The organism is Allobosea sp. OAE752 (genome assembly GCF_050433265.1).
Classification (GTDB): Bacteria; Pseudomonadota; Alphaproteobacteria; order Rhizobiales; family Beijerinckiaceae; genus Allobosea; species Allobosea spartocytisi.
The window spans coordinates 221,576-867,950 of record NZ_JBNPXO010000002.1 but is presented as its reverse complement, the minus strand read 5'-3'; the positions used below and the strand labels follow the sequence as shown (position 1 = coordinate 867,950).

General features: G+C 66.9%; 623 protein-coding genes, 9 tRNA genes and 2 other RNA genes (1 of these 634 only partly in view). 267 read left to right on the top strand and 367 right to left on the bottom strand.

Annotated features, from left to right (window positions below; all coding sequences use genetic code 11):
• From GGC47_RS09120 to GGC47_RS09095, 6 genes are all read right to left on the bottom strand, one after another.
• A partial coding sequence (locus GGC47_RS09120; RefSeq protein ID WP_429067735.1) for an ATP-binding protein occupies nucleotides 1-827 on the bottom strand: 827 nt, incomplete at its 3' end.
• Nucleotides 828-1,014: 187 nt separating this feature from the next.
• On the bottom strand, nucleotides 1,015-1,461 hold the full coding sequence (locus GGC47_RS09115; protein WP_142022599.1) for a hypothetical protein: 447 nt from the start codon (nucleotides 1,459-1,461) through the stop codon (nucleotides 1,015-1,017).
• 266 nt (nucleotides 1,462-1,727) lie between these two features.
• The gene (locus GGC47_RS09110) at nucleotides 1,728-2,405 is read right to left on the bottom strand and encodes an HAD-IA family hydrolase (RefSeq protein ID WP_142022598.1); all 678 of its coding nucleotides are present in this window, start codon (nucleotides 2,403-2,405) and stop codon (nucleotides 1,728-1,730) included.
• A gap of 73 nt (nucleotides 2,406-2,478) precedes the next feature.
• Entirely contained in the window at nucleotides 2,479-2,973 is a 495-nt protein-coding gene (locus tag GGC47_RS09105; RefSeq protein ID WP_142022597.1) for a hypothetical protein, read from the bottom strand.
• Nucleotides 2,974-3,065: 92 nt separating this feature from the next.
• Complete coding sequence (locus GGC47_RS09100) at nucleotides 3,066-4,277, bottom strand: RluA family pseudouridine synthase (protein ID WP_113254012.1); 1,212 nt, start codon at nucleotides 4,275-4,277, stop codon at nucleotides 3,066-3,068.
• Between the two features lie 129 nt (nucleotides 4,278-4,406).
• Nucleotides 4,407-5,993 carry an ABC transporter substrate-binding protein gene (locus GGC47_RS09095; protein ID WP_142022596.1) on the bottom strand — a complete coding sequence of 529 codons (1,587 nt, stop codon included), beginning with the start codon at nucleotides 5,991-5,993 and terminating at the stop codon, nucleotides 4,407-4,409.
• A 53-nt stretch (nucleotides 5,994-6,046) separates the two neighbouring features.
• Between GGC47_RS09095 and GGC47_RS09090 the strand changes: the two genes are divergently transcribed.
• A complete protein-coding gene (locus GGC47_RS09090) occupies nucleotides 6,047-6,502 on the top strand; it encodes a hypothetical protein (RefSeq protein WP_142022595.1) in 456 nt (151 codons plus the stop codon).
• 178 nt (nucleotides 6,503-6,680) lie between these two features.
• Here GGC47_RS09090 and GGC47_RS09085 read toward each other — a convergent pair whose 3' ends face one another.
• From GGC47_RS09085 to GGC47_RS09075, 3 genes are all read right to left on the bottom strand, one after another.
• Complete coding sequence (locus GGC47_RS09085; RefSeq protein WP_142022594.1) at nucleotides 6,681-6,860, bottom strand: hypothetical protein; 180 nt, start codon at nucleotides 6,858-6,860, stop codon at nucleotides 6,681-6,683.
• A 99-nt stretch (nucleotides 6,861-6,959) separates the two neighbouring features.
• Nucleotides 6,960-8,267 carry a replication-associated recombination protein A gene (locus GGC47_RS09080; protein WP_142022593.1) on the bottom strand — a complete coding sequence of 436 codons (1,308 nt, stop codon included), beginning with the start codon at nucleotides 8,265-8,267 and terminating at the stop codon, nucleotides 6,960-6,962.
• Complete coding sequence (locus GGC47_RS09075; protein WP_142022592.1) at nucleotides 8,264-9,700, bottom strand: Do family serine endopeptidase; 1,437 nt, start codon at nucleotides 9,698-9,700, stop codon at nucleotides 8,264-8,266. Before GGC47_RS09075 ends, GGC47_RS09080 begins: the two co-directional genes overlap by 4 nt.
• Before the next feature lie 151 nt (nucleotides 9,701-9,851).
• Here GGC47_RS09075 and GGC47_RS09070 point away from each other — a divergent pair, with 151 nt between their 5' ends.
• Entirely contained in the window at nucleotides 9,852-10,271 is a 420-nt protein-coding gene (locus tag GGC47_RS09070) for a BLUF domain-containing protein (RefSeq protein WP_185747999.1), read from the top strand.
• A 146-nt stretch (nucleotides 10,272-10,417) separates the two neighbouring features.
• Here GGC47_RS09070 and rplQ read toward each other — a convergent pair whose 3' ends face one another.
• The 46 genes from rplQ to pncB form a co-directional block, all read right to left on the bottom strand.
• The gene (rplQ, locus tag GGC47_RS09065) at nucleotides 10,418-10,834 is read right to left on the bottom strand and encodes a 50S ribosomal protein L17 (RefSeq protein ID WP_038365434.1); all 417 of its coding nucleotides are present in this window, start codon (nucleotides 10,832-10,834) and stop codon (nucleotides 10,418-10,420) included.
• 115 nt (nucleotides 10,835-10,949) lie between these two features.
• The gene (locus GGC47_RS09060; protein WP_038365432.1) at nucleotides 10,950-11,966 is read right to left on the bottom strand and encodes a DNA-directed RNA polymerase subunit alpha; all 1,017 of its coding nucleotides are present in this window, start codon (nucleotides 11,964-11,966) and stop codon (nucleotides 10,950-10,952) included.
• 92 nt (nucleotides 11,967-12,058) lie between these two features.
• Nucleotides 12,059-12,448 (bottom strand): 30S ribosomal protein S11, encoded by a 390-nt coding sequence (gene rpsK, locus GGC47_RS09055; protein WP_038365430.1) that lies wholly within the window; start codon nucleotides 12,446-12,448, stop codon nucleotides 12,059-12,061.
• A 176-nt stretch (nucleotides 12,449-12,624) separates the two neighbouring features.
• Complete coding sequence (gene rpsM, locus GGC47_RS09050; protein WP_038365428.1) at nucleotides 12,625-12,993, bottom strand: 30S ribosomal protein S13; 369 nt, start codon at nucleotides 12,991-12,993, stop codon at nucleotides 12,625-12,627.
• Between the two features lie 249 nt (nucleotides 12,994-13,242).
• Complete coding sequence (locus tag GGC47_RS09045; RefSeq protein ID WP_112763126.1) at nucleotides 13,243-13,836, bottom strand: adenylate kinase; 594 nt, start codon at nucleotides 13,834-13,836, stop codon at nucleotides 13,243-13,245.
• A complete protein-coding gene (gene secY, locus GGC47_RS09040; protein ID WP_038365424.1) occupies nucleotides 13,837-15,177 on the bottom strand; it encodes a preprotein translocase subunit SecY in 1,341 nt (446 codons plus the stop codon).
• Between the two features lie 153 nt (nucleotides 15,178-15,330).
• Nucleotides 15,331-15,807: a 50S ribosomal protein L15 gene (gene rplO, locus GGC47_RS09035; RefSeq protein WP_038365422.1), complete on the bottom strand. Its 477-nt coding sequence runs from the start codon at nucleotides 15,805-15,807 to the stop codon at nucleotides 15,331-15,333.
• A gap of 12 nt (nucleotides 15,808-15,819) precedes the next feature.
• Nucleotides 15,820-16,014: a 50S ribosomal protein L30 gene (gene rpmD / locus GGC47_RS09030; RefSeq protein WP_038365420.1), complete on the bottom strand. Its 195-nt coding sequence runs from the start codon at nucleotides 16,012-16,014 to the stop codon at nucleotides 15,820-15,822.
• A 10-nt stretch (nucleotides 16,015-16,024) separates the two neighbouring features.
• Nucleotides 16,025-16,582 (bottom strand): 30S ribosomal protein S5, encoded by a 558-nt coding sequence (gene rpsE / locus GGC47_RS09025; protein ID WP_038365418.1) that lies wholly within the window; start codon nucleotides 16,580-16,582, stop codon nucleotides 16,025-16,027.
• A 145-nt stretch (nucleotides 16,583-16,727) separates the two neighbouring features.
• The gene (gene rplR, locus GGC47_RS09020) at nucleotides 16,728-17,090 is read right to left on the bottom strand and encodes a 50S ribosomal protein L18 (RefSeq protein ID WP_038365416.1); all 363 of its coding nucleotides are present in this window, start codon (nucleotides 17,088-17,090) and stop codon (nucleotides 16,728-16,730) included.
• Between the two features lie 11 nt (nucleotides 17,091-17,101).
• Nucleotides 17,102-17,635, bottom strand: coding sequence for a 50S ribosomal protein L6 (gene rplF / locus GGC47_RS09015; protein ID WP_038365414.1), 534 nt, complete (start codon nucleotides 17,633-17,635; stop codon nucleotides 17,102-17,104).
• A gap of 35 nt (nucleotides 17,636-17,670) precedes the next feature.
• Nucleotides 17,671-18,069 (bottom strand): 30S ribosomal protein S8, encoded by a 399-nt coding sequence (gene rpsH / locus GGC47_RS09010; protein WP_038365412.1) that lies wholly within the window; start codon nucleotides 18,067-18,069, stop codon nucleotides 17,671-17,673.
• 13 nt (nucleotides 18,070-18,082) lie between these two features.
• Nucleotides 18,083-18,388: a 30S ribosomal protein S14 gene (rpsN, locus tag GGC47_RS09005; protein WP_112763125.1), complete on the bottom strand. Its 306-nt coding sequence runs from the start codon at nucleotides 18,386-18,388 to the stop codon at nucleotides 18,083-18,085.
• A gap of 35 nt (nucleotides 18,389-18,423) precedes the next feature.
• Nucleotides 18,424-18,990 (bottom strand): 50S ribosomal protein L5, encoded by a 567-nt coding sequence (rplE, locus tag GGC47_RS09000; RefSeq protein ID WP_038365408.1) that lies wholly within the window; start codon nucleotides 18,988-18,990, stop codon nucleotides 18,424-18,426.
• The gene (gene rplX / locus GGC47_RS08995; RefSeq protein WP_038365407.1) at nucleotides 18,983-19,300 is read right to left on the bottom strand and encodes a 50S ribosomal protein L24; all 318 of its coding nucleotides are present in this window, start codon (nucleotides 19,298-19,300) and stop codon (nucleotides 18,983-18,985) included. Before rplX ends, rplE begins: the two co-directional genes overlap by 8 nt.
• The gene (rplN, locus tag GGC47_RS08990) at nucleotides 19,300-19,668 is read right to left on the bottom strand and encodes a 50S ribosomal protein L14 (RefSeq protein ID WP_038365406.1); all 369 of its coding nucleotides are present in this window, start codon (nucleotides 19,666-19,668) and stop codon (nucleotides 19,300-19,302) included. Before rplN ends, rplX begins: the two co-directional genes overlap by 1 nt.
• 209 nt (nucleotides 19,669-19,877) lie before the next feature.
• Nucleotides 19,878-20,120, bottom strand: coding sequence for a 30S ribosomal protein S17 (gene rpsQ, locus GGC47_RS08985; protein ID WP_038365405.1), 243 nt, complete (start codon nucleotides 20,118-20,120; stop codon nucleotides 19,878-19,880).
• 10 nt (nucleotides 20,121-20,130) lie between these two features.
• Nucleotides 20,131-20,343 carry a 50S ribosomal protein L29 gene (gene rpmC, locus GGC47_RS08980; protein ID WP_112763124.1) on the bottom strand — a complete coding sequence of 71 codons (213 nt, stop codon included), beginning with the start codon at nucleotides 20,341-20,343 and terminating at the stop codon, nucleotides 20,131-20,133.
• 11 nt (nucleotides 20,344-20,354) lie between these two features.
• A complete protein-coding gene (gene rplP, locus GGC47_RS08975; protein ID WP_038365403.1) occupies nucleotides 20,355-20,768 on the bottom strand; it encodes a 50S ribosomal protein L16 in 414 nt (137 codons plus the stop codon).
• A gap of 18 nt (nucleotides 20,769-20,786) precedes the next feature.
• Entirely contained in the window at nucleotides 20,787-21,518 is a 732-nt protein-coding gene (rpsC, locus tag GGC47_RS08970) for a 30S ribosomal protein S3 (protein WP_038365402.1), read from the bottom strand.
• A gap of 10 nt (nucleotides 21,519-21,528) precedes the next feature.
• A complete protein-coding gene (rplV, locus tag GGC47_RS08965; RefSeq protein WP_038365400.1) occupies nucleotides 21,529-21,912 on the bottom strand; it encodes a 50S ribosomal protein L22 in 384 nt (127 codons plus the stop codon).
• 3 nt (nucleotides 21,913-21,915) lie between these two features.
• Complete coding sequence (rpsS, locus tag GGC47_RS08960; protein WP_038365397.1) at nucleotides 21,916-22,194, bottom strand: 30S ribosomal protein S19; 279 nt, start codon at nucleotides 22,192-22,194, stop codon at nucleotides 21,916-21,918.
• A gap of 8 nt (nucleotides 22,195-22,202) precedes the next feature.
• A complete protein-coding gene (rplB, locus tag GGC47_RS08955; RefSeq protein ID WP_038365394.1) occupies nucleotides 22,203-23,045 on the bottom strand; it encodes a 50S ribosomal protein L2 in 843 nt (280 codons plus the stop codon).
• A 10-nt stretch (nucleotides 23,046-23,055) separates the two neighbouring features.
• Nucleotides 23,056-23,367 (bottom strand): 50S ribosomal protein L23, encoded by a 312-nt coding sequence (locus tag GGC47_RS08950; protein WP_038365392.1) that lies wholly within the window; start codon nucleotides 23,365-23,367, stop codon nucleotides 23,056-23,058.
• Entirely contained in the window at nucleotides 23,364-23,984 is a 621-nt protein-coding gene (gene rplD / locus GGC47_RS08945) for a 50S ribosomal protein L4 (protein ID WP_038365389.1), read from the bottom strand. Before rplD ends, GGC47_RS08950 begins: the two co-directional genes overlap by 4 nt.
• Nucleotides 23,984-24,712 (bottom strand): 50S ribosomal protein L3, encoded by a 729-nt coding sequence (gene rplC, locus GGC47_RS08940; protein ID WP_038365386.1) that lies wholly within the window; start codon nucleotides 24,710-24,712, stop codon nucleotides 23,984-23,986. Before rplC ends, rplD begins: the two co-directional genes overlap by 1 nt.
• Nucleotides 24,713-24,781: 69 nt before the next feature.
• The gene (gene rpsJ / locus GGC47_RS08935; protein WP_038365384.1) at nucleotides 24,782-25,090 is read right to left on the bottom strand and encodes a 30S ribosomal protein S10; all 309 of its coding nucleotides are present in this window, start codon (nucleotides 25,088-25,090) and stop codon (nucleotides 24,782-24,784) included.
• Nucleotides 25,091-25,156: 66 nt separating this feature from the next.
• Nucleotides 25,157-26,347 (bottom strand): elongation factor Tu, encoded by a 1,191-nt coding sequence (tuf, locus tag GGC47_RS08930; protein ID WP_112581612.1) that lies wholly within the window; start codon nucleotides 26,345-26,347, stop codon nucleotides 25,157-25,159.
• A gap of 44 nt (nucleotides 26,348-26,391) precedes the next feature.
• A complete protein-coding gene (gene fusA, locus GGC47_RS08925; protein WP_038358289.1) occupies nucleotides 26,392-28,467 on the bottom strand; it encodes an elongation factor G in 2,076 nt (691 codons plus the stop codon).
• A 30-nt stretch (nucleotides 28,468-28,497) separates the two neighbouring features.
• Complete coding sequence (gene rpsG, locus GGC47_RS08920; RefSeq protein WP_038358287.1) at nucleotides 28,498-28,968, bottom strand: 30S ribosomal protein S7; 471 nt, start codon at nucleotides 28,966-28,968, stop codon at nucleotides 28,498-28,500.
• A gap of 72 nt (nucleotides 28,969-29,040) precedes the next feature.
• Nucleotides 29,041-29,412, bottom strand: a complete 372-nt coding sequence (gene rpsL, locus GGC47_RS08915) for a 30S ribosomal protein S12 (protein WP_038358286.1) — start codon at nucleotides 29,410-29,412, stop codon at nucleotides 29,041-29,043.
• Nucleotides 29,413-29,847: 435 nt separating this feature from the next.
• Nucleotides 29,848-34,032, bottom strand: a complete 4,185-nt coding sequence (rpoC, locus tag GGC47_RS08910; RefSeq protein ID WP_038358283.1) for a DNA-directed RNA polymerase subunit beta' — start codon at nucleotides 34,030-34,032, stop codon at nucleotides 29,848-29,850.
• Between the two features lie 110 nt (nucleotides 34,033-34,142).
• Entirely contained in the window at nucleotides 34,143-38,264 is a 4,122-nt protein-coding gene (rpoB, locus tag GGC47_RS08905; RefSeq protein ID WP_038358281.1) for a DNA-directed RNA polymerase subunit beta, read from the bottom strand.
• Between the two features lie 371 nt (nucleotides 38,265-38,635).
• Nucleotides 38,636-39,016, bottom strand: a complete 381-nt coding sequence (gene rplL, locus GGC47_RS08900; RefSeq protein ID WP_038358279.1) for a 50S ribosomal protein L7/L12 — start codon at nucleotides 39,014-39,016, stop codon at nucleotides 38,636-38,638.
• A 48-nt stretch (nucleotides 39,017-39,064) separates the two neighbouring features.
• Nucleotides 39,065-39,580 carry a 50S ribosomal protein L10 gene (rplJ, locus tag GGC47_RS08895; protein WP_038358277.1) on the bottom strand — a complete coding sequence of 172 codons (516 nt, stop codon included), beginning with the start codon at nucleotides 39,578-39,580 and terminating at the stop codon, nucleotides 39,065-39,067.
• Nucleotides 39,581-40,094: 514 nt separating this feature from the next.
• Nucleotides 40,095-40,793, bottom strand: a complete 699-nt coding sequence (gene rplA, locus GGC47_RS08890) for a 50S ribosomal protein L1 (protein WP_038358275.1) — start codon at nucleotides 40,791-40,793, stop codon at nucleotides 40,095-40,097.
• A gap of 13 nt (nucleotides 40,794-40,806) precedes the next feature.
• Nucleotides 40,807-41,238, bottom strand: coding sequence for a 50S ribosomal protein L11 (gene rplK, locus GGC47_RS08885; protein WP_038358273.1), 432 nt, complete (start codon nucleotides 41,236-41,238; stop codon nucleotides 40,807-40,809).
• Between the two features lie 156 nt (nucleotides 41,239-41,394).
• On the bottom strand, nucleotides 41,395-41,826 hold the full coding sequence (locus tag GGC47_RS08880; protein ID WP_051987425.1) for a ribbon-helix-helix domain-containing protein: 432 nt from the start codon (nucleotides 41,824-41,826) through the stop codon (nucleotides 41,395-41,397).
• A gap of 85 nt (nucleotides 41,827-41,911) precedes the next feature.
• Nucleotides 41,912-42,514, bottom strand: a complete 603-nt coding sequence (locus GGC47_RS08875; RefSeq protein WP_142022590.1) for a DJ-1/PfpI family protein — start codon at nucleotides 42,512-42,514, stop codon at nucleotides 41,912-41,914.
• Nucleotides 42,515-42,614: 100 nt separating this feature from the next.
• Nucleotides 42,615-43,148: a transcription termination/antitermination protein NusG gene (gene nusG / locus GGC47_RS08870; protein WP_038358269.1), complete on the bottom strand. Its 534-nt coding sequence runs from the start codon at nucleotides 43,146-43,148 to the stop codon at nucleotides 42,615-42,617.
• A gap of 14 nt (nucleotides 43,149-43,162) precedes the next feature.
• Nucleotides 43,163-43,357, bottom strand: a complete 195-nt coding sequence (secE, locus tag GGC47_RS08865) for a preprotein translocase subunit SecE (protein WP_038358268.1) — start codon at nucleotides 43,355-43,357, stop codon at nucleotides 43,163-43,165.
• Nucleotides 43,358-43,522: 165 nt separating this feature from the next.
• Nucleotides 43,523-44,254 carry a class I SAM-dependent methyltransferase gene (locus tag GGC47_RS08860; RefSeq protein WP_142022589.1) on the bottom strand — a complete coding sequence of 244 codons (732 nt, stop codon included), beginning with the start codon at nucleotides 44,252-44,254 and terminating at the stop codon, nucleotides 43,523-43,525.
• 52 nt (nucleotides 44,255-44,306) lie between these two features.
• Nucleotides 44,307-44,382: transfer RNA gene (locus GGC47_RS08855), tRNA-Trp, on the bottom strand.
• A gap of 209 nt (nucleotides 44,383-44,591) precedes the next feature.
• Nucleotides 44,592-45,782 (bottom strand): elongation factor Tu, encoded by a 1,191-nt coding sequence (gene tuf, locus GGC47_RS08850; RefSeq protein ID WP_112581612.1) that lies wholly within the window; start codon nucleotides 45,780-45,782, stop codon nucleotides 44,592-44,594.
• A gap of 127 nt (nucleotides 45,783-45,909) precedes the next feature.
• The gene (locus tag GGC47_RS08845) at nucleotides 45,910-46,557 is read right to left on the bottom strand and encodes a DUF1444 domain-containing protein (protein WP_142022588.1); all 648 of its coding nucleotides are present in this window, start codon (nucleotides 46,555-46,557) and stop codon (nucleotides 45,910-45,912) included.
• A gap of 71 nt (nucleotides 46,558-46,628) precedes the next feature.
• The gene (gene pncB / locus GGC47_RS08840; protein ID WP_038359834.1) at nucleotides 46,629-47,906 is read right to left on the bottom strand and encodes a nicotinate phosphoribosyltransferase; all 1,278 of its coding nucleotides are present in this window, start codon (nucleotides 47,904-47,906) and stop codon (nucleotides 46,629-46,631) included.
• Between the two features lie 193 nt (nucleotides 47,907-48,099).
• Between pncB and glpD the strand changes: the two genes are divergently transcribed.
• Complete coding sequence (gene glpD, locus GGC47_RS08835) at nucleotides 48,100-49,650, top strand: glycerol-3-phosphate dehydrogenase (RefSeq protein ID WP_142022587.1); 1,551 nt, start codon at nucleotides 48,100-48,102, stop codon at nucleotides 49,648-49,650.
• A 346-nt stretch (nucleotides 49,651-49,996) separates the two neighbouring features.
• On the opposite strand, the gene tssH is transcribed toward glpD, so the two are convergent.
• From tssH to GGC47_RS08790, 9 genes are all read right to left on the bottom strand, one after another.
• The gene (gene tssH, locus GGC47_RS08830) at nucleotides 49,997-52,732 is read right to left on the bottom strand and encodes a type VI secretion system ATPase TssH (protein WP_142022586.1); all 2,736 of its coding nucleotides are present in this window, start codon (nucleotides 52,730-52,732) and stop codon (nucleotides 49,997-49,999) included.
• 23 nt (nucleotides 52,733-52,755) lie between these two features.
• Nucleotides 52,756-53,811, bottom strand: coding sequence for a type VI secretion system baseplate subunit TssG (tssG, locus tag GGC47_RS08825; protein ID WP_370955543.1), 1,056 nt, complete (start codon nucleotides 53,809-53,811; stop codon nucleotides 52,756-52,758).
• Complete coding sequence (gene tssF, locus GGC47_RS08820) at nucleotides 53,808-55,769, bottom strand: type VI secretion system baseplate subunit TssF (RefSeq protein WP_142022585.1); 1,962 nt, start codon at nucleotides 55,767-55,769, stop codon at nucleotides 53,808-53,810. The genes tssG and tssF overlap by 4 nt, the downstream gene beginning before the upstream one ends.
• On the bottom strand, nucleotides 55,769-56,317 hold the full coding sequence (locus tag GGC47_RS08815) for a GPW/gp25 family protein (protein ID WP_429067698.1): 549 nt from the start codon (nucleotides 56,315-56,317) through the stop codon (nucleotides 55,769-55,771). Before GGC47_RS08815 ends, tssF begins: the two co-directional genes overlap by 1 nt.
• A gap of 62 nt (nucleotides 56,318-56,379) precedes the next feature.
• On the bottom strand, nucleotides 56,380-56,865 hold the full coding sequence (locus GGC47_RS08810; protein ID WP_038358308.1) for an Hcp family type VI secretion system effector: 486 nt from the start codon (nucleotides 56,863-56,865) through the stop codon (nucleotides 56,380-56,382).
• A gap of 139 nt (nucleotides 56,866-57,004) precedes the next feature.
• Nucleotides 57,005-58,510, bottom strand: coding sequence for a type VI secretion system contractile sheath large subunit (gene tssC / locus GGC47_RS08805; RefSeq protein WP_038358310.1), 1,506 nt, complete (start codon nucleotides 58,508-58,510; stop codon nucleotides 57,005-57,007).
• A 56-nt stretch (nucleotides 58,511-58,566) separates the two neighbouring features.
• The gene (gene tssB, locus GGC47_RS08800; protein ID WP_081925067.1) at nucleotides 58,567-59,097 is read right to left on the bottom strand and encodes a type VI secretion system contractile sheath small subunit; all 531 of its coding nucleotides are present in this window, start codon (nucleotides 59,095-59,097) and stop codon (nucleotides 58,567-58,569) included.
• A gap of 124 nt (nucleotides 59,098-59,221) precedes the next feature.
• Nucleotides 59,222-60,673, bottom strand: coding sequence for a type VI secretion system protein TssA (locus GGC47_RS08795; RefSeq protein ID WP_185747998.1), 1,452 nt, complete (start codon nucleotides 60,671-60,673; stop codon nucleotides 59,222-59,224).
• Between the two features lie 85 nt (nucleotides 60,674-60,758).
• Complete coding sequence (locus GGC47_RS08790; RefSeq protein WP_113254798.1) at nucleotides 60,759-61,325, bottom strand: OmpA family protein; 567 nt, start codon at nucleotides 61,323-61,325, stop codon at nucleotides 60,759-60,761.
• A 117-nt stretch (nucleotides 61,326-61,442) separates the two neighbouring features.
• Here GGC47_RS08790 and GGC47_RS08785 point away from each other — a divergent pair, with 117 nt between their 5' ends.
• Genes GGC47_RS08785 through tagH form a run of 3 tightly spaced genes read left to right on the top strand, consistent with a single transcriptional unit; the run spans nucleotide 61,443 to nucleotide 65,275 of the window.
• A complete protein-coding gene (locus tag GGC47_RS08785; RefSeq protein WP_142022582.1) occupies nucleotides 61,443-63,299 on the top strand; it encodes a type VI secretion system Vgr family protein in 1,857 nt (618 codons plus the stop codon).
• An 11-nt stretch (nucleotides 63,300-63,310) separates the two neighbouring features.
• Nucleotides 63,311-63,859, top strand: a complete 549-nt coding sequence (locus GGC47_RS08780) for a DUF6931 family protein (protein ID WP_038358316.1) — start codon at nucleotides 63,311-63,313, stop codon at nucleotides 63,857-63,859.
• A gap of 33 nt (nucleotides 63,860-63,892) precedes the next feature.
• Entirely contained in the window at nucleotides 63,893-65,275 is a 1,383-nt protein-coding gene (gene tagH / locus GGC47_RS08775; RefSeq protein ID WP_185747997.1) for a type VI secretion system-associated FHA domain protein TagH, read from the top strand.
• A gap of 133 nt (nucleotides 65,276-65,408) precedes the next feature.
• Here the strand turns inward: tagH and GGC47_RS08770 are convergent, their stop codons facing one another.
• A complete protein-coding gene (locus tag GGC47_RS08770) occupies nucleotides 65,409-65,762 on the bottom strand; it encodes a RidA family protein (protein WP_142022580.1) in 354 nt (117 codons plus the stop codon).
• A gap of 148 nt (nucleotides 65,763-65,910) precedes the next feature.
• On the bottom strand, nucleotides 65,911-66,414 hold the full coding sequence (locus GGC47_RS08765; protein WP_038358320.1) for a PAAR domain-containing protein: 504 nt from the start codon (nucleotides 66,412-66,414) through the stop codon (nucleotides 65,911-65,913).
• Between the two features lie 179 nt (nucleotides 66,415-66,593).
• On the opposite strand from GGC47_RS08765, the gene tssK reads away from it, so the two are divergent.
• The 6 genes from tssK to GGC47_RS08735 are packed head-to-tail and all read left to right on the top strand — an operon-like array spanning nucleotide 66,594 to nucleotide 76,624.
• Nucleotides 66,594-67,931, top strand: a complete 1,338-nt coding sequence (gene tssK, locus GGC47_RS08760; RefSeq protein ID WP_142022579.1) for a type VI secretion system baseplate subunit TssK — start codon at nucleotides 66,594-66,596, stop codon at nucleotides 67,929-67,931.
• Nucleotides 67,928-69,376 (top strand): type VI secretion system protein TssL, long form, encoded by a 1,449-nt coding sequence (tssL, locus tag GGC47_RS08755; RefSeq protein WP_142022578.1) that lies wholly within the window; start codon nucleotides 67,928-67,930, stop codon nucleotides 69,374-69,376. The genes tssK and tssL overlap by 4 nt, the downstream gene beginning before the upstream one ends.
• 12 nt (nucleotides 69,377-69,388) lie before the next feature.
• Entirely contained in the window at nucleotides 69,389-73,024 is a 3,636-nt protein-coding gene (tssM, locus tag GGC47_RS08750; RefSeq protein WP_142022577.1) for a type VI secretion system membrane subunit TssM, read from the top strand.
• Between the two features lie 3 nt (nucleotides 73,025-73,027).
• A complete protein-coding gene (gene tagF, locus GGC47_RS08745; RefSeq protein ID WP_142022576.1) occupies nucleotides 73,028-73,738 on the top strand; it encodes a type VI secretion system-associated protein TagF in 711 nt (236 codons plus the stop codon).
• Nucleotides 73,739-73,748: 10 nt separating this feature from the next.
• Entirely contained in the window at nucleotides 73,749-74,558 is an 810-nt protein-coding gene (locus tag GGC47_RS08740; protein WP_142022575.1) for a PP2C family protein-serine/threonine phosphatase, read from the top strand.
• Entirely contained in the window at nucleotides 74,555-76,624 is a 2,070-nt protein-coding gene (locus GGC47_RS08735) for a protein kinase domain-containing protein (RefSeq protein WP_142022574.1), read from the top strand. Before GGC47_RS08740 ends, GGC47_RS08735 begins: the two co-directional genes overlap by 4 nt.
• 63 nt (nucleotides 76,625-76,687) lie before the next feature.
• Here the strand turns inward: GGC47_RS08735 and GGC47_RS08730 are convergent, their stop codons facing one another.
• The 3 genes from GGC47_RS08730 to GGC47_RS08720 form a co-directional block, all read right to left on the bottom strand.
• Nucleotides 76,688-76,966 (bottom strand): hypothetical protein, encoded by a 279-nt coding sequence (locus tag GGC47_RS08730; RefSeq protein WP_038359850.1) that lies wholly within the window; start codon nucleotides 76,964-76,966, stop codon nucleotides 76,688-76,690.
• A 90-nt stretch (nucleotides 76,967-77,056) separates the two neighbouring features.
• Complete coding sequence (locus tag GGC47_RS08725; RefSeq protein ID WP_429067684.1) at nucleotides 77,057-78,850, bottom strand: transglycosylase SLT domain-containing protein; 1,794 nt, start codon at nucleotides 78,848-78,850, stop codon at nucleotides 77,057-77,059.
• 66 nt (nucleotides 78,851-78,916) lie between these two features.
• Nucleotides 78,917-80,479, bottom strand: a complete 1,563-nt coding sequence (locus GGC47_RS08720; RefSeq protein WP_185747996.1) for a methyltransferase domain-containing protein — start codon at nucleotides 80,477-80,479, stop codon at nucleotides 78,917-78,919.
• 349 nt (nucleotides 80,480-80,828) lie between these two features.
• On the opposite strand from GGC47_RS08720, the gene GGC47_RS08715 reads away from it, so the two are divergent.
• The 12 genes from GGC47_RS08715 to hydA all read left to right on the top strand — a co-directional run bounded on the left by GGC47_RS08715 (nucleotide 80,829) and on the right by hydA (nucleotide 94,836).
• Nucleotides 80,829-83,030, top strand: a complete 2,202-nt coding sequence (locus GGC47_RS08715) for a caspase family protein (protein WP_185747995.1) — start codon at nucleotides 80,829-80,831, stop codon at nucleotides 83,028-83,030.
• Between the two features lie 669 nt (nucleotides 83,031-83,699).
• Nucleotides 83,700-83,773: transfer RNA gene (locus GGC47_RS08710), tRNA-Gly, on the top strand.
• 239 nt (nucleotides 83,774-84,012) lie between these two features.
• Nucleotides 84,013-84,879: an ABC transporter substrate-binding protein gene (locus GGC47_RS08705; RefSeq protein ID WP_133563461.1), complete on the top strand. Its 867-nt coding sequence runs from the start codon at nucleotides 84,013-84,015 to the stop codon at nucleotides 84,877-84,879.
• Between the two features lie 200 nt (nucleotides 84,880-85,079).
• A complete protein-coding gene (locus GGC47_RS08700) occupies nucleotides 85,080-85,913 on the top strand; it encodes an amino acid ABC transporter permease (protein WP_038358332.1) in 834 nt (277 codons plus the stop codon).
• A gap of 11 nt (nucleotides 85,914-85,924) precedes the next feature.
• Nucleotides 85,925-86,755 carry an amino acid ABC transporter ATP-binding protein gene (locus GGC47_RS08695; protein ID WP_142022570.1) on the top strand — a complete coding sequence of 277 codons (831 nt, stop codon included), beginning with the start codon at nucleotides 85,925-85,927 and terminating at the stop codon, nucleotides 86,753-86,755.
• A 17-nt stretch (nucleotides 86,756-86,772) separates the two neighbouring features.
• A complete protein-coding gene (locus GGC47_RS08690) occupies nucleotides 86,773-87,615 on the top strand; it encodes an ABC transporter substrate-binding protein (RefSeq protein ID WP_142022569.1) in 843 nt (280 codons plus the stop codon).
• A gap of 70 nt (nucleotides 87,616-87,685) precedes the next feature.
• Complete coding sequence (locus GGC47_RS08685) at nucleotides 87,686-88,558, top strand: polysaccharide deacetylase family protein (RefSeq protein ID WP_142022568.1); 873 nt, start codon at nucleotides 87,686-87,688, stop codon at nucleotides 88,556-88,558.
• 127 nt (nucleotides 88,559-88,685) lie between these two features.
• Complete coding sequence (locus tag GGC47_RS08680) at nucleotides 88,686-90,140, top strand: amidohydrolase family protein (protein WP_185747994.1); 1,455 nt, start codon at nucleotides 88,686-88,688, stop codon at nucleotides 90,138-90,140.
• Between the two features lie 78 nt (nucleotides 90,141-90,218).
• On the top strand, nucleotides 90,219-91,124 hold the full coding sequence (locus GGC47_RS08675) for a LysR family transcriptional regulator (protein WP_142022567.1): 906 nt from the start codon (nucleotides 90,219-90,221) through the stop codon (nucleotides 91,122-91,124).
• A gap of 199 nt (nucleotides 91,125-91,323) precedes the next feature.
• Nucleotides 91,324-92,625 (top strand): Zn-dependent hydrolase, encoded by a 1,302-nt coding sequence (locus tag GGC47_RS08670; RefSeq protein WP_142022566.1) that lies wholly within the window; start codon nucleotides 91,324-91,326, stop codon nucleotides 92,623-92,625.
• Nucleotides 92,626-92,679: 54 nt separating this feature from the next.
• Nucleotides 92,680-93,339, top strand: a complete 660-nt coding sequence (locus tag GGC47_RS08665) for an aspartate/glutamate racemase family protein (protein WP_142022565.1) — start codon at nucleotides 92,680-92,682, stop codon at nucleotides 93,337-93,339.
• Nucleotides 93,340-93,354: 15 nt separating this feature from the next.
• Nucleotides 93,355-94,836 carry a dihydropyrimidinase gene (gene hydA, locus GGC47_RS08660; protein ID WP_142022564.1) on the top strand — a complete coding sequence of 494 codons (1,482 nt, stop codon included), beginning with the start codon at nucleotides 93,355-93,357 and terminating at the stop codon, nucleotides 94,834-94,836.
• 151 nt (nucleotides 94,837-94,987) lie between these two features.
• On the opposite strand, the gene phhA is transcribed toward hydA, so the two are convergent.
• A complete protein-coding gene (phhA, locus tag GGC47_RS08655; RefSeq protein ID WP_142022563.1) occupies nucleotides 94,988-95,863 on the bottom strand; it encodes a phenylalanine 4-monooxygenase in 876 nt (291 codons plus the stop codon).
• A 130-nt stretch (nucleotides 95,864-95,993) separates the two neighbouring features.
• Nucleotides 95,994-96,635: a TetR/AcrR family transcriptional regulator gene (locus GGC47_RS08650; RefSeq protein WP_142022562.1), complete on the bottom strand. Its 642-nt coding sequence runs from the start codon at nucleotides 96,633-96,635 to the stop codon at nucleotides 95,994-95,996.
• A gap of 132 nt (nucleotides 96,636-96,767) precedes the next feature.
• Here GGC47_RS08650 and GGC47_RS08645 point away from each other — a divergent pair, with 132 nt between their 5' ends.
• The 4 genes from GGC47_RS08645 (at nucleotide 96,768) to GGC47_RS08630 (ending at nucleotide 100,809) form a co-directional block, all read left to right on the top strand.
• Entirely contained in the window at nucleotides 96,768-97,550 is a 783-nt protein-coding gene (locus GGC47_RS08645) for a cyclase family protein (RefSeq protein WP_038358381.1), read from the top strand.
• A 23-nt stretch (nucleotides 97,551-97,573) separates the two neighbouring features.
• Nucleotides 97,574-98,500: a 3,5-dioxohexanoate:acetyl-CoA acetone transferase gene (gene kce, locus GGC47_RS08640; protein WP_429067674.1), complete on the top strand. Its 927-nt coding sequence runs from the start codon at nucleotides 97,574-97,576 to the stop codon at nucleotides 98,498-98,500.
• 11 nt (nucleotides 98,501-98,511) lie between these two features.
• A complete protein-coding gene (locus GGC47_RS08635) occupies nucleotides 98,512-99,531 on the top strand; it encodes an SMP-30/gluconolactonase/LRE family protein (RefSeq protein WP_142022560.1) in 1,020 nt (339 codons plus the stop codon).
• A gap of 69 nt (nucleotides 99,532-99,600) precedes the next feature.
• A complete protein-coding gene (locus GGC47_RS08630) occupies nucleotides 99,601-100,809 on the top strand; it encodes an ABC transporter substrate-binding protein (protein ID WP_142022559.1) in 1,209 nt (402 codons plus the stop codon).
• Between the two features lie 202 nt (nucleotides 100,810-101,011).
• Here the strand turns inward: GGC47_RS08630 and GGC47_RS08625 are convergent, their stop codons facing one another.
• The 3 genes from GGC47_RS08625 to GGC47_RS08615 form a co-directional block, all read right to left on the bottom strand.
• The gene (locus tag GGC47_RS08625) at nucleotides 101,012-102,895 is read right to left on the bottom strand and encodes a TRAP transporter large permease (protein WP_142022558.1); all 1,884 of its coding nucleotides are present in this window, start codon (nucleotides 102,893-102,895) and stop codon (nucleotides 101,012-101,014) included.
• 58 nt (nucleotides 102,896-102,953) lie between these two features.
• A complete protein-coding gene (locus tag GGC47_RS08620; protein ID WP_142022557.1) occupies nucleotides 102,954-103,970 on the bottom strand; it encodes a TRAP transporter substrate-binding protein in 1,017 nt (338 codons plus the stop codon).
• Between the two features lie 64 nt (nucleotides 103,971-104,034).
• Nucleotides 104,035-105,441, bottom strand: coding sequence for an FAD-binding oxidoreductase (locus GGC47_RS08615; RefSeq protein ID WP_142022556.1), 1,407 nt, complete (start codon nucleotides 105,439-105,441; stop codon nucleotides 104,035-104,037).
• A gap of 108 nt (nucleotides 105,442-105,549) precedes the next feature.
• Between GGC47_RS08615 and GGC47_RS08610 the strand changes: the two genes are divergently transcribed.
• A complete protein-coding gene (locus GGC47_RS08610) occupies nucleotides 105,550-106,377 on the top strand; it encodes an isocitrate lyase/PEP mutase family protein (RefSeq protein ID WP_142022555.1) in 828 nt (275 codons plus the stop codon).
• A gap of 8 nt (nucleotides 106,378-106,385) precedes the next feature.
• The gene (locus tag GGC47_RS08605; RefSeq protein ID WP_142022554.1) at nucleotides 106,386-107,108 is read left to right on the top strand and encodes a GntR family transcriptional regulator; all 723 of its coding nucleotides are present in this window, start codon (nucleotides 106,386-106,388) and stop codon (nucleotides 107,106-107,108) included.
• A gap of 430 nt (nucleotides 107,109-107,538) precedes the next feature.
• Here GGC47_RS08605 and GGC47_RS08600 read toward each other — a convergent pair.
• A tRNA-Tyr gene (locus GGC47_RS08600) sits at nucleotides 107,539-107,623 on the bottom strand.
• 157 nt (nucleotides 107,624-107,780) lie between these two features.
• Nucleotides 107,781-108,335, bottom strand: a complete 555-nt coding sequence (locus GGC47_RS08595; RefSeq protein ID WP_142022553.1) for an AAA family ATPase — start codon at nucleotides 108,333-108,335, stop codon at nucleotides 107,781-107,783.
• Between the two features lie 102 nt (nucleotides 108,336-108,437).
• Between GGC47_RS08595 and rlmB the strand changes: the two genes are divergently transcribed.
• On the top strand, nucleotides 108,438-109,244 hold the full coding sequence (gene rlmB / locus GGC47_RS08590) for a 23S rRNA (guanosine(2251)-2'-O)-methyltransferase RlmB (protein ID WP_142022552.1): 807 nt from the start codon (nucleotides 108,438-108,440) through the stop codon (nucleotides 109,242-109,244).
• Between the two features lie 6 nt (nucleotides 109,245-109,250).
• Here rlmB and GGC47_RS08585 read toward each other — a convergent pair whose 3' ends face one another.
• Nucleotides 109,251-109,781 (bottom strand): hypothetical protein, encoded by a 531-nt coding sequence (locus GGC47_RS08585; RefSeq protein ID WP_142022551.1) that lies wholly within the window; start codon nucleotides 109,779-109,781, stop codon nucleotides 109,251-109,253.
• A 366-nt stretch (nucleotides 109,782-110,147) separates the two neighbouring features.
• Here GGC47_RS08585 and GGC47_RS08580 point away from each other — a divergent pair, with 366 nt between their 5' ends.
• Nucleotides 110,148-111,758 (top strand): MFS transporter, encoded by a 1,611-nt coding sequence (locus tag GGC47_RS08580; protein ID WP_248312697.1) that lies wholly within the window; start codon nucleotides 110,148-110,150, stop codon nucleotides 111,756-111,758.
• Nucleotides 111,759-111,874: 116 nt separating this feature from the next.
• Here GGC47_RS08580 and GGC47_RS08575 read toward each other — a convergent pair whose 3' ends face one another.
• Nucleotides 111,875-112,546: a class I SAM-dependent methyltransferase gene (locus tag GGC47_RS08575; protein WP_038358398.1), complete on the bottom strand. Its 672-nt coding sequence runs from the start codon at nucleotides 112,544-112,546 to the stop codon at nucleotides 111,875-111,877.
• Nucleotides 112,547-112,653: 107 nt separating this feature from the next.
• Between GGC47_RS08575 and GGC47_RS08570 the strand changes: the two genes are divergently transcribed.
• From GGC47_RS08570 to GGC47_RS08540, 7 genes are all read left to right on the top strand, one after another.
• On the top strand, nucleotides 112,654-112,824 hold the full coding sequence (locus GGC47_RS08570; protein WP_370955584.1) for a plasmid mobilization protein: 171 nt from the start codon (nucleotides 112,654-112,656) through the stop codon (nucleotides 112,822-112,824).
• 60 nt (nucleotides 112,825-112,884) lie between these two features.
• Nucleotides 112,885-112,959: transfer RNA gene (locus tag GGC47_RS08565), tRNA-Thr, on the top strand.
• A gap of 166 nt (nucleotides 112,960-113,125) precedes the next feature.
• On the top strand, nucleotides 113,126-113,413 hold the full coding sequence (locus tag GGC47_RS08560; protein ID WP_038359879.1) for a hypothetical protein: 288 nt from the start codon (nucleotides 113,126-113,128) through the stop codon (nucleotides 113,411-113,413).
• 77 nt (nucleotides 113,414-113,490) lie between these two features.
• Complete coding sequence (locus tag GGC47_RS08555) at nucleotides 113,491-114,003, top strand: hypothetical protein (protein ID WP_142022549.1); 513 nt, start codon at nucleotides 113,491-113,493, stop codon at nucleotides 114,001-114,003.
• 117 nt (nucleotides 114,004-114,120) lie between these two features.
• Complete coding sequence (locus GGC47_RS08550) at nucleotides 114,121-114,558, top strand: hypothetical protein (protein ID WP_133563429.1); 438 nt, start codon at nucleotides 114,121-114,123, stop codon at nucleotides 114,556-114,558.
• 110 nt (nucleotides 114,559-114,668) lie between these two features.
• Nucleotides 114,669-115,652: an MBL fold metallo-hydrolase gene (locus tag GGC47_RS08545; RefSeq protein ID WP_142022548.1), complete on the top strand. Its 984-nt coding sequence runs from the start codon at nucleotides 114,669-114,671 to the stop codon at nucleotides 115,650-115,652.
• Between the two features lie 134 nt (nucleotides 115,653-115,786).
• On the top strand, nucleotides 115,787-116,560 hold the full coding sequence (locus GGC47_RS08540) for an NAD kinase (protein WP_038358403.1): 774 nt from the start codon (nucleotides 115,787-115,789) through the stop codon (nucleotides 116,558-116,560).
• 7 nt (nucleotides 116,561-116,567) lie between these two features.
• Here GGC47_RS08540 and GGC47_RS08535 read toward each other — a convergent pair whose 3' ends face one another.
• Together GGC47_RS08535 and GGC47_RS08530 are read right to left on the bottom strand one after the other, a co-directional pair.
• A complete protein-coding gene (locus tag GGC47_RS08535) occupies nucleotides 116,568-117,782 on the bottom strand; it encodes a DUF2336 domain-containing protein (RefSeq protein WP_142022547.1) in 1,215 nt (404 codons plus the stop codon).
• Entirely contained in the window at nucleotides 117,779-118,849 is a 1,071-nt protein-coding gene (locus GGC47_RS08530) for a lytic transglycosylase domain-containing protein (RefSeq protein ID WP_429067666.1), read from the bottom strand. The genes GGC47_RS08535 and GGC47_RS08530 overlap by 4 nt, the downstream gene beginning before the upstream one ends.
• Before the next feature lie 191 nt (nucleotides 118,850-119,040).
• On the opposite strand from GGC47_RS08530, the gene GGC47_RS08525 reads away from it, so the two are divergent.
• The 3 genes from GGC47_RS08525 to GGC47_RS08515 are packed head-to-tail and all read left to right on the top strand — an operon-like array spanning nucleotide 119,041 to nucleotide 120,654.
• Nucleotides 119,041-119,538, top strand: coding sequence for a MaoC family dehydratase (locus GGC47_RS08525; protein WP_038358405.1), 498 nt, complete (start codon nucleotides 119,041-119,043; stop codon nucleotides 119,536-119,538).
• A 5-nt stretch (nucleotides 119,539-119,543) separates the two neighbouring features.
• On the top strand, nucleotides 119,544-120,422 hold the full coding sequence (locus GGC47_RS08520; RefSeq protein WP_142022545.1) for an HpcH/HpaI aldolase/citrate lyase family protein: 879 nt from the start codon (nucleotides 119,544-119,546) through the stop codon (nucleotides 120,420-120,422).
• A gap of 19 nt (nucleotides 120,423-120,441) precedes the next feature.
• Entirely contained in the window at nucleotides 120,442-120,654 is a 213-nt protein-coding gene (locus tag GGC47_RS08515; RefSeq protein WP_142022544.1) for a heavy-metal-associated domain-containing protein, read from the top strand.
• Between the two features lie 65 nt (nucleotides 120,655-120,719).
• Here the strand turns inward: GGC47_RS08515 and GGC47_RS08510 are convergent, their stop codons facing one another.
• Both GGC47_RS08510 and GGC47_RS08505 read right to left on the bottom strand, forming a co-directional pair.
• The gene (locus GGC47_RS08510; RefSeq protein WP_142022543.1) at nucleotides 120,720-121,325 is read right to left on the bottom strand and encodes a flavin reductase family protein; all 606 of its coding nucleotides are present in this window, start codon (nucleotides 121,323-121,325) and stop codon (nucleotides 120,720-120,722) included.
• A gap of 4 nt (nucleotides 121,326-121,329) precedes the next feature.
• Nucleotides 121,330-121,899, bottom strand: a complete 570-nt coding sequence (locus GGC47_RS08505) for a nitroreductase family protein (RefSeq protein WP_038358413.1) — start codon at nucleotides 121,897-121,899, stop codon at nucleotides 121,330-121,332.
• Nucleotides 121,900-122,002: 103 nt separating this feature from the next.
• On the opposite strand from GGC47_RS08505, the gene GGC47_RS08500 reads away from it, so the two are divergent.
• A complete protein-coding gene (locus GGC47_RS08500; protein WP_429067659.1) occupies nucleotides 122,003-122,962 on the top strand; it encodes a hypothetical protein in 960 nt (319 codons plus the stop codon).
• Between the two features lie 58 nt (nucleotides 122,963-123,020).
• On the opposite strand, the gene GGC47_RS08495 is transcribed toward GGC47_RS08500, so the two are convergent.
• The 6 genes from GGC47_RS08495 to yidD form a co-directional block, all read right to left on the bottom strand.
• The gene (locus tag GGC47_RS08495) at nucleotides 123,021-123,686 is read right to left on the bottom strand and encodes an SGNH/GDSL hydrolase family protein (protein ID WP_429067657.1); all 666 of its coding nucleotides are present in this window, start codon (nucleotides 123,684-123,686) and stop codon (nucleotides 123,021-123,023) included.
• An 86-nt stretch (nucleotides 123,687-123,772) separates the two neighbouring features.
• The gene (locus tag GGC47_RS08490) at nucleotides 123,773-125,008 is read right to left on the bottom strand and encodes an OpgC family protein (protein ID WP_185747992.1); all 1,236 of its coding nucleotides are present in this window, start codon (nucleotides 125,006-125,008) and stop codon (nucleotides 123,773-123,775) included.
• 441 nt (nucleotides 125,009-125,449) lie between these two features.
• On the bottom strand, nucleotides 125,450-126,064 hold the full coding sequence (locus GGC47_RS08485) for a GDYXXLXY domain-containing protein (RefSeq protein ID WP_142022540.1): 615 nt from the start codon (nucleotides 126,062-126,064) through the stop codon (nucleotides 125,450-125,452).
• Complete coding sequence (locus GGC47_RS08480) at nucleotides 126,064-127,353, bottom strand: DUF2157 domain-containing protein (protein WP_133563411.1); 1,290 nt, start codon at nucleotides 127,351-127,353, stop codon at nucleotides 126,064-126,066. Before GGC47_RS08480 ends, GGC47_RS08485 begins: the two co-directional genes overlap by 1 nt.
• Before the next feature lie 178 nt (nucleotides 127,354-127,531).
• A complete protein-coding gene (gene thrS, locus GGC47_RS08475) occupies nucleotides 127,532-129,529 on the bottom strand; it encodes a threonine--tRNA ligase (RefSeq protein WP_142022539.1) in 1,998 nt (665 codons plus the stop codon).
• A gap of 65 nt (nucleotides 129,530-129,594) precedes the next feature.
• Entirely contained in the window at nucleotides 129,595-129,930 is a 336-nt protein-coding gene (gene yidD, locus GGC47_RS08470) for a membrane protein insertion efficiency factor YidD (protein ID WP_112764638.1), read from the bottom strand.
• Between the two features lie 112 nt (nucleotides 129,931-130,042).
• On the opposite strand from yidD, the gene GGC47_RS08465 reads away from it, so the two are divergent.
• Nucleotides 130,043-130,774 (top strand): phosphatase PAP2 family protein, encoded by a 732-nt coding sequence (locus tag GGC47_RS08465; protein WP_112764582.1) that lies wholly within the window; start codon nucleotides 130,043-130,045, stop codon nucleotides 130,772-130,774.
• Here GGC47_RS08465 and GGC47_RS08460 read toward each other — a convergent pair whose 3' ends face one another.
• Nucleotides 130,775-131,221, bottom strand: a complete 447-nt coding sequence (locus tag GGC47_RS08460) for an iron-sulfur cluster assembly scaffold protein (RefSeq protein WP_112764581.1) — start codon at nucleotides 131,219-131,221, stop codon at nucleotides 130,775-130,777.
• A 184-nt stretch (nucleotides 131,222-131,405) separates the two neighbouring features.
• Between GGC47_RS08460 and folE the strand changes: the two genes are divergently transcribed.
• From folE to GGC47_RS08445, 3 genes are all read left to right on the top strand, one after another.
• Complete coding sequence (gene folE, locus GGC47_RS08455; RefSeq protein WP_142022538.1) at nucleotides 131,406-132,050, top strand: GTP cyclohydrolase I FolE; 645 nt, start codon at nucleotides 131,406-131,408, stop codon at nucleotides 132,048-132,050.
• A gap of 165 nt (nucleotides 132,051-132,215) precedes the next feature.
• Nucleotides 132,216-132,620, top strand: coding sequence for a phosphoribosyl-AMP cyclohydrolase (hisI, locus tag GGC47_RS08450; protein WP_142022537.1), 405 nt, complete (start codon nucleotides 132,216-132,218; stop codon nucleotides 132,618-132,620).
• A 193-nt stretch (nucleotides 132,621-132,813) separates the two neighbouring features.
• Nucleotides 132,814-133,803 (top strand): patatin-like phospholipase family protein, encoded by a 990-nt coding sequence (locus tag GGC47_RS08445; protein ID WP_248311079.1) that lies wholly within the window; start codon nucleotides 132,814-132,816, stop codon nucleotides 133,801-133,803.
• A gap of 63 nt (nucleotides 133,804-133,866) precedes the next feature.
• Here GGC47_RS08445 and GGC47_RS08440 read toward each other — a convergent pair whose 3' ends face one another.
• Nucleotides 133,867-134,298 carry a CBS domain-containing protein gene (locus GGC47_RS08440; protein ID WP_038358434.1) on the bottom strand — a complete coding sequence of 144 codons (432 nt, stop codon included), beginning with the start codon at nucleotides 134,296-134,298 and terminating at the stop codon, nucleotides 133,867-133,869.
• Between the two features lie 162 nt (nucleotides 134,299-134,460).
• Nucleotides 134,461-135,273 (bottom strand): rhomboid family intramembrane serine protease, encoded by an 813-nt coding sequence (locus GGC47_RS08435; protein WP_112764579.1) that lies wholly within the window; start codon nucleotides 135,271-135,273, stop codon nucleotides 134,461-134,463.
• 407 nt (nucleotides 135,274-135,680) lie between these two features.
• Between GGC47_RS08435 and GGC47_RS08430 the strand changes: the two genes are divergently transcribed.
• The 3 genes from GGC47_RS08430 to GGC47_RS08420 all read left to right on the top strand — a co-directional run bounded on the left by GGC47_RS08430 (nucleotide 135,681) and on the right by GGC47_RS08420 (nucleotide 138,207).
• Entirely contained in the window at nucleotides 135,681-136,253 is a 573-nt protein-coding gene (locus GGC47_RS08430) for a PAS domain-containing protein (RefSeq protein ID WP_038358436.1), read from the top strand.
• A 61-nt stretch (nucleotides 136,254-136,314) separates the two neighbouring features.
• The gene (locus tag GGC47_RS08425) at nucleotides 136,315-136,929 is read left to right on the top strand and encodes a PilZ domain-containing protein (protein ID WP_038358437.1); all 615 of its coding nucleotides are present in this window, start codon (nucleotides 136,315-136,317) and stop codon (nucleotides 136,927-136,929) included.
• Nucleotides 136,930-137,574: 645 nt separating this feature from the next.
• Nucleotides 137,575-138,207 carry a transglutaminase-like cysteine peptidase gene (locus GGC47_RS08420; protein ID WP_112764578.1) on the top strand — a complete coding sequence of 211 codons (633 nt, stop codon included), beginning with the start codon at nucleotides 137,575-137,577 and terminating at the stop codon, nucleotides 138,205-138,207.
• 204 nt (nucleotides 138,208-138,411) lie between these two features.
• On the opposite strand, the gene GGC47_RS08415 is transcribed toward GGC47_RS08420, so the two are convergent.
• Both GGC47_RS08415 and GGC47_RS08410 read right to left on the bottom strand, forming a co-directional pair.
• Entirely contained in the window at nucleotides 138,412-138,942 is a 531-nt protein-coding gene (locus tag GGC47_RS08415) for a gamma carbonic anhydrase family protein (protein WP_038358438.1), read from the bottom strand.
• A gap of 57 nt (nucleotides 138,943-138,999) precedes the next feature.
• On the bottom strand, nucleotides 139,000-139,326 hold the full coding sequence (locus GGC47_RS08410; RefSeq protein ID WP_038358441.1) for a DUF6949 family protein: 327 nt from the start codon (nucleotides 139,324-139,326) through the stop codon (nucleotides 139,000-139,002).
• A gap of 283 nt (nucleotides 139,327-139,609) precedes the next feature.
• On the opposite strand from GGC47_RS08410, the gene GGC47_RS08405 reads away from it, so the two are divergent.
• Nucleotides 139,610-140,881: a GGDEF domain-containing protein gene (locus GGC47_RS08405; protein ID WP_429067649.1), complete on the top strand. Its 1,272-nt coding sequence runs from the start codon at nucleotides 139,610-139,612 to the stop codon at nucleotides 140,879-140,881.
• Nucleotides 140,882-140,954: 73 nt separating this feature from the next.
• Nucleotides 140,955-141,677, top strand: coding sequence for a hypothetical protein (locus GGC47_RS08400; protein WP_142022535.1), 723 nt, complete (start codon nucleotides 140,955-140,957; stop codon nucleotides 141,675-141,677).
• Nucleotides 141,678-141,836: 159 nt separating this feature from the next.
• On the opposite strand, the gene GGC47_RS08395 is transcribed toward GGC47_RS08400, so the two are convergent.
• Entirely contained in the window at nucleotides 141,837-142,049 is a 213-nt protein-coding gene (locus GGC47_RS08395; RefSeq protein ID WP_038358447.1) for a DUF3126 family protein, read from the bottom strand.
• 154 nt (nucleotides 142,050-142,203) lie between these two features.
• On the opposite strand from GGC47_RS08395, the gene GGC47_RS08390 reads away from it, so the two are divergent.
• From GGC47_RS08390 to prmB, 3 genes are all read left to right on the top strand, one after another.
• Nucleotides 142,204-143,583 carry a serine hydrolase domain-containing protein gene (locus GGC47_RS08390; protein ID WP_142022534.1) on the top strand — a complete coding sequence of 460 codons (1,380 nt, stop codon included), beginning with the start codon at nucleotides 142,204-142,206 and terminating at the stop codon, nucleotides 143,581-143,583.
• Nucleotides 143,584-143,687: 104 nt separating this feature from the next.
• On the top strand, nucleotides 143,688-144,029 hold the full coding sequence (locus tag GGC47_RS08385; RefSeq protein ID WP_112764573.1) for a hypothetical protein: 342 nt from the start codon (nucleotides 143,688-143,690) through the stop codon (nucleotides 144,027-144,029).
• A gap of 213 nt (nucleotides 144,030-144,242) precedes the next feature.
• On the top strand, nucleotides 144,243-145,145 hold the full coding sequence (prmB, locus tag GGC47_RS08380; RefSeq protein ID WP_142022533.1) for a 50S ribosomal protein L3 N(5)-glutamine methyltransferase: 903 nt from the start codon (nucleotides 144,243-144,245) through the stop codon (nucleotides 145,143-145,145).
• Nucleotides 145,146-145,319: 174 nt separating this feature from the next.
• Here the strand turns inward: prmB and GGC47_RS08375 are convergent, their stop codons facing one another.
• Nucleotides 145,320-146,642: a serine hydroxymethyltransferase gene (locus GGC47_RS08375; RefSeq protein WP_210245682.1), complete on the bottom strand. Its 1,323-nt coding sequence runs from the start codon at nucleotides 146,640-146,642 to the stop codon at nucleotides 145,320-145,322.
• 140 nt (nucleotides 146,643-146,782) lie between these two features.
• Here GGC47_RS08375 and GGC47_RS08370 point away from each other — a divergent pair, with 140 nt between their 5' ends.
• Entirely contained in the window at nucleotides 146,783-147,688 is a 906-nt protein-coding gene (locus GGC47_RS08370; protein WP_370955561.1) for a LysR family transcriptional regulator, read from the top strand.
• Here GGC47_RS08370 and cysE read toward each other — a convergent pair.
• Complete coding sequence (gene cysE / locus GGC47_RS08365; RefSeq protein WP_429067644.1) at nucleotides 147,679-148,527, bottom strand: serine O-acetyltransferase; 849 nt, start codon at nucleotides 148,525-148,527, stop codon at nucleotides 147,679-147,681. The two genes, GGC47_RS08370 and cysE, sit on opposite strands and share 10 nt — an antisense overlap.
• Nucleotides 148,528-148,715: 188 nt before the next feature.
• Nucleotides 148,716-149,483, bottom strand: coding sequence for an alpha/beta fold hydrolase (locus GGC47_RS08360; RefSeq protein ID WP_038359891.1), 768 nt, complete (start codon nucleotides 149,481-149,483; stop codon nucleotides 148,716-148,718).
• 99 nt (nucleotides 149,484-149,582) lie between these two features.
• On the opposite strand from GGC47_RS08360, the gene GGC47_RS08355 reads away from it, so the two are divergent.
• The 4 genes from GGC47_RS08355 to GGC47_RS08340 all read left to right on the top strand — a co-directional run bounded on the left by GGC47_RS08355 (nucleotide 149,583) and on the right by GGC47_RS08340 (nucleotide 152,691).
• Complete coding sequence (locus GGC47_RS08355; RefSeq protein WP_370955562.1) at nucleotides 149,583-150,572, top strand: acetyltransferase domain-containing protein; 990 nt, start codon at nucleotides 149,583-149,585, stop codon at nucleotides 150,570-150,572.
• Between the two features lie 99 nt (nucleotides 150,573-150,671).
• On the top strand, nucleotides 150,672-150,923 hold the full coding sequence (locus GGC47_RS08350; protein WP_038358462.1) for a zinc-finger domain-containing protein: 252 nt from the start codon (nucleotides 150,672-150,674) through the stop codon (nucleotides 150,921-150,923).
• Between the two features lie 124 nt (nucleotides 150,924-151,047).
• On the top strand, nucleotides 151,048-152,241 hold the full coding sequence (locus tag GGC47_RS08345) for an FAD-dependent monooxygenase (protein WP_370955563.1): 1,194 nt from the start codon (nucleotides 151,048-151,050) through the stop codon (nucleotides 152,239-152,241).
• A 129-nt stretch (nucleotides 152,242-152,370) separates the two neighbouring features.
• Nucleotides 152,371-152,691, top strand: a complete 321-nt coding sequence (locus GGC47_RS08340; RefSeq protein ID WP_112764565.1) for a hypothetical protein — start codon at nucleotides 152,371-152,373, stop codon at nucleotides 152,689-152,691.
• 3 nt (nucleotides 152,692-152,694) lie between these two features.
• Here GGC47_RS08340 and chrA read toward each other — a convergent pair whose 3' ends face one another.
• The 3 genes from chrA to GGC47_RS08325 form a co-directional block, all read right to left on the bottom strand.
• A complete protein-coding gene (gene chrA / locus GGC47_RS08335) occupies nucleotides 152,695-154,086 on the bottom strand; it encodes a chromate efflux transporter (RefSeq protein ID WP_429067639.1) in 1,392 nt (463 codons plus the stop codon).
• Nucleotides 154,083-154,916 (bottom strand): chromate resistance protein ChrB domain-containing protein, encoded by an 834-nt coding sequence (locus tag GGC47_RS08330; protein ID WP_142022528.1) that lies wholly within the window; start codon nucleotides 154,914-154,916, stop codon nucleotides 154,083-154,085. Before GGC47_RS08330 ends, chrA begins: the two co-directional genes overlap by 4 nt.
• 130 nt (nucleotides 154,917-155,046) lie before the next feature.
• Nucleotides 155,047-156,309, bottom strand: coding sequence for a hemolysin family protein (locus tag GGC47_RS08325; RefSeq protein ID WP_185748004.1), 1,263 nt, complete (start codon nucleotides 156,307-156,309; stop codon nucleotides 155,047-155,049).
• A 126-nt stretch (nucleotides 156,310-156,435) separates the two neighbouring features.
• Between GGC47_RS08325 and GGC47_RS08320 the strand changes: the two genes are divergently transcribed.
• Nucleotides 156,436-157,089, top strand: coding sequence for a DUF938 domain-containing protein (locus tag GGC47_RS08320; RefSeq protein ID WP_142022526.1), 654 nt, complete (start codon nucleotides 156,436-156,438; stop codon nucleotides 157,087-157,089).
• Between the two features lie 54 nt (nucleotides 157,090-157,143).
• Nucleotides 157,144-157,229: transfer RNA gene (locus GGC47_RS08315), tRNA-Leu, on the top strand.
• 34 nt (nucleotides 157,230-157,263) lie between these two features.
• Here GGC47_RS08315 and GGC47_RS08310 read toward each other — a convergent pair.
• From GGC47_RS08310 to GGC47_RS08300, 3 genes are all read right to left on the bottom strand, one after another.
• A complete protein-coding gene (locus tag GGC47_RS08310; RefSeq protein ID WP_248311080.1) occupies nucleotides 157,264-157,920 on the bottom strand; it encodes a DUF1190 domain-containing protein in 657 nt (218 codons plus the stop codon).
• A 74-nt stretch (nucleotides 157,921-157,994) separates the two neighbouring features.
• On the bottom strand, nucleotides 157,995-159,560 hold the full coding sequence (locus GGC47_RS08305; protein ID WP_142022525.1) for an AMP-binding protein: 1,566 nt from the start codon (nucleotides 159,558-159,560) through the stop codon (nucleotides 157,995-157,997).
• A 242-nt stretch (nucleotides 159,561-159,802) separates the two neighbouring features.
• A complete protein-coding gene (locus tag GGC47_RS08300; protein ID WP_429067636.1) occupies nucleotides 159,803-162,619 on the bottom strand; it encodes a phosphoenolpyruvate carboxylase in 2,817 nt (938 codons plus the stop codon).
• Between the two features lie 171 nt (nucleotides 162,620-162,790).
• Between GGC47_RS08300 and GGC47_RS08295 the strand changes: the two genes are divergently transcribed.
• The 4 genes from GGC47_RS08295 to GGC47_RS08280 all read left to right on the top strand — a co-directional run bounded on the left by GGC47_RS08295 (nucleotide 162,791) and on the right by GGC47_RS08280 (nucleotide 166,590).
• Complete coding sequence (locus tag GGC47_RS08295; RefSeq protein ID WP_142022523.1) at nucleotides 162,791-163,390, top strand: DUF2239 family protein; 600 nt, start codon at nucleotides 162,791-162,793, stop codon at nucleotides 163,388-163,390.
• 4 nt (nucleotides 163,391-163,394) lie between these two features.
• Nucleotides 163,395-163,820, top strand: a complete 426-nt coding sequence (locus GGC47_RS08290) for a DUF1330 domain-containing protein (RefSeq protein WP_142022522.1) — start codon at nucleotides 163,395-163,397, stop codon at nucleotides 163,818-163,820.
• Nucleotides 163,821-163,946: 126 nt separating this feature from the next.
• Complete coding sequence (locus GGC47_RS08285; protein WP_142022521.1) at nucleotides 163,947-164,840, top strand: DMT family transporter; 894 nt, start codon at nucleotides 163,947-163,949, stop codon at nucleotides 164,838-164,840.
• Nucleotides 164,841-164,994: 154 nt separating this feature from the next.
• Nucleotides 164,995-166,590, top strand: coding sequence for an EAL domain-containing protein (locus GGC47_RS08280; protein WP_142022520.1), 1,596 nt, complete (start codon nucleotides 164,995-164,997; stop codon nucleotides 166,588-166,590).
• A gap of 15 nt (nucleotides 166,591-166,605) precedes the next feature.
• Here the strand turns inward: GGC47_RS08280 and gpt are convergent, their stop codons facing one another.
• The 4 genes from gpt to GGC47_RS08260 form a co-directional block, all read right to left on the bottom strand.
• The gene (gene gpt, locus GGC47_RS08275) at nucleotides 166,606-167,115 is read right to left on the bottom strand and encodes a xanthine phosphoribosyltransferase (RefSeq protein WP_038358485.1); all 510 of its coding nucleotides are present in this window, start codon (nucleotides 167,113-167,115) and stop codon (nucleotides 166,606-166,608) included.
• A gap of 133 nt (nucleotides 167,116-167,248) precedes the next feature.
• The gene (locus GGC47_RS08270; RefSeq protein ID WP_185747991.1) at nucleotides 167,249-169,015 is read right to left on the bottom strand and encodes a methyl-accepting chemotaxis protein; all 1,767 of its coding nucleotides are present in this window, start codon (nucleotides 169,013-169,015) and stop codon (nucleotides 167,249-167,251) included.
• A 364-nt stretch (nucleotides 169,016-169,379) separates the two neighbouring features.
• Nucleotides 169,380-170,141, bottom strand: a complete 762-nt coding sequence (locus GGC47_RS08265) for a competence/damage-inducible protein A (RefSeq protein ID WP_038358487.1) — start codon at nucleotides 170,139-170,141, stop codon at nucleotides 169,380-169,382.
• A 95-nt stretch (nucleotides 170,142-170,236) separates the two neighbouring features.
• On the bottom strand, nucleotides 170,237-171,082 hold the full coding sequence (locus tag GGC47_RS08260; protein ID WP_185747990.1) for an FkbM family methyltransferase: 846 nt from the start codon (nucleotides 171,080-171,082) through the stop codon (nucleotides 170,237-170,239).
• A 129-nt stretch (nucleotides 171,083-171,211) separates the two neighbouring features.
• Between GGC47_RS08260 and map the strand changes: the two genes are divergently transcribed.
• The 8 genes from map (at nucleotide 171,212) to GGC47_RS08220 (ending at nucleotide 179,942) form a co-directional block, all read left to right on the top strand.
• A complete protein-coding gene (gene map, locus GGC47_RS08255) occupies nucleotides 171,212-172,036 on the top strand; it encodes a type I methionyl aminopeptidase (RefSeq protein WP_038358488.1) in 825 nt (274 codons plus the stop codon).
• Nucleotides 172,033-172,788 (top strand): RadC family protein, encoded by a 756-nt coding sequence (gene radC / locus GGC47_RS08250; RefSeq protein WP_112764552.1) that lies wholly within the window; start codon nucleotides 172,033-172,035, stop codon nucleotides 172,786-172,788. Before map ends, radC begins: the two co-directional genes overlap by 4 nt.
• 14 nt (nucleotides 172,789-172,802) lie before the next feature.
• Nucleotides 172,803-173,168: a DUF488 domain-containing protein gene (locus GGC47_RS08245; protein WP_142022517.1), complete on the top strand. Its 366-nt coding sequence runs from the start codon at nucleotides 172,803-172,805 to the stop codon at nucleotides 173,166-173,168.
• Between the two features lie 165 nt (nucleotides 173,169-173,333).
• A complete protein-coding gene (locus GGC47_RS08240; protein WP_038358494.1) occupies nucleotides 173,334-174,749 on the top strand; it encodes a circularly permuted type 2 ATP-grasp protein in 1,416 nt (471 codons plus the stop codon).
• A gap of 73 nt (nucleotides 174,750-174,822) precedes the next feature.
• Nucleotides 174,823-175,764, top strand: a complete 942-nt coding sequence (locus GGC47_RS08235; RefSeq protein ID WP_038358495.1) for an alpha-E domain-containing protein — start codon at nucleotides 174,823-174,825, stop codon at nucleotides 175,762-175,764.
• Between the two features lie 171 nt (nucleotides 175,765-175,935).
• On the top strand, nucleotides 175,936-176,763 hold the full coding sequence (locus tag GGC47_RS08230; RefSeq protein ID WP_142022516.1) for a transglutaminase family protein: 828 nt from the start codon (nucleotides 175,936-175,938) through the stop codon (nucleotides 176,761-176,763).
• Nucleotides 176,764-176,864: 101 nt separating this feature from the next.
• The gene (locus GGC47_RS08225) at nucleotides 176,865-177,614 is read left to right on the top strand and encodes a proteasome-type protease (RefSeq protein ID WP_112764549.1); all 750 of its coding nucleotides are present in this window, start codon (nucleotides 176,865-176,867) and stop codon (nucleotides 177,612-177,614) included.
• Nucleotides 177,615-177,782: 168 nt separating this feature from the next.
• Nucleotides 177,783-179,942 (top strand): putative bifunctional diguanylate cyclase/phosphodiesterase, encoded by a 2,160-nt coding sequence (locus GGC47_RS08220; protein ID WP_429067624.1) that lies wholly within the window; start codon nucleotides 177,783-177,785, stop codon nucleotides 179,940-179,942.
• A gap of 12 nt (nucleotides 179,943-179,954) precedes the next feature.
• Here the strand turns inward: GGC47_RS08220 and GGC47_RS08215 are convergent, their stop codons facing one another.
• Both GGC47_RS08215 and GGC47_RS08210 read right to left on the bottom strand, forming a co-directional pair.
• Nucleotides 179,955-180,554, bottom strand: a complete 600-nt coding sequence (locus GGC47_RS08215; protein ID WP_429067621.1) for an exopolysaccharide biosynthesis protein — start codon at nucleotides 180,552-180,554, stop codon at nucleotides 179,955-179,957.
• 79 nt (nucleotides 180,555-180,633) lie between these two features.
• Entirely contained in the window at nucleotides 180,634-180,903 is a 270-nt protein-coding gene (locus GGC47_RS08210; RefSeq protein ID WP_429067619.1) for an usg protein, read from the bottom strand.
• A 197-nt stretch (nucleotides 180,904-181,100) separates the two neighbouring features.
• Here GGC47_RS08210 and bcsS point away from each other — a divergent pair, with 197 nt between their 5' ends.
• The gene (gene bcsS / locus GGC47_RS08205; protein WP_429067616.1) at nucleotides 181,101-181,805 is read left to right on the top strand and encodes a cellulose biosynthesis protein BcsS; all 705 of its coding nucleotides are present in this window, start codon (nucleotides 181,101-181,103) and stop codon (nucleotides 181,803-181,805) included.
• 164 nt (nucleotides 181,806-181,969) lie between these two features.
• Here bcsS and GGC47_RS08200 read toward each other — a convergent pair whose 3' ends face one another.
• The 7 genes from GGC47_RS08200 to GGC47_RS08170 all read right to left on the bottom strand — a co-directional run bounded on the left by GGC47_RS08200 (nucleotide 181,970) and on the right by GGC47_RS08170 (nucleotide 187,938).
• A complete protein-coding gene (locus GGC47_RS08200) occupies nucleotides 181,970-183,571 on the bottom strand; it encodes an NTP transferase domain-containing protein (RefSeq protein ID WP_370955571.1) in 1,602 nt (533 codons plus the stop codon).
• 13 nt (nucleotides 183,572-183,584) lie between these two features.
• Nucleotides 183,585-184,277: an XdhC family protein gene (locus GGC47_RS08195; RefSeq protein ID WP_142022513.1), complete on the bottom strand. Its 693-nt coding sequence runs from the start codon at nucleotides 184,275-184,277 to the stop codon at nucleotides 183,585-183,587.
• Between the two features lie 3 nt (nucleotides 184,278-184,280).
• The gene (locus GGC47_RS08190) at nucleotides 184,281-184,910 is read right to left on the bottom strand and encodes a LysE family translocator (RefSeq protein WP_113254881.1); all 630 of its coding nucleotides are present in this window, start codon (nucleotides 184,908-184,910) and stop codon (nucleotides 184,281-184,283) included.
• On the bottom strand, nucleotides 184,910-185,248 hold the full coding sequence (locus GGC47_RS08185; RefSeq protein WP_133563351.1) for an XdhC family protein: 339 nt from the start codon (nucleotides 185,246-185,248) through the stop codon (nucleotides 184,910-184,912). The genes GGC47_RS08190 and GGC47_RS08185 overlap by 1 nt, the downstream gene beginning before the upstream one ends.
• A 142-nt stretch (nucleotides 185,249-185,390) precedes the next feature.
• Entirely contained in the window at nucleotides 185,391-186,590 is a 1,200-nt protein-coding gene (locus GGC47_RS08180) for a vWA domain-containing protein (protein ID WP_429067611.1), read from the bottom strand.
• Nucleotides 186,587-186,967 (bottom strand): nuclear transport factor 2 family protein, encoded by a 381-nt coding sequence (locus GGC47_RS08175; RefSeq protein ID WP_038358512.1) that lies wholly within the window; start codon nucleotides 186,965-186,967, stop codon nucleotides 186,587-186,589. The genes GGC47_RS08180 and GGC47_RS08175 overlap by 4 nt, the downstream gene beginning before the upstream one ends.
• A gap of 50 nt (nucleotides 186,968-187,017) precedes the next feature.
• Complete coding sequence (locus GGC47_RS08170) at nucleotides 187,018-187,938, bottom strand: AAA family ATPase (RefSeq protein ID WP_112764540.1); 921 nt, start codon at nucleotides 187,936-187,938, stop codon at nucleotides 187,018-187,020.
• 135 nt (nucleotides 187,939-188,073) lie between these two features.
• Here GGC47_RS08170 and GGC47_RS08165 point away from each other — a divergent pair, with 135 nt between their 5' ends.
• Entirely contained in the window at nucleotides 188,074-188,427 is a 354-nt protein-coding gene (locus tag GGC47_RS08165) for a nuclear transport factor 2 family protein (protein WP_038358516.1), read from the top strand.
• A gap of 129 nt (nucleotides 188,428-188,556) precedes the next feature.
• Here GGC47_RS08165 and GGC47_RS08160 read toward each other — a convergent pair whose 3' ends face one another.
• The 3 genes from GGC47_RS08160 to GGC47_RS08150 all read right to left on the bottom strand — a co-directional run bounded on the left by GGC47_RS08160 (nucleotide 188,557) and on the right by GGC47_RS08150 (nucleotide 192,338).
• Nucleotides 188,557-189,363 carry an FAD binding domain-containing protein gene (locus GGC47_RS08160; RefSeq protein WP_038358518.1) on the bottom strand — a complete coding sequence of 269 codons (807 nt, stop codon included), beginning with the start codon at nucleotides 189,361-189,363 and terminating at the stop codon, nucleotides 188,557-188,559.
• A gap of 17 nt (nucleotides 189,364-189,380) precedes the next feature.
• Nucleotides 189,381-191,744: a xanthine dehydrogenase family protein molybdopterin-binding subunit gene (locus GGC47_RS08155; RefSeq protein ID WP_429067607.1), complete on the bottom strand. Its 2,364-nt coding sequence runs from the start codon at nucleotides 191,742-191,744 to the stop codon at nucleotides 189,381-189,383.
• A gap of 93 nt (nucleotides 191,745-191,837) precedes the next feature.
• A complete protein-coding gene (locus GGC47_RS08150; protein ID WP_162720209.1) occupies nucleotides 191,838-192,338 on the bottom strand; it encodes a (2Fe-2S)-binding protein in 501 nt (166 codons plus the stop codon).
• Nucleotides 192,339-192,672: 334 nt separating this feature from the next.
• Here GGC47_RS08150 and GGC47_RS08145 point away from each other — a divergent pair, with 334 nt between their 5' ends.
• Nucleotides 192,673-194,007 carry a methyl-accepting chemotaxis protein gene (locus tag GGC47_RS08145; RefSeq protein WP_142022510.1) on the top strand — a complete coding sequence of 445 codons (1,335 nt, stop codon included), beginning with the start codon at nucleotides 192,673-192,675 and terminating at the stop codon, nucleotides 194,005-194,007.
• 18 nt (nucleotides 194,008-194,025) lie between these two features.
• Here the strand turns inward: GGC47_RS08145 and GGC47_RS08140 are convergent, their stop codons facing one another.
• The gene (locus GGC47_RS08140) at nucleotides 194,026-194,478 is read right to left on the bottom strand and encodes an SRPBCC family protein (protein WP_038358522.1); all 453 of its coding nucleotides are present in this window, start codon (nucleotides 194,476-194,478) and stop codon (nucleotides 194,026-194,028) included.
• A 155-nt stretch (nucleotides 194,479-194,633) separates the two neighbouring features.
• Between GGC47_RS08140 and GGC47_RS08135 the strand changes: the two genes are divergently transcribed.
• Together GGC47_RS08135 and GGC47_RS08130 are read left to right on the top strand one after the other, a co-directional pair.
• Nucleotides 194,634-195,893, top strand: coding sequence for an aconitase X (locus GGC47_RS08135; protein WP_142022509.1), 1,260 nt, complete (start codon nucleotides 194,634-194,636; stop codon nucleotides 195,891-195,893).
• On the top strand, nucleotides 195,884-196,321 hold the full coding sequence (locus GGC47_RS08130) for an aconitase X swivel domain-containing protein (protein WP_142022508.1): 438 nt from the start codon (nucleotides 195,884-195,886) through the stop codon (nucleotides 196,319-196,321). The genes GGC47_RS08135 and GGC47_RS08130 overlap by 10 nt, the downstream gene beginning before the upstream one ends.
• Nucleotides 196,322-196,326: 5 nt before the next feature.
• On the opposite strand, the gene GGC47_RS08125 is transcribed toward GGC47_RS08130, so the two are convergent.
• A complete protein-coding gene (locus tag GGC47_RS08125) occupies nucleotides 196,327-196,857 on the bottom strand; it encodes a flavin reductase family protein (RefSeq protein ID WP_051987458.1) in 531 nt (176 codons plus the stop codon).
• 608 nt (nucleotides 196,858-197,465) lie between these two features.
• Here GGC47_RS08125 and GGC47_RS08120 point away from each other — a divergent pair.
• The 6 genes from GGC47_RS08120 (at nucleotide 197,466) to GGC47_RS08095 (ending at nucleotide 203,125) form a co-directional block, all read left to right on the top strand.
• Nucleotides 197,466-198,389, top strand: coding sequence for an ABC transporter permease subunit (locus GGC47_RS08120; protein ID WP_038358524.1), 924 nt, complete (start codon nucleotides 197,466-197,468; stop codon nucleotides 198,387-198,389).
• Nucleotides 198,390-198,402: 13 nt separating this feature from the next.
• Nucleotides 198,403-199,791 (top strand): high-affinity branched-chain amino acid ABC transporter permease LivM, encoded by a 1,389-nt coding sequence (gene livM, locus GGC47_RS08115; RefSeq protein WP_370955586.1) that lies wholly within the window; start codon nucleotides 198,403-198,405, stop codon nucleotides 199,789-199,791.
• Nucleotides 199,791-200,648 (top strand): ABC transporter ATP-binding protein, encoded by an 858-nt coding sequence (locus GGC47_RS08110; RefSeq protein WP_142022506.1) that lies wholly within the window; start codon nucleotides 199,791-199,793, stop codon nucleotides 200,646-200,648. The genes livM and GGC47_RS08110 overlap by 1 nt, the downstream gene beginning before the upstream one ends.
• A 2-nt stretch (nucleotides 200,649-200,650) precedes the next feature.
• The gene (locus tag GGC47_RS08105) at nucleotides 200,651-201,376 is read left to right on the top strand and encodes an ABC transporter ATP-binding protein (RefSeq protein ID WP_038358534.1); all 726 of its coding nucleotides are present in this window, start codon (nucleotides 200,651-200,653) and stop codon (nucleotides 201,374-201,376) included.
• A 125-nt stretch (nucleotides 201,377-201,501) separates the two neighbouring features.
• Nucleotides 201,502-201,876, top strand: a complete 375-nt coding sequence (locus GGC47_RS08100; RefSeq protein WP_038358536.1) for a DUF6867 family protein — start codon at nucleotides 201,502-201,504, stop codon at nucleotides 201,874-201,876.
• Nucleotides 201,877-202,009: 133 nt separating this feature from the next.
• Complete coding sequence (locus GGC47_RS08095; protein ID WP_038359919.1) at nucleotides 202,010-203,125, top strand: branched-chain amino acid ABC transporter substrate-binding protein; 1,116 nt, start codon at nucleotides 202,010-202,012, stop codon at nucleotides 203,123-203,125.
• 142 nt (nucleotides 203,126-203,267) lie between these two features.
• On the opposite strand, the gene GGC47_RS08090 is transcribed toward GGC47_RS08095, so the two are convergent.
• From GGC47_RS08090 to GGC47_RS08060, 7 genes are all read right to left on the bottom strand, one after another.
• The gene (locus tag GGC47_RS08090; RefSeq protein ID WP_429067598.1) at nucleotides 203,268-203,993 is read right to left on the bottom strand and encodes a DUF1028 domain-containing protein; all 726 of its coding nucleotides are present in this window, start codon (nucleotides 203,991-203,993) and stop codon (nucleotides 203,268-203,270) included.
• 157 nt (nucleotides 203,994-204,150) lie between these two features.
• On the bottom strand, nucleotides 204,151-204,696 hold the full coding sequence (locus tag GGC47_RS08085; RefSeq protein WP_142022505.1) for a hypothetical protein: 546 nt from the start codon (nucleotides 204,694-204,696) through the stop codon (nucleotides 204,151-204,153).
• An 82-nt stretch (nucleotides 204,697-204,778) separates the two neighbouring features.
• The gene (locus GGC47_RS08080; protein ID WP_112764530.1) at nucleotides 204,779-205,357 is read right to left on the bottom strand and encodes an RBBP9/YdeN family alpha/beta hydrolase; all 579 of its coding nucleotides are present in this window, start codon (nucleotides 205,355-205,357) and stop codon (nucleotides 204,779-204,781) included.
• Nucleotides 205,358-205,396: 39 nt separating this feature from the next.
• Nucleotides 205,397-206,704 (bottom strand): adenylosuccinate lyase, encoded by a 1,308-nt coding sequence (purB, locus tag GGC47_RS08075; protein WP_112764529.1) that lies wholly within the window; start codon nucleotides 206,702-206,704, stop codon nucleotides 205,397-205,399.
• Between the two features lie 142 nt (nucleotides 206,705-206,846).
• A complete protein-coding gene (rpe, locus tag GGC47_RS08070) occupies nucleotides 206,847-207,530 on the bottom strand; it encodes a ribulose-phosphate 3-epimerase (RefSeq protein ID WP_142022504.1) in 684 nt (227 codons plus the stop codon).
• 100 nt (nucleotides 207,531-207,630) lie between these two features.
• On the bottom strand, nucleotides 207,631-208,314 hold the full coding sequence (locus GGC47_RS08065; protein ID WP_370955578.1) for a glutathione S-transferase family protein: 684 nt from the start codon (nucleotides 208,312-208,314) through the stop codon (nucleotides 207,631-207,633).
• A gap of 75 nt (nucleotides 208,315-208,389) precedes the next feature.
• Nucleotides 208,390-209,349 (bottom strand): hypothetical protein, encoded by a 960-nt coding sequence (locus GGC47_RS08060; protein WP_038358550.1) that lies wholly within the window; start codon nucleotides 209,347-209,349, stop codon nucleotides 208,390-208,392.
• A gap of 277 nt (nucleotides 209,350-209,626) precedes the next feature.
• On the opposite strand from GGC47_RS08060, the gene GGC47_RS08055 reads away from it, so the two are divergent.
• From GGC47_RS08055 to GGC47_RS08045, 3 genes are all read left to right on the top strand, one after another.
• Nucleotides 209,627-210,877 (top strand): NAD(P)/FAD-dependent oxidoreductase, encoded by a 1,251-nt coding sequence (locus tag GGC47_RS08055; protein ID WP_112764527.1) that lies wholly within the window; start codon nucleotides 209,627-209,629, stop codon nucleotides 210,875-210,877.
• A 185-nt stretch (nucleotides 210,878-211,062) separates the two neighbouring features.
• A complete protein-coding gene (locus tag GGC47_RS08050) occupies nucleotides 211,063-212,202 on the top strand; it encodes a dipeptidase (RefSeq protein WP_142022503.1) in 1,140 nt (379 codons plus the stop codon).
• Nucleotides 212,203-212,382: 180 nt separating this feature from the next.
• Nucleotides 212,383-213,210 (top strand): RNA methyltransferase, encoded by an 828-nt coding sequence (locus GGC47_RS08045; protein WP_142022502.1) that lies wholly within the window; start codon nucleotides 212,383-212,385, stop codon nucleotides 213,208-213,210.
• Between the two features lie 181 nt (nucleotides 213,211-213,391).
• Here GGC47_RS08045 and GGC47_RS08040 read toward each other — a convergent pair whose 3' ends face one another.
• Nucleotides 213,392-215,731 carry a TonB-dependent hemoglobin/transferrin/lactoferrin family receptor gene (locus GGC47_RS08040; protein ID WP_429067590.1) on the bottom strand — a complete coding sequence of 780 codons (2,340 nt, stop codon included), beginning with the start codon at nucleotides 215,729-215,731 and terminating at the stop codon, nucleotides 213,392-213,394.
• 260 nt (nucleotides 215,732-215,991) lie between these two features.
• Between GGC47_RS08040 and GGC47_RS08035 the strand changes: the two genes are divergently transcribed.
• Nucleotides 215,992-217,326: a flavin monoamine oxidase family protein gene (locus GGC47_RS08035; RefSeq protein ID WP_142022500.1), complete on the top strand. Its 1,335-nt coding sequence runs from the start codon at nucleotides 215,992-215,994 to the stop codon at nucleotides 217,324-217,326.
• Nucleotides 217,327-217,476: 150 nt separating this feature from the next.
• Here GGC47_RS08035 and GGC47_RS08030 read toward each other — a convergent pair whose 3' ends face one another.
• Nucleotides 217,477-218,403: a bifunctional helix-turn-helix transcriptional regulator/GNAT family N-acetyltransferase gene (locus tag GGC47_RS08030; RefSeq protein ID WP_142022499.1), complete on the bottom strand. Its 927-nt coding sequence runs from the start codon at nucleotides 218,401-218,403 to the stop codon at nucleotides 217,477-217,479.
• Between the two features lie 136 nt (nucleotides 218,404-218,539).
• Here GGC47_RS08030 and murI point away from each other — a divergent pair, with 136 nt between their 5' ends.
• The 5 genes from murI to GGC47_RS08005 all read left to right on the top strand — a co-directional run bounded on the left by murI (nucleotide 218,540) and on the right by GGC47_RS08005 (nucleotide 221,502).
• Entirely contained in the window at nucleotides 218,540-219,406 is an 867-nt protein-coding gene (murI, locus tag GGC47_RS08025; protein ID WP_142022498.1) for a glutamate racemase, read from the top strand.
• Between the two features lie 62 nt (nucleotides 219,407-219,468).
• Nucleotides 219,469-219,714: a hypothetical protein gene (locus GGC47_RS08020; RefSeq protein WP_038358566.1), complete on the top strand. Its 246-nt coding sequence runs from the start codon at nucleotides 219,469-219,471 to the stop codon at nucleotides 219,712-219,714.
• A 203-nt stretch (nucleotides 219,715-219,917) separates the two neighbouring features.
• On the top strand, nucleotides 219,918-220,535 hold the full coding sequence (gene rpsD / locus GGC47_RS08015) for a 30S ribosomal protein S4 (protein WP_038358568.1): 618 nt from the start codon (nucleotides 219,918-219,920) through the stop codon (nucleotides 220,533-220,535).
• Between the two features lie 168 nt (nucleotides 220,536-220,703).
• Nucleotides 220,704-221,189 carry a hypothetical protein gene (locus GGC47_RS08010; RefSeq protein WP_142022497.1) on the top strand — a complete coding sequence of 162 codons (486 nt, stop codon included), beginning with the start codon at nucleotides 220,704-220,706 and terminating at the stop codon, nucleotides 221,187-221,189.
• 91 nt (nucleotides 221,190-221,280) lie between these two features.
• Nucleotides 221,281-221,502, top strand: coding sequence for a hypothetical protein (locus tag GGC47_RS08005; RefSeq protein ID WP_429067584.1), 222 nt, complete (start codon nucleotides 221,281-221,283; stop codon nucleotides 221,500-221,502).
• Nucleotides 221,503-221,581: 79 nt separating this feature from the next.
• On the opposite strand, the gene GGC47_RS08000 is transcribed toward GGC47_RS08005, so the two are convergent.
• On the bottom strand, nucleotides 221,582-221,707 hold the full coding sequence (locus GGC47_RS08000) for a hypothetical protein (RefSeq protein ID WP_260368351.1): 126 nt from the start codon (nucleotides 221,705-221,707) through the stop codon (nucleotides 221,582-221,584).
• A 231-nt stretch (nucleotides 221,708-221,938) separates the two neighbouring features.
• Between GGC47_RS08000 and GGC47_RS07995 the strand changes: the two genes are divergently transcribed.
• A complete protein-coding gene (locus tag GGC47_RS07995; protein WP_112764518.1) occupies nucleotides 221,939-222,181 on the top strand; it encodes a hypothetical protein in 243 nt (80 codons plus the stop codon).
• Between the two features lie 63 nt (nucleotides 222,182-222,244).
• Here the strand turns inward: GGC47_RS07995 and GGC47_RS07990 are convergent, their stop codons facing one another.
• Together GGC47_RS07990 and GGC47_RS07985 are read right to left on the bottom strand one after the other, a co-directional pair.
• Nucleotides 222,245-222,961, bottom strand: coding sequence for an MgtC/SapB family protein (locus GGC47_RS07990; RefSeq protein ID WP_142022495.1), 717 nt, complete (start codon nucleotides 222,959-222,961; stop codon nucleotides 222,245-222,247).
• 125 nt (nucleotides 222,962-223,086) lie between these two features.
• On the bottom strand, nucleotides 223,087-223,698 hold the full coding sequence (locus tag GGC47_RS07985) for a Spy/CpxP family protein refolding chaperone (RefSeq protein WP_038358600.1): 612 nt from the start codon (nucleotides 223,696-223,698) through the stop codon (nucleotides 223,087-223,089).
• A 168-nt stretch (nucleotides 223,699-223,866) separates the two neighbouring features.
• On the opposite strand from GGC47_RS07985, the gene GGC47_RS07980 reads away from it, so the two are divergent.
• From GGC47_RS07980 to GGC47_RS07960, 5 genes are all read left to right on the top strand, one after another.
• Nucleotides 223,867-224,865, top strand: a complete 999-nt coding sequence (locus GGC47_RS07980; protein ID WP_133563769.1) for a P1 family peptidase — start codon at nucleotides 223,867-223,869, stop codon at nucleotides 224,863-224,865.
• A 123-nt stretch (nucleotides 224,866-224,988) separates the two neighbouring features.
• Nucleotides 224,989-225,303: a hypothetical protein gene (locus GGC47_RS07975; protein ID WP_112764515.1), complete on the top strand. Its 315-nt coding sequence runs from the start codon at nucleotides 224,989-224,991 to the stop codon at nucleotides 225,301-225,303.
• On the top strand, nucleotides 225,300-226,760 hold the full coding sequence (locus tag GGC47_RS07970; RefSeq protein WP_113254721.1) for a methyl-accepting chemotaxis protein: 1,461 nt from the start codon (nucleotides 225,300-225,302) through the stop codon (nucleotides 226,758-226,760). The genes GGC47_RS07975 and GGC47_RS07970 overlap by 4 nt, the downstream gene beginning before the upstream one ends.
• A 44-nt stretch (nucleotides 226,761-226,804) precedes the next feature.
• The gene (locus tag GGC47_RS07965) at nucleotides 226,805-227,593 is read left to right on the top strand and encodes an ATP12 family chaperone protein (protein WP_142022494.1); all 789 of its coding nucleotides are present in this window, start codon (nucleotides 226,805-226,807) and stop codon (nucleotides 227,591-227,593) included.
• Nucleotides 227,594-227,723: 130 nt separating this feature from the next.
• Nucleotides 227,724-229,253 carry an acyl-CoA carboxylase subunit beta gene (locus tag GGC47_RS07960; protein ID WP_429067579.1) on the top strand — a complete coding sequence of 510 codons (1,530 nt, stop codon included), beginning with the start codon at nucleotides 227,724-227,726 and terminating at the stop codon, nucleotides 229,251-229,253.
• Between the two features lie 9 nt (nucleotides 229,254-229,262).
• On the opposite strand, the gene fabF is transcribed toward GGC47_RS07960, so the two are convergent.
• From fabF to GGC47_RS07930, 6 genes are all read right to left on the bottom strand, one after another.
• Nucleotides 229,263-230,528 (bottom strand): beta-ketoacyl-ACP synthase II, encoded by a 1,266-nt coding sequence (fabF, locus tag GGC47_RS07955; protein WP_142021896.1) that lies wholly within the window; start codon nucleotides 230,526-230,528, stop codon nucleotides 229,263-229,265.
• A 9-nt stretch (nucleotides 230,529-230,537) separates the two neighbouring features.
• Entirely contained in the window at nucleotides 230,538-231,053 is a 516-nt protein-coding gene (locus tag GGC47_RS07950; protein ID WP_038358609.1) for a winged helix-turn-helix transcriptional regulator, read from the bottom strand.
• Nucleotides 231,054-231,140: 87 nt separating this feature from the next.
• Entirely contained in the window at nucleotides 231,141-232,283 is a 1,143-nt protein-coding gene (locus tag GGC47_RS07945) for an ABC transporter permease (RefSeq protein WP_133563306.1), read from the bottom strand.
• Nucleotides 232,280-233,173, bottom strand: a complete 894-nt coding sequence (locus GGC47_RS07940) for an ABC transporter ATP-binding protein (protein WP_142021922.1) — start codon at nucleotides 233,171-233,173, stop codon at nucleotides 232,280-232,282. Before GGC47_RS07940 ends, GGC47_RS07945 begins: the two co-directional genes overlap by 4 nt.
• Before the next feature lie 29 nt (nucleotides 233,174-233,202).
• Nucleotides 233,203-234,162 (bottom strand): HlyD family secretion protein, encoded by a 960-nt coding sequence (locus tag GGC47_RS07935; protein WP_142021895.1) that lies wholly within the window; start codon nucleotides 234,160-234,162, stop codon nucleotides 233,203-233,205.
• Entirely contained in the window at nucleotides 234,159-234,821 is a 663-nt protein-coding gene (locus GGC47_RS07930) for a CerR family C-terminal domain-containing protein (protein WP_142021894.1), read from the bottom strand. Before GGC47_RS07930 ends, GGC47_RS07935 begins: the two co-directional genes overlap by 4 nt.
• Nucleotides 234,822-234,982: 161 nt before the next feature.
• On the opposite strand from GGC47_RS07930, the gene GGC47_RS07925 reads away from it, so the two are divergent.
• From GGC47_RS07925 to dksA, 3 genes are all read left to right on the top strand, one after another.
• Entirely contained in the window at nucleotides 234,983-236,356 is a 1,374-nt protein-coding gene (locus tag GGC47_RS07925) for an MBOAT family O-acyltransferase (RefSeq protein WP_142021893.1), read from the top strand.
• 10 nt (nucleotides 236,357-236,366) lie between these two features.
• Nucleotides 236,367-237,359, top strand: a complete 993-nt coding sequence (locus GGC47_RS07920; protein ID WP_429067574.1) for a hypothetical protein — start codon at nucleotides 236,367-236,369, stop codon at nucleotides 237,357-237,359.
• Nucleotides 237,360-237,543: 184 nt separating this feature from the next.
• Nucleotides 237,544-237,966 carry an RNA polymerase-binding protein DksA gene (gene dksA / locus GGC47_RS07915; protein ID WP_038358616.1) on the top strand — a complete coding sequence of 141 codons (423 nt, stop codon included), beginning with the start codon at nucleotides 237,544-237,546 and terminating at the stop codon, nucleotides 237,964-237,966.
• A gap of 134 nt (nucleotides 237,967-238,100) precedes the next feature.
• Here the strand turns inward: dksA and GGC47_RS07910 are convergent, their stop codons facing one another.
• The gene (locus GGC47_RS07910) at nucleotides 238,101-239,027 is read right to left on the bottom strand and encodes a LysR family transcriptional regulator ArgP (protein WP_142021891.1); all 927 of its coding nucleotides are present in this window, start codon (nucleotides 239,025-239,027) and stop codon (nucleotides 238,101-238,103) included.
• Nucleotides 239,028-239,095: 68 nt separating this feature from the next.
• Here GGC47_RS07910 and GGC47_RS07905 point away from each other — a divergent pair, with 68 nt between their 5' ends.
• Complete coding sequence (locus tag GGC47_RS07905) at nucleotides 239,096-239,722, top strand: LysE/ArgO family amino acid transporter (protein ID WP_142021890.1); 627 nt, start codon at nucleotides 239,096-239,098, stop codon at nucleotides 239,720-239,722.
• Between the two features lie 150 nt (nucleotides 239,723-239,872).
• On the opposite strand, the gene GGC47_RS07900 is transcribed toward GGC47_RS07905, so the two are convergent.
• Nucleotides 239,873-241,066, bottom strand: a complete 1,194-nt coding sequence (locus GGC47_RS07900) for an MFS transporter (protein ID WP_429067570.1) — start codon at nucleotides 241,064-241,066, stop codon at nucleotides 239,873-239,875.
• A gap of 230 nt (nucleotides 241,067-241,296) precedes the next feature.
• On the opposite strand from GGC47_RS07900, the gene GGC47_RS07895 reads away from it, so the two are divergent.
• Nucleotides 241,297-241,746 (top strand): winged helix-turn-helix transcriptional regulator, encoded by a 450-nt coding sequence (locus GGC47_RS07895; protein WP_133563292.1) that lies wholly within the window; start codon nucleotides 241,297-241,299, stop codon nucleotides 241,744-241,746.
• A gap of 176 nt (nucleotides 241,747-241,922) precedes the next feature.
• Here GGC47_RS07895 and flgH read toward each other — a convergent pair whose 3' ends face one another.
• From flgH to flgF, 4 genes are read right to left on the bottom strand one after another with little or no spacing between them, the layout of a single operon-like run.
• Nucleotides 241,923-242,675: a flagellar basal body L-ring protein FlgH gene (flgH, locus tag GGC47_RS07890; protein WP_051987465.1), complete on the bottom strand. Its 753-nt coding sequence runs from the start codon at nucleotides 242,673-242,675 to the stop codon at nucleotides 241,923-241,925.
• Nucleotides 242,676-242,695: 20 nt separating this feature from the next.
• Nucleotides 242,696-243,778, bottom strand: a complete 1,083-nt coding sequence (gene flgA, locus GGC47_RS07885; protein WP_142021888.1) for a flagellar basal body P-ring formation chaperone FlgA — start codon at nucleotides 243,776-243,778, stop codon at nucleotides 242,696-242,698.
• 17 nt (nucleotides 243,779-243,795) lie between these two features.
• A complete protein-coding gene (gene flgG, locus GGC47_RS07880; protein ID WP_038358621.1) occupies nucleotides 243,796-244,587 on the bottom strand; it encodes a flagellar basal-body rod protein FlgG in 792 nt (263 codons plus the stop codon).
• Nucleotides 244,588-244,607: 20 nt separating this feature from the next.
• On the bottom strand, nucleotides 244,608-245,351 hold the full coding sequence (gene flgF / locus GGC47_RS07875; RefSeq protein ID WP_038358622.1) for a flagellar basal-body rod protein FlgF: 744 nt from the start codon (nucleotides 245,349-245,351) through the stop codon (nucleotides 244,608-244,610).
• A 282-nt stretch (nucleotides 245,352-245,633) separates the two neighbouring features.
• On the opposite strand from flgF, the gene fliL reads away from it, so the two are divergent.
• From fliL to GGC47_RS07845, 6 genes are all read left to right on the top strand, one after another.
• The gene (fliL, locus tag GGC47_RS07870) at nucleotides 245,634-246,137 is read left to right on the top strand and encodes a flagellar basal body-associated protein FliL (RefSeq protein ID WP_038358623.1); all 504 of its coding nucleotides are present in this window, start codon (nucleotides 245,634-245,636) and stop codon (nucleotides 246,135-246,137) included.
• A 46-nt stretch (nucleotides 246,138-246,183) separates the two neighbouring features.
• A complete protein-coding gene (gene fliM, locus GGC47_RS07865) occupies nucleotides 246,184-247,314 on the top strand; it encodes a flagellar motor switch protein FliM (protein ID WP_051987467.1) in 1,131 nt (376 codons plus the stop codon).
• 11 nt (nucleotides 247,315-247,325) lie between these two features.
• Nucleotides 247,326-247,787, top strand: a complete 462-nt coding sequence (locus tag GGC47_RS07860; RefSeq protein WP_142021887.1) for a DUF6468 domain-containing protein — start codon at nucleotides 247,326-247,328, stop codon at nucleotides 247,785-247,787.
• Nucleotides 247,784-248,608 (top strand): MotE family protein, encoded by an 825-nt coding sequence (locus GGC47_RS07855; protein ID WP_370956212.1) that lies wholly within the window; start codon nucleotides 247,784-247,786, stop codon nucleotides 248,606-248,608. The genes GGC47_RS07860 and GGC47_RS07855 overlap by 4 nt, the downstream gene beginning before the upstream one ends.
• Nucleotides 248,609-248,845: 237 nt before the next feature.
• Nucleotides 248,846-249,127, top strand: a complete 282-nt coding sequence (locus tag GGC47_RS07850) for a phosphate starvation-inducible protein PsiF (protein WP_370956211.1) — start codon at nucleotides 248,846-248,848, stop codon at nucleotides 249,125-249,127.
• Between the two features lie 121 nt (nucleotides 249,128-249,248).
• Nucleotides 249,249-252,683 carry a hypothetical protein gene (locus tag GGC47_RS07845; protein WP_370956210.1) on the top strand — a complete coding sequence of 1,145 codons (3,435 nt, stop codon included), beginning with the start codon at nucleotides 249,249-249,251 and terminating at the stop codon, nucleotides 252,681-252,683.
• 99 nt (nucleotides 252,684-252,782) lie between these two features.
• On the opposite strand, the gene GGC47_RS07840 is transcribed toward GGC47_RS07845, so the two are convergent.
• The 3 genes from GGC47_RS07840 to GGC47_RS07830 form a co-directional block, all read right to left on the bottom strand.
• Nucleotides 252,783-253,127, bottom strand: coding sequence for a lipid-A-disaccharide synthase N-terminal domain-containing protein (locus tag GGC47_RS07840; RefSeq protein WP_113254706.1), 345 nt, complete (start codon nucleotides 253,125-253,127; stop codon nucleotides 252,783-252,785).
• A complete protein-coding gene (locus GGC47_RS07835; RefSeq protein WP_038358626.1) occupies nucleotides 253,127-253,873 on the bottom strand; it encodes a glycosyltransferase family 2 protein in 747 nt (248 codons plus the stop codon). The genes GGC47_RS07840 and GGC47_RS07835 overlap by 1 nt, the downstream gene beginning before the upstream one ends.
• A gap of 252 nt (nucleotides 253,874-254,125) precedes the next feature.
• Nucleotides 254,126-255,823, bottom strand: a complete 1,698-nt coding sequence (locus GGC47_RS07830) for an ArnT family glycosyltransferase (protein ID WP_429067561.1) — start codon at nucleotides 255,821-255,823, stop codon at nucleotides 254,126-254,128.
• Between the two features lie 274 nt (nucleotides 255,824-256,097).
• Here GGC47_RS07830 and GGC47_RS07825 point away from each other — a divergent pair, with 274 nt between their 5' ends.
• Nucleotides 256,098-256,316, top strand: a complete 219-nt coding sequence (locus GGC47_RS07825; protein WP_038358629.1) for a hypothetical protein — start codon at nucleotides 256,098-256,100, stop codon at nucleotides 256,314-256,316.
• Between the two features lie 128 nt (nucleotides 256,317-256,444).
• On the opposite strand, the gene GGC47_RS07820 is transcribed toward GGC47_RS07825, so the two are convergent.
• From GGC47_RS07820 to GGC47_RS07805, 4 genes are all read right to left on the bottom strand, one after another.
• Nucleotides 256,445-256,521, bottom strand: a tRNA-Arg gene (locus GGC47_RS07820).
• A 29-nt stretch (nucleotides 256,522-256,550) separates the two neighbouring features.
• Nucleotides 256,551-256,856 (bottom strand): ETC complex I subunit, encoded by a 306-nt coding sequence (locus GGC47_RS07815; RefSeq protein WP_038358630.1) that lies wholly within the window; start codon nucleotides 256,854-256,856, stop codon nucleotides 256,551-256,553.
• 66 nt (nucleotides 256,857-256,922) lie between these two features.
• A tRNA-Pro gene (locus GGC47_RS07810) sits at nucleotides 256,923-256,999 on the bottom strand.
• Between the two features lie 99 nt (nucleotides 257,000-257,098).
• The gene (locus GGC47_RS07805) at nucleotides 257,099-257,581 is read right to left on the bottom strand and encodes a DUF192 domain-containing protein (RefSeq protein ID WP_142021884.1); all 483 of its coding nucleotides are present in this window, start codon (nucleotides 257,579-257,581) and stop codon (nucleotides 257,099-257,101) included.
• A 204-nt stretch (nucleotides 257,582-257,785) separates the two neighbouring features.
• Here GGC47_RS07805 and GGC47_RS07800 point away from each other — a divergent pair, with 204 nt between their 5' ends.
• Together GGC47_RS07800 and GGC47_RS07795 are read left to right on the top strand one after the other, a co-directional pair.
• The gene (locus GGC47_RS07800; RefSeq protein WP_142021883.1) at nucleotides 257,786-259,615 is read left to right on the top strand and encodes a hypothetical protein; all 1,830 of its coding nucleotides are present in this window, start codon (nucleotides 257,786-257,788) and stop codon (nucleotides 259,613-259,615) included.
• Nucleotides 259,605-260,303 carry a CatB-related O-acetyltransferase gene (locus GGC47_RS07795; protein WP_142021882.1) on the top strand — a complete coding sequence of 233 codons (699 nt, stop codon included), beginning with the start codon at nucleotides 259,605-259,607 and terminating at the stop codon, nucleotides 260,301-260,303. The genes GGC47_RS07800 and GGC47_RS07795 overlap by 11 nt, the downstream gene beginning before the upstream one ends.
• Here GGC47_RS07795 and GGC47_RS07790 read toward each other — a convergent pair.
• From GGC47_RS07790 to aspS, 5 genes are read right to left on the bottom strand one after another with little or no spacing between them, the layout of a single operon-like run.
• Nucleotides 260,290-261,342 (bottom strand): acyltransferase family protein, encoded by a 1,053-nt coding sequence (locus tag GGC47_RS07790; protein ID WP_142021881.1) that lies wholly within the window; start codon nucleotides 261,340-261,342, stop codon nucleotides 260,290-260,292. The genes GGC47_RS07795 and GGC47_RS07790 overlap by 14 nt on opposite strands.
• A complete protein-coding gene (locus GGC47_RS07785; RefSeq protein WP_142021880.1) occupies nucleotides 261,339-262,220 on the bottom strand; it encodes a glycosyltransferase family 2 protein in 882 nt (293 codons plus the stop codon). Before GGC47_RS07785 ends, GGC47_RS07790 begins: the two co-directional genes overlap by 4 nt.
• A 42-nt stretch (nucleotides 262,221-262,262) precedes the next feature.
• Nucleotides 262,263-262,559, bottom strand: coding sequence for a hypothetical protein (locus GGC47_RS07780; RefSeq protein WP_113254699.1), 297 nt, complete (start codon nucleotides 262,557-262,559; stop codon nucleotides 262,263-262,265).
• A gap of 15 nt (nucleotides 262,560-262,574) precedes the next feature.
• Nucleotides 262,575-262,946: a hypothetical protein gene (locus tag GGC47_RS07775; protein ID WP_038358637.1), complete on the bottom strand. Its 372-nt coding sequence runs from the start codon at nucleotides 262,944-262,946 to the stop codon at nucleotides 262,575-262,577.
• A 5-nt stretch (nucleotides 262,947-262,951) separates the two neighbouring features.
• Entirely contained in the window at nucleotides 262,952-264,730 is a 1,779-nt protein-coding gene (gene aspS / locus GGC47_RS07770) for an aspartate--tRNA ligase (protein ID WP_142021920.1), read from the bottom strand.
• 149 nt (nucleotides 264,731-264,879) lie between these two features.
• Here aspS and rnd point away from each other — a divergent pair, with 149 nt between their 5' ends.
• Nucleotides 264,880-266,019, top strand: coding sequence for a ribonuclease D (rnd, locus tag GGC47_RS07765; RefSeq protein WP_142021879.1), 1,140 nt, complete (start codon nucleotides 264,880-264,882; stop codon nucleotides 266,017-266,019).
• 69 nt (nucleotides 266,020-266,088) lie between these two features.
• Here rnd and fliP read toward each other — a convergent pair whose 3' ends face one another.
• Nucleotides 266,089-266,856, bottom strand: coding sequence for a flagellar type III secretion system pore protein FliP (fliP, locus tag GGC47_RS07760; protein WP_370956101.1), 768 nt, complete (start codon nucleotides 266,854-266,856; stop codon nucleotides 266,089-266,091).
• Between the two features lie 153 nt (nucleotides 266,857-267,009).
• The gene (locus tag GGC47_RS07755) at nucleotides 267,010-268,380 is read right to left on the bottom strand and encodes a hypothetical protein (RefSeq protein ID WP_429067553.1); all 1,371 of its coding nucleotides are present in this window, start codon (nucleotides 268,378-268,380) and stop codon (nucleotides 267,010-267,012) included.
• Nucleotides 268,381-268,600: 220 nt separating this feature from the next.
• Between GGC47_RS07755 and GGC47_RS07750 the strand changes: the two genes are divergently transcribed.
• From GGC47_RS07750 to cckA, 7 genes are all read left to right on the top strand, one after another.
• Nucleotides 268,601-268,996 (top strand): flagellar basal body rod protein FlgB, encoded by a 396-nt coding sequence (locus tag GGC47_RS07750; RefSeq protein WP_038358641.1) that lies wholly within the window; start codon nucleotides 268,601-268,603, stop codon nucleotides 268,994-268,996.
• Nucleotides 268,997-269,022: 26 nt separating this feature from the next.
• The gene (gene flgC, locus GGC47_RS07745) at nucleotides 269,023-269,433 is read left to right on the top strand and encodes a flagellar basal body rod protein FlgC (RefSeq protein ID WP_038358643.1); all 411 of its coding nucleotides are present in this window, start codon (nucleotides 269,023-269,025) and stop codon (nucleotides 269,431-269,433) included.
• Between the two features lie 32 nt (nucleotides 269,434-269,465).
• On the top strand, nucleotides 269,466-269,792 hold the full coding sequence (gene fliE, locus GGC47_RS07740) for a flagellar hook-basal body complex protein FliE (protein ID WP_038358645.1): 327 nt from the start codon (nucleotides 269,466-269,468) through the stop codon (nucleotides 269,790-269,792).
• Nucleotides 269,793-269,813: 21 nt separating this feature from the next.
• Nucleotides 269,814-270,080, top strand: coding sequence for a flagellar biosynthesis protein FliQ (gene fliQ, locus GGC47_RS07735; protein WP_038358647.1), 267 nt, complete (start codon nucleotides 269,814-269,816; stop codon nucleotides 270,078-270,080).
• An 80-nt stretch (nucleotides 270,081-270,160) separates the two neighbouring features.
• Nucleotides 270,161-270,919, top strand: coding sequence for a flagellar biosynthetic protein FliR (fliR, locus tag GGC47_RS07730; RefSeq protein ID WP_038359952.1), 759 nt, complete (start codon nucleotides 270,161-270,163; stop codon nucleotides 270,917-270,919).
• Between the two features lie 6 nt (nucleotides 270,920-270,925).
• A complete protein-coding gene (gene flhB, locus GGC47_RS07725; protein ID WP_038358649.1) occupies nucleotides 270,926-271,993 on the top strand; it encodes a flagellar biosynthesis protein FlhB in 1,068 nt (355 codons plus the stop codon).
• Between the two features lie 85 nt (nucleotides 271,994-272,078).
• Nucleotides 272,079-274,583, top strand: coding sequence for a cell cycle histidine kinase CckA (gene cckA, locus GGC47_RS07720; RefSeq protein ID WP_133563259.1), 2,505 nt, complete (start codon nucleotides 272,079-272,081; stop codon nucleotides 274,581-274,583).
• A 125-nt stretch (nucleotides 274,584-274,708) separates the two neighbouring features.
• Here the strand turns inward: cckA and GGC47_RS07715 are convergent, their stop codons facing one another.
• Both GGC47_RS07715 and motA read right to left on the bottom strand, forming a co-directional pair.
• Complete coding sequence (locus GGC47_RS07715; protein ID WP_133563257.1) at nucleotides 274,709-275,581, bottom strand: flagellar motor protein MotB; 873 nt, start codon at nucleotides 275,579-275,581, stop codon at nucleotides 274,709-274,711.
• 28 nt (nucleotides 275,582-275,609) lie between these two features.
• A complete protein-coding gene (gene motA / locus GGC47_RS07710; protein ID WP_260368348.1) occupies nucleotides 275,610-276,686 on the bottom strand; it encodes a flagellar motor stator protein MotA in 1,077 nt (358 codons plus the stop codon).
• A 194-nt stretch (nucleotides 276,687-276,880) separates the two neighbouring features.
• Between motA and recA the strand changes: the two genes are divergently transcribed.
• The 3 genes from recA to GGC47_RS07695 all read left to right on the top strand — a co-directional run bounded on the left by recA (nucleotide 276,881) and on the right by GGC47_RS07695 (nucleotide 281,509).
• Entirely contained in the window at nucleotides 276,881-277,927 is a 1,047-nt protein-coding gene (recA, locus tag GGC47_RS07705) for a recombinase RecA (RefSeq protein WP_112765288.1), read from the top strand.
• Nucleotides 277,928-278,207: 280 nt separating this feature from the next.
• Entirely contained in the window at nucleotides 278,208-280,850 is a 2,643-nt protein-coding gene (alaS, locus tag GGC47_RS07700; protein WP_142021877.1) for an alanine--tRNA ligase, read from the top strand.
• Entirely contained in the window at nucleotides 280,850-281,509 is a 660-nt protein-coding gene (locus GGC47_RS07695) for a hypothetical protein (RefSeq protein WP_142021876.1), read from the top strand. The genes alaS and GGC47_RS07695 overlap by 1 nt, the downstream gene beginning before the upstream one ends.
• A gap of 109 nt (nucleotides 281,510-281,618) precedes the next feature.
• Here GGC47_RS07695 and GGC47_RS07690 read toward each other — a convergent pair whose 3' ends face one another.
• Nucleotides 281,619-281,750, bottom strand: a complete 132-nt coding sequence (locus GGC47_RS07690) for a hypothetical protein (RefSeq protein WP_260368347.1) — start codon at nucleotides 281,748-281,750, stop codon at nucleotides 281,619-281,621.
• 425 nt (nucleotides 281,751-282,175) lie between these two features.
• Between GGC47_RS07690 and GGC47_RS07685 the strand changes: the two genes are divergently transcribed.
• On the top strand, nucleotides 282,176-283,078 hold the full coding sequence (locus GGC47_RS07685; protein WP_133563251.1) for a GNAT family N-acetyltransferase: 903 nt from the start codon (nucleotides 282,176-282,178) through the stop codon (nucleotides 283,076-283,078).
• A gap of 167 nt (nucleotides 283,079-283,245) precedes the next feature.
• On the opposite strand, the gene GGC47_RS07680 is transcribed toward GGC47_RS07685, so the two are convergent.
• The gene (locus tag GGC47_RS07680) at nucleotides 283,246-284,460 is read right to left on the bottom strand and encodes an NADP-dependent isocitrate dehydrogenase (RefSeq protein ID WP_038358662.1); all 1,215 of its coding nucleotides are present in this window, start codon (nucleotides 284,458-284,460) and stop codon (nucleotides 283,246-283,248) included.
• Between the two features lie 327 nt (nucleotides 284,461-284,787).
• On the opposite strand from GGC47_RS07680, the gene GGC47_RS07675 reads away from it, so the two are divergent.
• The 4 genes from GGC47_RS07675 (at nucleotide 284,788) to GGC47_RS07660 (ending at nucleotide 287,571) form a co-directional block, all read left to right on the top strand.
• Nucleotides 284,788-285,492: a hypothetical protein gene (locus GGC47_RS07675; RefSeq protein ID WP_142021875.1), complete on the top strand. Its 705-nt coding sequence runs from the start codon at nucleotides 284,788-284,790 to the stop codon at nucleotides 285,490-285,492.
• Nucleotides 285,493-285,572: 80 nt separating this feature from the next.
• Complete coding sequence (locus GGC47_RS07670) at nucleotides 285,573-286,310, top strand: SDR family NAD(P)-dependent oxidoreductase (protein WP_038358666.1); 738 nt, start codon at nucleotides 285,573-285,575, stop codon at nucleotides 286,308-286,310.
• Nucleotides 286,311-286,397: 87 nt separating this feature from the next.
• Nucleotides 286,398-286,943 (top strand): 2,4'-dihydroxyacetophenone dioxygenase family protein, encoded by a 546-nt coding sequence (locus tag GGC47_RS07665; protein WP_370956098.1) that lies wholly within the window; start codon nucleotides 286,398-286,400, stop codon nucleotides 286,941-286,943.
• 13 nt (nucleotides 286,944-286,956) lie between these two features.
• Entirely contained in the window at nucleotides 286,957-287,571 is a 615-nt protein-coding gene (locus GGC47_RS07660) for a hypothetical protein (RefSeq protein WP_112765332.1), read from the top strand.
• Nucleotides 287,572-287,581: 10 nt separating this feature from the next.
• On the opposite strand, the gene GGC47_RS07655 is transcribed toward GGC47_RS07660, so the two are convergent.
• The gene (locus tag GGC47_RS07655) at nucleotides 287,582-287,989 is read right to left on the bottom strand and encodes a flagellar assembly protein FliX (protein WP_142021874.1); all 408 of its coding nucleotides are present in this window, start codon (nucleotides 287,987-287,989) and stop codon (nucleotides 287,582-287,584) included.
• Nucleotides 287,990-288,268: 279 nt separating this feature from the next.
• Between GGC47_RS07655 and GGC47_RS07650 the strand changes: the two genes are divergently transcribed.
• From GGC47_RS07650 to flaF, 8 genes are all read left to right on the top strand, one after another.
• Entirely contained in the window at nucleotides 288,269-289,402 is a 1,134-nt protein-coding gene (locus GGC47_RS07650; protein ID WP_185747940.1) for a flagellar basal body P-ring protein FlgI, read from the top strand.
• The gene (locus tag GGC47_RS07645; RefSeq protein ID WP_038358668.1) at nucleotides 289,402-289,743 is read left to right on the top strand and encodes a rod-binding protein; all 342 of its coding nucleotides are present in this window, start codon (nucleotides 289,402-289,404) and stop codon (nucleotides 289,741-289,743) included. The genes GGC47_RS07650 and GGC47_RS07645 overlap by 1 nt, the downstream gene beginning before the upstream one ends.
• Before the next feature lies 1 nt (nucleotide 289,744).
• Entirely contained in the window at nucleotides 289,745-290,233 is a 489-nt protein-coding gene (locus GGC47_RS07640) for a hypothetical protein (RefSeq protein ID WP_142021873.1), read from the top strand.
• A gap of 214 nt (nucleotides 290,234-290,447) precedes the next feature.
• Nucleotides 290,448-290,900 (top strand): flagellar protein FlaG, encoded by a 453-nt coding sequence (locus GGC47_RS07635; protein WP_142021872.1) that lies wholly within the window; start codon nucleotides 290,448-290,450, stop codon nucleotides 290,898-290,900.
• Between the two features lie 259 nt (nucleotides 290,901-291,159).
• Nucleotides 291,160-292,479 carry a flagellin N-terminal helical domain-containing protein gene (locus GGC47_RS07630; protein ID WP_133563245.1) on the top strand — a complete coding sequence of 440 codons (1,320 nt, stop codon included), beginning with the start codon at nucleotides 291,160-291,162 and terminating at the stop codon, nucleotides 292,477-292,479.
• Nucleotides 292,480-292,679: 200 nt separating this feature from the next.
• Nucleotides 292,680-294,014 (top strand): flagellin N-terminal helical domain-containing protein, encoded by a 1,335-nt coding sequence (locus GGC47_RS07625; RefSeq protein WP_038358672.1) that lies wholly within the window; start codon nucleotides 292,680-292,682, stop codon nucleotides 294,012-294,014.
• 52 nt (nucleotides 294,015-294,066) lie between these two features.
• Nucleotides 294,067-294,459, top strand: a complete 393-nt coding sequence (gene flbT, locus GGC47_RS07620) for a flagellar biosynthesis repressor FlbT (RefSeq protein ID WP_112763934.1) — start codon at nucleotides 294,067-294,069, stop codon at nucleotides 294,457-294,459.
• Entirely contained in the window at nucleotides 294,443-294,814 is a 372-nt protein-coding gene (gene flaF / locus GGC47_RS07615) for a flagellar biosynthesis regulator FlaF (RefSeq protein WP_142021871.1), read from the top strand. The genes flbT and flaF overlap by 17 nt, the downstream gene beginning before the upstream one ends.
• A 120-nt stretch (nucleotides 294,815-294,934) precedes the next feature.
• Here the strand turns inward: flaF and GGC47_RS07610 are convergent, their stop codons facing one another.
• The 7 genes from GGC47_RS07610 to GGC47_RS07580 form a co-directional block, all read right to left on the bottom strand.
• The gene (locus tag GGC47_RS07610; RefSeq protein WP_142021870.1) at nucleotides 294,935-296,452 is read right to left on the bottom strand and encodes a flagellin; all 1,518 of its coding nucleotides are present in this window, start codon (nucleotides 296,450-296,452) and stop codon (nucleotides 294,935-294,937) included.
• A 7-nt stretch (nucleotides 296,453-296,459) separates the two neighbouring features.
• A complete protein-coding gene (flgK, locus tag GGC47_RS07605) occupies nucleotides 296,460-298,331 on the bottom strand; it encodes a flagellar hook-associated protein FlgK (RefSeq protein ID WP_142021869.1) in 1,872 nt (623 codons plus the stop codon).
• Between the two features lie 56 nt (nucleotides 298,332-298,387).
• Nucleotides 298,388-299,788, bottom strand: a complete 1,401-nt coding sequence (locus GGC47_RS07600) for a flagellar hook protein FlgE (RefSeq protein ID WP_112763938.1) — start codon at nucleotides 299,786-299,788, stop codon at nucleotides 298,388-298,390.
• Between the two features lie 176 nt (nucleotides 299,789-299,964).
• Nucleotides 299,965-300,981, bottom strand: coding sequence for a YcjF family protein (locus GGC47_RS07595; RefSeq protein ID WP_142021868.1), 1,017 nt, complete (start codon nucleotides 300,979-300,981; stop codon nucleotides 299,965-299,967).
• Nucleotides 300,982-300,994: 13 nt separating this feature from the next.
• Nucleotides 300,995-302,440 (bottom strand): YcjX family GTP-binding protein, encoded by a 1,446-nt coding sequence (locus GGC47_RS07590; RefSeq protein WP_038358678.1) that lies wholly within the window; start codon nucleotides 302,438-302,440, stop codon nucleotides 300,995-300,997.
• Nucleotides 302,441-302,453: 13 nt separating this feature from the next.
• Nucleotides 302,454-302,969: a SixA phosphatase family protein gene (locus GGC47_RS07585; protein ID WP_248312502.1), complete on the bottom strand. Its 516-nt coding sequence runs from the start codon at nucleotides 302,967-302,969 to the stop codon at nucleotides 302,454-302,456.
• Between the two features lie 21 nt (nucleotides 302,970-302,990).
• Nucleotides 302,991-303,686: a TetR/AcrR family transcriptional regulator gene (locus tag GGC47_RS07580; protein WP_142021866.1), complete on the bottom strand. Its 696-nt coding sequence runs from the start codon at nucleotides 303,684-303,686 to the stop codon at nucleotides 302,991-302,993.
• Nucleotides 303,687-303,790: 104 nt separating this feature from the next.
• On the opposite strand from GGC47_RS07580, the gene GGC47_RS07575 reads away from it, so the two are divergent.
• On the top strand, nucleotides 303,791-305,044 hold the full coding sequence (locus GGC47_RS07575) for an ABA4-like family protein (protein WP_142021865.1): 1,254 nt from the start codon (nucleotides 303,791-303,793) through the stop codon (nucleotides 305,042-305,044).
• 7 nt (nucleotides 305,045-305,051) lie between these two features.
• Here the strand turns inward: GGC47_RS07575 and GGC47_RS07570 are convergent, their stop codons facing one another.
• On the bottom strand, nucleotides 305,052-305,897 hold the full coding sequence (locus GGC47_RS07570; RefSeq protein ID WP_142021864.1) for an AAA family ATPase: 846 nt from the start codon (nucleotides 305,895-305,897) through the stop codon (nucleotides 305,052-305,054).
• Between the two features lie 214 nt (nucleotides 305,898-306,111).
• Here GGC47_RS07570 and GGC47_RS07565 point away from each other — a divergent pair, with 214 nt between their 5' ends.
• Nucleotides 306,112-307,905 carry a cation:proton antiporter domain-containing protein gene (locus tag GGC47_RS07565; RefSeq protein ID WP_429067535.1) on the top strand — a complete coding sequence of 598 codons (1,794 nt, stop codon included), beginning with the start codon at nucleotides 306,112-306,114 and terminating at the stop codon, nucleotides 307,903-307,905.
• Here the strand turns inward: GGC47_RS07565 and GGC47_RS07560 are convergent.
• Nucleotides 307,841-308,944, bottom strand: coding sequence for a glycosyltransferase family 4 protein (locus GGC47_RS07560; RefSeq protein ID WP_429067532.1), 1,104 nt, complete (start codon nucleotides 308,942-308,944; stop codon nucleotides 307,841-307,843). The genes GGC47_RS07565 and GGC47_RS07560 overlap by 65 nt on opposite strands.
• Nucleotides 308,944-309,849 carry a UDP-2,3-diacylglucosamine diphosphatase gene (locus GGC47_RS07555; protein WP_081925099.1) on the bottom strand — a complete coding sequence of 302 codons (906 nt, stop codon included), beginning with the start codon at nucleotides 309,847-309,849 and terminating at the stop codon, nucleotides 308,944-308,946. Before GGC47_RS07555 ends, GGC47_RS07560 begins: the two co-directional genes overlap by 1 nt.
• Nucleotides 309,850-309,991: 142 nt before the next feature.
• Between GGC47_RS07555 and GGC47_RS07550 the strand changes: the two genes are divergently transcribed.
• From GGC47_RS07550 to GGC47_RS07530, 5 genes are all read left to right on the top strand, one after another.
• Nucleotides 309,992-310,771 (top strand): SDR family oxidoreductase, encoded by a 780-nt coding sequence (locus tag GGC47_RS07550; protein ID WP_038358683.1) that lies wholly within the window; start codon nucleotides 309,992-309,994, stop codon nucleotides 310,769-310,771.
• A gap of 248 nt (nucleotides 310,772-311,019) precedes the next feature.
• Nucleotides 311,020-311,943: a DMT family transporter gene (locus GGC47_RS07545; RefSeq protein WP_142021862.1), complete on the top strand. Its 924-nt coding sequence runs from the start codon at nucleotides 311,020-311,022 to the stop codon at nucleotides 311,941-311,943.
• Between the two features lie 118 nt (nucleotides 311,944-312,061).
• The gene (locus tag GGC47_RS07540; protein WP_038358685.1) at nucleotides 312,062-312,682 is read left to right on the top strand and encodes a helix-turn-helix domain-containing protein; all 621 of its coding nucleotides are present in this window, start codon (nucleotides 312,062-312,064) and stop codon (nucleotides 312,680-312,682) included.
• Nucleotides 312,683-312,709: 27 nt separating this feature from the next.
• Complete coding sequence (locus GGC47_RS07535) at nucleotides 312,710-313,114, top strand: (R)-mandelonitrile lyase (protein ID WP_112765326.1); 405 nt, start codon at nucleotides 312,710-312,712, stop codon at nucleotides 313,112-313,114.
• 1,569 nt (nucleotides 313,115-314,683) lie between these two features.
• Nucleotides 314,684-315,322 carry a LysE family translocator gene (locus GGC47_RS07530; RefSeq protein WP_112764046.1) on the top strand — a complete coding sequence of 213 codons (639 nt, stop codon included), beginning with the start codon at nucleotides 314,684-314,686 and terminating at the stop codon, nucleotides 315,320-315,322.
• Between the two features lie 100 nt (nucleotides 315,323-315,422).
• On the opposite strand, the gene GGC47_RS07525 is transcribed toward GGC47_RS07530, so the two are convergent.
• From GGC47_RS07525 to lysM, 6 genes are all read right to left on the bottom strand, one after another.
• A complete protein-coding gene (locus GGC47_RS07525; RefSeq protein WP_429067526.1) occupies nucleotides 315,423-316,400 on the bottom strand; it encodes a c-type cytochrome in 978 nt (325 codons plus the stop codon).
• Nucleotides 316,401-316,557: 157 nt separating this feature from the next.
• Nucleotides 316,558-316,989 (bottom strand): c-type cytochrome, encoded by a 432-nt coding sequence (locus GGC47_RS07520; RefSeq protein ID WP_038358689.1) that lies wholly within the window; start codon nucleotides 316,987-316,989, stop codon nucleotides 316,558-316,560.
• Nucleotides 316,990-317,132: 143 nt separating this feature from the next.
• Nucleotides 317,133-319,442 (bottom strand): xanthine dehydrogenase family protein molybdopterin-binding subunit, encoded by a 2,310-nt coding sequence (locus tag GGC47_RS07515; protein ID WP_429067524.1) that lies wholly within the window; start codon nucleotides 319,440-319,442, stop codon nucleotides 317,133-317,135.
• Nucleotides 319,443-319,542: 100 nt separating this feature from the next.
• The gene (locus GGC47_RS07510; protein ID WP_429067521.1) at nucleotides 319,543-320,499 is read right to left on the bottom strand and encodes a YiiG family protein; all 957 of its coding nucleotides are present in this window, start codon (nucleotides 320,497-320,499) and stop codon (nucleotides 319,543-319,545) included.
• Between the two features lie 48 nt (nucleotides 320,500-320,547).
• Entirely contained in the window at nucleotides 320,548-320,865 is a 318-nt protein-coding gene (locus tag GGC47_RS07505; protein ID WP_038358691.1) for a rhodanese-like domain-containing protein, read from the bottom strand.
• A gap of 177 nt (nucleotides 320,866-321,042) precedes the next feature.
• Nucleotides 321,043-321,486 carry a peptidoglycan-binding protein LysM gene (gene lysM / locus GGC47_RS07500; RefSeq protein ID WP_038358692.1) on the bottom strand — a complete coding sequence of 148 codons (444 nt, stop codon included), beginning with the start codon at nucleotides 321,484-321,486 and terminating at the stop codon, nucleotides 321,043-321,045.
• A gap of 205 nt (nucleotides 321,487-321,691) precedes the next feature.
• Between lysM and GGC47_RS07495 the strand changes: the two genes are divergently transcribed.
• Both GGC47_RS07495 and GGC47_RS07490 read left to right on the top strand, forming a co-directional pair.
• Nucleotides 321,692-322,123 (top strand): GlcG/HbpS family heme-binding protein, encoded by a 432-nt coding sequence (locus GGC47_RS07495; RefSeq protein WP_112764042.1) that lies wholly within the window; start codon nucleotides 321,692-321,694, stop codon nucleotides 322,121-322,123.
• A 98-nt stretch (nucleotides 322,124-322,221) separates the two neighbouring features.
• Nucleotides 322,222-323,280, top strand: a complete 1,059-nt coding sequence (locus GGC47_RS07490; RefSeq protein ID WP_038358694.1) for an NAD(P)/FAD-dependent oxidoreductase — start codon at nucleotides 322,222-322,224, stop codon at nucleotides 323,278-323,280.
• A gap of 75 nt (nucleotides 323,281-323,355) precedes the next feature.
• Here GGC47_RS07490 and GGC47_RS07485 read toward each other — a convergent pair whose 3' ends face one another.
• Nucleotides 323,356-325,857 carry a hypothetical protein gene (locus tag GGC47_RS07485; RefSeq protein WP_113252416.1) on the bottom strand — a complete coding sequence of 834 codons (2,502 nt, stop codon included), beginning with the start codon at nucleotides 325,855-325,857 and terminating at the stop codon, nucleotides 323,356-323,358.
• A 224-nt stretch (nucleotides 325,858-326,081) separates the two neighbouring features.
• A complete protein-coding gene (locus GGC47_RS07480; RefSeq protein WP_142021857.1) occupies nucleotides 326,082-327,320 on the bottom strand; it encodes a urate hydroxylase PuuD in 1,239 nt (412 codons plus the stop codon).
• A gap of 136 nt (nucleotides 327,321-327,456) precedes the next feature.
• On the opposite strand from GGC47_RS07480, the gene uraH reads away from it, so the two are divergent.
• The 5 genes from uraH to glgX (GGC47_RS07455) all read left to right on the top strand — a co-directional run bounded on the left by uraH (nucleotide 327,457) and on the right by glgX (GGC47_RS07455) (nucleotide 334,233).
• Nucleotides 327,457-327,810, top strand: coding sequence for a hydroxyisourate hydrolase (gene uraH, locus GGC47_RS07475; RefSeq protein WP_112764057.1), 354 nt, complete (start codon nucleotides 327,457-327,459; stop codon nucleotides 327,808-327,810).
• A gap of 79 nt (nucleotides 327,811-327,889) precedes the next feature.
• Complete coding sequence (puuE, locus tag GGC47_RS07470; RefSeq protein ID WP_142021856.1) at nucleotides 327,890-329,311, top strand: allantoinase PuuE; 1,422 nt, start codon at nucleotides 327,890-327,892, stop codon at nucleotides 329,309-329,311.
• A 72-nt stretch (nucleotides 329,312-329,383) separates the two neighbouring features.
• Nucleotides 329,384-329,563 carry a hypothetical protein gene (locus GGC47_RS07465; RefSeq protein ID WP_112764038.1) on the top strand — a complete coding sequence of 60 codons (180 nt, stop codon included), beginning with the start codon at nucleotides 329,384-329,386 and terminating at the stop codon, nucleotides 329,561-329,563.
• 127 nt (nucleotides 329,564-329,690) lie between these two features.
• Entirely contained in the window at nucleotides 329,691-332,168 is a 2,478-nt protein-coding gene (locus tag GGC47_RS07460; RefSeq protein WP_142021855.1) for a glycogen/starch/alpha-glucan phosphorylase, read from the top strand.
• Between the two features lie 124 nt (nucleotides 332,169-332,292).
• On the top strand, nucleotides 332,293-334,233 hold the full coding sequence (gene glgX, locus GGC47_RS07455) for a glycogen debranching protein GlgX (protein ID WP_142021854.1): 1,941 nt from the start codon (nucleotides 332,293-332,295) through the stop codon (nucleotides 334,231-334,233).
• Between the two features lie 224 nt (nucleotides 334,234-334,457).
• Here the strand turns inward: glgX (GGC47_RS07455) and glgX (GGC47_RS07450) are convergent, their stop codons facing one another.
• Nucleotides 334,458-336,545 (bottom strand): glycogen debranching protein GlgX, encoded by a 2,088-nt coding sequence (gene glgX, locus GGC47_RS07450; RefSeq protein WP_142021853.1) that lies wholly within the window; start codon nucleotides 336,543-336,545, stop codon nucleotides 334,458-334,460.
• A 210-nt stretch (nucleotides 336,546-336,755) separates the two neighbouring features.
• Here glgX (GGC47_RS07450) and glgA point away from each other — a divergent pair, with 210 nt between their 5' ends.
• Nucleotides 336,756-338,285 carry a glycogen synthase GlgA gene (gene glgA, locus GGC47_RS07445; RefSeq protein ID WP_142021852.1) on the top strand — a complete coding sequence of 510 codons (1,530 nt, stop codon included), beginning with the start codon at nucleotides 336,756-336,758 and terminating at the stop codon, nucleotides 338,283-338,285.
• A 159-nt stretch (nucleotides 338,286-338,444) separates the two neighbouring features.
• Here the strand turns inward: glgA and GGC47_RS07440 are convergent, their stop codons facing one another.
• A complete protein-coding gene (locus GGC47_RS07440; protein ID WP_370954322.1) occupies nucleotides 338,445-338,723 on the bottom strand; it encodes a DUF2934 domain-containing protein in 279 nt (92 codons plus the stop codon).
• A gap of 187 nt (nucleotides 338,724-338,910) precedes the next feature.
• On the opposite strand from GGC47_RS07440, the gene glgB reads away from it, so the two are divergent.
• Complete coding sequence (glgB, locus tag GGC47_RS07435; RefSeq protein ID WP_142021850.1) at nucleotides 338,911-341,121, top strand: 1,4-alpha-glucan branching protein GlgB; 2,211 nt, start codon at nucleotides 338,911-338,913, stop codon at nucleotides 341,119-341,121.
• A gap of 60 nt (nucleotides 341,122-341,181) precedes the next feature.
• Complete coding sequence (gene malQ, locus GGC47_RS07430; RefSeq protein WP_142021849.1) at nucleotides 341,182-343,245, top strand: 4-alpha-glucanotransferase; 2,064 nt, start codon at nucleotides 341,182-341,184, stop codon at nucleotides 343,243-343,245.
• A gap of 82 nt (nucleotides 343,246-343,327) precedes the next feature.
• Here malQ and GGC47_RS07425 read toward each other — a convergent pair whose 3' ends face one another.
• Nucleotides 343,328-344,788 carry an SNF2-related protein gene (locus GGC47_RS07425; RefSeq protein ID WP_429067511.1) on the bottom strand — a complete coding sequence of 487 codons (1,461 nt, stop codon included), beginning with the start codon at nucleotides 344,786-344,788 and terminating at the stop codon, nucleotides 343,328-343,330.
• Between the two features lie 82 nt (nucleotides 344,789-344,870).
• Here GGC47_RS07425 and GGC47_RS07420 point away from each other — a divergent pair, with 82 nt between their 5' ends.
• On the top strand, nucleotides 344,871-346,259 hold the full coding sequence (locus GGC47_RS07420) for a M20 family metallopeptidase (RefSeq protein WP_142021848.1): 1,389 nt from the start codon (nucleotides 344,871-344,873) through the stop codon (nucleotides 346,257-346,259).
• 298 nt (nucleotides 346,260-346,557) lie between these two features.
• On the top strand, nucleotides 346,558-347,145 hold the full coding sequence (locus tag GGC47_RS07415; RefSeq protein WP_248311082.1) for an acyloxyacyl hydrolase: 588 nt from the start codon (nucleotides 346,558-346,560) through the stop codon (nucleotides 347,143-347,145).
• Between the two features lie 19 nt (nucleotides 347,146-347,164).
• On the opposite strand, the gene GGC47_RS07410 is transcribed toward GGC47_RS07415, so the two are convergent.
• The 5 genes from GGC47_RS07410 to GGC47_RS07390 all read right to left on the bottom strand — a co-directional run bounded on the left by GGC47_RS07410 (nucleotide 347,165) and on the right by GGC47_RS07390 (nucleotide 351,668).
• Nucleotides 347,165-347,341: a hypothetical protein gene (locus tag GGC47_RS07410; RefSeq protein WP_185747939.1), complete on the bottom strand. Its 177-nt coding sequence runs from the start codon at nucleotides 347,339-347,341 to the stop codon at nucleotides 347,165-347,167.
• 198 nt (nucleotides 347,342-347,539) lie between these two features.
• Complete coding sequence (locus GGC47_RS07405; RefSeq protein ID WP_248312498.1) at nucleotides 347,540-348,043, bottom strand: MgtC/SapB family protein; 504 nt, start codon at nucleotides 348,041-348,043, stop codon at nucleotides 347,540-347,542.
• Between the two features lie 201 nt (nucleotides 348,044-348,244).
• Nucleotides 348,245-348,320, bottom strand: a tRNA-Lys gene (locus GGC47_RS07400).
• A gap of 141 nt (nucleotides 348,321-348,461) precedes the next feature.
• Nucleotides 348,462-349,739 carry a solute carrier family 23 protein gene (locus GGC47_RS07395; RefSeq protein WP_142021847.1) on the bottom strand — a complete coding sequence of 426 codons (1,278 nt, stop codon included), beginning with the start codon at nucleotides 349,737-349,739 and terminating at the stop codon, nucleotides 348,462-348,464.
• 363 nt (nucleotides 349,740-350,102) lie between these two features.
• Entirely contained in the window at nucleotides 350,103-351,668 is a 1,566-nt protein-coding gene (locus tag GGC47_RS07390) for a 2-isopropylmalate synthase (RefSeq protein ID WP_112764027.1), read from the bottom strand.
• A 408-nt stretch (nucleotides 351,669-352,076) separates the two neighbouring features.
• On the opposite strand from GGC47_RS07390, the gene GGC47_RS07385 reads away from it, so the two are divergent.
• From GGC47_RS07385 to GGC47_RS07375, 3 genes are all read left to right on the top strand, one after another.
• On the top strand, nucleotides 352,077-352,718 hold the full coding sequence (locus GGC47_RS07385; protein WP_142021846.1) for a YoaK family protein: 642 nt from the start codon (nucleotides 352,077-352,079) through the stop codon (nucleotides 352,716-352,718).
• A gap of 110 nt (nucleotides 352,719-352,828) precedes the next feature.
• Nucleotides 352,829-353,335, top strand: coding sequence for a c-type cytochrome (locus GGC47_RS07380; RefSeq protein ID WP_112764025.1), 507 nt, complete (start codon nucleotides 352,829-352,831; stop codon nucleotides 353,333-353,335).
• A gap of 83 nt (nucleotides 353,336-353,418) precedes the next feature.
• On the top strand, nucleotides 353,419-353,757 hold the full coding sequence (locus GGC47_RS07375; protein ID WP_038358732.1) for a hypothetical protein: 339 nt from the start codon (nucleotides 353,419-353,421) through the stop codon (nucleotides 353,755-353,757).
• Nucleotides 353,758-353,877: 120 nt separating this feature from the next.
• Here the strand turns inward: GGC47_RS07375 and GGC47_RS07370 are convergent, their stop codons facing one another.
• From GGC47_RS07370 to GGC47_RS07345, 6 genes are all read right to left on the bottom strand, one after another.
• Nucleotides 353,878-355,965 carry a M3 family metallopeptidase gene (locus GGC47_RS07370; RefSeq protein ID WP_142021845.1) on the bottom strand — a complete coding sequence of 696 codons (2,088 nt, stop codon included), beginning with the start codon at nucleotides 355,963-355,965 and terminating at the stop codon, nucleotides 353,878-353,880.
• Nucleotides 355,966-355,993: 28 nt separating this feature from the next.
• Nucleotides 355,994-356,716 carry an NUDIX hydrolase gene (locus GGC47_RS07365; protein WP_142021844.1) on the bottom strand — a complete coding sequence of 241 codons (723 nt, stop codon included), beginning with the start codon at nucleotides 356,714-356,716 and terminating at the stop codon, nucleotides 355,994-355,996.
• On the bottom strand, nucleotides 356,713-357,612 hold the full coding sequence (locus GGC47_RS07360; RefSeq protein ID WP_142021843.1) for a PhzF family phenazine biosynthesis protein: 900 nt from the start codon (nucleotides 357,610-357,612) through the stop codon (nucleotides 356,713-356,715). The genes GGC47_RS07365 and GGC47_RS07360 overlap by 4 nt, the downstream gene beginning before the upstream one ends.
• 16 nt (nucleotides 357,613-357,628) lie before the next feature.
• Nucleotides 357,629-358,744, bottom strand: coding sequence for an endonuclease/exonuclease/phosphatase family protein (locus GGC47_RS07355; protein ID WP_038358737.1), 1,116 nt, complete (start codon nucleotides 358,742-358,744; stop codon nucleotides 357,629-357,631).
• Between the two features lie 10 nt (nucleotides 358,745-358,754).
• Entirely contained in the window at nucleotides 358,755-359,603 is an 849-nt protein-coding gene (pdxY, locus tag GGC47_RS07350) for a pyridoxal kinase PdxY (protein WP_113252433.1), read from the bottom strand.
• Nucleotides 359,604-359,727: 124 nt separating this feature from the next.
• On the bottom strand, nucleotides 359,728-360,165 hold the full coding sequence (locus tag GGC47_RS07345) for a hypothetical protein (RefSeq protein ID WP_133563181.1): 438 nt from the start codon (nucleotides 360,163-360,165) through the stop codon (nucleotides 359,728-359,730).
• 268 nt (nucleotides 360,166-360,433) lie between these two features.
• Between GGC47_RS07345 and GGC47_RS07340 the strand changes: the two genes are divergently transcribed.
• Nucleotides 360,434-361,171: a cupin domain-containing protein gene (locus GGC47_RS07340; RefSeq protein WP_133563179.1), complete on the top strand. Its 738-nt coding sequence runs from the start codon at nucleotides 360,434-360,436 to the stop codon at nucleotides 361,169-361,171.
• Nucleotides 361,172-361,244: 73 nt separating this feature from the next.
• On the opposite strand, the gene GGC47_RS07335 is transcribed toward GGC47_RS07340, so the two are convergent.
• From GGC47_RS07335 to GGC47_RS07325, 3 genes are all read right to left on the bottom strand, one after another.
• Nucleotides 361,245-362,276, bottom strand: coding sequence for an ABC transporter substrate-binding protein (locus GGC47_RS07335; RefSeq protein ID WP_112764019.1), 1,032 nt, complete (start codon nucleotides 362,274-362,276; stop codon nucleotides 361,245-361,247).
• A gap of 85 nt (nucleotides 362,277-362,361) precedes the next feature.
• On the bottom strand, nucleotides 362,362-363,153 hold the full coding sequence (locus GGC47_RS07330) for an ABC transporter permease (protein ID WP_038358745.1): 792 nt from the start codon (nucleotides 363,151-363,153) through the stop codon (nucleotides 362,362-362,364).
• Nucleotides 363,150-364,031, bottom strand: coding sequence for an ABC transporter ATP-binding protein (locus tag GGC47_RS07325; RefSeq protein WP_081925216.1), 882 nt, complete (start codon nucleotides 364,029-364,031; stop codon nucleotides 363,150-363,152). The genes GGC47_RS07330 and GGC47_RS07325 overlap by 4 nt, the downstream gene beginning before the upstream one ends.
• A gap of 234 nt (nucleotides 364,032-364,265) precedes the next feature.
• Between GGC47_RS07325 and GGC47_RS07320 the strand changes: the two genes are divergently transcribed.
• Nucleotides 364,266-364,790: a DedA family protein gene (locus tag GGC47_RS07320; protein ID WP_210245649.1), complete on the top strand. Its 525-nt coding sequence runs from the start codon at nucleotides 364,266-364,268 to the stop codon at nucleotides 364,788-364,790.
• A 218-nt stretch (nucleotides 364,791-365,008) separates the two neighbouring features.
• Nucleotides 365,009-365,392, top strand: coding sequence for a ComEA family DNA-binding protein (locus GGC47_RS07315; RefSeq protein WP_166652993.1), 384 nt, complete (start codon nucleotides 365,009-365,011; stop codon nucleotides 365,390-365,392).
• 60 nt (nucleotides 365,393-365,452) lie between these two features.
• Here the strand turns inward: GGC47_RS07315 and GGC47_RS07310 are convergent, their stop codons facing one another.
• From GGC47_RS07310 to GGC47_RS07280, 7 genes are all read right to left on the bottom strand, one after another.
• A complete protein-coding gene (locus tag GGC47_RS07310; RefSeq protein ID WP_166652992.1) occupies nucleotides 365,453-365,605 on the bottom strand; it encodes a hypothetical protein in 153 nt (50 codons plus the stop codon).
• Between the two features lie 25 nt (nucleotides 365,606-365,630).
• The gene (locus GGC47_RS07305; protein WP_142021842.1) at nucleotides 365,631-366,011 is read right to left on the bottom strand and encodes a DUF1127 domain-containing protein; all 381 of its coding nucleotides are present in this window, start codon (nucleotides 366,009-366,011) and stop codon (nucleotides 365,631-365,633) included.
• Nucleotides 366,012-366,101: 90 nt separating this feature from the next.
• Nucleotides 366,102-366,929, bottom strand: a complete 828-nt coding sequence (locus tag GGC47_RS07300; protein WP_142021841.1) for a helix-turn-helix transcriptional regulator — start codon at nucleotides 366,927-366,929, stop codon at nucleotides 366,102-366,104.
• A gap of 222 nt (nucleotides 366,930-367,151) precedes the next feature.
• Nucleotides 367,152-367,373, bottom strand: a complete 222-nt coding sequence (locus tag GGC47_RS07295) for a hypothetical protein (protein WP_112764014.1) — start codon at nucleotides 367,371-367,373, stop codon at nucleotides 367,152-367,154.
• Nucleotides 367,374-367,399: 26 nt separating this feature from the next.
• Complete coding sequence (locus GGC47_RS07290) at nucleotides 367,400-367,585, bottom strand: hypothetical protein (RefSeq protein WP_038358751.1); 186 nt, start codon at nucleotides 367,583-367,585, stop codon at nucleotides 367,400-367,402.
• 189 nt (nucleotides 367,586-367,774) lie between these two features.
• Nucleotides 367,775-368,794 carry a ketol-acid reductoisomerase gene (ilvC, locus tag GGC47_RS07285; protein ID WP_038358753.1) on the bottom strand — a complete coding sequence of 340 codons (1,020 nt, stop codon included), beginning with the start codon at nucleotides 368,792-368,794 and terminating at the stop codon, nucleotides 367,775-367,777.
• Nucleotides 368,795-368,809: 15 nt separating this feature from the next.
• Nucleotides 368,810-369,475 (bottom strand): TetR/AcrR family transcriptional regulator C-terminal domain-containing protein, encoded by a 666-nt coding sequence (locus tag GGC47_RS07280; protein WP_038358755.1) that lies wholly within the window; start codon nucleotides 369,473-369,475, stop codon nucleotides 368,810-368,812.
• A 141-nt stretch (nucleotides 369,476-369,616) separates the two neighbouring features.
• Here GGC47_RS07280 and GGC47_RS07275 point away from each other — a divergent pair, with 141 nt between their 5' ends.
• Complete coding sequence (locus tag GGC47_RS07275) at nucleotides 369,617-370,162, top strand: DUF924 family protein (RefSeq protein ID WP_142021840.1); 546 nt, start codon at nucleotides 369,617-369,619, stop codon at nucleotides 370,160-370,162.
• A gap of 2 nt (nucleotides 370,163-370,164) precedes the next feature.
• On the opposite strand, the gene GGC47_RS07270 is transcribed toward GGC47_RS07275, so the two are convergent.
• The 5 genes from GGC47_RS07270 to GGC47_RS07250 form a co-directional block, all read right to left on the bottom strand.
• Complete coding sequence (locus GGC47_RS07270; RefSeq protein WP_142021839.1) at nucleotides 370,165-370,386, bottom strand: hypothetical protein; 222 nt, start codon at nucleotides 370,384-370,386, stop codon at nucleotides 370,165-370,167.
• Nucleotides 370,387-370,388: 2 nt separating this feature from the next.
• Entirely contained in the window at nucleotides 370,389-370,931 is a 543-nt protein-coding gene (gene ilvN / locus GGC47_RS07265) for an acetolactate synthase small subunit (RefSeq protein ID WP_038358762.1), read from the bottom strand.
• 37 nt (nucleotides 370,932-370,968) lie between these two features.
• Nucleotides 370,969-371,658, bottom strand: coding sequence for a glutathione S-transferase family protein (locus tag GGC47_RS07260; RefSeq protein ID WP_038358765.1), 690 nt, complete (start codon nucleotides 371,656-371,658; stop codon nucleotides 370,969-370,971).
• Nucleotides 371,655-372,365 carry an aspartate/glutamate racemase family protein gene (locus GGC47_RS07255; protein ID WP_142021838.1) on the bottom strand — a complete coding sequence of 237 codons (711 nt, stop codon included), beginning with the start codon at nucleotides 372,363-372,365 and terminating at the stop codon, nucleotides 371,655-371,657. The genes GGC47_RS07260 and GGC47_RS07255 overlap by 4 nt, the downstream gene beginning before the upstream one ends.
• A gap of 124 nt (nucleotides 372,366-372,489) precedes the next feature.
• A complete protein-coding gene (locus GGC47_RS07250; protein ID WP_142021837.1) occupies nucleotides 372,490-374,253 on the bottom strand; it encodes an acetolactate synthase 3 large subunit in 1,764 nt (587 codons plus the stop codon).
• Nucleotides 374,254-374,756: 503 nt separating this feature from the next.
• On the opposite strand from GGC47_RS07250, the gene GGC47_RS07245 reads away from it, so the two are divergent.
• Nucleotides 374,757-376,223 carry a GGDEF domain-containing protein gene (locus GGC47_RS07245; RefSeq protein ID WP_051987487.1) on the top strand — a complete coding sequence of 489 codons (1,467 nt, stop codon included), beginning with the start codon at nucleotides 374,757-374,759 and terminating at the stop codon, nucleotides 376,221-376,223.
• A gap of 2 nt (nucleotides 376,224-376,225) precedes the next feature.
• Here the strand turns inward: GGC47_RS07245 and miaA are convergent, their stop codons facing one another.
• Nucleotides 376,226-377,155, bottom strand: a complete 930-nt coding sequence (miaA, locus tag GGC47_RS07240; protein WP_113252443.1) for a tRNA (adenosine(37)-N6)-dimethylallyltransferase MiaA — start codon at nucleotides 377,153-377,155, stop codon at nucleotides 376,226-376,228.
• 10 nt (nucleotides 377,156-377,165) lie between these two features.
• On the opposite strand from miaA, the gene serB reads away from it, so the two are divergent.
• Nucleotides 377,166-378,053, top strand: a complete 888-nt coding sequence (serB, locus tag GGC47_RS07235) for a phosphoserine phosphatase SerB (RefSeq protein ID WP_142021915.1) — start codon at nucleotides 377,166-377,168, stop codon at nucleotides 378,051-378,053.
• Here serB and GGC47_RS07230 read toward each other — a convergent pair whose 3' ends face one another.
• The 7 genes from GGC47_RS07230 to GGC47_RS07200 all read right to left on the bottom strand — a co-directional run bounded on the left by GGC47_RS07230 (nucleotide 378,054) and on the right by GGC47_RS07200 (nucleotide 383,699).
• A complete protein-coding gene (locus GGC47_RS07230) occupies nucleotides 378,054-378,395 on the bottom strand; it encodes a DHCW motif cupin fold protein (protein ID WP_142021836.1) in 342 nt (113 codons plus the stop codon).
• Between the two features lie 180 nt (nucleotides 378,396-378,575).
• Nucleotides 378,576-380,093 (bottom strand): DegQ family serine endoprotease, encoded by a 1,518-nt coding sequence (locus tag GGC47_RS07225; protein ID WP_038358778.1) that lies wholly within the window; start codon nucleotides 380,091-380,093, stop codon nucleotides 378,576-378,578.
• Nucleotides 380,094-380,218: 125 nt separating this feature from the next.
• Nucleotides 380,219-380,410 carry a DUF2065 domain-containing protein gene (locus GGC47_RS07220; protein ID WP_038358780.1) on the bottom strand — a complete coding sequence of 64 codons (192 nt, stop codon included), beginning with the start codon at nucleotides 380,408-380,410 and terminating at the stop codon, nucleotides 380,219-380,221.
• A gap of 18 nt (nucleotides 380,411-380,428) precedes the next feature.
• Nucleotides 380,429-381,370: a protease modulator HflC gene (gene hflC, locus GGC47_RS07215; RefSeq protein ID WP_038358783.1), complete on the bottom strand. Its 942-nt coding sequence runs from the start codon at nucleotides 381,368-381,370 to the stop codon at nucleotides 380,429-380,431.
• A complete protein-coding gene (hflK, locus tag GGC47_RS07210) occupies nucleotides 381,367-382,521 on the bottom strand; it encodes an FtsH protease activity modulator HflK (protein WP_113252446.1) in 1,155 nt (384 codons plus the stop codon). Before hflK ends, hflC begins: the two co-directional genes overlap by 4 nt.
• A gap of 159 nt (nucleotides 382,522-382,680) precedes the next feature.
• Entirely contained in the window at nucleotides 382,681-383,217 is a 537-nt protein-coding gene (locus tag GGC47_RS07205) for a dihydrofolate reductase (protein ID WP_370954330.1), read from the bottom strand.
• A complete protein-coding gene (locus tag GGC47_RS07200) occupies nucleotides 383,217-383,699 on the bottom strand; it encodes a GNAT family N-acetyltransferase (RefSeq protein ID WP_113252447.1) in 483 nt (160 codons plus the stop codon). The genes GGC47_RS07205 and GGC47_RS07200 overlap by 1 nt, the downstream gene beginning before the upstream one ends.
• A gap of 384 nt (nucleotides 383,700-384,083) precedes the next feature.
• Between GGC47_RS07200 and GGC47_RS07195 the strand changes: the two genes are divergently transcribed.
• A complete protein-coding gene (locus GGC47_RS07195) occupies nucleotides 384,084-384,959 on the top strand; it encodes an undecaprenyl-diphosphate phosphatase (protein ID WP_038358793.1) in 876 nt (291 codons plus the stop codon).
• Nucleotides 384,960-385,025: 66 nt separating this feature from the next.
• Here the strand turns inward: GGC47_RS07195 and GGC47_RS07190 are convergent, their stop codons facing one another.
• The 5 genes from GGC47_RS07190 to GGC47_RS07170 form a co-directional block, all read right to left on the bottom strand.
• Nucleotides 385,026-385,637, bottom strand: a complete 612-nt coding sequence (locus tag GGC47_RS07190; protein ID WP_142021834.1) for a response regulator transcription factor — start codon at nucleotides 385,635-385,637, stop codon at nucleotides 385,026-385,028.
• The gene (locus tag GGC47_RS07185) at nucleotides 385,630-386,727 is read right to left on the bottom strand and encodes a sensor histidine kinase (RefSeq protein WP_370954331.1); all 1,098 of its coding nucleotides are present in this window, start codon (nucleotides 386,725-386,727) and stop codon (nucleotides 385,630-385,632) included. Before GGC47_RS07185 ends, GGC47_RS07190 begins: the two co-directional genes overlap by 8 nt.
• A 116-nt stretch (nucleotides 386,728-386,843) precedes the next feature.
• On the bottom strand, nucleotides 386,844-388,175 hold the full coding sequence (locus GGC47_RS07180) for an ABC transporter ATP-binding protein (RefSeq protein ID WP_142021833.1): 1,332 nt from the start codon (nucleotides 388,173-388,175) through the stop codon (nucleotides 386,844-386,846).
• 22 nt (nucleotides 388,176-388,197) lie between these two features.
• On the bottom strand, nucleotides 388,198-389,949 hold the full coding sequence (locus GGC47_RS07175; protein ID WP_142021832.1) for an ABC transporter permease: 1,752 nt from the start codon (nucleotides 389,947-389,949) through the stop codon (nucleotides 388,198-388,200).
• A complete protein-coding gene (locus GGC47_RS07170; protein ID WP_142021831.1) occupies nucleotides 389,949-390,266 on the bottom strand; it encodes a hypothetical protein in 318 nt (105 codons plus the stop codon). The genes GGC47_RS07175 and GGC47_RS07170 overlap by 1 nt, the downstream gene beginning before the upstream one ends.
• A 261-nt stretch (nucleotides 390,267-390,527) precedes the next feature.
• Between GGC47_RS07170 and GGC47_RS07165 the strand changes: the two genes are divergently transcribed.
• Complete coding sequence (locus GGC47_RS07165) at nucleotides 390,528-391,118, top strand: TRAP transporter small permease subunit (protein ID WP_142021830.1); 591 nt, start codon at nucleotides 390,528-390,530, stop codon at nucleotides 391,116-391,118.
• Nucleotides 391,115-392,536, top strand: coding sequence for a TRAP transporter large permease subunit (locus GGC47_RS07160; RefSeq protein ID WP_142021829.1), 1,422 nt, complete (start codon nucleotides 391,115-391,117; stop codon nucleotides 392,534-392,536). The genes GGC47_RS07165 and GGC47_RS07160 overlap by 4 nt, the downstream gene beginning before the upstream one ends.
• A 10-nt stretch (nucleotides 392,537-392,546) precedes the next feature.
• Here GGC47_RS07160 and GGC47_RS07155 read toward each other — a convergent pair whose 3' ends face one another.
• On the bottom strand, nucleotides 392,547-393,449 hold the full coding sequence (locus GGC47_RS07155) for a thymidylate synthase (protein ID WP_113252455.1): 903 nt from the start codon (nucleotides 393,447-393,449) through the stop codon (nucleotides 392,547-392,549).
• A 383-nt stretch (nucleotides 393,450-393,832) separates the two neighbouring features.
• Between GGC47_RS07155 and GGC47_RS07150 the strand changes: the two genes are divergently transcribed.
• The 7 genes from GGC47_RS07150 (at nucleotide 393,833) to GGC47_RS07120 (ending at nucleotide 397,509) form a co-directional block, all read left to right on the top strand.
• Nucleotides 393,833-394,141 carry a PepSY domain-containing protein gene (locus GGC47_RS07150; RefSeq protein WP_142021828.1) on the top strand — a complete coding sequence of 103 codons (309 nt, stop codon included), beginning with the start codon at nucleotides 393,833-393,835 and terminating at the stop codon, nucleotides 394,139-394,141.
• 109 nt (nucleotides 394,142-394,250) lie between these two features.
• Nucleotides 394,251-394,541, top strand: coding sequence for a hypothetical protein (locus tag GGC47_RS07145; protein ID WP_142021827.1), 291 nt, complete (start codon nucleotides 394,251-394,253; stop codon nucleotides 394,539-394,541).
• A 57-nt stretch (nucleotides 394,542-394,598) separates the two neighbouring features.
• Nucleotides 394,599-394,976: a transfer-messenger RNA gene (ssrA, locus tag GGC47_RS07140) on the top strand.
• A 56-nt stretch (nucleotides 394,977-395,032) separates the two neighbouring features.
• Complete coding sequence (locus GGC47_RS07135) at nucleotides 395,033-395,638, top strand: SspB family protein (protein WP_142021826.1); 606 nt, start codon at nucleotides 395,033-395,035, stop codon at nucleotides 395,636-395,638.
• A gap of 40 nt (nucleotides 395,639-395,678) precedes the next feature.
• A complete protein-coding gene (fumC, locus tag GGC47_RS07130; protein ID WP_142021825.1) occupies nucleotides 395,679-397,073 on the top strand; it encodes a class II fumarate hydratase in 1,395 nt (464 codons plus the stop codon).
• A gap of 14 nt (nucleotides 397,074-397,087) precedes the next feature.
• Nucleotides 397,088-397,285 carry a DUF4169 family protein gene (locus tag GGC47_RS07125; protein WP_142021824.1) on the top strand — a complete coding sequence of 66 codons (198 nt, stop codon included), beginning with the start codon at nucleotides 397,088-397,090 and terminating at the stop codon, nucleotides 397,283-397,285.
• A complete protein-coding gene (locus GGC47_RS07120; protein ID WP_112763992.1) occupies nucleotides 397,282-397,509 on the top strand; it encodes a ribbon-helix-helix domain-containing protein in 228 nt (75 codons plus the stop codon). The genes GGC47_RS07125 and GGC47_RS07120 overlap by 4 nt, the downstream gene beginning before the upstream one ends.
• A 71-nt stretch (nucleotides 397,510-397,580) precedes the next feature.
• Here GGC47_RS07120 and GGC47_RS07115 read toward each other — a convergent pair whose 3' ends face one another.
• Both GGC47_RS07115 and GGC47_RS07110 read right to left on the bottom strand, forming a co-directional pair.
• Nucleotides 397,581-401,168, bottom strand: a complete 3,588-nt coding sequence (locus GGC47_RS07115; RefSeq protein WP_185747938.1) for an AsmA family protein — start codon at nucleotides 401,166-401,168, stop codon at nucleotides 397,581-397,583.
• A gap of 151 nt (nucleotides 401,169-401,319) precedes the next feature.
• Nucleotides 401,320-402,759, bottom strand: a complete 1,440-nt coding sequence (locus GGC47_RS07110; protein WP_142021822.1) for an FAD-binding oxidoreductase — start codon at nucleotides 402,757-402,759, stop codon at nucleotides 401,320-401,322.
• 211 nt (nucleotides 402,760-402,970) lie between these two features.
• Between GGC47_RS07110 and GGC47_RS07105 the strand changes: the two genes are divergently transcribed.
• Entirely contained in the window at nucleotides 402,971-403,528 is a 558-nt protein-coding gene (locus GGC47_RS07105; RefSeq protein WP_038360011.1) for a thioesterase family protein, read from the top strand.
• 16 nt (nucleotides 403,529-403,544) lie between these two features.
• Here GGC47_RS07105 and GGC47_RS07100 read toward each other — a convergent pair whose 3' ends face one another.
• The 3 genes from GGC47_RS07100 to GGC47_RS07090 form a co-directional block, all read right to left on the bottom strand.
• Nucleotides 403,545-404,342, bottom strand: a complete 798-nt coding sequence (locus GGC47_RS07100) for a potassium channel family protein (RefSeq protein ID WP_142021821.1) — start codon at nucleotides 404,340-404,342, stop codon at nucleotides 403,545-403,547.
• Nucleotides 404,343-404,508: 166 nt separating this feature from the next.
• Nucleotides 404,509-405,177, bottom strand: coding sequence for a class I SAM-dependent methyltransferase (locus tag GGC47_RS07095; RefSeq protein WP_429067474.1), 669 nt, complete (start codon nucleotides 405,175-405,177; stop codon nucleotides 404,509-404,511).
• Nucleotides 405,174-406,427 carry a BtaA family protein gene (locus tag GGC47_RS07090; protein WP_211200593.1) on the bottom strand — a complete coding sequence of 418 codons (1,254 nt, stop codon included), beginning with the start codon at nucleotides 406,425-406,427 and terminating at the stop codon, nucleotides 405,174-405,176. Before GGC47_RS07090 ends, GGC47_RS07095 begins: the two co-directional genes overlap by 4 nt.
• Before the next feature lie 194 nt (nucleotides 406,428-406,621).
• Between GGC47_RS07090 and msrB the strand changes: the two genes are divergently transcribed.
• Nucleotides 406,622-407,062, top strand: coding sequence for a peptide-methionine (R)-S-oxide reductase MsrB (gene msrB / locus GGC47_RS07085; protein ID WP_370954336.1), 441 nt, complete (start codon nucleotides 406,622-406,624; stop codon nucleotides 407,060-407,062).
• Nucleotides 407,063-407,150: 88 nt separating this feature from the next.
• Here msrB and GGC47_RS07080 read toward each other — a convergent pair whose 3' ends face one another.
• Nucleotides 407,151-408,797: an acyl-CoA dehydrogenase family protein gene (locus tag GGC47_RS07080; protein WP_142021820.1), complete on the bottom strand. Its 1,647-nt coding sequence runs from the start codon at nucleotides 408,795-408,797 to the stop codon at nucleotides 407,151-407,153.
• Between the two features lie 115 nt (nucleotides 408,798-408,912).
• Between GGC47_RS07080 and GGC47_RS07075 the strand changes: the two genes are divergently transcribed.
• The 3 genes from GGC47_RS07075 to GGC47_RS07065 all read left to right on the top strand — a co-directional run bounded on the left by GGC47_RS07075 (nucleotide 408,913) and on the right by GGC47_RS07065 (nucleotide 412,560).
• On the top strand, nucleotides 408,913-411,294 hold the full coding sequence (locus tag GGC47_RS07075; RefSeq protein ID WP_429067470.1) for an ATP-dependent helicase: 2,382 nt from the start codon (nucleotides 408,913-408,915) through the stop codon (nucleotides 411,292-411,294).
• Between the two features lie 61 nt (nucleotides 411,295-411,355).
• Complete coding sequence (locus tag GGC47_RS07070; RefSeq protein ID WP_142021818.1) at nucleotides 411,356-411,940, top strand: TetR/AcrR family transcriptional regulator; 585 nt, start codon at nucleotides 411,356-411,358, stop codon at nucleotides 411,938-411,940.
• 134 nt (nucleotides 411,941-412,074) lie between these two features.
• Nucleotides 412,075-412,560, top strand: a complete 486-nt coding sequence (locus tag GGC47_RS07065; RefSeq protein WP_142021817.1) for a hypothetical protein — start codon at nucleotides 412,075-412,077, stop codon at nucleotides 412,558-412,560.
• A gap of 36 nt (nucleotides 412,561-412,596) precedes the next feature.
• On the opposite strand, the gene GGC47_RS07060 is transcribed toward GGC47_RS07065, so the two are convergent.
• Nucleotides 412,597-413,016 carry a winged helix-turn-helix transcriptional regulator gene (locus GGC47_RS07060; RefSeq protein WP_142021816.1) on the bottom strand — a complete coding sequence of 140 codons (420 nt, stop codon included), beginning with the start codon at nucleotides 413,014-413,016 and terminating at the stop codon, nucleotides 412,597-412,599.
• 103 nt (nucleotides 413,017-413,119) lie between these two features.
• Between GGC47_RS07060 and GGC47_RS07055 the strand changes: the two genes are divergently transcribed.
• Nucleotides 413,120-413,875, top strand: coding sequence for an SDR family oxidoreductase (locus tag GGC47_RS07055; protein WP_142021815.1), 756 nt, complete (start codon nucleotides 413,120-413,122; stop codon nucleotides 413,873-413,875).
• Between the two features lie 12 nt (nucleotides 413,876-413,887).
• Here the strand turns inward: GGC47_RS07055 and GGC47_RS07050 are convergent, their stop codons facing one another.
• Nucleotides 413,888-414,280: a VOC family protein gene (locus GGC47_RS07050; protein ID WP_142021814.1), complete on the bottom strand. Its 393-nt coding sequence runs from the start codon at nucleotides 414,278-414,280 to the stop codon at nucleotides 413,888-413,890.
• Nucleotides 414,281-414,368: 88 nt separating this feature from the next.
• Between GGC47_RS07050 and GGC47_RS07045 the strand changes: the two genes are divergently transcribed.
• Complete coding sequence (locus GGC47_RS07045; RefSeq protein ID WP_113252468.1) at nucleotides 414,369-415,316, top strand: 50S ribosomal protein L11 methyltransferase; 948 nt, start codon at nucleotides 414,369-414,371, stop codon at nucleotides 415,314-415,316.
• A 55-nt stretch (nucleotides 415,317-415,371) separates the two neighbouring features.
• Here the strand turns inward: GGC47_RS07045 and GGC47_RS07040 are convergent, their stop codons facing one another.
• Together GGC47_RS07040 and GGC47_RS07035 are read right to left on the bottom strand one after the other, a co-directional pair.
• Complete coding sequence (locus GGC47_RS07040; protein WP_260368406.1) at nucleotides 415,372-415,500, bottom strand: hypothetical protein; 129 nt, start codon at nucleotides 415,498-415,500, stop codon at nucleotides 415,372-415,374.
• A 47-nt stretch (nucleotides 415,501-415,547) separates the two neighbouring features.
• Complete coding sequence (locus GGC47_RS07035) at nucleotides 415,548-415,790, bottom strand: hypothetical protein (protein WP_112763979.1); 243 nt, start codon at nucleotides 415,788-415,790, stop codon at nucleotides 415,548-415,550.
• Between the two features lie 297 nt (nucleotides 415,791-416,087).
• Between GGC47_RS07035 and GGC47_RS07030 the strand changes: the two genes are divergently transcribed.
• Nucleotides 416,088-417,923 carry an aminopeptidase P family protein gene (locus GGC47_RS07030; protein WP_429067464.1) on the top strand — a complete coding sequence of 612 codons (1,836 nt, stop codon included), beginning with the start codon at nucleotides 416,088-416,090 and terminating at the stop codon, nucleotides 417,921-417,923.
• Between the two features lie 214 nt (nucleotides 417,924-418,137).
• Here GGC47_RS07030 and GGC47_RS07025 read toward each other — a convergent pair whose 3' ends face one another.
• The 4 genes from GGC47_RS07025 to GGC47_RS07010 form a co-directional block, all read right to left on the bottom strand.
• Nucleotides 418,138-418,437, bottom strand: a complete 300-nt coding sequence (locus tag GGC47_RS07025) for an AzlD family protein (protein WP_142021812.1) — start codon at nucleotides 418,435-418,437, stop codon at nucleotides 418,138-418,140.
• A complete protein-coding gene (locus tag GGC47_RS07020; protein WP_142021811.1) occupies nucleotides 418,434-419,150 on the bottom strand; it encodes an AzlC family ABC transporter permease in 717 nt (238 codons plus the stop codon). The genes GGC47_RS07025 and GGC47_RS07020 overlap by 4 nt, the downstream gene beginning before the upstream one ends.
• Before the next feature lie 26 nt (nucleotides 419,151-419,176).
• Nucleotides 419,177-420,040, bottom strand: coding sequence for an AraC family transcriptional regulator (locus GGC47_RS07015; RefSeq protein WP_166652988.1), 864 nt, complete (start codon nucleotides 420,038-420,040; stop codon nucleotides 419,177-419,179).
• Between the two features lie 97 nt (nucleotides 420,041-420,137).
• Nucleotides 420,138-421,382 carry an MFS transporter gene (locus GGC47_RS07010; RefSeq protein WP_142021809.1) on the bottom strand — a complete coding sequence of 415 codons (1,245 nt, stop codon included), beginning with the start codon at nucleotides 421,380-421,382 and terminating at the stop codon, nucleotides 420,138-420,140.
• 68 nt (nucleotides 421,383-421,450) lie between these two features.
• Here GGC47_RS07010 and GGC47_RS07005 point away from each other — a divergent pair, with 68 nt between their 5' ends.
• Nucleotides 421,451-422,443: an AraC family transcriptional regulator gene (locus GGC47_RS07005; RefSeq protein ID WP_038358849.1), complete on the top strand. Its 993-nt coding sequence runs from the start codon at nucleotides 421,451-421,453 to the stop codon at nucleotides 422,441-422,443.
• Nucleotides 422,444-422,584: 141 nt separating this feature from the next.
• On the opposite strand, the gene ligA is transcribed toward GGC47_RS07005, so the two are convergent.
• Nucleotides 422,585-424,765: an NAD-dependent DNA ligase LigA gene (gene ligA / locus GGC47_RS07000; protein WP_142021808.1), complete on the bottom strand. Its 2,181-nt coding sequence runs from the start codon at nucleotides 424,763-424,765 to the stop codon at nucleotides 422,585-422,587.
• 237 nt (nucleotides 424,766-425,002) lie between these two features.
• On the opposite strand from ligA, the gene GGC47_RS06995 reads away from it, so the two are divergent.
• Nucleotides 425,003-425,794, top strand: coding sequence for a DUF2189 domain-containing protein (locus GGC47_RS06995; protein WP_038358853.1), 792 nt, complete (start codon nucleotides 425,003-425,005; stop codon nucleotides 425,792-425,794).
• 393 nt (nucleotides 425,795-426,187) lie between these two features.
• Here GGC47_RS06995 and GGC47_RS06990 read toward each other — a convergent pair whose 3' ends face one another.
• Entirely contained in the window at nucleotides 426,188-428,296 is a 2,109-nt protein-coding gene (locus tag GGC47_RS06990; protein ID WP_142021807.1) for a DEAD/DEAH box helicase, read from the bottom strand.
• 231 nt (nucleotides 428,297-428,527) lie between these two features.
• Between GGC47_RS06990 and aidB the strand changes: the two genes are divergently transcribed.
• The gene (gene aidB / locus GGC47_RS06985; protein WP_142021806.1) at nucleotides 428,528-429,352 is read left to right on the top strand and encodes an AidB family quorum-quenching N-acyl homoserine lactonase; all 825 of its coding nucleotides are present in this window, start codon (nucleotides 428,528-428,530) and stop codon (nucleotides 429,350-429,352) included.
• Here aidB and recN read toward each other — a convergent pair whose 3' ends face one another.
• From recN to GGC47_RS06945, 8 genes are all read right to left on the bottom strand, one after another.
• Entirely contained in the window at nucleotides 429,353-431,035 is a 1,683-nt protein-coding gene (gene recN, locus GGC47_RS06980) for a DNA repair protein RecN (protein WP_142021805.1), read from the bottom strand.
• 58 nt (nucleotides 431,036-431,093) lie between these two features.
• Nucleotides 431,094-431,957: an outer membrane protein assembly factor BamD gene (locus GGC47_RS06975; RefSeq protein WP_051987492.1), complete on the bottom strand. Its 864-nt coding sequence runs from the start codon at nucleotides 431,955-431,957 to the stop codon at nucleotides 431,094-431,096.
• Nucleotides 431,958-432,247: 290 nt separating this feature from the next.
• Nucleotides 432,248-433,195: a UDP-3-O-acyl-N-acetylglucosamine deacetylase gene (gene lpxC / locus GGC47_RS06970; protein WP_142021804.1), complete on the bottom strand. Its 948-nt coding sequence runs from the start codon at nucleotides 433,193-433,195 to the stop codon at nucleotides 432,248-432,250.
• 299 nt (nucleotides 433,196-433,494) lie between these two features.
• The gene (ftsZ, locus tag GGC47_RS06965; RefSeq protein ID WP_142021803.1) at nucleotides 433,495-435,183 is read right to left on the bottom strand and encodes a cell division protein FtsZ; all 1,689 of its coding nucleotides are present in this window, start codon (nucleotides 435,181-435,183) and stop codon (nucleotides 433,495-433,497) included.
• Nucleotides 435,184-435,346: 163 nt separating this feature from the next.
• Nucleotides 435,347-436,642, bottom strand: coding sequence for a cell division protein FtsA (ftsA, locus tag GGC47_RS06960; RefSeq protein ID WP_038360020.1), 1,296 nt, complete (start codon nucleotides 436,640-436,642; stop codon nucleotides 435,347-435,349).
• Nucleotides 436,643-436,674: 32 nt separating this feature from the next.
• Entirely contained in the window at nucleotides 436,675-437,604 is a 930-nt protein-coding gene (locus tag GGC47_RS06955; protein WP_248311085.1) for a cell division protein FtsQ/DivIB, read from the bottom strand.
• A gap of 5 nt (nucleotides 437,605-437,609) precedes the next feature.
• Nucleotides 437,610-438,524, bottom strand: coding sequence for a D-alanine--D-alanine ligase (locus tag GGC47_RS06950; protein ID WP_429067458.1), 915 nt, complete (start codon nucleotides 438,522-438,524; stop codon nucleotides 437,610-437,612).
• Nucleotides 438,525-438,757: 233 nt separating this feature from the next.
• A complete protein-coding gene (locus tag GGC47_RS06945; protein WP_429067455.1) occupies nucleotides 438,758-439,219 on the bottom strand; it encodes a MarR family winged helix-turn-helix transcriptional regulator in 462 nt (153 codons plus the stop codon).
• Nucleotides 439,220-439,370: 151 nt separating this feature from the next.
• Between GGC47_RS06945 and GGC47_RS06940 the strand changes: the two genes are divergently transcribed.
• Complete coding sequence (locus GGC47_RS06940) at nucleotides 439,371-440,255, top strand: EamA family transporter (RefSeq protein WP_112763969.1); 885 nt, start codon at nucleotides 439,371-439,373, stop codon at nucleotides 440,253-440,255.
• On the opposite strand, the gene murB is transcribed toward GGC47_RS06940, so the two are convergent.
• The 5 genes from murB to GGC47_RS06915 form a co-directional block, all read right to left on the bottom strand.
• Nucleotides 440,230-441,156 carry a UDP-N-acetylmuramate dehydrogenase gene (gene murB / locus GGC47_RS06935; RefSeq protein ID WP_133563097.1) on the bottom strand — a complete coding sequence of 309 codons (927 nt, stop codon included), beginning with the start codon at nucleotides 441,154-441,156 and terminating at the stop codon, nucleotides 440,230-440,232. The genes GGC47_RS06940 and murB overlap by 26 nt on opposite strands.
• A gap of 38 nt (nucleotides 441,157-441,194) precedes the next feature.
• The gene (gene murC, locus GGC47_RS06930; RefSeq protein ID WP_038358871.1) at nucleotides 441,195-442,601 is read right to left on the bottom strand and encodes a UDP-N-acetylmuramate--L-alanine ligase; all 1,407 of its coding nucleotides are present in this window, start codon (nucleotides 442,599-442,601) and stop codon (nucleotides 441,195-441,197) included.
• A 16-nt stretch (nucleotides 442,602-442,617) separates the two neighbouring features.
• On the bottom strand, nucleotides 442,618-443,721 hold the full coding sequence (gene murG, locus GGC47_RS06925) for an undecaprenyldiphospho-muramoylpentapeptide beta-N-acetylglucosaminyltransferase (protein ID WP_142021801.1): 1,104 nt from the start codon (nucleotides 443,719-443,721) through the stop codon (nucleotides 442,618-442,620).
• Nucleotide 443,722: 1 nt separating this feature from the next.
• Complete coding sequence (locus tag GGC47_RS06920) at nucleotides 443,723-444,856, bottom strand: FtsW/RodA/SpoVE family cell cycle protein (RefSeq protein WP_038358876.1); 1,134 nt, start codon at nucleotides 444,854-444,856, stop codon at nucleotides 443,723-443,725.
• A gap of 142 nt (nucleotides 444,857-444,998) precedes the next feature.
• Entirely contained in the window at nucleotides 444,999-445,622 is a 624-nt protein-coding gene (locus GGC47_RS06915) for a TetR/AcrR family transcriptional regulator (protein ID WP_051987493.1), read from the bottom strand.
• Between the two features lie 201 nt (nucleotides 445,623-445,823).
• Here GGC47_RS06915 and GGC47_RS06910 point away from each other — a divergent pair, with 201 nt between their 5' ends.
• The 3 genes from GGC47_RS06910 to GGC47_RS06900 are packed head-to-tail and all read left to right on the top strand — an operon-like array spanning nucleotide 445,824 to nucleotide 449,089.
• Complete coding sequence (locus GGC47_RS06910; RefSeq protein ID WP_112764050.1) at nucleotides 445,824-446,282, top strand: (2Fe-2S)-binding protein; 459 nt, start codon at nucleotides 445,824-445,826, stop codon at nucleotides 446,280-446,282.
• 3 nt (nucleotides 446,283-446,285) lie between these two features.
• Nucleotides 446,286-448,466, top strand: coding sequence for a xanthine dehydrogenase family protein molybdopterin-binding subunit (locus GGC47_RS06905; protein WP_429067449.1), 2,181 nt, complete (start codon nucleotides 446,286-446,288; stop codon nucleotides 448,464-448,466).
• Nucleotides 448,466-449,089: an Isoquinoline 1-oxidoreductase subunit gene (locus GGC47_RS06900; protein WP_429067446.1), complete on the top strand. Its 624-nt coding sequence runs from the start codon at nucleotides 448,466-448,468 to the stop codon at nucleotides 449,087-449,089. Before GGC47_RS06905 ends, GGC47_RS06900 begins: the two co-directional genes overlap by 1 nt.
• 6 nt (nucleotides 449,090-449,095) lie before the next feature.
• Here the strand turns inward: GGC47_RS06900 and murD are convergent, their stop codons facing one another.
• The 9 genes from murD to GGC47_RS06855 form a co-directional block, all read right to left on the bottom strand.
• Nucleotides 449,096-450,550, bottom strand: a complete 1,455-nt coding sequence (gene murD / locus GGC47_RS06895) for a UDP-N-acetylmuramoyl-L-alanine--D-glutamate ligase (RefSeq protein WP_429067444.1) — start codon at nucleotides 450,548-450,550, stop codon at nucleotides 449,096-449,098.
• Nucleotides 450,551-450,560: 10 nt separating this feature from the next.
• Nucleotides 450,561-451,643 (bottom strand): phospho-N-acetylmuramoyl-pentapeptide-transferase, encoded by a 1,083-nt coding sequence (gene mraY, locus GGC47_RS06890; RefSeq protein ID WP_113252483.1) that lies wholly within the window; start codon nucleotides 451,641-451,643, stop codon nucleotides 450,561-450,563.
• A 37-nt stretch (nucleotides 451,644-451,680) separates the two neighbouring features.
• The gene (locus tag GGC47_RS06885) at nucleotides 451,681-453,105 is read right to left on the bottom strand and encodes a UDP-N-acetylmuramoylalanyl-D-glutamyl-2,6-diaminopimelate--D-alanyl-D-alanine ligase (protein ID WP_429067441.1); all 1,425 of its coding nucleotides are present in this window, start codon (nucleotides 453,103-453,105) and stop codon (nucleotides 451,681-451,683) included.
• On the bottom strand, nucleotides 453,105-454,556 hold the full coding sequence (locus GGC47_RS06880; RefSeq protein ID WP_429067440.1) for a UDP-N-acetylmuramoyl-L-alanyl-D-glutamate--2,6-diaminopimelate ligase: 1,452 nt from the start codon (nucleotides 454,554-454,556) through the stop codon (nucleotides 453,105-453,107). The genes GGC47_RS06885 and GGC47_RS06880 overlap by 1 nt, the downstream gene beginning before the upstream one ends.
• Before the next feature lie 27 nt (nucleotides 454,557-454,583).
• Nucleotides 454,584-456,362: a peptidoglycan D,D-transpeptidase FtsI family protein gene (locus GGC47_RS06875; RefSeq protein ID WP_191123944.1), complete on the bottom strand. Its 1,779-nt coding sequence runs from the start codon at nucleotides 456,360-456,362 to the stop codon at nucleotides 454,584-454,586.
• Nucleotides 456,359-456,745 carry a cell division protein FtsL gene (gene ftsL / locus GGC47_RS06870; RefSeq protein WP_112763959.1) on the bottom strand — a complete coding sequence of 129 codons (387 nt, stop codon included), beginning with the start codon at nucleotides 456,743-456,745 and terminating at the stop codon, nucleotides 456,359-456,361. The genes GGC47_RS06875 and ftsL overlap by 4 nt, the downstream gene beginning before the upstream one ends.
• A 2-nt stretch (nucleotides 456,746-456,747) precedes the next feature.
• Nucleotides 456,748-457,788 (bottom strand): 16S rRNA (cytosine(1402)-N(4))-methyltransferase RsmH, encoded by a 1,041-nt coding sequence (rsmH, locus tag GGC47_RS06865; protein ID WP_191123943.1) that lies wholly within the window; start codon nucleotides 457,786-457,788, stop codon nucleotides 456,748-456,750.
• A complete protein-coding gene (locus GGC47_RS06860; protein WP_051987495.1) occupies nucleotides 457,785-458,258 on the bottom strand; it encodes a division/cell wall cluster transcriptional repressor MraZ in 474 nt (157 codons plus the stop codon). The genes rsmH and GGC47_RS06860 overlap by 4 nt, the downstream gene beginning before the upstream one ends.
• Nucleotides 458,259-458,597: 339 nt before the next feature.
• A complete protein-coding gene (locus GGC47_RS06855) occupies nucleotides 458,598-459,080 on the bottom strand; it encodes a MarR family winged helix-turn-helix transcriptional regulator (protein WP_142021793.1) in 483 nt (160 codons plus the stop codon).
• 147 nt (nucleotides 459,081-459,227) lie between these two features.
• Here GGC47_RS06855 and GGC47_RS06850 point away from each other — a divergent pair, with 147 nt between their 5' ends.
• Entirely contained in the window at nucleotides 459,228-459,650 is a 423-nt protein-coding gene (locus tag GGC47_RS06850) for an organic hydroperoxide resistance protein (RefSeq protein WP_038358895.1), read from the top strand.
• 64 nt (nucleotides 459,651-459,714) lie between these two features.
• Here GGC47_RS06850 and rnpB read toward each other — a convergent pair.
• Together rnpB and GGC47_RS06840 are read right to left on the bottom strand one after the other, a co-directional pair.
• Nucleotides 459,715-460,106: RNase P RNA component class A (rnpB, locus tag GGC47_RS06845), an RNA gene on the bottom strand.
• A gap of 56 nt (nucleotides 460,107-460,162) precedes the next feature.
• Nucleotides 460,163-460,750 carry a lytic transglycosylase domain-containing protein gene (locus GGC47_RS06840; protein ID WP_185747937.1) on the bottom strand — a complete coding sequence of 196 codons (588 nt, stop codon included), beginning with the start codon at nucleotides 460,748-460,750 and terminating at the stop codon, nucleotides 460,163-460,165.
• Nucleotides 460,751-461,206: 456 nt separating this feature from the next.
• On the opposite strand from GGC47_RS06840, the gene GGC47_RS06835 reads away from it, so the two are divergent.
• The 3 genes from GGC47_RS06835 (at nucleotide 461,207) to GGC47_RS06825 (ending at nucleotide 463,827) form a co-directional block, all read left to right on the top strand.
• On the top strand, nucleotides 461,207-461,956 hold the full coding sequence (locus tag GGC47_RS06835) for a TerB family tellurite resistance protein (protein WP_142021791.1): 750 nt from the start codon (nucleotides 461,207-461,209) through the stop codon (nucleotides 461,954-461,956).
• A gap of 11 nt (nucleotides 461,957-461,967) precedes the next feature.
• Complete coding sequence (locus GGC47_RS06830) at nucleotides 461,968-462,786, top strand: N-acetylmuramoyl-L-alanine amidase (protein ID WP_142021790.1); 819 nt, start codon at nucleotides 461,968-461,970, stop codon at nucleotides 462,784-462,786.
• Between the two features lie 99 nt (nucleotides 462,787-462,885).
• On the top strand, nucleotides 462,886-463,827 hold the full coding sequence (locus GGC47_RS06825) for a diguanylate cyclase domain-containing protein (RefSeq protein WP_142021789.1): 942 nt from the start codon (nucleotides 462,886-462,888) through the stop codon (nucleotides 463,825-463,827).
• Nucleotides 463,828-463,869: 42 nt separating this feature from the next.
• On the opposite strand, the gene GGC47_RS06820 is transcribed toward GGC47_RS06825, so the two are convergent.
• The 5 genes from GGC47_RS06820 to GGC47_RS06800 all read right to left on the bottom strand — a co-directional run bounded on the left by GGC47_RS06820 (nucleotide 463,870) and on the right by GGC47_RS06800 (nucleotide 470,608).
• Nucleotides 463,870-464,178: an alkylphosphonate utilization protein gene (locus GGC47_RS06820; RefSeq protein ID WP_038358901.1), complete on the bottom strand. Its 309-nt coding sequence runs from the start codon at nucleotides 464,176-464,178 to the stop codon at nucleotides 463,870-463,872.
• 217 nt (nucleotides 464,179-464,395) lie between these two features.
• Complete coding sequence (gene metH / locus GGC47_RS06815; protein WP_142021788.1) at nucleotides 464,396-468,148, bottom strand: methionine synthase; 3,753 nt, start codon at nucleotides 468,146-468,148, stop codon at nucleotides 464,396-464,398.
• 4 nt (nucleotides 468,149-468,152) lie between these two features.
• Nucleotides 468,153-469,064 (bottom strand): methylenetetrahydrofolate reductase [NAD(P)H], encoded by a 912-nt coding sequence (metF, locus tag GGC47_RS06810; RefSeq protein ID WP_113252494.1) that lies wholly within the window; start codon nucleotides 469,062-469,064, stop codon nucleotides 468,153-468,155.
• Nucleotides 469,064-470,077: an ArsR/SmtB family transcription factor gene (locus tag GGC47_RS06805; protein ID WP_038358909.1), complete on the bottom strand. Its 1,014-nt coding sequence runs from the start codon at nucleotides 470,075-470,077 to the stop codon at nucleotides 469,064-469,066. The genes metF and GGC47_RS06805 overlap by 1 nt, the downstream gene beginning before the upstream one ends.
• Before the next feature lie 327 nt (nucleotides 470,078-470,404).
• Nucleotides 470,405-470,608 carry a cold-shock protein gene (locus GGC47_RS06800; RefSeq protein WP_038358911.1) on the bottom strand — a complete coding sequence of 68 codons (204 nt, stop codon included), beginning with the start codon at nucleotides 470,606-470,608 and terminating at the stop codon, nucleotides 470,405-470,407.
• 491 nt (nucleotides 470,609-471,099) lie between these two features.
• On the opposite strand from GGC47_RS06800, the gene GGC47_RS06795 reads away from it, so the two are divergent.
• Complete coding sequence (locus GGC47_RS06795; RefSeq protein WP_429067431.1) at nucleotides 471,100-472,251, top strand: alpha-hydroxy acid oxidase; 1,152 nt, start codon at nucleotides 471,100-471,102, stop codon at nucleotides 472,249-472,251.
• Between the two features lie 23 nt (nucleotides 472,252-472,274).
• Nucleotides 472,275-474,155 (top strand): SGNH/GDSL hydrolase family protein, encoded by a 1,881-nt coding sequence (locus GGC47_RS06790; protein ID WP_185747936.1) that lies wholly within the window; start codon nucleotides 472,275-472,277, stop codon nucleotides 474,153-474,155.
• Nucleotides 474,156-474,353: 198 nt separating this feature from the next.
• Here the strand turns inward: GGC47_RS06790 and GGC47_RS06785 are convergent, their stop codons facing one another.
• The 3 genes from GGC47_RS06785 to GGC47_RS06775 form a co-directional block, all read right to left on the bottom strand.
• Complete coding sequence (locus GGC47_RS06785; RefSeq protein WP_112763949.1) at nucleotides 474,354-476,141, bottom strand: peptide ABC transporter substrate-binding protein; 1,788 nt, start codon at nucleotides 476,139-476,141, stop codon at nucleotides 474,354-474,356.
• Between the two features lie 286 nt (nucleotides 476,142-476,427).
• Entirely contained in the window at nucleotides 476,428-478,080 is a 1,653-nt protein-coding gene (ettA, locus tag GGC47_RS06780; protein ID WP_038358914.1) for an energy-dependent translational throttle protein EttA, read from the bottom strand.
• A 123-nt stretch (nucleotides 478,081-478,203) separates the two neighbouring features.
• On the bottom strand, nucleotides 478,204-478,749 hold the full coding sequence (locus GGC47_RS06775) for a hypothetical protein (protein ID WP_248311086.1): 546 nt from the start codon (nucleotides 478,747-478,749) through the stop codon (nucleotides 478,204-478,206).
• A 167-nt stretch (nucleotides 478,750-478,916) separates the two neighbouring features.
• Between GGC47_RS06775 and GGC47_RS06770 the strand changes: the two genes are divergently transcribed.
• The gene (locus GGC47_RS06770; RefSeq protein WP_370954350.1) at nucleotides 478,917-479,723 is read left to right on the top strand and encodes an MBL fold metallo-hydrolase; all 807 of its coding nucleotides are present in this window, start codon (nucleotides 478,917-478,919) and stop codon (nucleotides 479,721-479,723) included.
• 10 nt (nucleotides 479,724-479,733) lie between these two features.
• Here GGC47_RS06770 and GGC47_RS06765 read toward each other — a convergent pair whose 3' ends face one another.
• Entirely contained in the window at nucleotides 479,734-480,474 is a 741-nt protein-coding gene (locus tag GGC47_RS06765) for an SDR family NAD(P)-dependent oxidoreductase (protein WP_142021786.1), read from the bottom strand.
• A 112-nt stretch (nucleotides 480,475-480,586) separates the two neighbouring features.
• Here GGC47_RS06765 and GGC47_RS06760 point away from each other — a divergent pair, with 112 nt between their 5' ends.
• Together GGC47_RS06760 and GGC47_RS06755 are read left to right on the top strand one after the other, a co-directional pair.
• Entirely contained in the window at nucleotides 480,587-481,204 is a 618-nt protein-coding gene (locus GGC47_RS06760) for a TetR/AcrR family transcriptional regulator (protein ID WP_142021785.1), read from the top strand.
• 93 nt (nucleotides 481,205-481,297) lie between these two features.
• Nucleotides 481,298-481,621, top strand: a complete 324-nt coding sequence (locus GGC47_RS06755; RefSeq protein ID WP_142021784.1) for a hypothetical protein — start codon at nucleotides 481,298-481,300, stop codon at nucleotides 481,619-481,621.
• Between the two features lie 134 nt (nucleotides 481,622-481,755).
• Here GGC47_RS06755 and GGC47_RS06750 read toward each other — a convergent pair whose 3' ends face one another.
• On the bottom strand, nucleotides 481,756-482,763 hold the full coding sequence (locus GGC47_RS06750; RefSeq protein WP_142021783.1) for an aldo/keto reductase: 1,008 nt from the start codon (nucleotides 482,761-482,763) through the stop codon (nucleotides 481,756-481,758).
• A 165-nt stretch (nucleotides 482,764-482,928) separates the two neighbouring features.
• On the opposite strand from GGC47_RS06750, the gene fliK reads away from it, so the two are divergent.
• The 4 genes from fliK to mog all read left to right on the top strand — a co-directional run bounded on the left by fliK (nucleotide 482,929) and on the right by mog (nucleotide 486,665).
• Nucleotides 482,929-484,593 carry a flagellar hook-length control protein FliK gene (gene fliK / locus GGC47_RS06745; protein ID WP_142021782.1) on the top strand — a complete coding sequence of 555 codons (1,665 nt, stop codon included), beginning with the start codon at nucleotides 482,929-482,931 and terminating at the stop codon, nucleotides 484,591-484,593.
• Entirely contained in the window at nucleotides 484,590-484,883 is a 294-nt protein-coding gene (locus tag GGC47_RS06740) for an EscU/YscU/HrcU family type III secretion system export apparatus switch protein (RefSeq protein WP_112765307.1), read from the top strand. Before fliK ends, GGC47_RS06740 begins: the two co-directional genes overlap by 4 nt.
• Nucleotides 484,880-486,040 carry a GNAT family N-acetyltransferase gene (locus tag GGC47_RS06735; RefSeq protein ID WP_142021781.1) on the top strand — a complete coding sequence of 387 codons (1,161 nt, stop codon included), beginning with the start codon at nucleotides 484,880-484,882 and terminating at the stop codon, nucleotides 486,038-486,040. The genes GGC47_RS06740 and GGC47_RS06735 overlap by 4 nt, the downstream gene beginning before the upstream one ends.
• A gap of 91 nt (nucleotides 486,041-486,131) precedes the next feature.
• Nucleotides 486,132-486,665: a molybdopterin adenylyltransferase gene (gene mog / locus GGC47_RS06730; protein WP_142021780.1), complete on the top strand. Its 534-nt coding sequence runs from the start codon at nucleotides 486,132-486,134 to the stop codon at nucleotides 486,663-486,665.
• A gap of 139 nt (nucleotides 486,666-486,804) precedes the next feature.
• Here the strand turns inward: mog and GGC47_RS06725 are convergent, their stop codons facing one another.
• The 12 genes from GGC47_RS06725 to GGC47_RS06670 form a co-directional block, all read right to left on the bottom strand.
• Entirely contained in the window at nucleotides 486,805-487,356 is a 552-nt protein-coding gene (locus GGC47_RS06725; protein WP_113252504.1) for a glutathione peroxidase, read from the bottom strand.
• A gap of 111 nt (nucleotides 487,357-487,467) precedes the next feature.
• Complete coding sequence (locus GGC47_RS06720; RefSeq protein WP_038358933.1) at nucleotides 487,468-487,854, bottom strand: response regulator; 387 nt, start codon at nucleotides 487,852-487,854, stop codon at nucleotides 487,468-487,470.
• Nucleotides 487,855-487,864: 10 nt separating this feature from the next.
• The gene (cheB, locus tag GGC47_RS06715) at nucleotides 487,865-488,965 is read right to left on the bottom strand and encodes a chemotaxis-specific protein-glutamate methyltransferase CheB (protein ID WP_429067421.1); all 1,101 of its coding nucleotides are present in this window, start codon (nucleotides 488,963-488,965) and stop codon (nucleotides 487,865-487,867) included.
• Nucleotides 488,965-489,558: a hypothetical protein gene (locus GGC47_RS06710; RefSeq protein WP_038358937.1), complete on the bottom strand. Its 594-nt coding sequence runs from the start codon at nucleotides 489,556-489,558 to the stop codon at nucleotides 488,965-488,967. Before GGC47_RS06710 ends, cheB begins: the two co-directional genes overlap by 1 nt.
• Nucleotides 489,555-490,433 (bottom strand): CheR family methyltransferase, encoded by an 879-nt coding sequence (locus GGC47_RS06705; RefSeq protein WP_051987500.1) that lies wholly within the window; start codon nucleotides 490,431-490,433, stop codon nucleotides 489,555-489,557. Before GGC47_RS06705 ends, GGC47_RS06710 begins: the two co-directional genes overlap by 4 nt.
• A 3-nt stretch (nucleotides 490,434-490,436) precedes the next feature.
• Complete coding sequence (locus GGC47_RS06700) at nucleotides 490,437-492,263, bottom strand: methyl-accepting chemotaxis protein (RefSeq protein WP_142021779.1); 1,827 nt, start codon at nucleotides 492,261-492,263, stop codon at nucleotides 490,437-490,439.
• A 64-nt stretch (nucleotides 492,264-492,327) separates the two neighbouring features.
• Nucleotides 492,328-492,834, bottom strand: coding sequence for a chemotaxis protein CheW (locus tag GGC47_RS06695; RefSeq protein ID WP_051987502.1), 507 nt, complete (start codon nucleotides 492,832-492,834; stop codon nucleotides 492,328-492,330).
• 2 nt (nucleotides 492,835-492,836) lie between these two features.
• Entirely contained in the window at nucleotides 492,837-495,179 is a 2,343-nt protein-coding gene (locus tag GGC47_RS06690; RefSeq protein ID WP_142021778.1) for a chemotaxis protein CheA, read from the bottom strand.
• 10 nt (nucleotides 495,180-495,189) lie between these two features.
• The gene (locus tag GGC47_RS06685; protein WP_038358941.1) at nucleotides 495,190-495,549 is read right to left on the bottom strand and encodes a response regulator; all 360 of its coding nucleotides are present in this window, start codon (nucleotides 495,547-495,549) and stop codon (nucleotides 495,190-495,192) included.
• A gap of 5 nt (nucleotides 495,550-495,554) precedes the next feature.
• Nucleotides 495,555-495,869: an STAS domain-containing protein gene (locus GGC47_RS06680; RefSeq protein ID WP_038358944.1), complete on the bottom strand. Its 315-nt coding sequence runs from the start codon at nucleotides 495,867-495,869 to the stop codon at nucleotides 495,555-495,557.
• An 82-nt stretch (nucleotides 495,870-495,951) separates the two neighbouring features.
• Complete coding sequence (locus GGC47_RS06675) at nucleotides 495,952-496,419, bottom strand: response regulator (RefSeq protein WP_038358947.1); 468 nt, start codon at nucleotides 496,417-496,419, stop codon at nucleotides 495,952-495,954.
• 54 nt (nucleotides 496,420-496,473) lie between these two features.
• The gene (locus tag GGC47_RS06670; RefSeq protein ID WP_142021776.1) at nucleotides 496,474-497,976 is read right to left on the bottom strand and encodes a methyl-accepting chemotaxis protein; all 1,503 of its coding nucleotides are present in this window, start codon (nucleotides 497,974-497,976) and stop codon (nucleotides 496,474-496,476) included.
• Nucleotides 497,977-498,251: 275 nt separating this feature from the next.
• Here GGC47_RS06670 and GGC47_RS06665 point away from each other — a divergent pair, with 275 nt between their 5' ends.
• The gene (locus tag GGC47_RS06665; RefSeq protein WP_142021775.1) at nucleotides 498,252-498,998 is read left to right on the top strand and encodes a superoxide dismutase; all 747 of its coding nucleotides are present in this window, start codon (nucleotides 498,252-498,254) and stop codon (nucleotides 498,996-498,998) included.
• 116 nt (nucleotides 498,999-499,114) lie between these two features.
• Here the strand turns inward: GGC47_RS06665 and GGC47_RS06660 are convergent, their stop codons facing one another.
• The gene (locus GGC47_RS06660) at nucleotides 499,115-500,335 is read right to left on the bottom strand and encodes an MFS transporter (RefSeq protein ID WP_142021774.1); all 1,221 of its coding nucleotides are present in this window, start codon (nucleotides 500,333-500,335) and stop codon (nucleotides 499,115-499,117) included.
• Between the two features lie 280 nt (nucleotides 500,336-500,615).
• On the opposite strand from GGC47_RS06660, the gene GGC47_RS06655 reads away from it, so the two are divergent.
• From GGC47_RS06655 to GGC47_RS06640, 4 genes are all read left to right on the top strand, one after another.
• The gene (locus GGC47_RS06655; RefSeq protein ID WP_142021773.1) at nucleotides 500,616-502,361 is read left to right on the top strand and encodes an alkaline phosphatase; all 1,746 of its coding nucleotides are present in this window, start codon (nucleotides 500,616-500,618) and stop codon (nucleotides 502,359-502,361) included.
• A gap of 75 nt (nucleotides 502,362-502,436) precedes the next feature.
• Nucleotides 502,437-502,904, top strand: a complete 468-nt coding sequence (locus GGC47_RS06650) for a hypothetical protein (RefSeq protein ID WP_142021772.1) — start codon at nucleotides 502,437-502,439, stop codon at nucleotides 502,902-502,904.
• Nucleotides 502,882-503,592, top strand: coding sequence for an ABC transporter ATP-binding protein (locus GGC47_RS06645; RefSeq protein ID WP_142021771.1), 711 nt, complete (start codon nucleotides 502,882-502,884; stop codon nucleotides 503,590-503,592). The genes GGC47_RS06650 and GGC47_RS06645 overlap by 23 nt, the downstream gene beginning before the upstream one ends.
• Entirely contained in the window at nucleotides 503,592-504,893 is a 1,302-nt protein-coding gene (locus tag GGC47_RS06640) for an FtsX-like permease family protein (RefSeq protein WP_142021770.1), read from the top strand. The genes GGC47_RS06645 and GGC47_RS06640 overlap by 1 nt, the downstream gene beginning before the upstream one ends.
• Before the next feature lie 54 nt (nucleotides 504,894-504,947).
• On the opposite strand, the gene GGC47_RS06635 is transcribed toward GGC47_RS06640, so the two are convergent.
• The 11 genes from GGC47_RS06635 to GGC47_RS06585 all read right to left on the bottom strand — a co-directional run bounded on the left by GGC47_RS06635 (nucleotide 504,948) and on the right by GGC47_RS06585 (nucleotide 512,900).
• On the bottom strand, nucleotides 504,948-506,228 hold the full coding sequence (locus GGC47_RS06635; protein WP_142021769.1) for an NAD(P)/FAD-dependent oxidoreductase: 1,281 nt from the start codon (nucleotides 506,226-506,228) through the stop codon (nucleotides 504,948-504,950).
• The gene (locus GGC47_RS06630; RefSeq protein ID WP_142021768.1) at nucleotides 506,225-507,031 is read right to left on the bottom strand and encodes a family 1 encapsulin nanocompartment shell protein; all 807 of its coding nucleotides are present in this window, start codon (nucleotides 507,029-507,031) and stop codon (nucleotides 506,225-506,227) included. The genes GGC47_RS06635 and GGC47_RS06630 overlap by 4 nt, the downstream gene beginning before the upstream one ends.
• A complete protein-coding gene (locus GGC47_RS06625) occupies nucleotides 507,024-508,085 on the bottom strand; it encodes a Dyp-type peroxidase (RefSeq protein WP_429067412.1) in 1,062 nt (353 codons plus the stop codon). The genes GGC47_RS06630 and GGC47_RS06625 overlap by 8 nt, the downstream gene beginning before the upstream one ends.
• Before the next feature lie 155 nt (nucleotides 508,086-508,240).
• Nucleotides 508,241-508,435 (bottom strand): hypothetical protein, encoded by a 195-nt coding sequence (locus tag GGC47_RS06620; RefSeq protein ID WP_112762656.1) that lies wholly within the window; start codon nucleotides 508,433-508,435, stop codon nucleotides 508,241-508,243.
• A gap of 61 nt (nucleotides 508,436-508,496) precedes the next feature.
• Complete coding sequence (locus tag GGC47_RS06615) at nucleotides 508,497-508,751, bottom strand: DUF2171 domain-containing protein (protein ID WP_038358963.1); 255 nt, start codon at nucleotides 508,749-508,751, stop codon at nucleotides 508,497-508,499.
• A gap of 159 nt (nucleotides 508,752-508,910) precedes the next feature.
• Nucleotides 508,911-509,192 (bottom strand): chaperone modulator CbpM, encoded by a 282-nt coding sequence (locus GGC47_RS06610; protein WP_318652236.1) that lies wholly within the window; start codon nucleotides 509,190-509,192, stop codon nucleotides 508,911-508,913.
• Complete coding sequence (locus GGC47_RS06605; protein ID WP_429067409.1) at nucleotides 509,192-510,091, bottom strand: DnaJ C-terminal domain-containing protein; 900 nt, start codon at nucleotides 510,089-510,091, stop codon at nucleotides 509,192-509,194. Before GGC47_RS06605 ends, GGC47_RS06610 begins: the two co-directional genes overlap by 1 nt.
• 330 nt (nucleotides 510,092-510,421) lie before the next feature.
• Nucleotides 510,422-511,822 carry an AtzE family amidohydrolase gene (locus GGC47_RS06600; protein ID WP_429067406.1) on the bottom strand — a complete coding sequence of 467 codons (1,401 nt, stop codon included), beginning with the start codon at nucleotides 511,820-511,822 and terminating at the stop codon, nucleotides 510,422-510,424.
• Nucleotides 511,819-512,043, bottom strand: a complete 225-nt coding sequence (locus tag GGC47_RS06595; RefSeq protein ID WP_142021765.1) for a DUF4089 domain-containing protein — start codon at nucleotides 512,041-512,043, stop codon at nucleotides 511,819-511,821. The genes GGC47_RS06600 and GGC47_RS06595 overlap by 4 nt, the downstream gene beginning before the upstream one ends.
• Nucleotides 512,040-512,180 carry a hypothetical protein gene (locus GGC47_RS06590; protein WP_156115864.1) on the bottom strand — a complete coding sequence of 47 codons (141 nt, stop codon included), beginning with the start codon at nucleotides 512,178-512,180 and terminating at the stop codon, nucleotides 512,040-512,042. Before GGC47_RS06590 ends, GGC47_RS06595 begins: the two co-directional genes overlap by 4 nt.
• A gap of 33 nt (nucleotides 512,181-512,213) precedes the next feature.
• Entirely contained in the window at nucleotides 512,214-512,900 is a 687-nt protein-coding gene (locus GGC47_RS06585) for a cysteine hydrolase family protein (RefSeq protein WP_429067404.1), read from the bottom strand.
• Nucleotides 512,901-513,192: 292 nt separating this feature from the next.
• On the opposite strand from GGC47_RS06585, the gene atzF reads away from it, so the two are divergent.
• Complete coding sequence (atzF, locus tag GGC47_RS06580; RefSeq protein WP_429067401.1) at nucleotides 513,193-515,016, top strand: allophanate hydrolase; 1,824 nt, start codon at nucleotides 513,193-513,195, stop codon at nucleotides 515,014-515,016.
• On the opposite strand, the gene GGC47_RS06575 is transcribed toward atzF, so the two are convergent.
• The 13 genes from GGC47_RS06575 to GGC47_RS06515 all read right to left on the bottom strand — a co-directional run bounded on the left by GGC47_RS06575 (nucleotide 514,998) and on the right by GGC47_RS06515 (nucleotide 529,407).
• Nucleotides 514,998-515,687 (bottom strand): GntR family transcriptional regulator, encoded by a 690-nt coding sequence (locus GGC47_RS06575; protein WP_429067398.1) that lies wholly within the window; start codon nucleotides 515,685-515,687, stop codon nucleotides 514,998-515,000. The genes atzF and GGC47_RS06575 overlap by 19 nt on opposite strands.
• Before the next feature lie 97 nt (nucleotides 515,688-515,784).
• A complete protein-coding gene (gene hpxZ / locus GGC47_RS06570) occupies nucleotides 515,785-516,165 on the bottom strand; it encodes an oxalurate catabolism protein HpxZ (protein ID WP_429067397.1) in 381 nt (126 codons plus the stop codon).
• Nucleotides 516,166-516,219: 54 nt separating this feature from the next.
• On the bottom strand, nucleotides 516,220-517,929 hold the full coding sequence (locus GGC47_RS06565; RefSeq protein WP_429067394.1) for a dipeptide ABC transporter ATP-binding protein: 1,710 nt from the start codon (nucleotides 517,927-517,929) through the stop codon (nucleotides 516,220-516,222).
• Nucleotide 517,930: 1 nt separating this feature from the next.
• Complete coding sequence (locus tag GGC47_RS06560; protein ID WP_112762853.1) at nucleotides 517,931-518,854, bottom strand: ABC transporter permease; 924 nt, start codon at nucleotides 518,852-518,854, stop codon at nucleotides 517,931-517,933.
• Nucleotides 518,855-518,868: 14 nt separating this feature from the next.
• On the bottom strand, nucleotides 518,869-519,882 hold the full coding sequence (locus GGC47_RS06555; RefSeq protein ID WP_038358984.1) for an ABC transporter permease: 1,014 nt from the start codon (nucleotides 519,880-519,882) through the stop codon (nucleotides 518,869-518,871).
• 133 nt (nucleotides 519,883-520,015) lie between these two features.
• Entirely contained in the window at nucleotides 520,016-521,602 is a 1,587-nt protein-coding gene (locus GGC47_RS06550) for an ABC transporter substrate-binding protein (RefSeq protein WP_133563008.1), read from the bottom strand.
• A gap of 300 nt (nucleotides 521,603-521,902) precedes the next feature.
• Nucleotides 521,903-522,685: an ABC transporter ATP-binding protein gene (locus GGC47_RS06545; RefSeq protein WP_133563006.1), complete on the bottom strand. Its 783-nt coding sequence runs from the start codon at nucleotides 522,683-522,685 to the stop codon at nucleotides 521,903-521,905.
• A 28-nt stretch (nucleotides 522,686-522,713) separates the two neighbouring features.
• Nucleotides 522,714-523,559, bottom strand: coding sequence for an ABC transporter permease (locus GGC47_RS06540; protein ID WP_142021759.1), 846 nt, complete (start codon nucleotides 523,557-523,559; stop codon nucleotides 522,714-522,716).
• A gap of 23 nt (nucleotides 523,560-523,582) precedes the next feature.
• Entirely contained in the window at nucleotides 523,583-524,587 is a 1,005-nt protein-coding gene (locus GGC47_RS06535) for an ABC transporter substrate-binding protein (protein WP_142021758.1), read from the bottom strand.
• 37 nt (nucleotides 524,588-524,624) lie between these two features.
• A complete protein-coding gene (locus tag GGC47_RS06530; protein ID WP_142021757.1) occupies nucleotides 524,625-525,554 on the bottom strand; it encodes a 2-hydroxyacid dehydrogenase in 930 nt (309 codons plus the stop codon).
• A complete protein-coding gene (locus GGC47_RS06525; protein ID WP_185747934.1) occupies nucleotides 525,554-526,897 on the bottom strand; it encodes an NAD(P)/FAD-dependent oxidoreductase in 1,344 nt (447 codons plus the stop codon). Before GGC47_RS06525 ends, GGC47_RS06530 begins: the two co-directional genes overlap by 1 nt.
• Nucleotides 526,898-526,899: 2 nt before the next feature.
• On the bottom strand, nucleotides 526,900-528,144 hold the full coding sequence (locus GGC47_RS06520; RefSeq protein WP_142021755.1) for an MFS transporter: 1,245 nt from the start codon (nucleotides 528,142-528,144) through the stop codon (nucleotides 526,900-526,902).
• 33 nt (nucleotides 528,145-528,177) lie between these two features.
• Nucleotides 528,178-529,407, bottom strand: coding sequence for a pyridoxal phosphate-dependent aminotransferase (locus GGC47_RS06515; protein WP_142021754.1), 1,230 nt, complete (start codon nucleotides 529,405-529,407; stop codon nucleotides 528,178-528,180).
• A gap of 200 nt (nucleotides 529,408-529,607) precedes the next feature.
• Here GGC47_RS06515 and GGC47_RS06510 point away from each other — a divergent pair, with 200 nt between their 5' ends.
• The gene (locus GGC47_RS06510; protein WP_142021753.1) at nucleotides 529,608-530,636 is read left to right on the top strand and encodes a LacI family DNA-binding transcriptional regulator; all 1,029 of its coding nucleotides are present in this window, start codon (nucleotides 529,608-529,610) and stop codon (nucleotides 530,634-530,636) included.
• Nucleotides 530,637-530,719: 83 nt separating this feature from the next.
• On the opposite strand, the gene GGC47_RS06505 is transcribed toward GGC47_RS06510, so the two are convergent.
• Genes GGC47_RS06505 through GGC47_RS06490 form a run of 4 tightly spaced genes read right to left on the bottom strand, consistent with a single transcriptional unit; the run spans nucleotide 530,720 to nucleotide 535,227 of the window.
• Nucleotides 530,720-531,859: a serine hydrolase domain-containing protein gene (locus GGC47_RS06505; RefSeq protein ID WP_142021752.1), complete on the bottom strand. Its 1,140-nt coding sequence runs from the start codon at nucleotides 531,857-531,859 to the stop codon at nucleotides 530,720-530,722.
• Between the two features lie 58 nt (nucleotides 531,860-531,917).
• Entirely contained in the window at nucleotides 531,918-533,432 is a 1,515-nt protein-coding gene (locus GGC47_RS06500; RefSeq protein WP_142021751.1) for an aldehyde dehydrogenase, read from the bottom strand.
• A gap of 39 nt (nucleotides 533,433-533,471) precedes the next feature.
• A complete protein-coding gene (locus tag GGC47_RS06495; protein ID WP_142021750.1) occupies nucleotides 533,472-534,827 on the bottom strand; it encodes an NAD(P)/FAD-dependent oxidoreductase in 1,356 nt (451 codons plus the stop codon).
• The gene (locus tag GGC47_RS06490) at nucleotides 534,814-535,227 is read right to left on the bottom strand and encodes a RidA family protein (protein WP_142021749.1); all 414 of its coding nucleotides are present in this window, start codon (nucleotides 535,225-535,227) and stop codon (nucleotides 534,814-534,816) included. Before GGC47_RS06490 ends, GGC47_RS06495 begins: the two co-directional genes overlap by 14 nt.
• 221 nt (nucleotides 535,228-535,448) lie before the next feature.
• Here GGC47_RS06490 and GGC47_RS06485 point away from each other — a divergent pair, with 221 nt between their 5' ends.
• From GGC47_RS06485 to GGC47_RS06450, 8 genes are all read left to right on the top strand, one after another.
• A complete protein-coding gene (locus tag GGC47_RS06485) occupies nucleotides 535,449-536,597 on the top strand; it encodes an NAD(P)/FAD-dependent oxidoreductase (protein WP_210245647.1) in 1,149 nt (382 codons plus the stop codon).
• 75 nt (nucleotides 536,598-536,672) lie between these two features.
• Nucleotides 536,673-538,346, top strand: coding sequence for a peptide ABC transporter substrate-binding protein (locus GGC47_RS06480; RefSeq protein WP_370954366.1), 1,674 nt, complete (start codon nucleotides 536,673-536,675; stop codon nucleotides 538,344-538,346).
• A 37-nt stretch (nucleotides 538,347-538,383) separates the two neighbouring features.
• Nucleotides 538,384-539,337 carry an ABC transporter permease gene (locus tag GGC47_RS06475; RefSeq protein WP_038359004.1) on the top strand — a complete coding sequence of 318 codons (954 nt, stop codon included), beginning with the start codon at nucleotides 538,384-538,386 and terminating at the stop codon, nucleotides 539,335-539,337.
• The gene (locus GGC47_RS06470; RefSeq protein WP_142021747.1) at nucleotides 539,337-540,227 is read left to right on the top strand and encodes an ABC transporter permease; all 891 of its coding nucleotides are present in this window, start codon (nucleotides 539,337-539,339) and stop codon (nucleotides 540,225-540,227) included. Before GGC47_RS06475 ends, GGC47_RS06470 begins: the two co-directional genes overlap by 1 nt.
• A gap of 34 nt (nucleotides 540,228-540,261) precedes the next feature.
• Nucleotides 540,262-541,164: a LysR substrate-binding domain-containing protein gene (locus tag GGC47_RS06465; RefSeq protein WP_142021746.1), complete on the top strand. Its 903-nt coding sequence runs from the start codon at nucleotides 540,262-540,264 to the stop codon at nucleotides 541,162-541,164.
• Nucleotides 541,165-541,277: 113 nt separating this feature from the next.
• The gene (locus GGC47_RS06460; RefSeq protein WP_142021745.1) at nucleotides 541,278-542,393 is read left to right on the top strand and encodes a CaiB/BaiF CoA transferase family protein; all 1,116 of its coding nucleotides are present in this window, start codon (nucleotides 541,278-541,280) and stop codon (nucleotides 542,391-542,393) included.
• Between the two features lie 457 nt (nucleotides 542,394-542,850).
• Nucleotides 542,851-544,974 (top strand): TonB-dependent receptor, encoded by a 2,124-nt coding sequence (locus GGC47_RS06455; protein WP_429067756.1) that lies wholly within the window; start codon nucleotides 542,851-542,853, stop codon nucleotides 544,972-544,974.
• Complete coding sequence (locus tag GGC47_RS06450) at nucleotides 544,974-546,128, top strand: ABC transporter substrate-binding protein (protein WP_429067381.1); 1,155 nt, start codon at nucleotides 544,974-544,976, stop codon at nucleotides 546,126-546,128. The genes GGC47_RS06455 and GGC47_RS06450 overlap by 1 nt, the downstream gene beginning before the upstream one ends.
• 286 nt (nucleotides 546,129-546,414) lie before the next feature.
• Here the strand turns inward: GGC47_RS06450 and GGC47_RS06445 are convergent.
• From GGC47_RS06445 to GGC47_RS06435, 3 genes are all read right to left on the bottom strand, one after another.
• A tRNA-Ile gene (locus GGC47_RS06445) sits at nucleotides 546,415-546,490 on the bottom strand.
• Nucleotides 546,491-546,671: 181 nt separating this feature from the next.
• Entirely contained in the window at nucleotides 546,672-549,080 is a 2,409-nt protein-coding gene (locus tag GGC47_RS06440) for a methyl-accepting chemotaxis protein (protein ID WP_142021743.1), read from the bottom strand.
• Between the two features lie 285 nt (nucleotides 549,081-549,365).
• Nucleotides 549,366-549,770 carry an acyl-CoA thioesterase gene (locus tag GGC47_RS06435; protein WP_038359016.1) on the bottom strand — a complete coding sequence of 135 codons (405 nt, stop codon included), beginning with the start codon at nucleotides 549,768-549,770 and terminating at the stop codon, nucleotides 549,366-549,368.
• Between the two features lie 139 nt (nucleotides 549,771-549,909).
• Between GGC47_RS06435 and GGC47_RS06430 the strand changes: the two genes are divergently transcribed.
• The gene (locus tag GGC47_RS06430; protein ID WP_142021742.1) at nucleotides 549,910-550,323 is read left to right on the top strand and encodes a VOC family protein; all 414 of its coding nucleotides are present in this window, start codon (nucleotides 549,910-549,912) and stop codon (nucleotides 550,321-550,323) included.
• Here the strand turns inward: GGC47_RS06430 and GGC47_RS06425 are convergent.
• Nucleotides 550,305-551,558, bottom strand: a complete 1,254-nt coding sequence (locus GGC47_RS06425; protein ID WP_142021741.1) for an MFS transporter — start codon at nucleotides 551,556-551,558, stop codon at nucleotides 550,305-550,307. The two genes, GGC47_RS06430 and GGC47_RS06425, sit on opposite strands and share 19 nt — an antisense overlap.
• A 185-nt stretch (nucleotides 551,559-551,743) precedes the next feature.
• Here GGC47_RS06425 and GGC47_RS06420 point away from each other — a divergent pair, with 185 nt between their 5' ends.
• The gene (locus GGC47_RS06420; RefSeq protein ID WP_142021740.1) at nucleotides 551,744-552,757 is read left to right on the top strand and encodes a 2-dehydropantoate 2-reductase; all 1,014 of its coding nucleotides are present in this window, start codon (nucleotides 551,744-551,746) and stop codon (nucleotides 552,755-552,757) included.
• A gap of 6 nt (nucleotides 552,758-552,763) precedes the next feature.
• On the opposite strand, the gene GGC47_RS06415 is transcribed toward GGC47_RS06420, so the two are convergent.
• On the bottom strand, nucleotides 552,764-553,324 hold the full coding sequence (locus GGC47_RS06415) for a type 1 glutamine amidotransferase domain-containing protein (protein ID WP_142021739.1): 561 nt from the start codon (nucleotides 553,322-553,324) through the stop codon (nucleotides 552,764-552,766).
• An 82-nt stretch (nucleotides 553,325-553,406) separates the two neighbouring features.
• A complete protein-coding gene (locus GGC47_RS06410) occupies nucleotides 553,407-553,694 on the bottom strand; it encodes an HlyU family transcriptional regulator (protein WP_038359023.1) in 288 nt (95 codons plus the stop codon).
• A 307-nt stretch (nucleotides 553,695-554,001) separates the two neighbouring features.
• On the opposite strand from GGC47_RS06410, the gene GGC47_RS06405 reads away from it, so the two are divergent.
• Entirely contained in the window at nucleotides 554,002-554,334 is a 333-nt protein-coding gene (locus GGC47_RS06405) for a hypothetical protein (protein WP_142021738.1), read from the top strand.
• 32 nt (nucleotides 554,335-554,366) lie between these two features.
• Here the strand turns inward: GGC47_RS06405 and GGC47_RS06400 are convergent, their stop codons facing one another.
• The 5 genes from GGC47_RS06400 to dnaG all read right to left on the bottom strand — a co-directional run bounded on the left by GGC47_RS06400 (nucleotide 554,367) and on the right by dnaG (nucleotide 560,373).
• Complete coding sequence (locus GGC47_RS06400; protein WP_142021737.1) at nucleotides 554,367-554,792, bottom strand: secondary thiamine-phosphate synthase enzyme YjbQ; 426 nt, start codon at nucleotides 554,790-554,792, stop codon at nucleotides 554,367-554,369.
• A 5-nt stretch (nucleotides 554,793-554,797) separates the two neighbouring features.
• Complete coding sequence (locus tag GGC47_RS06395; RefSeq protein WP_112762682.1) at nucleotides 554,798-555,409, bottom strand: LysE family translocator; 612 nt, start codon at nucleotides 555,407-555,409, stop codon at nucleotides 554,798-554,800.
• Nucleotides 555,410-555,506: 97 nt separating this feature from the next.
• The gene (locus GGC47_RS06390) at nucleotides 555,507-556,067 is read right to left on the bottom strand and encodes a hypothetical protein (protein WP_142021736.1); all 561 of its coding nucleotides are present in this window, start codon (nucleotides 556,065-556,067) and stop codon (nucleotides 555,507-555,509) included.
• Between the two features lie 185 nt (nucleotides 556,068-556,252).
• A complete protein-coding gene (gene rpoD / locus GGC47_RS06385; RefSeq protein ID WP_038359035.1) occupies nucleotides 556,253-558,268 on the bottom strand; it encodes an RNA polymerase sigma factor RpoD in 2,016 nt (671 codons plus the stop codon).
• A 203-nt stretch (nucleotides 558,269-558,471) separates the two neighbouring features.
• Nucleotides 558,472-560,373: a DNA primase gene (gene dnaG / locus GGC47_RS06380; protein WP_142021735.1), complete on the bottom strand. Its 1,902-nt coding sequence runs from the start codon at nucleotides 560,371-560,373 to the stop codon at nucleotides 558,472-558,474.
• A gap of 82 nt (nucleotides 560,374-560,455) precedes the next feature.
• Between dnaG and GGC47_RS06375 the strand changes: the two genes are divergently transcribed.
• A complete protein-coding gene (locus tag GGC47_RS06375; RefSeq protein WP_210245644.1) occupies nucleotides 560,456-561,418 on the top strand; it encodes a LysR substrate-binding domain-containing protein in 963 nt (320 codons plus the stop codon).
• 168 nt (nucleotides 561,419-561,586) lie between these two features.
• Nucleotides 561,587-561,907, top strand: a complete 321-nt coding sequence (locus tag GGC47_RS06370; RefSeq protein ID WP_113252548.1) for an NIPSNAP family protein — start codon at nucleotides 561,587-561,589, stop codon at nucleotides 561,905-561,907.
• A gap of 185 nt (nucleotides 561,908-562,092) precedes the next feature.
• Here GGC47_RS06370 and GGC47_RS06365 read toward each other — a convergent pair whose 3' ends face one another.
• A complete protein-coding gene (locus GGC47_RS06365; RefSeq protein ID WP_038359043.1) occupies nucleotides 562,093-562,554 on the bottom strand; it encodes a GatB/YqeY domain-containing protein in 462 nt (153 codons plus the stop codon).
• Nucleotides 562,555-562,710: 156 nt separating this feature from the next.
• Between GGC47_RS06365 and carA the strand changes: the two genes are divergently transcribed.
• The 4 genes from carA to GGC47_RS06345 all read left to right on the top strand — a co-directional run bounded on the left by carA (nucleotide 562,711) and on the right by GGC47_RS06345 (nucleotide 565,744).
• Nucleotides 562,711-563,919, top strand: a complete 1,209-nt coding sequence (gene carA / locus GGC47_RS06360; RefSeq protein ID WP_142021734.1) for a glutamine-hydrolyzing carbamoyl-phosphate synthase small subunit — start codon at nucleotides 562,711-562,713, stop codon at nucleotides 563,917-563,919.
• A 28-nt stretch (nucleotides 563,920-563,947) separates the two neighbouring features.
• Nucleotides 563,948-564,277 (top strand): NIPSNAP family protein, encoded by a 330-nt coding sequence (locus tag GGC47_RS06355; RefSeq protein WP_133562962.1) that lies wholly within the window; start codon nucleotides 563,948-563,950, stop codon nucleotides 564,275-564,277.
• Nucleotides 564,278-564,449: 172 nt separating this feature from the next.
• Nucleotides 564,450-565,268 carry a prephenate dehydrogenase/arogenate dehydrogenase family protein gene (locus GGC47_RS06350; RefSeq protein WP_142021733.1) on the top strand — a complete coding sequence of 273 codons (819 nt, stop codon included), beginning with the start codon at nucleotides 564,450-564,452 and terminating at the stop codon, nucleotides 565,266-565,268.
• 50 nt (nucleotides 565,269-565,318) lie between these two features.
• Entirely contained in the window at nucleotides 565,319-565,744 is a 426-nt protein-coding gene (locus GGC47_RS06345) for a group III truncated hemoglobin (protein WP_142021732.1), read from the top strand.
• Between the two features lie 111 nt (nucleotides 565,745-565,855).
• On the opposite strand, the gene GGC47_RS06340 is transcribed toward GGC47_RS06345, so the two are convergent.
• Nucleotides 565,856-566,788 (bottom strand): LysR substrate-binding domain-containing protein, encoded by a 933-nt coding sequence (locus GGC47_RS06340; RefSeq protein ID WP_038359051.1) that lies wholly within the window; start codon nucleotides 566,786-566,788, stop codon nucleotides 565,856-565,858.
• 91 nt (nucleotides 566,789-566,879) lie between these two features.
• Between GGC47_RS06340 and GGC47_RS06335 the strand changes: the two genes are divergently transcribed.
• Nucleotides 566,880-567,788, top strand: coding sequence for a DMT family transporter (locus GGC47_RS06335; protein ID WP_051987513.1), 909 nt, complete (start codon nucleotides 566,880-566,882; stop codon nucleotides 567,786-567,788).
• Here GGC47_RS06335 and GGC47_RS06330 read toward each other — a convergent pair whose 3' ends face one another.
• The gene (locus GGC47_RS06330; RefSeq protein ID WP_429067367.1) at nucleotides 567,789-569,042 is read right to left on the bottom strand and encodes a class I SAM-dependent methyltransferase; all 1,254 of its coding nucleotides are present in this window, start codon (nucleotides 569,040-569,042) and stop codon (nucleotides 567,789-567,791) included.
• Nucleotides 569,043-569,196: 154 nt separating this feature from the next.
• On the opposite strand from GGC47_RS06330, the gene GGC47_RS06325 reads away from it, so the two are divergent.
• From GGC47_RS06325 to GGC47_RS06315, 3 genes are all read left to right on the top strand, one after another.
• Nucleotides 569,197-569,889, top strand: a complete 693-nt coding sequence (locus GGC47_RS06325; RefSeq protein ID WP_142021730.1) for a class I SAM-dependent methyltransferase — start codon at nucleotides 569,197-569,199, stop codon at nucleotides 569,887-569,889.
• A gap of 179 nt (nucleotides 569,890-570,068) precedes the next feature.
• Entirely contained in the window at nucleotides 570,069-570,872 is an 804-nt protein-coding gene (locus GGC47_RS06320) for a hypothetical protein (RefSeq protein WP_142021729.1), read from the top strand.
• A gap of 5 nt (nucleotides 570,873-570,877) precedes the next feature.
• Nucleotides 570,878-571,348, top strand: coding sequence for a hypothetical protein (locus GGC47_RS06315; RefSeq protein WP_142021728.1), 471 nt, complete (start codon nucleotides 570,878-570,880; stop codon nucleotides 571,346-571,348).
• A 483-nt stretch (nucleotides 571,349-571,831) separates the two neighbouring features.
• On the opposite strand, the gene GGC47_RS06310 is transcribed toward GGC47_RS06315, so the two are convergent.
• From GGC47_RS06310 to GGC47_RS06300, 3 genes are all read right to left on the bottom strand, one after another.
• Entirely contained in the window at nucleotides 571,832-572,236 is a 405-nt protein-coding gene (locus GGC47_RS06310) for a GtrA family protein (RefSeq protein ID WP_113252558.1), read from the bottom strand.
• A 129-nt stretch (nucleotides 572,237-572,365) separates the two neighbouring features.
• Nucleotides 572,366-573,427 (bottom strand): class I SAM-dependent methyltransferase, encoded by a 1,062-nt coding sequence (locus GGC47_RS06305; protein ID WP_142021727.1) that lies wholly within the window; start codon nucleotides 573,425-573,427, stop codon nucleotides 572,366-572,368.
• A gap of 117 nt (nucleotides 573,428-573,544) precedes the next feature.
• The gene (locus GGC47_RS06300) at nucleotides 573,545-573,949 is read right to left on the bottom strand and encodes an ArsR/SmtB family transcription factor (protein ID WP_248311088.1); all 405 of its coding nucleotides are present in this window, start codon (nucleotides 573,947-573,949) and stop codon (nucleotides 573,545-573,547) included.
• A gap of 105 nt (nucleotides 573,950-574,054) precedes the next feature.
• Between GGC47_RS06300 and GGC47_RS06295 the strand changes: the two genes are divergently transcribed.
• The 4 genes from GGC47_RS06295 (at nucleotide 574,055) to GGC47_RS06280 (ending at nucleotide 579,899) form a co-directional block, all read left to right on the top strand.
• Nucleotides 574,055-575,269 carry an MFS transporter gene (locus GGC47_RS06295; RefSeq protein WP_051987514.1) on the top strand — a complete coding sequence of 405 codons (1,215 nt, stop codon included), beginning with the start codon at nucleotides 574,055-574,057 and terminating at the stop codon, nucleotides 575,267-575,269.
• Nucleotides 575,270-575,412: 143 nt separating this feature from the next.
• Nucleotides 575,413-578,730, top strand: coding sequence for a carbamoyl-phosphate synthase large subunit (gene carB, locus GGC47_RS06290; protein WP_142021726.1), 3,318 nt, complete (start codon nucleotides 575,413-575,415; stop codon nucleotides 578,728-578,730).
• A 109-nt stretch (nucleotides 578,731-578,839) separates the two neighbouring features.
• Nucleotides 578,840-579,313 (top strand): transcription elongation factor GreA, encoded by a 474-nt coding sequence (greA, locus tag GGC47_RS06285; protein WP_038359065.1) that lies wholly within the window; start codon nucleotides 578,840-578,842, stop codon nucleotides 579,311-579,313.
• A 76-nt stretch (nucleotides 579,314-579,389) separates the two neighbouring features.
• A complete protein-coding gene (locus GGC47_RS06280) occupies nucleotides 579,390-579,899 on the top strand; it encodes a hypothetical protein (protein ID WP_112762695.1) in 510 nt (169 codons plus the stop codon).
• Between the two features lie 7 nt (nucleotides 579,900-579,906).
• Here GGC47_RS06280 and GGC47_RS06275 read toward each other — a convergent pair whose 3' ends face one another.
• Nucleotides 579,907-580,371, bottom strand: coding sequence for an Lrp/AsnC family transcriptional regulator (locus tag GGC47_RS06275; RefSeq protein ID WP_038359067.1), 465 nt, complete (start codon nucleotides 580,369-580,371; stop codon nucleotides 579,907-579,909).
• 61 nt (nucleotides 580,372-580,432) lie between these two features.
• Here GGC47_RS06275 and GGC47_RS06270 point away from each other — a divergent pair, with 61 nt between their 5' ends.
• The 3 genes from GGC47_RS06270 to GGC47_RS06260 all read left to right on the top strand — a co-directional run bounded on the left by GGC47_RS06270 (nucleotide 580,433) and on the right by GGC47_RS06260 (nucleotide 583,525).
• The gene (locus GGC47_RS06270) at nucleotides 580,433-581,443 is read left to right on the top strand and encodes a mitochondrial fission ELM1 family protein (protein ID WP_142021725.1); all 1,011 of its coding nucleotides are present in this window, start codon (nucleotides 580,433-580,435) and stop codon (nucleotides 581,441-581,443) included.
• Nucleotides 581,444-581,525: 82 nt separating this feature from the next.
• Nucleotides 581,526-582,491, top strand: a complete 966-nt coding sequence (trxB, locus tag GGC47_RS06265) for a thioredoxin-disulfide reductase (protein WP_370954372.1) — start codon at nucleotides 581,526-581,528, stop codon at nucleotides 582,489-582,491.
• Between the two features lie 143 nt (nucleotides 582,492-582,634).
• Nucleotides 582,635-583,525 (top strand): LysR family transcriptional regulator, encoded by an 891-nt coding sequence (locus GGC47_RS06260; protein WP_038359069.1) that lies wholly within the window; start codon nucleotides 582,635-582,637, stop codon nucleotides 583,523-583,525.
• Between the two features lie 805 nt (nucleotides 583,526-584,330).
• Here GGC47_RS06260 and GGC47_RS06255 read toward each other — a convergent pair.
• From GGC47_RS06255 to GGC47_RS06225, 7 genes are all read right to left on the bottom strand, one after another.
• Nucleotides 584,331-584,882 (bottom strand): NADPH-dependent FMN reductase, encoded by a 552-nt coding sequence (locus tag GGC47_RS06255; RefSeq protein ID WP_112762698.1) that lies wholly within the window; start codon nucleotides 584,880-584,882, stop codon nucleotides 584,331-584,333.
• A 119-nt stretch (nucleotides 584,883-585,001) separates the two neighbouring features.
• Nucleotides 585,002-585,577 carry a methylated-DNA--[protein]-cysteine S-methyltransferase gene (locus GGC47_RS06250; protein WP_370954373.1) on the bottom strand — a complete coding sequence of 192 codons (576 nt, stop codon included), beginning with the start codon at nucleotides 585,575-585,577 and terminating at the stop codon, nucleotides 585,002-585,004.
• Nucleotides 585,578-585,668: 91 nt separating this feature from the next.
• Complete coding sequence (gene msrP / locus GGC47_RS06245; RefSeq protein WP_370954374.1) at nucleotides 585,669-586,625, bottom strand: protein-methionine-sulfoxide reductase catalytic subunit MsrP; 957 nt, start codon at nucleotides 586,623-586,625, stop codon at nucleotides 585,669-585,671.
• Between the two features lie 231 nt (nucleotides 586,626-586,856).
• Nucleotides 586,857-587,966, bottom strand: coding sequence for a 3-isopropylmalate dehydrogenase (gene leuB / locus GGC47_RS06240; protein ID WP_429067355.1), 1,110 nt, complete (start codon nucleotides 587,964-587,966; stop codon nucleotides 586,857-586,859).
• A 141-nt stretch (nucleotides 587,967-588,107) separates the two neighbouring features.
• Nucleotides 588,108-589,697, bottom strand: coding sequence for an ABC transporter substrate-binding protein (locus GGC47_RS06235; RefSeq protein ID WP_429067352.1), 1,590 nt, complete (start codon nucleotides 589,695-589,697; stop codon nucleotides 588,108-588,110).
• A 91-nt stretch (nucleotides 589,698-589,788) separates the two neighbouring features.
• Entirely contained in the window at nucleotides 589,789-590,178 is a 390-nt protein-coding gene (locus GGC47_RS06230) for a RidA family protein (RefSeq protein ID WP_142021720.1), read from the bottom strand.
• 77 nt (nucleotides 590,179-590,255) lie between these two features.
• Nucleotides 590,256-591,440: a lytic murein transglycosylase gene (locus GGC47_RS06225; RefSeq protein WP_142021719.1), complete on the bottom strand. Its 1,185-nt coding sequence runs from the start codon at nucleotides 591,438-591,440 to the stop codon at nucleotides 590,256-590,258.
• 260 nt (nucleotides 591,441-591,700) lie between these two features.
• Between GGC47_RS06225 and GGC47_RS06220 the strand changes: the two genes are divergently transcribed.
• Nucleotides 591,701-591,997: a hypothetical protein gene (locus tag GGC47_RS06220; protein WP_038359084.1), complete on the top strand. Its 297-nt coding sequence runs from the start codon at nucleotides 591,701-591,703 to the stop codon at nucleotides 591,995-591,997.
• 19 nt (nucleotides 591,998-592,016) lie between these two features.
• Here GGC47_RS06220 and GGC47_RS06215 read toward each other — a convergent pair whose 3' ends face one another.
• From GGC47_RS06215 to GGC47_RS06205, 3 genes are all read right to left on the bottom strand, one after another.
• Nucleotides 592,017-593,135 (bottom strand): PQQ-dependent sugar dehydrogenase, encoded by a 1,119-nt coding sequence (locus GGC47_RS06215; protein WP_429067347.1) that lies wholly within the window; start codon nucleotides 593,133-593,135, stop codon nucleotides 592,017-592,019.
• Between the two features lie 130 nt (nucleotides 593,136-593,265).
• Entirely contained in the window at nucleotides 593,266-594,240 is a 975-nt protein-coding gene (locus tag GGC47_RS06210) for a Bug family tripartite tricarboxylate transporter substrate binding protein (RefSeq protein ID WP_142021717.1), read from the bottom strand.
• Nucleotides 594,241-594,330: 90 nt separating this feature from the next.
• Nucleotides 594,331-594,819, bottom strand: a complete 489-nt coding sequence (locus tag GGC47_RS06205) for a YaiI/YqxD family protein (protein WP_142021716.1) — start codon at nucleotides 594,817-594,819, stop codon at nucleotides 594,331-594,333.
• A gap of 164 nt (nucleotides 594,820-594,983) precedes the next feature.
• Between GGC47_RS06205 and GGC47_RS06200 the strand changes: the two genes are divergently transcribed.
• Nucleotides 594,984-596,186, top strand: a complete 1,203-nt coding sequence (locus tag GGC47_RS06200) for a pyridoxal phosphate-dependent aminotransferase (protein WP_370954381.1) — start codon at nucleotides 594,984-594,986, stop codon at nucleotides 596,184-596,186.
• 9 nt (nucleotides 596,187-596,195) lie between these two features.
• Here the strand turns inward: GGC47_RS06200 and GGC47_RS06195 are convergent, their stop codons facing one another.
• Nucleotides 596,196-597,596: a hypothetical protein gene (locus GGC47_RS06195; RefSeq protein ID WP_370954382.1), complete on the bottom strand. Its 1,401-nt coding sequence runs from the start codon at nucleotides 597,594-597,596 to the stop codon at nucleotides 596,196-596,198.
• On the opposite strand from GGC47_RS06195, the gene GGC47_RS06190 reads away from it, so the two are divergent.
• Complete coding sequence (locus tag GGC47_RS06190) at nucleotides 597,595-598,098, top strand: rhodanese-like domain-containing protein (protein WP_370954383.1); 504 nt, start codon at nucleotides 597,595-597,597, stop codon at nucleotides 598,096-598,098. The genes GGC47_RS06195 and GGC47_RS06190 overlap by 2 nt on opposite strands.
• Before the next feature lie 129 nt (nucleotides 598,099-598,227).
• On the opposite strand, the gene trmD is transcribed toward GGC47_RS06190, so the two are convergent.
• The 5 genes from trmD to ffh all read right to left on the bottom strand — a co-directional run bounded on the left by trmD (nucleotide 598,228) and on the right by ffh (nucleotide 602,308).
• Complete coding sequence (gene trmD, locus GGC47_RS06185; RefSeq protein ID WP_191123876.1) at nucleotides 598,228-598,950, bottom strand: tRNA (guanosine(37)-N1)-methyltransferase TrmD; 723 nt, start codon at nucleotides 598,948-598,950, stop codon at nucleotides 598,228-598,230.
• Nucleotides 598,951-598,954: 4 nt separating this feature from the next.
• Nucleotides 598,955-599,629, bottom strand: a complete 675-nt coding sequence (locus GGC47_RS06180; protein ID WP_370954384.1) for an HAD family hydrolase — start codon at nucleotides 599,627-599,629, stop codon at nucleotides 598,955-598,957.
• Nucleotides 599,613-600,161: a ribosome maturation factor RimM gene (gene rimM / locus GGC47_RS06175; protein ID WP_370954385.1), complete on the bottom strand. Its 549-nt coding sequence runs from the start codon at nucleotides 600,159-600,161 to the stop codon at nucleotides 599,613-599,615. Before rimM ends, GGC47_RS06180 begins: the two co-directional genes overlap by 17 nt.
• Nucleotides 600,162-600,315: 154 nt before the next feature.
• Nucleotides 600,316-600,687 carry a 30S ribosomal protein S16 gene (gene rpsP / locus GGC47_RS06170; RefSeq protein ID WP_370954386.1) on the bottom strand — a complete coding sequence of 124 codons (372 nt, stop codon included), beginning with the start codon at nucleotides 600,685-600,687 and terminating at the stop codon, nucleotides 600,316-600,318.
• Nucleotides 600,688-600,736: 49 nt separating this feature from the next.
• Nucleotides 600,737-602,308, bottom strand: a complete 1,572-nt coding sequence (gene ffh / locus GGC47_RS06165) for a signal recognition particle protein (protein WP_038359099.1) — start codon at nucleotides 602,306-602,308, stop codon at nucleotides 600,737-600,739.
• A gap of 324 nt (nucleotides 602,309-602,632) precedes the next feature.
• Here ffh and GGC47_RS06160 point away from each other — a divergent pair, with 324 nt between their 5' ends.
• The 4 genes from GGC47_RS06160 to GGC47_RS06145 all read left to right on the top strand — a co-directional run bounded on the left by GGC47_RS06160 (nucleotide 602,633) and on the right by GGC47_RS06145 (nucleotide 605,467).
• On the top strand, nucleotides 602,633-603,187 hold the full coding sequence (locus tag GGC47_RS06160) for a CAP domain-containing protein (protein ID WP_133562913.1): 555 nt from the start codon (nucleotides 602,633-602,635) through the stop codon (nucleotides 603,185-603,187).
• A 35-nt stretch (nucleotides 603,188-603,222) separates the two neighbouring features.
• Nucleotides 603,223-603,648 (top strand): hypothetical protein, encoded by a 426-nt coding sequence (locus GGC47_RS06155; protein ID WP_133562911.1) that lies wholly within the window; start codon nucleotides 603,223-603,225, stop codon nucleotides 603,646-603,648.
• A gap of 56 nt (nucleotides 603,649-603,704) precedes the next feature.
• On the top strand, nucleotides 603,705-604,331 hold the full coding sequence (locus GGC47_RS06150) for a LysE family translocator (protein ID WP_429067337.1): 627 nt from the start codon (nucleotides 603,705-603,707) through the stop codon (nucleotides 604,329-604,331).
• A gap of 77 nt (nucleotides 604,332-604,408) precedes the next feature.
• Nucleotides 604,409-605,467, top strand: coding sequence for an MBL fold metallo-hydrolase (locus tag GGC47_RS06145; RefSeq protein WP_113252575.1), 1,059 nt, complete (start codon nucleotides 604,409-604,411; stop codon nucleotides 605,465-605,467).
• 9 nt (nucleotides 605,468-605,476) lie between these two features.
• Here the strand turns inward: GGC47_RS06145 and GGC47_RS06140 are convergent, their stop codons facing one another.
• Nucleotides 605,477-606,361, bottom strand: a complete 885-nt coding sequence (locus tag GGC47_RS06140; protein WP_370954649.1) for a GyrI-like domain-containing protein — start codon at nucleotides 606,359-606,361, stop codon at nucleotides 605,477-605,479.
• A gap of 139 nt (nucleotides 606,362-606,500) precedes the next feature.
• On the opposite strand from GGC47_RS06140, the gene dapF reads away from it, so the two are divergent.
• Both dapF and mtaB read left to right on the top strand, forming a co-directional pair.
• On the top strand, nucleotides 606,501-607,385 hold the full coding sequence (gene dapF, locus GGC47_RS06135; protein WP_142021708.1) for a diaminopimelate epimerase: 885 nt from the start codon (nucleotides 606,501-606,503) through the stop codon (nucleotides 607,383-607,385).
• A gap of 50 nt (nucleotides 607,386-607,435) precedes the next feature.
• Nucleotides 607,436-608,758 carry a tRNA (N(6)-L-threonylcarbamoyladenosine(37)-C(2))-methylthiotransferase MtaB gene (gene mtaB / locus GGC47_RS06130; protein WP_142021707.1) on the top strand — a complete coding sequence of 441 codons (1,323 nt, stop codon included), beginning with the start codon at nucleotides 607,436-607,438 and terminating at the stop codon, nucleotides 608,756-608,758.
• Between the two features lie 123 nt (nucleotides 608,759-608,881).
• Here mtaB and GGC47_RS06125 read toward each other — a convergent pair whose 3' ends face one another.
• The 5 genes from GGC47_RS06125 to GGC47_RS06105 all read right to left on the bottom strand — a co-directional run bounded on the left by GGC47_RS06125 (nucleotide 608,882) and on the right by GGC47_RS06105 (nucleotide 616,310).
• Nucleotides 608,882-610,033, bottom strand: a complete 1,152-nt coding sequence (locus tag GGC47_RS06125; RefSeq protein ID WP_429067334.1) for a sulfite oxidase — start codon at nucleotides 610,031-610,033, stop codon at nucleotides 608,882-608,884.
• A gap of 103 nt (nucleotides 610,034-610,136) precedes the next feature.
• Complete coding sequence (locus GGC47_RS06120; RefSeq protein ID WP_142021705.1) at nucleotides 610,137-611,852, bottom strand: AMP-binding protein; 1,716 nt, start codon at nucleotides 611,850-611,852, stop codon at nucleotides 610,137-610,139.
• 333 nt (nucleotides 611,853-612,185) lie between these two features.
• A complete protein-coding gene (locus GGC47_RS06115) occupies nucleotides 612,186-614,270 on the bottom strand; it encodes an elongation factor G (protein WP_142021704.1) in 2,085 nt (694 codons plus the stop codon).
• A 269-nt stretch (nucleotides 614,271-614,539) separates the two neighbouring features.
• Nucleotides 614,540-615,802 (bottom strand): alkyl sulfatase dimerization domain-containing protein, encoded by a 1,263-nt coding sequence (locus GGC47_RS06110; protein ID WP_142021703.1) that lies wholly within the window; start codon nucleotides 615,800-615,802, stop codon nucleotides 614,540-614,542.
• A gap of 130 nt (nucleotides 615,803-615,932) precedes the next feature.
• On the bottom strand, nucleotides 615,933-616,310 hold the full coding sequence (locus GGC47_RS06105; RefSeq protein WP_142021702.1) for an ArsR/SmtB family transcription factor: 378 nt from the start codon (nucleotides 616,308-616,310) through the stop codon (nucleotides 615,933-615,935).
• A 60-nt stretch (nucleotides 616,311-616,370) separates the two neighbouring features.
• On the opposite strand from GGC47_RS06105, the gene GGC47_RS06100 reads away from it, so the two are divergent.
• Together GGC47_RS06100 and GGC47_RS06095 are read left to right on the top strand one after the other, a co-directional pair.
• Nucleotides 616,371-616,832, top strand: coding sequence for an SRPBCC family protein (locus GGC47_RS06100; RefSeq protein ID WP_142021701.1), 462 nt, complete (start codon nucleotides 616,371-616,373; stop codon nucleotides 616,830-616,832).
• A 119-nt stretch (nucleotides 616,833-616,951) separates the two neighbouring features.
• Nucleotides 616,952-617,326: a VOC family protein gene (locus tag GGC47_RS06095; protein WP_038360135.1), complete on the top strand. Its 375-nt coding sequence runs from the start codon at nucleotides 616,952-616,954 to the stop codon at nucleotides 617,324-617,326.
• An 84-nt stretch (nucleotides 617,327-617,410) separates the two neighbouring features.
• Here the strand turns inward: GGC47_RS06095 and GGC47_RS06090 are convergent, their stop codons facing one another.
• Nucleotides 617,411-618,199, bottom strand: a complete 789-nt coding sequence (locus GGC47_RS06090) for an SDR family NAD(P)-dependent oxidoreductase (RefSeq protein ID WP_142021700.1) — start codon at nucleotides 618,197-618,199, stop codon at nucleotides 617,411-617,413.
• 209 nt (nucleotides 618,200-618,408) lie between these two features.
• Here GGC47_RS06090 and rplS point away from each other — a divergent pair, with 209 nt between their 5' ends.
• From rplS to leuD, 9 genes are all read left to right on the top strand, one after another.
• Complete coding sequence (gene rplS, locus GGC47_RS06085) at nucleotides 618,409-618,804, top strand: 50S ribosomal protein L19 (RefSeq protein WP_038359111.1); 396 nt, start codon at nucleotides 618,409-618,411, stop codon at nucleotides 618,802-618,804.
• Between the two features lie 210 nt (nucleotides 618,805-619,014).
• The gene (locus GGC47_RS06080; protein ID WP_429067330.1) at nucleotides 619,015-619,464 is read left to right on the top strand and encodes a MarR family winged helix-turn-helix transcriptional regulator; all 450 of its coding nucleotides are present in this window, start codon (nucleotides 619,015-619,017) and stop codon (nucleotides 619,462-619,464) included.
• 68 nt (nucleotides 619,465-619,532) lie between these two features.
• Nucleotides 619,533-621,104 carry an efflux MFS transporter permease gene (locus tag GGC47_RS06075; protein WP_429067752.1) on the top strand — a complete coding sequence of 524 codons (1,572 nt, stop codon included), beginning with the start codon at nucleotides 619,533-619,535 and terminating at the stop codon, nucleotides 621,102-621,104.
• Nucleotides 621,105-621,120: 16 nt separating this feature from the next.
• A complete protein-coding gene (locus GGC47_RS06070; RefSeq protein ID WP_429067327.1) occupies nucleotides 621,121-622,179 on the top strand; it encodes an HlyD family secretion protein in 1,059 nt (352 codons plus the stop codon).
• A gap of 55 nt (nucleotides 622,180-622,234) precedes the next feature.
• A complete protein-coding gene (locus GGC47_RS06065) occupies nucleotides 622,235-622,408 on the top strand; it encodes a hypothetical protein (protein ID WP_156115872.1) in 174 nt (57 codons plus the stop codon).
• A gap of 108 nt (nucleotides 622,409-622,516) precedes the next feature.
• Nucleotides 622,517-623,935 carry a 3-isopropylmalate dehydratase large subunit gene (gene leuC, locus GGC47_RS06060; RefSeq protein ID WP_113252586.1) on the top strand — a complete coding sequence of 473 codons (1,419 nt, stop codon included), beginning with the start codon at nucleotides 622,517-622,519 and terminating at the stop codon, nucleotides 623,933-623,935.
• A 22-nt stretch (nucleotides 623,936-623,957) separates the two neighbouring features.
• A complete protein-coding gene (locus GGC47_RS06055) occupies nucleotides 623,958-624,203 on the top strand; it encodes a hypothetical protein (RefSeq protein ID WP_038359123.1) in 246 nt (81 codons plus the stop codon).
• A gap of 17 nt (nucleotides 624,204-624,220) precedes the next feature.
• Nucleotides 624,221-624,643: a metallopeptidase family protein gene (locus GGC47_RS06050; protein ID WP_260368402.1), complete on the top strand. Its 423-nt coding sequence runs from the start codon at nucleotides 624,221-624,223 to the stop codon at nucleotides 624,641-624,643.
• Between the two features lie 35 nt (nucleotides 624,644-624,678).
• The gene (gene leuD / locus GGC47_RS06045; protein WP_038359125.1) at nucleotides 624,679-625,281 is read left to right on the top strand and encodes a 3-isopropylmalate dehydratase small subunit; all 603 of its coding nucleotides are present in this window, start codon (nucleotides 624,679-624,681) and stop codon (nucleotides 625,279-625,281) included.
• Nucleotides 625,282-625,329: 48 nt separating this feature from the next.
• Here leuD and GGC47_RS06040 read toward each other — a convergent pair whose 3' ends face one another.
• The 6 genes from GGC47_RS06040 to GGC47_RS06015 all read right to left on the bottom strand — a co-directional run bounded on the left by GGC47_RS06040 (nucleotide 625,330) and on the right by GGC47_RS06015 (nucleotide 632,955).
• Entirely contained in the window at nucleotides 625,330-626,577 is a 1,248-nt protein-coding gene (locus tag GGC47_RS06040; protein ID WP_429067322.1) for a DUF1501 domain-containing protein, read from the bottom strand.
• A 5-nt stretch (nucleotides 626,578-626,582) separates the two neighbouring features.
• Nucleotides 626,583-628,106 (bottom strand): DUF1800 domain-containing protein, encoded by a 1,524-nt coding sequence (locus GGC47_RS06035; RefSeq protein WP_142021697.1) that lies wholly within the window; start codon nucleotides 628,104-628,106, stop codon nucleotides 626,583-626,585.
• Nucleotides 628,107-628,298: 192 nt separating this feature from the next.
• Complete coding sequence (gene mctP, locus GGC47_RS06030) at nucleotides 628,299-629,810, bottom strand: monocarboxylate uptake permease MctP (protein ID WP_142021696.1); 1,512 nt, start codon at nucleotides 629,808-629,810, stop codon at nucleotides 628,299-628,301.
• Entirely contained in the window at nucleotides 629,807-629,983 is a 177-nt protein-coding gene (locus tag GGC47_RS06025) for a DUF3311 domain-containing protein (RefSeq protein WP_142021695.1), read from the bottom strand. Before GGC47_RS06025 ends, mctP begins: the two co-directional genes overlap by 4 nt.
• A 148-nt stretch (nucleotides 629,984-630,131) precedes the next feature.
• A complete protein-coding gene (locus tag GGC47_RS06020; RefSeq protein WP_142021694.1) occupies nucleotides 630,132-631,223 on the bottom strand; it encodes an ATP-dependent DNA helicase in 1,092 nt (363 codons plus the stop codon).
• An 85-nt stretch (nucleotides 631,224-631,308) separates the two neighbouring features.
• Complete coding sequence (locus GGC47_RS06015; RefSeq protein ID WP_429067317.1) at nucleotides 631,309-632,955, bottom strand: methyl-accepting chemotaxis protein; 1,647 nt, start codon at nucleotides 632,953-632,955, stop codon at nucleotides 631,309-631,311.
• Nucleotides 632,956-633,285: 330 nt separating this feature from the next.
• Here GGC47_RS06015 and GGC47_RS06010 point away from each other — a divergent pair, with 330 nt between their 5' ends.
• Nucleotides 633,286-634,275: an alpha/beta hydrolase gene (locus tag GGC47_RS06010; RefSeq protein WP_142021692.1), complete on the top strand. Its 990-nt coding sequence runs from the start codon at nucleotides 633,286-633,288 to the stop codon at nucleotides 634,273-634,275.
• A gap of 21 nt (nucleotides 634,276-634,296) precedes the next feature.
• On the opposite strand, the gene GGC47_RS06005 is transcribed toward GGC47_RS06010, so the two are convergent.
• Entirely contained in the window at nucleotides 634,297-634,749 is a 453-nt protein-coding gene (locus GGC47_RS06005; RefSeq protein WP_429067749.1) for a GNAT family N-acetyltransferase, read from the bottom strand.
• Nucleotides 634,750-634,971: 222 nt separating this feature from the next.
• On the opposite strand from GGC47_RS06005, the gene GGC47_RS06000 reads away from it, so the two are divergent.
• Nucleotides 634,972-635,589, top strand: a complete 618-nt coding sequence (locus tag GGC47_RS06000; protein WP_142021690.1) for a LysE family translocator — start codon at nucleotides 634,972-634,974, stop codon at nucleotides 635,587-635,589.
• A 13-nt stretch (nucleotides 635,590-635,602) separates the two neighbouring features.
• Here the strand turns inward: GGC47_RS06000 and GGC47_RS05995 are convergent, their stop codons facing one another.
• The gene (locus tag GGC47_RS05995) at nucleotides 635,603-636,298 is read right to left on the bottom strand and encodes an SDR family oxidoreductase (protein ID WP_142021689.1); all 696 of its coding nucleotides are present in this window, start codon (nucleotides 636,296-636,298) and stop codon (nucleotides 635,603-635,605) included.
• Nucleotides 636,299-636,393: 95 nt separating this feature from the next.
• Here GGC47_RS05995 and GGC47_RS05990 point away from each other — a divergent pair, with 95 nt between their 5' ends.
• On the top strand, nucleotides 636,394-637,188 hold the full coding sequence (locus GGC47_RS05990) for a class I SAM-dependent methyltransferase (protein WP_142021688.1): 795 nt from the start codon (nucleotides 636,394-636,396) through the stop codon (nucleotides 637,186-637,188).
• Nucleotides 637,189-637,218: 30 nt separating this feature from the next.
• On the opposite strand, the gene GGC47_RS05985 is transcribed toward GGC47_RS05990, so the two are convergent.
• Nucleotides 637,219-640,815 carry a hydantoinase B/oxoprolinase family protein gene (locus tag GGC47_RS05985; RefSeq protein ID WP_142021687.1) on the bottom strand — a complete coding sequence of 1,199 codons (3,597 nt, stop codon included), beginning with the start codon at nucleotides 640,813-640,815 and terminating at the stop codon, nucleotides 637,219-637,221.
• A 223-nt stretch (nucleotides 640,816-641,038) separates the two neighbouring features.
• Between GGC47_RS05985 and GGC47_RS05980 the strand changes: the two genes are divergently transcribed.
• From GGC47_RS05980 to GGC47_RS05960, 5 genes are all read left to right on the top strand, one after another.
• The gene (locus GGC47_RS05980) at nucleotides 641,039-641,587 is read left to right on the top strand and encodes a TRAP transporter small permease (protein ID WP_113252597.1); all 549 of its coding nucleotides are present in this window, start codon (nucleotides 641,039-641,041) and stop codon (nucleotides 641,585-641,587) included.
• Between the two features lie 3 nt (nucleotides 641,588-641,590).
• Nucleotides 641,591-642,898, top strand: coding sequence for a TRAP transporter large permease (locus GGC47_RS05975; RefSeq protein WP_038359157.1), 1,308 nt, complete (start codon nucleotides 641,591-641,593; stop codon nucleotides 642,896-642,898).
• A 40-nt stretch (nucleotides 642,899-642,938) separates the two neighbouring features.
• Nucleotides 642,939-643,928, top strand: coding sequence for a TRAP transporter substrate-binding protein (locus GGC47_RS05970; RefSeq protein ID WP_142021686.1), 990 nt, complete (start codon nucleotides 642,939-642,941; stop codon nucleotides 643,926-643,928).
• 160 nt (nucleotides 643,929-644,088) lie between these two features.
• A complete protein-coding gene (locus GGC47_RS05965) occupies nucleotides 644,089-644,613 on the top strand; it encodes a winged helix DNA-binding protein (RefSeq protein ID WP_038359162.1) in 525 nt (174 codons plus the stop codon).
• A gap of 159 nt (nucleotides 644,614-644,772) precedes the next feature.
• Entirely contained in the window at nucleotides 644,773-646,098 is a 1,326-nt protein-coding gene (locus tag GGC47_RS05960; RefSeq protein ID WP_142021685.1) for a chloride channel protein, read from the top strand.
• 63 nt (nucleotides 646,099-646,161) lie between these two features.
• On the opposite strand, the gene GGC47_RS05955 is transcribed toward GGC47_RS05960, so the two are convergent.
• Nucleotides 646,162-646,375: the end of an SRPBCC family protein gene (locus GGC47_RS05955; RefSeq protein WP_038359165.1), read on the bottom strand. 329 nt of this gene lie beyond the right edge of the window; 214 of the gene's 543 nt are visible here — the last part of the coding sequence; the start codon falls outside the window, past its right edge — the gene reads right to left on this strand; it ends in the stop codon at nucleotides 646,162-646,164.

Genomic DNA, 646,375 nt, shown 5'->3' with positions numbered 1-646,375 from the left:
AACTCGACCGTGCCGGCCGAGTCGTAGTTCACCGCCTTGGCCAGCGCGACCGCCTGCTCGCCCATCTTGCGGCGGGTCGCTTCATCCAGCAGCGGCGACGGCGCCTCCTCCAGCACCTTCTGGTTGCGGCGCTGGATCGAGCATTCACGCTCGCCGAGATAGATGACGTTGCCGTGCTTGTCGCCGAGAACCTGGATCTCGATATGGCGGGGATCGACGATGAACTTCTCGACGAAGACGCGGTCGTCGCCGAAGGAGGACGCGGCTTCCGACTTGGCGCGGGCGAAACCTTCCGCGACCTCGCCCGAGGAATGGGCGATGCGCATGCCCTTGCCGCCACCGCCGGCCGAGGCCTTGATCATCACGGGATAGCCGATCTCGTCGGCGATGGTCACGGCATGCTCGGGGCTCTCGATGATGCCGAGGAAGCCTGGAACGGTGGAGACCTTCGCGGCAGCCGCCGCCTTCTTCGATTCGATCTTGTCGCCCATCGCGGCGATCGCCCCGGGATTGGGCCCGATGAAGACAATGCCGTTATCCTTCAGTGCCTGGGCGAAGGCCTCTCGCTCGGACAGAAAGCCGTAACCGGGATGCACGGCCTGCGCGCCCGTCTGCTTGCAGGCATCGATGATCTTGTCGATCAGCAGATAGGACTGGGCAGCGGGCGCCGCGCCGATATGCACGGCCTCGTCGGCCATCTCGACATGCAGCGCATCGCGATCCGCATCGGAATAGACGGCCACCGTCTTGATGCCCATGCGTCGCGCCGTCTTGATGACGCGGCAGGCGATCTCGCCACGGTTCGCGATCAGGATCTTCGTGAACATGCGTGGCCACTCCCGGCTTCAGACCAGACTGCAATAGCCGGGGTGTATGGGACGCCGCAACCGGCGTCCACCGATGCGAAAGTCGGCTATGGCATTGAACCGATACCATAGCCGGAAAATCGATCGCCCCCGTATCCGGCCGGATGCGGGGGCGATCGATACAAATCCGATGTGCGAAGATGCGCAGTCAGCTCGCCAGCAGGACCCGATGGGCCGCGCCGGTGCTCTTGGCCATGTTCTTGGCGGCCCCCTTGGCGAAGGCGAAGGACAAAAGCAGCTCGTCGCAATGCTCCGCCTCGCGGACGATCTCGAAGGCGATGCGCTGGGCGGTCGCGGTCGGCCCCTCCCCGGCCGAGAGCGTCGTTGCCAGCCAATGTGCCTTGTCGCGGTCGATGACGCCGGTCGGGCGGTTTTCCCAGACGGCGAAGTCGACGGTGAGCGCGACCAGATAATCTGCAAAGGCTGCGCAGCTCTTCGCCACCGCCCGGTCGAGAGCGACCAGGACATCGATGATGTCGCGCGTCAGGACGATGTCGCTCAAGATTTCGCGCTGAAGCATCTTGACGTCTTGATCGTCGATCGCGCGATGATCCATCACGCGATCGACGAATTCACGAAGCTCATGTCCGATCATGTCTGAACCCCTGTCCGGCGTTGTTTTGTGCCGGTACGTTCCTGCTGTGGGAACACCATGCGCCGGGGTCGGGAAGCAGGTGGTTAACGCGAAAATCTGAACGATTATTCAGGTTAAACGAGGCTGAGTCGATGTGGTTGCGAGGATGTTACCAGCGGCCGCTGACATAGCGACCAGCGGACCATCCCGCCGGCCGAAACGCACGTCGTTCGAGCCGGGGCACTTTCAGCCCCGGTGAGGGAGCACCGCTCTCAAGCTCGCCTCTCTTACGCGACGGCGGCCTGCGCCAGGCCCAGCGCAGCGGGCAGTTCGGTGATCTCGCGCAAGGCATGTCTCGCCCCAAGCGCGACGAGGCTCTCGACCGGCTGGAACCCCCAGGAGACGGCGACGGGAACGACGCCAGCCGCCACCGCCATCTCGATATCGAAGGAGCTGTCGCCGACCATCGCGGTGCGCCCGGCCGCGGCGCCCGTCTCAGCCATGGCATTCAGGATCATGCCGGGATGGGGCTTCGAGGGCGCATCGTCGGCCGACTGGACGGTATCGAACAGACCCTGCCAGCCATGACGCTCGACGATGAACTCGGCGCCCTTGCGTGATTTGCCCGTGGCGATGCCGAGCTTGAGGCCCGGCACGGACCTGAGCCGCACCAGTGTTTCCGCGACGCCGGGAAACAGCGGCTCGTCCAGCGACGGATCGGTCTGCGCCTGCAGGCGCATGGCGCCGAAGACCTCGCGATAGGTCAGCGTCAGCACATCGTCCGGCTTGTCGATCCCGGCGAGGCGCGCCAGCGCGATGTCCAGCGTCAATCCGACGATCCCAAGCCCCGCCTCACGGCCGGGATGCGCCCGGCCGCAACGCTCGAAGGTCTCGTATTGCGCACCGAGGATGATCGCCTCGGAATTGATCAGCGTGCCGTCGAGATCGAAGATGATGAGATCCATGCCGGCGCTTTAGCGCGGATCGCGACGCCGAGCTATGGCCTGCGGCTCATGGCGCCATCCCGCCGGAAGTCCCTCAGCCCCTGGCTTCGCGGGCGCAGGCGTCGATCGCCTTGCGCAGATCGGCCCCGTCGAGCCCCTTGGCGCGCGCCTCCTTGCGGCATTCGGCCCGCTGCGCGAGGTCGGGGCGCTTGGCGTTGAAGCAGGCGGTCAGCGCCGCGATCCGCTCCGAACCTGCCAGCTTGCGCGCATCGACCTCGTCCTTGCAGGCGGCTCGGGCCGCGACCGCGGTCGGCTTGCCGTCCCGCGTCACGCCGTCCTGCGCATAGAGCTGCACGCCCGGAAACTTGCCCTGCATGCACAGCCGCATCGCCGCGCGCAGATCATCTCCCGACAGCGCGACGTTCTCGGCAACGCAATCCTGCCGCGCCCTGGCGCGCTCGGCCCGTGGCACGGGCTCGTCCGAAGATGCCGCGACGGCCGGCGCCGCAGGTTTCATCGGCGCGGTCTGGGCCTGCGCGGCAGCCGAAAGGCCCAGAGCGATAGCGGAAACGATCACGATCAAACGCATGGACAAGCCCCCTTCCCCAAAAGAGAACATAATTAGAACAGAAATCGATCCGTTCCGCAACTGTTCTCCTCCCTTTCCGGGAAAGGAGTGCCCTATTCGTCCGGGGCCTCGACGATCGGATCGTAGGGCGCGTCATCGAAGCCGAGCAGGTTCCAGCTCTGGCGCATATGCGGCGGCAGCGGCGCGCTGACGTCGATCGTGCCCTTGCCGCGCGGATGCGGCAACACGATCCGCCGCGCCAGCAGATGCAGCTTGTTCTGGATGCCGCCGGGCAGTTCCCAGTTCTGGATGTTGAAATATTTCGGATCGCCGACGATGGGATGGCCGATATGGGCGGCATGGGCGCGCAGCTGGTGGGTGCGGCCGGTCACCGGTTTCAGCGACAGCCAGCCGAGCTTCTGCGCCGCCGTCTCGACGATGGCGTAATAGGTCACGGCATGCATCGCGCCGTCCTCGCCATGCTTGGCGACAGCCATCCGCTGGTCGCCGTCATAGGCCTCCTCGCGGGCCAGATAGGTCGAGATGCGGCCCTGCTTGACGCGCGGCACGCCCGCCACCAGCGCCCAGTAGACCTTGCGGGCCGAGCGCGACCGGAAGGTCTTGGCGAGCGTCGCGGCGGCGAAGCGCGACTTGGCGATGACGAGGCAGCCGGCCGTGTCCTTGTCGAGCCGGTGCACGAGGCGTGGCTTCTGGCCGTCCTTGTCGGTCAGGGCGGCGAGCATGCCGTCGACATGCCGCGTCGTGCCCGAGCCGCCCTGCACGGCGAGCCCCGCCGGCTTGTTGAGGACCATGACGTCGTCGTCCTCATAGAGCGTGATCGAATGCAGGAAGCCGATCGTGTCGGCATCGGCCTTAGCCGAGCGCGGGCGCTCCGCCTGCTGCTCCAGCTTGAGCGGCGGAATCCGCACGGTCTGGCCTTCGCTGAGCCGGTCCTTGCTGTCGGCACGCTTGCCGTCGACGCGCAGCTCGCCCTTGCGGACGATGCGCTGGATATGGCTGAAGGAGAGTTGCGGGAAGCGCGTCTCGAGGAAGCGGTCGATCCGCATCTCGTTCTCGTCCGGCGTCACCACGAGTTGCTGGACGCCGGTGGAGAGAACCTGGGCCGTCTCGGCCTTCACCTCGGCGCGCGTGCGCTTCGGCGCCTCGGGTTTCGCAGCCGGGCGCGATGCCCGCGCCATGGGCTCGCCGCCCTCCGCCTTCGGTCGGGCAGCGGCGCGACGGCGCGCGTCATGACTGGGGCGCTTGCCTTTCGCGGGGCCAGCGCCGGGCCTGCCGCCCCTGGCTCCCTTGCCACCGGATTTCATGAACGGCCTCCGGAGCGGCACCGGCCGCAGCTTTGAAGAATGTGCTGTTGCATGGGTGAGCAATAGCCAGCGCCACGAGCCGGCACAAACAAATTCCGGAGCGGACAGGGGCTCGGCGGTCCCGGCGGCTCACCCCTTCCTGATATTGGTGAAAACCGGCACGCCGTTCAGCATGCCCGTAATGCCCTTTCGATAGGCAACCGGCTGGAAATATTGCCCGGCCGGAACGTAGGGCACGTCCTGCATCGCCTGGAGCTGAATTTTCTCCGCGATCGCCTTCTGCCCGGCGAGATCGGGCGTCTCGAGCCATTGCGCGCGCAAGGCTTCGATCTCGGGGCTGGTGGGCCAGCCGGGGCCTGCCTTGACGCCGTTGCCGCGCAGCGGCGAGTTGGTCGCGGGTGAGCCGAGATCGAGCCCCGACCAATAGGTGACGTAGCAACTCCAGCCGCCCGCCTCGACGGGATCGCGCTTGGTGATGCGCTGCAGGACGGTGCCCCAATCGGCCGCGACGAAATCGACATTGGCGCCGATCCGCCGCAGCATGTCGGCGGCGACCTCCGCCACCTGCGAGATGCGCGGCACGTCCTGCCCGGACAGGAAGACGATGCGCTCGCCCTTGTAGCCCGCTTCGGAAAGCTCGCGCTTCAGCGCCGCATGGTCCTTCGCCGCGCCCAGCGCGCCGATACCGGCGTCGGACGCCATCGGCGAGCCCGAGGGAAAGAAGCCCATCGTCGCGCGCTTCACCGCGGGGTCGCCGCCACAGACGGCATCCATGCAGGCTTCCTGATCCAGCGCCTTCAGGATCACCCGCCGGATCGCAGGGTTGTTGAAAGGCGGCTGGAGATGGTTGAGCCGGATCTGCCCGGCCATGCCCGTCGGGTCCTTGACCTCGACGACGATGTTCGGGTCCTTGCGCAGGATCGGCAACATGTCGATCAAGGGCTGCTCGACCCAGTCGATCTCACCGGCCTGCAGGGCGCTGATCGCCGTCGCCGGGTCGGGCATGACGACGAACTCGACGCGGTCGAGATAGGCGATGCGCGGCCCGGCGGTGAAGCTCGGCTTGCCGTCCGCACGGGGCACATAGCCCTCATGGCGCGCATAGACGTGCCGGGCGCCGGGCACGCGCTCTTCCTTCACATAGCGGAACGGTCCGGAGCCGATCGCCTCGGGGATCTGCTTGAACGGATCGGTTTGCGCCAGATATTCGGGCATGATCGCGGCGACGAGAGCACTCGGCCGCGCCAATGCCGCAGGCAGATTCGGGAATGGCCTGTTCAGCCGAAACACGATGGTGCGGTCGTCGGGCGCCGAGATCTCGTCGGTCGCCGCCATCAGCGACTGGCCGAAGGCGTCGCGTGCGCCCCAGCGCTTGATCGACGCGACCGCGTCGCGCGCCAGGACCTTGCTGCCGTCATGGAAGACGAGGCCGGGCCTCAGCGTCAGCGTCCAGCGTTTGCCGTCTTCCGCAACGACATGTCCCTCGACCATCTGCGGCTGCGGTTGCAGCGTCTCGTCGAGGCCATAGAGCGTGTCCCAGACCAGCAGCGCATGGGTGCGGGTCGAATAACCCGTCGTCCAGATCGGGTCGATGATCGCGACATCCGAATAGGGCACGAAGCGCAGGGTCTTCGCGCCTTGGGCGCGCGCCAGTCGCGGCATCGGCAGCAAGGCCGTCGCAGCAGCCGAACCCTTGAGAAACCGGCGTCTGTCCATCTTGTTCTCCCCCTCGCGATGATCGTGGCGTCACCGCAGATCGCCAGCAAGAGATGCGCCAGAGACGATCGGCGCCTAAACAAATTCCGCCGCAATCGCCCGCTCTGTTCCGCGCCTTGGCGAAGCAGGTCGGCCGACCGACACACGGGAAGACGGATATGGCAACGAACGGGGTTTTGCGGGTGTGGCTCGGCTTCGCCTTCGCATCGGCCGTCACCATGGCCGGCTCTGCCGCAGAGGCCCAGCAAGGCCGGGCGCCGGACTGGCCGACCGAAAAATGCAATCGCTACAGAACGGCTTACGAGCAGGCCTTGAATCGACAAGGCAAGTCCGGGCTGAGCCCGGATTTCCTCGCCAGCCACGATGCTTTCCTCGCAGCAAACTGCCAGGCCCGCGCCGAGGTCTGCGCGCGCAGCAAGGAGGAAGTGGCTCTCGCCAACACGCTGACGCTGATGGCGATGAATCGGGGCATGTCCGGCACGTTCCTGCCGTTCTATTGCCGGAGCTGATTTCTTTGGAGCCTGTTTGGAGATGTGAGCCCTCATCCTGAAGAGCGCCGCAGGCGCGTCTCGAAGGATGCTTCAGATGTCTCCGGAGCCTGCTGGATCATCCTCCGAGACGCCCTTCCCTCCGGAATGGCTCCTCAGGATGAGGGCTTGGGGCGTATCCAAACAGGCCCGCGCGCCTTCAGCGCTTCAGACGCGCCCGCAGCAGCGGCAGGACATAGAGCTCGAAGGCAATGGTGAGGACGATGAAGACCAGCGCGATCGCGAAGGCGACGATCCAGTAGGAGACGTCCTCCCGCGAGACGAACCAGCCCGCGATCACCGAGGGAACGAAAAGCAGCAGGCGTGCCAGCAGAACCATCGTCGAGATCCGTCGGATGCCATCCGCAGAAGCGGCGGATGACCTCATCTGGATCAGGTGGCCGTGAAAGACAAGCGACCGCCGCCTCGATGCCTCGCTCTAACTGCCCCGCTCCTGACGCCGCTTCTCCCAGAATTCCAGCCGCTTGCGGATTTCGCGCTCGAAGCCGCGCTCCGGCGGGTCGTAGAAATGCTGGCGGCCGAGCGCGTCGGGCCAGTAGTTCTGTCCCGAGAAGGCGTCCGGCTGGTCGTGGTCATAGGCGTAATCGGCGCCGTAGCCCTCCTCACGCATCAGCCGGGTCGGCGCGTTGAGGATGGTTTTCGGCGGCATCAGCGATCCCCGCTCCTTCGCCACCCGCACCGCCGCCTTGTAGGCGGTGTAGGCGGCGTTCGATTTCGGCGCCGTGGCGAGATAGATCACGCAATTGGCCAGCGCGAGCTCGCCTTCCGGCGTGCCGAGCTGCTCGTAGGTTTCGGCAGCCGCCCGCGCATGGAGGAGCGCCTGCGGATCGGCAAGCCCGATATCCTCCACCGCCATCCGGACCAGACGACGCGCCAGGAAGCGCGGATCCTCACCGGCATCGAGCATACGGGCGAAATAATACAGCGCCGCATCGGGATCGGAGCCGCGGATCGTCTTGTGCAGGGCCGAGATCAGGTTGTAGTGGCCGTCCTGCGCCTTGTCGTAGATCGGCGCGCGGCGCTGGATCACCTCCGACAGCCCATGCTCGTCGAGGATTTCGCCGGGCTTCGCCGCCCGCCAGATCTCCTCCGCCAGGGTCAGCACGGCGCGCCCGTCGCCATCGGCGAAACGGGCCAGTGCCAGCCGCGCCTCCGGCGTCAGCGGCAGCTCCCGGTTCTCCAGCACCTCGGCGCGGCCGAGCAGGAAGAGCAGCGAACCCTCGTCGAGCGCCTTGAAGGTCAGGACGCGCGCCCGCGACAGCAAGGCCGCGTTGAGCGCGAAGGACGGGTTCTCGGTCGTCGCGCCGATCAGCGTGATCGTTCCGTCCTCCATCACCGGCAGGAAGGCGTCGAGCTGGGCGCGGTTGAAGCGATGAATCTCGTCGACGAAGAGCAGCGTGCCCTTGCCGCCGAGCCGCCGGCCGCGTGCCGCCTCGAACACCCTCTTCAGGTCGGCGACCCCTGAGAAGATCGCGCTGATCTGCTCGAAGCCGAGATCGACGAGGCCGGCGAGCAGCCGCGCCACCGTGGTCTTGCCGGTGCCGGGCGGCCCCCAGAAGATCAGGCTGCCGACCGTGCCGGAGGCGACGAGCCGCGTCAGCGCGCCGTCAGGGCCGGTGAGATGCTCCTGCCCGGCCACCTCGGCGAGCGTGGTCGGCCGCAGGCGGTCGGCGAGCGGGCGCGGCCCCGCCTTGTCGAGGCCGGAGGCCGAGAAGAGGTCGCTCACCCGGGGAAGACCGAGGTGATCGTCTGGCCCTTGCGCGAGATCGTCACCTCCCAGGCGCGCCGGCGATCCTTGAGGATGGTCTCGACGTCGCGCGAGGTCGCCATCCGCTCGCCGTTGAGCGCCATGATGATGTCGCCCTTCTGGAAGCCGATATTGGCGCCCGCGCTGCCCTCCTCGACCTCGCCGACGACGACGCCCTCATTCGCGGTTTCCATCGAGAGCTCTTCTGCGACGGCCGGCGAAAGATTCATCACCGTCAGCCCCGCCAGCGGCGAGCGGCTGGTGAGCTTGACCGCGTCGCGCGGGCGGCTTTCCGGCGCCGCCACGAGCTTGACCGGAATCGAGATCCGGTTGCCGCCGCGCAGCACGGTCAGCATGGTCGTGCCGCCGATCGGCCGTGTCGCGAAGCGGTAGCCGAACGCCTCGGGATCGTCGACCGCGGCCCCGTCGACGGAGAGAATGACGTCGGAGCGGCGCAGGCCCGCCAGGTCCGCCGGCCCCTTCTCCACCACGCTGGCCACGACGGAGCCCGCCGGCCGGTCGAGGCCGAGGCCGTCGGCGACATCGGTCGTCAGCGCCTGCAGGCGCGCGCCGAACCACGGGCGCTTGACCGTGGTGGCACCGGCCTTGGCGCTATCGACGACGAGGCGGACCATCGCGGAAGGAATGGCGAAGCCGATGCCGACGCTGCCGCCCGAGCGCGAATAGATCGCCGTGTTGATGCCGACCACCCGGCCCTTCATGTCGATCAGCGCGCCACCGGAATTGCCCGGATTGATCGCCGCATCGGTCTGGATGAAGGACTGGGCATCGCCGACGCCGATCTGCGTGCGCGCGAGCGCCGAGACGATGCCTTGCGTCACGGTCTGGCCGACGCCGAAGGGATTGCCCATGGCGAGCACGATGTCGCCGACCTGCAGTTCATCGGTATCGGCCAGCTCGATCGCGGCGAGGTTCCTGGTATCCGCGACCTTGAGCACGGCAAGGTCGGTGCGCGCGTCGCGCAGCAGGATCTTGGCCTCGACCTCGCGCTTGTCGGCGAAGGCGACCTTGACCTCGCTCATGTTCTCGATGACGTGGTTGTTCGTCACCACGAGCCCGGCCTGCGCATCGACGATGACACCGGAGCCGAGCGAGCGCTGCACCTGCTCGCGCGGCACGCCGAAGCCGCCATCGCCGAAGAAGCGGCGGAAGAACGGATCGTCCATGAACGGGTTCTGCGGCCGCTTCTCGACGCGGGCGCCATAGACGTTGACCACGGAGGCGGCGGTTCGCTTCACCAGCGGTGCGAAGGAGAGCGTGATCTGCTCGCGCGCCTCGGGCACCTGCCGCGCCTGGCCGAGCGCCGGCCAGGGCGAGACGGCGGCACCCAGCGCACATGCGAACACGGCGGCGGCCAGCCTCCTGCGATGTCCTGAGAAGCGTTCGATCATGCTGTCCTCGTCGTAAAACAAAAGCCGCCTGCCAAAATCGGAGTTGCAGCGGCCAGCCGGGCATCCTTCATTATACCCGTCTCGACGCTCGCAGTTCCTCACCGACATGTCGTGCAACTCATGCGGCTTCGCAAGCCACCAGGGAAAACTCATGAGCCTGATCCGGCTTGTTTATGCCAGCCACAGCCTGCTCGACGATTCAAACCGACGCGAGGAACTGGGCGGAATTCTGTCGAGCGCTCGCCGCTTCAACGAAGCAAACGACATCACCGGCTTCCTGCTCGCCACGCGCGGCGCCTTCGCGCAGGTGCTGGAAGGCGAGGCTGTTCGCCTCAGTGAAACCTATGCCCGGATCGAAGCGGACCCGCGCCATACTGGCCTGCAGGTTCTCTCTCGAGCGCCCGTCGCGGAACGTCTTTTCGCCGGCTGGACGATGGGCGTGGCCGAGCATGACGAGACCACGCAGTTCATCTTCGGGCTCTATGGCGTGACGCCGGAAACCGATCTGCCGACCCAGCCTGTCGACGCGCTGCTCGACCTCGCCGGGGAGCTGGCGCGGCGGCCGGACTGAGAGCCAGCACCCCGGCGGCCGGCTTTCCAAGCCTCTCTGTCTCAGAGACCGCAGCAAGCTCCCACGGCTCGCGCACCAGAACGAAGTCCGGCGAATAAAAAAGGGCGGCCCGAAGACCGCCCCTTTCAAATCGGTGATTCGGCCGATCAGGCCGCTTCGTCTTCAGCCGTGAACACCGGACCGGAGTCCTTGCCCTTGGCCTCGACGTCGCGGTCGACGAACTCGATGATCGCGAGCGGGGCGTTGTCGCCGAAGCGGAAGCCCGCCTTCATGATGCGCAGATAGCCGCCATTGCGCTCCTTGTAGCGCGGGCCGAGTACCGCGAAGAGCTTGCCGACCAGCGCGATGTCCTTGATCTGGGCGATCGCCTGACGACGAGCATGCAGGTCGCCGCGCTTGCCGAGCGTGATCAGCTTCTCGACGACCGGACGCAGATCCTTCGCCTTCGGCAGGGTGGTGGTGATCTGCTCGTGCTTGATCAGGGCCTGGGCCATATTGGCGAACATCGCCTGGCGATGCTCGGCCGTGCGGTTGAAACGGCGACCGCGAAATCCGTGACGCATTGTTTGGCTCCTTCGTTGCTTACGGCCGCCGTGCCACGGTACGGCCGTTCGTTATGCTCCGGCTGGGAATAGCCGGGCGGGGTTGGCGCGGGATGCCTCCCGCGCCGGTTGAAACTCAGTAGTGCTCTTCGAAGCGCTTGGCGAGCTCTTCGATGTTCTCCGGCGGCCAGCCCTGGACGTCCATGCCCAGGTGCAGGCCCATGGTCGCCAGCACTTCCTTGATCTCGTTCAGCGACTTGCGACCGAAGTTCGGGGTGCGCAGCATCTCGCCCTCCGACTTCTGGATGAGGTCGCCGATATAGACGATGTTGTCGTTCTTGAGGCAGTTGGCCGAACGCACCGAAAGCTCGAGCTCGTCGACCTTCTTGAGCAGCGCCGGGTTGAAGGGCAGCTGCGGCGCGGTCGAGACGGCCTCTTCCTTGCGCGGCTCCTCGAAGGTGATGAAGACGGCGAGCTGATCCTGCAGGATGCGGGCGGCGAGCGCCAGCGCGTCCTCGGGGCTGACCGAGCCGTTGGTCTCGATCGCCAGCGTCAGCGAATCCTTGTCGAGGTTCTGGCCCTCGCGGGTGTTCTCGACGCGGTAGGAGACCTTCTTGACCGGCGAGTACAGGCTGTCGACCGGGATCAGGCCGATCGGCGCGTCCTCGGGGCGATTCTGCTCGGCCGGGACATAGCCCTTGCCGGTGTTGACCGTGAACTCCATGCGGATCTCGGCGCCCTCGTCGAGGGTGCAGAGCACGAGCTCGGGGTTGAGGATCGAGACGTCGCCGATGGTGTTGATGTCACCGGCGGTGACGGTGCCCGGGCCCGACTTGCGCAGGGTCATGCGCTTGGGACCCTCGCCCTGCATCTTGATGGCGATGGCCTTGATGTTCAGGACGATGTCGGTGACGTCCTCGCGGACGCCCGGAATCGAAGAGAACTCGTGCAGAACGCCGTCGATCTGGACGGCGGTCACCGCCGCGCCCTGGAGCGACGACAGCAGCACGCGACGGAGCGCATTGCCGAGCGTCATGCCGAAGCCGCGCTCGAGCGGACGCGCGATCACGGTGGCCTGACGCTTCGGGTCGTCTCCGACCTTCACTTCGAGCTTGTTCGGCTTGGAAAGATCCTGCCAGTTCTTGCTGATCACGACCGCACTCCTGGTGCTGAATTCATCTGGCGGCCACCGCCGCCCCGGACAGGCGCCCGCCCCTGCGGGCGCCTCTTGCAATGGACTTCGCGTCAGACGCGACGGCGCTTGCGCGGCCGGCAGCCATTGTGCGGGATCGGAGTCACGTCGCGGATCGAGGTCACGGTGAAGCCCGCGGCCTGCAGCGCGCGCAGCGCCGACTCACGGCCCGAACCCGGACCCGTCACCTCGACCTCGAGGGTGCGCATGCCATGCTCGGCAGCCTTGCGGGCGGCGTCCTCGGCCGCGACCTGCGCAGCATAGGGGGTCGACTTCCGCGAACCCTTGAAGCCCATCGTGCCGGCCGACGACCACGAGATCGTGTTGCCCTGCGCGTCGGTGATGGTGATCATGGTGTTGTTGAACGAGGCGTTCACATGCGCGACGCCGGAGACGATGTTCTTGCGTTCGCGACGACGGACGCGGGTGGCTTCCTTGGCCATGGTTCTCTTTCTTTCATCCTTCAGGCGCGCCCGTCATTCCAGGCGCTGGGGAGAGGTCTTCCCGCCGTCATGCCCGGATTTGATCCGGGCATCTCTGGCAGGAGAAGGCGCCAAAGGCGCCCTCGTCACACGATCCTCGGAGCAAGCCCGAGGACGACGTTCGGCTCAGCCGAACATCACTTCTTCTTGCCGGCGATCGGCTTCGCCTTGCCCTTGCGGGTACGGGCGTTGGTATGCGTGCGCTGGCCGCGGACCGGCAGCGAGCGGCGATGGCGCAGGCCGCGGTAGCAGCCGAGGTCCATCAGGCGCTTGATGTTCATCGAGACTTCGCGGCGCAGATCGCCCTCGACGAGGTAGTCGCGATCGATCGCCTCGCGGATCTGAAGCACTTCGGCGTCGGTCAGCTGGTTGACGCGACGCTCGTCGGCGATGCCGACCTTCGCGCAGATTTCCTTGGCCTTGGCGGCGCCGATGCCGTGGATGTACTGCAAGCCGATGACGACGCGCTTGCCGGTGGGAATGTTAACGCCCGCGATACGAGCCATGGTCTCTTCTCCATGTCTGCCGGGAACCCGATGGCCCCGCGGCCTGTGAAAGAAGCCCCGCGTCCGGTGGAGGCCGGCCCATGCAGGACGTTGAACGGTTCCACGCGAGAATGCGACGTCGCCCCTTCTCGCGAAGGTAACGGCATCGCTCTCATGAAACCGGATGGCGGGTCGTTAGCGACTCATGGCGCAAGAGTCAACCTGCGCCACCCAAGATTCATGCCAAGCGCTGGTGATCGCGCCTGGCCTTCAGCTCCGCGCCGTCTCCGAGAGCGCACTCTCGATCGCCGCGGAAACATCGTCGATGGCTTGCATGCCGTCGATCGGCGTGAGCTGGCCGCGCTTCTCGTAATAGGGAGCGACCACGGCGGTATCGCGGTTATAGGCTTCGAGCCGGGTCTTGAAGACCTCCGGATCGTCATCCTTGCGCACCGGCTGCCCGGCCGCCCTCGCCTCCTCGGCGCGGCGGACGATCCGATCGACCAGCTTCGTCTGGTCGACCTTGAGCTCGAGCACGGCGTCGAGCTTCAGCCCCTTGCCCGCGAGCATCTCGTCGAGCGCCTCGGCCTGCGCCAGCGTGCGCGGAAAGCCGTCGAGGATGAAGCCCGTCTTCGCATCCGGCTCTTCGATGCGGTCGGCGACGATGCCGATCACGATCTCGTCCGAAACGAGGCCGCCGGCATCCATCACCGCCTTGGCCTTCTGGCCGACAGGCGTTCCCGCAGCCACCGCGGCGCGCAGCATGTCGCCGGTCGAGAGTTGCGGAATGCCATGCTTCGCGACGATGCGCGCCGCCTGAGTGCCCTTGCCCGCCCCCGGCGGCCCCAGGAAAATCAACCGCATTTAGCGCCTCGCTCCTCGCAACTTGGCCTTCTTGACCAGCCCCTCATACTGATGGGCCAGCAGATGTCCGTGAATCTGCGCCACGGTATCCATCGTCGTCGTCACCACGATGAGCAGCGAGGTGCCGCCCAAAAGGATGATCGGGATCTGAGCATAGGTGATCATGAACTCGGGGATAAGGCAGACGATGGTCAGATAGCCCGCGCCCAGAACCGTGATGCGCGTCAGCACGCGGTCGATATGCTCGGCGGTGCGCTCGCCCGGCCGAATGCCCGGCATGAAGCCGCCATGCTTCTTGAGATTGTCCGCCGTCTCGACCGGATTGAACACGATCGCGGTGTAGAAGAAGCAGAAGAAGATGATCAGCGCGACATAGAGCACCATGAACAGCGGCCGGCCATGGGCGAGATAGGTCGAGATCGTCGAGACGAAGCCGGTACCGCCCTGCGCCTGCGAGAAGCTGGCGATCGTCGTCGGCAGCAGCAGCAGCGACGAGGCGAAGATGGGCGGGATGACGCCCGAGGTGTTGAGCTTCAGCGGCAGGAACGAGGTCTGGCCCTCATACATGCGGTTGCCGACCTGGCGCTTCGGATAATTGATCAGCAGGCGCCGCTGGGCGCGCTCCATGAAGACGCAGAAGGCGATGACGCAGATCGCCATCACCAGGATGCCGAGCAGCAGCCCGGTCGAGATCGCGCCCTGGCGGCCGAGTTCAAGGGTCTGGGCGAGCTGCGCCGGGAATTCGGCGATGATGCCCGAGAAGATGATCATCGACGTGCCGTTGCCGATGCCGCGGCTGGTAATCTGCTCGCCGAGCCAGAGCAGGAACATCGTACCGCCGACCAGGGTGATCGTGGTCGAGAGCAGGAAGAACGGCCCGGGTTCGAGCACGAGATTGCCCGAACCTTGAAGACCCACGCCGATCGCATAGGCCTGGAACACGGCCAGCACCAGCGTGAGATAGCGCGTGTACTGGTTGAGGATCTTGCGGCCCTGCTCGCCTTCCTTCTTCAGCGCCTCGAAGGTCGGGATGACGCTGGAGAGCAGCTGGACGATGATCGAGGCCGAAATGTACGGCATGATCGCCAGCGCGAAGATCGCGAGCCGGCCGACGGCGCCGCCCGAAAACATGTTGAACAGCCCGAGCACGCCGGACTGGGTCTGCTGCCGGAAGAGGTCGGCCACCGCATCCGGGTTCATGCCGGGCAGCGGGACATAGGTGCCGAGCCGGTAGACGATCAGCGCGCCCAGCGTGAACCAGATTCGCTTCTTGAGTTCGTCCGCCTTGGCGAGCGCCCCGAAGTTGAGGTTTGCCGCTAGCTGTTCAGCCGCCGATGCCATGCGCCGGATCCCTGGGTCTCAGTCGATATTGAAGCACGCCGTCGGCTGAAATCGCGGAGCGTTTTCCAGGGGCGCACTGTGCGTCAAACAGTCGAACGGCGGCCAAGGCGCATGGCCCGGCCGCCGTTCGCAAACGTCATGTAGTCGTTCGGATCACGCCTGTGAAGCGGCGGCCAGAATCTTGATCGAACCGCCGGCCTTCTCGATCGCGGCGACGGCCGATTTGGACGCGCCGGCAACCTCGAAAGCGAGCTTGGTCTTGAGCTCGCCGACGCCCAGGATCTTGACGCCGTCCTTGGCCTGGCGGGTGATGACGCCCGCGGCGACGAGCGCCTCGATGGTCACCGCGCCCTTGGCGTCGAGCTTGCCCGCCTCGACAGCCTGCTGGATGCGACCGAGGTTCACCTCGTTCAGATCCTTGGCGAAGAGGTTGGTGAAGCCGCGCTTCGGCAGGCGACGATACAGCGGCATCTGGCCGCCTTCGAAGCCCTTGACCGCCACGCCGGCGCGAGCCTTCTGGCCCTTGACGCCACGCCCGCCGGTCTTGCCCTTGCCGGAGCCGATGCCGCGGCCGACGCGGATGCGCGACTTGGCCGCGCCTTCGTTGTCACGAATCTCGTTGAGTTTCATGTGTCGCCCTCCTCAATTCGCGTCGACGACGCGCACGAGGTGCTTGACCTTCTCGACCATGCCACGCACCGCGGGGGTGTCCTGGAGGGTCGAGCGGCGGCGGATCTTGTTCAGGCCGAGACCGATCAGGGTCTGGCGCTGGGTGGCGTCGCGGCGGATCGGGGAACCGATCTGCTCGACGATGAGAGTCTTCTCAGCCTTTGCCATCGAACCCTCCTCACGCTTCCGCGGCCGCATCCGTGCCGGCATCGCGGCGACGGGTCTGCAGGGCCGAAACCTTGAGCGAGCGACGGGCCGCGACCGAGCGCGGGCTGTCCTCGTTCTTCAGCGCGTCGAAAGTGGCGCGCACGAGGTTGTACGGGTTGGAGGAGCCGAGCGACTTCGACACGACGTCCTGCATGCCGACCGCCTCGAAGACGGCGCGCATCGGGCCGCCGGCGATGATGCCGGTACCGGCCGGAGCCGCGCGCAGCACGACCTTGCCGGCGCCGTGGCGGCCCTGCACGTCGTGATGGAGGGTACGGCCCTCGCGCAGCGGGATGCGGACGAGACCGCGCTTGGCGGCTTCCGTCGCCTTGCGGATCGCCTCGGGAACTTCACGGGCCTTGCCGTGGCCGAAGCCGACGCGGCCCTTCTGGTCGCCGACGACGACGAGTGCGGCGAAGCCGAAGCGACGACCACCCTTCACCACCTTGGCGACGCGGTTGATGTGGACGAGCTTATCCACGAATTCGGAATCTTCGCTATCCCGACGCTCACGCGGCTCTCTAGCCATCTCTACCTCTTACTTGCGCGGTCGAAGCTCGAAGCCTCGCCGCTCGCTCGAGCAAATCCCCGCGAGCCTCATTGCCGCGGGGAAGCCTGAAAACGAGTGCCGCCGGGACGACGCGCGAGCGCCGTCCCGGCGAACCCCGGTATCCTCAGAAGCTGAGGCCGCCCTCGCGGGCCGCCTCGGCCAGGGCCTTGACACGGCCATGGTACATATAGGGACCACGGTCGAAGACCACGTCCGTCACGCCGGCCTTGACCGCACGCTCGGCGACGAGCTTGCCGATCTGGCCGGCCGCCTCGACATTGGCGCCGGACTTGATCTGGGCACGCACGTCCTTGTCCATCGACGAGGCGGAAGCGAGGGTGACCCCCTTCACGTCGTCGATGACCTGGGCGTAGATCTGCTTGCCGGTGCGGTGCACCGAGAGGCGCGGGCGGCCATTGGCGACCGCCTTGATCGCGCGGCGGACGCGGGCCTTGCGGCGCGCAGTCACATCGTTCTGCTTGCTCATGGCTGGCGTCCTTACTTCTTCTTGCCTTCCTTGCGGAAGATGAACTCGCCGGCGTACTTGACGCCCTTGCCCTTATAGGGCTCGGGGCCGCGATAGTCGCGGATTTCCGCGGCGGTCTGGCCGACGACCTGCTTGTCGATACCGACGACGACGATCTCGGTCGGCTTCGGCGTCGTGATCGCGACACCGGCCGGGATTTCATAGTCGATGTCGTGGCTGTAGCCGAGCGACAGCTTCAGCACCTTGCCAGCGACAGCGGCCTTGTAGCCGACGCCGTTGATCTCGAGGCGCTTCTCGAAGCCGGCGGTGGTGCCGATCACGAGGTTGTTGATGCGGGCACGCGAGGTGCCCCAGAGCGCGCGGGCGCGCTTCGACTGCGAGCGCGGCTGAACCGCGATCGAGCCGTTCTCCATGGCAACCGAGACGTCCTCGGGAACCTCGAAGGAGAGCTCGCCCTTCGAGCCCTTGACCTTGACGAGCTGGCCGGTGACCGAGGCGGTGACGCCCGCGGGAACCGAAACCGGCTTCTTTCCGATACGAGACATTGGATCTCTCCTGAAGATGAGCGGCGCCTGTCGGGTCAGAAGACCCGGCAGAGCACTTCGCCGCCCACGTTCTGCTCGCGGGCCACATGATCGGCCATCACACCCTTCGGCGTCGAGACGATCGTCACGCCGAGGCCGTCGGCCACGCGCGGCATGGTCTCGACCGACGAATAGACGCGGCGGCCGGGCTTCGAGACACGCGAGATCGACCGGATGACCGGCTGGCCCTCGTGATACTTCAGCTCGATGTCGAACTCGGTCCGGCCGTTGCCGAACTCGGTCGTCGAGTAGCCGCGGATGTAGCCTTCGGTCTGGAGCACGTCCAGAACGCGGGCCCGCAGCTTCGAGCCGGGGGTGGACACGCGGGTCTTGCGACGCATCTGCGCATTGCGGATGCGGGTCAGCAGATCGCCGAGCGGATCAATGATTGTCATTGTCCTGTCCTCCTCACCAGCTCGACTTCACGAGGCCAGGAACCAGCCCCTTGTTGCCGAGTTCACGCAGCGCGACACGCGACATCTTGACTTTGCGATAGAAGGCGCGCGGACGGCCCGTCACCTCGCAGCGATTGCGGATGCGGTTCTTCGCCGAGTTGCGCGGCAGTTCGGCAAGCTTCAGGCGAGCAAGGAAGCGCTCGTCCATCGGCTGGCTTTCGTCATTGGCGATCGCGAGAAGACGAGCCCGGCGGCCGGCGAATTTCTTCACCAGCTTCCTGCGACGCTCGTTGTTCTCGACGGAGCTTTTCTTAGCCATCGATCTCTCCTGGTTTCCGCGTTTGAACGGTCAGTTCACTGCCGGAACGGGAAGTTGAAGTGCTTGAGCAGAGCGCGTGCCTCGTCGTCCGACTTCGCAGTCGTGCAGACGATCACGTCCATGCCCCAGACCTGGTCGACCTTGTCGTAGTTGATCTCGGGGAACACGATGTGCTCCTTGATCCCGAGCGCGAAATTGCCGCGCCCGTCGAACGACTTCGGGTTCAGGCCCCGGAAGTCGCGCACGCGCGGCAAGGCGATGGTGACGAGCCGGTCGACGAACTCGAACATCTTGGTCTTGCGCAGCGTGACCTTGCAGCCAACCGCCATGTTCTCGCGCAGCTTGAAGCCGGCGATGGCGAGGCGGGACTTGGTAATAACCGGCTTCTGGCCGGCGATGAGGGCGAGATCGCCCGCAGCGTTGTCGACCTTCTTGCGGTCGGCCGTGGCTTCACCAACGCCCATGTTGATGACGACCTTCTCGATGGTCGGCACTTCCATGACGTTCTTGTAGCCGAATTCGGCGATCATCGCGGGACGGACGACGTCCTCGTAATGCTTCTTCATGCGCGGCGAGAGAGCCGCCTGCTGAGCCTCAGCCATCGATCAGATCCCCCGAACGCTTGGCGAAACGAACCTTGCGGCCGTCTTCGAGCACCTTGAAACCAACGCGGGTCGCCTTGCCGTCCTTCGGATCGGCGACAGCGATGTTCGACAGGTCGATGGTGGCCTCTTTCGAGATGATGCCGCCCTCGGACGTCTGCGACTGCTTGGTGTGGCGCTTGACGAGATTGACGCCACGCACGACGGCGCGAGCATCCTTCGGCATGACCTGCAGCACTTCGCCGGTCTTGCCCTTGTCACGACCAGCGAGCACGACGACCTTGTCGCCCTTCTTGATCTTCGCAGCCATCACAGCACCTCCGGCGCCAGCGAGATGATCTTCATGTGGTTCTTGGCGCGCAGCTCGCGCGGAACCGGTCCGAAGATACGCGTGCCGACGGGCTCCTTCTGGTTGTTGATCAGCACGGCCGCATTGCGGTCGAAGCGGATCACCGAACCGTCCTGGCGCTTGACGTCCTTGGCAGTGCGAACGACGACCGCCTTCATGACGTCGCCCTTCTTCACGCGACCGCGCGGAATGGCTTCCTTGATCGAGACGACGATGATGTCGCCGATGCGGGCATAGCGCCGCTTCGACCCGCCGAGAACCTTGATGCACATCACGCGACGGGCGCCCGAATTGTCGGCGACGTCGAGATTCGTCTGCACCTGGATCATGGCCTTGATCCTTCCAATCTGTGTATCAGCGCGGTTTCCCGGCCAGCATCAGCGCTGGCGGGGACTACGACTGACGGGGGTCGATCGCCCCCTGGCCTCAAAACAAACACGGTCCGCAAAAGTGGTTTCCACCTTTGCGGAAAAACATGTCCGGCTTCTTTCCTGCCCCGCCCTGCCCCTGATTCGGGGCTGGGCGAAGCCGGCTCGACTCACGCCTTGGGGGCGCCTTCGAGCACAACCCAGCTTTTCAGCTTGGAAATCGGCTTGGACTCCTCGATCCACACCGTGTCGCCGATCTTGAACGAACCCGCCTCGTTGTGGGCGTGATAGTTCTTGGTGCGGCGAACCGTCTTCTTGAGGAGCGGGTGCGTATAGCGCCGCTCGACCTTCACCACAACAGTTTTGTTCTGCTTGTCGCTGACGACGACGCCCTGCAGTACGCGCTTAGGCATGATTCTCTCCTCACGCGCTCGCTGCGACGGTCTTCGACCGCTGCAGCGTCTTGATGCGGGCGATGTCCTTGCGCAGTTCGGTGACACGCGCGGTGTTCTCGAGCTGCCCGGTCGCCTTCTGGAAGCGCAGGTTGAACTGCTCCTTCTTCAGCTTGAGCAGCTCATCCTGGAGCTGGTCCGCGCTCATGACCGTGAGGTCGGACAGACGCTTGGTGATTTTCATGTCAGCCTCCCTTACTCGGCGATGCGCTGGATGAAGCGGGTCTTGATCGGCAGCTTGGCGGCGCCGAGACGGAGCGCCTCGCGGGCGATCTCCTCGGACACGCCGTCGAGCTCGAACATGATCCGGCCCGGCTTGACCTTGGCCGCCCAGAATTCAGGCGAACCCTTGCCCTTACCCATGCGGACTTCGGTCGGCTTCTTGGAAACCGGCACGTCCGGGAAGATGCGGATCCAGACACGGCCGACGCGTTTCATGGCGCGGGTGATCGCGCGGCGGGCCGCCTCGATCTGCCGGGCGGTGACGCGCTCGGGCTCCTGGGCCTTCAGGCCGAACTGGCCGAAGTTGAGGTCCGTGCCGCCCTTGGCGACGCCGGAGATGCGTCCCTTGAACTGCTTGCGGAACTTGGTGCGTTTTGGTTGCAGCATGGCTCTTCTCGATCAGCCTTACGCAGCCTGCTCGCGACGATCGCGATCGCGGTGATCGCGGTCACGGCCGCCGGAACGGCTGCCCTCGTCGGAAAGGCGCTTGTCCTGGGCCATCGGGTCATGTTCCAGGATCTCGCCCTTGAAGATCCAGACCTTGATGCCGCACGTCCCGTAGGTCGTGAAGGCGGTGGCGACGCCGTAATCGACATCGGCGCGCAGCGTATGCAGCGGCACGCGGCCCTCGCGGTACCATTCGAGACGGGCGATCTCGGCGCCGCCGAGACGGCCCGAGCAGTTGATGCGGATGCCCTCGGCGCCCAGACGCATCGCCGACTGCACGGCGCGCTTCATGGCACGACGGAAGGCGACACGACGCTCGAGCTGCTGGGCGATCGAGTCGGCGACGAGCGTCGCGTCGATCTCGGGCTTGCGCACCTCGACGATGTTGATCGTCACGTCGGCCTTGGTGAGCTTCGAGACCTCCTTGCGGAGCTTCTCGATGTCGGCACCCTTCTTGCCGATCACCACGCCCGGACGCGCCGAGTGGATGGTGACGCGGCACTTCTTGTGCGGACGCTCGATGATGATCTTCGAGACGGCAGCCTGCTTCAGCAGCTTCATGAGCGCGGCGCGGATGGCCATGTCTTCATGCAGCAGCTTGCCGTACTCGCCCTTGTTGGCGAACCAACGCGAGTCCCAGGTACGGTTGATGCCGAGGCGAAGGCCGATCGGATTGATTTTCTGACCCATCGTTCTCTCCTCAGGCCTGCGCAGCAGCCTGCTCGCGCACCACGATCGTGATGTTCGAGAACGGCTTCATGATACGGGCGCCACGGCCGCGGGCGCGGGCATGGAAACGCTTCATGACGAGCGCCTTGCCGACGAACGCCTGGGCGACGACGAGATCGTCGACGTCGAGATCATGGTTGTTCTCGGCGTTGGCGATCGCGCTCTGCAGGCACTTGCGAACGTCGTTCGCGATGCGCTTGCGCGAGAACTCGAGATCGGCGAGCGCCGTCGCGACCTTCTTGCCACGGATGAGCTGAGCGACGAGGTTCAGCTTCTGCGGCGAGACGCGCAGGTTGCGGGCGACCGCAAGCGCTTCGTTCTCGGGCAGCGCACGGGGGGCGGATGCTTTACCCATGGCTTACTTCCTCTTCGCCTTCTTGTCGGCGGCATGGCCGTGGAAGGTGCGCGTCGGCGAGAACTCGCCGAACTTGTGGCCCACCATCTCCTCGGACACGGACACCGGCACATGCTTCTGGCCGTTGTAGACGCCGAACGTCAGACCGACGAACTGCGGCAGGATCGTGGAGCGGCGGCTCCAGATCTTGATGACTTCACTACGAGCCGAGGTCCTGGCGACCTCGGCCTTCTTCAGGAGGTATCCGTCGACAAACGGACCTTTCCAAAGCGAACGCGCCATGACGGACCTCAGTTCTTCTTCTTGCGGGCGTGACGGCTCGACACGATGAACGTATCGGTCCGCTTGTTCGAGCGGGTCTTCTTACCCTTGGTCGGCAGACCCCACGGCGTGACCGGATGACGGCCACCGGAGGTGCGGCCTTCACCACCGCCATGCGGATGGTCGACCGGGTTCATCGAGACGCCGCGGTTATGCGGACGGCGGCCGAGCCAGCGCGAGCGACCCGCCTTGCCGTCGTTGCGGTTCATGTGATCCGGGTTCGAAACCGCGCCGACCGTGGCGTAGCACAGACCCGAGATCAGGCGCTGCTCGCCCGAGTTCAGGCGGACGATGACATAGCCCTGGTCGCGGCCGACGATCTGGGCGTAGTTGCCCGCAGACCGCGCCAGAGCGCCGCCCTTGCCGATCTTCAGCTCGACATTGTGGACGATCGTGCCGATCGGCAGCGAGCCCATCGGGGCCGCGTTACCGGGCTTCACGTCGACATTGTCACCCGCGACGACCGTGTCGCCGACAGCCAGGCGCTGCGGCGCCAGGATGTAGGCCTGCTCGCCGTCCTGATAGGTGATCAGGGCGATGAACGCCGTACGGTTCGGATCGTACTCGATCCGGTCCACGGTCGCCGGGATGCCGGCCTTGCCACGACGCTTGAAGTCGAGCAGGCGCAGCGTGCGCTTGTGGCCACCGCCGCGGAAGCGGACGGTGATGCGGCCGAGGTTGTTGCGGCCGCCCGAGGACGACTTGCCCTCGGTCAGCTTCTTGACCGGCTTGCCCTTGTAGAGCTCGCTGCGGTCGACGATCACGAGCTGGCGAAGGCTCGGCGTGATCGGCTTGAAGTTCTTCAAAGCCATGATGCTTCCCTCACAGGCCCGTGGTCACGTCGATCGAGTGGCCCTCTTCGAGGGTCACGACCGCTTTCTTGACGTCCGAGCGCTGGCCGAGCCGGCCCCGGAAGACCTTGAGCTTGCCTTCGGTGACGATCGTGTTGACGCTCTTCACCTTGACGTCGAACAGCTTCTCGACAGCGGCCTTGATCTGCGGCTTCGTCGCGGTCTTGGCGACCTTGAACACGACCTTGTTGTGCTCCGAGAGCATGGTCGCCTTCTCGGTGATGACCGGCGCCACGATCACATCGTAGTGGCGCGGGTCGAGGTTCTTGCCGGACTGGCTCATTTGAAGCGCGCCTCCAGCGCATCGACAGCCGCGCGCGTCAGGACGAGCTTGTCGCGACGCAGGATGTCATAGACGTTGATGCCCTGGACCGGCAGCACGTCGACATTCGGGATCGAGCGAGCGGCCAGGCCGAAGTTCGTATCGATTTCGGCGCCGCCGATGATCAGCGCGCTCGACAGGTCGAGCTTGCCGAAATGGCCGAGCAGCACCTTGGTCTTCGGCTCGGAGAGCGTGGCATCGTCGATGACGATGATGCCGGCATCCTTCGCCTTGGCCGAGAGCGCATGGCGCAGGGCCAGCGCGCGGACCTTCTTCGGCAGCTCATGGCCATGGTCGCGCACGACCGGACCGAAAGCCTTGCCGCCGCCGCGGAACTGCGGAGCCGAAGCCGCGCCGTGGCGAGCGCCGCCGGTGCCCTTCTGCTTGTAGATCTTCTTGCGGGTGCGATCGACTTCCGAGCGGCCCTTGGACTTGTGCGTGCCGGCGCGGCGCTTGGCGAGCTGGTAGCGCACCATGCGGGCGAGCAGGTCGGCGCGCGGCTCGAGGCCGAACACGGCGTCGGAGAGCTCGACCGAACCGGCCGCCTTGCCCTCAAGAGTGGTGATATCGAGTTTCATCACGCGTTCTCCTCAGCCTGGGCCGCAGGAGCCTCTTCCGCCTTGGCCTCGCCGGAAACCTTGAACTTGCCCGGCAGCGGCGCATCCTTCGGCAGGGCGCGCTTGACGGCGTCACGGACATGGATCCAGCCGCCGGCGACGCCGGGAACGGCGCCCTCGACGAGGATCAGGCCGCGCTCGGCATCCGTCTGGACGACGCGCAGGTTCTGCGTGGTGACACGCTCGGCGCCGAGATGGCCCGGCATCTTCTTGTTCTTGAAGGTCTTGCCCGGATCCTGGCGACCACCGGTCGAACCGATCGAACGATGCGAGACCGAGACGCCGTGCGTGGCGCGCAGGCCGCCGAAGTTCCAGCGCTTCATGCCGCCGGCGAAGCCCTTGCCGGTGGTGGTGCCGGAGACGTCGACGAACTGGCCGACGACGAAGTGGTCGGCGGTCAGCTCGGCGCCGACCGGGATCAGCGCGTCATTGCTGACGCGGAACTCGACGATCTTCTGCTTCGGCTCGACCTTGGCGACGGCGAAGTGGCCGCGCTGCGCCTTCGAGACGTTCTTGACCTTGGCCAAGCCCGACCCGAGCTGCACGGCGACATAGCCGTTCTTCTCGATCGTGCGATGCGCGACGACCTGGCAGTTGTCGAGCTTCAGCACGGTGACCGGAATGTGCTCCCCGGCATCGGTGAAGATGCGGGTCATCCCGACTTTCTGTGCAATCACACCGGAACGCATCGGTGCATACCTTCCCTTGGGGTCATGTCCATCCGGGGATACCGGAAACAGAGGACCCGTTTAATCGGATCAGAGCTTGATTTCGACGTCGACGCCGGCGGCGAGATCGAGCTTCATGAGGGCGTCGACCGTCTGGGGGGTCGGATCGACGATATCGAGAACCCGCTTGTGGGTCCGCATCTCGAACTGCTCGCGCGACTTCTTGTCGATGTGCGGCGAGCGGTTGACCGTGAACTTCTCGATGAGCGTGGGCAGCGGGATCGGCCCGCGAACCTGGGCGCCCGTCCGCTTTGCAGTCGACACGATCTCGCGCGTCGAAGCATCGAGGACACGGTGATCGAACGCCTTGAGGCGGATCCGAATGTTCTGACCGTTCATGGTCTTTGTTCTCCGTGACGTGAAAAGGCGAAGGCCCGAAGGGCCCTCGCCCCTCACGAAAACGCGTTACGCGATGATCGAGGCGACGACGCCGGCTCCAACCGTACGACCGCCTTCGCGGATGGCGAAGCGCAGCTTCTCTTCCATCGCGATCGGGGCGATCAGCGTCACCTCCATCGAGATGTTGTCGCCCGGCATCACCATCTCCGTGCCCTCGGGCAGCGTCACCACGCCGGTCACGTCCGTCGTGCGGAAGTAGAACTGCGGGCGGTAGTTGGTGAAGAACGGCGTGTGACGGCCACCCTCTTCCTTCGTCAGAATGTAGGCCTCGGCCTTGAACTTCGTGTGCGGCTTCACCGAGCCCGGCTTGCACAGCACCTGGCCGCGCTCGACGTCCTCGCGCTTCGTGCCGCGCAGCAGCGCGCCGATGTTGTCGCCGGCCTGGCCCTGGTCGAGCAGCTTGCGGAACATCTCGACGCCGGTCACCGTCGTCTTCACGGTGTCCTTCAGGCCGACGATCTCGATTTCCTCGCCGACCTTGACGATGCCGCGCTCGACGCGGCCGGTCACCACCGTGCCGCGGCCCGAGATCGAGAACACGTCCTCGACCGGCATCAGGAACGGCTGGTCGATCGGACGCTCCGGCTGCGGGATGTAGTCGTCGACCGTCTTCATCAGCGCGATCACCGCGTCATGGCCGATTTCCGGCGTGACGTTGTCGAGAGCGGCCTTCGCCGAGCCCTTGGTGATCGGAATGTCGTCGCCGGGGAAGTCGTACTTCGAGAGGAGCTCGCGGATCTCCATCTCGACGAGCTCCAGCAGCTCGGCGTCGTCGACCAGGTCGACCTTGTTCATGAACACCACCAGCGCGGGAACGCCGACCTGGCGCGCCAGCAGGATGTGCTCGCGGGTCTGCGGCATCGGGCCGTCGGCAGCCGACACCACCAGGATCGCGCCGTCCATCTGCGCCGCACCCGTGATCATGTTCTTCACATAGTCGGCGTGGCCGGGGCAGTCGACGTGAGCATAGTGACGCGCCGGGGTCTCGTACTCGACGTGAGCCGTCGAGATCGTGATGCCGCGGGCCTTCTCTTCCGGCGCCTTGTCGATCTGGTCATACGCCGTGAACGACGCACCGCCGGACTCAGCCAGAACCTTCGTGATCGCAGCCGTCAGCGACGTCTTGCCATGGTCAACGTGACCAATCGTTCCAATGTTGCAGTGCGGCTTCGTCCGCGAAAACTTCTCTTTGGCCATGGTAGCCTCCGTCCAATCTCTCAGTGTTCAGTCGAAGGTTCGGGTCAGGCGTACTTGGCCTGAACCTCGGCGGCGACCGCCGAGGGAACCTGCTCATAGTGGTCGAACTGCATCGTGTAGTTCGCGCGGCCCTGCGAGAAGGAGCGCAGCTGGTTGACGTAGCCGAACATGTTCGCCAGCGGCACCATCGCGTTGATCACGACGGCGTTGCCGCGCATGTCCTGGCCCTGGATCTGGCCACGACGCGAGTTCAGGTCGCCGATGACCGAACCGGTGTAGTCTTCCGGGGTCACGACCTCGACCTTCATGATCGGCTCGAGCAGCACGGAGCCGCCCTTCTGCAGACCTTCGCGCAGCGCTGCACGGGAAGCGATTTCGAAGGCGAGCGCCGACGAGTCGACTTCGTGGAAGGCGCCGTCGATCAGCGTGACCTTGACGTCCACGACCGGGAAGCCGGCGAGAACGCCAGAGCCGATGACCGAGTTCAGGCCCTTCTCGACGCCGGGGATATACTCCTTCGGCACCGAACCGCCGACGACCTTCGACTCGAACTCGAAGCCCTTGCCGGTCTCGTTCGGCTCGATGACGAGCTTGACGCGGGCGAACTGGCCCGTACCACCGGTCTGCTTCTTGTGGGTGTAGTCGATCTCGGCCTTCTTGGTCAGCGTCTCGCGATACGCAACCTGGGGCGCGCCGATATTGGCGTCGACCTTGTAGGTGCGCTTCAGGATGTCGACCTTGATGTCGAGATGGAGCTCGCCCATGCCCTTCAGGATGGTCTGGCCGCTCTCCTGGTCGGTCGACACGCGGAAGGACGGATCCTCGTTCGCGAGCTTCGACAGGGCGAGGCCCAGCTTCTCCTGGTCGGCCTTGGACTTCGGCTCGATCGCGATCGTGATGACCGGCTCGGGGAACTCCATGCGCTCCAGGATCACCGCATGGGTGGGATCGCAGAGCGTGTCGCCGGTGCGGACGTCCTTGAGGCCGGCCAGGGCGACGATGTCACCGGCATAAGCCTCCTTGATGTCCTCGCGGTTGTTCGCATGCATCAGCAGCATGCGGCCAACGCGCTCTTTCTTGTCGCGGGTCGAATTGATGACGCCCTGACCCGCCTCGACCTTGCCCGAATAGATGCGGCAGAAGGTGATGGTGCCGACGAAGGGGTCGTCCATGATCTTGAAGGCGAGCATGGAGAACGGATCTTCGTCCGTCGGGTTGCGGGTGGTCGGCTCTTCGGTCTTGAAGTCGATGCCTTCGACGGCGCCGCGATCGACCGGCGACGGCAGGAAGTCCACGACCGCGTCGAGCAGGGGCTGCACGCCCTTGTTCTTGAAGGCCGAGCCGCAGAGGACCGGGTGGAAGGCGCGGCGCTGAACGGCCGTGCGGACGAGCTTGCGCAGCGTCTCGGCGTTCGGCTCGGTGCCGTCCAGATAAGCTTCCATCGCGGCGTCGTCCATCTCGACGGCGGCCTCGACGAGCTTCGAGCGATATTCGGCAGCCTTGTCGGCGAGATCGGCCGGAATGTCCTTCTCCTCGAAGGACGCGCCGAGCGCTTCGCCGTTCCAGACGATCGCCTTCATCTTGATCAGGTCGATCACGCCGACGAAGTCGGATTCGGAACCAATCGGGATCTGCAGGCAGACGGGCTTGCCGGCGACGCGGTCGATGATGTCCTGGACGCAGCGATAGAAATCGGCGCCGATCTTGTCCATCTTGTTGACGAACACGATACGCGGGACGTCGTACTTGTCGGCCTGGCGCCAGACGGTCTCGGTCTGGGGCTCGACGCCCTGGTTGCCGTCGAGCACGCAGACGGCACCGTCGAGCACGCGCAGCGAACGCTCGACCTCGATGGTGAAGTCGACGTGGCCGGGGGTGTCGATGATGTTCAGGCGGTTGTCGCGCCAGAAACAGGTCGTCGCGGCGGACGTGATCGTGATGCCGCGCTCCTGCTCCTGCGTCATCCAATCCATCGTGGCGGCGCCATCATGGACTTCGCCGATCTTATGCGACTTGCCGGTGTAGTAGAGGATACGCTCGGTCGTCGTCGTCTTGCCCGCATCGATGTGGGCCATGATGCCGAAGTTACGATAATGATCGATCGGATGAGAACGGGCCATGGTCGTGTGTCCTGAAGTCCGGGCTTCCGCTTACCAGCGGTAGTGCGAGAAGGCGCGGTTGGCTTCCGCCATCCGGTGCGTGTCTTCACGCTTCTTAACGGCGTTGCCGCGGTTGTTCGCAGCATCCATCAGCTCGGCCGAGAGACGCTCGACCATCGTCTTGTCGTTGCGGCCACGCGCGGCCGAGATCAGCCAGCGGATCGCCAGCGCCTGACGGCGCTCGGTGCGAACCTCGACCGGAACCTGGTAGGTCGCGCCGCCGACGCGGCGGGAACGGACCTCGATCGCCGGAGCGACGTTCTCGAGCGCCGACTTGAAGACGCCGAGCGGCTCGCTCTTGGTCTTGGCCTCGATGATGTCGAAGGCACCGTAGACGATCCGCTCGGCGGTCGACTTCTTACCTTCGTACATCACGGAGTTCATGAACTTCGTGACGACGATATCGCCGAACTTGGGGTCCGGGATAACTTCGCGCTTTTCGGCACTGTGGCGGCGGGACATCGTCTAGTCTCCGGTCAAATCTTCAACGCGGCGGATCGGCCTGGGCTCATCGCCCGGCCGATCTGGCCGAACTCACTTGGGACGCTTGGCGCCGTACTTCGAACGGCGCTGCTTGCGGTTCTTGACGCCTTGCGTGTCGAGCACACCGCGCAGGATGTGATAGCGCACGCCGGGAAGGTCCTTGACGCGGCCGCCGCGGATCATCACCACCGAGTGTTCCTGAAGGTTGTGGCCTTCACCCGGGATGTAACCGATCACCTCGAAGCCGTTGGTCAGACGAACCTTGGCGACCTTGCGGAGCGCGGAGTTCGGCTTCTTCGGGGTCGTCGTATAGACACGCGTGCAGACGCCGCGCTTCTGCGGGCACGACTCGAGCGCCGGGGCGGTGTTACGCGCCTTCACGGGCGAGCGCGGCTTGCGGATGAGCTGGCTGATTGTCGGCATTCTGGCCTCTCGCCCCACTGAGCGTTTGGAAATTCCTGGTCAATCTCCCAGGTCGAGCAAAGCCATGGCATAAACGAAGCCGCGCCATCGGCGCCCTTTCAGGGGCCTCAGGCGCGTTCGCCAGCAGAGGAACACGGAAACTCCGCGTTCATGCATCTCGCCATGTCGTCATTCGACGCTGGAATTCCGACGGAGTTTCGGTCGCGAAACTCGCTTGCAAACAAAGAGGCAAGCGACAAACGTGTCCGACAACCGTCGACAGTGGCGCGCTTATGACTCGAACAGAGATTCGCGTCAACCCCGAAACCGCCGAAAAGGCTGGGGTTTTGCGGGGTTCGGGCCACTTGGCCCCTCGCCTGCCCTTTCACGAAACAAAAAGGCCGCCCGGGAGGGGCGGCCTTTCCGATGATTGCCGGTCTTCGCCGGTGGCTGAGCTTACTCGGCCGCCGGCAGCACCGCAGCGGCCTGGGCCGCGGCCTTGGCAGCCGCATCGGCCTTCTGGCCGACGATGAGGTCGTCGCGGCGCGTGGCCACCTGCTTGATGCGGGCGACCTGGGCGCCGGTGCCGGCCGGGATGAGCGAGCCGACGATGACGTTCTCCTTGAGGCCCTCGAGCATGTCCGACTTGCCGTTGACCGCCGCCTCGGTGAGGACGCGGGTGGTCTCCTGGAAGGACGCCGCCGAGATGAAGGAGCGGGTCTGCAGCGAGGCCTTGGTGATGCCGAGCAGGACCGGCACGCCGGAAGCCGGCTTCTTGCCCTCCTCGCGCATCTTCGCGTTGATCTCCTCGAGCTCGACGCGATCGACCTGGTCGCCGGTCAGGATGTCGGTATCGCCCGACTCCGTGATCTCGACCTTCTGCAGCATCTGACGGACGATGACCTCGATGTGCTTGTCGTTGATGCCGACGCCCTGGAGGCGATAGACCTCCTGGATCTCGTTCACCAGATAAGCCGCCAGCTCCTCGACGCCCTTGATCGCCAGGATGTCGTGCGGGGCCGGGTTGCCGTCGAGGATGTAGTCGCCAACTTCCACGACGTCACCGTCCTGGAGGTGGATGTGCTTGCCCTTCGGGATCAGGTACTCGACCCCGTCGGAACCGTCATGCGGCGTCAGCGTCACGCGGCGCTTGTTCTTGTAGTCCTTGCCGAAGCCGATCACGCCCGACTTCTCGGCAATGATCGCCGCGTCCTTCGGACGACGCGCCTCGAACAGCTCCGCCACGCGCGGCAGACCACCGGTGATGTCGCGGGTCTTGGCCGAGTCGGTCGAGACACGCGCCAGCACGTCGCCGGCCTTGATCGAGTGGCCAGGCTCCACCGAGATGATGCCGTCGACAGGCAGGATGTAGCGGGCATCGCCACCACGGGCGAGCTTCGCGATCTTGCCGTCAGGCCCCGTGATGGTCATCGCGGGCTTGAGGTCGGCCGTACGGGCCGAGCCACGCCAGTCGATGACGACACGCTTGGAGATGCCGGTCGCCTCGTCGGTCGTCTCGGTCATCGACATGCCGTCCACGAGATCCTCGTAGCCGACCTTGCCGTCGACCTCCGCCAGGATCGGGCGGGAATAGGGATCCCACTCGATCAGGCGCTGGCCGCGCTTGACCTTGTCGCCCTCGTCGACCCGCAGCTTCGAGCCGAACTGGACACGGTGCACCGCGCGCTCGGCGCCATCAGGCCCGACGATCACGATGGCGATGTTGCGCGCCATGGCGATGAGGTCGCCGTCCGAGTTCCGCGCGACGTTGCGGTTGCGCATCTTGACCGTGCCTTCGAAGTTCGACTCGACGAAGGACTGGTCGGCGATGGTGGCCGCGCCGCCGATGTGGAAGGTACGCATGGTGAGCTGCGTGCCCGGCTCGCCGATCGACTGCGCCGCGATGACGCCGACGGCCTCACCCATGTTGACGGGCGTGCCGCGGGCGAGGTCGCGCCCATAGCAGGTCGCGCAGACGCCGTTCTTGGTCGCGCAGGTGAGAACCGAGCGGATCTTCACCTCCTGGACGCCGGCGGCGTTGATCTTCTCGATATGGCTCTCCTCGATCATCGTGCCCTTCGGCACGAGGACGTTGCCGTCGATATCGGTCACGTCCTCGGCCGCCGAGCGACCCAGGATGCGCACGCCGAGCGAAGCCACGACCTGGCCGGCATCGACGATGGCGCGCATCTTGATGCCGTTGTCGGAGCCGCAATCGACCTCGGAGATGATCGCGTCCTGCGCCACGTCGACGAGACGGCGGGTGAGATAGCCGGAGTTGGCCGTCTTGAGCGCCGTGTCGGCGAGGCCCTTACGGGCGCCGTGGGTCGAGTTGAAGTACTCGAGAACGTCGAGGCCTTCCTTGAAGTTCGAGATGATCGGGCTCTCGATGATCTCGCCCGACGGCTTGGCCATCAGGCCGCGCATGGCGGCGAGCTGGCGCATCTGCGCCGGCGAACCGCGGGCACCCGAGTGCGACATCATGTAGATCGAGTTGATCTGCTTGTCGCGGCCGGTCTCGTCCTTCTGGACGGTCGAGATGCGGGCCATCATCTCCTGGGCGAGCTTGTCGGAGCACTTCGCCCAGGCGTCGACGACCTTGTTGTACTTCTCGCCCTGCGTGATCAGGCCGTCCTGGTACTGCTGCTCGTAATCCTTGGCGAGCGCGCGGGTGGTGTCGACGATCTGCCACTTGTTCTCCGGCACGACCATGTCGTCCTTGCCGAAGGAGATGCCGGCCTTGAAGGCGTGCTTAAAGCCGAGCCCCATGACGCGGTCGCAGAAGATCACCGATTCCTTCTGACCGCAGCCGCGATACACGGCGTCGATCATTCCAGAGATCTCCTTCTTCGTCATCAGCTTGTTGACGACGTCGAAGGACACGGCCGGGTGCTCCGGCAGCGCGGTCGAGAGGATCACGCGGCCCGGCGTGGTGTCGTAGATCTTCGTGTACGGCTTGCCGTCATGGCCGACGCCGGTCCAGCGATATTTGATCTTCGAATGCAGCGTCACGACCTTCTCGTGCAGCGCGTATTCGAGCTCACCGAAATCGCCGAAGATCTTGCCCTGGCCCGGCTCGCCATCCGAGATGATCGAGAGGTAGTAGAGGCCGAGCACGATGTCCTGCGACGGCACGATGATCGGCTGGCCGTTCGCCGGGTGCAGGATGTTGTTGGTCGACATCATCAGCACGCGCGCTTCCAGCTGCGCCTCGAGCGACAGCGGGACGTGCACGGCCATCTGGTCGCCGTCGAAGTCCGCGTTGAAGGCGGCGCAAACCAGCGGGTGGAGCTGGATCGCCTTGCCCTCGATCAGCACCGGCTCGAAGGCCTGGATGCCGAGGCGGTGGAGCGTCGGCGCGCGGTTCAGCATCACCGGATGCTCGCGGATGACCTCGTCCAGGATATCCCAGACTTCCGGCTTCTCCTTCTCGACGAGCTTCTTGGCCTGCTTGACCGTGGTCGAGTAGCCCTTGGCGTCGAGGCGCGCATAGATGAACGGCTTGAACAGCTCGAGCGCCATCTTCTTCGGCAGGCCGCACTGGTGCAGCTTCATCTCCGGACCGACGACGATGACCGAGCGGCCGGAATAGTCGACGCGCTTGCCGAGCAGGTTCTGGCGGAAGCGGCCCTGCTTGCCCTTCAGCATGTCGGCGAGCGACTTCAGCGGGCGCTTGTTGGCACCCGTGATGACGCGGCCGCGGCGGCCGTTGTCGAACAGGGCGTCGACGGACTCCTGCAGCATCCGCTTCTCGTTGCGGATGATGATGTCCGGCGCGCGCAGCTCGATGAGGCGCTTCAGGCGGTTGTTGCGGTTGATGACGCGGCGATAGAGGTCGTTCAGGTCCGAAGTCGCGAAGCGGCCGCCATCGAGCGGAACGAGCGGACGCAGATCCGGCGGGATGACCGGGATCTGGGTCATCACCATCCATTCCGGCTTGTTGCCCGATTCCTGGAAGGCCTCGATGATCTTGAGGCGCTTCATCAGCTTCTTGGGCTTCAGCTCGGACGTCGTCGTCGCGATCTCATGCTTGAGATCGGCGTTGATCTGGTCGAGATCGAGCGCGCGTAGCATCTCGCGGATGGCTTCCGCGCCGATCATGGCGGTGAAGGTGTCCGCGCCGTACTCCTCCTGGCAGCGGACATACTCCTCCTCCGACAGCAGCTGGCGGTCCTTGAGCGGGGTCAGGCCCGGCTCGATGACGACGTAGCTTTCGAAGTAGAGGATGCGCTCGAGGTCCTTGAGCGGCATATCCATCAGGAGGCCGATGCGCGAGGGCAGCGACTTCAGGAACCAGATATGCGCGACGGGAGCGGCGAGCTCGATATGGCCCATGCGCTCGCGCCGGACGCGGGCGAGCGTGACTTCGACGCCGCACTTCTCGCAGATGACGCCCTTGAACTTCATGCGCTTGTACTTGCCGCACAGGCACTCGTAGTCCTTGATCGGCCCGAAGATGCGCGCGCAGAACAGGCCGTCGCGCTCCGGCTTGAACGTGCGGTAGTTGATGGTCTCGGGCTTTTTGATCTCGCCATAGGACCAGGACAGGATCTTCTCCGGGCTCGCGATCGAGATCTTGATCGCGTCGAAGGCCTGCTGGACCGGCTGCTGGCCGAAAAGGTTCATGACCTCTTGCTTCATCGCCTGTCTCCTTCGGCCGGTGGGGGCTTAAGGGCCGCCCTGCCCGGCTCGTCAATTCCGTAGGCCGGCGGCGTGAGTGCCGCCGGCAATGTTCAAGGCTCGGTCGCGGCTTATTCGGCCGCTTCGGCGGGCGGCAACTCGCCCGGCTTCACCTTGTTGTTGATCAGCTCGACGTTGAGGCCGAGCGAGCGCATCTCCTTGACGAGAACGTTGAAGCTCTCGGGGATGCCCGCCTCAAAGTTGTCCTCGCCGCGCACGATCGACTCGTAGACCTTGGTGCGGCCCGCGACGTCGTCCGACTTCACCGTCAGCATTTCCTGCAGGGTGTAAGCCGCGCCGTAGGCTTCGAGCGCCCAGACCTCCATTTCGCCGAAGCGCTGGCCGCCGAACTGCGCCTTGCCGCCCAGCGGCTGCTGGGTGACGAGCGAGTACGGACCGATCGAACGCGCGTGGATCTTGTCGTCGACCAGGTGGTGCAGCTTGAGCATGTAGATGTAGCCCATCGTCACCTTGCGGTCGAAAGGCTCACCCGTGCGGCCGTCATAGAGGGTCGACTGACCCGACGAGTGCAGACCAGCCTGCTCCAGGAGCCGCTCGATATCGGCCTCCTTGGCGCCATTGAACACCGGCGTCGCCACCGGCACGCCGCGGCGCAGGTTCTGGCCCATCTCGACGAGCTCGTTCTCGTCCATCGAGGCGATGATCTCGTTATCCTCGTAGACGGCGTCGAACTGAGCCTTCAGCGCCTTGAAGTCGCTCGTCTTCTTGTAGGCGTCGAGCGCCTTGCCGATCTGCTTGCCGAGACCGGCGGCAGCCCAGCCCAGATGGGTCTCAAGGATCTGACCGACGTTCATGCGCGAGGGCACGCCCAGCGGGTTCAGCACGATGTCGGCATGAGTGCCGTCCTCGAGGAACGGCATGTCCTCCACCGGCACGATGCGCGAGACCACGCCCTTGTTGCCGTGACGGCCGGCCATCTTGTCGCCCGGCTGGATCTTGCGCTTCACCGCGACGAAGACCTTGACCATCTTCATCACACCCGGAGGCAGCTCGTCGCCGCGCTGCAGCTTCTCGACCTTGTCGAGGAAGCGCTGCTCGAGGCGCTTCTTCGACTCGTCGTACTGCTTCCGCATCGCCTCGATCTCGGTCATCAGCGAGTCTTCGGCGGTGGCGAACAGCCACCATTGCGAACGCGGGAACTCGCTCATCACCTCGCGGGTGATGACCGTGTCCTTCTTGAAGCCCTTCGGACCGGCCAGGCCGGTCTTGCCGGTCAGGATCTCGGCCAGACGCGCGAAGGTGTTGCGGTCCAGGATCGCCTGCTCGTCGTCGCGGTCCTTGGCGAGACGCTCGATCTCCTCGCGCTCGATCGCCTGGGCGCGCTCGTCCTTGTCGACGCCGTGGCGGTTGAACACGCGCACCTCGACGATCGTGCCCTGCACGCCGGGGGGAACGCGCAGCGAGGTGTCGCGAACGTCCGAGGCCTTCTCGCCGAAGATGGCGCGCAGCAGCTTCTCTTCCGGCGTCATCGGGCTTTCGCCCTTCGGCGTGATCTTGCCGACGAGGATGTCGCCCGCCGCCACTTCCGCGCCGATATAGACGATGCCGGCTTCGTCGAGGTTCTTCAGCGCCTCTTCCGAAACGTTCGGAATGTCGCGCGTGATCTCCTCCGGGCCGAGCTTGGTATCGCGGGCCATGACCTCGAACTCCTCGATATGGATCGAGGTGAAGATGTCCTGGGAGACGATGTTCTCGGAGAGAAGGATCGAGTCCTCGAAGTTGTAGCCGTTCCACGGCATGAACGCGACGAGCACGTTGCGGCCGAGCGCGAGCTCGCCGAACTCGGTCGACGGGCCGTCGGCGACGATGTCGCCCTTCTTGACGACGTCGCCGACGCGCACCAGCGGACGCTGCGTGATGCAGGTCGACTGGTTCGAGCGCTGGAACTTCTGCAGCCGGTAGATGTCGACGCCCGGCTTCGTCGGGTCCATCTCGTCGGACGCGCGGATGACGATACGGGTCGCGTCGACCTGGTCGACGACGCCGGAACGGCGGGCCGCGATCGCAGCGCCCGAGTCACGGGCGACGACCGCTTCCATGCCGGTGCCGACGAAAGGCGCGTCGGCGCGAACCAGCGGCACCGCCTGGCGCTGCATGTTCGAGCCCATCAGCGCGCGGTTCGCGTCGTCGTTCTCGAGGAACGGAATCAGCGCCGCGGCGACCGAAACGAGCTGCTTCGGCGACACGTCCTGGAAGTCGACCTTGTCGACCGGCGTGACGATGACCTCGCCGGCGCGGCGGCAGACGATCAGATCGTCGGTCAGGCGGCCTTCCTTGTCGACGGCGGCATTGGCCTGGGCGACGTTGTACTTCGCTTCTTCCATCGCCGAGAGATAGATCACCTCGTCGGTGACCTTGCCGTCGCGGATGCGGCGATACGGGCTCTCGATGAAGCCGTACTTGTTCACCCGCGCGAAGGTCGCGAGCGAGTTGATCAGGCCGATATTCGGGCCTTCCGGCGTCTCGATCGGGCAGATGCGGCCGTAATGCGTCGGATGCACGTCGCGCACCTCGAAGCCGGCGCGCTCGCGGGTCAGACCGCCCGGGCCAAGCGCCGAAAGACGACGCTTATGCGTGACTTCGGAGAGCGGGTTCGTCTGGTCCATGAACTGCGAGAGCTGCGAGGAGCCGAAGAACTCGCGCACGGCGGCAGCCGCCGGCTTGGCGTTGATCAGGTCCTGCGGCATGACCGTGTCGATATCGACCGAGGACATGCGCTCCTTGATGGCGCGCTCCATGCGGAGCAGGCCCAGACGGTACTGGTTCTCCATGAGCTCGCCGACCGAGCGCACGCGGCGGTTGCCGAGATGGTCGATGTCGTCGATTTCGCCCTTGCCGTCGCGCAGGTCGACCAGCGCCTTGACGACCGCGAAGATGTCCTCCTTGCGCAGGATGCGCACGGTGTCCTCGGCGTCGAGGTCGAGGCGCATGTTCATCTTGACGCGGCCGACGGCCGAGAGATCGTAGCGCTCCGGGTCGAAGAACAGCGACTGGAACATGTTCTCAGCCGTCTCGAGGGTCGGCGGCTCGCCCGGACGCATCACGCGGTAGATGTCGAACAGGGCTTCCTCGCGGCGCGAGTTCTTGTCGACGTTCAGCGTGTTGCGGATGTAGGGACCGACCGTGATGTGGTCGATGTCCAGCACCGGGATCTCGTCATAACCGTCATCGGTGAGCTGCTTGAGCAGCTTCTCGGTGATCTCTTCGCCGGCCTCGGCATAGACCTCGCCCGTCGCCGGGTTGACCAGGTCCTCGGCGATGTACTGGGTGTACAGGTCCTCGTCCTGCGCGCGCAGGAACTTGAGGCCCTTCTCGGCGAGCTGGCGGGCGGCGCGGGCAACGAGCTTCTTGCCGGCCTCGACCACGACCTCGCCGGTGTCGGCGTCGATCAGGTCTTCGGTCGCCTTGAAGCCCTTCATGCGCTCCGCGTCGTAGGGAACGCGCCAGCCCTTGGCGTCCTTGGTGTAGGTGATGTGGTTGTAGAAGCGGCTGAGGATCTCCTCGCCGTCCATGCCGAGCGCGAACAGCAGCGAGGTGACCGGGATCTTACGCTTCCGGTCGATACGGGCGTAGACGATGTCCTTGGCGTCGAACTCGATGTCGAGCCAGGAGCCGCGATACGGGATGATACGCGCGGCGAAGAGCAGCTTGCCCGAGGAATGGGTCTTGCCCTTGTCGTGGTCGAAGAACACGCCCGGCGAACGGTGCATCTGCGAGACGATGACGCGCTCGGTGCCGTTGACGATGAAGGTGCCGTTATCCGTCATGAGCGGCATGTCGCCCATGTAGACATCCTGCTCCTTGATGTCCTTGACGGACTTGGCCTGGGTGTCCGGGTCGATATCGAACACGATCAGGCGCAGCGTCACCTTGAGCGGCGCCGAGAAGGTCATGCCGCGCTGGCGGCACTCGTCGACGTCGTATTTCGGCGGCTCGAAGGTGTACTTCACGAACTCCAGCAGCGAGGCGCCGGAAAAATCGCCGATCGGGAAGACCGACTTGAAGACGGACTGCAATCCCTCGTCAGGCCGGCCGCCCTTGGGTTCGTCGACCATCAGGAACTGGTCGTAGGACGCCTTTTGAACCTCGATGAGGTTCGGCATCTCCGCCACTTCCTTGAGCTTGCCGAAGAACTTGCGGACGCGCCTGCGACCCTGGAGCGAATTGACCATGTTGTTCCTCGCGTTCTGTGGGCATCTTCCGGCAAGTCGCCGCCAATTTGGCGGCCACGCTCCGTAAGGTCCCAACCTCTCCGTTCAGAGCCTGTACCGCCGCCGGCCCTCGGAAGGTCCGCCATCGGTTTCGGCTCCATGGACGGCTCACCCGGCGGTCCGGCCGAGGCGGCCTCGGGCCGCCGGGTGAGCCGTTCGGCGCATCGGCGCCGACCCACTTCTTCGTTCAGAGCTTCACCGCAAGGTTGCGGCTCGCTCCCGCGACAACTCCCGCGCACCAGCGCGGAAACGACGCAACAGCCCCGGAGGCGTGGAGCGCCCCGGGACTGTCTGTTTTGACTACGGTCGGACCGGCATCAGCCGGCCCAAGCTCACTTGAGCTCGACCTTGGCGCCGACGGCCTCGAGCTGCTTCTTGAGCTTCTCGGCCTCGTCCTTGGCAACGCCTTCCTTGACCGGCTTCGGAGCGCCCTCGACCAGGTCCTTGGCCTCCTTGAGGCCCAGGCCGGTGATGGCGCGGACTTCCTTGATCACCTCGATCTTCTTGTCGCCGGCGGCGGCAAGAACGACGGTGAACTCGGTCTGCTCTTCAGCAGCAGCGGCGGCAGCGCCACCGGCAGCCGGGCCAGCCGCAACGGCGACGGCGGCGGCAGCGGAAACGCCCCACTTCTCTTCGAGCAGCTTGGCGAGGTCAGCGGCCTCGAGAACGGTGAGCGACGACAGCTCGTCGACGAGCTTGGCGAGATCGGCCATGTTTAACTTCCTGTCTTAAGAGGTTCGAACGATAAGGGTTTGCTGGCTTCAAGCCGCATTCTTGTCGGCGTAAGCCTGAACCACGCGAGCCAGCTTGCCGGCGGGCGCGTTCGTGAGCTGCGCGAGCTTGGTAGCCGGGGCCTGGATAAGGCCGATAAGCTTGGCACGCAGTTCGTCGAGCGAGGGCATCGTGGCCAGGGCCTTGACACCATCGGGGTTCAGGGCGGTCTTGCCCATCGCGCCGCCCAGGATGACGAGCTTGTCGTTCTCCTTGGCGAAAGCGCTGGCGACCTTCGGCGCCGCGACCGGATCGTTGGAATAAGCGATCAGGGTGGGACCCGTCAGCAGGTTGCTGATGGACGCGACGTCGGTGCCTTCAAGAGCGATCTTGGCCAAGCGGTTCTTTGCGACCTTAACAGTGGCGCCATTGGCCTTCATCTCGCGACGAAGCTTCTGGAACTGGGCCACGGTCAAGCCCGCATAGTGGGCCACGACGACGACCGACGTGTTCGCAAACACATCGTTCAGCGACGCGACGGCATCTTTCTTTGCCGCTTTATCCACTGGGCTCTCTCCGGTAGGCGACAAGCTTTCGAGGGCTCGCCGCCGGTTGCAAATGCCGCTCCTGGAACCCCGATTGACACCGGCGTTCGGCAAAGCGACGCTTGATGCCCTGTCCCCGCTCCCGAGCCTCGATGGAGAGGCCGCGACCGGGCGAGATGGTTCGAACCGTCTTTCCGGATCTTGCGATCCGGGAGTAAGCTCTTGCACCGTCTATGCAGGCCTCTTGGCGAAATTATGCTCCCGGCCGAAGCCGAAACGCACCTGCAGTCTCAGACAGGACTGGATGATTCTCCCCCGGGAAATCACTCCCCCGTCCTCAAATCACCCAATTTTCAGCGGAAACCCGCCGAAAAACGCGAAACAGACCCCTTCGTGTCAAGCACGCCGGAGCCCCATCACTCATGGAAACAGGCGTGCGTATAGCGCTTTCGCCTGCTTCTGCCAAGTAGGCTCTTGACATCACGAAATCAAGAGCGGGTGGGCGACCGGAAAAACCGGCCGCCCTGATCGAGGATTAGCCGCCGACGACGGTGTTCGGCTCGACCTTGACGCCCGGGCCCATGGTCGACGAGATCGCGACGCGCTGGATATAGGTGCCCTTGGCGCCGGCCGGCTTGGCCTTGGCGACGGAGTCGACGAACGCCTTGATGTTCTCCGAGAGCTTCTCGGCCGAGAACGAGGCCTTGCCGACGGCGGCGTGGATGATGCCGGCCTTCTCGACGCGGAACTCGACCGAACCGCCCTTCGAGGCGGCGACGGCGGCGGTGACGTCCATGGTCACGGTGCCGACGCGCGGGTTCGGCATCAGGCCGCGCGGGCCGAGCACCTTACCGAGACGGCCGACGAGACCCATCATGTCCGGGGTCGCGATGCAGCGATCGAAGTTGATCTCGCCCTTCTGGACCGACTCGACCAGTTCCTCGGCGCCGACGATGTCGGCACCCGCGGCCTTGGCCTCGTCAGCCTTGGCGCCACGGGCGAAGACGGCGACGCGCAGCGTGCGGCCCGAGCCGTTCGGCAGGTTGCAGACGCCGCGGACCATCTGGTCGGCGTGACGCGGATCGACGCCGAGATTCATCGCGATCTCGACCGTCTCGTCGAACTTGGCGTTGGCACGCTCCTTGACGAAGGTGACGGCCTGATCGAGCGGGTACAGCTTGGTGCGGTCAATGCCTTCACGGCCCTTGACGACGCGCTTTCCGATATGTGCCATTGTCAGCCTCCCCTCAGCCCACGACTTCCAGGCCCATGGACCTGGCAGAGCCACGGATCATGGCCGAAGCCGATTCGACGGTGTCGCAGTTGAGATCGGCCATCTTCTTCTCGGCGATCTCGGCGATCTGCGCGGTCGTAACCTTGCCGACATTGCCGCCCTTGCCCGGGGTCTTCGAGCCCGAGGTCAGGCCGGCGGCCTTCTTCAGCCAGTACGAGACCGGCGGCTGCTTCATCTCGAAGGTGAAGGAGCGATCGGCATACGCGGTGATGATCACCGGGATCGGCATGCCCTTTTCCATCTGCTGGGTCTTCGCGTTGAAGGCCTTGCAGAATTCCATGATGTTGAGGCCGCGCTGACCGAGCGCGGGACCGATCGGCGGCGACGGATTGGCCGCGCCCGCCGGAACCTGAAGCTTCACGTAGCCCGTGATCTTCTTTGCCATGATGGCTGCTCCTGCCGTCCGCTCCGCTGCCTATCGGAACGACGACGCCCCTGCCTGCCGACGCTCTTCGCCGGGGCCGGGGTGGTTGCAGTGCGTGGTGCGGCGCCTGTGATCCGGCTGGCGACCGGCACGCCTTCCACGCGGTTAAGGCGGGGCCTATGGCACAGGCGCACCGGAAAGGGAAGCCCCTCGCACCGCTTTGTCCGTCTCGCGCCGGACCGCCAGGCGGCGACCTTCAGCGTCGCGGCGCCGCGCCTCGCGCGCCAGGATGCTCTCGGCATCGAGGTCGCGGATCGGGATGGCCCGGTCTTGCGGCACGTCACCTTCCAGCTGAAGCGCCAGATAGCGCCCGCAGCAGACCCTGAGGAAGGATGAGAAATTCTCGACCTCTCCCCGCGTCTCGAGCAGCTCCTCATGCAACCGCGTCAACAGTTGCATCAGGGTCATGCCGTCGCGCTGGGCGATTTCTTCCAGGACGCGCCAGTAGAGATTCTCCAGCCTCACGCTGGTGGAATAGCCGCGCATCCGCACCGATTTGAGCCGCGTTTGCCACAGCCCGGCATCGGCTCCGACGAAAAGCCTGCACATGGGCGCCTCCGATCAGGTTCCCGCGAGCGGCATCATAGGCTGGCGGAGGCGAGCTCCGCCAGCCCTTGCCGGCAAGCGACGAGACTCAAGCGGCCTGACGCTGCTGGCCGTGGCTGATCGTCGTGCCGAGGACGTTGAGAAACTGCGACAGCCAGGCGGGATGGGCCGGCCAGGCGGGTGCCGAGACGAGATTGCCGTCGGTGACGGCACCATCGATGGCGATGTCCGCATAGGTGCCGCCGGCAAGCTCGACCTCGGTCCGACAGGCCGGATAGGCCGAGCAGGTGCGGCCCTTCAACACGCCCGCGCCCGCCAGGAGCTGAGCGCCATGGCAGATCGCTGCCACCGGCTTTCCGGCGGTGAAGAAGTGCCGGACCATCTCGACGACCTTGGCGTTCAGGCGCAGATATTCGGGCGCCCGTCCGCCGGGAATGACCAGCGCGTCGTAGCGGGCCGGGTCGACATCGGCGAAGCTGGCATTCAGCGCGAAGTTGTGGCCGCGCTTTTCGGAATAGGTCTGCTGGCCTTCGAAGTCGTGGATCGCGGTCGCGATCGCATCGCCAGCCTTCTTGTCGGGGCAGACCGCGTGGACGGTATGACCGACCGCAAGCAGCGCCTGGAACGGGACCATGATCTCATAGTCCTCGCCGAAATCGCCGACGATCATCAAAATGCGTTGGCCGCTCATGCTACCCTCCCCGTGTTCCCGCCTTGGTTGGCGGTCACGAGACAGGATAGCCGGAGCGGCCGTTTGCGGGTGTTATCCGGTTAACGCGCGAAGGCGCCGCTCAGAGCTTCTCGACCTGGCTGTATTCCAGCTCGACCGGCGTGGCGCGGCCGAAGATCGAGACGGCGACCTTGAGGCGGGTGCGGGCGTGATCGACGTCCTCGACGACGCCGTTGAAGGAGGCGAAGGGGCCATCGGCCACCTTGACCTGCTCGCCGATCTCGAAGACCACCGTCGGCTTCGGACGCTCGATGCCCTCGGCGACCTGGCCCTTGATCCGCATCGCCTCATGCTCGGGGATCGGCATGGGCTTGGCCTTGTCGGCGCCGAGGAAGCCGGTGACCTTCGGCGTGTTCTTGATGAGGTGGTAGACCTCGTCGGTCATCTCGCACTTCACCAGGACGTAGCCGGGGAAGAACTTGCGCTCGGTATCGACCTTGCGGCCGCGGCGGACCTCGACGACCTTCTCGGTCGGCACCAGCACCTCGTCGAACTTGTCGGCGAGGTTGCGCTGCGCCGCCTGGTCACGGATCGACTGGGCGACCTTGTTCTCGAAGTTGGAATAGGCGTGGACGATGTACCAGCGGGTGCTCACGTGCGTATTTCCGTTCAACGGGCGCCGAGGATGATGCCGAGGCCCCAGCGGATGATGGTGTCGGTGAAGAGGAAGAACAGGCTGGAGACGACCACCATGGCGAGCACGAGGCCCGTGGTGATCAGCGTCTCCCGGCGCGAGGGCCAGGTGACCTTGGCCGCCTCGGAGCGCACGTCCTGCAGGAACTGGAAGGGATTGGATTTCGCCATGAACCACCTCGGGTTCCGAACCGGTCCGCGACCCCTGCCGCGACGCCGAATCGGCCGTCCTGAAACATTCGCGGCGCGGGACCCGGGGGGTCGCGCGCCGTCATCGACCGCCCTCTTACATCGCCTTAGGCCTTTAGCCAAGACCCTTTCGGGGCGTGGGCCGCTTCAGCTCCGCCGTGCCGCGATCAGCAGGAAGAACGGCCGCTCGCGCTCCCTGGCCCAGCTCGGTTCGGACGCGACCTGCTCCCGGCTCGGCCCCCATTCGACCAACCGATCGAGCGAGAAGCCCGCCGCCCGCAACAGGTCGAGATAAGTCGCGATCGTACGGTGACGCTTGACCACGCCCTCCGCCAGCCAATTGCTGACCCTCTCGCCCTCGTCGAGATAGCCGTTGACCGGCCAGCTCGCCCGCCCGTCGGCATCGAGGAGCCACTCCTGCCGAACCGGCGCCGTCATGATCGGATGCTCGACCGAGCAGACCAGCGCCCCACCCGGCTTCAGCGCCGCATGCACGCGTCCGAACAGCGCGTCGAGACCTGCGATGTAATGGAAGGCGAGCGAGCTATAGGCGAGATCGAAAGCTCCGGCCGCCGGCACGAAGCTTTCCAGATCGGCCAGCTCATAGCGAATGCGGGAATCGCCCGTCTCGTGCCGCGCCCGCGCCAGCATGTTCTCGGAAACATCGACGCCGAGGACGCTCGCAGCCCCCTCGCCCGCCGCGAATCGGCAGAACCAGCCGAAGCCGCAGCCGAGATCGAGCACGCGCTTGTCCTGCAGATCCGGTAGCATGGACCGCAGCACCGGCCATTCCGGCGCGCCGTCCAGCCCATCGACCGAACGCGGCAGGCGGCTATAGCCCGCAAAAAAGGTTTCGTCGTCGTAGATGTTCTGGGTCATGGCGCTCGAAGAACCGCTTTGCGGTTTGCGCTGCAGCCGCCCGAAAAGCGACTGGCAGGGGCGGTAGGGCTCGAACCTACGACAACCGGTTTTGGAGACCGGTACTCTACCAACTGAGCTACACCCCTGTAGTCGGGCGATCCTTTGCCTCAAGGCGCGGAGGTTTTCAAGTCGAAAACGCAGCCGGCTTCAACACATCTCCGCAATAACGAAAAGGGCGGCGTTTCCGCCGCCCTTCTCAACACATATCGACCGAAATCCCGATCAGGCGATGATCGAGGCGATGACGCCGGCGCCGCAAAGTCTGCGGTTTACGCGGACGTCGTCGTTGCTTCGATCAAGCGATAATCGAAGCAACCACGCCGGCTCCAACCGTACGACCGCCTTCGCGGATGGCGAAGCGCAGCTTCTCTTCCATCGCGATCGGGGCGATCAGCGTCACCTCCATCGAGATGTTGTCGCCCGGCATCACCATCTCCGTGCCCTCGGGCAGCGTCACCACGCCGGTCACGTCCGTCGTGCGGAAGTAGAACTGCGGGCGGTAGTTGGTGAAGAACGGCGTGTGACGGCCACCCTCTTCCTTCGTCAGAATGTAGGCCTCGGCCTTGAACTTCGTGTGCGGCTTCACCGAGCCCGGCTTGCACAGCACCTGGCCGCGCTCGACGTCCTCGCGCTTCGTGCCGCGCAGCAGCGCGCCGATGTTGTCGCCGGCCTGGCCCTGGTCGAGCAGCTTGCGGAACATCTCGACGCCGGTCACCGTCGTCTTCACGGTGTCCTTCAGGCCGACGATCTCGATTTCCTCGCCGACCTTGACGATGCCGCGCTCGACGCGGCCGGTCACCACCGTGCCGCGGCCCGAGATCGAGAACACGTCCTCGACCGGCATCAGGAACGGCTGGTCGATCGGACGCTCCGGCTGCGGGATGTAGTCGTCGACCGTCTTCATCAGCGCGATCACCGCGTCATGGCCGATTTCCGGCGTGACGTTGTCGAGAGCGGCCTTCGCCGAGCCCTTGGTGATCGGAATGTCGTCGCCGGGGAAGTCGTACTTCGAGAGGAGCTCGCGGATCTCCATCTCGACGAGCTCCAGCAGCTCGGCGTCGTCGACCAGGTCGACCTTGTTCATGAACACCACCAGCGCGGGAACGCCGACCTGGCGCGCCAGCAGGATGTGCTCGCGGGTCTGCGGCATCGGGCCGTCGGCAGCCGACACCACCAGGATCGCGCCGTCCATCTGCGCCGCACCCGTGATCATGTTCTTCACATAGTCGGCGTGGCCGGGGCAGTCGACGTGAGCATAGTGACGCGCCGGGGTCTCGTACTCGACGTGAGCCGTCGAGATCGTGATGCCGCGGGCCTTCTCTTCCGGCGCCTTGTCGATCTGGTCATACGCCGTGAACGACGCACCGCCGGACTCAGCCAGAACCTTCGTGATCGCAGCCGTCAGCGACGTCTTGCCATGGTCAACGTGACCAATCGTTCCAATGTTGCAGTGCGGCTTCGTCCGCGAAAACTTCTCTTTGGCCATGACACCCTTGTCCTCGAAGGCGGCCCTCCGGGGCCTAGAAACGCGGTCGCATTAGGGGTTTTTGCGCGGCGATGCAAGCCGGCCGGCCCCATCGACCTCCTGTGACGCCAGAGTGAGGAGGTCAGCGCTAATTCTTCACCATCCAGCGCCCCCGGACACGCTGCAGAAGAAGGCTCGTCACCGAATAGCCGTCGCTCGGCATTCGGGCGATACGGCGCAGGCTCGCGACCGCCTCCGGATCGGCTCCGTCGCCGAAGGCCACGATGTCGCGCGCCGGCACCGCGACGACCAGCTCGGCAGGGAGATTCGGGATCGCGGACCAGACCTCTGGCAGCAGAATCAGCGCCGCATTGTAGTCAGCCTCGAAGGACAGGGACCGAACGGGACCATGTTCCTCGATCTGCAGGCGCGAGACCCTGCGCTTCAGGTTCTCCCGGCCGGCATTCATCATATCCTGGTTGCTAAGCCCGAACCGCTTTCCTTCGCCGCTCATGACGAAGCGAGATATGTCTTTGCGATCTTCTACGACGACGACCACGATATCGCCCACGAGCTCCGCGTGGACGATGCCCGGTGCAGGTTTCGGTTGGGCGCGCGCCTTTTCTTCAACCGTCGCGACGAAGGCTCGGTTCTTGACGGTGACCAGCAGCGAACTCTTGAAAGAAGCCGCATCGCGTTGAGGCGCACCGCATTCCGGGCAAACCGGTTCTTCAGCCCAGGATCGATCCGGCCACGCTGTGAGCATGGCGAACAACACAACCAGTAAGTGCAGCATGCCGAGTCCCCCAACCCGCAACCACAATTGCGCATCGAGAACATAATGGCAACATCTTTACTTGCCCGCGGTCATGCAACCCCGAACACCCGCCGATAGCGCGCCACAGCCTCCGGGTCGCCCGAGACCTTCTCGGGATTGTCGGAGAGCTTCACCGCCGGGCGCCCGTTCGCCTTGGTGACCTTGCAGACCAGCGACATCGGATCGAGCGCGCGCGAACCGTCCGGCGAGCAGCCGACGAGATCGTTGGTCAGGTCGGTGCCCCAGCCAAAGGCCATGCGGACCTTCCCATCGAAATGATGGTAGACGCGCTCGATCGCATCGACATCGAGCCCGTCGGAGAAGACCAGCAGCTTCTCGCGCGGATCGCGCCCGTGCGCGCGCCACCATTCCATGATCGTCTCGCCGGCCGGGATGGGAGGTGCGCTGTCCGGCCGGAAGCCGGTCCAGTCCGCCACCCAATCCGGCGCATGGCGCAGGAAGCTCTGCGTCCCGAAGGCATCCGGCAGCGCGATCAGCAGGTTGCCGCCATAGACCTGCCGCCATTCGTCGAGCACCCGGTAAGGCGCGCGCAGCAGCTCCTCGTCGGAATCGGCCAGCGCCGCCAGCACCATCGGCAATTCATGGGCGTTGGTGCCGATCGCCTCGAGATCGGTGTCCATCGCGAGCAGCACGTTCGAGGTGCCGCTGAAGGCCTTGCCCAGCCCCTCCTTCAGCGCCAGGACGCACCAGCGCTGCCAGAGATGGCCATGGCGGCGGCGCGTGCCGAAATCGGAGAGCCTGAGATTGGGCAGCTTCTGCAGCCGCTCGACCTTGTCCCACATCTTCGCCTTGGCGCGGGCATAGAGCACGTCGAGCGAGAAGCGCTTCTGGCCCAGCATGACGCGCCGCGCCCTGAGCTCGTTAATGATCGCGAGCGCCGGCACCTCCCACATGGTCGTATGGGTCCAGGGGCCGTCGAAATGCAGCTCGTACTGGCCGTCGACCTTGCGCAGATCGTATTCGGGAAGCTGGAACTCGGCGAGCCAGGCCATGAAATCCGGCGAGAACATCTGGGTCTTGCCGTAGAAGCTGTTGCCGGCGAGCCAGATCAGTTCCTTCTTGGTGAACCGCAATGAGCGGGCATGGTCGAGCTGCGCGCGCAACTCGCCCTCGTCGACGATGTCGGCGAGGCGGATATGCCTGGAACGGTTGATCAGCGAGAAGGTGACGCGGACTTCCGGATGGAAGGCCCGGATCATCTGCAGCATCAGGAGCTTGTAGAAATCGGTATCGAGCAGGCTGCGGATGATCGGGTCGAGCCGCCAGCCGTGATTATAGGTCCGCGTCGCGATGTCGGTGTAGATCATATCGGCAGCAGGTCCGGGAAAGCTCGGCGACGGAACGGCGAAGAACGGCGCATGGGCGCCGATGCCATCAGAACAATGCCTTGGCCGCCGGCGCAAGCGTGTCGCGCACAGGGCAGCCCGCGAGCGGCGCTCGACCATTGCCGCGCCCTCTCTCTCAAGCTATCTCGCCTGTTCGAACGGGATTCAAAAGCACATGGCGTCCGAAACCACATTGCCTGCGGCCGGCTTCGGCACCACTCCTTCTGCGCCCTATGATCTCGCGGTCATCGGCGGCGGCATCAATGGCTGCGGCATCGCGCGGGATGCGGCCGGGCGCGGCGCCTCCGTCGTGCTGCTCGAGAAGGACGACCTCGCCAGCGCCACCTCGTCGCGCTCGACCAAGCTGATCCATGGCGGGCTGCGCTATCTCGAACATTACAAGTTCCGGCTGGTGCGCGAGGCTCTGATGGAGCGCGAGCGGCTCTGGGCCATCGCGCCGCACATCATCCGGCCGCTGCGCTTCGTGCTGCCGCATCACAAGGGCCTGCGCCCGGCCTGGCTGCTCAGGCTCGGTCTGTTCCTCTACGACCATATCGGCGGCCGCAAGCTCCTTCCCGCGACGCGCACGCTCGACCTCGCCCATGATCCTGCCGGCAGGCCGCTCAAGGACGACAAGGCCAGGGCTTTCGAATATTCCGATTGCTGGGTCGAGGATGCGCGCCTCGTCGTGCTGAACGCCATGGACGCCGCCGTGCGCGGCGCCGCGATCCACACCCGCACGCGCGTCGCCGCCGCGATCCGCGAGGACGGGCTGTGGCGCCTGACGGCGGAAGGGCCGCAAGGCCGTTTCGACATCTGGGCGAAGGCGCTCGTCAACGCAGCCGGCCCCTGGGTCGGCGAGGTGCTGAACGGCGTCATCCACACCAATGCCAAGGCCGGCGTTCGCATGGTGCAGGGCAGCCACATCGTCGTGCCGAAGCTCTACGAGCACGACCGCAGCTACATCTTCCAGAATGCCGACGGCCGCATCGTCTTCGCGATTCCCTATGAGCAGGACTTCACCCTGATCGGCACGACCGACCGCGACTACCATGGCGATCCGGTCGATGTTGCCGCCACGCCCGAGGAGATCGCCTATCTCTGCGCCGCGGCGAGCGAGTATTTCAGCCGGCCCGTGACGCCTGAATCCGTGGTCTGGACCTATTCCGGCGTGCGCCCGCTTTATGACGACGGCGCCTCGAAGGCGCAGGAGGCGACACGCGACTACGTGCTGACGCTGGATGCCCCCGAAGGTTCGGCGCCGCTCCTCTCGGTCTTCGGCGGCAAGATCACGACCTATCGCCGCCTCGCCGAATCCGCCCTCGCCAAGCTCGCCCCCCACGCGCCCTGGGCTGCCCGCGCGACCTGGACGATGACGGGCGCCCTGCCCGGCGGCGATTTCCCGGTCAGCGGCTTCGACGCGCTCGTGAACGAGATCGCCGCCGCCCATCCCTGGCTCGAACGTCGCACAGCGACGCGGCTCGCCCGCAGCTACGGCACCCGCGCCCGCGAGATTCTCTCAGATGCGCAGGGCCTCACCGATCTCGGCCGTCCTTTCGGCGCCGATCTCTATGAGCGCGAGGTCCGCTATCTCATGCGCTCGGAATGGGCACGCCGCGCCGACGACGTACTCTGGCGGCGCGGCAAGCTCGGCCTGCGGCTCTCGCCGCAGGAGCGCGCGGCGCTGGACGACTTCATGCAGCAGGAAATCGCGGCAGCCGCCTGATCGGTTTTCCTTCGACAATACAGTTGCTTGCCCGCCGACGTGGAATCTTCTCGGCAAGTTCAAACTCGGCTCGCCCACGCCGCGAAACGTGTTTTGGTTTCATCCGAGCCACACAATCATCCCGGGCTTGACCCGGGATCCAGCGTAGAGCGCCGAGCCCTATGATGGATTCCGGATCGGCGCCGCTGTCGCGGCTTGTCCGGAATGACGGAACCGCTTCCGTGAGAAACGCGAGCCGCGGACCGGAGACGTCCAGCACTGCATCGACAAGCTGGAGCGCCAAGCCGCATGCGAACGAACGCATGGTCCTCCAGCCGCCATCAATCGCGGAGCGGAAGGCGGCGGCTCACGCCACCTGATAGGCGAAGCTGCCGTCCTCGACCGAGACCTTCGCCTCGGTCAGCGGCTTCTTCTCCAGTTGCAGGTTGAGGATCGCGCGCGACAGCGCCGGCAGCATCGAGTTGGTGATGATGTTGTCGATCATGCGCCCGCCCGAATCCGGGTCGTTGCACTGGCCGACGATGTGCTCGACCACCGCGTCGTCATAGACGAAGGCCGCCTTGTGGTTCTCGCTGAGCCGCTTGCCGATGCGCCCGAGTTGGAGGCGGACGATGCCAGCCAGCATGTCCGAGGAGAGCGGATAGTACGGAATCGTCACGAGCCGCCCGATCAGCGCCGGCGGGAAGACCTTGAGCAACGCCGGACGCAGGCTCACCGCCATAGCCTCGGGATCGGGCTTGGCCGCACCGTTCGCCGCCATGCTCATGATCTCGTCCGTGCCGACATTCGAGGTCAGGATGATCAGCGTGTTCTTGAAATCGATGCGCCGGCCGGTGCCGTCCTCCATCTGGCCCTTGTCGAAGACCTGGAAGAACAGCTCGTGCACGTCGGGATGCGCCTTCTCGACCTCGTCGAGCAGCACCACCGAATAGGGCTTGCGCCGGACGGCCTCCGTCAGCCGGCCGCCCTCGCCATAGCCGACATAGCCGGGAGGCGCGCCCTTCAGTGTCGAGACGGTGTGCGCCTCCTGGAACTCGCTCATATTGATGGTGATGACGTTCTGCTCACCGCCATAGAGCGCCTCCGCCAGCGCCAGAGCCGTCTCGGTCTTGCCGACGCCGGAGGGGCCGCAGAGCATGAACACGCCGATCGGCTTGTTCGGGTTGTCGAGCCGGGCGCGGTTGGTCTCGATGCGCTTGGCGATCATGCCGATGCCATGCCCCTGCCCGACCACGCGCCTGTTCAGCGTCTCGGCGAGGTTGAGCACGGTCTCGATCTCGTCCTTGACCATCCGTCCGACCGGGATGCCGGTCCAATCCGAGACGACCGAGGCGACCGACTGCTCGTCGACATGGGCGTAGATCATCCGATTGGCCGGATCGATCTCGCCAAGCGACGCGAATTTGGCGTTGAGCGCGGCGCGGGCATCCTCGGGATCGGCTGCAGGTTCCCCGGTCGGAGCCGATACCTCCGGCGCTGCGGCGCCGGCATCGACGCTCGCCTCCTGCGGCACGGCCTCGGCCTTGGGATCGGCGCCCGGTGCCTTCTCGCCGAGCTTGGTCCGCAGCGCCTTGATCTCCTCGACGATGGCAAGCTCGCTCGCCCAGGCGGCTTCGAGGGCGGTGAGCTTCTCCCGCTTCTCCGCGATCTCGACCTCGATCTCACTGAGCCGCTTGGCGCTGTCGGTGCCGAGATCGGCATCGGCGGTCAGCGCCGCCTTCTCCTGCTCCAACGCATTGATCGCGACGCGCGCATCCTCGATCGCGGCCGGGGTCGCGCTCTGGCTGATGGCGACGCGGGCGCAGGCCGTGTCGAGCAGGCTCACCGCCTTGTCGGGAAGTTGGCGGGCCGGGATATAGCGCGAGGAGAGCGTCACCGCCGCGACGATGGCGGCATCCGAGATGCGGACCTTGTGATGCTTCTCCATCGGGCCGATCAGCCCGCGCAGCATGGTGCAGCAGCGCGCAACGTCCGGCTCGTCGACCTGTACCGGCTGGAAGCGGCGGGTCAGCGCCGGGTCCTTCTCGAAATATTGCCGGTACTCCGACCATGTCGTCGCCGCGATGGTGCGCAGCGTGCCACGCGCCAGCGCCGGCTTGAGCAGGTTCGCGGCATCGCCCGTGCCCGCCTGCCCGCCGGCGCCGATCAGCGTATGTGCCTCGTCGATGAACAGGATCACCGGCGTCGGCGAGGATTGCACCTCGTCGATCACCGAGCGCAGGCGCTGCTCGAACTCGCCCTTCATCGAGGCGCCGGCCTGCATCAGGCCGATATCGAGCGCGCAGACCTTGACCCCCTTGAGCGGCGGCGGCACATCGCCCGCCGCGACGCGCTGAGCGAAACCCTCGGCGATCGCGGTCTTGCCGACGCCGGCCTCGCCGGTGAGGATCGGATTGTTCTGGCGCCGGCGCATCAACACGTCGATGACCTGCCGGATCTCGTCGTCGCGGCCGAGGATCGGGTCCATGCCGCCCTGGCGCGCTTTGGCGGTCAAATCCTGCGAGAAGCGGTCGAGCGCGGTCGTGCCCTTCGGCCCTTCGGCCGCCTCGGCGCCCGGCGTGCCGGCGGCGCGCAGGCCCGAGCCATCCATCGGCCTTAAGTTCTCCTCTTCCGAGCTTTCCCAGATCTTGCCGTAGCCTGCCGCGAGCTCCTCGACCGGGATCTTGGCGAATTCCTTGGAAAGCCCGGTGAAAGCCCGGCGCAATTCGGTCGACTTCAGCGCCGCCACCAGCAGGTGCCCGGTCCTGATCTGCGTCTCGCCGAAGAACAGCGTCGCGTAGTGCCAGCCACGGTCGAGGATATCGACGATGTGGTTGGCGATGCCGGGCATCTCCGTCTCGTTCTTGCGGAACCCCTCGACGACACCGCCAAGGTCCATCAGCAGCCTGGCGCGATCGAGCTTGTAGTGGTCCGCGGTCAGGGTCAGGTCGTTGGCGCTGCCCTGCAGGATCTGCAACAGCCAATGCGCCAATTCGACATTGCGGTTCCCGGCACCCTTGGCCTGCCTCAGCGCCTGCAGGAAGGTGTCGTAGCCGATCCGGTTGAGCTTGCCTGTGACGGCTTCGAGGCTGATATCGGCCATGGTCGTCCCCTTGATCTCTGGTCTTAGGCAGCAGCGCGGCTACGTTTCAGGCGCATGCGTTCGGCCGGATGGAAACGGGCGTCGCGGCGCAGCGCGCCTTCCTCGGCGGTCCAGTTCGGCGCCATCCAGCTCGTCCAGCCGAGATGGCCGGACTGGCCGAGCCTGACGGGCTTCACTTCGCCCACCGGCAGCGCGAGCTCGACATCCCATTCGAACTGCTCGCCGAGATGCAGGAAGACGGCATCCGCCAGCGGTTCGCAGCGATCGCCATTCGGCAGGAAGCGCTCGAACTGTTCGAGGTCAGCAGCCACGATCTTCACGCGGAACTTGTCCTCGACGCTGTAGACGCTGCCGCCGAGCAGCGCGTCGCCGCCGAGCGTGCAATGCGCGCCTCCCAGCCGCGTCCGGTCCGCCGGATCGAAGACGAGACGCATGCCGACGAACTGCTCGATCTCGACTTGCGTCCTGAACAGCCCGGCGAGAAGGCGCTGAAGCCGCGAGGCGGATTTTGCCTGCGCGCCGATCAGCCCGGCATGGGCGAGCTTCTCGGGATCGGGCACGCTGTCGCGGTCGAGATAGGGCTTCGAGCCCACCCCGATCATGCTGCCGATATAGGCGGCGAAGCGGTCGAGATCGGGCCGGTCATGCTGCGCGATCGGCCGCGAATCCGCCCAGGCGCGGTAAAAGAGCTGCAGGAAGCGATGGTTGAAGATATCGAGGAAGCGCGGAAAGGCATCGTCGCGCGCGAGTTGCCAGTGATAGCTCTCCTCGGTTGTCGCCAGCGGCAGCGCGCCCTGCGGGCCGAGCAGGCCGAGGAACTTCACGAAGAGCCGAAGCCTGCCCTGCGCGTCCCGGCCCGCCTCCGCGATGGTCGAGGCGGGAAAGTCGAGGAAGGCCTGCTCGCCCAGCGCGACATATTCGTCGCGCCGCGAGGCGACGTCGCCGATGCGGCTGCGCTCCGGAAAGCTGCGTTCCAGCCGCCGCATCACGGCATAGAAGTCGAAGCGCCAGGGCTCCGCCTCCAGCCTCGCCTGGTAGCCCGGCGCCTTCTCCAGCGGCGTGGCGGCGTCCTCGCTCACAGGACGCGCCTCGAACCGGCGCGCGGTGGAAAGCGCATCACCTCGCCGCGCTCCACCGTGCGGATCACCGTCTGGGTAAAATGGTTCATCGCCGCATATTCGGCGAAAAAGCGGTCGAGCACCGCGCCCAGCAGGAAGACGCCGGAGCCCTCGAAGGCCTTTTCGTCGAGCAGCACGGTGATTTCGAGACCCCGCCCAGCCCCCGTTCCGGCCCGCTGGGGAAAACGGCGCACGACGGGCCGGCTGTCGACATTCTTGATGCCGCGGATGCGCCGCTCCGTCGCGCTGTCGGCAAGATCGGCGAAGAGCGAGAGCAATTCGCGCAGCGCCTCGCCATTCTGCCCGGCGCCGCGCTGGACGAGGCCGAGATGGTTGAGGCTGAGCAGGTTGATCAGCCGCCAGGTCACGACACCCGTACTCGCCGTCTCCGCACGCAAGCGAAGCTGCGAGACGATCGGCTCGCGCGGCGGTGTCGGCCCGGCAAGGCAGGCAAGGTCGAGCGAGACATTGTCGATCAGCCGGAAATCGGCGCCGCCGACGCCGGTCGGCAGATGCTCGGTCAGATGCCGGTTGGAACATAGCGCGCGCACGCTCAGCTCCGCCACCGAGGCGCTGTCGCCCATCTTCGCCGGCTCGACCAGCGAGATGAACATGTCCGTGCCGGTATAGTCGGAGGCCCGCCCCTGGCGCCGCTCGGCGGAGGAGCGCCGCCGTGGCAGGCGCCGCTGTGTATAGTGAAGGCCGTGAACCGGCGAGGCTCCCTCCGGCGAGGAATAGAGCGGATGCACCGGCTGCTTCTCGCGACCGCCGGTATAGTGCGCATGCACCGAGAGAACGCTGTGCGGCTCGTAGTCGAGCGCGCGGCTGCGGTCCGGTACGACATGGAATTCGTGCTGGTTGCTCTTCACCGGGATGCGGTCGGCCGTCTTCTCGAAGAGGTTGACCGCAGGCGCCGCGTAGAGCGCGAACATCTCCTTGCGCACCGCGCCGGGCAGCCGCGTATTGACCTCGTCGAAGACGAAGATCAGCTCGACCGTCTTGGCCGTGAGCTTGGGCATGATCCGGCCCAGCCCTTCCAGCCGGAAGCCGAGGAACTTGCGCGGGAACCAGAACAGCTCGTGCAGCAATTCGAAGCCGCGGAAGACGCGGGTATCGGCCGGCAGCAGCGCCTCGTTCTCGTCGAAGCCGATCTGCTCCAGCCGGCAACCCTCGCCCGGCGTCACCACCGGGTCGCCGAACGCGTCGAGATGACGGAAATGGATGCCGACGCAGTTCGCGAAGAGCTGCTCGTAGAGAGCGACCGCATCGCCCTCCCCGCCGAGCAGATGGAAGGCGAGCTCCTTCGTCCGGCAGCCGGCGAACCAGCTCGCCGGATTCTTCAAGGCCTGGGCCGGAGTCGGCTCCTGCTCGGGGTCCGCCATCACCCGGTGCGTCAGGGTCAGGCGCAACCCCGCAAGCGCGCGCTGATCGGTACGCAGGCCGAGCGCCTGCAATGGCGCCGGAGCCGGAATATAGTCGGCGGCCACGATCTCGAACGGCCAGAGCGTGACGTCGCTGCCCAGCCGGTAGCGGCAGGCGACACGCCGCTCGCGCTCCAGATAGGTCGCGTCGAGATAGGCGCCGCGCGGGATGCGCACCCCCTCGCGCAGGCCCGGATCGGAGTAAGGCGGCACGACGCCCGCCAACAGTGCCGAAGGCGTCGGCGCCAGATAGTTCGGCAGGAGCTGTTCGAGCAGGTTGTTGGTGAATTCGGGGAACTCGTGCTTCAGCTTCAATTGCACGCGGGCGGCGAGGAAGGCCGCGCCTTCGAGAAGGCCACCGACCATCGGGTCCATGCGCTCGCCGACGAGCCCGCCCAGCCGCTCGGCGATGCCGGGATACTCCTCCGCGAACTCCTTGCTGTGCTCCATGAACAGCCGGAGTTCCTGATTATAGAGATCGAGAAACTCCTGGTTCATCACCGCCCCTTGATCGCGATCTTGCCGGTATCGAGTTCGAGATCGGCCACGAATTGCACGGGTACGTTCAAAGGTTCGCAGTTCAGATCGGCGCGGACGAGGAAGCGTACCTTCAGCTCGGCGGAATCGAGCGTCCTGTCGCGCTCGACGGCGATGGAATTGCGGATCAATCGCGGCTCGTAGCCCATCAGGGCGGCGGCGAGATCCTCACGGATCGTATCGACGCGATGCTCGTCGATCGAAAGCCGCGTCATGTCCGGGAAGCCGTGATTCAGGATCGAGCGGCGCACATGCTCCAGCTCGGAAAGGTCCACGGCCGAGCCAAGATTGACCGTGTTGACCAGCGCGTCGAGGTCGATGGCGATCTCGCGCCGCAGCTTCGGCTCGGTGATCGCGGCCCGCGGCGCGGCGCGACGTTGCGCGATCACACGTTCGCCGCCCTCGTCCCGCAGGTCGAGCGCGGTCCGCGCATCCTTCTCCAGATGCGCTTCGCGGAATGCGAACATCAAAGGCGGCCGAAGCCGCTTCTTCGAAAGGGGGTCGGCCATGACATCGCGTCCGGGGCGGGCGACGAACCGGCTCCGGCTCAGCCGGAGCCGGTGCGCGCGGCTCAGCTCTTGGCGTTACCCTTGAGATCCCACTTCATCTCGATCGCCGAGTCGAGCGTCTGGTCCGACTTCTGCGGCCGATATTGGAACTCGACCTTGGCATAGTTCAGCGCAAACTGGTCGGTCGGGACGCTCGAACCGCCGGCGGCATCGCCGGACTGGTAGCTCGACACGATCAGGTCCTCGAGCGTCACCGTGTAGTATTCCTGCGGCTTTTCGCCCTGCTTTCGGACGTAGAGCACCGCCTTCTTGATGTATTTGCCGCTGGCGCAATACAGGGCGAGGTTTGCCGAAGCCTTGCTGACCTGCGCGGTGAAATGCATGTCCTGGAAGTTCGCCTTGCCCGCGCCGCCGCCGCCGCCATGGGCGTAGGAGCCGGGGTTGCTGATGCCCCAGGAAAAGGAATCGACCGCGATCGTATCCTTGTGGGTTTTGTCCTGGGCCTCGCCCTTGATCTCGTCGATCTTGAGCAGAAAGTCGGCAGCCATGTTTACCTCCAAAGTAGGGTCGTCGGATTGCTCGGATGCGCGAGCGCGCTGATGGACGCATCTCTCCGATCGCGCACCCGCATCGGGTCAGCGCGTCGAAGGGTCTTCGTGCTTCCGTCACCTGCCGATCAGGTGGCGGTCACTGCTTGGGAGCTGGCAGTCGCGAGACCAGGCTCAGGCCGATATCCATGCCTTCGAGCTGGAAGTGCGGCCGCAGATAGAACTTGGCCGAGTAATAGCCAGGGTTCTCCTCGTCCTCGAAGACGTCGATGCGTGCATCCGAGAGGGGGCGCCGCGCCTTCGTCTCTTCGCTGGAATTGACCGGATCGCCGTCGACATATTCGGTGATCCACTCCTGCAGCCAGCGTCGCAGCGGCTCCTTTTCCTTGTAGGAGCCGATCTTGTCGCGAACCATGCACTTCAGGTAGTGCGCGAAGCGCGAGACCGCGAACATGTAGGGCAGCCGCGAGGACAGGTTGTCGGACGCCGTCGCCGCCACGCCGTCGGGCCCGGAGAAGGCCTTGGGCTTGTAGAGCGACTGTGCGCCGATGAAGGCCGCCTTGTCGGTGTTCTTGCGATGGATCAGCGGGATCAGGCCGGATTTCGCCAGCTCCGCCTCGCGCCGGTCGCTGATCGCGATCTCGGTCGGGCATTTCAGATCCACGCCGCCATCGTCGGTCGGGAAGGTGTGGGTCGGCAGGTTGAGAACCTCGCCGCCGGACTGGACGCCGCGGATGCGGGTGCACCAGCCATATTCCTTGAAGGCGCGGTTGATGTTCACCGCCATGGCATAGGCGGCGTTCATCCAGGCGTATTTCTCGCCCTTGTGGCCGTCGGTATCCTCCTCGAAGGCGAATTCCTCGACGGGCTCGGATTTGGCGCCATAGGGCACCCGGGCGAGCACGCGCGGCAGGCACAGGCCGACATAGCGGGAGTCGGCAGCGTCGCGCAGGCCCTTCCAGGCCGCATAGTCAGGCGTATCGAAGACCTTGCTGAGATCGCGCGGATCGGAGAGCTCCGTCCAGGCATCCATGCGCATCAGCATCGGATCGGCGCCGGCGAAGAAGGGAGCATGCGCCGCCGCGGCGATCTTCGAGAGGTCGCGCAGAAGCTGGACGTCCGTGGCCGTGTGGCTGAAGTGATAATCGCCGACGAGGCAACCGAAGGGCTGGCCGCCGAGCTGGCCGAACTCCTGCTCATAGACCTGCTTGAAGAGCGGGCTCTGGTCCCAGCGCGCGCCGGGATAGGTCTTCAGGTTGCGGTAGAGCTCGTTCTTCGAGACGTTCATCACCTTGATCTTCAACTGAGCATCGGTCTCGGAGTTGAAGACGAGGTAGTTGAGGCCACGCCAGGCGCTTTCCAGCTTCTGGTATTCGGGAGCGTGCAGCACCTCGTTGATCTGCTCGGTCAACTTGGCGTCGAGCCGCGCGATCATCTCCTCGATCGTGTCGATGACGTCGCCCTTGATCACGGTCGAATCCGCCAACGCCTGATTGACGAGGGTCGCGACCGCGTTCTCGACTTCCGTCGCCGCGCGTTCCGTTCTGGGTTTGAAACTCTGCTTCAGGATCGCCGAGAAATCGTCGATCTCGCGCGTCTCGACTGCCGCCCCGCCGGGCTGTTGGGTTTGTGCTTCCGCTGCCATTGCCGCCTCGCTCGCTTAACCGCCTGCCGACCCGGAAAGAGGGCCCGCGCCCTGCCTCAGTTCTGCGCCTCGCCCTCGGGCTTCCCGTTCTTGCCGAGCCTGTCCTTGAGGGCTGTCATCAGCTGCGGATCGGCCAGCAGCGCCTTGATCTGGTCGCTCGCCGCCATCTTGCCGTCCATGTAGCGCAGCAGGTTGGCGAGCTGCTCGCGCGCCTCCAGCAGCTTGGCGGTCGCCGGGATCTGGCGGGCGACGGCCGCGGGGTTGAAATCCTCGAACTTGGTGAACTTCAACGCGACGGAGAGCTTCTCGCTTTCGTCCTCGCCGAGCTTGTTGGACACGTTGAAAGCAAGGCCCGGCTCGATCGCGGCCATGCGCTGGTCGAAATTGTCCATGTCGACGTCAAGGAACTTGCGCTGCGAGATCTCCGGCTTCTCGACCGCCGAGGCGTTGCCCGAGAGATCGGCCAGCACGCCCATCACGAAGGGCAGCTCGATCTTCTGCTCGGCGTTGTAGGGGTCCTCATAGGTGATGTGCACCCGAGGCGGCCTGTTGCGGCGAATGAACTTCTGCCCTGAATCTCCGGCCATGACGCATGCCCCTTTTGCTAACCGGACCACGCTGACGTAGCGTGATACTGTATAGAACTTCGGAATTCATCGATATAGTCTCATCATCGCGACGAGAGGTTCAAATCGAAACCGAAAAACTTCCCTAGCTGTCGGCATCCGGCATCTGCGCAACCTCGGGCAGGATATTGCCGAGCAGCGACATGAAATCATGCTGCGCCAGAGCGCAGGCCTTGTCCATCAGGAGCGGCGTCGGATGCGAAGGCTCCACCTGCCGGTAGAAGGATGCGACGGCCCTCATCGCGTTGACCGCATCGGCGCGGTTGCCGATGGCGATCTCCGCCATGGCGGCGGCCGGCGGCGGCACGTGGGACGGAGCCTCCGCCACACCGGAATCCGCCTCTCCGTCCTCGGCCAAGGCCTCGGACTCTTCCGCCACGCCGTTATCATGGCCGTCGCCGTCATCGCTTTCGACGGAGGCGCTGTCGTAACTGTCCTCCCCCGCCTCGGAATCATGGCCGTCCGGCACCGGAAGACGCTCGAGCGGCAGCCTGAACCGGCGCACTTCGCCGATCTCGAGAACCGCCTTGTCGACGTGCTCCGGAAACATGATCTGGATGACCTCGATCAGCGACTTGCCGATGAGCTGCTGCGCCTGCCCGATCAGCAGGACAGCCGGGCTCGACGGCTCCGTTTTGCGAAAGTAGCCGAGGCAGGCCGCCAGCGTATCCTTCACTTGGAGGATGCTCGAAAGGCCGCCCGGATTGAAGGTTGCAGCGCTAGTTGCCGGCATCTGCGCGTCGGTCGCCGCAGCCGTCGCCGAGGGCTGATGCCCCGGAACGCGCCGCGCGACCGCCATGTCCAGAAAGCCGGCGATCTGGTCCAGAAGTGCCACGAGGCGCGGAAAGCCGAGCGGATGATCGACGCCTACTCTCTCGATCCAGATCGCACGCAGGCGCGCGAGCCCTTCGCGCGCGGCGTTGATATGGCCGAGGGTCGCCGTCAGGGCATCGACCTCGACCTCCCCCAGCGCTGCCTGGATCGCGCCCGCATCGGGATGCTGCTCGCCCTCGACCAGCTTTGTCTCGCCGCTGGCGACAAGCTGGCTGCGGAAGGCGAAGGCGCCGATGCGGCGGCTCACGAACAGCGGGGCGTGCTGCAACGGCAGAACCACGGTCGGCAAATCGTCCAGCCCCTGCAGCGTGACCTCGCGCATGATGAAGTCGCCATCCAACGCGCGCGGATGCACCTCCTCCCAATGCTCGCCGAGGATCTCCGCCATGGCTGAGAGACAGGCGGCAAAGCCGGCGATGTCGCGATTGAGGATCGAGAGCTTCGCCGCGAGCACGAAGAGCCGGAGGTCCTGCGAGCGGGCCATCAGATTGCCGAGATCGGCGAAGGCGGCGGGGAACTCGATGCTCGAGCGGTCGAAGGCGACCTGCCTGCCGTCGTCGTCGCGGCGGAAATACGCCACCGGAAGCACGACCTCGAGCCGCGCCGTGACATTCATGAAGTCGGTGTCGTCCTCGAGGTCCGGCCCGCAGGGCCCGTCATCGGCCATCGGCTTCGACAGTTCGGCGAAATTCAGCGCGGCCATGCCTCTCCCCAGAATGCCTCTTCCCGCCCGGCAACGCGGCGGCCCGGAAGCCCCACGAACCGCCGTGAACAGATCGACCGTGCGCTCAATTCGCGGCGCGCAAGCGCGTCTCGACGCGGCGGTTGTCGCCGGAGAAGGGGTCGGCGACCACCGGCTGGCTCTGGCCATAGCCCTTGGCGACGAGCTTGCCGGTGTTGACGCCCTTCTCGCCGAGATAGCGGACCACCGCCTCCGCGCGGCGCTCGGACAGGCTCATGTTGTAGCTCGGATTGCCGGCGGCATCCGTGTGCCCCTCGACCATGAAGGTCTGGCTGGAAAGCTGGGGCGTCTTCAGGGCCTTGGCGAATTCGTCGAGATTGCCCTTGGCCTCGGGCTCCAGCACGTCGGAATTGTACTTGAACTTCACCACGAGATCGAAGGCGCTCGGCGGCTTGGCGACCTCGACCGCATGGCCGGCCTTCGCGCATTCGGCCTCGGTGCCGATGCACAGCCCGCGCGTGACGCCCGCCGGCTTCGGCGCGACAACGCCGGGCTGGAAATGCTTGACGATGTCGTCCGCCTTGTAGGTCTGCGCCATGGCGCCTGTCGCCATGGTGAGAACCATCGAGCCCGCCAGAGCGACGAATACCTTGAATGCGGATTGCTTGCGCATGGGAACCTCCCAATGTGTCACGCCAATCGGCGGATGAAAACTTGCGGATCCGACGATGACTCTGAGAGTTAGTTACGTCAAGTCGAATTTAGGTTCAATCGTCGAAAGGTTTCGTTGATGCCATCGAACCCTGGACAAGAACAAAGAATTGCGTCCTTTACGACTCCAGCCGGAAAGGACGAGTTTTCACTTATCCGGTTTGAAGCCGATGAATCTTTAAGCGAATTATTTACTTATAACATCGAGGCAATCAGCAAAACTGAGAATGCCGACCTGCAAAGCATCATGAGCGAGAAGTGCTCAATCAAGTTCACGTTGAAGAACAAGAGCGAGCGGGTTCTCAACGGCACGCTCGTCGATGCTCAATGGCTCGGCAAGCAGGACGACCTCTATGTCTACCGATTCACGCTGAGGCCCTGGCTCTGGCTGCTCTCGCAGCGCGCAGACTGCCGGATCTTCAAGAACAAGACCGCGCTCGACATCATCAAGGAGATCTTCAAGAAGGAGAACGCGGCGAGCTTCGATGACCGCACCAGCGAGACGCTGCAGCCGATCGACTACTGCGTGCAATATCGCGAGACCGATCTCGACTTCGTGCTGCGTCTGATGGAGCAGTACGGCATCTATTACTACTTCAAGCACAGCGACGGGGACCACAAGCTGGTGCTCTGCGACTCCCGCTCGGGCCATGACCAGGTGATGCCGAGCGCCGAGGCGAACTTCACGGGCGACAGCTCGATCTTCGCCTTCGTGGCGCCGGGCAGCCGCTTCCCGCGCGCGGATGTCGAGCATCTCACCCAATGGTCGACGGTGCGGCGCCTGCGCACCGGCAAGGTCGAGCTGAAGGACTATGATTTCGAGAAATCGGGCTCCGACCTCACGGCGCGCGCCGAGGAAGGCTTCCCAAAGGCCAAGTCCTATGAGGCCTACGACTATCCGGCGAGCTACACCCAGCGCGACCAGGGCGAGCATTTCGCCCGGGTCCGGGCGCAGGCGCAACAAGCCAAGGACGACCGGCGCTACACGGCCGGCGAGGCGCCGAGCCTCTATCCGGGCGCGCTGATGAAGCTCGGCGAGCACCCTTCGGGCGCCGAGAACATCGAATATCTCGTGGTGCGCGCCACGCATGCGCTCGGCGCCCAGAGCTACCGTTCCGGCCAGCAGGACGAGGCGCTCTACACCGGCTCCTTCGAACTGCAGAAGAGCGACCGGCGCTTCCGCGCGCCCCTCGTCACGCCGCGCCCGAAGGTCTACGGGCCACACACCGCCAAGGTCGTCGGCGAGAAGAACCAGGGCGAGGAAGGCGACATCGACGTCGACGAGTACGGCCGCATCTGGCTGCGCTTCCATTGGGACCGCGAGGACGGCTCCACCTCCTGCCGCACCCGCGTCGCGCAGATGTGGGCCGGCAAGAACTGGGGCGGCCAGATCATCCCGCGCATCGGCCAGGAGGTGATCGTCGAGTATATCGAGGGCAACCCGGACCTGCCGCTCGTCGTCGGCGCCGTCGTCAACGATCAGCACAAGCCGCCCTACGAATTGCCGGCGAACAAGACGCAATCCGGCCTCAAATCGGAATCGACCGACCATGCAGGCTTCCCCGGCACCTATAACGAGATCAAGTTCGAGGACCTCAAGGACAGCGAGGTTCTCGAGATGCGGGCCGAAAAGGACCACAAGGTCACGGTCAACAATATCGAGACCCGCGAGATCGGCGAGCGCTTCCAGGGCAGCAACTATTCGCGCGAGACCACGCTGAAGCTCGGCAACGACAAGCTCGACATCCAGAACGGCAAGCTCGACGTCGAGGCGCTGACCGAGATCAATCTCAAGGTCGGCGAGAGCACGATCAAGATGACGCCCGGCAGCATCGAGATCAAATCGCCGACCATCACGATCCACAGCCAGGCCCTGACGGAGGTCAAGAGCGACGGCGCCCTCGTCGTCAAGGCCCCGATGGTGACGATCAACTAGCCGGAGCCATCATGTCACGCCTGCGCTTCAGCACCGCCCGCGAAGTGTTCGAGACCTATCCCTCGGCCTCCCAGGCCGTCACCATGCCGCCGACGGCGGAGCCTCCGCTGGCTTTCCTCGCGCGCCTGGTCAAGGGGCCGGCGCCAATGGAAGCCGCCGGCTTCTGCGCCTTCCTCCTGCCGAGGCGTGAAACGGTATGGTGGGCCCTGCAGGCGGTGCGCGCGTTGCAGCCGCCCGGCACGCAGGACCCCGGCCTTGCCGCCGCCGAGGCCTGGGTCCGGGAGCCCGGCGACAAGACCCGCTTCGAAGCGCTGCGCCATGCCCAGGCCGGAGATCGCGCGCGGCCCGGCACCTTCGTGGCCTGGGCGGCCGGCTATTCCGGCGGCAGCATGTCGGAAAGCCACGCCATCCCCACCCCGCCGGACCTGACCGCCAAGATGGCCCGCATCGCCGTGCTCAATGCGATCAACCGTCTGCCGGCCCGCGAGCGCGAAGCCGCATTGCGCGCCTGTGTCGAAGCATGCATTCGTTTGGCCGAAGACGATGCCGGCAAACGCTGATCTTCTCGCGCAGCTCGGAACGGGATGTCCGCGATGGCGCTGACACTGACGATCGAGAACCAGGCCTCGCTGCCCGATGGCGGCCCGCTCAGCGTGACCGCCAGCGGCGGGCGCGGCCTCGATATCGGCCGTGACCAGCATCTCGACTGGGCGCTGCCCGATCCCTCGCGCGCCGTCTCCGGCCGCCATTGCGAGATCCGCTTCCGCGACGGCGGCTGGTGGCTGCGCGACATCTCGACCAACGGAACCTTCGTCAATGGCGGCGAGCATCGCGTGCAGTCGCCCTACCGCCTCCAGCACGGCGATCGGCTCGAGATCGGCCACTACATCATCGCGGTCGCCATCGACGAGGAGGCCGGGCAGGCGGCGGCGCAGGCGGCCTCTCCTCCCCCATCCTATGTCGCCGACCCGGAAGCGCTCTGGACGCCCAGCACGGATGCCGCGCCGCCGATCTCGCGTCGCGATCTGATGCCGCCCGGCCACGCCAAGCCGGTGCATGCAAGCTTCATCGACTGGGCCACCGACATTCCGACACCGGCCGCCGGGCCGGCGCCGCCAGCCCCTCCACCGGGCCGGTCTGCCCAGCCACCGCAAGGCGACGATTTCGCCTGGGCGCCCTTGCAGGCCGCCCCCGTCCCCCAGGCGGAGCCGCTGGCGCCGATCCCCACGCCGCGCCGTCCGACGGCAAGCGGCCCGGCCTCCGCGAACCCCTGGGACGAGCCGGCCACGGCCGAACCGGAGCCCGATGCCGAGCAGATGCCTGCGCCCGCAACCACGCCGGTGTCCGCAGCCGCCGTCACGCGGGACCCCGTCCCCATGAGCGGCCCTGCCGCGATCTCGATGGGCGAGTTCATGCAGCGCTTCGCCAAGGGGGCCGGCGTCTCGCCGCAAGCCCTGTCCACGCAGGATCCGGGCGCCTTCGCCGAGCAGCTCGGCGGGCTGATGCGCTTGATCGCGGAGGAGCTGAAGGGCCTGCTCGCCGCCCGCGCCGAGAGCAAGCGCATCGCCCGCAGCACCAGCCAGACGATGATCCAGGCGCAGGACAACAACCCGCTGAAATTCTCGCCGACGGTGGACGACGCGCTGCAGCTGATCTTCGGCCAGCCGCGCAGCGGCTATCTCGACGCGAAGCGCGCCTTCGACGAGAGCTTCCGCGACCTCAAGGCCCATCAGATCAAGACTTACTCCGCCATGCAGCACGCGCTGCGGATGCTGGTCGAGGATCTCGATCCGCAAGCGATCGCCGAAGCGACCACGCCGGAAGGCGGGATCGGCGGGCTGATCGGCTCGCGCAAGGCGAAGATGTGGGAGACTTATGTCGCACGCTGGGAGGCCAAGACCGCCCCTTATGAGGACGGTCTCGTCGACACCTTCATGATCTATTTCGCCGAGTGCTACGACCGCGGCGGGAAGTGACGGCCGTTCCCTACGGCCGTCATGCTCGGGCTCGCCCCGAGCATCTCATGCAGCATGAGGCTCCAGTGCCCTTCTGTCCGGAGATTCTCGGGTCTCCGCTGCGCTGCGCCCGAGAATGACGCCCTCTTCAATCCTACCGCTTCGCAGCCACCGCCGTGATCTCGATGCCGTAGCCGGGTGATGCCAGCTTCGCCTCGACGGTCGCGCGCGCCGGCGCGTGGCCCGGCGCCACCCATTTGTCCCAGACCGCATTCATCTCGCCGATCTTGCCGATATCGGTCAGGAAGATCTGCACGCTGAGGATGCGGTCCTTGCCGCTGCCGGCATCCGCGAGCGTTTCCTCCAGCAGCGCCAGCACCTCTTGCGTCTGCTCGGTCAGCGAGCGCCCTTCCGTCTTCTCCGGCACATGGCCGGCGAGGAAGACGATGCCGTTGAAGATGGCGGCGTCGCACCAGCGGGCGGTCAGCCCGATGCGTTCGATGGTCACGGCAGGTCCTCCGAAATGGGATTGAGAGAACCCGCTTGGCGAGCTCGAGACCTCCGGTCAAGCCGGAGGATCGGCACCCCGGCGACCCACGGCACGGAAAACGATCCAATATCAGTGACTTGCGCGGAATTGTTGAATCAACCCGGCATCATCCGCCGATGATGACTGTCGGCAGGCCCATGATGATTTTGTTGGGCGGCCCCAGCGCTTCGAGGACAGTATCGCCCATCCGGCAGGCCGGCAGGTTGTTGATCAGCACGGTCTGCGAACCGTCGATGACGACGCCGAGTCCATGCGGCACGGGCGGCGGCACGGGCGTCAGGCAGTTATGGATATCGGCCCCGCCGGAGGCGCCGGTGATCATCGAGCCCATGCTGGCGGAGACGGCGTTCTTCGTCGCGATTTCGGCCGCGAGCGCTGCCGGCGCACCGGGCGTTCCGGCGGCAGCCAGCGTCGCGGCCTCCGCCGCCTGAACCGTCGCATCGGCCGCGGCTTTGGCGCCCTGGATCGCCGCGGCGGCCGCAGCTGGAACTCCTCGCCAGGCCGGCAGGCTGCCGATCAGCACGTTCGGACTGCCCGGCCCCGGCTGCAGAATGCCCGGCAACGGGTGGATCACCGGGTCGGTGATGCGTGCGGCAGGGCCTTTCGGCATCGTCGCCTCCCGTTCTCGAACGGATTCGTTCCTTTCAGGACTGCCCTCAAACTCTGTCCGCCGCATCCTTCAAGTCAATGACGGCGCCTCGCGCGCGAAGCGCTAGCATTTCGTTAGGTGACGCTGGGGCAAGCCCCGGATAAGCTCGCCATGCCTGCCTTCGAGTGAGCGAGACCGGAATGTCGTGGTACAGCAAGGTCGTCTGGTCGGAAGGGCTGTTCCTCAGGCCGCATCATTTCCAGCAGAGCGACCGCTATCTTGAGAACCTGCTGGAAAGCCGGGTCAGGGCCATCACGCCCTATCCGTGGGGCTTCTCGGTGCTGGAGATCGACCGCGACCTCGCCCAGCAAAGCCGCATCGGCTTGCGCCGCGCCGTCGGGGTAATGCCGGACGGAACGCCCTTCGCCATGCCCGACAACAGCCCGCTCCCGGCCGCGATCGAGGTCCCGGAGAATGCGGCGGGCCAGATCGTCTGGCTCTCCCTGCCGCTCTCGGCCGCCAACACCCGCGAGGTCGAGGACGCACAGACCGGCTCCGCGAGCCGCTATCTCCCCGCGACCGAGATGCTGATCGATTCCACAGCCTCGCTGCGCACGGAAGAGGAGATCGACGTCGCCCATCCGCGCCTGACCCTGGAGCTGCGCAAGACCTCGAAGGCCGGCTATGTCGGCCTCGCGCTCGGCCGCATCCTCGAAGTGCGCGACCGCGCCGTGCTCTTCGACGAGAAATTCGCCCCGCCCGTGCTGGTCTGCTCGGCCTATCCGGTCATCGAGGGCTGGCTCGACCGCGTCATCGGCTGGATCGACAACAAGCTGGAGGAGCTTGCCCGCTACGCCGCCGATCCGACCGCCGGCGGCGGCCTGCAGAGCGCGGACTATTTCGTGCTCCAGCTCCTCAACCGCAGCATCCCCGTGCTCAAGCACATGCGCCGCTCGCGCTTCGTCCATCCCGAGCGGCTGTTCTCGACCTTCCTCGCGCTGGCCGGCGAGCTTGCGACCTTCACCACGGCCGAACGCCGCGCCCGCGACTACCCCGCTTACGATCACGACGATCTGGAGAATTGCTTCGCTCCGGTGGTGCGCGACATCCAGGACTTCCTTTCGGCCAATCTCGGCCGCCGCGCCATCCGGCTGGAAATCGTCGAGCGCGCGCAGAACGCCTTCATGTCGACGATCCGCGACCGCAGCCTCGTGCGCAACGCGACGCTGGTGCTGGAAGTGGCGGCCCGCCGCCCGCTGACCGAGATCCAGGCGCAGTTCCCGCAGCTCTTCAAGGTCGGCCCCAACACCAAGATGAACGAGATCGTCCATGCCAATCTGCCGGGCATCAATCTCGTCCACCTGCCGACGCCGCCGCCGCAGATCCGCGCGCTCACGGATCATGTATACTTCTATCTCGACCGCACCTCGCCGCTCTGGCCCGAGTTCTCGACGGCGAGTTCGATCGGCATGCATTTTTCCGGTGACTGGCCCGATCTCGAACTCGAGCTCTGGGCCGTTCTGGAGGGCAGACGATGAGCGATCCGGGTTCGCCCTCAGATCCGTTCGGCCGCTCCGAGCGAACGATCATCAGGCCGAACCCCGGCGGGCGCCGCGCGCCCCTGCCGCCCGCTCCTGCCGCACCAACCCCGGCTGCCCCGCAGGCGCCCCAGCCCTATCAGCCACCGCAAGTGCCTTCGCCCGGCGTGCCCGGCACCGGCGACGAATGGATGTCGAACCCGGCGCCGATCCCGCCGCGCCAGCAGCAGGCCCCGCCGCCCTCTGGCGGCGGCCAAGCCCTGCCGCGCCGCGACCAGCTCCTGACGCCGAACGCCAACCCGCTTCTGCGTGCCGCGGGTCCGCTCCTGCTCCTGCTCGGGCGGATGCGCGCCAACCTCTCCAACGCGCCCTTCGCGCAGCTTCTCGGCCAGGTCGGCGAATCCATCGAGGCCTTCGAGCATGAGGTCCGCGCCGCCGGCGTCTCGCACGAAACCGCGCAGACGGCGAAATACGTCATCGCTGCCAGCGCCGACGACATCGTCCAGAATATTCCCGGCGACGACCGTCATGTCTGGACCCAGTACAGCATGCTCTCGCGCTTCTTCGGCGAGCGCATCGGCGGCGTGCGCTTCTTCGAGATGCTCGACAAGGCCAAGGCCGATCCGTCGGTCAATTATGACCTGCTCGAACTGATGCATGCCTGCCTCGCGCTCGGCTTCCAGGGCATCCACCGGACGTCGGCGGGCGGCGCCAACAATCTCCAGATGATCCAGCGCAACCTGTTCGAGACGCTGCGCCGGGTGAAGCAGCCCGACCCGGAGCTCTCGCCTCGCTGGCGCGGGCAGGCCATCGCGCAGGCCGTGACCGGCTTCAAGGTGCCCGTCTGGTCGGTGGCGGCGATCACGGCCGTCGCCCTGCTCGGCGTCTATTTCGTCTTCCGCGCCCTGCTTGCCGGCAATGCCGAGGCGGCCTCGACCGCCCTGCTCTCGGTCCATCCCAAGGGCGAGGTCGGGATCATGCGCAAGGTCTTCTCGGCCCCGCCGCCTCCACCGCCTCCACCGGCACAGCCCCCCAAGGTCTGCGCCGCGGTGCAGCCGCCGATCGTCTGCCTGGTGACGCCGAACGTCGTCATCGTGCGCCTCGCCGGTATCACCCTGTTCGAGCCGGGACAGGCTGCCGTGCGCGCCGAGTTCCAGCCGCTGATCGAGCGCATCGCCGCTGTGCTGGAGCAGGAGGGAGGCGCGGTCAAGGTCGTCGGCCATACCGACAATGTACCGATCCGCACCGCCCGTTTCCCCTCCAATGTCGAGCTCTCGCAGGCCCGTGCCAAGGCGGTCGGCGACATGCTGAAGACCAAGCTGACCAAGCCCGATCGCATCAGCTTCGAGGGTAAGGGCGCGGACACGCCGATCGCGCCGAATGCCACCCCCGCCGGCCGCGCCCAGAACCGGCGCGTCGAAATCCTGATCCAGCGTCAGAACTAGGAGGGCGAAGCTATGAATCTCGCCACCTGGCTGCGCATCATCGCGATCCTGATCGGCGCGCTCGCATTGGCCGCGCTGATCTGGTTCGGCGGCCCCTTCGTCGCTTTCGGCGAGGTGCGCCCATTCGAATCCTTCTGGGTCCGGATGCCCGTCGCCGTGCTGCTTCTTGTCGGCGCGCTCATCTGGATCGCCGTCATCGTCATCCGCCGCCGCAAGGCGACCGCCGCGCTAACCGAGGCTCTGGAAAAGGAAGAATCGACCGGCGACGGCGCGGCGCTCTCCAGCGCGATGAAGGATGCGCTGGCGACGCTGAAAAGCGCCCGCGGCAAGGGCGGCGACTATCTCTACGACCTGCCCTGGTATGTCATCATCGGTCCGCCCGGCGCCGGCAAGACCACCGCTCTGGTCAATTCCGGGCTGAAGTTCCCGCTGGCGCGCGGCGCGACGCCGGCCGCCGTCGCCGGCTCCGGCGGCACGCGCTATTGCGACTGGTGGTTCGCCGAGGATGCGGTGCTGATCGACACCGCCGGCCGCTACACCACGCAGGACACCGACACCAAGGCCGAGAAGTCGAGCTGGTTTGCCTTCCTCGACCTGCTCAAGACCAACCGCCCGCGCCAGCCGATCAACGGCGTGCTCGTCGCGATCAGCGTCGAGGACCTGTTGACCTCTTCGCCTGAGGAGATCGCAGCCCATGCCGACGCGATCCGCGCCCGCCTGCTCGAACTGCACGAGCGGCTGAAGGTCGATTTCCCGGTCTATGCGATCTTCACCAAGGCCGACCTGATCGCCGGCTTCAACGAGTTCTTCGGCCAGTTGACCGAGCCGCAGCGGCGCATGGTCTGGGGCCACACCTTCCAGACCGCCGACAAGACCCGCAACATGATCGGCGACGTGCCGCCGGAATATGACGCGCTGATCGAGCGGCTGAACGAGCGCCTGCCCGATCGTTTGCAGGACGAGCACAACCCGACCGCGCGCGCCCAGATCTTCGGCTTCCCCAGCCAGATGGCGACGCTGAAGCGTTCGATCGTCGAGTTCCTGACCCGCGTCTTCGAACCGACGCGCTACCACGCCAATGCGACTTTGCGCGGCTTCTATTTCACCTCGGGCACGCAGGAGGGAACGCCGATCGACCAGTTGATCGGCGCGCTCTCGCGCAATTTCGGCTCGGACCATGCCGGCGCGGCCTCCTTCTCCGGCAAGGGCAAGAGCTATTTCCTCACCGAATTGATCCAGAAGGTGGTGATCGGCGAATCCGGCTGGGTCTCGACCGATCTCGGCGCCGCGCGACGCACGACCGCCCTGCGCATCGCCGGCTTCGCAACGGTCGCGCTGCTGTCGCTCGCCGCGCTCGGCCTGTGGTGGACGAGTTTTTCGCGCAACAGCGACCTGATTACCGCGACCAATTACGGCCTCTCGGATTATCGCAGCGCCGCAGCTCCGGTGCTGCAGGAGACCACGATCTCCGACCGCAATTTCAGCCGTGTCCTGCCGCTGCTGCACAAGCTCCGGAACATGCCGGCCGGCTACGCCACGCAAGCCGAGCCGACGCCGACGCTGGCCACCTTCGGGCTCAGCCAGCGCGAGCGCCTCCAGAACGCGAGCGAGATCACCTACCAGCAGGGTCTGGAGCGGATGCTGCGGCCCCGCATCATCTTCCGCCTGGAGGAGCAGCTCGAACAGCAGGCCAACAATCCCGGCTTCGTCTACGAGGCGCTCAAGGTCTACATGATGATCGGCGGCCAGGCGAAGCTGGACCGCGACCTCGTCACCTCCTGGATGCGGCTGGACTGGGCCGAGAACCTCTTCCCAGGCCCGGCCAACGCCAAGGGCCGCGAGGCGCTGGAGGAGCACCTGACCGCCATGCTCGACCTCGACGAGGGCACGGGCGAGCCGATGGTAAAGCTCAACCAGTCGCTGATCGAGCAGAGCCAGCGGACGCTGCGCCGCCTCAGCATCGCCGAGCGCGCCTATGAGCTCCTGCGCACGCAATCCCGCAGCGACAGCGCCAAGGACTGGGTCGTCTCGCAGCGCGGCGGCTCCGATGTCCGGCTGGTCTTCGAAGGTGTTGGCGGCGAGGATCTCGACCAGGTCCGCGTGCCGTATTTCTACACCTATGACGGCTTCCAGAGCGCCTTCATCGGCCGGCTCGGCGATATCGGCGACCGCATCGAGAAGGAGCGCTGGGTACTGGGCGAGAATGTCGACCAGCAGGCGATCACCGCGCAATACGCGACGCTGTTCCAGGACCTGATGAAGCTCTACAGCCGTGACTATGTCGCGACCTGGCAGAAGACGCTGCGGCGGTTGAAGCTCCGGCCGCTCAATGCCGATAAACCGCGCTATGTCGCGCTCAGCGCCATCTCGGCGGCGACATCGCCCTTCAAGCAGGTGCTGGAATCCCTGCGCGACGAGACGCAACTCACCAAGGAGCGCCCGAACGCGAAGAAGGCCGTCGCGCAGACCGCCGCGAAGAACGCGGCGCAGACGCTGGACGAGCGCGCCAGCCAGGCGCTCGGCCGTCTCGGCGCCAACCTGCCGATGGCCTCGGCCGGCGTCGACCGCGTGCTCGCCGGCAGCAACGACGTCTCGCTCGGCGCCGATATCGAGGCCCAGTTCAAGCCCTACCACGTCCTCGTCGACGGCGATCTCGGCCGCCGGCCGGTCGACCAGCTCCTCCAGACCTTCTCGGAGATCAGCCAGAACCTCGCCATCGCCGCGACCAATCCGTCCCAGTCGGCGGCGGCGAATGCGGCGCTCGTGCCGCTGATCGCAACCTTGCGCGCCAATTCCTCGCGCTACCCCGCGCCCTTCGACGGCATGATCGTGCAGGCGGTCAACGATTTCGAGGGCGATGCCACCGGCGCCACCGTCGCCCTGCTCAGGCAGGCACTGGCGGAACAGGTGACCGGCGTCTGCAACGAGATCGTCACCAACCGCTATCCCTTCACCAAGGCCAGCGCCCGCGACGTGCCGCTCGCCGATTTCGCCCGGCTCTTCGCCCCCGGCCAGATCATGGACAAGTTCTACAAGGAGCGGCTGGAACCCTTCGTCGATACCTCGAAGCCGCAATGGAGCTGGCGCGTCGACAGCCGCGTCGCGCGCGCCCTATCGCCTACGACCTTGCGCGAATTCCAGCGCGCCAGCGAGATCAAGGAGGCCTTCTTCCCGACCGGCGGCAACCTGCCCTCCTTCCAGATGGTGGTGACGCCGACCGCGCTCTCGGCGGACGCTTCGAGCGCCAAGCTGGAAATCAACGGCTTCACCGTGACCAGCCAGCAGGGCGTCAACACGCCGGCCCCGGTGATGTGGCCGGGCGGCGGCGTCGGCAAGACGGCGGTGACGCTGACGCTCGGCGGGGCCAGTGGCAACGCCTCGGGCGGCATGTTCGGCGGCGGCTTCTTCTCTTCGGGCTCACAGAGCGGCAACGCTGCCCAGGGCGAGGCCAAGCTCTTCGAGAAGGACGGCACCTGGTCCTTCTTCCGTCTGCTCGATGCCGGCTCCGTGCTGAAGCAGGGCGACAATGTCGGCTTCACGCTCAATGCCGGCGGCCGGCAGGTCGGCTATTCCTTCGGCGTCGGCTCGCTCAAGAACCCCTTGATCCTGCCGGCGCTGCGGGAAATCCGCTGCCCATCCGGGATTTGAGCCTTGAGCTGCGGCCTTTTCGGCAAGCTTCCGGCCAAGCGCGACTTCATCGCGCTGAACGCCCCCTCCGGCTTCCTCGGGCCTTACGAGAAATGGCTGCAGGGCGGGCTGACCGCGAGCCGGCTCGAACTCGGCAATCGCTGGCAGGAGGCCTATCTCAACGCTCCGATCTGGCGCTTCTGGCTGGGCGGCGCGCAGGCCGGCGGGCAGACGGTCGCGGGCGCCTTCATGCCCTCGGTCGACGGCGTCGGCCGCTATTTCCCGCTGACCGTCCTTGCCGCCGCCGGCCCCGGCGCAGCGATCCCGCCGCCGGAACTCGACCCGCAGGACCCATGGTTCGAGGCGGTCGAGGATTTTCTGCTGCAAGCACTCGATCCGGGAGCGAGCTACGAGGCCGTGGCGCAAAGACTGACCGCCCTGCCCGTCCCCAATGACCACCTCCTCGCCGCCCCGCCGCAGGACATGGTGCGCCTTTCGGATGGCACCATCGTCAGCGCCGCGACCGCTGCCGGCTTCCCCGAGCGGCTGGCGGCCCTGCGCGTCGAGGATCATGCCCGTGCCTATGCTCATGCCTCCTATCTCTGGACAATCGGCGGGCCGAATTTCGAACCGCTGGCGCTGACCGGTCAGGCATTGCCGGACCCTTACCTCTTCTCCGGCCTGTTGACGGGTCGTTTCGATGCCCATCTCGAACCCAAGCGCGTCAGCTCATGAGGGTTGCGCCATGAACGAAGCCCCACGCGAGGCCTCAGACTTCGAGACCGGCTGCATCAGCCATACCGGCAAGGTGCGCAAGGCGAACGAGGACAACTTCATCCTGCGGCCGGAAATCGGCCTCTGGGCGGTCGCCGACGGTATGGGCGGGCACGAGAACGGCGCGCTTGCCAGCGCGACCGTGGTCGCCGCGCTCGAAGCGGTGGGCGCCGCGGGCTCGGCGCCCGATCTGCTGGCGATGCTGGAAGACAGCGTGCTCGGCGCCAACGAGACGCTGCGCGAGGAGATCCGCAAGCGCGGCGCTACCATGGGCGCGACGCTGGTGGTGCTGCTCGTCCACCGGCGCCATTTCGCCTGCGTCTGGTCGGGCGACAGCCGCATCTATCTCGTCCGCTCCGGGCAAATCACCCAGATCTCGCGCGACCACACCGAGGTCCAGGACATGGTCGACCGCGGGCTGCTCACCGCCGAGGAGGCGAAGCGCTCGCCGCGCCGGCACGTCATCACCCATGCCATCGGCGTGCACGAGACGCCCGAGCTCGATATCGAGAGCGGCGAAATCGCCGATGGCGACACCTTCCTCCTCTGCTCGGACGGGCTGACCGAACATGTCGCGGATACCGAGATCCTGCGCGCCGTCGAGACCGAGAGCGCCCAGACCGCCTGCGACGCCCTGCTCGCCCTGACGCTCGAACGCGGCGCGCGCGACAACGTCACGATCATCATCGTCCGCTATCGACAAGGCCAGGCCGAACGGACACGCTGGATGCCGAACCGGCGCATGGCAGGGAGCAGCACGCCAGGGAGTAACACGCCATGAGCGACGACTCCGAGCGCACCGTCATCGCGCCCCGTGCCAATGCCCGCATCGGCACGAAGCTCAACGGCATCTACGAGATCGAGAGCCTGATCGCGGTCGGCGGCATGGGTGAGGTCTATCGCGGCCGCGCAATCCAGACCGGCGATGCGGTCGCGATCAAGATGATCCGGCCCGAGATGGCCCGCGACGAGGCGGCCCTCGCCCTATTCCGGCGCGAGGCGGCGGCCCTGCACAACCTCTATAACGAGGCCATCGTCCGCTATTACGTCTTCACCATCGATCCGGTGACGGAATCGCCCTATCTCGCGATGGAGTTCGTCGATGGCCAGCCGCTTTCCGAGCGCATCAAGGAGCGGCCGCTGACGATCGAGGAAGCCGACATCCTGCGCCAGCGCGTCGCGCCGGGCCTGCATGCCGCGCACCGGCTCGGCATCATCCACCGCGACATCTCGCCCGACAACATCATCCTGCCGGGCGGCGATCCTTCGCGCGCCAAGATCATCGATTTCGGGATCGCCCGCTCCAGCATCCTCGGCGAGGGCACGGTGATCGGCTCCGGCTTCGCCGGCAAATACAACTATGTCTCGCCCGAGCAGCTCGGCCTCTATGGCGGCGATGTCTCGGGTCGCTCGGACATGTATTCCTTCGCGCTCGTGCTGGCGCAGGCGGTGACCGGACACGCCATCGACATGGGCGGCAGCCAGGCCGACATCCTCGACAAGCGCCGCCGCCTGCCCGATCTCTCGCAGGTCGCCGCCAGCTTGCGCCCTCTGCTGGTGCGGATGCTGGCACCCGACCCGCAAAACCGTCCGGCCGACATGGCCGAAATCGCCGCCTGGCAGCCGCAGCCGGTCGGCAAGAAGGCCGCAGCGGCCGCCAGCCGATCAGCCGGCAAGCAGGCGCGTTCACCGCTGCCGCTGGTCGCCGGCATCGCCGCGCTCGCCCTGCTGGCCGGCGGCGGCTTCTATGCCTGGACGGCCCTGAGGCCGGCCGAAACCAGCCAGACCGCACGCCTTCCGGCCAATTCCCCGCCCCCGCTCTCCGAACCGCCACCTTCCGGCCGAACCGAGTCCCCCGGAGGCAACCCGCCGGCTCTGACCGAGACCAAGCCCGAAACCGCGGCTTCGGGACGGAGCGATTCCGGTGGCCCCAAGGCCACGCCGGACAATGCGAGCCCGCCACTCTCCTCGCCCCCGCAGACGACGCAGCAGAAGCCGGCCGATGGCCAGCTTGCTGTCGATGCCGAAAACGGCACGCAGCTTCCGCCCACGCCACCGGTGGCGCCTCCCGTAAGGCCGCCCGCGATCACGCCCCCGCCTCTCACGCCGCCCGGTGTCGACACCAAGCCCCCGGTGAAATCGCCGGTCGCCATCAACACGCAGAAGCCTCCCGGCGAAAATACGAATCCCCAGCAGTCTCCGCCGATCGTGAAGGAACCCGATGCGCGCACGCCGGCAGAGCGGATCGAACGCTTCGTCCGCGACTATGACGGCGGCTCCTGTTTCTTCCTCTGGCCGATCGATATCGGCGATCGCAAGGCCGTGCTCGAAGGCTTCGGCAGCGGCACCGAGCCTTTCGTCGCCTTCGACAGCGCCTTCAAGGCGGCGCAGGGCTTCGAGGCACAGATCAACCTGCGCCCGCTGACCAAGGCGCAGTGCCCCATGGCCGATTTCCTGCGCCAGCCCGGCCTCGCGATCGATCGCAACGTGAAGCTGCAGATCGGCTCGTTCAACATGAAGAGCGGCGAGGTACTCAACGGCTCGGTCGAGGCCGGCGGCGGCCTCAATCTCGATGTCGTGCTGATCGGCGATGACGGCCTCGTCTACAATCTCGCGAGCTTCATGAAGCGCGAGGGCGACAAGGTGAGCTTCAACCTGAAGCTCGAATCGACCGGCGGCGCGGCCCGCCCGCAGACGGTGCTCGCCCTCGTCAGCCAGGAGCCGCTGCCGGCACTTTCCGGTCCCAACCCCTCGCCTGCCGGTGACTTCTTCGGGAATCTCAAGCTCGACCTCGCCCGCCAGACCGGCAAGCTCGGCCTCGGGGTCAAGTATTTCCGCATCGAGTGAGGAAGCGCGGCCCCGTCATTGCGAGCCAAGCGGAGCAATGACAGGGGTGCGCGACCGGCGCCCTCACATCTCCCGGTAGAGCACGCCCCACTCGTCCTGCCAGACGCCCGCCACGTCCTCGACCACGATCGGAGCCCTGATCTCGTTGGCCAGGCGGATCGCGGTGCGATAGGCGTCCTTGGCAGCCATCTCGTCGCTGACGAAATCGTTGACGAGATGGCCCGCCGCCAGCTCCGCCGGGCAATGGACCCGGCCGAAAGCCTCGCCGCCGCGCTCCGACAGGCTGAGCGTGATCGCATCGGCCTGCGGCCCGTCGACCTGTTCGAAACGATTGCCGGCCATGGTCATCACTCCTTCCCGAGCCCCGGCCCCGCGGGGAATGAAACGCCGCGCGCGGGATTGCCCGCGGCGAGAGGCACGCGATCAAGGCCATCACTTCTTCGGCTGCGGCCGGGCGACGCCCGCCCCCATCGTCGGCCTGACCGCGCTGTAGCGGTCGAGCCTGATCTTGATCATATCGTTGAACTTCTTGTGGACCTCGGAGACCGAGAGCGTCTTGGTCTCGCCGCCGGCATCGACGTAGAAGATCGGCCGGTTGGCCTGCGCCGGCTTCGGCAGGAGCTCCGCGGCCTTGACGCCCGGCGTCTCCTCCATCGTCTCGATGAAGGTCTGCGCGGCATCGGGCCCAAGGAAATGGATCAGGTAGATCTCGCCGCCGGTGAGATGGCGGCCGAGCGCCCGCTCGAGCCGCAACGTGTCGCGCTTGAGCATCTCTGCCGCCAGCAGCGCCGAGATATAGGGTTCGCGCCGCATGTCGAGGATGCGCTGGCGCTGCGAGGAATCGGTGACGACGAACTGCCGGCCGGACTTGCCGATCAGCTTGGTTTCCGCCGCGAGCCCGTGCTTCGCGCCGAATTCGTAGATCACGCCGAGCCAGGTCTGCTCGATGAACTGGTAGAGCCCGGTCGCCGAGGAAGTCTGCGCCTTCACCGCCGTCGAGAACGAAGATTCCTTGTCCGCGACAGCCATCAAGAGCGTCGGATCGGCACCGACGACCTTGCTCGCGCGCACGATGGTGTCGACGAGATGACGGCGGATCTTGATCGGCCCGAAGGTCAGGACCTGGTCCGGGTCGCCGCTGGAGATCACCGGCGGCGGCTGCGGCGCTCCGCTTGGCGAGGCCGGCCCCGCCGGCGCCGACACACTGCCCTGCGCCTTGGGCGGCACCAGGAGGATGTTGGACGGCAACTGCAACTGGTTGACCGGGATCTGCTGCGTCGGCGCGTCGTCCTGCGCCTTGATGTTGGCGAGCGAAGGATCGTTGTCGAGCGCGAACTGGGCCGCCTGCCGCGCGCCCTCCAGATCCTGCTCGACGGAGGAGAGGATTAAGGACGGCCGCGCCGGGGCGTCCTTCAGCGCCGGGATCCCCTGCTCCGAAGCGAATTCGGTATTGTCCGGCGGCCTGTCCTGCTGCTGCAGCCTTGCATAGGCCAGCCCCACGATGGCCGCGACGACGCAGACGACGCCCGCCGCAATGCTCGCCATCGCCATGCGGCCCGAGAACGCCTTCTTCGGAGCGGCAGCGGGAGCCTCGGGCTCCGGTCGCGCTGTCCGTGGCGCAGGCGACGGAGATGGTGATGACGGCTGCGGCGCCTTCGGCATCGCCGGTTCGCGCGGCAGCGGTGGCGCACGCGGAACATTGGCCTCGGCGACCGGACGGGGCAGCGGCGGCGGGGCTGGCGGCCGAGGGACAGGCCGTTCCGGCGCCTGCGGCGGCATCGGCCGGGCGGCGGCAGAAGCGGCTTGCGGCTCGCCCTTGCCGGTCACAAGTTCGCGCAAGGCGAGGAGCCAGGAGGGACCGCCCTTTTCGCCGAGTGCGGTCAATTCATCGACGAGGCGCTTGGCTGCGAGCTGGGGCAGGCCCGCCTCGCGGGTCAAGGCCGTGACAGCCGCCTTCGCCGATGGCTCGGCCATCAGCTTCACGGCGAAGAACCAGCGCTGCAGGGAGATGCGCCGGCTTTCCAGCGGCGTACCGGCCGCCGGATGGATCATGTAGTTGCAATGGTTGCAGGAAAAGCCGCGCAGCTTCGGGCGCGGCTCGAAGGTCGCCGGCCGGCCGCAGGCCGGACAGGCCATGGTCGTGCCGCCATGGCGCAGGCGCATCAGCGCTGCGAGGCAGGCTTCCTCCGGAAACGCGACCTGGAACTGCCGGAAGCGCTCGCTCATCCCGACGATCCGCGCTCCACCTCACATTGACCCAAGGTTACGCCGCACCGCTGCGCGCGACAATCGTCAGCCATGGAGCAGCCCGAGCCGCGCCACGTCCTTGAGATGCATCGCAACCTCTTCCGCCGTCGCCCGCTCGGGCAGGCCCGGCTCGACGATGCTCGCTGCACGCGCCTCGCCGAAGAAGGCATTCATGTCGGCGAGCAGCATGCGCTGGTCGCGCGAGCCATCGAGCAGGCAGATGAATTTCCGCACCACGGCACTGTCGAGCAGCACGGTGCGGTGGCGCAGATCGGTCACCTCGGCCGCGTTCGCGGCCTGCCAGCGCGCGACCCGGCTCGCCTGCGGCCTTTCGGTGATGATGGTCGTGAGCGGAGGCGGTTCGAGCCTGATATCGAGCAGCCCAGCCTTGAAGATCGCGGTCAGTGCCTCTTCCAGCCGCGCGGTCTCGCGATCGCGATCGAAACCCGCTCCCGCCTCGGCGGCGGCAACGTCCAGCGCCTGCGCGACGAGATCGGCATAGGCCATGTTCGCCGGCCAGGCCGCTCCCAGGATTCTCAAGGCCGCCTTGCACGCCGGCAGATCCACAGAGAGCTTGACGCCTTCCGCAAAAGCGAAGCGCTCGACGCCCGGCCCTTGCTCCTCCGCGCCCTCCTGCACCGGCTGGACATCCGCGGCAAGGCAATAGGGCCGTAACGAATCCGCCCTGACGCCCCGGCGCAGCGGCACCTGCGCCCGGCACAGCAACGTCTCGCGGAAGGGCCGGCCGATCAGCAGGTCGATGGTCTGCTCGCGCCGCAGCGGCTGATCGAGGGGGATCTCCGCCAGCATCCGCTGCGCCGGCCCCTTCGAGGCGCCGTACAGGTTGGGAAATGAGGCCTCCGCCAGGAATTGCAGGCCGTGCCGCGCGCCGGCATCGAGCACCTCGTGCAAGGCGAAAGCCCGCGCGATCGGATTGAGATCGTCGTGGTAGAGCACGTTGTCGGCGAGTTCTTCGATCTGCTGCAGCCGCTGGCGCAGAATGGCGCCGTGATAGTTCTCCGGATCGCTGGCCTCGGCATAGGCCTTGAGCGCCGCCCGCGCGACCCGCACCCGCTCGCGCGGATCGGCGATATGGCGCGTCTCGAACAGCATGATGTCGCGCGCCATATCGCGGAAGCGGCAGCCCGGCAGCGCGTTGTAGCTGACATAGGCAACCCCTTGCGGCGCCAGCAGCTCGCCGAACAGGGCGATGATCCGCTCGCGCACCGGGTCCGGCACCCAGGAATAGACGCCGTGGACGATGATGTAATCGAAGGCGCCGATCTCGGCCGTGACAGCGAGGATGTCGCGCTGCTCGAAGGCGATGTTCGACAGCGCGAGCTCGGCTGCCCCGGCATTCGCCTGCCGGATCGAATCCCCGCTCAGGTCGATGCCGAGGAAGCGGCTTCCGGGATGTTGCACCGCCATCGGGATCAGGTTGCCGCCGCGCCCGCAGCCCAGCTCCAGCACGCGCATCGCCCTTGGCGACGCCGGCTGCATCCCGTGGAAATGCGCGATCGTCGCCAGGCGCGACGGGTGCGTCTGCGCAAAGGAATGCGCCGGATAGGCCACCGCGTCGTAAGGGTTGATCGCTGGATCGCTCGTCATCGCGACCCGCATTGCAGCCTATGGCCGCGCGCGGCGCTTCATCCATTTGAAGGAGCGTCCGGCGCCATCTCCCAAGGCGAGGCCAAGCAAGGCGCAGGCCTATGGCAAAAACGTCACAATACGCCGCCTTCGGTTGAGACAATGCCCTAGGGTCAAAGACCAAGCTTCCGGAAACACTCGGCAATATCCAGCCAGCAGCGAATAGCAACGAGCCTCTGCCCGGCCTTGTTTCGGCTTGCTTCGCCTGCAGTGGAGCGCAAGCTCCATCATATGGCGGATGCCGTCGGGAATCGCAGACGCCACACAAGTCCTTGCGAGTCGTTTCGCTGACACCACAAAGGACACGAGGATGCGGATCCAGGCCTGGGCTCACGCGTTTCTCTGCGTCATGGCGGCGATGGCCTTCGCTGCCTTCGGCCTGGGCGCGACCCCGGCCTTCGCACAGCAGAAGCGCTACGCCTTCGTGATCGGCAACGGCGCCTATGCCAACGTCACCAAGCTCCCCAACGCCCTCAACGACGCCAGCGCCACCCGCGCCATGCTGCAGGATGCCGGTTTCGACATCACGCCCGCTCTCGACCTGTCGCTCGCCGGCCTGCGCGGCGCGCTCGACGTCTTCATCGACAAGGTCAGGAAGAGCGGTCCCGACACGACGGCGCTGGTCTATTATGCAGGGCATGCCGTCCAGCTCGACGGCGCCAATTATATCCTTCCCACGGATATCCGCCCCGAAACCTCAGCCAATATCCCGAGCCAGGCGCTGTCTCTGAGCGAGATCCTGCGCCGCCTCGATGGCGCCGGCGCCAAGTCCAAGATCGCTATCCTCGACGCCTGTCGCGACAATCCCTTCGCAGGACGGGAGCTCTCCCGCGGCCTCGCCCTCCAGATCGTCGACGGAGCCAATGACGGCGCCCGTAGCGAGGCCGGCCTCGCCCGCGTCGATTCCGGCAGCGGCACCTTCGTCGCCTTCGCCACCTCGCCAGGCTCCGCCGCGGCTGACGGCACCGGGCCCAACAGCCCCTTCACCACGGCCTTCCTGAAAGAGGCCCGCGAGCCCGGCCTGCCGGTCGAGCAGATCTTCCGGCGCATCCGCCTGGCGGTCTATGACACGACCAACGGCGTCCAGATTCCCTGGGACACCTCCTCGCTCATCACCGAATTCGCCTTCTTCCCGCGTCAGGCCGGCATGGCGCCGGCGCAGACAGCCATGGCCGGCAACGTGCCGCTCGCGGCACGCCCGACGCCAGCCTCGCTGCGCGGGATGTCGCCGGCCGACGCCACGCGGACCGCCATCGCCTGGGACCGGCCGGACATCTATGGGACGGTGCTCGCCGCCAATCTCGACGACCAGAGCGCCCTGCGCCTGCAGCGCATCCTCTCCCAGCGGACCGAGGAACGGGCCTGGGCCGAGACGGTGCTGGCCGGCGACGCCGAAGCCTTCAAGCTCTATGCGCGGCTCTATCCGGTGTCGTCGCATGTCCAGGCCGCCATCCGGCTCGCTGAAACGGCCCCGAGCCGCAACCGCGTCCAGGTCGCCCAGACCTGCCCGGTCTGCCCTGCCCTGCCCGCGCAGCCCCGCACGCGCCGCGCCGATTACACACCGCGCGGCGTCGCCCCGGCCCACAGCTTCCCGCGCCGGGCGCCGCCCTACACGCCGCCGCTTCCCCCGGCACAGCAGCAGGCGATGGCGCCGGCCGTGCCGATGCTCCTGCCGGAACGGCCGCGCTGGACCGGTTTCTATGTCGGTGGCTCCCTCGGCGCCGGGCGCCAGAACGGGCGAACCTCGGTCGCCGGCCCCTATGGCAGCCCGACGGTGATACCGAGCACGAACACGACGACAACTGCGACAACGACAGCGACAACAACAACGACCACCAATCTTCCGACCAACTCCTTCCCGACGACGCAGACCACCGTCACGAATACGACCGTCATCACGAACACGACCGTCTTCGGCGCCCCGGTTCCTGCTCCCAGCGCCATCGATCCGGCAGCGCTGCCCGGCCGGCTGTCGCCGGACGGCAATGGCATGGTCGGCGGCGCGCAGTTCGGCTTCAACTACCAGATCGGCGCCGTGGTGATCGGCGCCGAGACCGACCTCTCCGCCACCCGTCTGGGCGGAAGCCAGAACGCTTCCGCCAATCCGGGCGGCACGCGCTTCACGACCCGCGCGGAAACCGAGCTCTCGATGCTCGGCACCGTCCGGGCCCGCGCCGGCTTCGTGCTCGGCGATTTCCTGATCTACGGCACCGGCGGCTATGCCTACGGCCTCCTGGACCAGAAGGGCTTGATCACGCCGGACAATCCGGCCGCAGTCTCGGGCGCGGCCGGCTCACGCTCGCCGCTGGCCAGTGGCTGGGCCGTCGGCGGCGGCGTCGAATATGCGATCCTGCCCGGCACGACGATCCGGCTGGACTACACCCACTACGACCTTGGCAACCAGAAGCTTCCCCTGCGAGACTTCACGGGGCTGGCGCCCGGCCAATATGCATCCATGCGCAGCCGCACGACGGGCGATATCCTCAAGGCCGGCTTCAACTTCGGCTTCTGAGCGAGCGCGAGCCAAGCTGCACTCCCCTGCCTCTCCGTCGTGGGCGGGGCGGGGCCGCAGCGGCAAGCACATTCATGCCGTCAGCGCCGCCTGGATGACCAGAACGCCGGCTCATGCTCGATCCAGACGATCCTTATCCAGGCGACTCTTGGGCATGCGCCGGTTTGGTTGATCCAGCCCGGCGATCCTGCGAATCATTTCGCGCCTCTCCTCCAAATAGGGGATGTTTTCCGCCATCCGTTCTGAAACGCTTCAGGCGCGGCGCTGGAAATCAAGTGAATGAAACCCGGAAGCAAGCTTTCTGCAGCACTTCGGCGTGCCAGGATCAGGCGTGCGAACGCCGTCACGGAGACGTCACGGGATCGGATGCCTCCGAAAGCTCCCTATTTGCGGCTGATCGTCGTGAACAAAGCGATGGCCGGCACTGAGGCGAGGCCTGCATCAGGCGGTTCGCCGGCTCTTCAAAGCGACCGATCCCAGCTCGACGGGCACATCTGACGCTGCCTGCCCAGCCGCGGTTGCGTTTTCCTGCAACATATCCGTTCCGGCCACTGGCGGCCGTTCTTCGGCCCCGGCACGCCATACAGGTGCAGAAGCCGGTCCGAGAGCTGGAACGCGCGAGCTGAACGCTTGACTTCCACTGCCATGATGGGGAATTTGGCGCCGGTCGCGGGTGTAGCTCAATGGTAGAGCAGCAGCCTTCCAAGCTGAATACCCGGGTTCGATTCCCGGTACCCGCTCCAGCTCTCCGATCTCCTCGATTTATCCGGCCCTTGGGGGCCGGCGCGCCTCAGGGGCCCGCCGCGTCATATAAGCGCGCCGAATAGCGGCCGGACATAAATCATAGCCCGACGCCACCGGCTCGCGCCCCGTTCCGAAACGCTCCCGCTAAGATCGCCGCGGCGCCACAACGGCGCCCGCCTGCGGATCGTTCTGCCTTCGCGGCCGGCGATCTCGCAAGCCGACAAAACGGGGAACGACGATGACCGCCTGGATTTCAGTGAACCGACATCTTCCGGCAACCGCCCTGGCAGCGGCGCTCAGCCTCGCGGCCGCGGTGCCGGCCGCCGCTCAGCAAGCCGGCATCGCGCTGCCCGCCGCGCTCAAATCGGCCGGGCACATCGTGGTCGGCATCGAGAGCACCTATCCGCCCATGGCCTACAAGGACCCGAAGACGAGCGAGCGCATCGGCTTCAATGTCGAGCTCGTCAACGCGATCGCCAAGGAGCTCGGCGTCCCGGTCAAATGGGAGGAGATGAGCTTCGAGCAGCTCATGACCTCACTGACCACCGGCCGCATCGACATGATCGGCACCGCGATCAGCGATCTGCCCTCCCGCCGCGACAAGCTCACCTTCGTGGACTACCTCGCCACCGGCGCCCAGCCTTTCGCGCTGGCGGCCAAGGCGGGCGAGTTGAAGGGCAATGTCGATCTCTGCGGCAAAACCGTTGGGGCTCCGCGCACCACGAGCTACATGCCGGTCACGGTGGCGTGGAGCGAGAAAAACTGCGCCGCCGCGGGCAAGCCGGCGATCACCGTGAACGGCACGGCGGGCGCCACGGCGACGAGGCTCGATCTCAAGCAGGGCAGGCTCGACGCCGCCGTGCTCGGACCCGAATACGTCGCCTATCTCATGGCGGATGAGCCGAACACCTATGCCTTCGTCGGCGAGCCGCTGAACAAGACGCTCTTCGGCCTCGCCTTCGAGAAGAAGAACACCGAATTGCGCGACGCCGTCGCCAAGGCGACTGCGGCCGTCATGAAGAACGGCGCCTACCAGCAGGCCTTGAAGAAGTTCGGCCTCGAGCGGCAGGCCCTTCCCGAACCCGCCATCGACGCCGGGCAGTGATGCGGGCTCTTGGGCGACGGCCCGTGAAGGCCGTCGCAGGCTCCGCTTATAAGCCAGGCGAATACAGCAGCGGGATAAATCATAGACGCGCCATGGGGAGCCGCCTCGCAAGCCGGTTCCCCTCCGGTAAGATCGGACAGCGCCCCGGCACGCCCGCGCCCGCTCATCGCCTTCCGACGACCTGAAGCCATCGAGGCAAGATGATCGCTGAATCCGACAACCTCATCATCGTTCCCCGCCGGCATTTCGGCAGGATCATCGGCGCCGCCGTGGTTTGCCTCGCGCTGGCCGCGATCGTGCGCGCCTTCGCGGTCGGGCAGATCGAGTGGAACTATGTCGCCGAGTTCCTGACCGTCCAGGCCATCATGACCGGCCTCGTCAACACCATCGTCATGGCGATCCTGGCGATGCTGCTCGGCATCGCGCTCGGCGTCGTCTTCGCGGTGATGCGGTTGTCAGCCAATCCCGTGCTCTCGATGACGGCGGTCGGCTATATCTGGTTCTTCCGGGCCGTGCCGGCCCTGTTGCAGCTGCTGCTCTGGTTCAATCTCGCGCTGGTCTTCCCGACCATCGGCATACCCGGCCTGTTCTCGTTCAAGACCGTCGAGGTGATGACGCCCTTCGTCGCGGCACTGCTCGGCCTCGGCATCCAGCAGGGCGCCTTCACCGCGGAGGTGGTGCGCGCCGGCCTGCTCTCCGTCGACAACGGCCAGTACGAAGCGGCCCAGACGCTCGGCATGACGCGGCTCAAGCTGCTGCGGCGGATCATCATGCCACAGGCCATGCGCGTGATCGTGCCGCCGATCGGCAACGAGTTCATCGGCATGGTGAAGCTCACCTCGCTGGCGAGCGTCATCCAGTTCGCCGAGATCCTGCACAGCGCGCAGAACATCTACTACGCCAATTCGCGGGTCATCGAGCTGCTGATCGTCGCCGCGATCTGGTACCTGGTCGTCGTCACCGTCCTCAGCCTGATCCAGGGTCGGATCGAGGCCTATTACGCCCGCGGCGTCGCCGCCCCGGCGCAGCGCTGAGGGCTGGCACGATGACCGACATCCCGACCCAGACCGCCCTCTCCGAAGTCCGGACGGTCGACCCCGACCATCTCGCCGGCGCCCCTCTCGTCCTCGCCCAGAAGGTCGAGAAGCAGTTCGGCACACTTAAGGTGCTGAAGGGCATCGACCTTGCGATCCCCAAGGGCGAGGTGCTCTGCATCATCGGCCCCTCCGGTTCGGGCAAGAGCACCTTCCTGCGCTGCATCAACCAGCTCGAACGCATCGATGGCGGCGCGCTCTGGGTCTCCGGCGAGCGCGTCGGCTACCACCGCGAGGGCAACAAGCTTTATGAGCTTGACGATGCCGCCATCGCCCGCCAGCGCCGCTCGATCGGCATGGTGTTCCAGCGCTTCAACCTGTTCCCGCATCTGACAGCCCTGCAGAACATCATCGAGGGACCGGTGCAGGTGCTGGGCGAGCCGGCCAGGGAGGCGACCGCCCGGGCGCTCGCCCTGCTTGAGCGCGTCGGCCTCGCTGACAAGCGTGACGCCTATCCCTCGCAGCTTTCCGGCGGCCAGCAACAGCGCGTCGCGATCGCCCGTTCGCTCGCGATGCGCCCCGAACTGCTGCTCTTCGACGAGCCGACCTCGGCGCTCGATCCGGAACTGGTCTCGGAGGTGCTCAAGGTGATGCGCGACCTCGCGGAGACCGGGATGACCATGATCTGCGTCACCCATGAGCTCGGCTTCGCCCGGGATGTCGGCCACCGCGTCGCGTTCATGGACCAGGGCCAGATCGTCGAGCTCGGCGATCCCCGCTCGGTCCTGGTCGATCCGAAGGAAACGCGCACCAAAGCCTTCATCAACGCCGTCAGACACTGATCAAAAAGGGGAAAGCCATGTCGAAGACATCCATCCTGCTCGGCCTGTCGGCCATCGCGCTCTGCGCCGCGACGGGCCTCGCCCAGGCCCAGAGCCTGCCGGCACGCATCCTCGAGAAGAAGACGCTCTCCGTCGCCAATGTGCCGAACTACCCGCCGCTGGAGTTCAAGGACCCCAAGACCGGCACGCTGACCGGCCTCGACATCGATCTCGGTAACGCGCTGGCCAAAAAGCTCGGCATCACCATCAAATGGGAGGAAATCAGCTTCGAGGGCATGATCCCGGCACTGACCACAGGCCGCGTCGACATGATCCTGTCGGGGATGAGCGACCTGCCGAGCCGTCGCGAAACGCTCGACTTCGTCGATTATCTCGCCTCCGGCGCGCAGTTCTACACCAATGCCGACCGCAAGGACGAGTTCAAGAACCTCGCGGACCTCTGCGGCAAGAAGGTCGGCGCCAGCCGCCGCACCTCCTTCCCGAAGGAGATGGAAGGCTGGAGCAAGGAAAACTGCGAGGCCAAGGGCAAGCCTGCACTGCAGATCGTCGGCACGGAAGGCTCGGCCGACGCACGCACCCAGCTCCGGCAGAAGCGGCTCGACGCCGCCGTCCAGGGCAGCGAGACTCTGCCCTATCTGATGGGCCAGGAGCCGGGGAACTACGCGATCCTGGGGACGCCCTTCACCACCGTCTATCAGGGCCTCGCCTTCGCCAAGAAGGACACCGAATTGCGTGACGCCGTCGCCAAGGCCTTCGCCAAAATGCTCGCCGATGGCAGCTATGCCGCCGTGCTGAAGAAATGGGAGCTGGCCGACGCCAAGGTCGACAAGCTCATGATCAACGGCGAAACCAAGAACTGAACCCGAGTACCAACCGCTCCCATCGCGCCCCGCTCCGAGGCGGGGCGCTTTCTCGCGAAAGACGCCTGTCATGCTGACCGATTTCCCCCACCGCATCGCCAATCTCTCGGACCCGGCCCCGGACTATCCCTGGCCGGCCGGCTACCGATGCGCGGTGTTCCCCGCCTTCGACGTCGACGCCGAGACGGCCTGGCTGCAATACGACGCCAAGAACACCGACCGGCTCGTGACGCTCTCCTTCGGCGGCTACGAGGAGCGGGTCGGCGTGCCCAAGATCCTCGATCAGCTCCGCGCGATGGAGATCAAGGCGACCTTCTTCATCCCCGGCTGGGTCGTCGAGGTCCATCCCGGGATGTGCGAGGCCATCGTCAAGGACGGGCACGAGGTCGGCCATCACGGCTACTCGCATAAGCGGCCCGACCCCGCTGACTTCGCCGTCGACAAGGAGGAGATCGACAAGACGCTCGATATCTTTAAGCGCATCCTCGGCGTCACGCCGGTCGGCTACCGCGCGCCCTCGGGCGAGAACTATGACGAATTGCTCGGCTATCTCCGCGAGAAGGGCATCGTCTACTCCTCCTCCTTCCGCGACGACATCCGGCCCTATCGCCACAAGCTGCGCGACGGCTCGAAGGGCCCGGTCGAATTGCCGGTCAACATGTCCTTCGATGACTGGCTCTACGGCCTGTCGCAGCGCTTCAGCCCGCGTCCGATGTTCCCGAAGGAGCATGTGCTCTCGATCTGGAACGACGAGCTCGACCAGACCCGCGAATGGGGCGGTCTCGTCTCGATGGTGATGCACCCGCAGGTTTCCGGCCGCCCGATGCGCATCGGCATCATGCGCGACTTCCTGGCGCGGGCCCGCGGCTACGGCGATGTCTGGATCGCCACTGGCAAGGAGATCGCCGAGCATTTCCTCGCGCAGGAAAAGAAAGCCGGCTGAGCCCGGCCATTCTCGCTCCGCCGTCATCCCGGGCGGAGCGAAGCGGAGACCCGGGATCCATGCCGGAACGGCTCAGGCATGGATCCCGGATCGGCGCCGCTGACGCGGCTTGTCCGGGATGACCTCGATGAGCAGGACCAGCGACCGCATCATGATCACCCGCATCCGCAACGCCGACATCGTCATCGCCTATGATCCGGCGGCCGACGACCATGTCTATCGCCGCAATCTCGATGTCGTCTTCGACGAAAGCGGCATCCTGCATCTCGGCGGTGGCTTCACCGGCGCGGTCGCGCGCGAGATCGACGGCGCTGGCTTCATGGTCATGCCCGGTCTCGTCGACATCCACTCGCACCCATCGAGCGAGCCCGGCAACAAGGGCATGACCGACGAGGTCGGCACGCCGAAGCTCTACAACTCGTCGCTCTACGAGTTCCTCTGGCTCTTCCGTGCCGATGCCGAGGGCATCCCGCATCTGAACCACGTCGCCTGGTCGGAACTGCTGATGTCCGGCACGACCACGCTGGTCGACCTCTCATTCCCGAGCGAGGGCTGGCTCGACCGCGCAGCGGCCTCCGGCCTGCGCATGGTCATGGCGCCGATGTACCGCAACGGCCGCTGGTTCACCCGCAACGGCTATCAGGTCGAATACGAGCTCGACGATGCCGCCGGCCGCAAGGCGATGGAAGACGCCTTCAAGGTCATCGACGCCGCGCTCGCCCATGAATCCGGCCGGCTTTCCGGCCTCGCCTGCCCGGCCCAGATCGACACCTGCACGGAGGAGCTGTTCCGTGCCTCGATCGCGGCTGCCAACGAGCGCAAGATTCCGATCCAGACCCATGCCGGCCAGTCGATCAGCGAGTTCCACGAGATGGTCCGCCGCAGCGGGCTCTCGCCGATCCAGTGGCTGGACAGCGTCGGCTTCCTCGCGCCGAACGCCTCGATCGCCCATGCGATCTTCCTCGACGACCATCCCTGGGTGCGCTGGCCGACCCGGACCGATCTCGCGCGCCTCGCCGAGACCGGCACGTCGGTGGCGCATTGCCCGACCGTCTTCGGCCGGCGCGGCTTCACGCTGCGTGACCTCGGCCGCTATCTGAAGGCCGGCGTCAACATCGGCATCGGCACCGACACCTTCCCGCACAACATGCTGGAGGAACTGCGCCATGCGGGCGTCTATGCCCGCATCACCGGCGAAAGCCATGCCGTGGTGACGACCGGACAGGTCTTCCGCGCCGCGACGCTGGGCGGCGCCAAGCTGCTCGGCCGCGACGATATCGGCCGCCTCGCCAAGGGCGCCCAGGCCGACCTCGTCATGGTCGACCTCACCCACCCGATGATGCGCCCGACCCGCGACCCGCTAAAGAGCCTGATCAACGCGGCTGCCGACCGGGCCGTCTCCCATGTCTTCGTGCAGGGCAAGCAGGTGGTCGCTGGCAGCAAGGTCCTGACCATGGACTATCAGGCCGCCTCCGACGGGCTGGAACAGGCGCAGCGCCGGGCGCTGGCCAAGGCCTCCTCGCTCGACTGGGCCGGGCGCTCGGTCGACGAGCTCTCGCCGCCGAGCCTGCGCTGGGCCTGAGCACCTCTCACGAGTCAGAAAGCTGGCATATGATTTGCTGACCGAATAGTGTGGGCACACTCTATTTGGACCGATCATATGAACCTTCGCCAGATCGAGCTTCTGCGGGCGGTCGTCCGCTGCGAGACGACGGTTCGTGCTGCGCAGGAACTGGGGCTGTCGCAGCCGGCCGTCAGCAACGCGATCAAGCATCTCGAAAGCCAGGTCGGCTTCCCGCTGTTCGAGCGCGTCAACAACCGCCTGTTCCCCACAGCCGAGGCGCGCACGCTCTACGAGGAATCCGAGCCGATCTTCACCCTGCACGCGGCCCTCGAGGCGAGGGTGCAGGACATCAAGGAGAATCGCGCCGGCCATATTCGCATCATCGCGACGCCGCCTCTGGGCTATGGCGTGCTGCCGGCAGCGCTGCGCCATTTCCTGGTCAAGCGACCGAAGGTCAGGGTCTCCTTCGACGTCCGGCGCTTCGAGCATGTGCTGGAAAGCGTCGAGAACGGAACGGCCGAGCTCGGCTTCGTCATGGGCATGGACGACGATCGCGGGCTCGATGCCGAGACCTTCTTCACCGGCGACATGGTTTGCGTCATGCGGCCCGAGCATCCCATGGCGGCCAAGGCCACGGTCACCCCGGAGGATTTGCGCGAGGTGCCCTATATCGCACTCGAACAGGGCACCCGCATGGGCACCATCGTCCGCCGGGCCTTTGCCCAGGCCGATGTGCCCCACCGCTTCTCCGTCGAGGTCCGCTACTGCAACACGGCTTGCGTGCTGGCGGAAAGCGGCGTCGGTGTCGCCGTGGTCGATCCGCTCTCGCCGGTCTTCAGCGGCCATTACGACCTCGCCATCCGACCCTTCGCGCCCGCGTCCCGGGTGACCGCCTCGGCCGTACGCTCGCGCAAGCGCCCGATCTCCCGCGCCGCCGATGCCTTCCTGCGCGAGGTCAGGCTGATCGCCGCCGAAACCGCAGCCAAGCTCGGCCCCGGCTGAGCGCGCGCGTGCTATTCAACGCACGAATGACACCCCGGAAATCCGCATAGATGGCACCATTGTCTGGCCAGGCACGCTGGCCCAAGGTTTGGTGCCGGCTGCCGGCGACACGTATCATGAGACACCGCGCAGGCTCGATCACCGCCGCTTCACGGCTGGGCGCGTGATGGGGCCGCAAACCACAGCCCGCCGGATCGAGATGACTGCAACAGCCAGGACGCCCCACGCTGATACGGCGATCGCCCAGGCCGTCGCCGCCCAACGCGAATGGGTGGCCGCCCTCTTCGATCGGCTGGCTGCCGGCAGCCGCGACGAACCCGGCGTCACGCGCGACACCTACGGCGCAGGCGAGGATTTCGGCCACCGCCTGCTGGCGGAACACGGCAAGGCGCGCGGGCTCGCCGTCTCGCATGACTTCGCTGCCAACAGCTATGTCACCCTGCAAGGCCGCGACGCCTCGGCCCCGCGCATCCTGATGGGCTCGCATCTCGACAGCGTGCCGCATGGCGGCAATTTCGACGGCGCAGCGGGTGTCGTCGCCGGGCTCGTCGTCATCGAGACCTTGCGCACGCTCGGCATCGCGCCGCGCTGTAACGTCACCGCGATGGGCGTACGCGCCGAGGAAAGCGTCTGGTTCCAGGTCTCCTATATCGGCAGCCGCTCGGCGCTCGGCACGCTGCCGGATGGTGCGCTCGAAGCGAAGCGCATCGACGATGGCCGCGTGCTCGCTGCCAGCATCGATGCCAGTGGCGGCGATTCCGCCGCGATCCGCCGGCGCGAGCGCCATCTCGATCCCGCCACGACCCGGGCCTTCCTCGAAGTCCATATCGAGCAGGCGCCGAGCCTCGTCGAATCCCGTTTGCCGGTCGCGATCTGCACCGGCGTGCCCGGCAATTTCCGCTATCCCGATGCGCGCATCGTGGGACGGCACGACCATGTCGGCACACCCCGCCGCTTCCGCCGCGATGCCGCGATGGCCGGTGCCGAATTCGCGGTGATGCTCGACCGGCTCTGGCAGGAGGAAGAGGCCAACGGCTTCCCGATGGCCGTCACGCTCGGCCGCTTCCACACCGATCCCGCCGTCCACGGCCTGACGACGGTTCCCGGCAGCTTCGCCTTCAGCCTGGACGTGCGCGCCTATGATCCCGCCGTGCTGGAACGCGTCGAAGCGAAAATGCTGGCGAAAATCCGCGAGATCGAGGCGCGCCGGCGCGTCAGCTTCGAGCTCGGCACGCGCGCCAGCGCTGCGGTCGGCCCGGTCGATCCTGGCATCGTCGTGGGGCTGGAGGCGGCAGCGAACCGGCAGGGCATTCCGACGATGCCGCTGGGTAGCCCCGCTTCCCATGATTCCGCCGCCTTCGCCGCCGCCGGCGTGCCCATCGCCATGCTGTTCGTGCGCAACGAACATGGCAGCCATAACCCGCTGGAGGCGATGGAGATCGACGACTTTCTGGCAGCTTGCACCATCCTGGCGGATTGGGTGGTGCGAGAGGTCGCCTGAATCGGCGGGCAATGCCATGCTGAACCATAGACCCGTCAGATCGGACCCTTCGCGATGAATCGCCGCCCCCGCATCCTCGTCATCAACCCCAACTCCAACGAAGCGATCACGGAAGGGCTGCGGCAGGCGCTCGTGCCGCTCGCCTTCGCAGAGGGGCCGGAAATTATTTGCGAGAGCCTGCCTGAGGGGCCGGCGGGCATCGAGACGCAGGAGCATGTCGAGAGCGTCACCCTGCCTTTGCGCCGCCGGGTCGAGGCCGCCAACGATGTCGATGCCTTCGTCATCGCCTGCTATTCGGACCCGGGACTGCACGTCGCCCGCGAGGGCACGGCGAGCCCGATCTTCGGCATCGCCGAATGCGGCGTGCTGACGGCCCTGACGCGGGCGGACCGTTTCGGCGTGATCGCGATCAAGTCGCGCTCGATCCCGCGCCATATCCGCTATCTCCGTCAGATGGGGCTAATGGACCGGCTCGCCGGCGAGCGACCGCTGGAGATGTCGGTGGCCGAGAGCGCGTCCGGCGAAGGCACGCTCCAGCGCATGATCGCGATCGGCACCGAGCTCAGGGATCTGGACGGCGCCGGCGCCATCGTGATGGGCTGCGCCGGGATGGCGCGCCATCGCCGGCCGCTGGAGGATGCGCTGGGCATCCCCGTGATCGATCCGACGCAGGCCGCGGTCGCGATGGCGATCGGCACGCTGATGGTGCGTTGAAGAGGACGAGGGTAGATGACGGCGAACTATGATCTGGTCATTCGCGGCGGCACGGTCGGCTCCGCCACCGGCAGCTTCCGCGCCGATGTCGCGGTCAAGGACGGCAAGGTCGCCGCTCTGGGTCTCGGCCTTGGCGCGGGCGCCCGCGAGATCGACGCGACCGGCAAGCTCGTCCTGCCGGGCGGCATCGATACCCATGCCCATGTCGAGCAGGTCTCGGCCGGCGGGTTGCTCAACGCCGACACCTTCGAGAGCGCCACGACCTCGGCCGCCTTCGGCGGCAACACCACGCTGATCTCTTTTGCCGCCCAGCATCGCGGCCTCGATCTGCGCAAGGTTGTCGACGACTACGCGGCGCTGGCCCGGCGTGGCGCGCTGATCGACTACGCCTTCCATCTCATCGTCGCCAATCCCGACGCCAAGACGGTCCAGCAGGATCTGCCGGCGCTGATCCGCGAGGGCCATGCCTCGATCAAGGTCTTCATGACCTATGACCTGATCAAGGTCGACGACGAGCCGCTGCTCGATCTGCTGCTGACCGCCAGGCAGAACCGCGCGCTGGTCTGCGTACACGCCGAGAACCACGGCATGATCTCCTGGATGGGCAAGAAGCTCGTCGAGAAGGGCTATGTCGCGCCGAAATACCACGCGATCAGCCATCCGCGCGGCTCCGAGGCCGAGGCCTTCAACCGCCTGATCACCGCGGCCGAACTGCTCGACCAGCCGATCATGATCTTCCATGTCTCGACCGCCGAGGGCGCGCAGGCGATCCGCGATGCGCGCGGTCGCGGCCTCAAGGTCTTCGCCGAGACCTGCCCGCAATATCTCTTCCTGACCCGCCACGATCTCGACAAGCCCGGCCTGGAAGGCGCGAAATGGATGTGCTCGCCGCCACCGCGCGAAGAGTCCGATCAGGAGGCGCTCTGGCAGGCCCTGGCGCTCGGCGACATCCAGACGGTCTCCTCGGACCATGCGCCCTATCGCTTCGACGAGACCGGCAAGCTCTCGGCCGGCCCGAACCCGAACTTCAAGCAGATCGCCAACGGCCTGCCGGGCCTGGAAACGCGATTGCCCCTGCTCTTCGATGCGCTGGTCTCGAAAGGGCGGCCGGAATTCGCCGGGCGCGGGCTCGAAGCCTTTGTCGACCTGACGGCGACGGCGCCGGCCGCGATCTACAACCTGCCGGGCAAGGGCGCACTCCTGCCCGGCTACGACGCCGATATCGCGATCTGGGATCCGGGCAAGCAAGTAACCATCACCGATGCGGCGATGCATGACCTGACCGGCTTCACGCCCTTCGCCGGCCGCAGCGTCACCGGCTGGCCGGAGCGCGTTCTCGTGCGGGGTGCAGAGGTCGTGGCCGAGGGGACGCTGCATGCCAGGCCCGGCTCCGGCCGCTGGCTGCCGCGCAAAGGCGGCCCGGCCGCGACGCCGACCGGCAGGCTCGTCGCCGACATCGACCCGCAGCGGAATTTTGGCGCGGCGATCCTCGATTAGAAGTCCGCCTCTGAGAGCATGCTCGGTCTTCTGGGTACCACCCCGTCATCCCGGGCTTGGCCCGGGATCCATCGAAGAGTTCCGGGCTGGGCGGTTCACGAACCGTGTGGGGTCCTCGCCGGCATCCTGAACGGCAGGCGGCAGACGAACCTCACTTCAGCTTCGTCTTCGTGGCCGGGAAATCGCGCCAGAAATGGCCGCTGCCTTCCCGGATGACCACGTCCTGCGGCAGGATCTCGAAGGGCGTGTGGGCCGGCAGGGCGCGCAATTCGTCGAAACGGGTGGTGAAATCGCTGCCCCTGAGCAGGTCGAACAGATCCTCGAAGCGATCGATGACGAAATAGGTCGCCTGGAAATCATCGATGTAATAGCCGGTGCGCAGCACGCGCTCGAGATCGAAGGCCAGGTGGTGGGCGGAAGGGCCGTCCACCACATATTTCGCTTCGCCGAAGGACGAGACGATGCCCGCGCCATAGATGCGGATGCCCTCGGGCTTGCGGATCAGCCCGAATTCGATGGTGTACCAGTTGAGGCGGGCGAGGAACTTCACCCCCTTGGTCTCGACGGCGACGAGCCCGATCCGGCCGTACTCGTTCATGTAGTCGGCATAGGCGGGGTTGGTTAGCAGCGGCACGTGGCCGAAGACATCATGGAAGATGTCGGGCTCCTCCAGATAGTCGAGCTGCTCGCGGCTGCGGATGAAGGTGCCAGCCGGAAACTGGCGGTTGGCCAGCATCTGGAAGAAGGGGCGCGACGGGATGAGCCCCGGAACCGCCACGACCTCCCAGCCGGTGAGCCGCCGCAGCCGCTCGTTCATGCGCGCGAAATTCGGCACGCCTTCGGGGCCGATGCCGAGCGCGGCGAGACCATCGAGATATTCCTGGCAGACATGGCCTCGCAGGGTCCGCTGCTGGCGCTCGAACAGCACGCCCCAGATGGCGTGGTCCTCAGGGGTGTAGTGCTCCCAGCCCTGGTCGATGATGCAGTCCTCGACGGTCTGTGCGTTCAGAAGAGCATGTCCGGACATCGCTTTCACTCCTGAGAGCCCGCCCGACTCCGGCTGCGAGGCTCCATATCGTCATAACGAGCGAGATGGCCTCCCAGATCCGGCGGCGCCGCGAGCGAAGTCAGAATAGGCGCGTCTTGGCACTGCTACCTTATTCGACCAGCAGCCGATCGATGCCAGCGGCGCAGAAGCGGGTCAGGCGCGCCAGCAGAAGCTCCGCAAGGCCGGCGGGGGACAACGCCTGACGTTCGTCGTCGAGGCGCATGGCGCGGTCGCCAGCCGCCATCGTCATGACCAGCGCCCCGACCATGAACAGATAGGCATCCACCATCGCCGCGCGCGAGGCCTGCGGGTAGAGCTTCGCGAAGGCCGCCAGGAACTCCGTCGCCGTCGGGTCGAAATGCTCGGCAAGGACGCCACGCGCGGATTCGCGCGGATCGACAGCCTCTCGCGCCGTCATCATCGCGAAGGCCGCGCCTTGCACGCCCTCTGCGAAGCGCTGCCTCACCGAGGGGCCGATGAAGGCCTCGACCACGGCCCGGATATCGGGCGCCGGCGCGGCCATCGCCTCGTCGAGCGCCGTGCCGCGCGCCAGCGCCAACGCATCGGCCCGGCGGGCGAAGACGGCGCGGTACAGCGCCTCCTTAGAGCCGAAATAATAGCTGAGCTGCGACAGCCGCACCTCGGCCGCAGCGGCGAGATCGCGCATCGAAGCGCCGTCGGCACCGCCCCGCTCGGCGAATGTCCGCTCGGCTGCGTCGAGAATGCGCTCGCGCGTCGGAGCCGCTGCCATCGAATCCCTCCTGAGCAGCGCCCCTGCCCTGCGTGATTTGGCTCTTATCAGAAAGCGTATTCTACGCTATTGGTCGGACGTTCGTCCAAATTTGTGCCGCCAGAGCATAGCGGGACGTCAGGAGGAAACAGCATGATGCCGACCGGGCGCCTCGTCGATCTCTCGATCCCGCTCGAAAACGACGTGCCCGCCGATCCGCCCTTCCAGAAGGTTCGGATCGATTACCGTACCCATGAGGGCACCGCGAAGGACATTGCCGCCGCATTCCCCGGCCTGAAGCCCGAACAGCTGCCGGAGGGCATGGGCTGGGCCGTCGAGCTCGCGACGATCTCGACCCATAACGGCACCCATGTCGATGCGCCCTGGCACTACCATCCGACGCAGGACGGCGGCGCCCCTGCCCTCAAGATCGATGAATGCCCGCTCGAATGGTTCCTGCAGCCCGGCGTGAAGCTCGATTTCCGGCACCTCCCCGACGGCCATGTCGTCACCCCCGGCGAGATCGATGCCGAGCTGGAGCGTATCGGCCATAAGCTCAGCCCGCTCGAGATCGTCGTCGCCAACACCCGCGCCGGCAGCCGCTATGGCGAGACCGACTATATCGATACCGGCTGCGGCTTCGGCCGCGAGGCGACGCTGCATCTCGTCCGCCAGGGCATCAAGGTCGTCGGCACCGATGGCTGGAGCTGGGATGCGCCCTTCAGCCATACCGCCCGCCGCTTCGCCGAGACCGGCGACGCCTCCCTGATCTGGGAGGGCCACAAGGCCGGGCGCGAGGCCGGTTACTGCCAGATCGAGAAGCTGCACAATCTCGAAGCCCTGCCCGCCACCGGCTTCGTGATCAGTTGCCTGCCGGTGAAGGTCCGCAACGGCTCCGCCGGCTGGACGCGGGCCGTCGCCATCCTGCCGGCCTGAACCGACAATCAAGGGAGAAGCGCATGAGCAAGGTCATCATCACCTGCGCGGTCACCGGCGGCATCCATACGCCGACCATGTCCGACCATCTGCCGATCACCCCCGACCAGATTGCGGAGCAGGCCATCGCCGCCGCCGAGGCCGGCGCCGCGATCCTCCACCTCCACGCCCGCGACCCCAAGGACGGCCGCCCGACGCCTGACCCGGCGGTGTTCATGGAGTTCCTGCCGCGCATCAAGCAGGCGACCGACGCGGTGGTGAACATCACCACCGGCGGCGGCCTCAACATGAGCGTCGAGGAACGCCTCGCCGCCCCGCTCAAGGCCGCGCCCGAGATGTGCTCGCTCAACATGGGCTCGATGAACTTTGCGCTGCATCCGCTGGCGGAGAAATACAGCGACTGGAAGCACCCCTGGGAGCAGCCCTATCTCGCCGGCACCAAGGACTTCATCTTCCGCAACACCTTCGGCGACATCGAGCGCATCTACAAGATGCTTGGCGAGGGGCACGGCACCAAGTTCGAGCATGAATGCTACGATGTCGGCCATCTCTACAATCTCGCGCATTGCCTCGATCGCGGCTGGCTCAAGCCGCCGGTCTTCCTGCAACTGATCTTCGGCATTCTCGGCGGCATCGGCGCCGATCTCGACAATCTGATGTTCATGAAGCGCACCGCCGACAAGCTGTTCGGCAAGGACTATCACTGGTCGGTGCTCGCGGCCGGGCGCCACCAGATGGCCTTCTGCACCCAGGCCGCGATGATGGGCGGCAATGTCCGCGTCGGACTGGAGGACAGCCTGTTCATCGGCAGGGGCAAGCTCGCCACCTCCAATGCCGAGCAGGTCGCCAAGATCCGCCGCATCGTCGAGGAGCTCGGCTACGAGATCGCCACCCCGGAGGAGGCCCGTGCCAGGCTCGGCCTCAAGGGCGGCGACCGGGTGAATTTCTAAAGGCGCCCGGCATGGCGTCTCGCCCCAACCCGCTCGACGGCTTCACCGTCGATCCCACCACGATCCGCTACATCGGCGAGAGCCTGCAGCGGCCGGAATGCATCCTCGCCGAGCGCGACGGCTCGCTCTGGAGCGCCGATGCGCGTGGCGGCGTCGTCCATATTAGGCCGGACGGCTCGCAAACTCTGATCACCCAGACGGCGAGCCGCGGCTTCGCCGAGGCCACCGACGGGGAGGCGCGCTTCGTCTCGGGCACACTGCCGAACGGCCTCGCCTTCGCGGACAATGGCGACATCCTGATCTCGAATTTCGGCACCGACCGGCTGGAGATCATGACGCGTGACGGAGAGACCCGCATGCTCGTCGACAGCATCGACGGCGCGCCGATCGGCAAGGTCAATTTCGTCCTGCGCGACAGCCGGGATCGCATCTGGCTGACGATCTCGACCCGCACGAAGAACTGGATGAAGGCGATCAGTCCGAACGTCCGTGACGGCTATGTCGCCCTCTATGACGGCGGCCGCCTGCGGATCGTTGCCGACGGGTTCGCCTTCACCAACGAAATCCGGCTCGATGCCAAGGAGGAATGGCTCTACGTCGCCGAGACCTGCGCGCGAAAGGTGACGCGCCTGCGCGTCCTGCCCGATGGCAGCCTGACCGACCGCGAGACCTTCGGGCCGGAGGATCATGGTGCCTGCATCGACGGCATCGCCTTCGATGCCCATGGCAATCTCTGGGGCACCCATGTCTTCACCGACCGGATCTTCGCGATCACGCCGGAAGGCGAGTTGCGCATCCTGCTCGACGATGACCGCGGCAGCACTGCCGGCAAGGCCTTTCTCGACGCCTTCGCCCGCGACGAGGCGACGCCGGAATTGATGCTCGCCTGCGGCGGCACGATCGCGCCCTGGTGCGCCAGCGTCACCTTCGGCGGGCCGGACCTGCGGACTGTCTATGTCGGCAGCCTGAAGGGCACCCACATTCCGTATTTCCGCTCACCCGTCGCCGGTCTGCCGATGGCGCATTGGTAGGTCCGGCACGCTCCATCACGCCAAGTTTCAATCAGAACAGAATTCGCAGAACAGAATTCGGGAGGAACCATGAAGCGCATCATCTCTGCATTGGCGGGCGTCTCGGCACTCTGTCTCGCGACCGCAGCCCAGGCCGAAATCTCCGGCGGCACCGTCAAGATCGGCGTGCTCACCGACATGTCCGGTGTCTATTCCGACATCACCGGCAAAGGTTCGATCGTCGCGACGCAAATGGCGGTCGACGATTGCCTGAAGGCCGAATGCGCCGGCATGAAGATCGAGATCGTCTCGGCCGATCACCAGAACAAGCCGGATGTCGGCTCGACCATCGCGCGCGAATGGATCGACCGGCAGGGTGTCGACGTCCTCGCCGACATGTCGAACGCCTCGCTGCAGCTCGCCATCCCGCCGCTGCTCAAGGAGAAGAACCGGGTCGGCCTGTTTCCCGGCGGCACGGCGCGCCTGACCGGCGATGCCTGCCAGCCCGAACACATCGTCCAGTGGATGTGGGACACCTATGTCCAGGTCGCCGGCGTCGCGAACTACCTGACCAAGCCCGGCACGAAATGGTTCCTGGTCACGGCCGACTATGCGCTGGGCCACCAGCTCGAGGCCGATGCCAAGACGCTGGTCACGGCCAAGGGCGGCACCTATGTCGGCTCCGTCCGCCACGCCTTTCCGGCCGTCGACCTCTCCTCGCAGTTGCTGACGGCACAAGGCTCGGGTGCCGACTATATCGCGCTCGCCAATGCCGGCGGCGACACCGTCGCCGGCATCAAGACGGCGCGCGATTTCGGCATCGGCCAGGACAAGCAGAAGCTCGTCGCCTTCTTCCTGACCGCGATGGACGTGAAGAGCGTCGGCCTCGCCGCGGCGCAGGGCACGGTGCTGACCGAGGGCTTCTACTGGAACCTCGACGACCGCACCCGCGCCTTCTCGGAACGCTTCAAGGCCAAGCACGGCGCGGTGCCCTCGGCGATCCAGGCCGGGATCTACTCCTCCGTGCGGCATTATCTCAAGGCGGTGGCGGCCGCGAAGTCAGACGAGGCGAAGACGGTCATCGCCAAGATGCGTGAACTGCCAATCGAGGACGACGTCGTCCGCAACGCCAAGCTGCGCGAGGACGGCCGCATGGTCCATGATTTCTACGTCTTCCGTGCCAAGCAGCCTGCCGAGTCGAAGAGCGAGTGGGATCTCTACGACCTCGTCGCCACGATCCCCGGTGATCAGGCGTTCCGCCCCTTGAGCCAGAGCACCTGCCCTGCGATCAAGCGCTGAGGCGAGAAACCGTTGCAGCAGCTGAATGATGCAGGCGCCGTCTGGCCTCGGGCGAACGGCGTGATGGTTCACGCTCTGAGTAGCAGGTCGAGGGCGCTATCCACACGAATGGCAGCTTTCGGGCATTGGCTGGAAGTCTGCTTCTGACGCTTCTCGACAGCCGCCAACGCAAGTGGGCGGCTCGTTTTTCGGCTGCAAAGGCTCAACCCGTCATGCCCAGATAGCGCGGCAGCCAGAGCGAGAAGACCGGGAAGACCACGAGGGCCAGCAGCGCAACGATCAGCACGGCGATGTACTTCATCATCGGGCGTGTGACGTTTTCGACCTTGGTGCCCGTCATCGCCGCGGTGGCGAACAGGCCGACGCCGATCGGCGGGGCGAAGAAGCCGAGCCCCATCGCGACGACCATGATCGTGCCGAACTGCAGCGGGTTGATGCCGAGCTTGATCGCGATCGGCGTCAGCAGCGGGCCGAACAGGATGAGAGCGGGCGCCCCCTCCAGGATCATGCCGAAGAAGGCCATCACGACAACGCTGACCAGGATGAAGCCGATCGGACCGACCGCATGGCCGACGCCGATCATCAGCGTCGAGATCTGGTCGGGGATGCGCTCGATGGTGATGGCGTAAGACAGGCTCGACGCCGCCGCGACGATGAAGAGAATGCTTCCCGTCATCGCTGCCGAGCGAACGAAGAGCTGCACGATCAGCCGCCAGCTCAGCTCGCGGAAGGCGAGCCCGCCGATCAGGAAGGCATAAACCACGGCGAAGGCGGAGATCTCCGTCGAGGTCGCGATGCCGGCGGTAACGCCGCGCCCGATCATCAGGATCATCGCCAGCGTGACGCCGGCGCCCAGGATCAGCGGCAGCATCGGCCGCTTGGTGCCGCCGACGAAGACCTTCTCGACATCGACGCGGGTGCCGTAGATGACCGCGACGACGGCGAGCGCCGCGGCCATCAGCCCGGCCGGAACGAGGCCGGCCATGAACAGCCCGCCGATCGAGATGTTCGAGACGAAGGCGAAGATGATCAGGTTGACGCAAGGCGGAATGGTCTCGGCCATCACGGCCGTGCAGGCGAGCAAGCCCGCCGTCTCGTTCTCGTCCTGACCGGTCTTGCGGATCGCCGGCATGATGACGCCGCCGACCGCCGCGATATCCGCGAGCTTGGAGCCCGACACGCCGGAGAACAGCGCCGTCGCAATGATGACGATGAGGTTCATGCCGCCTTTCAGCCGGCCCATCATCCGCAGCAGCAGCTCGATGAGGCGCGACGACATGCCGTTACTCTCCATCGTCAGCCCGGCCAGCACGAAGAAGGGAATGGCGAGCAGCACGAAATGATTGGCGCCGGAGGCGACCTGTTGCGCCCAGATCAGCATGGGCAGCGAGGGATCGGCCAGGAAATAGGCCATGGCGCCGAAGGCGAGCGCGAAAGCGATCGGCACGCCGATCAGCAGGCCGCCCACGGCGGCCAGCGTGAGCAGATGGATCGGCGCCAGCGCGAACTGCGGCAGCAGCATGTTCCAGCCGGCGATCGCCGCGCCGATGGCCAGCAAGGGGACGAGCGCGGTCCAGCGCGGCCCGGCCGGCAGCTTCAGCACATTGGCGACGGCGAAGGCCGCCATCACGAACCCGCCGAACAGCACCGGCAGAAGGAAGATCCATTGCGGCAGGCCGGTCGGCGTCAACTGGCCGGCGGTGTCCTCGAAGAGCTGCGCGCTCGAAACCAGCAGCGTCGCCGAGACCAGCAGCGTGATCCAGGCGGCCGCCGCCGCGGCGATCGCGCGCCCTTTCGGCGGCAGCATCAGGACGAGCACCTCGATGCCGATATGCTGCGAGCGCGCGAGCACACTGCCAGCGCCGATGAACACCATCGTCGTCATCAACCCCGCCGCCACCTCCTCGGCCCAGTCGAAGGGCGCATGCAGGAAGTAGCGGAAGACGACCGAAAGGAAGACGACGGCGACGTCGATCGCGAGGATCGCGCCGCCGAGATGCTCGATGAAGAACAGGACCCGCGCGGCAAAGCGGTCCTGCGGCAGGCGCGATTCGAGCGCGCTGCCGGCGGTTGCGACGGCGTCCATGCGCTGATCCTCCACAGAGCCGGCAGTGGCCGGCGGTCTTGGTTGCCGGAAAGAGCCGTCAGGCCGAGGCCTGGATCTTCTCGAAGAGCGGGGCGGTGGATGGGTACTGCGCGAGATACGGCTTGTAGAGCTCGTCCGCCATGCGCCGCTTGAGTTCGGCGATCTCGGCCGGCGGCACTTCGGTATAGACCATGCCCTTGGCCTTGAGATCGGTGAACGCCTCTGCCTCGACGTCCTTGACCTCCATGCGCGAGATGCGCGTCGCTTCGTCCGCCGCCTGGCGGAAGGCAGGCATCAGATCGGCAGGGATCTTGGCCAGCCCGCGCTTGCCGATATAGGCGAGCATCGGCGTGTAGATGTGCCGGGTGAGGAAGCCACGATTGGTGACCTCGTAGAGCTTATAGGCGATGGTCGTGCCCGGATCGTGCTCGAAACCGTCGACGACGCCGGTCTGCACGGCGGTGTAGAGCTCGTTGATCGGGATCGGCGTCGGTGTCGCGCCGATGATGTTGAAAGTGTCGATGAAGGCCTTGGTCGGCAGCACCCGCAGCTTGACGCCCTTGAGATCCGCGACGCTGGCGATCGGCTTCTTGGTGTAGATGCTGCGCGCCCCGACCTGAAAGCCCCAGCCCAGGATGTTCACGCCTGTGCGGTCGGCCAGCATCTTGTCATAGGCCTGGCCGACACCGGCATCGAGTGCCTTCGAGCAGTGGTCGTAGCTGTTGAAGAGGAAGCCGAGGTCGAGCATGCCGAATTCGGGCACGACCGTGGCCCAGATCGAGGCGCCGGTCAGCATCATGTCGACCGAGCCGACCTTCACCTGGTTGACGACGTCGGCTTCCTTGCCGAGCTGGCCATTGGGGAAATATTCGAGCTTGATACGATCGCCGGCGAGCTTGGCGATCTGCTCGGAGAAGGGCTTGTACCAGAGATAATGCGCGCCGAATTTGTCGGCCGGCGCGGCGGACGAGACACGCAGCGAGATCGGCGCGGCCGCACGCAGAATGGTGGGCGCGCAGATGCCAATGACGGCCGCGCCGGCCACGAAGCTCCGGCGGGTGGTGAAGCTGCTCATGATGTTCCTCCGCTGATGGTGTTCGGCCGGCTTGGCGCCGGGCTCGTTGTGTTTCGAGAAAGGCTTAGTCTTCGGGCAGGACCTTGCCCGGGTTCAGGATGCCGAGCGGGTCGAGCGCCTGCTTGACCTTGCGCATCATCTCAACGGCCGGCCCGTGCTCGAGCCGCATGAACTTGATCTTGCCGCTGCCGACCCCGTGCTCGCCGGTGCAGGTGCCGTCGAGCTCCAGCGCGCGACGCACCAGCCGGTCGTTGATCGCGGCCGCTTCCGCCAGCTCCCGCGGATCTGACGGGTCGATCAGCAGACCGAGATGGAAATTTCCGTCGCCAACATGGCCGACCATGCTGATCGGGAAGGAAGCATCGGCGATATCCGCCTGCGTCTGCGCGATGCAAGGCGCCAGCGCCGAAATCGGCACGCAGACATCGGTGCTCCAGAGCTTGGCATTCGGGCGCAAGGCCTGAACGGCATAATGGGTGTCGTGCCGGGCCTTCCACAACCGGTTGCGGCTGTCGGCATCGGCCGCCGCGACGAAGCCGAGCGCGCCGAAATCCGCCGCCAGCGCCTCCACCGTCTCCGTCTGCTCGCAGACTCCGGCCTGCGAGCCGTGGAACTCGAAGAAAAGCGTCGGCGCCTCGTTCAGCGCCAGCTTGCTGTACAGGTTGACGGCCCGCACGGTGGTGTTGTCGAGCAGTTCGACACGGGCGACCGGGATGCCGCTCTGGATCACCGCGACGACGAGATCGACGGCGTTCGACACAGAGGGAAACGAACAGACCGCCGCGCTGATCGCCTCAGGAATGCCGTAGAGCCGCACCGTCACCTCGGTGATGATGGCCAGTGTGCCTTCCGAGCCGACGAGCAGGCGGGTGAGGTCGTAGCCGGCCGAGGATTTGCGGGCGCGCCGCGTGGTGCGGATGATCTCGCCTTCGGCCGTGACGGCCGTCAGCGAGACGACGTTCTCGCGCATCGTGCCGTAGCGGACGGCATTGGTGCCCGAGGCACGCGTCGCCGCCATGCCGCCGATGGTGCTTTCCCCGCCCGGATCGATCGGGAAGAACAGGCCGAGATCGCGCAGATCGCTGTTGAGCTGCTGGCGCGTCACGCCTGCCTGCACGGTCGCATCGAGATCCTCCGGCCGGACGGACAGCACGGCATTCATGCGGCTGAGATCGATGCAGACCCCGCCGCGGACGGCCGTCACGTGCCCCTCCAGCGAGGTGCCAGCGCCGAAGGGCACGATCGGAGTGCGATGGACGGCGCAGAGCCGCACGATCGCCGCGACCTCCTCGGTCGTCCCGGCATAACAGACCGCATCGGGAGCGAGGCCGGCATGATAGGATTCCCCGCGGCCATGATGCTCGCGGTCGGCGGCGGAGGTCGTGAAGCGCCGTCCGAGCAGCCCTTCCAGCGCCGCCGCAAGGGCGGGGGGCAGACCGCCTGAAACGCTCGGCTGCGCTCTCGCTAGCATGACCTGTTTCCTCCTTTACGCGCTTGCTCAGCGCCGTTGTTGACAGGCTCGTAGCATGCGCTTCATATCGTCGCAACAATTGTATACAGGACACAGGACACAAATTGGATGCGGACGCTTAGGCAGAAATTGGCCGGGCCCGGAATCGTGGTCGCTCCGGGCTGTCATGACGCGCTGGGGGCGCGAATTCTGGAACAGGCCGGGTTCGAGGCCGTCTACATGACGGGAAACGGGCTTTCCGCCGCGATGCTGGGCGCGCCGGATCTCGGCCTGCTGACCTTGACCGAGATGGCGAGCCGCGCCCGCGCGATCGCTGGCAGCATCTCGGTGCCGCTGATTGCCGATGCCGACACCGGCTACGGCAATCTCAACAATGTCGCGCGGACCATCGCGGAATACGAGGCGGCCGGCGTCGCCGCGCTGCACCTGGAAGACCAGGTGACGCCGAAGAAATGCGGCGCCATGAGCGGGCTTTCTCTGGTTTCCACCGAGGAGCATGCCGAAAAGATCCGCCATGCCGTGAAGACGCGCCGCGATCCGGACATGCTGATCATCGGCCGCACCGACTCCCGCCTTGTGCTCGGGCTCGACGAGGCGATCGCGCGGGGCCAGGCCTATGCGAAAGCCGGCGCCGACCTTGTCCTGATCGAGATGCTGCAGAGCGAGGAGGAGATGCGTCTTGCCGTGCGCAGCATCGACGCACCGCTGATGTTCAACTCCGTCGACGGACGCACGCCGCCGCTTGACGCCGCAACGTTCGAATCGATCGGCTTCAAGCTGCTGGCCTTCCCCTTGTCGTCGACGCTGGCCTATGCTCGGCTGATGCAGCGCTTCGCTTCGGACCTCAAGCAGAACGGCTCGACGGCGGCCTGGGCCAACGCGCTCTTGCCGATCCATGACTACGAAGGCGTGCTCGGCCTGAGCCGCTACGCCTGAGCCCAGCCATGTATCCCAGCCGCCGCCCGACCAAGCCCCGTCCCCAAACGAGCGACCGCGCATCCGGTCTCACGGCGCTGGAGCATCCGCGCTCGCTCGCGGAAATGGTCGAACAGCGCCTGCGCGACGCCATCGTCAACGCCGAGCTGCCCTTCGGCCATGCCCTACCCGAGGACGAGACAGGGCTGGCGCTCGGCGTCAGCCGCACGCCGCTGCGGGCCGCGCTTGCAAGACTTGCCGCGCTCGGCCTCGTCACCATCGTGCCCAATCGCGGCGCCTTCGTCTTCGACCCCTCGCTAGAGGATGTGAAGCAGCTCGCGGGCTTTCGGCTGATGCTGGAAACCGAGGCGGTCATGCTCTGCCTCGACGGCGCCGCGGACAATACCGAGGCGGAGCTCAAAACCGTACTGACGATCATGGAAACGGCGCATCGCGAGCAGGACGGCACAGCCTATGCCAGCAGCGACACGGATTTCCACGAGGTCTTTTTCCGCAATTGCGGCAACCTTTTCGTCGCGAATGCCTTCGCCACCATCTCCTGGCAGGTGGCGGCGCTGCGTGCGCATCTGTCCGTCGACCGCTCCTGGGAGCGTGATACGTCCTTCCTGGAGCATCGCGAGATCGTCGAGGCATTCAGCTCCGGCAGCCGGGACGATCTCCGTCGCATCCTGCGCGATCACATCCTACGGGCCGCCAAGGCCTATTCAAACGTGATCGCGCAAGAGACCTGATTTGCTCTGCGAAAACCGGCCGTCATTTTCGGATCGAGTCCTTACCCGGCAGTCAGGCGCAAAGATCGCGCTTTGACGCCCCCGCGCGCGAGGGCTGGCGACACGGCAATGAGCAAGGAAGGATTTGGGAACTGGTTCGCCGACGCCTGCGTCGCGGCTGATGTCCCCGGTCGAGCTCATGGCCTGCGGAAGGTGGGCGTCACGAGAGCCGCGAACCATGACGCTTCCGACGCTCAGCTCGACGCGATTTCGGTTGGAGCGGTCGCGGCATGGCGGTGCTCTACACCAGCTAAGCGAACCGCACGCGGCTCCCGCAGGAGGCAGCTTCGTTCCTGATTCCGGGACCGAAATCGAACGTCTATTCCCGCACCTCATCAGGTGCAGGAAACTCCGCTAAAAGAGAAGGGAATTCAACTGCCTAGGAAAAAGGTGGTGGGGGAAGCAGGACTCGAACCTGCGAAGGCATAGCCAGCGGATTTACAGTCCGCCCCCTTTGCCGCTCGGGACATTCCCCCGCCTGCGCCCATGACCGGCTCTCAGAGCCGCGGGCCACCGATATGTCACTCACATGACGACCGGCAGGCGCGGCCGGACTTATGGTGACCGGGCCGCGACGTGTCAACGGCAAAAAGGCCACGGCCGCAAATTCCCTGTCGGAAAGCGCAAGCTCGCTCATGCCTCCGCTGCCAGATGGCGCATCACGAACGCCGCGCGATCCGCAACGCTGGCGCGCGGGAGCTCAAGCAGCCGGTAGCCATAGCGCGGGTAGGTCGCCACCATCGCCTCATAGGTCCGCTTTGCCTCGGCCGGATCCTGCCTGCGCTCGGCATCCTGCGTGAAGATCTCCCGCCAGAATGGAGCGATGAACACCGTCTCGCGATAGCGGCACGCCTCGGCGGCGCGCCCGATGGTTTCGGGCACCGGCAGCCCGCACAGGCCGAGATAACCGGCGATGTCCGGAATGCCCCGGTCGAAGAAGACAAAGCCGGGTTGGTCTTTCGCCGCCGCATGGCTGCGCAGATCATGCGCCAGCATCAGTTCGGCGAAGCGCGTCCGATCGGCCCAGGGCAACCCGTTCCCGCCCGCGGCCATCTGCTCGCGGATGACCGCCCGGCCCGCCTCCGGCGTGACGGCGTGTCCGGATGCCGCGAGCATCTCGATCAGTGTGGTCTTGCCGGAGCCGGGGCCGCCGGTGATGACGACGAAGCGATGGCTGGCATCTGCCATTGTTCAGGCCTTTCATGGTCGAGGAAGAGGGCGCGGTGCGTTCCGCGCTGGTCAAGCGCGCCGTGCCGTGGCACGGCAGGCGGAAGAATTCTGGAGAAAGCGATGGCCCCGCCCTTCCGTCCCAAACAGGCCTGGCCCGGCGGCAAGCGGCCCGGCGGTCCTGCCCGCCGCACCGGCGCCCCGCCGCCGCACCGCCCCGGCGAGATTGACGAAGCCGTGCTTTACGGCGTCCACCCGGTCGTCGAAGCCCTGCGCAACCCGCAGCGGCGCTTCCGGCGGCTGCTCGCCACCGAGAACGCGCTACGCCGCCTGCGCGAGGAGATCGGCGAACTCCCGGTCGAGGCCGAGCTGGTCCGCCCCTCGGAGATCGACCGGCTGCTGACGCCCGATTCGGTGCATCAGGGCCTTTATCTCGTCTGCGATCCCCTGCCCTCGCCCGATCTCGACAGCCTGCCGGACGATGCCGTCGTGCTCGCGCTCGACCAGATCACCGATCCGCACAATGTCGGGGCGATTCTGCGCTCGGCCGCCGCCTTCGCCGCCGCCGCAGTGATCGTCACCATCCGCCATTCGCCGGCCGCGACCGGCGTGCTGGCGAAATCGGCCTCCGGCGCGCTGGAACATGTCCCGCTCATCGCCGTGCGCAATCTCGGCGACGCGCTGGATAAGCTGGGAAAACGCGGCTTCCTGCGTGTCGGCTTCGATTCGGACGGCGACGTCACGCTCGATGACGTCGCGCTGCGCCGCCCGCTCGTCATGGTGATGGGCGCCGAGGGCAAGGGCCTGCGCCAGCGCAGCCGCGAGCTCTGCGACCATGTCGCCCGGCTCGAGGTGCCGGGCGCGATCACCAGCCTCAACGTCTCCAACGCGACGGCGATCGCCCTTTACGCGGCGAGCCGGCGCCGCTGATTCGGTTCAGCGCCGCGGCACGGTCAGCAGCAGCGCGCCCGTCTCGGCATGGGCGAAGCGTGTCCGCCGGCTGCCCTGCGGCTCGGCCTCGCCGATACGGATGACCCGCGCCACGGGCCGCAGGCGCGATCCCTCCAGCCGATAGATCGTCGGCTCGGGCGTCGGCTCCCGGCGGATGCCGGCCCGCGCCGTCAGGTTCTCGAAGGAGTCCGGATCGACCGGCTTCACCGTCTCAGTGGGTCGCTCGATCACCGCGACCGTCGCGTCGTCCGCCGGATAGAACAGCCATGGATCGGCATAGCCCGGTCCGACCCAGGACCAGCGGCGATGCAAGCCGTAACGGAAGCCGTGACCGGCCATGCGGGCATGCCGCCCGATTCGCGCCGAATCCGTGCCGGAGCGATGAACGAAACCCATCGCCTTTGGGCCTGGCGCCGCCCCGAAACCGCCGCCTCGTCCCGCGGCGCTGGCTTCGCCGACGAATAGTCCGGCCGCCAACAACAGGCCGCAGGACAGGCCGATGATACGCAACGCCATGGCGCGCCTCCTCATCCGCATCTCGTCAAGCCTCCACCTTCGCAGTATAGTGGCGCCATGGCGCCTGACCAGCCCATGCGCGCCCTTGACGTGGCGCTCTGCACCGCCCCTCCGATAGTCTTAAGACGAACGGTGCAAGACCAAGTGCTTGATTGCACCCGCGACATTCCGCGCGCAAACCTTTGATTCAACCCGGAATGGCGGGATTTCCCACCATTCCGGCGGCGCGGACACCGTCTCCAACGAAGACGGACCACGCCCGGAGGAACCGGCCGGGACGACCGGCCGCACGCGGATTCACCAAGGGAGGCAAACGCCATGAGCATGGCATCGCAAGCATCGGATTCGAGGGCCGCCCCTCGACCGATGACCAAGGAAGAAAGAAAGGTCATCATCGCCTCGTCGGCCGGCACGGTCTTCGAGTGGTACGACTTCTATCTGGCGGGTTCGCTGGCCGCCAACATCGCCCAGACCTTCGTGCCGGGCGACAACGACACGGCAAAGTTCATCTTCGTGCTGTTCGGCTTTGCGGCGGGCTTCGCGGTGCGCCCCTTCGGTGCGCTGTTCTTCGGCCGTCTCGGCGACATGATCGGCCGCAAATACACCTTCCTGGTCACGATGACCGTCATGGGTCTCGCCACCTTCGTGGTCGGCCTGCTGCCCAGCTTCCAGACCATCGGCTACCTCGCGCCGACGGCCTTCATCATCTGCCGCCTGCTGCAGGGTCTCGCGCTCGGCGGCGAATACGGTGGCGCCGCAACCTATGTCGCCGAACACGCCCCGATGGGACGGCGCGGCTTCTACACCTCGTGGATTCAGACGACCGCGACGGTCGGCCTCTTCCTGTCGCTGATCGTGATTCTCGGCCTGCGCCTCAGCATGTCGCCGGAGGCCTTCGCGGCCTGGGGCTGGCGCGTTCCGTTCCTGCTCTCGATCATCCTGCTCGGCTTCTCGATCTGGATCCGCCTCCAGCTCGCTGAATCGCCGGCCTTCGTGAAGATGAAGGAAGAGGGCACGCAGTCGAAGGCGCCGCTCTCGGAAGCTTTCGGCAACTGGCAGAACGCCAAGATCGGCCTCATCGCGCTGTTCGGCGGCACGGCCGGCCAGGCCGTCGTCTGGTACACCGGCCAGTTCTACGCGCTGTTCTTCCTGACGCAGACGCTGAAGATCGACGGCACGACCGCCAACCTGCTGATCGCGCTCGGCCTGCTGCTCGGCACGCCGTTCTTCATCTTCTTCGGCTGGTTCTCGGACAAGATCGGCCGCAAGCCCATCCTGCTCGCGGGCTGCCTGATCGCGGCACTGACCTACTTCCCGCTCTTCACCATGCTGGCGAAGACGGCCAATCCGAACCTGATCAACGCGACGGAGAACGTGAAGCTCGTCCTCACGGCCGATCCGGCCGAGTGTGGCACGCTGTTCGACCCCGTCGGCGTGCGGACCTTCACCAAGCCCTGCGACGTCGTGCGCCGCGCGCTGGCCACCAACTCGATCCACTACGATCTGGTGCCCGGACCGGCTGGTTCGCCGCTCAAGGCGACGATCAACGGCAAGGACGTGCCAAGCGGAGCCGCCGAACTCACGGCCGCCGCCCAGGCTGCCGGCTATCCGAAGGCGGGCGATCCGAGCATCCTGAAGACGCCCTCGATCGGTGAGCTGCTCTCCAGCAGCCGCGCCCTCCAGGCCGTCGGCATCCTGTTCATCCTCGTGCTCTTCGTCACGATGGTCTACGGGCCGATCGCGGCCCTGCTGGTCGAACTCTTCCCGACCCGCATCCGCTACTCCGGCATGTCCCTGCCCTACCACATCGGCAATGGCTGGTTCGGCGGCTTCCTGCCTCCGACCGCCTTTGCCATCGTGGCGGCAAGCGGCAACATCTTCTCCGGCCTGTGGTATCCGATCATCGTGGCGCTCGGCACCTTCGTGATCGGCCTGCTCTTCCTGCCGGAAACCAAGGATCGCAACATCCTGCAATGAACGCCGCCTGAGGGCGACGATTCAGGCCCCGCCCGCAAGGGCGGGGCTTTTTTCGTCCAGGCAAGAACCCGAACGCTCCGCGACGCCGGACGTGCCGAACAGCGGGTGACTGCAGCTCAGGCGTAGGCGACCCAGCCGCGAAACGCGAAGCCCATATAGAATTGACTGACCGCACCGAAGCCGGCCTCGCGCAAGAGCTGCTCGTCCTCCTCGGGAGCGAGGATCGGCAGGCGGCCTGCGATCGCCTCGCGCGCCTTCTCGGCCTGCGCCGGCTCGACGCCGGAAGCGACGGCGAAGGCGGCATAGCGCGCGAGCCACAGCTCGCGCTCGCCGGCTCCTTGCGGGAAGCTGAAATGAGCGACCGCGAGCGGGGCGCCGGGCTTCAGGCGCCGCCGGATCTCCCCGAGCGTGCGCAGGCGCTCGTCGCGCTCGACGAAATGTAAGGTCAGAATGCAGGTCGCGGCATCGAACGGCCCTTCCGGCGCGCGATCGATCAGCCCGTGATGCAGGCAGACCCGGTCCGCCAGCGAGCCAAGGGTCACCTTCGCGAGGTTCAGCATCTCGGCGGAGGGATCGACCCCGTCGAACCGCCAGCCGGGCCGTGCCTCGGCAAGAACCTTGATCTCGAGCCCCCCGCCAGCGCCGAGAACCAGAATCCGCGCGTCGTCGGACGCATGCTCCGCGAGAAGGAGCATGACCATACGCTGCAGACTATCGAAACCGGGCACCAGGCGCGGCGGCCCTTCGGCATAGCGCGCGACGGCCTGCTGGTCTGAGAACGCATCCATGCTCGTTGGGGTAGCATAGCCGACCCTGCCTTGCGAACCGCCGGGCTCCGTCGCGCAACGGCCTGCTTGCCCTCGCCGCGGGAGCCAAAGTTGCGTAAGTTTTGAGTATGCCGAGTTGGAGGACAGAGCGGATCAATCTGGTCGTCTCCCCCAGCGAGAAATCGCTGTTCGAGGCCGCCACAAAAGAGGTTGGACTCACACTGTCATCTTGGATAAGGACGGTGGCCCTTGCTTCAGCCAAGAAGGTCGTCGTCACAAAATCCGACACACGCAAGTAGGTTTTTCGTGTGCCGGGAGATGACTAACCAACTGGTACGCATTGGGATTTTGAAGTTTTTGCCGGCGTAGCACAGCGGTAGTGCAGCGGTTTTGTAAACCGAAGGTCGGGAGTTCGATCCTCTCCGCCGGCACCAGTCCTTCTTCTTATCGCCACTGCCCCCGCCCCGTCAGGCGCACTGCGCGTTCCGCCACGGTTCGATCTGTGCGGAAGACAAGCCGGCGCCGCCGGGCGGTGATATAATGCTGGTGGACGGCGGCCGGGCAGCGAACCGATCCCTCGCGCCGCTCGTGGAGGCCCCGATGAAGTTCCTTGCAGCCATGCTCGTCCTGGCCCTGAGCGTGAACGCCGCCGCCGCTCAATCGCGACCTTCGACCGTCTCGCGCCTTTGCGCCGCAAGCCGTCAGGATGTGCTCTCGCGCGGCGCCATCGTCCTCGGCACCGGCGGGCAGACCTATGACCGCTTCGTGCGGGATCGCAGCTTCTGCCAGTTCGACGAATTCATCGACCCGGCCTGGGTGCCGAGCCGCGACACGCCGGCCTGCTTCGTCGGCTATCGCTGCAAGGTCGGCCCGTTCTGGGACGACTGACCGCAGTGACGTCGAAGGAACTCCGGCGGGCGCCGGCAGTTGTTCCTTTCGGGGTGAGGTGTGTACGGGAGGCGCCTATGCGTCGCTTGCTTCTCATCGCGGCATCGGTCACGCCGCTGCTCTTTGCCGCCAGCACCGAGGCGCTGGCCCAGCGGCAGTTCGGCGGGCATGGCTTCCGCGCCGGCGGCTGGCACGGCGGAGCCTGGCGCGGCGGGGGCGGCTGGCGCGGAGTCCATCGTGGATTTTATCCGGGCGCGGCTTTCCGGAGCGGCGGCTTTGGCTGGCGCGGCTCTTACGGGCCGCGTTACCGGTACGGGGGCGGCTACCCCTATTGGGGCCTGGGCGCGGCCGCGGCGACGATTGGCGCGCTGGCGACCTACCCCGCCTATCCGGACTACTACTACCCCGGTTACCCTGTTTACCCCGTCTACCCGGCTTACCCGGCCTATGCCGTTGCGCCGGGCGGCACGGGCGGAAGCTGCAGCACCCCGGTCAAGATGTGCACGCTCTACGAGCGCGCGCCGCTCGGCATCGGCTGTTCCTGCCGCGTCCCCGGTGGCAGGGCACGAGGAGCCGTCGTCGGCCCCTGATCCGCGGAACCGGCGGAACGTCGTAAAGCCCCGGTGCCGACGCAGCTTGGCGCTGCCGCCCGCCATGCGGTAGGATGCCGCAGCAACCTGTTCCGGCCGCCGCATGCGGAGGCCGGAATGCCGTCAACCGACGTCGCGGAACGAATGGACGACCGGAATCATCTTCTGGCGCTGGCGGAGCGCTGCGAGGCTTCCAGCAAGCCGAATCGCGAGCTCGACGCCGAGATCTACGAGGCGCTGGGTTTCACGGTCCGCCGCAAGCCGACGCGGCTCGCCACGCGGCGCACCCCGGCCGGTGGCATCTATCAGCAGGGCAGCTTCTGGAAATCGCTCGGCGCGGTGAGCGCCGACATCAACATCGCCGTCTCCCTGCTGCGCGAGAAGGCGCCGGGCTGGAGCTGGAGCCTGCAATGCTTCGCCTCCGAGGACAGTCTCGCCTTCCAGGCGCTTGTGGCTGAGTGCTCCGGGCAGGGCGTGATGGGATCGCTCGCCCTCTGCGCCGCGATGCTGCGGGCCCTGGCACGGCATCGCCCCGATGCCGAGGATCAGGTCTAGCCCTCCGCCATTGTCAGACTTCACGAAAAGTTGACCCCCGGATGGCCGGTGGCGGTTGAACGCATCGGCCGGGCCGCTACCTTCCCCCGCGTCCCGAGGGAGAAAAAATCATGCAGAGCATTCGGTTATCGCGACGGAAGACCATGGCCGGCGCCGGCGCGCTTGCCGCCACGGCGGCGCTCGGCCTCCCGGCCGTGCCTCCCGCGCAGGCGCAAACCCCTGCCAGCGGACAGGCTCCGGGCTTCTATCGCTACAAGGTGGGCGACATCACCTTGACCGCGATCAACGACGGCTTCGCCAAGCGCCCGCTCGAGGGTTTCGTGCGCAATGCGGAGCTGAGCGATGTGAAGAAGGCGATGGCCGGGGCCTTCCTGCCGCAGGACGCGCTCAACATCACCTTCACCACGCTCGCCATCCAGCAGGGCGGCAAGCTGACGCTGATCGATACCGGCAACGGCGATTCCGGTGCACCGACCTCCGGCACCTGGATGGCGAACTTCAGGGCCGCCGGCTTCGACCCGAAGGATGTCTCGACCGTCATCTTCAGCCATTTCCACGGCGACCACATCAACGGCTTCCGCCTCAAGAACGGCACCGCCGTCTTCCCGAACGCGGAAGCCATGGTGCCATCGGCCGAATGGGCCTTCTGGATGGACGATGCGAAGATGAATGCCGCGCCGGACGCCATGAAGGGCGCCTTCGCCGGGGTGCGACGCGTCTTCGGCCCCGTTGCCAAGGATGTCAGGCAGTTCGAGCCCGGCAAGGAAATCCTGCCCGGCATCACGCCGATCGCCGCGCCCGGCCATACGCCCGGCCACACGGTCTTCGCGCTCTCCTCCGGCGACAGCCGGATGATGATCATGTCCGACACGACCAACCACCCCGCCCTCTTCGTCCGCAATCCCGATTGGTCGGCGGTCTTCGACATGGATGGCCCGCAAGCGGCCGCGACCCGCCGCAAGCTGCTCGACATGGTCTCGGCCGATCGCATGCAGGTTGCCTTCTACCACGCGCCCTTCCCGGCCACGGGCTTCATCGCCAAGGACGGCAACGGCTTCGAGATGGTGCCCGTGCAGTGGAGCCCCGCGATCTGAGCGATGCCGCATCGCCGCGTGACGGGAGGCCGGGCTCGCCCGGCCTTTTTTGTCGCCCGGCTGTCTCGCGCCTTTCGCCCGCCCCGTGCTAGATCGGCAGTGACGCCGCAAGGCCCGCCGCTTCAGGACCCGTCATGACCGAGCGATTCGGCGCGATTTCCTTCGTCGCCAGCGAAACTCCGGAAGCCGAGGCCGCCCTCGTGAAGCTGGCGGAGCGTTATGGCAATGCCGACCCCGCCAAGGCGGACGTCATCGTCGCGCTCGGGGGTGATGGCCTGATGCTGCAGACGCTGCACCGCTTTCTCGGCACCGGCACGCCGATCTACGGCATGAACCGGGGCTCGGTCGGCTTCCTGATGAACGAGTTCAAGGAACGCGGCCTGAGCCGCCGGCTCGATGCGGCCCAGCGCAGCGTCGTCCACCCGCTGTCGATGCAGGCCGTCGACCGGCAAGGCGGCCGCGTCGCGGCCAAGGCGATCAACGAGGTCTCGCTGCTGCGCCGTTCCTATCAGGCCGCCAAGCTCCGGATTTCGGTGGACGGGCAGGTTCGCCTCGCAGAGCTCATCGCGGATGGCGTGCTGCTGGCGACGCCGGCCGGCTCGACCGCCTACAACCTCTCGGCCAACGGCCCGATCCTGCCGCTCGACGCGCCGCTCCTGGCCCTGACGCCGATTTCCGCCTTCCGGCCACGCCGCTGGCGCGGGGCGCTGCTGCCCGACTATGCCCAGGTGACGATCGACGTGCTGGAGGCAGACAAGCGCCCGGTCAGTGCGGTGGCCGACCACACACAGATCGACGAGGTTTCCTCGGTCTCGATCGAAATCGACCGGACGGTCGATCTGGTCATGCTACACGATCCCGGCCACAGCCTGGACGAGCGGATCCTGCGCGAGCAGTTCGGCTACTGAGGGGCCTTCAGGCCGCGTCGCGCAGATCGCCGCTTTCGAGCTCGATCAGGAAGGACGGATCGGCCTCGACCAGCAAGGCGAAGGCCGCGTCGTCGGCCAGCGAATCCGCCATCAGCCGGGCCTCGTCGCGCGCGGCCTCGGCGTCCATGCGACGCAGCAACGCCACGAGCGCGTCGGCCTCCGGCCCCTCCATCGCCTCGCAGGCGGCAAGCACCTCGCGCAGCAGCGCCCGGTCGATGCCGCAGCGCGCCGCGCCCGCGTCGAAGCCGCGCGCATTGAGCGCCAGGATGGCGGCGACGAAGGCCAGTTCCAGCGCGGGCGGCAAGCCCGCCTTGCGGCAGAGCGCCTTGAGGCCGGCCCCGCGCCGGTCGCGCAGCAGCGCGGCGACACGTCCCGGCGGCAGATCGGACAGCGCGACGAAGGCCGCTTCGGCCAGCGCCGGTTCTCCGCTCAGGAGGGAGCGCAGCATCAGCCCGGGCGTCAGCCGCCCGGTCGCGCGCAGCACTTCGACGATCGCCGGCGCATCGGTCGCCTCGCCACCGGCCGCCAGCGCCACCGCGACGCGCTCGGTCGCCTCGCGTGCGAGCCGTGCGCTGCGCTCCGGCGTCAGCCAGCCGCAGCCGGACACGAAATGCGCCAGCACATCGGAAACCCTGGAAGCGATCACCTGCCGCAGGCCGGGCGGCAGGTCGGGCCGCTCCAGCAGCGCCTCGCGAAGGGTGCCATTGTTGCCGCAGCGCTCGATCATCCGCTCGAAGGAGAAATCGGGAATCTCGGCCGTACGGTTATTGGCGAGCGTCAGGAGGGCTTCCTCGCCGCCGACCTCGGCCAGAGCCGCGGCCACGCCCGCGGGCAGGCAACGGCGCATGGCGACGGCGCGCTGGGCGAGCAGGTCACCGACGGCCGCCGCATCGACGAGATCCGCCTCGGTGAACACCGGGGAATGCGCCAGCATCAGGGCCGCGACATCGCTCTGGTCCGCGATCAGCCCGAGCGCGAGATTGCGCGGCGTATGCGGCGAAGGCGCCATCTCCTCGGCGATGGCCCGCCGCACCAACGGCGAGGGATCGTCGATCAGCGCGATCAGGGCCGTCTCGGCCTCGGCGCGATCCTCCGGCGAGAGGCTGGAGCGCAGATAGGCGCCGGCGAGCGCGGCAGCGCCCGAGGCGCGTGCCTCGGCGGGCGCCGTGCGGGCCCAGAGCAGGAAGCGGCGAACGATCATGCGTCGCTCCGCTGGATCATGAAGGACGAGAGGTCGAGCGGCCCGCGCCTGGCCTTGCCGGCAGCCTGCGCGGAGCCCGTCGACGGCAAGGCGAGGTCGGCCGGACGGGTGGGCGGCAGCGGCGCGGCCATCGCCCTGCCCTGACCGCCGGCGTCGCCGGAGCGCGCGCCGTCCACGGCAGCCGAGGGCGCTGCGTCGTTCTTGACCCGTGGGAAATAACGCTCGCCGCTGTCCAGCGCGGCCGTGCGGGTGGCATTGGCGCGCGGCGATGTCCAGAGATTGGCGACGGCCTTCGAGACCGGCTCACGCGAGCCCCCGGTCGAAAACAGCCCGATCAGCCCATGCGCGCGGCCGGGCTGGAGCGCCGCCGCGATCTCGGCCACCGGCGTCTCCTCCGTGGTCGCGTTGCCGCTCGTCGTCGATGCGGCCGCGAGCTGGGTGCTGGCATGGCTCGCCGCCAGCACGCCATAGACCTCCTGGACGCTGCGTGCCCGGCCGGCCTTGTCATAGAAGATGCCGCGATTGGCCGCAGCCGCATCGGGGAAATCGCGCGCCGCAATGCGGCTCGGATCGCTCGTGGCCGCCCGGATCAGATCGGATGCGCCGCGCGCGCCCAGCACATGGGCCATGTAGAGCTCGCCCGCCTGCGGCTGGCGACCGAGCGCGCCAGCGAGCTGGTCGCGGTTCTTCTGGGTCAGCGCACCCGCCATGACGGCGGAAACCTGGGGGTCGTTGCGCAATTGCAGGATCTTCTCGCGCAGCGCCGGATCGGCGACGGTCAGCCGGCCGCCACTGTCGTTGATGGCGTCGGCGTAGTTCTGCAGACCCTGCTTCGGCCCCTCCTGCTTCACCATCGACAGCCAGGTCTGCTCGATGAACTGGAACAGGCCGGTCGCGCTCGAGGATTTCGCCTTGGCGTCCGGCGTCAGCGACGATTCCCGCTGCGCCGTCTTGAGCAGATAGTCGAAGCCCGCGCCGGTCCGATCCGCGCCCTCGCGAATGGCGCTGACGACCGGGTTGGCGGCGGGCTGGGTCTCGCGGCTCGGCGGCGTGGTGAAAAGGAACATCGAAGGTCTCGGGCGCGGCTCGCCGCGAGGCTGCGGGGACGCGCCACAAGATTGCCTCCATTATGGTAAGCGAAGGGTTAAGGCCGCCTGCCGTTCCTTAACGCCGCCGCTTTCCGCTTCCCTCTCCGCGGAACGCGCTTTACCACTTTCGCGCCGGCTCAGTGCTGGCTTTGTGAATGCGGAGAAGGTCGATGGCAGAACTGGAGCGTCACAAGCGCGGCGGGATCTATTTCGAGGACTTCCAGATCGGCGCTGTCATCGAGCATCGCCTGACGCGGACCGTCACGCAGATGGACAACATGCTGTTCTCCAACATGACGCTGAACCCGCAACCCCTTCATATCGACGCGCATTTCTGCGCCACCGAAACCGAATGGGGCAAGCCGCTGATGAACTCGCTGTTCACGCTCGGGCTGATGATCGGCATCTCGGTCAACGACACCACCGTCGGCACCACCATCGGCAATCTCGGCATGACCGACGTCACCTTCCCCGCTCCGCTCTTCGAGGGCGACACCGTGAACTGCACCACCGAGATCGCGGCCAAGCGCGAGTCGCGCTCACGCCCTGATGCCGGGATCGTCGAGTTTCTTCACAAAGCCTACAAGCAGGACGGCACGCTGGTCGCGCAGTGCCGCCGCCAGGCCTTCATGCGCAAGCGCCCCGCCCCCGCCACGATCGCGGTCTGACGCGGATGCGCTCGCTCCTGTTCGTGCCGGGCGACAGCCCGAAGAAGCAGCAGAAGGGTCTGGAGAGCGGCGCCGACGCGCTGATCCTCGACCTCGAGGACTCCGTCGCGCTCGACGCCAAGCCGCAGGCCCGCATCGTCACGCGCGACTTCCTGCAGGCGGCCCGCACCCTGCCGAAGCGCCCCTTGCTGATCGTACGGATCAACGGCCTCGCCAGCGGCATGAGCGACGCCGATCTCGATGCGGTCATGCCCGGCGTACCGGATGCGATCATGCTGCCGAAATCGGAAGGCGGCGTCGATGTCGGCCACCTCGCCGCCAGGATCGCGGTGCGCGAGGCGGAAGCCGACCTGCCCGACGGCGCGACTGGCATCCTCCCGATCGCGACCGAGAACGGCAAGGGCATCTTCGGGCTCGGCACCTATGCCCGCGCCTCGCACCGCCTGCTGGCGCTGACCTGGGGCGCCGAGGACCTCTCCGCCGATCTCGGCGCCGAGACCAACCGGCTGCAGGACGGCTCCTATACCGATCCCTACCGCCTCGCCCGCGCCCTCACCCTGTTCGGCGCCAGCGCCGCGCAGATCGACGCGATCGATACCGTCTTCACCAATTTCCGCGACGATGCAGGATTGCGGGCCGAGTGCCTCGCGGCACGGCGCGACGGCTTCACCGGCAAGATGGCGATCCACCCGGCGCAGGTTGCCCCCATCAACGAGGTCTTCGCGCCCTCGCCCGAAGCGCTCGCCAGGGCCGAGCAGATCATCGCGCTCTTCGCCGCCAACCCAGGCGCCGGCGTGATCGGGCTCGATGGCGAAATGCTGGATCGTCCCCATCTTATCAGGGCGGAGCGTCTGAAGGCCCGCGCTCAGAAACTGGCTGAATGATGTGCCGGAGGCGATTCCAATGACTCAGGTTTTCGAGGTATCGGGCATGCATTGCGGCGGCTGCGCCTCGCGCGTCCAGCGCGCGGCGACGACGCTTTCACCCGGCGCGACGGTGACGCTGGAGCCGCCTCGCCTGACGCTCCTGGAAGGCGCCGGCCTCGACGCCGAGACGATCAATCGCGCGCTCGCCGAGCTCGGCGACTACCGGGTCAAGGGACCGCTGGCGGGCTGAAGCCGGCGGCCACCAGGCATCATGCTCGGGCTCGACCCGAGAATGACGACAGCCCAACGACCGCCCTACCCGCCTGCCGGCCGCTGGAGCGAGAACACGCTCGTCACCTCGGCATAGTCGGCATAGCCGCAGCGCGCGATCGGATTGGCTCCGGCCGTGTCGAAGCGCCCGTCCTTGACGAAGGCATCGTCGATGAAGATGCCGAGGACTTGGCCGATCACCATCCAGCGCGGCACGTCGTTGCCGTCGATGTCGCGCAATTGCTGGATCGAGACGGATTTGCATTCGAGCGCAGCCGGCGTGCCCGCGACCCGCGGCGGCTTGACGAAGCGGGACGGCGCCATCTCGAGCCCGGCATGAGGGTATTCGCTCTGCCCACGCGGCAGCGGCGCCGAGGTCAGGTTCATCTGCTGCATCAGCGCGCCCGAGACGAGCGAGCAGGTGAACTCGCCCGTTTCCTCGATGAAGCTCACCGCGTCCTTCTTGTTCTCCGAGGAGAACATCACGAGGTTCGGCCGCGAGGAGATCGCGTTGAAGAAGCTGTAGGGCGAGAGATTGACCTCCCCCTTTCCGCTGAGCGCCGTGATCCAGCCGATCGGCCGCGGCGCGACGATGGCCTTGAACGGATCATGCGCGAAGCCGAGATCCTCCCGCGTCGCCGAGTAGATCATCGCGTCAGGCTCCGTAATAGCTGATGATGTCCGCCATCACCGGCCGGTCGCGATCGGTGATCGGCGCCGTCGGCGTGCCGATATGGACGAAACCGGCCATGCGCTCGTCCGCGGCGAGGCCGAATGCCGTCAGCACCTCGCGGTCGAACGAGAACCAGTTCGTCAGCCAGGAGCCGGCATAGCCCTTGGCATAGGCGGCGACGAGCAAGGTCATGCAGACGGCGCCGGCCGACAATTCCTGCTCCCAGAGCGGGATCTTGGCGTGCTCGCGCGCCCGCGACACCACAGCGACGATCACCGGCGCATGGGTCAGGCGCTTGCGCTCGAATTCGACCTGGTCCGCGCTGGCCTGCGGGTTGCGCTCGCGGAAGACCCGCGCGACGACATCGGCCGCCTTCTCGCGCGCCTCGCCCGCGAAGACGATGAAGCGCCAGGGCACGAGCTTGCCATGGTCGGGCACCCGCGCGGCGATGGCGAGAAGCTCGCCGAGTTCGGCCCCCTCGGGTCCGGGAGCGGCGAGGAACTGCGGCGGCACCGAGCGACGCAGCTTGAGCAGGGAGAGCGTATCGGTCATGAAACATCCGGGCTATGGCGATGGTCGAGACCTATGCCTTCGCCATGATGAGGACAAGCGAGCCTGCTCATACATCGCCGCAAGGGCTCTAGGGACGAAAAGCATGTTTGAATTGGATGGCTTTGAAGCTGGCCGCCGCAAGATCGGCGGGCTCGGCCGTTTCGCGGCCCTGCTCGTGCCCGCTCTCGCCTTCGCCCAGCTTGCCTTCGCCCAGGTAGCCTTGGCCCAGGCTCCGGCCCCGGCTCCCGCCGTCGACACCATGCCCCCGCCGGCCGCCCAGAGCGTGCAGGACCAGCCCGGCGCGCAGGCCGCCGTCGCCCGCCTCGCTGTCTCCGCCCAGTTTGCCAGCGATCGCAAGCCGATCCGCTCCGGCCTGAACTGGCGCATCCTGAGCGAGACGGCGGACGGCTCGGCCCCGCGCATCGTCGCGCGTTCCGCCGACGCCACGCCGAACTTCATGCTTCCGCCGGGCAACTACATCGTCCACGCCGCCTATGGCTTCGCCAGCGGCACCAAGCGGATCAGCCTCGGCTCCCAAGGCGTCAACGATCAGGTCCAGATCAGCGCCGGCGCGCTGACGCTGGCCGGCTCGATCGGCGACGCGCCGATTCCGGCCGGGCTGCTCTCCTTCCAGGTCTTCGTGCCCCTCCAGGGCAATTCGGAAGGACGCCTCGTGACCGGCGAGGCCAAGGCCGGCGACCTCATCCGCCTGCCCGAGGGCACCTATCACGTCGTCTCGACCTATGGCGATTCCAACGCCATCCAGCGCGCCGATGTCCGCGTCGAGACCGGCAAGGTCACCGATGCGACGCTGCATCACCGCGCCGCCAAGGTCACGCTGAAGCTCGTCGCAACGGCAGGGGGAGAAGCCTTCGCCGGCACCGCCTTCAGCGTGCTGACGCCGGGCGGCGACGTCATCCGCGAGGCGATCGGCGCCTTCCCGCAGGTGATCCTCGCCGAGGGCGATTATGTGCTGATCGCCCGGCAGGAGGGGCAGGTCTATTCGCGCGATTTCAAGGTCGAGTCCGGCATCGATCGCGATATCGAGGTGCTGGCCAAATAGCGCGCTTGCCGTTGCCCGCCGGAACCTGCCGACTTCGCCCTCGAAAGGCAACGCGCCCTCAGTCGACCGTTTCGGCTTTCTTGCTGACGGTGCGGATTCGAATGTCCCCCACGGCCGCGACGATGCCGTCGGCGATGCGCGAGGCGAGGCAGCGATAGCCGGCATCGACGAGATGCAGCCCATCCATGCCGACGAGTTCCTCTTCGGTGAACTGCTTCGAGCGCGACCAGCCCTTCATCATCGCATAGCGCGGGAACAAGGCGGCTCCCTGCTGCTCCGCCGTCTTCGTCAGCACGGCCCGATAATCGTCGAGTTGCGGATAGCGCTCTTCCCGCGGCAGCCACGGCAGATCCATCAGGATCATGTCGATGCCGGCGGCGCGGGCCTTGGCGATGCCCTTGCGCAGGATCTTGGTCAGCTTTTCCGTGCCGATATCGCGGATCGCGTCGTTGACCACGGTCTGCCAGATCACGATCGAGGGCTTCTCCTCGATCACATCGGTATCCATGCGCAACAGCATGTCATAGGCCGACTGGCCGCCCACGCCCTTGTTGAGGACGCGGACTTCGGCTCCCGGCAGGCGCCGGCGCAGTTCCGTCTGCAGAACGAAGGGGTAGCTCCTGTCCTCCGCGCTGGCGCCCGAGCCGGCCGTGGTGGAGGAGCCGAGCGCGACGACGGTGAGCCGTCCCGTCTCCTGCATCGCCTTGCGAGCCGCCGGAAGCACCGGCTGGAACGCCTGCATCGCGCCGGCGCGGCAGCGCATATCGACGGAGGCAGGCGAAACGGGAGGGGCGGCCAGCGCGAGTGAGGTCAGCGCGAAGAGAAAGATGGCAGCCGCGCCTGTGCGCTGGATGCCACGTCGGGAGCCTTGGCAGGCTCCGCGCGCTGATCGCGACTCGTGATCGAACGGTACCACGACAGGAAAATCCCTAGCCCTGTCAAGAGTGTAACCCCACCGGCGCAGAGCAGCAACTGGACGTCCAGGGCAAAAGACGTTTCCGCCAGCACGATCTGCCCGATGATCGCAAGTACGATACCAACGCAGAAGACATGCAGCGAGTTGCGTCCCGAGCAGGCCAGCGCCCGCCCGACGACCGAGCGTGTGAGCATGCCGCCGGCCGGCAGCCAGCGGATGACGAGCCAGGCCAGGGCTCCGAGATGGAAAATCCGGCTCCAGGCGAGATTGGTCTTGTCGGAGCCGAGCTGAACGGAATCGAACCAGTCGTTCAGCAGGGCGATGCCCGTCGGGTTGCCCGTCGGGATCTTCACCAGCCAGGCGAAGAGGAGGAAGGCGACGGCCGCGGCATCGAGCCAGCGCAGCCGCGGCATCGTGACCCCGAGCTGCACCGAGCGGCCGAGAATGACGCCGAGCGTGAAGATCACCTGCCAGGCGAAGGGGTTGAAGAACCAATGGCCGCCGGAATTCGGCAAATGCAGATCGAGCGCCAGCGCCGCCTGCCAGATCGCCAGCGAGCAGAACAGAGTCAGCGCCGGGCTGAGGCGCACGCCGTAATAGATCGCCGGAAACAGGGCCAGCAGCACGATGTAGAGCGGCAGGATGTCGAGATAGGAGGGCTGGTAGGTCAGCGTCAGCGCGCCGATCAGCGCCTCTCCCGTATCGCGGAAGAAGGGCTGGATGTTGATCGCCTCGATGTAGAGCGGGTTCTGGGTCTGCGTCACCGCGACCGCGATCACGCCGCAGACCAGGATGAACACCGCCAGATGGGCGATGTAGAGCGTCCAGAGCCGGCCGCCGAGCTTCAGCGCCGCGATCGAGAAGCCGCGCGTTTCGATCAACCCGCCATAGGCGAAGGTCGCGGAAACGCCGGCGAGCAGCACGAAGGCGTCGGCCGCATCGGAGAAGCCGAAATTGTTCGGCATATAGGCCGAAACCACGTTCCCCGGCATGTGGTTGATGAAGATGATCAGCAGCGCGAGCCCGCGCACCATGTCGATCCGTGTATCGCGCCCCGCCGCACGAAGCGCTCCGCCTTCGGCTGGACGGCCGAACAGCATGAAGCGCTTGAATGACGAGTCTAGGGACACGAAAGGCAGTCCTCTGGCAGGCTCTGTCGGTCGGGAAGGGAAACGCCCGCTCCGGGCGGCCGGTTCCATCCCACCGACGGGAAGATGAACGTCATCTGCAGAATCCGTTCATCTGCCGTTCATATAACTCGGCATGCCGGGCGTCACGCGGCGCAATGTCACAACCCCGTGTGAAGCAGGCGGCCGCAGGAAATTGCATCTCTGCGGCTGGAACATGGCGATCGAGAAACTGTGAGGATCGCGTGGCGCATCGGCCGGAAAAGCGGAATGCGGTTTTCGGAGAAAGACGCAGCAAAAACAAAAGCCTACAGCATCGGACTGAATACGATGCCGTAGGTCACCGCACGCCCTGCCGGGCGCAATCGCAGCAATCACGGCTGCGCCGTCGCGCGGGATCTTTCCGAAAGGCGGATCCGGCTTTCGGTCCGCTGCTATGGCGCCTCAATAAGGCGGTTCGGCATAGACCGGCTTGCCGTCGATCAGGAGCCGCTTGATCGCGGCTTGCCCCGAGGCCGAGACGGCGGCGACGACCTCGACGCGGGCCTTGTCGGTCGTCTCGATCGCCCTGCCCTCGCCCTGCGGCACGAAATAGCTCTCGATGCCATAGGCGATGCGCAGCCGCCGGCGGTCGCCGGAGCAGTCGAACTCCCCGGCATCGTTCAGCGCGCAGGCGCTGGTCGAGGTCACCCGGCCGGCGATCACAACCATGTCACCGCTGGTCGCGGGCCGGTCACGCGATACGCCGGCGGCGCGCGCGAAGCCCTCGCCGTCACGCCTGAGCGTGACATAGACGGTCTCGCCGCGCGTGTAGCCGGCCCCGTCCTTGCCGGTGTCGACCACGCTGATTGGATAGGCCAGCACGACATAGTCGCCCCGGAACAGGTCGCGCGGATCGACCGGCACGGTGCGCAGGCGGATTTCCGTTCCGCTGCTCAGGATGCTGGCCCGCTGCTGCACCAGCGCAAGCAGCCCGAGCGCCAGCAGCAGCGCGGTCGCCACGGCCCGCCAGAGCAGTGGCACCCTTGCGGCAATCGCATCGACCGAGAGCGCACGCATCACGCGGCCTCCCCGGTCGGGCCGTTGAGCCTGGCGAACAGCCGCCGCGCGCCCCAGGCTGTGACGAGCAGCGCGGCGCCGGCCAACAGGAAGAACAGCGATTGGTCGAGCAGCGTGCCGATGGTCTGCCAGAGCAGGATCAGGATGGCGACGCCGAACAGGATCGAGCCCGCCGTCAGAATCCGCCGGATGCCACCGGCCGCGCCAGCGATGACCAGCGCCGTCGCCGCCAGGAGCACGAGGCTCGCCACCGCGATCTTGCCGGGCATGCCGGAGACGCGGTCGCTCCAGAACAGCACCGGCACTAGAAGCGCCAGCAGCAGCCCCGCCGCCAGCGGCCAGGCGAAGCGCCGCTCGCGCGCGATCGCACCCAGCAGGACGCTCAACGGAACGGCCACGGCATAGGCGTAGAACACGAACAGGAAGGCGTGCCCCGCCCGCGCCTCGCTCGCATCGAGAATGCGGGCCAATTCGCTATTGAGCACGATCACGAGGCCGATCAGCCCCCAGGGCAGGCAGGCCGTCAGAAGCGCCGGCCCGCCCCGGTCAAGCGCAAGGGCGCCCAGGGCGACGAAGGCGACGGAGATCGCAAGCCCATAGGCCAGCAGGCCATAATCGAAGGAGTTCAGGAGCCACTGTCCCGGCGCCATGCCGAGCCAGAAGGCCGCTGCGAGCACGGCAAGGTGGTGCACCAGCCGGTTACCGCGGGAGAGCGCGATCCAGAGCGCCGGCAGGTAGAGTGCGAAGAAGCCGTAATGCATCCCGCTGGCCGCTTCGTCCCAGCGCCCGCCGCTCCAGGCGCAGAGCGCGACGAAGGCGATCGCCAGCGCCCCGTTCGAGCGCATCAGGAAGGCCGCGACCAAGGCGCCGAGCGCGACCAGCATCGCGCCGCCCGGCCAGTCCGCCGGCAGATGGTACATCTGCCCGACGAGCGCGAGCCCGGCACCGAAGATCAGCACGCCGCAGGTCGTCGCGGCATCGGCCCCGCCGGTCGAGCCGGCCTTCTGCAGGCGATAGGCGACGGCGAAGGCGACCGCGATGCCGGCGAGGATCATGGCGAGCTTCACGAGGCGCGGAATCGCCTCCCAGTTCGCCGCGACGAAGGCGGCGACGGAGGAGGCGATCAAGAGCCCGCCGAACAGCCCAAGCAGGGCCGGCAGGCGGAAGCCCGCATGTTCGCGGGCGACGTCGCGCCTGATGGCACTGGCGCCGTCGGGCGTGATCCAGCCTTCGTGAGCCCAGCGGATCAGGTCGGCTTCGAGTCGTTTGCGGTAGGAACCGGTCAGCATTGCCTGCTATCTGCCATGAGCCCGCAGGCTTTTACCAGAGGCGGCCATGGCAAGCCGTCATTTCTCCGGGATCGTCATTCTCGGGCGAAGCAGAGCTTCGACCCGAGAATCCCGCGCAGGATGAGACGCCCTTCCGCCCCGAGATGCCCGGGTCAAGCCCGAGCATGACGAGAATGCCTCAGGCCGCCCGCGCCTTTTGCCTGCGCACCAGATCCGGCGCCAGCGCTTCCTGCGTCAAGACGGCGATCGCCTCCGACAACGGCATCACCGTCTGCGCCTGGCTGCCGAGGCGGCGGAGCGTCACGGTCTTCTCCTCCGCCTCGCGCTTGCCCACGGCGATAATGACCGGGACCTTGGCAAGCGAATGCTCGCGCACCTTGTACGAGATCTTCTCGTTGCGCAGGTCGGCGCGGGCGCGCAGGCCCTCGCCCAGCAAGGCCATCGTCACCTCCTCGGCATAACCGTCGGCATCCGAGGTGATCGGCGCGACGATGACCTGCTCGGGCGCCAGCCAGAGCGGGAAATGCCCGGCATGGTGCTCGATCAGGATGCCGGTGAAGCGCTCCAGCGAGCCGCAAATGGCGCGGTGGACCATGACCGGCTGCTTCTTCTCGCCATCGGCGCCGATATAGAAGGCGCCGAAACGCTCCGGCAGGTTGAAGTCGACCTGCGTCGTGCCGCATTGCCAGTCGCGGCCGATGGCGTCGCGCAGCACATACTCGAATTTCGGCCCGTAGAAGGCGCCCTCGCCCGGATTGATCTCGGTCTTGATCCGGTTGCCGGACTGCTCCGCGATCCGTTCGAGCACCTTGCCCATCACCTCTTCGGCATGGTCCCAGACCGCATCGGAGCCGACGCGCTTCTCGGGCCGCGTCGAGAGCTTGATGACGAGATCGTCGGTAAAGCCGAAATCCTCGTAGACCGAGAGGATCAGGTCATTGATCTTCAGACATTCGGCGGCGAGCTGATCCTCCGTGCAGAAGATATGCGCATCGTCCTGCGTGAAGCCGCGCACGCGCATCAGCCCGTGCAGCGCGCCCGACGGCTCGTAGCGATGCACCGCCCCGAACTCGGCCAGCCGGATCGGCAGGTCGCGATAGCTCTTCAGCCCATGCTTGAAGATCTGGACATGGCCGGGGCAGTTCATCGGCTTCAGCGCGAAGACCTTGTGGTCGCGCTCCTTGTCCTCCGGATTCTCGAAGGCCGAGGCAGACTTCACCGCGAACATGTTGTCCTGGTACCAACCCCAATGGCCCGAGGTCTCCCAGAGCGACTTGTCGAGGATCTGCGGCGCATTCACCTCCTCATAGTCGGCGGCGAGGCGCCGGCGCATATAGGCGATGATCTCCTGGAACATCCGCCAGCCCTTGGAGTGCCAGAACACGACGCCCGGCCCCTCCTCCTGGAAATGGAACAGGTCCATCTCCCGGCCGAGCTTGCGGTGGTCGCGCTTCTCCGCCTCCTCGAGCTGCTTGAGATAGGCGTCGAGCTCCTCCTGCTTGGCGAAGGCGGTGCCGTAGATGCGCGTCAGCATCGCGTTGTTCGAGTCGCCGCGCCAATAGGCGCCGGCCACCTTCATCAGCTTGAAGGCATTGCCGACCTTGCCGACCGAGGTCATGTGCGGGCCGCGGCAGAGATCGATCCAGTCGCCCTGCGCGTACATCTTGAGCGTCTGGTCGGCGGGGATCGCATCGACCAGCTCGACCTTGTAGGCCTCGCCCTTGTTGGCGAAGAAATCCTTGGCCTTGTCGCGGCTCCAGACTTCCTTGGTGAAGGGTTTGTCGCGCGCGATGATCTCGCGCATCTTCTTCTCGATCGCCGGGAAGTCCTCAGGCGTGAAGGGCTCGTTGCGGGCGAAGTCGTAGAAGAACCCGTTCTCGATGACGGGGCCGATCGTCACCTGCGTGCCGGGAAAGAGCTCCTGCACGGCTTCGGCGAGGACGTGGGCGGTATCGTGCCGGATCAGCTCCAGCGAACGCGGGTCTTCCCGGTTCAGGAACTCGATCCTGGCGTCGCGCTCGATCGGGTCGGCGAGGTCGACGACCGTGCCGTCGAGCGCCATGGCGACGGTGCGCTTCAGGAGGGAGGGGGAAATGCCCTTGGCGATCTCGACCCCGGTGATGCCGGAGGGGAACTCGCGCTTGGCGCCGTCGGGAAATGTCAGGGAGATCGTCATCGATCGCGCTCCTGCTCACTCGGGGATACGAACCCCGTAAGTCAGACCGGCTACGAATGTGAGATTTACGTTCCGTCGCCCGCAGCCGGATCGGCGCCGGAATCGATAGCCGCCGGCACGTTCGTCCCGCGCCAGCGGCCATAGGACCACGGCCTATACCAGGACGAGCGCGGCGGCAATTCCTCGCAGACCATATCGATGCCGCTGGTGCCGTAAGGGTTGCAGCGGCAGATGCGCGCGAACCCGATCCAGCCGCCGCGCCACAGGCCGAAACGCTGGATCGCCTCGTCGGTATAGGCCGAGCAGCTCGGCCAATGCCGGCAATGGCGGCCGACCAGCATCGAAAAGCTGAGCTGATAGCCGCGAATCGCGATATGTGCAGCCTTACGCGGCCAATAGATGACCTTGTGCAACAGCGAACATCTTTGTTTAACAAAAAGACGCTGAAATAGCTCGTCTGCTTCGTTTTGCCGATCCGCCACCAGAACCGCTTTCCTTGATCGATTTCATAACATGATGCGCGCCAAACATTTTCGCCATGCCCTGGCCGGTTGCGGCCTCCTTCTCGGTCTTGGCCTCGCCACGGCCGCCGATGCTCAGCAGCGCGCCTATCTGCTCTGGCTCGACGGCGCCAAGATCGACATCGCCAAGATCGCCGGCCTGCCGCCGGCCCAGAACTCGCCTGAGGCGAAGGCCGAATTCGAGCATGTGCTGGAGATCTCGCAGGCCCGCACGCCCGAGCGCGAGAAGGCCGCCATCGCCGACCAGCGCCAGGCGCTTGTCAACTTCCTCGACGGCATCGACAACAGCTATGTCGACAACACCCATCGCGAGGTCCGGCTGCTGTTCCGCGAGGCGCAGATCGAACTCTCGATCCTGCTGAAGAGCGTCCATCGCCTGACCAGCCGGCCGCGCCCCTTCAGCGTCTGGAACAAGGTCCGCATCAAGCCCTGCCCGGGCGCCCGGCCGGAAGGCACCTCCTTCCCCTCGGCACATGCGGCCACCGCCGCCCTCTATGCCGAACTGCTCAAGACCGCCGTCCCCGAACTTGGCGAGAAGCTGGAGGAACGGGTCAAGAGCTATGGCGAAAGTCGTCTCGTCTGCGGCTTCCATTACGAGAGCGACCTCGTCGCCGGCGACAAGGTCGGCCGCGCCGTCGCCAAGGCCCTGCTGGCCGACCGTGCCTTCAAGGCCCGCTTCGACGAGACGGTGCCGGAAATCCGCGTGGCGCTCGGCCTGAAGTAATCAGGCTGCCGCGTCTTTGCGCTTCGCCTCGATCTGGCCGATGGCGTCGACCACCGCATCGAAGGTCAGCATGGTCGAGGCGTGCCGGGCCTTGTAGTCGCGCACCGGAACCAGCACGGCGAGATCAGCCCATTTGCCCTCCGGCGGCTCGGCATTCTCCTTGAGGATCGCCCGCGCCTGCTCCCGAACCCGGCGCAGCTCGTCTGCCGTCGAGCCGACGACATGGCGGGCCATGATCGAGGACGACGCCTGGCCGAGCGCGCAGGCCTTGACCTCATGGCCGAAGCCGGTGACGACGTCGCCTTCCATGGTGACATCGACTGTCACTGTCGAGCCGCATAGCTTCGAATGGGCCCTGGCGGTGGCATCGGGAGATGGCAGCCGCTCGAGCAGGGGGATGTTGGCGGCAAGCGCGAGAATGCGCTTGTTGTAGACTTCGTCCAGCATGGCTCAATCTCTCGCGGGTCTGGAAGGGCCCGCACCGGGACACAATATAGGGTTGATCCGCCGCGAACGGGAGGGCATTGGAGACTCACCGCCCGCAGTGGGGGAACTTGTCGCAACGGCCTCGCGGCCCGCGGCCGCAAGGCCTGGATCGCGCGGCGCCATTTGATCCAACGGGAGGCACCACATGATCCCTGTGGTTAAGTCCTTGTCCGTCGAGCGGGCCGTCACCCCCTCCGCAGACAAGTTCCTGGTCGGCAAGCCGACGCAGGAGGAAGCGGAGGCCGCTGTCCGCACGCTCATTCTCTGGGCCGGCGACGATCCGTCGCGCGAGGGGCTGGCCGAGACGCCACAACGCGTCGTCAAAGCCTATAAGGAATTATACAAGGGCTATGGCGAGGATCCCCACGCGATCCTCGACCGTGTCTTCGAGGAGGTCGACGGCTACCAGGACATGGTCCTCGTGCGCGACATCCCGTTCTATTCGCATTGCGAGCACCACATGGTGCCCTTCGTCGGCAAGGCGCATATCGGCTACTACCCTTCGCAGGGCGTGGTAGGGCTGTCCAAGCTTGCCCGCATCGTCGATCTCTATGCGCGCCGCCTGCAGACGCAGGAGGCGATGACCGCCCAGATCGCCGACGTCATCGAGGAGGCGCTGAAGCCGCGCGGCATCGCCGTGCTCATCGAGGCCGAGCATATGTGCATGTCGATGCGCGGCGTGCAGAAGCAGGGCTCCTCGACGATGACGACGCAGTATCGCGGCCTCTTCCGCGACGACCCGGCCGAGCAGGTGCGCTTCTTCACCATGGTGAAATCGGCGGGTCTGTAGGTCCGGATCCTTCGACGAGCCGGAGCATTCGCCCCTGAACCCCATGTCATGCTCGGGCTTGATCCGAGCATCTCTCCCCGGAGATTCCCGGGTCTACGCTTCGCTTCGCCCGAGAATGACGGCGGGGTTCCACGTCATAAGACGATCTCTCCCATCGGAGTCGCCATGAGCCTCTTCCCTGCCCCGGCCGACAAGCACGCCCTCGAGGAGGGTACGGTGCTGAGCCCGCGCTTCGACGCGAACGGCCTCGTCACCTGCGTCACGACGGACGCCAAGACCGGCGAACTGCTCATGGTCGCGCATATGAATGCCGAGGCGCTCGGGCGTTCGATCGAGACCGGCGAGGCCTGGTACTGGTCGCGCTCGCGCAACGAACTCTGGCACAAGGGCGCGACCTCCGGCCAGATCCAGAGCATTGTCGAGATGCGCGTCGACTGCGACCAGGACGCGATCTGGCTCAAGGTGAACGTCGCGGGCGACGGCGGCTGCTGCCATACCGGCCGCCATTCCTGCTTCTATCGCGCGCAGCCGCTGCGGGCCGAGGCCGGCGGGCCGCTCGTCTTCGCGTGAGCCGAAGGCGGGGCTGCCCTGCCTCGGACCGCCTTCACCATTCCGTCAAATCCGGCGGATAATGCGCTGACGAGATGCCGTTCACGTTTCGCTCATCGCATTCTGGGATTCTGACCTTCAGCGGAGGGACGGATCCATGTTGTGGGACAACACCGCGCGAAGAGCCTTCGGCCTCGGCGGAGGTGGGAACATCATGAACGAAATGCCGTCTGCGCCCGAGCGAAACGGGAAGCGCAAGCCGAAGATTGGCCTGGCGCTCGGCGGCGGCGCGGCGCGCGGCTGGGCGCATATCGGCGCGCTGGAGGTGCTGATCGAGGCGGGCTACGCGCCGGAGGTCATCGCCGGAACCTCGATCGGAGCGGTGGTGGGCGGCTGCTACGCCGCCGGCAGGCTCTCCCAGCTCAGTGAATTCGCGACCGGCCTCACCAAGCGGCGCGTCGTCGGGCTGATGGATTTCCACATCGGTGGCGCCGGACTGATCGCCGGCAGCCGGCTGAAGCGCCTGCTCGAGCGCGATCTCGTGGGCCTGCGGATCGAGGAACTTCAGCAACGCTTCGTCGCCATCGCGACCGAACTCGGCACCGGCCACGAGATCTGGCTGACGCACGGCCCGCTGATCGAGGCGCTGCGGGCCTCCTATGCCCTGCCCGGCATCTTCGACCCGGTGAAGCTCGGCGGTCGCTGGCTGATGGACGGCGCGCTGGTCAACCCGGTGCCCGTCACCGCCGCCCGCGCGCTCGGCGCCGACATCGTGATCTGCGTCAACCTCAACAACGACCTCGCCGGCCGCGGCACGGTGATCCAGAACTACGCCTCGGACCCTGACCCCGAACCCGAAGAGACTGTGCCGGAGCGGGAGCTTCGTCCCCCGCAGCGCTGGTTCGACGGCATTACCGTCGCGGCCAAGCGCGTCCGCAACCTCGTCGGCCGCCCCAGCGAAAACCGTCCGGGCCTCGCCGGCGTCATGATCGACGCCTTCAACATCACGCAGGACCGGATTTCGCGCTCGCGCCTCGCCGGCGACCCGCCCGATGTGATGATCGGCCCGCGCCTCGGCCGCGTCGGCCTGTTCGACTTCCACCGCGCCGACGAAACGATCGAACTCGGCCGGGTGGCGACCCGCCGCGCCCTTGACGAGATCGCGACCGTCGTCGCCGCCAACCATATCCCGGTCGGCGGCTAGGACATTGTTTTCCGCATTGTCTTCGCGCGAACCGGTACCCGCTTCGCGCGAAAATGCTCTGGCTCAGGCCATCGCGATATAGTCGCGCATCGCCTTGCTTTCGGCCTCGATCGCCGCGACGCGATGCTTCACCACGTCGCCGATCGAGACGATGCCGGCGACGCGGCCGTTCTCGATGACCGGCACATGGCGGAAGCGCCCGGTCGTCATGATCTCCATCAGCTCGTCGACGCTGGTCTGCGGGCGGCAGGTCACCACCTTCGCGGTCATCGCCCGCGAAACCGCGCTCTCAAGCGCGGCAGCGCCTTCCTTACCGAGCGCCCGGACGATGTCGCGCTCGGACAGGATGCCGACGAGCGTGCCATCCGCGCCCATGACCACGACAGCGCCGATTCGCCGCTCGCTCAGGACGCGAACCGCTTCCGCCAGGGTCCGGTGCGGCTGCACCGAAATGACCTCCCGGCCCTTGCCGCTCAGCAACTGCTCGACATTCATCGAAGGCTCCTCCTGCTGACGCGCCGTTGGCCGGCGCGTGGTTCCGCTGCCGCTCCACGGCTGCCGGCGGACTCACGATGCCGGGCAGGCTCGAGGAGTGCTTCGCAATGACAGGGAGTGTGGGGTAAGACCGCGGCGCAGGCAAGGCGCGCGAGCGCCCGTTCAGCTGCGTTTCTGCCCACGGTCGAGCAGCGGGAACAGCAGGAGCCCGACGAGGAAGCCGCCGATATGCGCTTCCCAGGCGATGCTGGTCGCCTCGCCGAAGATCGGCACGAGCCCGGCGCCGAACAGGATGTTCGTCACGAACCAGATGCCGGTGAACAGCACGGCGCGCGAATTGCGCCAGAGCTGCCCGAGCGGTTCGGCCGGGATCGCTTTCACCACCTCGTCATTGCCGAGCTCGCCGAAGCGCAGGCCCGGCGCGAAGACGAAGCGGATCGCGGCCGCCGTCGCCCCCGAGATTCCCGCCGAGGCGCCGACCAGCGGCAGCAGGTCGAGATCGCGCGACCACCAGTGCAGCAGCGCGCCGCCAATCGTGGACAGCGCCAGGAGATTGAGGAAGCGGCCAGGTCCGAGCCGTCGCGCCACCGGGCTGCCGAAGGCAGCGAGCCACAGGCCGTTCGAGGCCAGATGCAGCCAGGAGCCGTGCAGGAAGCCATAGGTCAGCAGCGTCCAGAGCCGGACGCCGCCATCCGCCAGCAGGAGGCGGGCGAGCTGCAGCCGATCGCCGACATCCTGCCCGACGGTCGATTGCGCCAGCGCCCCGACGACGTCGTCAAGCCTGTCGGGTGACAGCCACAGCGTCAGCCGCGCCGGCACGAAGGCCAGCCACGACATCAGCAGATAGTCGTTCTCGTCCGAGAGCAGGCTGCGGCCGGCCTGGATCAGCGCCAGCACCGCCAGGAGCTGGACGATCACGGACGGCAGGTTGAAGGCGGGCTCGCGCGCCGGCGGGCGGGGATCGTGGGAAGCCATTGCGCCGCAACACTTGCCGAAGCGGCAGGCTCGCGCAAGGCGTGCCGGCCTTATCCACGCACGAAAAAGGGGAGCGGCATGACGCCCTCCCCTTTTCCGCCGGCTGTGCCGTCATCCGGACCAGCCGGACGACGTGTCACGCCCCCTCCACCCCGGTTTGCGTCGGCGGCTTGCCGCCCGCGAATTCGATGGCATTTGATACGCATTCTAGGCATCTTCCACAAAGATAAGACTTCGTTAACCCTAACCGCCCCGGCGCCTCCCCCGACTCACCCCGGGATGGCAAGACGGCATGGCGGGTGCGTCCTCGATCCTATCAGGGACCGACTCGTCCCCCTTTCGGACGGATCTGCGTCATCGCTGGACGCGCGATTCCCCGATCGGATCAACCGCTGAATGGGCGCAGAATGAAAAACACGAGCACACGTCTGGTCTTCGACTACTGGGACGCGCTGCGCGGTGAGCGGGCGGCGCCCGAACGTGGCGAGATCGAACCCGGAGCGTTGCGCCATGCGTTGGCGGACACGTTCATTCTCGAGAACGAGCCGATCGGCCCGGTCTTCCGCCTGGCCGGCACGCGGCTTTGCGCGCTGATCGGCCATGAATTGCGCGGCCGCCCCTTCGCCGCGATCTGGCCCGAGGTCGAGGCGCAGGGCGACATGCGCCGCCTGGTCCAGACGGTGATGGACGAGACGGCCGGTGCCGTCGCCGGCCTTTCCGGCGAAACCAGCACCGGCGCGCCGATCTATCTGGAGCTGCTGCTGCTGCCGCTGCGCTATCGCGGCCGCACCCATGCGCGGGTCCTGGGCGCGCTTTCGCCCGCCCTCACCCCGGATTGGCTCGGCCTCGACACCGTGGTCGCCATGCGGATGATCTCGCTGCGCATGCTCTGGCCCACCACGTCCGCGCGCCCCGCCCCGGCTGAGCGGCAACGTTCCGCCCCGCCGCGCCTCGTCGTCCTGCCCGGCGGACGCGCCTGACCTTGACCTTCCGTTAACCGTTCCTGCCTAGGATCGGCCCCGAATCCAGGCTGGTCCATTGATGTTGAGCGCGCTCCAAACGCCCCGGGCGGCGACCGTTCCGGTCGAACGCAGGAGGCATCACCGGATGAAGGTGGTGCTGCTGGGCCGTTATATGCTGCCCAACCGGATGGAATATCCCTGCCAGACGATCGACATCTCGCCGGGCGGCGTTCATCTCGCCGCGCCGGCCAAGGCCGCGCCGGGAGAGCGCGTCATCGTCTATCTCGAGCATCTCGGTCGGATCGAGGGCACTTGCGTGCGGACCACGATGGAAGGGTTCGCGATGACGATCACCGCGACCAGCCGCAAGCGCGAGAAATTCACCGCCCAGCTCACCTGGCTCGCCAATCGCGAGGAGCTCGGCCTGCCGGAAGATCGCCGGCACGAACGCATCGTTCCGCGCAATCCGCGCTCGATGCTGACGATGAGCGACGGCTCCGAGCATCCCGTCCGCGTCATCGACATCTCGCTCTCCGGCGCCGCGATCTCCAGTGATCTCGACCTGCCGACGGGCACACCCGTGCGGCTCGGCACGACGCCGGGCCGGATCGTGCGCCGGTTCGACGGCGGCTATGCCGTCGAGTTCAGCTTCCCGCTCTCCGCCGACCTGCTCGACGAGAATCTCGAGCTCTGACGGCAGGCCACCGGCCGCCCCTCCCGCGACGACGCGTGTCCGGGCCACCGCCATTTCGGGACATTGCCCGGCAATGAGCCTGGGACCCCGGACCGATGAACGGTCCGGAAGGGCCCCTCCGCCTCTCGCTTCTCCATGACACGCATCCGGGTCCGGGCTGCGGCCTCGCCGCTGCGCGGCGCCCCGGGCTGACACAGGCGGATTGGGCGCCCGTCTCGCGGGGCGGACCCAGCCGACGATCATCTCCCAGTGCTCTGGCACGGCACCGCGATCGTCCGGCCGCGAATTGCGGCCGCAACGAAGGACGGCCTGCGAGCCCGCCGGCATCCGGCAGTTCCCACGCGCGCATTGCGTGATCGGCGCGCTCCGCGAGTCACGGAAACCAGCGATCGAAGCCGCTCTCTCCCATTCTCCACGCTGGTAACAATCAGGTAAGTTAACGAGCCGTTGCCGTGTAACACACAATTAACGGTTAAAAGAAAGTTTCACCATCGTCACAAATCGTTACTTTCGACTTTGAACAAGATTGGCTCTGATATTCATTGAGGCGGTTGCTGGCGGAAATACATAAATTTGTACGTTTCGACTTCAAACCAAATCCATCGACCGGATCGCATCGTCTCCCCGGGACAGAAAGGGGACGACATGTTTTCTCTTCATCGCAATCTGATCGGCACCGCCTTCGTGGCCGCTTTCGCCATCGCCGGCGCTTCAGGCGTCGCAGCGCAGAGCGCGGGTATCCCGGTGGCGAGTGCCCCGGCCTCCGCCAGCGGCGACGCCCGCGCACCTTATGCCTGGACGGATTTCTGCAAGCGCATGCCCTCCGAATGCAGGCTCGACACCCGCGAGCCCGAGCGCGTCGAGCTGACGCCCAAGCTCTGGAAGACCATCGTCGCGGTCAACAACCGCGCCAATCACGAGATCGAGCCGGTCACCGACCAGGATCACTGGGGCGTGGTCGATCGCTGGGACATTCCCACCGACGGCAAGGGTGATTGCGAGGACTACGTCCTGCTGAAGCGCAAGCGCCTGGCCGAGGCCGGCCTGCCGCGCCGTGCCATGCTGGTGACGGTGGTCATCGACGAGGAGAATGCCGGACACGCCGTGCTGATGATCCGCACCGATCGCGGCGACTTCATCCTCGACAACAAGCGCAACGCCATCCTGCCCTGGAGCCAGACCGGCTACGTCTACGTCAAGCGGGAGTCCCAGTACCAGACCGGCTGGACCTCGCTCGGCGGCGCGCAGACCCCCACCGTCGCCTCGGTCCAGCGCTGAGCGGAACGGCCGGGCACCGTGCCCGGCGGTCCGGAGACTGATCTACCGAGCCGCCCGGATCTTCGGTGGGCGGCTCATTCGGAAAGGCGAGGCTCGGTCACGTCCCCACCCACCCGTCCCCAAGATCGGGTTTCGCCCAGGGCCGGCTTTCCGTAACGGGAAGCCGGCCCGACCTTTTTGGAGCTCCCCGGACGGGCGACCGGCTCAATCCAGCCGCTCGAGCCCCGCCGCGAATTGCCGCCAGCGCCGGGCATAGGCCTGCGCCGAGGCGGTGATCCCGGCCGCGGCCTTGTCGTCGAGCGTCCGGACGGCCCGGGCCGGCGCGCCGACGATCAGCGAATTGTCGGGAAATTCCTTGCCCTCCGTCACCAGCGCATTGGCCCCGACAAGGCTGTTGCGGCCGATCTTCGCGCCGTTCAGCACGGTCGCGCCCATGCCGACCAGGCTATTCTCGCCGATGGTGCAGCCATGCAGGATCGCACGGTGGCCGATGGTGCAGCGGGGACCGACGGTAAGCGGAAAGCCCATATCGGTATGGAAGACGCAGCCCTCCTGGACATTGCTGTCCTCGCCGATCTCGATCCACTCATTGTCGCCGCGCAGAACCGCCCCGAACCAGATCCCGACCCCAGCGGCGAGCCTCACGCGCCCGATCACATGGGCATCGGGAGCCAGCCACCATTGTCCCTGCGGAGGCGTCTCCGGCTTGGTTCCATCGAGCGAATAGAGCGGCATCGGATTCTCCCGGAGGATGCGTCGATGCCGAGCTTTGAGGGCGCCGGCGGGCTGGCGTCAAGCCACGAGGACGTGCAGCAGGTCGAGGACGACGCGGCCCGACGCCATGCTCCAGACGGCCGCGATCATGCTGGCGAGCATCACGAACAGGAAGGGCCGCCCCTCGATCCGGCGGCCGCGAACCGTGTTGCGCAGGATCAGGAACGGCGCGCTGAAGATGACCACCGGCACGCTGGCGACCGCTGCGAGACCGCCGGCCTGCAGCAGCTTGAAATCCGCACGCTGCGCCGTGAACAGCTCGAAAGCGCTTGCGAGAAGGCCGGCGAAGGCAAAACCGAGGATCAGCGACTGCAACGCCTCGAGCGTGGCGGGTTCGATCGTCATGGCGCGCAGCTTCCCCTCGGAGCGATGCGCGGGACACTGGCTTATGGTTTACGAACTGTGAAGAAAAGCCTTACCGGATAGTAAACCGGCATGGTTAATGTGGCCGTACCGAGCGGCACTACGCCCTGCTTCCCCTCCCCGGAACCGGGGCCGGAAGCGGCGCCGACCGCAGTGCCTTCCGCGGCACAGTCAGCCGCCGAATGCCGGGCATACGACCTTCCCCCGTTGACCGCCCTGCGGGAAGAATGCCGTAAGACGCGCTGGCAGCCACGCGATTCTCCCGATGTCAGGCATCACCCTGCTCCTGGCTCAGGCGCTCATCTATTTCGGCGTCATGGCCTTCCTGTTCCGCCTGCGGCATGTCATGGGCCTCGGCGCGTTTCTCTGCGCGCTCGGCGTGATGCATTTCCTCGAGACCTATCTGGCAGCGGTCTTCTTCATCCAGTTGCCGTTCGGACTGCTTTCGCCGGGCTCGACGGTGCTGTTTTCCGGCAAGCTCGCGATCATCCTGCTGTTCTACATCCGCGAGGACGCCGAAACCGTCCGCCAACCGATCTACGGGCTGCTGGTCGGCAATTTCCTGATGGTGGCGCTGGTGCTGACGCTGCGCCTCTACGGCTCGCCGGTCGCGCTGCCCGGCTACAATCCCGACCTCGTGCTGATCGACCAGATGGGCGCGCTGATGATCTGGGGCACGACGCTGCTCTTCATCGATTCGATCGCGCTGATCCTGCTTTACGAGAAGCTGCACCGCCTGATGCCGCGCTCGACCATGCTGCGGGCCTGCCTGACCCTGGCGGTGATCCTGACCTTCGACCAGATCTGCTTCTTCACCGGCCTCCACGCGGTCACCGGCACGCCCTGGGACGCTCTTTTCGGCGGCTGGGTCGCCAAGATGGGCGCGGCTGTCGTCTATAGCGCGCTGATGGGCCTCTACCTCCTGCTGTTCGAGCGCAGCACCCAGGAGCTCGCGCCGCAGCCCCTCGCCGACATCTTCTACAAGCTGACCTATCGGCACAAATACGAGGATCTGCTCGGCAAGAGCGGGCATGATGCGCTGACCGGCGCGCTCACCCGCGAGCGTTTTGACACCGTCGCCCCCGCTTTGGCGACGCGCGCTGCCGCCACGCGAAAGCCGCTCAGCCTCGCGATCCTCGACGTCGACCACTTCAAGAGCATCAACGATCGGTACGGCCACGTCACCGGCGATGAGGTGCTGCGCCGCGTTGTGGAATGCCTGCGCTCGGAAATCCGCAGCGAGGACCGGATCTTTCGCTATGGCGGCGAGGAATTCGTCATTCTCTGCGAGAACATGCCGTACAACGCGGCCCTCGCCTATGCAGAGCGGATGCGGGTCGCGGTCCATGGCACGCTTTCCCGGGAATTCGCCGCCGCTCCGACGGTCAGCATCGGCGTCGCAACCTTTCCGGACGACGCCGCGAGCATTCGCGACCTTCTGATCCATGCCGACGCCCATCTCTACGAGGCCAAGCGGCTCGGCCGCGACCGCGTCGTCGGCAATGCCGGCGAGCTTCGGAAGGCTCCGGCCGGCTGAACGGCTTATGGTTTACGCGCCGTTAAGGCGGCAATGATTCAGTAAGACGCAACCCGTTCCGAGAACACCGGACATGACTGCGTCGCTTCCCCACCACCTGCCCGGACATCAAGGCGCCGCCCTGGCTTCGATGGTCCGCATGCGCCTGCAGCGGCCGGCACGGCCTTTGCCGCGCGCCGACGGCGCCATGTTGAAGGCGGCCTTCGCGATCCTGCTGGCCGGAGCGCTCGCGACCGCCGCCGCGCTCTACTGGACGCATCGGCGCGACGAGCCCTCAGTGGAGCTGCAACCGGCCCGCGTCGGCGATGTGGCGCTGATGATCCCGCGGAACCTGACCGGCATCGACGATGACGACCGCGACCGGAGCCGGCTCGTCGGCATGGCCCGCCTGCGGCTGGACTGGCCGAGCCTCGGCCCGGCCGCGCCTCAGAGCCGCTACAAGCTGCTGATCACCCTGAGCCCGCCCGACAAGGTCAACGAGCCCGCGCGCCAGCTCGCCACCTATGCCCGCTTCCTGACGCCGACGGTCTGGTCGAATCCCGGCGGCCTGGTGGTGCGCGGCTTCCGCAAGGGCTCGCCCTTCGAGGGCGACGAGTTCTATGTCTCGGTTCCCGACGGCCGGGGCTTCGCGGCGCGCTGCCCGATCAATGTGGGCGGGCTTGTCGACGAGCCCTGCCGCGTCACCTTCCATCACCGCGGCATGGATGTGAACATCCGCTTCCCACGCGCCATCATCGCAGACTGGGCCGTGATGCTGGGCGGCGTACGCCGCACGCTGGACGGTTTGATCCGATGAGCGGAAGGGGCCGGCGCCGGCTCGCCCATTCCCAGCCCTCATCCTGAGGAGCGCTCCAAGAGCGCGTCTCGAAGGATGCTTCAGGAAGCTCCGAGCCCTCTGGAGCATCCTTCGAGACGCAAGCCGCGTTTGTTCCTCAGGATGAGGGCTGGAAGCGGATTAGCCCTCGAGATCGACGTCGAGGATCGCCATGGTGAAGTTGAACGAGCGGTCGCCGTCCTCGTCGTCGACATGGATGATGCCGATATATTCCTCACCCAGATAGACCTCGGCCGAATCGGTCTTCTTCATCCGCGCCCGCACGGAGATGTTGGTGTTGCTGAAGGTCCGGCGCAGATAGTCCTGCAGCTTGGCGAGTTCTGTCTTGTCCACGGTCTGTGTCCCTTTCGATTGGGCGGGAGCGATGCCACGCCGGGCCGCACAGGGCAAGCAAAAGCCGGCATCGTTCCGTCGATCTTCCCCCCGCTTGCACCCCGGGCTGCGATCCTTAGCATGCGCCTCTCCCATCCCGAGGACGGATCGCATCATGACGCCGTGGCTCCCTTCCGCCCTCGCCTATGTCGCGAGCTGGCTCGATTTCCAGCGCCGCCTGCACGACCAGCCGGGCGTGGCCATCGCGGTCGCGAACGGCGGCGAGATCGCGCTCGAGGCCGCCTTCGGCAGCGCCGATCTCGTGACCGGCGAGGCACTGACGCCGCGCCACGGCTTCCGCATCGCCTCCCATTCCAAGAGCTTCACCGGTGCCGGCATCCTGCGCCTCGTCGAGGACGGCCGGCTACGGCTCGACGACGCGGTCGGCTCCCTGATCGACGGCTTGCACCCCGACATCGCGGCCGTGACGATCCGCCAGATGCTCTCCAACAGCGCCGGGCTGACGCGCGACGGGCCGGACAACGGCCAGTTCTTCGACCGCAAGCCCTATTGCGACAGGGCCGAACTCCTCGACGATCTTGCCGAGCCGCCGATCTTTCCGGCCTCGCAGCGCTTCAAATACTCGAACCACGGCTTCGGCTTGCTCGGCCTCGTCATCGAGTCCGTGACCGGCCTGAGCTACAGCGAATGGATCACTGACGAGGTCGTGGCGAAGGTCGGCCTCACCGAAACCAAGGCCGATATCGAGCTCTGGGGCCACAGGCCGATGGCGAAGGGCCATAGCGGCACGCAGCCTCTGGGTTACCGCGTCGTCATCCCCGGCGACAATCCCGGCCGGGCCATGGTTTCGGCAGCGGGCTTCGTCGCCACCGCCGCCGATGTCGCCCGCTATTTCGCCCAGCTCTCGCCGCAGGCTGAAACCAGCATCCTCACCCCCTTGAGCCGCCGCGAGATGACGCGACGGCTCTGGCCGGACGACGAGGCGAGCCTCGGCCGCCATTATGGGCTCGGCACCATCTCGGGCGGCGAAGGCGCCTGGCGCTGGTTCGGCCATTCCGGCGGTTTCCAGGGCTTCATCACCCGCACCTGCGTCTTTCCTGCGCAGAACCTGACGGTGTCCGTCCTGACCAACGCCATCGACGGTCTCGCCCACCCCTGGCTCGACGGCGTCGTCCATATCCTGAAAACCTTCTCCGAGCGCGGCGCGCCGCCGGCCGGGACCGAAGACTGGAATCGCCGGGGCTGGTGCATCTGGGGCGCGGGCGATCTGGTGCCAGTGTCCGACCGCGTCCTCATCGCCAACCCCGCGCTGTTCACCCCCTTCCTCGACGCCGGCGAAATCACGCTCGATGCGCCGGATCACGGCCGCATCACACGCGCCTCCGGCTTCAACAGCCCGGGCGAACCGGCCAGGCTGGTGCGGGACGAGGCCGACGCGGTGCAGTCGGTCTGGCTCGGCGGCGGCCGCTTCGTCGGCGAGGAGGATATGAAGGTCGAGATGCTCGCCCGCTATGTCGAGAAGGCGGCCGGCTGACGCCGTTGCGACGCACACCGATCCATACGGGGTAGCCGGAACCGGGTGCTCCGCCATGCATTCGCCGCCTTTCGCGCCGCAAACTTGCGGGTGAGGGCTGGCCGATGCGCTTGATCGCTTCATTCGCCATGGTGGCTATCCTGGCTGTGGGAGCGGCGCCGGCGCTTTCGCATCAGGCCCCAACTGGCTGGGACTATCCGTTCTACTGCTGCTCCGGCGCCGACTGCGCCCCGATCGCGGCCGAGACCGTGCGCGAAGGCCATGGTGGCTTCATCGTCACCGTCGCGCCCGGCACGCACCCGATGTGGCCGACCGAACGGCGCCAGCCGTTGATCCTCGAAATCCCCTATGACAAGGCCAAGGAATCGCCCGACGGCCACTTTCATCTCTGCATCGACGATGCCGGAGATCTGCTCTGCTTCTTCGCCCCGGCCGGCAGTTCCTGACGCGGACGACGCGCTACAGCATCGGACCGAACATTGTATTCGGTCCGATGCTGTAGCTCTTTGTTTTTACATCGGCTTTTCCCGAAAACCGCGTGCCACTTTTCGGGCCGATGCTCTAAGCCATGCGGCTCGCCCGGGAGGAGACCGCTTGGCGCTTTCCTTCACCGCCCTGTAAGAGGCTGGCGACGCCACCCGGACAAACCGCCCCCGACAATGACCGCCCTCGACGACCTCCTCACCCTGCGCGATCTGCTGCGCTATGCCGTCTCGCGCTTCAACGCGGCGGGGCTGAGCTTCGGCCACGGCACCACCAACGCGCTCGACGAAGCCGCCTTCCTGCTCCTGGAGGCGCTCAAGCTCCCGGTCGACGACATCAATCCCTGGCTCGATGCGCGCCTGACCCGCAGCGAGCGAGCGCGCCTGTTGGACCTGATCGAGGCGCGGGTCACCACGCGCAAGCCCGCGCCCTATCTCGTCGGGCGCGCCTATATCCACGGCCTCGGCTTCCGGGTCGATGAGCGCGTCATCGTCCCGCGCTCCTATATCGGCGAACTCCTGATGCGCGGTGTGCTCGAATCGGAAGGACTCGGCCTCGTCCCGGAGCCGGAAGCCGTCGATCGCGTGCTCGACCTCTGCACCGGCTCCGCCTGCCTCGCCATCATCGCCGCCGGACGCTTTCCCAATGCCGAGGTCGATGCCGTCGAACTCTCGCCGGACGCGCTCGATGTCGCCCGCCTCAATGTCGCCGATTACGATCTCGACGATCGCGTCCATCTGCTCCAGGGCGATCTCTTCGCCCCGCTCGATGGACAGCGTTACGACCTCATCATCGCCAACCCGCCCTATGTCACCGCCGAGGAGGTCGCCGCCTTCCCGCCGGAATATGCGAGCGAGCCGCAGATGGCCCATATCGCTGGCAACGACGGGCTCGACCTCGTGCACTGCATTCTGGCGCAGGCCCGCGCCCACTTGAATCCGGGCGGCGCGCTCCTCTGCGAGGTCGGCACCGGGCGCGAGGCGCTCGAAGCCGCATACGACCTGCCCTTCACCTGGCTCGACACCGAGGAGAGCGAGGCGGAAGTCTTCTGGATCGGCGAGGCGGATCTGCCGGGCTGAACGGCAGAGCCGAGGCAAGCGCGCTACGCTTGAGCCCGAACCCTATTGACTGCAACACAGCGTCATTCTCGGGCGGAGCGAAGCGCAGACCCGAGAATCTCTCGCGAGAAGGGACTTCCGAGCCTCTCGGTCACGAGATGCTCGGGTCAAGCCCGAGCATGACGATGCGGCCGTTCAGCGCATGAAATGCAGCTCGCGGAAGCGGCCGCGGAATGCCGTCACGTCCTTCGCCACCGCCTCGGCCGGACGCGAGCCGTTCAACCCCTCGGCGATATAACCCGCCAGCTCCGGCATGTCGGCGGCCGTCATGCCGAAGCGCACGATCTCCGGCGTGCCGAGCCTGAGCCCGTTCACATCGCCCTCCACCGCCGGCAGCGGCAGGCCGATGCCACAGGACAGGATGTTGACCGCGCGAAGCCGCTTCGCTGCCGCCTGCCCACCGCCATAGGGCGCGGCTTCGATGGCGAACTGATGCGAGGTCGTCATGCCTCGGTCGCGGGCGAAAACCGGCACCTGCCGCTCTGACAGAGCCTCGGCCAAGGCCTTCGCCGTCTTCGCCATCTCCTGCGCATAGGCGCGGCCATGCGCCTTCCAATCGAGCAGCGAGACGGCCAGAGCAGCCGATTTCGCCGCGTCGAAATTAGCCGTCAGCCCGGGATAGGCGATGGCGTCGAGTTTTTTCGCGATCTCCGCATCGTTGGTGACGATCAACCCTGAAGGCGGCCCGCCGAGGCTCTTATAGGTGCTCATCGTCATCAGATGAGCACCCTCCTCCAGCGGCTGCTGCCAGCCATGGCCGGCGATCATGCCGGACATATGCGCCGCGTCGAACAGCACGAGCGCACCGACCTCGTCGGCGATGGCGCGGATCTCGCGGATCGGATGGGGGAAGAGATTGAGGCTGCCGCCGATCGAGATCAGCTTCGGGCGGAGCCTGAGCGCATCCGCGCGCAGCTTTTCGACATCGACCGTGTACTTCACCGGATCGATCGGCGCCGGATGGGTGACGATGCCGTAGAGCCCGGCCGCGCCCGCGCCGTGATGCGTGACATGCCCGCCGATCTCGCCCGGCGGCGCGATGATGCAGTCGCCCGCCTTTGCCGCGACCATGAAGGCGTAGAGATTGGCGATGGCGCCGGAGGGCACGCGGATCTCCGCATATGTCGCGCCGAAAACCTCGGCTGCGAGCTCGGCCGCGATCACCTCGATCTGCTCGATCGCCTCCAGCCCCATCTCGTATTTGTCGCCGGGATAGCCGAGCGAGGGCCGCGCCCCGATCCCGGCCGAGAGCAGGGCCTCGGCCTTCGGGTTCATCACATTGGTGGCAGGGTTGAGGTTGACGCAATCGCGCTCGTGGATGGCGCGGTTCTCGGCGGTCAGCGCCGTAATCCTGTCCGCGATGGCATCGAGCGGCTGGCCCGCCGTCTCGCCGGCGATCCGCTGGATATAGTCCTCGCTCGCCTGCGGCACCCAATCGCGCCTGCCCAGAGCCATCATGCCCCATCCTCCACTTCAGCGATTGTTGTCCCGGTGCCTGTTTGGGACCTGAGCCATCTCATCGGTTTGCCGCGTCGCGCGCAAATGAGTATTCATGGCCAGGAGGATGAGGAAATCTCAGCCTCGACCCGGAGCTTCCCTTGCCCGTCAAGCCGCCGCGCCCGCGCCTGCCCCCGCTCACCGCCTTGCGGGCCTTCGAGGCAGCTGCGCGGCTGGAAAGCTTCGCCAAGGCGGCGGAGGAAATCGGCGTCACCGCCGGCGCGATCACCCAGCAGATCCGGCAGCTCGAAACCGGGCTCGGCTTCCCGCTGTTTCGCCGGCTGCCGCAAGGCGTCGCCCTGACGGACGCGGCGCGCGAGGCGCTGCCCAGGCTGACACGCGGCTTCGACATGCTCGGCCAGGCGGTGCAGGCCCTGCGCGAAGCGCAGCCGCACCGGCCGCTCGCCATCGCCGCCCTGCCCTGCATCGCCCAGCTCTGGCTCTCGCCGCGTCTGGGCCGGTTGCAGCAGGCTTTTCCGGAACTGCAGGTTTCCGTCGCGGCCATGGAGGAGCCGCCGGACCCGCGACGGGACCCCTATGATCTCTCGCTGTTCTATCGGGACACCGTCGCGGAGCCGTCCGCGATCCAGATCGGCCCCGACGCGATCCTGCCCGTCTGCACGCCCGCGCTGGCCGCCCGGCTGGCTTCACCCGCCGATCTGGCGCGGCAGACCCTGCTGCACGATGCCGTCTGGCGCGGCGACTGGGCGCGCTGGCTCGGCTTCGCCGCGCCGGAGGCCAAGGTCGATTCAGGGCGCGGGCCGGCCTTCTCGCTCTATGCCCTGGCGCTGGACGCAGCGCTCTCGGGCTCCGGCGTGCTCATGGGCCGAATGAGCCTCGTCGCACCCCTTCTGGCCGCTGGCCGGCTGGCTGCGCCCTTCCGGCAGGCCATGCCGACGCCGGACAGGCTCACCTTGAGTCCAGCCACGGGCTCCAGCGCGCATGCACGCCGGGTCGAGATCATGGAATGGCTTGCAGCCTCGGCCGACGAAGCGGCTCAGATATAGGCGCCGCAATCGCCGCCAAGAATCTGGTCCATCGAGCGCGAGGGCTCGGCACAGCCGGCCTCCCCGACGACCTTGGCCGGCACGCCCGCCACGGTCTTATTCCGCGGCACCGGCTGGAGCACGACCGAACCGGCCGCGACGCGGCTGCACTGGCCGACCTCGATATTGCCGAGGATCTTGGCGCCGGCGCCGATCAGCACACCCTTGCGGATCTTGGGATGCCGATCACCGCCCTGCTTGCCCGTGCCGCCGAGCGTGACGCCGTGCAGCATCGAGACATTGTCCTCGATCACCGCCGTCTCCCCGACGACGAGCCCGGTCGCATGGTCGAGGAAGACGCCCTTGCCGATCCGGGCAGCCGGGTTGATGTCGGTCTGGAACACTTCGGAGGAGCGCGCCTGAAGATAGAGCGCGAAATCGCGCCGGTCCCGCATCCACAGCCAATGCGTCAGCCGGTGGCATTGCAGGGCGTGGAAGCCCTTGAAGAACAGCACCGGCTCCAGCACGCGGTAGCAGGCCGGATCGCGGTCGAGCACGGCCATGACGTCGGCGCGCATGCCGGGGCCGATGGTGTCATCATCGGCCATCGCCTCGGTGAAGGCCTGCTCGATCAGGTCGGCCGTCACGGCCGGGTGGCCGAGCCGGGCCGCCACGCGATGCGCGACGGCGCCTTCGAAGCTCGGCTGGTTCAGCACCGAGGCGACGATGAGCGTGCCGAGCGCCGGCTCGGCAGCGACGGCGGCCTCGGCCTCGCGGCGCAGGCGCGACCAGACGGGATCGACCCGGTCGAGACCGCTGGCGGCATCGCGGATGTCTACGGCGGAGTGCCCTGACGGCATGATCGTTCTCCGGGGATAACCGTTCGGCAGAAGCCTAGACTAGCACCAGGAAGGGGCCAGAGGCCAAAGGCAAACGCAGAGCGGGGTTGAATCAATATGGAAGGCAGCGGAATCAGCGCGTGAACCGTTTTCGACAACACATTGGTTTCGCCCGCATTTCGGAGGAACCTGCTCGCACGCCGTCCATCTCACAACCGCGCGAGGAAGTCGAGCACGGCCTGCTTGTGGCTCTTGTCGCCCACCGCGAGATTGTGGTCTCGCCCGACGATATCGAAGGACTCGGCACCGGGAATGAGCTTCGCCAGCTCCGGGCCGGAGCCTGAGACGTCGTCCTTCGTGCCGACGCTGATCAGGGTGGGCACCGAAATCTGGCCGACCTGCCCGGCCGTCAGCGTCTGGCGCGAGCCGCGGATGCAGGCGGCCAGCGCCTTGAGGTCGCTCTTGGTCTGTTCGGCGAAGGCGCGGAACATGCGCTGCATCGGATCGGTCAGGGTAGCGAGCGACGGCGCCTCCATCGCATCGGCGATGCCGATCGGCAGCCCCACCCCTTCGACCAGATGAATGCCGAGCCCGCCGAGCAGCAGCGCGTTGAGCCGCTGCGGATGCGCCAGCGCCAGATGCGCCGAGATGCGCGCGCCCATCGAATAGCCCATCACCGCCGCGCGCGGGATATCGAGATGGTCCATCAGCCGGCGCACATCCTCGGCCATGATCTGCGAGGAATAGGCCGCCGGGTCGTAGAGCTTCTCGCTTTCGCCATGGCCGCGATCGTCGAGGGCGACGACGCGGTAGCCGGCATGGGTCAGCGTCTTCGTCCACTGGGTGTTGACCCAGTTGATGACATGGCTCGAGGCGAAGCCGTGGACGAGCACCACGGTCTCGTGCTTCGGCACATCGCCGGTGGGCGCGAGGTCGACATAGGCGATCCGCACGCCGTCGGAGGAAAAGCTCTGCATGGGTTCCGTCATGGAGGTCCGTTCGACTGTCGCCTTCCCTGCCATGCCCAAGCCACTTTGGGTAGCCGCCAGCGCGCCGCTTGCTTATGAACGACGGCCATGACCGAGCCTGCCGCAAACGCTTCGCCCGCGCCGACCCCGGCCTCCCTATCGAAGGGCGGCCGAATCCAGCTCGTCGATCTGGCGCGTGGCATCGCCTTGCTGGCGATGTTCGTCTTCCATTTCGCCTATGATCTCTCGAATTTCGGATTGATCGAGACCGATATCGCCTTCGAGCCGGGCTGGCGGCTGTTCGCGCGCTGCATCGCCGGCTCCTTCCTGGTCGTGGTCGGCGTCAGCCTCGTGCTGGCGACGCGCAAGGGGCTGAATCGCAACGCCTTTCTGAAACGCCTGGCCATGGTCGCCGCGGCTGCCGCTCTCGTGACGGTCGGCACCTTCTTCGCGATGCGCGAGAACTTCATCTTCTTCGGCATCCTGCACCATGTCGCGCTGGCGAGCGTGCTCGCCCTGCCGTTCCTGCGCCTGCCGGTGATCCCTGTCATCCTCGCCGCGGCGCTCGCCTTCGCCCTGCCCGCCTTCGTCGCGAGCCCCCTGCTCGACCAGCCCTGGGCGGTCTGGCTCGGCTTCTCGCATGCGCCGATCCAGACGGCCGATTTCGTCCCGGTCTTCCCCTGGTTCGGCTGCGTGCTCACCGGCATCGCGCTGGCGCGCCTCGTCCTGCCCCGCCTCGACGGGACGGCCGCGGCGAGCTGGCGGCCGCGTTCGTGGCCAACCCGAATCATCTGCTGGGGCGGCCGCCATAGCCTGCTGGTCTATCTCGTCCACCAGCCGGTCTTCATCGGGCTGATCATGCTGGCGACGCAGATCGCCCCGCCGCCCTCGCCGGATGAGCGCGCCTTCCGGGCCGAATGCCAACGAAGCTGCGCGGGGCCCTCGAACTCGCAACAGATCTGCCGGGAGGTCTGCGCCTGCACCGTGGACGGGCTCAAGCGCGAGAACCTCTGGCAGAAGGCGCTCAGCGATACGCTGTCCTCCGAGGAAAGCACCCGCATGACCCGCCTCGCCCAAGCCTGCCTGCGCGGTCCGTAAGGCGAAACGCGCCGGTTCCGCAGCCTAAACAGGCTCTGGCATCTCGCGCCCTGTCGGGATAGGTTGCGCGCGAATTCCAGCTTTGAAGAGCGAAGAGCCATGGCCGCGACCGGCATCCCGCATTTCCAGAACGACGCAGGCGTCGCCGTGATCCATGTCGGCGCGCACGAATTCATGTGCATCGGTGCCAAGCCGCCCTTCGACCATCCGCATGTCTTCCTCGACATGGGCTCGGACAACGAGATCGTCTGCCCCTATTGCTCGACGCTGTTCAAATACGACCCCTCGCTGAAGGGCAGCGCGTCGAATCCGCCGGAATGCGAGTATCACGACGACGCCAAGGCGGCCTGATTCCCGCGACGCGGCCCGCAGGCTCGCGCCGCGGCCCGAGCGGCTGACGATCCATCCGCGCAGGTTCTGAGGGGCACCTGCGCTCCTGCGGCGACAACCGGTCGATCCATCGAAGGCGGCTGCCTTGAGCGCTCCTCACATCCTCATCGCCGGCGCCGGCATCGGCGGCCTTGCGGCGGCTCTGTCTCTGGCCCGGCGCGGCATCGCCTCGACCGTCGTCGAGAAACGCACCGGCTTCGGCGAGACCGGGGCCGGCCTGCAGCTCACCCCGAATTCCGGCCGCGTGCTCGAGGCGCTCGACCTAGCCTTGCCGTTGAAGCGTGTCGGCGTTTCCTCGAACGGGCTGGCCGTCCGCCGCTGGCGCGACGGCGTGACGGTGGTCGAGATGCCGGCGGATCCCGCGGGGGCGCCGACGCCTTTTCGCCTGATGAGCCGCATCGACCTGCACACCGTCCTGCTCGACGCTGCCCGCGCCATGCCCAATATCCGCTTCGTGGTCGGGCGCGGCGTCGAGGATGTGCGGCAGGACGATGCCGGCGTCACCGCGACGCTCGGCAGTCAGAATGGCGGCGAAACCTTGCACGGCCTCGGCCTGATCGGCGCCGACGGGCTGTGGTCGCGCATCCGTGGCCTGACGGGGGATGCGGCTGCGCCCGAATTCACCGGCTACGAGGCCTGGCGCGCCATGGTGCCGACGGCGGCAGCCCCCGGCATCGCGGGTGAAAAGCCGCGCGTGACCTTGCATCTCGGCCCGCAACGCCATGCCGTCCATTACCCCGTATCGAGCGGGAGGCAGATCAACCTCGTCGTCCTGCGCCAGGCGCGCGAGGCGCGCGAAGGCTGGACCCGCGAAGGCGACCGCGCCGTCCTGACCGAGCATCTCGCCGGCGCCTCACCGGCTCTGCGACAGCTCGCCGGCGCCGCCGCCGGCTGGCAGGTCTGGTCGCTGTTCGACCGCAAGCCGGCCGCCATGGCGAAGGGACGGATCGCGCTGCTCGGCGACGCCGCCCACCCGGTCCTGCCCTTCCTGGCCCAAGGCGCCTCGCTCGCCATCGAGGATGCTGGCGTGCTCGCGCGCCTGCTGGCGGAACATCTGGCGCGGGAGGGCGCTGCCGGCGTCCAGGCTGCCATGGCCGCCTATGCCGCGGCCCGCGCGCAACGCGTCGCCCGCGTGCAGGAGGCGAGCCGCGAGAACAGCCGCAATTTCCATCTCGGCTGGCCCTGGAGCATCGGGCGCGACCTCGTGCTCCGGCGCCTCGGCCCGGAGGGGATGCGCAAGCGCTATGACTGGCTCTACGGCTGGCGCGACGCGGGCTGAGTTCCTTTTCGGCCCTCACCAACGGCTTGGCCTGTGTCAAAAGGTCTCTGGGCGCCGCCGATCGAAAGGGCATCTCGCCAACGCCGCAATTCGTTCCTATCTCTTGGCCCGAGGAGGAGTGGAACCGACATGATCCGCGTCAATCTCTACGACCAGCTCAACCGTCGCGGGGCTTCGATGCCGCGCTGGGCGACATGGCTCGTCATGGCCGCAAGCTTCGTCGTCGGCATCACGCTGTTCCTCGTGGCGGCGAGCCTTGCGCTGATCCTGATCCCCATCGTCGCCGTGGCCGGCGCCATCGCGGTCTGGCGGCTGAAGGCCAAGCTCAAGGCCGCCGGCTTCGACCGCGCGGCCGATCCCTTCGGCGGTCAGGCTCGGCCAGCCGAGCGCATCGAGATCATCGACGCCGAGTACCGCATCATCGAGCCCGGCGAGCCGCCGCGGCGCTGAGCCTCAACCCAGCCCCTTGAGGGCGATGCCCGCCGCCCCGCAGGCCGCGAGCACCGGCATCATGCCGATGCGGAACCGCAGAATCGCGAGGATGGCGCCGGCCGCCAGCAGCGCGGCCTGCCAGTCCAGCGACGAGAGCACCGGCACGTCCGGCGAGAGCCAGACGAGGTCAAGGCTGCGCAGCTCGCGAAACAGCACATGCAGCCCGAACCACAAGGCGAGGTTCGCGATCACCCCGACCACAGCCGCCGTGATCGCCGCCAGCGCCGCCGAGAGGCTCTCGTTGCTGCGTAGCGCCTCGATATAGGGCGCTCCGAGGAAGATCCAGAGGAAGCAGGGCGCGAAGGTCGCCCACAGCGTCAGGACCGCGCCGAGGCTGCCGGCCAGCAGCGGCGGCAACATGCCGGGCATCCGGAAGCCGGCCAGGAAGCCGACGAACTGCAGGACCAGCACGAGCGGCCCCGGCGTCGTCTCGGCGAGCCCGAGCCCATCCAGCATCTCGCCCGGAGCGAGCCAGCCGAAGCCCTCGACCGCCGCCTGGGCGACATAGCTCAAGACCGCATAGGCGCCGCCGAAGGTCACGACCGCCATCATGCTGAAGAAGGAGCCGATCTGCGTCCAGACGCTCCCGGTCCCGGTCATCAGCCAGAGCAGCCCGACCGGCGCCAGCCATAGGGGCAGCCAGAGCGCGAGCACCCGCAGCGCCCTGCCCGGCGAGGGCTGCGTGTGCGTCAGCTCCCCGCGCGCGAATAGCTCATCGACCAGCCCGGTGACGGGCGGACCCAGCGCGGCATGGCGCTGCGCCGTCGAGAACAGGTTCGGCGCCAGCCGATGTCCGGCCCAGCCCACGAACGCCGCCGCGAGAATGACGAGCGGAAACGGCGTCTTGAACAGGAAGAGCGCGAGGAAGGCCGCCAGCGCCACGAGCCGCATCGCCGGCGTCTTCAGCGCGCGGCGGCTGATGCGGAAGCCGGCCTCGATCACGATGGCGAGGACAGCCGCCTTGATCCCGAAGAACAGCCCGTCGACCAGCGGCACATGGCGCCAGGTGACGTAGAGCGCGCTCAAGCCGAGCATCACCAGCGCGCCGGGCAGGATGAAGAGCAGCCCGGCGATCAGCCCGCCGAGCGTCCGGTGCATCAGCCAGCCGATATAGATCGCAAGCTGCTGTGCCTCGGGGCCCGGCAGCAGCATGCAGTAGTTGAGCGCGTGCAGGAAGCGCTCCTCGCCGATCCAGCGCCGCTCCTCGACCAGCTCGCGATGCATCAGCGCGATCTGCCCGGCCGGGCCGCCGAAGGAGAGGCAACCGATCTTCGCCCAGACGCGCGTCGCCTCGGCCAGCGTCGGCATGCGCTCGGCCGGCCCGGCCGCCATGTCCGATTGCAGGGTGGTCATGAGCGGGGCTCCGAAACCGGACGCGCGGAAGGCCAGTTATGGGTTTCCTCGCTGGCGTCCCGGCTCCAGCGATAGAAGGCGTCATAGAGCAGCATGCCGGCGTCGAGCTGCTCGAGATCGTGCTTGAACATGCGCGACAGCCCGAGCGAAGCCGCCAGCAGGCCGGCGGCCTGCGATTCGGCGTCCAGCGTCGCGGTATCGGCCGCCCTGACGATCCGGGCGAGCCTGTCGAGCGCCGGCGAGGCCAGGCCGAACTCCTCGATCATCACATCGAAGGTGCAGCGCGGTCCGCGATGGCTCCAGAACACGCCCTCGACATCGAAGGGCGTGGCGCCGAAGCGCTCCGCCACCGCCTCGACTTCCGTGGCGGCCACGAAGAGAAACACCGCCTTGCGATCGACGAAGCGGCGGATGAGCCAGGGACAGGCGATGCGGTCGATCTTGGGCCGGGCCCGCGTCACCCAGACGCTGCCGCCGGAGGGGCCGGCCGGGGGCAAATGCGCCGGCAAGACCGTGAGCCCGCCGGCCTGTCGCCAGGCGAGATGCCCGCCTTCGAGGCTCTCCGCCGCGATGCCGCCTTGCCGCAGCCAGGCAGCGACCCCTTCGCTCAGCTTGAGGCCCCGATGGCAGACGACGATGACCTGCTGCTGGTCGGCATAGTCCGAGGCCCAATCCGCGACCACACGGTAGTCGCGGCGCGTCGCCGTGGGCAGGAGAACCGGATCGGCGGCGAAATCCTCGTCGATCCGGACATCGATGATCGCCGGTGCGTCGGGCCTGCCGACGAGCCGGGACAATTGCGCAACCGTGATCTGTTCGTTGGAAGACATGATGCGTCCATCCTGAAGCAAGGAAGTTGGACGCGAGCATTGGGCCGAAGCCTCACGGGGTCGTCGCGATGAACCCCTTGGCCCGACTACACCACGGAGGCTCCGCCGGCGTCAATGCCGGCGGCCCGCATCACGCGATCGGGCTGAGCAGGATCTTGTCGATCCGGCGCCCGTCGAGATCGACCACCTCGAAACGCCAGCGATCCTTGTCGAAGGTCTCGCCGACATTGGGCAGGTGGTTCATCTCGGCCAGGATGAAGCCGGCCACGGTCTGGAAGTCCGCGTCGCGCGGCATCGGGATGCCGAACTCCTGCGAGAACTCGTCGGCCTGCATCCAGCCGGCGACCAGATAGGAGCCGTCCGGCCGCGCGACCACGGCAGGCTCGCTCTCCTCCTCCTCCTGGAAGACGCCGATAATGGCCTCGAGCACGTCACCCGGGGTGATAATGCCCTCGAAATGACCGTATTCGTCGAAGACAAGCGCCATATGCACCCGGCTCGAGCGGATTTCACGCAGCACATGCAGCGCGTCGGCCGTATCCATCACCACGGGCGCTTCGTTCACCAGCGCCCGCAATTCCTGCATGTCGCCGTTGCCGAGGAAATCGATCGTGTCCTTGACCACCACGACGCCGACGATCGAATCCGACTCGCCGTCCTGCACCGGCAGGCGCGAACGGCGCGTCGCCCGCAGCTGCGCGCAGATCTCCTCGGGGCTGTCGGCGAGATCGACGACCTCGACCTCGCGGCGCGGTGTCATCAGCGCCCGCGCCGAACGGTCGGCGAGGCGCATGACGCCGGTGATCATCTCGCGCTCGTCGCGCTCCAGCACGCCGGCCGTCTCGGCCTCCGCGATGATGGTGCGCACCTCCTCCTCGGTCACCCTCTCCTCGGACTCGCCCTTCTGGCCGAGAAGCGCGAGCACGGCCTTGCCGGAGATGTCGAGCAGGAAGACCAGCGGCGCGCCGATCTTGGACAGGAACGCCATGGCCGGCGCGACGCGCGCCGCCACACGCTCGGGGTCGCGCAGCGCAACCTGCTTCGGCACGAGCTCGCCGAGGATCAGCGACAGATAGGTGATGGCGACGACGACGATGCCGACGCCGAGCGTGTCGGACACCGATTGCGAGAATCCGTGCGTGCCGAGCCACGCCGACAGGCGCGTGCCGAGCGTCGCGCCCGAGAAGGCGCCGGAGAGCACGCCGACCAGCGTGATGCCGATCTGAACCGTCGAGAGGAAGCGGCCGGGATCGGACGCGAGGCGCAGGGCGGTCGTCGCGCCCCTATTGCCCTGATCGCTGAGAACCTTGAGCCGAGCCGGCCTCGATGAGACGACGGCGAGTTCCGACATGGAGAGCAGACCGTTGATCACGGTCAGCACCACGACGATCAGGATTTCGGTTAACAAAACCAGCCTGCGACCTGCAAAGCCGCGACATCTGGCGGCCAGCTTCCGGCCCCCTTATAGCGTATTGCGCCTCCAACGCGATGGGGGTGCCCTGAGAATCGCGGCCGCCTCATGACAACCGCCAAGCCGAGCTTCTGGAATCCCGCCGAAGCCGCCCGCCCGGAAGGCGATGCGCGGCTGCGCGCGCCATCCGCCCAGCGCAACCGCGACGCGATCCTGGCCGTGCTGCGGGACGTCCTCCCCGCGAACGGCCTCGTCCTCGAAATCGCCAGCGGCTCGGGAGAGCATGCGCTGCATTTCGCGCAGGCATTGCCGTCTTTGACCTTCCAGCCGAGCGATCCGAGCCCGGATGCGCGCGCCAGCATCGCCGCATGGAGCGCAGAAAGCGGCCTCGCCAACATCCTGCCGCCGATCGAGATCGACGCGAGCGGCGATGCCTGGCCCGCGCTCGAGCCGGCCGCGATCCTCTGCATCAACATGATCCATATCGCGCCCTGGAAGGCGACCGAAGGGCTGTTCCGCCATGCCGGAGCCCTGCTTGCCGGCGGAGCGCCGCTTTGCCTCTACGGTCCGTTCCGGCGCCCGGGCCGGGACTTGGAGCCCGGCAACCTCGCTTTCGACGAGAGCCTGCGCAGCCGCAATCCGGGATGGGGGCTGCGCGATCTCGGTGAGGTGGCCGCGCTCGCACAGGCCAGCGGCTTCGGCGCGCCCGAGATCGTAGAGATGCCGGCGAACAATCTCAGCGTGATCTTCCGCAAGCGCTGAGGTGGCCGCACTACGCTTGCATCGCGAGCGCCGGCCCGCTACCGCTCGAACCGCGCGGACGTGGCGAAACTGGTAGACGCAAGAGACTTAAAATCTCTCAGCCTTTGGCTATGCGGGTTCGATCCCCGCCGTCCGCACCAGCCTTTGCGCCGGTTGCCATCGCTATCCGCGTGATCAGTGCGGACGCGCCGGCTTGTACCATTCGACGCCATCGGGATCGACATAGAGGCCGGGTGGCACATCGGCCCCGATCGACTCTTCCTTCATCGGCACGCGCACCGTGTCGTCGCGGTCGCCGCTCTTGGCGCTGGTCCCGGAGGATTGCCCGGTATGCCGGTGCGCCCCGCGCCCGACATTGCTGACGAGCCCGACCACGCCGCGCTGCCCCGCGACCTTGTCCTGCAACTCGGAAATCGGCCGTCCGGCGAAGGCGATCACGGTTGCCCCCTCCACCACCGGCAAGGCGCGCCTGGCCGCCCCCTCGCCCGTCACCCGCACGCCGATGAAGCGCGGCACATAGGTCGCGCCACCCTTGCCGAAGGATTCCCAGCCGCCCGCCGAGATCATCTGCGCGCCGCAGCGCTTATGGGCGCGCTCGCAGGCGGCGCGCGAGGCATAGCGCGGCGCCTTCTGCAGGAACTCGGCCCGCGCGTTGCGGTAGGCGAATTCGCATTGCTCCGCCGTCAGCTTGCCCGCCTCGATGCATTCGTCGCGCCGGATATAGGTCGCGCCCGGCGACTGCGCCGCCAGATCGGAAGGGCTCGCCAGCGAGAGCGCCGGGGCGAGCGTGGCGATGCGCAGGGCGGCGAGGGCAGTGGCCGGGATCATCATGCGGCGCAACATAGTTACGATTGTGGCTTAAGAGTGCCTAAGGTCATCGTCGGAAGGCATTTCAACCGGCAATTTCACAGCAGCGCCCGGCGCGAAGCGGCCAGTTCCCGCGTCGCGCCGTAGTCGATCTTGCCGTTGCCGAGCACGGGAATCGCCTGCGTCACCAGGATGGCGCGCGGCACCCAGAGCTCGGGGAAGCCTTGCTGTTTCGCCGCCTCCTGCAAGGCCGCGCGGTCGGCATCGGCCTTCTCGGTGACGAGGATGAGCTGTTCGCCCTTGCGCGGATCGGGCAGGCCGACGACGACGTGATTCTGGTCCGGCCAGAGCTTGGCCACCATCGTTTCGACCGCCGCCAGCGAGACCATCTCGCCGCCGAGCTTGGCGAAGCGCTTGGCCCGGCCGCGAATCGCGACGAAACCGTCCTCGATCACGACGATGTCGCCGGTGTCGTGCCAGCCCCCCTCCGGCGGCACGACCTTGCCCGGCTGCTGCGGATCGAGATAACCCGCCATGACATTCGGCCCGCGCACGGTGAGGCGGCCGCCCTCATGAATGCCCTCGACGGGCTCCAGCTTTGCCTCGATGCCGGGCAGGAGCTGGCCGACCCTGCCCTCGCGGATCGCCTGCGGCGTGTTCACCGCGAGCACGGGCGAGCACTCGGTGCAGCCATAGCCTTCGAGGATGGTGGTGCCATAGGGCTCCCACATCCGCTTCGTCTCGGGCTTGACCCGCTCGGCCCCCGCGACGACGAAACGGACGCTCATCAGGTCGTCCTTGTCCGCAGCGCGCGCGTATCCTTGCAGGAACGTGTCGGTGGCGAGGAGGAAGGTCGCCTTCATGTCGCCGATCAGCTTCGGCACCTGCTTGTAGTGCAGCGGGCTCGGATAGAGCACAACCTTCATGCCGTGCAGCAGCGGCACCAGCATTCCCGCCGTCAGCCCGAAGGAATGGAAGGCCGGCAGAGGGTTCATGAAGACGTCCCGCTCCGAGATCGCCCCTGCGGCATGGGAGAAGACCTGCCGGGCGTTCGAGACGAGATTGGCATGGCTCAACACCACGCCCTTCGGCGTCCCCTCCGTGCCGGAGGTGAAGAGAATCACCGCCGGATCGTCCGGCGCCGCCTCGTAGCGCTTGTGCACCAGCCCCGGCGCGAGGCTCTGCAGCGCCCCCCAGGCCTTGTCGAGGCTGGTCACCTGCTTGCGGATATCTTCGAGATAGATCACCCGCCTGCCCTCCCCGAGCGCGGCGATCTCGTTGTCGAGCTCGCCCCTTTCGACGAAGCGGCGCGAGGTGACGATGGTCTTGAGCTGCGCCAGCTCGCCCGCCGCGCGCAGGTTCTTCACGCCCGCGGTGAAGTTCAGCATCGCCGGCACCCGGCCATAGGCGAGGAGCGCGAACAGCGTCACCGCCATGCCCTGCATGTTCGGCAGCAGCACGCCGACAGTCTCGCGTTCGCCCGTCAGGGCCGCGAGCTTGCGGCCGAGCACGAGCGCCCCCAGCACGAGCCTGCCATAGGTGATCGGCTGGCGCTCCGGATCCTCCAGCGCGACGCGATTCTTGCCGTGCCGCACGACGGCCTGGAGCAGCGCGCGAAAGATCGTGATCCGCGCGCCGGCGGCGTCGAAGGTGGTGGCGGCCATGTCTGGCTCGTCTCCCGGTCGGCGTTTCCCTCAGCCGTCAACGTAGTGGCATCGGAGCGCGTTGCAACGCTTGGCTGGCGAACCATGCGACAGAATCGGCCTTTACGCCGGTCATCCCGGACAAGCCGCGTGAGCGGCGCCGATCCGGGATCCATGCCTGAGCATCGCCGTCGGAGGCTCAGGCATGGATCCCGCGCCTCCCTTCGGTCGCCCGGGATGACCCGCGGGATGGAAGTCCAGGATTACCCGAACGCCCCGATCTCGTGCTGGATCGCGCCGGAAATCTCGCGGATCAGCGCGAAGAGCTCCAGCATCGGCGTCAGCACGTCGCGATGCAGCGCCTCATAGGTGCCGCCCTCGCGCGGCCCCGGCGGCTCGCCGAAATCGAGCCCGATGGTCGGATCGGGATCGCGCGGGAAGATCTCGGCGAGCAGCGCGAGCGAGGCCGGCACGTCGAGCCTGAGCAGCCGCTCGAACAACGCCTCCCGCGTCAGCCCGGCATGGGGCCGGAAATCGGGAATATGCGCTGCGGCCAGCCAGATGCGATGCATCGCCGCGAGCCTCAGCGCATGCAGCGCCGCGAGCCGCACCGGCATGCGCGGCACGTCGTCGGCCGTGGCCCTGAGCTTCAGCGCATCGGCGGAGAGCCGCCAGAACAGCCGCCGCAGCATGGGCGCGAGTTCCAGCCGCGACAGTGCCTCGGCGACGACGAGCAGTTCCTCGCGGCGCCCGTCCCGCGTCGTTCGCCGTGCCCGGTCGAACCAGCTGCCGGGGTCGAGCGAGTCGAGATAGGCCCTGAGCACGTCGAGGTCGCTATGGCCCATCGCATGGGCGGCGAGCCTGTAGGCGCGGTCGAAGCGATCGGATTGCTCGCGCATGGCGCGGAAGATGTCGGGTGCGCGCGCCGCGCCATGGCCGATGCCGTGCAGGCTGTTCGCCATCCAGCCGAGCTGCTGGAGGATGGCGTTGTTGGGAATGGCGCGCAATTCGCGCGGATGCCGGATGCGCGCGGGCCCCGCCCCTTCGGTCTGCCGCGCCGCCGGGCGCGAGCCGGTCTTGTCGAGCAGCGAGGGACCGAAGGTGCCGATCAGCGCGGCATAGCCGGGATCGTCGACCAGCGCGTTCATCTCCTCCCGCACGGTCTGGAAGAACTCGCTGGCGAAGTCGGGCTCGTCATAGATCGGGTCGTCGGCGGCCTCGGGGGCCACGAACACCGCTTCCGCGATCCGGCCGACCGTCGCGCCCGCGAGCTGTGGCGTGCCGAACAGCAGATAGCCGTCGCTGCCCTGGAAGCTGGTCTCGCGCACCGTGGCGATGCCGGCCTTGGCGAAAGCCTGCCGGGCGAAGGGCGGGTCGAGATAGGCCAGCCGGTCGGCGAGGCTGTCGGCATGGGCGCCGCGCCCGACCGACTCGCCATGCGTGTCGAAGATCACGAGCTCGATGTCGGTGAGCTCGTAGCGGGCGAGCAATTCGCAGATGCGAATGCGCAAACGCTCGACCCAGAAGGTCGAGGCGACCTGCCCGATATAGCGGCCGGAATCGGAATAGCCGAACTGGATGCAGAGCCGGCCGTGGCTCTTGAGATAGTCGCGGAAATGCGGGCTGCGCAGCGCCTCGTCGATGATGCGCGGCCCCTGCTCCAGCGCGTCCGAGGTCTCGAACAGCGGCGAGATCTCGACCTTGTCGGCGATGCCGAAGCGGCTCGCCAGCCACAGCGCGCAGAGCAGCGTGTAGCCGGTTTCCGTCTCGGCGATGAGGAAGCGCACCGGCCGCGAGCCGTCCACATGCTTCACGATCTGGGCGATCGTCATCATCATCCGCGCGGCCGAGGCGCGCTCGGCCGCGAGCGCTCCGAAATCGACGGCGACCGGCTCGACCTTGCCGAGCTCCGCATTGGCGGCGGCGAGGAAGGCCCGCCGCTCGGCCGGCTCCGCCGGTTCGCCATCGGAGGGGATGACGCCGCGCAGGGCATTATGGAGCTGCGAGGCGTTGAGCCGGAAATGCGGCAGCGCGATCGAGACGCCATGCGCGACGACGCCGGCCCGGACCAGCGCCAGCACGCGCTTCGTCGCATCGGAGGCCAGACCCAGCGCCTCGTCGAGCGCCGCGAGCAGGCGTGACGAGTCCGGCAAGGCCGTCTCACGCTCATGGACGAGCGCCAGCGCGAAGGCCTGCAACGCTTCCAGCGATGGCTGCGTGCCGATCGGCGGCGCCAGCGCAAGCTGCCTCCCGACGGCCGCGCACGCATCGTCGACCAGCTTGCGCAACGCCGCGGTCGCGGGTTCTTCGGGCAGCTTTTCGAGGATGCGGGCGAACTGCCCGTCCTTCGATTCCAGCCGGTAGCGCAGCGTGTCCCACCAGCCGATATCGGTGCGCCCGTCCGTATCGCAGCCGACCCAGGAGGCCAGGATGACCGGCCGCGGCGCGAGCCGCGTCCAGTCCTGCGGCCAACGCTGCCGCGCCTCGTCCAGGAAGGCGGCGTTGAGCCGGTCGATCGCGTCGCGTGCATGCCGGACGGCGAAGCGCGCCTGCTCGAACTCGTCCTGCAAGGTGATGCGCCCGTCGGGACGGAAGCTGAGCTGCGGCTCCTCGATGACCGCAGTCGCGGCAGCATGGCCGGAGGCGAGATCGGCCAGCGCATGCGCCAGCCGGCGCGTCATGCCGAAGGTCGGATGCGCGGTAAAGACGGCCCCGAAACGAGGCCGCTCCACCGCCGCACGGAAGGCCGAGAAACTGCCCGCCGCTTCGGCCTGCTGCCGGGCCAGTGCAGCGAAAGCCGCCGTCTCGTCCCGCTCCAACCCGACATAGCGCGCGAGGCGCCCCGCCCGCTGCCGCAGCGCCCGGCGCCCGAGCAGGCGCACCAACTCGCCGGCCGCCGCCGTCGTGAGCTCGCCCGAATCCATCAGGCGCGTCAGCCAGAGCGTGACGCGCAGCACGGGATTGCCGAACGGGTCGTCGCGCGAGGCGAGCCGTGCCTGTTCGATCTTGTCCTGAAGGTCGTCAGCAAGCGCGGCGATGTCGATGGCGGGAATCGGCGCCGTTTCAACCGGTTGGATCACGGTAAATCGCCTCCCGCCAAGGCTTCGGAACCGACGCCGCGCCTTCGTTGCTGCATTGCAGCATCCCTTGCCTGGGAGGGCAAGCCCGCCTCGCTCGATTAATTTTACCCGGGTCATATTGTCAGAAATCGGATATGTCGCTAGAAGGCCGCAACGCCAGGAGCCTCCGACATGTCCGATCTCGCTGCCCGAACCTGCACCGCTTTCCGGGACGACGCCCATCTCGGCAGCGGCCCGCTTGCCGATGTCGCGCTCGCCGTGAAGGCCACGCTCGAAGCCGCGCCGGCAGCGTCGATCCTCGTCTTCGACGACGCGACCGGCCGCGTGGTCGATCTCGACCTGCGCGGCACGGCAGCAGAAATCGCGGCGCGACTGGCCGCTCCCACCGGCCCCGCCGACCAGCCCGGAGCCGCACCGGCGGAGCGTGGCCGCGGCCGGCCGAAGCTCGGCGTCGTCGCCCGCGAGGTGACCTTGCTGCCCCGCCATTGGGAGTGGCTCTCGGCCCAGCCGGGCGGCGCCTCGCAGGCCCTGCGCCGCCTCGTCGAGGATGCCCGCCGCAACGATGGCGGCCGCAGCCGGGCGAGGCAGGCGCAGGAAGCGGCTTACGCTTTCATCTCCGCCATGGCCGGGAACCGCGAGGGTTTCGAGGAGGCGTCGCGCGCCCTCTTCGCCGGAGATGCCGCAGGTTTCGCCGACCAGAGCCAGAACTGGCCGGCGGATATCCGCGCCTATGCCGCAAGGCTCGCGGCCGACGCCTTCACCCAGGGCTGAGACGATGCAGACCTATCTCGAACCGAGTTGGGAAGCCGGGCGCGATCTCGTCGCCCGCAGCATCGCCGGCGAAGTGGTGATGCTGAACCTGCTGCGCCTGCGCAGCGTTGCCGATTATGCGGCCCACCCGGATCTCGCCCCCGAACGGCCGATCAGCGGCGCGGAAGCCTTCGACCGCTACGTCGCGCATACGCGGCCTTATCTGGAAGCGAGCGGCGGCTCGCTGCTGTTCCTGGCCGAGGGCGGCCCCTTCCTCATCGGCCCGCAGGGCGAACGGTGGGATCGCGCCATGCTGGTCCGGCAGAGATCGGTTGCGGATTTCATCGCCTTCGCCGGCAACGCGGCCTATCTCGCCGGCATCGGCCACCGCACGGCCGCGGTCGAGGATGCGCGGCTGCTGCCACTCGTCTCCCGCCCCCTTCCGGGCTGAAGCAGGCGAAACCGCCATCGCCGGAACGCCGGGACGGGCTGCGTGAAACGCCATTGCCACGGCACGGACCCAAAGGCATAGCCCGCCGGCACCCTTTGCCTTTAGCCCCCTCGACAGAAGCGCATCATGAGTTCCCACACACGGTGGTTCGGCATTCTGTGCGGGCTCGCGACAGCGTTGATCTGGGGCGTCCAGTCCGTGGTTTCGCGCCATGCGATGCTGACCGGCCTGTCGCCGGCCGATGTCACCATCCTGCGTTTCGTCTCGGCCTCCGCCGTGCTGATTCCCTGGGCGGCGACGCGGATCCGCCCCTTTCCCGTCGGGTCGCTCGGCTGGAAGCGGGCCTGGTTCATGGCGCTGCTCATCGGGCCGCTCTACAGCCTGATCCTTGTCGGCGGCGCCCATTTTGCGCCGGCCCTGCACTCGTCGATCATCTCGCCAGGACTGATCCCCGTCTTCACAGCGCTGCTGGTCTTCCTGGTGACCGGCGAGCGCGCCGGGCGGATGCGGCTCGCCGGTCTCTGCACCATCGTCCTCGGCATCGCGATCTTCTCGCGCGACGCGCTGATGGCGACGCCCTCCCGGCCCGATGCCTGGATCGGCGACCTGCTCTTCGTCCTGATCGCCGCGATGTGGTCGGTCTTCGGCCTGCTGGCGCGGCGCTGGGGCGCGAGCTCGGTCGAGGTCACGGTGGCGTCCTGCGTGCTGGCATTGCCGCTGCTCGGCCTCGTCGCCCTCGCGCTGCCGGTCCATATGGCGCAGGTTCCGCTCGCCGAGGTGCTCCTGCAGGCTCTCTACCAGGGCGTGCTGGTCGGGGTCGTCGCGCTCTATCTCTACGCCCGCACCGTCGCGATGTTGGGAGCGGCGAAGGCCACGCTCTTCCTGCCGCTGGTGCCGGTGGTGACCGCGGCCTGCAGCGCACTGCTTCTCGCCGAATACCCCTCGCCGACCGAGATCGCCGGCATGGCGGTCGTCATCGCCGGGATGGTGCTGGCGTTCCGCTCGCCATCGGCGAATTGACGGCATCGAGATCTCGGCTCGGAGGCATCGTCATGCGGCCCCGAAAACCGGCCCTCACACCGAAATCGATTCACCTGCGAAACCAAATATTTATCGGATAGGCGCCATGCTGGCGGGCAGGCCTGACTGACGCAGGCGCCCACCGACAGGCTGCATGGGTCGAAAGCGCGTTCACATCATTGTGCTGGCGGCTGTTCTCGCCGCCGTCGCGGTGATTCTGCCCATCGTGCTGATGCTGCATGTTTCCTGGGTCAGCGCCCTGCGTCGCGAGGAGCGAAACCTGCGGGCCTTCGCCGAGCAAGGAAGCTCGCGAGCCCAGCTCCTTTACGACGAAGTGCGCGATGCGCTCCTCGCCTTGACCAAGGCGGAGATTGTCCCCTGCTCCACACAGCATATCGCGCTGATGCGCGAGATCGTGATGAACAACACCGCGATCAACGAGATCGGCTACTTCAAGGACGGCCGGCTCGTCTGTTCCTCCTGGGGCCAGGTCGCGACGACGGTCACCCGCGCGCCCGTCGACTATGAGACGGCCGACGGGATTGCAGTCACGGTGCGGGTGCAGCCCATCGTGTCACACGTCAAGCCAATGATGGCGCTGCATTTTCGCGACCACAACATCCTGGTCGATCCCTCCCTGCTGGCCGATGTCGCGACCGACACCGACACCCAGCTCGTGATTGCAAGCGAGGGCGGCGTCTTGGTCGCGGCACACGGCGACCCCGACGGCCACCTCGTGAACTCGCTGTTGAAGCAGCCCCGCAGTGGCATCGACGACGACCACATCTTCGCCGCCGCCCGCTCCAAGGATTGGATCGCGATCGCCATCTCCTCGCGGGAGCGGATCGCGCAGACGCTGAGCGAGGAGCGCTGGCTGCTGCTGCCGGTCGCCGGCCTGATGGCCGCCAGCCTCGTGGCCCTGATCACCTGGCTCGCACGCCGACGCCTCTCGCCGCTCGGGGAGCTCGAGCTCGCCCTCCGGAATCGCGAGTTCGTGGCGCATTACCAGCCGATCATCGACATCGAGACCGGCATCTGTGTCGGCGCCGAGGCTCTCGCCCGCTGGCGCCGGCCGGACGGGACGGCGGTCCGGCCCGATTTCTTCATCCCGCTCGCCGAGGAGAACGGGCTGATCGGCGCGCTCACCAACCAGATGGTGGAGGCGGTGATCCGCGACCTCGCCTCCGTCCTCGTCGCCGATCGCTCGCTGCATATCGCACTCAATCTGAGCGCGGAGGATCTCGTCAGCGGACGCGTCCTGGCCTTCATTCAACAAGCCATCGCCGATACGGGAATCCGGACCGAGCAGCTCTGGCTCGAAGCGACCGAGCGCGGCTTCATCGATGTCGAGGCCGCCCGCGCGACGATCATCGAGGCCCGCAGGCTCGGCCACTCCGTCGCCATCGACGATTTCGGCACCGGCTATTCCAGCCTGCAATATCTGCAGCGCCTGCCGCTCGACGCGCTGAAGATCGACAAGGCCTTCGTCGAGACCATCGGCCGGAACGCGGCGACGAGCCCGGTGATCGGCCACATCATTGACATGGCGAAGACGCTCGACCTCCACATCGTCGCGGAAGGCATCGAAACCGAGGAGCAGCTCGCCTATCTGCGCGAGCGCGGCGTGCGGTTCGGTCAGGGCTGGCTGTTCTCCAAGCCTCTCCCGGCCGGGGAGTTCGTCGCCTTCCACCGCCGCCGCCAGCACGAATACGGCCCTGGCCCGGAACTCATCCGGCGCGCCATCGCCTGAGCGGATTGGCCCGGCTCAGCCCTTATGGCCCTTGGCGATCGGCTCGACATAGGTGAGGGCCATGTCCCAGGGAAAGTAGATCCAGGTATCCTGGCTGACCTCGGTGACGAAGGTATCGACCGTCGGCACGCCGGCGGGCTTGGCGTAGACCGTGGCGAAATGCGCGTTGGGCAGCATCTCGCGCACCACGCGCGCCGTCTTGCCGGTATCGGTCAGGTCGTCGACGACGAGCACGCCCTTGCCCTTGCCGTCGCCGATCGCCTTGATGTTCGGCGCGACGTCCTTGAGGACCTTGAGCTCGGACTGGTTCTTGTAGTCGTGGTAGCTCGCGACGCAGACCGTATCGATCAGCCGAAGCCCCAGCTCGCGGCAGATGATCGCCGCCGGCACCAGCCCGCCGCGCGTGATGCAGACCATCGCCTCGAAGGGTCCCTTGTCGGCCAGCCGCCAGGCGAGCGCGCGCGCATCGCGGTGGAACTGGTCCCAGGAAACCGGGAAGGCCTTGTTCGAGGTCGGTTCGGCCATGGCGGAGCGCTCCGGGCTGATCGCGGCGCCAGACGCGCCCTGCTGCAGACCGAAAACCCTATTGCGCCGCCGCTGGCAAGAGGCCGGCGGCGGCGATCCCCAATGGCGCCCGCTATGGGCGCCCTCGCCGGCTTCAGAACTCCGCCCAGCCATCGGCGCCGCCGCCCGCGGCAAGGCGTCTGGCGGGAACCACGGCCGGCCGCGCATTCACCGCGACAGGCGCTGCCGAATGGACGAGGTGCGGACCGGACTGCCGACGCTGGCCGTCGAGCTTGAAGGCCGAGACCATCGTGCTCAGCGCCTCCGTCTCCTGCTGGAGGTCGCGCGCGACCTTCGCGCTCTGGTCGGCCAGCAGTGAATTCTGCTGGGTCATCTCGTCCATATGGGCGACGGTGCGGGCCATCTCGTCGATGCCGTTGGCCTGTTCGACCGTCGCCTGCGAGATCTCGTTGACCGTGCTCGCCACCTTGGAGGCCGCATCGACGATCTCGCGCAGCGTCGCCCCGGCATCCTTGACCAGCCCGACACCGGCTTGAATCTGTTGCGCAGAATTCGCGATCAAAGCCTTGACGCCGTTGGCGGATTCGCTGCAGCGCGCAGCGAGCGCCCGTACCTCCGTCGCCACCACGGCGAAGCCCCGCCCGGCATCGCCCGCACGGGCGGCCTCAACCGCCGCATTGAGCGCGAGCAGGTTGGTCTGGAAGGCGATCTCGTCGATCATCGAGATGATTTCCGAGATTCCGGAGGACGCCTTCTCGATCCGCCCCATCGCATCGACCGCCTCGGTCACGATCGCGCCGCCGCGCGCAGCGACATCGCTCGCCTCGTTGCCGAGCTGCACGGCCATTTTCGAGTTGCCGGCGCTGTGCTTGACGGAAGCCGCGAGCTCCTCGGTCGTCGCCGCCGTCTCCTGGAGGCTCGCGGCATTGGCCTCGGTGCGTTCCGCGAGCTGCTGGCTGTCCGAGGTGATCTTGAGCGATGCGCCGTCGATCCGCACGGAAATGTCGCGCACCGAGCCGATGACCTCGGCAAGCGTGTCCAGCAGGTCGTTGACGCCCGCGCAAAGGGTCGCGACCTCGCCGCTCTTGCCTTCGAGCGGCACCCGGCCGGTCAGATCTTTCGCCTTCGCGCGGGCGATCGTCTCTGAGGTTTCCTGCACCGCTGCCTCGAGTTGCTTGCCCTTGAAGGTGGCGGTGATGTCGGTGGCGAATTTCACGACCTTGTAGGGGCGCCCCTGCGCGTCGAGGATCGGGTTGTAGCTCGCCTGGATCCAGACCTCCTTGCCGCCCTTGCCGATGCGCCGGTACTGGCCGGCATCGTACTCGCCGCGGCCGAGGCGTTCCCAGAACGCCTTGTACGCGCTCGATTCCCGCTCGGTCGGATCGACGAACATGCGGTGATGCTGCCCGGCGATCTCCGGCAGCGCATAGCCCAGAACGGTCAGGAAGTTCTCGTTGGCGTGCAGGATCTTGCCTGTGAGATCGAACGCGATCACGGCTTGCGCCTTGTCGATCGCGGCGCGCTGGCCTTCGAGATCCGCAAGCAGGTTCTTCTGCTCGGTGACGTCATAGGCGTATTTGATCACGCCGACCGGCTTGCCGCCTGACCCCATGATCGGATTGTAGCTCGCCTGGATCCAGACCTCCTTGCCGCTCTTGCCGACGCGCAGATACTGCCCGCGCGAGAATTCGCCACGGCCGAGATCAGCCCAGAACTGCTTATAGGCCGCGCTGCCGCGCTCGTCCGGCGTCACGAACAGGCTGTGATGCTGCCCCTTCACCTCGGCCAGCGAATATCCCATCACGCTGAGGAAGTTTTCGTTGGCATCGAGCACCTTGCCGTCGAGGTCGAACTCGATCACCGCCTGCGAACGATTGATTGCGGCGATCTGCTCCGCCATGCGGCGATTCGATAGAAGACCGGAAAAGAGCGACATCCATACCCCCCGGACAGGCCGCTACGCCTTCCGGTTCGCGGGCCGTCGTCACGATGAAAGTCAAGGAAAATGCCCGCAGCAGGTCGCAGCCACGGGCGCGGCCTGAATTCGCTCCAGCCGCGGTATAGTCATCACATAAAACGGTTTACGAATACTTTAAAAGAGAATGATCTTCCCCAAATAACGTCGACATGTACTACAGAATGAAAGAATAAGTATAATCACTTCTATTCGAGAGCCGCAAAAGCTCAAATTCGCATTACGTCAGGACGATCAAGTAGCCGGCACAGCATATATGCCCGCATAAGTTGTATACACCGCAACAACCTTAGCGAGCACGCTGCCCGTATTCGCGGATCATCTTTTTCACCTCCGCCATTGCAACCTGGAGTTTCTCCGCATCACGCGACCTCACCACAATGTTGGTGTCCGGCCCCGTTTCGGACCAGAACGGATAGGAGCCGATCGAGACGTCGGGATGCGCCTTCGCGACCTCCGCCAGCGGCCCGCCGATATCGCCCTCGCGCAGGCCGGCCTGAACCGTATCGGAGAGGATCTTCGTGCCGGTCGTGAGCGTCGGCGCGACGACGTCGAGCATCGCCTGCATGATCGCGGGCACGCCGGCCATCACATAGACATTGCCGATATTGAAGCCCGGCGCCTTCGAGACCGAATTGGCGATCAGCTCCGCACCGGCCGGGATGCGCGTCATCCGCATCCGCGCCTCATTCAGATCCTCGGCGGCGAAGCGCTCGCGCATCATCGCGACCGCCCGCGGATCGTAGTCGATCGAGACGCCGAAGGCCGCCGCCACCGCATCGGCGGTGATGTCGTCATGGGTCGGGCCGATGCCGCCGGTCGTGAAGACATAGGTGTAGCGGACGCGCAGCGCGTTCAGCGCCGCCACGATTTCGTCGGTGACGTCCGGCACCACCCTGACCTCGCGCAGCTCGATGCCGATATTGGTCAGGTACTCGGCGATATAGCCGATGTTTTTGTCCTTCGTCCGCCCGGACAGGATTTCGTCGCCGATGACGAGGATCGCCGCCGTCACGATGACGGGCGGCTGGCTGCTTTGGCTTGCGGACATGGCGCGGCTCCTGACCTGAGGGTCAAGAGCTAGGGCGTCGCGAGGCTTTGCTCAAGCATCCCCGATTGCGCGCCGGCCATGCCGGCCCTGCGTGCTCAGGTCGGATCGCGCTCGAACAGCATGTTCATGCGGGTCTGCCGGAGCAGCCGGTAGCCGCTGCGCTTCAGCAGCCCGGCCAGGTCGCTCTGCCAGCGCAGGCGCGAATCCTCGATGATGATGAAACCGGGCCAGAGCGAGGGCGGCGCATCGCGCAGGAAGGGCTCGAGGATCAGATCCTCCGCCCCTTCCACATCGAGCTTGATCGCATCGATGCGCTCGTAATGCTCGCTTTCGACGAGCGCGAGCAGCGTCGTCGCCGGCACCTTCACGGGACTGGCCGTGGTCGAGTTGAGAATGCGTACGCTCGATTCGCCGCGATTGGCCGGGTCGATGAACAGTGTCAGCTCGCCGGGCTTGTCGGCCAGCGCGCAGGCCACCGCCTTCACCGTGCCGAACGGGTTCTGTGCGATGTTATAGGCGAGGCGGGCGAACACGTCCGGCTGCGGCTCGACCGCCAGGACGCGGGCGCTGCGCCCGGCGCGGGCGGCGACGAAGAGCGAATAGGCGCCGATATTCGCGCCCACATCGATGAAGGTGAAGCCGTCGCGCAGGCGCGAGGCCAGCATCTCCAGCTCGATCGGATCGAAATATTGCGGCGTGAACAGCACCCGCTTCTCGCAGATATTGCCGTTCGGATGGAGCCTCATCTTGGCGCCGAGCGCCTCGATGTCGACCGGCGCACCCTCGAGTGCGCGCAAGCCGATGCTGCGCAGCGCATAGGCGCTCTTCCGGCCGAAAAAATTATCCGGGGCAGCGCGTGTCCGGGAAATGATGCGCGCTACGAAGGGTTTCGGTGCGAAGGCGCCGAAGGGCTGCTCTTCCGCCGTGCTGGGTTCGATCATGGCCATTGCGGCAGCCTGATACACCGTGCGGCGGCGCAACACCAGCCATTCGGGAGCGCGAATGCCGCTTCCGGCTTGCCTCCGCCGGCAAACGCAATAGATATGGGATCAAGGAGTTCTCCGCGCGCAATGACATTCGAAGACACCATCGGCCGTTCGCGTTCGCGCGAGCCCGTCATCAAGATCCACGGCCCCGAGGCCTTCGCCGCCATGCACAAGGCCGGCCGGCTGACGGCGGCCGGGCTCGACATGCTCGGCGCCTACGTCAAGCCCGGCGTCACGACGCAGCGCCTCGACGATCTCGCTTTCCAGTTCGCCATGGACAACGGCGCCTATCCGGCGACCTTGTTCTATCGCGGCTACACCAAGTCGATCTGCACCTCGATCAACCATGTCGTCTGCCACGGCATCCCCGACGACAAGCCGCTGCGCGAGGGCGACGTCCTCAATATCGACTACACGCTGATCGTCGATGGCTGGCACGGCGATTCCAGCCGCATGTACGGCGTCGGCGAGATCTCGCGAAAGGCCGAAAGGCTGGTCGAGATCACCTATGAAAGCCTGCTGCGCGGCATCAAGGCGGTGCGTGCCGGCGCCACCACCGGCGATATCGGCTTCGCCATCCAGCGCTATGCCGAGGGCGAGCGCTGCTCGGTCGTCCGCGACTTCTGCGGCCACGGCATCGGCCAGCTCTTTCACGACGCTCCGAACATCCTGCACTATGGCAGCCCGGGCGAAGGCATCGAGCTCAAGCCCGGCATGGTCTTCACCATCGAGCCGATGATCAATCTCGGAAAGCCGGGCGTGAAGGTGCTGTCCGATGGCTGGACGGCGGTGACGCGCGACCGCTCGCTCTCCGCCCAGTTCGAGCATCAGATCGGCGTCACCGAAACGGGTTGCGAGATCTTCACGCTCTCGCCGGCCGGCCTCGACAATCCGCTCGCCCCGAAATGAGCGTCGGCATCGGCAAGGGATCACGCAAGGCGCCCGCGCCTGCTGCCTTTGCCGAAGCTGCCGCCTCGCCGCCGACCCCGCATTATCACGGCCATCGCGACCGCCTGCGTGCCCGCTTCCAGGAGGCCGGCGCCGATGCGCTGCCTGATTACGAATTGCTCGAGCTCTTGCTCTTCCGCTCGATCCCGCAGCGGGACGTCAAGCCGCTCGCCAAGGAGCTGGTCCAGCGCTTCGGCTCCTTCGCCGAGGTGCTCGCCGCGCCGGCCTCCCGCCTGACCGAGGTGAAGGGCGTGGGCGAAGGCGTGGCGCTCGATCTCAAGATCGTCGAAGCCGCGCTGAAGCGCATGGCCAAGGGCGCCGTCGCCAAGCGCACGGTCCTGTCCTCCTGGTCCTCCGTCCTCGACTATTGCCGCATGGCGATGGCCTTCGCCGAGCGCGAGCAGTTCCGCATCCTCTTCCTCGACAAGAAGAACGCGCTGATCGCCGACGAGGTGCAGCAGACCGGCACGGTCGATCATACGCCGGTCTATCCGCGCGAGGTGATGCGCCGCGCGCTGGAGCTCTCGGCCTCGGCCATCATCCTCGTCCATAACCACCCCTCGGGCGACCCGACTCCCTCCGGCGCCGACATGCGGATGACGCGCGAGCTGGTCGATATCGCCAAGCCACTCGGCATTGCGATCCACGACCACATCATCGTCGGCCGCGACGGCCATGCGAGCTTCCGCAGCCTGGGGCTGATCGAGGGCTGAGCGCGGAGGCAGCTATGGCGCCATTATCGGTCAAGCGCGTCTACGATCCCCCCTCCCCGGAGGACGGTACTCGCATCCTGGTCGACCGGCTCTGGCCGCGCGGCGTGAGGAAGGAGCGGATCGATCTCTGGCTCAAGGACATCGCGCCGAGCGATGCCTTGCGGCACGAATTTCACGGTCATCCGGATCAGTGGGAAACCTTCCGCGCGGCCTATGCGGCCGAGCTCGGCAGCGCTTCGGCACAGGCCGCGCTTGCCATTCTGATCGAGAAGATCGCCGCCGGCCCGGTGACGCTGCTCTATGCCGCCAGGGACGAGGCCCGCAACAACGCCGAAGCGCTGCGCCTGTGGCTTGTTGGGCATCCTCCGGCGAGCGGCTGATCGCGGCTGCGCCTTCCGTAACGGCGGGTCTTAGACTATTCGCCGAGCCGGCCCGCCCGCTTCTGCCCAAGGAATAGGCATGCTTGCCCCTTTGGCCGGCTTGCCCCCCTCTTCCCGAACGCCTGCGAATGCGCATAGGCTGACGAAAATGGGGATGACGGCCGCATGGTTGCGTTCGATGAAATGACCGGCTCGGGGCAGGAGTTGAGGCCAGCCTATGACGCGCTCGACCGCTGGCTGAAGGAGGCTCCGGCCGAAACGCTGGCGCTAAGGCGCTCGCAGGCGGAACTCTTCTTCCGGCGCATCGGCATCACCTTCGCAGTCTATGGCGACGAGGAATCGACCGAGCGCCTGATCCCCTTCGACATCATCCCGCGCGTCCTCACCAAGCCGGAGTGGACGAAGCTGGAAGCGGGGCTGCGCCAGCGCGTCACCGCGCTCAACATGTTCCTGGCCGATGTCTACGGACCCAAGGAATGCCTGAAGGCCGGCATCATCCCGCCCGATCTGGTCTATCGCAACGCCTGCTACCAGCTCGAAATGGTCGACTTCAAGGTGCCGCACGGCGTCTATTGCCACATCGCCGGCATCGACGTCGTGCGGGTCGACGCAGACACATTCTATGTGCTCGAGGACAATGCCCGCACGCCGTCGGGCGTCTCCTACATGATGGAAAACCGGGAGGTGATGCTCAGGCTCTTCCCGGAGCTTTTCGCGATGCACCGCGTCGCCCCCGTCGACAACTACCCGGACCAGCTCCTGGCGACGCTGCGCTCGGTCGCGCCGCGCAGCGCGCCTTCGGACCCGACGATCTGCCTGCTGACGCCCGGCCAGTACAATTCGGCCTTCTACGAGCACTCCTTCCTCGCCGACAAGCTCGGCGTCGAGCTGGTCGAGGGCTCGGACCTGCTGGTCAAGGACGACGTGGTCTACATGCGCACCACGCAAGGGCCGAAGCGTGTCGACGTGATCTACCGGCGCATCGACGACGACTTCATCGACCCGCTCGTCTTCCGCGGCGATTCCGTGCTCGGCGTGCCCGGCATCATCGGCGCCTACAAGGCCGGCAACGTCACGCTGGCCAACGCCGTCGGTACCGGGGTCGCCGACGACAAGGCGGTCTACAGCTACATGCCTGAAATCGTGAAGTTCTTCACCGGCGAGGAGCCGATCCTGAAGAACGTCCCGACCTTCCGCTGCCGCGAGCCGGAGGCGAACGCCTATGTGCTCGACAATCTGGAGAAGCTCGTCGTCAAGGAGGTCAACGGCTCGGGTGGCTACGGCATGCTCGTCGGCCCGCACGCCAACAAGGCGCAGATCGAGACCTTCCGCCGCAAGCTGAAGGCGAGCCCGGAAGGCTTCATCGCCCAGCCGACGCTGGCGCTCTCGACCTGCCCCACCTTCGTCGCCTCGGGCGTGGCGCCGCGCCATGTCGACCTGCGGCCCTATGTGCTCTCCGGCGCCAACGGCATCTCCTGCGTGCCGGGCGGGCTGACCCGCGTCGCGCTGAAGGAAGGTTCGCTCGTCGTCAATTCCAGCCAGGGCGGCGGCACCAAGGACACCTGGGTGCTCGACGCATGACGCGCTCTCCCGATCGCCTCAACGCTCCCTTCCGGATGCTGCCTGCCTCGCCGCGGAAAGGCCCTCGCTGACCATGCTCTCCCGCACCGCAGACAGCCTCTACTGGGTTTCCCGCTATGTCGAGCGGGCCGAATGCCTCGCCCGCATCCTCGATGCGACGACCCGTCTCACCAACCTGCCTTCGACCTATGGCGGCGCCGGCACCGAGTGGCAGAGCGCGGTCCTGACCGCCGGCTGCGAGGACACCTTCGCCCAGGCCTATAGCGAAGCGAACGAACGCAATGTCTGCGACTTCCTGACCTTCAACCCCGACAACCCCTCCTCGATCCGCAACTGCCTCGCCTTGGCGCGCTCGAACGCGCGGGCGGTGCGCACGGCGCTGACCTCGGAGATGTGGGACGCGCTGAACGGCGCCTGGCTCGAGTTGCAACGCTTCGAGAAGAAGCGCATGGACCGCGAGGAATTCGCCCGCTTCCTCGACTGGGTGAAGAATGTCTCGCTGGTCTTCGACGGCTCGGCCTACCGCACCATGCTGCGCGACGACGGCTACTGGTTCTCGCGGCTCGGCGTCTATCTCGAGCGCGCCGACAACACCGCCCGCATCCTCGACGTGAAGTATCACGTCCTCCTGCCGGCCAACGAGCAGATCGGCGGCTCGCTCGACTATTTCCAGTGGACCACGGTGCTGCGCGAGGTCTCGGCGCTGACCGCCTATCACTGGGTCTATCGCGAGGCGGTAAAGCCGGTGCTCATCGCCGATCTGCTGATTCTGAACCGGCGCATGCCGCGCTCTCTCGCCGCCTGCTACGAAAACATCTCGCGCTTCCTCGACTCGCTCGGCGACGCCTATGGCCGGCAGGGCGCGGCCCAGCGCCAGGCGCGCCGGACTCTGGCGAACCTCAGCAACACGCGCATCGAGAACATCTTCCAGCACGGGCTGCACGAGTTCATCGAGGACTTCATCACGGAAAACAACGGCCTCGGCAATACGATCGTCGAGCAATACCTGCAGTGACCCGCTCGCCTCGCCGCGAACCGGCAGGTAGAACGACAGATATCCAGAGCATTTTCGAGCGAAGTGGTCACCGGTTCGCGTGAAGAAAATGCGATAAAACAACGAGATAGACCCTTTCCGCGCTTCAGGGAAACGCGGAAAGGGTCTAAACGCCCGGAACGGCCGAGACCCATGCGGATCAGGATCTCCCACACGATCAGCTACGAATATGCCGAGCCGGCCCGGCATATCGCGCAGATCCTGCGCCTGACGCCACGCGACCATGACGGCCAGCACGTCATGTCGTGGCGGATCGAGCCCAGCATCGACGGGCGCCTGCGGGCTTCGCAGGATGCGCATGGCAATATCGTTCACACCTTCTACGCCGACGGCCCGATCTCCGCGCTCGGGATCAAGGTCGACGGGCTGATCGAAACCGTCGATCTCGCCGGTGTCATCCGTGGCGGGCTGGAGCGGGTCCCTTGCGACGTCTATCGGCGCGACACCCTTCTGACCGCGCAGGACGATGCGCTGCGCGCCTTCACCGACGAAGCCGCCGCCGGCGCCGGCACGCCGCTTTCGCAGATGCATGCGCTGATGGCCGCGGTCCATGAGCGCATGACCTGCCTCGACGCCAGCGGACACACCGGCGTTGGCGCACCGGCTGCCTTTGCGGCGGGCGAGGCGATCGCGCAGGATATCGCCCATGTCTTCATGGCCTGCGCGCGCCATCTCGGGCAGCCGGCACGCTACGTCTCCGGCTATGTCGCGCGATCGGGCGATCTGCCCCTGGGCAGCGGCGCCCATGCCTGGGCCGAGGTCTATCTCGATGGCTATGGCTGGATCGGCTTCGACAGCGCGAATGGCCTGTGCCCCATCGACACACATGTGCGTGTCGCGGTAGGGCTGGATTTCGCCGACGCCGCCCCTGTCCGGGGCTCGCGCCAGGGCGGCGGAGGCGAGAACCTCAACGTTCTCGTCACGGCACAAGAAGCCGGCAGTCGGCAGGTCAATCAATAGCCGTAGCTGGCGGCCGAAACTTAAGCCGGCCACGTTGATTCGATTTGGTCGGATCAGGCCACAAGCGATTGACGGACTTAAGAGATCGAAGGACCGCGACCGTGACCTATTGCGCCGGAATCCTCGTGCAGGACGGGCTGGTGATGATCGCCGACACCCGCACCAATGCCGGGCTCGACGATATCTCGACCTTCCGCAAGCTCCACATCTTCTCCTGGCCGGGCGACCGCAGTTTCGGGCTGGCGACGGCCGGCAACCTCTCGATCACGCAATCGGTCATCAGCTTCCTGCACGAGGGACTGCCCCATCCCGAGACCGGCGAGATCGAGACGCTGCGGAACGCGACCACCATGTTCCGAGCGGCCCAGCTCGTCGGCCGCTGCATCCGCCATGTCCGGGAGATCGACGGGCCGGCGCTCGACGAGGCCGGCGTCAAGTTCGAGATGTCCATGCTGTTCGGCGGGCAGATCAAGGGCCAGCCGATGCGGCTCTTCATGATCTACGGCGCCGGCAACTTCATCGAATGCGGCATCGACGCGCCCTTCCTGCAGATCGGCGAGCACAAATACGGCAAGCCGATCCTCGACCGGGCCGTCACCTTCAAGACCCATCTCTACGATGCCCTCAAGGTCGGGCTCATCTCGATGGATTCGACGATGCGCTCCAATCTCGGCGTCGGCCTGCCGATCGATCTGCTGGTCATGCGCCGCGATGCCGAAGACCTTGAGCTCAACCGCCGCATCGAGGCCGGAGAACCCTATTTCCACGATCTGCGCGAGCGCTGGTCCGCCGCGCTGCGGGCCGCCCACATGGCGATTCCGCGCCCGCCCTACGGGCCCAGCTCCCCGTAAAGGCTCCGGCCCTTCGTCAAGCCGGCCTCATTTTCGCGGTAAATCCCGGCGCCAAGGCAACGGGATGTCAATACTTACGCGGTTAGCTCGCATCGAAGGATCGATGCCGGACGTGCAATGCTGCAACCTGCCACCGCGAAGATGACGAACGCGGGTTCATCCGCGCGCATGTTCGCGAGCACCGTCGCGACGCTGGGCTGCGCGTTCCTGCTCCTGCTGGCCGTCGGTGCGGCCGTGGTGATCGCGATCACGCGCGAGGCCAATCGGCTCGAAGCCCAACGCCAGCGCGAGCGCATCGAAGCCGCCTTCAACAATCAGATTCGCGCCAGCGAGCTCAGGTTGGAACGGCTGGCCATCGCGGGCGCCTTCCAGGAGACGCTGCGCGGACCGGAGCCCCATACCGGACTGCAGAACGCCTTCAGCCGCCTGGGCGGCCAGCTCGCCGATTTCGACGGAGCCTATATCGCATCGGCATCCGGAACCGTCCTCGCCGGCGTCGAAGCGGGCGAGCCCGCCGGCCAGGCCGGCTATGACGGCCTGCGACATTTCAGCGGCTTCATTCCCGGAGGAAACTCCCGGCCCGTGGCCGGCAGCCTATCCTCCGATCGCGGCTCGGCCTGGTCGACCATCGCCAGCAACGGCAGCGACACGATCCTGCTGATGGTGATCGACTTGTCGCGCATCGCGACGCCGGTTCACTCGCCGTCGCTGGGGCGGCTGTCCTTCGTCGCCTATCGGCGGTTGTCCGGTACGATGCTGGCCGAGCTGGCGGATGGCTACCGCGTCGCCGGCATGCGCCTCGTCGATCGACAGCCCTCCGACGCGCTGTCGAGCCTGCCCATTCCCTCACCGGACGCATCGGTCAGCACCTGGCTGACCTGGACTCCGGACCGCCCCGGCGACGTCATGCTGGAACGCTTCCTCTGGGCCCTGATCTCGGTCGGCGTGCTTTTCTCCGGTATCATCGTCTTCGTAGTGCAGCGCCTGCGCGCGGCAGCCGTGCAGATCACGCTACGCGAGCAGGAGATCCAGCGCCTGGCCGGCCAGGACGAATTGTCGCTGCTGCCCAACCGGCGCAGCTTCGACCTGACCTTCGACCAGGCACTCGCCCGGCTCGACCGCGGCGCCTCGGCGCTTGCGGTGTTTCTCATCGATCTCGATCGCTTCAAGGCCGTCAACGACACTTATGGCCATACGGCCGGCGACGAGCTCATCCGCCAGGTCGCCAACCGGCTCCTCGGCACCGTGCGGGCGGGCGATACGGTGGCGCGCCTGGGCGGCGACGAATTCGGCGTCATCCAGGCGCATGCCTCCCCAACCGGCTCGGCGGCGCTGGGCGAGCGGATCCTGGCCGCTCTCACCGCCCCCTTCACCGTCATGGGCGTCGAGGTCACCATCGGCTGCTCGGTCGGCATCGCCCTGGCACCGCGCGACGGCGCGAAGCGCGAGACGCTGCTCAAGCTCGCCGACACCGCGCTCTACGAGGCGAAGAACAGCGGCCGCAACCGCTGGTCCTTCTTCGAGCCCCAGATGAACCGCGCGCTCCAGGTCAAGCGCATGGTCGAGGACGATCTGCGCAACGCCATCGAGCAGGACAAGCTGACCCTGCACTACCAGCCTCAGGTCTCGATCGACGGCTCCACCATCATCGGCGTCGAGGCGCTCGTGCGCTGGCCGCATCCGGAGCATGGCATGATCCCGCCTTCGGAGTTCATCGCCATCGCCGAGGAGCGCGGGCTCATCGTGCCGCTGAGCGAATGGGTGCTGCGGCGCGCCTGCCAGGAAGCCAGGCGCTGGAAGGGCGTCCGCCTCGCCGTCAACGTCTCGCCGATCCAGTTCCGCCACAAGGACTTCGTCGCCAACGTCATCCGCATCATCGGGGAGACGGATTTCGATCCCGGCCAGCTCGAACTGGAACTGACCGAAGGCGTGCTGATCGAGGATGCCGACGCGGCCGAAACCGCGATGATGGACATCAGGGCCCATGGCGTCGGACTTGCTCTCGACGATTTCGGCACGGGCTATTCGAGCCTGATCTATCTGCGCCGCTTCGCCTTCGACAAGATCAAGATCGACCGCTCCTTCCTCGAATACATGGAAGAAACCGGCGAATCCGCGATCCTGGTCCATTCGATGGCGCATCTCGGCCGCGCGCTCGGCCTGCGCGTCTGCGCCGAGGGCGTGGAGACGGCCGAGCAGCACCGCTTCCTCCAGGCCATCGGCTGCCACGAACTGCAGGGCTTCCTCTTCTCGCGGGCGGTTCCCGCCGAGGAGATCGACCGGCTGCTCGCGGTGAACAACCCTTTTGCTGAAGTGCTCGCTGCCTGACCGGACACCCGATCAGAACAGCAGCTCCTGGATGCCGCTGAAGATCGCATAGGCGAAACCGGCACTGAGCGCGAGCCCGATCGCCCCGATGACCGCCCCCGCGATGATCAGCACGCCGTCGCGCTCGACCATCCCGAGCCCGACCAGGCAGACGGCGAGCCCGAGGGGGATCTGCCCGATGAACGGCGCCGCGACGATCAGCCCCAGCGCCAGGATCAGGATGACGAGCCCGAGGATCGGCACCGCATAGGGACCGCCGAGCATCGTCAGCCGCGGCCGCGAGAAACGCTCGAGCCAGATCAGGGGCGGCAGCGCCCGCTCGATGGCGCGGTTGAGCTCCGGCTTGCCGATGCTACGCCTGAGCAGCGTCTGCGGCAGCCAGGGCGTCTTCCGGCCGGGCAGCATCTGCAGCGCGACGAAGGCCAGGACAAGCCCGCAGACCAGCGGAATCGGCGGCGGCATCGGCAGGCAATTGGGCAGGCCGAGCAGCACCACAAGCAGCGCATAGGCGCGATCCTGCAGCGCCGCGATGATGGTGCCGACCTCGACACGCTCCCCGGGCAGACCGGCCAGCGCCTTCAGAAGTCCGGATGTGCGTAAGGGAGATGACAAGAGAGCCAGGCCGTGCCGGATTGAGCTGCCCGCCTAGCACGGCGGGGCAACCCGCAACAAGCACGCGCCACGCAGGCGCTCAATGCAGTGTCAGCACATCGTTGACGCTGCGGATCTCCGCCGGCCGGATCAGTCGCGAATGCGCGACGGTGACGGAATGCACCGGCCCGTCGAGCTCGCGCCGCCAGAAATCCAGAAATTCATGCAGCACGGGAAAGCGCGGAGCGACGTCGTATTGCTGCCAGATGAAGGTCTGCAGCACACTGAGATGATCGGGCATGCGATACAGGATCGTCGCCGTCGTCAGCCCATAGCCCTCGAGCTGCCTGATGAAGTCCTCTGAAACCATCTGCACCTCCCCTCCCAGCGGGATTGAAAGCTTAGCCGGATGCGTCGAGGCTGCGCCCGGTTGGTTAACAAAAGCTTGCAAGCTTACTCCCAAACTGCTGCAATTCTTAGGCTCGTCTGCGGCGCAAGGGGACGCTCGGCGGGCCGGGGGCATGCGTGGCGTGGGGTAGCCGCAGAACCGGTCGGACCAGGCTGGCGATGGTCGTCGCGGCCCTGCCCCTGTCCGTCTGTTCGGCCGCCCTTGCCGAGGACGATGAAGCGGATGAGGAGCGTTCCCGGCTTTCGACCGTGATCTTCGGCTCGATGGAGGCCGGCCCGACCAAGACCTTCCTGTCGGTCGGAATGAAGCGCGCCATCGGCGGCGGCCTGGCCCAGAGCGGCTTCCGCCTCTTCCTGAAGGCTGGCGGATCGCAGGAACAGACGCGGCGCCAGTCGCCGCGCGGCACCACCTACAAGGCCGAGACCCAGACGCTGCTCGGCTATGAATGGCGCATCGGCGACACGTTCGTCGCCCTTTATGCCGGCTCCGACGTCCAGAGCGAGAGGCGCGACGAGCCACTCGGCCCGTCGCTGATCGAGACACGTTACGGTGCGCGATTGCAGGCCGATCTCTGGTCCACGCCGCTGCCGGGCATGATGTTCCAGGCCAGTGCCTATGCCTCGACGCTGGACCGGCGCCTCTGGGCGCGTGCCGCTCCCGGCTGGCAGATGCCGCTCGGCTTCTATATCGGACCGGAGGTCGAAGCCTATCGCGAACGGGACTATCGCAAGCTGCGCCTTGGACTGCATCTGACGGGCCTGCGCCTGCTCGGCCTCGAATGGCGCCTCGCCGGCGGCTGGCAGCGCACCAGCGACCGGCCCTCCGAGGCTTACGCGACGCTCGGCCTGCACTGGCAGCGCTGACGAAAATGCGCGAACCCTCATCCTGAGGAGCCGCGGAGCGGCGTCTCGAAGGATGGTCCAGATGGCTCCGGAGCCTCGTGAGGCATTCTTCGAGACGCCAATCCCTTGGGAATGGCTCCTCAGGATGGGGGCTCAGGGCACAAACGGCCGCTACAGGCGAGCCGTCAACCCTGCAACGCCCTGAGCGCTTCCGGCGTATCGACGTCGATGGCGATGGCCGGATCCTCGAAGGGAACCTCGACGACGCGGCTACCGGCCTCGTCAAGCAGGCGGCGAGCCCCGCGATCCCCGGTCAGCAGCGAAACCGCGGGGAAGATCGGCCGCGCCAGCAGCACCGGGTTGCCGCGATGGCCGAACAGCGTCGGCACCACGGCCAGCGAATCCGGCTGCTGGAGATGGCTTTCGGCCAGGCGCTCTATGACCTGCGACGTCACATTGGGCATGTCGCCGAGCGAGATCACCGCCGCTTCGACCTCGGACGGCAGCGCCGCCACCCCGGCGCGAACCGAGCCGGCCAGCCCCGAAGCATAATCGGGATTGTGCACGAAGCGGATCGGCAGGTCGGAAAGAGCGGCCTCCACCGCCTCCTTCTGATGGCCGGTGACGACCAGCACCGGATCGAGCCGGGCCTCGAGCTGCGCCTCGACGGCATAACGCACGATCGGCTTGCCGCGCAGCTCCTGCAGGAGCTTGTTGTCGGCGCCCATCCGGGTCGAGCGGCCGGCCGCCAGGACGATCCCGGCAATATGTCCGGGGCCATGTTGCCCCGGCGCGCGCGGCTGCGGCCGCGAGACGATCTCCATCAGGAGCCCGCCCACGCCCATGCGCTGGACATCGGCGCGGCCGACGCGGATGCCCGCCAGATGGCGCTGCAGCACCCAGTCGAAGCTGTTCTCCTTGGGCGAGCGCGCGCAGCCCGGCGCGCCGATCACCGGCTTGCCGTCGATCTCGCCGAGCATCAGCAGATTGCCGGGATCGACCGGCATGCCGAGATGCTCGACCCGTCCGCCCGCCTCGATCAGCGCTTGCGGGATCACGTCGCGCCGGTCGGTGATCGCCGAGGCGCCGAAGACGACGATGATGTCGCTGTCGCCTTTCGCCAGCACCCCGATGCTCTCCGCCAGCGGCGTCGTCTCATGCGGCACGCGCCTGTCGGCCGAAAGGACCGCGGCCGCCGGCGCCAGCCGGTCCATCATGACGCGCATCGTCTTGTCGACGACGCTGGGCTTGAGCCCCGGCAGGATCGTCGAGATCACGCCGACCTTCGAGGGGCGATAGGCCGCGACCGCGATGGCCCGCTCCGGGCCGAGTGCAGCGAGCGCCTGCTCGACCCGCGTTTCCGAGACGGCATAGGGAATGATCTTGACGGTGGCGATGAGCTCGCCGGCGACGACCGCCTTGAGTGCCGGCAGCGTCGCCACCGTGATCGCCTCGTCGACGGTGTTGAAGGCGTCGATCGCCGCGACATCGACCGTGAGCACGCCCGCCGTCGTCGCGAACATGTTGACGCGCCCCGTGAAGGGGGCTTCCGCGACGATGCCCTTGCCGGTCAGGCGCGCGGCAAGCCGCGAGGCAGCCTCGTTCTCCGCGACATCCCCGGGCTCCAACCGCACGGCGACGATCTCGCCGATACCGGCTTCGGCGAGCCCGGCTGCGATCTCAGCGGTGACCAGCGCGCCCTTCTTCACCGTCGTCGCGCCCGCCCGGATCGTATGGGCGGCGATGCAGCCGACGGAATCGGCGATGGCGATGGGGCCGAACTTCATGATGCGTGCCCTTTCAGGCGGGCTTCCTGCGCGGGCCGCGCAGGCTGCTCACGATCTCCGCCAGGATGGCGAGCGCGATCTCGGCTGGCGAGACGGCGCCGATATCGAGCCCGATCGGGGCATGGATGCGCCGTGTCGCCTCCTCGCCGAACCCTGCCGCAGCGAGCCGCTCCAGCCGCTTGCCATGCGTCTTCCGGCTGCCCAGCGCCCCGATATAGAAGCAGTCCGAGCGCAGCGCCGCCGTGAGCGCGGGATCGTCGATCTTCGGATCATGCGTCAGCGCGACGAAGGCGGTGTAGCCGTCGAGCCCGACCTGCGGCAGGACCTCTTCGGGCCATTCCGGCAGCAGCGCCACGCCCGGAAAGCGCTCCGGTGTGGCGAAGGCCGTGCGCGGGTCGATGATCACGAGATCGAGATCGAGTTCCTTCGCCATCGGCGCCATCGCCTGCGAGATATGGACGGCGCCCGTCACGACGATACGCGGATGCGGCGCCTGCACGGTCAGGAAATAGGAAGCGCCCTCGGCCTCGACCATGCCGCTCTTGCCGGTGCGCAACTGCTTCTCGACGAGTTCGGCCAGCGGATCGGCCGCGATCTCGCCCTGCCGCACCAGCCGCTGCGCGCCGCTCGCGAGTTCGGTCACCAGCACCGCCGCGCGCCGCGCCGCGCGCTCGTCATTGAGCGCGGAGAGGATGGCGAGATCCACCGTTCAGCCCCTGTCGGTCGCGAGCTTCAGGCCGAGCGCGATCATCAGCGAGCCGCCGATCCAGCGCCCGAAGGCGAACCCTGTCCTGGTCTTCTTCATCGCTCCCACGACGAGCGAGGCGCCGAAGACGGTGACGAGATCGGCCGAGGAGAAGGCGAAGTTGACCACCATGCCGAGGATCAGGAACTGCGCCCAGACCGGCAGCGAACCGGCCGGATCGACGAATTGCGGCAACAGCGCGATGAAGAACAGCGCGACCTTCGGGTTCAGGATCTCGACGATGAAGGAATCCAGCAGCGCCCGCTTCACCGTCTTCGGCGGCGCGATGGGCTGGTCGGGCGCGCCCAGGCGCGAGCGGATCATGCCGATGCCGATCCAGACCAGATAGATCGCACCGGCGATCTTCACCGCCATGTAGAGCTCCGGCACATGCTTGAACACGGCCGACAGACCGAAGGCCGCGGCGAAGACATGGACATAGCAGCCGAGATGGATGCCGAGCATCGCCATCAGTCCCGCCCTGCGGCCATGGCTGATCGTCTGGGCGGCGGTGTAGAGCAGCGCCGGCCCCGGAAAATAGGCGACGAGGATGGTCACCGTCGCGAAGGCGACAAGGGTCTCCCAGGAGGCCATCAGTGCTTATCCTTGCTGCGGACCGGCTCGACATAGACCTTGATGCGCCCGCCGCAGGAGAGCCCGACCTTCCAGGCCGCCTCGTCGGCGACGCCGAATTCCAGGATCCGCGGCTTGCCCTCGGCGATGACGTCGGCGGCCTCGGCCACCACCGCCCCCTCGACGCAGCCGCCCGAGACGGAGCCGAGGAAATTCCCCTCCCCGTCGATGACGAGATGCGAGCCCACCGGGCGCGGCGCCGAGCCCCAGGTCTCGACGACGGTCGCGATGGCGACGCCACGGCCGGCCGCCGCCCATTCCTCGGCAGCGCGCAGGATATCGGTCTCGGTGCTGATCATGATGCGAATCTCCTCAGCCCTCATCCTGAGGAGCCGCGGAAGCGGCGTCTCGAAGGATGTTCCAGAGCAGGCTGGAGCATCCTTCGAGACGCGATCTGCGATCGCTCCCCAGGATGCGGGCTAGCTCCGCTAAGATCATGCCTCAACCCGTCTTCTTCAACCAGAGCCGCGGATCGCTCTCCCGCTCTGCGTCCCGCGACAGCGCGGCGCAGAGATCGGCCATCGCTGCGAGATTGTGGATCGGCCGGAACGAGTCGACATGGGGCAGCATCGCCTTGATACCGCTGGCGCGCGCCGCGAAGGCATCGTAGCGCAGCAGCGGATTGAGCCAGACCAGTTGCCGGCAGGAGCGGTGCAGCCGGTCCATCTCGAAGGCGAGGCTGTCGTCGAGATGGCGCTCCAGCCCGTCGGTGAAGAGCAGCACCACCGCCCCGCCCGACAGAACCCGACGCGACCAGACGCGGTTGAACGTGTGCAGCGCCGTCGCGATGCGCGTCCCGCCCTCCCAGTCGGGCGCCGCCTTGCCGGCCAGCGCCAGCGCCTCGTCGGGGTCGCGCGCCTTCAGCATGCGGGTGACATTGGTTAGCCGCGTGCCGAAGACGAAGGAATGCACGCGCCGGCGCTTCTCGGTCAGCGCATGCAGGAAATGCAGGAAGATGCGCGAATATTCCGCCATCGAGCCGGAGATATCGACCAGCGCGACGACCGGCGGATGCACCTGACCCCGCTCGCGGAAGGCGAGGTCGATCGAGCCGCCCCCGCCGCGCAGCGAGCGGCGGAAGGTGCGGCGCGGATCGATGCGCAGGCCCCGCGCCGCCGCCCGGAAGCGCCGCGTTTCAATGCTGTCATCCGGCAGGCTGAGCTCGGCGATGAGTTGCTTGGCGCGCGCGATCTCCGCCGCGCTCATCTGGGCGAAGTCGCGCGACTTCAACATCTCGCGATCGGAGACGGTGAGTCGCGCCGTGAGCTCGGTGAGCTCCGCCGGCGGCTCGTCCTCGCGTGGCGGCGGGGTGAAGGCTTCCGCCACCCTGAGCGCCCCGGCTTCCGCCTTCTCCGGCTGGCGCTCGGCGCCGGGCGAGACCGGCGACATCTGCGCCATGATCTTCTCGATCAGGTTGCGCCGGCGCCAGAACAGCCGGAAGGCCTGGTCGTAGACCGCGCTGTCCTCATGCTTCTTCACGAAGATCGCATGCAGCGCCCAGTACATCTCCTCGCGCCCGCCGAGCGCGCCCTCGGCCAGCGCCTCGACGGCCTCGGTGACGGCCCCTGGCCCGACCGGCAAGCCGGCCGCGCGCAAGGCACGGGCGAAATAGGCGACGTTCTCGGCGAGCTTCCCGCTCACGCCCCGACCGTCTCCGTCATGAACACCTTCTGGACGATCTGCCAGCGGCTCTCGATCTTCAGCAGGGACAGAAGGTCGGTGAAGTAGCGCGGCGGCATCTGGCACTTGACCTTGACCAACGCCAGCGTCGGCCCGACGAGATCGATGGTCAGGATGTGGTCGTCGCGCTGAAGCCCGCTCGCCTGTGGCGACGGCCGGTTGCGCACCAGTTCGAGCCATTGATCGCACGGCAGAATCTGGATCGTACCGTCCTCGCGGGCCGTGGTCAGCGCGCTGGTGGGATGGAAGACATGGGCGAGTTTCTCGGCGTTGCCCTCATAGAGCCCGTCGAGATAGGTCCGCACCGTGGCTTCGACAGCCTTGATGTCCGCATTCATGACAGCCTCCCTCGCGCCTCGCCAATCGGTCTGCTGCCGCGGTCGATGGATCAGCGCCCCGCCTCGGCCTTGGCCTGATCCAGAAGCTCCTTCACCTTCGAGCCCTGCATCGCCTGGATGTCGTCCTGATACTTCAGGAGCGCGCCCAGCGTATCGGAGACGATCGCGGGATCGAGCGCAACCGCATCGAGCTCGACCAGCGCCGTCGCCCAATCCAGCGTCTCGGCGACGCCCGGAGCCTTGAACAGCTCTTCCTTCCGGATCGCCTGCACGAAGCCGACCAGCTGCTTCGAGAGCTTGCCCGGCGCCTCCGGCACGCGCGCCTTCAGGATGGCGAGTTCGCGCACCGCATCGGGATAGCCGACCCAGTGATAGAGGCAGCGCCGCTTCAGCGCGTCATGGATCTCGCGCGTGCGGTTGGAGGTCAGGATCACGATCGGCGGCTCGGCCGCCTTGACCGTGCCGAGCTCGGGGATCGTCACCTGCGCATCGGCCAGTACTTCCAGCAGGAAGGCCTCGAAGGCTTCGTCGGTGCGGTCGAGCTCGTCGATCAGCAGGATCGGCGGCCCGCCCTCCTGCGGCTCCAGCGCCTGCAGCAGCGGCCGCTTGACCAGATATTTCTCGGAGAAGATATCGCCTTCCAGCCGCTCGCGGTCTCCGGCAGCACCACCCGCCTCCGCCAGCCGGATCGCCATCATCTGCCCGGCATAGTTCCACTCATAGACGGCGGAGGCGAGGTCGAGCCCCTCATAGCATTGCAGCCGGATCAGCCGGCGCCCAAGCCCCGCCGCCAGCACCTTGGCGATCTCGGTCTTGCCGGTGCCGGCCTCGCCCTCCAGCAGCAGCGGCCGCTTCATCCTGAGCGCCAGGAACAGCACGGTCGCGAGCGCGCGGTCGGCAACATAACCCTGCCCCTGCAGAAGCGAGAGCGTGGCGTCGATGGAAGCCGGGATGCGGGAGGGATTCAGCATGCTCGTTCTCTAACGCGGCAGCGCCGGCGAAGGAAGGCGTGGCGGCGCACAGCCATGCTGCTGACATGGCGGGGTGGCAGGAATTGTAGCCTCCAGCCGCCGGCCTTCCGACACGAAGACAACGGAGCACGGATCATGAGCACCGAACAGATCGCCAAGGATTTCACCGCCCTCCTCAAGGAAGGCAAGCACGACGAGGCCGCCAGCCGCTTCAACGCCGAGGATATCGTCAGCTACGAGAACATGCCGGGGCCGATGGCGGTCTGCCGCGGCAAGGAAGCGGTCAGGCAGAAGGGCGAATGGTGGGCCGCCCATCACGAGATGCACGACTTCAGCAGCGAAGGTCCTTATCTCAACGGCGACCAGTTCGCGGTCCGCTTCCATGTCGACGTCACCGTCAAGGAAACCGGCGAACGGCGGATCATGGACGAAGTCGGCCTCTACACGATCGGAGACGGCAAGATCGTCGAGGAACGCTTCTTTTATTGACGCCCTCGCGTCATTCCCGGGCGAAGCAAAGCGCAGACCCGGGAATCTCGTGACGAGAAGGCGCTGATTGGCGCCCTCCCCGGCCTGAGATGCTCGGGTCAAGCCCGAGCATGACGCGCGATGGCCAGCTCAGGCTTTTCCTGTCGCCTGCGCCACGGCCTGCTTGGCCATCACGCCGATCAGATGGGCGCGGTATTCGGCATCGGCATGGATGTCGCCATTGATGCCCTTCGCCGTATGCTTCAGCCCGTCCAGAGATTTCGGCGCGAAGCGGGCCTTCAGCGCGGCTTCAGCTTCAGGCCAGCGGAAGACCCCGCCCTCGCCCGCCCCCGTCACCGCGACGCGGATCTCGCTGCCGCGCTTGGCGACGAAAACGCCGACCATGGCGTAGCGCGAGGCCGGGTTGCGGAACTTGGCATAGCCCGCCTTGGAGGCGATCGGGAACGAGACCTTGGTGATGATCTCGCCCTCCTCCAGAGCCGTCTCGTAGAGTCCGGTGAAGAAGTCTTCGGCCGTCAGCTTGCGCTTGTTGGTGACGACGGTGGCGCCCAATGCCAGCAGCGCTGCGGGATAGTCGGCCGCCGGATCGTTATTGGCGACCGAGCCGCCGATCGTGCCGCGATGGCGCACATGCGGGTCGCCGATATGCCCGGCGAGATAGGCCAGAGCCGGGATCGCGCTCTGCACCTCGGGCGAGTCCGCGACCTCCGCATGCGTCGTCATCGCGCCGATGACGATGTTGCGGCCCTTGACGGTGATGCCCTTGAGATCGGCGCAGGCGCCGAGATCGACCAGCGCCGACGGTGAGGCCAGCCGCTGCTTCATCGTCGGCAGCAGGGTGTGGCCACCGGCCAGGAGCTTGGCGTCCTCCTTCTTGGCGAGCAGCGTCGCCGCCTGCCGGGCGCTGGTGGGCTTGTGATAGGTGAAAGCGTACATCGGCTTGTCCTTTCAGCTCACTCGGCCGCCATGCGGCTGATCGACTTCTGCGCCGCGCGCCACACCGCCTGCGGCGTGGCGGGCATCGCGATGTCCTCATGTCCGAGCGCGTCGGTGATGGCGTTGATGACGGCGGGCGGAGAGGCGATGGCCCCGGCCTCACCGCAGCCCTTGATGCCGAGCGGGTTCGACGGGCATGGCGTCACCGTCATCCCGACATCGAAGGAGGGCAGATCGTCGGCGCGCGGCATGGTGTAGTCCATGAAGCTCGCGGTCACGAGCTGGCCGTCGGCATTGTAGCGCGCCCCTTCGAGCAGCGCCTGGCCCACACCCTGCGCGATGCCGCCATGGACCTGCCCCTCGACGATCATCGGGTTGATGATGTTGCCGAAATCGTCGACCGCCGCCCAGCGCTCGATCGTCGTCACGCCGGTCTGCGGATCGATCTCGACCTCGCAGATATGGACGCCAGCCGGGAAGGTGAAGTTGGTCGGGTCGTAGAACGCCCCCTCCTTCAGGCCCGGCTCCAGCTCCTGCCCGTTGAACTTGTGCGCGACATAGGCCTGCAGCGCGCAGGAGCCGAAATCGAGCTTGCGGTCGGTGCCCTTCACCGCGAAATGCCCGTCCGCGAAATCGATATCGGCCTCGTCGGCCTCCAGCACATGGGCGGCGACCTTCTTGCCCTTGGCGATCACCTTGTCGATGGCCTTGAAGATCGCGGACATGCCGACCGCACCGGAGCGCGAGCCATAGGTGCCCATGCCCATCTGCACCTTGTCGGTGTCGCCATGGATGATCGAGACATTGTCGATGGGAATGCCGAGGCGGTCCGAGACCAGCTGGGCGAAGGTCGTCTCATGGCCCTGGCCGTGGCTGTGCGATCCCGTGAGCACCTCGACCGTGCCGACCGGATTGACCCGGACCTCGGCCGATTCCCACAAGCCGACGCCGGCGCCGAGCGAACCCACCGCAGCGGACGGCGCGATGCCGCAGGCCTCGATATAGGAGGAGAAGCCGATGCCGCGCAGCTTGCCGTTGCGTGCGGAGTCGCGCTTGCGCTTGCCGAGCCCCTTATAGTCGATCATCTCCAGCGCCTTCTTCAGCGAGGCGCCGTAATTGCCGGCATCGTACATCATGATGACCGGCGTCTGGTGCGGGAACTTCTTGATGTAGTTCTGCATCCGGAACTTGGCCGGATCCTTGCCCAGCTGGCGCGCCGTGATCTCGATCAGGCGCTCGACCACGAAGGTCGCCTCCGGCCGCCCGGCGCCGCGATAGGCATCGACCGGCGCGGTGTTGGTATAGACCGCGTCGACCTCGCAATAGATCGCCGGGATGTCGTACTGCCCCGACAGCAGCGGCGCATAGAGATAGGTCGGCACCGAGGAGGAGAAGGTCGAGAGATAGGCGCCCAAATTGGCGGTGGTGTGCACCTTCATGCCGAGGATCTTGCCCTCGGCATCGGTCGCCAGCTCGGCATGGGTGACGTGGTCGCGGCCATGCGCGTCGGAGAGGAAGGCCTCCGTGCGATCGGCGGTCCACTTCACCGGCCGCCCAACCTTCTTCGCCGCCCAGACGCAGACCGTCTCCTCGGCATAGATGAAGATCTTCGAGCCGAAGCCACCGCCGACATCCGGCGCGATCACGCGCAGTTTGTTCTCCGGCGCGATGCCGATGAAGGCCGAGAGCACGAGCCGCGCCACATGCGGGTTTTGGCTGGTGGTGTAGAGGGTGAAGATGCCCTCCCCGTCATCATAGTCGCCGACCGCCGCGCGCGGCTCCATCGCGTTCGGCACGAGGCGATTGTTGACGAGGTCGATCTTCGTGACGTGCTTGGCCGCCTTGAAGGCCTTCTCGGTCGCGTCCTTGTCGCCGAGATGCCAGTTGAACACGCTGTTATCGGGCGCCTCGTCATGGACCACGGTCTTGGCCCCGACGGCTTTGGCCGTATCGACCACGGCGGGCAGCTCCTGGTAGTCGACCGCGATCGCCTCGGCGGCATCCTTCGCCTGCGCCAGAGTCTCGGCCACCACCACGGCGACATGGTCGCCGACATAGCGGACCTTGCCCTGGGCCAGCGCCGGATGCGGCCCGGCGCGCATCGGCGAGCCGTCCTTGTTGTGGATCATCCAGCCGCAGATCAGGCCGCCGATCTTGTCGTTGGCGAGATCGGCGCCGGTGAAGATGCCGATGACGCCGGGCATGCCGGCCGCGGCCTTGGTGTCGATCGACTTGATCTTCGCATGGGCATGCGGCGAGCGCAGGAAATAGGCATGGGCCTGGCCCGGCCGGTTGATGTCGTCGGTATAGCGGCCCTGGCCTGTGATGAAGCGGTGGTCTTCCTTGCGGCGGACTGCGGCGCCGATTCCGGTGGCGGACATGGTGTTCCCTCCTCGCACGGCGCCTCTCGCGGGCGCCTCACTGCCTGGAACGCATGAAGGACGAAAAGCCCGCGCCTCGGCGCGAGCCGAGACTCACTCGGCAGCCTGACGCACCGGTGCGGCGCCCTTGCCCATCGCCTCCGCCCCGGCGGCGATCGCCTTGACGATGTTATGGTAGCCGGTGCAGCGGCAGATATTGCCGTCGAGATCCTCGCGGATCGTCTTCTCATCGAGGGTGTGGCCGCGACGGTTCACCATGTCGACGGCGGCCATGATCATGCCCGGCGTGCAGAAGCCGCATTGCAGGCCGTGATGCTCGCGGAAGGCCTCCTGCATCGGATGCAGCGTGCCGTCATGGGCAAGGCCCTCGATCGTGGTCACGCTGGCGCCGTCGACCGCCACGGCGAGCGTGGTGCAGGATTTCACCGCCTTGCCGTCGAGATGCACGACGCAGGCGCCGCACTGGCTGGTGTCGCAGCCGACATGGGTGCCGGTCAGGCGCAGGTTTTCCCGGAGCAATTGCACCAGAAGGGTGCGCGGATCGACATTGGCGGAGACGGCCTTGCCGTTCACCGTCAGAGAAACAGTGGTCATGAGCATATCTCCTGTGACCCTCCCCCGGCGCACCTGTGAGCAATCACCTCGGTGAAGCCGGCTCCCCTCCCGGAGCGGCTTGCCTCATCAGGCAGCTTTTCCTTGGAATGGATCAAAACGGAGTGTGGACCCGCGTTTTTGCTGGGTCAAGCCGGAGGCGCTCAATCGAAAGAGGGAGTTTAAGGCTGTTTTCTGCCAAAATCAGCCGATTGGGGGCGCATGAGGCGCCGGTAGCCCCGCCATGCGCCATTGGCAAAATCTTAAGGCGTCTCGCGCAGGGTTGGTTCGTCGTGCCGGATGACCGGCCCCCTGAGCGAGCCGCACCGTGCCGTTGATGATGGACCAAATTCAGCGACGGCTGAACGCGATCGGCTTCAACGACCCCCAACGCCGCCGGCTGCAGCTCTACCGGCCCATCGTCGACCGCATGATCGACGGCCTCGTGGCGGCCGATTTCGAGCGCGCCTTCGCCATCCACGCCGCGCTTCGCGACCGCGTCGCCGCCGTTTCCGGGGCCCTCCACGCCGCCGAAGCGGAGCATTTCCGCCTGCTGTTCGCGGGCACGTTCGACGAAGCTTATATCGCTTCGATGAATCGGCTCTGCGAACTCGAGCGGCAGGCCGACGTCCGGACCCGGGCGCGCGCTTCCATCGCTTTCTCGCTGCTCCGGGAGCTCTGCCTGGAGAGCCGGCGCCGCTTTCTGCTCTCGCCACGGCAATTCGCCGAGGATCTCTTCGTCATCGAGCGTGTCCTGACCTACGACGTCAACACGGCGATGACGATCAATCAGGAGAGCGAAGCCGAGGAAGCCCGCCGCCGGAGCATCGCGCTCGACGAGACGGCGGCAACGCTCAAGAGCCGCATCGGCCGCCTCGACGACACGATCAGCGGCGCGGTCGAGCAGTTCGTCTCGACCGCCTCCGAGACCGGACGCGCCACCGCCTTCATCAAGGATACGGTCGGCAAGGTGGCGCGGGCCTCGGTCTCCGTCCGGGAGAAGTCGTTCCAGACCGCCGCCGCGACGGAGGAGATGTCGGCCAACCTCGCCGATATCGGCCAGCGCGCCCTGAAGAACCTGACGATCACCAACCAGGCCGTGCTCGACACCGCGCAGATGAATGACGCCGTCGAGCGCCTGCGCGAGGTGACGGGCAGCATCGGCAAGGTCGTCGGCATGATCGCCGACATCGCCGCCCAGACGAATCTGCTGGCGCTCAACGCCACCATCGAGGCCGCGCGTGCCGGCGAGGCGGGGCGCGGCTTCTCCGTGGTCGCCTCCGAGGTCAAGTCGCTGGCGACGCAGACCGCCAGCGCCACACAGGACATCGCCGGTCAGATCGCGGAACTGGCGGCGAGCGCCGAGGCCTGCAGCACGCACGCCGCCGCCATCGCGGCGACGGTCGATGCCATCCGCCACGATTCGGAGGCGATCTCCGAGGCCGTTTCCCTGCAGAGCACGGTGACCGCCAGCATCGCGCGCGATGCTTCGATGGTCGCACAGAGTTCGGACGAGGCGATCGCCAGCGCCACCGCCGTCAATGACAGCCTCGACATGACGCACCGGACCCTGGAGCGCGCCAACGCCGCGGCGGCCGACATCGCGCTGCAGGTCGGCTCGGCGGAAGCCACGGTCAGCAAGGCGCTGGAAGCGCTGCGCAAGGCGTCCTGAGGGCCGCGATCGGCCGCCTCAGCCCTCGCTCACCGCCTTGGCGAAATTGGCGAAGAACTCGTCGGCGAGCTTCTTCGACACCGAATCGATCAGGCGCGAGCCGAGCTGCATCAGCTTGCCGCCGACCTGCGCCTCGACCTCGTAGCGCAGCAGCGTCTGTCCGGCCTCGGCATCGGAGAGCATGACCTTGGCGCCACCCTTGGCGAAGCCGGCAATGCCGCCCTCGCCTTCCCCCTGGATGCGGTAGCCGTTGGGCGGGTCGAGATCGGTGAGCTCGACCTTGCCCTTGAAGGTCGCCTTCACCGGGCCGAGCTTGACCTTCACCACCGCCGACATATGCGTATCGTCGTCCTTGGTGAGTTGATCGCAGCCGGGGATGCAGGCCTTCAGCACATCGGCATCGTTGAGCTTCGCCCAGACGACCTCCTTGCTGGCCGGCAAGGTCGCCTCGCCGCTCATCGTCATCGCCATGGCGCGTCTCCGTATTGCTTCGGCCGGGTGCAGCGGTTGCGGCTGGCCCGGCTCGCAGGGTATCCAGTCCCCTATCCATGGTCGAAAATCCCTTGCCTGCACAAGGGCCAGATCGGCGGCCATCGTCCGGTCGCTCTTTCCGCTGAAGAGGTTCGATGGTCGAGCTCTCCGCCGATGAACGCGCCGTCGCCGCCGGAGAGCGCGGCGAAGGTGCCGCGATGGCGCTGCGCATCGTGGCCGAGGCCGCCCGCCTCATGGGCGCGCCCAGGCTCATCCCCATCGCATCCGCCCATATCGACGGCGCGCTCTACCATGGCGATTCCGGCACGCTCTTCGCCGAGCGGCTGGTGGAGGGCGGCGCGCGGGTCGCGGTGCGGGCGAGCCTGAATGTCGGCGCGCTGACGCCAGCGGGCTGCGCCGCCGTCCGCCTGCCCCCGCATGAGCATGAGATGGCGCGGCGGATGATGCGCGCCTACGAGGCCATGGGCTGCGAGCCGAGCTGGACCTGCGCGCCCTATCAGGCCGGACACCGCCCCGTCGCCGGCACGGACGTCGCCTGGGGCGAATCCAATGCCGTCGTCTTCTGCAATTCGGTGCTCGGCGCGCGCACCAACCGCTACGGCGACTTCCTCGACATCGCCTGCGCCATCAGCGGGCGCGCGCCGGATTACGGCCTGCACCGGCGGCAGAACCGCCTGGCATCGCTGCTGATCGACACGACCGGGCTGTCGCCGGAATTACGCCGTTCCGACGTGTTCTATCCGGTGCTCGGCACGATCCTCGGTCGCCGCGCCGGCAGCGCCGTCGCCGTCCTCGATGGCCTGCAGGACTGCACCACCGAGGACCGGCTGAAGGCGCTGGGCGCAGCGGCTGCATCGGCCGGCGGCGTCGGTCTCTTCCATGTCGCCGGCGTGACGCCGGAGGCACCGGACGTCGCGGCGGCGCTGGGCGGCGAGCCGCCACGGGAGCGGATCGTGCTGGCGCCGGGCGATGTCGCCGTTGCGCTCGCCGGTCTCTCGACCGCCGGCGGGACCGGCCGCATCGACGCGGTCGCCATCGGCTCGCCCCATCTCTCGCCGGCCGAGGTCGACGAGCTCGAACGGCTGCTCGCCGGCCGGCGGCTCAGGCTCCCGCTCTATGCCAATACCGGCCGCCACGTGCTGGCACCGCTCGAACGCTCCGGCCGGCGCAAGGCACTGGAGCAGGCCGGCATTGTCTTCGTCGTCGATACCTGCGTCGTCGTCACCCCGATCCTGCCAGAACTCGACGGCGCGGTGCTGATGACCAATTCCGGCAAGTTCGCCCATTACGCGCCCGGCAACACCGGCTACGCCGTGATCTACGGCTCGCTCAGCGAATGCGTCGAGAGTGCCGTCGCCGGCCGTCTCGTCAGGGAGCCGCGGCAATGGAGCTGACCGCCGAGCCGCTCATCCCCGGCGCGCCGACAAGCGGCCTCTGCCTCGCCCTTACGGCGCCTATCAGCTTCTGGGGTGGCGTCGATCCGCGCAGCGGCACCATCATCGATGCGCGTCATCCCGAGTGCGGCCGCAACATCGCCGGCACGGTGCTGGCCCTGCCCGGCACCATCGGCTCGTCTTCCGCTTCCGCCGTGCTGCTGGAGCTCGTCCATGCCGGCAAGGCGCCGGCCGCCCTGCTGATGGATGAGCCCGACGCCATCCTGCTGCTCGGCCTGATCGTCGCCCGCGAGATGGGCTGGCCGACGCCGCCCGCCTTCCGCCTCTCCGCGGAAGAACAGAAGGCCCTCTCCGGCCGCAGAATCATGCTGTCGGCAGCTGGGCGGCTCGCATTCGCCGCTGCCGATGGTGAAACGTCCGGCGGGTAGCCGACTCAGACCGCCTCGAAGCGGCGGCGACGATAGATCAGGCTGCCGCCCAGATCGTTCTCCGGCGCCCGGCCGCCGAGCCCGACCACCTCCCCGATCAGGACACGGTGGCTGGCGATGTCATGCACGGAGACGAGCCGGCAATCGAAGGCCGCGAGCGCATCGAGCAGGGCCGGAGCGCCGGTGACGAGCTCGGTCCAGCGATCGGCCGCGAACCGCTCCTCGCCCTGGAGGCCGCGCCGGCTGGCGAAGATCTCGGCGGTCTCGACGCCGTGCGCCGGCAGCGTGTTGATGCAGAAGATGCCGCTCGCCTCGATCGCGGCCAGCGTGCGGCTGGAGCGCTCGATGCAGACGAGGACGGTCGGCGGCGTGTCCGAAACCGAGGCGACGGCGGTCGCCGTCATGCCGAGCCGGCCCGCCGGCCCCCGCGCGGTCACCACATGCACGGCGCTGGCGACCTGCGCCATCGCATCGCGATAAGCCTGTCCCGTGAGTGGTTCCGCCAGCGGCGGGAGAGGTTGGATGGTCTTTGTCATCAGCTCTGCGGCTCATGCTGCGACTGGCGCGCAACCCTGCCCATGTAGCCGCTCGCAGCGGCGATTGCCAGACGAGCCCGGCTCGCGCGGCCCGTCGCGCCACCGCAGGGAGAGCCGCTCTTCCGAGAGGCACTGCCGGAGCCCACCATGGCTCCGCCACAGCCCCGCACCCGAGTCGGCGCCCACCTCGACGGTCTCCTGCCCTCGACGGCCAGGATGGGCCGGGGATCCGTCCCAGCATCATACCTTCGCATGAAGGGAGGAGCCACAATCACGCTTGCGTCAGATGGATTCGCGTCCGGTCGTCGTCCCGGCGCCAGACCCGTGAAGCGACCCCGGGCGGCGAAAATCGCAGTCCCCGGCTCATCGCACGCCAAAATCCACGCGCCCAGCGCACAATCATCATGCGTGAAATGCGCGCGGCGCCGCAGAGAGTTCTGCACATTCTCGAGGCAATTCGCGCGAGATTGCTTTTGACAGAAATACGGCCCGGAGTGATTGTCGTCAGCGCAAGCCGTTGGTAGCTCTGCGCGGCAATCGCATCCCGCATGCGCCAGCGACATGCTGACGACAAGAACGGGAGCTGGTTCGAGGGGTCGGCGTCTTCAATGGAAGTATTTCTGCAGCAGCTCATCAATGGGCTGACATTGGGATCGATCTACGGTCTCATCGCCATCGGCTACACGATGGTTTTCGGCATCATCGGCATGGTGAACTTCGCCCACGGCGACATCTTCATGCTGTCCGCCTTCATCGCGCTGATCTTCTTCATGCTCGTGACGGCGGTCCTCGGCACCAGCGCCGGGATGGTGCTTCTGGCGCTGGTCATCGTGCTGGGCCTGGCAATGTTCTTCACCTCGCTGTGGAACTGGACGATCGAGCGGGTGGCCTACCGGCCGCTGCGCGGCTCCTTCCGGCTCGCGCCGCTGATCTCGGCGATCGGCATGTCGATCTTCCTGTCGAATTTCGTGCAGGTGGCGCAGGGCCCGCGCAACAAGTCGATCCCGCCGATCCTGAACAAGTCGATCACGCTGATCGACAGCGCGACCTACTCGGTCCAGATCTCCTACAAGCAGATCGTCATCATCGTGACGACGGCGGTGCTGCTGCTGGCCTTCTGGTACATCGTCCAGAAGACGCCGCTCGGCCGCGCCCAGCGCGCCTGCGAGCAGGACCGCAAGATGGCCGCCCTGCTCGGCATCGACGTCGACCGCACCATCTCGATCACCTTCATCATGGGCGCGGCGCTCGCAGCCGTCGCCGGCGTGATGTACCTCGTGCTCTATGGCGTGGTGAATTTCGCCGACGGCTTCACGCCCGGCGTCAAGGCCTTCACGGCCGCGGTGCTCGGCGGCATCGGCTCGCTGCCCGGCGCCGTCCTCGGCGGCCTGCTGATCGGCCTGATCGAGGTGATGTGGTCGGCCTATTTCACCATCGACTACAAGGACGTCGCCGCTTTCTGCATCCTTGCCATCGTGCTGGTGTTCATGCCCTCCGGCATCCTCGGCCGGCCGGAAGTCGAGAAGGTCTGACGCCATGGCGACGATCCAGACCAAGACCGGCCAGGCCGCCGCACCGGCCCGGGGCCGCGATATCAAGGCCGCGCTGAAGGAGGCCGGCTTCGCCGCCCTCGTCACCTTCGGCCTGTGCATTCCCATCATCGCCTGGGGCACGCGCCAGAACATGGACAACGTGCTGGTCCTCGACCAGCGCTGGGAGGCTGTCGCCTGGGCCGTCGCCATCGTCTTCATCGGCCGCTTCCTGGTGGCGCTGCGCCAGCAGAGCCGGGTCCCCGGCAAGCCGGCGGTGCGCCTCCTGCCGCATGGCACGATCGCCTTCTTCCAGCGCCATTCGCGCCTGTTCTCGCTCTTCGGCCTCGGTTTCCTCGTCGCTTTCCCGGCGATCGCAATCGGCCTCACCGGCTGGGGCGGCTCGCTGAAATGGATCGACAATTTCGGCGTCCAGATCCTGATCTACGTCATGCTCGGCTGGGGGCTGAACATCGTCGTCGGCCTCGCCGGCCTGCTCGATCTCGGCTACGTCGCCTTCTACGCCGTCGGCGCCTATTCCTACGCGCTGCTCGCCAAGAATTTCGGCCTGTCCTTCTGGATCCTGCTGCCGCTCGCCGGCTTCCTCGCCGCCTTCTGGGGCATGCTGCTCGGCTTCCCCGTGCTGCGCCTGCGCGGCGACTATCTCGCCATCGTGACGCTGGCCTTCGGCGAGATCATCCGCCTCGTCCTGGTGAACTGGACGAGCTTCTCGAACGGCTATGCCGGCATCTCCGGCATCCCGCGCCCCAGCTTCTTCGGCATCCCCTTCACAGCGAATGATGACGGCTTCGCCGCGGTGTTCGGACTCGAATTCTCACCATTGTACCGAACGATCTTCCTCTACTATCTGATCCTGTGCCTGGCCTTGCTGACGGCCTTCGTGACGCTGCGATTGCGCCGCTTACCGGTCGGGCGCGCCTGGGAAGCGCTGCGCGAGGACGAGATCGCCTGCCGCTCGCTCGGCATCAACACCACCAACACCAAGCTCACCGCCTTTTCCATCGGTGCCATGTTCGGCGGCTTCGCCGGCTCCTTCTTCGCCGCGCGCCAGGGCTTCATCTCGCCTGAATCCTTCACCTTCATGGAATCGGCGGTGATCCTCGCCATCGTCGTGCTCGGCGGCATGGGCTCGCTCTGGGGCTGCGCCATCGCGGCGATCGCGATGATCGGCGGCACCGAGCTGCTGCGCGAGCTGGAATGGATGAAGGCGATCTTCGGCGCCGATTTCGACCCGACCAAATACCGCATGCTGATCTTCGGTTTCGCCATGGTCGTCATCATGATCTGGAAGCCGCGCGGCCTGATCTCGGTGCGCGAGCCCACCGCCTTCCTGAAGGAGAAGAAGACGATCTCCTCCGACCTCGTGCAGGAGGGTCACGGCTGATGGCCAGCGCTCCCGCAGCCCACGGCCGCCCTCTCCTCGAGGTCGAGCACGTCACCATGCGCTTCGGCGGCCTGACCGCCGTCAACGACCTCTCCTTCGAGGCGCGCAAGGGCGAGATCACCGCCCTGATCGGCCCCAACGGCGCCGGCAAGACCACGGTGTTCAACTGCATCACCGGCTTCTACAAGCCGACGCAGGGCATGATCACCCTGACCCAGGACGATGGCGCGAGCTTTCTGCTGGAGCGGATGCCGGACTTCCGCATCTCCTGGAGGGCAAAGGTCGCCCGCACCTTCCAGAACATCCGCCTCTTCGGCGGCATGACGGTTCTGGAGAACCTGCTCGTCGCCCAGCACAACCCGCTGATGATCGCATCGGGCTTCACCTTCCTCGGCGTGCTCGGCATCGGCGGCTACAAGGCGCGCGAGAAGGAGGCGATCGAGAAGGCCAAGTTCTGGCTCGACAAGATCAACCTGACCGCACGCGCCGACGATCCCGCCGCCGACCTGCCCTATGGCGATCAGCGCCGGCTCGAGATCGCGCGGGCCATGTGCACCGACCCCGTCCTGCTCTGCCTCGACGAGCCGGCCGCCGGCCTGAACCCGCGCGAGAGCCACGATCTCAACACGCTGCTGCAATCGATCCGCAGCGAACTCGGCACCGCCCTGCTGCTGATCGAGCACGACATGTCGGTGGTCATGGAAATCTCGGACCACGTCGTCGTGCTCGACTACGGCACCAAGATCGCCGACGGCACGCCGGCCGAGGTGCAGGCCGACCCGAAGGTCATCGCCGCCTATCTCGGCGTGGATGACGAGGAGATCGAAGAGGTCGGAGCGGAGGTCGGCATCTCGTGACTATGACCCAGCCTCTCCTCGCCGCCCGCGGCGTCAAGACCTATTACGGCAAGATCATCGCGTTGAAGGGCATCGACATCGACGTCAATGCCGGCGAGATCGTCACGATGATCGGCGCCAACGGCGCCGGCAAATCGACGCTGATGATGACGATCTTCGGCAATCCGCAGGCCCGCGAAGGCACGATCACCTATGAGGGCCGCGACATCACCCGGCTGCCGAGCCACGAGATCGCACGCCTGGGCATCGCGCAATCCCCCGAGGGAAGACGCATCTTCCCGCGCATGACGGTGTTCGAAAACCTGCAGATGGGCGCGGCCGTCCGCAATTTCGAGCATTTCGACGAGGATCTCGAGAAGATCTGCGTGCTCTTCCCGCGCATCAAGGAGCGGCTGCAGCAGCGCGGCGGCACCCTGTCGGGCGGCGAGCAGCAGATGGTCGCCATCGCGCGCGCCCTGATGGCCCGGCCGAAGCTGTTGCTGCTGGACGAGCCCTCGCTCGGCCTGGCACCGCTGATCGTCAAGCAGATCTTCGAGGCGATCCGCGAGCTCAACAGGACGCAAGGCCTGACCGTCTTCCTGGTCGAGCAGAACGCCTTCCATGCCCTGAAGCTCGCCCATCGCGGCTATGTCATGGTCAACGGCGTCATCACCATGAGCGGCACGGGCAAGGAACTGCTGGCCAACCCGCAGGTCCGCGCCGCCTATCTCGAAGGCGGACGGCACTGATCGCGGCAGCGGAAACCGAATGGTCTCTGCTGCAACTTTTTGATGAGAGACGGCTCCTTGCCCGCCATGCCATCGCTAGGGTGATGTCGGCGGTTCTGGAAGCCCGGTGAAGCCTGGAGCATCTGATGCAAGGCATCGTCTACGAAGAACCGACGATCTGGCTCTTCCTGTTGGTCACGGTGGTAATGGGCGGCTGGCTCGCCTGGATGTCGGGCCGCGCCATCGCGCTGACCTGGCGGCCGAACTGGCAGCTCGTCGTCTACATGTTGGTCTTGGGCCTGTTCGTGCGCTTCATCCATTTCGCACTGTTCGAGGCGACGCTGCTGACGATCCATTACTATCTGGTCGACGTAGTGGTGCTGCTCGTCTTCGGCTTCGCGGGCTGGCGCTACAACCGCGCCAAGCAGATGACGCGGCAATATCATTGGCTGTTCGAGCGCGCTGGCCCCTTCGGCTGGAAGCCCCGCCCGGGCGCCGTGATCAAGCCGGAATTGACCTGAAAGTTTGACGAGCTTGTCGCGTGACAGGCTGCTCGAAACGCGCAAGACTGCGGTTTGGAGCGGCAAAACGCGCCGAGACGGGCCTAAGGAGATTGGCCCGTTTGAACGGATCCTTAGAGGGGAGTTGCATCTCATGAAGAAACTGCTGTTGGGCGGCATCGCGCTCGGCGCGGTCCTCGCCTTCTCGGGCGTGGCCAATGCTCAGATCAAGCTCGGCGTCGGCGGCCCGATCACCGGTCCGAACGCCGCTTTCGGCGCTCAGCTCAAGAACGGCGCCGAGCAGGCGGTCGAGGATATCAACGCCGCCGGCGGCGTCCTCGGCCAGAAGATCACCGTCAGCACCGGTGATGACGTCTCCGATCCGAAGCAGGGCGTCTCCGTCGCGAACAAGTTCGTCGGCGACGGCGTCAAGTGGGTGGTCGGGCACTTCAACTCCGGCGTCACCATGCCGGCCTCGGAAGTCTATGCCGAGAACGGCATCCTGATGATCTCGCCTTCGGCCACCAATCCGAAGATCACCGAGCGCGGCCTCTGGAACACCTTCCGGACCTGCGGCCGGGACGACCAGCAGGGCGCTGTCGCTTCGGCCTATCTGCTGAAGAACTTCAAGGACAAGAAGATCGCCATCGTCCACGACAAGACGACCTACGGCCAGGGCCTCGCCGACGAGACCAAGAAGGGGCTCAACGCCGGCGGCGTCAAGGAAGTGCTCTACGAAGGCGTCAACGCCGGCGAGAAGGACTTCTCGGCCCTCGTCTCGAAGATCAAGGCGGCCGGCGCCGACTATCTCTACTGGGGCGGCCTGCACACCGAAGGCGGCCTGATCGTGCGCCAGATGCGCGACCAGGGCCTGAAGACCGTGCTCGTCTCGGGTGACGGCATCACCACCGACGAGTTCGCCACGATCGGCGGCCCCGGCGTCGAAGGCACGCTGATGACCTTCCCGCCGGACCCGCAGAAGCGCCCGGAGGCGGCCGCCGTCATCAAGAAGTTCGAAGCCAAGAACTTCAAGCCGGAAGCCTACACGCTCTACAGCTACGCCGCGGTCCAGATCATGGCCGAGGGCGCCAAGCGCGCCAACTCGGTCGATCCGAAGAAGATCGCCGACGCGCTGCATGGCGGCCAGCCGGTCAAGACCGTGATCGGCGACATCGGCTTCGACAAGAAGGGCGACATCACCCGTCCGGACTACACCGTCTACACCTGGAAGAAGGGTGCCGACGGCAAGATCACCTATGTCGAGAACTGATCTCGACGGCTGATCGCAACCCTCGCGGAAAAGAGCCCGCCCCGGACCTTCCGGGGCGGGCTTTTTCTATGGGGCGGGAGGCTCGGCGCAGCGGAGGTTTTATCGGGCGGACAGCGGAATATCCTGCAAATGGGACCGGCGGCTACTCGGGATGCCCAGCGTTCCACGCCTCGGCATATTCGGCGCATTTGCGATAGACGGCATCTCGATCCGTAAAGCCCGCCGGATGCGAGCGGGACGGCAGGGCAGTCTGAAAGGGCACATAGCCCTGATGGGCCAGCCGCCAAAGCCGCCGGAGCTCGTTCAGGGGCTCGGGATGGTCGTCGACACGCAGATCGAAGCTCGGAAACGGGGCTTCGGTCCAGATGCGAATGGCGCAGGACTGACGGCCCCGGCTGTCGCCGCCCGCTCGCTCGCCAGCCTCCATGGCCACGATCAGGCGCTCGTCGAAATCGAGCGTGGGCGCGGCCATATAGGCCTTGAGCGTTTCCTCGACGACTTGCGGTCCTGCCAACATGTTTCCCGCGACGGAAACCTGCGGACCGCAAACGCTGCCGCTCCATGCGATGCATGCCGGGCCGGTATAAGCCGCCACATCGCCCGCGCGATCGATCACATGCAGCTGCCTGTGATCGCGCCCTTCGTCCGACGCCGACAGAGCCGAGACGATGTCGCGTGCAGAGCAACCTTCCTGAAGCATCCTCAGCCCGTCGACGCCGAAGAATGGATTTGCGAAGGCCTGCGTCGCGATGGCGCCGGTCCGGCCTGCTCCGTAGGGGACGATCGCCCCAACCGCCAGCGCCTTCGACGCGCACAAGACGCCAAACGCCCCGGTTCGCGCGTCCTGCGCAACGATGGACCACGTCATGCGCCGCTCCTTGTTCTTCAAGGAGTGGCCATAGCCAGCTTCTCGCGGTTCTCAAAGCACCGTCGGAAACCGGGCGGTGGCGACCGACGACAAAAAAAGGCCCGGTCTCCACGCGGAGACCGGGCCTTTCATGCATCCATGGAATCAGCAAACCCGGTCAGCCCGCCCGCTTGGTGACGACCGTCAGGACACCGTCATTGTTCAGCTGGGCGATGAGCACGTCGCTGGACTTGAACCCTTTCGCCTCGACCGCCGACTTCACCATCGGAGCGTTTTCGATCGCCTTCTGGAGCTGCTGCTGCTCATCGGCCGTACGCTTGCCGACCAGATCGTTCACCTGCGATTTGGTGGCGTCGGACAATTCGTTGATCTCGACCACGTTGATCGATCTGATCCCCGGTTTCGAGGATTGATCCTGCGTCGAGGAAGCCGGCGGCTGGGCCGGCTTTTGCGCCGGAGCTGGCGCCTGGGCCTGAGCAGCTCCCGCCAGCAGAATTGCGGCGGCCGCGGTCGCGATCATGTTCATGCGCATGGAGTTTTCCTTCCACCTGTTGCGAATGAACGTCGAATTTGACAGCCCAAATGGGGTCGTAGCCTGAAGTCGAGCCGGCCATTTCGTGATCATCTTGTGGCGAGGGCCGGGCTCGATCCGCCGCAGCACTGACCTGCAGCGAAACGAAAACCGTCCCGTCGCAGCAATCATACGGAGGCATCTCCCGAGTGCCGGCGCATGGTCGAGGCAACGCACCGTTGATCGTCGAGAAAGCCCGCAGCCGGGCAATTCCTCAATGATTCATTCTCTGCGGAACCGCGCCCAAGCTCTTGAGAAAACCCGCGAAACGCAACAGTCCGTCTGGCCAGGGCCCGTGCCCGGACTCGCTGTTGAGATGGCCGCTGTCGCCGGCATCGACGAATTCGGAGCCCCAGGCCTCGGCGAGCGCCTTCGCCTCCTCCGGCGTGCAATAGGGATCGGTCGCGCTGGCGATCAGTACCGAGGGAAAGGGCAGCTTCTCGCGCCGATGCGGGATGAAATCCTCCCCCATGCCCGGGACCGCGCGCTTGGCCCGCTCGGAGGCCGGCGCCACCAGAAAGGCCCCGGCGACCTCGCCATGCTTGAGATGCTCGGCCGCATGCGCGACCGCGCTGACGCCGGCCGAATGCGCGACCAGCACGACCGGCCGCGTCGCCCCCCGCACGGCCGCGACGATCCGGTCGGACCAGCCGTCGCGCGTGGGCTTGTACCAGTCCTCCTGCTCGACGCGCCTGGCCGTCGGCAGGCGCGTCTCCCAGCGGGTCTGCCAATGGTCGGAGCCCGAGCCCGACCAGCCGGGGATGATGAGGATATCGACGTCGGAAGATTTCATGAGGCCTAGATAGCCCTGCCGTTGCCGAAGTCCAGACCGTCAGGCCTGCCCGAACACCCGCCGGAAGATCGTGTCGACATGCTTGAAGTGATAGCCCTCGTCGAACATCGCCTTGAGCTCGGAGGCCGAGAGCTTTTCCGCCACATCCTTGTCGGCGAGCAGGTTGGTCAGGAAGTCCTCGCCATGCTCCCAGGTGCGCATCGCGTTGCGCTGGACCATGGCATAGGAATCCTCGCGGCTCGCCCCGGCCTGGGTCAGCGCCAGCAGCACGCGCTGTGAATTGTGCAGGCCGCCGAGCTTGTCGAGGTTCTTGCGCATGTTCTGCGGATAGATCAGCAGCTTGTCGACGACGCCGGTGAGGCGCGCCAGCGCGAAATCGAGCGTCACCGTCGCATCGGGCCCGATCATGCGCTCGACAGAGGAATGCGAGATGTCGCGCTCGTGCCAGAGCGCGACGTTCTCCAGCGCCGGCGTGACCATGCCGCGCACGAGCCGGGCAAGGCCGGTCAGGTTCTCGGTCAGCACCGGATTGCGCTTGTGCGGCATCGCCGAGGAGCCCTTCTGGCCCGGCGAGAAATACTCCTCCGCCTCGTAGACTTCGGTGCGCTGCAGATGGCGGATCTCCGTGGCCAGCCGCTCGATGCAGGAGGCGACGACGCCGAGCGTCGCGAAATACATCGCATGCCGGTCGCGCGGGATCACCTGCGTCGAGACCGGCTCGACCGTCAGCCCCATCTTCTGCGCGACATAGGCTTCGACCTGCGGATTGATGTTCGCGAAGGTGCCGACCGCACCGGAGATGGCGCAGGTCGCGATCTCCGCCCGCGCCGCCACGAGCCGCGCCCGGCAGCGATCGAATTCGGCATAGGCCTGGGCGAGCTTGAGCCCGAAGGTCACCGGCTCGGCATGGATGCCGTGCGAGCGGCCGATCGTCGGGGTGAGCTTGTGCTCGAAGGCCCGGCGCCTGATCGCAGCGAGCAGCGCGTCGACATCGGCGATCAGGAGATCGGTCGCCCGCGCGAGCTGGACCGAGAGCGTGGTGTCGAGGATGTCCGAGGAGGTCATGCCCTGGTGGACGAAGCGCGCCTCCGGCCCGACGATCTCGGCCAGATGCGTCAGGAAGGCGATGACGTCGTGCTTGGTGACGCGCTCGATCTCGTCGATGCGGGCGACGTCGAATTCGACGTCCTTCGCCTTGGCCCAGATCGTCGCGGCGGCCTCCTTCGGCACGACACCGAGCTCGGCGAGCTTGTCGGTGGCGTGCGCCTCGATCTCGAACCAGATGCGGAACCGGGTCTGCGGCTCCCAGATGGCGACCATCTCGGGGCGGGAATAGCGCGGGATCATCGCAAGCCTTTCACGTTCAAACCGCCGTCATTCCGGACAAGCCGCGAAGCGGCGCAGATCCGGAATCCATCATAGGGCAAAACGCTCTACGATGGCTTCCGGGTCTGCGCTTCGCTCCGCCCGGATGACGGAAACCTCTCAACTAAACCCAATCGCCGCGCGCGGCCTCGGCCGCCTTGCGGATCGCTTCAATATTGCCGGCATAGGCCGAAGGCCCGCCCTTGAACACGGCCGAGCCCGCGACCAGCGTATCGGCGCCGGCCTTGACGACCAGCGGCGCGGTCTCGGGCGTCACCCCGCCATCGATCTCCAGTGTGATCGGCCGGTCGCCGATCAGCGCCTTCACCTGCGCGACCTTCTCGACGACGGAATGGATGAAGCTCTGCCCGCCGAAGCCCGGATTGACGGTCATCAGCAGGATGAGATCGACATCCTGGATCAATGCCTCGACGGCGCTCGCCGGCGTGCCGGGGTTGAGCACGATGCCGGCCTGCTTGCCCTGCGCCTTGATCGCCTGCAGCGTGCGGTGCGGATGCGGCCCTGCCTCGACATGGAAGGAGATCAGATCGGCGCCGGCCTTGGCGAAGGCTTCGACATAGGGGTCGACGGGCGCGATCATGAGGTGCACGTCGAAGAACTTCTTGGTGTGCGGGCGGATCGCCTTCAGCACGTCGGGGCCGAAGGTGATGTTGGGCACGAAATGCCCATCCATCACATCGCAATGGATCCAGTCGGCACCGGCCGCATCGATCGCGCGCACCTCCTCGCCCAGCTTGGCGAAATCGGCCGAGAGGATGGAAGGGGCAATGCGGATCGGGCGGGTCATGGCGGGCGGTTTAACGCATCATGCGGAAAAGTGGGAACCGGTTTTCCGCAAAAATGATGCGGCAAGCCAAAAAACTTGCCCCGCTACGGCCCCGCTGCAATCAGGCGAAGCGCGATTTCACCGGAAAGGACAGCCGCCTGTCCGCTTCCGCGATCTCGGCAGCGACCTGCACGAAGGCCGGCCGCTGCCGCAGCCGCGCGAACCAGGCGGAAAGACCGGGATAGCCGTCGAGCGGCGGCCCGCCGAGCCGAAGCGAAAACAGCACGCTCATGAACAGCGCGATATCGGCGGTCGAGAGCCTGCCGCCGAAGAAATCCCGCCCTGCCAGCTTCTGCTCCAGTACCTCGTAATGCCGCGCCAGCGCCTCCTCCGCGATCAGCGCGTCGGCCTCCTGCACGATGCGGCGGTCGCGGTCGGGTGATGGCGGCCCGGTGCGATGCATCAGCGGCTTCAGCGCCTGCAGCATGATCTCGTCGGCATAGAGCTCATCGAGCCGGCAGCGCGCCCGCTCCACCGGCGTGGCTGGCATCAAGGAAGGCTCGGGATAGGCCTCGTCGAGATATTCGAGGATGACGGTGGAATCGTAGAGCACGAGCCCGCAATCGCTGAGCACCGGCACCTGGCCCTTCGGATTGAGCGCCAGAACCTCCGGATGCTTCGGATCATAGCCCGTCGTCTGGTTGAACGGCACCATGACGCGCTCGAAGGTGAGGCCCTTCTCCCTCAAGGCGATCTCGACCTTGCGGGCGAACAGGCTCAGCGGCCCGGAATACAATGTGATCATGGCGCGAACTCCTGCGATGGCGAAAACCTCGCAAGGCGGCGCGTCAGCGCCCGTCAGCAGCCCGACTGAGAGCCTCTAAGCCTCCTGGCGCCGAATCCGGGCGGCCAGCCCGCGCAGCAGCCAGGGCAGCAGATAGATCGGGAACTGCGCCAGCGCGAAGAACAGGAAGGTCGTCGGCGAGACGCCCGCCCCCAGCGCGGCGACGATGAGGCCCATGTTTCGCTGGCCGCTGCCATAGCCGATCATGAAGCGCTCCGAGCCCGGCAGCAGTCGCAGCACCAACCAGGAACTGATGAGCCCCGCGGCCGAGACGGCGAAGACGCAGGCCAGCACGAACAGCACGAGCCTGGGATTGGCGATCGCGGCATGGGTGACGCCATCCATCGCGGCGATGGCGAAGATGAAATACATCAGCACGCCGAAGCCATCGAGATTGGCCTTCATCGCCTTGATCCTGGCGAAGCCGAGCCACCAGCGCAGCAGCGAGGCGACCGCCATGCCGCCGCCGATGAAGATCAGCAGACGCAGCGCCAGCACCCAGCGGTCGAGCGGCACGGCGGCACCGGCCAGCAATTCGACGAGGAAGGGGGCGATGATCGGGCTCGCGATCGTCGCCGCGATCACGCTCGCGATGATGAGAGACGGCTCGAAACCGTAGAGGATCGCGACCGCCGGCGAGGACATGATCGGCGGCGCCGCGCCCATGATGGCGAGCCCCAGCACGATGCCCGGATCGAGGCTTTCCCGCCCGACCAGCAGCAGCGCCCCGCCGATCAGCAGCACCGGCCCGGCGATCAGCCACAGGCAGGCGGCGGCGAGTTTCGCCGGGCGCCTGAGCAGCTTCGCCGTGACGGCAAGGTCGAGGCGCAGGAAAACGACCGTGGTGAAGCAGAAGATCGTGATCGGCAGCACCGGCCGCGCCGCCGCCGAGAATTGCGGCAAGGCCAGGCCGAGAAAGATCGAGAGCGCGAAACCTTGCGTGCCGTAACGCCCGAGCCAGGCGAGCCCGGCGGCGGGAAGGGTTGCTGGATTCATCGGCACCGCGCTGGAATCATTCGCAAATCGTGCCGCACAGTGGCCGAACGGCGCCGCGGCGTCATCCGCTAATCCTGCAGGCACCCCTTGCGCCGGCATGAAATTGCAAGGACATCGCCAAAATGGCCGGTGAAACGATGGAATTGCGGAAGTTGGCGCAGAAATTGCGAAAGATCAGCCGATATGCCGCAAAAATTCGCCACGCCGCTGACAAGCCGGCGCAAAGCGGTATTTTGCTCGGCAAAGAGCTGGAAACAGGGGTTGGCGGGAGCAGGCCATGCGTGTGGATACGATCGTTCTCGGCGCGGGCATCGTCGGTATTTCGGTGGCGCTCCACCAGCAAAAGGCGGGCCGCTCCACGCTGTTGATCGACCGTCGCGCGCCGGGTGAGGAAACCAGCTACGGCAATGCCGGCCTGATCCAGCGCGAGGGCGTCTACCCTTACGGCTTCCCGCATGATTTCGGCGCGCTGTTCCGCTACGCGATGAACAACACCATCGACGCATCCTATCATTGGAGCGCGATCCCGAAGCTGGCCCCCTTCCTGTTCTCCTACTGGATGCATTCGCGCGCCTCGCAGCACGAGGCCATCGCCCATCAATACGCGAAGCTGATCGAGCATTGCGTCACCGAGCACGACGCCCTCGCCCAGGAAGCCGGCGCCACCGGCCTGTTGCGCCGCGACGGCTGGATGAAGGTGTTTCGCACCGAGAAGGAGCGCGACACCCGCCTTGCCGAGGCCGCCCGCTGGAACCGCGAATTCGGCCTGAACTACCGCGCCCTCGACAGGGCGACGCTCAAGGCCGAAGAGCCGCATCTCGACCATGGCAACCTGATCGGCGGCCTGCACTGGACCGACCCGACCACCGTCGTCGATCCGCTCGGGCTGTCGAAGGCCTATGTCGCGCTGTTCGAGAAGCTCGGCGGCAAGCTCGCCATCGGCGATGCCACGACCCTGGCGCAGAACGGCGCCGAATGGAGCGTCACCCTCGCCGACGGCACCAAGGCCATCGCCAAGGATGTCGTCGTCGCGCTCGGCCCCTGGGCCGACGTCCTGACCAACCAGCTCGGCTATCGCCTGCCGCTCGCCGTCAAGCGCGGCTACCACATGCACTACAAGCCGCTGGGCAATGCCGTGCTCAACCACCCCGTCCTCGACACCGAGCGCGGCTATTTCCTCGCCCCGATGCTGCAGGGCATCCGCCTGACCACCGGCGCCGAATTCGCCGACCGCGACGCCCCCAAGACGCCGGTGCAGCTCGCCCGCGCCGAGCCGATCGCCAAGACGCTGTTCCCGCTGGGCGAGCGCCTCGATGCCGAGCCCTGGCTCGGCCGCCGGCCTTGCACCCCCGACATGATGCCGATCATCGGCCCGGCCCCGAAGCACAAGAACCTGTGGTTCTCCTTCGGCCACGCCCATCACGGGCTGACGCTGGCCGCCGTCACCGGCCGCATGATGGCGGAGATGGTGACGGGGCAGAAGGTGTTCGTCGATCCGTCGCCCTTCGCGCCGTCTCGTTTCTCGTAAGGCATCACCGTCATGCTCGCCCTTGTGGCGAGCATCCACGTCTTGACCACGACTTTCGACCAGCAAAGACGTGGATGGCCGGGACAAGCCCGACCATGACGAGGGGGCGCCCTGCGCTTCCGGCTCTCGCGACTGCGCCCGCTCCCTGCCAGAGTAACGCTTCCGATTCCCTCCGAGACCCCGCCATGGCCCTCGCGAAACCGCCCGTCCAGGACAATGCCTACACTGCCGCGCTCGCCCTGCTCGACCGCGTGCCGCTGATCGACGGGCACAACGATCTGCCCTATGTCATCCGCAAGGACCGCAACGCCAAGGGCGATGTCGCGGCCTATGGGCTCGACAAGGTCCATCCGCAAGTCGACACCGATATCCCGCGCATGCAGGCGGGCAAGCTCGCCGGCCAGTTCTTCGCAGCCTATGTCCCGCCGAACCAGCCCAACCCCGCCGGTTTCGCGCTCGCCCAGATCGCGCTGATGCGCAGCATCCTCAAGCAGCACGACGATGTCTTCCGGCCCGGCCTCTCGGCCGATGATGTCGAGGCGGCGAAGGCGGAGGGGCGTATCGCCCTGTTCATGACGATCGAGAACGGTTCCGCGCTCGAGAACGAGCTCGACGCGCTCGACGCCTATTACGATCTCGGCGTGCGCCTGATGACGCTCTGCCACAACGACACGACCGACTGGTGCGACTCGGCCACCGACGCCCCACGGCATGACGGCCTCTCCTCCTTCGGCATGCGGGTCGTCCGGCGGATGAACCGGCTGGGCATGGTCGTCGACCTCGCCCATGTCGCCCCGAAGGCGATGCATGACGTTCTCGATGTCACGCGCGCGCCCGTGTTCTGGTCGCACTCCAATGCCTTCTCGCTTTGCGACCATCCGCGCAACGTGCCCGACGATGTGCTCGACCGGGTCCCTGGCAATGGCGGCGTCGTCATGGCGACCTTCGTGCCGGATTTCATCAGCCAGGCCTCGCGCGACTGGCACCGCCCGGCGAAGGACCAGTATGGCAAGACCCCCGACACGATGGACTACGCCAAGGTCGAGGCCGAGATCGTCGCCAAAGCCGGACCGCGCCCGCAGGCGACGGTCTCCCAATATTGCGACCATCTCGACTACCTGGCCAAGCGCATCGGCCACGACCATGTCGGCATCGGCTCGGATTTCTTCGGCTGGGTCAATCCGGACGGGCTGGAGGACACCTCGACCTTCCCGAACGTGATCGCCGAGCTGATCCGCCGCGGCTGGTCCGAGGAGAATCTGGCCAAGCTCGCCGGCGGCAACACGCTGCGGGTGTTGCGCGCGGTCGAGGCTGAGGCCGACTGAAATCGCCGCTCTTCACGTCATGGCCGGGCTTGTCCCGACCATCCACGTCTTCCTTGACCCAAGGTCCTGTGCAGGACGTGGATGCTCGCCACAAGGGCGAGCATGACGTATGAGCTTGCCGTCGCGCCCGCCGATCCTGGCCGTGACGTGAGCCTCACGAAGACAAGATCTCATTCTCCCATGACCGGTTCCGGCACCGACCGCACCCGCCCCGCCCACCAGGCGCCCGCCCCCGTCGTCATCCTGGTCGAGCCGCAGCTCGCCGAGAACATCGGCATGTGCGCGCGGGCCATGGCGAATTTCGGTCTCTCCGAAATGCGCCTTGTCGCGCCCCGCGACGGCTGGCCGACTGGCGGCGGGCTCAAAAAGGGCGCGACCGCCGCCGCCTCCGGCGCCACCCATATCCTCGAGAACGCCCGCCTCTATGCAAGCGCGGCAGAAGCGGTCGCCGATCTCAACCATGTGCTCGCTACGACAGCCCGCGAACGCGGCCAGATGAAGCGTGTCCTCACCCCGGCCGAGGCGATGCCGGGCCTCGCTCAACGGATCGGCGGCGGCGAGCGGGTCGGCATTCTCTACGGGCGCGAGCGTATCGGTCTGACGAATGAGGAAATCAGCCTGGCGGACGCGATCCTGACCTTTCCGGTCAATCCGGCCTTTGCCTCGCTCAACCTTGCCCAGGCCGTCCTGCTGAACGGTTACGAGTGGTTCAAGACGACGGATGGTGAGCCGCCCTTCCGCGAGAACAACCCCTCTCCGCCCGCCAAGCGGGAGACGATCCTCTCGATGTTCGACTATCTCGAAGGCGAACTCGACATCAGCGGTTTCTTTCCGCCCGGCAAGAAGCCGGTCATGACCGCCAATCTGCGCGACATCCTCCACCGCCTCGACATGACCGAGCAGGAGGCGCGGACGCTGCGCGGCGTCTTCAAGTCGCTGGTCGAGGGGCCGAAGAAAGCGCGGCTTCTGGCCCGGCAGGCGAGCGAGCCGGAGCAGTCCGAAGGCTGACGAGCGCGCCGTCATGCTCGGGCTTGACCCGAGCATCTCCGAGCGGAAACGGCGCCTCTTTCGGGAAAAGATTCTCGGATCTGCGCTTCGCTCCGTCCGAGAATGACGCCTCCTGAACGAAAAAGGCCGGCCCTAAAGGGCCGGCCTCTCCTGCTGGTCGGGGGGTCTCGAAACGTCCCGGTCAGAATTGATACTTCATCGTCGCCTTCACGGTGCGGCCCGGCTCGCTGTAGTAATCGCGCGCTTGCGGCCGCGAGAGCGGAACGTTGACCGCGTCCCAGTATTTGCGATCGAAGATGTTGTAGACGCCGATCTGGAATTCAAGATCCGCGATCTCGGGCGCCGGGCGCCACCAGGCCGAGGCGTTGAACAGCGCATAGCCTGGCGCCTTGAAGCCGGTGGTCGGCGGCGTCGTCGCGGTCGTCGAGACGTCGTCGCGCTTGCCCGCCATCTTGGCCGAGACCTCGGCGCCCCAGCGATCGGTGCCATAGGCGACGGCGACGATGCCCTGCACCGGCGGGATCGAGTTCAGGAAGCTGTCGTCGTCCTTGTTCTGGCCGCGGGTATAGGCGAAGGAGCCGCGCACCAGCCAGTTCGGCGCAAAGGCGTATTGCCCGTTGATCTCGACGCCCTGGATCTCGGCGCGGTTGATGTTCCGGTAGCCGGTGATGCCGCCCTGCTGATAGAGCCCACCGACGCCCGCCGCCTGAATCTGGTAGGTATCGATGAAGTTGCGGTAGTTGGTGTGGAAATAGGTGATCGAGCCGCCGAGCTGCTTGTCGCCGAAGCGCATGCCGACATCGATGCCGTTGCCGATTTCAGGGCGCAGATTCGGGTTGCCGGTGCGCAGATAGGTGGCGGGCCCGCCGAAGCGGCCATAGAGTTCGTCCGCCGTCGGCGCACGGAAGGTCTTGGCCCATTGCGCGAAGACGGTGACGTCCTTCACCCAGGGCGCGTTCTTCAGGATGTCGTATTCGAGCCGGATGCGCGGCGACCAGCCGGAATCGCTGGAGGACGGCGGCAGACTCGTCGGCCGCGAGCCGCCCGCAAAGTAGGCCGGGGTGTTCTGCGGCACTTCCTCATACCAGTCGAAGCGGACGCCGGGCGTGATGCGCAGGCGGTTGTCGATGAGGCCGATCTCGTCATGCGCGTAGAGGCCGACGAGCTTTCCGTCGACCTTCGGCTGGTCGGCCTGATTGGTGTGGAGGTTGTTGCAGGTGGTCAGCGCCCCTGTGAAGACACCCGAGGCGGGCCTGGCCGGGCAGTTGTCGACGCCGGCCGAGTATTGCTCGAGCGAGGACATCCGCAATTCCGTGCCGAGCATCAGGCGATGCGACGCCATGCCGGTCTGGAAGTTCTTCAGCAGATAGCCGTTGAAGCCGTAGGAATTCTCCTCGTTCTGGTTGTTGCGGGCATAGGGCCCGATGATGCTGGTGTAGCGCCAGGCGTTGGTGATGTCGTTGCGCTTCAGCCGCTGCCAGTAGAGCGTCGCATGCGCTTCGTCGATAAAGGCTCCCGGCAGCTTGTAGTCGTAGCTCAGCGAAACCCGGTTGCGCTCGACATCCTCGCCCGATTCATAGGAGCCGGGGCGGAAGTTGCCGGTAAGCGAAACGGTGTTGTTGCGAATCTGGGTTCGGTCGGCGCGCTTGAAGAATTCGCCGGTGAGGCCGAAGCGATGCTCGCCGACCTCCTGATAGATCTTGCCGAGGAAGCTGTACTGGTTGAAGTCGCCCGGATTGGGCGCGGTGCGCGTCGCGCCGATCGTCTTGAGGTTGCCCTTGTTGTCGATCTCGTGGCCGTCGCGGAAGCCGCCTTGCAGCAGGACGGAGGTGTTCCCCATCCGCGCCGCCGCCGCGGCGCTGCCGAACCAGGCCCGGTCGGTGCTGTCATAGCCGGTCTTGGCGAGCGCGCCATAGGAGCGGCCATTGCGCAGCAGATCCTCCGGGTCGAGCGTGCGCACCGCCAGCGCGCCGCCGAGCGCACCGCTGCCGAGCGTGCTCGCCCCGCTGCCGCCGCGCAGCAGGTCCAGCGTCGAAAGCGAGTCGAAATCGAAGGCGTTCTGGGCGCCCCGATTGATGCGCGTGTCGATCAGGAAGGGCTGGCGGATGCCGTCGATCGTCGTCAGCACGCGCGCCCCGTCGAGGCCGCGGATGTTGAGCGAGTTGTTCTGGCGGTTGAAGGTGATGCCGGCCTCGACGCGGTTCGCCAGGTCGGTAAGGTTCTGGACCTGCTCGCGATCGAGCTCCTGGCGCGTCACACGGGTCGTCGTCGGCCCGTTGAGCAGCGCCCCGCCGGGCACGCCCTCGCCCTGCACATTGATCTGGTCCAGCACCACGGGCGCATCGCCGGCATTCGGCTGCGTATTCGCGGCCGCCTGCTGCTGACGACGTTGTTGTTGCGCCTCTGCCGACGAGGCCGCCAGCGCCAGCACCAAGGTTCCAAGGGCCACGCCCCCGCGCAGCTTGCCGAAATACACGCCCATCGCCCAGTCCCATCCTGCCTGGCCCGTCCCGGCCGTCATCGGCAGATTAAAATGAATATAAACAGCGCCTTACGAGAAGATAAGACTTCAATTCGGATATTGTTTGCAAAAGATTCTGTCAATTACTATGCACCGTAAAGCAAAACTATAGAATCGATCCAATAAATAACTATTCTAATGTAGAACTGCAGCGCGCCAGCGGCCGCGCCGAATTCGGCTCCCGATCTCGTGATCGCGCAGGAGCGGACTGTGACGCCGCGCGTCATTGCCTCCTGCGAAAAGCCGCGCATCTTCGTGTCATGAACGCTCGCTACGCCACGCTCGATCGACGCAAGCTCTTGACGGGAGGCAGCGCCATGGCGGCGGCGTTCTCGATCGCCGGCGGCAGGGCCCGCGCGGCGGACACCGACGTCGTCGTGATCGGAGCCGGCGCGGCCGGCATCGCCGCTGCCCGGGCGGTGAAGGCGGCCGGGCGCAGCGTCACCGTGCTGGAGGCCCGCGGCCGGGTCGGCGGGCGCGCTTACACCGACGCCTCGCTCGGCCCCAGCTACGACGCCGGCGCGATGTTCATCCATTGGGCCGAGCGCAATCCCTGGGTCGACCTCGCCCGTGAGCTCGGCGTCGAGACGGCCCCCGAGCCCATGGGCGGCGGCTTCCGGGTCTTCGCTGACGGCCGCCCCATGCCCGACGCCGACCGGCGGCGCCGGCGCGATGCCTTCAGGCAGATCGACCGCCGGCTGGAGACGGTCGATATCGGCGCCCGCGACCTCTCCATCGCCGAATTGCTCGGCGATCTCGGCCCCGACATGGCGCCGGTCGCCACCTCCGGCCTCCTGCTCTCGATCGGCGAGGAGTCCAGCCGCATCTCGGCCCGGGATTACCAGCGGCTCTGGTCCGGCGACGACCTCGTCGTGCCTTCCGGCTACGGCAATCTCGTCGCGCGTTCAGCCGCCGGTCTCGACATCCGCCTGAACGAACCGGTCGAGGCCATCGATTGGAGCGGAAGCGGCGTGACGGTCACCTCCCGCTCGGGCACGCTAAGGGCCAGGATCTGCATCCTCACCGTGCCGGTCGGCGTGCTCAAGGCGGAGACGATCCGCTTCACCCCCGCCTTGCCGGCTGCGACCCGCGATGCGCTGGCCGGCCTCCATATGGGCGCCCTGACCAAGATCGCCCTCAAGGTCGAGGGAGACCGCTTCGGCATCACGCCGGGCGCGAGCTTCCTCGAATCCGGCAAGCCCGAGGGAATGATCAATTTCGACATGTATCCGGACGGCAAAGATCTCGTCATCGGCTATTGCGGCGGCGATTTCGCGCGCCAGCTCTCGCAGGCCGGGCCTGACGAGGCCAAGGCCCATGCCACGGAGCTGCTGGCGACGATGATCGGGGCCGAGTTCCGCAAGACCGTGAAGGCCGTCTCCTTTCCCGCCTGGTGGACCGATCCCTTCGCGCGCGGCGCCTACTCCGTCTGCGACCCCGGCCACGACGCGGCGCGCGACGCCCTCGCCCAGCCGATCGGCGGACGCCTCCTCATCGCCGGCGAGGCCACGGCCGGCGGCGGCGCCATGACGGTCGGCGGCGCGACGCTGGCAGGACGCGCGGCGGCCACGGCGCTGGCGCGGCTGAAGGTCTGAAAGCTGCTCTTTCAAGGAAACGCGGGTCATCCCGGCCGAAGCGAAGCGGAGAGCCGGGATCCATGCCTGAACCTTCCTCGGAAGCGCTCTGGCATGGATCCCGGGTCAAGCCCGGATGACGGCGTGGTTCTGTCCAAGATCAGGACGGTCTTAAAGGGCCAGCTCCCAGTTCTGCCCCACCAGATCCTGTCCGAAGGAATGGTGCCGCTCCTCTGCGACCAGCTTGAAGCCTTCGGCAATATAAATGGCCCGCGCCGCATGCAGGATATCGTTCGTCCACAGCACCATGCGCCGGTATCCCGCCGCGCGGGCGAAGCCGATCGCCTCCCGCACCAGCGCCTTGCCGAGGCCCAGCCCCTGCGCACGCTTCTCCACCAGCACGAGCCTCAGCTTGGCGGTCGCCGCATCCTCCGCGACCACGAAGCTCGAGCCGGCCGGCTCGCCATCGAGCTCGGCGATGAAGCAACGCTCGCGTCCCGGCTTGAACTCGCGCAGGAATTGCGCGGCGATCTCGGCGACCAGCGCCTCGAAACTCAGGTCCCAGCCGTACTCCTCGGCATAGAGCCGGCCATGGGCGGAAACCACCCAGCCGATATCCCCGGCGCGATGTTCGCGGATCACAGGCCGCGACCTGGTCGCCCTCTCGCCGGACAGAAGCGCCTGCGTATCGGCGAGCGCGCTGACGAGCCTGCCGCACTCCGTTGGCGAGAGCCGCGCCAGGATCGCCTCGGCCTGCGCTTGCGACGCTTCGTCGAGGGGCCGAAAGGCGGCCTGCCCGGCCCGCGTGAGCCGCAAGCGAAAGGCGCGCCCGTCGGCGTTCGAGCGCTGTCGGTCGAGCCAGCCCTGCGCCTCGAAGCGCTTCAGGATGCGCGAGAGATAGGCGGGATCGAGATCGAGGTCGCGCGCCAGCTCGACCGCGAGGCAACCATCCCGCTGCGCCAATTCGTAGAGCACCCGCGCCTCGGTCAGCGCGAAGCCCGAGCCATGCAGATTGCCGCCCAGCGCACCGATCCAGCGCGTATGAAACCGGCCGAACCGGCGAATGGCCGCGACAGCCGCTGCTTCGCTCTCTGTCATGGCATCCTCCCGCCGCGAGCGAAGGTCAATTTAGTGGACAAAGTCAACTAAATTTGAAACAGCCGCTTCAGGCGGCATTGACTGTCGCTTAACGGCTCTCTGGCGGAATCGGGCTTTGACGTTTCGCGGCGTAGTCATGCAGGTCGATCTTCTCGCCGGAACGGGTTATCGCCCGCTTGTGGCCCCCCGCCCCCAACCCACCATCCTCGTCTTCGATTCCGGGCTCGGCGGTCTCACCGTGCTCGGACGCGCCACGCGTGCCTGCCCGGCGGCGCATATCGTCTACGCCGCCGACGACGCCGGTTTCCCCTATGGCCGCCTGAGCGAGGAGGAGCTCGTCGCCCGCGTCCTCGCCGTCATGGAGCGCCTCGTCGCGCGCTTTCACCCCGACCTCGCGGTGATCGCCTGCAATACCGCCTCGACGCTGGTGCTGCCGGCGCTCCGGGCCCGCTTCGCCATCCCCTTCGTCGGCACCGTCCCGGCAATCAAGCCGGCTGCGGCGGCGACCCGCAGCGGTCTGATCTCGGTGCTGGCGACGCCCGGCACCGTGGCGCGCGACTACACCCGCGAGCTGATCGAGACCTACGCCGCCGGGCACCATGTCACGCTCGTCGGCGCGACGCGGCTCGCCGGCCTCGCCGAGCAGGCGCTCAAGGGCGAGACCGTCGACGACGCGGTCCTGCGCGCCGAGATCGCCCCCTGCTTCGTCGAGGCGGACGGCCGCCGCACCGACATCGTCACACTCTCCTGCACGCATTATCCCTTGCTGCTCGAGCGGATGAAGCGGCTGGCGCCCTGGCCCGTCGAATGGATCGACCCGGCGCCGGCGATCGCGCGCCGTGTCGCCGACCTCCTGCCCGCAGCGAGAGACGGCAGCCCGGTCGGCCTCGACGCGACGGCCGTCTTCACCGACGGCTCCGGCCTGACGGGGCCGCTGCGCATCGCGCTGGCCGGCTATGGCCTCGCGCAGGTCGCCATCGAGCCGATGCCTCTGGCGAACTGACGGAACTCCGCCGCACTCCACGCGTTGCGGCGATGGCGACCCTCACCGAGGAACGAAAGCTCATGAGAAAGTTGCTGTTGCTGCTGGCGCTCGCCATCGGTTTCGCCTTCGCCGGTTTCGGCGCCGGCTCCGAGGCGCAGGCGAAGCCCCATGGCTGGCACAGGGGCCACGGACATCATGCCATCTATCGTCATGGCCCGCGCCGTCATTACGGCTGGCATCGCGGCCATCATTACGGCTGGTACAAGCACCACCCGCGCCATCACCATTATCGTCATCACCACCGGCATCATCGCCACTGGCGCTGATGCCCGTTTCCGGCCCGCCCGGAATTGACTCGAAGCCGGCTTTCCGTCATACGGCCCTTCGTCACGCGGCTCCTCACGGGGCCGCGTGGCTTTTTCCGCACCCGTGATCCGCTTTCCTTCGGAAGCCGGATCTGTCGCCCCAGCCAATGCAGGGGAGCAGGAGGGCGCGGTCCTCAACTCGCGAACCTGAGAGGACACGCGACATGTCGAAGCGCCATGAGGCCAAATACAAGATTGACCGCCGTCTCGGTCAGAACATCTGGGGCCGCCCGAAGTCCCCGGTCAACCGTCGTGAATACGGCCCCGGCCAGCACGGCCAGCGTCGCAAGGGCAAGCCGTCTGACTTCGGCACGCAGCTGCGCGCCAAGCAGAAGCTGAAGGGCTATTACGGCTCGATCTCCGAGAAGCAGTTCCGCCGCTATTACGCCGAGGCGATCCGCCTCAAGGGCGATTCGGGCGAGAACCTGATCGGCCTGCTCGAGCGCCGCCTCGACGCGGTGATCTACCGCGCCAAGTTCGTGCCGACCGTCTTCGCCGCCCGCCAGTTCGTCAACCACGGCCACATCACCGTGAACGGCAAGCGCGTCAACATCGCCTCCTATCAGGTGAAGCCGGGCGACGTGATCGCGGTCAAGGACTCGTCCAAGCAGCTGGCCATCGTCATCGAGTCCGCCGCCCTCGCCGAGCGCGACGTTCCCGACTACATCGACGCCGACCACACCAAGTTCACCGCCACCTACACCCGCACGCCCACGCTGACGGACGTGCCCTATGCGGTGCAGATGGAACCGAACCTCGTCATCGAGTTCTACTCGCGCTGATGCGGTCACGGCGGCTTCCGGCCGCCGCCGATATCGGAACACAGGGGACGGCATCTTTGCCGTCCCCTTTTTTATGCCCGTCCTGGCAGTGAACAGCGTCTTTGCCACCGTAGCCGCCATGGCGGCGGCGAACCCATTCCCGTCACAATCCTGCGGGAGCTTCTGGGCATGACGATATTGCACAGCGCCGAACTCTTCATTTTCGCCGACTATTTCCAATTCTATCTGCAGGACGAAGGCGTCGACGAGGATTGGGGCGCCTTCTGGACGGACGAGACGCTTGAGCGGATGCTCGCCGTGGGCGACTGCAGCGTCGGCATCGCGACAATGCGAAACATGTCCGTCCCGGTCGCCATTGCCGTGCACGACGATGCGCCCGAAGCGGATTTCCACGAATGGGAGCTCGTCAACGAATGCTCCTTCCGTGTGCGCACGGGCCGGGTCATGGTGCTCGGCTGCACGGAAGGCACGCCGCAGGAGCGCGCGCGCTTCTCGCTGCCGCCCGGCAGCTATCGGGTGCGCGTTTCCTATGTCGGGCTCGACACCCTGAGCGATGACGCCCTGGACGGCGACGATTTCTACCGGCTGCAGATCTGGCCTGCCCCACCGGCGCCGACCCTGACCTTGAAGACGCGCAGGGCAACGGCGGGCTGAACCGGACGCCCCCCTTACGTCAGACCGAGAGCCCGCTGTGCCGAGACCTTCGCTCCTTTTCCGCTTGGCCGCGATCATGCTGCCCCTTGCCGTGCAGCTCGCCGCCAGCGTCTCGACGCCGGCCATGGCCGAGGTGCGCTTCGGCCGCAACGTTCGCGTCGGCGGCCATGATTTCTCGAACCAGAGCTTCAATCGCCATCGGCGCGCGCTAATTCATATCTATGACCGCACGCCCAGCCGTCCCGGCTGCGTCTGGCGCTCCGACGGACGCGGCGGAAAGGTCAAAATCTGCCACCTGCGCCGCATCCGCTGAGCGCGCCGCAAAGAAAAGGGGCGGCCCGGCAGGCCGCCCCTTTTCTTTGCCCCTTCAGGAAGCAGGCCGCGCGCCGGTTCTACAGATGCGAGCCGACCTCGTCGCGGAAATAATAGCAGCCGAGACTCAGGCAGCCGATCAGGATCGACAGCGCATAAGGTCCGAACAGACACATAACGAAGACCGAGCCGATAAAGGCTCGCATTCCCCATGTCAGCCAGGTTCCATTCATGGCTCACCCTCGCATCGCATTGACTGACAAAGCGTAAACGGAAAGCCGTGAATCCAACTTGAACAGATATGGTGAATCACGAAATCGTCCTTTTCCTCTCGTACGTTAGCAAGTCGGGCGAAAGCAAGGCGTAAAGCGGCCGGGGCAGTTTCCCTCCACGGTTGGATGCCCTAGCGTCGCCCGGCCTACAGCTAGGGGATCGCCATGATTCGCATTGTTTTGACCGCTCTCGCGCTGACCTGCGCGTCGAGCTTCGCCCACGCCCAGAGCTGCGCCGTCCAGGCGACGGACAAGAAGCTCGCCGGCGCCGCCAAGACCAGCTTCCTGACGAAGTGCGAGAAGGATGCCGGCGCCTCCTGCGACAAGCAGGCCGCCGACAAGAAGCTTGCTGGCGCCGCCAAGGCGAGCTTCACCAAGAAATGCGTCTCGGACGCCACCAGCGGCTGAGAGGTCGCCGCGCCCGGCCACCGCACGGCATCGCCATGCGACCGCCGGGACGGTGCCGACCGCTCAGTCGGCGGTGCTGCTCTCCCAGGTCGCGTGGCTCACCGCGGGCAGGCGCCCGAGCTTGTCGACGACATGGTCGAGTTCCTTGCGGTCTATCGCCGTGCTGATGAGCTTGGCGACAATCTCGACGGTGTCTTCGCCGCGCTCGATCGTCGTGATGTCGCTGAGCGGATATTGCGCCGCCTCGAGATATTCGACGAGCGTGTCGCGGATATCGGCGAGCGCCTCGGCCCGCGTGGTGACGACGACCTCGTAGGTCGCTTCGAGCGCCCGCTCGTCGAGCGGAATGCGGTTTATCGCGTTGACGAGCGGCCTCAGCAACGTGTTGCCGAATATGACGAAGGTCGCGACGAGCGCCGCTTCGGCGATCATGTCCGCACCGGCGCAGGCGCCCACCGCGGCGGAACCCCAGAGGGTGGCGGCCGTGTTGAGGCCGCGCACGTTCATGCCCTCCTTCATGATCACGCCAGCGCCCAGGAAGCCGATGCCCGAGACGACATAGGCGATCACCCGGATCGCGCCGGCCGTGCCCTCCAGGCGCATGGCGAGATCGACGAAGGCGGCGGCGCCCAGCGCGACGAGGACCGTAGTGCGCAATCCCGCCGTGCGCTGCCGGTACTGGCGCTCGGCGCCGATCAGCATGCCCAGCACGAACGCCGCGCTCAGGCTGACGGCCGTGTCGAGGAAAGGCAGAAGCTCGAAGGTCTGGATGAAGCGCATGGCCGCTGGCTCGCGTGGCGGGCAGCGGTGCTTGACATGAAGAATAGCCCCCGGCAAGCCGCCGGGGGCGCGTCGTCGTCAGAGGTTGTCAGCGCGCCGGGCCGGATAGCCGGCGGGTGCCGAATTCACTCGTCGTCCTGGCCGTCGTCGCGATCGCGGTTGTCCTGCCAGCGGCGCGGCCCATGATCGCCGCCGTCGCGCCGCCCCCGCCATTCGCGCATTTCGCGGAAGCGCTCGCGGCCCTCGGACATGGCCTGGCGAACCGAACGGCGCAGCACGGTCTTCTGCTCGTCGCTGAGCGTCGCCCAGAGCGGCCTCACCGTATCGGCCAGTTCCTTCGATGCGGCGGCGCGCTCGCCCAGGCGCTTGGCGCGCGCATCGATCCGCTCCATCAGATCGGCGCTGCGCAGCCGGTCACGCTCCTCGCGCATCGCAGTCCAACGCTCGCGCCCCTGCTCGGCGCGCTGCCTGATGAGAGCCTCGACCTTGTCGAAGAGCGGCACCTGCTCGGGCTTCAGCTTGAGATCCTCGCGCACCTTGGCGAAGCGCTGGTCCATCCGGACCTTGGCCTGCTCGGCGCGGCGCTGGCGCATCTCGTCGCGCCGCTGGTCGCGCGTCTCCGCGCTCTGCTGCTTCTGGTCGCCGCCGGCCGGCGGCACGGGCTGCGGCTGCGCCAGGGCGAAGGTGCTGGCGAGCGCGGCGATCGACGATGCGGCGATGAGGACGATGGGTTTCATGAAGCTCTCCTCGAACAGTCCTGTAACGTGTCGCTCAGCGGGTCTCGAAGCCGATTGGCGATGTCACCACGGTGGCTGTCGGTGGGTGAACCGGCGATGGCCCGCGGATGAAAAGATCGTAATGTGACGTCAACGCGTTCAACGCGATTCAGTTCGGTGCCGACCTCCATGCGCAACCTGATCACCGATGTCCGGGGCGTTCTCATTGGCCACGCGCATGACGCGGCGGCGGCGACGGGCGTGACCGCGGCGCTGTTCGAACGCCCCACCGTCGCCTCCATGGCCGTGCTCGGCGGCGCGCCCGGCACGCGCGACACTGCCTTGCTCGAGCCGGAAATGACCGTCGAACATGTCGACGCTCTCGTCCTCTCCGGCGGCTCCGCCTGGGGTCTGGGCGCGGCCGACGGCGTGATGAGCTGGCTTGCGGGTCACGGACGCGGTTTTCCGGCCGGTGGCTTCCGCATCCCGATCGTGCCGCAGGCGATCCTGTTCGACCTCGCCAATGGCGGCGACAAGCCCTGGGCCCGCGGCGACGGGGAAACGCCCTATCGCCGCCTCGGCATGGAGGCAGCGGCGGCCGCCGGCGCCGATTTCGCGCTCGGCACGGCCGGTGCCGGCTTCGGTGCCACCACGGTCAACCTGAAAGGCGGCCTCGGCTCGGCCAGCGCACGCGCGGCGACCGGCCAGATCGTCGGCGCCCTCGTCGCCGTCAACGCGGTCGGCAGCGCCACCATCGGCGGCGGCCCGCATTTCTGGGCCGCTCCCTATGAGCACAGCGCCGAGTTCGGCGGCCTCGGCTGGCCGGCCGCGATCACGCCCGCAGAGACGGCCCTGCGCTTCAAGGGCGGCACCGGCCAGAACACCACGATCGCGCTGGTCGCGACCGACGCCGTCCTCACCAAGGCGCAGGCGAAGCGCATGGCGCTCGCCGCCCATGACGGACTGGCGCGGTCGCTGCGCCCGGCCCACGCGCCACTCGACGGCGACATCGTCTTCGCCGCTGCAACCGGCCATAGCGGAGCCCCCTCCGACGCCTTCGCACTGACCGAGCTCTGCGCCACCGCCGCCGATGTGCTGGCGCGGGCCGTAGCGCGCGGCGTCCATGCCGCGACGGCGCTGCCCTTCCCCGGGGCGCAACCGGCCTGGCACGACCGCTTCGGGGGCTGATCGGCGCAACCGAGGCGGGCATACCGTAAAGTAATCATTTCAAATTTACGAATTCGCAAGGCAAACCCTGCAACCTGAGCGATAGCTTTGGGCCTGCAAGGCCGCGAGGCCGGGGGGTGCAGGATGCGTGAGATCGGCTTTGGCCTGGCCTTCGGCATCGTCATGGCGCTGGGCGCCTTCCTGATCGCGGCCTGGCCCGCCCAGGGACGCCCCGTCGCGGCCTTCTTTCCGGCGGGCAGTTCGGCCCGCGCGATGTCGGCCGCCATCGCCGAAGCCGGCGGCAGCCTGATCGAGATCAACGCGGGATCCGCCGTCACCATCACGCTGGGCGAGGACGACGGCTATGTCACGGCGCTCTATCGCGCCGGCGCCTGGCTCGTGATCGATGCCAGCCTCGCCCGGCTTTGCGTGGGCTCTGCGAAAGGGAGCGGCCAATGAACGACGTCGCGCGGTTCCGTGCGCAGTTCGCCCGCCTGCTGCTCATCATTCTCTGGATCAATGCCGGCCTGATGTCGCTGACGCCCGGCGCCCAGCTCCTGCTCGGCCAGCAGACGCTCATTCTGGCGGGAATCGGCCTGGCGGCGCTCGGCACGCTGGCGCTGTATCTCTACCGCATCGACTGGCCCGCGCGGCAGATCACCAGCATGGCGACGCTCGGCCAGGTCATGCTGCTGGTCTACGCCTTCGCGGGACATCCCTATCAATCCGACATGCACATGTATTTCTTCGCCATGCTGGCCGTCCTGGCCGGCTGGCTCGACTGGCGCATTTTCCTGCCGGCCACCGTCGCGATCGCGGCCCATCATCTTGCCCTCAGCCTTCTGCAGCCTGCCGGCGTGTTTGCGAATGGCGGCGACACCGGCCGGGTCCTGCTTCATGGCGCGATCGTTTCCGTGCAGGCGGCCGCGCTGAGCTTGCTGGTCTGGGCTCTGCGGCAAGCGCTTGAGACGTCCGAAACGGAGCGCCGGCAGGCCGACGCCGCGCGCGAGATCGCTGACGAGGCGCGCCGCCATGTCGCCGAGACGACCGCGAAGGCCGCCAGCGAGCGCCAGCGGATCCTGAACGTCGTCGCGAATGATTTCGAGAATGCCATCGCCGGAATCGCCCGTGACGTGATCGCCTCCGTGCAATCGCTGCGCGCCGCATCGCAGCAGATGAAGCATGGTGCCGTCGAAGTGCTGCAGCGCTCGACAGCCGCGTCGCGATCCTCGCGCCAGACCTCGGCCAATGTGGTGGCGGTGACGCAGGTCACTTCGGAGCTCGCCCAATCCTTCGCCGAGGTCGACCGGCAGGTGGCCGAGACCGCGCGCATCGTCGGGGCCGCGACCCTGCAGGCTGGCAACGTCCTCCATACCGTCGGCGACCTGTCGCGCAAGGCCGACGAGATCGGCAACATCGCCGGCGTGATCTCGACGATCGCCAAGCACACCAACCTGCTCGCCCTGAATGCCTCGATCGAGGCGGCGCGGCTCGGCCGCTCCGGCGGCGGCTTCACCATCGTGGCGCAGGAGATCAAGTCCCTGGCGACGCAGACCTGGCGGGCCACCGAGGAGATCCAGGGGCAGATCGAAGCGATCCACCAATCCGGCTCGGAAGCCATCGCCGCGATCGACGCGATGAACCTGACGATCGGCTCGCTCAACCAGATTTCCGGGGCGGTCGCCATCGTCGTCGAGCAGCAGAACGTGGCGACGGCCGGCATCGCCGAGAATATCCGCCAGGCCGCGGACGAAACCGTCACCGCGGCTGGCCATATCGACATCGTCAGCCGCGTCGCGGCCGAGACGGACGAGGCGGCCAGCCACATCGCCCTGTCGGCCGATGAACTCTCCCTGCAATCCTCGCATCTCGATGCCGAGGTGGCGCAGTTCCTCGGGCGCGTGCGCGCCGCCTGAGCCACGTGGTTTCGTGCCGGGCGCGAATGCGTTATGGCAGCGCCATGTCCACCGACGATTTCCTCGCCCGCTTCGGCTCGCCCGGCGCCAGCCAGCCCGACCCCGTCGCAGCCGCCCAGCAGGCGATGCGCAATCCCCTGCCGGCCCGGTTCTACAAGGAAGCGGGCGTCATCGAGCGCGATGGCCTGTTCCATGTCGCGCTCGACGGCAAGACCGCCCGCACCCCTGCCCGCAAGCCGCTCGCGGTCGGCTCGCGCGATGTCGCGGAGGCCCTCGCGGCCGAGTGGGAACGGCAGGCCGAACGGATCGACCCGGCACAGATGCCGCTGACCCGGCTCGTCAATTCGGCGCTGGACGGCGTCGCGGATCAAGAGGAGGCCGTGCGCGCCGAGATCGTCCGCTATGCCGGCTCCGACGCGCTCTGCTATCGCGCCGGCGAGCCCGAGGCTCTGATCGCGCGCCAGAACGACGTCTGGCAGCCCATTCTCGGCGACATCGAGGCGCTGATCGGCGCCCGCTTCCTGCTGGCAGAGGGCGTCGTCTTCGCGCAGCAGCCGGAAAGCACGCTCGCAGCCGTCGCCCGGCACGTCGGGACGATCCCCTCTCCGCTGGCGCTCGCCGGTGCGCACAACGTCATGACGTTGACGGGTTCTGCCATCCTCACCCTGGCGCTGGCCAACGGGCTGATCGATCCTGACGCCGCCTGGAACGCCGCCCATCTCGATGAGGACTACCAGATCGGGATCTGGGGCCAGGATGAGGAAGCGGCCGAGCGCCGCGCCATTCGCCGGCGAGAATTCGACGCGGCCGTGCTGCTGCTGACGAAGGGCTGAACGCCTGGGAGTTCCGGAGCCGGCGGCATGATGCCCTCGCACGCTTCGGCAAATGTCGCAATGGACTCTCGCGGCAGCCCCGCTTAAGCCGGCTTTCGAGACGCGTTTTTCCCGCCGGGAGCCTGCCGCCATGAAGGATATTCTCGAACAGCTCGAATCGCGGCGCGAGGGCGCGCGCAAGGGCGGCGGCGAACGGCGCATCGAGGCGCAGCACAAGCGTGGCAAGCTCACCGCCCGCGAGCGCATCGAGCTCCTGCTCGACCGCGACTCCTTCGAGGAGTTCGACATGTTCGTGCAGCATCGCTGCGTCGATTTCGGCATGGACAAGGCCGAGAAGATCCCCGGCGACGGCGTCGTCACCGGCTGGGGCACGGTCAATGGCCGCACCGTCTTCGTCTTCTCGAAGGATTTCACCGTCTTCGGCGGCTCGCTCTCCGAGACCCATGCCCAGAAGATCACCAAGATCCAGGACATGGCGCTGAAGATGCGCGCACCGATCGTCGGCCTGTTCGATGCCGGCGGCGCTCGCATCCAGGAAGGGGTGGCTGCGCTCGGCGGCTATGGCGAGGTCTTCAAGCGCAATGTGCAGGCGTCCGGCGTCATCCCGCAGATCTCGGTGATCATGGGCCCCTGCGCCGGCGGCGACGTCTATTCGCCGGCGATGACCGACTTCATCTTCATGGTCCGCGACACCAGCTACATGTTCGTCACCGGCCCCGAGGTGGTGAAGACCGTCACCAACGAGACCGTGACCTCCGAGGAGCTCGGCGGCGCCAAGGTCCACACCTCCAAGTCCTCGGTCGCCGACGGCTCCTTCGAAAACGATGTCGAGGCGCTGCTGCAGGTGCGCCGCCTGCTCGATTTCCTGCCCGCCAACAACACGGCCGGCGTCCCGGAATGGCCGTCCTTCGACGTGCCCGACCGCGTCGACATGAGCTTGGACACGCTGGTCCCGGACAATCCGAACAAGCCCTACGACATCAAGGAATTGATCCTGAAGACGGTCGACGAGGGCGACTTCTTCGAGATCCAGGCGGCTTACGCGGGCAACATCGTCACCGGCTTCGGCCGCATCGAGGGCCGGACCGTCGGTATCGTCGCCAACCAGCCGATGGTGCTGGCCGGCGTGCTCGATTCCGACGCCTCGCGCAAGGCCGCCCGCTTCGTGCGCTATTGCGACGCCTTCGAGATCCCGATCGTCTCGCTTGTCGACGTCCCAGGCTTCCTGCCGGGCACGGCGCAGGAATATGGCGGCCTGATCAAGCACGGCGCCAAGTTGCTCTTCGCCTACAGCGAATGCACCGTGCCGCTGGTCACGATCATCACGCGAAAAGCCTTCGGCGGCGCCTATGACGTGATGGCGTCGAAACATATCGGCGCCGACGTCAATTACGCCTGGCCCACCGCGCAGATCGCGGTGATGGGCGCCAAGGGCGCGGTCGAGATCATCTTCCGCGGCGGCGACGCCGAGACCATCGCGCGCCAGACCAAGGAATACGAGGACCGCTTCATGTCGCCCTTCGTCGCGGCCGAGCGCGGCTATATCGACGAGGTCATCCTGCCGCATTCGACGCGCCGCCGCATCGCCCGCGCACTCGCCATGCTCAGGACCAAGAACGTCGAACGCCCGTGGCGCAAGCACGACAACATCCCGCTCTGAGCGGGCGGCTCATGGCCAGCGCCTGAACACTGCGCTGGCATTCACCCCGCCGAAGCCGAAGCCGTTCGAGATGGCGTGTTCCATCGCGACCGGCCGCGCCTCCTTTGCGACGAGGTCGAGCCCGGCTGCCGCCTCATCCGGGTTTTCCAGGTTGAGCGTCGGCGGCGCGATCTGGTCGCGCAGCGCCAGGATCGTGAAGATCGCCTCCAAACCGCCGGCCGCGCCGAGCAGATGGCCGGTCGCCGATTTCGTCGCGCTGATCGCGATGCCGCCCTCGGTGCCGAACACCGCCTTGATGGCGGCAAGCTCGCCACGGTCGCCGACCGGCGTCGAGGTGGAATGGGCGTTGAGATGGGCGATATCCGCCGGCCGGAGCCCGGCCTGCTTCAGCGCGGTCTCCATCGCCCGCCGCGCACCGGAGCCGTCCTCGGGTCCCGAGGTGATGTGATAGGCGTCGGCGCTGGTGCCGTAGCCGGTCAGTTCAGCCAGGATCGTCGCGCCGCGCGCCTCGGCATGCTCCAGCGCCTCGATCACCAGCAGGCCTGCCCCCTCGCCCATGACGAAGCCGTCGCGGTCCCGGTCGAAGGGCCGCGAAGCCTTTTCGGGCTCGTCATTGAAGCCGGTCGAGAGCGCCCGGGCCGCAGCGAAGCCACCCAGCGCGACGAGATCGACGCAAGCCTCGGTGCCGCCGCAGAGCGCGATATCCGCTTCTTCCGCCCGGATCATGCGCGCCGCATCGCCGATCGCCTGCACGCCGGCGGCACAAGCGGTGACCGGCGCGCCGATGGGCCCCTTGAAGCCATAGTCGATCGAGACATGGCCGGCGGCGAGATTGACCAGGAAGGAGGGCACGATGAAGGGCGAGAGCCGGCGCACGCCGCGCTGGTCGGTCGTCCGCACGGCCTCGACGATCGCCGGAAAGCCGCCGATGCCGGAAGCGATCACCGTCGCCGTACGCTCGCGCTCCAGCTCGGTTTGCGGCTGCCACCCCGCCTGTGTCAGCGCTTCCCTGGCGGCGACCAGCGCGAACTGGATGAAGCGGTCCATCTTGCGCTGGTCCTTGGGCGCGATCACTGTATCGGGATCGAATCCGCCCTCGTCATCCTCCATTTTGGAGGGAACGACGCCCGCGATCTTGGCCGGCAAGGTTTCGGCGATCGCATCCGGCAGGCGGCGCAAACCGGAGCGCCCGGCAAGCAGGCGCCGCCAGACGATCTCGGTTCCACAGCCAAGGGGCGAGACCACACCCATTCCGGTGACGACGATACGGCGCATGGAGAGCTCCTATTCGGGAGAGACCGGCGCAGCTGCATCCCGCGCCGCCACGATGGCGAGGCGTTGCAGCATGCCGGGGCTGGCCTGGGGGCCGGCGATGACGGTGACGTTGTTGGAATTCACGGGCTGCCGGGTCTCGGCATCGGCATAGGCCGGTACAACTTCCCGCCCGCTCTCCCGATCGGCGAGCACTAACGCCTGCCCTTCCGGCGCGAGATGCCGGTTGCCGAAGGCGACCAGCGCCGCGACCACGGGGAAGAAGTCCCTACCCCGCTCGGTCAGCACATACTCGTGACGCTTCGGCCGCTCGCTATAGATCCTGCGCTCGAACAAACCCGCTTCGGTGAGATGCTTCAGGCGCCGCGCCAGCATGTTCGGCGCGATGCCGAGGCTGCGCTGGAACTCGTCGAAGCGGGTGAAGCCCTGCAGCGCATCGCGCAGGATCAGGATGCTCCACCACTCGCCCACCGCTTCGACGGCGCGGGCGCAGGGACATTCGGCAAGCGGGGAAAGCCGGGGCTGCATGGTCCTCGCACTAATGATGTAACTATCATTTTGCAAGCCACTATCGCAGCGGCGTGTCCGCCGCCGTGATGGCGCCGGCAGCTTCCTTCAATCCAGCGTGCTCCGGAACCGCATCAGCGCGAGGCCCGCAAAGACCGGCACGAACAGGCTGAGATAGAACACCTCGTCGCCGATATCGCCGAGGCCCGCGCCCTTCAGCATGATCGCCCGGATGATGCGCAGGAAATGGGTCAGCGGGAAGATTTCGCCCAGCGTCTGCGCCCAGCCCGGCATGCCGGCGAAAGGGAACATGAAGCCCGACAGCATCAGCGAGGGCAGGAAGAAGAAGAAGGTGAGCTGCATCGCCTGGAGCTGCGTGCGCGCCACCGTCGAGATGGTGTAGCCGAGCAGCACCAGGGCCAGCACGAAGATCAGCACGCAAGCGAGCAGCAGCCCGAGCCCGCCGAGGAAGGGCACCGCGAAGAGCAGCCGGGCCGCGCCGAGCACGATCACGACCTGGACGGCGCCGACGGCGAGATAGGGCAGCACCTTGCCGAGCATGATCTCGCCGGCCGTCACCGGCATGGCGAGCAGGTTCTCCATCGTGCCGCGCTCGACCTCGCGGGTCAGCGCCATCGCCGTCATCATCACCATCGTCATCTGCAGGATGACGCCGAGCAGACCGGGCACGATGTTGTATTGCGTGATGTTCTCGGGGTTGTAGCGGCGATGGATGACGAAGGAGAGCCCGTCCCCGGCGGCGGCCGCCGGGTTCGTCTCGGGCTCGAGACCCTGGGTCCGCTGCAGCGCCCGGCTCGCGATCGCTCCCAGCGCCGAAACCGCGCCGCTCGCAGCGGCCGGGTCGGTCGCATCCGCCTCGACCAGGAGCTGCGGCTGGTCGTTCCGCTCGACCCGGACGCCGAAATCGCTGGGAATGGTGACGAGGAAGGAGATCTCGCCCTTCGCCATCAGGCTCTCGGCCTCCGCCGCGCTCTGCGGCCGTTCGCGGAAGCGGTAGTAGTTCGAGACCTCCAGCGCCGAGACGACGGCGCGGGTATAGCGGTCTTGGCCCAGCGCCAGGATCGCCGCCGGCAAGCCGCGCGGGTCATTGTTGATGGCGTAGCCGAAGAGCAGGAGCTGGACGATCGGCACTGCCAGCATCATCGCGAAGGTGATGCGGTCGCGCCGCATCTGCACGAATTCCTTGGCCAGCATCGCGCCGAGCCGGCGCGGGGAGAACAGCGCGATCATGCCGCCCGCTCCCGCGCATCGCTCATGAACTTGATGAAGACGTCTTCCAGGCTGGTTTCGCCGGGCTCGACCTTGATGCCGGCTTCCCGCTTCAGCGGTTCGAGCGCCGCTTCCAGCTTGCCCCGGTCGGTGCCAACGACATGCAGCGTCGCGCCGAAGGCGGCGACCTGCTCGACCCCGTCGGCCGACGACAGAGCCTTCATCTGGGCGGGCTTCACCGCCCCGTGGACGACATAGGTGACGAGGCCGGAGCCGCGCACCACCTCCTCAACGGTTCCGGTCGCCAGCATGCGGCCATAGGCGATGTAGCCGATGCGGTGGCAGCGCTCGGCCTCGTCCATGTAGTGGGTCGAGACCAGCACGGTGAGCCCGTCGCCGGCGAGACGATGGATCTCGTCCCAGAATTCGCGCCGCGCCTTGGGGTCGACGCCGGCCGTCGGCTCGTCGAGCAGCAGCAGTCTGGGCTGGTGCATGATGCAGGCGGCGAGCGCGAGCCGCTGCTTCCAGCCACCGGAGAGCGTGCCGGCGAGTTGGTCCTTGCGCGAGGTCAGTCCGAGCCCGTCCAGCGTCTTCGCCACCGCCTCCTCGGCGGGCTTCAGCTCGTAGAGGCGTGCCACGAAGGTCAGATTCTCGGCGATGGTCAGGTCCTCGTAGAACGAGAATCGCTGGGTCATGTAGCCGACCTGGCGCTTGATCGCCGCGCTCTGCGTGCGAACGTCGAGCCCGAGCACGGTGCCCTCCCCGGCATCGGGCTTGAGCAGCCCGCAGATCATCCGGATCGTCGTCGTCTTGCCCGAGCCGTTGGGGCCGAGGAAGCCGACGATCTCGCCTGTCGCGACCGCCAGATCGACATCGTCCACCACCGTGCGCGGTCCAAAGCGCTTGGTCATGCCGCGCACGTCGATGGCGAGGCTCGTGCTCACCGCTGCCCCCGCAAGGTGACGTCGACGATCTGCCCCGGCTGCAGAGCCGATTGCGATCCGCCATCCGGCCGCGCCTCGACGAGATAGACCAGCTTCTGGCGTGTCTGCTCCGAATAGATCACCGGCGGCGTGAATTCGGGCTCCGGCGAGACATAGGTCACCGACGCCGTCAGCCCAGGCACGCAACCGTCGCAGTGGACCTGCAATGGCATGCCGGGCTTCACGCTGGAGATCCAGCTTTCCGGGACATAGAGCATCAGCTTGGCGGCCCCGTCCGGCAGCAGCAGCACGACCGGCGCACTCGGCCCCGCGAGCTCCCCGACGCGCCGCAGCACATCGCTGACGCGGCCGGCCGAGGGCGCCACGAGGCGGCGCTGCTCCAGCCGCCAGCGTGCCTGTGCCAGCGTGGCCTTCGCCTGCTCGACCGCGTTCTCGCTCGCCTTGATCTCGTCGGGACGGGCCGGCAACTTCGCGACGGCGAGATTTGCGGCGTTCTGGCGCACGCTCGCGGCGGCGACATCGCGCGCCGTTTCCGCCTGGTCGAAATCGGCCTGGGTCGAGACGCCGCGCCGCAACAGATCCTGTCGGCGGTCCAGCGCCCGCTCGGCCTCGCGCTGCTGCGCCTGGGCGGAGGCAAGGTTGGCCTCGATCACCGCGATCTCTTCCGGCCGCTTGCCGCTGCGCAGGTTGTCGAGCTGCGCCTGGGCCTGCACCAGCCGCGCTTCGCTCTCCCGGAGGCTGTGCTCCGCATCGGTCGTTTCCAGAGCGGCGACGAGCTTGCCGGCCTCGACGCGATCGCCCCGGCGCACGTCGATCCGCTCGATCCGGGCCGTGTCGATAGGGCCCATCCGCACATATTCGCCTTCGACATAGCCGGCGATGCGCACCGTATCCGGCGCGCAGGCGCCGAAGGTGGAGGCGATGAAGGCGACCGAGCACAGAAATCCGAGGATCATGGGCGTTCTCCCCGTGCTGCGAGAATCGTGGCGGTGATGGCCGAGCGGATGCTGCCCGCGATCGCCCTCTCCTCCGCCTCGCCGATGCCGCTCCAGCCCATGCGCCGCGTCACCGCAGGGCGCGCCAGGCGGAAATACAGGAGCTGCCCGATCATCGCGAAGACGCCGATGCGGGTGCGTTCGGCCTCCGCCTCGATGCCGGTCGCGGCGGCCCAGAGGCGGCAGAGACGGCCATGAACCGGCCCGACCAGCCCCTCATAGAGGATGTCGAAGGCCGGGCTCGGCTCCATCATCTCGCGCACCACGAAGCGGGCGATCGCCTCGCTTTCCGGGTTGCGCACGATGAAGGTCGTCGCCCGGCCGACGAGGGCGAGAATCGCCTCCAGAGCCGCGTCAGGCCCGAGATCGACCGGTACGGGCGGCGGCGCGGCGTCTCCGAGCAGCCTTTGCCGGATGGTCTCGACGACGGATTGCGCGCAGGCCTCGCGCAGCCCGCCCTTGCCGCCGAAATGATAGGCGATGCCCGCGCTGTTGACGCCCGCAGCCTGGGCGATCTGCCGGATCGAGCTCGCCTCGAAGCCGTGCCGCCCGAACAGATCCAGTCCAGCCCTGATCAGAGCCGTGCGGGTGCCTTGATCGTCGAGAGAGAGCGCTGGCATGGCCGAAGCGTACCATAACCACCAAATTCAATCAATCGATTGATTGAATTTGGTGAGCACTCCCTTGCACCGCGTGGTCGGAACAAGCGCGTCGATGCATCACATGACTCGCCGGAAAGATTGGTCTAAGGCGGAAACCATCCTTTCAATCCGCCTGCCAGATGCTCTTCAATTCGTTCGTCTTCCTGCTTGCCTTCCTGCCGCTGGCGCTCGCTCTGCATTGGCTGGCGGAGCGCTTCGCGCCGCGTCTGCGCCTGCCGGTGCTGGTGCTGCTCTCCTTCGCCTTCTACGGCTACTGGGACTGGCGCTTCCTGCCGCTGCTGGTCCTGTCCATCGGCGTGAACTGGCTGATCGCGGAAAGCTTTCAGAAGACCAAGGCCAGCGGGCTGATCACGCTCGCGATCGTGCTCAACCTCGCCGTTCTGGCGGTCTTCAAATACTTCAACTTCTTCGCCGATCTCGCTGGAATGATTCCCGGATTGCCGGCGCCGAAATTCGACATCGCGCTGCCGCTCGGCATCTCCTTCTTCACCTTCCACCACATCATGTACCTGACAGATCTGCGGCGCGGCGAGGCGCCGCGCTACGATCTCGTCCGCTACGCGCTCTACATCGCCTTCTTTCCGCAGGTGCTTGCCGGCCCGCTGGTGCGCTGGCGCGAGATCATGCACCAGCTCGACGAGCGCCCCTATCAGCGGCCCGACGCCGCCGAGCGCATCGGGCGCGGGCTGATGCTCCTGACCCTCGGCCTCGCCAAGAAGGTGCTGATCGGCGACCCGCTCTCGGAATACGCCAACCCGGTCTTCGCGGCCGCCGCGGCCGGCAAGGTCGTCAGCGTGATGGAAGCCTGGCAGGGGACTCTCGCCTTCACCTTCCAGATCTATTTCGACTTCTCCGGCTATACCGACATGGCGCTGGGCCTCGCCCTGCTCTTCGGCGTCGTGCTGCCGCAGAATTTCGAGGTGCCCTATCGCTCGGTCTCGATCCAGGATTTCTGGCGGCGCTGGCACATGACGCTCTCGCGCTTCCTGCGCGATTATCTCTACATCCCGCTCGGCGGCTCACGCTCCGGCCTGCCGACCCAGCTCTGGGCGCTCTTCGCCACCATGGCGCTCGGCGGCCTCTGGCACGGGGCCGGCCTCCACTTCGTCGCCTGGGGCGTCGCGCATGGACTGGCGCTGATCGTCGCCCTGTTCTGGCGTCGCGCCGGGCTGCCGATGCCCGCCCCTCTCGGCTGGCTCCTGACCTTCCTCTTCGTGGTGCTGTGCTGGGTCCTGTTCCGCGCCACGAGCTTCGACGCGGCGGTGACCATCTACAAGGGGCTGTTCGGCCTCGCACCCATCGGAACCGGCCTCAAATGGCGCGCGCTGCTGCCGGCCGCCGCCTTCGCCATCATCGGCCCGACAGCCTGGAGCCTCGCTCACAAGCTGCCGCCGGCCCGCTGGATCGCCGTGCTGAGCGGCCTCCTGTTCATCATCATCCTGCTCAAGATCGGCGAAGACGCCAATTATGAGTTCATCTACTTCCAGTTCTGAAACCCCGGGCATGGCCGGGCGGACGCAATGGGAGCGCTTCACCGCGACGCTGCTCGCTGCCGCGACGCTGTTCGCCGCCGTCTTCCTCGTTACGGCCTTCCTGCTCGACCCCTATGATACCGGCCGCTCACCGCTGAAGCTCAAGGAGGGCGTGCGCCCGCAGGGACCGCGCACCGCTCTGGCGAGCCGCGGCCGCGACCCGCAATTCACCGGCGCGATCTTCGGCAACTCGCATGTCCAGCTCCTCTCGCCGGAGCATCTAAAGGCGAAGACCGACATCCCCTTCGTCTCACTGGTGGCCCCCGCGACGCGCCCGAAGGAGATCATATTCACCATCGACTGGTTCCTGCGCCATCACCAGGCGACGCCCCCGCAGGCGATCGTCGTCGGCGTCGACGCGTTCTGGTGCACGCCGGACCCGGCTCTGCCGAACGACAAGTCCTTTCCGTTCTGGCTGCTCAGCCGCAGCCTGACAGCATATCTCGCCAAGCTGATGCGCTACGATTTGGTCGAGGAGATCCCGCGGCGGATCGCCTATCTGACTTCGTCCACGGCCGAGCGCGGCCGGCCCGACGGGTACTGGGACTATGAGGCAAGCTACCGTGCCCAGGGCTATGCGACCCGGCCCGATCTGCGCGAGATGCTCGAAACGCCGGTCGAGACCGGCGGCGGCAATGCCAACGGCCCCTTCCCCGCTGCAGCCGCCCTCGAGGCGATGATGAAATCGGCCCCGCCCGAGACAAAGCTCATCCTCGTTCGGCCGCCGGTCTATGTCTCGGCTCTTCCCAAACCGGGCACGCCTGACGGCTCGGCCGAGGCCGCCTGCCTCAAGGCCTTCAGCGATTTCGCGGCCCGCAGGCCCCTCACCACCTTGCTGAACTGGCGCATCGACCGCCCTGAACTGCACGATTCGAATCTCTTCTTCGACCACACACATTACCGTCAGCCGATCGCCCGGCTGATTGAGGACGACATCGCCGCAGCGATCCGGGCGATGGATTGAGGCGGATTCAGCTGAAAAGCCGGCAGAATCCGCCTTTTGACCGACGTCAATCACGAAGCGGTTGAAGCTGTGTCGGAAGCGATTGTTCCGCTTGAAACGGATCGCTATAAGGGCGCGAAATCGGCTCACCCTCCCGCGGCAAAGCCGAAGGGCGCGTGAGCGGACAACGCAAGAGAGCGCGCCCATGTCGAAGCAGATCATCCTCGATGCGGACTACAAGCCGAGCGATGACGAGCCGTTCATGAACGACCGTCAACGCGAGTATTTCCGTGGCAAGCTCCTCGCCTGGAAGGACGAGATCCTGAAGGAGGCGAAGGAGACCCTCGTCGCCCTGCAGAGCGAGAGCGAGAACCACCCCGACATCGCCGACCGGGCCTCCTCCGAGACCGACCGCGCCATCGAACTGCGCGCCCGGGACCGCCAGCGCAAGCTCATCGCCAAGATCGATTCGGCGATCGCCCGCATCGACGACGGCTCCTACGGCTATTGCGAGGAAACCGGCGAGCCGATCTCGCTGAAGCGCCTCGAAGCCCGCCCGATCGCCACGCTCTCGCTGGAAGCCCAAGAGCGCCACGAGCGCAACGAGCGGGTCTTCAGGGACGATTGAGTCGCGGCAGACAGTCTTCCGGCATTCTCTAAAAGGCCCCATACCCACAGGCATGGGGCCTTTTGCGTCGGTAGCCGGGCATCGGAAACCCGATAGACTCACCCGCCGGAAAACATCGGATACCCGGACAGCGGTCAGTCGTGCCCGGGAAGCTGCTCCGGCGCTTGAACCGGCGCCAACCTTCGGGCCGCGACGGAGCGCACGGCGTCCGTCAATCGGTCGAGCAGGCGCGCCGTCAGTCTCGTGCGCTGCCAGTAGAGCGTGACGGCAATCCGCCGGTAAGGCGGCAATTCGATCAGCCTTCCGGAATCGAGCAGGGGCAACGCGAGGGGCAAAGGCGCCATCGACCAGCCCAGACCCGCCAGCGTCATGTCCAGCATGCCTTGGGTCGACGGCGTCCAATGGATCGCGGATGAAACCTCCGTTCCCCAGGCCGCCCGCGCCCAGCGGGACTGCAACTCGTCCCGCCGGTCGAAGCGCAGCACCGGAGCGCGCCGAAGGCCGGCCGCATCGACGCCCGCATCGAAGAACCGGCCCAGGAAATCGGGGCTGGCGACGGCCACATATTCGATAACGCCCAATGGATAGATCCTGCAGCCGACAACGGGAGTGGGATCGGCTGTGACCGCGGCCAGAACTTCGCCGGCGCGGAGACGCTCGGCCGTATGGGCCTCATCCTCGAGGACGAGGTCGAGCAGAGCGCCGGTCTCCGCTGCGAATTGCGTGGCCACCGCGGGAAACCACGTGCTGACGCTGTCCGCATTCACGGCGACACGCACCGTATGAGGGCCGGTTTCCTGACCGGCCAATCCGGGCAGGTCATGGACGACTTCGCTTTCGAGCAATCGGACCTGCTCCATATGGGCGCAAAGCTTGGCGCCGATCGCTGTGGGCCGGCAGGGCGTACCTCTCGTCAGCAGGATTGCCCCGACCCGCTCCTCCAGCCCTTTGACGCGCTGGGAGATCGCCGAAGGCGTGACACAGAGTGCCGCAGCCGCCTTCTCGAAACTGCCCTCGCGCACCACGGCGGCAAGGGCCGCGAGGGACAGGTAGTCCAGCATTAGCATTCCTAAATCAGATTAAGAAAATTGAGCTATACTACATCGTCGCCTCGACGCATCAAGGCGGCATGACCACCGCTCTTCTGTCCGCCTTCGTCAAAGGCTTCGCTCTATCCGCCGGGCTGATCATCGCGATCGGCGCCCAGAACATGTTCGTCCTTCGTCAGGGCCTCAAGCGCGAGCATGTCTTGCCGATCGTCCTGTTCTGCGCGGCCGCCGACGCGGTGCTGATCGTGGCGGGTGTCAGTGGTCTCGGGAGCATGCTCGCCGTCGTGCCGGGACTATCGCTGGCTCTCGGGCTGGGAGGCGCGGCGTTCCTCAGCTGGTATGGCGCCTCGGCTCTCCGGCGGGCGGCCCATCCGTCGGCACTCACCGTTGACCGGCAGGCCAGCATCAGCCTCGGCGCCGCCATCGCCGGAACCGCCGCCTTCACCTTCCTGAACCCCCATGTCTACATCGACACGGTGATGCTGATGGGTGCGGTCGGCGCAAGTCTCCCGCCGACGGAGCGTCTCCCCTTCATGGCTGGCGCCGTGATGGCCAGCTTTGCCTGGTTCGCGTCGCTGGGCTTTGGCGCCCGCTTCCTCGCCCCGCTGTTCTCCCGGCCTGGCGCATGGCGCATCCTCGACCTCGCCATCGGCGTCATGATGCTGACGCTGGCAGCCAGTCTCGCCCGCGGCGCGCTCACGAATTGATGCCTGGGCTTCCTGTGGCCGACCTCTTCGGCGACAGGATCAGGTTGGACCATCCGCAAAAAGCCCCGCGTCGGGAGGACGCGGGGCTTGAAGCTCGGGGAGCATGGTGGGCTGTCGGCTGCTCGGGAGGCCGCAGCGCCGTCCGCGCATCTAGCCGGAGATCCGTCTCGTCGCGGCTTCCGGGGTCGACTTCAGCGTGAGGGCCCAGAAGGCCAGTGTCGCGAGACTGATCAGCGCGCCCGCGGCGCACACGCCGGGCCAGCCCGCATGGGCATAGATGACGGTCGATGTCGAGGAGCCGGCCGCGCTGCCGATCGAATAGAAGATCATATACGCCGCCGTCAGGCGGTTCTGCGCATCGGGCCGCGCGCGATAGATCATCGCCTGATTGGTGACATGGACAGCCTGAAGGCCGAAATCGATCACCAGAACCCCGGCGATCAGCCACAGGATCGAATGCTGAAGCTGGACCATCAGCAACCATGCCAGCAGCATCAGCGCGAGCGCGATCCCCGTTAGGCGTTGACCGTAGCCGCGATCGGTCCAGCGTCCCGCCCGCGTCGCCCCGAGCGCACCGGCGGCGCCCGCCAGGCCGAAAAGACCGATCTCCGTATGGGACAGCGAGAAGGGCGGCGCACTCAGCGGCAGGACGAGCGGGGCCAGCAAGGTCGTGATGTTGGCGAAGATCAGCATGGCGATGACCCCACGGATGCGCAGGGTAGGCTCCGTGACGATCAGGGTGACGAGCGACGCGATGAGGCGCCCATAGGACAAGCCGGCGGGCTTGCGCTCCTGCCGCGGCAGCACTCTCCAGAGCAGCAGCACGATCGCCATCGTGAGAGCCGCAGAGACGAAATAGACCGTTCGCCAGCCGGACAGGTCGGTGAGAGACCCGGCAACGGTTCGCGCCAGCAGGATGCCGAGGACGATCCCGCTCGTGACCACGCCGACGATATGGCCGCGTTCCGACGGGCGCGCCAGGCTCGCGGCATAGGCGACCAGAGCCTGCGTCACGACGGCCAGAAGGCCCACCGCCGCCATCGAGGCGAGCAGCATCGCAGCCGAATGCGAGACACCGACACAGGCAAGAGCCAGCACGGACAGCAGGGACTGGCCGATGATCAGCTTGCGGCGATCGAGAAGATCCCCCAGCGGAACGAGCAGCAGCAGGCCGAGCCCATAACCCAGCTGCGTTGCCCCGACGATCAGCCCGGCGACGCTGCGGGACAGATCGAGATCGTCGGCCATGACATCGAGCAGCGGGTGCGCGAAATAGGCGTTGGCAACGGCAAGCCCGCTCGCCGCGGCGAACAGCAAAATGGTGCGGCCGTTCAGCGAAGGCATCTCGGGCGGCGCCTCCCCTGCGACCCGGTCCGCGGCCTGAACGGTCCCGTCCCCGTTTGGAGGACGAACGCTCTCCTTCGCGGCGCTGGGCAGCGCCGCGTCCTGATCCAAATCCATTGCAGACCTCAGGCATCAGTTTTATGATGAAACCAAATTGGGCATAACGATATGAGTTTCATCATGCAACCAAAAAGAAGCGGATCGATCGCCCGCAGGTGGGGAACGGGCTGATGGTCGCTCGCAAGAGCCTGAAGGGGGATTATTGTCCCAGCGCGCGCTCCCTGGACGTGATCGGGGACTGGTGGTCGCTGCTGATCGTTCGCGATGCCTTCGACGGCATGACCCGCTTCAGCGAGTTTCAGAAAAGCCTCGGCATCGCCCGGAACATCCTGACCGATCGGCTGAAGACATTGGTCCAGAGCGGGATTCTCGACGCGGTTCCGCTGGGCGATGGCGGAACGCGCGTGGAATATCGCCTGACCGCCATGGGCAAGGACCTGTTCCCGGTCATGGTCGCGCTGCGCCAGTTCGGCGAGCGCCATCTCTTCGCGCCGGAGGAAAAGCATTCCCGCCTGGTCGAGCGCGAGACCGGCCAGCGCGTGAGCCTCGACGTGCGCACCGAGGACGGCCGCGCCATCGGGCCGGATCAGGCGGTGATCCTGAAGATCGAGGACGACTGACATGGAAAAGCCCCGCGTCGGGAGGACGCGGGGCTTCTGGCCGCCTGCCTTTGAAGCTTGGGGAGCGTGGCGGGCGGCCGGGGCTGTCGGCGGCTCGGGAGGAACCGCCGGCCGAACCGGAGCGGAGACAAGGGGGAGCGTTCCGCGCCGGCCGGATTTCGAAAGATCGGCGCGGCTCAGAAGGGCAGCAGGATATCCATCACCTGCTGGCCGTAGCGCGGCTGCTGGACATCGGTGATCTGGCCGCGGCCGCCATAGGCGATGCGGGCCTGGGCGATCTTGGTCGAATCGATGGTGTTGTCCGACTCGATGTCCTCCGGCCGGATGACGCCGGCGACGATCAGCTCGCGCACCTCGAAATTGACGCGGATCTCCTGCTTGCCCTCGATCACCAGGTTGCCGTTCGGCAGGTTCTGGGTGACCACCGCCGCGACATTGGTCGCCAGCGTCTCGGAGCGGTTGATCGAGCCCGCGCCCTGGCTGGACGAGTCCGAATCGAGCTTGAGCAGCGAGTCGGCCTTGGCGCCGTCCGGCAGGAACTTGTCGAGCTTGTTCTCGAAGCCGAAGGTGTTGGCCGCCCCGAAATCCTCGCCGTTCTTGCGCGAGCGTTGGGTCGTGTTGTTGAGCTGGGCCTTGTCGGTGACCTTGACCTTGACGGTGACGAGGTCGCCGACATTGCGGGCGCGCTGATCCTTGAAGAAGGCGCGCGAGCCGGTGCGCCAGAGCGAGTTCGGTGCGAAGGAGGCGTGCTCCATCGCCGGCATCGGCATCTGGACGGGCTTGTAGCCCTTCGCCGCGGTCGGGTCCTCGACAGGCGAGAGTGTCGGGGCCTGCCCGACATTGGCGAGCCGGTCGCCGACGCCGCAGGCCCCGAGCGAGGCGGTCAGCAGCAAAAGGCCGGAGAGCTTGAGGATGCGGTTCGGGATCATGACGCTTTCCACGACGATACTCACTGGGCGCTGGCGATGCGGCCGATGGCCGGCTTGACCGAGACGCGGCCGGGGCCGGTGATGGTGCCCTGCAGCGTGCGCTTGGACTGGGGATTGGTGACGGAGACGACATCGCCCATCGCGCCGGAATCGTTCGTCCGGCCGCGCATGGTGATGAGCAGGCCCGGCCCCTCATAGACGATGGTGACGAGTTCGCCCTTGGCGACGATCTCCTCGCGCTGGACGTCGCCAGTGCGCAGCGGCACGCCGGCGAGCAAAGCCCGGCGCGCCACCTTGTCGATGGCGGCGCGGGAATCGCCGATCAGCTCGCTGCCCTGGCCGTCGCGTGGGCGCCGCTCGACGATGACATCGTCCCGGCCGAGCGTCTCGCCGCGCGCGATCGCACGCTTGGGCACCACCACCTCGACCGTCTCGACAAGCTGGCCCAGGATGCGCAGCGGCTTCAGCCGCATGGCGGCGCTGCCGGGCACTGTGAGCCGCGCCTGGAGGCGCCGGCTGCGGGCATCGAAGGAGAGGTCGGACACGGCGATCTCGCCGGTCAGCTCAGGCTCGATCGCCACGGGCGGCACGCCACCGTCGATCGCGAGCGCGAACATGCGGGCATCGACGCCGAAGCGCTCCTGCAGCCCGGCCTTCACCGCCGCTTCGATCTCGTTGGCGCCGATCCGCCGGGCGGCGCGGGTCACCACAACCTGAGCGAAACCCTGGCTCTCCAGCTCCGCCGCGTCCCGGATCACGCCCGCGGCACGGGCCGCCTCGACGATGCGGCCGACCTGGATCGTGCCGGTCTCGCCGAGCGCCGGCGCCCGGAAGGCGGCCATACCGGCGAGATCGCCGGAAAGCCCCGAGATCAGGTCGCCATAGGTGACGAGGTCTCGAACGAGATTGAGCTCCGGCCGCAGGACGAGCCTGTGCGTGGGAACGACGGCCACGGCCGGCGCCGGAGCAGCTTGCGTCGCAGCCGCCGAAGCGATGGCGACCGGAGCGGTCCCGCTCCGTGCGCGAGGCTGCTGCGCCAGCGCCGTGCCGGCGTCGAAGGCCGCGGCGGCGAGCAGCAATCCTGTGAGGGTGAGGCGGATCATGATGCTGGCCCTCCCGATCAACCGCGGAACATCTGCGTCGTCGCCGACATCATCTGGTCGGCGGCGGTGATGACCTTGGAATTCATCTCGTAGGCGCGCTGGGCCGCGATCAGCGACGAGAGCTCCGTGACCGCCTGAACATTCCCTTCTTCGAGGTAGTTCTGCTGCAGCGTGCCGAAGCCCTCCCCGCCGCCGAAGCCGTCGATCGGCTGGCCGGAGGCGGCCGTCTCGACGAACAAATTGTCGCCGATCGATTCGAGACCGACCTTGTTCACGAAGCGGGTGAGCTGGATCTGGCCGAGCTGCTGCGGCGCGGTCTGGCCCGGAATCGTCGCCTCGACGATGCCCTGGGCGTTGATGTTCACCGAGGCGGCGTTGTTCGGCACGGTGATGCCGGGCTCGACCAGGTAGCCGTCGCGGGTGACGAGCTGGCCCTGCGCATCGAGATCGAAGGAGCCGTCGCGCGAATAGGTCGTCCGCCCGTCCGGCATGCGGATCTTGAAGAAGCCCTCGCCACGCAGCGCCAGATCGTAGGGCTTCTCGGTCGGGCTGATGTTGCCCTGCGTCATGACGCGGCCGGTCGAGACCGTCTTGACGCCCGAGCCGATGAAGGTGCCAGCCGGAACCTGCGTGTTCTGGTCCGAGCTGGCCGAGCCGGCGCGGCGGAAATTCTCGTAGAGCAGATCCTGGAAGTGAATCTGCTGGCGCTTGTAGCCGGTGGTCCGGACGTTGGCGATGTTGTTGGAGATGACCTGGACGTTCATCTCCTGGGCCATCATGCCCGTGGCGGCTGTCTGCATGGCGCGCATGGGAGGGCTTCCTTTCCGGCTCAGGCCTGCTGGTCAGCCAGGCGCGAGATCGCCTTGCTGCGCAGGTCGTCGGAGCGGCTGATCATGTTCGCGACGTTCTGGTAGGCGCGCTGCACCTCCATCAGCCGGGTGAGTTCGGTGACGGCCTTGACGTTCGAGCGCTCGATCGAGCCGGGCTCCAGCCGCGTGCCGGCCGGGACGGCCTGCGGCGGCGTCGGCGAGGAGAACAGGTTCGTCCCCTCGCTCACCAGCGCAGTCGGATTGGCGAAGCGAACCTGCCGGAGCTTGCCGCGCGTGCCCTGGTCGCTCGTCACCGTGCCGTCGGCGGCGATGCGCATGTCGAATTCGGTGTTGCCGAAGGTGATCGGCCCCGCCTCGCCCATCACGGTCTGGCCGGACTGCGTCACGAGCTGGCCCTGGCGGTTGATCGTCAGCGAGCCGGCGCGGGTGTAGCGCTCGCCGCCGGCCGTCTGCACGACCAGGAAGTTGTCGCCTTTCAGCGCGACATCGAGCGGGTTGCCGGTGAACTCGGTCGCGCCCTGCGAAAGGTCGAGCGGCGTGCCCTTGTCGATGACATAGGACAGCGCTTGGTCGGCCGGCTTGAAGGCCTCGGCCTTGGCTTTCGGCATGACGAATTCGCTGAAGCGCGCGCTGCGCGCCTTGAATCCGCTCGTGCCGACATTCGCCATGTTGTTGGCGATGACGTCCAGCTCCCGCGACAGGGCGACCTGGCGCGAAAGGCCGATGAGAGAGGCGTTCTCCACGGCTTAACTCCCGATATGTCCCGCGGCGACCTCGACGCTCCCCAGCGCAGTCGCCACACCGGACACTCGGCAAGCGCCGTGCCAGCATGGTTAACTCAGGCAACATATTGATTTAAAACGGTTTTCTTGGCACCAGATCGATACCGACACCCGGCACAACCGTTCGCAACGGCAAGAATGGCCCGGCAAAATCTGCCGCCCTTAACGGGACGTTAACCGTGATTGGAGATGGTGCGGGAGAGGTCGGCAGGACGCCGGCCGGACGGCCCGGGGCTGAAGCAGATGGCGAAGAAAGCCAAGACCGAAGACGAAGGCGCCTCGGGCCAGGAAGCGGCGAAAGGCGGCAAGAAGAAGCTCGTCATCGTCATTGCCGCCGTCGCCTTGCTGGCCGCCGCCGGCGGCGGAGGCTACTGGTTCCTGTTCAAGCGGCCCTCGGCAGAGCAGGCCGCAGAGGCCGCCGCCAAGGTCAAGAAGCCCGCCACCTTCCTCGAAATGAAGGACATGATGATCGGCATGTCGAATGGCGGCCAGCAGGACCGTCAGCCGATCATGAAGATCAAGGTCGTGCTCGAGATCGGCGACGCCAAGGTCTCCGAGGAGGTCAAGCCGCTGCTGCCGCGCGTCGAGGACGCCTTCCAGATCTTCATGCGCGAATTGCGCCCCTCCGACCTCGATGGCTCGGCCGGCATGTATCGGCTGAAGGAGGAGCTCCTGCGCCGGGTCAACATGACGGTCTACCCCGCCAAGGTGGACGCCGTTCTGTTCAAGGAATTGCTGGTGCAATGAGCGCCTCCAATCGCCCCGACGACCGCAACGAAGTGACGGCATCCCGATGAGCCTCGAACGCGACAATCCGGATAAGCCCCGCGACCAGCCGCTGACGCCCGAGACGATGGCGGCAGAGTGGTCGACGATGCCCGCCACCTTCGAGGAGGATGGCGAGCAGGAAGGCGGCACCGACCGCCTGATGTCGCAGGACGAAATCGACACGATGCTCGGTTTCTCCAGCGCCGAGGACAGCGCCTCGCGCAACGGCATCCAGGCGATCGTCGATTCCGGCTCGGTCGCCTATGAGCGCCTGCCGATGCTCGAGATCATCTTCGAGCGTCTCGTGCGCCTGCTCTCGACCAGCCTGCGCAACTTCTTCACCGACAATGTCGAGGTGACGCTGGAGAGCATCCGCTCGGTGCGCTTCGGCGACTACGTCAACTCGATCTCGCAGCCGGCGCTGCTCTCGGTGTTCAAGGCCGAGGAATGGGATAATTTCGGCCTCGTCACCATCGAGACCGCCCTCACCTATTCGGTGCTGGACACGATGTTCGGCGGCAAGCGCGGCCAGCCCGCCCCGCGCGTCGACGGCCGCCCCTTCACCTCGATCGAGATCCAGCTGATCCGCCGCGTCATCCAGCTCGTGCTCGGCGACGCCGAGGCCGCCTTCAAGCCGCTCTCGCCGGTGACCTTCACCATCGACCGCGTCGAGTCGAACCCCCGCTTCGTCTCGATCTCGCGGCCGGCCAATGCCGCGATCCGCGTCGAGCTGAAGTTCGACATGGAAGGCCGGGGCGGCTCGCTGCACATCCTCCTGCCCTATGCGACCATCGAGCCGATCCGTGAATTGCTGCTCGAAAGCTTCATGGGTGAGAAGCTCGGGCGCGATCCGATCTGGGAAAACCACCTCGCCACCGAGGTCTGGCAGGCCGATGTCGACGTCACTTGCGTGCTGCACGAAACCCGGATGCCGCTGAAGCGCGTGATGCAGCTCGAGATCGGCGACACGCTGATGTTCGACGCCCGCCCGGACTCGGCCGTGTCGCTGCGCTGCGGCGACTTCATGGTGACCGAGGGGCGCGTCGGCCGGGTCGACGGCAAGATCGCCGTGCAGGTCACGAGCCCGCTGCGGCGCTCCAAGACCACGCTCGCCGCCTTCGACAGTCTCGCCAGCCATCTCGGCGCCACCAACTGAGCAGGACAGCCATGACGATCAACCTCATCGCCGATGCGCTCGTCGCCAGCCTGCTCGTCGCCACCATCATCACCTGCTACATCCTGGCCAAGCGCATCGAGCGGCTGAAGGCGGACGAGGCCGGGATGCGCCAGACCGTCGGCGCGCTCGTCACCGCGACCGACAATGCCGAACGCGCCATCGCCGGCCTCAAGAACACGCTCGGCGACTGCGACCGCACGCTGGAGGAGCGCCTGCGCACCGCCGAGCGCTACGCCGCCGACCTCGCCGCGCAGGTCGAGGCCGGCCAGGCCGTCATGGAGCGCATCGGCCAGATCGTCAGCGCCGCCGCCCTCGTCGCGAAGCCGGTAGCCGAAGCGCAGCCGACCGCCCCGGTCGAGCCGACCCCGCTCTCCCGCCTCGAAAGCGCCGCGCAGTCCGCCGCCGCGATCCGCGCCCGCGCCGCCCGTCGCCTCGAGGGCCAGGCTGCGTGATCGAACGCCCCCGCCTCCTGCCGGCAGTCATCCTCGGCGCCATGGGTCTCCTGGCGCTGAAGCTGCTCGCCTGGACGGCGGAGCCCTATCGGGGCACGATCCCGGCAAGCCCCCCGGCCTTCGCCGCCTCCGCCAAGGCGAAGCCCGAACCGGAAGTCCGGGGGCTCGCCAAGGGCGTCGCCCGGGCCCACGCTCCCGATATCTTCGACCCGGAGACGACGGGCTCGGTGCCCGCCCCCGATCCGAAGAAGGACAGGGAGAAGGCGGAAGCCGACGCCAAGGCGGAAGCCGCCCGCGCCGCGAACCCGAACAACAAGGCTGGCATCATGAACGGCACGGCGCAGCCCGTCTCGCCAGCCGAAAAGGCGCTGCTGGAACGCCTCGGCGAGCGCCGCGAGGAGCTCGACGGCCGCATGCGCGAGCTGGAGATGCGCGAGCGCCTGCTCGACACCGCCGAGAAGAAGCTCGACGGCCGCGTCGGCGACCTCAAGACCCTGGAAGAGAAGAACAGCCCGGCTGCCAGGGCCGCCGTCGAGGAATCCAAGGCGATCAAGAACCTCGTCATCATGTACGAGGCGATGAAGCCCAAGGACGCCGCCCGCGTCTTCGATCGGCTGAGCCTCGACGTGCTCGTGCCGGTGGTGCAGCAGATGAACCCGCGCAAGATGTCGGAAGTGCTCGCCGCCATGGCTCCCGAGCGGGCGGAGAAGCTCACCATCGCGCTGGCGACGAGCGGCCGCGGCCCGGCGCTCGACCGCGTCGCGAGCGAGGCCGCCCTACCGGGCAACGAACTCCCGGCGATCGCGCCGGCCTCGCGCTAGGGCATCGGCTCGAAAAAGGGCGTGCGGCTTTCGGGAAAAGCCGATGCCAAGACAACGAGCCAAGGCATCGGATCGAACACGAGACCGACCCAATGCCCTAGCCCCTGTACCCCGCCCCATCACGGTCAAGATTCATTCAGGAGCCGTTCAACCGGAGAGGCGCGAATTTCTGTCATCCGACAGCCGACCCGGCGACTGCCAGGAACCGATTATCCGGGTTATTGACGGACGACCTCCATGAAGCTGGCCCGCTACCTGCTCCCGCTCGCCATGCTCGCCATGACGACGAGCTATGGATTGGCGCAGACCGCCACCCCGGCCCCCTCCGCCCCGGCGAAGCCCGCCGTCACCGCGCCGGCTCCGGCTGCTCCCGCCAAGACGGCCACGACGGGCGCCAAGACCACGGTGAGCGCCGCCGACAAGGCTGCCAAGTCGAAGGAATGCTCGACCCAGGCCGATCAGAAGGGGCTCCACGGCAAGGCGCGCAAGCGCTTCCGCGACGACTGCAAGCGGCATTGATGCCGGCAAGCCGGGGCGCCGCGTTAAGCAGCCATTATGCTTGACGCAGTAACCTGCGCGCAGGTCGGCGCATCCCCCGGGATGCGAGTCCGGCCTGCCGCGTTGGGTCGAGTCTCCGGTTTTGCGTCTGTCGCGTTCCCTCGCTTTCGGTATCGGGCTGACCGCGCTTGTGCTTGCGGCCGGTCTGAATGCGCCTGCTCTTGCCGCCAGCGCCACGCTGCGCGGCGAGGCGATGCCGGCCGGCTTCGGCCGCCTTTCGCTCGCCTTCGACCAGCCGACGCAGACGCGCGTGCGCGTCGCCAACGGGGTGCTGATCGTCGCCTTCGGCGATCCTGTCACGGTCGATGTCGCGAAGGTCGCGCGCGAATTGCCGAACTATGTCTCGATCGCCCGCATCGATCCAGACGGGCGCGGCATGCGCTTCGCGCTGACGCAGCCCTATAAGGCCAATCTGATCGAGGCCGGCGACAAGGCCTTCATCGACCTCCTGCCGCAGAACTGGACCGGCCTGCTACCCGGCCCGCCGCCCGAGGTGATCGCGGAATTGACCCAGCGCCTGCGCCTGGCCGAGGCGAGGGCCAGGGAGGCGAGCCGACAGCCGCCGGCGCCCGCGGCCATGCTGTCGATGCGCAGCGCGAGCCTGCCGACGCTGGAGCGCCTGATCTTCAAGGCGCCTGCCGGCACGGCGATGGCGTCCGACCTCTCCGACGGCAAGCTCAAGCTCACCTTCGACCGGGCGATGAACGCTGACGAGGCCGCCCTTCGCACCGCCCTGCCAGAAGGCATCGCGCTGGCCGCGCTCGACGCCGGCAAGGAGCGGCTCAGCCTGACGCTCGCCTTGCCGCCGGACTGGCAGGCGCGCAGCTTCGACGACGAGACCGGGCTGGTCGTCGACCTGCTCAGGCCAGCCAAGCCTTCGGCGCTCTCGCTTGCGTCCCTGCAAACGCTGCCCGAGCCCGCAGCCACCCCCGTCGCCGCCTCGCCCGTGTCGGCGCAACCGGCCGAGGCCACGGCCGCGGGCGGCTCCGCTCCCGCCTCGGAAGCCAGGCCCACCCCCGGGGCGACACCACCCGCCGCAGTGCCGGCTGCGCCCGAGCCCGCCCCGTCCAAGGTCGCGATCGTCGCGGCCGAGAAGCGCCTCGACTTCCGCTTTCCCCGCCCCACCGGTGCCGCCGCCTTCCTCGACTCCGGCACGATGACGCTGGTTTTCGACACGCGCGACACCATTGACCCCGCCGATTTGACCGGGCGTTTGCCGCAGCAGATCGAGGACAGCACGGTCAGCCGCGAAGGCAAGGCCACGCTCGTCAGGCTGCGCCTCGCCGGCCAGCCGCTCGCCCGCTTCTTCGCAGACGGCAATGGCTGGTCGCTCGACCTCGCTGAGGAGGGCGGCGGGCCTGCCGCGGCGATCGAGCCACGGCGCGGCGTCGACGAGCGCGGCCAGACGATCCTCGCCGTGCCGATGCCCGGCCTGACCGGCGTGCACTGGCTGGAATCCGGACCTGCGGGACTGCCCGTCGCCGTCGCCACCACGCTCGGCCCGACCCGACTGACGCCGAAGCCCTACCGCTTCGTCGAGTTCGGACTTTTGCCCACCGCACAGGGCCTCGCCGTCCAGCCGCGCTCGGACGACGTCGTCACACGTGCCGGCACCAACGAGGTCCGTATCGGCCGTGCCGGAGGGCTCACCGTCTCGCTCGACCTCTCCGGCCAGGACGGGACCCAGGCTGCCGCCCAGTCGGACCAGCCGCCGCCGGCGCCTCCCCTCCTCGACCCCGAGCGCTGGGCCAAACTGCGCCTCGGCTCGCCGCAGGAGCAGGCCCGGGCCCTGATCCAGGATGCGGCGGGCGCATCGCGGAGCCACAAATCGGAAGCAAGGCTGGCGCTCGCCCGCTTCTACCTGGCAAATCACCTCGCCCCCGAGGCCCTTGGCCCGCTCGATGCGCTGATGCGGGACGATCAGCCGATGCGCGCGAATCGCGAAGCGCTCTTCCTCAAGGGCGTCGCGGCGGCGCAGATGCACCGCAACCCGGAAGCGCTCGCCGCCTTCGAGGCGGCGCCGATCAAGGACGATGCGGAAGCCTCCCTCTGGCGCGCCCTGATCGAGCAGCGCCTCAATCGCAATGCCCAGGCCCTTGCCGGGTTCCGTCGCGGCGAAGCGTTTCTCGAGCGCTACCCGGCCGACCTTCAGGGAGAATTCCGCGAGGCGATGACGCGTGCCGCCCTCGCGACGCAGGACATGGGCATGGCCGAGCGGCAGGTCCAGGCCCTCGCCGACATGCCGCGCGACAGCTTCGATCAGGAGAAGCTGGCTCTGCTGCAGGCGATGCTCGACGACGCCAGCGGGCGCGCCGACATCGCGATGAACGGCTACCGACCCCTGTTCGAGGCCACGAGCCGCCCCGTCGCGGCGGAGGCGCAACTGCGCGCGGTGAAGCTCGCCGACACCGACAAGCGCAGCGACCTGAAGGTCGACGAGGCCGTCGCCCGGCTCGAAACCGTCTCGGTGGTCTGGCGTGGCGGCCGCGTCGAGATCGAAGCCCTGGCCGAGCTCAACCGGCTTTACACCGACCAGAAGCGCTGGCGGGACGCTTTCCTGATCGCTCGCCGCGCCAACGAGAATTTCCCCGACGATCCGCTGACCCGGCGGATGCATGACGAGACGGCACAGCGCTTCGCCGAGCTCTTCGCCGATGGCGGCGCCGACAAGCTGCCGCGCATCGACGCGCTCGCCCTCTTCTACGATTTCAAGGAGTTCCTGCCGATCGGCCGGCGCGGCGACGAGATCACCCGCCTGCTCGCCGACAGGTTGGTGGAGCTCGACCTGCTCGACCAGGCGGCCGAGATCCTGAAATACCAGATGGACCGACGCCTGACGGGGGCGGCACGCTCGACGGTCGCCGCGCGTCTCGCCATGATCGACCTGATGAACGGCAAGCCCGCCGATGCGGTGCGCGCCCTCAACGCGACGCGCCTCGTCGAATTGCCGGCCGATGTCAGGCGCGCCCGCCTGCTGCTGGAAAGCAAGGCCCTGTCCGACCTCTCGCGCACCGATCAGGCCTTCGAGATGCTCGAGAGCGAGCGCGGCCCGGAAGTCGACCGGCTACGTGCGGATATCTATTGGACCGGCCGGCGCTGGCGCGAGGCGGGCGAGGCCTATGAGCGCATCCTCGACGAGAGCTGGCGCGGTGACAGCCCGCTCACCGATAGCCAGCGGGCCGACGTGATGCGCGCCGGCATCTCCTATGTGATGGCGAACGAAGCGCTCTCGCTCGACCGGCTGCGCAGCAAATTCGCGCCGAAGATGGCCCAGAGCGCCGATGCCCGCACCTTCGCCTTCATGACCGGGGCGAACCGGAACAAGGCGGCCGACATCCGCGAGCTGGCGCGCGCCGCCGCCAGCGCCGACACGATCTCGGAGTTCCTCAAGGCCTATCGCGAGCGCTACCCGGCCTATTCCGCGGCGATGCGCAAGCCGCAACCGCCGGGCGCGGCCGGGCCAGCTCCGGCCGCCCAGGGCGCGGCGGCCGACGGCGCCCCGCAGTCGAACGGTTGAGAGACCTCCGTTCCGTCATTCCGGATCGGCGCGGTTTCGCCGCTTGTCCGGAATGACGACTTTCGGCTGACGACGTCGGCCTCCGGCACCGAACGAACCTCAGCCCGGCCCGGAATTGGTATCCTCGCCTCGCGCCTTGGCCCGCAGCACGAATTGCAAGTTGCGGAGATAGACGAAGACGCCGAAGCCCTGGCCGACGATGAAGACGGGATCGCGCCGATAAAGCGCGTAGACCAGCAGCAATGCTCCGCCACCGATCGAGAACCACCAGAACGTCATCGGCACGACCGAGCGCTTCGCCTTCTCGCTCGCCAGCCATTGCACGACGAAGCGCATGGTGAAGAGTCCCTGCGCCACCACGCCGAGCAGCACCCACCAGTCGATGTTGTTGACGAAGACGTCGTGGAAATAGTTTCCGACGGCCTGTTGCAGGTCGATCAGCATCAGAGGGTCTCCGCGACGATCTGCGGCACGCGCTTGCGCCGGCGGATCAGCCACCAGACGCCGGCAAGGTCGAGGATGCCGACCCAGAGCCGGTCGAAGAAGCCGTAATTCGAGACGCCGGTGAGCCGCGGCCGGTCGCGCACATCGACATGCACCACCCCGTAGCCCTCCCGCACCATCAGCGCCGGCATGAAGCGATGCAGCGCATCGAAATAGGGCAGCGCCAGATAGGCCTCGCGCCGGAAGCATTTCAGCCCGCAGCCGGTATCGCGCGTGCCGTCCCTGAGCACGCGCACGCGCACGGTGTTGGCGATGCGCGATTGCAGTTTCTTGAAGCCGGTGTCCTTGCGGCCGACGCGCTGCCCTTGCACCAGCCCGGCCGCCAGCCCGGCCTTCTGAAGGGCCTCGACCATCTCCGGCAGGAAAACGGGATCGTTCTGGCCGTCGCCGTCGAGCGTCGCGACGATGGCCGAGCGGGCATGGCGCACGCCGCTGCGCACCGCCGCGCTCTGCCCGCAGGATTGCGCATGGGTGACGACGCGCAGCCAGGGCTTGGCCGCCGCGAGCGCCGCCAGCGCCGCGGCCGTCCCGTCCGTGGAGCCGTCATTGACGTAGACGACCTCGAAAGGGCCGATCGCGGCGCAGGCCTTTTCGATGTCGGCGACGAGCGGCGCGATGTTGCCCTCTTCATTGCGCACGGGCACGACGACGCTGAGCAAGGGCTGAGGGGAAGGGACTTCGGTCAAAACGGCTTCATCCGGGACATGGCTGGCACTGCTCTAGAGCAAGATGCGGCTGTGTGTGAACCACTTTTGCGTTCTGGACGGCACTGTGGACATTCCACCCCTCACCCTGAGGAGCGATGACAGGGAGCATCCTGGAGGATGTTTCGGGACGCTCGGGAGCCATCCGAAGCATCCTTCAAGACGCCATTTCCGGCGAAACGGCGTCCCGGGACGAGGGCCTTTCTCATGTCCATCTGGTTCCGGGGCCGATGGTCAGCCCGGTTCCTTGGCGAAGACGGAGATCGAAAGCTTGCGCCCGCCATTCAGGTTGAATCCCTCGATCGTCGTTAGCAGGCGCGGTTTCACCGGCGAAGCAGCCAGCGCCGCGTCGAATTCGCCGGCGAAGCGGCTCTCCACGAAGGCGACGCGGCATCCGGGCTGATCGAGGAAGGCGGCGGCCTGCGTCCCGCCCGCCGCCATGGCAAGATCGGTACCGGTCAGGAAGACGAGACTCGGCTCGCGATAACCCAGCGTGATCACGGCCGGATCGGCGCAGCCCGCCGCCTTCGCTGCCTGTGCCAGCCGCGGCGAGAGCTTGAGCGAGCGCAGGCTCTCGATGGCGAAGGGATAGATCGCGACGGTCAGGAACAGGCTCGCCAGCACGCAGCGCCAGAGCGCGCCCTCGAATTCGAGCCGCCGAAATGCGGCAACGACGCTCACCCCGACCGTCAGGACGAGCGCGAAGAACGGCAGCGCCAGCCACGGGACCGCATGATCCAGCGTCCAGTTGCCGAAGATCACCACGGCCATCAGGGCGAGCGGCACGGTCACGACGAGCGTCGCCGTCGCCACCGCCCCGCGCCGGTGACGAGCGATACCGCCATTGACGACAGCCAGCAGCAGCAAGGCCGTGATCGCCGGATAGAGCGGCAGCACGTAATGCGGCAGCTTGGTCGGCACCGCCTCGAAGACGATCCAGGACGGCAGGATCCAGGCGATCAGGAACAGGATCTGCGGCTCCTTGCGCCGAACCCAGGCGAAGGGCACCGCCATGGCGGCGAAGGCCGCTGCCGGCCAGTAGGTCGCGAAGAAGAAGAGGAGATAGAGCCCCGGCGGCCCCCAATGCTTCTCCTGCCCCTCGGCGACCTTGCCGAGCATGTCCTGCCCGACGCTCTCGGCGAAGAAGCTGCCGCCGGTCTTGACCATGATCGCGACGAACCAGGGCATCGCGACGATCAGGCAGAGCAGCAGCCCCGGCCCGAAGCGCAGCGGCTTCAGCCAGCGGAAGGAGCGCTGGCTCGCGCTCAGCACGAGGATGGCGAGACCCCAGACCATCGGCACGATCGGGCCCTTGATCAGCAGGCCGATGGCGGTGGCGCCCCAGAACACCAGCCAGTTGCGCCGGCTCGGCACGAAGGCGAGCGAGCGTGTCCAGTCCAGCCAGGTGCGGGCGAGCGCGCCCATGCTGGCGACGGCACAGGCGGCGAGCACGGCATCGGTCTTGGCGATACGCGCCTCGACGCCGAGCAGCACCGCCGTCGCCATCAGAGCAGCGCCCAGAAGCGCAAGCGGCGGCGACAGGAAGGCCAGCAGCGCCCAATAGGTCAGGAGCACGGTCGCCGTCGCGCCGATCAGCGAAGGAAGGCGATAAAGCCAGATCTGCGTGCGTGCCTCGGGCACACCGAGCGCGGCGCCGGCCTTCACCGCCGCGCTTTGCAGCCAGTAGATGCCGACGGGCTTCTTGTGCCGCGCCTCCTCCTGGAAGCGGATATCGACGAAATCGCCCGTCTCCAGCATCTGCTTGCTGGCCTGGGCGAAGCGCGGCTCGTCGCGGTCGATCGGCTGCAGCGTGCTGAAGCCCGGCAGGAAGGCACAAAGCGAGAGCAGCAGCAGGAAGGCACAGGCGCGCGCGTGGCTGGCCGAGACGAAAGCCGTGAGCCGGTCGATCGCGGGCGTGAGTGAAAACATCATCCATCCTCGCGACGCCGAGGCCGCGCTTTTGCCGAGAGAGCCGGTCTAGCCGAAGAGCCGCTCCCGATGAAGCGCCTTTCGGGCGCGATCAAGGCAGCGCGCCTGGCCCGAGCGCAGATGCCGGGCGCTGAGCCGGGCGCCTGCCAGACCCGCCCGCCGCGTTGGAGGGCTCGGCCCAATCCGCAATCAGGCGCTGGCTTCGAAATTGCGCGGCCGTCGGCAGCTATGCCTATGCCGGCCCGATTTGAAACAGTTTGTACCGCATGGGGCCATCATGTCGTTGAAGCACGACCAAAAACAGTTCGTCTCGAACTATGACGAGTGCACCGTTCTTCTGTTGAGCGCGTTTTTCTGCGTGACCGGGCAAACGGCAGCAGACAACCACTTGCGAAAGGCCATCGAAGGCCTGCTGGTCGACCTGACCGAAGCCGAAAAGGAAAGAGCCCTTTCGAACATCGTACAGTTCGATCCGCGACACCCGCGCGGTCGCTGATCACTGGCGAGGCTGGAGCGTTCCGGGAACGATGCGCCGCACCCATCGGCGCGGCTCCAAGTCAGAATGACAGCGGCATGCCTGTCAGAACGCCTCGAAGAACAAAGAGGAATTCCGCTATGAAACGATGGCGAGCCCGGCAGGATTCGAACCTGCGACCAGCAGCTTAGAAGGCTGCTGCTCTATCCATCTGAGCTACGGGCCCGTAACCGGTTCTATCCTCGCCTCGACGCTTCAGTGCGTCCACTGGCCGATGCGCGAGAATTTGAAATTGTCCGAATAGGAGATCGAGCGGCGCACCGGCTCATGCGGCTGCTCGACGCGATAGGGGATGCCGTTGCGCGTCGCATAGGCAACCGCCTCGGCCTCGCTGTCGAACCAGAGCTTGAGCTGGCTCTTCATGTCGGAGGAGGAGGTCCAGCCCATCAGGGGCTCGATCTGGCGGGCGCTTTCCGGCTCGTATTCGAGCAGCCAGCGCTCGGTCTTGGCCGTGCCGGACTGCATGGCCGTGCGGGCGGGGCGATAGATGCGTGCGGTCATGAAAGCGCTCTGCCGTCACAAAATCCCATGCAGCCCGAAAGCCAGGCTGCGGCGTGACGTTTCCAGTGGTCGGGGCACCAGGATTCGAACCTGGGACCCTCTGCTCCCAAAGCAGATGCGCTACCGGGCTGCGCTATACCCCGACGGCACTCGAAACGTTGCGGTTCGCTATCACGCCATGGGCCGAACCCGCAAGCCAAAGCGAAGCGGTCTCGCCCCCACAGGACGCCGCCCGTCGCCGTTCAGCGCTTGAACAGCGCGTGCTCGACCTTGTCGCCCGGCTTGATGCCGAGCTGCCGGCTGACACCGCCGTTGATTTCCAGCACCGACAGCACCGGCTCGCCGGACGGAATCGTCCGCGTCGACAGCGGCTCGGTGTTCTCCGCGATGCGCGCGACCGTGCCATCGGCCCGGATGAACAGCATGTCGAGCGGAATATAAGTATTCTGCATCCACATCGCCACCGGCTCGCTGCCTCCGAAGTCGAACAGCATGCCCCGGTCCGGCGGCAGGTAGTTGCGATACATCAGGCCCTTGGCGCGCTGGTCCGGCGTGCGCATCACCTCGACATGGAAAGCGTGCCGCGTGCCGCCGCTCACGATCGTCAGCGCTTCGAGCCCGGGCGCCTCCCCTGCGGCCGGCTGGGCCTGTGCCCTCGCCCCCAGGGGAGCGAGCGCGACGAGGAAAAGCGCGATTGCGGCGAAAGCGGTCCGGAGGGCATGCATCGCTTCTGAACTCCATGGCGATCGTCGCCGGGCTCCGAGCTAGAAGGCGGCGATGGCGAATCTTCGGCAGAAGACAGCTTTCCGCCGTCTCAGGTCAAGAATTCCGTCATGATCATTCGCTCCTATGACGCCCTCGAGCGAAGGACGGCTTTCTTTCGCCGCTCGGTTGCGGCAGTTTCGCCCGGCACTGAACAGGAGAATATCATGACCGCTGCGCGCCTTCGCCGGCCAACGCATCTCGGGAACACGGCCCTCGCGGCTGTTTTCGTCGCGCTTTCCGCTCCTGCCTGGGCCGCGGATTTCCAGGTCGACAACGTCCGCATCGATCTGGGCCGGCTCGTCATCAGCATCCCGAAGGTCGCCGTCAAAGGCTCGAATCTCGAGAAGGACGCCTTCCTCGCGCTTTTCGCCAGCGGTGCGAACGAAACCGCCTCGACCCGAATCGCGAAGCTGACCGCAACCGAGATCAGCGCGCCCGAGCTCACCATGGAGCAGGCGTTCGGCGAGCAGAAGCAGTCCACGACCTATCGTGACATCCGCTTCACCGACATCCGCGACGGCAAGATCGCGCATGGCGAATCGGGGAGCGCCAGCCTCAGCGCCCTGGGTGGCCCTGCCGGGGCGATGAAGGGCACGCTGAAGCGCACCGCTTTCGACATGCTCGATCTCAAGCAGTCGGCGCGTGTCCTCACCGAGAAGGCGACGCCCGGGACGAACGAGCCCTATGTCCCGGTGATCGGCAGCTTCGAGCAGGACGGCTACGACATCGACATGGGCCAGGCCGGCAAAATGTCGATCGGCAAGACCACGGCGCGCGGCTTCACGGCGAAGGTCGGGCCGGAGCCCCTGCTCGACCTCCTCGACAAGGTCGGTAAGGGCTCCGAGGAGCTCGAGAAGAAGGCGGACGACAAGTCGGCCGCCAAGGACGACAAGAGCGATGTCGAGAAGCGCTTCGCCCTGTCGATGCTGACGCTGTTCGACATGTTCGACTACGGCAGCGGCGAGGCACGCGATTTCAAGGCCCTGATCCGCCCGCCTGCGGCAGACAAGGGCGCCAAGCCGAAGGATCCGGTCGAATGGACGATCGCGCGCATGGCCTTCGGCGAGAATGCGCCGGACAAGTCGGGCTTCGCGATCGAAGGCATGGCGTTCACCAGCGGCCCCGGCAAGGGCAAGGTCGATTCGATCAGCTATTCCGGCTTCTCCTTCGGGAATGCCGCGCGTGAGTTGCGCGCCGCCCTCGCCGGCCCCGACCAGGATATCGCGAATATCGACTACCGGCGCTTCATTCCGAAGATCGGAACCGTCCGCCTGACCGGGCTTTCGGTCGATGCGCCGCCGATCATCCCGGGCAAGCAGCCGATCAAGATCGCTCTCGGCACCTTCGAGCTGAAGGGTGGCGAGCCGCTGAACGGCATTCCGACCAGCCTCGGCCTGACGATCGACAAGCTGGTCACGCCGGTCGTCGATACCGGCGACAATCCGGGAATCGCAGAGCTGCTCGCCATGGGCATCGACAAGCTCGACCTCTCGGCGAAGCTCGACCTGGCCTGGGAGGCAGCGAAGAACGAGCTCGCCATCCGCACCCTCTCGCTCGGCAGCGCCGGCCTGGTGCAGCTCGATGCCAACGGCACGCTCGCCAATGTGACGCAGGACCTGTTCTCGAGCGATCTCGCGCTCGCCCAGGTGGCGGCGCTCGGCGCGACGGCCCGCAACCTCCAGATCAAGCTGCAGAATTTCGGTCTCGTCGAGAAACTGATCGCGAAGCAGGCGCGCGACACCGGCCGCAAGGTCGAGGAGGTGCGCCAACAGTTCACCATGGTCGCGAGTGTCGGGCTCGCCGCCATGCTGGGCCCGTCCGATGCGGCGAAGACCCTGGCGTCGGCGGCCTCGCGCTTCGTCGCCAAGCCCGGCACGCTGACGATCGACGCCACGGCGAAATCGCCGTCCGGCCTCGGCCTCGCCGACGTGCTGACCATCACCCAGCCGACCGAGATCTTCGACAAGATCGATGTCAAGGCCGATGCCCGATAAGTCGGAGGGCGCCATCGCGCCCGAGGATCGCGACTGGCGCCCTTCCGCGCTGCAGGCCTGGTGGGCGGGCCTGCCGCCCGTCACCCGCGGCCTGCTGCGCAAATACGTGAACCGCGACAACCAGACCCGGCTGCATCTGGCGCATCTCATCGCCCGGCGGCCGGGCCAGATCGTCGCCGGCGCCTATACCTATGGCCGGCCGAAGGTGCGCTTTCCCGAGAGCGGGGCGAAGCTCGTCATCGGCCGCTACGGCTCGATTGCTGACGGCGTCGAGATCCTGCTCGGCGGCAACCACCGGCTCGACTGGACGACGACCTATCCCTTCCCGGCCCTGCCCGGGCTCTGGCCGGCAGCGACCGGCTTCACCGGGCATGACGCGACACGCGGCGACGTCGTCATCGGCCACGACGTCTGGCTCGGCTCGCAATGCATGATCCTGTCGGGCGTGACGATCGGCCATGGCGCCGTCATCGCCGCCCGCGCCGTGGTCAGGCGCGACGTGCCGCCCTATGCCATCGTCGCCGGCAATCCGGCCCGCGTCTTCCGCCTGCGCTTCGACGAGGCGAAGGTCGCGGCCTTGCTGGAGACGCGCTGGTGGGATCTGCCCAAGCCGCGGATCGACGCGTTGCTGCCGCTCCTGCTCAGCAGCCGCATCGAGGAGTTCATCGCCGCGGTCAGGAGCCCTTGAGCAGGCGGCGCTTCAGGCCCAGCGCCGGCTTCTCGACGAGGAACCAGGACAGCGCCGCCACGACCAGCGTGACGGCGAGCGAAGGCCAGAGCAGCGCCATCGCCCCGAGGCCCGGGAACAGCGCATGCAGCGCCTGCTGCGCCGGCCAGCCATAGAGATAGACGCCGTAGGAGAGATCGGCCGGCGGCTCGACCGAACGGCGTGTCAGAGCCGGGGCCAGCGCCAGCACAAGGACGCCCCAGGCGCTGACGAGATAGAGCGCCGCCTTGTAGAGCGGCGTGAAGGACAGCGGCACCAAGGCGAGAATGGCCAGCGCCAGCAGCGGCAGCGAGAGCGGCACCCTCTCGCGATAGAGATAGCACAGCCCCCCGGCGAGGAAGATCAGCGGCAGGCGCAGCGCCGTCTCGGTGCCTTTCGATCCATGAGGCGTCACGACCTCGCGCAGCACCACCGCCAGCGTCAGGGCCAGCCCGGCCGCCAGCATGACGCGCGGCTTCGCCAGCAGGCCGGCGAGCCCGGCGACGAGCACGCCGAGATAGCACAAAGTCTCGTATTTCAGCGTCCACACCGTTCCCATCGGGAATTGCAGCGGGTTGTGCTCGAAGACGCCGGGAAGCGCCGCTGAGCTCTTGAAGCTGGTCAGCGTCGCGGAGATGAAGCGCCAGAGCCGCGGGTCCCTGACATAGCTGCCGAGATCGAGCGAGGTCATCGCCGCGCCGAGCAGCAGCGCCACGACCAGCGTCGCCGCGATCAGGCCGGGCGCGATCCTGAGCAGCCGCGCCACCACATAGTCGCGCCAGCCGCGCCTGACGAAGCTCATCGTCACGAGGAAGCCGGAAATCGCGAAGAAGCCGTTGACCGCATGCTCGCCGAGCGTGAAGCCGGTGGTCTGGAACCAGGGCTCCTGCTCGACCCGCCCGTCGGTGACGCTGAAGGCGTGCGAGACGACCACGGCGAGCGCCATCACCAGCCTGAGCAGGCCGAAATTATTGTGCGGATTGGCGAGCGCCTTCTCGATCCCCGGTGCGTTGCGGATCATGGCGCAGTCTCCAGCCCTTCATATGCCAGCGCCGTCTCGCCGCGCGCCCAGGCCCGCGCGCCGGCGGCGGAACCGGCATGGGCGAACATCTTCTCGCGGTTGAGGAGGACGCCGTAACCCAATGTCTTGCCGAGATTCTCCAGCCTGCGCAGCGGCGCCGGCTCCGGCAGGCCATATTTGCGGGCGATGTAATGCTCCGACCAGGCGAGGTGCCAGCGCGCCTTGAAGCGCCGCTGCGGAGACGGTGCGCTCGACTTCCCCCGCCCATGCCGTGCCTCGGCACCATCGACATGGATGAGGGCATGGCCGGCATCGCGCATCCGCCGGCAGAGATCGTCATCCTCGTAGAACAGGAAGATCGCCGGATCGAAGCCGCCGAGCGCGAGGAAGGTTTCGCGCGGGATCAGCAGGCAGGCACCGGAGAGGAACGGCAGGCAGGCATCTCCCTCCGGCACGACCATCGCACCGCTGCGATTGAGATGATCAGGCGAGAGCAACGAGCGCGGCTGCAGGAAGACGCGCCCCGAGGGCTCGACGATGCGCGGTGCCAGCATCCCGGCATCGGGGTAGCGCCCGGCCGCCGCCAGCAAAGCAGCGGCAGCGCCCCGCTTCAGCTCCAGATCGGGATTGACGATCAGCACATAGGGCGTATCCGCCGCCGCCACGCCGAGATTGTTGGCGCGGCCATACCCTTCGTTGCGGGCATTGGCGATAACGCGCGCACCGCGCTTCTCCGCGATGCCCCGGCTGTCGTCGCCGCTGGCATTGTCGACGACGATCGCCGGCACGCCCTCGCCTGCCAGCGCATCGAGGCAGGCAGGCAGAACTTCGGCGCTGTCGTAGCTGACGACGATGGCGGTGATCGCGGCGGCAGGCATTGCGGCCTTCTGGCCATGCGAACCGGCCGGAATCAAGCGAATTCAGCGCCGCGACAGCGCCGCGAGTTCGCCCTGCACCCGCTCGCGCTCGGCGCTTCCGCAAGCATGCGGCGCCTTGTAGGAGCGCACCGCATAGCCCGCATTGGCCGCGACGAAGGCCGCCCGCTCCTGCCGGTCGAGCCGCGCGATGATGCGGCCGCGATCGACACGCAAGCCGCAATCATAGCCGCGCGAAACGGTCGCGGCGGCATATTCGACCGTGCCGGGAATCGGGCCGGCGCTCGTGCAGGCGGTGAGGCCGAGCAGGAGCGCTGCCGCGAGAGATGGTTTCGGAAGCATGCCCGTCTGGCCGGCTCAGGGTGAGTCGAACTGGCCGGCCCTGATTCGGGCCATGCGCTCCTTCAGCGCGGCGCGCTCCTCAGCCGCACAGGCTTGCGGCCGCGCATCCTGATTGACCATCTCGGCCTCGGAGACGGAGACATAGGCCGAGCGCGCCGCCGCGATCTGCTCAGGCGTGGCGCCACGTGCCGTCTCGGCCGCCAGGAAACGGTCCAGCGTCGAGCGCTGCGGCGAGCCGGCCTTGCAGGCGCTCGCCCGCGAGATCGTCGTCGCGAGGACCGAAGCGCGGCCGGCGCTGGTGTCGCCCCCGTCGGCGACGCAAGCGCCCAGCGGCAGCGCGAGGAAGCAGGCGAGCAGCAGGGCTCGCCCGACAGGCAGCGAAGGCATGGTGGTCAGCCGTTCTTCTCGGGCAGGTTGACGCGCAGATGCGCCTCGCGAAGCTGCTTCGGCGTCGCCTCGGCCGGTGCCCCCATCAGCAGGTCGACGGCCTGCTGGTTCATCGGGAACAGCGCGACCTCGCGCAGGTTCGTCGCGCGCGCCAACAGCATGATGATGCGGTCGACGCCCGCCGCCATGCCGCCATGCGGCGGAGCGCCGTACTGGAAGGCGCGATACATGCCGCCGAAGCGCTCGATCACCGTCTCCTCGCCATAGCCGGCGATCTCGAAGGCCTTCACCATCGCCTCGGGGCGGTGGTTGCGGATGCCGCCGGAGGCCAGCTCGAAGCCGTTGCAGGCGATGTCGTACTGGAACGCCTTGAGCGAGAGCGGGTCTTCCTCGGTCAGCGCCTTCAGGCCGCCCTGCGGCATCGAGAAGGGATTGTGCGAGAAATCGACCTTCTTCTCGTCCTCGTTATACTCGAACATCGGGAAATCGACGATCCAGGCGAAGGCGAAGACGTTCTCGTCGATCAGGTTGAGCTCCTGGCCGACCTTGTTCCGGGCGCTGCCGGCGAACTTGTAGAACTTGTCCGGATCGCCCGCGACGAAGAAGCAGGCGTCGCCGCCCTTCAGCCCCATCTGCTTGATGATTCCCGCGACGCGCTCAGGCCCGATGTTGTTGGCGATCGGCCCCTGGCCCTCGCCGTCTTCCTTGACCATCAGGTAGCCGAGGCCGGGCTGACCCTCGCCCTGCGCCCAGGAGTTCATCCGGTCGCAGAAGGCGCGCGAACCGCCGCCCGGAGCTGGAATCGCCCAGACGCGGTTCTTCTCGCCTTCCAGGATGCGCGCGAAGACCTTGAAGCCCGAGCCGCGGAAATGCTCGGAAACATCCTGCATCACCAGCGGGTTGCGCAGGTCCGGCTTGTCGGAGCCGTATTTGGCGATCGACTCGGCATAGGGAATGCGCGGCCAATTCTTCTGGACGGTGCGGCCCTCGGCGAATTCCTCGAACACGCCGGTAATGACCGGCTCCATCGTCGCGAACACGTCCTCCTGCTCGACGAAGCTCATCTCGACGTCGAGCTGGTAGAACTCGCCCGGCAGGCGGTCGGCGCGCGGGTCCTCGTCGCGGAAGCAGGGCGCGATCTGGAAATAGCGGTCGAAGCCCGCCATCATCAGGAGCTGCTTGTACTGCTGCGGCGCCTGCGGCAGCGCGTAGAACTTACCGGGGTGCAGGCGGCTCGGCACCAGGAAGTCGCGCGCGCCTTCCGGCGAGGACGCGGTCAGGATCGGCGTCTGGAACTCGGAGAAGCCGGAATCCTTCATGCGGCGGCGCATCGAGTCGATGACCTTGGTGCGCAGCATGATGTTGTTGTGCAGCTTCTCGCGACGCAGGTCGAGGAAGCGGTACTTGAGGCGGGTATCCTCTGGATATTCGAGATCGCCGAAGACCGGCAGCGGCAATTCGGCCGAGGGACCGAGCACCTCGATGCCTGTCGCGAAGACCTCGACCGCGCCGGTCGGCAGGTTGGCGTTCTCGGTGCCGGCGAGACGCGCCTTGACCTTGCCGTCGATGCGCACGACCCATTCCGAGCGCAGCGTCTCGGCGTCCGCGAAGGCCGGCGAATCCGGGTCGATCACGACCTGCGTCATGCCATAATGGTCGCGCAGGTCGATGAAGAGCACGCCGCCATGGTCGCGAATGCGATGGCACCAGCCGGAGAGACGGACATTCTGGCCGATGTCGCTGTCACGGAGCGCGCCGCAGGTGTGGGAACGGTAGCGATGCAAGGTCACGGTATCGGTCTTTCGGCAAAAGGCGCCGGGAACAGGCCGAAAGGGCCAGCGCACAGCTTTTCGGGGCTAACCACACGCGCGCGCCCGAAATGTCAAGAACGCCCGCGACATCCCGCATCGCTGTCTGCTATGAGCCGAAAGCCATGCATCTGATCACCGATACCGCCGAGCTCTCCGCAGCCTGTGACCGCCTTGCGGCTCATCCCTTCGTCACGGTGGACACCGAGTTCCTCCGCGAGACGACCTATTATCCGAAACTCTGCCTGATCCAGCTCGCCTCGCCGGATGAGGCAGTGCTGGTCGATCCGCTCGCGCCCGATCTCGATCTCGCCCCCTTCTTCGGGCTGATGGTCAACGAGGCCGTGGTGAAAGTCTTCCACGCCGCCCGCCAGGATCTGGAAATCGTCTGGCTGCTCGGGCGCGTGCTGCCGACACCGCTTTTCGACACCCAGGTCGCCGCCATGGTCTGCGGCTATGGCGACTCGGTCGGCTACGAGCAGCTCGCCAACGACCTCGCCAAGGCGCGCATCGACAAGTCCTCGCGCTTCACCGACTGGTCGCGCCGCCCTCTCACCGAGGCGCAGCTCTCCTATGCCGAATCGGACGTCACCCATCTGCGCCAGGTTTATCTCGCGCTGAAGGAGGATCTCGACGCCAGCGGCCGCGAGGCCTGGGTCGCCGAGGAGATGGCGGTTCTGAGCTCGCCCGCCACCTATGAGGTCAAACCAGAGAATGCCTGGCTGCGCCTCAAGGGCCGCATCCGCAAGCCGCGCGAGCTGCCGCTGCTGATGGAGATCGCCGCCTGGCGCGAGCGCGAGGCGCAGAGTCGCGACGTGCCGCGCCAGCGCGTGCTCAAGGACGACGCGCTGATGGACATCGTCCAGCGCGGCCCGCGCTCGGTCGAGGCTCTCGCGGAATTGCGCTCCGTGCCCAACGGTTTCGAGCGTTCGCGCAATGGCGGCGAGGTTCTCGCCGCGATCGAGCGCGCAGCCGCGATTGATCCGAAAGCCCTGCCCCGGCTGGAGCGCGAGCGTGGCCGGCCGACCAACGGCGCGGTGCTCGACCTGCTCAAGGTGCTGCTCAAGGCGACCGCCGACGCCGAGCGCGTCGCGCCCAAGATCATCGCCACGGCCGACGACCTCGAAGCCATCGCCTCCGACGAATTGTCGGACGTGCCGGCGCTGAAGGGCTGGCGGCGCGAGGTCTTCGGCGAGAAGGCGCTGGCGCTCAAGAACGGCCAGCTCAGCCTGCGCATTCAGCGCGGCCGGGTCGTGGTGGGCTAAAGCCCGGCTGAATCAAGCTCTGAGGAACCGCGTTCAGCCAATTGATCCGATACGTGATTGAGCGATGATTCACCCACCGCCATAGCTCTTCACCAGCGAGCCGGCGACCAACCCCCAGCCGTCGACCAGCACGAAGAAGATCAGCTTGAACGGCAGCGCCACCGTCACCGGCGGCAGCATCATCATGCCCACCGACATCAGGATCGAGGCGACCACGAGGTCGATGATCAGGAAGGGCACGAACAGCAGGAAGCCGATCTCGAAAGCCCGCCTGAGCTCCGAGATCATGAAGGCCGGCACCAGCACCTCGATGCCGATATCCTGCGGCGTCTGGGGGCGCGCGCCCTGCGACATGTCGAGGAAGAGCTGCAGATCCTTCTCGCGCACATGCTTCAGCATGAAGGTCCTGAAGGGCACGACGCCGCGGTTATAGGCTTCCTGCGGCTGGATCTGCCCGGCGACGAGCGGCTGCACGGCGGTCGTGTAGGCTTCCCGCAAGGTCGGCGCCATCACGAAGCCGGTCAGGAACAGCGCCAGCCCGATGATCACCGTGTTGGGCGGCGCCGTCTGCGTGCCCAGCGCCGAGCGCAGCAGCGACAGCACCACGACGATGCGCGTGAACGACGTCACCATGACCAGGATGGACGGCGCCAGCGACAGCACCGTGATCACGGCGATGAGCTGGAGCGCCCGCTCCGCTACGCCGCCGCCCTGCCCGAGATCGAGCGACAGCGTCTGCGGCATTGCCGGCGTCGCGACGAGGCCGAGCAGCAGCACCGCTGCCGTCAGGGATCGGCACAGGCGCCGCCGTCTTGCCGTGGCGAGGTAGGGTATCACGCGCGACCGTCGCTGCCGCCCGACTCAGACGATCGGGCGAGACGAAGCTAGCGGGCGGGCATCGGCAAGCAACCGCGGCGGACCGGCCCGCCGCAGGATCGGCGACATTCCTGTTGATGGCGGCGGCCAGGCTGTGCCGGCGCGCCGCGCCGCTCAGGATTTCGCCTTGGGATCGCGGCCGAGCAGCCGGGCGAACTCGGCCTCGATCGCATCGACCGAGAACGGATCGATCTCCTTCGCCGGCTCCGGCTCCTTGGCTGCCTCGGTCGGCTTCTGCGGCTCGGGGGCCTCGGCCTGTTTGGGCTGGGCAGGCTTGGGCTGGGCAGGCTCCGCGACGGTCACGGACGGTTCCGGCTCCACCGGTCCAACGACCGGCGCGGGCTTCTCGCTGCCGGTTTTTTCAGCGGCGGGCTTTTCAGCAGCGGGGCTCGCTTGCGGCGGCTTCGGCTCGGCATGCGTCGGCGGCACGCGCGCCGGCTTCAATCCGAGAGCAGCCTCGAGCTCAGCCTCCATGCTCGTCGCCACCGAAGCCGGGGTCGACGGCGCTGCGGGAGCATCCGGAGCCGGTTGAGCTTTCGCCGGCTCGGCCGGCTTGACCCGGTCCGCAGGCGCGAAGGGGCCGGCCGGCTTGGGCGGCTCCACGGTCCTGGGCGGCTCGACCGGCCTGGACGGCGAAGCGATCGGCTCCCGGCTCGCTCCCGGAACGACCGGCGCAGGCGCGGCGGGCTTGGGCGGCACCACGACCGCCTCTACCTGCGGCTCGGGCGGCAGATTCGCGGGCCGCACGGCCGAGAACGGACGCTTCAGCGCCGCCTCGAGCTGCTTCGTCATGTCGTCGAGTTCGTCGGCGCTCACGGCGGGCGCCGGCGCATGCTCGCGCGGGAAGCTCGGAGCCGGGCCGGTCGTCATCGGGGGCATGGGAGCCGGCGCCGGCGGAACCGGAGCGGGCGCAACCGGCGTGGGCGCAGCGGCAGCGCCGACCTCCTCGAGGCCGAGCGCGGCCGCGACGCCCGCGCTCGCTGCAGTGACGGCCTCGGCATGCGTCTGGGCGTGGCGGGTGGGCAACGGGGGCAGGACGTCGGGGCTGGCGGAAACCGCAGCACCGCGGCGAATCTCGTCACCGGCCCGCAAGGCAGGCTCGCTCGGCGGCACCAGCGTCTCGAAGGGCGGCAGCGGCCTGTCGGGCGCCGCGCCCTCGCTATAGGAGGGAGCCGTGGCGCGCGCGCCGCTGCGCAGGATATTGGTCTCGACGACGACGTCGGAGGCCCCGCCGAGCATGATGAGATGCTCGACATTGTCGCGGCGGATCAGCACGAGCTGGCGCTGCCGGTCGAGATCATAGGTATCGACGATGCCCAGCCGTGGCTGGCGCTGCCGACCGCCGGCCTGCCCGCGCATCCTGAGGCGCCCACCCTGTATCTGCCGAACGAACAGGCCGAGCAGGGCAAGAAGCACCAGGATGACCACGGAGGCGACGATCACCTTCTGTGCGGTCGTGAGTTCCAATCCGAACAAGCTCTGCAAGGTCTGCCTCTTCCGCGACGGCCGCCCTGGGCGGCAGAAGTTCCGCTCAAGGTTCAACACCTTGGCTATAGCATAACGCTTTCCTTAACGGGAAACATGGTGAACGCGTGGTTAACCGGTTATCCGAAAGACGATGCGTTTAACGCCTTCTTAACCATGAGCCCGGCAAGATTTGCCCAGTGAGGCGGCCATGCGGGCCCGCCCCTGCGAGGCGGCAGCCATGGCGAATGACGGCTTGAACATCGGCGGCGGCCTCATGCAGGCCCTCAAGCTGCGCATGCATTACCAGCAGTCGCGGCAAAAGGTGCTGTCCGAGAACGTCGCCAATGCCGACAGCCCGGGCTTCCGCCCCGTCGACCTGAAGCCGCCGGGCTTCGACCGGGGCGGCGTGGCGCTCGCCCGCACCAGCGCCGGACATATGAGCCTGACCGGCGGCAAGGGCGGCTTCGACAGCACCGGCGCCCCGCGCTTCGAGACGACCCCGAACGGCAACGCCGTCAACCTCGAGGACGAGATGATGAAGGTCGCCCAGAACCAGTCCGACTATCAGCTCGCCGCATCGCTCTACAGCAAGGGCCTCGGCCTGATGAAGATCGCGATCGGCAAGGGCCGCTGAAGCAGCGATCGCGGAGGGAGCATCTCATGGAACTGATGAAGAGCCTCGCCATCGCCGCCTCCGGCCTGCGCAGCCAGTCGGGGCGCATGCGCGTCATCGCCGAGAACATCGCCAACGCCGATTCCGGGCCGGAGCGCGCCGGCGCCGACCCCTATCGCCGCAAGGTGCCGAGCTTCCAGCGCCATTTCGACCGCGAGCTCGATGCCCAGACGGTCGCGCTCGGCCGCGTCCAGCGCGACCCCAGCGCCTTCCGCGTCAAGCACGAGCCCGGCAACCCGGCCGCCGACGCCAGCGGCAACGTGCAGATGCCGAACGTCAATTCGCTGGTCGAGATGGTCGACATGCGCGAGGCCCAGCGCAGCTACGAGGCCAACCTGAACCTGATCTCCTCCACCCGGCGGATGATCCAGCGCACCATCGACATCCTGCGCGCCTGAACAGCGCGCCTCCAGAAGGAGACTGAACCGCCATGGCTACACCGGGCTTCGCTGCAGGCGCCTATGCCTCGATCGGGGGATTGGGCGCCGGCAACCTGATGAAGAAACCCGCCGCCGGCATCGGCGGCGCGGAAGCGGGCGGCCCGGACTTCTCCGCGCTGCTCGGCAAGGCGCTCGACTCCACGGCCGAGGCCGGCCGCAAGGCCGACGTCCAGACGGCGAGCGTCGCCGCCGGCCGTGCCGACGTGGTCGATGTCGTCACGGCGGTGGCCGAAAGCGAGACCGCGATCGAGACGCTGGTGGCGGTGCGCGACCGCGTCATCGCGGCCTATGAAGACATCATGCGGATGCCGGTCTGACGGCGGGGACGGATCGAAACCATGACTTCCGGAGCCATCCTCGACATCGCCCGCGACGGCATCGTCGTCTTCCTCAAGGTCGGCGGCCCGCTGATGGCGGTCGCGCTGCTCGTCGGCCTCGTCGTCTCGCTGGTGCAGGCGCTGACCCAGATCCAGGAGCAGACGCTGGTCTTCGTCCCGAAGATTCTCGCCGTCTTCGCTTCGCTGCTCCTGCTTCTTCCGTTCATGGGAGACGCCCTGGCAGGTTATATGGGACGGGTCGCCGTCCGAATCGCCACGGGCGGATGAACCTGCCGCGGCTGCGCCCCACCCTCGCCGGTGGTGCCGTCCCGCGGCGTCAATTCCGGCGCGAGGATGACCGCGGCACGATGCAGATCGCGATCCTGCCCCAGATCGGCGCGCTGTTCGTGCTCGTCTTCGCGCGGGTCGGCACGCTGGTCATGCTCATGCCCGGCATCGGCGAGCGCTTCATCTTCTCGCGCGCCCGGCTCTCGCTCGCCTTTTTCATCGCGCTGATGATCCTGCCGATGGCGCGCCCCTCGCTGCAGATCCCGGAAACCCTCCCCGCCCTGGCCACGCTGCTGATCGGCGAATTGCTGATCGGGCTCGTCATCGGCGTCTGCGCCCGGCTGGTGATGGCAGCGCTCCAGACGGCCGGCACCATCGTCGCCCAGTCCATGGGCCTCGGCTTCGCCATGACGGTCGACCCCACCGGCGGCAACCAGAACCCCTCGATCGGCAACTTCCTGACGATGCTCGGCATCACGCTGATCCTGACCAGCGACCTGCACCACATCGCCATCGCCGCGATCCACGAGAGCTACCGCCTGCTGCCGCCCGGCGGTGCGCCGGATCTGACCGACGTGATGACGCTCGCCGTGCGCTCCACCGCCCAGGGCTTCGCGCTGGCGGTGCAGATCGCGGCGCCCTTCATCGTCTTCGGCCTGCTCTTCAATCTCGGGCTGGGCGTGCTGGCGCGGATGATGCCGCAGCTCCAGGTCTTCTTCCTCGCCGTGCCGGCCTCGATCTTCGGCGGCATGCTGATGCTGCTCGTCGTCCTCGGCGTGATGATGAGCGTCTTCATGAACGGGCTCGGCGTCTTCCTGCGCCAGTTCACCGGGGGCTAGCGCGGGATGGCGGACGACTCCGACAAGGAAGACAGGACAGAGGACCCGACCCAGCGAAAGCTGGACGAAGCCACGGAGAAAGGCGACGTCCCCAAATCGCAGGAGATCGGCACCTTCTTCGTGCTCTGCGGCTTCACGCTGTCGCTGCTGGTCGCTGCCGGCTGGTCGGCACGCGACGCCATGCTCTCGCTGCGCGGCTTCCTGATGAACGCCCATCAGGTTCCGCCCGACGGCGCCGCCTTCATGCAGGTGACGCGGCAAGGCGTGCTGACCGGCTTCATGGCGCTCGGCCTGCCCTTCGCCTTCATCCTCTGCGCGGGCCTGGCCGGCGCGTTCATCCAGCACAAGCTGCTCTGGACCTTCGAGCCGCTGATGCCGAAATTCGACCGCATCTCGCCGATGGCGGGCCTCAAGCGGCTGTTCGGCAAGGAGGCCTGGGTCAACTTCGCCAAGGGCCTCGCCAAGACGACGCTGATCGGCATCGTGATCTGGTACACGCTCTGGAACCAGCACGACCGGCTGGAAGCCTTCGCCGAGATGAACGTGTCCGCGCTGATGCCGGCGGCGCTTTCGCTGGCGATCCAGCTCATGGGCGCGGTGCTGGCGCTTTTCGCCGTCATCGCCATCGGCGACTTCGTCTGGCAGCGCTTCTCCTGGTACCAGCGCCAGAAGATGACGAAGGAGGAACTCAAGCAGGAGTTCAAGAACTCCGAGGGCAATCCCGAGATCAAGGCCAAGCTGCGCCAGATCCGCAGCCAGCGCGTGCGCAAGCGCATGATGGCGGCCGTGCCCAAGGCGACGGTCATCATCACCAACCCGACCCACTTCGCGGTGGCGCTGCAATACGAGCCCGGCATGGCCGCGCCGCTCTGCCTCGCCAAGGGCGTCGATGCCGTCGCGCTCAAGATCCGCGAGGTCGCGGGCGAGCACCACGTCCCGATCGTCGAGAATCCGCCGCTCGCCCGCGCGCTCCACGCGACGGTCGGCATCGACGAAGAAATTCCTGTCGAACACTATCAGGCTGTCGCCGAAGTCATCGGTTACGTCTTGCGCCTGAAGGGCCGCCGCGCCTAACTCGACAGCGGATGCGAATGAACCTAAGCCGCCAGTCTTCTCCCCGCCGGACGGGCACGGCAGCAAGGAAACGGACTTGACCGCAATGAGCGGAAGCACGGCCACCAGCGCGATCGATCGCTCCGACAAGCCGGGGCATATCGGCGTCATCCTGCTCGTCGCCGGCCTGCTCGTCGGCGCGGCGATCGCGCTTGGCTTCATCGCCAACGAATGGGCCCAGCCGCTGATCCTCGGCCTGCTCGCCATCCTCTCCGTCGTCGGCGTTTTCGGCCTCTTCGCCTATGCGATCGGCCTGATCCAGTTCTCCGGCCGCGCCGCGCGCAACGACCTCACCAAGACCATCGTCGACGGCGCCGATGACGGCATCGTCGTCACCGAGGGCGAGAACGACATCGTCTATGCCAACGAGGCCTATCTCGGCCTCGCGGGCGCAACCGGCGCCAACGATCTGAAGCCGGTCGGCCGGCTGCTCACCGGCCGCGCCGACGTCTCCGAAGCGATCTACCGGCTCGCCACCGCCGCGCGCGAGAACCGCCGCCTCGTCGAGGAGGTCCGGCTGGAACCCGCGCTCAACGGGCGCGGCGAGGTCGGCTGGTATCGCGTCCGCGTCGCGCCGGTGCGCCGCGAGACCTCGACCGCGACGCTCTGGACCGTCTCCGACGTCACCCCCGAGCGCGAGCGGCAGGAGAACGCCTTCCAGGAGCTCCAGCACGCCATCGACTATCTCGACCATGCGCCCGCCGGTTTCGTCTCGATCGACGCCGACGGCGAGGTCTCCTATCTCAACGCGACGCTGTCGGGCTGGCTCGATTTCGACCTCGCCCGCTTCGGCTCGGGCGGCCTGCATCTCGACGATATCTGCACGCCGGCCGCAGCCGCCCTTGTCCAGGCGATCCGCGGCCAGCCCGGCGATGTCCGGGTCGAAGTGCTCGATCTCGACCTCAAGCGCCGCAACGGCTCTCCCCTGCCGGTGCGCCTGCACCATCAGGTCGCCTTCGGTCAGGACGGACGCGCCGGCCCCTCGCGCACCCTGGTCCTCAACCGCGCCGCCGGCGAGGCCGGTGCCGATAGCCGCAGCGATGCCGAGGTCCGCTTCGCGCGCTTCTTCCACTCGACGCCGATGGCGATCGCCACCGTCGACAAGGCCGGCGCGATTCTGCGCTCCAACGCCGCCTTCGCCCGGCTGGTCCCGGCCGGCGTACAGGTCGTGACGATCCAGGATCTCGCCGCGCCGGGCTCCGGCCTGGACAAGGCGATGATCGAGACGATGGAGGGCGTTTCGGGGGCAAGCCCGCTCGACGTGACGCTCTCGGGCGAGGATGGCCGCTCGGCGAGGCTCTATCTCTCGCCCGTCGCCGCCTCCGAGGACGGCGATGGCGAGCGCGCCATCGTCTACGCGCTGGAGACCACCGCCGAGCGCAAGCTGCGCGACAACATGGACCAGGCCGGCAAGATGCAGGCCGTCGGCCAGCTGGCCGGCGGCATCGCGCACGACTTCAACAACGTGCTGCAGGTCATCATCAACGCCTCCGAGTTCCTGCTCGCCAGCCACCGGCCGACCGACCCGTCCTTCCCGGACATCATGCAGATCAAGCAGAATGCCTACCGCGCCGCGGCGCTGGTGCGGCAGCTGCTCGCGTTCTCGCGCCGCCAGACCCTGCGTCCGCAGGTGCTGGAGCTCGGAGAAGTGCTCTCGGATCTCTCGCTGATGCTGAAGCGGGTCGTCGCCGACAAGGTCACGCTCGACGTCCGCCAGGGCCGCGATCTCTGGCCGGTCAAGGCCGATCTCGGCCAGCTCGAGCAGGTCATCGTCAACCTCGCCGTCAATGCCCGCGACGCCATGCCCGATGGCGGCAAGCTGACTGTGCGCACCCGCAACGTCGCCCGCGAGGATTGCGTGAGCTTCGGCCACGAGGCGCTGCCGATCGACGATTACGTGCTGCTCGAGGTCGAGGACAGCGGCACCGGCATCCCGCAGGAGCATCTCGACAAGATCTTCGAGCCCTTCTTCACCACCAAGGAGGTCGGCAAGGGCACGGGCCTGGGCCTCTCCATGGTCTACGGCATCGTCAAGCAGACGGGAGGCTATGTCTTCGTCGACTCCACCGTCGGCAAGGGCACGGCCTTCCAGATCTTCCTGCCGCGCCATGTCCCGAGCGAGGAGGAGATCGCCGCCGAAGCCGCCGCCAAGGAGGCACCGAAGAAGCTCGCCGCCGACCACACCGGCGCCGGCGTCATCCTGCTGGTCGAGGACGAGGACGCGGTGCGTGCGCTCAACGCCCGCATGCTGGTCTCGCGCGGCTATACCGTCCACGAGGCCGCCTCGGGCGTCGAGGCGCTCGACATCTTCCTGCAGAAGGACGGCAACATCGACCTCGTCGTTTCCGATGTCGTGATGCCGGAAATGGACGGCCCGACCCTGCTCGGCGAATTGCGCCAGCGCAATCCAAACACCAAGGTCGTCTTCGTCTCCGGCTATGCCGAGGAAGCCTTCCGCAAGAACCTGCCCGAGGGCGAGAGCTTCCACTTCCTGCCCAAGCCCTTCACCATGAAGCAGCTCGTCGAGACGGTGAAGGCGGCGATGGGCTGATCGGGCCCGACCGCGGCGCGGATGAATCTCGATTCACCCAACGGATTTTATGCTCCGATCAGACGGCGTGGTTCGTCTTAAACCCACAGTCGGCACGGAGCATCGTTTCGATGGTGCCTAGCCCGTCAGGGACGGGCGCCCGGGGGCAGCGGCGGCTCCGCATTGAGCAGCGTGATCGTCACCCGTCGGTTCGGCGGGATGTAGGGATTCTCGACGAAAAGCGGCTCGGTGTCGGCGCGTCCCACCACGGACGTGAAGCGGTTGCTGGGAAGCCCGGCACCCGACAGGATCTCACGCACGGCGAGCGCGCGCCCGGCGGTGAGGCTCCAGGAATCGACGGCCGGCACCGCGCCCGGGCTCGTGGCGGCCGTGTGGCCGGCGACAGACAGTTGGTTGGGCATCCGGCGCAGGGTGGGCGCGAGCGCCTCCAGCACGAGACGGGTGTGCTGGTAGGGCTGGACCGAGCCCTCGGGGAACATGGCGCGGCCGTTCTCATCCACGAGGGAAACGTTCAACCCCTCCTTGGTCGGCTCGATCACGATGTTGCGCGACAGCTCGGCAATTTCGGGCATGCTCTGGATCGCCTGCCGAAGGCTGGCGATGGCGCTGTAATTGGCTTGCACGCCGGCAGACGGGCGGTTCGCCTCGCGGTCGCTGGCGTGGCCCGAATTGGTCGGACGCGCTTTGTCGTCCTGCCCGGTCGTACCCCTCGCGGCGTCGCGGGGCACCGACGACCTGTTGCCGGCCTTGTCCAGGGCACTGCCCATCAGGACGCTGCCAGCGCCACTGGTTGAAAGACTCGCAGCCGCTGGCGCGAAGTATTCCGCCAGGCCGATCTTCTGCTCCTGCGTCGTCATGCTGATCAGCCACATCAGCAGGAAGAACGCCATCATGGCGGTCACGAAGTCCGCATAAGCGATCTTCCAGGCGCCGCCATGATGCGCATGAGCGGCCTTCTTGACCTTCTTGATGATGATCGGCTGGACGGGCTTGGTCATCGAGTGCCTGCTGGAGATTGTGTCAGATCTAGGCGGGCAGGCCGGCGGTCGCCGCTTCCACTTCGCTGAAGGTCGGGCGGACGTCGCTCATCAGAGCCTTGCGGGCAAATTCGACCGCCATCACCGGCGGCTGGCCGGCGATATGGGCGAGCAGACCCGCCTTGAGCGAAAGGTAGTATTTGGCTTCCGCCTCATAGATGCCCTTGAGCGACTGCGCCATGGGCCCGAAGAAGCCGTAGGCGACGAAGACGCCGAAGAAGGTGCCGACGAGCGCGCCGCCGATCAGATGTCCCAGCACCTCCGGCGGCTCGGTGATCGCCCCCATCGTCTTGATCACCCCGAGCACGGCGGCGACGATGCCGAGCGCCGGAGTTCCGTCGGCAAGCGACTGCATGGCCGCAACGACACGCTCCTGCTCCTGGTGGTGCGTCTCCAGTTCCTCGTCCATGAGAGCGTCCATCTCGTGGACGTTGTTGGCGCCCATCGTCAACATGCGCATGTAGTCGCAGACGAACTCGACCGCGTGATGGTTCGCCGCAAAAGTCGGGAAGGCGTTGAACAGCGTCGATTCGCTCGGATTTTCAATGTGCTGCTCGACCGCGAGCATGCCCTTCTGCTTCACGAGCTTGTACAAGGAATACTGCATCCCCAGCAGTTCGACGTAGCATTCCTGCTTGTACTTGGCGCCCTTCATGAGCGAGCCGAGCATGGCGGGCACGGCCTTGAGCACCGGCGCGGGGTTGCCGATGACGAAGGCACCGATCGCTGCACCGAGGATGATGACAAACTCGAAGGGCTGCCAGAGGACCTCGAGGTGGCCGCCCATCGCCGCGTAGCTACCGAAGACGCAGACGAAGACGATGATTGTGCCGACGATCAGCCGCATGGTTTGCCACCCTCGCGCCGCAGCAGGTACAGCCCGCGCGAAGCCACTCACTGGTCCGAGGAAATGCCCGATCAAGGTTAAGGGCGAGTTTATGGCCAGTGGCCCGCAGGCTTGTAAGCGTCGTCCTCCGGCCACGGCTTCGAGGCTTGGGCGGCAGGAGCGAGAAGCGACCGGATCCGGGCGATCTCCCAATGTCCGGTTGCCGCGCGGATCGCCCATTTGTCCCCTTGGTCAGAGCGGGCTCATGACATCTCCTGTCACCATACCCGCAACGGGAACAAAAAAAGAACTTGCCGACAGGAACAAAGCGTGACCATTCTCCTGTCAAGACGCATTGAGATGTCTCTGCAGCCCTGCCATAAGGAGCCCGAACCGTGAATCAGGCAAATCTCAAGCTCGTGGAAGGCTCCTCGATGGACAAGGCCAAGGCGCTCGATGCGGCGCTCTCCCAGATCGAACGCGCCTTCGGCAAGGGCTCGATCATGCGGCTCGGCAAGAACTCGCCTTCGATCGAGATCGAGACGATCTCCACGGGTTCGCTTGGGCTCGACATCGCGCTCGGCGTCGGCGGCTTGCCCAGGGGGCGCGTCATCGAGATCTACGGGCCGGAATCCTCGGGCAAGACCACGCTGGCGCTGCATACCATCGCCGAAGCCCAGAAGAAGGGCGGCGTCTGCGCCTTCGTCGATGCCGAGCATGCGCTCGACCCGGTCTATGCCCGCAAGCTCGGCGTCAATCTCGACGACCTGCTGATCTCCCAGCCCGACACCGGCGAGCAGGCGCTCGAGATCACCGATACCCTCGTGCGCTCCGGTGCCATCGACGTGCTCGTGGTCGACTCGGTCGCCGCGCTCACACCCCGCGCCGAGATCGAGGGCGAGATGGGCGATGTCCAGCCCGGCCTGCAGGCCCGCCTGATGAGCCAGGCGCTGCGCAAGCTCACCGCCTCGATCTCGCGCTCGAACTGCATGGTGATCTTCATCAATCAGATCCGCATGAAGATCGGCGTGATGTACGGTAGCCCGGAGACCACCACCGGCGGCAACGCGCTCAAATTCTATGCCTCGGTACGCCTCGACATCCGCCGCGTCTCGACGCTGAAGGAGCGCGACGAGGCGACCGGCAATCAGGTCCGCGTCAAGGTCGTCAAGAACAAGGTCGCGCCGCCCTTCAAGCAGGTCGAGTTCGACATCATGTTCGGCGAGGGCATCTCGAAGGTCGGCGAACTGATCGACCTCGGCGTCAAGGCCGGCATGGTCGAGAAGTCGGGCGCCTGGTTCTCCTTCGACAGCCAGCGCCTCGGCCAGGGCCGCGAGAACGCCAAGACCTTCCTGAAGGGAAATCCGGACATGGCCGCCAAGATCGAGGCCACGATCCGCCAGAATTCCGGGCTGGTCGCCGAGCGCATCCTCGATCAGGCGGACCCGACCGCGGACGATCTCGACGAAGGCGAAGCCTGAGACAACCAATGCCGTCATGCTCGGGCTTGACCCGAGCCGCTCAGGCCGAATGAGGCGACCTATCCTGAGAGAGCTTCTCGAGTCTGGGCTTCGCTCCGCCCGAGAATGACGTTCCATCAAGCGGGCGGCCTTCGGGCCGCCCGTTTTCGTTTGCCGATAAGACCTTGCGCGCGGTGCGCTGCAACGAGCTTTCTGGACAGGCGCGAGCGGCCTGACTAGAACCGGTCGTTCCCGCCGGGCGCCAGCCCGGCCCTGCCCGTGTTGAAAAGCGCAAGAACCGATGAGCGGCGTCAACGATATCCGGTCGACCTTCCTCGACTACTTCAAGTCTCAGGGCCACGAGGTCGTGCCGTCGAGCCCGCTCGTGCCGCGCAACGACCCGACGCTGATGTTCGCCAATTCGGGCATGGTGCAGTTCAAGAACGTCTTCACCGGCCAGGAGAAGCGTCCTTATTCCCGCGCCACCACGGCGCAGAAATGCGTGCGTGCCGGCGGCAAGCACAACGACCTCGACAATGTCGGCTACACCGCCCGCCACCACACCTTCTTCGAGATGCTGGGGAACTTCTCCTTCGGCGACTATTTCAAGGAACAGGCGATCACCCACGCCTGGACGCTGGTCACGCGCGAGTTCGAGCTGCCCAAGGACAAGCTCCTCGTCACCGTCTATTCCGAGGACGACGAGGCGCATGCCCTCTGGAAGAAGATCGCCGGCCTGACCGACGACAAGATCATCCGCATCCCGACGTCCGCCAATTTCTGGCGCATGGGCGACACCGGCCCCTGCGGCCCCTGCTCCGAGATCTTCTACGACCATGGCGACCATATCTGGGGCGGCCCGCCCGGCTCGCCCGAGGAGGATGGCGATCGCTTCATCGAGATCTGGAACCTCGTCTTCATGCAATACGAGGAGGCCGCGGGCGGCATCAGGACCGACCTGCCCCGCCCCTCGATCGACACCGGCATGGGGCTGGAGCGCGTCGCGGCCGTGCTCCAGGGCACGCATGACAACTACAATATCGACCTGTTCCGGGCCCTGATCGGCGCCATCGCCGACCTGACCTCGGTCCCCGCCGACGGGCCGATGAAGGCGAGCCACCGCGTCATCGCCGACCATCTGCGCTGCTCTGCCTTCCTGATCGCCGACGGCGTGCTGCCCTCCAATGAGGGCCGCGGCTATGTGCTGCGCCGGATCATGCGCCGCGGCATGCGGCACGCGCAGCTCCTCGGCGCCAAGGAGCCGCTGCTGCACAGGATCGTACCGGTGCTGACCCGCGAGATGGGCCGGGCCTATCCCGAGCTCGTCCGCGCCGAGGCGCTGATCACCGAGACGCTGAAGCTGGAGGAAACCCGTTTCCGCACCACGCTGGCGCGCGGCCTCTCGCTGCTCGACGACGCCTCCAGGGACCTGACCGCCGGCCAGAGCCTCAAGGGCGACGTCGCGTTCACGCTCTACGACACCTACGGCTTCCCGCTCGACCTGACGCAGGACGCGCTGCGCGCTCGCGAGATCACGGTCGATGTCGAGGGCTTCGACGCCGCCATGCAGCAGCAGAAGGCCAAGGCGCGCGCCGCCTGGTCCGGCTCCGGCGAGGCCGCGACCGAGACGCTCTGGTACCCGCTGCGCGACAGGCTCGGCGCGACCGAGTTCCTCGGCTACGACACCGAGATTGCCGAGGGCGTGGTCACCGCGCTGATCCGCGACAATACCGAGGTCCAGTCCCTCAAGGCCGGCGAGAGCGGCTTCATGCTGGTCAACCAGACGCCGTTCTACGGCGAGTCCGGCGGCCAGGTCGGCGATGCCGGCGTGGTCAAGGCGCCGGGCACGGTCGTCGAGATCTCCGACGTCCAGAAGAAGCTCGGCGACGTCTTCGCCCATAGCGTCACGGTCAAGGAAGGCGAATTGAAGCTCGGCGCTGCCGTCGAGCTGATCGTCGATCATGAGCGCCGCACCGCGATCCGCGCCAACCATTCGGCGACGCATCTGCTGCACGAGGCGCTTCGCCTCGTCCTCGGCGACCATGTCGCGCAGAAGGGCTCGCTGGTCTCGCCCGACCGGCTGCGCTTCGACTTCTCGCATCCCAAGCCCATCAGCGCCGAGGAATTGCGCGAGGTCGAGGAGATCGCCAATGCGATCGTGCTGAAGAACGAACCGGTCACGACCCGGCTGATGAGCGTCGACGAGGCGATCGAATCGGGCGCGCGCGCCCTCTTCGGCGAGAAATACGGCGACGAGGTCCGCGTCGTCGCGATGGGCACAAACCCGGCCGGCAAGGCCTATTCGGTCGAGCTCTGCGGCGGCACCCATGCGGCGCGCACCGGCGACATCGGCCTCGTCAGCATTGTCGGCGAAGGCGCGGTGGCGGCGGGTGTCCGCCGTCTCGAAGCCATGACCGGCAATGGCGCACGCCTGCGCCTCAACGAGGAATCGCGCCTGCTCGATGGGCTCGCGAGCCTGCTCAAGGTCCCGGCCTCGGAGGCCGGAAACCGTCTGGCCGCGCTGATCGAGGAGCGCCGCAAGCTCGACCGTGAATTGACCGAGGCCCGCAAGAAGCTCGCCATGGGCGGCGGCGGCGCAGCCGAAGAACCGATCCAGGAAATCGCCGGCGCCAAGCTCCTGGCGCGGGCCGTCACCGGCATTGAGATGAAGGACCTCAAGAGCCTCGCAGACGAGGCCAAGGCGCGCGTCGGCTCCGGCGTCGTCGCCATCGTCGGCGTCGCCGATGACGGGAAGGCCGGCGTCGTCGTCGGCGTCACGCCCGACCTGACCGAGCGCTTCGATGCGGTCGCGCTGGTGCGCGCGGCCTCCGAGCAACTCGGCGGCAAGGGCGGCGGCGGCCGCCGCGACATGGCCCAGGCCGGCGGACCGGACGGCAGCAAGGCGCAGGAAGCGCTCGACGCCGTCGCGGCCGCGATGGGCTGATGCAGCCCCGGAAGAGCGGTGCCGCCATAGGCGCCCTCTCCCGCCGTGTCGTGCTGATCACGGCCGGCCTTTGGCCGGCCGTCGCATCAGCCCAGAAGCAGCAGAAGCCGGCCCCGCGTCCGCCGCAGCCCGCGATCTCGGCGGCGCGCAGCATCATGGCCGGCGCCCCGCTCAGCGTCTTCCTGAGCAACGCGCCGCAGGGCGCACGCCTCGCCATCGCCCGCCCGGACGATCCGGCCGAGAAGGCGATCGTCGTCCTTCAGCCGAAGACCACCGTTCCCTCCCTGCAGACGCCCGGAGCCGTCGGCGCTTACGAATTGCGGCTGACCGTCGAGAAGGACGGCGCGCCCCAAATCCTGCTGCGCCAGCCGTTTGTCACGACCGAGCCGAGCGCGACCCTGGCCGCCTCCGAGCGCGTCGGCCATAGCCAGGCGCTGCCGGTGCGCGGCATCGGCCCGAACGGCGAGCAGGATCGCGTCGTGCTGGTGCAGCCCGGCGCCCCGGCCGAGGCCGATGGGCCGCGCTTCTTCCCGGCCGAGAATGTCGAGGCGACATTGGAGGCGCCGGAGCAGCCGGGCGTCTATGAATTGCGCTATGTGATGAACGCGCCGGTCAGCGGCCCCGTCATTCTAGCCCGCCGTCCCGTCAAGGTGGAATGAATCCCGTCTGAGACCACCCTGATGCGGTGGTTTGCGGCTCGTGCGGATCGTTCCGGGAACGCAAAGCGGCCCGGTCCCCGTTCCGCAAAGGCTCACATTCTACGGGGTCTCAATACTGGCGTGTGACCTCGCGGAGCGCCATCAGCATCATCCAGACGAGGCCGGCTACGGTGATCCCGGCCGACAGATTTGTCAGCAGTCCGGCGACGACGCCCATGGCAAGTGCAAAGCCTGTGTTCATGCCTTGCTTGCTAGAACTGGTCTGTGCAGCTTTTTGGGTGCCGAGCCGGCATTTCCAAGGCCATTTCGTTTCCGAATCTTGCCGCGGACTCACCGCTCGCGAGGGCGCAAACGAAAAAGCCCATGCTGGCCGAAGCCTGGTCGCCGGCGATCCGCCGCTTCATGGCCTCCTGCTCAGGCCTTCCGGACAGGAGAGCACGTCCGACGAAAGGCTCGCTCCCTTTCGCAAAATCAGGACGCACCGGCTTCCGCGTCCCACCCTTTGCGGACCAATCGCGGCGATCCCATAGGACGCTGGAGCGAGTCCACAGCGGATCTCGCCATGAATTTTCCCAACCGGACGGCAACGCGACGCGATATTGTTGGCTCTGTTAGCCAGACACGGGATGCCAAGACCTGTTTGAATAGCTCTGACGGAGTTGTCCGATGTCACTCGTCTACAGGCCCGCCCGAGCGCAGGATTTGGCGACGGCAGACGCCCTCGTTGTTGCCAGCATCAACGATCTGACCACGCGCCATGGCTTCGGTCTGATGGCGACCCCGAGCGCGCCCAATTTTCAGCTGTTCTCCCTCAGGGACGACCCTGACGGCCTATGGATCGCGGAGGATGGCGATGACATCCTCGGTTTTGTCTGGAGTTGGGTGTGCGGGAATGTGTGGTTTCTTGCCCAGCTATTCGTCGATCCCGCCCAACAGGGTCGTGGCATCGGGAATGAACTATTGAAACGCAGCTTGGAACATGCCCGGAAATCGGACGTGGCTCACAAGGCCCTGATCACTTTCACCTTTAACAGGGTCTCGCAGGGCCTCTACATCCGGCATGGGCTTTTTCCAAAGATGCCGATCTATTTGTTCCGCGCGGCGCGAGAGCGGGTGATGGAGGGATTGCGGGAGCCTCCATTCGATAGCATCCCGATCGACGACAATGCCGCGACGATGGAAAAACTGGCTGAAATCGACTCCCGCGCGATCGGCTTCACGCGAGAGAAGCATCACCGCTACCTGCTCAATGACCCGGCTGCCACAGGGGTCTTGCTCTGCTCCGGCAGCGATTGTGTCGGCTACTGCTATGTCAGTTCCAGCGGGCATATCGGACCTCTCGCGGTCAGGGAGGCCGACGCTCTCGGTGACGCCTTTGCGTCCGCATTGAAGATGGCGGCCAATCGATCCTGCGAGAACATATCGGCGTTCCTGCCCGGGACATGCGAAAGCGCCCTGAGCCTCGCAGTCAGTCGTGGCATGCGCATCACCTTCCCGATGCTGCTGATGGCATCGCACGGTTATGGAACTTGGACGCGATACCTGCCGCGCAATCCGGGCTTCATGTGATCATCGGTATCGGCTTTCGGTGAAAAGGCGCCCCGATCCTGTTCACGATGAGCGCCCGCTCCCCACCGGGAAGCCTCAGGGCAACCTCGCGCTTCGCCTTCCCGTGCAGAAAAAAAGCCCGGCCTCTCGGCCGGGCTCTGCATGGCTTGCTGCGATAGGGCCCGAGATCAGGCGGCCATCGCCTTCTTCATGTTCTCGCTGACCTTCTCGAGGAAGCCGGTCGTCGAGAGGAACTTCTGGTCGGGGCCGACCAGCAGGGCGAGGTCCTTGGTCATGTCGCCGGACTCGACCGTATCGACCGTGACCTTCTCGAGCAGCGCAGCGAACTTCGCGAGCTCGGCATTGTTGTCGAGCTTGGCGCGATGGGCGAGGCCACGCGTCCAGGCGAAGATCGAGGCGATCGAGTTGGTCGAGGTCTCCCTGCCCTTCTGGTGCTCGCGGTAGTGGCGGGTCACCGTGCCGTGGGCGGCCTCGGCCTCGACGGTCTTGCCGTCCGGCGTCATCAGCACCGAGGTCATCAGGCCCAGCGAACCGAAGCCCTGCGCCACGGTGTCGGACTGCACGTCGCCGTCATAGTTCTTGCAGGCCCAGACGTAGCCACCCGACCACTTCATCGCCGACGCCACCATGTCGTCGATCAGACGGTGCTCATAGGTGATGCCGAGCTTGTCGAATTCGGCCTTGAACTCCTTCTCGTAGATCTCCTGGAAGATGTCCTTGAAGCGGCCGTCATAGGTCTTGAGGATGGTGTTCTTGGTCGAGAGATAGACCGGGTACTTGCGCATCAGGCCGTAATTCAGCGAGGCCCGCGCGAAGTCGCGGATCGAGTCGTCGAGGTTGTACATCGCCATGGCGACGCCGGCGTCGGGGGCCTTGAAGACCTCCTTCTCGATCACCTGGCCGTCCTCGCCGACGAACTTGATCGAGAGCGTGCCCTTGCCCGGGAACTTGAAGTCGGTCGCGCGGTACTGGTCGCCATAGGCATGGCGGCCGATGACGATCGGCTGAGTCCAGCCCGGCACGAGGCGCGGCACGTTCTTGCAGATGATCGGCTCGCGGAAGATCACGCCGCCGAGGATGTTGCGGATCGTGCCGTTCGGCGACTTCCACATCTGCTTCAGGTTGAACTCCTTCACGCGGGCTTCGTCCGGCGTGATGGTCGCGCACTTCACGGCAACGCCGTGCTTCTTGGTGGCGTTGGCGGCGTCGATCGTAACCTGATCGTCGGTCGCGTCGCGGTTCTCGACCGAGAGGTCGTAATATTCGAGTTCGAGATCGAGATAGGGGAAGATCAGCGTGTCCTTGATCTTCTGCCAGATGATCCGGGTCATCTCGTCGCCGTCCATGTCGACGACCGGGTTGGCGACCTTGATCTTGCTCATGCGATGACCCCTGTGCTCTCCAGATAGAACGTCCGAAACCGTGGCTTTCGGCCAAGGTCTCCGGCTGGTCGCTTCCTAGCGGGTTCGGGGCGGCGGGGGAAGCGCAGCTTTCGGGCAATGTCTCGCCCGGCGGTTTATGCTGCACCGCCGCAAAATCGGCAATTTCGCCGCCTAGCCTGTCCTGCCGCTCGTCATAGCGACAGGACGAACGACGTGTCTCGTATCATCATGATGTGGAGCGCCGCACCGGCATCGGCGGCGCTTTTCCTCGCAGGAATGCTGTCTTGCAGCCCGGTTTGGGCGCAGGACGCAAGCGCGGACGCCGCCGTGCAACTCCCGATCCCACGTGGAGCCCTGCTCGACCCCGACGCCAATGGGATGGACGCGGCCGCGCCCGTCGTCGCGGATTCCGATGCCGTCGTCTTCAATCCGGCCCTGGCCGCGATCGGCCGCGCCGACACTGCGTCCGGCGCCCATCTGCGCGCCCGCGCCCCCATCCCGGTCGACATCATCCGCAAGGGCTTCGCCGCGCGCGAGACCATGACGGGCGCGGATCAGGACCGTTCCGTCGGCTTCAAGCTCGGCCGGGATGCCTTCTCGCTCTCGACCAGCCTGAACGCGCCGGCCGGGCCCGGCACCTCGCGCGACGCCCGCCTGGACTGGCGCTGGGCACGGCCCGCATCCACCGATCCCGGCGTGATCTGGGGCGTCTCGACCGGTGGCGGCGGCGCGGTCGGCGGCAATCCCGAGCAGACCGGCGATGCCACGATCGGCTATCGGCAACAGCTCTTCCCGCATCTGATGCTGACGACCCAGCTCGGCATGGCCGGCAATTATGTCTTCGCGGCGGGCGACGGCTTTCATTCCGCGCTGACGCCGGAGGTCAAGCTCTCGGTCGATCTCGCCAAGGCGGCGGACCTGCCTTGGCAGGCCTCCTTCGACCTCGCGCTAGCCCGCAAGCTGCCGCTGGTCGCCAGCGACTATGAGACGCGCGGCACCGCGCTGCTTTCGCTGAAATACAGGTGGCAATGAGGTGAGGCAGGCCGCAGGCTCATGGCGGCTTGCGGCGCGCGCGCTTCCCCGGCGCCGGCCGGCACTCTAGCCTCCGGCGCATGACACAGCCGACTTCGTCCAAATTCGCTCTCGTCACCGGCGGCACGCGCGGCATCGGCGCCGGCGCCGCCCTCGCCTTGGCCAAGGCCGGCTACGAGGTTCTCGCCACCGGGCTGACCGTGGAAGAGGTCGCGGTGCCGCCCGCCCACCCGGCCATCCGCCACGCCAGGCTCGACGTCACCCGCGACGATGAGGTCGCCGCCATCGTCGCGACCTGCCCACGGATCGACGCGCTGGTGAACTGCGCCGGCATGATCCAGCGCGGCGGCAAGGAATTCGAGATCGACGCCTTCCGCTTGACCATCGAGGTCAACCTCACCGGCACGATGCGGATGAGCCTGGCGGCAAAGGAGAAGCTCGCGGCGAAGGGGCCTGACAAGCCCGGCGGCGCCATCGTCAACACCGCCTCGATGCTGACCTTCCATGGCTCGCCCTTCGCGCCGGGCTATGCAGCCTCGAAGGGCGGCGTCGGCCAGCTCACCAAGTCGCTCGCCGCCGCCTGGGCGCCCGAAGGCATCCGGGTCAACGCCGTGGCACCGGGCTGGATCGAGACCGAACTGACCCGGCCGCTGGTCGAGGACGAGGCCCGCTCGGCCCCGATCCTCGCCCGCACGCCGATGGGCCGCTGGGGCAAGCCGGGCGATGTCGGCGGCGCCATCGCGTTTCTCGTCTCGGACGAGGCGCAGTTCATCACCGGCGCGATCCTGCCCGTCGACGGCGGCTATCTGACGCTCTAGAAACCCAGATATTTCAACCGCTTGCGCGCCGATATTGAATCAGTTCGAGCGGCATTTGAATCAAGAACTCAACACGGGAGACACGCCATGACCTCGACGAGTCCCATGCCCGTCACGGCCACGCAGGAGGAGCGCTGGACGCCCTATCGCCATCCCCAGCCGAAGGAATCGCCGCCGGAGCTGATCGTGCCGAACGTCATCCCGACGGATGAGCGTGTCTGGGTGCCGGTCGACGACAATGTCTGGTTCCGTCCCCTGCTGCTGTGCACCTCGCGCGGCTACTGGATGAACCTGCTCAAGGTCCGCCGCGCCGGCGTGCTCTCGCGCCACCGCCACCCGCTGCCGGTGCATGGCTATGTGCTGAAGGGCCAATGGCGCTACCTGGAGCATGACTGGGTCGCGACCGAGGGCTCCTATGTCTACGAGGCGCCGGGCGAGACGCATACGCTGGTGGTCGATCCCGATGTCGAGGAGATGATCACCATGTTCCAGGTCAACGGCGCGATGATCTATGTCGATCCGGACGGCAAATGCCTGGGCTATGACGACGTCTTCACCCGCATCGACAAATGCCGGGCGCATTATGCGCAGAACGGCCTCGGCGCGGAGTATGTCGACCAGTTCATTCGCTGAGCTGGGAGGGCAGATGGTTCGCGCCACGAGACGGCAAGCCATCCAAGCTGCGACCGTCGCCTTGTCGGCGGTGCTGGCCGTGCCCGCTGGCGCTGAGGCCATCGACCGGATCGGCGTGCCAGGCCCCCTCTCCTTCGCCGGAACGCCCTATGCACTGGCCTGGAGCGCACAGCCGACACCGGCCTATTACAAGCAGGAATATCTGCCTGCCGGCCAGACGGTCGAGCGCTATGGGCGGATGCTTCTCGTCGAACTGCTCGAAGGAGGCAGCGTCGCGAGCGCGGCCTCCGCACAGGTACGGACGATCAACGCCCGCAAGGGCAAGGATCCGCTCGCCAACCTCGCCGTTATCGAGAACAAGCAGAGCGGCGAGATCATCGTCGATTTCCTGATCGGCGGCCGTGACGCGCAAGGCGGCGAAATCGCCGAATGGAACGCCTATCGCTATGCTTCCTTCAAAGGTGCGAACGGCCGCTCCGGCGTCCTGCTTTTCGCGATCAGCCATCGCGCCTACGGGAACGAGGCGATCGGTGCATTTCTTGGCCGTCTGAAGACTTTCCGTTCCGACGAGATCAAGCGCTTGGCGGCGCAGACGCTTCCCAGCCCCTCCCTGGGCACGAAGCGGTAACGCGCCCCCCTCAGCGCCCGAGCTTCGCCAGCTCCACCGCCGCGCGCAGTTCGATATGGGCGAGCACCTCGTCGAGGCGCGGGTCGTCGGTCGTTTCGCGCCTGAGTGCCAGCGCGTTCCTGATCCGCTCCAACTCCGAAGGCAGGACGCGCCCCGCGAGCAGCGCGGCCTTCAGCCGGTCGAGCCCGTCGAGCAGGTCATGGCCGCGCCGGGCCTGGCGGCGCTTGCGCTCCTGCTGGTCCTCATCGGCCTGCACCGCCAGCAGCATGTCGAGCGGGCCGGCCGCGGCGACGCCGGCGCTGCGGGCCGGCGCCTCGCTGTCGGATGTCGGAAGCGTGAAGGACGCGCCGCCCGTGCGCCTCGCGGAACCGGCCGAGCCGGCGTTGGAGACGGGCGCGCGCTGGTCGATCCTGATCATGGCGGCCTCGCTGGAGCATCGAACCGGAATGGGAAGCTCGTTCCCGGCGATCGGATGCGTGAACTCAACAGTTAACGAAAGCTTGCCTCGGCACGGTTAACAGCCGGTAAATCACCCGGCAGAAACTGCCGCCCCGGCAGGAACGGCCGCCCGATCTTCCTGGCACCAGACTGAACTGAAACTCCAAACGACTGACAAACAAGGCTTTTCGATTTTTCGCGATCTGGCACGGCGCTCGCAAGGCGAAACCGAGATTCGCTCACCAACATCGGAAGCCGCATGTTTCGCCTGCCTGTCCTGAGATTGCTGATGCGGCCGCTGGTCGGCCTGCTCGCGCTCGGCCTCAGCCTGCCGGCGCAGCCCGCCTTCGCGCTTTCCCGCATCAAGGACCTCGCCTCGGTCGAGGGCGTCCGCACCAACCAGCTGCTCGGCTACGGCATCGTCGTCGGCCTCAACGGCACCGGCGACACGCTCAACAACACGCCCTTCACCAAGCAGTCGCTGCAGGCGATGCTGGAGCGGCTCGGCGTCAACACCCGCGGCGCCAACATGCGCACCGCCAACGTCGCCGCCGTGATGGTGACGGCCAATCTGCCGCCCTTCGCCACCCAGGGCACCCGCGTCGACGTCACCGTCTCCGCCATGGGCGATTCCAAGTCGCTTCAGGGCGGCACGCTGCTGGTGACGCCACTGCTCGGCGCCGATGGCGAGGTCTACGCCGTCTCGCAGGGGCCGGTCGCGATCTCCGGCTTCTCGGCCGAGGGCGAGGCCAGCAAGATCACCCGCGGCGTGCCCACCGTCGGGCGCATCGCCAATGGCGGCGTGGTCGAGCGCGAGATCGACTTCGCGCTGAACAAGCTCCAGACGCTGCGCCTGTCGCTGCGCAATCCGGACCTGACCACCGCGCGCCGCGTCGCCGCCGCGATCAACGATTTCATCGGCGGCGATTCCGCCGAGCCGACCGACCCCTCGACCGTCGCCCTGCAGATCCCGCCCCGCTTCAAGGGCAACATGATCAAGCTGCTCACCGACATCGAGCAGCTGCGCGTCGAGCCCGACCAGGGCGCCCGCGTCGTCATCGACGAGCGCTCCGGCATCATCGTCATGGGCAAGGACGTGCGCGTCTCCACCGTCGCGGTGGCGCAGGGCAACCTCACCGTTACGATCAGCGAGCAGCCCCAGGTCTCGCAGCCCGAGCCCTTCTCGCGCGGACAGACGGTCGTGACGCCGCGCACCAGCGTCAAGGTCGACACCGAAGGCGGCAACAAGCTCGCCCTCGTCAAGGAAAGCGTGACACTGGCCGAGCTCGTCGATGGGCTCAACGCCCTCGGTATCGGCCCGCGCGACCTGATTTCCATCCTCCAGGCCATCAAGTCGGCGGGCGCGCTGCAGGCCGAAATCGAGGTGATGTGATGACTGCCGCTCTCGCCCTCCCCGCCGCCAATCTGGCGCTCGGCGTCGCCGGCAAGGTCGTCGACGGCATTGCCAACGCGCTGGACCCGGCCAAGGCCAAGGCCAAGAAGCAGGCCGATGATTTCGAGACGATGTTCCTCGAGCAGATGACCCAGCACATGTTCACCAACATGGGCGCGGAGGGTCCGCTCGGCGAGAACGGCACGGGCGGCGACGTCTGGCGCTCGCAGCTCACCCAGCAATACGCCAAGCAGATCCAGAAATCCGGCGGCATCGGCGTCTCCGACCAGATCATGCGCGAGATGCTGAGCCTCCAGGCCCAGGCCTCGAAGGGAGCCTGACATGTCGGTGGCTGAACGCATTCTCGACGAGCGGCCGCGCGTCTCGGGCGCCAGCGACGCCCGGGCGCTGATCGAGAACGTGCTCGATGCGCTGTCCGCCCTCGCCCATCTCGTCGGCGAGGAGACCGAGCTCGTGCGCGTCGGCCGCCTGCCCGAGGCGATGACACGCGAGCCGCGCAAGGCCGAGCTCGCCGGCACCTATATGCGCGGCGTCGAGCAGGTGAAGCTCAACGCCGTGGCGCTGGCCCGCTTCGCGCCCGATCAGGTGAAGCGGCTGAAGGAAGCGCATCACGCCTTCCAGAATCTCATCGAGACCAACCAGCTGGTCCTGGCGACGGCCCGCGCCGTCTCGGAATCGGTGATCCGCGATCTCGCCGCCGACGCCAACAAGCCGATGCGCGCCAATGGCTACGGACCGGCCGCCACGGTCGGCGCTGGCGTCTTCGCGCGCCCCAATTCCGGTCCGCTGGTGGTATCGCGGCGGCTCTAGGGCCGGATGGGCCGGTCACGCCGTTCCAGGCGGCGACCAAGGGAACGGCGGCGGCGGGCCGCTGCCACGGCAACCGTCAATATTTACCTAATTTCCTAACGCCGGATTCAATCATTTCCGGCATTATCGTCAGGATCGGATTGGTGCATCCAGTCCGCGACGACGACGCCTGGCGGCACGACGGTGCCGTTGAAAGCTCCAGAAGGAGTGCGACATGGACTTTGGCAATGCCCCGAGGGTGGCTGCTCCAGCCGGCGCACCTGTCGTCGCACGCGCCGACGTCATCGCCCGGCCCGGCAGCGTCGCCGTCGAGCTCCCTCCCGAGAAGACCGTCCAGTCCGCCCCGGCCGGCGACGCCGTCCATGTCGATGTCGGCGCGCAGCAGCGTGACGCCCGCAGCCGCGCAGCCGGCGAGCAGCGCGCCTTCGCCAACGCGCAGAACGGACGCCTCGCCGACAAGACGATCGACGAGGGCGTCGAGCGCAAGCTCATCATCGATCCGAAGACCCGTGCTGTCGTGCTGCAGAAGAAGGATCGCGAGACCGGCGAGACGATCTCGCAGCTCCCGGACGAGACCTTGCTGAAGCTCCGCGCCTATTCCCGCGAACTCGGCGAGCGGGCACGCGAGGCCGAAGAGGCCCGCCACCGGATCGAGCGGACGGCCTGACGGCTCCGCCCTTCCGTTCCAACCATCATCGGCATGACGCCCGCGCCCCGCGCGGGCTTTTTTACGTCGGCACATGATCGCCAGGTCGGGAGATCGACGGCGGTTAGCGCATGCTTAACCATCGCCCGACGAGCCCCGCCTTGCATTCAATTCGCGGCGGGAAATTTACCGATTGTTACGGGCTGCCGCCTCAAGGTCGCCTCGTCCTGGCCAGAACGGTCCGGGCGCCAGAAGGCATCATACCAGAAGGTAAAAACAGATGGCCGTTTCTCTCAACCCGGGCGTGCGCAACGCTCTCTCGTCGCTGCAGTCGATCACCGCCCAGGCCCAGGCTTCCCAGTACAGGCTGGCGACGGGCAAGAAGGTCAACACCGCAGTCGACAACCCGGTCAACTACTTCACCGCTGCTTCGCTGAACGACCGCTCCAGCCAGCTCACGGGCTTGCTCGACGGCATGTCGAACGGCATCCAGACCATCCAGGCCGCCTCCAAGGGCATCGACGGCATCACCAAGCTGGTGAACTCCCTGCAGTCGACCATCAAGCAGGCTCAGTCGGACGCGGCCCAGAACCGCCCGACCAAGGCCGGCGGGGCTCTTGCCACCGCGGCGGAGCAGGTCGCGACCTCGAAGAGCCTGAAGGACATCGCGCTCGACAAGAAGATCGCCGGCGCCGATGCCACCGCTGACGCTGCCACCGCCACCTCCTCGGGTGACCTCGGCATCGACACGAGCGCTTCGCCCCAGGCCGCGATCTCGATCACCTCCGGCAGCACGACCTATACGGCGAGCTTTGCCAACGCCAACGCGACGGTTCGCGATGTCGTCAACGAGATCAACAAGTCGGGCATTGCCACGGCTTTCGTCGACGAAAAGGGCCAGCTCAACGTCAAGGGCAACGGCTCGGACGACGTCCAGTTCGGCTTCGGCGTCGGCGCCGATGCGGCCGCAGCCGCGACCGCGGCCGGCACCGGCACGAACAACACCGCGATCGGCTTCCTGGCAGCTGACGCGACCGCCGCCGGCGCGATCAAGGGCCAGAGCATCACCTCCTCGGTGCGCTCGAACCTGATCGACCAGTATAATGACCTGCGCGACAAGATCGACGATCTCGCCAAGGATTCGAGCTTCAACGGCATCAACCTGCTGAAGGGCGACCGTCTCTCGATCCAGTTCAACGAAAAGACCGGCAAGAACCAGACCAAGCTCGACATCCAGGGTTCGGACGTCACCTCCGACAACCTCGGTATCGTCAAGGCTGGCAACACCCAGCTCGCCGGCCAGGTCAACTTCCAGAACGACGCCGACCTCGAAGCCGCGACCAAGTCCCTCACCGGTGCCTTGACCTCGCTGAAGTCGTTGTCGTCGACGTTCGGCGCCAACCTCTCGGTTGCACAGGCCCGTCAGGACTTCACCAAGGACCTGTCGGATGTGCTGAGCACTGGCGCCTCCAACCTGGTCAATGTCGACCAGAACGCGGAAGCCGCCAACCTGCTCGCGCTGCAGACCCGTCAGCAGCTCTCGCAGACGGCGCTGTCGCTCTCGAACCAGGCCGACCAGGGCGTCCTGCGCCTGTTCTGATCTTCGGTCCGCAGAAGCGGATCAGCCCGCAGAACGCGGGGCGAAATCAAAGGGCGGCGGAGCTTCGGCTCCGCCGCTTTTTCGTTGCGGCCCAGTAACCGGATCGGGCCGTGATTAACCTTTTGTTATCCCTAACGAGTGATGATTGCCCCTGAAATCAGGTTGCATCGCGCCGCAGTCGCGCGTTCAGGGGACCGAAGATGGCCAACACGATCCTTTCCAGCGGAGTGCGCAACAACCTGTTGACGCTGCAGCAGACCACGGCCCAGCAGAGCGTCATCCAGAACCGTCTCGCCACCGGCAAGAAGGTCAACTCCGCGATCGACAATCCGGTGAACTACTTCACTGCCCTGTCGCTGAACGATCGTTCGAGCCAGCTCACCGGCCTGCTCGACGGCATCTCGAACGGCATCCAGACCATCCAGGCCGCCTCCAAGGGCATCGACGGCATCACCAAGCTGGTCCAGTCCCTGCAATCGACGGTCAAGCAGGCCCAGGCCGACGCAGCCCAGAACCGCCCGACCAAGGCCGGAACGGCGCTGGCGACCGCGGCGGAAACCGCCGTGACCAGCAAGAGCCTGAAGGACATCGCGCTCGACAAGCACGTCATCGATATCGCCGGTGGCACCGCGGGCGCCGCCGATGCCGCGACCGCGACCAGCTCCGGCGATCTCGGCATCGCCAACACCGACACCAATCTGGCGATCTCGATCACCAGCGGCAGCAATACCTATACGGCCTCTTTCAGCTCGGCCAACGCCACGGTCCGCGACGTCGTCAACGAGATCAACAAGTCGGGCATCGCGACCGCCTTCGTCGACGAGAAGGGCCAGCTCAACGTCAAGGGCAACGGCTCGGACGACGTCCAGTTCGGCATCGGTTCCGGAACCTCGGCCGCCGCGGCCGTCACCGCCGCCGGAACCGGCAGCGCCAACACCGCCTTCGGCTATCTCGCTGCCGATGCCACCGCAGCCGGCGCGATCAAGGGCCAGAACATCACCTCCTCGGTGCGTTCGAACCTGATCGACCAGTACAACGACCTGCGCAACAAGATCGACGATCTCGCCAAGGATTCGAGCTTCAACGGCGTCAACCTGCTCGCCGGCGACCGGCTCTCAATCCAGTTCAACGAGAAGACCGGCAAGAACCAGACCAAGCTCGACATCCAGGGCTCGACGCTGACCGCCGACAATCTCGGCATCAGCCAAGCCATCAACACCCAGCTCGCGGGTTTCATCAACTTCCAGAACGATGCCGACCTCGACAAGGCGACCGCCGCTCTCACCGGCGCGCTGACCTCGCTGAAGTCGCTCTCCTCGACCCTGGGCTCCAACCTCTCGGTCGCCCAGACCCGGCAGGACTTCACCAAGGAGCTGGCCAACGTCCTGACCACCGGCGCGGGCAACCTCGTCCTGGCCGACCCGAACGAGGAAGGCGCGAGCCTCCTGGCGCTCAATACCCGCCAGCAGCTCTCGCAGACCGCGCTGTCGCTGGCGAACCAGGCCGACCAGGGCGTGCTGCGCCTGTTCGGCTGACGCCTTCGGGTTCGCTTCGTCCCTCTCCCCTCGGCCAGAAGGCAGGACAGACATGGCTCTCAAGGTCGAGCTCAAGCCGCGCGAACGGATCATCATCGGTCAGGTGGTGATCCGCAACGACGAGCAGCGCACGCGCTTCTTCATCGAGGGCGACGCCCCGATCCTGCGCGAAAAGGACATTCTCACCGCCGCGACCGCGGACAGCCCGGCGAAGAAGATCTATTTCGCCATCCAGCTGATGTATCTCGCCCAGGATCCGACGCACGAGCACGAAACCTATTTCCAGCTCGTGCGCGATTTCGTCCAGGCGGCGCCCAGCGCTCTGCCGTATGTTCATGAGATCAATAACCGCATCTTAAGCGACGACCTCTACAAAGCCCTCAAGGCCGCCAAGAAACTGATCGCCTACGAAGCGGAACTGATCGAGCATGCAAAACGGGTTTAACGCCTACGCCGCCGCTGCCAAGACGGCCCAATCCGTCGTTTCACCCCGCGAACTCGAAGCCTCCCTGCTGATCAAGGCCGCAACCCGGCTGCAGGCCGTCGCCGACGACTGGCAGGCCCGCGAGCACGACCTCGACGAGGCGCTGACCTATAACCGCCGGCTCTGGACCCTGCTCGTCTCGGCGGTGATCGCCGAGGACAACCCGCTGCCGGTCGGCATCAAGACCAACATCCTCGGCCTGGCGAATTTCATCTTCAACCAGACCTTCAAGATCGCAGCCGACCCGCAGCCGCAGGGCCTCGGCATTCTCGTCAACATCAACCGCGACATCGCCGCAGGACTGCGCGGGCGCTGAGAGCACCTGTCTCCACGGCCACGACCGGCCTCAGAACTGACGAAACCGCCGCTTCCGGACCCGGAAGCGGCGGTTTCGTCTTGTCGCGCGACGAGGGCCCAGCGCAGGACCAGACGCGGCTCAGAGATAATTCGTCAAGGTCAGCTTCGAGAGCATCGAGGTCACCTGATAGCTCGCCTGGAGCTGCGTCTGCAGGGCGAGGATCTGCGTCGCCACCTCCTCGGTGGTGACGTTCTGGACCCCGGACAAGGTCGTGGTCAGGTAGTCCTTGGTGCTCTGATGGCGATCCTTGGCACGGTCGAGCGCCGTCTGGGCCGAGCCGAGCTCGGTGATGATCTCGGCCGGCTTCTGCGTCGTGCCGCCGAAGCCGAGCTTGTCGCTGACCCGCGCCGCCATCGCCTCGTAGCGCGACTGCGAATTGGGATCATCGGCCGGGAAGGTCTCGGCCGCCATGATCGCGAACTGGGCAAGCCCCACCTGGAACGTCTGCTCGTTCGCGCGGGCGCCGGTGCCGACGATCTGCCCCTGGTCGACCTGCACGGTCGAGGTGCCGCGCGCCGGATCGGAGCCGTCGTCGCCGCGATACCAGATCACGGTGGTCGCGGCCGCGCCTGCATTGGTCGGCGGCGCCGTCGCCGTGTCGAAGGGCGGGCCCGGCACGCGCTTGGGCGGGTTGCTCGGGCTGCCGGCGAAGAAGTCCTGAGCGGCGACCTGGGACGAGGCGGCCGAGAGCGTGGTCTTGGCCTCCTGCCCCAGCGCGGCCGAGATCGCCGTCCTGAGATTGGCGGCCGTGGCATTGGTATCGGCGCCGATCTCGAAGCTGTTCGTGTCCGAGCCCTGCGAGCCGGTCGCGCGCGCTGTCAGCTTGATCGTGGTGGTCGTGCCGTCCGGCAGGTTGAGGCCGATGGTCACGGTCTCGCCGGCCGCCGGCTGAGCGGCGACATTGATCGAGAGATCGGCGGGCGGGCCGGCGTTCAGCGCCGTCGTGATCCCGGCCGAGCTCGTCGCCGCGCTCGCCAGCTTGAACCCGTAGGGGTGGACCGTCGCCTCCTCGGAGATCGTCGCGGTCGTCCCGGCGCCTCCCGCGGTCAGCCGGCCGAGGCCGGAGCCCAGATCGGCCTGGCGCCGCTCGTCGATAAGCTGCTTCAGCCCGGCCTTGCCGGCACCGTCGCCATTCATGATCTCGTCGAAGCCCGCCACCGGCTCGACATCCGACGTCTTGCCCGAAAACAGGTAGCGGCCGTTGACGTTGGTGTTGAGCAGGTCGAGCGTCTGCTTGAACTTTTCCTGCGCGAGCACCTGCGGCGCGGTCTGGCCGGTCGAGCTCGCCAGATAGGTGTTCGAGCGCATGTCGTTGCGGCTCTCGCTCGTCATCGTCGCGAAGTTGCTGACCGCGTTCGACATGAGCTTCAGATTGGTATTGGAGAGCTGGATGCCGTCCAGCCAGGAATCCAGCGTGGTGATCTTGGCGTTGAGGTCCAGGCTGACGGTGCGGTCGGCGCCGAGCCCGCCATAGCTGGTGCTGCGCTCCTTGGTCGCGAGCTGGCGCTGCAGATCGTCGAACTGCGCGCGCTGCGAGACGAAGTCCGTGGTCCTGGCAGCGCGATAGGCGCCGGTGCCGTAGGCGTTGATGGTCATGGCAGCCTCACACTCTCATCAGCATGTCCATCATCTCCTTGACCGTGGAGATGATGCGGGCATTGGCGGCATAGGCGTTCTGGAGCTCGATGAGCTGCGACATTTCCTGGTCGACATTGACCTGCGCGGTCTGCTGGAAGCGGCTCTGGATCGAGGCCAGCGCGACCTGCTGGCCCTCGTCGAGCCGCTTCGCGTTCTCGACGGCCTGCCCCTGCGTGGAGATGACGCGCTGCACGAGATTGCCGACCGTGCTGCTGGACGTCGACGTGCCGCCGTCCAGGCCGGTCGCGTTGGTGATGGCGCGCTGGCTCTTGGTCAGGCGCTCGAGCATGAGCTGCGGGCGCGTCGCGTCGCCCTGCGCCGTCGCCGGATTGGTGCTGTAGACCGTCAGCAGCGAGCGGTCCGCGATCAGCCCGGGATTGACCGTGATGCGCGAGGCATAGCCGACCGTCTGCGAGCCGCCGTCATAGGAGCCGGTGAAGGCCTTGGCGGCAGAGCCGTCTACGAAGAACGGCAGCTCGGCCGTGCCGCCCGCCGATGACAGCACCGTATTGGTCGGCCGCGCCGTGAGCCCGACCACGTCGCGCGTGCCGGCCGCGCCGTCGTCGAGGATCTGCAGGGTCGAGCCGGTGTTGGAGACGGTGAAGCCGGGCCCGACCGCCGCCTGGATCTGCGCCGCGACGGAGGCCGGGCCGCCCGAGAAATCGATGCCGACGACGCGGTTGTTGGCGTCGCCGCCCGCCGAGGCCGGCAGCGGCAGCGAAGCCGCGGAATCCACCCTGACGAAGGTGAAACGCTGGGTCTGCCCGCCGGGCATGACCTTGTAGTCGAGCGTGATCGCGTTGCCCGCCTGGAGGCCGGTCATATCGACGTCGAAGCCGCTCGCGGCGCCCGCCGTCGCGGGCGTGCCCGCGATCTCGCGGTCGGAGAGCGCCTTCGACATCTGGGCGGCGATCTCGTCGAGCTGGGCCTGGGCCTGCACCAGCGACTTGTCGCGCAGCTCGATATTGGCGGCGATCGAGCCCGACCTGAACACGTTGTTGGCGATCGCGTCCGACATGTTGCCGGAGGCGTCCTTCATCGTGATCGTGCCGACGCCGCGCTTCGTCGGATCGGAACTCCACTGATCGCCGGGCTGGAGATCGGAATGCTGGTCGAAGCTGAAGGTGACCGCAGCCTGGCCGTCGAAGAGCTGCGTGCCCGAGCCGGTGACCACGCTGACCGAGCCGCGCGCATCCTCGGTCGTCTTGATGTCGACATATTGCGACAGCTCGGACAGGATCAGATCGCGCTGGTCCTTGAGGGCTGCCGTCGCGTTGTCGTGCGGGGCGGCGACGACGCGGGCATTGACCTTGGTCAGCGCGCCGAGCAGGTCGTTGACCCGGGTCACGGAGGCGCCGATGCCGGCCTCGGCCTGGCTGCGCAAGGCCTGCACGCCATCGGACAGCCCGTTGAGCCGCTTCGCCAGCGTGTTGGCGGCGTCGAGCACCTGCGAGCGCAGGCTGTAGGACGACGGATCGTTCTGCAGGCCCTGCAGGGCGCTGGTGAAGTTGTTGTAGATCGTGTCGAGCGCGGTCGAGCTGCCCGGCGCGCCATAGAGCTGGTCGAGATTGGAGAGCGCGCTCGCGCGGGTGGAGGTGTATCCGGACCCCGCCGATTCCTGCCAGAGCTGGCTCTGGACGATCGTGTCCAGCAGGCGCTGCACCTGCGTGCTCTGCACGCCGATGGTCAGCCCCGACAGGCTGTCGGTGTTCGAGACGACGCGGCGGACATAGCCGGCCGTTCCGGCATTGGCGACGTTCTGCGAGACGACGCCGATGCCGACCTGGGTGGCGTTGAGCCCGCCGATCGCCGTATTGAGGGAGGTGCTCAGCCCCATCGTCAACTCCTGTCGTTATCGGCGGCCCTCCTGGACCGCCTTCGCGGACGTGCCGGTCAGCGGATGATGTTGAACACCGCGGTCAGCATCTCCTGCGCGGTGCTGATGACCTTGGTGTTGGCCGAATAGGCCTGCTGGGTGACGATCATCTTCGAGAACTCGTCGGCGATGTCGGTGTTGGACTGCTCCACGCTGCCGCCCACGAGCTGCGAGGTGCCCAGCCCGACGATCGGCGGACCCGACTCGATCGTCTCCTCATAGGCACCGCCGTCGAGGCGCTTGAGTGCGTTGTCGGCGTTGAAGCGCGACACCGCGATCTGTGCCATCGCGACGACCTGGCCGTTCGAGAAGGTGCCGATGACCTGGCCCTCGGCCGAGACCGAAACGCGGTCGAGCGTGCCGGCCGTGTAGCCATCCTGCCGGATGCTGCGGGCATCGATCTGGCCGCTGACGTCGCCGTTTTGGGTCAGGGCGGTGCCGCCATCGGTCGTGAGCTGGATGCCGGTGATCGCGTTGCCCCCGATCGTCATGTTCGGCAGCGGAATGGTGCCGCCGGCAGGCAGCGCCATCTTGCCGGTCGCATCGAAGGTCACGTTCACATTGGCGTTGCGATAGGCCACGGCGCCGCCGGTCGCGCCCGTATTTTCAGCGACGAAGAGGTTCCAGGTGTCGACCGTGGCCGGCGGACCGGCGGAGGCATTCGTCGTCTTGGCCCAGCGCAGCTCGACATTGGTCGCCTTGCCGAGCGAGTCGTAGACCGTGACCGAGCCGCCGGGAATCGACTGGCTGAGGAAGCTGGTGATCTCGCTGCCGACGACGAGGCCGGTGCCGGCCGGTGTGGCGAGCGGATTGCTCGTGGGGAAGCTCGCCGGGTTCAGCAGTTCGGAGCCGGGAACGGTGCTGTCGGCAGTGTTGGTCTTCGGATAGGCGGGGATGTTGGCGCTGTACTCGATGGAGGTCGTGGCCTTGGCCGGGAACTGGTCCTTGGTGATCCGCAGGACCTCCGGCTGGGTGCCGATGAGCTGGCCCGTCACCGGGTCGATCTTCTGGCCCTTGAGATAGTACCCCGCGCCGTTGACCAGATAGCCATTGGCGTCGAAGTCGAAATCGCCGCGGCGGGTGTAGAGGTTCTGGTTGGCGAACAGGGTGTTGGCGCCGACGCCGCTCTTGCGCTGATCGACCACGAAGAAGCCGTCGCCGTTGATCGCGACGTTGGTGTCGATCCGCGTGGCGTTGAGATCGCCCTGGATCGAGTTGGTCGCCTGGCTGAAGGCGGCGACCGAGCCGGCGGTCTGGCGGTTCAGCGCGGAATCCGGCACCAGGTCGGCGAAGGTCGTATCGACCCGCTTGTAGCCGGTCGTCCGCGAGTTCGCGATGTTGCCGGAAATGTTCTCCAGCGCATAGGACTGCGCCTGCATGCCCGAAACCGCTGTCGTCAGCGCACTGAAAACACCCATGGAACCCTCGCCTGGACCGGCATGCCCCCTGGGGCAGCCCACAACTCTCGGCGAAGTCTGCACGCGCCATGCCACCGGCATGGTCGTTTCATTTCAGTGAGTTAGATCGTTTACAGGAGGTTTCGTGGCAGTCCGCGCCGGGCAGAAACGCCTACCCCCGGCAGATTCTGCCGGGTCTATTCCGCCTCGGCCTTGCTGCCGCGCCAGGAGGCGAGATCGCCCGCGACGTCCGACAGCGTCGGCGGCGTGGCCTCGACGAAGGGCAGCGGCCGGCAGACCGCGAGCGCTGCGAGCCCGATCCGGGCGGTCAGCATGCCGTTGATGACGCCTTCGCCGAGCTTGGCGGAAAGGCGCGCCGCGAGCCCCTGCCCCAGCACCTGCTGGATCACCGCATCGCCCGCCGCCATGCCGCCGGTCAGCACGAGATGGTTGAGCACTTGCCGCGCCAGCCTGAACAGGCCGAGCGTGCCGGGCCGCCCGGCATAGATGCCGGCGATGGCACGCAGCAGCCGCGCGCAGGCGACGAGGACGAAGAGCACGTCGACGAGCGCACGCGGGCTCACCGCCGTGACCAGCGAAACCCTGCGCGCCGCGATCGCGATCTGAGCCTTTGCCTGGGCGTCGAGTGGCGCGAGCAGACTGCGCTCGGCCACGGTCAGCACGTCGCGCGGCGCGAAAAGCTGCGGCATAGCCTCTTCGAGCTCGCCCCGGCCCTTCGCCGTCTGCGCCCGGCCCTTGTAGAGGCCGATGAGTTCGCCGGCGAGCGCCTTGGCATCGTCCGTCGTCCCGCCGACGAGCAGATCCGCACCGCGCTGGCGCAACGACTCGACCTTGCGCTCGCGCAGGATGTCGCGCAGCACCCGCACCAGCATCACCAGCAAGGCAAAGGCCGCGATGGCTGCGCAGACGAGCGCGGCATAGCCGAGCGCCGGGTTCTGGCTCATCAGCGCCGAGATCGTGTTCTGGACCCAGACACCAGCGGCCAGCGCCAGGAAGCCGGACAGGCCGGCAACGAAGAGCGAGCCCCAGGAAAAAGCTCGTTTCGCCACCGGCCCGGCCGCCGGCTCGGCCGCATCGACCGGCTCGCTCTCGGGCAGGATGGCGACATCGCCCTGCCGGATCACGCCGTCGTCGACCTCCACCTCATGCGCAGCCTTCTCGCCCAGAAGGATCGCTCGCGGTGCCTTCGTCATCGCCGCGCCCTCCTCAGGCCAGCTTGTCGCCGATCAGGAATTCGAGCGCCCGGTCGAAGCGGATCTGCGGCGGCGGCTTCAGCCGCCCGCCCGCATCCGCCTCGACCAGCGGCGGGCGGAAGCGCGGCGCCCTAATCTGCCAACGCGCCTTCGGGTCGAAGATCGCGTCTGGCCGCTCCGGCAATTCGCCGGGAAAGATCGCAGCCTCCGTGATGCCGTCGAAGACCTTCCCGTCGATCTCCTCGCCCGCCTCCGGCACGCCGGCGATGGCCGGCAATTCCTCGCGCCCCTGCCGGATGCGCACCTCATGGGTCGCCCTGACGGCGGCCAGCGCCATCGCCTCGACCTGCGCGCCCGCACCCTGCGCCCGCGTCAGCGCCCGCGAGACCAGGAGCGACATCACAGCTGCGAGCCGGTCATGGCTGGAATGATGGATATGGTCGGCCTTGGTCGCGGCAAAGAGCACGCGCTCGATGCGCGGCGCGAACAGGCTGGAGAGCCAGGAATTGCGCCCGACCGAGAAGGCCGCGAGCGCCTGCCCCAGCGCGGTTTCGAGATCGGCCAGCGCCGGCGCCCCGGCATCGAGCGCCGCCAGCACGTCGACCAGCACGATCTGCCGGTCCAGCCTCGCGAAATGGTCGCGGAAGAAGGGCGTGACCACGACGCGCTTATAGGCCTCGAAGCGCTCCGCCATCAGCCCGGCGAGCGTATCGGGACGGGGCTCGCGATCATGGCCGAGATCGAGCGGGGCGAAGGTCAGCGCCGGCGAGCCCTCGAGATCGCCCGGCATCAGGAACCGGCCGGGCGGCGTCACCGCCACCGCCTCGGGGTCGGCCCGGAGCCGCGCCAGATAGCCCTTGAAGCGCTCGCTCGCCGCCTCGGCCGCGAGCTCGTCGGCAGGCCCCTCCGGATCGCGCCCGGCGAGATCGGCGAGCCATTCGGCTGCGGCCGCGCGGCGGTGGGCCTTGCGCGCATCCGCCACGGCTTGCGCCGACCAGCTCTTGTAGTCCTGTCCGATCAAGGCGAGGTCGAGCAGCCACTCGCCGGGATAATCGACGATGTCGAGCGTCAGCGTCGCCGGCCCCTTGAACCAGCCCGAGGCCCGCTCATAGTCGATCTCGACGCGCAGTTCCGAGATGCGCCGCGTCGAGTCCGGCCAGCGCCGCTCGGCCCCGTTCATCGCGGCGCGATGCGCCTCATAGGGAAAGCGCGGCACGTCGGGATCGGGCTGCGGCACCAGCCGCACGCGAGCGATCCGCCCTTCCGATGCTGCCTTCAGCACCGGCAGCCGCGCCCCTTCGATCAGGTTCTGGATCAGGGCGGTGGTGAACACGGTCTTGCCGGAACGCGACAGCCCGGTGACGCCGAGCCGCAGGCGCGGCCGCGCGAGCCCGAGCAGGCTGTCGCCGAAGGCCAGCGCCGCATTGCGGGCGGTATCGATATAGGAGGTATCGCTCACGATGCGACGACGTTCATTCGTCGGGGCCTTCGCCCAGCGACGCGGGAGTGACGAAGCGGTCGAGCCGCCCGCCCCGCTCCGCCACATCGCGCCAATCCTCGATGGCGAAATCGATCACCGCGAGGCCTGCCGTCGGATATTTCTGGCTCATCCGCGCCGCCGCATAGCGGTCGCCATGCCCGGCCAAACGCCGCGCCAGCTCCTCGAATCCGGGATTGTGGCCGATCATCAGCAGCGTCCTGACCGAGGGCTCCGTCTCCTGCACGACATAGAGCAGCGCCCCGGGTTTGGCCTCGTAGATACGCGGTTCGTACTGCGTCGCCGGCTTCTCCGGCAGCATCGGCGCGACCAGCTCCCAGGTCTCGACCGTGCGCTTGGCCGGCGAGATCAGCACGAGGTCCGGCAGCAGCAGCTCGTCGGCGAGATAGCGCCCCATCACCGGAGCCGCCTCGCGCCCTCGCGGGGCGAGCGGCCTGTCCCGATCGGCCACGCCGGTGGGCCAGTTCGATTTCGCATGGCGCAGAAGCATGAGGCGTCGCATCCGACGAACCTAATCGCGGGCATCCGCTTTTGCGAGCCCTTGCATCGCCGGGAACGCCGATGTCAGCAGCCCGAACAGCCGCGCCGCGTGCCTGTCGAGGAAAGCTTGCCGGCTGCCTTCCGCCAGGAAATCCAGTGCGCCATCGATCAGCAGCGTCGAGAAGCCATGCACTGCCGACCAGGCCAGCAGGACCTCGGGCAGCTCGGGATCGAGGGCGTCAGCGCTGGGTTTCCCGTCCGGAAGCTGAAGCGGCGGCAGGCCGCGGCCGAACCGGACTTCGCGCACAAGGATGGCGAAAGCCCGTGTCGAGGCGGCCCGGAAGGCAGGGTCCTCCCTGTCTATTCCGCGCTGGCCGAAGACGACCCGGAAGCGCCCGGGATTGGCGAGCGCCGTTTCGACATAGGCCCGTGCGATCGCGGCGAGCCGGCTGGTCCCCGCCTCCTGCGCCGCCGCGACTGCGGCCTCCATCGCCGTCGAGAGATCGTCGAAGCCCAGCGTCGCGATCGCCGTCAGCAGGCCGGTGAGATTGCCGAAATGATGCGCGGGAGCCGCCGGCGACACCCCGGCCCGCCGGGCGCATTCGCGCAAGGTAAAGCCGCCGAGCCCGCGCTCGGCCAGGACCTCCTCCGCGGCCGCGATCATCGCCTGCCGCAAGGCGCCATGGTGATAATGCTCGCGCATGGCCCGGGGCGTCGCTTCGGCCATCGGCAACTCCACCAATCCTAACAGTGTCAAAATAATCTTGACGACGTCAAGATAGCGAGTCAGAACCGTCCCGCAACTGAACACTGTCAAGTTGGGAGGTCGTCATGCCACCTTTGACGCTGGACGCCGCCTTTTCCGCGGCCAATCTGCTGGCCGTTGGCGGCTGGCTGTTGCTGCTCGTGGCGCCGCGCTGGCGCGCCGGCCAGTTCCTCGCCGGCCTGGTCATCCCGAGCCTGCTGTCGCTCGGCTATCTCGTCCTGATCGGTGTCTACTGGCATCAGGCGCGCGGCGGCTTCTCCTCGCTCGACGATGTCGCGGCCCTGTTCGCCTCGCGGCCGCTGCTGCTCGCCGGCTGGGCGCATTATCTCGCCTTCGATCTCCTCATCGGCGCCTGGCTGCTGCGCCGCTCGCAGCGCGAGGGCCTGCCGCATGGAGCGATGCTGCCTGTCCTCGCCCTGACCTTCCTCTTCGGCCCGGTCGGCTATCTGCTCTACCTCCTTCTTGCGGCAAGTCACGCCATCGCCTCGGAAGATCGGATTCCGCGTTTCCTGGCGCGGCTGCCGGCGCCGCTGCGCGCGCTCGAATGGGAGCCCCGGCTGACCGCCGCAGGGATCGCGATGCTGCTGCTGGCAGTCCCGACCGCGCTCGCCTACGCCCTCGATCCGCGCCTGTTCAACGGCGACAATGTCTGGCTCAAGCCGCTGAAGTTCGAGATCTCGGTCGCGATCTACCTCTTTTCCTTCGCGCTCATCCTGCCTTTGACCGGTGAAGCCTTCCAGCGCTCGTGGCTCGGCCGCTTCACGGTCCGGCCGGTCATCGCCCTGCTCACCTTCGAGATCATCTACATCGCCTGGCGCGCCTCGCGCGCCGAAGCCTCGCACTACAATGAGGCGAGCGCGCTCGCCATCGCGCTCTATGCTGCGATGGGCATCGCAGCGGTGCTCTTCACGGCCGCCAGCGGTATCCTCGCCTATGGCCTCGCCCGCCATGACGCCGCGCCGCTCCCGCCGGCGCTGCGGCGCTCGCTCATCCTCGGCCTTGGCCTGACAGCCGTCCTCGGCATCCTGTCGGGCGTCGTCCTCAGCGCGACCGGATCACATACGGTCGGCGCATTGCCGCCATCGGCGCCCGCCGTCCCGTTCTTCGGCTGGTCGCTCAGCGTCGGCGACCTGCGCTTCGGCCATTTCCTGGCGCTGCACGCCATGCAGATCCTGCCGGCCTTCGCGCTCTTCGCCTCGCTGCTTGGCCGCACCGCAGCGCTGCGCAGCGTCGAAGCCTTCGCCCTGGTCTATGCCGGCATCACCGCAGCGGCACTCATCGCTGCGTTGAACGCCCGTCCGCTGCTCGGCATCGGCTGAAGATGGCTCAACGGCTCTCGCGCCGCGCCATGAAGGCGAGCTTCTCGAACAGCGAGACGTCCTGCTCGTTCTTGAGCAAAGCGCCGTGCAGCGGCGGGATGAGCTTGCGCGGGTCGCGCTCGCGCAGCACCTCCGGCCCGATATCCTCGGCGACGAGCAGCTTCAGCCAATCGAGCAGTTCCGAGGTCGAGGGCTTCTTCTTGAGGCCCGGCACCTCGCGCACCTCGAAGAACAGGCGCAACGCCTCCTCCATCAGCCGCTTCTTGATGCCGGGGAAATGCACCTCGACGATCTGTTGCATCGTCGGCGCATCGGGGAAGCGGATATAGTGGAAGAAGCAGCGACGCAGAAAGGCGTCCGGCAGGTCCTTTTCGTTGTTGGAGGTGATGATCATCACCGGCCGCCGCGCCGCCTTGACCGTCTCGCCCGTCTCGTAGACGTGGAACTCCATGCGGTCGAGCTCGAGCAGCAGGTCGTTGGGGAATTCGATATCGGCCTTGTCGATCTCGTCGATCAGCAGCACCGGCCGGGCGGGCGCAACGAAAGCCTCCCAGAGCTTGCCGCGCTTGATGTAGTTGGCGATGTCCGACACGCGCGGATCGCCGAGCTGGCTGTCTCGCAGCCGGCTCACCGCATCGTATTCGTAGAGCCCTTGCTGCGCCTTGGTCGTCGACTTGATGTGCCAGGTGATGAGCGGCGCACCGAGCGCGGCGGCGATCTCCTCGGCCAGCACCGTCTTGCCCGTGCCGGGCTCGCCCTTCACCAAGAGCGGCCGCTCCAGCCGGATCGCGGCGTTGACGGCGACGGTGAGGTCCTCCGTCGCGACATAGTTCTCGGTGCCGGCAAAACGCATGAGCGATCCTTTTGATTTTACGCCGGTACGCTAGCCCATCGGCGCCGAACGCGAAAACCGCCATTTGCACGCTCGGCGCGAAGGTCATTGCCTAAGCGCTCATGTCGCAAGGCGAATTTCTCTCTGCCACCGCAATTCGAAGGTTGTGCATCGCACCCACGAATCGCAAGAATGACGAGGCATCCGCTTCTCCATCGAATCACAAGGGCAGGCCTTGGCCGGAACCGTCGATCCTTCCGTCTACAAGGACGCCGTCGTCGTGCTCGCGACGGCCGGCGTGATCGTGCCTTTTGCCAAGAGCTTCAAGATCAATTCGATCATCGCCTTCGTGGCCTGCGGCGCGCTGCTCGGCCCCTTCGGCCTCGGCGGGCTGGTCTCCAAGGTGCCGCTGCTCAGCACGGTCACGGTCTCGAATGCGGAGGCGCTCGCCGGGCCGGCCGAGCTCGGCGTCGCCTTCCTGCTCTTCGTCATCGGGCTGGAACTGTCCTTCGAGCGCCTGATGACGATGAGGCGCCTCGTCTTCGGGCTCGGCCTCGGCCAGGTCGGCCTGTCGGCAGCGGCCATCGGCCTCGTCGCCTATGCGCTGGGCCAGCCCACGACGGCGGCGCTGATCATCGGCTTCGGCCTCGCGCTCTCCTCGACGGCGATGGTGGTCGAATTGCTCGCCGCCAAGAAGCGGATGACGACCTCGGCCGGCCGCGCCAGCTTCGCCATCCTGCTCTGCCAGGATCTCGCGGTCATCCCGCTGCTGTTCCTGATCGCCGTGCTCGATGCGCAGAACGGCTCGGGCTCGCTCGTCGCCGGTCTGGCGCAGGCCTTCATCCAGGCGGCGGCGGCCATCGCGACCATCGTGGTCATCGGCCGGCTGGCGCTGCGCCCGCTCTTCCGCCTCGTCGCCTCGACCGATTCGGCCGAAAGCTTCATGGCCGCAACGCTGCTGACGGCGCTCGGCACCGGCCTCATCGCCGCCGCCGCCGGGCTCTCGATGGGGCTCGGCGCCTTCATCGCCGGGCTGCTGCTGGCCGAGACCGAGTTCCGCCGGGCGATCGAGGTCACGATCGACCCCTTCAAATCCCTGCTGATCGGCGTCTTCTTCCTCACCGTCGGCATGGGCGTGAATCCGGCCCAGATCGCGGCCCACCCCGTCGCCATCCTCGCCATCGCGGTCGGGCTGGTCGCGATCAAGAGCCTCATCATCTTCGTTCTCGCCCGCCGCTTCCGCCTGTCTGCGGCGACGGCGCTCGAAACCGCGCTGATGGTCAGCCCCGGCGGCGAATTCGCCTTCGTGCTGCTGAACGACGCCTCCGCCACGGGCCTTCTCGACCGCAATGCGACCAGCATCGCGCTGGCGGCGGTGTCGCTGACCATGGTCGCGCTGCCCCTGCAGGCGCGCTTCGCCCGCCATTTCGCCCAGAAGCTCGCCGCGCCGGTGACCTTGCCGGACGAGGCCAAGGTGCTCCCGCCGGACGATCGCGCGCCGCGCGCCATCATCGTCGGCGGCGGGCGTGTCGGGCGCCTCGTCGCCTCGATGCTGGACGAGCACGGCAAGTCGCACATCCTGATCGATTCGGACGCGGCCCTGGTCACCGCCCAGCGCCGCTCAGGCCGTCCGGCCTTCTACGGCGACGCGACGCAGCCCGATTTCCTGAGGCTATGCGGACTGGAAGAGGCGACGGCGCTGATCGTCACCATCGACAATCCGCGCGCCGTCGATGCCACGGTGCAGGCCGCGCGCGCCTTGCGTCCGGACATCGTCATCGTCGCCCGCGCCCGCGATGCGGCCCATGCCCGCCATCTCTACGAGATCGGCGTCAACGACGCCGTGCCGGAGACGATCGAGGCGAGCCTGCAATTGTCGGAGGCGGCGCTGGTCGGGCTCGGCGTGCCGATGGGCCTCGTCATCGCTTCCGTGCATGAGCGGCGCGACGGCTTCCGCGCCCAGCTCAAGCCGGCAGACGCCGCGGCAGCCCGCGCCCTTCCGCGCCATGCCCGTTCCCGAAGGCTGTGAGGCCCGGGCTCGCGGCCTCGTGCGCGAGATAGCCCGCCTGCTGCGCCACGCGCCGGATATGCCCGTAGAACTGCGCCGCGCTGCTCGTCCAGCTATGCCGCGCCGCCAGCTCCAGCGGGATTTCAGGCTGTATCCTGAGCGCCTGCATGGCGGCGCTGCGCAGATCCTCGTCGAGCACGGCCGCGCCGCTGCCGGCGAAGACGTCGCGCGGGCCCTGCACCGGAAAGGCCGCGACCGGCAGCCCGCTCGCCGCCGCCTCCAGCAGCACGATGCCGAAGGTGTCGGTCAGGCTCGGAAAGACGAAGACGTCTGAGGAGGCATAGATCGCCGCGAGTTCCTCGCCTTCCTTCGTCCCGAGGAAATGCACCTCGGGAAAGGCGCGCTGCAGATCGGCCCGCGCCGGCCCGTCGCCGACCACGACCTTGCTGCCCGGCAGCCGCAGCGACAGGAAGGCGTCGAGGTTCTTCTCGACCGCGACGCGCCCGACGCTGAGGAAGATCGGCCGCGGCAGGTCGAGCACGCTTTGCGGGCGCGGATGGAACAGGTCGAGATCGACGCCCCGCCCCCAGCGCACCAGCTTCTCGAAGCCGTGCTGGCGCAACTCCTCCTCGACCGTCGCGGTCGAGACCATCACGGCAGCCGCCGGGCCATGAAAGCGTCGCAGCAGCCGGTAGCTCCAGCTTTCGGGAATGGGCCAGCGCGCCGCGACATATTGCGGGAAGCGCGTGTGGTAGCTCGTGGTGAACGGGCGCTTCTGCGCCAGGCAGACCGCCCGCGTCAGCCAGCCGATCGGCCCTTCCGTCGCGATATGGATGTGGTCCGGCCTGAATTCGGCGATCCGTTTCGCGAGCGCGCGGCGGGTGGCGAGCGCGAGCCGGATGTCGGGATAGCTCGGCATGGCGATCTGCCGGAAGCCGTCCGGGGTGAGCGCCGCCGCCGTCGCGCCGAAATCCGGCGCCGCCTCGATCATCCGTTCGAGCGAGCGCACCACGCCGTTGATCTGCGGCCGCCAGGCGTCCGTGGCGATGAGGACGCGCATCAGCGCGCTTTCCGTTCCGCCGTTTCCGGCAGAGCGCCAATGATGCGTGCCAGTTCCAGAGGCTGGAGCATGCTCCGGGCGGCCTCGACGAGTTCCGGCACGGCGGCCGGCCGGGCCGGCACGACGACCGGCACGGCCGCCTCGCCCTTGAGGCGTCCTTGCGGCCAGCGGATCAATTCGAAGCGACCGTCATGGTGCTCGACGAAGGCGGTGCAGCTCTCCACCCAGTCGCCGGTGTTGATGTAGGTCAGCCCCGCGATCTCGCGATAGGCCGCGTGATGGATATGGCCGCAGATCACGCCGTCGGCATTGTGGCGGCGCGCCTCGTCGGCCAGGCAGGTCTCGAACTCGCCGATATAGTTCACGGCGTTCTTGACCTTGTGCTTGGCCCAGGCCGAGAGCGACCAATGCGGCAGGCGCAGGACGCGCCGGACCTTGTTGATCACCATGTTGAGCCCGAGCGCCACCGTGTAGGCCCAGTCGCCGAGCAGCGCGAGCCATTTGGCGTTGCGCACCACGAGGTCGAACAGGTCGCCATGGATGACGAGCAGGCGCCGGCCATCCGCCGTCTCGTGGACGATGTCGTCGACGAGCGTGATGCCGCCGAACTGCAGGCCGGTGAAATCGCGCAGGAAGTCGTCGTGGTTGCCGGTGACGTAGATCAGCTTCGAGCCTTTGCGCACCTTGCGCAGCAGCTTCTGGACGACGTCGTTGTGGCTCTGCGGGAAATACCAGCCGCTCTTCAGCCGCCAACCGTCGATGATGTCGCCGACGAGATAGATGTTCGGTGCATCATAGGCCCGCAGGAACTCGAGCACGAGATCGGCTTGCGCCCCGCGCGTGCCCAGATGCAGGTCCGAGATGAAGATGCTGCGAACCTGCTTCGCGTCGTCCTCGTCGCTCATGCGCGGCAGTCCATGCTGTTGCGATGTTTGCGGCGTGTGTCTGATTTGCGTTGCGCTTTGATGACGGAACCAGCAATCCGTGCTCAGCCTTGCTGACCGGCCGCTGTCCGACAACGGCGTGCGAAACTGACGGAGACATCTGATGGATCTTGGAATTGCCGGCCGCACGGCCATCGTCTGCGCCTCCAGCAAGGGGCTGGGCCGCGGCTGTGCGCAGGCCCTGGCCGAGGCGGGCTGCACCGTCGTGATCAACGGCCGCAACGCGACCACCCTGGAAGCCACCGCCAGCGCGATCCGCGCCGCGACCGGCGCGACCGTCATCGCCGTCGTCGCCGACGTCTCGACCCAGGCCGGTCAGGACGCCCTGCTCGCGGCCGCGCCCAACCCGGACATCCTCGTCAACAACAATGGCGGCCCGCCGCCCAAGCCCTTCCGCCAGGTGACGCGCGAGGGCCTGCTGGAAGGCGTCGTCCAGAACATGGCGACACCGCTCGAGCTGGTGCAGCGCGTCATCGACGGCATGATCGCGCGCGGCTTCGGCCGCATCGTCAACATCACCTCGGCCAGCGTGGTGACGCCGCTGACCGGCCTCGACGTCTCCTCCGCCGCCCGCGCCGGCCTCACCGCCTTCCTCTCGGGCGTCGCCCGCGAGGTCGCCCACGCCAATGTCACCATCAACAACATCCTGCCCGGCGTGTTCGACACCGACCGCATCAAGACCGCGACCAACAAGGTGGCCGAAATGCAGGGCATCAGCATCGAGGAGGCGACGAAGCGGCGGCTCGCCGCGGTTCCCGCCGGCCGCCTCGGCACGCCCGACGAATTCGGCCAGCTCTGCGCCTTCCTGGCCAGCGCGAACGCCGGCTACATCACCGGCCAGAACTTCCTGATCGATGGCGGCGCCTTCCGCGGGACGTTCTGAGCCGCGCGCCTCGGGCTTGACCCGAGCATCTCGCGACACGGAGGCTCTTGCGCCTCTTCCGCAAAGAGATTCTCGGGTCGGCGCGATGCGCCACCCGGGAATGACGCGCTTTCGCCGGGAACGGCCCGCTCCCACGCCAATGGCCTAGCCGGGTTGCGGAGTTCACGCTTCGCTCCTCGATCTCGACATGGTCTAAGGAGAAGCGGTTTCGCCCGAACCCGTCCCAGCCCTCCCGCCGCGCCGCCGCCTTGTCCCCTCTTCTCGGCATCAGTCTCAAGCTTGTCTCGGCGCTGGCTTTCACGCTGATGTCGGCGGGCATCAAATCGATCTCGACACGCTATCCCACCGGCGAGATCGTCTTCATCCGCTCCTTCTTCGCGATGATCCCGCTGCTCATCTGGCTCGCCTGGCGCTCTGAGCTGCCGGGAGCCCTGAAGACGGACAATCTGCGCGGCCATCTCAAGCGCGGCATCATGGGCTCGACCGGCATGTTCTGCGGCTTCGCGGCGCTGCAGTTCCTGCCGCTCTCGGAGGCTGTCGCGATCGGCTATGCCGCGCCGCTGGCGGTCGTCGTGCTCGCGGCGCTGGTGCTGAAGGAGCGCGTGCGGATCTATCGCTGGACCGCGGTGACGATCGGCTTCGTCGGCGTCCTCATCATGCTCTCGCCGCATCTGGGCGCCGGCGCGCACCCTGTCGGCAGCAACGCCGCGATCGGTGCCGCGCTGGGCCTGGCCGGCGCCTTCTGCTCGGCTTTCGCCTCGGTCGAGGTCCGGCTTCTGACCTCGACCGAGCGCACCGGCGCCATCGTCTTCTACTTCATGCTGCTGACCAGCCTGCTCGGCCTCTCGACCATCCTGCTCGGCTGGAACATCCCGGATGCCAGGGATGCGATGATGATGGTCGTCATCGGCATCCTCGGCGGACTCGGCCAGATCCTGATCGTCCAGGCCTATCGCTATGGCGACGCCTCGCTGGTCGCGCCCTTCGAATATTCGACCATGCTCTGGGCGGTGGCCATCGGCTGGTTCTGGTTCGGGGAATGGCCGGCGCAGACCATCGTGATCGGGGCCTTCATCGTCATCACCTCGGGCATCTACGTGATCTTCCGCGAGCGCCAACTCGGCCTCGCCCGGCGCGCCCAGCGCGAGGTCGGCCCCAGCCGCCTGACCTGAGTCCGGGTGCGTTTTCGGCGGTGCACGGTCCGGCCTCGCCGGATGCCGGGCATTGTTCGCTTGTTCAAACGAACGTCCGCCGTTACAAACGGCCTCATACGCAGGAGGGGCCGAATTCATGGGAATCGAGACGAAGGAGCGCGGCGGGCGGGAGCTTGAATCCGGGGCTCAGGTCATCTCGGGCCAGCTCGGCAAGACGATCCAGCGCCTGCGCAAGGCCTACAACTTTTCGCTCTCCGACCTCGCCGAGCAGTCGGGCGTCGCCAAGTCGATCATCAGCCAAATCGAGCGCAACGAGACCAATCCGACGCTGGCGACCATCTGGCGGCTGTCGCAGGCGCTCGACATCTCGATCGAGCGCGTGCTGTCCAGCGGCGAGGAAGAGCCCTTCATCGACAAGACCACCCGCGCCGACACGCCGATTCTGGTCTCCGAGGACGGCAAGCTCAGGCTCGCCATCGTCGGCTGGATCAAGACGGTCGAATGGCTGCAATGGTACGAGGTCTCCTCCGAACCCGGCGGCGAGCTCGATTCCGAAGGCCATCAGCGCGGCTCGATCGAATCGCTCTCCGTCACCGCCGGCGAATTCGAGGTCGAGGTCGGCGATATCGTCCAGCGCGCCAAGGCGGGCGAGACCTTGCGCTACCGCTGCGACCGCCGCCACATCGTCCGCTGCGTCGGCAACGAACCCGGCTCGGCGCTGATGGTCTGCATCCTCAAGGCCGCGGTGATGGAATAAGACGAGGGGCGCGAGCAGGAGCGAACCATGGAAATCCGACGCATCGGCTCGCAGCCCTCCGGCAAGGGGCCGGCCGAATATTTCACCGGCACGGTCCGTATCGACCCGCTGTTCAACCCGCCCGAGCCGGCGCGGATCGCCACGGCCCTCGTCACCTTCGAGCCCGGCGCCCGCACCGCCTGGCACACCCATCCGCTCGGCCAGACCCTGATCGTGACCGCCGGCTGCGGCTGGGCCCAGCGGGAGGGTGGACCGATCGAGGAAATCCGCGCGGGCGACACCGTCTGGTTTCCGCCCGGCGAGAAACACTGGCACGGCGCCACGGCGACGACCGCGATGACCCACATCGCCCTTCAGGAAAAGCTGAACGGCTCGCCCGTCGACTGGCTCGAACAGGTGACCGACGCGCAATACGCCGCAAAAGCCATCTGAACCCACGCGACGCACACGCCTTCGCCCGCCCGCGTCGCCGCGTTCGGTGGTGGTGAGGGGCAGCGGAGCGCCGCGAGGCGCGGTTGGGTATCAGGCCGCTTCCATTGAGCCAGGATGCGGCGCGGAGGGATTGAGCCACCTTCCGCACGCCCCGTGGCGCTCCGCTTCCGGCGTTCTTTAAGTCTCCGGGCCGCGCTTATCGGGCCTGCGGCCATCCTTCGCCGCGAGCCCTTTCGACGCCAGTTCGGCTCATCGCCTTGTCGCGTCTACTCGGGCATGGGACGAAGGCGTGATGCCATCGGCCGTTCCCAGCGAGCTCCTCGCACAGGGATCGTAGTGTCCCCAGGGCGGTGCCCCGAAGCCTCCCGGGAGTGGATCGTGACTCCACCCGCAGGCGCCGACCCCATCCCCACCAACGGCACACCTCCGGATGGCTGCCCCTCGGGGATGAGGTGGGCCGAGGATAGGCGCGGTGTGGGAGGGCGGGGATAACTTCTCAGGCCTTGTCCGCTTTCGACCCATTGCTGACGGCGCGCGGGCACACTCTGCTCTCGCTGAGTTCAAATAGTTGGCCGAGCTGAACTAAGAAAAAGCCGGAGTAAAATATTGAAAATATACGCGCTTATTAAACTTAGCGGAAACACCAATATAGATAGGAACGCAATCCCAATTGCCGTCTCGTCCCAAGTCAATGAATTATTCTTGTCCAAGGGCCAACCCAAAACAATTTTTGTATAAATTTCCATAATTACTGTTAAGAAAAAAAATCCAAACATATAACTAAAAACGTAAAACAACTTTCTTCTATTTCCGCTTAAGAGTAATAATTGAATTGGGAGGCAAAAAGCAAAAGAAATAATAAAGCTATACGCAGCCGCGTGTAAGGCGGATATCATAACATCGCGGAGACCAAACTCAAATCTAGCCAAAATAAAGAATATAATCGCAAATTGAATCACGGAAGTTAGAAGTATAGCATAAATTGTTGCTGACCTGCTATTCATAGGAGCATCCGGCTTGCCCTGTCAGGGAGCCCACATTAGCCGCCCGAGCGGCGGCAGCAAATGTCCGCTCCCGACCCTTAGCAGCCGTTGGCATCAACGTTGACCATGAAAGGTTTCCCTTTGGACGCCGACTCCCAACCGCCTGCTATGGCTGACCGTATACCGTTCGCAATAATGCAGTCGTTTATCTGAGGTCGCTTGCGCTGTGGCTGCCGCCCGGAACGGCCAGATGACCACGGCATAGGAAATTCGAGAACGGCCTCGCGCCCTTCCACCTCCGATTGTAGCAAGATGGACATTCCGCGCCAGCTATCGGCATCACACCACTGTGGCTCGCGTTGAACGTTCCACGAATAGTGAAGCCCACCCACTTCCACGATGCCCGACAGATTGCGCTTGTGAAGCATAGTTCCGAACTAGCAAGTTGAGGTCGGACGGAGTAACTGCACCGCATTGGTTCTGTCCGCAAACGACCCCTTGCAGCCCACGGCGATTGCATCGACAGTGCCCCCCAGATCGGCCTCCCCAGCGCAGGGCCGTCGAACGGAAGTGACGAGAGGCAGCCATGCATGAGCTTGCGGTCCTGATTTCGATCCTCGGCGTGTTCCTGCTCGGCGCGATCAGCCCCGGCCCCAGCTTCGTCGTGGTCTCGCGCATCGCCATCTCACGCTCGCGCACCGATGGCGTGATGGCCGCCATCGGCATGGGCATCGGCGGCTTCGTCTTCGCGATCATCGCGGTCGCGGGCCTGACGGCGATCCTGCTGCAGGTCGAATGGCTCAACATCGCGCTCAGGCTGGCCGGCGGCGCCTATCTTCTGTGGCTCGGCATCAACATCTGGCGCGCCGCTCCCGAACCGCTGGAGGTCGCCGACACGGCCAGCGAGCGGCAGAGCACGCTATGGACCTCGTTGCTGCGAGCGCTCTTCGTCCAGCTCTCCAACCCCAAGACGGCGATCTTCTATGCGTCCATGTTCGCCGCGCTGCTGCCGTCCCCGACACCGTCCTGGATGTTTTTTGTTCTGCCGCCGATGCTCTTCCTGATCGAGTTCGGCTGGTACACGGTCGTGGCCGTCGGCTTCTCGTCCCGCACGCCGCAGGCGGCCTATCTCCGCTCCAAGGTCTGGATCGACCGAACCGCCGGAGCTGTGGTCGGAGCCCTGGGCACCAAGCTGATGGTGGACAGCCTGCGCTCGTCTGCCTGAGCTCATTTGCCGATACTGAGAGCCACTAACAAAAGCAGACGATTCCGCGCTCACGGGACGAAGGCAACGTTTGCCCGTGGCTGCCCCGATAACCTCCGGCCTACTTCTTCCCTTGCGGCCGCGGCGGGGTCGCCACCGCCGGCAGCGATTTGAGATATTCCGCCATCGCGGCGCGGTCGGCGTCGGAAAGCTGTGCGGTGTTGCGCACGACATCGGCCATCGGCCCGCCGACGCTGTCGAAGCTCGGGGTGAAGCCGGTCTTCAACAGCTCCGCGATCTCCTCCTTCGACCATTTGCCGAGCCCGTCGGCCTCGTCCTGCGTGATGTTCGGCACGGTGCCCTTGCCCTCGGGATCGGGGCCGCCGGCGAAGCGCGTCGCCGGGATGACGGCGCCGAACGCGTTGCGGCTGGAATGGCACTCGGCGCAATGGCCGGGACCGTTCACCAGATAGGCGCCGCGATTCCAGGCCTCGCTCTTGGTCGGATCGGGCTTGAAGGAACCGCCCTGGAAGAACAGCAGCTTCCAGCCGCCGACCAGACGCCGGATGTTGAAGGGGAAGCGCAGTTCATGCGCCGGCGCCCGGCCCTCGACCGGCGGCAAGGTGCGGATATAGGCGAAGAGATCGGCCAGCGCCTTGGGCGGGATCAGCCGGTAGGAGGTGTAGGGAAAGGCCGGGTAGAGATGCTCGCCCTGCCGCCCGATGCCGGCCGCCATCGCATCGACGAAATCCTGGACGCCCCAGTTGCCGATGCCGTCGCGCGTATGCGGCGAGATGTTGGGCGCGTGGAAGGTGCCGAAGGGCGAGGCCAGCGCCAGCCCGCCGCCGAGCCGCGTGCGATCATCCTGTCCCGGCGTGGCATGGCAGGAGGCGCAGCCGCCGGCCGCGAAGAGCAGCTTGCCGTTCTCGAGGTCGGGCGCCGGCAACGCGCCGATCTCCGGCGCGGGCGAGACGATGCGCGGGTCGGTCAGCAGGTAGAAGCCGCCCAGCGCGACGGCCGCCAGCAGGACGAGCGTGACCAGAAGGCGGCGCAGCAGCAGCATCGCGAACTCCCCAATCCCTTCGGCAGACCGGTCCATGACCGTGCCGCCTCAGGACGGCGCCGTGAACAGGCTATCTCACATCAACCTAACTCTAACGTGGCCGCCGCGCGAAAGCTCCCATCCGAGACGAAAAAGCGGGCGGCCAGCCATGGCGCCCGCTTCACCGTGCAGCTTTGGACGGCCGGGCCGCAGCTCACTTCTTGATGCGGTAGGCCTCGTGGCAGGCGCCGCAATTCTTCGTCGCCGCGCCGAAAGCGGTCCGGAAGTCGGCGAGATCGCCGGCCTTGGCGCCCGCCTCCGCATCCGCCTCGAACTTGGCAAAGGCTGCCTTGAACCCGGCCTGATCCTCCCAGACCTTCGGCGAGGCCGTGGTCTCGCCCCCGCTCTTGGAGCTGTCCGGGAACAGCGCCGGCATCTTCTTGGCGGCATCGGCATAGGTCTTGAAGACCGACTGCGCCTTGCCCGCATCGAAGGGCGTGTCGCCCTTGGCCATGGCCGCGCCTTCGCGCGTCGCGGCGCTGACCGCCTTCATCGTCTGCTGACGTTCGGCGATCGGGTTCGTCTCCGCCATCGCGGCGGTGGCGCCGAGCGCGAGGCTCAGGAGCACGAAAGCGGTGCGGATCATTCAGGTCCCCTTCGAGGCAAGGTCGCAATCGTCCCGGCGCCGGACGGCACCGTTTAGAACTCGTCCAGATCAAACGATGATCGCGACGCCGCCAAGTCGCTTTTGCGTGAGCGGACTTGCAAAGCTGCAAATCCGCCCTTGCATCAAAGCCGGTAGCCGGCCTCCTTCAGCGCGTTGAACACCTTCACCGGCGTCGCCGGCATGTCGATCGCCTTGATCCCGGCGGCGCGGTCGAGCGCATCGACCATCGCGTTCATCACCGCCGGGCAAGCCCCGATGGCGCCGGCCTCCCCCGCCCCCTTCACGCCGATGGCGTTGGTGAGGCAGCGGACATTGCGCGTCTCGAAATGGAAATTCGGCACGTCGATGGCGCGCGGCAGCGCATAGTCCATGAAGGTCGCGGTCAGCATCTGGCCGTCGGGATCGAAGCGGATCTCCTCCATCAGCGCCTGGCCGATGCCCTGCACGGCGCCGCCATGGACCTGGCCCTGCAGCATCAACGGGTTCAGCGTGACGCCGAAATCGTCGACCACCACATAGTTGAGGATCTCGGTCTGGCCGGTGCCGGGGTCGATCTCGAGCTCGCAGACATGGGTGCCGTTCGGATAGGTCGCCTCCGGCGGCGTCCAGCTTTGATGGACCTTGAGCATCGTTGGCGTCGCACCCGGCAGCGCCGCGATGGCGGCGAGGTCGAGCTGCTTGTCCGTGCCGACGATCCGAACCGCGCCATTGGCGATCTCGAGGTCGCCCACGGCCGCCTCGAGCGTCTCCGAAGCGAGCTGCTTGAGGTTGTCGGTCAGGATCTCCGTCGCCTTGTTGAGCGCCGCCCCGCCCACGGGGATCGAGCGCGAGCCGCCGGTGCCGGAGCCGGTCTCGACCCGGTCGGTATCGCCCTGCACCACGCGGATGCGGTCCATCGGGATGTCGAGATGCTGCGAGACGAGCTGCGAATAGGCCGTCTCATGCCCCTGCCCGTTCGACTGCGTGCCGATCAGCACGGTCACCATGCCGTCCTTTTCCAGGATCACGGTCGAGCTTTCCGGGCCGCCGCCGCCGCAGGCCTCGATATAGCTGGCCATGCCGATGCCGCGGATCTTGCCGGCCTTGGCCGCAGCCTTGTGGCGGGCCTTGAAGCCCTTCCAGTCAGCCACCTGCATGGCATGGCGCATATGGCCCTCGAACTCGCCGGAATCGTAGACCGGGCCGGTCTGGGTCTTGTGCGGCATCTCGGACGGCTTGACGAAGTTCTGCGCCCTCACCGCGTCCGGCGTCTTGCCGGTCTCGCGCGCGATGGCATCGACCAGCCGCTCGATCAGATAGGCGGCCTCGGGGCGCCCGGCGCCACGATAGGCGTCGATCGGCGTGGTGTGGGTCAAGACGCCGCGGAACAGCACATGCACGGCCGGGATGTTGTAGCAGCCCGGCGTCATCGTCGTACCGACCCAGGGGATGAAGGGTCCGTATTGCGAGAGCCACGCCCCCATCTCGGCCGAGAGATCGACCTTGAGGCCGATGAACTTGCCCTTGGCGTCGAGCGCCATGGTCGCGGTGGCGAGATTGGCGCGGCCATGGGTGTCGGCGAGGAAATGCTCGGTGCGGTCGGCGACCCAGCGCACCGGGCGCTTCAGCTTTTCCGCCGCGATCATCGCCAGCGGATATTCCCGGTAGAGGAAGATCTTGGTGCCGAAGCCGCCGCCGACATCCGGCGTCACCACGCGGATGCGCTTGGGATCGACCTTGAGCACATAGGTCGCGATGAGGTCGCGCATGCCATGGCTGCCCTGGCTGCCCAGCGTCAGCGTCCAGCGCTTCTCGGCCTTGTCGTATTCGGCAACGCAGGCGCGCGTCTCCATGTAGTTGGAGGCCAGCCGGTTGTTGACGATGGTCAGGGAGACCGTGCGCGCCGCCTTGGCGAAGGCTTTCTCGGTCTTCTCGCGATCGCCCTGCTCGGCCTCGAAGGCGACATTGCCCGGCCTGTCCGCCCAGACCTGCGGCGCGCCCTTCGCCAGCGCTTCTTCGATGCCGGTCACGGCCGGCAGCGGCTGCCAGTCGATCTCGATCGCCTCGGCGGCGTCACGCGCCTGCGCCAGCGTCTCGGCGACGATGAAGGCGACGGCCTCACCGACATGGCGCACGGTATCGCGCGGCAGCACAGGCACCGGCAGCGATTGCGACATCTCGCCCGAGACGGTCTTGATATGGCCCTTGCACGGCAGGTCGCCGTATTCAGCGACATCCTCGCCGGTCAGGACGAGCTTCACGCCCTTCATCCTGCGGGCTGTCTCCTTGTCGCGGATGGTGAAGCGCGCATGGGCATATTGCGAGCGCAGCACATAGGCATGCAGCGCGCCTTCAACCGCGATGTCGTCGGTATAGCGGCCGGTGCCGGTGGTCAGGCGCTGATCCTCGACCCGCCGCACGGGCTGGCCGAAACCGAATTTCATGGGACGCATGAGGCATATCCTCAGTTGGCTCTAATGAAAGAGTGGAACAGAAACCGCATGTCGTCAGCCCCGGCGCCCTATGCGTCGGGGCTGCGTTCAACGCATTGCGTCAGCGGGAGAAACGCACCGCCGATTCCGAAAGCGTGATCATCGTGTTGTAGCTGCTCACGATCCAGTTGGCGTCGTTCGCCGCGCCGCGCCGGACATCGCCCTTGCTCTTGGCGAGCTTGCTGCTGAAATCGCGCAGCCTGCCGAGCCAGGAGCTCGCCTGGCTGTCCACGAAGAGCGACTTGCCCGGGTTCTTGTCCTTGAAATCGTCCATCTCGCGGACCGCCCCGGCATAGCCGGCGACCGCAGCATCGAACGCCTTGAGATCGACGATCGGCTTCTCGTTCGACGGCATCAGGTCGATGACCGCCCGGGCGTTGACCATCACGTTGCGGACCTGCCAGCGCGCGGACTTGCCCTCGCGGCTCTCGAGCGCGGCCAGTTCCTGCGCGTCGAGCGCCGTCTTGTAGACGCGCATTCCGGCGTCGAGCCTGGCGCGCAGGTCGAGGAAGGTCTTCGCCGCCGGCACCATCTGCGCATGCAGCTTCTGCCCTTCGGCAAGGTTGTCGTCGCGATAGTCCTTGCGGTCGTAGTAGCGCTCGGCCCGGGTGATCAGCGGCGCCAGCTCCTGATAGGCCTTGATGTAGCTGAGAACCGTCGCGTCGATCTCCGGCAGCTTCGGCGCGCGCGCCGCCGCCTCTTCCGCCTTCTGGATCTCCCCGGTGACGTCGTAGAGGCTGTAGAGCCCGTAATCGATGTAGCGCTCCTTGCCGGTCGGCCCCTTCTTCATGTCGACCCAGCTCGCATAGCGCTCCCAGGATTGGATCGCGCGCAGCGTGCGGTTCATCAGCGCCGTATAGGCGTTCGACTTGGAGATGGCGGCCTGCAGCTCGGCCTCGCCCGCCAGGGCCGAGGCTGCGCTCTGGGCCGGAACGCTCTGCGCCGACACCATCGCTGGCGAGGCGGCGACGATGGCGGCGGCACAAACCGCGCTGCGAAGCAGAATACGGATAGGCATGGCAGTAATCCTGGTCTTGAACGGGCCGGCGGAACGCGACCCATCCGGTCAGTCGAAGGAGATCGCCTCCCCTCGCATCGCCCAATCCTTGAACCCGCCGACATAATGGCTGTCGATGTCGAGCCCGGCCGATTGCGCGAAGGCCAGCGCATGCCGCGAGCGGACACCCGCCGCGCAGGAAAAGACGATGCGCTTGCCCGGCTCGTCCGGCAGGTCGGCCGGGTCGAACTGGGAGAGCGGCCGCGAGACGGCTCCGGGAATATGCCCGGCTGCGAACTCATGCGGCTCGCGGACATCGACGAGCAGGATCGAGCCCTCGGCGAGGCCCGCCTTGATATCGTCGATGTCGAGGTCGTTCACGGTCATGGCGGGTCGCTTCCTTCGCTGCATCCGGAAGCGGAGATAAGGCGGCCGCGCCCGAACGCCAATGCCTCAAACACCCCGAAACGGCGGTGCGGCATGACACGCGGTTTCCTTGTCGCGGCGTCGCGCATGATGGGCCGGCTCCGCGCCGAGGCGCGGAGCCGGCGATGGAAGCTTGGATCAGCCCAGCGGCGGGATGCGCAGCACCCAGCCCGGCTGGATCAGGTCGGGATTCTTGACCGGAGGCGTATTGGCCTTGACGATCTCGTTGTATTTCGCGCCCTGCCCCTTGCCGTAATGCTCTTCGGCGATCTTCCAGAGCGTGTCGCCCTTCTTCACCGTGTAGAACACCGCGGCAGGCGCCTCCTTGTTGACGACCAGGTCGGACTCGACCTGGGCGACGCCGGTGGTGTTGCCGAGCGCGAGGATGATCTTCTCCGCCTCTTCCGTCGAGACGGCCTTGCCGGAGACCTTCACCTTGTCGCCGTCGATCTGGATGTTGACGTCGGACGGCAGGCCATGGCCAGCCAGTTCCTTCTGTAGGTTATCGGCCGTCGCGGCATTGGCCGGGGTCGATCCGAAGATCTTGGCACCGGCTTCTTTGATGAAACTGAACAGACCCATGGATACCTCCTTGGTTTGGCAAGCCATCAAGCCCGGTCTGAACGTCCTGCGCAAGGCTTGCTTGCCGATTCCGTCCGAAGTTCAAGCAGTCTAACCCGGTTTGCGGTCATTTTCTCCGTGGGCGCACGACAGTTTGCCGACAGCCGCGCTTCACCGCACGCCGCGCGGCTGGCAAAACACGCATCCTTACAGAATCGGAGTTCCCATGATGCTGACGCTCGCCCAGGCCCAGGCGGTTCTCTCCGCCGCACTCGCCCACGCCACCGAAAACGCGTTCAAGCCGCTCGCCATCGCGGTCATCGACGCGCGCGGCGCGCAGAAGAGCTTCGCCGCCCAGGACGGCACGAGCCTCAAGCGCGGCGAGATCGCGTTCGGCAAGGCCCATGGCGCGGTCGCGCTCGGGCTCGGCTCGCGCGCGCTCCACAAGATGGCGCAGGACAGGCCCTATTTCATCGAGGCGGCCACCCATGCGGTCGGCGGCCTGCTCATGCCCGTGCCCGGCGGCGTGCTGATCCGCTCGTCCGAGGGCGAGCTGCTCGGCGCGGTCGGCATCTCCGGCGATACCTCCGACAATGACGAGGCCGCAGCGCTGGCGGGCATCGCGGCGGCCGGTCTGCGTGCCGAGACTGGCGCCTGAGCCCGATCCGGACTTGCCAAGCGGCAGGCGAAGGCTCATCTCCACCTCCGGCAAAGTTCGTTAAAACGCACGGTTTGGACCGGATCGAAGGCAGGACCATGAGCGACGCGGCAGCCAACGAAAACGAAGTCATCACGACGGACGTCGTCATCGTCGGCGCCGGCCCCTGCGGCCTGTTCGCCGTCTTCGAGCTGGGCCTGCTCGACATCCGGGCCCATCTCGTCGACATCCTGCCGAAGGTCGGCGGGCAATGCGCCGAGCTTTACCCGGAGAAGCCGATCTACGACATCCCCGGCTTCCCAATGGTCACCGGCCAGGCGCTGGTCGACAACCTGATCGCCCAGATCAAGCCCTTCGGCCCGACCTTCCATCTCAACCAGATGATCGAGTCGGTCGAGCCGACGGGCAGCCCCGAGGCACCGCGCTTCCGCGTCACCACCGACGCCGGCACGGTCTTCGACACCAAGACCGTCGTCATCGCCGCCGGCGGCGGCTCCTTCCAGCCCAAGAAGCCGCCGATCCCCGGTATCGAGAACTACGAGAACGGCTCCATCTTTTATGCCGTGCGCAGGATGGAGGCCTTCCGCGGCCGCAACATCCTGATCGTCGGCGGCGGCGACTCGGCGCTGGACTGGACGCTCAGCCTCCAGCCCGTCGCAGCCCGCGTCACGCTGATGCACCGCCGCGACGATTTCCGCGCCGCGCCGCATTCGGTCGAGCAGATGCGCTCCCTCGTCGCCGAGGGCAGGATGGACATGAAGCTCGGCCAGGTCACCGGGCTCAAGGGCGAGAACGGCAAGCTCGAAGCCGCGATCTGCCGGGACAATGCCGGCGAAACCTTCGAGATCGCCTGCGATACGATGCTGCCCTTCTTCGGGCTGACCATGAAGCTCGGCCCCATCGCCGATTGGGGCCTGAACCTTCACGAGAACCTGATCCCGGTCGACACCGAGAAGTTCGAGACGAGCGTGCCCGGCATCTTCGCCATCGGCGACATCAATGCCTATCCGGGCAAGCTGAAGCTGATCCTCTCCGGCTTCCACGAAGCCGCGCTCTGCGCCCAGAAGGTCCACCGCTACGTCTATCCGGAGAAGCGGCTGACCTTCCAGTACACGACATCCTCGACCAGCCTGCAGAAGAAGCTCGGCGTCGCCTGAGATCGCGCGACGACCTGCTCCATCATTGCGAGCGTAGCGAGGCAATGACGGAGACCGGACTCGGCGCTTTCCCGCTCAGTGCGCCTCGGTCTCGCCGAAGATCCGGGCGGAGGCCGTGCCATTGCGCGATGCGGCGCCCGGCTGGGTGGCCCCGAGGCCGAGCGAATCGCGCACGGCCGGCGAAGGCCCCGCCAGGATCCGGTCCGCGCCCGGCGCCGCCACGATCTGCGGCTCGTCCGGGTCATAGGGCGGTGGCGGCGGCAAGGTGTCTTCCGGCTCCTGCGGCGAAATCCGGGCCCTGAGCTCCGCGATCGCGCCCGAAAGCGGCTGGAAGCTGAAGGTGACCTTATGCGTGCCGGCCGGCACCTGCACGGCGCGGAACAGCACATTGGCCTTGAGAATCTCGGTGTCGACGCCGTCGACCTGCGCGCGCCACCAGGGGTGCCAGACATCGTTGAGCACGACGAAGCCCGCGGCCGGCGTGGTGACCTCGACCTCGACCTCGGTGTTGCGGTATTTCGTCAGCTTGACCTCGGCCTGCACCGCGGCCGGTCCCTCGGGCGCGGCGACCGGCGGCTCGGCATCGAGCAGCACCGCCTGCTGCGGGTCGATGTCGGGCCAGCGGCCCGAGAGCTTCATGCTCTCGAAATCGGCGAAGGCCCAGCCGCCGACGAACTGCACGCGCGGCAGGGCGTTCGGATTCTCGTAGACATAGCCCTGCTTGGTCCGGGCGAGCAGCGTCAGATCACCCGGCTTCAAGGTGCGGTCGACCTGCTCGATCGGCACGGGCGAGGCGATGTAACGCAGGCCGAGCAGGTTCGCGAGCCGGCTGTTGTAGGAGGGGAACAGCGGCGTGAACTTGCGGTCGCCGGGATTGGCGATGCCGTCCCCGGTGCCGACCGCCTCAGAGAAATCCTCGAGGCGCAGAGGGTTGTAGCCCAGCGTATGGTCGAAGCCGTGCACCATGCCGGCATTGGGCCACTCGAATCCCATGCCGAGCAGCTCCACCCGGTCGCGACGGGGCGACCCCGCCGGCTGCGCCGTCAACTGCTTGAGCAGCGCGATGGTCTGGTTATGCGTCGTCGGCCGCAGCACGTCGTAGAGCTGCGGCGGAAGCGCGGTCGATTCGTTCGGGCCGTTATTGACGCCGAGATCGGAGGCGACGACGCCCGTCACCAGTACCATCGCCGCGACCGGCGCGAGCGCCCCGCGCCAGCGCTGCAGGACGACAAGCAGCGCCACGGCCGCGCCGAACCAGCCCAGGGCCGCCAGAACGGGCGCCCACGCATCGCCGAGATGCCCTTCGCTGCGCGAGAGCAGCATCGCGACCAGCGCCACGGCCAGCACGATCGCGCCGCCGATCAGCAGATCGCGCCGGAAGGAGATGCCTTCGGCCGTCAGCATCCGGTGCAGCACATAGCCGGAGAGAATCGCCCCGAGAGCGCCGATCAGGAAGGTCGCATCGGCCGGACGGCGGAACATCTTCACGCCCGGCAGATAATCGTAGAGCACCTGGAAGACCGGCGTGTAGCGGCCGAGCGCATACAGCACCATGAACAGCAGCAGCAGCGTCAGCGGCCTGACCGCCTTGTCCCAAAGCCAGCCACGCGTCAGCCCCGGCGCGATCAGCAGCAGCATCGGCAGCGCGCCCATATAGATCTGCGCCATGTTCTGCGACAGCGTCAGATCCTTCACCCAGTTCGGGTTGAGATAAGGCCCCCAGAACGTGACATTCGGGTTCTTCGCGCCGAAGAGATCGCCGACGAAGGCGGTCAGCAGCGACGCCGGATGCAGCGACCCCGTCGTCGCCACGCCCAGACCGATCTCCGGCCGCGTCGTCGCCTCGGCGAAGAGCCAGGTCCAGAGCAGCGGCACCGTGATCACGGCGAGGCCCGCGGCGCTCGCCAGCGCGGCGGGGACGAGCGAGGCCCGGACGGACGGCCAGCCGCCGGAAATCCAGTGCGCCAGGACCATGCCGATCAGCACATAGCCGCCGAGCATCGCGACCTGGTCGGGCTTCAGCACCATCAGCCCGGCTGCGAGCCCGGCGAAGACGCCGGCCCAGGCCGAGCCGCGCTGCAGCATCCGCGCCGTCAGCCAGAAGGCGATGGCGAAGAAGGCCAGGCTCTCGATCTGCCCGATATGCTGGATCCGCCAGGACGCCGAGGCGCCGAAGGCGAAGACGAGGGCCGCCATCAACCCGCCCGCCGGATGCCAGCCGCGGTCGCGAAAGAACATGATCACGGCAAAGCCGGCCACCAGCAGATGCAGCAGCACGAAGGCATCGACCATGCGGAAGCCCGGCGCCGGCGAAAGCAGCGCCAGGATGATCGCGGGCGAGAAGATCAGCGATTGCGGATCGGCGACCTGCGGCGAGCCGGCGAAGACGTTATGGTTCCAGAAGGGCGACTGCCCCGAGTGCAGCGCCCGCGCCAGAAACTCGACCTGCGCCTGGAAATGCGCCTTGGCGTCGAACGGAATCGTCACCGACCCCGAAAGCCAGGGCCAGCACAGGACGACCCATGCCACAACGAAAGCGATGGCCGCCAGCAGGTAGCCGGCGCCCCTTGCATTCACCAAGCGTCTCAAACGGACCCCCACGGTCCCAAGGCGCGAACGGCTCCTTCATGGAACCTCCCTTCGGCCTTTTAGTGGAGCAGGACATTGGTGGTGTGCAGATGAACTGAATCTGAACGCAATCACGGACCCGTGAGCGAATTGCGTAAAAGCTGAACGAAGGCCGAATCCGATCGCCGAAACAGACGGCTTTCAACCGGCAGCGATACGCCGCCGAAACCGTCTCAGCGTGGTTTTTCGGCGAGCCAGGCGGCCAGAACCCGCCGCTCGCCTGCCGTCATGCCGGAGAGGTTGTTGGGCGGCATCGCATGGGTCATCACCGCCTGCGACCTGATGGCGCGGGCATGGATGGCGATCTGCTCGGGACCGTCGAGCAGCACGCCCTTCGGCGCGATCTGGATGCCGGGCCAGGACGGCTCCGGCGCATGGCACATCGCACAGCGCCCGGTGACGATGTTGGTCACCTCCGTCGGCGGCAGCGCCATCCCCGCCAGCAGCACAGGCCTGCCCGGCTCGCCCGGCTTCAGGCCGAGCTGCTCGCGCCCGCCGGGCGAGGCCGCCATCGCCACCCAGAAGGCGAGCCAGAGCGCCAGGATCGCCACGGCCCAGCACCACCAGGGCGATTTCGCGTGGTCGGCATGGCGGAGGTTGAAGAAATGCCGGATCAGCGCGCCGGCCACGATCACCAGCGCCACCAGCAGCGGGATCGCCGCCGCATTGGCATAGGTCACCGGATAATGGTTCGACAGCATCAGGAACAGCACCGGCAGGGTGATGTAGTTGTTGTGCGTCGAGCGCTGCTTGGCGGCCTTGCCGTATTTCGGATCGGGCTTTTCGCCGGCGGTCAGCGCCGCGATCACCTTCCGCTGGCCGGGCATGATGTTGAAGAAGACATTGGCGGTCATGATCGTCGCCATCAGCGCGCCGGTATGGATCAGCGCGCCGCGCCCGGAGAAGACGTTGGCGAAGGCCCAGCTCGCCGCCACGACATAGCCGAAGCCGATCAGCCCCAGCCAGACGTCGTGCTTCCCGAGCGGCGAGCGGCACATCCAGTCATAGATCAGCCAGCCCCCCGCCAGCGCCGCGATGCCGATCGCGCCCGCCGCCAGGGGCGAGAGCTGCATCACCGCCGGATCGATCAGGTAGAGCTCGGACTGGGCGTAATACACCCAGACCAGCAGGAAGAAGCCCGAGATCCAGGTCCAGTAGCTCTGCCATTTGTGCCAGGTCAGCTCCGCCGGCATCACGGCCGGCGCGACCATGTATTTGCGCATCTCGTAGAAGCCGCCGCCATGGACCTGCCAGGCGCGGCCACCCGTGCCCGGCGGGATATCCGGCGCCGGCCGCAAGCTGGCATCGAGATGGATGAAGAAGAAGGAGGAGCCGATCCAGGCGATCGCCGTGATGACGTGGAGCCAGCGCAGCATCATGCTGCCCCATTCCATCAGATAGGCGCTGAGCATCGCGGGTCGCTGTCCTCGTTCAGGGGCGGGAACGGCGCCACGCGCCGTTGGACTTCGCCCCAGGGCAAATTACGGTTGAGCGCGGTCGGCATGCAAGTTGCTGACCGGGAAACGCAAGGCGATGGAAAGGCCGGACATGGCAGGGCTGACGACGCACATCCTGGATACGCATGGCGGGCGCCCCGCCGCCGGCGTCGCGGTCTCGTTGCGCCGCATCGGACCGGAGGGCGCCGAGACACTCACCGAAACGGTCACCAATGCGGATGGCCGCACCGACGCTCCGCTCCTGACGCCGGAGGCGACGCGGCCCGGCATCTACGAGATCGACTTCGCCATCGGCCCTTATTTCCGCGAGCGCGGCGTCACGCTGCCGGAGCCGGCCTTCCTCGATGTCGTCACCGTCCGCTTCGGCCTCTCGGAGGTGACGCGGCACTACCATGTCCCGCTCCTCGCCTCGCCTTATGGCTACACCACCTATCGGGGAAGCTGAGACCGCGTGGGCCGCGCTTTGACGCGATGACGCCGCCACTTAGGATCCTCAGCTGAATCAGTTTGCGAGCACCTTTCCGATGACCGACACCGCCTATCCGCGCGACCTCAAGGGCTACGGCCGCGACGCCCCGCATCCGCATTGGCCGGGCGAGGCCCGCATCGCCGTCCAGTTCGTCGTCAACTACGAGGAAGGCGGCGAGAACAACATCCTGCACGGGGACGCGGCCTCCGAAGCCTTCCTCTCCGAGATCGTCGGCGCGGCGCCCTGGCCGGGCCAGCGCCACATGAACATGGAGTCGATCTACGAATACGGCTCCCGCGCCGGCTATTGGCGGCTGTGGCGGATGTTCACCGAGCGGAATATGCCCGTGACGGTCTTCGCGGTCGCCAGCGCCTTGGCACGTTATCCCGAGATCGTCGGCTCGATGCAGGAGGCCGGCTGGGAGATCGCGACCCACGGCCTGAAATGGATCGACTATCGCGACGTGCCGCGGGAGCGCGAGCGCGCCGACATCCTCGAGGCCATCCGAATCCAGACCGACTTGACCGGCGAACGCCCGCTCGGCTGCTACCAGGGCCGCACCTCGCAGAACACGATTCCGCTGACGATGGAGGAAGGCGGCTTCCTCTACACGGCCGACGTCTATGCCGACGAATTGCCCTATTGGCTCTCCGGTCCGAAGGGTCCGCAGCTCGCCGTGCCCTACACGCTCGACGCCAACGACATGCGCTTCGCCACGCCGCAGGGCTTCAACAGCGGCGACCAGTTCTTCGCCTATCTGAAAGACTCGTTCGACACGCTCTATGCCGAAGGCGAGACCGCGCCGAAGATGATGTCGGTCGGGCTGCATTGCCGCCTCGTCGGCAGGCCGGGCCGCGCCGCTGCGCTCGCCCGCTTCCTCGACTATGTGAAGAGCCATGACAGGGTTTGGGTGGCGACAAGGCTCGACATTGCCCGCCACTGGGTCAGGACGCATCCCCCAGCGGGTGGCTATGTGCCCTCGAAGCTACCGAAAGCGCTCTTCATCGAGGTTTTCGGCCGCGTCTGGGAGCACTCACCCTGGATCGCCGAAGCGACCTACGATGCCGGGATCGGCCCCGCGCAGGACACGGCCGAAGGGCTGCACGCCGCGATGACCGCCATCATGCGCAAGGCCGGGCCGGAACAGCAGAAGGCGCTGCTTGCCGCCCATCCCGATCTGGCCGGCAAGCTGGCGGCAGCCGGCGAACTGACGCCGGAATCCACCGGCGAGCAGGCCTCCGCCGGCCTCGACCGTCTGACCGGCGACGAGCGCGTGCGCTTCACCGCGCTCAACGAGGCTTACAAGGCCCGCTTCGGTATTCCCTTCATCATGGCGGTGAAGGGCGCGAGCAAGGCCGCGATCCTCGACGCCTTCGAGACGCGCCTCAAAAACACGCGCGAACAGGAGTTCGCGACCGCATTGGGACAGGTCGAGACGATCTCCCTGCTGCGGCTGAAGGATCTGCTGCCGCGCTGATCCCGCTCGTGGCACGGCGGAACCCTCCCCTCCACCATCGCGTTGATAGCGCGGTATCGAGAGGAGAGTTTCGTGTTCCGCCTGCTTCTGGTGATCATCGTCCTGGTCGTCGGCTACGACGCCGTCGTTCATCAGGGTGTCTATACGCGCGAAGCCTGGAACAGCATCGTCAGGCTGACGGATTCCTCGGTCGAGGGCGCAAAACAGCTTGGCGGGCGTGTCCGTGACGACGCCCGCCCGGGCGGTAATTGACCGGCGCCCAAAACCAGCACGCGGGGCCGTGCGGCAGCTTCATACCGCACTGCGGCAAATTCGGCTGGACACCCGCCGGCAATCCCCTGACACTCCCGGCGCTCGAAACAGCCAGGGAAGACCGCGCGTGACCGAGACCGCCACCAGCCCGCAGCCAGCCGTCCATTTCGAGCCGGACGATCAGGTCGAGCGGCTCAAGGCCGAGATCCTGCGCAAGCTCGCCTATTCGCTCGGCAAGGATCCGGCGGTCGCCCAGCCGCATGACTGGCTGACGGCGGGCATCCTGGCGGCGCGCGATCACGTCGTCGACGTCTGGCAGCATTCCACCCGGGAGAGCTACGACACCGGCCGCAAGCGGGTCTATTACCTCTCGCTCGAATTCCTGATCGGCCGCTCCTTCGCCGATACGCTGAACAATCTCGGCCTCACCGGCCCGTTCGCGCAGGCGATGCGCGAGCTCGGCGTCGACCTCAACGAGATCGAGACGATCGAGCCCGACGCCGCGCTCGGCAATGGCGGTCTCGGCCGGCTCGCCGCCTGCTACATGGAGGCGATGGCCTCGACCGGCGTGCCGGCGCTGGGCTACGGCATCCGCTACGACCACGGCCTGTTCAAGCAGCGCATCGACGGCGGCAAGCAGATCGAGGTGCCCGAGGACTGGCTCTCCTTCCGCAATCCCTGGGAGTTCGAGCGGCGCGAGAGCGCCTACAAGATCGGCTTCGGCGGTTCCGTCACCGGCACGGACAAGCCGGGCGAGATCTTCTGGGCGCCGGAGGAGACGGTCTTCGCCGTCGCTTATGACACGCCGATCGTCGGCTGGCGCGGGCGGGAAGCCACGACGCTCAGGCTCTGGCGCGCGCGCGCCATGCACCCGCTCTCGCTCGACGCCTTCAACCAGGGCGACCTGATCGGCGCCGTCGCCGAGCGCAATCGCGCCGAGGCGATCTCCAAGGTGCTCTATCCCAACGATTCCACGCCGACCGGGCAGGAACTGCGCCTGCGGCAGGAATTCTTCTTCACCTCGGCCTCGCTGCAGGATCTCGTGCGCCGGCACTACCGCCAGTTCGGCCGGCTCGACGACCTCGCCGACAAGGTCGCGATCCAGCTCAACGACACCCATCCATCGCTGGCCGTCGCCGAGCTGATGCGCCTGCTGATCGACCAGCACAAGATGGATTGGGAGCAGGCCTGGGAGGTCACCAACGCGACGATCTCCTACACCAACCACACGCTGCTGCCGGAGGCGCTGGAGACCTGGCCGGTCGCGCTGATGGAGCGGCTGCTGCCACGCCACATGCAGATCATCTTCGGCATCAATGCCCGCTTCCTCGACGGCGTGCGGCGCGAGCAACCGGATGCCGACCTGGCGACGCTCTCGCTCATCGACGAGTCCCATGGCCGGCGCGTGCGCATGGCCCATCTCGCCTTCGTCGGCTCGCACAAGGTCAACGGCGTCTCGGCGCTGCATTCCAACCTGATGAAGGAGACGGTCTTCGCCCCGCTCCACCGGATCTTCCCGGACCGCATCACCAACGTCACCAACGGCATCACGCCGCGCCGCTGGCTGTTCAACGCCAATCCGGGACTGACGAAGCTGCTGAAGGAGACCTGCGGCGAGGCGGTCCTCGACGATATCGGGCTGATCCGCCGCTTCGGCGCCCATGCCAGCGACAAGGCCGTCCACGAACGCCTGATGGCCATCCGCCGCGAGAACAAGCTGAAGCTCGCGAAGATCATCCGTCAGGATTGCGGTGTCACCGTAGACCCCGACGCGCTCTTCGACGTCCAGATCAAGCGCATCCACGAATACAAGCGCCAGCTCCTCAACATCCTCGAGACGATCGCGCTCTACGACGCCATCCGCTCCGAGCCCTATCGCGACTGGGCGCCGCGCGTGAAGATCTTCGCCGGCAAGGCGGCCTCGAACTACGCCACGGCCAAGTCGATCATCAATTTGATCAACGACGTCGCGGCCGTGGTGAACAACGACATCACCACCCGCGACCGGCTGAAGGTGGTCTTCCTGCCGAACTACAATGTCAGCCTGGCAGAGGTCATCATCCCCGCCGCCGACCTCTCGGAGCAGATCTCCACCGCCGGCATGGAGGCGTCGGGCACCGGCAACATGAAGTTCGCGCTCAACGGCGCCGTCACCATCGGCACGCTCGACGGCGCCAATATCGAGATCGGCGAGCGCGTCGGCGCGGACAACATCGTCATCTTCGGCATGACGGCCGAACAGGTCGAGGCCGCCAAGCGCAATCCGCGCCCGACCGCCGAGGTCATCGCCGCGACCCCGCATCTGGAAGGCGTGCTCGACGCCGTTGCGGGCGGCGCCTACTCGCCCCGCGAGCGCGGGCGCTACCAGGGCCTCGTCGATGGCCTGCGCGCCAATGACTGGTTCATGGTGCTGAACGATTTCGAGAGCTACCGGCAGGCGCAGCGCCATGTGGACGGCCTCTGGGCCGATCCGGCGACGTGGTGGCGCATGTCGGTGACGAACACGGCCCATTGCGCCTGGTTCAGCGCCGATCGCGCCATTCGAGAATATGCCGAGCGGATCTGGAATGTGCCGGTGGGCCTGCCCGCCCAGACAGCAGAATGATCGCCGCGGCGCGTCATGCTCGGGCTTGCCCCGGGCATCTCTTGCCAGAGATTCTCGGGTCTGCGCTGCGCTCCGCCCGAGAATGACGAACCCCAGCATCCTCCGTTGCCCGCTGCCCGCCCACATGGGCGCGACTGTCTCCGAAGGCGGCGTCACCTTCGCCGTCTTCTCGCGTAACGGCGAGCGCGTCCTCCTCTGCCTTTTCGACGAGACCGGGGACACCGAAATCGCCCGCCTGCCGCTGCCTTGCCGCAGCGGCGACATCCACCACGGCTTCCTGCCCGGTGCCGGCGCGGGCCTGCGCTATGGCTTGCGCGTCGAAGGGCCCTGGCAGCCGGAGCAGGGCCACCGCTTCGATCCCTCGAAGCTGCTGGTCGATCCCTATGCCACGCTGCTCGACCGGGCTTTCCTCTGGGATCCGCAACTGGCGCGGCATGGCGAGGAGACGGCTGATCTGGTGCCGCGCTGCATCGTTGCCGGCCGTCCCAGCCCTCATCCAGAGGAAGGGCGTCTCGAGGGCAGCAGAAGCGAGCCGCCTCGCCTCATCTACGAGCTCGCCGTCAGATCCTTCACCATGCGCCATCCGGCCGTGCCGGAGCGCCTGCGCGGCACGCTCGCGGCCCTGATGGAGCCGGCTATCGTCGCGCATCTCCACCGGCTCGGCGCTGGCCATGTCGAGCTGATGCCGATCGCCGCCTGGATGGACGAGCGCCATCTCCCGCCGCTCGGCCTCGCCAATGCCTGGGGCTACAACCCGGTCAATTTCTTTGCGCCCGATCCTCGCCTCGCCCCCGGCGGCGGGGCGGATTTGCGCCGGCTCTGCGGCGCCTATGCGCGGGCCGGTATCGGCGTGATCCTCGATGTCGTGCTGAACCACACCGCCGAGAGCGACGAATACGGCGCGACGATCGGCCTGCGCGGGCTCGACAATGCGGTCTATTATCGCCACGCTGCCGACGACCCAGGCCGACTCGTCAACGACACCGGCTGCGGCCATACGGTCGCGCTCGACCGCGCCCCGGTCGTCCGGATGGCGATGGATGCGCTGCGCCACTGGCGCAGCCTCGGCGTCGCCGGCTTCCGCTTCGACCTCGGCACGGTGATGGGCCGGACGGAGACGGGCTTCTCCCAGGACGCTCCGCTCTTCGCCGCCATCCTGCAGGATCCCGATCTGTCGCGGAGCATCCTGATCGCCGAGCCCTGGGACATCGGCCCCGGCGGCTACCAGCTCGGCCATTTCCCCGCCCCCTTCGCCGAATGGAATGGCCGCTACCGCGACGATGTCCGCCGCTTCTGGCGCGGCGATGCCGGCATGGCGGGCGCGCTCGCGACCCGCCTCGCCGGCTCCTCCGATCTCTTCGCCATCAGCCATCGCGGCCCCGACGCAAGCGTCAACTTCCTCGCCGCCCATGACGGCTTCACGCTTACCGATCTCGTCAGCTACGCGGCCAAGCACAACGAGGACAATGGCGAGGACAATCGCGACGGCGACAATGACAGCCATAGCTGGAACAACGGCATCGAGGGCGCAAGCCGCGATCCGGCCGTCACGGAGGCCCGCAACCGCGATATCCGCGCCCTGCTGGCGACGCTTTTCCTCTCGCGCAGCATTCCCATGCTGACGGCCGGCGACGAATTCGGCCGGACTCAGCATGGCAACAACAACGCCTATGCCCAGGATAATGCTGGCTTTTGGCTCGATTGGGAGAGGGCGGACGATGCGCTGATCGGCTTCGTCGCGGCGCTCGCGAAACTGCGCCGCGAGCATCCCTTGCTGACCGCCGACAGCTTCCTCACCGGCGCCGGCGAGCCGCCCGACGCGCTCTGGCTGAAACCGGATGGCAGCCGGATCGGCGATGGCGACTGGAACGGCCTCGATGCTTTCTGCCTGCAGCTGAACGGGACCGAGGAAAGCCTGCTGGTCGCGGTCAACCGAGGGCGGGAGGGCGTGCCGCTGGCGCTCCCCGGGGAGGGTTGGGAAAAGCTGTTCACATCGACCGATGGCGTTGGCAGCGAACTACCGCTCCGTAGTGTCAGCCTCTGGCGACTCCCCAGACCATCATAGAAAGAGCGCTGGAAACCCCTCTCGGATGGGAGAAGAGCCGGGGTGAGGGACCGCCGCCCATCGCCAAAATGCGACGGTTCCGTCGCGCCTTCAACGGCAAGCGCAGGCCCTCATCCGGCGCTCCGCGCCACCTTCTCCCATCCGGGAGAAGGGAAAAGCGTCGCGGCTCCGGCGCCTTCATGTCACCTTCATGACGCCCGGGGCCGCCTGCGCCGGAAGCGGCCTCACATCAGCACGATCAGCGATCGCGGCGAGAGCGTGATCTCCTGCTCCGCCTTCAGCCCCTTGCGGCCCTCGTCTGAGTCCGGCCCGGTCTCGGTGTCAAGGACGACAGCCCATGAACCGGCCTTTACCCGCGGCGGAATCCGGAAGACAACCTCTCCGTCGAAGCTGTTGAAAAGAATGAGCGCTTCGTCGCCGCCCTCCTCCACGTCGGGCATGTGCATCAAGAGCCCGATGGCGCGCAGGCCGGGATCGTCCCATTCCTCTTCCTGCTGGTCGCCGCCGCCGGGATTGACCCAGCGCAGCACGCAGCCGTCGCGGTAGGAGGCGCGGCGGAAGATCGGGTGCTCGGTCCTCAGCGCGATGACACGCGTGACGAACGTGGCCAGCGCCTCGTCCCGCTTCGTCAATTCCTCCCAGCGCAGCCAGGCGGTTTCATTGTCCTGCGCATAGACATTGTTGTTGCCTCGGTTGGAGTGGCCGTGCTCGTCGCCGGCGAGGATCATCGGCGTGCCATGCGAGAGCAGGAGCGAGGCGAGCAGGTTGCGCTTCTGGCGCTCGCGCACGGCGATGATGCCCTTGTCCTGCGTCGGTCCCTCGGTGCCGTAGTTGAAGGACAGGTTGTGGCCGTGGCCGTCCTTGTTGTCCTCGCCATTCGCCGCATTGTGCTTGTCGTTGTAGGAAACGAGATCGGCGAGCGTGAAGCCGTCATGGGCGGTGACGAAATTGACGCTCGCCCAGGGCCGCCGCCCGCGCTCGTCATAGATGTCGCCCGAGCCTGTGACGCGCGCGGCGAGATCGCGCACCAGCCCCTCCTCGCCTTTCCAATAGGCGCGCAGCGTGTCGCGGTACTTGTCGTTCCATTCGGCCCAGCCCGGCGGAAAGCCGCCGACCTGATAGCCTCCCGGCCCGATATCCCAGGGCTCGCCGATCAGCTTGAGCTTGCTCAGCACCGGGTCCTGCCCCATCGCGTCGAAGAAACCGCCGCGCGGATCGAACCCTTCCGGTTCGCGCCCCAGGATCGTGCCGAGATCGAAGCGGAAGCCGTCGACCTCCATCGCCTCGGCCCAATAGCGCAGCGAATCCATCACCATCTGCAGCACGCGCGGATGGCTGGTATTGACCGTGTTCCCGGTGCCGGTGTCGTTGACGTAATAGCGCGGCTTGCCGGCGATGGTGCGATAGTAGGAGAAGTTGTCGATGCCCTTGAAGGAGAGCGTCGGCCCCAGTTCGTTGCCCTCGGCCGTGTGGTTGTAGACCACGTCGAGGATCACCTCGATGCCGGCATCGTGGAAGCGGCGCACCATGTCGCGGAAGGAGGCGAGCCCGGCCCGGCCCTCATAGCGCTGCATCGGCGCGAAGAAGCCGATCGTGTTGTAGCCCCAGTAGTTGGAGAGCTTCCTGGCGACGAGATGATGGTCGTCGAGATAGGCCTGCACCGGCAGGAGCTCGACGGAGGTGACGCCGAGGCTCCTGATATAGTCGACGACCGCCTTCTCGCCGAGCCCGTCGAAGGTGCCGCGCCTGGCCTCCGGAACGGCCGGGTGCAGCTTGGTGAAGCCGCGCACATGCGTCTCGTAGAAGATCGTGCGATCCCAGGGCACCATCGGCTTCGCCGGGGCCTTCGGATCGGCGCTCCAGTCGCAGACCACGCATTTCGGCATGAAGGGCGCGCTGTCGAGCGTGCTGAAGGTGAGGTCCTTGTCGAGCTTCGCCGCCACCTCATAGCCGTAATGGGCGTCGTCCCAGGCGAGCGCGCCCGAGAACTCCTTGGCGTAGGGGTCCAGCAGCAGCTTGTTCGGGTTGAAGCGGTGGCCTTCCTCGGGCGCGAAGCGGCCATGAACGCGGTAGCCATAGCGCTGGCCCGGCTTCACGCCCGGCAGATAGCCGTGGAAGATCTCGTCGGTATATTCCGGCAGCGTGATCCGCGCCGTCTCGGTCGCCCCGCTCTCGTCGAAGAGGCAGAGCTCGACCCTTTCCGCATAGGCGGAGAACAGCGCGAAATTCGTGCCCTCCCCGTCATGGACGGCGCCGAGCTCGGAAGCCCGGCCGGCTTCGATCCTCAACGCCTGCGCCTGTTTATCCACCATGCCACCCGCCTCTTCTCATCGGCAGGCGATGCGGCGTCCGCAACGGCCCTGTCATATCGCTCCGCCATTCTGTCGCGGAGGTTGCAACGTCCCGCCCCTGGCGCGGTTCCGGCGAACCGGCCCCGATCTTGCTTCTTTATTTTGCAGTGCACCCTGGAACCTTAACCTTTGTGATCTGTTCTTGACGGGCGATGTGCCGAGGACGTGACGATGGCGGATCTGAAGCTGGTTGAGACCGACACTGTCTCCTCGACATCCGGCCACGCCTTGATCTACGCCGCCGTCGTCAAGGACGACCCGGCCGAGCGCTCCTCGCCGATCCCGGCGACCACCAAGCTGCTGTTCGTCACCTCCGAAATGGGCGACTTCATCAAGGCCGGCGGCCTCGGCGAGGTTTCGACCGCTTTGCCCCGCCAATTGCGCGCCTTCTGCGATGTCCGCGTGCTGCTCCCCGGTTTCCGACAGGTGCGTGCCGCAAGGCCGGCGATGGACATCGTCCGCCAGATGCCGCGCACCGCGAGCCTGCCGCCCTGGTCGCTCGGGCGCTTCGCGACGGCAGACGGGCTGACGATCTACGCCGTGCTCTGCGACGAACTCTATGACCGCGAAGGCTCTCCCTACGGCCCCTTCGCCGGCGGAGACTTCGGCGACAACGACCTCCGCTTCGGCCGGCTCTCGCTGGCGGCGGCCGAGATCGCCGCCGGCGAGGCCGATCCCAACTGGAAGCCCGACATCATCCACGTCAATGACTGGCCCTCGTCCCTGGCGCCCGGCTATATGCGCTGGAAGGGCCTGGCGACGCCCTCGATCCTGACGATCCACAACCTCGCCTATCAGGGGCTCTACCAGCCGCAGCGCATGGCCGCGCTCGGCATTCCCGACCTCGCTTTCAACGTCAACGGCGCCGAGTTCCACGGCAAGATCTCGTTCCTGAAGAGCGGCATCTATTACGGCTCGCACGTCACCACCGTCAGCGAGACCTATGCCCACGAGATCACCACGCCCGAGCATGGCTGCGGCCTCGAAGGGCTGCTGAAAACCCGGATGGACGAAGGCCGGCTCACCGGTATCGTGAATGGCATCGACGATAGCTGGAACGCGCTGATCGAAGGCGGCAAGACCTCCGAGCAGATCGTCCGCCAGTGGAAGCGGCGCAACGCCGCCGAGATCCGCAAGACCTTCGAATTGCCGGATTCGCGCGGCCCGCTCTTCTCGATCGTCTCGCGCCTCGTCCACCAGAAGGGCATCGACCTCTCGCTCGAGGCGGCCGAGAGCATCGTCGCCAGCGGCGGCCAGCTCATCGTCACCGGCCGCGGCGAGCCCCGGCTGGAGGAGGCGGTCGAACGGCTGGCACGGCAATATCCGCGCGCCGTCGCCGCCCGCATCGGCTTCGACGACGGTGAGGCGCGCCGGCTTTTCGCCGCCAGCGATTTCTTGCTGATGCCCTCGCGCTTCGAGCCCTGCGGCCTGAGCCAGATGTATGCCCAGCGCTCCGGCGCCCTGCCGATCGCCTATCGCACCGGCGGCCTCGTCGACACCATCGAGGATGGTCTCTCCGGCTTCCTGTTCTCGTCGCTGACCGGCCAGGGCCTGACCTCGGCGGTGGTGCGCGCCTTCGACGCCTTCCGCACCAAGCGGGCCTTCCGGCAGATGCGCGAGCACGCCATGGCCAAGCGCTTCGACTGGCGCCGCCCCACCTTCCGCTATGCCGATGTCTATGCGCGGGCGCTGGCCGCTTGAGCGGGGCTGGTACCCTGGCGCTGGAAGCGGGTATCGTCCCGGACGCAGCGACGCGGAGAGCTGGAATCAGGGCTGGGACCCATGCCTGAACCCCGTTCGGACAAGCTCAGGCACGGACCCCGGGTCAAGCCCGGGATAACCGCGTTGTTCGGTGGGATCTCAGCGTTTCTTGGGCGCCGCCTTGGTCGCTGCCGCCTTGAGCGGAGCGGCGGCCTTCGCAACAGCGACTTTCGGAGCGGTCTTGGCCGCGCCGGCCTCGACCTTGCCCTTCACCGGCGCTTTCGGCTTGGGGATCCCGCCCTTGGGTGCCGGTTCCTTGAGACTCGCCGCGACACGTTCCTCGGCAAGGCGCCAATGTTCGCCGTCGCGTCCGTCGGGGCGTCCCTCCGCCTCCCAGATGGCGTAGGCGGTATCCCTGACGATCTGCTCGCGGCTCATCGACATTCTCCCTGCACCAGGCTGAAACCCGGGGAAACAACCGGGCTGCAAACACTTGGTTCCGTGCGAGAATGAGCGTCGCGGGCAGCATCTTGCGGCCGGAACGGAAAGCGCCTCTGCTGCGTTGCATCATGACCGATTCCGCGAGCGCCGTGGAGTCCTCACCGAACCGGTTCGACCGCCCCTGATGCCCCAGTCTCGCGTCCATTTTCCGTCGCTTCCCCCGCACGATATCCTCCTGCTGGAGGAGGCGCGCCATCCCGACCCCTTCGCCGTGCTCGGCCGGCACCGTGTCGGCGATGAGAGCGTGGTGCGCGCCTTCCTGCCCGGCGCCCATTACGTCGAACTCGTCACCGGCGAGGGCGATACGCGCAAGGCCGTGGCCATGATCGCCGAGGGCAACGGGCTCTTCGAGGCCTTGTGCCCGGCCGACGAGCCCTACCGGCTGCGCGTGTCCTGGCCGGACGGCATCATCGAGGCGGCCGATCCCTATGCCTTCGGCCTGCTGCTTTCCGAGGAGGATATCTATCTCTTCGCCGAAGGCCGGCATTTCGACCTCGCGACCCGCCTCGGCGCCAATCCCCGTGTCTTCGACGGTATCGAGGGCGTGCTCTTCGCCGTCTGGGCGCCGAATGCCTCGCATATCTCCGTCGTCGGCGACTTCAACGGCTGGGACGCCCGCCATCACCCGATGCGCCGGCGCCTCGGCCCGGGCATCTGGGAGCTGTTCGTCCCCGGCATCGGCCCCGGCGCGGTCTACAAATATGCGATCGCCGGCCCGCATGGCGAGCATCTGCCCTGGAAGGCCGACCCGCTCGGCCGCCGGCAGGAGGAGCCGCCACGCACCGGCTCGATCGTCGCCGCCGCGCCGGACTTCGCCTGGAGCGATGCCGAATGGCTGGCGCGGCGCGAGCGCGCCAACCCGGTCAACGAGCCGATGGCGGCCTATGAGGTCCATGTCGGCTCATGGCTGCGCAGCGAATGGGGCCAGATGGGCAGCTGGGACGAGGCGAGCGAGCGCCTGATCCCCTATCTCCGGTACATGGGTTTCAGCCATGTCGAGCTGATGCCGATCACCGAGCATCCTTTCGGCGGCTCCTGGGGCTACCAGCCGCTCGGCCTCTTCGCGCCGACCGCGCGGCTCGGCCCGCCCGAGGCTTTCGCCCGCTTCGTCGATCGCTGCCATGCCGCCGGCATCGGCGTCATCCTCGACTGGGTGCCGGCGCATTTCCCCTCGGACGACCACGGTCTCGCCCGTTTCGACGGCACCGCCCTCTACGAGCACGAGGACCCGCGCCAGGGTTTTCACCGCGACTGGAACACGCTGATCTACAATGTCGGCCGGCGCGAGGTGCGCGGCTTCCTGATCGCCTCGGCGCTATGGTGGGTAGAGACCTTCCATCTCGACGGGCTGCGCGTCGATGCCGTCGCCTCGATGCTCTACCGCGACTACAGCCGCGAGCCCGGCGAATGGGTGCCCAACCAGTATGGCGGGCGCGAGAATCTCGAAGCGGTCTCGTTCTTCCAGGAGCTGAACACTCTGGTCGGCGGCCGCGGGCGCGGCGCCGTTACCATCGCCGAGGAATCGACCGCCTGGCCGGGCGTCACCACCCCGGTCCACCTGGGCGGGCTCGGCTTCCACTTCAAATGGAACATGGGCTGGATGCATGACACGCTGCGCTATTTCGCGCGTGACCCGATCCATCGCGGCCACCATGGCGACGATGTCACCTTCGGACTGATCTATGCCTTCTCGGAGAATTTCGTACTGCCGATCTCGCATGACGAGGTCGTGCACGGCAAAGGCTCGCTGCTGGCGCGCATGCCGGGCGACGACTGGCAGCGCTTCGCCAATCTGCGCCTGTGCCTCGCGCTGATGTGGAGCCATCCCGGCAAGAAGCTTTTGTTCATGGGCTGCGAGTTCGGCGCCGAGCAGGAATGGAATGTCGATGCCCCCTTCCCCTGGCCGGATGATGGCGACACCCGCCGGCGCGGCGCCATGCAGCTCGTCCGCGATCTCAACGCGCTCTACCGCGCGACGCCGGCGCTCTACCGGCTCGACCATGAGCCGGAAGGCTTCGGCTGGGTCATCGCCGACGACAACGCCAATTCCGTCTTCGCCTTCACCCGCTCGGCCGGCGACGGCAAACCGCCGCTCATGGTCGTCGCCAACATGACGCCGGTGCCGCGCCACGACTATCGCATCGGCGTTCCCACCGCCGGCCTCTGGCGCGAGCGGCTGAACAGCGACGCGGACATCTATGCCGGCTCGGGCCTGGGCAATGGCGGGCAGGCGCGTGCGCAAGCGATCCCCGCCCACGGCCAGCGGCAATCGCTCTCGCTGACCCTGCCGCCGCTGGCGCTGATCGTGCTGGAGCATGGAAGTGCCGGCGGCTAGTGGTGGCTGGATTTCTCATGGCGGCCCGGTTCCGATGACAGACCTCGTGTGGAGCGCACGATGAGCGACGACATCCTGCGCCAGCTTGCAACCCGCGCCGGCATCGCGCCTGAATGGACGGACCAGACCGGCGCGCAGCGTCAGGTTTCGCCCGAGAGTCTGCGCGCCATCCTCGCCGCGCTCGGCCTGCCGGCCGACAATGACGAAGCGTTGCGCAATTCGCTTTCGCTCGCCGAAGGCGGCTCTATGGGCCTGGGCTCCCGCTTCACCACCGCGCGCATCGGCCAGCCGGTCGGCCTGCCGCTCAGGGGCGAGCCGGGACAATCCGTCGAGGTCACGCTCGAAAGCGGGGCTCGCCGCGTCGTGACGACGATCGAAGGCTATGAGGGCGCGCTGACCCTGCCGCCCTTCGACGAACCCGGCTATCACACCGTGCACGCCGCTGAGGGCGACTTCACCGTCGCGACCGCGCCGGAACGCTGCATCACCTTCGCCGATCTGAACGATGGCAGGCCGGGCTGGGGCCTCGCCGCCCAGATCTATTCCCTGCGCAGCGCGGAGGATGGCGGCATCGGCCATTTCGGCGGCGTCGCCGCGCTCGGCCGCGCTGCCGCTGCCCGCGGAGCAGACGCGCTGGCGATCAGCCCCGTCCACGCTCTCTATGGCGCCCTGCCCGCTTTGTTCAGCCCCTATTCGCCCTCGACGCGGCTGTTCTACAACCCGCTCCATGCCGACCCGGCCGCTGCATTGCCGGACGCACTGATCCGGGACGTCATCGCGCGACAAGGGCTGGCGGAGGAGATGGCTCGCCTCTCCGCCTTGGCCCAGATCAACTGGCTTTCCGCCACGCCGGCCCGGCAGAGACTGCTGCGCGCCCTGTTCGACGCCTTGCGCGATCCCGCTGCAAGCGGAACCGAGGCCGCCCGCGCCGATTTCGAGCGCCATCTCGCCGAGGCCTCTCCGCTGCTGCGAGGCCATGCGATCTTCGAGGCGCTGCATGCCATCGAATTGACGCGCGATCCGACCGTCAAAAGCTGGCGCGAATGGCAGCCCGCCTACCGCCACCCCGACAACCCCGAGGTTGCGGCCTTCGCGGCCGAGCATGCCGACGAGATCGCCTATCAGGTCTTCCTGCAATGGCTCACCGGCCGCTCCTATGGAGAAGCCCAGCGCGCCTGCCGCGAGGCCGGCATGAAGGTCGGGCTGATCGCCGATCTCGCCATCGGCATGGACGGTGCCGGCAGCCATGCCTGGAGCCGGCCGGACGACATCCTGCATGGGCTCAGCATCGGCGCCCCGCCCGACTACTACGCCGCAGAGGGGCAGAACTGGGCCCTGACGACCTTCTCGCCACGCGGCCTCGCCGCCACCGGCTATGCGCCCTTCATCGAGACGCTGCGGGCGAGCCTGCGCTATGTCGGCGGCATCCGCATCGACCATGTCATGGGGATGAGCCGGCTCTGGCTGGTGCCGGAGGGCGCGAGCGCGCTGGAAGGCGCCTATGTCGGCTTCCCCTCCGAGACGCTGTTCCGGCTGATCGCGCTCGAATCCTGGCGCCACCGCGCCATCGTCATCGGCGAGGATCTCGGCACGCTGCCCTATGGCTTCCGCGATTACCTGCACGAGCAAGGCGTCGCGGGCCTGCGCGTGCTGCGCTTCGAACGCACCGATCACGGCTATGTCCCGCCGCGGGAATGGGACGCCGGCGCGGTCGCGCTGACCAGCACCCACGACCTCGTGCCGACCGCCGGCTGGTGGGCCGGCTCCGACATCGACCCGGTCGATGATGGCGTCGACCATCAGGGCATTCGCGCCTGGGATCGCGGCCTGCTCTGGGGCTCGTTCCAGAATGCCGGCCTCGTCGAGGGCGAGCGGCCGGAGCCGGACAACACCGACCCGGTCGTCGACGCCGCGATCCGCTACGTCGCCGCCACACCCTGCACGCTGAAGATCCTGCCGATGGAAGACGCGCTCGGCATCAGGACCCAGCCCAACGTGCCCGGCACCATCACCGAAAAGCCGAACTGGCGGCATCGGCTCGAAGGCGATGCGGATGCTTTGCTGGATGACGCGAAGGTGCGGCAGCGGCTGGCCCATCTCGGGCCGGAGCGCGAGGACGCCTGATAGCCCCGCACGCGCTGCCGTCTGAAGCGCGGGAGCCCTCTCCCACTCGGGAGAGGGCTCCCGCGCCCTTGCTGGCAAACTCTCAAGCAGTCGCCCGCCCCTCGACGATCTCCGCGATCGCCTCCAGCATCCGCGTGTCATCGCCCGCCAGCCCCTCCATCGCCGCCATGCGCTGGATCACCGTCGCGGCGACGGCCTCCTCCACCGTATCCTCGGCATAGGCGTAGAAGATCGTCGCGTGCTGGCCGTCGCGGTGGCAGCGCCCCTCGATCTGCTGGAGCTGGATCGCGCTGTGGCGCATGTCGTGGATCACCAGCGCCCGCTCGCGCTCGCCGCCCGGCATCTCGCCGCGATGCAGCGAGATCGACTCGGTCACGGTGAAGATCACCGCGTCGAGCTGCCCGGTCTGGAAGGCGATGCGGGTCTCCTCGTTCTGCGCGCCGGAATGCTCGCCGTTGATTTCAGCCGTACGCCAGCCGCGCCCGCGCAAGGTTTCCGCGAGCATCGCGCTGGTCTCGAGGAAAGCGACGGAGATCGCGACCTGCTCGTCGTTGCCGAGCAAATCCTCGCAGAAATCGGCCGTGCCGGCGATGCGCAGCAGGCTTCCCTTCTGGCGGAAGCGCAGATCGGCCGCCCAGCCCTGCGGCTTGCGCGTCGAGCCGCCGGCAAGCCCGAGCTCCTTGCGGAATTCGCGCCAGGTCGCCTCGTAGAGCTTGCGGGACGGCGCATCCAGCGCGACCGGCGCAAGCTCCCGCTGCACCTCCGGCCAACCGGCGATCTCCTCGGGCCGGCGGCGCAGGCCGATGGCATTCGCGCCGCGATAGAGCAGATCGGCCATCACCTTGCGGTCGGTCTCGTTCGGCTCCCAGCTCCAGTTCTTCCAGCGCCCCTTGGCCCGGCCGATCTTCAATCGCTTCATCAGCGCGCGAAAACCATCGAGATCGGCCGAGGGCATGCCCGCAGCCTTGGCCAGCAGGCCCGCGAGATAGGAGAGCTCATGCGGCGACTGCCCGGCGGTCGCGCTCATATAGATCGTGAAATCGGCGGCCGCCGCCATCTGCCGGCAGACCAGCCCTTGCTGCGAATACGGGTTGCGGATGCGGTGTGCCTCGTCGATCACCACGAGCGGCCAGATGCGCTTGGGCGTGCCGAGCTTCGCCAGCTCGTTGTTCTTGGCGCGGGTCGAGCGCTTCTTCGAGTCCGCCGGCGGGGCGAGCAGCGACTTCGTCTTCTCGAAATTCATCAGCGTCACCCGCTTCGCCGGCAGGCCGGACAGCGCGATGGTGCGCCGCCATTGCGGGATCGCCCCCTTCGGGCAGATCACCAGGATCTCCTCCTCCGGCATGGCCGAGAGCGCGAGCCAGGCCGAGAGCGTCTTGCCGAGCCCGGTGAGGTCGCCGAGAAGGAAGCCGGCCGCCCCCTTCGCCCGTGCGGCCAGGATGGCGTCGCGCGCGACGAGCTGATGCGGATGGGGGATGAAGGTCATGGGCGACGAAGCGTGGTTCCGGCAGACGGCGCCACAGATGCCCTGATCGTCCGGCATGGCGCATCCCGCTCTCTTGGCACTGGCGAAAGCCGGCGTCCACCGGCACTGTGCCGGCCTCGAATCCGGGAGAGGACCGACGATGACCCGCGCGCAGGCGATTGCGAAAGCTCAGGACTATTTCGATTCAGGCCGCATGAAGAGCGACCTCGCACGCCTCGTCGCGATGCCCAGCGAAAGCCAGAACCCCGATCGCGCGCCCGTCCTCTCCGAATATCTCGATCTGGAGATGCGCCCGCTGCTGGAGAGGCTCGGCTTCGCCTGCCGCATCCTGACCCATCCCAAGGCCAAGGGCCCCTTCCTCTATGCCGAGCGCATCGAGGACCCTGCCCTGCCGACCATCCTCGGCTACGGCCATGGCGACGTCATCCGCGGCCTCGACGCGCAATGGAGCGAAGGCCTCTCACCTTGGAAGCTCGTCGAGAAGAACGGCCGCTGGTACGGCCGCGGCGTCGTCGACAACAAGGGTCAGCACCTGATCAACCTGAACGGCCTGCGCACCGTGCTGGAGACGCGCGGCAAGCTCGGCTTCAACGCCAAATATCTGATCGAGATGGGCGAGGAATCGGGCTCGCCCGGCCTGCGCGAGCTCTGCGCCGACGAGGCCGAGCTGCTCAAGGCCGATATCCTGATCGCCTCGGACGGGCCGCGCCTCAATGCCGAGCGCCCGACGGTGTTCTTGGGCGCCCGCGGCGTCATCACCTTCGACCTGCAGATCAAGGCCCGCGATGCCGGCCACCATTCCGGCAATTGGGGCGGACTGCTGTCCGATCCGGCGATCCAGCTCGCCCATGCCATCGCCTCGATCACCTCGCCCACCGGCCAGATCCGCATCCATGAATGGGTGCCGAAGGAGTTGCCCGCCGCGGTGCGCCGCGCGGTCGCCGATTGCGAGGTCGATGGCGGCCCCGACGGCCCGCAGATCGATCCGAACTGGGGCGAGGCCGGCCTCACGCCCGCCGAACAGGTCTTCGGCTGGTGCTCCTTCGATGTGCTCGCGATGAAGTCCGGCGTGCCGGAAACGCCGGTCAACGCCGTCCCGCCGAGCGCCTGGGCCCGCTGCGGCCTGCGCTTCGTCGTCGGCATCGACCCGCATGACGTCGTTCCGGCGCTGCGCCGTCATCTCGACCGCCACGGCTTCCCGATGGTCGAGATCGTCACGCCCGGCACGGAGCGCTTCGGCGCGACGCGGCTCGATCCGGACGATGCCTGGGTGCAGTTCACCATCGATTCGATCGCGAAGAGCACGGGCAAGAAGCCGGCGCTGCTGCCCAATCTCGGCGGCTCCCTGCCCAACGACATCTTCGCCGAGATCCTGAAATTGCGCACGATCTGGGTGCCGCATTCCTATCCCGGCTGCCAGCAGCACGCCCCGGACGAGCACCTGCCCATCGCCATCGCCCGCGAGGGGCTGACCGCCATGGCCGGGCTCTACTGGGACATCGGCTCGGGCGAGGCGCCCGCAGTCTAGGCGCAGCGGACTTTCAGGGAATGCACCGTCGTTCCGGGACAAGCCATCCTCGGGCCGACCTTTGGTCGGAACCGAGGAGGAGCCCCGCGGCGCCGATCCCGGATCCGTTGTCAGGCGCCGTGTTCTGCGATGGATTTCGGCCATAAGCAGCATGTCCCGCAGTGACGGCCGCCTGCAACAAGTGGCGACGGCGCCACACCTGTCATTAACGAAGTGCAAACCATGTTTTGGCGATTCTCCCTGGCACGAGATTTGTTAGCCTTGGCGAATCACAGCGGGGATTCGACGCATGCGGTCTATGCAGTTGTCTCTGGGCGTCCTGCTCTTGGTTATGGTCGGCCTCCTCGGTTTCGAGGCCGCCAACGCGGCTGATCTCACAACTCCCCTGGCCTATGCGCCGCCAGCCGTCGGGGTCGGCCTGATCTCTGAGCTGCGTGGCGGCGTTCTCGCGCATAATCCCGCCGGACGAGAGAGCGGCAGCGCGGACGTCAATCTCGAGCTCCTCTTCGTCAAGCCGTTCCAGCCGGCCGATCCGGTGATGGCGTTCTTCGTGCCGCGCATCCATCTCGGCACCACCATCAACACCGCCGGCGATACCAGCCATGTCTATGCCGGCTTCACCTGGACCTATGACTTCACCGACAAGCTCTTCGCCGAAGCCAGCTTCGGCCTGGGCTTCCACAATGGCAAGACGAGCGACTTCGTTCCACGGAACAGGCTCGCCCTCGGTTGCTCGCCTCTGTTTCGTGAATCCGCCTCGCTGGGCTACCGCATCAGCCAGAACTGGAGCGTCATGGCCACGGTCGAGCATTTGTCGAACGCCGGCCTCTGCAACGACAATCAGGGCATGACCAATTACGGCGTGCGCGTCGGCTACGTCTTCTGAGGATCCGGCCGGACGCCCCTCACTCCTGCGGCTGGCGCGGATCGCGCCCGGGCGGCAGGTCGACGGGCGTGGCCGGAGGAGCTTCCGGCGGCGCATTGGGCGGCAGCTCCGGCGGCGGCTCGGTCGGGATGCCCTGAGGCTCCGCATCGGGCGGAACCTCGACCGGCGGCGCCGGCGGCACCTGGCCCGGCGTCAAGGGCGGTGCCTCCGGCGGCGGCTCGGGAACGGCTGGAGTGTTACCGGGCCCGGCAGCGAGCCCATGATTAGCTATCATCATTTGCGATCGACCTTCCTGCGAAGGGAACGTCGCAATCGCGCAAAGGTTCGTCCGCCGCCGGCCGGCAAGCCGAGACAGCCCCCTATCGCCCGCGCAGGCACGCCGGAATGGAAGCTCCTAGTCCGCCTTCGGGCCGTCGTCCCGTAGCTCTTTCGGCGGCGGCGGTCGTCCGGCGACCCAGCGCTCCACCGAATGGTCGAGGAAGAGCAGGACCAGCGCCAGCACCGTCGCGGCTCCGGCGACCTGCCAATGCCCGAGTCCGGCCGCGCAGCCCAGCGCCGCCGTGACCCAGATCGCGGCCGCCGTCGTCAGCCCGTGCGGCATCAGGTCGTTGTTGCGGCGGATGATCAGCCCGGCCCCGAGAAAACCGATCCCGGTCAGGACGCCCTGAACGATGCGGCTTGCCGCGTCGGGATGCAGCGTCTCGCTGAACAGGCTGGAAACCGCTGCGGTCCCCAGCCCGACGAGGCCGAAGGTCCGGATGCCGACATTCTTGTGCCGCACCGTCCGCTGCCAGCCGATGACGAGGCCGGCGGCCATGCCGATCACCAATCGAAGAAGCTGTTCGGCTTCCACCGCCGCCCCCATCCGCTCACTGCCCGATCCCGGCCGATCCACCATGAGCCGGAGGCTGCCCTCCGGTCCAGTGGCACAATGGGCTCGCCCCCGGTTTCCGAGGGTTCCGGGACGGTGAAGCGGCAGCGCGAATGTCGCGCGACGACATGAACCGCGCGAGGCTTTCGCAGGCTCGCCTCATCCCCGGCCCGCCGCAAGGCACAGTGCCTTCCGGAGTTCAGGCTTTTGATTTTTCAGGAAAATCCGTGGTGGGTGATGTAGGGCTCGAACCTACGACCCGCTGATTAAGAGTCAGCTGCTCTACCAACTGAGCTAATCACCCATACGCCACGAAGCGTCGCCGTCGCGGCGGTGATGGCCGCGTCAGGCAGGGGGCGTGTAGCAAAGGCCCCCCGCCCTGTCCACCCATCCATGACAGAAATTTTGCAGGCCCGCCGAATTTCTGCGACGTGCCTGTGAATTGTCACGCCGCGCGGCGGTTGAGCAGGTGATAGAGCGCGATCGCGCCGAAGGTCGCCGTGCCGATGCCGCCGAGCTCGTAGCCGAAGATCGGCAGCTTGAGGTCGCCCGCGCCGAGGATCAGCGCGGTCGCGACGGTGATCAGGTTCTTCGGCTCGGAGAAATCGACCTTGTTCTCGACCCAGATCCGGCCCGCCGTGGCGGCGATCAGGCCGAAGACCACGACCGCGAGCCCGCCCAGCACCGCGACGGGGATCGTCCCGATCACCGCGCCGAATTTCGGCGAGAAGCCGAGCAGGATCGCGATGATGCCGGCCGCGACAAAGACCAGCGTCGAATAGACCCGCGTCACCGCCATCACGCCCATGTTCTCGGCATAGGTGGTGACACCGGTTCCGCCGCCCGCGCCCGCGATCACGGTGCCCAGCCCGTCGGCGATGAAGCCGCGGCCGATCAGATGGTCGAAATTGCGCCCGGTCATCACCGAGATGCCTTTGATATGGCCGAGATTCTCCGCGACCAGGATGATCGCGACCGGCACGATCAGCGCCATCGCCTTGGTGTCGAAAACCGGCGCCACGAAATGCGGCAGTCCGAACCAGGCGGCCGCGCCGATCTTGCCAAAATCGATCGCCTGCGCGCCGAAGCTCGGCGCGGTCAGTGCGTAGAGGATATAGGCGGCAAGCCCGCCGATCAGCACGGGCAGGCGCTGCGCCAGGCCGCGCCCATAGACCGCGACCAGCGCCACCGCGACGACGGTGAAGAGCGCAATCCACTTGGTATAGGGGCTGGCCGAGATCATGCCGATCGCGACCGAGGTCAGGTTGAGGCCGATCGCGGCGACGACGGCGCCGGTCACCACCGGCGGCAGCAGCGTCTCGATCCAGCGCGTGCCCACCGCCTGCACGATAGCGCCGATCACCGCATAGACCACGCCGCAGGCGATGATGCCGCCGAGGGCCACGCCGATATTCGGATTGGGGCCGGTGCCGGCATAGCCCGTCGCCGCGAGGACGACGCCGATGAAGGCGAAGGAGGAGCCGAGATAGCTCGGCAACTGCCCGCGCGTGATGACGAAGAACAGCAGCGTCGCGATGCCCGAGAAGAAGATCGCGACATTGGGGTCGAAGCCCATCAGCAACGGCGCGAGCACGGTCGAGCCGAACATCGCAACGACATGCTGCAGGCCGGCGACGACGGTTTGTCCCGCCGGCAGCCGCTCATCGGGCAGCACGGCGCCCGAGGTCTTCAAGGTCCAGTTCGGAAAATAGCCCATCGCCATCGCTCCCCCAAAAGATCGCGTCGTGCTCGCGCGAACCCGTGCGAGTACGATCAAACGTGATCGTTACCAGGAAGCCTGGAGCGTCGCTCCAGGTCGCCGGGGAGCGACCGCACCGGAAGAGCAGATGAAGGCAAGAGCGGGGCCGGCGCCAGATGGCGCCGGCGTCATCCACCGGAATCAGGAGAAATCGGCCATCATACCCCGGGCTTGCCCCGGCAATCCCCTCCCCCTTTGCGGGAGAGGGTCAGGGTGAGGGCTCTCGCGACGCCGATCGCGAGCCGAACACCGCAGCTTCGGACCTGCGCGACCCCTCATCCGGCCCTGAGGGCCACCTTCTCCCGCAAGGGGAGAAGGTATTGCGCCTTACTCTGCCGCCTGTGCGTGCAGGCGCCCGCCCCGCGCGATCAGCTTGTTGAGCGCCACCAGATAGGCCTTGGCCGAAGCGACCAGCGTATCCGGATCGGCGCCGCGGCCGGTGACCGACGAGCCGTCGCGAGAGAGCCGCACCGTCACCTCGGCCAGCGCATCGGTGCCCTCGGTCACGGCATGGACGTCGTAGAGCTCCAGCGCCACCTCATGCGGCACGATCGCCTTGATCGCATTGAAGATGGCGTCGATCGGCCCGTTGCCTTCGACCTCCTCGGTGACGTGACGACCCTCGACGTCCAGCTTCATGGTGGCGCGCTGGGGGCCGCGCGTGCCGGCGATCACCGTCAGCGATTCCAGCTTGATCCGGTCATGAGCGGTGGCGATGTTCTCGTCGACCAGCGCCTCGATATCCTCGTCGTAGACATGCTTTTTGCGGTCGGCCAGCGCCTTGAAGCGGGTGAAGGCGTCCTCGAGCTGGTTGTCGCCCAGCTCGTAGCCCATCTCCTTCAGCTTGGAGCGGAAGGCGGCGCGGCCGGAATGCTTGCCCATCACCAGCGAGGTCTTGGTCACGCCGACCGAGGCCGGAGTCATGATCTCATAGGTGGTGTTGTTCTTCAGCATGCCGTCCTGGTGGATGCCGCTCTCATGGGCGAAGGCGTTCCGGCCGACGATCGCCTTGTTGTACTGCACCGGGAAGGAGCAGGCCCCGGAGACCGCCTTCGAGACGCGCATCAGCTGCGTCGCGTCGATCCCAGTCTCGTAGGGCAGCACATCGCCGCGTACGCGCAGCGCCATCACGATCTCTTCCAGCGCCGCATTGCCGGCGCGCTCGCCGATGCCGTTGATGGTGCATTCGACCTGCCTTGCGCCGCCCTCGATCGCCGCCAGCGAATTGGCGACCGCGAGGCCCAGATCATTGTGGCAATGGGCCGAGAAGATCGCCTTGTCGGCATTCGGGACGCGCTCGCGGACCGCCTTGAACATGGCGCGGTATTCGTCGGGCGTGGCATAGCCGACCGTGTCGGGCAGGTTGATCGTGGTCGCGCCGGCCTTGATCGCGGTCTCGACTGCGCGGCAGAGATAATCGATCGGCGTGCGCGTGGCATCCATGCCGGACCACTCGACATCCTCGACCAGGTTGCGGGCCTGCGTCACCGTCGCGGTGATGATGTCCAGCACTTCCTGCTGGCTCTTGCGCATCTGGTATTCCAGATGGATCGGCGAGACCGAGACGAAGGTGTGGATGCGCGGCTTCGCGGCATGGCGCACCGCTTCGCCGGCGCGGGCGATATCGGCGCTGATCGCGCGGGCGAGGCCGGCAACCGTGGCGCGCTTCAGCCGGCGCGCGATCTCCGAGACGGCCTCGAAATCGCCTTCCGAGGCGATCGGAAAGCCGGCCTCGATGATGTCCACGCCCATGATGTCGAGAGCGTCGGCGACCTCCAGCTTCTCCTCGAAGGTCATCGTGGCGCCCGGGCACTGCTCGCCGTCGCGCAAGGTGGTGTCGAAAATCAGCACGCGCTCTTTCGAGGAGCCGCCGGTCTGGGTCGGGTTCGTCATGGTCTGCTTCCGGTGTCGGTGCGCCGCTGCGGTCGATGAGGGCGCGGGGTTTCTATTGGCGGTTCTCGTCAATCCCCTGAGCGCCCAGGCAGCATGCCCGGCCGGCCCTCAGGGGCGGCTAAGGAGAAGAAGGCCAAGAAGCGAAAGCGGAGCGCGAGCGCACATGCCGACGATCTGCGCAGCGGCGCAGTCCTTCGTCAGGTCATGGCGGGCGGTCGAAACCACGGGCGTTCCTCAAATCGACGGGACAGGATGTAACCGAAAGAACCGCCCGAGCGCAAGCATGTGTCTCATGCCTCGCAGGACAAATGACAGAGGCCCTCTGTGGATTATGCTGCCGTTGCGCGATTCGGCCGGCGGTCGCGCCGCGCTGGAGACCCGGCCTCGCGCTGCCGGAGACCCGCGCCCATGATGCGCTACGACCGCCCCGCCATCGGGCTCGCCTTCTGCCTCACCGGCCTTGCCGGCTTCGTCGACGCGCTCGGCTTCCTCAGTCTCGGCGGCTTCTTCGTTTCCTTCATGAGCGGTAACACCACCCGCTTCGCGATCGAGCTCGCGGGGCGCCATGCCGGTGGCATCGCGCTGGCGGCGATAATCCTCGGGCTCTTCGTCGGCGGCGTCATCTGCGGCTCGCTCGCCGGGCATTTCGGGCATCGACGGCGCAAGGCGTCGGTGCTGGCCTTCGTGACCTTCGCCCTCCTGATCTCGGCCTCGCTCGACAGGTTGGGCCTGAGCATGGCCGGAGCCGGCGTCCTGGCGCTGGCCATGGGCGCCGAGAACGGCGTCTTCCAGCGCGACGGCGAGGTCTCGATCGGGCTGACCTACATGACCGGCACGCTGGTGAAGATGGGCCAGCGCATCGCCGGCGCCCTGCTCGGCGGGCCGAAGCTCGCCTTCCTGCGCCATTTCATCCTCTGGCTCGGCCTGCTCGGCGGCGCGATCATGGGCGCCGTGGCCCATGGCCGGATCGGGCTGGACGCGATCTGGCTCGCAGCGGCGGCCGCGGCGGTCTTCACCGTGCTGGCCCTCTTCATCCCCGAACACGACTAGATTTTGGTTGGAGCAATGCTAAGCTGCCCCAACGTCACCTATGCCGGAAAGTGACGGGACCGGACGGACGAAGTCCGGTCGGGCGACCGGTTCGAGCGCTGGGGACAGTCATGCGGCAAGCGATCTTGGGCGCGCTCACCCTCTTTGCCCTCGCGGTGCCGGCGGCCCTCACCGCGCAGACGGCCCCATCGCAGGAGAAGCTGAGGCGCGGCGAATACCTCGCGAACATCATGGATTGCGCCGGCTGCCACACGCCCGGCATCTTTCTCGGCAAGCCGGACATGCAACGCCGGCTGGCGGGATCGGAGGTCGGCTTTCACATTCCGGGCCTCGGCACCTTCTTTCCGCCCAATCTCACATCCGACCATGAGACGGGGCTGGGCTCCTGGTCGGAGGCTGACATCGTCAAGGCCGTCCGCCTGGGAACCCGGCCCGACGGCCGCATCCTCGCTCCCGCCATGCCCTACAAGGCCTATGGCAAGCTGAACGACGCCGACGCTTTCGCGCTCGCTGCCTATCTCAAGAGCCTGAAGCCCATCGCGAACCGGGTCCCGGCGATCGTCGGCCCCGACGAAAAGGCGACCGCTCCCCGCCTCTCCGTCGTCATGCCGCAATAGAGAGCGGGTCGAGCGGCCGCGCGATTTCACTGATCGCGAGAATCAGACATCGTCGGCTCGACTTGCATCTGCGGAGTTTTCCGATGCGCCATCTGCCTGTTCTTGCATTCTCCGCCATCCTGCTGTCGGCCTGCCAGACGGCTTCCGTCGCGACACCGCCCGCCCCGCCGCCTGAACAGGCAGCGCCGGGCGTGACGCCCTCGACCTTCCACATGCCGACGGGCTCGGGCTGCGCCGGCGAGATCGCCCGCTTCCAGGCCGTGCTCGACAACGACGTCGCCATCGGCCACACGACGAAGAGCGTGCATGATCGCGCCAGTGCCGATCTCAGCCGCGCCAGCGCGACCTGTTCCGCCGGGAACGAGGGCGCAGCGCTGGGCCAGCTCCACGCGACCAAGACGAAGTTCGGCTATCCGGGCTGAGTCGTAAAACCCCCGCCGTCATGCTCGTCCTTGTGGCGAGCATCCACGTCTTGAACGCAACGCTCGACCAGCGAAGACGTGGATGGTCGGGACAAGCCCGACCATGACGGAATGCGGCGATTACGCCGCCAGCCCCCGCTTCTCCAGCAGCGCATCCGGCGTCGGCAACCGGCCGCGGAAGAGCGTGTAGGCCTCCGCCGCATCGCGGGTGTCGCCGGCCGAATAGATGTAGCGCTTCAGCTTCTCGGCCACCTCGGCTGAGAACACGTCGCCCGTCTCGGTGAAGGCGTTGAAGGCGTCGGCATCCATCACCTCGGACCAGAGATAGCTGTAATAGCCGGCCGAATAGCCGTCGCCCGAGAAGACATGGGTGAAATGCGGCGTGCGGTGCCGCATGGTGATCTCGGCGGGCATGCCGAGGCGGGCGAGTTCCGCCGCCTCGAAGGCAAGCGGATCGACTTCTGCCGGGGCCTCCAGCGAGTGGAAGGCGAGATCGACCAGCGCCGAGGAGGTGTACTCCACCGTGGCGAAACCCTGGTTGAAGGTCTGGGCCTTCTCGATCTTCTCGATCAGCGCCTCGGGGATCGGCTCGCCGGTCTCGGCATGCAGGCAATAGTTCCGCATCACCTCGCGCGTCAGGAACCAGTGCTCGTAGAGCTGCGAGGGCAGCTCCACGAAATCGCGCGCGACCGATGTGCCGGCGAGCGAGCCATAGGTCACGTCCGAGAGCAGGCCGTGCAGCGCGTGGCCGAACTCGTGGAAGAGCGTGCGGGCGTCGTCGAGCGAGAGCAGCGCGGGCTCGCCCTCCGCCGGCTTCGCGAAATTGCAGACATTGACGATGATCGGCCGGGTTTCGCCATCGAGCTTGCGCTGGCCGCGGAAGGCGCTCATCCAGGCGCCGGAGCGCTTCGAGGCACGGGCGAAGTAGTCGCCGACGAACAGGCCGATATGGCGCCCGCTCGCGGTCTCCTTGACCTCGAAGATGCGCACGTCCGAATGGTAGCCCTGAAGTTCCGGCCGCTCGGCGAAGGACAGGCCGAACAGCTTGCCGGCGACGTCGAACGCCGCCTGCCGGACACGGTCGAGCTGGAGATATGGCTTCAGCACGGCCTCATCGAGCGCATAGGTCTTCTGCCGGACCTTCTCGGCATAGTGGCGCCAGTCCCAGGGGCGGATCGGGCCGTTCTCGCCTTCGCTCTGAGCCAATGCCGCGAGTTCGGCCGCTTCGCGCGCCGCGCGCGCCTTGGCCGGCTTCCAGACCAGTTCCAGGAGCCCGCGCACATGCTCCGGCGTCTTCGCCATGGCATCGTCGAGCTTGAAATGCGCGAAGGTCGGATAGCCCAAGAGCTTCGCCTTCTCGGCCCTGAGCTTCACCATCTCGGCGACGATCGCGCGGTTATCGCTCTCGCCGCCATTCTCGCCGCGCTTGCTCCAGGCGATGAAGGCTTCCTCGCGCAGATCACGCCGGGTCGAGAAGGTCAGGAAGGGCTCGATGATCGAGCGCGACAGCGTCACCGCATGCTGGCCGGGCTTGCCCCGGTCGGCGGCCGCGCGCGCCATCGCCGCCTTGAGGAATTCCGGCAGGCCGGCGAGGCCCGCCTCGTCCTCGATCAGGAGCGCATAGGAGGATTCATCCTTCAGCACGTTCTGGCTGAACTGGGTGCCGAGCCCCGCCAGGCGCTCGTTGATCGCGGCGAGGCGCTTCTTGTCCTCGGGGTTCAGCTTGGCGCCCGAGCGGATGAAGCCCTTGTAGGTCCGCTCCAGCAGCCGCGCCTGTTCCGCATCCAGACCAAGCGCCGTGGCCTTCGCATTGACCGCATCGACGCGGGCGAAGAGCCCCTCATCCATCATGATCGCGGACCAGTGCCGCGAGGCGATCGGCGACATCTCTCGCTCGATCGCCTGGAGCGCCTCGTTCGTGTCGGCGCCGGTCAGGTTGTAGAACACGCCACCGACGCGGGAGAGCGCGCGCCCTGCCCGCTCCAGCGCCTCGATCGTGTTCTCGAAGTCGGGCACTGCCGGATCGGCCACGATCGCCGCGATTTCGTCCTTGTGCTTGGCGAGCGCCGCATCGAAGGCCGGCCGGATATGCTCTGGCTTGATCGCGGCGAAAGGCGGCAGACGGAACGGCGTCTCCCAGCGCGCGGCGAAAGGGTTCTCCGCCGGCAGCGGCAAGGCTTCGGGATAGGCGGTTTCGGCAGAGGTCATCGGAACACTTTCGTGAGACAGGCGCGGGTCAGACGCCGCCGAAGATATGTGCGAGATAGCGGCGCATGAAGGGCGGCATGTCGTGCTTTTCGGTTTCGACGAGATCGCGCACGACGACGATGTCGGAGAGCTCTTCCTCTTCGAGGTGCTTCATCCGCCCCAGCATCAGCGTCCGCGCCTCATCGGCCGGAAGATCGATGCTGACCTCGCGCATGAAGGCGATGCGCCCCTGCTCGATCACCGCGGTCCAACCGGCGCCGACGCTCAGCTCTTCAACCCGCAACCCGGTCTCCTCGCCGAGCTCGCGCGTGACGCTGCCGGCGAGATCGAGCGTCCCGTCCGGGCGGGCATCCTCGCGATCGGGCGTGCCGGCGGCGAAATAAACCTTGCCGGCATTGGCGGTGTGCTCCCCCATCCTGCCGCAGAGAAAGGCGCCGTCATTGGCCCTGAGCGCCGCCATGGCGAAACCGTTGCGGATGGCAGGGCCTGGATGGCCGGCATCGCGCCAGGCCATGAAGGCCGCATAATCGGTCTCGAAATAGCTGGCCTCGAACACGCCGTCGCGGATCGCCGCACGATTCTGCAACATGACGCGCCCGTTGAACATCTCCGGCTTGCCGGCGCTGATCCTGGCCCAGTGCGCAGCGATGCTCTCGGCATTCTCGCAGGCATAGGCCCAGTCGTAGGGCTCGATCCGGGCATCGACCCGTTCGAGCCGGACGATCGTGCCGTTCTCGACGCCGTCGCTCACAACAGCACGCCCTCACTGACCACGATGGCCGAACCTCCGATGCGGGCCGAGACCAATGCGCCCTCACGCACGCTCAATTCCAGCGTGATCTGCGACGGCCGGCCCATCTCATAGCCCTGTTCGATAACGAGGCGGTGGTCGCCGTCCCCGGGCTTGTCGAAGGCCATGACGGCGCCGGCGAAGGCCGCGACGGCACTGCCTGTCGCCGGATCCTCGACGACACCCGCACCCGGCCAGAACATGCGGGCATGGTAGCTGTGCCCGACCTCGGCGGTCTCGCGGCAATAGACGAAGGCATTGCCGTTCGGCGTCGCAGCCATCACCCGCTCGAAAACCCCTGCGACCTTCGCCCGGGCGACCACCTCGCGGCTGGCGACGGGCACTATCGTATAGGCGACGCCGGCCGAGAAGGCGCTCGGCCGATGCGCGCCGAAACCGAGATCAGCCGGATCAAGCCCGAGCGCCTCCGCCAGTTGCGCATCCGCGACCTGCTGCTCCGCCCGCTCCGGCAGGCGCGGCAAGGTAAAGACGGCATGGCCGGCATGGCTGCCCTTGACCTCGACGGCGCAGGAGACCAGCCCGACCTTCTCCTCCAGCACCAGCATATCAGCGGAACGCCCCTCGGCCTCGTCGGAAAGCGCCAGCCAGACCGCCGTGCCGACCGTCGGATGCCCCGCAAAAGGCAATTCGCCGCCCGGCGTGAAGATGCGGATGGACGCACGATGCCCCGGCTTGTCGGGCGGCAGGACGAAGACCGTCTCCGACAGGTTGAACTCGCGTGCGATGGCCTGCATCGCCTCGGTATCCAGCCCCTCCGACTGGAGCACCACCGCCAGTGGATTGCCGGCATGGCGGCGCGTGGTGAAGACGTCGAGCGTGACGAAGCGGCGTTTCATCTGAGCATCCTTGGGATCACCCCTGGGGTATTTCGAGATCGATGGTGAGCGGGCAATGGTCGGAGGCCTTCGGGCGGTCCCAGCCGACGCGCGGATAGCGGTCGGCGCAGGTCGCCAGCCGCGCCATGGAACGATCGGGCGCGCGCGGATCGAGCGGCACGCGATAAGGCAGGCCGCGCCGGATCATCTGCATCGCGGGGCTCGCATTGGCCGCCGCCAGCGCCGGCGAGAGCAGGATGCGATCGAGCGGCATATGGCTGTCGACCAGCCTGTCCTGGCTTTCCGACCAATAGCGCCGGAAATGCGTCCAGCGCTCATGCGCCGGCAGCGTCTCCATCGGATCGACGGCGAAATCGTCGAGCAGCGGCTCGATGCCGCTGTCGCCCTCGTCGACAGCTTCGGCCAGCGGCCCGAGGCCGTAACGGTAGCCGTTGAGATCGCCGAGCACGATCCAGTTCGTCTCGCGCCAGCCGCCGCCGAAGCGCTGCTGGATCAGCCATTTCACCGCCCGCGCCTCGGCACGGCGCACCGGCAGCGTCATCTGACGCCCGTCCTCGCGGCCATTGTTCATCGACTTGAGATGACAGCCGAACAGACTGAGCCGCCGCCCGTTGAAGCTGAGCTCCACCTCCAGGCAGTCGCGCGCGAAGACCTTGGCCTGCGGACCTATGCCGAGCATGGCGAGCTCGCGGTCATGGACGCCCGCCTCGGCGAAGGTCAGGTCCTTATGCGAGCGCACCGTGACCTGGCCCTGCCCGAACAGATCGCGCCGCGCGGCGAAGCCGATGTCGATACCACGCCGGTCATTGCCGTCGATCAGCGTGAAATGGCCGTAGCGGTGATCGGCGATGCGGTGGACGTAATTGGCGAAGAAGGCCTGCAGGCTCGCCAGCGAGTCGACCTCCTGCAGCATCCAGAGATCGGCCTGCGCTTCGGCGATGGCGAGCGCCGTCATCTGGCGCTTGTCGTCTTCCAGCGCCACGGCCAGCGAGCGCTCGACCGCGTCACGCTCATCGGCGCGCGGGAAATGGAACAGCGACATCGCGGCGGCCGTCTCGGTGCGTCCGCCAGGCTCGAAGCGATGGCGCGTCAGCAGGTTCTCGACATTGAAGGTGCCGACGCGCAGCTTCATCGCGATGTGCTCAGATCGCTTCCGGCGCGAAGACCCGCGAGGGCGTGACGAACTCGTCCTGCGCCGCCACGGTGAGGATCTCGCGGGAGCCTGCCTCTTTCGTCCGCTTCAGCAGCCCGTAGATCGAGGAGGCCGCCTTGCTCAGCGCCGACGCCGCCGACTGGTCGCGCAGATAATGGGTGAAGAACAGTGCTGCGATGGCGTCGCCCGCGCCGTTGATGTTGACGTCGAGCTTCGGCGTGCGGACACGCCAGCTCCCCTTGGCGTCGGCCGCCATCATGTCGATCGAATCCGCGGGCGTCTCCTCGGTGACGAGCGATGTCACCATCACCACCTTCGGCCCGGCATCGCGCAGCGCCTCGGCGGCGCGATGGGCATCGGCGACGGTCTTGACCTCGATATCGGTCAGCAATTCCAGCTCGAACTGGTTGGGCGTGACGATGTCGGCGGCCGGCACGGCCTGCTCGCGCATGAACTCCGGAATGCCCGGCCGCACGAAGACGCCGCGGCCGACATCGCCGATCACCGGATCGCAGCAATAGAGCGCCTTGGGATTGGCCGCCTTCACCCGTTCCACTGCCGAGAGGATCGCATGGCCGATATCGGCCGAGCCCATATAGCCGGAGATCACGCCGTCGCAGTTCGGCAGCACGCCGCGCTCGGCAATGCCCTCCATCACCTCGTCGATCATGCCGCCATCGAAGACCCGGCCCTTCCAGCTCCCATAGCCGGTGTGATTCGAGAACTGCACCGTGTGGATCGGCCAGACATCGACGCCGAGGCGCTGCATCGGAAAGGTCGCGGAGGCATTGCCCACATGGCCGTATGCGACATGGGACTGGATCGAGAGAATATTCATGGTCCGAAGCGGCACCCCGTTCGCGATGAGCCCGCGAACCTAACCGCTCCCGCGCGAGGCGCAAATCGAAAGCGGTGATGGAGAGGATCAGCCTGGTGCGCGGGTGAAGGAGGACGGCGTCCGCTCAGCCCGGCGCGACCACGACATAAGGGACACTGCTCGCCACGGCGGCCAGCGCGGCCGCATTGCATGCCATGCCGCCCAGATGCAACCGGCGCAGCCGGGCTCCCATGCCGGTCCCGCTGGCCTTGTCGGCCTCCCCAACCTGCCCGATCTCGACATCCATCCGCGGCAGAAACCAGCGCCGGGCCAGGATCGCAAAGGCCAGGACGCCGATGCCGATGACGAAAGTCGGCTGACCCGCCACGGCGAGAGCCAGCGCCCCGACACCGCCGGCAATCGCCAGCATCAGGAAATAGGCATGGAACATGCCGCGCAGAAGCCGGGCGACGGGTGGGATGTCGAGGCTGAAAAACAGAAAACCCGGCGCCGCCAGCAGGAAATAGCTCATCGGAAGCATCAGGATGATTTCAGCGAAGAAGGCAGCGGCATCCGGCTTCATGCAGGCACCTCTACGTCTCTTGCCGGACGAGAATTTTCCCGCCGCATTTCACGACAATATCCGCCCGAAGCGAGCCTCAACACTATTGGGCTTTAGTCGAATGCGTGAGACCTCAGATTCATCTAAGGTCTAGTTGCAGGGATAAATTCAAATCATCACAATAATAACGTCGCATCACTCTTACATTGCAGAAATCGCAGAAGACCGACGCCGACGAAAACGAAACCGCGGCAGAAAGCGGCAAAAATCAAAACAGCGGAGGACGCCGATGAGCAGGTTCTCTTGGCACTGGTGGCCGCGCAACAAGAATAAAACCCGGGACGACACGCCGCATTCCTCCGCAGGACTGGAAGGTGGCGACCGGCGCCGATTGCTCCAGGCCTTGTCCGTCATGGCGGGCGGCGGTGCGCTGGCCGCGATGCCGCGATCCGCCACAGCGAAGGATTCAAGCGAGCTGCCGCCCCCCAAACGGGCGCTGACCGGCCGCGACCAAGCCGGCAAGTCGGTGTTCAAATCCTTCGACGTCACGCCCAAGGTGGTGGAGATCGATTCTAATCCGGGGCTGACCTTCTACGAACTCTACATGACCGAGGGCGTGCCGGGGCTCACCGGCCACGAACCGGACCCGATGCTCGAAGGGACGAAAGCCTTTCCCGGTCCCGGAGGCACGATGTTTCGCCTGATCTCCTATCCCCCGAGGCGGCCAGAGGGTTGGAAGCCGCCGGCCGGCGTCACCTTCGAGAGCGCGCTGCAGGAAATGTCCGACAAGGTCCCGCGCATGGGGGATCATTTCGAGCGCGGCGCGCCGGGCATGCACACATCCGACACGATCGACTACGGCGTCGTGGTTCGCGGCGAGATGACGCTGGAACTCGATGACGGGCAGAGGGTCCATCTGCGGCAAGGCGACTGCATCGTGCAGAACGGAACCCGCCATCGCTGGCGCAACCCGCTGCCGGAGCCCTGCCTCATGGCCTTCATCTCGGTGGGCGGAAAGCGCGGCTAGAGCACGGGAAACGCGCCGTCATTCCAGGCTTGTCCGGAATGACGGCGCGGGTCCCTGCGAAAACCGGTATGCGCTACGCCCCCGAAGCCGCCTTCTTGGCGAAGCTGTCGATGAAGGTCTTCGACAGGTCGACATTGGAGTTGGTCAGCTCCGGGTCGAGCAGCTTGAGTGAGTCGTACATGCTCTTCATGGCGTCCGGCGTGGCGATGCCGGTGCGCGAATAGCTCTCCTGCGAATTCTTGACCGCGCGGACATAGAGCGGCCGGTCGCCAAGGAGATATTCCTGCGGCACGAGATCGGCGACCTCCTCCGGCTTGGCCGTCTCGAGCCACTTCAGCGCCTTCATGAAGGCGTTGACCAGCTTCTGCGTGGTGACCGGGTTCTTCTCGGCGAAATCGTTCTTGAGATAGAGCACCGCCGCCGGGTTCGAGCCGCCGAACAGCGCCTTGGTCCCAGCTTCGGTGCGGGTGTCGATCAGCACGACGATGTCGCCATCGGCCTCGAGCTTCGAGGTCACCGGGTCGAGATGCGAGATCACGTCGACCTGCTTCTGCTTGATCGCGGCCACGGCGCTGGCGCCCGCGCCGATGCCGATCATGGCGGCGTCGTCGGCCTTCAGGCCCGCCTTGACCATGGCGTATTGCGCAGTCAGCGAGGTCGAGGAGCCCGGCGCGGTGACGCCAATCTTCAGCCCCTTGAAATCGGCCGCGGACTTGACCTTGTCGGCGAGATCCTTGCGCACGGCGATGGTGATGGCGGGGAAGCGGCCGAGCTCGATGACGGCGCGGATGTCCTGCCCCTTCGCCTGCATGCGGATGGTGTGCTCATAGGCGCCCGTCACGACATCGACCGAGCCGCCGACCAATGCCTGAAGCGACTTCGCGCCGCCGCCGAAATCGTTGATCTCGACCTCGAGCCCCTGCTCCTTGAAGTAGCCCTTCTTCTCCGCGACCGTCAGCGGAAGATAGTAGAGCAGCGGCTTGCCGCCGACGCCGAGCGTGAGCTTCGGCTTCTCGGCCGCCTGCGCGAAGGCGGCATGAGGGGCGATGCCGATGGCGGTGGAAGCGGCGAGCGCGGCCAGCGCGTCGCGGCGGGTCAGTTTCATGGCGTAACCTCCGGTTGGGAAAGGCGCTTCTGGCAGGCGCTTGGGCATGACGATAGGCGAGATGAGCCCGGGGCGGCAACTCGCCTTACGTTGTGGTCGTCGTGCTCTGCGTCGGGCGCCAGACCAGGAGCCGCCGCTCGACCAGCGTCACCAGCGCGTCGATCGCGATAACGAAGATGGCGAGGATCAGCATGCCGGCGAAGACGCCGGTGACGTCGAAGACGCTCTCCGCCTCGTGGATCTTGTAGCCGAGCCCAGCCGAGGAGCCGAGATATTCGCCGACCACCGCGCCGACCAGCGCGAAGCCGACCGAGGTGTGCAGCGAGGAGAACATCCAGGTCAGCGCCGAGGGCCAGTAGACATGCTTGAAGAGCTGGCGCTCGTTCATGCCCAGCATCCGCGCATTGGCGAGGATCGTCGGCGAGACCTCACGCACGCCCTGATAGACGTTGAAGAACACGATGAAGAAGACGAGCGTGAAGCCGAGCGCCACCTTCGACCAGATGCCGAGCCCGAACCAGAGCGCGAAGATCGGCGCCAGCACCACGCGGGGCAGCGCATTCGCCGCCTTGATATAGGGGTCGAACACCGCCGAGAGCAGCTCGTTTCGCGCGAAAGCGAAGCCGAACAGGATGCCGGCGGCGGAGCCGATGACGAAGGCCAGCACCGTCTCGGTCAGGGTGATGCCGAGATGCCAGTAGATGCTGGGGCCGGTGAGCTCCTTGACGGTGCGGGCGAGCACCGCCCATGGCGTCGAGAAGAAGAACTGGCTCGTCTTGATGTCGCCGAACAGGCTCGTGGTGGTCATCACATGCCAGACGGCCAGGAAGACGACCATCACCAGGATCTGCAGCGAGAGGAGCTTCATCCGCTTCATGATGCGTCTCCTCCGACGAGTTCGCGCCCCTCGCCCATCGCATAGGCCTTCTGCACCTCGATCCGCAGCGACGACCAAATATCGCGATGGATCTCGTGGAAGGCCTTCTCCAGCCTGATATCCGCGATGTCGCGCGGGCGCGGCAAGTCGACCTTGTAGTCGGCGACGATCCCCGCCGCCGGCCCGGCCGACATCACCACGACGCGGTCGGAAAGCGCGATCGCCTCCTCCAGATCATGCGTCACGAACATCAGCGCCTTGCGGTCGCGCGACCAGAGGTCGAGCAGCAGATTGCCCATGATCTGCCGCGTCTGCGCATCGAGCGGCCCGAAGGGCTCGTCCATCAGCAGGATCTCGGGGTTGCGGATCAGCATCTGCGCGAGGCTGACGCGCTTGCGCTGCCCGCCGGAGAGCATGTGCGGATAGCGGTCGACGAAGGTGCGAAGCCCGACACGCGCCAGCCACTCGCGGGCGCGGCTGTCCGCCTCGCGGTCGGCAATGCCCATCGGTTCCAGCGCGACCTTGACGTTCTCCAGCGCCGTCTTCCACGGCATCAGCGCATCCTGCTGGAAGAGATAGCCGGCGCGGCGGTTGAGCCCGGCCAAGGGCTTGCCGAAGATCTCGACCTTGCCGGCCGAGGGCGCGAGCAGGCCGGCCGCCGCGTTGAGCAGGGTCGACTTGCCGCAGCCGGTCGGGCCGACGATGGAGACGAACTCGCCGGGCGCAACCTTGAGGTCGATGCCCTTCACCGCCTGGTAGCGGCCGCCATTCGCAAGATGGAAGGTGATGTCGACCTGTCCGAGCGCGACGGCCGGACCATTCGACGAAACCGGCTCTGCTCCCGCCGCAACGGCAGGCGGGCGATCCTGCAACTCCATGAAATCCGTTTCCCCGTCGGCCGGCCTGTCGCGCGGCCCATCCATTCTTCAGCGTTGTCGGAATTAATAGGCGATCGTCCGGGGAAGGCAACGTGGCCGGGGCGCGATCCGGTGGCAGGCGCCCGTCCAATGGGGCTGGACGCTGCCCCTGCGGCCGCCCGTCGCTTGCATCGTTCGATCGACACGGTCATATGCCAGCGCTGCCCTCGATTGACCGGAGCCGAAGCGAACGCCATGGCCGACCTCGAACAAGCCATGAAGGCGCTCGTGGAGTTCATGCAGGTCCATCAGCAATGGGCGATTCCCATCGTCTTCGCCGTCGCCTTCGCCGAATGCGTCGCGATCCTGTCCTGGCTCGTGCCAGCCACGGTGTTCTTCACCACTTTCGGCGCCGTCGCCGGGGCCTCGGGCCTCAACCTCGTGCCGCTGGCCTTCGCGGCCTCGCTCGGTGCCGGCAGCGGCTTCTGGGTGTCCTATTGGGTGGGGCTGCTCCTGGGCCCGCGCGTCCATGACCACTGGCCCTTCAACAAGAACCCGCAATTGCTGGATCGCGGCCACGCCTTCTTCGAGCGCTGGGGCAGCCTCAGCATCGTGATCGGCCATTTCTTCGGCCCGCTGCGCGCGGTCATCGCCATCGTCGCCGGCCTCGTGAGCATGCCGTTCTGGCAGTTCCAGCTCGCGAACTGGCTCGCTTCCTTCGCCTGGGGCTTCGGGCTGCTCTACGGCGTCGGCCGGCTCAGCGAATTCCTCGCCCGCTGAAGGCGCCGGAAACCTGACTGCCGGGTGAACGCGCCATTCTGCGGCCGTTCAATTCGAAAGACGTCTATTCGCATCGTCGCATCGCGGCACGCCACCATCGGCGAGCCCGGCACGGCACGCTGAACGGCCCCACGCCGTCAGCGTCGTCCGACGGAGGGACCCGGCTCCCGTTGGACGTGACGATCCGGACCGACCTAAACGAGGTCTTTGTTATGACGATGTCCCGTTTTCTGATCCCCTTCGTCGCCCTTGCCGCCATGGGCGGCCAGGCCTTCGCCCAGACGGCGACGCAGCCGGCCCCCGCGGCCAAGCCCGCCGCTCCGGTCACCGCCCCGGCAGCTCCGGCAACGCAGGCTGCGCCGGCCGCCAAGCCCGCCACTCCGGCGGCCGCGCAGCCCAGCGCCACGCAGGCCAAGAAGATCAACATCAACACGGCGACCGCGGCCGAGCTCGACACGCTGAAGGGCATTGGCGAGGCCCGCGCCAAGAAGATCATCGAGGAGCGCAGCAAGGCGAAGTTCAAGGATTTCGCCGATCTGGTGAAACGCGGCACCCTGCCCTCGAATGTCGAAGCCGAGATCAAGGACAAGGTCACCTTCTGATCCCAATCGAAATAGAAGAGCCGGCCGCTTCCGCGGCCGGCTTTTTCGTTTTGCGGCAAGCTAGTGCCCGCTCGCCTGCGCTTGCGAAGCATCCGCCTCCCGCAGCGCCTGGGCGCAATCGTCACAGCAGACCTCGACCGTATTGCCGCCGACCGTGACCTTGATCGGGTTCTCGTCGAGCTCGCAGTCGCAGGCTGCACAGGTTCCACTCATCGCCTTCCTCCTTCTCGTTGGCCGCTCATTCGGCCGCCCTGAGAAAGACCATCCGGCCACTTCCGGCGCTGTCGGATTCTTTAGCGATCCGCTCCGGCCGCGCCGGCGCTCCCGCGCTCAGGGCGCGCAGGACCGCATCGATGCTTTCCCCTCCCGCCAAGCCGCGCCGCTCCTCGGCGCGCAGCGAGATGATCGCGGTCGGGTCGCCGAAAAAGGGGGCGGCCGTCGCGTCGCGCAGATCGCTGTCGCGCAAACCGAGATCGCGCAGATCGCGCTCGTTCATATCGCAGAGGGTGCGATAGTCGCGGCGCGCCTGAAGCCAATGGCCGATCCCGCCAAGAATCCGTCCGAGAACATCGGCCGCCGCGAATACGGGCTTGGCCGATCCGATGATGAAGCTGATCATGACCTGTCTCCGTCGGTTGTGATGACGGAAGAGGACACTTTCGTGCTGACAGCTGCTGTCAGAATCTTTCGCGATCCGTGACAGCCTGCGTCAGCGGAGATTGAGCGAACGCTGGAACTCCGCCGGCGTGCGGCCGTAAGCCTGCCGGAAGGCGGCGCTGAAATGGCTGTGGCTGGAGAAGCCGAGCTCGAGCCCGAGCTGGGTCAGGTCATCACAGTCGCCGAGCAGGTCCAGCGCCCGCGCCAGCCGCAGGCGCAGCTGATAGCGGTAGAGCGGCACCGCCTCGACCTGGGCGAAGACCTGAGTGAGGTAGACCGGCGAGACACCGACCTCGCGCGCGATCTCGGCCAGCGTCCAACGCCGGGCGAGATCGGACGCCATCACCAGCTTCGCCCGGTCAACCAGCTTGCGCCGACCGATGGACGCACCAGCGGCATGCGAGGTGCGTTCGCCCAGCGCTCGCCGCACCAGGGTCAGCGCCAGCGTCTCCGCTTCGAGCGGCTCGGCGACGCCGCGCTGCAGGCTGTATCGCAGCAGGGCCATAAGCGCCTGCGCACGCGGATCGATCCGTCGGCGTTGCGTCAGGAAGGCGACCGTGCCGGCGCGCAGCAGCTCTGCCGGCGCGAGCTCATGCAAAGTCTCTTCGCTGAGGCGCAGATCGAGGCAGGCATCGCCGCCCGGAACCGGGTGGCTGACCTGGTAGCCCTCATAGGGATTGAAGAAGAGGACCTGGTTGCTTTCCGCGACCGTGTCGTCGCGCCCGACATGGCGCACGAAGACGCCGCGATAGGGGAAAACCAGATGGGTCGCGTGAGTGCATTCCTCGTCGCTGCGGTGCCGGCATTCGCCGGAGCACACGACATCGCGCACCAGCACGATCTCGCTGTCCAGGAGCTTGCTCACCGAAAATTGCGACACGCCTTGCCCTTCGCAACGCGGATTTGCGTCTCGGGCGTTTACAGCAGGCCCAGGACAACCATTGTCAGCAAGGCAAAAGAAGCGCCCAGAACCAGATACGCGAACTTGAACTGAAAGCCCTGGGACGCAGGCATCGATCGGATCGGTGTCATCATCGCCTCCCTCTGTTCAGCCTCGACTGTTTCGTCATGGAACATTTCTGCGGGGACGCCTGGCGCCCGCTCAGTCGGCCCACATCCCGACCGCGAACCAGCCGACAATCGCGAGCATCAGGCCCACGATCAGGACGACCAGCACGGGCCGATCGAGAAAGCCTTGTCTTGCTTCAACCGGGGTCTCGACCGCCGGATCGACATCGGAATGGACATCAGCCCGCATCGGCGGGATCGGCTGGCCACCGCTCTCCGGAATGCGCGCCTCGCGTTCCCTGACGTCGTCTTGCATCGTCGCCTCCGCTCGTTCGAGCCCTGTCAGCCGCCGATAGCGCGCGTCAGCACATTCGCCAGCAGCGTGACCACGAGAAAACTGCCCAGCAGCAGGATGAAGAGCGGATCGCCCCAAGATACGGGCTTTGCGACATCGGCGAGCCCGCGACGGGCATGGCGCCGGTGCAGCCGCTCGATCGCCCCGTGTCTCAGCTCGTCCTGATGGGTCATCGTACGCTCCTTGCGGGTATCGACTGGAACATAAACGCCCGCCGCGGAAAGCGGTTCCCATCGCGGCCCCGTCCATGCGAAACGGGCGCCCTTGCGAGCGCCCGTTCCAGGCATTTTCAAGCGGTTGGAAGCGGTTCCGGACTCAGATTCGCAGGATGATGAACCCGCGTGCGAAATCCGGCGCCTGCCTCAGTTCTTGGTCTTGTCGACCAGGGCCTTGGCCTTGATCCACGGCATCATGTCGCGGAGCTTGGCGCCGACTTCCTCGATCGGATGGGCGGCGTAGCGGGCACGGGTCGCCTTGAACGAGGTCTGGTTGACCTTGTTCTCGAGCATCCAGTCGCGGGTGAACTTGCCCGACTGGATGTCGGTCAGCACGCGCTTCATCTCGGCCTTGGTCTCGGCCGTGATGATGCGCGGACCGGTGACGTACTCGCCGTACTCGGCGGTGTTCGAGATCGAGTAGTTCATGTTGGCGATGCCGCCCTCATAGATGAGGTCGACGATCAGCTTCACCTCGTGGAGGCACTCGAAATAGGCCATCTCGGGGGCGTAGCCGGCCTCGGTCAGCGTCTCGTAGCCGGCCTTGATCAGCTCGACCAGGCCGCCGCAGAGCACGACCTGCTCGCCGAAGAGATCGGTCTCGCACTCTTCCTTGAACGTGGTCTCGATGATGCCGGCGCGACCGCCGCCATTGGCCGAGGCGTAGGACAGGCCGAGGTCATGGGCGTTGCCGGTCGCGTCCTGATGGATCGCGATCAGGGTCGGCACGCCGCCGCCGCGCTGATACTCGGAACGGACGGTGTGGCCGGGGCCCTTCGGCGCGACCATCAGCACGTCGAGGTCCTTGCGCGGCTCGATCAGGTTGAAATGCACGTTGAGGCCGTGCGCGAAGAGCAGCGCAGCGCCTTCCTTCATGTTGGCGTGCAGCTCGTCGCGATAGATGTCGCCCTGCAGCTCGTCGGGGGTCAGCATCATCATGACGTCGGAGACCTTGGCGGCCTCGGACGGGGTCATGACCTTGAAGCCGGCCTCTTCGGCCTTCTTGCGGGTGGCCGAGCCGGCCTTCAGCGCGATGATGACGTCCTTGACGCCGGAATCGCGCAGGTTCAGCGCATGGGCATGGCCCTGCGAGCCGTAGCCCACGATGCAGACCTTCTTGCCCTTGATCAGGTTGATGTCGGCATCACGATCGTAATAAACGCGCATGGGTGTCTCCTTATGTCACGCGTTGGACTTGTCCCGGCCCGGCGCGCTCTGCGCCGTGCCGTAGAGGGTGAGAAACTGTTCGGCGGCGCGCTCGGCGTCGCGGGCGATCTCGGCCTTGCTGAGGGTCAGCGTATCGCCCAACAGCAGGCGCACCTGCACGTCGCGGCCGACAAGGCCGAACAGCGTGCGGAAGGCGGCCTCGGTATCGTCGAAGGCGATGAGCCCGGCCTCCCGCCCGGCATCGAGCACCGGCTTCAGGCGCTCGCCGATGGCGAAGCGGCCATTGGCCAGCACGATCGAACCGAGATTGCCGTTGCGGGCCGCCGCCTGGCTGATGCCGATGCGGTTGAGCGCGATCGAGGTCGGCGAGGTGATCACCTCAAGCCAGTTGGCGGCAAAACCCTTCAGGCTTTCACGCAGGGTGCCGGCATCGAGATTCTGCCGGTCGTAATTGCCCGCCCTCACCTTCGAGGCCTGCCATTGCACGGTCGCGGTCAGCAGCCCGTCGCGGTCGCCGAACCATTTGTAGAGCGTTTCCTTGGAGCAGCTCGCCCGGCGCGCCACGGCCGTCATGGTGAGATGGTCGCCCTTCTCCACCATCAGGCTGAGCACGGCATCGAGCACCGCCTGCTGCCTTGCGGTCAGCGTCTCGCTCTGCGTCTCGGCCGCGGGCTCGCTCATGCGGGGGAAAGGTCCAGTACCGTACGTTACGGTTCAGTCATCTAGCGCAGCCATGGATGGTGGGCAAGTCCTATTCGGGGCTGGCAGAGCCCCGGGAAAGAATTATCTCCGGATCGCCGAAAGACAGGAGAGCTTGCCCCGATGACCTTGCCCAGCGCCGCCGACATCGTTGCCTTCTGGCGTGAAGCCGGCCCGGAGAAATGGTTCGCCAAGGACGAGGCCTTCGACGCGGCGATCAGGGAGCGGTTCCTGCCGGCCCATGAGGCGGCTGCCGCCGGCACACTCGTCGACTGGGAAGGAACGCCGGAGGGCGCCTATGCGCTTCTCATCCTGCTCGACCAGTTCCCGCGCAACCTGTTCCGCGGCAGCGCCCGCGCCTTCGCCACCGATGCGCAGGCGCTCGCCATCGCGGAACGCGCAATCGAACACGGCTTCGACCGAGGTTACCAGCCGCCTGAGCAGCGCTTCTTCTACATGCCGTTCATGCATTCGGAGGAGCTGGTCCATCAGGACCGCTGCGTTCATCTCTGCGAGGCGGCCAGCGACCCCGAAGGCGTGAAATTCGCCGAGCTCCATCGCGACATCATCCGCGACTTCGGCCGCTTTCCCCATCGCAACCCGCTGCTGGGACGCCAGACGACAGCAGACGAACGGGCTTTCCTCGACAAGGGCGGCTTCGCCGGCTGACTTCAGCCGCCCGACTGGCTCGCCATCCGCTGCAGGAAGATCGCCGCGACCGTCAGGACGAAACCCGCCCACCAGAGCGGCGAGCGCAGGCTCTTGCCGCTGCCCAGCGGCTCGGCCTGCCCCCGGCCGGTCAGGCGCAGGATCACCGGCCCGGCGAGGCAGCCGAAGCCGACGATGCCGAGGCCGAGCGCGATCAGGCTGAGCGTTTGGGGCGTCAGCGCCATGCTCACATCGCCTCGGGGCCGCGGCTCATCGCGGCGATGCCGGTGCGCGACACCTCGGTCAACCCGACCACCGTCATCATCTTGATGAAGCGCTCGATCTCCTCGGTCGAGCCGGTCAGCTCGAAGACGAAGGAGGTCAGCGAGGCATCGAGCGTGCGCGCCCCGAAGGCGGAGGCCAGCCGCATCGCCTCGACGCGGGCCTCACCCTTGCCGACGACCTTGACCAGCGCGAGCTCGCGCTCGATCGCCTCGCCCTGCGCGGTCAGGTCGACGACGCGATGCACCGGCACCAGCCGGTCGAGATGCGCCTTGATCTGGTCGATGACGTTGGCGGTGCCGGAGGTCACCACCGTGATGCGCGAGATATGCTTTTCATGCTCGGTCTCGGAGACGGTGAGGCTCTCGATATTGTAGCCACGGCCCGAGAAAAGCCCGGCAATGCGGGCAAGAACGCCCGGTTCGTTGTCGACGATCACCGCCAGCGTGTGGCGCGCGGTCGGCTGCGACTTGGGAGCGTTCGGATAATGCGTGGCCGGTTTCGACATGGGTAGACCTGCAAGGCGGGGTGAAAGGAGATTGAGTTCAGATTTCGCGAAGATTGGCGGTGGCGGGCTCGTCGACCTCGTCCTGCGCCACGACCCAGGGCTCGGCCAATGCGCCGGCCAGCCATTCCCGATAGGCCGGCAGCGCCAGCACGGCCTGCATATAGGCGGATGATACCGGGTCGACGGCGATCGCGTAGGTGTCGAGCCGCGTCACCACGGGCGCGAACATCGCATCGGCCGCCGAGAAGGCGCCGTAGAGGAACGGCCCCTCCCCGCGAGCGCCGAAGCGCTCGCGCGCCTCGCGCCAGATCGCCGTGATGCGGGCCACGTCGCGGGCGACATGAGCCCCCCGGTCGCGCGCCGCGAAGCGCTTGCCGAGATTCATCGGGCAGCTGCCGCGCAATCCCTGGAAGCCGGCATGCATTTCGGCCGAGACGGAGCGGGCATGGGCGCGCGCCGCCTTGTCACGCGGCCAGATCCCGGCTTCGGGATAGGTCTCGTGCAGATAGTCGGCGATCGCCGTGCTCTCCCAGACCGCGACATCGCCATCGACCAGCGCCGGCAAGGTGCCGCCGCTGCCGGGCACCGCTGCGAAGACCGCCTCCTTGAAGCCGGGCTCGTCGAGCGGAACGAGTTGCTCCTCGAAGGCGATGCCCTTGGCGCGCAGCAGCAGCCAGGCCCTGAGCGACCAGGAGGAATAGCATTTGTTGCCGATCAGCAGTTTCATGCGGCGACGCTCTCCACTTCACCGACATAGTCGAGCGCCGCCGCGACATGCAGCGCCGTGGTGTCGAAGACCGGCACGGCGCAATCGGCCTGCGACAGCAGCAGCCCGATCTCGGTACAGCCGAGGATGACGCCGTCCGCGCCCTCCTCCCGGATCGCCCGCTCGATGACCGCGAGATAGCGCGCCTTGGAGGCCGCCTCGATGCGGCCGCGGCACAACTCCTCGTAGATGATGCGGTGAACCTCGTCCCGCTCCTGCGCCTGCGGCACCAGCGCCTCGACGCCGAAGGCCTTGAGCCGGTCGCGATAGAACGCCTGCTCCATGGTGAAGCGCGTCGCCAGCAGCAGCGGGCGCCGCGCGGAGGTCGCGCGGATCGCCTGCGCCGTCACATCCGCCAGATGCAGGAAGGGCAGCTTGGTCGCCCCCGTGATCTGGTCGGCGACCTTGTGCATGGTGTTGGTGCAGAGGACGAGGCAGGAGGCACCGGCGTGCTCCAGCCGCCTTGCGCTCTGGGCCAGAGCCGCGCCGGCCGCCGCCCAGTCGCCCTGCGCCTGCATCTCCGCGATACCCGCGAAGTCGAGCGAATGCAGCAGCACATCGGCCGAATGCAGCCCGCCCAAGCGAGAGCGCACGCCTTCATTGAGCAGCCGGTAGTAGACCGCCGTCGATTCCCAGCTCATTCCGCCGATCAGGCCGATCGTCGCCATGGTGTTCTTCCCTTCCCCCTGCCGTTATTGCGAGGAGCGTCAGCGACGAAGCAATCCAGGGGACGTGAAGCGCGGCCGCTCCTGGATTGCTTCGCTGCGCTCGCAATGACGGAGGTGTTCCCGATCAGACGAGCTGCTTGCCCTTGGCGTCGATGATCTGGCCGGTATCGCCTTCGAAATCGGGCAGGATCATCTCGTTATGCGCCTTGCCCGACGGGATCATCGGGAAGCAATTCTCTTCCTTGGCGACATGGCAGTCGAAGATCACCGGGCCGGGCGTCTCGATCATCTCCATGATCGCGGCGTCGAGTTTGGCCGGGTCGTCGCAGCGGATGCCGTGGCCGCCATAGGCTTCGGCGAGCTTCACGAAGTCCGGCAGCGACTGCGAATAGCTCTCCGAATAGCGCCCGCCATGCAGCAATTCCTGCCACTGGCGCACCATGCCCATGTACTCGTTGTTCAGGATGAAGATCTTCACCGGCAGCCGGTACTGCACCGCCGTCGACATCTCCTGCATGTTCATCAGGATCGAGGCCTCGCCGGCGACGTCGATGACGAGCGCCTTGGGGTGCTTCATCTGCACGCCGATGGCCGCCGGCAGGCCGTAGCCCATCGTGCCGAGGCCGCCTGAGGTCATCCAGCGGTTCGGCTCCTGGAACTGCAGGTACTGCGCCGCCCACATCTGGTGCTGGCCGACCTCGGTCGTGATGTAGGTATCGCGATCCTTCGTCAGCGCATGGAGGCGCTCCAGCGCATATTGCGGCTTGATGATCGTGTCGGACTGCTTGTAGGCGAGGCTCTTGCGCCCGCGCCAGCCCTCGATCTGCGTCCACCAGGCGGCAAGCGCCGTCTTGTCGATCTGCGGGCTGCTCTCGCGCCAAATCCGGACCATGTCCTCCAGCACATGGGCGCAATCGCCGACGATGCCGATATCGGCCTTGACCGTCTTGTTGATCGAGGACGGGTCGATGTCGATATGGATCTTCTTCGAGCGCGGCGAGAAGCCGTCGATCCGCCCGGTGATGCGGTCGTCGAAGCGCGCGCCGATATTGATCATGACGTCGCAGTCATGCATCGCGAGATTGGCCTCGTAGGTGCCGTGCATGCCGAGCATGCCGAGCCACTGCTTGTCGGCGGCCGGGAAGGCGCCGAGCCCCATCAGCGTCGAGGTGACGGGAAAGCCCGTCAGCCGGGCGAGCTCGCGCAGCAGCGCCGAGGCATGGGGGCCGGAATTGATGACGCCGCCGCCGGTGTAGAAGACCGGCTTCTTCGCGCTGGCGATCAACTCGATCGCCGCCTTGATCTTGGCGAGGTCGCCCTTGACCACCGGGCGGTAGGTCTTGTGCTGGTTGTCGCGCGGGCGGCTATAGGCGCCGGTCGCAAACTGGATGTCCTTCGGAATGTCGATGACGACCGGGCCCGGGCGGCCGTTCGAGGCGACATAGAAGGCCTCGTGGAGGATGCGCGGCAGGTCGTGGATGCTCTTCACCAGATAGTTGTGCTTGGTGCAGGAGCGGGTGATGCCGACCGTGTCGCATTCCTGGAAGGCGTCGGAGCCGATCAGATGGGTCGGAACCTGGCCGGTGATGACGACAACCGGGATCGAGTCGAGCAGCGCGTCGGTCAGGCCGGTGACGGCATTGGTCGCGCCGGGCCCCGAAGTGACCAACACGCAGCCGACCTTGCCCGGGCCGGAGCGGGCATAGCCCTCGGCGGCATGGACCGCGCCCTGCTCGTGGCGGACGAGCACGTGCTTGACCTTGTCCTGCTGGAAGATCGCGTCATAGATCGGGAGTACGGCGCCGCCGGGATATCCGAACAGATGCTCGACGCCCTGGTCCTGAAGCGCGCGGACGACCATCTCGGCTCCGGTCATCATCTCGCTCATAACGCTCTCCTGCGGCTTGTCTTCGGTGATGGTGGAAAACGGGCAATAAAAAAGGCCCTCGGAGGGGCCTGGGCGTGCGCTGGCGTCGGGGACGCCCGGTTGTTAAACCGGCCCCTACCAGCGCACCTCTACGAGAATAAGCTTGCGCATTGCGCTCATGATCCTTGTCGTAAGTTGCCGGACGCTAACGGAGGCCGCGAGGCCGGTCAAGCGCTAAGCGTAGGCTACAGCCCCCGGAAAAAAATGCGACGCTCCCGGATGACGGCCTGCGGCCTCGGAGCAACCGCCGGCATCGGCAAGGGATATCGACAAAAGGAACATCGGCTGCGCGCTCCCTGCAGCCTGCACCCCTCGGGGTCACAGAGCCCCCTCCGAAGGTTGAAGACCCCCTTGAACGGTTGGCAACCGAATGATTGACACGATTACGCAAAAATCGCGTCCATCGCGGAACGGTTTCTCAACCTGCCTGTCTTAGCGTTGCGCCCGCTCGAACCGGGACGGCTATGTACCACGAAGTCCATACCGAAAACATCGCAGCCCGCGCCCATGCGCCCGAGATCGCGAAGCTGCTCGACCGGTTCGCGTTCCATGGTCGCAACGGCCGGCCCGTCGCCTACGAAGACTTCATCGCCGAAATCATGCCGGCCTTCGGCGAGGACTTGGTCATCCTTGAGCCGACCGATGACGGTGATTATCGCTGGATCCATTACGGCCGCGAGATCGTGCGCTATGTCGGCGGCTCGCGGCTGGGCGAGACATTGGCCGCGATGCGGCCGCAGGTCGCGACATTCACGCGCGACTGCGCCGAACGCGCGCGCTCGGAGCGCAAGCCGCTCTACACCATCCACCGTTCCAAGCCGATCACCCGCGTCGCGCTGTGGGAGCGCCTCCTGCTCCCCACCATCGCGCAGGACGGACGGGACGTGGTGGTCGCCTTCAGCCGCCCGTTGCAGTTCCGCGAGGACCTGCTCAATGCGGTGCTGGACAACTCACCGAGCGGCATCGTCGCGCTGCGCGCCATCCGCGACGATGATGGCGGCATCGACCGCACGGTCATCGTCACGGCAAATGCACGGGCGGCCGAACTGGCCGGACGGCCCGGTGCCTGCCTGCTGGATTGCGAAGGCCGGGAGGGCCTGCCCTTCCTCAGCGACCCGACGCTCTGGCGCCGCTGCCTCCACGCGATGCAGCATCAGCGCGCCGACACCTTCGAAACCGCCTTCGCTCTTGGCGAGCGCACGACCTGGCTGAGGCTCGCGGTCGCCCCCCTCGGCGACGGGCTCCTCATGACACTGACCGACATCACCGACCTCACCGTCGCCAACCAGACCCTGCAACTGCGCGCCGCGACGCTCGCGCTCGAGATCGGCCGGGAGCGGGCGACGCGCCGGGCCCTGTCCGAAGAGATCGGCTATCGCGAGGAACGCGAAAAGGAACTGCGGCGCCTCGCCGAGACCGACCCGCTGACCGCTCTCCTCAACCGCCGCTCCTTCACCGAGCGCGCCCATGCCGCGATGGCGACGGGTGCGAGCGAGGATGCCGACATCTCGCTCATCATCGTCGATCTCGACCATTTCAAGCAGGTCAACGACTCCCACGGCCATGCGGCGGGAGACGCCGTCATCCGTGCCTTCGCCGATATGCTGCTCGGGCTGCTGCGCGGCGAGCGCCACCTCGTCGCCCGCGTCGGCGGCGAGGAATTCGCCATTCTGCTGCGCGGGGCCGGCGGGGCCGAGGCGGTGGCCAAGACGCGCCAGATCCAGGACGCGCTGGCGAGCCGCGCCTTGCCCGTTTCCGAGACGCTCGAACTCAAGGTCACCGCCAGCTACGGCATCGCGACACGCCAGTCGGAAGAGCAGCTCGCCATGCTGATGGAGCGCGCCGACCAGGCGCTCTACCGTGCCAAGAACGAGGGCCGGAACCGGATCGGCATCGCCGAGGCGAGCACGATCGCCGCCGTCGCGGCCTGAGTTCAGCGTTTCAGGCCGGCGAGCGCCGTCTCCAGCGCGGCCTCCGGCGCCACCGCCTGCCAGCCCGCCATCTGGTGCCGGAACCATGTCACCTGCCGCTTGGAATAGGCGCGCGTGTCGGCCTGCCCGCGCGCGATCGCCTCCTCCAGCGAGATTTCGCCGTCGAGATGCGCGATCAGACCCGGCACGCCATGGGCGCGCATGATCGGCAGGAGCGGATCGAGCCCCCGCTCCCGCAGCCGCGCAACCTCCTCCAGCGCGCCTGTCGCCATCATCGCCTCGAAGCGCCGGTCGATCCGGGCGCGCACATCCTCACGCGACGGGCTGACGAACAGGCGTAGCAGCGCCATGCCGTCGAGAGGTCCCGGCTCGCGCTCGCCCTGGAAGCTCGCCAGCGAACGCCCGGTCGCCAGATGCACCTCGATGGCACGCATGATCCGCAGCCGGTCCGACGGCCGCAGCCGGTCGGCCATGAGGGGATCGAGAGCGGCAAGCTCGGCATGCAGCGCCTCGGTCGCGGCGCCCTCCGCTCGCGCTCGGAAGGCGGAGCGCACCGCCTCCGGCACGGGCGGCATCGCCGAGAAGCCCTCGGTCACCGCTTTGAAGTAGAGCCCCGTTCCCCCCACCAGGATCGGCAGCTTGCCCTGCTCCCAAAGCTGCGGCAGCAAGGCCGCGACATCCGCCGCATAGCGCATCGCCGAGTAATTCACGGCACCGTCGACATGGCCGTAGAGCCGGTGCGGCGCGAGCGCCTCCTCGGCCTCGCTCGGGCGGGCGGAGAGGATGCGCAGATCGGCATAGACCTGCATGGAATCGGCGTTGACCACGACGCCGTCCAGCCGCCGGGCGATCTCGATGGCGAGCGCGGACTTGCCGCTGGCGGTCGGACCTGCGATGAGCACCGCCCTGATCGTCTCTTCCGCCTGCGTCACCGGTCCTCACATGCTCGTCGCGACACTTGTTTCCGCCCATGGCCAGGCGCTCGTCGGCGAGGCCCTGCTCGCACGCCTCGCCCGCGCAGTGCCGGGCATCCATCGCACAGCCACGCTGGACGGCGCCATCGCCGCCGATCTCTTCGCGGATGGAACCGACGCGCGCAAGCTCGAAGCCGAAATCCGGACCGCGCTGGAAGATGTGGCGATCGACGTCATCGTCCAGCCCGAAGCGAGCCGCCGCAAGGCCCTGTTCCTTGCCGACATGGATTCGACGATGATCGGCCAGGAATGCATCGACGAGCTCGCCGCCTGTGTCGGGCTGAAGGATCTCGTCTCAGCCATCACCGAGCGCGCCATGCGCGGCGAGATCGCCTTCGAGCCGGCGCTGCGCGAACGCGTCGCCTTGCTGAAGGGCGTGCCGCTGTCGGTGGTCGACGAGATCATCCGCGACCGCATCACCCTGACACCGGGCGGCTACGAGCTCGTCCATACGATGCGCGCCAACGGCGCCTACACCGCCCTGGTCTCCGGCGGCTTCACCGTCTTCACCGGTCCGATCAGCGCCGCCATCGGCTTCGACGAGCACCGCTCGAACGTGCTGCTGGCGCAGGACGGCATCCTGACCGGCGAGGTCGCCGACCCGATCCTCGGCAAGCAGGCCAAGCTCGATTCGCTCGTCGAACTGCGCAGCCGCTTCGGCCTCCGCCCCGAGCAGACGCTTGCGGTCGGCGACGGCGCCAACGACCTTGCCATGCTCGGCGAGGCCGGCCTCGGCATCGCCTTCCGTGCCAAGCCCGCTGTCGCGGCCGCGGCCGATGCCCGGCTGGAGCACGCCGATCTCACCGCCCTGCTCTACGCCCAGGGCTATACCGGCGGCGAGATCGTCAGGCGCTGATCAATCGACGATGAAGAGCTTCGCGCCCGTCTTCGTCTGCGAGCGGTGCGCCTCGGCGCCATCGGCGACCTGATAGCTCATGCCGGCCTTGAGCGGCATGACGCGGCCATCGTCCAGCGTCGTCTCCATCTCGCCTTCCAGGCACAGGATGATGTGGCCCTTCGTGCACCAGTGATCGGCGACGTAGCCGGCCGAATACTCGACCATCCGCACCCGGATGCGGTTCTCCTCCGGTCCGAAATACTGGACGCGCCAGATCGCCTCCCCGGCGTCGCCGGCATGGCGCTCGGCCGGCACGGCCGACCAGTCGGTGGTGACGAAGGAAATATCGCTGATCTTCATGTCGCTGCTCACCGGCCGGAGCCGGGCCCGTCTTGCCATGCCGAAGGCACGCAAGGTGCCAGCCGCGAGCCGGATGCGCCATCGCAAAGACGGGATCGGCGGCATGCCCGCAAAGCGCGGGCGCCAAACAAAAAGGGCGGCCCGCCGGGCCGCCCTCGATCTCGCCCTGTCAGGGACCGGTCAGTTCATCGCCACCGCGACGAAGCGGACCTCGCCCTGGCCGTTGGAAACCAGCAGAAGGGCGGACTTCTTGCCCTCCTTCTTCAGCGCATCGAGGCGCTTGGTCAGCTCGTCCGGCGTGTTGACCGGCTCCTGCCCGACCTCGACGATCAGCTCGCCGACCATGATGCGCTTGTCGGCGGCGTTCGAGTTCGGATCGACCTTCGTCACGACGACGCCCTTCAGCCCGTCCTTGATCGAATAGCGCTTCCTGAGCTCGTCGTTCTGGGCCGAAAGTTCGAGGCCGAGCGCGCTCGTCACCGCTGGCTTCGCCGCTTCCGGAGTGGGCTTGCTGGCGGAGGCGGTCTGGACCTTCTCGCCATCTTCGAGGCGGCCGAGCTTGACCGTCTTGATCTCTTCCTTGCCCTTGCGGACGATCGTGACCGGCACGTCCTTGCCGACCGGCGTCGCGGCGACGATGCGCGGCAGATCGCGCGAATCCTTCACGTCCTTGCCGTCGAACTTGGTGATCACGTCGCCGGTCTCGAGGCCGGCCGGCTTGCCCGGGCCCTTCTCGTCGACGCCGGCGATCAGCGCGCCGCGCGCCGTGCCCAGTCCCAGCGCATCCGCGGTGGCGTCGTCGATGCTCTGGATGCGCACGCCGAGCCAGCCGCGGCGGGTCTCGCCGAATTCGCGCAACTGCTCGACCACGTTCGCCGCCAGCGCGGCCGGCACGGCGAAGCCGATGCCGACCGAGCCGCCGGTCGGCGACAGGATCGCCGTGTTGATGCCGATGACCTCGCCGGCCATGTTGAACAGCGGGCCGCCGGAATTGCCCTTGTTGATGGCCGCGTCTGTCTGGATATAGGTGTCGTACGGCCCCTGGCTGATGTCGCGGTTGCGGGCCGAGATGATGCCCGACGAGACCGAGCCGCCGAGGCCGAACGGGTTGCCGATCGCCATCACCGGATCGCCGATCCGCATCTTGTCGGAATCGCCGAACTTCACGGAAGGCAGCGGCTTGTCGTGCTTCACCCGCAGCACGGCGAGATCGACCTTGGTGTCCTTGCCGATGACCTCGGCCTTGAGCCGCAGGCCGTCGCCGAAGATCACCGTGATCTCGTTGGCGTCGCCGATGACGTGATTATTGGTGACGACGATGCCCGACGGGTCGATGACGAAGCCCGAACCCGCCGATTGCGACCGGCGCTGCTGCGGCGCCTGGCGCTCGCCCTGCTGGTTGCGGCGGTTGAAGAACTCCTCGAACAGGTCGCCGAAGGGCGTATCGGGACCGAGCTGCGGCAATTGCGGCAGGTTGCGGCCCTTGGTGTCGCTGGTCGTAACGGCGGAGATGTTGACCACCGCCGGCATCACCTTGTCGACGAGGTCGGCGAGCGAGGTCTGACCTTGCAGCAAGGGGGTATTGGCTCTGGCCTGCGCCGGCGCCAGCACCGGCGTCAGCAGCGCCAGGCCGGCCACGCCGGCCGCGAGCGCGATGCGGACGGACCGGGCAGCCACGGGAACGGTTTTCAATGCCATTTGAATCCTCATGACGGAAAAAGGCAGGCCGATCGATGCGGCACAACTCTCGCGCCGAATTGAACTCCGAAATGCGGCGGAAGGGCGACGCACAATCGTGTCATCGAACACGATCGCGGGATAGTCTACCAGCTTCCGCGCGCGATCCAGACCAGGATCACGCCGAGCACCGCCGAGCCGAGCCCGATCAGACGCATCCGATCGGGCGGCGTCTCCGCCGCGCTGCGCAGGGCATCCTTCGCCAGATGCGGAATCGAAGCGAAGAGAATGCCCTCGATGGCGAAGACCAGGCCGAGCGCCGCGATGAAGTCGAACATCCGCGTCGCTCGCTGTGATCAGGGCCGTGCCGGCACGGGAGCCGGGTTTGCCGGCGCGGCCTGAGATTGCGCCTGTCCGCCCCCGCGCTGCGTGTTCGGCCCGTTGAAGAACTGGAAGAACGGCGAATCGGGGGTCAGCACCATGCGCGTATCGCCCGGCTTGATGCTCGCCTCATAGGCCTGCATCGAGCGGTAGAAGGCGAAGAACTCCGGATCCTTGCCGAAGGCCTCGGCGAACACCCTGTTGCGCTCGCCTTCGCCCTGGCCGCGGATCTCGTCGGACTTCTGCTGCGCTTCCGCGACGATCACGGTCGCGTCCCTGTCGGCCCTTGCGCGGATCTCCTGCGCCTGCTGACCGCCGAGCGCGCGCGCTTCCGCCGCCTCGCGCTGACGTTCGGTCTGCATGCGCTGGAACACCGCCGCCGAGTTCGCCGCCGGCAGGTCGACGCGGCGCAGCTTGACGTCGACGACCGTCATGCCGAAGCGCGCCGCCTCGCGGTTCACCACGTCGCGGATGCGGGCCATCAGCCGCGACCGCTCGGTGCGCACCACATCGACGAAGGTCGCATCCGCCAGGACCGAACGGACATTGCCGTTGACGATCGAGGTGAGCTGCGAATTCGCCCGCGGGATGTTGTTGACCGCCTGGTAGAAGCGCAGCGGATCAGAGATCCGGTAGCGCGTGAAGGCATCGACCACCAGACGCTTCTGGTCGGAGGCGATGATCTCCTGCGCCGGCAGATCGAGGTCGAGGATGCGGTTGTCGAGCAGCGTCACCGTCTCGATCGGCGCGAACCATTTGAAATAGAGGCCGGGCTCGGTCTTGACCGCGCGCACCGCGCCCAGCCTGAGCACGAGCGCCGACTGCGTCTGCGAGACGATGAAGGTGCAGGCGTAGAACACGGCCGCGACGGCGACGAGGACGACGACAAGAGCCGCCCGAAGGAAGGAACCGTTCATCGGGTCGCTCCCTGCTGCTGGCCGCCCCGGGCGGGTAGCCTCTGCAATTGGTCGAGCGGCAGATAGGGCACCACGCCCTGGCCGTTGCCCGTCGAGTCGAGGATGATCTTGTCGGTTCCGCCCATCACGCGTTCCATCGTCTCCAGGAAGAGGCGCTCGCGCGTCACGCCCGGAGCATTCTTGTACTGCTCGTAGACCGCGTTGAAGCGGCTGGCCTGACCGCGCGCTTCCGCCACGGTCTGCTCCTTGTAGGCTTCAGCCGACTGCACGAGCTGGGCGGCGCGGCCGCGCGACTCGGGCACGACGCGGTTGGCATAGGTCTGCGCCTCGTTGCGCAGGCGCTCCTGGTCGGCACGCGCCGCCTGGACGTCGCGGAAGGCGTCGATGACCTGCTGCGGCGGATCGACCTTCTGGAGCTGCACGAGCCGGATCTGCACGCCGGCATTGTAGCCGTTGAGCGTATCCTGCATGAGCTGGCGCACTTCCGTCTCGATCGCGCCACGGTCGGTGGTCAGCACCGGCTGGATGTTGCGCCGGCCGATGATCTCGCGCATCGCGCCCTCGGCCACGGCTTTGACGGTGCCGGGCGGGTCCTGGATGTTGAAGACGTAGTTCTCGGGCGCGGCCGGGTCGATCTGCCACTGCACGATGAAATCGATGTCGACGATGTTCTCGTCGCCGGTGAGCATCAGGCTTTCCTCGATCACGTCGGTCTGGCGCGACTGGCGCACCGCCTCGACGGTCCGGAAGCCGACCTCGGTGGTGATGACGTTCGTAACCTGCGGCTTGACCACATTGCCGATCGGATAGGGCCAGTTCCAGTTGGCGCCCTCGCCCGTCTTGCCGACGAACTTGCCGAACACGACGTTGAGGCCGACCTCGTTGGGCCGCACGAAATAGAATCCGGACAGAAGCCAGATCGCGATCAGGACCAGCGCGCCGAGCGCAAGGCCGCGGCCGCCGAGATTGCCGCCGGGAACGAGATTCTTCAGCCGGTCCTGGCTGCGCCGCAGAATTTCCTCGAGGTCGGGCGGATTGCCATTGCCCCCGCCGGAGCCGCCGCCCCATGGGCCGCCACCGCCACTGCCTCCGCGCTGGCCCCAGGGTCCGCCCCCGCCGCTGCCGCCGCCGCTCTGGTTACTCCAAGGCATTCCGGGCCCGTTCCCTTCCGTTCATTGTGCTTGAGGCCGAGCCATAGGTGAATGGCGGCCATTTGTCAGCGCCTCGGGGAGAGACGCTCGCCTGACTTGGTCATGGGCCATGAATTCGTCAACGGCGCAAGTCGCCCGTCATGCTCGGAAAAGCGACGATCAGCCGCGCCCCGCCCCGGCGCGCCGCCGATAGCTTGCGAAAGTGAAGGGGTGTTCGTTGTCGGAATCGGCCGGATGGCTCTCCCGCGCGGTTTCGACGAAGGCGCCCTTCTCCCAGGGCGGAAAGACCGCGTCGCCCCCCGGAGCGGCGTGAACGAGCGTCAGTTCGAGCCTGTCGGCCAGGGGCAGCATCTGGGCGTAGATTTCGGTGCCGCCGCCGATGATGACGGCATGGGCGTTCATCTCCCGCCCCAGCCTCTGACCCAGCGCCACCGCCTCCTCGACCGTATGTGCGACATCGACGCCATCGGCATTGAAGCCGGGATCGCGTGTCAGCACGATGGTCCGGCGCCCCAGCAGCGGCTTGCCGATGGAGAGATAGGTCTTGCGCCCCATGATGATCGGGCACCCCGTCGTGAGCTGGCGAAAGCGCCGCAGATCGGTCCTCAACCGCCAGATCAACTGGTTGTCGCTGCCGATCACGCCATTGTCGGCAACCGCCGCGACGAGGACGAGAGGAAGCGCCGCCATCGCCATCAGCCCACGGCGCCGAGCTTCGCCAGCGCCTCGCCCTCGAGCCGCTTCACCGTCCACTCGTCCTGCGCTTTGGCGCCGATGGAGCGGTAGAACACGCGCGACGGCTCGTTCCAGTTCAGCACCCACCAGGCGAGGCGCGGCAGGTCCTCCGCGACGCAACGCTGCGCCAGCCGCGCCATCAGCGCCTTGCCGATGCCGCGGCCGCGCTGCCCCGGCCGCACGAAGAGATCTTCGAGCCAGATGCCGTGCCGGCCCCTGAAGGTCGAATAGGTATAGAACCAGAGCGCGAAGCCGACCGGCTCGCCATCCCATTCGGCGATGTCGCAGAAGACACGCGGATTGTCGCCGAAGAGCGAGGCCGCGATCTCGTCCTCGGTCGCGACGACCTCGTGCAGCAGCTTCTCGTATTCGGCGAGTTCCTTGACGAAGCTCAGCACGAGTCCGGCTTCGCCGGAGCGCGCGGGACGGATGGAAAGAGTCATGCGGCGATCGGAGCCTCGATGGTCGAATGAGCGTTGCCGTAAGTGTGGTCGAAACGATGTGTAGCGACCCGCGACGGACCGGGCCACCCCGCTCGGGGCTTGTGCACATGGGTTGCCGGCGCACGCGGCGGGATCGCACGTTCTGCTTGTTCGCGTGGTCGGCCCGACACGCCGTGGGAGCCTCAAGGTTTGAACGGAACTGCAAAATTTGGAGTGAGGCTCGGAGACCGCGAACGCAGGTTACGGAAGGCCTCGGACGAGACCGGAGCCTCTCGAAGGCGCTGGGAACGGCCAATCGGGCGCGGCAGCCGGAGCATCGACCGGTCATCCGCGCTGGAATGCTTTGTGCTTGGCGCGCGCCTCCTTTGTCACGAGACCATCATCATGGCAGCAGCCGCTTGTTCCGCCGGACTCGACACCGGGTTCGCCGCTCTCGACTTCGGTCAGGTCATCGTGCTCGGGCTCGTCCAGGGCGTCAGCGAATTGCTGCCGATCTCCTCGACGGCCCATATGCGGGTCGTGCCGGCCCTGCTCGGCTGGCCTGATCCCGGCTCCGCCTTCTCGGCGCTGATGCAACTGGCAGCGCTGGCGGCCGTGATCAGCTATTTCAGGCGCGATGTCGGCAGCATCGCCGGCGGGGCGCTGGCCGCGGTGAGAACCCGCCGCTTCGCGGAAGGGCCGGGCCGGCTGGCGCTCGGCATCGTCCTGGCGACGATCCCGATCGTCATTGCCGGTGTCGCGCTCGCGCCCCTGCTCAACCGGTGCGGTTCGCCTCTGCGCGCGCTGGGGGTGATCGGCGCGACATCGCTGGTGATGGCGCTGCTGCTCGCGGCGACGGAATGGTTCGCAAGCCATCGCCGGACGGTGGAGCAGGCCGGCTTCCGGGATTTCCTGCTGGTCGGCCTGGCTCAGGTCGGGGCCCTGATCCCCGGCGTCTCGCGGTCGGGCTCGACCCTGACGGCGGCGCTGGGCCTCGGCTTCAAGCGCGCCGAGGCGGCGCGGCTGTCCTTCCTGCTCGGCCTGCCGGCCATCGCGCTGGCCGGGCTGAAGGAAGCCTGGGAGATCGCCAGGGCCGGCATCGACGCCCATGCCGTGGCGCTGCTGGTGGTCGGCCTGATCGCCGGCTCGCTCGCGTCCTTCGCCGCGATCTGGGGCTTGATGCGGTATCTCGAGCGGATGTCGAGCTGGGTCTTCGTGATCTACCGGGCCGGGATGGGCATCTTCCTCCTCTGGGCCGTCGCGACCGGGTTTCTGGCCTGAAATCCTGCGGTGTGAGGCAAGATGGCGAAGGCGTGCGCGGCCGCACGCGCCCCGGCGTGAGGATGGCTATCTCCTGAGCCTGCCTGCGAGCCCGATCAGATCCGCCAGCGTGGCCGCCCCCATCTTCCGCATCACCTGGCCGCGATGCACCTTCACCGTCACTTCGCTCAGCTTGAGATCGGCCGCGATCTGCTTGTTCAGGCGGCCTGCGACGACGAAGGCCATGATCTCCTTCTCGCGCATCGACAGCGTCGCGAAGCGCGCCCCAAGCTCCGCCAGGCTGGCTTCCTGCGCCCTGCGCGCCCGGTCCCGCTCGATCGCCGCGCGCACCGCATCCAGCAGATCCTGCTCGCGGAACGGCTTCAGCAGGAATTCCACCGCGCCCGTCTTCATGGCGCGCACGGCCATGGGCACATCGCCATGGCCGGTCAGGAAAACGATCGGAAGCGGATCGCCCATCCCTGCGAGCTCCGCCTGGAAATCCATGCCGCTCGGCCCGGGCATCCTGACATCGAGGACGAGGCAGCTCGGCCTTTCCGGGCGCCTGTGCAGCGCAAAGTCCTGGACCGAACCGAAGGTCGCCACCGCATAGCCGACAGAGCGGAACAGGCTGTCCAGCCCGTCGCGGACGGAAGGATCGTCGTCGACGACGAAGACGATCGGCGGCTCATCAGCCATGGTTGCGCTCCGCTGTCGCTGCCCTCACCGGAAGGGTGAAACCGAAGACCATGCCGCGCGGAGGATTGGCCGCGGCATAGATCGTCCCACCATGGGCCTCGACGATCGAGCGGCTGATCGCCAGCCCCATGCCCATCCCGCCGGGCTTGGTCGAGTGGAAGGCGTCGAAGATCCGCTCGATGGCGGCGGGGGCGAGGCTCACGCCGGTATCGCGGATGCTCACGGTGACCCTCTCGCCATCGGTTGCAGCGCCGACCAGCATGTCCCGCGGCCCGGTTTCCTGCTGACCGATGGCCTCGGCTGCGTTCACCAGCAGATTGAGGACGACCTGCTGCAGCTGGACCCGGTCGGCGATCACCCGCGGCAGGTCATCGGCCAGGTCGGTCCGCAACGTCACTTGCGCCTTGCGGATCTCGCTGCGCGTCAATGACAGCACGTCCTCGATCAGGGCGGCCACATCGACCGTCTCGCGCGAGGGAGGCGCCTTCGCCACCATCCTGCGCACGCGGCCGATCACGTCGCCGGCGCGGTCCGCATCGGCGACGACGCGCTCCAGCGCCCGCCTGGCCTCGGCCGGGTCGGCGGGGGTGGCGGCAAGCCAGCGCAGGGCGGCGTGCCCGTTGGCGACGATGCCGGCGAGCGGCTGGCTGACCTCATGCGCGATCGATGCTGTCAGCTCGCCCATCATCGTGACGCGCGAGATATGGGCAAGCTCCGCTCGCGCCTGGCGGGCGCGGGCTTCGGCGGCCTCGATCCGTATCGCCAGATAGGTCGTAGCCCCGATCGCAATCAGGCTGAGGAGGCAGTTGACCAGCCCGGCATGCTCCGCCCCGCGCGGGGTGAGCAGATAGCTGAGGATCGTCAACCCGGCGCTGGCCGCGCCGACCCAGAGCACGACCGCCGGCCGGTCAAACCACACCGAAACCAGGATCACCGCGACATAGAGGACCGCAACCGCGATCTCCAGATCGGTATAGGTATCGGCGAGGAAGATCGCGGCCGCCAGCAAGGCGAGGCTCAGGCCAAGCCCGGCCTTCCCGAGGCGGAAACGCTCACGGTCGAGCACGCGCATCGCCTCCCCCACGGACATCCCGCACCGCTTGCCGGACCGGGCTCGTTCCGGGCGGCATCATCGATCCAGTACCGCAAGCGGCTCCGTTCGACCATTGCGCCCTGAGCGCGGCGAGCGCTCGGCCCGGGAGTGCCTCAGCTCGGATTTTCGAGGGTGAAGAGGTCGGCGGCCTCGTCATAGGCGAAGTACTCGCCATAACGGGCCCAGTTGGTGACGGCCTTGAGGGTCGTGGCGGCATAATCCTCCGACATGTGATCCTCGAGTTCGTCGCGGAAGCGCCCGGCCGGCGCCCGATGGCTCGAGCGCTCGTCCAGCACCCGGCGGATATGCGCCGCGAGCGGTACATAGGCGGCGAGCTGCTGGGCGAAGAGGCGCTTGCGTTCGTCGACATCGCTGTCGGCGAAGCGTAAGCCCGGCGCCGTGAGCCTGATGTCGCCGCCCTCGATATCGGCGAAGCGGAGCAGTTGGAGCGTCTCCGCCACCGGGAAGAGATCGTCGATCTCGTGATGGAGCTGCGCCGCGAGCGGCGGCAGATCGGCCTCGCCCTTATAGGGTTCGGCTGCGATCGCCTCGATGAGACCGGCCATGAGATTGGTCGAGACGCGCGGCAGCGACATCGCGATGCCGGTGCCGGGAAAAAAGCCCTCGCGCGCCGGGACCCCCGGACGCGCCGTCATGCGCGCATAGATCTCGTCCACCAGCGCGCGGAAGGCGGGATCGAGACGGTTGCGCGGCTGGGGCAATTCGACGCGCAGCTCCGCAATGACGCGGCCGGGATTGGAGCCGAAGAGCAGGATGCGATCGCACATCAGCACCGCCTCCTCGATGTTATGGGTCACCATCAGGATGGCCTCGATCGGCATCCGCCCCTCGCACCACAGGTCAAGCAGGTCCGTGCGCAGCGTCTCGGCGGTCAGGACGTCGAGCGCCGAGAACGGCTCGTCCATCAGCAGGACCTTGGGATGCACGACCAAGGCGCGGGCGAGCCCGACGCGCTGGCGCATGCCGCCGGACAATTCCTTCGGATAAGCGCTCTCGAAACCGTCGAGGCCGATCAGGTCGATGGCGGCAAGCGCCCGCTTGCGCCGCTCGGCCGGCGCCACGCCCTGCGCTTCGAGGCCGAGCTCGACATTTTCCAGAACCGTCAACCAGGGAAACAGGGCGAAGCTCTGGAAGACGACGGCGACTCCGGCACTCGGCCCCGCCACCGGCCGGCCGCAGAATTCGACGGTGCCGCCGCTCGGCTGGATCAGCCCGGCGATCGCCCGCAGCAAGGTCGATTTTCCCGAGCCGGAACGCCCGAGCAAACCCACGATCTCGCCGGGATCGAGCGTGACGTCGACCTTGTCGAGCACGACGAGGGAGCCGGCCCCTCCCTTGTCGTAGCTCTGGCAGACCTGTCGAGCCCGGACCAGCGCGTCGGACCGGTTGCTGTTCAATGCGGAAGTCTCGGTGATGCTGTCCATCGGTCGGATCCTTTCGGGAACTTCAGTCGAGGCGCATGCGGCGCTCGGCGAGGACGTAGAGCGGGCGCCAGAGCACGCGGTTCAACAGGGTGACGAAGAGCGACATCACGGCGATGCCCAGCACGACGCGCGCAAAGTCGCCGGCCTCGGTCGCATTGGCGATGTAGGAGCCCAGCCCATAGGCCTCGAGCTTGGTATCGCCCCAGCTCGCCACCTCGGCGACGATGCTCGCGTTCCAGGAGCCGCCGCAGGCCGTCAGCGCGCCGGTAACGTAGTAGGGAAAGATCCCCGGCAGGATGACGCGCCGCCACCAGGTCCATGAGCGGAGCTGGTAGACGCGGGCGACCTCGCGCAGATCGGTCGGGAAGGCGCTCGCCCCGGCGATGACGTTGAACAGGATGTACCACTGCGTCCCCAGCACCATCAGCGGCGAGAGCCAGATTTCCGGGCTCGCGCCGGTGCTGACGATGGCGATGACGGCGAAGGGAAACAGCACATTGGCCGGAAAGGCCGCGAGGAACTGCGCGACCGGCTGGACCCGCTCTGCAATCTCGGGGCGCAGGCCGACCCATACGCCGATCGGCACCCAGATCACGCTCGCGACGGCGATCAACACGACGACCCGCAGCAGGGTGACGAGGCCGCGCACCAAAGCATCCCCGGCATCCCCCCACGACAGGGTCTGCCCGACATAGGAGACCGCGATCCAGGTCGACCACGCGCCCAGCGCCACGATCAGGCCGAGCCAAGCATAGTCCAGCGCGCGGCTCGCCGCAGGGGCGATCCTGACGGGCCGCGAGGACGCCAGCCGAAACCGCAGCAGCATGAGCCGGTTGCCGAGCCAGGCGAAGGGAACCATCAGGCGCTTGAGCAGGCGGGTGCGGCGCGCCAGGCCATAGACCCATGAGCGGGGCTTCCGCTGCCCCGCCGTCTGCTCGAAGCGGAACTTGTCGGCCCAGGCGACGATCGGGCGGAACAGGAGCTGATCGTAGAGGCCGATCACCACGGCCATGGCGAGCACGGCCCAGCCCACGGCCAGGAAGTCCTGCTCCTTGATGGCGAGCGCGAGCCAGGAACCGAGCCCCGGAAGCTGGACCGTCGTGTCGCCGACCGTGATCGCCTCCGAGGCGACGACGAAGAACCAGCCGCCCGACATCGACATCATGGTGTTCCACACCAGGCCGGGCATCGCGAACGGGGCCTCCAGCCGGCAGAAGCGCTGCCAGGAGGACAGGCCGAAGCCGCGGCTGACCTCGTCCAGATCGCGCGGCACGGTCCGCAGCGACTGATAGAAGGAGAAGGCCATGTTCCAGGCCTGGCTGGTGAAGATCGCGAAGATCGAGGCGCATTCGGCGCCGAGCTGGCTGCCGGGGAACAGCCCCATGAAGAAGGTGACGGTGAAGGTCAGAAAGCCGAGCACCGGCACCGATTGAAGGATATCGAGCGCCGGAATGATCAGCATTTCGGCGCGGCGGCTCTTGGCCGCCAGGGTCGCGACGACGAAGGTGAAGATCAACGAGGCGATGATCGCCGCGAACATCCGCATCGTCGTGCGCAGCGCGTATTCCGGCAGCAACGCCGGATCGAGCGCGATGGGCGCGCTGGAAAGGCCGGCGAGCGGCGCATGCATCGCCGCCGCGCCATGGAACGTCAGCACCGCGAGCGTGGCGAGCAGCGCGAAGGCGGCGAGGTCGTAGAGATTGGGCAGCACCCGCTCGCGGGCGAGAGCGGCAAGGGCGCTGCCCCGCTCGGGATTGTTGGACAGGAATGCCATCACGGAACCTCGGCTGAATAGCGACCGGCATGGCCGATGGAGAGCGCCGTGCCGCCGCGCGCCAGCAGCCCGGCATGGGGCAGGAAGACTCTGCAGCGCCTGCTGGCGCGAGATCGTCGGGCGCCCTCCTCCCCACATTCCGGCTGCCAGCAGCATTCCAGACGCCCATCCACCTCGCTGATCCGCCACGCGGCCACGAGGCGCGAACGCCCGGCCTTCATGCGCGGCGCGAAGCGCAGAACCTGGGAAGAGACAGGCCGCGCCGGGCCGGGTCCGGCGGGAGCCACCGACCGGGGAAAGGCGAGGATATCGTTCATGACGCATCTCCTTCGACCTGCTCGAAGTCGTCCTTAGCGCCGGGCGACGTCCGGCGCGCTCCTGCATCACAGGCGTGCGAGATCGCAAAGCGCCGCCGCAGCGGACCGACGCGATCTCTCCCTCCTCGAAGAAGGGCCGTGCGATGTGAAAGGGCGCCGCCTCGTTGCGGCGACGTCACGCTGTTTGCGCGCTGTCGGGGGCGGGATCAATCGGACGAAGGCATCGCCAACTATACCTGGGTATAGAGGCCGCATCGCAGCTTGAAGCGCCTCGACAGCCCGGGCGGTTCGACAGGTGTCGATATCGCCCCGGCGCAGGCTTACTCGCGTCGCGGAATGATGTTTGATGGATGCCCGTTCCGGAGCGATTCCATGCAGGCTCTCGTTGACGCGCTCGATCGGGGCCTGGGCGCGATCTGCCTGGCAGCCCGATGGCTCGCCTTGCCTCTCGTGCTTCTGCTGTTCCTGCAATGGCCGCTGCGCGATCTTTACAAGGGCTGGTCGCGTGAGGCGAACGATCTCGGGCAATGCGTATTCGCCCTTTACGTCGCGGTATCGCTGACGGCGGCCACCCGTTCCGGCGCCCATCTGGCCAGCGATGCCCTGGCGCATCGGCACGGGGAGAGGCTGCGTCGGGCACTGGAGGCCGGCCTCATCGTGCTGGGGCTTCTGCCCTGGTCGCTGTTTCTGCTGATCGTCGGTTGGCCTGCCCTGCTGATCAGCCTTCGCGGCCTCGAGGCCTTCCCGGATACCGGCAATCCCGGCTATTTCCTCATCCGCGCCTCGGGCTTCCTCCTGGCGGCCCTTGTCTTCATCTCTGGCCTGCTCGGTTTGCTGCGGAGGCGCGCGTGAACCAGTGGATCGGCCTGGCCATGCTCGCCGGGGTCGCGCTGGGCGCGATCGCGACGGGGTTGCCCGTCTGGGGCGTCCTGATCGGCCTTGCGACGATCGGCGCTGCCGCATCGACCGTGCTCGACCCGTCCAGCGCGGCGCTCTTCGCGGCGCTGCCGAGCCGCCTCGTCGGCCTGCTGGAATCGGATCTGCTGCAGGCCCTGCCGCTTTTTGTCTTCATGGGCGCGCTGCTGAACCGGCTGCCGCTCGCCCGCATCCTGTTTCGCGCGGGCTTGCGCCCCTTCGGCGGCGCACGCGGCGCGACGCTGGCGCTCGGCGCCATCCTGGGGCCGATGAACGGTTCCGTCAGCGCCAATGCGATCGCCCTGACGCGCGCGATCGAGCCGGCATTGGCCGAGCATGAGGTGACGCCCGCCGAGAGTGTCGCGTTGCTGACGGTGGCGAGCACGCTCGGCGTGCTCGTGCCGCCTTCCCTCGTCCTGATCCTGCTCGGCGATGCGATGATGACGGCTCACACCATCGCCCTGAATGCCACCGGCCGGGTCGATCGCATCGTCAACACGCAGGATGTTTTCCGCGGCGCGATGCTGCCGGCGGGGCTGTTTCTCGCGGCCTGCCTCGCCCTGGCCTTCCTGCGCCGGGAACCCGGCAAGCGCCTTCCCGCCCCGACGCTGAAGGAAGCGCTGCTGGCGCTCGTGACGGTCGGATTCATCGGCGGGCTCCTGCTGGGCGTCGCGCTCGGCTATTTCTACGCGGTCGAGGCGGCGGCGATGGGGGCCGTCGGCCTGCTCGGCGCGGGCTTGCTCAGCCGTCGACTGGACGGCGCGACGCTGAAGGCGGTTCTGGACGATACGCTGGCGATGACCGGCGCGCTGATGGCCCTGCTGGTCGCGGCGACGACCTTCACGCTCGTCTTCCGCGTGCTCGGGAGCGACCGGCTGGTCGCCAGCTGGATGGAGGCGGTGCCCGGCGGTCCTCTGGGGATTTTGGGAGCCGGCCTCATCCTGATTTTCATCGCGGCCTTCGTTCTCGACGCCTTCGAGATCATCTTCGTGCTGGTGCCGATCCTGCTGCCGCCGATCCTGATGCGGGTCGAGGATGCGCAATGGGTCGCGGTCCTGACCCTGCTCGTCCTGCAGACGAGCTTCCTGCTCCCGCCGCTCGGCTATGCGCTGACGATGACGCGGGCGGCGGCGAGCCGGCGCGCGCCGTTGCGCGCCGCCATGGCGTCGCTCGCCCCCTTCATCCTCGTGCAGCTCTTCGTGACGGCGGCCGTCGTCTGCTGGCCGCGCCTGGCGCATCTGGGCCAGCCGCCCGCGGCGGCCGTCGCGGCCCCATCCGAAGCCGACGCCGCCCGCCGCCTGCACGACATCACCCCTCCCGCCGACCTGCTGGAGATCGCGCCGCCGAAGTTTTGACTGGCCGAGATCAGACCGCGACGTCCGCCTTGATGGCCGCGTGAGGTGAATAGCCCTCGACCTCGAAATCCTCGATCCGGTAATCGTCGATGCTGGCGGCGTGCCGCGTCAGGCGCATCTTCGGGAAGGGACGCGGATCGCGGCTCAACTGCTCGCGAGCCTGATCGAGATGGTTCAGGTAGAGATGCACATCGCCTCCGAACCAGACGAAATCGCCCAGCTTCAATCCCGCCTGCTGCGCGATCATCAATTGAAGCGCGCAGCAGTTCACCCAGTTGAACCCGACGCCGAGGAGCAGATCCGCGGATCTCTGGAAACAGAGGGAATTCAGCCGCCCATCCGAAGTGACGTGGTACTGATAGACCATATGGCAGGGCGGAAGAGCCATTTGGCCCAATTCAGCGACATTCCAGCCATGGAACAGCATGCGGCGGCTCGACGGATTGCTGCGCAGGGTGTCGATCAGATCCTTGATCTGATCGTGCTCGCGACCATCGGCCCCCAGCCATCGGCGCCATTGCTTGCCGTAGACGGGCCCAAGCTCGCCCCACCGCGCGGCAAAATCATCGTCTTCGGCAATGCGCTTCTCGAACTCCGCCTGGCCGATCTCCTCGCCGGTTTCGCGACGGTAGGTCGCGAGCGGCCAGTCGGTCCAGATCCGCACATTCTCGCGGACCAACGGCTGGATATTGGTCTGTCCGGTCAGAAACCAGAGCATCTCCTTGACCGCCGTCTTCCAGTAGACGCGCTTGGTCGTCAGGATGGGCACCGTCCCGTCCGAGAGGTCGAAGCGCGCCATGGCGCCGAAAATGGACCGCGTACCGACGCCGGTCCGGTCGAGCCGCTCGTCACCCCGTTCCAGCACATCGGAAAGAAGGTCGAGATATTGGTGTTCCGGGTGCCTGCGGCTCATTCCTGCCTCCTGAGATTGCGCGACGCCGAGCGCGGCAACCCTATACTTCCAGAGCGCCGTGCCGCGCCGGACGCAGCGTCCCGGCCGTGACCGACCGAGCCTCTTCCGACGGGTCGAGGCGCATCCGATGCCCGGCAATGGCGCGCATGGCGGAGCGACATTCCTTGCGGATGCCTCGGGTCGGGCCGCGTTGGAGCCGGTCGTGACAAGGGTGCATGACGAATCTCTGAGAAGCGGGCCACCATAGCCGGTCGCGGCGCCGCTGGCCCCGCCTCGCCGGCAAGCTTCCCCAACCTTTGCAGCATGTCGTGACAAACCGCGTCCGGAACAATGCCCGGCGGCGCCGGTTGCCTCATGGGCTGTCTGAACAGGGAGAGATACGCATGCTCTCACGACGATCGATGGCGCTGGCCGCCATGGCCACGCTCGCGCTCTCGACGCGGGCCATGGCCCAACCTTCCGGAACGCCACCCAAGCCGTCCGACCGGGCGATCTCGATGGAGGATGCCCGCCGTATCGCCACCGAAAACGGCGTCGCCCGCATCGAGGAGATCAAGTTCGACGACGGCCACTGGATGGTCGAGGGCCGCGACAGTCTCGGCTCGGAGATCGAGATCCGGCTCAGGGCCAGCGACGGCGCTGTGCTGAAGCTGGAGCGGGAGCGCCCCGCCTCCGCGAAGGCCGGCAACTGACGATCTGACGGCCTCACGGGATCGCGACCGGCCGTGAAGGCTCCTGTCCGAAACTTGCCTCAATCCACGCTACTCATCGCGCCTCCGATTCACGAGGTTCGATACGCGGATGAATGGCGCAGCTCGCCAGCTTGCGGTGGCTTTGTTCACGAGCGTGGTTGCCTTGCCGGGTCATGCCTCGCAGGCGGCCGCCCAAATCGTCGCCTTCGATAACGACCGGACGATTTCTGAAAGCACGATCTCGGAAAGCCGGGCGCGCGAGATTGCCTGGAGCGCCGGCCTCGTCCATGTCGAGGAGATCACGCGGACCAGCGACCGCTGGGAGCTGGCGGGGCGCACGGTCGATGACGACGAGATGATCCTCGACATCGACGTCAGAGATGGTCGAATTCTCAATTGAGGCCGGAAAGCCTCACTGCTCGGCCTTATCGATCCTTCCTGTCGAAATCGAGCCGGCGGTCTTTCCCCGCGCCGCGGCTATGCCTATATTCACGGTGCCGCTCGCAAGAGCGGCTATGGCGATAAACGGATTTCGGAATAAGCCTTTCGGACCCGGGGGCGGTACCCGGCGCCTCCACCAAAGCCCTGGCGACAGGGAGCCTTGCCGCAAGCGCGCAGGGCTTTGGCGGGGGCGAAATAGGATCGACGAGGGTGTAAAGGACTTCCTTTTGCTCGGCATGGTTCCGCCGTTATCGGGCCAAAAGCATAGTTGCCAACGACAACAATGCTCGGGTTGCTGTCGCCGCGTAATGCGGTGCTGGTTCCCAAACCAAAGCCCTTGCGTTTAGCCGCGTAAGGCGGGGCTCGGAGGCGCCTGGCAACAGAAGCCTCCACTTTCATTTTGGCCTGCCGGCTGTTCCCGCCGGGGAGTGAAGCGGAAACGTCGACGCAATGTCCAAGGATGTCCTTCGTTACGATCTGATGGTTCAGGAGGCGCTCAAGGGCGTCGTCCGCAAGATCCTGTCGGAGGCTGCGCGCGACGGGTTGCCGGGCGAGCATCATTTCTACATCACCTTCCGCACGGGGGCTCCGGGCGTGCGCCTGTCGCAGCGCCTGCGGGAGAAGCATCCCGAGGAGATGACCATCGTCCTCCAGCACCAGTTCTGGGATCTGAGCGCCAGCGACCATTCCTTCGAGGTTGGCCTGTCCTTCTCCGGCGTGCCGGAGCGGCTGCTCGTGCCCTTCGACGCGGTGACGACTTTCTTCGATCCTTCCGTCCAGTTCGGCCTGAAATTCGAGACGCAGGACACGCCCGAGGAGGCCGCTCCGCCGGCCGAGGCCGAAACGGCCGATGCGCCGGCCCCGCTGCCGGCCAAGCTCGTGCCGGCCGGCGTCCCCGTCCTCAAATCCAAGGCGGCCGAAACGGAAACCGCCAAGGGCGGAACCAAGGACGGCGACGACAAGGCCGACGCGGCGACTGCGGCGAGCGAAAGCGAGGACGACAATCGCGGCACCGCCGAAGTCGTCAGCCTGGATTCCTTCCGCAAGAAGACCTGACAACAAGAAGACCTGACGACCGAGCTGACGGACTGATCCCATGACCGAGACGCGCACCGAAACCGATTCCTTCGGCCCCATCGCCGTGCCGGCGGATCGCTACTGGGGCGCGCAGACTCAGCGCTCGCTCGAGAATTTCAGGATCGGCGGCGAGAGCGAGCGCATGCCGCTGCCGCTGGTGCATGCCTTGGTCCTGGTGAAAAAGACGGCGGCGCATGTCAACGCCCGGCTCGGCCTGCTCGACCAGCGCGTCGCCGGCGCGATCGGCCAGGCCGCCGACGAGGCGCTCGCCGGCAAGTTCGACGGGCATTTCCCGCTGGTGATCTGGCAGACCGGCTCCGGCACCCAGTCGAACATGAACGCCAACGAGGTGCTGGCGAACCGCGCCAACGAATTGCTCGGCGCCGGCCTCGGCGCCAAGAGCCCGGTGCATCCCAATGACCACGTCAATCGCGGCCAGTCCTCCAACGACGCCTTCCCGACCGCGATGCACATCGCCGCGGCGCTGGAGATCACGCGCAGGCTGCTGCCTGCCCTGCGCGGCCTCGAAAAGGCGCTGGACGCCAAGGCCGAAGCCTTCAAGAACCTGGTCAAGATCGGCCGCACTCATCTGCAGGATGCCACGCCCGTCACGCTCGGCCAGGAATTCTCCGGCTATGCGATGCAGCTCCATCTCGGCATCGGCCGCATCGAGGCCGCGCTCGGCGGGCTCTACGCACTGGCGCAGGGCGGTACTGCCGTCGGCACCGGCCTCAACACCCATCCCGATTTCGCCGTGCTCTTCGCCAAGGAAGCCGCGGCGCTGACCGGCCTGCCCTTCCGCAGCGCCGACAACAAGTTCGAGGCGCTCGCCAGCCATGGCGCGCTCGCCGCAGCCCATGGCGCGCTGGCGGCGCTGGCCTCCGACCTGTTCAAGATCGCCAACGACATCCGCCTGATGGGCTCCGGCCCGCGCTCGGGCCTCGGCGAGATCAGCCTGCCGGAGAACGAGCCGGGATCCTCGATCATGCCTGGCAAGGTCAACCCGACCCAGGCCGAGGCGCTGACCATGGTCGCGACCCAGGTCCACGGCAACCAGGCGACGATCGGCTTCGCCGCGAGCCAGGGCCATTTCGAGCTCAACGTCTTCAAGCCGGTGATCGCCGCCGCGTTTCTGCAATCCGTGCGGCTCCTGACCGACGCGGCCGAGAGCTTCCGCGTCAACTGCGTCGAGGGCATCGAGGCCAATGAGGGCCAGCTCAAGGAATTGCTCGCGCGCTCGCTGATGCTGGTGACGGCGCTGGCCCCGGCGATCGGCTACGACAAGGCGGCCGGCATCGCCAAGGCGGCCCATCACAACGGCACGACGCTGCGCGAGGAAGCGCTGAAGGCGGGCGTCGCCGCGGACCTGTTCGACAAAACGGTCAAGCCCGAGAAGATGCTGCAGCCCGCCTGAACGGAGGCTTCGCCATGGCCGAGATCGTCAACCTCCGTCGCTTCCGCAAGCAGAAGGCGCGCGAGGATGCGGAAAAGACGGCCGAGCAGAACCGCATCGACTTCGGCCGCAGCAAGGCCGAACGCAGCCTGAGCGAGGCCGAGCGCGAGAAGGCGAAGCGCCATGTCGAAGGCCACCGCCTCTCGCGTGACGACGAGCCGGAGCCGGCATGAATCCCGAGCGCAAGCGCTCGCTCAGCATCGCCGGCCACCGCACCAGCGTCTCGCTCGAGGATGAATTCTGGAATGCGCTGAAAGAGATCGCAGCGGGCGAAGGGCGCAGCCTCGCCGCCCTGATCGCCGAGATCGACACCGCACGCGGCGACATCAATCTCTCGGCAGCCCTGCGGCTGCACACCCTCGCGCATTTCCGCCGGCTGGCCGAAAGCTCCGTCTGAGCGATTGCGAGCCATTTCAACGACTTGATGAAGAACCTGGAATCAGCGCGCGAAGCGGCTGAATCGATCTCTCAATTCAAGGGCACGCCGCGTGGAGGTGGCACGGGCGCGATCTGGAAGGGTGGCGGAAGCGCCGGAGCCCCCTGCCCGGGCGGCGTCTGCACGGTGCCCTCCGGAGAGCTGGCACGCGGCGCGCTCGGCAGCAACAGCGGTCCGGGCTGCGCCGGTACCGGGGCCGGTTGCGCCGCCGCCCGTTCGGCAGCCGCCTTGGCGCGGTCCTCGGCCTCGGCACGGCGCCGCGACTCCTGCTCTGCCTTCGCCTGCTCGATCTGTCGGCGTTGCTCCTCGGCTTGCCGACGCTGTTCCTCCGCCCGCCGCGCCTCTTCCTGACGCTTCTCCTCCGCGATGCGCGCCTCCTCTTGCGCCTTCAGGAAGAGATTGAGCTGCCGCTCGTTCTCGCGCATCTCGCGTTCGGCCCGCAGGCGGCGCATATGCATCGACCGCTCGCGCGCATCCGCCTCGAAGGCCTCGACCCGTTCGATCTCGCGTGCCAGCGCCCGCGCCGCCACCGTGTTCGAGAGCGCACTGACGTCGCTCTCACGCCGGAGGTCGGAAAGCGGTCCGCGCCAGGCGATCCCGATCTGTGGCACATCGCCCGGCCAGCCCTTCGGCAGCGACCCGACGGGCTTCAGCCCGAGCCGGAGATCGGCGGTGAGCCCCCTGAGATCGACGGTGCCGCTCGCCTCGGCCTTCATCCCGTTGCGCTCGAAGCCGAAGGGTTGCAGCCGGACAAGGCCGCCGGCGAGCGTGAAGGGCAGCGTCACATCGCCCAGCGTCCAGGCGTCGCGGTCGAGTGCCTCGGCCAGACGGTCGCGCAGGCGCGACGCATCGCTCTCGGAAGCATCCTCGCCGGTCGCCGCGATAAGGCGCTCATAGGCTTTGGGGTCCAAGCGCGCGAGGCGCGTGCCGGCAAGCGACAGGCTGCCCGCGCCGCTCAGGCCCGCGATGAGCCGCGCCGGCGTCTCGCCCGAGCCGCCGAGTTCGAACAGCCCTGACGCCTTGCCGGCGACCGCCCCCTTCGTCAGCCCCCCGAGATCGACGCTGGCCAGATTGATCCGGCCGTTGAGCTGGCCGAGACCGCCGTCGCGCCGCAGCCCGAGCCGCCCGGAGAGCTGCCCGCCGCCATAGCTTCCCGCGATGTCCTCCACCCTGAGTCCGTCCGGATCGGCTTTCAGCACGAAGCGGGCCTTTTGCAGGGCGACCCCGTCGAGCAGCGTCAGCGTGCCGGCCTCGACCGAGAGTTCCATCTCCGGCAGTTCCGCCACGCGCCCGAAGCGCGCCGTCGACCAGAGCGAACCCGCTGTCGGAGCCGCCTGGCCCAGCGCCGCGCCGATCAATCCGCGCAGATCGGCTCCGGGCACGGCGAAGCGCCCGCTATAGCGCCCCTCGCGCGGCAGCGTGAGCGAACCCGTGGCGGAGGCGCCTCCCAGATTCGCGGCGATGTCGTCGAGCTTGACGGCCTCGCCTGTCATCGCCAGCCGGGCATGAGCGTCAAGCACGCCGTCCGGCAGCAATCGCGCCGGCCCTTCGGCGAGGATCTGGCCGGGCCCATCCGCCTGCACGGTGAGTTGCCGCCCACCTGCGCCATCCTCGACGACGACCGAAAGCCCGGGCCCCGCCAGCGAACCGACCGCGCGGCCGCCGCTCAGATCGATCGTGAGCTTGCCCGGCCCACCCTGCATCGGCGCCGGCAAACCGAGCGCCGTAAAGGCCTGCCTCCGGTCGGCGAGATCGAAGCCGAGCGTCGCCCGCTGCCATGTCCCGGCCCGGTCGAGTCGCCCGTCGATGGCGATCTTACCGGCATTCGCCGTACCCTGGGCCGAAAGACTGGTTTCGCCGGAGGCCGCCCGCGTCAGCCGAAAACCGGTGTCGAGCCGCGACAGCCCGTCTCCGACACGACCGAGCACCTGGCTCACACTGTCCGGCAGCAGCGGCCCGGCGAGCGCGGCCAATGTCTCGAAGCGCGGCGCCCGCACGCGCCCGGAAATATCCCCGCCCTCGGCGAGCAGCGCGCCGGAACCTGCCACGCTGACGCCACCGAAGCCATCCACCGAAAGCCGGCTCAACCGCCAGATCTCGCCCTCGCGCTTGAGATCGAGCGAAGCGGAGCCCGGAGGGGCATTTCTGAAACGCAGATTGGCCAGAGACAGGTCGAGCGCGATATCGCGCGCTCCGAACGGCCCGGCGAGGCTCGGCCCCGGCGGCAGGCTGTTGAGGTCGAGCCCGTTGACCGTCGCCTTCGCGGCAAGCTTTGCATCCGTGATCTCGCCGGCGGCCTCCAGGCGCAACCCCGACGAGCCGGCGACCAGCAGCCGCTGGAAGGCGAGGCCGGAGGCGCTCCAGCTCCCGGCGGCGTCGGCGTCGATCCGCCCGAGCCGGGCAACGAACTCGGCCAGTGCGGGATCGAGGCCGTTGCGCGACAGCACCAGCGCGACGCGGCGCGCATCATCGGCCTTGACCGTGAGCCGCGCGGAAACCTCCGTTTCGCTCGCGCTGCCGCTGGCGCCGACCAGCGCGCCCGCGACGCGCAGCGAGGCGGTGGCGTCGGAGAGGCCCTGATCGTGCAACTTCCCGCGTAGAGCGAGAGCCGAGAAATCCTCGCCGCGCCAGATCATCTGGTCGAGGTCGAGGCTGATGTCGAGGCTGCCCGGCAGGCCCTGCAGCGCCTGCATGAAGCCCTTGCGCTCGGCAAGCGCCGTCGCCAGCGCATCGGCATCGAGCCGCCGGGCCCTGAGCGCGAGCGAGCCCGTACCGCCGGGCGGGAGATATTGCCCCTCGCCTTCCAGCCGCGCCGCGCCGCCGGCAAGGTCCAGCGTCAGCCCGGCGAGGTCGAGCTGGCGGCTGCCGCCACGCAGCCGGCCGGACAGCGCGACCGCCCCGCCGGGCGACAGGTTGAACAGCCCGTCCGCCTCGGCTCCGACGCTGCCGCCGCCTTGGCGTGGAAAGAGCAGCGCCCCGTCGAAATTGAACTGCAGATTGTCGCCGGTGAGGAACGCCTTGGCCCGAAGCCGGCCGCCCTCATCCATCTCGCCGGTGGTGATGCGCAGCGAGTTGCCCGCCACCTCGCCCTCGAAACGCCAGGGCCCGGCGAGGCTCACCGCCGAAACCTCGGCGGCCACGGGAGCGATCGTCACCGGCGCCTTGCCCGGATCGCGCCAGATCACCGCCGAGCGGCTGATCGTCAATCGTTCGAGGCTGGCCTGTGCCGGCAAGCCGGCGCCGCTGCGCTCCGGCAGGCGGATCGCGCCGTTCGGATCGAGCGACAGGGACAATATGGCGCCGTCGAAGCGCGCTTCCGAGAAATGGAACTCGCCCCGCGCCAGCGAGGCCAGAGCGAGCTCGACAGTGGCGTTCTCGACCGTCGCCGAACTCGCCTCGCCCGGCGCGCCGATCCGCAGATCTCCCAGCGTGATCCGCGGCGAGGGCAAGAGGCGCAGGCGGATATCGCCCCCGACACGCGTCTCGACGCCGAGCGCCTCGCTCAGCCTTGCCTCGACCTGCGAGCGATAGGCGCGCCAGTCGACGAAGCCGGGGCCGACCAGGGCCGCCAGCAGCGCCAGCACCAGCAAGGCGGCGAGAACTGTCAGAGTTTCACGCAACGTCCGCTTTCTGCCCCTTTCGCAACCAGCGGGCGGTGCCGGCCGAACCGGCGCCGCCATGCACGATCAAGCTGTCAGCAGAATGACGGCAAGTCGCGGCGAGATCACGACATTTCGGCGAAGCCCGCGGGCGGCGCAAGCGGCGGCGATGTCACAGAACGACGATTTTGCCGGGATTGAGGATGTTCTGCGGGTCGAGCGCACGCTTGATCGTGCGCATCACCGCGACCGCCTCCGGCCCATGCTCCTGCTCGAGATACTTGATCTTCTTCTGGCCGACACCGTGCTCGCCCGTGCAGGTCCCGCCCATCGTCAGCGCACGCTTCACCAGCCGATCGATGAAGGCTTGCACCCGCTCGACCTCGGCCTTGTCGTTGAGATCGACCAGCGGCTGCGTGTGGAAATTGCCGTCGCCGACATGGCCGGCGATCGGCGCGATCAGCCCGGATTCCTCGATGTCCCGCTTGGTCTCCTCGACGCATTCGGCCAGTCGCGAGATCGGCACGCAGACATCGGTCGCAACCGAGTCGAAGCCGGGCCGAAGCGCCTTCGCCGCCCAATAGGCATCATGGCGCGCCTGCCAGAGCTTGGAGCGGTCCTCGGCCTTGGTCGCCCACTCGAAGGGACCGCCGCCATATTCCGCCGCGATCTCGCCGAAGCGCTCAGACTGCTCGGCAACGCCTGCTTCCGTGCCATGGAACTCGACGAAGAGCATCGTCGTCTCCGGCAGGCCGAGCTTGGCGTGCAGGTTGACGCCGCGGATCATCACATCGTCGAGCAATTCGATGCGCGCGACCGGCAGGCCGGTCTGGATGGTCAGAATCGTCGCATCGCAGGCCGCCTTCACCGACGGGAACGGGCAGACGCCCGCCGCGATCGCCTCCGGGATGCCGTGCAGCTTCAGCGTGACCTCGGTGATGATGCCGAGCGTGCCTTCCGAGCCGACGAGGAGCCGGGTGAGGTCGTAGCCGGCCGAGGTCTTGCGGGCCCGCGTCGAGCTCTGGACGATCGAGCCGTCAGCCATCACCGCCTTCAGCGCCAGCACATTGTCCTTCATCGTGCCGTAGCGCACCGCATTGGTGCCGGAGGCGCGCGTCGCCGCCATGCCGCCGATGGAGGCGTCGGCGCCGGGATCGATCGGGAACATCAGGCCTTGGTCGCGCAGATGCTCGTTGAGCTCCTTGCGGGTGACGCCCGCCTCGACCACCACGTCGAGATCCTCCGCATGGACGGCGACGATCCGCTTCATCTGCGACATGTCGATGCAGACGCCGCCGAAGGGCGCGTTGACATGGCCTTCCAGCGAAGTGCCGGTACCGAAGGCGATGACCGGCACGCCATGCGCGGCGCAGAGCCTCACGATCTCCGAAACCTCTTCCGTGCTCTGCGGAAACACCACCGCGTCCGGCGCCTGGTTCGGAATCCAGGTCAGCGTATGGCCGTGCTGCTGGCGCACCGCGAGACTGGTCACCAACCGGTTGCCGAAGCGCGCGGCGAGCGCCCGCGTCACGGTCTCGACGGCTTCCCGCGAGGGAGGCAGCACGGCGGCGGCGCTGAAGGTTTCGGGAAGCGACGCGGCGGGCAGGCTCATTGTCAACATCCGGTTTTGGCGCTTAGAGTTGGAACAGATCGGTTTCGCCACCGGTTACGATTACGAGATCGTTCCGGTGTGGTCGTTTTCTGCCCGCGCCAGACTCCTGGCACCGGGCAGGGCCGATGCACAGTAGAACACGCAACCGCCGGATGGGCAGTACAAATTACGCTGCCATGCCTTGAACGAAGCGCTGGACAGGGAGGCGCGGATGAAAAACGAGACGCGCGCCCCGGCGCTGTTCTTCGCACCCTTCGTCTCGTCGGCCATGCGCGTCGAGCCGCAATGGATCGACTATAACGGCCATCTCAACATGGCCTATTACCATGTGCTGTTCGACCGGGCGGTGGACGAGGTTTTCTCGCTCGTGGGCCTGACCCGCGACTATGTCGAGACGCGCCATGCCTCGACCTTCACGGCCGAATGCCACGTCCTCTACAAGCGCGAGTTGACCGAGGGCGATTTCGTCCGCGTCACGGCCCAGCTCATCGCCTTCGACGACAAGCGGCTGCATTACTATCTCGAGATGCGCCACGCCAATGAAGGCTGGCTCGCCGCCACCAGCGAGAACATGTCGCTGCATGTCGACATGGTCCATCGCCGGGTGACGCCCTTCCCGCCCGACATCCTCGCCAATCTCGCCCTGATGAAGGCGGCTCACAGCATGATGCCGCTGCCGGCCACGATCGGCCGCATCATCGGCATGCCGGAAAAGCGTGCGATCCAGGTCGAGGATCAGGCCGAGCCCGAGACCGAAACCCGGCATTGAACGGCGCGGGCAGCGCTCAGTCACTGTCGTCGGGAATCTTGAGCTTGTGACCGCAGGCCTTGCAGTAGACCGCGTCCAGCTCATGCCGTTGCAGCGCGCATTCAGGGCATGGGAAGGTCACCTTGTTGGGCCTCACCAGCGCCTGCGCCAGCTTCACGAACAGGGAAATCCCGACGATCATCACGATGATCGAGGTCAACTTGCCTGCGGTGCCCGGCAAGGTGATGTCGCCGAAGCCAGTGGTCGTCACCGTCGCGACGGTAAAGTAGAGCGCATCGACATAGCCCGCCAGGCCGCCGGCTTCGCGGAAGAAGAAGGTGAAGACGAAGCCCGTGACCACGAAGAGAAAGGTCAGGATGTTGATCAGCGCGCGGGCGACGTTCTCCCAGTCGCGGTAGGGAGTCCTGCGCAATTGCGCCCAGATGACCCCCTTCTGCGAAAGCGACCACAGCCGCAGGATGCGCAGAAAGCCGAAATTCTCCAGCCACTGGGGTGCCAGCAGCGTCACCAGAATGAACAGGTCGAGAATGACCGCCGGCTGGCGCAGGAGCCTCGGCATGTTCGAGGACGCCAGGAACCGCGCGGCGATTTCCAGAACCACGATGACGGCGACCGAATAGTCGATCCAGAGGAACGTCGAGGCGTCCCGCAGGACCGGCGTCGCGATAAAGAAAGCGATGATCAGGAGATCGACGATCGTCACCGCAAGCCGGAAGCGCAGCGCGGTCGGCGAGCGGCCGTGATAGAGCTGGCGCAGCCGGTCTCGGAATGTATCGAACCGGCTCTCGGGCCGTCGGGGATCGGCGCTTTCCATTCCAGGGACGATAGCGGGTCGCGAAGCCAGCCGCCAAGAACCCTCGTCATTGCGCGCGCAGCGCAGCAATCCCGGGGGATTGGGTGGAACGGCTCGGCCCAGCCCCTGGATCGCTTCGTCGCTTCGCTCCTCGCGATGACGCTGGTCCGGCCAGACGCGAAATGCCCTAGCCGCGCGGCATCTCCGCAACCGCATGCACCGCATAGCCGCGATAGGGCGCACTCACCCGGCAATCGGCCCCGGCCGCTTGCGCCAGCTCGCGCATGACCGCCGGCAGGTCCTCCCGCGGCGCGACATGGAACAGCGCGAGCCAGCGCGACAGCACGTTCTTGAACGCGCTCGGCAAACCGGCCTGGTCGCCGAAATCGACGATATGCAGCGAACCGCCCGGAGCGAGCCGCCGCAGCGCCTCCGCCACCACCGGCTGCCAGGGCGGGATCATCGACAACGCATAGGAAATGACGATGCGGTCGAAGCCCGGCCGCCCGAACAGCGCCTGCGGGTCGAAATCGGTCGCGTCGGCCTGCGCCAGCCTGATCCGGCCGGTGAGCCCGGCGCGCGCGACGGAAGCCCGGGCCGTCGCCAGCATCTCGGCGGAGACGTCGAGCCCATAGCACTCACAGTCTGGATAGCGCCGGGCGATCTTGATCAGGTTGCGCCCGGTGCCGCAGCCGATCTCCAGGATCGACGCGCCGGCCGGGGGCGCGAGCCCCTCGATCAGCTGGTCGCGGCCAAGCAGGTAGAATTTGCGGCTGGCGTCGTAGATATGACGTTGATGCCGGTAGATCCGGTCCATCAGCCCCGCGGCCGAGCCCGTCGCCCCGGCAGCGCTCACGCCGCCTGCCCCGGCAGGGTGTAGAGATGGAAGCCGCCATAGATCGCGGAGCGGTCCTGGCGGCAGAGATCGCGGCTGCGGGCCTCGTCATAGCGCCATTGATCGAGGATCGCGGCCGGCACGCGGCCCGGCAGCAATCGCTCATCGGCCGCGGTCCGGAAGATCACCCTTGCGCCCGGCTTGGCCGTGCGCGTGATCTGCGACCACAGCGCCGTGAGGTCGGCATCGTTCATCCAGTCCTGCGCATCGAGCAGCACATAGGCGTCGCAGCTCTTCGCCGGCTGGTCTTCCAGGAAGGCCGTGATCGCGCTCTGGCGATAGCCGACCGCACCGGCCCGGGCCTTCACGGTCTCGAAATTCTGCGGCTGGAGATAGGGTGGCAGCACCGCATCCGCCCCTTCGCCGTAGCGGCGTCCGAAGGCCTGCTGCGCGAAATAATTGTCCTTCAGGTCGAAACCGCAGGCGAGGCGCTCGAGCCTGAGCCGCAGCGCGCCGAGGATGCCGTCCTCGCCATCGGCCGCGAGCGCCTTGTACTGGGCCGGCGGAATGCCGAGGCCGTAGAGCGAGGCCGGCTGGCGCACCAGCCAGCGCACCAGCCTGCGCTCGAACATCGGCGCGAGATGCCGGTCGTAAAGCTGCCGCTGCTCAGCGAGATCGCGCGCGGCCAACATCGCGCGGGGATTGCCGCCGAGCAATCGCGCCAGCAGATGGCCGGTGCCGATGAAGCGGCCGAGCAGCCCGTAGCGGTAGAAGCCGTTGGCGAAGAGGTTGATCCGGCGGCGCCCGCCGAGGCCGCGCCCCTCCCAGTAGCCGCGCGAGACAGCGTCGAGATGCGGCGCGATCTCGCCATCGTAGAAGGCGACATTCTCGCGGCGGTCGGCCGCGCCGAAGAAGCGGCGGAAGGTCGAGTAATCCGTCATGCGCCCCAGCGCCGCGAGCTTCAGCCGCCCCAGCGCGATATGGGCACCGTTGAGATCGACCGCGCTGACGCGGATCGGCGCCGCGGTCAGATAGGACAGGACGTTGCAGGAGCCGGACGCGATCGCGACGACATGGTCGTCCGCCTTGAGCGCAAGCGCCGCCATGTCGACGACAGGGTCTTCCCATATCTGCGGATAGACGAGCCCCGAGAAGGCGCGGGTGAACATCCATTCCAGCAGGCCCGCCTTGGAGAGCCGTTTGCTGCGCTGGACCGCTGTGCTGAGGCCCAGCGTTGTCGTCCGCCGAACCGTCCGTGCCGATTGCGTCACTGGTTCCCGCCTCCCCTTTCAAGGTGGCGAGCCGACTAGAGGAGTCGCATGACGGTCCGGTGACGGGGCCCGCGCTGCCGCTATCGTGAAGCAGGGTCCAGCGCCGAGGGGGCTGAAAATCGGCGGCCGAAAAGCCATATTGGGCCGGACCGAGCCGATGGCATCGCGAGCCATCCGCCGAGAAGGAGATCATCATGGGTCTGACGAGCATGTTCGGCGCCGAGAAGAAGCAGGCCGAAACCTTCCCCTTCCAGCTCACGGACGCCGAATGGCGCGCGCGCCTGACACCCGAGCAGTATCGCATCCTGCGCGGCCACGGCACCGAGCGGGCGGGTTCCTGCGCGCTCAACTACGAGAAGCGCGCCGGCACCTTCTCCTGCGCCGGCTGCGGCCAGAAGCTGTTCAAATCGGGCAAGAAGTTTGAGAGCGGCACCGGCTGGCCGAGCTTCGACCAACCGCTGGAAGGTGCGGTGGGCGCCAGCGAGGATCACAGCCACGGCATGCATCGGGTCGAGGTCCATTGCGCCAATTGCGGCGGCCATCTCGGCCACGTCTTTCCGGACGGCCCGCCCCCGACCGGACTGCGCTACTGCATCAATGGCGAGGCGATGACGTTCGAGCCGGAAGCAGCTTGAGGCATTCGCGTCATGCCCGGGCTCGACCCGAGCATCTCGTGACGGAAAAGCGATGAAGAGATGCCCGGGTCAAGCCCGGCATGACGTTTCAAGCAGCCGGTACCGCCCGCCGCGCCAGCGCCGCAGCGTCGACGCCCGGCGGCAGATCGCCGAACTGTCCCGACCAGCCACCATCCAGCCGCGTCGCGATGAAGGCATCCGCCACCGCGGCCGGCGCGAAACGCAACAGCAACGAGCCCTGCAGCATCAACGCCAGCTTCTCGGTCAATCGCCGCGCCTGCCCCTCATTGCGCATCATCTCCGGCAACTCGCCTTCCAGCCGTTTTAAAGCCGCATCGTAGCCCCGGTCCGCGCCCGCAGCCGCCATCAGCTCCGCCCGCAATACATCGACAGCGCCCTCCTCGCGCGCCAGCGAACGCAGCACGTCCAGGCAGATGACATTGCCCGAGCCCTCCCAGATCGCGTTGAGCGGCGCCTCCCTGTAGAGCCGCGCCATCGGATTCTCCTCGATGAAGCCGTTGCCGCCATGGCATTCCAGCGCCTCGGTGACGACGGCCGGCGCGCGCCGCGTGATCCAGTATTTCGCGATCGGCGCCCCGACCCGCGCCAGCAGGCGCTCGCTCGGGGACTCATCTTGCCGGTCGAGCGCCGCGAACAGCCGGAAGGCGAGCCAGGCCGCGGCTTCCGCCTCGATGGCAATGTCGGCGAGCACGTTCTGCATGATCGGCTGGTCGATCAACGCCTTCTGGAAGGCGCGGCGATGCTGCGCGTGATGCGCCGCCAGCGAGACCGCCATCCGCATCAATCCGGACGACGCCGCCGCGATGTCGAGCCGCGAATTGTGGTTCATCGACAGGCCCGTGCGGATGCCCCGACCCGGCTCGCCGATGAGATGGCCGATCGCGCCCCTGAACTCGACCTCGGAAGAAGCGTTGGAGCGGTTGCCGACCTTGTCCTTCAAGCGCTGGATCGCGACGCCGTTGCGCGATCCGTCCGGCAGCCAGCCCGGGACGACGAAGCAGGAGATACCCTCGCCCGTGCGCGCCAACGTCAGGAACACGTCGGAATGCGGCACCGAGAAGAACCACTTCCGGCCATGCAGCGAGAACGTTCCGTCGCGATTATCCTCCGCATGCGTCTGCGTCTGCCGCAGATCCGAGCCGCTTTGCGTCTCCGTCATCGCCGTGCCGACAGTCGCGCCCGTCTTCAGATGCGCCGGTCCCTGCCGTGGATCATAGCGATTGGAGGTGACGAGGCCTCCCCATTGCTCCCACAACGCTGCGTCCTGCTTCAGCACCGGCACCGCGGCATAGGTCATGCTGATCGGGCAGCAGATGCCGCTCTCGGCGCCGTACCAGAGATACTGCAAGGCGGCGCGAGCCACCTGCGCGCCAGGCTCCGGCCGGTTCCAGGCGAGCGCATGGGCCTCCTGCCCGATGGCGAGCCCCATCAATTCGTGCCAGGCCGGGTGGAAGGCGATCTCGTCGAGGCGATTGCCGAAGCGGTCGAAGGCCCGGAGTTCCGGGGAGTAGCGATTGGCGAGATAAGCCAGCTCCTGCACCCGCGCCGAGCCCACGGTCCGCCCCGCTTCGTGCAGCCGCTCGCGCGCCCAATCGGCCCCGAAGGCCGAGACGATGCCGGGCAGAACCGGATCGGCCACGAAGGCATCGTAGTCGGCAAGCACGGGCACCTGATTGGTGATTTCCCAGCGCTCTTCTCCATCCCGATGCGCCATTGCTGCCACCTCCCTGTGGAACAGGATATAAAATGATCGCTCCGGCAGGGCGCAATCCTGACATCGACGCCCTATATTCGCTGGAGAACGAATCACGCACGAGCAGCTTAGACCCTTGTCCGAGACCGACGCCTTTTCCGCTCCCCTGCCCCGCCCCGGCGGGCTGGCCGCGCGCGCGGCCGCGCAGCCGGCGGCCGGCTATCTCGCGGGGCTGAACCCGGAGCAGCGCCAGGCGGTCGAGGCGACGGAAGGCCCGGTGCTCGTGCTCGCCGGCGCCGGCACCGGCAAGACGCGCGTGCTGACCACCCGCATCGGCCATCTGATCTCGACCAGCCGCGCGTATCCGTCCCAGATCCTCGCCGTGACCTTCACCAACAAGGCGGCGCGCGAGATGAAGGAGCGCGTCGCCCATCTCGTCGGCCCGGTCGCCGAGGGCATGCCCTGGCTCGGCACCTTCCATTCGATCTCGGCCAAGCTCCTGCGCCGCCACGCCGAATTGCTCGACCTGCGCAGCGATTTCACCATCCTCGACACCGACGACCAGATCCGCCTGATGAAGCAGGTGATCCAGGCCGAGGGCATCGACGAGAAGCGCTGGCCCGGCCGGATGCTGGCGGGCTTCATCGATAGCTGGAAGAACCGCGGCCTCTCCCCCAAGGACGTTCCCGCAGGCGAGGCCGCCGTCTTCGCCAACGGCAAGGGCGGCAAGCTCTATGCCGCCTATCAGGAGCGTTTGAAGGCGCTGAACGCCGTCGATTTCGGCGATCTGTTGCTGCATTGCCTGACGCTGTTCCGCGACTATCCGGACGTGCTCCAGACCTATCACGACCGCTTCCGCTACATTCTGGTCGACGAGTATCAGGACACCAACACGGCGCAGTATCTCTGGCTGAGGCTTCTCGCCCAGGGCCGCCGCAACATCTGCTGCGTCGGCGACGACGACCAGTCGATCTATGGCTGGCGCGGCGCCGAGGTCGACAACATCCTGCGCTTCGAGCACGATTTTCCGGGCGCGACCGTGATCCGGCTGGAGCGCAACTACCGCTCGACCGGCCATATCCTCGCCACCGCCTCGAAGCTGATCGCCCGCAACGAGGGCCGCCTCGGCAAGACCCTGCGCACGGAGGACGCGCTCGGCGAGAAGGTCACCATAACCGGCGCCTGGGACAGCCAGGAGGAGGCCCGCCTGATCTCCGACGAGATCGAGGCGATGCAGGCCAAGAAATACAATCTCGCGGAGGTCGCGGTGCTCGTGCGCATCTCCGCCCAGATGCGCGAGATCGAGGAGCGCTTCGTCCAGGCCGGGGTGCCCTATCGCGTCATCGGCGGCCCGCGCTTCTACGAGCGCGCCGAAATTCGCGATGCGCTCGCCTATCTGCGCTGCGTCGTCTCGCCGACCGACGATCTCGCCTTCGAGCGCATCGTCAACGTGCCCAAGCGCGGCCTTGGCGACGCCACCGTCCAGCTCCTGCACAACCATGCCCGCGCCACCGGTTTCTCGCTGATGCAGTCGGCCCGCGCTGCGGTCGAGAGCGACGAACTGAAGCCCAAGGCCCGCACGGCGCTCCGCGAGCTGGTCGAAGCCTTCGGCCGCTGGTCCGCCCGCGCCGAGCACATGCCCCAGGGCGAGCTCGCCGAACTGGTGCTGGAGGAATCCGGCTATACCGAGATGTGGAAGAAGGACCGCTCGGCCGATGCCGCCGGGCGCCTCGAAAACCTCAAGGAGCTCGTCCGCTCGCTGGACGAATTCCCGGACCTGCCTGCCTTCCTCGAACACGTCTCGCTGGTGATGGATGTCGGTGATGGCGAGGCCGAGGCGCGCGTCTCGATCATGACACTGCATGCCGCCAAGGGGCTGGAATTCGACACGGTCTTCCTGCCTGGCTGGGAGGAAGGGCTGTTCCCGAACCAGCGCGCGCTCGACGAGAGCGGCCGGGCCGGGCTGGAGGAGGAGCGCCGCCTCGCCCATGTCGGCCTCACGCGCGCCCGCAAGAAACTGAAGCTCTACTTCGCCTCGAACCGGCGCATTCACGGCCTCTGGCAGACCAGCCTGCCCTCCCGCTTCATCGATGAGCTCCCGGAGGAGCATGTCGAGGTCGAGCAGGCCCCGACCAGCTATAGCCAAGGCGGCTACGGCGCCTCGCGCTTCGACCGGATGGAAAGCTTCGGCTCCAGCTACAACACGCCGGGCTGGCAGCGCGCGCAGGAGAACCGGGCGAAGAATAGCGGCGGCGGCAGCGGCTTCTCCGAAAGCGGCCGCGGCTTCGGCCAAGGGAACTTCGGCGGCAGCTCACGCCAGCGCGGCCCGCTCCTGATCGAGGGCGAGCTGACGGCGAAATCCTCAGGCGAATCCGCCTATGGCGAGGGCGCCCGCGTCTTCCACGTCAAGTTCGGCCCCGGCTCCGTCGCCAGCGTCGACGGCAACAAGCTGACGGTCGATTTCGACAAGGCGGGCCGGAAGATGGTGCTGGATTCCTTCGTGCAGAAGGCGGGGTGATTTCTCCCCGCCGGGAGCGACGCCGCCTTGACGATCTACTTACTAGTAGGTAGAAAGCCGCATGGCCGCTTCGGGAACGACATCCGACGAAATCCTGCGTTGTGCCCGCTCCCTGCTGATCGAGGGCGGATATAACGGGTTCAGCTATGCCGACATCGCGAAGGTGGTCGGCATTCGCAATGCGAGCATTCACCACCACTTCCCCAGCAAATCCGACCTCGTCCGCACGCTCGTCGCACGATACCGGGAAGAGGCGGAGGCTGGGATTGCCGCTCTCGAACGCCAACTCCCTGACCCAGCCCAGCAATTGCGCGCCTATACGGGCTATTGGGAGGCCTGCATCGCCGATGCGAGCGCTCCATTCTGCCTCTGCGCGCTCCTCGCGAGCCAGATCCCGGTGCTTCCGCAGGAGATCGTCGTCGAGGTGCGCGCCCATTTCCGGGCTCTGTCCGCCTGGTTGACCTCGGTTCTCGACCGCGGTGCCAAGCAGGGCAGCCTGCGTTTCGCAGGCACGAGCAAGGCCGAGGCGGAAGCCTTCATGGCCAGCGTGCACGGCGCGATGCTCTCGGCCCGCGCCTATGGTGACCCCAAAATATTCGGCGTCATCACACACCCGCTGTTGGAGCGCCTCACAGCACGACACTGAAGCCAACCGCCCCGGGCGGCGCAAGGCCGCGCGCTTAGGCCTACCGATTAGTAGATAGACATGACTTTCCATTCCCCGTCGCCATCGCGTTCTGACGCACGAGCAACCTCACCTCCCCATGAAAAGGGCACTCCATGTTCGGCATTTCATCTCTCGGCTGGGTGCATACGCTGGGCAGCCTGCCGGCCATTCCGGCGGCGGCTTACATGTTCGCGGTCCATGGCCGGATCGTGCCGCGCTCAAAGGCAGGCACCGTATATTTTGTCGCGATGCTGATCGGCGCAGCGACGGTCTTCCTCGTCGCGCATGAAGCCGTCAGTTACGGCGTCGGTTCGATCACGCTCCTGCTGCTCATCGTTGGCTATAGCGTCGGCCGCTTACCGATCTCCGGACGGGTCGCGACATACGTCGAAACAATCGCTCTCAGCCTGACGGCCTTCCTGCTCATGCTGCCGACCGTGACCGAAATCCTGCGTCGCGTCCCGGTCGGCCACCCATTCGTCACCGACCTGAAATCCCCGCTCCTTCTCGGCGCGCAGGGCGGCATTCTCGCCGCACTCGTTATCGGATTGACCGTCCAGATCATCTCCCTGCGCAGGCAAGGCAAGACCGCCGCGTGAAGTCCCCAGCGATCCGGCAGCGCCGAGGCGAGGGCCTTACGCCCCGCCCTCCCGCTCGCGAAAAGCCTTCCGCGCTGCCGAAACCTCGGCATAATACGTCTCGGCCCAGACCCAGACGCTGCAGAAGGCGGCGCTGAGCTCCCGCCCCAGCTCGGTCAGCGTGTAATCGACATGGGGCGGGATCACCGGATGGACGGTGCGGATGACGAGCCCGTCCCGCTCCATCTCGCGCAGCGTCTTGGTCAACATCTTCTGGCTGATGCCGCCGACCATGCGGCCGATCTCGGTGAAGCGCAGCGTGCCGTGCTCCTCGAGCGCCTCCAGCACCAGCATGGTCCATTTGTCCGCCACCTGCGCGATCACCTGGCGCACCAGCGACTCCACCGCCGGGCTCACCGGCGGCAGCGCGCTGCTCCTGGCGTGCATCGCGCCCATGGCGCTTCGGATCGCCTGCATCCCACACTCTCCTTTTGGTGCGTATGGCACTTTCTGGCGCCTTCTTTCTTTTGAAGAGTACCGATGCCACCTCGTGATGCGCAACCATTCAGAGGGCTTTGCGATGAACATCTCCGGAAACACCATCCTGATCACCGGCGGCGGCTCGGGCATCGGCCGCGCGCTGGGCGAGGCCCTTCACGCCAGGGGCAATCAGATCATCATTGCCGGGCGTCGCGAAGGCGTGCTCGACGAGGTCACCGCCGCCAATCCCGGCATGGCCTCGATGCTGCTCGACATCCAGGACAAGGCCGATATCGAGGCCTTCGCCCGGCAAGTCGTCGAGCGATTTCCCAAGCTCAATGCCGTCCTCAACAATGCCGGCATCATGAAGCCCGAGAACGTCCCGGCCGCCGACAATCTCGCCATCGCCGAGGAGACGATTGCGACCAATCTGCTTGGCCCGATCCGCCTCACGACGGCGCTGCTGCCGCATCTCCTGAAGCAGCCGCGCGCCACGGTTCTGACCGTCTCTTCCGGCCTCGCCTTCGTGCCGCTGGCAGTGACCCCGACCTATAGCGCGACCAAGGCGGCGATCCATTCATGGTCGACCGGCCTGCGCGAGCAGCTCAAGCACACCTCGGTCGAGGTCATCGAGATCGCCCCTCCCTATGTGCAGACCGAACTGATGGGCGCACAGCAGGCGGTCGATCCCGCCGCCATGCCGCTGGCCGATTTCACCAGCGAAGTGATGACGATCCTCGAAACGCAGCCGGCGGCTGGCGAAGTCATCGTCGAACGCTGCAAGCCTCTGCGTTATGCCGAGGCGACCGGCAGTTTCGGACAGGTCTTCGCCGGGCTGAACGCACAGCACGGCTGACCGGCAGGCAGCCTATTCCGCACGATGGCAGCAGACGCAGAGCTTGTTGCCGTCAGGGTCGCGGACATAGGCGCCATAATAATCGGGGTGATAATGCGCTCTCAGCCCCGGCGGCCCCTCGCAGGTGCCGCCGGAGGCGAGGGCCACCGCGTGGCAGCGATCGACCTCGGCCCGGCTCGCGGCCAGAAGCGCCGTCATCGGCCCGTTGCCGGGAACGGCTGGCGAACCGTCGAACGGCCGGGTCAGGAAAAACAGCGGGCGCTCGGCTCCCTTGGATTGCCAGGCCGCGGCCGCATGATCGGGATCGCGGAAGCGCAGCGGATGCCCCAGCACGTCGAACACGGCCGTGTAGAAGGCCTCCGCCCGGCGGAAGTCGTTGGTTCCGACACAGATATGCGAAAACATCGGCTGTTCCCCCCGCTCTGCCTCGGCATCAGCCTAGCCCGTCGATGACAGCCATGACATCCCTCATCCGCCCTGCTATGGGCAGCGCATGCGCGAAGGCCTTCTGCCAGCGACGGTCGCGACCGTCTTCGAACTCTCCACCTCGGGCGAGAAGGCCCGGGCCCTGACCGAATTGCTCGGCGAGATCTTCGATCCGACCGAGACCGCGATCTCGGCCTTCGAGATCGAGGAAGGCGTCACCACGCTTTCGCTGAACGCGCCGTGGAAGGTCGAGATCTATTTCGCCAGCCACCCGGACGAAGCGGCGGTGCGCGACCTGCTGCGGCCGATCGTCGGCGATCTCGTCGACGAGACCCCGTTCAGCACCGTGAATACGCAGGACTGGGTGGCCAACAGCCTCGACGGGCTGAAGCCCGTGCGCGCCGGCCGCGTCCTCGTCCATGGCGCGCATGATCGGGATGTCGTGCGCATCAACGACGTATCGATCGAGATCGAGGCGGCACTCGCCTTCGGCACCGGCCATCACGGCACCACCGCCGGCTGTCTGCTGGCTCTGGATGCCGAGTTGAAGAAGCGCCGCCCGCGCCACGGGCTCGATGTCGGCACCGGCACGGGCATCCTGGCGCTGGCGCTCGCCAAGCAGATCAAGCGCAAGGTCGTTGCCGGCGACATCGACGCGATCGCGGTCGAGGTCTCCGCCCATAACGCCCGCCTCAACCACGCGCCGCACGCGCTCGATCTCTATGTCGCGCCGGGCCTGCGCCATGCCAAGGCGAACCGCACAGGCCATTTCGACCTGATCTTCGCCAACATCCTCGCCTGGCCGCTGAAGCGCCTCGCCCCCTCGATCGCCCGGGCCTTGTCACCGGACGGGACGCTCATCCTGTCGGGGCTGCTCGCGATGGATGTCGCCGGCGTGGCCTCGGCCTACCGGCACCAGGGCATCTACCTCGTCAGCCAATCGCTGCGCGAAGGCTGGGCGACGCTGACCATGAAAAAAGGCGGCGCAGCCCCGAGGCCCCGCCGCCCTGCCTGACCTCCGGCGCCACGGGCTTCAGGAGCCCGGCGGCGCGCGGTCGTCAGCGTCGATCTCAGAAGTCGATACGGCCGTATTTGGCCTCGGCCTCAGCCTGCAGGCTGCGGGCGTCATGCCAGACGGCGACGGCGAACTTCGCCGCATCGGCGATCTGTTCGGCGACATGCCTGATGAGGGCGATCATGATGTGGCTCCGTTCGGTTGCGGCGCAGCGAGAAGCGCGCCGAAGATTCAGCGGTTGAAGGGCAGCGACCGGTCGTTAGACAGGCTCGCGAACGGAATCCCGCCGAGCACGATCCCCGCCTCATCGATGAGAAGATTGCGGGCCCGCAGCTCGCGAGCCGCCGAGCGCATGCGGCTTTCGATCATCGCAGCGTGGAGCCGGCGCAGCAGGCCAGGCTTTTCCGAGCGCGTCGTCGTCCCGGCCACCACGGGCACGGGCAGGACGTCGGCATTGTTCAACACGTAGGTCATGGGTCCATCTCCGAAAAACGAAGGACAGTCCCGGTCGCTTCCTCGTTCTCTTATGCGACTAAAATGGGCTCATTTCGCACTTGCGAGAAGATGTGTTCGCATATGCGAGATATGCACAAAACGCATGCAACAAGTCCGATCTCGTTAATATTTGCGTAGATTGCATAACGAAATGGCACAATGCGGATCGGCGAGGCAGCGCGGTCCTACGGAAGAGGCATCGCCACGCCGACGCATTTGCACTGGTGCTTTCGCCGATGGAGCGCGACGATGGCGCACGCTATGCCGGACCCCGCCATGACCGAATCGATCATCCCGACCTGCCGCTTCCAGTCCTTCACCGAGCCGAGCGACCCGGCGCAGGTCGCCGGCCGTGTCGCCGCGCTGCGGCTGGCCCTGGCCGCGCAAGGCCTCGATGGCTTCGTCGTGCCGCGCGCCGACGAGCACCAGGGCGAATATGTGCCGGGCCATATGGCCCGCCTCGCCTGGCTGACCGGGTTCACCGGCTCGGCCGGCAATGCCGTGGTGCTGGCCGAGAAGGCGGCGCTGATCGTCGACGGGCGCTACACCATCCAATCGGCCGAACAGACCGATACCGAGGTCATCACGCCCGTCCGCATGGAAGAGACACCGCTGGAGCGCTGGATCGAGCAGAACCTGCCGGCTGGGGGCAAGCTCGGCTACGATCCCTGGCTTCACACCACCGATGGCGTCGCGAAGCTGGAAAAGGCCGTCGCGGCCGCCGGCGGCACGCTCGTTCCCGTCGCGAGAAACCCGATCGACGCGCTCTGGAGCGACCGCCCTGCCCCGCCGGCCGCCCCCGTCAAGGCGCATCGCGCCGATTATGCCGGCGAGGACACGGCTTCCAAGCTCGCCCGCATCCAGAAGGCGCTGACCGAGGCCAAGGTCGATGCGCTCGTCGTCTCAGACCCGCATGCCCTGGCCTGGACCTTCAACATCCGCGGCGGCGATGTCGAGCACACGCCTTTGCCGCTGGGCTATGCCATCGTGCCGCGCGAAGGCCGCCCGACCGTGTTCCTCGCGCCCGAGAAGATCACCAACGAGGCCGGCGATGCCATCGGCGCGGTCGGCGAGATCGCGCCGCCGGCCGAACTCGAGCGGCAGTTGCAGAAGCTCGGCGCCGCCAAGGCCAAGGTCAGGCTCGATGCTTCGACCGCCGCCTCGGCGCTGGCGACGCTCATCCGCGAGGCCGGCGGCACGCCCGATGCCGGCGCCGACCCCATCGCCCTGATGAAGGCCCGCAAGAACGCGGCGGAACTCGCCGGCAGCCGGGCCGCCCATCTGCGCGACGGCGCGGTGATGACGAACTACCTGTCCTGGCTGGCGCGTGAGGCGCCGAAGGGCGGCCTCACCGAGATCGACGCGGTCGCGGCGCTGGAAAACGAGCGGCTGAAAACCGGCCTGCTCAAGGACGTCTCCTTCACCACCATCGCCGGCGCCGGCCCCAATGCGGCACTGCCGCATTATCGCGTCACGGCGTCCAGCAACCGGCGCATCGAGCCCGGCATCTTCCTGGTCGATTCCGGTGGGCAGTACGAGGACGGTACCACCGACATCACCCGCACCATCGCCGTCGGCGAGCCCACCGCCGAGATGCGCGACCGCTATACCCGCGTGCTCAAGGGCCATGTCGCGATTTCCCGGCTGGTCTTCGTCAAGGGCACTTCGGGTGCGCAGCTCGACGCCTTCGCGCGGCTGCCGCTCTGGCAGGGCGGCTTCGATTTCGACCATGGCACCGGCCATGGCGTGGGCAGCTATCTCTCGGTGCATGAGGGACCGCAGCGCCTCTCCAAGCTCGGCACCACGCCGCTGGAGCCGGGCATGATCCTCTCCAACGAGCCCGGCTACTATAAGGAAGGCCATTACGGCATCCGCATCGAGAACCTGATCGTCGTCGAGGAGCGCCATATCCCCGGCGCCGAGCGCACGATCTACGGCTTCGAGACGATCACCTGGTGCCCCTATGAGCGGGCGCTGATTGAGAAGAACATGCTCGACAACGGCGAGATCGCCTGGGTCGACGACTACCATGCCAAGGTCTGGGAAAAGCTTTCGCCGCTGGTCGCAGGCGAGGCGAAGGAATGGCTGGAGGCGGCCTGCCGGCCGTTGTAATCGGCTCCGTCATTCTCGGGCGAAGCACAGCTTCGACCCGAGAATCTCCAAACCGGCAGAGCGTCATTCCGGACAAGCCGCGAAGCGGCGCCGATCCGGAATCCATCGGAGTGCTCAGCACCCTATGATGGATTCCGGGTCTCCCTTCGGTCGCCCGGAATGACGAAGCGGGTCCTGAGATGCTCGGGCCAAGCCCGAGCATGACGACGGTGGATCACATCACCATGCGGAATCCGACCACCGCGATCACGCCAACAGCCACCACTCCGAGCAGCGGCAGCCGCGTCGCGGCCAGCGCCGTGATCGCCGCCGCCGCCGTCTCGGCCCAGCCAGTGGCAAGCGCGCTGGGCGCGATCACCGCGATCAGCACAGCGGGCGGGATCGCGTCAAAGGCCGCCTGCGCGCGCGGCGAGAGGTTGAGCCGCCCGACGAGCGCAAGCCCCGCCACCCGGGTCGCATAGGTCACGATCGCCATGCCGAGGAAGGCGAGGAGATTGATCGGATCGACGCTCACGCCTCTGCCTCCTCGATCGCCACATTCCGAGGCTCGCTGCCCGCGGCGAGCCAGGCCGCCAGCAGGCCAAAGACCGCCCCCGCAGCGACATGCCAGGGTGGGCCAGCCAACCGGTAGGTGACGGCCGAAGCGATGCCGGCGGCGGCCACCGTCCAGAAGGTCACCCGCCCCTTCCAGAAGGCGGCGACGAGGGCGATGAACAGCGCCGTGAAGGCGAAATCGGCGCCGAGCCGCTTGGGGTCGCCCAGCACCGCGCCGATCATCGCGCCGAGCGTCGAGTTGATCAGCCAGCCCGAGACGAAGGGGATGACCATCGCGAACCAATAGGCCGGCGTCAGGCGGTGGGTGCGGGCGCGCTTCTCGGCCAGCGCCCAGTTCTCATCGGCCATGTAGTAGAGCCCGAGGAATTTCTGCCAGCGGCTGAAGCCCTGGAGCTTGGGCGCGAGCGAAGCGCCCATCAGCACATGGCGGGCATTGATCAGCAGCGTCGAGAAGACCAACGCGGCGACCGGCGCCGGGTTCGCCCAGAGCTCGATCGCGGCGAATTGCGCGCCACCGGCGAAGACCATGATGCTCATCAGGAAGACTTCGAACGGCGACAGCCCCTTGCTCGCCGCCACCGCCCCGAAGAGCAGGCCGATCGGCGCTGCTGCCACCGCGGCCGGCCAGATATCGCTCAGGCCGCGCCTGATATCGTCGCGCATCGTGGACATGGAGGTTTTCTTTCGAAGAGCCGGCTTCAGCCGGCATGCGCCGCCCGGAATGCCCCAGGCGTGACGCCGAAGCGGGCCTTGAAGGCGCGGGTCAGATGCGGCTGGTCGCAGAAGCCGGTCGCCGCTGCGACATCGCCCGGCATCTCGCCGCGCCGCAGCCGCTCGCGCGCCCGCCTGACACGGACATCGACGAGATAGGCGTGAGGGGTGAGCCCGGTTTCCCGCCGGAAAGCGCGGATCAGGTGATGGCGCGGCAGGCCGGTGAGGCGCGCCAGATCGGCCAGCGACAGATCTTCCTCGTAGCGCGCCTCGAACAATTCGCGCGCCTTGGCGACAGGCCCCTCCTCCGCACCGACGGCCCGAACCGTCAGATCGGCATGATGGGCCAGGCAATGCGCATAGAAACGCAGCAGCATCTCCTCGCCCGCCAGCAGGTCCTTGCCATCCTCGATCGCGCGATGCGCGACGGCGAAGAGCGCAGCGCCTTCCGCATCCTCGACGAGAGGCTCCGGAAAGAACGGCGTCCCGGTCGTCTCACGGCCGCTGAGCGAAGCCGCGACCTCGCGCATCAACCCGGTCTCGGGATAGGTCATGCGATAGCTGTAGCCAGGCCCATAGGGCTCGCCGTCATGGGTTTCCAGCGGATTGACGAAGGTGATCAGCCCCGGCCGCGCATAGTACCGCGCGCCGCGCACACGGAAGGTCTCGCAGCCGGCCTCGATGGTGCCGATCACATAGCTTTCATGCTGGTGCGGCGCATAGGCATGGCGGCGGAAGGTCGCCGCGAGACAATCCAGCCCGCCGAAACGCTCGGCCGGAAACAGCTTCGCCCGCTCGCCGGCGACGAGCGGTTCGAGGCAGAGTGTCTCGCCCTGTGTGACTGCTTCCATGGCGCCAGCATAAACCCTCCCGCTGCGCCGCTGTCTTGAAGAAAAGTGATCGGGCACATCACGCGCCCGATCTGTTTCGATGCCGCGAGACAGAGCCTCAGATGGCGTGGGCGGCGGCTTTGCCCCCGACCCGCTCGGGACTCTTCGCACCGAGCAGCAGCACGCCGAGCCCGCCGACCAAGGTCGCGATCGTGGCATAGGCGATGACGCCCAGCGTCCCGAAGCCATCGACCAGAAGCCCGCCGAAGACCGCGCCGCTCGCGATCGCGACCTGGAAGGCGGCGACGAGCAGGCCGCCGGCCGATTCGGCTTCCTCCTCCGGCGCGACGCGGACCAGCCAGGTCTGGAAGCCGACCGGCAATGCGCCGAAAGCGAAGCCCCAGAGCCCGACGGCAACGGCCGAGGCAATCGGCGACGTGCCGGCGAAAAGGAGGCTTGCGCCCATCAGCGCGATCAACAGCGCGCCGAAGATCACCGAAGCCTTGGCGCTACGGGCGGTGATCGCCCCGCCGAGGAAATTCCCGAAGAAGCCGCCGACGCCATAGGCCAGCAGCACCAGCGAGATCGCCTCGACCGACAGCTTCGGAATCTGTTCGAGGAACGGCCGGACATAGGTGAAACCGGCGAAATGCCCGGAAATCACCACGACGATGCCCACCAGCACCAGCGCGATGCTCGGCTGGCCGAGCAAGCGGAACAGCGTGCGGATATCGGGCGAACCGCGAGCCGGCAGACGGGGCAGCACGGCCATCTGGATCACCAGCGTCGCGACGCCGACCAGCGCCGCGAGCCAGAACACGACGCGCCAGCCCATGAGATTGCCGACATAGGCGCCGATCGGCGCCGCGCTGACGGTCGCGATCGAAACGCCGGTGAAGATCAGCGACATCGCCTTGGGCAAGGCGCTTGGCGGCACGAGCCGCATCGCCGTCGCCGCCACCATCGACCAGAAGGCACCGAGCCCGATGCCGAGCAGGACGCGGGCGAAGAGCAGCGTCGGCAGATTGGTGGCGACGGCGGCGAGCGCGCTCGACAGGATCAGCAGGCCGGTCAGCGACCAGATCACGATGCGCCGGTCGACGCCGCGCGTCACGATGGCCGCCGCAAGGCCGGCGATGGCGCCGACCACGGCGGTGGCGGTCACGGCCTGCCCGGCGGCGCCGACCGAGACGCCGATGTCGGCGGCCATCGGCGTCAGCAGGCTGGCGGGCAGGAACTCGGCCGTGACAAGGCCGAAGACGCCGAAGGTCAGCGAGACGATCGCTGCCCAGGCCGGTTTTCCGCGCGCATCCTCGATGGGTTCATCGAGGTCGAGCGCGGTGACGGAAAGGGAATCTGACATGGGAGTCTCCATGAGGAGGCCGGAAGATGGGCGTGGCCCTCTGGAGTTTCCATGCTATATTGTCTGGAATGAATGATCTTTCGTCCAAATATGCTGCATCGCACTCTGCCGACCATCTCACCGAGATGTTGCGCGGGCTCAGGCTCGACGGCGTCGACTACAGCCGCTGCCAGATGGCCTCGCCCTGGGCCATCGCCTTCCCGCCCTGCCGCGCAGCGCGCTTCTACTTCATTGCCCAGCGCGGCTGCTGGCTGAAGATGCCGACAGGCGACTGGCTGGAACTGCGCGACGGCGACGCCTTGCTCCTGCCGCGCGGCGGCGCGCATGTGCTGGCGAGCGCGCCGGCTGTGACGCCCTCGCCGCCTTGCGACTGCGCGGTGAAGCAGCATTGTGGCGATATCACCGAACTCGAGGGCGGCGGCAGCGACGGCGAGCCCATGCTGCTCTTCAGCGGCAGCATGACCTTCAACGTCGATGCCGACCATCCACTGCTGCGGCTGATGCCCGACGTGATGCGGATGTATGATTTCGCCGCCAACGAGCCCGGCATACCGCATCTGCTCGAGGCGATGGGCCGCGAGGTCTGCATGGACCGCGTCGGCGCCGGCGGCATCCTCGCCCGGCTCGCGGACGTCATCGCCGCCACCATCATCCGCGGCTGGGTCGAGAACGGCTGCGGCGAGGACAAGGGCTGGATCGCGGCGGCGCGCTGCCCGCAGATCGGCCGGGTGCTGGCGGCGATCCATGCCCATCCCGAAGCGGACTGGACGGTGGAAAGCCTCGCCGAACTGATGGGCGCCTCGCGCTCCGGCTTCGCCGAGCGCTTCGCCAGCGTGGTGGGCGAGACGCCGGCCCGCTATGTCGCCCAGGTCCGCATGCATCAGGCCCGGCAATGGCTGGCGCGGGACAGGATGCGCATCGCCGTGGTGGCGCAGCGGCTCGGCTATGAATCGGAAGCCTCGTTCAGCCGCGCCTTCAAGCGCATCACCGGCTCGGCCCCGAGCCAGGTGCGGGCAGCGGGCGCCCCGCCGCCGGCGATCTTCACGGCGGCGGCTGAGTAGTCGGCGGGCGATCCAGTCTCCGTCATGCTCGCCCTTGTGGCGAGCATCCACGCCTTGAACACGACCTTCGACCAGCGAAGACGTGGATGGTCGGGACAAGCCCGACCATGACGGCAAACGTTACGGTCATTGATTTCGGGCTCAGGCTCCGCCGCCTCCACCGATCAGCTCGAACCAGCCGGCCTCGTCGATCACCTCGACGCCATGCTTGGCCGCGTCCTTGAGCTTCGAGCCGGCGCCCGGCCCCGCGACCAGCAGATCGGTCTTCGACGACACCGAGCCGGCCACCTTCGCGCCGAGTCGCTCCGCCATCGCCTTTGCCTCGTCGCGCGTCATCCGCTCCAGCGCGCCGGTGAAGACCACCGTCTTGCCCGCGACCGGGCTCGTCGTGGCGACAGCCTCCAGCGGCTGCGGCTGAACCTGCTCCAGCAAGCGGTCGAGCAGGTCCTGATTATGCGGCTCGCCGAAGAACTGCAGCAGCGCCTCGACCACGGTCGGGCCAACGCCGTCGATGGCGTCGAGTTCCTGCCGTTGCGGCGAGGCCGGATCGGCCGCGGCGGCAAGCGTCTCGCGCAGGGTCTCGAAGGAACCGTAATGGCGCGCAAGCAGCCGCGCATTGGTCTCGCCGACATGGCGGATGCCGAGCCCAAAGATCAGCCGGTTGAGCGGCGGCGTCCGCGCTGCCTCGATCGCCTCGAACAGCTTCTTCGCGCTGACCGCGCCGAAACCTTCCTTGTCCTTGAGCTTCTTGAAATTGGCCTCGTCGCGCCGGGCGAGCGTGAAGATGTCGGCCGGCTCCTTCACCGGCAGATCGGGGTCGCTGTGGAAGAACTCGATCTGCTTGTCACCGAGCCCGTCGATGTCGAGCGCATCGCGCGAGACGAAATGCTTCAGCCGCTCCATCGTCTGCGCCGGGCAGATCAAACCGCCGGTGCAGCGGCGCACCGCATCCTCCTTGCCGGAGCGCGGATTATGCTCGCGCACGGCATGGCTGCCGCAGGCCGGGCAGAGCGTCGGGAACTCGTACGGCTTGGAATCCGCCGGCCGCTTCGACAGATCCACGGCCTCGACGCGCGGGATGACGTCGCCGGCCCGCTTCACCGTCACCGTGTCGCCAATGCGGATATCGGTGCCGTCGCGGATCGGCAGCCCCTTGGAATCGAAGCCCTTGATGTAGTCCTCGTTGTGCAGCGTCGCGTTCGTCACCACGACGCCGCCGACCGTGACCGGCTTCAGCCGCGCCACCGGCGAGAGCGCGCCGGTACGACCGACCTGAATGTCGATGGCCTCCAGGATCGTGGTCGCCAGCTCCGCCGGGAACTTGTGCGCGATCGCCCAGCGCGGCGCCCGCGAGACGAAGCCGAGGCGCGCCTGCAAGGCGAGATCGTCGACCTTGTAAACCACGCCGTCGATATCGTAGCCGAGCGTGGCGCGCTGGCTCTCGATCAGCCGGTACTGCGCCACCAGCTCGGCCACGGTCTCGCAACGCTTCATCAGCGGGTTGGTGCGAAAGCCCCAGCGCCTGAAGGCCTCGACCACGCCCATCTGGGTCGGCGCCGGCAGCACCGGCATCTCGCCCCAGGCATAGGCGAAGAAACGCAAGGGTCGCGAGGCGGTAACGCTGACATCCAGCTGCCGCAGCGAGCCGGCGGCGGCGTTGCGCGGATTGGCGAATTCGGGCAGCCCCTTCTCGCGTTGACGCTCATTGATCCCCGCGAAATCGGCATGGCCGAGATAGACCTCGCCGCGCACCTCGGCGATCTCCGGCACATCCGGCCCGGCGAGCGCCCCGGGAATTTCGGAAATGGTGCGGGCATTGACGGTGACGTCTTCGCCTTCCTCACCGTCGCCGCGCGTCGCCGCCGCGACCAGCTCGCCCTTCTCGTAGCGCAGCGAGAGCGAGAGCCCGTCGATCTTCGGCTCGGCGGTGAAGGCGATGCCGCCCGCCTCTTCCTTGCGGCCGAGGAAGCGATAGACGCGCTGGACGAACTCCGCGACGGCCTCGTCCGAGAAGGCATTGTCGAGCGAGAGCATCGGCACGCGATGCCGGATCTTGGCGAATTTGCCGGATGGCCTGGCGCCGACCTTGCTGCTGACGCCGCCGCTCTCCTTCAGCTCGGGGAAGGCCTCCTCCAGCGCGACGAGCCGCCGACGCTTCGCGTCATAGGCCGCGTCGTCCATGATGGGCTGGTCGTCCTGGAAATAGGCGTCGTTCGCCGCCTGCACCTCGGCGGCGAGCCGCTTGTGCTCAAGCCTGGCCCGGCGCGGCGTCAGCTCGGCGACCGGCGTTTCGGAAGGGGCGTTGTCGTCAGTGTCGCTCATGCGGGAAGCATTAGGCGAGAAGGCGCTGTCGAGAAAGGGCAGCAGCGATCCCGGTGACTGCCGCCCATCCCCGGACCCCTTATCTCGTCACATCCGCGCGACGGCTTGCAACAAAACCCGCTTCGGCGTGTATTATCCGTGAACTGGGAATTGGAAGCTCGACGCCTGAAGGCCGTTGACGCCAAGGAACATGTCGACGGCTTTTTGGCGAACCGGGCCGGAACCGGGAGATACGCCATGGCCAATCTTGACGGCACCGTTCATCACCTCGGCAGAGCGGTGGAGCCACATGTCCACACCATCACGACGATGGATCTGCGCGATGCACTCTGGCGCGGCTGGGAGGATTTCAAGGCGCAGCCGAGTCATCTCGTCTTCGTCGCGCTGATCTATCCGGTCGCCGGCGTGCTGCTCGCGCAGCTCACCGTCACCTACAACATCTTCCCCCTGCTCTTCCCGCTGCTCGGCGGCTTCGCCCTGCTCGGCCCCTTCGCGGCGATCGGTCTCTACGAGATCAGCCGGCGCCGCGAGCAAGGGCAGGATTCGTCCTGGCGCCATGCCTTCGACGTGCTGCAATCGCCGGCGATCGGGCAGATCGTGCTGCTCGGCGTGTTGCTGACCGGGCTCTTCCTTGCCTGGCTCGCCTGCGCCTGGCTGATCTACCGCGCCCAGCTCGGCCTGCCCGCCGATGTCTCGACGGCGGATTTCCTGCGCGCCACCTTCACCACCTTCGACGGCTGGATCATGATCATCGTCGGCAATTCGGTCGGCCTGCTCTTCGCCATCCTCGCCTTCTCGATCTCGGTGGTGGCCTTCCCGCTCATCATCGACCGCCATGTCGACATGCCGACGGCGGTCCGCACCTCGATCGCGGCGGTCGAGGCCAATCCACGCGTGATGATGTATTGGGGCCTGATCGTCACCGGGCTTCTGGTGCTCGGCTGCCTGCCCGTGCTGGTCGGCCTCATCGTGGTGATGCCGGTTCTCGGCCACGCGACCTGGCATCTCTACCGCAAGGTGGTGGCCTGAGCGGTCGGCCGGCCGACGCCTACGGGTCGGGACACGCGTCCTCCCGGACGTGCCGCCTTTGGCGGCGCCGATCCGGGATTCATGCCGGAGCCTTTCCGATCAAGGTTCAGGCGTGGATCCCGGATCTCCGCTTCGCTTCGTCCGGGATGACGCGCGTTTCGTGACCGTTGCTCCCGATTTTCCAGCGGGAACCTTTCACCCCTGAATACGGTTCATTTCCGTAGATCGGGCCTCACGGCCCACTTCAGTCAGGGGGCTTTCGTGAACAATATCATCTACCTCGTCGGCCTGATCGTCGTCGTCCTCGCCATCCTCTCCTTCCTCGGCCTGCGCTGAGCGGAGAGGTGCCGCCGGGGCTGAACGAGCCAGCTCCGTTGCGGGCGATGATGGCGATCAGCCGCGATCGTCGCGCCGGGGCTTCTTGCTCTTGAACGGCTTGCCGGCCGGCCCGCGCGCACCGGGCCCATCGTTCCTGGCGCCGCCGGGCTTCCCAGAGAAAGCGGGCTTCTTGCCGGCATAGGGTTTTCCGCCATGCGGCTTGCCGGTCTCCGACCAGGGCGCGCGCGGCTCCGCCGACGGATCGCGGTCGCTGCGGACGGGATCGTAGGATTTCGATCCGCCGAAGGACTTGCCCGCTGCGGGCTTGCCGGCGAAGGGCTTATCCGCGAAGGGTTTGCCCTTGCCGTCATAAGGCTTTTTGGCGAACGGCTTCTTCTCATAGCCACGCGCCTCGCGAGGCTCCCCGGCCACGCCTTCGTCGCGCGCCTTGCGCTGATAGGGGGCCGGAGCATGGCTCGCCTTCTCGGCGAAGGGCTTCGCAGGACGGCGCTCGTCCTCGCCCGTCACAGGCTCGATCATGACCTTGTCACGATCCACCGCCTTGGCGAGCTCATAGAAGCGCTCCGCCACATCGGCATCGATCTCGACCTTGGTCTCACGGTCGAAAATGCGGATCGCGCCGACCTCGTCGCGCGTGATCTTGCCGCGCCGGCACAGCATCGGCAGCAACTGGCGCGGATCGGCGCCGTCCCTGCGCCCGACATTGAGGCGGAACCAGACCGTGTCGCCACGCGGGCCGCCCTTGCGCGGCCCGTCGGCGCGGGGGCTGTCCTCGCGTCCGGCGGCGAAGCGCTCGCGCGGCGTCGCGTAATCGTCATGGCTGCGCGCCGGCCGGCGCTCGTCGCGGCCGAAGCCGGGATCGCCCGCCTCCTCGGCCGCCGGCAGGCGCGAACGATAGAGCCTGACCAGCGCCGCCGCGATCTCGCGCGCCTCGCGGCCGGCCATCAGCGCCTCGACCATGCCGGCATCATCCTCGCCCTCGTCGCCCGAGAGCATCGGATCCTTGAGCAGCCGCTCCTGATCGAGCGCGCGAATCTCCTCCGGCGTCGGCGGGCCGATCCACTCGGCCTCGACCTTGCCTTCCATCAGCAGCCGCTCGGCCTTGCGCCGGCGTGACTGCGGCACCAGCACGACGCTGGTGCCCTTCTTGCCGGCGCGCCCCGTCCGGCCCGAGCGATGCTGCATCACCTCGGCGTCGTTGGGCAGTTCGGCATGGATGACGAGGTCGAGCCCCGGCAGGTCGATACCGCGCGCGGCGACATCGGTCGCGACGCAGACCCGTGCCCGCCCGTCGCGCAGCGCCTGCAGGGCGGCGTTGCGCTCGTTCTGGCCGAGTTCGCCCGAGAGGGCGACGGCGGCGAAACCGCGCTCAAGCAGGATGGCTTCGAGATGGCGCACGGCATTGCGCGTGTTGCAGAAGACCAGCGCCACCGGCGCGTCGTGGAACCGCAGCAGGTTGACGACCGCGAGCTCCGCCTCCTTGGGATAGACGCGCACGGCCTTGTAGGCGATGTCGGCATGGCCGCGCCGCGCCGCTTCCACCTCGATGCGCAGCGCATCGTGCTGGTAGCTCTGCGCGAGCTGCACGATGGCCTTCGGGAAGGTCGCCGAGAACAGCAGGCTGCGGCGCCCCTCGGGGGTCGTCTTCAGGATGAATTCGAGATCGTCGCGGAAGCCGAGATCGAGCATCTCGTCGGCCTCGTCGAGCACCACGGCCTTGAGCGCCGAGACGTCGAGACGGCGACGCTCGATATGGTCGCGCAGGCGGCCGGGCGTGCCGACGACGATATGCGCGCCCTCGTCGAGCAGCATCGCCTCGCGGCGCGGGTCCATGCCGCCGACGCAGGAGATCACCCGCGCTCCCGCATGTTCGTAGAGCCAGGCCAGTTCCCGCTGCACCTGGAGGGCCAGTTCGCGGGTCGGCGCGATGATCAGCGCGAGGGGCGCTGCGGCCCGGCCGAGCTTTTCGCCGTCGCCCAGCAGGGTCTCGCCGATGGCAAGCCCGTAGGCGATGGTCTTGCCCGAGCCGGTCTGCGAGGAAACCAGCAGGTCGCGGCCGCGCGCGGCCTCCTCCAGCACGGCGTTCTGCACCGGCGTCGGTTCGGAGTAATTGCGTTCGGCGAGCGCACGCGCGAGCGGCGGGCTCGTGAGGGAGAAGGACATGTGGAAGGCCTAAATCTGAGGCTCGAAACGCGAGAGGTCGCGAAACTGGGGGTGACGGGAAAGCGGCGCGGACAGCACCTGCAAGCCGTCAATCGAAAACGGCTCATAAAGCAAGACGCGCCAAAAGGAAATGGAGGATTCGCGCGCCCGGTGCAGGGCTGCTCTCTGCCGGGCAACATTGCCGCCCCCCGGTGCCGGCGGCTAGGCCAGCATCGGACAGGAGACACTGCGATGAGTGCGCAAGCCCACCGTTTCGGCGGATACGACGTCATCACCTTGCTCGACGGCATTTTCGAAGCGCCGTCGGACGTCATGATCCATCAGGCCGGCGAGGCCGCCCGCAGCGAAGCCATCGCCCGCTTTGGCAAGCCCAAAATCAGCATCGACGTGAACTGCTTCGTGCTGCGCGGCAAGGACGGCATCACCCTCGTCGACGCCGGCACCGGCTCCGCCTGGGGTCCGGCGCTCGGCCATGCGCGCACCGCGCTGGTCGCCGCCGGCATCCAGCCGGAGGAGGTCGATCGCGTCCTGATCACTCATCTCCATGGCGACCACGCGCTTGGTCTGTTCGATGGCGAACAGCCCTGGCTGCCACGAGCCGAAATCATCGTTCCGCAGGCCGATCTCGGCTATTACGGCGACGAGGCGAAGCGGGCCGGCACGCCGGACAACAAGCGCGGCGCCTTCGACATCACCGCGACCTTGCAGCGCCTCTATGCCGGCCGCATCCGGCCGGCAGCGCCCGGCGAGGTCCTTCCCGGCATCGAACTGATCGCGCTGCCTGGCCACAGCTTCGGGCATAGTGGCTACCTCATCGGCGATGAAGCGCGCGCCCTGCTGCTCTGGGGCGACGCCCTGCATCTGGCCGAGGAGCAGGCCGCCGATCCCGATCTCGGAATCGTCTACGATCTCGACGCGGCGCAGGCCGCCCGCTCGCGCCGCACGATTCTGGAGCGTGCTGCGGCGACAGGCTGGACCGTCTCGGGCGGGCATGTCACCGGCTTCCGGCAGGTCAGGCGGCAAGGAGCCGGCTTCAAGCTCGTACCGGCCGGCTGATCAGCCGCGCAGGCCCGCCGCCTCGAGCAGGCGCCCTGCCGCAGCCCGCGCCTCCTCGGTGATCGAGGCGCCGGCGAGCATCCGGGCGATTTCCTCGCGCCGGGTCTGGTCGACGAGCGCGGTGACGCGGGTGACGGTGCGCGAAGCCTCGCCTTCCTCCGCCGATTTCGCGATCAGGAAATGCTGCCCGGCCTTGGCCGCGACCTGCGGCGCATGGGTCACCGAGATCACCTGGACCCGGTCGGCGAGCCGTGCCAGCCGCTCGCCGATGGCATCCGCCACCGCCCCGCCGACACCGGTGTCGATCTCGTCGAAGACGAGCGTCGGCGCCGAGCCGCGTTCCGCCAGCACCACCTTCAGCGCCAGCATGAAGCGCGACAGCTCGCCGCCGGAGGCCACCTTCATCATCGGCCCCGGCCGCGTGCCCGGATTGGTCTCGACCCAGAACTCGACGCGGTCGAAACCCTCCGGTCCGCGGGCGCTCTCGTCACTCTCGATGCGGGTGATGAAGCGGGCGCGTTCCAGCTTGAGCGGCGGCAACTCCGCCTTCACCGCCGAATCGAGCCGCGCGGCAGCCGTCTTCCGGGCCTCCGACAGCGCCTTGGCCTGCTTGGTGAAACCGTCCTCCGCCTGCCTCACCTCCGCCTCGAGCCGGCCGAGCGAGGTTTCGCTCTCGTCCAGCGCCGCGAGGTCGCTCGCCATGGTCGCCGCGAGCACGGACAAGCCATCGACCGGCACATCGTATTTGCGCCCGGCCGCCCGCAGCGCGAAGAGCCGTTCCTCGATGCGCTCCTGCTCGCGCGGATCGTATTCCGCCGCGCGCATCGCAGCCCCGAGCGCCTCGCCGGCCTCTTCCAGCGCGACGATGGCGGTATTGAGCGCGGCGAGCGAGGGATCGACCAGCTCCGGCGCCTGCCCGGCCCGGCGTTCGAGCCGGCGCAGCACCGCCGCGAGCATCGGCACGGGCGAGCCCTGGCCGCCGACCGCCTCATAGGCTTCGTTGAGATCGCGCGCGACCTTCTCGGCCTGCATCATCGTCTGGCGCGTGGCGGCGAGTTCGTCCTCCTCGCCGGGCTTCGGCGCGAGCTTGCCGAGCTCCTCGACCGCATGGCGCAGGAAATCGGCCTCCTTGCGCGCGGCCTCGACGCGCAGGCGCTGGGCCTGCAAGGCCTGCCGTGCCCGCTTCAGCGTTTCGCTGGCTTGGGCGACAGCCTGCGCCTGGCTTTCCAGCCCGCCGAAACCGTCGAGCAGCGCCCGGTGCTGGGCCGGGTCGGTCAGCGCCCGGTCGTCATGCTGGCCGTGGATCTCGACGATCGCCGCGCCGACCATGCGCAGGATCTGAACCGAAACCGGCTGGTCATTGATGAAAGCGCGGGTGCGCCCATCGGCATATTGCACGCGCCGCAGGATCAGATCGCCGTCAGTGTCGATCTCCTGCGCCTGCGCGAGCTTGCGCGCCTCATGCGCGAGCGGCAGGTCGAAGACGGCGCTGACCTGCCCTTGCGCCTCGCCATGGCGCACGAGCGAGCCGTCGCCGCGCCCGCCGAGCGCCAGCGCGAAACCGTCAAGCAGGATCGACTTGCCCGCGCCGGTTTCGCCGGTGAGCACGCTCAGCCCGTCATGGAAGCTCAGATCGAGCCTGTCGATCAGGACGATGTCACGGATGGAGAGCTGCGCCAGCATGGGCGTTCAGCGCGCGTTTCGGAGCCGGCAGGGTCGCCTCTGGCTCATGCGAGCTCCGTCAGAGGGAACCCAGCCCGACGATGCCGCCTACAGCCTTCTGGAAGCCGTCGAAGGCGCGGCTGATATAGGAGCCACGGTCCTCGCGCGGCTCCAGGCCGCCGCTCTGCAGCAACTTGTAGGCGTCCTTGTACCACGGGCTGTCCGGGAAGTTATGCCCGAGCACGGCGGCGGCGGTCTGCGCTTCGTTGGTGATGCCCAGCGCCATATAGGCCTCGGTCAGGCGCTCCAGCGCCTCCTCGACATGGCGGGTGGTCTGGTACTTGATGATGACCTCGCGGAAGCGGTTCACTGCAGCGGTGTAATTGCGCTTCTCGAGATAATAGCGGCCGACATTCATCTCCTTGCCGGCGAGCTGGTCGCGCGCCACCAGGAGCTTCTCCTTGGCGTCGAGCACATATTCCGACTTGGGATAGCGGGCGACGAGTTCCTCGAAAGCCTGGATCGCCTGCCGCGTCCGCTCCTGATCGCGGGTCGTGTCCGGGATCTGGTTATAATAGGACATCGCCATCAGGTACTGGGCGTAGGCCGCATCGGGGCTCGCCGGGTTCTGGGCGATGAAGCGCTTGGAAGCGGTGATCGTCTCTTCCCATTTCGAGGCCTGGAAATTGGTGTAGGCCGTCATCAGCAGGCCCTTGCGGGCGTAGGGCGAGAACGGCGCTGACTTGTCGATGTCCTCGAACTTCTTGGACGCGCCTTCGCTGTCGCCGTTCTGCAGGCGCGCCAGACCCTCATTGTAGAGCTTGTCGGCCGGCGTCGTGGGGGTCAGGTCGGGCTTGTAGACCTCGGGCCTGTCGAAGGGGTTGAGCGAGGACAGCGTATCGCAGCCGCCGAGCAGCATGGCAGCGCCGAGCGCCAGGGCCATGCCCTTGCGCGGAGATACGCCGCGATGGATTGCCGGTAGGCTTTGCCGCGTCACGCTCACGTCGTCTTCCTCTTTCGATCGTCCCCGCCTGCGGGAAGCATGCCTTACCTCAGACGCCTCCCGCGCGCCACTGCCGAAAGCCGGTTAAGGCTCGATTCCGCAGCACTGCGGCATCTCGGACAAAAAGCGGGCGAAGGAAAGGCGAAACGACGCTGATCGACGCGACCAAGGCATTTCTTCGACAGAAAAACGCTTCCGCTTTTCTGCGAAGCGCTCCGGCTCGCGTGATTTCAGTGGAGATCGGGCGCGTAGGCGGCCGGAGCAACCGCCGACATCTGCACGGCGCGGGCCGGCGCGAAGACCGGCTGGGATTCGACGATCGCGAAATTCGCGCGGTCGGCGAAAAGCGCCTCGAGGATGCGGACATTCATGCGGTGACCGCCGCAATAGGAGCGGAACTCGCCGATGATCGGATAGCCCGCCAGCGCCAGATCGCCGATGGCATCGAGCACCTTGTGGCGCACGAACTCGTCGCCATAGCGCAGCCCCTCGGGATTGATGACCTTGTCGTCGCCGATCGCGACCGTGTTGTCGAGCGAGGCGCCGAGCGCGAAGCCGGCCTTCCAGAGCTGCTCGACATCACGCATGAAGCCGAAGGTGCGCGCCTTGGAGATCTCGCTGGCATAGGCCTTGGCGTCGAGATCGAAGATCTTGCGCTGACGGCCGATCACAGCGGTATCGAAATCGATCTCGACGTCGAGGCGGAAGCCCTGCTCGGCCGGCATCAGCTCGGCGAAGGCACGGCCCTGCTCGATCCGAACCGGCTGGAGAACCTTGAGGTAGCGGCGCGGCGCGGCGAGGGTGACGAGGCCCGTGGCCTCGATCGCGGCGACGAACTCCCTGGCGCTGCCGTCCATGATCGGCATCTCCGGCCCGTCGATCTCGACCAGCACGTTGTCGACGCCGAGGCCCGCGCAGGCCGACATCAGATGCTCGATCGTCGAGACCGAGGCCGGTCCGCGGTCGCCGATCACGGTGCAGAGCTCGGTGGCGCTGACCTTGGTGTGCTTGGCGTGGATGAGCTGGGGCGGCATGCCCTCGATGCCCGTCCGCAGGAAGACGATGCCGGAATTCGCGCTGGAGGGCTTGAGGCAGATGCTCGCGGGAGCGCCGGAATGCACGCCGATCCCGCTCAGGGTCACCGCAGCCCGCAAAGTCGTCTGCCGATCGAAGTTCATTCCGGTATCCAATCCTGATCGCTACGACCGATGTCCGCTGCCCATGCAGCGATCGCCGGCGGCGACATTCCCGAAGTCGGCATCGAGCCGGCTACCGGTAGGCCAATCTCTTGGTGCGGCCGCAACATAAGCCTTAGAGGCGGCCTCTCAAAATCACGCTTTCTTTCGCTGTGTTACAGCCGGAAAGCTTTGAGGGCGGAACAATAACAGGCTGAAAGATAACGATTTTTTAACAGCGAAAATCCCGCCGCGCAGCCTGCGCGACGGGATTGGTTACAAGGCCGCGACGGGCCGGGAGATCAGTTCGCCTGGCGGCGCAGGAAAGCCGGAATCTCCAGCTGGTCTTCTTCGCTGTTGCGAGTCGGCGCGGCACGGCCATGCGGATCGAGCTGGCCCTGGGCCGGGCGCGAGGCCGGCGGCGCCGGGCGACGCATATACTCGGCATGGGCAGCGCTCGGCGCGGCCGCCTGCGGCATGGCCGGGGCCTGGCGCGCCGGAACAGGCGCCGGCGCGGCGTGCTGCTCCTCCTCGTCCTTGCGGCCGAAACCGACCGAGGCAAGGCGCTGCATCAGCGACATGCGCTTCTGCTCGACGGCGCTCGGCACCTGCGGCACGGGCTGCGCGCCGCGCTGGGCGTGGAGCTGGGCCTGGCCCGGAGCCGGCAGATCCTCGATCCGCGGCATGCGGGTCGGGCGCACCGCGCGCTCCGGCGCCGGCGGAATGAAGCTCTCGTCGAAATGCAGGCTCGGCTCGGCCGGGGCGTGTGGCTCGGGCGCCGGAGCAGCGACCATCATCGCACGCGGCTGCATCGGCTCGATGCGGATGTCCTGCGTGACCTGCGCGGCGGGAACCGGCTCGGCGAGCGGAGCGGCACGAGCCGTCTCGATCACCGGCGCGGGCTGCTGGGCGGGACGGGGCGCCTGCGTCGCGGCATTGCTACGCAGGCGGGCCTCCTGCTTCAGGCGCTCGGCCACCTGGGCAATGCGGGCTTCGGTCTCGTCGGACTCGCCGACATGCGAGAGCGGCTTGTCGATGCCGGTCGCGACGACCGAGACGCGCACCGTGCCCTCGAGCGATTCGTCGAAGGTGGCGCCGACGATGATGTTGGCCTCGGAATCGACCTCCTCGCGGATGCGGGTGGCAGCCTCGTCGACCTCGTACAGCTTCATGTCGCGCCCGCCGGTGATCGAGATCAGCAGGCCGCGCGCGCCCTTCATCGAGATGTCGTCGAGCAGCGGGTTGTTGATCGCGGCCTGGGCTGCGGTCAGCGCGCGCTTCTCGCCCTGCGCCTCGCCGGTGCCCATCATCGCCTTGCCCATGCCGCGCATCACTGCGCGCACGTCGGCGAAGTCGAGGTTGATGAGGCCGGGACGGACCATCAGGTCGGTGATGCAGGCGACGCCCGAATAGAGCACCTGGTCGGCCATGCCGAAGGCGTCGGCGAAGCCGGTCGTCTCGTTGGCGACGCGGAACAGGTTCTGGTTCGGGATGACGATCAGCGTATCGACCGCCTCGTTGAGCTCGGAGATGCCCGCTTCCGCCATGCGCATGCGGCGCTGACCCTCGAACTGGAAGGGCTTGGTGACGACGCCGACGGTCAGGATCCCCATGTCGCGGGCGACGCGGGCGATGGCCGGGGCAGCGCCCGTGCCGGTGCCGCCGCCCATGCCGGCGGTGATGAAGACCATATGTGCGCCCGCCAGGTGATCGCGAATCTCGTCGATGACTTCCTCGGCCGCGGCCCGCCCGACTTCCGGCTGCGAGCCGGCGCCGAGGCCCTCGGTGACCTGGAGGCCCATCTGGATGATGCGCGAGGAGCGCGAGAGCGCCAGCGCCTGCGCATCCGTGTTGGCGCAGACGAAGTCGACGCCGTCGAGACCGGCCTCGATCATGTTGTTGACCGCATTGCCGCCCGCACCGCCGACACCGAAGACCGTGATCCGGGGCTTGAGTTCCCGGATGTCCGGGGCTTGCAGATTCATCGCCATGATTGCCTCTTTTGATCCCTTTGACCGGCGCCTGGCGGGAGCCGTCGATTGCTACGTTTGACGCCGTGCCCGCTGACGCGGGCGGTACTCACTCAATTCTGGAACTTGGCCGGTCTTGCAGTAGTGATCCGGGAAAACCCGTTTCCGCTTTTCCGCGCCAGGTTCAGAAACTGTCCTTCAGCCACCGCCCGACGCGCGAGAAATAGCCGTCCGTCCCGGTCGCGAAATAGCGCCCGCCGGCGGCGCGTGGTTCGAAATGCTCGACATGCGCGACCTGCGGATAGACCAGCAGGCCGACCGCCGCCGCAAAGGCCGGCCCCTTGCCGGCTTCGGGCAATCCCTTGATGCCGAGCGGGCGACCGGTGCGAACTTGGCCCCCGAGAATGCGCCGCGCCACCTCGGGCAGGCCGGTGAGCTGGCAGGCTCCGCCGGTCAGCACGACGCGGCGCCCGGCCTGGGCCGAGAAGCCTGCATTGTTCAGCCGGTCGCGGACCAGTTCGAGAATCTCCTCGACCCGCGGCTTGATGATGCGCACGAGATGCGACTTCGCGAGATGGTTCGGCATGTCGCGCTCGTCGTCGTCGACCTGCGGCACCGCGATCATGTCGCGCTCGTCGGAGGCGCTGGCGATGCAGGAGCCGTGCAGCGTCTTCAGCCGCTCGGCCGCAGAGACACGGGTCGAGAGCCCGCGCGCCACGTCCATGGTGATATGGTTGCCGCCGACCGCGATGGCGTCGGCATGCATCAGATGGCCGCCGGCGAAGACGCCGAGGCTGGTCGAGCCGCCGCCGAGATCGACGACGACCACGCCCATTTCCGCCTCGTCATCGACCAGGACCGAAAGGCCGGAGGCATAGGGCGTCGCGACGACCGCCTCGACCTCGAGATGGCAGCGCTCGACCGCCAGCATGACGTTGCGCGCAGCCGCCGCCTCGCTGGCGACGACATGCATGTCGACGGAGAGCTTGCCGCCGATCAGCCCGCGCGGATCGAGCACGCCCGGCACGCCGTCGAGCGCATAGCCGGTCGGCAGCGCATGGAGCACGGCCTTGCCGGGGCGGATCGCATGGGTCGCGGCGGTGGCGAGGACGCGCTTGACGTCGGCATCTCCGACCGAGCCGGAGCGCAGATCGACGCCGGCCGCATAGTGCTGCGAGCCGATGCGCCCGCCGGTCAGATTGACGATGACCGACTGCACCTCGACCTTGGCCATGCGCTCGGCCGCGTCGACGGCGGCGCGGATGGCGCGCTCGGCGCTTTCGAGATCGATGATCGCCCCGCCCTTGAGGCCGAGCGAGCGCTGATGGCCGATGCCGATGATGCGCGCGACATGGGTGCGCCCGCGCAGCCGCTCATTGGCCTCGGCCGGGTTCAGCTCGGCGATCAGGCAGACGACCTTGCTCGTGCCGATATCGAGGATCGACAGCGTCGCGCTCTTGCGCGCCGAGAGCGGGCGCATGCGCGGGGTCAGGCCCTGGGAGGTGAAGTGGTTCACGCCTCCCCTCCCTTCTTCTTGGTCTTGGCGCGGTTCTTCAGCATCTCGGCCCGGGCGGCAGCCGCCTCCTCGGAGAGGCGCATCACCACGCGGTCCGGCTGGCGCAGGTCGATGGCGAGGACGTCCTTGTCGAGGATGCGGTCGTTGCTCTCCAGCGAAGCGAGCCGCCCGATCGCGGCCTCCGGCTTCGCCTCGGGCAAGCGCACATCCATGCCGTTATCGAGCTTGAGGTCCCAGCGACGGTCGGACACCAGCATGCCGGCGCGGATATGCTCCGCCAGCGGACCGGCCTCCTTGCGCAGCGCCAGATATTCGCTCGCGCGGATATTGGCATTCTTGCCCACGACCAGCGGCAGGAAGGCGAAGCGGCCATCATCCATCTTGTCGATCACCGTGCCATCAGCCGCGATCACGAAAAGCTCGCCCTTGACCTGCCAGAGCGCATAGGGCTCGCGCTCGGTCAGCGAGATCGAGATCTCGCCCGGATAGAGCTTGCGCACCTGCGCCTCGCGGATCAGCGGGTTGGCCTCGAGCTGCCGGCGCGCCTCGTCGGCGTCGAAGAACATCAGCGAGGTCTTCGAATCGATGCCGGCGGCAACGAGCACCTCCTGCTCCGACAGCCCCCAGAGGCCCGAGATCGTGACGCGGTCGATGCCGAAGCCGAGCATGCGCGCGATCATATGCTGCGGCGCGCCATTGGCGTCCTGCATCGCCTGATACTGGCCGCCGATGACGAAACCGCTGCCGAGGCTGAGCGCGAGGTAGCCGAGCGCCAGCCAGGAGCCGATGCCGCGCGGGATGCGCTCGGCCAGGGGCGTGGCCGAGCGGCGCGGGCGCCGCATCCAGCGTCCCTGTCGCTCACTGCCGATCAGCAGTTGCGGGCCGGTAGCCGCGACCGGCTGGCGCGAGGAGGTTTTCGCCGTCATCGCTTTCACCGATCGAGGGAGGCGTCCTGCACCATCCATTTGACGAGCTCACCGAAATTCAGGCCCGCATGGGCAGCCAGTTCGGGCACCAGGCTGGTCTCGGTCATCCCGGGCTGCGTATTGACTTCCAGCCAGACGAGCGTGTCGCTCTCGTCGTCGTAGCGGAAATCAGATCGGCTGACGCCCCGGCATCCGATTGCTTGATGCGCCGTTAACGCACACTCTTCGATCTGCTGGTAAATTTTCGGTAAAATTTGAGCCGGACAGATGTGGATCGAGCCACCTTTTGCGTACTTCGCGTCATAGTCGTAGAATTCACCAGTTGCGGCTTGTATTTCGGTCACACCCAGCGACCGGCCGCCCATCACGGCGCAGGTCAGCTCGCGCCCGGCGATGAAGGTCTCCGCCAGCAGCATCTCGCCGCAAGGCCAGTCCGGCCGGGCGATCTCCTGCGGCGGGTGCTCCCGCCCCTTCTTGACGATCACGACGCCGACGGAGGAGCCCTCGTCGACCGGCTTCAGCACATAGGGCGGCGGCAGGACATGGCTCTTCGCGGCCGCGAATCGCGAGACGTTGACGCCATGCGCGATCGGGACGCCAGCCGCCTTCACCACCGTCTTCGCCCGGTCCTTGCGGATCGCGAGCGCCGAGGCCAGCACACCGGAATGGGTATAGGGAATGCGCAGGATCTCGAGCACGCCCTGGATCGTGCCATCCTCGCCGAAGCGGCCATGCAGGGCATTGAAGGCGACATCCGGCTTCAGCTTCGCCAGCACCTCGGCGATGTCGCGCTGCACGTCGACGCGGGTGACGCGATAACCCTGCCCTTCCAGGGCGCGGGCGCAGGCCGCACCGCTGTTGAGGCTGACCTCCCGCTCGACGGACCATCCCCCCATCAGCACTGCAACATGTTCGATCATCGGAGCCCCGCGCCGCTGCGTTGGGTCCAACCTCGTTAAACTTGGTTAACAGCTCGTTAACCAAGACGAACGCGGCGTTAAGGGGCGGCATCGGCGTTTTGGAGCAAGACCCTGCGGAACCCATTCGCGGCGGGATCGAGCACATGTGTTTTCAATGAAACGCGGGTCATCCCGGCTGGAGCGAAGCGAAGCCCCGGGATGACGGCAGTGCTTCTTCTGAGAATCAGCAGCCGCTAGCCGATCTTCGCGAGCAGCCGCCTCAGCTCCGCCCGCTCCTCCTCTGAAAGCGCGCTGACCAATCGTTCCTCGGTCGCGACATGGCCGACGACGATTCGCTCCGCCAGCGCGAAGCCGGCCTCGGTCAGCACGACGCGCAGCGCCCGCCGATCCTCCGGGTCCGCGAGCCGGTCGATCAGCCCCCGCTTCTGCAACCGGTCGAGACGGTTCGTCATCGCAGAGGTCGAGATCATCATGTCCTGGGCGAGCTCGGACGGCGACAGGGCCTGCCCCTTCCCCTGCCGGCGCAGGGTCAGCAGCACGTCGAAACCAGCAAGATCGAGATCATCGGCCGCGAGATTGGCAGCAACCCCATCGCGCACCCGGTCCGCAGCACGCCACAGGTCGCCGCAAACAGCCATGACGCTCGTGTCGAGGTCAGGCCGCTCGCGCCGCCACTGTGCGAGGATCGAATCCATCGCACCACCCTGAGGCCCGGGTCGATCCCGCTCCATCTTCGCTCCTTGCAAATATTTTCACGTCATATATTTTGACATCGAAATATATGACGTCGAATAAATATAGCGTCGGCGCATGCGGAAGCCAAGCTCTGCGGCACCGGAGGTCGCCATGTCGCTCAACCTGAACAGAACCCTGCTGACCACCATTCTCGTGCCTTGCCTCTGGGGTTCGACCTATATCGTCTTCACCCAGACGCTTCCGGTCGATCACCCACTGCTTGTCGGCGCGTTGCGGGCGCTGCCGGCCGGCCTGCTGCTGATGGCCCTCGGCCCCGGCCTGCCGCCACGCGACAAGCTGTTGCCGCTGTCCGCTCTGGGTCTCGCGAATATCGGCATCTTCTTCGCACTGCTTTTCGTCAGCGCCGCGCGCCTCCCCGGAGGGCTCGCCGCGACGGTCGGGTCGACGCAGCCGTTGATCGTCGGCCTGCTGGCCTGGCCCCTGCTCGGCCGGCGCCCAGGCCGCGGGCAGATCCTCGCAGCGCTCGCCGGCCTCATCGGTGTCGCCTTGCTGGTGCTCGATCCGCAAGCGAAGCTGGATGCCGTCGGCATCGTCGCCGGCCTCGCCAGCGCCGCTTCCATGGCGACGGGAACGGTCCTGATCGAGCGCTGGGGCAAGATGGGCTCGCCCCTGGCGCTGGCAGCCTGGCAACTCACCCTGGGCGGGCTGATCCTGCTGCCAGTGGCGCTGTTGGTCGAAGGGCTGCCGCCAGCACCGACGATCCTGAACGGAATCGGCCTCGGCTATCTCGTCCTCGTCGGCACGGCCCTCGCCTATTGGCTCTGGGTCAGGGGCATCACCACGCTCGGCGCCAGCGTCGCCTTCCTCGGCCTGCTCAGCCCGACGGTCGCGACCATTCTCGGCGCCGTCCTGCTCGGGCAGTGGCTGGGAGGTGTCCAGCTCCTCGGCATCGCGGTCATCCTGGGCTCGACGATCACGGGCATGCTGCTCTCGCGCCGGGCCGCGGCAGCTAGGCCGCAACCCCGATCCGCTTGATCTCCCACTGCAGCTCGAAGCCGGAATTCTCCTTCACCCGGCGGCGTACCTCCTCGCCGAGCCCTTCGACATCGGCCGCCGTCGCGCCGCCGGTGTTGATCAGGAAATTGCAGTGCATCTCCGACACCTGCGCCCCGCCGATGCGCAGGCCGCGGCAGCCGGCGGCGTCGATGAGTTGCCAGGCCTTGCCGCCTTCCGGGTTCTTGAAGGTCGAGCCGCCGGTGCGCTCCTTGATCGGCTGCGCCGCCTCGCGCGCCTGTGTCACCCGGTCCATCTCGGCCTGAATCGCAGCCTGCTCGCCCGGCCGCCCCTGGAACAGAGCGGAGGTGAAGATGATCTCGCGGGTCGCCTCCGCGCTGTTGCGATAGGTGAAACCCATCTGCGCATGGCTGAGCTTCACGAGCTCGCCCTTGCGGGTGACGCCGCGCGCCTCGACCAGCACATCGGTGGTCTCGCCGCCATGGGCACCGGCATTCATGCGCAGCGCCCCGCCGATCGAGCCGGGGATGCCGCGAAAGAAGGCGAGGCCGTCGAGCGAAGCGTCGGCCGCCGCGCGGGCCACCTTGACGTCCGGCACCGCCGTCCCGGCCCGGAGCCGATCGCCCGGTTCGACAGCGATTTCGGTGAAACCCTTGCCGCCAAGCCGGATGACGAGACCGGGAATCCCGCCGTCGCGCACGATCAGGTTGGAGCCGAGCCCGACCACCGTGACCGGAATCTCCGCCGGCAGCTTCGAGAGCAGATAGGCGAGATCCTCTTCGTCGGCCGGCGTGAACAGGAGCTGCGCCGCCCCCCCGACCCGAAACCAGGTCAGGGCGGAGAGATCCTGATTCGGCAGGAGCCGGCCCCGCAGATCGGGAGCCGCGGCACGGATGTCGGAGGAGAGGTCTGCGAAGGGCATGGCGTCGCTTTAACCTGTCGGGGCTCTGCCGAAAAGGCTCACCCCTTAAGTGCCGCCAGCTCTCCCGGCAGCGCATAGGCCCATTGCGTGATGTTGCCGGCGCCGAGGCAGACGACGTAGTCGCCCGGCCCCGCCAGCTCCGCCACCATCCCGGCGAGCTTGTCCGAGGACTCCAGCGGCAACGCGTGGCGGTGGCCGCGCGCCTTGATGCCGGCGACCAGCGAATCGCGGTCGGCGCCTGCGATCGGCGCTTCGCCCGCCGCATAGGTGTCGGCCACAATCACCGTGTCGGCATCGTTGAAGCAGGCAGCGAAATCGTCGAACAGGCTCGACAGGCGCGTATAGCGATGCGGCTGCACGATCGCGATCACCTTGTTCTTAGTCGAGGCGCGGGCGGCCTTGAGCACGGCGGCGATCTCGACCGGATGGTGGCCGTAATCGTCGAAGATCAGCGCGCCGTTCCACTCGCCTGTCTTGGTGAAGCGACGCTTGACGCCGCCGAAGCCGGCCAGCGCCTCGCGGATGCGTTGCACGGGGATACCGAGGTCGTAGGCCACCGCGATCGCAGCCGTGGCGTTGAGCGCGTTGTGATGGCCGGGCATCGGCATCACGAGATCGCGGATGACCTCATCGCGGCCAGTCTTGCGGTCGCGGATCAGCAGCGTGAACTTCGCCTGACCGCCCGAGAGGTCGATGTCGATCAGACGGAAATCGGCCTGCGGGTTCTCGCCATAGGTGACGACGCGGCGATCTGTGATCTGGCCGACGAGCCCCTGCACAGTGGGATGGTCGATGCACATCACCGCGAAGCCGTAGAAGGGCAGGTTCTCGACGAAGGAGCGGAAGGCCGCCTTGATCGCGTCGAAGGTGCCGAAATGGTCGAGATGCTCGGGATCGATATTGGTGACGATCGCGACGTCGGCCGGCAACTTCAGGAAGGTGCCGTCGGACTCGTCGGCCTCGACCACCATCCAGTCGCTCTCGCCCATCCGGGCATTGGTGCCATAGGCGTTGATGATGCCGCCATTGATCACGGTCGGGTCGAGCCCGCCCTTCTCGAGCAGCGTCGCGACCAGCGAGGTCGTGGTCGTCTTGCCATGGGTGCCGGCGATGGCGACACAGCTCTTGAGCCGCATCAGCTCGGCCAGCATCTCGGCCCGGCGCACCACCGGCAGGCGATTCTCGCGCGCGGCCAGAAGCTCCGGATTGTCGCGCTTGATCGCGGTCGAGACCACGACGACCTCGGCCTCGCCCAAATTCTCGGCCTTGTGGCCGACGAAGGTGGTAATGCCCTTCTCGGCCAGGCGCTTGACATTGGCGCCGTCGGACGCGTCGGACCCCTGCACCTTGTAGCCGAGATTATGCAGCACCTCGGCGATGCCGGACATGCCGATGCCGCCGATGCCGATGAAATGGATGGAGCCGAGCTTCGGCGGCAGCTTCATGGTCTTGCGGGTCCTGTCAGTTCTGAGAGTTGGCCGTCGCGATCACAAGATCGGCGAGGCGGTCGGCAGCATCGGGGATGCCCGCGCTCTTCGCGTTTGCCGCCATGGTCGTCAAGTGCGCCGGCTGGGCGATGAGCTGCGAAAGCTCGCTGGCGAGCCGCCGCGGGGTGAATTCCGGCTGCAGGATCCGCAGCGCTCCACCCACCTTCTCGAGGAAAGCCGCGTTCGCCGCCTGGTCCTGGTCGAGCGAGCCCGGCAGCGGCACGAGGATGCCCGGCCGGCCGATCACCGTGAGTTCCGCCACGGTCGAGGCCCCGCCGCGGGCGATCACGAGCTGCGCCGCCGCCATCTGGGCCGGCATATCCTTGATGAAGGGCATGACCGTCGCGCGAATCCCGAGCTTCTCGTAGATGCCGCGCACGCGCTCGTCGTCTTCCGCCCGCGCCTGCTGGACGATCGTGAGGCGCGCCCGCTCGGCATCGGTCAGAAGCTGGATCGCGGGCGGCACAATATCGGCCATCACCCGCGCGCCCTGGCTGCCGCCGAAGACCAAGAGCCGGATCTTGCCCTCGCCCGGCCAGTCATAGTCGCGATCCGCCACCTCCAGCACCGCCGGCCGCACCGGGTTGCCGACATGGCGGCATTTCGCCTTGAGCGCCTCTGCGATGCCGCCCACCTCGGCGAAGCCGGTCGCGATAGCGGTGGCCCGTCCCGCAAGGAAGCGGTTGGCCCGGCCCATCACGGCGTTCTGCTCGTGGATCACGGTGCGCACGCCCGCAAGTGAAGCGCCGAGCACCGGCGGCACGGTCGGATAGCCGCCGAAGCCGACCACCACGTCCGGCTTGAGCTTGCGGATGATCCCGCGCGCCGCGAGCGTGCCCCTGGCGAGCTTCACCAGCGCAGCGGCCATCTTGAGCGGCGAGCGGCCCGAAGGCGTTGCGGCCGGCACCGCATGGACGGCTTCGGCCGGGAAGCTGCCGGCGTATTCGGCGGCGCGCGTATCCGTCATCAGCACGACGCGCATGCCCTTGGCGTGGAGCGCATGGCTCAGCGCCTCGGCCGGGAAGAGATGGCCGCCCGTCCCCCCGGCGGCCAGCACGATGAGCTTGCCGGTCCCCATCTCAGCCCCTGTAGGAACCGAGCTCGGCCGAGCGCGGCCGGCGCCGCGTCAGCGCGAGCAGGAAGCCGGTGCCGACGGCAAGCGAAAGCAGCGACGAGCCGCCATAGGAAATGAAGGGCAGCGTCATGCCCTTGGCCGGCATCATGTGCAGGTTGACCATCATGTTGATCGCCGCCTGGATGCCGAAGAGCAGCGCGAGCCCGGTCACGGCGAGCCGCGTGAACGGATCCTCCGATTTCTGCGCCACGAACAGCGAGCGGATCACGATGATCGCGAACAGCAGCACCAGGATCATGCAGACGATCACGCCGAATTCCTCGGCGGTGACGGCGAAGATGAAGTCCGTATGCGCGTCGGGCAGGATGCGCTTCACCGTGCCCTCGCCCGGCCCCTTCCCGAGCCAGCCGCCCTGCGCGAAGCTTTCGAGCGCGGTGTCGACCTGGAACGAGTCGCCCGAGCCCTTGTCCATGAAGCGCTCGATGCGGGCGCGAACGTGGGGAACGAGCTCATAGGCGATGAAGATGCCGGTGGCGCCGATACCCCCTAACCCGATCACCCAGAACCAGTGCAGGCCGGCGACGAAGAACAGCCCGGCCCAGACCAGGCTGATCAGCATGGTCTGGCCGAAATCCGGTTGCAGCACCAACGGCGCGATCGAGATCGGCAGGATGAGCATGGCGAGGATCGTGCCCGGCAGGTCCGGCCGGCGCGTTCCCTCGGCGAAGGCCCAGGCGGCGATCACGACGAAGGCCGGCTTCAGGAATTCGGAGGGCTGCACGGAGCCCAGGAGGCCGAGCGTCAGCCAGCGCTTCGCGCCCTTGACCTCGACGCCGAAATAGAGCGTCGCCACCACCATGGCGAGCGAGCCGACATAGAGGATCAGCGCCGCGCGGCGCACCTGCCGGGGCGTCATGAAGGAGACGCTGAGGAAGATCACGATCGCGCCGGCGAGATAGGCCGCCTGCCGATTGACGAAATGGAAAGTCGACAGGCCCAGCCGCTCGGCGACCGGCGGCCCGCCGGCCATCAGCAGCACGACGCCCGACACCATCAGCGCGATGAGTGCGGCAAGGATCAGGCGGTCGATCGACCACCACCAGCGACCGCTGAGGGAAGGTTCGGCGCGGGAGACCATGGCGGGCATTCCATCGACAAGTTCTGCGCGGCCTGACCGCGCCTCGTGGCGAATCACTCTGTCAATGAATGGTTAACCGATTGATTCCGATGCGCCTCATTGCGCGGTTGCACGCCCGCGATCGGCGGGTTGTCCACGGTCGTCAGCGGGACGAGACCGCCGCCGCGAAGATGCGGGCGATGCCGGCAAGCCGCTCCGCATAGGCTTCGCAGCTCGGTGGCGTGCCCGTCTTGGCGCCGGTTGCGGCGAACATCATCCCAGCGATCCACTCATCGACCGATATCGAAGCGCGCGCCATCGCGATCTCGCCTCGGGCTTCCGCTTTCTGAAGCAGCAGGCGCGCGCATCGGGCGAAGATTTGCTCGAAGGCCTGCAACTCGCGCGTCGCGATCGTATTCATCACCGCCTTGAGCTCGACGAGATGCTCGCCTGTGCCAAAGCTCGCATAGGTCTGCCCGTGATGGGCCTGGAGCAAGGCGGCGAGCCGCTCCGGAAACGGCCCGGGCATCGCGACGACCTCACGGCAACGTGCCTCGACGCGGCGCCCGATCAGGTTCAGCATCGCTCGGAAGACGTCGTCCTTGCCCTTGAAATGCAGATAGAGCGTCGCCTTGGCGAGCCCGGCTTCCCTGGCGATGTCGTCCATCGAGCTGCGCTTGTAGCCATAGCGGGCGAACAGCCGCAGCGCCGCATCGGCGATCTGATCGACGCGGGCCTTCGCATCCTCGAGAGGGAGAGCGCTGGAACTTTCGCTTCTGTCCGACATTTGCAGCTTCAGCAGTCTTGACAAAATCCAAACTGCGCGCGACCATCCTAGTTAGACTCAAAACGTCTAATTAGTCCAGTCGCGCGACCCAGGGCTACGGATACATCGCCCGCATCTGATATGTCAGATCGGGCTATCGAGGGCGAGCCCTCGATCCGCACCATGGTGCCGCGCTGCGTCATGCCAGCATCGGAGGCAACCATGGTCTCTCTCAAGGTCAACGGGACGACGCATACCGTCGACGTCGACGACGACACGCCCTTGCTCTGGGCGATCCGCGACAATATCGGCCTGACCGGCACCAAGTTCGGCTGCGGCGTCGCGCAATGCGGCGCCTGCACCGTCTTCATCGACGGGCAGCCCCTGCGCTCCTGCGTCACGCCGGTCTCGGCGGTCGGCACGAGCGAGATCACCACCATCGAAGGCCTCGCCGGCAAGGAGGCGGACGCCGTCCAGGCCGCCTGGACCAACCGCGACGTGCCGCAATGCGGCTATTGCCAGTCCGGCCAGGTGATGAGCGCCATCGCTCTGCTCAAGGAAAACAAGAAGCCGACCGATCGCGATATCGACCTCGCGATGAACGGCAATCTCTGTCGTTGCGCAACGTACGTCCGCATCCGCGCCGCGATCCATGACGCGGCCCGCGCGCTGGAGATCTGAGCCATGACCGCACATGATCCCAAGCTCTCCCGCCGCTCGCTGCTGGCCGGCGCCGGCGCCCTCGTCATCGGCTTCCACCTGCCGCGCGCCGCGAAGGCCCAGTCCGGCGCCGGCGCGGCCTATCGGCCGGGCGGCAACGCCACCTTCGCCCCGAACGCCTTCATCCGCGTCGCGCCCGACTCGACCGTGACCGTGCTGATCAAGCATATCGAGTTCGGTCAGGGTCCCTTTACCGGCCTCGCCACGCTCGCAGCCGAGGAGATGGACGCCGCCTGGAGCCAGATGCGCGCCGAGCACGCCCCGGCCGACGTCAAGCTCTATGCCAACCTCGCCTTCGGGGTGCAGGGCACCGGCGGCTCGACCGCCATCGCCAATAGCTGGGAGCAGATGCGCAAGGCCGGCGCCGCCGCCCGCATGATGCTGGTGCAGGCCGCTGCCGATACCTGGAAGGTTCCCGCCGGCGAGATCACCGTCTCCGACGGTGTCATCAGCCACACTTCCGGCCGCAAGGGCTCGTTCGGGGAGTTCGCGGAAGCGGCCTCGAAACTGCCCGTGCCCGAAAACCCGCCGCTGAAGCCGGCCTCGGCCTACAAGCTGATCGGCAAGGAAGGCGCCGTGAAGCGCCTCGACAGCGCCGACAAGTCGCGCGGCAAGGCGCAGTTCACCATCGATATCCACGCGCCGAACATGCTGACGGTCGTCGTCGCCCGCTCACCGCGCTTCGGCGGCAAGGTCGCGAGCTTCGATGCGGCCGAGGCGCTCAAGGTCAAGGGCGTCGTCGATGTGAAATCGATCGGCTACGGCGTCGCGGTCTATGCCAATGGCATGTGGCCGGCGCTGAAGGGCCGCGAGGCGCTGAAAGTCACCTGGGACGACAGCGCCGCCGAAAAACGCGGCAGCCCCGAGCTGATCGCCGAGTACCGCAAGCTCGTCCGCCAGCCCGGCACGGTCGCCGGCAGCCATGGCGACGCCGAGGCCGCGCTGGGCAAGGCCGATAAGGTCATCGAGGCGGAGTTCGTCTTCCCCTATCTGGCACATGCGCCGATGGAGCCGCTCGACGGTTATCTCGAATGGGATGGCGAAAAGGCGCATGCCCGTTTCGGCAGCCAGTTCCAGACCACCGAGCACCAGACCATCGCCGGCATCCTCGGCCTGCCGCCGGAGAAGGTGACGCTCGAGACCATGCTCGCCGGCGGCAGCTTCGGCCGGCGCGCGCAGGTCAGCCAGCATCTCGCGGCCGAACTCGCCACCGTCGCCAAGACGATCGGCCCGAATCGCCCGGTCAAGGTGGTCTGGACGCGTGAGGACGATCTGACAGGCGGCTATTACCGCCCGCTCTTCGTCCATCGCTTCCGCGGCGCGGTGAAGGACGGCAAGATCGCGGCATGGTCTAGCACGCTCGTCGGCCAGTCCTTCTTCCTCGGCACGCCCTTCGAGGCGATGGTCGTCAAGAACGGCATCGACGCGACCTCCGTCGAGGGCGCCAACGAGATCTTCTACGAGGTGCCGGATTTCCGTTGCGAGGTGCATAATCCCAAGGTCGGCGTGCCGACTTTGTGGTGGCGCTCCGTCGGCCATACCCATACCGGCTATGCCGTCGAATGCTTCGTCGACGAATTGCTGCAAGCCGCCGGGCAGGACCCGGTGCAGGGCCGGCTCGCCATGATGGGCGACAGGCATCCGCGCGCCGCCGGCGTGCTCAAGGCCGTCGCCGATCTGGCGGGCTGGAAGGGAGGCGCGCCGGTGGACGGACGCGCCCGCGGCGTCGCCGTCGTCGAGAGCTTCGGTTCTTTCGTGGCCCAGATCGCCGAGGTCTCGATGGGGCCGGAGGGAGAGCCCAAGGTCCATAAGGTCTGGTGCGCGGTGGATTGCGGCGTCGCGGTCAATCCGGACGTGATCCGTGCCCAGGTCGAAGGCGGCATCGGCTTCGGCCTTGGCCATGCCCTCTACGGCCAGATCACCCTCGATGGCGGCCGGCCGGTCCAGACCAACTTCCACGAATACCGCTCGCTGCGCATCAACGAGATGCCGGAGGTCGAGGTCAAGATCATCGCCTCGACCGAGAAGCCGAGCGGTATCGGCGAGCCCGGCGTCCCGCCGATCGGCCCGGCTGTCGCCAATGCGCTCGCTGCGCTCGGCCACGGCCGGCCGCGCCAGCTGCCGATGCAGGGAGGCAGCGTCTGATGGGCCGCAATCTCCTCCTCGCCGCCGCGGCGGCACTAGCGGTCTGCGTCACCGGCAGCGCGCTGACGCTGGCGCAGAACAGCCCTCAGCCCGGCGGCGCGAGCTTGCGCCCGGCTGCGAGCTTCGCCTCGATCGCCAACCAGCGCGACCGCTCGGTCGCGCTCTTCAACGAGATGGGCAAGGTCCTCCAGAGTCCGCGCTGCATGAACTGCCATCCGGCGACGGAACGGCCGCGCCAGGGCGACATCCGCAAGCTGCATGAGCCGCTCGTCGTGCGCGGCAAGGACGGGCACGGCGCGCCCGGTCTGCAATGCGCGACCTGTCACGGCAAGGAGAACTACGATCCCGCCCGCATTCCCGGCAATGAGCACTGGGCGCTCGCTCCGGCCTCGATGGCCTGGGAGGGCAAGAGCCTCGCCCAGATCTGCGAGCAGTTGAAGGACCAGAACCGCAACGGCAGCCGTGACACCGCCGCGCTGATCAAGCACGTCACCACCGACAGTCTCGTGCTCTGGGCGTGGAAACCCGGCAAGGGTCGCGAGCCCGCTCCCGGCACGCCGGCAGAATTCGGCGCGCTGATGCAAGCCTGGGCCGATAGCGGCTCTGCCTGCCCGGCGTCCTGAACCTGACTACCCTTTCGGGGCAGCCGGCTTTCCGGCAGTCCCGAAAGGCTCGAATCCCGGCAACGCCATGACCAGCTTGCGGAACGCCTCGCCGCGCACCTCGAAATTCGGGAACTGGTCGAAGGAGGCACAAGCCGGCGAGAGCAGCACCGCGATCTCGCCCTCGCCGGATTTCGCCAGCGCATCGCGCGTCGCATCGGCCACCGCCTTATCAAGCGTGACGCTGTGCTCATAGGCGACGCGCCCGTCATCGTCGAAGGTCGCGGCGAAGAGGTCGCTCGCGGCGCCGATCAGATAGGCTTTGGCGATGTTCGGGAAATAGCGGCGCAAGGACTCGATGCCGCCCTCCTTGGCCTTGCCGCCGAGGATCCAGAAGATATCGCGGAAGGAGGTCAGCGCCTTCTCCGTGGAATCCGCGTTCGTGGCTTTGGAGTCGTTGATGAAGACGACGCGGCCGATCCGGCCGAGTTCCTCCATGCGGTGCGCCAGCCCCGGATAGGTCTTGAAGCCCGCTTCGATCTCCCCCGCGCTCAGGCCCAGCGCCGAGCAGGCAGCGAAGGCCGCGGCCGCATTCTGCGCATTGTGCGAGCCGCGCAAGGAGCCGATGCCGGCGAGATTGGCGACGACGCGCGGCTTGCCGTCCTTGACCTCAACGATGCGCGTATCGAGCCGGCCCTGATTGGCGGTGACACCGGCGAAGACGCCTTCGTCCAGCGGCTGCTCGCCGCTGATCTTGATCAGCGGGCGACCTCCGGCGGCGCGGCGACGCGCCATCTGCTTCGAGGCTTCGTCATCGACGCCGACCACGGCGATGTCCGCAGCCGAAACCAGCCGCTCCTTGATCCCCGCATAGTTCTCCAGCGAGCCATGCCGGTCGAGATGATCCGGCGTCAGATTCATCTGGATACCGACGCTCGGAGCCAGCGAAGGCGCGAGGTCGATCTGGTAGCTTGAGCACTCGATGACATGGATGCGGTTCGCCGTCGGCGGCTCCAGCGCCAATACGGCCGTGCCGATATTGCCGCCCATCTGGACGTCGCGACCGGCCTGCTTCAGCACATGCGCGATCAGCGCCGTCGTGGTCGACTTCCCGTTGGTGCCGGTGATGCAGACGACCGGAGAAGCCGGCGCGATCTTCGCCCGCTCCAGAAAAAACAATTCGACATCGCCGATGATCGCGACACCGGCTGCCTTGGCCCTCCCGACCGTCCAGTGCGGCTCGGGATGGGTCAGCGGCACGCCGGGCGAGAGCACGAAAGCCGCGAAGCCCGACCAGTCGGCGCTGGCGAGATCGACGACGGCGATGCCCTCGGCCGCCGCCTTCTCGCGGCTTTTCTCATTGTCGTCCCAGGCGGCGACCTCGGCACCGCCCGCCTTCAGCGCGCGTGCCGTGGCGAGGCCGGAACCACCGAGGCCGAACAGGGCGACCTTGCGCCCGGCGAAGACCGTGACGGGCGTCATCTTTCCGCTCTCAACGCAGCTTCAGCGTGGCGAGGCCGACCAGCGCCAGCACGACGGAGATGATCCAGAAGCGGATCACCACCTGCGGCTCGGTCCAGCCCAGCTTCTCGAAATGGTGGTGGATCGGCGCCATCAGGAAGACGCGCTTGCCGGTGCGCTTGAACACCCCGACCTGGATGATGACCGAGAGCGCCTCGACCACGAAGAGGCCGCCGACGACGGCCAGCACGATCTCATGCTTGATCGCCACCGCGATGGTGCCGAGCAGCCCGCCAAGGCCGAGCGAGCCGGTGTCGCCCATGAAGATCTGGGCCGGCGGCGCGTTGAACCAGAGGAAGCCGAGCCCCGCCCCGATCACCGCCCCGCAGATCACCGCAAGCTCGCCCGCGCCGGGAACGTGATGGATCTGCAGGTAGTTGGCGAAGATGACGTTGCCGACGAGATAGGAGATGAAGCCGAAGGTGCCGGCCGCGATCATTACCGGCACGATGGCGAGCCCGTCGAGCCCGTCCGTCAGGTTCACGGAATTGCCGGCGCCCACCACCACGAAGGCCGTGACCAGCGGGAACAGGATGCCGAGCGGGATGATCGCTTCCTTGAGGAAGGGCATGGCGAAGCCCGACGAGATCGCCGGGGGCTGAATCTGCATGATGAGGTAGCAGGCGATCAGCGCGACCACGACCTCGATGGCGATGCGCGCCCTGCCCGAGAAACCCTTATGCGACTGCTTCGTCACCTTCAGGAAGTCGTCATAGAAGCCGATGGCGCCGTAGGCAGCGGTGACGCCCAGCACGATCCAGACATAGGGGTTGCGCAGATTGCCCCAGAGCAGCACGGCGGCGAACAGACCGGACAGGATCATCAGCCCGCCCATGGTCGGCGTGCCGCGCTTGGCGAGATGCGATTCAGGGCCGTCGGCGCGGATCGGCTGGCCCTTGCCCTGCTTGATGCGCAGCCACGAGATCGCCGCCGGCCCGAAGAAGAAGACGAAGAGCAGCGCCGTCGCCGTCGCCCCGCCCGCCCGGAAGGTGATGTAGCGGAAGACGTTCAGCACGGGGAAGGTGCCGGACAATTCGGCGAGCCAGGCGAGCATGTCTTGGTGATCTTTCGGGAAACGTTCGGAGGGTGGTTCAGTCTTCGGACGGCACGGCAGGAAAGCGCGCGAGGAGCGCCTTGACGATCGGCCCCATGCGCGAGCCCAGCGATCCCTTGACCGTGACGACGTCACCGGCGCGGACCGCCTCGAGCACGAGCGGCTCCAATTCGCCCGCCGCGGGGGCATAAGCCCCCCGCATGGCCGAAGGCAAGCTCTCATAGAGCCCTTTCATCAGCGGCCCGCAGGCGAAGACCCTGTCGATGCCGTTCGTGACGAGCGGCCCCGCCAGCCCCTTGTGCAGCTCAGCCCCGCTCGGACCGAGCTCGAGCATGTCGCCGAGCACCGCGATACGCCGCCCCCTGCCCTCGACCGGCAGGCGCCCGAGATTCTCGATCGCGGCCCGCATCGAGGCGGGGTTGCCGTTATAGCTTTCGTCGAGCAGCGTGAAGCGTCCGCCCGGCATCTGCAGCACCTGTCGCGCGCCACGTCCCGCCGGCGGCCTGAGATCGGCGAGCGCCAGCGCGGCCAGCGCGAGATCGGCGCCGAGCGCATGGACGGCGGCGAGCACAGCGAGCGAATTCAGCACGATATGCTTGCCCGGGCTGCCGAGCTTGTAGGTCACCGGTTGGCCGAGCACCCGCGCCTCGACCGTCGAGATGTCGGGCTTCAGCGCGCAGGAGACGAGCCGGACATCGGCATCGGGGCTTTCGCCGAAAGTGATGATCCGCCCGGCTGGACCGGATTTGGCGATGTCGCGCAGCAGTTCGGATTGCGGGATGTCGGCATTGACGATCGCCGTGCCGCCCTTTTCGAGCTCCCAATAGACCCCGGCCTTCTCCTCCGCGATGCCTTCGAGCGAGGCGAAGGCGGCGAGATGCACCGGCGCGATCGTGGTGACGATGGCGACCTGCGGGCGCACCAGCCGCGCCAGCGGCACGATCTCGCCGGGGCTGTTCATGCCGATCTCGTAAACGCCATAGGCGACATCGGCCGGGGTGCGAACCAGCGTCAGCGGCACGCCCCAATGGTTGTTGTAGGAGGCGACCGGAGCATGGGTCTTGCCCTGGCGCGACAGCACGAGGCGCAGCGCCTCCTTGGTGCCGGTCTTGCCGACCGATCCGGTGACGGCGACGACACCGGCCTTCAGCTCCGCCCGGCGGGCCGAGCCGGCAGCCTCCATCGCTTTGAGCACATCGGGAACGATGGCGAGCGCGCCCGCCCCGTTGAATTCCGCCGCATGGGCCTCATCGATCACCGCGAGCGCCGCGCCCTTCTCCAGCGCGCCCTTGACGAAGTCGTGCCCGTTACGCGCCTCGCCGGTGATGGCAAAGAAGACGTCGCCGGGCTCCAGCGTGCGGGTGTCGATCGAGGCGCCGGTCACAACCGGCGGCACGGCGCCTTCGGACCGCGCGCCAAGCGCGGCGATCAACTTGTCTCCGCTCCACAGGGGCGCGCTCATCACTGGATCTCCGACAACGCTTTCCGGACCACGTCGTGATCGGAGAACGGCAATGTGCGCTCGCCCACGATCTGGCCGGTTTCATGGCCTTTTCCGGCCACGACCAGCAAATCCCCAGGCATCAGCATGCATACCGCGCTTCTGATCGCCTCCTCGCGGTCGCCGATTTCCAGGAGCCTCGGCGAGGCGGCCATGATCTCGGCCCGGATCACCGACGGATCCTCGCTGCGCGGATTGTCGTCGGTGACGATGGCGATGTCGGCCTTCTCGGCTGCGATGGCGCCCATCAACGGGCGCTTGCCCTTGTCGCGGTCGCCACCGCAGCCGAAGACGCAGATCAGCCGCCCCGTCGCATAGGGACGAAGCGTCGTCAGGACCGCGGCGAGGGCATCGGGCTTGTGGGCGTAGTCGACGACAACGAGCGCGCCATTGGCTTCGCCGACCCGTTCGAGCCGCCCCGCTACGCCCGCCAGCCCGGAAATCGCCCCCAACGCCCGTCGCTTATCCTCGCCGGTCGCGATGGCGAGCCCAGCCGCGACCAGCGCGTTTCCGGCCATGAAGTCACCGACCAGCGGCAGCGAGACGGAAAGCTGCTCACCGCCGAAACCGATGGTCAGCCGCTGCACGAAACCGTCCCGCTCATTGGCCAGCAGCGTCAGCGTCTCGCCCTTGCGGCCGACGCCGATGATCGGGTGCCCGCCTGCTTCAGCGGCGCGCGCCGCCTCTTCGGCATAGGGCTCGTCCCGGTTGATCACAACCGGCGCCCCGGCCGGCAGCAATTCCCAGAGCCGGAGCTTGGCGGCGAGGTAATCCTCGACGCTCGGGTGATAGTCGAGATGGTCGCGGCCGAGATTGAGGAAGGCTCCTGCCTTCAGACGCACCCCATCGAGCCGGCGCTGGTCGAGCCCATGCGAAGAGGCCTCCATCGCGAGATGGGAGACGCCCTCGCCGGCCAGCCTGTCGAGCGTGGCATGCAGCGAAAGCGGGTCGGGCGTGGTCAGCGAGCCGTAATCGGCACCCTTCGCGGTGACAACGCCGATCGTGCCGACGCTGGCGGAGGAACGCCCGAGCGACTGGAAGATCTGGCGGGTGAAGTCGGCGACCGAGGATTTTCCGCTCGTCCCTGTCACAGCGACGATGGTTTCGGGCTGGCGCGGATGGAGCTTCGCCGCCGCCAGCGCCAGCGCGAGGCGCGGGTCCTCGACCTCGGCGAAGGCGACGCCGGCCGGCAGATCCGCCGGGCGCGGGCCGCCCGAAACGACGGCGATGGCGCCATGCCCCACCGCATCCATGATGAAGCGCGCGCCATCCGCCTTGGCACCGGCAAGCGCGACGAAGACGTCGTCCCCCGTGACCTTGCGGCTGTCGAAGGCGACGCCATGCACTGGCTGACTGGCGGCGTCAGCCTCGAAGGTCTCGGGAAAGAGGTCTCCGAGGCTCAGTCCGGTCATCGTCATGCTCACCGTTATAGGCCGAGATCAGCGCGAGCCCCAGGCCCCGAGCTTCGCCATCAGCGGGAAGGGCGAAGGCGGCGGGTCGAAGCGCGGTGCGACGCCGAGCAGCGGAGCCGCGCGTTCGATCAGCTTGCCCGTGGTAACGCCGCCGTTCCAGGCCGCAGTCGAATAACCGCCGCTCTCGGCATAGCCCTTCGGCTCGTCATAGATGGTGAGGAAGAGATAGCGCGGCTTGTCGGACGGCACGATGGCCGTGAAGGTGGTGAAGTTCTTGTTCTTGGAATAGCGACCGCCGATGACCTTCTCGGCCGTGCCGGTCTTGCCGCCGACGAAATAGCCGGCGACATCCGCCTTCTTGGCCGAACCCTTCTCGCCGTTGATGCGCATGATGAAGCGCAGCGCCTCGGAGGTCTCCGGCTTGATCACGCGGGTCGCGACCTGCATCGCCTCCTCCTGCGAGCGCTTCAGGAAGGTCGGCTTCATCAGATAGCCGCCATTGACCAGCGCGCCGACCGCAGCGATCGCCTGCAGCGGCGCGACGGCAAGGCCGTGGCCGAAGGCGATGGTCGCGGTGTTGATCTCGCCCCAGCGCTGCGGAACGATCGGGGCAGCGCTCTCCGGCAACTCCGTCGTCATCCGGTCGAGCTGCATCATCTTCTTGAGGAAAGCCTTATGGCCCTCGACGCCGACGGCCAGCGCCATCTTGATCGAGCCCATGTTCGAGGAATGCACGAAGACCTCGGGGACAGTCAGGGTCCGGCCGGTGCCGTGATATTCCTTGATGACCTGGCGGCCGAACCGCATCATCCCGCCGGCGGTCGAGAAGCTGGAGTTGATGTTGACCTTGCCGGAATCCAGCGCCATCGCGATGGTCAGGGCCTTGAAGGTCGAGCCCATCTCGTAGACGCCGACACTCATCCGGTTGATCCGGTCCTTCTCCAGCGCATCGACCGGATTGTTCGGGTCGAAATCCGGCAGCGAGACCAGCGCAATGACCTCGCCGGTGGTGACGTCCATGATCGCGCCCGCGGCGGCGATCGCCTTGAAACGCTCCATGCCCTTGACCAACTCGTCGCGCAGCACATGCTCGACGCGCAAATCGATCGAGAGCTTGATCGGCTTCAGGTCGCTCGCCTGGCTGGTGAGGCCGGCGCCGTTCAGGTCCTGCAGCCCTTGCGAGTCGATGTACTTCTCCATCCCGGCGATACCGATATTGTCGATATTGGCGAAGCCGAGCACATGGGCCGCGGCCGGGCCGTTCGGGTAGAAGCGCTTGTGCTCGGGCAGGAAGCCGACGCCGGGTATCCCGAGGCGGTAGACCTCCGCCTGCTGGCGCGGGGTGATCTCGCGCTTGACCCAGACGAAGCCCTTCTTGGTGCCGAGCTTGTCGCGCAGATCCTTGGCGTCAAGTTCGGGTAGCACCGCCGTCAAAAGCTCGGTCGCCTCGTCCTTGTCGAGGATCTTGCGCGGCTCGGCGAAGACCGAGACGACGCCGATATCGGTGGCGAGGATCTCGCCGTTGCGGTCGACGATGTCGGGCCGGGCCGCCGAAATCGCGTTCGAGCTCGCCCGCCGGATGCCGACCTGCTCGTTCGGCAGCGTCGCCAGCAGCGCGAGCCGGGCGGTGATCGCGATGAACAGCACCGAGAAGCCGAGGATGACGAGGCCGACGCGCGGCTGCGCCTTCTCGCCACTCATATGGAAGACGTCGCGCAGCCAGGCGAGACGCGAACGCTGGACGGGCGCCTCGAAGATTTCCGTCTCGGCCGCGGAGGCCTGTTCGGTCCGGGTCGTGTCGGTCATGGCATGGCTCCGGGCGTGGTCGCGCTCGCCTTAGCGCTCCTCGGCGTCTCCGTCGGCAGGCCGAGGCCCAGATCCTCGAGCTTGCGGCCGATGGCATCGACCTTGGGGCCGCGATTGGGAATCTCGGACGGCTTCACCACCTGCGTCGCCTGGAAGGGCTGCAGATCGAGATGCCGGTCGGCCAGCGTCTGGATGCGGTCAGGGCGGTTGAGGAACTGCCATTCCGCCTTGAGCACCTGGATCGCGTCGCGCTCGCGCTGCGTCTTGGTCTTGAGCTTCTGCAGGTGCTCGGTCGCCAGCGTCGTCTCGTACTTGATCGTGTAGGCATAGACCGCCGAGGAGACGAGCGCGCCGATGGCGATGACATGGAGAAACTTGATCACGCTCAGCTTCTCCGGCGTGGCGAGGGTTCGGGAATGCCGGCGAGCGCGACGAGCCCGGCCTCGGCCCGGCGCGGCGGCGCATCGAGGCGCTCGGCGACGCGCAGCTTGGCCGAGCGTGCGCGCGGATTGGCCCGCATCTCCGCCTCGGACGGCGCGACCGCGCCCCTCTCGACGAGGCGGAAGGTCGGCTGCCTCGCCGCGACCGCCGGCGCATGGCGCGAGCCGGACGGGACGCGGCCGGAGCGTTCGGCCAGGAACTGCTTGACGATGCGGTCTTCCAGCGAATGGAAGGTGACGACCACCAGCCGTCCGCCCGGACCCAGCACGGCTTCCGCCGCATGCAGGGCGCGAACCAGCTCGCCGAGCTCGTCATTGACCGCGATGCGCAGCGCCTGGAACACCCGTGTCGCCGGGTGCGCGCCGCCGGGCTCGCCCCTGACGATGCCGGCGACGAGATCGGCAAGCTGCTTCGTTGTGGCCAGCGGCGCCTTGCGGCGCGCCTCGATCACGGCCCGCGCCACGGCGCGCGAACGGCGCTCCTCGCCATAGTGATAGAAGATATTGGCGAGCAGCCCTTCCTCGGCCTCGTTGACGACGTCGGCGGCGCTCTGCCCCTCGCCGCTCATGCGCATGTCGAGCGGACCGTCGAAGCGGAACGAAAAGCCGCGCTCGGGCTGATCGATCTGCATCGACGAGACGCCGATATCGAGCACGACGCCGTCGAGCGGGACCATACGGAAGCGCTCGGCCTCCTCGGCGAGTTCGCCGAAGCGCGCCTGAGACAGCGTCAGCCGCCCGGCCATCGCCGCAACCAGATCGGCCCCGCCCGCGATCGCGCTCGGATCACGGTCGAGCCCGAGCAGGATCGCATCCGGCGCGGCATCGAGGATCGCCTTGCTGTAGCCCCCTGCCCCGAAGGTGCCGTCGAGATAGCGCCCGCCCGGCTTCGGCGCGAGCGCGGCCAGAACCTCCGCGAGAAGCACGGGCACGTGACGAGGCGCCTCGCCACCGGCACCGTCACGACGGTCACCCTGGTCCGTCATGAGCTCGAACCTCCTGCCGTAACGGTCAATCCTCCAAGCGTCCGCTTGACGTCGCGCAGCCGGCTCCGCGCCGCGTCGAGATGGGCGCGGAAGCGCTCCGGCTCCCAGATCTGGAATTTGTGGCCATGCCCGACGAACGTCACCGCGTCGCCGATGCCGGCATGCGCCTTCAGCGCCTCGCTCAGCACGATCCGCCCCTCCGGGTCGACCTTCAGCACCTCCGAGGTGCCGTTCAGCGCCGTCGAGAGCAGCTCCCACTCGTCCGAGAACGGCGAGAAGCGCGCCAGGATGTCGTCGATCGTCGCCCGCAGCGCATTGCCCCCGGCATCGAGCGCCGGCAGGTCGAGCCCCTGATGGACGTAAAGCCCCTCGTAGCCGTCCTTCGCGAGAACGGAGCGAAAGCTCGAAGGAATGGAAACGCGCCCCTTGGCGTCCAGCCGGTTGGTGAAGTTCGAGACGAAGCGGTCCATCAACGCCGCCTCCCGGCCTGCTCTCCACATCACCGCCGGACGCAGATCCGTGCGGCGGAAAACCCCTCCGTCGAAGCAGGCAAGCAGCGCCCGGCGACCAAAATCCGCGCGGCACACGGAGCCTGATCTGAGAACTGCCTGTCGGCTTCGACGGGATGATTTGGGATATCATGGGCAATCATGGGCGTCAATGGAATCGCCGGCACGAGTCGGTGCCTGCGATGGCTCGCTGCCATCACAGCCCGTTATGGTTAAGTATCCGTAAGCACGGGGAATTCGCCTCGTTTCCGCCGCAATTCAAAGCGGCGGACCGAGCGAGAGCCTGCAAAAAAATTCCGCTCAATCCTCGCGGGCGGCCGCCAGCAGGGCATCCCGGACAAGGCCGAGCTGCTCGCGCAGCCCCTTGGCGCCGGGCGCGGTCGCCCCCAGCGCACAGCCGATCGCCTCCTGAACGCGACGCCCCCTCGCCCGCAGGGCCTCGCCCTTCTCGCTCAGATGGATGCGCACCTGCCGCTCATCGACCGCGTCACGCTCGCGGCGGAGGATGCCCGCGCTCTCGAGCCGCTTCAGCAGCGGCGTCAGCGTGCCGGAATCCAGCATCAGCCTTTCGCCGAGCACCTTCACCGTCGGCCCGTCATCTTCCCACAATGCGAGCATGACGAGATATTGCGGATAGGTCAGCCCGAGCTCGGCCAGCACCGGCCGGTAGACGCGGTTGAAGGCATGGCTCGCCTGATAGATCGCGAAGCACAATTGCTGGTCGAGCCGCGGCGTTGCGGCGTCGCTCTGCTCGCGGTCGGATTTGTCCCCGGACACCATCATGCCTCTGCCATCGCCTTCTCAACGCAAAGCCGAAACCGGAGCGACAATCAACTCCGCGTGATCATCTCAAATTTCATTGTTGACAATCTAATTGCGCACAATCTAAATGGCAATCATTGGTTCACCCGAGAGAGAAGGAACCCGACCATGAAGATCCTCTACACCGCCCATGGCTCCGCCACCGGCGGCCGCGAAGGCCAGGCCGCGACCGATACCGGCAACGTCAAGCTCGTGCTGAACACGCCGAAGGAACTCGGCGGCGGCGGCGGCGACGGCACCAATCCCGAGCAGCTCTTCTCGATGGGCTATTCGGCCTGTTTCCTCGGCGCGCTGAAGTTCGTCGCCGGCAAGGAGAAGGTGAAGATCCCGGAGGATGCCCGAGTCAGCGCCGATATCGGCATCGGCCCGCGCGACGACGGCACCGGCTTCGGCATTGCGGCCAAGCTGACGATCTCCGTCCCCGGCGTCGACAGGGCGGTGGTCGAGGACCTCGTCCAGAAGGCCCATATCGTCTGCCCGTATTCCCACGCCACGCGCGGTAACATCGACGTCGAGCTGAAGGTCGCCTGAGAGCCGCACGGTGCAGGACAAGCGAAAGGGCCGGGATCGCTCCCGGCCCTTTCCGCATCCGATAGGTGCCAGTCGGCCTATAAGCCGGGTTCTGGATGGCTGCGGAATTTCTTCCGCAACGTGACGGCCATTCCTCTGGGACGCGCATTGCTGCACGCCTCGAGCAACCAACCCGGACGACAAGGCTCAGAAACCAGCCCCTCCCCGCTTGCGCGGAAAGCATCGTCCCTATTCGGTTTTGCTCCCGGTGGGGCTTGCCATGCCGGCCCCGTTGCCGGGCCCGCGGTGCGCTCTTACCGCACCTTTTCACCCTTACCTGCGGCCGAAGCCGAAGGCGGTTCGATCTCTGTGGCGCTTTCCCTGGGGTCGCCCCCGCCGGACGTTATCCGGCACCGTGTTTCCGTGGAGCCCGGACTTTCCTCCCTCGCAAGCGAGAGCGGCCGTCCGGCCGACTGGCGAGGGGGAGATGCGCGCTGGCGCGGCCGGCGTCAAGCGCGGCCGCAAAATAGCAGTCAGTTGCGAGCGGTGATGGTGCGCACTTTGGCACAGTAGGTGCGGTTGGCGCCGTTCATATGCGTCGTCATATGGCCGCTCTGGTACTTCATGACGGTGCGGCAGGTATCGCCGCCGGCCATCCGATAGGCCATCGCCAGATATTTCATGCCGTAGCGGGCGTTGGTCTCGGCATCGAGCAGCCCGTTCGCACCGCCGGAATAGCCCAGGCCGCGTGCAGTCTGATGGCGGATCTGCATCAGGCCGAAATTGCCGGCATGGGATGCGCGCGGGTTGTAGCGGCTCTCGATCCGCACCACGGCATCGGCCAACGAGAACGGAATCCCATTCTCGGCGGCATGGCGGGCGACCAGCGCCCTCAGCCCCTCGGAACCGGCCGGCGCGGCGAGCGGCGTCCTGCCGGAACGCGCCTCGGCGGCCTTGACGTGGCGGAGATCTTCCTTCGCGGCGGCGCGGGCTTCCTTGCCTGCTTTCGCCACCGCCTTGGTCGCGGCAGCGCCCAGGCTTCCAGTCGTGTCGCCGGCCTTCTCACGAGCGATTTCCGCGTCGCGAACGAGCAGCGCCCTGGGGTCCGTTTCCGCGTTCACGAATTCCCCCGCCGACGCAATCGCGGGAAGGCTAATCAGGAGCGCAGCAGCGAGACCGCCAAAGACATACCGCATGATGAACCGAACCTCATCTGGACAGAACTGATTGGAAGGTGCGGTCAAATGCTGATGGAATGTGTCCATAATCTGGCGTCATCGACAGAAAAAGACCATGTAGATTGTGCAACGCGGAATTTAATCTATATTAAGCTGTGAAGTATTTAAACGTATTCGGCGGCCCTATAAGCTTCGCCGGCGCATCGGGAGGCGCCGCGAAGCAACAAAAGCGAATCGCGGCCACGTTTCCGCCGCATTCCGATCAATTCGTACGATTCGATGCGTCAGGCCGTCGCGCTGCGGGCTCGTCGACCGGCCGCCTCTTGATCGCAGCCCTTCGCGCTCCCATCATGCAGGCCGCGCTTCGGCGCATGGGATTCACGGGAGACCCGGCCTTTTATGGCTTCATCATTCTGGGGTGCGCTCGGTGGCGGCGGGCTTGGGCTCGCGCTCGGCGGCCCGTTGGGCGCGCTCCTGGGGGCTCTCGCCGGGCATGTGCTGATCGATCGCGAAGGCGCTCCCTTCGGCCCGGCCCCGCGCGAGCTCGTCTTCACCACCGGCCTCGTCGCGCTGGCCGCCAAGATGGCGCGCTCCGACGGTGTCGTGACCTGTGACGAGGTCACCGCGTTCCGGCGCATCGTCGACGTGCCGGCCGATCAGCAGGAGCGTGTCGAGGCGCTGTTCAATCTCGCCAAGCAGACCAGCGCCGGCTTCGAGGCCTATGCCACGCAGATCGCGGGCGCGTTCCATGACGAGCCGGCGCTGCTGGAGGACGTGCTCGACGGCCTCTTCCTGATCGCGGCCGCCGATGGCGCGATCCATGAGGCCGAGCATGCCTATCTCCGTGCCGTCGCCGGTATCTTCGGCATCGCCGACAGCGACTTCGCCCGCATCGAGGCGCGGCATGTCCGCCGCCGCGACGATCCCTATCTGGTCATCGGCGCCAACCGCGAGATGAACGATGACGAGCTGAAACGGCATTATCGCCGCCTCGTCGCGGCGACGCATCCGGACCGCGAGATCGCGCGCGGCCTTCCGGCCGAAGCCGTCGCGATCGCGACCAAGCGTCTCGCGGCCGTCAATGCCGCCTGGGATGCGATCCAGCACGAGCGCGGCCTGCATCGCCGCCTCTCGCATCAGCCCGCCTGACACGCCATCCCATGGACGAGATCGCCAGCCCCGCCGCCGCCAATCCCGCCTCAGCCGGGCCGGATAGCCGCTTTGCCGCCAAGATCTTCCCCTCGCCCAACCATGGCGAGCGGAAGAACCCCGATGGCACGCCCGGCCGCCGGCCCGACATGCTGATCCTGCACTACACCGGCATGCCGGTCGCGGGAGAGGCGCTGCAATGGCTGTGCAACCCGGTCTCGCAGGTCTCCTCGCATTATTTCGTCTTCGAGAACGGCCATACGCTCCAGCTCGTGCCGGAGGGCCGGCGTGCCTGGCATGCCGGCGCCTCGCACTGGGCCGGCGAGACCGACATCAACTCCTGCTCGATCGGCATCGAGATCGCCAATCCCGGCCACCCCGGCGGCCTGCCCGACTTTCCCGATGCGCAGATCGCGGCGACGCTGAACCTCTGCCGCGACATCTGCGAGCGCTGGTCGATCCCACCCGAGCGGGTGCTCGCCCATTCGGACGTTGCGCCCGGCCGCAAGATCGACCCCGGCGAGAAATTTCCCTGGCGGCATTTCGCGGAAGGCGGCGTCGGCCTCTGGACTGAAGCCCCACCGATTCGCGGCGGGCGCTTCTTCGCCCGTGGCGAGAGCGGCCAGCCGGTCGAGGCGCTGCAGGCCATGTTCGCCATGCTCGGCTATGGCGTCGCGGTCGACGGCGTCTTCGACGAGAAGCTGGAAGCGGTCGTCGCCGCCTTCCAGCGCCACTGGCGCCCGGAGAAGGTCGACGGCGTCGCCGATTCCTCCACGATCACGACGTTACGCGACCTGCTCGCCGCGACGCAGGGCGCGCGCATGGCCTGATCGCGATCCCGTGAGGAGCCGCATGCCCGGGAAGCTCTCACAAGGCTCGCTTAACTCCCCTGCTCTATTGTAGTTTGTCCGGCTAGGCGACCGGAGGGGATGGCCTTGAACATCGAGCAGCAGCGCATCGCTTCGGAGCTCTGTCGGGTTTCCGGCAAGCCCTCCTCCATCGGGGCCTGGGAGTGCAATCTCGCAAACGTGTCGCTGAGCTGGACCGACGGGGTCTACGATCTGTTCGGCCTGCAGCGTGGCTCGACGATCCAGCGTTCCTCGATCCTCGACCTCTATGAGGAAAGCTCGCGCACCGAGATGGATCGGCTGCGCAGCAAGGCGATCCGCACCGGCGAGGCCTTCTCCCTCGACTGCCGCATTCGCACCGCAAGCAACGAGAAGCGCTGGATGCGCCTGATCGTCGGCGTCGGCTATCAGCATGGCCGCCCGTTCCGCATCTTCGGCTCGAAGCAGGATGTCACCGCCGAGAAAGGCCTTTGGACAGGCCTCGCCACGCTGAAACAGCGCGATCCACTCGTCGAGCGCTCGGCTCGGCGCAGCTTCGAGGACCTCGTCGCCCAGGCCTTGCTCGACCGGCGCTTCGAACAGGAAACCTTCGCGCTGATTATGCTCGACATCGATGATTTTCACGACATCGTCGATGCTTTCGGGCCAGCGGCCAGCGATGAATTGCTGCTCCGCTTCGAAGAGCGGCTCGCCCGGCTCTTCCCCGATGCTTTCGCCAGCAGCCGCATCGGCAAGAGCCAGTTCGCCCTGCTGCTGCGGATGTCGGCCGGGCAGCAGCGCCTCGCCGCCAGTCTCGAGAACGCGCAGCATCTGTTGTCCCGCCCGATCATGCGCGGACATGCGGTGATCGACTTCACGATCTCGATCGGCGCCGTCGTCCTCAATGGCGAACGCCACCGCGATCCCGCGGCCCTCTTCGCCGAGGCCCATGCCGCGCTTCACGTCGCCGGCATGACCGGCGGCAACACCTTGCAGATGTTCGATCGTCCCCTGGCAAGCCCGCCATTGCGCCTGGCACAGTGAGTCTCGTATAGGCCCCGGTGCAGCGCGCCGGTCGCCGGCGCCTCAGCGCTTGCGCACGAACTCGGTGCGCAGCACGAGTCCCTTGATGGCATCGTGGCGGCAATCGATCTCGTCGGGATCATCAGTCAGGCGAATCGAGCGGATCACCGTCCCCTGCTTAAGGGTCTGGCCGGCGCCTTTCACCTTGAGATCCTTGATCAGAACGACGGAATCGCCGTCGGCCAGCACATTGCCGGCGGCGTCGCGGACCTCGACGCGTGCGCTCGCGGCAGCAGCAGCCGCCACCTCCGAAGCCGGGCGCCACTCGCCCGTCGCCTCGTCGTAGACGTAGTCGTCGTTATCGTCGGCCATGGTCACTCCGCCCGGCTTGCCGCCGGGCAACTCCCGACCGGCGCGGGTTAAACGAGCCGGTCCGATAATTCAACACGCCGGATCTGTATAATCGGCATCCGCGGCGTCATTCCCGGACGCAGCGAAGCGCAGAGCCGAGACTCTCGTTCAGGAAGGGACGCCGGGCTTGGCCTCCGGCAGGAGAACCCGGGTCGAGCCCGGGCATGACACCTGCTGCTTACTCCGCCGCCTGCAACCGATAGGCGGTGGCGTCGTAGTTCAGGATCGGCGCCAGCCAGCGCTCGACCTGTTCGATGCTCATGCCCTTGCGCTTGGCATAGTCCTCGACCTGGTCGCGCTCGACCTTGGCGACGCCGAAATAATAGGACTCTGGGTGCGAGAGATAGAGGCCCGAGACCGAGGAGCCGGGCCACATCGCATAGCTCTCGGTTAGCTTCACGCCGACGCGCCGCTCCGCCTGCAGCAGCTCGAACAGCGTCGCCTTCTCCGTATGGTCGGGCTGGGCCGGATAGCCCGGCGCGGGACGGATGCCCTGATATTCCTCGCGGATCAGATCCTCGTTGGAGAAGGCCTCATCCGGCGCATAGCCCCAGAACTCCTTGCGCACGAGCTGATGCATGCGCTCGGCGAAGGCTTCCGCGAAGCGATCCGCCAGCGCCTTGACCATGATCGAACGGTAGTCGTCATTGTCGCGGGCGAACTTCTCGGAGATGCGTTCCTCCTCCGCGCCCGATGTGACGACAAAGGCGCCGATATAATCGGGAGCCCCGCCTTCCGGCGCGACGAAGTCGGAGATGCACATATTCGGCTTGCCGTCGCGCTTCGAAAGCTGCTGGCGCAGGCCGTGGAAGGTCGCGAGCGGCTCCTGTCGGCTCTCGCCGGTATAGAGGCGGATATCGTCGCCGACGGCGTTCGCCGGCCAGAAGCCGATGACCGCCTTCGGGTTGAACCAGCGCTCCTCGACGATGCGCTTCAGCATTGCCTGCGCATCGTCCCAGAGCGCGCGCGCCGCCTCGCCCTGCTTCTCGTCCTGCAGGATCGCCGGGAAGCGACCCTTCAGCTCCCAGGTCTGGAAGAACGGCGTCCAGTCGATCACCGGCACGAGATCGGCGATGTCATAGGTGCGGAAGGTCCGCGTGCCCAGGAAGCTCGGCTTCGGCGGGACATAGCTCGCCCAATCCGTCTTGAAGGGATTGGCGCGCGCCTTGGCCAGCGGCAGGCGCTGCTTGTCGGCCTCCGAACGGCGATGGGCGGCGGCAACCTTGGCGTATTCGGCCTTGATGCCGTCGACATAGGCCGGCTTCTGCTCCTGCGAGAGCAGGGTCGAGACCACGCCGACAGCGCGCGACGCGTCGGTAACATAGACCGTCTGGCCCTTCTCATAGGCCGGATGGATCTTCACCGCCGTATGGACGCGGCTCGTCGTCGCCCCGCCAATCAGCAGCGGAATCTCGAAGCCCTCCCGCTCCATCTCGGAGGCGACGGTCACCATCTCGTCGAGCGAGGGCGTGATCAGGCCGGAGAGCCCGATGATATCGACGTTTTCCTTGCGTGCCGTGTCGAGGATCTTCTGCGTCGGCACCATCACGCCGAGGTCGATGACCTCGTAATTATTGCACTGGAGCACGACGCCGACGATGTTCTTGCCGATATCGTGGACATCGCCCTTAACCGTCGCCATCAGCACCTTGCCGGCGGCCGAGCGTTCGCCTCCGCCATTCAGGCGCTTCTCCTCCTCCATATAGGGCATGAGATAGGCGACGGCCTGCTTCATCACGCGGGCCGACTTCACCACCTGCGGCAGGAACATCTTGCCGGCGCCGAACAGGTCGCCGACCACGTTCATACCGGCCATCAGCGGCCCTTCGATGACATGGAGCGGCTTCTCGGCCTTCAGCCGCGCCTCTTCCGTGTCGATATCGATGAATTCGGTGATGCCGGCGACCAGCGCATGCTCAAGCCGCTTCTCGACCGGCAGCTCCCGCCAGGCCAGGTCCTTGCCGGACGTCGCGACCGAACCATCGCCCTTGAAGCGCGGCGCCGCCTCAAGCAGCCGCTCGGTCGCATCCTTGCGGCGGTTGAGGACGACATCCTCGCAGAGCTCGCGCAGTTCGGGGTCGAGATCGTCATAGGAGCCGAGCTGGCCCGCATTGACGATGCCCATATCCATGCCGACCTTGATGCAGTGGTACAGGAAGACCGAGTGCATCGCCTCCCGGACCTTCTCATTGCCGCGGAACGAGAAGGACAGGTTGGAGACACCGCCCGAGACATGGGCATGCGGCAGGGTCTCGCGGATCGTCTTCGTGGCCTCGATGAAATCGTTGCCGTAATTGTCATGCTCCTCGATGCCCGTCGCCACCGCGAAGATGTTCGGGTCGAAGATGATGTCCTCGGGCGGGAAGCCGATCTCCTCAGTCAGGAGCTTGTAGGCGCGCGTGCAGATCTCGATCTTGCGGGCATAGGTGTCGGCCTGGCCGGCCTCGTCGAAGGCCATGACGACGACGGCCGCGCCGTAGTTGCGGCAGATACGGGCATGTTCGAGGAAGGCCGCCTCGCCCTCCTTCATCGAGATCGAGTTGACGATCGGCTTGCCCTGGATCGTCTTCAGCCCGGCCTCGATGACATGGAACTTCGAGGAATCGACCATGATCGGAACGCGGCTGATATCCGGCTCCGAGGCGATCAGGTTGCAGAACTCCGTCATCGCCTTCTCGGAATCGAGCAGGCCCTCATCCATGTTGATGTCGATGACCTGCGCACCGTTGGCGACCTGGTCGCGCGCCACGTCGAGCGCGGCCGCGTAGTCGCCGGCCGTGACGAGCTTCCTGAACTTCGCCGAGCCGGTGACGTTGGTCCGCTCGCCGATATTGACGAAGGGGATGGTCTCGTCGAGCGTGAAGGGCTCGAGCCCCGCGAGCCTGAGATAGGGCTTCACCTCCGGCATCTGGCGCGGCGCCTTGCCGGCGACGGCCTCCGCGATGGCGCAGATATGCTCCGGGGTGGTGCCGCAACAGCCGCCGACGACATTGACGAAGCCGGCATCGGCGAACTCGGCCAGCATCTTGGCCGTGGCTTCGGGCCGTTCGTCATAAAGGCCGAATTCGTTGGGCAGGCCGGCATTGGGATAGGCGCAGACGAGCGTGTCCGCGACGCGCGACATGTCCTTGATATGCGCCCGCATCTCTCGCGCGCCGAGCGCGCAGTTGAGCCCGACCGTCAGCGGCGCGGCATGGCGCACGGCGTTCCAGAAGGCCTCGACCGTCTGGCCCGACAGCGTGCGGCCCGAAAGATCGGTGATCGTGCCGGAGATCATCACCGGCAAGCGGATACCCTTGGCCCGGAACACCTCCTCGATCGCGACGATCGCGGCCTTGGCGTTGAGCGTGTCGAAGATCGTCTCGATCAGCAGCAGTTCCGAGCCGCCATCGATCAGCCCCGTCACCTGCTCGGCATAGGCGTCGCGGACCTGATCGAAGGTCACGGCACGGAAGCCGGGATTGTTGACGTCCGGCGAGATCGAGAGCGTGCGGTTGGTCGGGCCGATGGCGCCGGCGACATAGCGGCGGCGGCCATCCTCCTTTTGCGCGATGGCCCCTGCCTCGCGGGCGATGCGGGCGCATTCGACATTCAGCTCGTAGACCAGCGCCTCCATGCCGTAATCGGCCTGGGCGATCGAGGTGCCGGAGAAGGTGTTGGTCTCGACGATGTCGGCACCGGCCCGGAAATAGGCGAGATGGATGTCGCGCAGCGCATCGGGCTGCGTCAGGGCGATGATGTCGTTGTTGCCCTTGAGGTCGTGGTTGAAACCCTTGAAGCGCTCGCCGCGGAAATCGGCTTCCGAAAGCTTGAGGTCCTGGATCTGCGTCCCCATCGCGCCATCGAGCACGAGGATGCGTTCCCGCGCGGCCTGGCGCAGCGAGCGCTCGATCTCGGCGCCATCGACCGGAGCTGGCTTGTAGTCGGACATCAGTCTACTCCGCCGCCACGGCCTGCGCCGCCGGCTTCTCGGGCTTGAGGCCGACGAGATGGCAGATGGCGTAGACGAGGTCGGCCTTGTTCATCGTGTAGAAATGCAAATCGGTGACGCCGCGGTCGATCAGGTCGAGCACCTGCTCGGCGCAGACGGCCGCCGCCACCAGCCGGCGCGTCGCGGCGTCGTCTTCCAGCCCCTCGAAACGGTCGGCCAGCCATTGCGGCACGCTGGCGCCGGTCTTGCGGGCGAAACTCGCCGTCTGCTTGAAGTTCTGCACCGGCACGATGCCGGGCAGGATCGGGATCTCGATGCCGCGCGCGCGAACCTTGTCGAGATAGCGGAAATAGACGTCGTTATCGAAGAAGAACTGGGTGATCGCCCGGGTCGCGCCGGCATCGACCTTCTTCTGCAGCGCATCGATGTCGGCATCGAGCGAGGCGGCCTCCGGATGCTTCTCCGGATAGGCCGAGACCGTGACCTCGAAATCGCCGATCGCCTTCAGGCCGGCCACGAGATCGGAGGTCTGGTGATAGCCCTCCGGATGCGCCTCGTAGGTCGTCCCGAGGCCGCCGGCCGGGTCGCCACGCAGCGCCACGACATGGCGCACGCCGGCATCCCAATAGGAACGGATCACCTCGTCCACTTCCGCTTTCGAGGCCGAGACGCAGGTGAGATGCGCAGCCGGCTTCAGCGCGGTCTCCTCGACCATGCGCTTCACCGTGGCGTGGGTGCGCTCGCGGGTCGAGCCACCGGCGCCATAGGTCACGGAGACGAAGCTGGGGCCGAGCGGCTCGAGCCGGCGCACACTCTCCCAGAGAGCAACCTCCATCTCCTCCGACTTCGGCGGGAAGAATTCGAAGGAGACGCGCGGACGGCGCGAACCGTGCCGGCTCGGGCGAAAGGCATTCATCAGGCAACCTCGAGATTGATCTTGCGGGCCGGCGGATCGGCCTGGACGCGCCGGTCGCGCCCGCGCCAGAGCATGACCGGGAGCTGGCCCGAGCCGCCATCGGCGAGCGTCACCTCCTGCGAGAGATCGCAGGCGAGCCCGGCCTCAGTGAACCAGCCCGCGATTTGCTGGCGCGAAAAGCCGAGCCGGCGATGCGCATGCTCGCTGCGCAGGAATTCCATCTCGTGCGGGGCGAAATCGACCACGATCAACCGACCGCCCGGCGCCAGCATGGCCGCAGCCTCGCGCACCGCCCGGCCGGGATCGTCGAGGAAATGCAGCACCTGATGGACGACGACGAGATCGAAGGAGCCGCGCGCGAAGGGCAGCGCATAGATGTCGCCCTGCCTGAGCTCGACGCGCGAGAGCCCCGCCTGCTCCAGATTGGCGCGCGCCACCGCCAGCATCGCATGGTTCGCGTCGACGCCGACGGCCCGGCCGAATTTCGGCGCGATCCGCTCCAGCATCCGCCCCGTTCCGGTGCCGAGATCGAGCATGGCGCCGGGCGTGCCCTCGCCCACCGCCCGCTCGACCGCCGCCTCGACGACATGATCGGGCACGTGCAAGCCGCGCAACCGGTCCCAGTCGCGCGCGACGCTGGCGAAATAGCTTTGCGCGGCCTCGGCCCGCGTCGCCCTGACGGCGGCGAGCCTTTCACGGTCGGCGGCGAGCACCGGATCGCTCAGATCGAGCCATGCGGCGAGCGAGGCGGCGAAGGCCCCGCCCGGCCCGGTCTCGTCGAGCCGGAAGAAGGCCCAGGCGCCCTCGCGCGAGCGCCGCACCAGCCCGGCCTCGGCCAGGAGCTTGAGATGGCGTGAGATGCGCGGCTGCGACTGGCCGAGAATGTCGGTGAGATCGGAGACCGAGAGCTCCCCCTCGGAGAGCAGCGCGATGATGCGCAGCCGCGTCTCCTCGCCGGCCGCCCTCAGGCCTGCCAGAAGCACATCGGAGGACAATGCCGTCGGCTGTCGCACGCAAACACCTCCCACGCTCGAAAAAAGATATAAAGATATCTTTATGTCAAAAGCGTCGTTCGTGCAAGCGAATTATCGTGCGGAAAACAGGACGACGTTCCGCGGCGCGCCTGCGCCGGACGTCTCGCGCAGCGCGGCTGTGGTTTCCGAGCCTGGTGAATTGGGGATGGCCTGGGGTGCGCCCCCGGATCTGCCTGACTGACGGCTCCACCGCCCGGCCGCGCAGGGCAGGCCGACCTTGTTCACGGCAGCGCCCATCGACGATGGGACAATTCTCCGCCGCTCCAACCGGAGCGGCGGGTCGCATAGGTCACGAGATCGGTTGGTTCAGAGGAGCTTCAGATCCCCTGCCGCAGTCTTGCCGCGCTCCGTCTTGAGCTCGAACGCGATTTTCTGCCCTTCCGTCAGCGTCATCATGCCAGCTTCCTTTACGGCAGTGATGTGCACGAACACATCCTTGCCGCCGTCCGCCGGTTGAATGAAGCCGTATCCTTTCTCGGTATTGAACCATTTAACGGTTCCGGTCGCCATCGCCATATCCCTCGAAGCCGCGCCCACCAGCCCTCGGACCGCAATCCGCAAGCCGGCAACAAAGAATTGACCGAAAATTCGACCTTGTCGAGGCCAAAGGCAAGGCAGACGAAACGTTGTGATTTAAGACTTCGCCAAGATCACCCGCCACTGACCTCTATGGGGAACGAAGCGTCGGGATGGAATTCGCCTTCACCCGAGGCGGGAATGCCATGCCGCCTCCCCAAAGGGCCGTCACCGCACGCCACCCCGAGCGAGAAGGCACCCGCCGAGCCTTGCCGGCCGGAGCCTGACTTTGCGGAATGTAGCCGCTCCGTTTTGCCTGCAACTGCCCCGACCCCGTCGCCTGCGGCATAGCGGCCTGCTCCGGGAGTGTTGCCTGCCACCGCCATCTGTGCGACCGAGCAGGTCTCGACTGTCCAGGGCATTGTCGTGGCGAAAATCGGTTTTCGCGAAGGCAATGCCGAGAGGAATTTGGAGCCGCAACGACCATGGCCCAGCCCCTGACCATCGAAGATCTGCGCCTGCTGGCGAAGCGCCGCGTGCCGCGCATGTTCTACGATTACGCCGATTCCGGCGCCTGGACCGAGGGCACCTATCGCGCCAACGAGGCCGACTTCGCCAAGATCAAGCTGCGCCAGCGCGTCGCCGTCGATATGACCGATCGATCGCTCGCCAGCGAGATGATCGGCCAGCCGGTTGCGATGCCCGTCGCGCTCGCTCCCACCGGCCTCACCGGCATGCAACACGCCGACGGCGAGATCCTCGCCGCCAAGGCCGCCGCCAAGGCGGGCGTGCCCTTCACGCTCTCGACCATGAGCATCTGCTCGATCGAGGACGTGGCGAACCACACCAGCGCGCCCTTCTGGTTCCAGCTCTATGTGATGAAGGACCGCGACTTCATCTCGCGCCTGATCCAGCGCGCCAAGGCCGCCGGCTGCTCGGCCCTGGTGCTGACGCTGGACCTGCAGATCCTCGGCCAGCGCCACAAGGACATCCGCAACGGCCTCTCCGCCCCGCCGAAGCCGACGCTGGCCAATCTCATCAACCTCGCCTTCAAGCCGCGCTGGTGCCTGAAGATACTGGACACGCCGCGCCGGCAGTTCGGCAACATCGTCGGCCACGTCACCGGCGTCGCCGACATGTCCTCGCTCTCCTCCTGGACCGCCAGCCAGTTCGACCCGAAGCTGAACTGGGACGATGTCCAGTGGATCAAGGAGCAATGGGGCGGCAAGCTGATCCTGAAGGGCATCCTCGATCCCGAGGACGCCGAGATGGCCGCGAAAAGCGGCGCCGACGCCCTGATCGTCTCGAACCATGGCGGCCGCCAGCTCGATGGCGCGCTGTCCTCGATCGAGGCCCTGCCCGGCATCGTCGAGCAGGTCGGCAACCGCATCGAGGTGCTGTTCGACGGCGGCATCCGCTCGGGCCAGGACGTGCTCAAGGCGGTCGCGCTCGGCGCCAAGGGCACCTTCATTGGCCGCGCCTTCCTCTACGGGCTCGGTGCGATGGGCGAGCAGGGCGTGACGGCCGCGCTCGACATCATCCGCAAGGAGCTCGACGTCACCATGGCGCTCTGCGGCAAGCGCGACATCAAGGATGTCGACGCCAGCATCCTCGTCGGCGGCAAGCCGAAGCACTGATCGACCGGCAGGGAAGACGCGCCGTGAGACGGCAAGACGATGTATCGGTCGAGGCGGCCGGGCCGGCCGCTCGGGCCGCGTCCGCTGGTGCGGGCACGGGGTGGTGGCGGCTGAACGGCCCCTCCTTCGCCGAGCGCCTGGCCGCCGCCGCCAACCGGCCGGCCGGCTTCGACTATCTGCGCTTGCTGCTCTCGACCCTCGTCATCGTCACCCATGCGGTCGGCGTGGCCTATGGCGTCGGCGAGACGCTGCGTGTCTTCGGCGGCGCATGGCGCCCGGCGGTCGCGCTGATCCTGCCCATGTTCTTCGCGCTCAGCGGCTTTCTCGTCGCCGGCAGCCTCGAGCGCTGCCGGTCGCTGATCTCCTTTCTCGGCCTGCGCCTGATCCGGCTGGTGCCGGCGCTCGCCGTGGAGACCTTTGCCGCCGCCATCGTCATCGGCGCGATCTTCACGACGCTGCCGCTGACGGAGTATTTTAGCAGTCCGCTCTTCCGGCAGTATTTCCTGAACATCCTGGGCGTCGTCCAGTTTCTCCTGCCGGGCGTGTTTCTGGGCAATCCCTGGTCAGGACTGGTCAACGGCCAGCTCTGGACCCTGCCCTGGGAGCTGTACTGCTACCTGATCATCGCCGGCATCACCGCGCTGGGGCTGTTGCGCCGGGAGGATCGCGCGCTTGCAACGATCCTCATCGTCCACGCCGTCATTTTCGTCATCTACGTCCTGATCAGGCGTCACCAGCCGGGCGTCACCGTTTCGGGCCCCGTGCTGATCCTCTGCTTCCTCTATGGCATCGGCGTCTATCTGTTCCGGAAGCGGATCATCTGGAGCAACGCGCTGTTCGCGCTGGCCCTCGCCGCGACGCTGCTGGGGCTGAGCGTCCCCGGCGGCGACTACCTGATCGCCCTGCCCTGCGCCTATCTCACCGCCTTCCTCGGGCTCACCAGCCCGCGCCGCAGCTGGCTGGTCTCGTCGGGCGACTATTCCTACGGCCTGTTCCTCTACGGCTTCCCGATCCAGCAGGCCGTGGTCGCGACTTTCGGCGCCGGGGGCCAGCCCTGGTGGGCCAATGCCACCATCTCCTGGTGCCTGGCCTTCGCTCTCGCCTTCCTCTCCTGGCATCTCGTCGAAAAGAACGCCATGAAGCTACGCCCCCGCCTCCTTGCGACCGAAGCAAGCCTGCTCGCGCGCCTGCCAGGGCCGGTTGCCTTCACCGGCTGGCTCCGCTCCCGCCGCGTCCTTGTCGCCCTTGCCATCGTTCTCATCGCCGCCGCGGCAGCCGGCACCTATCTCGCGCTGCGCAAACCGGCGGAGAACTTCCCGCTACTGGCCCGGCTCGCGGTCATCAACGCCCATATCGGCGAGGCCGATCCCGACTATGTCTTCATCGCGGGCGATTCCAATGCCGAGATGATCAACGCGACCCATCGCCTCTGCGGCCGCAATGTCGTCAATGCCGGCATCAGCGGCGCCAAGATGACGGATATGAACGGCCATTGGGCGACATTCGCCTTTACGAAGAAGCCCGGCAGCATCGTCATCCTGATCGGCACCAACGATCTGCATCGCAAACGCAAGCCGACCCAGCCGAAATACCTCGACGCCTTCGAACGCAATGCCGACCGGCTGATCGCCAGCGCGGCCGCTCTGTCCACAAAGGTCTTCGTCGCCGCGGTTCCCCCGGCGGAGCCCGGAATGATCAAATATTACGAGCCGGCAGCGGTGGTCGCGCTGTCCGAGAGGCTGAAGCGGGCCTGCGATCGCCACGCCTGCACCTTCATCGACCCCTTCGCCGGCACCCGCGACGGAACCGAGGGCTTCGCCAAGCCGGACAGCACCCATGACGGCATCCATGTCCGCTCCTATCGGGACGCCATGGCATCGGTCGAGGCCCAAATCTGCAGCTGACCGGGCAGCGCTCTGCACTCTGGCGCATGGATCTCGTTAGACCGCCGGCCCGGAAACTGGTCTGGCCCGGCGGATCAAATCCACCGGGCCTTTGCATGGCGAGATCACCGCTTCACGCCCAATGGGGCATGGCGATGGATCGGAGGTCTTTAGAGCGGCCCCTCGCCGGAAAGCTCCCGGCGAGGGGTTGCTCATGGCTCAGCTGCGATACCAGGCCCCCAGGTTCCAGGTATCGACGTCCCAGCCCGAGTGGTCATGCGCGAGGTTCTGCGCAGCGGAGACCACCTTCGTCCGCGACAGGACCGGCAGGATGACATTGGCCTCGCAGAAGATCTCGTTGACCTTGATCAGCAGCGCTGCGCGCTTGGCCGGATCGAGCTCCTTCTGCGCCTCCCGATAGGCCTTGTCGGCCTCCGGGTCGGTGTAGCGCGAGACGTTGCGGCCCAGCCACTTGTTCTCCTTGCTGGCGACTTCCCAGGAGGTGAACTGGTTGAGGAAGCGCTCCGGATCAGGCTGCGGCTGCGTCGTGGTGTACATCTCGATGTCGGTATAGAGCTTGGTGTAGGTGTCGGGGTTGGCGACGTCCGACGAGAAGAACACCGAGGCCGTGACCGACTTCAGCTCGAGCTCGATACCGGCCTTCTGGCAGGCCTGCTTGATGATCGCCTGGACCTTCTGGCGCGGCGCGTTGATCGAGGTCTGGAAGACGTATTTGAGCTTCTTGCCATCCTTCTCGCGGATGCCGTCGGAGCCCTTCTTCCAGCCGGCATCGTCGAGGATCTGGTTCGCCTTGGCGATGCTGAACTCGTATTTCAGCTTCTCCGACTTGAACTGCTTCGGCTGGTTGACGAAGCTCGCGGTCGGGATGCCGGCGCGGCCATAGATGAACTTCTGGATCGAGTCGCGGTCGATCAGCAGGTTGATCGCTTGGCGCACGGCCGGGTCCGACAGCGTCGGGTGCTTGGTCTTCTTGCTCGAGCGCTCGCCGTCGACCTCGGTCCACGGATCGGTCGTGTTCAGCGTGATGAACTCGATGTCGCCGGCCACCGCGACGCTGACCTTGCCGCGCCCACCGGTCTCCATGCGCTTGAGCACATCCTCTTCGACCAGCGAGTCCCAAGCATAGTCGTATTCGCCGGTCTGCAGCACGGCGCGCGCCGCCGAGACCGCGTCACCGCCGCCCTTGACCTCGAAGGTGTCGAAGAAGGGCTGGTTCGCGACGTGATACTCGGTGTTGCGCTCGGTCCGGATGATGTCGCCCGGCTTGAACTCGACGAACTTGTAAGGGCCGGTGCCGACCGGCTTGAGGTTGGCCGGGGCCTCGCGCGACTTGGCGCCCTTGTACTCGCCGAAATGGTGCTTCGGGATGATCATGCCGGCGACGCCGACAAAAGGATCGGCCCAGAACGGGGTCGGCTCCTTGAAGATCACCTTGACCGTGAGATCGTCGACCTTCTCGACCTTGATGTTGGCATAGGCGCCGGTGGTATAGGCGGCGGTCGCCGGGTCGGCGGCGTATTCCCAGGTGAAGACGACGTCGTCGGCCGTGAACGGCTTGCCGTCATGCCACTTCACGCCGGGCTTCAGCTTCCAGGTCACGGTCTTGCCGTCCTCGGACAGGCCGCCATTGGCCTTGCTGGGAACTTCGGCAGCGAGTTGCGGGAAGAGATTGCCCTCCTTGTCCCAGCCGGCCAGCGGCTCGTAGAAGATGCGCGAGGCGATCTGGTCCTTGGTGCCCGAGGCGAAATGCGGGTTCAGCAGGGTCGGCGCCTGCCAGAGCAGCATCTTGAGCGGGCCACCACCACCGGCCTTGGTCGGCTTGTATTCGAGCGTGGCATTCGCCATCGCCACGCCATTCCAGGCCAGAATCTGGCTCGCGATCGGGGCGGTGATGCCGACCGCCGCCAATTTCCGAATGAAGGAACGCCGCGACAGGCGGCCATCCTTCAGATTTTCAACCATATCCTGGATATACTCGCTGCTCATAGCCGACCTTCGCGTTACGCAGAGAAGATGCCGTTCAATAATTGAACCGGCTCTAGACTTACCTTGGAGAATCCAAAGCCTGACGAAGCTTTGGATTCCGCCTCGTCGTAAGGAGACCTACCTTAAGCCGACCTTAAAGTGACCGATGATCGGGGCATGGCCGGGCAGCGTGCCGGGCATTGCGGCATAATGCAGCGGGACGTGCGAACGAGCCACAGCCGGCAAACGGAAAAGCCCCGCGACAGACGAGCTGTCGCGGGGCTTTTTCAGTTCCGAATCGGAAGGCTCAGCGCGTGAACTTCTTGTACTGGATGCGCTTCGGGATGGTCGAGTCGATGCCGAGGCGGCGCTGCTTGTCCTCCTCGTATTCGGCGAAGTTGCCCTCGAACCACTCGACATGGCTGTCGCCCTCGAAGGCGAGGATGTGGGTCGCGATGCGGTCGAGGAACCAGCGATCGTGGCTGATGATCACGGCGCAGCCGGCGTAATCCTCCAGCGCCTCTTCGAGCGCGCGCAGCGTATCGACGTCGAGGTCGTTGGTCGGCTCGTCGAGCAGCAGGACGTTGGCGCCGCTCTTCAGCATCTTGGCGAGATGGACGCGGTTGCGCTCGCCGCCCGAGAGCGAGCCGACCTTCTTCTGCTGGTCACCGCCCTTGAAGTTGAAGGCCGAGCAATAGGCCCGCGAATTGATCTCTTTCTTGCCGAGATAGATGATGTCGTTGCCGCCCGAGATCTCCTCCCAGACGTTCTTCTTGTCGTCGAGCGAGTCGCGGCTCTGATCGACATAGCCGAGCTGGACGCTCTCGCCGATCTTGATCGTGCCGGCATCGGGCTTCTCGACGCCGGTGATCATCTTGAACAGCGTCGTCTTGCCGGCGCCGTTGGGGCCGATCACTCCGACGATGCCGCCCGGCGGCAGCTTGAAGGAGAGCCCGTCGATCAGGAGCTTGTCCTGGAAGCCCTTCGACAGATCCTCGAAATCGACGACGTTGTTACCCAGCCGCTCGGCGATCGGGATGATGATCTGGGCGGTGTCGGGCCCCTTGTTCGAGGCCTTCTGCACCAGCTCGTCATAGCGCTGGATGCGGGCCTTGCTCTTGGCCTGGCGCGCTTTCGGCGAGGCCGAGATCCATTCCTGCTCGCGCTCCAGGGTCTTCTGACGCGAGACGTCCTCGCGGCCTTCCTGGGCGAGGCGCTTCTGCTTCTGCACCGACCAGGACGAGTAATTCCCCTCATAGGGGATGCCCTGGCCGCGATCGAGCTCGAGGATCCAGCTCGTGACGTTGTCGAGGAAGTAGCGATCGTGGGTGACGATCAGGATCGCGCCCGGATAGCTCCGCAGATGGCCTTCGAGCCAGGCAGTGGTCTCGGCGTCGAGATGGTTGGTCGGCTCGTCGAGCAGCAAGAGCTCCGGCTGTTCCAGCAGCAGCTTGCAGAGCGCGACGCGGCGACGCTCGCCGCCCGAGAGCTTGTCCACGGCCCAGTCGTCCGGCGGGCAGCGCAGCGCGTCCATCGCCTGATCGACCTTGGAGTCGAGATCCCACAGCCCCTTCGCCTCGATCTCGTCCTGGAGATTGGTCATCTCGTCGGCGGTCTCGTCCGAATAGTTCATGGCGAGCTCGTTGTAGCGGTCGAGGATCGCCTTCTGCGGTGCGACGCCGAGCATGATGTTGTCGCGGACATTCAGCGTCTCGTCGAGCTTCGGCTCCTGCGGCAGGTAGCCAACGCGCGCGCCTTCCGCGACCCAGGCCTCGCCGGTCCACTCCTTGTCGAACCCGGCCATGATCTTGAGCAGGGTCGACTTACCGGCACCATTGACGCCGAGCACGCCGATCTTGGCGTCCGGGTAGAAGGACAGGTGGATGTCCTTCAGCACCTGCTTGCCGCCCGGATAGGTCTTGGACAGGCCGCGCATATGGTAGATGAACTGACGGGACATGGGGCGAGCGGGCTCCGCTTTCAAACGCTTGGCGACGGGATGTCGGGAAATCTGGCCGCTATGTAGCGAGCGCGGCCAAAGCCCGCAACCGCGAGCAGGCCGGCACGAGGCATATTCGCGGTCTCAGCGCCAGGCGCGCCCGCTGGCATCGCTGCAGCCATAGGGCGGGATTGCGCGCGCGAACCGCTCTTTCAAGCGGCTGCAGCCCCAGGCGCGCAAGGGCTCGGGCAGGCGGCTGTTGATGTCGATGCCAATCTCGTCATAGGGGCTCGCGGCATTGGCGACATAGTCGTACCAGCGATAGCCGATCGTCAGGCCGCATCCGATCACAGTCGAGAGCACGACGAGCGCGATGAAGCGAAGCGGCCTCATCCTGGCCGGCTGAGGCTGCGGCCTTCCCTCCGCGGTCGCGCGGCGTTGGCGCATCGCGGCGATCTGCGCGAAGATCAGCAGCACGACGCTCAAGCCGATGGCGATGCCGCCATACTGGCCGAGCAGGGGCAGTATCTCCGCCTTCACGAATTGCTTCCCGTCCGTGTCGGGAATGAGGAAGCGCGCGCCGCCGTCGACCCGCTCCCAGCCGGAAATCCGGAAAACATAGAAGAACGCGACGAGGCCGCCGGCCAGGAACAGCAGAGCTACGAATCTGAGGCGGTTTGCGACCGACATGGCGTCCTCGCGAAGATGGAACGCCCCGATTGCCCGAAGGCAGAAGCTCTGTCCAGCGCCGTCACGAAACCGCCATCTCGGCGCGCGGCCCCTTCCCCCGGCACGACTTTTGCCGGAAGCTCCCGTGACCTGAACTCATTTGGCCCGAATGCTGCTGGAGCCCGCCAGTGAGCCTGCCCGCCATCCTGTTGCGCCTGCTTGCGCCCCTCGCCTTCGCGCTGCTGGCGACAGCCCACGCCCGCGCCCAGTCGAACGAGCCCGGCTGCCGTCCGGAGATGGCGAGCTATCGCCTGCCGATCCAGCGCGTCCAGCTCGCGAAGGACGAGGCAAGGCTCACCTTCGTCGGCCACGCCACCTTCCTGATCGAGACGCCGGGCGGGGTGAAGATCGCGACCGACTATAACGACTATGTCCGCCCGCCAGTGACGCCCGACATCGCCACAATGAACAAGGCGCACTCGACGCACTACTCCAACCGTCCCGACCCGGCGATCAAGCTGATCCTGCGGGGCTGGGATCCGGAGGGAAAAGGCGCTGCGAAGCACGACGTCAGCTTCGGCGACGTCCGCGTGCGCAACGTGCCGACCAATATCCGCACCTATGATGGCGGCACCGACTATGACGGCAACTCGATCTTCGTCTTCGAGATCGGCGATCTCTGCATCGCCCATCTCGGCCACCTGCACCACCCGCTGGAACCCGGCCATCTGCGGGCGCTCGGCCGCGTCGATGTCGTGCTCTTCCCCGTCGACGGCAGCTATACCCTCGATCAGGAGGGGATGCTGGAGGTGCTGAAATCGCTGCAGGCGCGGGTGATGATCCCGATGCACTTCTTCGGCGGCGGCACGCTCGAACGCTTCCTGTCCCGGACCAAAGGGCTCTGGCCGGTCGAGCGCCGCGACACGTCGTCGATCACGGTGAGCAAGGCGGCCTTGCCGGCGACGCCCACCGTGATCGTCCTGCCCGGGCACTAAGCCGGCGCCGTCAGGTGTTCACGCCGCCATCGATGGCGAAGCCGGCACCGGTGATGAAGCGTGCCTCCTCGCTGGCGAGATAGGCGACGAGCCCGGCGATATCCTCCGGCTTGCCGTAGCGCGGGATCGCCATGCGCGCCCGCTGGGCATCGGCCCGCTCGCCATGGGCCGGATTCATGTCGGTATCGGTCGAGCCGGGATGGACGATGTTGACCGTGATGCCGCATGGGCCGAGATCGCGCGCCAGCCCCTTGGTGAAGCCGATCAGCGCAGCCTTGCTCATCGCGTAAAGCGTGACATTGGGCTCGACGACGCGATCGGCGAGGCAGGAGCCGGTCGAGATGATCCGCCCGCCCTCGCCCAGATGTGCCGCCGCGGCCTGCGAGGCCAGCACCACCGCGCGGACATTGACGGCCAGCGTCGCGTCGATATCGGCGAGGCTCCAGTCGGCCACCGGGCCACCGCGGAAGATCCCGGCATTGTTGACGAGGATATCGAGGCCGCCGAGCGCCTTCACGGCATCATCGACCGCACGCGTCACCGCCCCAGGGTCGGCGCTGTCGGCTGCGATGGCGAAACCCTTGCGGCCGAGGGCCTCGACCTCCCTGACGACCGCAGCCGCCTTGTCGGCGGAGCGTTCATAGGTCAGCGCGACATCGGCCCCCTCGGCGGCGAGCCTGCGAGCGATGGCGGCGCCGATTCCGCGGCTGCCGCCGGTGACGAGCGCGCGCTTTCCGGCAAGGCGTGACATGACAAGCTCCATTTCTGTGATGATCGATACACAATCGATGCCGCGCTTGCCGGTAGCCGTCAAGCGAAATATATAATGAACGTCACAGAATAAATTTCGAGGAGCTCGGCGCATGGCCGAACGGGGCCGTCCACGCAGTTTCGACCGGCAGGCCGCGCTGGAGCGCGCGATGGACGTGTTCTGGGAGCGCGGCTATCAGGCGGCCTCGATGAGCGACCTCACCGAAGCGATGGGCATCAATTCACCGAGCCTCTACGCCGCATTCGGCAGCAAGGAAGAGCTCTACCGCGAGGCCATCAGCCATTTTGCCGCGACCGAGAGCGACGACATCCTCGCACCCTTGAGCGATGCGCCAACGGCGCGGGCGGCCATCGAGGGCTATCTCATGGCCAGCGCCGCGACCTTCACCCGGCCGGGCCGCCCGCCCGGCTGCATGGTCGTGCTCTCGGCTGTCAACGCGGTTGGCGTCGGCGAGGAAACCAGCCGCATCCTGCGCGAGATGCGGGCCGGCAGCATCACGATGATCGAGGAGCGATTGAGCCGCGCCACCGCTGAAGGCGAGCTGCCCACCTCGCTCGATCGCCAGGCGATCGCCAGCTACTACGTCACCGTCCAGCAGGGCATGTCGATCCAGGCCCGCGACGGCGCTTCGCGTCCGTTGCTGGAAGCGATCGTGCGAGGCGCCATGGCGGCATGGGAGAGCCTGACGCGACCACGCGCTGCAGCCTGACAATCCCGTTAACGCCTCGCTGAGGCTGATCCCAGGCTTTGCTTGCCCTTGCGGCAGATCGCGGCATGCTGGCCCGCGATCGGGAGACCGCCCATGCGCCGCATCGCTGCCATCGCCTGCCTCGTCGCCGCAGCCGCCCTCCTGCCCTTGCAGGCGGAGGCCGCACGGTTTCGCCTTGGCGGGCGCAGCAGCGCGCCAGCGGCCAAGGTCAGCCGCGGCATCATCGTCATTCCGGGCGCCGCCGCGGCAAGCCGTACGCAGGCAGCATCCAATGATCAGCCGCAGCGCGTGCCCTTCCCGCCATCCAGTGCGAAACAAGACGACCCGGTGCCGCTGCGGCTCAGCACGAACGGTGACGACAGGAAACCCTGGTGCGGCACCCAGCTCGTCGTCGGCGGCTTCTGCATGATGAATTGAAGCGACGAGTCTGCCGCAGCCGTCATTGCGAGCGCAGCGAAGCAATCCAGGGGATAGGGCTGGACGTCGCACGCAGCTCCTCTGGATTGCTTCGTCGCTTCGCTCCTCGCAATGACGGGAGGCGAGCAGCCTCGTCAGACCCGGCTGACGCGCCCTTCCAGCGGATAGGCCGGGTCGCTGTAGCCCGGGGTCGAGGGATGGCCGGGCGGCACGAGCGAATCCACCAGCGCCTCGTCCTCCCCGGTGAAATCGACATCCAGCGCCGACAGATAGGCCTGCCACTGCTCGAAGGTGCGCGGCCCGGCGATGGCCGCGGTCAGGAGGGTGTTGTTCAGCACCCAGCGCACCGCGAACTGGATCGGGCTGAGCCCGCGCTTCGCCGCGTGCTCCTTGATCGTCTGCGCGATGACGAGGCTCTCCTCGCGCCATTCGGCCTGGAGGATGCGCTTGTCGCCGCGCCCGGCGCGCGTGCCCTCCGCCGGCGCTTGGCCGGGCGCGTATTTCGCGGTGAGCACGCCGCGCGCCAGCGGCGAATAGGAGGCAACGCCGAGCCCGTAATAGCCGCAGGCCGGCAGATGCTCGACCTCGGGCATGCGGTTCATCGCGTTGTAGTAGGGTTGGCTGACGACGGGCCGGTCGATGCCGAGATCGTCGCAGAGCCGGCAGATCTCGGCGAGCCGCCAGGAGCGGTAGTTCGAGATGCCGAAATGCCGGATCTTGCCCTGGCGCACCAGGTCGCCGATGGCGTGGACGGTCTCCTCCAGCGGGGTCTGGTGGTCTTCCTTGTGCAGATAGTAGATGTCGATGACCTCGGTGCCGAGCCGGCGCAGGCTGTCCTCGCAGGCCTGCATCACCCAGCGCCGCGAAAGCCCGCCGCGATTGGGGCCGGAGCCCATGACATTGGCCACCTTGGTCGCCAGCACCCAGTCATGGCGATGCGCGGCGATGGCGCGCCCAGTGACCTCCTCGGAGCGGCCGTCATTGTAGACATCGGCCGTGTCGATGAAATTGATGCCGGCATGATGCGCGTGATCGATGATCCGGCGAGATTCCGCCTCTTCCGTCGCGCCACCGAACATCATCGTGCCCAGGCAGAGCGGCGAGACCTTGAGACCGGAACGGCCGAGGCGGCGATAATCCATGGCGATCATCCTTGGGAACGAGGCGGCGAGCTTGCGGCAGGCGGCGCCACCGCACCAGCGCCGCCGACGCGCGGCCGCCTTGCAAGCTCCGTGCGGCAAGCTCCGCACGGCAAGAGAATCCTTAATCTTTCCTGAGAGGTTGGGGCATCGATTCATGGCCGCCCGATGAACCTCGCCCAGCTCATACTGAGCCAGAACTTCGCCAGATTGCTGCAGGCGCTCGACGCGACCGGCGAGCTTTCGGCCGGCAAGACGGTCGCGGCGCAGCTCATCTCGCTGGACGCGGACGGCACGGCGACAGCCACGATCGGCGATGCCAGGGTCGCGCTCGTCCTCGCCGGCCCCCAGGCGAAGCAGGCGGCACTCCAGCCCGGCGCCACCCTGATCCTGCATCTCGAGGCGCCCGAGCAGCCCGGCGGCGATCTGCGCGCGACGCTCGTCGAGATCCGCCCGCCGACCGGAAGCCCGGCACCCGCTCAGGCTTTGCCGGCATCCTCGTCGCCCCTTCCCGCCACGCCTCCTCTTTCCACCGTCCCGGCCCCGCATCCGGCCGGAAGCACACCGCCGCCTGCGGTAACCGCCCCCACCGTCGGTGCGTCTCCGCTGGAGCCCGGCCGGCCTCCCACGCCGGCAGCGCCTGGGCCCTTGCCCGAAAACGCGCCCCGGTCTCTGCCGGACGCCATGCCCGGTCGCGGAACGCAGGCCGTCCCGGCAGCGGCGCCGACGCCGATCTCGTCGCTGGCATTGCCTGAATCCGTCGAACCGATCTCGGGATCGCCACCGATGGGCGCGACCGTCCGGCCAGCGGCACCCGGCGAGACAGGACAGCCCGCAGCCCCCGCGCCGGTATCGCCGCGTATTGCCATCGGCCCGACGCTGGGCGCGGCGCTGATGCAGCAGGACAGCCTGGCGCCGCTCTTCGCCAATTTGCGCGGCCTCGCCGAGGGCAACGTCGCGCTTACCCTGCCAAAGCCGCTTCTCGCAGCCATCGACCGGATCCTGCGGCAGGCTTTTCCCGCCGAGCGCCAGATCATAACCGGCTCACGCCTGCAGGCGGCCGTGCAGGGCTCCGGGCTGTTCATGGAAGCCCGCGCCGCCGCCGGGCAGGCCCCAGCGCCGCGCGGCGATCTCAAGGCGGGCCTGCTCGCCTTGCGGGAAACGCTCCTGCCGATCGTCGAGACGCTCTCGCCCGAGCCGGCAGCCTCCCGACCGGAGCGTGGAGCGATGCCGCCAGCGGAACCGGCGGCTGACGGCCGTAGTCCCGTTCCGCCGCCACGCCGCGACGGTCCGCTCGCCGCGCAGCCCGCATCGGAGCCGACGCTGCATCCGGGCGAAAAGCCCCTTGCCATCGCCACGACGCTGCTCGACCAGACCGATGCGGCACTCGACCGGATCAAGCTATCGCAATACGCGTCGCTGCCGCTCGATGCCCCGCGTCTCGACCCGGCCCAGTCGCAGCCACAGCGCTGGCTCACGGAGATCCCCCTCGCCTTCCAGCACGGCACCGCGATCCTGCCGCTCCAGGTCGAGAAGGAGCCGCCGCGGCGCGAGGCGCAGGGCGTCTCGCCGCCGCTCTGGCGCATCCGCTTCGCACTCGATGTCGAGCCGATGGGCCCGTTGCAGGGCGTGGTCACGCTGCAAGGCCGCGAGGTCGGCGTCACCCTCTGGGCCGAGCGTGAGGAGACGAGCAAACTCCTGCGCGGCGCGGCGCCCGGCCTCGAAACCGCGCTGCTCCATGCCGATTTCACCGGCGGCGCCATCGATATCCACACCGGGCAGCCGCGCGTAAAGCAGCCGACCGCCGGCCAGTTCCTGGACCGCCTGTCATGAGCGCGCCGCGCCCGCCCCGCATCGCCGTCGCGCTCGAATATGACGGGCAGGGTGCGCCGCGCGTCACCGCCAAGGGCCGGGGCGAGCTGGCCGAACGCATCGTCGAGACCGGTCGCGAGCACGACGTCGCCATCGAGCAGAACGCCGTCCTCGCCCAGGCGCTTTCCGCCGTCGAACTCGATGACGAGATCCCGGAGGAACTCTACCGCGCGACGGCGCAGGTCATCGCCTTCGTGCTGTCGCTGCGCGGCGAACTCGGCCGCCGCAACCGGGACGGCGTCCGGACGTGAGCGGCATCGTCGTCAGGCGTATCGGCCCGGCCGCCTATGCGGCGCTGGGACCGGCCTTTGCCGAGCTCGCCCGGCATGCGCTCGAGCCCAATCCGCATATGGCGCCGGCTGCCGTCAGCGCAGCGACCCTGCTGGCCGAGGAGGACGATATCGTCGTGCTCTGCGCCTGGTACAGCGAGGCGCTGGACTTCGAGCAACTGGTCGGAGTCTGGGCGCTCCGGCGCGAACGCGACTGGCGCAGCGGCTTCGCCGCGGTACTCGTCGCGCCGGTCCTGCCGCTCTACGAGGTCTCTTCCCTGCCGGTGGTCGATCGCGACCATGCGCTCGAGGCCTCGCGCGCGCTGATGCGCTACCTCCTCGCCTCGGGCGACCTGCCGCGAACACTCGCCTTGCCCCTGCTGCCGCTCGAAGGCCCCGGCCATGCGGCGCTCGCGGAAGCCTGTCGCACCACCGGCAGCGTCATCGCGACCTGCGAGCGCTGGGCGCGCCCGGTGATGATCGCGCAACCTGGCGACGACCCCGAGCGCTATCTGCGCCGCGCGCTGGGCTCCGCCTACAAGAAGCGGATGCAGCAGTTCCGCGCCGTCATCAAGAGCGGTGCCCTCACCTTCCGGCGCAGCCGGGGCCAGGCGGCGGTCGAGGCGCTCGACTCGTTCCTGACGCTCGAAGCCGCCGGCTGGAAGGGCAAGGCGGGAACCGCCATCGCCTGCATCCCGGAGGATACCGCCTATTTCCGCCGCCTCGCCGCGCTGTTCGCGGCGGAAGACGGTCTGCTGGTCGACACGCTCCTGCTCGACGGAAAAACGCTGGCGATGGGGCTCCTGATCGAGAGCGCCGGGCGGCGACATTTCCTCAAGATCGCCTATGACGAAACGCAAGCCCGCCATTCGCCGGGGCGCACGCTGACCGTCGCGATGCTGCGCGCCGACCTCACCGGTACGCCGCCGGAGTGCCTCGACAGCGGCGCCGGCGACGGCGTCGATGCCAGCACCTATGTCTGGGGCGAGCGACGCGAGATGGGAAACGCGCTCATCGGCATCGGCCGCAGCCGCATCGGCCTCGCCCGCGCGGCAGCACTCAGCCGGATGTGGCTGCGTCGGCTGCGGGAAGCCGTCCGAGCCCGATCGGGCAGAGCATCTCGTTCCAAACACCCTTGATAGGCAGACCAGGAGGAGAGTTCGCACAGCGCGCGCTTGACCGCCCTTCCCGCTCGCCGATAGAGCCGGAGTGCTTCGCTGGAGACGCCCGATGACCGTTGTCGCCCGGATTGGAATCGTCACGGTCTCGGACCGTGCCTCGGCGGGCATCTATCCCGACGAGGGCGGCCCCGCCATCCGCGACTATTTCGGCCGCGTTCTGACCTCGCCCTGGGAGGCGGTCGCCCGCGTCATCCCCGACGACCGCAAGCTGATCGCCGAGACGCTGATCGAACTGTCCGACCGTGAGGGCTGCTGCCTCGTCGTCACCACCGGCGGCACCGGCCCCGCACCGCGCGACGTCACGCCGGAAGCGACGGAGGACGTGATCGAGAAGCCGATGCCCGGTTTCGGCGAGTTGATGCGGCAGGTCAGCCTCGCGAAGGTTCCGACCGCGATCCTCTCGCGCCAGACCGCGGGCATCCGCGGCCGCACCCTGATCGTCAACCTCCCCGGACGCCCGCGCGCCATTGCCGAATGTCTCGACGCAGTGATGCCGGCGATCCCCTACTGCATCGACCTGATCGAGGGTCCTTATCTGGAAACCGACCCGGCCCTGATCGCGGCGTTCCGTCCGAAGAAGTAGGCTGCCCACGGTTTCGGCATCGTCACCCCGGACGCAGCGAAGCGCAGATCCGGGATCCATGCCTGAACTTTTATCGCAAGCGCTCTGGATGGATCCCGGGTCAAGCCCGGGATGACTCCCGTTTCCAGCGAAAACGAGGCTACCCCGCCTGCAATTCCTGCCCGATCGCCCTGACGAGCTGCGGCGAGAGCGGATCGGTGCCGGCCGGATAGCCGCCGACGAGCTCGCCATGGGAGCCGATCAGGTATTTGTGGAAATTCCAGCGCGGCGTCTCCGCCGGCTTCTGCGCGGCCGCCCAGCGATAGAACGGATGCGCCTGCGGCCCCTTCACCACGGTCTTCTCGACGAAGGCATAGGTCGCACCATAGCTCTCGCGCGCCGCCTCGGCGATGGCGGCACCGTCCAGCGGCTCCTGCCCGCCGAAATCATTGCTCGGCACGGCGACCAGCATCAGCCCGCGCGGCTGGTAGCGTTGCCAGAGCTGTTCCAGCGTCGCCATCTGCCCGGCATAGCCGCAGCGCGTCGCGGTGTTGACGACGAGGATCGGCCGGCCGCGATAGTCCGACAGTGCAAGCCGCCCGCTGCCGGGCCTGTCGAAGCCGAAGGCATAGGCGTCGGCAGCCTGCGCCGCGGCGCGACCCGGCAACGCCGCCAGCGCACCGAGGCCTGCGATCAACGTCCGCCTGTCCATGTCAGACCCCTTATACGTCTCCGACCCGCAAATGGATGCGCCCCGAAACCTTCCGGCTCCGGGGCGCATCGGCAATGCACATGTCCGCGAGCCACGCTCGCGGAGGGAGCCTCAGCAGGCGAGGACCTTCTTCACCCGCACCTCGAGGTCGCGCAGCTCATAGGGCTTCACGACGTAATGGTCGGCGCCGTTGCTGGTCGCCTCGTCCATCTTGTCGACCGAGCGCTCGGAGGTCGCCATGATGATCTTGATCTGGTTGAGCTCGGGCACGGAGCGGATGGCGCGCAGCAGATCGATGCCGCTCATGCCTTCCATGTTCCAGTCGAGCAGCAGCAGGTCGTAGCGCTTCTGCTGCATCTTCATCAGCGCCTCGCGGGCGTTCTCCGCCTCGTCGATATCCTGAAACTCGATCTGCTTCAGGAAATAGGTCGCGAGCCCGCGCATGCTTTTCTGGTCGTCGACCACGAGGATGCGGTAGTCGCTTCTCGCCTTTGACATCACACTCTCCTCACGCGGTCCGCAGATGCGAGCGATCGCCGATGAGATGGCTCACCGTCGTGCCGATCTGGTCCAGCGGGACAACCCGTTCGGCTGCTCCGATCTCGAAGGCCGCTTTCGGCATTCCGTTTACCACGCAGGTCTCCCCGCTTTGGATTAACGTTTCGGCTCCGGCTTTCCGCATGGCTAACAAACCGTCAGCACCGTCCCGGCCCATGCCGGTGAGCAGGATGCCGACCGCCTGCGAACCGATACTGCGTGCCACCGAATGGAACATCACGTCGACGGAGGGCGAATGCCCGCTGACGAGCGGCCCCTCCTTCAGCACGCAGACGAACTCGCCGCGCCGCTCCTCGATCTCGAGATGGCGCGGCCCGCCCGGCGCGACCACCGCCATCCCCGGCTTCAGGCGGTCGCCATCGGCGGCCTCGCGCACGTCGAGGCCCGTGGCGCCCGCCAGCCGCGCGGCGAATTTCGCCGTGTAGCCGGGCGGCATGTGCTGGACGACCACGATCGGCAGCCGCAGATGCGCAAGATCGCGCATCACCGCCTGCACGGCCGGCACGCCGCCCGTCGAGGCTCCGATGGCGATCAAGGAGGTCCTGCCCACGCGCGCCGGCTCCCGCGGCAGGGCCGTCGGACGCGCCGGAGCGCCACCTTGCGCCATCTGCCGGGCGGCGGCGATCATCTTGCGGCTGGCCGCGGCGCGCTGCAGCGCCGCCACCAGATGCTTCATGAAGCCTTCGAGCGTATGGGTCGTGCCGTCCGGCTTCTCGATGAAGTCGATGGCGCCGAGCTCCAGCGCCTGGATGGTGTTGTCGGCGCCGGGGCCCCCGAAAGCGGAGACGATCAGCACCGGCAGCGGATCCTGCTTCAGAACCCGCGCGAGGAGCTTGAGGCCGTGCCGGCCCGGCAGTTCGAGGTCGAGCGTGACGACATCGGGCCGCAGGTCCTGGATCGCGTCCCAGCCTTCCTCGGCGCTGCCGGCGACGCCGATCACCTCGAAACCCGGCGCCCCGTTGATGATCTGCGTCATCAGCTTCTGCATCAGCACGGAATCGTCGACGACGAGAACCTTGACCGGCGCGGCGGAGGATGTCGCCATGCTCATCACCAGACCTCCACTTCACCAGCCACGGGCTGGCTCTTGAGCCGGTTGAGATAGGCGATTTCCTGCTCGTGGCCGCTATCGCGTGCCGTGGGCTGGACATGCTGCACCCAGGCTCGCCCGGTCGAGGGCTGGTAGTGGATGCGCCGCGAGCGCGTGCCGCCGACATCCCGCGAGACCACGGGAATGCCCTCGACCTTCAGGAATTCGTTGACGAAGGCGATGTTGCCGTCGCCGATGGCCAGCATCGTCGCGCCCGAGAGCACGCGCGCGCCGCCGAACACCTTGGCCTCGAAATTCTGGCGCCTGGCGCCGCGCTTCAGCAGGGCGTTGATCAGCACCTCCATCGCCGTGTCGCCATAGCGCTCGCCGGCGCTGGCGTCTGTGCCGCCATTGTTCTTCGGCAGCAGGAAGTGGTTGAGGCCGCCGACGCCGGCTTGCGGATCGCGCAGGCATACCGAGACGCAGGAGCCCAGCACGGTGGCGACGATCTCGTCCTTGGCCGATGTGATCTCGTGCTCGCCCGGCGCGACGGTGATGATCGTCGCCTCGAAGCGCGGATCGAAATAGCGGCGGGAGGATCGGGAGACGCTCATGCTGTTCTCTCGTAGATGGTGCGCCCGATCAGCCGCAGATTGGGATGCGGCTGCGGCAGTGATTCCGAATGGCCGAGATAGAGGAAGCCGCCGGGCGACAGCAGCGCCACGAAGCGGTCGAGGATCGAGGCCTTGGTCTGCGTGTCGAAATAGATGAAGACGTTGCGGCAGAAGATGACGTCGAAAGGTCCCTTCATCGGCCAGGTCTCGATGAGGTTCAGGCGCTTGAAGGCGACCATCCGGCGCAGCTCCTCGCTGATGCGCGCATCGCCCCGGGTGGAACCGGCTTCCAGCCGCATCGACGGTTTCACATCCGCCGGCAGGCGCTCGAACAGGTCAGCCGGGTAGATGCCGGCCTCGGCCCGCGCGAGAATATCCGTGTCGATATCCGTAGCCAGGATCCTGAAGTCGAGATCGCTGCGCGGGCCGATCGCCTCGCGGCAGGTGGCGGCGATCGAATAGGCTTCCTCGCCGGAGGAGCAGGCCGAGGACCAGATGCGGATGCGCCCGCGCCGGCCGGCACGTTCCTGGACGAGGCGCGGCATCACCTCCCGACGCAGATGGTCGAAATGGTGGCGCTCGCGGAAGAAGGCGGTGTGGTTGGTCGTCACCGCGTTGATCAGCTCGGGCAATTCGCTCGCCGCCTGCGGCGTCTTCAGGAAGGCGCAGTATTCCGCGACCGAGCTCAGCCCCAGCGCCTTCACCCGCCGCGCGAGACGCCCGCGCGTCATCGCCTCCTTGTGCTCGCGGATGACGATGCCGGCCTGCTCATAGACCAGCGCCGCGATGAACTTCATGTCCTCGCGCGTCAGGGTGATGTCCGCGCCGATCGCCGAAGCAGGAATCGTGGCCGGGATGATGCCGGATAGCGACATGGCTCAGAACCCCGGCCGTCCGTTGAGGTGCCGCTCGCCATTGGCGACGCGTCGCGTGGGAATCGTAGAGGACAGGGCAGCGTCAAATTCCCCCACCGAAGCTACGGGACGGCGCGCGGGCCGCGTCTGCCCGGAGGCTACCCCGCCGGTGTGGAAGCCGGCGACGAGATCGCCGAGCGCGGCGACCTGGTCGACGAGTTCCCCGGCGGCTTGAGCCGAGCGCTGCGCCAGGGCGCCGTTCTGACGGATGCCGCCGTCCATCTGGGCGACGCCGCCGCTCATCGCCTCGACGCCCTTGGTCTGCTCGGCCGCTTCGGAGGCGATGTCGCCAATGGTCGAGGACACCTTTCCGACGGCGGCGACGATGCGGCCGAGTGCCTCGCCGGTGCCGCGAACGCAGCGCACGCCTTCCGCCACCTGCCCGTTCGAGGTCGCAATCACGCCTTTGATATCCTTGGCCGCCTGCGCCGAGCGCTGCGCCAGCGTGCGCACCTCCGAGGCTACGACGGCGAAGCCCTTGCCGGCATCACCGGCCCGCGCCGCCTCCACCGCAGCGTTCAATGCCAGCAGGTTGGTCTGGAAGGCGATCTGGTCGATCACGCCGACGATGTCGGAAATGCGGGTCGAGGAGCCTTCGATCCGCTCGATCGCGTCGACCGCCTGGCCGACCACGTTCTGCCCCTCCTGCGCAACGCCCATCGTCTCGCTGGCGAGTTCGGTGGCCTCGCGCGCGCGGACCGTGCTCTGGCGGGCGGACGCCGCGATCTGGCCGGCGACGACGGAAGCCTCGCCGAGATCGCTGGCGGAGCGCTCGGTTCGCGCCGCGAGATCCCCCGTCGTTGCGGCGATCTCTCCGGCGACCCGGCCGGCCTGCTCCGCCGTCGATTGAACCCTGCGCACGGTCTCGCCGAGCCAGTCGAGCGCATCGTTGAAATCATGCTGCAGCGCCGCGAGCCGGCCGCGATAGCGACCGGTCATGCGCCGGGAAAGATCGCCCTGCACCAGAGCGCCGACGACTTCGGCGACATCCCCGAAGGTCTCCTCCGCCACGGCTCCGACGCTGTTCATCCCCGCGACGACCTCGGCCAGAGCGCCGCCCTTGGGATCGACGGCGATCCGCCGGGAGAAATCCCCCTCCAGCGCGGCAGCGACGGCGTCCTTGACCGCAGCGGTCATGACGAAGGCCTCGCTGAGCTCCTGCCATTCCACGATCGTGCCGGCCTCGACCGCCCCGGATGCCGCGACGGGCGTCAGCGTGAAGCGGATGGTGCGGCGCCCCAGCACCATCTCGACGGGCAGGCCCGTGGCACCATAGCCCTGCTCGCCCTGCACGCGCTCCATCACGCGCCCGAGCATGTCCTTGGCGGAGCAACCCGGAAAGGCGGCGCGGAAATCCTCCTGCGCCTCGCCGAAGAAGCGCAGCAGCGCCTTGTTGACATAGACGACGCCACCCTCGGCATCGCAGATCATCAGCTTGGCGCCGGCATGGTCGAGCGCGACGCGGATGCGGCCGGATTCCAGCATTGCGTCGTGAAGGCCGTCGAGGGCGTCAGCCAGGCCGGTTTCCTTGGCGGCACGCGCCGGCGCGGCCTGCCCCCGCGCGGCAAGAAGCCGCGACAGGGACTCACGAACCGGCGAGAGCGAGCGGGTCGCGCCCCACGCGGCGAGGCCACCGAGCAGCGCGACGGCGGAAACGGCGCCGACGCCGAGCGCCGGCATGCCGGACGAAGCTGCGAGATAGGCGAAGCCGCCGGCGAACACAGCCGAGCCGGCGGCGGTCAGCGGCTGGCTGACCGTCAGATGCGAGAGAGAGCCGAGGGCGTTGCCCATGCAGTCAGGTCGTTTCTTGGTCTGGCCCGCTCTCTCACGCTACGCCGGGCTGGTCGCTGGATACTCAGGCGGCGCGGTTGGCCTTGGCTTGGGTCTCGACGCCGCCGTCGCGGATCACCGCGGCAAGATCGAGCAGCGCGACGATGTCGGTGTCGAGCAGCACGAGACCTTCAATCAGGCCGTGCTCGTCGCGCTCCAGATCGGGCGCCGGGCGCACGGCCGAGACCGGCACGTCGACGATGTCGGAGACCGAGTCGACCAGCAGGCCCGCCGTCTTGTCCTCGACATCGACGACGACGATGACATGGGTCGCGGTGGCATCGGTGACGCCGAGCCCGATGGCAGTGCGCAGATCGTAGACCGCGAGGATGACGCCGCGCAGGTTGAGCACGCCGCGCACATGCTGCGCCGCGTGCGGCAGCGGCGTCGTCGCCTGCCAGCCCTTGATCTCGCGGACCATGCCGACATCGATGCCGAAGGTGCGGTCGCCGACCTTGAAGGTGACGATCCGGCGCGCCGCCGCTTCTGGCTGCGCAGACGAGAAGTGCTTTTCGCCGAGTTGGAGGCTCATGATCATCCAGCCATCTTGAGGTCAGATAGGGGCGCGCGGTCGCCGGAGGCGGCGAGCCGCAGCATGGAGTCGATGTCCAGGATCAGCGCGACGAGGCCGTCGCCTAGGATCGTCGCCGCAGAGGCACCGTTGACGGCGCCGTAATTCGCCTCGAGGCTCTTCACCACCACCTGCTGCTGGCCGACGATCTCGTCGACCGCGATGCCGACATTGTTGCCGCGCTCGGTCTCGGCGATGATGACGATGTTCTCGTTGGTGGTGCCGGTCGAGCCCATCACGGCGCCGAGCCGGTACAGCGGCGTGACCTCGCCGCGCCAGCGCAGCACCTCCTGGCCGAAGGGCAGCTTCTCGATCGGCGTCGAGGCGAGATGCTGCGTCTCGATCACCGACGCGATCGGGATGACGTAGCGGTCGTCGCCGCAGCGGATCACCATGCCTTCGAGCACGGCGAGCGTGAGCGGCAAGGCCAGCGTGAACTTGCAGCCTCGGCCCGGCTCGGAATCGACGCTGATGCGCCCTCCGAGCGACTCGACGTTGCGACGCACCACATCCATGCCGACGCCGCGGCCGGAGATGTCGCTGACCGCTTCCGCCGTCGACAGGCCAGCGGCGAAGATCAGCTGGTCGATCTCCTCCGGAGCGAGCTTCTCCTCGGCTCCCACGAGGCCCCGCGAGCGCGCCTTGGCGAGCAGGCGGTCACGGCCGATCCCGCGCCCGTCATCGGTGACGGAGATCACGATGCGCCCGGCGCGATGCTCGGCGATCAGCCTGATCGTCCCTTCGCGCGGCTTGCCGGCCTCCACGCGCTCGTCCGGCGTCTCCAGCCCGTGATCCATCGAGTTGCGGATCATATGGGTCAGCGGGTCGGCGAGCTCCTCGATGATCGTCTTGTCGACCTCGGTGTTCTCGCCTTCGAGCACGAGGCGCACTTCCTTGCCGAGCGTCTGGGCGAGCTCGCGCACGAGGCGCGGCATGCGCTGGAACACCGCCTTCACCGGCTGGGCGCGCACGGCCATGACATGGTCCTGCAATTCGCGCGTCTGGCGCGACAGCGTCAGGATGCCTTCGGCCGTCTTGGCGTAGACGTCATAGGGCAGCGAACGCACGCATTCGACCAGCATCGACTGGGTGATGACGATCTCGCCGACGAGGTTCATCAGCTTGTCGATGCGGTCGAGATCGACGCGCACGCTGACCGCTTGGCGCTGGCGCGCCGCGGCCTGGTCGTTGGCCGGCGCGCGCGGCGCGGCGCGGACCGCGGGGACGGCTTCGGCGACGGGAACGGGAGCCGCGGCCGGCACGGGAACCGGAGCGGGCTGGATGTCGGGTTGCCCCGCCATGTCCGGCGCGGGGCCGAGCTTCGCCAGGATCGCCGAAAGATCGGCGGCCACCGAGGTCGGGACTTCGGGCTCTGGAGCAGCGGCAACCGGCGCCGGCTCGGCGGCGGGAGTTGCATCGGACAGCTCGATCTCGAATTCCTCGTTGGCGAGGCTGAAATCGAAACGCCCGTGCAGTTCCTCGATCGAAAGTTCGGTTCGCAGGTCGACGTCGAAGCGCAGCCAGCAATCGGTGACGTCGAGCGTCTCCAGCGGCGGCACCTTACTCAGGTCGCAGCGGATCGCCACGATGTCATCGGCCGGCAGCGAGCCCAGCACCACGCGCGGCTCGATGACGCGGCGGAAGAGATCGGTTTCGGGTGCGATGCGCAGCCGCACGTCGCGGCCGGGCTTGGCCGCGGATGCGAGCCGCATCCGAGCCGCGACGGGTTCGTCATCGTCCCAGCCATCGTCATTGGCTTTGGCCGGCGCCACGGTGGACTTGGCCTCGACCATGGCGAGCAGGTTGCCGAGAGCGGCCAGGCCCGGAGGCGCCTCATCAGCAGCGGGAGCAGGCGAAGTTGCTGGAAGCGCGGCAGCGGGCGCGGCCGCCGCCGGCGCAGCCACCGCTGGCGCCGCCTGTGCACGCGGCTCCTGGCCGACCTGCTCCAGAGCGGCGAGAAGATCGGGCCGTTCGGTCGCGGGTTCGTCGTTCCGCGCAGCCGAAACCAGATCGGCGACCGCGTCCGAGCAGCGCAGGAAGAGCGTGAAGGGCGCATCCTCGATCGCGACGCGGCCCGACCTCAGATGGTCGAGAGAAGCCTCGAAGACATGGGCGAAACCGACGAGCTCGGTGCAGCCGAAGGCCCCCGCCCCGCCCTTGATCGAGTGGATGGCGCGAAAGGCCGCGTTGACGTCCTCCGGATCGCTGGAGCCCTCGTCGAGCGCCTGGAGCTTCTGCTCCAGCGCCCCGAGGAGCTCGTCGCATTCCTGGAAGAAGGTCTGCTTGAGTTCTGCCAACGGATCCATCGGCCGCCCTTCAGTTCTGGTAGCGGGCGACGAGGCCGAGCAGGGTGTTGGGTTCGAAGGGCTTGACCATCCAGGCGCTGGCGCCGGCGCGGCGCCCCTCGGCCTTGATCTCGGCGCCGTTCTCGGTGGTCAGCACGATGATCGGCGTGTTCTGCCCCAGGGGCCGCGAGCGGCAGGCGCGCGTGAACTCGATGCCGTCCATCACAGGCATGTTGAGGTCGGTGATGACAAGATCCGGCTTGAACTGCTCGAACTTCGTCAGGCCGTCCTCGCCGTTCTCGGCCTCCGCGACCTCGTGCCCGGCATTGCGCAAGGTCAGGGTGAGCAGGGCAAGCAGCGTCTTCGTATCGTCGATGGCCAGGATCTTCATGCCTGTCACTCCAGAACGAGGGGGCTTCGAGCGGCATCGAAGCCGATCGCCCGCAAGGATTCGCGGCATTCGGAGGAAGCCGCCTTGAGCGTCACCGAAAGCCCTCGCGCGACGGCGCTGACGGCAGCGGAATGGAGGAGCTGGATCCAGAGACTCGGCAGCGGGCCGGCTCCGGCGCATTCGACGGAGACGCTTTCGTTCTGCTCAAGCGCCACCAGGAGCTGGTTGCGAAAGGCAGCCGCCTCGGAGCGTCCGAGGAAGGGCGGGAGCGAAACGGTGATGACCATGAAGGCGCGACCCTGGATAATGCCCGCAAGCATCGCGCCGGACTGGTAAAAATTTCGCTAAACCACGCCGCCAGCGTCAATCATTCGGGCATTTCAGCGGCAGGGTGTGTGTTCATCAGAACATGTTGTTGCTGATGGCGCGCGGCACCAGCGTCACCACGCCAGCTGTCTCCCGGTATTTGCGCGGTATGTTGATGATGCCGGAAAGATGGACCCATAGATTGTTCGGCGAAATCGGCTTGATGATGATCTCATGCGCGCCGAGCTTCGCCGCCTGGACGACCGAGCGCTTGTCGGCTCGCTCCATCATCACCAGCACGGGTGCCTTGGCGAAGGGCGAGGTCTTCTGCGAGCGGATCGCCGACAGGCATTTCGGCCCGCCATTATCCGGCAGATCCCAGTCGAGAATGACGATGTTCGGCTGCTTCTGGATGAAGATCGCCGCCGCCGAAGGCAGGTCGGCGGCCTCGAAGATGCGGTGAAGCTGCGCCTGATACAGCATCGTGCGGATGATCCGCCGGTAATGCGGACTGGCGTCGATCAGCAGCACGGAAAGGTTTGGAAAGGATGGCGCGATGTGCATGGCGCTGACTCGGAACTCGCTCACTCAACTCGACTGGCCGGAATCGCGGCGGCGCTAGACCTTCAACCCGATGCGGAAACCGCCCCAGTGCCGGCCTTTCACCATGATCGGCACCGACAGATCCTCCATCACCAGGAACTCGCCGCCGCCCATGTCGCGCCGATAGCTCTGCAGCAGGAACGGCTTGCGGTTGCGCGCCGCCGCCAGCCCGGTGCGATCGTCGAAGATGCGGCGGTTGCGGCAATTGGCGTTGTTCCAGACCGGGTCGCTGCCCTGGGGTTGCGCATATTTGCGGTTGTGCGTCGGCAGGAAGCCGTTGCGATCAACGGCCGCGCAGAAGACGATGCGGTCGTTGGACGCCAGGAGCTTCTCCTGCAGCGGCGGCAGCAACCGGTCCGTCAGCGCGACGAAACGGGTCAGGTATTGCTGCGGGTCCGAGCCCGGTATCAGCGTATAGGATTCATCGAACAGATCGGCGAGGCCGAACTCGCCGCGTGCGAGCCCCTGCTCGAACAGGGCCGCGATGCTGCCGGCCGTCTCGACGGCGGCCGCGATCAGCTCCGATTGCGCGGTCCGCACGCCCGAGGCCGCGATCGAGCCGAGGATGCCTTCGCTGATCGCCACCAGAGCGTCGGTGCGCTGCGCCGCCCGCTCGAGATTCTCCGTCGATCGGTCGACGCCCGCCACCAGACCGGCAAGGTCCTGTCCGGCCTTGGTGCAGGCAGCCGCGTTCTCCCGCGTCGGCTGCGAAATCGCCTCGATCTCCCCGATGAGCTGGACGACGGAGCGGCCGAAGCTGTCGAGCTCGCCAATCTGCGACGAGATCGTCCGGCTGCCGTCGATGGCGCGCCGTGCCGTCTGCGCATTGTCCTCGCTGCGCCGGGCCAGCCCATCGACCGCGCGCACCAGCATGTCGAGCTGGCGGGCGCTCGCGGCGGTTGCCTCGCGCGTCTGCTCGGCCAGCGCCTTCACCGCGGCCGCGATGACCGCAAAGCCCCTGCCGGCCTCGCCGCTGCGCGCCGCCTCGACACCCGCATTGATCGCCAGCAACTGGATCTCGCGGGTGATCGCCTGGATCGCGTCGCTGGAGGCGCGCGCCTTATGCGCGTCGGTCACCGCCTGCGCCAGCGCCTGCGACATCGACTGCGCCTCGTCCGAAAGCGTCTCGATGTCGGTCTGGGCCGCGTTCAGCCCGAGCTTGACCGAGCCGGTGACGCGCTCGAGCCCGCTGCGCACGGCGGAAGCCGCGGCCTGGGCGCCCTCCGCCGCCTGCTGGATCGCGTTGTTGGCATGCGAAACCTGATCGACCGCGCCGACGACACGGCGCAGGCCGCTCGTCTGCCCGTCGAGCTGGCGGCTGACATCGACGATGCGCCCAGCGACATCGGTGATCTCGGCGCCGAGCTTGCCGAAGCGCTCCGCGATCTCGCGGACGGCCCGCGCCGCGCCGGTTTCGACCGGCACGGCCTCGCCGGCCGGCAGGATCGCGGCCGGCGCGGATGCCGCCGGCGCAGGCTCGTGCGGTAGTGCTACGACCTTGAGAGCCTGTGCCTGCATGACGGCGCGCTTCCCGGCTGGATTCCTTCCGGAACGTAGCCAAACGCGGTAAACTGGCGGTTAAGGGCCCCCACCCGCCGCCGATACCGCTAGCCGAGTGCCCTGTAGGATGGCAGCATGCACGCGCCGCGGCGATGCGGCCTCTGCGGAAGGGCACGGCGGATGACGCAGGAACACCTTCCGTTCCCGCGCGTCACTCTCAAGAACAGCCCGACACGACGAGGATCGGAATCCCAACGTCCCCACGACCGCAACCCTTCTGGAGAGACGCCATCATGACCGCAGCCATCACGCTTTCGCGCCGCAGCCTGTTCGCCCTGAGCGCCGGTGCCGCTCTCTTCGCTTCCGCCCCGAAGGTCTGGGCGCAAGCCGCCGCGCCGGCGGCTCCCGCCGGCCCCTTCTCGCTGCCGAAGCGCCCTTACGAGGCCAACGCCCTCGAACCCCATATCGACGCGGCGACCATGGATATCCACTACAACCGCCACCACGCAGCCTATGTCGCGGCTCTGAACGGCGCCGCGAAGGACAATGGCGTCATCGCCAAGGCCACGGTCGGCGAGTTGCTAGCCGATCTCAACCAATTGCCGGAGAGCCTGCGCACGCTGGTCCGCAACAATGGCGGCGGCCATGCCAACCACACGATGTTCTGGGAGGTGATCGGGCCGAATGCCGGCGGCGCGCCGGGCGGCGAGGTCGCGGCCGCGATCACGCGCGACCTCGGCGGCTTCGACAAGTTCAAGGCCGATTTCGAGGCGGCAGGCCTGCGCGTCTTCGGCTCAGGCTGGGTCTTCGTCACCGTCGACAAGGCCGGCAAGCTGAGCCTGCTGCCGCGGCCCAACCAGGACAGCCCCGTCATGGACAAGCAGATGGTGCTGTTCGGCAACGACGTCTGGGAGCACGCCTATTACCTGAAATACCAGAACCGCCGCGCCGACTACCTCAAGGCATGGTGGAACGTGGTGAACTGGGCGAAGATCGAGGAGCGCTATGCCGCCGCCAAGGCGGGCAAGCTCGCGATCTGACGGGCCGCTGCCAAGCCGTCATTCTCGGGCGAAGCGAAGCGCAGACCCGAGAATCTCCTGCCAAAGATGCTCGGGCCAAGCCCGAGCATGACGGCGCGCGAGCGTGCCGCGCGCGCCTAATGCCCCACCTTCGTCCCGCCGCCTTCGCTGATCCGGGGCAGGAACCAGGCGAGCAGACCCACAAGCGGAATGAAGGAGCACAGCTTGTAGACCATCTCGATGCCGAGATGGTCGGCGAACTCGCCCAGCAGTGCCGCCGCAAGGCCGCCGAGGCCGAAGGACAGCCCGTAGAAGAAGCCGCCGACGAGCCCGACCCGCCCTGGCAGCAATTCCAGCGCATAGATCAGGATGGCCGCGAAGGCGCTCGACATGATGATGTTGATGATCACCGTCAGCACGCCCGTCCAGAACAGATCGGCATAGGGCAGGATCAGCGTGAAGGGGAGCGCGCCCAGGATCGAGAACCAGATGATCTTGTTGCGGCCGATGCGGTCGCCGAGCATGCCGCCGCCCACTGCACCGACTGCCGAGGAGGCCAGGAACAGGAACAACATCTCCTGCGAATGCTGGATCGAGATGCCGAACTTGCCCATCAGGTAGAACGTGTAGAACGAGCTGAAGCTCGCCGAATAGGCGTTCTTCGAGAACAGCAGCACGATCAGGATGAAGATCGCGAAAGCCACCGAGCCTTTGCCCGGCCGCGCTGCGGCAGCCTTGGCCGCGCCCGCCGGCTTCGGCGGCCGCGCCCGGTCGAGCCTTGCATAGCTCGCCGCGGTCCAGACCATCAGCATCATCGCGACGAGCGCCGCGACCGAGAACCAGGCGAGGCTCCCCTGCCCGCGCGGCACGATGACGAAGGCCGCGAGCAGCGGCCCGAGCGCCCCGCCCGTCTGGCCGCCGAGCTGGAAGATGCCCTGCGCCAGCCCGTGCTGGCCGCCCGAGGCGTTGCGCGCCATGCGGGTCGCCTCGGGATGGAAGATCGAGGAGCCGATGCCGACGCAGGCCGCCGAAAGCAGCAGGAAGCCGTAGCTGCCGGCATAGGCCAGCCCGATCAGCCCCGACAGCGTGAAGCCCATGCCGACCACCATCGAATAGGGCATCGGATGCTTGTCGGTGTAGAGCCCGACCGCCGGCTGCAGCAGCGAGGCCGAGACCTGGAAGGTCAGCGTGATCAGGCCGATCTGCCCGAAATCCAGCCGGTAGGAATCCTTGATGATCGGATAGATCGCCGGAATCAGCGACTGGATCATGTCGTTCAGCAGATGCGTGAAGCTGAGAGCGATCAGCACGGGCATCATGGCGCGCTGTGCTGTCGAAACCTGGACCGCGGCTGTCATCGGGTTATCGAACGATTCTGAGGTTAGGAAGCTGGCTTCCGGTTCCTAGTAGACGATCGCCCCCCTTGCGACAATTTGCGCGCCCCATCGGTGGGAGGGTGGCGGCCATGCACCCGGCACGCGCCTTGCTCACGGACCTGATCCTATCGGTTCGCTGAAGCTCAATAAAGAAACGTAATAACATAACAAATAATGGTATTCCGAACGGTAATCGTATTGTCATTCGAGCTGCCTAAGCACGGCTCGCCCTTTTTGACCTGACGCGATGGCGGAGATACCTATGCAGGCGCAACGATTGCTGATGATGACGATGGCGGGTGCGCTCGCCGCGGCCATGCCCGCGACGGCCCAGACCATCTACCCGATCAACCGCGCCGAGATCCTCGAAGGTTCGCATTTCGACTTCAAGGTCGAGTTCCCCAACGCTCCGGCCTCCGCCGACGTCAATGTGACGATCAACGGCAAGCCCGCCGCCGAAATCTTCGGCCGGCCGACGAATTTCATCCAGAGCGAGGAAGGCCAGAAGCATTCGGCGCTGTGGCTGCGCGGCGCCAGCCTCCCGGCCGGCAGCTACACGGTCGAGGCGACGCAGGGCACCAGCAAGTCCACGGTGAAGTGGGAGGTCTTCGCGACCGCCCAGCCGCGCCGCGCCAGGAACGTCATCCTCTTCATCGGCGACGGCATGTCGGTCGCCAACCGCACCGCCGCGCGCATCCTGGCGAAGGGCTGGGAGGAAGGCCGCTACAATGGCGAGCTCGCGATGGACGACATGCCGAACATGGCGCTGATCTCGACCTCCGGCACCGATTCCATCGTGACCGACAGCGCCAATGCGGCCCATGCCTACACCACCGGCCACAAGTCCTGCGTCAACGCGCTCGGCGTCTACTGCGCCAAGAACGCGCTCACGCTCGACCATCCCAAGGTCGAGACCATCGCCGAGCTGGCCAAGCGTCGCACCGGCATGGCCGTGGGCGTCGTCACCAATTCCGAGATCGAGGACGCGACCCCGGCCTCGATGGTCGCGCATACCCGTCGCCGCTCCGACTACAACGACATCGTCAAGATGTTCTACGACGTGAAGCCGGACGTGATCATGGGCGGCGGTTCGCCCAATTTCCTCGCCAAGACGACGCCGGGCTCGAAGCGCACCGACGGCGAGGACTTCATCGCGAAGTTCAAGGAGGCCGGCTACACCCTCGCCACCACCAAGGCCGAGATGAACGCGGCCGCCGCCGCCGGAACCAAGAAGCTGCTCGGCCTCTACAACACCGGCAATATCGACGGCGCCTTCGACCTGCGCCTCGCCAAGAAGGGCACGCTCTCCAAATTCCCGGATCAGCCCGACGTCGTCGAGCAGACCAAGGCCGCCATCGACATGCTGAAGGGCAATCCCGAAGGCTTCCTGCTGATGGTCGAATCCGCCCGCATCGACAAGTACAGCCACTCGCTCGACTGGGAGCGTTCGGTCTTCGACACGATCATGCTCGACAACGCCGTCAAGGTCGCCAAGGACTTCGCCGGCGACCGTAACGACACGCTGATCATCGTCGTGCCGGACCACGCTCACCCGATCTCGATCATCGGCACCTATGACGACGACCGCCCGGGCCAGCTCCTTCGCGACAAGCTCGGCGTCTACGCCGACTCCGTGCCGCCGAACTACGGCCCGGTCGATGCCGAGGGCTATCCCACCAAGGTCGACACCTCGCGCCGCCTCGCGGTGGTCTACGGCTCCTACCCCGACACCTGCGACACCGGCCGCCCCGCCATGGACGGCGAGCGCGTCCCGGCCGTGAAGGGTCCGGACGGCAAGACCAACATCGCCAACGAGAAGGACTGCTCCGGCCCGCTCGCAGCTCGCAAGACCGGCAACCTGCCCTTCGACGCCAATAGCGGCGTGCACTCCGCCGACGACGTCATCCTGACGGCGATGGGCCCGGGCGCGGAGAAATTCCGCGGCCACAAGCCGAACACCTACGTCTTCCGCGTGATGGCGGAAGCGCTGGCGCTCGGCGGCAAGTAAGCCGCGAGGCGCAAGACCGCACACCGACGTGGTACGGTCCCGAGGGCCGTACCACCTTAGCCAGACGAGGTCGCGATGCAGCGCATCCTCCCCCTCCCGTCGTTCTCCCGCCGCGAAGCCCTGCTCGGCCTCGCGGCGGCAAGCCTTTGCGGGCAGGCGCACGCCGCCACGGAGGCCGAGGCGATCGCCTTCGACGGGCTCTACAAATCCTTCGGGGTGCTGGGCTTCCAGTTTTCCGATCGCGTCACGGCGCTGCGTGGCCACGCCGTGCGCATGCTCGGCTACATGGCCCCGCCGCTGAAGGCGGAAAGCCATTTCTTCGTGCTGACGCGCGAACCGTTGGCGATCTGCCCCTTCTGCCAGTCGGATGCCGACTGGCCGGTCGACATCGTCGTGGTGTTCATGAAGGCCGAGACGCCGATGGTCAGCGCCGGCCGCAAGGTCGCGGTCACCGGCCGGCTCGAGATCGGCTCCGCCACCGACGCCGAAACCGGCTTCGTCAGCCAGATCAGGATCGTGGATGCCGGCTTCACCCTCGCCTGAACCGGCCCCCGGGCGCCTGACGCTGGAGAACCTTGCGCTCGACCATCGCGACGCCGACGGCCAGCCCTTCCGCCTGATCGACATCCCCCTGCTCGCCATCGAACCGGGCAGCCGCTTCGGCGTCAGCGGCCCTTCGGGCTGCGGCAAGAGTTCGCTGCTGCATCTGGTGGCCGGGCTCCTGCGCCCCTCCCGAGGCCGCATCCTCTGGAACAACCGCGCCGTCTCCGAACTTTCCGAATCCGGCCGCGACCGCTGGCGCCGTGAGACCATCGGCTTCGTCTTCCAGGATTTTCACCTGATCCCTGAACTCGACATCGCCGCCAACATCGCGCTGCCGGCGAGCTTCTCCGCCTGGCGGCTGAGCGGCACCGAGAAGGAACGCGCCGCCGCTCTCGCCCACCGCATGGGCCTGCCCGATCCGCGCCGCCGCGCCGCCCTGCTTTCGCGCGGCGAGCAGCAGCGCGTCGCCATCGCGCGCGCGCTTTTCAGCCGGCCGGCGCTGATCCTCGCCGACGAGCCGACCGCGAGCCTCGACGGCGCCCACGCAGCCGAAGTCGCCGACCTCCTGCTCGAAACCGCCACCGAGAGCGGCGCCACGCTGCTTTGTGCCACGCATGATCCGGCGCTGCTCGCGCGCTTCGGCCAGCGCCTCGACCTCTCCCGAACCGCACAGCGCCAAGCCGCCTGATGAACCCCTTTCCCATGATGCTGGCCGATCTGCGCGCGCTGCGCTGGACCGCTCCGGCGATCGTCCTGCTGATCGCGCTCGCGATCGCCACCGGCGTCGCCATCGGCGCGCAGGAACGCGCCCTGCGCCATGGCTCGGCCAGCGCCGCCAATGACTTCGACCTGATCATCGGCGCGCCCGGCAGCCAGACGCAGCTCCTGATGTCGGCGGTCTATCTGCAGCCGGACGCGCTGCCGCTGCTCGACGGGCGCCTGCTCAACACGCTGTTCAAGGACGAGCGCGTGGCGCAGGTGGCGCCGATCGCCTTCGGCGACGTCAGCCGCGGCTATGCGATCGTCGGAACGACGGCCGCCTTCGCCGGTCGCTGGGGCCGGATCGCGCCGAGCGAGGGCCGGCTCTTCGCGGCCGAGGGCGAAGCCGTGCTCGGCGCCGACGTTCTCTACAGTCTCGGCGACACGATCACCCCGTCCCACGGCGTCGCCGGCCACGCCGCCACGCTCGGTCAGGCCGACGCAGAAGAGGACGGCCACAAGCATGAAGGCCATGGCTACACGGTGGTCGGGCGGCTGCCCCGCCTCGGCTCGCCCTGGGACCGCGCCATCCTCGTGCCGATCGAGAGCGTCTGGGAGGTCCACGGCCTCGGCAACGGCCATGCCTCCGAGGAAGCCGCGAGCGACGCGCCATTCTGGAAACAGGGCTCGGTGGCCGGCAGCGGTCCCGCGAAGGCGGAAGACCGGATCGGCCTGCCCTTCGACGGCAAGCGCGTTCCCGGCGTACCGGCGATCGTCGTCAAGCCGAAGAGCGTCGCGGGTGCCTATCAGCTGCGCGCGCAATATCGGCAGGGCGGCACCATGGCCTTCTTTCCCGCCGAGGTGCTGGTCTCTCTTTACGGCGCGCTCGGCGACATCCGCGACATCCTCGTCATCGCTTCGGCGCTAAATACGGTGCTGATCCTCGCTTCCGTGCTGCTGCTCCTGCTCGCCGTCGCCGGGCTGCGCCGCCGACGCTATGCCGTGCTCAGGGCGCTCGGCGCGCCGCGCGTCTATGTCATGCTCGTCGTCTGGCTCGGCATGGTCGCGCTGATCGCGCTCGGTTGCCTGCTCGGCCTGGGCCTGGGCGCGCTGGCGACGCAAGTCCTCTCTGGCTTCGTCGCACAGCGGACGGGGCTTTTGCTCTCGCCGGCGATCGGTCTCGGCGAAGTTCTGCCGGCGCTCGGGCTCGCCGTCATCGGCAGCCTGTTCGCCCTTCTGCCGGCCGCGCTCTCCTATCGCCGGCCGGTGGTGGCGGGGCTGCGCGGATAAGGCTGCGCGGCGAATGCATGACCATCGCTTTCGGCACGAGAGCCGCCGCTCACATCACTCGGTTTGTCGCGGCGTGCCCGTATTGCCTTGCGTGATGAGCCGGGCGCTGCGGTGGCCGGTGAAGTAGATCCACAGCCAGTTGAGCGACACGGCGATGCGGTTGCGCAGGCCGATCAGGAAGAAGATGTGGGCGACGCCCCAGATCCACCAGGCCAGGCGGCCCCTGAGCTTGATCCAGCCGAAATCGACGATCGCCGCCCGTTTGCCGATCGTGGCGAGGTTCCCGGCGTTCTTGTAGGCGAAGGGCGGCGGCGGAGCCTTGCCGGCGAGCCGCGCCTTGATCACGCCAGCGACATAGCCGCCCTCCTGTTTCGCGGCCGGGGCAACACCCGGAACCGGCTTGCCATCCGCCCCTTCCACGGCAGCCGTGTCGCCGATCACGAAGATCGCCGGATCTCCCGGCACGGACAGATCGGGTTCGACGCGCACCCGTCCGGCCCGGTCCGCCGGCGCCCCGAGCCACTCGGCCGCGGGCGACGCTGCCACGCCGGCCGCCCAGAGGATCGTTTTGGCGGCGAGGAATTCGCCGCCGAGCTCGACACCGTCCGGCCCGCATTGGGAGACCGGATGGCCGAGCCTGATCTCGACGCCGAGGCGCGCAAGCGCCCGCTCCGCATAAGCCGAAAGATCGGGCGTGAAGCCCGCCAGAATGCGCGGGCCGGCTTCGATCAGCACGACGCGGGCGCTGCGCGTGTCGAAATTGCGGAAATCGCCGCGCAAGGTGTCATGCGCCAGCTCCGCGATGGTGCCGGCGAGCTCCACCCCGGTCGGCCCCGCGCCGATGATCGCGAAGGTGAGGAAAGGCGCGCGGGCAGCCTCGTCCGGCTCCCATTCGGCCTGCTCGAAGGCTGACAGAATCCGCCGCCGGATTCGCGTCGCATCCTCCAGCGTCTTCAGGCCCGGCGCGTAGGGCTCCCATTCGTCGCGGCCGAAATAGGCGTGGCGGGCGCCCGTTGCGACGATCAGCGTATCGAAGGCGATGGGCTGCTCGCCCTCGAGCAGCACCGTCTTCCCGGCCTTGTCGATCCCGACGACGGTGCCCAGCAGCGTGGTGACGTTCTTGTATCGGCGCAGCAGCGAGCGGGCGGGCCAGGCGATCTCGGAGGTCGGCAGCGAGGCCGTCGCGACCTGATAGAGCAGCGGCTGGAAGAGATGGTGATTGCGCCGGTCGATCACCGTGATGCGCAGGCCGGTGGGCGCAAGATAGCGTGCGGCTTCGAGGCCTCCGAAGCCGGCCCCGACGATGACGACATGATGGTCCGCGGCGGCTGTCATCGTTGGGCCGGCGCAAGCGCGACGGCGGCCTCCGAGGTGAGCATGCGGAAGGTGAAGCTCTCCTGGAGATAAAGCTCGACCGTGGTCGCGGAGTGGCTGAGATAACCGATCGAGAGGTCCTGGCCGATGTCGAGTGCGAAATCACCGCCGCGGGTGGTGAGCAGGAAGCCGCCCTCGATCGCCGGCGCCCAGATCACCCCGCCATCGACGATGCGCTCGAGATGGTGGAAGATCGGATAGCCCTCCTCGTTGCCGCCGCTCGCCGCCCGATAGGCCTCGCCGCCCAGCACCAGCGCATAGGGACCGTTGCAGCCGGCGAGTTTGAGGTCGCTCAGCGCCCTGGCAACCGCCTCCGGATAGTCGTCGAGATCGGCCGGGAGCGGTACCGCGGCATTGCTGCTGCCGGCGCGGATGCCGCCGATCCCGGCCGCGGCATAGCCTTCGAAGACGGCGCGGTCCTCGGCGAAGGCGATCGTCCTGGCCGCATCCTTCAGCGGCTGCCAGTCGGAATCCTCCGAGCCGCGCTCGACATCGTCGATCGCCTGTCGCGTCAGCGTGAAGGGAACGCGCAGTTCGACCAGCGGCTGCGCCTCGCGCAGCAGGGAGCGGATGCCCTCGCCCGGCGCCTCGATCGGGCGCGTATGCCCGGTCCCGACAGCGGCGTAAGCCGTTCCCTTCGGCCCGTCCACGTCGACGACGCGCCGCGCCGCCAGATAGCGCTTCAGCGTGCGCGAGGCCTCGTCCTCGATCTCCGCCCAGGCGGCATCGGAGATGGGCGCGAGGTCCCGGTGCAGATTATTCATGGCCTGCCTCTTCCTTCAGGGAGCCGATGCCGAGCGAACCGTCGCCGGATGGTCTGGATGGAGCGGGCGCCGGAACCGGTTCGGGAGCGGTCATTTCGGCCTCGGGCTTCTCCGCCGTGACGGCATCGAGAAAGCTCGCCGTCGGCACGAAGAACAGCGAGCCGGTGACCGCGCGGCTGAAGTCGAGCAGCCGGTCGTAATTGCCCGGCGGCGAGCCGATGAACATGTTCTCCAGCATGCGCTCGATCCGGCGCGGCGTGCGGCAGTAGCCGATGAAATAGGTCCCGAATTCGGCCGTTCCGACTTTGCCGAAAGGCATGTTGTCTCGGAGGATGTCGACCGGCTCGCCATCCTCGGTGATGCTGGTCAGGACGTTGTGGGCATAGGGCTTCTTGACCGTGTCGGCCTGCTCGATGTCGGAGAGCTTGTAGCGGCCGACGATGTTCTCCTGCTGCTCGACCGGTACCTTCTCCCAGCCTGCCAGGTCATGCAGGTATTTCTGCACGATGACATAGCTGCCGCCGGCGAAATCGGCGTCCTCGTCGCCGATGATGGCAGCCTTGAGCGCGTCCGGCCCGGCCGGGTTCTCGGTGCCGTCGACGAAGCCGATCAGGTCGCGATCGTCGAAATAGTTGAAGCCATGGACCTCGTCGATCGCCATGACCGCGCCGTCGAGCCGGAGCATGATCTGTCGCGCCAGCTCGAAGCACAGATCCATCCGCTTGGTCGCGCGGATGTGGAACAGGATGTCGCCCGGCGTCGAGACGGCATGATGCACGCCGCGGATTTCCCGGAAAGGATGCAGCTCCTTCGGCCTTGGCCCGTCGAACAGCCGGTCCCAGGCGACCGAGCCGAAGGCCATGACGCAGGACAGGTTGCCCTCGAGGTCCCGGAAGCCGACCGCCCGCAGCAGCGCGGACAGATCGGCGCACAGACCCCGCACCGTCTCCTCGGGCCCGCTGCCGGGATTGATCGTCACCACCAGGAACATCGCGGAACGCGTCAGGGCTGCCACGACCGGCTGCGAGATCACGGATGGCACGCTCAAATCCATGGAAGACCCGCTCGACAACCTTACGCGAAACAACCCCGGTCGCCCGGATGGTCTTGCCGATGATTGCGCGGAGCGGCGCTTATGGGAAGAGCGTCGGCAGCGTGCCGACCTTGCCCTGGCGCGGAAGGTCGGGGCCGCGTCGCTCCCGGCAGGTCTCAATCCATGTCGCGGAAAGCATGGCCGGCGCTGGCCACGCCCTCGATCACGCTCGGCGGGAGCAGGTCCGCGGCAGCGGTTCCGTCGAAGATCCATTCCTTCGGATCGGCGAAATCCGGAAGTTTCGCGCCGCTGGCGACATAGAGGCCGATCGCGGGCTTCCCGGCATTGATGTAGAGGTCGTATTGCTGCATCGCTCCCGATCCTCCCAAAGTGCGGCGGCCGCAGCCGGCTTGCGGTCGCGGCCGGCGCCCGTCACAGATCGACCGGTTTTCCCGTCGCTTCTTCTTCGAGCGTCACGGCGATATCCGCATTGGCGGAGAGGCGGACCTTGTTGCCTTCGACACCGGCAACGAAACCGAGCTCGATATAGTGATGGTGGCCCTCATGCCGGCCGTAAGCATCGCTCTTCTTGAGCTTGATGCGTTGCGCCTCGACGCGATCGACCGTCCCGACATGGACGCCGTCCGCGCCGATGACATCCATGTTCTCCCTGACCTTGTCGTTCATCTCGAGCGTCCTTCTGGGTTGAAGTCTGTCCCCGCTCAGGCCAATCGGCGCGCCACGACGGACAAGGGCCATAACCGCCCGTCCTGCAGCTCTGTTCCATCCCGGCCGCCAGCTTTCGGCGCCCGCACCGCCTGGCACGGGTCGGTGCCTGCCATCCCGCTAGTCCTGCCGCCCCTTCATGCCCTCGCGCAGCTCGACAAGGACGCGCCGCAAGCCATGGACCTGGTCGACGAGATGCAGGATCACGTCGATGCCCGCATCATTGGCGCCGAGATCGTCCTTGAGCTGCCGGATGAAGTGCGCGCGCGCCACATCGGTCTCGCTGAAGAACATCCCGGCCTCGGCCTCCTCCGGGAGGAGCCAGCGCTGCTCCAGCCAGAACTCCAGCACCTGAACCTGCAGCCCCGAGGAGGTCAGGAACTCCTGCTTGGTCATCCTCATCACGCCCTCGCCTCGCGCGGATCGTAATCCCTGTCCTTCCAGCTCGACACGAACGCCTCCAGCTCCGGCCCCGGCGATTTCGGCAGGACCACCTTCAGCGTGACGAACTGGTCGCCCTGGCCGCCGCCGCGCCGTGGCGCGCCCTTACCGCGCAGGCGCAGCTTCGTCCCGGTATTCGAGCCCTTCGGCACCGACATCGTCACGTCGCCTGTCGGCGTCGGCACCCGCACCTGCCCACCGAGAACCGCCTCCGTCAGCGAGATCGGCAGCTCCAGCGTGATGTCGTCACCCTCGCGGGTGAAGCGCCGATCAGGCCTGACCTCGACCTCGATCAGGGCGTCGCCCGGCCCACCCTTGCCAGTGCCGGGCGCGCCCTTGCCCTTGAGCCGCAGTGTCTGGCCGTCGACGAGACCCGGCGGGGTCGTCACGTCGATCGTGCTGCCATCCGGCAGATTCAGCCGCTTGGTCGCGCCGGTGATCGAGTCCGCAAAGTCGACGGCCAGATGGTAGTGCAGATCCTGCCCGCGGCGGTTCGCCCGCGCCCGCTGGCTGCGCCGCAGAAGCTCGGCGAAGGCATCGTCCTCGTCGATGAAATCGGCGAAGCCCGACGCATCGGCATAAGGATTGCCCTGGTCCGAGGTCGCGAAATCCCGGTAGAAGTGCTGCTGCGGCCGTTCCGCCCCGGAGGCGTCGATCTCGCCCGCGTCGAAGCGCTTGCGCTTGTCGGCGTCGCTCAGCAGGTCGTTCGCACTCGCCACCTCCTTGAACTTATCCTCCGCCGCCTTGTCGCCGGGGTTGAGGTCCGGGTGCAGCTTTTTCGCCAGCTTGCGATAGGCGCTCTGAATCTCGGCGGCCGAAGCCGTCGGGGCGACACCCAGAACCTCGTAAGGATTTCTCACGGGCTACTCCGCAAACATCTCGTCGACAGCGCTATCGCATCGGACCGAGAACCGGAATCCACGTCTCGAAAGAATCCGATGCGATAACAGATACATGGACCACCGTTATCGCGTCCGGCAGGACGCGCGACGATCCGGGCGCGAGCGCAATTTCTGCACGGAAGGGCGCGGTTTCAAAGCCTGTTCTGCCGGATGGGGGGCCAAGGCCTCGTCATGGGCGGCCATTGACGCGTCGCGCCTCAACCCGGAGGCGCCCCAATCAGGACTTCGCAGCCCAAAAGCACCCGTTGCAAAATCCGCTGCCGTCAGATCATCCCTTGCGCAGGCGATTCAGTCATGGTCCAGCCGCGGAGGCTGGGCGGAAGCGACCTGGGTGCGGGCGACGGCATAGGCTGCGCGCAGGCAAATATCCTCGCGCCAGGGCGCCGCGATGAGCTGAACGCCGATCGGCAATAAGCCCCCGAAGACGGGCACGGCCGCCACCGGCAGCCCGACGCAGGAGATCGGTTGCGTGAACAATCCGATATTGGGCCTGAGCGGCACCGTGTTGCCCTGCAGCACCATGGTCTTCTGGCCGAGTTCCGGCGCGGTGCAAGGGGTCGCCGGCGCGATGATCAGGTCGACGGTCTCGAACAGCCGCATCATCTCGTCGTGGAACCAGCGCCGCGCCCGCTGCGCCTGGAGATACCAGGCCGTCGGCTGCAGCGCGCCGGCCAGGAAGCGGTCGCGCGTCTCGGGGTCGAAATCATCGGCGCGCTGCTGCAGCCGCTGGAGATGGAAGGCCGAACTCTCGCCATTCGTGATCAGGAAAGCGGCCGCACGCGCGATGCCCGCTCCGGCGACATCGATCACGCGCACTGCGCCGAGCGCCCGGGCGACCGCGGTGACGGCGGCCTGCGCTTCCGGCATCGCATCCGTCGCGAAATACCCTCCGGCGATCGCGATGCGCAGGCCGGAGACGCCGTCCTTCAGCGTCGGCAGCGTTGGCTCGATCGTCCGGACCGCACAGGCCGGATCATGCGCGTCGTAGCCTTGCATCAGGTCATAGGCCATCGCGAGGTCGGTCACGTCGCGGGCGAAAGGGCCGAGATGGTCGAGCGAGTCGCAGAATGGAAAGCTGCGCGTGCGCGGCAACCGGCCATAGGTCGGCTTCAGTCCAAAGACGCCACAGAACGAGCTCGGCACGCGGATCGAGCCATTGGTGTCGGAGCCGAGCGAGATGGGCGCCAACCCCGCGGCCGTCGCAGCACCCGAGCCTGATGAAGATCCCCCCGCCATGCGGGCGAGGTCGTGAGGGTTGCGGCAGGGGCCGTCATGGGCGTTCTCGCCGGTGAAATCATAGGCGTATTCGCCCATGTTGAGACCGCCGAGCAGGATCGCGTCGGCCTGGGTCAGGCGCTCGATCAGCACCGCATCGCGTTCAGAGGGCAAGCGTGCGCGGTTGATCTTCGAGCCGGCCCGGGTCGGCAGACCCGTGATGTCGAACAGGTTCTTGGCAGCGAAAGGCACGCCCGCGAGCGGCCCGAGCGTTTTGCCCGCGGCGCGGCGGGCGTCGATGGCTGAAGCCTGCGCGAGGGCGCGCTCGGCTGTGACGTCGGTAAAGGCGTTGAGAGCCGGGTTGAGCTTGTGGATGCGCTGGAGAAAGCCGCCGACGACCTCCTTCGCGCTGATCGCGCCCTCTCGGATATCGGTGGCGATACGATGGGCCGGAGCGAAGGCGTCGAAACTCACGCGGGTTCTCCGCCGCCGGAACGCCCGGCACGGAACACGCCGGCCGGTTCGAAGGCCGCCTCGTCGAGCGGAGCGCGGAAGACCATCGCCGCCATGGCCTCGGCGATGGTCAGGAATTGCAGCACCGCCGGGCGCTGATCCTCGGTGATCGTCAGACCGAGCGCGGGCGCCATCGCATCGCAATGGCGCGCCGCATCGAAGGCCGGCTTGGCGTCATTCATTCGGCGGGCTCCAGCTTGCCATGCGGCTCGGTGGTCAGCAGGTTGACGAGGATATGGGGACCGAAGCCGAACAGGGCGTTCCAGTCGCCCGGCGTCCAGAGCTTCGGTGAAGAGCCTGTCGTCGCAGTCGCCGCCATCGTACCCTCCGGTCCCCGTTTTTCAGCCGTGGTTCACGCCGCCTTCACCGTCCGGGCGAGCGCCGTCAGCACCTCGCCGGTCGTCGAGACCCAGCCGAAGATGCCGCCCTGGGCCGCGATCATACGCAGGCCCACCTCGTGGAACTCGGGGAAATACGAAGCGCAGGCATCGCCCAGAACGAGGCAGCGATAGCCCCGGTCGTTCGCCTCGCGCACCGTCGTATGGACGCAGACCTCGGTGGTGACGCCGCAGACCAGCAGCGTCTCGATGCCGCGGTTGCGCAGGATCAGGTCGAGATCGGTCTGGTAGAAGGCACCCTTGCCAGGCTTGTCGAGCACGGGTTCGCCGGGCAGCGGCGCCAGTGCCGGCACGATGCCGTGCCCGGCCTCGCCGCGGATCAGGATGCGCCCCATCGGCCCGTCGGCACCGATGCGCTTCTCCACCGGTCCGCGCTGCACCTTGGCCGGCGGCGCGTCCGAGAGATCGGGCCTGTGCCCCTCGCGGGTGTGGATCACCAGCAGGCTGGCGGCGCGCGCACCCTCCAAAATTCGGCGGCAGGGCGCGACCGCCTTGGCGAGCAGCGACACGTCGTTGCCCAGCACCGCGCCGAAGCCGCCCGGCTCCAGGAAATCGCGCTGCATGTCGATGATGACCAGGGCCGTGCGAGCGAAGTCGACAGGCAGAGCACTCGGCTTCGCGGCAATCTCGACGGCTGGCATCAGGCGGCGTTCCCCGAGCAAAGCGAACGGAACGGGCTTTGCAAGGGCTGTGCCTGCTCCGGCTCGCAACGCGCGGCCACCATCGGAAGGAGCAACGGCGACGGGCGGACCGCTTCATCATGCTGATCTGGAAAGAAAACCTGCGATCCCGAAGATCATGGCCGCCCGCAGGACCTGCGGCGGACAGCCCTGCCTTTCCCGGGAAAGCTCCAAGCGGAGGCTCATTGCATAATCCTTGCATGCAATGACGCATCGATTGATCAATTTTTAGCCAGCCAACCCATCCCATCAAATGGAAAGCCTGCCCGTGCGGACTTTGAGCGACATCCTCTCCGCCCATCTCGACGGGAGCCGCGACCTCGCGGAGACCATCGCCGCGAGCTATGCCCGGTTGCGCGCGGTCGACGATCCGGCGATGTTCATCGCGCTCCGGCCCAAGGCCGAGGCGCTCGCCGAGGCCGAGCGGCTGCAGGCGGAGGGGTCGCGCGGCCGTGCGCTCTGGGGCGTGCCGGTCGCCGTCAAGGACAATATCGACGTCGCTGGCCTGCCGACCACTGCCGCCTGCCCGGCCTTCGCCTACACACCGACGCAGGATGCCGCCGCAGTCGCCCGGCTGAGGGCCGCCGGCGCCATCGTGATCGGCAAGACCAATCTCGACCAGTTCGCCACCGGGCTGAACGGCACGCGCTCGCCCCATGGCACGCCGCGCAATGCGCTGCGGGTCGATCTGGCGCCCGGCGGTTCCAGCTCCGGCTCCGCCAGCGCGGTTGCTTCCGGCATCGTCCCGATTGCGCTGGGCACCGACACCGCCGGCTCCGGGCGCGTGCCGGCCGGCCTCCAGAACCTCGTCGGGCTCAAGCCGAGCCTCGGCCTGGTTTCGACGACGGGCGTCGTGCCGGCCTGCCGCACGCTCGACTGCGTCTCGGTGTTCGCACTGACGGTCGACGACGCGACGGCGGTTCTGGAGGTGATATCGGGCGCCGATGCCACCGACCCGTTCTCCCGGCCTGTCGCGCTTGGGCAATCCGGCGCATTGCCGCCGCATCAGAAGATTGCCGTCCCGCGATCCGCCGATCTCGATTTCGACGGCGATGCGACGGCAGCCGCCAGCTTCGCGCTGGCGGTCGAGCGTGCGCAGGCCTTGGGCGCGACGATCGTCCCCCTCGATATGACGCCATTCTACGAGACGGCCCGTCTGCTTTACGACGGCCCCTGGGTGGCCGAACGCTTCCTCGCGATCCGCGAGCTGCTGACGCGTGACCCCGAAGCGATCCTGCCCGTCATCAGGCAGGTGATTGCCGGCAAGCCATTGCCCGATGCGGCCGAGACCTTCGCGGCGCAATACCGGCTGGCCGAGCTTGCGCTCGCCACCAGGGCCGCGCTGAAGGGTATCGACGCGATGATGGTGCCGACGGCGCCGCGACCGGTCACTCTCGCGGAGATGGCCGCCGACCCGATCGGCAGGAACTCGCTGCTCGGCCGCTACACCAATTTCGTCAACCTGCTCGACATGTGCGCGCTCGCCGTGCCGGTGAGCCTGGCGAAGGATGGCACTGCGGCGGGCGTCACCTTCATCGCGCCGTCCGGCCGCGATGCGGCGCTGGCCACGTTCGGCCGCGCCTTCCATCACGCCTCCGGCTTGACGCTCGGGGCCTTGGACGCGCCGATGCCGCCGCTTGCGGATCTTCCGATGGCCGCTCCACAGGGCACGATTGAGATTGCGGTCGTCGGTGCGCATCTGTCGAGCATGCCGCTCAATGGCGAGCTGACCGGGCTTGGCGCGACATTCCTGCGCGCGACCACCACGACGGCGGACTACCGGCTCTTCGCCTTACCCGGCGGCCCGCCGGCGCGGCCGGGCCTGATCCGCGTCCGCGAAGGCGGGGCAGCCATCGCGCTCGAGGTCTGGGCAATGCCTGCCGACGGCTTTGGTCGCTTCGTCGCAGGCATCCCCTCCCCGCTGGGCATCGGCACGCTGGCGCTGGCCGACGGCACGCGGGTCAAGGGATTCCTCTGCGAACAGATCGTGACCGAGGCTGCGCGCGATGTGACCGAGTTCGGCGGCTGGCGGGCTTTCGTCGCGGCGCAGGCCAAGCCTCAGGACGCTCCCGCATAGGTCCTGAAAGCGTCGCGCACGATGCCGATATGGGCGCGCATCGCCTCTGCCGCACCGGACTGGTCGCCCCGCAGAATCGCCTGCACGATCAGGTCGTGCTCCTGATAGGAGCCTCCCAGGCGCCCGGCCGCCCGGAACTGCGCCCTGCGAAACGGCGCGACCCGGGCGCGCGTCATCAGGGTCAGTTCGGTAAGGTAGCCATTGTGCGAGCCCGAGTAGATCGCGGCGTGAAAAGCCTCGTTGGTCTCATGATAGCGCAAAGGATCGCCTTCATGGACGAGCGCGCGCAGCACCTGATGCAACTCCTCCAGACCGCGCCGTTCGGGCACGGTCATGTTGCGGGCGGCGAGTCCCGCACAGAGCGCCTCAAGCTCGGCCATCGCCTCGAACATGTCGTCGAGCTGCGTCGGAGTGGGCAAGGCCACGACCGCGCCGCGATGCGGCCGGACGCTGACGAGACCCGAGGCCGAGAGCTGGCGTATCGCTTCGCGCACCGGAGTACGCGAGACGCCGAACCGCGCCGCAAGCTCCTGCTCGTCGAGGGGCGTTCCCGGTTCGAGCGCCCCCGACACAATCTCGTCGGCGATCTGCAGACGAAGTGCTTCGGTCCGCGTCCGCGGTGGCGCTGCAGGTTTGGATATCGCCAAAGTGGCGGCAGGGCGCGGCGGCATGATCAGGATCGGAAGGCAGGTGGGATCGCCGATGCCTGCATAGCAGGCAGAGCGATGCCGGTCACGGCGTCATGAAGAATGCGCCGCCGCCTGCCGTTCATTCGGGGATGATGCTGACATGGGCGCTGACGACGCGCCAACCTTCCGCGAACTTGACCCAGGTCTGGCTCTGCCGACCGACCTTGCCGACCATGCTGTCGCGCCGGAACATGGTGTTCGCCGTCGCCGTCGTGTCGCCGTAAGTCGTGATGACGGTGCGTTCCAGCGTCCGTTCGAGTCCGACCGGCGAGCGCGCCGAGCGGAAGGCGGCGATCTCGTCATGGCCGTAGAGGTTCTCGGCGACACCGTAGCGCAAGGTCTCGGGCGCCTTGCGGAAGATCGCATCCAGCGTTGCGACGTCGTTGCCGGTAAGCGCGGCCTCATAGGCTGCGAAGGCGGCTTCCACCTCGGCCAGCACGGCAGGGTCGTTGATCTTCATCTGCAGGCATCTCCAGAGAACTATCCCGCGATGGCGATCGCGGGCAGGACGCGCTTATAGCGGCGGGTGCGGAATCGCGGTCAGCAATTCCCTCGTATATTCCGCCTTGGGATCGCCGAGCACCTCCTCCGCCGTGCCTTCTTCGACGATCGAGCCCGTCTTCATCACGATCACCCGGTCGCAGAGCAACCGCACCACGTTGAGATCGTGCGAGACGAAGAGATAGCTCATGCCGAGCCGTCCCTTGAGCTCTTCGAGGAGATTCAGCACCACCGCCTGGACGGACACGTCGAGCGCGGCCGTGGGCTCGTCGAGAATAACCAGATCCGGGTCGAGCGCGATCGCGCGCGCAATGCCGACGCGCGCCTTCTGCCCGCCGGAAAGCTGGTGAGGAAAGCGGTCGATCAGTTCGACCGGCAGGCCGACGAGCCTCGCCAGATCCTCGCAGCGCGCACGCAGGGCATCGCGTCCCTTGACCGCACCCATCCGCATGATCGGATCGGCGATGGCGCGCTCGGCGGTGAAGCGCGGATTGAGGCTGTCGGTCGGGTCCTGGAACACCATTTGAATGCGCCGGCGATACGGCGACGCGGCGAACTGCTTGGCGGGAATCGCACCGATATCGGTACCGTCGAAGACGATCTTGCCGCCGCTGGGGTCGATCAGTCGCGTGACCATCATCGAGGTCGTCGATTTGCCGCAGCCGGATTCGCCGACGAGCCCCAGCGTCTCGCCCCTGGCGATACTGAAGCTGATGCCATCGACGGCGCGGAAGGCCGGCTTTTTCGGCTCGGCCTTGCCCATCAGCTTGGCGAGGAGCGCACCGGTCGCGGCCCGCGGATATTCCTTGACCAGATTCTCGACCTGCATCAGGGGACCGGCCTCGGCCGCCGGTTTCGGCTCAGTCACGGCTGTCCTGGCTTCGGCGGGCACGGTTTGCGGCGCGTCGAGCAGCAAGTCTGCGAGGCTCGTGCCCAGTCGCGGCGTCGCCTGCATCAGCCTGCGGGTGTAGGGATGCTGCGGGTTGCGGAAGATCTCGCTGGCCAGCGCGGTCTCGACCACCTTGCCCTTTTCCATCACGACGACCTTGTCGCAATAGGCGGCGGCGAGGCCGAGATCGTGCGTGATCAGGATCGTCGACATGCCGCGCTCGCGGGTCAGCTCGACGATGAGGTCCATCACCGCCTTCTGCGTGGTGACGTCGAGGCCCGTCGTCGGCTCGTCGGCGATCAGCAATTGCGGCTGGCAGGCCAACGCGAGCGCGATCACGACACGCTGGCACATGCCGCCCGACAATTCGAACGGATAGGCGTCGTAGCGCTCCTCGGGGCGGGCGATCTTGACCTTGGTCAGCGCCTCGACAGCCTTCTCCTTGGCCGTCGCACGCGTCGCCTGGACATGCTGCAGCAGCACGTCCTCGATCTGCTTGCCGACCTTGCGGATCGGGTTGAGCGCTGCGCGCGGGTTCTGGAAGATCATCGAGATCTCGCGCCCGCGCAGATCGCGCATCTGGGTCTCCTCGGCCGCGACGAGATCGACGCCCGAGAACGAGATCGTGCCTTCGGCGACGCGGCCGGCGCGATCGAGAATGCGCACCACGGCATAGGACGTCACCGACTTGCCGGAGCCGGACTCGCCGACGATCGCCACGGTCTCGCCTTTGGCGACGCTGATATCGATCGACTTGACCGCTTGCACCGCTCCGCGCCGGGTGGCGAATTCGACGGTGAGGTTCCTGATCTCGAGCAGAGGGACTGCCGTCATGTCAGTTCCTCCGCTGGGGGTCGACGAGATCGCGCACGCCGTCGCCGAGCAGGTTGAAGCAGAACACGGCGATCATCAGGGCGAGACCGGGGAAGAAGGCGATCCACCACTCTCCGGAGACGATGAAGCTCGCGCCCTCGGCCACCATGATCCCCCATTCCGGGGTCGGCGGGCGCACGCCGAGCCCGATGAAGGAGAGGCCTGCCGCATTCAGGATCGCATAGCCCATGGTCAGGGACATCTGCACCGCCATGATCGGCATGATGTTGGGCACGATCTGGGTGAGGAGCAGCCGCCAGTCGGAATTGCCCGAAAGTCGCGCCGCCTGCACGAAGCCGGCATCGCGGCGCACATTCGCCTCGGCACGCGCGACGCGGGCATAGAGCGGGAAATTGATGATCGCGGTCGCCAGCACGATGTTGCCGACCGAGTTGCCCAGCGCCGCCACGATGCCCATCGCCAGCACGAAAAGCGGGAAGGCCATGATGGTGTCGGCGACGCGGCCGACGACCTTGTCGATCCAGCCGCCGTAGAACCCGGCCATGACGCCGGCAAGCCCGCCCATCAGGAAGACCAGCGCCACCGAGAAGATCGCGATCGAGAAGTCGAGCCGTGTCGCCGCCACCACGCGGCTGAAGATGTCGCGGCCAAGCTGGTCCGTGCCGAACCAGTGCGCCCGGCTCGGCGCCTGCAGGGCGGCGTTGGTGTTGCTCGCGAGCGGGTCGTAGGGGACGATCGAGGGGCCGAAGATTGCCGCCAGCAGGATCAGCGCGAACAGCCCGAAGGCGAGCCCCGTCACTGGGTTCTCGGCGACGATATGGCGCGCATGCGCCCACAGGCTGGTGGAAGGCGGCGCCTCGAAGCGCAGCGCCGGAGCGGGTTCGGCAGGGATTGCCTGGGCGGGTGCCGGCTCGACCTTGGCCATGTCGTTCACGCTCTTCAACCCTCCAGCCTGACACGGGGATCGATGACGCCGTAGAGCACGTCGATCATCAGGTTCAGGGCGACGTAGAGAATCGCCATGGTCAGGACGAAGCCCTGGATCGGCGCGTAGTCCGACGCGATCAGCGCCTCGACCGCATAGGAACCGACGCCGGGCCAGGCGAAGACCTTCTCGACCAGCACATTGGCGCCGAGCAGGAAGGAGAACACCATGCCGAGCGTCGTCACCACCGGCAGCATGGCGTTGCGGAAAGCATAAGTGCCGATGACCTTGCGGTTCGTCAGGCCGCTGGCGCGGGCAGTGCGCACGAAATCGGCGCCGAGCACGGCCAGCATCGAGGCCCGCGTCATGCGGGTGATCGGTGCCAGCGAGAAGATGGCGAGTGTCACCGCCGGCAGGATCAACTGAGCGAAAGCGCCCCGGAAGGTCTCGAAATCCCGCGCTAACAACGTGTCGATCAGGAGCAGGCCGGTCACGCGCGGTGGCTCGGAGGCGAAGACGTCGAGCCGCCCAAGCGGCGCCGGTGACCAGCCGAGCAGAAAATAGAAGACATAGACGAGCAGGAGCCCGGTGAAGAACACCGGCAGCGAGACGCCCGCGGTCGCCACGACGCGGCAGAGATGGTCGATCCAGGAGCCCTGCTTCACAGCCGCCAGGATGCCGAGCGGCAAGGCGACCGCCATGGCGAGCAGCAGCCCGGCCAGCGTCAGTTCGGCGGAGGCTGGCAGGCGCGCGGCGAGGTCGGCCGTCACCGGCTGGCCGGTGGTCAGCGAGGTCCCGAGATCGCCCTTCACCAGCGCCGTGACATAGGACACGAACTGCACGGGCAGCGGCTGGTCGAGCCCGAGCTTGGAGCGGATCTCGATGATCGCCTGCGGCGATGCGGCAGGGCCTGCGAAATAGGCCGCGGTATCGCCCGGCAGCACCCGCGTCAGCAGGAAGGTGACGATGATCACGCCGATGACCGAGGGGATCGTCGTCATCAGACGCTGGCCGATCATGCGCAGCATGGGAGAGCCTCCTTCGTGGCGTTCGGCCTCGTCCTCATCATCGGGCGGAGCGAAGCGCAGGCCCGAGAATCCTGGGCGGGAGATGCTCGGGTCTGCGCCCGAGCATTATGCATCGCGGCGCGTCGGTGCCGCCTCACCCCTTGGTCAGGTAGCGGAAGTCCGGCTCGCGGCAGGGCTGGAACTGGTAGCCGCCAATCGCCTTCTGCAGCGCGACGTCATGGGTCGGCTGGTTGATCGGCACCATCGGCACCTCGTTTTCCACCAGCTTGACGAAGTCGATGACGTTGGCGTCGTAGGAGGCCTTGTCGGGCGCGAACCGCGCGGCATCGACGAGCTTGTCCAGCGCCGGATTCTGGTAGGCGGCGATGTTGAAGATCGAGTTGTTGCCGTGCATCGTCCAGAACAGATAGTAATCGGGATAGTCGAGCCAGCCGGCGAAGCGGTTCAGCACCATCGGGTTGGTCTTCTTGGCGATCTCGGTGCGGAAGTTCGCGCCCGGAACCTTGTTGATCTCGACGGTGATGCCGATGCCGGCGAGCGCTTCCTTGATCAGCACCGCCATCGGCTCGGCAACGGTCGCGTTGCCGGCGTCGAAATACAGCGTCGTCGAGAACGGGCCGCCGGCCGCATCGACCAGGGCCTTCGCCTTGGCAACGTCGGAGGTGTAGGGGAAGGGCTGCGGCCAGGCGACCTTGGGATCAGTCCCGCCCGCCATCGAGACGCCACGGCCGAACAGCGAGGCCTGGAGGATCTTCTCATAGGGCATCACCCAGGCCACGGCCTGTCGCAGGCGCACGTCCTTGAACGGGCCGACCTGCGTGTTGAGATAGCAACCCCAGACGCCGTTGGGGATCGGAACGCCGACGACATTGACCTTGCCGGCATCGAGCAGGTCCTTGAAGTCCTTCGGCGGCAAACCGTACGAGACATCCGCGTCGCCGCGCTCCATCAAGGCCCGGCGGGTCGAGGGCGAGGCGATGTCGCGCGCGATGATGCGGCGCAGCTGCGGCAGCTTTCCGCATTTCCAGTCGTCATTGCGGACATAGATAGTCTCGACACCGGGCTTCCAGCTCTCGACCTTGTAGGCGCCGGAGCCGGCGATGTTGTTCTTCAGCCATTCCTTGGCATGGGGGTCGCCACCGCCATTCTTGATGGCGAGCTCGGAGTCGAAGACGAAGGGGATCGTGACCGCGAGGTTGGGCAGCGTCATCTTGTCCTTGCGGATGAAATCGACGCGAAACGTCTTCTCATCGACGACGACGAACTGCTCGGGTTTTTCCAGCGAGCCGGCATTCATCTGCGTCGTGGCGAAGCCGCCGATCGTGCAGGCGCGGTCGAGCGACCATTTGACGTCGGTCGCCGTGACCTTGCGGCCGGAATGGAAGGTGGCGTCGCGCAGCTTGAAGGTGCAGCTCATGCCGTCGGAGGCAACCTGCCAGCTCTCGGCCAATTCGCCTTCGAGCTCGCCCATCGAGATGGTGTTCCCGCCGCCGCCGGGGATCGGCACCGGCTTGAAGCGCAGCAGGCGATCATAGCAATTCAACGCGACGCCATTGACGGGCTGCGAGGAGCCGATGCCCTGCATGTCGAGGCTGTTCGGCCCGTACTCCTGAACCAGCAGCAGGGTTTCGGCCCGGCCCACGGCCTGGGCTTGCGCCTGGCTTCGCGCCACGAATGGCGCCGCGAGACCTGCAGCGATAGCGGTGCGGCGTGTGATCATCACTCGGAAACCCCTGGTTTTGCCAATCGGATGTCGTGACGCGCCGGATCTTCGGAGGCGGGCCCGCAGACCGCGCTTTCGGCTGTCGCGAGAGCGCAGTCGCGGCGCATGGCGGCTCTGACGGGGCTCGGGCGTGAAGGCGGTTCAGCGGCGGCGCACATGGCGCTGCCGAAGCACGTAGCGTGCCAGCAGATAGTGAATTGAAATCCCTTGGGAAAAACGCGCTTTGGCGAGCGCTTCATCCCACATTGTATGCAATGAACAAAAAATGCCTATGGAATAGGCGATCTTACGATCGGCTCAAGCGGCATGGGCCATAAGGTCGCCAGCGATCAGATTCCAGACCTGTCGCTTGAGCGCGGCATAGGCGGGAAGCGACTGAGCCTCGATGTCGCGCGGGCGCGGCAGGTCGTTGTCGATCACCGCGGCGATGCGGCCGGGACGCGGCGACATCACGACAATGCGGTCGGCCATCACCAGGGCCTCGTCGATGTTGTGCGTCACGAAGACGATGGTCTTGCCGCTCTGGGCCTGGATGCGCATCAGCTCGCCCTGCAGCACCTCGCGGGTCATCGCGTCCAGCGCCGCGAAGGGTTCGTCCATCAGCATCACCTCGGGGTTGGCGGCGAGGCAGCGCGCCAGCGTGACGCGCTGCTGCATGCCGCCGGAGAGCTCGACGGGATAATGCCCGGCGAAGCCCGACAGCCCGACCATGGCGAGGAACCGTTCGGCGATGTCGCGCCGCTCGCCCCGGCCGATGCCCTTCATCTTGGGGCCAAAGGCGACGTTCTCCCGCACCGTCTTCCAGGGAAAGAGCGCATAGGACTGGAAGACCATGCCGCAGCGCGGGTCGATGCCGGTGATCGCCTCGTCGCGCAGGCGGATCTCGCCGCCGCTCGGCGCGACAAAGCCCGCGAACATATTGAGCAGGGTCGACTTGCCGCAGCCGGACGCGCCGAGCAAGCAGAGGAATTCGCCCTCGCGGACCTCGAGCGAGATGGCGTCGAGCGCCAGCACGCCGCCGCTGCCCTGGTGGCCGGCAAAGCGCTTCGAGACGCCGCGTGCGGACAGGATCGTGCTCATCTCTCGTCTCCCTTCCGTATCTCTCGCTTCAATTCAGCCGCCGGTGGCGTTCCCAGGGCAGAAGCCAGGCCTCAAGCCGGTTCGCCAGGAGATCGGCGATCAGGACGGTCGCGGAGATGCAGACCATGCCGACCAGGACGAGCGGCATGTTGCCCCAGTCCTTGGCCGACCAGATCAGCGCGCCGAGCCCGGTCTGGGCCGCGACCATCTCGGCCGAGAGCACGCAGGACCAGGCGATGGCGAGGCTGACCTTCAGTCCGGCCAGGATGCCGGGCAGCGAGCCCGGCAGTACGACCTCGCGCATCACGGCGAGGTTGCCGGCGCCGAGATTGCGTGCGGCCTTCACCAGCAGCGGATCGACCCGCTTGGTGCTCTCGACCGTGTAGAGCAGGATGTAGATCCAGGAGCCCATGAACACGATCGCGATCTTCTGGCCCTCGCCGATGCCGAGCCAGAGCATCGTCAGCGGAATCCAGGTGATCGAGGGCAGAGGACGGAGCAGCGAGATCAGCGGGTCGATCACGGCCTTGGCCGGCCACCAGGCGCCCATCAGGATGCCAAGCGGCACGGCGACAAGCGTTGCCAGCCCGAAGCCGATGAAGACGCGCCGGGACGACGCGGCGATCGACATCCAGAGATCGGCCGTGCCGGCGATGCTCTGCGCCTCGGCCGCCACCATCGAGGGCGAAGGGAAGAACAGGGGCGAGACGAAGCCGGACTCGGTCGCCAGCGCCCAAAGCCCGTAGAGCGAGAAGATGCCAAGCAGGTTGAGCAGCAGGACCGGCCGGCCGAGGCGCGGCCAGCGCCATTTCGGGCGTTCGCCGGGGCTGGCGGCGGCGGGCAAGACGAGATCGCTGGTGGCTGGCGTCGACATCGGCACGGCTCCTCGCTTTTGGATCAAGGCTTCGGCACGAAGCTGGTGTTCTCCCAGGCCTTCACATCCGGCTTCATCGGAATCTTGCCGTTCTCCGCGAGCCAGCCCGCGAGATGGTCCATCTGCGCGCCATGCCTGCGCATGTGCTCGGGCCAGTCCTTGGTGCCGTAATAGGTAAAGCCCCTGATGCCGGCGAGGACGGTCTCCGGCGGCTGGCGGAAGTAGTGGGCGACCGTCTTCGCCGTCTCTTCCGGGTTGGCGTTGACGAAGTCGGCCGCCTTCATCACGGCGGCGGCGAGCTTGCCGGCCGAGGCCGGATCCTCCTGCACCAGCTTGCGCGAGATGATCATGATGTCGGGCGCCGACATCGTGCCGAAGCGCTGGAACATGTCGGTATCCCTGTCGGTGCCGAGCAACACGCCGTCCGGCACCGCCTTCTTCAGCCCGTCGAGGATCGGCTGCCATATGCAGGCGGCATCGACATCGCCACGCGAGAGCGCGAGCTGCATCTCGTTGGGTGGCAGGTTGACGTAGGAGATGTCGGAGGATTTCAGCCCGGCCTTGGCGAGCAGCCCCGCCATGGTGATCTCGGCCGAGGTGTTGGCTGTGACCTTCCTGCCCTTCAGATCGGCGAAGCTCTTGAAGCCCGAGCGCGCCCAGCAGCCCTCGCTTCCGGGCGAATCGTCGATATTGGCGAAGTAGTAGAAGGAGGTGTTGCCGCGCGCCATTTCGCTCAGCACCGTGGTGCGGCCAAGATTGCTGAAAGCAACGGAGCCGGCGGTGAGCGCGCGCACCCGGTCGCTCGAATTCAGCACCACCTGCAGGCTGACATCGAGTCCCGCCTCGGTGAAATAGCCCTTGTCGACGGCGAGCAGCACGGGGACCATGCCGAGCCAGGTCACCGAGCCCGCGAAGTCGAGCTTGGGCCGTTTGGCCTCCTGGGCGATGCCGGCGGCAGGGACGGCGACGAGGCCCAGGCCGAAAGCGGCCGTGAACGCTGCCTTGGCGAGGAAACGCAGTCTGGTCATGGTCGCTCTCCTGTCGTGCTGGTGTGCGGGGTGGAGTTCAGTAGCCGGCGACGGTGTCGACCTCGTTCAGAAGCTCGGCCCCGGCGCGGAAGCGACGGACGTTCTCGGCAAAGGTGTCGACGATGGTTGCCAGGCTCGCGGTCGATGAGCAGTGCGGGGTGACGTAGAGGTTCGGCGTCTCCCAGAGCGGGCTGTCCTTAGGCAGCGGCTCGACGGGAAAGGCGTCGATCGTGGCGGCGCGCAGCGTTCCGTCGTTCAGCGCGGCGAGGAGATCGGCCTCGACGAGATGGCCGCCGCGTCCCGCCGAGATCACGACGCCGCCCGGCGGCATCTGCGCGAAGGTCCCGGCACTCAGGATGCCGCGCGTCGTCTGCGTCAGCGGCAGCAGGTTGATCAGGATTTCCGTCCGCGCGAGAAACGCGCCGAAGCCCTCCGCGCCGGCGAAGCAGGTGACGCCCGGCACTTCGTGGAGCGAGCGCGACCAGGCGGCCGTGTCGTAGCCGACGCCGGCCAGGCGCTCCGCCGCCAGCCGGCCCATCTGGCCGAGCCCCATCACGCCGACGCGGAGCTCATGGGCCGAGCGCATGATCTTGTAGGCCCAGTCATGGCGCGACTGGGCGGAGAGGAAATGCGCGACGTCGCGATGATGGAAGAAGGTCCAGGTCAGGACGTAGTCGGCCATGCGCGCGGCGAAATCCTGGTCGACGATCCGCACCATCGCGATCCCTCTCGGGAAGTCGGGATCGAGGAGGTAGTGGTCGATGCCGGCGCCGGTCGCCGACATCAGCTTGAGATTGCGGAACGGCTTGAGGAAGCCATGCGGCATGCGGAAGATGAAGCAGATGTCGATCTCGTCGGGGTCGCCGGCATCGGGCCATTCGCGGATGTCCTCGCCCGGCAGCGCGGCGCGGACGCCCTCGATCAGGTCGCGCCCATAGGCGTTATGGAGCCAGGTGAGAATAGCCATCAGGGTCGCGGTCCGTTGCTGGTTGGAAGCCGTGGGGCGTCGGCCTGGCGCGCCTGCCAGGCGTCGATGCGGCGGATCGAGGCCGCGGCTGCAGCGACCGCGAGGCTGGAACCCGGCAGCCAGCGCGGCGGCCGGCCGGCCATGCCCGGAAAGGATGTCTCATCGGCTCGGCTGCCCAGGGCACGTCGCGCCAGGGCCTGGCCGAGCGCGGTGCCGAGCCCGAGGCCGCGTCCGCTAAGGCCGTAGCCGACGAGGAGGCCGGGGCGCGGCTCGACGAGGCGCGGATACTGGTCGGGCGCGAGATCGACCCAGCCGGACCAGCTCTCCGCGATGGCGGTGACGTCGAGGCGGGGAAACAGCGCGCGAAGCCGCGCGAGCCCGCCCCCCAGATCGCCGGCTCGTCCGCCGCCCGCAGGCCCCGACAGCGTGACGACGAGGCGGCCGTCGCCGGTGCGCCTGACGCCGGAAGGGAGCCGGCGCGTATCGGTGAGCGCGCGCTGGCGCGGGAGGATACCCGCGAGCGCATCGGCCGAGAGCGGTGCGGTCGCCGCCTCGTGAACGCGGAAGGGCAGGATGCGACGGCGCAGCTCCGGCAGGATGCCGCCGATCGCGACACCGGCCGCGACGATCAGCGTGTCGCAGGCGATGCGTCCTTCAGTCGTCTCGACCCTCCAGCCGCCGTGGCTGCTGGACATGTCGACGACGCGGCTGCGCTCGTGCAGCGTCGCACCGGCAGCCGAAGCGGCGCGCGCAAGCCCCCGCGCATAGGCGAGCGGATTGAGCGAGAGGCCGCGCGGCTCGACCAGGGCTGCACGGTAGCTGCCGCCTCCGATCGCGGCGAGAGTCTGTTCCATGTCGAGCAGGGGAAGCGCGACCCCGCGAGCCGCCCAGACATCCCGCCGCTCGCGCAACACGACGGAGCCGCCGGCGGAATGGGCGGCGAAGATCAGGCCGCTCGCATCGAGATCGCAGGCAATGGCGTGGCGGGAGACGAGTTCCGCGACGAGGGCGGGCGTCCCGGCTGCCGTCGCGATCAACCTCTCGCCGGCTTCGGTTCCAAGATCCGACACGGTCCTCGCGGGCTCCGTGCGCAGATAGGGCACGACCTGTCCGAAGGCACGGCCGCTGCCGCCCGCGCCGACCCGCTCGGCCTCCAGAAGGTGCACGCGCGCGCCGGCTTCGGCGAGATGGAACGCCGCGCTCGCACCGGTGATGCCGGCGCCGATGACGACGACATCGGCTCGCGCCTCGCCACGCAGCGGATCGCCGGCAAATGCCGGCTCGCCGCAACCCGCATAGACGAGCGGCAGCGAAGTCGCGAGGAGGTCGTGACGCCGCGCCATGATCATGCCTCCGTCACGGGCGGCAGGCCGCGTCGGCGGAGCACGGTCTCGAGCCGCATCAGCAGCAGCGGGGCGGTCCAGGACGCGGCGATGGCAAGCCAGGCGACGCGGTCCATGCCCGCGAGCCGGCCATCGGGCCTGATGCTGAGCAGGAGCGGCGCCGTGCCGGCGCCCACAGCCTGGGCGAGATTTGTGACGGCGGCCGCGAGCGACTGGAAGGCGGCGCGCTCCGCGGGAAGCGGCACGCGGGTGGCGGAGCCCTGGCTGACCGTGCTGCGCACGAGCTGCATCACCAGAACCATGGCCAGCACCGGCAGGGCCGGCAGCAGCGGCGCCGCGCCAAGGAAGGCTGAGCCGAGCACGAGCGTCGTCGCGAGCGCAGCCGCCACCGCGACCGGCAATGCGCCGAAACGGTCGCTCGTACGGCCGGCCAGAGGCACGACGGCCAGGGTCAGCGCCCCGCCCAGCAGATAGACGGCTGAAAGGCCGGTAGCGCCGAGCCCGGTATTGCCCAACACGAAGACCGGCAGGTTGGGCGAGACCAGCAGGGCCGAGAAGGACGAAGCGGCGATCAGCAGGAAGGCGATCAGGCTCGGCTCGCCGGCGATCAGCCGCAGGACGCCGCGCCAGGCCAGGCCGGACGGTCGCGCCTTGGCTGCGGCGAGATGCTCGCGCCGGGGGCCGATCGCGATCGCGGTCACGGCCGAGATCGCGCCCCCGCCGATCGCCAGGGCCAGCAGTGCCCAGCGCCAGCCGCCGGGAAGGGCCGCGAGCAGCGTCCCCACCGGAAGGCCGAGCACGAGTGCCAGCCCATAGGTACCGACGAGGCGGCTCATCGCGAGGCCGCGTCGCTGCAGCGGGACGACGTCGCTGGCGATCGCGACCAGCAGGCCCCAGAGCGGCCCGGCTGCGAAGCCCGCCACGGCGCGCGTCGCCATCAGCACCAGCATGCCGGGGGCGGCGGCGCTCGCGACTGTTGCGAGCGTGAACACGACGGCGCAAGCCGCCAGAGCCTCGCGGCGATCGAAACGATCGAGCACGAAGGACGCGACGAGGCCGCCCAGGGCCGCCGACAGCGAATAGACCGCGCCGAGATAGCCGAGCGCATCGGCCCTGCCACCGATCTCCGCCACCAGGAAAGGCCCGAGCGGGAACATCACGGTCGCGTTCAGCGCCACGACGAAGGCAACTGCCGCGAGAAGCGCGACGAGGCTGCGTTCCGACAGTTGGCATGGCGAAGCTGGCACGGGCTCGTTTCCCAAGGGCTCGTCTGGTCGGGCTCAGACACGCGCCCGCATCGGCGGGGCAGGCTGGAGTGCGGCGCATGCGGTTCCGATTCGCTCGATGGCGCGGTCGAGCATTTCGTCGGGGGCCGCATAGGAGAGCCGGATATGGCCGGGGCAGCCGAAGGCCGAGCCATGGACCAGCCCGACACCGGCAGCGTCGAGCAGATAGAGCGCGAAATCCTCGTCGGTCGCGACGAGGCGTCCGTCCGGGGCCTGCCTCCCGAGCAGCGCCTCGCAGGACGGGAAGGCATAGAAGGCCCCCTCGGGCACGCGGCAGGACAGCCCCTCCACCACGTTCAGCCCGGCGACGATCCTGTCGCGGCGACGTTCGAAGGCAGCGACATGGCCCGCGATGAAATCCTGCGGGCCCTCAAGGGCCGCGACGGCGGCGGCCTGGCTGATCGAGCAGGCGTTGGTGGTGGAATGCGACTGGATCGCCGACATTGCCCGGATCAGCGGCTTCGGCCCGCCGGCATAGCCGATGCGCCAGCCGGTCATGCAATAGGTCTTGGAGACGCCGTTCATCGTCAGCGTCCGCTCGCGCAGCCGCGGCTCGATGGCGGCGATGCTCGAGAAGCGGAAGCCGCCATAGGTCAGGTGTTCGTAGATGTCGTCGGTCAGGATCCAGACCTTGGGATGGCGCACCAGCACGGCGGCGAGCGCCGCGAGTTCGTCATGCGAATAGGCCGCGCCGGAGGGGTTCGAGGGCGAGTTCAGAATAAGCCAGCGCGTACGATCCGTGATCGCGGCATCCAGCGCCTGCGGATCGAGTCGGAAGCCGTTTTCGGCCAGGCACGGAACGATGACTGGCGTCCCCTCGGCCAGCAGCACGATCTCCGGATAGGAAACCCAGTACGGCGCGGGGATCACCACCTCGTCGCCGGCCGAGAGGGTGGCCATCAGCGCGTTGTAGACGATCTGCTTGCCGCCCGAGCCGACGATGATCTCGTGCGGCGCATAGGAGAGCCCGTTCTCGCGCTCGAACTTGCCGGCGATCGCCTTGCGCAGCGCCGGCGTGCCGTCGACGGCGGTGTATTTGGTCTCGCCGCGATCGATGGCGGCCTTCGCCGCCTGCTTGATGTGATCGGGCGTGTGGAAATCGGGCTCGCCGGCCACGAGGCTGAGCACGTCGCGGCCCTGCGCAGCGAGTTCGGCGACCTTGCCGTTCAGGACGACGGTCGGGGAGGCCTTCACTCGGCCGAGGCGTTCAGCGCTCTGGAACATGTTCATCAATCCTAAATCAATGCTATCCAAATGCTTGCATATGCGAGATCAGAGTCAATGAACCGGTTCCAAATCCGCTGCGCAAATGTCTTGCAATCGCTGCCTCAACAGGCAGCCTGACGCGCGGGATTAAGGCAGAGGGACGCTTGGGCCGGACTCCGCGCCCGTGTCAGGATGGCGGCGAGAGACGGGGCGAGGCGATGACGGGCATCAAGAAGGCGACGATCCGGGACGTGGCGGCCAGGGCCGGCCTCGCGCTCGGAACCGTCTCGCGCGTCCTCAACGACCACCCCTCGGTGACGCCGCAGGCTCGCAAGAGCGTGCAGGAGGCGATCAAGGCACTGGGCTATCAGCGCGACGCGGTCGCCGGCAGCATGCGCAACGCCCGCACGAAGATGGTCGCCTGCGCGATCCGCGACTTCGATATTCCCGCCTTCGCCAGCTATGTGAAAGCGGCCGAGGGGGTGTTCCGCCGCGCCGGCTACACGCTGCTGCTGGCCAGCACCTCGAACGAGAAGGATGTCGAGCTCGCCCTGCTACGTGGCTTCGCGCAGCGGCGCGTCGAGGGCGTCATGATGACGATGAGCGACGAGGCCGATGCCGAACTGGCCGAGACGATCGCCGGCGCGCCGATGCCGATCGTCCTGATCGACCGCGAATTGCTGCCAGATGTCGACCGCGTGATGGCCGACCATCAATCGGGCGCCGAGCAGGCCGTCCAGCACCTGATGTCACTGGGGCACAGGCGCATCGGCATGATCGTCGGCGACCCGGCCGCCTATCCCTCTCGCAGCCGCATCGCCGGATACCGACGCGTGCACGCGCAGCGCGGGGTCGCGGTCGACGAGGCTCTCATCCGCGACCATGCCCTGTCCAACGAGATCGCCTTCCGTGAAACCTGCGCGCTTCTCTCGACGGCCGACCGGCCGACCGCGCTGTTCGTCGCAGCGATGGACATGCTCGCCGGCACGCTGCGCGCGCTGCGCAGCAACGGCCTGGAGCCGGGGCGGGATATCGACCTCGTCGCCGGAAGCGATTCCGACCTTGCCGAACTCGGCACGCCGCCGATCTCGGCCCTGTCCTGGGATCGCGCGGAGATGGGTCGCCACGCCGCCGAGATGTTGCTCGACCGGATACGCGATCCCCAGCCAAGAGCGCCGCGCTGCGTGCGCCTGCCGGTCTCGCTCGTGGTCAGAGGTCGACCGTATGACGGGCTCCCGAGGCGTTGACGTCCCGGTCAACCGGCATCCGGCAGAGGAACACCGACTGTGCGCTTGGCCCACCTGGCAAAACGAAACCGGCAGGAGACGCGTTATTTTTGGAGAGCGTCTGCAAGCGCAGCAAAGAAGGCGTCGTCGTTGATTTCGAGCCGCTGTCGGAAACTCGGCTTCGAGCGAGCGCAGAGCACAACGACGACAAGGCGTTCGCGTGGGTTGATGTGGATATGCTGGCCGTAGATGCCCTCAGCCTGGAAACTGCCTGCGAGACGCGCGTCCGGGAGCACGGGGATCCACCACATATAGCCATAGGGGATCCTCTTATCCCCTATGTTGAAAGCAGCACCGGCCTCCGCATTCCAGTTGTCGGGCAGCAATCTGTCATCGCCGATGCGGCCCTCATCCAGCACGAACTGGCCGAAGCGGCCGTAGTCTCGCAAGGTCGCGTGCATGCCGCTGCCGGAGATCGTCATTCCCTCCGGACTTTCCGACCACCAGCTCGCATCGGCCTCCATCCCGAGCCGCGACCAGAGCTTCTCGCTGCAGTAGTCGGCGAGGTTCATCCCGGTCGCGTTCTGCATGAGGAGGCCAATCAAATAGGATTCGCCGGTGTTGTAGACCCAGGATTCTCCGGCCGGCGTTGCAGCCGGCAATGATGCCATGTGCCGGGCGATGCCGCCCTCTTCCCAGCGGCACTGGATATCAAGCAACTGCCGCCGGTCGGATGTCGGATCGGTATAATCTTCACGCCAGCGTACGCCGGATGCCAATCGCAGCAACTGCCTGATCGATACCTGCGCGTAGACTCCACCGAGCGGCATGTAGCGCGTGACGGGATCGTCGAGGCTTTCGATCGCGCGTTCCTTCAGCGCGATACCCACCAGCGTCGCGGCGACGGATTTCGCGAGCGAACAGGAGTTCCATTGTGTCTCCGGCCCGATGCCGAGCCCATAATGCTCCGCGACGACTGCGTCGTCCTTCATGACGAGCAAGCCGGCGATCCGGTTGACGGAGAGGTAGTCGTGGAGGTCGAAGCTGCGGCCATGATCTTGAATCGCAAGCGGCGGCAACCCGGACGGCGCGCGCTTCAAGGCCTTCACCTCGCCGCCACGCCGTATGACTCGCGATGGGAACCAACCCTGGTCTGCTGACATGGTTGCAACCAACTCGTCCGGAAGCAGGGTTCCATCGAAGAAGCGCATCAGCTGACTGCGTTTTGTCTCGTCGATGCTCATGGGTGTTCGTCCACTGTAAAATGCGAGACAGGAATGCCCGCCGGACCGCCGTTGTGATTCAGCCGATAGCCGGCGACTTGAGGTTGATCCAGCTCGTCTTCGTCTGGAGATACTGCGCCATCGCCTCGGTGCCCTTGTCGCGAGCAAGCGAGCCGGATTGCCGATAGCCGCCGAAGGGCGTCTTGATATCCCCCTCGGTGAAGCCGTTAATCGCAACCGTCCCGCAGGCGAGACGCCGCGCCATGAACAGCGCGCGGTCAATGTCTCGGGTGAACACCGTCGCGTGGAGCCCGTAGGCGCTGTCATTGGCGATGGTGAGCGCCTGTTCGGGCCCATCGACCGGCAGCACGCCGAGCACGGGGCCGAAGATCTCTTCCCGCGCGATCGTCATCCCGGGCGAAAGCTCTGCGAAGACCGTGGGGCCCAGAAAACTACCCGGCCGGGTCGCAAGAGCTGGATCCGCGGGCAGGACACAGCGCGCACCGTCGCCCGTGCCCATCTCGATGAAACCGAGCACGCGCGCGCGATGCTCTGCAGTGACCATCGGGCCGAGATCCGTCGCGGGATCGAGCGGGTCGCCGACGACAAGCGCCCGCGCCCGTTCCGTGACGAGCGACAGAAACTCCTCCTGCCGGCTGCGGGCGACGATCTGGCGCATGTTGGCGGAGCAGTTCTGCCCGCCATTCCAGAAGGCGGCGGTCACCGCATGCTCGATCAGTTCCGGCGTCAGATCGGCATCGTCGAGGATGATGAAGGGGCTCTTGCCCCCCATCTCGAGCCCGATGGTCTTGAGGTTGCTGTCGGCGGCATAGCGCAGGAAGAGCCTGCCGACCTCGGTGGAACCTGTGAAGGAAATCGCGTCCACGTCTGGATGCAGCCCGAGCGCCCGGCCGGCCGTCTCGCCGAGACCCGGGACGATGTTCAGCACGCCGTCCGGCAGGCCGGCTTCCGCTGCGAGCTCCGCGAGTTTGAGGGCCGAGAGCGAAGTCTGCTCGGCGGGTTTGACCACGACGGAGCAGCCGCTGGCCAGCGCCGGGCCGAGCTTCCAGGCCGCCATGAGCAACGGGAAGTTCCAGGGAAGGATCACGCCGACGACGCCGATCGGCTCGCGCGTTATGAGGGCGAGCGCGTCCTCGCCGGTCGGGGCGACCTTGCCAAAGCTCTTGTCGATCAGCTCGGCATACCATTGCAGGGTATCCGGGACCTCGATGCTGATCTCCTTCACGCAGTCCCGGATCGGCTTGCCGCTGTCGAGGCTCTCCAGAACGGCAAGCTCGGCCGCGTTGGCACGGATGAGGTCAGCGAGCCTCAGAAGCACGGCCTTGCGCCGTTCCGGTGCAGAACGCGACCACGCCCCGTCGCGAAATGCCGTGCGAGCCGCCGCGACCGCACGGTCGATATCCTTAGCCTGGCCGCTGGCAACAGACGCAAACGCCTCACCCGTCGCGGGGTTCACCGTATCCATCATCTCGCCGCCCGCGGCCGCAACGAAGCGGCCGGCGATGAAGGCGCGGCCCTCGAAGGAGAGACCGGCTGCGATGGCGCGGTGATCGGCGGTCGTTGCAAGCGTCATCGGCGGCTCCGGGGTGGCTTTCGAAGGTAGACGGACGGGTCAGAGCGGAGCGTGGGCGCGGGCATAGGTGCCGCGGGTGAAGCGCTCCAGACGCAAGGGAGTGAGGATGGCGTCGGGCTTCTCACCTTTCGCGAGCCGCGCGACGTGCCGGCCCACGGCTGGCCCGAGGCCGAAGCCATGGCCGGAGAAGCCGGTCGCGACGATCAGGCCGGACAGGGCATCGGGTGCGTCCAGCACCGGCAACGCATCCGGCAGCACATCGATCAGTCCGGCCCAGGACTTGACGATGGTCAGCCTGTCGTCCGTCCCGAAAATGTCCTGCACGGCTTCCCGCGTCCGGGCTGCGCGGTCACGATTGGCAGGGATCCATGGCCGGCGCCCGGCCGCCGCGCGTTCCGACGGCGGCACGACGAGCCGCTGATGCAGATCATCGAGGAAGGGACGGCCCAGCCGCAGGGAAAAGCCGCTGCGATGACGCATGAACTCCGGCAGGAAGAAGCGCATCGCCCGCATGGAATCGAGCGTGACGTCGATGTCGGAGCAGGAATCGGCTGCAATGATGCAGGAGCCATCCGCCCGCTGCCGCAATCCGATGCCGTAACCGCAGAAGCAGGGGTCGCTGAGGGGCGGCAGGGGCGCCGTCAAAGAGACAGTGCTGCGCACGGTCTGCTGCGGAAGGCCGAGGCCGAGTGGCGCCAGCAGGCGATGGCTCTGCGCTCCGGCCGCGCAGACCACGATGTTGGAGGCGATGCGGCCATGCTCGGTCAGGACGCCGGTCACGCCGCCCGCGGCACGCTCGACCGCGAACGCACCGCAATTCTCGACGATCTGTGCGCCAGCCCGGATCGCTGCTCGCGCGAAGGCGGTTGTGGCCATGGCCGGCTCGGCTTGTCCGTCCGTCTCCGTGAAGAGCGCGCTTTTCGCAGGCTTCGAAAGTGCCGGCATGAGCGTCTTTGTCTGCCGGGACGAAAGCATGCGCGCCTGACCGGAAATCGACCTCGTTTTCTCCACCCAGCGTTCGAACGTGTCGTTCTCGGCTTCCGTTTCGGCGACGAAGACGCAACCGGTCCGGCGCCAGCCCACGGGCTCGCCGAGTTCGGCCTCGAGATCAGGCCAGATCGTGAGCGCCTCTATGGCGAGAGGCAGTTCAAGCGGATCGCGATACTGCGTCCTGACGAAGCCCCAGTTTCGGCCCGACTGCTGTGAAGAGACAGCGTCGCGCTCGACCAGCGCGACCGAGAACCCGGCACGCGCAAGATAGTAGGCGGAGGCGCAGCCGACAATTCCGCCGCCGACTACCACGGCATCGACCCGGCCCGGCAAGGCGGCACGCCCAGGCGCAAGCTGCGCGAGCACGTCGTCCGGCACATGGGCAGTGAGACTAAGCAGCGACATCGAGCAGGGCGTCCATGTCCATCTCCACCCGGATTTCCGGATCGAACAGGCCGGCCTGGACGGTGGTGCAGGCCGGGTCGACGCCGCGAAACGCCTCGGCGAACACCGCCATCACGGCCTCGTAGTCCTCGGGCCGCGCAATAAACATTCGGACGCGGACGACATTGGCGAGCGTTGTTCCAACCTGGGCAAAAGCGAGCTCGGCATTGCGGAAAAGCTGGCGGGTCTGCTCGGCGGCGCCGCCTGCCAGGGTTTCGGCGGCATAATCGTAGCCGGTGGTGCCCGACAGCATGATGTGGGAGCCGACCACGACGGCGCGGCTGTAGCTATAGGCAGCCTCGAAACTGCTGCCTGAGGAGATCAGGCGCCGGCCATGCCGCTGGGTCGTGGTGAATGCCATGGTCGCTCTCGCCTCGGTTGTCGTGACGTCTCAAAGGCAACGGAGGCAGGGGCGCTGTCGATTTCAATAATTCGAGGCGGAGGCCGAGGAATTCGGGGGACGCCGTCGTTTTTCAGGGTTCGGCTTCTCAAAATTGAAATCGACAAGCGGGGTTCGCGGTGACGTTGTCGATACGGGCAAGAACCGGATCTGGCTCTCGCCCATTCCGAAGCGGGAGTGGCATGGGTTCGATGCGGGTGGACGTCGCAATCGTCGGAGGTGGAATTGCCGGGGCTTCCGCCGCCTATTTTCTGGCTCGGCACGGCTCGGTCGCGCTGATCGAGCGGGAAGAGCATTTCAGCTATCACAGCTCCGGCCGCACCGCCGCACAGTTCACGGTCGGCATCGGCGCCACGACGATGCGGCGGATGGCGCAGGCGAGCCGAGCCTTTTTCGAGGCGCCGCCGGAAGGCTTCTCCGAGCAGCCAATTCTGTCTCCGCGTGGCTGCCTGACGGTGGGGCGTCGAGAGCAGGAGGCGACGCTCAGGCGGCTCGAAGACAATCTCGCTTCCGTCGGCGCCCGTGCCGACCGCCTCGGCCGGGACGAGGCACTCGCCCTGTTTCCTGCGCTTCGGCCGGAAAAGCTCGACTTCGGCGTCTACGAGCCGGGCGCGATGGATATCGACGTCGATGTGCTGCTGCAGGGCTATCTGCGCGGAGCGAAGGCTGCCGGCGCTGTTCTTGCGACGCGCAGCGATATTCAAGGGATCGTACGCGAGGGAAATCGTTGGCGTCTGACCTGGGCCGGCGGCGACATCCTCGCCGACGCGGTGGTCAATGCAGCCGGCGGCTGGGCGGATGAGGTGGCGGCCATGGCCGGGCTCGCCCCGCTGGGCATCGTCGCGCATCGGCGCACCGCGTTCACCTTCGCCCTTCAGAAGGATTTCGACACGCGTAGCTGGCCGCATGTCGGCTCCGTCGACTACGACTGGTATGTGAAGCCGGAGCCGGGCTGCCTGATGGGCAGCCTCGCCGACGCAGTGCCCGTCGCGCCGTCCGACGCCTATCCCGAGGACATCGACGTCGCCCAGGCGATCGAGAATATCGAGCGCGACACCTGCTTGAGCATTGGCCGCCCGATCAGCCAGTGGGCGGGGTTGCGCAGCTTCGCCAGGGATCGCAATCCCGTAGCCGGCATGCGCGAGGACGCTCCCGGTTTCTTCTGGCTGGCGGGCCAGGGCGGCTGCGGCATCCTGACTTCCCCAGCCATGGGGCAATCCATCGCTGCCCTCGTCGCCGGGGCACCGTTGCCGGAAGCGATCACGCAACTTGGCGTCGCCAGTGAAGACCTCTCGCCGGAACGCAAGAGCTTGAGGGTTATCGCGACATAGGACCGGACATGCGGCCGACCCGCGCCGTCCACGATCACGAGGCTGAAGACAGCCCGTCAAAAACGAGGGGATATCATGACCGAATACGACTCGCGTGGAATGACATTTCGCCGCCGCGATCTGATGGCGCTGGCTCTCGGCGCCGGCGCGGGCGCCGTGCTAGCGCCAAACGCCGGTGCGCACGCTCAGGGCAAGGGCGCCGCGCCGCCTGCCAAGCCGCGAGGCCAGGTGATCGCCGGCATTTCCCAGGAACCCACGGTCTTCAATCCGCTGATGCCCGGCAGCGAGGTCGATCAGGGCGTCTGGTGGCAGCTCTTCAGCCCGCTCTGGTTCATCGACCCGGCAGGCCGCTTCGTTCCGGATCTCGCCCGCGAAGTGCCGAGCGTCGCCAATGGCGGCATCTCGGCCGACGGGCTGACCTGGAAGATCAAGCTTAGAGGCGACGCGAAATGGCATGACGGAACGGCGTTCACCGCCGAGGACGTCAAGTACACGCTCGACCTGATCAACACGCCCGGTTTCCGCGCGCGTAACCGGGTCGGTCACAGCCTCGTCAAGGACATCGTCATCGTCGCGCCCGACGAGATCCATTGGCGCATGGAGCGCGCCTACTCACCCTATCTGTCTATCCTGGCGCTGACCTTCATCACGCCTGCGCATATTCTCGGAAAGGCAAGCGATCCGAATACCGCGCCCTTCAATAACGCGCCCGTCGGCACCGGCCCGTTCCGCTGGGGCGAGCGTGTCGCTGGCGACCGCGCGCTGCTGCACGCCAACCCCGCCTATCATGGCGCCGGCCCTTACCTCGAACGTATCGTCTTCAAATACATTCCCGATCTGACTGCGCTCTACACCCAGTTCAGGACCGGCCAGGTCGATTATCTCGGCATTGGCGGCATTCCCGCTCACTTCGCCAAGGAAGCCGAGGCGTTGAAGGGCCCTCGCGTGATCCGCTCGCCGACGCCCTTCATCGAGCACATCGCGCTCAATCTCGAATTCGGTCCCTTCGCCGAAAAGCCCGTCCGGGAAGCCCTCTACCTGGCGATGGACAAGCAGGCCCGCATCGACGCCATCTATTATGGGCTGCCAGTTGCGACCGAATCCTTCCTGCCTCGCGAGTCATGGGCCTTCGAGCCCGATCTTCCGGTGCACAAGCACGACCCAGCGAGGGCCAACGCGCTGCTGGATGCGGCAGGCTGGAAACGCGGCGCGGACGGCATCCGGCAGAAGAACGGGCAGCGCCTCTCCTTCTCCAATTCGACCACGACCGGCAATCCGGCGCGCGAGCAGTCGCAGCAGCTCCTGCAGCAGGACTGGGGGCAGATCGGCGCGGAAATGCGGATATCCAACATGCCGGCGGCCGTGATCTGGGGCGAGTTCTGGCAGAAGTCGAAATTCGAATCCGTGACCGTCGGCTCCAACTTCATGATCGGCAACGATCCGGACGTGACGCCGCGCTTCGGCAGCCGCTCGATCCCCGCCAAGCATGGCGCCGGGCTGAATACCTATCAGTATCAGAACCCGGAACTCGACCGGCTCTTGGAACTCGGCTCCAGCCAGTTCGACCAGCAGGAGCGCAGGAAGACCTACGGACAGGTCCAGCGCATCGTTCGCGACGATCTCGTCTTGCTGCCGGTCTATCAGTCGGTCATGGCCGAAGGGGTCAAGGACGGGCTGGCCGGCTTCGCGGCCAACATCAATTGCTCGTCCAATTGCTGGAACATGCGCGACTGGTACTGGGCTGGCTGAGCCCGTATCTGACCGGACCCGCGAGGATGACAAGATCTTGAGCGCCTTTCTTCTGCGCCGTTTCGGGCAGGCCGTGCTGTTGCTCTTCATCGTCTCGATGATCGGCTTCGCCATCCTGCATCTGGCTCCGGGCGGGCCGTTATCGCAATTCGCCGCCGGCGGCGACATGTCGCAAGAGGACCTCGACCGTATTGCCGAGCAGCTCGGCCTGAACCGGGCTTTGCCGATCCAGTACGCCGAATGGCTATGGCGCATGCTCGCCGGCGACTGGGGCCGCTCCTATCGGGACGGCCAGCCGGTGCTGCACATCATCGGCTCGCATATCGGCGCGACGCTGGAATTGATGCTGACATCGACGCTGCTCGCCATGCTGATCGGCGCATGGATCGGAATCCTCGGGGCAATCCGCCGCTACTCGCTCTTCGATTCTCTCGCCACCATCGGCGCCATGATCGCGCTGTCGATCCCGACCTTCTGGTTCGGCCTGGTCGTGATCTACGTTTTCTCGGTCGGGCTTGGCTGGCTGCCATCCGGTAACCGCTACACCATCGGGGACGGCTCCCTGCTCAACCAGATCCACCATCTGATCGGGCCGGTCATGGTGCTCGCGCTGGTCTCCACCGCGGTCTGGAGCCGCTACATGCGCTCCTCCATGCTCGAGGTGATCAACCAGGATTATGTCCGCACCGCCCGCGCCAAGGGCCTCTCCGAGCGCTCGATCCTGGTCCGCCACGCCTTTCGCAACGCATTGCTGCCCATGATCACCATCACTGGCCTGCATGTGCCGATGCTGCTCTCCGGTGCCCTCGTCACCGAAACCGTCTTCACCTGGCCCGGCATGGGGCGGCTCTTCCTCGATTCGATCAGCTATCGCGACTATCCGGTCGTGATGGGCGTCTTGATGTTGAGCGCCGTGCTCGTCCTGCTCGGCTCTCTGATCGCCGACCTGCTCTACGGCATCGCCGATCCCCGCATTTCGAGGAGCGGTTGATGAGCGTCAGTGATCTCGACCGGGCCGCCGTGCTGCCGCCCGAGCGGCTCTGGAACAGTCCGGGCTTCAGGCGCTTCCGCCGCCACAAGCTCGCTGTCTTCGGCGCAACGGCGATCGTCGCCCTCACGCTGGCCTGCGTGATCGGGCCGTGGCTTCTGCCCTACACCGACACATATATCGACATTCGAGCCCGTTTCGCTCTGCCCTTCACGGGCCCGCACATCCTCGGGACCGATCCGCTCGGTCGCGATATCCTCGCACGCTTGCTCATGGCGGGGCGGATTTCGCTCGCGGTCGGCTTCTCGGCCATGATGATCGCCATGGCGATCGGCATTTGCATCGGCCTTGTCGCGGGCTTCTACGAAGGCGTGGTGGGCGCCGCGCTGATGCGCTTCGTCGATGCGATGCTGTGCTTCCCCTCGATCTTCCTGCTGCTCGCCATCTCGGCCTTGATCCAGCCCTCTGTGGCCTCGATCGTGATACTGATTGCGGCAACCTCCTGGATGGAAGTTGCTCGCGTTGTCGAGGCGCAGATCCGTGCGTTGAAGACACGCGAGTTCGCGCAGGCCGCTGTCTCCTTTGGCGCATCGCACAGCCGCATCATGTTCCGCGAACTGCTGCCCAATGCCATCGCCCCGATCATCGTCGCCGCGACCTTGAATGTCGCCCACGCGATCCTCGCCGAAAGCTACATCTCCTTCCTCGGCTTCGGCATCCAGCCGCCGACGCCGAGCTGGGGCAACATGCTCGAAAGCGCGCAGAGCTATCTCACCAGCGCGCCCTGGCTCGCCATTTTTCCCGGCATCGCCATCACGCTCGCCGTGACGTCTTTCAATTTCGTTGGCGACGGACTGCGCGATGCGCTTGATCCGAGAATGGATCTGCCCTGAAAAGGATGGCTGAAGTTCCGCTGAGGAGGCCGAAATGAGCCGCAGATTGCCGTCCCTGAACGCACTGCGCTGCTTCGAGATCGTGGCGGCCCAACTCAGCATCAAGAAGGCCGCGCTCATCCTGAACGTCAGCGAGAGTGCCGTCAGCCGTCAGGTCAAGATCCTGGAGGACCAACTCGGCGCCCCCCTCTTCATCCGGAGCCACAACGGGCTCGAGATCACCGACGAGGGCCGCAGGCTCGCACTCAGCGTGAAAGAAGCGTTCGACCACATCGCGAACGCCATCGATCCGTTCCGGAACGAGCGCAACGCGGTCACGATCAAGGTGCTGCCGACCTTCGCACTACGCTGGCTGCTGCCGCGGCTCAGGACGTTCCAGGAGCGGCACCCTCTGATCAAGGTGAATGTCCATACGCGTCTCAACGACATGACGCTCAACGACAATGATGCCGACCTTGGCATTCGCTACGGCATTGGCAACTGGCCTCAGGACTGCGCGACGGAACTCTATCAGGAATGGATCCTGCCGGTCTGCGCGCCGGATTACCTGGCGGGGCATGTTGACGGCGAGACCGATCTGGCAGGCGCGACCCTGCTCCATCCCCTGCCGGACCGGCAGGACTGGGTGACGTGGTCGGAGAAATCGGGAACCGGCCTCGATGCACGTGGCGGCCTCGACTTCGATGCGTTGGACATGGCGTTGAGCGCGGCCGAATGCGGCCTTGGGGTCGCCATGACCGACGTCGTCCTGGCGCACCAGGCGATCCAGTCCGGCCGGCTAGTCACGCCGATGCGCAAGGCCGTCCCGACCGGCTTTTCCTATTATCTGGTCCGGCCGCCCGAGATGCGCCGCCGGCGCGAGGTCGTGGTGGTCGAGGACTGGATCTGCAGCGAGATCGAAGGCGCCCGGGAGCTGGTTCGCCGTTACGCATCGTGAACGGCCTGCCTCTGATCTTTAGAGGCGAGCTTCGCAAAACGGCCATCGACGACAAGGGGGATCGGGCAGCTATCTGACCGTCAGGACAAGTTTGACTGACCGAGGTGGCTCCGATGGCTTCTGCCCGTTCCCCGCTGGAAGGCGTTCTCGTGGTGGCGATCGAGCAAGCGGTCGCCGCCCCGTTTTGCACCTCGCGCCTCGCCGATGCGGGGGCACGCGTCATCAAGATCGAGCGGCCGGAGGGCGATTTCGCCCGACGCTACGATGATGTCGCCAACGGTCAAAGCAGCTACTTCGCGTGGCTGAACCGGGGCAAGGAATCGCTCGTCCTCGATCTCTCCGCGCCGGAGGACAAAGCCAAGCTCGCTGGACTGATCGCACAGGCCGACATCCTCGTGCAGAACCTGAAATCCGGTGCACTCGCCAGGCTGGGTTTCGCGACCGAAGAGCTGCGTGTGCGACATCCCGGCCTGATCTGCTGCTCGATCACCGGTTATGGCGAGAACGGCCCACTCGCGGATCGCAAGGCCTACGACCTGCTGATCCAGGCCGAATCCGGATTATGCTCCATTACCGGCGGCCCCGAGGAGCCGGCCCGCGTCGGAATCTCCATCGTCGATATCGCCACCGGCGCCACCGCGCACGCCGCGGTCCTGGAAGCCCTGATCGCGCGGGGCAGCACCGGCGAGGGTGCCGATATCCACATCTCGATGTTTGACGTGATGGCGGATTGGTCGACCGTGCCGTTGCTTCACCAGGAAGGCGGCAGACCGCCGCAGCGCATCGGCATGGCACATCCTTCGATCGCACCTTACGGCGCCTTCGCCACCCGCGACGGCAGGCCGATATTGATGTCGATTCAGAACGACCGGGAATGGGCCAAGTTCTGCGAACTGTTCCTCCGGCAGGCGGATCTGGTTACCGACCAGCGCTTCGCAACGAATGTCGACCGCGTCCGCAACCGGCTCGAGACCGATCGGATCGCCGCGGATGCCTTCGCAAGGCTCGATGCACGCGAAGCGGGCCGGCTCCTCCTCGAAGCCGCCATCGCCTTCGCCAGCGTCAACGACATGGCCGGGCTATCGCAGCATCCGCATCTGCGGCGCATCACTGTCCAGACGCCGGCGGGGCCGGTTGAACTACCTGCTCCTGCCATGGTCCTGGCGGGCATTGGACGTGAATACGGCTCGGTTCCCGCCATCGGCGAGCATAGGGTGCTGCAGGATTGAGACGAGGCATGGCCGACATTTCAGCCGGGTGAATCGTGGCGTTGGCCGACGCCATTGGCCATCAGGACGCAAGCGGACTGCCCTGCCTCTCTTTTTTAGAGGCTGGCCTCTAGAAAAAGATATCGACGCCAAGCCTACCCCTCTGGATACAACAAGTATCGTAGATCGAGGGGCGCCTTGTCTCCTCTTCTGTACGTTGTCACAAATTTTTGATGGTTTGTTTTGAGTAATTAAAATATATTAGTTGCATTATTGGCACAAGTAATTTTCATTATTCATTTTTATTTACAGCCAGATTGACGCCTAAACATCAATTACCTCAAGCATGCAGCGAAGATAACGTCGTTATTCTCGCTGAATTATTGAGGCAAAAATGAAGGTCGATCAGCTAACGAGGGCGTCAACCGCGCTCGCCGAGCCCAGCCATGTGAAAGCCGCGGCAACCGGTGCATGTCTGATGACCGCCCTGGTTATCGTGAGCGTTCCGCTGGCAACGATCGCCGCCCGGGCTCAACAAGGGCAGAGTCAGCTCCAGCTCGACGAGATCGTCGTGGAAGGGGCCGGCACATCGCAGGTGCCGCCAGCTTTCGCAGGGGGGCAGGTCGCAACCGGCGCCCGCCTCGGCCTGCTCGGCAATACCGACATCCAGAAGTCGCCGTTCAGCGTCACCAGCTATACTGATCAGTTCATCCGTGACCGCCAGGCGCGGACGGCCTCCGAGGCGCTCGCCCTCGACCCATCCGTGCGCGCGACCCAGGGCACCGGCGCGCCATTCGACTCGTTCTATATCCGCGGCTTTCCCGCGAACGAGGGGACGAGCGGTGAAATTGCATTCGATGGCGTCTACGGCGTGGCACCGAGTTTTCGCATTTTCTCCGATTATGCCGAGCGCATCGAAGTCTTGAAAGGGCCTTCGGCAGCGATCACCGGGGTTTCGCCGAATGGCGGGATCGGCGGCGTCATCAACATCGTCCCGAAACGCGCCGAAGAGGACCTGACGCGCGTCACGCTAAACTATGCTTCGAATGCGCGGCCCGGCGGTCAGCTCGACTTCGCCCGGCGCTTCGGTGCCAATCGGGAGTGGGGCCTGCGGGTCATCACCAGCCTGAGCGACGGCAGGACAGCTCTCGATCATCAATCGGAGCAAAGCGGCGTTGGCGCGCTCGCCCTCGACTATCAGGGCGAGCGGTTCCGCGCCTGGGCCTATTTTCTGGCCCAGGCAGATCGTTTCAATGCGCCTGCCCGGCCCTTCTTCATGCAGGCCGGGGTGCCGGTTCCGAAGGCGCCTGATGGCCGCCGCAATGTGACCCAGCCATGGGAATATTCGGACGTCGACGATCGCGGCGGCTTGCTGCGGATGGAGTACGACATCGCCGACGGCATCACACTGTTCGGCAATGCCGGGGCCTCGCATACCGGCGTCGAACGCTATTTCGCCTCGGCCGCGACGATCACCAACCTGCGCGGCGATACCGTTACGGCACCGCAATTCTACGCCCTCGGTGTCGACCGTCAGACCTTTGAGGGCGGTGTACGGGCAAAATTCGAGACCGGCTTCATCAGGCATGCACTGACTGTGCAGCTCTCTCGATACCATGAAGAGACATCGCGCGAGTTCGCCGCTGCCCGTGGCTCCTACGCCTCGAATATCTACAACCCGGTGCGCGTGCCGGAGATCGCGCCGCTGCGTATCGGCTCGCAGGCGCGTCTGTCCGACAGCACGCTGACGGGCGTCTCGGCGGCGGACACGCTCTCGGCTTTCGACGAGCGCGTTCTGCTAACGGTCGGCGTGCGCCGGCAGAATGTCGAGGCCCGCAACTACGTCTCCAATGTCGGTACCTTGGCCTCTTCCTACGATAAGAGCGCCACGACACCCTTCGTCGGCCTCGTCGTCCGGCCCTGGGAAAACGTCTCCTTCTACGGAAACTATGTCGAGGGGCTGAGCCGCGGCGACATCGCGCCGGTAACCGCGAGCAACGCCGGCGAGATCCTCGCCCCTTATGTCGCCCGCCAGGTCGAGGCAGGCGTCAAGCTCGACTACAGTGGCTTCGGCGCCTCGCTCGCCGCGTTCCAGATCACGCGGCCGATTGGCGAACTCAGCCCGGCGCGCACCTTCGCTGAAAGCGGAGAGCAGCGTGTTCGCGGCCTCGAGCTCAATGTTTTCGGCCAGATCACATCGCAATGGCGGGTGCTGGGCGGCCTGACCCTGCTCGACGGAGAACTCACACGCACAGCGGCTGCGGCCAATATCGGCAATACACCGATCGGCGTGCCTCGCATCCAGCTCAATCTCGGCACGGAATGGGATGTGCCTTGGGTCCCCGGCCTTACCCTCAACGCGGCCGTCATCCATACAGGCAAGCAGTTCGTCGATGCGGCGAACAGCCAGGCCTTGTCGGATTGGACTCGCCTCGACCTGGGGCTGCGCTACGCGACGCAGTTCAACGGTCGCAAAACCACCTTCCGTGCCAATGTCGTGAACGTGACGGACGCGAAATACTGGGCTGGCGCGGCGTCCTTCGGCACCTTCACGCAAGGCGCTCCAAGAACCTATCTCCTGTCGATGTCCGCGGATCTCTGATGACGTCATGCCTTCGCCCGTCCCGTCGGAATCTGCTGGGGGCTCTCGGCATCGGCTTGCCGCTCGCGGCAGCTTGTCGGACCTCCGCAGCGCCGATCACCGTTACCGATGTGCTCGGCCGCAAGGTCGCTGTCGAGTTGCCCGTTCGGCGTGTCCTGCTCGGCGAAGCGCGGCAGATCCACGCCATCGCGGCCTTGGACCGTGACAACCCTTTCGCCCGCATCGTCGGATGGGGAGAGGATTTCGAGAAGGCTGACCCCGACAGCTACCGCATCTATGTCGAACGCTACCCGCAAGCCGCCGCGCTGCCAAAGTTCGGCAGCGCCGCGGCAGGAAGCTTCGATATCGAGAAGGCGATTTCGCTTCAGCCCGATGTGCTGATCCTCAACTTCGAAGCGGAGCGCGCCAGTGCGGAGATGCAGCTCGTCGAAAAGCTCGCCTCGGTTGGTGTCGCGGTGCTTTATGTCGATTTTCGGCACGCCCCGCTCCGCTACACCGAGCCTTCGTTACGCGTGCTGGGGCAATTGTTTGGACGCGAAGACGTCGCTGAACGACTGATCGCCTTCCGAGCGGATCAGATCGCGCGCGTGACGAGCCCGATCGCGGCGATGCCGGACTTGAAGCGCCCGCTGGTCATGCTGGACCGCATTCCAGGATACTCCGACGGCTGCTGCATGAGCTTCGGCAAGGAGAATTTCGGCCTGATGGTCGAAATGGCCGGCGGCCGCAATCTTGGTTCGGAACTCCTTCCGGGAACCTTCGGTACGATCAACCCCGAAACGATCATCGCCCGAGACCCCGATGTCGTCATCGTGACGGGCGGCAACTGGGACACGCTTGCGCCAGGCGGCGAATGGGTTGGCCTCGGCCCGGGCGCTGATCTGTCCGTAGCCCGTCGCAAACTCGCAGCCCTCGCGCAGCGCCCGGCATTCATGCATGGCAAGGCGGTCGCTGAGCGGCGCGTCTATGCCATCTGGCACCAGTTCTACAACAGCCCCTACCAATTCGTGGCGCTTCAGCGCATCGCACGCTGGCTGCATCCCGAGCTTTTTGGCGATCTCGATGCGGATGAAACGCTGCGCGAACTTCACGAGCGCTTTCTGCCAATCCCCTATCGACCTGGCTATTGGGTGGAATTGAAAGGCGATAATTGATCAAGCGTCGCGCCAAGCGAACCCCGCGATCTCTGGTCCTTGTATTTCCCGTGCCCAAAGAGAGAAGGCAGGGCCTCCGACGCCGAACTTGAGGCCATTTTCGGTTGGCGTGGCGGCCGGATGGCATCGCTCTACACCCGCCAAGCGAATCGCGAACGGCTGGCGAAACAGGCAGCGGCGAAGCTCTTGCCGGGACGGGATTAGAACATGCTATTCCCGTACCTTGAATTCCGGCGCGAGATTTCGTTAATTTAGCTGAAGAAAATCAGACGCTTAGCAATTATAATGGTGGGCCGGGCCGGACTCGAACCGGCACCGGCGCTGTTATGAGCAGCGAGCTCTAACCATTGAGCTACCGGCCCGTCTCTCGCCTACAGCATCGGGCCGAAAAGTGGAATCCGCTTTTTCCGAAAAGCCGATGCTGCGTCGGACGCCATAGCGGGACGGGCTAGGCCGCCCGGCGTCTCCGGCGCAAAACACGAAAAAGCCCCGCGGATCGGTCCGCGGGGCCTTTCAGATCGTCCGGTGTCCCGTCGTTCGCGTTCAGGCCGCCTCGTGCAGGGAGGCCTTGCCGCCATGGCCGCCCGCATGCCCCTCCCGGAACTGGAAGCGGGCGATGTGCTCGGTCAGGGCCCGCGTCTGCTCGTCGGTCAGCGCCAGCGCCGCATTCGTCTCCTCGACCAGCGCCGCGTTCTGATGCGCCATGGTGCCGATGCCGTCGATCTCGGTGTTGATCGTCGAAACGTCGGTGGCCTGGCTCTTCGCCGTCTGGGCGATACCGTTCATCAGCTTCGTCAGCTCGTTCACCGAGCCCATGATCGCGCCGAACATCGCCGAGGTCTCCTCGACCAGGCCGACGCCGACCCGGACGTCGCCATGAGCCGCCTCGACCAGCTTCTTGACGTCGTTGGACGCATCGGCCGAGCGCTTGGCGAGGCTGCGAACCTCGGTCGCGACCACGGCGAAGCCCTTGCCGGCATCGCCGGCCCGCGCCGCTTCCACCGCCGCGTTCAGCGCCAGCAGGTTGGTCTGGAAGGCGATCTCGTCGATCATCGCGATGACCTCGGAGATCTTGCTCGAGGACTGGCGGATGCGCTGCATCGCTTCCAGCGCCGAAGCGACGACCTTCTCGCCCTGCTGCGCGCGCTCCTCGGCGCCCTGCGCCATGCCGGTCGCCTGCGCCGCCTCGCTCGCGGTCTTCTTCACCGTGCCGGCGAAGGCGCCGAGCTGGTTCGTCGCCATCGAGACGGCGTTGCTCTCCTCGCTGGTACGCTCGGCGAGGTCGGTGACGCCGTCGAGGATCTCGCTGGTCGCGCTGCGCACCGCCGAGACGGTCTCGGAGAGCCGCGCCAGCGTGCCCTCGAACTCGTCGGCGAGCGCGTTGGTGCCGTCCTTGAGCTCGGCGAAGGCGCCCTGATAGAGCCCCTCGATACGGGCCGAGAGATGGCCGGCCGAGAGCTCGGCGAGCACCTCGCAGGTCTCGGACAGGCCGGTCTGCACGGTTTCGAGCAGGGTGTTGACCGAGTCCGCCAGGGCGTTGAGTTCCGCATCGGCGAACTGCGCGGCGACACGCTGGCTGAAATCGCCGGCGGCGGCGGCGGCGACGACGACGCCGAAGGCCTCGCCCAATTCCTGCATCATCTGGCGGCGCTGTTCTTGCGCCTGCTTCTGGTCCTCGACCTTGGCAATCTCGGCGGCACGCAGCGCGACCGCATTGTCGCGGAAGAGCAGCACGCTCTTCGAAATGTCCGAGATCTCGTCGTTGCCCTTGGTATCGACGGTCGTCTCGAGAGCGCCGTCGGCGATCGCCTTCGTCGCGCCCCAGAGCCGGTTGAGGCGGCCGACGATCATCGGGCGGACATAGAAGAAGGCCAGCGCCAGCGCGATCAGCAGCGAGCCGCCGCCGATGCCGCCGAGCCAGAGCCGGCTCTGGTCGATCAGCGTCGCGGTCGAGGCGCCGGCGGCTTCCGCCCCGTTGCGGGCCGTCGTGACGAGTTCGTTGACCTCGCGGCGGACCGCATCGGCGGCCTGCTGCGTCTCCTTGAGCCCGGCCTGGATCGCCGCGCGCGTCTTCAGCTCGCGCTCGCGGATCGCGATCACGCTTTCATTGCCCTCGCCGAGAGCGATCACCGCGTTGACGGCATCGGCGCGCGCCGGATTCGCCTGCAGCTTCTCCGCCTGGGCGAGGAAGCCGCGGACCTGATTCAGGGTGGCGTTGAACCGGGACTTGCCGGTGTCGAGCGCCGCGCGGTTGTCGACCTGCGAGATTTCGCGCAGCAGGCCGACCATCTCGCTGATCTGGAGCTGGAGCGCCTGGGCCGTCTGCAGCGTGGCGAGATCCTTGTCGATGATGTTGGCCAGCGCCTCCTCGACCTCCTTGCCGGTGAGCTGGGTCGCGCTGGCGATGTTCATCTTGACGTTGAACTGGGCGTCGCCCGTCTCGAAATCGGCGAGCGCGGTGAATCCTTCACGGGCCTTCGACAGCTTCTCGAGCGTCTTGGCCTGCTCGGCCGCGTTGCGGAGCCTGTCACCGGTCAGGTCGTTGATGTCGTTGATCTGGCGCGAGAGCGTGTCGATCGCCTGCTGGGCCTTCCCCTGATCGACCTTGCCCTGCTGCGCGATGCGCCGCAGCAGGTCCATCTGCCGCCCCTCGACCTTGTCGAGATCGGCGGTCAGCGCCGAGCGATCCTGGATGGACTCGACCTCGCTGAAGCGGGCAGCGAGCGCCGTCGACTGCGTGGCGGCCTGCGACAGTTCGAGCGCCAGCTCCACGACCGGCATCTTCTGCCCGACGAGGTCGTCGACCGTCGCCTCGACGCGGTTATAGGAGAGCCACGCGACGGAGGAGGATACGAGGGTCAGCGCCGTCAGCGTCCCCAACGCGGCATAGATCCGGGCGGCAATGCCGATCCGCATCGGCTTGCGCTCGCGCGCAGGCTTGGCTTTCGTCATGAAGTCGTTCTCCGGATCTCACGCAACGCTGGAAAAGGATTTCAGAAGCGGAAGCCTGGCCCGGTCCATGTCGCGTCTCCCATGCGGCACAGAATCCGCTGCCCGGCCGGCCGGATGGCCGGTTGGCAGGTAGGCCTTGCGAGATCGGACGGACATGCATCTACCCCGGACCGGTGTTCCGGTCTTGTCGGGGCGCACTATGGCGAAGTGCCTTTTAAGGAACGTTTAAAGTGGATTCTTTTGAATCACCGCGTCCGAGATCAGGTTCATCAGCCGTTAGGATTTTCAATCCGTGCGGGGCACCGGCCGGGGGCGGCCCTCCTCGTCGATCGCCACGAAGGTGAAGGTCGCGTCGGTGACCTTTTCGTGCAGCGTCGTCCGGAAGCGCTTGGCCCAGGCCTCGACGTGGATCTTCATCGAGGTCCGGCCGATCGACTCGATTTCCGTATAGACGCTCAGCACGTCGCCGACCTTCACCGGATGGATGAAGGTCATGGCATCGACCGCGACCGTCACCACGCGTCCCTGCGCCCGATCGACGCCGGCGATGCCGCCGGCCTGGTCCATGCGCGACATCACCCAGCCGCCGAAAATGTCGCCATTCGAGTTGGTGTCGCTCGGCATCGCGATGGTGCGCACGGTCAATTCGCCGCGGGGCTGCTCTTCCGGTGCATCGGCCGCTCGGGTCATGGTCGCTCGTCGCCTTCGTGATGGGGAATCTGTCGGCGATGATGGCGGGCGGGAGCGAGCCCGGCAAGCGGGGTGAGCCTTTACCCCTCGCGCCTTTGCGGGCGAGGATGATCGCGAGGCGTCACGGAGGAGAACGACCATGCCCGGCCAGAAGCCGCTGATCTGCATCTCACTGCGTTATCTCGACGGCCCGCGCATGGTGGATTGGCTGATCGAGGCCTTCGGCTTCGAGAAGCATGCTGCCTATTATTCGGAGGATGGCAGGACGCTGCTCCATGGCGAATTGCGCATGGGCGACTGCTTCGTCATGCTCGGCTCGTCCGAGGGAAACGAATTCGGCAAGCTCGTCTCGCGCCCGGCCGAGCTCGGCGGCACGACCGCCTCTCCCTATATCGCCACCGACGACATCGACGCCCGCTGCGAGCACGCCCGCAAGGCCGGCGCCGAGATCTGCATGGAGCCAACAGACCAGCCCTATGGCAGCCGCGACTTCATCTGCAGGGATCCGGAGGGCCATCTCTGGTGCTTCGGCACCTATCGCCCCGCGACCTGAACGCGCTGCTCCGATTGCTGGCGTGTCCGCAGGATCAGCCAGCAGGCGATCGCGAGATTGACCAGGTTCCAGGCCAGCCCGTTGAGGAAGGCCATTCGGTAGGAGCTGAAATAATCGAAGATGACGCCGGAGAGATAGCCGCCGGCCGCCATGCCGAGCACCGTGAAGGACATGACGAGCCCGATGCGCATCCCGGCCTGCCGCGCCGGCAGGTATTCGCGGATGATGACCGCGTACATCGGCACGATGCCGCCCTGGAACAGGCCGAACAGGGCGCTGACGATGTAGAGCGACGAGAGCCCGTCGAACCAGAGATAGAGGAACAGCGCTACGCCCTGCATCAACGAGCCGATCAGCAGCGTCGCCGTGCCGCCGATGCGATCGGCCACGAAGCCGGAGCCGACCCGGCTGACGATGCCGAGCAGCATCATCAGCGAGAGCATCTCGGCACCACGCGCCACGCCGTAGCCGAGATCGCCGCAATAGGCGACGATATGGACCTGCGGCATCGCCATCGCCACGCAGCAGGCGAAGCCGGCGACGCAGAGCAGGGCCTGGAGCTGATTGGCGCTGAGGCCGAGATCGCCGCGCACGCCGGCGCTATGGACGTCGGCGCTGGCGAGCGTGGCGGCCGTCGGCTGGCGGCGGAAGAACGGCGCCAAGGACAGCATGATGACGAGCGCCGTCACCGCGATGCCGAAATGGGTGACGCGCCAGCCATGATGCGCGAGCCCCCAGTTGATGACCTGGGGCCAGACCACGCCGGCGAGATAGCTGCCCGAGGCGCCGCAGACCACCGCGAGCCCGCGATGCCGGCGGAACCAATGCGACAGGTCGGAGATCAGCGGCGAGAAGCCAGCGGCGCTGCCGATTCCGATCAGGAGCCCATGTGCCGCCGCGAACTGCCAGAGCGAATGCGAGAGCCCGGCTGCGGTGTATCCGGCCGCGAGCAGCAGCCCCCCCACCACGATGGGAACCATGATGCCGTAGCGATCGGCGATCCGGCCCATCACGACATTGCCGGCACCGAAGCCGAGCATGGCGCAGGTATAGGGCAGCGTGGCGCCGGAACGCAGCGTATCGAACTCGCCCTGCATCGCCGGCAGCACGACGACGACCGACCAGGAGCCGACGCAGGCGACGGTGCCGACCACCAGCGCGAGCACCAGGCGCAGCCAAGCATAGGGCGAATCGGGCTCGTAGCGCCCGGCGTCTCGAAGGGAACCTTGGGTCATGCGTCCTCGATAGCCGGTTCTGATGCGGCCTTGTGGCAGGATTAGCAGCAAGCGCCGGCCGAACAAGCGCAAGCGGCACAGCCCCGCCGCGCGCCGGGTGGTGGTGTCGTACCCGCTGTCTCGGCCCGCGGCTTGACCACAGCCCATGGCCGCGAACAATGCGCAACGTTCCGGAGCGCCCGACCATGACGAGGATCTGCATCTACGGCGCCGGCTCCATCGGCTGCTATCTCGGCGGGCGCCTTCTCGCCGCCGGCACCGATACCCGCTTCGTCGGCAGGCCGGCGGCCGGGGCTGCGCTGCGCGAGCACGGCCTCACCGTCACGCATTACGACGGTCGCCGCTGGACCGTTCCGCCGGGCAGCATCGCCTTCGCGACCGAGCCGGAGGGTGCCGCCGGGGCCGATCTCGTCCTGCTCACCGTCAAATCGGGCGGTACGGCCGCCGCAGCGGCCGAACTGGCTCCGGTCCTCGGTGCCACCGCCACCGTCGTCAGCTTCCAGAACGGCATCGGCAACGGCGATATCCTGCGCGCCGCGCTGAAGCAGACGGTGCTCGACGGCATGGTGCCGTTCAACGTCGTCAACCCCGCGCCGGGCCAGTTCCACCAGGCTTCGCAAGGCGACCTCGCCCTGCAGGCAAGCCCGGCGGGGCGGCCCGATCTCTCGGCCTTCGCGCAGGCAGGCCTGCCGCTCCTCCGCCACGCCGAGATGGCGCCCGTCCAATGGGCGAAGCTGCTCCTCAACCTCAACAACGCCGTCAACGCGCTCGCCGACAGGCCGCTGCGGGAGGAGCTGTCGCAACGCGATTACCGCCGCTGCCTCGCCTTGGCGCAGCGCGAGGCGCTAGGCCTGCTGTGGCAAGCGGGGATCGTACCGGCGAAGCTGACCCCGCTGCCCGCGAGCTGGATTCCGACACTGCTTGGATTGCCGGACGCGATCTTTGCCCGTCTGGCGAAGCGGATGCTCGCCATCGACCCGCAAGCCCGTTCCTCGATGTCGGACGATCTCGCCGCCGGCCGCGCGACCGAGATCGATTGGATCAATGGCGAGATCGTCAGGCTTGCCGGGCGCCTCGGCACCTCTGCGCCCGTCAACGCCCGGCTTTGCGTTCTCATCCGCGCGGCCGAAAAAACGCATCCGCGGCCTCGTTGGACCGCGGATGCGCTTCTGGCGGAACTCGAGGCCGCCGCAGGTTGAGGCGTGTCAGGCTGCCCTGCGCTCATGGCGCCCTTCCCTGACCTCCTCGATGATCTTGGCGACGAAGGCCGGGAGATCGTCGGGCTTGCGCGAGGTGACCACGCCCTTGTCGGTGACGACCTCGCGGTCCTCCCACAAGGCGCCGGCATTGAGCAGATCCTGCTTCAGGGTGGGCCACGATGTGAGCTTGCGCCCCTTGGCGATGCCGGTGTCGATCAGCAGCCAGGGGCCGTGGCAGACGGCCGCGACGATCTTGCCCTGCGCGAAGAATTCCTTGATCAGCGCGAGGGCCTTGTCGTTGCCGCGCAGCGTATCCGGGTTCATCTGCCCGCCCGGCAGCACGATGGCGTCATAGTCCTTGGCGCCGACCTGATCGAGCGTCTTGTCGACCTTGACCGGCGTACTCCAGTCTGTGTGCTTCCAGCCCTTGATCTCGCCGGCCTCGGGCGCGACGACATGCACCGTCGCCCCGGCCTTCTTCAGCTCCGCATGCGGCACGTCGAGCTCGGATTGCTCGAAGCCATGCGTCGCGAGAATCAAAATCGTCTTTCCGGCCAGATTGCTCATGGCGTTCTCCTTCATCTCGGGGTGAGATCAGGAAACCGCTCGGGGCCGGCATCGTTCCCGGAGCCAGCCGCGGCAAAATCGCTCAGCGGAAGATGCGCTCGCCTTCCATGTCGACGATCTGCTGCCCCTTGATCAGGGTGAAATCGGCGGCTTCCGCCTGCCCCGGAAAGCGGTCGGCGCGAACGAAGCGGTGAGTCTTCGTCTCGCCGTCGATCGCCTTCTCGATGATGCCGCAGAGCTGGTACTGCCCGCCTTCCTGATAGGGCGTAGCGTGGATGGTGAAGCCGTTATGCTCGATGCTCTTGACCGGTCCGGCCGGCTTCTCCTCGGCCTGCTTGCCGCCACCGAACAATGTTTTGAAGAAAGACATGGAACCTCCGCACGCGTTGGGCCTGATATAGAGCATTTTCGAGCGAAGTGGGTACCAGCCCGCATGAGGAAAATGCGACGGGGCAGCGAGCCGGGGCAGCTCAACAATTCGGACGAACGCGAAAGCGCCCAAGGCAGGAGACGTGCCGGGGAGAACCTCGTTTGCGCCCGTCGCGAACCGGCCCCCCTGCCCGCCCTCCGGCTTGAACCGCGTCTCGCAGCTTCCCACATCAAATATGTCCAGGGCAGTCGCAAGGCTTCCCGACATGATCCCGCCCAGCGGCCGCTTCCGGACAGGGAGAATGGCCATGACACTCACCAAATCGACACTCCGCAAATTCCTGGTCGTCGCGGGACTGGCCGGCACGCTTCAGGCCTTGCCCGCCCTTGCCCAGCAGCCTGCTCCGCGCGGGCCGCCCTGCGCCGAACGCACCCACATCGCCGAGAAGCTGCAGGAGACCTTCCGCGAGCGCGTCGTCGGCAGCGGGCTGGCGGATAGCGGCCTCCTGTTCGAGCTTTATGTCGGACCGGCCGGCACCTGGACGCTGCTCGTCACGACGCCGGGCGGCGTGAGCTGTCTCATCGGTGGCGGCGACTCCTGGGAGCCGCTGCCGACACCGGAAAGCTTTGCGGCGCAATAGATGGCTCGATCGGAGTGTCCGATACGCGAGCCTCAGACGGACAGGTGCAAAACGATCTCGCGTCGGTGCGGGCTCGCCCGGTGCTCGAACAGATAGATGCCCTGCCAGGTGCCGAGCGCGAGGCGCCCGCCCATCACGGGAATCGAGAGCGAAACGGCGGTCAGCGCCGCCTTGATATGTGCCGGCATGTCGTCCGGCCCCTCGGCGCGGTGAACGAGATAGCCCATCGCCGGATCGTCCGCCGACGGCACCAGCCTTCCGAAAAACGCATCGAGATCGCGCCTGACATCCGGATCGGCATTTTCCTGGATCAGCAGCGAGCAGGAGGTGTGACGTACGAACAGCGTCAGCAGCCCCTCCGGCTCGTCATGGGCGCCGACGAAATCCGCCGCCTGCCGGGTGAACTCGTAGAGCCCCGCCCCTTGCGTCGCGATGGTGAGGATCCGCTGGCGGGACATCGCGCTCAACGCTCGGTCAGCGCGAGCTTGGCGCCGAGCGCGACGAAGGCGGCTGCGAAGCTGCGGCGCAGCCACGCCATCACCGCCGGGCGGCTGACGACCTTGTCGCGCATCGCCGCCGCGAAGAAACCGTAGAGCGCGAAGACGACGAAGGTCATCGCCATGAACACGCCAGAGAGTTCCAGCATGCGCGCCAGCGGGTGCGCCTCCCCGGCCGCGATGAACTGCGGCAGGAAGGCGACGAAGAAGATCGAGAGCTTCGGATTGAGCAGGTTGATGGCAACGCCGTCACGCAGCACGTGCCAGGCCGAGCGCGCATCCGGCTTCGCCTCGACGGTCAGCGCGCCATGTTCCTTCAGCGTCTGCCAGGCCATGTAGAGCAGATAGGCGACGCCGGCATATTTCACGACGGCGAAGGCGAGCGCGCTCGCATGCAGCACCGCCGCGATCCCCATCAGCGCGGCGACCAGGTGCGGCACGATGCCGAGCGTGCAGGCGAGCGCCGCAATCACGCTCGCCCGCGCGCCGCGCGTGAGGCCGGCGGCGATGGTGTAGAGCGCGCCGGTACCGGGCGATGCGACGATGATCAGCGAGGTGAGCAGAAATTCGATCGACATGAAGGAAAGCCTCCCGAACGGCGTGCCGGTCCAGCAAGCCTCCTTGCACCGCTGAGATCAAGCTCTCTCGCGCGGAAATACGGCTCGATACGACCCACTAGCGCGCCTGCCAGAAATAGAGCTGGCCGCCATGCCGGTTGCCAGCCAGCCTGTCCTCCTGCGCGACGATCACGGTGCCGTCGAACAGGTCCCAATGGTCGCCACTTGTCCATTGGAAGAACAGGAAGGAGTGGTTCTTGTCGCCGCTCGTCTGGTAGCAGTTCTCCAGATAGAGCACGCCCTTCCGGCCGAGCACCTTGGGGGTGACGTCCTTGCAGACGCCCTCGATATCGGCCGGGCCGAAGGCCCGCTGGACGCGCGGCAGCAGTTCCGAAGCGCGGATGAAGAACAGCTGGCTGAGCCCGCCGAGCGGCCGCCCCGAGCCGGGCAGCACGCCCGGCTGCGGCCCGCCTGCCAGCGGCGGAGCGCCCTGGAAAGATGTCTTGAGATCCGCATTCATAATGGTCTGGATCGTCGCATCGTCCTGCGACGGCGTCAGGCGCAGCGTATAGCCCATACAGATGGCGCAGCGATTGGTGGCATCGCCGATCGCGTTCTTGGCCCAGGGTCGGATCGTGGCAAAGCGCTCGGCAAGGGCGTCATAGGCGAATGGCAGCATGAAATCTCCGAAATAGACGAAGAATAAGATTTCAACGGGCCGCCGGTCGGCGGGCGGCCGACCTTCACGCTGGCCGGCGCCAGGGCCGGGAACATCCTTCATTCGTGGGAGAAATCGCGGCGTATCGGCGCCAAGACACGGCAACCGGCAAGAAAAAGGGCGCCAGCGGCGCCCTCTTCATCGTCTCAGTTGTCCAGGAAGCTCCTGAGCTTCCGCGACCGGCTCGGATGCTTCAGCTTGCGCAGCGCCTTCGCCTCGATCTGGCGGATGCGCTCGCGGGTGACGCTGAACTGCTGGCCGACCTCTTCGAGCGTATGGTCGGTGTTCATGCCGATGCCGAAGCGCATGCGCAGCACGCGCTCCTCGCGCGGGGTGAGCGAGGCCAGCACGCGGGTCGTCGTCTCGCGCAGGTTCGACTGGATCGCCGCGTCGATCGGCAGGATCGCGTTCTTGTCCTCGATGAAGTCGCCGAGATGCGAATCCTCCTCGTCGCCGATCGGCGTCTCAAGGGAGATCGGCTCTTTGGCGATCTTCAGGACCTTGCGCACCTTCTCCAGCGGCATGGCCAGCTTCTCGGCCAGCTCCTCCGGAGTCGGCTCGCGGCCGATCTCGTGCAGCATCTGGCGCGAGGTCCGCACGATCTTGTTGATCGTCTCGATCATATGGACGGGGATGCGGATCGTGCGGGCCTGGTCGGCGATCGAGCGGGTGATCGCCTGCCGGATCCACCAGGTCGCGTAGGTCGAGAACTTGTAGCCCCGGCGGTACTCGAACTTGTCGACCGCCTTCATCAGGCCGATATTGCCTTCCTGGATCAGGTCGAGGAATTGCAGGCCGCGGTTCGTGTACTTCTTGGCGATCGAGATCACGAGGCGCAGATTCGCCTCGATCATTTCCTTCTTCGCCTGACGGGCCTCGCGCTCGCCCTTCTGGACCATCAGCACGATCTTGCGGAACTCCTGGATCTCCAGGCCGGTCTCGGAGGCGAGCGTGTGCACCTCCTCGCGCAGCTGCTTGATCCGCTCCAGCTCCGCCGCGACGAACTCCTTCCAGCCGCGCGAGCCCAGCTTGGAGACGCGCAGGACCCATTTCGGGTCGAGCTCGCCGCCGACATGCTGCTTGAGGAAGTCCTCGCGACCGACGCCATAGCTCTCGGCCAGGCGCAGCAGGCGCGTCTCATGGCCGATCAGGCGCTTGTTGATGTCGTAGAGCTGCTCGACCAGCGCCTCGATGCGGTTGTTGTTCAGCGAGAGCGACTTCACCGCGGTGATGATGTCGTCCTTGAGCTTCTTGTACTTGCGGTCCTGCGACGGCGAGAGCTTGGTGTTCTCCAGCCGGTTGGCGATGTCCTGGTCCTGCAGGCGGCGCAGCTTCTTGTAGTCGTCGGCGATGGCGTTGAAGGTCTCGAGCACGCGCGGCTTGAGCTCGGCTTCCATGGCCGAGAGCGAGACGTTGTTCTCGAGGTCGTCGTCGTCCATCTCCGGCGGGGTCTCGCCCTCCGGAGTCTCGGCCGGCTCGGCTTCCTCGGCGCCTTCCTCGCCCGCGATCGCGTCGGGATTCTTCCCGTCGGGGCCGGCATAGGTCGCCTCGAGGTCGATGATGTCGCGCAGCAGCACCTTGCCGTCGACGAGCTCGTCGCGCCAGATGATGATGGCCTGGAAGGTGAGCGGGCTCTCGCAGAGCCCGGCGATCATCGCCTCGCGGCCGGCCTCGATGCGCTTGGCGATGGCGATCTCGCCCTCGCGCGACAAAAGCTCCACCGAGCCCATCTCGCGCAGATACATCCGCACCGGATCGTCGGTGCGCTCGCTCGGCTCGAGATTGCGCTTGGTCTCGGTCGGCAGGGTCTGGCGCGAGGCCTCGACCAGATCGCCGCCCTCGACCTCGTCCTCGTCGGCGGCCGCGTTCTCCTTGCGGTTGGCGCGCTCCTCGCCGGCGGCTTCCGGATCCTCGTTGTCGACGACGTTGATGCCCTGCTCGCTGAGCTGGCCGAGCACGTCCTCGATCTGCTCGGAGGAGAATTCCTCGGAAGGCAGAACCTCGTTCAGTTCGTCATAGGTGACATAGCCGCGCTTCTTCGCGAGCTTGATCATCCGCCGGACGGCCTGATCGGTCAGATCGAGCAACGGTCCGTCGGTAGTCGGGGGGGCGTCCGGCACGACCTGATCGGTCTTTTCCCGTTCGCTCGCTTTCGTCGCCATCAATCAGCGCTCCGCACTCTCGCGCCGGCCCTGGAACCACGAGCTCCATACCGACGCATAAAAGGGCGGCGCGACCGCAGGCCCGGCGCGCTCACCCACCCAAATCACTTGACGGCAGATGGCACCAAACGTCGTTGACGAATCGTGAACCACCCGCCAGCTTGCACGCGCATCGACAATGCGTCCGCCATTCGCTGGGTTGATCAATCTCCGGACATGGCCTCGGTGCCTTCGATCGTATCGAGGCGGGCCTTCACGTCCTTGATCCAGGCAAAATTGGCTTCGGTCGCTTCGTCAGCCAATGCGCGCTCGGCTGCTCTCAACTCGCTATTTAGCGTTCGTGCGCGCTGATGCAAGACGATGGCTTGATGAATCGAGTCGAAAACCGATTCAGGATCAGCGTCTTGCACCAGTTTTCGCCGTTCGGCCGGCCCGGTCACCGCCATGAGCTGGCTGTGAGCCTCCTTGACCCGCGGCTGGGCGAAGCGATTCGCGAGCGTCTCCCGGTCGAGGCTGTCCTCCTGCACCGCATCGAGCAGCGCCTGCCGGAAGCGCTCCGCCGCCGGCCCGTCGAGCGAAAGCTCCGCGATCTCGTCGACACAGCGCAGGATGAGCCCGGGGTGGCTCGCGAGCGCCAGCAGAATGAAGGCCTCGCGCGAATCCTCCCCACGCAGCTTCGTCACGAGCCGCGACTGCGTCAGCGCGCTCGACGCCTTCAGCGGTCCGGCCAGCCAGGGCGGCACCTGCCGAAAACCGCCGCGGCCTGGCCCCGCCCCGCCGCGTCCGCGCTGGAAATGGCCATCGCGTCCGCCGCGCTCCGGTCGCGCCGGTGCCGAACTGGCGAAGAGCTGGGCCAGCCGCTCATCCATCTCGCGGCGATAATGCTTGCGCGTGGTCTCGTCGCGGATCTGCCCGAGCGGCTCCTTCAGCCGGCGCTCGAAGGCGGCGCGGCGCTCTGGGGTATCGAGCGGCCCGGCCTCGACCTCGCGCTGCCAGAGCATGTCGACCAGCGGCCGCGCCGCCGCGACCACCTCGGCGATGGCCTGCCGTCCACCCGAGCGGGCGAGATCGTCCGGGTCCTGCCCGTCCGGCAGCAGCGCGAAGGACAGCGACTTGCCGGGCTCGAGCAGCGGCAGCGCGATATCGATCGCCCGGCTCGCGGCCTTGCGGCCAGCCTTGTCGCCGTCGAGGCAGATCACCGGCTCGTCGGCCATACGCCAGAGCAGGCCGAGCTGGTCCTCGGTCAGCGCCGTGCCGAGCGGCGCCACCGTCTGCGGAAACCCTGAGAGCGACATGGCGATGACGTCGACATAGCCCTCGACCACGATCACCTGCCCGGTGTCATGCGCAGCCTTGCGGGCGTTGTGATGGTTGAACAGCAGCGAGCCCTTGTGGAAGAGCGGCGTCTCCGGCGAGTTCAGGTATTTCGCCGCGACCTCCGCGCTCATCGCCCGCCCGCCGAAGGCGATGACCCGCCCGCGCGAATCGTGGATCGGAAACATCACCCGGTCGCGGAAGCGGTCATAGGGCACGGCGATCTCCTCGCCATGCACCAGCAACCCCGCCTCCATCATCAGTTCGGCCGGGACGCCCTTGCCGGCGAGATGGTCCCGCAGCGCGAAGCGATCGGCCGGACCGTAGCCGAGACGGAAGCGCGTGCGCGCCTCGCCATCGAGCCCGCGCGAGGCGAGATAGCGCCGCGCCGCGCCGCCGCGCTCGCCCATCAATTCGGCCTCGAAGAACTGCGCCGCCAGCTCCACGACCTCGTGCAGCCCCTTGCGCTTCTCCTCCTGGACCTGCGCTTCCGCCGTGATCTTCGGCAGGACGACGCCGGCCTCGGCGGCGAGCTTCTCGACCGCCTCGGGGAAGGAAAGCCCCTCGGTCTCCATCACGAACTTGAAGATGTCGCCATTCTTGCCGGAGGAGAAATCGAAGAAGGAGGCCTTCTGGTCGTTGACGAAGAAGGAGGGCGTCTTCTCCGCGTTGAAGGGCGAGAGCCCCTTCCACTCGCGCCCTGCCTTCTGCAGGCGCACGCGTTTGCCCACGACCGCCGAGACAGGCAGCCGCGCCTTGATCTCCTCAAGGACGGAGGGCGGGAACTTCATGACGTCCTATGTGGCGATGCGGGGAGCCTCTGCCAATCGCTGATCGCACCCCTCCCCTGTTTATTGGCACAATCCACAGCGCATGCTAGCCAGCCATGCGAGCGAAGCCTGGCAGGAGCGCGCCCCGATGATCGAGACGCGGCTGTTGCGCCAGTTCGTCGCCGTCGCCGAAGAGCTGAACTTTCATCGCGCCGCCGAGCGGTTGCATATGGCACAGCCGCCGCTCAGCCAGGCAATCCGCAAGCTCGAAGACACGCTCGGCCTCCGCCTCTTCACGCGGAGCAATCGCAGCGTCGCGCTCACCCCCGCCGGCACAGCTTTTCTTGCCTCCGCCCGCCGCGTCCTGGCCCAGCTCGACGCTGGCATCCGGGAGGCGCAACGCGTCGCCGCCGGCCAGGCCGGCCAACTCTCGGTGACCTTCGTCGGAACGGCCCATGAGTTGCTGCCGCCAACGCTGCGCCGCTTCCGCACCGATTTTCCCGGCGTCGAGCTTGTCCTGCGCGAGGCCACGACAGGCGAGCAGCTTGCGGCCATCACAGCGGGCGAAGCGGATATCGGCTTGATGCGTCGGCCCGGCATCATGGTCGCGCAGATCGCCAGCGAATGCCTGCTGCGCGAGCCAATCCTGGCCGCGTTGCCCGACGATCACCCGCGCGCCAGACTCGGCACCGTCCCCCTCGCCGATCTGGCCGGCGACGGTTTCATCGGCACGCCGCGCCAACTCGGGGTCGGTTTTCACGATCAGATCCTCGGGCTCTGCCGCCTCGCCGGCTTCTCGCCGCGCATCGTCCAGGAAGCTCGCCAGATGCAGACCATCGCCAGCCTGGTCGCGGGCGGGCTCGGCATCGCGTTGATTCCGGCCTCGCTGGCACTCGTGCCGCGCGCCGGCGTCGTCTTCCGGCCGATTGCAGTCGCCGCGCCGCCGGAGATGACGCATATCGAACTGATTGCGGCCTGGGATGCGACACGGACGTCGCTGCCACGCGACAATTTCCTCGTCCTGCTGCGGCAGGCCGTGCGTGATATGCAGAACATATCAAATTAGAACAAACAATATATTTTACCTCATCGGCAGTGGCTGGCAGCCTGTCCTCGACAGCAACAGCGACGGACCTTGCCTATGCGCCCATTGCGACGAAGTGCCCTGATCGTGGCAGCCCTGACCGTGACCGCCGCTTTCGCCGGCTCAACCTCCGCAAGCGAAGGAGCAACAATGATCGAGCAATTGCGCATCTATGAGATTTTCGATGGCAACAAGGCGGCCTTCCACGCCCGCTTCCGCGACCACGCTGCCCGGATCATGAAGAATTACGGCTTCGATATCGCAGCGATGTGGGAGGCCAAGGGCCAGGCCCGCACCGAGTTCGTCTATGTTTTGCGCTGGCCAGACGAGGCGACGATGCGCGAGCGCTGGGCCCGCTTCATGGCGGATGCCGAATGGGCTGGGATCAAGGAGCGCACAGCCGCCGAGCACGGCCGCCTGGTCGGTGCGATCGAGGAGCGGGTGATGCAGCGTACGAGCTATTCGCCGTGACCGCATCGGACTGATTGGAAGGCCGGGCATTGCCCTTGCCATGATGGCCGGTACGAACGGGCGCTCGGGGAGGGGTCATAATGCCCGGCAGGCGACAAAGGCGTTCGGAGCCCTCGCAACAAAATTCATGTGTCCGCAGCCACAAGGAGCCGGAGGCAATCCATCCTCCGGCTCGCAACAGATTCTCAGCCGCCGAGCGCAGCCTTCACCATCGGACTGACCTTGCCGAAATCCATCTGCCCGGCGTAAGTCCCGCGCAGGATGCCGATGACCTTGCCCATGTCCTTGACGGCGGTCGCGCCGCTCTCGGTGATGGCCTTGTCGATCGCGGCCTTCACCTCGTCGTCCGACATCTGCTTGGGCAAATAGGAGGAGATCACCGCGACCTCGACGCGCTCGCCGTCAGCCAGCTCGGGGCGGTTGTTTGCGTCGTAGATCGCGATCGATTCCTGGCGCTGCTTGATCATCTTCTGCAGCACGCCGAGGATCTCGTCGGCGGTGGCCTCGCCCTTGCCGGCGCCGCGCGCCTCGATGTCCTTTTCCTTGAGCGCCGCCTGGATGAGGCGGATCGCGCCGACCTTGCCCTTCTCGCCGGCCTTCATCGCTTCCTTCAGATCGCTGGTGAAGCGCTCGCGGAGGCTCGTCATCGCGTTGTTCCTTTTTCTCTTGTGCGGGCTGCGCCAAGCTTCATTGACGGGCAGCGCCCGGCTCTTTAAGGCTCGCGTTCCAGACCGGCGGAGTGGATTTCTGCAGCCCCGCCCCCGCATTTCTGCCGCTGGCGCGGCCTGGACCGAGACATAGACATGACCGCCACCGAAGGAAACCCCGCCGATAGCGGCTGGACCGAACCGCGCGCGACCGCGCTCCTCGTGCTCGCCGACGGCACGGTGCTGGAAGGCTTCGGCCTCGGCGCCGTGGGCGAGGCGCCGGGCGAAGTCTGCTTCAACACCGCGATGACCGGCTATCAGGAAGTCCTGACCGATCCCTCCTATGCAGGGCAGATCGTCACCTTCACCTTCCCGCATGTCGGCAATGTCGGCGTGAACGAGGAAGACACCGAGACGGTGAACGCCGCCGCCTCCTCCGGCGTGCGCGGCTGCGTGCTCCATGCCGCGATCACCCAGCCCTCGAACTGGCGCGCGAACCGGCATTTCGACGCCTGGCTCAAGGCCCGCAACATCGTCGGCATCTGCGGCGTCGACACCCGCGCGCTCACAGCGCTGATCCGCGACAACGGCATGCCCAACGCCATCCTCGCCCATAGCCCGGACGGCGTCTTCGACATTGAGCGGCTGAAGAAGCAGGCGGCGGAGCTGCCCTCGATGGCAGGCCTCGACCTTGTCCCGCTCGTCACCGCCGCCCAGCGCTATGACTGGGACGAGACGCCCTGGGTCTGGCCCGCCGGCTATGGCAAGCGCGAGACCACGAACTACAAGGTCGTCGCCATCGACTACGGCGTGAAGCGCAACATCCTGCGCCTGCTCGCCAAGGCCGGCTGCGACGTCACGGTCGTGCCCTCGACCGCAAAGGCCGAGGACATCCTCGCCCTGAACCCAGACGGCATCTTCCTCTCCAACGGCCCGGGCGACCCGGCCGCGACGGGCGAATACGCCGTGCCGGTCATCAAGGAACTGCTCGACCGGAAGGTCCCGACCTTCGGCATCTGCCTGGGACACCAGATGATGGCGCTCGCCATCGGCGGCCAGACGATGAAGATGAAGCAGGGCCACCACGGCGCCAACCACCCGGTGCAGGACAAGACCACCGGCAAGGTCGAGATCGTCTCGATGAATCACGGCTTCGCCGTCGATCCGGCGAGCCTGCCGGCCAACGCGGTCGAGACCCATGTTTCGCTCTTCGACGGTTCGAACAGCGGCATCGCGCTCACCGACCGCCCGGCCTTCAGCGTCCAGCACCACCCCGAGGCTTCGCCCGGCCCGCAGGACAGCCACTATCTCTTCAACCGCTTCGTCGAGCTGATGGCGGCGGAGAAGGGCAAGAAGGCGGCCTGAGGGCCGACCAGGACGACCGGAGGCAGGCATGATCCACCAGTTGCGCATCTACGAGATCTTCGAGCGCAACAAGGCGGCCTTCCATGCCCGCTTCCGCGACCACGCCGCCCGCATCATGGCGCGCCACGGCTTCCACATCGTGGCGATGTGGGAGACGGCGAGCGCCGGGCGCACCGAATTCGCCTATATCCTCGCCTGGCCGGATAGCGAGACGAAAACGAACGCCTGGGCGAGCTTCATGGCCGATCCGGAATGGAGCGAGATCAAGCGCGTCACCCGGAACGAGCATGGCGACATGGTCGGCGCGATCGAGGACCGCATGATGAACCCGACCGACTACTCCCCGAAGCTCGGTTGACAGCACCGCACCCGCGCGCTTTAAGCAAAGCATGATCAGCCTGCTTGCCTTCCTTCACGGCTATTACGCCCCGCTCTCATAGAGGCGGTGGCATTCCCATGTTCAACCGCCGCGCTGGCGGTTGAATTCAGGCAGATCACCCGGCATCGCGGCCCACCACCGGACCAGAGCGATGTCTTCCAGAATCAGAACCGTCTCCACCATCGGCATCATGGGCTTCGGCGCCTTCGGCCGCCTGATGGCCCGCCATCTCCAGCCGCATTTCGCCTTGCGCGTCTGCGACCCCACCAGCGCGCCCGCAACCGATACGAGCGGCAAGGGCCTGCAGCCGGCGACCCCTGCCGAAGTCGCATCCTGCGACCTCGTCATCCTCGCCGTGCCCGTTCCGGCGATCCCCGAGGCGATCGCGGCTTTGCGCCCGCATCTCAAGGCCGGCGCCATCGTGCTCGATGTCGGCTCGGTCAAGATCGGCCCCGCCCGGGCGATGGAAGCCGCCCTGCCCGATGATGTCGAGATCATCGGTACGCATCCGCTCTTCGGCCCGCAGAGCGCTCGCGACGGGCTTGCCGGCCTCAAGATCGCGCTCTGCCCGATCCGTGGCCGCAGCACGCCGCGCATCGCCGCCTTCCTGCGCCATGTGCTGAAGCTGAAGGTCATCGTGACGACAGCCGACGCCCATGACCGCGAGGTCGCGATGGTCCAGGGCCTGACCCATCTCATCGCCAAGATCCTGGTCCGGATGGAGCCCCTGCCGCGGACGATGACCACGGCGAGCTTCGACCTCCTGATGCAGGCGACCGAGATGGTCCGCTACGACGCGCCCAACGTCTTCATGGCGATCGAGCGCGCCAACCCGCACGCCAAGGCGGTGCGCGACCGCTTCTTCGCTCTGGCGGAGGAGATGCGGCTGTTCCTGGAGCATGGCCATACCGAAGCGGCGCAAACGGCTCCCGCCCTGCCTCAGAAGGTCGCAGAGGTCGCGCAGGCCTAGCCTTCGCGATCCTCACCGACGAGAATATCGGAAAGGCGAATGCTCCTGCGATGACCGACAATCCCCTGCTCTACCCGGGCGCCGCCCATCCCGATCTGCGCGAGCCGATGATCGCCGACCTCGTCCGCACCTTCTACGAGCGGGCGCGTCTGGACGATGTGATCGGCCCGGTCTTCGCGGCGGCTGTGACGGATTGGGACGACCACATCGCCAAGATCACCGATTTCTGGAGCGGCGTGATGCTGCGCACCGGCCGCTACAATGGCCGCCCGATGCGCCCGCATCTGATCCTGCCGCTCGAGGGCAAGCATTTCGACCGCTGGCTCGACCTGTTCGAGGCGACGGCACGCGAGGTCTGCGCGCCCGGCATCGCAGACGCCTTCATCGTCCGGGCGCGGCGCATCGCCGACAGCTTCGAGATGGCGCGCGCCAGCCAGCGCGGCGAATTCGCGGCACCGCGGCATAGTTTGCGGTGAATGCAGTGCGTCATTCTCGGGCTTGACCCGAGAATCTCAGGCCGAAAGAGGCTCTGGCACTCGCCGGTCATGAGATGCTCGGATCAAGCCCGAGCATGACGCGCAAGGCATCTAGGCCGCGCGTGCCTCCCGGCTCAGGAACGTAGCGATCTCTCCCCGATCAGCTCCCGCCTCCCGCGCGATCCGCTCGGCGAGGACCACCGACGAGGGCCGAAGCGTCCCCAGCGGCCGGTCGAGCCAGTAGGACACCGGATTCAGCGCCTCCCGCGCATCAACCCGTACGATCCGTCCCGCCGCGAGCTGCTCGCGCGCCAAAGGCGGCCGGGCCAGCGCGATGCCAAGCCCATGGGCGGCCGCATCGAGCACGAGATTGTAGTCCTCGAAGCGGCGATCCTGCGGCCGCGGGCGATAATCCAGCCCCTGCGCCGCGAACCAAGCCTTCCAGCCGGCCGCGTCGGAATCATGGATCAGCGGCTGCGCCAACAGGCGTTCCGGCGCGCCCTCCCCGATCGCGGCCGCGAGCCCCGGCGAGGCGATCGGAAAGCACCATTCTTCGAACAGCTTGAGCGAGAGCCGGTCCGGCGCGCCGCCACGCCCGCAACGGATGCCGAGATCGACGCCTTCCTCCTCGAAATCGACCTTGCGATGCTCGACCTGCAGCACGATCCGCAGCGAGGGCGCGCCCGCCTCCAGCACGGCCAAGCGCGGCATCAGCCAGAGCGCGCAGACCGAAGGCGGCGCGCTGACCCGCACCACCGAAGCGCCGCGCGCCTCGCGCCAACGTTCGGAGGTATCGGCGATCAACGCGAAAGCTTCCTGCGTGCGCTGGAGCAGGCGCTGCCCTTCCGGCGTCAGCGAGACACCGCGGGCCTGCCGCAAGAAGACACGCAAGCCGAGCCAGTGCTCCAGCTTGGCGATCTGCCGGCTGATGGCGCCATGCGTCAGGTTCAGCGCCTCGGCGGCCGAGGAGAAGCTGCCGGTGCGCGCGGCCGCCTCGAAAGCGCGCAGGGTGTCGAGCGGCGGCAGGTTCGAGCTGTGATCCATCGTCACAGCTCATGCGCGAATTGTTCGTTTGTCAATCAGCTCGTGCGGGCGCTTATCGGCAGCAGCCTTTCGTCATTGATGGATCGACGCCATGTCCTCCTCGAGCTGCGCCTCCCCTGCGCTCATTGCCCCCGGCGCCAGGCGCCTCGACCCGACGCTGGTCTTCACCGTGACTTTCACGGTCATGGCCTGGGCCTCCTCCTTCCCGGCGATTCGCGCCGGCCTCGCCGGCTTCGGCCCGGCCGAGATGGCCGCGCTGCGCTTCGCCCTTGCCGGCGGCCCGGCCGCACTCTTCCTCATCGCGACGCGGGCGAAGCTGCCCGAGCGCGCCGACATCTGGCGCTTCCTGGTCGGCGGCGTGATCTTCATCGCCGGCTACGCTCTCCTGCTGAATTTCGGCCAGCGCGTCGTGCCGGCGGGTCCGGCCGCCTTCATCATCAACACCAACCCGATCATGACGGCCGTGCTCGCCATGATGATCCTCGGCGAGCGCTTCAGCCTGACCGCCTGGCTCGGCACGGCGCTGTCCTTCGCCGGCATCGGCGTGATCGCGCTCGGCAAGGGGCTCGATGTCGAGATCGGCATGAGCGTGCTGCTGATCCTCGGCGCCGCCTTCTGCAACGCCATCACCACGGTCGTGCAGAAGCCGCTCTTCGCCCGCTACAAGCCCTTGCATGTCGCGGCCTGGAACATGGCGATCGGCGGCTTCGTGCTGCTGCCCTTCCTGCCCTCCGCCATCGCCCAGGCTCAGGTCGCCCCGGCCGTCTCCTTCTGGTCGGTGGTCTATCTGGCGGTCGTGCCGAGCCTGATCGCCTACGGCACCTGGGCGATCACCCTCTCGCGCCTGCCGGCCGCCCGCGCCTCCAATTTCCAGTACGCCGTGCCGCCAGTGGCGATGCTGCTGGGTTTCCTGTGGCTCGGCGAGGTGCCGACGCTGTTTGGCCTGATCGGCGGCGTCATGGCACTGGCCGGGGTCGTGGTGGTCAATCTGAAGCGGTGATCAAAACCCCTTCGCCGCCAGCGCCTTCTCGTCATCCGCGATGTAGTCGCGGATGATCGGGACGGCGCTCTTGTGCGGGCCGAGCAGGAGCTGGAACACCATGTCGCCGCCGATGTCGAAGGAGATCGAGCAGGCGCAGAGATAGAATTCCCACATCCGGGCGAAGCGCTCGCCCATCATGCCGACGACCTCCTGGCGCCTGGCCATGAAGCGCTCTCGCCAGGCTTCGAGCGTCCAGTGGTAGTGGCGCCGCCAGAATTCGCAGTCCGAGGACCAGAGCCCGGTCTGCTCCACCGCCGCGAACACCTCCGACAGCGCCGGCGCATAACCGCCGGGGAAGATGTATTTCTCGAAGAACGGCCCGGTGAAGCCCGGCGGCCCGGCGCGGCCGATGCAGTGGACGAGCGCGATCCCGTCCGGCGTCAGCAAATCGCGGATCTTCTCGAAATATTCGCCGTAATGCGCGACGCCGACATGCTCCATCATGCCGACCGAGACGATGCGGTCGAACGTCCCCGTGAGCTCGCGATAGTCCTTGTTGACGAAGGTCACGGCATCACCCACGCCCGCGGCCTCGGCTCGCTTTTGCGCGGCCGCCATCTGGTCGGGCGAGACGTTGAGGCCGGTGACCTTGGCTCCGCAGGCTTTCGCCAGATAGATCGAGAGTTCGCCCCAGCCCGAGCCGATGTCGAGCACGCGCATGCCGGGCTCGATCTTCAACTTGGCGGCGATGTGCCGGAGCTTCGCTTTCTGTGCTGCCTCCAGCCCGACCTCGGGACTGTGCCAGTAGGCACAGGAATAGGTCATCGTCTCGTCGAGCCAGAGCCGGTAGAAATCGGTCGGGATGTCGTAGTGATGCTTGACCTTCTTGCCGGCGGCACCGAGCGGGTTGTGCATCCGCCAGCGCCGGATGCGGAAGCGAACCTGCCGGATCGCCTTTTGCAGCGGATGCTTGCGCAGTTCCTTCCGTTGCAGCCAGAACAGCGTCAGCAGGTCGTGGATCGTGCCTTCCTCGAAGTCGATCCGCCCGTCCATGTAGCCTTCGGCCAGCGCCAGCTCGGGATTGAGGAAGAGCTCCCGCTCGATCCGGTCGTCATGAAAGCGTACGGTGACGGAGGGTGCGATCTTGCGCGCCCCGGCGAACAGCATCTCGGCCGGGCCGGGGCCGAAGACATGCCGCTTGCCATCCGGGGTGACGACAGTCAGGCGCCCCTGGCGGACGAAACCCTTGAGCAGTCGCGGCAGCAGCAGCATCGGCGATCCCCGTTGACCCCGCGAGTCGCGGGCAGCCCGACGAGCTAATCGCAAACGGCGCCGCGCCGGAAGCCCTGTGGTTGCGGAGCGGCCCGGCTTTCGCTTACTCGTCGCAAGGAAGAGGCCGCATCCGGCCCGAGGATCGAGCGAACCCATGTCCTGGCGCGATTTCTGGAACGGCGAGCATGCGATCTACGTCTCGCCACGCCACAAGGCCCTGCATTACCGCGGGATCGCGAGCGACCTGATCGGCCATATCCCCTCGCCCGCAGCGGTCGTGCTCGACCATGGCTGCGGCGAGGCGCTCGATGCCGCCCGCGTCGCGCGGGCCTGCGGCAAGCTCTATCTCTGCGAGGCGGCGCCGAGCGTCCGCGAGAAGCTGCGCGGACAGTTCGGACGGCTGGAGACGGTCGCGGTCGTCTCGCCGGAGGAGGTCGAGGCCCTGCCCGAGGCGACGCTCGATCTCGTCGTCGCCAATTCGCTGATCCAGTACCTCTCCCGCGACGAACTGAAAACCGTGCTCGCGACCTGGCACGGCCGGCTCAAGCCCGGCGGCGCCCTCGTCCTCGCCGACGTCATCCCGCCCGATGTGAGCCCGCTGACGGACGCCGCCCAGCTTCTCGCCTTCGGCTGGCGCGGCGGCTTTTTCCTGACGGCGCTCGCCGGGCTCGTCCGCACGGCCTTCTCGGACTATCGCAAGCTCCGCGCCCAATACGGCCTTTCGACCTATACGCCGGAAGCCATTCAGGACCTGCTGCGCGAGGCCGGCTTCGCCGAGGTCCAGCGGCCCGCGAATTTCGGCCACAACCCGCATCGGATGACCTTCAAGGCGATCAGGCCGGCCTGAAGGCCGGCGCGCGCAGCCTCTTGGAAGGCCTCCTCGTGCAGGGCGAGCGCGGGAGGTACCGGGCATTCCGTAACTGAACCCGACGGAATGACTTGATCCGGACCGGCAAATATGGCTTTGAGCGCGGCTTGTCTCCACGTCACCGCCACTAAGTCACTGCCTCCAAGCCCGGAATGCCCGTGCAGGACCAATTCGCCTGTCCTTATTGCGACGCAATGCTCAACCGGGGCGTGCTGTCCTGCCGCTGCTGCGGGCGCGATCTCACGCCCGTCCTGCCGCTGCTGCGCCGTCTCGATACGCTGGAAGAGCGTCTCGCCGCCTTCGAGAAGAAAGCCGAGGAGGACCGCGCCGCAGTCGCGGCCATGCCGGCACCACCCGCGGCAGAGGTCAAGGCGGCAATCCTGCCCGAGGATATGCCTCCGGGCGATGAGCTGCCGCGCGCCCTGAACGCGGCGCGTCGGCGCTTCTGGGTGCTGCCGCTCGGCTTCCTGCTGCTGCTCGGCGCCTATGGCTCGGTCGTGCTCTGGCTCGACTTGCCCCTCTGGTCGCTGCGCCTTGCCTCGATCGCAATTCCCTTCACCACGGGCCTGATCTATTTCGGCGTCCGGCCACGGCTGATCGCCTTCGATATCGGCATCGCCCTCGCCTTCGCGATTTTTTCCGTCGCAGCAATGAACGCGTGGCTGGGCTGGCACGACAATATACCGCTCCTTCCGCAGGGATCGGCAGCCTGGCGCGAGACGTTCTTCTATGCGCTGAGCATCGGTGCCTCCCTTTTCTCGGGGATGTTGCTGCGCGTGACGCAGGCTGCGCTGACCGCGCGCGGCCTCGTCTCGCTGCCGGAACTGCGTAGGGGGCTGCTGGCTGTTCACGGCAAGATCCCGATGGAAACCTTGAAGACCATCGAGACCACGATCCTGATGGCCACGACCGTCATTTCTGCCATTGCCGGCATCATTGCCGGTATTCTGGGAGTGAAATAAGAAAGATGATCGAGACTGTGCTTGTCCGGCACGTTCTGCCTGCCGTCTTCGCTGCCGCCATCATGCTGTCGAGCGCCCATGCCGCCGACCCGATCCAGCTCATCACGCGCCAGGAGGCCGCGCTGCCGGCCGCCGGCATCGCCGCCACGGGCACGCGCAACCTGACGCGCGGCCCCGGGATCGACACCTTGCCGACGCCCGACAAGGGCGTGGACGGCAAGCCCTTCCGGCTGGCGGTGCGCTTCGTGCCGAGCAACGGCGTGCCGGTCGATCCTTCGACCGTTCGCGTCTTCTATCGCCGCCAGCCCCCGCTCGACATCACCGAGCGCGTCAAAACCTTCATCACGCCGGCCGGCATCGATGCGCCGGCGGTCGTGGTGCCGCCCGGCACGCATGTCATCGAGATCGAGGCGACGGACAAGGAAGGCCGCATCGGCCGCCGGCAGCTCCAGCTGACCGTCGCCCCGTCGCAATAGCTGCGATCAAGCGCACCCGCAGCCTTGCAAGCCCCACCGCCATGACGACCAAAGGCGTAGTCCGCAGACCGGGGAGCACGGTGGACTCGCGTCGAACGCCATGGAACGCTGCGTCACCTGGGGAGAGGCTGACATGCGATACTGGCTTGCCGCGACGGCGTTGTTGTTCACCCTGTTGGGAGCCGCACCGCCTGTTGCGGCGCAGGACGGCCGGATCAGACCGGAATGTCGCCGGACGGGAGATCCACGGGCCTGTACTTGCGCCCTCGACAACGGCGGCATGATGGTGGCCGACCCTCACCGTCCGAACCGGATGCGCTGGCGGTCGCCACGGCTTGGAACGGGAGCCCATATGGCCTTCATGAACTGTTCCAACCGCGCCGGGCGGCGCGGCTAGAGCATCGCTCCGAAAAGCGGAATGCGGCTTTCGGGAAAGCCGACGCAAATGCGCTCCGGCGTCTCTCCGATCGCGAGCCTCCGGCTTCAGGCCGCCCGGTCGGCGAAGCTGAAGAATTTGTGGCCGAGGAACGAGAACACCATCACCACCCCCGTCGTGACGAACTGCATCGGTAGATAGGGCAGTCCGAGCCGGGTCACGAAAAGATGCATCAGCAGGCCGGTGAGCACGAAGCCGCCGGCCGCGATCAGCCCGAAGCGCCAGCCGGCCTGCGCATGGCTGCGCGTCGCATCGAAGGTCATCCAGCGGTTCAGGCCGTAGGAGACCAGTGCACCGACGACGAAGCCGGCGAGCGTCGCCGGCACGGGATCGAGCCTGGCGCCCTCCACCAGCCCGATCAGCACGCCGTAATGGGCCACCGCCGTCAGCCCACCGGCGAAGGCATAGCTGACGAGTTGGCGGAACTGGCGCGGATAGCGACGAAGCGGCATCCGCGCTTCCTAGATCATCGGGCGCGCGGGGCGAATGATTTTTTGCCTCGCGCGGTCCCGTCATCCTGCATCGCGCCTCTCACGCGACAACCTGTCGGCGCGGTTCACGTCCCGCCGAGTCCTGCAGCGTCAGGCCCGGGCCTCAAAGACCATGTTGAACGGCGTCTCCGTCGCACGGCGGAAATGCGAGAAGCCGGCATCGAGCGCAACCTTCCGCAGGCGCATCTCCCCCGCCTGCGCGCCAAGCCCGAGGCCGACCTCCTGCGACAGCGAGGCCGGCGTGCAGATCATCGTCGACGCCCCGTAGTAGATCCGCCCGACCGGGTTGAGGTTGTCCTTGAGATGGTCGTGCGCGAAGGGCTCGACGATCATCCAGCTCCCATCCCTGGCCAGCGACTCGCGCACATGCTTTCCGGCGCCGACCGGATCGCCCATGTCGTGCAGGCAATCGAACATGGTCACGAGGTCGTATTTCCGTTCCGGGAAGTCCTTGGCCGAGGCGCGCTCGAAGGTGATGCGGTCGCCCACGCCGGCCTTCTCCGCCGCCTCGCGCGCCCGCTCGATCGAAGGACCGTGATAGTCGAAACCGTAGAAGCGCGACTGCGGATAGGCCTGCGCCATCAGGATGGTGGAAGAGCCGTGTCCGCAGCCGACATCGGCAACCGTCGCGCCCCGCTGCAGCTTGGCCTCGACATCGCCCAGAGCCGGAATCCACTCCGCCGTCAGATGGGCATTGTAGCCCGGCCGGAAGAAACGCTCGGTCCCGCGGAAGAGGCATCTGCTGTGCTCATGCCAGCCGAGGCCGGCACCGCTCCGGAAGGCCTCCGCGACCTTCGGCTCGTCGATCCACATCGACTGGACGACCTCGAAGGCGCCGGCGAAGAAGGCCGGGCTGTCCTCCTCCGCGAAGGCCATGGCCTGCTCCGGCGAGAGGCTGAAGCTGTCGCTGCCTTCGTCATAGTCGACATAGCCGGCCGAGGCCTGCCCGGCGAGCCATTCGCGCAGATAGCGCTCCTTGAGGCCCGTCTTCTCGGCCAGTTGCCGGGAGGTGACGGGCTCGCCATCGGCCATCGCCTTGTAGAGGCCGAGCTGATCGCCCAGCACGATCAGGGAGCCGGTGACGGACGCTCCGACATCGCCGACAAGACGTCCCACTAGCGCATCGAGTTTCTGAGGGTCGGCTTCACGCATGGCCATGCTCCTCGGGTTAGGGCGTGGCCGGCTTGACGCGATCCGGCTCGACGCCATCGCGGAAGCGGCAACGCTATACCCTTAGGTAAGCATGTCAACGCAAGGACAGGTCCGCTCTCAGCCCTTCGCCTGAGCCGGCTCGGGGACGCGCGGCAGGCTGGGGTCGCGCTGCGCTGCCTCGATCACGCTGTCGAGCAATCCCGGGAAGCGCCGGTCGAGATCGGCGCGCCGGATGCTGAGATAGCGCGAGGTGCCCTCGACGCGCATATGCGTGATCCCGGCCTCGCGCAGCTTGGCGAAGTGATAGGAGAGCAGCGACGGCGAGGCCAGCCCGACGAAATTGCTGCAGCGGGCCTTGTCCATCTCCGTTGCATCGGAGAGCGCCACCAGAATGCCGAGCCGGATCGGATCGGCCAGCGCCGCGAAGATGTCGGCCGGCGCGACATCGTCGATATCGGGATGGAACAGCGGTTTCATGCCTCCGAGATAGGCGATGGCATCACTCCTGACAAGATTCAACATTCATTGAAATTACCCTTGCGGTAATCACCAGGCGCGATTAATTCAATGATCATTGAATTTCGAAGCCAGACTTCGATACAGCGACCATCCGCAAGGATCACTCCTATGGACATCCGTCTCTTGTCGCTCGCCGGCGGCGCCTTCGCCATCGGCACGGGCAGCCTGATCGTCACCGGCATCCTGCCCCATCTCGCCTCCGGCCTCGGTGTCTCCGTCGACACCGCCGGCCTGCTCATCTCGATCTTCGCCCTGGCCTATGCGGTCGGCTCGCCGATTCTCTCCACCGTGCTGGGCGATGCCGATCGCAAGCGCGTCCTGATCGGTGCGATGGCGGTCTTCGGCCTCGCCAATCTCGGTGCCGCCTTCGCCACGGATTTCACCGTCGTCGTGCTGGCGCGCGTCGTCATGGCGTTCGCGGCCGGCGTGTTCATGCCTGCCGCCAACGCCGTGGCCGTGGCCATCTCTCCGCCCGAGCGGCGCGGACGCGCCATCGCGCTGGTCACCGGCGGCATGACCGTATCGCTGATTCTCGGCATCCCGATCGGCACCGCCGTCGTCGGCTTCGGCGGCTGGCATCTCGCCTTCCTGATCGTCGCCGGCTTGAGCGTGCTCTCGCTGGCGGGGCTCTTCGCGAGGCTCCCGGCCGGCCTGCCGCACGGCACCAACACGCTGCGCGAGCGCCTGCAGGTCGCGAGCCGCTCCGACGTGCTGCTGGCGTTGGGCACGACCATGCTTTGGACGACCGGCGCCTTCGTCCTCTACACCTATATCGCGCCCTTCCTGACCAACCATGCCGGCATCGCCGGCCCCTGGCTGGCGGCGACGCTCGTCCTCTCCGGCATCGGCTCGGCGCTCGGCAACCAGTTCGGCGGGATGGCGAGCGACCGCTTCGGCCCCGAGCGCACGCTCTCCGTCGTGCTGACGATTCTCACCGGGGCCCTGCTTGCGGCCTCGCTGGTCGCGGTGACGCTGCCGCCGGCGATTGCGATCTATCTGCTTCCGCTCGTCATCATGGTCTGGAGCGGCGCGGGCTGGGCCGGCCACCCCTCGCAGATGTCGCGGCTGGCGGCGATGGCGCCGGACGCCATCGTCGTCGCGCTCTCGCTCAACGCATCCGCCCTCTATTTCGGCATCGCCGCCGGCGCGGCTTTGGGCCAGCAGGTGATGCGCCATGCCGGCACCTGGTCGCTCGGCTTCGTCGGCGCCGCCTGCGAGATCGCGGCGCTCGGCCTGCTCTTCGTCGCCATGCGCCGCAAGCGCAGAACGCCCAAGCCGCTGGAGATCGATCTCGTGCTGCCGGCATCACGGCCTGTGCGTTGATGCGGGTGGGAAGCGCTTTTAGCTTCCCCCCGCCGCCTTGCCCGTCTATAGCGAGCGCCTAGCATTCATTCAGACGCTCGCTCGGCCTCCGCTCGCCCGATCGGACCGGCCTTGCGCGCGCCTGCCCAAGACCGGTCGAGATCATGCCCAAGCGCACAGACATCAAGTCCATCCTGATCATCGGCGCGGGCCCCATCATCATCGGACAGGCCTGCGAGTTCGATTATTCCGGCACCCAGGCCTGCAAGACGCTGAAGGCCGAGGGCTACCGCATCATCCTGGTCAACTCGAATCCGGCGACGATCATGACCGATCCCGATCTCGCCGACGCGACTTATGTCGAGCCGATCACGCCCGAGATCGTCGCCAAGATCATCGAGAAGGAGCGCCCCGACGCGCTCCTGCCCACCATGGGCGGCCAGACGGCACTGAACTGCGCGCTCTCGCTCAAGAAGATGGGCGTGCTGGAGAAATTCAACGTCGAGATGATCGGCGCCACCGCCGACGCCATCGACAAGGCCGAGGACCGTGAGCGTTTTCGCGAGGCGATGACCAAGATCGGCCTCTCCACGCCGCGCTCGCACCATATCAAGACGCTCGGCCAGGCGCTCGACGCGCTCGAGGACATCGGCCTTCCCGCCATCATCCGCCCCTCCTTCACCATGGGTGGCACCGGCGGCGGCATCGCCTACAACAAGGGCGAGTTCATCGACATCGTCGAGCGCGGCATCGACGCCTCCCCCACCAGCGAGGTCCTCATCGAGGAGAGCGTTCTCGGCTGGAAGGAGTACGAGATGGAGGTCGTCCGGGACAAGAAGGACAACTGCATCATCGTCTGCTCGATCGAGAACTTCGATCCGATGGGCGTCCATACCGGTGATTCGATCACCGTCGCGCCGGCCCTGACGCTGACCGACAAGGAATACCAGATCATGCGCGACGCCTCGCTGGCCGTGCTGCGCGAGATCGGCGTCGAGACCGGCGGCTCGAACGTTCAGTTCGCGATCGATCCCGAGACCGGCCGCATGATCGTCATCGAGATGAACCCGCGCGTCTCGCGCTCGTCTGCTCTCGCCTCGAAGGCGACCGGCTTCCCGATCGCCAAGGTCGCGGCGCGGTTGGCCGTCGGCTACACGCTCGACGAGATCGAGAACGACATCACCGGCGGCGCGACGCCGGCCTCCTTCGAGCCGACCATCGACTACGTCGTCACCAAGATCCCGCGCTTCGCCTTCGAGAAATTCCCCGGCTCCGAGCCGACGCTGACCACCGCGATGAAGTCGGTCGGCGAGGCCATGGCGATCGGCCGCACCTTTCAGGAATCGCTGCAGAAGGCCTTGCGCTCGCTGGAGACCGGCCTGGACGGGCTCGACGAGATCGAGGTCGATGGCATGGGCCTCGGCGACGACCGCAACGCGATCAAGGCGGCGATCTCGACCCCGACGCCCGACCGCATCCTGCATGTCGCGCAGGCGATGCGGCTGGGCTTCACCGACACCGAGATCCATGAGAGCTGCAAGATCGACCCCTGGTTCCTCGAGCAGATGCGCGAGATCGTCGAGACCGAGGAGAAGGTGCGCAAGTTCGGCCTGCCGCAGACCCCTGGCGCCTTCCGCCAGGTCAAGGCGATGGGCTTCTCCGACAAGCGCCTCGCCGCCGTCTCCGGCAAGACCGAGGCCGAGGTCAGGGCGCTGCGCCGCTCGCTCGAGGTGCGCCCCGTCTACAAGCGCATCGATACCTGCGCCGCCGAATTCGCCTCGCCGACCGCCTATATGTACTCGACCTACGCCATGCCCTTCGCCGGCAAGGTTGCCGACGAGGCCAATCCCTCGGATCGCAAGAAGGTCGTCATCCTCGGCGGCGGGCCGAACCGTATCGGCCAGGGCATCGAGTTCGACTATTGCTGCTGCCATGCCTGCTACGCGCTGCGCGACGTCGGCTACGAGACCATCATGGTCAACTGCAACCCGGAGACGGTCTCGACCGACTACGACACCTCCGACCGGCTCTATTTCGAGCCGCTGACGGTCGAGGACGTGCTCGAGATCCTGGAGACCGAGAAGCAGAACGGCACGCTGCACGGCGTCATCGTCCAGTTCGGCGGCCAGACGCCGCTCAAGCTGGCGAACGCGCTGGAGGAGGCCGGTATCCCGATCCTCGGCACCTCGCCCGACATGATCGACCTCGCCGAGGACCGCGACCGCTTCAAGCGTCTGCTCGACAAGCTCAGCCTGAAGCAGCCGAAGAACGGCATCGCCTATTCGGTCGAGCAGTCGCGCATGATCGCGGGCGAGCTCGGCCTGCCCTTCGTCGTGCGGCCTTCCTATGTGCTCGGCGGCCGCGCCATGGCGATCATCCGCGACGAGGTGATGTTCGAGGACTATCTGCTCGGCACCCTGCCCTCGCTGATCCCCTCCGAGGTGAAGGCCAAGTATCCGAACGACAAGACCGGCCAGATCAACACGGTGCTTGGCAAGAACCCGCTGCTGTTCGACCGCTACCTGTCGGACGCCATCGAGGTCGATGTCGACTGCCTCAGCGACGGCCGCGACGCCTTCATCGCCGGCATCATGGAGCATATCGAGGAGGCCGGCATCCATTCCGGCGATTCGGCCTGCTCGCTGCCGCCGCGCTCGCTCTCGCCCGCGATCATCGCCGAGCTGGAGCGCCAGACCAAGGCGATGGCGCTCGCGCTCGATGTCGGCGGGCTGATGAACGTGCAATACGCCATCAAGGACGGCGAGATCTACGTGCTCGAGGTCAATCCGCGCGCCTCGCGCACGGTGCCCTTCGTCGCCAAGGTCATCGGCCAGCCCATCGCCAAGATCGCCGCGCGCATCATGGCGGGCGAGACGCTGGGCAGCTTCGGCCTCAAGCCCGCGGTCCTCGGCCATGTCGGCGTCAAGGAGGCGGTCTTCCCCTTCGCGCGCTTCCCCGGCGTCGACGTGCTGCTCGGCCCCGAGATGCGCTCGACCGGCGAGGTCATCGGCCTCGACCGTTCTTTCGACGTCGCCTTCGCCAAGAGCCAGCTCGGCGCCGGCTCCAAGGTGCCGGTCAAGGGCACGGTCTTCGTCTCGGTGCGCGACGACGACAAGCCGCGCATCGTGCCGGCCGTGCGCATCCTGGCTGATCTCGGCTTCCGCATCCTCGCCACCGGCGGCACGCTCCGGCTGCTGCAGGAACAGGGCATCGACGCCGCCCGGATCAACAAGGTCCTGGAAGGCCGCCCGCACGTCGTCGACGCGATCAAGAACGGCGAGATCCAGTTGATCTTCAACACCACCGAAGGCCCGCAGGCCCTCGCCGATTCCCGTTCGCTCCGGCGCTCGGCCCTCTTGCACAAGGTGCCCTATTATACCACCTTGGCAGGCGCGATCGCAGCGGCGGAAGGCATCAAGGCCTATAGCAGCGGCGATCTCGAAGTACGGTCGCTGCAATCCTACTTCGAACGGGCAGCTTGACGTAGCCGCTCGCAACGAGGTTCAAATACCGAGCGGAAGCGCGGACGCGCCGGCACCCTTGGACGGGGCCGGCGTCAGCCGCGCTTTCGGATCTTACGGGACGGAAAGAATGGAAAAGGTTCCCATGACTGCGGGCGGCTTCGCCGCTTTGGAGGTGGAGTTGAAGCACCGCCAGCAGGTCGAGCGTCAGCGCATCATCGCGGCGATCTCCGAGGCCCGTGCGCTCGGCGACCTCTCCGAGAACGCCGAATATCACGCGGCGAAGGAAGCGCAGTCGTTGAACGAAGGCCGCATCATGGAGCTGGAGTCGCTGATCGGCCGCGCCGACATCATCGACGTCTCCAAGCTCGGCGGCGACACGGTCAAGTTCGGCGCCACGGTCAAGCTGATCGACGACGATACCGAGGAAGAGAAGAGCTACCAGATCGTCGGCGAGCCCGAATCCGACGTGAAGTCGGGCAAGGTCTCGGTCGGCTCGCCGATCGCGCGCGCGCTGATCGGCAAGAAGGTCGGCGATTCCGTGCAGGTCAATACGCCCGGCGGCGGCAAGTCCTACGAGATCGTCGGAGTCGCCTTCCGCTAACCACGGCAACAGGGCGCCGATGGCAATCGGCGCCCGAGCTCCTACATTATCTCCGAAGGCCTTCGGAGACGACGCCATGACGACACGCCGCCACTTCCTCGCATTGTCGCTTGCGGGGGCATCGCTCGCGCTGCTCCCGTCCGGCCTCTCGCCTGCTCTCGCACAGGCCGCGCCCATCGGCTCGATCCGCGTCGAGTTCGCGCGAACGGTCACGGATGCCTGGGGCGACAATGTCAGGCTGGTCAGCGCCGAGCTTCAGCGAACGCTGGCTGAGATCCTCGGACCGGAATTCCGTCAGGGAGCCGGCAACCGCCTCGTCGTGACGGTCCGCAGCCTCTGGCTGGCGAGCTATGCCGGCGGTGGTGGCGGCGGCAAGCCGGCCGATGGCGGCGCCAGCAACGACTATCTCGAGAGCACGGTCACGCTCTACGACAGCCGCGGCCGCGCGCTCAACAGCTGGCCGATCATGTCGACGGAACTCTCGGGTGGCGCAGGCGCCTGGTATCTGCCGGATGTCGACCAGCGCCGGCTGAAGGCGCTGGCGCGCAACAACGCCTACTGGATCAAGCGCTACGTCGCGGGCTGAGCGCCGCTCAGCCGAAAGGCACGATCGGCTCGTCCTTGACCCGGTCGAGGGCGAGCGCGGTGCGCACATTGCGGACGTTCGGCAGCGCCGTCAGATCCCCGACGAAATCCTGAAACGCCTTCAGGTCGGGCGCCACGCATTTCAGCACGAAGTCGATGTCGCCGGAGAGCGTCCAGCATTCGCGCACCGGCGCCCAGTCACGGATGCGGCTCTGGAAGGCGACGAGATCGGCTTCCGCCTGGCTCGCCAGATGCACGAAGGCGAAGCAGACCACCTCATAGCCCAGCTTCCGCTCGTCGAGATCGGCATGGTAGCCACGGATCAACCCGGCCTCCTCCAGCGCCCTGACGCGCCTGAGGCAAGGGGGCGGCGAGATGCCGACGCGGCTTGCCAACTCGACATTGGTCATGCGCCCATCGGCCTGAAGCTCGCGCAGGATACGCAGGTCGATATCGTCGAGTTTCGCCGGCAATGAATGTCCTCTGAGGCAGGTGGCGCTGGTGTAGACGGCGTCGGCAGGCGATACAAGGCGCATGCCGCAGACGCCCGCCCCCTTGCATCAGAAAACCGCCCCGACGATCTGGGTCCTGACCGACGGCAAGGCCGGCGATGAGCTGCAATGCCTCGGTGTGGCCGAGCGGCTCGGCATCGTGCCGGAGATCCGCCGGGTGGCGCCGCGAAAGCCCTTCGCCTGGCTGATGCCGCGCGGCCCCATCGACCCGCGCGAGGGATCGGAGCGGCCGCAAAGCCCGATCCGCCCGCCCTTCCCCGACATCGCCATCGCCTCCGGCCGGCGTGCCGTCGCCTATCTCAGGGCGGTGAGGAAGGCCTCGAATGGCCGGACCTTCACCGTCTTCCTCAAGGACCCGCGCACCGGCACCGGTACGGCCGATCTGATCTGGGTCGCGGAGCATGACCGGCTGCGCGGCGGCAATGTCCTGGTCACCACCACCTCCCCTCATCGCCTGACGCCCGAGCGCCTCGCCGCCGCCCGCGCAGCGCCGCCGGCGCCGATCGCCGCCCTGCCCGCGCCGCGTGTCGCCGTGCTCGTCGGCGGCGACAGCCGGCATCATCGTTTCACCCCGGCGGATAGCGAGCGCCTCGCCCGACAGCTCGACGCCCTGGCCGCCTCCGGCGCGAGCCTGATGGGCTCGCCCTCGCGCCGGACCTCGCCCGCGCTTTCCGCCGGGGTGGCAGCGGTCTTCGCCCGGCATGGCGGCTGGTGGTGGGATGGCAGCGGCGAGAACCCCTACATCGCCCTGCTCGCCAATGCCGACGCCATCGTGGTCACCGCGGACTCGACCAACATGATCGGCGAGGCGACGGCGACCGGCGTGCCAGTTCTCGTCTTCGAGCCTCAGGGCGGCCATGCCAAGATCGCCGCCCTGATCGCATCGCTGACGCGCCAGGGCGTTGTGCATGCTTTCCGTGGACAGCTTGATGGCGAACGCTACCAGCCGATAGACTCCACGCCGATCATAGCCGATGCGATACGCGAAGGCTGGCTGCGCCACAGGGCGGCGCTCGGGCTCACGGGCCCCTGAAGCAGCGACCCTTGTTTCGGCGCCACGCCGCCGTATCTGACGGAGTCGAGCGCGGCCCGGCCGCGGAGAAGGAAACGAGACGATGGCCCACACCCACGCCCGCGTCATGATCGTCGGCTCCGGCCCCGCCGGCTACACGGCGGCGATCTACGCCGCCCGCGCCATGCTGGAACCGGTGCTGATCTCTGGCCTCCAGGCCGGCGGCCAGCTCATGATCACCACCGATGTCGAGAATTATCCGGGCTTCGCCGACGTCATCCAGGGCCCCTGGCTGATGGAGCAGATGCGCGCCCAGGCCGAGCACATGGGCACGAAGATGGTCTCCGACCATATCGGCAGGGTCGACCTGTCGCAGCGCCCCTTCCGGCTCTGGGGGGATGGCGGCGAGACCTATTCCTGCGACGCGCTGATCATCGCCACCGGCGCCCAGGCGAAGTGGCTGGGCCTGCCCTCCGAGCAGAGCTTCCAGGGCTTCGGCGTCTCGGCCTGCGCCACCTGCGACGGCTTCTTCTTCCGCAACAAGGAGGTCGTGGTCGTCGGCGGCGGCAACACCGCGGTCGAGGAAGCGCTCTATCTCGCCAATCTCGCCAGCAAGGTCACGCTGGTCCATCGCCGCGACCACCTGCGCGCCGAGCGCGTGATGCAGGACCGGCTGTTCAAGCACCCGAAGATCGAGGTGATCTGGGACAGCGAGATCGCCGAGATCTGCGGCGGGACGACCCCGCCCAATGTCACGCATCTGCGCCTGACCAACACCAAGACCGGCGCCGAGAGCGAGCTCAAGGCCGACGGCGTCTTCATCGCCATCGGCCACAAGCCGGCGACCGAACTCTTCGTCGGCCAGCTCGCCATGCGCGAGACCGGCTATCTCGAAGTCGAGTCGGGAACGACTCAGACGAATGTTCCGGGCGTCTTCGCGGCCGGCGACGTCACCGACGAGCACTATCGCCAGGCCGTCACCGCCGCCGGCATGGGCTGCATGGCCGCTCTCGACGCCGAGCGCTGGCTGGTGGCGAGCACGCTCGATCAGCGAGAAGCCGCTGAATAAGGGCTTTTCGGGGATTCATCACTGGAATCGATGAATCCCCTCACCAGATTCAGTGCCAAAAAGAACAATCTCTGTCGTCCGGGCATTGACGGACAAGAACTTTATCCCCCACCATGCACAAAATGCATATCGGGGGAAGCGCGGTGGATTGGGACCGCATTAGAATTTTTTATACCGTCGCAGAGTCAGGCAGTTTCACAAAAGCTGGCGATGTTCTGGGGTTGAGTCAATCCGCCGTGAGCCGGCAGATCGGCGCGCTTGAGCGTGAGCTGCGGGCGCCGCTGTTTCACCGGCATACGCGCGGCCTGATTCTGACCGAGCAGGGCGAATTGCTCTGGCGCGCCGCGCGCGAGATGACGCAGCGGCTGGAGCGCACGCGCTCGCAATTGTCGGAGACCCGCGAGCATCCCTCGGGAGAGCTCAAGGTCACGGCGACGCGCGGCCTCGGTGGGCACTGGCTGACGCCGCGCCTGGCCGAATTCCTCGACCTCTATCCGGACATCAAGGTCGACCTTATCCTGACCGATGAGGAGCTCGACCTCTCGATGCGCGAGGCCGACATCGCCATCCGCCTGCGCCAGCCGCAGCAGCCGGACCTGATCCAGCGCAAGCTCTTCACCGTGCACTATCACGTCTATGCCTCGCCGGCTTACGTGAAGCGCTTCGGCGAGCCGAAGAGCTACGAGGATCTCGACAACCACCGGATCGTCTCCTTCGGCGGCACCTCGCCATCCTATCTCACGGCCGTGCACTGGCTCGGCACGATCGGCCGCGACCAGCGCAACCCGCGCCCGATCCATCTCGTCGTCAACAACATCACGGCGATGAAGCGCGCCGTCGATTCCGGCGCAGGCATCGCTGTGCTGCCGGACTACCTGATCGAGACGGGCTCGCCGCTCGTGCAACTGATGCGCGAGACCGAGATGCCGCAGCTTGAGAGCTATCTGGTCTATCCGGAAGAGATGAAGTCGGTCGCCCGCGTCCAGGTCTTCCGCGATTTCCTGATCCAGAAGGCGCAGCGCTGGACCTACTAACAGCCCAGCGGATCGCCGGCGCACCCTCCGGGTACGTCGGCGGCTCGCGTTCCGCCCCGGCGCGGACTTCTCCTGAAAATGCATCGCGATTGCGGACCCCGGCCGCAGGCACCTGCCCGGCCGCCTGCTGATTTTGCACGAACCCACCGCATCATCCCGGACTTGACCCGGCCCCCACGCCGAAGCGCTTGCGGGGCGCTTCGGGCAAGAGCTCCGGCGCTGCGTTCGCCCAGGCCGGAACGGCCCATATCTCCATGAAAACGCAGGCCGCTGTCGCCTTGCCGCCTGCTCGATTCGTAGGCAGCCAGCCGGCTGAGCAACCAACTGAAATCCTGCAAATGTATGACGGCAGCCCAGAAACTGTGCACGCCATACGGGCAGAAGCTACCAACCTTCATCCTGGATGATAGATCGTCGCAATTTCAATCTGCAATGAGTGCATATTTCTCAATCATTTAGGCACAAATTGGTCGCATCTGAGAGCGAGATATGCAGCTTGTGCATGGCGGCTCCAAGCTATGCTGCATTGCAAAACGGCAGGTCCTGCACAATATTGAGTACACGGTTGTTCGGAACGGGCTCCGCAATCTCCTCCCGGCGTTGAGTTCGTTTCAGCCGTTCCCCTCTGAGATGTTTGGCGTTTGAGCCAGATGTTTCAAACTTTCAAGGCCGGCTCCCCTCGGGGACGCCGGCCCTTTTTTTGCGCCGCGCCCTGTTGCGGCGCTCCGCTCCCGACAGATCGAGCCGACAAAAAAGGCACCGCCGAAGCGGTGCCTTCCGGAGAGCGCATCCAGATCCCTGCCGCTCAGGCGGCGAGCTTGCCGACGATCTTGGCGAAGCCGTCGAGGAAGCCCAGCAGGAAGCTGCGCGTGCCTTCATTGGTGATCTCGTGGTTCGCGTCGATCAGGTCTTCCTTGAAGGTGATGAAGACCTGCCCGCCGGCCACCACGCCGGCGAGATTGGTCATGATCATGCGCAGCTCGTTCTGGGCCACCGCCGTGCCGACGGCGCCGCCGCTGGCCCCGGTCACCGCGACCGGCTTGCCCGCCCAGGAATTCTTGCCATAGGGGCGCGAAGCCCAGTCGATCGCGTTCTTGAGCGCGGCCGGGATCGAGCGATTATGCTCGGGCGTGACGATCAGGATGGCATCGGCCGCCTCGATCTCGCGCTTCAGGCGCAGCGTCGGCTCGGGGCGATCAGCTTCGAGATCCTGGTTGAACAGAGGAAGGTCGTCGATCCGCACGAAGGAGGGTTCGAAGACATCGGCTCCGAGCTTCGCCAGAGCCTCCGCCAGCTTGCGGTTGATCGATTCGCGGCGGGTGCTGCCGACGACGATGGCGAGCTTCAACTTGGCCATGGCATTCCTCGTTGTTGGGCGAAACTGCCGTGACAGTAGAAGGCTCCGCGAGCCCGGCGCAAGACGATGCGCTGCAAGCGCATCATTGCAGCGTTTCAATCGCCATGGTCCGGCGGTGGTCAGGAACGCGGTGGCCGGGCTGCGAGCGGCAACGCCTCGAACAGGCCAGGCTCGGTGCTGGTCCGCGCCTTCTCGATCGTCAGGATGCGCAGCTTGGTCTCGACGCCGCCATCGGCCGAGAAGCCGCCGGTCTTGCCGCCGGCCGCCAGCACGCGGTGGCAGGGTACGATGATCGGCCAGGGGTTCTGGCCGAGCGCGACGCCCACAGCCCGCGCCGCGCCGGGCTCGCCGATGCGCTGCGCCACCTCGCCATAGGTCAACGTCTCGCCATGCGGGATCGACAGCGCGACTTCATAGACCCTGCGGTTGAAGTCCGGCGTCCGCTCGATCGCGAGCGGCAGATGCGAGAGATCGCGTTTTTCGCCCTCGAACAAGGCGCGGATGCCCGCCACAGTGTCCGCGACGAAGCCTTGCGCCTCGGTCTCCTCGGCTTCCGGGAAGCGCCGCTCCAGACGCTTGCGCGCCGCCGCCTCGTCCCGCTCGGGCAGTTGCGCGCCGATGAAGCGCTCGCCTTCCCAAACCAGGGCACAGATGCCGATCGCCGTCGCGAAGAGATGGAAATGCTGGGTGGCCATGTTCTTGCTCCCGGCGCCATTGCGTGGACCGGATGGGTCTAGCACGCGGCATAGCGCTGAGGGCACCCGAAAGCTGGCAGCAGGTCGGGCCTCACATGAAGAGGGCTTCGCCCTCCAGCCCCTTGTAGAGCCCGGCGACCTGCTCGCCATAGCCGTTATAGATCAGCGTCGGCCGGCGATCACGCGAGCCCAGCACCTGCTCGCTCGCCTGGCTCCAGCGCGGATGCGGCACGGCCGGGTTCACATTGGCCCAGAACCCGTATTCGCTGGCCTGCAGCGCCTCCCAGAAAGTCTTCGGCCGCTCCGCGACGAAGCTGATCTTGCGGATCGATTTCACCGATTTGAAGCCGTATTTCCACGGCGTGATCAGCCGCAGCGGCGCGCCGTGCTGCGTCGGCAGCGGCTTGCCATAGATGCCGGTGACGAGCAGCGGCAGATCATTCGCCGCCTCGGCGATGGTCAGCCCCTCGACATAGGGCCAGGGATACCAGCGCTGGTTCTGCCCCGGCGCGACGCGCGGGTTCAGGAAGGTCTCGAAGCGGATGTATTTCGCACCGGAGAGCGGCTTGGCGAGATTGACGAAGGATTTGAGCGGAATGCCGGTCCAGGGCACGGCCATCGCCCAGGCCTCGACGCAGCGGAAGCGATAGAGCCGCTCCTCCAGCGGCAGCTTGCGGGCGAGGTCGTCGAAGCCGATCTCGAAGGGCTTCTCGACCAAGCCGTCGACCTGGATGCTCCAGGGCCGCGTCGCCAGCCGCTGCGAGGCGTCGACGATGTCCTTCGACATGCCGAATTCGTAGAAATTATTGTAGTTCGCCGCGTCCTCCGCCTTGGTCAGCGGCACGTCGATCTTGAAGGCCTCGTTGCGCTTGGCGGGGTAGAGGTCGAGCGTCGGATCGGGCGTCTGGGCCGCGGCCGGACGCGGCAGGGCCGCACCGGCGATCAGCCCAGCTCCCGCAGCCATGAGTTGGCGGCGATTGAGGAAGGCGCCTTCCGGCGTCGCTTCGCTCTCCGGCAATTCCCAGCCGGCGCGGCGCTTGATCAGCATGACGGACATACTCCGCTTTCGTTGCGCCGAGCTAAGCCACGAAAGCGGTGTCACGGCAATTCACGAGCGAGAGAGGGAGGTCTTCCCTCTCCCCTCGGGGGAGAAGGTGGCAGCGCGCAGCGCTGACGGATGAGGGCAGGAACCTCGCCAAAACGAAAAAGGGCCGCTATGCGGCCCTTCCCTCGTCCGTCGCCTCGCAGACACCTTCCCCCGAGGGGAGAAGGATAACGATCAGCCCAGCGCTTCCAGCGCCTTGATGATGGCGGCGCCCATCTCGCTGGTCGAGACGGCGTTGGCGCCATCAGCAGCGATGTCCTTGGTGCGGGTGCCGGAACCCAGCACGTCGGCGATCGCGCCTTCGAGACGGTCGGCTGCCTCGCCCGCATTGAACGAATAGCGCAGCGCCATGGCAAACGAGCCGATCATCGCGATCGGATTGGCCAGGCCCTTGCCGGCGATGTCCGGCGCCGAGCCGTGGACGGGCTCGTAGAGCGCCTTGCGCTTGCCGGTGACGGGGTCTTCCGCGCCGAGCGAGGCCGAGGGCAGCATGCCGAGCGAGCCGGTCAGCATCGCCGCGACGTCGGAGAGGATATCGCCGAACAGATTGTCGCAGACGATCACGTCGTACTGCTTCGGCCGGCGCACGAGCTGCATGGCGCAGTTGTCGGCGAGCACATGCTCGAGCTCGACATCCTTGTACTCGGCGGCGTGCAGCGCAGTCACCGTCTGCTTCCAGAGCACGCCGGTCTTCATGACGTTGTGCTTCTCGGCCGAGGAGACCTTGTTGCGGCGGGTGCGCGCCAGCTCGAAGGCGACCCGGCAGATGCGCTCGATCTCAGGCGTAGTGTAAACCTGCGTGTCGACGCCGCGCTTCGAGCCATCCTCCAGCGTGACGATCTCCTTCGGCTCGCCGAAATAGACGCCGCCGGTGAGCTCGCGCACGATCAGGATGTCGAGGCCTTCGACGACCTCGGGCTTCAGCGACGACGCGGAGGCCAGCGCCGGATAGCAGATCGCCGGACGCAAGTTTGCGAACAGGCCGAGATCCTTGCGCAGGCGCAGCAGGCCGGCTTCCGGGCGGTGCTGATAGGGCACATCCGCCCATTTCGGGCCACCGACCGCGCCGAACAGCACGGCGTCGGCGTCTTGCGCCAGCTTCATGTCGCCTTCGGAGATGGCCTGCTTGTGCGCATCATAGGCGGCGCCGCCGACGAGACCCTTCTCGATCTCGAAGGAGCCGAGCCCCTGCTTGCCGAACCAGGAGACGATCTGCTCGACCTGGCCCATCACCTCGGGGCCGATGCCGTCGCCGGGGAGCAGCAGGAGCTTGTGGGTCGCCATCGTCGTCGCCTCGCGCTTGGTCGTGAACCGAACCGGTTTCCGGTCTCGCGGCGGTGATTACGGGCGGAACCGTGACGACGCAAGCGGCAGGCACGCGAAGCCGGCGCATGGCAGACCATGCGCCGGCGCCGAGAGCGGTGCTCAGACCTTCTTCTCCATGTTCCAGAAGAACTGGACCGGCGAGAGCACCATGCCGCTCAGATTCTTGCGGAACGCCATGGGCTGCTGGACGAGGCCGCAGGGGACATAGGGAACGGCCTCGAAGCCGCGCTCCTCGATCCTGGCCGCGATCTCCTTCTGCTTGGCCTCTTCCGGCGTTGCGATCCACGCGTCGCGGAGCCCCTCCATCGGCGCGTCGTCGGGCCAGCCGAACCAGGCGGCGCCGCCATTGGTCCGCGTCAGCGGATGCAGCGCCGGGTTGAGCGCATCCGCACAGGACCAGAGCGTATGGAACACCGACCAGCCGCCCTGCTCGGGCAGGCCGCGATTGGCGCGCCGGCCGATGAAGCTCGCCCAGTCGGTCGCGACGAGTTCCGCGTTGATGCCGAGCTTCTTGAGCAGATCCTCGGTGACCATGCATTGCTGATAGGCGATCGGCTGGTCGGCCGGGGCGAGCAGGATGACCTTCTCCCCCTTGTAGCCGGCCTCCTTGAGCATGGCCTTGGCCTTCTCGAGATTACCCGGCATGGCGGCCTGCCCACCCGCCCCGCTCGACATCGGCGAGCCGGGCGTGAAGAAGGTCTTGGCCTCCTTGTAGTAGGCCTTGTCGCCGACGACGGCCTCCATGTAGTCGGTCTGGTTGACGGCGGCCATCACGGCCCGGCGGATCGCCGGATTGTTGAAGGGCGGCTGCAACTGGTTGAACCGCATCAGCAGGAACAGGCCGAGCGGCACGTTCTCGATAACGACGTCCTTGTTGCCCTTCAGCATCGGGATGAGATCGACCGGGGGCTGCTCGTACCAGTCCAGCTCTCCCTGCATCAGCGCGCCGGCTGCGGCGGCCGCTTCGGTCAGCGCCAGCCACTCGATGCGGTCGATCTTGGCGATCTTGCCGCCGGCGGCCCAGGACGGCGCCTCCTCGCGCGGCTTGTATTGCGCGAAGCGCTCATAGATCGCGTTCTGGCCGGGCACCCATTGCTTGTCCATGAAGCGCCACGGGCCGGAGCCGATCGCCTCCGTGATGTTCTTCATGTGGTCGGTCTGCGCGATGCGTTCCGGCATAATGAAGGGCACGTTCGACGAGAGCTTGCCCAGCGCGGACGTCATCATCGGGAAAGGCTTCTTCAGCCGAATCCGGAAGCTGCGCCGGTCGACGACATCGTAGCCCTCGACGAAGGTGGCAAAGGTCTGGCCGAAGGCATCACGCTTCGACCAGCGGGCGATCGACGCGATGCAGTCCTCAGCGCGGACCGGCTCGCCGTCATGGAAGGAGAGCCCGTCGCGGAGGCGGAACGTCCAGCTCAGCCCGTCGGTCGCCGTCTCCCAGGCTTCGACCATCTGCGGCTTGATCTGGAAATTCGCGTCGGTCGCGAACAGCGTGTCGTAGATCAGATAGCCATGGTTGCGGATGACGTAGCTGGTGGCCGTGATCGGATCGAGCGAGGGAAGCGGCGTCGAGGGGTTGAAGCGCAGCGTCGCCGCCGCTCCCTGCGAGAAGGCCCGGTTACCCAGGAAGGCTGTCGCGGCAAGCGCACCAGCACCTTTGAGAACAGTGCGACGACGGATCGACATGGCATATCTCCCTCTGCTTAAGGCACGCGCCTTGATGCACGCTGACCTGCAAGAGATATACCAAAAGTCGACAGAGTGTCGACAACTCCGATCAGCCCCCCGTAGCCCGCGCGGTCACCTCGATCTCGACCTTCATCTCCGCCTTGAGCAGCCCGGCCACGACATAGATGCCGGCCGCGGGCCTGATCTCGCGGAAGAATTCACCGCAGACCGCCAGCACCGGCTCGCAATAGCTGCGGTCGGTGACGAAGTACTGCGCCCGCACCGCCTGAGACAGCGACGACCCCGCCTCCTCCAGCACGGCGCCGATCGTGCGGAAGATGTTGCGCGCCTGCTCGGCCGGATCGTCCGGCATCGTCATGGTGGCGTAGTCGTAGCCGGTCGTGCCGGAGACGAAGACGAGATCGCCATCGACCACGGCGCGCGAATAGCCGAAATTGCGCTCGAAGGGCGAGCCGGTGGAAATCAGGCGGCGTGTCATGCTGTCTCCGGAAGCTTGGATGCGGCGGAAACGCTTCTCTGAAGCGCTCCCGCAGCGCCACCCGTTTTCTGCAACCTTCAGACCCGCCCGCCCTTCAGCGCGCGCAGCACCTTTTCGCCCGGCCGCCCCGTCTGGGGCATGCCCAGCTTGCCCTCGATCTCCTTGATCGCCGTGCGCGTCAGTGAGCCCACGGCACCATCGGGCTCGCCGACATTGTAGCCGCGTGAGATCAGCAGGCGCTGGAGCTCGCGCCGCTGCTCGCGCGACAGCGGCAAGTCGTCGGTCGGCCACTGCCCCTGCACGCCCGGCTTGCCGCGCAGCCGGTCGGAGAGGAGCGAGATCGCCAAGGCGTAAGAATCCGCGCCATTGTAGCTGTAGGCGGCATCGTAATTCTTGAAGACGAGGAAGGCCGGGCCGTTGCGGCCGGCCGGCATCAGGAGCCCGGCATTGCCGGCGCCATTCAAAGGCGAGCCGTCGAACTTGACGATGCCGCGCGCCGCCCAGGTCGAGACCGGATGCTTCGGATTGCGCCCGCTCGGCCCGGAATAGCCGTCCGGCACGCGCACCTCGTAGCCCCAGCTCGCACCCGTTACCCAGCCGGCCTTGCTCATGAAGTTCGCGGTGGAGTGCAGCGCGTCGGGAATGGAATCGACGAGGTCTCGCTTGCCGTCCCCGTCGCCATCGACAGCGAGCCTGAGATAGGTCGAGGGAATGAACTGGGTGTGCCCGAAGGCGCCGGCCCAGGAGCCGAAGAGCCGATCCGGCCGAACATCGCCGCGCTGGATGATCTGCAGCGTCGCGATCAGCTCGCCCTTGAAGAAGGCGTTGCGGCGCGGTGCAAGGCAGGCGCCGGTCGCCAGCGACTGCACCAGCGGCCACTTGCCCCGAGCCTTGCCGAAATCGCTTTCGACGCCCCAGACAGCAGCGATGGTGTGGCGATCGACACCGAAGCGCTGTTCGGCCGCCGCGAAGACGGAGGCATACTGGCGCAGCATGTTGCGCCCTTCCGCCACCTTCTCGTCATCGACCAGCGTGCCGAGATAGTCCCAGATCGGAGTCTTGAACTCCGGCTGGTTGTTCATCGCCTCGATGACCTTCATGTCCGGCTCGACGCCGGCTATGGCACGGTCGAAGGTCGCGCCCGAGACGCCCTTGGCCGCCGCGTCGGCGCGCAGGCCGGACAGGCAGGACTGAAAGCCCGCCTGAGCGCAGGCGGCAGAGGCGAAGAGGACGAGGGGCAGGGCCAGTCTGATTGCGCGCATGGGTCTCCGCCGATTCGAATGCATTCGCCGCGAAGCTAGGCGAGCGTGGTTAAGGGAGGTTAACCAGCGAGAATGGCGGTGCGAAGGAAAAACGCGGCGATCGGAACGGGAACACCGGCAGGACGCTTCATCGTCCAGGCCGAGGGCTGACCAGCCCCGGTTGCAGCGCAACACAGCCACGCGCCAACAGCGCTTGGCCTTTCGCGCGGCGCGGTGGATATGGCTCGCCGCGACCGCCCCCGATTCGTAAGGACTGCCCCGTGAGGACCCTGCTGATTGCCGCCTGCCTCGTTGCCGGCACCCTGCCCGCTCTGGCCGGCCCGACCTGCAGCCCGAGCGATTCCAGGGCCCAGATCCTCGGCTCCGCCTCGATCGGCGCCATCCACCCCGCCTGGCACGGCAGGAAGGTCGGCTATGGCTGGTCGCTGCAGGTCAAGCGCGAGGATCATGACGACGCCGGCATGACCTACTATGTCGGCGACCTCTACGACACCACCGGCAAGCTGGCGACGCGCAATGTCTACGCCCTCGACAGCGAGTGGGATTGCGGCCCCTGAGCGGATCGCGTCTCGGCGTCTATTTCGCCGGCCGCACCCGCAGGATCTGCCCGTCCGTCTCGTCGGTGAGGAGATAAAGGAAGCCGTCCGGCCCCTGCCGCACGTCGCGGATGCGCGCGCCGATATCGGTGAGGAGACGCTCCTCGCCCATCACCTTCTCTCCCTGCGTCGACAGCCGGACCAGCATGCTGCCGGCCAGCGCCCCGACGAAGAGTGAATTCCTCCAGGCCGGCCAGACCGGCCCCGTATAGAAGGCGGCACCGGAAGGCGCGATCGACGGGTCCCAGTAGAACAGCGGCTGCTCCATACCGGGCTTCGCCGTCCCCTCGCCGATCTTGGCGCCGGAGTAGTCGACGCCATAGGTGATGACCGGCCAGCCATAGTTCAGCCCGGCCTTCGGCGTGTTGATCTCGTCGCCCCCGCGCGCGCCGTGCTCGGCCGTCCAGAGCTGGCCGGTATCGGGATGCAATGCCGCGCCCTGCACGTTCCGATGGCCGATCGACCAGACCTCCGGAGCCCAGCCCGGCTTCTTCGGATTATCCGCCGGGGCGCTGCCATCGGGGCGGATGCGGATGATCTTGCCGAGATGGTTGGCCGGATTCTGCGCCTGGTCGCGCTGCGTATAGCGCTCACCGACCGTCACGAAGAGCGCGCCGGTCCGGTCGAAGACCAGCCGCGAGCCGAAATGCAGGTTGGAGCTGACCGTCGGCATCTGCCGGAAGACCACCTCGACGCCGGTCAGCGCCGTACCCTGCTCGTTCAGCCTGCCGCGGGCGACGCTGGTGCCGTTGCCGCCCGGTCGCGGCTCGGCATAGGAGAGATAGACCAGCCGGTTCTCAGCGAAGCCCGGATCAAGCGCCACGTCGAGCAGGCCGCCCTGCCCGCGCGCCATCACGCTCGGTATGCCGGAGAGGGGCCGCGACAGCTCGCCCTTGGCATCGACGATCCTGAGCCGGCCCGGCCGCTCCGTCACCAGCATGCGTCCGTCCGGCAGGAAGGCGAGACCCCACGGGTGCTCCAGCCCACCTGCGACGGTTTCGACCGCAAGCTCGCCGGCGCTCGAGGGAAAGCGCTTCTGTGCGGTCGCGGGAGCGATCACGCCGGCAAGCGCAAGCCCCGCCCCCAGTCCCAAAGCCATCCCGAGCCGCCGCATAGCTTCCCTCCGCTCATCGCTTCGCCTGAGATAGAGGGCAACGCAGCGATCAGCCAAGGCGTTGCGGCAAGCTCACGACGACGTGAGGGACCGGCCGGCGAGCGGCGGACGGAGCCTATTCCGCCTTCACGCCAGCCTCGGTGATGATCTGCTTCCAGCTCGCGATTTCTTGGAGAAGCCGAGGCCTGAATGCTTCCGGATCGCGCACATTGAGCGTGAAGCCGAGCTTGACGATGGCATCGCGCGTCGCCGGCTTGTTGAGCGAGGCGATGATCGCCTTGGAGAGCACGTCGAGCTCCGGCTGGGGCGTCTTCGCCGGCGCGAAGAAGGCGGCCCAGGAATCGGCGTCGGCATTGCTCACGCCCTGCTCGCGCAGCGTCGGAATGGCCTTCGCCTGCGGGTTGCGCTCGGGGCTCGCGATGGCGAGCGCGCGCAGGGTGCCGGCATTGATCTGTTCGAGCACGCTCGGCAGCGTCGAATTGGCGATGTCGATGCGCCCGCCGACGATCTCCTGCACCAGCGGCGCCGCGCCGCGGAAGGGCACATGCGTCATCTTGATGCCGGTACGCTGCATGAACAGCTCCATCGCCAGATGCGAGCCGGAGCCGACGCCGGTCGAGCCGTAATTGAGCTTGCCCGGCTCGGCCTTCGCCAGTGCGATCAGTTCCTGGATGTTCTTGGCCGGCAGGTCGTTGCGGACGACGAAGGCGTGCTCGAAGGCGCCGACGCCCGCGAGCGGCGCGAAATCCTTCACCGCGTCGTAGCCGGGCTCCTTCAGCAGGAACATGTTGTTGCCATGCGTCTGGTTGTTGCCGAAGACGATGGTGTAGCCATCGGCCGGCGCATGGGCGACGGCACGGGTGCCGACCGCGCCGGAGGCCCCGGCCCGGTTGTCGACCACGACATTGTGGCCGAAGGCGATGGAGAGATCCTGCGCGACGAAGCGCGCGATCGCGTCGGTCGGGCCGCCCGCCGGATAGGGCACGATGATGGTGACGACCTTGCTCGGGAAGCTCTCGGCCCGGACGACGGACGGAGCAAAAACGGCGCCGGCCATCAGGCCAAGCGTGGAGCGGCGGGTCAACGACATGGATATCCTCCCGGGAGCCCGTCTGAATGGCGGTGCTGATTGGCCGGGAGATTTAGGGGCAAAGGCCGCATGCGTCCAGCAGCACGGATGTCATGGCTGCCCGGCACCGAAACCGGCCCGCTTCAGCCGCTGGACGGCAAGGTCGAGCGCCTGCAGGAAGGCGGAACGGTCCTTTTGCGAGAAGGGCTTCGGCCCGCCACCCGCCACGCCCATGGCGCGCAGATCCTCCATCATGTCGCGGGTCGCCAGCGCCATGCCGATCGAGGCCTCGGTGAACGGCTTGCCGGTTGGCCCGATGACCTCGGCGCCGGCCTTGATGCAGCGATCGGCGAGCGGAATATCGGCGGTGATCACGATCGCCCCGCGCGCGACGCGCTCCGCGATCCAGTCATCGGCAGCATCGAAATTGCCGGGAACGGTGACGCGCTCGATCCAGGGCTCGCGCGGCACGTTGAGGAAGCTGTTGGCGACGACGAAGACGTGCAGGCCATGGCGGCCGGCAACGCGATAGACCTCGTCCTTCACCGGACAGGCATCGGCATCGACATAAACAGCGATCGGTCCGGCAGGGCTCGTCATGAGCCGGGCTTCGCATACCCGACCTGCAAGGGCAAACGGCTCACAATTCATGACGCTTCTGCAAAACATCAAGCAGTTGCGCTTGCGATCATCGCCGCCGAGTCATAAACCACGCGCGCGCCCTGCCGGGCGCTCATCCTCCCGCTCCTCCGGAGATCAGTCCCATGGCCTTTCTTGCCGAAGCCCTGAAGCGCGTGAAGCCGTCTGCGACCATCACGATCACGCAGAAGGCCCGCGATCTGAAAGCCCAGGGCAAGGACGTGATCTCGCTCTCCGTGGGCGAGCCCGATTTCGACACGCCGGACAATATCAAGGAGGCGGCCATCGCCGCGATCCGCCGCGGCGAGACCAAGTATACCCCCGTCGCCGGCATTCCGCAGCTGCGCGAGGCCGTGGCCCGCAAGTTCAAGCGCGAGAACGGCCTCGACTACAAGCCGAGCCAGACCATCGTCGGCACCGGCGGCAAGCATGTCATCTACAATGCCCTGCTCGCCACGCTGAACCCGGGCGACGAGGTCATCTGCGTCTCGCCCTATTGGGTGACCTATCCCGAGATCGTCGCGCTCTGCGGCGGTACCGCGACCTTCGCCCAGACCTATCTGAAGGACAATTTCAAGCTCCAGCCGGAAGCGCTGGAGAAGGCCATCACCCCGAAGACCAAATGGGTGATCCTGAACTCGCCTTCGAACCCCTCGGGCGCCGCCTACACCCATGAGGAGCTGAAGAAGCTCACCGACGTGCTGATGCGCCATCCCCATGTCTGGATCCTGACGGACGACATGTACGAGCATCTCGTCTATGGCGACTTCAAATTCGTCACCCCGGCGCAGATCGAGCCAGCGCTCTATGAGCGCACGCTCACCATGAACGGCGTCTCCAAGGCCTATGCGATGACCGGCTGGCGTATCGGCTACGCGGCCGGCCCGCAGCACCTGATCAACGCCATGGACATGGTCCAGGGCCAGCAGACCTCGGGCACCTCGGCCATCTCGCAATGGGCTGCCGTCGAGGCTCTCGACGGCACGCAGGACCATCTGCCGGTGTTCAAGAAGGCTTTCGAGCGCCGCCGCGACCTCGTCGTCTCCATGCTGAACCAGACCCGCGGCCTGAAGTGCCCGATGCCGGAAGGCGCCTTCTATGTCTATCCGGACTGCTCGGAGCTGATCGGCAAGACCATGCCGAACGGCAAGAAGATCGAGACGGACGAGGACCTCGTGCTGGGCTTGCTCGAGACGGAAGCCGTCGCGGCCGTGCACGGCTCCTCCTTCGGGCTGGGCCCCAACTTCCGCATCTCCTACGCGACGTCGGACGAGAAGCTGGAAGAGGCCTGCCGCCGCATCCAGCGCTTCTGCGCCGAGCTGCGCTGAGCCGGGCGCTCACGGCCCCGGTGTCGCGCTCCTGATCTCGACCGTCAGGCGTTCGACCCAGGCCAGATAATCCCGCGAGCCGGAGCGGCGAAACGCTTCCCCGGCCCGCTCCAGCAGCTTGAGCGCCTCGTCGCGACATAGCTTCGCGGTCTTCTCCAGATCGGCGTGCCGCCCTTCTTCTCCATCCCCGAGTTGCCTCGCGAGCGCATCGGCGCTGCGCGCCTTGGCATCGAGGCTTTTCGCCAGCCGATAGCGCCCATAATCGGCATCGAGCTTCTCCTGGCCTTCCTCGAAGGCGGTGATCGAGTCCTCCTGGTCGCGCAACGCCGCGTCGTGCAGTGCCAGATCGTTTTCCGCGAGCGCCATTCGACTACGCGCCGCTCCCAGATTCGACTTCGCACGCGCCCATGATTGTCGGAAGCGAGAGCGGTCGAAGAGCGGCAGGCTCTTCTCGTAGAAGGCAATGCCACGCTCGAAATCTTTCTTGCTGTTGCTGATCGCACCGCGATCGACATAGGCCGCTCCGAGGTTCTGCCAGAGCCTGCCGGAATCGAAGGACGGTGCCTTGGCGTCCGCCTGAGCGAGTTCCGCCTCATAGGCGACAATCGCCTCGTCGATCAGCGGCAATCGCTCGCCCGCCGGTGCGAAAGCCGAGGCATAGCTGAAGGCGTTGCCGATATCGTTCGCCAGCGAAAAGCGCTCATCCGGATCGATATCGTTCCCCTGTTCCCGGAGCACCTCGCGCAATCGCTCGGCGGCCAGGCGCAGCCGCACCGTGTCGTTGAACCATCGCCCGGCATTGACGAGGCTGCGGCCGGACTGACGCAGATTGGAGAGGCGGCATTGCCGTTCGCCATCGGGACAGAAGGCTGCTGTAACCAGCCAGAGCTCGGACGCGATATCGTGCAGCCGCCCATCATCGGACTGGTCGGCCAGATCCTCATAGACATGGACCGGTGGCACCGGCCGCGTCTCGAAGGCATCGCTGCGCAGCGCCAGCAGGACGAAACCGTTGGCGTCGCGCACCAGCCGCTCACGCTCGGCAAGCGGTCGCTTCTCCGCCTGGCGCAAGATGGTGGCAGCCTCCAGCATTGCGGCATCGCCGCGTGACTGGGCTTCGTCGTCATCCTGTTCGGCCTTGCCGCCGCAGGACACGCGGCGCCATTCGTCGGGCGTCGTACCATCTTGCGGCCGGCAGAGAATGTTCTCGGCCGTTGCGCCGTAGCGCAGCAGAGCATCGAGTTGCACCATGCGCTCGCGCCCACCGATACGGATGCGCGACGGGCCGGGTTGCTCTAGATTCTGCGTTCCAGCCGGCAACGCTTCAGCGCTGCGAAACGGTCGGCGTGCCAGTTGGGAAACCAGCAGCGCCACCGCCGCCGCGGTCACCACCAGCAAGAAAGCCCGCATGCCCTACCCCGTATCGATCACGCCGCACCACGCTGGCCTCAAGACTACGGCCCGGTCAACGTCACGAAAGGGAAGGTGTCTCGCTGCGCTGCTGCCGGCCCTGGCTCTCTGGGCGGCGATGGCTGGCGGGGCTGCCGCGCAGGGAGCGGGCTCGCCGGCACCGGGCTCCATCACGGTCCAGGAAGCGCATGGAGAGCAATCCGGTGGGCGCCTGCTGCTCGTCGACATCCGGTCTCCGGGCGAGTGGAGCGATACCGGCCTGCCGCAGGGCGCGATCCCGCTCGATGTCGACGCCACGGCCTTCGAGGTCAGGCTGGCGGGGCTGCGTCTCGACCACCCGGCCAAGCGCATCGCCCTGATCGACCGCACCGGCGCACAGGCGGTCGCCACGGCGCAGAAGCTCGGCGGCCGGGGCTGGCGCGATCTCGTGGCGGTGCGGGGAGGCATGCTCGGGCCGAGCGGCTGGCTGGCGGAGAAACTGCCGGTGACGGAGTATCGTTAGCGTCCTTCTCCCCACGGGGGAGAAGGTGCCGGCAGGCGGATGAGGACCGTTAACGCTGCCCTTCCTCATCTGTCAGCGCTTCGCGCCGCCACCTTCTTCCCACGGAGGTCGGATGTTTCCGACTTCCGCTTATGCTTTCCCATCTCGAGCAGGCCCGAGATGGGCCGGAGAAGGAGAGAGCAAATCCGGCCGCCGCTCGCGCGTGATCCTCTCCGCCTGCTCGCGCCGCCATTTCGCTATGCGGGCATGGTCGCCGGACAGCAGCGCCTCGGGCAGGCCCCTGCCCTCCCATTCGCGCGGCCGCGTGTAGTGCGGATATTCGAGCAACCCGTTCTCGAAACTCTCCTCCTCGCCGGAGGCTTCCTTGCCCATCACGCCCGGAATCAGGCGCACACAGGCATCGAGCAGCGTCAGCGCCGCCATCTCGCCGCCGGAGAGGATGTAGTCGCCGATCGAGACCTCGATCAGGTTGCGCCCCTCGATGACGCGCTCATCCACGCCCTCGAAGCGCCCGCAGACGATGACGAGGCCGGGACCGTCAGCCCATTCGCGCACCTGGCGCTGCTGCAAGGGCCGCCCGCGCGGCGACATCAGCAGGCGCGGGCGTTCATCATCGGTCGGCACGGCGGCATCGATGGCCGCCGCCAGCACGTCGCAGCGCAGCACCATGCCGGCCCCGCCTCCGGCCGGATTGTCGTCGACATTGCGATGCCGGCCGATGCCGTGCTCGCGGATCTGGTGGGTGTCGAGCGACCACAGCCCCTTGCGCAGCCCCTCGCCCGCCAGCGAGATGCCGAGCGGCCCGGGAAACATCTCCGGATAGAGCGTCAGGATCGAGGCGCGGAAGGGCATGCCGTCAAGCAAAGCGCAGCGCGGGCAACCCGTCCAGCGCGGTGAAATCGCGCGCCGAGGCGATCAGGTTGTCGTAGGCCGCGAAAGCCTCGGCATCGAGCATGGTGAGCAGCGCCACAGCCCGCATGCCCGCCCGCCGCGCGGCCTCGACGCCATTGGGTGCATCCTCGAAAACAAGGCAGTCGGCCGCCGGAACACCCATGCGCCGCGCCGCCTCCAGGAAGAGGTCCGGGTTCGGCTTGCCGGGAAAGCCCTGCGAGGGAGAGACGACCGTGACGAAGCGCTCGCGCAGCTTCAGCTTGTCGAGCACCAGATCGACATTGCCCGGAGGAGCGGCGGTGGCGAGCGCCATCGGCACTTTGGCGGCGTCCGCCCGTGCCATCAGCGCAAGCAAGCCGGAGAGCGGCGCGACATGCGGGGCATAGTCCTCACGGTAATAGATTTCCTTGTCGTGCCCGAGCGCGTCGATGCGCGCCGCATCGGCATCCGGGAACAGGGGTGCGAGGATTTCGGCCGAGGCCATGCCGGCGGTCTTCTTGAAGAAGCTGTCGGCGTCGAAAGGCAGGCCGTGCTCGGTCAGGAGTCGCCCCCATGCCGCCTCGTGATAGCGCATGTTGTCGACGACGGTGCCGTCCATGTCGAAGATCAGCGCGCGGGCGGGCTTATCGCTTGGCGTCATCTCTGCGACCATCGTCGGGCTCGAACAATCCTGCGGGCGGCTCGGCCTCGATGCGGCGCGCGGCGATGTCGATGCGCGGCGCGAAGGCCTTGGTGAAGGGCATCAGGACGGAGCGCCCATCCGGCGTCTCGATATCGAGCAGGTCGCCCGCGCCGTAATTCTCGACGGTGGAGACGGTGCCGAGCGGCACGCCATCCGGCCCGACAACGCTGCAACCGATGAGGTCGGCCTGCAGGAACTCGTCCTCATCCTCGGCTGCCGGCAACTTGTCGCGCGAGACGAACAACTCGACGCCGTTCAGCGCCTCGGCTGCCTCGCGCGTGGCCACGCCCTTGAGCCGGGCGACGACGACCTCCTTGGCGGGGCGGATATCGCTGATCTCGAAATTGCGGCCCTTGCCGTCGGTCAGCGGGCCATAATCGGCGATCGCGAGCGGATCGCCGGTGAAGGTCTTGATCCTGACCTCGCCGCGCACGCCATGCGGCGCGCCGACGATACCGAGCAGGACGAGATTGTCGGTGCCAGCCATCATCCGTCATTCCGGGGCGCAGCGAAGCTGCGAGCCCGGAACCCATGAACACCACGATGACCGGAGCGCACCGCCACCTTGCCATGAACGCGGTGTTCATGGGTTCCGGGCCCGGGCTTGCGGCCCGGCCCGGAATGACGGCGGTGCAGCGTCGAGCTCACGCCTCGGCGGAAGCTTCTTCGGCGGCCGGGGCGGCAGCCTTCTCGGCCTTGGCCGCAGCGCGCTCCTTGGCCTTCTCGCCCGGAACGGCCTTGTTCGGGTTGTTGCGGGCCGGGCGCTTGGCGAGGCCGGCGGCGTCGAGGAAGCGCAGCACGCGGTCGGTCGGCTGGGCGCCCTTGGCGAGCCAGGACTGGACCTTCTCGGTGTCGAGCACGACGCGCTCGGCCGAATCCTTCGGCTTCATCGGGTCATAGGAGCCGATCTTCTCGATGAAGCGGCCATCGCGCGGCGAACGGGCGTCGGCGACGACGATGCGGTAATAGGGGCGCTTCTTGGCGCCGCCGCGGGTCAGGCGGATCTTGAGGGACATGGGTCTTCTTCCTTTGGTTGAACGTTGAAGTCGGGTTGAACGGTAAAGGCTATTTCTTCTTGCCGAACGGGCCGCCGCCCAGCCCCGGCAGGCCGCCGCCAAGGCCTGGCAGCTTCGGCATCATGCCCGCCGGCGGGGTGACGCCCTTCGGCAATCCGGGGAACCCGCCCGGCGGCAGCGACGGCAGGCCGCCGCCCGCGCCAAGCTGCTTCTGCAGTTCCGCGAGCTGGGCCGGGTCCATCTTGGAGGGATCGGGCATGCCCGCGGGCAGACCGCCGCCAAGCCCGAACATGCCGCCGAGCTTGCCGAGCATGCCGCCCTTCTGCTTCTTCATGGCCTTCATCATGTCGGCCATGCCGCGATGCATCTTGAGCAGCTTGTTGATCGCCTCCGGCGAGGTGCCGGAGCCGGCGGCGATGCGCTTCTTGCGGCTGTTCTTGAGCAGGTCGGGATTCCGGCGCTCGGCCGGCGTCATCGAATTGATGATCGCGACCTGACGGGCGATCATCTTGTCGTCGACCTTGGCGGCGGCGAGCTGGTTCTTCATCTGCGCCATGCCGGGCAGCAGGCCCATCACGCCGCCGAAGCCGCCCATCTTCTCCATCTGCTGGAGCTGCATGCGCAAATCGTCGAGGTCGAAATTGCCCTTGGCCAGCCTCTGCGCCAACGCCTGCGCCTTGTCGGCATCGACCGTCTGCGCCGCCTTCTCGACGAGCGAGACGATGTCGCCCATGCCGAGGATGCGGTTGGCGACGCGCGAGGGATGGAAATCGTCGAGTTCGTCGACCTTTTCGCCGGTGCCGACCAGCTTGATTGGCTTGCCGGTGACGGCGCGCATCGAGAGCGCCGCGCCACCGCGCGAATCGCCGTCCATGCGGGTCAGCACGATGCCGGTGAGGCCGACGCGGGCGTCGAAGGCGCGCGCCGTATTGACCGCGTCTTGACCGGTCAGCGCGTCGGCGACGAGCAGCACCTCATGCGGGCTGGTCGCAGCCTTCACCTGCGCGACCTCTTCCATCAGCGTGTCGTCGAGCGTGACGCGGCCGGCGGTGTCGAGCATGACGACGTCGTAGCCGCCGAGACGGGCGGCCTCGATCGCGCGCCGAGCGATCTGCACGGCCGACTGGCCGGCGACGATCGGCAGCGTCTGCACGCCGACCTGGGTGCCGAGAATGGCGAGTTGTTCCATGGCGGCCGGGCGTCGCGTATCGAGCGACGCCATCAGCACCTTCTTCTTGTTGCGCTCGGTCAGGCGCTTGGCGATCTTGGCCGTGGAGGTGGTTTTACCGGAGCCCTGCAGACCGACCATCAGGATCGGCACCGGCGGCACGGCGTCGAAGCCGATGCCCTCGCCCTCCCCGCCCAGCGTGTCGATCAGGACGTCGTTGACGATCTTGATGACCTGCTGGCCGGGCGTGACCGATTTCAACACCTCGGCGCCGACGGCGCGCTCGCGCACCTTGTCGGTAAACGAGCGCACGACCTCGAGCGCGACATCGGCCTCGAGCAGCGCGCGGCGAACCTCGCGCAGCGCGGCGTTGACGTCCTCCTCGGTCAGCGAACCCCGGCGGGTCAGCCCCGAAAGGATGCCGGAGAGTCTTTCGCTCAGCGTGCCGAACATGCGGACCTGCCTGCTTTGCCTCAAGGAACCGTCACAGCCGGAACCTCATCGCCAAACGGTTTCGCGCCCGAGGGCGCAAGCGCGCTGTCGGACGTTGACCTCCGGGCTCATGGAAGCGGCTTGCGCGGCCCGGTCGGCGGATGTGGTTTCGGCGATGTCGGCGAAACGGATGGCGCCCTTAAAGCGGAAGAATGTGGCGAAAGTCAAGGTTGTGGGCGATCTTGCCGTCACGGGCCACCTCTCGCTCATGGGAATAATGGCGTTCGGCCCCAGAATGGCCCTGATCTGACGGCATCGCATCGCGCCCCCAATCGAGCCGAGCCCATGAAGACCGTGATCGCCCCGCCGCTGCTGGCCCTCACCCTCCTCCTTGCCGGCTGCGCGGGCGAGCCCCGCCGCGAAGGCCCGCTCGATCCCCGCATGGTCGAGCGGCTCAACGCCGTCTCCCTCGATCCGGCGCAGGCAGGGCGCATCCTCAACGCCTATCGCGCCGGCCTCGGCCTCGGACCCGTCCGGCCCGATCCGCGATTGATGGCGATGGCCCAGCGCCAGGCCGACGCCATGGTCGCGAAGAACGCCCTCTCCCATGACGCCGGCGGCAGCTTCGGCGGGCGCGTCGAGGCGGCAGGCCTCGATTCCGCCCGCGTCGCGGAAAATCTCGGCGGGGGCTACTTCTCCGTCGAGGAGGCTTTCGAGGGCTGGCGCAAATCCCCCGGCCACGACGCCAATCTGCGGATGAAGGAGGCGACGCGCTACGGCATCGCGCTCTCCAAGGATCCGCGCACGAGCTACCGCGCCTGGTGGGTGCTGGTCGTCGCAGCCGAACCGGAGCCGCGCGTAACCTTGGGTTACGGTGACAGGATGCCGCAACCTCGGTAACGGAGGGCGTCCCTTAATCGATTGCGAGCGCAACGATGCCTACCCGCCTCCTGATACCTTGTGTCATCGCCGTGTCCGCCGCCTTTGCCGGCCTGAACGGAGCCCAGGCGCAGCCCTGCTCCACCAATTTCACCAGCGCCGGCGTGCCGATGCTGTCGGAGATCACTTACCGCACCTGGGACCTCGTCAAGAGCCCGCCGGCCAAGGCCATTAATGGCGCCGCCCGCGCCGTGTCCGCCGAAGGTTTTGGCGGGATCCGCGTCGACAAGGCGACCAACACGCTCACCGCCCTTCAGGACGGAGCCGGCTCGGGCCGCCTGCAATCGCTGCGCATCACCGCCCGCAAGAGCGGCGGCGCCACCCGCCTCGATCTCGTTTTCACCGTCCAGGCAGGCCAGATCGGCCATGAGGGCGAGGTCCGCCGCGGCTTCTGCAACTTTGTCGACGCCGCTCGCGGCTGACCTCTTTACAAGCACCCGCTTCTGGTGATGGCTCTGGTTTTCAGGGAGCCATCATCATGACCTTCGAAGCCTGGGCCGCCTTCGCCGCCGCCACCGCCGTCCTCCTCGTCATCCCCGGGCCGACGATCCTGCTCGTCATCTCCTATGCGCTCGGCCAGGGCTGGCGCACGGCCTTCCCGATCGCGGTCGGCGTCGCGCTGGGCGACTTCACCGCCATGACCCTTTCGATGCTCGGCGTCGGCGCGCTGCTCGCAACATCAGCCATGATCTTCACCGCGCTGAAATGGATCGGCGCGGCCTATCTGATCTGGCTCGGCATCAAGCTCTTCCGCGCCGGCGGCACGCTGGATGCCAAGCCGCGCGAAGACGCGGCACCCGCCTGGAAGATGCTCGGCCATGCCTGGCTGGTGACGGCGCTGAACCCGAAGAGCATCACCTTCTTCGTCGCCTTCCTCCCCCAGTTCCTCGACATCAAGGGCGATTTCTGGACGCAGATGCTGATCTTCGAGACGACCTTCATCGGCCTCGCCTTCGCCAACGCCATGGGCTACGCGCTGATCGCCTCCCGGGCTCGCGCCGTGGTGAGCAATCCGCGCGCCATCGGCCTGTTCAACAAGGCCGGCGGCACGCTGCTGATCGGCGCCGGCGTCGCGACGGTGGCGATCCGCTCGGGCAGCAACTGACGGCCATCGCCTTATAGAAGCAATACTGCCGTAGGCGGTCTTGATCGAACGTCACGACCGCCTACCTCTACCGGGCCATGAACCGCCGCAAACTCCTCTCCTTCCTCGGTCTCGGTGCCTTGCTGGCCTCAACCGGCGCGGCCTGGGCCGCGATCTCCCGCTCGCGCAACCCCTATTACCAGGGCCCCGTCAGCGACCATTTCGACGGCCTCCTTTTCAGCGACGGCCGCACGGTCAGCAAAGGGCTGATGGACGTGCTGCGCTGGCAGACCGGCAAACGCGAGCGCGAAGCCTTCCCGCCGCAATACGCCGCGCCTGCGCAGGACAAGCCGCCGGCGCGGGTCGAGGGCGTGCGCATCGTCCATCTCGGCCACGCCTCCTTCCTCTACCAGATCGCCGGCCTCAACCTGCTGATCGACCCGGTCTATTCGGAGCGCGCCAGTCCCTTCACCTTCCTCGGGCCGAAGCGCGTCAACGCGCCCGGCGTCGCCTTCGACGACCTGCCGAAGATCGACGCGGTCCTGATCACCCACAATCATTACGACCATCTCGATATCGAGACGCTGGCGCGGATCCACCATCGCGATCGGCCGCGGATGATCATGCCGCTCGGCAACGACACCATCGTCAGGGCCCGCATCCCCGATGCCCGCACCGAGGCGCATGACTGGGACGACCGGTTGCAGCTCTCCGACGCCGTCGCCGTCACGCTGGTGCCGACCTATCACTGGTCGGCGCGCGGCGCCTTCGATCGCCGCATGGCGCTGTGGTGCTCCTTCATCCTCGAAACCGGCGGCACGAAGCTCTTCCATGTCGGCGACACCGGCTATCATGACGGCTCGCTCTATGAGCGGCTCGGCCGTGACCATGGCCCGTTCAGCCTCGCCGTGCTGCCGATCGGCGCCTATGAGCCGCGCTGGTTCATGTCGGACAACCACATGAACCCGGAAGAGGCGGTGAAGGTCATGCAGGCGCTTCGCGCCGAGGCGGCCATCGGCCACCACTGGGGTACCTTCCAGCTCACCGACGAGGGCGTCGAGCGCCCGCCCGAGGCGCTGAAGGCGGCGCTGGCTGCCGCTGGCTTGCCGGAAGAGCGCTTCCGGCCGATGCGGCCGGGCCTGAGCTGGAGCGCGTGACGCCCCGCCTTATTTCGGCTGGACGTAGACGTTGATCTCCAGATTCGGATCGCCCGGATCATTGAGATCGCTGACATATTCCTCGAGGAAGGCGTCCTTCACGACGATGCTCTTCGCCTCCAGATAGGCGGTGATCGTCTCATAGGTGGAATCGATGTCGTCATAAGGCGCCTGATGCAGGAAGCGCAGCGCCGCCCCGGCGGGCGAGGTCGACATCTTGAAATCGGCGCCGAGCGAAGGCGCCTGACCGCCCGGCGGGATCGCGACCGGCAGCATCGCATCGAAACGGAAGCCTTCATCCGTCGTTTCGACGAAGAGCGTCAGCGGCCGGCCGGCGGCGGTGAGCCCCGCCTTCTGCGCCTCGGCCCGCAACGCCTTGAAGCTGTCGGAGAGCTTCTGGAAGCCCTGATCCCATGTCGCCTGCCCTGACAGGAGAAGCACGGGCTTGGGCGAGAGCGTCACCTCCGCGACATCGCTCGTATCGGAGCCTTTGCCGGCCAGCGTGGAATTCGGGTCGGGCACGCCGGTCTGCTGTTGCTGCGGGACGGGCGGCAGCGGCTGGCCCGGCGCCGGCAGGGTCGGCGGCGGCTGCACCGGCTGCGGCTCCAGCGGAAGCTGTGGCGTCGGCGCAGGCTGCACCGGCTGCGGCGTCACCGGAAAGGGCGGCGGCGGCGCGGGCTGGACCGGCTGCGGAGAGGGCTGCGAATCGGGAACCGCTGCGGGCGGGCCCTGATTGGGGGCCGACGGCACCTGTACCGGGGTCGCGCCAGGCGGCGGGGCAAGCGGCGCCGACTGGACGGCGGAAGGCGGAGCAGCCGTCGCCTGGGCGAAGGCCATCGACACGGCACCGGCCATGCCGGTGCAGGCCAGAACACAAATCCGGAAATACCGCATCGTCACGGCCCTAGCTTCTCGCGATTCGCGCCCTTGCAGCGCAGCATAGAATGTCCACCTTCTCTCAGGAACGGGGACGAGGGTGGCTTTTTCACGTCGCCTCCGTCATAGACCCGTTATTCATGGGACGTGTGACCAAATGAACGCTCTGGCCAATCGCCGGTTCCTGAAGATGAACGGGCTCGGCAACCAGATCACCGTGCTCGACCTGCGCGGTACCAAGCTCCTGGTGGGCGCCGACGACGCGCGCGCCATCGCCGCCGAGCCGCGCGCCCGCTTCGACCAGCTCATGGTGCTGCACGATCCCCAGGTCGCGGGCACCGATGCCTTCGTGCGCATCTACAACATCGACGGCTCCGAGGCCGGCGCCTGCGGCAACGGCACGCGCTGCGTCGCCAGGGCGATGGTCGCCGACCCCGAGATGGGCGACCCCGCCAGGACCAGCCTGACCTTGCAGACCAAGGCCGGCCTGCTGCCGGTCAGGCGCGAGAGCGAGACGATCTTCACCGTCGATATGGGCGCCCCGCGCCTCGCCTGGGACGAGATCCCGCTCGCCGAGCCCTTCGAGGATACCAGCCGCTTCGAATTGCAGATCGGCCCGATCGACGACCCGATCCTGCACACGCCCTGCGCCGTCAATATGGGCAATCCCCATGCGGTCTTCTTCGTCGAGGACCCCTATGCCTACAATCTCGCGCAGATCGGCCCATTGCTCGAGAACCACCCGATCTTCCCCGACCGCGCCAATATCGAGCTCGCCGCGGTCAAGGCGCCCGACCATATCGTGCTGCGTGTCTGGGAACGCGGCGCCGGCATCACCCAGGCCTGCGGCTCGGGCGCCTGCGCGGCGCTGGTCGCCGCAGTGCGCCGTGAGCTATCAGCCCGCAAGGCCGTGGTCAGCCTGCCGGGCGGCGATCTCACCATCGAATGGCGCGAGAGCGATGGCCACGTCCTGATGACGGGCGCGGCCGAATTTGAGTGGGAAGGCACACTCGATCCGTCCCTGTTCGAGAGCGCCGCCTGATGGGGGCCAAGCATTTTTGAGCGAAGTGGACACCGGTTCGCGTGAAGAAAATGCGAGAAGACAAAGGATCAGAGCATTTCCCCGTTTCGGAGAAACTGGGAAATGCTCTGGAGGTCGTTACCTTCGGCTGCCGCCTCAACATCGTCGAAAGCGAGGCGCTCAGGCTCCAGGCGGAAGCCGCCGGGCTGAAACACGCCGCGATCGTCAACTCCTGCGCCGTCACCGCCGAGGCGACCCGGCAGGCCCGTCAGGCCATCCGCCGCCTCAAGCGCGAGCAGCCGGACCGGCCCGTCATCGTCACCGGCTGCGCCGCGCAGATCGAGCCGGCCCGCTTTGCCGCCATGCCCGAGGCCGACCGCGTCCTCGGCAATGACGAGAAGCTGCGGCCGGAGAGCTGGGAGGCGCTTGCCCGTTCCAACAGCCTCGGCGGCGAGCAGGCCTTGCCTGCCGACAAGCTCGCAGTGGGCGACATCATGGCCCATGCGACCATGCGCGCGGCGCCGACGGGCCGCTTCGCCGGGCATACGCGCGGTTTCGTGCAGGTGCAGAACGGCTGCGACCATCGCTGCACCTTCTGCGTCATCCCCTTCGGCCGGGGCCATTCGCGCTCGCTGCCGGCGGGCCATGTCCTTGCCCAGTGCCGACGTCTCGTCGAGGCCGGCGCGCGCGAGATCGTCCTGACCGGCGTCGATCTCACCAGCTATGGCCGCGACCTGCTCGGCAAGCCGACGCTCGGCACGCTCGCCACGGACATCCTGCGCGAAATCCCGGAGCTCCGGCGGCTGCGCCTCTCCTCGATCGATGCGGTCGAGGTCGACGATGCCCTGCGCGATCTCATCGCCACGGAAGCGCGATTGATGCCGCATCTGCACCTGTCGCTGCAGCATGGCGACGACCTCATCCTCAAGCGCATGAAGCGCCGGCATAGCCGTAGCGACGCAATCCGCTTCTGTGACGAGATGCGGCGCCTGCGCCCCGACATCGTCTTCGGCGCCGACCTCATCGCCGGCTTCCCGACAGAGGATGAGGCGATGTTCGCCCGCTCGCTGTCCCTCATCGAGGAATGCGGGCTCAGCTTCGTCCATGTCTTTCCTTATTCGGCAAGGCCCGAAACACCGGCCGCGCGCATGCCGCAACTGCCGGGCGAGATCGTGACGGAGCGGGCATCGAGGCTGCGTGCGGCCGCCGCGACGGCTCAGCAGCGGCACCTCGCGGCCCGGATGGGCCGGGCGCTCTCGGTGTTGACCGAGCGCGGCAAGACCGGCCGCGCCGAGGATTTCACGCTCGTCCGGTTCGCAAGCGAGATCGAAGCGGGGCGGATCGTCTCGGTCACCGGCCATGCCAGCGACGGCCGTGCCTTGCTGGCCGCCTGAAGAGCCGAAACAAAGAGAAATAGCCGCCTCGGTCGCCGATGGGAGGAGGGAGTGACCGAGGCGGCAGAGCCGTGCCGGCAGCGGCAGACTCGAGGGGTTAGACGCGCCCGCGCCGTAAAAGGTTCAAATGCCCCGAGAAAATTCCTCGCGCAAACCCCTCGCGTCGCGCGCCGTAATCGTCCCGCTGACGCGCTGCACCTGATTGTTGCAGTAACCGCGCGGATTCCACGGCGGTTCGAGCGGCTGACAATTCCCGGCCGTATCCCGGGCGCGGGCCATGATCGTGAGCGGCCCCGGCGCCACGGCCGGCAGACGGGTCTCGAAACGACGCCAGGCGAAGGGGCCCTCGCCCGGTGCCAGCGCGATATCGTCCCAACGGCTTCCGCCGTCGCAGGAGAGCTCGACCGCGGCAAGCGGAATGGCGCCGCTCCAGGCGAAGCCGGCGACCGCGACCATCTCGCCCGCCGCCACGGTGAAGCCATTCGTCGGGCGGGTGATCAGCGACTTCACCGGCATGTCGGCGATCACGGCGAAATGGGTGGGATCGAGCGGCTCGCCCGGCCGCAGCGCATGGATCGGCAGGCGGTAATCCGTGCCGCGCATCTTCTCGCCGTCATGTTCCTGCGTCCGCAGGCTGATGCGGTTCAGCCATTTCTGCCAGGCCGAGCCGGGATAGCCCGGCGCGACGATGCGCAGCGGCCCGCCATGCAGGCGCGGCAGGGGCTCATCGTTCATGGCGAAGGCGATCAGCGTCTCCGGCGACAGCGCCTTGGCGATCGGCAGGCCGCGCGACAGGGCCTCCTTCTCCGGCTTGCCGATCTGCCGGTCGGGCGCGAAATGGGCGGTATAGACGGCGCCCGGTCTTACGCCCGCATGGTTCAGCACATCGGCAAGCCTGACTCCGGTCCAGCGCGCACAGCCGACCGCGCCGAGCCGCCATGGCAGCCCGTCGGTCGCGGGCGAGAATTGGGCGCGGCCGTTGCCGGCGCATTCCAGCACGGCGGTCTCGGTGACCGTCTCGAAAGCCTCCCGTAGCGCCGGAAGCGTCCAGACGGCGGGACGCTCGACCTCGCCGTCGATCGTCAGCGTCCAGGAGCCTTCATCGGCAATGTCCGGCAGCTCGCCATTGTTACGGATGAAGAAGGCGCTGACCGGCGTGATCGCCTCGTCGAGGAGATCGAGCGCCGGCTCGGCGTTCAGGGCCTCCTCGTCATGGACGTAGAGCCCCGGCTTCAGCCGGCGCAGCAAGGGCAGTTCGATAAGGCGGCGTGGCAAGCGAGAATGGTCTCCGGCGACAGCGGCCGGACAGACAACACGCTGTTCCGCCCTCTGTCGACTGCCCGGCGGAGCTTGGCAGCTTCCCGGACGCCGCGAGCACTCACCCCTTGGCGACGATTTCCTCGCGCAGGACCCGGCGCAAGACCTTGCCGACATTGGTCTTGGGCAGGGTTTCACGGAAGAAGATCTGCCTGGGCACCTTGTAGCCGGTGAGGTTCTCCTTGCAGTAGGCGCGCAGCGCGTCGGCCGTGAGCGTCTGGTCCTTGCGCACGACGAAGGCCGCGACGACCTCGCCGGAATGCTCGTCCGGAAGGCCGATCACCGCCGCTTCCAGCACGCCGGGATGCGCCGCAAGCACATCCTCGACCTCGTTGGGATAGACGTTGAAGCCCGAGACGAGGACCATGTCCTTCATGCGGTCGACGATCTTGAACTGACCGTCGGGCAGCATCACGCCGATGTCGCCGGAGCGGAAATAGCCGTCCTCCGTCATCGCCTTGGCGGTCTCGTCGGGGCGGTTCCAGTAGCCCCGCATCACCTGCGGCCCGCGGATGCAGATCTCGCCGGGCTCGCCGGGCGGCATGTCGTTGCCGTCGGCGTCGCGAACAGCGACATCGGTCGAGGGAATGGGATAGCCGATCGTGCCGGAGAACTCCTGGATATCCGGCCGGTTGATGGTCGCGACCGGCGAGGTTTCGGAAAGCCCGTAGCCCTCGATGATCGGCTTGCCCGTGACCTCCTTCCAGTGCTTGGCGACGGCGGCCTGGGTCGCCATGCCGCCGGCCACGGCAAAGCGCAGCTCGCCGAAATTCACGGTGCCGATCTCGGGATGGTTGGCGAGCGCATTGTAGAGCGTGTTGACGCCCGAGATCAGCGTGAACCGGCTCGCCTTCAGCGTCTTGATGAAGCCGGGAATATCGCGCGGATTGGCGATCAGCAGGCTCTTGGCACCGATCCGGAGCAGGAACATGCAGCAGCAGGTCAGCGCGAAGATGTGGTACAGCGGCAGCGCCGTCACCATCACATGCTGGTATTCGCCTCGCCCCTGCGGAGGCTCGAGCGTCCATTCGAGCCAGAATCCGGCCTGCTGAACATTGGCGGCGACATTGCGATGCGTCAGCGTCGCACCCTTGGCGACCCCGGTCGTGCCGCCGGTGTATTGCAGGAAGGCGACGTCTTCCGGAACGATGGCGACGGGCTCCATTCCCTCCACCGTCTGCAGGATATGCCGGAGCTCGACGGCGCCCGGCAGATTGAAGGGCTTCACCACCTTCTTGATGCGGCGGGCGACGAAATTGACGATCCTGCCCTTGAAGCCCATCAAATCGCCGGCCGTGGCGATGACGATGGCGTCGAGCTTCAGGTTCGCCTTCGCCTCCTCGACGACATGGGCGAAGTTCTCGATCACCACGAGGATGCGCGCCCCCGCATCGTTGACCTGGTGGGTGAGCTCGCGCGCCGTATAGAGTGGGTTGACGTTGACGACGGTGAAGCCGCCGAGCAGCGTCCCGAAGATCATCGCCGGATAGGCCATGATGTTCGGCATCATCAGCGCGACGCGGTCGCCCTTCTGAAGCCCCCTCGCCTGAAGCCAGCCCGCGAAGGCCTCCGCCGCGCGCAGGGTCTCGGCGAAGGTGATCGTCTTGCCGAAGCTCTCGAAGGCCGGGCGATTGGCATAGGTCGCGCAGGACGAGCGGATCAGATCCGCCAATGTCCCGATCTTCGCCTCGTCGAGCGTTTCCGGGACGGCCGGCGGATAATGCGCAAGCCACGGACGCGCACCCTGCATGGGCTGCGCGACGCCGATCGCAGTCATGGTCTCCTCCCTCTCGGCCGGCTCAGCTTGCTCGCGCAAAGCCTCCGGCGCGCTTTTTCACGACCATAGAGTGCGGAACGGCGGCCCGGCGCGCAAGCGCGACCTCTCGCCACCCCACGAATTGTTTAGATATAAACCTTTCGCGGGACGGCGAGGCAAGCCCTGGCAGAGCGAGTTCCGCCGAGACTATCGTCGTAAGAGGTCCGTCTAGAGCAGGATGCGAAAAAGCAGGAGCCGGCTTTTTCGCGAGAATCCTGCTCTGTCTCTTTGATGAGAGACGGATTCAGATGTCAGATGGGATCATCATGTGATTCCATCTGACATCATCCGGCTCTAGCGCGCCTGCGCCGCCGCCAGGGCCTGGGCCGAGACCACCGCTTCGGCCGGCTTGCCGGCGAGCTCCGCCAGATGGTCGAAGCGCGCGCTGAAGGAACCGACCCCGGAGGTCGCCGAGCGCAGTTCGACGATCAGCCCGGACATCTCGGCCTCCGGGACGAGGGCGTTGATCTGGTCCCAGCCGCGCCAGCCGGGGCGGGTGTCGTAGCCGAGGATCTGCCCGCGCCGGGCCGAGATCAGCGCCGAGGCACGCGACATCGCCTCGGACGGGATCACCACCTCGATGGAGAGGATCGGCTCCAGCAGCACGGGCCTGGCCTGCGGCATGGCCTCGCTCATCGCCAGTCGGGCCGCTTGGCGGAAGGCCATGTCGGAGGAATCGACCGTGTGATAGGAGCCGTCCGTCAGCGTGACCGCGAGATCGACCACCGGGAAGCCGAGCGGCCCCTTCTCGCAATAGTCGCGCATGCCCGCCTCGACCGAGCCGATATACTGGCGCGGCACCACCCCGCCGGTGATTTTGTCGATGAAGCGGATGCCCTCCCCGCGCGGCAGCCCCGCAATCTCGATCACGACATCGCCATACTGGCCATGGCCGCCGCTCTGTTTGCGATGGCGCCCGCGCGCACCGGCCTGGCCGCGGATGGTCTCGCGATAGCCGACCTGCGGTGGCCGGCTTACGACATTCACGCCGTAGCGGCCGGCGAGCTTCTCCAGCGTGACGCGCAGATGCATCTCGCCCTGGCCCGAAAGCCGCGTCTCGCTCAGTTCCGGCACCTGGGTGACGAGGAGCGCGGTATCCTCTTCCGCGATCTTCTGCAGCGCGGCGGCGAGCCGGACATCGTCCTTGCGGTCCTTGACCGCGATCGCGAGCGTATGCACCGGCTCGGGCGGGGCGACCGCGCTGACCACGCCGGCACGCTGCTTGCCGAGCATGAAGGCCTCGCCCGTACCGATGCCGTCGAGCTTGGCGAAGCCGGCGACCTCGCCCTCCTCTGCGGCGGGCTTGCGGCTCTGCTCGCTGCCTTTCAGGGAGACGATGCCGGCAATGCGCGCCTCGACGCCGGCGGAAGAGGTGACGACGTCGCCCTCGGCCAGCCGCCCGCGCATGACCCGGGCGAGCGAAACCTTGCCACCCTGCCCCGCATGCCAGCTCTTCATCACCTGCGCCAATGGCGGCCCGTTCTCGACGATGCCGACCCGCCCGCGCGTCTCGCTGAGCGTCGGGGCCTCATGCCTCAGCGCCTTCAGGAGCCGCGTCACGCCATTGCCGCGCTCGGCCGCGCCAATCAGCACCGGCACGACATGGCGGTGCTGCAATTCGCGGGCGAGATCGTCAAAGATGCGATCGCGCGGCGGCTCCATGTCGCCGAGCAGCTCCTCCATCAATTCGTCGTCGTAATCGGCGAGCTTCTCCAGCATCGAGAAGCGCGCATCCTTCTCGCGGCCGCTCTCGTCGGGGTCGATCGGAACGATCTCGCTGGGCGCGTGCTCGCGATAGATGAAGGCCCGCTCCAGCGCGAGGTCGATGAAGCCGATGGCGATGCCCTTCTGCCAGATCGGGATCTGGCGCAGCAGCAAGGGCGTGCGCGAGGCCCGCTGCAGGATGGCGAGCGTCTCGCGCACCCGGCGCGAGGCCGTGTCGATCTTGTTCAGGAAGAGGAAGCGGGGGATGTCGGCCTCCTCGAGCTCGCGCAGCACGAGCTCCAGCGCCGGCGCCTTGCGGTCATCCGCCTCGCAGACCACCACGGCCGCGTCGACCGCCGGCAGGACATGGCGCATCTCGTGCAGGAACTCGACCGAGCCGGGACAGTCGATGAATTGAAACTGGTCGCCGAGGAATTCGACGCTCGCGACATTGGGCTCGACGCTCATCTGGTGAGCCCGCGCCTCGGGCGAGGCATCGCCGACGCTGTTGCCGGCCTTGACCGAGCCGGTGCGGGAAAGCGCGCCGCATCGCATCAGGATGCTTTCGAGCAGCGTGGTCTTGCCGCTCTGGAAGGGGCCGACGATCGCGATGCATCGTGGCCCCGCGCGTCGGGTGCCGGATGCCGCGTCTCCCTTGCCGTTCTGTGCAGCCATGACGTCCTCCTTCGGGTTGGACCCACGAGGACGAAAGGCCTTTGGCCTCTCATCGACGCGGATGGAGGCCGGCGCGTCGGGACGGAAGAGCCCGCAGCACCGGTCAGGCGGCGGTCGCACTGGCCCGAGCGGGCCGAGCGGCCGTCGAAGAGGCATGTCGAGGCAGGTTCGCGCCGTTCACGATCGGCTGCAAGGAGATTATGTGCCGCACCGCAGCGGAGCCGGCAGGCGGCGCGAGGAAGCGCCCCTCGCTAGCGGGACGACGGGGCTCAGCCGGCCCGCTCCTGCGCCTGGCGCTGGTAGACCGAGAGAAAGGCCTTGCCCATCAGCGAGCTCTCGCCGTCGATGGCCTTCTGCAGGACGCTGGCGCGAATGGCCTGGATGCGGGGAGCGTCGGGCGCTGCCGCACCGGCAAGCTCGGCGAGTTGCACGGCGAGCCGGGACGCTCCCTGCTCCGACAGGATGGCCGCCCGCTCGGCCAGCTTCTCCGCCCCGCCCGCCAACCGGGCGAGCTCGGTGGCGATCTCGGCGGTGCGCGCCGGCTTGAGATGCGCCGGGTCGCCATCGAACCAGCCGGCATAGAAATGATAGATGCTGCGGACGAGGAATTCCGGATCGTCGTATTTCGCCAGAAGATAGGGCTTCGCGAGGTAACCCGCCGGCACCGTCACCGCATGCAGCACCGCGTCGAGCGTGGCGCCCCGGTTCATCAGTGCCAGCGTCTCGCGCACGAGATGTTCGAGCGCTTCCGCACCGTCGCGCAGCATCTGCAACGCCCGCTCCTCGCCGAAGACGACAGGGCCATGGCCGGGGATCAGGATGGCGGGCCTGAGCTGCTCCATGTGCCGCAGCGCGACGGCCCATTCGGCGGCATAGCGCTGGACCTTGCGCGGATTTCCGGCATTCGGGAACACCCAGATCACGAAGTCGCCGCTTGCCAGGACGCGCCGCTCCGGCAGCCAGACGAAGCTGGCATCGTCCGTCTCACCTCGCCCATGGAAGAGTTCGAGCCGCTCGCCGCCGATCGTGAGCGACAGCGTCTCGTCATAGACCTCGTTCGGCTGCCGCTGGCCGATGGGGTAGACATAGCCGGGCTTGTTGAACTGCTGGCCCTGCACGATGCTGTTGAAGCCGTGCGAGGCCGCGTAACGCTCCATCCGCCGGCGGACATTGCGATGGGCGACGATCCGGGGGCGTGGGACGCCCCGCGCATCGGCCTCCGCATCGATGACGGCGATGCCGCTGGTATGGTCGATATGGCCATGGGTGAAGATCACCGTATGGATCGGGCTGTTATCCCAGCTCCGGATCACCTCCAGCGTCCGCTGCGCCGTATCCGGCTTGGCGGTGTCGATCAGGACCAGCCCTTCCATGGTGCGGATCGCGGTGACGCTGCCGCAGAAATAGGTGGTGTGGACCGTGATGATGCCGTCCGCAACGGCGGTGGCGGCGCCATCGGAAACCGCGGCGGTCCATTCCTCCATGGGCGCGCTGCCGTTCCACAGGCGCTCGAACAAGGGGTCTGAAGCCATCGGTGAACTCTCCACGCGTCACAACAGGCTTAGCATGGCTGCCGCCAGCCGAAAGCCGCTGCCGACGATGTGCTGACACCCGGCGTCAGCGGAGGCGCGACCGGCCGGCGAGCGCGCATCTAGAGCGCCGCTAGGCGTCCCCCGTTTCCTTCGCGCCCGTCGGTTGATGCGTCGGGGCGCCCACCTCGCCTTCGCTCATCCGCTTGAGGCGGCTCAGCATGGCCGCCGCATAGGCCGCATAGGGACCGATCCAGCGCTCGTGAATGCTGTGGATCGGCAGCGCGTCGAGATGGTTCCAGCGCTCGCGCCCGCGCCGCTCGACGATTACAAGGCCCGCCTCCTCCAGCACCTTCAGATGCTGCATCACGGTGCAGCGATCGAGTTCCGGCATGAGCTCGCACAGCATCCCCGTCGTGCGAGGGCCCGCCTTCAGCGCATCCAGAATCCGCCGCCGGGCGCGATGGCCCAGCGCCTTGAAGAGCGCGTCGTCCTGGTCGTCTATTGACATGTTATAAATCTATAACATAATAATCCCGGCAGCAATGGGAGGGCGTCGATGGAACCGCAGATGGATCTGAAATTTTCGGTCGCCGGGCGCATCGCGAAGCCGGTCGGCGAGGTTTTCGAGGCAGTGGTCAATCCCGACCGCCTCTCCCGTTTCTTCACGACCGGCGGCGCGAAGGGGCGGCTCGAGACCGGAGCGGTCGTCACCTGGGATTTTCACGACTTCCCCGGCGCCTTCCCGGTCCATGTCGTGGAGGTGGAGAAGGACAGGCGCATCGTCCTGCGCTGGGGCTCGGCCGAGACGACGCCCGACCCCGCCGCCAGCCGCGAGACCACCGTCACGATGACCTTCGAGCCGCTCGAAGACGGCCGCACGCTCGTCCGGATATCGGAACAGGGCTGGTCACGGACGCCGGAGGGGCTGAAGGCCTCCTACGGCAATTGCGAGGGCTGGACGGGCATGCTCTGCGCGATGAAAGTCTGGCTGGAGCACGGCTTCAACCTGCGCGAGGGGTTCTACAAGTAGGGGGCAATGCGGCTCAAAGGCCGTACAGTGCAGCTGACGATCACCGACCTTTTATGCGCGGGCAGCCGCCCCTCTTCGCGCCCGATGATCTCGCACCGGCCCTCTTTGGAGACAAAACGATGTTCACTCACGTCATGATCGGCAGCAACGACCTGGAGCGGGCGAGAGAGTTCTACGACGCCACATTCGCCGCGTTGGGAGGCGAGCCCGGCGAGATCGATGCCAGAGGCAGGCTGATCTATGTCCACGACGGCGGTCGGCTGATGATCACGAAGCCGATCGACGGCAAGCCAGCGACGGCGGCCAACGGTGGGACAATCGGTATCGCCGCGGCGAGCCGTGACCATGTTCTCGCATGGCATGATGCCGGCACCGCCCATGGCGGAACGTCGATCGAGAGCCCACCCAGCGAGCGCCCGAACGGAGCCTTCGTCGCCTACCTTCGCGACCCCGACGGAAACAAGCTCACCGCGCGCACTCAGCCGACGAAGTAACACAACCGGCAACAGCCGCTGCGAAGATCATCCCGCTTTCCGGGAAACCCGCCGGCAAGCGGATGGAGGGGGAAACCAGCCCCTCTATAAATTCCGCCGCTCACCCCGCAGCGTCGCCAATCCGATCCCGGCCGCATCGAACCCGCCATCGACGGCCAACACCTGCCCGGTGATGTAACTCGCCTTGTCCGAGCACAGGAAGAAGATCGACTCCGCCAACTCCTCCTCCAGCCCGTAGCGGCCGAGCGGGACGGCGTCGCGGTAGTCCGCGCGAATCTCCGGGCTGTGCACGGCCTTGGCCATCCCCGTCTCGACCGGGCCCGGCGCGACCGCGTTCACACGGATGCCGAGGCTCGACAGTTCGACCGCCTGCTGCTTCGTCAGATGCGCCAGCGCGGCCTTGGACGTGCCGTAGGCGACGCGCAGCGTCGAGGCGCGCAGGCCCGAGATCGAGGTGATGTTGACGATGGCGCCGCCGCCTCGGTCGGCCATCAGCGGGGCCGCAAGCTGCGTCGCCAGGAAGGGCCCGGTGAGGTTGACCGCGAGCACGCGCTGCCATTCCTCATGGGTCGTCTCCAGCAGCGGCTTGAACACGGCCGTGCCGGCATTGTTGACCAGCGCGTCGAGCTGCCCGAAGCGCGCGACGAGCGCGTCGAAAGCGCCCGCGACCTGCCGCGGCTCGGCGATGTCGCAGGCCAGCGCCAGCGTCTCCTCCGGCTTGCCGATCTCCGCCACGGCTCGCTCCAGCCCGGCCCCGTCGATGTCGAGCAGGCCGACGCGCCAGCCATCCGCGAGAAAGCGCTTCGCCGTCGCCAGCCCGATGCCGCGCGCGGCGCCGGTGACGAGGGCGACCTTGGAAACTGTGCTGATCATGCGGGCATCCGGACAATGGGACGTGATGGGGAAATGGCGCCCGGAAGCTATGCTTCGCGAAGCCACGGCCGCAAGATCGCCGACCCGCATGCGCCTTGCCGGCATTCCCGCTCGACAAATGCCGGACTCTCCTGTATGGCCCCGCACTCAACTGAAAACAGCGAGCCGAAAGCCCGCGCTTCCGCGCGAATACGGCCATGGAGAGACCCATGAACATCATCGAGCAGATCGATGCCGAGCAGATTGCCAAGCTGAGCGAAGGTCGCGAGATCCCGGCCTTCCAGCCCGGCGACACCGTGCAGGTCAACGTCAAGGTCAAGGAAGGCGAGCGTAGCCGCGTCCAGGCCTATGAGGGCGTCGTGATCGCCCGCAACGGCGGCGGCCTCAACCAGAGCTTCACCGTCCGCAAGATTTCCTATGGCGAGGGTGTCGAGCGCGTTTTCCCGCTCTTCTCGCCGAACCTCGATTCCATCAAGGTCATCCGTAAGGGCAAGGTGCGTCGCGCCAAGCTCTATTACCTGCGCGATCGCCGCGGCAAGTCGGCCCGCATCGCCGAGCGCGTCGAGGCCCGCCCCGCCAAGGGTGGCAAGGCCGCCGGCAAGTAAGCCGCGGCACCCTTCGAGAATTCAGGAACGCGGTCCTTCGGGGCCGCGTTTTTTTGTTGCGCGCAACGCTTCGTGGCGCGGGGGCACCCGGAATGATGGCTGCCCAGTCGAATGCAATAAACGCATATCGGTACATATAATTTTCATTTGATATGCGTATAACGCCCCTATAAGCATGCCAATCATTAGCTTGCTATTGATATTCATCCTATGAATCAGACACAGCTCCAGGCCGCCTTCACCGCCGAGCTCGCGGCCGTCAACCGCAAGCTGCGCACTCTCGTCGACGAGCGCGCCCGCGACATGGGCCTGACCTGGTCCCGCGCCCGGTTGCTGATGGAGCTCGCCCGTGAGGACGGGCCGATCCAGTCCGATCTGGCGGGCCTCCTCGACATCGAGCAGCCGACATTGGTGCGCCTGCTCGACGGGCTCGAGCGCAACGGCATGATCGAGCGCCGCGCCGTCGAAGGGGATCGCCGCGCCCGCCGCGTGTTCCTCACGCCCATGGCGCGCGCTCAGGCCGAGGACATCCTGAATTTCCTCGCCGCCCTGCGTGCTGATATCCTGCAGGGCATCGCGCCGCGGGAGCTGGAAATGGCACTCGATGTCCTGCGCCGGACGTCCCGCAACATCGCCGCCGGACGGAGCGCCGCCCCATGAGCACGGCAGAGCCCGCTTCCGCGCCAGCCGCTGCGACGCCCCCTGCCCCGACGCAGGGCTGGTTCACCATGCCGGTGCCGCGCGCGCTCGCCTACATGCTCGCTTCGGTCACATTGGCGATGACGCAGCAGATCGGCCAGAACATCGTCAACACCAACATCTACCAGATCCAGGGCGAGCTCGGCGCCACCGTCGCCGAGACCAACTGGCTGGTCGCCGCCTATATGGCGCCCAACGTCTCGCTCTCGATCGCGCTGATCAAGATCCGCATGCAGTATGGCTTGCGCAATTTCGCGGAGATCAGCATCGCCGGCTTCGTGCTGGCCGCCGCCCTGAATTTCTTTTTCGTCCAGGATCTGCAATCGGCCGTCGCCGTGCGCTTCATGAGCGGCATGGCGGCGGCGCCGATGTCCTCGCTCGCCTTCTTCTACATGATCGAGCCGATGCCGCCCCAGCGGAAGCTGACCGTCGGCCTGTCGTTGGCGCTGACCAACACCACGCTCGGCATCCCCGTGACGCGGCTGATCTCGCCCTATCTGCTCGATCTCGGCGGCTTCCACAGCCTCACCATGATCGAGATGGGGCTGGCCCTATTGGCTTTCGGCTTCGTCTACGCGCTGCCGCTGGCGACGCCGCCGCGCATCAAATGGATCGGCCCCTTCGACATCGTCAGCTATCTGCTGATCGCCATCGGCTTTGGCAGCATCGCCGTCGCGCTCAGCCTGGGCCGCCTCTACTGGTGGCTCGAGGCGCCCTGGCTCGGCTGGCTCCTTGCCGTCGCCATGGTCTGCTTGGTGCTGGCCGCGATCATCGAATTGCACCGCGAAAGCCCGCTCGTCGACATCCGCTGGCTGACCAGCCCGACCACGCTGCATTTCGCCGGCACGCTGCTGCTGCTGCGCCTCGTCCTGGCGGAGCAGACCGTCGGCGCCTCGAATTTCTTCCAGGCGCTCGGCATCCAGAACGAGCAGACCGTACCGCTCTACGCGATCATCCTCGCCGCGATCATCGCCGGCGGCCTGACCTGCGCCGCGCTGCTGCGCCCCGGCCGCGAGAACGGGTTCTACGGGGCCGCGCTCGCCTGCGTCGCGCTTGGCGCCTGGCTCGACAGCGGCGCCACCAGCCTGACCCGGCCGGACGACATCTGGCTCAGCCAGTCGCTCGTCGCCTATGGCTCGGCGCTCTTCCTGCCAGCCGCGATGGCCCAGGGGCTCGGCGCCGCGATCGTGCGCGGGCCGATCTATATCCTGAGCTTCTTCACCGTCTTCCTGTTCACGCAGAGCATCGGCGGCCTGTTCGGCTCGGCGATCTTCGGCACCTTCATCACGCTGAGAACGACGTTCCACTACAATGTGCTGACCGAGCATTTCACCCTGTCCGACCCGTTGGTCGCGCAGCGCGTCAGCCAGCTCGGCGGCGCCTATGGTCATGTGCTGACCGACCCGACGCTGACGCGGGCGGAAGGCGTGTCGCTGCTGGCCCAGCAGGCGACGCGGGAGGCGACGGTGCTGGCCTATAACGACGCCTTCCTGCTGATCTCGCTGATCGCCGGCCTCGCCCTGGCCGGCCTTCTCACCCATCTCGCCTTCCTGCAATGGAAGGCACGCTCGGCCGCGCCGGCCGCCTCCGCGACAACCTGACCTTCCGCTTGCGACCATGACCCGCCTGTTCCGCTCCCTTTCGACCTATATCGCGCTGGCGATCGGCCTCGCCGGCGTCGCTCTCGTCCTCTACGCTTGGCGGCTGCCACCCTTCGCGAGCGCCATCGAGACCACCGAGAACGCCTATGTGCGCGGCCAGGTCACGGTGATCGCGCCGCAGCTCGCCGGCTATGTCGCGGAAGTGCCGGTGCAGGATTTCGCCACGGTGAAACAGGGCGACCTGCTGCTGCGCATCGACGACCGGATCTTCGCGCAGAAGCTGGAACAGGCCCGTGCCGGCCTCGCCGCCCAGCGTGCCGGCCTCGCCAATTCCGATCAGGCCCGCGCCACGGCCGAAGCCCGGCTGCGCGCCGCAGTGGCGAATGTCGCCAGTGCCGAAGCGGTCCTGCGTACCGCCGAGGCGAATTGGGGCCGGATCGAGCCGTTGCGCGAGCGCGGCGTCGTCAACCAGACCAGCACCGACCAGAGCCAGCAGGCGCTCGACCAGGCGCGCGCCTCCCTCACCGCCAACAACGCTGCCGCCGAAGTCGCGCGGCAGGATATCCAGACCGCGATCGTCAACCGCCAGTCGCTCATCGCGGCGGTCGAGGGGGCCGAAGCCGCCGTTCATCTTGCCGAGATCGACCTGATCAATACCCGGATCCTCGCCCCGCAGGATGGACGCCTCGGCGAGGTTTCCGCCCGGCTCGGGCAATATGTCTCAGCCGGCACGCAGCTCATGGCGCTCGTGCCCGCCCAGGTCTGGGTCATCGCCAATTTCAAGGAGACGCAGCTCGCCGGCATGCGTGTGGGCCAGCCGGTGAGCTTCACCGTCGATGCACTCCGCCATGCGAAGCTCAGCGGCCATATCGAGCGCTTCTCGCCGGCCGCCGGTTCCGAGTTCAGCGTGATCCGTCCTGACAACGCCACCGGCAACTTCATCAAGATCGCCCAGCGCGTCCCGGTGCGCATCGCCATCGACCCGGGCCAGCCTCTGGCGGAACGGCTGACGCCCGGCATGTCGGTGGTCGTCAGCGTCGACACGGCGGCGCCGGGCCCCGCGTCCGGCAAATGACGGCTCCGCGAGTGGATCGATTGTCCGGCTTCCTTGGAACTGCTACACAGTAGCCATGTCGCCGTGTGTGCATCAGTTCCAGCGCTTCTGCGCCGTGCAGGGAGAGGGCCATCTGCCGCCCCTGCCGACGACGCAGGACTTCGCCGCGCTGCATGATCATGCCCGCCTGCCCTGGCGCTTCTTCGGCCGCTTCACAGCCTCCATCGCCGCAGGCCTTACCGGCGCCTGAGACCGGCCGCATCGCGCGGCCGGCGACAGGCGTAGCGTTTTTGCAAGCCGGCCTTCAACGCCGGCTTTCTCGTTTCCAGATCAGATTTGAACAGACCGAGATCAAGCCATGACTGCGACCTCAGCTCCCCGCACGCTTTACGACAAGATCTTCGACGACCACGTCGTCGACCGGCAGGATGACGGCACCTGCCTGCTCTATATCGACCGCCACCTCGTCCATGAGGTGACGAGCCCGCAGGCCTTCGAGGGCCTGCGCATGACCGGTCGCAAGGTCCGTGCCCCCGAGAAAACGCTCGCCGTCGTCGACCACAACATCCCGACGACCGACCGTTCCAAGGGCATCGCCGAAGAGGAAAGCCGCATCCAGGTCGAGGCTCTGGCGAAGAACGCCAAGGAATTCGGCGTCGAGTATTTCAACGAGCTCGACAAGCGCCAGGGCATCGTCCACATCGTCGGCCCCGAGCAAGGCTTCACCCTGCCCGGCACCACGATCGTCTGCGGCGACTCGCACACCTCGACGCACGGTGCCTTCGGCGCGCTGGCGCATGGCATCGGCACCTCGGAGGTCGAGCACGTCCTCGCCACGCAGACGCTGATCCAGAAGAAGGCGATGAACATGCTCGTCCAGGTGGACGGCACGCCCGCGCCCGGCGTCGGCGCCAAGGACATCACGCTGGCCATCATCGGCGAGATCGGCACCGCCGGCGGCACCGGCTCGGTGATCGAATATGCCGGCGAAGCCATCCGCGGCCTGACGATGGAAGGCCGCATGACGCTCTGCAACATGTCGATCGAGGGCGGTGCCCGCGCCGGCATGGTCGCCCCGGACGAGAAGGCCTTCGCCTATCTGAAGGGCCGCCCGAAGGCGCCGCAGGGCGCGGCATGGGACGCCGCCGTCCGCTATTGGGAGACGCTGCAGACCGACGAGGGCGCGCATTTCGACCGCGTGGTCCGGCTCGACGCCGGCAACCTGCCGCCAATCGTGTCCTGGGGCACGAGCCCCGAGGACGTGATCTCCGTCACCGGCGCGGTTCCCGATCCCGAGCTGATCCAGGACGAGGTCAAGCGCGCCTCGAAGAAGCGTGCGCTGGAATATATGGGCCTGACCGCCGGCACCAAGATCACCGACATCCCGCTCGACGTGATCTGGATCGGCTCCTGCACCAATGGCCGCATCGAGGATCTGCGCACCGTCGCAAAGATCGTCGAGGGCAAGAAGATCCATGAGAGCCTCGACTACGGCATGATCGTCCCCGGCTCCGGCCTGGTGAAGGAGCAGGCAGAGGCCGAGGGTCTCGACAAGATCTTCATCGCCGCCGGCTTCGAATGGCGCGAGCCGGGCTGCTCGATGTGCCTCGGCATGAACCCCGACCAGCTCAAGCCCGGCCAGCGGGCAGCCTCGACCTCGAACCGCAATTTCGAGGGTCGTCAGGGCTATCGCGGCCGCACCCACCTCGTCTCGCCGGCGATGGCGGCGGCGGCGGCCTTGACCGGCCGCTTCGTCGACGTCCGCACGCTCGGCTGAACGGTCCAGCGGGGAGAGCGCCATGTCGAACGATCCCCGCGAAGCCGCCCGCGAGGCCGAGGCCAAGGCCGCGCTGGAGCGCGTGAAGCGCGACAGCGAGACCTTGCTCGGTTCCTCGATGGGCAGGGCAGCCGATCATTTCTCCGGCACCGACGCGCCGGAGGGCGACAGGATCGAGCTCTGGGGCCGGCGCATCGGCCGTGCGCTCTCGCTCCTCGGCGTGATCGTGCTGGCCTGGTGGCTCGGCCATCAACTGAAGTTCTGGTGACGGAGATGGATGCCGCCGTGGCGAAGACAGCGCGGATCGACTGGGACGGAGCGAAAGCCCCGTCGCTGGAGGCGTTCGACGACCTGGCCCAGGCCGCGTTCGACCGCCTGCCGGAGGAGTTCCGCGCGCTCTGCGCCGATGTCGTCTTCAACGTCACCGAGTTCCCGGAGGACGACGTGCTGAAGGAGCTGGAGGCGGAGAGCCCCTTCGACCTGCTCGGCCTCTTCACCGGCGTCGGCCTGCCGCAACAGGGTTTCGGGCCCCAGACCGGCCAGATGCCCAACACCATCCACCTCTATCGCCGGCCGATCCTCGACTACTGGGCCGAGCACGACGAGAGCCTCGGCGCCATCGTCAGCCACGTCATGATCCATGAGATCGGCCACCATTTCGGCTTCTCCGACGAGGACATGGAAGCCATCGAACAGGCGGCCGGCTGAGGCCGGGCGCGCAGGACAAGCACAGGAACCGCACCATGCAGCCCTTCACCACCCTGACCTCGACGCCGGCCCCGCTGAAGGTGGTCAATGTCGATACCGACATGATCATCCCGAAGCAGTATCTGAAGACGATCAAGCGCACCGGCCTCGGCACCGCGCTGTTCTCGGAGATGCGCTACAAGGATGACGGCTCGGAGAACCCCGATTTCGTGCTCAACCAGCCGGCCTATCGCAAGGCGGAAATCCTGGTCGCGGGCGACAATTTCGGCTGCGGCTCCTCGCGCGAGCACGCGCCCTGGGCCCTGCTCGACTTCGGCATCCGCTGCGTGATCTCCACCAGCTTCGCCGACATCTTCTACAATAACTGCTTCAAGAACGGCATCCTGCCGATCAAGGTCACGCCCGAGCAGCTCGACGCGCTGTTCGACGATGCCGAGCGCGGCTCCAACGCGACGCTGACGATCGACCTCGAGAACCAGACGATCAAGGGCCCCGACGGCGGCGAGATCAGGTTCGAGATCGACCCGTTCCGCAAGCACTGCCTGCTGAACGGTCTCGACGATATCGGCCTGACCATGGAGAAGGCGCCGAAGATCGACGCCTATGAAGAGAAGCTGAAGCAGCGCGCCTGGGCCTGAGGCGCTCGCAACGCTCCCCCCTCTCCCCTCGCGGGAGAGGGGAAGAACCTAAACCACCAGCCCGCGCATCGGCCCCAAATCGCCCGTGCCGGGAAACACCTTTTCCGCCAGCACCGGCCCCGACAGCCCGAACAGGTCGGCGACAACGCCCTTGGCCACGGCGCGGATGTCGGTCGTCGCCTTGAGATCGCGGTTCTGGTAGAGCTGCTCGGGCTTCAGCCCGGGCCAGTCGGCGATCATGCGCCCGCCCTTGACCGCTCCGCCGACGAGGAAAGCGACCGTGCCGGTGCCGTGATCGGTGCCCGTGGTGCCATTTACCGCCGCAGTTCGGCCGAACTCCGTCACCACCATCACCACCGTGTCTTTCCAGACCGGCGAAAGACCCTGCTCGAAGGTCGCAAAGGCGCCGTCGAGCCCGCCGAGAAGAGTCGCGAGCCGGCCCTTGGCCCCGCCCTCATTGGCATGCGTGTCCCAGCCCTCGAAGGCCAGCGCGGCGATGCGCGGCCCGTCATCGGCGCCGACGAGTCCGGCCGCGCCCTCGGCGATGCGACGCATGCCGTCCACGGAATCAGGGCCGCCACCGCCCATCTTGCCGTCCATGCCGCGCCGCTGCGCCAGGCTTTCCGTCTCGATCGCCTGCTGCAACGCCGCGGCCAGATGCGGATCGCGCTGGCCATAGAGATCGGCGAGCCGCGTCGTCAGGTCGCTCCCGGCGCGCGCCATGCGCGGCGGCGCCCAGCCGAGCACCGGCGCGTCGCCGCGCACCACCAGCGGCGGCACCACGCCGACGCCGAGCACCCCCTTTCGCGCGATGCCCTCGCCGGCCGGCAGGCTGGCGAGAAGGCGGTTGAGCCAGCCCGTCGCCGTATGGCCGGGCCCGGGCTGGCCGCTTTCCAGCACGTCCTGCCCGTCGAAATGCGAGCGCTCGCGATAGCCGGTCGCGGCCGCATGGACGATCGCCGCCTGCCCTGACTTGTACAGCCGCGCGAGATTCGGCATCGCAGGATGGAGATAGAAGAAGCCGTCGAGCGGCAGCGCCGCGTCCGGTCCGTCCTTGGCGAGCGCGATGCCCTCGCGCAAGCCGGCATAGCCGGGATCGCCGATCGGCGGCACGGCCGAGAGCCCGTCAAGCGCGCCGCGCAGCACCACGACGAGGAAGCGCGGATCGCGCGCGCCCGCCGCCGCATAGGCGAATTTCGGCACGAAGGACCAGGCGAACAGCGCACCCGCCGCACCCAGCACGGCGCGGCGCGACGGCGTCATCCGTTCGCAATCGTCATCGTCGTGATGATCCATCACCGTCACCTCCGCTGGAATTCGGGCGACATCAGCAGCAGTGCGATCGCCTGCGGCCTGCTTTCGGCGCGCGCCACTGCCTGCTTCGTCTCGGGCGACAGGATCGGGCCGAGAATGTCGTCGGCCTGGCTGCGCGGGTCCGGCACCGCGTTTGCCGTCTGCCGGCCCCAGCCGGCGGCGACGTCGATGCGCGTTTTGATCCCCTCGGCCGAGGCCCAGGCGGCGTTGGTGTCGGCATAGCCGTTCGGGCCGGAGGGCTGCCAGAAGGGCTGCCCCATCGTGCCGAGCAGCCCGAGGATCTGTCCGGGATTGGGCTGCAGCCCCGTCGCGCGATAGGAGGCCAGCAGGAATTCCTGCGGCGAACGCACCTTGGTCGCCGGCGCCTTCCAGGCCTCGTCGCTGCCGATCAGCGCACGATAGACGCTGGGCAGGTCGCCGCCGCTCTGACGGAAGGTCGCGGCCAGCAGGTCGACCAGCTTCGGCGGCGGATCGTCGGCCACGAAATGGCGCACGAGCTTGGTCGCGATGAAATGGGCGGTCGAGGGATGGCGCGCCAGATCGGTCAGCGCCGCAACGCCCTGCGCCCGGCCCGGCTGGTCGTAGGAGCGGCCGAGCAGCGGCGTGACACCCGGTTCGTGGAGCCCGGCATTGAAGGCGAAGGAGCCGGGAAAGCCGAGCACGCCCTCACGCCCCACCACCGTCCAGCCGGTGATGATCCGGGCGAGATTGGTGACGTCCGCCTGGTTGTAGCCGCCGGAGACGCCGAGCGTATGCAGCTCCATGATCTCGCGGGCGAGGTTCTCGTTGAGCCCGCGCCGCTGTCGCCGCCCGGCCGGGGAGTTGGGGCCGATCGACTGGCGGTTGTCGAGGAAGTCGAGCATCGCCGGGTGGCTCTCGGCCGCGATCAGCATGTCCTCGAAACGGCCGAAGACATGCGGGCGGATCGCCTCGCGCTCATAGGCGCCGGCCATGACCCGGCAGATATTGCTCTTGGTCGCGCCGATGCAGAAATGGTTCGACCAGAACATCACGAGCCGCTCGCCGAAGCCCGTCTCGGCCGCAAGCGCGAGATCGACGCGCGACTTCACCTCGTCGCGATAGGTCCGGAAGGGCAGTGCCGGTTCGTTGGGCGGCGGCTTGGCCGGCTGCGCGGCCTGGTTCTGGCCGGATGGTTTGACCTCGGCCGGCGCCTGGGCAACCTCCATCTGGCCGGACATCGCCCCCGCTCCGGCAACCTGCATGCCCGCAGATTGCGCTCCCGGCGATGCGGCCTGCGCCTGCTGCGCGGCGACGCGCTTGGCCTCCCGGGCGATCCTTTCCTGATCTTCGAATGCGTAGAGCGCCTGCCCGATCTCGGCTGCACCCGAAAAGGCCACGCCCTGCGGCTGCGCGACGGGGCCGGCCGCGATCTCGGCCAGCAATCGATCGCGAGCCTCCCGGCGTATCGCCTCGCCCTGCCCCGGCCTCGCTCCGAGGCCGAAACGCTGGAGGGCGACGGCCCCCGCCTTCAGATCGTCCGGTCCCGCCATGCCGTCGGCCTCCGCTGACCATGCGCATCAGCATCGGCGGCGACTATGGCAAAAAACCGAAGGGTTTCATGACAAATCGGCAATGTTCGGCAATGCGAGGACGGCCAGCCGCCGGTCGAGCGATCGCTGGAGCCCGGAAAAAACGCTCCAGGCCCCCGCTCCGATCAAGCCGTGGCGCCCCGTGCCGACCATTCAAGCCGAGCGGGGAGCGTCCGCGAAGTCACCGGTGATGATCTTGCCCCGCGCCCGGCGCAACACCAGCGACAGCACGGCGGCGACGACCGTGTTCGCCACGACGGCGACGATGCCGTTATAGGCGCCATAACCGAGGACGAGCGATGTCGGCACCCAGGCCGTCGGGCCCCAGGACAGGTAGGTGCCCAGCCCGAAGCCGACGACCCAGCCCGCCAGCAGCGCCTCGCCGCTGAACCAGCTCGTATAGAGGCCGAAGACGATGGCCGGGAAGATCTGGATCATCCAGACGCCGCCGAGCAACTGCAGGTCGAGCGCGAACTTGGTCGGCATGAACACGATCACCGCCAGAGCGCCGACCTTGACGATTAGCGACATCAGCTTGGCCAGCGACGCCTCGCGGCCCGGCGACATCTCCGGCTCGACGAAGGGGCGCCAGATATTGCGGGTGAAGGTATTGGCCGCGCCGATCGACATCACCGCCGCCGGCACCAGCGCGCCGATGGCGATGGCCGCGAAGCTGAAGCCGGCGAACCAGGACGGAAACATCTTCAGGAAGAGCTGCGGCACCGCATCCTGCGGATTGGCGACCTCGATGCCCGCGGCATGGGCCATGAACCCCATCAGCGCGATCAGCGCCAGCACCAGCGAATAGGCCGGCAGCGCGATCGCGTTGCGTCGGAGGGCCTTCGGCCCCGAGGCCGAGAGCACGCCGGTCATCGAATGCGGATACATGAACAGCGCCATCGCCGAGCCGATCGCCAATGTGATGAACGGCGCGATCTGGGTGGGCGAGAGGATGAGCCCCTGGTTCGGCTTGCCCTCATAGGCCTTCGCAGCCGCATCGAAGACGGCGCCGTAGCCGCCGAGCTTCGCCGGCACGATCACCACCGCCGCGATGACGAAGACGTAGATCATGATGTCCTTGACGAAGGCGATCATGGCAGGCGCGCGCAGCCCGCTCTTGTAGGTGTAGAGCGCCAGGATGACGAAGGCGATCGTCAGCGGCAGATGGGACATCATGCCCTCGCCCTGGAAGCCGAGCGCCTGGATCACCTTCTCCATGCCGACGAGCTGCAACGCGATATAGGGCATGGTCGCGAGGATGCCGGTGAAGGCGACCGCGAGCTCGAGGCCCTTGTTGCCGTAACGACCGTAGATGAAGTCGGAACCGGTAATGTAGCCCTTCTTATGCGCGACGTTCCACAGCCGCGGCATCGTCAGGAAGATGAAGGGATAGATCAGGATCGTGTAGGGCACCGCGAAGAAGCCATAGGCGCCGATAGCATACACGACCGCCGGCACCGCGATCACCGTATAGGCGGTGTAGAGATCGCCGCCGAGCAGGAACCAGGTGATCCAGGCGCCGAAGCGCCGCCCGCCCAGCCCCCATTCGTGCAACTCCTCGAGATTGCCGGACTTCCAGCGCGAGGCGACGAAGCCCATCACCGTGACGAGCGCGAAGAAGAAGACGAAGACGGCCGTCGCCGGCCAGTTGAGATGGTCGATCATGAGTCGCTTCCTTCCACCTTGGAAGCGAACCAGATGAACACCGACGAGACCGGGATCATCAGCATCAGGAACCAGTAGAACAGCGGAATGCCGGCCAGTCTCGGCTCGATGCCGTTATAGAGCGGCACCCAGAGGCAGGCGATGCAGGGGATGAGGAGAAGTAGATATTTCATGGGGGAGGTCCCCAGATTCAGGCCGCATCCGCAGCATCTGCCTGTCCGCGATCATCTTCAACAGCAAAAATGGGCAGGCTGGGCCCGGCTCTCATCCTTTTGACGGAAAACACCAAATCGGCCCCGCGCCGTAGCGCAACGCCGCGTCCTACATCACTACGGTGATCGTCTCGGCCGCACGCGTCAGCCCCGTATAGAGCCAGCGCGCCCGGTGCTCGCGGAAGGCGAAGCTCTCGTCGAAGAGCACGACATCGTCCCATTGCGAGCCCTGGGACTTATGCACCGTCAGCGCGTAGCCGAAGGTGAATTCGTCGGTGTGCTTGCGCAGCTCCCAGGGGATCTCCTCCTCGGTACCGTCGAAGAAGTTCGGCAGCACCGAGACCTTCACGGCCTTGGCCGCGGTATCGTCCTCGGGCGTCACGCGCATGGTGACGAGCCCCTTCTTCGAGGTCTTGATCTCCTGCACGATCCAGGAGCCGCCATTGAGCAGCCCCTTGCTCTTGTCGTTGCGCAGGCAGACCAGCTTCTCGCCCGCCACCGGATTGGTCTCGGTGCGGCCCATGAGCTGGCGGATGCGGGCATTGTAGTTGCGGCGCGTCTTGTTCATCCCGACGAGAACCTGGTCGGCCCCCATGACGACCTCGGGATTGACCTCGTCGCGCCGGATGACGCGGCTGAGACCATAATCGCCATAGTCGAGCCGGCCGCCCTCGCGCACGATCATCGACATCCGCACGATCGGATTGTCCGCCGCCTGGCGATGGACCTCCGTCAGCATCACGTCCGGCTCCTGCTCGGTGAAGAAGCCCCCGCCCTTCACCGGCGGCAACTGCGCCGGGTCGCCCAGCACCAGCACCGGCGTGCCGAAGGAGAGCAGGTCCTTGCCCAGCTCCTCGTCCACCATCGAGCATTCGTCGATGACGATGAGCTTGGCCTTGGCGGCCTGGCTGTCGCGGTTGAGCGCGAAGATCGGGCTCTCCTCGTCGACGCCGCGCGAGCGGTAGATCAGCGAATGGATGGTCTGCGCCTCGGCGCACCCCTTGTTGCGCAGCACCAGCGCGGCCTTGCCGGTATAGGCGGCGAAGACGACGTCTCCGTCCACCGCCTCGGCGATGTGGCGCGCGAGCGTCGTCTTGCCCGTGCCGGCATAGCCGAACAGGCGGAACACCTGCGGATCACCGGCCTGCAGCCAGCGCGCCACCGCCGACAATGCGGCATCCTGCTGGAGCGACCAGCTCATCGGTTGAAAACGATCATGACGGACATGCCGCAGAAGGGGCCGAGTCGCGCCGCGAAGGCAAGCCCGGCGGCGTCGGTTCCCGGGCTCAGGCGGCGCGCAGGCGCCGGACGAAGGCGCTGGCCTCCATTTGCAGGGCGGTGATGCGCTCGTCGAGATTGCGCGCGCTCAGCGCTCCCATATCGGCCTGGTTGACGGTCTGCATATTGGCGGCGGCGATCTCCGCCATCGCCATCGCAGCCGTGCCGGTGACGCTGGAGATCCGCGCCACCGTCTCGCCGAGCGAGCCGAGCAATTCGGCATGGGAGTCGACCATGGTCGCGATCTCGGTCCCGGTCTGCTCGACTGTGCCGATGCTGTTGCCGATGGTCGAGACCGCGCCCGCGGCATGGGACAAGGCCGCGTCGACCTGCGCGATCCGGCCGACAATGCGGGATGCCGCCTCGGCAGTCTGGCCGGCAAGCGCCTTGACCTCGGAGGCGACCACCGCGAAGCCGCGGCCATGTGCGCCGGCGCGCGCGGCCTCGATCGTGGCGTTGAGCGCGAGCAGGTTGGTCTGGCGCGCCACGGCCTCGATGATGCCGACGACGTCCCGGATCTGCGTGGCCTTCTCGGCGAGCTCGGCGACCAGCTTCTGCGTGCCGCTCGCCTCCTGGCTCGCCGCGCTCGCCATCATCGAGACCCGCCTGACCTCGTCGTTGATCTGCCCGATGACGAACTCCATCCGCAGGGCGGCTTCCGTCGTGCGGTTCGCTTCCTCGCCGGCGCCGGTCACGGACGCCGCCGCGATCTCCGAGCTCCTGGAAACCTGGTTGACCCGCACGGCGGCATCCTGAAGCGTCGTGCGCAGCGTCTCGCTCGCCCGTCCGATCTCGCCGAGCAGCAGGCCGAGCCGGGCCTCGAACTCGTCGGCGATGCGCGCCAGCTCCCGGCTGCGGAGTTGCTGGTGCTGGCGGGCCTGTCCGGCTTCCGTCTCTCGCGTCACCAGGGTCGCACGGACCTCGCTGAGCTGCTGGACCGTGCGGGCGAGCTCTCCGATTTCGTCGGAGCGGCCGCAATGCGGTACGGCGATGACCCTGTCGGAACTCGTCGTCTCGCGGATCGAGATCATCAGCTCACGCAAGGGGCGCGTCAGATGGCGGCTGAGCAGCAGGAGCGCGGCGAGCCCGCCCGCCAGGGGCAGTAGGAGCGCCATGACGATGGTGCGCAATCGCACCAGCTCCGCCCGCTCCCCGGCGCGGATTCCGGCTTCGCTTGCCGTCGCCGCCAGGGCGTCGCGCATCGCCGAGGTCGTGGCGATGATCTGGCTGACATTGAGGCGCGCCTCCTCCGCGCCGGCCTCCAGCACCGCCGCCTTGGCGGAAACGCGCTGGCCGATATCGACGATACCGCGCTGGAAGGCGATGAAAGTGTTGATGCGCGCGTCGAGCGTCGGATTCGCCTCGATCATGGCCTTCGGCAACGCCGAGATGAAATGCGCGCGCGCGGCATCGACGAATTCGATGGCGGCATCGAGCTTCTCCAGCGACGCCGCGATTTCGGCAGCCGAGGCGTCGGCATCGAGGCGGCCGAGCAGAGAGGCGTTCGCAACCCGGCTGGCGAGCAGCGAGGCGCTGCTGGCGAGCGTGATGCCGGAAAAGGCCTCCCGGTCGATGCGACGGACATCGTCAAGTCCACCCAGCACGCTGACGAGGCCGAGCGCAGCCGCGATGCTCAGCAGTGCAAAGAGCATCATGATCTTTGCCGTCAGTCCCGGTCGCCGTCTCATCATCCCACCTGTAGTGCGCCCTCTCTTTCGCCGATGCGAACGAATGACGGGTTAACGGGAGATCGAAAAAGCGGATTGGAGCAGGAAGAAAAAATATATAATTCAAATATTTAGCCGGGGAACAGATCGCATCCGGCGTCGATGTCCCCTGAGCGGGCGACTTCCTTCGGCGCCGGCATTCGCGGCAGGCCGGGGCGCCGGATAGGGGTGGAGAACCCCTGATCCGGATCGACCGCGCAGCGATCCGACCGGCATGCGCTCTGGTCAATATTCCGGCGAATCTCTAGCGTCCGTTCCATGAGGCCGCGCGCGATCCGAATTCTCCTGCTTTGTCTCGGTGTCGCGTTTGCCGCCTATGCGGCCTTCGTGCTCTCGCCCTGGCCGTCGGCGCTGCTGATCCGCGCGGGCTTTGCCTATGGCGCCTCGAAGACCGACGCGGCCCTCGCGAAGCATGTCCCGGCCGGTATCCGGGAACAGCGCGACATCGCCTATGGAGACGCCGCCGACGAGCGGCTCGACATCTATCTGCCGCCCGAGGGGGCACGGCCGGGACGCCCCGTCCTGGTCTGGATCCATGGCGGCGGCTTCGTCGGCGGGGACCGGCAGGACGTGGCCCCTTATCTCAGGATCGTCGCCGGCAAGGGCTACCCGACCGTAGCCATCGGCTACAGCCTCGCGCCGGCGGCGCGCTATCCCACGCCGGTGCTACAGGCGAACAAGGCACTCGGCTTCCTGCAGCGCGAAGCCGCCCGGCTGGGCATCGATGCGAGCACCATGGTGCTCGCAGGCGATTCGGCCGGCGCCCATATCGCGGCCCAGCTCGCGGCCGGCCTGACCGGGAAGGACTACGCCGCGACGCTTGGCCTCCAGCCCGCGGTCGAGCCCTCCCTCCTCAAGGGCGTCGTCCTGTTCTGCGGCGCCTTCGACCCCACCGCCCTCGACTTCGCCGGCCCTTTCGGCAGTTTCCTGCGCTCGATTCTCTTCGCCTATTTCGGAACGTCGAACCCTCTCGACAGCGATCGCATCACCGAGGCGGCGGTTCCGCGCTATGTCACCGAGGCCTTTCCGCCGAGCTTCATCTCGGCCGGTAATGGCGACCCGCTGGCACCGCAATCGGTGATGATGGCCCAGGCGTTGCGCGACCGTGGCGTCAAGGTCGACACGCTGTTCTTCCCGCCCGAAACCGAGCCGAAACTGCCGCATGAATACCAGTTCGACCTCGACCGCCCGGAGGGGCGGCAGGCGCTCGACCGGCTGACGACCTTCCTTCAGGGTCTCGGGCCTTGAGATCCGACCGGCCGGCCGCGCTCAGATCATCAGCCTGAGCAAGGGCCGTCCCGGCTTCTGCCGCGCCACCTCGACGAAACCCGCGCGGCGGAAAACGCTTTCCGGCCCGACATAGAGCCCTTCCGCACTGCGTTTGTCCTGGTTCTCCATCGCCGCGGCTTCAATCAAGCGCGCGCCGCTCGCCCGCGCGAAATCGATCGCACCGTCGAGCAGCGCGCCGGTGACGCCCTTGCCGCGAAATCCCTTGCGGACGAAGAAGCATGAGGCGGCCCAGTTCCGCTCATCCTCCGCCGGCGCGTCCGGCAGTGGCGTCGAAGCGCGCCGCGGATTGTTCCATTCGGGGATATGCGCCCTCGGCCCGATCTGAAGCCAGCCGACGGCTTTGTCCCCGGCGTAAGCCAGCACACCCGGCGGTGGACCTTGCTTCACCCGTTCCTCAAACAGCCGGCGCGCGCCTTCCCCGAGCAGCGGCACGCGCAAGCGTTGCGGCATGCGGAAATGATTGCACCAGCAGCCGTAGCAAGGCCCCTGCGGCCCGAAGAGATCCTCCAGATCGCTCCAGCGCTCCGGCGTCAGCGGCAAGACGGCAAAACTGGCCTGGCTCATCGCAAAACTCCCGCTCGGCAACGATACGGCGTGACTGGACAGAAACTCGATATCGGCAGATCACTAGCGACAAAATCGGAGGCCCGCGCCATGTCGCTCGAAGTCTATGCCGCCTATCTCCTCGCCTGCATCGTCATCATCATCGTTCCCGGTCCCACGGTCACGCTGATCATCGCCAACAGCCTGAAGCACGGTACCCGCGCCGGTCTCCTCAATGTGGCAGGAACGCAGGCCGGGCTCGCGATCATGGTCGTGGTCGCCGGCATCGGACTGAGCTCGGTCGCCGCGGCGCTGGGCCATTGGTTCGAATGGCTGCGTCTGGCCGGCGCCGCCTATCTGATCTGGCTGGGATGGAAGATGTTCCGCTCGGCCGGTGCCGACATGGAAGGGACAGTCCCGGCGAAGCCGCCGCGTGGCGGCTTCTTCCTGCAAGGTGCGCTCGTCGCCCTGAGCAACCCGAAGACGCTGCTGTTCTTCGGCGCCTTCTTTCCGCAATTCCTCGACCCCACGCGCGACCATGCCACCCAGATCGCCATCATGGGCGCCACCGCGCTGGCTTTTGCGGCACTGAGCGACGGCGCCTACGCCCTGCTCTCCGGCCGCGCCGGCCAGCTGCTCTCGCAAAGGCGCGTCCGGCTGATGTCGAAGTTCAGCGGCAGCCTGCTGATCGGCGGTGGCCTCTGGCTCGCCTCGACGCGAGCGAACTGAACGGCAGACGCCCTCACCAGGCGATTGTTTCGCCCTTGTAGTCGCGGAAGCTGTTGGTCTCGGCCATGCCGGAGGCGTCGATGGTGCGGATCAGGCCGGCGGCGCTCTCGGCCGGCGTGATGTCGGCGCCGCCGCCGCCCATATCGGTCTGGACCCAGCCCGGATGGAACAGCAGCACGGCGACGTTCTTCGCCCTGACCGCGTTGCCGAACACCACCATCGCCATGTTCACCGCGGCCTTGGACGAACGATAGATCAATGCATTGCCGGGGTTGGCGCCGATCGAACCCATGCGGCTCGATATCGTCGCGATCTTGCGCCCCTGCCCGGCCTCGAGATTCGACAGGAACGCCTGCGCCACCCTGACCGGCGCATAGACATTGACCTCGAAAACCTCGCGCCAGGCATCGAAATCGACATCGAGGCCGCTTTGCCGGTCGCGCGGCCCGTAAAGGCCGGCATTGTTGAGCAGCACATCGATCGCCCGGCCGGCGAGCGCATGCTTGGCTGCGGCCACGCTGGCATCGGACGTCACATCGAGCGCCAGCGGCGTGAGTTGGCCCGCATGCGCGGAGGCGAGTTCCGCCAGCGCCTTCGCCTGCGGATCGCGCGCCGCAGCAATGACATGGTCGCCCCGGCGCAGGAGCTGGGTCGTGATGGCAAGCCCGATGCCGCGATTGGCACCGGTGATCATCCAGGTCTGTGGCATGTGCGTTCTCCGAAAGGGAGACTGGAGGTATGGCTTTGCCGCCCCTATTTCCAGATCGATCGTCCCATCCCGAACCGCTGGAAAAGGCCGTCGCCATGACCGAGCAGCAGATCCGCTTCAACGACGGCGCCGCCTATGAAGAGATGATGGGCAAGTGGAGCCGTCTTGCCGGGGATGTCTTCCTTGACTGGCTCGCCGCGCCCGAAGGCCTGCGCTGGGCCGATATCGGCTGCGGAAACGGCGCCTCGACGCAATTGATCTTCGATCGCTGCGCACCGGCAGCCTTGAGCGGCATCGATCCGTCGCCGGGGCAACTGGATTATGCCCGCAAGCGCCCCGTCGCCAGCCTCGCCGAATTCACGCTGGGCGACGCCATGGACCTGCCCTATCCGGACCGGAGCTTCGATGCGGCCGTGATGGCGCTGGTGATCTTCTTCGTGCCCGATCCGGCCAAGGGCGTGGCGGAGATGGTGCGCGTCACGCGGCCCGGCGGCCTCGTCGCAGCCTATGCCTGGGACATGCCAGGCGGTGGCTTTCCGCTCGACCCCGTGCTGACAGAACTCAAGGCGCTCGGGATGACGCCGCCGCGCCCGCCGAGCGCCGACGTCTCACGGATCGAGAGCCTGGCCGAACTCTGGACACAGGCCGGGCTCAGCGATGTCGAGACGCGCGAGATCAGCGTGCGCCGCCATTTCGCCGATTTCGACGCGTTCTGGCATGCGAGCACGCTCGGCTCGACCGTCGCCCCGGCCATTGCCGCCCTGCCCGCGCAGACGGTGGCTCTGCTCAAGGACAAGGTCCGCGCGCGCATCACCATCGCAGGCGATGGCGGCGCGTCCTATGTCGCGCGGGCCAACGCCGTGAAGGGCCGGGCGCCGGCGCAGCACTGAGGCGCCCGACGTCCCAAGGTTGTCACAGCTTCAGCCCTTCGCCTTGCCGTATCCGCCGGCCGTCGGCGTGATCACCGTCACCGCCTCGCCGGCCTGGAGCAAGGTCTGGTCGGAGGGCTTCAGCTCCTCGACCGCGCCGGAAAGCCGGCGCACCAGCGTCTTGCCGAGCTCGCCGGGCTCGCCCCCCTTCACGCCGAAGGGGCGGACCTTGCGATGCGAGGCGAGGATGGCGCAGTCCATCGTCTTGAGGAAGCGGATGGTGCGGCTGGTGCCGTCGCCCGCCGTCCATTCGCCCTTGCCGCCGGAGCCGAGGCGGATGTGGAAATCCTCCAGCACGACCGGGAAGCGCGTCTCGAGGATCTCCGGATCGGTCAGGCGCGAATTCGTCATGTGGACGTGCACGCCGGAGGTGCCGTTGAAGCCGGGACCGGCCGGCGAACCCGAGCAGATCGTCTCGTAATATTGATACTGATCGTTGCCGAAGGTCAGGTTGTTCATCGTGCCCTGCGAGGCCGACATGGCTTCGAGCGCGCCGAACAGCGTGTTCGTCACCGCCTGCGAGACCTCGACATTGCCCGCCACCACCGCAGCCGGATAGCGCGGCGCCAGCATGGAGCCTTCCGGCACGACGATCTTGATCGGCCGGAGGCAGCCCGCATTCATCGGGATGGCATCGTCGACCATGACGCGGAAGACATAGAGCACGGCGGCCCGCGTCACCGGCGCCGGGGCGTTGAAATTGTCCGGCCGCTGCTCGGAGGTGCCGGTGAAATCGACCGTCGCCTCGCGCTTCTCACGGTCGATGGTGATCTTCACCTTGATCGCGCAGCCCTGGTCCATCGGATAGGTGAACTCGGAATCATGCAACTTGGTGAGAAGCCGCGCCACGCTCTCGGCCGCATTGTCCTGGACATGGCCCATATAGGCTTGCACGACATCGAGGCCGAAGGAGCCGATCATCTTCTTCAGCTCCGCCACGCCCTTCTCATTGGCGGCGATCTGTGCCTTCAGGTCGTTGACGTTCTGCACGACGTTGCGCACCGGATAGCGCGCGCCGGTCAGGAGCTTGACGAGGTCTTCCTCGCAGAAGCGGCCTTGATCGACGATTTTGAAGTTGTCGATATAGACGCCCTCTTCCTCGATATTGGTCGCCAGCGGCGACATCGAGCCCGGCGCCGTGCCGCCGACATCGGCATGGTGGCCACGGCTCGCCACCCAGAACAGGATGTTCTTGTCCTGCGCGTCGAAGACCGGCGTGCAGACCGTGATATCCGGCAGATGCGTGCCGCCATTATAGGGTGCGTTCAAGCAGTAGACATCGCCCGGCTTGATCACCGGGTTGTTGGCGATCACGGTCTCGACCGAGCGGTCCATCGAACCCAGATGCACCGGCATATGCGGCGCGTTGGCGACGAGCGCGCCGGTCTGGTCGAAGACCGCGCAGGAGAAGTCGAGCCGCTCCTTGATGTTCACGGAATAGGCGGTGTTCTGCAGCGTCACGCCCATCTGCTCGGCGATCGACATGAACAGGTTGTTGAAGATCTCGAGCATCACCGGATCGGCCTTGGTGCCGATCGCCGCCTGCTGGACCAGCGCCTTGACGCGAACGAGGACGAGATGGTCCTTGGCGGTGAGCTTGGCGCTCCAGCCCTCCTCGACGACGACGGTCTGGTTCGGCTCGATGATGATCGCCGGGCCGGCGACGCTCTGGCCGGGCTTCATCGCCTCCCGGCGGACGATCGCCGCCTCGTGCCATGCGCCCTTGGCGAAGAAGCGCGTGCGCTCGGCCACCGCCGGCTCGCCCGATTGTTCGCCGGCCGAGGCTTCCTCGAACTTCGCACCGCCGCCGACGGCCTCGACCTCGACCGCCTCGACGACCAGCGCCTTGGTCTCGTCCATGAAGCCGAAGCGCGCCTTGTGCGCGGTCTGGAAGGCCTCCTGCATCACAGCGTGCGTGCCGGCGGGGACTGCAATGGCCGTGTCGGTGCCGGCATAGCGGATATGGGCACGGGTATGGATCGCGATATCGCCCTCCGCCACGCCTTGGCCGGCGACTTCCGAGCGGGTCTCGGCCGCGAGCTTCTCCGCCACGGCGTCGATAGCGGCCTTGGCCTCGCCGTCGAGCGCGACATCGAGCGCGGCCGTCCGCGTCGAGCGGATTTCGGCGAGCCCCATGCCATAGGCCGAAAGCAGACCGGAGAACGGATGCAACAGCACGGTCTTGATGCCGAGCGCGTCTGCCACGAGGCAGGCATGCTGGCCGCCGGCGCCGCCGAAGGAGTTCAGCGCATAGCGGGTGATGTCATAGCCACGCTGGACGGAGATCTTCTTGATCGCCTCGGCCATGTTGGCGACCGCGATCTGGATGAAACCGTCCGCGACCTCTTCGGCCGAGCGGCCATCGCCGACTTCCGCAGCCAGCACCGCGAACTTGTTGCGGACGATCGCGACATCGAGCGGTTCGTTCTGCTTCGGCCCGAAGATCGCCGGGAAATAGGATGGGATCAGCTTGCCGACCATGACGTTCGCGTCGGTCACCGCGAGCGGCCCGCCACGGCGATAGGCGGCCGGACCGGGATTGGCACCCGCCGAATCCGGACCGACGCGGAAGCGCGCGCCGTCATAATGCAGGATCGAGCCGCCACCGGCCGCAACCGTATGGATCAGCATCATCGGCGCGCGCATGCGCACGCCGGCGACCTCAGTTTCGAAGGCTCGCTCATATTCGCCGTCGAAATGGGCAACGTCGGTCGAGGTGCCGCCCATGTCGAAGCCGATCACCCTGTCGAAGCCGGCCGAGCGGCCGGTCTCGGCGAGGCCGACGACGCCGCCGGCCGGGCCTGAGAGGATCGCGTCCTTGCCCTGGAACAATTCGGCAGCGGTGAGGCCGCCCGAGGACATCATGAACATCAACCGCGCGCCGGTGCGGGCGACGTCGAGCTCCTCCGACACCTGTTGCACATAGCGGCCGAGGATCGGCGAGAGATAGGCGTCGACCACGGCGGTGTCGCCGCGCCCGACCAGCTTGATCAGCGGCGAGACCTCGTGGCTGACGGAAACCTGCGGGAAGCCGATTGCGCGGGCGATGCGAGCCGCTGCCTGCTCATGCGCGCTGTAGCGGTAGCCATGCATGAACACGATGGCGACGGCGCGGAAGCCCGCATCGAACTGCGCCTGCAAGGCCGTGCGGACCGCCGCCTCGTCGAGCACGCGCTCGACCGTGCCGTCGGCGAGCACGCGTTCCTCGACCTCCAGCACGTCTTCATAAAGCTGCTCGGGCTTGACGATCTGCTTGGCGAAGATGTCGGGCCGGGCCTGGTAGCCGATGCGCAGCGCGTCGCGAAAGCCCTTGGTAGTGACCAGCAGCGTGCGGTCGCCCTTGCGCTCCAGCAGCGCGTTGGTGGCAACGGTGGTGCCCATGCGCACCTCGCCGACGGCTCCGGCCGGGATGGGCTCGCCGGCCTTCAGGCCGAGCAGGTCACGGATGCCCTGCACCGCGGCATCGCGATAGGCGCCGGGATTCTCCGAGAGCAGCTTCCTGGCATGGAGATTGCCAGCAGAATCGCGCCCGATCACGTCGGTGAAGGTGCCGCCGCGATCGATCCAGAAGTCCCAGCGTGCCGTCATCGGAAAGCTCTCCCCCGCGCCTCTTGCCGGCGGGTGATCAACGCCGACATTTCATCGATAAATCGTCGATGTTGTGTTGACAAGCCGATTTCGCCGGCTACGATCCCAATTGTGGCTGGAAGAAGGCTGAGGGGCCTCTCCAGCGAAAGGTGGAGGATGCGACGATGCGAACGGTCCTGACAATCAGGGGCGTGTGCCCCGCCTTGCGGGGAGCGGCGCCGCGATGACCCGCCGAACGCTCGACCTCCTCTACCTCGCCGCCGGTTATCTCGCGGGATTGTTCCTCGTCGGCATCTTCGTGCTGATGATGCTCTTGTCGCTCGGCCGCGAGGTCAATCTCAACGTGCCTTCGGGCGACGACTTCACCGCCTGGTCCCTGGTCGCGATGGCCTTCCTCGGCCTCGCCCACACTTTCAGGAAGGGCGAGATGATCCGCGTCGGGCTGTTGCTCGAGCGTCTGCACGGCCGGCCACGTCGGATCGCGGAGCTGGTTTCGCTGACGATCGCGGCCGCCTTCATCGCCTATTTCACCTGGCAGGCCGGCAAGCTCGCCTATGATTCCTGGCAGTTCTTCGACATGTCCACAGGCGTGGTTTCCGTGCCGCTCTGGATCCCGCAGAGCGGCATGGTCCTCGGACTCGCGATCCTGCTGATCGCCATCGCTGAGGAATGGGTCACCGTGGCGCGCGGCGGCAGGCCGACCTACGAGCCCGAGCCGCCGAAGACGACGGAAGAGCTGATCGAGCGTGTCGCGCAGGGCGGGGGCGTCTGAGCGATGAGCCTTCCCATCCTCTCCATCGTCCTGCTCGGTTTCCTCGTCGTCATCCTCGCCAGCGGTGTCTGGATCGCGGTCGGTCTCGGCCTTGTCGGCCTGCTTGCCATGATCCTCGTCACCGACGTCCCGATCGGACAGGTGATGGCCACCACGGTCTGGAGCGCCTCGGCCTCCTGGACGCTGGCGGCGCTGCCCTTGTTCATCTGGATGGGCGAGATCCTGTTCCGGACACGCCTCTCCGCCCAGATGTTCCAGGGCTTATCGCCCTGGCTGCAATGGCTGCCGGGCCGCCTCGTGCACACCAATATCGTCGGCTGCGGCATCTTCGCCGCCGTCTCCGGCTCCTCGGCGGCGACCTGTGCCACGATCGGCAAGATCGCCCTGCCGGAGCTGAAGAAGCGCGGCTATGACGAGGGCATCAGCATCGGCACGCTGGCGGGCTCCGGCACGCTCGGCCTGCTCATTCCGCCGTCCATCCCGATGGTGGTCTATGCCGTCACGGCCAACGTCTCCGTGCTGCAGGTCTTCCTCGGCGGCTTCCTGCCCGGCCTGCTCGTGATGGCGCTCTATATGGGCTACGTCATCATCTGGTCTCTGCTGAACCCGAAGAAGATACCCCCGCGCGACCCGCCGATGGCGTTCATGGCGAAGATCCGGCAATCGGCCAAGCTCGCGCCCTGCCTGCTGCTCATCGCCGCCGTCTTCCTGTCGCTGGTCCTCGGCTTCGCGACGGCGACGGAATGCGCCGCCTGGGGTGTGACGGGCGCGCTGTTCCTCGCCTGGTGGAGCGGCACGCTGACCTGGTCGACCTTCTTCGAAAGCGTGATGAGCGCGACGCGCCTGACCTGCATGATCATGCTGATCCTGGCCGGCGCGGCGTTCTGCACGGCGGCGATGGCCTATACCGGCATCCCGGCGGCGCTCGCAGACTGGGTCAAGGGCCAGTCGCTTTCCCCGCACATGCTCGTGCTGGCGCTGACCTGCATGTACATCATCCTGGGCTGCCTCATCGACGGCATCTCGATGATCGTGCTGACGGCGGTGATCGTGCTGCCGATGGTGAAGGAAGCCGGCTTCGACCTCGTCTGGTTCGGTGTCTACCTCGTCATCCATGTCGAGATGGCGCAGATCACCCCGCCGGTCGGCTTCAATCTGTTCGTGCTGCAGAACATGAGCGGCAAGGACACGATGACGATTGCGAAGGCGGCCTTTCCGTTCTTCCTTCTGCTGAACGTCGCCGTCATCATCATCACCACCTTCCCGGACATCGTGCTCTACCTGCCGAACCTCGCTTTCCCGGATCGGTGAGCGTCACAATCACAATCAACCAGAGAGAGGGAATGTCAGCATGATCAATCGCAGAACCTTGACGGCAGCAGCCTTCGCGCTCGGCGTCAGCGCGCTCGCCATGGCCGCCCCCGCCGCGGCGCAGACCAAGTGGAACCTGCCCAACGCCTATCCGACCGACAACCCGCACACGGAGAACCTCGCCCTCTTCGCCAAGGACGTGGAGACGGCGACATCAGGAAAGCTCCAGATCACGGTCCATGCCAATGCCGCGCTGTTCAAGGCGCCCGAGATCAAGCGCGCCGTCGCCAGCGGGCAGACCCAGATGGGCGAGATCCTGATGTCGATCCACGAGAACGAGGATCCGGTCTTCGGCATCGATGTCGTGCCCTTCCTGGCCACGAGCTTCGAGCAGTCGAAGAAGCTCTATGCCGCCTCCAAGGGAGCGATCGAGAAGAAGCTCGACGCGCAGGGCATCAAGCTGCTCTTCATGGTTCCCTGGGCGCCGCAGGGCGTCTACGCCAAGAAGGACATCAACACGGTCGAGGACATGAAGGGGCTGAAGTGGCGCGCCTATAATGTCGGCACCGCCCGCCTCGGCGAGTTGCTCGGCATGCAGTCGGTCACCATTCAGGCTGCCGAGCTGCCGCAGGCGCTGGCCACCGGCGTGGTCAACTCCTTCATGTCGTCGGGCGGCACCGGCTACGACTCCAAGGTCTGGGAATCGCTCGACCATTTCTACGACGTGCAGGCCTGGATCCCGAAGGACGCCACCTTCGTCAACAAGGCCGCCTTCAACGCGCTCGACAAGCCGACGCAGGAGGCGATCCTCAAGGCCGCCGCCACCGCTGAGGAGCGCGGCTGGAAGATGTGGCAGGACAAGGCCGGCTGGTACATCGACCAGCTCAAGGCCAAGGGCATGAAGGTGCAGGCGCCCTCGCCGGAGCTGGCGAGCGGCTTCAAGAAGGCGGGCGAGACGCTGACCGCCGACTGGCTGAAGAAGGCCGGCGCCGACGGCCAGGCGATCATCGACGCCTACAAGAAGATGTGAGGCGAGCGGCTCCGCCACGCTTCTATCAAGAGCGCGGTCATCCCGGGCGACCGAAGGGAGACCCGGGATCCATGCCGGAACGGTTCAGGCATGGATCCCGGATCGGCGCCGCTTCGCGGCTTGTCCGGATGACCCAGCGACTTCACTCAGGACGAGTGCGATGACCTCTCCCTTTTCCGACGATCTCGGCCCCATCGTCTCCTCCGGCCATCTCGCATCCGGAGCGCTGCCGGCGCTCTCGGAATTCGAGTTCGCGCTCAGCATGACCGTGCATGCCTTCCAGCGCTGGATCGTGCGCGGCATGGCGGCGGCCGGCATGCCCGACCTGTCGCCGCTCGACGTGCTCGTGCTGCACAACGTCAACCACCGCGGCAAGCCGAAGCGGCTCGCCGATATCTGCCTCGTCCTCAATATCGAGGACACGCATCTGGTGAACTATTCGCTGAAGAAGCTCGAGCGGCTGAAGCTCCTCAAGGGTGGCCGCAAGGGCAAGGAAAAGACCGTCGAGGTCACGCCGGCCGGCGAGGAAGCCTGCCGGCGCTACGCCCAGATCCGCGAGCAGCTCCTGGTCAAATCCGTCCGCGCCACCGGAGCCGACCCGGCCCGACTCTCCGAGATCGCCGCAATGATGCGCTCCCTCTCCGGCCAGTACGACCAGGCGGCACGGGCAGCGGCGAGCCTCTAGGAACGCGCTCCGCCAGCCGCCTCCCGGAGCGGCAGAGGGCACCGGGCAGCGCAGGGCTGCCATGCCGGTCGTCGCTCGACATACCCGCCGGCAATCCTGCTATAGCCGGCTGTCCCGATATCGGCTTGCGGAGAGGATGACGTGCGCGGCCCAGGCAAAATGCGACTGCTCCGGCGCTCGCGCGCCCTGGTCATCACGCCGCGCTACTGGCGGCAGCGGCTGGTCTTCTGGCTCGGGGCGCTCGCCATCGGCCTTGTCAGCGCCGGTTTCGCGCGGCTGGCCGACGAGGCCCAGCAGCTCTTTTCGGAGATCGCCGGCCGGCAGGATGGGCTGCGCTTCCTGCCCCTGCTGGTGACGCCCCTGGGCTTCGGCCTGTGCGCCTTCATTGCCGCGCGCTTCGTCCAGGGCTCTCAGGGCAGCGGCATTCCCCAGGCCATCGCCGCGCGCCACCTGCGCGACGACGCCGAGCGCTCCCGCTTCCTGTCGCTGCGCATCGCGACCGGCAAGATCGTCATGACCATCATCGGCCTGCTCTGCGGCGCCTCGATCGGACGCGAGGGACCGACGGTGCAGGTCGGCGCCTCCATCATGCTGCAGGTGGCCCGCTGGGGCGGCATGGTGCAGGCGCGCGGCCTCATCCTGGCCGGCTCTGCCGCCGGCATCGCCGCGGCATTCAACACGCCGCTCGCCGGCATCGTCTTCGCCATCGAGGAGATGAGCCGGACCTACCAGGCCCGCACCAACGGCATCGTGCTCTCGGCGGTCATCATCGCCGGCCTCGCCTCGCTGGCCATCGTCGGGAACTACACCTATTTCGGCTTCACCAACGCGACGGCCGAACTCAGGCGCGACGGGCTTCTGGTGCTCTGCTGCGGCGTCCTCGGAGGCGCTTTCGGGGCCTGTTTCAGCAGCGTCATGGTCGCGCTGACGCGGCGTATCCGACGTTGGCGGGCCGCAACTCCGCTCCGGCGCACCTTGATCGTCGCGGTCGCGGCCGGCTGCCTCGTCGCCGTCATCGGCGTCGCCTCGGACGGAACGACCTTCGGCACGGGTTACGCCCAGGCGCGCAGCGCCATCGAAGGCACGCCGCTGCCGGCCTCCTTCTTCCTGGCGAAATTCCTGGCGAGCCTGGCCTCGTCCGTCTCCGGCATTCCGGGCGGGCTGTTCGCGCCGTCCCTGTCGGTCGGCGCCGGGCTCGGCAGCACGCTGGGCGCCCTTCTCGGCTCTCCGATCGGTCTTGCCGCCGTCCTGGGCATGGCCGGATATTTCTCGGGCGTGGTTCAGGCGCCAATGACGGCTTTCGTCATCATCCTCGAGATGACCGGCAACCACGACAACGTCATCGCACTGATGGCGGCATCCGTGCTCGGCTACGGGACTGCCCGGCTGATCACGCGGGAGCCGCTCTATCACGCACTGTCGCGCCTCTTCATCGCGGATGTCCTGCGCCAGCGGCGAGTCCAGGCGACGCCATCGGCAGCTTGAGCCCCGGCTTGCGGGAAGGCCCGGCGAGTGCCGGGCCTTCTTCACGTGGGCAGCGGCGCCCGATCAGATCGACGCGTCCTTCTGCCGCTCGGCATATTCGGCCTGGAGCCGCTCATGCACGGACCAGAAGCCGCGCGGCCTGGCGCCGGTGAGCTGATCCTCGAGCAGGCCCAGATGCAGATGCCAGCCGCTCGAGACCATCGCCATCCGGTCCTTCGTCGCCAGCCGGCGATGCGTCAGCACGAGGCGGACCTTGTCGCCAGCCTGCGACAGCGCG

What these genes read in the sequence shown, in the direction of transcription:
- GGC47_RS09115 (WP_142022599.1), bottom strand. Translation starts at nt 1,461, where the DNA reads ATGATCGGACATGAGCTTCGTGAATTCGTCGATCGCGTGATGGATCAT.
- GGC47_RS09110 (WP_142022598.1), bottom strand. Translation starts at nt 2,405, where the DNA reads ATGGATCTCATCATCTTCGATCTCGACGGCACGCTGATCAATTCCGAG.
- GGC47_RS09105 (WP_142022597.1), bottom strand. Translation starts at nt 2,973, where the DNA reads ATGCGTTTGATCGTGATCGTTTCCGCTATCGCTCTGGGCCTTTCGGCT.
- GGC47_RS09100 (WP_113254012.1), bottom strand. Translation starts at nt 4,277, where the DNA reads ATGAAATCCGGTGGCAAGGGAGCCAGGGGCGGCAGGCCCGGCGCTGGC.
- GGC47_RS09095 (WP_142022596.1), bottom strand. Translation starts at nt 5,993, where the DNA reads ATGGACAGACGCCGGTTTCTCAAGGGTTCGGCTGCTGCGACGGCCTTG.
- GGC47_RS09090 (WP_142022595.1), top strand. Translation starts at nt 6,047, where the DNA reads ATGCGCCAGAGACGATCGGCGCCTAAACAAATTCCGCCGCAATCGCCC.
- GGC47_RS09085 (WP_142022594.1), bottom strand. Translation starts at nt 6,860, where the DNA reads ATGGTTCTGCTGGCACGCCTGCTGCTTTTCGTTCCCTCGGTGATCGCG.
- GGC47_RS09075 (WP_142022592.1), bottom strand. Translation starts at nt 9,700, where the DNA reads ATGATCGAACGCTTCTCAGGACATCGCAGGAGGCTGGCCGCCGCCGTG.
- GGC47_RS09070 (WP_185747999.1), top strand. Translation starts at nt 9,852, where the DNA reads ATGAGCCTGATCCGGCTTGTTTATGCCAGCCACAGCCTGCTCGACGAT.
- rplQ (WP_038365434.1), bottom strand. Translation starts at nt 10,834, where the DNA reads ATGCGTCACGGATTTCGCGGTCGCCGTTTCAACCGCACGGCCGAGCAT.
- rpsK (WP_038365430.1), bottom strand. Translation starts at nt 12,448, where the DNA reads ATGGCCAAGGAAGCCACCCGCGTCCGTCGTCGCGAACGCAAGAACATC.
- rpsM (WP_038365428.1), bottom strand. Translation starts at nt 12,993, where the DNA reads ATGGCTCGTATCGCGGGCGTTAACATTCCCACCGGCAAGCGCGTCGTC.
- GGC47_RS09045 (WP_112763126.1), bottom strand. Translation starts at nt 13,836, where the DNA reads ATGCGGTTGATTTTCCTGGGGCCGCCGGGGGCGGGCAAGGGCACTCAG.
- secY (WP_038365424.1), bottom strand. Translation starts at nt 15,177, where the DNA reads ATGGCATCGGCGGCTGAACAGCTAGCGGCAAACCTCAACTTCGGGGCG.
- rplO (WP_038365422.1), bottom strand. Translation starts at nt 15,807, where the DNA reads ATGAAACTCAACGAGATTCGTGACAACGAAGGCGCGGCCAAGTCGCGC.
- rpmD (WP_038365420.1), bottom strand. Translation starts at nt 16,014, where the DNA reads ATGGCAAAGGCTGAGAAGACTCTCATCGTCGAGCAGATCGGTTCCCCG.
- rpsE (WP_038365418.1), bottom strand. Translation starts at nt 16,582, where the DNA reads ATGGCTAGAGAGCCGCGTGAGCGTCGGGATAGCGAAGATTCCGAATTC.
- rplR (WP_038365416.1), bottom strand. Translation starts at nt 17,090, where the DNA reads ATGAGCAAGCAGAACGATGTGACTGCGCGCCGCAAGGCCCGCGTCCGC.
- rplF (WP_038365414.1), bottom strand. Translation starts at nt 17,635, where the DNA reads ATGTCTCGTATCGGAAAGAAGCCGGTTTCGGTTCCCGCGGGCGTCACC.
- rpsH (WP_038365412.1), bottom strand. Translation starts at nt 18,069, where the DNA reads ATGACAATCATTGATCCGCTCGGCGATCTGCTGACCCGCATCCGCAAT.
- rpsN (WP_112763125.1), bottom strand. Translation starts at nt 18,388, where the DNA reads ATGGCTAAGAAAAGCTCCGTCGAGAACAACGAGCGTCGCAGGAAGCTG.
- rplE (WP_038365408.1), bottom strand. Translation starts at nt 18,990, where the DNA reads ATGGCTGAGGCTCAGCAGGCGGCTCTCTCGCCGCGCATGAAGAAGCAT.
- rplX (WP_038365407.1), bottom strand. Translation starts at nt 19,300, where the DNA reads ATGGCTGCGAAGATCAAGAAGGGCGACAAGGTCGTCGTGCTCGCTGGT.
- rplN (WP_038365406.1), bottom strand. Translation starts at nt 19,668, where the DNA reads ATGATCCAGGTGCAGACGAATCTCGACGTCGCCGACAATTCGGGCGCC.
- rpsQ (WP_038365405.1), bottom strand. Translation starts at nt 20,120, where the DNA reads ATGCCTAAGCGCGTACTGCAGGGCGTCGTCGTCAGCGACAAGCAGAAC.
- rpmC (WP_112763124.1), bottom strand. Translation starts at nt 20,343, where the DNA reads ATGAAAATCACCAAGCGTCTGTCCGACCTCACGGTCATGAGCGCGGAC.
- rplP (WP_038365403.1), bottom strand. Translation starts at nt 20,768, where the DNA reads ATGCTGCAACCAAAACGCACCAAGTTCCGCAAGCAGTTCAAGGGACGC.
- rpsC (WP_038365402.1), bottom strand. Translation starts at nt 21,518, where the DNA reads ATGGGTCAGAAAATCAATCCGATCGGCCTTCGCCTCGGCATCAACCGT.
- rplV (WP_038365400.1), bottom strand. Translation starts at nt 21,912, where the DNA reads ATGGGTAAAGCATCCGCCCCCCGTGCGCTGCCCGAGAACGAAGCGCTT.
- rpsS (WP_038365397.1), bottom strand. Translation starts at nt 22,194, where the DNA reads ATGGCGCGTTCGCTTTGGAAAGGTCCGTTTGTCGACGGATACCTCCTG.
- rplB (WP_038365394.1), bottom strand. Translation starts at nt 23,045, where the DNA reads ATGGCTTTGAAGAACTTCAAGCCGATCACGCCGAGCCTTCGCCAGCTC.
- GGC47_RS08950 (WP_038365392.1), bottom strand. Translation starts at nt 23,367, where the DNA reads ATGAGCCAGTCCGGCAAGAACCTCGACCCGCGCCACTACGATGTGATC.
- rplD (WP_038365389.1), bottom strand. Translation starts at nt 23,984, where the DNA reads ATGAAACTCGATATCACCACTCTTGAGGGCAAGGCGGCCGGTTCGGTC.
- rplC (WP_038365386.1), bottom strand. Translation starts at nt 24,712, where the DNA reads ATGCGTTCCGGTGTGATTGCACAGAAAGTCGGGATGACCCGCATCTTC.
- rpsJ (WP_038365384.1), bottom strand. Translation starts at nt 25,090, where the DNA reads ATGAACGGTCAGAACATTCGGATCCGCCTCAAGGCGTTCGATCACCGT.
- tuf (WP_112581612.1), bottom strand. Translation starts at nt 26,347, where the DNA reads ATGGCCAAAGAGAAGTTTTCGCGGACGAAGCCGCACTGCAACATTGGA.
- fusA (WP_038358289.1), bottom strand. Translation starts at nt 28,467, where the DNA reads ATGGCCCGTTCTCATCCGATCGATCATTATCGTAACTTCGGCATCATG.
- rpsG (WP_038358287.1), bottom strand. Translation starts at nt 28,968, where the DNA reads ATGTCCCGCCGCCACAGTGCCGAAAAGCGCGAAGTTATCCCGGACCCC.
- rpsL (WP_038358286.1), bottom strand. Translation starts at nt 29,412, where the DNA reads ATGCCGACAATCAGCCAGCTCATCCGCAAGCCGCGCTCGCCCGTGAAG.
- rpoC (WP_038358283.1), bottom strand. Translation starts at nt 34,032, where the DNA reads ATGAAGCAAGAGGTCATGAACCTTTTCGGCCAGCAGCCGGTCCAGCAG.
- rpoB (WP_038358281.1), bottom strand. Translation starts at nt 38,264, where the DNA reads ATGGTCAATTCGCTCCAGGGTCGCAGGCGCGTCCGCAAGTTCTTCGGC.
- rplL (WP_038358279.1), bottom strand. Translation starts at nt 39,016, where the DNA reads ATGGCCGATCTCGCCAAGCTCGTCGACGAGCTGTCGTCGCTCACCGTT.
- rplA (WP_038358275.1), bottom strand. Translation starts at nt 40,793, where the DNA reads ATGGCACATATCGGAAAGCGCGTCGTCAAGGGCCGTGAAGGCATTGAC.
- rplK (WP_038358273.1), bottom strand. Translation starts at nt 41,238, where the DNA reads ATGGCAAAGAAGATCACGGGCTACGTGAAGCTTCAGGTTCCGGCGGGC.
- GGC47_RS08880 (WP_051987425.1), bottom strand. Translation starts at nt 41,826, where the DNA reads ATGTGCAGGCTTTTCGTCGGAGCCGATGCCGGGCTGTGGCAAACGCGG.
- GGC47_RS08875 (WP_142022590.1), bottom strand. Translation starts at nt 42,514, where the DNA reads ATGAGCGGCCAACGCATTTTGATGATCGTCGGCGATTTCGGCGAGGAC.
- secE (WP_038358268.1), bottom strand. Translation starts at nt 43,357, where the DNA reads ATGGCGAAATCCAATCCCTTCCAGTTCCTGCAGGACGTGCGCTCCGAG.
- GGC47_RS08860 (WP_142022589.1), bottom strand. Translation starts at nt 44,254, where the DNA reads ATGACCCAGAACATCTACGACGACGAAACCTTTTTTGCGGGCTATAGC.
- tuf (WP_112581612.1), bottom strand. Translation starts at nt 45,782, where the DNA reads ATGGCCAAAGAGAAGTTTTCGCGGACGAAGCCGCACTGCAACATTGGA.
- GGC47_RS08845 (WP_142022588.1), bottom strand. Translation starts at nt 46,557, where the DNA reads ATGCTGCACTTACTGGTTGTGTTGTTCGCCATGCTCACAGCGTGGCCG.
- pncB (WP_038359834.1), bottom strand. Translation starts at nt 47,906, where the DNA reads ATGATCTACACCGACATCGCGACGCGGACCTATAATCACGGCTGGCGG.
- glpD (WP_142022587.1), top strand. Translation starts at nt 48,100, where the DNA reads ATGGCGTCCGAAACCACATTGCCTGCGGCCGGCTTCGGCACCACTCCT.
- tssH (WP_142022586.1), bottom strand. Translation starts at nt 52,732, where the DNA reads ATGGCCGATATCAGCCTCGAAGCCGTCACAGGCAAGCTCAACCGGATC.
- tssF (WP_142022585.1), bottom strand. Translation starts at nt 55,769, where the DNA reads ATGAACCAGGAGTTTCTCGATCTCTATAATCAGGAACTCCGGCTGTTC.
- GGC47_RS08815 (WP_429067698.1), bottom strand. Translation starts at nt 56,317, where the DNA reads ATGGCCGACCCCCTTTCGAAGAAGCGGCTTCGGCCGCCTTTGATGTTC.
- GGC47_RS08810 (WP_038358308.1), bottom strand. Translation starts at nt 56,865, where the DNA reads ATGGCTGCCGACTTTCTGCTCAAGATCGACGAGATCAAGGGCGAGGCC.
- tssC (WP_038358310.1), bottom strand. Translation starts at nt 58,510, where the DNA reads ATGGCAGCGGAAGCACAAACCCAACAGCCCGGCGGGGCGGCAGTCGAG.
- tssB (WP_081925067.1), bottom strand. Translation starts at nt 59,097, where the DNA reads ATGGCCGGAGATTCAGGGCAGAAGTTCATTCGCCGCAACAGGCCGCCT.
- GGC47_RS08795 (WP_185747998.1), bottom strand. Translation starts at nt 60,673, where the DNA reads ATGGCCGCGCTGAATTTCGCCGAACTGTCGAAGCCGATGGCCGATGAC.
- GGC47_RS08790 (WP_113254798.1), bottom strand. Translation starts at nt 61,325, where the DNA reads ATGCGCAAGCAATCCGCATTCAAGGTATTCGTCGCTCTGGCGGGCTCG.
- GGC47_RS08785 (WP_142022582.1), top strand. Translation starts at nt 61,443, where the DNA reads ATGCCATCGAACCCTGGACAAGAACAAAGAATTGCGTCCTTTACGACT.
- GGC47_RS08780 (WP_038358316.1), top strand. Translation starts at nt 63,311, where the DNA reads ATGTCACGCCTGCGCTTCAGCACCGCCCGCGAAGTGTTCGAGACCTAT.
- tagH (WP_185747997.1), top strand. Translation starts at nt 63,893, where the DNA reads ATGGCGCTGACACTGACGATCGAGAACCAGGCCTCGCTGCCCGATGGC.
- GGC47_RS08765 (WP_038358320.1), bottom strand. Translation starts at nt 66,414, where the DNA reads ATGCCGAAAGGCCCTGCCGCACGCATCACCGACCCGGTGATCCACCCG.
- tssK (WP_142022579.1), top strand. Translation starts at nt 66,594, where the DNA reads ATGTCGTGGTACAGCAAGGTCGTCTGGTCGGAAGGGCTGTTCCTCAGG.
- tssL (WP_142022578.1), top strand. Translation starts at nt 67,928, where the DNA reads ATGAGCGATCCGGGTTCGCCCTCAGATCCGTTCGGCCGCTCCGAGCGA.
- tssM (WP_142022577.1), top strand. Translation starts at nt 69,389, where the DNA reads ATGAATCTCGCCACCTGGCTGCGCATCATCGCGATCCTGATCGGCGCG.
- GGC47_RS08740 (WP_142022575.1), top strand. Translation starts at nt 73,749, where the DNA reads ATGAACGAAGCCCCACGCGAGGCCTCAGACTTCGAGACCGGCTGCATC.
- GGC47_RS08735 (WP_142022574.1), top strand. Translation starts at nt 74,555, where the DNA reads ATGAGCGACGACTCCGAGCGCACCGTCATCGCGCCCCGTGCCAATGCC.
- GGC47_RS08730 (WP_038359850.1), bottom strand. Translation starts at nt 76,966, where the DNA reads ATGGCCGGCAATCGTTTCGAACAGGTCGACGGGCCGCAGGCCGATGCG.
- GGC47_RS08725 (WP_429067684.1), bottom strand. Translation starts at nt 78,850, where the DNA reads ATGAGCGAGCGCTTCCGGCAGTTCCAGGTCGCGTTTCCGGAGGAAGCC.
- GGC47_RS08720 (WP_185747996.1), bottom strand. Translation starts at nt 80,479, where the DNA reads ATGACGAGCGATCCAGCGATCAACCCTTACGACGCGGTGGCCTATCCG.
- GGC47_RS08715 (WP_185747995.1), top strand. Translation starts at nt 80,829, where the DNA reads ATGCGGATCCAGGCCTGGGCTCACGCGTTTCTCTGCGTCATGGCGGCG.
- GGC47_RS08705 (WP_133563461.1), top strand. Translation starts at nt 84,013, where the DNA reads ATGACCGCCTGGATTTCAGTGAACCGACATCTTCCGGCAACCGCCCTG.
- GGC47_RS08700 (WP_038358332.1), top strand. Translation starts at nt 85,080, where the DNA reads ATGATCGCTGAATCCGACAACCTCATCATCGTTCCCCGCCGGCATTTC.
- GGC47_RS08695 (WP_142022570.1), top strand. Translation starts at nt 85,925, where the DNA reads ATGACCGACATCCCGACCCAGACCGCCCTCTCCGAAGTCCGGACGGTC.
- GGC47_RS08690 (WP_142022569.1), top strand. Translation starts at nt 86,773, where the DNA reads ATGTCGAAGACATCCATCCTGCTCGGCCTGTCGGCCATCGCGCTCTGC.
- GGC47_RS08685 (WP_142022568.1), top strand. Translation starts at nt 87,686, where the DNA reads ATGCTGACCGATTTCCCCCACCGCATCGCCAATCTCTCGGACCCGGCC.
- GGC47_RS08680 (WP_185747994.1), top strand. Translation starts at nt 88,686, where the DNA reads ATGAGCAGGACCAGCGACCGCATCATGATCACCCGCATCCGCAACGCC.
- GGC47_RS08675 (WP_142022567.1), top strand. Translation starts at nt 90,219, where the DNA reads ATGAACCTTCGCCAGATCGAGCTTCTGCGGGCGGTCGTCCGCTGCGAG.
- GGC47_RS08670 (WP_142022566.1), top strand. Translation starts at nt 91,324, where the DNA reads ATGACTGCAACAGCCAGGACGCCCCACGCTGATACGGCGATCGCCCAG.
- GGC47_RS08665 (WP_142022565.1), top strand. Translation starts at nt 92,680, where the DNA reads ATGAATCGCCGCCCCCGCATCCTCGTCATCAACCCCAACTCCAACGAA.
- hydA (WP_142022564.1), top strand. Translation starts at nt 93,355, where the DNA reads ATGACGGCGAACTATGATCTGGTCATTCGCGGCGGCACGGTCGGCTCC.
- phhA (WP_142022563.1), bottom strand. Translation starts at nt 95,863, where the DNA reads ATGTCCGGACATGCTCTTCTGAACGCACAGACCGTCGAGGACTGCATC.
- GGC47_RS08650 (WP_142022562.1), bottom strand. Translation starts at nt 96,635, where the DNA reads ATGGCAGCGGCTCCGACGCGCGAGCGCATTCTCGACGCAGCCGAGCGG.
- GGC47_RS08645 (WP_038358381.1), top strand. Translation starts at nt 96,768, where the DNA reads ATGATGCCGACCGGGCGCCTCGTCGATCTCTCGATCCCGCTCGAAAAC.
- kce (WP_429067674.1), top strand. Translation starts at nt 97,574, where the DNA reads ATGAGCAAGGTCATCATCACCTGCGCGGTCACCGGCGGCATCCATACG.
- GGC47_RS08635 (WP_142022560.1), top strand. Translation starts at nt 98,512, where the DNA reads ATGGCGTCTCGCCCCAACCCGCTCGACGGCTTCACCGTCGATCCCACC.
- GGC47_RS08630 (WP_142022559.1), top strand. Translation starts at nt 99,601, where the DNA reads ATGAAGCGCATCATCTCTGCATTGGCGGGCGTCTCGGCACTCTGTCTC.
- GGC47_RS08625 (WP_142022558.1), bottom strand. Translation starts at nt 102,895, where the DNA reads ATGGACGCCGTCGCAACCGCCGGCAGCGCGCTCGAATCGCGCCTGCCG.
- GGC47_RS08620 (WP_142022557.1), bottom strand. Translation starts at nt 103,970, where the DNA reads ATGAGCAGCTTCACCACCCGCCGGAGCTTCGTGGCCGGCGCGGCCGTC.
- GGC47_RS08615 (WP_142022556.1), bottom strand. Translation starts at nt 105,441, where the DNA reads ATGCTAGCGAGAGCGCAGCCGAGCGTTTCAGGCGGTCTGCCCCCCGCC.
- GGC47_RS08610 (WP_142022555.1), top strand. Translation starts at nt 105,550, where the DNA reads ATGCGGACGCTTAGGCAGAAATTGGCCGGGCCCGGAATCGTGGTCGCT.
- GGC47_RS08605 (WP_142022554.1), top strand. Translation starts at nt 106,386, where the DNA reads ATGTATCCCAGCCGCCGCCCGACCAAGCCCCGTCCCCAAACGAGCGAC.
- GGC47_RS08595 (WP_142022553.1), bottom strand. Translation starts at nt 108,335, where the DNA reads ATGGCAGATGCCAGCCATCGCTTCGTCGTCATCACCGGCGGCCCCGGC.
- rlmB (WP_142022552.1), top strand. Translation starts at nt 108,438, where the DNA reads ATGGCCCCGCCCTTCCGTCCCAAACAGGCCTGGCCCGGCGGCAAGCGG.
- GGC47_RS08585 (WP_142022551.1), bottom strand. Translation starts at nt 109,781, where the DNA reads ATGGCGTTGCGTATCATCGGCCTGTCCTGCGGCCTGTTGTTGGCGGCC.
- GGC47_RS08580 (WP_248312697.1), top strand. Translation starts at nt 110,148, where the DNA reads ATGACCAAGGAAGAAAGAAAGGTCATCATCGCCTCGTCGGCCGGCACG.
- GGC47_RS08575 (WP_038358398.1), bottom strand. Translation starts at nt 112,546, where the DNA reads ATGGATGCGTTCTCAGACCAGCAGGCCGTCGCGCGCTATGCCGAAGGG.
- GGC47_RS08570 (WP_370955584.1), top strand. Translation starts at nt 112,654, where the DNA reads ATGCCGAGTTGGAGGACAGAGCGGATCAATCTGGTCGTCTCCCCCAGC.
- GGC47_RS08560 (WP_038359879.1), top strand. Translation starts at nt 113,126, where the DNA reads ATGAAGTTCCTTGCAGCCATGCTCGTCCTGGCCCTGAGCGTGAACGCC.
- GGC47_RS08555 (WP_142022549.1), top strand. Translation starts at nt 113,491, where the DNA reads ATGCGTCGCTTGCTTCTCATCGCGGCATCGGTCACGCCGCTGCTCTTT.
- GGC47_RS08550 (WP_133563429.1), top strand. Translation starts at nt 114,121, where the DNA reads ATGCCGTCAACCGACGTCGCGGAACGAATGGACGACCGGAATCATCTT.
- GGC47_RS08545 (WP_142022548.1), top strand. Translation starts at nt 114,669, where the DNA reads ATGCAGAGCATTCGGTTATCGCGACGGAAGACCATGGCCGGCGCCGGC.
- GGC47_RS08540 (WP_038358403.1), top strand. Translation starts at nt 115,787, where the DNA reads ATGACCGAGCGATTCGGCGCGATTTCCTTCGTCGCCAGCGAAACTCCG.
- GGC47_RS08535 (WP_142022547.1), bottom strand. Translation starts at nt 117,782, where the DNA reads ATGATCGTTCGCCGCTTCCTGCTCTGGGCCCGCACGGCGCCCGCCGAG.
- GGC47_RS08530 (WP_429067666.1), bottom strand. Translation starts at nt 118,849, where the DNA reads ATGTTCCTTTTCACCACGCCGCCGAGCCGCGAGACCCAGCCCGCCGCC.
- GGC47_RS08525 (WP_038358405.1), top strand. Translation starts at nt 119,041, where the DNA reads ATGGCAGAACTGGAGCGTCACAAGCGCGGCGGGATCTATTTCGAGGAC.
- GGC47_RS08520 (WP_142022545.1), top strand. Translation starts at nt 119,544, where the DNA reads ATGCGCTCGCTCCTGTTCGTGCCGGGCGACAGCCCGAAGAAGCAGCAG.
- GGC47_RS08515 (WP_142022544.1), top strand. Translation starts at nt 120,442, where the DNA reads ATGACTCAGGTTTTCGAGGTATCGGGCATGCATTGCGGCGGCTGCGCC.
- GGC47_RS08510 (WP_142022543.1), bottom strand. Translation starts at nt 121,325, where the DNA reads ATGATCTACTCGGCGACGCGGGAGGATCTCGGCTTCGCGCATGATCCG.
- GGC47_RS08505 (WP_038358413.1), bottom strand. Translation starts at nt 121,899, where the DNA reads ATGACCGATACGCTCTCCCTGCTCAAGCTGCGTCGCTCGGTGCCGCCG.
- GGC47_RS08500 (WP_429067659.1), top strand. Translation starts at nt 122,003, where the DNA reads ATGTTTGAATTGGATGGCTTTGAAGCTGGCCGCCGCAAGATCGGCGGG.
- GGC47_RS08485 (WP_142022540.1), bottom strand. Translation starts at nt 126,064, where the DNA reads ATGCGTGCGCTCTCGGTCGATGCGATTGCCGCAAGGGTGCCACTGCTC.
- GGC47_RS08480 (WP_133563411.1), bottom strand. Translation starts at nt 127,353, where the DNA reads ATGCTGACCGGTTCCTACCGCAAACGACTCGAAGCCGACCTGATCCGC.
- thrS (WP_142022539.1), bottom strand. Translation starts at nt 129,529, where the DNA reads ATGACGATCTCCCTGACATTTCCCGACGGCGCCAAGCGCGAGTTCCCC.
- GGC47_RS08465 (WP_112764582.1), top strand. Translation starts at nt 130,043, where the DNA reads ATGATGCGCGCCAAACATTTTCGCCATGCCCTGGCCGGTTGCGGCCTC.
- GGC47_RS08460 (WP_112764581.1), bottom strand. Translation starts at nt 131,221, where the DNA reads ATGCTGGACGAAGTCTACAACAAGCGCATTCTCGCGCTTGCCGCCAAC.
- folE (WP_142022538.1), top strand. Translation starts at nt 131,406, where the DNA reads ATGATCCCTGTGGTTAAGTCCTTGTCCGTCGAGCGGGCCGTCACCCCC.
- hisI (WP_142022537.1), top strand. Translation starts at nt 132,216, where the DNA reads ATGAGCCTCTTCCCTGCCCCGGCCGACAAGCACGCCCTCGAGGAGGGT.
- GGC47_RS08445 (WP_248311079.1), top strand. Translation starts at nt 132,814, where the DNA reads ATGAACGAAATGCCGTCTGCGCCCGAGCGAAACGGGAAGCGCAAGCCG.
- GGC47_RS08440 (WP_038358434.1), bottom strand. Translation starts at nt 134,298, where the DNA reads ATGAATGTCGAGCAGTTGCTGAGCGGCAAGGGCCGGGAGGTCATTTCG.
- GGC47_RS08435 (WP_112764579.1), bottom strand. Translation starts at nt 135,273, where the DNA reads ATGGCTTCCCACGATCCCCGCCCGCCGGCGCGCGAGCCCGCCTTCAAC.
- GGC47_RS08430 (WP_038358436.1), top strand. Translation starts at nt 135,681, where the DNA reads ATGAAAAACACGAGCACACGTCTGGTCTTCGACTACTGGGACGCGCTG.
- GGC47_RS08425 (WP_038358437.1), top strand. Translation starts at nt 136,315, where the DNA reads ATGTTGAGCGCGCTCCAAACGCCCCGGGCGGCGACCGTTCCGGTCGAA.
- GGC47_RS08420 (WP_112764578.1), top strand. Translation starts at nt 137,575, where the DNA reads ATGTTTTCTCTTCATCGCAATCTGATCGGCACCGCCTTCGTGGCCGCT.
- GGC47_RS08415 (WP_038358438.1), bottom strand. Translation starts at nt 138,942, where the DNA reads ATGCCGCTCTATTCGCTCGATGGAACCAAGCCGGAGACGCCTCCGCAG.
- GGC47_RS08410 (WP_038358441.1), bottom strand. Translation starts at nt 139,326, where the DNA reads ATGACGATCGAACCCGCCACGCTCGAGGCGTTGCAGTCGCTGATCCTC.
- GGC47_RS08405 (WP_429067649.1), top strand. Translation starts at nt 139,610, where the DNA reads ATGTCAGGCATCACCCTGCTCCTGGCTCAGGCGCTCATCTATTTCGGC.
- GGC47_RS08400 (WP_142022535.1), top strand. Translation starts at nt 140,955, where the DNA reads ATGACTGCGTCGCTTCCCCACCACCTGCCCGGACATCAAGGCGCCGCC.
- GGC47_RS08390 (WP_142022534.1), top strand. Translation starts at nt 142,204, where the DNA reads ATGACGCCGTGGCTCCCTTCCGCCCTCGCCTATGTCGCGAGCTGGCTC.
- GGC47_RS08385 (WP_112764573.1), top strand. Translation starts at nt 143,688, where the DNA reads ATGCGCTTGATCGCTTCATTCGCCATGGTGGCTATCCTGGCTGTGGGA.
- prmB (WP_142022533.1), top strand. Translation starts at nt 144,243, where the DNA reads ATGACCGCCCTCGACGACCTCCTCACCCTGCGCGATCTGCTGCGCTAT.
- GGC47_RS08375 (WP_210245682.1), bottom strand. Translation starts at nt 146,642, where the DNA reads ATGATGGCTCTGGGCAGGCGCGATTGGGTGCCGCAGGCGAGCGAGGAC.
- cysE (WP_429067644.1), bottom strand. Translation starts at nt 148,527, where the DNA reads ATGCCGTCAGGGCACTCCGCCGTAGACATCCGCGATGCCGCCAGCGGT.
- GGC47_RS08360 (WP_038359891.1), bottom strand. Translation starts at nt 149,483, where the DNA reads ATGCAGAGCTTTTCCTCCGACGGCGTGCGGATCGCCTATGTCGACCTC.
- GGC47_RS08355 (WP_370955562.1), top strand. Translation starts at nt 149,583, where the DNA reads ATGACCGAGCCTGCCGCAAACGCTTCGCCCGCGCCGACCCCGGCCTCC.
- GGC47_RS08350 (WP_038358462.1), top strand. Translation starts at nt 150,672, where the DNA reads ATGGCCGCGACCGGCATCCCGCATTTCCAGAACGACGCAGGCGTCGCC.
- GGC47_RS08340 (WP_112764565.1), top strand. Translation starts at nt 152,371, where the DNA reads ATGATCCGCGTCAATCTCTACGACCAGCTCAACCGTCGCGGGGCTTCG.
- chrA (WP_429067639.1), bottom strand. Translation starts at nt 154,086, where the DNA reads ATGACCACCCTGCAATCGGACATGGCGGCCGGGCCGGCCGAGCGCATG.
- GGC47_RS08330 (WP_142022528.1), bottom strand. Translation starts at nt 154,916, where the DNA reads ATGTCTTCCAACGAACAGATCACGGTTGCGCAATTGTCCCGGCTCGTC.
- GGC47_RS08320 (WP_142022526.1), top strand. Translation starts at nt 156,436, where the DNA reads ATGACAACCGCCAAGCCGAGCTTCTGGAATCCCGCCGAAGCCGCCCGC.
- GGC47_RS08310 (WP_248311080.1), bottom strand. Translation starts at nt 157,920, where the DNA reads ATGATGATCCCGGCCACTGCCCTCGCCGCCCTGCGCATCGCCACGCTC.
- GGC47_RS08305 (WP_142022525.1), bottom strand. Translation starts at nt 159,560, where the DNA reads ATGGCCGCCACCACCTTCGACGCCGCCGGCGCGCGGATCACGATCTTT.
- GGC47_RS08295 (WP_142022523.1), top strand. Translation starts at nt 162,791, where the DNA reads ATGTCCGATCTCGCTGCCCGAACCTGCACCGCTTTCCGGGACGACGCC.
- GGC47_RS08290 (WP_142022522.1), top strand. Translation starts at nt 163,395, where the DNA reads ATGCAGACCTATCTCGAACCGAGTTGGGAAGCCGGGCGCGATCTCGTC.
- GGC47_RS08285 (WP_142022521.1), top strand. Translation starts at nt 163,947, where the DNA reads ATGAGTTCCCACACACGGTGGTTCGGCATTCTGTGCGGGCTCGCGACA.
- GGC47_RS08280 (WP_142022520.1), top strand. Translation starts at nt 164,995, where the DNA reads ATGGGTCGAAAGCGCGTTCACATCATTGTGCTGGCGGCTGTTCTCGCC.
- gpt (WP_038358485.1), bottom strand. Translation starts at nt 167,115, where the DNA reads ATGGCCGAACCGACCTCGAACAAGGCCTTCCCGGTTTCCTGGGACCAG.
- GGC47_RS08270 (WP_185747991.1), bottom strand. Translation starts at nt 169,015, where the DNA reads ATGGCGGAGCAGATCGCCGCAATCAATCGTTCGCAGGCGGTGATCGAG.
- GGC47_RS08265 (WP_038358487.1), bottom strand. Translation starts at nt 170,141, where the DNA reads ATGTCCGCAAGCCAAAGCAGCCAGCCGCCCGTCATCGTGACGGCGGCG.
- GGC47_RS08260 (WP_185747990.1), bottom strand. Translation starts at nt 171,082, where the DNA reads ATGATCGAACCCAGCACGGCGGAAGAGCAGCCCTTCGGCGCCTTCGCA.
- map (WP_038358488.1), top strand. Translation starts at nt 171,212, where the DNA reads ATGACATTCGAAGACACCATCGGCCGTTCGCGTTCGCGCGAGCCCGTC.
- radC (WP_112764552.1), top strand. Translation starts at nt 172,033, where the DNA reads ATGAGCGTCGGCATCGGCAAGGGATCACGCAAGGCGCCCGCGCCTGCT.
- GGC47_RS08245 (WP_142022517.1), top strand. Translation starts at nt 172,803, where the DNA reads ATGGCGCCATTATCGGTCAAGCGCGTCTACGATCCCCCCTCCCCGGAG.
- GGC47_RS08240 (WP_038358494.1), top strand. Translation starts at nt 173,334, where the DNA reads ATGGTTGCGTTCGATGAAATGACCGGCTCGGGGCAGGAGTTGAGGCCA.
- GGC47_RS08235 (WP_038358495.1), top strand. Translation starts at nt 174,823, where the DNA reads ATGCTCTCCCGCACCGCAGACAGCCTCTACTGGGTTTCCCGCTATGTC.
- GGC47_RS08230 (WP_142022516.1), top strand. Translation starts at nt 175,936, where the DNA reads ATGCGGATCAGGATCTCCCACACGATCAGCTACGAATATGCCGAGCCG.
- GGC47_RS08220 (WP_429067624.1), top strand. Translation starts at nt 177,783, where the DNA reads ATGTTCGCGAGCACCGTCGCGACGCTGGGCTGCGCGTTCCTGCTCCTG.
- GGC47_RS08210 (WP_429067619.1), bottom strand. Translation starts at nt 180,903, where the DNA reads ATGGTTTCAGAGGACTTCATCAGGCAGCTCGAGGGCTATGGGCTGACG.
- bcsS (WP_429067616.1), top strand. Translation starts at nt 181,101, where the DNA reads ATGGTCGTCGCGGCCCTGCCCCTGTCCGTCTGTTCGGCCGCCCTTGCC.
- GGC47_RS08200 (WP_370955571.1), bottom strand. Translation starts at nt 183,571, where the DNA reads ATGAAGTTCGGCCCCATCGCCATCGCCGATTCCGTCGGCTGCATCGCC.
- GGC47_RS08190 (WP_113254881.1), bottom strand. Translation starts at nt 184,910, where the DNA reads ATGGCCTCCTGGGAGACCCTTGTCGCCTTCGCGACGGTGACCATCCTC.
- GGC47_RS08185 (WP_133563351.1), bottom strand. Translation starts at nt 185,248, where the DNA reads ATGATCAGCACCGAGACCGATATCCTGCGCGCTGCCGAGGAATGGGCG.
- GGC47_RS08175 (WP_038358512.1), bottom strand. Translation starts at nt 186,967, where the DNA reads ATGAATGCGGACATCAAGGCTGTCGAAGCCACGGTGCGGACCTATCTC.
- GGC47_RS08170 (WP_112764540.1), bottom strand. Translation starts at nt 187,938, where the DNA reads ATGCTGAATCCCTCCCGCATCCCGGCTTCCATCGACGCCACGCTCTCG.
- GGC47_RS08165 (WP_038358516.1), top strand. Translation starts at nt 188,074, where the DNA reads ATGAGCACCGAACAGATCGCCAAGGATTTCACCGCCCTCCTCAAGGAA.
- GGC47_RS08160 (WP_038358518.1), bottom strand. Translation starts at nt 189,363, where the DNA reads ATGTACGCTTTCACCTATCACAAGCCCACCAGCGCCCGGCAGGCGGCG.
- GGC47_RS08155 (WP_429067607.1), bottom strand. Translation starts at nt 191,744, where the DNA reads ATGTCCGCCACCGGAATCGGCGCCGCAGTCCGCCGCAAGGAAGACCAC.
- GGC47_RS08150 (WP_162720209.1), bottom strand. Translation starts at nt 192,338, where the DNA reads ATGACCACTGTTTCTCTGACGGTGAACGGCAAGGCCGTCTCCGCCAAT.
- GGC47_RS08145 (WP_142022510.1), top strand. Translation starts at nt 192,673, where the DNA reads ATGATGGACCAAATTCAGCGACGGCTGAACGCGATCGGCTTCAACGAC.
- GGC47_RS08140 (WP_038358522.1), bottom strand. Translation starts at nt 194,478, where the DNA reads ATGGCGATGACGATGAGCGGCGAGGCGACCTTGCCGGCCAGCAAGGAG.
- GGC47_RS08135 (WP_142022509.1), top strand. Translation starts at nt 194,634, where the DNA reads ATGGTCGAGCTCTCCGCCGATGAACGCGCCGTCGCCGCCGGAGAGCGC.
- GGC47_RS08130 (WP_142022508.1), top strand. Translation starts at nt 195,884, where the DNA reads ATGGAGCTGACCGCCGAGCCGCTCATCCCCGGCGCGCCGACAAGCGGC.
- GGC47_RS08125 (WP_051987458.1), bottom strand. Translation starts at nt 196,857, where the DNA reads ATGACAAAGACCATCCAACCTCTCCCGCCGCTGGCGGAACCACTCACG.
- GGC47_RS08120 (WP_038358524.1), top strand. Translation starts at nt 197,466, where the DNA reads ATGGAAGTATTTCTGCAGCAGCTCATCAATGGGCTGACATTGGGATCG.
- GGC47_RS08110 (WP_142022506.1), top strand. Translation starts at nt 199,791, where the DNA reads ATGGCCAGCGCTCCCGCAGCCCACGGCCGCCCTCTCCTCGAGGTCGAG.
- GGC47_RS08105 (WP_038358534.1), top strand. Translation starts at nt 200,651, where the DNA reads ATGACCCAGCCTCTCCTCGCCGCCCGCGGCGTCAAGACCTATTACGGC.
- GGC47_RS08100 (WP_038358536.1), top strand. Translation starts at nt 201,502, where the DNA reads ATGCAAGGCATCGTCTACGAAGAACCGACGATCTGGCTCTTCCTGTTG.
- GGC47_RS08095 (WP_038359919.1), top strand. Translation starts at nt 202,010, where the DNA reads ATGAAGAAACTGCTGTTGGGCGGCATCGCGCTCGGCGCGGTCCTCGCC.
- GGC47_RS08090 (WP_429067598.1), bottom strand. Translation starts at nt 203,993, where the DNA reads ATGACGTGGTCCATCGTTGCGCAGGACGCGCGAACCGGGGCGTTTGGC.
- GGC47_RS08085 (WP_142022505.1), bottom strand. Translation starts at nt 204,696, where the DNA reads ATGATTGCTGCGACGGGACGGTTTTCGTTTCGCTGCAGGTCAGTGCTG.
- GGC47_RS08080 (WP_112764530.1), bottom strand. Translation starts at nt 205,357, where the DNA reads ATGAAATCTTCCGACGTCGATATCCTCATCATCCCCGGCTGGTCGGGC.
- purB (WP_112764529.1), bottom strand. Translation starts at nt 206,704, where the DNA reads ATGATCCCGCGCTATTCCCGCCCCGAGATGGTCGCCATCTGGGAGCCG.
- rpe (WP_142022504.1), bottom strand. Translation starts at nt 207,530, where the DNA reads ATGACCCGCCCGATCCGCATTGCCCCTTCCATCCTCTCGGCCGATTTC.
- GGC47_RS08065 (WP_370955578.1), bottom strand. Translation starts at nt 208,314, where the DNA reads ATGATCACATTGTATTCCGGGCCGCTGAGCCTGTTCGCCCGCAAGGTC.
- GGC47_RS08060 (WP_038358550.1), bottom strand. Translation starts at nt 209,349, where the DNA reads ATGAATCCAGCAACCCTTCCCGCCGCCGGGCTCGCCTGGCTCGGGCGT.
- GGC47_RS08055 (WP_112764527.1), top strand. Translation starts at nt 209,627, where the DNA reads ATGCGTGTGGATACGATCGTTCTCGGCGCGGGCATCGTCGGTATTTCG.
- GGC47_RS08050 (WP_142022503.1), top strand. Translation starts at nt 211,063, where the DNA reads ATGGCCCTCGCGAAACCGCCCGTCCAGGACAATGCCTACACTGCCGCG.
- GGC47_RS08045 (WP_142022502.1), top strand. Translation starts at nt 212,383, where the DNA reads ATGACCGGTTCCGGCACCGACCGCACCCGCCCCGCCCACCAGGCGCCC.
- GGC47_RS08040 (WP_429067590.1), bottom strand. Translation starts at nt 215,731, where the DNA reads ATGACGGCCGGGACGGGCCAGGCAGGATGGGACTGGGCGATGGGCGTG.
- GGC47_RS08035 (WP_142022500.1), top strand. Translation starts at nt 215,992, where the DNA reads ATGAACGCTCGCTACGCCACGCTCGATCGACGCAAGCTCTTGACGGGA.
- GGC47_RS08030 (WP_142022499.1), bottom strand. Translation starts at nt 218,403, where the DNA reads ATGACAGAGAGCGAAGCAGCGGCTGTCGCGGCCATTCGCCGGTTCGGC.
- murI (WP_142022498.1), top strand. Translation starts at nt 218,540, where the DNA reads ATGCAGGTCGATCTTCTCGCCGGAACGGGTTATCGCCCGCTTGTGGCC.
- GGC47_RS08020 (WP_038358566.1), top strand. Translation starts at nt 219,469, where the DNA reads ATGAGAAAGTTGCTGTTGCTGCTGGCGCTCGCCATCGGTTTCGCCTTC.
- rpsD (WP_038358568.1), top strand. Translation starts at nt 219,918, where the DNA reads ATGTCGAAGCGCCATGAGGCCAAATACAAGATTGACCGCCGTCTCGGT.
- GGC47_RS08010 (WP_142022497.1), top strand. Translation starts at nt 220,704, where the DNA reads ATGACGATATTGCACAGCGCCGAACTCTTCATTTTCGCCGACTATTTC.
- GGC47_RS08000 (WP_260368351.1), bottom strand. Translation starts at nt 221,707, where the DNA reads ATGCGAGCCTTTATCGGCTCGGTCTTCGTTATGTGTCTGTTCGGACCT.
- GGC47_RS07995 (WP_112764518.1), top strand. Translation starts at nt 221,939, where the DNA reads ATGATTCGCATTGTTTTGACCGCTCTCGCGCTGACCTGCGCGTCGAGC.
- GGC47_RS07990 (WP_142022495.1), bottom strand. Translation starts at nt 222,961, where the DNA reads ATGCGCTTCATCCAGACCTTCGAGCTTCTGCCTTTCCTCGACACGGCC.
- GGC47_RS07985 (WP_038358600.1), bottom strand. Translation starts at nt 223,698, where the DNA reads ATGAAACCCATCGTCCTCATCGCCGCATCGTCGATCGCCGCGCTCGCC.
- GGC47_RS07980 (WP_133563769.1), top strand. Translation starts at nt 223,867, where the DNA reads ATGCGCAACCTGATCACCGATGTCCGGGGCGTTCTCATTGGCCACGCG.
- GGC47_RS07975 (WP_112764515.1), top strand. Translation starts at nt 224,989, where the DNA reads ATGCGTGAGATCGGCTTTGGCCTGGCCTTCGGCATCGTCATGGCGCTG.
- GGC47_RS07970 (WP_113254721.1), top strand. Translation starts at nt 225,300, where the DNA reads ATGAACGACGTCGCGCGGTTCCGTGCGCAGTTCGCCCGCCTGCTGCTC.
- GGC47_RS07965 (WP_142022494.1), top strand. Translation starts at nt 226,805, where the DNA reads ATGTCCACCGACGATTTCCTCGCCCGCTTCGGCTCGCCCGGCGCCAGC.
- GGC47_RS07960 (WP_429067579.1), top strand. Translation starts at nt 227,724, where the DNA reads ATGAAGGATATTCTCGAACAGCTCGAATCGCGGCGCGAGGGCGCGCGC.
- fabF (WP_142021896.1), bottom strand. Translation starts at nt 230,528, where the DNA reads ATGCGCCGTATCGTCGTCACCGGAATGGGTGTGGTCTCGCCCCTTGGC.
- GGC47_RS07950 (WP_038358609.1), bottom strand. Translation starts at nt 231,053, where the DNA reads ATGCAGCCCCGGCTTTCCCCGCTTGCCGAATGTCCCTGCGCCCGCGCC.
- GGC47_RS07945 (WP_133563306.1), bottom strand. Translation starts at nt 232,283, where the DNA reads ATGATCGCGCTGTTCTCCCCGCGCCGGCTCGGCGCGATGCTGGCCAAG.
- GGC47_RS07940 (WP_142021922.1), bottom strand. Translation starts at nt 233,173, where the DNA reads ATGACCAAGCGCTTTGGACCGCGCACGGTGGTGGACGATGTCGATCTG.
- GGC47_RS07935 (WP_142021895.1), bottom strand. Translation starts at nt 234,162, where the DNA reads ATGATCCTCGGATTTCTGTGCTCGGTCGCCTTCATCGCCTCCACCTTC.
- GGC47_RS07930 (WP_142021894.1), bottom strand. Translation starts at nt 234,821, where the DNA reads ATGCCAGCGCTCTCTCTCGACGATCAAGGCACCCGCACGGCTCTGATC.
- GGC47_RS07925 (WP_142021893.1), top strand. Translation starts at nt 234,983, where the DNA reads ATGCTCTTCAATTCGTTCGTCTTCCTGCTTGCCTTCCTGCCGCTGGCG.
- GGC47_RS07920 (WP_429067574.1), top strand. Translation starts at nt 236,367, where the DNA reads ATGGCCGGGCGGACGCAATGGGAGCGCTTCACCGCGACGCTGCTCGCT.
- dksA (WP_038358616.1), top strand. Translation starts at nt 237,544, where the DNA reads ATGTCGAAGCAGATCATCCTCGATGCGGACTACAAGCCGAGCGATGAC.
- GGC47_RS07910 (WP_142021891.1), bottom strand. Translation starts at nt 239,027, where the DNA reads ATGCTGGACTACCTGTCCCTCGCGGCCCTTGCCGCCGTGGTGCGCGAG.
- GGC47_RS07905 (WP_142021890.1), top strand. Translation starts at nt 239,096, where the DNA reads ATGACCACCGCTCTTCTGTCCGCCTTCGTCAAAGGCTTCGCTCTATCC.
- GGC47_RS07900 (WP_429067570.1), bottom strand. Translation starts at nt 241,066, where the DNA reads ATGCCTTCGCTGAACGGCCGCACCATTTTGCTGTTCGCCGCGGCGAGC.
- GGC47_RS07895 (WP_133563292.1), top strand. Translation starts at nt 241,297, where the DNA reads ATGGTCGCTCGCAAGAGCCTGAAGGGGGATTATTGTCCCAGCGCGCGC.
- flgH (WP_051987465.1), bottom strand. Translation starts at nt 242,675, where the DNA reads ATGATCCCGAACCGCATCCTCAAGCTCTCCGGCCTTTTGCTGCTGACC.
- flgA (WP_142021888.1), bottom strand. Translation starts at nt 243,778, where the DNA reads ATGATCCGCCTCACCCTCACAGGATTGCTGCTCGCCGCCGCGGCCTTC.
- flgG (WP_038358621.1), bottom strand. Translation starts at nt 244,587, where the DNA reads ATGCGCGCCATGCAGACAGCCGCCACGGGCATGATGGCCCAGGAGATG.
- fliL (WP_038358623.1), top strand. Translation starts at nt 245,634, where the DNA reads ATGGCGAAGAAAGCCAAGACCGAAGACGAAGGCGCCTCGGGCCAGGAA.
- fliM (WP_051987467.1), top strand. Translation starts at nt 246,184, where the DNA reads ATGAGCCTCGAACGCGACAATCCGGATAAGCCCCGCGACCAGCCGCTG.
- GGC47_RS07860 (WP_142021887.1), top strand. Translation starts at nt 247,326, where the DNA reads ATGACGATCAACCTCATCGCCGATGCGCTCGTCGCCAGCCTGCTCGTC.
- GGC47_RS07850 (WP_370956211.1), top strand. Translation starts at nt 248,846, where the DNA reads ATGAAGCTGGCCCGCTACCTGCTCCCGCTCGCCATGCTCGCCATGACG.
- GGC47_RS07840 (WP_113254706.1), bottom strand. Translation starts at nt 253,127, where the DNA reads ATGCTGATCGACCTGCAACAGGCCGTCGGAAACTATTTCCACGACGTC.
- GGC47_RS07830 (WP_429067561.1), bottom strand. Translation starts at nt 255,823, where the DNA reads ATGATGTTTTCACTCACGCCCGCGATCGACCGGCTCACGGCTTTCGTC.
- GGC47_RS07825 (WP_038358629.1), top strand. Translation starts at nt 256,098, where the DNA reads ATGTCGTTGAAGCACGACCAAAAACAGTTCGTCTCGAACTATGACGAG.
- GGC47_RS07815 (WP_038358630.1), bottom strand. Translation starts at nt 256,856, where the DNA reads ATGACCGCACGCATCTATCGCCCCGCCCGCACGGCCATGCAGTCCGGC.
- GGC47_RS07805 (WP_142021884.1), bottom strand. Translation starts at nt 257,581, where the DNA reads ATGCATGCCCTCCGGACCGCTTTCGCCGCAATCGCGCTTTTCCTCGTC.
- GGC47_RS07800 (WP_142021883.1), top strand. Translation starts at nt 257,786, where the DNA reads ATGACCGCTGCGCGCCTTCGCCGGCCAACGCATCTCGGGAACACGGCC.
- GGC47_RS07795 (WP_142021882.1), top strand. Translation starts at nt 259,605, where the DNA reads ATGCCCGATAAGTCGGAGGGCGCCATCGCGCCCGAGGATCGCGACTGG.
- GGC47_RS07790 (WP_142021881.1), bottom strand. Translation starts at nt 261,342, where the DNA reads ATGATCCGCAACGCACCGGGGATCGAGAAGGCGCTCGCCAATCCGCAC.
- GGC47_RS07785 (WP_142021880.1), bottom strand. Translation starts at nt 262,220, where the DNA reads ATGCCTGCCGCCGCGATCACCGCCATCGTCGTCAGCTACGACAGCGCC.
- GGC47_RS07780 (WP_113254699.1), bottom strand. Translation starts at nt 262,559, where the DNA reads ATGCTTCCGAAACCATCTCTCGCGGCAGCGCTCCTGCTCGGCCTCACC.
- GGC47_RS07775 (WP_038358637.1), bottom strand. Translation starts at nt 262,946, where the DNA reads ATGCCTTCGCTGCCTGTCGGGCGAGCCCTGCTGCTCGCCTGCTTCCTC.
- rnd (WP_142021879.1), top strand. Translation starts at nt 264,880, where the DNA reads ATGCATCTGATCACCGATACCGCCGAGCTCTCCGCAGCCTGTGACCGC.
- GGC47_RS07750 (WP_038358641.1), top strand. Translation starts at nt 268,601, where the DNA reads ATGGCGAATGACGGCTTGAACATCGGCGGCGGCCTCATGCAGGCCCTC.
- flgC (WP_038358643.1), top strand. Translation starts at nt 269,023, where the DNA reads ATGGAACTGATGAAGAGCCTCGCCATCGCCGCCTCCGGCCTGCGCAGC.
- fliE (WP_038358645.1), top strand. Translation starts at nt 269,466, where the DNA reads ATGGCTACACCGGGCTTCGCTGCAGGCGCCTATGCCTCGATCGGGGGA.
- fliQ (WP_038358647.1), top strand. Translation starts at nt 269,814, where the DNA reads ATGACTTCCGGAGCCATCCTCGACATCGCCCGCGACGGCATCGTCGTC.
- fliR (WP_038359952.1), top strand. Translation starts at nt 270,161, where the DNA reads ATGCAGATCGCGATCCTGCCCCAGATCGGCGCGCTGTTCGTGCTCGTC.
- flhB (WP_038358649.1), top strand. Translation starts at nt 270,926, where the DNA reads ATGGCGGACGACTCCGACAAGGAAGACAGGACAGAGGACCCGACCCAG.
- cckA (WP_133563259.1), top strand. Translation starts at nt 272,079, where the DNA reads ATGAGCGGAAGCACGGCCACCAGCGCGATCGATCGCTCCGACAAGCCG.
- GGC47_RS07715 (WP_133563257.1), bottom strand. Translation starts at nt 275,581, where the DNA reads ATGACCAAGCCCGTCCAGCCGATCATCATCAAGAAGGTCAAGAAGGCC.
- motA (WP_260368348.1), bottom strand. Translation starts at nt 276,686, where the DNA reads ATGGGCGATCCGCGCGGCAACCGGACATTGGGAGATCGCCCGGATCCG.
- recA (WP_112765288.1), top strand. Translation starts at nt 276,881, where the DNA reads ATGGACAAGGCCAAGGCGCTCGATGCGGCGCTCTCCCAGATCGAACGC.
- alaS (WP_142021877.1), top strand. Translation starts at nt 278,208, where the DNA reads ATGAGCGGCGTCAACGATATCCGGTCGACCTTCCTCGACTACTTCAAG.
- GGC47_RS07695 (WP_142021876.1), top strand. Translation starts at nt 280,850, where the DNA reads ATGCAGCCCCGGAAGAGCGGTGCCGCCATAGGCGCCCTCTCCCGCCGT.
- GGC47_RS07690 (WP_260368347.1), bottom strand. Translation starts at nt 281,750, where the DNA reads ATGAACACAGGCTTTGCACTTGCCATGGGCGTCGTCGCCGGACTGCTG.
- GGC47_RS07685 (WP_133563251.1), top strand. Translation starts at nt 282,176, where the DNA reads ATGTCACTCGTCTACAGGCCCGCCCGAGCGCAGGATTTGGCGACGGCA.
- GGC47_RS07680 (WP_038358662.1), bottom strand. Translation starts at nt 284,460, where the DNA reads ATGAGCAAGATCAAGGTCGCCAACCCGGTCGTCGACATGGACGGCGAC.
- GGC47_RS07670 (WP_038358666.1), top strand. Translation starts at nt 285,573, where the DNA reads ATGACACAGCCGACTTCGTCCAAATTCGCTCTCGTCACCGGCGGCACG.
- GGC47_RS07665 (WP_370956098.1), top strand. Translation starts at nt 286,398, where the DNA reads ATGACCTCGACGAGTCCCATGCCCGTCACGGCCACGCAGGAGGAGCGC.
- GGC47_RS07660 (WP_112765332.1), top strand. Translation starts at nt 286,957, where the DNA reads ATGGTTCGCGCCACGAGACGGCAAGCCATCCAAGCTGCGACCGTCGCC.
- GGC47_RS07655 (WP_142021874.1), bottom strand. Translation starts at nt 287,989, where the DNA reads ATGATCAGGATCGACCAGCGCGCGCCCGTCTCCAACGCCGGCTCGGCC.
- GGC47_RS07650 (WP_185747940.1), top strand. Translation starts at nt 288,269, where the DNA reads ATGTTTCGCCTGCCTGTCCTGAGATTGCTGATGCGGCCGCTGGTCGGC.
- GGC47_RS07645 (WP_038358668.1), top strand. Translation starts at nt 289,402, where the DNA reads ATGACTGCCGCTCTCGCCCTCCCCGCCGCCAATCTGGCGCTCGGCGTC.
- GGC47_RS07640 (WP_142021873.1), top strand. Translation starts at nt 289,745, where the DNA reads ATGTCGGTGGCTGAACGCATTCTCGACGAGCGGCCGCGCGTCTCGGGC.
- GGC47_RS07635 (WP_142021872.1), top strand. Translation starts at nt 290,448, where the DNA reads ATGGACTTTGGCAATGCCCCGAGGGTGGCTGCTCCAGCCGGCGCACCT.
- GGC47_RS07630 (WP_133563245.1), top strand. Translation starts at nt 291,160, where the DNA reads ATGGCCGTTTCTCTCAACCCGGGCGTGCGCAACGCTCTCTCGTCGCTG.
- GGC47_RS07625 (WP_038358672.1), top strand. Translation starts at nt 292,680, where the DNA reads ATGGCCAACACGATCCTTTCCAGCGGAGTGCGCAACAACCTGTTGACG.
- flbT (WP_112763934.1), top strand. Translation starts at nt 294,067, where the DNA reads ATGGCTCTCAAGGTCGAGCTCAAGCCGCGCGAACGGATCATCATCGGT.
- flaF (WP_142021871.1), top strand. Translation starts at nt 294,443, where the DNA reads ATGCAAAACGGGTTTAACGCCTACGCCGCCGCTGCCAAGACGGCCCAA.
- GGC47_RS07610 (WP_142021870.1), bottom strand. Translation starts at nt 296,452, where the DNA reads ATGACCATCAACGCCTACGGCACCGGCGCCTATCGCGCTGCCAGGACC.
- flgK (WP_142021869.1), bottom strand. Translation starts at nt 298,331, where the DNA reads ATGGGGCTGAGCACCTCCCTCAATACGGCGATCGGCGGGCTCAACGCC.
- GGC47_RS07600 (WP_112763938.1), bottom strand. Translation starts at nt 299,788, where the DNA reads ATGGGTGTTTTCAGTGCGCTGACGACAGCGGTTTCGGGCATGCAGGCG.
- GGC47_RS07595 (WP_142021868.1), bottom strand. Translation starts at nt 300,981, where the DNA reads ATGACGAAGGCACCGCGAGCGATCCTTCTGGGCGAGAAGGCTGCGCAT.
- GGC47_RS07585 (WP_248312502.1), bottom strand. Translation starts at nt 302,969, where the DNA reads ATGCTTCTGCGCCATGCGAAATCGAACTGGCCCACCGGCGTGGCCGAT.
- GGC47_RS07580 (WP_142021866.1), bottom strand. Translation starts at nt 303,686, where the DNA reads ATGGCCGAAGCGACGCCCCGGGCCATGCGCGAGCATTATCACCATGGC.
- GGC47_RS07575 (WP_142021865.1), top strand. Translation starts at nt 303,791, where the DNA reads ATGCCACCTTTGACGCTGGACGCCGCCTTTTCCGCGGCCAATCTGCTG.
- GGC47_RS07570 (WP_142021864.1), bottom strand. Translation starts at nt 305,897, where the DNA reads ATGCGTTTTGCCGGCACCGAGAACTATGTCGCGACGGAGGACCTCACC.
- GGC47_RS07560 (WP_429067532.1), bottom strand. Translation starts at nt 308,944, where the DNA reads ATGCGCGTCCTCATCGCCACGGACGCCTGGCGGCCGCAGATCAACGGC.
- GGC47_RS07555 (WP_081925099.1), bottom strand. Translation starts at nt 309,849, where the DNA reads ATGAGCGACGAGGACGACGCGAAGCAGGTTCGCAGCATCTTCATCTCG.
- GGC47_RS07550 (WP_038358683.1), top strand. Translation starts at nt 309,992, where the DNA reads ATGGATCTTGGAATTGCCGGCCGCACGGCCATCGTCTGCGCCTCCAGC.
- GGC47_RS07540 (WP_038358685.1), top strand. Translation starts at nt 312,062, where the DNA reads ATGGGAATCGAGACGAAGGAGCGCGGCGGGCGGGAGCTTGAATCCGGG.
- GGC47_RS07535 (WP_112765326.1), top strand. Translation starts at nt 312,710, where the DNA reads ATGGAAATCCGACGCATCGGCTCGCAGCCCTCCGGCAAGGGGCCGGCC.
- GGC47_RS07530 (WP_112764046.1), top strand. Translation starts at nt 314,684, where the DNA reads ATGCATGAGCTTGCGGTCCTGATTTCGATCCTCGGCGTGTTCCTGCTC.
- GGC47_RS07525 (WP_429067526.1), bottom strand. Translation starts at nt 316,400, where the DNA reads ATGGACCGGTCTGCCGAAGGGATTGGGGAGTTCGCGATGCTGCTGCTG.
- GGC47_RS07520 (WP_038358689.1), bottom strand. Translation starts at nt 316,989, where the DNA reads ATGATCCGCACCGCTTTCGTGCTCCTGAGCCTCGCGCTCGGCGCCACC.
- GGC47_RS07515 (WP_429067524.1), bottom strand. Translation starts at nt 319,442, where the DNA reads ATGCGTCCCATGAAATTCGGTTTCGGCCAGCCCGTGCGGCGGGTCGAG.
- GGC47_RS07510 (WP_429067521.1), bottom strand. Translation starts at nt 320,499, where the DNA reads ATGCCTATCCGTATTCTGCTTCGCAGCGCGGTTTGTGCCGCCGCCATC.
- GGC47_RS07505 (WP_038358691.1), bottom strand. Translation starts at nt 320,865, where the DNA reads ATGACCGTGAACGACCTCGACATCGACGATATCAAGGCGGGCCTCGCC.
- lysM (WP_038358692.1), bottom strand. Translation starts at nt 321,486, where the DNA reads ATGGGTCTGTTCAGTTTCATCAAAGAAGCCGGTGCCAAGATCTTCGGA.
- GGC47_RS07495 (WP_112764042.1), top strand. Translation starts at nt 321,692, where the DNA reads ATGATGCTGACGCTCGCCCAGGCCCAGGCGGTTCTCTCCGCCGCACTC.
- GGC47_RS07490 (WP_038358694.1), top strand. Translation starts at nt 322,222, where the DNA reads ATGAGCGACGCGGCAGCCAACGAAAACGAAGTCATCACGACGGACGTC.
- GGC47_RS07480 (WP_142021857.1), bottom strand. Translation starts at nt 327,320, where the DNA reads ATGCTCAGCGCCTATCTGATGGAATGGGGCAGCATGATGCTGCGCTGG.
- uraH (WP_112764057.1), top strand. Translation starts at nt 327,457, where the DNA reads ATGGCAGGGCTGACGACGCACATCCTGGATACGCATGGCGGGCGCCCC.
- puuE (WP_142021856.1), top strand. Translation starts at nt 327,890, where the DNA reads ATGACCGACACCGCCTATCCGCGCGACCTCAAGGGCTACGGCCGCGAC.
- glgX (WP_142021854.1), top strand. Translation starts at nt 332,293, where the DNA reads ATGGGCGCGACTGTCTCCGAAGGCGGCGTCACCTTCGCCGTCTTCTCG.
- glgX (WP_142021853.1), bottom strand. Translation starts at nt 336,545, where the DNA reads ATGGTGGATAAACAGGCGCAGGCGTTGAGGATCGAAGCCGGCCGGGCT.
- glgA (WP_142021852.1), top strand. Translation starts at nt 336,756, where the DNA reads ATGGCGGATCTGAAGCTGGTTGAGACCGACACTGTCTCCTCGACATCC.
- GGC47_RS07440 (WP_370954322.1), bottom strand. Translation starts at nt 338,723, where the DNA reads ATGAGCCGCGAGCAGATCGTCAGGGATACCGCCTACGCCATCTGGGAG.
- glgB (WP_142021850.1), top strand. Translation starts at nt 338,911, where the DNA reads ATGCCCCAGTCTCGCGTCCATTTTCCGTCGCTTCCCCCGCACGATATC.
- malQ (WP_142021849.1), top strand. Translation starts at nt 341,182, where the DNA reads ATGAGCGACGACATCCTGCGCCAGCTTGCAACCCGCGCCGGCATCGCG.
- GGC47_RS07425 (WP_429067511.1), bottom strand. Translation starts at nt 344,788, where the DNA reads ATGCCGGACGATCAGGGCATCTGTGGCGCCGTCTGCCGGAACCACGCT.
- GGC47_RS07420 (WP_142021848.1), top strand. Translation starts at nt 344,871, where the DNA reads ATGACCCGCGCGCAGGCGATTGCGAAAGCTCAGGACTATTTCGATTCA.
- GGC47_RS07415 (WP_248311082.1), top strand. Translation starts at nt 346,558, where the DNA reads ATGCAGTTGTCTCTGGGCGTCCTGCTCTTGGTTATGGTCGGCCTCCTC.
- GGC47_RS07405 (WP_248312498.1), bottom strand. Translation starts at nt 348,043, where the DNA reads ATGGTGGATCGGCCGGGATCGGGCAGTGAGCGGATGGGGGCGGCGGTG.
- GGC47_RS07395 (WP_142021847.1), bottom strand. Translation starts at nt 349,739, where the DNA reads ATGGCGATGGGCTATTTTCCGAACTGGACCTTGAAGACCTCGGGCGCC.
- GGC47_RS07390 (WP_112764027.1), bottom strand. Translation starts at nt 351,668, where the DNA reads ATGACGAACCCGACCCAGACCGGCGGCTCCTCGAAAGAGCGCGTGCTG.
- GGC47_RS07385 (WP_142021846.1), top strand. Translation starts at nt 352,077, where the DNA reads ATGATGCGCTACGACCGCCCCGCCATCGGGCTCGCCTTCTGCCTCACC.
- GGC47_RS07380 (WP_112764025.1), top strand. Translation starts at nt 352,829, where the DNA reads ATGCGGCAAGCGATCTTGGGCGCGCTCACCCTCTTTGCCCTCGCGGTG.
- GGC47_RS07375 (WP_038358732.1), top strand. Translation starts at nt 353,419, where the DNA reads ATGCGCCATCTGCCTGTTCTTGCATTCTCCGCCATCCTGCTGTCGGCC.
- GGC47_RS07370 (WP_142021845.1), bottom strand. Translation starts at nt 355,965, where the DNA reads ATGACCTCTGCCGAAACCGCCTATCCCGAAGCCTTGCCGCTGCCGGCG.
- GGC47_RS07360 (WP_142021843.1), bottom strand. Translation starts at nt 357,612, where the DNA reads ATGAAACGCCGCTTCGTCACGCTCGACGTCTTCACCACGCGCCGCCAT.
- GGC47_RS07355 (WP_038358737.1), bottom strand. Translation starts at nt 358,744, where the DNA reads ATGAAGCTGCGCGTCGGCACCTTCAATGTCGAGAACCTGCTGACGCGC.
- pdxY (WP_113252433.1), bottom strand. Translation starts at nt 359,603, where the DNA reads ATGAATATTCTCTCGATCCAGTCCCATGTCGCATACGGCCATGTGGGC.
- GGC47_RS07345 (WP_133563181.1), bottom strand. Translation starts at nt 360,165, where the DNA reads ATGAAGCCGGATGCCGCTGCCTTCTTCGCTGAAATCATCCTGATGCTT.
- GGC47_RS07340 (WP_133563179.1), top strand. Translation starts at nt 360,434, where the DNA reads ATGAGCAGGTTCTCTTGGCACTGGTGGCCGCGCAACAAGAATAAAACC.
- GGC47_RS07335 (WP_112764019.1), bottom strand. Translation starts at nt 362,276, where the DNA reads ATGAAACTGACCCGCCGCGACGCGCTGGCCGCGCTCGCCGCTTCCACC.
- GGC47_RS07330 (WP_038358745.1), bottom strand. Translation starts at nt 363,153, where the DNA reads ATGAAGCGGATGAAGCTCCTCTCGCTGCAGATCCTGGTGATGGTCGTC.
- GGC47_RS07325 (WP_081925216.1), bottom strand. Translation starts at nt 364,031, where the DNA reads ATGGAGTTGCAGGATCGCCCGCCTGCCGTTGCGGCGGGAGCAGAGCCG.
- GGC47_RS07320 (WP_210245649.1), top strand. Translation starts at nt 364,266, where the DNA reads ATGGCCGACCTCGAACAAGCCATGAAGGCGCTCGTGGAGTTCATGCAG.
- GGC47_RS07315 (WP_166652993.1), top strand. Translation starts at nt 365,009, where the DNA reads ATGTCCCGTTTTCTGATCCCCTTCGTCGCCCTTGCCGCCATGGGCGGC.
- GGC47_RS07310 (WP_166652992.1), bottom strand. Translation starts at nt 365,605, where the DNA reads ATGAGTGGAACCTGTGCAGCCTGCGACTGCGAGCTCGACGAGAACCCG.
- GGC47_RS07305 (WP_142021842.1), bottom strand. Translation starts at nt 366,011, where the DNA reads ATGATCAGCTTCATCATCGGATCGGCCAAGCCCGTATTCGCGGCGGCC.
- GGC47_RS07295 (WP_112764014.1), bottom strand. Translation starts at nt 367,373, where the DNA reads ATGCAAGACGACGTCAGGGAACGCGAGGCGCGCATTCCGGAGAGCGGT.
- GGC47_RS07290 (WP_038358751.1), bottom strand. Translation starts at nt 367,585, where the DNA reads ATGACCCATCAGGACGAGCTGAGACACGGGGCGATCGAGCGGCTGCAC.
- ilvC (WP_038358753.1), bottom strand. Translation starts at nt 368,794, where the DNA reads ATGCGCGTTTATTACGATCGTGATGCCGACATCAACCTGATCAAGGGC.
- GGC47_RS07280 (WP_038358755.1), bottom strand. Translation starts at nt 369,475, where the DNA reads ATGAGCGAGCCCGCGGCCGAGACGCAGAGCGAGACGCTGACCGCAAGG.
- GGC47_RS07275 (WP_142021840.1), top strand. Translation starts at nt 369,617, where the DNA reads ATGACCTTGCCCAGCGCCGCCGACATCGTTGCCTTCTGGCGTGAAGCC.
- GGC47_RS07270 (WP_142021839.1), bottom strand. Translation starts at nt 370,386, where the DNA reads ATGGCGCTGACGCCCCAAACGCTCAGCCTGATCGCGCTCGGCCTCGGC.
- ilvN (WP_038358762.1), bottom strand. Translation starts at nt 370,931, where the DNA reads ATGTCGAAACCGGCCACGCATTATCCGAACGCTCCCAAGTCGCAGCCG.
- GGC47_RS07260 (WP_038358765.1), bottom strand. Translation starts at nt 371,658, where the DNA reads ATGAAACTGCTGATCGGCAACAAATGCTATTCCTCCTGGTCGCTCAGG.
- GGC47_RS07255 (WP_142021838.1), bottom strand. Translation starts at nt 372,365, where the DNA reads ATGGCGACGATCGGCCTGATCGGCGGAATGAGCTGGGAATCGACGGCG.
- GGC47_RS07250 (WP_142021837.1), bottom strand. Translation starts at nt 374,253, where the DNA reads ATGAGCGAGATGATGACCGGAGCCGAGATGGTCGTCCGCGCGCTTCAG.
- GGC47_RS07245 (WP_051987487.1), top strand. Translation starts at nt 374,757, where the DNA reads ATGTACCACGAAGTCCATACCGAAAACATCGCAGCCCGCGCCCATGCG.
- serB (WP_142021915.1), top strand. Translation starts at nt 377,166, where the DNA reads ATGCTCGTCGCGACACTTGTTTCCGCCCATGGCCAGGCGCTCGTCGGC.
- GGC47_RS07230 (WP_142021836.1), bottom strand. Translation starts at nt 378,395, where the DNA reads ATGAAGATCAGCGATATTTCCTTCGTCACCACCGACTGGTCGGCCGTG.
- GGC47_RS07225 (WP_038358778.1), bottom strand. Translation starts at nt 380,093, where the DNA reads ATGGCATTGAAAACCGTTCCCGTGGCTGCCCGGTCCGTCCGCATCGCG.
- GGC47_RS07220 (WP_038358780.1), bottom strand. Translation starts at nt 380,410, where the DNA reads ATGTTCGACTTCATCGCGGCGCTCGGCCTGGTCTTCGCCATCGAGGGC.
- hflC (WP_038358783.1), bottom strand. Translation starts at nt 381,370, where the DNA reads ATGAACGGTTCCTTCCTTCGGGCGGCTCTTGTCGTCGTCCTCGTCGCC.
- hflK (WP_113252446.1), bottom strand. Translation starts at nt 382,521, where the DNA reads ATGCCTTGGAGTAACCAGAGCGGCGGCGGCAGCGGCGGGGGCGGACCC.
- GGC47_RS07205 (WP_370954330.1), bottom strand. Translation starts at nt 383,217, where the DNA reads ATGGCGATGGCGGCGCTTCCTCTCGTCCTCGTCGCGGCGGTTGCCGAC.
- GGC47_RS07200 (WP_113252447.1), bottom strand. Translation starts at nt 383,699, where the DNA reads ATGACTCTTTCCATCCGTCCCGCGCGCTCCGGCGAAGCCGGACTCGTG.
- GGC47_RS07195 (WP_038358793.1), top strand. Translation starts at nt 384,084, where the DNA reads ATGGCAGCAGCCGCTTGTTCCGCCGGACTCGACACCGGGTTCGCCGCT.
- GGC47_RS07190 (WP_142021834.1), bottom strand. Translation starts at nt 385,637, where the DNA reads ATGGCTGATGAGCCGCCGATCGTCTTCGTCGTCGACGACGATCCTTCC.
- GGC47_RS07185 (WP_370954331.1), bottom strand. Translation starts at nt 386,727, where the DNA reads ATGTCCGTGGGGGAGGCGATGCGCGTGCTCGACCGTGAGCGTTTCCGC.
- GGC47_RS07180 (WP_142021833.1), bottom strand. Translation starts at nt 388,175, where the DNA reads ATGGACAGCATCACCGAGACTTCCGCATTGAACAGCAACCGGTCCGAC.
- GGC47_RS07175 (WP_142021832.1), bottom strand. Translation starts at nt 389,949, where the DNA reads ATGGCATTCCTGTCCAACAATCCCGAGCGGGGCAGCGCCCTTGCCGCT.
- GGC47_RS07170 (WP_142021831.1), bottom strand. Translation starts at nt 390,266, where the DNA reads ATGAACGATATCCTCGCCTTTCCCCGGTCGGTGGCTCCCGCCGGACCC.
- GGC47_RS07155 (WP_113252455.1), bottom strand. Translation starts at nt 393,449, where the DNA reads ATGAGCCGCAGGCACCCGGAACACCAATATCTCGACCTTCTTTCCGAT.
- GGC47_RS07150 (WP_142021828.1), top strand. Translation starts at nt 393,833, where the DNA reads ATGCTCTCACGACGATCGATGGCGCTGGCCGCCATGGCCACGCTCGCG.
- GGC47_RS07145 (WP_142021827.1), top strand. Translation starts at nt 394,251, where the DNA reads ATGAATGGCGCAGCTCGCCAGCTTGCGGTGGCTTTGTTCACGAGCGTG.
- GGC47_RS07135 (WP_142021826.1), top strand. Translation starts at nt 395,033, where the DNA reads ATGTCCAAGGATGTCCTTCGTTACGATCTGATGGTTCAGGAGGCGCTC.
- fumC (WP_142021825.1), top strand. Translation starts at nt 395,679, where the DNA reads ATGACCGAGACGCGCACCGAAACCGATTCCTTCGGCCCCATCGCCGTG.
- GGC47_RS07125 (WP_142021824.1), top strand. Translation starts at nt 397,088, where the DNA reads ATGGCCGAGATCGTCAACCTCCGTCGCTTCCGCAAGCAGAAGGCGCGC.
- GGC47_RS07120 (WP_112763992.1), top strand. Translation starts at nt 397,282, where the DNA reads ATGAATCCCGAGCGCAAGCGCTCGCTCAGCATCGCCGGCCACCGCACC.
- GGC47_RS07110 (WP_142021822.1), bottom strand. Translation starts at nt 402,759, where the DNA reads ATGAGCCTGCCCGCCGCGTCGCTTCCCGAAACCTTCAGCGCCGCCGCC.
- GGC47_RS07105 (WP_038360011.1), top strand. Translation starts at nt 402,971, where the DNA reads ATGAAAAACGAGACGCGCGCCCCGGCGCTGTTCTTCGCACCCTTCGTC.
- GGC47_RS07100 (WP_142021821.1), bottom strand. Translation starts at nt 404,342, where the DNA reads ATGGAAAGCGCCGATCCCCGACGGCCCGAGAGCCGGTTCGATACATTC.
- msrB (WP_370954336.1), top strand. Translation starts at nt 406,622, where the DNA reads ATGGGTCTGACGAGCATGTTCGGCGCCGAGAAGAAGCAGGCCGAAACC.
- GGC47_RS07080 (WP_142021820.1), bottom strand. Translation starts at nt 408,797, where the DNA reads ATGGCGCATCGGGATGGAGAAGAGCGCTGGGAAATCACCAATCAGGTG.
- GGC47_RS07070 (WP_142021818.1), top strand. Translation starts at nt 411,356, where the DNA reads ATGGCCGCTTCGGGAACGACATCCGACGAAATCCTGCGTTGTGCCCGC.
- GGC47_RS07065 (WP_142021817.1), top strand. Translation starts at nt 412,075, where the DNA reads ATGTTCGGCATTTCATCTCTCGGCTGGGTGCATACGCTGGGCAGCCTG.
- GGC47_RS07060 (WP_142021816.1), bottom strand. Translation starts at nt 413,016, where the DNA reads ATGCAGGCGATCCGAAGCGCCATGGGCGCGATGCACGCCAGGAGCAGC.
- GGC47_RS07055 (WP_142021815.1), top strand. Translation starts at nt 413,120, where the DNA reads ATGAACATCTCCGGAAACACCATCCTGATCACCGGCGGCGGCTCGGGC.
- GGC47_RS07050 (WP_142021814.1), bottom strand. Translation starts at nt 414,280, where the DNA reads ATGTTTTCGCATATCTGTGTCGGAACCAACGACTTCCGCCGGGCGGAG.
- GGC47_RS07045 (WP_113252468.1), top strand. Translation starts at nt 414,369, where the DNA reads ATGCGCGAAGGCCTTCTGCCAGCGACGGTCGCGACCGTCTTCGAACTC.
- GGC47_RS07040 (WP_260368406.1), bottom strand. Translation starts at nt 415,500, where the DNA reads ATGATCGCCCTCATCAGGCATGTCGCCGAACAGATCGCCGATGCGGCG.
- GGC47_RS07035 (WP_112763979.1), bottom strand. Translation starts at nt 415,790, where the DNA reads ATGACCTACGTGTTGAACAATGCCGACGTCCTGCCCGTGCCCGTGGTG.
- GGC47_RS07030 (WP_429067464.1), top strand. Translation starts at nt 416,088, where the DNA reads ATGACCGAATCGATCATCCCGACCTGCCGCTTCCAGTCCTTCACCGAG.
- GGC47_RS07020 (WP_142021811.1), bottom strand. Translation starts at nt 419,150, where the DNA reads ATGTCCACGATGCGCGACGATATCAGGCGCGGCCTGAGCGATATCTGG.
- GGC47_RS07015 (WP_166652988.1), bottom strand. Translation starts at nt 420,040, where the DNA reads ATGGAAGCAGTCACACAGGGCGAGACACTCTGCCTCGAACCGCTCGTC.
- GGC47_RS07010 (WP_142021809.1), bottom strand. Translation starts at nt 421,382, where the DNA reads ATGTCAGATTCCCTTTCCGTCACCGCGCTCGACCTCGATGAACCCATC.
- GGC47_RS07005 (WP_038358849.1), top strand. Translation starts at nt 421,451, where the DNA reads ATGAATGATCTTTCGTCCAAATATGCTGCATCGCACTCTGCCGACCAT.
- ligA (WP_142021808.1), bottom strand. Translation starts at nt 424,765, where the DNA reads ATGAGCGACACTGACGACAACGCCCCTTCCGAAACGCCGGTCGCCGAG.
- GGC47_RS06995 (WP_038358853.1), top strand. Translation starts at nt 425,003, where the DNA reads ATGGCCAATCTTGACGGCACCGTTCATCACCTCGGCAGAGCGGTGGAG.
- GGC47_RS06990 (WP_142021807.1), bottom strand. Translation starts at nt 428,296, where the DNA reads ATGTCCTTCTCCCTCACGAGCCCGCCGCTCGCGCGTGCGCTCGCCGAA.
- aidB (WP_142021806.1), top strand. Translation starts at nt 428,528, where the DNA reads ATGAGTGCGCAAGCCCACCGTTTCGGCGGATACGACGTCATCACCTTG.
- recN (WP_142021805.1), bottom strand. Translation starts at nt 431,035, where the DNA reads ATGCTGGCGCAGCTCTCCATCCGTGACATCGTCCTGATCGACAGGCTC.
- GGC47_RS06975 (WP_051987492.1), bottom strand. Translation starts at nt 431,957, where the DNA reads ATGGCCCTGGCGCTCGGCGCTGCCATGCTGCTCGGCGGCTGCGATACG.
- lpxC (WP_142021804.1), bottom strand. Translation starts at nt 433,195, where the DNA reads ATGAACTTCGATCGGCAGACGACTTTGCGGGCTGCGGTGACCCTGAGC.
- ftsZ (WP_142021803.1), bottom strand. Translation starts at nt 435,183, where the DNA reads ATGGCGATGAATCTGCAAGCCCCGGACATCCGGGAACTCAAGCCCCGG.
- ftsA (WP_038360020.1), bottom strand. Translation starts at nt 436,642, where the DNA reads ATGCGCCCGCTCTCGGCGCGCAAGAGCGCGACGCTGTCGATCCTCGAT.
- GGC47_RS06955 (WP_248311085.1), bottom strand. Translation starts at nt 437,604, where the DNA reads ATGACGGCGAAAACCTCCTCGCGCCAGCCGGTCGCGGCTACCGGCCCG.
- GGC47_RS06950 (WP_429067458.1), bottom strand. Translation starts at nt 438,524, where the DNA reads ATGATCGAACATGTTGCAGTGCTGATGGGGGGATGGTCCGTCGAGCGG.
- GGC47_RS06945 (WP_429067455.1), bottom strand. Translation starts at nt 439,219, where the DNA reads ATGGATTCGATCCTCGCACAGTGGCGGCGCGAGCGGCCTGACCTCGAC.
- GGC47_RS06940 (WP_112763969.1), top strand. Translation starts at nt 439,371, where the DNA reads ATGTCGCTCAACCTGAACAGAACCCTGCTGACCACCATTCTCGTGCCT.
- murB (WP_133563097.1), bottom strand. Translation starts at nt 441,156, where the DNA reads ATGCCCTTCGCAGACCTCTCCTCCGACATCCGTGCCGCGGCTCCCGAT.
- murC (WP_038358871.1), bottom strand. Translation starts at nt 442,601, where the DNA reads ATGAAGCTGCCGCCGAAGCTCGGCTCCATCCATTTCATCGGCATCGGC.
- murG (WP_142021801.1), bottom strand. Translation starts at nt 443,721, where the DNA reads ATGGGGACCGGCAAGCTCATCGTGCTGGCCGCCGGGGGGACGGGCGGC.
- GGC47_RS06920 (WP_038358876.1), bottom strand. Translation starts at nt 444,856, where the DNA reads ATGGTCTCCCGCGCCGAACCTTCCCTCAGCGGTCGCTGGTGGTGGTCG.
- GGC47_RS06915 (WP_051987493.1), bottom strand. Translation starts at nt 445,622, where the DNA reads ATGTCGGACAGAAGCGAAAGTTCCAGCGCTCTCCCTCTCGAGGATGCG.
- GGC47_RS06910 (WP_112764050.1), top strand. Translation starts at nt 445,824, where the DNA reads ATGGTCTCTCTCAAGGTCAACGGGACGACGCATACCGTCGACGTCGAC.
- GGC47_RS06905 (WP_429067449.1), top strand. Translation starts at nt 446,286, where the DNA reads ATGACCGCACATGATCCCAAGCTCTCCCGCCGCTCGCTGCTGGCCGGC.
- GGC47_RS06900 (WP_429067446.1), top strand. Translation starts at nt 448,466, where the DNA reads ATGGGCCGCAATCTCCTCCTCGCCGCCGCGGCGGCACTAGCGGTCTGC.
- murD (WP_429067444.1), bottom strand. Translation starts at nt 450,550, where the DNA reads ATGACGCCCGTCACGGTCTTCGCCGGGCGCAAGGTCGCCCTGTTCGGC.
- mraY (WP_113252483.1), bottom strand. Translation starts at nt 451,643, where the DNA reads ATGCTCGCCTGGCTCGCCGAATTGTCCGGCACCTTCCCCGTGCTGAAC.
- GGC47_RS06885 (WP_429067441.1), bottom strand. Translation starts at nt 453,105, where the DNA reads ATGAGCGCGCCCCTGTGGAGCGGAGACAAGTTGATCGCCGCGCTTGGC.
- GGC47_RS06880 (WP_429067440.1), bottom strand. Translation starts at nt 454,556, where the DNA reads ATGACCGGACTGAGCCTCGGAGACCTCTTTCCCGAGACCTTCGAGGCT.
- GGC47_RS06875 (WP_191123944.1), bottom strand. Translation starts at nt 456,362, where the DNA reads ATGACCGACACGACCCGGACCGAACAGGCCTCCGCGGCCGAGACGGAA.
- rsmH (WP_191123943.1), bottom strand. Translation starts at nt 457,788, where the DNA reads ATGACGGACCAGGGTGACCGTCGTGACGGTGCCGGTGGCGAGGCGCCT.
- GGC47_RS06860 (WP_051987495.1), bottom strand. Translation starts at nt 458,258, where the DNA reads ATGGACCGCTTCGTCTCGAACTTCACCAACCGGCTGGACGCCAAGGGG.
- GGC47_RS06855 (WP_142021793.1), bottom strand. Translation starts at nt 459,080, where the DNA reads ATGATGGTGTCCGGGGACAAATCCGACCGCGAGCAGAGCGACGCCGCA.
- GGC47_RS06850 (WP_038358895.1), top strand. Translation starts at nt 459,228, where the DNA reads ATGAAGATCCTCTACACCGCCCATGGCTCCGCCACCGGCGGCCGCGAA.
- GGC47_RS06835 (WP_142021791.1), top strand. Translation starts at nt 461,207, where the DNA reads ATGGCTTCATCATTCTGGGGTGCGCTCGGTGGCGGCGGGCTTGGGCTC.
- GGC47_RS06830 (WP_142021790.1), top strand. Translation starts at nt 461,968, where the DNA reads ATGGACGAGATCGCCAGCCCCGCCGCCGCCAATCCCGCCTCAGCCGGG.
- GGC47_RS06825 (WP_142021789.1), top strand. Translation starts at nt 462,886, where the DNA reads ATGGCCTTGAACATCGAGCAGCAGCGCATCGCTTCGGAGCTCTGTCGG.
- GGC47_RS06820 (WP_038358901.1), bottom strand. Translation starts at nt 464,178, where the DNA reads ATGGCCGACGATAACGACGACTACGTCTACGACGAGGCGACGGGCGAG.
- metH (WP_142021788.1), bottom strand. Translation starts at nt 468,148, where the DNA reads ATGTCCGACTACAAGCCAGCTCCGGTCGATGGCGCCGAGATCGAGCGC.
- metF (WP_113252494.1), bottom strand. Translation starts at nt 469,064, where the DNA reads ATGAATGCCTTTCGCCCGAGCCGGCACGGTTCGCGCCGTCCGCGCGTC.
- GGC47_RS06800 (WP_038358911.1), bottom strand. Translation starts at nt 470,608, where the DNA reads ATGGCGACCGGAACCGTTAAATGGTTCAATACCGAGAAAGGATACGGC.
- GGC47_RS06795 (WP_429067431.1), top strand. Translation starts at nt 471,100, where the DNA reads ATGGCCCAGCCCCTGACCATCGAAGATCTGCGCCTGCTGGCGAAGCGC.
- GGC47_RS06785 (WP_112763949.1), bottom strand. Translation starts at nt 476,141, where the DNA reads ATGAGCAGCGAGTATATCCAGGATATGGTTGAAAATCTGAAGGATGGC.
- ettA (WP_038358914.1), bottom strand. Translation starts at nt 478,080, where the DNA reads ATGTCCCGTCAGTTCATCTACCATATGCGCGGCCTGTCCAAGACCTAT.
- GGC47_RS06775 (WP_248311086.1), bottom strand. Translation starts at nt 478,749, where the DNA reads ATGTCGGTCGCAAACCGCCTCAGATTCGTAGCTCTGCTGTTCCTGGCC.
- GGC47_RS06765 (WP_142021786.1), bottom strand. Translation starts at nt 480,474, where the DNA reads ATGTCACGCCTTGCCGGAAAGCGCGCGCTCGTCACCGGCGGCAGCCGC.
- GGC47_RS06760 (WP_142021785.1), top strand. Translation starts at nt 480,587, where the DNA reads ATGGCCGAACGGGGCCGTCCACGCAGTTTCGACCGGCAGGCCGCGCTG.
- GGC47_RS06755 (WP_142021784.1), top strand. Translation starts at nt 481,298, where the DNA reads ATGCGCCGCATCGCTGCCATCGCCTGCCTCGTCGCCGCAGCCGCCCTC.
- GGC47_RS06750 (WP_142021783.1), bottom strand. Translation starts at nt 482,763, where the DNA reads ATGGATTATCGCCGCCTCGGCCGTTCCGGTCTCAAGGTCTCGCCGCTC.
- fliK (WP_142021782.1), top strand. Translation starts at nt 482,929, where the DNA reads ATGAACCTCGCCCAGCTCATACTGAGCCAGAACTTCGCCAGATTGCTG.
- GGC47_RS06740 (WP_112765307.1), top strand. Translation starts at nt 484,590, where the DNA reads ATGAGCGCGCCGCGCCCGCCCCGCATCGCCGTCGCGCTCGAATATGAC.
- mog (WP_142021780.1), top strand. Translation starts at nt 486,132, where the DNA reads ATGACCGTTGTCGCCCGGATTGGAATCGTCACGGTCTCGGACCGTGCC.
- GGC47_RS06725 (WP_113252504.1), bottom strand. Translation starts at nt 487,356, where the DNA reads ATGGACAGGCGGACGTTGATCGCAGGCCTCGGTGCGCTGGCGGCGTTG.
- GGC47_RS06720 (WP_038358933.1), bottom strand. Translation starts at nt 487,854, where the DNA reads ATGTCAAAGGCGAGAAGCGACTACCGCATCCTCGTGGTCGACGACCAG.
- cheB (WP_429067421.1), bottom strand. Translation starts at nt 488,965, where the DNA reads ATGAGCATGGCGACATCCTCCGCCGCGCCGGTCAAGGTTCTCGTCGTC.
- GGC47_RS06710 (WP_038358937.1), bottom strand. Translation starts at nt 489,558, where the DNA reads ATGAGCGTCTCCCGATCCTCCCGCCGCTATTTCGATCCGCGCTTCGAG.
- GGC47_RS06705 (WP_051987500.1), bottom strand. Translation starts at nt 490,433, where the DNA reads ATGTCGCTATCCGGCATCATCCCGGCCACGATTCCTGCTTCGGCGATC.
- GGC47_RS06700 (WP_142021779.1), bottom strand. Translation starts at nt 492,263, where the DNA reads ATGGGCAACGCCCTCGGCTCTCTCTCGCATCTGACGGTCAGCCAGCCG.
- GGC47_RS06695 (WP_051987502.1), bottom strand. Translation starts at nt 492,834, where the DNA reads ATGAGCCTCCAACTCGGCGAAAAGCACTTCTCGTCTGCGCAGCCAGAA.
- GGC47_RS06690 (WP_142021778.1), bottom strand. Translation starts at nt 495,179, where the DNA reads ATGGATCCGTTGGCAGAACTCAAGCAGACCTTCTTCCAGGAATGCGAC.
- GGC47_RS06685 (WP_038358941.1), bottom strand. Translation starts at nt 495,549, where the DNA reads ATGAAGATCCTGGCCATCGACGATACGAAGACGCTGCTTGCCCTGCTC.
- GGC47_RS06680 (WP_038358944.1), bottom strand. Translation starts at nt 495,869, where the DNA reads ATGCTTGCGGGCATTATCCAGGGTCGCGCCTTCATGGTCATCACCGTT.
- GGC47_RS06675 (WP_038358947.1), bottom strand. Translation starts at nt 496,419, where the DNA reads ATGCACATCGCGCCATCCTTTCCAAACCTTTCCGTGCTGCTGATCGAC.
- GGC47_RS06670 (WP_142021776.1), bottom strand. Translation starts at nt 497,976, where the DNA reads ATGCAGGCACAGGCTCTCAAGGTCGTAGCACTACCGCACGAGCCTGCG.
- GGC47_RS06665 (WP_142021775.1), top strand. Translation starts at nt 498,252, where the DNA reads ATGACCGCAGCCATCACGCTTTCGCGCCGCAGCCTGTTCGCCCTGAGC.
- GGC47_RS06660 (WP_142021774.1), bottom strand. Translation starts at nt 500,335, where the DNA reads ATGACAGCCGCGGTCCAGGTTTCGACAGCACAGCGCGCCATGATGCCC.
- GGC47_RS06655 (WP_142021773.1), top strand. Translation starts at nt 500,616, where the DNA reads ATGCAGGCGCAACGATTGCTGATGATGACGATGGCGGGTGCGCTCGCC.
- GGC47_RS06650 (WP_142021772.1), top strand. Translation starts at nt 502,437, where the DNA reads ATGCAGCGCATCCTCCCCCTCCCGTCGTTCTCCCGCCGCGAAGCCCTG.
- GGC47_RS06645 (WP_142021771.1), top strand. Translation starts at nt 502,882, where the DNA reads ATGCCGGCTTCACCCTCGCCTGAACCGGCCCCCGGGCGCCTGACGCTG.
- GGC47_RS06640 (WP_142021770.1), top strand. Translation starts at nt 503,592, where the DNA reads ATGAACCCCTTTCCCATGATGCTGGCCGATCTGCGCGCGCTGCGCTGG.
- GGC47_RS06635 (WP_142021769.1), bottom strand. Translation starts at nt 506,228, where the DNA reads ATGACAGCCGCCGCGGACCATCATGTCGTCATCGTCGGGGCCGGCTTC.
- GGC47_RS06630 (WP_142021768.1), bottom strand. Translation starts at nt 507,031, where the DNA reads ATGAATAATCTGCACCGGGACCTCGCGCCCATCTCCGATGCCGCCTGG.
- GGC47_RS06625 (WP_429067412.1), bottom strand. Translation starts at nt 508,085, where the DNA reads ATGGATTTGAGCGTGCCATCCGTGATCTCGCAGCCGGTCGTGGCAGCC.
- GGC47_RS06620 (WP_112762656.1), bottom strand. Translation starts at nt 508,435, where the DNA reads ATGCAGCAATACGACCTCTACATCAATGCCGGGAAGCCCGCGATCGGC.
- GGC47_RS06615 (WP_038358963.1), bottom strand. Translation starts at nt 508,751, where the DNA reads ATGAACGACAAGGTCAGGGAGAACATGGATGTCATCGGCGCGGACGGC.
- GGC47_RS06610 (WP_318652236.1), bottom strand. Translation starts at nt 509,192, where the DNA reads ATGAGGATGACCAAGCAGGAGTTCCTGACCTCCTCGGGGCTGCAGGTT.
- GGC47_RS06595 (WP_142021765.1), bottom strand. Translation starts at nt 512,043, where the DNA reads ATGAATGACGCCAAGCCGGCCTTCGATGCGGCGCGCCATTGCGATGCG.
- GGC47_RS06590 (WP_156115864.1), bottom strand. Translation starts at nt 512,180, where the DNA reads ATGGCGGCGACTGCGACGACAGGCTCTTCACCGAAGCTCTGGACGCCG.
- GGC47_RS06585 (WP_429067404.1), bottom strand. Translation starts at nt 512,900, where the DNA reads ATGCCAGCCGTCGAGATTGCCGCGAAGCCGAGTGCTCTGCCTGTCGAC.
- atzF (WP_429067401.1), top strand. Translation starts at nt 513,193, where the DNA reads ATGGAAAGCCTGCCCGTGCGGACTTTGAGCGACATCCTCTCCGCCCAT.
- GGC47_RS06575 (WP_429067398.1), bottom strand. Translation starts at nt 515,687, where the DNA reads ATGCCGCCGCGCCCTGCCGCCACTTTGGCGATATCCAAACCTGCAGCG.
- hpxZ (WP_429067397.1), bottom strand. Translation starts at nt 516,165, where the DNA reads ATGAAGATCAACGACCCTGCCGTGCTGGCCGAGGTGGAAGCCGCCTTC.
- GGC47_RS06565 (WP_429067394.1), bottom strand. Translation starts at nt 517,929, where the DNA reads ATGACGGCAGTCCCTCTGCTCGAGATCAGGAACCTCACCGTCGAATTC.
- GGC47_RS06560 (WP_112762853.1), bottom strand. Translation starts at nt 518,854, where the DNA reads ATGGCCAAGGTCGAGCCGGCACCCGCCCAGGCAATCCCTGCCGAACCC.
- GGC47_RS06555 (WP_038358984.1), bottom strand. Translation starts at nt 519,882, where the DNA reads ATGCTGCGCATGATCGGCCAGCGTCTGATGACGACGATCCCCTCGGTC.
- GGC47_RS06550 (WP_133563008.1), bottom strand. Translation starts at nt 521,602, where the DNA reads ATGATCACACGCCGCACCGCTATCGCTGCAGGTCTCGCGGCGCCATTC.
- GGC47_RS06545 (WP_133563006.1), bottom strand. Translation starts at nt 522,685, where the DNA reads ATGAGCACGATCCTGTCCGCACGCGGCGTCTCGAAGCGCTTTGCCGGC.
- GGC47_RS06540 (WP_142021759.1), bottom strand. Translation starts at nt 523,559, where the DNA reads ATGTCGACGCCAGCCACCAGCGATCTCGTCTTGCCCGCCGCCGCCAGC.
- GGC47_RS06535 (WP_142021758.1), bottom strand. Translation starts at nt 524,587, where the DNA reads ATGACCAGACTGCGTTTCCTCGCCAAGGCAGCGTTCACGGCCGCTTTC.
- GGC47_RS06530 (WP_142021757.1), bottom strand. Translation starts at nt 525,554, where the DNA reads ATGGCTATTCTCACCTGGCTCCATAACGCCTATGGGCGCGACCTGATC.
- GGC47_RS06525 (WP_185747934.1), bottom strand. Translation starts at nt 526,897, where the DNA reads ATGGCGCGGCGTCACGACCTCCTCGCGACTTCGCTGCCGCTCGTCTAT.
- GGC47_RS06515 (WP_142021754.1), bottom strand. Translation starts at nt 529,407, where the DNA reads ATGTTCCAGAGCGCTGAACGCCTCGGCCGAGTGAAGGCCTCCCCGACC.
- GGC47_RS06510 (WP_142021753.1), top strand. Translation starts at nt 529,608, where the DNA reads ATGACGGGCATCAAGAAGGCGACGATCCGGGACGTGGCGGCCAGGGCC.
- GGC47_RS06505 (WP_142021752.1), bottom strand. Translation starts at nt 531,859, where the DNA reads ATGAGCATCGACGAGACAAAACGCAGTCAGCTGATGCGCTTCTTCGAT.
- GGC47_RS06500 (WP_142021751.1), bottom strand. Translation starts at nt 533,432, where the DNA reads ATGACGCTTGCAACGACCGCCGATCACCGCGCCATCGCAGCCGGTCTC.
- GGC47_RS06495 (WP_142021750.1), bottom strand. Translation starts at nt 534,827, where the DNA reads ATGTCGCTGCTTAGTCTCACTGCCCATGTGCCGGACGACGTGCTCGCG.
- GGC47_RS06490 (WP_142021749.1), bottom strand. Translation starts at nt 535,227, where the DNA reads ATGGCATTCACCACGACCCAGCGGCATGGCCGGCGCCTGATCTCCTCA.
- GGC47_RS06485 (WP_210245647.1), top strand. Translation starts at nt 535,449, where the DNA reads ATGGGTTCGATGCGGGTGGACGTCGCAATCGTCGGAGGTGGAATTGCC.
- GGC47_RS06480 (WP_370954366.1), top strand. Translation starts at nt 536,673, where the DNA reads ATGACCGAATACGACTCGCGTGGAATGACATTTCGCCGCCGCGATCTG.
- GGC47_RS06470 (WP_142021747.1), top strand. Translation starts at nt 539,337, where the DNA reads ATGAGCGTCAGTGATCTCGACCGGGCCGCCGTGCTGCCGCCCGAGCGG.
- GGC47_RS06465 (WP_142021746.1), top strand. Translation starts at nt 540,262, where the DNA reads ATGAGCCGCAGATTGCCGTCCCTGAACGCACTGCGCTGCTTCGAGATC.
- GGC47_RS06460 (WP_142021745.1), top strand. Translation starts at nt 541,278, where the DNA reads ATGGCTTCTGCCCGTTCCCCGCTGGAAGGCGTTCTCGTGGTGGCGATC.
- GGC47_RS06455 (WP_429067756.1), top strand. Translation starts at nt 542,851, where the DNA reads ATGACCGCCCTGGTTATCGTGAGCGTTCCGCTGGCAACGATCGCCGCC.
- GGC47_RS06450 (WP_429067381.1), top strand. Translation starts at nt 544,974, where the DNA reads ATGACGTCATGCCTTCGCCCGTCCCGTCGGAATCTGCTGGGGGCTCTC.
- GGC47_RS06440 (WP_142021743.1), bottom strand. Translation starts at nt 549,080, where the DNA reads ATGACGAAAGCCAAGCCTGCGCGCGAGCGCAAGCCGATGCGGATCGGC.
- GGC47_RS06435 (WP_038359016.1), bottom strand. Translation starts at nt 549,770, where the DNA reads ATGACCCGAGCGGCCGATGCACCGGAAGAGCAGCCCCGCGGCGAATTG.
- GGC47_RS06430 (WP_142021742.1), top strand. Translation starts at nt 549,910, where the DNA reads ATGCCCGGCCAGAAGCCGCTGATCTGCATCTCACTGCGTTATCTCGAC.
- GGC47_RS06425 (WP_142021741.1), bottom strand. Translation starts at nt 551,558, where the DNA reads ATGACCCAAGGTTCCCTTCGAGACGCCGGGCGCTACGAGCCCGATTCG.
- GGC47_RS06420 (WP_142021740.1), top strand. Translation starts at nt 551,744, where the DNA reads ATGACGAGGATCTGCATCTACGGCGCCGGCTCCATCGGCTGCTATCTC.
- GGC47_RS06415 (WP_142021739.1), bottom strand. Translation starts at nt 553,324, where the DNA reads ATGAGCAATCTGGCCGGAAAGACGATTTTGATTCTCGCGACGCATGGC.
- GGC47_RS06410 (WP_038359023.1), bottom strand. Translation starts at nt 553,694, where the DNA reads ATGTCTTTCTTCAAAACATTGTTCGGTGGCGGCAAGCAGGCCGAGGAG.
- GGC47_RS06405 (WP_142021738.1), top strand. Translation starts at nt 554,002, where the DNA reads ATGACACTCACCAAATCGACACTCCGCAAATTCCTGGTCGTCGCGGGA.
- GGC47_RS06400 (WP_142021737.1), bottom strand. Translation starts at nt 554,792, where the DNA reads ATGTCCCGCCAGCGGATCCTCACCATCGCGACGCAAGGGGCGGGGCTC.
- GGC47_RS06395 (WP_112762682.1), bottom strand. Translation starts at nt 555,409, where the DNA reads ATGTCGATCGAATTTCTGCTCACCTCGCTGATCATCGTCGCATCGCCC.
- GGC47_RS06390 (WP_142021736.1), bottom strand. Translation starts at nt 556,067, where the DNA reads ATGCTGCCATTCGCCTATGACGCCCTTGCCGAGCGCTTTGCCACGATC.
- rpoD (WP_038359035.1), bottom strand. Translation starts at nt 558,268, where the DNA reads ATGGCGACGAAAGCGAGCGAACGGGAAAAGACCGATCAGGTCGTGCCG.
- dnaG (WP_142021735.1), bottom strand. Translation starts at nt 560,373, where the DNA reads ATGAAGTTCCCGCCCTCCGTCCTTGAGGAGATCAAGGCGCGGCTGCCT.
- GGC47_RS06375 (WP_210245644.1), top strand. Translation starts at nt 560,456, where the DNA reads ATGCTAGCCAGCCATGCGAGCGAAGCCTGGCAGGAGCGCGCCCCGATG.
- GGC47_RS06370 (WP_113252548.1), top strand. Translation starts at nt 561,587, where the DNA reads ATGATCGAGCAATTGCGCATCTATGAGATTTTCGATGGCAACAAGGCG.
- GGC47_RS06365 (WP_038359043.1), bottom strand. Translation starts at nt 562,554, where the DNA reads ATGACGAGCCTCCGCGAGCGCTTCACCAGCGATCTGAAGGAAGCGATG.
- carA (WP_142021734.1), top strand. Translation starts at nt 562,711, where the DNA reads ATGACCGCCACCGAAGGAAACCCCGCCGATAGCGGCTGGACCGAACCG.
- GGC47_RS06355 (WP_133562962.1), top strand. Translation starts at nt 563,948, where the DNA reads ATGATCCACCAGTTGCGCATCTACGAGATCTTCGAGCGCAACAAGGCG.
- GGC47_RS06350 (WP_142021733.1), top strand. Translation starts at nt 564,450, where the DNA reads ATGTCTTCCAGAATCAGAACCGTCTCCACCATCGGCATCATGGGCTTC.
- GGC47_RS06345 (WP_142021732.1), top strand. Translation starts at nt 565,319, where the DNA reads ATGACCGACAATCCCCTGCTCTACCCGGGCGCCGCCCATCCCGATCTG.
- GGC47_RS06340 (WP_038359051.1), bottom strand. Translation starts at nt 566,788, where the DNA reads ATGGATCACAGCTCGAACCTGCCGCCGCTCGACACCCTGCGCGCTTTC.
- GGC47_RS06335 (WP_051987513.1), top strand. Translation starts at nt 566,880, where the DNA reads ATGTCCTCCTCGAGCTGCGCCTCCCCTGCGCTCATTGCCCCCGGCGCC.
- GGC47_RS06330 (WP_429067367.1), bottom strand. Translation starts at nt 569,042, where the DNA reads ATGCTGCTGCTGCCGCGACTGCTCAAGGGTTTCGTCCGCCAGGGGCGC.
- GGC47_RS06325 (WP_142021730.1), top strand. Translation starts at nt 569,197, where the DNA reads ATGTCCTGGCGCGATTTCTGGAACGGCGAGCATGCGATCTACGTCTCG.
- GGC47_RS06315 (WP_142021728.1), top strand. Translation starts at nt 570,878, where the DNA reads ATGATCGAGACTGTGCTTGTCCGGCACGTTCTGCCTGCCGTCTTCGCT.
- GGC47_RS06310 (WP_113252558.1), bottom strand. Translation starts at nt 572,236, where the DNA reads ATGCCGCTTCGTCGCTATCCGCGCCAGTTCCGCCAACTCGTCAGCTAT.
- GGC47_RS06305 (WP_142021727.1), bottom strand. Translation starts at nt 573,427, where the DNA reads ATGCGTGAAGCCGACCCTCAGAAACTCGATGCGCTAGTGGGACGTCTT.
- GGC47_RS06300 (WP_248311088.1), bottom strand. Translation starts at nt 573,949, where the DNA reads ATGTTGAATCTTGTCAGGAGTGATGCCATCGCCTATCTCGGAGGCATG.
- GGC47_RS06295 (WP_051987514.1), top strand. Translation starts at nt 574,055, where the DNA reads ATGGACATCCGTCTCTTGTCGCTCGCCGGCGGCGCCTTCGCCATCGGC.
- carB (WP_142021726.1), top strand. Translation starts at nt 575,413, where the DNA reads ATGCCCAAGCGCACAGACATCAAGTCCATCCTGATCATCGGCGCGGGC.
- greA (WP_038359065.1), top strand. Translation starts at nt 578,840, where the DNA reads ATGGAAAAGGTTCCCATGACTGCGGGCGGCTTCGCCGCTTTGGAGGTG.
- GGC47_RS06280 (WP_112762695.1), top strand. Translation starts at nt 579,390, where the DNA reads ATGACGACACGCCGCCACTTCCTCGCATTGTCGCTTGCGGGGGCATCG.
- GGC47_RS06270 (WP_142021725.1), top strand. Translation starts at nt 580,433, where the DNA reads ATGCCGCAGACGCCCGCCCCCTTGCATCAGAAAACCGCCCCGACGATC.
- trxB (WP_370954372.1), top strand. Translation starts at nt 581,526, where the DNA reads ATGGCCCACACCCACGCCCGCGTCATGATCGTCGGCTCCGGCCCCGCC.
- GGC47_RS06255 (WP_112762698.1), bottom strand. Translation starts at nt 584,882, where the DNA reads ATGGCCAAGTTGAAGCTCGCCATCGTCGTCGGCAGCACCCGCCGCGAA.
- GGC47_RS06250 (WP_370954373.1), bottom strand. Translation starts at nt 585,577, where the DNA reads ATGGCCACCCAGCATTTCCATCTCTTCGCGACGGCGATCGGCATCTGT.
- msrP (WP_370954374.1), bottom strand. Translation starts at nt 586,625, where the DNA reads ATGCTGATCAAGCGCCGCGCCGGCTGGGAATTGCCGGAGAGCGAAGCG.
- leuB (WP_429067355.1), bottom strand. Translation starts at nt 587,966, where the DNA reads ATGGCGACCCACAAGCTCCTGCTGCTCCCCGGCGACGGCATCGGCCCC.
- GGC47_RS06235 (WP_429067352.1), bottom strand. Translation starts at nt 589,697, where the DNA reads ATGTCGATCCGTCGTCGCACTGTTCTCAAAGGTGCTGGTGCGCTTGCC.
- GGC47_RS06230 (WP_142021720.1), bottom strand. Translation starts at nt 590,178, where the DNA reads ATGACACGCCGCCTGATTTCCACCGGCTCGCCCTTCGAGCGCAATTTC.
- GGC47_RS06225 (WP_142021719.1), bottom strand. Translation starts at nt 591,440, where the DNA reads ATGCGCGCAATCAGACTGGCCCTGCCCCTCGTCCTCTTCGCCTCTGCC.
- GGC47_RS06215 (WP_429067347.1), bottom strand. Translation starts at nt 593,135, where the DNA reads ATGGCTTTGGGACTGGGGGCGGGGCTTGCGCTTGCCGGCGTGATCGCT.
- GGC47_RS06210 (WP_142021717.1), bottom strand. Translation starts at nt 594,240, where the DNA reads ATGTCGTTGACCCGCCGCTCCACGCTTGGCCTGATGGCCGGCGCCGTT.
- GGC47_RS06205 (WP_142021716.1), bottom strand. Translation starts at nt 594,819, where the DNA reads ATGACGAGCCCTGCCGGACCGATCGCTGTTTATGTCGATGCCGATGCC.
- GGC47_RS06200 (WP_370954381.1), top strand. Translation starts at nt 594,984, where the DNA reads ATGGCCTTTCTTGCCGAAGCCCTGAAGCGCGTGAAGCCGTCTGCGACC.
- GGC47_RS06190 (WP_370954383.1), top strand. Translation starts at nt 597,595, where the DNA reads ATGCCCTACCCCGTATCGATCACGCCGCACCACGCTGGCCTCAAGACT.
- GGC47_RS06195 (WP_370954382.1), bottom strand. Translation starts at nt 597,596, where the DNA reads ATGCGGGCTTTCTTGCTGGTGGTGACCGCGGCGGCGGTGGCGCTGCTG.
- trmD (WP_191123876.1), bottom strand. Translation starts at nt 598,950, where the DNA reads ATGCCCTTCCGCGCCTCGATCCTGACGCTCTATCCGGAGATGTTTCCC.
- GGC47_RS06180 (WP_370954384.1), bottom strand. Translation starts at nt 599,629, where the DNA reads ATGACGCCAAGCGATAAGCCCGCCCGCGCGCTGATCTTCGACATGGAC.
- rimM (WP_370954385.1), bottom strand. Translation starts at nt 600,161, where the DNA reads ATGATGGCTGGCACCGACAATCTCGTCCTGCTCGGTATCGTCGGCGCG.
- rpsP (WP_370954386.1), bottom strand. Translation starts at nt 600,687, where the DNA reads ATGTCCCTCAAGATCCGCCTGACCCGCGGCGGCGCCAAGAAGCGCCCC.
- ffh (WP_038359099.1), bottom strand. Translation starts at nt 602,308, where the DNA reads ATGTTCGGCACGCTGAGCGAAAGACTCTCCGGCATCCTTTCGGGGCTG.
- GGC47_RS06160 (WP_133562913.1), top strand. Translation starts at nt 602,633, where the DNA reads ATGAAGACCGTGATCGCCCCGCCGCTGCTGGCCCTCACCCTCCTCCTT.
- GGC47_RS06155 (WP_133562911.1), top strand. Translation starts at nt 603,223, where the DNA reads ATGCCTACCCGCCTCCTGATACCTTGTGTCATCGCCGTGTCCGCCGCC.
- GGC47_RS06150 (WP_429067337.1), top strand. Translation starts at nt 603,705, where the DNA reads ATGACCTTCGAAGCCTGGGCCGCCTTCGCCGCCGCCACCGCCGTCCTC.
- GGC47_RS06145 (WP_113252575.1), top strand. Translation starts at nt 604,409, where the DNA reads ATGAACCGCCGCAAACTCCTCTCCTTCCTCGGTCTCGGTGCCTTGCTG.
- GGC47_RS06140 (WP_370954649.1), bottom strand. Translation starts at nt 606,361, where the DNA reads ATGCGGTATTTCCGGATTTGTGTTCTGGCCTGCACCGGCATGGCCGGT.
- dapF (WP_142021708.1), top strand. Translation starts at nt 606,501, where the DNA reads ATGAACGCTCTGGCCAATCGCCGGTTCCTGAAGATGAACGGGCTCGGC.
- mtaB (WP_142021707.1), top strand. Translation starts at nt 607,436, where the DNA reads ATGCGAGAAGACAAAGGATCAGAGCATTTCCCCGTTTCGGAGAAACTG.
- GGC47_RS06120 (WP_142021705.1), bottom strand. Translation starts at nt 611,852, where the DNA reads ATGACTGCGATCGGCGTCGCGCAGCCCATGCAGGGTGCGCGTCCGTGG.
- GGC47_RS06115 (WP_142021704.1), bottom strand. Translation starts at nt 614,270, where the DNA reads ATGGCTGCACAGAACGGCAAGGGAGACGCGGCATCCGGCACCCGACGC.
- GGC47_RS06110 (WP_142021703.1), bottom strand. Translation starts at nt 615,802, where the DNA reads ATGGCTTCAGACCCCTTGTTCGAGCGCCTGTGGAACGGCAGCGCGCCC.
- GGC47_RS06105 (WP_142021702.1), bottom strand. Translation starts at nt 616,310, where the DNA reads ATGTCAATAGACGACCAGGACGACGCGCTCTTCAAGGCGCTGGGCCAT.
- GGC47_RS06100 (WP_142021701.1), top strand. Translation starts at nt 616,371, where the DNA reads ATGGATCTGAAATTTTCGGTCGCCGGGCGCATCGCGAAGCCGGTCGGC.
- GGC47_RS06095 (WP_038360135.1), top strand. Translation starts at nt 616,952, where the DNA reads ATGTTCACTCACGTCATGATCGGCAGCAACGACCTGGAGCGGGCGAGA.
- GGC47_RS06090 (WP_142021700.1), bottom strand. Translation starts at nt 618,199, where the DNA reads ATGATCAGCACAGTTTCCAAGGTCGCCCTCGTCACCGGCGCCGCGCGC.
- rplS (WP_038359111.1), top strand. Translation starts at nt 618,409, where the DNA reads ATGAACATCATCGAGCAGATCGATGCCGAGCAGATTGCCAAGCTGAGC.
- GGC47_RS06080 (WP_429067330.1), top strand. Translation starts at nt 619,015, where the DNA reads ATGAATCAGACACAGCTCCAGGCCGCCTTCACCGCCGAGCTCGCGGCC.
- GGC47_RS06075 (WP_429067752.1), top strand. Translation starts at nt 619,533, where the DNA reads ATGCCGGTGCCGCGCGCGCTCGCCTACATGCTCGCTTCGGTCACATTG.
- GGC47_RS06070 (WP_429067327.1), top strand. Translation starts at nt 621,121, where the DNA reads ATGACCCGCCTGTTCCGCTCCCTTTCGACCTATATCGCGCTGGCGATC.
- GGC47_RS06065 (WP_156115872.1), top strand. Translation starts at nt 622,235, where the DNA reads ATGTCGCCGTGTGTGCATCAGTTCCAGCGCTTCTGCGCCGTGCAGGGA.
- leuC (WP_113252586.1), top strand. Translation starts at nt 622,517, where the DNA reads ATGACTGCGACCTCAGCTCCCCGCACGCTTTACGACAAGATCTTCGAC.
- GGC47_RS06055 (WP_038359123.1), top strand. Translation starts at nt 623,958, where the DNA reads ATGTCGAACGATCCCCGCGAAGCCGCCCGCGAGGCCGAGGCCAAGGCC.
- leuD (WP_038359125.1), top strand. Translation starts at nt 624,679, where the DNA reads ATGCAGCCCTTCACCACCCTGACCTCGACGCCGGCCCCGCTGAAGGTG.
- GGC47_RS06040 (WP_429067322.1), bottom strand. Translation starts at nt 626,577, where the DNA reads ATGGATCATCACGACGATGACGATTGCGAACGGATGACGCCGTCGCGC.
- GGC47_RS06035 (WP_142021697.1), bottom strand. Translation starts at nt 628,106, where the DNA reads ATGGCGGGACCGGACGATCTGAAGGCGGGGGCCGTCGCCCTCCAGCGT.
- mctP (WP_142021696.1), bottom strand. Translation starts at nt 629,810, where the DNA reads ATGATCGACCATCTCAACTGGCCGGCGACGGCCGTCTTCGTCTTCTTC.
- GGC47_RS06025 (WP_142021695.1), bottom strand. Translation starts at nt 629,983, where the DNA reads ATGAAATATCTACTTCTCCTCATCCCCTGCATCGCCTGCCTCTGGGTG.
- GGC47_RS06020 (WP_142021694.1), bottom strand. Translation starts at nt 631,223, where the DNA reads ATGAGCTGGTCGCTCCAGCAGGATGCCGCATTGTCGGCGGTGGCGCGC.
- GGC47_RS06015 (WP_429067317.1), bottom strand. Translation starts at nt 632,955, where the DNA reads ATGATGCTCTTTGCACTGCTGAGCATCGCGGCTGCGCTCGGCCTCGTC.
- GGC47_RS06010 (WP_142021692.1), top strand. Translation starts at nt 633,286, where the DNA reads ATGAGGCCGCGCGCGATCCGAATTCTCCTGCTTTGTCTCGGTGTCGCG.
- GGC47_RS06000 (WP_142021690.1), top strand. Translation starts at nt 634,972, where the DNA reads ATGTCGCTCGAAGTCTATGCCGCCTATCTCCTCGCCTGCATCGTCATC.
- GGC47_RS05995 (WP_142021689.1), bottom strand. Translation starts at nt 636,298, where the DNA reads ATGCCACAGACCTGGATGATCACCGGTGCCAATCGCGGCATCGGGCTT.
- GGC47_RS05990 (WP_142021688.1), top strand. Translation starts at nt 636,394, where the DNA reads ATGACCGAGCAGCAGATCCGCTTCAACGACGGCGCCGCCTATGAAGAG.
- GGC47_RS05985 (WP_142021687.1), bottom strand. Translation starts at nt 640,815, where the DNA reads ATGACGGCACGCTGGGACTTCTGGATCGATCGCGGCGGCACCTTCACC.
- GGC47_RS05980 (WP_113252597.1), top strand. Translation starts at nt 641,039, where the DNA reads ATGACCCGCCGAACGCTCGACCTCCTCTACCTCGCCGCCGGTTATCTC.
- GGC47_RS05975 (WP_038359157.1), top strand. Translation starts at nt 641,591, where the DNA reads ATGAGCCTTCCCATCCTCTCCATCGTCCTGCTCGGTTTCCTCGTCGTC.
- GGC47_RS05970 (WP_142021686.1), top strand. Translation starts at nt 642,939, where the DNA reads ATGATCAATCGCAGAACCTTGACGGCAGCAGCCTTCGCGCTCGGCGTC.
- GGC47_RS05965 (WP_038359162.1), top strand. Translation starts at nt 644,089, where the DNA reads ATGACCTCTCCCTTTTCCGACGATCTCGGCCCCATCGTCTCCTCCGGC.
- GGC47_RS05960 (WP_142021685.1), top strand. Translation starts at nt 644,773, where the DNA reads ATGCGACTGCTCCGGCGCTCGCGCGCCCTGGTCATCACGCCGCGCTAC.